Annotated in this window: 846 protein-coding genes, 1 tRNA gene, 6 pseudogenes, 3 riboswitches and 2 other annotated features (2 of these 858 cut by a window edge); of the genes and pseudogenes, 682 read left to right on the plus strand and 171 right to left on the minus strand. The window is 45.4% G+C overall.

Annotated elements, in window-relative coordinates:
* On the minus strand, positions 1–626 hold the beginning of the coding sequence (locus gpAD87_RS04585) for an AraC family transcriptional regulator (RefSeq protein ID WP_064636513.1). The gene continues 1,168 nt to the left of window position 1, outside the view; only the first 626 of its 1,794 coding nucleotides appear in the window; its start codon is at positions 624–626; its stop codon lies off the left edge, out of view.
* A gap of 216 nt (positions 627–842) precedes the next feature.
* Entirely contained in the window at positions 843–1,838 is a 996-nt protein-coding gene (locus gpAD87_RS04590) for an ABC transporter substrate-binding protein (RefSeq protein WP_064636516.1), read from the minus strand.
* 166 nt (positions 1,839–2,004) lie between these two features.
* Here gpAD87_RS04590 and gpAD87_RS04595 point away from each other — a divergent pair, with 166 nt between their 5' ends.
* The 6 genes from gpAD87_RS04595 to gpAD87_RS04620 all read left to right on the plus strand — a co-directional run bounded on the left by gpAD87_RS04595 (position 2,005) and on the right by gpAD87_RS04620 (position 5,391).
* Positions 2,005–2,328: a hypothetical protein gene (locus tag gpAD87_RS04595; protein WP_231952442.1), complete on the plus strand. Its 324-nt coding sequence runs from the start codon at positions 2,005–2,007 to the stop codon at positions 2,326–2,328.
* 104 nt (positions 2,329–2,432) lie between these two features.
* Positions 2,433–3,011: a DUF3221 domain-containing protein gene (locus gpAD87_RS04600; protein ID WP_064636518.1), complete on the plus strand. Its 579-nt coding sequence runs from the start codon at positions 2,433–2,435 to the stop codon at positions 3,009–3,011.
* Between the two features lie 41 nt (positions 3,012–3,052).
* Positions 3,053–3,439 carry a DUF5071 domain-containing protein gene (locus gpAD87_RS04605; protein WP_063565544.1) on the plus strand — a complete coding sequence of 129 codons (387 nt, stop codon included), beginning with the start codon at positions 3,053–3,055 and terminating at the stop codon, positions 3,437–3,439.
* Between the two features lie 286 nt (positions 3,440–3,725).
* The gene (locus gpAD87_RS04610; protein ID WP_063565545.1) at positions 3,726–3,905 is read left to right on the plus strand and encodes a ribbon-helix-helix protein, CopG family; all 180 of its coding nucleotides are present in this window, start codon (positions 3,726–3,728) and stop codon (positions 3,903–3,905) included.
* Between the two features lie 143 nt (positions 3,906–4,048).
* Positions 4,049–4,324, plus strand: a complete 276-nt coding sequence (locus gpAD87_RS04615; protein ID WP_064636520.1) for a DUF6809 family protein — start codon at positions 4,049–4,051, stop codon at positions 4,322–4,324.
* A gap of 47 nt (positions 4,325–4,371) precedes the next feature.
* Positions 4,372–5,391, plus strand: a complete 1,020-nt coding sequence (locus gpAD87_RS04620) for a VanZ family protein (RefSeq protein ID WP_157258416.1) — start codon at positions 4,372–4,374, stop codon at positions 5,389–5,391.
* A gap of 110 nt (positions 5,392–5,501) precedes the next feature.
* Here gpAD87_RS04620 and gpAD87_RS04625 read toward each other — a convergent pair whose 3' ends face one another.
* Positions 5,502–6,404 (minus strand): manganese catalase family protein, encoded by a 903-nt coding sequence (locus gpAD87_RS04625; protein ID WP_064636522.1) that lies wholly within the window; start codon positions 6,402–6,404, stop codon positions 5,502–5,504.
* Positions 6,405–6,774: 370 nt separating this feature from the next.
* Here gpAD87_RS04625 and gpAD87_RS31735 point away from each other — a divergent pair, with 370 nt between their 5' ends.
* The 4 genes from gpAD87_RS31735 to gpAD87_RS04640 all read left to right on the plus strand — a co-directional run bounded on the left by gpAD87_RS31735 (position 6,775) and on the right by gpAD87_RS04640 (position 7,962).
* On the plus strand, positions 6,775–6,930 hold the full coding sequence (locus gpAD87_RS31735; RefSeq protein WP_157258417.1) for a hypothetical protein: 156 nt from the start codon (positions 6,775–6,777) through the stop codon (positions 6,928–6,930).
* A gap of 54 nt (positions 6,931–6,984) precedes the next feature.
* Positions 6,985–7,305: a DUF3889 domain-containing protein gene (locus gpAD87_RS04630; protein WP_064636525.1), complete on the plus strand. Its 321-nt coding sequence runs from the start codon at positions 6,985–6,987 to the stop codon at positions 7,303–7,305.
* A 169-nt stretch (positions 7,306–7,474) separates the two neighbouring features.
* A complete protein-coding gene (locus tag gpAD87_RS04635) occupies positions 7,475–7,687 on the plus strand; it encodes a hypothetical protein (protein ID WP_064636528.1) in 213 nt (70 codons plus the stop codon).
* Positions 7,681–7,962 carry a hypothetical protein gene (locus tag gpAD87_RS04640; protein ID WP_063565552.1) on the plus strand — a complete coding sequence of 94 codons (282 nt, stop codon included), beginning with the start codon at positions 7,681–7,683 and terminating at the stop codon, positions 7,960–7,962. The genes gpAD87_RS04635 and gpAD87_RS04640 overlap by 7 nt, the downstream gene beginning before the upstream one ends.
* A 60-nt stretch (positions 7,963–8,022) precedes the next feature.
* On the opposite strand, the gene gpAD87_RS04645 is transcribed toward gpAD87_RS04640, so the two are convergent.
* The 3 genes from gpAD87_RS04645 to gpAD87_RS04655 form a co-directional block, all read right to left on the minus strand.
* Positions 8,023–8,259, minus strand: coding sequence for a DUF3892 domain-containing protein (locus tag gpAD87_RS04645; RefSeq protein ID WP_063565553.1), 237 nt, complete (start codon positions 8,257–8,259; stop codon positions 8,023–8,025).
* Between the two features lie 110 nt (positions 8,260–8,369).
* Complete coding sequence (locus tag gpAD87_RS04650) at positions 8,370–8,813, minus strand: GNAT family N-acetyltransferase (protein WP_063565750.1); 444 nt, start codon at positions 8,811–8,813, stop codon at positions 8,370–8,372.
* Between the two features lie 236 nt (positions 8,814–9,049).
* Positions 9,050–9,304, minus strand: a complete 255-nt coding sequence (locus tag gpAD87_RS04655; protein ID WP_064636532.1) for a hypothetical protein — start codon at positions 9,302–9,304, stop codon at positions 9,050–9,052.
* A 144-nt stretch (positions 9,305–9,448) separates the two neighbouring features.
* On the opposite strand from gpAD87_RS04655, the gene gpAD87_RS04660 reads away from it, so the two are divergent.
* Together gpAD87_RS04660 and gpAD87_RS04665 are read left to right on the plus strand one after the other, a co-directional pair.
* A tRNA-Val gene (locus gpAD87_RS04660) sits at positions 9,449–9,521 on the plus strand.
* A 651-nt stretch (positions 9,522–10,172) separates the two neighbouring features.
* Positions 10,173–10,553, plus strand: coding sequence for a hypothetical protein (locus gpAD87_RS04665; protein ID WP_064636534.1), 381 nt, complete (start codon positions 10,173–10,175; stop codon positions 10,551–10,553).
* Between the two features lie 141 nt (positions 10,554–10,694).
* On the opposite strand, the gene gpAD87_RS04670 is transcribed toward gpAD87_RS04665, so the two are convergent.
* Positions 10,695–11,030, minus strand: coding sequence for a winged helix-turn-helix transcriptional regulator (locus gpAD87_RS04670; RefSeq protein WP_064636537.1), 336 nt, complete (start codon positions 11,028–11,030; stop codon positions 10,695–10,697).
* Positions 11,031–11,157: 127 nt separating this feature from the next.
* Here gpAD87_RS04670 and gpAD87_RS04675 point away from each other — a divergent pair, with 127 nt between their 5' ends.
* From gpAD87_RS04675 to gpAD87_RS04685, 3 genes are all read left to right on the plus strand, one after another.
* Positions 11,158–12,354, plus strand: coding sequence for an NADH-dependent flavin oxidoreductase (locus gpAD87_RS04675; RefSeq protein WP_064636538.1), 1,197 nt, complete (start codon positions 11,158–11,160; stop codon positions 12,352–12,354).
* 221 nt (positions 12,355–12,575) lie between these two features.
* Complete coding sequence (locus gpAD87_RS04680) at positions 12,576–12,995, plus strand: organic hydroperoxide resistance protein (RefSeq protein WP_064636540.1); 420 nt, start codon at positions 12,576–12,578, stop codon at positions 12,993–12,995.
* A 237-nt stretch (positions 12,996–13,232) separates the two neighbouring features.
* Entirely contained in the window at positions 13,233–13,793 is a 561-nt protein-coding gene (locus gpAD87_RS04685; RefSeq protein WP_064636542.1) for a DUF1541 domain-containing protein, read from the plus strand.
* Between the two features lie 163 nt (positions 13,794–13,956).
* Here gpAD87_RS04685 and gpAD87_RS04690 read toward each other — a convergent pair whose 3' ends face one another.
* A complete protein-coding gene (locus tag gpAD87_RS04690) occupies positions 13,957–14,637 on the minus strand; it encodes an SDR family NAD(P)-dependent oxidoreductase (RefSeq protein WP_064636544.1) in 681 nt (226 codons plus the stop codon).
* Positions 14,638–14,834: 197 nt separating this feature from the next.
* Here gpAD87_RS04690 and gpAD87_RS04695 point away from each other — a divergent pair, with 197 nt between their 5' ends.
* From gpAD87_RS04695 to gpAD87_RS04720, 7 genes are all read left to right on the plus strand, one after another.
* Positions 14,835–15,422, plus strand: a complete 588-nt coding sequence (locus tag gpAD87_RS04695) for a TetR/AcrR family transcriptional regulator (protein WP_064636546.1) — start codon at positions 14,835–14,837, stop codon at positions 15,420–15,422.
* 68 nt (positions 15,423–15,490) lie between these two features.
* Positions 15,491–15,670 carry a hypothetical protein gene (locus tag gpAD87_RS04700; protein ID WP_064636548.1) on the plus strand — a complete coding sequence of 60 codons (180 nt, stop codon included), beginning with the start codon at positions 15,491–15,493 and terminating at the stop codon, positions 15,668–15,670.
* 187 nt (positions 15,671–15,857) lie between these two features.
* Entirely contained in the window at positions 15,858–16,472 is a 615-nt protein-coding gene (locus gpAD87_RS04705; protein ID WP_064636550.1) for a TetR/AcrR family transcriptional regulator, read from the plus strand.
* 6 nt (positions 16,473–16,478) lie between these two features.
* The gene (locus tag gpAD87_RS04710; RefSeq protein WP_064636553.1) at positions 16,479–17,219 is read left to right on the plus strand and encodes an SDR family oxidoreductase; all 741 of its coding nucleotides are present in this window, start codon (positions 16,479–16,481) and stop codon (positions 17,217–17,219) included.
* 101 nt (positions 17,220–17,320) lie between these two features.
* Complete coding sequence (locus tag gpAD87_RS31360; protein ID WP_072735367.1) at positions 17,321–17,518, plus strand: hypothetical protein; 198 nt, start codon at positions 17,321–17,323, stop codon at positions 17,516–17,518.
* 228 nt (positions 17,519–17,746) lie between these two features.
* Complete coding sequence (locus gpAD87_RS04715) at positions 17,747–18,301, plus strand: hypothetical protein (RefSeq protein WP_063565565.1); 555 nt, start codon at positions 17,747–17,749, stop codon at positions 18,299–18,301.
* A gap of 97 nt (positions 18,302–18,398) precedes the next feature.
* Complete coding sequence (locus gpAD87_RS04720) at positions 18,399–18,716, plus strand: DUF1292 domain-containing protein (protein ID WP_063565566.1); 318 nt, start codon at positions 18,399–18,401, stop codon at positions 18,714–18,716.
* A 239-nt stretch (positions 18,717–18,955) separates the two neighbouring features.
* Here the strand turns inward: gpAD87_RS04720 and gpAD87_RS04725 are convergent, their stop codons facing one another.
* Positions 18,956–20,431: an aminotransferase class I/II-fold pyridoxal phosphate-dependent enzyme gene (locus tag gpAD87_RS04725; protein ID WP_063565751.1), complete on the minus strand. Its 1,476-nt coding sequence runs from the start codon at positions 20,429–20,431 to the stop codon at positions 18,956–18,958.
* Between the two features lie 294 nt (positions 20,432–20,725).
* Between gpAD87_RS04725 and gpAD87_RS04730 the strand changes: the two genes are divergently transcribed.
* The 4 genes from gpAD87_RS04730 to gpAD87_RS04745 all read left to right on the plus strand — a co-directional run bounded on the left by gpAD87_RS04730 (position 20,726) and on the right by gpAD87_RS04745 (position 25,752).
* On the plus strand, positions 20,726–22,018 hold the full coding sequence (locus tag gpAD87_RS04730) for an MFS transporter (protein ID WP_064636556.1): 1,293 nt from the start codon (positions 20,726–20,728) through the stop codon (positions 22,016–22,018).
* Between the two features lie 520 nt (positions 22,019–22,538).
* Complete coding sequence (locus gpAD87_RS04735) at positions 22,539–23,138, plus strand: hypothetical protein (protein ID WP_064636559.1); 600 nt, start codon at positions 22,539–22,541, stop codon at positions 23,136–23,138.
* Between the two features lie 171 nt (positions 23,139–23,309).
* The gene (gene gndA, locus gpAD87_RS04740) at positions 23,310–24,719 is read left to right on the plus strand and encodes an NADP-dependent phosphogluconate dehydrogenase (protein WP_064636561.1); all 1,410 of its coding nucleotides are present in this window, start codon (positions 23,310–23,312) and stop codon (positions 24,717–24,719) included.
* 523 nt (positions 24,720–25,242) lie between these two features.
* On the plus strand, positions 25,243–25,752 hold the full coding sequence (locus tag gpAD87_RS04745; protein ID WP_231952443.1) for a shikimate kinase: 510 nt from the start codon (positions 25,243–25,245) through the stop codon (positions 25,750–25,752).
* A 274-nt stretch (positions 25,753–26,026) separates the two neighbouring features.
* On the opposite strand, the gene gpAD87_RS04750 is transcribed toward gpAD87_RS04745, so the two are convergent.
* On the minus strand, positions 26,027–26,332 hold the full coding sequence (locus tag gpAD87_RS04750) for a rhodanese-like domain-containing protein (RefSeq protein ID WP_064636564.1): 306 nt from the start codon (positions 26,330–26,332) through the stop codon (positions 26,027–26,029).
* A gap of 172 nt (positions 26,333–26,504) precedes the next feature.
* Here gpAD87_RS04750 and aroA point away from each other — a divergent pair, with 172 nt between their 5' ends.
* The 4 genes from aroA (at position 26,505) to ptsP (ending at position 32,366) form a co-directional block, all read left to right on the plus strand.
* Positions 26,505–27,800 carry a 3-phosphoshikimate 1-carboxyvinyltransferase gene (gene aroA / locus gpAD87_RS04755; protein ID WP_053784276.1) on the plus strand — a complete coding sequence of 432 codons (1,296 nt, stop codon included), beginning with the start codon at positions 26,505–26,507 and terminating at the stop codon, positions 27,798–27,800.
* A gap of 220 nt (positions 27,801–28,020) precedes the next feature.
* Positions 28,021–28,455 carry a CoA-binding protein gene (locus gpAD87_RS04760; RefSeq protein WP_064636566.1) on the plus strand — a complete coding sequence of 145 codons (435 nt, stop codon included), beginning with the start codon at positions 28,021–28,023 and terminating at the stop codon, positions 28,453–28,455.
* 273 nt (positions 28,456–28,728) lie between these two features.
* Entirely contained in the window at positions 28,729–30,609 is a 1,881-nt protein-coding gene (locus tag gpAD87_RS04765) for a glucose PTS transporter subunit IIA (RefSeq protein ID WP_063565571.1), read from the plus strand.
* A complete protein-coding gene (gene ptsP / locus gpAD87_RS04770; RefSeq protein WP_063565572.1) occupies positions 30,606–32,366 on the plus strand; it encodes a phosphoenolpyruvate--protein phosphotransferase in 1,761 nt (586 codons plus the stop codon). The genes gpAD87_RS04765 and ptsP overlap by 4 nt, the downstream gene beginning before the upstream one ends.
* 114 nt (positions 32,367–32,480) lie before the next feature.
* Here ptsP and gpAD87_RS04775 read toward each other — a convergent pair whose 3' ends face one another.
* A complete protein-coding gene (locus tag gpAD87_RS04775) occupies positions 32,481–33,008 on the minus strand; it encodes a type 1 glutamine amidotransferase domain-containing protein (RefSeq protein WP_064636568.1) in 528 nt (175 codons plus the stop codon).
* A gap of 271 nt (positions 33,009–33,279) precedes the next feature.
* On the opposite strand from gpAD87_RS04775, the gene gpAD87_RS04780 reads away from it, so the two are divergent.
* From gpAD87_RS04780 to gpAD87_RS04795, 4 genes are all read left to right on the plus strand, one after another.
* The gene (locus gpAD87_RS04780) at positions 33,280–33,693 is read left to right on the plus strand and encodes a hypothetical protein (RefSeq protein WP_082935004.1); all 414 of its coding nucleotides are present in this window, start codon (positions 33,280–33,282) and stop codon (positions 33,691–33,693) included.
* A 122-nt stretch (positions 33,694–33,815) separates the two neighbouring features.
* Positions 33,816–34,163 (plus strand): bacillithiol system redox-active protein YtxJ, encoded by a 348-nt coding sequence (ytxJ, locus tag gpAD87_RS04785; protein ID WP_064636572.1) that lies wholly within the window; start codon positions 33,816–33,818, stop codon positions 34,161–34,163.
* A gap of 92 nt (positions 34,164–34,255) precedes the next feature.
* Positions 34,256–35,269 (plus strand): catabolite control protein A, encoded by a 1,014-nt coding sequence (gene ccpA / locus gpAD87_RS04790; RefSeq protein WP_024631149.1) that lies wholly within the window; start codon positions 34,256–34,258, stop codon positions 35,267–35,269.
* Between the two features lie 206 nt (positions 35,270–35,475).
* Positions 35,476–36,171: a 5'-methylthioadenosine/adenosylhomocysteine nucleosidase gene (locus tag gpAD87_RS04795; protein WP_063565576.1), complete on the plus strand. Its 696-nt coding sequence runs from the start codon at positions 35,476–35,478 to the stop codon at positions 36,169–36,171.
* Positions 36,172–36,315: 144 nt separating this feature from the next.
* On the opposite strand, the gene gpAD87_RS04800 is transcribed toward gpAD87_RS04795, so the two are convergent.
* Positions 36,316–36,948 (minus strand): GNAT family N-acetyltransferase, encoded by a 633-nt coding sequence (locus gpAD87_RS04800; RefSeq protein ID WP_064636574.1) that lies wholly within the window; start codon positions 36,946–36,948, stop codon positions 36,316–36,318.
* Positions 36,949–37,219: 271 nt separating this feature from the next.
* Between gpAD87_RS04800 and acsA the strand changes: the two genes are divergently transcribed.
* Positions 37,220–38,944 carry an acetate--CoA ligase gene (acsA, locus tag gpAD87_RS04805; protein ID WP_063565578.1) on the plus strand — a complete coding sequence of 575 codons (1,725 nt, stop codon included), beginning with the start codon at positions 37,220–37,222 and terminating at the stop codon, positions 38,942–38,944.
* A 169-nt stretch (positions 38,945–39,113) separates the two neighbouring features.
* Here the strand turns inward: acsA and gpAD87_RS04810 are convergent, their stop codons facing one another.
* Together gpAD87_RS04810 and rpsD are read right to left on the minus strand one after the other, a co-directional pair.
* Positions 39,114–42,236: a transglycosylase domain-containing protein gene (locus tag gpAD87_RS04810; RefSeq protein ID WP_064636576.1), complete on the minus strand. Its 3,123-nt coding sequence runs from the start codon at positions 42,234–42,236 to the stop codon at positions 39,114–39,116.
* Between the two features lie 357 nt (positions 42,237–42,593).
* Positions 42,594–43,193: a 30S ribosomal protein S4 gene (gene rpsD, locus gpAD87_RS04815; RefSeq protein ID WP_063565580.1), complete on the minus strand. Its 600-nt coding sequence runs from the start codon at positions 43,191–43,193 to the stop codon at positions 42,594–42,596.
* Positions 43,194–43,656: 463 nt separating this feature from the next.
* Here rpsD and gpAD87_RS04820 point away from each other — a divergent pair, with 463 nt between their 5' ends.
* The 5 genes from gpAD87_RS04820 to gpAD87_RS04840 all read left to right on the plus strand — a co-directional run bounded on the left by gpAD87_RS04820 (position 43,657) and on the right by gpAD87_RS04840 (position 48,721).
* Positions 43,657–45,636 carry a sensor domain-containing diguanylate cyclase gene (locus tag gpAD87_RS04820; RefSeq protein WP_064636578.1) on the plus strand — a complete coding sequence of 660 codons (1,980 nt, stop codon included), beginning with the start codon at positions 43,657–43,659 and terminating at the stop codon, positions 45,634–45,636.
* A 131-nt stretch (positions 45,637–45,767) separates the two neighbouring features.
* Positions 45,768–46,634: a hypothetical protein gene (locus tag gpAD87_RS04825; protein WP_064636580.1), complete on the plus strand. Its 867-nt coding sequence runs from the start codon at positions 45,768–45,770 to the stop codon at positions 46,632–46,634.
* Positions 46,635–46,744: 110 nt separating this feature from the next.
* Complete coding sequence (locus gpAD87_RS04830) at positions 46,745–47,860, plus strand: aminopeptidase (RefSeq protein WP_064636582.1); 1,116 nt, start codon at positions 46,745–46,747, stop codon at positions 47,858–47,860.
* A 96-nt stretch (positions 47,861–47,956) separates the two neighbouring features.
* Entirely contained in the window at positions 47,957–48,202 is a 246-nt protein-coding gene (locus tag gpAD87_RS04835) for an HPr family phosphocarrier protein (protein WP_024631140.1), read from the plus strand.
* A 225-nt stretch (positions 48,203–48,427) separates the two neighbouring features.
* Positions 48,428–48,721 carry a YlaN family protein gene (locus gpAD87_RS04840; RefSeq protein ID WP_064636584.1) on the plus strand — a complete coding sequence of 98 codons (294 nt, stop codon included), beginning with the start codon at positions 48,428–48,430 and terminating at the stop codon, positions 48,719–48,721.
* A 191-nt stretch (positions 48,722–48,912) separates the two neighbouring features.
* On the opposite strand, the gene cax is transcribed toward gpAD87_RS04840, so the two are convergent.
* Positions 48,913–49,983 (minus strand): calcium/proton exchanger, encoded by a 1,071-nt coding sequence (gene cax / locus gpAD87_RS04845; RefSeq protein WP_064636586.1) that lies wholly within the window; start codon positions 49,981–49,983, stop codon positions 48,913–48,915.
* 183 nt (positions 49,984–50,166) lie between these two features.
* Between cax and gpAD87_RS04850 the strand changes: the two genes are divergently transcribed.
* Positions 50,167–50,529 carry an Asp23/Gls24 family envelope stress response protein gene (locus gpAD87_RS04850; RefSeq protein ID WP_024631137.1) on the plus strand — a complete coding sequence of 121 codons (363 nt, stop codon included), beginning with the start codon at positions 50,167–50,169 and terminating at the stop codon, positions 50,527–50,529.
* A gap of 190 nt (positions 50,530–50,719) precedes the next feature.
* On the opposite strand, the gene ftsW is transcribed toward gpAD87_RS04850, so the two are convergent.
* A complete protein-coding gene (gene ftsW, locus gpAD87_RS04855; protein WP_064636588.1) occupies positions 50,720–52,006 on the minus strand; it encodes a putative lipid II flippase FtsW in 1,287 nt (428 codons plus the stop codon).
* A gap of 13 nt (positions 52,007–52,019) precedes the next feature.
* Positions 52,020–52,367 (minus strand): YugN family protein, encoded by a 348-nt coding sequence (locus gpAD87_RS04860; RefSeq protein ID WP_064636590.1) that lies wholly within the window; start codon positions 52,365–52,367, stop codon positions 52,020–52,022.
* Between the two features lie 212 nt (positions 52,368–52,579).
* Here gpAD87_RS04860 and gpAD87_RS04865 point away from each other — a divergent pair, with 212 nt between their 5' ends.
* The 8 genes from gpAD87_RS04865 (at position 52,580) to gpAD87_RS04900 (ending at position 61,137) form a co-directional block, all read left to right on the plus strand.
* Positions 52,580–53,749 carry a M20 family metallopeptidase gene (locus gpAD87_RS04865; RefSeq protein ID WP_064636592.1) on the plus strand — a complete coding sequence of 390 codons (1,170 nt, stop codon included), beginning with the start codon at positions 52,580–52,582 and terminating at the stop codon, positions 53,747–53,749.
* Positions 53,750–53,949: 200 nt separating this feature from the next.
* Positions 53,950–55,626: a DNA repair helicase XPB gene (locus tag gpAD87_RS04870; protein ID WP_064636594.1), complete on the plus strand. Its 1,677-nt coding sequence runs from the start codon at positions 53,950–53,952 to the stop codon at positions 55,624–55,626.
* A gap of 50 nt (positions 55,627–55,676) precedes the next feature.
* Entirely contained in the window at positions 55,677–57,587 is a 1,911-nt protein-coding gene (locus gpAD87_RS04875) for a helicase-associated domain-containing protein (protein WP_064636596.1), read from the plus strand.
* 141 nt (positions 57,588–57,728) lie between these two features.
* On the plus strand, positions 57,729–58,166 hold the full coding sequence (locus gpAD87_RS04880) for a YlbF family regulator (RefSeq protein WP_063565590.1): 438 nt from the start codon (positions 57,729–57,731) through the stop codon (positions 58,164–58,166).
* 80 nt (positions 58,167–58,246) lie between these two features.
* Complete coding sequence (locus tag gpAD87_RS04885; protein WP_063565591.1) at positions 58,247–58,510, plus strand: YlbG family protein; 264 nt, start codon at positions 58,247–58,249, stop codon at positions 58,508–58,510.
* A gap of 217 nt (positions 58,511–58,727) precedes the next feature.
* Entirely contained in the window at positions 58,728–59,165 is a 438-nt protein-coding gene (locus gpAD87_RS04890; protein WP_063565592.1) for a hypothetical protein, read from the plus strand.
* 131 nt (positions 59,166–59,296) lie between these two features.
* Complete coding sequence (locus gpAD87_RS04895; protein WP_063565593.1) at positions 59,297–60,214, plus strand: selenium metabolism-associated LysR family transcriptional regulator; 918 nt, start codon at positions 59,297–59,299, stop codon at positions 60,212–60,214.
* Between the two features lie 62 nt (positions 60,215–60,276).
* Positions 60,277–61,137 carry a PHP domain-containing protein gene (locus tag gpAD87_RS04900; protein ID WP_064636598.1) on the plus strand — a complete coding sequence of 287 codons (861 nt, stop codon included), beginning with the start codon at positions 60,277–60,279 and terminating at the stop codon, positions 61,135–61,137.
* A 158-nt stretch (positions 61,138–61,295) separates the two neighbouring features.
* Here the strand turns inward: gpAD87_RS04900 and gpAD87_RS04905 are convergent, their stop codons facing one another.
* The gene (locus gpAD87_RS04905; protein WP_064636600.1) at positions 61,296–61,742 is read right to left on the minus strand and encodes a GNAT family N-acetyltransferase; all 447 of its coding nucleotides are present in this window, start codon (positions 61,740–61,742) and stop codon (positions 61,296–61,298) included.
* 196 nt (positions 61,743–61,938) lie between these two features.
* On the minus strand, positions 61,939–63,705 hold the full coding sequence (locus tag gpAD87_RS04910; protein ID WP_064636602.1) for an Rqc2 family fibronectin-binding protein: 1,767 nt from the start codon (positions 63,703–63,705) through the stop codon (positions 61,939–61,941).
* Positions 63,706–64,021: 316 nt separating this feature from the next.
* Between gpAD87_RS04910 and gpAD87_RS04915 the strand changes: the two genes are divergently transcribed.
* The 20 genes from gpAD87_RS04915 (at position 64,022) to gpAD87_RS32105 (ending at position 85,818) form a co-directional block, all read left to right on the plus strand.
* Entirely contained in the window at positions 64,022–66,886 is a 2,865-nt protein-coding gene (locus gpAD87_RS04915) for a cation-translocating P-type ATPase (protein ID WP_064636603.1), read from the plus strand.
* Between the two features lie 184 nt (positions 66,887–67,070).
* Positions 67,071–67,904, plus strand: coding sequence for a diaminopimelate epimerase (gene dapF / locus gpAD87_RS04920; RefSeq protein WP_064636605.1), 834 nt, complete (start codon positions 67,071–67,073; stop codon positions 67,902–67,904).
* Between the two features lie 176 nt (positions 67,905–68,080).
* Positions 68,081–69,970, plus strand: coding sequence for a bifunctional homocysteine S-methyltransferase/methylenetetrahydrofolate reductase (locus gpAD87_RS04925; RefSeq protein WP_064636607.1), 1,890 nt, complete (start codon positions 68,081–68,083; stop codon positions 69,968–69,970).
* A gap of 19 nt (positions 69,971–69,989) precedes the next feature.
* Positions 69,990–70,889, plus strand: coding sequence for a YicC/YloC family endoribonuclease (locus gpAD87_RS04930; protein WP_064636609.1), 900 nt, complete (start codon positions 69,990–69,992; stop codon positions 70,887–70,889).
* A gap of 51 nt (positions 70,890–70,940) precedes the next feature.
* Positions 70,941–71,201: an extracellular matrix/biofilm regulator RemA gene (remA, locus tag gpAD87_RS04935; RefSeq protein ID WP_006209218.1), complete on the plus strand. Its 261-nt coding sequence runs from the start codon at positions 70,941–70,943 to the stop codon at positions 71,199–71,201.
* Positions 71,202–71,214: 13 nt separating this feature from the next.
* On the plus strand, positions 71,215–71,787 hold the full coding sequence (gmk, locus tag gpAD87_RS04940; RefSeq protein ID WP_024631121.1) for a guanylate kinase: 573 nt from the start codon (positions 71,215–71,217) through the stop codon (positions 71,785–71,787).
* 154 nt (positions 71,788–71,941) lie between these two features.
* Positions 71,942–72,157, plus strand: a complete 216-nt coding sequence (rpoZ, locus tag gpAD87_RS04945; protein WP_024631120.1) for a DNA-directed RNA polymerase subunit omega — start codon at positions 71,942–71,944, stop codon at positions 72,155–72,157.
* Positions 72,158–72,277: 120 nt separating this feature from the next.
* Positions 72,278–73,513 carry a bifunctional phosphopantothenoylcysteine decarboxylase/phosphopantothenate--cysteine ligase CoaBC gene (gene coaBC, locus gpAD87_RS04950; protein ID WP_063565601.1) on the plus strand — a complete coding sequence of 412 codons (1,236 nt, stop codon included), beginning with the start codon at positions 72,278–72,280 and terminating at the stop codon, positions 73,511–73,513.
* A 1-nt stretch (position 73,514) separates the two neighbouring features.
* The gene (priA, locus tag gpAD87_RS04955) at positions 73,515–76,064 is read left to right on the plus strand and encodes a primosomal protein N' (protein WP_064636611.1); all 2,550 of its coding nucleotides are present in this window, start codon (positions 73,515–73,517) and stop codon (positions 76,062–76,064) included.
* Positions 76,065–76,245: 181 nt separating this feature from the next.
* Positions 76,246–76,734, plus strand: coding sequence for a peptide deformylase (gene def, locus gpAD87_RS04960; protein WP_024631117.1), 489 nt, complete (start codon positions 76,246–76,248; stop codon positions 76,732–76,734).
* Positions 76,735–76,746: 12 nt separating this feature from the next.
* Positions 76,747–77,700: a methionyl-tRNA formyltransferase gene (gene fmt, locus gpAD87_RS04965; RefSeq protein ID WP_063565603.1), complete on the plus strand. Its 954-nt coding sequence runs from the start codon at positions 76,747–76,749 to the stop codon at positions 77,698–77,700.
* Positions 77,697–79,217, plus strand: a complete 1,521-nt coding sequence (gene rsmB / locus gpAD87_RS04970; RefSeq protein WP_082935005.1) for a 16S rRNA (cytosine(967)-C(5))-methyltransferase RsmB — start codon at positions 77,697–77,699, stop codon at positions 79,215–79,217. Before fmt ends, rsmB begins: the two co-directional genes overlap by 4 nt.
* A gap of 230 nt (positions 79,218–79,447) precedes the next feature.
* The gene (gene rlmN / locus gpAD87_RS04975) at positions 79,448–80,488 is read left to right on the plus strand and encodes a 23S rRNA (adenine(2503)-C(2))-methyltransferase RlmN (RefSeq protein ID WP_063565754.1); all 1,041 of its coding nucleotides are present in this window, start codon (positions 79,448–79,450) and stop codon (positions 80,486–80,488) included.
* Positions 80,489–80,495: 7 nt separating this feature from the next.
* Positions 80,496–81,272: a Stp1/IreP family PP2C-type Ser/Thr phosphatase gene (locus tag gpAD87_RS04980; RefSeq protein WP_064636613.1), complete on the plus strand. Its 777-nt coding sequence runs from the start codon at positions 80,496–80,498 to the stop codon at positions 81,270–81,272.
* A complete protein-coding gene (pknB, locus tag gpAD87_RS04985; protein ID WP_064636615.1) occupies positions 81,269–83,479 on the plus strand; it encodes a Stk1 family PASTA domain-containing Ser/Thr kinase in 2,211 nt (736 codons plus the stop codon). Before gpAD87_RS04980 ends, pknB begins: the two co-directional genes overlap by 4 nt.
* Positions 83,480–83,541: 62 nt before the next feature.
* Positions 83,542–84,459: a ribosome small subunit-dependent GTPase A gene (rsgA, locus tag gpAD87_RS04990; RefSeq protein WP_064636617.1), complete on the plus strand. Its 918-nt coding sequence runs from the start codon at positions 83,542–83,544 to the stop codon at positions 84,457–84,459.
* A 1-nt stretch (position 84,460) separates the two neighbouring features.
* Positions 84,461–85,120 carry a ribulose-phosphate 3-epimerase gene (gene rpe / locus gpAD87_RS04995; protein WP_053784310.1) on the plus strand — a complete coding sequence of 220 codons (660 nt, stop codon included), beginning with the start codon at positions 84,461–84,463 and terminating at the stop codon, positions 85,118–85,120.
* 2 nt (positions 85,121–85,122) lie between these two features.
* Positions 85,123–85,374, plus strand: a complete 252-nt coding sequence (locus gpAD87_RS05000; RefSeq protein ID WP_063565607.1) for a hypothetical protein — start codon at positions 85,123–85,125, stop codon at positions 85,372–85,374.
* Between the two features lie 167 nt (positions 85,375–85,541).
* The gene (gene spoVM / locus gpAD87_RS05005; protein ID WP_019424875.1) at positions 85,542–85,622 is read left to right on the plus strand and encodes a stage V sporulation protein SpoVM; all 81 of its coding nucleotides are present in this window, start codon (positions 85,542–85,544) and stop codon (positions 85,620–85,622) included.
* Between the two features lies 1 nt (position 85,623).
* Complete coding sequence (locus gpAD87_RS32105) at positions 85,624–85,818, plus strand: hypothetical protein (protein ID WP_064636619.1); 195 nt, start codon at positions 85,624–85,626, stop codon at positions 85,816–85,818.
* On the opposite strand, the gene rpmB is transcribed toward gpAD87_RS32105, so the two are convergent.
* Entirely contained in the window at positions 85,819–86,007 is a 189-nt protein-coding gene (rpmB, locus tag gpAD87_RS05015; protein WP_024631107.1) for a 50S ribosomal protein L28, read from the minus strand. It abuts the gene before it with no gap.
* Between the two features lie 644 nt (positions 86,008–86,651).
* On the opposite strand from rpmB, the gene gpAD87_RS05020 reads away from it, so the two are divergent.
* The 9 genes from gpAD87_RS05020 to glsA all read left to right on the plus strand — a co-directional run bounded on the left by gpAD87_RS05020 (position 86,652) and on the right by glsA (position 98,675).
* Positions 86,652–88,460 (plus strand): DAK2 domain-containing protein, encoded by a 1,809-nt coding sequence (locus gpAD87_RS05020; RefSeq protein WP_064636621.1) that lies wholly within the window; start codon positions 86,652–86,654, stop codon positions 88,458–88,460.
* A gap of 213 nt (positions 88,461–88,673) precedes the next feature.
* Positions 88,674–89,537 (plus strand): DegV family protein, encoded by an 864-nt coding sequence (locus gpAD87_RS05025; RefSeq protein ID WP_064636623.1) that lies wholly within the window; start codon positions 88,674–88,676, stop codon positions 89,535–89,537.
* A gap of 10 nt (positions 89,538–89,547) precedes the next feature.
* Complete coding sequence (recG, locus tag gpAD87_RS05030; RefSeq protein WP_064636626.1) at positions 89,548–91,593, plus strand: ATP-dependent DNA helicase RecG; 2,046 nt, start codon at positions 89,548–89,550, stop codon at positions 91,591–91,593.
* A 114-nt stretch (positions 91,594–91,707) separates the two neighbouring features.
* Positions 91,708–91,995 carry a stage VI sporulation protein F gene (locus gpAD87_RS05035; protein ID WP_063565612.1) on the plus strand — a complete coding sequence of 96 codons (288 nt, stop codon included), beginning with the start codon at positions 91,708–91,710 and terminating at the stop codon, positions 91,993–91,995.
* A 1,044-nt stretch (positions 91,996–93,039) separates the two neighbouring features.
* Complete coding sequence (locus tag gpAD87_RS05040; protein WP_064640750.1) at positions 93,040–94,692, plus strand: sensor histidine kinase; 1,653 nt, start codon at positions 93,040–93,042, stop codon at positions 94,690–94,692.
* Positions 94,693–94,702: 10 nt separating this feature from the next.
* Complete coding sequence (locus gpAD87_RS05045; protein ID WP_064636628.1) at positions 94,703–95,515, plus strand: LytR/AlgR family response regulator transcription factor; 813 nt, start codon at positions 94,703–94,705, stop codon at positions 95,513–95,515.
* 120 nt (positions 95,516–95,635) lie between these two features.
* Entirely contained in the window at positions 95,636–96,928 is a 1,293-nt protein-coding gene (locus gpAD87_RS05050; RefSeq protein WP_197521369.1) for an L-lactate MFS transporter, read from the plus strand.
* A 207-nt stretch (positions 96,929–97,135) separates the two neighbouring features.
* Positions 97,136–97,618, plus strand: coding sequence for a GNAT family N-acetyltransferase (locus tag gpAD87_RS05055; protein WP_197521370.1), 483 nt, complete (start codon positions 97,136–97,138; stop codon positions 97,616–97,618).
* 115 nt (positions 97,619–97,733) lie between these two features.
* Positions 97,734–98,675 carry a glutaminase A gene (glsA, locus tag gpAD87_RS05060; RefSeq protein WP_064636632.1) on the plus strand — a complete coding sequence of 314 codons (942 nt, stop codon included), beginning with the start codon at positions 97,734–97,736 and terminating at the stop codon, positions 98,673–98,675.
* A 347-nt stretch (positions 98,676–99,022) separates the two neighbouring features.
* Here glsA and gpAD87_RS05065 read toward each other — a convergent pair whose 3' ends face one another.
* Both gpAD87_RS05065 and gpAD87_RS05070 read right to left on the minus strand, forming a co-directional pair.
* Entirely contained in the window at positions 99,023–99,364 is a 342-nt protein-coding gene (locus gpAD87_RS05065) for a YolD-like family protein (protein ID WP_064636634.1), read from the minus strand.
* Entirely contained in the window at positions 99,361–100,605 is a 1,245-nt protein-coding gene (locus gpAD87_RS05070; protein ID WP_063565618.1) for a DNA polymerase IV, read from the minus strand. The genes gpAD87_RS05065 and gpAD87_RS05070 overlap by 4 nt, the downstream gene beginning before the upstream one ends.
* 861 nt (positions 100,606–101,466) lie before the next feature.
* On the opposite strand from gpAD87_RS05070, the gene gpAD87_RS05075 reads away from it, so the two are divergent.
* From gpAD87_RS05075 to gpAD87_RS05100, 6 genes are all read left to right on the plus strand, one after another.
* Positions 101,467–103,692 carry a hypothetical protein gene (locus gpAD87_RS05075; RefSeq protein ID WP_064636636.1) on the plus strand — a complete coding sequence of 742 codons (2,226 nt, stop codon included), beginning with the start codon at positions 101,467–101,469 and terminating at the stop codon, positions 103,690–103,692.
* Positions 103,693–103,718: 26 nt separating this feature from the next.
* Entirely contained in the window at positions 103,719–104,930 is a 1,212-nt protein-coding gene (locus tag gpAD87_RS05080; protein WP_063565620.1) for a HEAT repeat domain-containing protein, read from the plus strand.
* 22 nt (positions 104,931–104,952) lie between these two features.
* Positions 104,953–106,350 (plus strand): glycosyltransferase family 2 protein, encoded by a 1,398-nt coding sequence (locus gpAD87_RS05085; protein WP_170867934.1) that lies wholly within the window; start codon positions 104,953–104,955, stop codon positions 106,348–106,350.
* Positions 106,351–106,418: 68 nt separating this feature from the next.
* Positions 106,419–107,222: a response regulator gene (locus gpAD87_RS05090; protein WP_063565621.1), complete on the plus strand. Its 804-nt coding sequence runs from the start codon at positions 106,419–106,421 to the stop codon at positions 107,220–107,222.
* Between the two features lie 137 nt (positions 107,223–107,359).
* Entirely contained in the window at positions 107,360–108,727 is a 1,368-nt protein-coding gene (locus tag gpAD87_RS05095) for a nucleotide sugar dehydrogenase (protein WP_063565622.1), read from the plus strand.
* 32 nt (positions 108,728–108,759) lie between these two features.
* On the plus strand, positions 108,760–109,659 hold the full coding sequence (locus gpAD87_RS05100) for a hypothetical protein (RefSeq protein WP_231952444.1): 900 nt from the start codon (positions 108,760–108,762) through the stop codon (positions 109,657–109,659).
* A gap of 126 nt (positions 109,660–109,785) precedes the next feature.
* On the opposite strand, the gene gpAD87_RS05105 is transcribed toward gpAD87_RS05100, so the two are convergent.
* Positions 109,786–110,658 (minus strand): helix-turn-helix transcriptional regulator, encoded by an 873-nt coding sequence (locus gpAD87_RS05105; RefSeq protein ID WP_064636640.1) that lies wholly within the window; start codon positions 110,656–110,658, stop codon positions 109,786–109,788.
* A gap of 464 nt (positions 110,659–111,122) precedes the next feature.
* Here gpAD87_RS05105 and gpAD87_RS05110 point away from each other — a divergent pair, with 464 nt between their 5' ends.
* The 26 genes from gpAD87_RS05110 to gpAD87_RS05235 all read left to right on the plus strand — a co-directional run bounded on the left by gpAD87_RS05110 (position 111,123) and on the right by gpAD87_RS05235 (position 138,619).
* A complete protein-coding gene (locus gpAD87_RS05110) occupies positions 111,123–112,304 on the plus strand; it encodes an LLM class flavin-dependent oxidoreductase (protein WP_064640752.1) in 1,182 nt (393 codons plus the stop codon).
* Between the two features lie 145 nt (positions 112,305–112,449).
* On the plus strand, positions 112,450–113,724 hold the full coding sequence (locus tag gpAD87_RS05115) for an ABC transporter substrate-binding protein (protein ID WP_064636642.1): 1,275 nt from the start codon (positions 112,450–112,452) through the stop codon (positions 113,722–113,724).
* A gap of 3 nt (positions 113,725–113,727) precedes the next feature.
* On the plus strand, positions 113,728–114,600 hold the full coding sequence (locus tag gpAD87_RS05120) for a carbohydrate ABC transporter permease (protein WP_197521371.1): 873 nt from the start codon (positions 113,728–113,730) through the stop codon (positions 114,598–114,600).
* A 178-nt stretch (positions 114,601–114,778) separates the two neighbouring features.
* Positions 114,779–115,594, plus strand: coding sequence for a carbohydrate ABC transporter permease (locus tag gpAD87_RS05125; protein WP_063565626.1), 816 nt, complete (start codon positions 114,779–114,781; stop codon positions 115,592–115,594).
* 114 nt (positions 115,595–115,708) lie between these two features.
* Entirely contained in the window at positions 115,709–116,926 is a 1,218-nt protein-coding gene (locus gpAD87_RS05130) for an MFS transporter (protein ID WP_063565627.1), read from the plus strand.
* A gap of 788 nt (positions 116,927–117,714) precedes the next feature.
* Positions 117,715–118,302 carry a cell wall hydrolase gene (locus gpAD87_RS32945; protein ID WP_064640754.1) on the plus strand — a complete coding sequence of 196 codons (588 nt, stop codon included), beginning with the start codon at positions 117,715–117,717 and terminating at the stop codon, positions 118,300–118,302.
* A gap of 243 nt (positions 118,303–118,545) precedes the next feature.
* Positions 118,546–120,528, plus strand: a complete 1,983-nt coding sequence (locus gpAD87_RS05140) for an AraC family transcriptional regulator (protein ID WP_064636644.1) — start codon at positions 118,546–118,548, stop codon at positions 120,526–120,528.
* A gap of 466 nt (positions 120,529–120,994) precedes the next feature.
* Positions 120,995–122,554, plus strand: a complete 1,560-nt coding sequence (locus tag gpAD87_RS05145) for a contractile injection system protein, VgrG/Pvc8 family (protein WP_064636646.1) — start codon at positions 120,995–120,997, stop codon at positions 122,552–122,554.
* Between the two features lie 20 nt (positions 122,555–122,574).
* The gene (locus tag gpAD87_RS05150; RefSeq protein ID WP_064636648.1) at positions 122,575–123,720 is read left to right on the plus strand and encodes a pentapeptide repeat-containing protein; all 1,146 of its coding nucleotides are present in this window, start codon (positions 122,575–122,577) and stop codon (positions 123,718–123,720) included.
* The gene (locus gpAD87_RS05155) at positions 123,717–124,244 is read left to right on the plus strand and encodes a hypothetical protein (RefSeq protein ID WP_064636650.1); all 528 of its coding nucleotides are present in this window, start codon (positions 123,717–123,719) and stop codon (positions 124,242–124,244) included. The genes gpAD87_RS05150 and gpAD87_RS05155 overlap by 4 nt, the downstream gene beginning before the upstream one ends.
* Complete coding sequence (locus gpAD87_RS05160; protein ID WP_063565632.1) at positions 124,245–124,907, plus strand: PAAR-like protein; 663 nt, start codon at positions 124,245–124,247, stop codon at positions 124,905–124,907.
* 29 nt (positions 124,908–124,936) lie between these two features.
* Positions 124,937–128,167 carry a hypothetical protein gene (locus tag gpAD87_RS05165; RefSeq protein ID WP_064636652.1) on the plus strand — a complete coding sequence of 1,077 codons (3,231 nt, stop codon included), beginning with the start codon at positions 124,937–124,939 and terminating at the stop codon, positions 128,165–128,167.
* Between the two features lie 15 nt (positions 128,168–128,182).
* Entirely contained in the window at positions 128,183–128,674 is a 492-nt protein-coding gene (locus gpAD87_RS05170; protein WP_063565634.1) for a hypothetical protein, read from the plus strand.
* Between the two features lie 1,093 nt (positions 128,675–129,767).
* Complete coding sequence (locus tag gpAD87_RS32445; protein WP_231952446.1) at positions 129,768–130,025, plus strand: hypothetical protein; 258 nt, start codon at positions 129,768–129,770, stop codon at positions 130,023–130,025.
* A complete protein-coding gene (locus tag gpAD87_RS32450; protein WP_231952447.1) occupies positions 129,967–130,236 on the plus strand; it encodes a hypothetical protein in 270 nt (89 codons plus the stop codon). Before gpAD87_RS32445 ends, gpAD87_RS32450 begins: the two co-directional genes overlap by 59 nt.
* A gap of 545 nt (positions 130,237–130,781) precedes the next feature.
* Entirely contained in the window at positions 130,782–131,063 is a 282-nt protein-coding gene (locus tag gpAD87_RS05190) for a hypothetical protein (protein ID WP_063565637.1), read from the plus strand.
* Positions 131,050–131,559 (plus strand): hypothetical protein, encoded by a 510-nt coding sequence (locus gpAD87_RS05195; protein ID WP_064636654.1) that lies wholly within the window; start codon positions 131,050–131,052, stop codon positions 131,557–131,559. Before gpAD87_RS05190 ends, gpAD87_RS05195 begins: the two co-directional genes overlap by 14 nt.
* A gap of 427 nt (positions 131,560–131,986) precedes the next feature.
* Positions 131,987–132,160 (plus strand): hypothetical protein, encoded by a 174-nt coding sequence (locus gpAD87_RS32110; protein WP_161490604.1) that lies wholly within the window; start codon positions 131,987–131,989, stop codon positions 132,158–132,160.
* Entirely contained in the window at positions 132,150–132,404 is a 255-nt protein-coding gene (locus tag gpAD87_RS32455; RefSeq protein ID WP_161490605.1) for a hypothetical protein, read from the plus strand. Before gpAD87_RS32110 ends, gpAD87_RS32455 begins: the two co-directional genes overlap by 11 nt.
* Positions 132,405–132,627: 223 nt before the next feature.
* The gene (locus gpAD87_RS05205; RefSeq protein WP_157258420.1) at positions 132,628–132,894 is read left to right on the plus strand and encodes a toxin-antitoxin system YwqK family antitoxin; all 267 of its coding nucleotides are present in this window, start codon (positions 132,628–132,630) and stop codon (positions 132,892–132,894) included.
* A gap of 160 nt (positions 132,895–133,054) precedes the next feature.
* A complete protein-coding gene (gene nfi / locus gpAD87_RS05210; RefSeq protein ID WP_064635669.1) occupies positions 133,055–133,723 on the plus strand; it encodes a deoxyribonuclease V in 669 nt (222 codons plus the stop codon).
* Positions 133,724–133,888: 165 nt separating this feature from the next.
* Positions 133,889–134,290 carry a DUF4279 domain-containing protein gene (locus gpAD87_RS05215; RefSeq protein ID WP_197521372.1) on the plus strand — a complete coding sequence of 134 codons (402 nt, stop codon included), beginning with the start codon at positions 133,889–133,891 and terminating at the stop codon, positions 134,288–134,290.
* 464 nt (positions 134,291–134,754) lie between these two features.
* Entirely contained in the window at positions 134,755–135,633 is an 879-nt protein-coding gene (locus gpAD87_RS05220; RefSeq protein ID WP_082935007.1) for a prohibitin family protein, read from the plus strand.
* Between the two features lie 216 nt (positions 135,634–135,849).
* Positions 135,850–136,602, plus strand: a complete 753-nt coding sequence (yaaA, locus tag gpAD87_RS05225) for a peroxide stress protein YaaA (protein WP_064636660.1) — start codon at positions 135,850–135,852, stop codon at positions 136,600–136,602.
* Between the two features lie 259 nt (positions 136,603–136,861).
* On the plus strand, positions 136,862–137,947 hold the full coding sequence (locus gpAD87_RS05230) for a DUF1648 domain-containing protein (RefSeq protein ID WP_064636662.1): 1,086 nt from the start codon (positions 136,862–136,864) through the stop codon (positions 137,945–137,947).
* Between the two features lie 390 nt (positions 137,948–138,337).
* The gene (locus tag gpAD87_RS05235; RefSeq protein ID WP_082935008.1) at positions 138,338–138,619 is read left to right on the plus strand and encodes a DUF6809 family protein; all 282 of its coding nucleotides are present in this window, start codon (positions 138,338–138,340) and stop codon (positions 138,617–138,619) included.
* Between the two features lie 219 nt (positions 138,620–138,838).
* On the opposite strand, the gene gpAD87_RS05240 is transcribed toward gpAD87_RS05235, so the two are convergent.
* Both gpAD87_RS05240 and gpAD87_RS05245 read right to left on the minus strand, forming a co-directional pair.
* Complete coding sequence (locus gpAD87_RS05240) at positions 138,839–140,194, minus strand: right-handed parallel beta-helix repeat-containing protein (RefSeq protein WP_082935009.1); 1,356 nt, start codon at positions 140,192–140,194, stop codon at positions 138,839–138,841.
* 468 nt (positions 140,195–140,662) lie between these two features.
* Positions 140,663–142,255, minus strand: coding sequence for a catalase (locus gpAD87_RS05245; RefSeq protein WP_064636664.1), 1,593 nt, complete (start codon positions 142,253–142,255; stop codon positions 140,663–140,665).
* A gap of 172 nt (positions 142,256–142,427) precedes the next feature.
* Here gpAD87_RS05245 and gpAD87_RS05250 point away from each other — a divergent pair, with 172 nt between their 5' ends.
* Positions 142,428–144,410 (plus strand): ATP-dependent DNA helicase, encoded by a 1,983-nt coding sequence (locus tag gpAD87_RS05250; RefSeq protein ID WP_064636666.1) that lies wholly within the window; start codon positions 142,428–142,430, stop codon positions 144,408–144,410.
* A 141-nt stretch (positions 144,411–144,551) separates the two neighbouring features.
* On the opposite strand, the gene cysK is transcribed toward gpAD87_RS05250, so the two are convergent.
* The 4 genes from cysK to gpAD87_RS05270 form a co-directional block, all read right to left on the minus strand.
* Positions 144,552–145,511 (minus strand): cysteine synthase A, encoded by a 960-nt coding sequence (cysK, locus tag gpAD87_RS05255; RefSeq protein WP_197521373.1) that lies wholly within the window; start codon positions 145,509–145,511, stop codon positions 144,552–144,554.
* Positions 145,512–145,791: 280 nt separating this feature from the next.
* Positions 145,792–146,178 carry a hypothetical protein gene (locus gpAD87_RS05260; RefSeq protein ID WP_064636668.1) on the minus strand — a complete coding sequence of 129 codons (387 nt, stop codon included), beginning with the start codon at positions 146,176–146,178 and terminating at the stop codon, positions 145,792–145,794.
* A gap of 393 nt (positions 146,179–146,571) precedes the next feature.
* A complete protein-coding gene (locus gpAD87_RS05265) occupies positions 146,572–146,805 on the minus strand; it encodes a hypothetical protein (RefSeq protein WP_064636670.1) in 234 nt (77 codons plus the stop codon).
* The gene (locus gpAD87_RS05270; protein WP_082935010.1) at positions 146,802–147,839 is read right to left on the minus strand and encodes a nucleotide-binding protein; all 1,038 of its coding nucleotides are present in this window, start codon (positions 147,837–147,839) and stop codon (positions 146,802–146,804) included. The genes gpAD87_RS05265 and gpAD87_RS05270 overlap by 4 nt, the downstream gene beginning before the upstream one ends.
* A gap of 915 nt (positions 147,840–148,754) precedes the next feature.
* Here gpAD87_RS05270 and gpAD87_RS05275 point away from each other — a divergent pair.
* Positions 148,755–149,477 (plus strand): YitT family protein, encoded by a 723-nt coding sequence (locus gpAD87_RS05275; RefSeq protein WP_064636674.1) that lies wholly within the window; start codon positions 148,755–148,757, stop codon positions 149,475–149,477.
* A 190-nt stretch (positions 149,478–149,667) separates the two neighbouring features.
* Here gpAD87_RS05275 and gpAD87_RS32950 read toward each other — a convergent pair.
* A pseudogene (locus gpAD87_RS32950) lies at positions 149,668–150,130 on the minus strand (DUF2188 domain-containing protein).
* 223 nt (positions 150,131–150,353) lie between these two features.
* Between gpAD87_RS32950 and gpAD87_RS05285 the strand changes: the two are divergent.
* Positions 150,354–151,154 carry a lipid II flippase Amj family protein gene (locus gpAD87_RS05285; RefSeq protein WP_231952449.1) on the plus strand — a complete coding sequence of 267 codons (801 nt, stop codon included), beginning with the start codon at positions 150,354–150,356 and terminating at the stop codon, positions 151,152–151,154.
* Positions 151,155–151,482: 328 nt separating this feature from the next.
* On the opposite strand, the gene msrA is transcribed toward gpAD87_RS05285, so the two are convergent.
* The gene (gene msrA, locus gpAD87_RS05290) at positions 151,483–152,445 is read right to left on the minus strand and encodes a peptide-methionine (S)-S-oxide reductase MsrA (protein WP_064636676.1); all 963 of its coding nucleotides are present in this window, start codon (positions 152,443–152,445) and stop codon (positions 151,483–151,485) included.
* Between the two features lie 128 nt (positions 152,446–152,573).
* A complete protein-coding gene (locus gpAD87_RS05295; protein WP_064636678.1) occupies positions 152,574–153,185 on the minus strand; it encodes a TVP38/TMEM64 family protein in 612 nt (203 codons plus the stop codon).
* A 200-nt stretch (positions 153,186–153,385) separates the two neighbouring features.
* Here gpAD87_RS05295 and gpAD87_RS05300 point away from each other — a divergent pair, with 200 nt between their 5' ends.
* Both gpAD87_RS05300 and gpAD87_RS05305 read left to right on the plus strand, forming a co-directional pair.
* The gene (locus tag gpAD87_RS05300) at positions 153,386–154,324 is read left to right on the plus strand and encodes a Gfo/Idh/MocA family protein (RefSeq protein ID WP_064636680.1); all 939 of its coding nucleotides are present in this window, start codon (positions 153,386–153,388) and stop codon (positions 154,322–154,324) included.
* 83 nt (positions 154,325–154,407) lie between these two features.
* Positions 154,408–154,722: a hypothetical protein gene (locus gpAD87_RS05305; RefSeq protein WP_064636682.1), complete on the plus strand. Its 315-nt coding sequence runs from the start codon at positions 154,408–154,410 to the stop codon at positions 154,720–154,722.
* Positions 154,723–154,763: 41 nt separating this feature from the next.
* Here gpAD87_RS05305 and gpAD87_RS05310 read toward each other — a convergent pair whose 3' ends face one another.
* On the minus strand, positions 154,764–155,582 hold the full coding sequence (locus gpAD87_RS05310) for an AraC family transcriptional regulator (RefSeq protein ID WP_063565659.1): 819 nt from the start codon (positions 155,580–155,582) through the stop codon (positions 154,764–154,766).
* Between the two features lie 189 nt (positions 155,583–155,771).
* Here gpAD87_RS05310 and gpAD87_RS05315 point away from each other — a divergent pair, with 189 nt between their 5' ends.
* The 8 genes from gpAD87_RS05315 to gpAD87_RS05350 all read left to right on the plus strand — a co-directional run bounded on the left by gpAD87_RS05315 (position 155,772) and on the right by gpAD87_RS05350 (position 163,081).
* Positions 155,772–156,884, plus strand: a complete 1,113-nt coding sequence (locus gpAD87_RS05315; protein WP_064636684.1) for a Gfo/Idh/MocA family protein — start codon at positions 155,772–155,774, stop codon at positions 156,882–156,884.
* Between the two features lie 27 nt (positions 156,885–156,911).
* Positions 156,912–157,676, plus strand: a complete 765-nt coding sequence (locus gpAD87_RS05320; RefSeq protein WP_064636686.1) for a sugar phosphate isomerase/epimerase family protein — start codon at positions 156,912–156,914, stop codon at positions 157,674–157,676.
* The gene (locus tag gpAD87_RS05325; RefSeq protein WP_064636688.1) at positions 157,669–158,751 is read left to right on the plus strand and encodes a Gfo/Idh/MocA family protein; all 1,083 of its coding nucleotides are present in this window, start codon (positions 157,669–157,671) and stop codon (positions 158,749–158,751) included. The genes gpAD87_RS05320 and gpAD87_RS05325 overlap by 8 nt, the downstream gene beginning before the upstream one ends.
* Positions 158,752–158,930: 179 nt before the next feature.
* Complete coding sequence (locus gpAD87_RS05330) at positions 158,931–159,899, plus strand: sugar phosphate isomerase/epimerase family protein (protein ID WP_024631039.1); 969 nt, start codon at positions 158,931–158,933, stop codon at positions 159,897–159,899.
* A gap of 24 nt (positions 159,900–159,923) precedes the next feature.
* Positions 159,924–160,652 (plus strand): ThuA domain-containing protein, encoded by a 729-nt coding sequence (locus gpAD87_RS05335; RefSeq protein WP_064636690.1) that lies wholly within the window; start codon positions 159,924–159,926, stop codon positions 160,650–160,652.
* A gap of 322 nt (positions 160,653–160,974) precedes the next feature.
* Positions 160,975–161,271 carry a winged helix-turn-helix transcriptional regulator gene (locus tag gpAD87_RS05340; RefSeq protein WP_148661829.1) on the plus strand — a complete coding sequence of 99 codons (297 nt, stop codon included), beginning with the start codon at positions 160,975–160,977 and terminating at the stop codon, positions 161,269–161,271.
* 167 nt (positions 161,272–161,438) lie between these two features.
* The gene (locus tag gpAD87_RS05345) at positions 161,439–162,170 is read left to right on the plus strand and encodes a hypothetical protein (protein ID WP_064636692.1); all 732 of its coding nucleotides are present in this window, start codon (positions 161,439–161,441) and stop codon (positions 162,168–162,170) included.
* A gap of 197 nt (positions 162,171–162,367) precedes the next feature.
* Positions 162,368–163,081 (plus strand): hypothetical protein, encoded by a 714-nt coding sequence (locus gpAD87_RS05350; RefSeq protein ID WP_063565665.1) that lies wholly within the window; start codon positions 162,368–162,370, stop codon positions 163,079–163,081.
* A gap of 82 nt (positions 163,082–163,163) precedes the next feature.
* Here gpAD87_RS05350 and gpAD87_RS05355 read toward each other — a convergent pair whose 3' ends face one another.
* Positions 163,164–163,880 carry a Crp/Fnr family transcriptional regulator gene (locus gpAD87_RS05355; RefSeq protein ID WP_063565666.1) on the minus strand — a complete coding sequence of 239 codons (717 nt, stop codon included), beginning with the start codon at positions 163,878–163,880 and terminating at the stop codon, positions 163,164–163,166.
* 430 nt (positions 163,881–164,310) lie between these two features.
* Here gpAD87_RS05355 and adhE point away from each other — a divergent pair, with 430 nt between their 5' ends.
* The 17 genes from adhE to gpAD87_RS05440 all read left to right on the plus strand — a co-directional run bounded on the left by adhE (position 164,311) and on the right by gpAD87_RS05440 (position 189,447).
* Positions 164,311–166,923 (plus strand): bifunctional acetaldehyde-CoA/alcohol dehydrogenase, encoded by a 2,613-nt coding sequence (adhE, locus tag gpAD87_RS05360; RefSeq protein ID WP_063565667.1) that lies wholly within the window; start codon positions 164,311–164,313, stop codon positions 166,921–166,923.
* A gap of 770 nt (positions 166,924–167,693) precedes the next feature.
* Complete coding sequence (gene pflB, locus gpAD87_RS05365) at positions 167,694–169,952, plus strand: formate C-acetyltransferase (RefSeq protein WP_064636694.1); 2,259 nt, start codon at positions 167,694–167,696, stop codon at positions 169,950–169,952.
* A gap of 82 nt (positions 169,953–170,034) precedes the next feature.
* Complete coding sequence (pflA, locus tag gpAD87_RS05370; RefSeq protein WP_064636696.1) at positions 170,035–170,787, plus strand: pyruvate formate-lyase-activating protein; 753 nt, start codon at positions 170,035–170,037, stop codon at positions 170,785–170,787.
* A gap of 411 nt (positions 170,788–171,198) precedes the next feature.
* Complete coding sequence (locus tag gpAD87_RS05375) at positions 171,199–172,563, plus strand: extracellular solute-binding protein (RefSeq protein WP_064636698.1); 1,365 nt, start codon at positions 171,199–171,201, stop codon at positions 172,561–172,563.
* Positions 172,564–172,727: 164 nt separating this feature from the next.
* Positions 172,728–173,612: a carbohydrate ABC transporter permease gene (locus tag gpAD87_RS05380; RefSeq protein ID WP_063565671.1), complete on the plus strand. Its 885-nt coding sequence runs from the start codon at positions 172,728–172,730 to the stop codon at positions 173,610–173,612.
* Entirely contained in the window at positions 173,612–174,442 is an 831-nt protein-coding gene (locus gpAD87_RS05385) for a carbohydrate ABC transporter permease (RefSeq protein ID WP_063565672.1), read from the plus strand. The genes gpAD87_RS05380 and gpAD87_RS05385 overlap by 1 nt, the downstream gene beginning before the upstream one ends.
* Before the next feature lie 31 nt (positions 174,443–174,473).
* The gene (locus gpAD87_RS05390; RefSeq protein ID WP_064636700.1) at positions 174,474–176,315 is read left to right on the plus strand and encodes a cache domain-containing sensor histidine kinase; all 1,842 of its coding nucleotides are present in this window, start codon (positions 174,474–174,476) and stop codon (positions 176,313–176,315) included.
* The gene (locus gpAD87_RS05395; RefSeq protein WP_064636702.1) at positions 176,312–177,946 is read left to right on the plus strand and encodes a response regulator; all 1,635 of its coding nucleotides are present in this window, start codon (positions 176,312–176,314) and stop codon (positions 177,944–177,946) included. Before gpAD87_RS05390 ends, gpAD87_RS05395 begins: the two co-directional genes overlap by 4 nt.
* A gap of 13 nt (positions 177,947–177,959) precedes the next feature.
* Complete coding sequence (gene nagZ / locus gpAD87_RS05400) at positions 177,960–179,621, plus strand: beta-N-acetylhexosaminidase (RefSeq protein ID WP_064636704.1); 1,662 nt, start codon at positions 177,960–177,962, stop codon at positions 179,619–179,621.
* Positions 179,622–179,906: 285 nt separating this feature from the next.
* Positions 179,907–182,162, plus strand: a complete 2,256-nt coding sequence (locus gpAD87_RS05405; RefSeq protein ID WP_064636706.1) for a stalk domain-containing protein — start codon at positions 179,907–179,909, stop codon at positions 182,160–182,162.
* Positions 182,163–182,535: 373 nt separating this feature from the next.
* The gene (locus gpAD87_RS05410) at positions 182,536–183,000 is read left to right on the plus strand and encodes a Fur family transcriptional regulator (RefSeq protein WP_064636708.1); all 465 of its coding nucleotides are present in this window, start codon (positions 182,536–182,538) and stop codon (positions 182,998–183,000) included.
* A gap of 2 nt (positions 183,001–183,002) precedes the next feature.
* Positions 183,003–183,254, plus strand: coding sequence for a membrane protein insertion efficiency factor YidD (gene yidD, locus gpAD87_RS05415; RefSeq protein ID WP_024631022.1), 252 nt, complete (start codon positions 183,003–183,005; stop codon positions 183,252–183,254).
* Between the two features lie 392 nt (positions 183,255–183,646).
* A complete protein-coding gene (gene metG, locus gpAD87_RS05420; protein ID WP_269453491.1) occupies positions 183,647–185,716 on the plus strand; it encodes a methionine--tRNA ligase in 2,070 nt (689 codons plus the stop codon).
* Between the two features lie 313 nt (positions 185,717–186,029).
* The gene (locus gpAD87_RS05425; RefSeq protein WP_064636712.1) at positions 186,030–187,019 is read left to right on the plus strand and encodes a metal ABC transporter solute-binding protein, Zn/Mn family; all 990 of its coding nucleotides are present in this window, start codon (positions 186,030–186,032) and stop codon (positions 187,017–187,019) included.
* A 55-nt stretch (positions 187,020–187,074) separates the two neighbouring features.
* Entirely contained in the window at positions 187,075–187,833 is a 759-nt protein-coding gene (locus gpAD87_RS05430) for a metal ABC transporter ATP-binding protein (protein ID WP_063565680.1), read from the plus strand.
* Positions 187,834–187,881: 48 nt separating this feature from the next.
* On the plus strand, positions 187,882–188,685 hold the full coding sequence (locus gpAD87_RS05435) for a metal ABC transporter permease (protein WP_063565681.1): 804 nt from the start codon (positions 187,882–187,884) through the stop codon (positions 188,683–188,685).
* A gap of 48 nt (positions 188,686–188,733) precedes the next feature.
* A complete protein-coding gene (locus gpAD87_RS05440) occupies positions 188,734–189,447 on the plus strand; it encodes a cytochrome c biogenesis CcdA family protein (RefSeq protein ID WP_024631017.1) in 714 nt (237 codons plus the stop codon).
* A gap of 139 nt (positions 189,448–189,586) precedes the next feature.
* On the opposite strand, the gene splB is transcribed toward gpAD87_RS05440, so the two are convergent.
* The gene (gene splB / locus gpAD87_RS05445) at positions 189,587–190,657 is read right to left on the minus strand and encodes a spore photoproduct lyase (protein ID WP_064636714.1); all 1,071 of its coding nucleotides are present in this window, start codon (positions 190,655–190,657) and stop codon (positions 189,587–189,589) included.
* A gap of 231 nt (positions 190,658–190,888) precedes the next feature.
* On the opposite strand from splB, the gene mntR reads away from it, so the two are divergent.
* From mntR to gpAD87_RS05460, 3 genes are all read left to right on the plus strand, one after another.
* Entirely contained in the window at positions 190,889–191,317 is a 429-nt protein-coding gene (mntR, locus tag gpAD87_RS05450) for a transcriptional regulator MntR (RefSeq protein ID WP_063565683.1), read from the plus strand.
* 208 nt (positions 191,318–191,525) lie between these two features.
* A complete protein-coding gene (locus tag gpAD87_RS05455) occupies positions 191,526–193,124 on the plus strand; it encodes a family 10 glycosylhydrolase (protein ID WP_064636716.1) in 1,599 nt (532 codons plus the stop codon).
* Between the two features lie 84 nt (positions 193,125–193,208).
* Positions 193,209–194,210, plus strand: coding sequence for a patatin-like phospholipase family protein (locus tag gpAD87_RS05460; RefSeq protein ID WP_064640760.1), 1,002 nt, complete (start codon positions 193,209–193,211; stop codon positions 194,208–194,210).
* 68 nt (positions 194,211–194,278) lie between these two features.
* Here the strand turns inward: gpAD87_RS05460 and gpAD87_RS05465 are convergent, their stop codons facing one another.
* Positions 194,279–194,611, minus strand: a complete 333-nt coding sequence (locus gpAD87_RS05465) for a hypothetical protein (protein WP_064636718.1) — start codon at positions 194,609–194,611, stop codon at positions 194,279–194,281.
* 5 nt (positions 194,612–194,616) lie between these two features.
* Positions 194,617–195,609 (minus strand): DUF1385 domain-containing protein, encoded by a 993-nt coding sequence (locus gpAD87_RS05470; protein ID WP_063565687.1) that lies wholly within the window; start codon positions 195,607–195,609, stop codon positions 194,617–194,619.
* Between the two features lie 215 nt (positions 195,610–195,824).
* Here gpAD87_RS05470 and gpAD87_RS05475 point away from each other — a divergent pair, with 215 nt between their 5' ends.
* From gpAD87_RS05475 to gpAD87_RS05495, 5 genes are all read left to right on the plus strand, one after another.
* The gene (locus gpAD87_RS05475; RefSeq protein ID WP_063565688.1) at positions 195,825–196,403 is read left to right on the plus strand and encodes a YqhR family membrane protein; all 579 of its coding nucleotides are present in this window, start codon (positions 195,825–195,827) and stop codon (positions 196,401–196,403) included.
* A 77-nt stretch (positions 196,404–196,480) separates the two neighbouring features.
* Positions 196,481–196,924 carry a type II 3-dehydroquinate dehydratase gene (gene aroQ, locus gpAD87_RS05480; RefSeq protein ID WP_064636720.1) on the plus strand — a complete coding sequence of 148 codons (444 nt, stop codon included), beginning with the start codon at positions 196,481–196,483 and terminating at the stop codon, positions 196,922–196,924.
* A 39-nt stretch (positions 196,925–196,963) separates the two neighbouring features.
* The gene (locus tag gpAD87_RS05485) at positions 196,964–198,037 is read left to right on the plus strand and encodes a M24 family metallopeptidase (RefSeq protein WP_064636722.1); all 1,074 of its coding nucleotides are present in this window, start codon (positions 196,964–196,966) and stop codon (positions 198,035–198,037) included.
* A gap of 297 nt (positions 198,038–198,334) precedes the next feature.
* Positions 198,335–198,892 (plus strand): elongation factor P, encoded by a 558-nt coding sequence (efp, locus tag gpAD87_RS05490; protein WP_053784402.1) that lies wholly within the window; start codon positions 198,335–198,337, stop codon positions 198,890–198,892.
* Positions 198,893–199,083: 191 nt separating this feature from the next.
* The gene (locus gpAD87_RS05495) at positions 199,084–200,337 is read left to right on the plus strand and encodes an aspartate kinase (protein WP_064636724.1); all 1,254 of its coding nucleotides are present in this window, start codon (positions 199,084–199,086) and stop codon (positions 200,335–200,337) included.
* 79 nt (positions 200,338–200,416) lie between these two features.
* Here the strand turns inward: gpAD87_RS05495 and gpAD87_RS05500 are convergent, their stop codons facing one another.
* Complete coding sequence (locus gpAD87_RS05500; RefSeq protein ID WP_064636726.1) at positions 200,417–201,166, minus strand: 2-phosphosulfolactate phosphatase; 750 nt, start codon at positions 201,164–201,166, stop codon at positions 200,417–200,419.
* 276 nt (positions 201,167–201,442) lie between these two features.
* On the opposite strand from gpAD87_RS05500, the gene spoIIIAA reads away from it, so the two are divergent.
* The 27 genes from spoIIIAA to gpAD87_RS05635 all read left to right on the plus strand — a co-directional run bounded on the left by spoIIIAA (position 201,443) and on the right by gpAD87_RS05635 (position 225,792).
* The gene (gene spoIIIAA, locus gpAD87_RS05505) at positions 201,443–202,447 is read left to right on the plus strand and encodes a stage III sporulation protein AA (protein ID WP_064636728.1); all 1,005 of its coding nucleotides are present in this window, start codon (positions 201,443–201,445) and stop codon (positions 202,445–202,447) included.
* Entirely contained in the window at positions 202,440–202,958 is a 519-nt protein-coding gene (gene spoIIIAB, locus gpAD87_RS05510) for a stage III sporulation protein SpoIIIAB (RefSeq protein ID WP_064636730.1), read from the plus strand. Before spoIIIAA ends, spoIIIAB begins: the two co-directional genes overlap by 8 nt.
* Before the next feature lie 29 nt (positions 202,959–202,987).
* A complete protein-coding gene (gene spoIIIAC / locus gpAD87_RS05515) occupies positions 202,988–203,191 on the plus strand; it encodes a stage III sporulation protein AC (RefSeq protein WP_017687585.1) in 204 nt (67 codons plus the stop codon).
* A gap of 32 nt (positions 203,192–203,223) precedes the next feature.
* Positions 203,224–203,613, plus strand: coding sequence for a stage III sporulation protein AD (spoIIIAD, locus tag gpAD87_RS05520; protein ID WP_017687586.1), 390 nt, complete (start codon positions 203,224–203,226; stop codon positions 203,611–203,613).
* Between the two features lie 21 nt (positions 203,614–203,634).
* The gene (gene spoIIIAE / locus gpAD87_RS05525; protein ID WP_064636733.1) at positions 203,635–204,825 is read left to right on the plus strand and encodes a stage III sporulation protein AE; all 1,191 of its coding nucleotides are present in this window, start codon (positions 203,635–203,637) and stop codon (positions 204,823–204,825) included.
* Positions 204,826–204,855: 30 nt separating this feature from the next.
* Positions 204,856–205,734, plus strand: coding sequence for a stage III sporulation protein AF (gene spoIIIAF / locus gpAD87_RS05530; protein ID WP_064636735.1), 879 nt, complete (start codon positions 204,856–204,858; stop codon positions 205,732–205,734).
* A 15-nt stretch (positions 205,735–205,749) separates the two neighbouring features.
* Complete coding sequence (spoIIIAG, locus tag gpAD87_RS05535) at positions 205,750–206,388, plus strand: stage III sporulation protein AG (protein WP_063565697.1); 639 nt, start codon at positions 205,750–205,752, stop codon at positions 206,386–206,388.
* A gap of 65 nt (positions 206,389–206,453) precedes the next feature.
* On the plus strand, positions 206,454–207,293 hold the full coding sequence (locus tag gpAD87_RS05540) for a SpoIIIAH-like family protein (RefSeq protein WP_064636737.1): 840 nt from the start codon (positions 206,454–206,456) through the stop codon (positions 207,291–207,293).
* A 139-nt stretch (positions 207,294–207,432) separates the two neighbouring features.
* The gene (gene accB / locus gpAD87_RS05545; RefSeq protein ID WP_024630998.1) at positions 207,433–207,897 is read left to right on the plus strand and encodes an acetyl-CoA carboxylase biotin carboxyl carrier protein; all 465 of its coding nucleotides are present in this window, start codon (positions 207,433–207,435) and stop codon (positions 207,895–207,897) included.
* Between the two features lie 55 nt (positions 207,898–207,952).
* The gene (gene accC, locus gpAD87_RS05550) at positions 207,953–209,296 is read left to right on the plus strand and encodes an acetyl-CoA carboxylase biotin carboxylase subunit (protein ID WP_064636739.1); all 1,344 of its coding nucleotides are present in this window, start codon (positions 207,953–207,955) and stop codon (positions 209,294–209,296) included.
* 226 nt (positions 209,297–209,522) lie between these two features.
* Positions 209,523–209,933, plus strand: a complete 411-nt coding sequence (locus gpAD87_RS05555; protein ID WP_024630996.1) for an Asp23/Gls24 family envelope stress response protein — start codon at positions 209,523–209,525, stop codon at positions 209,931–209,933.
* 148 nt (positions 209,934–210,081) lie between these two features.
* The gene (gene amaP, locus gpAD87_RS05560; RefSeq protein WP_064636741.1) at positions 210,082–210,621 is read left to right on the plus strand and encodes an alkaline shock response membrane anchor protein AmaP; all 540 of its coding nucleotides are present in this window, start codon (positions 210,082–210,084) and stop codon (positions 210,619–210,621) included.
* A 14-nt stretch (positions 210,622–210,635) separates the two neighbouring features.
* Positions 210,636–210,869 carry a DUF2273 domain-containing protein gene (locus gpAD87_RS05565; RefSeq protein WP_064636743.1) on the plus strand — a complete coding sequence of 78 codons (234 nt, stop codon included), beginning with the start codon at positions 210,636–210,638 and terminating at the stop codon, positions 210,867–210,869.
* Between the two features lie 195 nt (positions 210,870–211,064).
* A complete protein-coding gene (gene nusB / locus gpAD87_RS05570) occupies positions 211,065–211,517 on the plus strand; it encodes a transcription antitermination factor NusB (RefSeq protein ID WP_063565701.1) in 453 nt (150 codons plus the stop codon).
* Positions 211,518–211,746: 229 nt separating this feature from the next.
* Positions 211,747–212,604 (plus strand): bifunctional methylenetetrahydrofolate dehydrogenase/methenyltetrahydrofolate cyclohydrolase FolD, encoded by an 858-nt coding sequence (gene folD, locus gpAD87_RS05575; protein ID WP_064636745.1) that lies wholly within the window; start codon positions 211,747–211,749, stop codon positions 212,602–212,604.
* Between the two features lie 9 nt (positions 212,605–212,613).
* On the plus strand, positions 212,614–213,978 hold the full coding sequence (gene xseA / locus gpAD87_RS05580) for an exodeoxyribonuclease VII large subunit (RefSeq protein WP_082935011.1): 1,365 nt from the start codon (positions 212,614–212,616) through the stop codon (positions 213,976–213,978).
* Positions 213,968–214,225: an exodeoxyribonuclease VII small subunit gene (gene xseB, locus gpAD87_RS05585; RefSeq protein WP_064636747.1), complete on the plus strand. Its 258-nt coding sequence runs from the start codon at positions 213,968–213,970 to the stop codon at positions 214,223–214,225. Before xseA ends, xseB begins: the two co-directional genes overlap by 11 nt.
* Positions 214,218–215,123: a polyprenyl synthetase family protein gene (locus gpAD87_RS05590; protein WP_064636749.1), complete on the plus strand. Its 906-nt coding sequence runs from the start codon at positions 214,218–214,220 to the stop codon at positions 215,121–215,123. Before xseB ends, gpAD87_RS05590 begins: the two co-directional genes overlap by 8 nt.
* A 281-nt stretch (positions 215,124–215,404) precedes the next feature.
* On the plus strand, positions 215,405–217,312 hold the full coding sequence (gene dxs, locus gpAD87_RS05595; protein WP_064636751.1) for a 1-deoxy-D-xylulose-5-phosphate synthase: 1,908 nt from the start codon (positions 215,405–215,407) through the stop codon (positions 217,310–217,312).
* Between the two features lie 68 nt (positions 217,313–217,380).
* The gene (locus gpAD87_RS05600) at positions 217,381–218,226 is read left to right on the plus strand and encodes a TlyA family RNA methyltransferase (RefSeq protein WP_064636753.1); all 846 of its coding nucleotides are present in this window, start codon (positions 217,381–217,383) and stop codon (positions 218,224–218,226) included.
* An 81-nt stretch (positions 218,227–218,307) separates the two neighbouring features.
* A complete protein-coding gene (locus tag gpAD87_RS05605; RefSeq protein ID WP_231952450.1) occupies positions 218,308–218,796 on the plus strand; it encodes a hypothetical protein in 489 nt (162 codons plus the stop codon).
* 130 nt (positions 218,797–218,926) lie between these two features.
* A complete protein-coding gene (gene ahrC / locus gpAD87_RS05610; protein WP_063565708.1) occupies positions 218,927–219,376 on the plus strand; it encodes a transcriptional regulator AhrC/ArgR in 450 nt (149 codons plus the stop codon).
* A gap of 57 nt (positions 219,377–219,433) precedes the next feature.
* Entirely contained in the window at positions 219,434–221,152 is a 1,719-nt protein-coding gene (gene recN / locus gpAD87_RS05615) for a DNA repair protein RecN (protein WP_064636757.1), read from the plus strand.
* A gap of 120 nt (positions 221,153–221,272) precedes the next feature.
* A complete protein-coding gene (spoIVB, locus tag gpAD87_RS05620) occupies positions 221,273–222,604 on the plus strand; it encodes a SpoIVB peptidase (RefSeq protein ID WP_064636759.1) in 1,332 nt (443 codons plus the stop codon).
* 192 nt (positions 222,605–222,796) lie between these two features.
* Entirely contained in the window at positions 222,797–223,612 is an 816-nt protein-coding gene (gene spo0A, locus gpAD87_RS05625) for a sporulation transcription factor Spo0A (protein WP_063565711.1), read from the plus strand.
* Between the two features lie 315 nt (positions 223,613–223,927).
* Entirely contained in the window at positions 223,928–224,785 is an 858-nt protein-coding gene (locus gpAD87_RS05630) for an EAL domain-containing protein (protein WP_064636762.1), read from the plus strand.
* Positions 224,786–224,985: 200 nt separating this feature from the next.
* Positions 224,986–225,792 (plus strand): GGDEF domain-containing protein, encoded by an 807-nt coding sequence (locus gpAD87_RS05635; protein WP_231952451.1) that lies wholly within the window; start codon positions 224,986–224,988, stop codon positions 225,790–225,792.
* Positions 225,793–225,905: 113 nt separating this feature from the next.
* On the opposite strand, the gene gpAD87_RS05640 is transcribed toward gpAD87_RS05635, so the two are convergent.
* Complete coding sequence (locus tag gpAD87_RS05640) at positions 225,906–226,631, minus strand: hypothetical protein (RefSeq protein WP_064636766.1); 726 nt, start codon at positions 226,629–226,631, stop codon at positions 225,906–225,908.
* A 279-nt stretch (positions 226,632–226,910) separates the two neighbouring features.
* Here gpAD87_RS05640 and gpAD87_RS05645 point away from each other — a divergent pair, with 279 nt between their 5' ends.
* From gpAD87_RS05645 to gpAD87_RS05665, 5 genes are all read left to right on the plus strand, one after another.
* The gene (locus tag gpAD87_RS05645; RefSeq protein ID WP_064636768.1) at positions 226,911–228,869 is read left to right on the plus strand and encodes an AraC family transcriptional regulator; all 1,959 of its coding nucleotides are present in this window, start codon (positions 226,911–226,913) and stop codon (positions 228,867–228,869) included.
* Between the two features lie 188 nt (positions 228,870–229,057).
* Entirely contained in the window at positions 229,058–231,037 is a 1,980-nt protein-coding gene (locus gpAD87_RS05650; RefSeq protein WP_064636770.1) for an AraC family transcriptional regulator, read from the plus strand.
* Between the two features lie 157 nt (positions 231,038–231,194).
* The gene (locus gpAD87_RS05655) at positions 231,195–232,232 is read left to right on the plus strand and encodes an NAD(P)/FAD-dependent oxidoreductase (RefSeq protein ID WP_064636772.1); all 1,038 of its coding nucleotides are present in this window, start codon (positions 231,195–231,197) and stop codon (positions 232,230–232,232) included.
* A 225-nt stretch (positions 232,233–232,457) separates the two neighbouring features.
* Complete coding sequence (locus gpAD87_RS05660) at positions 232,458–233,102, plus strand: hypothetical protein (protein WP_064636774.1); 645 nt, start codon at positions 232,458–232,460, stop codon at positions 233,100–233,102.
* A 538-nt stretch (positions 233,103–233,640) separates the two neighbouring features.
* On the plus strand, positions 233,641–234,117 hold the full coding sequence (locus tag gpAD87_RS05665; protein ID WP_024630975.1) for a hypothetical protein: 477 nt from the start codon (positions 233,641–233,643) through the stop codon (positions 234,115–234,117).
* A 223-nt stretch (positions 234,118–234,340) separates the two neighbouring features.
* Here the strand turns inward: gpAD87_RS05665 and gpAD87_RS05670 are convergent, their stop codons facing one another.
* Entirely contained in the window at positions 234,341–234,934 is a 594-nt protein-coding gene (locus gpAD87_RS05670; RefSeq protein WP_024630974.1) for a thymidine kinase, read from the minus strand.
* 184 nt (positions 234,935–235,118) lie between these two features.
* Here gpAD87_RS05670 and gpAD87_RS05675 point away from each other — a divergent pair, with 184 nt between their 5' ends.
* Positions 235,119–235,331 carry a hypothetical protein gene (locus tag gpAD87_RS05675; protein WP_064636776.1) on the plus strand — a complete coding sequence of 71 codons (213 nt, stop codon included), beginning with the start codon at positions 235,119–235,121 and terminating at the stop codon, positions 235,329–235,331.
* A gap of 8 nt (positions 235,332–235,339) precedes the next feature.
* Here the strand turns inward: gpAD87_RS05675 and gpAD87_RS05680 are convergent, their stop codons facing one another.
* Complete coding sequence (locus tag gpAD87_RS05680) at positions 235,340–235,687, minus strand: potassium channel family protein (protein ID WP_064636778.1); 348 nt, start codon at positions 235,685–235,687, stop codon at positions 235,340–235,342.
* A gap of 185 nt (positions 235,688–235,872) precedes the next feature.
* On the minus strand, positions 235,873–236,196 hold the full coding sequence (locus gpAD87_RS05685; protein ID WP_064636780.1) for a DUF2627 domain-containing protein: 324 nt from the start codon (positions 236,194–236,196) through the stop codon (positions 235,873–235,875).
* Between the two features lie 242 nt (positions 236,197–236,438).
* On the opposite strand from gpAD87_RS05685, the gene lpdA (gpAD87_RS05690) reads away from it, so the two are divergent.
* The 5 genes from lpdA (gpAD87_RS05690) to lipB all read left to right on the plus strand — a co-directional run bounded on the left by lpdA (gpAD87_RS05690) (position 236,439) and on the right by lipB (position 242,396).
* Positions 236,439–237,863 (plus strand): dihydrolipoyl dehydrogenase, encoded by a 1,425-nt coding sequence (gene lpdA, locus gpAD87_RS05690; protein WP_064636782.1) that lies wholly within the window; start codon positions 236,439–236,441, stop codon positions 237,861–237,863.
* Positions 237,864–238,002: 139 nt separating this feature from the next.
* Entirely contained in the window at positions 238,003–239,031 is a 1,029-nt protein-coding gene (locus gpAD87_RS05695) for a thiamine pyrophosphate-dependent dehydrogenase E1 component subunit alpha (RefSeq protein ID WP_063565722.1), read from the plus strand.
* Between the two features lie 2 nt (positions 239,032–239,033).
* Positions 239,034–240,020 carry an alpha-ketoacid dehydrogenase subunit beta gene (locus gpAD87_RS05700; RefSeq protein WP_024630968.1) on the plus strand — a complete coding sequence of 329 codons (987 nt, stop codon included), beginning with the start codon at positions 239,034–239,036 and terminating at the stop codon, positions 240,018–240,020.
* A gap of 48 nt (positions 240,021–240,068) precedes the next feature.
* Positions 240,069–241,523 (plus strand): dihydrolipoamide acetyltransferase family protein, encoded by a 1,455-nt coding sequence (locus tag gpAD87_RS05705; protein ID WP_063565723.1) that lies wholly within the window; start codon positions 240,069–240,071, stop codon positions 241,521–241,523.
* A gap of 165 nt (positions 241,524–241,688) precedes the next feature.
* The gene (gene lipB, locus gpAD87_RS05710; RefSeq protein ID WP_064636784.1) at positions 241,689–242,396 is read left to right on the plus strand and encodes a lipoyl(octanoyl) transferase LipB; all 708 of its coding nucleotides are present in this window, start codon (positions 241,689–241,691) and stop codon (positions 242,394–242,396) included.
* 27 nt (positions 242,397–242,423) lie between these two features.
* Here the strand turns inward: lipB and prli42 are convergent, their stop codons facing one another.
* Positions 242,424–242,525: a stressosome-associated protein Prli42 gene (gene prli42, locus gpAD87_RS31740; RefSeq protein WP_090810668.1), complete on the minus strand. Its 102-nt coding sequence runs from the start codon at positions 242,523–242,525 to the stop codon at positions 242,424–242,426.
* Between the two features lie 83 nt (positions 242,526–242,608).
* Here prli42 and gpAD87_RS05715 point away from each other — a divergent pair, with 83 nt between their 5' ends.
* Positions 242,609–243,742: a M20/M25/M40 family metallo-hydrolase gene (locus tag gpAD87_RS05715; RefSeq protein ID WP_064636786.1), complete on the plus strand. Its 1,134-nt coding sequence runs from the start codon at positions 242,609–242,611 to the stop codon at positions 243,740–243,742.
* Positions 243,743–243,868: 126 nt separating this feature from the next.
* Here the strand turns inward: gpAD87_RS05715 and gpAD87_RS31745 are convergent, their stop codons facing one another.
* A complete protein-coding gene (locus gpAD87_RS31745; protein ID WP_090810664.1) occupies positions 243,869–244,003 on the minus strand; it encodes a Z-ring formation inhibitor MciZ in 135 nt (44 codons plus the stop codon).
* A 121-nt stretch (positions 244,004–244,124) separates the two neighbouring features.
* Here gpAD87_RS31745 and gpAD87_RS05720 point away from each other — a divergent pair, with 121 nt between their 5' ends.
* The 11 genes from gpAD87_RS05720 (at position 244,125) to sigF (ending at position 252,826) form a co-directional block, all read left to right on the plus strand.
* A complete protein-coding gene (locus gpAD87_RS05720; RefSeq protein WP_063565726.1) occupies positions 244,125–244,700 on the plus strand; it encodes an NUDIX domain-containing protein in 576 nt (191 codons plus the stop codon).
* Positions 244,700–245,920 carry an endonuclease Q family protein gene (locus gpAD87_RS05725; RefSeq protein ID WP_064636788.1) on the plus strand — a complete coding sequence of 407 codons (1,221 nt, stop codon included), beginning with the start codon at positions 244,700–244,702 and terminating at the stop codon, positions 245,918–245,920. Before gpAD87_RS05720 ends, gpAD87_RS05725 begins: the two co-directional genes overlap by 1 nt.
* A 186-nt stretch (positions 245,921–246,106) precedes the next feature.
* Entirely contained in the window at positions 246,107–246,736 is a 630-nt protein-coding gene (spoIIM, locus tag gpAD87_RS05730; RefSeq protein ID WP_063565728.1) for a stage II sporulation protein M, read from the plus strand.
* A 108-nt stretch (positions 246,737–246,844) separates the two neighbouring features.
* Positions 246,845–247,312 (plus strand): ferric iron uptake transcriptional regulator, encoded by a 468-nt coding sequence (gene fur / locus gpAD87_RS05735; protein WP_063565729.1) that lies wholly within the window; start codon positions 246,845–246,847, stop codon positions 247,310–247,312.
* 157 nt (positions 247,313–247,469) lie between these two features.
* Positions 247,470–247,712, plus strand: coding sequence for a DUF4227 family protein (locus gpAD87_RS05740; protein WP_064636789.1), 243 nt, complete (start codon positions 247,470–247,472; stop codon positions 247,710–247,712).
* Between the two features lie 73 nt (positions 247,713–247,785).
* Positions 247,786–248,676 carry a tyrosine recombinase gene (locus gpAD87_RS05745; protein WP_064636791.1) on the plus strand — a complete coding sequence of 297 codons (891 nt, stop codon included), beginning with the start codon at positions 247,786–247,788 and terminating at the stop codon, positions 248,674–248,676.
* 179 nt (positions 248,677–248,855) lie between these two features.
* Entirely contained in the window at positions 248,856–249,680 is an 825-nt protein-coding gene (locus gpAD87_RS05750) for a purine-nucleoside phosphorylase (protein ID WP_064636795.1), read from the plus strand.
* A 305-nt stretch (positions 249,681–249,985) separates the two neighbouring features.
* Complete coding sequence (locus gpAD87_RS05755; RefSeq protein ID WP_231952730.1) at positions 249,986–251,107, plus strand: D-alanyl-D-alanine carboxypeptidase family protein; 1,122 nt, start codon at positions 249,986–249,988, stop codon at positions 251,105–251,107.
* A gap of 143 nt (positions 251,108–251,250) precedes the next feature.
* The gene (gene spoIIAA, locus gpAD87_RS05760; RefSeq protein WP_036663380.1) at positions 251,251–251,604 is read left to right on the plus strand and encodes an anti-sigma F factor antagonist; all 354 of its coding nucleotides are present in this window, start codon (positions 251,251–251,253) and stop codon (positions 251,602–251,604) included.
* On the plus strand, positions 251,601–252,056 hold the full coding sequence (spoIIAB, locus tag gpAD87_RS05765) for an anti-sigma F factor (RefSeq protein ID WP_064636797.1): 456 nt from the start codon (positions 251,601–251,603) through the stop codon (positions 252,054–252,056). Before spoIIAA ends, spoIIAB begins: the two co-directional genes overlap by 4 nt.
* A gap of 14 nt (positions 252,057–252,070) precedes the next feature.
* Positions 252,071–252,826: an RNA polymerase sporulation sigma factor SigF gene (gene sigF, locus gpAD87_RS05770; protein ID WP_024630954.1), complete on the plus strand. Its 756-nt coding sequence runs from the start codon at positions 252,071–252,073 to the stop codon at positions 252,824–252,826.
* Between the two features lie 98 nt (positions 252,827–252,924).
* Here the strand turns inward: sigF and gpAD87_RS05775 are convergent, their stop codons facing one another.
* The gene (locus gpAD87_RS05775) at positions 252,925–253,848 is read right to left on the minus strand and encodes an EamA family transporter (protein ID WP_064636799.1); all 924 of its coding nucleotides are present in this window, start codon (positions 253,846–253,848) and stop codon (positions 252,925–252,927) included.
* A 109-nt stretch (positions 253,849–253,957) separates the two neighbouring features.
* Between gpAD87_RS05775 and gpAD87_RS05780 the strand changes: the two genes are divergently transcribed.
* The 26 genes from gpAD87_RS05780 to gpAD87_RS05905 all read left to right on the plus strand — a co-directional run bounded on the left by gpAD87_RS05780 (position 253,958) and on the right by gpAD87_RS05905 (position 283,661).
* Positions 253,958–254,869: an AraC family transcriptional regulator gene (locus gpAD87_RS05780; RefSeq protein WP_064636801.1), complete on the plus strand. Its 912-nt coding sequence runs from the start codon at positions 253,958–253,960 to the stop codon at positions 254,867–254,869.
* On the plus strand, positions 254,866–255,102 hold the full coding sequence (locus tag gpAD87_RS05785; RefSeq protein WP_064636803.1) for a hypothetical protein: 237 nt from the start codon (positions 254,866–254,868) through the stop codon (positions 255,100–255,102). The genes gpAD87_RS05780 and gpAD87_RS05785 overlap by 4 nt, the downstream gene beginning before the upstream one ends.
* 500 nt (positions 255,103–255,602) lie before the next feature.
* Positions 255,603–256,259: a stage V sporulation protein AA gene (locus tag gpAD87_RS05790; RefSeq protein WP_064636804.1), complete on the plus strand. Its 657-nt coding sequence runs from the start codon at positions 255,603–255,605 to the stop codon at positions 256,257–256,259.
* A complete protein-coding gene (locus gpAD87_RS05795; protein WP_063565738.1) occupies positions 256,246–256,668 on the plus strand; it encodes a stage V sporulation protein AB in 423 nt (140 codons plus the stop codon). The genes gpAD87_RS05790 and gpAD87_RS05795 overlap by 14 nt, the downstream gene beginning before the upstream one ends.
* An 86-nt stretch (positions 256,669–256,754) precedes the next feature.
* Positions 256,755–258,362, plus strand: a complete 1,608-nt coding sequence (locus gpAD87_RS05800) for a spore germination protein (protein ID WP_063565767.1) — start codon at positions 256,755–256,757, stop codon at positions 258,360–258,362.
* A gap of 104 nt (positions 258,363–258,466) precedes the next feature.
* Positions 258,467–259,798 carry a diaminopimelate decarboxylase gene (lysA, locus tag gpAD87_RS05805; RefSeq protein ID WP_063565739.1) on the plus strand — a complete coding sequence of 444 codons (1,332 nt, stop codon included), beginning with the start codon at positions 258,467–258,469 and terminating at the stop codon, positions 259,796–259,798.
* A gap of 222 nt (positions 259,799–260,020) precedes the next feature.
* Positions 260,021–260,452: a peptidylprolyl isomerase gene (locus gpAD87_RS05810; protein ID WP_024630947.1), complete on the plus strand. Its 432-nt coding sequence runs from the start codon at positions 260,021–260,023 to the stop codon at positions 260,450–260,452.
* A 146-nt stretch (positions 260,453–260,598) separates the two neighbouring features.
* A riboswitch (FMN riboswitch) is annotated at positions 260,599–260,762 on the plus strand.
* 359 nt (positions 260,763–261,121) lie between these two features.
* The gene (ribD, locus tag gpAD87_RS05815; protein WP_063565740.1) at positions 261,122–262,225 is read left to right on the plus strand and encodes a bifunctional diaminohydroxyphosphoribosylaminopyrimidine deaminase/5-amino-6-(5-phosphoribosylamino)uracil reductase RibD; all 1,104 of its coding nucleotides are present in this window, start codon (positions 261,122–261,124) and stop codon (positions 262,223–262,225) included.
* A 40-nt stretch (positions 262,226–262,265) separates the two neighbouring features.
* On the plus strand, positions 262,266–262,934 hold the full coding sequence (gene ribE / locus gpAD87_RS05820) for a riboflavin synthase (protein WP_064636805.1): 669 nt from the start codon (positions 262,266–262,268) through the stop codon (positions 262,932–262,934).
* A gap of 57 nt (positions 262,935–262,991) precedes the next feature.
* Positions 262,992–264,230, plus strand: a complete 1,239-nt coding sequence (locus gpAD87_RS05825; protein ID WP_064636806.1) for a bifunctional 3,4-dihydroxy-2-butanone-4-phosphate synthase/GTP cyclohydrolase II — start codon at positions 262,992–262,994, stop codon at positions 264,228–264,230.
* A gap of 86 nt (positions 264,231–264,316) precedes the next feature.
* Positions 264,317–264,784, plus strand: a complete 468-nt coding sequence (ribH, locus tag gpAD87_RS05830; RefSeq protein ID WP_063565743.1) for a 6,7-dimethyl-8-ribityllumazine synthase — start codon at positions 264,317–264,319, stop codon at positions 264,782–264,784.
* Positions 264,785–264,886: 102 nt separating this feature from the next.
* A complete protein-coding gene (locus gpAD87_RS05835; protein WP_063565744.1) occupies positions 264,887–265,687 on the plus strand; it encodes a segregation and condensation protein A in 801 nt (266 codons plus the stop codon).
* Positions 265,656–266,318, plus strand: a complete 663-nt coding sequence (gene scpB / locus gpAD87_RS05840; RefSeq protein WP_064636808.1) for an SMC-Scp complex subunit ScpB — start codon at positions 265,656–265,658, stop codon at positions 266,316–266,318. The genes gpAD87_RS05835 and scpB overlap by 32 nt, the downstream gene beginning before the upstream one ends.
* 190 nt (positions 266,319–266,508) lie before the next feature.
* On the plus strand, positions 266,509–267,240 hold the full coding sequence (locus tag gpAD87_RS05845; RefSeq protein ID WP_063565746.1) for a DUF2953 domain-containing protein: 732 nt from the start codon (positions 266,509–266,511) through the stop codon (positions 267,238–267,240).
* 283 nt (positions 267,241–267,523) lie between these two features.
* On the plus strand, positions 267,524–268,018 hold the full coding sequence (gene ytfJ / locus gpAD87_RS05850; protein WP_063565747.1) for a GerW family sporulation protein: 495 nt from the start codon (positions 267,524–267,526) through the stop codon (positions 268,016–268,018).
* Between the two features lie 134 nt (positions 268,019–268,152).
* The gene (locus tag gpAD87_RS05855) at positions 268,153–269,340 is read left to right on the plus strand and encodes a D-alanyl-D-alanine carboxypeptidase family protein (protein ID WP_064636813.1); all 1,188 of its coding nucleotides are present in this window, start codon (positions 268,153–268,155) and stop codon (positions 269,338–269,340) included.
* Positions 269,341–269,358: 18 nt separating this feature from the next.
* Positions 269,359–269,985 (plus strand): nucleoside recognition domain-containing protein, encoded by a 627-nt coding sequence (locus gpAD87_RS05860; protein ID WP_064636815.1) that lies wholly within the window; start codon positions 269,359–269,361, stop codon positions 269,983–269,985.
* Positions 269,986–269,991: 6 nt separating this feature from the next.
* The gene (locus gpAD87_RS05865; protein WP_063568317.1) at positions 269,992–270,525 is read left to right on the plus strand and encodes a spore maturation protein; all 534 of its coding nucleotides are present in this window, start codon (positions 269,992–269,994) and stop codon (positions 270,523–270,525) included.
* Between the two features lie 64 nt (positions 270,526–270,589).
* Positions 270,590–271,408 carry a S1 family peptidase gene (locus tag gpAD87_RS05870; RefSeq protein WP_064636817.1) on the plus strand — a complete coding sequence of 273 codons (819 nt, stop codon included), beginning with the start codon at positions 270,590–270,592 and terminating at the stop codon, positions 271,406–271,408.
* A 219-nt stretch (positions 271,409–271,627) separates the two neighbouring features.
* Positions 271,628–272,377, plus strand: coding sequence for a pseudouridine synthase (locus gpAD87_RS05875; protein WP_063568319.1), 750 nt, complete (start codon positions 271,628–271,630; stop codon positions 272,375–272,377).
* 131 nt (positions 272,378–272,508) lie between these two features.
* Positions 272,509–273,036 (plus strand): redoxin domain-containing protein, encoded by a 528-nt coding sequence (locus tag gpAD87_RS05880; protein ID WP_064636819.1) that lies wholly within the window; start codon positions 272,509–272,511, stop codon positions 273,034–273,036.
* A 14-nt stretch (positions 273,037–273,050) separates the two neighbouring features.
* Positions 273,051–274,724, plus strand: coding sequence for a cytochrome c biogenesis protein ResB (gene resB, locus gpAD87_RS05885; RefSeq protein ID WP_064636821.1), 1,674 nt, complete (start codon positions 273,051–273,053; stop codon positions 274,722–274,724).
* Entirely contained in the window at positions 274,721–275,983 is a 1,263-nt protein-coding gene (gene ccsA / locus gpAD87_RS05890) for a cytochrome c biogenesis protein CcsA (RefSeq protein ID WP_064636822.1), read from the plus strand. The genes resB and ccsA overlap by 4 nt, the downstream gene beginning before the upstream one ends.
* Before the next feature lie 143 nt (positions 275,984–276,126).
* Positions 276,127–276,843, plus strand: a complete 717-nt coding sequence (locus tag gpAD87_RS05895; RefSeq protein ID WP_017687664.1) for a response regulator transcription factor — start codon at positions 276,127–276,129, stop codon at positions 276,841–276,843.
* Positions 276,844–276,898: 55 nt separating this feature from the next.
* The gene (locus gpAD87_RS05900; RefSeq protein ID WP_269453493.1) at positions 276,899–278,296 is read left to right on the plus strand and encodes an ATP-binding protein; all 1,398 of its coding nucleotides are present in this window, start codon (positions 276,899–276,901) and stop codon (positions 278,294–278,296) included.
* Positions 278,297–278,492: 196 nt separating this feature from the next.
* The gene (locus gpAD87_RS05905) at positions 278,493–283,661 is read left to right on the plus strand and encodes a BclA C-terminal domain-containing protein (protein WP_064636823.1); all 5,169 of its coding nucleotides are present in this window, start codon (positions 278,493–278,495) and stop codon (positions 283,659–283,661) included.
* 101 nt (positions 283,662–283,762) lie between these two features.
* Here gpAD87_RS05905 and serA read toward each other — a convergent pair whose 3' ends face one another.
* Entirely contained in the window at positions 283,763–285,358 is a 1,596-nt protein-coding gene (gene serA, locus gpAD87_RS05910) for a phosphoglycerate dehydrogenase (RefSeq protein ID WP_064636824.1), read from the minus strand.
* A 200-nt stretch (positions 285,359–285,558) separates the two neighbouring features.
* Positions 285,559–285,789 (minus strand) — a binding site (T-box leader).
* 346 nt (positions 285,790–286,135) lie between these two features.
* Here serA and gpAD87_RS05915 point away from each other — a divergent pair.
* The 3 genes from gpAD87_RS05915 to gpAD87_RS05925 are packed head-to-tail and all read left to right on the plus strand — an operon-like array spanning position 286,136 to position 287,993.
* A complete protein-coding gene (locus gpAD87_RS05915) occupies positions 286,136–286,729 on the plus strand; it encodes a CPBP family intramembrane glutamic endopeptidase (protein ID WP_064636826.1) in 594 nt (197 codons plus the stop codon).
* Positions 286,726–287,181: a hypothetical protein gene (locus gpAD87_RS05920; protein WP_063566744.1), complete on the plus strand. Its 456-nt coding sequence runs from the start codon at positions 286,726–286,728 to the stop codon at positions 287,179–287,181. Before gpAD87_RS05915 ends, gpAD87_RS05920 begins: the two co-directional genes overlap by 4 nt.
* Positions 287,169–287,993: a metallophosphoesterase gene (locus gpAD87_RS05925; protein WP_082935012.1), complete on the plus strand. Its 825-nt coding sequence runs from the start codon at positions 287,169–287,171 to the stop codon at positions 287,991–287,993. Before gpAD87_RS05920 ends, gpAD87_RS05925 begins: the two co-directional genes overlap by 13 nt.
* A gap of 107 nt (positions 287,994–288,100) precedes the next feature.
* Here the strand turns inward: gpAD87_RS05925 and gpAD87_RS05930 are convergent, their stop codons facing one another.
* Entirely contained in the window at positions 288,101–289,015 is a 915-nt protein-coding gene (locus gpAD87_RS05930) for a polysaccharide deacetylase family protein (RefSeq protein ID WP_442950710.1), read from the minus strand.
* 121 nt (positions 289,016–289,136) lie between these two features.
* Between gpAD87_RS05930 and gpAD87_RS05935 the strand changes: the two genes are divergently transcribed.
* The 18 genes from gpAD87_RS05935 to gpAD87_RS06015 all read left to right on the plus strand — a co-directional run bounded on the left by gpAD87_RS05935 (position 289,137) and on the right by gpAD87_RS06015 (position 302,422).
* Positions 289,137–289,493: a hypothetical protein gene (locus gpAD87_RS05935; protein ID WP_053780665.1), complete on the plus strand. Its 357-nt coding sequence runs from the start codon at positions 289,137–289,139 to the stop codon at positions 289,491–289,493.
* Positions 289,494–289,680: 187 nt separating this feature from the next.
* A complete protein-coding gene (locus gpAD87_RS05940; RefSeq protein WP_063566746.1) occupies positions 289,681–290,295 on the plus strand; it encodes a genetic competence negative regulator in 615 nt (204 codons plus the stop codon).
* 43 nt (positions 290,296–290,338) lie between these two features.
* A complete protein-coding gene (gene prsW / locus gpAD87_RS05945) occupies positions 290,339–291,034 on the plus strand; it encodes a glutamic-type intramembrane protease PrsW (protein WP_063566747.1) in 696 nt (231 codons plus the stop codon).
* Positions 291,035–291,444: 410 nt separating this feature from the next.
* On the plus strand, positions 291,445–292,791 hold the full coding sequence (gene ypeB / locus gpAD87_RS05950) for a germination protein YpeB (protein ID WP_064636830.1): 1,347 nt from the start codon (positions 291,445–291,447) through the stop codon (positions 292,789–292,791).
* A 154-nt stretch (positions 292,792–292,945) separates the two neighbouring features.
* Positions 292,946–293,599, plus strand: coding sequence for a flagellar brake protein (locus gpAD87_RS05955; RefSeq protein ID WP_063566749.1), 654 nt, complete (start codon positions 292,946–292,948; stop codon positions 293,597–293,599).
* Positions 293,600–293,668: 69 nt separating this feature from the next.
* The gene (locus gpAD87_RS05960) at positions 293,669–293,884 is read left to right on the plus strand and encodes a hypothetical protein (protein WP_064636832.1); all 216 of its coding nucleotides are present in this window, start codon (positions 293,669–293,671) and stop codon (positions 293,882–293,884) included.
* Positions 293,885–293,996: 112 nt separating this feature from the next.
* Positions 293,997–294,701: a (d)CMP kinase gene (gene cmk, locus gpAD87_RS05965; protein ID WP_064636834.1), complete on the plus strand. Its 705-nt coding sequence runs from the start codon at positions 293,997–293,999 to the stop codon at positions 294,699–294,701.
* Positions 294,698–295,285, plus strand: coding sequence for a lysophospholipid acyltransferase family protein (locus tag gpAD87_RS05970; RefSeq protein ID WP_064636836.1), 588 nt, complete (start codon positions 294,698–294,700; stop codon positions 295,283–295,285). Before cmk ends, gpAD87_RS05970 begins: the two co-directional genes overlap by 4 nt.
* 142 nt (positions 295,286–295,427) lie before the next feature.
* Positions 295,428–296,642, plus strand: coding sequence for a 30S ribosomal protein S1 (rpsA, locus tag gpAD87_RS05975; RefSeq protein WP_064636837.1), 1,215 nt, complete (start codon positions 295,428–295,430; stop codon positions 296,640–296,642).
* 184 nt (positions 296,643–296,826) lie between these two features.
* The gene (der, locus tag gpAD87_RS05980; RefSeq protein ID WP_063566754.1) at positions 296,827–298,149 is read left to right on the plus strand and encodes a ribosome biogenesis GTPase Der; all 1,323 of its coding nucleotides are present in this window, start codon (positions 296,827–296,829) and stop codon (positions 298,147–298,149) included.
* 11 nt (positions 298,150–298,160) lie between these two features.
* Positions 298,161–298,784 carry a glycerol-3-phosphate 1-O-acyltransferase PlsY gene (plsY, locus tag gpAD87_RS05985; protein WP_063566755.1) on the plus strand — a complete coding sequence of 208 codons (624 nt, stop codon included), beginning with the start codon at positions 298,161–298,163 and terminating at the stop codon, positions 298,782–298,784.
* Positions 298,777–299,817 carry an NAD(P)H-dependent glycerol-3-phosphate dehydrogenase gene (locus gpAD87_RS05990; RefSeq protein WP_064636841.1) on the plus strand — a complete coding sequence of 347 codons (1,041 nt, stop codon included), beginning with the start codon at positions 298,777–298,779 and terminating at the stop codon, positions 299,815–299,817. The genes plsY and gpAD87_RS05990 overlap by 8 nt, the downstream gene beginning before the upstream one ends.
* Positions 299,818–299,916: 99 nt before the next feature.
* Positions 299,917–300,192 (plus strand): stage VI sporulation protein F, encoded by a 276-nt coding sequence (locus gpAD87_RS05995; protein ID WP_024630680.1) that lies wholly within the window; start codon positions 299,917–299,919, stop codon positions 300,190–300,192.
* Between the two features lie 170 nt (positions 300,193–300,362).
* Positions 300,363–300,542: a DUF2768 family protein gene (locus gpAD87_RS06000; RefSeq protein ID WP_063566757.1), complete on the plus strand. Its 180-nt coding sequence runs from the start codon at positions 300,363–300,365 to the stop codon at positions 300,540–300,542.
* 83 nt (positions 300,543–300,625) lie between these two features.
* Positions 300,626–301,243 carry a hypothetical protein gene (locus gpAD87_RS06005; RefSeq protein WP_063566758.1) on the plus strand — a complete coding sequence of 206 codons (618 nt, stop codon included), beginning with the start codon at positions 300,626–300,628 and terminating at the stop codon, positions 301,241–301,243.
* A gap of 16 nt (positions 301,244–301,259) precedes the next feature.
* Entirely contained in the window at positions 301,260–301,613 is a 354-nt protein-coding gene (locus gpAD87_RS06010) for a 2Fe-2S iron-sulfur cluster-binding protein (protein WP_063566759.1), read from the plus strand.
* Between the two features lie 10 nt (positions 301,614–301,623).
* The gene (locus tag gpAD87_RS32470) at positions 301,624–301,779 is read left to right on the plus strand and encodes a hypothetical protein (protein WP_231952784.1); all 156 of its coding nucleotides are present in this window, start codon (positions 301,624–301,626) and stop codon (positions 301,777–301,779) included.
* 88 nt (positions 301,780–301,867) lie between these two features.
* Positions 301,868–302,422, plus strand: coding sequence for a hypothetical protein (locus gpAD87_RS06015; protein ID WP_331710874.1), 555 nt, complete (start codon positions 301,868–301,870; stop codon positions 302,420–302,422).
* A 151-nt stretch (positions 302,423–302,573) separates the two neighbouring features.
* Here gpAD87_RS06015 and gpAD87_RS06020 read toward each other — a convergent pair whose 3' ends face one another.
* Positions 302,574–302,963, minus strand: a complete 390-nt coding sequence (locus gpAD87_RS06020; RefSeq protein WP_063566760.1) for a tautomerase family protein — start codon at positions 302,961–302,963, stop codon at positions 302,574–302,576.
* Positions 302,964–303,418: 455 nt separating this feature from the next.
* Here gpAD87_RS06020 and spoIVA point away from each other — a divergent pair, with 455 nt between their 5' ends.
* The 5 genes from spoIVA (at position 303,419) to gpAD87_RS06045 (ending at position 309,317) form a co-directional block, all read left to right on the plus strand.
* Complete coding sequence (gene spoIVA / locus gpAD87_RS06025; protein ID WP_024630674.1) at positions 303,419–304,897, plus strand: stage IV sporulation protein A; 1,479 nt, start codon at positions 303,419–303,421, stop codon at positions 304,895–304,897.
* Positions 304,898–305,116: 219 nt separating this feature from the next.
* Positions 305,117–306,214, plus strand: coding sequence for a sugar ABC transporter substrate-binding protein (locus tag gpAD87_RS06030; RefSeq protein WP_064636842.1), 1,098 nt, complete (start codon positions 305,117–305,119; stop codon positions 306,212–306,214).
* A 109-nt stretch (positions 306,215–306,323) separates the two neighbouring features.
* A complete protein-coding gene (locus gpAD87_RS06035; RefSeq protein WP_064636844.1) occupies positions 306,324–307,841 on the plus strand; it encodes a sugar ABC transporter ATP-binding protein in 1,518 nt (505 codons plus the stop codon).
* Complete coding sequence (locus gpAD87_RS06040; RefSeq protein ID WP_063566763.1) at positions 307,838–308,824, plus strand: ABC transporter permease; 987 nt, start codon at positions 307,838–307,840, stop codon at positions 308,822–308,824. Before gpAD87_RS06035 ends, gpAD87_RS06040 begins: the two co-directional genes overlap by 4 nt.
* 220 nt (positions 308,825–309,044) lie before the next feature.
* Positions 309,045–309,317 (plus strand): HU family DNA-binding protein, encoded by a 273-nt coding sequence (locus gpAD87_RS06045; RefSeq protein ID WP_024630670.1) that lies wholly within the window; start codon positions 309,045–309,047, stop codon positions 309,315–309,317.
* 66 nt (positions 309,318–309,383) lie between these two features.
* Here the strand turns inward: gpAD87_RS06045 and gpAD87_RS31750 are convergent, their stop codons facing one another.
* Entirely contained in the window at positions 309,384–309,545 is a 162-nt protein-coding gene (locus gpAD87_RS31750) for a hypothetical protein (RefSeq protein WP_157258423.1), read from the minus strand.
* 147 nt (positions 309,546–309,692) lie between these two features.
* Between gpAD87_RS31750 and mtrB the strand changes: the two genes are divergently transcribed.
* From mtrB to gpAD87_RS06205, 33 genes are all read left to right on the plus strand, one after another.
* Positions 309,693–309,914, plus strand: coding sequence for a trp RNA-binding attenuation protein MtrB (mtrB, locus tag gpAD87_RS06050; RefSeq protein ID WP_024630669.1), 222 nt, complete (start codon positions 309,693–309,695; stop codon positions 309,912–309,914).
* Positions 309,915–310,012: 98 nt separating this feature from the next.
* Positions 310,013–310,564: a hypothetical protein gene (locus tag gpAD87_RS06055; RefSeq protein WP_063566764.1), complete on the plus strand. Its 552-nt coding sequence runs from the start codon at positions 310,013–310,015 to the stop codon at positions 310,562–310,564.
* 101 nt (positions 310,565–310,665) lie between these two features.
* Entirely contained in the window at positions 310,666–311,529 is an 864-nt protein-coding gene (locus tag gpAD87_RS06060; protein ID WP_064636846.1) for a heptaprenyl diphosphate synthase component 1, read from the plus strand.
* A gap of 15 nt (positions 311,530–311,544) precedes the next feature.
* Positions 311,545–312,273, plus strand: a complete 729-nt coding sequence (locus gpAD87_RS06065; RefSeq protein ID WP_053780684.1) for a demethylmenaquinone methyltransferase — start codon at positions 311,545–311,547, stop codon at positions 312,271–312,273.
* A complete protein-coding gene (locus gpAD87_RS06070; protein WP_064636848.1) occupies positions 312,266–313,132 on the plus strand; it encodes a UbiA-like polyprenyltransferase in 867 nt (288 codons plus the stop codon). The genes gpAD87_RS06065 and gpAD87_RS06070 overlap by 8 nt, the downstream gene beginning before the upstream one ends.
* 2 nt (positions 313,133–313,134) lie before the next feature.
* Positions 313,135–313,752, plus strand: coding sequence for a UbiX family flavin prenyltransferase (locus gpAD87_RS06075; protein ID WP_064636849.1), 618 nt, complete (start codon positions 313,135–313,137; stop codon positions 313,750–313,752).
* Between the two features lie 339 nt (positions 313,753–314,091).
* Positions 314,092–315,066, plus strand: coding sequence for a polyprenyl synthetase family protein (locus tag gpAD87_RS06080; RefSeq protein WP_063566768.1), 975 nt, complete (start codon positions 314,092–314,094; stop codon positions 315,064–315,066).
* 190 nt (positions 315,067–315,256) lie between these two features.
* The gene (gene ndk / locus gpAD87_RS06085) at positions 315,257–315,700 is read left to right on the plus strand and encodes a nucleoside-diphosphate kinase (protein WP_063566769.1); all 444 of its coding nucleotides are present in this window, start codon (positions 315,257–315,259) and stop codon (positions 315,698–315,700) included.
* A 24-nt stretch (positions 315,701–315,724) separates the two neighbouring features.
* Positions 315,725–316,519: a CheR family methyltransferase gene (locus tag gpAD87_RS06090; RefSeq protein ID WP_064636850.1), complete on the plus strand. Its 795-nt coding sequence runs from the start codon at positions 315,725–315,727 to the stop codon at positions 316,517–316,519.
* Positions 316,520–316,765: 246 nt separating this feature from the next.
* Positions 316,766–317,935 carry a chorismate synthase gene (aroC, locus tag gpAD87_RS06095; RefSeq protein ID WP_064636852.1) on the plus strand — a complete coding sequence of 390 codons (1,170 nt, stop codon included), beginning with the start codon at positions 316,766–316,768 and terminating at the stop codon, positions 317,933–317,935.
* 1 nt (position 317,936) lies between these two features.
* On the plus strand, positions 317,937–319,031 hold the full coding sequence (aroB, locus tag gpAD87_RS06100; RefSeq protein WP_064636854.1) for a 3-dehydroquinate synthase: 1,095 nt from the start codon (positions 317,937–317,939) through the stop codon (positions 319,029–319,031).
* A 5-nt stretch (positions 319,032–319,036) separates the two neighbouring features.
* Complete coding sequence (gene aroH, locus gpAD87_RS06105; protein ID WP_063566773.1) at positions 319,037–319,414, plus strand: chorismate mutase; 378 nt, start codon at positions 319,037–319,039, stop codon at positions 319,412–319,414.
* A 28-nt stretch (positions 319,415–319,442) separates the two neighbouring features.
* Positions 319,443–319,625, plus strand: a complete 183-nt coding sequence (locus tag gpAD87_RS32475) for a hypothetical protein (protein ID WP_231952452.1) — start codon at positions 319,443–319,445, stop codon at positions 319,623–319,625.
* Between the two features lie 488 nt (positions 319,626–320,113).
* Entirely contained in the window at positions 320,114–321,685 is a 1,572-nt protein-coding gene (gene trpE / locus gpAD87_RS06110) for an anthranilate synthase component I (RefSeq protein ID WP_064636856.1), read from the plus strand.
* 86 nt (positions 321,686–321,771) lie between these two features.
* The gene (gene trpD / locus gpAD87_RS06115; RefSeq protein WP_442950730.1) at positions 321,772–322,794 is read left to right on the plus strand and encodes an anthranilate phosphoribosyltransferase; all 1,023 of its coding nucleotides are present in this window, start codon (positions 321,772–321,774) and stop codon (positions 322,792–322,794) included.
* On the plus strand, positions 322,784–323,575 hold the full coding sequence (trpC, locus tag gpAD87_RS06120) for an indole-3-glycerol phosphate synthase TrpC (RefSeq protein WP_063566775.1): 792 nt from the start codon (positions 322,784–322,786) through the stop codon (positions 323,573–323,575). Before trpD ends, trpC begins: the two co-directional genes overlap by 11 nt.
* Positions 323,572–324,309, plus strand: a complete 738-nt coding sequence (locus tag gpAD87_RS06125) for a phosphoribosylanthranilate isomerase (RefSeq protein WP_072733417.1) — start codon at positions 323,572–323,574, stop codon at positions 324,307–324,309. The genes trpC and gpAD87_RS06125 overlap by 4 nt, the downstream gene beginning before the upstream one ends.
* Positions 324,306–325,505: a tryptophan synthase subunit beta gene (gene trpB, locus gpAD87_RS06130; RefSeq protein WP_063566776.1), complete on the plus strand. Its 1,200-nt coding sequence runs from the start codon at positions 324,306–324,308 to the stop codon at positions 325,503–325,505. Before gpAD87_RS06125 ends, trpB begins: the two co-directional genes overlap by 4 nt.
* Positions 325,502–326,308, plus strand: a complete 807-nt coding sequence (trpA, locus tag gpAD87_RS06135) for a tryptophan synthase subunit alpha (RefSeq protein ID WP_064636863.1) — start codon at positions 325,502–325,504, stop codon at positions 326,306–326,308. Before trpB ends, trpA begins: the two co-directional genes overlap by 4 nt.
* An 86-nt stretch (positions 326,309–326,394) precedes the next feature.
* Positions 326,395–327,495 (plus strand): histidinol-phosphate transaminase, encoded by a 1,101-nt coding sequence (gene hisC, locus gpAD87_RS06140; protein WP_063566778.1) that lies wholly within the window; start codon positions 326,395–326,397, stop codon positions 327,493–327,495.
* Between the two features lie 27 nt (positions 327,496–327,522).
* Positions 327,523–328,617, plus strand: a complete 1,095-nt coding sequence (locus tag gpAD87_RS06145) for a prephenate dehydrogenase (RefSeq protein ID WP_063566779.1) — start codon at positions 327,523–327,525, stop codon at positions 328,615–328,617.
* Between the two features lie 663 nt (positions 328,618–329,280).
* Positions 329,281–329,874: an RNA polymerase sigma factor gene (locus gpAD87_RS06150; protein WP_053780698.1), complete on the plus strand. Its 594-nt coding sequence runs from the start codon at positions 329,281–329,283 to the stop codon at positions 329,872–329,874.
* Positions 329,871–330,506, plus strand: coding sequence for an anti-sigma factor family protein (locus tag gpAD87_RS06155; RefSeq protein WP_063566780.1), 636 nt, complete (start codon positions 329,871–329,873; stop codon positions 330,504–330,506). The genes gpAD87_RS06150 and gpAD87_RS06155 overlap by 4 nt, the downstream gene beginning before the upstream one ends.
* Positions 330,507–330,546: 40 nt before the next feature.
* Positions 330,547–331,146: a histidine phosphatase family protein gene (locus gpAD87_RS06160; RefSeq protein ID WP_064636864.1), complete on the plus strand. Its 600-nt coding sequence runs from the start codon at positions 330,547–330,549 to the stop codon at positions 331,144–331,146.
* Between the two features lie 235 nt (positions 331,147–331,381).
* Entirely contained in the window at positions 331,382–332,500 is a 1,119-nt protein-coding gene (locus tag gpAD87_RS06165; protein WP_064636866.1) for a hypothetical protein, read from the plus strand.
* Positions 332,501–332,544: 44 nt separating this feature from the next.
* Positions 332,545–333,051 (plus strand): gamma carbonic anhydrase family protein, encoded by a 507-nt coding sequence (locus gpAD87_RS06170; protein ID WP_063566783.1) that lies wholly within the window; start codon positions 332,545–332,547, stop codon positions 333,049–333,051.
* A gap of 23 nt (positions 333,052–333,074) precedes the next feature.
* Positions 333,075–333,254 carry an IDEAL domain-containing protein gene (locus gpAD87_RS06175; protein ID WP_063566784.1) on the plus strand — a complete coding sequence of 60 codons (180 nt, stop codon included), beginning with the start codon at positions 333,075–333,077 and terminating at the stop codon, positions 333,252–333,254.
* A 164-nt stretch (positions 333,255–333,418) separates the two neighbouring features.
* A complete protein-coding gene (locus gpAD87_RS06180; RefSeq protein ID WP_064636868.1) occupies positions 333,419–333,841 on the plus strand; it encodes a DUF2487 family protein in 423 nt (140 codons plus the stop codon).
* 193 nt (positions 333,842–334,034) lie between these two features.
* The gene (locus gpAD87_RS06185) at positions 334,035–334,577 is read left to right on the plus strand and encodes a QcrA and Rieske domain-containing protein (protein ID WP_063566786.1); all 543 of its coding nucleotides are present in this window, start codon (positions 334,035–334,037) and stop codon (positions 334,575–334,577) included.
* A 15-nt stretch (positions 334,578–334,592) separates the two neighbouring features.
* Positions 334,593–335,264, plus strand: coding sequence for a menaquinol-cytochrome c reductase cytochrome b subunit (qcrB, locus tag gpAD87_RS06190; RefSeq protein WP_017687726.1), 672 nt, complete (start codon positions 334,593–334,595; stop codon positions 335,262–335,264).
* 21 nt (positions 335,265–335,285) lie between these two features.
* Positions 335,286–336,167 (plus strand): menaquinol-cytochrome c reductase cytochrome b/c subunit, encoded by an 882-nt coding sequence (locus tag gpAD87_RS06195; protein ID WP_063566787.1) that lies wholly within the window; start codon positions 335,286–335,288, stop codon positions 336,165–336,167.
* 113 nt (positions 336,168–336,280) lie between these two features.
* The gene (locus gpAD87_RS06200; RefSeq protein ID WP_064640765.1) at positions 336,281–336,907 is read left to right on the plus strand and encodes a DUF1405 domain-containing protein; all 627 of its coding nucleotides are present in this window, start codon (positions 336,281–336,283) and stop codon (positions 336,905–336,907) included.
* A gap of 66 nt (positions 336,908–336,973) precedes the next feature.
* Complete coding sequence (locus gpAD87_RS06205; protein ID WP_064636870.1) at positions 336,974–337,843, plus strand: sporulation protein YpjB; 870 nt, start codon at positions 336,974–336,976, stop codon at positions 337,841–337,843.
* 105 nt (positions 337,844–337,948) lie between these two features.
* Here the strand turns inward: gpAD87_RS06205 and gpAD87_RS06210 are convergent, their stop codons facing one another.
* Positions 337,949–338,818, minus strand: coding sequence for a YitT family protein (locus tag gpAD87_RS06210; protein WP_063566789.1), 870 nt, complete (start codon positions 338,816–338,818; stop codon positions 337,949–337,951).
* A 173-nt stretch (positions 338,819–338,991) separates the two neighbouring features.
* On the opposite strand from gpAD87_RS06210, the gene gpAD87_RS06215 reads away from it, so the two are divergent.
* The 25 genes from gpAD87_RS06215 (at position 338,992) to gpAD87_RS06335 (ending at position 363,714) form a co-directional block, all read left to right on the plus strand.
* Positions 338,992–339,321, plus strand: coding sequence for a nucleotide pyrophosphohydrolase (locus gpAD87_RS06215; protein WP_024630636.1), 330 nt, complete (start codon positions 338,992–338,994; stop codon positions 339,319–339,321).
* Between the two features lie 52 nt (positions 339,322–339,373).
* Positions 339,374–339,898, plus strand: a complete 525-nt coding sequence (locus gpAD87_RS06220; RefSeq protein ID WP_231952453.1) for a tetratricopeptide repeat protein — start codon at positions 339,374–339,376, stop codon at positions 339,896–339,898.
* 81 nt (positions 339,899–339,979) lie between these two features.
* Positions 339,980–340,783 carry a 4-hydroxy-tetrahydrodipicolinate reductase gene (dapB, locus tag gpAD87_RS06225; RefSeq protein WP_064636872.1) on the plus strand — a complete coding sequence of 268 codons (804 nt, stop codon included), beginning with the start codon at positions 339,980–339,982 and terminating at the stop codon, positions 340,781–340,783.
* A gap of 27 nt (positions 340,784–340,810) precedes the next feature.
* On the plus strand, positions 340,811–341,251 hold the full coding sequence (mgsA, locus tag gpAD87_RS06230) for a methylglyoxal synthase (protein WP_024630633.1): 441 nt from the start codon (positions 340,811–340,813) through the stop codon (positions 341,249–341,251).
* The gene (gene bshB1 / locus gpAD87_RS06235; RefSeq protein WP_064636874.1) at positions 341,248–341,949 is read left to right on the plus strand and encodes a bacillithiol biosynthesis deacetylase BshB1; all 702 of its coding nucleotides are present in this window, start codon (positions 341,248–341,250) and stop codon (positions 341,947–341,949) included. The genes mgsA and bshB1 overlap by 4 nt, the downstream gene beginning before the upstream one ends.
* Before the next feature lie 96 nt (positions 341,950–342,045).
* Positions 342,046–343,206, plus strand: a complete 1,161-nt coding sequence (gene bshA, locus gpAD87_RS06240) for an N-acetyl-alpha-D-glucosaminyl L-malate synthase BshA (protein ID WP_064636876.1) — start codon at positions 342,046–342,048, stop codon at positions 343,204–343,206.
* Between the two features lie 81 nt (positions 343,207–343,287).
* Positions 343,288–344,586 carry a CCA tRNA nucleotidyltransferase gene (locus tag gpAD87_RS06245; protein ID WP_231952454.1) on the plus strand — a complete coding sequence of 433 codons (1,299 nt, stop codon included), beginning with the start codon at positions 343,288–343,290 and terminating at the stop codon, positions 344,584–344,586.
* On the plus strand, positions 344,573–345,550 hold the full coding sequence (locus gpAD87_RS06250; protein ID WP_064636878.1) for a biotin--[acetyl-CoA-carboxylase] ligase: 978 nt from the start codon (positions 344,573–344,575) through the stop codon (positions 345,548–345,550). The genes gpAD87_RS06245 and gpAD87_RS06250 overlap by 14 nt, the downstream gene beginning before the upstream one ends.
* Before the next feature lie 330 nt (positions 345,551–345,880).
* Positions 345,881–346,756, plus strand: a complete 876-nt coding sequence (panB, locus tag gpAD87_RS06255; protein ID WP_063566794.1) for a 3-methyl-2-oxobutanoate hydroxymethyltransferase — start codon at positions 345,881–345,883, stop codon at positions 346,754–346,756.
* Positions 346,753–347,649, plus strand: a complete 897-nt coding sequence (gene panC, locus gpAD87_RS06260) for a pantoate--beta-alanine ligase (RefSeq protein WP_064636881.1) — start codon at positions 346,753–346,755, stop codon at positions 347,647–347,649. Before panB ends, panC begins: the two co-directional genes overlap by 4 nt.
* Positions 347,642–348,025: an aspartate 1-decarboxylase gene (gene panD / locus gpAD87_RS06265; protein WP_024630626.1), complete on the plus strand. Its 384-nt coding sequence runs from the start codon at positions 347,642–347,644 to the stop codon at positions 348,023–348,025. The genes panC and panD overlap by 8 nt, the downstream gene beginning before the upstream one ends.
* Before the next feature lie 117 nt (positions 348,026–348,142).
* Positions 348,143–348,766 (plus strand): tetratricopeptide repeat protein, encoded by a 624-nt coding sequence (locus tag gpAD87_RS06270; RefSeq protein ID WP_231952455.1) that lies wholly within the window; start codon positions 348,143–348,145, stop codon positions 348,764–348,766.
* Between the two features lie 141 nt (positions 348,767–348,907).
* Positions 348,908–351,769: an ATP-dependent DNA helicase DinG gene (gene dinG, locus gpAD87_RS06275; protein ID WP_064636883.1), complete on the plus strand. Its 2,862-nt coding sequence runs from the start codon at positions 348,908–348,910 to the stop codon at positions 351,767–351,769.
* 225 nt (positions 351,770–351,994) lie between these two features.
* Positions 351,995–352,648, plus strand: a complete 654-nt coding sequence (locus gpAD87_RS06280; protein WP_053780717.1) for a redox-sensing transcriptional repressor Rex — start codon at positions 351,995–351,997, stop codon at positions 352,646–352,648.
* Positions 352,635–353,939, plus strand: coding sequence for an amidohydrolase (locus gpAD87_RS06285; RefSeq protein ID WP_064636885.1), 1,305 nt, complete (start codon positions 352,635–352,637; stop codon positions 353,937–353,939). Before gpAD87_RS06280 ends, gpAD87_RS06285 begins: the two co-directional genes overlap by 14 nt.
* A 41-nt stretch (positions 353,940–353,980) precedes the next feature.
* On the plus strand, positions 353,981–354,511 hold the full coding sequence (locus gpAD87_RS06290) for a cell wall elongation regulator TseB-like domain-containing protein (RefSeq protein WP_064636887.1): 531 nt from the start codon (positions 353,981–353,983) through the stop codon (positions 354,509–354,511).
* Positions 354,512–354,814: 303 nt separating this feature from the next.
* On the plus strand, positions 354,815–355,342 hold the full coding sequence (locus tag gpAD87_RS06295; protein WP_063566800.1) for a hypothetical protein: 528 nt from the start codon (positions 354,815–354,817) through the stop codon (positions 355,340–355,342).
* The gene (locus gpAD87_RS06300) at positions 355,335–356,837 is read left to right on the plus strand and encodes an AAA family ATPase (RefSeq protein WP_063566801.1); all 1,503 of its coding nucleotides are present in this window, start codon (positions 355,335–355,337) and stop codon (positions 356,835–356,837) included. Before gpAD87_RS06295 ends, gpAD87_RS06300 begins: the two co-directional genes overlap by 8 nt.
* Positions 356,838–356,970: 133 nt before the next feature.
* Entirely contained in the window at positions 356,971–357,843 is an 873-nt protein-coding gene (locus gpAD87_RS06305; RefSeq protein WP_063566802.1) for a 3-hydroxyacyl-CoA dehydrogenase family protein, read from the plus strand.
* Complete coding sequence (locus tag gpAD87_RS06310; protein WP_063566803.1) at positions 357,840–359,045, plus strand: acetate/propionate family kinase; 1,206 nt, start codon at positions 357,840–357,842, stop codon at positions 359,043–359,045. Before gpAD87_RS06305 ends, gpAD87_RS06310 begins: the two co-directional genes overlap by 4 nt.
* A 102-nt stretch (positions 359,046–359,147) precedes the next feature.
* Positions 359,148–360,443: an asparagine--tRNA ligase gene (gene asnS / locus gpAD87_RS06315; RefSeq protein ID WP_063566804.1), complete on the plus strand. Its 1,296-nt coding sequence runs from the start codon at positions 359,148–359,150 to the stop codon at positions 360,441–360,443.
* Entirely contained in the window at positions 360,443–361,165 is a 723-nt protein-coding gene (locus gpAD87_RS06320) for a DnaD domain-containing protein (RefSeq protein WP_231952456.1), read from the plus strand. Before asnS ends, gpAD87_RS06320 begins: the two co-directional genes overlap by 1 nt.
* Before the next feature lie 162 nt (positions 361,166–361,327).
* On the plus strand, positions 361,328–361,948 hold the full coding sequence (locus tag gpAD87_RS06325; RefSeq protein WP_079694035.1) for an RNA polymerase sigma factor: 621 nt from the start codon (positions 361,328–361,330) through the stop codon (positions 361,946–361,948).
* Positions 361,938–362,390, plus strand: a complete 453-nt coding sequence (locus tag gpAD87_RS06330) for a hypothetical protein (protein ID WP_064636891.1) — start codon at positions 361,938–361,940, stop codon at positions 362,388–362,390. Before gpAD87_RS06325 ends, gpAD87_RS06330 begins: the two co-directional genes overlap by 11 nt.
* Positions 362,391–362,427: 37 nt before the next feature.
* The gene (locus tag gpAD87_RS06335; RefSeq protein WP_064636893.1) at positions 362,428–363,714 is read left to right on the plus strand and encodes a hypothetical protein; all 1,287 of its coding nucleotides are present in this window, start codon (positions 362,428–362,430) and stop codon (positions 363,712–363,714) included.
* A 153-nt stretch (positions 363,715–363,867) separates the two neighbouring features.
* Here gpAD87_RS06335 and gpAD87_RS06340 read toward each other — a convergent pair whose 3' ends face one another.
* The 7 genes from gpAD87_RS06340 to gpAD87_RS06370 all read right to left on the minus strand — a co-directional run bounded on the left by gpAD87_RS06340 (position 363,868) and on the right by gpAD87_RS06370 (position 371,332).
* Positions 363,868–364,521, minus strand: coding sequence for a methylthioribulose 1-phosphate dehydratase (locus gpAD87_RS06340; RefSeq protein WP_036607600.1), 654 nt, complete (start codon positions 364,519–364,521; stop codon positions 363,868–363,870).
* 2 nt (positions 364,522–364,523) lie between these two features.
* Positions 364,524–365,201, minus strand: coding sequence for a 2-hydroxy-3-keto-5-methylthiopentenyl-1-phosphate phosphatase (locus gpAD87_RS06345; RefSeq protein ID WP_064636894.1), 678 nt, complete (start codon positions 365,199–365,201; stop codon positions 364,524–364,526).
* On the minus strand, positions 365,198–366,421 hold the full coding sequence (locus gpAD87_RS06350) for a 2,3-diketo-5-methylthiopentyl-1-phosphate enolase (protein WP_064636896.1): 1,224 nt from the start codon (positions 366,419–366,421) through the stop codon (positions 365,198–365,200). Before gpAD87_RS06350 ends, gpAD87_RS06345 begins: the two co-directional genes overlap by 4 nt.
* A complete protein-coding gene (gene proC, locus gpAD87_RS06355; protein WP_064636898.1) occupies positions 366,418–367,278 on the minus strand; it encodes a pyrroline-5-carboxylate reductase in 861 nt (286 codons plus the stop codon). The genes gpAD87_RS06350 and proC overlap by 4 nt, the downstream gene beginning before the upstream one ends.
* Positions 367,279–367,314: 36 nt before the next feature.
* Positions 367,315–368,562, minus strand: coding sequence for a glutamate-5-semialdehyde dehydrogenase (locus gpAD87_RS06360; protein WP_064636900.1), 1,248 nt, complete (start codon positions 368,560–368,562; stop codon positions 367,315–367,317).
* Between the two features lie 96 nt (positions 368,563–368,658).
* A complete protein-coding gene (proB, locus tag gpAD87_RS06365; RefSeq protein WP_064636902.1) occupies positions 368,659–369,762 on the minus strand; it encodes a glutamate 5-kinase in 1,104 nt (367 codons plus the stop codon).
* Positions 369,763–370,123: 361 nt separating this feature from the next.
* Complete coding sequence (locus tag gpAD87_RS06370) at positions 370,124–371,332, minus strand: pyridoxal phosphate-dependent aminotransferase (RefSeq protein ID WP_064636904.1); 1,209 nt, start codon at positions 371,330–371,332, stop codon at positions 370,124–370,126.
* Between the two features lie 260 nt (positions 371,333–371,592).
* Between gpAD87_RS06370 and gpAD87_RS06375 the strand changes: the two genes are divergently transcribed.
* The 4 genes from gpAD87_RS06375 (at position 371,593) to gpAD87_RS32480 (ending at position 375,600) form a co-directional block, all read left to right on the plus strand.
* Positions 371,593–372,609, plus strand: coding sequence for an ABC transporter substrate-binding protein (locus gpAD87_RS06375; RefSeq protein ID WP_064636913.1), 1,017 nt, complete (start codon positions 371,593–371,595; stop codon positions 372,607–372,609).
* A 202-nt stretch (positions 372,610–372,811) separates the two neighbouring features.
* Entirely contained in the window at positions 372,812–374,458 is a 1,647-nt protein-coding gene (locus gpAD87_RS06380; RefSeq protein WP_082935017.1) for an AraC family transcriptional regulator, read from the plus strand.
* A gap of 48 nt (positions 374,459–374,506) precedes the next feature.
* Positions 374,507–375,328 carry a carbon-nitrogen family hydrolase gene (locus tag gpAD87_RS06385; protein ID WP_064636915.1) on the plus strand — a complete coding sequence of 274 codons (822 nt, stop codon included), beginning with the start codon at positions 374,507–374,509 and terminating at the stop codon, positions 375,326–375,328.
* 86 nt (positions 375,329–375,414) lie between these two features.
* Positions 375,415–375,600, plus strand: coding sequence for a hypothetical protein (locus gpAD87_RS32480; protein ID WP_024630602.1), 186 nt, complete (start codon positions 375,415–375,417; stop codon positions 375,598–375,600).
* 220 nt (positions 375,601–375,820) lie between these two features.
* Here the strand turns inward: gpAD87_RS32480 and gpAD87_RS06395 are convergent, their stop codons facing one another.
* Positions 375,821–376,741, minus strand: coding sequence for a LysR family transcriptional regulator (locus gpAD87_RS06395; protein WP_064636917.1), 921 nt, complete (start codon positions 376,739–376,741; stop codon positions 375,821–375,823).
* 457 nt (positions 376,742–377,198) lie between these two features.
* Between gpAD87_RS06395 and gpAD87_RS06400 the strand changes: the two genes are divergently transcribed.
* Together gpAD87_RS06400 and nagA are read left to right on the plus strand one after the other, a co-directional pair.
* Positions 377,199–377,984 carry a DeoR/GlpR family DNA-binding transcription regulator gene (locus gpAD87_RS06400; RefSeq protein WP_197521377.1) on the plus strand — a complete coding sequence of 262 codons (786 nt, stop codon included), beginning with the start codon at positions 377,199–377,201 and terminating at the stop codon, positions 377,982–377,984.
* A gap of 26 nt (positions 377,985–378,010) precedes the next feature.
* Positions 378,011–379,153, plus strand: coding sequence for an N-acetylglucosamine-6-phosphate deacetylase (nagA, locus tag gpAD87_RS06405; RefSeq protein WP_064636921.1), 1,143 nt, complete (start codon positions 378,011–378,013; stop codon positions 379,151–379,153).
* A 257-nt stretch (positions 379,154–379,410) separates the two neighbouring features.
* Here nagA and gpAD87_RS06410 read toward each other — a convergent pair whose 3' ends face one another.
* Complete coding sequence (locus gpAD87_RS06410) at positions 379,411–380,250, minus strand: AraC family transcriptional regulator (protein WP_064636923.1); 840 nt, start codon at positions 380,248–380,250, stop codon at positions 379,411–379,413.
* A gap of 310 nt (positions 380,251–380,560) precedes the next feature.
* Between gpAD87_RS06410 and gpAD87_RS06415 the strand changes: the two genes are divergently transcribed.
* The 24 genes from gpAD87_RS06415 to gpAD87_RS06535 all read left to right on the plus strand — a co-directional run bounded on the left by gpAD87_RS06415 (position 380,561) and on the right by gpAD87_RS06535 (position 415,883).
* Complete coding sequence (locus gpAD87_RS06415) at positions 380,561–381,397, plus strand: chitosanase (protein ID WP_231952457.1); 837 nt, start codon at positions 380,561–380,563, stop codon at positions 381,395–381,397.
* A 19-nt stretch (positions 381,398–381,416) separates the two neighbouring features.
* Positions 381,417–384,005 carry a metallophosphoesterase gene (locus gpAD87_RS06420; protein ID WP_064636925.1) on the plus strand — a complete coding sequence of 863 codons (2,589 nt, stop codon included), beginning with the start codon at positions 381,417–381,419 and terminating at the stop codon, positions 384,003–384,005.
* Positions 384,006–384,460: 455 nt separating this feature from the next.
* Positions 384,461–385,882, plus strand: a complete 1,422-nt coding sequence (leuC, locus tag gpAD87_RS06425; RefSeq protein ID WP_063566821.1) for a 3-isopropylmalate dehydratase large subunit — start codon at positions 384,461–384,463, stop codon at positions 385,880–385,882.
* Positions 385,883–385,913: 31 nt separating this feature from the next.
* The gene (leuD, locus tag gpAD87_RS06430; protein ID WP_063566822.1) at positions 385,914–386,531 is read left to right on the plus strand and encodes a 3-isopropylmalate dehydratase small subunit; all 618 of its coding nucleotides are present in this window, start codon (positions 385,914–385,916) and stop codon (positions 386,529–386,531) included.
* A gap of 274 nt (positions 386,532–386,805) precedes the next feature.
* Positions 386,806–388,212 (plus strand): N-acetylmuramoyl-L-alanine amidase family protein, encoded by a 1,407-nt coding sequence (locus gpAD87_RS06435; RefSeq protein WP_064636927.1) that lies wholly within the window; start codon positions 386,806–386,808, stop codon positions 388,210–388,212.
* Positions 388,213–388,470: 258 nt separating this feature from the next.
* Complete coding sequence (locus gpAD87_RS06440; RefSeq protein WP_064636929.1) at positions 388,471–389,883, plus strand: N-acetylmuramoyl-L-alanine amidase family protein; 1,413 nt, start codon at positions 388,471–388,473, stop codon at positions 389,881–389,883.
* A gap of 35 nt (positions 389,884–389,918) precedes the next feature.
* Complete coding sequence (locus gpAD87_RS06445; protein WP_064636931.1) at positions 389,919–390,602, plus strand: GerMN domain-containing protein; 684 nt, start codon at positions 389,919–389,921, stop codon at positions 390,600–390,602.
* 72 nt (positions 390,603–390,674) lie between these two features.
* Positions 390,675–393,413: an S-layer homology domain-containing protein gene (locus tag gpAD87_RS06450; protein ID WP_064636933.1), complete on the plus strand. Its 2,739-nt coding sequence runs from the start codon at positions 390,675–390,677 to the stop codon at positions 393,411–393,413.
* Between the two features lie 163 nt (positions 393,414–393,576).
* Positions 393,577–394,272 (plus strand): endonuclease III, encoded by a 696-nt coding sequence (gene nth / locus gpAD87_RS06455; protein ID WP_063566827.1) that lies wholly within the window; start codon positions 393,577–393,579, stop codon positions 394,270–394,272.
* 23 nt (positions 394,273–394,295) lie between these two features.
* The gene (locus gpAD87_RS06460) at positions 394,296–394,568 is read left to right on the plus strand and encodes a hypothetical protein (RefSeq protein ID WP_024630585.1); all 273 of its coding nucleotides are present in this window, start codon (positions 394,296–394,298) and stop codon (positions 394,566–394,568) included.
* Between the two features lie 295 nt (positions 394,569–394,863).
* Positions 394,864–398,535: a dynamin family protein gene (locus gpAD87_RS06470; protein ID WP_064636938.1), complete on the plus strand. Its 3,672-nt coding sequence runs from the start codon at positions 394,864–394,866 to the stop codon at positions 398,533–398,535.
* 321 nt (positions 398,536–398,856) lie between these two features.
* A complete protein-coding gene (locus gpAD87_RS06475; protein ID WP_063563179.1) occupies positions 398,857–400,629 on the plus strand; it encodes an ABC transporter ATP-binding protein in 1,773 nt (590 codons plus the stop codon).
* A complete protein-coding gene (locus gpAD87_RS06480) occupies positions 400,626–402,476 on the plus strand; it encodes an ABC transporter ATP-binding protein (RefSeq protein ID WP_064636940.1) in 1,851 nt (616 codons plus the stop codon). The genes gpAD87_RS06475 and gpAD87_RS06480 overlap by 4 nt, the downstream gene beginning before the upstream one ends.
* 136 nt (positions 402,477–402,612) lie before the next feature.
* Positions 402,613–403,800: a formate-dependent phosphoribosylglycinamide formyltransferase gene (gene purT, locus gpAD87_RS06485; RefSeq protein ID WP_064636942.1), complete on the plus strand. Its 1,188-nt coding sequence runs from the start codon at positions 402,613–402,615 to the stop codon at positions 403,798–403,800.
* The gene (locus gpAD87_RS06490) at positions 403,790–404,248 is read left to right on the plus strand and encodes a GNAT family N-acetyltransferase (RefSeq protein ID WP_062328403.1); all 459 of its coding nucleotides are present in this window, start codon (positions 403,790–403,792) and stop codon (positions 404,246–404,248) included. The genes purT and gpAD87_RS06490 overlap by 11 nt, the downstream gene beginning before the upstream one ends.
* Positions 404,249–404,595: 347 nt before the next feature.
* Complete coding sequence (locus gpAD87_RS06495; RefSeq protein WP_231952458.1) at positions 404,596–405,426, plus strand: CAP domain-containing protein; 831 nt, start codon at positions 404,596–404,598, stop codon at positions 405,424–405,426.
* 247 nt (positions 405,427–405,673) lie between these two features.
* Positions 405,674–406,540 carry a GDSL-type esterase/lipase family protein gene (locus gpAD87_RS06500; protein ID WP_064636944.1) on the plus strand — a complete coding sequence of 289 codons (867 nt, stop codon included), beginning with the start codon at positions 405,674–405,676 and terminating at the stop codon, positions 406,538–406,540.
* On the plus strand, positions 406,541–407,506 hold the full coding sequence (locus gpAD87_RS06505) for an ABC transporter ATP-binding protein (RefSeq protein WP_063563175.1): 966 nt from the start codon (positions 406,541–406,543) through the stop codon (positions 407,504–407,506).
* Positions 407,499–408,488, plus strand: a complete 990-nt coding sequence (locus gpAD87_RS06510) for an ABC transporter permease (protein WP_063563174.1) — start codon at positions 407,499–407,501, stop codon at positions 408,486–408,488. The genes gpAD87_RS06505 and gpAD87_RS06510 overlap by 8 nt, the downstream gene beginning before the upstream one ends.
* A 76-nt stretch (positions 408,489–408,564) precedes the next feature.
* Positions 408,565–410,544 (plus strand): DNA topoisomerase IV subunit B, encoded by a 1,980-nt coding sequence (gene parE, locus gpAD87_RS06515; RefSeq protein ID WP_063563173.1) that lies wholly within the window; start codon positions 408,565–408,567, stop codon positions 410,542–410,544.
* A 12-nt stretch (positions 410,545–410,556) separates the two neighbouring features.
* The gene (gene gyrA / locus gpAD87_RS06520; RefSeq protein WP_064636946.1) at positions 410,557–413,019 is read left to right on the plus strand and encodes a DNA gyrase subunit A; all 2,463 of its coding nucleotides are present in this window, start codon (positions 410,557–410,559) and stop codon (positions 413,017–413,019) included.
* 229 nt (positions 413,020–413,248) lie between these two features.
* A complete protein-coding gene (locus gpAD87_RS06525) occupies positions 413,249–413,686 on the plus strand; it encodes a MarR family winged helix-turn-helix transcriptional regulator (protein WP_063563171.1) in 438 nt (145 codons plus the stop codon).
* A gap of 242 nt (positions 413,687–413,928) precedes the next feature.
* Positions 413,929–414,375, plus strand: a complete 447-nt coding sequence (locus gpAD87_RS06530; RefSeq protein WP_063563170.1) for a MarR family winged helix-turn-helix transcriptional regulator — start codon at positions 413,929–413,931, stop codon at positions 414,373–414,375.
* The gene (locus tag gpAD87_RS06535) at positions 414,372–415,883 is read left to right on the plus strand and encodes a DHA2 family efflux MFS transporter permease subunit (protein ID WP_063563169.1); all 1,512 of its coding nucleotides are present in this window, start codon (positions 414,372–414,374) and stop codon (positions 415,881–415,883) included. Before gpAD87_RS06530 ends, gpAD87_RS06535 begins: the two co-directional genes overlap by 4 nt.
* Before the next feature lie 112 nt (positions 415,884–415,995).
* On the opposite strand, the gene gpAD87_RS06540 is transcribed toward gpAD87_RS06535, so the two are convergent.
* The 3 genes from gpAD87_RS06540 to gpAD87_RS06550 all read right to left on the minus strand — a co-directional run bounded on the left by gpAD87_RS06540 (position 415,996) and on the right by gpAD87_RS06550 (position 418,060).
* Positions 415,996–416,340, minus strand: coding sequence for an MGMT family protein (locus gpAD87_RS06540; protein ID WP_064636948.1), 345 nt, complete (start codon positions 416,338–416,340; stop codon positions 415,996–415,998).
* Between the two features lie 128 nt (positions 416,341–416,468).
* A complete protein-coding gene (locus tag gpAD87_RS06545; RefSeq protein WP_064636950.1) occupies positions 416,469–417,197 on the minus strand; it encodes an RluA family pseudouridine synthase in 729 nt (242 codons plus the stop codon).
* Positions 417,197–418,060 carry a class I SAM-dependent methyltransferase gene (locus gpAD87_RS06550; RefSeq protein WP_024630567.1) on the minus strand — a complete coding sequence of 288 codons (864 nt, stop codon included), beginning with the start codon at positions 418,058–418,060 and terminating at the stop codon, positions 417,197–417,199. Before gpAD87_RS06550 ends, gpAD87_RS06545 begins: the two co-directional genes overlap by 1 nt.
* A gap of 262 nt (positions 418,061–418,322) precedes the next feature.
* On the opposite strand from gpAD87_RS06550, the gene gpAD87_RS06555 reads away from it, so the two are divergent.
* From gpAD87_RS06555 to gpAD87_RS06565, 3 genes are read left to right on the plus strand one after another with little or no spacing between them, the layout of a single operon-like run.
* Complete coding sequence (locus gpAD87_RS06555) at positions 418,323–418,775, plus strand: flavodoxin (RefSeq protein ID WP_064636952.1); 453 nt, start codon at positions 418,323–418,325, stop codon at positions 418,773–418,775.
* A 6-nt stretch (positions 418,776–418,781) separates the two neighbouring features.
* Positions 418,782–419,585 carry a hypothetical protein gene (locus tag gpAD87_RS06560; protein ID WP_064636954.1) on the plus strand — a complete coding sequence of 268 codons (804 nt, stop codon included), beginning with the start codon at positions 418,782–418,784 and terminating at the stop codon, positions 419,583–419,585.
* Between the two features lie 52 nt (positions 419,586–419,637).
* Positions 419,638–420,204, plus strand: coding sequence for a nitroreductase family protein (locus tag gpAD87_RS06565; protein WP_064636956.1), 567 nt, complete (start codon positions 419,638–419,640; stop codon positions 420,202–420,204).
* A 22-nt stretch (positions 420,205–420,226) separates the two neighbouring features.
* Here gpAD87_RS06565 and gpAD87_RS06570 read toward each other — a convergent pair whose 3' ends face one another.
* Together gpAD87_RS06570 and gpAD87_RS31375 are read right to left on the minus strand one after the other, a co-directional pair.
* Positions 420,227–421,684 carry a 4-hydroxyphenylacetate 3-hydroxylase family protein gene (locus tag gpAD87_RS06570; protein WP_064636958.1) on the minus strand — a complete coding sequence of 486 codons (1,458 nt, stop codon included), beginning with the start codon at positions 421,682–421,684 and terminating at the stop codon, positions 420,227–420,229.
* Between the two features lie 203 nt (positions 421,685–421,887).
* The gene (locus gpAD87_RS31375; RefSeq protein WP_072733378.1) at positions 421,888–422,040 is read right to left on the minus strand and encodes a DUF1540 domain-containing protein; all 153 of its coding nucleotides are present in this window, start codon (positions 422,038–422,040) and stop codon (positions 421,888–421,890) included.
* 363 nt (positions 422,041–422,403) lie between these two features.
* On the opposite strand from gpAD87_RS31375, the gene gpAD87_RS06575 reads away from it, so the two are divergent.
* Positions 422,404–423,216, plus strand: a complete 813-nt coding sequence (locus gpAD87_RS06575) for an AAA family ATPase (protein ID WP_064636960.1) — start codon at positions 422,404–422,406, stop codon at positions 423,214–423,216.
* Positions 423,217–423,380: 164 nt separating this feature from the next.
* Here the strand turns inward: gpAD87_RS06575 and gpAD87_RS06580 are convergent, their stop codons facing one another.
* Positions 423,381–424,844: a HAMP domain-containing sensor histidine kinase gene (locus gpAD87_RS06580; protein WP_064636962.1), complete on the minus strand. Its 1,464-nt coding sequence runs from the start codon at positions 424,842–424,844 to the stop codon at positions 423,381–423,383.
* Complete coding sequence (locus gpAD87_RS06585) at positions 424,829–425,515, minus strand: response regulator transcription factor (RefSeq protein WP_064636964.1); 687 nt, start codon at positions 425,513–425,515, stop codon at positions 424,829–424,831. The genes gpAD87_RS06580 and gpAD87_RS06585 overlap by 16 nt, the downstream gene beginning before the upstream one ends.
* 191 nt (positions 425,516–425,706) lie before the next feature.
* Between gpAD87_RS06585 and gpAD87_RS06590 the strand changes: the two genes are divergently transcribed.
* From gpAD87_RS06590 to gpAD87_RS06670, 18 genes and pseudogenes are all read left to right on the plus strand, one after another.
* Positions 425,707–426,426, plus strand: coding sequence for a YceI family protein (locus tag gpAD87_RS06590; protein WP_064636966.1), 720 nt, complete (start codon positions 425,707–425,709; stop codon positions 426,424–426,426).
* A 242-nt stretch (positions 426,427–426,668) separates the two neighbouring features.
* Positions 426,669–431,024 (plus strand): glycosyl hydrolase 53 family protein, encoded by a 4,356-nt coding sequence (locus gpAD87_RS06595; RefSeq protein WP_064636968.1) that lies wholly within the window; start codon positions 426,669–426,671, stop codon positions 431,022–431,024.
* 160 nt (positions 431,025–431,184) lie between these two features.
* Entirely contained in the window at positions 431,185–432,201 is a 1,017-nt protein-coding gene (locus gpAD87_RS06600; protein WP_063563156.1) for an iron-hydroxamate ABC transporter substrate-binding protein, read from the plus strand.
* A 124-nt stretch (positions 432,202–432,325) separates the two neighbouring features.
* Positions 432,326–432,373, plus strand: a pseudogene (locus tag gpAD87_RS32955) (KxYKxGKxW signal peptide domain-containing protein); the annotation flags it as partial.
* A 70-nt stretch (positions 432,374–432,443) separates the two neighbouring features.
* Positions 432,444–433,487 carry an SPFH domain-containing protein gene (locus gpAD87_RS06605; RefSeq protein ID WP_063563155.1) on the plus strand — a complete coding sequence of 348 codons (1,044 nt, stop codon included), beginning with the start codon at positions 432,444–432,446 and terminating at the stop codon, positions 433,485–433,487.
* Positions 433,484–434,587 carry a sugar kinase gene (locus gpAD87_RS06610; protein WP_231952459.1) on the plus strand — a complete coding sequence of 368 codons (1,104 nt, stop codon included), beginning with the start codon at positions 433,484–433,486 and terminating at the stop codon, positions 434,585–434,587. The genes gpAD87_RS06605 and gpAD87_RS06610 overlap by 4 nt, the downstream gene beginning before the upstream one ends.
* Positions 434,588–434,668: 81 nt before the next feature.
* Positions 434,669–435,382 carry a response regulator transcription factor gene (locus tag gpAD87_RS06615; RefSeq protein ID WP_064636970.1) on the plus strand — a complete coding sequence of 238 codons (714 nt, stop codon included), beginning with the start codon at positions 434,669–434,671 and terminating at the stop codon, positions 435,380–435,382.
* Entirely contained in the window at positions 435,379–436,371 is a 993-nt protein-coding gene (locus tag gpAD87_RS06620; RefSeq protein WP_064636972.1) for a sensor histidine kinase, read from the plus strand. Before gpAD87_RS06615 ends, gpAD87_RS06620 begins: the two co-directional genes overlap by 4 nt.
* Positions 436,372–436,542: 171 nt before the next feature.
* Positions 436,543–437,313 carry an ABC transporter ATP-binding protein gene (locus gpAD87_RS06625; RefSeq protein WP_064636974.1) on the plus strand — a complete coding sequence of 257 codons (771 nt, stop codon included), beginning with the start codon at positions 436,543–436,545 and terminating at the stop codon, positions 437,311–437,313.
* Complete coding sequence (locus tag gpAD87_RS06630) at positions 437,288–439,237, plus strand: ABC transporter permease (RefSeq protein ID WP_064636976.1); 1,950 nt, start codon at positions 437,288–437,290, stop codon at positions 439,235–439,237. The genes gpAD87_RS06625 and gpAD87_RS06630 overlap by 26 nt, the downstream gene beginning before the upstream one ends.
* A 105-nt stretch (positions 439,238–439,342) precedes the next feature.
* Complete coding sequence (locus gpAD87_RS06635; RefSeq protein ID WP_064636978.1) at positions 439,343–440,074, plus strand: ZIP family metal transporter; 732 nt, start codon at positions 439,343–439,345, stop codon at positions 440,072–440,074.
* Positions 440,075–440,261: 187 nt separating this feature from the next.
* Complete coding sequence (locus gpAD87_RS06640; protein ID WP_064636980.1) at positions 440,262–440,870, plus strand: hypothetical protein; 609 nt, start codon at positions 440,262–440,264, stop codon at positions 440,868–440,870.
* 34 nt (positions 440,871–440,904) lie between these two features.
* Positions 440,905–441,558 carry a hypothetical protein gene (locus gpAD87_RS06645; protein ID WP_064636982.1) on the plus strand — a complete coding sequence of 218 codons (654 nt, stop codon included), beginning with the start codon at positions 440,905–440,907 and terminating at the stop codon, positions 441,556–441,558.
* On the plus strand, positions 441,555–442,112 hold the full coding sequence (locus tag gpAD87_RS06650) for a hypothetical protein (RefSeq protein WP_064636984.1): 558 nt from the start codon (positions 441,555–441,557) through the stop codon (positions 442,110–442,112). The genes gpAD87_RS06645 and gpAD87_RS06650 overlap by 4 nt, the downstream gene beginning before the upstream one ends.
* Positions 442,113–442,194: 82 nt before the next feature.
* Positions 442,195–442,947, plus strand: coding sequence for an SMI1/KNR4 family protein (locus gpAD87_RS06655; RefSeq protein ID WP_064636986.1), 753 nt, complete (start codon positions 442,195–442,197; stop codon positions 442,945–442,947).
* Positions 442,948–442,950: 3 nt separating this feature from the next.
* Positions 442,951–444,252 carry a hypothetical protein gene (locus tag gpAD87_RS06660; RefSeq protein WP_064636987.1) on the plus strand — a complete coding sequence of 434 codons (1,302 nt, stop codon included), beginning with the start codon at positions 442,951–442,953 and terminating at the stop codon, positions 444,250–444,252.
* A gap of 44 nt (positions 444,253–444,296) precedes the next feature.
* Positions 444,297–444,725 carry a hypothetical protein gene (locus gpAD87_RS06665; protein WP_064636989.1) on the plus strand — a complete coding sequence of 143 codons (429 nt, stop codon included), beginning with the start codon at positions 444,297–444,299 and terminating at the stop codon, positions 444,723–444,725.
* Between the two features lie 16 nt (positions 444,726–444,741).
* On the plus strand, positions 444,742–445,353 hold the full coding sequence (locus gpAD87_RS06670) for an SMI1/KNR4 family protein (protein WP_064636991.1): 612 nt from the start codon (positions 444,742–444,744) through the stop codon (positions 445,351–445,353).
* Between the two features lie 100 nt (positions 445,354–445,453).
* Here gpAD87_RS06670 and gpAD87_RS31760 read toward each other — a convergent pair whose 3' ends face one another.
* Entirely contained in the window at positions 445,454–445,747 is a 294-nt protein-coding gene (locus gpAD87_RS31760; RefSeq protein WP_143021529.1) for a hypothetical protein, read from the minus strand.
* 105 nt (positions 445,748–445,852) lie between these two features.
* Between gpAD87_RS31760 and gpAD87_RS06680 the strand changes: the two genes are divergently transcribed.
* Together gpAD87_RS06680 and gpAD87_RS06685 are read left to right on the plus strand one after the other, a co-directional pair.
* Positions 445,853–446,905, plus strand: a complete 1,053-nt coding sequence (locus gpAD87_RS06680) for a leucine-rich repeat domain-containing protein (RefSeq protein ID WP_064636995.1) — start codon at positions 445,853–445,855, stop codon at positions 446,903–446,905.
* Between the two features lie 149 nt (positions 446,906–447,054).
* Positions 447,055–447,759 (plus strand): cupin domain-containing protein, encoded by a 705-nt coding sequence (locus gpAD87_RS06685; RefSeq protein WP_064636997.1) that lies wholly within the window; start codon positions 447,055–447,057, stop codon positions 447,757–447,759.
* A gap of 125 nt (positions 447,760–447,884) precedes the next feature.
* Here gpAD87_RS06685 and gpAD87_RS06690 read toward each other — a convergent pair whose 3' ends face one another.
* On the minus strand, positions 447,885–448,931 hold the full coding sequence (locus tag gpAD87_RS06690; RefSeq protein WP_064636999.1) for an aromatic ring-hydroxylating oxygenase subunit alpha: 1,047 nt from the start codon (positions 448,929–448,931) through the stop codon (positions 447,885–447,887).
* A 359-nt stretch (positions 448,932–449,290) separates the two neighbouring features.
* On the opposite strand from gpAD87_RS06690, the gene gpAD87_RS06695 reads away from it, so the two are divergent.
* Complete coding sequence (locus tag gpAD87_RS06695) at positions 449,291–449,737, plus strand: carboxymuconolactone decarboxylase family protein (RefSeq protein WP_064637001.1); 447 nt, start codon at positions 449,291–449,293, stop codon at positions 449,735–449,737.
* A 37-nt stretch (positions 449,738–449,774) separates the two neighbouring features.
* The gene (locus gpAD87_RS06700) at positions 449,775–450,701 is read left to right on the plus strand and encodes a sigma-70 family RNA polymerase sigma factor (protein WP_064637003.1); all 927 of its coding nucleotides are present in this window, start codon (positions 449,775–449,777) and stop codon (positions 450,699–450,701) included.
* A gap of 145 nt (positions 450,702–450,846) precedes the next feature.
* On the opposite strand, the gene gpAD87_RS31380 is transcribed toward gpAD87_RS06700, so the two are convergent.
* Both gpAD87_RS31380 and gpAD87_RS06710 read right to left on the minus strand, forming a co-directional pair.
* Complete coding sequence (locus gpAD87_RS31380; protein WP_082935021.1) at positions 450,847–451,803, minus strand: hypothetical protein; 957 nt, start codon at positions 451,801–451,803, stop codon at positions 450,847–450,849.
* 216 nt (positions 451,804–452,019) lie between these two features.
* Positions 452,020–452,664, minus strand: coding sequence for a spore coat protein (locus gpAD87_RS06710; protein WP_064640773.1), 645 nt, complete (start codon positions 452,662–452,664; stop codon positions 452,020–452,022).
* 131 nt (positions 452,665–452,795) lie between these two features.
* Between gpAD87_RS06710 and gpAD87_RS06715 the strand changes: the two genes are divergently transcribed.
* From gpAD87_RS06715 to gpAD87_RS06725, 3 genes are all read left to right on the plus strand, one after another.
* Positions 452,796–453,329 (plus strand): hypothetical protein, encoded by a 534-nt coding sequence (locus gpAD87_RS06715; protein ID WP_064637005.1) that lies wholly within the window; start codon positions 452,796–452,798, stop codon positions 453,327–453,329.
* A 34-nt stretch (positions 453,330–453,363) separates the two neighbouring features.
* Complete coding sequence (locus gpAD87_RS06720) at positions 453,364–454,086, plus strand: DUF1361 domain-containing protein (protein ID WP_064637007.1); 723 nt, start codon at positions 453,364–453,366, stop codon at positions 454,084–454,086.
* Between the two features lie 80 nt (positions 454,087–454,166).
* Entirely contained in the window at positions 454,167–455,195 is a 1,029-nt protein-coding gene (locus gpAD87_RS06725) for a serine hydrolase domain-containing protein (RefSeq protein WP_064637009.1), read from the plus strand.
* Positions 455,196–455,299: 104 nt separating this feature from the next.
* Here gpAD87_RS06725 and gpAD87_RS06730 read toward each other — a convergent pair whose 3' ends face one another.
* Positions 455,300–456,250, minus strand: coding sequence for a serine hydrolase domain-containing protein (locus tag gpAD87_RS06730; RefSeq protein ID WP_442950711.1), 951 nt, complete (start codon positions 456,248–456,250; stop codon positions 455,300–455,302).
* A gap of 376 nt (positions 456,251–456,626) precedes the next feature.
* On the opposite strand from gpAD87_RS06730, the gene gpAD87_RS06735 reads away from it, so the two are divergent.
* The 4 genes from gpAD87_RS06735 to gpAD87_RS06750 all read left to right on the plus strand — a co-directional run bounded on the left by gpAD87_RS06735 (position 456,627) and on the right by gpAD87_RS06750 (position 462,335).
* Positions 456,627–458,933 (plus strand): ABC transporter permease, encoded by a 2,307-nt coding sequence (locus tag gpAD87_RS06735; RefSeq protein ID WP_231952460.1) that lies wholly within the window; start codon positions 456,627–456,629, stop codon positions 458,931–458,933.
* A gap of 10 nt (positions 458,934–458,943) precedes the next feature.
* Positions 458,944–459,708 carry an ABC transporter ATP-binding protein gene (locus gpAD87_RS06740; protein ID WP_064637015.1) on the plus strand — a complete coding sequence of 255 codons (765 nt, stop codon included), beginning with the start codon at positions 458,944–458,946 and terminating at the stop codon, positions 459,706–459,708.
* A 28-nt stretch (positions 459,709–459,736) separates the two neighbouring features.
* On the plus strand, positions 459,737–461,062 hold the full coding sequence (locus gpAD87_RS06745; RefSeq protein ID WP_231952461.1) for an MFS transporter: 1,326 nt from the start codon (positions 459,737–459,739) through the stop codon (positions 461,060–461,062).
* A gap of 199 nt (positions 461,063–461,261) precedes the next feature.
* Positions 461,262–462,335 (plus strand): ankyrin repeat domain-containing protein, encoded by a 1,074-nt coding sequence (locus gpAD87_RS06750; RefSeq protein WP_064637017.1) that lies wholly within the window; start codon positions 461,262–461,264, stop codon positions 462,333–462,335.
* A gap of 134 nt (positions 462,336–462,469) precedes the next feature.
* Here the strand turns inward: gpAD87_RS06750 and gpAD87_RS06755 are convergent, their stop codons facing one another.
* The gene (locus gpAD87_RS06755) at positions 462,470–464,002 is read right to left on the minus strand and encodes a hypothetical protein (RefSeq protein ID WP_064637020.1); all 1,533 of its coding nucleotides are present in this window, start codon (positions 464,000–464,002) and stop codon (positions 462,470–462,472) included.
* A 165-nt stretch (positions 464,003–464,167) separates the two neighbouring features.
* Between gpAD87_RS06755 and gpAD87_RS06760 the strand changes: the two genes are divergently transcribed.
* From gpAD87_RS06760 to gpAD87_RS06775, 4 genes are all read left to right on the plus strand, one after another.
* Entirely contained in the window at positions 464,168–464,974 is an 807-nt protein-coding gene (locus tag gpAD87_RS06760; RefSeq protein WP_064637022.1) for a helix-turn-helix transcriptional regulator, read from the plus strand.
* 127 nt (positions 464,975–465,101) lie between these two features.
* Entirely contained in the window at positions 465,102–466,055 is a 954-nt protein-coding gene (locus gpAD87_RS06765) for an aldo/keto reductase (protein WP_064640775.1), read from the plus strand.
* Positions 466,056–466,279: 224 nt separating this feature from the next.
* Positions 466,280–466,864, plus strand: a complete 585-nt coding sequence (locus tag gpAD87_RS06770; protein ID WP_063563127.1) for a cupin domain-containing protein — start codon at positions 466,280–466,282, stop codon at positions 466,862–466,864.
* A gap of 170 nt (positions 466,865–467,034) precedes the next feature.
* Positions 467,035–467,706, plus strand: a complete 672-nt coding sequence (locus tag gpAD87_RS06775) for a hypothetical protein (protein ID WP_064637024.1) — start codon at positions 467,035–467,037, stop codon at positions 467,704–467,706.
* A 108-nt stretch (positions 467,707–467,814) separates the two neighbouring features.
* Here gpAD87_RS06775 and gpAD87_RS06780 read toward each other — a convergent pair whose 3' ends face one another.
* On the minus strand, positions 467,815–468,702 hold the full coding sequence (locus tag gpAD87_RS06780; RefSeq protein WP_063563125.1) for a LysR family transcriptional regulator: 888 nt from the start codon (positions 468,700–468,702) through the stop codon (positions 467,815–467,817).
* 112 nt (positions 468,703–468,814) lie between these two features.
* On the opposite strand from gpAD87_RS06780, the gene zwf reads away from it, so the two are divergent.
* From zwf to gpAD87_RS06820, 8 genes are all read left to right on the plus strand, one after another.
* Positions 468,815–470,332 carry a glucose-6-phosphate dehydrogenase gene (gene zwf / locus gpAD87_RS06785; RefSeq protein WP_063563124.1) on the plus strand — a complete coding sequence of 506 codons (1,518 nt, stop codon included), beginning with the start codon at positions 468,815–468,817 and terminating at the stop codon, positions 470,330–470,332.
* A gap of 42 nt (positions 470,333–470,374) precedes the next feature.
* Entirely contained in the window at positions 470,375–471,040 is a 666-nt protein-coding gene (gene fsa / locus gpAD87_RS06790; protein WP_063563123.1) for a fructose-6-phosphate aldolase, read from the plus strand.
* Positions 471,041–471,100: 60 nt separating this feature from the next.
* Entirely contained in the window at positions 471,101–472,519 is a 1,419-nt protein-coding gene (gene gndA / locus gpAD87_RS06795) for an NADP-dependent phosphogluconate dehydrogenase (protein WP_064637026.1), read from the plus strand.
* Between the two features lie 289 nt (positions 472,520–472,808).
* Positions 472,809–473,912 (plus strand): metallophosphoesterase, encoded by a 1,104-nt coding sequence (locus tag gpAD87_RS06800; RefSeq protein WP_064637028.1) that lies wholly within the window; start codon positions 472,809–472,811, stop codon positions 473,910–473,912.
* 370 nt (positions 473,913–474,282) lie between these two features.
* Entirely contained in the window at positions 474,283–475,125 is an 843-nt protein-coding gene (gene licT / locus gpAD87_RS06805; protein ID WP_062328359.1) for a BglG family transcription antiterminator LicT, read from the plus strand.
* Positions 475,126–475,269: 144 nt separating this feature from the next.
* The gene (locus gpAD87_RS06810; protein WP_064637030.1) at positions 475,270–477,189 is read left to right on the plus strand and encodes a beta-glucoside-specific PTS transporter subunit IIABC; all 1,920 of its coding nucleotides are present in this window, start codon (positions 475,270–475,272) and stop codon (positions 477,187–477,189) included.
* Between the two features lie 50 nt (positions 477,190–477,239).
* Positions 477,240–478,703, plus strand: coding sequence for a glycoside hydrolase family 1 protein (locus tag gpAD87_RS06815; protein ID WP_064637032.1), 1,464 nt, complete (start codon positions 477,240–477,242; stop codon positions 478,701–478,703).
* A gap of 124 nt (positions 478,704–478,827) precedes the next feature.
* Complete coding sequence (locus tag gpAD87_RS06820; protein WP_064637034.1) at positions 478,828–479,421, plus strand: 5' nucleotidase, NT5C type; 594 nt, start codon at positions 478,828–478,830, stop codon at positions 479,419–479,421.
* Between the two features lie 32 nt (positions 479,422–479,453).
* On the opposite strand, the gene gpAD87_RS06825 is transcribed toward gpAD87_RS06820, so the two are convergent.
* Positions 479,454–480,335: a helix-turn-helix domain-containing protein gene (locus gpAD87_RS06825; protein ID WP_064637036.1), complete on the minus strand. Its 882-nt coding sequence runs from the start codon at positions 480,333–480,335 to the stop codon at positions 479,454–479,456.
* 137 nt (positions 480,336–480,472) lie between these two features.
* Here gpAD87_RS06825 and gpAD87_RS06830 point away from each other — a divergent pair, with 137 nt between their 5' ends.
* The 10 genes from gpAD87_RS06830 (at position 480,473) to gpAD87_RS06875 (ending at position 492,686) form a co-directional block, all read left to right on the plus strand.
* Positions 480,473–483,184, plus strand: a complete 2,712-nt coding sequence (locus tag gpAD87_RS06830) for an alpha-L-rhamnosidase (protein ID WP_064637038.1) — start codon at positions 480,473–480,475, stop codon at positions 483,182–483,184.
* A 176-nt stretch (positions 483,185–483,360) separates the two neighbouring features.
* On the plus strand, positions 483,361–483,756 hold the full coding sequence (locus gpAD87_RS06835) for a VOC family protein (protein ID WP_064637040.1): 396 nt from the start codon (positions 483,361–483,363) through the stop codon (positions 483,754–483,756).
* A 49-nt stretch (positions 483,757–483,805) separates the two neighbouring features.
* The gene (locus tag gpAD87_RS06840; RefSeq protein WP_064637042.1) at positions 483,806–484,333 is read left to right on the plus strand and encodes a GNAT family N-acetyltransferase; all 528 of its coding nucleotides are present in this window, start codon (positions 483,806–483,808) and stop codon (positions 484,331–484,333) included.
* 151 nt (positions 484,334–484,484) lie between these two features.
* A complete protein-coding gene (locus gpAD87_RS06845) occupies positions 484,485–485,573 on the plus strand; it encodes an acyltransferase (RefSeq protein WP_064637044.1) in 1,089 nt (362 codons plus the stop codon).
* A gap of 179 nt (positions 485,574–485,752) precedes the next feature.
* Complete coding sequence (locus gpAD87_RS06850) at positions 485,753–486,313, plus strand: AAA family ATPase (RefSeq protein WP_064637045.1); 561 nt, start codon at positions 485,753–485,755, stop codon at positions 486,311–486,313.
* Between the two features lie 21 nt (positions 486,314–486,334).
* Positions 486,335–486,640 carry a hypothetical protein gene (locus gpAD87_RS06855; protein ID WP_064637047.1) on the plus strand — a complete coding sequence of 102 codons (306 nt, stop codon included), beginning with the start codon at positions 486,335–486,337 and terminating at the stop codon, positions 486,638–486,640.
* Positions 486,641–487,381: 741 nt separating this feature from the next.
* The gene (gene licT, locus gpAD87_RS06860; RefSeq protein ID WP_063563219.1) at positions 487,382–488,221 is read left to right on the plus strand and encodes a BglG family transcription antiterminator LicT; all 840 of its coding nucleotides are present in this window, start codon (positions 487,382–487,384) and stop codon (positions 488,219–488,221) included.
* A 366-nt stretch (positions 488,222–488,587) separates the two neighbouring features.
* On the plus strand, positions 488,588–490,498 hold the full coding sequence (locus gpAD87_RS06865; RefSeq protein WP_064637049.1) for a beta-glucoside-specific PTS transporter subunit IIABC: 1,911 nt from the start codon (positions 488,588–488,590) through the stop codon (positions 490,496–490,498).
* Between the two features lie 34 nt (positions 490,499–490,532).
* A complete protein-coding gene (locus tag gpAD87_RS06870) occupies positions 490,533–491,975 on the plus strand; it encodes a 6-phospho-beta-glucosidase (RefSeq protein ID WP_064637051.1) in 1,443 nt (480 codons plus the stop codon).
* A 312-nt stretch (positions 491,976–492,287) separates the two neighbouring features.
* Entirely contained in the window at positions 492,288–492,686 is a 399-nt protein-coding gene (locus tag gpAD87_RS06875; protein ID WP_064637053.1) for a RidA family protein, read from the plus strand.
* Between the two features lie 121 nt (positions 492,687–492,807).
* Here the strand turns inward: gpAD87_RS06875 and gpAD87_RS06880 are convergent, their stop codons facing one another.
* The gene (locus tag gpAD87_RS06880) at positions 492,808–493,968 is read right to left on the minus strand and encodes a S8 family peptidase (protein WP_064637055.1); all 1,161 of its coding nucleotides are present in this window, start codon (positions 493,966–493,968) and stop codon (positions 492,808–492,810) included.
* Between the two features lie 209 nt (positions 493,969–494,177).
* On the opposite strand from gpAD87_RS06880, the gene gpAD87_RS06885 reads away from it, so the two are divergent.
* The 4 genes from gpAD87_RS06885 (at position 494,178) to gpAD87_RS06900 (ending at position 496,455) form a co-directional block, all read left to right on the plus strand.
* Positions 494,178–494,702 (plus strand): GNAT family N-acetyltransferase, encoded by a 525-nt coding sequence (locus tag gpAD87_RS06885; RefSeq protein WP_231952462.1) that lies wholly within the window; start codon positions 494,178–494,180, stop codon positions 494,700–494,702.
* Between the two features lie 100 nt (positions 494,703–494,802).
* The gene (locus gpAD87_RS06890; RefSeq protein WP_064640777.1) at positions 494,803–495,663 is read left to right on the plus strand and encodes a Cof-type HAD-IIB family hydrolase; all 861 of its coding nucleotides are present in this window, start codon (positions 494,803–494,805) and stop codon (positions 495,661–495,663) included.
* A 33-nt stretch (positions 495,664–495,696) separates the two neighbouring features.
* Positions 495,697–495,957 (plus strand): hypothetical protein, encoded by a 261-nt coding sequence (locus gpAD87_RS06895; protein WP_082935023.1) that lies wholly within the window; start codon positions 495,697–495,699, stop codon positions 495,955–495,957.
* A gap of 228 nt (positions 495,958–496,185) precedes the next feature.
* Positions 496,186–496,455: a YjfB family protein gene (locus tag gpAD87_RS06900; protein ID WP_442950712.1), complete on the plus strand. Its 270-nt coding sequence runs from the start codon at positions 496,186–496,188 to the stop codon at positions 496,453–496,455.
* Between the two features lie 102 nt (positions 496,456–496,557).
* On the opposite strand, the gene gpAD87_RS06905 is transcribed toward gpAD87_RS06900, so the two are convergent.
* The 6 genes from gpAD87_RS06905 to gpAD87_RS06930 all read right to left on the minus strand — a co-directional run bounded on the left by gpAD87_RS06905 (position 496,558) and on the right by gpAD87_RS06930 (position 503,078).
* Entirely contained in the window at positions 496,558–497,295 is a 738-nt protein-coding gene (locus gpAD87_RS06905) for an HAD family hydrolase (protein WP_064637057.1), read from the minus strand.
* A 71-nt stretch (positions 497,296–497,366) separates the two neighbouring features.
* Positions 497,367–498,416: a zinc-dependent alcohol dehydrogenase gene (locus gpAD87_RS06910; RefSeq protein WP_064637059.1), complete on the minus strand. Its 1,050-nt coding sequence runs from the start codon at positions 498,414–498,416 to the stop codon at positions 497,367–497,369.
* Between the two features lie 278 nt (positions 498,417–498,694).
* Entirely contained in the window at positions 498,695–499,933 is a 1,239-nt protein-coding gene (locus tag gpAD87_RS06915; protein WP_024630502.1) for an aspartate aminotransferase family protein, read from the minus strand.
* A gap of 90 nt (positions 499,934–500,023) precedes the next feature.
* Complete coding sequence (locus gpAD87_RS06920) at positions 500,024–501,232, minus strand: MFS transporter (RefSeq protein WP_064637060.1); 1,209 nt, start codon at positions 501,230–501,232, stop codon at positions 500,024–500,026.
* A 272-nt stretch (positions 501,233–501,504) separates the two neighbouring features.
* Complete coding sequence (locus tag gpAD87_RS06925; RefSeq protein WP_064637063.1) at positions 501,505–502,137, minus strand: hypothetical protein; 633 nt, start codon at positions 502,135–502,137, stop codon at positions 501,505–501,507.
* A gap of 71 nt (positions 502,138–502,208) precedes the next feature.
* A complete protein-coding gene (locus gpAD87_RS06930; protein WP_231952463.1) occupies positions 502,209–503,078 on the minus strand; it encodes a hypothetical protein in 870 nt (289 codons plus the stop codon).
* Positions 503,079–503,237: 159 nt separating this feature from the next.
* Between gpAD87_RS06930 and gpAD87_RS06935 the strand changes: the two genes are divergently transcribed.
* Positions 503,238–503,930, plus strand: coding sequence for a pseudouridine synthase (locus gpAD87_RS06935; RefSeq protein WP_064637067.1), 693 nt, complete (start codon positions 503,238–503,240; stop codon positions 503,928–503,930).
* A 99-nt stretch (positions 503,931–504,029) separates the two neighbouring features.
* Here the strand turns inward: gpAD87_RS06935 and gpAD87_RS06940 are convergent, their stop codons facing one another.
* The 3 genes from gpAD87_RS06940 to gpAD87_RS06950 all read right to left on the minus strand — a co-directional run bounded on the left by gpAD87_RS06940 (position 504,030) and on the right by gpAD87_RS06950 (position 507,133).
* Positions 504,030–504,953 (minus strand): DMT family transporter, encoded by a 924-nt coding sequence (locus gpAD87_RS06940; RefSeq protein ID WP_064637068.1) that lies wholly within the window; start codon positions 504,951–504,953, stop codon positions 504,030–504,032.
* A complete protein-coding gene (locus gpAD87_RS06945) occupies positions 504,950–505,801 on the minus strand; it encodes an AraC family ligand binding domain-containing protein (protein WP_064637070.1) in 852 nt (283 codons plus the stop codon). Before gpAD87_RS06945 ends, gpAD87_RS06940 begins: the two co-directional genes overlap by 4 nt.
* 204 nt (positions 505,802–506,005) lie before the next feature.
* The gene (locus gpAD87_RS06950) at positions 506,006–507,133 is read right to left on the minus strand and encodes an NADH:flavin oxidoreductase (protein WP_231952464.1); all 1,128 of its coding nucleotides are present in this window, start codon (positions 507,131–507,133) and stop codon (positions 506,006–506,008) included.
* A gap of 224 nt (positions 507,134–507,357) precedes the next feature.
* Here gpAD87_RS06950 and gpAD87_RS06955 point away from each other — a divergent pair, with 224 nt between their 5' ends.
* A complete protein-coding gene (locus gpAD87_RS06955; RefSeq protein ID WP_064637074.1) occupies positions 507,358–507,942 on the plus strand; it encodes a TetR/AcrR family transcriptional regulator in 585 nt (194 codons plus the stop codon).
* A gap of 143 nt (positions 507,943–508,085) precedes the next feature.
* Here gpAD87_RS06955 and gpAD87_RS06960 read toward each other — a convergent pair whose 3' ends face one another.
* The gene (locus tag gpAD87_RS06960; protein WP_064637076.1) at positions 508,086–509,339 is read right to left on the minus strand and encodes a cytochrome P450; all 1,254 of its coding nucleotides are present in this window, start codon (positions 509,337–509,339) and stop codon (positions 508,086–508,088) included.
* Between the two features lie 98 nt (positions 509,340–509,437).
* Between gpAD87_RS06960 and gpAD87_RS06965 the strand changes: the two genes are divergently transcribed.
* From gpAD87_RS06965 to tyrS, 8 genes are all read left to right on the plus strand, one after another.
* Positions 509,438–510,595 carry a YhgE/Pip domain-containing protein gene (locus tag gpAD87_RS06965; RefSeq protein ID WP_082935024.1) on the plus strand — a complete coding sequence of 386 codons (1,158 nt, stop codon included), beginning with the start codon at positions 509,438–509,440 and terminating at the stop codon, positions 510,593–510,595.
* A gap of 23 nt (positions 510,596–510,618) precedes the next feature.
* A complete protein-coding gene (locus tag gpAD87_RS06970) occupies positions 510,619–511,212 on the plus strand; it encodes a PadR family transcriptional regulator (RefSeq protein ID WP_064637078.1) in 594 nt (197 codons plus the stop codon).
* Positions 511,213–511,247: 35 nt separating this feature from the next.
* Positions 511,248–511,547 carry a Dabb family protein gene (locus gpAD87_RS06975; protein ID WP_064637080.1) on the plus strand — a complete coding sequence of 100 codons (300 nt, stop codon included), beginning with the start codon at positions 511,248–511,250 and terminating at the stop codon, positions 511,545–511,547.
* A 300-nt stretch (positions 511,548–511,847) separates the two neighbouring features.
* A complete protein-coding gene (locus gpAD87_RS06980) occupies positions 511,848–513,164 on the plus strand; it encodes a nucleobase:cation symporter-2 family protein (RefSeq protein WP_063563096.1) in 1,317 nt (438 codons plus the stop codon).
* Positions 513,165–513,768: 604 nt separating this feature from the next.
* Positions 513,769–515,238, plus strand: coding sequence for a protein adenylyltransferase SelO (locus tag gpAD87_RS06990; RefSeq protein WP_064637083.1), 1,470 nt, complete (start codon positions 513,769–513,771; stop codon positions 515,236–515,238).
* 66 nt (positions 515,239–515,304) lie between these two features.
* Entirely contained in the window at positions 515,305–515,763 is a 459-nt protein-coding gene (locus tag gpAD87_RS06995; protein WP_064637085.1) for an Imm63 family immunity protein, read from the plus strand.
* Between the two features lie 5 nt (positions 515,764–515,768).
* A complete protein-coding gene (locus tag gpAD87_RS07000; RefSeq protein ID WP_064637090.1) occupies positions 515,769–516,200 on the plus strand; it encodes a DMP19 family protein in 432 nt (143 codons plus the stop codon).
* A gap of 117 nt (positions 516,201–516,317) precedes the next feature.
* Positions 516,318–516,539 (plus strand) — a binding site (T-box leader).
* Positions 516,540–516,658: 119 nt separating this feature from the next.
* Positions 516,659–517,918, plus strand: a complete 1,260-nt coding sequence (tyrS, locus tag gpAD87_RS07005; protein ID WP_063563092.1) for a tyrosine--tRNA ligase — start codon at positions 516,659–516,661, stop codon at positions 517,916–517,918.
* A gap of 153 nt (positions 517,919–518,071) precedes the next feature.
* On the opposite strand, the gene gpAD87_RS07010 is transcribed toward tyrS, so the two are convergent.
* The 4 genes from gpAD87_RS07010 to gpAD87_RS07025 all read right to left on the minus strand — a co-directional run bounded on the left by gpAD87_RS07010 (position 518,072) and on the right by gpAD87_RS07025 (position 520,275).
* Complete coding sequence (locus gpAD87_RS07010) at positions 518,072–518,350, minus strand: YxcD family protein (RefSeq protein WP_024630486.1); 279 nt, start codon at positions 518,348–518,350, stop codon at positions 518,072–518,074.
* Positions 518,351–518,355: 5 nt separating this feature from the next.
* Positions 518,356–518,859 (minus strand): hypothetical protein, encoded by a 504-nt coding sequence (locus gpAD87_RS07015; RefSeq protein ID WP_063563091.1) that lies wholly within the window; start codon positions 518,857–518,859, stop codon positions 518,356–518,358.
* 99 nt (positions 518,860–518,958) lie between these two features.
* The gene (locus tag gpAD87_RS07020) at positions 518,959–519,525 is read right to left on the minus strand and encodes a PadR family transcriptional regulator (protein WP_063563090.1); all 567 of its coding nucleotides are present in this window, start codon (positions 519,523–519,525) and stop codon (positions 518,959–518,961) included.
* A 186-nt stretch (positions 519,526–519,711) separates the two neighbouring features.
* Entirely contained in the window at positions 519,712–520,275 is a 564-nt protein-coding gene (locus tag gpAD87_RS07025; protein ID WP_063563089.1) for a beta-class carbonic anhydrase, read from the minus strand.
* Positions 520,276–520,500: 225 nt separating this feature from the next.
* Between gpAD87_RS07025 and gpAD87_RS07030 the strand changes: the two genes are divergently transcribed.
* From gpAD87_RS07030 to glnA, 20 genes are all read left to right on the plus strand, one after another.
* Positions 520,501–522,015: a carboxypeptidase M32 gene (locus gpAD87_RS07030; RefSeq protein ID WP_064637092.1), complete on the plus strand. Its 1,515-nt coding sequence runs from the start codon at positions 520,501–520,503 to the stop codon at positions 522,013–522,015.
* Between the two features lie 147 nt (positions 522,016–522,162).
* The gene (locus tag gpAD87_RS07035; RefSeq protein ID WP_064637094.1) at positions 522,163–523,167 is read left to right on the plus strand and encodes an ABC transporter substrate-binding protein; all 1,005 of its coding nucleotides are present in this window, start codon (positions 522,163–522,165) and stop codon (positions 523,165–523,167) included.
* Between the two features lie 30 nt (positions 523,168–523,197).
* On the plus strand, positions 523,198–523,992 hold the full coding sequence (locus gpAD87_RS07040) for an ABC transporter ATP-binding protein (protein ID WP_064637096.1): 795 nt from the start codon (positions 523,198–523,200) through the stop codon (positions 523,990–523,992).
* Positions 523,993–524,030: 38 nt separating this feature from the next.
* On the plus strand, positions 524,031–524,822 hold the full coding sequence (locus tag gpAD87_RS07045) for an ABC transporter permease (protein ID WP_371121628.1): 792 nt from the start codon (positions 524,031–524,033) through the stop codon (positions 524,820–524,822).
* Positions 524,823–525,275: 453 nt separating this feature from the next.
* Positions 525,276–526,253 carry an aromatic acid exporter family protein gene (locus tag gpAD87_RS07050; RefSeq protein WP_063563085.1) on the plus strand — a complete coding sequence of 326 codons (978 nt, stop codon included), beginning with the start codon at positions 525,276–525,278 and terminating at the stop codon, positions 526,251–526,253.
* 75 nt (positions 526,254–526,328) lie between these two features.
* The gene (locus gpAD87_RS07055; protein ID WP_053780858.1) at positions 526,329–526,889 is read left to right on the plus strand and encodes an outer spore coat protein CotE; all 561 of its coding nucleotides are present in this window, start codon (positions 526,329–526,331) and stop codon (positions 526,887–526,889) included.
* A 112-nt stretch (positions 526,890–527,001) separates the two neighbouring features.
* Positions 527,002–528,252 (plus strand): putative amidoligase domain-containing protein, encoded by a 1,251-nt coding sequence (locus gpAD87_RS07060; RefSeq protein ID WP_231952465.1) that lies wholly within the window; start codon positions 527,002–527,004, stop codon positions 528,250–528,252.
* Between the two features lie 199 nt (positions 528,253–528,451).
* Positions 528,452–531,256, plus strand: a complete 2,805-nt coding sequence (mutS, locus tag gpAD87_RS07065; protein WP_064637098.1) for a DNA mismatch repair protein MutS — start codon at positions 528,452–528,454, stop codon at positions 531,254–531,256.
* 21 nt (positions 531,257–531,277) lie between these two features.
* Complete coding sequence (gene mutL / locus gpAD87_RS07070) at positions 531,278–533,497, plus strand: DNA mismatch repair endonuclease MutL (RefSeq protein WP_064637099.1); 2,220 nt, start codon at positions 531,278–531,280, stop codon at positions 533,495–533,497.
* A 17-nt stretch (positions 533,498–533,514) separates the two neighbouring features.
* Positions 533,515–534,300 carry a class I SAM-dependent methyltransferase gene (locus tag gpAD87_RS07075; RefSeq protein WP_064637101.1) on the plus strand — a complete coding sequence of 262 codons (786 nt, stop codon included), beginning with the start codon at positions 533,515–533,517 and terminating at the stop codon, positions 534,298–534,300.
* Positions 534,284–535,231, plus strand: coding sequence for a tRNA (adenosine(37)-N6)-dimethylallyltransferase MiaA (gene miaA, locus gpAD87_RS07080; RefSeq protein ID WP_442950731.1), 948 nt, complete (start codon positions 534,284–534,286; stop codon positions 535,229–535,231). The genes gpAD87_RS07075 and miaA overlap by 17 nt, the downstream gene beginning before the upstream one ends.
* Positions 535,232–535,465: 234 nt before the next feature.
* A complete protein-coding gene (locus gpAD87_RS07085; protein ID WP_064637103.1) occupies positions 535,466–535,687 on the plus strand; it encodes a hypothetical protein in 222 nt (73 codons plus the stop codon).
* 234 nt (positions 535,688–535,921) lie between these two features.
* The gene (gene hfq, locus gpAD87_RS07090) at positions 535,922–536,164 is read left to right on the plus strand and encodes an RNA chaperone Hfq (RefSeq protein ID WP_017687918.1); all 243 of its coding nucleotides are present in this window, start codon (positions 535,922–535,924) and stop codon (positions 536,162–536,164) included.
* 168 nt (positions 536,165–536,332) lie between these two features.
* A complete protein-coding gene (locus gpAD87_RS07095) occupies positions 536,333–538,990 on the plus strand; it encodes a transglycosylase domain-containing protein (protein WP_064637105.1) in 2,658 nt (885 codons plus the stop codon).
* A 285-nt stretch (positions 538,991–539,275) separates the two neighbouring features.
* Positions 539,276–539,839, plus strand: a complete 564-nt coding sequence (locus gpAD87_RS07100) for a DUF402 domain-containing protein (RefSeq protein ID WP_024630470.1) — start codon at positions 539,276–539,278, stop codon at positions 539,837–539,839.
* A gap of 109 nt (positions 539,840–539,948) precedes the next feature.
* The gene (locus tag gpAD87_RS07105; protein WP_024630469.1) at positions 539,949–540,920 is read left to right on the plus strand and encodes an AAA family ATPase; all 972 of its coding nucleotides are present in this window, start codon (positions 539,949–539,951) and stop codon (positions 540,918–540,920) included.
* A 115-nt stretch (positions 540,921–541,035) separates the two neighbouring features.
* On the plus strand, positions 541,036–542,322 hold the full coding sequence (gene hflX, locus gpAD87_RS07110) for a GTPase HflX (RefSeq protein ID WP_024630468.1): 1,287 nt from the start codon (positions 541,036–541,038) through the stop codon (positions 542,320–542,322).
* Positions 542,323–542,406: 84 nt separating this feature from the next.
* The gene (locus gpAD87_RS07115; RefSeq protein ID WP_064637107.1) at positions 542,407–543,660 is read left to right on the plus strand and encodes a methionine gamma-lyase family protein; all 1,254 of its coding nucleotides are present in this window, start codon (positions 542,407–542,409) and stop codon (positions 543,658–543,660) included.
* 83 nt (positions 543,661–543,743) lie between these two features.
* Positions 543,744–544,157: a MerR family transcriptional regulator gene (locus gpAD87_RS07120; protein WP_063563200.1), complete on the plus strand. Its 414-nt coding sequence runs from the start codon at positions 543,744–543,746 to the stop codon at positions 544,155–544,157.
* 129 nt (positions 544,158–544,286) lie between these two features.
* Positions 544,287–545,615: a type I glutamate--ammonia ligase gene (gene glnA, locus gpAD87_RS07125; protein WP_024630465.1), complete on the plus strand. Its 1,329-nt coding sequence runs from the start codon at positions 544,287–544,289 to the stop codon at positions 545,613–545,615.
* A 71-nt stretch (positions 545,616–545,686) separates the two neighbouring features.
* On the opposite strand, the gene gpAD87_RS32485 is transcribed toward glnA, so the two are convergent.
* Positions 545,687–545,953, minus strand: coding sequence for a tyrosine-type recombinase/integrase (locus tag gpAD87_RS32485; RefSeq protein ID WP_331710909.1), 267 nt, complete (start codon positions 545,951–545,953; stop codon positions 545,687–545,689).
* Between the two features lie 510 nt (positions 545,954–546,463).
* On the opposite strand from gpAD87_RS32485, the pseudogene gpAD87_RS31385 reads away from it, so the two are divergent.
* A pseudogene (locus gpAD87_RS31385) lies at positions 546,464–546,775 on the plus strand (transposase); the annotation flags it as partial.
* 11 nt (positions 546,776–546,786) lie between these two features.
* Here gpAD87_RS31385 and gpAD87_RS32490 read toward each other — a convergent pair.
* Positions 546,787–546,911, minus strand: a pseudogene (locus tag gpAD87_RS32490) (IS3 family transposase); the annotation flags it as partial.
* 183 nt (positions 546,912–547,094) lie between these two features.
* A complete protein-coding gene (locus gpAD87_RS07135) occupies positions 547,095–547,676 on the minus strand; it encodes a hypothetical protein (protein ID WP_064637109.1) in 582 nt (193 codons plus the stop codon).
* A gap of 620 nt (positions 547,677–548,296) precedes the next feature.
* Between gpAD87_RS07135 and gpAD87_RS31765 the strand changes: the two genes are divergently transcribed.
* Complete coding sequence (locus tag gpAD87_RS31765) at positions 548,297–548,488, plus strand: hypothetical protein (RefSeq protein ID WP_197521378.1); 192 nt, start codon at positions 548,297–548,299, stop codon at positions 548,486–548,488.
* Between the two features lie 86 nt (positions 548,489–548,574).
* Positions 548,575–548,754: a YolD-like family protein gene (locus tag gpAD87_RS32780; RefSeq protein ID WP_442950732.1), complete on the plus strand. Its 180-nt coding sequence runs from the start codon at positions 548,575–548,577 to the stop codon at positions 548,752–548,754.
* Between the two features lie 289 nt (positions 548,755–549,043).
* Here gpAD87_RS32780 and gpAD87_RS07145 read toward each other — a convergent pair whose 3' ends face one another.
* Positions 549,044–549,703 carry a CatB-related O-acetyltransferase gene (locus gpAD87_RS07145; RefSeq protein ID WP_064637113.1) on the minus strand — a complete coding sequence of 220 codons (660 nt, stop codon included), beginning with the start codon at positions 549,701–549,703 and terminating at the stop codon, positions 549,044–549,046.
* Between the two features lie 547 nt (positions 549,704–550,250).
* On the opposite strand from gpAD87_RS07145, the gene gpAD87_RS07150 reads away from it, so the two are divergent.
* Positions 550,251–551,552: an aldehyde dehydrogenase gene (locus tag gpAD87_RS07150; RefSeq protein ID WP_064637115.1), complete on the plus strand. Its 1,302-nt coding sequence runs from the start codon at positions 550,251–550,253 to the stop codon at positions 551,550–551,552.
* 111 nt (positions 551,553–551,663) lie between these two features.
* Here gpAD87_RS07150 and lexA read toward each other — a convergent pair whose 3' ends face one another.
* The gene (gene lexA / locus gpAD87_RS07155; protein WP_024630400.1) at positions 551,664–552,290 is read right to left on the minus strand and encodes a transcriptional repressor LexA; all 627 of its coding nucleotides are present in this window, start codon (positions 552,288–552,290) and stop codon (positions 551,664–551,666) included.
* Between the two features lie 304 nt (positions 552,291–552,594).
* Between lexA and gpAD87_RS07160 the strand changes: the two genes are divergently transcribed.
* From gpAD87_RS07160 to gpAD87_RS07195, 8 genes are all read left to right on the plus strand, one after another.
* On the plus strand, positions 552,595–552,972 hold the full coding sequence (locus gpAD87_RS07160; RefSeq protein WP_064637117.1) for a LysM peptidoglycan-binding domain-containing protein: 378 nt from the start codon (positions 552,595–552,597) through the stop codon (positions 552,970–552,972).
* Between the two features lie 96 nt (positions 552,973–553,068).
* Entirely contained in the window at positions 553,069–553,278 is a 210-nt protein-coding gene (locus gpAD87_RS07165) for a DUF896 domain-containing protein (protein WP_024630398.1), read from the plus strand.
* Between the two features lie 170 nt (positions 553,279–553,448).
* The gene (locus gpAD87_RS07170; protein ID WP_231952467.1) at positions 553,449–553,916 is read left to right on the plus strand and encodes a hypothetical protein; all 468 of its coding nucleotides are present in this window, start codon (positions 553,449–553,451) and stop codon (positions 553,914–553,916) included.
* A gap of 27 nt (positions 553,917–553,943) precedes the next feature.
* On the plus strand, positions 553,944–554,750 hold the full coding sequence (locus tag gpAD87_RS07175) for an HAD family hydrolase (protein ID WP_064637121.1): 807 nt from the start codon (positions 553,944–553,946) through the stop codon (positions 554,748–554,750).
* Positions 554,751–555,332: 582 nt separating this feature from the next.
* Positions 555,333–556,262: an ABC transporter permease gene (locus gpAD87_RS07180; protein WP_442950733.1), complete on the plus strand. Its 930-nt coding sequence runs from the start codon at positions 555,333–555,335 to the stop codon at positions 556,260–556,262.
* 12 nt (positions 556,263–556,274) lie between these two features.
* Positions 556,275–557,144, plus strand: coding sequence for a carbohydrate ABC transporter permease (locus gpAD87_RS07185; RefSeq protein ID WP_024630394.1), 870 nt, complete (start codon positions 556,275–556,277; stop codon positions 557,142–557,144).
* Positions 557,145–557,213: 69 nt separating this feature from the next.
* Positions 557,214–558,845 carry an ABC transporter substrate-binding protein gene (locus gpAD87_RS07190; protein ID WP_064637125.1) on the plus strand — a complete coding sequence of 544 codons (1,632 nt, stop codon included), beginning with the start codon at positions 557,214–557,216 and terminating at the stop codon, positions 558,843–558,845.
* Positions 558,846–558,949: 104 nt separating this feature from the next.
* The gene (locus gpAD87_RS07195; RefSeq protein ID WP_063562858.1) at positions 558,950–559,624 is read left to right on the plus strand and encodes a GntR family transcriptional regulator; all 675 of its coding nucleotides are present in this window, start codon (positions 558,950–558,952) and stop codon (positions 559,622–559,624) included.
* Between the two features lie 89 nt (positions 559,625–559,713).
* Here gpAD87_RS07195 and gpAD87_RS07200 read toward each other — a convergent pair whose 3' ends face one another.
* Positions 559,714–560,259, minus strand: coding sequence for a cupin domain-containing protein (locus tag gpAD87_RS07200; protein ID WP_063562857.1), 546 nt, complete (start codon positions 560,257–560,259; stop codon positions 559,714–559,716).
* Between the two features lie 178 nt (positions 560,260–560,437).
* Here gpAD87_RS07200 and metH point away from each other — a divergent pair, with 178 nt between their 5' ends.
* From metH to gpAD87_RS07330, 26 genes are all read left to right on the plus strand, one after another.
* Complete coding sequence (metH, locus tag gpAD87_RS07205) at positions 560,438–563,878, plus strand: methionine synthase (protein ID WP_064637127.1); 3,441 nt, start codon at positions 560,438–560,440, stop codon at positions 563,876–563,878.
* Positions 563,879–563,951: 73 nt separating this feature from the next.
* Complete coding sequence (gene rnz, locus gpAD87_RS07210; RefSeq protein ID WP_064640783.1) at positions 563,952–564,890, plus strand: ribonuclease Z; 939 nt, start codon at positions 563,952–563,954, stop codon at positions 564,888–564,890.
* A gap of 356 nt (positions 564,891–565,246) precedes the next feature.
* Positions 565,247–566,056, plus strand: coding sequence for a TIGR01457 family HAD-type hydrolase (locus tag gpAD87_RS07215; RefSeq protein ID WP_064637129.1), 810 nt, complete (start codon positions 565,247–565,249; stop codon positions 566,054–566,056).
* A 7-nt stretch (positions 566,057–566,063) separates the two neighbouring features.
* Positions 566,064–566,885, plus strand: a complete 822-nt coding sequence (locus gpAD87_RS07220) for an Fpg/Nei family DNA glycosylase (RefSeq protein WP_063562854.1) — start codon at positions 566,064–566,066, stop codon at positions 566,883–566,885.
* Positions 566,875–567,723, plus strand: a complete 849-nt coding sequence (locus tag gpAD87_RS07225) for a deoxyribonuclease IV (RefSeq protein ID WP_064637131.1) — start codon at positions 566,875–566,877, stop codon at positions 567,721–567,723. Before gpAD87_RS07220 ends, gpAD87_RS07225 begins: the two co-directional genes overlap by 11 nt.
* A gap of 20 nt (positions 567,724–567,743) precedes the next feature.
* Positions 567,744–568,082 carry a cyclic-phosphate processing receiver domain-containing protein gene (locus gpAD87_RS07230; protein WP_063562852.1) on the plus strand — a complete coding sequence of 113 codons (339 nt, stop codon included), beginning with the start codon at positions 567,744–567,746 and terminating at the stop codon, positions 568,080–568,082.
* Positions 568,082–568,399 carry a thioredoxin family protein gene (locus tag gpAD87_RS07235; RefSeq protein ID WP_064637133.1) on the plus strand — a complete coding sequence of 106 codons (318 nt, stop codon included), beginning with the start codon at positions 568,082–568,084 and terminating at the stop codon, positions 568,397–568,399. The genes gpAD87_RS07230 and gpAD87_RS07235 overlap by 1 nt, the downstream gene beginning before the upstream one ends.
* The gene (locus gpAD87_RS07240) at positions 568,396–569,175 is read left to right on the plus strand and encodes an ABC transporter ATP-binding protein (RefSeq protein WP_064637135.1); all 780 of its coding nucleotides are present in this window, start codon (positions 568,396–568,398) and stop codon (positions 569,173–569,175) included. Before gpAD87_RS07235 ends, gpAD87_RS07240 begins: the two co-directional genes overlap by 4 nt.
* Positions 569,176–569,181: 6 nt before the next feature.
* Positions 569,182–570,231: an SAM-dependent methyltransferase gene (locus gpAD87_RS07245; RefSeq protein ID WP_064637137.1), complete on the plus strand. Its 1,050-nt coding sequence runs from the start codon at positions 569,182–569,184 to the stop codon at positions 570,229–570,231.
* Between the two features lie 179 nt (positions 570,232–570,410).
* Positions 570,411–571,889: a serine/threonine protein kinase gene (locus gpAD87_RS07250; RefSeq protein ID WP_064637139.1), complete on the plus strand. Its 1,479-nt coding sequence runs from the start codon at positions 570,411–570,413 to the stop codon at positions 571,887–571,889.
* 26 nt (positions 571,890–571,915) lie between these two features.
* Positions 571,916–572,938 (plus strand): SAF domain-containing protein, encoded by a 1,023-nt coding sequence (locus gpAD87_RS07255; RefSeq protein WP_064637141.1) that lies wholly within the window; start codon positions 571,916–571,918, stop codon positions 572,936–572,938.
* A 69-nt stretch (positions 572,939–573,007) separates the two neighbouring features.
* Complete coding sequence (locus gpAD87_RS07260) at positions 573,008–573,721, plus strand: hypothetical protein (RefSeq protein WP_064637143.1); 714 nt, start codon at positions 573,008–573,010, stop codon at positions 573,719–573,721.
* Positions 573,718–574,548, plus strand: coding sequence for a ParA family protein (locus gpAD87_RS07265; RefSeq protein ID WP_064637145.1), 831 nt, complete (start codon positions 573,718–573,720; stop codon positions 574,546–574,548). Before gpAD87_RS07260 ends, gpAD87_RS07265 begins: the two co-directional genes overlap by 4 nt.
* 7 nt (positions 574,549–574,555) lie before the next feature.
* Positions 574,556–576,382, plus strand: coding sequence for an ATPase, T2SS/T4P/T4SS family (locus gpAD87_RS07270; protein WP_064637147.1), 1,827 nt, complete (start codon positions 574,556–574,558; stop codon positions 576,380–576,382).
* Entirely contained in the window at positions 576,372–578,435 is a 2,064-nt protein-coding gene (locus gpAD87_RS07275; RefSeq protein WP_064637148.1) for a hypothetical protein, read from the plus strand. Before gpAD87_RS07270 ends, gpAD87_RS07275 begins: the two co-directional genes overlap by 11 nt.
* Before the next feature lie 55 nt (positions 578,436–578,490).
* Positions 578,491–578,976: a hypothetical protein gene (locus tag gpAD87_RS07280; RefSeq protein WP_063562843.1), complete on the plus strand. Its 486-nt coding sequence runs from the start codon at positions 578,491–578,493 to the stop codon at positions 578,974–578,976.
* Between the two features lie 16 nt (positions 578,977–578,992).
* Positions 578,993–579,391 carry a hypothetical protein gene (locus tag gpAD87_RS07285; protein WP_063562842.1) on the plus strand — a complete coding sequence of 133 codons (399 nt, stop codon included), beginning with the start codon at positions 578,993–578,995 and terminating at the stop codon, positions 579,389–579,391.
* Positions 579,388–579,939, plus strand: a complete 552-nt coding sequence (locus tag gpAD87_RS07290; RefSeq protein WP_064637150.1) for a hypothetical protein — start codon at positions 579,388–579,390, stop codon at positions 579,937–579,939. The genes gpAD87_RS07285 and gpAD87_RS07290 overlap by 4 nt, the downstream gene beginning before the upstream one ends.
* Positions 579,926–580,909: a hypothetical protein gene (locus tag gpAD87_RS07295; protein WP_063562840.1), complete on the plus strand. Its 984-nt coding sequence runs from the start codon at positions 579,926–579,928 to the stop codon at positions 580,907–580,909. Before gpAD87_RS07290 ends, gpAD87_RS07295 begins: the two co-directional genes overlap by 14 nt.
* Positions 580,910–581,041: 132 nt before the next feature.
* Entirely contained in the window at positions 581,042–582,592 is a 1,551-nt protein-coding gene (locus gpAD87_RS07300; protein ID WP_063562839.1) for an ABC-F family ATP-binding cassette domain-containing protein, read from the plus strand.
* Positions 582,593–582,726: 134 nt separating this feature from the next.
* Positions 582,727–582,836, plus strand: a riboswitch (TPP riboswitch).
* A 314-nt stretch (positions 582,837–583,150) separates the two neighbouring features.
* The gene (locus gpAD87_RS07305) at positions 583,151–583,744 is read left to right on the plus strand and encodes a thiamine phosphate synthase (RefSeq protein WP_197521379.1); all 594 of its coding nucleotides are present in this window, start codon (positions 583,151–583,153) and stop codon (positions 583,742–583,744) included.
* A 5-nt stretch (positions 583,745–583,749) separates the two neighbouring features.
* Positions 583,750–584,982 carry a glycine oxidase ThiO gene (gene thiO / locus gpAD87_RS07310; RefSeq protein ID WP_197521380.1) on the plus strand — a complete coding sequence of 411 codons (1,233 nt, stop codon included), beginning with the start codon at positions 583,750–583,752 and terminating at the stop codon, positions 584,980–584,982.
* Complete coding sequence (thiS, locus tag gpAD87_RS07315) at positions 584,979–585,182, plus strand: sulfur carrier protein ThiS (RefSeq protein WP_064637154.1); 204 nt, start codon at positions 584,979–584,981, stop codon at positions 585,180–585,182. Before thiO ends, thiS begins: the two co-directional genes overlap by 4 nt.
* A 3-nt stretch (positions 585,183–585,185) precedes the next feature.
* Positions 585,186–585,953, plus strand: coding sequence for a thiazole synthase (locus gpAD87_RS07320; RefSeq protein WP_064637156.1), 768 nt, complete (start codon positions 585,186–585,188; stop codon positions 585,951–585,953).
* The gene (locus tag gpAD87_RS07325; protein WP_064637158.1) at positions 585,950–586,999 is read left to right on the plus strand and encodes a MoeB/ThiF family adenylyltransferase; all 1,050 of its coding nucleotides are present in this window, start codon (positions 585,950–585,952) and stop codon (positions 586,997–586,999) included. The genes gpAD87_RS07320 and gpAD87_RS07325 overlap by 4 nt, the downstream gene beginning before the upstream one ends.
* Before the next feature lie 173 nt (positions 587,000–587,172).
* Positions 587,173–587,862, plus strand: a complete 690-nt coding sequence (locus gpAD87_RS07330) for a winged helix-turn-helix domain-containing protein (protein ID WP_064637160.1) — start codon at positions 587,173–587,175, stop codon at positions 587,860–587,862.
* A 134-nt stretch (positions 587,863–587,996) separates the two neighbouring features.
* On the opposite strand, the gene gpAD87_RS07335 is transcribed toward gpAD87_RS07330, so the two are convergent.
* Together gpAD87_RS07335 and gpAD87_RS07340 are read right to left on the minus strand one after the other, a co-directional pair.
* Positions 587,997–588,497, minus strand: coding sequence for a C40 family peptidase (locus gpAD87_RS07335; RefSeq protein WP_053780904.1), 501 nt, complete (start codon positions 588,495–588,497; stop codon positions 587,997–587,999).
* Positions 588,498–588,778: 281 nt separating this feature from the next.
* Positions 588,779–589,420 carry a thiamine diphosphokinase gene (locus gpAD87_RS07340; protein ID WP_064637161.1) on the minus strand — a complete coding sequence of 214 codons (642 nt, stop codon included), beginning with the start codon at positions 589,418–589,420 and terminating at the stop codon, positions 588,779–588,781.
* Positions 589,421–589,607: 187 nt separating this feature from the next.
* On the opposite strand from gpAD87_RS07340, the gene gpAD87_RS07345 reads away from it, so the two are divergent.
* Together gpAD87_RS07345 and gpAD87_RS07350 are read left to right on the plus strand one after the other, a co-directional pair.
* Positions 589,608–590,276, plus strand: a complete 669-nt coding sequence (locus tag gpAD87_RS07345; protein ID WP_064640785.1) for a trimeric intracellular cation channel family protein — start codon at positions 589,608–589,610, stop codon at positions 590,274–590,276.
* Position 590,277: 1 nt separating this feature from the next.
* The gene (locus tag gpAD87_RS07350; RefSeq protein WP_064637163.1) at positions 590,278–590,748 is read left to right on the plus strand and encodes a low molecular weight protein-tyrosine-phosphatase; all 471 of its coding nucleotides are present in this window, start codon (positions 590,278–590,280) and stop codon (positions 590,746–590,748) included.
* A gap of 158 nt (positions 590,749–590,906) precedes the next feature.
* On the opposite strand, the gene gpAD87_RS07355 is transcribed toward gpAD87_RS07350, so the two are convergent.
* Positions 590,907–591,641, minus strand: coding sequence for an alpha/beta hydrolase (locus gpAD87_RS07355; RefSeq protein ID WP_063562831.1), 735 nt, complete (start codon positions 591,639–591,641; stop codon positions 590,907–590,909).
* A gap of 255 nt (positions 591,642–591,896) precedes the next feature.
* Here gpAD87_RS07355 and pdhA point away from each other — a divergent pair, with 255 nt between their 5' ends.
* From pdhA to gpAD87_RS07400, 9 genes are all read left to right on the plus strand, one after another.
* Complete coding sequence (pdhA, locus tag gpAD87_RS07360; protein ID WP_053780908.1) at positions 591,897–592,964, plus strand: pyruvate dehydrogenase (acetyl-transferring) E1 component subunit alpha; 1,068 nt, start codon at positions 591,897–591,899, stop codon at positions 592,962–592,964.
* 105 nt (positions 592,965–593,069) lie between these two features.
* Positions 593,070–594,047 (plus strand): alpha-ketoacid dehydrogenase subunit beta, encoded by a 978-nt coding sequence (locus tag gpAD87_RS07365; RefSeq protein WP_062325380.1) that lies wholly within the window; start codon positions 593,070–593,072, stop codon positions 594,045–594,047.
* 175 nt (positions 594,048–594,222) lie between these two features.
* The gene (locus gpAD87_RS07370; protein WP_063562830.1) at positions 594,223–595,536 is read left to right on the plus strand and encodes a dihydrolipoamide acetyltransferase family protein; all 1,314 of its coding nucleotides are present in this window, start codon (positions 594,223–594,225) and stop codon (positions 595,534–595,536) included.
* 3 nt (positions 595,537–595,539) lie between these two features.
* Entirely contained in the window at positions 595,540–596,955 is a 1,416-nt protein-coding gene (gene lpdA, locus gpAD87_RS07375; protein WP_063562829.1) for a dihydrolipoyl dehydrogenase, read from the plus strand.
* Positions 596,956–597,245: 290 nt separating this feature from the next.
* Complete coding sequence (thyA, locus tag gpAD87_RS07380) at positions 597,246–598,040, plus strand: thymidylate synthase (protein WP_063562828.1); 795 nt, start codon at positions 597,246–597,248, stop codon at positions 598,038–598,040.
* Between the two features lie 29 nt (positions 598,041–598,069).
* Complete coding sequence (locus gpAD87_RS07385) at positions 598,070–598,558, plus strand: dihydrofolate reductase (RefSeq protein WP_082935031.1); 489 nt, start codon at positions 598,070–598,072, stop codon at positions 598,556–598,558.
* Between the two features lie 625 nt (positions 598,559–599,183).
* Entirely contained in the window at positions 599,184–600,671 is a 1,488-nt protein-coding gene (locus gpAD87_RS07390) for a glutamate synthase subunit beta (protein ID WP_064637165.1), read from the plus strand.
* 309 nt (positions 600,672–600,980) lie between these two features.
* Entirely contained in the window at positions 600,981–601,448 is a 468-nt protein-coding gene (gene fur / locus gpAD87_RS07395) for a ferric iron uptake transcriptional regulator (RefSeq protein ID WP_024633997.1), read from the plus strand.
* Positions 601,449–601,573: 125 nt separating this feature from the next.
* On the plus strand, positions 601,574–603,922 hold the full coding sequence (locus gpAD87_RS07400; protein WP_064637167.1) for a type IA DNA topoisomerase: 2,349 nt from the start codon (positions 601,574–601,576) through the stop codon (positions 603,920–603,922).
* A gap of 87 nt (positions 603,923–604,009) precedes the next feature.
* Here the strand turns inward: gpAD87_RS07400 and gpAD87_RS07405 are convergent, their stop codons facing one another.
* Positions 604,010–604,774, minus strand: a complete 765-nt coding sequence (locus tag gpAD87_RS07405; protein WP_064637169.1) for an HAD family hydrolase — start codon at positions 604,772–604,774, stop codon at positions 604,010–604,012.
* 42 nt (positions 604,775–604,816) lie between these two features.
* Entirely contained in the window at positions 604,817–605,737 is a 921-nt protein-coding gene (locus tag gpAD87_RS07410; protein ID WP_064637171.1) for an ArsR/SmtB family transcription factor, read from the minus strand.
* Positions 605,738–605,938: 201 nt separating this feature from the next.
* Between gpAD87_RS07410 and gpAD87_RS07415 the strand changes: the two genes are divergently transcribed.
* The 5 genes from gpAD87_RS07415 (at position 605,939) to gpAD87_RS07435 (ending at position 611,473) form a co-directional block, all read left to right on the plus strand.
* Positions 605,939–607,138 (plus strand): MFS transporter, encoded by a 1,200-nt coding sequence (locus tag gpAD87_RS07415; RefSeq protein ID WP_064637173.1) that lies wholly within the window; start codon positions 605,939–605,941, stop codon positions 607,136–607,138.
* Between the two features lie 83 nt (positions 607,139–607,221).
* Positions 607,222–607,947, plus strand: coding sequence for a phosphonate ABC transporter ATP-binding protein (locus tag gpAD87_RS07420; protein WP_024634002.1), 726 nt, complete (start codon positions 607,222–607,224; stop codon positions 607,945–607,947).
* Between the two features lie 67 nt (positions 607,948–608,014).
* Positions 608,015–609,292 (plus strand): hypothetical protein, encoded by a 1,278-nt coding sequence (locus gpAD87_RS07425; protein ID WP_064637175.1) that lies wholly within the window; start codon positions 608,015–608,017, stop codon positions 609,290–609,292.
* Positions 609,285–609,983, plus strand: coding sequence for a response regulator transcription factor (locus gpAD87_RS07430; RefSeq protein WP_063562821.1), 699 nt, complete (start codon positions 609,285–609,287; stop codon positions 609,981–609,983). Before gpAD87_RS07425 ends, gpAD87_RS07430 begins: the two co-directional genes overlap by 8 nt.
* The gene (locus tag gpAD87_RS07435) at positions 609,980–611,473 is read left to right on the plus strand and encodes a sensor histidine kinase (RefSeq protein ID WP_064637177.1); all 1,494 of its coding nucleotides are present in this window, start codon (positions 609,980–609,982) and stop codon (positions 611,471–611,473) included. Before gpAD87_RS07430 ends, gpAD87_RS07435 begins: the two co-directional genes overlap by 4 nt.
* Before the next feature lie 106 nt (positions 611,474–611,579).
* On the opposite strand, the gene gpAD87_RS07440 is transcribed toward gpAD87_RS07435, so the two are convergent.
* Positions 611,580–612,806: a glucose-1-phosphate adenylyltransferase gene (locus gpAD87_RS07440; RefSeq protein WP_064637178.1), complete on the minus strand. Its 1,227-nt coding sequence runs from the start codon at positions 612,804–612,806 to the stop codon at positions 611,580–611,582.
* A gap of 159 nt (positions 612,807–612,965) precedes the next feature.
* Here gpAD87_RS07440 and glgB point away from each other — a divergent pair, with 159 nt between their 5' ends.
* The 3 genes from glgB to gpAD87_RS07455 all read left to right on the plus strand — a co-directional run bounded on the left by glgB (position 612,966) and on the right by gpAD87_RS07455 (position 618,243).
* Positions 612,966–615,023, plus strand: coding sequence for a 1,4-alpha-glucan branching protein GlgB (gene glgB / locus gpAD87_RS07445; protein WP_269453494.1), 2,058 nt, complete (start codon positions 612,966–612,968; stop codon positions 615,021–615,023).
* On the plus strand, positions 615,020–616,462 hold the full coding sequence (gene glgA / locus gpAD87_RS07450) for a glycogen synthase GlgA (protein WP_064637180.1): 1,443 nt from the start codon (positions 615,020–615,022) through the stop codon (positions 616,460–616,462). Before glgB ends, glgA begins: the two co-directional genes overlap by 4 nt.
* Positions 616,463–616,536: 74 nt before the next feature.
* A complete protein-coding gene (locus gpAD87_RS07455) occupies positions 616,537–618,243 on the plus strand; it encodes a right-handed parallel beta-helix repeat-containing protein (protein WP_064637182.1) in 1,707 nt (568 codons plus the stop codon).
* 90 nt (positions 618,244–618,333) lie between these two features.
* Here gpAD87_RS07455 and gpAD87_RS07460 read toward each other — a convergent pair whose 3' ends face one another.
* On the minus strand, positions 618,334–620,085 hold the full coding sequence (locus tag gpAD87_RS07460; RefSeq protein ID WP_064637184.1) for an alpha-glycosidase: 1,752 nt from the start codon (positions 620,083–620,085) through the stop codon (positions 618,334–618,336).
* Between the two features lie 243 nt (positions 620,086–620,328).
* Positions 620,329–621,504 carry a M20 family metallopeptidase gene (locus tag gpAD87_RS07465; protein WP_064637186.1) on the minus strand — a complete coding sequence of 392 codons (1,176 nt, stop codon included), beginning with the start codon at positions 621,502–621,504 and terminating at the stop codon, positions 620,329–620,331.
* A gap of 181 nt (positions 621,505–621,685) precedes the next feature.
* Here gpAD87_RS07465 and gpAD87_RS07470 point away from each other — a divergent pair, with 181 nt between their 5' ends.
* From gpAD87_RS07470 to gpAD87_RS07480, 3 genes are all read left to right on the plus strand, one after another.
* Complete coding sequence (locus gpAD87_RS07470; protein ID WP_064637188.1) at positions 621,686–623,149, plus strand: ABC transporter substrate-binding protein/permease; 1,464 nt, start codon at positions 621,686–621,688, stop codon at positions 623,147–623,149.
* Complete coding sequence (locus tag gpAD87_RS07475; protein ID WP_064637190.1) at positions 623,136–623,858, plus strand: amino acid ABC transporter ATP-binding protein; 723 nt, start codon at positions 623,136–623,138, stop codon at positions 623,856–623,858. Before gpAD87_RS07470 ends, gpAD87_RS07475 begins: the two co-directional genes overlap by 14 nt.
* Positions 623,859–624,142: 284 nt before the next feature.
* A riboswitch (cyclic di-AMP (ydaO/yuaA leader) is annotated at positions 624,143–624,339 on the plus strand.
* 2 nt (positions 624,340–624,341) lie between these two features.
* Complete coding sequence (locus gpAD87_RS07480; protein WP_063562812.1) at positions 624,342–625,010, plus strand: 3D domain-containing protein; 669 nt, start codon at positions 624,342–624,344, stop codon at positions 625,008–625,010.
* Between the two features lie 132 nt (positions 625,011–625,142).
* On the opposite strand, the gene gpAD87_RS07485 is transcribed toward gpAD87_RS07480, so the two are convergent.
* Positions 625,143–625,931, minus strand: coding sequence for a polysaccharide deacetylase family protein (locus gpAD87_RS07485; protein ID WP_064637192.1), 789 nt, complete (start codon positions 625,929–625,931; stop codon positions 625,143–625,145).
* A 149-nt stretch (positions 625,932–626,080) separates the two neighbouring features.
* Here gpAD87_RS07485 and gpAD87_RS07490 point away from each other — a divergent pair, with 149 nt between their 5' ends.
* The 5 genes from gpAD87_RS07490 to gpAD87_RS07510 all read left to right on the plus strand — a co-directional run bounded on the left by gpAD87_RS07490 (position 626,081) and on the right by gpAD87_RS07510 (position 629,011).
* Positions 626,081–626,425, plus strand: a complete 345-nt coding sequence (locus tag gpAD87_RS07490) for a prenylated flavin chaperone LpdD (RefSeq protein WP_064637194.1) — start codon at positions 626,081–626,083, stop codon at positions 626,423–626,425.
* A 129-nt stretch (positions 626,426–626,554) separates the two neighbouring features.
* Positions 626,555–627,226: a PspA/IM30 family protein gene (locus gpAD87_RS07495; protein WP_064637196.1), complete on the plus strand. Its 672-nt coding sequence runs from the start codon at positions 626,555–626,557 to the stop codon at positions 627,224–627,226.
* 95 nt (positions 627,227–627,321) lie between these two features.
* Positions 627,322–627,723: a DUF350 domain-containing protein gene (locus gpAD87_RS07500; RefSeq protein ID WP_063562809.1), complete on the plus strand. Its 402-nt coding sequence runs from the start codon at positions 627,322–627,324 to the stop codon at positions 627,721–627,723.
* A 23-nt stretch (positions 627,724–627,746) separates the two neighbouring features.
* Complete coding sequence (locus gpAD87_RS07505; RefSeq protein WP_063562808.1) at positions 627,747–628,253, plus strand: DUF4178 domain-containing protein; 507 nt, start codon at positions 627,747–627,749, stop codon at positions 628,251–628,253.
* Positions 628,254–628,264: 11 nt separating this feature from the next.
* Entirely contained in the window at positions 628,265–629,011 is a 747-nt protein-coding gene (locus gpAD87_RS07510; RefSeq protein WP_064637198.1) for a DUF4247 domain-containing protein, read from the plus strand.
* Positions 629,012–629,124: 113 nt separating this feature from the next.
* Here the strand turns inward: gpAD87_RS07510 and gpAD87_RS31395 are convergent, their stop codons facing one another.
* Positions 629,125–629,415 (minus strand): restriction endonuclease, encoded by a 291-nt coding sequence (locus gpAD87_RS31395; RefSeq protein WP_082935032.1) that lies wholly within the window; start codon positions 629,413–629,415, stop codon positions 629,125–629,127.
* 173 nt (positions 629,416–629,588) lie between these two features.
* On the opposite strand from gpAD87_RS31395, the gene gpAD87_RS07515 reads away from it, so the two are divergent.
* Together gpAD87_RS07515 and mobB are read left to right on the plus strand one after the other, a co-directional pair.
* A complete protein-coding gene (locus gpAD87_RS07515; protein WP_064640788.1) occupies positions 629,589–630,857 on the plus strand; it encodes a molybdopterin molybdotransferase MoeA in 1,269 nt (422 codons plus the stop codon).
* A 7-nt stretch (positions 630,858–630,864) separates the two neighbouring features.
* Positions 630,865–631,410 (plus strand): molybdopterin-guanine dinucleotide biosynthesis protein B, encoded by a 546-nt coding sequence (gene mobB, locus gpAD87_RS07520; RefSeq protein WP_064637200.1) that lies wholly within the window; start codon positions 630,865–630,867, stop codon positions 631,408–631,410.
* Positions 631,411–631,616: 206 nt separating this feature from the next.
* On the opposite strand, the gene xerS is transcribed toward mobB, so the two are convergent.
* Positions 631,617–632,708 carry a tyrosine recombinase XerS gene (gene xerS, locus gpAD87_RS07525; RefSeq protein ID WP_269453495.1) on the minus strand — a complete coding sequence of 364 codons (1,092 nt, stop codon included), beginning with the start codon at positions 632,706–632,708 and terminating at the stop codon, positions 631,617–631,619.
* Between the two features lie 174 nt (positions 632,709–632,882).
* Here xerS and gpAD87_RS07530 point away from each other — a divergent pair, with 174 nt between their 5' ends.
* Both gpAD87_RS07530 and gpAD87_RS07535 read left to right on the plus strand, forming a co-directional pair.
* Positions 632,883–633,371: a GNAT family N-acetyltransferase gene (locus tag gpAD87_RS07530; RefSeq protein WP_064637203.1), complete on the plus strand. Its 489-nt coding sequence runs from the start codon at positions 632,883–632,885 to the stop codon at positions 633,369–633,371.
* 153 nt (positions 633,372–633,524) lie between these two features.
* Positions 633,525–634,418, plus strand: coding sequence for an aldo/keto reductase (locus gpAD87_RS07535; protein ID WP_064637206.1), 894 nt, complete (start codon positions 633,525–633,527; stop codon positions 634,416–634,418).
* A 508-nt stretch (positions 634,419–634,926) separates the two neighbouring features.
* Here the strand turns inward: gpAD87_RS07535 and gpAD87_RS07540 are convergent.
* Entirely contained in the window at positions 634,927–635,805 is an 879-nt protein-coding gene (locus tag gpAD87_RS07540) for an aminoglycoside phosphotransferase family protein (protein ID WP_064637208.1), read from the minus strand.
* Between the two features lie 349 nt (positions 635,806–636,154).
* Between gpAD87_RS07540 and gpAD87_RS07545 the strand changes: the two genes are divergently transcribed.
* The 8 genes from gpAD87_RS07545 to gpAD87_RS07580 are packed head-to-tail and all read left to right on the plus strand — an operon-like array spanning position 636,155 to position 643,804.
* Positions 636,155–636,430, plus strand: a complete 276-nt coding sequence (locus tag gpAD87_RS07545) for an acyl carrier protein (RefSeq protein ID WP_064637210.1) — start codon at positions 636,155–636,157, stop codon at positions 636,428–636,430.
* Entirely contained in the window at positions 636,417–637,808 is a 1,392-nt protein-coding gene (locus gpAD87_RS07550; RefSeq protein WP_064637212.1) for a hypothetical protein, read from the plus strand. Before gpAD87_RS07545 ends, gpAD87_RS07550 begins: the two co-directional genes overlap by 14 nt.
* A 22-nt stretch (positions 637,809–637,830) precedes the next feature.
* Positions 637,831–638,937 (plus strand): hypothetical protein, encoded by a 1,107-nt coding sequence (locus tag gpAD87_RS07555; RefSeq protein ID WP_064637214.1) that lies wholly within the window; start codon positions 637,831–637,833, stop codon positions 638,935–638,937.
* Entirely contained in the window at positions 638,909–640,084 is a 1,176-nt protein-coding gene (locus gpAD87_RS07560) for a radical SAM protein (protein WP_063562798.1), read from the plus strand. The genes gpAD87_RS07555 and gpAD87_RS07560 overlap by 29 nt, the downstream gene beginning before the upstream one ends.
* A gap of 58 nt (positions 640,085–640,142) precedes the next feature.
* Positions 640,143–641,126, plus strand: a complete 984-nt coding sequence (locus gpAD87_RS07565) for an ABC transporter ATP-binding protein (protein WP_064637216.1) — start codon at positions 640,143–640,145, stop codon at positions 641,124–641,126.
* Positions 641,123–641,932: an ABC transporter permease gene (locus tag gpAD87_RS07570; RefSeq protein ID WP_064637218.1), complete on the plus strand. Its 810-nt coding sequence runs from the start codon at positions 641,123–641,125 to the stop codon at positions 641,930–641,932. The genes gpAD87_RS07565 and gpAD87_RS07570 overlap by 4 nt, the downstream gene beginning before the upstream one ends.
* A 24-nt stretch (positions 641,933–641,956) precedes the next feature.
* Positions 641,957–642,748, plus strand: coding sequence for an ABC transporter permease (locus tag gpAD87_RS07575; protein ID WP_231952468.1), 792 nt, complete (start codon positions 641,957–641,959; stop codon positions 642,746–642,748).
* Positions 642,749–642,760: 12 nt separating this feature from the next.
* Entirely contained in the window at positions 642,761–643,804 is a 1,044-nt protein-coding gene (locus gpAD87_RS07580) for a hypothetical protein (RefSeq protein ID WP_064637222.1), read from the plus strand.
* A gap of 86 nt (positions 643,805–643,890) precedes the next feature.
* Here gpAD87_RS07580 and nrdF read toward each other — a convergent pair whose 3' ends face one another.
* The 3 genes from nrdF to nrdI are packed head-to-tail and all read right to left on the minus strand — an operon-like array spanning position 643,891 to position 647,326.
* Positions 643,891–644,853: a class 1b ribonucleoside-diphosphate reductase subunit beta gene (gene nrdF, locus gpAD87_RS07585; protein WP_064637224.1), complete on the minus strand. Its 963-nt coding sequence runs from the start codon at positions 644,851–644,853 to the stop codon at positions 643,891–643,893.
* A 42-nt stretch (positions 644,854–644,895) separates the two neighbouring features.
* Positions 644,896–646,980: a class 1b ribonucleoside-diphosphate reductase subunit alpha gene (nrdE, locus tag gpAD87_RS07590; RefSeq protein WP_064637226.1), complete on the minus strand. Its 2,085-nt coding sequence runs from the start codon at positions 646,978–646,980 to the stop codon at positions 644,896–644,898.
* Positions 646,967–647,326: a class Ib ribonucleoside-diphosphate reductase assembly flavoprotein NrdI gene (nrdI, locus tag gpAD87_RS07595; protein ID WP_064637228.1), complete on the minus strand. Its 360-nt coding sequence runs from the start codon at positions 647,324–647,326 to the stop codon at positions 646,967–646,969. The genes nrdE and nrdI overlap by 14 nt, the downstream gene beginning before the upstream one ends.
* 281 nt (positions 647,327–647,607) lie before the next feature.
* Between nrdI and gpAD87_RS07600 the strand changes: the two genes are divergently transcribed.
* From gpAD87_RS07600 to cydC, 14 genes are all read left to right on the plus strand, one after another.
* Positions 647,608–649,221: a helix-turn-helix domain-containing protein gene (locus tag gpAD87_RS07600; protein WP_231952469.1), complete on the plus strand. Its 1,614-nt coding sequence runs from the start codon at positions 647,608–647,610 to the stop codon at positions 649,219–649,221.
* Positions 649,222–649,322: 101 nt separating this feature from the next.
* A complete protein-coding gene (locus gpAD87_RS07605) occupies positions 649,323–650,405 on the plus strand; it encodes an ABC transporter substrate-binding protein (RefSeq protein WP_064637230.1) in 1,083 nt (360 codons plus the stop codon).
* A gap of 190 nt (positions 650,406–650,595) precedes the next feature.
* Positions 650,596–651,324, plus strand: coding sequence for a response regulator transcription factor (locus gpAD87_RS07610; RefSeq protein ID WP_064637232.1), 729 nt, complete (start codon positions 650,596–650,598; stop codon positions 651,322–651,324).
* A gap of 28 nt (positions 651,325–651,352) precedes the next feature.
* On the plus strand, positions 651,353–652,198 hold the full coding sequence (locus tag gpAD87_RS07615; protein ID WP_064637234.1) for a sensor histidine kinase: 846 nt from the start codon (positions 651,353–651,355) through the stop codon (positions 652,196–652,198).
* A complete protein-coding gene (locus tag gpAD87_RS07620) occupies positions 652,195–652,848 on the plus strand; it encodes a response regulator (protein ID WP_064637236.1) in 654 nt (217 codons plus the stop codon). The genes gpAD87_RS07615 and gpAD87_RS07620 overlap by 4 nt, the downstream gene beginning before the upstream one ends.
* Positions 652,849–653,034: 186 nt before the next feature.
* On the plus strand, positions 653,035–654,393 hold the full coding sequence (locus gpAD87_RS07625) for a NosD domain-containing protein (RefSeq protein WP_064637238.1): 1,359 nt from the start codon (positions 653,035–653,037) through the stop codon (positions 654,391–654,393).
* Between the two features lie 2 nt (positions 654,394–654,395).
* The gene (locus gpAD87_RS07630) at positions 654,396–654,965 is read left to right on the plus strand and encodes a nitrous oxide reductase accessory protein NosL (RefSeq protein WP_064640790.1); all 570 of its coding nucleotides are present in this window, start codon (positions 654,396–654,398) and stop codon (positions 654,963–654,965) included.
* Positions 654,966–654,991: 26 nt separating this feature from the next.
* Positions 654,992–655,813, plus strand: a complete 822-nt coding sequence (locus gpAD87_RS07635; protein WP_064640791.1) for an ABC transporter permease — start codon at positions 654,992–654,994, stop codon at positions 655,811–655,813.
* Entirely contained in the window at positions 655,806–656,519 is a 714-nt protein-coding gene (gene ccmA / locus gpAD87_RS07640) for a heme ABC exporter ATP-binding protein CcmA (protein WP_064637240.1), read from the plus strand. The genes gpAD87_RS07635 and ccmA overlap by 8 nt, the downstream gene beginning before the upstream one ends.
* A 44-nt stretch (positions 656,520–656,563) precedes the next feature.
* The gene (locus tag gpAD87_RS07645; protein ID WP_231952739.1) at positions 656,564–657,097 is read left to right on the plus strand and encodes a TlpA family protein disulfide reductase; all 534 of its coding nucleotides are present in this window, start codon (positions 656,564–656,566) and stop codon (positions 657,095–657,097) included.
* A 616-nt stretch (positions 657,098–657,713) separates the two neighbouring features.
* Entirely contained in the window at positions 657,714–659,078 is a 1,365-nt protein-coding gene (locus tag gpAD87_RS07650) for a cytochrome ubiquinol oxidase subunit I (protein WP_064637242.1), read from the plus strand.
* Positions 659,075–660,088: a cytochrome d ubiquinol oxidase subunit II gene (locus tag gpAD87_RS07655; RefSeq protein WP_063562783.1), complete on the plus strand. Its 1,014-nt coding sequence runs from the start codon at positions 659,075–659,077 to the stop codon at positions 660,086–660,088. The genes gpAD87_RS07650 and gpAD87_RS07655 overlap by 4 nt, the downstream gene beginning before the upstream one ends.
* Before the next feature lie 64 nt (positions 660,089–660,152).
* Complete coding sequence (gene cydD / locus gpAD87_RS07660) at positions 660,153–661,991, plus strand: thiol reductant ABC exporter subunit CydD (RefSeq protein WP_064637243.1); 1,839 nt, start codon at positions 660,153–660,155, stop codon at positions 661,989–661,991.
* Complete coding sequence (cydC, locus tag gpAD87_RS07665; protein WP_064637245.1) at positions 661,988–663,721, plus strand: thiol reductant ABC exporter subunit CydC; 1,734 nt, start codon at positions 661,988–661,990, stop codon at positions 663,719–663,721. Before cydD ends, cydC begins: the two co-directional genes overlap by 4 nt.
* A 194-nt stretch (positions 663,722–663,915) precedes the next feature.
* Here cydC and gpAD87_RS07670 read toward each other — a convergent pair whose 3' ends face one another.
* Complete coding sequence (locus gpAD87_RS07670; protein ID WP_064637247.1) at positions 663,916–664,395, minus strand: hypothetical protein; 480 nt, start codon at positions 664,393–664,395, stop codon at positions 663,916–663,918.
* Positions 664,396–665,235: 840 nt separating this feature from the next.
* On the opposite strand from gpAD87_RS07670, the gene gpAD87_RS07675 reads away from it, so the two are divergent.
* Positions 665,236–666,474: a saccharopine dehydrogenase family protein gene (locus gpAD87_RS07675; RefSeq protein WP_063562779.1), complete on the plus strand. Its 1,239-nt coding sequence runs from the start codon at positions 665,236–665,238 to the stop codon at positions 666,472–666,474.
* A gap of 1 nt (position 666,475) precedes the next feature.
* Positions 666,476–667,603 carry a carboxynorspermidine decarboxylase gene (gene nspC, locus gpAD87_RS07680; RefSeq protein ID WP_064637249.1) on the plus strand — a complete coding sequence of 376 codons (1,128 nt, stop codon included), beginning with the start codon at positions 666,476–666,478 and terminating at the stop codon, positions 667,601–667,603.
* Positions 667,604–667,696: 93 nt separating this feature from the next.
* Here the strand turns inward: nspC and gpAD87_RS07685 are convergent, their stop codons facing one another.
* The gene (locus tag gpAD87_RS07685; RefSeq protein ID WP_064637251.1) at positions 667,697–668,470 is read right to left on the minus strand and encodes an SDR family NAD(P)-dependent oxidoreductase; all 774 of its coding nucleotides are present in this window, start codon (positions 668,468–668,470) and stop codon (positions 667,697–667,699) included.
* Positions 668,471–668,581: 111 nt separating this feature from the next.
* Here gpAD87_RS07685 and gpAD87_RS07690 point away from each other — a divergent pair, with 111 nt between their 5' ends.
* The gene (locus gpAD87_RS07690) at positions 668,582–668,938 is read left to right on the plus strand and encodes a MerR family transcriptional regulator (RefSeq protein WP_064637253.1); all 357 of its coding nucleotides are present in this window, start codon (positions 668,582–668,584) and stop codon (positions 668,936–668,938) included.
* 123 nt (positions 668,939–669,061) lie between these two features.
* On the plus strand, positions 669,062–669,934 hold the full coding sequence (locus gpAD87_RS07695; protein ID WP_063562775.1) for a YitT family protein: 873 nt from the start codon (positions 669,062–669,064) through the stop codon (positions 669,932–669,934).
* 139 nt (positions 669,935–670,073) lie between these two features.
* On the opposite strand, the gene gpAD87_RS07700 is transcribed toward gpAD87_RS07695, so the two are convergent.
* Both gpAD87_RS07700 and gpAD87_RS07705 read right to left on the minus strand, forming a co-directional pair.
* Complete coding sequence (locus gpAD87_RS07700; RefSeq protein ID WP_064637255.1) at positions 670,074–670,892, minus strand: MerR family transcriptional regulator; 819 nt, start codon at positions 670,890–670,892, stop codon at positions 670,074–670,076.
* Between the two features lie 22 nt (positions 670,893–670,914).
* The gene (locus gpAD87_RS07705) at positions 670,915–671,451 is read right to left on the minus strand and encodes a GNAT family N-acetyltransferase (protein WP_064637257.1); all 537 of its coding nucleotides are present in this window, start codon (positions 671,449–671,451) and stop codon (positions 670,915–670,917) included.
* 319 nt (positions 671,452–671,770) lie between these two features.
* Here gpAD87_RS07705 and gpAD87_RS07710 point away from each other — a divergent pair, with 319 nt between their 5' ends.
* Positions 671,771–672,667, plus strand: coding sequence for a cation diffusion facilitator family transporter (locus tag gpAD87_RS07710; protein WP_064637259.1), 897 nt, complete (start codon positions 671,771–671,773; stop codon positions 672,665–672,667).
* 96 nt (positions 672,668–672,763) lie between these two features.
* On the opposite strand, the gene gpAD87_RS07715 is transcribed toward gpAD87_RS07710, so the two are convergent.
* Entirely contained in the window at positions 672,764–673,627 is an 864-nt protein-coding gene (locus gpAD87_RS07715; protein ID WP_063562771.1) for a helix-turn-helix domain-containing protein, read from the minus strand.
* 233 nt (positions 673,628–673,860) lie between these two features.
* Between gpAD87_RS07715 and gpAD87_RS07720 the strand changes: the two genes are divergently transcribed.
* The 4 genes from gpAD87_RS07720 (at position 673,861) to gpAD87_RS07735 (ending at position 677,697) form a co-directional block, all read left to right on the plus strand.
* Positions 673,861–675,081: an MFS transporter gene (locus tag gpAD87_RS07720; RefSeq protein ID WP_064637261.1), complete on the plus strand. Its 1,221-nt coding sequence runs from the start codon at positions 673,861–673,863 to the stop codon at positions 675,079–675,081.
* A 429-nt stretch (positions 675,082–675,510) separates the two neighbouring features.
* On the plus strand, positions 675,511–676,719 hold the full coding sequence (locus tag gpAD87_RS07725; protein ID WP_064637263.1) for an MFS transporter: 1,209 nt from the start codon (positions 675,511–675,513) through the stop codon (positions 676,717–676,719).
* A 35-nt stretch (positions 676,720–676,754) separates the two neighbouring features.
* Positions 676,755–677,114: a GIY-YIG nuclease family protein gene (locus gpAD87_RS07730; RefSeq protein ID WP_064637265.1), complete on the plus strand. Its 360-nt coding sequence runs from the start codon at positions 676,755–676,757 to the stop codon at positions 677,112–677,114.
* Between the two features lie 103 nt (positions 677,115–677,217).
* Positions 677,218–677,697 carry a DUF6530 family protein gene (locus gpAD87_RS07735; protein ID WP_063562767.1) on the plus strand — a complete coding sequence of 160 codons (480 nt, stop codon included), beginning with the start codon at positions 677,218–677,220 and terminating at the stop codon, positions 677,695–677,697.
* 94 nt (positions 677,698–677,791) lie between these two features.
* On the opposite strand, the gene gpAD87_RS07740 is transcribed toward gpAD87_RS07735, so the two are convergent.
* Positions 677,792–678,205 (minus strand): MerR family transcriptional regulator, encoded by a 414-nt coding sequence (locus tag gpAD87_RS07740; protein WP_064637266.1) that lies wholly within the window; start codon positions 678,203–678,205, stop codon positions 677,792–677,794.
* Positions 678,206–678,387: 182 nt separating this feature from the next.
* Here gpAD87_RS07740 and gpAD87_RS07745 point away from each other — a divergent pair, with 182 nt between their 5' ends.
* Positions 678,388–679,428: an NAD(P)-dependent alcohol dehydrogenase gene (locus gpAD87_RS07745; RefSeq protein WP_063562765.1), complete on the plus strand. Its 1,041-nt coding sequence runs from the start codon at positions 678,388–678,390 to the stop codon at positions 679,426–679,428.
* 147 nt (positions 679,429–679,575) lie between these two features.
* On the opposite strand, the gene gpAD87_RS07750 is transcribed toward gpAD87_RS07745, so the two are convergent.
* Entirely contained in the window at positions 679,576–679,998 is a 423-nt protein-coding gene (locus gpAD87_RS07750) for a hypothetical protein (RefSeq protein ID WP_064637268.1), read from the minus strand.
* A gap of 171 nt (positions 679,999–680,169) precedes the next feature.
* Here gpAD87_RS07750 and gpAD87_RS07755 point away from each other — a divergent pair, with 171 nt between their 5' ends.
* Positions 680,170–680,943, plus strand: a complete 774-nt coding sequence (locus gpAD87_RS07755; RefSeq protein WP_064637270.1) for a class I SAM-dependent DNA methyltransferase — start codon at positions 680,170–680,172, stop codon at positions 680,941–680,943.
* Between the two features lie 79 nt (positions 680,944–681,022).
* On the opposite strand, the gene gpAD87_RS07760 is transcribed toward gpAD87_RS07755, so the two are convergent.
* From gpAD87_RS07760 to gpAD87_RS07775, 4 genes are read right to left on the minus strand one after another with little or no spacing between them, the layout of a single operon-like run.
* Positions 681,023–681,769 (minus strand): SDR family oxidoreductase, encoded by a 747-nt coding sequence (locus gpAD87_RS07760; RefSeq protein WP_064637272.1) that lies wholly within the window; start codon positions 681,767–681,769, stop codon positions 681,023–681,025.
* 38 nt (positions 681,770–681,807) lie between these two features.
* Positions 681,808–682,203 carry a cupin domain-containing protein gene (locus gpAD87_RS07765; protein ID WP_064637274.1) on the minus strand — a complete coding sequence of 132 codons (396 nt, stop codon included), beginning with the start codon at positions 682,201–682,203 and terminating at the stop codon, positions 681,808–681,810.
* Positions 682,204–682,224: 21 nt separating this feature from the next.
* Entirely contained in the window at positions 682,225–682,542 is a 318-nt protein-coding gene (locus tag gpAD87_RS07770; protein ID WP_064637276.1) for a carboxymuconolactone decarboxylase family protein, read from the minus strand.
* Positions 682,543–682,578: 36 nt separating this feature from the next.
* Entirely contained in the window at positions 682,579–683,310 is a 732-nt protein-coding gene (locus tag gpAD87_RS07775; RefSeq protein WP_064637277.1) for a dihydrofolate reductase family protein, read from the minus strand.
* Positions 683,311–683,622: 312 nt separating this feature from the next.
* On the opposite strand from gpAD87_RS07775, the pseudogene gpAD87_RS07780 reads away from it, so the two are divergent.
* Together gpAD87_RS07780 and gpAD87_RS07785 are read left to right on the plus strand one after the other, a co-directional pair.
* A pseudogene (locus tag gpAD87_RS07780) lies at positions 683,623–684,137 on the plus strand (GNAT family N-acetyltransferase).
* Positions 684,138–684,304: 167 nt separating this feature from the next.
* Positions 684,305–685,438 (plus strand): serine hydrolase domain-containing protein, encoded by a 1,134-nt coding sequence (locus gpAD87_RS07785; protein ID WP_064637279.1) that lies wholly within the window; start codon positions 684,305–684,307, stop codon positions 685,436–685,438.
* Between the two features lie 131 nt (positions 685,439–685,569).
* On the opposite strand, the gene gpAD87_RS07790 is transcribed toward gpAD87_RS07785, so the two are convergent.
* Positions 685,570–686,535 carry a DMT family transporter gene (locus gpAD87_RS07790; protein WP_197521381.1) on the minus strand — a complete coding sequence of 322 codons (966 nt, stop codon included), beginning with the start codon at positions 686,533–686,535 and terminating at the stop codon, positions 685,570–685,572.
* 166 nt (positions 686,536–686,701) lie between these two features.
* Between gpAD87_RS07790 and gpAD87_RS07795 the strand changes: the two genes are divergently transcribed.
* The gene (locus gpAD87_RS07795) at positions 686,702–687,193 is read left to right on the plus strand and encodes a MepB family protein (RefSeq protein WP_064637281.1); all 492 of its coding nucleotides are present in this window, start codon (positions 686,702–686,704) and stop codon (positions 687,191–687,193) included.
* Positions 687,194–687,202: 9 nt separating this feature from the next.
* Here gpAD87_RS07795 and gpAD87_RS07800 read toward each other — a convergent pair whose 3' ends face one another.
* Positions 687,203–687,514: a YbjQ family protein gene (locus tag gpAD87_RS07800; protein WP_064637283.1), complete on the minus strand. Its 312-nt coding sequence runs from the start codon at positions 687,512–687,514 to the stop codon at positions 687,203–687,205.
* A 171-nt stretch (positions 687,515–687,685) separates the two neighbouring features.
* Between gpAD87_RS07800 and gpAD87_RS07805 the strand changes: the two genes are divergently transcribed.
* The 3 genes from gpAD87_RS07805 to ppsA all read left to right on the plus strand — a co-directional run bounded on the left by gpAD87_RS07805 (position 687,686) and on the right by ppsA (position 693,131).
* Positions 687,686–688,420 carry a response regulator transcription factor gene (locus gpAD87_RS07805; RefSeq protein WP_064640793.1) on the plus strand — a complete coding sequence of 245 codons (735 nt, stop codon included), beginning with the start codon at positions 687,686–687,688 and terminating at the stop codon, positions 688,418–688,420.
* Complete coding sequence (locus gpAD87_RS07810; protein ID WP_064637285.1) at positions 688,417–690,156, plus strand: sensor histidine kinase; 1,740 nt, start codon at positions 688,417–688,419, stop codon at positions 690,154–690,156. Before gpAD87_RS07805 ends, gpAD87_RS07810 begins: the two co-directional genes overlap by 4 nt.
* Positions 690,157–690,515: 359 nt before the next feature.
* The gene (gene ppsA, locus gpAD87_RS07815; RefSeq protein ID WP_064637287.1) at positions 690,516–693,131 is read left to right on the plus strand and encodes a phosphoenolpyruvate synthase; all 2,616 of its coding nucleotides are present in this window, start codon (positions 690,516–690,518) and stop codon (positions 693,129–693,131) included.
* A 110-nt stretch (positions 693,132–693,241) separates the two neighbouring features.
* Here ppsA and gpAD87_RS07820 read toward each other — a convergent pair whose 3' ends face one another.
* The gene (locus gpAD87_RS07820; protein WP_064637289.1) at positions 693,242–693,667 is read right to left on the minus strand and encodes a MaoC family dehydratase; all 426 of its coding nucleotides are present in this window, start codon (positions 693,665–693,667) and stop codon (positions 693,242–693,244) included.
* 426 nt (positions 693,668–694,093) lie between these two features.
* Here gpAD87_RS07820 and gpAD87_RS07825 point away from each other — a divergent pair, with 426 nt between their 5' ends.
* The 8 genes from gpAD87_RS07825 to gpAD87_RS07860 all read left to right on the plus strand — a co-directional run bounded on the left by gpAD87_RS07825 (position 694,094) and on the right by gpAD87_RS07860 (position 702,242).
* Entirely contained in the window at positions 694,094–695,557 is a 1,464-nt protein-coding gene (locus gpAD87_RS07825) for a DHA2 family efflux MFS transporter permease subunit (RefSeq protein ID WP_064637291.1), read from the plus strand.
* Positions 695,558–696,014: 457 nt separating this feature from the next.
* Positions 696,015–697,004 (plus strand): LacI family DNA-binding transcriptional regulator, encoded by a 990-nt coding sequence (locus gpAD87_RS07830; RefSeq protein ID WP_064637292.1) that lies wholly within the window; start codon positions 696,015–696,017, stop codon positions 697,002–697,004.
* Entirely contained in the window at positions 696,997–697,878 is an 882-nt protein-coding gene (gene rbsK, locus gpAD87_RS07835) for a ribokinase (RefSeq protein ID WP_064637294.1), read from the plus strand. The genes gpAD87_RS07830 and rbsK overlap by 8 nt, the downstream gene beginning before the upstream one ends.
* Positions 697,875–698,276: a D-ribose pyranase gene (gene rbsD / locus gpAD87_RS07840; RefSeq protein ID WP_064637296.1), complete on the plus strand. Its 402-nt coding sequence runs from the start codon at positions 697,875–697,877 to the stop codon at positions 698,274–698,276. Before rbsK ends, rbsD begins: the two co-directional genes overlap by 4 nt.
* Positions 698,277–698,292: 16 nt before the next feature.
* A complete protein-coding gene (locus gpAD87_RS07845) occupies positions 698,293–699,774 on the plus strand; it encodes a sugar ABC transporter ATP-binding protein (protein ID WP_064637298.1) in 1,482 nt (493 codons plus the stop codon).
* Position 699,775: 1 nt separating this feature from the next.
* Complete coding sequence (locus gpAD87_RS07850) at positions 699,776–700,747, plus strand: ABC transporter permease subunit (RefSeq protein WP_064637300.1); 972 nt, start codon at positions 699,776–699,778, stop codon at positions 700,745–700,747.
* 14 nt (positions 700,748–700,761) lie between these two features.
* Positions 700,762–701,691, plus strand: coding sequence for a ribose ABC transporter substrate-binding protein RbsB (gene rbsB, locus gpAD87_RS07855; RefSeq protein WP_064637302.1), 930 nt, complete (start codon positions 700,762–700,764; stop codon positions 701,689–701,691).
* Between the two features lie 185 nt (positions 701,692–701,876).
* Positions 701,877–702,242, plus strand: a complete 366-nt coding sequence (locus tag gpAD87_RS07860; protein ID WP_064637304.1) for a hypothetical protein — start codon at positions 701,877–701,879, stop codon at positions 702,240–702,242.
* A gap of 154 nt (positions 702,243–702,396) precedes the next feature.
* Here gpAD87_RS07860 and gpAD87_RS07865 read toward each other — a convergent pair whose 3' ends face one another.
* Positions 702,397–702,849 carry a hypothetical protein gene (locus gpAD87_RS07865; protein WP_064637306.1) on the minus strand — a complete coding sequence of 151 codons (453 nt, stop codon included), beginning with the start codon at positions 702,847–702,849 and terminating at the stop codon, positions 702,397–702,399.
* 46 nt (positions 702,850–702,895) lie between these two features.
* Positions 702,896–703,342 (minus strand): hypothetical protein, encoded by a 447-nt coding sequence (locus gpAD87_RS07870; RefSeq protein ID WP_064637308.1) that lies wholly within the window; start codon positions 703,340–703,342, stop codon positions 702,896–702,898.
* Between the two features lie 167 nt (positions 703,343–703,509).
* Between gpAD87_RS07870 and gpAD87_RS07875 the strand changes: the two genes are divergently transcribed.
* A complete protein-coding gene (locus tag gpAD87_RS07875; protein WP_064637310.1) occupies positions 703,510–704,082 on the plus strand; it encodes a TetR/AcrR family transcriptional regulator in 573 nt (190 codons plus the stop codon).
* Between the two features lie 310 nt (positions 704,083–704,392).
* A complete protein-coding gene (locus gpAD87_RS07880) occupies positions 704,393–705,148 on the plus strand; it encodes an SDR family NAD(P)-dependent oxidoreductase (RefSeq protein ID WP_064637312.1) in 756 nt (251 codons plus the stop codon).
* Positions 705,149–705,243: 95 nt separating this feature from the next.
* Here gpAD87_RS07880 and gpAD87_RS07885 read toward each other — a convergent pair whose 3' ends face one another.
* The 4 genes from gpAD87_RS07885 to gpAD87_RS07900 all read right to left on the minus strand — a co-directional run bounded on the left by gpAD87_RS07885 (position 705,244) and on the right by gpAD87_RS07900 (position 712,217).
* On the minus strand, positions 705,244–706,959 hold the full coding sequence (locus gpAD87_RS07885; RefSeq protein ID WP_082935034.1) for an extracellular solute-binding protein: 1,716 nt from the start codon (positions 706,957–706,959) through the stop codon (positions 705,244–705,246).
* Positions 706,953–708,686, minus strand: coding sequence for a sensor histidine kinase (locus gpAD87_RS07890; RefSeq protein WP_064637313.1), 1,734 nt, complete (start codon positions 708,684–708,686; stop codon positions 706,953–706,955). Before gpAD87_RS07890 ends, gpAD87_RS07885 begins: the two co-directional genes overlap by 7 nt.
* A gap of 18 nt (positions 708,687–708,704) precedes the next feature.
* Positions 708,705–710,342 (minus strand): response regulator, encoded by a 1,638-nt coding sequence (locus tag gpAD87_RS07895; protein ID WP_063562743.1) that lies wholly within the window; start codon positions 710,340–710,342, stop codon positions 708,705–708,707.
* A 336-nt stretch (positions 710,343–710,678) separates the two neighbouring features.
* Positions 710,679–712,217, minus strand: a complete 1,539-nt coding sequence (locus gpAD87_RS07900) for a glycoside hydrolase family 31 protein (RefSeq protein ID WP_064637315.1) — start codon at positions 712,215–712,217, stop codon at positions 710,679–710,681.
* Positions 712,218–712,530: 313 nt separating this feature from the next.
* Here gpAD87_RS07900 and gpAD87_RS07905 point away from each other — a divergent pair, with 313 nt between their 5' ends.
* The 10 genes from gpAD87_RS07905 to gpAD87_RS07950 all read left to right on the plus strand — a co-directional run bounded on the left by gpAD87_RS07905 (position 712,531) and on the right by gpAD87_RS07950 (position 727,295).
* Positions 712,531–713,820, plus strand: a complete 1,290-nt coding sequence (locus tag gpAD87_RS07905) for an ABC transporter substrate-binding protein (RefSeq protein WP_082935035.1) — start codon at positions 712,531–712,533, stop codon at positions 713,818–713,820.
* A gap of 75 nt (positions 713,821–713,895) precedes the next feature.
* Positions 713,896–714,765, plus strand: coding sequence for a carbohydrate ABC transporter permease (locus gpAD87_RS07910; RefSeq protein ID WP_064637318.1), 870 nt, complete (start codon positions 713,896–713,898; stop codon positions 714,763–714,765).
* 12 nt (positions 714,766–714,777) lie between these two features.
* Entirely contained in the window at positions 714,778–715,614 is an 837-nt protein-coding gene (locus gpAD87_RS07915) for a carbohydrate ABC transporter permease (RefSeq protein WP_064637320.1), read from the plus strand.
* 203 nt (positions 715,615–715,817) lie between these two features.
* Complete coding sequence (locus tag gpAD87_RS07920; protein WP_064637322.1) at positions 715,818–717,728, plus strand: DUF4832 domain-containing protein; 1,911 nt, start codon at positions 715,818–715,820, stop codon at positions 717,726–717,728.
* A 267-nt stretch (positions 717,729–717,995) separates the two neighbouring features.
* Positions 717,996–720,218, plus strand: coding sequence for a helix-turn-helix domain-containing protein (locus tag gpAD87_RS07925; protein ID WP_064637324.1), 2,223 nt, complete (start codon positions 717,996–717,998; stop codon positions 720,216–720,218).
* Positions 720,219–720,485: 267 nt separating this feature from the next.
* On the plus strand, positions 720,486–721,439 hold the full coding sequence (locus gpAD87_RS07930; protein ID WP_064640796.1) for an ABC transporter permease: 954 nt from the start codon (positions 720,486–720,488) through the stop codon (positions 721,437–721,439).
* A gap of 29 nt (positions 721,440–721,468) precedes the next feature.
* Positions 721,469–722,368, plus strand: a complete 900-nt coding sequence (locus gpAD87_RS07935; protein ID WP_064637326.1) for a carbohydrate ABC transporter permease — start codon at positions 721,469–721,471, stop codon at positions 722,366–722,368.
* 98 nt (positions 722,369–722,466) lie between these two features.
* Positions 722,467–724,158, plus strand: coding sequence for an ABC transporter substrate-binding protein (locus tag gpAD87_RS07940; RefSeq protein ID WP_197521383.1), 1,692 nt, complete (start codon positions 722,467–722,469; stop codon positions 724,156–724,158).
* A gap of 79 nt (positions 724,159–724,237) precedes the next feature.
* Positions 724,238–725,983, plus strand: coding sequence for a DUF4091 domain-containing protein (locus gpAD87_RS07945; RefSeq protein ID WP_231952470.1), 1,746 nt, complete (start codon positions 724,238–724,240; stop codon positions 725,981–725,983).
* A gap of 40 nt (positions 725,984–726,023) precedes the next feature.
* On the plus strand, positions 726,024–727,295 hold the full coding sequence (locus gpAD87_RS07950; protein WP_064637329.1) for an alpha-L-fucosidase: 1,272 nt from the start codon (positions 726,024–726,026) through the stop codon (positions 727,293–727,295).
* Positions 727,296–727,390: 95 nt separating this feature from the next.
* Here gpAD87_RS07950 and gpAD87_RS07955 read toward each other — a convergent pair whose 3' ends face one another.
* The 3 genes from gpAD87_RS07955 to gpAD87_RS07965 all read right to left on the minus strand — a co-directional run bounded on the left by gpAD87_RS07955 (position 727,391) and on the right by gpAD87_RS07965 (position 731,243).
* The gene (locus gpAD87_RS07955) at positions 727,391–729,691 is read right to left on the minus strand and encodes an MMPL family transporter (RefSeq protein WP_064637331.1); all 2,301 of its coding nucleotides are present in this window, start codon (positions 729,689–729,691) and stop codon (positions 727,391–727,393) included.
* 47 nt (positions 729,692–729,738) lie between these two features.
* Entirely contained in the window at positions 729,739–730,359 is a 621-nt protein-coding gene (locus gpAD87_RS07960; RefSeq protein ID WP_064637333.1) for a TetR/AcrR family transcriptional regulator, read from the minus strand.
* Between the two features lie 278 nt (positions 730,360–730,637).
* Positions 730,638–731,243, minus strand: coding sequence for a TetR/AcrR family transcriptional regulator (locus tag gpAD87_RS07965; protein WP_063562731.1), 606 nt, complete (start codon positions 731,241–731,243; stop codon positions 730,638–730,640).
* A 177-nt stretch (positions 731,244–731,420) separates the two neighbouring features.
* Here gpAD87_RS07965 and gpAD87_RS07970 point away from each other — a divergent pair, with 177 nt between their 5' ends.
* From gpAD87_RS07970 to gpAD87_RS07995, 6 genes are all read left to right on the plus strand, one after another.
* Complete coding sequence (locus gpAD87_RS07970) at positions 731,421–732,158, plus strand: SDR family NAD(P)-dependent oxidoreductase (protein ID WP_063562730.1); 738 nt, start codon at positions 731,421–731,423, stop codon at positions 732,156–732,158.
* A 179-nt stretch (positions 732,159–732,337) separates the two neighbouring features.
* A complete protein-coding gene (locus gpAD87_RS07975) occupies positions 732,338–734,917 on the plus strand; it encodes a glycosyl hydrolase (protein ID WP_064637335.1) in 2,580 nt (859 codons plus the stop codon).
* A 159-nt stretch (positions 734,918–735,076) separates the two neighbouring features.
* The gene (locus gpAD87_RS07980; RefSeq protein ID WP_064637338.1) at positions 735,077–735,514 is read left to right on the plus strand and encodes a ribonuclease; all 438 of its coding nucleotides are present in this window, start codon (positions 735,077–735,079) and stop codon (positions 735,512–735,514) included.
* Positions 735,515–735,529: 15 nt separating this feature from the next.
* Positions 735,530–735,805, plus strand: coding sequence for a barstar family protein (locus gpAD87_RS07985; RefSeq protein ID WP_064637340.1), 276 nt, complete (start codon positions 735,530–735,532; stop codon positions 735,803–735,805).
* A gap of 499 nt (positions 735,806–736,304) precedes the next feature.
* Positions 736,305–737,480, plus strand: coding sequence for an FAD-dependent oxidoreductase (locus gpAD87_RS07990; protein ID WP_064637342.1), 1,176 nt, complete (start codon positions 736,305–736,307; stop codon positions 737,478–737,480).
* A gap of 86 nt (positions 737,481–737,566) precedes the next feature.
* The gene (locus gpAD87_RS07995) at positions 737,567–738,781 is read left to right on the plus strand and encodes a GNAT family N-acetyltransferase (protein WP_064637344.1); all 1,215 of its coding nucleotides are present in this window, start codon (positions 737,567–737,569) and stop codon (positions 738,779–738,781) included.
* 146 nt (positions 738,782–738,927) lie between these two features.
* On the opposite strand, the gene gpAD87_RS08000 is transcribed toward gpAD87_RS07995, so the two are convergent.
* A protein-coding gene (locus tag gpAD87_RS08000; RefSeq protein WP_157258429.1) for an IS3 family transposase occupies positions 738,928–740,078 on the minus strand; the annotation gives its coding sequence in 2 pieces (ribosomal slippage) (positions 738,928–739,817 and positions 739,817–740,078; 1,152 coding nt in all).
* A gap of 185 nt (positions 740,079–740,263) precedes the next feature.
* A complete protein-coding gene (gene dapA / locus gpAD87_RS08010) occupies positions 740,264–741,160 on the minus strand; it encodes a 4-hydroxy-tetrahydrodipicolinate synthase (RefSeq protein WP_064637349.1) in 897 nt (298 codons plus the stop codon).
* 111 nt (positions 741,161–741,271) lie between these two features.
* Between dapA and gpAD87_RS08015 the strand changes: the two genes are divergently transcribed.
* On the plus strand, positions 741,272–742,144 hold the full coding sequence (locus gpAD87_RS08015; RefSeq protein ID WP_064637351.1) for a LysR family transcriptional regulator: 873 nt from the start codon (positions 741,272–741,274) through the stop codon (positions 742,142–742,144).
* A gap of 158 nt (positions 742,145–742,302) precedes the next feature.
* Positions 742,303–743,184 (plus strand): phosphotransferase family protein, encoded by an 882-nt coding sequence (locus gpAD87_RS08020; protein WP_064637353.1) that lies wholly within the window; start codon positions 742,303–742,305, stop codon positions 743,182–743,184.
* Positions 743,185–743,201: 17 nt separating this feature from the next.
* On the opposite strand, the gene gpAD87_RS08025 is transcribed toward gpAD87_RS08020, so the two are convergent.
* A complete protein-coding gene (locus gpAD87_RS08025; RefSeq protein WP_064637355.1) occupies positions 743,202–744,125 on the minus strand; it encodes an alpha/beta hydrolase family protein in 924 nt (307 codons plus the stop codon).
* Between the two features lie 15 nt (positions 744,126–744,140).
* The gene (locus gpAD87_RS08030; protein ID WP_064637357.1) at positions 744,141–745,253 is read right to left on the minus strand and encodes a helix-turn-helix domain-containing protein; all 1,113 of its coding nucleotides are present in this window, start codon (positions 745,251–745,253) and stop codon (positions 744,141–744,143) included.
* A gap of 135 nt (positions 745,254–745,388) precedes the next feature.
* Between gpAD87_RS08030 and gpAD87_RS08035 the strand changes: the two genes are divergently transcribed.
* From gpAD87_RS08035 to gpAD87_RS08055, 5 genes are all read left to right on the plus strand, one after another.
* Positions 745,389–745,775, plus strand: coding sequence for a DUF3888 domain-containing protein (locus gpAD87_RS08035; RefSeq protein WP_064637359.1), 387 nt, complete (start codon positions 745,389–745,391; stop codon positions 745,773–745,775).
* Positions 745,776–746,010: 235 nt separating this feature from the next.
* On the plus strand, positions 746,011–746,280 hold the full coding sequence (locus tag gpAD87_RS08040; RefSeq protein WP_064637360.1) for a CD3324 family protein: 270 nt from the start codon (positions 746,011–746,013) through the stop codon (positions 746,278–746,280).
* A gap of 233 nt (positions 746,281–746,513) precedes the next feature.
* The gene (locus tag gpAD87_RS08045; RefSeq protein ID WP_063562712.1) at positions 746,514–747,485 is read left to right on the plus strand and encodes an alpha/beta hydrolase; all 972 of its coding nucleotides are present in this window, start codon (positions 746,514–746,516) and stop codon (positions 747,483–747,485) included.
* Between the two features lie 328 nt (positions 747,486–747,813).
* Positions 747,814–749,121, plus strand: coding sequence for an NtaA/DmoA family FMN-dependent monooxygenase (locus gpAD87_RS08050; RefSeq protein ID WP_064637362.1), 1,308 nt, complete (start codon positions 747,814–747,816; stop codon positions 749,119–749,121).
* A 32-nt stretch (positions 749,122–749,153) separates the two neighbouring features.
* On the plus strand, positions 749,154–750,101 hold the full coding sequence (locus gpAD87_RS08055; RefSeq protein ID WP_064637364.1) for an ABC transporter substrate-binding protein: 948 nt from the start codon (positions 749,154–749,156) through the stop codon (positions 750,099–750,101).
* Between the two features lie 167 nt (positions 750,102–750,268).
* On the opposite strand, the gene gpAD87_RS08060 is transcribed toward gpAD87_RS08055, so the two are convergent.
* Together gpAD87_RS08060 and gpAD87_RS08065 are read right to left on the minus strand one after the other, a co-directional pair.
* A complete protein-coding gene (locus tag gpAD87_RS08060) occupies positions 750,269–751,174 on the minus strand; it encodes an SDR family oxidoreductase (protein WP_064637366.1) in 906 nt (301 codons plus the stop codon).
* 271 nt (positions 751,175–751,445) lie between these two features.
* Entirely contained in the window at positions 751,446–752,447 is a 1,002-nt protein-coding gene (locus gpAD87_RS08065) for a DUF3500 domain-containing protein (protein WP_064637368.1), read from the minus strand.
* Positions 752,448–752,607: 160 nt separating this feature from the next.
* Here gpAD87_RS08065 and gpAD87_RS08070 point away from each other — a divergent pair, with 160 nt between their 5' ends.
* On the plus strand, positions 752,608–753,192 hold the full coding sequence (locus tag gpAD87_RS08070; protein WP_064637370.1) for a TetR/AcrR family transcriptional regulator: 585 nt from the start codon (positions 752,608–752,610) through the stop codon (positions 753,190–753,192).
* 236 nt (positions 753,193–753,428) lie between these two features.
* On the opposite strand, the gene gpAD87_RS08075 is transcribed toward gpAD87_RS08070, so the two are convergent.
* The gene (locus tag gpAD87_RS08075; protein ID WP_063562709.1) at positions 753,429–754,262 is read right to left on the minus strand and encodes an AraC family transcriptional regulator; all 834 of its coding nucleotides are present in this window, start codon (positions 754,260–754,262) and stop codon (positions 753,429–753,431) included.
* Positions 754,263–754,490: 228 nt separating this feature from the next.
* Here gpAD87_RS08075 and gpAD87_RS08080 point away from each other — a divergent pair, with 228 nt between their 5' ends.
* The 10 genes from gpAD87_RS08080 (at position 754,491) to gpAD87_RS08125 (ending at position 773,946) form a co-directional block, all read left to right on the plus strand.
* On the plus strand, positions 754,491–755,849 hold the full coding sequence (locus tag gpAD87_RS08080) for a carbohydrate ABC transporter substrate-binding protein (protein WP_064637371.1): 1,359 nt from the start codon (positions 754,491–754,493) through the stop codon (positions 755,847–755,849).
* Positions 755,850–755,944: 95 nt separating this feature from the next.
* Entirely contained in the window at positions 755,945–756,838 is an 894-nt protein-coding gene (locus tag gpAD87_RS08085; protein WP_063562707.1) for a carbohydrate ABC transporter permease, read from the plus strand.
* Positions 756,839–756,849: 11 nt separating this feature from the next.
* Positions 756,850–757,743, plus strand: a complete 894-nt coding sequence (locus tag gpAD87_RS08090) for a carbohydrate ABC transporter permease (RefSeq protein WP_063562706.1) — start codon at positions 756,850–756,852, stop codon at positions 757,741–757,743.
* Positions 757,744–757,749: 6 nt separating this feature from the next.
* A complete protein-coding gene (locus gpAD87_RS08095; RefSeq protein ID WP_197521385.1) occupies positions 757,750–757,932 on the plus strand; it encodes a DUF6903 family protein in 183 nt (60 codons plus the stop codon).
* 14 nt (positions 757,933–757,946) lie between these two features.
* Positions 757,947–760,121 (plus strand): 1,3-beta-galactosyl-N-acetylhexosamine phosphorylase, encoded by a 2,175-nt coding sequence (gnpA, locus tag gpAD87_RS08100; RefSeq protein WP_064637373.1) that lies wholly within the window; start codon positions 757,947–757,949, stop codon positions 760,119–760,121.
* A gap of 34 nt (positions 760,122–760,155) precedes the next feature.
* Positions 760,156–767,415 carry an endo-alpha-N-acetylgalactosaminidase family protein gene (locus gpAD87_RS08105; protein WP_064637375.1) on the plus strand — a complete coding sequence of 2,420 codons (7,260 nt, stop codon included), beginning with the start codon at positions 760,156–760,158 and terminating at the stop codon, positions 767,413–767,415.
* Positions 767,416–767,513: 98 nt separating this feature from the next.
* Entirely contained in the window at positions 767,514–768,440 is a 927-nt protein-coding gene (locus gpAD87_RS08110) for an AraC family transcriptional regulator (RefSeq protein ID WP_064637377.1), read from the plus strand.
* Positions 768,441–768,535: 95 nt separating this feature from the next.
* Positions 768,536–770,440: a class I mannose-6-phosphate isomerase gene (locus gpAD87_RS08115; protein WP_064637379.1), complete on the plus strand. Its 1,905-nt coding sequence runs from the start codon at positions 768,536–768,538 to the stop codon at positions 770,438–770,440.
* Positions 770,437–771,405 carry an ROK family protein gene (locus gpAD87_RS08120; protein ID WP_064637381.1) on the plus strand — a complete coding sequence of 323 codons (969 nt, stop codon included), beginning with the start codon at positions 770,437–770,439 and terminating at the stop codon, positions 771,403–771,405. Before gpAD87_RS08115 ends, gpAD87_RS08120 begins: the two co-directional genes overlap by 4 nt.
* A 24-nt stretch (positions 771,406–771,429) precedes the next feature.
* Positions 771,430–773,946, plus strand: a complete 2,517-nt coding sequence (locus gpAD87_RS08125) for a glycoside hydrolase family 38 C-terminal domain-containing protein (protein WP_064637383.1) — start codon at positions 771,430–771,432, stop codon at positions 773,944–773,946.
* Positions 773,947–774,148: 202 nt separating this feature from the next.
* On the opposite strand, the gene gpAD87_RS08130 is transcribed toward gpAD87_RS08125, so the two are convergent.
* Complete coding sequence (locus gpAD87_RS08130) at positions 774,149–774,913, minus strand: hypothetical protein (RefSeq protein ID WP_064637385.1); 765 nt, start codon at positions 774,911–774,913, stop codon at positions 774,149–774,151.
* A 161-nt stretch (positions 774,914–775,074) separates the two neighbouring features.
* On the opposite strand from gpAD87_RS08130, the gene gpAD87_RS08135 reads away from it, so the two are divergent.
* Complete coding sequence (locus gpAD87_RS08135) at positions 775,075–775,791, plus strand: response regulator transcription factor (RefSeq protein ID WP_064637386.1); 717 nt, start codon at positions 775,075–775,077, stop codon at positions 775,789–775,791.
* A gap of 1 nt (position 775,792) precedes the next feature.
* Positions 775,793–777,256, plus strand: a complete 1,464-nt coding sequence (locus gpAD87_RS08140) for a sensor histidine kinase (protein ID WP_064637388.1) — start codon at positions 775,793–775,795, stop codon at positions 777,254–777,256.
* 228 nt (positions 777,257–777,484) lie between these two features.
* Here the strand turns inward: gpAD87_RS08140 and gpAD87_RS08145 are convergent, their stop codons facing one another.
* Complete coding sequence (locus gpAD87_RS08145) at positions 777,485–778,345, minus strand: AraC family transcriptional regulator (RefSeq protein ID WP_064637390.1); 861 nt, start codon at positions 778,343–778,345, stop codon at positions 777,485–777,487.
* A 128-nt stretch (positions 778,346–778,473) separates the two neighbouring features.
* On the opposite strand from gpAD87_RS08145, the gene gpAD87_RS08150 reads away from it, so the two are divergent.
* The 7 genes from gpAD87_RS08150 (at position 778,474) to gpAD87_RS08180 (ending at position 786,794) form a co-directional block, all read left to right on the plus strand.
* Positions 778,474–780,939 carry a beta-mannosidase gene (locus gpAD87_RS08150; RefSeq protein WP_064637392.1) on the plus strand — a complete coding sequence of 822 codons (2,466 nt, stop codon included), beginning with the start codon at positions 778,474–778,476 and terminating at the stop codon, positions 780,937–780,939.
* Between the two features lie 109 nt (positions 780,940–781,048).
* Positions 781,049–781,942 (plus strand): ABC transporter permease, encoded by an 894-nt coding sequence (locus gpAD87_RS08155; RefSeq protein ID WP_063562694.1) that lies wholly within the window; start codon positions 781,049–781,051, stop codon positions 781,940–781,942.
* A gap of 1 nt (position 781,943) precedes the next feature.
* Complete coding sequence (locus tag gpAD87_RS08160) at positions 781,944–782,840, plus strand: carbohydrate ABC transporter permease (RefSeq protein ID WP_064637394.1); 897 nt, start codon at positions 781,944–781,946, stop codon at positions 782,838–782,840.
* Between the two features lie 76 nt (positions 782,841–782,916).
* Positions 782,917–784,551 carry a hypothetical protein gene (locus tag gpAD87_RS08165; RefSeq protein ID WP_064637395.1) on the plus strand — a complete coding sequence of 545 codons (1,635 nt, stop codon included), beginning with the start codon at positions 782,917–782,919 and terminating at the stop codon, positions 784,549–784,551.
* 170 nt (positions 784,552–784,721) lie between these two features.
* Complete coding sequence (locus gpAD87_RS08170; RefSeq protein WP_064637398.1) at positions 784,722–785,672, plus strand: LLM class oxidoreductase; 951 nt, start codon at positions 784,722–784,724, stop codon at positions 785,670–785,672.
* 66 nt (positions 785,673–785,738) lie between these two features.
* Positions 785,739–785,960 (plus strand): DUF896 domain-containing protein, encoded by a 222-nt coding sequence (locus gpAD87_RS08175; RefSeq protein WP_063562690.1) that lies wholly within the window; start codon positions 785,739–785,741, stop codon positions 785,958–785,960.
* A gap of 195 nt (positions 785,961–786,155) precedes the next feature.
* A complete protein-coding gene (locus gpAD87_RS08180; RefSeq protein WP_064637400.1) occupies positions 786,156–786,794 on the plus strand; it encodes a sugar O-acetyltransferase in 639 nt (212 codons plus the stop codon).
* A gap of 97 nt (positions 786,795–786,891) precedes the next feature.
* Here gpAD87_RS08180 and gpAD87_RS08185 read toward each other — a convergent pair whose 3' ends face one another.
* The gene (locus tag gpAD87_RS08185; protein WP_064640799.1) at positions 786,892–788,244 is read right to left on the minus strand and encodes an MATE family efflux transporter; all 1,353 of its coding nucleotides are present in this window, start codon (positions 788,242–788,244) and stop codon (positions 786,892–786,894) included.
* A 171-nt stretch (positions 788,245–788,415) separates the two neighbouring features.
* Between gpAD87_RS08185 and gpAD87_RS08190 the strand changes: the two genes are divergently transcribed.
* From gpAD87_RS08190 to gpAD87_RS08210, 5 genes are all read left to right on the plus strand, one after another.
* On the plus strand, positions 788,416–789,096 hold the full coding sequence (locus tag gpAD87_RS08190) for a TetR/AcrR family transcriptional regulator (RefSeq protein WP_064637402.1): 681 nt from the start codon (positions 788,416–788,418) through the stop codon (positions 789,094–789,096).
* 275 nt (positions 789,097–789,371) lie between these two features.
* A complete protein-coding gene (locus tag gpAD87_RS08195) occupies positions 789,372–790,262 on the plus strand; it encodes an AraC family transcriptional regulator (protein WP_063562684.1) in 891 nt (296 codons plus the stop codon).
* 157 nt (positions 790,263–790,419) lie between these two features.
* Positions 790,420–791,484 (plus strand): Gfo/Idh/MocA family protein, encoded by a 1,065-nt coding sequence (locus tag gpAD87_RS08200; RefSeq protein WP_064637404.1) that lies wholly within the window; start codon positions 790,420–790,422, stop codon positions 791,482–791,484.
* Between the two features lie 328 nt (positions 791,485–791,812).
* Positions 791,813–792,307 (plus strand): RNA polymerase sigma factor, encoded by a 495-nt coding sequence (locus gpAD87_RS08205; protein ID WP_064637406.1) that lies wholly within the window; start codon positions 791,813–791,815, stop codon positions 792,305–792,307.
* Positions 792,304–793,272 carry a hypothetical protein gene (locus gpAD87_RS08210; RefSeq protein ID WP_064637408.1) on the plus strand — a complete coding sequence of 323 codons (969 nt, stop codon included), beginning with the start codon at positions 792,304–792,306 and terminating at the stop codon, positions 793,270–793,272. The genes gpAD87_RS08205 and gpAD87_RS08210 overlap by 4 nt, the downstream gene beginning before the upstream one ends.
* Positions 793,273–793,445: 173 nt before the next feature.
* Here the strand turns inward: gpAD87_RS08210 and gpAD87_RS08215 are convergent, their stop codons facing one another.
* A complete protein-coding gene (locus gpAD87_RS08215; protein ID WP_064637409.1) occupies positions 793,446–794,327 on the minus strand; it encodes a LysR family transcriptional regulator in 882 nt (293 codons plus the stop codon).
* Between the two features lie 186 nt (positions 794,328–794,513).
* Here gpAD87_RS08215 and gpAD87_RS08220 point away from each other — a divergent pair, with 186 nt between their 5' ends.
* Positions 794,514–795,497: an aldo/keto reductase gene (locus gpAD87_RS08220; RefSeq protein WP_064637411.1), complete on the plus strand. Its 984-nt coding sequence runs from the start codon at positions 794,514–794,516 to the stop codon at positions 795,495–795,497.
* Between the two features lie 26 nt (positions 795,498–795,523).
* Here gpAD87_RS08220 and gpAD87_RS08225 read toward each other — a convergent pair whose 3' ends face one another.
* Both gpAD87_RS08225 and gpAD87_RS08230 read right to left on the minus strand, forming a co-directional pair.
* The gene (locus gpAD87_RS08225; protein ID WP_064637413.1) at positions 795,524–796,105 is read right to left on the minus strand and encodes a YdeI/OmpD-associated family protein; all 582 of its coding nucleotides are present in this window, start codon (positions 796,103–796,105) and stop codon (positions 795,524–795,526) included.
* Positions 796,095–796,559, minus strand: coding sequence for a VOC family protein (locus gpAD87_RS08230; protein WP_063562677.1), 465 nt, complete (start codon positions 796,557–796,559; stop codon positions 796,095–796,097). The genes gpAD87_RS08225 and gpAD87_RS08230 overlap by 11 nt, the downstream gene beginning before the upstream one ends.
* Positions 796,560–796,668: 109 nt before the next feature.
* Here gpAD87_RS08230 and gpAD87_RS08235 point away from each other — a divergent pair, with 109 nt between their 5' ends.
* A complete protein-coding gene (locus tag gpAD87_RS08235; protein WP_064637415.1) occupies positions 796,669–797,580 on the plus strand; it encodes a helix-turn-helix transcriptional regulator in 912 nt (303 codons plus the stop codon).
* A gap of 81 nt (positions 797,581–797,661) precedes the next feature.
* Positions 797,662–798,177 (plus strand): AAA family ATPase, encoded by a 516-nt coding sequence (locus tag gpAD87_RS08240; protein ID WP_063562675.1) that lies wholly within the window; start codon positions 797,662–797,664, stop codon positions 798,175–798,177.
* Between the two features lie 59 nt (positions 798,178–798,236).
* On the opposite strand, the gene gpAD87_RS08245 is transcribed toward gpAD87_RS08240, so the two are convergent.
* Positions 798,237–799,121 carry a LysR family transcriptional regulator gene (locus gpAD87_RS08245; RefSeq protein ID WP_063562674.1) on the minus strand — a complete coding sequence of 295 codons (885 nt, stop codon included), beginning with the start codon at positions 799,119–799,121 and terminating at the stop codon, positions 798,237–798,239.
* A gap of 161 nt (positions 799,122–799,282) precedes the next feature.
* Here gpAD87_RS08245 and gpAD87_RS08250 point away from each other — a divergent pair, with 161 nt between their 5' ends.
* Together gpAD87_RS08250 and gpAD87_RS08255 are read left to right on the plus strand one after the other, a co-directional pair.
* Complete coding sequence (locus tag gpAD87_RS08250; protein ID WP_064637417.1) at positions 799,283–800,026, plus strand: acetoacetate decarboxylase; 744 nt, start codon at positions 799,283–799,285, stop codon at positions 800,024–800,026.
* A gap of 44 nt (positions 800,027–800,070) precedes the next feature.
* Positions 800,071–801,102 carry a ketopantoate reductase family protein gene (locus gpAD87_RS08255; RefSeq protein ID WP_063562672.1) on the plus strand — a complete coding sequence of 344 codons (1,032 nt, stop codon included), beginning with the start codon at positions 800,071–800,073 and terminating at the stop codon, positions 801,100–801,102.
* A gap of 188 nt (positions 801,103–801,290) precedes the next feature.
* On the opposite strand, the gene gpAD87_RS08260 is transcribed toward gpAD87_RS08255, so the two are convergent.
* Positions 801,291–802,253 (minus strand): helix-turn-helix transcriptional regulator, encoded by a 963-nt coding sequence (locus gpAD87_RS08260; RefSeq protein WP_064637419.1) that lies wholly within the window; start codon positions 802,251–802,253, stop codon positions 801,291–801,293.
* 106 nt (positions 802,254–802,359) lie between these two features.
* On the opposite strand from gpAD87_RS08260, the gene gpAD87_RS08265 reads away from it, so the two are divergent.
* Positions 802,360–802,839: a GyrI-like domain-containing protein gene (locus gpAD87_RS08265; RefSeq protein ID WP_063562670.1), complete on the plus strand. Its 480-nt coding sequence runs from the start codon at positions 802,360–802,362 to the stop codon at positions 802,837–802,839.
* 18 nt (positions 802,840–802,857) lie between these two features.
* Complete coding sequence (locus tag gpAD87_RS08270) at positions 802,858–803,322, plus strand: hypothetical protein (RefSeq protein ID WP_064637420.1); 465 nt, start codon at positions 802,858–802,860, stop codon at positions 803,320–803,322.
* An 87-nt stretch (positions 803,323–803,409) separates the two neighbouring features.
* On the opposite strand, the gene gpAD87_RS08275 is transcribed toward gpAD87_RS08270, so the two are convergent.
* The gene (locus gpAD87_RS08275; RefSeq protein ID WP_064637422.1) at positions 803,410–804,285 is read right to left on the minus strand and encodes a LysR family transcriptional regulator; all 876 of its coding nucleotides are present in this window, start codon (positions 804,283–804,285) and stop codon (positions 803,410–803,412) included.
* A 132-nt stretch (positions 804,286–804,417) separates the two neighbouring features.
* On the opposite strand from gpAD87_RS08275, the gene gpAD87_RS08280 reads away from it, so the two are divergent.
* Positions 804,418–805,491, plus strand: coding sequence for an NAD(P)H-dependent flavin oxidoreductase (locus gpAD87_RS08280; RefSeq protein ID WP_063562667.1), 1,074 nt, complete (start codon positions 804,418–804,420; stop codon positions 805,489–805,491).
* Positions 805,492–805,497: 6 nt separating this feature from the next.
* Here gpAD87_RS08280 and gpAD87_RS08285 read toward each other — a convergent pair whose 3' ends face one another.
* The 3 genes from gpAD87_RS08285 to gpAD87_RS08295 all read right to left on the minus strand — a co-directional run bounded on the left by gpAD87_RS08285 (position 805,498) and on the right by gpAD87_RS08295 (position 809,012).
* On the minus strand, positions 805,498–806,025 hold the full coding sequence (locus gpAD87_RS08285; RefSeq protein ID WP_064637424.1) for a DinB family protein: 528 nt from the start codon (positions 806,023–806,025) through the stop codon (positions 805,498–805,500).
* A 146-nt stretch (positions 806,026–806,171) separates the two neighbouring features.
* Complete coding sequence (locus gpAD87_RS08290; protein WP_231952471.1) at positions 806,172–808,127, minus strand: ATP-dependent DNA helicase; 1,956 nt, start codon at positions 808,125–808,127, stop codon at positions 806,172–806,174.
* A gap of 318 nt (positions 808,128–808,445) precedes the next feature.
* Entirely contained in the window at positions 808,446–809,012 is a 567-nt protein-coding gene (locus gpAD87_RS08295) for a GNAT family N-acetyltransferase (RefSeq protein ID WP_064637426.1), read from the minus strand.
* A gap of 198 nt (positions 809,013–809,210) precedes the next feature.
* Between gpAD87_RS08295 and gpAD87_RS08300 the strand changes: the two genes are divergently transcribed.
* A complete protein-coding gene (locus tag gpAD87_RS08300) occupies positions 809,211–810,833 on the plus strand; it encodes a helix-turn-helix domain-containing protein (protein ID WP_064637428.1) in 1,623 nt (540 codons plus the stop codon).
* 22 nt (positions 810,834–810,855) lie between these two features.
* A complete protein-coding gene (locus tag gpAD87_RS08305; protein ID WP_064637430.1) occupies positions 810,856–812,598 on the plus strand; it encodes a cache domain-containing sensor histidine kinase in 1,743 nt (580 codons plus the stop codon).
* 108 nt (positions 812,599–812,706) lie between these two features.
* On the opposite strand, the gene gpAD87_RS08310 is transcribed toward gpAD87_RS08305, so the two are convergent.
* From gpAD87_RS08310 to gpAD87_RS08320, 3 genes are read right to left on the minus strand one after another with little or no spacing between them, the layout of a single operon-like run.
* Positions 812,707–813,597: a carbohydrate ABC transporter permease gene (locus gpAD87_RS08310; RefSeq protein WP_064637432.1), complete on the minus strand. Its 891-nt coding sequence runs from the start codon at positions 813,595–813,597 to the stop codon at positions 812,707–812,709.
* Positions 813,598–813,612: 15 nt separating this feature from the next.
* Positions 813,613–814,503, minus strand: coding sequence for an ABC transporter permease (locus gpAD87_RS08315; protein WP_064637434.1), 891 nt, complete (start codon positions 814,501–814,503; stop codon positions 813,613–813,615).
* Positions 814,504–814,534: 31 nt separating this feature from the next.
* Complete coding sequence (locus tag gpAD87_RS08320) at positions 814,535–816,139, minus strand: extracellular solute-binding protein (RefSeq protein WP_064637436.1); 1,605 nt, start codon at positions 816,137–816,139, stop codon at positions 814,535–814,537.
* A gap of 383 nt (positions 816,140–816,522) precedes the next feature.
* On the opposite strand from gpAD87_RS08320, the gene gpAD87_RS08325 reads away from it, so the two are divergent.
* Positions 816,523–817,638 (plus strand): phosphotransferase enzyme family protein, encoded by a 1,116-nt coding sequence (locus gpAD87_RS08325; protein ID WP_231952472.1) that lies wholly within the window; start codon positions 816,523–816,525, stop codon positions 817,636–817,638.
* 104 nt (positions 817,639–817,742) lie between these two features.
* On the opposite strand, the gene gpAD87_RS08330 is transcribed toward gpAD87_RS08325, so the two are convergent.
* Positions 817,743–818,573, minus strand: coding sequence for a helix-turn-helix transcriptional regulator (locus tag gpAD87_RS08330; protein ID WP_231952473.1), 831 nt, complete (start codon positions 818,571–818,573; stop codon positions 817,743–817,745).
* Between the two features lie 198 nt (positions 818,574–818,771).
* Between gpAD87_RS08330 and gpAD87_RS08335 the strand changes: the two genes are divergently transcribed.
* From gpAD87_RS08335 to gpAD87_RS08345, 3 genes are all read left to right on the plus strand, one after another.
* Entirely contained in the window at positions 818,772–820,178 is a 1,407-nt protein-coding gene (locus gpAD87_RS08335) for a family 4 glycosyl hydrolase (RefSeq protein ID WP_064637438.1), read from the plus strand.
* A 406-nt stretch (positions 820,179–820,584) separates the two neighbouring features.
* On the plus strand, positions 820,585–821,865 hold the full coding sequence (codB, locus tag gpAD87_RS08340) for a cytosine permease (RefSeq protein WP_064637440.1): 1,281 nt from the start codon (positions 820,585–820,587) through the stop codon (positions 821,863–821,865).
* A complete protein-coding gene (locus tag gpAD87_RS08345) occupies positions 821,834–823,102 on the plus strand; it encodes a cytosine deaminase (RefSeq protein WP_064637442.1) in 1,269 nt (422 codons plus the stop codon). The genes codB and gpAD87_RS08345 overlap by 32 nt, the downstream gene beginning before the upstream one ends.
* A 168-nt stretch (positions 823,103–823,270) precedes the next feature.
* On the opposite strand, the gene pdxR is transcribed toward gpAD87_RS08345, so the two are convergent.
* The gene (gene pdxR, locus gpAD87_RS08350) at positions 823,271–824,761 is read right to left on the minus strand and encodes a MocR-like pyridoxine biosynthesis transcription factor PdxR (protein WP_064637444.1); all 1,491 of its coding nucleotides are present in this window, start codon (positions 824,759–824,761) and stop codon (positions 823,271–823,273) included.
* A 132-nt stretch (positions 824,762–824,893) separates the two neighbouring features.
* On the opposite strand from pdxR, the gene pdxS reads away from it, so the two are divergent.
* The 8 genes from pdxS (at position 824,894) to gpAD87_RS08390 (ending at position 832,744) form a co-directional block, all read left to right on the plus strand.
* Entirely contained in the window at positions 824,894–825,778 is an 885-nt protein-coding gene (gene pdxS, locus gpAD87_RS08355; protein WP_211754044.1) for a pyridoxal 5'-phosphate synthase lyase subunit PdxS, read from the plus strand.
* Positions 825,779–826,131: 353 nt separating this feature from the next.
* The gene (locus gpAD87_RS08360) at positions 826,132–826,689 is read left to right on the plus strand and encodes an AAA family ATPase (RefSeq protein ID WP_064637449.1); all 558 of its coding nucleotides are present in this window, start codon (positions 826,132–826,134) and stop codon (positions 826,687–826,689) included.
* Between the two features lie 387 nt (positions 826,690–827,076).
* Entirely contained in the window at positions 827,077–827,523 is a 447-nt protein-coding gene (locus gpAD87_RS08365) for a LytTR family DNA-binding domain-containing protein (RefSeq protein WP_197521386.1), read from the plus strand.
* A gap of 12 nt (positions 827,524–827,535) precedes the next feature.
* Positions 827,536–827,964, plus strand: a complete 429-nt coding sequence (locus gpAD87_RS08370) for a DUF3021 family protein (protein ID WP_064637450.1) — start codon at positions 827,536–827,538, stop codon at positions 827,962–827,964.
* A gap of 150 nt (positions 827,965–828,114) precedes the next feature.
* Positions 828,115–829,419: an alpha/beta hydrolase family protein gene (locus gpAD87_RS08375; protein WP_064637452.1), complete on the plus strand. Its 1,305-nt coding sequence runs from the start codon at positions 828,115–828,117 to the stop codon at positions 829,417–829,419.
* Between the two features lie 668 nt (positions 829,420–830,087).
* A complete protein-coding gene (locus gpAD87_RS08380) occupies positions 830,088–830,369 on the plus strand; it encodes an ArsR/SmtB family transcription factor (protein ID WP_082935040.1) in 282 nt (93 codons plus the stop codon).
* Positions 830,370–830,431: 62 nt separating this feature from the next.
* The gene (locus gpAD87_RS08385) at positions 830,432–831,478 is read left to right on the plus strand and encodes an LLM class flavin-dependent oxidoreductase (RefSeq protein ID WP_064637454.1); all 1,047 of its coding nucleotides are present in this window, start codon (positions 830,432–830,434) and stop codon (positions 831,476–831,478) included.
* Between the two features lie 93 nt (positions 831,479–831,571).
* Complete coding sequence (locus gpAD87_RS08390; protein ID WP_064637456.1) at positions 831,572–832,744, plus strand: MFS transporter; 1,173 nt, start codon at positions 831,572–831,574, stop codon at positions 832,742–832,744.
* A gap of 430 nt (positions 832,745–833,174) precedes the next feature.
* Here the strand turns inward: gpAD87_RS08390 and gpAD87_RS08395 are convergent, their stop codons facing one another.
* Positions 833,175–833,618 (minus strand): hypothetical protein, encoded by a 444-nt coding sequence (locus gpAD87_RS08395; RefSeq protein WP_064637458.1) that lies wholly within the window; start codon positions 833,616–833,618, stop codon positions 833,175–833,177.
* A gap of 121 nt (positions 833,619–833,739) precedes the next feature.
* Between gpAD87_RS08395 and gpAD87_RS08400 the strand changes: the two genes are divergently transcribed.
* The 8 genes from gpAD87_RS08400 (at position 833,740) to gpAD87_RS08435 (ending at position 843,256) form a co-directional block, all read left to right on the plus strand.
* Entirely contained in the window at positions 833,740–834,150 is a 411-nt protein-coding gene (locus gpAD87_RS08400; RefSeq protein WP_197521387.1) for an MAC/perforin domain-containing protein, read from the plus strand.
* 315 nt (positions 834,151–834,465) lie between these two features.
* Complete coding sequence (locus gpAD87_RS08405) at positions 834,466–835,206, plus strand: LytR/AlgR family response regulator transcription factor (RefSeq protein ID WP_064637462.1); 741 nt, start codon at positions 834,466–834,468, stop codon at positions 835,204–835,206.
* Position 835,207: 1 nt separating this feature from the next.
* Positions 835,208–836,506, plus strand: coding sequence for an ATP-binding protein (locus gpAD87_RS08410; RefSeq protein ID WP_157258430.1), 1,299 nt, complete (start codon positions 835,208–835,210; stop codon positions 836,504–836,506).
* A gap of 118 nt (positions 836,507–836,624) precedes the next feature.
* Positions 836,625–838,676, plus strand: coding sequence for a serine hydrolase domain-containing protein (locus tag gpAD87_RS08415; RefSeq protein ID WP_064637464.1), 2,052 nt, complete (start codon positions 836,625–836,627; stop codon positions 838,674–838,676).
* A 184-nt stretch (positions 838,677–838,860) separates the two neighbouring features.
* Positions 838,861–840,213 carry an FAD-binding oxidoreductase gene (locus gpAD87_RS08420; RefSeq protein WP_064637466.1) on the plus strand — a complete coding sequence of 451 codons (1,353 nt, stop codon included), beginning with the start codon at positions 838,861–838,863 and terminating at the stop codon, positions 840,211–840,213.
* Positions 840,214–840,366: 153 nt separating this feature from the next.
* Positions 840,367–841,245: an RCC1 domain-containing protein gene (locus tag gpAD87_RS08425; protein ID WP_064637468.1), complete on the plus strand. Its 879-nt coding sequence runs from the start codon at positions 840,367–840,369 to the stop codon at positions 841,243–841,245.
* Between the two features lie 6 nt (positions 841,246–841,251).
* The gene (locus tag gpAD87_RS08430; protein WP_064637470.1) at positions 841,252–841,836 is read left to right on the plus strand and encodes a TIGR00730 family Rossman fold protein; all 585 of its coding nucleotides are present in this window, start codon (positions 841,252–841,254) and stop codon (positions 841,834–841,836) included.
* Positions 841,837–842,185: 349 nt separating this feature from the next.
* Positions 842,186–843,256: an ABC transporter substrate-binding protein gene (locus gpAD87_RS08435; protein WP_231952474.1), complete on the plus strand. Its 1,071-nt coding sequence runs from the start codon at positions 842,186–842,188 to the stop codon at positions 843,254–843,256.
* 209 nt (positions 843,257–843,465) lie between these two features.
* Here the strand turns inward: gpAD87_RS08435 and gpAD87_RS08440 are convergent, their stop codons facing one another.
* Positions 843,466–844,914 (minus strand): amidohydrolase family protein, encoded by a 1,449-nt coding sequence (locus gpAD87_RS08440; protein WP_064637475.1) that lies wholly within the window; start codon positions 844,912–844,914, stop codon positions 843,466–843,468.
* A 203-nt stretch (positions 844,915–845,117) separates the two neighbouring features.
* Here gpAD87_RS08440 and gpAD87_RS32500 point away from each other — a divergent pair, with 203 nt between their 5' ends.
* Complete coding sequence (locus gpAD87_RS32500) at positions 845,118–845,243, plus strand: hypothetical protein (RefSeq protein WP_063562644.1); 126 nt, start codon at positions 845,118–845,120, stop codon at positions 845,241–845,243.
* 139 nt (positions 845,244–845,382) lie between these two features.
* Here the strand turns inward: gpAD87_RS32500 and gpAD87_RS32505 are convergent, their stop codons facing one another.
* Positions 845,383–846,246 (minus strand): cupredoxin domain-containing protein, encoded by an 864-nt coding sequence (locus gpAD87_RS32505; protein ID WP_231952475.1) that lies wholly within the window; start codon positions 846,244–846,246, stop codon positions 845,383–845,385.
* A 244-nt stretch (positions 846,247–846,490) separates the two neighbouring features.
* Positions 846,491–847,030, minus strand: a complete 540-nt coding sequence (locus gpAD87_RS08455; RefSeq protein ID WP_064637477.1) for a TetR/AcrR family transcriptional regulator — start codon at positions 847,028–847,030, stop codon at positions 846,491–846,493.
* Positions 847,031–847,154: 124 nt separating this feature from the next.
* Between gpAD87_RS08455 and gpAD87_RS08460 the strand changes: the two genes are divergently transcribed.
* The 7 genes from gpAD87_RS08460 to arsC all read left to right on the plus strand — a co-directional run bounded on the left by gpAD87_RS08460 (position 847,155) and on the right by arsC (position 853,187).
* Entirely contained in the window at positions 847,155–848,252 is a 1,098-nt protein-coding gene (locus gpAD87_RS08460) for a lipocalin-like domain-containing protein (protein WP_064637479.1), read from the plus strand.
* 19 nt (positions 848,253–848,271) lie between these two features.
* A complete protein-coding gene (locus tag gpAD87_RS08465; RefSeq protein ID WP_064640807.1) occupies positions 848,272–848,892 on the plus strand; it encodes an NAD(P)H-dependent oxidoreductase in 621 nt (206 codons plus the stop codon).
* A gap of 80 nt (positions 848,893–848,972) precedes the next feature.
* Complete coding sequence (locus tag gpAD87_RS08470) at positions 848,973–849,419, plus strand: MarR family winged helix-turn-helix transcriptional regulator (protein ID WP_064640808.1); 447 nt, start codon at positions 848,973–848,975, stop codon at positions 849,417–849,419.
* Positions 849,420–849,497: 78 nt separating this feature from the next.
* Positions 849,498–850,898 carry an FAD-dependent oxidoreductase gene (locus gpAD87_RS08475; RefSeq protein WP_064637480.1) on the plus strand — a complete coding sequence of 467 codons (1,401 nt, stop codon included), beginning with the start codon at positions 849,498–849,500 and terminating at the stop codon, positions 850,896–850,898.
* 144 nt (positions 850,899–851,042) lie between these two features.
* Positions 851,043–851,369 (plus strand): ArsR/SmtB family transcription factor, encoded by a 327-nt coding sequence (locus tag gpAD87_RS08480; protein ID WP_064637482.1) that lies wholly within the window; start codon positions 851,043–851,045, stop codon positions 851,367–851,369.
* A 73-nt stretch (positions 851,370–851,442) separates the two neighbouring features.
* Positions 851,443–852,738, plus strand: a complete 1,296-nt coding sequence (locus tag gpAD87_RS08485) for an arsenical efflux pump membrane protein ArsB (protein ID WP_064637484.1) — start codon at positions 851,443–851,445, stop codon at positions 852,736–852,738.
* 29 nt (positions 852,739–852,767) lie between these two features.
* Positions 852,768–853,187 (plus strand): arsenate reductase (thioredoxin), encoded by a 420-nt coding sequence (gene arsC / locus gpAD87_RS08490; RefSeq protein ID WP_064640809.1) that lies wholly within the window; start codon positions 852,768–852,770, stop codon positions 853,185–853,187.
* Positions 853,188–853,567: 380 nt separating this feature from the next.
* Here the strand turns inward: arsC and gpAD87_RS08495 are convergent, their stop codons facing one another.
* Complete coding sequence (locus tag gpAD87_RS08495; RefSeq protein WP_064637486.1) at positions 853,568–854,560, minus strand: AraC family transcriptional regulator; 993 nt, start codon at positions 854,558–854,560, stop codon at positions 853,568–853,570.
* A 150-nt stretch (positions 854,561–854,710) separates the two neighbouring features.
* Here gpAD87_RS08495 and gpAD87_RS08500 point away from each other — a divergent pair, with 150 nt between their 5' ends.
* The 3 genes from gpAD87_RS08500 (at position 854,711) to gpAD87_RS08510 (ending at position 858,227) form a co-directional block, all read left to right on the plus strand.
* Entirely contained in the window at positions 854,711–856,090 is a 1,380-nt protein-coding gene (locus gpAD87_RS08500; protein WP_064637488.1) for a PTS transporter subunit EIIC, read from the plus strand.
* 144 nt (positions 856,091–856,234) lie between these two features.
* Positions 856,235–857,698 carry a glycoside hydrolase family 1 protein gene (locus gpAD87_RS08505; protein WP_064637490.1) on the plus strand — a complete coding sequence of 488 codons (1,464 nt, stop codon included), beginning with the start codon at positions 856,235–856,237 and terminating at the stop codon, positions 857,696–857,698.
* A 52-nt stretch (positions 857,699–857,750) separates the two neighbouring features.
* Positions 857,751–858,227, plus strand: coding sequence for a PTS sugar transporter subunit IIA (locus tag gpAD87_RS08510; protein ID WP_064637492.1), 477 nt, complete (start codon positions 857,751–857,753; stop codon positions 858,225–858,227).
* Between the two features lie 497 nt (positions 858,228–858,724).
* Here gpAD87_RS08510 and gpAD87_RS08515 read toward each other — a convergent pair whose 3' ends face one another.
* Positions 858,725–860,239 carry a DHA2 family efflux MFS transporter permease subunit gene (locus gpAD87_RS08515; protein ID WP_064637493.1) on the minus strand — a complete coding sequence of 505 codons (1,515 nt, stop codon included), beginning with the start codon at positions 860,237–860,239 and terminating at the stop codon, positions 858,725–858,727.
* A 75-nt stretch (positions 860,240–860,314) separates the two neighbouring features.
* The gene (locus gpAD87_RS08520; protein ID WP_064637495.1) at positions 860,315–860,929 is read right to left on the minus strand and encodes a TetR/AcrR family transcriptional regulator; all 615 of its coding nucleotides are present in this window, start codon (positions 860,927–860,929) and stop codon (positions 860,315–860,317) included.
* Positions 860,930–861,103: 174 nt separating this feature from the next.
* Here gpAD87_RS08520 and gpAD87_RS08525 point away from each other — a divergent pair.
* Positions 861,104–861,331, plus strand: a pseudogene (locus tag gpAD87_RS08525) (winged helix-turn-helix transcriptional regulator); the annotation flags it as partial.
* Between the two features lie 468 nt (positions 861,332–861,799).
* On the opposite strand, the gene gpAD87_RS08535 reads toward gpAD87_RS08525, so the two are convergent.
* Positions 861,800–862,777: a hypothetical protein gene (locus gpAD87_RS08535; RefSeq protein ID WP_064637499.1), complete on the minus strand. Its 978-nt coding sequence runs from the start codon at positions 862,775–862,777 to the stop codon at positions 861,800–861,802.
* Positions 862,738–863,343, minus strand: a complete 606-nt coding sequence (locus tag gpAD87_RS08540) for an RNA polymerase sigma factor (RefSeq protein ID WP_064637501.1) — start codon at positions 863,341–863,343, stop codon at positions 862,738–862,740. Before gpAD87_RS08540 ends, gpAD87_RS08535 begins: the two co-directional genes overlap by 40 nt.
* 718 nt (positions 863,344–864,061) lie before the next feature.
* On the opposite strand from gpAD87_RS08540, the gene gpAD87_RS08545 reads away from it, so the two are divergent.
* Positions 864,062–864,376: an ArsR/SmtB family transcription factor gene (locus gpAD87_RS08545; protein WP_064637503.1), complete on the plus strand. Its 315-nt coding sequence runs from the start codon at positions 864,062–864,064 to the stop codon at positions 864,374–864,376.
* Complete coding sequence (locus gpAD87_RS08550) at positions 864,373–866,871, plus strand: DsrE/DsrF/DrsH-like family protein (RefSeq protein ID WP_064637504.1); 2,499 nt, start codon at positions 864,373–864,375, stop codon at positions 866,869–866,871. Before gpAD87_RS08545 ends, gpAD87_RS08550 begins: the two co-directional genes overlap by 4 nt.
* 131 nt (positions 866,872–867,002) lie before the next feature.
* On the opposite strand, the gene gpAD87_RS08555 is transcribed toward gpAD87_RS08550, so the two are convergent.
* The 3 genes from gpAD87_RS08555 to gpAD87_RS08565 form a co-directional block, all read right to left on the minus strand.
* On the minus strand, positions 867,003–867,341 hold the full coding sequence (locus gpAD87_RS08555) for a cupin domain-containing protein (protein WP_064637506.1): 339 nt from the start codon (positions 867,339–867,341) through the stop codon (positions 867,003–867,005).
* A 129-nt stretch (positions 867,342–867,470) separates the two neighbouring features.
* Positions 867,471–868,298 carry an AraC family transcriptional regulator gene (locus gpAD87_RS08560; protein WP_064637507.1) on the minus strand — a complete coding sequence of 276 codons (828 nt, stop codon included), beginning with the start codon at positions 868,296–868,298 and terminating at the stop codon, positions 867,471–867,473.
* A 227-nt stretch (positions 868,299–868,525) separates the two neighbouring features.
* Complete coding sequence (locus gpAD87_RS08565) at positions 868,526–868,885, minus strand: MerR family transcriptional regulator (RefSeq protein ID WP_064637509.1); 360 nt, start codon at positions 868,883–868,885, stop codon at positions 868,526–868,528.
* Positions 868,886–868,986: 101 nt separating this feature from the next.
* Between gpAD87_RS08565 and gpAD87_RS08570 the strand changes: the two genes are divergently transcribed.
* The 35 genes from gpAD87_RS08570 to gpAD87_RS08740 all read left to right on the plus strand — a co-directional run bounded on the left by gpAD87_RS08570 (position 868,987) and on the right by gpAD87_RS08740 (position 905,422).
* Positions 868,987–869,697 carry an SDR family NAD(P)-dependent oxidoreductase gene (locus gpAD87_RS08570; RefSeq protein WP_064637511.1) on the plus strand — a complete coding sequence of 237 codons (711 nt, stop codon included), beginning with the start codon at positions 868,987–868,989 and terminating at the stop codon, positions 869,695–869,697.
* A 298-nt stretch (positions 869,698–869,995) separates the two neighbouring features.
* A complete protein-coding gene (locus tag gpAD87_RS08575) occupies positions 869,996–870,718 on the plus strand; it encodes a TetR/AcrR family transcriptional regulator (protein WP_064637512.1) in 723 nt (240 codons plus the stop codon).
* 27 nt (positions 870,719–870,745) lie between these two features.
* Complete coding sequence (map, locus tag gpAD87_RS08580) at positions 870,746–871,492, plus strand: type I methionyl aminopeptidase (RefSeq protein ID WP_064637514.1); 747 nt, start codon at positions 870,746–870,748, stop codon at positions 871,490–871,492.
* A 178-nt stretch (positions 871,493–871,670) separates the two neighbouring features.
* Entirely contained in the window at positions 871,671–872,798 is a 1,128-nt protein-coding gene (gene solA / locus gpAD87_RS08585; protein ID WP_064637516.1) for an N-methyl-L-tryptophan oxidase, read from the plus strand.
* Positions 872,799–873,060: 262 nt separating this feature from the next.
* Entirely contained in the window at positions 873,061–873,528 is a 468-nt protein-coding gene (locus gpAD87_RS08590) for a hypothetical protein (protein ID WP_064637518.1), read from the plus strand.
* The gene (locus gpAD87_RS08595; protein WP_064637520.1) at positions 873,525–874,601 is read left to right on the plus strand and encodes a CehA/McbA family metallohydrolase; all 1,077 of its coding nucleotides are present in this window, start codon (positions 873,525–873,527) and stop codon (positions 874,599–874,601) included. Before gpAD87_RS08590 ends, gpAD87_RS08595 begins: the two co-directional genes overlap by 4 nt.
* Positions 874,598–875,350 carry a glycerophosphodiester phosphodiesterase gene (locus gpAD87_RS08600; RefSeq protein WP_063568311.1) on the plus strand — a complete coding sequence of 251 codons (753 nt, stop codon included), beginning with the start codon at positions 874,598–874,600 and terminating at the stop codon, positions 875,348–875,350. The genes gpAD87_RS08595 and gpAD87_RS08600 overlap by 4 nt, the downstream gene beginning before the upstream one ends.
* Entirely contained in the window at positions 875,335–876,399 is a 1,065-nt protein-coding gene (locus gpAD87_RS08605; RefSeq protein ID WP_082935043.1) for a LacI family DNA-binding transcriptional regulator, read from the plus strand. Before gpAD87_RS08600 ends, gpAD87_RS08605 begins: the two co-directional genes overlap by 16 nt.
* Positions 876,375–877,199: an ABC transporter permease gene (locus gpAD87_RS08610; protein ID WP_064637522.1), complete on the plus strand. Its 825-nt coding sequence runs from the start codon at positions 876,375–876,377 to the stop codon at positions 877,197–877,199. The genes gpAD87_RS08605 and gpAD87_RS08610 overlap by 25 nt, the downstream gene beginning before the upstream one ends.
* A 42-nt stretch (positions 877,200–877,241) precedes the next feature.
* Positions 877,242–878,282: an ABC transporter ATP-binding protein gene (locus gpAD87_RS08615; protein WP_064637524.1), complete on the plus strand. Its 1,041-nt coding sequence runs from the start codon at positions 877,242–877,244 to the stop codon at positions 878,280–878,282.
* 14 nt (positions 878,283–878,296) lie between these two features.
* Positions 878,297–879,463 carry an extracellular solute-binding protein gene (locus gpAD87_RS08620; protein ID WP_064637526.1) on the plus strand — a complete coding sequence of 389 codons (1,167 nt, stop codon included), beginning with the start codon at positions 878,297–878,299 and terminating at the stop codon, positions 879,461–879,463.
* Positions 879,460–880,299 (plus strand): ABC transporter permease, encoded by an 840-nt coding sequence (locus tag gpAD87_RS08625; RefSeq protein ID WP_064637527.1) that lies wholly within the window; start codon positions 879,460–879,462, stop codon positions 880,297–880,299. The genes gpAD87_RS08620 and gpAD87_RS08625 overlap by 4 nt, the downstream gene beginning before the upstream one ends.
* Before the next feature lie 184 nt (positions 880,300–880,483).
* Positions 880,484–881,023, plus strand: coding sequence for a glycerol-3-phosphate responsive antiterminator (locus gpAD87_RS08630; protein WP_064637529.1), 540 nt, complete (start codon positions 880,484–880,486; stop codon positions 881,021–881,023).
* Between the two features lie 144 nt (positions 881,024–881,167).
* Positions 881,168–881,881, plus strand: a complete 714-nt coding sequence (locus tag gpAD87_RS08635; RefSeq protein ID WP_064637531.1) for a glycerophosphodiester phosphodiesterase — start codon at positions 881,168–881,170, stop codon at positions 881,879–881,881.
* A gap of 18 nt (positions 881,882–881,899) precedes the next feature.
* Positions 881,900–882,733: an HAD-IIA family hydrolase gene (locus tag gpAD87_RS08640; protein WP_064637532.1), complete on the plus strand. Its 834-nt coding sequence runs from the start codon at positions 881,900–881,902 to the stop codon at positions 882,731–882,733.
* Positions 882,652–883,617 carry a metallophosphoesterase family protein gene (locus tag gpAD87_RS08645; RefSeq protein WP_082935044.1) on the plus strand — a complete coding sequence of 322 codons (966 nt, stop codon included), beginning with the start codon at positions 882,652–882,654 and terminating at the stop codon, positions 883,615–883,617. The genes gpAD87_RS08640 and gpAD87_RS08645 overlap by 82 nt, the downstream gene beginning before the upstream one ends.
* A gap of 15 nt (positions 883,618–883,632) precedes the next feature.
* Positions 883,633–884,721: an ABC transporter ATP-binding protein gene (locus gpAD87_RS08650; RefSeq protein ID WP_064637534.1), complete on the plus strand. Its 1,089-nt coding sequence runs from the start codon at positions 883,633–883,635 to the stop codon at positions 884,719–884,721.
* A complete protein-coding gene (locus gpAD87_RS08655; protein WP_064637536.1) occupies positions 884,718–885,590 on the plus strand; it encodes a carbohydrate ABC transporter permease in 873 nt (290 codons plus the stop codon). Before gpAD87_RS08650 ends, gpAD87_RS08655 begins: the two co-directional genes overlap by 4 nt.
* Positions 885,591–885,608: 18 nt before the next feature.
* Positions 885,609–886,433 (plus strand): carbohydrate ABC transporter permease, encoded by an 825-nt coding sequence (locus tag gpAD87_RS08660; protein WP_064637538.1) that lies wholly within the window; start codon positions 885,609–885,611, stop codon positions 886,431–886,433.
* Between the two features lie 24 nt (positions 886,434–886,457).
* Positions 886,458–887,768, plus strand: coding sequence for an ABC transporter substrate-binding protein (locus tag gpAD87_RS08665; RefSeq protein ID WP_064637540.1), 1,311 nt, complete (start codon positions 886,458–886,460; stop codon positions 887,766–887,768).
* A 223-nt stretch (positions 887,769–887,991) separates the two neighbouring features.
* The gene (locus tag gpAD87_RS08670; protein ID WP_064637542.1) at positions 887,992–888,507 is read left to right on the plus strand and encodes a hypothetical protein; all 516 of its coding nucleotides are present in this window, start codon (positions 887,992–887,994) and stop codon (positions 888,505–888,507) included.
* A 167-nt stretch (positions 888,508–888,674) separates the two neighbouring features.
* The gene (gene map, locus gpAD87_RS08675; protein ID WP_063568306.1) at positions 888,675–889,415 is read left to right on the plus strand and encodes a type I methionyl aminopeptidase; all 741 of its coding nucleotides are present in this window, start codon (positions 888,675–888,677) and stop codon (positions 889,413–889,415) included.
* Positions 889,416–889,587: 172 nt separating this feature from the next.
* On the plus strand, positions 889,588–890,787 hold the full coding sequence (locus tag gpAD87_RS08680) for a phosphoenolpyruvate hydrolase family protein (protein WP_231952476.1): 1,200 nt from the start codon (positions 889,588–889,590) through the stop codon (positions 890,785–890,787).
* A gap of 143 nt (positions 890,788–890,930) precedes the next feature.
* Complete coding sequence (locus gpAD87_RS08685) at positions 890,931–892,145, plus strand: Tm-1-like ATP-binding domain-containing protein (RefSeq protein ID WP_064637546.1); 1,215 nt, start codon at positions 890,931–890,933, stop codon at positions 892,143–892,145.
* A 25-nt stretch (positions 892,146–892,170) separates the two neighbouring features.
* Positions 892,171–893,001, plus strand: a complete 831-nt coding sequence (locus gpAD87_RS08690) for a phosphoenolpyruvate hydrolase family protein (RefSeq protein WP_064637548.1) — start codon at positions 892,171–892,173, stop codon at positions 892,999–893,001.
* A gap of 163 nt (positions 893,002–893,164) precedes the next feature.
* Positions 893,165–894,988 (plus strand): cache domain-containing sensor histidine kinase, encoded by a 1,824-nt coding sequence (locus gpAD87_RS08695; RefSeq protein WP_064637555.1) that lies wholly within the window; start codon positions 893,165–893,167, stop codon positions 894,986–894,988.
* Complete coding sequence (locus gpAD87_RS08700; protein WP_064637557.1) at positions 894,966–895,733, plus strand: response regulator transcription factor; 768 nt, start codon at positions 894,966–894,968, stop codon at positions 895,731–895,733. Before gpAD87_RS08695 ends, gpAD87_RS08700 begins: the two co-directional genes overlap by 23 nt.
* A gap of 93 nt (positions 895,734–895,826) precedes the next feature.
* A complete protein-coding gene (locus tag gpAD87_RS08705) occupies positions 895,827–897,134 on the plus strand; it encodes an ABC transporter substrate-binding protein (protein ID WP_064637558.1) in 1,308 nt (435 codons plus the stop codon).
* A gap of 114 nt (positions 897,135–897,248) precedes the next feature.
* Positions 897,249–898,133: a carbohydrate ABC transporter permease gene (locus gpAD87_RS08710; RefSeq protein WP_082935045.1), complete on the plus strand. Its 885-nt coding sequence runs from the start codon at positions 897,249–897,251 to the stop codon at positions 898,131–898,133.
* Positions 898,134–898,148: 15 nt separating this feature from the next.
* A complete protein-coding gene (locus gpAD87_RS08715) occupies positions 898,149–898,976 on the plus strand; it encodes a carbohydrate ABC transporter permease (protein WP_064637560.1) in 828 nt (275 codons plus the stop codon).
* A gap of 19 nt (positions 898,977–898,995) precedes the next feature.
* Positions 898,996–901,254, plus strand: a complete 2,259-nt coding sequence (locus gpAD87_RS08720; protein ID WP_064637562.1) for an FAD-dependent oxidoreductase — start codon at positions 898,996–898,998, stop codon at positions 901,252–901,254.
* 146 nt (positions 901,255–901,400) lie between these two features.
* On the plus strand, positions 901,401–901,967 hold the full coding sequence (locus gpAD87_RS08725; RefSeq protein WP_064637564.1) for a helix-turn-helix domain-containing protein: 567 nt from the start codon (positions 901,401–901,403) through the stop codon (positions 901,965–901,967).
* Positions 901,968–902,187: 220 nt separating this feature from the next.
* Positions 902,188–903,423, plus strand: coding sequence for a CynX/NimT family MFS transporter (locus tag gpAD87_RS08730; RefSeq protein WP_064637566.1), 1,236 nt, complete (start codon positions 902,188–902,190; stop codon positions 903,421–903,423).
* Between the two features lie 2 nt (positions 903,424–903,425).
* Complete coding sequence (locus tag gpAD87_RS08735; RefSeq protein ID WP_064637568.1) at positions 903,426–903,857, plus strand: universal stress protein; 432 nt, start codon at positions 903,426–903,428, stop codon at positions 903,855–903,857.
* 335 nt (positions 903,858–904,192) lie between these two features.
* Entirely contained in the window at positions 904,193–905,422 is a 1,230-nt protein-coding gene (locus tag gpAD87_RS08740) for a multidrug effflux MFS transporter (RefSeq protein ID WP_064637570.1), read from the plus strand.
* Between the two features lie 116 nt (positions 905,423–905,538).
* On the opposite strand, the gene gpAD87_RS08745 is transcribed toward gpAD87_RS08740, so the two are convergent.
* Positions 905,539–906,435, minus strand: a complete 897-nt coding sequence (locus gpAD87_RS08745) for an AraC family transcriptional regulator (RefSeq protein ID WP_064637572.1) — start codon at positions 906,433–906,435, stop codon at positions 905,539–905,541.
* Between the two features lie 127 nt (positions 906,436–906,562).
* Here gpAD87_RS08745 and gpAD87_RS08750 point away from each other — a divergent pair, with 127 nt between their 5' ends.
* On the plus strand, positions 906,563–909,958 hold the full coding sequence (locus gpAD87_RS08750) for a DUF5107 domain-containing protein (protein ID WP_064637574.1): 3,396 nt from the start codon (positions 906,563–906,565) through the stop codon (positions 909,956–909,958).
* A gap of 97 nt (positions 909,959–910,055) precedes the next feature.
* Positions 910,056–911,342: a cellulase-like family protein gene (locus gpAD87_RS08755; RefSeq protein ID WP_064637575.1), complete on the plus strand. Its 1,287-nt coding sequence runs from the start codon at positions 910,056–910,058 to the stop codon at positions 911,340–911,342.
* Between the two features lie 25 nt (positions 911,343–911,367).
* Here gpAD87_RS08755 and gpAD87_RS08760 read toward each other — a convergent pair whose 3' ends face one another.
* On the minus strand, positions 911,368–911,832 hold the full coding sequence (locus tag gpAD87_RS08760; protein WP_064637577.1) for a CBO0543 family protein: 465 nt from the start codon (positions 911,830–911,832) through the stop codon (positions 911,368–911,370).
* Between the two features lie 217 nt (positions 911,833–912,049).
* Here gpAD87_RS08760 and gpAD87_RS08765 point away from each other — a divergent pair, with 217 nt between their 5' ends.
* From gpAD87_RS08765 to gpAD87_RS08800, 8 genes are all read left to right on the plus strand, one after another.
* Complete coding sequence (locus gpAD87_RS08765) at positions 912,050–912,403, plus strand: VOC family protein (protein ID WP_063563652.1); 354 nt, start codon at positions 912,050–912,052, stop codon at positions 912,401–912,403.
* 281 nt (positions 912,404–912,684) lie between these two features.
* Positions 912,685–914,211: a response regulator transcription factor gene (locus gpAD87_RS08770; protein ID WP_064637578.1), complete on the plus strand. Its 1,527-nt coding sequence runs from the start codon at positions 912,685–912,687 to the stop codon at positions 914,209–914,211.
* A 44-nt stretch (positions 914,212–914,255) separates the two neighbouring features.
* A complete protein-coding gene (locus tag gpAD87_RS08775; RefSeq protein WP_064640813.1) occupies positions 914,256–916,079 on the plus strand; it encodes a sensor histidine kinase in 1,824 nt (607 codons plus the stop codon).
* Positions 916,069–917,604 (plus strand): response regulator transcription factor, encoded by a 1,536-nt coding sequence (locus tag gpAD87_RS08780; RefSeq protein WP_064637580.1) that lies wholly within the window; start codon positions 916,069–916,071, stop codon positions 917,602–917,604. Before gpAD87_RS08775 ends, gpAD87_RS08780 begins: the two co-directional genes overlap by 11 nt.
* 117 nt (positions 917,605–917,721) lie before the next feature.
* Positions 917,722–919,395 carry an ABC transporter substrate-binding protein gene (locus gpAD87_RS08785; protein ID WP_064637582.1) on the plus strand — a complete coding sequence of 558 codons (1,674 nt, stop codon included), beginning with the start codon at positions 917,722–917,724 and terminating at the stop codon, positions 919,393–919,395.
* A gap of 106 nt (positions 919,396–919,501) precedes the next feature.
* Positions 919,502–920,467, plus strand: a complete 966-nt coding sequence (locus gpAD87_RS08790) for an ABC transporter permease (RefSeq protein ID WP_064637584.1) — start codon at positions 919,502–919,504, stop codon at positions 920,465–920,467.
* A complete protein-coding gene (locus gpAD87_RS08795; protein ID WP_063563657.1) occupies positions 920,467–921,420 on the plus strand; it encodes a carbohydrate ABC transporter permease in 954 nt (317 codons plus the stop codon). Before gpAD87_RS08790 ends, gpAD87_RS08795 begins: the two co-directional genes overlap by 1 nt.
* Positions 921,421–922,746: the 5' portion of a glycoside hydrolase family 43 protein gene (locus gpAD87_RS08800; protein ID WP_064637587.1), read on the plus strand. 231 nt of this gene lie beyond the right edge of the window; 1,326 of the gene's 1,557 nt are visible here — the first part of the coding sequence; the start codon lies at positions 921,421–921,423; its stop codon lies off the right edge, out of view. It begins immediately after the preceding gene.

Raw genomic sequence — 922,746 nt, forward strand, 5'->3', positions numbered from 1 at the left:
CTCTGGACTCGTGAACTATATTGTGAGCGTCCCATACTGGCCTGAGTTGCAAGCTGTTCAACTGTAAGTGATTCTGTGTAATGCTTCCCAATGTATTGAATGGTGGCGCGCACCGATTCATCCGGATGAGTACTTTTGCGAACGGTTCGAGCATTTTCCAGCAGAAGTACGATCATTTCCTGTAAAATAATCTGTTGTCTGAACTGTTGCATCTCATCTGATGCGTTTTCCCCAAATCCAACATGTTGTTCAAGCAAATGAACATATTGAGAGAACGGACGAATAGGTATAGGCTGTCCGTAAGGAAAAAGACGGTCCAGGGCAGATGCTGGTTCTTTACTACCTCTGGCAAACACGTCAAAAGAGATATAGATTCCGTCTAACTGTCCATCACCGGTTAATTGAATCTGACTCTGGGGATGCAGGAGCATGGTGTTTCCTTTTTTGACGGGTACAGGGATGTCCTGTACATATAAAGTTCCTTTTCCCGAAGTAAACGAGAGCAGGGAATGCTTTTTAAGAACGGAGGAGATGCTCGGTGTCAGCAGTTTGCTGAGCAAATGGGATTGCGAGTTGGCATAGGATAAGGACAGAAGATCCGGAGTATTCTGGGTAAGTTGTCTCAACACGGAATCCTCTTTTCATAGCATATTTATTGAGAATAGTTATCAATTATAGTTGATTGTATATAAAGGAGCGCTTTTTTTCAATGGCAAATAACCGGAGGCTCCTGTGTGTCAGGAACTGCACCGGTCATGAGTGGAGGGCAGTAGCCCTACAGATAATGCTTCTCTAGCAAAATGGTTTATCCTGAAGATCCTAACGCTTCGTGAATTGATGTGTTATTTTCCTAGTATGGAAGGCAGTTCGTCCATCAGTCGTTCTTTGGTAATCGGATCATCAAAGTTCCACTTGGTATTAAAATAGTAGACTTTATTGTTTTTAACAGCCGGGATGGACTTCCAGATGTCGGTCGTCATGATGGAGTCACTGTTATTTCGCTCTTCCTCTGATAGATCCGTGAGGACAAACAAGTATTCACCTGCACATTCCGGCAGCAGCTCGCTGGAGATGTTGGCAAAACGTTCATTTTTATCAATCAAGGATTCTTTAACTTTGGGAGCAGGGGTGAATTGCAATGTATCATACACAGTTTCGGCAAGTGCGCTGTTGCCCATCACGTACATATCTTTGCCAAGCTGGAGAAAGACGGATGCGGTTACACCTGTGGGCAAATCAAGCTGATTTCGTACTTGCTCGGATTGCTCTGCATAGGTTTTGATCCATTCCTCGGCTGCTTGCTCTTTCCCTAGAATGTCACCGAAGACTTTCACACGTTCATTGGTTGATAGACGGTCATAGGTTACTGTCGGAGCAATCTTCGACAACAAAGTATATTGGTTCTCTTCATAATAACTGCCGCCAGCATCCAGCAGGATCAGATCAGGACTTAGTGAAGTGATTTTCTCCAGATCGCCTTGCAAGTCGCCTACATCTTCAATCCCATCCAGCAATTCGGGATAAGCGATCTGATCACCAATGATGCCTAGGGCTGCACCTACTGGTTTAACATCCAGGGCAAGCAAATCTCCCAGATCACTGCCTGTGAAAATAATACGTTTCGCGTTGACCGGAATCTCTACCGTGTGGCCTAGGGAGTCGGTGTAACTCTTGGTTTCACTTTGTTCGGACTGCGCTTGAGTTGAGGTGGTGGATTCACCTGATTCTGCTTCAGCGGTCGTAGTGGATGGTTCTGCTTTGCTGCCACAGGCAGATAGCAGTGCACCAATCAGGGTAATCATGAGTATAAGGGTACCGAGCTTGCGTGTTGCTTTCATCGTTATGGTTCCTCCCGCATAGGTTACTTATTAGATAATGATAATCATTATCAATTTAGTTCGAATGTGATCAGTTTATCGAAAGCGGGTTGGCAGTACAATGGACAAACAGGTGGAAAACCTTTGTACAAAAATAAAACGATTCTAAATGGAGGAGGCGAACGTTATGAACATTATGCTGGAAATTCTCATGACTTGGCTGATATTGATTTTGATTCTGGTCATCTTGGTGCAGGGTATTAGAAAGAATTCGAAGGAAGGAGCCAAGTCCGTCTTCAGACGTTGGGGAGGATTATTGATCGGATTATTTGTTGTGGGGACTGTACCTTTGGGCTTTGCGATGTATACAGAGTGGGGTGTAGAGCGGCTGGATGCCAACATTGGATTGGGACTGGCTTTGTTTTTTACCTGGGCATACTGTGCCCTCTTGTTATGCGTGGCATTAGTGATCTGGGGGAGGTACTGGTACAAGCAATACGGGAAGAAGTGATTTTGTTGCCCGCATGATTATGATAAACGTATGTTTGCATGCAACAATCAGCATATATTGAATGTTGAAGGTAGAAATAGGTGTTAATAAAGGGGGATTTACATATGTCCCATCTTCGTCGAGTTCTGATATCGCTCTCAATCCTGATCGTATGCCTTACTGGATGTTCAGGACATATCGATTGTAATTCTGTGCAAACTCAAGCGAATCCCCCAAGTGATAATGGATTCACTGGTTATGTGGTTGACCGCGAAGGCAATTCCATTCTAGTGGTTGATCCTGCATATGAAGACTTCGGTGCGAACGAAGGAGAAAGTCGGTATTATCCGGCAAAATGGTTCTCCAATGCGCCTGATCCACAGATCGGCTCCTATGTTGAGATCTGGACGGATGGCAGCCCGGAAAATCAGCCCTATCCCGGTCAGGCCAGAGCGGAAACGATTGCTGTATCCTGTCCGGCCACTCCAGACGGTGCTCACCTAAGTGAGGCAGATGCGATTCGGGGTGGACTGTACTCATCAGACGGAGAGCAAGTACGTATTCCTGTAATTGAGAATGTTGATTTCGATAAGGATATAGGAATATGGACCATTCGTATGCGAGATGCAATATCAACGACGGATATTCAGGATCCAATAGAAGTAAAAGTAGAAGACATTGAGCCAGTAGGGGAGCAGGAGTAAGGATGTAGGATTTCAATGTTGGATGAAAAGAGGAGATAGGTCTGAATGTTAGAGAATGGCTTCCCCGCGACAAGTCTGATTTTGAAGCGGTGCGTAAGTTAAGTGAATTAGGTAATGAAGAGTTGCGAGATATCATTCCTGAGCTTACGGAGTGGTTGCAGGATGGGAATTGGCCCATTTTCAGATCCGTAGAAGATTTACTTTTAAGATTTGGAGAAGAACTTATTCCTCATATTCAAAATGTATTTAAAATAAGAGACTCTACATGGGAATATTTTATGCTGACGGGACTAATTAGTAGATTGCCTTCTAAATATTTGATTATGTTAAAGGGCGATTTAGAAAGAATATTAGAAAATCCTACGGAGGATGAGATGCTTGAGAAATTGGATGAGGTTATAATACCATTGCTGAATAAAATACAATAACAAGCAGTTCAGTGATTCAGGAAAGTTCATATTGAGGAGCAGCCCTTAACAACCTTGAACGGCTTAATGCCTTTCAGGGTTGTTTTTTTGTCAAAAACAGATCCATACTTTAAAGTACAAGTCATAGCTACATATAACATGAGTGATATTTTTTTTGAGTTGAACTGACGATCTACATGTATTTAATTTGGAAGCCACAAAATAAAGAACGTATGTTTTACAAATGAATTGACTTTTTGTCCTGACAATAATATATTAATGTCAGGACAAAAAAAGAGGTGAAGCGATGTCCTCCAAAAAGATGGGGCGTCCTAAATCTGACAAACCCAAAAGCAAGACGATCGAGATACGTGTCGATGATGAAATTATGAATAAGCTCGATGCTTCGGCTGAGAAGCTGAATACGAACCGATCAGACATCGTTCGCAAAGGGATTGAGAAGATTTACGACGAACTCCAAAAATAAAAAAAAGGAAGCAGCGTGAGTCCCGAGAAGAACACCGCTACTTCCTATCTGCAATCACTTAGAATGAGCTGACTGCATAAATATCCTACCATGTGCAGAACGCTCATTCAAGTCGATGCGAATCCATTTCTGGGAGGATGAACATGAATTCAATTCTGGAAGCACTTTATAACGGGCGACTTCGCCCGGATGAGACGATGATGCCGACACATCCTGAATACCAATTATTAGGGCGGCAAATTACGGCTATGACGGAACAATGGAAGAATCGATTGAGCGAGGGAGAATTCCGTGAGCTAGAACAGTTGTTTGACTTGTGTGGTCAATGTGATGGTATGCATAGCGAAGCTGCATTTGTTCAGGGATTTCGACTGGGGGCCAACATGCTGATCGAAGTGATGAGTCATGAGTCAACGTGAGTCCTGCAAATTGTAGTGTAGGAATGATTTGATGATGTAGAAGTTTATTGAAAAAAGAAGGTGTGATTTTGATTTTGTATCAAGGAAAGTCAAGAAAATTCATCATTGTATTGTTATCGTTGTATACTTGTTTAACATTGTATTTCTTATTCCTGGGCTTTGATAGAAGCTCGGCCAGACCTGATCAGGGCTGGCGATACAGCTTAACCCCTGAAGGAATTCCTTTACATTTTCCAATGGGGAGGGATTTTAAGATATGGTTTTTTGAAATGGGGAACTTTGTAGCATTCATCCCCTTCGGGATGGTCATTCCGCTGCTTTTTCGCTGTGGGTTTATTCGCTTTATCAGCATATTCATTCTCTGTATTACGATGTTAGAGACAGTGCAAATGATCTCCCGTTTAGGTGCGTTTGATATAGACGATATCCTGATTAATACTTTAGGGGCTGCCGTGGGATATGGAGCACAGCGGATAATAAAGCATCATCGGAACACATTAAAAGGATTTATTCAAATTTTCCTGACAGCAATTATTTTTTCAATAGGTACGATCACTGTTGTTGGCGGCTTAAATCATTATTTAGATAACGTTGACGGAAAAAGTGTCGCACTAAATGAACTTGTTTCGAGTGACGGGGCTGTAGTATGGGATGAAGAACTCTCCAGTTTTACAGTAGGCCAGACAAATGTTGAGCCTCAAATCAATCTGTACAGTAGAGAAAAACAAAATACGAATGAGTTTTCATATCTCTTAAATGGAAAATACAAAAATATGAAAGGTTATTTCGCTATACCGGACGATGTTGTCCGCACAGCAAGCAATGAGACTATTACAATAAACTTTATTGCCGATGGCACAGAAATCTATTCTTTGGTTGTATCGGCGAACAGCGGGGAGAACCATCCTGACTCTTTTCAAACTCCGTTAAAGGGAGTTAAAGAACTGACCATAAAAGTAATAACCGATGGTTCAAATCTGATGACCAATATAGTGATGTGGGACATTACACTGACAGAGCCAAACACAGGGCAAAAGTTCATCAACAGCATTAAATCCATGTTTTAACACATCAAAAAAAGCCCTCGATCCTGCCACTGAAGCAGCAAGATCTGAGGGCTTAATCCATTTTCATGCCATTTCAACAATAACTAATACATCCACTACATAACGCTACCTTAATCCGCGATGTTTCCCGCCATCTTCAGACGACGTGCAATTTCCTGGAAGTCTTCCTGCGAAATACCTGGTGCGAATTCTTCTTCCACCGCAGGAGCTTCAGGAATCGGATACCCTTCAGGTACGCCTTGAATGACTTCCAGCGGTTGTCCATCTTCGGGGTGTGTTCCTTTCCAGATCTGACTGATTGCAGTAAAGTCTTTATCACTATAGGTATACAGCTTGGTGTGTAGGCCCTTTTCTTCGTATTTCCAAGCCTCGTTAAAGGATTTGTTGCTCAGGGATGGAATCGGCACCAATTTGGTTACATTCACTCCGGTTGCAATTTCAAGCGCTTTAGCATAAGCGACCACATGCACACCGCCGCGTACCAGCAAATAGCCAACAACTGCCCGGGCTGCGGGGTGATCGGTCATTTCATAAACTTTCATTTTATGTGTACGTGCTCCGCATTCAAGAAAAAAGTTATGCAGCAGATCTTCGACCAGATTTCCACTGTTAAAAACATGGGCGCCTGTCCATGGATTGCCCATGGAGTCGAAAGGCATTGCTCCCTGTGCGCCAGCCAGGAAATGATAGGACAGACGCGCATCCTTCACGGAACCAAGTGGTGTATCGTCAGGCTCTTTGTAATCAGTGGAACCTCTGAGGCATTTGTTAATGCCATGAGACACAAGCTCTACATGACCCAATTCTTCGGCGGTGATACTCATCACCAGATCGTAGAAGGGTTTCAATTTTTCTTTGGAGCGAAAATTAAAGGATTGATAGAGGTAGTTGTTCAACGTTGACATCTCTCCGAATTTACCACCCAGCAATTCTTGTATCGCTGCCGCTGCATTCGGGTCCGGTCTCTCGACATTAGGGATTTCAATTGCGATTTCATCCATACGTTTGAACATTCGGTGTAACCTCCTCGAAATGATTGCTCAGAATAATGAAGTGATGTTGTCATGGCCTATTACACGTTTATCGAATACGCTAAACCCATAATTTTGCAATTGAGGCTTAAGGCGTATGTAGTTAAGTCTACATTTGTTATTTCCAATCCCGTGTTATTTATGTACAATCAGGACGAATGAAGTTAAGTATGGTTGTTATTATCTGATTTAAATGAAGGAGAAACTGAGAGTGCGCAAAAGTTGGATTATGGTAGGATGGGGTATCCTGCTGCTTGTCGTTTTTGGATGTAGCGATGTTACGGCAGCATATGCAGATTATCCGAGTGAGTTGGATCAATAAAGAAAAGATGAGCTTATAGAAAAGTACGGTTTGGAAAAGCCGGAAGATCCACCACCGCGTAATCTTTTATTGGAGGGTGACTGGGGGATAAGCTTCAAATCACCAATCGAACGGTATAAGATGGCGATCAGTACGATTCAATCGCTCCAGCAACCGATTACGTTTATCCTTCGTCTACTGGTGTAAAATAAACTTCTACAGGGCAGGCTAACGTAAACATTGTCCCGAGGAGTGAATGATATGAGAATGCTCATCGTAGCCCTGATGACGGTGATACTAAGTTTAAGTGGACTAGCAACAAGTTCAGCAACTGCAATTCCGGATTATGCGAAATGGGGAATCATTGCAGTGAAAGAAACGCAAACCAAGTACAACGTGGATATTTTGGATTACAAACACATCGGTCGCACCTCACTAACAGCAGACCAATCCCGTGAACAGTTCAAGTTATGGGTACGTAACAAAGACGGTAAACAATTTGCTGTATTTGTGAATGTTGATTTTAATCCGTCTACCCAGCAGCTGAAAAAAGTACAATTCACGGAATCGGATCGACGTTGAACTGAACATGCACTGCATAGCAAGGCAGGATAGGAACCAGACTTCCCTATGAGAGGGAGTGAGTCTGGTTTTTTTATTTCAAAAAAATCCTTTTTTTAGTTGTTGAATAAAGAACTTATGTTCGCATATAATAATAAAACAAACACATGTTCTTATTGGAGGGATGATTATGCTAGGGAAATATATTGGTCAGATGGTGGAGCTCGTCTACATGGATCGTGCAGGGCATATTACACAGCGGCAGATTCGAATCAACAGTGTACGGGAAGGTAAGATTAGAGCATCCGCAGGGAAAGAGGGGGCACCCCGAACATTTCTTGAACAAGGTATTCTGGCATGGCGTCCCGTACTCCATAAGGAAGGGAAGGAAGAAATATGCTGAATGATTTTGAACGCAAAATTTTGCGTATTATTGTTAATTATGCGGGGCAGCGTCGCCGAGTACCACGAATGGATGAGCTGGAGAATAAGACGGGCAGAACCAAGGCGTTCATTCATGAGTCACTGCTGGAGCTTGAGCGCAGGCAGCATATTGTGTGGGAGAACAAGTCTACGCTGGAAGGCATACTAATTCTGCAAGCATGGGAGCAGGAATCACAGCCCATTCGCAAAAGCCAGCCTGCTGGCGATGCCGTGAAATATTTTACCGAATATTAAAACGTAAAAAACGCCAACCCGGAATGCCGGATTGGCGCCATGTTAATCAGCATACATCTATTAGAAGATAGGAAGTTGATCAAGGTTATTGGTTGGGTCGCCGTCTGCGTCACCGCGAATGTACATTTCGCCGTCTTTGCCTTTAAAGACGTTCACACCTGCAATTGATCCTGCTTTTACTTCTGCCAGTGCTTGTTGGTAATCCAGCACACGTCCGGATGAAGTTTGAAACGCCGTCAGATCGCCGTCACCATTTTTTTGTACTGCTGTGAAGCTTTCGCGTGTCGTTTGATCCATGATGTCACACTCTCCTTATCTGACCAAATAGGAATCTGGTTACCTCTTTAGCCTGTCCGGATCAAAAAAAAGTATGCACAACATAGCTTCATATCGCACGCAGAGGTTATTTACAGGCTCTTTTGCATACGAACGTGCAGAATATCTGCATCATAAAAAGGCTCTTCCGAGATCACTTCATATCCGAGCTTCTCATAGAACTTCTGCGCCTGGCATTGTGCGTCCAAAACAGAGTAGGCCAATCCCAATTCGCGTGCTCGTTCTTCCATGGCTAACAGAAGCACACGTCCGTAACCGAACGAACGATGAGATTTGAGTACAGCGATACGCTGCATTTTGGCGGTATCCTTGGTGTAATAGATCAGACGCCCTGTGGCTACAGCCTGTCCATCTTTACTCAACAATACGTGATGCACATCAGGACTGATGATATCATATTGATCGATCTCAATGTCAGCAGGCACCTGCTGCTCGATTACAAAAACATGATTGCGAATATCCAATGCTTCCTGGAGTTGTTCTTCAGTCGTTACATAACTAATCTCAGCTGCCAATTCCATACCTTCTTTCTGCTCTACGCTATCAGACTGAATTATACAAAAAAATGCTTTTCCTGTATAGTTAAGACTGGAACATACTGGGAGAGGAGGGGCGCACCATGGGTATGGCAGGAGTGATGGCAATCACCCTTCTGATGGCGGCAGGAATGATTGCTTTGTTGTATTATGTGACTAAGAAGGCGTACTCCAAAAAGTGGGACGAAGACGAGTGAAATGCAATTTGATGTTCCTCAGGGTAAGACTTCAACATTGCCTTGTGGGGAGTAAACGTCATGCACAACAGACTTGGAATACACATCCAGCCAAACGGGCAGATCATCATTCACCTCATGGGGCTCTTTTAACTGTTGGAATTGTACTGTATGTTCATCCCGTTCCAAACTACAACCGACAGAAACGTATATTAATGCAACAAGCGCAATCAAACAGGCTACGTTTTTGGCTATGATAAATAAACGCAGCTTACGTTCTTTCATGTTCCTCATATGGAAGTCACCTCGTCATCAAAATGGTAATCATTCCTTTATTGTGCACCAATTCAAATAAAATATTACCAATATAACGATTGACAATGAACACGGTTACTTGGTATGATACTGTTACTTGATTGGAAAACAATTAGATATCATGATCTGTTAGCTCAGCTGGGAGAGCACTATCTTGACAGGGTAGGGGTCAGTGGTTCGAGCCCACTACAGATCATACGCGAGAAGCCTTGCAGAGAAAGGCTTCTTTTCCTTATAGAAGAAACTACACTATAATTTTGTGTTCATTAAAGAGAAATGGTCAATTTTTGGTCAAGATCATGTTATTTTGCTAAGTATCTCATTAATTAAATTGCTTTCTACAAGTTCTGTTATTGATTATCGTTAAAAAAATGCCAACGTCACATTAACTGTGAGTTGGTATTTTTTACGTTAACCGAAAAGAACAGTGTTTAACTTTTCAGCTGTTTCTTTTGCATGCGTATGTCGTATTCCGTGAAATTTAATTATTGGAATGTTCCAACAGCAGCCAAAAGTATTTAATCACTTGGCAGAAATAATTATAAATCGACTATTTGCCGTCAAAAGCCTCCATAATGAGAAAATAACTGCTTATGATGCAGCGATCCAGCACCGGCAGAATTAAAATGAACAATTGCAGAACTACCGGCGTTTTGATTATAAATAAAAAGTTTTCTCAATGTGTAACATTCCCTGATTGTAAGTGTTCATTTATATATAGGGAAATTAAAATTACAAACAAAGTTTTGAGTACTTTCACAAGTAAAGATCAGGGTGCATTTTCAAGCAGATCAAAAATAACTTGAATAAAACAACACTAATCATTCAACTTTAGGAGGATATTCTTATGAGAACGAAATCACTAAAATTAATTACAGTTGGAGTGACTTTTGCTTTAGGGATTGGAATAGGTGTCTATGGCTGGGGAGCTGCATCTGCTGATACTAGTCCTTCTGAAGATCAAATGGAAATAAAAATCAATGATAAAGGTGAAACATATGGTTCATTTATTTATCATGGTGAAACAGTATTAGATCTAGTTAAGGCTATAGGTGTAGACGGAACTGAAGGTTACATCAAGACTTCAGATATGAATCAAGATTTGCCACAAACTCCCGAAGAAGCAATTCAGAGTATGAATGAACCAAAAGTCGATAAGTATATAAACTTGTACGATAGCAACGAGAATATTATCGGAAAATTTCTACTTGAGAGTTCAGAAGATTAAAACTTAACTACACTACTCCCCAAAAGATGCTCTCCATAATGATTGAGAGCACTTTAAAATTCCAAAAAATTAATTCAGTTCACGTACTGCTCCACTTGTAGTATTCTACTGGAAATATACATAAAGCTTGCAGCAGTTTGACTAATTCTTCTGCAAATCAGCAAGATTCTGTCTACCCCAATCGCAGAGAATCTCCAGCACAGGCATCAGTGTTAATCCTTCACGAGACAAAGAGTATTCTACTTTTGGCGGTAATTGTGGGTACTCTGTACGGATGATTAATTGGTCGGCTTCTAGTTCCTTCAGTTGAGAGCTTAGCATTTTATGCGTAATTCCATCCAAAGCTCTTTTCAGTTCTCCATATCGCAATGTTTCTTTTTTCCATAACCAAAACAAGATATGCATTTTCCATTTTCCACCGATCAATGACATGGCATGTGAAAATGGTTTAACGTTTACTTCCTCAGCAGTTTCCATATTACACTCTCCTTTTAGATAGTATCTACCTTTTAAGTGCATACTATACTCTTTTTTCACCCTACTATACAATAACTCATGAAACAGAGACAAGGGTGAACACGCCTAATAAAAGGAGAGAATATATATGGAAAATAGTAATCGTAATTTCTTGCAGCCTTATACATTTGCGAATGGTTTTACGCTAAAAAATAGAGTGGTCATGGCGCCGATGACAACGATGTCCAGTTTCTTCGACGGTTCAATCACCAATGATGAAGTCGATTATTATGCCGAACGGGCTGGAGGCCCTGGAATGATCATTACAGGTGTTGCGTACGTAACCGATGGGGGAAAAGGCTTCGAAGGTGAGCTCTCCATCGCAAGTGATTCTACAATCAAAGGACTGTCCAAAATTGCAAGAGCCATTCATAAAGACGGAACGAAAGCCATTGTGCAAATCTTTCATGCAGGGCGCAAAACGAACTCCAAAACGCTAAGAGGTGTACAACCCACCAGTGCGAGTGCAATCGCTGCCGCTCATCCAATCGGCTCGGAGACGCCGCGTGAATTGACTCCTGAGGAAATCGAAAACATTATTAAGGACTTCGGCAGAGCAACCTTACGAGCCATTCAATCTGGTTTTGACGGGGTAGAGCTTCACGGGGCCAACACATATCTATTGCAGCAATTTTTCTCCGTCAATTCCAATCAACGGTCCGATCAGTGGGGTGGCAGTTTTGAAAATCGTATGCGATTTCCGCTGGCAGTCATTCAGGAGGTTGCATCGGTGATCGATGCCCATGCGGATAAACCCTTTATCCTCGGTTACCGGATTTCACCGGAAGAAATTCATATGCCGGGCATTCAGCTCGAAGACTCCTTAGCGTTTGCCCAGGCGCTGACAGACACTCGGGTTGATTACATTCATCTGTCGATGGGAAGTTACAAACGAACATCTTTAAACCACCCACATGATAAAGAGCCAATCTTGACTAAATTCGTCCGGGTTTTGGATCACAAAAAACCTCTGATTGGCATCGGATCGATTGAGTGGCCGGAAGACGCGGAAGAGGTCATCAACGCCGGGGCAACTTTGGCTGCACTCGGACGGGGATTGATTCGTGAGCCAAAATGGGTACAGAAGGTGAAAGCAGGTGACCTTGGCAGCATTCGTTACCAAATATCCCCGTCGGATATGGATGAGTTGCGCATTCCATTGGCGATGCAGACTTATCTGGAAGGTTCGTTTCGGGAGGTCATGCACTTTACTACCGACAGTCAGGAAGGGACTGACTACCAGAATTCACTTGCACCGATGGAGGGCTTTGAGAAGAAAATGTAAAAGCTATACTATATTAGGTAGATTCAACTTTTGGATCAGTGATAGATATTTATCAATTACGGAGCAACCATTTCCTGCTTTTACAAGAGGGAATGGTTGTTTTTAATTTTATAATAATGATTTACAAACACAATTAAATTGTGTACAATCTAATTGTTAACAAAACAAAAGAGACATCATCTTTACAAAATAAAATCTAAATTACAGAGGAGCCAATACTCGTGAAAACATTATATGAAACTACAGTTATCAATACAGGTGGACGTCAAGGGATTGTGCAATCGCCAGATAACGTATTTATGCTTGATGTCGCTGCCCCGCCTGAACTGGGAGGCAAAGTGACGACAGCTACGAATCCAGAGCAATTGTTTGCAGCAGGCTACAGTGCTTGCTTTAATTCAGCGCTGGAGTTTCAGTTGAAGAAACACAAAGTTGAAATTGAGAGAAGCACTGTATCGGCTACGGTTATGCTTGTGACGGACCCTACGGATAATGGTGTGAAACTGGAAGTGGAACTTGAAGTTAAAATTGAGGGTCTGGATGAGGAGACAGCACAGAAATTTGTCAAACTTGCGCATGACTACTGCCCATATTCCAAAGGAATCAAAGGGAACGTCAATGTTACCGTGGGACTAGCCTAATCATTGAGAAAAGTCAATTGAACGGTTTAGCTTTGGACTTCATGTTGAAGTCTGAAGCATGTATCTAAAATATTTTCTAAAAACTGAAGGCCTCCGAGAAATCGGAGGTTTTTTTGATATGCTCTTTAATTCTGCAGCGATAACCAATAATAGATAAAGAAATCAATTACGATTGAAATATACCCGTATGGGGTATATTATAAGTGTAGAAATCGAAAGTTTAAAGGAGTGCAACTCATGAAAAAGTATGCAATGATATTGCTGACTACGGTGATCACGGGCAGTCTGATGTTAAGTGGATGTGGCAAGAATGCTGAGCAGGATAATAGCAGTAGTGACAGTCACACAGCGAGCACAGGAGAGATGCACCACTCTGAGTCGGGAGAATTACCAGAAGGAATTCAGGAAAAGAAAAATCCTACATATCCAGTGGGCAGCCATGTCGTGTTGAGTACGGACCATATGGCTGGAATGAAGGGTGCAGAAGCAACAATTGTGGGAGCCTATGAGACAACAGCGTATACAGTCTCGTATACACCAACCACAGGGGGAGACACTGTGAAATATCATAAATGGGTCATCCAAGAGGAAATTCAGGACCATACGGATCAACCGTATGCAGCAGGAGCAGAGGTTGTGCTGAACGCTGACCACATGCCAGGAATGAAAGGGGCTAAGGCAACGATTGACTCCGCTGAGCAAACGACGGTATATATGGTTGATTATACCCCAACTACAGGCGGAGATCCGGTGAAGAATCATAAATGGGTCACGGAAGAAGAATTGTCTGCTAAATGATAGGGCTTGAAGTAATAGCCTGAAGTAGTAGTTGTTAAGCCTCACATCCATGCGTATAACTTGTGTTATTCATCATGTGAATACCAAAACCACTCTCCTCACTTTTTAAGTGAAAAGGGTGGTTTTATATATCAACGCAAAACTATCTTTTGAAAATCTTCAGTTACCAGACAATCGTTTCTGGAGTAACACCAACCGGGAATGTTTCCTCAGCTTTATTTTTCTCCACATACATCTCATACCAAGCGTCAGCAATGTATTTAGGATCTGTTGGGGTATCCGGCTTGATGAATACACCCAAGGAGAGGTGACCCACATAAATGCCTTTCGGAGCGAGGTCCGTATGCAGATTGTTGGCATAGTTTCGTAATCCGCCCAAAGCAATCCCCACGTTACCCATCATCGGAATTGGATATATAGCCGAAAGCCCAGTGGTGAACAGAATCGCTCCAGACTGACGTTCCAGCATAGCTGGTAATACCAGTTGCACACTATGAATTGCACCAAGTACCAGACCCTGGAACTGATCCAGTGCATTATCCGCAGTAACATTCATGGCAGGTGTCGGAGGAAACTGTCCAACGGCAGGACTGAATTCTAACACATCAATAAAACCGTACTTCTCTTTGATTTGGTCAAAAGCTTGTGTCAATTGTTCCGGGTTATATAGATCGGCTGCGAAGCCGGATGCTTCAATACCTTCTGATTTTAACTGGGCTGCCAGGTTATCGAGTTTGTCTTGGTGTCGTGATACCAGAGCTACTTGAAATCCGTTTTGTCCAAATTTCTGTCCTATAGCCATCCCGAGTCCGGGGCCTGCGCCAACAATGACGATGGTTTTCATATCGTGTTTCTCCTTTTCATTCTTAGATTGTAAATAGTAGACTAGACAACTAAAGTAATGTAAACAACGCTTGTTGTTAAGCATGCTATACTAATCCAATCATGCTTACAATCAGCAAAAATGCAGAATCGTTGCGTAGACAACAGTTCCTATATTTTTGTTGCGAACATTTTGCAATAAAGCGAGGAGACATTCGAATGACGATCAAAAACAACCAGGATCCTCGTGTCATACGGACACGTCAGCTCCTGCAGGATGCTTTCCTATCCCTATTGCAACATCAGGACTTTGATTCTCTGACCGTGGGGGATATTACCGAAAAAGCTACGGTGAATCGAGCCACATTTTATGCACACTTCACCGATAAATTTGCCATTCTGGATTCGACCGTTACTTATTCATTCATGGAGAAATTGAATGATCGAATGGATCAGGGTGATACATTTAATGAAGAATTTTTGAGGAAAATATTAACAGCCCTGTGTGAATTTCATGCTGAAGTCAGTACTCGCTGCGAACGAAGTTACAGGTCACTGGGAACCGTACTGGAACTTCAAATTAGAGAAAAAATCCAGATTATTATTTTGCAACTGTTGAATCGTCAGAAAACCTCCACACCGGGGCAGAACTCTCGTAAAGGGACAGCAGCAGTTCTGTTAAGCTGGGGGATGTATGGCGCGGCTTATCAATGGAACCTGCAGGGTCGGAACGTGCCTATGGAACAATGGATCAATGACACGATTCCTCTCCTGTTGTATGGAAATAGCATCTTTTTTGAGAATTAATAAATTCCTGCTCATTTATGGGTTATAATGGAACCACAAGATTAAAGCTGCTGGAAAGGGGAATGTATATGATGGACTTTAGCAAGCCGCCCCATGCCTCAGAATCACATACACACAAACAGCGCCATGAAGAAAATGAACAACAGCTTTTAGCCGGAGGGAAAAGCATTTGGTGGGAAATCAGCAACTGGCTAATTCTCGCTGGGATTCTTGCGGTAATCTTCGTATTGTTTAAGTTCGTTTTCTAGAAAAGAATAACATTAAACCTTTAGATAAGGGCCATATTAAATGGGCTCTTTTTTTCTTTGAGCTCTTAAATATAAATCATCAAGCGAGTAACAAATGACAAAAATAAATATTTGTCATTTGTTACTCGCTGTGTTAATCTAATTTCAACGGAGGTGACTTGAGGATGGTGTAACCATCTTAATCATTATGGAAAAGGACAAAACTTCTGAATTTTTAACTAAGGAACAAATTATTGGAGCAACGCAGGAAACTCTCCGGCGCTTCGGTGTTGCCAAAACATCTGTTACGGATGTCGCTAAATTGCTTGGGGTTAGTCACGGTACGATTTACAGGCACTATAAAAGCAAGAAAGAATTACTTGAAGGCGTGACCGCACAATGGCTCGAAGATGAGATTATTGCGCCTTTGACGGCAATAACTAAGGATCAGAGTTATAACGGAGAGGGAACACGTCATCTGAAAGTATATATAGAAGCATTAATTGCTCGTAAACGTCATTATGCCGAATCCGATGCAGAGTTGTTTGAGATGTACGCACGGGTAACTCAGGAATCCGCAGATATTATCAATAAACATGTGCAACATCTTGTATGTCATTTGAGTGAGATCATCCAGCAGGAGAACCAGTTCCAATTTAACAACCCAGACGTGGTTGCAACAGCGATCCTTCAAGCTACAGCTCGTTTTCATCATCCGGCACACGCCTATGAATGGCAGAGCCCTACAATTGATGCGGAATTTGCACAGGTGTGGTTGTTGATTGAAAAGGGATTATTACATTTGGAACAAGAGAGGGAGTAATCGTAAATGAAAAAGCTAACAGGTAAAGTGGCCATTGTAACTGGCTCATCCCGGGGGATCGGACGTGCTATAGCAGAGCAACTCGCTGAATTGGGCGCGGATGTCGTCATTAACTACGCGAGTAGCCCCGACAAAGCAGAGCAGGTGGCAGATATTGCTCGCCAAAAAGGAGTGCGTGCCATTACCGTTCAGGCCGACCTTGCCCGGAAGGAAGATGTGGAACGTTTATTTTCCGAAACGATTAGCCAGCTTGGAAAAGTTGATATTCTTATCAACAATGCAGGCATCATGAAGACAACGCCTTTGGCAGATGTGACGGAGGAAGAATTCGACCAGCAGTTTGCCATCAATGTGAAAGGTACATTTTTTGCTTGTCAGCAAGCATTGAAACACATGGAGGAGCAGGGCCGAATCGTTAACTTCTCCACTTCTGTAATCGGACAGATGTTTCCGGGATACAGCGTGTATGCAGGTACCAAAGGAGCAGTTGAACAGATTACTCGTCAGCTTGCAAAAGAATTTGGCTCCAGACAAATCACTATTAATGCTGTTGCACCAGGTCCCGTGAATACCGAATTGTTTTCTGTAGGGAAGACGGAGCAGCAGCTCGAAGGGATGCGTAAAATGAATGCATTTGGTCGTATAGGTGAACCGGAGGACATTGCAAATGTGATCTCTTTCCTTGTCAGTGAAGAGTCGCAATGGGTTACAGGACAGACGCTGCGTGCAAACGGCGGTTTCATTTAAACGATATCATGCACGAAGTTTATTGCTTTTGACACACAACCGGGCGAACCCCCATATGATGCATTACATCAGCAAGCAATTGGGGAAATGGGGAATCCGGGATGGCAAAAGCAAAGGGAAAAAAGGCTCCCGCGTTAAAGAGTGACAAACTTCGTGTATCCATGAAATTGGTTACTTCGGATGTATGTGAGCGTTGCAAGACCCCCTGTACACGAGGAATGGATTATGCAGCACGGATGCGAACCGATGGAGCTGTAGGCAAGGGCGTACCTTGTATATTGACTCGTCATACTTCGTAGTCCGCTTCATAATAAGTTTGACCTACAAGAAGTTCGTATAATTACGTATTGCCAACAACTATACTATAGGGGCGTCCTTTAACAGGGAACGCCTCTTTTTGATCGTTCCAAGGGGTGGAAAATATTCTGGATAAAAAATGAAAAATGATGAAAAACAGCGCAACTTTGTGGATGAACCTGCAGTATAAATGTACAACAGCTAGCAGCAGGGGAGGGAATATTGACGGAATGAAATGGAAAAGAATTTTGCTGTGTGTCACGGTATTCTCCTTGCTCGGCGGGTCTTTATTGTTTGCAGATTCAGTGAACGAGAAGATTCGGGTTCTCATTAACGGCAAGGAAGCAGCTGACGGTGGTTATCTGATTGACGGAACGACCTATGTACCTGTAAGAGAAGCGGGCGGAATCGCCAGATGGGATACCACAAACAAGAGAGTAACGGTTATCAAACCGAATGTACATATTTTTCTCTTCAAGGGAGATACCGTGTTTGGCAACGTGAACGTGGGTAAGTTGAAATTTAATGTGTTCTCACAAGTCGACAGTTTGACAACAGATATAGCTGCCGTGAAGGTGACGATTACCAATCCAAGTGGTGAGGTTAAGGATATCCAGTCTCAGGAGCTTAAGACACAGAAGGATAACTTCTGGTTCCGAACGTACGATTTTACGTATGATTTCAGCCGGGCTGGCAAGTATCAAGTCGGTTTTTATATTAAAGAAAATGCAAACAGTAATTATGTACTGGCAGCCGAGAAAATCATTACCGCGCTGAACGATTGAAGCAAAAATAACCTTGTCGGTTAAATTGACCTGGACCATTGAACATGTTACGATATGCAAGGTTACACAATTTCTATTTATAAAGCGAGGTATATCAATGAGCGATCACACACATGAACACGGCGATGCCTGCGGATGCGGTCAAGACCACGACCACGACCACGAGCATGAAGAAGTTCTTCTGACACTGACAGACGAGAACGGAAATGACGTGGAGATGGTTTTGGTGGAGACGTTTGACGTGGAGAAGCATGTTTATGCGCTCCTGCTGGAACGTAACAATCCTGAAGCTGACGGCATCATTCTGCGTATGGAAGAAGAAGACGAGGAAATGGTGCTCTACAATATTGAAGACGAAGAAGAGTGGACCCGTGTTGAAGCGGCGTACAACGAACTCGTTGCAAGCCAAGAATAGTCATCCTTTTGGAATAAAGCATGAAGGCTCCTTAATTATAGGGGGCCTTTTGTTTGCTTTTTATTAGGTGTATATGCTGTTTTTTCTTGCGATAGGGACAGTGGAATAGGTGGAAAAATGCAAACGATACAGCGATCATAACCCAAGGCAGGACAAGTCTGCGTGGAGAAAAAATAAAAAAGACCAAGCATCCCGCTTGGTCCTTAGAGATCGATCAACCTCATGCAGAGGTGGCTGTTCTAGAATATTGCATCTGCTTCCACGATGACTTTCACGTTGGTTACGCTACGGTCTTCAGGTCCTTTTACAGGCAGTCCAACTTCAACATGATCAATGATGTAATCGATGTTTTCCTGAGTGATAACCTCACCTGGCAGCAGAATTGGAATTCCTGGCGGATATACGTAGATGAATTCCGAAATAATCCGACCTGCGGATTCCTTGAAAGGAATGACTTCGGTATCACCATAGAACGCATCACGTGGAGTCAGCATCAGCTGTGGTACATCTGGAACCTTGACCACCAGCTCATGGGCTGGATTCACCTGATAATACGTACGGGATAGATCCTGCAGGGCGTTCAGCAAGATTTCTACGGAGTCATCCGTATCTCCCGGTGTGATGAGGCACAGAATATTATACATATCACTGAGCTCCACCTCGATTTTGTAATGCTCACGTAGCCAGTTCTCTGTTTCGTAGCCTGTAATTCCAAGGTGCCGAACATGAATGGTTACTTTGGTTGGGTCGTAATTAAAGGTAGCCTCTGTGCCCAGCAGCTCTCTGCCGAAGCAATATAGTCCGTCCATATCATTAATGGAGCGTCTTGCAAACTCAGCCAGATCAATGGCTTTCTGTGCCATCTGATGGCCATTCAGAGCCAGATTACGTCTCGACGTGTCGAGCGAAGCCAGCAGGATGTATGAAGTCGACGTTGAAGTCAACATACTCAGAATGGTTTGTACACGTTGCGGATTCACATATCCATTCTTCGTGTTCAGATTGAGTACAGAACTCTGGGTCATCGAACCACCCAGCTTGTGTACACTCGTTGCAGCCATATCAGCCCCGGCGGCCATGGCTGAGAGCGGCAGATCTTCATGGAAATGAATGAGTACGCCATGCGCTTCATCCACAAGTACTGGGACTTGATAGCTATGCGCCAGTTCAACAATTTCTTTTAGATCGGTACATACGCCGAAGTACGTTGGGTTAATGACGAGCAAAGCCTTGGCATCAGGATGACGCTCAAGAGCACGTCGGATCGCGCCTGTAGTGACACCGTGATCAATCCCTAGATTGGCATCCTGCGCAGGAGAGACGAATACGGGTTTCGCTCCTGAGAAAATGATGGCAGACATGACCGATTTATGCACATTACGGGGCACAATAATCTTGTCACCCGGTTCACATACCGACAGAATCATGGTCATGATGGCACTGCTTGTGCCTTGTACACTAAAATAGGTATAATCGGCTCCGAAGGCATCGGCTGCCAGAATCTGCGCTTCCTCAATGACACCGGTTGGCTGATGCAAATCATCTAGCGGTGCGATGTTAATCAAATCTATGGAGAGGGCATTATCGCCGATAAATTCACGAAATTCGGTATCCGTTCCCAATCCTTTTTTATGTCCCGGAATATGAAATTGCACCGGATTGAGTGCCGCGTGATTTTTTAAAGCGGTAAACAGCGGCGTACGGCGGTGATCCATCAGTGCTGTCACAACCTTTCCTAATTATAATTTGTAAGAAAAACGTCTTTCGACGTAAATTCTATGAAGACAGACCGCATGTTGCGGATGTTTTTCTTGCGATCACGGATTTAGTTCAGCTTCGCTGATAACTTATCATTTTGTAATCTCAAACAAATTTGAGTATAGCAAATTAAGAACCGAATGCAAGCAATATTGCTTGACAATTTTTCGAATTGCTGAGATTTGGACACATCCCCGAGGGTTACAGTAAGGATAGGAGATGGGCAAGCAAGCATCGAAAGGGGAAAAAGAATGCAAACTAATACAAAACCAGCCAAAATTCTGCGATCACCTTTCTTTATCGCCATGTGGCTAACGCTTTTTCTAGTTGAAATTATTAAAGGTGCCCTGCTGGTCGCTATTTTGCCCGTGTATATGGACAATATTCTGGGTTTGTCCGCTGGCGTGATTGGTGTGGCCTTTGCCCTTCAATATTTGGGAGATAATCTGTTCCGGGCTCCCTCTGGCTGGGCAGCAGAACGGATCGGGTTCCGCGCGACAATGGTGACGGCGCTAATTTGTACATTAGTTGCTGTAATCATGATTATATTCTTCAAAAGTGCATTTGGCCTTGCCATGGCTTGTCTCATTCTTGGAGTCGGTACGTCACCCCTTTGGCCTTGCGCTATGACAGGCGTGACTGCGATGTCGGGGCCGCAGAACAAGAACGGTACAGCCATGGGTGCGCTGGAGATGGCGGCACTTGGGGGGACTGGTCTAGGGCCGATCGGAATGAACTGGCTATTGGAGCGGACGCATCACGATTATCGCACCATTTTCTTGGTGTTGATGGGTGTTGCAATTCTGGTCATTCTGGTCGCCTTGATTTTACCCGGACGTGTCATTGTTGAGGGAGAGCATGCGGAAAGTGAGACGAAGCGGTCAGATATGAACTATCCGGCTAAACCGAATATTTTCACGCCGTTCATCCGACTCAAAAACAGTGTCCAGGGTACATTGCAACGGGTACGCAGCACCCTTAATGTTAATCCGCTCGTATATCCTGCACTATTCATGCAGTCTTTTGTTATTGGTCTGCTCAGTCCCGTGATTACGCTATACACTCGCACAGACCTGCACATCTCGCCCAACCTATACAGCTTGTTGCTGATAGCGGGTGGAGGCATTACGGTCATTGCATTGCTGCCTGTAGGGAAAATGGTAGACCGGTTTGGAACGGCACCGTTCCTGAACATCGGTTTTTTAATGGCAGCAGTGAGTCTGTTTGCTTTTTCTTCTATTACGTCTATTCCAGTTGTGTTCGGTATCGTCATGTTGGTTGGCGTCAGCTATGCGATGATTCTCCCGGCTTGGAATGCGTTTGTAGCCACATTGATTCCCAAAGGAGAACGCGGAGCGATCTGGGGTTTCTTCCTGACCCTTCAGGGATCAGGCATGGTCGTAGGGCCGATTGTATCCGGACTGCTGTGGGATCACATTAGTCATCCGGCTCCATTTATCGGAAGTGCTGTCGTTATGGCTGGACTTGCCGTTGTGCACTATGTATTATCCCGTAAACCGTATCGTACTGCTCCTGCCAAATGATGCGATTGAAGTCTGATAAGGTGGATCCAATAAGAAAAGGGAGTTCCAACAACCATACAGGTTGTGGAACTCCCTTTTTATGTAGCATGGTGCAACCATTCAGATTAAGACGGGAAGATTATTCTGCCCGCCGGAGTGATCAACTCCGTGAACTAATCGTTCAACGTACTCCATGTCTGCTTAAGACATAGACATCTTGTAGAGCGGCAGCAGTGTTTTGAACGTTGAACGAACCGTTTCCAGGAACTTGACCCATCTGCAGCAAGGGCATCATCCCGATCAATTCGCAGTCCGCACTAACCTCTGCATACCTTCATTTCGCGTCCATTATATCATGAAAAACGGGGGCTTGCCCCTGTGCATCTGCGGAAAGCTGCGATCCTTAGGATCAATCGGTGAAAAATAGTCAAATAACCAAGTACCCTTACATAAAATGAAGTATAAAATAGGGTAAGCCGATTGAGTAGAAGCGATTGAAGAAGATGGCCGGAGCATCTCCGGTACAGATGGAGGGAGTGCCGTGAATAAGAGTTATGAAGTTGAATATTGCAATCTGGAGCTGCGGTTCAACCGTCGGCATATCCAAAATTTGATCAAAGACCTTATTCGTGAGGGGTATTCACTATATTGGAGCGAGGACGAATCCTTTTTTATTCTGTCAGTCCGCACCGGACGCAAGCTGGTAAAGCTCCGTTTTCAACAGACGCGCAGTGGGAATTACAAGATGACCGGAGATTATATTATCAAGGACGCAAAGCTTGCGGAATGGTTGGAGAAGCTGATTGGGGATACACGCGGGCATGCCGTTGTGAAACGGTTTAAGGATCAGCAGATGACCGTGGAGAATATTTTGTTTGGTGAAGTCATTCGTCTCGTTGAAGTATCCGGATTCAAACAGCGTGTTATTTTTCAAAAGGAACCTGCGCCGACGGCGGAAGAGATGGAAGAAATGTTCCTCTCGCGCGAAGGCGAGGAGCGACTCATGCTGCTGCGCATGGAAGTGGATGATGAACTGGAGCGTCTGTATGCCGCCATTCAGATGGATAATTTCGAAAAAGCAAATGTCTGTCGTAAAGTCTTAAAGCAGTTGTCAGGGCACATGTTGATGCTGGAAGGCTGAAATATAACGCTGTATTTATGAAAATACGATGAACACCTCAGGTAATTGGGGTGTTTTCTCGCTGTGCGACCATGGTCCGGGGTTCACTTCTATGCGTAAAACCGTTAAAATGGGGGTATTGTTGAGAATTCATTTCAATAAAATTAATTGGAGCAAAGGATGGAGGACCAGATGGCGAAACAACAGATCGGTGTCATTGGACTTGCAGTAATGGGCAAAAATTTGGCCCTTAACATTGAAAGCAGAGGTTTCACGGTATCGGTATTTAACCGTTCCCCGGAGAAAACCAACGATCTTCTGAAAGAAGCCGAAGGTAAAAACCTGACAGGCACATTCTCTATTGAAGAGTTTGTGGCATCCCTGGAATCCCCGCGCAAAATCCTGATCATGGTACAAGCTGGTTATGCAACCGACGCTACCATTGAACAACTGCTTCCTCATTTGGATGAGGGCGACATCATCATTGATGGCGGTAACGCATACTTCCCTGACACCCAACGTCGCAGCAAAGAGTTGGAAGACAAAGGCATTCGCTTCATCGGTACAGGTGTATCCGGTGGGGAAGAAGGCGCGTTGAAAGGCCCTGCAATTATGCCAGGTGGACAAGAGAGTGCGTACAAGCTGGTTGAACCGATCCTGACAGCCATTTCGGCCAAAGTCGGTGACGATCCTTGTTGTACATATATCGGACCAGATGGTGCTGGACACTATGTGAAAATGGTGCATAACGGTATCGAATACGGAGATATGCAGTTGATTGGTGAAGCTTACCACCTGCTCAAATCCGTGTTGAATGTGTCCGTTGAGGAGCTTCACGCCATCTTTACAGAATGGAATCAGGGAGAGCTGGATAGTTACCTGATCGAAATCACAGCAGATATCTTCTCCAAATACGATCCGGAAACGGGCAAACCAATGGTTGATGTCATTCTGGATGCAGCTGGACAAAAAGGAACAGGAAAATGGACAAGCCAAAGCGCGCTGGATCTCGGCGTACCATTGTCCATGATTACAGAATCCGTATTCTCCCGCTTCCTGTCTGCGATGAAAGACGAGCGTGTGGCAGCGAGCAAAATCCTGAACGGACCTGCGGTTGAAGCATTCTCCGGTGACAAAAAAGCGTTCATCGAGAATGTTCGCAAAGCGCTGTTTGCAAGTAAAATCGTATCCTACGCACAAGGTTTTGCCCAAATGCGTGCAGCTTCCGATGAGTACGGCTGGGATCTGAAATACGGCAACATCGCCATGATCTTCCGTGGTGGTTGCATCATCCGTTCGCAGTTCCTGCAAAACATTAAAGAAGCGTATGACAAAGATGCAGCACTGAAAAACCTGCTTCTGGATCCATACTTCCAAAACATTGTAGAATCCTACCAAGGTGCTTGGCGTGAAGTTGTAGCTGCTGCGGTAACTCAAGGCGTTCCGGTCCCTGGGTTCTCCAGTGCATTGTCCTACTACGATAGCTACCGTACAGAGCGTTTGCCTGCGAACCTGCTGCAAGCACAACGTGACTACTTCGGTGCTCATACGTTCAAACGTCTGGACAAAGAAGGCAGCTTCCACCACAACTGGATGGAATAGTAGCGTATATCGCAAGTCCGTGAGATTTGGCTAAAGTGTTCTGAATTAGGATCCTTGGCTGGAAGAAGGGCTTGGACAGAAGCTTAGATAGGGGACTTGGAGAGTCGGTTCATACCGATGAACTCCAGGTCTCTTTTTTTACCGTATGTGTAAGCTGGTCCTACATCTTACGAACCTGAGATGCTCTATTTCGTGGATATGAGTCTTTTCTATTCTCTAACGAACTCAGAAGGTCCTATTTACAACATTTGGAGCGAAATTGCGCTCCTGTTTTGAGGGTGTTTTTGTGAAATAAGTTTCCTGAGATTCGTTAGAATTTTAAAATCGCTTATAATTCGGAAATAAGCTTATCCGAGTTCGTTAAAATCGTTTGGAGTACATGGACATGCTTCGATATGATCTGGAAGTGCTTGCGGATGCTTGGAGGGAAGTGGGCCACACTATGGCCTTCCCCCGTCCGCAGGGCTGTGTTATGATAGGACAAAAGTGCTCACGAATTGCTTGAATTAAAGGAGTGTACACCTTGAGCAAGTCTAACAATATTATTCTCATCGGCATGATGGGAACTGGCAAATCAACCGTTGCTGACATGCTCGCACGCGAGCTGGGTTACCGACTGATTGATGTAGACGCCGCGGTGGAGAAAGAGGAAGGCTGTACGATTCCTGAATTGTTCACAGGCAAGGGAGAGACATATTTCCGCGACGCCGAGAGTCGCATGTTGTGCTCGGTGTTAGAGAAAAAGGCGCAGGTGATTGCAACCGGAGGCGGTGTGGTTCTGCGTTCGGACAACTGTGATGTTATGTCGAAGAACGGCTGGGTGGTTGCCCTGACTGCTGATCCGGCAGTGATAGTAGAACGTGTCAGCGGCTGTGAGAACCGTCCGCTCTTGGCAGGCAATGCGGAGGAACGCATTCAGACCATTATGCAGGAACGGAAGGACGCGTACCGGTTTGCGCATTACACGGTGGATACAACCGAGTTATCCGCTTCTGAAGTGACTCGTTTAATTTTAGCGCATTACCGCGTCTAAGCTTGTAATTATTTCGTTTTCTCGTCAGTGAGTTTAGGGATAGACTCTACACATGAGTGTAAGGTCGATACATGGAGAGGTATACATTTCGCATCTGGAAGAAGATATGCCGAAGGGTTTAAAGTGGTGAATGGAGCCATGTGATCGTGGAACGTTGTTGTGAAAAACGGGCCGATTGGCCCGTTTGACTTCCTGTAAGGATCAGGATGCACATTGGTTACCGAGAAATGCTTATTGCAGATATCCTAACCATTAACCCCGATCTTGATGTTATTTAGACTTCCTCTTGCCATTGCAGCATGCCGCCAACCATATTGGTGCAGCCGTCATATCCGAGCTGCTGTAAGTACTCACAGGCACGCTCGCTACGGTATCCACTTCGGCAGATCAGAACAATCTCACCAGACTTTTGAATTTCCGATAGTCTGTCCGGAATCTGTCCAAGCGGGATGTGTTTCGCTCCCTCGATCATGCCTTGTGCGACTTCATCGTCCTCACGGACGTCTATCATCTGCAGCTTCTCTCCCGCCTGCAAACGGCGGCGCAGCTCAGAAGTTTCAATTTCAGCAATTTGTGTCATATTCAGGTCCTCTTTTCTGTATGGACTTAACGCCTATAATGATACCCAAGCGATGTATGGAATGTCAATTTGGCAGTACAGCATCACCACATGTATCCTGAACCAAATACGTAACAGGATCATCTAACCATCTAACGAAGCACATTATAATCAATGAAGGAGAATTTCATCCATGGACGTTATCGTTAAACCAACCCCATCCCTGAACGGGGAAATTGGAGCTTTGTCTTCTAAGAACTACACCACACGCTACTTGCTAGCTGCTGCGCTGGCAGAAGGCACAAGTACGATCCATTACCCTGCTCATAGTGAAGATAGTGACGCTATGCGCAGATGTATTCGCGATCTTGGAGCGGTGCTTGAAGAAGATGATAGCAAAATCGTTATCCAGGGCTTCGGCAGCCATCCACGTGATGTGCGTGAATTAAATGTAGGCAATGCGGGTGCAGTGCTGCGTTTCCTGATGGGGGTAACGGCACTTTGTCCTGAGGTTACGTTTGTAAATACGTACCCGGATTCTCTTGGCAAACGCCCACATGATGACCTGATCGATGCGCTTGGTCAGCTTGGTGTTGAGGTACAACACGAACAAGGACGCTTGCCAATCACGATCAAGGGGGGGCAGGCCAAAGGTGGACATATCCGTGTATCCGGTTCGGTCAGCTCCCAGTATTTGAGCGCGTTGCTGTTTGTAACTCCTCTTTTGGCCGAAGACAGCACGATTGAAGTATTAAACGACTTGAAATCCAAAGTGGTTATTGGTCAGACGCTGGAAGTATTGGAACAAGCAGGCATCGTCATTCATGCGAGTGATGATTACATGTCCTTCCGCGTACCTGGCGGTCAAGCTTATAAACCACAAACATATACGGTTCAAGGAGACTATCCGGGTTCAGCAGCTGTCCTCGCGGCCGCGGCTGTCACCCAATCGGATGTTAAAATTTTGCGATTGATGGAACAGAGCAAACAAGGTGAGCGTGCTATTGTTGATGTTTTGCGCATGATGGAAGTGCCGTTAACGCATGAGAACGATGTGGTACACGTGCAAGGTAACGGTACATTGAAAGCCGTGGAATTCGATGGAGATGCCGCGACAGACGCGGTTTTGGCCATGGTAGCGGCGGCAGTGTTTGCGGAAGGCACCTCACGGTTCTATAATGTAGAGAACTTACGTTACAAGGAATGTGACCGAATTACAGATTATTTGAACGAACTGCGGAAGGCAGGAGCCAACGTAGAAGAACGTCAGGCCGAGATTATCGTACATGGTCGTCCGGAAGGCGTCGAAGGCGGCGTTGAGATTAACGCTCACTACGATCATCGCGTAATTATGGCACTGACCGTTGTCGGTCTGCGTTCCAAAGAACCGCTCCGTATTCGGGATGCACACCATGTAGCCAAGTCTTATCCGCAATATTTCGATCATTTGCAGGCGCTTGGCGCCTCGGTTCAATGGGTAAAAGAGTAAAATAACACGTTTAAGAGGTTGTTCAAAAAACCGCTTTTGATTACGAAGGATGCCTGGAGGCATCATCAGCATCGAATATGGAATTCAGCCGAAATGTCCGTTGCTCACGTAGTTTTCCCTACGCTCCGCTACTCCATTTCTAGCTTCATCCCATCTTCTCGGTACTGAAAACCGGTCTTTTTGAACACGCACTTTAAGCAGAAAAGGATGGTGCTTGAACATGGAATTTAACAATCCTACTCGTGAAGAAATTGGACAACTTTTGCGCAAGGCAGGCAACATAGCAGTTGTCGGCTTATCGGACAAATCAGATCGCACTTCCTACATGGTAGCGGAAGCCATGCAAAGCAGAGGTTATCGCATCATTCCGGTAAATCCACAGGTACAAGGTGAGATTCTTGGTGAGACGGTATATGCGACCCTCGCGGATATCCCTGAGCCGGTAGATATCGTGAACGTATTCCGCCGCGATGAATATTGCGCGGATGTCGCTCGTGAAGCTGCGGCGATCAAAGCGAATGTATTGTGGCTTCAGCTTGGTATCCACAGTGATGAAGCCGTACAGATTGCTGCTGAGAACGACATGACAGCGGTAACGAATCGTTGTATCAAGGTGGAGGATTCCATCGTTCTGCGCGGTGCTGGACGCGGTTAAATCTCGATTCCTAAAAAATCCCGTTAACCTCGAGTTGACGGGATTTTTCCTGTTGTATAATTGGAATATAAAATATACTTTGCAGCTTAGAAGACCGCATGAAGTTAAATCCAAGTGGTATTCCGCTCCATTTAATCATTGGGGGAACAAGGAAATACGCTCCTTTTTGTCATGCCTGGCGGGAGAGAAATACAAATTACCAACAGGTTACTGTTTTGCTTTGACAAAACGTTGCGTAAAGCTTACCATCTAGGATAGAAAGGAGAGGTCGCCATGAATTGGCTCGGATCCTTGCAGCAGCTCGGACGAGCGGTAATGCTGCCTACAATGGTCCTGCCCGCCGCCGCAATTTTGCTGAGTGTTGGCAGTTTGCCCTGGGACGCCTGGGGATTGAAAGTTGTTGGTGAAGTGTCTACCGTGGCCGGACACGGTATTTTTTATTTTTTGCCGTATTTGTTCGCTGTCGGTGTAGCGCTGGGACTCTCCAACCAGGCCGGACAAGCGGGACTCGCTGCTCTGGCTGGTATTGTGATATATGATCAGGTGACTCGCAATTTCGGGGATGGCACCGTTCAACCTGCTTCCTTAATCGGAATTATTCTCGGCGCACTTGCCGGGGTGACGCATAATCGCTTCAAAAGTATTAAACTGCCCGAAATCTTACAGTTTTTCGGTGGTTCCAGGTTTGTTTTACTCATAGTTGGACTTTGCTCGGCACTGTTCTCCTTCTTTATGTTATGGATAGCACCCATTTTGCAACATGCATTGAACGCCATCGCCACCTGGGAATACAGTCTCGGCGGTTTTGGGCTGTTTATATATGGGGTCTTGTACAGGGTGCTGGTGGCCTTCGGACTGCATCATCTGCTTAACAATGTGTTTTGGTTCCAACTGGGGACGTATGAAACAGCAGACGGCAATATAGTGCAAGGGGATTTGCCGCGATTTTTTGCGGGTGATCCAACAGCAGGGTATTTTATGGCCGGTTTATTCCCGATCATGATGTTTGCGATTCCAGCGATTGCCTTTGCCATTATTCAGGAGGCAAGGGAAGATCTGAAGCCGAAAATCAAAAAAACATTTCTCACTTCCGCACTCGTTTGTTTTCTGACAGGGGTATCGGAGCAGATTGAGTTTGCCTTTTTGTTTGCGGCACCTTACCTGTTCATCGTGCATGCAGTCATGTCAGGACTTGCGATGTGGATCAGTTACTGGCTTGATATACGCCATGGTTTCTCCTATTCGGCTGGCATTATTGATTACATACTCAATTTCCATCTATCGGAGAATGCTTGGAAGCTCATTCCGATTGGCATACTATACGGGTTAGTCTATTATTTCCTGTTTAGGTGGGCGATTCGCACGTTCAAGATTCCAACTCCAGGACGCGAAGAGGGGTCCATGCTTGAAGATTGGGTAGGTAACATTCCTTATCAAGCTCCTCTCATTTTGGAAGCATTGGGCGGGAAAGAGAACATTGTGCAGGTAGAGGCTTGTATTACACGACTTCGTCTCACCGTGCATAATGATCGATTAATCGATACAGGTGCAATGAAGAGTATGGGGTCCGCAGGGCTTATCAAGCTGGGTGGTGGTAACGTACAAGTGGTATTTGGCACCTATTCGGAATTAATCCGGGAAGAGATTGCGAAGCTGCTCGAACGTGATCTGCAACAAGTTCTGTTCTGTGCTCCTGTGCAAGGCAAAATGCTGCCGATTGAAGAGGTACCGGATCAGATTTTTGCAGCCAAGCTTGTGGGCGATGGTGTAGCCTTTGTCCCGGAAAAGGGAGAGCTGGTCTCACCCGTATACGGAACGATTATGCACATGTATCCAACGATGCATGCCTTGGGCATCTCAACCAGGGAAGGACTTGAGGTCCTATTGCATATCGGTATTGACACATCCCAACTGAAGGGCCACTTTGAAGCCTTTGTTCAGGAAGGGGATACGGTGGAGCCCGGTCAGTTGTTAATCAAGTTTGACCTGGCTGTATTGCGAGCCGAGGCGGCATCGCTGACGACACCGATGGTGATCACGAATCCCGATCGTGTCAAATCATGGAGCTTTGCTCCATTTAAGCAAGTTAAGAAAGGTCAGGCATCCGTTATGTCCGTGGTGCTCTATGACAGGAACGTTGGAGGGGTAGAATGAAGATACAAGGCATCAACGGCGCTGCAGGCATAGCCATCGGCAAAGCATTTGTCCTGCCCAGTTGGGAATGGGATCTGCCGGATCAGAAGATGGATTCGGTGGATCTCGCCCAAGAGTTCGAACGGCTGTACGAGGGCATACGGACATCAAAGGATGAGATTGAATATATCAAGAACGAGTTCAAGGAAGTCGTCGGTCCTGAAGAGTCCAGCATCTTTGATGCGCATCTGGCCATTCTGGAAGATCCGGTGTTCATGAACGAAATTCGTGGCATTATTGAACGGCAGTACAAAGCAGCAGAAGTAGCCGTCAAAGAGGCCATTGATCATTTTGTCACCATGTTTGATCTGCTCGAAGACGAGTATATGAAGGAGCGAGCCATCGACATCAAGGACGTGGGTAATCGTTTATTAAAGCATCTGCTGGGCGCACCGGAAATTACGCTTCCATCGGATACCCAGCCTTATATACTCGTGGCCAAAGAGCTGTCTCCCTCTCAATTGGCGCATTTGAATCCAAGCCACGTGCTGGGCATTGTGACACTTATCGGAGGCAAAACGTCACATTCGGCAATTATGGCTCGTGCCCTTGGCATTCCTCTCGTTTCCGGTCTGGAAGCGAGTCTTGGCATGCCGGTGGAGACCGGAGATATGTTGGTTGTCGATGGAGATAATGGCCTCGTATTTACGGAGCCGGATCGCAAGACGATTGAACGTTACACGATGATTCGCAGTAAACAATTGAAGAAAAAAGAGCAGCTGCAAGTACTTGCAACAGTGGATGCCGTAACCAAAGACGGTTCCGTTCTGCATCTGGCTTCTAACATCAGTTCCGTCAAGGAACTGGATATGGCACTGAAACATGGGGCGAAGGGCGTGGGGTTGTTCCGGACAGAGTTCCTTTACATGGACCGTGCTACGTTCCCGGGTGAGCAGGAACAGTATGAGGTCTATCGTCTTGTCGCTGAGAAAACTGCAGGACAGTCTGTCGTTATTCGTACGCTCGACATTGGTGGTGACAAGCAGCTAGACTACTTTGAACTGCCAGAAGAAGATAATCCATTTCTCGGATATCGTGCGATTCGGATCAGTCTGGACCGTAAAGATCTGTTCAAAACACAGCTCACAGCCATTCTGCGGGCCAGTGCTGCGGGCAATGTCAAAATTATGTACCCGATGATCTCTTCGGTAGAAGAACTTCAGGAGGCCAATGAAATCCTGCGTGAAGCGATGTCTGATCTGGACGAGCGCGAATTGCCGTACGATCCACATATACAGGTGGGCATCATGATTGAGGTTCCGGCAGCGGTGATGATAGCCGATTTGCTTGCCGAAGAAGCTGATTTCTTCAGTATCGGTACGAATGATCTCGTGCAATATGTACTGGCTGTAGACCGAATGAATGAGCAGATTGCACATATGTATCATCCGTATCACCCTGCTGTACTGCGCATGCTTCGCGCAACAGTCGATGCGGCTCATACGGCAGGCATTGATGTCAGTGTTTGCGGAGAGATGGCAGGAGATGAACGTTCGATTCCCCTATGGCTGGAGCTCGGGATCAGCAATCTGAGCATGTCTCCACAATCCTTGCTGCGTGTGAAGCACAGAGTATTGAATACGACGGCTGCTGCTGCCAAAGAGGCAGCCCATGATTGCTTCAGCCTGCGGACAAGTGCAGACATCGAAGAGCGTCTACAGGTCTTCAATGATTCGATGGGCAGTCCAGATGAACAGAGTGGATCGAATGCATCCTGAATGGGGGATTTTCAAATAAATACCTTTAAGTGAAAATATTAACTTTTGTACAATTTTGGAAAATAGTCTTATTTTAACGATAAAGCCCCACGCCATATGGCGCGGGGCTTTGTTTTATTTTTCAGCAAGTGCATCGCAAAATGCTTTGCCATACGGGGGAAGATCAGGTGGACGGCGAGCTGAAATGATGTGTCCATCCACAACAACGGCTTCATCTTTCCAGATGGCTCCGGCATTTTCCATGTCATCCCGGATACCCGGTGTAGAAGTTACCGTAACCCCGTCCAGTATTTTGGCGGATATCAGTACCCAACCTGCGTGACAGATCTGTCCAATCGGCTTACGATCCGCATGCATTTCCTTGACGAGTTCAAGTACTTTGGGATAGCGACGAAGCTTGTCCGGTGCCCAGCCCCCGGGTACAAGAATACCATCATATTGTGAACTATCCAGTTCATCAAAACTGTATTCCGCCTCGGCGGGAACACCATATTTACCAATGTAGGTTTTGCCTTTTTTCTCTCCGGCGAGATGTACCTCAGCGCCTTCTTCACGAACACGATGTACCGGATACCACAGTTCCAGATCTTCGAATTCTTCATCGACCAGGGCGATGACTTTTTTGCCTGTTAATCTCATCATCATCTCTCCTTTTGCGGTAATTAGCACATAGCGTCTTTATTGTAACAGATTCTCATGGTGACTTCATCGTCATGCAATCTCGCCATTGGGGAAGCGATTACATCTCAATGAACGCCTACATTCGACAACCTTCATCTGGAGACAGTGGTAATTTGTGCAACCTCTGGTTTATAGCAGGATTTGAGCGGAAATAGGTCGAATGGTATCTGTATAAGAGTATAGAACGAATGAGGTGATGACTGTGCGTAAGACGTGCATATGCGGACATGTAATGGAACTGGAATTAAGAACGGTGGTATATGCCAAAAAGGTGGAGATTCGTAACGTACCTGTATTTGCTTGTACAGACTGTGTTTCCTATGAAGTGCTTCAGCCGGTCAAGCCGGATTTGAAAGAGTGCATCAGTACACTCGGTGAACAGCCAACGAAACAGGATGTATCGTTTGGAGAGCGAAATGAACTTGCGGATCTCTTCCATGAACAACTGCTGGCTTGGCCGGACGCTTCGGATCGTGAGATGGAGCATCGGATGCAACGTGCTGTGGAGGAGAGAATTAACCTGCTGCTGGATATTATGGGTTACGCCCAAAAGTCTAATGATGAAGAATGGATCGAGACAACACAGCGCAGATTAGGTCAATTATCCGGTTTTGTATGGCAGGCGCACTTCTCGAATGCTGTCTAATTTTGACGTGCGAAATGCTTGTTTTCATGAAAATTGGCTTTTTCGCCCGCTTTTTGTTAAGATATCGTAGAGTGAAAACGCTCAACATAGCGGTAATCCTGGTAAAGGGGGATGTATATCAAATGGCTGACATGACTAAAATGACAAGTATTGAACAGCTAAACTCCGCAGTGGAGGCTACCGAGGATCAACCCTTACTTCTGTTTAAGCATAGTACACGCTGCCCGATCAGCGCGAACGCCTATCAGGAGATGAACGATTATTTGCAAAATAGTCCAAGTGAACAAGTGAAATACGGTATCATTTATGTAGTGGAAGATCGCCCTGTGTCCAATGAAGCAGCGGACAAGCTGGGTGTTAAGCACGAATCTCCGCAGGCGATTCTAGTCAAAAAGGGAATTCCTGTATGGCATACTTCCCACTCGAATATTACTTCAACCACAATCACGAAAGCACTGCGTGAGTCCTAAAGCCTATTTTAATTGATTAATGCATAAATTTGTCGTAATATAAATCTTAATGAAAATGGTATGAAAATTTACTGGTAATGGAGAGAAGTACTGTGACGGTAACCATTTATGATGTGGCACGTGAGGCCGGTGTCTCTATGGCAACGGTATCACGGGTTGTTAATAATAACCCTAATGTTAAGCCACAGACACGCAAAAAAGTATATGAAGCCATCGATCGGTTGGGATATCGTCCGAATGCGGTAGCCAGAGGCTTGGCGAGCAAGAAGACAACCACGGTCGGGGTCGTTATTCCGGACATTTCGAACTCAACCTTTGCAGAGATTGCCCGCGGAATTGAAGATATTGCCAATATGTATCACTACAACATTATTTTGTGTAACGCGGATAAGAAGAAAGAAAAAGAAATTCGTGTAATTAACACGTTGCTCGAGAAACAAGTGGACGGTCTGCTCTTCATGGGTGGAACTGTGACGGACGAGCATATTCAGGCATTCCAATCAGCGGCTGTGCCGATTGTTCTCTGTGCAACAAGTGACGAGAAGGGCACGTACCCTTCTGTAGATATCGATCATGAAGCGGCGGCATTTGACGCTGTAAATACATTGATCCGTCATGGACACAAGGAAATTGCAATGATCAGTGGTACACTGCAAGATCCTGCCAACGGTTATGCTCGTTTCCAAGGGTACAAGAAAGCGCTTGAAGCAGCAGGTATGGAATATCAGGAGGATCTCGTACGTATTGGTAACTATCGTTATGAGTCCGGTGTAGAAGCGATGAAGTATTTCCTCGGATTGAAGAAAAAACCATCGGCAATCTTCGCTGCAACAGATGAGATGGCAATTGGTGCTATTCACAGCATTCAGGATGAAGGTCTGAAAGTACCGGATGACTTCTCCATCATCAGTGTGGATAACATTCGTATGGCTTCCATGGTCCGTCCTCAGTTGACTACTGTAGCTCAACCGATGTATGACCTGGGCGCTGTAGCGATGCGTTTACTGACCAAGCTGATGAAGAAAGAAAATGTGGAGAACCCACGGGTTATTTTGCCGCATGAAACGATTCTTCGTCTGTCTGTAAGCCATGCAGACGTAGTTTAAATACAGGCTTTGATGGTTCATCGTCATTTCTGATTGAAAAGGAAATGATTTAAGAAAGGGAGAAGGCATTCTCTCTACATAGTGGAATGACGGAAGCTCCGGAAACGGAGCTTTTGTGCTGAATGGAGCTCTGAACGTAACGAAAAAACACTTGGAGGGAAACGAGTCCAGGTTTACATGCAGAATGCTATATAGGAGGTCATAACATGCGTGAAACGATCGGTATCATTGGTGCAATGGATGAGGAAGTAGAACTTCTCTTGGCTGGTATGAAGCAACTAGAGACTGTAAAACAAACCGGTATTACCTATGTTGCAGGCGAATGGCTGGGTAAACAGATTGTGGTCTGCAAATCAGGCGTGGGTAAAGTGAATGCGGCTGTGACGACACAGATTTTGATTGATCGTTTTCAGGTTAATCGTATTATTTTCACAGGTGTTGCGGGTGCAGTTAATCCAGAGTTGAATATTGGAGATATGGTCATCTCTTCCGAATGTGTACAGCATGATATGGATGTGACCCCACTTGGATTTGAGCGCGGGGTTATTCCTTACCAGGAGACGTCCGCCTTCCCAGCGGAAGCATCACTTATCGCATTAGCTGAAGAAGCCTGCAAAGCGCAGGGAGCGAACTATCTGATCGGCAAAGTGCTGTCAGGAGATCAATTCATTGCAAGCAAGGATACGGTGAAAATGCTGTATACCGAAATGAATGGGGCATGTGCGGAGATGGAGGGAGCTGCCGTAGCGCAAGTGAGCTTCATGAACCGTGTTCCGTTCGTTATACTTCGCGCAATGTCTGACAAAGCAGATGGATCAGCACATGTGAACTTTGCCGAGTTTACTGTGGAGTCTTCCCAGCGCTCTCACCGTATTGTTGAACATATGCTGGAACATATGTAACCCCATAAGCTATACGCATGTTGAGCATGATAAGGGCTTAAAAAGCAACAAAAAACCGCTTATTCGTAGCAGATCATCCATGATGAACCTGTTCGCGAAGAGGCGGTTTTTCTATGTATACGTATTATCCATGTGCATTCGTGATTAGTACATAAAACGATGGCGGAATCGCACCCGGTCGAACTGTTCTTCCGATTCCAGGGGCACTTGGCTGCCAATGCGGACCATGAGGCAGTTTGCCGGATGTGAACAAATCTCGGGATCATCGGTGGCGTACCAGGTCATGTCTACGGTTTGCATCAATTTTTCCATCATCTTGCGGTAATCCCATACGGAAAGGGCGCTGCCCTTCAAATCCCAATGCCAGTAATATTCCGTTGTGAATATGATATATTTCTCCATCTGTCCATTTTCAAACGCGGTGAGCAGCATTTCGCGCCCAATCCCGAGAGAGCGATAGGAATCCGCAACCTCAATGGCTCCCAGCTCAATTAGATCGGTCATATTGCCCTCCGACCAACGCTCGCAATCATCTGCATAATGGAAAGTCACATAACCGACAATGGTCTCATTTTCCCGCGCTATTATGATTCGACCTTCGGGCAATGCGGAAATTTCGGCCAATGCCTCCTGTTGTTCCGAAGGGCGCCGGAAGGCATCCAGATCGGAATGAAATTCAAGCTGCGTAATCGTCTCGGCCTGAACTGGTCCCTCAATGGTGATTCGGTGGCCGGACTTGAAGATGGAACGCATATGATGCTCCTTAATATGCTCCATAGTTCATGCTCCTCTCTCCCCCTACTTATAGCAAAAAACCAAAAATTTGAAAAGCCATAGACGATGATTGAAAAGATTTGCTATAATTGCGTAGACAAAAAATGTTCACAAATCAACTGCAGTTTGGGTTCATCGGTTTGGCCTGGCAAGTACATGATGAGAAGTTCTCTCTACTAATGTAAGCGCTAACTGGAAGTTCAGTCAACACAAAGGCAATCAGAAGTGACCCATATTGGGAATCGAAATGTCGAGTTGAAGGAGGCTGGCAAGCATGAGTCAAGCACATGGTGAGATGCTGCAAACGGTTGTGTCTGAATCTAATCTGGGCGATTACACGGAGGCCCGAAGCCGGTTTGATTGGGAATCGGTTGAAAGGCACTTTACGTGGCACGCCAGCGGGAAAGTCAACATGGCGCATGAAGCGATTGATCGTCATGTGCTGGAAGGAAGAGGCGGGAGAACGGCGCTATTATACAGTGATGCTACCCGTGAAGAGGCATACACGTTTGCTGACTTGAGTGAGCAATCGAGTCGCTTCGGTAACGTTCTGCGCAAATATGGTATTGCTAAGAGTGATCGGGTATTTATTTTTATGCCTCGCAGTCCTGAACTCTACTTTAGTCTGTTGGGCATATTGAAGGTTGGGGCTGTTGCAGGTCCTCTATTTGAGGCCTTTATGGAAACTGCGGTGAAGGACCGACTGGAGGATAGCGGAGCTGTAGCCCTGGTGACAACCCCTCAATTGCTGGGGCGAATCAAACGTTCCGAATTGCCTGAACTGAAGCATATTTTTGTTGTGGGTGGCGGTCCGCAGACGGAAGAAGGACTCATCGACTTTGATGCAGAGATGTCCGCAGCTTCGGATGATATGGAAGTGGAGTGGCTGACTCGCGAAGACGGTCTGCTGATTCACTATACTTCCGGCTCTACAGGCAAACCGAAAGGTGTATATCATGTGCAGAATGCGATGATTCAGCATTATTACACCGGCAAGGTTGTACTCGATTTGCGCGAGGATGACGTATACTGGTGCACAGCCGATCCGGGTTGGGTAACAGGTACCTCCTATGGAATTTTTGCACCATGGTTGAATGGTGTGACCAACGTTATTCGTGGGGGACGTTTCAGTCCGAAAGACTGGTACAGCACCATTGAGAAAAACAAAGTCAGCGTATGGTACAGTGCGCCGACGGCTTTCCGCATGTTGATGGGAGCGGGCGAAGAGACCATTGCCCAGCATGATCTGAGCAGTCTCCGTCACGTCATGTCTGTGGGTGAGCCACTTAATCCCGAAGTTGTCCGTTGGGGCTGGAAAGCCTATGGACAGCGAATTCATGATACCTGGTGGATGACGGAGACGGGTGGACAATTAATCTGTAACTACCCGGGCATGCCAATCAAACCAGGTTCCATGGGTCGTCCATTACCGGGAATTGAAGCAGCCATTATTGACGATCGAGGACAGGAACTGCCGCCATATAGTATGGGGAACCTGGCTATTCGTACTTCATGGCCGTCCATGATGGCGAAGATCTGGAATAACCCGGCCAAATATGAGGAGTACTTCCGACTTTCTGGCTGGTATGTATCCGGTGATTCCGCTTATATGGACGAAGATGGCTACTTTTGGTTCCAGGGCCGGATTGATGATGTCATTAACTCTTCAGGAGAACGTATTGGCCCCTTTGAGGTGGAGAGCAAGCTCGTAGAGCACCCTGCGGTAGCAGAGGCAGGCGTTATCGGCAAACCGGATGTAACTCGCGGAGAGATCATCAAGGCCTTTGTGGCACTTCGTGAGGGGTATGAGCCGACACCGGAGCTGAAAGAAGAGATTTATCGATTTGTAAAAGAAGGCTTGTCTGCTCACGCCGCTCCGCGTGAGATTGAGTTTAAGGATAAACTGCCCAAGACCCGCTCCGGCAAGATTATGCGCCGCGTGTTGAAAGCTTGGGAGTTGGATCTGCCCACAGGCGATCTATCGACCATTGAAGACTAAAGCATAAACCAGCGGATACAACGTGTCTGCCTGTCCCACGATTCCAATACAAAGCCTGATCCGTGTCTCATTGCGGATCAGGCTTTTATTTGTGGGGACCAATGAATAACAAAACCCCATCCTCATGATGCGAGAATGGGGTTGAGAGGGGAGTTGTGGTAACTCTGTATTACGGTTGGAAATGCACGGCTCCGGACGGCTCGGATTCGCCTATGCTGTTGCTGGCGGATACCTTGAACCATCCACTGGTGGATGCAGGTACTCCGTAGTCCATGGAGGTCCCTGAAGTTGTGCCAATTTTGGTGTAAGGGGCTGACCCTGTCTCACTAAAATATACAGCATAACTTTGAACACCATCTGATTCCGAATTGGAGGCCCACTGAATGCGCAGTCCTTGGGAGAGCGCCGACACGCTCACTTGGCCCGGTGTAGCCGGAGCCGTAGTTGCGGCGTTCTCATTCTGAGAGTCTTCCGGTGTAACGACTGTTCCCGGAACATTAATCGGTTCATTTATTTCTTCATCTGCAGGAGGCTCCACCGTTCCCGCACTGCTAACTGCTGCGCTAGGAGCAGACTCACGACCAGCTACATCCACTGCTGTCACATAGAACGCAAAGTTTCCACCTTGTGCATATGCGGTGAATGATCTGGACTCACCTGTCAGGACAACCTGCCCCTGATTTTGGAATCCAGCGCCATTTACTGAGCGATACAGGCGATAACCAACCACGTCACTCTCCGGTGTTGCGTTAAACGTAATCACAGCGTTCCCGTTGGCAACGGAAATTCTCACATTGCCTGGTGCATCTGGTGCTTTGCCGTTATCCGTTCTTGGATCGATCTGTGTCGGCATGTCTGCATCGGCATCTTCCGGCAGGTAATATGCAAGTGATTCGTGACGACTCATGCGTGAGAATGCACTTTGCAGTTCCTTGATGAGATCAGAGATCGGTTTCTTGCGTTTGACGACGGTTTTCTCTTTCGTCATATCTCCAGGTGTTTCATCACGCGGAATGTAGTTGACACCATTGTAAGTGATATATTTGGCTTTTGCGACGCCATCATCGCTGTCCTTCGGCACAAATTTGCTATTGAAAATATCAGTGACAAATCGGTCAGTCAGAGATGTTGGCAATTTGCCGCTATAAGCCGATACAGTTCGTGTCTCGATCCCGGATGGTTTCTTGAACGAATCGGTTACGAACATCTCTTTGTCTGTAGCGATGACTTGATTCATGATTTGCGTCCACAGCTGCTGTGCACGTTTCTTCTGTGATCTTGTCTCCAGCGTGTTTATAGGCTGTTTGTATCCAACCCATACACCCAATGTGACATCCGGCGTATAGCCTTCAAACCAGACATCCGCATAGTTTTGGGTTGAACCCGTTTTGCCTACGATAGGCACACTCTTGGAGTACTTGTAATTTTCACGAACTTTATCGGCTGTACCTTCCGTAATAACGGTGCGAAGCATATCTGTCATCAGGTATGCCGTCTGTTCTGAGAAAGCTTGAACAGGTTCTGCATCGTGTTTATATACGATATTCCCTTTTGAATCTACAATTTTGCTAATCATATAGGAATCATTGTACACACCATTGTTGGCAATGGCTCCATAGGCATTGGTAAGCTCTTCAACGGTAACACCGTACTGAAGTCCTCCAAGAACACCGGTCTGAGCTTGGTAATCAGCCGGCTGGATGGTGGTAATCCCCAGCTTCTTGGCAAAAGCCCATGATTTGTCGATACCAACTTCTTCGTTAAACAGCTTCAGCGCAGGCACATTCAGCGAGTAGTTGAGTGCTCTACGGGCAGTCACAAGTCCCTGGTAGCGATTGTTGGCATTTTTCGGAATATGGAATCCGGTCTGGCCGTCTTTCAGAATTATCGGTGAATCGTCAATAATGGAAGCCGGTTGAACAAGCCCTTCATCCAGTGCAGGTAGATAAGCGGCAATAGGTTTCATAGTTGAACCTGGCTGACGCACCATCTGAGTTGCATAGTTCATCTGCTCATCCTGGAAATTACGGCCTTCAATCATGCCGAGAATAGCTCCTGTTTTGTGATTGATCAACATGGCAGCAGTCTGTTCTTTTCCCTTCACGGGATCGTCAGCAGCGAAATTACTGTCATCTTCGGCAATGGTACGCATTGTTTTGTAGATACTTTTGTTGATAGTCGTGTAGATACGATATCCGCCTGTACGCAATTGCTGCTGAGCTTCTTCCAGCAGAGCACTGCTTTCTTTTTGCGGTGTATCGGTATCCGTATCCTTGGCTGTATCCGCATTGGCATCCGTGCCTTCAGCCTTAGCCGAATTCAGTTGCTTCATTAAAATCTGTGCAGCTTGTCGCTCTGTTTCCATCATAAGGTATGGATAAGTATTGTAAGCTTTGATGGTTTTGGGTGCGAGTGAACTCTTGATGTCAAAAGCAAGAGCTTCGTCATACTCGGACTGATTGATTTTGCCCAGTTCCAGCATACGGCGCAACACCAGATGCTGACGATTGATTGCACGCTCAAAATTGTCCTCAACAAAGTCGCCTTTTCCATTAAAGGCAGAGTAAGAGGAGGGGAGCTGAGGCAATCCGGCAAGATAAGCAGCCTGAGCTGTGTTTATTTTGCTCAAATCATTAATATTGAACAGTCCTTTGGCAGCTGCCTTGACTCCATATACATTATATCCACTGGAGCCGTTACCAAAAGGAACCTTGTTCAGATACGCTGTCATAATTTCGTCTTTGGTCAGGAAACGTTCGAGTCGGAGCGAAAGTAATATTTCTTTCACTTTCCGGTCTTCGGTACGATCCAGATTGAGGAATACACGCCGGGCCAATTGTTGAGTCAGTGTGCTACCGCCTGTTTGAACAGATTCTTTCAGCACTTTCTGTTTCACGGCACGGAGCGTTCCGCTCATGTCTACACCTTTATGTTCGTAAAAATGATTGTCTTCAATCGAAATGACTGCATCAATAACGTTCTGTGGGATCTGGTCAAAGGTGACCGGACGCCTGTCTTCTTCTGTTCGTAATTGACCGATCGGGCTGCCGTCGGCAAAGTAAGCAAAGCCTGTGATGGAGTTTTCGCTGACTTTTTGTTCAATCAGCGCCCTTGAACGGACGGGTTCGTCTTTCACAATGGAACTGACGTATCCCATTAGAGCACCGCCTACAAATAGTACCCCCATGAATCCAAGGACAACCATCCATTTGACGAAACTACCCAGTCTGCGGGCAAAACTGCGCTTGCGGGCAGGCTGTTCATCGGGCTTTTTCTTATTAACATCAACCATTCAGTGTCTTCCTCCTTTTAACAGCACTTATTATAGCATAAAAAGGCTGGTTTGCATGCCTGAGAAATACAAGCAATGGTCGAAAATTGCCATTCTTTCTTGGATTATGATATATATCATGCGGAATTGAATTACATATCATGAGAAGTCATGGAGAATTTCAATAAAACGTGGAAGTATTGAGCGTCCGAGTGTGGATGAAAATAGATGACTATGTATAGGAAGGAGGCCATATCCATGTAATAGGTGCAGGTAAGACCACTTTTTTTGCTCTTTTTTTCTCTCGAAATAAAAAAAACAGCTGCCGAGAAAATCTCGGACAGCTGTTTGGTCTGAAGCTTAATGAAATTCCAACGATTAACGGTTGTAGAACTCGACGATTTGTTTTTCGTCGATGTCTTGGGACAATTCCGAACGCTCAGGCAAACGGATAAATTTACCTTCCAGAGCAGTATCGTTGAATTCTACGTATGCCGGAAGATGCGAACGGTTTTCCAAAGCTTCCTTAACGGAAGAAAGACCGCGGCTTCTTTCACGCAGGCTGATAACGTCGCCAGTGCTTACTTGGTAAGAAGCGATGTCGACTTTTTTGCCGTTTACAGTTACGTGACCGTGGGATACCAACTGACGCGAACCAGCGCGGGAGTTAGCGAATCCAAGGCGGTATACGAGGTTATCAAGGCGGCTCTCAAGCAAGAACATGAAGTTTTCACCCGCGATACCTTGCATTTTTTGCGCTTTAGCAAAGAGAGTGCGGAATTGCTTCTCGCCCAAACCGTACATGTGACGCAGTTTTTGTTTTTCTTGCAATTGCATACCGTAGTTGCTGATTTTTCTCCGTTGGTTAGCTCCGTGCTGACCTGGAGGGAAAGGACGTTTCAATTCTTTGCCTGTTCCGCTCAGGGAAATGCCGAGGCGACGGCTCAATTTAAATTTAGGACCAGTGTAACGTGCCATGTTTAAAGTAGCTCCTTTTTAGTTAAAGTTCATATAGGGCTCTGTTTGCGCTCCAATTTGTTGATGCGGGCTAAGCCACGCATAGAACGATCAGGAAAGTTCAGCCGCTGTCCTGAAAGCAACAAAAAGAATGAGGGTGACACAACCGGTAATGCCCAAATTTAAAGACCCATTAGTAGTCTTCATCAACAATTTATTTTACAGTTTACTAGAACCAAAGTCAAGCCTGTGATAAAAGCAAAAAAACGTCTAAATTTGTCGATAGGTCATTAGGCCCAAAATAATGGGACAATTTTCTGAAATATGGATGCAAAAATGCTTTAAAGAGAGTAAAATAGATTGTATCTTAACTTTAAATGATCTTGTACATTAAGGTTATCGCATAGAATTTGCAGGTTTGCGATAACGTCTGCAGATTAATGCATCCGAGTGGATGCAAAAACGGTGCAAAGGAGCGCCTGACATGTTAGAACATCTAAGAAGTAAACCAGCCAGCTTGAATTCGCGAAGTTCGGGCGATTCCGCATCTTCTGCCGCTCCTCACGAAGCGCATGTATTCTGGATGCAAAAAATGGACATCACACCTTTTGATTTTTCATATTTGGGAAGCCTGCTGCAACAAGCATACACCGACTGGCATAACCAAAGGCGGCCACACTCCGACAGATCATCGATAATATACAACGTATGGAATACAGAAGGGATCTGTATGGGGCAAGGAAATGAAGGGGCTCCATTGCTCGATGTACATTCGACTGTGATGCAATGCCTTGAAACGGGACAGGCCCAGTCGTTACGTGGAACCACTGAAAATGGAGAGTACCATCTAATGGCTGAACCTCTTTTATCCAGAACAAATAAGGATATGTTTGCTGTCTTCACTGCTGTAACCTACGAGCAAAATCGAGATGACACGTCTGAAGCCGTTGTTCGATCGGAGGCATTGCATTATCGTACCTGCTTTTACCGAAGATTTGAATACATATTTATGACGGATCTACTTCATGCTCATGAACAAACGGCTCGTGAAGAGCACCGAAGGTCAATTCTGTTCCAAATCGTTCAACGGATGCATGACAAAATGGATGTGGATGCCATATTGGATGAAGTCTTTGACAGCATTGACTACTTATATCCAACGACCCGCATGACATTGTATATGTCTCAGGATCAGAGCAGCCTCAACCCCCGCATTAAACCGCTGCTTGTTCATGAACGTGGAGAAGACATCTGTGTACAATCGTTTATGGAAGGCAAGCTCATTGTTGTTCGATCGGATGAAGGTGAACATCGCATACTGGAGGTTGGTCTTCCTCTAAAAGGCAAACAAGGGATCTATGGTGTATTTCATATTGAGATGAATGAGGAGTTAATGGAAGATTCCGATCTCCAACTCATTACGATGATGGCGGATACAGCAGGAACTGCCTTTGAAAATGCCAAACTGCACGAGCAATCGAATATGTTGATCCAGGAACTTCGTCTAATCAACGATCTGACACAACGTTTGAACAAAAGCCTGCAGCTAATGGAGATCTATCAATTCTCCGAGCAGGAGTTAAAGGACATCTTTCAGGCCGAATCATGTTGTATTCTTCAACTGAATGACAGCACGGATCATTTTGAAGTGATGTCATCCAATGTGAATGAGTTAGGTCGCAAATCGTTTCCATTGGATTACGGAATCGCTGGTTTGCTGTATCAAACCGAAGAACCGCTCATCCTATCCAATTATGCGAAATATGATAGAGTGTCATCGGTCTTCATGGATCTTACCGGCTCGATGTCATTGATTGCTTCACCCGTTCGTGTGAATGGTGAAGTGAAGGGTGCCATTTTGCTGGGACATCCCAAAAAGCAGTATTTTTCGTACGACAATTACCGCCTGCTGCAGATGTTGTCCATTCATATTGGACTTGCTCTCTCCAATGCAACGCTTCACGCCGAGGTACGACGTTTGGCTAACCTGGATATGCTGACAGGACTGTATGTGAGACATTACCTGGATAGTGTGATCCATGAACGTCAGGCTCATGATTTCTGTGGTTCACTGATTGTCGTGGATATTGACCAGTTTAAGCAGGTGAATGACACGTTTGGGCACCAAACAGGTGATCAGGTATTGAAACAGGTAAGCGACATTGTAACAAGTTCCGTCCGGCCTGAGGACATCTGCGCCAGATGGGGCGGGGAAGAGCTGGCCATCTATATGCCTCAGATTGGTGCTCGTCAGGCACTGGAATATGCGGAAATCATTCGCACCAGGGTTGCTGAAGAAACAAGGCCTTCCGTAACCGTATCCAGCGGTATTGCTGAATGGAACTGGATGGATGAGAAGGTTAGTGTGGAATCGTTATTTTACCGGGCTGATATGGCATTGTACGATGCGAAGCATGGTGGTCGAAATCGAATCGTCATGGAAGAACAGGAAGTTACACGTTAAGAGAGGACTATTCCGATTGCGGAGTCGTCCTCTCTTTATTTTTTAAAGAGGCGATGCCAAAGGAAGGAAGTATAAGCAAATAAGGGAGGGGCAGGCTATGGAGAAAGTTTGATGGAAAGGTGGAATAGAACATGTTGAACCGTCGGTATATACGTGGGCTATTGTTGATTCTGAGCATAGTTGTGTTGTGTGCTCCTGGTTGTGGATTGTTAGGGCGAGATCGAACTCCCGAGGAATTATTTTCACTGGCTTTATCAGGAATTGCAGGCAAAGAAAAGCTGAGTTTTGATGGGGAAGCAGGATTACGACGCGAAAGCAACGGGCTGTTCGAAAATCAGTTTAAATTTGAGGGCAAGCTGGAGGATCATGACCGCTTGACCTTGCAAACGAGGCTGCCTGGAGCTGTGACTGCTGCCGGAGCGGGAGTAAAAGGGGTAAATGCCGCGGCTGTTAACAATAATGGGCAACCGAGTGGATTCAGTGCATCCTTTGAACGCAAACAAGGACAATGGATGGCTTTAACTGACCAACATGAGCCCCTGCGCGGCTCGCTGTCCCGTTTTAATCCCATCGCTCAAATGGAAAGTATCGATCGGTTGAACAAAACGATAAAGTCCGAGTACGGTTCAGGTCGTCGAACGAAAATACTGCGAATTGAACTCGCACCAAAAGATGCCAAAACGTGGGCGCTTGCACAGCTTGACGACGAGATGAATGCGATTCGGGCAGAGTATATGCACAAGGCAACTGCGGTTAAGGGAGGCATTCAGGAGAAACTGGAGAAGGACTTGAACAAAGTGTGGGAACAAGGGGAAACATCGATGCAAGAGATGATGAAACAGGCCGAGGTACAGACGGTGTATCATCTAACCGTAGATCGGAAAACTAGCTTGCCCTTGCGACTTTCCTCGGAAAGCCAGGTGAGCTATAAGGACATGAACAGCAAAAGGAATAAAGAAGCTCTTGTCACGGATGTAAACTTCAGGGCTTATGAATAGATAAGTTGCGGGGCTGCCTGCTGACGGGATCGTTGTAGCGTGCTACAATAGTATCGTAATTTACCGTTGTTCAATTCAGGGAATGGCGGATGACAGGAGGAGTTTACACGATGAAGGACCCAAGAATTCAGAAGCTCGCAGCCAATTTGGTGGGCTACTCTGTAGATGTACAGCCTGGCGAGAATGTGCTGGTTGAGATGATCGGCACGGAACGTGATCTGATTAATGCAATTATTGAAGAAGTAGGCAAAAAAGGCGGTAACGTCTTTGTACAGCTGACTGACAAAACAGTACAGCGTGCCATGCTCAAAAATGCGACAGAAGAAATGATGAAAACCTGGGCAGAGATCGATCTGAACCGGATGAAACAAATGGATTGTTACATTGGCATCCGTGCAGGGGAGAATGTGAACGATCTGTCCGATGTACCGGAAGAGAAAATGAAAATGTACAATTCACTTTATTCCCATCCGGTACATAGCGAGCAACGGGTAAAACATACAAAATGGGTTGTGCTTCGTTACCCGAATGCAAGTATGGCACAGCTGGCGAATACAAGCACAGAAGCGTTTGAAGATTTCTACTTCGACGTATGTAACTTGGATTACGCTAAAATGGACAAAGCACAGGATTCATTGGCTAATCTGATGAAACGCACAGACAAAGTGCGTATCACTGGACCGGGAACAGACCTGAACTTCTCCATTAAAGATATCGGTGCAGAGAAATGTTCTGGACAAAAAAATATTCCGGATGGCGAAGTGTACAGTGCCCCTGTACGTAATTCCGTGAACGGAACGATTAGTTATAACGCGCCAACGCTGTATAACGGCATTACTTTTGAAAATATTAAATTCACCTTCAAAGACGGTAAAATCGTTGAAGCAACAAGCAACGATACAGACCGCATCAATGAAATTCTGAATTCAGATGATGGCGCTCGTCATATCGGAGAATTCGCAATTGGATTTAATCCACATATCCTGCACCCAATGAAGGACATTCTGTTTGATGAAAAAATCGCAGGCAGCTTGCACTTTACGCCAGGCCAGGCATATGAAGAAACAGATAACGGAAACCGTTCCTCCATTCACTGGGATCTGGTGTTGATCCAGCGTCCAGACTACGGTGGTGGCGAAATTTATTTTGATGATGTATTGATCCGTAAAGACGGGATTTTCGTTATTCCTGAGCTGGAATGCCTCAATCCGGATCGTCTGAAGTAGGAACAGTATTTTGCTGTTGCTAGGAAAGCGGATTCACGGTATCATGTAGTGGTAATTAATAGATGATACCAAAAGTGAAAAGACGGAGGGATTCCTATGTCGAGTAATAACGCAGCGGTAGTGGAAATTGCTCAAACAGCGAGCAAGTTTACTTCTTCAATTGTGCTTCATTCAGAGAACAAGTATATCGATGTAAAAAGTATTCTCGGACTGTTTACAACGCTGATCAGCACGCACAGCTATGAACTGCACGTTCATGGCCCGGATGCAGCTGAAGCCAAAGCAGCTATGTCAGAAGTATTTGCCAAACATGGACTGAATGTAAGTATTGCATCAGAGTAATGGCACTAAGAAGCATCTCTGCCTATTATGGCAGAGGTGCTTTTTTTGCATGAGATAATTCAGTTGTACGGCAAGACCTCCGTAAAATAGGGGGATTAGGCAGGAATAAAGCTCTTCATAATCCATGGTTATTTTGGTCAGGTTCTTGTATTAGCTCCTGATTTCGTCTAATATTAGAGGTAGAACGTCTTTACGCGATTTTTGGGACATAGGGGGGAAAAATGCATGACTTCATCTGATCTGCAGGACCAGTTGCACATGAAAGCGATCAGTCTTCTTCAAGAAGATGCAGATAAAATACAGAAGCTTATTGAAGTACAGATGGAGAATCTGGCTACCCGCTACTGCCCTCTCTATGAGGAAGTACTGGATACACAGATGTATGGGTTCTCCAAGGAAGTCGATTTTGCTGTTCGTGCAGGGCTTCTTCCAGAAGGTGCTGGTAAGCAGCTGGTAAGCGCGCTTGAGCGGAATCTGGCGATTCTATATGAAGCTTTGAACAAGAAGAATGAGCAATAGCCTGCAATAGCGTGGGTCAGAATAGAAGGCATGCAGGTGTTTGCATGCTTTTTTTGTGCGCCTGAATTGAAACAGCTCGTCTGATGTGGTTCAGGCGAGGGAGAAAAGAAAAAACAGCCTGGAAATGCGATTTCCAGGCTGCCTTTTACGCGCTAATTTTTTGTCTATTATTTAGGATGATGGGAGTGCTGTTATACCAGGAAGAACGATACACCCAAAATAACATACACAACCATTAGGAGCAGACCTTCGTACCAGTTCGTTGAACCGTCCTGGGTGATGGACTTGGCAATAAATACGGCTACGCCAATGGCGACCAGCTCAATCGTTGTAAACACAATGTCCATCGTTCTGCCTGTGAAGTAGCTTACAAAAACGAGCACAGGAGCTACAAAGAGTGCGATTTGCAAACTGCTGCCGACTGCGATCTCAACGGCGGCACCGATTTTGTTTTTCATGGCAAGCATGATGGCTGCACTATGTTCCGCGGCGTTACCGATAATGGCAACGAGGAACGCACCGACGAACAGTTCGCTGAGTCCAAATTGTTCAGTAAACACCTCAAGGGTGCCAACGAGCCATTCACTGACGAAGGCAACCATGATGGTTGCAAGAACAAGATAGAGAATTGATTTTTTCTTAGACCACTCGGGTGAATGTTCATGCGGCAATTCTTCATCTTCATCCACAGTGACATCTGCGAGATAGTTCTTGTGTGTAACCATGGAGAACACCAACCACGCTATGTAGGCAAGGATCAGCAGGCCTGCGACAATGAGACTGAGTGTATTCGTATCCTTCTGTGTGATGGAATGGGTATTCAGGAAGACGGCTGGAATAAACAGGGCAATGATGGCTACAATCATCAGGGAGCCGTTTAGACCGGCAAGGGATACGTTATAATTCTGAATTTTGAACTTGAGTCCTCCGGCAAAGATACTTAGACCAAGCACCAGCAGCAGGTTACCGATAATGGAGCCTGTCAAACTGGCCTTAACCATGTCGAACAATCCTTCTTTGACGAGGAAAATGGCGATAATCAATTCGGCGGCATTGCCGAATGTAGCATTCAAAAATCCGCCTAACCGCTGTCCGGCATAATGGGCAACATTTTCGGTGGCTTTGCCTAAAAAGCCGGCCACAAAAATAACCGAAATGGCTGAAATGACGAATTGCAGAATCGAATCCCATTTCAAGTAGTGGGCGACGGCGCTGAGTGCAAAGGTAGCAATCAGCAAAATGGATGAAATTCGTTTTCTCACAACAAACACCTCGGTAACGTATTATTTTGTTTTAAACGATAAGACTAAATACTTATGAGATTATTTTCATATTTCAATATAACCAAATCATGGTAGGTTGTAAACGCATCTTTTTGAGTTTAATTTGCTTTTTGGGGTCGAAAGGATTTAAAATACGAGTAACGAAGTGAAGGAGGATGTGGCATGGCAGAACAACTTCAACTAGAGGGCGGAAACATCCGGATTGCCGATGACGTAGTGGCGAAAATTGCCGGAATGGCTGCGATGGAGACACCCGGAATTGCCGCAATGTCTGGAGGATTGTCAGAGGGCTGGGCCAAGCGCCTGAGCGGTAAAAACGTACAGAAAGGCGTAGGCGTGGAGGTCGGCCAGCTGGAAGCAGCCATTGATCTGCGCATCATCGTCCTGTACGAGACACCGATTCATGAAGTTTCCCGCATGCTCCAGCAGAATGTAAGAGAAGCGGTAGAGACCATGACCGGGTTACGTGTTGTTGAAGTCAATGTAAAGGTAGAAGGCGTATCTTTCAGAGGCGACGATCTGTAAATTTGAGCAATCCGTGATGGAAGAACAGCGGTAATTGACCTGGTTCTTCATCTAGATAGACAGAGTGACCGAGTATACAAAACCGAGTACACACAAAAAGGCTGCGCACCCCATCGGATGCACAGCCTTTTTGGTGTTGCTTTTTTCAATTGAAGGGATACATGATTTGTTCCGGTAGGAACAGTCCCATTTACCGAATTCGGCGAATGGATTCACGTGAACGAAGTGCGGGAGAGGTACGGGATGTCTGAACCGTCACCGACTTCGTTTTCTCTTCCTTGATGACGTCCAAATTATTGGTACGCGAGATGCTGAGCAGGATACCCATAGCCACCATCATCACAAAGAGTGAGGTACCGCCATAACTGATGAACGGAAGGGTAACCCCTGTCACCGGAATGGTCTGGGTCACGCCCCCAATGTTGATAAAGGCCTGGATCGCAATTAATCCCATAATGCCAATACCGACCAGCGTCCCAAATGGATCGGGACAGCGAAGGGAGACGATAATGCCTCGCCAGATGAAGTAGAGGTAGACCAACAGAAACAGAGCAGTTCCAACAAAGCCGAGCTCTTCTCCAATTACGGAGAAAATAAAGTCGTTATAGGCATTTGGCAAATAATGCAGCTTCATCGTACCTTGTCCGATCCCGGAGCCGGTGATGCCTCCATCCCCGATGGCAACAAGGGAGCGATAGAGGTTAAGGCTTCCACCTGTTTTGTCGGATAAAGGATCAAGGAATGCCTGAATGCGCCCGATTTTATAATTCTGCGCTGCTTCCGTAGTAGTGGTGCTATCTGCAGTATCTGAAGAAGACATGGAAGAAAACAAGGCGTTCGCTCCAAGCGCCAATGCTGCTCCCAACACTACCAATAAAATGGAACCCATAATGTGTTTCATACTTGCTCCACCCGCATAAATGACCAGTCCGCACGTAGAAACCAGAATGAAGCAGGTACCAAAGTCCGGTTGCAGCATAATAAGTCCTGCAATGAACCCGACAATGACCAGCACGGGAATATATCCTGTCCTAAGATCCCTGAACCGTTCACCTTTTTTGGTGATCAGCGCTGCAAGGTACAAGATAATGGCGATTTTGGCAAATTCTGCAGGTTGAATACTGAAGCCGATAATTTCAATCCAGCTTCGGGCACCGTTTACCTTCTTGCCTGCAACCAATACAATTAGTAGCAGTACCGTGGTGAGCAAGAAAAATGGTGCATAAAGTTTTTTGTATTTGTTAAATCGGATATTCATGGCAAAAAACATGCCCACTAAACCGATAACCGCCCACATAAGTTGTTTTTTCGTGAAGAACAGGGCATCATTGTTAAAACTTTTGTTTGCAATTGCAATGCTGGAACTGGAGCTGAACACCATCACCAGTCCGAAGCCCACCAACAATAAAGTGAGGATTAGCAGTTGAAAATCCGGCGTGCCTCTCTTCGTTTTCGTTTGGGCCGATTGTTGTTTCATGGTTCGGCCCAGCCTATGCTTCCAGCAGTTCTTTAAGCTGCTGTAGTTTTTGGGCCGCCAGCTTCACGACTGGCTGCGGTACGGTAGAGTCATAATCCAGACCATGTGGAAAGGTTGCTTTTCCAAGATAAACAGCTTCAACTGTGAGAACCGTATCCGGTTTTTCGAGTTTGCCATCTATCGCACGGGTATTAATACGTACAAAGTATTCCGATTTGGTTTGTTCATCTTCAATTTTGTAGTCATATGTAGCACGATAATATTCCCATTGCCACCGGACAAATCCGACTTTCTCGGCGCTCTCATCCAGGTATGCCAAGTCGCTCTTCAAGCCATCCAAGCCTGTATTCTCAAAAATCATAAGCGTCTGATCCTCCTCATAAGCTTCCGAGAGTATAAATCTCGTTCTTTTCTCTAGTTTATGATAGTATGTTTCCCCTTCCCGTGCAAGCTTTCAAGCGGTCATTCGTATCGGTTTTCTTCCAATTCTGCTACAATATACAGCAATAGGTTTCAAGAGGAAGGTTCGGGCTTGATGAAAGTCCCGTATAGAGAGCGAAAGGATGGAGAGACATGACAAATAATATATGGTGGAATGACCTGCAAATCCACATGGTAGAATGGCGTCGTCATCTTCATCGGAATCCTGAGGTTTCCTTTCATGAGGAGAAGACATCCTCTTTTGTAGCGGGTATGCTGGAGAGCTTTGGTGTTGAAGTGAGACGACACGTTGGTGGACACGGGGTTATAGGTACCCTTCGTGGGGACAAGCCAGGGCCTGTCGTAATGCTTCGTGCAGATATGGATGCACTTCCGATTCAGGACGAGAAGGACGTTGAATATGCATCACAACAAGCAGGAGCTATGCATGCCTGTGGTCATGATGGTCACATATCCATTTTGCTAGGCACGGCATTGTACTTCAGTCGCCATAAACATGAGATCAAGGGTGAGATTCGCTTTTTGTTCCAACCTGCAGAAGAGTTGCTACCAGGTGGTGCGCTCAAGGTCATAGCAGACGGCGGACTGGAAGGGGTAGATGTCATCTATGGAATTCATCTGTGGACCCCGCTTCCTGTAGGCGTGGCAGCGAGTACTCCGGGGCCGATGATGGCAGCGGCAGATGACTTTTATATTGAGATCAAAGGAAAAGGTGGACATGGCGGCATGCCGCAATCCACGGTGGACAGTCTCGTGGCTGGTTCAGCCCTTGTGATGCAATTGCAGACGGTTGTCAGTCGCTCGGTGGATCCCTTGCGTCCCGCAGTATTGACGATTGGTACAATGCAGGCGGGCTCAGCACAGAATATCATCGCCGAGTTATGTAAAATGACGGGTACAGTGAGAACCTTTGATGAAGAGACGCGCAGTATCATGAAGGAACGTGTGCATACGATCGTGGCTCAGACCGGAGAGATCTACGGTGCCGAGACGAAGTTGAACTATATTATGGGATATCCTCCTGTCGTGAATGATGAGCAGGAAACGGCACGTTTCTTCAAGGAAGCGGTAGATGTATTTGGTGAAGAACATGTACAGAAGTCACCGAAGTTGATGCCAGCTGAAGATTTCGCTTATTACTTACAGCAGATTCCTGGCTGCTTTATGTTTGTTGGAGCAGGTAACCCGGAGAAGAATGCCATCTATCCGCATCATCATCCCAAGTTCGACTTTGATGAGGATGCCATGCAAAATGCTGTGAAACTATTTATAGCAATGGCTAAAGGATATACAGCCGAATGATTTGAGTATAGTTGGGCATCCTATTCATACCAAGGTATGAGCAGGGTGCTTTTTTTTGTTAGGTCTTTATAAAGCTTAAATTAAGGTCGAACTGTTGTATTATACAGGTTCAATTTCGGAAGAAACCGGAACTGGACTTTTTGTGATGCCTGTTATTCGGAAAAACATATAACTCATTTTCAAATTAGGGAGGAAGCGGAATGGAGAAAACGGACGCCTGCATTGTCCAGCGTGATTTTACAGTATTGCTTGAAGTGGGTCATCCTGGATTTGATCAGGCCAGAGCTCAACTAGGGATGTATGCCGAACTGGTGAAGACACCTGCGGCTTTTCATACATATCGCATCACTGCATTATCACTGTGGAATGCCGCTGCACTCGGCTGGAGTGCTGATCAAGTGATAGAAAGTCTGGAATCAGTGTCTCGTTGGAATGTTCCTGCCGCCCTGATTCAAGATATCCAAAGAATTATCCATCAATATGGGAAGTTGCAATTGAAGCCACAGGCAGATCACGGGAGAATGCGTCTCGTGAGTGAAGATGAACGATTGCTGGATGAATTAAGCAGTATGAAGACCATCTCGGCTTTTCGGATGGAACGTGTCGATCCCCATGAGCTCATACTTGGCGGTGAGCAACGCGGATTGCTGAAGCGTGAACTAACTCGTTTGGGTTATCCGGTGCTGGATTATGCGGGATATCGAGAAGGAACAAGTCTGCCGTTTGAATGGCAAGCGAATACTCAAAGTGACAGTTCAGAAGGATTCAGGTTACGCCCTTACCAGCGAGATGCAGTGGATGCATTTGAAGGTAGCGAAGGCATGGGAGGCAGTGGTCTGCTTGTTCTTCCCTGCGGTGCAGGCAAAACGGTTATTGGGATGGCCGTGTTGGAACGTCTGCAATGTGAATGTCTTATCTTGACCTCGAACACCACATCCGTTCGGCAATGGATTCAGGAATTACAGGATAAAACAACGATAACGAATGAACAGATTGGTGAGTATTCCGGTCAGAAAAAACAGGTGAAACCTGTGACCGTGGCAACTTATCAGATTCTTACACATAGAAAATCGAAAGATGCTGATTTTACTCATATCAAATTGCTAAGTGAACGCCAGTGGGGACTCATCATTTATGATGAGGTCCATCTGCTTCCAGCACCTGTATTTCGAGCTACAGCAGATATTCAGGCTACAAGAAGACTGGGATTGACAGCAACATTGGTGCGTGAGGATGGCTGTGAACAGGATGTATTTTCGCTAATTGGTCCGAAACTATATGACATGCCGTGGAAAGAATTAGAGCAGCAAGGGTGGATTGCGAATGTACAGTGCCAGGAAATACGCATTCCGTTTACTCCTGAACTACGATCAAACTATTTGGAAGCAGAGGTGAAGCACCAATTTCGCCTTGCAGCCGAAAATCCGGCCAAATTAGCTGTGGTCAGACGGATATTGGACCATCATGAGGGGATGCCAGCGCTTGTCATCGGACAGTATTTGGATCAGCTTGAGAGCATTGCCCGGGAAATTGAAGCACCTCTCATATCGGGTACGATGTCCCAGCAAGAGCGAGTGAAATGGTTTGCAGCGTTCCGGCGTGGTGAGATCAAAACGATTGTCGTATCCAAGGTTGCCAATTTTGCCGTGGATCTTCCTGATGCTGCCGTTGCCCTTGAAATATCCGGCAGTTTCGGTTCAAGGCAGGAAGAAGCCCAGCGATTGGGTCGGATTCTAAGGCCGAAGTCCGGAGAAAATAAAGCTTATTTCTATGCCCTTGTATCGGAGGACAGTAAGGAACAGGAGTTTGCATTACGTCGTCAGATGTTTCTGGCCGAACAAGGTTATGAGTACAAAATCGTTCATGAATTGCAATGAAAATGCGGTTTACATCTCTACTTAAAAATAAGAGAAAGGCATGATTAGCAATGCGTACACAAGGTAATCTGGATGTGAATTCATTAAAAGAGCTTTCATGCGTTGAAAGAACGGTACTTGGTGTGATTTTTTGCAAATATGCCGGACAACCCTTTTCCAGCATGCTGACATCAGCAGAGTGGGCTGTGGATGGTCTTAGCAGAGCTGAAGCAGTGACGGCGTTTATAGCGCTTCGGCATAAAGGCTGGATCAAAGCTGTGCGCAAGTCTTGGGGCGAACGTCTGTATTACATACCAGAATCACTACTTTCTTTGTTAACTATCGCCTATGCGGCACGAGTTGGACAGTTCGCTCAGCTGAAGACGAATGTAATACAGGATCAAATGACACAAGATAAGTCCATATCCAGTAATGAAGTCCAGAAAGTGAAGATTGTTCGAGAAGGTAAGCCGGATATTGCTGCAGAGCTTCTGCATGTATTGGCTTGGATGGTAAGAGAAGGTCAAGCCCAAGGAGGACTTCCATTAACAAGTAAGGGAACTATTCACAAGAAAATGGTGCAGCGATTAAGTCGGATGACGGTTCTGGGCCCTGAAGATTTTGCCGAATTAGGTATTCACTATGATCATTCGGATGTGTATCCAGTCCATGTGGCTCTTATTATTGATTTGCTGCTCAGTCTGGGTTTGATTGAAAAGGCGCATAACCGAATGCATGTGTCACCTGACCGTCTTTATCACTGGTTAACGTTGTCGTGGTCTTCAATGCACCGAGAAATCTATAGCGTATGTAAGGACCGATATGGTGTAGCTGAGCCTAAACTTCAGCACTTTCGTTATCAACTGATGATGTTTGCTTCACGGGAAAATGAATGGTTGAGTATTTCAGCAGGGACTTTAGACAACGTTGAGTTGAAAGAAGTAATTGAAATTAGAGAGAGTGAAGGTTCTTCAGGATTATCCTTCTTAACACATATCTGGGGTTGGCTCGATGTTCTGACAGGTTTGGGATATGGTGAGGTTGGTGAGTCAGCTGCGGGAGAGATTTTATATCGCTGGCAGATTGATCCGAGAATTTTATTGAACTTTGGGAATTACGAGTCAGAAAAACCGGAAAAGAATACGATTTTTGTTCAGCCTGACTTTGAAATTATGGTTCCTCCAGATGTAGCCCCACAGGTCCGCTGGAATCTGGACATTGGTGCAGAGCTTGTGAGTCGTGATCGAATGTCCATATATCGGATAACAAAGGAACGAATCATCGCAGCATCAGAGATCGGTCTTACAGCGGATGTAATGATAAACTTCCTTAGACTGTATGCTGTCTCGGGAGTGCCTGAGCATGTGGAGCTAGCGATCCAGCAGTGGGGACAGGATGCAGACAGACTTTACATGGATGCTAGGCAGAACGTTGATCAGGATGAATCGGTGGATAAAGTTAAGAAAAAGGACACCTGGATATATAAATCGAGAAGTGAATTACTTGAAAAGTTGAACAGGCCAGAGGCGAAAGCCATTGAAGATGAGTCCATTTTCGGAGCAGATGAGTTCAAAGTCGGACTTGAGGTGCAGAAGGAACTCTTTTATATTCGTGGAAGAGTGGGGCTCATTCAAAGTGACTCCAATCTACACATGTATGAACAGGATCATTCCATCACGGAGCAGTCAGGTCTGTTTCCCGGATACGGAGAGATCCCTGAGATGTGGCATAACGAGTGGCGAGGATATCATGTATCCACAGCTCGTCAGATTGCTGCGAAAGCCATTGAATGGCAGACAAAACTGGGTCTGAAGCTGGACAGCCATATCGTTTATGTTATCCCTGATCAGATTCAAGGTCATGAAGATTGGACACTAACGGGCTGGTCCATATCGGAGGATGGTACAGATCCCACAGAACGCCGTACTTTCTCACCTAACGAATGGAACCAGATACGCCTGATTATTCCGAACCATGCATAAACTTGATCGACTTTGCCAAAGCAGATCGCCTGTTCCCTTTATTTCTATTTGCAGGAAAAACTCTTCTTAACTTTTCGGGGATATGATATGATGAAGTAGTCTACGTTAAGTAGAACTTTATATATAGATAGGATGAATTTCATGAGCGTAGCGGAAATGAACACGGTCGATATGGCCCAAGTGTTAACGGGCGCATATGAACTGGGCGACATGATTAACCAATCAGCCGAAGTATCGGATTATTTATATTGGAAGCAGCAAGTGGAGACGAGCCCTGAAATTCAGGCGGGGATACGCAAGCTGGAAGCCAAAAAGGAACTATTCGAAGAAACCCAGCGTTTTGGGCATTTTCACCCGGACTATCACGCCGCAAAAGATCAGGTTCAGGCTTTAGAGCTTGAATTGGAACATTTCGAGGCGGTAGCCCGCTTCAAACAGGCGGAGAAAGCATTGGACGATATGTTGTTCCAGATGTCGGAGACGATTGCATTCGCCGTGTCAACGACGATCAAGGTACCGAGCAATGATCCCAATCCGAAGGGCGGCTGCGGTAGCGGAGGCAAGTGTGGTTGTAGCTAAGATTTGATAAGAACATAAATTTATGACAGACCGGACCTTTCCGAGGATCCGGTCTCCATTATAGAAAGGCGGGGAAAATGATGTTTGCGGAAAGGACAGGATTCATTATATGGGTCAGTGATTTAAAAGCGGCTCGTAATCTCGAAAAGTATGGTACCGTTCATTACATCTCCCGCCGTATGCATTATGTCGTCATGTATGTTAATGCAGAGCGGGCTGAAGATACGATGAAAAATGTGAACAGACTTTCCTATGTGCGCAAGGTTGAACGTTCCTACCGGAATGAGATTAAAACAGAGTATGCTAGCAAAACGATGGACAAAACGAGTTTTTACGGGATATAACAAAAATGGTTTGGGAATGTACAGTGAACTTATTGCCACTGTACATTTCGAAACGATTAACCAGAGGGGCCCTTCGGGGCCGCTCTTTTATTGAATTAGGCATAAACTGGATTTTGTGAAAAAATCTGAAGTTACGCCTTGAGGTTGCGGGACTTATGTTGTAATATATTGGGTAAATAAATAGATAGAAAGTCCTATCTGGTGGAGAGTGATTCCCATGCGTGATAAGGTGATGCAACGTTGGAGCACGTACGAGCCTTTTTTCGTGGCTCTTGGAGACAAAAAAGTGGCCGACATCGTCATTACCAATCATGCCAAGATGCGGTATGCAGACCGTATTGAGCCGGCACGTAATGATGATGACCATATTGCGGCATGGTTATGGGAGTGTCTGAAGCAGGACCGTATTACACCATACTACCGTAATGAGCAGGATGTTTACCTGATCGACGAAGATTTGGTCGTGGTTGCTGAATTTTCTGAACTTGAAGGGGAATATGACATTGCTGGCAATCCGCTTCATAAGATGATTGTTGTTACGTTTCTGGGGAAAATGTCCGAGACGATTGAACTGCGGGATTTAAAATCGTATTATTCTTGGCTAAGACATTCAAGACGAATGACTCTTGTCAAGAACAGTCGCAAGCATAAGTAAGTTTGGAATAATCCATATTTTCGAATTGATAGATTCAGGTTACATCGCATGCAGACAAGCTGCATGCTTTTTTTGTTGGAATTCACGAAATCGGCTACAATGGGGAAAGCGTACAGAAGAGGGGCGAAGATATGAATTTTCATCAATTGCATATTTTTTATACCGTAGCAGAGAAGGGAAGTTTTTCAGCGGCTGCGCAAGCACTACATATGACACAACCTGCGGTGACGATGCAGATTCAATCGCTTGAGGATTATTTTGGGACCAAGCTGCTGCATCGTTCTACCAAGAAAATAGAATTATCCGAGGCGGGTCGGACATTACTGCCTCATGCCAAACGCAGTGTAGAATTGGTCAGACAGACAGATGAGGCGATGTCCGCGTTTACACAGATGCTGCAAGGCAGATTGCAGCTTGGGGCAAGTTTGACGATTGGTGAGTATGTGTTGCCACGAATGCTGGGCCCTTTTGCTCGCCAATACCCGGATATCTCGATCGTTATGAAAGTGATGAATACGACGCAAATTATGGACGATATCTTGAAACATCAGCTTAACTTTGGACTGATTGAAGCGCCAGTAAACCACCCGGATATGATTGTAGAGCCGGTCATGCAGGATGAATTGAAGCTGATTGTTCCGGCAGGGCATGCTCTGGCAGATCGTGGGGAAGTAGAGCTTGAAGATGTGCTGAACTACGCGTTTGTGTTGCGGGAAAAAGGCTCGGGTACCCGTCAGGTGATGGAAGATCAGTTGCAGAAGAGAAATATAGATCCACAGGATATGAATGTGGTGATGGAACTTGGCAGTACAGGTGCTGTGAAATCCGCCGTAGAAGCGGGTGTGGGTATCACCATGTTATCCCCGTCGTCCGTTCAGCATGAGCTGGCCCTTGGACTGGTTCATATCGTGGATATTCGTGGGCTTGAGTTCAAACGACAATTCTACGCTATACATCTGAAATCTTCATTGCTTCCCTTGTCAGCAGTAGCTTTCCTGAATTATTTGCGTCAGCATGAGCAGACAACATCAGAAGGACGAGCGGAATAAGAGGGTCATATTAATTTAAATCCATTCTGTTACTCACTAGATATAAGAAGGAGCTGTTGTTCATGAATCAAATTAATGGACGTTGTGATCTTCATACGCATAGCCAAGCGTCGGACGGAATGCAGCCACCTGCCGAGAATGTGAAGCTCGCCAAACAAAGAGGACTGTCTGCGGTGGCGCTGACAGATCACGATACAGTAGCTGGTGTAGCCGAGGCACAGCGGGCTGGCCGTGAGTATGGGATTGACGTTGTGGCAGGGGTAGAGATCAGTACCTGCGCGGGCGGCAAGGATATTCATGTGCTGGGGTATTATGTGAATACAGAAGATGAGAAATTTCTGGAGCGACTGCGCGGGCTTCGGGAGGCGAGAGAAGAACGCAATCATCTGATCATTGCCAAACTGCAGGAGCTTGGACTCGAAATTAGCTGGCAGGAGGTCATTGATGGCCTTGGCCGACCGCTGGAGCCGGATGAAAGCATCGGTAGACCTCATATGGCCGATGTGTTGGTACGAAAAGGATATGCCGCTGATATGAAGGATGCATTCAATCGTTATCTGGCTGAAGGCCAACCGGGCTATGTATCGGTTCCCCGAGTTGCACCGGAAGATGCATGCCAGTGGATTAAAGATGCGGATGGTGCTGCTGTTATTGCCCATCCTGGTTTATACAGAGACGACGAATTGGTTCGTCGCATTCTGGTGGACGCCCATCCTGACGGTATTGAAGTGGTTCATTCGGATCATGGACCAGAAGAGGAGCGCAGATATGCGGAGTTGGCACGGGAATTTGGGCTCATTCAAACAGGTGGTTCGGATTACCATGGTGTAAGACAAGGGGTGGTTTTCCACGGGGATCTGGGAAGCAAAACCGTAACCGTTGATGTGCTCGATAAACTCCGGGCTGCAGCCGGAAAGTCTTGATTGGGAAACTTTCTTCATATGTTGTATGAGACTGGGGTATAAGGGATCGGTTGTCATCGTGCTAAAATTGAATATGAAAAAAAGAAAGGACATAGAGATGGGGTGAGCGTTAGTCGCTAGCCATGTCTCTATGTCCTTTTTGATTGCCTATAATTAGGCTAGGTGATGGAATAATTCACCCATGTGCCGCGAGCAGCTCCAAGGCGTTCAAATAACTGCTGTGCCCGCTCGTTGGTTGCTGCTGTGATCCAGGACATGTAAGCACATCCGTGTTCACGTGTATACTGCTGACAATGTTCAAACAGTTTGGCCTCGGCTTCGCCTTCTCTCCAAGCTTCCGTCACAAACAAGTCATTCATAATGGCAACGCGGTTTGCCTTCATGGTGCTGTAGGTAAAATAGAGTGTAGCGAATCCGATGAGTTCACCGTCCTGCTCTGCAACGAATTGAACACCTATCTGCTGATCAAGCAAGTTTTTGATTAAAAGCTCGATTGCCTGATCACCAGGCCAGGGGTTGTTATAAAAGCCGACGACATACTCGTGCATTAATGCACTCAGTGGTAGTACATCATTAGGCTGAGTTGCTCTGATATTTAGCGTCATGGGACACATCCTTAGAAGTTTATTTATAGAATCCACAATTGAATTATTATACATTAAACTGAATTTATATTCAAAATAAAACAATAATCTGAATCACCAACTTAAGTCCATGGTTAATTGAGAAACAAAAAATCCCCCGAACAGTCTTTTGTTCCGGGGGATTTTACGTTGCCTAACAGGATTGAAAGCAAGCATCTTATCCATTTTTGATCGTGGATGGCAAACTTTTAACCAGTTCTTCGTTCGGCGTCACAAACAGGGTCTTCTGATGGTCATAAATGACAAAGCCTGGTTTGGAGCCACTTGGCTTGCGTACATGTCGGATAAATGTGTAGTCCACCGGCACGCTGCTGGATTCTTTGGCCTGACTGAAGTAAGCCGCGAGTTGTGCAGCTTCCTCCAGGGTTGCTTCGCCAAAGTCTGTGCTGCGAATGACGACATGTGAACCCGGGATGTCTTTGGTATGCAACCAAGTGTCATTGGAAGAAGCCAGACGGTTGGTGACGTACTCATTTTGCAGGTTGTTTTTGCCTACGAGAAGTTCAATTCCCTCTGAAGAAGTAAACTGATGCACTGTAGGGCGGTCGTTTTTCTTTTTCTTTTTGCCTTTTTTGTTGCGGTCGCGAAGATACCCCTGTTGCACAAGCTCATCGCGAATTTCCTCGATGTCGTTCATGGATGCGATAGACAGTTGCTGGAGCAGATTGTCGAGATAGTCGATCTCGTCTTTTGTTTTTCCAAGCTGCTCATGAATAACAGCCAGACTGTTCTTATATTTGTTATATCGTTTGAAATAACGTTGTGCGTTGTCAGACGGTGTAAGTAATGGGTCAAGTTGAATGGTAATGTTCGCTTGATCTTCATCATAGAAGTTCACAAGCTCCACACTTTTGTCCCCTTTACTAACCTGATGCAGGGAGGCAAACAACAGCTCACCCCATAATCTGAATTTATCCGCGTCGTCGGCTTCCAGCAGATCCTTGTTCAGGTTGTCCAGCTTTTTGATGTTTTTGCTGCGCTCATTTTGCAGAAAACGTAGCAGATCGCTCACTCTTTGCTTGACCGTATCCCGCTCGGCCTTGTCTCCGTAATAATCTTCCATACACTTGCTCATCGTGTCATAGGTTTTCTCTGCGTCCTGAATGCTCTGAAGCTGAACGGCTGAGAAAATCATTTTGCCTTTAGCATTTAGCCCAGTCACAGGCGTATAACTATTATCTCTTACTGGCCCCATGATGGACTCAAAAGCATTCCACAGTGCATCGGCTTCGATTCGAGCCTCACCTTCACTTGCAGCTTGATCGTCACCTTGATTAGCAGATACCCGAGAGGTAATCTCTCCTGCGATCAGCGGACTAAGACCGCTGAATGAATTCACCAGCCAGCGAGAGGCCTCTTCTTCAGCAGCAGTATAGCTATTTTGGAATTCAGTGCTGCTCACTTCCAGCGGATTGCTTTTATGCTGCTCTGGTGGCTCGGTGTACGAAAATCCAGGCATAATGACCCGGTAACTACTGATGGACGGGGTTACGTGATGAATTCCATCCAGAATCGTTCCCGTAATCGGATCGACCAAAACAATATTACTGTGACGCCCCATCAGTTCAATGATGATCCGTTTGACCGAAACATCACCCAGTTCATCGCGCTGACGCACGTCGATATGAATAATCCGCTCCATACCAATCTGACGAATCTCCTCAATGATCGCACCCTCGCAGTGCTTACGCAGCAGCATGCAGAACATGGGAGCTTCGGTAGGGTTAACAAACGTTTTTTCGGTAAAATGCACACGCGGATATGTCGGGCTTGCCGAAATAAGCAATTTGCTATTTCCACGCTGAGCACGGAGGGTCAGTACAACATCATGGCCGTTAGGTTGATGTATTTTGCTGATGCGTCCGCCCTTGCAGCCTTGCAGTTCATGTACGATAGCTCGTGTTACGATGCCGTCCAATGCCATTTTTTTTCAACGTCCTCTCTATCTATAACTGAAATGAACACCGGGATATGTAAAAAAGAACCCGTTGCAGATTCGTATTCGTTTGTGTAACAAAAAAATCGGATTGCTACTGCGTATATAACCACAGACCTTTATTTTAGCTTATTCTGCCCATCAGGGAAAGGATTCGCCATCGGGTGCTAATTAGGGTCCTGTCCGAATACATATAGAGCAGGTAGTTTGTCCGGCATCGCGTACAACCTGTTGATTAGCATAGCCGGTGTAGTATGTGTGACGTTTTACAGAGGAAATACAGACTGGGAGGGAATTTTGAAGCATGGAACATACCAAGTGGCACCAACTTAGCGTTGAAGAGCTTCGTAACACTCTTGGCGTCAGTCTTGAGGAAGGATTAACCGAAGAGACTGCAACCGAAAAGAGGAAGACCGCCGGTTCGAATGAGCTGAGCGAAGGAAAGCGCATATCTCCAATTACATTATTGCTTAATCAATTTAAGGATTTTATGGTTCTGGTGTTGATGGGGGCCACACTGGTGTCCGGATTGCTTGGAGAATACTTGGATGCTGTAACGATTGTTGCCATCATTGTGCTTAATGCCATTCTTGGTTTTGTACAGGAATTCCGGGCGGAGCGTTCCCTTCGTGCATTGAAACAATTGTCTGCCCCACTGGCCAAAGTGTTAAGGTCGGGTCAGGAAGCTCATCTTGCAGCCAAACTTCTGGTGCCAGGGGATATCGTGCTTGTGGAGAGCGGTGATCGTATACCTGCCGATGTACGCTGGCTGTCCACGAACAGCCTCGATGTGGAGGAATCTGCACTTACTGGGGAATCGGTTCCTGTAAGCAAACATTGCCATCCCATAGCTGCGGAGGATGTGCCGCTAGGAGATCAGAAGAATATTGGATTCATGGGAACAATGGTCACTCGTGGTACCGCCAAGGGCGTTGTGGTCCGGACGGGCATGGATACCGAGATGGGCAAAATCGCCGACCTGATCCAGAATACGGAGGAACAGGAAACACCGCTGCAACACAGGCTGGAACAGCTGGGTAAAATTTTGATTTTTGTGGCGCTCGGATTAACCGTCATGGTTGTTGTTGCAGGTATTTTGCATGGACAACCGGCAGTAGGCATGTTTCTGGCAGGCGTCAGCCTTGCAGTAGCCGCCATACCAGAAGGCTTGCCAGCGATTGTAACGATTGCGCTAGCTCTGGGCGTACAGCGTATGATCAAGCGAAAAGCGATTGTGCGCAAGCTTCCCTCCGTCGAAACCCTTGGTTGTGCCTCGGTCATCTGTTCGGATAAAACGGGTACGTTGACCCAGAACAAGATGACGGTTACGGACGTGTGGCTGGAGGGACGCAGCATCAAGGTCACCGGGGATGGTTATGCACCGGAAGGACAGATGCTGGAGAATGGTCGTACCTTGGAACTGAAGAGTGACCAGACATTGCGGAGAATGCTTCAGATCAGCGCACTATGTAATAATGCCAGTATTATCGAGAGTGTTGGAGATGAGATGCGGAATAAAAAGAAAGGCAAAGAGACAAATAAGGATAATAAGAAAGAAGCGAAGAAAGGTACAAAGAAAGATCATGTTAATGAAGCGGTCAAGGAAAACAGCGTGGTATGGGAGCTGAAAGGCGACCCTACGGAAGGGGCGCTTGTAACACTGGCCTCCAAAATGGGACTTACCCCCGCTGGCCTCAAAGAGTTATATGCACGTGAGCAGGAGTTCCCGTTTGACTCTGACCGGAAGCGGATGTCTGTCTTGGTTCACCATCAGGGTGGGCGGATGGTCTACACCAAGGGTGCACCAGATGTACTGATTGGGCAATGCAGCTACATTTTGTGGGAAGGCAATGTTGTACCTTTCACAGGAACGCTGCGGCAGAAAGTCATGGCGGCGAACGAGAATATGGCGGGTTCTGCACTGCGGGTTCTCGGGATGGCTTACCGCGATGTACGGCCGAATGAAAAAGTAGAGAATGAACATGCTGCCGAGAGCCAACTCGTTTTTGTCGGGCTTGCAGGCATGATTGATCCACCGCGGCGTGAGGCACGGGATGCAATTGCGACTTGTCGCAGAGCAGGCATACGTACCGTTATGATTACGGGCGATCATGGTACGACGGCAGAGGCTATCGCCCAACAGTTAGGTATTCTTCCACGGGGTGGGGCTTCACTTAGCGGACAACAATTGGCGGGTATGACGGACGAGCAGCTGGATAAACAGGTAGAGGGCATTTACGTATTCTCACGAGTATCGCCTGAGCACAAACTACGGATTGTAAAATCATTGCAGCGCAAAGGACATGTCGTAGCGATGACTGGAGATGGCGTGAACGACGCACCAGCCATTAAAGCAGCAGACATCGGTATTGCGATGGGAATAACAGGCACGGATGTGACGAAGGAAGCATCGGCGTTAATTCTGAGTGACGATAATTTCTCTACTATAGTAGCTGCAATTGAAGAAGGGCGTAATATTTATGAGAACATCCGCAAGTTTATCCGGTATTTGCTAGCATCCAATGTTGGCGAGATTTTAACGATGTTTTTCGCGATGATGATGGGACTGCCTTTGCCACTCGTGCCGATCCAGATTCTGTGGGTCAACCTGGTGACGGATGGATTGCCAGCGATGGCACTTGGTGTGGATCAGCCGGAAAAAGATCTGATGGAACACAAGCCGCGTGGCGCCAAGGAAAATATTTTTGCCAGACGATTGGGTTGGAAAATTGTCAGTCGGGGTGTATTGATCGGGCTTTGTACACTCGGGGCGTTCTGGCTTACCCTACAGGCCGCGCCAGATCAACCGGGTCAGCTCATTAAAGCTCAATCTGTTGCCTTTGCTACTCTCGTTTTGGCACAGCTCATTCATGTATTTGACTGCCGTAGTTCACGCTCCATTTTCCACCGCAATCCATTGCAGAACAAGTACCTGGTATTTGCAGTTATTTCATCCATCGTGCTGATGCTGGCGGTCATGTATGTAGAGCCGTTGCAGCCTATCTTCAAAACAGTACCACTGGGTATGCGTGAATGGGCCATTTCCATCGTTGCCGCAGGTATTCCAACCTTCCTGATGGGAGTGGGCAGCGTGTGGGGAGGTCGTCGCAACCGTCGCCGCATGGGCCCAGGCCGCTTCGTACCGAAAAGTACAAAGTTTTCGGCATAAAATCAATAGCAATTGCTTATCGTTTTCGTTATGCTATCCTCAAAATGATTCGAGGCGAGATTCCTCGGCATTTTGCAGGATAGCTTTTTTTATTGGAAATGTTGGATATGAATATCCAGGGTATCCTGTAGAGAAGCAAGAATAACGCTTTGGCAGTAGACTGCCAAAAGGAGTGGGCAAGGTTATGGAATTTACAAAAATGCACGGACTCGGCAACGATTTTATTGTTGTGTTTGGAGAACAACAGCTTCCGGCTGATGCAGCAGAATTGGCTGTAAAATGGTGCAACCGTTTCTTCGGTATCGGTGCGGATGGCCTGGTTTATATACTGCCTTCAGAGAAGGCGGATTTTCAGATGCGCATCATGAACTCGGACGGCTCGGAAGCAGAGCAATGTGGCAATGCCATACGCTGTGTATCCAAATATGTATATGATCATGGTCATGTGACCCAAGAACAGATTACGATTGAAACCATTGGTGCGGGTGTACAACCCGTAAGCTTGAACATTCGTGATGGTAAAGTGCAAACCGTTCGAGTGGATATGGGAGAGCCCATCCTGAATGGACTTCAGGTTCCAACGACTGTCGATGCCAATCCGGTGGTGGATCATTCCATTGAAGCCAATGGACAGGAGTTCAAATTTACGGCTGTCTCCATGGGTAATCCTCATGCAGTCATCTATGTGGATGATGCTGTGAATTTCGATCTATCGACATGGGGGCCACTACTTGAGGTTCATCCCATGTTCCCGAAAAAAATCAATGTAGAGTTCGCAACGGTTCGCGATCGCGGCTATGTGGACATGCGTGTGTGGGAACGCGGTGCTGGACCAACACTTGCTTGTGGAACCGGAGCTTGCGCAACACTGGTATCATCCGTTCTGAACGGACATACGGATCGCACAGCGGTGATCAGCCTCAAGGGTGGCGATCTTCATATTGAGTGGAACGAAGCAGACAACCACGTGTACATGACTGGACCTGCTGAAGTTGTTTTCAAGGGAGTCACTTCGTAAAGAATACGTTTAAATGAGGAGGCCTTGGGGCCTCTTTTTTTGCAGTTATATGAATTCCTACTAGTCCAGAGGGTTATAGAAACTGAATTTCACGAAAAACCTGTGTTTTTCTTCGTTTTCAGATGTTTTTTGTGTTACATTAGTATGAAATGATCAGTCAGGCGGGGGGAAAAGGGATGAAGGCGGATTTACGCAGTGTAATGCAGGAACGGGTCCTCATAGGGGATGGGGCGATGGGAACTTTCCTGTATCAGATGGGATTCCCGGTAGGGATTTCTTATGAAGAGTTGAACTTGATATCACCTGAAGTGGTGGCAGATGTGCATCGTCGTTACCGCGATGCAGGTACGGAAATTCATGAAACCAATACGTACTCTGCCAATTACGATAAGTTGTCTAAGTTTGGTCTGGAGTCCAAGGTCGAGGATGTCAACCGTGCCGGTGTACGTATCGCCAAAGAAGTAGCTGGCGCAAACGGTTATGTTCTGGGCGCGGTTGGCTCCATTCGTGGAGGAAAGCGGACCAACGTATCAACAAGTGAATTGAAGCGTTTCTATCAGCAACAGATTTTTGCACTGCTCGAAGAAGGAGTGGACGGCATTCTGCTCGAAACCTTCTATGATATCGAGGAAATGGATATCGCCCTCCTGCAGGCTCGCAAGCTGAGTGATCTGCCCGTGATTGGACAGTTCGCTGTTGAGGATGTAGGGCACACACTGGATGGATATACGATGCCAGAAGCTTTCCGAATCATGCGTGAGCAAGGGGCTGACGTCATTGGTTTCAACTGCCGTTCCGGTCCAAACGGAATTATGCGGGCGATGGAGACGGTGTCAGGCCGTATCGGTGTCCCAATGTCTGTTTACCCGAATGCGGGTGCAGCGGATTACGTCGATGGTCAGTTCCGTTATGGAGCGTCCCCGGAATACTTCGGACAGACGGCAGTGCAATTCGCTGATCTGGGCGCACGTATCATCGGAGGCTGCTGTGGTACAACACCTGATCATATCGCCGCAATCGCCCAGGCTCTTGTTGAATACACACCTGTTCCAATACTGGAACCTGATCCATCCGAGTCGAAACCGCGTATTATCCTGCATGAGAATGTAGATGAACGGTCTGGACGGGGTGGGCAGCCTACGATTGTGGATCTGGTCAAACAACGTCATACGGTCATCGTCGAACTTGACCCACCGCGTGATCTCGACATTGCGAAGTTTATGAAAGGTGCCGAGACATTGAAAGCAGCAGGTGCAGATGCGTTAACATTGGCTGATAATTCCCTAGCGGTTACCCGGATGAGTAATATGGCTCTCGGCCATCTTGTTCAGGACCGTACAGGATTGCGCCCACTGGTGCATATTGCATGTCGTGACCGGAATCTGATCGGGACACAATCGCACATGATGGGATTTGATGCTCTAGGCATTAATCATGTACTCGCTGTAACAGGTGACCCTGCACGATTTGGAGACTTGCCCGGATCAAGCTCGGTATACGATCTGACTTCTTTTGAAATTATACGTATGATCAAGCAGTTGAACGATGGCGTATCCTTCTCCGGTAAACCGCTCAAGCAGAAGGCGGGATTTGTTATTGGTGCCGCATTCAACCCGAATGTGAAACATTTGGATAAGGCTGTACAGCGTCTTGAGAAAAAGATTGCTTCCGGAGCCGATTATATTATGACGCAGCCGATATACGATCCTGAACTAATTGTAGCCATGCATGAAGCGACCAAGCATCTGGATGTGCCGATCTTTGTAGGGGTAATGCCGTTAGCTAGCGGCCGAAATGCAGAATATCTGCATAATGAGGTTCCGGGTATTCAGCTGTCGGATGAAGTGCGTTCCCGGATGGCTGGTCTCGAAGGTGAAGAAGGTCGAGCAATGGGTGTGAAGATCGCTAAGGAGCTTCTGGATGTAGCAACAAAACATTTCAAAGGAATCTATTTAATGACTCCATTTATGTTCTATAGTATGACGGCCGAACTGACCCAATATGTGTGGGAGAAGTCGGAGCATCAATGTCCTACTTGTTTCAACCCTAATAATCAATTACAATAGTGTAACGGATGTGATGCCGATGTCATTCAGTATGACCGGATACGGTCAATCCGCCTTTCATTTTGGAGGCTATAAGGTACAATTGGAAATCAAGTCTGTCAACCATCGTTATTGCGAAGTGATGATGCGTCTCCCGAGAGAGTGGACGTGTTATGAAGACGGATTGAGGAAAAAGGTACAGAGCCGCTTAAAACGTGGGCGGATTGATGTTTATGTAATGAAAGAAAAAGATGAAGACCAGGCTCTTCCCGCTGTTCTGAATGAGCAGGCGGTCAGGGCCTATCTTCAGGCCGCAGAGCAATTGGAAAGCCGCTATGGTATGCAGGGCAAACCGAGTATTATGGATATGCTGGCACTTCCAGATGTCATGGTTCATTCGGATGGGACGAGTTCGCTTCCGGAAGAGCAGAAGGACGAATGGGAGCGTGTCCTGCAGCAGGGGTTGGAAGAGGCTTTATCCGGTCTGGAGCAGATGCGCGCCCGCGAGGGTCTTCATCTGGCCAGTGATCTGGAACGACGTGTCAGTCGTCTGGAATCACTGCATACCGAGATGCTTGCTCTTGCGCCGACTGTGGTGAGTGATCATCGCAACAAGTTAAGACAAAGGCTTACGGAAATGCAGGAAGAAGGCTCTTTCCCTTTTGACGAGCATAAATTAGGTATGGAAATTGCTATGTTTGCCGATCGTTCTAACATAGAGGAAGAGCTTACGCGTCTACAGAGTCACTTTGGACAGAGCAGGGAACTGCTGAAAAGTGATGAGCCAGTAGGCCGCAAGTTGGACTTTCTTATTCAGGAGATGAATAGGGAAGTCAATACGATTGGATCAAAAGCCAACCATTTGGCTCTGGTGAACCGTGTTGTCGAGATGAAGGCGGAACTGGAGAAAATTCGTGAGCAAGCGGCGAATATCGAATGAACGGTCATATTTCGGCAAAAGAGTCGCATGTATAGGGGGAAGAACCTGATTATGGCAATCAAACTCATTAACATTGGATTCGGTAACATCGTATCGGCGAACCGGATTATATCCATCGTGAGTCCGGAATCGGCGCCGATCAAGAGAATTATACAAGAGGCAAGAGACCGTCATATGCTGATAGACGCAACATACGGAAGACGTACTCGTGCCGTGATTATTACGGATAGCGATCATGTCATTCTGTCTGCGGTTCAGCCAGAAACGGTCGCCCATCGTCTTTCTTCGAAAGATGATGACAACGACGAATAAAATGGAGTGTAATATGTCTAAGGGATTACTGGTAGTGTTGTCCGGCCCATCTGGGGTCGGGAAGGGTACAGTATGCAGCGCTTTGCGCAAACGGGTGCCGGAATTGATTTATTCTGTATCGGCAACGACTCGTCAGCCACGTCTGGGTGAGGAACATGGCGTCAATTATTTCTTCAGAAGCCATGAAGAATTCCTGAACATGATTGCTGAAGATCAATTGTTGGAACACGCAGAATATGTAGGGAACTATTACGGAACACCGCGTGATTTTGTGGAGAAAACGATTAACGAAGGCCGGGACATCATTCTTGAGATTGAAGTTCAAGGCGCGTTGAAAGTGAAAGAAAAGTTCCCGGAAGGGATCTTTGTATTTCTGTTGCCTCCTTCATTGGACGAGCTTAAAGATCGCATTCAGGGCCGTGGTACGGAAAGTCAGGCGACGATTGATCACCGGATGTCCGTCGCGGTAGATGAGATCAGTCTGCTGGAGCAGTACGATTACGCTGTCGTTAATGATGAAATTGATTTAGCGTGTAAACGAATAGAAAGCATCATTATCGCCGAACATTGTAAGATCAATAAATAATCCATTTGCCGCCGCAAAATGCGATAATCAGTGGAGCTGCTGTCATAGGATATATGAGAGTAGCTCCAGTCTGGTTAACGTATCCAGCGGTGCACCATGATTCCGTCAGGCGACGAATTGTGATTATACTAATGCAAAGAGGTGTTTTGTAAATATGCTGTATCCTTCTATTGATGAAATGATGAACAAAGTCGACAGCAAGTATTCCCTTGTTGTTGCCGCTTCCCGCCGGGCAAGACAGCTTCGTGAAGGTGAGAAAACGGATTTGAGAAATGCCAGATCCCATAAACAGGTTGGCGTTGCACTTGAAGAAATTTATGGTGATCTGCTCGTTGTCATCAAAGGACAGGACGAAGAGGAAGAAGAGTAAGCCGCCTGCGGCTGCTCTTCAACTGCATACGGCGCAAGCCGGATTTATTTGACAACCGCGAGGTTGTTATTTTTTTCTCTATTCATCCTTATAAAGGTCGTATATATCGGGGGGATAACCATGTTGAACGGTAAAAAAATCGTGCTTGGTGTGACTGGCGGCATAGCCGCATACAAGGCGGCTACATTATGCAGCAGGCTGGTGCAAAAAGGAGCGGACGTTCATGTCATTATGACGAATTCCGCGAAACAGTTTATTACCGAATTAACGCTGCAAACCTTGACCCGAAATGTAGTATATAGTGATACATTTGATGAGCGGGAGCCTTCGGTCGTCTCGCATATTCATCTGGCTGATATGGCCGATCTTGTGTTGGTTGCTCCGGCAACAGCCAATGTGATTGCCAAAATGGCACATGGGATGGCAGATGATATGCTCTCAACAACCTTGCTTGCAACCACTGCTCCGGTGATGATTGCGCCAGCGATGAATGTACATATGTATGATCATCCGGCGGTACAGCATAATATGTGCCTGTTAACCGAGCGCGGAACCATGATGATTGAACCGGGTGAAGGTCAACTGGCATGTGGGTATGTGGGTAAAGGACGGTTGGAAGAACCAGAGACGATTGTAGATGTGGTGGAACGTTTTTTTGAACAGCAGGAATCTGTTAAACGGGAACGTAATGAACAGCTTTCTTTGTTGAGCGGGAAGAAGGTTGTGGTCACTGCAGGAGGTACCATAGAACGCATTGATCCGGTAAGGTATATTACCAATGATTCCTCAGGGAAAATGGGTTTTGCCATTGCAGCGACAGCGCGTGATCTGGGGGCAGATGTGACTTTGGTTATGGGGAATACCCAGGTTCAGCCACCGGCGAATGTACAGGTGATCCCGGTGCAGTCAGCGCAGGATATGTATGATGCGGTAGTAAGCCAATGGGATAATGCAGATATCGTGGTTAAGGCCGCAGCTGTTGCGGATTATCGCCCCAAGGAAGTGTACACAGAGAAAATCAAGAAGAAAGGCGATACATTATCGCTTGAACTTATTAAAAATATAGATATTCTTGAAACGCTGGGTAAGCAGAAGAGCCATCAATTTTTGATTGGTTTTGCTGCGGAGACAAATTCATTAGAAATGTATGCACGTGAGAAACTGGAACGGAAAAACTGTGATCTGATCGTAGCCAATGATGTCACCCAGGCGGGTGCCGGATTTGGAACAGATACCAACGCGGTGCACATCTATGACCGTGAAGGTTTGGTGGAAGAGCTTCAGGTGGTGGCCAAGGAAGAGGTGGCTCGCCGGTTGCTTTCGATTGCGGCGGAGCGCATTGCCGGGAGGAATTAATATGGAGATCGCCAAGGTTATTGTCGATGTTCCTGTGAAGGAAACGGACCGGCCGTTTGATTATCTGGTGCCGGAATCCATGCGTGAATGGATTGAGATTGGCAGCAGGGTAGGTGTGCCTTTTGGTCATCGGACGGTGCAGGGTTTCGTGATTGATCTGGTGCCTCGCACGGGTACGGAGAAATTCAAACTCAAACCGATTCAGGAATTGCTGGATATCGTTCCGCCGTTGTCAGAAGATTTGGTTGAATTGGCCGAATGGATGAGTGAACGTTATGCCAGCAACCGCATTTTGTCTTTGCAGGTGATGGTACCGACTGCGCTAAAAGGGAAAGCAGAACGGTATATCTCCCTTGGAGATGCGCTGGATGGACAAATGGCAAGTTCGGCGTCAGGCGAAGAAGTTCTTTTTGTGTGGGGAGAAGAGTCGACTTCAGAAAAGGTGCAGCAAGACATTATTCGTTTTGTGAAGAGTCGTGGGCAGGTTCCCTTACAACAACTGAGTCGTAAATACCCCAATCATGCTGTGCTGATCAAGAAGTTATTACTCAGTGGTGTCCTGCTGGAAAGCCAGGCAATTAAGGACAAGCTGAATAAAAAAACGATGAAATCCATTGACCTTGCTGTTGATGTAGCGGCTGCGGAAGAGGCATTGAATTCATTCCCGGCAAAGGCACAACGGCAGAAGGAAGTTTTGGCTTTCTTGCTGGAAATGAAAGAACTGTTGCCGATGGCGATGAAAGAATTACTGTCCACACTTCAGGTATCAGCGGCTACAGTCAAAGGTCTGGAGGAGAAAGGGCTGGTTGTAACGGAGGACGTCGAAGTCTTTCGTGACCCTTATCAAGGCCGTAAGTTCCGTGCGACCGAGCCATTGAATCTGACCGAAGAGCAGCAGCATGTCTATAACAATATTAATGGTCGATTGCAGGAAAGGCGCCATGGCGTCTTTTTGCTTCATGGTGTAACAGGCAGTGGTAAGACGGAAGTATATCTCCAGACCATTCAGCGCTGTATTGAACAGGATCGACAGGCAATTGTGCTTGTACCCGAGATTGCATTGACCCCGCAGATGGTTGAGCGTTTTAAAGGACGTTTTGGTGATCAGGTTGCCGTGATGCACAGTCGTCTGTCTGGTGGAGAGCGTTATGATGAGTGGCGCAAAATTCGGGAAGGTCAGGTGAAAGTTGCCATTGGCGCCCGTTCAGCAGTCTTTGCTCCGTTTAGTCGTCTTGGTCTGATCATTATGGACGAGGAGCACGAGACTTCATATAAACAGGAAGAAACCCCGAAATATCATGCCCGTGATGTAGCGGTAAAAAGAGCACAGCAGCATCAGGCGGTCGTTGTCCTGGGTTCAGCGACACCTTCGCTGGAAAGTTACTATGCTGCCCGTTCACAGAGCAATGATGATTTTGCACCACTTTTGTTGGAGATGCCTACCCGCGCACTTGGTAATAAGCTGCCGGAGGTACGGATTGTTGATATGCGCGAAGAGTTGAAGGACGGAAATCGCTCGATGTTCAGCCGCGCCTTGCACAAAGGATTGGAAGAGCGGTTGGAACGCGGGGAACAGACCGTGCTTCTGCTGAATCGACGTGGCTATTCCACCTTTGTGATGTGTCGCAGTTGTGGATACGTTGCAGGCTGTCCCGAGTGTGATATTTCATTAACCTATCATCAGCGCTCCAATAATCTTCGTTGTCACTATTGTGGATATGCGGAAGCAGCACCAGAAGTGTGCCCGGATTGCGGCAGTGAGCATATTCGATATTTTGGTACAGGTACGCAGCGGGTAGAGGAAGAATTGGCGAAGCTGTTCCCGGGTATTCGCGTCATTCGGATGGACGTGGATACAACGAGCGAAAAAGGTTCGCATGAGAAGTTGTTGAAGCAGTTTCGTGAGAAAAAGGCAGACGTATTGTTGGGTACCCAGATGGTTGCCAAAGGGCTTGATTTTCCTGATGTCACCTTGGTTGGAGTCATCACAGCAGACTCGGCACTTAATTTGCCAGATTTTCGGGCTGCCGAAAAAACATTTCAGCTGCTCACCCAGGTGGCGGGCCGTGCAGGTCGACATCAACTGCCGGGCGAGGTGTTCGTTCAGTCCTATACACCAGAGCACTATTCGATTGGGCATGCGAGCCAGCATGACTATGTTTCGTTTGTCCGGGAGGAATTATTGCATCGGCGCAATTTGCAGTACCCGCCTTACTGTCGCCTGATTTTGGTGACCTTCTCACATGAGCAGCTTCCGGTACTGATCCGGCTGGCTGAGAACTACACACGAATACTGAAAGAAAAGGCAAATGCTGCTGGCTGGTTAGGCAGTTTGGATCGTTTCAGCAATGATGCCTTTGACGTGCTTGGCCCGGTAGCCTCACCAATTCCTCGGATCAAGAATAGATACAGATTCCAATGTATGATAAAATGGCGGGGGGATGTCGACGCCATTGGACTGGCGCTCGCGACGGCCCGGCGCATGGACGACGATGTTCAGGCGCAAAAACTGCAAATTAGTCTGGATGTAGACCCGCAAATGTTAATGTGAGCATTTGTATTAAAATGCGGATGTAAACAAGCGGTATAAACATAGATTAAAAACAACATGAATGATGGCTCGATCTTAAAATCAGTTTTTGATACCTGCTACATAGCAGAAAATCAGTACTATTTTTGAAATGAGCCTGATGTCCTGAAATTATGATGAGGATTAGGAAGGTGCTTACAACATGTCGATTCGTATTATCGTGAAAGAACCGGATGAGGTACTACACAAAAGAGCTAAAGAAGTAACTAAAGTTACACCTAATGTACAGAAACTGCTGGATGATATGGCAGATACAATGTATGACGCTGAAGGCGTAGGTTTGGCTGCACCACAGGTTGGTATTTTGAAACGGCTTATTGTGATCGATTGCGGAGATGAGCAGGGGCTGATCAAGATGATCAATCCGGAGATTATTTCGAGTGAGGGCGAGCAATTTGGACCCGAAGGCTGCTTGAGTATCCCTGGCATTAACGGTGATGTGCGTCGTTTTGAGACGGTTACAGTCAAAGGGCTGGACCGCGAAGGCAAGGAACTGATTATTACGGGCAGCGGATTGTTGTCACGCGCATTCCAACATGAGATTGACCATTTGGATGGCGTGCTCTTTACGGATATTGCTGAAAAAGTGTACGAAATTGCAGCCGATCAAACCGGTCCGCGTCGTAACTAAGGAGTGATCGATTTGAATATTGTTTTTATGGGAACGCCTGAATTTGCAGTTCCATCTCTCGATATGCTTATTGCCGAGGGATATAACGTGGTTGGGGTAGTGACACAGCCGGATAAACCACAGGGACGTAAAAAGGTGCTTACACCAACACCAGTCAAGGCTGCGGCAGAACGCCACGGCCTGCCTGTATTTCAACCAGTGAAACTGCGTGCTCCAGAAGCTGTAGCCCGATTGGCTGAATGGAAACCGGATCTGATTGTGACTGCGGCTTTTGGGCAGATTCTGCCCAAGGCTGTGCTGGATATGCCTGTTCGTGGTTGTGTGAACGTGCATGGCTCTCTTTTGCCAAAATATCGCGGTGGTGCCCCGATTCAACGCTCCATTATTAATGGAGAGCCAGTGACGGGAGTTACGCTGATGTTTATGGCGGAAGGCTTGGATACGGGAGATATGATCTCACGTGTGGAAGTGGCGATTACGGATGAAGATACATCAGGATCCATGTTTGTAAAGCTCAGCGAAGCGGGTTCCAAATTGCTTCAGGAAGAAATGCCGCGGCTTGTTGCTGGCGAAACAACGGCTGTCCCACAGGATGAAGCCGAGGCTTCGTATGCACGTAATCTGACTCGGGATGACGAGAAGATGGACTGGAATCGCACGTCGCGTGAATTGTTCAATCAGATTCGCGGTCTTGTGCCGTTCTCGGGTGCATTTACGATGTGGGATGATCAGGTCTTCAAGGTCTGGGCAGCAGCAAATCCGAAGCAGGCGGATGTACTCTCGTCTTCGGATGCTGGACAAGCTGAGCCGGGAACGGTGTTACAATTGGGCAAAAACGGCATTGAAGTTCGCACAGGTGACGGTTCTCTCTGGCTTACTGAGGTTCAGCCCGCGGGCAAAAAAGTAATGCAAGCTGCTGACTTTGCCCGTGGTGGTACCCTGAAACCAGGAACGGTGCTGCAATGAGCGGAAATACACCGGGCCGTCCATCAGGAAATGGTCATAAAGTCGCAGGAAATGCATCCGGGCGCGGAGGAAACCAACGTCGTCCGAACACAGGAAAACCGGGTCGTGCAGGAAATTCATTTGCATCCCCATCTTCGGCAAATGGTGCCTCACGTTCCGAACGGCCCAAAACATCTGCTCGTGCACTCGCCGTAAAGGTACTGAGCGCCGTTGAGCAAGAAGGAGCTTACAGCAACCTTGAGCTGAACCGGCGTCTGAAAGAGGCCGAGCTAAGTCCGGCAGATGCCGGACTGGCTACAGAATTAGTCTATGGTACGATCGCGAGACGGAATACCCTTGATTATTATCTGGAACGCTATGTAGCCAAAGGTGTATCCAAGCTGCAACCTTGGGTTCGCAGCCTGCTGCGCATCAGCGTGTACCAGATGTTATATCTGGACCGTATTCCAGAACACGCGGTAGTGAGTGAAGCCGTCAATTTGGCTAAGAAATTGGGTCATCAGGGCATCTCCGGTATGGTGAATGGCGTTCTGCGGAACATGATTCGCAATCGTGATGAGCTGCGCATCCCTGAACATCTACCCGCTGCTGAACGTATCTCACTGGAACATTCTCACCCGCTGTGGATGGTCGAACGCTGGATCAGTCAATATGGCGAAGAGACAGCGGAAGCGATCTGTCGTGCAAATAATGAACCGCCTGCGGTTAGTGTTCGTGTGAACACGACAATGACTACACGTGAGAAACTGATGCAAGAGATGGTGAGCATGGGGGCGATCGTGGAACCTTCCCGACTTAGTCCAGACGGTATTCTCGTTCGCAGTGGTGGCAACATGGCTCTTACGTCCTGGTATCGGGATGGCTTGCTGTCCGTTCAAGATGAAAGTTCCATGCTTGTAGCCGAGGCAGTTGGGCCTGAAGAAGGTCAGACTGTATTGGACTGTTGTGCAGCTCCCGGCGGAAAGACAGCCCATATGGCTGAGAAAATGCAGGACCGTGGACGGATTGTGGCCAATGATGTACATGCTCACAAACGTCAGTTGATCATGGATCAGGCAGATCGTCTGGGACTCAGCTGCATTGATGCTGTGACAGGTGATGCGCTTGATCTGGATGCGCGTTATCCGGAGGCATCATTTGACCGTATTCTGCTGGATGCGCCATGTTCCGGTCTAGGTGTTATTCGCCGCAAGCCGGATGTCAAATGGACCAAAACTGTGGAAGATATCCACGATATCTCCAATTTGCAACGTGAACTGTTGGATCGGGTTGCACCGCTATTAAAGCCAGGTGGTATTCTGGTGTATAGTACGTGTACAATCGAGCCTGCGGAGAACGAGCATAGAGTTGCTGACTTTTTGGACCGGCATCCGGAATACAAGGCGGCTGAAGAGTCTGCCTGGTCTGGTCTGGAAACAGCCGAGTGGAAGGTTGTGAACGGTGGCGTGCAGATCCTGCCACAGTACGCTCACAGTGACGGATTTTTCATTGCCAGGTTGACAAGGATAGCGGATTAACAGTTTAATAGAGCACTGAAGGATAGCCGCCGAGGGGAACTTCGGCGGATTTCTTTGTGATTAGCCTCAAGGTTTAACATCAGTAAAAAGTGATGATAGGGTGCGATGCAGGCACTGAGGTGTTATAATGCATGAAGTACAGGCATCAAGGGTATACATGGATGTAAAGTGGTCTTTGTGATAGAATAGGAAGAATGAAAAGAAAAGAAGGAATAGGTGTTGACAACAAAATGAAACCTTTTATATATGATTATTCCCTGGAGGAGCTGCAACAGTGGGCTGTTGAGAACGGGGAGCCGGCTTTTCGCGGTGGTCAGATCTTCGACTGGATTTATGTGAAACGTGTGAATGATTTCAGTGAAATGACGAACCTGTCCAAAGCGCTGCGTGAAAAGCTGACTGAACAATTTGAATTCGTTACACTTACTGAAATTACGAAATTTGAATCCAAGGATGGAACGGTGAAATTCCTGTTCGGTCTGCATGATGATCATGCGATCGAAACAGTTATCATGAAGCACAACTATGGTAACAGCATCTGTGTAACAACACAGGTTGGCTGCCGAATTGGTTGCACGTTCTGTGCATCCACGCTGGGCGGACTGAAACGTAACCTTACGGCTGGGGAAATTGTCGCTCAGGTTGTGCAAGCCCAGAAAATTTTGGACGAACGCGGTGAGCGGGTCAGCAGCATCGTAATCATGGGTTCAGGTGAACCTTTTGAGAACTATGAAGCAACAATGACGTTCCTGCGTATCATGATTCACGAAAAAGGGCTGAATATCGGTCAGCGCCATATCACGGTGTCCACAAGTGGAATCGTACCGAACATTTACAAGTTTGCAGATGAAGATACACAGATTAACCTGGCGATCTCCATCCATGCGCCAAATGATGCATTGCGTTCCAAATTGATGCCAGTAAACCGCCGTTTTCCTTTTGAGGATGTAATGGAGTCGTTGCGTTATTACTTGGCGAAAACGGGTCGCAGAATTACGTTTGAGTACGCACTTATCGGTGGTGTGAATGATCAGCCGGAACATGCGGCAGAACTGGCAAGCGTGCTTAAGAACATGCTGTGCCACGTGAACCTGATTCCGGTCAACCATGTACCTGAGCGCAAGTACGTAAGAACATCCAGAAGCGACATTTTTAATTTTCAGAAGATTCTCTCGGAGCAGGGTGTTAATGTAACCATTCGTCGTGAACAGGGACATGATATTGCTGCCGCTTGCGGTCAGCTTCGTGCAAAGCATATGGAGTTGAGGTGAGAACGTTTTGATCAAAACAGTTCATGTGAGCCATATCGGACGGGTGCGTTCGGTGAATGAAGATTCAGCCTGGATTCGAAATCTCGATACAGGTTATATTCTGGGTATTGTTGCCGATGGTATGGGCGGACATCTTGCAGGAGATACTGCGAGCCGCCTGGCGGTAGAGACGTTGGTGCAGGATCTGGGAACGCTTGAGCCGGGTCTTTCACATGCGTCTTTGTCAGCCGCATTGAGCGATGCTATTTTGCATGCCAACGAAGTGATCTTCCGCACTGCATCTTCGGATGATAATTACCATAACATGGGAACTACCGTGGTTGCGGCATTATTGAATGATACGGAAGGTGTTATTGGTCACATCGGTGACAGCAGAGCATACAAAATTGCAAACAAAAATGTAATCCAGTTGACCGAGGACCATACACTGGTCAATGAATTGTTCAAAAATGGTCAGATCAGCAAAGAAGATGTCTCTCATCATCCGCGTCGCAATGTGCTGACACGTGCACTTGGCACAGACGCGGAAGTGAAGGTGGATCTGGATACCGTCAAATTGGAAGAAGGCGAAGTTCTTCTCCTGTGCAGTGATGGGCTTAGTAATCTGGTCAGCAATGAGCAGATCATTCAGGTCGCAGGTAATCTGGAACTGGCATTGGAAGATCGTGCGGATCGCTTGCTTCAGCTGGCTTTGCTTGCTGGAGGAGATGACAATATCACGGTGGCATTATTCGAACTGCAAAAGGAAGGTTCCGTGATATCGGAAACGGGGTGTGAGTCATGATTGGGCACCAGCTAGGCGGACGCTATGAAGTGATCGAGCGTGTCGGCGGTGGCGGCATGGCTCTTGTGTATAAGGCCCAGGACCTGTTGCTCAACCGGAACGTTGCCATCAAAGTGTTACGGCAGCAATTTGTTCATGACGAAGAGTTTATCCGCCGTTTCCGCAGAGAAGCACAATCAGCAGCTTCGCTGTCACATCCTAACGTAGTTAGTGTTTATGATGTAGGGCAGGAAGATGACGTTCATTATATTGTCATGGAATATGTTGAAGGCAAAAACCTGAATGAAATTATTAAAGAACGGGCGCCTCTGCAGGTGGACGAGGCCGTTCGAATCGCCTCCCAGATTGCAGATGCTCTCGATCATGCACATCATAATCAGATCATTCATCGGGATATCAAACCCCATAATATATTGATTGGTCGTAATGGCCGTGTGAAAGTAACGGATTTCGGGATTGCCCGTGCGGTTACGTCCACAACGATTACTCAGACCGGCTCAGTGGTCGGTTCCGTACATTACTTCTCACCTGAGCATGCCAAAGGCATCGTGACTGGGGAGAAGTCGGACTTATATTCTCTTGGTATTGTACTCTATCAAATGCTGACTGGGCAGCTTCCGTTTCTGGGAGAGAGTCCAATTAGCGTTGCTTTGAAGCATTTGCAGGAAGAGTTTGATGAACCGCGCAAATTCAATCCGCTTATCCCGCAAAGCGTGGAGAACGTTATTCTGAAATCCATGCGTAAAAACCCGCAGGAGCGTTACCAATCCGCTAAAGAAATGCAGACGGATCTGGAAACCTGCCTGATGCCGGAAAGACGTAATGAAACGAAGATTGATTTTCCGGATGAGGATGATATCGATCAGACCCGCGTTATGCCGGCGATTAAGCCGGAGCCACGTGGAGTTACATCCACAGGTGCTATACCCGTGATGGAGTCTGACCAAGATAACAACAATGGCAAACCCAAAACAAAGAACTGGAAGAAGCCAGCGCTGCTGATCTCGTTGACCGTGCTTATTCTTATCGCCATGGTTGGAGTTGTGTGGTACGTGAAAGGCATGCTTGTTGTGCCCGATGTTAAGGTGCCCAATGTTGTGAGTCAGACCGAAGAAAAGGCACGCCAAATGTTACAGGACAACGGGCTTGTTGTCAGTGATAATGTCATCCGGGAGTACAAGGAAGGCGTTGATCCGGGTATTGTGTTCGAACAGAGCAGGAATGAAGGCGATATTGTCAAAGAAGGCTCTGAGGTCCAGCTGAGTGTTGGTGCCGAAAAAGCACTGTCCAAGATGATTGATCTCAAAGATCTTTCATACGATGAGGCGGTCAAACAACTCACCGGACTGGATATCAAAGAGGATCAGATTCAGCGTAAGGAAGAATTTTCAAATGATAAATCTGCGGGGACGGTTCTATCCCAAACACCTGGGGTGAATGTAGAATACGATCCGGCAGAGGTTCAAATTGTTCTGACAGTGAGCAAAGGCTCCGAAACAATAAAAATGCCGGACTTGAAAAACCATACTCGAAGTGAGGCGGAGAGTATGCTCAAATCCGCTGGGTTAATCCTTGCTCAGGTTCAGGAAGAGTCGAGCTACACCGTAGATAAAGGCAAAGTGACACAGCAATGGCCTGTAGAAGCCGGTGCAGACGTGAATCCTGGTGACAAAATTACCATTTTCATTAGTACAGGATATCCGCCAGAGGCATTGAACTACCCCTATAACATTAACGTTTCGCCAAAAGAAGTAGGAAAGAGCAGCAAAATTCGAATTACTTTCGAAGATGCTCGTGGCAAAAGTCAGGAATGGGGAACCCGGACAATCAAGTCTGCTCAAACGCTGACAATTCCGCTTATTCTGGCTCCAAACGTCGACGGTGTTGTCTCTGTCTACCGGGATGGCCAATTCTTGGATACGTATCTGGTGTCCTATAGTGATGCCAAAAACGGAACGGTAGTTATGCCTACCATTGAGCCCGAGAAGGGTGCAGAGCCCCCTCCAACAACGGAGGAGCCTGAACAAGGCGGTGGTGGTGATGATGAAGGCACCGTGGATACGAATCAGGAAGGTGAACCGGATACACCTGTTGAGGGTGAAGGGGAAAATGGCGAGGCAGATACTTCTGCGATGAAGAACGGAAATGGTCTCGCCAAGGGAAAAGATAAGAAAAAGGAAGTCGTTAACGCATCAAGCCGTCCATAAGGGCGGCTTATTGCCGACGTTCAGGGTAAATGTACTGTAAATTAAAGGAGGGCGACGGAGCTATGCCAGAAGGTATCATCGTTAAAGCGCTAAGCGGTTACTATTATGTCATGCCACTGGAAGACAGCGGGGTGCCTTCGGTTGAAGGCTCCGCCGTTCAATGCCGGGCCAGAGGTATCTTCAGAAAACGGGGTACTTCACCACTTGTGGGTGACCGAGTTAGCTATATGCTGACAGAGAACGGGGAAGGAACAGTAGATGAGATTCGCAAACGTGAGACGGAGTTAATTCGTCCACCTGTTGCCAATGTAAGCCTGGCTGTTCTGTTATTTTCCGTTAAGGAACCGGACATGAATCTCAATCTGTTGGATAAATTCCTGGTACATATCGAACAAGCTGGACTGGATGCACTGATTGTGCTCACGAAGCAGGACCTAGCTGATCCAGAAAACGATGCCCGTGATACAGTGGCTGAAGTAAAGGCTTTGTATGAGCAAATTGGATATGAAGTTATCTCTACCAGTTCACGAACCGGTGAAGGCAATGAACTGCTCAAGGAGCGTCTTGCCGGCAAGATTAGCGTATTCTCCGGGCAATCCGGTGTAGGTAAATCTTCGATGCTGAATGCCTTGATGCCAGGTCTAACCCTGGAGACCAGTGCAATCAGCATGCGCCTTGGCCGAGGGAAACACACCACCAGGCACGTGGAGCTCATACCACTGGATAATGGTGGCTTTGTCGCCGATACGCCGGGATTCAGCCAACTGGACTTCCTGGAGATTGGTGTGGAGGAGTTATCCACTTGTTTCCGGGAGTTCGCTCAATATGCCGATCAGTGTAAGTTCCGAGGCTGTACCCATACGCACGAACCAGGTTGCCGGGTGCTTGCAGCCAAGGCGGAAGGAATGATCTCCGAAAGCCGTTATAAGCATTACGAACAATTCCTTACAGAAATGAAAGACAAAAAGCGGAGGTATTAATATGATTAAAATTGCCCCATCTATTTTATCTGCGGATTTTGCCCGTCTCGGCGCGGAAGTGGCGGAAGCCCAAGCTGCTGGCGGAGACTGGATTCATGTTGATGTCATGGACGGTCATTTCGTCCCTAATATTACCCTTGGACCTGCGATTGTAAAAGCGATCGCTCCACATACAAGCTTGCCGCTTGATGTGCATTTGATGATTGAGAACCCAGAGCGTTATGTGGAGGAATTTGCAAAAGCTGGCGCGGCTGTCATTACGGTTCATGCTGAGGCTTGTGTGCATCTGCACCGGGTTATTCATCTGATTAAGGAACAGGGAGTTAAAGCAGGGGTTGCCCTTAATCCGGGAACTCCGGCGAGTGCTATTCAGGAGGTGCTGGACGATGTGGATATGGTGCTTGTCATGACCGTAAATCCAGGTTTTGGTGGACAGGCTTTCATCTCTGGCACCATGAACAAAATCAAGCAAATTCGTAGCTGGCTGAACGAAAAAGGACGTCATGACGTGCATATTGAAGTGGATGGCGGTATTGCTGCCGACACGGCTCCGCTTGTGGTTGAAGCTGGCGCGGATGTGCTCGTTGCGGGAAGTGCTGTATTTGGACGTGAAGATCGCGCTGCCGCGATTGCCGAAATTCGCAGTAGTTACGGAGGCTGAGCATGAACCTCAAGGAGACGCTGTGGACAATGGCTGCGAGTCTCGTTACGGGACTGGTGCTTGCTATGTTTGCGGTTATTCAATCCCCATACAATGCGATTACGTCATTGATCGGGGTTGGTGTTGTCATTATGTATTTCCGCAAATTTGACCGTACAGGACTTCGGGTTACTTTTGTGATATTCAGCATACTGTATTACTTATTGAGTGTATTCATGATCGCTGCTTATCAATATATCCCTACTCAAACCTAAATGACCTGATAACCAGGCTCGTCATTGTGGAATAGGGACAGAGGGTTCCGCATAAATATGGTTACATGAGCAGGTTTCTCATGTAGCCTTTTTTGTCGTGTTTAAGGCAAAGAAGGCCTGGAGCATAGGATACGGCGGATGCATGAGCATGATGGGGAGGGTGAAGTATGAAATTTTACACATTCAAACTGCCGAAGTTTTTGGGAGGGTTTGTAAAGGCGATTCTTAATACGTTTCAAAAGAACTGACATGATTAAAAGGTTCCATTGGCGAATACCGCCGCTTTGGCTTCAGGATCATCTGGAATTCGGACCTGCGAAGCGCCATGCGGCGGCCATTCACATGCTGATGTGTGTATTCATGATTTTATTTCTGAATACCAAAAAAGCACCTGCAAGGAACAAGGTGCTTTTTGCTTACCCGATTTATAGTAGCTTTGCGTGATTATACGCGAGTCACTTTACCGGCTTTCAGTGCACGGGTGCTTACGTATACACGTTTTGGTTTACCGTTCACGAGAATGCGGACCTTCTGAACGTTTACGCCCCAAGAACGACGGTTACGGTTGTTAGCGTGGGATACGTGGTTACCGGTGCCCGGTTTCTTACCTGTCACATAACATTTGCGAGACATAGATTACACCTCCTATCCTAAAATAACCAGTTGCCCTAAGGAGACACGAATGCCATTCCAGACGGGCTAAATTGTTCTTCCTGACCACAATGGTCAGGTTCCAGTAGCTAATGGCGTTGTTCAAGCCGGCATAGCCGGATCATTTCCATTACTAAACCTGCATAAAACAATACTTGAATATAATATCATATTGAAAAAAGCTTCGTCAACTGATCCAAAAACTTTATTTATTTCTCCTGTCTAATATAGTACAATGTTGAATAGTCCATAATACAGCGTTGAACAGGCTGTTGCCGCGGGGAAGCCGGAGAAAAAACCGGCCTTAAAGGGTCGGTGGTCTGCTTTTTTGGCAACGCTGTGAGCTGCGGCATTCCATCATTGGCACCAGTCTCCATGCGGCATTCATGCCAGCTCTTGATACCGGTGCATATCCGTATGCCCCGAATTAGGGGTAACAGAGCAATTGCAGGATATCGGTTGCCCGGCCGCCCAGACCGTTAATCCGGCTGACATTATGTATTATTATGCCTGTGCCGGACAAGGTATGGACGAAGAATAACGCGATAAGCGTTTGCGCATGAACAGACCAGATAACATCTTGGTGCAAGATGTTCGTGTATCAAGCTAGGAAGGGGAATTCTCACTTGAGTATACGTTCTTTAAATGGAACAGATTTCACCGCAATGGTACTTGCCGGAGCGGAACAACTTGGACAGCATGCAGAGCACGTCAATTCCCTGAATGTTTTCCCTGTGCCGGATGGTGACACGGGAACGAACATGAATTTGACAATGAGTGCAGGAGTCGCAGAGATTAAACGCAAGAGTTCTGCCTCCATCGGAGAAGCTGCCGGTATTTTATCAAAAGGCCTGCTTATGGGCGCACGGGGGAATTCCGGAGTAATATTATCGCAATTGTTCCGCGGATTCAGTCGTTCAGCTGCTCCTTATGAGGAACTGAATACACTCCAGTTCGCCGCAGCCCTGCAGAACGGTGTGGACGCAGCTTATAAAGCCGTAGTGAAACCCGTTGAAGGGACCATTCTTACCGTAGCCAAGGAAGCGGCGAAACATGCCAGCTACTACGCAAGACGGACGAATGATATAACTGAATTAATGAATGAAGTATTGTTAAAAGCAAAAGAAGCACTGGCAATGACTCCGGAATTGCTGCCTGTATTGAAACAGGTCGGTGTTGTGGATTCAGGCGGTCAGGGGCTTGTATATATTTACGAAGGCTTTATGGACGTTCTGTTGCAAACGGACGGGGCAAGTCGTACATCCTTCCAGAGAGACGTACAACCAATCGTAGCGGCATCTGCATTGAAACCGGCTGCACCGTCAGAAGTGGTTTCTGCGAAGCCTGCACAGCAGGTAATCGTGCCAGAGATGCCAATGTCTGCCCAGGCACGACTGGAAACGGAAGATATTGAGTTCCTGTATGACATGGAGTTCTTTATTAACCGCGAGCTTGGAGAGAACGCAGGTGTTGCATTTGATGACGAAGCATTCCGGAAAGCGTTGTCAGTTAACGGGGATTCCATCATTATTATTGCTGACGATGAAGTGATTAAGGTTCACGTGCATTCCAAGACACCTGGGGATGTATTAAACCTGGCTCTCCGTTATGGCGAAATCACACAAATTCACATTCTCAATATGCGTGAGCAGCATCGTGATCTGCTGACTGCAGGCATGGACATTGCGCCTTCGCCTGAGTTGTTCGCAGAGATTCCGCCTGAAGCGACGCGTAGCGTGGAAAAAGCTGTGCTCCCAGCAGACGAGATGGCACCATATGGTTTTATCGCGGTATCTTCCGGTGACGGCATTGCAGAGATTTTCCAGAGTCTTGGCGTGGATGTTGTTCTGTCTGGTGGACAAACGATGAATCCGAGCACTGAAGATTTTGTGAAAGCGGTGCGTTCGATCGCGGCAGAACAGGTATTTATTTTGCCGAACAACTCCAATATTGTACTTGCTGCGCAGCAGGCTCGGGAACTGCTTGAAGATGAGCGTCGAATTTTTGTGATTCCGAGCAAGACAATCCCTCAGGGTATGGCAGCGGCTTTTGCTTTCCAGGAGGATGAGTCTGCAGAAACCAACCGTGACCATATGCTTGAGGCGATTAGCCGGGTACAGTCCGGTCAAGTGACTCATGCGGTCAGAGATACACAATATGATGAGCTTGATATCAAAGCGGGACACTACATCGGTATCCATAATTCCAAGATCGTGGCAACGGACGAAAGCATGCTGAACGCATGTGAAGGTCTGCTGCAACAGATGATGGAGAGCGGAGATGAAGTGGTGACCATCCTTGAAGGGGACGAGGCTACCCCTGAGATTACCGCTGCGCTTGTCACATGGCTTGAAGAACAATATCCTGATGCTGAGGTAGAGGTGCATCTTGGAGGACAGCCGGTTTATTATTATTTGTTCTCTGTAGAGTCCTAATAGAGGTTGTTCAAAAAGTCCCCAATTGATCACGAAGTAGCCCACGAAGCGAACTCGACATCGAATCTTGCGTTCACCTTCGGAGTCCGGTGCTCATGTAGGTTTGCCTACACTCCGCTCCTCCTCCTTCAGGTTCTCGCAACCTTCTCGGTGCTGAATCGTTAACTTTTTGAACATGCACTAATAGCACTTAAGCAAAGAGGGGGGGATCTGATGAGCCACAAAGTTGCGATCGTAACCGATAGCACGGCAGATATACCGGAAGAACTGATCCGTAAATATGGGATTCAAGTTGTTCCGCTGCGTGTTTTGTTCGGGGAAGAAGCTTATGCAGACGGCGTTGATCTGACTTCGGAACAGTTCTATGCAAAATTGGAGAAGGTATCTGTGCTGCCTACAACCTCACAGCCTTCTCCCACCGATTTTATGAATATCTATAACACACTGTTGGATGATGACCCGGAACGGCCCATTGTATCGATTCATTTGTCTTCCGGCATGAGTGGTACCTATCAATCGGCACTGCTTGGCAAATCGTTGCTGGAACGTGAGGGCGATATAACGGTACTGGATTCGAAGTCTGCATCCTATGGATATGGTTTATTGGTCGTACAGGCTGCCGAGCTTGCCGAACAAGGCAAATCCGCTGCGGAGATCGCTGCGGCTGTAGCAGCCATGCAGCAGAGCCGCAAGCTGTTCTTTCTCGTAGATACATTGGAGTATTTGCAGAAAGGCGGTCGGATTGGCAAAGCTGCGGCCATCTTGGGAACATTGCTGAATATTAAACCGATCTTGTCCATTGATGAGGAAGGCGTTATTTACGCAGTGGAGAAAGTCAGAGGTCACAAAAAAGCCATGGCACGCATTATTGAGCTGTTTCAGCAGGATCTGGCGGGTCAACGTGTTAATCTGGCGGTAGGTCATACCGCAGACCCCGGATCAGCGATCGCTTGTGCAGAGCAATTACGTGGACATTTTACACTGAATGAAGTGGTGTATACCAATATTGGAGCTGTCGTTGGCAGCCATGTTGGGCCTGGCGTAATTGCCATCTTTATGTGGCCTGTTCCGGAATGAGGGATTAGACATGAAATGGGAAGAAATATCGGTTAAACAAATTAGCGGCGTGAGTGCTCTCAAAGAGGGAGAGCTTCACGCCTTTGGCATCTCTACTGTAAAAGACTTGCTTGAATATTATCCGTTCCGTTATGAGGATTATCGGCTGCGTTCGCTCAGTGAAGTGAAGGACGGGGACAAAATTACGGTACAGGGTAAAGTGATGGGCATCCCGGTGTTGCAGCGTTATGGCAAAAAGTCACGCCTTACCTGTAAGGTGATGACGGAAGAATGGATGATTTCAGCCACCTGGTTCAATCGGCATTTTCTGAAAGAACAGCTTACGCCCAATCGGGAGATTGTTATTACGGGGAAATGGGAACAGAAACGTATGCAGATGACCGTAACGGACTCGGAATTCCCGGATAAAGGGGAAGGACGATCGGGCACGCTGCAGCCTGTGTATTCGGTAACCGGCAAGCTAACGCAGTCATGGATGCGCAAAACGATTAATCAGGGGTTAGTCCAATTCGGGGAAATGATCCCCGAAATTTTGCCTCAATCACTCATGAACAAATATGGATTCATGCCTCGCAAACAGGCGATTGCCGGGATTCACCGTCCGCAGGATAACCGGGAAGGCCAGCAGGCCAGACAGCGGATGGTGTATGAGGAGCTATTTTTGTTTCAACTCAAGATGCAGGCGTATCGTGCATTGAACCGGGATCGTATGGATGGTGTAGTGCACACAACGGATAATACGACGATTCGGGAGTTTGTTCGCAGTTTGCCATTTGAACTGACGGATGCACAGAAGAAGGTAGAGCTTGAAATTCTCCATGATATGCGTTCACCGTATTCGATGAATCGATTGCTGCAGGGAGATGTAGGCTCAGGTAAAACGGTTATTGCGGCGATCGCGCTGTATACGACCGTTCGTTCCGGTTTTCAGGGGGCTCTGATGGTCCCTACGGAGATTCTGGCAGAACAGCATATGCGCTCACTGCAAAAGCTGTTTGAACCTTTTGGCGTAACTGTGGGGCTGTTAACGGGCAGTGTGAATGGACGGAAGCGCAAAGATCTGATTGCATCCTTGCAGATGGGGATGATCGATATCGTTGTGGGTACACACGCTTTGATCCAGGAGGATGTATTTTTCCGCGATCTTGGTCTTGTCGTTACGGATGAACAGCATCGCTTCGGTGTGAACCAGCGCAGCATTTTGCGGCGTAAAGGCTATAACCCGGATGTGTTAACGATGACGGCGACGCCGATACCGCGAACGCTTGCCATTACAGCTTTTGGTGATATTGAAGTATCGACCATCTCGGAACGTCCAAAGGGGCGGATTCCTATCTCGACGTACTGGGTCAAGCATGACATGATGGACCGTGTTCTTGGATTTATTTCACGAGAAGTGGACCAGGGACGCCAGGCTTATCTGATCTGTCCGCTCATTGAAGAGTCGGAGAAGCTGGATGTACAGAATGCCATTGACCTGCATATCCAGATGCAGCAGAACTTTCCAAAGTACCGTGTAGGTCTGCTGCATGGACGGATGACGGCTGGCGAGAAGGAAGAGATGATGCGTGACTTTTACAGTAACGAAATTCAGCTTCTGGTCTCTACAACAGTTGTGGAGGTCGGGGTCGATGTACCCAACGCAACGCTGATGGTCATTATGGATGCGGACCGCTTCGGTCTATCGCAGCTGCATCAGCTCCGTGGTCGGGTCGGTCGGGGCGCTCATGCATCCTATTGTGTACTCATTGCAGACCCCAAGACAGAGGTGGGGCAGGAGCGCATGAAGGTCATGACGGAAACCGAAGATGGATTCGAGGTATCCCGTCGAGATCTGGATCTACGGGGACCGGGCGATTTCTTTGGCACCAAGCAAAGTGGATTACCGGAGTTCCGTCTTGCCGACATGGTTGCAGATTTTGCCGTATTGGAGCAGGCGCGAGATGACGTCTCCAGCCTGATTGCCGATGCGAACTTCTGGACCTCTGTTGACTACGCTCCTTTACGTGACTTTTTACAGCAACAGCAAGTATTCCAGGGTGACCTGATCGATTGATTGGGGCTGTGAATGTGTGGTTTTCCACATTTTCCGTGGGAAAATGTCAAGTGTACAAGCCCTCCTGTCATATGAATAAGAAGTGAGTTCATTATTCAGGAGGTGCTGTTCGTTTTGGGTTACCAACAATATGGAATCAGTCCGCAGCTGGTGGAGCGGATCAAAACAAAGATGAAAAATCCCGCTGTCAAAGAGCGTATCAAAAAGTTGATAGATGGGGTCACCAAGTCCGATTTGCAGGATAAGGCGAAGGTGAGAAGGCTGGTCAAGTCGTCAGCGGTCATTTTGAACGAGAATTTTTCTGCGACTCAGGAGGAACAATTTGTTGCTTTTGTTCTTGCGCAGAAGATCGATCCGAACAATACGTTTCATTTGATTAAGTTGTGGGGCATGTTTAGGTAGGGATTCGATGGAATGTGGGGTGGTATAAAATGAACTACAGGGTGTTACACGTGGCCACTCCGAGTGCAGTACCATCTTCCGATCGCTGTTATCCCCGGATTTTTTTGAATTACCCTTTGAAAGGGTAAAATCCGGTGGTAAAGGCGAGCGCTTCGCTTCTCCAGATTGGTTCTGCCCTCTCCGTTACTGTGTAACTGGAAGTTCATTTTATAAAAACCAAATTACATCGAATGTGTATGAAGTAATTTAGTGGATGGGGCGGTCCATAAGTCAGAAATATGACTTATGGACCGCCCTTTTGATTGTTTGAGTCAAGAACAAGTATTTAATGATACTTGAAAAAGCGATTATGCTTAAACAAACTTAGCTATTGCTAGTTGTGAAGGTGGGAATTTTGATGGATTGTGCTTGTGAAGATCCGCTAGTGTCATCCCATCATTCTTTATTCTTAACATAAAAAGGGCTAGTGGCTATTAAAGATGCAATAAATACTAAAATTAAAATGGCATTAGAAGGTACTGTTTCGTATATGTAGTTTTCAACTATTAGTACGAGGATCGAAATACTTAAAATCACTCTCAGCACATGAGCAGACGATCGATTAGGTTTTGGGTACGTTTCGAGATAAAGTAAATGATGTACCACAAACCACTAAAAAGCAGGAATGAACCTACGAGTAGCATTACAAACATTTAAATACACCTTTCTTAAATAAATTTCAGTTTAATTAATTAGCATAATGTTCCAATTAATTATAACACAGTGGATTTCTGGAAGTGGAGTTATATGTGTAGGTAAGTGAAGCTTTGTTGGTAGGGAAGAGAATGGTTTGGAGCAAAATGAATTCCGTATCGTCTGTTCAATAGGTTAGCGACTTTCGGCTACTTCCATTTTCACAGGATCGACTTTGCTTTCCTTCTGGGGGAGCGGTAAACTGTTGCATACGAGCATACATGGATTTCAAGGTGAGGAAAACGCTGCTGCGATAATGGGCGTTTATTTTTGACGGATGTGGAGGAAGTCAGATTGACGGAGATGTTTACGATGCTGCTGGGTTTGTTTGAACGTGCGGCACTGCTGATTATATTTTTATTCTTTCTGTCGAGGATACCGCGGTTTAGACAGATATTGCAAAAGGGAAAATTGAGATGGCAGGAGTACATTGCGGTTACGTTGTTATTCTGTGCATTTGCTATCTTCGGTACCTATACCGGTATTAATGTGGAAGGCTCGCTGGTGAATGTGCGCATTATTGCTGTTATGTCTGGCGGTATTCTGTTCGGGGGGCCTGTGGGCATCATTACCGGGATTGTGTCCGGGGTGCATCGATATTTAATCGATATGGATGGAGTTACGGCGATCCCGTGCCTGATCACGAGTATCCTTGCAGGTCTGGTCTCCGGGTATATACATAAGTATACGCCTAAGTCGAAGCGCTGGATGATCGGTATTGCGGCCGGAATGATCTGTGAGGCGCTTACGATGCTGCTCATCCTGCTGTATTCCTATCCCGATCCACTGGGGGCCGACATTGTCTCGAAGATTGCGCTGCCGATGATATTAGGTGAGGTGAATATTGGGCTAATCGTACTGCTGGTGCAGAGTGTGGAAGGGGAAAAGGAAATGATTGCAGCTCGTCAGGCCAAGCTGGCGCTGGAGATTGCGAACAAGACCTTGCCGTACTTCCGTTCCATTGATGAAGACTCCCTGCGTACGATCTGCCGGATTATTCAGGAGGATATTCAGGCTGATGCGGTTGCGATTACGGATACCCGAAATGTACTGGCTTATGTGGGATTTGGTGAGGAACGATATCACATCGGTAATGAAATTATTAGTGAGATGACGAAGAAGACGATCTCCAGCGGAGAGATTACGATCAGCAATGATGTAATTGACGAAAAAACGCCGGATATCCACTCTCTCCTCATCATTCCGCTTAAAGAGCGTGGCGAAGTGACGGGTGCCCTGAAAATCTATTACCGCAAAGCGTACAAGATTACGTATCCTTTGCAAACGATGGCTGTGGGCCTGTCCCAGATTATTTCCACCCAGATGGAAGTATCACGTGTGGAGGAGATCAAGGCTGCGGCCAATAAAGCGGAGCTGCGTGCATTGCAGACCACAATCCATCCTCATTTTCTATTCAATGCGCTGAACGCGATTGCCTCATCGATTCGCACCAAGCCGGATAGGGCGCGTGAGCTGATTGTGAATCTGTCTGGATATATGCGTTATAACCTGGAGCTATCGGATGAGCTTATTGATATTCACAAAGAGCTGGAGCAGGTCCGCAATTATGTGGAAATCGAGAAGGCGCGCTTCGGCAGCAGGCTTAACGTCATCTATGATATTGATGAGGTGGCTGTGCATATTCCAAGTCTGGTCATTCAGCCGCTTGTGGAAAATGCCATTATCCACGGTATCCTCAAGGTAAAAGGACCCGGGACCGTACGGATTCGGGTACAGGACTATCCTGACTTTGTGCGAATTGGGGTCAGTGATACAGGAGCAGGCATTGGAGCCGATATTATTGAGCGTGTATACCATGACCGGATGCCTGCCAACCAGATCGGGTTGTACAACGTGCATCGTCGGGTGAAGCTCATTTATGGACAAGGGTTAACGATTACACGGCTGGAGCAAGGAACCGATATTTTATTTGATGTACCCAAAGGAGATGTATTAACAAGGTGATGAACGGTCGATGAGAGCCCTTATTGTTGAAGATGAAATTCCGGCATGTGAGGAACTGAATTACTTGATACAGGAACATAGCCAAATTGAAGTGGTAGATTGTCTGGAAGATGGACTGGATGTGCTGAAGTTTCTGCAGGAGCAGGAAGTCGACGTTATTTTTCTTGATATAAATATCCCTTCGCTGGACGGCATGATGCTGGCACATCATATTGGAAAGTTTGCGAGCAAGCCATATATCGTATTCACAACGGCTTATAAGGAGCATGCGGCTGAAGCGTTTGAGCTGGAGGCGTTTGACTATATTCTGAAGCCCTATGATGAGAAACGAATTGCCGCGATGCTGAATAAACTCGAAACGGCGTTCAAACGGGATCATGAGCAGGAGAAACGTGAACATGGCAGTGACGATGGGCAGGCTCACAATGCGGCTCAAGCCAACGATGAATGGTCTGCATCAAATATGCAGGCGCGTGAATCCAATACCCAGACGGAACGACGCATTAACCTGCTGCGCAATGACAATATTATTGTGACAGACACCGCCGATATTTATTATGCGGAAGCTCAAGAGAAAGTTACGAAGGTGTATACCAAAAACGGTGAGTTTACCATGCCGGTCAGTATTTCGGATTTTCACGGTCGATTACCGCTGGAAACCTTTTTCCGCTGCCATCGTTCTTACGTCGTGAATTTGTCTCAAATTCGTGAAATTGTGCCTTGGTTTAACAATACGTACCTGCTTCGTTTGCGTGATCTGGAGGCTGAAGTACCGGTTAGCCGGGGCAAAGTCAAAGAATTCAGGCAGCTCATGCGCATCTAGAGGCATTTCATTCCGCATCTGATGCAACTCATGCTCAAATCGGTGTAATGAATCCCCTTTCATGTATGATTAGCTTGTGAACGCATTCATATATATGACATCGGCAAAGGGGAGATCACGATGAAAGCAGCTATTTCATCCGCACCTAATTCAGCATCTACAACTATGAAAATGAACCGCTGGCTTATTGTACTGGGAACCATTATTGTACAAATGGGTCTCGGAACCATCTACACCTGGAGTTTATTTAATCAACCGTTGTCTGATCGTTTCGGATGGGACGTCAGCTCGGTCGCGATAACATTTTCGATTACCAGCTTTGCTTTGGCATTTGCCACACTATTTGCGGGCCGACTGCAAGAACGCTGGGGACTTCGTCGCCTGATTCGGGTAGCCGGAGTTGTGCTTGGTCTGGGACTCGTGCTCAGTTCTCAAGTGAGTTCGTTGACACTACTCTACATCCTGGCCGGATTTGTGGTTGGATTCGCGGATGGTACGGCGTACATTACTTCCCTGTCCAACCTGATCAAGTGGTTCCCTGAGCGAAAAGGTCTGATCTCAGGTATTTCGGTCGGGGCCTTTGGTACAGGCAGTCTGTTGTTCAAATACGTGAACTCGGCATTAATCGGTGCTGTTGGTCCTGCTCAAGCTTTTATGTACTGGGGCATTATTGTGTTGGTATTGATCGTGGGTGGCTCGTTCCTGATCCGTGAAGCGGTTGTCCGTGAACAAGCTCCGGCAGTAAGCAGCACAGACGGTGGGAAGCAACAAGTAACACGTCATGATTATACGGTCAAAGAAATGCTGCGCACGAAAGAAGCGTATATGCTGTTCGTTATTTTCTTCACGGCCTGTATGAGTGGACTGTATCTGATCGGTATTGTGAAAGACATCGGTGTGCAGTTGGCAGGTCTTAATGTGGCTACGGCGGCCAATGCGGTGGCGATGGTTGCGATCTTTAACACCGCTGGACGTATCATTCTGGGGGCGCTGTCGGATAAAGTAGGACGAATGAAAGTTATTGCCGGAGCACTGTTGGTTACGGCTGTTGCCGTAATGACGCTGAGCCTGGTACCGCTGAGCTTTGGCATCTTCTTCGCCTGTGTAGCCGCTATCGCATTCTGTTTCGGTGGCAATATCACGGTCTTCCCGGCGATTGTGGCAGATTACTTTGGACTGAAAAATCAGAGCAAAAACTACGGAGTCATCTATCAGGGATTTGGATTTGGTGCCTTGGCTGGATCGTTTATCAGCGCCATGCTGGGTGGATTCCATCTTACCTTTATTGTGATCGCTGTACTGTGTGCCATCTCGCTCTTGCTGGCGTTGATTATTACGCCTCCGGGTCAAGGACGTCGTACACGTCAACGTGAACAGCAGATGAATCTTAACCCTTCATCCCGGGCAAGCTGATCGTAGTGGGGACGAAGTTCTATTTTATAAAAAGCAAGCTGGGCGGTTTCCTACGGAGGCCGCTTTTTTGGTACCTGCTGGACCCGATAGGAATGAGACTTTTGTACATGAAGTGGTTGTGTGCAATGCATACTTGGCTTCTGGTATACTCTAGGTGAAATAAAAAGAGCAAGTCCTTATTAGCCATTTGGAGGAGGTATGTACGTCATGAATTTCTTGAAATATGCACCATCTGATTTTGCTGATTATTATGCACTTGTGTCCAATATTGAAGTCATGCAACAGATTACCGAACGTGCTCTGCCTGAGCATGAAGCTACGGCGGAATTTGAATCCATGCTGAATTATAATCTCGGCAACAATTGTGGCTATTATCGAATATCTGGTGAAGATGGGGTAGGAATGGCCTACGCCAAACTGATCCCGGATGAATCCGATCCGTCCCGGGCGGAAATGGGTTACATGATTCTGCCGGAGCATTGGGGGAAAGGACACGGGACTTCCATCGCAGCTCGGCTGATTATTCAGGCACAGGCGGCGGGAATTGGTGTACTCTATGCGGTTATCGATCCGTCCAATGCGGCATCACGTCGAATATTGCTCAGACAGAACTTTGTATCTACATGGGTTGGGGATTATCAGGGGTTACCCGGCGAGATTCTGGAGCTGAATCTTCAGGTGAAGCGGTAAGGGATCAGGCTTTTGCGGGTAATCATACTATATCGGGCATTTTGCATCACTTTAATGGGAAATTGTCATTCGGAGGCATGCGAAATGCTCATACAGAGATTTGGAGGAGATGGAGATGAGCAATGCTGCAATGGAACGTCTGAACCAGTTGCTGCCGGAATGGCTGGAGACCAGCCGTCTGCACACCGGACAGGGGAAAGTAGCCTCTTATATTCCCGAGTTATTCAAGGCCTCACAGGACGAACTGGGTATACATATCATGAACGCCGAAGGCAATCATGTGTCAGCCGGAGATTGTGGTGTCCCGTTTACGATGCAAAGTATCTCCAAGGTATTTACACTCATTCTGGCCCTGATGGATCATGGGGAGGAAGCGGTCTTTTTTAATGTAGGAAAAGAACCTACCGGCGATGATTATGATTCCATGATCAAGCTTGAACTGGTCGAACCGGGCATTCCGTTTAATCCATTGATCAATGCGGGCGCGATCACGGTATCGTCCTTGATTGCCGGGGATTGTAAAGAGGAGAAGTCACGGCGCATTTTGGAATTTTTCCGCAAGCTCGCGAATAATGAGCGGCTGGACTATAACGAGGCGGTATATCGGTCCGAATCGGAGACAGGCCATCTGAACCGCTCGCTTGGTTATTTTCTGAAGCACAATGGTGTGCTCAAGGATGACGTCGAAGATGTGCTTGCCGTCTATTTCCGCCATTGCTCCATCGAGGTGACTTGTGCAGACCTGGCCCGTATGTCACTGGTGCTTGCTTATGACGGGACAGATCCGATCACCGGGATTGAGCTTATTCCTCGTCGTTATGTGCAGATCGCCAAAACGTTCATGACTACCTGCGGTATGTATAATGCATCAGGCGAATTCGCGATTCAGGTCGGGTTGCCTGCCAAGAGTGGAGTGTCGGGTGGAATTCTGACTCTGGTTCCAGGCCAGTTTGGCATCGGTCTTGTAGGTCCGGCTCTGAATCGGAAAGGAAACAGCATTGCAGGCGTGCATCTGCTTGAGCGTCTTTCCAGAGAATTTGACTGGAGTTTGTTCTAACGAAGTCATCCCCTTACCCTCCTGAGTAGCCGATGAATCACCAATTCGTCCTTTTGCTTCTTTGGAACGAAATAGTCCGATAGGAATGTGGCTTGTTGGCTACTTCAGTCTTGGTTCAGATCCCGTAGGAAAAGGGTCCTGCATAGCAATGGCCATGCTGCATCTATTCCGGTACACCCGCAACGCTGGGGTGAATTCGGGATGCTCCCTTTATATCAAGTTCATTCGCCTCGGGAGCGAAATATGGTAAACCAAAAAAAAGCTTCACTCCTTAAGATATGGTTCATATTGACGAGTCAAACACCCAGAAAAGTAAGGCTGTCTGACGTCTGGGTCTTTGGCGCGCATCATTCATTCGCGAGTACCACATCCGTAATAAGATTCATCTGAATGTCCCGAGTCCCACTCTCCATCAGCAGCTTAAGGGTACGGGCAGGGGAGTCCAATCGGAGCACCTGTCCGGTAAAGCGGATATCATCATGTTCATGGAACAGGGTGATGGTGACTGTATCCCCGAGCAGCATGGAGTTACTAAGCAAACGTGACATTTCTTCCGCTGCCTGGGCATCCAGAGATGGACGGGTACGGGGAGCAAGTTGTTCCTGATGAATGATGTAGGCTTCCCGGTGTTCGGGAAGCATCATGCGCGACGACTCAAAAATCCCGTTTTGCTGTAATTTTTTACTCATTTATAGTGACCTCCAATTTTATGAGAACGGTCTTGTGCCTGCGCAGACGAGCAGAGCGAGGAGGCACGCATAATCGCGGTTTCTCCGAACTTGCGCTTGATGTCATCCGTGGCACGTTCTAGTTCTCTTTTGCGTTCGCGGTCATCGAACCAGGATAGCTGTACCTCGGAATCGGGCACAAGTCCAGTCAATGACACGCTGATGCGGCGAATGGGTAATCCGTCCCAATGGCGCAGAAACAGAGCTGCTGCCGCATCGTATACTTCATCGGTGATGTTGGTAGGTTCATTGACCTTCATCTGGCGGGAGAAGCCGGTTGGACGATCGTAATCCTGCCCCCGACATCCTACAGAGACGACATTGCCCATGAGCGATTTGTCCCGGGAACGCCGGCTGACCAGCTCCGCCAGTTCGAGCAGCACCACTTTGATGTCTTCCCACGATTCATAGTCCCGAGGCAATGTCATCTGATGTCCAATGCCCTGCTGCTGGTGAGCATATGTCCCGGGTTTTACCGGAGAATCATCGATCCCGCGGGCAATACGCCACAGTACCTCACCATTTACACCCCAACGCTCTCTCAGCCGGGACAATGGAGTCTGCGCTAGATCCCCAATCGTATGAATCCCCATCTTATAGAGATGCTGCCCCATCCGGGAACCGACCATAAACATGTCTCGAACAGGCTTTTTCCACAATGTTGTCTGCACGTCCTTGCGGGGCAATGTATAGATGCCTCCGGGGACTTTTTTGGCATACAGGTCACAGGCCATCTTGCTGACAACCTTAGTGTCGCTGATGCCGACGCGGATATAGACGCCAGTCTCTTCCATAACCCTGTCCTGAATGCTGCGGGCAATCGTTTCGGGACTGCCGAACAGATCTAAACTTCCGGTGACATCCAGAAACTGTTCGTCAATGCTATACGGTTCAACCAGATCGGTATAGGACTGAAGGATACGGGTAATGTGTAGGGAAACACGAATATATTCGGCCATCCGGGGACGAATGACGACAACATCGGGGCATTTGGCAAGAGCCTCACCCAGCCGTTCTGCTGTAGTAATCCCATAGGACTTAGCGAGTGGGCAGGCTGCCAGAATAATGCCTGAACGGCGTGCAGGATCTCCCGCAACAACAAGCGGACGGTCTCTGTATTCAGGATGTGCAGACTTCTCCACACTGGCATAAAATGACTGGCAATCGGCCAGCATAATGACACGTCCGTCTTTGCGGGGCATAGTATTTCTCTCCTTTTATTCATGATTCGGCTGCTTCTGTGCAGTGATGGGATTCATTCAGCCAACGTTATTTTACAGTTTATTTACAGTATGGAACAAGTGTTCCTGTTTTATAAGCATATCCGACAATGACAGATGCGGCAACCGGAATTATTTTGCAAATTGGACACAATTATTGGATGGACCTATTAGAGTCAAAATTTAGGAAAAAAGATGTATTTTTTTACATTTCGTGTAAGAGATCCGTGACTTCCGGGTGATGACCGGGTGTTCATTGGGCTTTATGTAAAAGTAATATAAATGGGCACAGTCCTATAGGGGGGGACTGATGTCCTTTTTTCATTTTCTGCACTTTTCAGAAAACCTTGATAGGACGCGGGTTTTCAAGGATACGTTATCGGACTATAGTATCAATTTTGTAATCTTTATGGTTAATACTGTAAAAATGTCCGCAACTTTAAAATATCATTAGCGTTTAATGGGGTAAGCGTTCAAGCGGAAACAGATCTCGCAATCCGCGTTGCATATAACAATAACGGGTAGAGATGTGCAAGCCTGGAAGAACCTCAAACGGACGGTTAAAGTGGCATATATTCGTGTCCATGGGACATAAGAGCAAGAAGGGCTCATGGATGCTAGTTGATGGCGCATTTTACGAATTATGGGCAGAATGTTGCAGTTCACGTTTGCTTCCAACAGCCTAGTTACAAATGCAGAGTCTTAGAGCTATAGTGAGAACTACACCGCTGACATCTCTACCCAAAGCGGACATCCGATGCGGGATTTCCCGCAGACCTTCATGTCATTTAAGATCCGCAGATGAAGCAGGATGCATACTAGAGAGGTGAGCAATCAAGAGCCATGAGCAGACGAAGACGAAGACGTTGGTTGCTAACGATGCTGACAGGAGCGGCCGTAGTGACAGGCGGAATATTTGCCGGCTGGCACTATATGCAACCCCAGCTCGTTACGTACACAGCTGATAATGGCACGGAGATGAAATTCAAGACCGATGGAGACCGGTTCATGGAATATGGACCCGATGGCTCATGGCAGGAGATGTTCGTGAAAGGTGTGAACCTGGGTGCTACATCACCAGGACATTACCCGGGCGAATTTCCGTTGACCAAAGAGGATTACTTGAAGTGGTTCCAGCAGATTGAGGATCTGGGGGCCAATGTAATCCGGGTGTACACGGTACATGAGCCGATTTTTTATACCGCATTGGTTGAGTATAACCGTGGCCGGGAGCAACCGTTATATTTTATACAGGGCATATGGTCGCCGGAAGAAGAGTTGATCGAAAAGCAGGATGCCTATGCTGACCATATTGAGCAGACGTTCAAGCAGGAGATTGAAAAGGCGGTATCGGCTGTATATGGGAATGCGGACATTCCCGATAAACCGGGAGAGTCAAGCGGCAAATACAAGACGAATGCCGGGAAATATCTGATGGCTTGGCATGTGGGGACCGAGTGGGACCCCTCGATGGTGAACAACACGAATGAGAGCCATCCCGATGTGCCGCAGTACAAAGGCGTTCATTTTTCCGGGACGCAGGATGCATCACCGTTCGAGAATTGGCTGGCTGAGCTGCTGGACTATACCGCCGTATTGGAGAAGAAATACGGGTGGGAGCATCCAATGACCTTCACGAACTGGGTAACAACCGATGTGTTGGATCATCCGGGCGAGCCATTGTTCGAAGAGGATTTGGTTAGTGTGGATGCGCGTCATATTCAACCGGAAGAGTGGCAGGGCGGATATTTTGCAGCATACCATGTGTACCCTTATTACCCGGACTTGTTCCATACGGACCAGACACTCCAGACGATCAAGGATGAGAACGGCGAGTACAACACGTACAAAAGTTATCTGCGCAAGCTCAAAGCCGAGTTTTCCGATATGCCTGTAATGATTACAGAGTACGGTGTACCGTCTTCGCTTGGAATCTCCCATCTCGGTATGGGAGGTCGGGATCAGGGCGGACATAACGAGGTCGAGCAGGGCGAGATCGACGCATCGCTGACTCAGGATATTTATGATGAAGGGTATGCGGGAGCGATTTTGTTCATGTGGCAGGATGAGTGGTTCAAAAAAACCTGGAACACGATGCCGCTGGAAATTCCGGCTGATCGGCGGGCCTACTGGCTGAACGTGCTGACGAATGAGAAGATGTTCGGTCTGCTCGCCATGGACCCCGGTAAGCAGGAACAGCTGACCATCGACGGGAAGCTGGATGACTGGAATGCGCTGAAGAAGGAAGAGGTCACCGTCTGGCAAGGCAAGGTAGATGGCATCAAGGAAATGAAAATGACCCATGATGAAGCCTACCTGTACATTGGCATGACGCTGGATCAACCTTTTGACCCGGACCAGACCTTGCTGCGCATCGGAACGGATACGCTGGATGGCGGCAATCAGCCGGGTACGAGACTTCCGGATCGAACGCTGAGTGACGGACTCGAAACAGTGATTACATTGGGACAGGATGATGAATCACAAGTGGAGATCGCCAAGGACTATGACTTTAACCAGCGCCTCTATGGCAAGGACGGTTACGGGATGCTGCCCGAGGAGCAAGAGAATGCGGCAGATCCATTCCATCCATGGAACCTGGGGGTCAGCCTGCGGATGACCCCACCGGATACCCGGTCCGCCCAACCGTTCATGAATGAGAAGGTCGGTACGTTGAAACGGGGAACGACAGCTCCGGATCAGTCCGATACCGATTCGTTAACCGCCTGGCAATATAACGGTAATCAGGTCGAGATGCGTATTCCATGGATGCTGCTTGGATTCGGTGACCCAAGTTCACTGCAAGCGATCAAGTATGGAGCGCTGAAAGGTGGGCGGGAATTCGAAACCGTCGCAGTCAAAGGTGTGACCCTGATTCCGTGGCTAATGGATCGTTCTACTGGAAATATCTCTTGGCCTGGTGGTGAACAGAAGACACTGGATGTGAAGACATTGCCTATATACAGCTGGCAGCCCTGGGAGCAGGTACAGTACAGTGAACGACTGAAACTGAGCTACGAGGAAATGAAGAAACGGTATGAACAAATTCCAAGTTTTCAGACCGAATAAATGAGTATAAAGGAGGACCTTTTCACATGTTTCCGAATTTGGCTTTGGCTTATCTATTTCTATACATCTGTACGGCGCTCGTCGCTGTGGGTGTAATCCTGCTGTTTGCCATGAAAATGTCCCACAACGGCAAACGGCGCAAGATTGAGTTTTATAAATTAAAGCAGCGTGACTACTTTACGTATCTGCAGACGGCGCTGACAGAGGACAGTCCCCTGAGATTGCCACCTGGGAAGTTGGCCCCACTCGAGCGTCGGGTCATCCAGAGCAAACTTATTGAATGGATTGATCAGTTCAAGGGCGAGTATCGCAACAAATTAATTGTACTTTGCCGTGAAGCCGGATTTGTAGAGCATGATCTGAAGGAACTGAGTCGTATTCGTTACGGACGCCAGATTGATGCAGCTTATCGATTGGGCGGCATGCGTTGTCCAGAGGCCGTTCCAGGCTTGATGGAATTGCTTAAGGAAGAAAAACCTGGTCCGATGGCAATTATGATTGGTCGTTCGATCGCAAGATGTACCATCCGTCAGGGTGAACTGAAAGATATGCTCGCGTTGCTGTTAACCAAAGGAAAATCGATTCATCATCTGGCAGCAGATATTTTGCTCGAAACCAGTCTGGATACAAGCAGAATTCTGATTGAGTTGCTGGAAGATCGCAATCCTGACTTTGTCAAAGTGGGATTGGTTGCGATGTGGGGACAAGCTGTACCAGAAGTGATGCCTGCACTCGACAGACTTGTTGGCGCAGAACATCAGGATGTACGGGCAGAAGCGGTGAAGCTATATCTTAGCGCAAGTCCGGCACTTCAGGACGAGACCATTCTGAAGCTCATGCAGGATTCGGACCCGGAGGTGCGTGCCGAAGTGGTGCAGGCGCTCGGTTCGAAACATGCGGCAGGCAGCATTCCACTGCTGCGCAAAGCGCTGCGTGATGAAGATTGGGGAGTACGCTATAACAGTGCTGAGAGCCTTGGCAAGCTGGGTGAACCGGGATTTGAAGCCTTGTGTCAGGCGGCTGTGGAGGGCACAGGTGCTGAACGGGAAATTGCAATGCAGCAGATTGAGAGTACGATGCAGCACTCAGGAACAGACCACAAAGCCGTTGACCAGATGATTGCACATAACAAAAAAAGGCTGCTGTATGATCGGTACTTCGGTCCCGTACGTGGGAACCGGATAACAAGCAAGAAACGTACAGGTGTGGCTGCGGTAGGAGGGGATTACACTGCTTAGAGATCTACTATTAATCTACGGCATGGTTGCAATCTATTATGTCGTTGCCGTAAATACGCTTTACTTTTCCATTCTGGCCTTATCATTCCGTAATATTTGGACGATCTTCAGGCGATCGCATTATTCCAAATACAATACGTTGTCAGGCTCGGAGCTGGTACCCTCGGTTTCCTTGCTGGTGCCCGCATATAACGAGGAACTGACGATTATTGAAAATGTGAACTGTCTGATGACGCTGAATTATCCAACGTATGAAGTCATCGTGGTGAATGATGGTTCAAGCGATACGACCCTGAAGGTGTTGCTGGAAGAATATCGTCTGAAGCCGGTACCCAACACGATGATTAGGGGCAAGATTTCCTGTCAGAAAATTCGCGGGATCTACCACAATCCGGAATTTCCTGACCTGTATGTCATTGACAAGGAAAACGGCGGGAAGGCCGATTCCCTCAATGCCGGGATCAACCTGTCTCATTATCCGTTGATTTCTTCCATCGATGCCGACTCTTTGCTGGAGAAGGATGCCCTGATTCGTATGGCTCGCATGTATATGGAGAATCCGGAAGAGACGGTGGCTATTGGCGGGGATGTACGGATAGCCAACGGCTGCAAAATCGAGAATGGGGCAGTGCAGGACGTTTCACTGCCTCGCAAGATTTGGCCGATGTTCCAGTCCATCGAGTATCTCAAAGCTTTTCTCGGCGGACGGATCGGTTGGAGTCATATGAATGGTCTGATCATCGTCTCGGGTGCCTTCGGCATGTTCCGCAAGGATGCGGTTATTGCGGTTGGGGGATACCGGGACGGTTATCCGGGTGAAGACATGAACATTATCATCAAACTTCACCGTTATATGTTGGAGAATAAATTGAAATACCGCGTAGCCTTCTGCCCTGAAGCCGTGTGCTGGACACAGGCGCCGGATTCCTACCGGATCTTGTCCAGTCAGCGCAAACGCTGGGGACGTGGAAATCTGAAGAACATGATCGAGAATCGCGGCATGTTGTTCAACCCGAAATATAAAGTCATGGGCATGCTGACCATGCCGTACAACATTCTTTTTGAAGCGCTGAATCCGTATTTCCGAATTACCGGACTTCTCGCTCTAACGGGATATGTACTGATGGATATGACCCAGTGGCCGATACTTGTGCTCTTTGGATCGCTCAACATTGTGAGTGGTTATCTGCTCAGTGTGGGAGCCCTTGTGCTTGAGGAAATTGCATTCAAGCGGTATAACAAGCTATCCGATCTGGTCAAAATGCTGTTCTACTCCGCTCTGAAATTCGTCGGCTATCATCAGCTCGGCGTGCTGTGGAGATTGCAGGGGCATATCCAGTTCATGCAAAACAACAACTCATGGGGTACCATGACACGCCAGAGCTGGTCCGAGGAAGAGAAGACAAGCGAGGCGGCTTAAGCACAGCGTAATCAAAGTAATACAGCAGAAACAATATAGATAACCGAGGGAGAAGGGTGGAAAAGAACATGCCAAATACGGCGACATTGCAGCGTGAGGCTGCCGTTAATGTGTACCGCAGTGTAGAACAGGGATTGAAAGAAACGGGTGCCGAAACATGCGGCTTAATGTTCATCCATTGTGCAGGGCAGTCTCAGCCTGAGCAGCAGGTCAGGACACATCTGGAGCAGACCAGTGAGTCTGCCTACCAGGTCTGGCAGGATGGAGCCACACAGGCACTTGCTGTCCTGCTGCCAGGGTTGACACTGGATGAGGTTCATTATGAGGGGCTTCGCATCAAGCATGAATTGCAGGAGACGGTACCTGGTGCCGATCCGCAAATCACGCTGGCAAGTTTCCCGGCAGGTGAGCGTCCTTCAAAGGCAACCATTCAACATATGGCTGAGTCCGCCAAGCTGGTAGATCCGTCGGAGATTCATATCTACACGCTGGACAAGACGGCAGACGAGCCGGAACGAATTTTGATTGTGGATAACGATCCGACCGTACGCGAGTTTCTGCAATTGCGTCTGAAGATGCAGGGGTATGAAACCTATGAAGCGGTGGACGGACTGGCTGCACTGGAACTGATTGAGAAAATCACGCCTGACCTCGTTCTGACCGAATTGAATCTGTATGGCATTGATGGCCTGCCGTTCATTCAACATATCCAGAACCTGGATGTGGCTCAGCCGCCCAAAATCGTCGTATTAACGGAACAGCGTGTGGAACAAACGATCAGTCAATGCTTCCGCAGCGGAGTCGATGATTATATGACCAAACCGTTCTCACCTGTGGAGCTGGATGCCCGAATCAGGCGTTGCCTGCATTAAACGCAACCACAAGTAAAGCCAAGAGAAACAGATAGCCTTCATTAATTTTTATCAGACAAATAAGTACATCTACAGACAAACATCTATCAAATGGATTCGTCAATCAACCAAACAAATACACTGTTGGAGGGAATATCATGGAGAATCAACAATTCCACACATTACTGAATGCTATTGAAAATAAAGAAGCGGTGCTCGGCGTGGTCGGGCTCGGTTACGTAGGATTACCACTTGCGGTGGAAATGGTCAATCAGGGTTTCACGGTAATCGGAATTGATCTGGATGCATCCAAAGTGGAGAGCATCTATCAGGGAGATTCCTATATTCACGATATTTCGTCCGAGGAATTGAAAAAAGTGATGCAAAGCGGCCGCTTCCAGCCTACAACGGATTACAGCATGCTGCGAGTGATCGACGCGCTGAGCATCTGCGTACCTACACCGCTTAGTGAAAATCAGGACCCGGATACGTCTTATATCGAGACGGTTGTGGATCAGATTAAACTGCACATGAAACCAGGCATGCTGATTACGCTGGAGAGCACCACTTATCCGGGTACAACCGAAGAACTGATCCAGGATGAGCTGGACAAGATCGGACATGAAGCAGGCAAAGACTACTTCCTGTGCTTCTCGCCTGAACGTGTGGACCCGTCCAACGGACGATTCACTACTTTTAATACACCAAAAGTAATCGGGGGAACAACTGAAGCTTGCCTCAAACTGGGAACAGCGTTGTACAGCAAATACGTTGAAACGGTTGTACCTGTATCTTCACCAAAAGTGGCTGAAATGTCCAAACTGCTGGAAAATACATTCCGCAGCGTAAACATTGCCTTTGTTAATGAAATGGCAATGATGTGTGACCGTATGGGCATCGATATCTGGGAAGTTATCGACGCAGCTGCGACGAAGCCGTTTGGATTCATGCCTTTCTATCCGGGCCCTGGCATCGGTGGTCACTGCATCCCGCTTGATCCGATGTACCTGTCCTGGAAGGCTAAAGGATTCCGTTTCTACAGCAAGTTCATTGAGCTGGCGCAATCCACCAATGACAATATGCCATATTATGTACTGAACAAAACATCAACCATTCTGAATGAATACGCGAAATCGGTACGTAAATCCAACATTCTGTTGCTTGGTATGTCGTACAAACCGAATATTGCCGATTTGCGTGAATCTCCAGGACTGGAAATCTATGAACAGTTCAAGGAAGGTGGAGCCAATGTCAGCTATTATGATCCACATGCTGAATCGTTCCTGGACAAGCATGGCGAGACGGTATATAGCGAAGTGTTCAACTTGGAACAGTTCAAGAAGTACGACTGCATCGTGCTGATCACCAACCACAGCGATTTGCCTTACTTTGATATTGCCGAGATGGGCGTGCCGATTCTGGATACACGTAATGCGTTCAAAACGTATCCACATCCGCACATTTACAAGATTGGTCATTCGGTACAGCACCCTGTGCTTGAGCCAAGTGAAGCGTTGCTCGTCTGAGGAATATAACGAACAAGTGGGGCAAACTGTCGGTGAAGGCAAAATGGGCCATCTTGGCCCTGCTGTTCTGCCTGCTTCTTCTGCCCTGGCTACTCAAATGGTTTTCACATGAGGAACACAAAGCGACCTGGCTGTGGGACGCTTCCATTATTGCAGAGCAGACGCCTGAAATTATCTCCTTCTCCAAGGCGCAGGGCGTGAATACCATTTTCCTGCAAATTCAGGATGAGGTACCCGATGCGACATACCGCAAATTCATCGCGGCTGCGAGGCAGGCTGAGATCGAAGTACATGCCCTTAATGGTCATGCAGACTGGGCCTATACGGAGAAGCGGGAAGAGGGACTTGCGTTTATTGAAAAAGTACGGGAATATAATGCAGCTTCGGCCAAAAATGAACGCTTTGAGGGAATTCAGCTGGATGTTGAGCCTTATCAGCTAAAACGCTGGGAGAACGAGCAGAATAGCGTCATTGCGGAGTGGAGCGACAACATGAAGGCGTGGACCAAAGCTGGTAATGATGCTGGACTCTACATGAGTGCCGCAATCCCTTTCTGGCTGGATGCACGCGAGTCGGCAGAAGGCGGAGGTACATTCAGCCGCTGGGTAATTGATCACTTTGATGCGGTAGCCATCATGGCCTATCGGGATAGTGGTCAGCAGATGTATGATCTGTCCAAGGAAGAGCTGGATGAAGCGGATGAGCTTGGCAAGAAGGTATGGGTTGGAGCCGAACTGGCTGATACGCATGAGGGCGATCATCTAACCTTTTTCAGCAAATCTATCACCAATATGGACGAAGAAATAAAGAAAGTGTTTGATCTCGGCGCTTCTCATTCATCTTTTGCAGGTGTTGCGGTGCATCATTATGAAGCATGGTATGCAAAGGAAAACGGAATTCCGCTGGCTCGAAAGAGCGAGGAGAAGAAGTAGCGGGTGTATATAATAGGTATATGCAGTTTAAGAAAGAGCACTGTAATATGTAATGAGGAAAAGGCAAGTCTCCGAGCAAGGAGGCTTGCCTTTTTTGCTTTTCGTTAGCATGCGGCTGGCGACAAATCAGCTTTTATTGTTCTCGGCCGTTCGATATCGGTTGGGTGGCAGACCCACCTGCTTTTTGAACGCTTTGGAGAAAGAAAACAGATCAGGGTAACCCACCGAATGCGCTACTTCAGTTAACGTTAACGGGGTCTGAACAAGCAGCCGTTTGGCCTGATTCATTTTGAGACGTTGAATATACTGGACAGGAGACAGGCCGTAGGCTTTACGGAATTGTTTGGCAAAATGGGTCCGATCCACGCCAGCGTGAGAAGATACACCTTCCACGGTAATGCCGCCGGCAAAGTGAATATCCATGTACTCCTTACCCTTTTGCAGCCAGGGTGTGGCAGAGTCTGGTTGAAGCACTCGGGTAGCAGGGGATTTGGAAATCCGGTCAAACAATCCGAGAAAACGGGTAAGTCGTCCCAGGTCGCTTGCGCCTCCCTGAGGTTTGCGAACCTCTTCCATAAAAGCACGCATGCCACTTGCCGTCTCCGGCGTGAGTACACCTGAACGATGCGGCGCGTCTGGAGTAAGCCCGATTCGTGCCAAAAGTTCAGCTGCATGTTTTCCATCAAAGGCAATGAAAATTTTGTGCAAAGATTCCTTTGGGTCGGACCAGTACTCATGGGTAACCTGTGGATACAGGCAGAATGCATCGCGGGCACGCAGGGAATAACGATGTCCGTTCTGTATGAAAGTTCCCTCGCCTTCCAGAACAAAAATTAAATAATGAAAAGGCGTCGTTCGAGGGCCGATATGATAGTTGCTCTTGGCTATATTACGACCGATTCGAATCGGCCATGCTCCACCGGCTTTCTCGAATTCAGACGGAGTAAAAAAAATAATATCCAAAAACTCGTGGTGGTCCTCCTTCATGCTCTCGATCATCAGGAACACCTCTTTAATATAAGTATAGTTTGTAATCTCTGAAAGTTTCTCTTATAACCTATTATACAGGTGGGTTTTGTAAATATTCAAGATCGAGAAGACCTATTCCTGTGAATTCACCACAAAATGACAAAATAAAATGGCCGCGAAATGACATTGATCACAGACAAATCAATTGTTATGATGTCCATACCTATTAAACCAAGTTAATTAATCGGCATTTGGAAGTGTACGTACTTATAAATTCAACTTTAAGAATTACACGGCAACGTAGGGGACAGAAAAGACCTGAAGAAGCGAAGCGTGCGCCTTTGTCACCGGATTTTCCCTTGAAAAGGGAATTAAAAGAAATCTGGGGACAAGAGTGATCGAAAGGTTTTCTGTAACCGAAGTGCTGAGTGAAACTATTCATTAGATCAATTTATGACCAGAAGGGATTGACTTGCGTGAGCGAACAGGAAGAGATGAAGTTTGGTTGGTTTTTGCCTACAGCAGGAGACGGAAAATATGTAGGAGTTGCCCCGGAGCGGGAACCGAGCCTGGATTATTTGGTTCAAGTAGCGCAGACAGCGGAGACGGCAGGTTTTGAATTTGTATTGATTCCGACAGGTGGAGCCTGTCTGGATGCGTGGGTTGTGGGTTCGGCTGTCATGAGTCACACGAAAACACTGCGTCCGCTTGTGGCCATTCGACCGGGTCTGGTCACCCCTGTATTGGCGGCGCGAATGGGAGCGGCACTGGATCAACTTTCTGACGGTCGTGCCATGATCAATGTGGTGACAGGCAGTTCGGTTCGGGATTTGGAGGAACTGGGAGATCCACTGGCTCATGCCCATGATGAACGTTATGAACGGGCGAGCGAGTACATGGAAGTGATGAAGCGTTCATGGACACAATCGGCCGGGCTCAATCTGACCGAGTTTGCTGGAAGTGGTGCTCAGTCGAATCAGGAAGCATCCGAAGACAATTCGGAGTTTAACGGTAAGTATTATAATTTCAAAGGTCCGGTAGGCATGCCTGAAACGGTGCAAAATCCGTATCCGCCGTTCTACTTGGGTGGAAGTTCACCGATTGCAAAGCGGGTCGCTGTTGAGCACGCAGATACATTCCTCATGTGGGGAGAGCCGCATGACTGGATTCAGGAGCAGATCGAAGAAATTGAAGTCATTCGCGAACAGATCAAAGAGGAAACCGGACAAGATCGTCAGTTGCGTTACGGCATGCGGGCACAAGTACTCATTCGGGATACGGAAGAAGAAGCATGGGCGGCGGCTTGGGAGATTATTAGCAAAGTACCACCAGAGGCCATCGAAAAAGCCAAAGCAGGCTTCGCAGAGACGGATGCAACCAACCAACGCAGACAGAATGAGCTGCGGGAACTGTCCGAGAAGCAGCAGTTTGTCGTAGGTCCCAACCTGTGGACAGGTTTGTCAGTTGTACGTTCCGGCGGAGCAATCCTCATTGTGGGTACAGCAGAACAGGTCGCAGAACGATTGATGGAATATGGAGATCTCGGCGTGACCACATTTATATTGTCGGGATATCCGCATCTGGAAGAAGCCGAAATCTTCGGACGGACAGTCATGCCGATTATTCGCAGCAAATGGAGCGCCAGACAGAAACAGCACTCAGTTACCACTAACTAAATAAGTGAAACCTTTTTTACACGGTAACGAAGAGGGCAGAAAAAATCTGGGGATAACAGCGATTGGAAGATGGTTCTGACCGCGTAGTGGTTCAGTGTAAAATCATTGTTTAACTTATATAACATCCTTCAGGAGGTCTTCTTTCATGAGAAAAAAACAAAAATATATCCTGCCCCTTGTCAGTATGCTGGTAATGTCCATCCTGCTGTCTGCCTGCGGCGGCGGAGATAACGCGGCATCAGGAGGGGGCGATTCCTCCGGTTCGGGCAAAGTAACAATCAGCTTCATGCACTGGCGTGGAGAGGATGTGGAAGCACTGAACAAGACGATTGATGCGTTTGAAAAGGAAAATCCGAACATCCATGTGGAAATGCAGACTCTTCCTTCAGACCAATATCAATCCACTGTACAATCCAAAATCAGTGACGGTTCAGTTGGGGATGTATTTGCTTCCTTCCCTGGTGCACAGTTCGAAGCCTTCACCAAAGCCGGATTGTTCACTGATCTGACTGGATCGTCGTTTCTGTCTGCATACAATCCTAAGCTAATTGAAGCAGGCCAGCACGATGGCAAGCAATATGCAATTCCTTATCAACTCGTATATAACGATCCAATCTACAATGTGAAGTTGTTCGAAAAATATGGATTGACCCCGCCAACGGATTGGGAAGGCTTCCTGGCACTATGCCAGACGCTGAAAGACAACGGCATCATTCCGATTGCATTTGCTGGAGCGGATATTGGTCCAGGCCAATTCATGAATACGATGGTGATGAACAATGCACCGAGTGACGACATTTTTACCAAAGTGGAAGCCGGAGAGGTCAAACTAACGGATGAGTTTTGGATGAAAACCTTAACTCAGATCAAAGAACTGAACGACAAAGGATACTTCCAGCAGGACGCACTGGGAACGAAAGACCCGGCAGCGGGAGCACTCTTTATCCAGGAGAAAGCAGCCATGCTGGCGAGCGGATCGTATCAGTTAGCACAGAACAAGCTTCAAAATCCGAATCTGGAGCAGAAGCTGCTTGCACCGATTACCGTAAGTGCCGATCAAGCGAAGTATGAAGGCGTTCATACCACGACATTTATGCTTGCGGTGAACAGTAAGTCCAAACACCCGGAAGAAGCGAAGAAGTTCATCGAATTCCTGAGCAACCCGGAGGTGGCTGGCGAATACGCCAACCAGACGGGACAGAATGTAACGGTGAATGATGTGAAGTACGATACACCTGAGCTCCAGGTTGCCGGAGATTGGGCGAGCAAAAAAACCGTGTTCCAGCCACGGTTCACTATCCTGAACGGAGATAATCAGAAAGCAGTAACCAACTCCATTCAGGCTGTACTGAGCGGCACTTCTCCTGAAGAAGCAGCGCAGCAAGCACAGGCGATCATTGATCAGCATATCGGGAAATAAACGATGAAGAACCGTATTCAGCTATCCATGTTTTTGTTTCCCGGGTTGTTGCTGTACGTTGCACTGTTCATATTTCCTACATTGACGGGGCTGTTCTACTCCTTTACGGATTGGGACGGGGTATCCCCGTCGTATGCATTTGTAGGGCTGGATAATTATAAGGACAGTCTCAGCAGCATCGTATTTCGCAAAGCTTTTGGCAACAACGTCGAGTTCATGTTAACGGTTGTCATTGCGCAAACCTTTATTTCACTTGTTCTGGCGCTGCTTTTGGTACGTAACACAAAGACACGCATCGCGCTCCGGGCGCTCTATTTTCTGCCTGCGATTCTGTCCTCTGTATCGGTGGGTCTGATCTGGGCTTTTATGTACGATCCTTCGATCGGGTTGATTAACTATGGATTGAACGAGGCAGGTATGGGGAGCATCGCCCACAACTGGATTGGTGATCCGAAGATCGCAATCTACTCGATAGCCGCTGTACAAGTCTGGGCACATGCCGGGCAGATGATGATCGTGTTTATCGCAGGTCTGCAAGGCATTCCAGCGGAGCTGTATGAAGCAGCACGTATGGATGGCGGCAGCAAATGGCAGGTATTCCGTACCGTGACCTGGCCTTTGCTTGCACCTTCGGCAACGATTGTCGTGGCCTATACCACGATTCAATCCTTCAAGGCTTTTGATCTCATTTTCACGATGACAGACGGAGGACCGAACTACGCTACTGAAATTTTGACGACATACATCTATCATACCGCCTTTGGCAGCTACTCATTTGGCCTTGCTTCTGCGGGTTCGATGATTTTCCTGGTTCTGCTCGCTTTGCTGACGTTATTGCAGTTCAAGGCGCTGCGTGCCGACCGGGTAAGCTATTAACGATTGGACGGATTGATATGTTCGTGAATAGGTGATTTGTGAGTATTCTAATTGTTAAACGAATTATTGAACGAGTTCTGGATTTCATTACGTTGAAATGACTTTAGGGCAGAAAACTTGAATGAGAACGATGCCTGAGCAGACCTAAAAGAATTAAAGAAGAAGGGAGGGGGTTCCTATGGTTTTAAAATGGTTCAATCGACTGATCCTATTGGTGTACGCCCTGTTAATTCTTGTGCCGCTGTACTTTGTATTTGTGTCATCGTTCAAAACGAGCAGCAACTTCTTCATCAGTCCATTTAGCTGGCCGGACCCGTTTACGTGGGATAATCTCACTGGTATGTTTCGCAATCAGCCGATGTGGCAGTATTTCGGGAACAGTCTGGTCGTGACGCTGGGCACGGTTGCGATTGAGTTATTGCTCAGCAGCATGATTGCGTATGCCATTGTCCGCTGGGGTGGCAGCGTGGGCAAAATTGTGTTTGCTTTGTTTGTTGCAGGTCTAATCGTTCCTTCCCAAGTGAGCATGCTGCCGATCTATTCTCTGACGCGTACGCTCGGGTGGTCGGACAGTCTGACAGGACTCATTGTAGTATCAGCTGCGATGTTAATGCCGGTCTCCGTATTTATGCTGACGGGTTTTATGCGTATGCTGAATGCGGAAATACTGGAAGCGGGCAGTATGGATGGAGCAAGCGAGTGGAGGCTCTATACACGAATTGCGCTACCACTCGCTGCACCTTCTCTGGCAGCTACAGCCACGTTCCTGCTCGTGATGGTCTGGAATGACTTGCTCATTCCGATGCTAATGCTCAGCAGTAAGTCCAAGCTAACGTTACCACTCGCACTCATGCAGTTCCGCGGGGAATACGTGACGAACTATCCAATGATGCTCACCGGTGTGCTGGTAACAGCCATTCCGATGATCGTGCTGTTCATTCTGCTTCAGCGTTATTTTGTAGCAGGCCTGACAGCGGGTTCACTCAAGGGGTAAGGTATAGGAAGAAGATCAACGGATATGCGTATTTTACATTGATTTCTGGATCATTCTGCATAATAATGGTTTAGTGTCAGAATGACTACATAGAGATCAAGGGAGCTATAAGACATGAGCAAACTGGAAGTATTGCGGAATCCCAAGCAGCGCAAGCTGCTGTTCAGTGCCGGCATGAGCTGGCTGTTTGATGCAATGGAAGTCGGCATGATTTCCTTCATCGTGGCTGCACTCGCCAAGGAATGGAGTCTCAGTCCCGGACAAGTCGGGGTGCTTACGAGTATCAACTCCATCGGTATGGCGCTCGGTGCATTGCTTGCGGGGGCACTTGCGGACCGTTTCGGCCGAAAGGCCATTTTGATGTGGACTCTACTGATCTTTACGATCGCGAGCGGTCTGTCAGCCTTGGCCACCGGATTCGCTGTATTGTGTGTACTGCGTCTGATTGCAGGTATCGGCCTCGGCGGAGAGCTGCCCGTGGCATCTACATTGGTATCGGAGTCGATGCCTACGGCAGAACGTGGACGTGCAGTTGTACTGCTGGAGAGTTTCTGGGCAGGTGGCTGGATTGTATCGGCACTCATTGCCAACTTTGTTATCCCGGAATATGGCTGGAGAATTGCTTTTGCCATTGGTGCCGTTCCAGCGTTCTATGCGCTGTATCTGCGCCGTGCCATTCAGGACCCGCCTCGTTACAAGAACAATACCAAGATTAAGAAAATCACGTTCCGCGAAAAGGTAGCGACGGTCTGGTCGGCACCGCATCGCCGCACAACGTTGATGCTCTGGATCTTGTGGTTTACCGTCATTTTCTCTTATTATGGCATGTTCCTGTGGTTGCCGTCGGTTGTTATGGCAAAAGGCTTTACGTTGGTCAAAAGCTTCCAGTACGTGCTGATTATGACGATCGCACAGCTGCCAGGTTACTTCACGGCGGCGTACTTCATTGAGCGGTTTGGCCGCAAATTTGTACTTGTCGTTTATCTTACATTGACAGCAGTAAGTGCGATTGCTTTTGGACTGGCAACAACGGAAGCGACGATCCTGACCGCAGGTATCTGTCTTTCCTTCTTCAATCTGGGAGCTTGGGGCGGTCTGTACGCATACAGTCCGGAATTGTACCCCACTTCCGTTCGTTCAACAGGTGTGGGTCTTGCTACATCGGTAGGCCGGATTGGGGGCGTGCTTGCTCCATTAATGGTTGGTATGTTGGTTCAGCGTGAAGTCGCAATCAGCCTAATTTTCACGATTTTCTTCGTGACCATCCTCATTGGCGCTGCGGCTGTGCTGTTCCTGGGCCGGGAAACCAAGGGTCTGGAGCTGGCCGAATAAATGTCAATAAATACAACGCAACTTTTGTGCGGGTCTGCCTGCCTACGACTATAACGGGGTGGATAAGCGGTAGAAGGTTGATACAAGAAGAGGCATGACTATGGCGTGACCATGGGCTCATGCCTCTTTTTGATGTGTTTGGAGTGGATTTTCGCCTGCGCCATCGGTCCGATAGACGTCACTTTTTCTATATCCTATAATGACACTCGGGATGTAGGGCCGTGAGGATTCAGGGGGGAGAAGTGGGATCTGGATTCAGAAAAGTGGAGGTTAATCTAATCATGAAGAACAATATTGAAATGGATCAAACGTGTGAAATGAATGAATTGAACGAAGTGAATGCAGAGAATATGATGAATGAGCAGAATAGAATCAGTGACAAGAATAGAATGAATGAAAAGCATATGATGAGTGGACAGAATGGCGTGTGTGAAGTAGTACGTGTGACTGATAATGTCGGTATGAATGTAATGTACAGCTATAATGGCAACGATAAGATAAGTGAGATAAACGGGAGATATGATGTGATTGATCTTACTCCTGTTAAAGAGATGAAAGAAATGAAACAGATGAAAATGACGAGCTATATCTACAGCCTAGATGAAGAGTCTAGATTAGATAACGGGGATGAGAGGCTTGATCTGCATGATTTGCACACAAGCACCGACCACATGGAACCTATTACCATTAGCCGGAAAATCACCCATCGCAGAGGGAGAAAGGCTGGCAAAAGAGCAGGACGAGTCAGTGTGCTTCTCGGTGCCTTCGCAATGGCTCTCGGTCTCACGATGGCAGCTCCGTCTGCCGGGGCGCAGAAGCTGGAACAGGGCGTTCGCGGTGAACATGTGCTGCAATTGCAGGAGCAATTAAACGAACTGGGGTATTTTAAAGCTGGATTGACCGGATATTACGGTTCTATTACCAAAGGCGCTGTCCGTAAGTTCCAGCAGGCTCAGGGGCTGAGTGCGGATGGGATTGCAGGCCCGGCAACACTCAACAGACTGAACAAGAAGGCTGCTGCCCAAGGTAACACGCTGCGCCAGCTTGCGAAGCTGATTCATGGGGAAGCACGGGGAGAGTCCTTTGAAGGGCAGGTTGCTGTAGGTGCGGTCGTCTTGAATCGAGTGCATTCGAATGCATTTCCATCATCGATCCCCAAAGTAATTTTCCAAAAAGGGCAGTTCACGGCTATAGACGATGGACAGTTTAATACGAAGCCAACCCAGACTTCCTATCAGGCAGCTCGTAAAGCCTTGAATGGTACTGATCCGACACACGGAGCACTCTATTATTACAATCCGAAGATTGCGACTTCATTGTGGAGTAAGAGCAGACCAACGTTGCTGACGATTGGGCAGCATGATTTTACAAGGTGAGTTAGGTTAAGAGATATAAGTAATAATTAAAATAATGGTGAACCCCGGTTGTGCGCTGCTGAATGCAGATGTGCTGCCGGGGTTCTGTTGGTTCTGGAGAGGGAGTTTAGGAATTTCTTCCTTAACTTTAAGTCGTCCTCTAATTGACAATGATTATCGTTATCGAATATAGTCAAATTGAATTATAAAGGGATTTATTACTGAATGTAGGTTCAGTATGTGGTCAAACGGGGGAGAAAAATAGTGAACTGGGAAGAGTATATTCAAATGTGGGACCATTCATCGATTCAGCTGGTGGATATTCGCCAAATTGTAATAAGTAGCGGGGGGAAGCAGCAATATCATCTCCCAGTCAGTGGTTTTATATATATCGTGCAAGGACAAGGCTCCATTTCATTAGATGAAGATATACATATATTTAAACGGTTTTATCTACTACATGCAGGAAAAGGAAGTAGAATCAGGATCGAGGCCGGGCAATATGAGGTCACGTACTATTACATTTTATATAGAGGTAGTATGTCACCCAAAGCTAGCAAAGAAATTCAGAACAACTATGACATGAATAACCCTTTTCAGCTACCGTATGCCTACCAGCCTCTTGCTCCGCTTAATCTATATCGCCATGTGGATTCAATGTATGAGGAATGGAGCCGAAGACAGGTATTTGAACGTTTTCATGTGAAAATCTTTTTTTACCAGTTCGTATATACACTAGTCCAGCAACTGAAGCTTCAAGGAGTTACTTCAAAGGAAAAGGATATGGTAGAAGAGATCATCCAGTACATTCACGAACATTTTAATCAATCTATTTCTCTTGAGTCCTTGGCTGAACAATGGAATTATAGCATTCAATATTTATCGAAACAGTTTAAACTTCGTACGGGCAGAAGTCCTATCGAATACGTGATTCAGGCGCGGATGGCTAAAGCAAAAGAATTAATGATTCGGACAGATGCCACTGCACAGGAGATTGCTTCAAGTGTAGGTTATAGTGATGTTTTTTATTTCACACGTCTGTTCAAGAAGCAGGTCGGGATGACGCCGGGTCAATATAAAAAGAAAATGAAGGAGAGCTTAGGTGATTCAGATAGTCCATGGGAAGGGTTCGTATCCTCTATGGGCAAACATTCTTCTACTTGTTATGTTATTGATGATAATCATTATCAATACAAAACAGAAGGGGATAGACAGATGTATAGAGGAACAAGATCGAAGATGGTATTAACACTCATGTTATGTTTTACATTGATGCTTGCAGCATGCACGAATGGGAACTCCAGTCAAAATAATAGCCAGGGGTCAGCAGGCGGAAATTCAAATCAGAGTGCAGATTCTAGTCAAAATATGCCTACCAATGAGGCCAAAGAAGATACGAGCATGCGGAAAGTATCAACGGTCATGGGAGAAGTTAGTGTTCCGGCACATCCCAAACGTGTTGTTGTGGACTGGGATTTAGGGCCCGTCTTGGCTGTAGGAGTAACGCCTGTTGGAGCGTCCAGTACACAAATGAACTTTGCCAAGTTTCTGAAACCTTATTTACCTGACACGGTTCAAGATATTGGTTTGGAGGGAAGTATCTCTTTAGAGAAGGTATTGGATTTGACTCCAGATATCATCATTACTTGGAATACCGCGGCCTATGAAAGTTACTCCAAAATTGCACCGACCGTCGTGTTTGAGACAAGCAAGTACTCAACGATTCAGGAAGAAATCACAGCCATGGGCGATATTCTGGGGCGACAAGAAGAAGCTAAAAAGTGGAATGAAGATTTTGAAAAGCGTACGGAAGCTGCCCGCAATAAAATCAGAAATGTAATTCCTGAAGATGCAACGATCTCCATTGTGGATTATATTACTGTAGACAAATTTTTGATGGTGATTGGCAATGCAGGCGAGCGTGGGGGAAGAGCTACATACGATATTTTGGGACTAAACCCAACCCCTAAAGTGAAAAGTGAAATCATTGACAAAAAAGAAGACCGTATTGAAGTCTCATGGGAGACTGTAAACGATTATGTAGGCGACTACGTCATTGTGCTTAGTGTTGAAGGCAAAGAGCCACCCAAGCTCCCAGTGACGTGGACAACCTTAGATGCGGTCAAAAATCATCATGTAATTGAGATTGAAATGGAAAAATATTTTGCGGCGGATTCATTCTCATCCCTTTTACAAGCAGAAGATATTGCCGACAAGATCACGAAAATTGCTGCCAGTTCTAAATGATTAAATGCTCCAATTGGATTTAGGCTTTCAATGGCAAACTTGAAACAACGCACACCGATTGAACATCAATGCCTATCATAGCTTAACTATTTTAGTTAGAGGGTACCATCAAAGTCGCCTACATGGCGGCTTTTTTGGCAACCTATTCAAATGTACAATAGTAGAGATTTAGAGATTCTATCCAAATGGATATGGGGGAAGAAAAAAAGGAATAGAGGATACTATTTAATATGGACTATTAACATAATGATGCTCAAATAAGAATCCAAAGCGTAGGAATAAAGGAGGAGTAGCAAGCGCGCTGCTCTTTTTTATTCGCGTTTAGGAATTTATGGAATATGAGTAAAGTCTTATTTTATATCCTTTTTATTGAATTTAAGGATAATGTATAAACAAACATATGTTAAAAGTCGATAAATAGTAAATTAAAGCATCAGAATAAAAAAAAGTAAGTAGGTGAGAGGTCATGACACTCGCGACAATTAGTTACGAGCAACTCCAGATACAGCCTTTTGAGATTCGAATACATCAAGTTGCGATACATATGAAAGTTCATGAGCACGGGAAGTTAAGATTCACTGGGGTCATTCCAGAGGAAAAAGAAGAGCAATACGTACGTATGGCCGATGAGAGCACTCCCGTTGAATTGTTTTATACCGATGAACATGGACAAAAACAGCGGTTATTTCACGGTGTCATTCTGAAGCTCCAGGTCAGAGTGGAAAATCAGGTGTACTGGCTAGAGGCGGAAGCCGTCTCGCATACGCATGCCATGGATATTAAGCGCGAGACACGTTCCTTTCAGAATGCTGCCAGTTTGATTCCAGATGTCATGCAGAAGATTAGCGGGCTCTATCCAGACGGTCAGACATTCAATACGTTTATGGAAAAGAAAAAACTTGGAGCTTATACACTCCAATACCAGGAGACCGACTGGGAGTTTCTGCAGCGATTAGCGTCTCATTATCATACGGTATTGATTCCTGTATCAACGGAAAAACGCATTCGTATCTATCTAGGTATACCCGAGCAACGGGATGCAGGCAAGCTGGAAGCAACGCATTACCGCATGTATAAGGACATGCTGGCCTATCAACAAGAAGCGCAAGGTGCTAGTGGCCTTAGTGAACAGGCTTATATCCGATATGAAGTTAAGGTACATGACCGAGTTTTGAAACTTGGGGATGAGGTACAGTTTAAAGGGCAAAGACTCAAAGTCTTTGAAATTCGGACCGAAATGCAGCAAGGGCTACTTATCCACCATTATGTGCTCGGGCACATGAAATCTGCTTATCAACGTAAGCGATACAACTCACGCCTTGTCGGTGCATCCATTTCAGGACAGATTATGGGCGTCGTGAGAGATGAGGTTAAAGTCCAGTTGGACTGTGATCAGGAATGGAGTCTGGCCACGGCCAATCTGTTCCCTTACTCCACCATGTATGCTTCGGATGATCAGACTGGGTGGTACTGTATGCCTGAGCAAGGGGATAGTATCCGTCTTTACTTTCCTAATGCAAGGGAGGCGGAAGGCATTGCACTGAGCTCTGTTCGCAAGAAAATACCGGAAGAGGCCATCTCATCACCTTCTTCGTCGCCTGCATCGGCCCAAACTACCCAAACTGGAGGTGGTGGAGGAGGGATCACCACTACGGTTGTTCAGCAGGAGCAATTGCAGCCCATTGTGCAATATGACAAGGATTTAAAAGAAGATCTGATGGCCAATCCCAACACCAAATTCCTCCTTACACCGACTGGACAGAAGATTACCTTTGAAGAAGACAAAATCACTATTACTGGAGCCACAGGAGGAGCGACTCTGACGCTGACCAGTGCGGGAACCATTATCCTGAACTGTGAGAACAAGATTACCCTTCAGGCAAGTAAGCAGATTGAAATGGTATCCGAGTCCGTCGTCATGCTAGCTAACCAAATAGATCTGTCAACCAAGGATGGAAACGGCGGCCTAACCATCGACCAAGGCCAGGTTGTCATTAAAGGAATTGAGATCTTAATGAACCAATAAAGACAGTGAGGGGCTAGATCATGCATCAGATGGAGCTGTGGCAGCAGTTCTTGGAACAGGAAGTGCTGCCACTTCGGAATAGCAAGATACAGGAGTTGCACACCTATTATGTTAGGCATCGGCAAGAGATAGTACAGGGAATTGTTCCTCTATTTGACGCCTTCTGTGAACGGGTAAGATTGCAACAAGAACAGGGTGAGCTACAGGCGTGCAGTACGCTGCACGTATCGTTAATGCGGACCAGGCTGAATCAGGGAGATCCGGCTTATATGCTATACGCGAGTGATCGGTACCGTGAGGGGGAGATGCCCGCGAGCGGGTTTCTATACGATGCAAGCTGGATTTATCGTTATATGGAACAGTGGTTCGAGGAATGTGAGAGCAGTCGCAAGAGATATATGAACAGGATTGATCAGGTTGCCCTTCATGCATGGCAAACAGGACAGTTGTATCCTTTTCATGTCTATATGGTACATGCTGTCCGTTATGCAATGGATGACATTCGTAAACTAGATTCATTTCAGAACTTAAACAAGGACATAGAATTTGAAGTTCGTGTTGGTGAATTTCAGGATCATGAGGTGACTGAATCGGTATACCGAATGAATGGGATGCAGCGCAGCTCGATAACTTGTAAGGGTTGGCTGGAGAGCAAGCTGACCAGTGAATACATCTATGAACATATTGCGAGTGTAGATCTTACGCAAGGAGATTATGGGGAAATAGATTTCAATTACGCTCGGTTCGAAGAAGTGAAACTCAGCGGTAGCCACATGGAGGAGACGAGCCTACTGGGAACTCGGTTTATGCGGTGCCAGTGTGATCATGTCAACTTTGGAGAGACGCTTTTGTATGATGTGGACTTTCGAGGGTGTGATCTGAGAAAGGCAAGATTCGATGGTGCTTTGGGTGGCCGCGATACCTTCGTCGATACACATGGTCTGTTCTACGGTATGAACGGTGTTCGGTTTCAAGGAGCGAATCTGAATCATGCAAGCTTTCGATATTGCAAGATCGCGGGTGACTTTACAGGTGCACAGCTGGAGCAGGTAGATTTCACCGGGGCTGATCTGGCAGGAAGCCAGATGCTTGTACAAGATCGATTTCGGGTGCAGTTAACTGCTGAACAGCGCGCTGCTATTGAATGGGTGGAGAAAAATTCATGAGTGAAACAAATTACTACGTGATCGAACATGACAGACAGCTTTCTTCCAACGGAGCCAGCCTTCAATGGCCAGAGCGAATGCTTCAAGGTTATGACTATGCTGCTGAAGAGGAAATCGTTTATGTGAAGAGTGGTCAACCCTTTTCTTCTTCCAGTATCCTTGCGCAATATCCTTTGCTGCTGCTCAGTGATGAGTTATCCAAGTTCATCATGAAACTTGCACCTGAGACTACTTCTAAAAGAGTTGTGGTGATGAACCTGGAACAGTATAACCAGTCATTCTATCACTGGATGGATCTGCCGAAGGCGACGTGTATCGCTCCTGATCAAGCCTTGATCCAGAGCGGGCAGGTTATGAGCATAATGGCTGATCTCAGTGGCCTTGAACAAGAATCTGCATTCCTCGTTCCGTATTATCGGACTCAGCTGGTGATTGTTCGTCTTGAACTGGCAGAACGTCTACTGCGGGCAGGTATATATGGTTTGAACGTCAGACCGATTCAGATCACAGAAGGAGACATGTAGATGGGAGTTACAGATACAATCTTAACGAAGGATACGCTAAACAAGCTGCTTTCCTCCCCCTGGAGGAGTGAAGATACATATGTAACGGCAGGAGCCTATATGCATTGTACGTTTGGAACCCATGAGGAGGTACTGAACAAGCTGGAGCCCAATGGGGTGTACATAAACGGTAGCCCGATGCTAACGGTCGAGGATTGTGCCACGTCCACTTCTGAGCCAGGGACGATTCACGGTATACCTTATACAAAAATGGGACAGGAAATCGACGGGAACTTCTACTCCTTCGGGTATTGCCGGAGTGAGCTGCATCCGATGAAGTTAGCTGAACGTGTCGCAGGCCCCAAATCGGATCCTTCGTACATTATTGACCCCGATCCAACAGAACCAACATGTGGACAGGCTATCTACCCTTGTGCCCCTGGAATTATGCCCACCGCCTCGGCTTCTGCTCAAAGCACATTGATGTCAAAGCCTTCGTTAAGTGCACTGATCGAGGCATTGGCAGGGGCAAAGCCCCAGTGGACTAATGGAAGCCCCAATGTGTCCATTCAGGGAGTACCGGCCCTGACCAGTAAGTCCTGCCTGTTCTGTACATGTGGAGGACAGATACGCTTGTTAACCAATGGCATGGATCCGGCTCCTCCGGAGTTTGCTGTAAGGTAAGGCTGGCATTAACGGAGGAGGGTATCGAAATGGATGTTAACTATCAGGGAGATGGATTTGAACTGCAGTGGCCCTACAAGATCAAGGACCTCCGCAGTTTTCGAATTGAGCGAGCTTTCAATGCACATACACGTTGTGTTTTTACAGCCCGCATGAGCGAAGAGGAGGCAGAGCAATGCCTCCTCCAGAGTTCCTTTAACGACAGCCTCGTTCTGCAGAAGCCAACGGATGTCAGACCGGAGGGGTGGTTTGCCGGAGGAATTACCAAAGTCGATATCCAGATGGAAGATGGGATCCCCCTTTTAGAAGTGGAGGCTCTATCACGTACATATATCATGGATATGAAGCCGCGGAGTCGCTCGTATCAGAACAAGCATCTGACCTATACCGATGCGATTCGGCAGCTGGTTCGGAATTATGCCTCAGGAGATGCCCAGAATATGGCGACAAGTGACCAGGCTTCCATAGGTGCTTTGTTGGTTCAGTATGAAGAAACAGATTGGAAATTTCTGAAGCGACTGGCTTCTAGAGTGGGAACCGTCATTTTACCGGACGTCTCCATGGATGCACCTCGTGTCTACTTTGGAGTCCCGGACTTATCCTGGGGTAAAGAGCTACATGTCCGGCGTTACAAGGCCATGAAAGATCGAGCTGTCTATGAAGAGCTTCGAGCTAATGCTGAAGGCAAGGATGCAGAACAGCTAGTGGAAGCCGATTTTGTTAACTACCGAGTAACCAGTGATCAGTATTGCCAAGTTGGCGATGATGTATCATTTAAGAAACAAATGTGGGTGGTCTCCGAGTCCGTGATCAGCTACTCAGCAGGTTTATTACAGTATGAATACTTGCTGGTAAAGCGCCAGAGTCTGCGCCGAAAATCCCGCCGTAATGATAAACTCCAAGGGATGTCTTTGGAAGGACGCGTGATTAAACGGGCCAACAATATGGTGAAGGTGCATTTAGATATCGACGATGCACACGATAAGCAGGGAAATTGGTGGTTTCCTTATTCGGGAGAGGGCAACAATATCTTTCACTGTCTGCCGGAAGAGGGGGCTCGTATTAAGGTCTATTTCCCCAGTGGCACAGAGAAAAAGGCGATGGCTATTAATTCGGTTCGTGGCGGCGGCGAGGAAATGAAGAGCCGGACGGTGTTCCAGAAACCTTCCACAAAAGTATTCGAGATGCCTGGTGAGGCCAAAATGCAGCTGGGAGATGACGGTGTTTTATTTGAGAAAGGGACCGTTAGCCTGCATCTGGATGGAGGAAATATCACGCTGAATGCCAGCGAGGATCTTCTCGTTGTAGCAGGAAATCAGATTGAAGCCGGCAGTGGGGGCGAAGAGGGAGTTCTCGAATCTCTTCGAATCCGTGCTGAGCAGGAAATTGTACTCCAGACGAATACTGACCAGTATGTTATCCTGAACGGTAACCGGATGGGGATCCAGAGTGCCAAGGTTGACTTCCAGAAGATCGAAGTGGACTTTGTGGATCTTCTAACCGAAGAAGAGCTGGAAGAGTTGTATGTAGATAAGCTCGCTCAAGGAGAAATTGCGAAACAAGAGATCGATCTATCGCTCCAACTCAAGGCTGCAGTTCAGCTAACGGATGGGCAGCGAGCGGATATTCGTAATCAAGTAGCCGAGACGGCTAAGAGTGATCCGGGAATGAAGGATCAAGCCAAGAACTGGCTGAGCACCATGTCTTCCAATGAACAAAAAACAATCTATCAACAAAAGTATATCAATCAGCCCGCTGCAGAGCCGGAAAAGAAAAGCAAAGCAGAAAAACAGGTCGAACTGGCGAACCAGCAGAAGGTTTACGACCAGATGGACCAGGATCGAACGGCGATGTACGATTGGAAGCAGCAAGCCAAACAGGTGATGGAACAAGGGGGGCAAGCAGGCAAGTCATCAGAGGAAATCCATGCGATGATGCCAGCTCCTCCAGTGCTGAGCGGTCAAAGCTCCTCCCAACCGGCTGGATCGAGCGGAAAGCCAGGGATGATCCAGCAGTTCGTGGAAGCTACCGGAATCGGGGGCGTATTGGAAAAGATCAGTCCTTGGCTGGAACAGATGGAACTTGCCTATGGCATACCGCAAAAGCCCGACTACTTGAGTAAACAAACCCAAAAAACGGTATACTTATCCCGATATACGTTCGAAGAGCTTATTATTGGTCCCCAAGTATTGATTGCAGAATTTAACATCTTATTCGGGGTAGTTGCAATTATAGCGGCGATACCAACAGGTGGAGGATCTCTGTACATGCTGGCTGTAGCGGATGCTGCGCTGGGCGTCTCCATGATTGTGGTTAACGCGGAGAAGTTGAATGATCTGAAGAACGGAAACGCCAATACGAATCCAACGTTTCTTGGAATGGATCAGGAATTGCTGGATAAGTTGGGTATTACGTTGATGGTTGTAAACCTGGCTATGCTGGCCAAGCATGGGTTAAATAAGGCAGCGGACAAGCTGGTTAACAGTAAGAACAGTTCAGCTCTAGGTGATACATGGGCAGCCTGGAAGCAGCAGGTTCAACAAGATCCGGCGGCAGCTAGCGGTAAGACTGGATCGAAGACTGCTAAATCCAAGCCTTCAAGAGGGGCGTTGGGCGGTCCTGGTAAGAACCGGCCTTTCGATGAGTTTGATGACTCGCATCTATATGATGAGGCTAGTAAGGGACGGACAAGCACAATTACTGAGAGGACGGGTAAACATGATTTTATAACAGATCCAGTTGAAATGAAAAAGCACATCATCGTACCAGAAGATGGATTTCAAGCATTCCTCGAGAGGAAATATATCGATATAAGAAAATCAGGTATTGGAGATATTTCCACAGTAGCCAAAAATACAGGATTGACAGAAGAACAGGTCTTGAAGACAAAGAAGCATTTGTTCTTAGACACAAAACAAATATCTGTTGGTGGTAAACCGTACGAAGAGTTATATTTTCAAGCGGATGCAGATATTGCATATGCATGGCAGAAGGCTCAAAAGGGCGAATTGACAGAAGAGGAAAAAGAATGGTTTAGGGAGCTAGCAAATCATGAGATTAAAGAAAAGGAATTTATGGATGGTGGGATGCCTTTAAGAGATCCGTCTACTTGGAACCACGAGGACGAGATATATGATATCGACATTAAAAAAAATGCACATGACAGAGCTAACATAACAGATCCCAATCCACCTTCATTTCCAGGATACGATCAATCAAAAGAATTTAACAAACATTTTGATAAACACGTAGATTATTAACTAAGAGGTGAAAAAATGTATCTAGATGAGGCTATAGTAAAAATCAATAATGTGAAATGGGATGTAGTAGGTACAAGCGTATCAAAAGAGGATGTTAAGTTAGCTCGAGAATTTTTAAGGAGATTGGCTCAATTTTTCAAGGAGCAAGCGATTAAACCGAGGCCACCTTTGTTTTCAAATATAGCTCAATTGCTTGGTGACAATGAGGAAGAAATAGTGATCTCAGACTATTGTAACGAAGAAGCTTCAAAGTTTTTAGGTAGAAGCATATATACAGGAAAAATATTTGAATATTATATCCAATTGGCTAATTATGCTGATAAGGATCCAAAATATGCTAAATATATAAATGTATATGAACCCCTAATTAAAATTATTGAAAGAGGAGGTTTATTTGATCTCCGACATCAGTCACTGGATATACAAAATGTTGGACATATGCCATTAAGCGGATGGTTTGAAAAATTTGTAACAAAGGAACCGTTAGACATAGATAATCTGGTTTAAATATTTAAAGAGTCGAGTCTATCAAAAACTCTTGCAAACATACGCCGCACTGCGAGCTAACCGCCTGATATTGATCGGCGGTTGTTTAAAAAACTTTACCCATTGCCGAACGAACCCACCAAGCAACTAATAATCACTTAACCCGTGACATATCCGTAGATAGATTTCTTCATTTTGTTTTTGTTTGTACGCTCATTAACACTTGAATTTTTACCCTAAATAACGTTACAGCGTTGTATTAAACATGTTGATTATGGTCAGATACCACCATGATCGATGTGTTTTTTACGTCTAACGCCACCATCCATGCACACCATCCATCATCCACTAAGTTGGACGGAGATAACAGAGCCAAGCAAATTCAAAAATTTTGTGATACTAATTAAATTGAACTTGGTCGATTAGTGTTACGGGATACAGTAGCGTACTGTAAATTCAGTGGGGTTTATCGTTACTGGTAAACATGTTACTTAATTAGGATGTGACAAATTCAAGATTCAAAAAACGCCCTATGCTTCTGTATGTCTGGTGTGACTCCTGCCTATAGAATGTCTAACCTATAAAGAAAGAAAACTTGAAGGGAGAAATCAGCCATGAACCATCCAGGTAAGGAGTGCGTTCAGAAGCTAGGGATAACACATCGAGCGTTTGTTGTTCTGTAAGACATCTCAATGGGAATTGCTTGTATGGCTTCACCCATTCCATCCCCCGCGCCATCCTGAACGTCAGGACGTAATATGGCTGCGATGAATAGACGTTTTGGTTCAGATCCTCCTGGTGCACATGATGTAGCTTCTGATCAACCTTCATTTGAACTCCCTGGAGCATATGACTACTATTCGAAAAAAGTTCTTGGGTAATAAAAATAGAGAAGGTGGAGCGAAATAATTGATGGATAATTTTAATCAGGCAATTAAGCGTATTTCTGCAATAGATTGGAGTTGTATTGGAAACAAGCAAGCAAGATCATATGTTCATATGAGTAAAGAATACTTAAGAAGAGCATCAATATTCTTCCAGTATTATCCTGGGCCTTGTAGGTATCCTTTTGTTATCATTTCAATTTCGATAACTAAGTCACAAGTGAGTGTTGATGAAATTACAAATACTAAAAGAGATTGACAATAGTTATGTTAGAGAAATTGCTACCAGTTATTTAGAGTTAAACGTACTCATTGATGAAGGAAATCAAATTGCTATTGAAAATAAAGATTTGTTTGTGGCAGCAATAAAGCTATATGAAAGAGGTTGCCATTTCTTTATAAGGGCAGGTCTGATATGCGTGATCCAAAATGAAAACAGATTTCAAACACACCATAAAGAAAGAAGTGAGAACTTTGGAAAGGTTTGAAAAAGCAGTACAAAGAATTATAAATATTGATTGGAACGTCAGGAGGCAAGACCTTCCTTCACATGCATTACTTGTAACTGAATTTATTAATAGGGGTAACATCTTTAGGGATGTTTATTGCCCTGATAATAAAATACGTAAACCCATATATAGTGCAGCTCAGATTATTGGTGTTAAAGAAGAAATACTGCTTCATATTCAAGAAAATTGAGGAATTGGAATTATTGAAACAAGGTTGGACAGTAGAGTTCTTGTGCAAATATTTTTTAGAGTGGGAGTGGATAATTAGCGTTGGAGAAAAGATTGATGCACGTTTCGAAGCTCTATATGAACCTATAATATTGTTGTTGGAGAGGGGGGAGAGTTAGTTATCACCATAATGAGCTTGTTTGTGGAAAATATGGATGGCCTCAAAATGTTTATTCTTTTCCAAGAACAGAATTTAGTGAATTTAACATGGAGAGACTAGATGAAATAGATAGAGTAGTATGATTTATATATTTTTGTTTCTATAGCTGAATTATATTTTTTATTTCAGAAAAACTATAAACCATTTTGTGTTAGCAGTATACATGTTAAATAAAGTATTAACGCCACGATGCGAGCTATCCGCCCATATTGTGGTTTTCTTTTGCCCTTGTCTCAACTCCCACCCAGTGCCGAATGAGTCGGCGGCTAATTTCAAGTAGACTTAACCCTGTAATACCCATATCCGTTATTTCGTTTGTACGCAAATCAAATGCTTCAACGAATGGTATGCTCAGTTTTAATGATATTGAAACTGCCGTAGCATATAATGCAGCTGAAATTCGTGCAACACTTCCTAATGGTCTTACATTCAGTATGAAAAGGGGAGTAACTGGCTGGAATGTACCGTATTATGATGTAGAAAAAATATTTAAAGAAACTATGAATTTATTTAGAAACGATCCTAAGATAATGCAACTTTGGAAAGAAGGCCATAGTGCCAAAGTAAATGATATGTTAATGGAAACAATAGCTGATAAAATTGGAGGTATTTATAATGTCTACAAGTAATGGCGAATTTTTCGGCTTAAAGACAGATCTATATAGGCAATCCATACCTGGCGTTATCGATAATTCGGCGATTAGTCCAGATTGGTTTACTTTTATAGATCATGAATGGAATGCCTTACAAAAAGAATTCTATGAAAAATCTTTTAATAACTTGGTAGTTGATTTAGTTTCAATATTTAGAAAAGGGAATCCAAATTATATCAATCTGGGCAGCTTATTCGGTTCTAAAAATATGAAAGAAGATAACAACAAAAACATAACCTACAGTATAAATCAGGTGGAGCGAAAAGATAATGATATCACTAAGGTCACAATGTTTCTTGATACCGAAAGTTACAGGATTACAGAGCTTTATTTAATTATTAATTTTTCGGTCTCTTTTACTGAACTTAAGTACAAGTTAGAAGAGAACTATTCTGATTTATTAGTTAGAATTAGTGATGAATTTGTCATAATGGATAAGGATTTTAAAATAATGATAAAGAAGTCTGTATAAGTTAAAACAGAAGTAAAAATCCCCTTTAATGTAACGTATTATAAAACCACCCTTCCCTAAATGGCATCTAAGTGATTACGCCTGATAAATAGTTAAGTTATGGTCGCCCTAAATAACGTTATAGCATTAAATTAACAGGTCGAGTATGATCAGAGACCACTACGATTAACCTGTTTTTTTGTTATACCCAAACCCGGTGAGAAGGTGAAACTAGTTGTATCCTGACTTTACTACCATCCTACTGTTAAACCAGTAAAAATGGGAGTTACCCGCAAGAAAAATTAAAAAAAGAAAATCTAGAGGCCGTTAGGTTTCTGTTCCGCCTGTGCCAACAAGCGATATACATCCTAATCGTTAAAAGTGGGTAGCGGTAAAAAGTTCGGCCATGCAGATGGGTCAGATAGAGCCACGGGCAGTGCCATGAAGGATGGCAAGCTCAAGACAATTCGGCAATAATGCCTTCATCTCTAGTGGAATTGGGAGAACGAATCAACCAGGTCTTGGGCAACACGAGCGCAGGCGCAATATCCAGTGTTCCATGGCGAGTGCAGCGGATGAAGTTAGTAGACGGATGTACCGTACCGATAATTGTGAAGACTGACAGTCATATGTTCTCCGATACAGGTGGAAATCATGGAAAATACAGTGGCACTGGGAGTTCAAAGGGATCGCCGCACACTTCTCATGTGGATTCGAAAGAGATCAGTATTTCGTCGAAAGGAACAGCTTCTAAAGATTCTTCTATGTCTTCAAGTGTTAAACCGACTAAGCCGAAAAATCCACCTAAACCTAAAGATGCTCCGTCTTCGAAAGATGGAATTAAGGCCAGGGATGAAAAAACTTAGAGGACGGGTAATATTATAATTAAACTTGAGTAAAGAGGTAACCCGATCGATCATCCAATAGAAGTACGACAAGACCGAAAAAATGTCTGCACTGTAATAATATTCTTTCTGACTTATAGTATTTTATTCAGTAGAGGGGAGAGCACAACAATGGAGGAAATAAATATACTCTCGAAGGAAGAAGTTCTTTTAAACGGTTTAGAATTTACAGGAGATGTTTGTTTTGATGGAGAGTACGGGGGACCAAGTTTTTGATAGGTCTATTGAAGATGGAGGAAATCCAGTAACAGGACTTGTTTACGAAAAGTATAGCAATGGGAATTTGGCTCACTATTGTTACTATGTGGATGGAGTTCCTGATGGTGATTATGTCACGTATTACGAAGATGGTAAAATAGAAGGATTTAAACGCATGCGTAAGGGAGCAATTGCTGGAAAGTCTATTTCTTGGTTCAAGAATGGTGAGATTAGATCAACATCAGTTTCTTGATGGTTTTAAAGTTACTTTCAAAAATGGAAAATAGGAACTGTGAGTAAATTCTCGCCAACTTCACTACATACTACATACTTATGGTTACTCATCTAAGGGAATCAATGATTACTTGAACAAATAAATCAATTACAGGATATCAAATTGAAAGGTGATTATAATGGAGCAAATATTAAATCATCCATGGGAAATAAGCGAGAAAGAGGCCATTGTCCTTCAATATAGTTTAGCTGAAAAAGTCATTAAACAAGATGAATTTACAGAGGTGAATTATGTTGCTGGAGTTGATGTAGCATATAGTAAACGAAGTGATAGTTTAATTGCAGCAGTAGTTATTTTGGATGTTAATTCGCTAAAACCAGTAGAATCAGTAGTAATTGAAGATAAAGTTAGATTTCCATATGTCCCTGGATTATTCTCATTCAGAGAGTTACCTCCAATTGTTAAGGCGTTTAAGCGAATAAAAATTAAGCCAGATCTAATTGTTTGTGATGGACAGGGCATCGCTCATCCAAGAAGGTTTGGCTTGGCTTGCCACTTAGGAGTACTTTTAGATACACCAACGATCGGGTGTGGGAAAACTAGATTGATAGGAACATTTGTGGAGCCCGAATCCCAACGCGGTAGTTATTCACCTTTAATCGATAACAGTGAAGTAATTGGCAAGGTACTGAGAACTCAAAACAATGTTAATCCTATTTTCGTGTCAATTGGTCACCGTATCTCTTTAGAAACTTCATGTAATTGGATACTGGCACTTTCACCTAAGTATCGGTTGCCTGAAACCACTAGACAAGCTGACCATCTTGTTAAAACTACTCTAACTTAGGATTATTACTGTACACAGAATGCTAACTGGGTGAATATTCAAAACGGAAAGGTCATCACCAGGTCAGAAGGGGTCAAGAGGCAAATTTAGTCCGCTGGATGTCACAAGGGATATACTTCCAGTGGTTTCTGATAAATCAATATGAACAAGTTAGGAGGATCGTATATGGAGAAAACGAATATGATGGCTGAATTTATCATTACCGGAGATCATTTCGAACCGAAGTTAGTCACAGAACAGATTGGAATAGAACCATCAGGAACCTATATAAAAGGAGAAAAGATTGATGATAGAGATTTGTACAGAAAAGAAACCTGTTGGTTCTTGGAAACGGACTATCAGGAATCTTTTGATGTCAATCAGCAATTGAACTACTTACTGAATCTTTTGGAGCCACATATTGAAAAGTTGAAAACCTTGAGAATGAAGCATAATTTGAATTTTCTGTTTAGCTTCTCGATCAGGGTCATGAATAATGAAAGCCCTGCGATTTCTATTGAGCAAAAGGCAATCAGTATAACCTATGACTTGAAAGCAGAGTTTGATTTTGATTTGTATATTCTATAGCAATATGAATAAGCTTTTTATAAAAATACATACGTATAAAGAGTGCCATATTATATCATTTGCATACACCTACAGAGAAGAGCAAGGGCCACAACTCACTCCTGATTCATAATATCCAGATGAAATGATGATCACTTTCGGGTTAGGAATAACCGGGTACTGGACGTTACTCACTCACCATTTTCTTCACTACTTAACCTAATAGTACTTCAAGCGCTGAATATCCTTGAAACCGAATACGATTTTACAAAGTATATATAAAGAAGGATATAATTAGTCGCTATTTATAAGTTTGTGCTTGGTTACATCCGTAGAAGGGAGTACGAGTATGCCATTTATTGGGGGAATTATTTTAATCTTTATCCTAGCATTTATTCTATGGTCATTAATGTTCCCGCTATTCAATAAAATAGGTAGTAGAGTGTTGAAGAAATACAATAAATTCAAACAAGAGGAGAATGGTGATGAAAAATTCAAAGACGTTTAGGGTAGGGGCGATCACGGTTGCCTTGGTTATTATTGTGGGAGTGTTACTGGTGACCTTCTTTTTAACACGAATTCCTAATGGATATGTTGGGGTCGTCTATTCACCAAATGGAGGCGTAAAAGATAGTACACTAAGTCAAGGGTGGAAACTAGTTGGAGCGTTTGATAAAGTGACGAAATATCCGATCCGAATTCAAACGGTTGAATACAGAGATATTCAGATTGCTACTTCTGACGGGAAAAACATCACAATCGATTTTGCTTACAACTACCAAGTAGAACCAAGTAAAGTATCTTCTATATTCAATACATTTGGGCCAATTAGCATTCAAGAAATTGAGGATACATATCTCAAAACACGTTTCCGCGACGCAGCTCGTAAAGGTATTTCTAAGTTTACAGTAATTGATGTTTATGGTGAAAAGTCATCCGAGGCAGGAGTGGATGTCCAACAACGTTTTTCTGATGACGTTAAAGAGTTAGGCTTTATTGTATCCAACGTTACTGTAGGTGTTCCTCAACCTGACGCTAAGACTCAGGAGGCAATCGATAAGCGTGTCGAAGCTTCACAAGAACTGGAACGTAAAACGACTGAACTTGAGATCGCCAAGAAAGAAGCAGATCGTAAGCGCGTGGAAGCGCAAGGTAATGCAGACAAACTATTGATTGAAGCAGAAGGTCAAGCTAAAGCCAATAAAGAGCTTCAACAATCCTTATCGAGCCAACTCGTTGAATATGAAACCATCAAGAAATGGGATGGAGCACTCCCATATGTAAGTGGATCAAACACTCCAATGATTCAATTACCGACTACAAAAACAGAGCAAAATAGCGGCGCGGGGAGCGTATCTCCCTAATTAGCGGTTTGAAATGCACACCTTGCTCTCTCACCAATTGAATGTGTTGAATTCTAATGAACAAGCCGGTCCAATCGTGGGCTGACTTGTTCATTTTTGAGTCTTTTCAAAGGTAACATGAGGGATTTAGTTAAGCCCTGACATTGGATTTACCTAGCCGATCCTGTAAAATGAATAACGACAAAAACAAAGGTAGATTAAGGATGGATCAGCACGATGAGAATCATTATATCACCAGCTAAAAAGATGAAGATTGATACCGATCTTATGGCTATCGCAAAGATGCCGCATTTTATAAACGAGTCAGAACAGCTATTGAGTCTGCTTCAAAAGTTATCCTATGATGAGCTCAAAACGTTGTGGAAGTGTAACGATGCAATCGCCGAACAGAACGTGGAGCGGATCCGGAATATGAATATAAAAGCAAATCTTACGCCAGCCATCTATGCCTATGAAGGTATTCAGTATCAGTATATGGCTCCGGGTGTTTTTCAAAATAAGGAACTGGAGTATCTGGAGCAGCATTTACGCATATTATCCGGTTTTTATGGCATGTTGCGGCCTTTGGATGGGGTTACCCCTTATCGGTTGGAGATGCAGGGCAAGCTGCAAGGTCCAGGTTTCAAATCGCTCTATCAATTCTGGGGCAGTAAGTTGGCAGATCAGCTTCAAGCGGAAAGCGACTGTATCCTGAATCTGGCTTCCAAAGAGTATAGCAAAAACATCACGCCTTTTCTGAGCGAGGAAACCCGGTTTATCACTTGTGTATTTGGACAGATGGTCAATGGGAAGCTTGTTGAAAAGGCAACACGGGCCAAAATGGCCAGAGGCGAAATGGTACGTTATATGGCAGAGCGTAAAATTACAGATGTGAGGGATATTAAGGGATTTGATCGGTTAGAGTTTGTTTTTTCAGAAGAGAAGTCGGACGAGAGTAATTATGTATTTATATATTCAGAGGAGAAATAGCTAGTTTTACAGCGATGGATTTGATGTACATCTTGCAGTTGTCAGATGAGTAACTCTACGTAACAAAAAATCTGGATAAATTGTTAATTTCGCCCTTGTAGTCACTAAAAGCGATTATAATTAAATTATGTTCAAGTCGATTACCTATCCTAATTTAATAGGATAATCATACGTAAAAAGGCATAGTGATGAATCGCCTATGCTATAAGGGTTATAGACTTTTCGAATACACACTTATGTGTAAGAGGAGGCGAATGATATGACGATAATGCCTGTTATGGTAATGATCTTTGTATTTGTACCTACCATTCTACTCATGGTAAGCATGCCTTATTTAACAAGAGAGACGATTAGTTTTGGGGTCACCGTCAGCGCTGCACAATTCCACAGTGAGCCTCTGCGCCAGATGCGAAAGTCATATGCTAGGATTAGTGCTACCTTACATACCATCCTATTCATTGTTTGCATCATCTGCCTAATATACGTTGAACATTCCAAGCAACAAAGTTGGATCATTGTCACTTATTCACTCGCCATGGTCGTAATCTCCCTAGTCATAAACATTAGCTATCATTTCAAAATGAAAAGTTTACTACCTATGCTGCCTATTGCTCCGGAACCGTCGATCATGGCAGTGGGCACTGGATTTCGGGAAAGAAACATTGGCTTGTCTAGTAATTGGTTCCTCATTCATTTTTTAATTATTGGTGTTAGTATTCTAACTGTGCTACGCAACTACGATCTTATTCCTGATCAGATTCCGATCCATTTCAACAGCAGTTGGAACGTAGACCGCTATGCAGCTAAATCTTATAGTTCTGTGTTTATGCCTACGCTCATGCAAGTGTTCATAACACTTTTGTTCATATTTGAGAATTGGAGTATTCGCAGAGTGAAGCATCAAGTTCAACCCACTGATCCTAACCGTTCCATCAGACAAGACGTAACATTCCGCCGTACTTGGTCATATTTTATGATTACAGCAAGCTTCTTAATAGTTATCCTGTTTTCCGTTGTGCAACTAAACATGATATCTCTGCTTAACATCAATTTCGCTATCCCCATTATCCTAATTATAATAGCTTTTATCATCCTATACGCCTTCGCCTTATCGTTCTGGGCTGGTCAGGGCGGAAGCCGCTTGGAGCGGTCTGACGATTCCTCCAATGTCAGACCTGTCCATGATGATGATAAATGGCTATTAGGTATGATTTATTTCAATCGCAAAGATCCAAACCTAATGGTCGAGAAAAGGTTCGGAGTCGGCTGGGGATTAAATTTCGGTCACCCAGTAAGCTGGCTGACTTGTCTCGGAATTATTGTACTGTTAGTTGTGGTGCGGTAACAAGGCTTGGAGGTTAATACTCAGCGGAGTATTCTAGCTTTCAACAAATAAATATTTTCGCTTCAAAATTAGACGCCATTCACATTAGACAAGAGCAGTTGAGAGGTGGGAAAACGAAAATCCACTTCCTTGATTAACAATTAAAAGGAGAATCGGCATTAGATAACATAATATTCAAGCAGCGGTTCCTTAGGGAAAATGGTCTGCTGGATGGATTTCGAAGATGATATTTCGGCAGACACATCCGACTAGATAGAGGATGATCCACTTTATTAATATAGCGGTTGGGATGTCCCACTTGTCACGTTCGCAGTTATACTAGCGGATTTCCCGCTAAATTATCATCTCACCTCATCCCCTGAGTTACAATATCCCTGAGGTGACCGTACCATGAAGGATAACATGTCAAACCTGATCGAGGATTTGTTTCACGGAAACCTGCGGTTGGACGAGTCGATTCATCCTGAGCATGCCGAGTATCAGGAGATCAATCGCCGCATATCGGACCTGATGCAGAACTATAAGACACAGCATACGGAGAACGAATATGATGCATTGGAAGAATTGGTAGACTTAATCGGGCAATCGACGTCCATGTACGTGGAAGCAGCGTTTGAGCAAGGTTTCCGCACAGGCGGTAGGCTGATGATCGAGGTTTTGTGCAGAGCATGAGCGCAAACGATTAACCCAACCTATACGCGAGCAGGGCAGATGTAACCTTTCAAAACCAGCCCAAAATATTCGAAAACATAAGTAACTAGCATTAACTGTTGGTTGCCCGATCATTCAAACCCAAAAAGCCCCTTCTCCATTACCACCGATCAGGCTGGCATGGAAAGGGGCTTTTGTGTTTAATCCCGCAATTATTACCTACACCTGTCTAACTACAACCTACCGCGCACCAATATTCGTACCCGATGGCGTACCCGACCCAATCAGATCACTGCCAGTGGCAAGCTTCAGGAAGTCGCCCAGGACAGGCGTTCCATCCGCGCTGCGTGTCACCGAAGGTACGAGGGAGACAAAGTCGGCTGCGCTGGCGAGCAGGCCTTTGTCGTTCACGCTCTTCTTGTTTTTCCACCAGACGTTGGTGCTGCTGACGTCGGTTCCACTGGTTTTGTCACTGGCGCCGCCTTCGAAGGACAGGTTGTTGGTGAAGATATGTGTGCCTACATCAAAGGCAAAGTTGCTTTGACCATTTTGCCAGGACGTATTGTTTTTCAACTGAATGGAACCGGGATTGCTGTTATAGGTGAAGCCGTGCTTTTTATTTTGAAAAGCAATGCTGTTCTCCACAATGTGATTCACCGCGATTTTCTCGCCACCCAGCTTGAAGCCGTTACCGTCACTATTGGAGGTAGATGTACCATCCGAAGTCTGCCCGTTGTGATGGGAGATGCTGTTGCGGATCGTCACGACGCCGATGGCGCCTGTATCTGTTTTGCTATAGAGATCCCAGCCATCGTCTACATTATAGGCAGCGATACAACCATCGAACAGGTTGCCCGGGCCTACCGTCAATTTGGCAGCAAAACCGTCGGCATCCTCGCCGTCATCCGGGTCATAGTTATCATGGGAATAGGAGCGAATAATCTCGTTATAGGCAGGCCATTCGCTGTTTGAAGCAGTCGAAGCATAACGTCCGAGCTGGATGCCAGTATCCCGGTTATGATGAGCTTCGATCTGTTCGAGGCGGTTGTAGCTGCCCCCGATAAAGATACCGTTGTCGCCCGCGCCCTTCACTTCAAGTCCTTTGACGAGCCAGTAGTCTCCAAACATTTGCAGCCCGCGATTGGTGGAGGCGAAGGCTTGAGCCGAGAAATCAAAGACAGGCTTTTCCGATTCATACGCCACCAGATTTTTGCGTTGTCCCGATGTACCACTGTTGCCTCGCTCGATCGTAACCGTTTCCGAGAAGCTGTAGGTGCCACCGCGCAGATATATTGTTTTACCCGGTGCGATCTGGGTCAACGCGTTAGCCAGTGACGTAGGACTCGCGAGGGTTCCGGGATTGCTAGCCGAGCCGCCAGGAGCGACATATAGATCACCTGCAGCGAGTGCGATACGGGAGGCAGCCACAGAATCAGAGGGATTTTGCAGTCCGCTATCGATCAGTTCCGCCGCACCAGCCGATCCACCGCCGAGCAATAATAGAGGGAACGCGGCACTTAGGCAGATGTGAGTCATTTTCGATTTCAGCGAACGTTGAGATGATGCATGAACAGAAGTGATTGGGAATAATTTCATTAAGCAAACCTCCTTAGTAATTGGGAAATGAAGTCCTAGAGGACACAGGTTCATGGTAAATGTTGTAAACGTTATCATCAATAATCATTTGATCAGATGGACTCAACCTGCTGACAAGCCTCGTATAACTGGTCGGAAATGGAAATTCATGTGAGCAGCGCATAATCCTGCGCTCAGTTCATGTCCCTCATTTAACAGGGGATCATCTGAAATGAACGTAGAAAGAGCCCCTTTTCCTAGCAAACATCATGATCCATACCTCCAATCCGCCGAAATCAACTTTATAAATATTTAAAATAGAAGGCCCTCACGTGATCAGCTCACAGGCTGCTCAGTTTGAAACGCCAAATACCCCCGATAGCAACTGCACAAGCAGTCTTTGCTACCGAGGGTTAATTAACGAACCTATACGTTGCTATATAACATGTCCTTTACCTTAAAATACGCCTTAACTAAACCAGCCAGTGCTTAATATGGATCTGCTTCATGGCTGCGCTTGGCGGCCTGTTCCACCGTGGGCTCATGCTTGGGCTGAACAGTGGCACTGTCATCCGTTGAGACGGAGGATAATCCTTCCGCTACCCGGCGTCCATAATCGGCATCCGCTTGTGTGAAATGGGAAATCATGCGCTCGCGGATATCCGGTTTGCATGTGGCTAAAGCATCGACCAGATTGCTGATCAGCTCATCCCGCTCCCAATCCTCGAACGCCCGGTACGTATCACCCGCTTGTCCAAAGTCATTCGTACGCTCAATCTTCTCACGAACAAGACGACCCTCAATGAGAGGTTCATGTTCCTTGCCGCGTGGAGTTGCTTCCTTTAGTCCACCGAGCGAGGAAGGTTCATAGTTGACATGTGGATTCTGCCCCGGTGCCCGATCGACCTGATATTGCATCTGTCCGCCGCTCTGATTCGTTGCAACCCGGTTCTTCGGTGCATTGACGGGTAGTTGCAGGTAGTTGGCACCCACCCGGTGACGCTGGGTATCCGAGTAGGAGAAGGTGCGGCCTTGCAGCAGTTTGTCATCCGAGAAATCCAGTCCATCCACCAGCACACCTGTGCCAAACGCTGCTTGTTCCACTTCATTGAAGTAGTCCTCAGGATTACGGTTTAAGGTCATTTTTCCAACAGGTAAAAACGGAAACTGCTCTGGCGGCCACAGCTTGGTCGGGTCCAGTGGGTCAAAATCCAGTTCTGGATGCTCGCCGTCCTCCATCACCTGAACGCACAGCTCCCATTCGGGATAGTCGCCTTGTTCAATGGCATGATACAGATCCAGCGTGGCGTGGTTGAAGTTCTGTCCTTGAATATCGCTGGCATCCTTCTGGAGCAGGTTGCGTATGCCTTGATTGAGCGGCTCCCAGTGATATTTAATGAGCACACCAGTGCCTTCCTGATTCACCCATTTGTATGTATTGACGCCCGAGCCTTGCATTTGTCGATAGTTGGCCGGAATTCCCCAAGGGGAGAAGAGAAACGTAATCATATGGGTGGCTTCAGGACTGAGCGAAACGAAATCGAAAAACCGTTCCATATCCTGTGCATTGGTCAACGGGTCTGGCTTGAAGGCATGCACCATATCCGGGAACTTGAGTGGGTCACGAATGAAAAAGATTTTCAGATTGTTGCCCACCAGATCCCAGTTGCCATCTTCCGTATAGAATTTTACAGCAAATCCGCGCGGGTCCCGCAGCGTCTCCGGTGAATGTCCACCGTGAATAACCGTAGAGAAGCGAACGAATACGGGCGTTTCTTTGCCTTTTTCCTGAAACAGACGTGCGCGTGTATACTTCGATACGGGTTCATCCCCGGCCGTTCCATAAGCCTGAAATACACCATGAGCGCCAGCGCCGCGGGCATGGACAACCCGTTCTGGAATACGTTCGCGGTCAAAATGGGTGATCTTTTCGAGAAAGTGATAATTCTCCAGCGTAGTCGGTCCCCGGCTGCCGACGGTTCGAACATTTTGATTGTCCGTGATGGGATGGCCTTGCCGATCCGTTAATGTCTCGGGTGCCTTGTCTGAGGAATGATCAGGTTGTGAAGAATGGTTATCCATAGAGACCACCTTTCCTTAAGTTGGATTTCTGTATATATTTTCCCTGTGGTCCGGTTCTATACATCGTTTTCATTAAAAAAAGCTTGTCACCCACCTCATGGCGTGGGATAATTAACTTTTGCCCAGCGGCCTTTTTTGAACGGAAAATGAAATTTGGACCGCTTGTCTAAGAATGGAGGCTGACCTAGGATTGTCTACACAACGTTATCCTTTTGCATATGATCCGGCAGAGCCCTTTGTATCCCGTTTAGGGGAATGGGTTGCCGATGTTTTTTACGATATTTTGCCTGAGTCCGGCTTTGAGGTACGGGATGAACAGATTTTTATGGCGTACCAGCTCGAACGGGCCTATGGAGATAAAAAGACCATTATGGCTGAGGCTGGTGTGGGAACAGGAAAGACATTAGTCTATCTGCTCTACGCGGTCTGTTATGCTCGTTATACGGGTAAACCGGCGGTAATCGCCTGTGCCGATGAGTCGTTGATTGAACAGCTCGTGAAGCCCGGCGGAGATATTGCGAAGCTGGCTGCACATCTGGACTTGGAAGTGGACGCACGTTTGGGCAAGTCACCGGACCAATACGTCTGTCTGAACAAATTAAGTGCAGTAAGATTCGCAGACGAGGATGCGCAGGTGATCGAAGAGGTGCATGAGAGCCTTCCGGATTTTGTGAATACGCCGGGTACGCTTCAGGCATTCCATCCGTATGGTGATCGCAAACAGTATCCACATCTGAATGATCGCCAGTGGAATAAAATTAACTGGGACCCGTTCCAAGATTGTTTCGTTTGTCCCAAACGTCAACGCTGCGGCCTGACGTTATCACGTGACCACTACCGCCGTTCCAAGGACATCATCATCTGTTCCCATGATTACTATATGGAGCATGTGTGGACCTATGAAGCGCGCAAACGCGAGGGACAATTGCCATTGCTGCCTGATCACAGCTCGGTTGTATTTGATGAAGGACATTTGCTGGAAGAAGCGGCCCTGAACGCACTGAGCTACAAATTGAAACACCGCATCTTCGAGGAACTCGTCACTCGCCTGCTTGAAGGTGAGATTCGTGAATCCCTCGCCGAGCGTGTGGATGAAGCGATAGAGAGCAGTGAGCGACTGTTCGCGTTGCTGGATACGTATACGGTAGCCATTCCCGGATCGGAACGGAAAGAAGTGCGGGTAGAACCGCCGTTGCTGCGTGAGATTGAACGACTGACCAGCGTATTGGATGCGATCGGCGAAGAATTGGTATTTGAGAGCGGATTGTTCTCGCTGGACGGCTATCAGATGCGTGTAGTGGAAGAACATCTGGACATGATTCAGTCTGCCCTTGCGTTGTTCCGTAAGGAAGATGGGTACATCTGCTGGGCTGAACAGAGCGATGACGAGACAACCTTATCCATCATGCCGCGTACCGTGAAGGAAATTCTGAACGAGCGTGTGTTCAACACAGGCATTCCGATTGTCTTCTCATCCGCAACGTTATCTGTGGATAATTCATTCCGTTATGTGGCAGACAGTCTGGGGATTGATGATTTTGTATCGTTCTCCGTGGCTTCCCCATATGACTACGCAGACAAAATGCAGATGAAGATTACCGATGAAACCGTACCTGGTCACCCGGAAAACGAAAATCGGTTGCGTGACGCCGTGACGCTGCTTCAGGAAAGTGGGGGCCGTGCGCTGATTCTGTTCCGTACGATGGAGGAGCTGCGTGCATTCAAGCAGGACATCGTTCATGTCCCTGAGGCTCAAGGGTTACGCTTTATGTATGAGGGAGATCGGGAGATTAGTGACCTGATTGCCGCTTTCCAGGAGGATGAGGAAAGTGTGCTGTGCTCCGTCAATCTGTGGGAAGGTCTGGACGTTCCAGGACCGTCATTATCCAATGTCATGATCTGGTCGCTCCCGTATCCACCACAGGACCCTGTATTTAATGCAAAACGTACAGCGTCAGCTGCACCTTATGAAGAGATCGATCTTCCATACATGTTGCTGCGCGTGAAGCAAGGTCTGGGACGTTTGATTCGGACCAGCAGTGATTCGGGTACCGCCGCGATTCTAGATGAATCGTTATACAGCAAAAAGGAAGCCAAAGACCGCATTGCGGCTCTGCTTCCCGAAGGTGTAGAATGGACAACCCTGACACACTAGTTCACATTCATATTTAGAATATTTAACTTAACTGGCTCCCTTTCCAGAGTAAGTACTTGTACGCTGCGGATTCAATGTCCAGCTGTGATCAAGCGCTCATTTTGGAGGGGAGTCTTTAACTTGTGTAAGAGTTTTTCTTTGTTAAAAAATACCCATGCTCAAATACCGTTCCCCGGTATCGGGCGCAATGCAGAGCACTCGGTGACCCGGTCCCAGTTCCCGCGCGATGCGCAGGGAGGCCCACACCGAAGCGCCAGAGGAAGGGCCGAGCAGCAGCCCTTCCCGGGCAGCAAGCTGCCGCATCGTATCCAGTGCATCCTCATCGGACACCTGGATAATGGCATCCCACACGTCGGTATTCAGAATGTCCGGAATGAACCCCGGACTTGTACCGACGAGCTTGTGGGGTCCGGGCTCGCCACCGGACAGCACAGGTGAACCTTTCGGCTCTACCGCATAGATACGAATGTCCGGCAGCTGCTTGCGCAGTTCTTCTCCCGTTCCGGTGATCGTACCGCCTGTTCCCGCAGTGGCGATGAAGGCGTCCAGCTTGCCTTCCATCTGCTGCATAATTTCGGGAGCGGTGGTGATCCGGTGAATGTCCGGGTTCGCCGGATTCTCAAATTGCTGGGGAATGAAAATTCCCGGAATGTCGGCCTGAAGTTCTTTTGCTTTGCGAATCGCGCCAGGCATCCGCTCCGCAGCAGGGGTGAGCACCACATCTGCGCCGTAGGCTTTCAGAATGTTGATACGTTCCTTGGACATGTTGTCCGGCATGATCAGAATGGCTTTATATCCTCTGGCAGCGGCGTTCATCGCAAGACCGATCCCTGTATTACCACTGGTCGGTTCGATAATGGTTGCGCCGGGAAGCAGTAGTCCTGCCCGTTCAGCCTGAACGATCAGGTTATAAGCGGCACGGTCTTTGACGCTGCCGCTCGGATTGAAGTATTCCAGCTTGACGTATACGTCAGCGGAATCACTGTCTGTAAGTCTGTTCAGTCTGACGGCAGGTGTCTGGCCGATCAGTTCGGTAACATCTGCGGCAATGCCTGTATGTGCGGGTGTTTGATTTTTAATTAAATGCGAATTCAAGTCCATGAAGTACAGCTCCTTGATTGATAGACGTTGAAAGCAATTCCAATGAACAAGTCTGTCCGCCGTTAATGGCTGGCAGGCTTGTTTGCTTATAGGAATTCATTTTCACTACAAGTCTGAACAGAATGTACAGACTTGTCTATTCCATCTTAATGAACGCAGCCTCCCGGGGTCAACCTGTTTCGATTAGGCAGAAGGGTGAGGAGTCTAAGGAGTAAGTGAACTAAGTGGACGAAGAAATGTGAATTTAAACGATGACGGGTACATTTAGCAGATGAATCAGCTATAACGGCTGGGTCAAGTCCATATCCAGATGCCGACTAAGCTCTTTTTTGACTTCATTCCGCGCGAACGTCCACAGCATATAGAACCGCTGCAAATAGCCTCTGCACAGATACTGGGTTTCGATTCCATCAACTTGCCGTTTTTCCTCCAGAACCTTGACGCCACGAGTTCTCATCTGTTTGCGAAGCGTCAGCATTTCCTTAAGTACATCATTCTGAATGCGGGTTAGAGACAGAATGTAGACCTCTGGCATTTTGAGCTGCAACGTATCCAGTGTGCGAATATCCCGTTCAAGCACATCCAGCAGCAGGGTGCGTACAACCATGCTTTTAATCAATCGGTGGTCTTCATCCGCAGGGGATGGGGCGGAAGGGGATGATGACATACTTTCACTTCCTTAACCTTGAATTCGGACATGTTCTTATTTACAGAACGTATGTTCTTATATTATAATCAATATATGCAATGATGATACACAATACAACCGAGAAATATTGGAAGTAGCACATATGCGATTTATGCTGAGGTTGTAGGCGGTGAAATAGGGACAAGCCTTCTCCAAAATAAGGTATAATTTTTGGGTTTTGCAGGAAACCTAAGGGCATAAAGAAAACGACTAAATGCATCAGAGGAAGAGATGAAGAGCTTTTGGTTCGTCGATTAGCGAAGGTTATGAAGAATTGCCAAAGTAATTGCAACAAAAAAGCCCCTGCCTTGGGCGGCGGGGCCAGATGATCTGCCGAACCAGACGGCAGAGTTGTATATGAGCATAAAGCGGTTAAGCCAGATACTGAGGCTTCTCATAAAGAGCCTCTTTTTCCAGAATCACTTTGTAAGGTCTTTCTTTACCCTTCAGCGAAGGGCCAATCGTAGTCAGCGGTACGGCCGGTTTGTGGAAACGATCTTCTTCCTTGGGTTCCGGAACCGGTCGTGATGATTCGGGCGCAGAACTGAGGCGTACCTTTTTCTCGCTGCCCCAGCGCTTGCTTATTTTTTTCGTTTCCGGTTTCATTCCGGTTCGCCTCCTAACAAATCGTTGATGGCGTTGAACAGATGACGATTCTCCAAATCCATCTGCTGAAATATCGCCTCATCCGCTTCAATATGTCCAATAATATGGACTGTGATTACATACCTCTTGGCTACAGGATAGCATAGCAGATACTCTTTCTCAAGGTAGTCGTCGTAGAGATTGATCTTGATTTTGTTCTCCCGGTAAGAATCAATAACCAGAATTCGCTTCGGATCATCAAGCTGTTTGTCGTCGTTGGCGGACAAGTTATATTTTCTCCCCGGTTCCCCAACATTACCACATAATTGTTCAATATGACCACTGTCATCTGTACGGTATATTGCAGTCCCACGCACGGCAAATGGAGGAAGGGATACAAATGCACTTCGAAGTGCATCGCTCATTCGCTCCAACATAACCGAATCTGCTTTGCGGGTACGCAGTAACTCCCTGAAGAATCGCAGCAGCTTGAGCAACTGTAATCGGGCTTCGCCCTCAGACCTTTTATGTTTCTCGATGATTTTTTCCACTTCGGGATCGCTCCATCGTCCCTGTTCTTCGATGCTGTCTGCGATTTTGGAACAGGCCACCGAGACGGCTGGCGCCCATTTCCCGTCTGAACGAATTTCATAAACCAGTGGATTTAATCCCAGCAGGTCTGTAGGCATGCGTAAACCTTCGATCTTGGAAGCGTCTTTGATGTCCGTAATATCTTCAGGGAGAATGAAAAAAATACGCTTTCGTCCTAGCCGACCCATAAACAAACCCATTTCCAGCATTGTATTATCACGGACAGAGGCATAGTACTTCCCGCGAATTTTCGATATATCATCCGGATGAAAAATAAAAATGGCAAAGTCAGTCGTACGCACTTCTGTTTCCAAATCGTCCATGGTATAACTGCTTGGATTAAAAACTCCGGAGTACCAAGGGGTAACTTCGGCCGAGAAACGCAAGTTTTCGTGTACTGCGGCTGCAATCGGCTTCGCTTCCAGCGAGCAGCCAATAAAGACTCTTGGCTTTAACGTTTTCATCAATCCGCCTCGCTTAAACGGGTAGTGGGAATCAATTGTTATATTATACCATAAACAGCAGAGTAAGTCTGGAAACGTTTAGCTGGACCAAGATAAGCCGATTACATTTGCTATAGTGTATGTGCAAGAGGGAAATGATTCCTTTAAAATCCGCGGAAAAATAAAAAATGGACCCAAATTGTCACAGTTGGGTGACTGGACAGTTATATTTGGAAGCTTCAGTCATAGAATGAAGGAGCAGGTAGCACCATTAGTTAGAGAAGCTTGTCCTGGTGTGGCTGTTTCGCGGCTCAAGCAGGCCAGAGTGTGCTTTTTGCGCATATTTGAAGGGTCTGCTGTTTCGACCCAATCACATCGGTGTTATATAATAGAAGAACAAGCAAGTTAGCTTAGATTTTTAAACTGAATTGAACGTTACATGTGTCTATAGAAGGCGAACTAAATTTTTACACGAGAACGTAGAGTGCAGAACCCGTCTGGAGAAGCGAAGCGCTCGCCTTTATCCCCGGATTTTCTCCTTTGGAAAAGGGAATCAAAAAATCCGGGGATAACAGCGATCGAAAGAGGGTACTGCAATCGAAGTGGTTAAGTGTAAAGTTTATATGGTCTTATGCAAGGTGTAATATTCATCAGTTTAATTGGCATAGCTAACCACCAACAGACAGAAAGGATCAGGATACCATGAGTTCCCGAAGGATAATTTCCCCAAGGACGATCTGGAAACGTTACGATCTCTCTTACACTTAGCGCCCCTTGTAGAGTACACCACCGTAAAGAAAAAAACGGCTGACTCTGCGAAAGAGGGGATTGGAATGAATAATATTCGAAGGACAAATACGATGATTTCTTCCAGGCTTGCCTTTTGCAGGGTACGGTCGGTGCAAACCAACCTTTACAAACTGCGAGGGAACCTGAATGAAGAGAACATCGTTAACCTTACAACAAGTTAAGACAGAGGCGGTAAAGTTCGCCATTATGCTGCTCGGAACATTTATTTTGGCATTTGCCTACTATCACATTAATTTTCAGAATCATTTATCGGAGGGCGGATTTGTCGGTCTGGCCCTGCTTGGAAAGTACGCGACAGGCTTATCACCTGCGATCGGCATGCTGCTGCTGGATATTCCAGTCATGATTCTGGCCTGGTTCCTCAAGGGCTGGAAGTTCATGATTCAGGCGCTGCTGGGTGTGGCCGCATTCTCATTGTTCTATGACGGGTTTGAGCGGTACTCCACCCTGGTTATTCCGTTTCACGGTAATTTGTGGGTTCCGGCAGTCCTGTCCGGTGTTATCACCGGCGTGGGAGCTGGCATGGTGCTTCGATTCGGAGGAGCAACAGGTGGAGACGACATTCTGGCGGTGCTCATTAGCCGTTGGAAGGGCTGGAAGCTGGGAACGGTTTTCTTTGTCAGCGATGCGTTTGTACTCGGATTGTCGCTTTTCTTTCTACCGGTAAAAGAAACTTTATATACCATTCTGGCCGTATGGATTGCCAGTAAAGTGATTACGTACATGGTCAGTTTCCCGGCTCGCCGGACGGTTACGACCTCAGCTGTGAAGCTGCCCGTGTCGACTGCAGCCAAAGTAGTCAGCGGTGCTTCACAACGAGCTCCGGTGGCTAGAGGGGTTTCGCATTAAACGTAACGACCACCCTATTCGAAATGAATGTTGTTCGAGTAAGGTGGGCTTGCCTCATACCAAACACAAAGCCCTTTTGCATGCTTGATGGGAATCATTCCATTAGCGGCGAAAGGGCTTTTTTGCTTGCCTTCAGTAAAAAAATTAAAAGTAATACATTCACGATATTCCTATTTTAGAACAGATTCACTCAAGGCTTGATGGAAGAGGCAATTTGCCCATCTTCATTATTGATAATAGCCCGAATGTTCTGTTTTTCACTCTTTTCTTTGGCAGCATCCACAGCTTCGGCTTTGGTTCGGAACGTAGCCAGAGATTTGGATTGACCTTCTTCAGCCAGAGTCGGTAGGAACGACATGAATATTATCATGGCTTTTGGAAGAAGAGACAGGTTCGGAATGACGGCGTGGAGATGAAGATTTTCCATGCTCCGATTTGCTATCTGATGAAGTATGTTTTGTAGCCTGCTTTGAATTTTTCGATGTGGGATGATTCTCATCCCATTCTTCCGCTTTGGCAGTCGCGATTGCAATGGAGCGTCCTTCCTCATAACCGTCATCCAGCAATGCATTGGCAATCTCAATGGCCTTATGTCTGACACGAGGCTCCAGATTTTTCATGGAAACGGGATAATCCTGTTTGTTCCACGGCATATTGATTCCCTCCTGTACAATATAAGTTATTTGTATATTACCCTGTACCCGGATGAATAAACGATTATTGTGGAGAACTTCAAAGCGTGTGCTGTATTTTTGTGCATTCTACTGTTCAACTTCTTAGTGCTTTTCTATACTTTTATGTGGATGAGGAGTATAATGCTTCCATACTTGAAATTACAATAGAAGTACATTAGGAAAAAGATAAGGAGATTTACATGTGTTTAGTTTGAGCCTAGCCATTCCCATGTTATTTACCATGCTTATTCATGCGGCTGACAGCCTGTCCTATGCACTGCGCCTTGGGGGATTACGCACTCGCCGAATAGCGCTGGCCTTGTCCCTCTCCGGAATTTTGTTGCTGGTGTCGCGTACCTCCAATATGGCCCAAGGGCCGATGGTAGGCAATCTGGTGGATACTGCGGCGAATGGAGGGAACCCACACTTTGCAGCGCAACTGCACTGGCTGATGGGTGCGGCTACGATAGGAACGGCCTTGGCTATTCTAAGTTTTCCAACGATGGTCAAGCTCGCTTCCCGAATGGTCGTTCATTTTGAGGCGGCAGGATCGATTCCTTCCATGGTTCGAGGACTGATGAAACGTAGCAAGCTCAAAAACGCGATGTATTATATTACCCCGCCATCATGGAAAATGGCAAAGTTATTGGTACACAACGGAATGCCCAGACGTCTAATGACGTTGAACATAGCGGTAACAGCAATCTATACGACTGGAGTCCTGTCCAGTCTGTACGCTGCGTATCTTTATCCGGGTCAGGCTGTAGCTGCTTCGCAATCCACCGGACTCATTAATGGAGTAGCGACCATTTTGTTAACCATCCTTATTGATCCTCGTATTTCGTTGCTCAGCGACAAATCTCTGCGTGGTGAAATTCGGCTGGATCGAATGAATCAGATCTATGGCTGTATGCTTGTATCCCGTTTATTTGGTACATTGTTGGCGCAGTTGTTATTGATTCCATTTGCTTACTGGATCGGCTGGATTGTGAGTATGATGTAAGCCAATTTCAATCTATATACAAAAAAAGCAAACTAAAAAGGGGGCTTCCCGTATGTCATAAAGATGACGGGAAGCCCCTTTTAGTCTTAATTAATGTCTAACGAACTGAGCACAAGTTAATAGCTCCAATTCCCTCAAGTCTGTGGTTTAACGAATCGTAGAGTCATTATTTCATCGCTTTACATGTGCTGCTTCAGGCTTTTTCGTAGATTTCAACCGAATAACGTGACTGAAGTTCGTTAAAATTAGTATTCCACGTTAATTGTCCTCTTAAGGTGCGGTCGATTCGCTAGCGCTTATTAAATTCCGTACTTCAATGAAACATTACTTAATTAAACAGTACGGCGTATTCGGCATATCCTTCTTTTTCTAGGTCTTCTTTGGGTACAAAACGAAGGGCTGCGGAATTGATGCAATAACGCATTCCACCAGCTTCGGCAGGGCCGTCATTGAACAGGTGACCCAAATGGGAATCCCCTTCACGACTTCTCACTTCGGTACGAATCATGAAATGGCTGAGATCCGTTTTTTCCTTCACATTATAGTCCCGCAGTGGACGGGTGAAGCTTGGCCAGCCGCAGCCGGAATCGTATTTGTCGGTGGAACTGAACAGTGGCTCACCGGATACGATGTCCACGTAAATTCCGTCACCATGGTGGTCCCAGAACTCGTTATGAAATGCTGGTTCGGTTGCGTTTTTCTGGGTAACTTCGAACTGCAGCGGCGTCAGACGCTCTTTCAGGCCGTCTTTATCCACTTTGCCGGACCAGTTGCTTTCGATAAAGTCTTCACGTCCAGAACCTTTACGGTACCGTTTGTAGTGCGCAGGGTTTTTGTGATGGTACCCTTGGTGATGCTCCTCTGCTTCATAGAACGTTTTCGCTGGCAAAATCGGTGTGAAAATTGGTTTGTAAAAACGTCCGCTTTGTGCCAAAGCTGCTTTGGAAGCTTCTGCGATCTGGCGTTGTTCTTCACTGTGATAGAAGATGGCCGTCTGATACGATGATCCACGGTCATGGAATTGTCCACCCGTATCCGTTGGGTCGATCTGTTGCCAGAACAATTCAACGAGCTTCTCATATGGGAAGATGGCCGGGTCGAATGTAATTTGAACGGCCTCTACGTGACCAGTCGTTTCCGAGCAGACCTCCTCATATGTGGGGTTCTCCGTATGTCCTCCTGTATAACCCGATACAATCTTATGAATACCGGGTAGTTCCTCGAAGGGGGATACCATACACCAGAAGCACCCGCCTGCAAAAGTTGCTTTTTCACTAGTATGTTGTTCCATGCTATAGTCACTCCATTTCTGATGAAGAATGATATTTTGGCTTACTCTTCTATTATATCCCGAATTGGCAAGCCAACCAAGCAGGATCGTAAAGAGGATGAGTCTGAAATGTTTCTGACTGTTCCCACTTAGGCTTTTTTACGAGAGCGTAAGCGAAACAAGAGCAATATTATCGTCATGAACACCAGATAACCGGCAAGGATTAGCAGGCTCACCCAGATTGATGTTTCTGCTTGTGCACCTGCATAGGCAAAAACAAAAATCGCAGGCAGTTTGCCAATTGCCGTCGCAACCATGAAGACCCAGAATGGGGTATAGGTAATGCCCGCGTAGATATTAACCGCCATTTGGGGCACGATGGGCAGCAGTCGCATAGACACGATACCCATGAAGGGATGAGCCTCCATCCATGTTGTAAATCGATTCAAACCCCGAATGCGTTCGAGATAGGATCTGGCCTGATTTCGGAATATCGTCCTCGCTCCGGTGTATACCAGCATTGCAGCAAATGTGGTCCCAAGCCAGCATATCCAGGCTGCTGTTGCAGTACCGTAACTATAGCCAAAGGCAATAATGACGATTTTGTACGGAATTACGGGTACAAGAGCAAACAATGTCGCCATGGCTAGTAAAAGTGGAATGGACTGATGCAGATCGGTCCAGGTCAGCAGTTCATATCTGTAAATAAACGTGACTCCAGCAAGTAAAACATATAAGAGGAGCCATAACCATTTTCGCAAAATCCCAAACGCTCCTTTCAGACCAGGAAGGTCTTACTGTATCCCAATCCGTATTGCTTTCTCTCTAAAGTTTACCACGTTCAACCAAAGGATGGACAATTCATGGCGGTTCTAGCTGCAATCACTGGCATGTTGCTGCCTGAAGGGTTACACTATAGGACGTAGAAATATAGAACTCATCTGAAGGTGGAATGATCATAATGGAAACAACCAAGCGAACCCGTGCTGCGATCATCGGACTCGGGGACATTGCACGTAAAGTATATTTGCCGCTGTTGACAGCCCACTCGGACGTGGAAATTGCGGGGATTATGAACCGTTCTCCCGAGCAGGTGAAGGAAATACAGCATACCTATAGATTGAACAATGGAACAACGGATATGAAAGAATTGTTGTCCTGGGATCTGGATGCGGTGTTTGTACATACAGCGACAGAAGCTCATTTTGACATCGTTATGCAATGTTTGGAACGGGGGCTGGCAGTATACGTGGACAAACCGCTGTCCTATACGTTACGGGAGTCGGAAGAAATGACCGCATTTGCGGAAGCACAGGGTCTTCTTTTGGCGGTAGGTTTTAACCGGAGATTTGCACCTTTGTATCAAAACGCGAAGGAATGGATGCAGGCTGGACAAGGCTTTGAATCGCTGACAGTTACTAAACATCGTACAGGCATTCAGGATCGTCCCGCTGCGGAAACTATCTATGATGATCTGATTCATATTCTTGACCTGATGTTATGGTATTCGGATCACAATGTGCAGCTGCTCCATCAGTGGATACGTAAAAATGACTTGGACCGTCTGCTGCACGCCGCAGGATCAGCCAAGTTGGGTAGAACGGCATATGGCAGATTCGATATGATACGCCAAGCAGGAGCGGATCTGGAGAAGCTTGAGCTGTATGGCGGGGGAAGATCGGTAGAAGTGCTGAACATGGAAATAGCGAAGTATGAGGAACGCGGTGCACAGGAACGCAAGGAAACCTTTGGCAGCTGGGAAAGTATTTTGACCCGAAGAGGATTCACGGGAGCGATTGATCAATTTTTGGCAAATCTTGAAACCCCGGATGACTGTGCCATCAGTGCAAGTCACGTTATGGACAGTCATGACCTGGCTGAACAGCTTATCCGCGGTTAATCTTGCAGAAGGTCGTGCGGGAGTATAAATGAAGCCTTCCGCACCAATGATTCATTAAACGATAATGGAGGAAGAATAACACCATGGATGAATATGAAAAAGAACGCAACAAACAGATTGAGGAAGCTGTAATTGAGACGTATAAACAGGAAGAGGAAATGATGATTCTGGTATTTTCCCAGTGGTGTGTCAATCAGGGACTGGATCCGGAAGAGATGTACCGGCAAGCCTACCCGGAACAACTGAGCAACGAGCGTTTGCAGCAGGTGCTGAAGCTAGTTGTATCCAAGGAGGAAGCCGGTGACATTCCGGACGACACCGTATTGGGCGTGCTATCCATGTTTGGCAACGAAGATCTGGCTATGGTTGTATCCGAGGCGATTGCTGCGCGCAAATAAGTTTCGGTTACGGATAATACGTATACGTATTAATGAAGCGATTACATCTGTTCCCGGTGAATGACGCGGAATTCTTTGGGCGACATGCCAAACCGGGAGCGGAATACCCGGTGGAAATACGTATAATTGTTAAAGCCGGAAGATTCGGCTACATGTTCGAGTGTCATTGGACTAAAAATGATCCGTTCCCTGGCCATGTTCAGTCGTACATCCAGTGTATATTGCATAATACTTTTACCAAAAGCTTCTTTGAAGAGATGAACTCCCCTTGAAACACTGATTCCAATATGGGTGGCTATATCTTCAAGCTTGAATAGAGAAGAAGCGTTCTCCTCGATGTAACTTTTAATCTCATATGCCACATAGTTGGTGTTGGTAATCGTCGGATGCTCCGAGAGCATACGATCCACTTCAAGACAAAGAATTCGCATATAATAACTGGCGATTTCAGGGTACGGATTGGAAATACGGCGCTGCTCCAGTACGAGCTGTCGAAACAGGGTAAGCAGGCTTTCGGTCAGCTGCACCTTGATCCGGTTCGGCCGCTTGTGATGTTTCCACCACTCATCCACCCAGTCCCCATTGAAGAAAATATGGTAATCACCACTCTCCACAAGTCGTTCACCCATCGGATTTTGTTCTTTGTCTATTCTCAGTTCATACGGCTCATCTGGACTAAACAGAAGCAGATCACCCGCATCAACAAGCGACATGGTGCCGTCTACACGTGCTCGGCAACGTCCGTCCGTCTGGAGTCTCAACAAGTAATTCTTTACTCCCTCAGGATGCAAGCCTATATAAGGTTTGCGATGAAACGAGAAGCCTGCTGTAAGAACCTGGCAGGAATAATCAGTCGGCATTGGCATACTCCTTGCAATTTGAAAATTATGACCAGATAGTTCATGTTTCGATCATATTATTCATTTTAATTGAAGCCGAAACGGAATACCATAGTATTAAATTCAAGTGCAACACTTAAGCGTAAAACCTTCAATTCCAAATATGCAAATTTACAGGTTCTCACCATTCATAAGGAGATGAACATCACTGTGGAGAAAATGAAAGCGGGTATTATTGGTTGCGGTAACATTAGCGCCATTTATCTTGAAAATTTTAAAGATAATCCTCTCATTGAAGTGGTGGCTGTCGCGGATTTGATCCGTGAACGGGCACAAGAACGAGCTGATGAATTCAATATCGCAAACGTTTACAATGTAGATGAGTTGCTGCAAGATAACGAAATTGAGCTTGTTTTAAACCTCACGGTTCCTGGCAGTCATGCCATGACTGATCTGGCTGTGCTTGAAGCAGGCAAACATGTGTATGCCGAGAAACCACTGGCAATCTCTCTTGAGGATGGTCGCAAGGTAATCGAACTGGCTGAGGAAAAAGGATTGTATGTGGGTTCAGCACCGGATACGTTCCTTGGCTCAGGTATTCAGACTGCCCGCAAGGCTATTGAAGAAGGACTGATCGGTAAACCGATTGCGGCAACATCATTCTTCATGGGTGGAGGGCCGGAGGCTTGGCATCCGAATCCGGAGTTCTTTTATGTCGCTGGTGGCGGACCGATGTTCGATATGGGGCCTTACTATTTGACCGCTCTGATTACTCTCCTTGGATCGATTCGCAGAATCAGTTCATCGGCAGGTGTACAGATCACAGACCGCGTTATTGGTTCCGGTCCGAAGGAAGGTACATCTCTTGAGGTACAGACGCCAACACACTTGGCAGGAACGATTGATTTTGAGGAAGGTGCCATTGCAACAATGATCACCAGCTTCGATATCCGGGGTGCTTCGGATTTGCCACGGATTGAAATCTACGGTACCGAAGGTACGATGAGCATACCGGATCCCAACTTTTTTAACGGGGAAGTGAAGCTGCGCAGATTCGGTCAGGACACATGGGAGACTGTGACGCCTGCTTTTGAAAGCAGACAGAACGAGCGCGGAATCGGCGTTACCGAAATGGTTGAATCCATTCGAGCCGGACGCGAACACAAAGCCAGCGGTAAGCTCGCCTACCATGTGCTTGAAGCTATGCATGCGTTCCAGCGCTCCTCGCTTGAGGGCAAACACATCCAAATGGAGAGCACTTATCAAGCAGGAGCAAAAAACAATACAGATGAAAATCAGTCAGAGGCTGTACAGTCACACTAATTGATCTTGGATGAGGTGAACCGGTAAATGTTGAAGGTTGGATTACAGCTATATACGGTACGTGATGAACTGGAACGCGATTTCAAAGGTACACTTGCCAAGGTTGCAGAGCTTGGATATCAAGGTGTGGAGTTCCATAACTTTTACGGGCATAGCCCGGAAGAAGTAAGGGCCATTCTGGATGAATTCGGTCTGGAGATTGTGGGTACCCATGTTCAGTACAATAGTCTGCTTGAGGATCTTGATGGCGTGATCGCTTATCACAAAGCCATCGGAAACAAAAACCTGATTGTCCCTTATCTGTCGGAAGAACAACGACAATGGGATAACGTATTTGCTTCCCTGAATGAGATTGGTGAGAAATGTGCAGCTCAGGACATGGTGTTAATGTATCACAATCATGATTTTGAATTTACAGAGCAGGTTGAGGGGCAGCCGGCGTTATACGCGATGTATGATACCGTAACCGCTTCCCATCTGCAAGTGGAGCTGGATTCGTGTTGGGCTCACGCCGCAGGATACCCGCCAACGGAAGTCATCGCGAAGTATGCGGGACGTTTGCCACTGGTCCACTGGAAAGACATGTGCCGTTCAGAAGGTCAAGTCCTTACAGTGGAATTCGGCCAAGGTGAGGTAGATTTGGGGGCTGTAGCTACAGCGTCAGATCAGGCGGGAGCCGAGTGGCTTGTTGTGGAACAGGATGTATGTCAGAATCCTCCACTGCAAAGCATCGAGAGCAGTATGAACTGGATTAGAAAATATGCCGCTAATGGAGGACTTGTTCATGTCTAAAGTACTTAATATCGCCATCGTTGGTTGTGGCGGAATCGCCAAAGGTAAACATATGCCCAGCCTGTCCAAACAATCTAAAGGCCGTATGGTCGCTTTCTGTGACATTGTGAAAGAACGTGCGGAGGAGGCAGCAGCCGAATTCGGTGCTGAGGGAGCCAAAGTATATACGGATTATCACGAGATGCTGAAGGATGAAAGCATCGATGTGGTACATGTTTGTACACCAAACGACTCCCACTCCGTGATCACGGTCGCTTCTCTTGAGGCGGGCAAACATGTAATGTGTGAAAAGCCAATGGCGAAGACGTCTGCACAAGCGCAGGCTATGCTGGAAGCCGCACAACGTACAGGCAAAAAGTTGTCTATTGCGTATCAGAACCGATTCCGCAATGACAGCCAATACCTGAAACAAATGTGTGAAGAAGGCGAGCTGGGCGATATTTATTTCGGTAAGGCGATTGCACTTCGCCGCCGTGCTGTACCTACCTGGGGTGTGTTCCTTGATGAGGAAAAGCAGGGTGGAGGACCGCTGATTGATATCGGTACGCATGCATTGGACCTGACTCTTTGGCTGATGGATAATTACAAGCCGAAGAGTGTTATGGGCTCAACTTTCCACAAGCTGGGTCAACGTGAGAATGCGGCCAATGCTTTTGGTCCGTGGGACCCGGAACAATTTAAGGTAGAGGATTCTGCATTTGGTTTTGTGACGATGGAGAATGGGGCTACAATTATCGTCGAGTCCAGCTGGGCGCTGAACGTAGCTGAGTTCGGCGAAGCGAAATCACTGCTTTGCGGAACAGAAGGTGGCGCGGATATGAAAGATGGTCTGCGTATCAATGGCGAGAAACGCAGCCGTCTGTTTGAAACTAAGGTAGATCTGGACGCAGGCGGGGTTGCTTTTTATTCCGGTAGTGCAGAAAATGAAGCGGATCGTGAAGCTAGAATGTGGCTTGAAGCGATCATAGAAGACAAAGATCCAGTTGTAAAACCTGAACAAGCCATCGTGGTTACTCAGATTCTTGAAGCGATCTACGAGTCTGCTCAGACAGGCAAAGCGGTTTATTTCGACTAAACCGACCGGATGTCATTTCCAATGAAATAACCAGTATTCTTACGTTTATTTTCAGGATAGAAAAGCTCTTGATTTTCCACAATAACGATACAATTATGTGATCTGAACGGTATATTTATGCAGTTCATGGTTCATAAAACCAGCAATTAATATGATATTAATCTAGGGAGGAATCGCACTTGAAACTCGGCGTATTTTTGGTACTATTCGGAGGACGTAAATTGGAGGATGCACTCGACTATGTTGCATCCAAAGGTTTGAAAGCAGTAGAAATCGGAACTGGTGGACATCCAGGGAATGCTCATTGTAAACCGGATGAGCTTCTGAGCAACCCGACAGCATTGAAAAACTTCAAAAATGCAGTAGAATCTCGCGGTCTGACCATCAGCGCACTGAGCTGTCACGGTAACCCGCTTCATCCACAAAAGGATATTGCGAAAGGATTCCACGATGATTTCGTTAAGACGGTAGAACTGGCTGAGAAACTGGAAGTGCCTGTTGTAAACACATTCTCCGGTTGTCCGGGAGACCATGAGGATGCCAAATATCCGAACTGGCCTGTTGCACCATGGCCGAATGACTTCCAGGAAGTTCTTAAATGGCAATGGGACAACAAAGTTATCCCTTACTGGACAGAGTGGGGCAAATTCGCTGCAGATCACAATGTGAAAGTGGGACTGGAACTGCACGGTGGATTCTCTGTGCATACACCAGCTACCTTGCTGAGATTGCGTGAAGCAGCAGGCGAAGTGATTGGCGCTAACTTGGACCCGAGCCACATGTGGTGGCAAGGTATTGATCCGGTGCAAGCGATCCACATTCTGGGACGTGAAGGCGCGATTCATCACTTCCATGCGAAAGATACAACTATTGATCCAATTAACGTGAACAAATATGGTGTAACAGATATGCAGGATTATACAAACATGCTTGATCGTGCTTGGCAATTCCGCTCGGTCGGTTATGGTCACGATAACAAGACTTGGGCTGATATTATTAGCGCTCTGCGTCTGGTTGGATATGATTATGTCGTAAGTATTGAACACGAAGATGGTCTGATGTCGGTAGAAGAAGGATTCTCTAAAGCTGTGCAAAATCTCCAACAAGTATTGATTGAAGAGCCGCTGGGAGATATGTGGTGGGTTTAGAGTTACACTAGGGGGAAATTGAATATGATTAACGTCACCATTTGGAATGAATTTGTCCATGAGAAAATTCACGATGAAGTAAGGGAAGTCTATCCAGACGGTTTGCACATGGCGTTGGCAAACGGACTGGGAGGGGAAGGCTTTGCCATTCGCACTGCAACACTTGATCAGCCTGAGCATGGATTAAGTGATGAGGTGTTGAATTCTACAGATGTGCTTATATGGTGGGGACATATGGCGCATGATCGCGTGAGCGACGATATTACACAAAAGGTTGCACAGCGGGTCCTGGATGGTATGGGGTTAATTGTTTTGCACTCCGGTCACTTCTCCAAGCCATTCAAAGCACTGATGGGCACAAGTTGTGATCTGAAATGGCGTGAAGCCAATGAGCAGGAGATTATCTGGTGTGTAAATCCGTCCCACCCAATAGCCGAGGGTATTAATAGCAAGATTATTCTGGAAAAAGAAGAAATGTACGGGGAATTCTTCGATATTCCAGTGCCTGATGAGCTTGTGTTTGTAAGCAACTTCCAAGGTGGAGAGGTATTCCGGAGCGGATGTACGTTCCTCCGCGGTTCAGGCAAAATCTTTTATTTCCGTCCAGGTCATGAAACATACCCGACCTTCTACAATCCGGAAATTTTAAAAGTGATCAGCAATGGAGTGAAGTGGGCATATCCTACGCGCAACGTTAAGCCGGAATTTGGCTTCAGCAAGCCTGTAAGATCACTTGGTAACGTGCTGGTTTAAGCTGCAATTTGGCTGTGTGAACGCATAAAATAAACGATATACCAAAGAACCCTTCTCCAAGTCAAGTATGACTGTGGCAGCTGGGTTCTTTTTGGGTAAGATAGCTACATGGGAGTTAGACGATATTTTCCCATGGTTCCGCTGTCCCATGTGATGTATACTGAGTTGTATCATCGAATTTGAGTTATGCTTCTAAAATTTTAACTTTTTAGTGGCAGACGTTTTCTTTGAGACTTAAATATGTTATTATGAAATATACTAACTAAACGTAAGTTGAGTGATCTCTAAAGAGGTGATTAATGTGGAAGGCCAAGATCTGCGGATGTGTCCGCGCTTTGAGACGGCGTTTTCTTTCTTGGGTAAGCGCTGGAACGGTCTGATTATTCAAACGTTGATGAGTGGTTCGAAGCGATTCAAGGATATCTCGAACCTGATTCCATCGATGAGTGATAAGATGTTGTCAGAACGGATGAAAGATCTGGAAAGCGAAGGAATCTTGATCCGTCATGTCTATCCGGAGACGCCAGTTCGTATTGAATATGAACTGACAGAGAAAGGCAAGGCGCTACAGCCCGTTATGAATCAAATTCAAGACTGGGCAGAGCAGTGGGTTGAGTAGTAACAGCTTCCCCGGCTCAAACTAAGTGAACTGATGGGATAAAAGCTCTTGATTTCCAGTGGAAATCAGGAGTTTTTGTCTTAAGGGTCCTGCACATGTTGTCGCGAGTTGTAGTATAATTGTAAATAAAATGGCCGCAGGCGGCCGGAGCGAGGAGGCCACTTGTCATGAGAGAAGAAAGCTTATCCCGTGAAGTACGCTACGGCAAGCAAGATATTGCAGAACTTGAGAGCGCATCCATCCAGGTACATTTAATCTACAAAAAAGCTGCGGAGCTATTTAAACGAACCTCATATTCCCCGTCGGTTAAGGATGATGTTGCAGGAGAGAAGACTCATTCCACGAATAGCAATGGTCAGGTAATGGCTCCGGCGGTACTGCAAAAATGGATTCAGACAGCAAGAGGCTGGAAATGTATTGGATGTGAACTGAGACAACCCGATTCCATCGGGGTTCAGGCCGAAGCCAACGTTCATGAAGAACGTGTGTATCTGGATGTGGGCGAAGGGCGTTTTTTTCAAGCGGAGATGCTGATTCAGGCGATTGTATGGTCTCAATATGAGAAGATCCGCATGCTTGCGCCTTGGCTGGGTGATGACACCTTCTACACTGTACAAGAGCTGGATGTGATTGCCCGTTATATTGTACCTACCTATTTCTCTGAACGGCCGCTGCACGAGCAAGGCAAGGTATCCAAGGTACACCATTCATCGGGTCAGATTCCGCTCTACCAGGAATATGTGGATGCACCTTCGTTCTGTGTACAGGTGGACGGTGGATTACTTGAAGGGCGTTTGCTGACAGGCGTTTATGTGTCGGAGGAACAGTTCTTTGGGCTCAACCCGTATCTGAAGGATGGAGACGGAGGCCGTACCTACATGCAGGCTTGTGTTCAGTAACCATGCTATTTAATAGACCTTAATAATAATTAGGAGCCAAAGGGCCTGCTTGCAGGTTCTTTGTGTTGTACAAACCAGTTATGGACGCTGCTGGATGAAAAGTAACGGCATTGACACTTTTTTTGCATGAATTTTGTGCCATAATAGAGGTTATGGACAACAGGGTGAATGATTTTACGCAGGGTGGTGTTACCTACATGAAGAAGAGAATCCCCGGTTACATAGGTATATGTCTGCTTATTCTGGTTATATTAGCCGGGTGTAGCGAGACACAGCCTTCCGAACAGCCAATCGTCAAAGAGACCGAATCGCAGAATACTATTACTGTGGCAGTGGATGGCAGTACTTTTTTGCCTGACGCAACGAAGTCCATTAAGAGAGATTTTAGTGAAGGTCTGACGCTCAAGAAAGCACTGTTGAACAGTGGACTTGTCGATTTTACAGCAGATGGAAAGCGGATCCAATCCGTGGGGGAAGTTTCTCTGGACTCCTCACTTAGCTGGGCGGTCAAACTGAATGGCAAGGATATTGATCCGGAAAATTGGGACATGGAGCTTCATGTCAAAGATGAAGTGATCATATATGTAAAAGCCGCTGACAGTGGGGGAGACGATGTTGTTTACCAAACAACATTACTCAAGGTGAGCGGTGGAAATATTATGCCAAATCTCAATCGTCAATATGCCGGGGTGTATGTTCAGGAATGTACTGTGCGTGATGTATTGAAGTCCAGCGGGATTGTAAGAATGTCGGAGAACAACAAATTCGTTGTTTCCGTTGAAAATGTAATTCCCCGGATGAACCAACGCTGGATGATCATGGTGAATGATAAAGAACTGATGGAAAACGGTTTGGACATGAAGTTGAATCCACGTGATGCAGTAAAGCTCGAGTTGACTACTGTATCTTAAGCATAACAAAAGCCCAATCTTCGTTATAGAAGATGGGCTTTTTTCATTTGCGTATCAAATGTTTTACAAGACGGGAAAAGCGTCAGATTCGGCAAATCTCGTTAGGACACAATTCACAGTGACAGATGCCCTGGAGCATGTGCAGATCCTTGATGACAATCATGCCGTTATCGTATTCAATGGCGTCTTTTTTACGCAAATCGCTTAACATGCGGTTGACACTTTCACGGGTCGCTCCAATCATATTAGACAGATCCGTGTGTGTTATTTTTTTATGAATCATGACATGCTCTCCATGGGGCTCGCCGTAGGAATTGGACAATCGAATCAGCGTGGAGCAGAGTGCGCCCGGTTTGCCATATAACATCAGATCACGGAATTTGGTTTGGGTTAACCGGTGATGGATACCCATCCATTTCATAAAATCGATCGCAAAGTCACAGTGTTGGCAGATCAGCATTTCCAGGTCTTTATGCTCCAGTACACCGATCTCACTATCCTCCAGCACTTCCGCCGAAAAGCTGTGTTTCGATCCGAAGAACGGATCAGCCTGCCCAATCATATCACCGGCTTGATACATATACATAATCAGTTCCTTGCCTTCATCCGTGGATTTGGTGATCTGGGCACGTCCCCGTTTCATATAATATAGTTTGTCAGAGACATCTCCCTCCCAATACAGATGGGTTCCTTCCGGATAGGTTCTGTCCTTCATCGTTACGAGCAGATGGTTGAAATTCGCTTCCGAGAAACAGTTTGTATTTCCGCGTTTTTCCAGTACACTCAGTTGTTCTCTCATAAGTCTATCTCCCCTTTGTGTCCATCGGACGGCCTTCTGCAGCTTGGACTGGCCCCCGTGGTTCGCCGCAAACCGTTGCCGTCCTGATCAGGGTCATCTCTCGGCCGGGAAGGACGGTACAAATTGCGGTGGTTCAATTTTTAAGTTCAGTATATACCTTATCTTGCCGTTTGAGGGGCGTGGAAAGGGGGCAAAAATGGCGAAATTTCAAACATTGTGATTAAATTCACTTTCGAAAGGAGAGGATGAATCTGACAGCCCTATAGTTTAAATAGGAAGTGTAAATGGCTAAGTGAGAGACACTAAAAAACTTAAATTAAATTTGTTATACTTTGTGAAAAAAATCACATAATTAACTCTTTCCCCATGGTACGATGTGAATGTAAAGAAGAGAGACAAACCAATACGAACCTTTAGGAGGATGAGGGAGATGGCTGTAAAGAACGAAGTCGCCCCAGTAAAAGAACCGACAGCAGGTCAGTATATTCAAACGTTAATTGACAAAGCGAATAAAGCACATGCAGCATTCATGTCCATGGATCAGAAACAGATTGACCGCATCGTGCAAGCGATGGCGCTGGCAGGTCTGGACAAACATATGATGCTCGCCAAAATGGCCGTGGAAGAAACAGGTCGGGGTGTGTATGAGGATAAAATCACCAAAAATATATTTGCAACAGAATATGTGTATCATAGCATAAAATATGACAAAACAGTAGGGGTTATCGAAGATAACGAGTACGAAAGCTTCCAGAAAATTGCGGAGCCTGTCGGCATCATCATGGGGATTACCCCGGTAACGAATCCGACATCCACCACGATGTTCAAAGCACTGATTTCCATCAAAACGCGTAACCCAATCATCTTCGGTTTCCACCCATCTGCACAGAACTGTAGCCGGGAAGCCGCCAAAATCCTGCTTGATGCTGCAGTGAAGCATGGTGCTCCAGCGGATTGTATCCAGTGGATTGATGATCCTTCCATGGATCGCACAAACGCACTGATGAATCATAACGATGTGGCGCTCATTCTGGCAACAGGCGGATCAGGTATGGTACGGGCTGCATACAGCTGTGGTAAACCAGCACTGGGCGTAGGGCCAGGGAACGTACCTTGCTTTATTGAGAAAAGCGCAGATATCAATCAAGCAGTAACGGATCTGATTTTGTCCAAATCGTTCGATAACGGTATGATTTGTGCTTCCGAGCAAGCAGTCATCATCGAAGAACCGATCTTCGATCAGGTGAAAAAGAAAATGATCGCGAACGGCTGTTACTTCGTCAACAAGGATGAGGCAGCGAAACTGACCGCAGGTGCGATTAATGCTGAGAAATGTGCGGTGAACCCGGCGATTGTTGGTCAATCTGCAGTCAGCATTGCGCAAATGTGCGGTATCGAGGTCCCTGCTAACACCAAAATTCTCGTAGCCGAGATTGAAGGGGTAGGTACAAAATTCCCGTTGTCGGCTGAAAAACTAAGCCCGGTACTGGCTTGTTACAAAGTGAAAACGGCAGCTGAAGGGATTGAGCGTGCAGCAGAAGTGGTTGCTTTTGGCGGCATGGGTCACTCCTCTGTTATTCATTCGACGAACGAAGAAGTCATTAGCAAATTCGCAGATCGCCTGCAAACCGGACGGATTATCGTGAATTCGCCATCCACACACGGCGCCATCGGTGACATCTACAACACTAACATGCCGTCACTGACATTGGGCTGCGGATCGTATGGACGTAACTCGACTTCTTCCAACGTAACCGCTGTAAACTTAATCAACGTGAAAAGGGTGGCTCGCCGTACCGTGAATATGCAGTGGTTCAAAGTGCCGAATAAAGTCTACTTCGAAAAAGGTGCAACACAGTATCTTGCCAAAATGCCGGACATCACACGCGTAGCCATTATTACGGATGCCATGATGGTCAAACTTGGTTATGTGGAAAAAGTAGAGCACTATCTGCGTCAACGTCAAATGCCGGTAGCTATTGAAGTGTTCTCTGATGTTGAACCCGATCCATCCACAACAACGGTAGACCGCGGTACGGAAATGATGCGCCGCTTCCAGCCAGACTGCATTATCGCTCTCGGCGGGGGATCACCGATGGATGCTGCCAAAGCGATGTGGCTGTTCTATGAATATCCTGACACGGATTTCAATGATTTGAAGCAAAAATTCATGGATATCCGCAAACGGATCTACAAATATCCACGTCTTGGCGTGAAAGCGAAATTCGTAGCGATCCCGACAACTTCGGGCACAGGTTCGGAAGTAACATCGTTCGCAGTTATTACAGATAAAAATCAAGGCAATACGAAATATCCACTGGCAGACTACGAATTAACACCAGATGTAGCCATTGTAGACCCGGAATTCGTCTACTCTCTGCCTAAAACCGCTGTTGCGGATACAGGTATGGACGTATTGACTCACGCCATTGAAGCATATGTATCCGTCATGGCGAATGATTACACGGATGGACTCGCGATCAAAGCGATTCAACTGGTATTCCAATATCTTGAGCAATCTGCGCTGCAAGGTGACAAATTGGCTCGTGAGAAAATGCATAACGCTTCGACGATTGCCGGTATGGCTTTTGCCAACGCATTCCTGGGCATTAACCACAGCTTGGCACACAAATGGGGCGGTCAGTACCATACCGCACATGGACGTACCAATGCGATCCTGATGCCGCACGTCATTCGCTACAATGCGAAAAAACCGACGAAGTTTGCATCGTTCCCGAAATATTCGCACTTTGTTGCAGATGAGCGTTATGCCGAAATTGCCCGCATTCTGGGATTGCCTGCACGTACGACAGAAGAAGGGGTTACCAGCCTCATCAATGCTATTCGCAAACTGAACAAAACATTGGGTATTGAAGAGTCGTTCCAGGAAATCGGATTCGATGCCAAAGACTTTGAGGCACATGTCGATTATCTGGCAGACCGCGCATTCGAGGACCAATGTACCACAGCTAATCCAAAACTGCCACTCGTCACTGAACTGGCAGATGTATACCGCAACGCTTTCTACGGCAAGTTTGAATAACAACTAAAGCAGCAGCAGGTTTTAGGCAGATATAGTCAGGGTTCCCCGAAAGGGGAGCCCCGATTGCCGTCTTTCCTGTAAAAAAGGTAAAACGTATTCCTTGCAGTTGTCTTTTTTAAAAGAGGTTACACGGAATCCGTGATGTTACTTTTTGAACCAGGTATTCACACCATAACGAAGAGGGAAGAAAAAAAATGAAGAAGCGAAGCGTTCTCTTTCAAGCACGATTTCAACCTTCTATGCTATATAGTTTAAATCATAAATTTACACGATAACGGAGAGGAGAGAAAAAACCTGAAGAAGCGATAGCGCTCGCCTTTATCCCCGGATTTTACCTTTTTAAAAGGGAATCAAAAAAATCTGGGGGTAACAGCGATCGGAAGGTTGTTCTATCCTCGGAGTGGCCAGTGTACATATCCTTTCGTTCAAATTATATTGTTCAATCGGGGAAATCGGGTTTGAACATTGATCGGAAGTTGTTCTGTTCGCGCAGTGGCTAAGTGTGAATTTTTAGGATTTACCATGACACAGCACAGGTGGAGTGAGGATGGTCACAAACTTTGTGATAAAAATCACAGATGATGAAAGAGCAAAGACGTATACTGAAAATGTAAGAAAAACATTCATCCGCGGTTCCGGTTCCCAAGTAGAGAGAACATGTTCCGGCTTACATGTGAAATTTATCACATTAATCGCGGCTCTGGGCACAGATGAGACGAGTGTAGCATCCTGTCATGTGTCCGGAAATCCAAATTTGTGGAGGGATTACTATGTCGGTGATCGAAAAAGATGTCAAACAACAAACAGGCTGGAGAAACTTTACCAAAGGAACATGGACGAAATCCGTAGATGTGAATGATTTTCTGGCACGCAACTTATCACCTTACTATGGCGATGAAGCATTTCTTGCAGGTGCAACTCAGAATACGAAAGAGTTATGGGATATCGTATCTGATCTTACCAAAAAAGAGCGCGATAACGGCGGGGTACTTGATGTTGACGTAAACACGCCAGCAACGATTGTTTCCCACCAACCAGGTTATCTGGATAAATCCAAAGAACAGATTGTTGGTGTTCAAACGGATGCCCCATTCAAACGTTCCATTCAGCCATTCGGTGGAATTCGCATGATGATTGATGCTTGTGAAGCTTATGGTTTTGAAATGCCTCAAGGCGTTATTGATATATTTACGAACATCCGTAAAACACATAACCAGGGCGTATTTGATGCTTACACATCCGACATGCGTGCAGCACGTAAAGCAGGAATTATTACTGGTCTGCCTGATGCTTATGGCCGTGGCCGGATCATCGGTGACTATCGCCGGGTAGCTCTGTATGGCGTGGACTTCCTGATTCGAAATAAAAAAGGTGAACTGAATGCACTTGAAGTCGATGTGATTGATGAAGATGTCATTCGCCTCCGTGAAGAACTTTCCGAACAGATTCGTGCATTGCAAGAGTTGAAACAACTGGGTGAAATGCATGGTTTTGATATTTCCTTGCCAGCCACAACCGCGAAAGAATCGTTCCAATGGCTCTACTTCGGTTACCTGGCTGCGATCAAAGAGCAAAATGGTGCGGCGATGTCGCTCGGACGTGTTTCTTCGTTCCTTGATATTTACATTGAACGTGATTTGCAAGAAGGCTTGCTAACTGAAGAACAAGCTCAAGAATTGGTTGACCATTTTGTTATGAAACTGCGTATCGTCAAATTCCTGCGTACGCCGGATTATAATGAATTGTTCAGTGGAGACCCAACATGGGTAACTGAATCCATCGGAGGCATGTCCGTAAATGGAGAAACCCGTGTTACGAAAAACAGCTTCCGTTTCCTACACACCCTGAACAACCTTGGTCCTGCACCTGAGCCGAACCTTACTGTACTTTGGTCCACCAAGCTTCCGGAAGCTTTCAAACAATACTGTACGAAAGTATCCATCGAAACGAGCTCCATTCAGTATGAAAATGATGATCTGATGCGTCCCATCTATGGAGACGATTATGGTATTGCTTGCTGCGTATCTGCGATGAAGATCGGGAAACAAATGCAGTTCTTTGGCGCTCGTGCCAACCTCGCAAAAGCATTGCTGTATGCAATCAACGGCGGTCGTGACGAGAAATCGGGTGCACAAGTTGGACCTGAATATCCGGCGATCACAAGCGAAGTGCTGGAGTACAATGAAGTTATGAAACGTTTCAAACCGATGATGGAATGGCTTGCCAAACTGTATATGAACTCACTCAACGTCATTCACTATATGCATGACAAATACAGCTACGAGCGTATTGAAATGGCCTTACATGACCGCGACATCGTACGTACGATGGCTTGTGGTATTGCTGGTCTCTCGGTTGCAGCAGACTCTCTGAGCGCAATCAAGTATGCGAAAGTCAAACCGATCCGCAACGAACAAGGCATCGCAATTGATTTTGAAATTGAAGGCGACTTCCCTTGTTACGGTAACAATGAAGACAGTGTCGATAGCATCGCGGTAGAACTGGTGGAAAGCTTCATGGGCATGATTCGCAAACACAAAGCATATCGTAATGCGATCCCAACACAGTCTGTACTGACCATCACATCGAACGTAGTGTACGGCAAGAAAACAGGTACAACACCGGATGGTCGTAAAGCAGGCGAACCGTTTGCACCAGGAGCTAACCCAATGCATGGTCGGGACAAAAAAGGTGCACTGGCATCCCTTGGCTCAGTAGCCAAATTGCCGTACGAACACAGCCTTGACGGGATCTCTAACACATTCTCCATCGTGCCTAAAGCACTCGGAAAAGAGTCAGACACACGTAAATCCAATCTGGTTGCCATGATGGACGGTTATTTTGGTCAAGGGGCACACCATCTGAACGTGAACGTATTTGATCGCCAGCAGTTGATTGACGCGATGGATCACCCGGAAAACTATCCGCAGCTGACAGTACGGGTATCCGGTTACGCGGTTAACTTCATCAAACTGACACGTGAGCAACAACTCGATGTCATTAACCGGACCTTCCACGGTTCGATGTAACTCGGGCTTTCTCAACGGTTCAAAGGAGTAGAACCTCCATATTAAACGCACAGCGGATGCGATACAGAAAGGAAGAGGCAGCATGGTTAATGGACATATTCATTCACTCGAAACTTTCGGGACGGTTGACGGCCCAGGCATCCGCTTCGTGCTTTTTATGCAGGGATGTCTGCTCAAATGCCAGTATTGTCACAATCCGGATACATGGGCACTCGATGGTGGCAGGGAAATGAGCGTGGAGGAGGTACTGGCTGAAATCGAGCCGTACTTGTCCTACTATCGCAGTTCCGGCGGAGGACTTACTGTATCCGGCGGGGAGCCGACATTACAGTCTCATTTTGTAGCCGAAGTTTTCAAAGAAGCGAAACGCCGCTGGGGACTGCATACTACGCTGGACAGCAACGGTTTCAATGAACCGGATCGAATTCATGATTTGTTAGATCACACAGATCTGGTTTTGTTGGATCTGAAGCACATCAATGATGAGAAACATATCAAGTTGACAGGCAAATCCAACGAGAGAACATTGCGAACCGCACAATGGTTATCGGACAATGGACGAAAAATGTGGATTCGCCACGTGTATGTGCCAGGGATTCACAATGAGGAAGAAGACTTGCTCAATCTGGGGCGGTTTATTGGAACGCTAAATGGAGTCGAAAAGTTCGAAATTCTGCCTTATCATCAGATGGGTATTTACAAATGGCAGGCGCTGGGGAAAGCCTATCCGCTCGATGGAGTTCCTTCTCCAAGTGATGAGGAAGTAGAGCGGGCGTATCGTTTGATTGAACAAGGGCGTACGGAAACAGCGGGCATGACTTGCTCCATTAAGTAACAACAGTTATTTACAGGACCTATATAATTTGAACTAACTATTTACACGAGAACGTAGAGGACAGAAATAAGCTGGAGAAGCGGAGCGTTCGCCTTTATCCCCAGATTTTCACTTTTATAAAAGCGAATCAAAAAAATCTGGGGATAACAGCGATCGGAAGGTTGTTCTGTCATCGGAGTGGCAAGTGTAAATATTCTTTAGTTCAACTTATATACCAACCAAGCAGTCTTTGCGAACATGTTTCGCAGGGGCTGTTTTTTGTGCTGTTATCCATTGTAAATAAAAGATTATTTGTCCAGTGAAGGATTTTATCCCTCCATTGATGAATTGTCATCCTTACGATGTAAGCTCTTACTTTTTATAATCAGAGTGTAAAGCCAAATGCTCAATATCTTGAGGGGGGTCATACGAATGAAAAAAGGAATGACATTACTGCTTTCATTATTACTTATCACATCATGGACATTGGCAGGTTGTTCGAGCTCAACTAACGAACCACAAAAGGGAGCAGGCAATGCGCCTGCGGAGACAAGCAAGGAACCGGTTGAGATGCTTCTCCGTCACACTCAGGTGGGTGCCGACAAACAAAAAAGGCTGGCCATTCTGCAGGACGTTGTGGCCAAAGTGGAGAGCGAAGTACCCAACCTGACCTTTACACTGGACGGAGTTGAATCCGATGTAAACCGTAAGGAGAAACTTCGTGGTGAGATGGCAGCAGGCAATCCGCCGGATATCTTCGAATTGTTCGGTAGTCCAGACTCCAAAGTATATGCTAAAGAAGGCATGTTGTTGGATCTCACTCCGATCTTGCAAGAGCTGGGCATTCAGGACCAATTTTCATCGCTTGAACCTTTCACCTATGAAGGCAAAGTGTACGGACTGCCTATTGGGGGATCGGGTGAAGGATTCTTCTACAATAAAGAGTATTTTACGAAAAAAGGTTGGAAAGCGCCTTCAACAATGGCTGAGCTGGATAATATGCTCGCTGAGATCAAGGCTGATGGCAAGGTGCCACTTGCTTCTGCTTCCAAAGCAGGCTGGGTTCCACTCATGTTAACGAACCATCTGTGGTCCCGTTACGCTGGACCTGATATTACGGCGAAGTTTGCTACAGGCGAAGCGAAGTGGACTGATCCAGGCGTTGTCGCAGGATTTGCGAAGCATAAGGAATGGGTGGATAAAGGTTACTTCAAAAAAGGCGAGCTTGGTTATGAATATGCTGAATATACGACTCAATTTACGAGCGGTGAAGCGATTCTGATGTATGACGGAACGTGGAAATCGTCTGTATTCAAGGAAGGACAGAGCGGGGAGTCGCTCATTGGCAAAGTTGGTTTCTTCAATATGCCTCCGGTAGAGAACGGTGTAGGAGATCAGACAGCCCTGATGCGTGACGTCAATAATGGATACGGTTTCTCCGCAGCGGCTGCGGATGACCCGCAGAAGTTGGCGGCTGTTAAAGCCTTTATCAAAAACTTCTACAACGAAGATATGCAAGTACGTGGGCTCGTAGAAGACGGTGTGTTACCAGCGATGAAACTGGATGAAAAAGTGCTGACTGACAGCATCACCGACGATTTGATGAAAGAAATCGTAGCTGTTCTGAATGCATCGCAGACTTCGTTCCCGGCATTTGATGCACTCGTTCAAGCTGATGTTACGACAGAGATCGGCAACCTGCAAATTCAGAAGCTGGTTGGTGGACAGACGACACCAGAAAAAATGGCCGAAGAATTGCAAAAGGTTCAGGAAGAGGCTAATGCTTCAGTAGAATAAGCGATCTATCAAGCAAAGAAACGTACCTGCTAACACCATGCTGGTTTACCCCGGTTGGAACACTGCCGGGGTAAAACCCTTGGTCCTATCTAAAGAATTACACTGCTGAGGAATCTGCTCTAGATATGAGCATAAGAAGTTGAAGTCACTGAAGGAGGTAGATCATGAATACTTCACTCCGCAGCCCGCTGATCTATACGTTGTTTGTGTTGCCGGCACTGATCTTGTTTATCATGTTTTTCCTGTATCCTATCGGCAGTTCACTCTATTACAGTCTGACCAGTTGGAACGGTGTATCCGCAGAGCCGCGTTTTGTGGGACTGTCCAACTATGCAAAAGCATTGACAGATGAACGTTTTTGGATTTCAACTCGCAATAACGGTTTCTTTATCGCATTTTCTGTTTTGATCCAGGTGCCTCTCATTGTGCTGTTTTCCCTGCTCATTGCGAACGTAAAGAAATTGAAGGGATTGTACAAAACAGCCGTCTTTTTGCCGTCTATTATGTCAACGGCCGTCATCGGTATTCTGTGGGGATTCATCTATGAGCCTAACATCGGCCTGTTGAATCAGTTACTTGAAACCGTAGGTATCTCCCCGGTCTATTGGCTTTCCGATAATCGGTTCGCAATGATATCCATTCTCGTAACCAATGCTTGGCAGTGGACGGGATTCTATATTGTCATGGTCTTGGCGGCCATTCTGGCTATTCCCAAGGATTTGGATGAAGCGGCAGCCATTGATGGAGCAACAGCCGTACAAAGAGCATTCAAAATTACATTGCCACTTATCAGACCTATCATTTCCGTCGTCATTATGTTGTCCATTGCCGGGGCGATGAAGGCAGCTGATATTGTTCTGGTTATGACCAAAGGTGGACCTGCAGGCTCTACCGAAGTGCTTGCCACGTATATGATCAAATACGCGATTACCAATTTTAAATACGGTTATGGCAATACGATTGCGGTTCTGATCTTTGCTCTGACGCTTGTGCTCACCGCGGTATATCAGTTGCTGGTGGCGAGACGCAACGAAAGGGTGGAATATTGATGGTAAAGAACATAAAAGGCAGTATACCTCATGTTTTGTTGATGTTGTATCTACTTGCGATTCTGTTTCCCTTTTTATTCGTAATCTTTTCTTCATTCAAGCAGGATAACAACGAAATTGCATTGAATCCGTTCGGTCTGCCCTCCACTTGGGTGTTTAATAACTACGTAGAGGCTTGGGTAAATGCCAAGATTGGAACGTATTTCTGGAACAGTATGTACATTTCGGTCTTGTCCTCAGTCGGAACGATTGTGCTTGGTGCCATGTTTGCTTTTGCTATAACGCGGATGAGACACCGCAAATGGAGCATGTTACTGTACAGCCTCATTCTGGCGGGCATGCTGATTCCAAACAATGCGCTCATGCTGCCGATTTATTTGCTTGTCCGCAAGCTCGGCATTTTGGATACTCATTTGGCGCTGATCATTCCTTATGTTGCGAATGCAATTCCGTTCACGATTATTATTTTGGCTGCTTTTATGCGGTCGCTCCCTGGAGAAATTGAGGAAGCCGCGGTTATGGATGGGTTGAGGGCTCCGGGTATCTTTGCTAGAATAGTGATACCCCTTACAGTTCCAGCCATTGTTACGGTGTTTATCGTGAATTTCCTCGGCAACTGGAACGAATTTTTACTCGCCAACTATTTCTTATCCACCGATAAACTGCGTACACTGCCTGTCGGCATGGTCCAGTTTCGTGATCAGTATCAAATGAATTATGCCCAGATGTCAGCAGGCATTGTATACAGTGTTGTACCGGTTGTTGTGATCTACGCCATATTGCAAGAGAAAATCATTGAAGGCGTAACGGCAGGTAGTGTTAAAGGTTAATTAACGATGCGTTATATAGGGAGAACGGGAAATGAACTTGCGGATGAAGCTGGCCATGGCATTTCTGCTGCTCATCATTGTACCGATGTGCACGCTTGGAATCGGCATGTTCTTGGTCACATCACATACGATTGAGAAAAAATACAATCAGCAGTCTGAATATGCACTCCAGGCGATTAGCTATAATATTGAGAATGTTTTTCAGCAGATCAACAATGTCACAGACAACGGCATTGCCACATCGGTGTTCCAGATGGCATTGAACGCCAAAGATCCGAGCAAACAGGATCTTGGAACCGGTAATCAATTGTCGCTGAATGCCAGCCAGCGAAATTTCCGTTCCCTTTTATACAACTACCCGTTCATTAGTTATGCCTTCTTGTATGATTTGCGTTCGCGTTCGTCTCAGGATAACCAGATTGTTTCTATATTTACGAAAGAAAATTTTCAAGCGCTTCCTTTTCAACAATTTAAAGTTCATCCAATATTCAAAGAAATCCAGGAACTCAACGGCGTTCCCAAATGGCTGGCCCCTCTGGAATATCCTGAACTGACGGGCGTAGAACCTGTCTTTACTCAGATTCGGTTAGTCAAGGAACTCAGTTATTTTCAGAATATTGGGGTCCTGGTGGTTCAGATTAAAAAAGGGGAGATGGACCGTATCTTCCGCCATCTGCAGATAAGTGATCCTGCACAGGATACTTCGTTCTTGCTGATCAATGAAGAGGGTCTGATCGTATACGATCCTTCCGGACGTTACAGCGGAGAGAAGATGGAGAATCTGGGTGTGCGTTCTGGAATTTACGGACCGGGGTTCAGTAGCACCAGAGCAGTGTTCGATGGCAGTGAAAGCATCATTTCACAATATCATCTGAAAAACTATAATTGGAGTCTGGTCAGTGTCGCTTCATGGGAGGCGTTATCGGCAGAGACGAATGTGTTCGCAGGCTGGTCGATTATTATCATTCTGCTGTGTCTGCTTGCTGCGATGGTTTTCAATGTGTTCTTCATGAACCGGATTACCGGCAATATTGCGGTACTGGTACGATTCATGAGGCGTGTAGATGACGGGGACTTTAATGCTCGGGTCGAAGGAAGTGGCTTTGACGAGATGCAAATACTCGCCCAAGGGTTCAATGAATTACTGGATCGAATCGGAGGTCTGTTCCGACGTGTGAGTGCTGAGCAGGAACAGAAGGCCAAGGCAGAACTGCGTGTGCTTCAAGCCCAGATCAAACCTCATTTTCTATTTAATACGCTGGAATCCATTAACGGACTAGCCATGAGGGGAGAAGGGCGTAAAGTAAGTGAAATGGTGACACGTCTTGGCAATATGCTGCGCATCAGTATCCAGGATCAGGAGGAGATTTCGCTCAGTGAGGAATTAAGGCACTTGCAGAGTTATCTTGAGATCCAACATTACAGGTTCAGTGATTTGTTCCGGTATGAGATAGACATTCCATCTCATCTGTACACCTCATCTATGCTCAAGCTTACCCTCCAACCTCTTGTGGAAAATAGTATCCAGCATGGGTTCGAGGGAATTGAATATCAGGGTGTAATTCGGATCAGTGCATTTGTAGAACGGAATAACCTGGTGTTGCGAGTTGAGGATAATGGGATCGGTATTCCCCAGGAAATGTTGGCTCGATTCGAATATATGGCAGAAGACCCGCCTGAATACATCATAGCTGAGGGAACGAAGCCACTGTCTTCAATGGCAGAGCGTCGAGGGCTGGGTTTAAGAAGTGTTGCAGATCGGATAAGGATTCAATATGGGGCCGGATACGGGGTGTTTATATGTTCATCTCCGGGACATGGCACCATCATTCAATGTATTATTCCACAATATGAGCAGGGGGAAGATGAATGAATCTAACCGCGTTGCTGGTTGACGATGAGCTGCCGATTTTGGAGAATTTGAGTTTTATTTTGCCATGGGAAGACATGGGCATTGAAATTGTGGGTACGGCTAGAAGTGGGTCAGAAGCACTGGACAAAGTTGCAGAATGCCATCCTGACATCATGTTATGTGATATTCGTATGCCCTCCATGGATGGTCTGGAACTGATTCGAATATTACGGGAACAAGGTGAAACTTGTGAGATTATTTTGCTGACAGGATATCAGCAGTTCGAGTATGCCCGTACGGCCATCCGTTACAATGTCCATGAATACATATGCAAGCCAATCGATTACCTGGATCTGGAACATAAATTGCGTGAGCTTGCTAGTCAGATTCAGAAGAAACGGTTGGAAGTGGAGGCTGAACGCCACCGCAAATCGGAGATGGAAGTATGGGTAAAGCACAAACATATCATTGACCTGATGCGAAAAGAGGAAGATTCGTTATTTTCTTTTCCTCCTTCTTCCCCGGAACAACATGCATCCTCGTTACGGTATATCCTGCTGCTTATCGATGTTTCGGGATATTTCAAACATTCGATCGGATGGTCTGGGACCCGGCACCGAAGCTGGCATGGAATGATCCGTTCCAGACTTAGGGAGATTACAGACCGGATCTGTGAAGGAACTCTGCTGATTTCGGCCCGTAAGGGAGAATGGTGCATGTTGGTGGAGGCATCAGATGAATGGAGACTGCGGGCAGATGCATTGGCTCAACAGGTTCAGATGGAATTAGATGCGACATTTGAGCCCGGTTCAGGTATGAAGACAAGGGTCATTCAGGATGTTATGCCTGTGAAACTGGATGATCAGATGGCTGAGCGATACCGGCACTGTCAGCGATTGCTGATCATGAATGATTCTAATCAGCGCAGCGATGAGCTGGGAAAAGATTCTGCTGATCACTTAATAGAGTCATCTAAAGAACCTTCCAGAAGGGCAACGATGTGGATTACAAAAGAGGATTTGGACTTGATTACCCGCTGGATCAGGCAGGGAAATAAACAGGGATTGATTGACCTGCTCGTTATGCTGAAACATCGGATGAGCGAGCATAAGAGTGCGCTGGAGGGCGTAGCCGAAAACAGCCTGCGTTTTCTGCTTGTACATATGCTTCGTGAATTGCGCGAAGTACATGTCATGGCTGAACAAGACGAAATGCATTTCTGGAGTGCATTGCATTCAGCAACCTCCATCAAGGAATTAATCGAATTGGCTGAAGCACTTGCTTATGTTTGTCATGATAAGAAAAGCGTACCTCGCCCTTCTGTGTCTGAGTTGATCAGTTCTGCGTGCGAGTATATGAACGCCAGACTGGAATGTGATCTGGGTATTGATGAGGTAGCTGATTGGCTGGGCATCAGTCCAGGTTACTTTTGTCAGCTTTTCAAAAACCAGATGGGCGTAACCTTTGTTGAATATATGACCCATAAGCGGATGGAGAGCGCAGCCTTATTATTAAGTACAACGGAATGGAGTATCACAGCCATTGGAGAAGCAACGGGGTATAAGGAGCGGCGATATTTCTCCAAAGTGTTCCATAAACATTTTCACATGAAACCATCAGAATTCAGGTCAAACCAAAGAGCAGGTTCATAATGGGGAGGAAAGCATGCGTATGAATTCGATCGATCAGCTTTCGTTGGAACAGCGGGTAGGACAGATGTTTATGTGTGGATTCCATGGACAGCATGCGGATGAACAGGTCAATCGACTGATCCGTGATTATCATGTCGGAGGCGTCATTTATTTCAGACGGAATGTGGAAAGTGTAGACCAGATCAATCGACTGTCTGCAGACTTGCAAGCAATTGCCGCTGAAGCCGGGGATTTACCTCTGATGATCTCCGTGGATCAGGAGGGCGGGATGGTGGCCCGGATTGACAAAGAGGGAGTTACCCAGGTACCTGGAAACATGGCGCTTGGAGCAACGGGGAATCCGGAATATACCCTTGAATGCGCACAGATTCTAGGTCAAGAGTTAAAAAGCATCGGTATCGATATGAACCTTGCTCCAGTGTTGGATGTGAATAATAACGTTCTTAACCCGGTCATCGGCGTGCGCTCCTATGGCGAGAACGCAGAGAGCGTAGCTGCTCATGGTGCAGCAGCCATCAAAGGATATCAATCCCGAGGTGTTGCTGCGACAGCCAAACATTTTCCTGGACATGGAGATACAGCGGTAGATTCGCATCTCGGTATGGTCACTGTACCTCATGAACGTAACAGACTGGATCAGGTGGAACTACTGCCGTTCCGTCGCGCTATTGAGGCAGGAGTCGATGCTATCATGACTGCTCACGTCATCTTCCCGGCGATTGAACCGGAGCCGATTCCAGCTACATTGTCCCGTAAAGTGTTAACGGGGCTGTTACGCGAAGAAATGGGCTTTGACGGCATTATTATTACAGACTGTCTGGAAATGCATGCGATATCCAAGCCATATGGTGTGGCCGAAGCAGCTATTCGTGCCGTGGAGGCAGGTGCTGATCTAATTCTGGTCAGTCACACACTGCAAGATCAAGTCTCTGCTGTGGAAGCCGTTGTGGAAGCCGTTCGTACTGGACGAATTGAAGAAGCTATCATTAACCAGGCATTGGAACGTATTATTTCTTGGAAGACAGCGCGTTGTGGTCAGTGGGAGCATACGTTTGTCTCCATGGAAGAAGATGATGCTGGACCTGATGGATCTGATGAGGATGAGAGCACTCTCGCAACAAAAGAGAAGGATGAGTCATCAAGGTCGTTGGCCTCCAACGAATCCAGATTGGATGAGATTGCCTCCAATAGCATTACTGTGGTTCAGAATGATGGGTTGCTTCCCTTAGACCCTGAGAAGAATGTCTATGTCATCTGGCCTGAAGTTGTGCAACGGACAGAAGTGGATGAACCATGGTCTCACACAGATTCACTTGGCGTGGCGTTATCGCAGCTTAGAGCCGGAGTTCGGGAGCACAAAATAACGACACAGCCGTCTTATGATGAAGCGGACGAGATACTGAAGAATGTGTCGGAGGAAGATCAAATCATCGTATGTACTTACACTTCCGCAGGCCATCTTCCGAAAGGGCAACATCATTTGGTTCAAAAACTTAGTGAGAAGTATTCCCTGATTGTAGTCGCTCTGCGTAATCCATATGATCTATTGGAGATTCCGACGCCGGGAAGTTATATATGTACGTACGAGAACACTCCTGCAGTGGTTCGTGCATTGTCTCTCGTCTTAACAGGTGAATTGCAGCCAACAGGACGCTTGCCTGTCAGTTTGCGTTAGCAAATTCTAAATCTCTAAATCTCTAAATCTCTCTGTGGCATGGTGCTTATTCAACCATGTCCTGGAGGGATTTTTTTATTGGAAAATGCGTCGGGTTTTAATACAGATTGCACTCCAAGTCGAACGTGTAATAGATAACTATTTTCATAGTATTTTCGCTCTATTAAATGTTTACAATTCTTATCAAATATTTTTAGCAACTTTTCCCGGTAGTAAGCGTCTAATAGTATGACTTTTTGAGGGGGATATTTATAAAATGGGAGCAGAAGGAGCCAAAGACAAAGAATGAATTTGAAGAAGAAATTATCCATACTTACCGCTTTAGCTGTATTCCAAGCGTTTGCAGCGATTCCAGCGAATGCACTAGCAGCCGATCAAAGTGATACAACAACAACAAATACAGCCAATGTTAAATCCGTGGAGGTTGTGAAGAAAGAACAAACGATCGCGGAATCGGATGTAAAGTCCGGGTCAGACTCAAAACAGTCTGATAATAATGCAGTCGAAGGAACAAACCCGGTAACAGATGAACCTACAGGTACAGATGTTACTCCGGTTGACCCTAATACAGACCCTGCTGATGAAGAGGATGCAGGGGAGGAAACAACAGTTCCAACGGCTCCAGTTGAAGTTGAGCAACCATCTACAAACGGTCAATCTATAGCCGGAAGTAAGGGCGGAGATCTGACACTTTATATGAACAGCAACAAAATGGTGCAAGACGGAAAAACATATCTTGCCGGACAGCCGATGGCTGTTAAAAATGGAGTATCTTATGTAGCGATCCGCGCACTGGTTGATCGGGTTGGTTATGAAGTGAAATATGACAATACAACCAAAGAAACCATTATTATTAGCGGCGAAGATGAACTTCGCTTCAAAACGAATAGTAGCGTTTACACCGTTAACGGTGAGGCCAGAACGATGAAAGGCCCCGCCTATCAACAAAAAAATACGTTCATGGTGCCACTGACGTCGATTACTCAGGCACTTAACATTACTTATAAAGTTAATCAGTCTGCCAAGACTGTTATACTGAACCTGAATTCCAAACCGGTAGCCAGCTTCACGGTACAAAAAGAGATTTTTGCAGGAGACACGGTAACATACAACACTAAATCGAGCTCTCCCAAGGGACTGGACATCGTGGATGAGCGTTGGACTGGCCGTCAGGATTCGTTTGACCAACCAGGTACATATACGGTAACGTATGCTGTCCAGGATTCGAGCGGACAATGGAGTGACCCGTACGCTGTAAAGATTCAGGTGCAAAAACTAAATCTTCCTCCTGTAGCGATGTTTACGACAGACAAGGAAGAGTACAAAATGGGTGAAAAGATCACGTACATTGATCAAAGCACCGATGATGAAAATGCCATTGTGAAAACTGAATGGGAAAACAATGCTCTGGCATTCTTTGTTCCGGGACCTAAGAGTGTAACAATTACCGTTACGGACAAACATGGTGCTAGTAACAGCTATACCAAGACGGTTAACATCACAGGTGAAACGCTGTACACCATGTCTGATTTTAATCAGTTGTTTACACCAGTAGGTGAGAAGTTCAGCTTCGATGGTAGTGGGGTACCATCGATGGAGAAAATACCTTTCACTTATTACGACGAGCCAAGTTTGCTGATTCGTAGTAACAGCCCGGAAACCGTTAATACAGAAGGTATTGTTTATAAGGAATCTTCCTTTGGACAAACACGTTTCATGATTCACCATGTAAACAACACAGGTAAAAGCGTGAAAATGTATGTTGTTGCGACAAACAACAATGCGTATACAGCATCTATTGAACAGCAAAACATGGGTTTTGCAGGTCCATCACCAATAGCAACTGCGGCAGGTAAACTGTCCATTGATCGCTGGTTCAAGTCCATACAGAACGGTACTGGACAAAAGAAAGTGTACATCCAGCCTGGAGAGAGCAAGCTAATTCTGACCGATTTGAGTGTTCTTCCTATGAAACAGGGTCAAGTCATCTCCTTGTACTCGGATGTCTTCAGCGATTATGAACTGGATTACAACGTTATCATGATTGAAGAAAGCAAAGATCCGATGGCTGTATGGTCCACACTGCCTGTTCTGGATCGTGACGGTGTGCATAACCGGGGAACATACCCGAATGCAACCCGTATCATTACGTATGACCAAGAAGTAGGTTCGAAGCCTGCTCGTTTGCCGCTGGGGGATAATGCAAGTGACCCGAATTTGGTCGGGACAGATCCAATGGCGTACACAGATGCTTCCAACGCGGGTAACTTTGGCGTGCTGTACAAAATCACACTGAACAATGTGGCTCCACGCACATTGATCTCGTTCAACCCACGTGGTGGTAAATACTCGGGTGTAGCGCTCGTTAATGGAGAACTTGTTCAGATTTCGAACGGCAAATCCGTAAGCGCACCAAATGAACAAAGTGTACTCTATCGTACAGGTTCCTATGGTCAAAGTGTAACGATTCTGTTCTCCGCAGCACCGGGAAGTAATTTGCCGGTTAACCTGCTGTTCACACCGCTTCCGACAGAGAAGTAATTGTTTCACCTTTCATCAGGAACGGACGGTTTGGAGTGAAAGCTTATATGCTATATATCCTGTCACCCCAAAAGTCGCCCGAAGGATTAAACATCTGAACCGTCAGAAAAGGACTCCATGTTCATGGGGTCCTTTTTAATTGTGTCTGAAGCAGCGGCGGGCTCAGGTTCGTTCGTTGACTATGATCTTCATTTAAGGCATTATTAGTAGTATATAAATCAAGCATAAGTATCAGCATTTGCATAATTTGATTCCACAGGCTAACGGGTACAATACCTAGACGAATAAAACCATTTCGAACTAAGTATTGCTGAATTGAATTCGCTCTTTGGATTTATGCAGAATGCTCGAATGACAGGAGGTGCTTTAGATCATGCTGTCGACAGAACAGATTATTACTACCATGTCCTCGCAGGGGCTCCGCATTACGGATCAGCGGAAGACACTGGCCCGGTTATTTGCTGAATCCCCTGGGTATTTGACACCCAAGGACGTCTATGAATATATGGGTAAGACTTACAGCGGACTGAGTTTTGACACGGTGTACCGGAATTTGCGTGTCATGCAAGAATTGGGTGTGCTGGAGCAGGTCATCTTTGAAGATGGGGTGAAGTTCAGAGCACATTGTAGCGAGGATCACCATCACCATCATATGATTTGTCTGAAATGCCAGAAGACATATCCAATCGTTTTTTGCCCAATGCAGCTTGCAGATGCGCCTGAGCAATTCCAGGTTGTCGATCATAAATTTGAAGTTTTCGGGTACTGTAAGGACTGTGCCGAACATATGCCAGCCAAAGTGTCATCCGGACATCAGCACACTCACGGGAAGCACTGACGATGAAGTTATCTCGCAGACTGGTTCAGGCTCCCATTCGGGTGTATCGCAGCTATATCTCTCCATTGAAGCCGCCAACGTGTCGTTTCTATCCTACATGCTCGGCTTACGCGATGGAGGCGATTGAGGTGCACGGTGCGTTCAAAGGATCGCTGCTTGCGGCAAAACGTATTGCGAAATGCCATCCGTTTCATCCAGGCGGAGTGGATCTGGTACCACCGAAGGCTGAAAAGTCTGTCATGGTATCCGATTAACGATCTAATGGTCGTTTTTTGCCGGTTTGAGTTGATTTAAGATTGCTGTCCACTTGACAAAGGAGGCAGTATTTCAGTATATTTTTGGTATAATGATTTCCAGTGAAGGGATAAGTACAGACACACCCCCAGTGCAGAGAGCCGGATGAGCTGAGAACCGGTCTGGGAGGAGGATGGAATATGGTCCCGGAGGAACCTCTTTCGAGCGTGCAGACGTTGATTAGAACGGCTGTCGTAAGGCTGAGGCGTGATCCAGCGTTAATGGGCGGTCGAAGGACCGGCAGAGCCTGTGGTTTGTGAAAAGCACGGGGAATTTGGGTGGTAACACGTGAGAGCAACTCTCGTCCCATACAGGGACGGGAGTTTTTTGTGTTCTTTTTTAGACAAATGCAATGAAAAAGCACGACTATATGAAGGAGGAGAAGTCATCTATGGCTGATCAAAAAACATTTTATCTGACAACACCGATTTATTATCCGAGTGACAAACTTCATATCGGGCACGCGTACACGACTGTCGCGGGTGATGCCATGGTTCGATACAAACGTCTGCGTGGTTATGCTGCTCACTATCTGACAGGAACCGATGAACATGGGCAGAAGATTGAACGCAAGGCACAAGAGAAAGGGCAGTCACCGCAGGCTTTTATAGACGACATCGTTGTTGGCATCAAGGATCTGTGGAACAAACTGGACATTTCCAATGACGACTTCATTCGTACGACGGAAGAGCGCCACAAAACAGTGGTTCAGGATATCTTTGACCGTTTGTTGAAACAAGGGGATATCTACAAGGGTGAGTACGAAGGCTGGTACAGTATCCCGGATGAGACCTATTACACGGAAACCCAGCTGGTTGATGTGGAGAAGAATGACAAAGGCGAGATTATCTCGGCTAAAAGTCCGGATAGCGGGCATCCGGTGGAGCTGGTAAAAGAAGAATCCTACTTCTTCCGGATGAGTAAGTATGCTGATCGTTTGCTGAAATATTACGAAGAGAATCCGGGTTTTATTCAGCCGGAGTCCCGCAAAAATGAAATGATCAACAACTTCATCAAGCCAGGTCTGGAAGATTTGGCCGTATCTCGGACTACTTTCGAATGGGGCGTCAAAGTTAAAGGCGATCCGAAACACGTTGTATACGTATGGATTGATGCGTTGTCTAACTATATTACAGCTCTGGGCTATGGATCATCCGACGAATCGCTTTACAACAAATTCTGGCCTGCGGACGTACATCTGGTAGGGAAAGAAATTGTTCGATTCCATACGATTTACTGGCCGATTATGCTGATGGCGTTGGACCTACCTTTACCGAAGAAAGTATTCGCTCACGGTTGGCTGTTGATGAAAGACGGCAAAATGTCCAAATCAAAGGGTAATGTCGTTGACCCGGTAACCTTGATTGACCGTTATGGTCTGGATGCACTGCGTTATTACCTGCTCCGTGAAGTTCCATTTGGTTCAGATGGTACATTTACTCCAGAAAGCTTTGTAGAACGTGTGAACTCCGACCTGGCCAATGACCTTGGAAACCTGTTGAACCGTACGGTAGCCATGGTGGACAAATATTTCGAAGGCAAAGCACCTGAGTTTACTTCTGGTGTGACCGAATTTGATGCATCTCTTGAAGAAGCGGGTCTTGCTGCTGTGGAGAAAGTGGAGCAGGCAATGGAAAATCTGCAATTTTCCGTAGCGTTGACAGCGATCAGTCAGTTTGTTAGCCGCAGTAACAAATATATTGACGAGACTCAGCCTTGGGCTCTGGCTCGTGATGAAGCGAAACGCAACGAACTGGCATCGGTAATGTCGCATCTGATTGAAAGCTTGCGGATTGCTTCCATCCTCTTGCAACCGTTCCTAACACGTGCTCCGCGCAAAATCTGGGAACAACTCGGCATTCAGGAAGGTGAACTGACGGCTTGGGATTCAGCGAAGCAATGGGGCGTTATTCCGGCTGGTAACGCTTTGCATAAGGGTGATCCGATCTTCCCACGTCTGGACTCTGAACAGGAGATTGCTTATATTGCTGAAGCGATGACTGGAGGCAAAAAAGCTGAAGCGCAGCCTGAGGCAGCTCAAGCTGATGCTGGAGGCTCTTCTGAAGCCGCTCAACCGGTCTCAGCACCAGAAGGCAAAGAAGAGATCGGTATTGATGATTTCGCCAAAGTGGAATTGCGTGTCGCTCAAGTTATTGCCTGTGAACCGGTCAAGAAAGCCGATAAATTGCTGAAGTTGCAGCTGGATCTGGGCTATGAGCAACGTCAGGTTGTATCGGGAATCGCGAAGTTTTATTCACCTGAAGATATGGTTGGACGCAAAGTCATCTGTGTTACGAACCTCAAGCCTGTGAAATTGCGCGGTGAACTGTCCCAGGGCATGATCCTGGCAGCATCCCATGGCGACCAGCTTACACTGGCAACGGTACCGGATAATATGCCTAATGGCGCACAAGTGAAATAGGACTTTAACCGTGTAACCAAGGATTTGATTTATATAGTTGTAATAGAAGGTGGCTCGATGAGAATCGGGTCACTTTTTATTTTGGGATGAAATCGGATCTGATGCGAAGAAAACAAGCATATACTGTTATGAACTCCGTGCTCAAGGAAAGAATGAATAGGACAGAGCGGCTTGACAAGTTCGAGCAGGTTACCTATAATTCTTTCAGTAATGTTTACGATTAAGAGATGCGGAGTGAATACTAGTGAAACTTTATAATGGAAGAAATCTAGACCAGGTAAACCGGACTCTAGCGACAGGTAGAAGAAGGCATATGAAATTGTTGCTAAGCGGTCTGCTTGTTCTTAGTTTACTCATATTGTCGGCATGCGGTCAGAATAATTCGGAGAGTGCCAAGCTGGTGGAAGGCAAAGTGAATGTGATTACGAGCTTCTATCCTGTCTATGCGTTTACTTCGACAATTGGTGGGGAAGATGCAAATGTCATTAATTTGCTGCCAACAGGTGTTGAACCACATGACTGGACGCCGAAGAGTCAAGATATTGTGAATACATCCAAAGCGCAGTTGTTTCTATACAATGGTGCAGGTCTGGAAGGATGGGTACCCAACTTCCTGAAGTCACTGAATAGCGATACCAAGGTGAAGTCAGTTGCAGTAAGTGAAGGGGTTACTCTATTGACTGCTGAAGGTGATGATGGACACGGTCATGGTGAAGAACAGGTGGATGAACATAGCGACGAACATGCAGATGAAGCTAACGCAGAGGACATTGCGAACCATCATGTGGACCCTCATACGTGGGTAAGTCCAAAATCGGCAATGGTAATGGCTGAGAATATTAAAAACAGCCTGGTTGAAGTAGACCCTGCACATAAAGAAGGATATGAACAACGCTACGAAGAGCTGCGGACCAAGCTGGAAACGTTGGATCAGCACTTTACGGATGAATTGTCCAACGTACCAAATAAGGAAATTGTCGTATCACACCAAGCCTTTGGGTATCTTGCACGTGATTATGGGTTGACCCAGCATGCTATTATGGGACTTTCTCCAGATGCGGAACCCACAGGTCAAGATATTGTGAAGTTGGCCAAGTTGGTGAAGGATGAAGGGATTAAATACATTTTCTTCGAAGAGCTGGTATCTGATAAACTGGCGAAAACCCTCGCCAATGAAGCGGGTGTAGAGACAATGGTCCTGAATCCGGTAGAAGGTTTAACCAAAGAACAGGCTACCAACGGGGATGATTATTTCACCCTGATGGAGAAAAATTTGCAAAATCTGCTGATCGCATTAAAATAAGATAGACTGAAGGATTCGTTTGCAATCCTTATATATAATGAAGGGCGGCTTTGCCATGCAGCAAATCATGCCATTGTGTCATGATCCAATTATAGAGATCGATAAATTATCATTTTCCTACGGCGACCAGCGAGTGATCGAAAATCTCGATTTTATGGTCCAGGAAAGGGATTTTGTCGGTATTATCGGTTCAAACGGGGCGGGCAAAACGACATTGCTGCGAATGCTGGTTGGACTCTTGCCTCCAGCTGAGGGAGATATCAAGCTATTCGGACAGTCGATCCGCCGATTCAAGGATTGGGAACGGATTGGTTATGTTCCGCAGAAGAATGCATTTAACCCATTGTTCCCTGCAACGGTACGGGAAGTCGTGATGTCTGGATTGTACAACAACAAGAATATGTTCCGCCGAATGTCCCGTAAATGTCAGCAGCAGTGCACAGATGCTATGCAAGTGATGCGGATTGAGGATTTGGCGAACAAACGGATCGGACAACTGTCCGGTGGACAGCAACAGCGTGTGTTTTTGGCACGGGCGCTTATTAATCATCCTGATCTGCTGATTCTGGATGAACCGACGGTAGGTATCGATGCCGAATCCCAGGCCAGCTTTTTTGAACTCATTACCCATATGCATGAACATCACCGGATGACATTCCTGATGGTTTCACATGATATGGACCGGATGGAGAGTTATCTCGGTTCCAAAGCTGCGGTGACGAACGGAAAAATTCATTTCCATGTCCGTCATTCCCATGAGGTGGAAGATTGTGCCGAGACTAATTTGCAGCATACCACCACCCAGGTACGTTAGAAGCGAGTGCAACCAGATTAGAGCAAGGCCGAAGGAGTCGTGTGTGTTTTGGAAATTTTAATGAGTGATTTTTTTCAGCGGGCGCTGGCGGGGGGATTGCTGATCGGCATCACCGCTCCGTTGATCGGATTGTTTTTGGTGCTGCGCCGTTTATCCATGATCGGGGATACCCTGTCTCATGTTACTATTGCCGGGGTTGCACTCGGATTCCTGATTGAAGTGTATCCGATTGCGGTGGGGCTTATTTTCGCCGTGCTCGCATCATTTGCAATAGAGAAACTGCGTAAGGCGTACAAGAGTTACGCCGAGTTATCGATCGCGATCATCATGTCCGGTGGAGTAGCGCTGGCTTCGTTGTTCTTCACGCTGGGCAAAGGTTATAATACAGATGTTATGAGTTACCTGTTCGGCAGTATTTATACACTGGACTCCACAGATTTGAAGCTGGTTGGTGTGGTAACGTTGATCGTGGTCGTCGTTGTAGCACTGTTACATAAGGAGTTTTTCCTACTCAGCTTTGAAGAGGATGCCGCAGCGGTTACCGGATTGCCTGTGAAATTGCTTAACATGCTGATTACGGTGATGACAGCCCTTGTCATTAGTACGGCGATCAAAATCGTGGGCGCATTGCTGGTATCGGCATTGCTTACCATTCCGGTAGCTGTAAGCTTGCTGATGGCACGAAGTTTCAAATCGGCGATTATATTATCCGTGGTCATTGGCGAAATTGCCGTGGTCATTGGACTGGTTGTGGCCGGGATCTGGAACCTTGCACCAGGAGCAACAATTGTACTTTTGCTTATCATGATGCTGATTCTTACGATGATTGGAAAAAAAGGGTTCCGAGCCTGAGTCTGAACGTGAGCAAGTGAGCCCCCAGGGAAGGGAGATATCCGCTTCATGCCTGATGTTAATGTGTGGCTGGCTTTTGTAGCAGGATTAGCTTCGTTTATATCGCCATGCTGTCTTCCGCTGTATCCATCGTATCTTTCCTATATTACGGGGATGACGGTACAACGGTTGAAGGATGAGCGCAATCAGCGTGAAGTTCGCTTCAAGACATTGACTCATACGCTGGCGTTTATTTTGGGCTTCTCGGCTGTGTTTTATTCGCTCGGACTGGGAGCCGGATTGTTTGGCCAATTTTTCAATGATAACCGTGATCTCATTCGTCAATTATCCGCGATTTTGATTATGTTAATGGGTTTATTCCTGCTTGGTTTGTTCAAACCTCAGTTTCTGATGAAAGAGCGTAAGATGGACATGAAATGGAAACCAGCGGGTTACTTGGGCTCCTTTATTTTTGGCATTGGTTTCTCGGCAGGTTGGTCACCTTGTATTGGACCAATTTTGACTGCCATCATCGCGATGGCTGCGAGCGAACCAACAACCTGGTTGGCTTTGATTACGGGATACACAGCTGGATTTGCGTTACCGTTCTTCATTCTGGCCTTTTTCATCGGTTCTACACGATGGATCTTGCGTTATTCCAATATCATGATGAAAGCCGGGGGCGCATTAATGTTGTTCCTCGGAGTGCTTTTATTTACGGATCAGATGACGAAGATTACGATCTGGCTACAGCAAATTACACCAGACTGGATGATTATCTAGCGCAGCAACGGTGGTGTTTTTTTACTGAATGGTTATTTTAAATGAACAAAGCAGGCTACATGGAAACCAGAACGATTCTGGACTCATGTAACCTGCTTTTTTAATCAATAGCTCTTTAATAAAAGTGTCTGATCTACGCTTAGGTGAAGTAATCAATGTTGGCCAGTGGGAAATGCTCAAAAATGCGCTCGGTAATAAACTCGCGCAGGGCATCCTGCTGATCATCCTTATACACATATTTGTACTGGCCCCAGCGGCCCCATTTCATTTTCCGCTTTTCGATATCCATCTCCAGCTTGGTTTTGGGGTATCGCTTCTCAATGGTGGCTTTTGCCGTTTTGGTAAAACGGTGCTGGATCATCTCAAAGGTTAGATCCTTGGTTGCTTCTTCGGGAAGTGTATCGGCAAGCTTTTGTAAAAGCTCGCTATATCCTTCTTCCCATCCGTCGTACCACATAATTGGGGCAATAATGAATCCGAGCGGATATCCCGCATGAGCTATTTTGCCTGCGGCTTCAATTCGTTCTTCAAACCGTGAGGTGGCTGGCTCAAAATTTTTGATCACATAATCCGAATTCACACTGAAACGGATTCGAGTGTGTCCGTTATGCTTGATGTTTAATAAAGGATCAACATGATGGTATTTGGTCACAAAGCGAAGTCGCCCGTGCTCCTCATCCGCCATAAAACGAATTAGGTCACCGAGATTTCCCGTAATATGCTCCAGACCTACGGGATCAGATGTACAGGCTGCTTCAAAACGGGTAAGTTCAGGTGCGCGCTCCTCAATGTATCCCTTGGCGGCCTGAATGATTTCTTCGGTGTTTACATAGACACGGACATAGGGCTTGGCCCCAAGAGTCGTTTGAAGATAACAATAATGACAGTGGCCCATACAACCTGTTGAGATGGGAATGGCATATTCGGCCGAAGGCTTCGATTGGTCAAACTTGAGTGTTTTACGCACACCGACGACAAGGGTACGCTTCGCCATTCGGTACTTTTCCTGTTCCGTTTCACCAGGGAGATTGGTAATTCGATTATGGGATGTCGTCATCTGATATGGGATATCCCTGGAAGTAACCCATTCCATAATTCGTTTACCTTTCTCATATTCCAGCGCACCGGGTTCAAAATACACCAAATTGGGAATAAAGGGTTTAGTGCCTTTTGCTTTGCGAACGGGTGGTTGCGCTACACTTGTACTCACGAAATCACTCCTTTCAATACGGAACCTGCTTAGTTTGCCTCGTTTAGAGATAAGTAACCCGTGCCAATACTTGCGTAATGGTGAAGGAATTCAAGCCCCGAGAAGTGTTTTATGGACTGTAAATAGTGAATGAATTGTGCAGGACTTGCCAATGCGTATTGATAACATGTATCATTATAAGATAGTGACCAGGCAAGAATATTGCCGGTCAGAGAGAAGAGAGGGAAGCAGATGCCAACGCCCAGTATGGAAGATTATTTGGAGCGTATATACAAATTAATTGATGAAAAGGGCTATGCTCGTGTGTCTGATATAGCTGAAGGTTTGGAAGTACATCCTTCATCGGTGACGAAGATGATCCAAAAGCTGGACAAAGACGAGTACCTGATCTATGAGAAGTACCGCGGGCTGGTGCTTACGCCAAAAGGCAAAAAGATGGGCAAACGGTTGATGGAGCGCCATCATCTGCTTGAACAGTTTTTGACGACGATTGGTGTTCAGGAAGAAAATATTTACCAGGATGTTGAAGGAATTGAACACCATCTGAGCTGGGATTCCATTACCTGCATCGAATCTTTGGTTGAATATTTCCGCCAGGATGAGAATCGACTGCGTGATCTTAAAAGTATTCAGGATGTCATGAGTAATACAGAATCATAAGGTTTCAAAGCCAGACTCACCTGAAAAATAACAATGAATATCCATTCAAAATCAGAGGATGCACCTGCCGTTAAAGCGGTAGGGAGCGTCCTTTTGCATTTTTCTGACCAAAATTTGGCGATTATTCGCAACTTAACAATCATTAGGAGCGTCTATTAAACTAGCAGAATTTGCCGCGAATTTATAATTATTTTGGAGGATTGCACTGATGAAGCTTCGTAAAGGATTGATCCTGCTGTTCATTTTTGTTCTGGGTTTACAAACGTCAGGACTGACGGCGCAGGCAGCTAGTCAAAAGGAAATTGTTATTTATTTGGATGGACAGCGTTTGGAGTCGGATGTTTCACCTTACATTTTGCCCAAAGTAAATGTAACGATGGTTCCCTTGCGTGTTATTAGCGAAGGACTGGGTGCATCTGTGCTTTGGTCACAGGCTACCCGCACAGTTACGATCAAGAAATCCGATTCAGTCATTACGATGACAAGTGGACTCCAGCAGGCAACGGTGGATAGTGCCGTGGTTGATCTTGATGCATCAGTAGAACTGAAACAAGGCCGCGTCATGGTACCGATTCGATTTGTCAGTGAGAACTTGGGAATTCAGGTCACCTGGAACCAATCTGAGCAGACGATTAATCTGGCCACAGGCAATGCTCCCAATCCTACTCCAGTGACACCAGCAGAGCCTGGAGGCACGGGAACTACGCCAAATACGGATGAGATGCGAGGAGCCTGGATTTCGACTGTAAATGGAGACTGGCCTTCATCTAGTGCCAAAGGGAATGTAGAAAAACAAAAGTTGGAGTTCATTCAGCAGCTTGATACGTTGAAGGATATGGGGATCAATGCCGTATTCGTTCAAGTGCGAGCCAATGGGGATGCGATCTATCCATCAGGTCTTGTACCGTGGAATAGTGTGCTGACAGGCACACAGGGGAAAGATCCTGGGTATGATCCACTTGCATTTATGATCGAGGAAGCCCACAAACGTGGCCTTGAGTTCCATGCCTGGTTCAACCCGTTCCGGGCTACCAATTCGGCAACGACAACTGGGCTTGCAGCCAATCATGTATCCAAGCTTCATCCGGACTGGATTGTTAACGCATCAGGCAAACTGTATATTAATCCAGGCATTCCGGAAGCGAGACAGCATATTATTGATTCCATCATGGAAGTGGTTAATCAGTATGATGTTGATGGCGTACATTTGGACGATTATTTCTATCCTTCCAATGTAACGTTTAATGATGATGCGGCTTTCAAAGCATACAACACATTGAATACGAGTGACCGTGCAGAATGGCGCCGGGACAATATCAATCAATTCGTCAAGCAGCTCGGAGAGAGCATCCACAAGGTGAAAGCTGGCGTTGAATATGGCATTAGCCCATTTGGTGTATGGCGTAACAAATCAGTTGATATGACAGGTTCTGATACAAAAGCCGGAGTAACCGCTTATGACAGCATGAATGCGGATGTGCGGACTTGGATCAAGCAGGAGTGGATTGACTATGTTGCACCCCAAGTGTACTGGAGCATGACACTAAGTGCAGCACGATATGACAAGGTGGTTGACTGGTGGGCCAATGAAGTGGCAAATACCGATGTGAAATTGTACATTGGTCACTCTCCTTATAAACTGGGCACACCGGAAATTGGGTGGCAGACATCCCAAGAAATCATTGATCAGCTTATATATAATGAGAAATATGATACGGTGAAAGGGGATATTTTCTTCAGTTCACAGTACCTGACGAAAAACCCGCTCGGCTTGATCGCCAAATTAAAAGCCTATTATGGACTGTAAAACATTTTAACGTAATATGACCAACCCCTGTTCTCATACAGTGGCAGTAGTAGCATGGACTGCCTGGAGAACGGGGGTTTTATTGTGTTGATTAATGGAGTATTTGAAGGTGGCGGCGTAAAGGGAATTTCGCTTGCCGGCGCCGTAAAGGGTGCAGAAGATCACGGTGTTGAGTTCAATCGGGTAGCGGGCACGTCCTCGGGTTCCATCGTAGCTGCTTTGCTGGCGGCTGGCTATTCGGCGGAAGAGATGAAAGGCATTATCGAGAATACGCCTTTTGCTTCGTTACTGCGACGTTCCCCCATATTTGATACCAAGTGGATCGGACCCGCAGCAAGGCTGTTTTTGAAGAAAGGTCTATATTCTGGGGAAGCGCTGGAATGCTGGATTCGGGATATGCTGAAAAAAAAGGGAGTTCGGACGTTTGCTGATCTGCCTCCAGGTAAGTTGCTAATCATTGCATCCGACATTTCCAACGGCACTATTTTGGTGCTTCCAGACGATATCAAACGATTCGGAATTGAACCTTCGAAACTGGAAGTAGCCAAGGCTGTACGTATGAGCTGCAGTATCCCCTATTTCTTCGACCCGGTTGCCATTCGCAGATCCCCGATCCTGTCCAAAGGATTACGTTTTGCGGACCAGTTTGTTTACATCGTCGATGGCGCGTTGTTGAGCAATTTCCCGCTCTGGCTGTTCGATGGTGATCGTACAGAACGAGGAGGAGATCTCATCCCTGTAGTCGGTTTTAAAATGGTTGGCAAAACCGAAGGAGAGCCAGCTAGAATCAGAGGACCTCTAAGTATGCTTCAGGCATTGGTTGAAACGATGCTAACTGCTCATGATGAGCGATATATCGAACAGGTTAATCGATTCCGTACTGTGAAAATTCCTACCCTTGGAATTAAACCGACAGAATTTCACCTTTCCGTACAGGACAGTACAGCATTATATCAATCTGGGGTCACCGCCGGTAATGAATTTTTCAGTGGATGGAATACCAAGATATATGGTGAGCAGCTGGACAAACAGAGACGAGAACTGAGAAAAAAACAAGCGGAAACACCACCGCTGACTCCTGTATAAAAATGAAAAAGCAATTCTCCGCATGTTTGGAGAATTGCTTTTCTGTGTGTTTCGCCGATATCAGCGTTTTAGTGATACTTAGGTACGTCTTCATCACTTTTACCCTTTTGTCCCTGAATCACTTGGAAAGGATAATCCTTGCGTTTTTTGGAAGAACCGCTACTTTTTCGGGCACCAGACTGTGCATTAACTTTAGCCATGGTTTTAGCAGATGGTTTAATCTTCGGTGATGATGTCTTGCGTGCCCAACGGTGGGGCGGATATTTATAGAGCAGGAACACAACTCCGAACACGACGAGGGGGATGATAATTTGGGATAAACCTCCACTTCCCAGCCTAGTCAAGATTCCAATAGCAGCGAGTGCGATGAACGTCCAAAATATGATTGCCTGCTTCTTCATATCATTCACCCTTTCACAGGATCAAGTGTTGCAACAGGAACTTCCGACGTGGCCGAAACGTTTGCGAGTTTGGCATCCAATTCACGCATACGGTTAAACGAAGCAATGGATACTTCTACCTGTTCATTCGTTGGCTCTTTGGTTGTCAGCAATTGCAGCCACAGCCCCGGGTATCCGAGATAACGAAGTACAGGGATGTCACGTACAGAGTTGGTCATCTTCAACAATTCGAATGAAATACCGAGTACTACTGGCAACAACAGTAACCGCTGTCCCATACGTTCCCAGAGGTTGTCGTATGTGAAGAGCGAGTACAAAAATATGCCGATAATGACAGTCAGCATAATAAAACTACTTCCGCAACGGTAATGCAGACGGCTATACTTCTGCACATTCTCTGGTGTAAGCTCTTCTCCGGCTTCATGAGCACTAATGACTTTATGTTCTGCACCGTGGTATTGGAACAGACGTTTAATCATCGGTGTCTGGGAGATCAGCCACAGATAGGCAAGCAACAGAATCAGCTTAATTCCGCCTTCCAGTAAATTATGCAAGAACTGATTGTCGAATGCATTTTTGAAAAGAAAATTCTCAATAACAACCGGCAACAATGTAAGCACAATTTTACCAAAGAGGAAAGAAAGGATAGCTACTGCGGTGACGCCGATAATCATGCTAAGGCTCCAACCTGAGCCTTCTTTTTCTTTTTGCTTTGCTTTTTCTTCTGGTTCCAGTTCATCATCAGCGTATGCGTCAGCAGAATAATTGAGATGTTTGCTTCCTTTGACGCTCGAATCTATAATGCTGACAATCCCGCGCAGTAGTGGAATCCGCCGCAATTTCATGACCCAGGACTTGTCTTGCTTGGGAACTTCCAGATACGTAATTTCGCCGTCTTTTCTTCGCACAGCTGTAACGTTGACATGTTTACCGCCGAACATTACGCCCTCAATGACAGCTTGCCCCCCGTAGCTGACAGGCTTGGATTGTTGAGGCAAATTATTCACCTTCCTATTCTGTTCTATACCTTCATGGTCGAAGGCAGTTTAATAACCCTATTGTATCGAATTTTGAGAGCAATTTCTAGTTTACGAGTTGATCTAAGGGCGATGTTGTTAACTTTGTCCTGATTTGTACATACTACCCGGTAGAGTTAGGACGAAAATGGAGATTTATTCGCAGTTTTGCAAACTGAACGTGAAGGAGAATATCGATGACAGAGCATACGAGTGAACGCACATCCCATAAGGAAAATCAGCGTGCTGACAAAGGAGAGCAGAAGGACCGGGGTAGACGTCCTACCCAGCGACAAGACCAGGCACATTATTTTACCAAGCCGTTCCCTTTTGCAGTGGAGCTAGGTTTTTTCGCAGGTTTTATCTGGGGAGGTTTGCATTGGCTGTTCTATCTGCTTCATTTTACGATTGTGCCATTGGGATTTTTGGCTGAACCGTTTTTTAAACATAATTTTATCTATACTGCAGCAGGGCATTTGACCGGCTGGCTGTTTTTTATTGTTTTTTCGGTTCTCGCTTCCCTGATTTACACGTTCACTTTGAAAAAATGGGAAGGCCCGCTTCCAGGCATGGGTTACGGGATTTTTTGGTGGCTCATTATCTTTGTCCTGGTAGGTCCAAAACTGGATATGGTGAAGCCCTTAAACCGTTTAACCTGGGATTCAATCATTACAGAAATTTGTTTCTTTTTGCTGTGGGGACTGTTTATTGGCTACACCGTAGCCATGGAGTTCACGGATGAACGGAAACGTGAGCCAGAGCAAGCGGGAGCATAGCCGCAAAAAAGCTTCTCAATCCGGCAATGGCTGTGTTAAAATAGCAGATGGTTATTTGCAGAAAGGGTGGAGCAGCTATGAAACGGATTGTTGTAATCAATGGCCCGAACCTGAACATGCTCGGAGTACGTGAACCCGGCATCTATGGAACGCTTAGTCTGAAGGATATTGAGGATAAAATTCGCAGACAGGCGGAGGAGCTGGGCGTCTCCATCGCTTTTTATCAATCCAATCACGAAGGGGACATCATTGATCGAATTCATGCAGCGATGGGCGATGCAGACGGAATCATGCTGAATGCCGGAGCGCTGACCCATTACAGCTATGCTGTGCGTGATGCCATCAATGCCGTAAAAGTTCCTACAGTAGAAGTACATCTATCCAACATTCATGCACGCGAAGCGTTCAGACATCATTCAGTAATTGCTGCCGAAACAATCGGACAGATTGCCGGATTTGGCGAAGTAAGCTACGAACTGGGGCTGCTGGCTCTTGTGCGTTATCTGAACAAACAAACCTGAGCCGGGGACCCGGGAATGTGAGAGAAAGAAGGGTTACCGATGGAAAACAAACGAGTAAATAAGTTGCGTGAGGCCATGCAGGAACATGAACTCACGGCTATGCTGATTACAAATCCGATTAACCGTCGTTACATGACGGGCTTTACAGGTTCAGCAGGATATGTGCTGATTACGGAACAGGAAGCTTATTTGCTTACCGATTTCCGTTACATGACTCAGGCGCCGCAACAAGCCAAAGGATTCACTGTTGTGGAACATGGACCTAAACCGTTGGAATCCGTACGTGAATTGCTTGCATCGGCGAATATCAAACAGGTTGGCTTTGAGCAGGATCATGTCACTTATGGCACACATACTGCTTATGCTGAAGCACTTCAGTCTATTGAATTGAAAGCTGTATCCGGTATAGTGGAGCAACTTCGCATGTTCAAGGACGAAGATGAGATCGCTGTAATGCAAAGAGCTGCGGATCTGGCTGATGCAACATTCAGTCACGTTTTGCAATTTGCAAAACCGGGTATGACTGAACGTGAAGTGGATTTGGAGATGGAGTTTTTCATGCGCAAACATGGAGCAACTTCCTCTTCGTTCGATACCATTGTGGCATCGGGTGAACGTTCTGCTATGCCTCACGGTGTAGCAAGTGGCAAAGTCATCGGACAAAATGAGTTAATTACATTTGACTTTGGTGCGCTTTTGGATGGATACTGTTCAGATCTGACACGTACCATCGCAACGGGCACACCTGTACCTGAACTGCGTAAAATTTACGATATCGTACTGGAAGCCCAGTTACATACGCTGGCGAACCTGAAACCGGGCATGACCGGACGGGAAGCAGATGCATTGGCACGTGATATCATTGCAGGGCACGGATACGGAGAGCAATTCGGACACAGCACGGGTCACGGTCTGGGTATGGAAGTCCATGAGGCTCCTCGTTTGTCCAAGCTTAGCGACGATGTATTGAAACCGGGCATGGTGGTAACCGTTGAACCGGGTATCTACATTGACGGCCTTGGCGGCGTGCGTATCGAGGATGACGTGGTGATTACCGAGACAGGTATTCACATTTTGACGAATTCGGACAAGAAGTTCACCGTAATTGGCTAAATTACAGCCAACGGTGTTATAAGACGATTTTTAATTTATGCTTTTGAATGAAGTAAACATGGAATTACACAATAACGGAGAGGGCAGAAAAAACCTGAAGAAGCGAAGCGCTCGCCTTTATCCCCGGATTTCTCCCTATTAGGATAGGGATTAAAAGAAATCTGGGGATAACAGCGATCGGAAGGTTGTTCTGCCATCGTAGTGGTCTGTGTAATATGACAGTTTGACTTGTTCAAACTTACATTAACGCATCGTCTTATATCACCTACTTTTCAACCATATCAGGAGGGATTTTTTGTGATTTCAGTAAACGATTTTAAAACAGGCTTGACCGTACAAGTGGACAACGACATTTTCACTGTAATTGATTTCCAACATGTTAAACCAGGTAAAGGCGCTGCCTTCGTACGTTCCAAACTGAAAAACCTGCGCAACGGTAACACTGTTGAGAAAACATTCCGTGCAGGTGAAACCATTGGCCGTGCCATCATCGAAAACCGTGGCGTATCCTACCTGTATGCTAGTGGTACAGAGCACACGTTCATGGACAACGAAACATATGATCAGTTCACACTGACAAGTGACCAGTTGGAGTGGGAATTGAACTTCCTCAAAGAAAACATGAACGTAAAAATCGTTAGCTACCAAGGTGAAATCCTCGGAATTGACTTGCCTACAAGCGTTGAGTTGAAAGTTATCGAGACAGAGCCAAGCGTAAAAGGTAACACAGCACAAGGTGCTACTAAAAACGCAAAAGTTGAAACAGGCTTGAATGTACAAGTGCCACTGTTCATCAACGAAGGTGATGTTCTGCTGATCGATACTCGTGAAGGTAAATACTCTTCCCGTGCGTAACGTTCACATGGTGTAAGCTAAATAATGCGTTAATCCAACCCTTTGCCATTTCCATGGCAAAGGGTTTTTTCGAAAAAAGATTAGCCTATCAGGCGCTTTCGTAATATACTGGGTTAAAGTCATTTTTCGGAGAGAATAATGACGGTGGACATCAATTATGCATACTGCACAAGGTAGGGAGTGGATTTGCGTTGTCATTGTACGTCATGAAATTTGGGGGCAGCTCGGTCGGAGATACAGAGCGCATGAAGCGTGTAGCCGGACGTGTTGTAGAAAAAGCGGATGAAGGACATCAGTGTGTAGTCGTGGTTTCGGCCATGGGGGATACCACGGATGATCTGATTGATCAGGCGAAACAGCTGAACAGTGAACTGCCTGCACGTGAGATGGATATGCTTTTGACTACGGGAGAACAGATCTCGATTTCATTGTTATCCATGGCGATTCAGGCGCTGGGACGCAAAGCCATTTCATTTACAGGCTGGCAAGCGGGATTCCGGACAGAGCCGGTACACGGCAAAGCGCGGATTAACGATATTCATCCGGAACGGGTGAATCAGGCGTTGGCAGAAGGCAACATTGTAATCGTTGCTGGCTTCCAGGGAATGACGGAAGAAGGCGAGATTACGACGCTTGGCCGCGGCGGATCTGATACAACAGCAGTAGCTTTAGCAGCAGCCATCAAGGCTGACGCTTGCGAGATTTACACGGATGTAGACGGGATCTATTCCACCGATCCGCGTATCGTGAAGGTTGCACGCAAGCTTAAGGAAATTTCGTACGACGAGATGCTGGAACTGGCCAACCTGGGAGCAGCAGTATTGCATCCGCGTGCAGTTGAATACGCGAAGCATTCCGGTGTGCCTTTGATTGTAAGATCCAGCTTTAACCATAATGAAGGAACGGTTGTGAAGGAGGAAGCAACAATGGAACAAGGCGTGGTAGTTAGTGGAATTGCCTATGACAAAAATGTGGCTCGCATCAGTATTCTGGGTGTACCAGACGTACCGGGGGTTCTCGCTGAAGTATTTGGTGCCCTTGCATCAGAACAGCTGGATGTGGACATTATCGTTCAGAGCGGTGTGATGGACGGTAAAGCAGACTTCTCGTTCTCTGTTGCGCTGACTGATCGGGAGAACGCACTGCGTGTCATTGAAGCACTTCATAGCCGCCTGCCTTACCGAGAAGTTACTTCTGAAGAAAACCTTGTTAAAGTCTCGATCGTTGGTGCAGGCATGGTTAGCCATCCGGGTGTTGCTGCGAAGATGTTCAAAGTCATCTCGGGCGAAGGCGTTAGCATTAAGATGGTCAGCACTTCGGAAATCAAGGTATCTTGTGTAATTGATGGAGAGAAGCTTCATGACGTAATCAAGGCGCTGCATACAGCATATGATTTGGATACAGCTGAGCAAGCCGTAATTGGCGGACCGCAAGTTCGCAGATAAAAAGAGAAAATTGTTAAGACACATCAAAAGGTGTACTGTGTATTCCCATTCGGGATCGCAGTACACCTTTTTAGATTGTTCACAGCAATTTAAATAGCGGTTCCTTACGCGTTCCTCTGAATGGTTGCATCCGGTTCCCTTCACCCATCTCCGGAACGCAGTCCAGCAAGTTCAATTGGGTACAATACGTTACGTCATGCATCCTCCCTAACCTCTCCAGCCTTCGGCCACCAGCGGATACTCTAACCAGATCGGGTAATTTTTCCTCGGCATGAGTGGCAGCCTGATGGAGCGCCAGGCCCAGATCGTTCAGCATGATTGGGAAAGGGGATTGTCGGTACAGCTCCTCGATAATGCTGCCTGCACATAAACCATCTTCCAGCGCGAACTCATCCTGATCCCCGGCGCATAACAATAAGATATCCCGGCGCAGCTCGCACAGAACAGCCCCCACAGCTTTCACATTAAGGAATGAGCCTGCAAACACATGTCTAGCCTTGGATGCCTTGATCAGGGCGCGTGTGCCATCTGTTGTAGTCAGAATAATGGTTTTCCCCGCAATATTCGGAGTCATATATTCATAGGGGGAATTGCCCACCTCGAATCCTGTAATTTTTTTATCAAAACGCTCCCCGCCACGAATGGCATCCTTCATGTTCAATTGTTTCGCTTGAGGAACAGTTTCTACAGCAATGACGTCTGCTGCATCGTATGCCAGTGCCGTAACAATCGTACTGGTTGTTCGCAACACATCGATTACAACCACACATCGTCCTGCAATATCCATTCTTCGAACTTCATTCACATTGCCTACCACATCGACTCGCACTCCCTACAACTCCTTTCTATATTTGAGGATAGTTGTTTCTGTCCTTTTTTATCCCGAAATGAATATCACCTGTCTGCAAGCACTATATGCACTTGGATATAGACGGGTGCCTAGAACTGGAACAGTTGGCTGATCTATGATTTTTAACTCTCATCCCTATTTTGAAGAAAATGATAGATTTCAGCGTCATAAAATCAATGTACACACATAAACTTGAGATATGAACAAGCACCAGGAACGCAACAAAACCGAATTCAAGGTTGGAGGGGCCTATTCATGATGGTGAACTGGAAGGATATCTTTCCGGAACCGATTCGAACCATTCTGGGAAGAATGCCGCCCGCTTTATTAGATAAAGTGGAGGAAGTACGTATCCGTGAAGGAAGACCACTGGAAATCAATGCAGGAGACACCTATCACTTCCTCACACCCCAGGGCAGTCCGACTTCGAAGCCTGATGAAGCCTATATTCCCTTAAAAGAGGTAACACACAGGCTGCTGGATCTGATCAGCAATCATTCGCTTTATACATTGGAAGAGGAACTGCGTAAAGGGTTTATCACCATTCCTGGCGGGCATCGAATCGGACTGGCTGGCCGGACGGTGTTAAGTGGAGGCCGCGTCGAATACTTGCGCGACATTAATGGATTTAATGTCAGGGTAGCCAGAGAGATTCACGGAGTCGCTGATCGCATTCTGCCTTATCTGCTGGACATGAAAAGTGGACAGGTCATGCACACCTTAATTCTTTCACCTCCGCAGCAAGGCAAGACCACATTACTGAGGGATCTGGCAAGACAGATTAGTAGTGGAACCAAACTTATGGGTGTCAATGAACTTGTTCAGGGCATACGTCCACGTCTAAAGGTTGGCATCGTTGATGAGCGGTCCGAAATCGCTGGAAGTTACAAGGGCGTACCTGGATTTGATGTGGGACCTCGCACCGATGTCATGGACGGTTGTCCAAAGGCTGAGGGAATGATGATGATGCTTCGCTCCATGTCTCCCGATGTCCTGATCGTGGACGAGATAGGCCGACCGGAAGATGCGGAGGCGGTGATGGAAGCACTTCACGCAGGCGTATCTGTCATCGCTACTGCGCATGGTCGTGATCTGGCTGAGCTTTCTTCCAGACCTGCGCTGAGAACCCTGATCGTCGAGCAGATGTTCCAACGCTATGTACAGCTGCAACGGACGAGCCGGGGCATGACCTTTCGATTGGCCGATGGCAAAATGCGTGGTCTCCAGCAGACAGAAGTGGGAGGTGAGGCCTTTGGTTAACATGCTCGGTGCCGTCATCATTCTGCTGGCCAGTACCCTCGCCGGATTCTACAAGGCAAGGCAGTATGCCTTGAGGCCAAGACAACTGCGAGAGTTAATCGCGGCTCTCCAGCGGTTGATGACAGAGATTAACTACGGGTTGACCCCGTTACCTGATGCCATGGGGAAAATGGGAGCCCAGACAAAAGAGCCTGTTCGGACGCTGTTCCTCCACGCAGCCAGGCAAATGGAACCACCTCATGGACACACTGCTCGTGAGAGTCTTCAGTCTGGTATAGAAGAGGCGTGGGGAAGATCAGCCATGAAGGCGGACGAGCGGGAAGTCATGCTGCAATTGAGCTTCAGCCTTGGCACCAGCGATCGTCAGGATCAGACCAAGCACATCTCGTTAGCCATTCAGCAACTTATGCATGAGGAATCCCGTGCCCAAGCCGATCAAGTGAAATATGAACGAATGTGCCGCAGTCTCGGGATGCTTGTCGGAGCGTTAATCGTCATTCTGATCTTCTGAAATAGCCGGGATAGTGAGGTGCCAAGGTCATGAATTTAGAAGTGAACGCAATCTTTCAAATTGCGGGCATCGGAATCATCATTGCAATGATTCATACGGTGCTGAAACAAATGGGAAAGGAAGATATGGCTCACTGGGTGACCGTGATCGGATTTGTCGTTGTATTGTTCATGGTGGTCCGAATGCTGGACAGCCTGCTGCAAGAGATCAAATCGATATTTCTTTTTCAATGAAAACGGTCATGAAGCCGGGATGGTGGTGACCTGTGGAAATTATCCAAGTTGTAGGTCTGGCGCTCATCGCAACGGTTCTCATTCTAGTTATCAAAGAACAGAAGCCCATGTTCGCTTTTCTGATTGCTGCTGCCACAGGCATCGTGATCTTCATGCTACTGATTGGCAAGATTGGCGCGGTGATCGAAGTGTTGAAACGGCTTGCCGAGAATTCAGGCATGGAGAGTATTTATCTGAAAACTGTACTTAAAATTATAGGCATAGCGTACATTGCTGAATTCGGGGCACAGATTGTCAGGGATGCAGGTCAGGAGAGCATTGCTTCCAAAATTGAACTTGCTGGCAAGGTGCTGATCCTTGTACTCGCGATACCGATCATCAGCATTATTATCGAAACCGTCATGAAGCTGATGCCGGTGTAGAGGGAGGCGTGCGGACTTCATATGAAAATGATGCATCACAAGCCGCAGTGGCGCCTTACCTTCGTGCTGACGCTGTGTTTTCTGTTTGGAATCATGGGACAGGTATTGGCCGGTTCTCCCTCGGGAGAGTGGATGCAGCAGCAGGCTGACCAGCTTCCCAAGGATCAGGTGGAAAAATATTGGGACCAACTCATGCAACAATACGGTGGTTTTTTCCCGGAAGGAAAAACGCCTTCCTTTATGGATATGTTAATGCCCGGCAATGAAGGGTTCAGCCTGAAGTCGGTGTTTATAGCGATTGGGACCTTCATGCTGCATGAGATTTTATATAACGGCAAACTTCTGGTCACGATTGTGATGCTGAGTGTGCTAAGTATGATTTTGGAGACGTTGCAGACCGCTTTTGAGAAAAACAATATTAGCAAAATCGCTTACTCCATCTGTTACATGGTCATTATCATCATCGCCATAAACAGCTTCAGTGTGGCGATTGGATACGCCAAGGATGCCATAGCGAGCATGATCAACTTTATGATGGCCATGGTGCCTCTGTTGTTTACACTGCTGGCTTCAATGGGAAATGTCATTACCGTTTCTGTGACCCATCCGCTTATCATTTTCATGATTCATCTGGTCGGTACATTAATTCATATGTTGGTGTTCCCATTACTCTTTTTCTCAGCCGTATTACATCTCGTCAGTTCCTTGTCCGACAAGTACAAGCTTACACAGCTGGCAGACCTGTTACGGAACATTAGTGTGGCTCTACTCGGTATACTGCTTACGATGTTCCTGGGCGTAATTTCGGTGCAGGGGGCATCGGGCTCCGTGGCAGATGGTGTCAGTCTGAAAGCAGCGAAGTACATCGCAGGCAACTTTGTCCCCATTGTCGGCAGAACGTTTGCGGATGCAACGGACACAGTTATCACAGCGTCACTGCTGGTGAAAAATGCAATCGGACTAACGGGTGTCATCATCATCTTGTTTTTATGCGCGTTTCCTGCACTTAAAATTCTGACGCTAGCCCTGATCTACAACATAACTGGCGCGATCATGCAACCGCTAGGGGATACGCCGATTGTAGGATGTCTGCAGGCGATAGGTAAAAGCATGATTTACGTATTTGCGGCACTGGCAGCCGTCGGACTGATGTTTTTTCTGGCAATCACAATCTTGCTAACCGCAGGCAATCTGACCGTCATGATGAGATGAGGGGATACTCGAGAGAAAGGGGCTGGAAGGATGGGGTGGCTGAGCAGCTGGCTCCGGGAATTGATCATGATCGTTCTGCTGGCGACTTTCGTGGATATGCTGTTGCCCAATCGATCCATGGAACGCTATGTCAAGCTTGTGCTGAGCCTTCTTATCCTGCTGACCCTGTTATCGCCCATAACGAATCTCTTGAAAAGTGATCCGGTTGGCGAGCTTAAGCGAGCGATGACCGCCATGGATTCGCCATCGGATGGAAATGTAACACTTGAACAGATTTTGGCTCAGGGCAAGCGGCTGCAATCCAATGAACAGGAACAATCGCTGCAATGGACAGCCAAAGAACTGGCTAACGTAATGAAAGGGCAAATTGAAGAAACAACCGGGGAGAGAGTGCAGTCTGTCGAGGTAAAGCTCGCCATGGATACAAGCAAGCCGGAGACGGATTTGGCCTCTTCGGTGGAACTTCCAGTGATCCAGTATGTTTTGGTGGAGATGTCGGGTGAGACAGCAGCCGGGAAAGTCAGCTCCAATACATCTCAACAGGAAGCGGGGGCAGCTACAAAACCGATATTCGGCTCTGACTCGGAATCCGAAGCCACTGAATCACCTCCAGTAAAGGAGTCAATCGAGATTGGTCAGATTGAGGTCCCGGAAGTACAGATCGAAGTGGAAAGTGGCAGCAATCGTGAAAGTAGCGTGGGCAATGGTAACTCTGACGAGCCGCAAAATGGACAGGAAGCTGACTCCACACCTGTGTCGGGTGAGCTAGCAGAGACAAACTCTCAGCAAGGACAGACGTCCTCCCGATCTGAACGAGCGGTACAAATTATTACGCTGTTGACAGAGAAGTGGGATATTGATGCAAACAAAGTACAGGTGAAAGAAAAGAAAAGTGCTTCGGCGCTGTAAGAAGGAGGGTATCCGATGAGGCAATGGCTCAAAAAGATGGAAAGCTGGTTCGGCGGAGGCGAAGGTGGGCAACGGCGCAGTCAAACCTTTCGCTGGCTGATTATTCTTGGTTTGATCGGAGTCGGAATTATGCTGTTCAACTCTTTCGTCAATGTCAAAAAGATTGATTCCGAAAATATCGGTCGCGAGCCTCCTGATCCGGCTACATCCATGGCATCCATACAGACGGATCCGACGGATCAGAATCCATTTCAGGCGATAGAGATCGCATTTGAGGACAAGATCAAGGGTGTGCTGGAAAATATCGTTGGAGTGGGAACTGTTGATGTGATGGTTACCGTGGATTCTACAGAGGAGCTTGTTGTACAGCGTAATGTGAAGGATTCGCAGCAGCTCACGGAAGAAACGGATGCAAGCGGGGGCAAGCGACATATGACGCAATATACCCGGGATGGTGAGATTATTACGTATGAAATATCAGGGGATCAGACACCGATTGTCACGAAAAAGCTCAAACCGCAGATCCGGGGCGTGCTTGTCGTTGCCAGAGGTGCAGAGAACAAGGTTGTGAAGGACCTGATTACAGATGCTGTGGAAAAAGGACTGAATGTTGCGGCCTACCGAATTTCGGTTGTTCCGCGCAAGCAGGATTAGTCCGAACCATGAATCACAAGATTTGATTGTCATAAGAATGAAGCCAATTCGAGGAGGAAGTTCTAATGAATAACAAACGTCAAACGGTATGGCTCGTATCCATGCTGAGTCTGATGGTCATTTTGTCCGCCTACTACCTGTTCACTGAAGATTCCGGTCCGGTTAATACGCCTGTAGCTGACAGCACGCAGGTGGATGGTATGAAGCAGGGAGAAGCGAAGGAAACGGCTGGAATCCTTGATCCAACAGAAGGTTTGGTTGTGAATGAAGTGGTGAATGGCGGCGAAGTTACAGGAACTGAAGGAGATCAAGCGGCAACTGAATCTGTTGATAATCCTGCGGTTGTAGACGGTAAAGAAGCTGGAGACACCGAGAAATCACCAGCTGCGGAATCGGGAGAGAAACAAGGTGAAGCGGGTAAAGGCAGCGAGAAAGGGACAGACAAAGGCGCAGCAACCACTCCTGAGACAAATGCCGGAACAGAAGGCAGTGCGACGAAAACGGATGAGGACGTCCTCAAGGAGATGGAGGAGCAGAATACGGCGGCGTCTGCGAGCAGCCAATTCCAGAACTATCAGTGGCAGCGTGAGGAAAGTAACAATCGCAAGTATGAAGAACTCATGACCGTTGCGGGCGATCTGAGCAAAACACCAGAAGAAAATGCCAAAGCAACAGAGCAGCTTCGTACGCTCGAAGAAAAAGAAGCCAAAATCAATGGTATTGAAGAAACCCTGTCGCAGCAGTTTGCCAATGCCATCGTTCAAGAGGATGCCGACAAGTATAAAGTCGTTGTTCTCAGTGACAAACTGGATGTAAAACAGGCGGTTTCCATTGTGGATCTGGTGATGAAAGAACTGGCTGTATCCCAAAATAAAATCAGCGTGCAATACGTGACAGAACAATAATCTAAAATATGGAAAAGTAGCCCCGAGAGCTGGATTAGATCTCGGGCTCTTTCCATTTTTAACGATTATGATATAATACATAAAGCCATATGACCGTCCTAGTGAGACTGGCATGATGCCGAAGGAGTGAATAATGGAAATGTTTAAATTGAGTGAGATCAAAGAGCTGATCAAACTGGTAGATGAAAGTTCCGTTCAAGAGTTGGAAATTGAAAACGAAGGATCACGGTTGTCGATTCGCAAACCGGGTAAAACCGAGTATGTTCAGGCAGCTGCTATTCAACCGCAAATGATTGCTGCACCACAGGTGCAACCGGCTGCAGTTGTAGCTGAGGCTGCTCCGCAAGTCGATACTACAAGTCATTTACATAAAATTGTATCTCCGATGGTGGGTACTTTTTACAGAGCTTCCTCGCCGGAAGTAGGTCCTTTTGTAAGCGCTGGTGATAAAGTTGTTGAGAAAACAACGGTCTGTATCATTGAGGCGATGAAGCTGATGAACGAGCTTGATGCTGACATCAAGGGAGAAATCGTTGAAGTGCTGGTTGAGAACGGACAGCTGGTTGAGTATGGACAACCCCTGTTCCTGGTGAAACCGGAATAACGGTTATAACCGCATAACGGCAACTGCATGAGCTTCGAAGGAGGACAATAACGAAATGAAATTTCAAAAAATACTGATTGCGAACCGTGGCGAAATTGCGGTACGTATTATTCGTGCCTGTCGTGAAATCGGCATTTCGACGGTAGCAGTCTATTCGGAAGCGGATAAAGACTCGCTGCATGTTCGTCTTGCAGATGAAGCGTATTGTATCGGGCCTACACTTTCGAAAGACAGTTATCTAAACTTCACAAACCTGATGAGTGTAGCCACACTGACGGAATGTGATGCGATCCACCCAGGCTACGGATTCCTGGCAGAGAACGCTGATTTTGCAGAAATCTGTGGTTCCTGCAATATTACGTTCATCGGCCCATCTCCAGAAGCCATTACCAAAATGGGTGACAAGGCTGTTGCCAAACAAACGATGAAGGATGCAGGTGTACCTGTAATTCCGGGATCCGACGGTTTGGTTGAAAATATGAATGAAGCCATTATGATTGCTAGAGATATTGGATATCCTGTCATTATCAAAGCTACTGCTGGTGGTGGAGGTAAAGGGATTCGTATTGCTGAAGATGAGGAGACGCTGATCAAGCAAATTACAGCTGCCCAGCAGGAAGCACAGAAAGCTTTCGGCAATGCCGGAGTATATCTGGAGAAATTCCTGACAGGCATGAAGCACGTGGAGATTCAGATCATTGCAGACAAACATGGAAATGCAGTGCATCTGGGCGAGCGTGATTGTTCCGTTCAGCGTCGACGTCAAAAGCTGGTGGAAGAAGCGCCTTGTCCAATTATCTCTGAAGATGTGCGTACATTGATGGGAGATGCCGCAGTACGGGCAGCGCTTGCCGTGAATTACTCGGGAGCAGGTACACTTGAGTTCTTGCTCAGCCCTAACGGTGAATTCTATTTCATGGAAATGAATACACGTATTCAGGTGGAACACCCTGTAACGGAAATGGTTACAGGAGTGGATCTGATCCGCGAAATGATCTCGGTAGCTGAAGGCAATCCGCTTTCTTTCCGTCAGGAAGATGTTGTGATCAATGGCTGGTCCATTGAGTGCCGTATCAACGCAGAAGATCCGGACCGTAACTTTATGCCGTCACCAGGCAAAATTGGTTTCTACCTTGCACCAGGAGGACCGGGTGTGCGTGTAGATAGTGCAGCTTATCCGGGCTACACGATCTCTCCTTATTACGACTCCATGATCGCTAAATTGATCGTATGGGGAGCAAACCGGGAAGAGGCCATCGCGAAAATGAAGCGTGCATTGGCTGAGTTTGCGATTGAAGGCATCTCCACAACGATTCCTTTTCATCAGAAATTGCTGGAGCATCCAACGTTCGTTCGGGGTGACTTTGATATCAAATTTCTTGAGGAAAATGAGATTTAAAAGGTATATTGGGCTTGTTTGTCATAATGTAGCCCAAATGATATAGTATGTAATAATAAGAGCGCATGTCTCCTGCAGAGGATAAGCCGCCGCACATACGCGGATGAAGGTTGCAGGAGTTCCGGTAAAGCCGGACCGGAAGGGTTCTGAAGGTCAGATTGGCCTGAGCACCAGCGCCCTAACGGATGGCCGCAAACTTATTTCGCGAAAGGTGTGTTGAACAGTTATGAGTACACTGCCGACAGAATTTGAACGAACGGATATCGGTGAAATCCAGATCGCACCTGAAGTTATTGAAGTGATCGCTGGACTGGCTACAGTTGAAGTCAAAGGTGTTGCAGGCATGAGCGGCGGATTCGCTGGTGGATTTGCTGAATTGCTTGGTCGCAAAAACCTTTCCAAAGGCGTTAAGGTTGAAGTAGGTCAGCGTGAAGCTGCTGTGGATGTTTCCGTTATTATTGAATATGGTTACCGTCTGCCACAGGTGGCTACCGAAATTCAACAAAACGTGAAGCGCTCCATCGAGAACATGACAGGATTGAATGTGAATGAAGTTAATGTGCACATTCATGACGTTCAGTTCAAGAGCACCGAGAAAGTGGAAGAAATCGACCTGAACAGTCAGCGCGTAAAATAAAAGAAGACAGATTCCCCCGGCATCACTGCCGGGGGTTATCCCGTCTTGGACAGGTCTTCATAAAAAGCGGAAGCTTGCACCGGAGGATCATCCTTTTGCCAAAGGGCAGGTTAAGCCATGTTAGTGAGCAAGGGAGGCTGTGCAGTTCGTGGCTAAAATACTGGATCGGCTTCTGTTGTTTATATACAGCATAAGCGTTGGAGCAATATCGGCAGCAGTCATACTTCTTATCAGTGGTGTGCTGCCTTACGAATTGAATTACCAGCAGGAACAAAACGTCATTATTGCGGCGGTTGTTGCAGCAGCGATTTTGTTTATCCTGAGTTTGCGATTTTTCTACATCTCGGTTCGGCGTGATCGTGCTTCATTGCCGTCTGTAGATCAACGTACCGAGTATGGTGATGTGCAGATTTCGATGGAAACGATTGAAAATCTCTGTCTCAAAGCGACTTCCCGTTTCCGGGGAGTACGTGATGTCAAAGCTCGTATTCGTGTGGTTGAATCTGGACTGGAAATTATGATTCGCGCAGTAGTGGATGGCGAGACGCCAATTCCGACGCTGACAGCCGATCTGCAGAAGGCAATACATGATCATGTACATGAGATTACGGGTATCCCGGTTTCTTTTGTCACCGTGTATATTGCCAACGTTACCCAGTCGCCTAACTACAAGAGTCGAGTGGAATGAGGTGAGTTTCACTGATGCTGTGGAGAGAGATTTGGGATAGTCACAGAGGCCGAATTGCCGGAATTGTCGGCGGCATCTTTTTTGGATTTCTTTATGTATGGATCGGTTTTTGGGATATGTTGTTCTTTGCACTCTTGGTGTTCATCGGTTATACGTTAGGTAGACGAAGCGACTCGAAGCTGGGCTCGTTCATTCCCTGGAGGGAATGGGGGCAATGGCTTGGCGATCGTTGGCGTCCCTTTAAGTGAGCCACCTGAACCCTGCAATATGTTTCTTCCGAAAATAGAGCTGTAGTTTAGGTTGCCCGTTTTTTGGAGGAAACGATTGCAGGTTTTTTTGTGAAAAGGGATAACAATATAATAAGATCTCTGATTCCATCAAAGATTTTATATTTTAAAATAAGCATGATGACGCTCCACAGGGAGCGCTGCAGGAGGCAGGACATGAAAAGACGTTTGGCAAGGGAAATTGCAGTACAAAGTCTGTATCAGATGGAAATGAATGAAGTGGGCGCAGCTGAAGCCGTGAATATGTTGATTAATGAAGCCGCAGAAGACAATGAAACCGAAGTGGTTATTCATGATGCAGATGTAATGCGTACCTACGTGACCGAAATGGTACAGGGCGCTTGGAACAATAAAGAAGCGATTGACGGATTACTGGTCGATTATTTGAAAGGCTGGCAGATTAGCCGTCTTTCACGTGTAGACCGCCAGATCCTACGGCTTTCAACGTATGAAATGGTGTTCCGTGATGATATTCCGGCAAAAGTATCCGTCAATGAAGCGATTGAATTGTCCAAGTATTTTGGTACAGATGAATCCGGTAAGTTCGTTAACGGCGTACTTGGGCGTATGATTCAGGAAGTCAGCACCATTAAAGCAAAACTGTCTTAAGTTACAATTAACTACAGTGCGTGTTCAAAAAGACCGATTTTCAGTACCGAAAAGATGGGATGAAGCTAGAAATGGAGTAGCGGAGCGTAGGGAAAACTACGTGAGCAACGGACATTTCGGCTGAATTTCATATTCGATGCTGATGATGCCGATAGGCATCCTTCGTAATCAAAAGCGGACTTTTTGAACAACCTCTAAAAATATGTTCACATAAGGGAGAGAGAGTACAGTGACAGCATCTATTATTAACGGTAAAGAAGTATCCCAAGAGATCCGCGCAAGCATGACGACAGAAGTAAAACAGCTTAGCGAACAGGGGGTAGTACCTGGTCTGGCTGTTGTGCTCGTCGGGGAAGATCCGGCATCCCAAGTATATGTGCGTAATAAAGAAAAAGCATGTCACGACCTCGGTTTCTATTCCGAAGTTCATCGTCTGGATGCAAGCACCTCCCAAGAGGATCTGCTCGCGCTGGTGGACAAGCTGAACAAACAGGAATCCATTAACGGAATTTTGGTTCAGCTCCCATTACCGAAGCATATCGAAGAGAAAGCGGTAATCGATGCGATCGCCGTGGACAAAGACGTGGATGGATTCCATCCGGTTAATGTGGGGAACCTCGTCATTGGTGACGATAGTCTGTTGCCATGCACCCCTGCGGGCGTGATCGAGCTGATCAAGCGTACCGGTCTTGAAATGTCAGGCAAACATGCCGTAGTCATCGGACGCAGCAACATTGTCGGCAAACCGGTATCCTTGCTGCTTCAACGTGAGAACGCAACGGTAACGATGTGTCATTCCCGTACAGCGAACATGAAAGAGATTACGCGTCAGGCAGATATTCTTGTGGTTGCTATCGGACGTGCAAACTTTGTGGATGCCGATTTCGTCAAACCAGGTGCCGTTGTAATCGATGTGGGGATGAACCGTCTGGATAACGGAAAACTGGCAGGAGATGTAGATTTCGAGAGCGTGAAGACGGTATCTGGCCCAATTACTCCGGTTCCTGGAGGCGTTGGCCCAATGACAATCACTATGTTAATGCAAAATACACTGATCGCGGCCAAACGCGCTCACGGATTGAACTAGGTCGAATCTGTGGCAGATCAAAAGATCTATTCCATCAAAGACCTGAACCGATACATCCGGATGAAGCTAGAATCGGATCAGGTACTGTCGGATGTATGGCTGCGCGGAGAGATCTCCAATTTTACACATCACTCCAGCGGTCATATGTATTTTACATTGAAGGATAAGGACAGCCGAATTAAGTCCATTATGTTTGCTTCCCATAATCAACGATTGCCCTTTGTACCGAAAGAGGGTGCAAGGGTTATTGCTCGTGGTAATGTTTCGGTGTATGAGCGGGATGGACAATATCAATTCTACGCTACACACATGCAACCGGACGGTATTGGAAGTCTGTACTTGGCCTATGAGCAGCTGAAAAAAAAGCTGGAGGACGAGGGACTGTTCTCTACATCACGGAAAAGGCAGATTCCCCGTTTTCCACAGACGATTGGTGTGGTAACCTCACCTACAGGTGCAGCGGTAAGGGATATCATGATTACATTGCAACGCAGATATCCTTCTGCCCAAGTGATTCTGTATCCTGTACTCGTTCAAGGTAAAGGTGCGGCTCCTTCTATTGTGAAGGCCATCAACAACCTGAACCGAATGGGTGAAGCCGATGTGCTGATTGTCGGACGAGGCGGCGGATCACTGGAAGAGTTGTGGGCTTTCAATGAGGAGATCGTGGCAAGAGCGATTGTGAGTTCGGCCATTCCAGTGATATCAGCCGTTGGGCATGAAACGGATTTTACGATTGCCGATTTTGCTGCTGATCTACGTGCGGCAACACCTACGGCTGCTGCCGAACTGGCAGTACCCAATCGAGCTGAGTTGCTTGATCAGATCGCTCAGCGCCAGCGTCAGCTTCAGCACAGTTTACGTCAGCGTGCTGTTCATAATCGCGAGCGACTGGCCAGATTGCAACGCTCACCTGTGCTTGTGCATCCCAGACGTACCTTAATGCAGCATACGGAGCGACTGGATATGCTGCAACAACGTCTTCTGCGAACTGTAGATACACGTATGAAATGGACAACCGAGAAACAGGAGCGTTTGCGTGCAGCGCTGCAACGATTCAATCCTCGTGAACAGGTGAATGCAGCAAGACGGGAGAATGCATCGGCCCGGCGTCAACTGGAGGTTGCAATCCGATCCATTGCGAGAGAGAAGCAGCAACAGTGGAAATCATCTGTACGTCATTTGGATGCGCTTAGCCCCCTCAAAGTTATGTCACGCGGATACAGCCTTGTCTATGACGAACAGGAGCAACGATTGATCAAATCGATGAAGGATGTACAGCCTGGAGATTCGATAAAGATTAAATTAACAGATGGACAGTTGGACTGTCAGGTTTGGGGAATGAAGGAGGACGACAATACCCATGGCGAATGAACCGGAATTGAATTTTGAAGAGGCAATGGCGGCATTGGAAGACATCGTAAGTCAGCTTGAGCATGGTGATGTTCCACTGGAACAGGCCATCGATTTGTTTCAGCGCGGAATGAAACTTTCTCAACTTTGTGGTTTGAAGTTGGAACAAGTGGAACGTAAGATCGAGATGATCGTAGAAGAGGATGGGGAACTTCGCAAGAAACCGTTCGGCGCTGCCGTCGACGAAAGTGGTGAAGTCAATGAGTAATCGTCCTTCGTTTGAAACGTATCTTGAGGAAGTCACAGCTGAGGTGACGGGAGAGTTGCAGCAGACTCTTCCTGTTCACTGGGATGTGCCTCAGTCACTGGCTGACGCGATGCAGTATTCACTTATGGCCGGGGGCAAACGCCTTCGTCCACTTCTGGTCGTTGCTGCGGCGGAAGCATTCGGTGCACAGCGTACAGCTGCATTGCCGGTAGCCTGCGCCGTGGAGATGGTTCATACGTATTCGTTGATCCACGATGACCTGCCTGCCATGGATAATGACGACTATCGCAGGGGAAAATTAACGAATCACAAAGTATTTGGTGAAGCGACAGCTATATTGGCTGGCGATGCACTTTTAACGCACGCTTTTTATAGTATTGTTCAGGCAGGTCGTCGCAGCGGCGTGTCAGCAGACGCATTGTTGTCCATTGTAGAGGAATTGTCTGAACTGGCTGGGGCAAGAGGCATGGTTGGCGGACAAGTGGCTGATATGGAAGGCGAGCAGGGCATGACAGATCTTGCCCAATTGCAATATATTCATCTGCACAAGACCGGAGATTTAATTGTGTTTTCTCTCATTGCGGGCGCACGTATTGGTGGTGCGACAGACGGACAGTTGGAGGCGCTGCGCGTATTTGGCAGAGACCTGGGGCTGGCTTTCCAGATTCAGGACGATATTCTAGATCTGACGGGTGACGAGCAGAAAATGGGCAAGAAGACGCAAAGTGATGTGAATCAGCAAAAGGTTACATACCCTTATTTTATTGGTATGGATGCCTCTGTTCAAGAGGTGAAGTCCCTCACGCAATCTGCGAAAGATGCACTTGGCAGAGCGGAGTTACCTGACCCTTCGAGACTGATGGAGATTGCAGATTATCTGATGAGTCGAGATCATTAGTTTTGGTTGAGCGTCACTGTTTCAAATCACCCAGAATCGTGTAATCAATTTAATGTGCTTTTTCTGGGCTTCATGAAGAGAGTCTGTTCCAAGTGGGTTTGGGAATACATATTGAGGAAGATCATACGAACCTTGCTGGCGAAAATGCTCGTTATCAGGAGTATAGTGCCGTAAATTATGATTCTTGTTCTTTTATGTTATAATGTTTTAATGTCATTTAATAAACTGTGTATATATGGATTACACCAAATCAAACAATCTAGGAAAGCGGGGAGATTCTCGTGCTGCTTCCACAAATTAAACAACCCAGTGATCTAAAGTCGATGTCTCAGGATGATCTCGTTCTTTTGTCGGCAGAGATCCGGCAGTTTCTGATTGAGAAGCTGTCCGTTACAGGGGGCCATCTCGCACCCAACTTAGGAGTGGTTGAGCTCACGGTAGCCCTGCATTACTGCTATAACAGTCCTGTGGACAAAATGATTTTCGATGTAGGGCATCAGGCTTATGTGCACAAAGTTCTAACGGGACGGATGGATCGCTTCGATACACTTCGTCAGCATAATGGCTTGTGTGGATTTGTTAAACGTAACGAGAGTGAACATGATGTATGGGAAGCGGGCCACAGCAGCACATCGTTATCTGCTGCGATGGGCATGGCGCTTGCCCGTGATCTTAAAGGTGAAGACAATCAGGTTATCGCGATGATCGGGGATGGAGCGCTTACAGGTGGTATGGCCTTTGAAGCTCTCAATCACATTGGTCATGAGCAGAAAAAGCTGATGGTTATCCTCAATGATAATGAAATGTCCATTGCTCCGAATGTCGGGGCTATGCATAAATATTTGAGCAAAATTCGTTCGGATCGCCATTATTTGAAAGCCAAGGATGACGTGGAAGGAATGCTCAAAAAAATTCCTGCCATAGGGGATCGTTTGGCCAAATCGGCGAGCTGGATTAAAGATAGTGTCAAATACATGATGGTTCCAGGAGTTCTGTTCGAAGAGCTGGGCTTCACCTATTTGGGACCCATTGATGGACACGACATTCCGAAGTTAATTGAAACGTTCAAACAGGCGGATAACGTCGATGGTCCTGTAATGGTTCATGTACTGACAACCAAAGGTAAAGGCTATCAGCCAGCTGAGGCCGATTCACACAAATGGCACGGAATTTCTCCGTACAAAATTGAATCAGGTCAAGTGCTTAAGGCTGTAGGCAAACCGATGTATACGGAAGTGTTTGGTAAAACGTTGATTGATCTTGCCAAGCAGGATAAACGAATTGTAGCGGTAACACCAGCCATGCCAACAGGTTCAGGCCTCATCCCTTTCAGTAAGGAATTCCCTGATCGCATGATTGACGTGGGTATTGCCGAACAGCATGCAGCAACTATGTGTGCAGCACTGGCAATGGAAGGGTTGAAGCCGGTATTTGCCGTCTATTCGACGTTTATGCAACGTGCGTATGATCAGATTGTACATGATATTTGTCGTCATAATGCCAATGTCATGTTCGCCATTGACCGTGCCGGATTTGTCGGTCCAGATGGTGAAACGCATCAAGGTGTGTACGATGTGGCGTTTATGCGTCATATTCCGAATATCGTTCTGATGATGCCTAAGGATGAGAATGAACTGCGCCATATGATGAAGACGGCGCTTGAATATAATGAAGGCCCGATTGCTTATCGTTATCCACGAAACAATGTTGTAGGCGTGCCCCTTGATGATGAACTCATTCCGATTCCAATCGGTACATGGGAACAGCTTCGTCCATCTGAAGGTTATGCTATCATCGCTTCGGGGTCAATGGTACAGCTTGCTGAAGAAGCTGCAGAGACGGTTAAAAGAGAAGGTATTACGGTTGGCGTAATAAACGCCCGCTTCCTTAAGCCGCTTGATGAGCAGATGCTGCGTGATCTAGCAGTTCGAGGCACGAAGTTAATTGTGCTTGAAGAAGCATCACAAGCAGGCAGTATGGGCAGTGCAGTTCTGGAGTTTTACGCAGAACAAGGGCTGCATGATGTTCATGTACAGCTGATGGGCATTCCGGATCGATTCATTGAACATGGCAGTATTGAGGATCAAAGAGCTGAAGTGGGACTCACGGTCGAGAATGTGAGTTCGGAGCTGCGCAGTATGGCAGCCCAATCTTCATATGGTATGTCCAGAACTCGGTTCCCTTCATAACTGGAACAATCAGAGAAACTGGAACACATTATTGATTAATTAGGATTACTACATGATAGGAGAAAGACATGTCACTCCCGAAAGAACGAATTGATGTTCTGCTGGTTGAGCAGGGATACTACGAAAGTCGTGAGAAGGCAAAAGCTGCAATCATGGCTGGACTGGTATATGCCAACAATGAGCGGATTGAAAAAGCGGGTATGAAGATTCCACGGGAAGCCGAACTTAAAGTGAAAGGTTCAGTACATCCCTATGTCGGTAGAGGCGGATTAAAGCTTGAAAAAGCCATCCGTCACTTCGATCTCGATATGAATGGACTTGTAATGCTCGATATCGGTTCATCCACTGGTGGATTTACCGATTGTGCCCTGCAACATGGTGCATCTCATGTATATGCCATCGATGTAGGTTATAACCAGCTGGATTGGTCACTCCGTAATGATGAACGGGTTACTGTAATGGAAAGAACCAATTTCCGTTATGTGACTCCCGCAGATCTACATGGACATGTGCCGAATTTTGCTAGTATTGATGTATCCTTTATTTCGCTGAGAATTATTTTGCCGCCGTTGCTGGCACTTCTAAAGCAACCGGCAGACATTGTGGCGTTAATTAAACCTCAGTTCGAAGCAGGCCGTGAGAAAGTCGGCAAGTCCGGCGTCGTTCGTGATACTAAGGTTCACAAGGACGTTTTGCAAACGATGCTTCGTTTCGCAAATGAGCTTGGATTAAAGCTAAAAGGTTTAACATTCTCACCAATTACAGGTGGAGAAGGAAACATTGAATTTCTCGCTCACTGGCGTCTGGAAGAACCAGAGGCAACACAACAAGAGAACGTTCAAGCTTCACTTGATGCACTTGCAGATCAAGTTGCAGGGGAAGCTGCCCATACTTTTACAGGAAACTCATCATAGGATGGGTTTCTTTTCGCTGGAAAGGTGACATTCTAAAAGGAAATCGGTTGTCGAATCTCGAATATGTCTTCGAGGTGAGCGATGATGGATGGGCAATATGACACAATTGTTATTGGTGTACTTGCTGTCTGCTTAATTTTATGGCTGTTCTCTGGCTTTCGGAATTGGGTTAATCGTCCGATTCCAGTAAACTTGTCGGGTATGCAACTGAATTTAGAAATTCAGGATTCACCCGCAGTGGATCTGCTTGAAGCGGAAGGATATGAAGTCATCGGAGGTAAAATGAAAATCCCTTTAGCCTTTGAAGCGGATGAATCCGTTTATTTCAGCAGGCTGTTCATTGATTATGTAGCAGAGCGTGATGAAGAGAGATATCTGGTGAAGACGTCCCGTCGCAGGCAACCTCTTGAACTTACTGGGCCATCCCTGCGAGACCGCTTCCTGTATTATTTATTGTTATATCCCGGCTGTGAAGGGTTGTTGTATGTGGACTTGGAGGAATCGGATATCAAGGTAATCAGGCTCATGGACTATCAGGAAGACGTGTACGATGGAGATGATCTTGACTAAGGGTAGATATAGAACCTGAAGGTTTTTGTTTTTTTATGAAATGAATGAACGTATTGCAGGATGGCAAACTTCAAGGAAATTAGAATTAGCCGTTTTATGCAAAACATTGAAATTTTAACTGGAGGCATGTATGAAAGGACAACGACACATTAAGATACGTGAAATCATTAGTCAAAACGAAATTGAAACCCAGGATGATCTGGTTGAAGCTTTGCGTAAATCCGGATTTCAGGTGACTCAAGCCACTGTATCACGGGATATTAAAGAGCTTCTTTTAATCAAGATTCCCATGGACGATGGACGCTATAAGTATTCGTTGCCTACAGACCAACGATATAATCCGATTCAGAAACTGAAACGTGCTCTCGTGGACAACTTCTTACACATTGATCATACAAACAATCTGGTTGTGATGAAGTGTTTGCCTGGCACAGCTAACTCCATTGCTGCCTTGCTCGATAATATTGAGTGGACGGAAGTGATGGGCACCATCTGTGGAGATGATACCATACTCATTATCTGCCGGACGGAAAGTAACAGCGTGACCGTAATCGAGCGGATTATGGGTTATATTTCCTAGAATATAATGGTTCAAAAACATAATTTCTGAGTGAGTTATCCGGAGGTGTTTTTGCAGATGTTAGTTACATTATCGATTCGTAATCTGGCTGTTGTAGAAGAAGTTGATGTTGTTTTCCACCCGGGATTCCATGTCTTGTCTGGTGAAACAGGAGCGGGTAAATCGATCATTATTGATGCCTTGGGTCTGATTGCAGGTGGACGAAGCTCTGCCGATCTGATCCGTTATGGATGTGAGAAGGCCGAGATGGAGGCTCTGTTTGAAATGGAGCCAAGCCATCCGGTATGGGTAACGTTAGAGAAGCTTGGCATCCATTGTGAGCCGGAGGAGCATCTGGTGATCCGCCGGGAACTGAATACCCAAGGCAAAAGTACATCTCGTATTAACGGCCAATTGGTCAATTTAACGATGCTCCGTGAAGTCGGAGAAAAATTAATTAATATTCATGGACAGCATGAACATCAAAGTTTGTTGCGCGCAGAAAGTCATCTGGGGCTTCTGGATACATACGGGGCAGCAATCATCGGTCCAGTCAAAACGGAATATCAAGAACGCTACAGTAAATTTATTACGGCGGAAAAAGAACTGCGTGCACTTCAGGAATCCAGTCAACGTGCCTATCAATTGCTGGACATGTACCGTTTTCAACTTGAAGAGATTGCAGCTGCTTCTCTAACGCAGGGCGAGGATGAATTACTCGGAGAAGAACGGGTCAAACTATCCCATAGTGAGAAAATGATGGACAGTGTTGCTGGTGCATATGATCTGCTTAGCGGTCAACGTGGGTTAGAAGCTGTAAGTATCGCATTGTCACGAATTGAAGATATATCAGGATATGACAGTAAAGGGCTACAGCCTATTGTTGAACAGCTCCAGTCTGCATTTTATCAGTTGGAAGACGCGACGTTTCAGTTGCGTGATTATCGGGAGAAGATCGAATTTAACCCGGGTAGATTGGAAGAAGTGGAACAGCGACTGAATCTGATTTCTGGCCTCAGACGGAAATACGGCGACAGTGTGGAACTTATTTTGAATTATTATGAACAAATTAGCCATGAAACCGACCAGTTGGAGAACAAGGATGAACGTTTGGAGAAGCTGCGTAATGAACGTGACAAATTGCTAAAATTAGTCATGGAGTCTGCGGAGGAACTCAGCCGGGTTCGTAAACAATGTGCAGAGGAACTTGCAGCGCAGGTGGAAAGTGAGCTGAAGGATCTGCAGATGGAGAGAACGACGTTACGAGTTCAGATTACTCCTTTTGAAGATGCAAAAGGGATCGAATGGAATGGGCGTCGCATTCGCCTTACGCGTCAGGGTGCAGATAATGCGGAATTCCTGATCTCTCCGAATCCAGGTGAGCCTTTACGTCCTCTTGGCAAGATTGCTTCCGGTGGTGAGTTGTCCCGAATGATGCTGGCAATGAAGAGTATTTTCGCACGTCATGACCGGATTCCGGTGTTGATCTTTGACGAGGTGGACACAGGTGTGAGCGGAAGAGCAGCACAATCCATTGCGGAGAAATTATACCGTCTGTCCTCCACTTGCCAAGTTTTCTCTATTACTCACTTGCCACAGGTCGCTTGTATGGCGGATCATCAGTATCTCATCGAAAAGCATGTGTATGACGGACGCACGATGACACAAGTGGAATCGCTGTCAGACGAAGGCAGAGTGAAGGAATTGGCACGTATGCTCGGCGGTGTGGAAATTACAGAAAAAACTCTGCATCATGCACAGGAAATGCTGAATTTGGCGGAAGCCAAAAAAGGGTGAAACGAGCGGCTGGCGTAATGATTGACAGTAATAAAAGCCTGGGGGCGAGGTTATCTTATAGGTACGCAATTGGCGACCACCTTTCGTCAAGCGAAAGAAGCAAAGGGAGTGTGACAGCCATTGAATTCCCCCCTCAGGAAGAAATTGCTAGGTCTTTTATTTGCCTTCTTTCTATGTGTGATCAGCCAGGCCATTCAGCCTGTGCAAAGTTATGCTTCATTGCCTGATGAACTTCAGGTATTTGCAGGCAGGCAGGCTGACGTTCATCTCGCTGTACCGGCTGCTTCAAGCGCTGTTGTGGATCGTCCTGACATCGTCGGTTTTGATGGAAAGGAAACTGCGGTTCACGTAACGAAGCAACAACCTTTGCATCTTCATCCCCAACAAACGGGACATGCCAAATTAACGTTGAAGTTGTGGGGCAAAATTCCGGTAAAAACGGTTAACGTAAATGTGATTCCGGATTTGCGTGTAGTACCCGGGGGACAAACCATTGGCGTTAAAGTAAAATCTGCAGGTATTCTGGTTGTAGGGCACCATCTGGTCCGTTCTGGACAAGATGAACGTGTATCCCCTGGAGAATCAGCAGGCATCAAGCTTGGAGATCTGATTACCCATATGGACGGTAAACGCCTTGATGGTGTATCGGGTGTAGCTGAAGCCGTTGAGTTTGCAGGCAAGAGCAAAAAAGGCATTGATGTCGTATTAAAACGCGGTAAAGAAACGGTCAAAACCCGTTTGACACCGGCCTATGATGCGGAAGACAAAGCCTGGAGGCTTGGATTGTATATTCGTGACTCCGCCGCAGGTGTAGGAACATTAACCTTCTATGCTCCGGATCAAGGCGTATATGGCGCTCTGGGACATGTCATTACGGATATGAACACGCAGACTTCCATCGTTGTCGGTAGTGGTCAGATTGTTCAGTCTAATGTAACGTCAATCTCTAAGAGTGAATCCGGTGATCCGGGTGAAAAACGAGCTCATTTCCTGAAAGAAAGCAAAATTTTGGGCAATATTGAACGCAATACGGCTTTTGGTATCTTTGGTAAAATGTCCGGAAATCCTGAACATAGTTTATATTCAAAAGGGATTCCTGTTGCTTTCTCGCATGAAGTAAAAGAAGGTCCTGCAGAAATTCTCACAGTTGTTGAAGGTCAGCAGGTGGAACGTTTCTCGATTGATATCGTTCACGTAGCAGACCAATCCGAACCAGCGACTAAAGGTCTGGTGCTTCGAATCACAGATCCGAAGCTGCTGGATAAGACCGGAGGCATTGTACAAGGCATGAGTGGCAGCCCCATTGTGCAAAACGGAAAACTGATTGGTGCCGTGACACATGTGTTCGTCAATGATCCGAAATCAGGTTATGGTTGCTTCATTGAGTGGATGTTACAAGATGCAGGAGTCATGATGAAAAAGGAACATGCAAAAAACCTTAAGGCGGGTTAACCTCCTTAAGGTTTTTTTGTCGAATGTAAACATATAATATCGGATAATGAAATAAATTATTTATTATATAGCAATGAGAAAAAAAAATAAAGAAAAATAATTTTCGACAGAAGGAATTTCCTCCCCTGTGTCGAAAATTTAACCTGTAAGGAAATGTACGAAACGATGTTTAAATTAAAGGAGGATACCGTTTTGCAAAAAATTGAGGTATTGCTGGCCGATGATAATCGTGAATTTACGAATTTGCTTGCCGAATATATATCCGAACAGGAAGATATGGAAGTAACCGGAATTGCTTACAATGGAGAAGAAGTGCTGCAGTTGCTGGAGCAGACTCGCGATGTACCGGATGTACTTATTCTGGATATTATTATGCCTCACCTGGATGGACTGGGTGTACTGGAGCGTCTGCGCAACCTGAATCTGTCTCCACAGCCCAAAGTCATTATGCTTACGGCTTTCGGACAAGAGAATATCACGCAGCGTGCCGTGCAACTCGGAGCTTCTTATTACATCCTGAAACCGTTTGACATGGAAGTACTCGCGAATCGTGTACGTCAACTGGTTGGCACGCAAACCACGATCTCCACAGGCGGTGGTGGCGGTTCATCGATGTTTATGAACAAGTCCAACGTGGTGCCGATGGGTAAGCACAAAAATTTGGATGCAAGCATTACGTCCATCATACATGAAATCGGCGTTCCTGCGCATATTAAAGGATATCAGTATTTACGCGAAGCCATCACTATGGTGTATAACAATATCGAAATTTTGGGTGCTATCACGAAAACCTTGTACCCTGCGATTGCCGAAAAGTTCAAAACAACGCCGTCTCGCGTCGAACGAGCCATTCGTCATGCTATCGAAGTGGCTTGGACACGTGGTAACATCGACAGCATCAGCCACCTGTTTGGTTATACCATCAATATCAGCAAGTCGAAACCGACGAACTCCGAGTTCATCGCGATGGTCGCTGACAAGCTTAGAATTGAGAATAAGGTGTCCTGAAAGGATCAGGATTAGTGATCATCTAAACAAATAAATTAAAGTTATTTACACATAAGGAACACCACGTTTTTGTTGAGTCTTTCATGACCAATAAAACGAGGTGTTTTTTTGCGCGAAAAATATGTAAATCATTTTTAGAATAATGAAGCATCCTTTATTGAATAGGAGCGATTGGAATGAATCTTTCTCAGATATATATTTGGAATGGTGAAATTTTTTACAAACTTTTACTTGCAGTTAACGCTTTCTCAGCAAGAAAGTGGTACGATGTGACCACTGACAAGATCATCATTATAGGTATAAAGGATGAATTATATGAAGAGAACGACTTTTTTCAGTAAATACATAAATGAACTATACAATTCTTTGAAATATGTAAATAAATCCCTTCAACAATCTATGCTTAGTTACAGGCAATTCACCGGACTGCAAAAAATTATGCGTAATAAAATGCTTACTACATATTTTCAGCCAATCTTGAATCTGCAGAATGGGAGCTGTCTTGGATACGAAATATTAAACCGTCCTCCCATCTCTAATCTTTTTCCAAATGCAGAATCTTTTTATCAATTCATTGGTCATACGGATCAGGTGTTCACGTTTGAACGCTTCTGTCGTGAGATTTCGATTGAAAGATTCAGAGCCTCTTTAACTACAGAGCGTTATCCCGACAATACCGTCGTTTTTTTAAATATACATCCTCAGGTTTTAGCCGATACCACATACCGCAGTGGAGAAACAATCAGTCTATTGAACAGTTATGGTCTATCCCCTGAGCAAGTGGTCTTCGAGTTAACCGAAAAACAGGCAGTCCAGGACTATGTAGAATTCGAACGTATTCTTTCGAATTATCGCTCACAGGGCTTTCGGATTGCCATTGATGATGCGGGTTCGGGATATAGCAGTCTGAAGGCGATTGTAAGTCTAAAACCAGATTTTATTAAATTGGACAGAGCACTGATTAGTCGAGTGGACACACATTCGGATCAGCAGCACATTGTAAGAATTCTTAAACAATTTGCTGTCGACTCGGGAACGAGTATCATCGCGGAAGGTATCGAGCGTTATGAGGAAATTCAATTTTTGCGACGTGAAGGTATCGAATACGGTCAGGGTTACGCACTTGGAAGGCCTGACACAGTATTAAGGCCATCTCCCTTATCTTTTCCATAGGGGGTAATTAAAGATTTATAAATAGATGGTATGGCTATGTAAAGAGGGAGGCGAATGGTATATTTACGCAAATAGGTGAGATAGCCGATACGATTCCTATAGTAACGCCTGAAACAAAATGTGATATCGTCTACCATCTTTTTAAATCCAATCCCAATCTGGAAGGTGTAGCGGTTATGGGAGAACAAGGAGTGTCATTAATGATGCGAGCTCGTTTCTTCCAGCAGATTGGTACACAGTATGGCTATAATTTGTATATGGGACGCCCTGTGGAACTGGTTATGAACGCCCGGGCACTGGTCGTCGATTACGCTGAACAGATTACGGATGTAAGCGTTCTGGCTATGAATCGATCTGAAGAAGAGTTATACGATCTAGTGCTTATAACAGCTGAAGGCGTTTTGTATGGAGCAGTTAGTATCCGACGTCTGCTGCTCGCTGTGGCTGATGTTCGTGCCGAGATGGCTATTTTCATGAATCCCTTGACAGGTCTTCCAGGTAACCGAATTATAGATGAACGATTGTATCAGTTACTTCAGCTTGATTTTTTTAGTGTTCTATACATAGATTTGGATCACTTTAAATCCTACAATGATAGCTATGGGTTCAAAATGGGGGATCAGCTTATTCAAGCTACTGCTAACCTGCTCCGGAAACTTTTTGTTTTTCCAGAGGCTTTTCTTGGCCATATCGGTGGAGACGATTTTATTGTGATATTAAATCATCATGAATTTAGACACGTCTGTGAAGAAGTGATAACAGGTTTTGAGCAGATCAAGGGTACGTTTTACAATCAGGAGGACTTGGATAATCAATATGTTTTGGGCGAAGGGCGTTCTGGACTGAACCGACCTATACCGCTTGTTTCGGTGTCGATCGCTGTGGTCACGAACCACAGACAACAGTATGAAAACATTGATCAAATTGTGAGTGAGGCGACCCGGGTTAAAAAAGTATGTAAATCGGTGAATGGTAGCATTATTTGTGGGAATGAAGAAGCCGTATAACTATTAATGTCCGCAAAAACATTAGATACGGAAAAAACCGTTATTTACAGGTAGAAGAGAACTGTAGATAACGGTTTTTTTATTGGAGAATAGTTATCCATTATGTAATCTAATTAAACCCGAATGTCGAGCGATGTATAGGATGGGGCAGGGGATGTATTTGATTGCGTCTCTTGAATTTTTCCTGGTTCTTTATCATTCTGCGTACCGTTGGAAATCTTTGATTTGTCTCCAGCCTTATTTTCTTTATTTACTTCCTTATCTTCATTTGCAGGAGATTGTGGAGTAGAATGGGTAGCTTCTGTTGGTATCGGTTGGTTGATTTCTTTTAATTTTTCCCCGATGGACTGATCAACCTTTCGGATTTGAGAATCAATCTCTTGAACCATCTCACGCTTCATTTGAAAAACAGTTTGTTCAGCGTTCTCCAGCATCATCGACTTACCCATATCGTTTCCAGCGTCATTATCGAGAACGATCCGGTCGAAGCGGGTTTCCCCTTCTAGTGTTTGAATGGACCCGTGCATGCGATCACGCAAACCTACCAGTTTGCCTAACTGATCATAAGTCTGGCTATGTTTGATTAGATGACCCATTGCCGGAGCCTGATTTTCGCCAGAGAGCTCAGACGGTTGCGGCTCCTGTTGCTTAGGTTGCTCAGACTGCTTCAATTTATTCTTTTCTTGAATCTCCTCGCTTTTGATTTGAGCGATTTGATTATCGACCTGTTGGATGAAACTCGTTATAGATTTAACTCGTTCCGCCTTAATTTTGGAGTCCAACTGATCATTAGATTTGACGGATTGCAGTTCTTCATTAAGCCTAATTTTTTGTTTCATAAGTCCCTGAATTTCCTTATCTCTACTGGAGACTTGGCTCCCTGAGGTGAAGCTGCTTTTGGAGGCAGGTGAAATTGAATTCATGGTCTTTTCCCTTTCTTCGTTATATCGTGGATCTACTTACATATATCGGATGTTACGAGAAGCAAATGAAGACACGCTTGCTAATAAGTTGACTTTCATTTCTTTGTTGCTTACTTGCTAATAATAATTGATAATGGTTATCAATAAGTGAAGGACTGTTTAGTCAATCTTTTTAGACGGAGTTGGGTTAATGAAATGTGGAATAATTATTACATACTCTGGAACTATGCTGCTGTGAGTATTGCGGATGTACGTTATATGGAGTTAGGTCCATGTGAGGAGCTAACATATAAATTTCCTGCAAGCACGTTTGTGTTCACCATCCAGGGTAAAGCCTATGTGACCATAAACGACCAGAAGCATGAAGTGAGTCGTTTTTATGTTATCCATGGTGGAAAAGGAAGCGTGCTGCATATTGAAGCTGGACAATCCGGACTGAACCTGTTTTACCTTATGTACAAATCAAGCTTGCCAAGTGGAGGAAGAACCGATTTGGGCAATATGATGGAGCACATGAATCCGTTTCAGCTAACCTATGGTTTTGCCCCCAAGTCACCAGTTGTGCTTTATGAGCAAGTGAAACAGATACACACTTTATGGAATCAAAAGAACCCCATACATCATTTTCAGGCAAAAAGCCTGTTTTATCCTTTTGTAGAGCAAGTATCAGCACAAATTCCTCATGCTGCAACTCGCTATTCCGTTACGGATCAGGTCAGCAAAGTAATCAAAATAGTGGAATCCTCTTATGCTGAGCCGTTGACGCTGCATGTTTTGGCAGAGAAGGTTGGCAGTAGCCCCAGAAGTCTGTCCCGCAAGTTCAAGCAGGCCACGGGTTATAGTCCAATCGACTATTTGATTCAGTTCCGTTTGTTCAAGGCCAAGGAGATGCTGTTGCATACCGACGCTACATTGGATGAGATTGCAGCAGGCATCGGTTATCCGGACGGATATTATCTGGGACGTATGTTCAAAAAACATACAGGTGTTTCTCCGCTTCAGTTCAAGGAGAAAACATCTGTACCCCTAAAATGGCCTGATCTGACATCGGCCCTGGCGCGAAATGACATTTCCAGTGGAAGAGCTGGAAGGTATGTTTATAACGATGATGATAATCATTATCAATATAAACACGGAGGGTCATTGTACATGAATAGACAGACAAGAACAGGAATGCTGTTTAGTATTTTATTAAGTCTCACTTTACTGCTGAGTGCCTGCTCGACAGGAGCAACTAGTAATTCTGGGGGAGAAACATCGGGAAGCAAAGGGACTTCGAGTGCTACCAGCACAGTAACGGCCGATAGCCAATCGAACAATTCCGAGCCTCGGATCATCTCGACGGTTAAGGGAGATATTACGGTCCCGGCTGAACCCAAGCGAATTGTGGTGGATTTATATTTAGGAAGCTTGATTGCTTTGGGAATCAAGCCAGTCGGTACACCGGAAATGAACTTGAAAAATCCCTATTTTATCAAATCACTTGAGGGCGTAGAGAATATTGGTGAATACGAAACCATTTCTCTTGAAAAGGTGTTGGAACTTCAACCAGATCTGATTGTCACAGGTGATCCTGATTTGTTTGATTCTTTTAGCAAAATTGCGCCTACGCTTGTTGTTCCTTATGGAGAGTTGAAAAACACTCATGAAGAGATCGCTTATTTCGGTAAAGCGTTGAACAAAGAAAAAGAGGCTGAGTCATGGTTGGCCGATTACGACGGACGAATTGCGGATGCCAAGAAGCGTGTAAGTGAAGCAATCGACGCAGAAGCAGAAGTATCAGTTATGCAATTTTACGATAAAGGACCGTTAGCCTTTGGTGATAACTTTGGGCGTGGAGGTCAGGCTGTTTATAGTGCTCTCGGATTGAATCCTCCGGCAGACAAAAAAGAGATATTAATGAAAGATCAGCTTGTTGAAGTCTCGTCCGAATCCATACCCGAATTTGCCGGTGATTACATTATTCTTACGGCAGACAACCTAACTTTGGAGGAATTGAAATCCAAGCCAGTATGGAGTTCGCTTGATGCCGTCAAGAATGATCGTGTGTTTATCTGGAGTCCGGATCGTTCATGGTACTTCGACCCTATTGCAACGTTGGATCAAACCGAGGAATTGGCAGCTTGGTTCACGAAGACAGCTGTTCAAAAGTAAATCTTTCGGATCATTGATTGGTGAAATTGAATCCTGGTCAAAATACAGTTGATAATGAAAATTATTATCATCTATAATGAAGGGATATATAGTGAACCACTATAACGCTTCGGTTAAGGATGGTTTGCAGAATAATGATCTTGTACAAGGTCTTTATTCCTGGTGAGACTGGGATTGGAGAGTAATCGATGCAATTAAACGAACAGATGCAATGCTGGAATCATGCGGCTGTTAAAATTCTGGATATACGCCGGATCGTCATGGAGGCAGGGGAGATACAGGAATCCTATTTGCTTCCGGCAAACGCTTTTATATACAGCATTCGGGGTGCAGCTCAACTTAAATTGGATGGGAAAACACACGAAGCACAGCGATTCTGTATTCTGCATGGTGGTAAAGGATCATCACTGGATATTCGGGTGAGCGAAAAGTTTGAATATTACTTGCTGTTCTACAGGGCATTCCTTGCGTTCCCAACTCATCGTAAAACATGGCGGTTGTCACAACCTCCTCAGATTGCTCCGTTCTCTTTGCAATATGGATTTACGCCGAGCAATCCTCTTGCTATATTGCGCTATTTTGGTGAACTGGAGAAAGCGTGGGATCAGGCGAGCAGACTGGACTTGCTGCAAGTGAAAAGTTTGTTCTACCAATTTATTCATGAGCTGTTGTTTCAATTGGCAGAGCAGGAAGTTAGAACAGTACTTCCAGACCCTATTGAGCAAACACTTCGCTACATACAGGAGCATTATAGGGAACAGGTGACTCTGGATTTTCTGGCTGAACAATTCAACTACAGCTCCCGTCATTTATCTATGCAATTTAAAAGAAAGACAGGACACAGTCCGATTGATTATCTCATTCAAACGAGACTGACCAAGGCCCGGAATTTGCTTGTTCGATCCGATGCAACCCTGCGCGAAATCGCGGCAGAAGTGGGATACACGGATGTGTATTATTTCAGCCGTATTTTCAAAAAACATGTGGGCCTGTCCCCCACACTCTATCAGCAGAAAATAAGGAACCAGACCCTTGCAGAGGATCGTCCATTACAATTCTCCGAATCGTCCATTGGCTGGAGAAGGATGCGAGGATATATTGATTATGAGAATCATTATCAATATATAGACGGAGGGTCTACATCAATGAAAAGAAGAAAAACAAGCTCCAGCATGATTTTGGTTGCACTTTTAAGCATCACAATGCTTTTATCGGCATGCTCCGCTGGCTCTGCAACAACAACAGTTACGGGGGAAGGTACGAATACGAACTCATCTACGAGCACAGCCGCATCTTCATCATCAGATTCAGGTAGTCAAACGAACAATGAAAATGGAACACGCACGGTCTCCACGGTTAAAGGTGATGTTGTTGTCCCGGCAAATCCTAAACGGGTGGTTGTACTTTATCTTCAAGGAGATGTTGTAGCGCTTGGAATTAAGCCTATTGCGACGTCTGACGTATTTGATGGGGCTGCATATAAGAATGAGCTTGAAGGGGTAAATTCACTAGGCACCTGGTTTGAACCAAACCCTGAGGCTGTCATTGATCTGGACCCGGATTTGATCATTGTTCCTTCAGAAGAGACTTACACGCTATTAAAAGATATTGCACCAACTGTGTATGTCCCATATGAGAAAATGACAACGGAAGAAAGACTTCATAGTATCGCTAGCATTTTCGGCAAAGAACAGGAAGCAGACGTTTTAATCGACAATCTTAACAGTAAAGTTGAAGAGAGCAAGAAAAAACTTGCTGATGCAGGCATACTGGACAAAACGGCCTCCATCGTCGAGGGTGGGCTGAAAGAGATGGTCATTGTAGAAAGTAAGCAATACGGCCGAGGATCTCAGGCTATATACGAGTACTTGGAAATGAAAGCACCTGAAGCGGTCCAGAAAAAAATTGACGTCGTTTCCGACGCGGCAGGTTCGACCTTGTCCATGGAAGTTCTTCCTGAGTATATGGGAGACTACGTGTTTCGTTCGGTATATGAAGGGGCAGATAACCTTAACGATAATCCAATTTGGAATAGCATACCCGCTATCAAAGAAGGCCGTTTAATCGAGATTGATTTTGATTTCTTCTATTACTCGGATATCTATTCCATCAACAAGCAAATCGATTTCGTTGTCGAGCATCTACTGGCAGCTCCCAAAGTTAAGTAATCAACAAATAAATAACCGATGGTAGTTTTGTATAAGAAATGTTTGAATTTTAGCCATTGTAATTTGATAAGTTTCCCATTAGACTAGGAAAAGAGTGATAATGAGAATCGATATCAAATAGTCGAGCGCTTTGGATCGAACTGATGGAGGTAACTACATGGATCAGCATTTGGAATTATATGATGTAACAATTATCGGCGGGGGACCTGCCGGCATGTATTCTGCATTTTACAGCGGGATGCGTGATATGAAGACCAAGTTGATTGAGGCGCGGGATAAATTGGGTGGTCGCATGCTCTTTTATCCAGAAAAAATGATCTGGGACGTTGGCGGCGTCACCCCGATTCTGTGTGAAAATTTGATTAAACAGCTGGAAGAACAGGCTAGAACATTTGAGCCAACGATTGTGTTTGAACAGCAAATTGAAGGATTTGAGCGTCAGCCTGATGGCACGATTCTGCTGACATCGAATACAGGAGAACAACACTGGACACGTACCGTCATATTGGCGATCGGGTATGGTATATATAAAATGGCCAAGCTGGAGCTTGAAGGTGCTGACCGTTATGAGGTTACCAATCTTCACTATACGGTACAGGAGCTGGAGCCTTTCCGTGGTAAACGGGTACTGATCTCTGGTGGAGGTGACTCCGCGGTGGATTGGGCCAATGAGCTTGAAGCACTGGCAGAGCAAGTGACGGTTGTGCATCGTCGTGACCGCTTTGGTGGTTTGGAGCGCAATGTACTGCGGATGAGAGAATCCTCAGTGGATATTCGTACACCATACGCCGTTGATACCCTACATAGTCAAAGTGGGGAGATCATCGAACAAGTGACGATATCCCATGTTGAGACTGGTGAGAGTGAAGTCCTTGATGTGGATGCCATTATCGTCAACCACGGCATGAAGAGTGATTTTGGCCCGCTCCGGGATTGGGGACTTAATCTTGGTGAATGGCATGTCAAAACAACAGAGAAGCTGCAAACGAATATTCCAGGCGTCTTCGCTGCAGGAGACTTTGTAGATTATGGAAGTAAACTGTATCTGATTGCCGGAACATTTACGGATGCGGCCCTCGCAGTAAACAGTGCAAAACTGTATATGGACCCTGAGGCGGAGAAAGTTGCCTATGTGTCTTCCCATAACAGCCGGTTCAAGGAAAAAAATAAAGAACTTGGTGTTGTGGAAGAATAGAATCTCTTTATATAACTTCAACTCCAATAGATCAAATCAAACGAAGCAGTTCTGGCTTATGCCAGAACTGCTTTTTTGTTTCCATTTTCGGTATGAACCTCCTCGAATTGCACAACATAGAACAGACACCGGAATTGAACATACATCATCAACTGTCTATAATGAGCCTTAGAAGTGAGGAATAACAGCAAGAAACGTCAAACAGATTAGAGTGGAGTGCACAATATGAAAAAAGAATCTCAACGTATATCCACATTCATTCATCGGTGGTTCAAAGGCCCTGAGAAAAAACGCGTCAAATGGTCGGAAATCTATCTGGCTGTTGCTGGTAAAATGCACCGTTTACTGGTGGACGGCCGGCGCGCACGTTCAGCGGCCAGGAGGCTGCATCAGGATTTGCCCATTACCGCTTTGAACCAGATGAAGCTGGAGCCAGGAGATATTTTATATACGCCAAGTTCGGAATCGACTTATTACGCCGGGCATATGGGGATTATTGGACTCGACGGTAAAGTGTATCACGTACACCCTTATGGACCTGTGTTTGCCGATTCCTTGGATTGGTACATCACCCGCTTTTATGAGGGAGATCGTTTCATTGTGTTTCGTTCCCGTTTGAATCAGGCTGGTGTAAAGGCAGCGCAGTGGGTACAGGATCATTACAAGCAGGTAAAATTTTATCGATTGCAGACGAATCTGCGCAGCATTGAACGAAACTATTGTTCCAAATTCATATATCAAGCGTACCAATTTACAACTGGACTTGATCTGTGGAGTCGAAAGTTTGTGAAGCTTAATCAGGGATATATCTATCCGTTTCGAATTGAGCGCTCACCCGCGCTTGAGGTTCTTGGAACGTTTTATAAATAAGGCAAGTTAACCGACGGAAGTTCCTTTCTTCTACAATAGGTTGGGGCAGGTTCTGTCGGTTTTTTTTGTATGCGTAGAGATCAAAAACAGGAAAAAGGCTCAAAACGTCGAATAGATTATGAGATAGGCATGCACAACTTGGAATTGTATACATAACCAATGCAGGATCAATTTTTGCCCAAGCATAAGCAATTCACCCCTTAGAAGGCAAACAAGGAAGAGAGAGAAAGAGATGAAATGGCTGAACTTTGTGCGCAGGTTCAAATCAAACTCAAACGTAGTAAACCTATCCGATTACACTCCCAGGAAGGAAAGGAGGCAATATTGTTCCATCTGTAGTAAAAAAGTGAAGTCCATCGTGCATTATGCGACTTCCCAGGGAAATGTTGCAGGTGTATGCAGTTCTTGTAAATCAGTGGCGGAACATCGAGGAATGTTACCCATTTAATAAGGAAGAGATACGCTCAGGAAATAACATTGCTTTGATTTATGAGCGTTTTTGTAGTACATTAGCAAATGTATTCGAAGGAGGATTCTAATGTACTCAGGTAGACAAGACGATACTTTATACATCATGACCTACACCTTAAACAGCGGTATCAAGGGTACGGTTCCACTGTCAAATAAGCAGATTATTGAGTGGCTGGATTGCTACAGAAATGAGAAGCGCTTCGTGACCGAAATCGGCAAGGAGTTTTTTGGATTGAATGCAGGATTGGTAGCAGATTTTAAAGTTCAGAATCATTTATCGGATTATCAGCAGACAATTATGCCTACACAGCAGCAGGATAACATGGAACGTTTGTCCAGCGCATATAAATCAACCGAGTTATTAATGAAGATTGATTGTAAATGTGGCACGGCATATGTTACGGAGTCTCCATATAAGCGCACCAAATGGTATTGCACCAAGTGTAAAGAGATTGTATTTTTGGATGCCAAAAAAGGAATGGTAGAAACGTCGCGTGGCGACGCTTACTACATGACCAACAAATATTTTGTTTCCCGGGACTAGCGGGAGATGACGAATGGGAAGCATCGCTGTGAGGCGGTGCTTTTTTGTGTGCAAAGAAAGAGCAAATGACCGAGTTAAGCAAAGGTATATTAAGGGTATGCTGGTAAAAAGGAGTTATAATAAAAAAAGCCCTCGGGGGCTTTTTTTGAAATCTCAGGAAACCTGTAGCAGCAGATACCGCCGATCAGAACCTATAGATTAATTATTGAAAAGCTGAGTCAGCTCAGCATTCAACTTTGTGAGGAGGAATGAAGCAGCAGCGACAGCGCGGCTCATAAGCTTCAGAATCGCCAATCATGACGACAGGTCCAAGCGTTACAGGCTCTCCATTAACGATACGCTGGGTGAAAGCCGCATCCGGGCTTCCGCATACGGCACAGAATGCTGACAGTTTCTCAATATCATCCGCCATAGCGAGCAAACCGCCTACATACCCAAATTCCTTGCCACGGTAATCCATATTCAGTCCATCCACAATGACATGTTTGCCACAGTAGGCTAGCTCGGAGACCAGTTCCATGATGGCACTGCTGAAGAATTGTACTTCATCAAATGCAACAACATCAGCATCTTTGGTCTGAGTCAGGATCATCTCTACGGATTCCGGGGTCAATTGCCGGGGAATGGAATGGGCAGGCAGACGATAGCCGATTCGGCTAACAATCTCGTCTTGGGCAAACCGATCATCTTCGGCAGGTTTGTAAGCAACGACCTTTTTACGGCCGAATTGAATTAATTTCTGACAACGGCGAATGAGTTCACCGGATTTTTCACTAAACATAGGTCCTGTAATTACGGTAATTCGTCCTGTTTGCACAGTTCTGCTACTCCTCTCACATACGGGATTCAACAAAAAAAAGCGACCATTACAGAGTACCACAAAATCTTTAGTAAGAGCCAGAACTAATCTGAGCAGCTTTGTGTTACTATATGGATTGTTAAGCTGTTGGTTACGGCAGGGTAATTCGTAAGCCAGGAGCGATTGAAAAGAGGTGTTAACGATGAGTGAAGCATTATCTGAATTACAAGAGCGATATGAACGTTTGAAAGGGCAGTCAGTCCTTGACGAAGCTGCGCAGGCGTTGTTTGCAGACTTGTTCGCTGAAGCGGAGCGGCTGCAAGCCAGCAATCTGACGTTGCGCAGAACGATTCTGAAGTCCTCTTCTAAAGAGTCGCGCATGTCTACCAAGCTGCGGGATGCATTATACGAATAACCCGGAGACTACTCCGGGTTCTCTTCTGTCTGCAATTTGCGGGGAAATAGAATACCTGCTGTAATTCTGGCAATCATGGCGAAGGTGAGGCCGATACCTGCGAACATATAGATGACTGTAAAAGCCTTGCCGAATCCGGTCGATGGTACAAAATTCGGATGTCCCACCGTCGTTAGAGTTACTGCGCAGAAGTAGAGGGCATCAATCCAGTGCAGACCTTCAACGCGGGTATAAAATAATGTGCCCGAGAGAAGTGTCGCCGCAGTTAATACAAACAGAGCCAGGAACTTCTGGTCCTTGAAGGCATGGAAAATGCCTTTAAGCAATCTTTTTAGCGTAATGATAAACGAGACCATGTTGATCCATCCTGTCTATGGAAGAGTGGGAATTGTGCATATTCAGGATGCTAACACTGAATTTATGCAAAATACGTGTTTGAATAAATAAGCATTATACCTGATCGAGTACCGTATATAAAGGCAGATGTAAGGTTCAGATGTTGAAATGTTGCGGAGCCAGAAAAATGACAAAAAGCCCGGACTCAGGAAGTCGTACCGGGCGTCTCTGCTTTGTCGGCTGAGGGTGCGCTTTTTGAACGAAAACGGGGTCCTACATAATTACGCTTGCGGTCACGGAACAGAATCCAGCCTCCCAGAAAACTCATGCCTGCGGCGAACAGGACAAGTCCTCCACCAAAGGAGAGCCATTGAAAACCTGGTGAGATCTGCTCGTTCCCATGCTCGGCATAATACAGGAAAAGGGCGTCCTTCATCATTAGAAAACCCTTCATTGCCATTAACCCGGGAATGACCAGAACAATAATCGCCACAAATCGTGCAAAGATCAGTCTAGTATTCATCACCATTAAACTCCTTCTGCCTGAGGTTGACTAGGTTGACGTAAAATAAAGGTTGCGCTTACAGGTCATACCTGATTCCATCATAGCTTGGTTTTCAGAAGCTGTCCATGCGTTTCATGGTCAAATTTTGAGTTGACTGCTCAAGGGGAGTACAATGGAATATAGATAACGTCTATGAAAAAGAGAATCATTCGAATCATCATCTTACAAATATATTGAAATTATATGGATAGAGGAGAACAGAAAAGATGCCAATTACATGTGATGTTGCCATTCTTGGAGGAGGAACGGGAGGGTACGTTGCTGCCATCCGTGCCGCACAGTTAGGAAAACAGGTTGTTATTATCGAGAAGGATAAGCTGGGGGGCACCTGTCTGCATCGTGGCTGTATTCCAAGCAAGGCGTTGCTGCGAAGTGCGGAAGTGTACGCTGAGATACAAGAAAGCGAAATGTATGGGATTGAAACAGCTGGAGCAACACTTGTATTTCCGAAGGTTCAGGCGCGCAAGGATGCAATTGTGGAGCAGCTTCATCAAGGTGTGCAGTATTTAATGAAAAAAAATAAAATTCAAGTCGTACACGCCAAAGGGCGCGTTATCGGACCTTCCATTTTCTCCCCTCAGAGCGGTGCAGTGGCTGTCGAATTTGAAGATGGAGAGATGGATACAGTTGTGCCAACCAACCTCATTATTGCTACCGGATCTCGCCCACGGGTGCTGCCAGGTCTTGAGCCAGACGGTCGGTACATCATGAGCAGTGATGAGGCTTTGCGAATGGACGAATTACCGGCATCCCTGATCATTGTTGGTGGTGGGGTGATTGGCCTCGAATGGGCCTCGATGCTGAATGATTTTGGCGTTGAAATTACAGTTGTTGAAGCCGCTGCTCATGTATTGCCAGCAGAGGATGAAGATGTAGCCAAGGAAATGCAGAGATTGCTTGGGAAACGTGGTGTTCGCTTCCTAACAGGCGCTAGCGTTCTGACAGAGACATATAGCATACAGGAAGACGGTATTCAGATTGATGTCAAGCTGGGGGATGAGAAGCAAGAGACTCTGAAAGCGGACAAGATGCTGGTGTCGGTTGGTCGTCAGGCCAATGTCGAAAATATCGGACTCGAAAATACAGATATCAAACTCGAACGCGGATTTATCGCTGTGAATCAATATTTACAAACCGGTGAGGGACATATTTATGCAATCGGCGATGTCATCGGCGGATTACAGCTGGCGCATGCAGCGAGTCATGAAGGCATTTTGGCAGTGAATCATCTGGCGGGTGAAACGGTACATGCCGTCGAATCACATCGAATCCCGCGCTGTGTCTATACTCGTCCGGAAGCAGCGAGTATCGGATTCACGGAGCGCGAGGCCAAAGAGCGTGGTTATGAAGTGAAGACAGGCAAGTTTCCGTTCCAGGCGATTGGAAAATCTTTGGTTCATGGAAGTCGGGATGGATTCGTGAAGGTAATCGCGGATGCCAAGACGAATGATATATTGGGAGTACATATGATCGGTACCCATGTGACGGAACTGATCGCAGAGGCCTCATTGGCTCAGATGCTGGATGCCACACCTTGGGAAGTGGGACAGACGATCCATCCTCACCCTACTTTGTCGGAAATCATGGGTGAAGCCATGTTGGCAGTAGACGGAAAATCGATTGGAATGTAAGCCAGACAGGCTTATGAGAAAGGTCCTTTCCTTTTTTGGGCAAATGGGATTATAATAAGGTTAAGCCAAGTCTTAGTACCAGGTTATAAGATCGGGTAGTAAGACGGGCATAGGCTCTGATTAAAAGGAGGTACCTCATATGAGTTCAAAAGGTACTGCAGACGCGGTCCATCGGCATGAACAGCTGGGACTTAGCGATGGTGAAGTATTGGATATGTACAAATACATGCTGCTCGCACGCAAGTTCGACGAGCGTTGCTTGCTCTTACAGCGGGCCGGCAAAATTAACTTTCACGTATCTGGTGTAGGACAGGAAGCTGCGCAAGTAGGCGCTGCATTCGGTCTGGACCGGGATCACGATTATTATTTACCGTATTACCGCGATTATGGTTTTGTACTGGCGGTTGGCATGACTCCACGTGAGTTGATGCTGTCTGCTTTTGCGAAGGCGGAAGATCCGAATAGTGGCGGACGGCAAATGCCGGGCCACTTCGGTCACAAAAAGCTGCGGATTGTAACGGGCTCCAGTCCGGTTACCACACAGGTTCCGCACGCTGTAGGGTTTGCACTGGCTGCCAAAATGAAGAAGCAAGAATTCGTTTCTTTTGTAACTTTTGGCGAAGGGTCAAGCAACCAGGGAGATTTCCACGAAGGTGCCAATTTCGCAGGTGTTCATAAACTTCCTGTGATCATTATGTGTGAGAACAATCAGTATGCCATCTCGGTGCCAATTCACAAGCAGCTGAGTGGTAAAATATCGGATCGTGCACTTGGGTACGGGTTCCCCGGACTTCGTGTAGACGGAAACGATGCGCTGGAAGTATACGGTGCAGTCAAAGAAGCTCGTCGCCGCGCAATCGCTGGTGAAGGACCTACGCTTATTGAAGCGATGATGTATCGTTTGTCTCCACACTCCACTTCCGACAATGATCTGGCATACCGGACCAAGGAAGAGGTTGAAGAGAACTGGAAGAAGGACGGCGTGCTTCGCATGAAGAACTATCTGATCGATTGCGGCATCTGGGACGAAGCCCGGGATGCGGATCTGGCTTCCCAGCTTGCGCTGGAAATGAAAGAAGCGACTGAATACGCAGACAACGCGCCATATCCGAAACCTGAGGACACTCTGACGCACGTTTATGCGGACAGCGAAGAAGGGGGACGGTAAGTATGGCGGTTATGGAATATATTGATGCAATCCGTCTCGCGATGAAAGAAGAGATGGAGCGGGATGAAAATGTCTTTATCCTTGGTGAAGATGTTGGGGTCAAAGGTGGCGTGTTCACTACAACCAAAGGGTTACAGGATCAGTTCGGCGAAATGCGTGTCATGGACACACCTTTGTCCGAATCAGCGATTGCAGGTGTAGCTATTGGCGCTGCGATGTACGGTATGAAACCTATTGCCGAGATGCAATATTCGGATTTCATGTTGCCTGCAACAAATCAGATTATTAGTGAAGCGGCCAAAATTCGCTATCGCTCCAACAATGACTGGAGTTGCCCGATTGTTATTCGTGCGCCGATTGGCGGCGGTATTTTTGGTGGGCTGTATCACTCCCAATGTCCGGAATCGATCTTTTTTGGCACACCAGGTCTGAAAATTATAGCTCCTTACTCGGCATACGATGCGAAGGGACTGCTCAAAGCAGCCATTCGCGACCCGGACCCGGTTCTCTTTTTTGAAAATAAAAAATGCTACAAGCTGATCAAGGAAGATGTGCCGGAAGATGATTACATCGTTCCAATTGGTAAAGCCAACGTGCTTCGCGAAGGAGCAGATATTACAGTTATCGGGTATAGCCAGCCACTTCATTTTGTCATGCAGGCTGCCGAAGAGCTGGAGCGTGAGGAAGGCATTACTGCCCATGTACTGGATCTGCGCACATTGCAGCCACTTGATCGCGAAGCCATCATTGCATCCGCTCGTCTGACTGGCAAAGTGCTGATTGTGCATGAAGACAATAAAACTGGTGGTGTAGGAGCGGAAGTTGCGGCTATCATCAGTGAAGAATGTCTGTTCGAACTGGATGCGCCGATTCAGCGTCTCTGCGGACCGGATGTACCGGCAATGCCGATTAGCCCAACATTGGAGAAATTCTATATGCTGAGCAAGGATAAAGCCAAGGAAGCGATGCGTACGCTCGCCGAGTATTAATTCGTGTAGTGAGATAGTTTAAAAGCAAAGTTTGGAGTGATATAACCAATGAGTATGAAATGGATCGAGGTCATTATGCCGCAGCTGGCGGAATCGCTGGTCTCGGCTACCATTGCCAAATGGTTGAAAAAACCGGGTGACCGGATTGAACAATACGAACCGATCTGTGAAGTGATTACGGATAAAGTCAACGCAGAGATTCCATCAACCGTTGATGGAATTATGGGTGATCTGTTGGTCGAAGAAGGTACGACCATTGCGGTTGGCGAAGCCATCTGCCGCATGCAGGTAGCTGCTTCTGATGAAGAAGCAGCAGAGCAAGTAACGCATGCTTCGCAGCAACAGAATGGTGATCATGTTCATGCACAACAAAGTGCGAACTACGTACCTGCTGCTGGTGCAGCGAGTACAACAGGGCACGATCCCAATCAGCCGATGCGTAACCGCTATTCTCCTGCGGTTCAATCCCTTGCAGCTGAACATGGTCTCAACTTGCAGAGCATTCAGGGCACAGGAGCAGGTGGTCGGATTACACGTAAGGATGTACTGGCAGTGATTGCACAGGGTGGAAACGCGGGCGCAGCGTCTGCACAGTCTTCTACTGTAGCAGGACAGCAGGTCTCTTCGGGAGTACCTTCAGGTTCTCCTTTCAGCGGATTGAATCGGGGAAATGCAGACTTGGGCGCATCTGCGGGAGAAACCGTTCCAGCAGCCGACGCAGGCGTTCCTGTAAGACATTCCGGCATACATCTGACCGAAAGTCCGAAAATTCCCCAAATCGAAGTAGAGGGTGGCGGACAGGGAAGATCCGAATACTTTATCGACGTTACTCCAGTTCGTAATGCCATTGCTCGTAATATGCGTCAAAGCGTATCGGAAATCCCTCACGCGTGGACGATGATTGAAGTGGACGTGACGAATCTGGTGATGCTGCGCAACAAACTCAAGGATGAGTTCAAGCGCAAAGAAGGCATCAACCTGACGTACTTGTCCTTCATGATGAAGGGGGTCGTTAATGCGATTAAAGACTACCCGATCATGAACTCCGTCTGGGCTGTTGACAAAATTATTGTCAAACGGGATATCAACCTGTCGATGGCAGTGGGTACAGAAGACTCTGTACTGACACCGGTAATTAAACATGCGGATCAGCGCAACATCGCTGGTCTGGCTCGTGAAATTGATGAGCTGGCACGTAAAACTCGTGAAGGCACGTTGAAGCTAGACCATATGCAGGGCGGAACGTTCACGGTTAACAATACGGGGTCATTTGGTTCGATTCTGTCGCAACCTATTATTAACTACCCACAGGCGGCGATTCTTACATTTGAGTCGATCGTCAAGAAACCTGTGGTCATTAATGACATGATTGCTGTCCGTTCTATGGCGAACCTTTGTCTCTCCCTGGATCATCGTATTCTAGATGGAGTCATTAGCGGACGTTTCCTGCAACGTGTAAAAGAGAATCTTGAAGGATACACGATGGAATCGAAAGTGTATTAAGAGAGAGCAAGTGCATCATTTCAATGAGTTACTAATGATGCCAAGCCCTGAATAGATGGATAATGGGAAAGTGTATGTGCCAATGGCCGTGCACTTTTCCCGTTTTCTTTAATGAATGCTCATCATTATACAATGAACATTGAAACAGAAGGGTGTGGGGGAATCATGAGCAAGCCGCTGGATGTTATGTACATACCGATGCTTGATTATGAAGAGGCTTGGAACCGCCAGAAAGCGATTGTGCAGCAACTGGATGAGGGAGAAGGCGCGGAGCAGATGCTGTTGCTCCAGCATCCGCCGACGTATACGATCGGTTCACAGAATCACCCGGAGCACCTGCTTCTCAGTGAATACGAACTGCGGGAGCAAGGCATCTCCTTGTTTCAAATTGACCGCGGCGGTGATATTACTTATCATGGCCCTGGCCAGTTGGTAGGTTACCCGTTACTTGTTCTTGGACGGGATGAAGCCTTGGATTTACATGGCTATTTACGTCGCCTAGAGCAGATGATTATTGATTACCTGGCTGATCAGGGTATTGAAGCAGGGCGTAAAGAGGCTTACACAGGTGTATGGATCGGAGATTTGAAAATTGCCGCCATCGGCGTAAAGTTCAATCGCTGTAAACATCGGCGTGGCTTCGTGACGAGTCACGGATTTGCTTTTAATATCACCTCAGGCATTCAGCAAGCAGGCTTTCAGGGTATTGTTCCTTGCGGGATTGAGCAGTATGGTGTGACCTCGTTGGAGGATATTACAGGCAAGACCTACACTGTGGAACAAGTTGCGCAGGATATCGTTCCATACTTTAACCGGATTTTCCCGTATGAGATTACCTGGATTACAGAAAAAGAAGCCCTTCCCCGTCTGTAAATCAGACAGTCAAAAGGCTTCAGGTTTCTATCCGAACAATAAAGGTTCGAGCGCAATGAAAAGGGTGGACCCAATCATGGCGAGCAGCATGAGATAGATAATGATGCGGAACCATTTCTTTTTTTGCATGATGAGAGAACTCCTTTCAACAAATGAATAAACAGACCATAGTAATTGTATTGTACCGTATCGAAGAAAGGTAGGAAAGTCCTATGATAAAACAGCAGCGTGTTATTGATCAATTTATGGAATTGGTGCAGATTGATAGTGAAACAACCCATGAACAGAATATATCAAAAGTGTTAAAAGAACAGTTTACTCAGCTGGGCCTCAGCGTGTATGAGGACGACACCATGGAGAAAACCGGACATGGCGCTGGTAATCTCGTGATTACCTGGGAAGCCGAGGGTGCGGAAGAAGCTACGCCCATCTTTTTCACATGTCATATGGATACCGTAACGCCTGGACAGGGAATTAAACCTGAGCTGGGTGAAGACGGCTGGATTCGCAGTGACGGCACGACAATTCTGGGTGCAGATGACAAGGCAGGGATTGCTGCTCTGTTTGAAGCGATTCGAGCTATTCAAGAGAACAACCTTCCACATGGAAAAATTCAATTTGTGATTACCGTAGGTGAAGAGTCGGGTCTGGTTGGTGCACGTGCAATGAATCCGAAGGATATTGAAGCCGAGTTCGGTTATGCCCTGGATTCCAACGGAGCTGTGGGTACAATCTGTGTGGCTGCTCCGGCCAGAGCGGAAATTCAGATGAAGATCTATGGGAAATCCGCACATGCGGGCGTGAATCCGGAAGACGGCATCAGTGCCATCCAAGTGGCGGCCAAAGCAATTGCAGCGATGAAGCTGGGACGAATTGATGATGAGACTACGGCGAACATCGGCAAATTCCAGGGCGGATCAGCACTGAACGTCGTCTGCGATTTTGTGCAGATTGAGGCTGAGGCACGCAGTATTGTGCAGGAGAAGGTAGAACTTCAAGTGGCCCAGATGCGTGAAGCACTGGAAACGACATGCCGCAAATATGGTGCAACCGCTGAGTTCCGCAGTGAGATCCTGTATCCTGCTTTTGGCTTCCATGATGAACACGAGGTTGTTCAGCTTGCACAGCGTGCCATTCAGAGCCTGGGGCTGGAAACTAGCACGTTTGCATCCGGTGGTGGCAGTGATGCCAACATCTTCAATGGGTTCAACATACCCACGGTCAACCTGGCTGTAGGCTATGAGGACATCCATACGACGAAAGAACGCATCCGTGCCGAGGATATTGTGAAACTATCTGAAGTGGTTGTAGCTATTATTCAGGAAACGGCTGCAAATAAAAAGTAATCCAAAGAGACTGAGGGTGAAACTCCCCGTGCTTCAACTGAAAAGTCCGAATCCGGTACAAACCGAGTTCGGACTTTTTGGCAAAACCATGTTATATTTCATGGGTATTGCAGACCAAGAACAGTATCATTTACGTCCAGCGAGCATATCGATTAATTTGGCATCTGGACCCCACTCACGCACCCATTGTTTGAGTATGAGCTGGACTTGTCTGGCTTGTCCGACCACGTGTACGGATTGCGGTGTTAAATAACTGTTCATTGGTTGTCCCCCTGATTCACTATATTTGTTTGAAATCGCTATAAGCTCACCATATGCCAAAAAACAGAGGTTTATACGTATAAAGAGAACCAAAATTCGAAGAAGTGGAGTTGAAGAACAGATGAACCCAACCAATCATAAGCATTCTGCCAATCCAAAACTTGACGAAGAGACGATATCGACAAAGCCCATCTTCGAGGGCAAAGTCATTTCTCTTCAGGTCGACACGGTCAAGCTGCCTAACGGTCAGACTGCTACACGTGAGATCATCCGTCACCCTGGAGCAGTAGCTGTCCTCGCTCTGAATGGCGATCGTATGCTGGTCGTTGATCAGTATCGTCAGGCCATGGGACGTACGGAAGTCGAGATTCCAGCAGGCAAACTGGACCCGGGAGAAGAACCTGAAGTGGCAGCAGCGCGTGAATTGCGCGAAGAGACTGGTTATGTAGCTAAATCATTGCGGCATCTGCGTTCGTTTTATACTTCGCCAGGATTCGCGGATGAGATCATCCATCTGTACATCGCCGAGGAACTCGAAGCAGGAGACATGGCTTTGGACGAAGATGAATTTCTTGAAGTGTCCGAGATTACAATTGAAGAGGCTTATCAGTTGATGGATCAGAATCGCATCAGTGATGCCAAAACGATGATGGCTGTGTATGCATGGGATCTTTACAGAACAACAGGACGGTTTTAATGATGAATGAGCAACAGGCAGCGTCTGCAGGGTGGGAACCTTGTTATGCAGACCTCCATATTCACATTGGACGAACTTCGCGCGGTGAAGCTGTTAAAATCAGTGGCAGCCGTGATCTGACATTCGAGAACATTGCTAGAGAAGCCTCGGATCGCAAAGGAATCCATCTACTCGGCGTCATTGATTGCCACTCTCCGGTTGTACAGATGGACATCGAACAGCTGCTTGAGAACGGCACGATGTCCGAGCTTGAGGGAGGGGGTATTGCGTATCAGGACACAACCATCCTGCTGGGGACGGAATTGGAGCTGCGTGAGCCAGGGATGCGAGAGTTTCATATGCTGGCCTACTTCCGTGATCTGAAAACCATGAAGTCCTTCACAGACTGGATGAAACGTTATATGAAAAATGTAAACCTGAGTTCACAGCGGGTATATGTACCCGCGCTTGAGATGCAGGCCGAGATAAAGGCGCGTGGAGGGCTTATTGTGCCAGCGCATGCGTTTACCCCGCATAAAGGTATATATGGCAGCACGGCCCCTCGTATGGCTGATGTGCTGGATACTAGCCTGATCGATGCCGTTGAGCTTGGGCTAAGCTCCGATTCATCCATGGCCAGTTATATTCGGGAACTAGATCAAGTTCCTTTTCTAACTAACTCGGATGCTCATTCTCTGGGCAAGATTGGACGAGAGTACAACGAGTTGCAACTCGCGAAGCCTTCCTTTGACGAATTCAGCATGGCACTTAAAGGACAGGCAGGCAGAAGCATTACAGCCAACTACGGTTTGGATCCGAGACTTGGCAAATACCACCGAACCTACTGTGCCTCCTGTGGGAGCATTATGGACGAGCATGCGATGTCGGCAGAACGCTGTCCACACTGTGGCAGTGTGAAGCTTGTGCAGGGTGTACTGGATCGTATACTGGCAATCGCTGACCGAGAGAGTCCGCATGTTCCAGCAAACCGACCTGCTTATCACTATCAGGTACCGTTGGAATTCATCCCGGGTTTGGGGAAAGCCAAACTGCGCCAGCTGCTGGACCGCTTTGGTACGGAAATGAACGTATTACATCGTACAAGCGAGGATGAACTTGCAGAGGCCGTTGGACCGGTTCTCGCAGGTCTTATCGTTGCAGCACGGGATGGTCAACTCGAATTGTCATCTGGTGGTGGGGGCACTTACGGAAAGGTGTCCAGCAAGGAAAGATCAGAGTAGATCATTTTGCGGTAAGCGAATAAAGTGAGTTAGCATCATTGGTACGGGAATGGCATTTTGTCATGGAGAAGAGATCTGAATCTGGACAAGAAGTCATACGTGTGCATTCCGGTTCATAAGAATGACTATGAGGATTTCACTTGACATCCTTGCAGCATGATAACCGGAAAGGGGACTCGTACCTGTATGCGTTCTGCCTACTTCACATTCAAAGGCCAAACCTCTTTATATGTATTCGTGGCTGTCTTGTTTCTGGTGGGTGTCATTTTTGGCGCCCTGATGGTTAATGCCCTATCCCTTGAACAACGCCAGGATCTGGAGGGCTACCTCGGTAACTTCTTCATGACGGTACAGCACAGCGGACAGGTGACTGAGACCGGAACCTATTGGGACATTGCTATGCTTCATCTAAAGTGGGTTGGCCTGATCTTCATTCTGGGTTTATCGGTCATCGGCCTGCCGGGCATATTGGTTCTGGATTTTCTGAAAGGGGTGCTCATTGGTTTTACAGTGGGTTACCTTGTCGGACAGTATTCATGGAAAGGGCTGTTATTTGCCCTGGTTTCCGTTGCGCCTCATAATTTATTCGTGATTCCGGTACTGCTCATTTGCAGTGTGTCAGCCATGACCTTTTCCTTATATATTATTCGGAACCGTGTTCTGATGCAGCGGACGCCAGGTCGTCAGAGGCCTTTTGCTTCATATATGGTGTTAACTCTCGTTATGGCAGCACTGCTGTTAGGGGTTGCGTCATTTGAAACATGGGTTACACCTGCGATGATGCGCTGGGTCACACCGATGCTACTACCCGCTTAGCTTTGCGCGTGATAGTGTAAAATGTTGACTTTAATTATGTACTCCCCCTATAATGAAAGAAGTGGGTTAAGTTGCAGTGTGCAGTGATTTCCTAGGGGGAGGGAGAAAATGGAAGCACGGATCGATAAAATTAAGCAGCAACTACAGTCCCAAGGATATAAATTAACGCCCCAGCGGGAAGCCACCTTAAGAGTACTTCTTGAGAATGAAGAAGATCATCTGAGCGCAGAAGACGTATTCATGCTCGTGAAAGAAAAGGCTCCCGAAATCGGTCTCGCAACCGTGTACCGTACCCTCGAACTGCTGAGTGAGCTGCATGTTGTAGAGAAAATCAACTTCGGCGACGGTGTAGCGCGTTATGATCTACGCGGAGATACATCCAAGCATCACCATCATCACTTAATCTGTGTTCAATGCGGAAGTATGGATGAAATACGTGAAGACTGGCTTGGACCACTTGAAGAGCGACTGGAGCGGGAATTTAACTTTTCGGTAGTAGATCACCGACTGGATTTCCATGGGATTTGTTACCGTTGCAAAGCTAAAAATGACCAGAAGCCCAAAGATGAAGAATAACATAGCATATCTTCAAGCTCTCACCGGCGGTTTTGACGGGAGAGCTTTTTTGGTCCAGCGTGTGATGTGAGGTTAACCCTGAATGTCATATTCCTGTGTTCGTTAACATACCCTGATTCTAGACGAGTCGGATTCGAACCAGAAAGGGGTACAACCCATGATTATATCGCTGCGGAGAGGGCTCCGTTTTATTCGATTTATCGTATTTTTTGCTGCATTAGTTTATCTGTTCTATCATGTCCTGGATTTGTTCAACGGATGGGTCTCACCTGTGGACCAATATCAGATGCCAACAGGAAATGCGGTTAAAGTATTTCAGGAAACGGTTTGGCCAAGTAACGGGGAAGGACGTCCTACAATGGCAGAGCGTCTCCGTTTATTCTATTGGTACGGAGAGTAGCTGGACAGCCAGGGATGCAAATACGGAAGCAGGTTGCCCGTGTGGCAGTCCTGTCAGATGAGGAGCGTTGTGCATGAAGCAGACGATACACGCCTATGCCTTATACTTGGAAGAGGATAAAGGGATGTCGAGCAGCACGCTGGAATCGTATCTTCGGGACGTGGACAAGTTCATCGAATTTGCGGATAAAGAATACGGTATCCGGGAAGCGGAGCAGGTGCGCCGGACGCATGTTATCCTGTTTGTAGGTCAGCAGAAACAGGCAGGACGTGCGAATGCAACCATTGCCCGCAGCGTCGTATCCCTGCGCTCCTATTTTCATTTTTTGATGCGGCGTGGTGACATATTACAGGACCCTACGTTTGATGTGGAGGCTCCAAAAGCAGACAAGACACCACCGCAGGTGTTAACCATCCAAGAGATCGAATTGCTGCTCGCGTCCCCCGATACCCGTTCACCGCAAGGGGTGCGAGACCGGGCCATGCTGGAGTTATTATATGCGACAGGCATTCGTGTATCCGAACTGATTGCACTGGATGTGCGGGACGTACAGCCAGGCATGCGCTTTATCCGCTGTGGAGGTGCCGGTAAAGAACGAATTTTGCCAATCGGTGCGCCTGCAGCAGAGTGGGCAAGTGTTTATGTGAACGAGTACCGTAACCTGCTAATCAAAAATGAGACGGACGAGCAGGCTCTCTTTGTCAACGTATCCGGTAGACGATTAACCCGGCAAGGCTTCTGGAAGCTGCTCAAAAAAGCAGCGATGGATGCAGGAATCTCGGGTGAAATCACACCACATACGCTGCGTCATTCCTTTGCTGCTCACCTGATTGCCAGTGGGGCAGATACCCGTGCGGTACAGGACATGCTCGGTCATGTGGAGCAGCCTGGGCAACAGTATGGGCATCATGGTCGCAAAACGATGAAAGAGATATATGAATCTCATCATCCGCGGGCAAAATAGTTTGTACTTGGATACAAATTTGCAAAAAAATGCGGAACAATAGTCCGATTTAGGATAAAATAAATTGAATACATTTAAACGCCGTTATACATAAGCGAATGCATCATTTCAGCGTGTAGTTTCCATTGATGTCATTTGCGGATACAGACGGATCGTTTCAACTCAAGGGGGAACATCTTATGACAGCATTAAACCAACAGATGATTTTGGAAGCGGCATCTTACATCCAAAGCAAAAGTTCCATTAAACCGGAAGTCGGTTTGATTTTAGGTTCAGGACTTGGCATTTTGGCAGAATTGATTGAAGATGGCGTAAGCATCGCCTATCAGGATATTCCGCATTTTCCGGTGTCCACAGTAGAGGGACATGAGGGCGAATTGCTGGTGGGAACCATCAAAGGCCGTCCGGTCGTTATGATGAAAGGTCGTTTCCACATGTACGAAGGATATGGTCCGGAACTGACTGCCTTCCCGGTACGTGTTATGAAAGAGCTGGGCGTAACTTCGCTGCTCGTAACGAACGCTGCAGGTGGCGTGAATACCTCTTATGAGGCGGGTGACCTGATGATGATCTCGGATCATCTGAATCTCACAGGCAAGAATCCATTAATCGGACCGAATGACTCCGCACTGGGTGTGCGCTTCCCGGATCTGTCCGAAGCGTACAGCCGCCGTCTGCGTGCGCTGGCGAAGGATACAGCCGCGTCACAAGGTTTTGATGTACGTGAAGGTGTATACGCAGGTATGCTTGGTCCAAACTACGAGACACCAGCTGAGATCGTGATGCTGCGTACGCTGGGTGCGGATGCTGTCGGCATGTCTACCGTTTCTGAAGTCATCGTGGCACGCCACGCCGGCATAGAAGTACTCGGTATCTCCTGTATCAGCAACATGGCTGCCGGCATTCTGGACCAGCCGTTGTCGCATGATGAGGTTATGGAGACGACAGAACGTGTTCGTGAATCGTTCCTGGCCCTTGTGCTGGCTGTTATTCCACAAATGTAACTGATCAATAAGAAGAGGCGATCTACCCTAATGTGATTCATTGGGGCAGATTGTCTTTTTTTTATTTCCTTAACGGGCAAGCTTTCTCATCCATTGAGTGTCAGGCTCGTTTTTTGTGTTTCAAACGAATTACATAAAAAGTTCGGGAAATCATTCTTTACATGGAATAATTTACTTCAATCGGGCCGACAATGATTAGCAGTACATGCATGGAACATGCAGTAAGCAAGTCATTTGAGGAGGTAACCCTAGTGAAGAAACGAATAATGGCATCGTTCATGACCCTTTGTATCCTGCTGCCCCTGATGGCATCAACCGCGCTGGCTGAAGAAACTCCCAAAGCAGCGGGGGGAACCGATTTGGCCCCGTCGGCACGCTCCGCCATTTTGATGGATGCTGATACGGGCACGGTCATTTTTGAAAAAAACAGTCATGATCAGCTGCCTCCGGCGAGCATTACGAAGATTATGACCATGCTGCTCACCATTGAAGCGGTCGACTCTGGCAAGCTGAAGCTGACGGATAAAGTGAGAACGAGTGAATATGCCGCATCCATGGGTGGATCACAGATTTTTCTGGAACCTGGGGAAGAGATGACGGTCGACGATATGTTAAAAGGCATTGCTATGGCTTCCGGTAATGATGCCTCTGTAGCGATGGCTGAGAAAATTGCCGGTTCGGAGGAAGCCTTTGTACAACTGATGAATGAGCGGGCGAAGGAACTCGGAATGAAGGATACTCATTTTTCCAACTGTAACGGCCTGCCGGTCGATAACCATTATTCTTCGGCCCATGACATTGCGGTCATGAGCCGTGAACTGCTGAAGCATCCGGGGATTACGAAATATACCGGTGCATACCAGGACTACCTTCGTAAAGATAGCGAGAAGCCATTCTGGCTGGTGAATACGAACAAGTTGGTTCGTTTCTACTCCGGTGCCGATGGGTTGAAAACAGGATACACTTCCGAAGCCAAGTTTTGTCTCTCGGCTACAGCGATGAAGGATGGGCTTCGTACGGTCGCGGTAGTACTCGGAGAACCCAATACCAAAACACGGAACAGTGAAGTTTCCTCGATGTTTGACTATGCTTTTGGGCAATACACGATGAAAGCCCTGTACAAGTCAGGAGATCTGCTGGGAAGTCTGAAAATTGAAAAAGGTGAAGTAGCCGAATTGCCGCTGAATGCAACACAAAATTATAGTGTTCTGATGCGCAAAGGTGCGAAATCGGATGAGATCCGTCATGAATTGCTGATGGCAAAAGAAGTGAAAGCTCCGGTCAAAGCAGGTCAGAGTGTAGGTAAACTAGTCGTCTACCAGGGCAATGAAGTCATCAAGGAGTTCGACATTCAGGCTCCGCAGGGTGTGGACAAGGCTGGCTGGTGGAAGCTGTTCAAACGCACAACCTCCAAACTGTTCGATTAAACGGCGATTTATGCAGGATGCGTGCATCCTTTGAACGTATTTTGTAGTTAATTAGGGGTTTTCTTCTAGTTTTGTCGGGGGGCAGGAAAAGCCTTCGGGAACGTAGAAATCCTTGTTCAAGACAGGGAGGAGAGTGAGCAAACGTGAACTTGCATGTGGAAATGGAACATCACCGCGGGATTCTGATTGTGCGATTATCCGGGGAGCTGGATCACCATACAGCTGACATGGTACGGATGCAGATGGATGAAGCTATCCAGCGCAGACAATGCGAGCATTTGGTACTTAGCCTGAAAGATCTGCAATTCATGGATAGTTCGGGTCTGGGTGTCATTTTGGGTAGATACAAGCTCATTAAGAATAAAGGCGGCAAGATGGTTGTCTGTGATGTCAATCCGCCAGTGTATCGTTTGCTGGAAATGTCAGGTTTGTTCAAGATTATGCCGATTTACGAAAATGAGGGAACTGCTCTCTCGGGTCTGGAGGTCGTCTCATGAATGAAGGAATGGGGACAAATTTCATGAATCTGCAATTCGCGGCCAAGTCGGAGAACGAATCGTTCGCACGGGTGACGGTTGCTGCCTTCATCTCCCAGCTTGATCCTACGATGGACGAGCTTAGCGATCTGAAGACGGTCATTTCGGAAGCCGTAACGAACAGCATCATCCACGGATACAACAACAATGCGGAAGGTGTCGTGTCCATTCAAGCCGAGATTCGGGATGACATGATTACCATCATTGTGGAAGACCGTGGTGAAGGCATCGAAGATCTTGAACTTGCCAAACAGCCGCTGTATACGTCCAAACCCGAACTTGAGCGCTCGGGCATGGGCTTCACCATTATGGAAAACTTCATGGATGAATTCGAAGTCAGCAGTGAGCCCGGCAGAGGCACCTCCATCAAGATGAAGAAAAGGATTGAATCCAAGAAAGCATTGTATAATTAGGGGTTGGTAGTCTTATGGATGCTGAAGTGAAACAGTCTTCACAGACCTATTTGGACGATGCCGAGGTCAAACGGCTGATTGCGCTCAGTCAGTCGGGTGACCATGTCGCACGGGATACGCTGGTGAACTGCAACATCAGACTCGTCTGGTCCGTCGTACAACGTTTTATGAACAGGGGATATGAGCCGGAAGATCTGTTCCAGATTGGTTGTATCGGGCTGCTCAAATCGGTGGATAAATTCGATCTCAGTTATGATGTGAAATTCTCCACCTATGCTGTCCCTATGATTATCGGAGAAATTCAGCGCTTCCTGCGGGATGACGGCACGCTTAAGGTCAGTCGTTCGCTCAAGGAAATGGCGAATAAAGTCCGCAAAAAAAGGGATGAACTCTCCAAACACCTCGACCGTCTTCCAACGATTAAGGAAGTAGCCGCGGAGTTGGGGGTAACCCCAGAGGAAGTTGTATTTGCTCAGGAAGCCAACAAACCGCCGACCTCCATACATGAGACGGTGTTTGAGAATGACGGCGATCCGATTACACTAATGGACCAGATTGCCGATGAGTCTCAGGAACGGTGGTTTGACAAACTTGCGCTAAACGAAGCGATTGGCGGTCTCAGCGAAAGGGAACGGCTGATTGTATACCTCCGGTATTACCGGGATCAGACCCAGTCCGAGGTCGCTAGCAGGCTGGGTATATCCCAGGTGCAGGTGTCACGACTGGAGAAAAAAATACTTCAATCCATCCGCGACCAGATCGCACAGTGATTTTGGATTGCTGACAACAATATGGGTGTTAAACCACCAATATACGACAACTAACAACCTTCTATCGCGCATTAATATGCGAAGAAGGTTATTTGTCGTTAACCTGGATTGGATTTGGGGCGATTCGACTGCAACAATAATATCAATCCAATGATACATGCGGTCCCCAGCCATTGAAATATCCCGAAGGGTTCATGCAACCAGATAACAGTGGTGCCAACGGCAGCAAGCGGCTCCGCGCTTCCCATAAGACTTGTTTCTTTGGCTGACAGGCTTTTTAAACTTTCGATATAGAACCAGAATGCAATCATTGTCCCTAAAATAATGGTAAAGGCCAAATATCCGTAGGTTTCCAAACGCAAGCTAGCAAAGTCCATTTTCCACGGTGGGTGGATGAGACTCAGCGCAGCGCCTCCGATAATCATTGCCCAGCCTACCACAACAAGTGAATCAAACTTTTCAATCAGTTTCACGGCGTAGAGGGTATAGAAGGCAGCGGCAACTCCGGATAACAGCCCCCACAATACTGCGGGTAAAGGCACAGACAATTGGGAGAGAGAACCATTGGTCAGCAGGAGAAAACACCCGCTCAGAGCCAGAATCGCTGATGCAACATCCTTTCTGCTTAGAGCAGCCTGTTTTCGCCAGATCATATAGACTATGATCATGACTGGTGATAGATATTGAAGTAGTGTCGCCACTGCGGAGTTGCCATGTTGAATAGACGCCATGTACGTATATTGAACAGCGAGCATCCCGAATAATCCGAAAATGATTAGCTGCAAGGCTGTTTTTTTCTGCTTCCACATATCGAAAATTTGCGAGCGCCTTGTTGTAAAGGATTGAACCGTCAGAAGCAGTATACCCGCAATCAGCAGTCGAACCGTTACGAACCAGTTGACTTCAATTCCGTATTGTTGAAACAGTTTTTGTGAAACTGTTCCGCCAATGCCCCAGCATATCGCACCTGTAAGAACGAAGAATAGGCCTGATTTTCTAGATCTTTGAATAGATATTTTCATGAATAGCGCCCTCACCTTAAATATAAGAATAGTGCTATATTAAAACGAAATAGGCTATAATAATATCAATATCGCACAGATAAATATCATTATATTGAGATGAGAGAATATGCATAAGATAGAATTTGGAATTGATAAAAACGGGAGGGAACTGACGGAGCATCGTACAGTTACATTGCCTGTGGCGTGTTATGAAACCACAATTGTACGCAATGTTCACGGGCATATTCCTTTGCATTGGCATGATGAATTGCAGTTTGTCTTGGTTGTCAAGGGCGAAGCTCTTTTTTATGTGAATGATCAAAAGATCATTGTGCCGCAAGGCGACGGGCTGTTTATCAATAGTGGTTGCATGCACATGGCAGAGGAACGGGGTAAGCAGGATAATTGTATTTATCTTTGTCTAAATGTCTCTCCGCATTTTGTTGTGCCATCCGAGTTATATTTGAAGTATGTTCATCCTTATATCTCAGCAACCAATTTACCTTATCTTCATATCAAAAGGGGAATTTCCTGGGGAGCTCAAGTCCTCGACGCCATCCGGCATGTTAAAAAGGATTTGGATGAGCAGCCTCCATTTTACGAAATGAATGTGGCTTCAAGCCTTTTGACGATATGGAAATATCTGATTAAAAGCGGATACGCGCTTGAATATGATCCAACCGAAATCATTAGAAGCAGGCGAATGAAGGACATGGTTGAATGGATTCACCTGCACTCCGCTGAACCAATCAAATTGGAGGATATTGCGAGGGCGGGTCAGTTAAGTCGCTCGGAAACCTGCCGTTATTTCAAGCAAATGTTGAAGACAACACCCATGCAGTATGTTATTGATTATCGCATCCAAAAGAGTGTGGAGCTGTTGCAACTCCAAGAACGCAGCATTACCGAGATTGCTTATGAAGTTGGTTTTAATAGCACGAGCTATTTTATCAATCAGTTTCGTAAAACCATGCAAATCACCCCGTTAAAGTTCAGAAGAGAAGTGGAGTTGAGAATTAAGGAGGGTATTGAACATTGAACAAAAAAATGAAAGTATTGTTATCCGTCCTGCTGATGATCACTACTCTTGTTTTTGTTTATATGCGTTATTTCCACCCGTTCCCCAAAGATATTGAAGTAATCCAAATCACTCCTTCTTCAAATATAACATCTTCACAGGAAGTCCTGACAACGATGCGTAAGGCTTTCCCAAAGATACCTGATCCCCAAGTTTCTTACCATTCAATCCATAAGATTTTCTCATCTCAATAAGTCGCTATATTAGCGGCTATTTTTTGTTTTTGTGTTCGTTAGTCAAAAAAGAAATGTAATAGGAAAAAGCTGTAATTAAACCAACTTATAAAATCACCTACTACCGCCTCCCTGCACATTTATTGCAACCCTTTGGAAAAAAGGGACCCGTGCAGCGGAGGGATGGAATCGGACAAAGGAGCGAAGCGTGAGGGCTCGTCTAAGGATACACACAAGCAACGCAGGCGGCAGATTAGACCTGAAGAAGCGAAGCGTTCGCCTTTGTCTCCAAATTTCTAACATTTAGAAATCAATCAAAAGAATTTGGAGACAACAGCGATCAGAAGGTTGGTCTGCCGTAGGAGTGTCTGCGTGTATCCTCCCCCCGAGCAACAGCGACCATTGGCCGATCCATCCCGAAGAGCCCGCAGGGTCCACACAACCTTTTTCCAACCATAATGTAATAAATTTGCACATTCTTCAAATACTAACCTAAATTACGCAGTAAAGGAGTGTTTCGGATGTCCCTGACACCCACTCCAACGGTCTATGTTCGTTTGCGCAGCCGTATTCGCATCCAAAGGGGCCGAAGTGTCAAGCTTGGAGATGTAGCTCACTTGCTCACCTCTCCTGAAGAACAAGAAGGAAGGCTGCGTGAGCTTGAACTGCTGCGCCCCGGACCGGAGGACGGCAATCTGATCCTCATTGATATATTGCAGATCATCCCCGAGATCCGTCGAACCTTGCCAGATGTCACCGTTGAATTAATCGGATCGGGTCATACGCTTGTTGAGGTGGTTGTAGGAAGTGGCAAGCCTTCCAAATCTCTGTTCATCCTGGTGTGGCTGCTGCTTTTCTTTGGATCAGCATTGACCATTATGAATTTTCATGCGGACGTAAACATGCAGGAAGTCCAAATTCGAATTGTAGAAATGATTACGGGCCGCCGGGATGAGCATCCGTATCTGTTTCAGGTGGCGTATTCTCTCGGGATCGGGTTTGGTATGGCTGTGTTCTTCAATCATTTATTCAAGAAAAAGTGGAATGAAGAACCTACCCCTTTGGAAGTGGAAATGTTCCTATATCAGCAAAATGTAGACAAGTATGTAGTGATTGAAGAAACCGAACGTATGCATGAAGAGGAACGCAGGGAGATGAATGCGAATGAGCGTTCTTAACGGAGCAATCAGCATTGTGCTGGGCATTGCGGGGGGAATCGCTGTAGGAAGCGGTGTGATTGCGCTTATTCTCGTGCTTGATATGATCCCAAGACTAGCTCAACTTACGCGAACCTATGACAAAACCCATTGGTATGAAGGGGCCTTGATCGGAGGTTCGCTGCTCGGTACTGTTGCGGATTTTTGGCACTGGAAGGTACACGGAGCGCTGTTGCTGAGCCCGATCATCGGACTGTTTTGCGGTGTGTTCATCGGTCTGCTTGCTGCGGCACTGACTGAAGTGCTGAATGTACTGCCAGTGCTGGCAAAACGACTGGGCATGAAATCGTATTTGTTTGGATTGTTGCTTGCTATGATTTTGGGGAAGATGACGGGCTCCCTGTTTGACTTTTTTGTATACCAGCGTTAAAACGTTAGGCCTAAGGAGGATGGGAAATGGACGTAAGATCGGACAACGACGGGCATGAATCCAGCGAAGCAACATCCGAAGAGAAGATGCATAAATCTCCTTATGAGATTCAGGAGGAAGAAGAAAAGAAGGCTTACGAAAAGAAGAAGCAAAATGAAATGTCTGACAGTATCGAGGAATCGGTAGAATATTGGCAGGAAAACGACGATATATCCCCTCGCATGAGTGATAACAAATATACGCTTCAGCAAGTGTTGGGACTTGGAGAGTCCTTTGATGTGAATATGAGGGAAATGGTCTTGGGTGGCAAACATGTTGGATTGTTGCTGCTGACTGGGTTTGCAAAGGATGAGATTCTGCTTGAAGTGTTAAAAAGGCTAACCTATCTTACACCGGAGCAAGTGTCCGGACATGCGCTGAAGTCGTATTTCGAATGTTACATTCCTCATATTCAAGTTGAGCGAGTGGAGAAAATGAGCGCCGTCATCAACAAGGTCCTCACAGGCATGAGTGCCATGTTTGTCGAAGGGGATCGTTCCGTTATTATTATGGATACCCGCAGCTATCCGGTACGTTCCCCAGAGGAACCTTCGCTGGAGAGAGTGGTGCGGGGTTCAAGAGACGGATTCACGGAGACACTTCTGACCAACGTGGCGTTAGTGCGCCGAAGAATACGGGACCCAGGATTAAAATTTGAAATTATGCAGGTTGGACGCAGATCGCAAACGGATGTCTGTGTTGTATATATTGACGATATCGTGGACAAGGTTCAGGTGGATTCCGTTCGTGAAAAAATCAAACGAGTAAATATCGACGGCATCCCTGCTGCCGATAAACAGCTTGAAGAAGCGATTATTAACAAGGGTTGGCACCCGTATCCGTTGGTTCGTTATTCGGAACGACCGGATGTGACAGCTTCTCATTTGATGGACGGAAGGGTTGTTGTTTTTGTAGATACTTCACCCAGTGTGATGATTCTGCCCACGACCTTTTTTGACCTGTGTGAGCATGCGGAAGAGAACAGACAGACCGCCTTTATGGGAACCTATCTGCGCTGGGTACGATTTGGGGGCATTCTGATTTCGCTTTTCCTGTTGCCGCTATGGTTGTTGATGGTTATTGACCCTGCCATTAAGCCAGCAGGAATGGAGTTCATCGGTCCTCATGAAAATGCCCAGCTTCCGCTGATTCTGCAGTTCCTGCTTATTGAATTCGGAGTGGATTTATTACGGATGGCAGCAGTCCATACCCCGACGCCACTCGCTTCGGCCATGGGTTTGATTGCGGCCATTTTAGTCGGGGATATCGCCGTAAAAACAGGATATTTTGTCAATGAAGTGGTACTTTACATGGCGATTGCCGCGATTGGTATGTTTGCAACACCCAGTTATGAGCTTGGTTTGGCTAATCGATTGGTCAGATTGTTTTTGCTCGTTGCTGTGGCGATATTCAAGGTTCCCGGATTCGTTGTCGGGACGACGTTCATTATCGTGGCGCTCACTTTGCATCGCTCCTACAACTCTTCTTATCTCTGGCCGTTCATACCGTTTAATGCAAAGGCCTTGGGTAACTTTTTGTTCCGTTTGCCGCTGTTGGAAAATAAAAAACGTCCTTCGATCAACAAAACGCGTGACAATACCAAAATGGACAGTGATCCAGACGGGGAACTGCAAAAAAGTAAAAAACACAAATGATCTGCCGAAAAATCCATTCTTCTCATTTTCTAATTTGATATACTGGTGTAAAATCATTGGAATAACAGCTGTTCCAGTATATAAAAAAGTGAGGAATGCAGATTATGTATTTACATGGTACAAGTAAAATAAATGCACAGGGACATCTGGAAATTGGTGGAGTCGATACAACCGACTTGAAAGAACAATTTGGAACTCCCCTGTATGTTGTGGACGAGCAATTGGTTCGTGAGCGCTGCAGAGAGTATATGGAAGCGTTCCGTGCTTCAGGCCTGGGTTTCCAGGTTGCTTATGCAAGTAAAGCATTCTGCGTAATGGCGATGTGTGCCCTTGCTGCGGAAGAAGGACTTTCCTTGGATGTTGTATCCGACGGTGAATTGTTCACGGCACTTCAAGCCGGTTTCCCGGCAGAACGCATTCATTTCCACGGTAACAACAAAACGCTGGAAGAGATCGAAATGGCGCTTGATGCAGAGATTGGCTGCTTCGTTGTGGATAACTTCAATGAACTGCACTTGCTGCAAGCTGTAGCCGCAGACAAAAATCGCAAAGTTAACATTTTGCTTCGTGTGACGCCTGGTGTTGAAGCGCATACGCATGAATATATCTCGACAGGACAAACGGATTCCAAATTTGGATTCGATATCGGGAACGGAACGGCATTTGAAGCCATTGAATTGGCTTCCAAGCAGTCAAATCTGGTATTGCTCGGTGTGCATTCACACATCGGATCCCAAATTTTCGAAGTTGAAGGTTTCCAAATGGCAGTTCAACGCGTTGCTGAGTTTGCAGCAGATGTGTATGAGCGTCTTAACGTGGCATTCAAAGTGGTTAATCTGGGCGGTGGCTTCGGTATCCGCTATATCGATGGAGATACACCGCTTGAAGTTTCACAATACGTGAAAGCCATCACGGATGCGGTGAAAAATCATTTTGCTCAAATCGGCTATGCCGTGCCTGAGATCTGGGTTGAACCAGGCCGCAGCATCGTAGGGGAAGCGGGAACTACGCTCTACACTGTTGGAACAAGCAAAGATATTCCAGGAGTTCGTAAATACGTAGCTGTTGATGGTGGAATGACAGACAATCCACGTCCAGCGCTGTATGAATCCAAATATGAGGCTGTATTAGCAAACCGTGCAAATGAGGCTGCTCAGGAAACGGTATCTGTTGCTGGTAAATGCTGTGAGAGCGGCGATATGCTGATCTGGGATCTGGACCTGCCTAAAGTGCAAAGCGGCGATCTACTCGCAGTAGCTTGCACAGGCGCGTACAACTACTCGATGGCAAGCAATTACAACCGGATTCGTCGTCCGGCAGTTGTGTTTGTCAAAGACGGTCAAGGGGATGTAGTGGTACGCCGTGAGACGTATCAGGACATCATCCAGAATGATCTCGTACCTGAGCGCATTGCAAAACAGCCAGTTACCCGTTAATTTAAGGACATCTAGCTGAGCACTATATGAAGAAGACAAAAAAGGACGCTCTTTTTTGTCTTCTTTTGCATCTTTAGGGCCGGATTTTGAAAAAAATCTTGCTGATTATTTTGCGATCAATCCATTTTCGGTGTACACTAAGAAAAGTGCTATAAAGCTTGGCCCAGGGTCATGCGTTCTGGCACCATTAACGATGGTCAATACGAAAGGAGTCATTTACATATGGCGAAACAAGCGAAAATCAAAATGGCAAACGGCGGAGAAGTTGTAATCGATTTGTTCGATCAAGAAGCTCCAAACACAGTAGCAAACTTTGAGAAACTGGCTAACTCCGGTTTCTACAACGGTCTTGTATTCCACCGTGTTATTCCGGGCTTTGTAGCTCAAGGCGGATGCCCTAACGGTTCCGGTGCAGGCGGCCCAGGTTACACAATTAACTGTGAAATCAACCCGAACAAACATGAGCGTGGAACTTTGGCTATGGCACATGCAGGCCGTAACACAGGCGGAAGCCAGTTCTACATCTGCTACCAACCGCAACCACATTTGGATGGACAACATACTGTATTTGGTAAAGTAACCAAAGGTATGGAATTCGTGGACGCTTTCGAAGGTCGCGACAAAATGGAAACAGTTGAAGTAGTAGAAGCTTAATCAATAAACGTATGTAAACCGTTTCGCAATTAGCGAAGCGGTTTTTGTTTACACTTAAGCTTATTAAAAGTTAGTATGTGACAAAAAGGAACAAAAAACAATTGATTTTTTGACGTTAAAGTGCTAACATCCAATTAATAACGCAACGAATCCTTCAGGGCAGGGTGTAATTCCCTACCGGCGGTGATGCAGTATGTGAGGATATCTATCCAGCATTGATGCAAAGTCCGTGACCCGTCTGCCTGTGGCAGATGGCTGATCTGGTGTAATTCCAGAACCGACAGTATAGTCTGGATGGGAGAAGGAGAGGGTGCAGTCCTTAGGGGCCGCATTCCGCAGGAGTGTTGCTGTACAGTTTTTGACGAATTCATTTCCTGTGCAGGGAGAAATCCAGTTACTTCCGGAAATCTTCATACATATGCCACATCATAGAAGCTCTTTACCTGTAATTGAAGTTCATTAAGGTATGTGTCTGCTTTCACTTGCCTGAAATGAAGTTTTGGGCGATGTGTTGTTGGCAATGTATCAATAGTACTGCTGGTGACACATGTCTCTCATCATCCCCATCGAACGGTTTGTTCGACGGGGATTTTTTATTGGATATGGAACATGCCTCTCTGTTGGAAGGGAGGTCTATAACTTAAGATTTTAACCGTGGGGTGAACGGACTTGGAAATGATTAATGATGAATTTTATATGGCGCTAGCACTGGATATGGCAGAACGGGCACAAGGACAGACCGGAATCAATCCGGTAGTCGGTTGTGTCGTGGTAAAAGAAGGACGTATCGTGGGCCTCGGAAGTCATCTCAAACGGGGAACGGGTCATGCAGAGGTTCATGCACTGAACATGGCGGGTAGTGATGCTGAAGGCAGTACAGTGTACGTTACGCTCGAACCCTGTAGCCATTATGGCAAGACTCCACCATGCAGTGAACGTCTCATTCATGAGAAAGTGAAACGTGTCGTTGTATGCTGCGAAGATCCGAATCCGCAAGTATCCGGCAGAGGAATCAGCATGCTGCGTCAACAAGGGATCGAAGTTGAAGTTGGAGTGCTGCGTGAGCGCGGAAGACGGATGAACGAGAAATTTATCAAATACATTACAACAGGTCTCCCCTTTGTAACTTTAAAGACGGCCTCTACACTGGATGGCAAAATTGCTACGCGTAGCGGTGACAGCAAATGGATCTCTAACGAGTCAGCTCGCGAGATTGTACACGCTCTTCGCCATCGCCATCAAGGAATTATGGTTGGTGTTGAAACGGTCATTGCAGACAATCCCGAACTCACGACTCGCTTGCAAGTGGAAGGGATCAGCCCGGTACGAATCGTGGTCGATTCCAAGCTACGTCTGCCTGTAGGCGCCAAAATGGTCAAGGATGGCCTTGCACCTACCTGGGTGCTTACAACAGATGAGGCGAGCCCTGAAGCGGCTGAGCGGCTGGAAGCCTATGGGGTGGAGATTATACGTTGTGGTCCAGGACCACGTGTTGATCTACTGAGTGCACTCAGCAAGCTCGGTGAGCGTGAGATTGGTTCAATTCTGCTTGAAGGCGGTGGAACATTGAATGGGTCCATGCTGGAAGCACGGTTGGTAGATCGACTGCTCATGTTCATTGCTCCGAAAATTGTCGGAGGATACGAAACACCAGGCAGTTTCCGCTTTGAGGGTGTAGAGCGCATGAGTCAGGCGATTCAATTACATCAGCTGGAAATTGAGCAAGTTGGAGATAATATCAGCATTGGCGGAATTCCGGTTTGGCCTGAATAAATGAATTAACGATAATGAAATAAATAAAGGAGGCGGTAGCATGTTTACCGGTTTGGTGGAAGAAGTCGGTCAGATCCGGCGGATAGGTCGGAAAGGCGAAGCGATGGTCCTGAATATCGGAGCTTCCGCCATCATGAACGACTTAAAGATTGGCGATAGTGTAGCTGTAAACGGGGTATGCTTAACTGCGACAACCCTGGAGGGTGGCGGATTTACTGCCGATGTGATGCCCGAGACATATCGACATACCAATCTTAGTCAATTGCAATCCGGCAGCAAAGTTAATCTGGAGCGAGCCATGCTGTCAGGTGGACGTTTTGGCGGGCATATCGTTCAGGGCCATGTCGATGGCACTGGGGTCATTGGCAGCATTACACGTGACCAGAATGCAATTGTTTTCGAGATCAAACCTGATGATACGCAGCTGTTCAAATATCTGATACCCAAAGGGTCTGTAACCCTGGACGGAATTAGTCTGACCGTTGTGCATACTTCACAGACCGCATTCACTGTATCCATTATTCCACATACCATTGGTGAGACCGTATTAAATGTGAAAAAGACGGGAGATACCATCAATATTGAGTGTGATATTTTGGGCAAATATGTGGATCATCTGCTGCACTATGGTAAGGGACATCAGGAGACCGGTGCGGGCAAGCCGCGAAGTATCAGTGAGGATTTCCTCGCTAATCACGGCTTTGCTTAACAAATCGTAATTGATTAACTACAAATATAAATTGAAATAGAAACTGGAGGGGGACCTATGTCAGAGAAATCCATTCTGAATTCTATTGAGGAAGCCATCTACGATCTTATGCAGGGGAAACCTGTCATTGTGGTGGATGATGAGGATCGGGAGAATGAAGGCGACTTTATCGCTTTGGCGGAAAAGGCTACACCTGAAGTGATCAATTTCATGATTACTGAAGGTAGGGGTCTGGTGTGTGTTCCCATTACGCAGCAACGTGCCGATGAACTCAACCTAAAGCCTATGGTTCAGCAAAATACAGACTTTCATGGGACGGCTTTCACCGTCTCTGTAGATCATAAAGATACCACAACGGGCATCTCGGCTCATGAACGCTCCATTACAGTCAAGGGTCTAATTGATCCCGAAGCGAAAAGCGGAGATTTCCGCAAGCCGGGGCATATGTTCCCACTCATCGCCAAAGATGGCGGTGTGCTAAGACGCGCGGGACATACGGAAGCAGCTGTAGACCTCGCTATTATGTGCGGTTCTTATCCGGCAGGTGTAATCTGTGAAGTGATCAAGGAAGATGGCACGATGGCCAGACTTCCGGATCTGCAGGAGATTGCCCGCAAGCATGATCTGAAGCTGATCAGCATTCAGGACATGATTCGGTACCGGAATGAGAAGGAACAGTTGGTTAAACGCGAAGTAGCTGTACGTATGCCAACAGACTTTGGTGAATTCCAGGCGGTGGCATACACCAATGCGGTGGACAACAAGGAGCATGTCGCTTTGGTTAAAGGTGAAATTGACGGATCGAAGCCTGTATTGGTCCGCGTACACTCCGAATGTCTCACAGGGGATGTATTCCATTCTCATCGATGCGACTGTGGTCCACAATTCGATGCAGCATTGAAACAGATCCATGACGAAGGCAACGGCGTCCTGCTCTATATGAGACAGGAAGGACGAGGCATTGGACTGATCAACAAGCTCAAAGCCTACAAACTGCAAGAGGAAGGTCTGGACACCGTGGATGCCAATCTGAAGCTTGGGTTTGCTGCCGATCTTCGAGATTACGGCATTGGTGCCCAAATTCTCAAAGATCTAGGGGTTCGTCAAATTCGGTTGTTAACCAACAATCCACGCAAAATTAAAGGGCTTGAAGGGTACGGACTTGAAGTGGTGGAACGTGTTGCCATTCAGATGGAAGAGAACGAGGACAATACGGTTTACTTGCACACGAAGCAGGCGAAGCTCGGCCATATGCTAAAGTTCGACGATATCGAGCAGAATGAAGAAAAAAACTGAGTAGCTTTTCTGAGGTTAAACAGGGTGAACTAGTTTCCAAAGATCAGTTGCGTACATCATATAATACAATTAGGGAGATGACTTGAATGCCACACTTTTTTGAAGGACATTTGGTATCAGAAGGATTAAAATATGGAGTGGTTGTAGGACGTTTTAACGAGTTCATTACAAGCAAATTGCTCAGTGGAGCACTGGATGCGTTCAAACGTCACGGTGTACAAGATGATGAAGTGGATGTAGCCTGGGTTCCAGGAGCCTTTGAAATCCCGTTGATTGCCCAAAAAATGGCTGAAAGTGGCAAATATGATGCTGTCATTACGTTGGGGACGGTTATCCGTGGTTCAACAACACATTATGATTATGTGTGCAATGAGATGGCTAAGGGTGTAGCCGCAATTAACCTGAAAACAGGCGTACCTACAATCTTCGGCCTGGTTACAACAGAGAATATTGAACAAGCCATTGAGCGTGCTGGAACAAAGGCAGGAAACAAAGGCTGGGATTCAGCTACTGCCGCTATTGAAATGGCGAACTTGACGAAACAGCTAAAATAGTGCTTATTTAATATAGTGCCCTGCTCAGCGCAGACGAAAACGGGAGACCGGATTCGGCGGCTTAGCGGGGGTTTTTATTTTTCTGGCGGGAGGATTCGTCTAGTGACGGTAGTTACATACAAACTGGAGACTTTTGAAGGACCTTTGGATCTGCTGCTTCATCTGATCGATAAGGCAGAGATTCATATCCAGGATATTCCCATCAGCGATATTACCGATCAATATATGGCGTATCTGCATTCGATGCAGGAGCTGGAGCTGGATATTACGAGTGAATTTCTGGTAATGGCGGCAACACTTCTGTCGATCAAGAGCAAACTATTACTGCCCAAACCACCGGTAATCGAGGACTTTGAGGATTATGCATATATGGAAGATGAAGATTATGATCCACGTGCAGAACTGATTGCGCGTCTGATTGAATATCGCAAATACAAGGGAATTGCGCGTCACTTGCACGAACGGGAGTGGGAACGCAGCCTTATTTTCTCCAAAGAGCCCGAGGATTTGCGGCCGTATATGCCTGTAGAAGCACAATCGAATCCGGTCGAGGGTTTGCATACCTCGGATCTGATTGCGGCTTTCCAGAAGGCGCTGCGCAAGGCGGAGAAGCGGACAACCGTAACTCGGATCCATCGGGATGAAATCTCGGTTAAGGATCGTATTCGCGATGTCATCGGTGCGTTGGAAAGTATGGGACCGGGAGGCAGGCTGTTATTCTCCAAGTTGCTGGATAACCAAATTTATCGGCACGAGATTGTCGTAACTTTTCTGGCGGTGCTGGAACTGATGAAGATGAAGCAGATCGTCTGTTATCAGGAGCGGATGTTTGAGGATATCGTTATGGAGTGGAGAGGGGAAACAAAGAATCATGGATTTTCCGAAATTGAAATCGATTATTGAAGGCCTGCTGTTTTTGTCCGGAGAAGAAGGTCTGAGCATCAAACAAATCGCCGAAATCGTGGATCAGCGAACCGAACTGGTGTCGGATGCGATTGAGGAAATGATCGCTGAATTTGCCAAGCAGGGACGAGGCGTACAAATTCTTAAAATTGCAGGGGTAGTCCAACTGGGTACCTTGCCGGAACATGCGGCCTATTTTGAGAAATTGGCTTATTCACCTGCACGTACCTCTTTATCCCAGGCGGCGTTGGAGACGCTCGCTATTGTGGCGTACCGTCAGCCTATCACACGGGTAGAGATTGAGGAGATACGTGGGGTGAAATCCGAACGTGCCATTCATACACTTGTGAACAAGGATCTCATTCAGGAAGTGGGACGGGCTGAGGCCATTGGACGCCCAATTCTATATGGCACTACCAAGTCTTTCCTGGATTACTTTGGTTTGGCTTCGCTCAAAGATCTGCCGGAGCCAGGGTTGTTTGAAGATTCCGAGAACCTGGAGGAAGAAACACAGCTGCTTTTTGAAAAGTTGGATGTGCAGCATGTGGACCTGGACCTGGATAGTGCAAATCTCGAAGATGATGCAAATGCAAACGATATTAATAACGAAGATGATCCTTCGCACTCATAACTTTGCAGTCTGGATCGATCCAAAACCGGTTGCCCTTTCGGGGTGCCGGTTTTTTTGGCGTGGTATGTGGAATGGAGTGCAAGGTAGTCGTTCAAAGATTAAATGGAATTTTCAGGTCAGACGTGAATTTTTTCCTATATAGAGTGTCATACTAGACGAGAAAAGAATTGAGGGCTTGGAGGTAAGGCCTGTGTGGATTTGGCTTGGAGGAATCGGCTTGTTGATCGCACTGCTTCTTGTCGCAGTCCTCATCTCGTATGTTCATGTGCATTTTACATTCAGGAAACACAATCATGATGATTATGCCAAGATTACGGTTCGTCTGTTATATGGCATTGTGCGTATTAACTATGAAATTCCTAGTATTGTCTTTCGTAATATGAAGGAAGGTTTTCTGGTGAAGACGGAGCAGCGAATGAATCATTCGAGGGGAGAAGCCCAGAGCAGCGAGCGTGTTAACAAACGTAAAGTCAAAAAATGGGCTAAGGATGTAAAAATCATGCTCAGGGCAACGGAAGCATTAAAGCTCTGGATCAAGCAAACACTCACTCGTGTACATATGACTCATTTGTCCTGGTCCACTCGCATTGGCGTCGGCGACGCAGCATACACGGCTGTTCTCATCGGTTGGGTGTGGAGTATCAAGTCGATCATCATTGGATACCTCTCTTATCAAATCCGTTTTGAACAAACGCCAAAGTTACAAGTTGTGCCGGTGTGGGAAGACGAGATGGAGTTCCAAACCGAGCTGGATTGGAAACTAAAGATCCGGATTTCAGCAGTCATGATCGCAGGACTTACGCTCTTAACCCGAGTGCTTCAAGTAGAGGGAGGATGGCGGATGTGGTTCAAACTCTTACAAGAACAACGGCGCAGACGCAAGCTGAAGCTGAAGAAACAACACAGTAAATCGCAAATTTAAGTGTATGTACTGTCCCTGTGTTATACGCCTTTCATTTAAAATGATTGCGGGGTGGCGGGGGTGGAACTATGCGTCTTGGCTGGGTCTACTCGGTAGTTAAGAAGAAACCGAGTATGAGAAAATTTCCTATAGTTTGCTTGCAACTGCCGGATTTTATTTTGCCCAGTCAGCGGTTTGTAGTATTGAGGTTTAGTTAAATGGCTGGCTTACATAAGTCCCTTCAAGTTTGGGGATGATATGGTTAGATCAAACCTAGCTTAAATTGAAACTGGAGGGAATTTAAATGTCAGATCATCCAATTCAAGGCTTAATGGAAACCGCAATGGAAAATATCAAGGCCATGGTGGATGTCAATACAATCGTGGGCGATGCGGTCGAAACACCTGATGGTACCGTAATTTTGCCGATCAGTAAAGTGGGATTTGGATTCGCTGCGGGTGGCAGTGATTTTCATGTAAATGATGGAAACAGCAAAGGTGGAAGCGGCGGGAGCAGCGGAAGTAGTACCACTGAACATGCCAGCTCCGCATCGGTTGCCTCACCATTTGGAGGCGGAAGCGGGGGTGGCGTATCCATTCGTCCTATCGCGTTCCTGGTAGTTGGCAAACAGGGCGTACACATCGTGCCGCTTGACAACTCAACGCATCTGTTCGAGAAATTGATCGATTCCACACCGTATGTGATGGATAGAATCCAGGACATGTTCCGCAATCGTAATACAGCACAACCGGCAGAGTCCGGCATTCCTGTCACACCTGATCCTTCTACGTACAGCTAAATAATGATTCGGTTAAGATCCCTTCCGCAGCATGTGCGAGAGGGATTTTTGCTGTTTTCTAACACTGGGACATACTTCGGGTTGTCCAGACATAAGCTAGTACAAGATTCCAAGTGACCCGGAGGAATGAATCGATGCGAAAATTAATGAAATTTATGGCATGTATGCTTGTACCTTTGTTTCTGTTTCCCTCATTTGGGCTTGCTGAAGCCCAGGGAACTATCCCCGGCCCCTCAAACCATGCGCAAAGCGCTGCTCTCATTGATGTGACATCGGGCCGAATATTGTACAGCAAAGATGGGGATAAGGAACTGAGAATTGCCAGCTTGACCAAAATCATGACGGCAATTGTTGCGATTGAACACGGTAAACTGGATGACAAAGTAAAGGTAACTTCTTCGGCTTTTGCCAAAGAAGGGTCGTCCATCTATCTCAAGCTGGGTGAAGAAATGACGCTTGAAAACATGCTATATGGGCTGATGCTGCGATCAGGCAACGATGCGGCCTCAGCGATTGCTGAACATGTCGGTGGATCTGAAGAAGGCTTTGTCCTGTTAATGAACAAAAAGGCAGAGCAAATTGGTCTGACCCATTCCCATTTTATGAATCCCCATGGACTTGACGCAGACGGTCATTACTCCACCGCCAATGATCTTGCACGCTTAACTGCGTATGCGCTCAAGAATCAGGTGTTCAAACGTATTGTAGCTACGGAGAACAAGTCGGCTCCAAATCCGAATGAGAGCTGGGAGTACTCCTGGCAAAACAAAAATAAAATGCTGCGGTTGTACGAGGGGGCCGATGGCGTAAAGACCGGATATACCAAAAAGGCTTTCCGTTGTCTGGTCAGCTCTGCTACACGCAATGGGCAACAGCTTGCTGCGGTAACCCTGAACGATGGCGACGATTGGAATGACCATGCACGTATGCTGGATTTCGGTTTTGAAAACTTCCCTTTGGTGGAAATTGCAAAAAAAGAACAGCCTGTACAAAACACGGATGTGGTCACAGGTCGCGGGTTCACCTATCCTCTAGCGAAGAGTGAGACGTCCTCATTGACGAAAAAGCTGATTTTACTCGATAACCGGGCACAGGAGAGTACAGAGGGAGATTCAAAAACGACAGATCCTACTTTTGGACTGGCTGGCCGAATTGATATGCAGCTTGACGGGAAACTTGTGGGTTCAATTCCTGTGTATCGCAAAGGAAGTTATATTCCGCCAGAGCCGAAGACAGAGGATGCAACTCTGGGAGGGATCGGTGAAATTTCTACCTGGGCTTCCGCATGGCGCGCGGTATTAAGCCATTTGTTATCTCCATAATGAGGGGAGGGTTATCCTTTGATCAATTTAATCTGGCTTCTCATGATCGTAACCGGATTTGCTTTTGCAGCAGCACAAGGCAAAATTGAAGTTGTTACGCAGGCGGCTTTTGATGGAGCAGCAACCGGAGTAACGGTATGTTTTGGTCTGATCAGTGTGCTCGTGTTTTGGATGGGTATGATGAAAATGGCTGAGGATGCCGGGCTGCTGGGACGAATCGCGAAGCTGCTGGGTCCGGTTGTTGGCTTTTTGTTCCCGGATGTTCCGCGGAATCATCCAGCCATGGGCTACATTTTATCCAACATGAGTGCCAATCTGCTCGGCCTAGGCAACGCGGCAACCCCAATGGGGATCAAAGCCATGCAGCAACTGCAAGAGCTGAATCCGGATAAACAAAGTGCTTCCCCAGCCATGTGCACTTTGCTGGCTCTGAATACAGCGAGTATCACCATTATTCCGACAACCCTGATAGCCATTCGACTTAATTATCATTCCGCGAATGCCACGGAAATTGTAGGTACCACGCTAATGGCAACCATTATTGCGACATTTGCAGCCATCGTAGCCGATCGCTGGTACCGAAACAGGGCACTTCACAGGCCGCCGCGTGTACATAAAAGTGACAATCCCGGTATGAAAGGATGAGCAACGTTGTTAACCTTCATCAACTGGATTTCCGTCTGGGCCATTCCGGTTATCATCGCGTTTGTTCCATTATATGCGTTTACCAAAAAGGTCCCGGTCTACGAATCTTTTGTTGATGGGGCCAAAGATGGCTTCTCTACGGCAATTAGCATTATTCCCCATCTGGTAGGTATGATGGTAGCGATCAGTGTATTCCGTGCTTCCGGTGCATTGGATTATGTGATCAGCCTATTCGCACCACTTGTGTCCTGGATGGGGGTTCCGGGAGAAGTATTGCCGCTCGGTATTTTGCGTCCTTTGACCGGGACAGGCTCGCTTGCCTTTACGACAGACCTGATCAAAACCTATGGACCTGACTCTATGATTGGTCGCATGGCTTCCACGATTCAAGGCAGTACGGATACAACACTATATGTATTGACTGTTTATTTTGGAGCGGTAGGTATACGCAATGGTCGCTATGCGCTCAAAGTTGGGTTGTTTTCCGATCTGGTTGGATTCATTGCTGCCTTGGTTATTTGTTTAATTGTATTTGGTTAAAAATATGCCCTCTCCTTCCGATATACGAATTATGCTAGAATGATAGCGGAGGAGAGTGAGAACCATGCAAAAGAGTTGGAAAAGGATGCTCCGCTTTGGGATGTCAGGTATGCTTGCCATTGCGTTGCTTGCAGGACAGACGGGGTTGGCTGCGGCTCAAGCCGTTAATACGATTCATTTTACGGGTTACTTCGATAAACAACTACGTGCTCAGTTGGCCGTTACAGCGGATTCTTTTCCAGTTGTGAACGTACGTCTGGTCAAGCAGGATGAACCCGATTCAGTATATTATGATGTAGGTACATCCATACTGATCTCCAAGGATGAGGTGCTAACCAACTATCATGTCGTTCAGGATTATGCTGAACTGTCTGATGGGGATGAAGGCACACTTACTGTAGCAAGCCCAGGTCATCTGGACAAGCCGGTTAAAGCCAAAATCATCAAAACAGATCCGGTGACAGATATGGCATTGCTGAAGCTGGACAAAGAAATCGACGCACAACCGGTGACGTTTGCAAATGCGAAAGATAATCAAATTGTCTATACCATCGGATTTCCTAAAAATTCTGCCGGGGAACTTGTGCTGTTGGACGAAGATTTCCCTTCAACTTATAATACAATCGCTAAGAGCCGAGTATTTAATTCACAAGATTCAGATGTTCCAGGCAAGAAGGGTATTGGCAGTATCGTAAAATCAGTGGCACAAGGCAATTCAGGTGGCCCTGTTCTGGATCAGAACAATCGGGTTATTGGCATGATGACCTTTGTATACGGAGGACGTACTTATTATATTACTTCCAAAACGTTGCAATCCTTCATTAAAGAAAGTGCAACCCCTGCAAAAAAACAGGTCGTTGTTGCTGGTAAAGTAGCCAATTAAACTTATTCATGTTGCAGTGGTTACATATGGTTGAATTGAAAGGCTCACCTTAACGCTCCTGTCACATACAGGCAGTAAAAGGGTGAGCTTTTTGGTCTAAATACATAGCTAAATGCAGCTCTAAAGGTGTTTACAACCCCTATGTTAACAAATTCGATGGATTATCCTTGTGATTTCCGGCCTTGATGGGTATCATTAGTGTGAGGTGACATGACAAACATGGAAAGATTACAAAAAATTATCGCACAGGCAGGCATTGCATCCCGCCGCAAGAGCGAGGAACTGATCCTGTCCGGCAAAGTAGAAGTTAACGGGGAGGTCGTAACCGAACTGGGTACGAAAGCGAACCCCGAAGAGGATATGATTACGGTTAATGGTAAACCGATCCGCAGTGAAAAGAAAGTGTACATGATGTTGAACAAACCGAAGGGTGTTATCACAAGTGCTTCAGACCCTGAAGGTCGGAAAATTGTATCCGACTATCTTAAAGGTGTCAAGGAACGGGTATACCCAGTGGGTCGTCTGGATTATGACACAGAAGGATTGCTCATTCTGACCAATGATGGCGAGTTTGCGCATTTGTTGACGCATCCGAAGCATCACGTACCCAAAACGTATCATGCAACCGTTAAAGGTGTTCCACATGGTTCGGCTCTGGAGAAATTAAAGACAGGCATTATGCTGGACGACGGTATGACAGCTCCGGCAGAGATTGAGTACAAAGATGTGGATACCGCAGCAAATGAATCTGTTATCTCTATTACGATTTACGAAGGGCGTAACCGTCAGGTTAGACGTATGTTCGAAGCGATTAACCATCCGGTAACACGTCTGAAACGGATTTCGTTTGGTGGTATTTTGCTTCAAAACCTGAAACGGGGACTCACACGCAATCTAACCAAAGAAGAAGTCAACAACCTGATTACGCTCGCAAAATCAGAACCCGCCAAAAAAATGAAAAAAAGGTAATGTGAGGACACATAATTTTCATAAAAGCGCCGCAGTTTTGTGACGAAATTCGCTATAATTGTTCATAGGATGTTCACAGTTGTCCAAGACCGTTATATGCGATTGCTAGTCACTTAAAAGGGGAGCAGCACATGGGGAAATCAAGAAGAGCGGTGCAAATCGTCATTTTGTTATTGATCCTGGTGTTGGGCGGATATGCGATTACTACATCGGTATCCGGCTCGAATGGCAAGCCAAAAGAAGGAGACAAAGCTCCTTCTTTTGAACTGCTGGGCCTGGATGGACAAGTTCATACGTCTGGGGAATACAAAGGCAAAGCCATGGTAATCAACTTCTGGGGAACATGGTGTGAGCCTTGTGTCAAAGAGATGCCTGCGCTACAAGCGCAAGCGGACAAATGGAAGGACCAGGGTGTGCAATTTGTTGGTATCAATGTTGGGGAAGACCAGATGACCGTGGAAAATTTTGTTCGACAGGTGGGCGTTACGTTTCCGATTATGCTCGACCGTGACAAAAACTCGATCCGGGATTTTGGCATTTCGCCGATGCCAACGACATTTTTTATCTCCGACACGGGTAAAATCTCCACCATTCATATCGGTCAACTTGATTTGGACACACTTGACGCTCAAATTTCACAACTGGCGAAACAGCCCTGACAGGAGGTCTAGTCGTGTTCCAAAATACGAAATGTGAGTGCGGACACCAGAATCCGGTGGGCACTGTGCTGTGTGAAGCTTGTGGCAAACCGCTGCTGGAGGCCGAGGTCAAATCGGATGAAGTATTGGAAATGCGTTATGATGGCATGGCGCGTCGTTCGCAGCGTATAAATCCCAAAATCATTGACCGCATATGGAACTTTTTCTCATCGGTCAAAATTGCTGTTTACATGATTGTGTTTACACTTGTAGGTTCCATGCTGGGCACAATCTATCCACAAGAAAGTACATTTCTAAATATTGATCCATCCGTATATTACAAGGACACATACGGTCAGTTGGGTCATATCTATTATCTGCTGGGTCTGTCCCATACATACGAATCCTGGTGGTTTATTTTGTTACTGGTGCTGATCGGTGCCTCACTGGTCATATGCAGTCTTGACCGGGTACTTCCACTATACAAAGCGCTGAATAAACAGAAAATACGCAAACACATGCAGTTTCTTACACGCCAGCGACTGGTGTACCAAGGTTCCATAGCTGAGGCATCAGAAGACTGGATTAAGAAAGCGGTTACGCCGCTTAAAAAGAAAGGTTATCGCGTGCATACCGAGGGTACTGCATTGCTGGCTGAGAAACATCGATTCAGTCGCTGGGGGCCATATGTTATCCATATCGGATTGATTATCTTCCTGCTCGCAGTACTTGCTCGAGGACTTCCCGGGCTGAATCTGGATGAGCATGTTGCTTTTCCCCAAGGGGAAATCAAAAAAATACCGAATACCTCCATGTATTTGAAGAATGAACAGTTTAATGTTGAATTTTACAATGAAGGTGAGGTTCCAGAACAGTTCCGTAATTTGAACAAAACCGTTCCAAAACTATTTGAAACCAAAGTGGTATTGTACGAATGTACGGCAGATTGCTCGGATCCTTCGAAAAAACCTCAATTGACCGAGGTGGACCGACATGATGTTCGAGTGAACCATCCATTGAATTACCACGGATTAAAAGCATATCAATTTGATTATGATCTGACACCAACGATTCGTTCGGTAACGCCTGATTTGGTCAATGCCCAGACGGGTGAGAAGTATGGAGCAATCCAAATTGCTATGGTGGATACGCAGCGAACGTTTGAAGCTGGACCCTATAGTCTGAGTGTTAAAGAAAAATATATGGATTTTGGGCTGGATGAAAATGGAGAACCCAAATCAAAATCCCCTTCACCGAATGCGCCTGCCTTTCTATTTAACATCAAGGGACCCCATTTACCTGAAGCGGGAATGCAGTATTTGTATTTTGCGAAGCAGATAGATAAACAACGTTTTCAACAGGACGCAATTAACAAACAGTTGAATGGAGGAGAAATTCCTTTGCAGCTAGAGGTTGATAGCATGGATAAGGTGGACATCATTCAATCCGTGAGTTACCTCAATATCCGTATTGATAAGGCCATGCCTTTTGTATGGGTTGGTGCAGGAATCGTTATGTTGGGTCTGGTTATGGGCTTTTACTGGCACCACCGACGTATTTGGATTCGTATTGATGATGGACAGCTCACCCTAGGCGGCCATACGAATAAAAACTGGTTTGGATTTAGGCGTGAGATTGCAGCTGTGTTAAAACATATGAATGTGGAAGTGGATGAGAAGTCGTTGGATAACGGGGGGAACCAAACATGAGTTTATTGGATTTCAGCAGCGACGCATTTATCGTATCTTTTTTTCTATATTGTGCTGCATTTATGTTATATGGCGTTGCCGTCATGGGAAAGAAATGGAGTAATCGTGACCCGCAAGCTCATGTAGAACGATGGGGGAAACGAGCCTTTATTGCATCAACTGTTGCACTAGCTGCACATCTCATCTTCTTTGGTACACGTTGGGCTGGAGCAGGCCATATACCAGTAAGTAATATGTATGAGTTTATGAGTTTTCTTTCCATGATGATTATGGTGGCATTTATTGTAGTTTACGCCATATATCGCAAATCGTTGCTGGGACTGTTTGCATTGCCACTAACCATCATTATTATGGCATATGCAGCCGTATTTCCTCAGGAAGTACAGCCGCTGATCCCTGCTTTACAATCGATATGGCTCAAGATCCACGTGACGTTGGCAGCTCTTGGCGAGGCATTCTTCGCCGTAGGCTTTGCGGCGGGATTCATGTACTTGTTACGCACAGTCGATTTCAGTGGCAAGGATAAGTCATCCAGACGCCAGCGCGGGTGGGTTGAGTTTACATTAATCACTATCGTCGTTGTCGTTGGGTTTATCGGGTCGGTATTTGCTTTCCGTGCATCCGGATATGAGGCGGTTTTTGTTCAGAAAATCGCTAGCATTGACACAGAGGTACAGGGAAATAGTACAATAGAGAAAGTGATTTATCGCATGCCTCCTATTTTTGCGCCTTATAATAGCGAAGTGGAGAGCATAAAACCGTTTCTTGGCATGAAGGAACCATTGCTTGAGACACCTTCCTGGATGAACGGAGTTAATGCTGGACGTAAACTGAATACGGTAGTCTGGTCTTTGATTGTAGGGTTGATCTTATATGGACTTATTCGTTTAATTGTAAGAAGACCGCTTGGACAAGCTCTGCAACCGATGCTGGATGGCATTGATGCCGATGATCTCGATGAGATTAGTTATCGGGCAATTGCTATCGGATTTCCTATATTTACATTGGGAGCATTAATTTTCGCTATGATCTGGGCCCAGATTGCCTGGAGCCGCTTCTGGGGATGGGACCCCAAAGAGGTGTGGGCTTTGATAACATGGTTATATTATAGTGTGTACCTGCATTTGCGTTTGTCCAGAGGCTGGCAGGGCCGCAAGTCTGCATGGCTTGCAGTACTTGGGTTTTTGGTCGTTATGTTTACGCTCGTTGGTGTGAATTTGATCATTGCCGGGTTGCATTCTTACGCAGGGGCAGACTAGGATAGGTAGTTTCGTAAAGTTCCCGAGAGAAATCCATGAAACACATACGTGAGCCCCTACGTCCAATGGGGCATTCAAATATTGTTCGCCAGATCGAACATAATAGAAGTGATGAGGAGTTATTGCAAAGGGGCTGGAGTGGAATGGCTGAACATGAGAACCGTATACTCGTCGTGGATGACGAGGAAAGAATCCGACGGCTTTTGAAAATGTATCTCGAAAAAGAAGGTTATGAAATCGATGAAGCAGAGGATGGGGAAACTGCGTTGCGAAAAGCAACTGCAGGTGACTATGGTCTGATTTTGCTTGATGTGATGTTGCCGGGCATGGACGGCGTTGAAGTATGTACCCGTTTGCGTCAGGTAAAATCAACTCCGGTTTTGATGCTTACTGCAAAAGGCGAAGAAATTAACCGCGTTCAGGGCTTTGAAGTTGGAGCAGATGACTATGTCGTTAAACCGTTCAGTCCACGTGAAGTGATTTACCGGGTGAAGGCGATTCTGCGTCGTTCTTCTGCGACAGCGTATCTGTCCAAGGAGAGTAATTCAAGCAACAATATCGTATTTCCTCATTTGGTCATCGAACATGATGCTCACCGCGTGACCGCAGGTGGGGAAGAGATCAGTCTAACACCGAAAGAATATGAACTGTTGCATTATCTCGCGACATCTCCAGATAAAGTTTTCTCCAGAGAAGAGCTGCTGAAGGATGTATGGAACTATGAATTCTTTGGTGATCTTCGTACTGTTGATACGCATGTGAAGCGTCTTCGCGAGAAGTTAAACAAGGTTTCGCCAGAATCAGCGGCGATGATTACGACGGTGTGGGGTGTGGGTTATAAACTGGAAGTACCGAAGTAGTTTTAGTTTCTGGAGATCGCTTGTCGGGAAGTTATGGATTACGATTATTTGCCTTGTGGGCTGTGTACTCATAGCATTGGGTCTTTTTTTGCTGCCGTATATTGATACGAATTTTGCGGAGTCTGAGTCGAGAGATATCAAACGTTTGTTCACGTATGTTTGTATTATCGGTTTCAGCTTGACGACCTTTTTTGCGCTGTTTCTTTTCACGAAAATTACGCAGCCGATGCAGCAGTTAATTCAGGCAGCCAATGCGATTCGGAAAGGAAATTACGGTACGCGTCTCTCCCTTGTAACGAGCGATGAGATTGGAGAATTAGGTAATACATTTAACCATATGGCTGCACAGCTGGAAGATAACATTCGCAACCTTAACCATGAAAAAGAACATCTGGCGAGCGTGCTCCGAAGCATGACTGATGCCGTAGTGACATTCGATGGTGAGGGGAAAGTTATTTTGACAAATCCCCCTGGAGAGAAAATCATGCAGGCTTGGTGTGATTTGGACTGGGCACAAATGGGCGAGGGACAGGATTCGGAGAATGCTGTGAGTTCTTCACGAGAGGTGCCGGAACCACTCGTTCCTTTGTTCAAAATGGTGATGGAGCAAGGCGGCGATCAGAACTCTAATGTGCATGTGCAGCAGGGTGTCTGGTCTGTTCAGATGGCGCCTTTATACGCAGATAGTGTCGTACGGGGTGCTGTTGCTGTGCTTCGTGACGTAACGGAGGAAGTACGATTGGAGAAGATGCGCCGTGATTTTGTCGCCAACGTATCTCATGAAATACGTACTCCGCTATCCATGATGCAAGGGTATAGTGAAGCTCTTTTGGATGGAATGGCGGCTTCTCCAGAAGAAAGTGAAGAATTAATTCAAGTGATTCATGATGAGTCTTTACGTATGGGCAGGTTGGTTAAAGATCTGCTTGATCTTGCGCGAATGGAAGCGGGTCATACGGATATGGCCGTGAAGGAAGTGGATCTGGTTGAACTATTGGAGCGAGTATATAGAAAGTTCTCGGTACGTTCCAAAGAACAGGATATCCATCTTCGGTTTGAGTGCAAGCAGTCTTCCATTGAACTTCACCAGGCTGATGAGGATCGGCTTGAACAGGTATTTACAAATTTGCTGGATAATGCGTTTCGGCATACTCCCTCAGGCAAAAATGTTGTCATATCGGCAGAGCTGTTAACGGATATCCGGACACCTGTAGCTAAAGTGACTGTAAAAGATGAGGGCGTAGGCATTCCGTCTTCTGATTTGCCATTCATCTTTGAACGATTCTACAAAGCAGATAAGGCTCGCGTTCGGGGTGAAAGTGTCGGTACAGGACTGGGACTCGCAATTGTGAAAAATATTGTGGATGCCCATCACGGTACCATTATCGTTAATAGTGTACTTGGCGAAGGTACAGAGTTTATTTTACAATTTCCTGTGGATTCTTCGAAATAGCCTGATTTCATACAAAAAGTGCGAAAGCATCCTCATGCTGAGGGTGCTTTTTTGTTGAACAGTACCGTTTAATCTTGTTCAACGTGGAACAGTATGTTCACTCTTTTTTGCATCAAAAAATGTGTCCAAGATAATTTTGCCTCTTATGAAACATAAGCTTGAAAAGCGAAGAAATAAAAGGAGGAGTGGATTAGGCATGTCTGATGAAAGAAAAAGGGTGAATATTAAAGCTTTCTTAGAAGGAAGATCATTTCGAGCGGGATCACCGTTTATTCCAATAACATCGAGTGAAGTGGAGCAGTTTGAGTCCATTTTGAAAGTACTGGCAGTGACTATTCCTGCAGCTGTCAGTCAGCCTACAGCGTCTAATATTCTCGCATTGCAAAACAGTTTACGGAGTTTGCTCACCTTTGTTAATACCTCTGGTTTTCGAGCTGGGGTGAAAGCTGAGTTACAATCCGTTCTGGAACTAACTATAGCAGGTTCTGAAGTTGTACCTGTAGCCGTTATCAATTTGGCTGGCAACTTGCAAAATTTGCTTGATGATTTATTAAGTGTAACGTTGCTTCTGGAAGTTCCGCCTGCGGAAAAAGATAAATTGGTCGGTTTGATTCGATCTATATCCGTATCATTGAGTCGCGCTACCAGTTCATTTGGAACATCGGGAACTCCAGGTCCTCCAGGTCCTCCAGGTCCCCCGGGAGTTCCAGGGGTTCCGGGTGTTCCCGGAGTGCCAGGTCCAGCCGGGCCAGGAGGCTCAGTTGGACCAGTAGGACCAGTAGGTCCGGTAGGTCCTCTAGGGCCCCAAGGCGTACCAGGTCCGCAGGGGCTTCCGGGGGTTGGACTGAATGATATTTCCGTTTTTGATCCCGCTCAGGCACCTGGCTATGTGCAAGGTCAAGTTGTTTCGTATAACGGCAGTCTTTATGTTGTTAACGTGAATGGTCCCACCGGAGTACCGGGAAGTTCTCCAGACTACACGTTGTTTTTGTCAGGCGGAACGACTGGAGCAACAGGGGCAGGCTTAACAGGCTCTATTCCATTCGATCCGGCGCTCGCACCAGGTTATCCGGCAGGACAAATTGTAACATTTGGCGGTAGTACCTATATTACTAATGTGGCATCGCCAACGGGAACACCGGGTAGTTCACCGGATTATACTTTGCTGGCATCGGCCGGAGCTACTGGGGCCACTGGGGCAACAGGAGTGGGACTCGGTGGTTCTGTTCCGTTTGATCCCGCAGTAGCACCTACGTATCCAGCGGGTCAGGTCGTAACATTTGACGGCAGCACTTATATTACAAATGTGGCATCGCCAACGGGAACTCCCGGTACTTCACCGGACTATACACTCTTGGCAGGTGCAGGACCTACTGGGGCTACGGGAGCCACAGGAGTAGGTTTAAGTGGAATATTACCGTTTGATCCAGCGGTAGCACCAACCTATCCAGCGGGTCAAATAGTGACATTTGACGGTAGTACCTATATTACTAATGTAGCTTCACCAACTGGAACCCCAGGTACATCACCAGACTACACATTGCTTGCTGGCGCAGGAGCCACCGGTGCAACCGGAGCAACTGGCGTGGGCTTGAATGGAGCAGTTCCGTTTGACCCAGCAGTGGCACCAACATACCCGGCCGGTCAAGTCGTAACTTTCGATGGAAGCACCTATATTACAAATGTGGCATCGCCAACGGGAACGCCGGGAACATCACCGGATTATACGTTGATTGCAGGCGCAGGACCAACAGGGCCTACGGGTGTAACGGGAGCGACTGGAGTAGGTTTGAGTGGGATTGTACCGTTTGATCCGGTGGTAGCGCCAACGTATCCGGTAGGACAGGTGGTTACATTTGACGGCAGTACGTACATTGCCAATGTCGCGTCGCCAAGGGGAACGCCGGGAACTTCACCAGACTACACCTTGCTTGCAGGTGCAGGTGCTACAGGTGCAACCGGAGCAACAGGCGTGGGCTTGAATGGAGCAGTTCCATTTGACCCAGCAGTAGCACCAACGTATCCGGCGGGTCAAGTCGTGACATTTAACGGCAGTACGTACATTACAAATGTGGCATCGCCAACGGGAACGCCAGGTACATCCCCTGACTATACATTGATTGCAGGCGCAGGCCCTACAGGGCCAACGGGTGTAACAGGAGCAACTGGAGTAGGTTTGAGTGGGATTGTACCGTTCGATCCGGCGGTAGCACCAACGTATCCAGCCGGTCAAGTGGTGACGTTTGACGGCAGTACGTATATTGCGAATGTCGCATCACCAACGGGAACACCAGGCACATCCCCGGATTATACGTTGTTGGCTGGCGCGGGAGCCACGGGTGCTACAGGGGCAACGGGAGTTGGTGTAACGGGCGCAACAGGAGATACCGGTGCAACGGGAGCCACAGGTGCAGGCCTGACGGGCGTCGTCCCATTCGACCCAGCGGTAGCACCAACGTATCCAGCGGGTCAAGTCGTTACGTTTGATGGCAGCACGTATATTGCAAATGTGGCATCACCAACAGGTACCCCAGGAACATCCCCGGATTACACGTTGTTGGCTGGTGCAGGAGCCACGGGTGCAACAGGGGCAACCGGAGTTGGTCTAACCGGCGCAACCGGAGATACCGGTACAACGGGAGCCACGGGTGCAGGTTTGACTGGCGTTGTTCCATTCGACCCAGCAGTAGCGCCAACGTATCCAGCGGGTCAAGTGGTGACGTTTGATGGCAGCACGTATATTGCAAATGTGGCATCACCAACAGGCACTCCAGGAACGTCTCCGGATTACACATTGTTGGCTGGCGCGGGAGCCACGGGTGCGACAGGGGCAACCGGAGTTGGTGTAACGGGCGCAACGGGAGATACCGGTGTAACGGGAGCTACAGGCGCAGGCTTGACGGGCGTTGTTCCATTCGATCCAGCAGTAGCGCCAACATACCCAGCGGGTCAAGTGGTGACGTTTGATGGCAGCACGTATATTGCAAATGTGGCATCGCCAACAGGCACCCCAGGCACGTCCCCGGATTACACGTTGTTGGCTGGCGCTGGAGCCACGGGTGCGACAGGGGCAACCGGAGTCGGTGTAACTGGAAGTACCGGAGATACCGGTGCAACAGGAGCCACAGGTGCAGGCCTGACTGGCGTCGTCCCATTCGATCCAGCAGTAGCGCCAACGTATCCAGCCGGTCAGGTGGTGACGTTTGACGGCAGTACGTATATTGCAAATGTGGCATCGCCAACAGGAACACCAGGAACGTCCCCGGATTATACGTTGTTGGCTGGCGCGGGAGCCACGGGTGCGACAGGGGCAACCGGAGTTGGTATAACTGGAAGTAACGGAGCCACCGGAGACACAGGAGTTACCGGCGTCACTGGCGATACAGGAGCTGCGGGTGTAACAGGAGCCACGGGTGTCAGTATAACGGGAAGTACTGGAGCGACAGGCGATACGGGTGTAACGGGTGTCACTGGCGTTACCGGCGATACAGGAGCAGCGGGTGTAACTGGAGCCACGGGTGTCAGTGTAACGGGAAGTACCGGAGCCACGGGTGATACGGGTGTAACCGGAGCTACCGGCGTTACCGGCGATACAGGAGCAGCGGGTGTAACTGGAGCCACGGGTGTCAGTGTAACGGGAAGTACCGGAGCGACAGGTGATACGGGTGTAACGGGAGTCACTGGGGTTACCGGCGTCACCGGTGCCACGGGTGTTAGTGTCACTGGAGCAACAGGGGCCACCGGAATAACGGGAGTCACTGGAGCAACAGGAATAACTGGGGCCACCGGGGTTACGGGATTAACGGGTGCCACAGGAGTCGGTCTCACTGGAGTAACGGGTGCAACAGGAATCGGAGTCACTGGTGCAACAGGGGCCACCGGAGTAACGGGAGTCACTGGAGCAACAGGAATAACTGGGGCCACCGGGGTTACGGGATTAACGGGTGCAACCGGAGTGGGTGTCACTGGAGCAACGGGAGCCACCGGAATAACGGGAGTCACTGGAGCAACGGGAATAACTGGAAGCACCGGGGTTACAGGAATAACAGGTGCCACAGGAGTCGGTCTCACTGGAGTAACGGGTGCAACAGGAATCGGAGTCACTGGTGCAACAGGGGCCACCGGAGTAACGGGAGTCACTGGAGCAACAGGAATAACTGGGGCCACCGGGGTTACGGGATTAACAGGTGCAACCGGAGTGGGTGTCACTGGAGCAACGGGAGCCACCGGAATAACGGGAGCAACGGGAATAACTGGAAGCACTGGAGTCACTGGAGCAACAGGGGCCACCGGAGTAACGGGAGTCACTGGAGCAACAGGAATAACTGGGGCCACCGGGGTTACGGGATTAACGGGTGCAACCGGAGTGGGTGTCACTGGAGCAACGGGAGCCACCGGAATAACGGGAGTCACTGGAGCAACGGGAATAACTGGAAGCACCGGGGTTACAGGAATAACAGGTGCCACAGGAGTCGGTCTCACTGGAGTAACGGGTGCAACAGGAATCGGAGTCACTGGTGCAACAGGGGCCACCGGAGTAACGGGAGTCACTGGAGCAACAGGAATAACTGGGGCCACCGGGGTTACGGGATTAACAGGTGCAACCGGAGTCGGTGTCACTGGATCAACAGGAGCTACCGGAATAACGGGTGCAACGGGCGTTGCAATTGGAATCACCGGAGCCACAGGTGTGACGGGAATTACAGGGACTACGGGAGCAAGCGGAACAACTGGGGTTACCGGGGCAACAGGGGTTAGTGTAACCGGAGGCACGGGCGCAACTGGAGTTACTGGAGCTACCGGAGCAACAGGAGCCAGTGTAACTGGAAGCACAGGATCGACAGGAGTTACTGGAGCTACTGGAGCAACGGGTGCCACTGGAGTGAGCGTCACAGGAGCAACAGGCGTGACAGGAGTCACCGGGGGTACAGGTGCAACGGGTGCAACCGGAGCCACAGGAACTTCTGTAACATCTAACTCGGCTTACGGTGAGAACACAAGTGGAACCATCGTTGTTATTTTGGGTGGAACACTAATTCCACTGCCAAATAACCAAAATATTGGCACTGGCATAACCATTAATGGAACGAATGACACCTTCACTCTTGCCAATGCAGGGCGTTACTATATCTCTTACAAAATAAATCTTACAGCTGCACTTGCTATTCAATCCCGTATTTTACTTAACGGAACAGCAATTCCGGCGAGTGTAGTTTCACCATTACTTTCCCTCAGTCAGTTGCAGTCTGACTTTATTGTGACGGTAACTGCTGGATCAACAATCCAGTTCCAATTATTTGGGCTTGTTGGTACAGCTGTCCTCTCTCCACCAGGCGCTACATTAAACATTATTCAATTAGCTTAATGCATGAATTACGCTAGTCAAAAGGAATTTTGAGTTTATAAAAAGAGACGAACCTGATAAAGGTTCGCCTCTTTTTGTCTTATAATTGATTAGTCCGTCAGTTAATTCAATACAATTTCAACGGCTGTATTGATTTCCTGAAGAGCTGCAAGCTGTACAAGCACATCTTTTGGAACTTCCTTATCTACAGTCAGAATCATGATAGCTGCCCCACCAATGATTTTACGTCCGACCTGCATGGAGGCGATGTTAACTTCGTTCTCTCCAAGTAAAGTTCCAACACGTCCGATAATACCCGGTTTATCATTATGCGAAATCAGAATTTGGTGACTTTCTGGAGCGATATCCACTGGGAATTTGTCCAGACGCACGATCCGCTCTCCATAACCTGCAAGCAGTGTGCCCGCAACACGACGCTCCTCGGCATCCTGAGTCGTCACGAGTGTGACGGTAATCAGATTTGTAAATCCTTTAGTGGCCGATGTTTGGCTAACCACTACGTTGAGATCCCGCACTTTAGCTAAATGCATGGAGTTGACAATATTGGCTTCTCCGCCTAAATGTCTTGCCAGAATACCTTTTACAATGTAACGAGTCAAAGGAGAAGTATCCACTTCCGACAGATCTCCAGCGTAGTCGATCCGAATTTCCTGAACCGCATTTTGAGTGATCTGAGCTGCAAAGCTACCCAGTGTTTCACCCAGTTTAAAGTACGGTTGCAGTTTGTTCATTACAGTTGGGGCTACTGCAGGCATGTTAACTGCGTTTTTGAACGGTTCATTGCGCAGAATATGCAGGACTTGCTCGGATACGTCGATCGCTACATTTTCTTGTGCTTCTACTGTCGATGCACCAAGATGAGGCGTCACAATAATGCTAGGGTGATTCAGGAACGGGTGATCAGCAGCCGGTGGTTCGCTCTCGAATACGTCGAATGCTGCACCAGCAACGATACCTTCATCAATTGCTTCTACAAGTGCCATTTCATCAACGACTCCGCCACGGGCACAGTTGATAATACGCATACCTTTTTTCATCACTTCAAATTGTGGGCGGGAAATCATATGGCGTGTCTCAGGTGTTAATGGTGTGTGAACGGTCATGAAGTCGGCATTGCGAATGATGTCATCCACACTAGCCAGCTTAACCTGAAGTTTCTCTGCGCGATCTTGAGTGAGGAACGGGTCATAAGCTAGAATATCCATTCCGAATGCTTTGGCACGTTTAGCTACTTCGCTACCGATCCGTCCCATACCGAGCACACCCAGCGTTTTATTTCTTAACTCCACACCAAGGAAGGTTTTACGATCCCAAGTACCTTGAATGGTTTTGGCATATGCCTGAGGAATATGTCGTGCCAGTGCCATCATCATGGCAAATGTATGCTCACATGTCGTAATCGTGTTACCGTCAGGGGCGTTAATAACAATGATACCGCGTTGGGTAGCAGCTTCCAAATCAATGTTATCTACACCTACGCCAGCACGTCCGATGACTTTAAGGTTTGTACCTGCTGTCATAATACGATCCGTTACACGAGTCTGACTTCGAACTAGAAGGGCATCATAATTGCCGATAATTGCAACAAGCTCATCTTCGCTAAGACCTGTTTTCTTCTCAACTACAACATCATTTGCATCCACCAGTTGCTGGATTCCCAGATCACTAATGGGGTCCGACACTAACACTTTGTACATGGTTTCTTCCTCCTTAGGTATGTGTATCTATATCGTCAAGGTCTCACCTCACGAAAGAGGCATTCCTTAAAACCATTGAAATTCTTCCTTCCAACAACGCGGTGTCGCAGCAGAGGAGGAGGGTGTAGCAAATAGGGCGATTCCCACGTCTGTACTCTAAAATAAATCAAAAAACTCTCAATCCACATACTGCTTGCGCAATAAGGGACGAGAGTTGTCGTGGTACCACCCTAATTCACCGCCGTTTCGCAACGACAGTCTTAGCGGTCAATGAAGACCGAAGAGGATAACGGGTCTAAACCGATTGCACCTACTCCAATTTCAATGCAATAACTCAGGAGCGCTCAAGATCATCTGCCTGCCACCGATTTACACCATCCATCGGCTCTCTGTAAGACAAAGCAACGTCTTTTTTCCATCATCGTGTTTAACGTGACTAATTTTTTCATAATGTATCATGGCTGACATGAGCATGTCAATAGGCTTAAATGTTTTAATTCGATTTACTAATGTGATTTTCTTCAGTTGAGGAGAAGGCGTATAGATATAAAAAATTGACTTCCTTGATCGTTCGAAATAGCTCGATTACAAGCTGTTTTGTGAATCGGATTTTAACACATTAATGAACTAATTCAATGGATATGGCTTCGCTGAAAAACCGGGACTTGGGGCAGGCCTTGAACCTATTTGGTTTTTTGGCTATCATTTAGTATACTATCCGATTGGACAACGAATTTGTTATCCATCAAATATAAGTCAAGAGGACAGACACAGGCGATGAAAAAATTAAAGTTTCCCAAGTTCAAGATTCAGAAGGCTGAACCACAGCAGCTTACCGAGCGTTTGCTTCTGATCAATCTATACTTTACACAAGGGTTAACTTTGATCATTGGGGTTGTATGGATTTTATTGCAGAAGAGAAATCTTTTTGATGTACTTGCGTGGCCTGATAGTTACCAGTTTATTTGGTGGGGGCTTGGTCTTGCTGGCATTATGCTTGTTATGGACTTGGTTCTTTCTTATGTTATTCCTCAAGAAAGCATGGATGATGGCGGCATTAACGAGATGCTGTTCCGCAAGCGTCCAATCTGGCACATTGTATGCATAGCAGCCATCGTTGCTGTTTGTGAAGAATTGTTATTTCGTGGAGCCATACAACATGCTTTAGGTCCTTACTGGACAAGTATTTTATTTGCGGTTATCCATATACGCTATTTGCGGCACTGGATTCCAACTGGTTGGGTATTTGTTTCGAGCTATGGATTGGGTTGGATTTATATGCAATCCGGCACATTATGGGCGCCTATACTATGTCATTTTATTATTGATTTGGTGTCTGGATTAGCGATACGTTTTCGGAGGGGATCATGAATCAGCAATTAAGTAGAATGAAGACATACGGCAGTCAGCGCCATCGTCACTCGGATAAGACAGAGACATCTGAGCGGCCTGAAGCTTCTCAAGTAAATCTGGTTGTTGAACCAGCTGCTGCCTCTGAGGTGGGAGGACTCACACCAATTACCTCGGTCTCCATACCAAGATCACAACGCAAGTCTTATACATCATCGCTGGAAAGTCCGGTTCTTCCCCGGCGGGCACCAGCACGTGCCAACAAAGCAGAAAAGCCATCGGAAGAAGAATCCGTTTCCGAAGCGGGAACACTTCCTACGCGGACTGAGCTTCATCCATCTCGCCGTTTACGTCTCAGTAAGCGATTTGTTAACTCGCTCATATTTATATTTGTTTTGCTTACAATTAGTCTGGTTTGGTGGGGGATAAAAGGAGCGCCTTCTTTGGATACTTTCCTTCCATGGCCATGGTAATACTGGCATGGTTCGTTGCCGTTATTTTGGCCGGGATTGCCTTGCTGGTTCATATGTGGCGTGAGGCGCATCTTCATCACATCGTTTCAGAAGAGGTTGAAGTTCCGAATTTGCCCTCTTCTTTTGATGGCAGCAAAATCCTGTATTTATCTGATATCCATAAACGCAAGCTGAAAAAGAATGATCTGGAACATCTTCGCAATCAGGTGGACTGGGTTATTATTGGGGGAGATGTGGCGGAAAAAGGAATTTCATGGCCCATTGTCAGACATAATATGAGCTTGTTGTCTTATATTGCCCCTGTTTTTACAGTCTATGGGAACCATGATAAAAGAGCAGGAACTGTGCATCTCGAACGTATATTCCGAGATACGGGCGTTCAACTCTTACAGGATTCTACCACTTACCTTCGTAAAGGCAGAAGCAAACTGTGTCTGGTCGGAGTTGATTATCGTTCACAGCGAGGGGATTCGCTGCTTGCAGAATTGGACTCCAAAGAATGCAAGATTGCCATCGTGCACGATCCCCTAGAGGCTCTTCACTTGAATGGACCTGTTGATCTGATATTGAGTGGTCACACTCACGGTGGACAACTAGTATTTCCGGTCTTTGGCCCCGTCTTTCTTAACAAAGCGTACCGCTCTGTGTCTAGAGGGTGGTTCTCTTTGAAAAAGGATGGTAATGATACCGAGCAAGAAGGTAAAATGCTGGTTAGCAAAGGATACGGAACAAATCATTTGCCGTTCAGACTTTGTTGTCCCGCAGAAATGCATATCATTACTTTGCGAATGCTCTCAAACAAACAGCCTTGATCCGCATAGGACCAAGGCTGTTTGTTATAACTTTGTAAGTTCCTTCATGTCAATTCCAACTCATCAATTATTGATATTAAGCCGAATGCCGGGCAAATAATCGAAGCTTAGCGGGCTTCCAGTTCAATGGAGCGAGGATCGACAAAAGTGTAACCTTTCTGTTCAAGTTTGGTTAACAACTCATCCAACGCTTCAACCGTCCATGGCAACTCATGCATCAAAATATTACTGCCGGGATTTAATTGATCCAGCACATTCTGGATGACTTTATCCGGTTTATTTTTGGTACTCTTATCCCAATCCAGTGAGCCATTGGACCATGTCATATATAACATTCCGTTTTTCTTGACTGTAACCTTTAATGCATCATTTCCAGAACCGAACGGCGGACGGAAGAACTGGGGTTCCACGCCAATCGTTTCTTTCACAATCTTTTGCACATCGGTGACTTGTTTGGAAGCTGCCGTAGTGGACATTTTTTTCAGATCCTCATGGTCCCACGCATGATTTCCTACAACTTGATCACGTTCATGAATGATCTTGAGCAACTCGGGATGACTTTTCACTCGGTATCCGTTAACAAAAAATATTGCTTTCGCGTCATGTTTATCCAAGGTGTCGATTAATCCGTTTATCATTTTTTCTTCTTTGGGCCCATCATCAAATGTTAACAATACAACCTTGCTTTCGTTCGTTTTATCGTTGGGTTTGATGTAGTAATTGGCGTTCATGTGATACGTTTTTTCAATATTAACTTCGGCTACTTGTGAATCGGGAGCATTATCAGTTCCTTCTTTTTCTGTCAAAGATGTTTCGTCATTACTAGGTGATGCTTGATCCGTATTCGAGTCCGAGTCCGTTGAGGACGGGGAATCCGTGGTTTGCTTTTCGCTTGTCCCAGTGGAAGTTGGCTCGTTCTGCTGCTCCTGCGTTGAAGTAACCGATTCATTGCTGGACTTTGTGGATTCAGGTGTTGTTTCGACCTTGGTTCCACAAGCTGACAACAGCATGCATGCGATCATAATTAAGGCGGTGGTGTGTCTAATCATGCTTTCAACTCGCTTTCCTGTATTTATGCGGAATGAGATGAGGCACTCCCGCAAACACTAGTTGTGATTTTAACATTAAAAGGAGGTTGGTGTAATGAAGGCGTCATCCTTTTTCTGGGGTGTTGTAATTGGCGTAGCAGCCAGTTCTTGGCTGTCCAAAGGTAAAATGTCAATGCTGTCTTCCGGTTCATCCCGCAACATGATGAATCAGGCCAAACACAAAATGATGGAGATGACGTTCCCAGGCATGGACGGATTCAGCTCCAAGCCAAACGAACAGAGCGGAGATTCCCACAAAAGCACGCATAAAAAAAGTGCAAAGCCGATCACTCCGCAGGAAAAAGAAGAGAACATGAACATGCTCAAAGATTTTATTCGCACCAATCCGGATGTTAAACATGAAGTTGAGCAAATTTTAACTCAAACAAACACAACAGTACCGGGTTTATAAACACAAACCTCCCATTAGAATCATCCACAGTCCTGTTTTGATGTGGAATGATTCTTTTTTTGTCGATTTTACTTCGTGCATTTGCAGGTATAAAATGATAACATAACTACATAGATTTATTTTCAGCACATATTGTTTTGTGCTTCATAATCTGTTATAAGACTTGCTTATAAAGGGGAGATCCTGTATGAAAATAGAACGATTAAGTCACGATAAGATACGGATTTTCCTGACCTTTGACGATCTGAGCGAGCGCGGAATACAAAAAGATGATATGTGGCAGGAAATACCTAAAGTTCATGAACTGTTCACTGAAATGATGGACCAGGCCTATTCCGAACTTGGATTTGATGCTACAGGTCCACTTGCTGTCGAAGTATTCGCACTTCCCGCTCAAGGGATGGTTGTCATTGTCACCCGGGGGAAATATGATCCGCAACAATATGGTTCAGGTAATGAGGATGATTTGCCTGAAGAAGTATATGAGATGGAAGTTACACTTGAGCAAAGCGATTCCATCGTCTATGCATTCAAAGATTTTGAAGTGCTGATTGAGGCTGCACATATGTTGCATCAGCACGTAACGGATGCTGGAAGACTTTATTCCTATAAAGACAAATGGTTTTTGCATTTTGAACCGGATGACTTGGATTCGACCAAACATGCAGCATTGATTGCATTGCTTGCTGAATTCGGTGAAGGATCTTCCGTTACCCCTGCCGTCATGGAAGAGTACGGAAAGGTTGTTATGCCTGAACAAGCGGTTGAGGTTATTTGCACCCACTTCAAGCGTCAGGAGTAAGCTCTAGTTGTAATCGCGTCTTTAGTCAGAGGAGGGAATTTCGGTGCTTTTGTTTTCGGTTCTAGCGGCAGCAGTAGCTCCGGGTCTCGCCTTGTTAACATACTTTTATCTGAAAGACCGTTATGACTCTGAACCTCTTCACATGGTATTTCGAGTCTTTCTCATGGGGATTCTGATGGTACTGCCTGTGATGATTATTCAGCGTGGCATGATGATCTGGCTTGGAGATAATCCTTATGTTGAATCCATCCTGATTTCAGGTGGGGTTGAAGAGTTCGTCAAATGGTTTGTGATATACCATATTATTTATAACCATACCGAATTTGACGAGCCTTATGATGGGATTCTATACTCCGTTGCTGTTTCACTCGGGTTTGCTACGGTTGAGAATGTGTTGTATGCCTTTGCGGGGAATGCTTCCGTCTCAGCTATGTTCATTCGTGCATTGCTTCCTGTATCGGGTCACGCCATGTTTGCAGTAATTATGGGTTATTACATGGGGCGGGCCAAGTTCTCGGATGGCAAGAAAAAACGTTGGTTTCTTATGCTCTCACTGGTTTTACCGTTCTTCTGGCATGCGCTTTATGATGTCATTATGAATACCATGGTGAATCATTGGTTATGGTTCATTGCGCCATTGATGGCGGGATTATGGTACGGTGCGATGGGCAAGATTACAAGGGCCAACAATCGTTCTCCTTTTCGTTTTGTGAAGCGTGAGGAAGAGATTAAATTATAAAAATACGGACACACTGGTGGACATGGAGCGCAACCTGCGCCTGATGCCCCGGTGTGTTTTTTGTTGCAATAAAATAAAAATTCCCGGGGAAGACCAATAGAAACGGGGATAAGCGTGATGAGAATCAAAATTAAAATCAGATGCAAGCAATGTGGAGAACGTTTTACGCTGCGAGGTAAGAAAGAACGAGGAAGAATTGAGACCGGTTTTAAACAGTGTTTGTGTGATAATCGAGATCAGTTCGAAATTGAGGAAGATGGCGGCACAACCTGGGTACAATTGAATTAAATAGAACGTTTGAGACCATGCGTGATAAGCCCGTCATTGGACAGACTGGAAATCGCATGCATAAGAGGTCTTTCTTCGATCCACAATAGAGGTAGTGGCTTAGAAGAAAGGAGACTCTACCGATGTATAAACGTTTAAGTTCAGTTATGTTTCCGATATTTGCAGTTCTGTTAATCGGTGCTCTCGTATGGGGATACCAAGAGAACCAGGAGAAAAATGCCATTCTGATCAAGGCAGAGAATCAATATCAGCGTGCTTTTCACGATTTATCTTTTCATATGGACAAATTGCACTCGGAGATTGGGAACACGTTGGCAGTCCATGCTACGTCCCAAGGGATGCATCGCAAAGGTCTGATGAACGTATGGCGACTCACTAGTGAAGCCCAGAATGAGATTAATCAATTGCCGCTTACAATGCTGCCTTTCAGTGAAACGGAGGAGTTTCTCTCCCGCATCTCCAACTTTGCTTATCAGGCGTCCATGCGTGATCTGACAAATGAACCATTAAGTGAAAAAGAAATGGGCAACTTGAAAAAATTGTATACGAATTCATCCGAGATCACTAAAAATCTGCAGGATGTACAGCAGAAAGTCATTTCTGACCGTTTACGCTGGATGGATGCCGAGTCAGCTATGGCAACGGAAGAGCAAACGATGGACAATACCATCGTGGATGGATTCCGTACAGTGAACAAAAAGGTGCAGGAGTATCCTGAACTTGACTGGGGTCCTTCAGTCTCCAGCATTTATGCCAAACGTTCGGTGAAGAAGCTGGATGGCTTACCGATGACCAAAGAGCAGATCCAAACTAAAGCTGCAAAGTTTTCCGATGCTGAACACGGCAAGATTCAAATACAGGAAAATGGTAAAGGTACAGACTGGGAATCGTACACAGCCACGATTGATCAGTCCAAAGACAGTAAATTAAGTATGGACTTCACACGTAATGGCGGTCTGCTCATCTCTTACAGTGATACTCGCCCAATCGGGACGAAGAAAGTAACACGTAAAGAAGCCATGTCAAAAGCAGATCATTTCCTTTCCAATAAGGGTTACAAAGATATGAAGGCAGTCAATTATGACGAGTTTGGCAATCTCGGTAACCTGACCTATGTTCGCAAACAAGGCGATACACTGATTTATCCAGAAAAAATGTCTGTTCGGGTTGGCCTTGATAATGGGGATGTTACAGGCTTCCAGGCAAGTGATTTTGTATATGAACATCAGAAAAAGCGGGAGATTCCAAAAGCCACACTCACGGTTGAACAGGCCCGCAAAAAACTGAATCCGGAATTCAAGGAGAGCTATGCTCGCAAATCACTTATTAAGAATGATTACAGCAAAGAAGTTCTGTGTTACGAATTCGGTGGACGCATCAATGGTGCAAAATATAAAATTTACATCAACGCTGATACAGGTATGGAAGAAGCCGTTGAGGAAATCAAACCGGTGAATGAGACCACATAACATCAAGAAGCCGGCAGCCTGTTAGAATGTAAATAGATTATGGAACAGACCACGTAGTGGTCTGTTTTTTGTTGTCCAATATGAGAAAGGTCATGGTATAATAGTCCTTGTACATACGATACGAAGATAAAAAGCTAAGGTGGCGGTGAACAGCTTGTTTCCCAAAATAAATGAAGTTTTATACATCCAGATTGCCTCTGCAGATGAAAAAGAGGAAAGCAAAGAATATAAATCACGCATAGCGGATGTGGATGAAAATAGTTTTCTGATCGAAGTCCCGATGCAACAGGGAAGCAGTCGGTTGAAAAGGTTGTTTTTTGGTGAGGAATTGTCCATTTCTTATATTACGGAAGACGGGGTTCGTCATTATTTCAACACGTATGTGACTGGATTTGAAGAAGATGTAGTTCGGCTTGTACGAATTCGCAAGCCCTTGCCGGACGATATCACCAAAATCCAGCGTCGCAGTTTTCTGCGTGTTCATGCAAATCTTGAAATGGCCATTCAGGGTGAAGATCTTACCCGAGCCGTGGGCTTGACTGAAGATATTGGCGGCGGGGGATTGTCCATTTATGGGGAACCCAGTTTTGCTATTGCGGAAGGACAAAAGCTGAAATGCTGGTTGCTTATTCCTTATCGGAATGCAGCGATTGAACATGCGAACTTTGAAGCTGAAGTGGTACGGATCAAAACACTGGAAACAGGCAGACAGCTATGCATGTTAAAGTTTGTGCAGATTACAGATTCGGAACGACAAAAGATCATCAAGTTTTGTTTTGAACGGCAATTAGATTACCGAACGAAATAGAGATGGTGATTGTCTGGGATAGAAAGTGACAATGGTGGGCAATGTAATGGAAAAACGGAGGTTCAGATTGTGAACAATCGCCATGCATCCCGCAGATACGAGCGCCTATATTATGTTTTATCCAAGCGAATGGAAAGAAGGGCTTTGAAGCTGATTACAGCTCTTCTTGTTCTGCTTGTGATCTATCAGCTATTACTTCTTGTGCCTGATATGAAAAAGAATATGACCTCCATTGATCGTCTGGAAGGAACACCAATTCAGATGCAAACGGTACACGAACAATAGCATCACTGATTTGTCTGTTTTTGCATCCATGTGTATAGTGTGGTATAATTTTGACGATGCAGGCAATGCCTGTTTTTTTATTGAGGCTTATCGTTTGAGGAGGAATGCCCCGTTGGCAAGCCAGAACACATCAGAGAACGGGAAGATGAACGTTGCAATTGACGGACCTGCCGGTGCCGGGAAAAGCACGGTGGCCCGATTGGTTGCAGAGGCGCTCGCGTATATATACGTCGATACTGGCGCGATGTACCGTGCGGTAACCTTGCATATGCTTCGAAAAGGTATTTCACCGGAAGATGTGCCAGAGGTGCTTCAGGAAACCCAAAAGCTGGTCATTGATTTACAACCGGATCCCGACGGACAGAAAGTGTTCTGTAATGGGGAAGATGTAACCTCGGAAATCCGCTCCCGTGAAGTGACGGGAATCGTGTCCCGATATGCGCAAATCGAGGGGCTGCGTACGCAATTGGTGGTTACACAGCGGCAAATGGCTTTGCGCAAGGGCGTCGTCATGGATGGACGCGATATCGGAACGACAGTATTGCCCGACGCGGAAGTGAAAATCTTCATGACTGCCAGTGTGGAAGAGCGTGCACTTCGCCGCTTCAAAGAACTGGACCCCTCAGAAGGACTGACGTTGAAGCAACTTGAGCGAGACATTGCCACCCGTGACAAATTGGATGAAAGTCGGGAAATATCCCCGCTTCGTTGTGCTGAGGACGCTACAGTGCTCGATACAACCGAGATGAGTATCCATGAAGTGGTTGACAAAATCGTGTCTTATTGCACAATGGTCAGAGGAGAGATCGGTCTATGATTTACACATTTTGCAGCACATTACTGCGGATCATGTACACCATTCTTTTCCGCCTAGAGGCAGTTGGACGGGAGAACATCCCGAAAGAAGGCGGCGTACTTTTATGTTCCAATCATATCAGTAACTTTGATCCTCCAACGGTTGGTATCAAGATTCGTCGTCAGGTGCGCTTCATGGCCAAAAGCGAATTGTTTGATATTCCGGTCTTAGGCCGAATTATCAAAGCCGTAGGCGCTTTCCCTGTTAAACGTGGAGGCGTCAGCAAGGAATCCATCAAGACCTCACTCAACATTTTGCGTGGTGGTGAAGTGCTTGGCATTTTCCCTTCGGGAAGCCGACACAATGATGGAGGCATCGGCAAAAAAGGGGCAGCGAGCTTCGCTCTTCGAAGTGGTGCTACTGTTATTCCTACTGCTATTATCGGTAACTACAAGGTTTTTCGTAAGATGAAAGTAGTTTATGGAGCACCGGTGAATTTGGACGAGTTCAAGGAAGATCCTTCCGGCGATGCGCTGGAAAGAGCGACGGAGAAGATTATGTCCAAAATTAATGAAATGGTGCAAACAGGCGTGCCGAGCAAATAACGGCATCGTCAGACTGCTGAGTGCATGTTTCCATATTTTTGAGGGAAGCTAAGGATGTTCATTCAGCGATGAAAGTGTTTTGAACTCTGCTACAGGCAGGTTTGAATATAATGGGGTTTTTGAATTGAGGAGGGTATTTGACATGTCGGAAGAAATGAAAAATCAAGAAGCAACCCAAGATGAGTTGGATCAATTCGTTTCCTTGAAAAAAGGAGATACCGTAAAAGGAACCATCGTCAAATTGGAAGATAACCAAGCCTATGTGAGCATTGGATATAAATATGACGGTGTAATTCCAATTCGTGAACTGTCTTCCCTACACGTAGACAGCGCGTCTGATGCAGTTGAAGTTGGACAAGAAGTTGAAGCTAAAGTACTTAGCATCGACGACGAGAAAGAAAAACTCGTTTTGTCCAAACGTGCAATCGACAGCGAAAACGCTTGGGATCAATTGCAAAAGCATTTTGAAGACCAAGACGTATTCGAAGTTGTTGTAGGTGACGTTGTTAAAGGCGGTCTGGTAGCAGATGTGGGCGTTCGCGGATTTATCCCGGCTTCCATGGTAGAGCGCCATTTCGTTGAAGATTTCAGCGATTACAAAGGACGCACATTGCGTGTTAAAGTGAAAGAGATCGACCGTGAGAACAACAAAGTGATCCTTTCCCAAAAAGACGTACTGGAGCAAGAATTCGAAGCAAACAAAGCTACGGTTATGGCTGGTTTGCAAGAAGGTCAAGTGATCGAAGGTACGGTACAACGTTTGACTCAATTTGGTGCTTTCGTTGATGTTGGCGGAGTAGACGGATTGGTTCACGTATCCGAGCTGGCTTGGACACACGTTGACAAACCATCGGACGTTCTGTCTGAAGGCGATAAAGTAAACGTAAAAGTGCTGAAAGTTGATCCTGAAAAAGGTAAAATCAGCCTGAGCATGAAAGCTGTTCAACCAGGTCCTTGGGAAACAGCTGGCGACAAATTCAACTCTAGCGATATCGTAACAGGTGTTGTAAAACGTCTGGTTGACTTCGGTGCCTTTGTTGAAATCGCTCCTGGTGTTGAGGGACTTGTGCATATCTCGCAAATCTCCCACAAACATATTGGCACTCCGCACGAAGTGTTGAAAGAAGGACAAGAAGTTCAAGTTAAAATCTTGGACATGAATCCTTCTGAGCAACGTGTGAGCCTGAGCATTAAGGAAACTGAAGAAGCTCCTGCTCAACCACAAAAATCAGAGCGTCCAGCAAGAAACAACGCTCCACGTGAAGAAATCAACAATCCTAACGTTTCTCTGAACAATCAAGGTATGAGCACTACACTTGGCGAATTGTTCGGTGACAAACTCAGCAAATTCAAATAAGTTATACATGCATGGTTCTAAGTTATATACTGCATATTTTGCTGAACAATAAAAGCAAGATCGGCGAGCCCCAGCGGGTTCGCCGATTGTTTTTATTGCGAGTATAACGGCATGAAACGTTAGCCAAGACAGGCGTTTTTTGCTATGATGATTATCGTAAGTATGGACAGGAGGAGTGGAATGTATGGCAAGACCCGTTGTGGCAATTGTCGGGCGACCGAATGTGGGCAAATCCACCATTTTTAATCGGATCATCGGCGACAGATTGGCCATTGTGGAAGACAAGCCGGGCATTACCCGTGACCGTATCTACGGAATCGGCGAATGGAACGGTAAACCATTTAGCATTATCGATACAGGTGGTATCGAAATCGACGGCGAGGACGTCATTTTAAAATCAATCCGGATGCAGGCAGAGCTCGCCATTGAAGAAGCGGATGTTATTGTATTCATGTGTGATGCAAAAGCAGGGATTACGCAATCTGATGAAGAAGTCGCAGAGATGTTGTACCGCTCAGGTAAGCCTATCGTTGTAGCCGTTAACAAAGTGGATAATATCGGGCGCAGTGAGCTCATTTATGAGTTTTATGGATTTGGATTTGGTGATCCAATCGGAGTATCGGGAAGTCATGGTACGGGTGTAGGTGATTTGCTCGATGCCATCGTAGAGAAATTACCTGAACTTGAGGAAGAGACTTACGATGACGACGTCATTCGTGTAGCTCTGATCGGACGTCCTAACGTGGGTAAATCTTCATTGGTGAACGCCATTTTGGGCGAAGAACGTGTTATTGTCAGTGATGTTGCTGGAACGACGCGGGACGCGATTGATACACCGTTTGAAAAAGATGGCCAGCGCTATGTGCTGATTGATACAGCAGGTATGCGTAAACGTGGTAAAGTCTATGAAACCACGGAGAAATACAGCGTAATGCGTGCGATGCGTGCCATTGAGCGTGCAGATGTTGTTCTGATTGTAATTAATGGCGAAGAAGGCATTATTGAGCAGGACAAGCATATTGCAGGTTATGCATTCGAAGCAGGTAAAGCTTCCATGTTTGTTGTGAACAAATGGGACGTTGTAGAGAAGTCTGATAAAACAATGAATGAGTTTGAGAAAAAAATTCGGGATCATTTCCTGTTTATGACTTACGCTCCGGTTGTATTTTTGTCAGCCAAGACAAAACAACGCTTACAAAAATTGTTGCCTGTTGTGCAACGTGTAGCACAGCAGCATACTATGCGTGTTCAGACGCATCTGCTTAACGATGTAGTATCTGATGCAGTGGCTATTAATCCGCCACCAACAGATAAAGGACGCAGAATGAGAATCAACTATGTAACTCAGGTTGCAGTTAAACCTCCGACCATGGTTATTTTTGTGAACGATCCGGAATTGATGCACTTTTCTTACGAACGTTACCTGGAGAATAAAATTCGTGCAGCGTTTGATTTTGAAGGGACGCCAATTCGCATATTTACTCGGAGGAAGTCCGACGAAGGTTAGGGGAGAAGTTTGTGATTTTACAAATCGCAGCGATTGTACTGAGCTATCTGCTCGGTTCAATCAGCTTTAGTGTCCTCCTTGCAAAAGCACTACGGGGGATCGATATCCGTCAACACGGAAGCGGAAATGCAGGGGCTACCAATACTTTGCGGATATTGGGTAAAGGACCGGCAATTCTGGTACTGCTGTTGGATGTACTCAAAGGTATTGCGGCCGTTTGGATTGGGGTTTGGTTCAGCAATGGTTCCGATTGGATTCCTGCACTCAGTGGTATAGCTGCCATTGCAGGACATAACTGGCCGCTGTACTTCCGTTTTCGTGGAGGAAAAGGAATTGCGACAGCGATCGGTGTGCTCGTAACTCTTGCACTTATTCCTGCGCTATGCGCCGGTGTATTTGCCATCCTGTCCATCGTATTGACACGATATGTTTCATTGGGTTCCCTTATTTTTGTAGCTTTGACACCGCTCTTCATCCTTGTGTTACCCGGATATTCGATGAGTATCTTCTGGGGAAGTCTGATTATTTGTCTGTTTGCGTTCTGGAGACATCGTACCAATATTGCGAAGCTCGCCAAAGGACAGGAAAATAAATTGGGATCGAAAAGCCCTGGAGGGGGAAAACGCGTTGTCTAAAAAAGTTGCTGTTCTGGTTGCGGGCAGTTGGGGTACTGCACTTGCCAGTGTATTAGCTGCCAATCAACTGGATGTGATCATGTGGACACGTGGTGAAGACCAGGCCACAGAAATCAATAATAAACATACAAACCAACGCTTCCTTCCCGATGCAGAGCTGTCACCTCGTATTCATGCAACCACGGATATGGCGACGGCAGTTGAAGGGGCTTCTGCTGTGTTAATTGTTGCTCCTTCATCGGCGATGCGTTCGGTTGCTCATCAGCTTAAGGCCTATTACAAACCGGAAATGTTAATCATTCATGCAACCAAGGGATTTGAGACAGAAAGTCTAAAACGCATGTCCACAGTCATTTCGGAAGAACTTGAATGTGAAGAAGGACATATCGTTGTACTTTCTGGTCCAAGCCATGCGGAAGAAGTGGTTAAGCGTTGCCCAACGACGGTTGTTGTGGCATCACTGGATAAAGCTTCTGCCGAGGCCGCCCAAGGTTTATTTATGAATGCTTATTTCCGTGTGTACACGAATCGAGATATGATCGGTGTAGAATTGGCGGGAGCGTTTAAAAATATTATCGCGCTGGGAGCAGGTATGTCAGACGGGCTTAACTTTGGTGACAATGCCAAAGCAGCGTTGCTAACACGCGGGCTGGCCGAGATCACACGCATCGGTGTGGAGATGGGGGCGAATCCGCTTACGTTCTCCGGACTTGCAGGGATCGGTGATTTGGTCGTGACCGCGACTAGTCAGCACAGTCGTAACTGGAGAGCAGGTTCCTTGCTGGGCAAAGGACAGAAGCTGGACGATGTATTGAATTCCATGGGCATGGTTGTGGAAGGAATTCGGACCACACAGGCCGCCCACTTCATTTCTCAGAAATATGGTGTGCAAATGCCGATTGCAGATCAGCTTTATCACGTTCTTTTTCAGGAGAGACAGCCGCGGGATGCGGTTGAAGCTTTGATGGGACGTGATCCCAAGACCGAAATGGAAGTCATGACGCTTGAAACCTGGGAGCAGTGGCATTCCTAATGGTAGCGTAGGCAGCTTTCCCGAAATGAGAAGCTTATTCACCTTTTTTGCGGTGCACTCATATTATACACATGAGTATTGCCGGAGGAGGGGAGACGAATGGCTAACAACATTTCCAAGGAAGCGCTGAAAGCGATCAACAAAAAAACAGGGAAATCGATTACGGAAGGTGCCGTCAAGAAATTGGCGAGTACAGTAAAACCGTCCACCATGCAGAATGAAGCTCAGTTGCGCCAACTGATCAAGCAAGTATCCGCCATGGCAAAAGTGCCGGTATCTGAGGATACAGTTCAGGATATCGTGAGTGCCGTCAAAAAAAGCGGATTAAACCCAAACAGTATGGAATCATTAATGAAAATGATGATGAAAAAATAATAGATCGCGCCTGCATGCAGGCGATCGAGCAAGACAAAAAGACAAGTCGGCATTTGCCGGCTTGCTTTTTGTCTTTTTTTTGGAAAGCTGAGCAATGTTTCGTGTTATAATAGTTGCAATTGTCACAGTGTCAGTGATGAATTACGGACTGAAGGGGAGAACTCTGGATTATGAACGCGATGGACAAGATGTGGCTTTCATTGGTCGCAATCCTCATTATGGGACTATCTGTATTCCTGATTACGTTTGCTCGATCCAAAACGAAAGGCGTTGTACGGGGCATTCTTTCTTTAATCGCTTTTCTCATTATGCTGATTGGCCTTTTCGGCGGAATAGCTTCTCTGACCTGATCTTTCTCGCCTGAGAGATAACATCCGCATAAACACATCATAAGAACTGACACAACGAAAACGGATGAAGGGAAGGTGAGCCGATGAGGTCGCATGAAACGGAGGATCGGACAGAGCGCTATCCGGAATTACACGCGGCTTTGCTGGAAACGGCGAAAGCTTGGGATGCAGAGCCTTATACGTGGCTGCTTGGGGGAAGCTGTGGGTTGTTGCTCCAGCAGGTGGAATTACAGCAGGCTCCCAGAGATATTGACATTTACGCTGATATCACCGCCGCGAAGTTGCTGCATAAATCTGCGCCTGGAATGGTACTGGACGAGCCTGTCGTAGATAAGACGGGACCTTATGCCTCGCTACTCAGTCATTATCAGGTAGGGACTTGTGCCTTGGAACTGGTTGGGGGTTTCGAAGTGTGGTCACGTAAGAGTTGGTACCGCATTGAAATTGAGCATGTATTGGCCGAGTATGCACCTGAAGCCAAAGTAGGTTCTTACACATTGCGTCTAATGCCGCTTGCTCATGAGCTGTTGTTCAATCTAATGAGAGGCCGTGCCGATCGTTACGAACCCATTGCAAGGCAGATTCGGCAGATGCCTGAATCACATCAACCTCTAATGACTTTATTGGGGAAGCAAAATATATGGACAAGCCGATTCAGAGCAGAAGTGGAAGAGCTTGTTGGCTTCGAATGGCCTCAGTAAGTTAGGAGGAAGAATGATGGATTACAATATTACATTTTTACCGCAAAATAAAACGATTCGGCTAAAGCCAGGGGTAACGCTGTTAAATGCTGCACGCCGTGCAGGGGTTAAAATAGCAACGCGATGTGATGGAAAGGCAGCCTGCCTGATGTGTAAGGTGAAAGTAGATTCGGAACATCTAGCAGCACTGCATCCACCAACAGATGCGGAGAAGCGTAAACTAGGTTCACTGCTGGATGCAGGCACTCGACTGTCATGTCAGGCGAAGGTGCGGGGATCGGTGACGGTTCATGTTCCGGAGGACCCTCTGAAGGCAGCGATTCGTAAACAATTGGAGCGTCAGCAGCAGGAAGAGGACGATTGGTTCTAAGAATACCTGAGTGGAACGATTCAAGGAGGATACGGATGAACGTGAATATGACGAAGAACGTGAAACCAAGAAGGCAGAGGCGTCATTTACAGAAGATGTCCTGTCTACTCTTATTCCTATTGTTTGCTTTTACAGCAACGGGGTGTATGTATCAATCCCAGAGTAATCCCGATCCCAAAATAGCATATAGGGAAAGCGTAAGCCGTATTCAAACTGCGTTAGAAGCATTCCAACAGGATCAGGGGATTTTGCCCATGGTCAACGCAGATATGGAAACACCGAAATATGAAAAATTCAGAGTTGATCTGTCCAAGCTGAAACAGCAGGGGTATCTGGATGAAATACCCGGCATGGCGTTTGAAAGTGGTGGGAGCGCTTACTTTCTCATTCAGGATGAAGAAGTGAACCCGACAGTCAAAGTCATGGATCTTCAAACGGTACAGAAAGTAAATGATGTTCAACGAATGGTCAATCAGTACAAGTCCGTACATAACAATCAACTACCAAGTGGGGAAGAACTGTATCCGGGGCTATACGCTGTAGATATGGAACAAGCCGCACAGGCTGGTGCCCCAGCGGTTACACTGAATAGTGTATATTCGGGTCAGGAACTGCCTTTCATGATGGATGACGAGGGCAATGTCTATGTAGATTATGCTTTTGACATTATGCAGGCTGTAGAGAAGTCAGATAATGCTCCAACAAAAGTGGAAGATTTGCGTGAATTCTTGCTGGAGCATTCTTACTTTGTCCCTGTAAAATCAGTCGCCTATACCTGGCAGAATAACACCCCGATTGCAACAAAGTAATAATGAGGTTAATTCGATTCGAATGCACGCAATCCATTGATTGTCCTTAAGGTAAAAAAAAGAGATATTCCGCATCACGGGATATCTCTTTCTTATAAGTTGGTTTATAGTCACATCATATGGTCCATAAGCTATATTCAGATTACTTTGTTCAGACCTCCACTTTATAACTCAAGTCAAGTTCATCACCGGGTAATCCCCGAATACCCCAATGACTGCGCGGTGTTTCAAATATAGTAATCTCCACATCATTGGGCGACAATTTCAACTGTTCGTTCATCCGTGTGAATAATTGCTGAATGAGTTCTTTCTTGACTTGATCTGTTCGGCCTTCGAACATGCTGATTTCAATAATGGTATACCCTGCTGAACGATCAGAGGGAAAAAGAAAATCATCCGTGTTCATGGGAAAGTAACGTTGAAACTTCTTGTTCTCCGGTAATCCCACAACATCCACCATAACGGAGTGTATAACTTGTGAAAGCTGCTCTTTCAATGGGTTCAAGTGCTCACCTAGTCCATATACTTTGATCTGTGCCACGCTCATCTCACCTTTCTCAGCTCGTTATCTCTGCTCTTCTCTGCTAAAAAATGCCTTACCTTCACAGTATACCTTCTGCACGGCTTGAACGGTACCACGAGAACCAAATGAACGAACCGGCATAAAAGCTTCGGCACGCTCATAAAGTAGATTGTAATAAAGACGCGCAGTCCGAAAGCGGGGCAATTCTCTTAAGGCAACTACCTTGAGAAAAAAACAAAAAATACGCGTCATAATGCTGCATACGGATACATAAGATGATACTAGTCCAATTGCATGTACGAGTTAACGCCGCTCTCGCCGATTTCATCAGAATGCAACGTTCGGCGGCGGACGACTTCCGGGCACTCACAAAGGCGGCTCTACCGTTGCAGGGATTTCAGTCTTCTGATTGAAAAAACGAAGCGGATGCTCTTTAGCATTTTTCCTTCGGAGTAATTTAGGGAGGGATTTCATTGGAGAAAGTGGACATTTTTAAGGACATTGCCGAGCGGACCGGAGGGGATATTTATCTCGGGGTTGTCGGCGCAGTCCGGACGGGGAAATCAACATTTATCAAACGTTTCATGGAAACAATCGTCTTGCCGAACATTACAAATGAGGCAGACCGTGCGCGGGCAGTGGATGAACTGCCACAGAGCGCAGCTGGCAAAACAATCATGACTACGGAGCCAAAATTCGTACCGAATAACGCGGTTCAAATCAAGGTCGCCGAGGGACTTGATGTCAATGTACGCCTTGTGGATTGCGTAGGCTACGCAGTGGAAGGAGCCAAGGGGTACGAGGATGAGAATGGACCACGCATGATCTCCACGCCTTGGTTTGAAGAACCAATTCCTTTCCAGGAAGCCGCCGAAATTGGTACACGCAAAGTCATTCAGGAGCATTCCACACTGGGTGTGGTGGTTACAACAGACGGCACGATCGCTGAGATTGCACGGAGTTCCTATGTGGAATCAGAGGAACGCGTTATAGCCGAACTGAAGGAAGTAGGCAAACCGTTTGTACTGGTGATCAACTCGACTCGCCCTCGCAGTGAAGAAGCGCTGCAGTTGCGCAGTGAGCTTGCTGCCAAGTATGACATTCCGGTTATGACACTCAGTGCAGCAACAATGACAGAAGATGATGTCACAGGTGTGCTTCGCGAAGTGCTGTATGAGTTCCCTGTACATGAAGTGAATGTGAATCTGCCGAGCTGGGTGATGGTGCTGAATGAAAACCACTGGCTGCGCAGCAACTACGAAAATTCCGTACGCGACACGGTTAAGGATATCCGCAGGCTGCGTGACGTGGATCGGGTTGTTGCTCAGTTCATGGAATATGAATTCATCGACCGAGCCGGTCTGAGCGGCATGAACATGGGGCAAGGTGTGGCAGAAATCGATCTGTATGCACCAGATGAATTATACGATCAGATCCTCGTGGAAGTTGTTGGTATTGAAATTCGAGGCAAGGATCATCTGCTGCAACTGATGCAGGAATTCTCACATGCGAAGAGGGAGTACGATCGCTTCGCTGAGGCGCTGGAGATGGTCAAAACGACCGGTTACGGTATCGCAGCTCCATCCCTCGCCGAGATGGCACTGGATGAGCCAGAACTCATCCGGCAGGGTACGAAATTCGGCGTCCGCCTGAAAGCAACCGCACCATCCATTCACATGATCCGGGTCGATGTGGAATCGGAATTTGCACCGATAATCGGAACGGAAAAACAGAGTGAGGAACTGGTGAGGTACTTGATGCAGGACTTCGAGAACGATCCGATCAAGGTATGGGATTCAGATATGTTCGGTCGTTCACTGCATTCCATCGTGAGAGAAGGCATTCAGGGTAAAATTGCGATGATGCCAGACAACGCACGATATAAATTGCAAGAGACGCTGGGACGTATTATTAACGAAGGTTCGGGTGGATTAATCGCTATAATTCTGTAAGTCCAAAAGGCCGTAGGGGTACCCCTCGCGGTCTTTTTCTTGTTTTATTTTCATGATTCTGGATGAACTGGATAAGATAATTTAGTTTCGAATAAAAACTTAGCGAGTTTTAGCTTTAAATTACTAAAACCCATTTACATACTAGGGATTAGCCGTTATATTAATATTCAACTATTGTGATCGAGATCACAGAGAGAGTGTGAACAGGGGGAGAAAGAGATGAGAATTAAAAATACAAAATGGGTATGGTTGAGTGTGCTGCTTGTATTTACATTGGCGCTGTCCGCTTGCGGAATTAAAAAAGAGCCTGCTTCAACTACAGCTTCTGGCGCAGCAGAGGACAAGCCTCAAACCGAAGCAGTAACAGGCCCACTCAGTGGAAAACGAATTGCACTGATCATGGAATTTAACACAGGTACGTTCTCACAGCAATATGTGCAAGGGGTTAAAGAAGAAATCGAAAAATTCGGTGGACAATTGACTACGTTTGTCGCCGATAATGATAAAGCCAAAATGGTATCGTTGCTCGATAGCGCAATTAACCAGAAATTCGATGCCATTCTAACGGATCATGGGGATTCCTTGCTGACGCCGGGCGTGAAAAAGGCAGTAAAACAAAACATTCCGGTTGTTGTGTTCGATGCAGACATTAGTGTTCCGGGAGCAACAGTGTTGTCCCAGGATGATCAAAAGATGGCTGAACTTACGCTGGAGCAAATGAAAAAAGATATTAACGGACAAGGCAATATCGTAAAAGTATGGGTTGCCGGCTTTGCACCAATGGAACGTCGTCAGGTTGCTTATGGCAAGTTCCTGAAAGAGAACCCGGACATTAAGGAGATTGCAACGTTTGGTTCAGCTCAGAACCCGGCGCTGGATACACAAGCCAAAATGGAAGCGATCCTGAAACAATATCCAAAAGGTGAAATCACAGCGGTATGGACTGCATGGGATGAGTTCGCCAAAGGTGCAGCGCGTGCCATTCAGCAAGCAGGACGTGACGAGATCAAGGTATATGGTATTGATATGAGTGATGAAGATTTGCAGATGATCCAGGATCCGAAAAACCCTTGGGTTGCTTCCGCAGCAGTTGATCCAACAGATATTGGACGTGTACAAGTCCGTTATGCATACCAGAAGCTGAACGGGGATGATACAGAGGATCAAGTGGTTCTCAACCCGGTTTATGTACAGCGTGATGCGCTGCCTGACAAACAAATCTCCACTTCAGAGCTGTCCGAGTATGTTGAGGGCTGGGGAGGAAGTACACAGGGAATCAAGGATTGGATGTCGGAATACGGAGTTACTGCTAAATAAAACAGCGTAACGGAGGCGCGCCGCAAGGCGCGCTTTTTCCAACCATGATGGAATATAACTACATGAGAATAGTGATACTCCCGGAGGGGAGCGATTGGAGGTTGGCGTCATGAGTACTGCACCGATTCTGCTTCAAATGGAACATATCCACAAGCAGTTTGCAGGCATTCCTGCACTTAAAGACGTGGAGTTCTCCGTGAAAGGCGGAGAAATTCATGCGCTGCTAGGTGCGAATGGTGCCGGCAAGAGCACATTGATGAAAATTCTATCTGGTGCCTATCAACTGGATCAGGGTACTATCCAATTAAGTGGGCAAACGCTTCATCTGAATTCACCAGGCGATGCCAAAGCGAGTGGTATTCACTGTGTGTATCAAGAGGTGGATGCTGCGCTGGTTCCCCAATTGACAGCTGCCGAGAACATTATGCTGGATCAATTAGCGTCGCCGAGTGGAGGTTGGTGGAAAAGCCCGCGGAAACTGCAACAGCGTGCGGCTGAAGCTTTGCAGCAATTAGGAGCGGCTATATCCGTTCACAAAAAAGTAGCCGACCTGACGCTCGCGGAGAAGCAGATGATTCTGCTCGCACGTATCCTGATTCAGGATGCCAAGGTCATTATTTTTGATGAACCAACTGCACCGCTGAGCCAGGAAGAAACGGATGCTTTTTTCCGAATTGTACATTTGTTGAAAGAACGCGGAGTGGCATGTATTTTTATTACTCACCGTCTTCCTGAAGTTACAAGTCACTGTGATCGCGTCACCGTGATGAGAGATGGACAACATGTGTTCACGGGTGAGGCAAAAGAGCTTACGATCAATGATCTGGTGACGCAGATGCTTGGAAAACCGTTTGAGGAAGAGTTTCCCAAGACAGAAGCACCGGTAGGAGAAGTGTTGCTGGAAGCAAGAGGACTTCGGCGCGGAGTCCGAGTCAAGGGTGTGGACCTATCTGTTCGTCGAGGCGAAGTGCTTGCTGTAGTAGGGCTTGTAGGTGCGGGGAAAACGGAATGTTCCCGCTTGTTGATTGGTGCAGATCGGCTGGAGAGTGGAGAGATTCGGCTTAACAATCGTGAACTTCGTCTTTCGCAACCTGCTGATGCTGCTGCTCTGGGAATTGTCTCCGTGCCTGAGGAACGGCGGAAACAGGGGATTTTGATTGAGGAAAACGTGGAGCGGAATTTGAGCCTGCCTTTGCTTGGACGTCTTAGTAGATTAGGTTTTGTAAGTCGAAAGCGAGAGCGTGAGAATGCGGAATCTTTAGTGCAGCAACTCGGTATCAAAACATCGTCAGTGCGGCAGGAAGTGAAGTATTTAAGCGGTGGCAATCAACAAAAGGTGGCCATTGGCAAATGGCTGAATGCTGACGCAGACGTCTTTATCTTTGATGAGCCGACAAAAGGTGTGGATATCGGCGCCAAAAGTGACATTTTTCGCATCATTAACGAACTGGCTTTGGCGGGTAAAGCTGTTATCTATTTCACGTGTGAACTGGATGAAGGATTGGGCATTGGTGATCGGATTGCAGTCATGTGTGAAGGGACGATTGTAAAGGAATTCAAACGGGGCGAGACCAATCAAGAACAGCTGCTATACTACGCAAGCGGTGGACAAGAGGTGGAAGCATGAAGGATAAATCATTAGATTTCGCGTTCCGTTATGGCGCAATTATCGTTATTATTGGTGTTATAGCATTTTTCGGTATTAAATTGCCTTATTTCTTCACGTACAGTAACTTGACCGATATTTTGGGTTCAATCTCTATCGTGACATTTGTGGCGATTGGTGTTACCTTATCTCTCATTGTTGATGGATTTGATCTTTCGGTGGGGGCGACCGTCTCGCTGACTACTGTCGTTACCGCTTCATTAATGATTTGGTATCAGCAGCCGCTGGCAGTTGTCATTATCGTCCCACTGATTATTGGTGCTGTGATTGGTTGGCTTAATTCCTTGCTAATTGTGAAACTGCGTATCCCGGATCTACTCGCTACACTTGCCACGATGTACATTATCGGTGGAATTCACAAAACGTATGCTCAAGGGTACACGATCTATAACCATATGCAGTTTCCTGACGGAAGCAAGGCTGCCGGAGAGATGGACCCCACATTTCTGCAGCTTGGGCAGGGAAAATGGCTGGGAATGCCGATTTCGGTCATTCTATTGCTCATTGCGGTTATCGGTGTGCATATCTTTTTGACGTATACGAAGTATGGGCGCCAGATGTACGTTACGGGGGGCAATGAAGAAGCGGCACGCCTATCCGGTATCAAGGTGAAAAAGGTGCGTACACTCGCTTATGTAGCTGCTGGAGTGTTTGCTGCAATCGGCGGTATCATCTATGCATCCAAAGTAGGTTCAGGGCAAATTGATGCGGGTTCTCCGTTGTTAATGGAATCCGTAGCCGCGGTATTTGTCGGATTCTCCGTATTTGGTGCAGGTAAACCAAACGTGATCGGAACATTCATTGGTTCGGTTCTGATTGGTGTACTGGTGAACGGTTTGACTATGATGAATGTTCAATATTTCACGCATGATATTGTAAAAGGTGGGGTGCTCGTGCTTGCCCTGGCGGTTACATTTTACGTGTTAAACCGCAACCGCACTTGAAATTGTGTGCTGTCTGTATTAGTATAAAATTTGTTCGGCGTCTGAAACAACCTTTGTTTCAGGCGATATTCTGCCGGAAATGACTGTTGACCGCAGGCCGAGATTTCTGTTCATCACGCTCAAGATGTACGTAGATTTTTTGTGTATGAACGTATATTTCGCTATAAAACGGAAACACAGTATAACATTCAGGACATTGATTCAGGAGGTGAAAAAACAAATGAACAAATCAGACTTGATTACACACGTGTCCGAAGCTACTGAATTGTCCAAAAAGGATGTAACGAAAGCGGTTGATGCCGTATTCGAAGCAATCTCTGAGGCTCTTCAAAGCGGAGACAAAGTACAATTGGTTGGTTTTGGGAACTTCGAAGTTCGCGAGCGCTCTGCACGTAAAGGACGCAACCCGCAAACAGGTGAAGAAATCGAAATTCCTGCGAGCAAAATTCCTGCATTCAAACCAGGTAAAGCGCTCAAAGACGGAATTAAATAAGATTTCTACATATTCCATATGTCGACAAAAAGACCGTGACTTGTTCACGGCCTTTTCTTTTGTCCTTTAATCATTTTTCTTCCTGCCGTCTAGCGACTCCGGCTCATCCGGTTGCTGCGCATAGGCAATCAGAATCAGTTCTTCTCCAGCAGCTGCGGACAGATGCTGTTCAGTTTCTTTTAACTGGTGAATATGCTCGTCTGTCAGTGCTGCGGGAATGTACTTCATAGAGACTCTCCTTTCTGTGGCTGGATCACTTGTAGTATGACCTGGGAGTAACAGATTATTGCGCTCCATTCACATAAGGGCTGGTTGACAAATGAAACAATATTTATCATCATTAACGCTATTGAACTAGGAGAGGGGATGTGCGTGATGGATCATCCAACCGGCAGTGATTATATCGTAATTAAGGCGGAGGAGAACGGTGTTCAGGTGATCGGTTTAACCCGAGGTCAGGATACCCGCTTCCACCATACGGAGAAGCTGGATAAGGGAGAAGTCATGTTTGCCCAATTTACCAATCATACTTCCGCCATTAAAATCCGTGGAAAAGCCACGCTGATCACCAAGCATGGACAAATTCAGTCGGAATAATGAAAATTGCAGGCATAGCCTGCTTTTTTTCATTGTACAATGAGGTATGAGCCTTTACCGGACAGACTACACTAACAGGTAAGGGCAGGGAGGCATTTATGAAACCGCGGATGATCGTGACTGCTTCACTGCTGGCAACGGTTGCGGCGGTCCTTCTGCTTGTTGCCATACAAACCTTACATATGCGTACTTTGGGCGGTGAAAACGTACAACCCGTTTCTGCGGCGCAGCATCCCGTCCAGCTAACAGAAGACAATCTGGTGGACGTGCTGAGCACCATGAAATTATCGACACCCATTGCCAGGGTGGAGTGGAAACGATCCATTTTGACGCTCGATCTAAAGGTTACCGGAACCAGCACAAGTTACACCGAAATCTATGGTAATATGGCTGCTGTGGCAGATCTAGGATTTCGAAGTCTGGATAACGTGGAACAGGTAATGCTGCGTGTTATGGCAGAGGATGAATGGCTTCACAAAAGACATTTGTTGCTCGCTGCCGATTTTCGGCGTGGGGAATGGCCAATGTACGCGATCGAAACGCTTCGAGACTGGAATAGTCCGATCCTCTCGGACGAATTGAAGGACTGGTTTCACATGATGGAGACCGAACTTTGGAAGAAGCAATTCGAAATGTCAAGTCCGGGGTAATAGAATAGCATGATTCAGTGCGTGCCCGATAAACATATGCTATAATATATAAGATTGTAGTGCAGAAATGGTTTAACAATGCAAAGGCTCGGAGGCTGAGAATGAATTCATATCGCGTACCCCAACTAGCAAAGAAATATACGGATTACGACATGATTCGACAACATACGGAAATCCCATCATTTCCGGATAGCCGGGCTCGTCTGCTGCAGGTATTTGTGGGCCGCACAGACGAAAAGGTTCATGATGAGCTATACGCTCTCGCAACCTCGCTCGTTCAGTTGGCCATGGATACGCATGATCGAATCGATACGATATCCGGAGAGCGTAGAGAACTGGAGATGCGTTCACGCCAGCTGAACGTGCTTGCCGGAGATTATTTCAGTAGCCGTTTCTATCAGTTGCTTGCCCATGCAGGCAAAATTGAAATGATCGGTAAACTTAGTGGTGCTGTATCCGAAGTGAATGCACGCAAGATGACGCTGTATGAACGGATGAAAAAGCTTCTCGTTTCGGCTGAAGAATACTTGCGTGAAACAGTACAGCTGAAGATGCAGCTGTTTCTTTCTTTTACAGGCATGATCCGCGATAACGAAGCATCACTATGGAACGACCTGTTGGCCGAATTCAGCTACTGCGAGGCAATTATGGAAGAGCTGCAGCGGATGAATGACGAACAGAACTTTTATCACAGTTATGCTTTTTGGCATATTTACGAGTATGGCAATGACGACGAGCGCAATACGCTGCGTCAGCCGGAGCCTGATACAAGAGCATGGAGTGGTATGGTGCATAAGTATCGGATCGGCGAGTTTTTGCTGGACAAGCTTCGTGAGTGTACACACCGTATACAACTGTTGCTGCAAGACGAGGAAGATCAACTGGGCCTGCAAGAAATTGATGCAATCCTGGAGCCTTACTTGACGTATTTGCAGCCTTCACATGCGGCAGTAAGGGAAGATTGAGGGGGAGACAGACGAATGGGGAGCGGAGAGACCAAACCTAAAGAAGAATTTGTCCATTCTGTTTTTCAGAGTATAGCCGGTAAATATGACGTCATGAATGATATCCTGAGTTTCCGCAGACACAAGGCTTGGCGCAAATTTACCATGAAGAAAATGAATATGTCCAAAGGCGATACCGGTCTTGATTTGTGCTGCGGCACATGTGATTGGACGCTTGCGATGGCTGAAGCAAGTGAAACAGGTCACATGCATGGACTGGATTTCAGCAGCAACATGTTGGAGGTTGGACAAACCAAAGTTGACGCTGTAAATCGGCAAAAACAAATTACGTTGGTACAGGGCAATGCAATGTCACTTCCCTTTGAAGACAATTCATTCGATTATGTAACGATTGGATTTGGACTGCGCAATGTACCGGATCTTAGACAGGTTCTGTCGGAGATGAAGCGTGTAGTGAAACCGGGTGGCATGGTGGTGTGTCTGGAATTGTCCAAGCCGACATGGCAGCCGTTTAAAGGGATTTATTATTTTTATTTTGAACAAGTATTACCCAATCTTGCCAAATTGTTTGCCAAACGTTATGAGCAGTATAAATGGCTGCCCGACTCACTTGCACTTTTTCCAGGAAGGAAGGAACTGGCCGACATTTTCGCTGAAACTGGATTGCAGCAAGTGCAGGCCTACCCTCTAACCGGAGGCGTCGCGGCACTGCATATTGGAACCAAGGAGAATCAGCATGTTTAGGAAAATTCGCATCTTTTTAGAAATGATCAAAATTGAACACACGCTTTTCGCTTTACCTTTTGCATTTATGGGAGCCATCCTCGGTTCCATGGTAGTGAATGATACATTCCCGACCTGGATGCAGATTATGTGGGTATTACTGGCTATGATTGGTGCAAGAAGTGCTGCTTTTGGCTTGAACCGCATGATTGACCAGGCCATAGACAAGAAAAATCCACGTACCGCGATGAGAGCAATTCCGGCCGGTTTGTTGAAAAACGGTGAGGTCGTTATTTTTATCATAGTATCATTTGTGCTCTTGTTCTGGGCCTCATCCAACCTTAACGTGTTATCCATGCAGCTGTTGCCGATAGCTGTATTTATGCTGGTTTTGTATTCATATACCAAACGTTTCACCTGGTTGTGCCACTTAGTGCTCGGTATGACCATTGGTCTGGCTCCACTTGGGGGTTGGGTAGCAGTAACGGGTACGATGGATTGGACAGCGATTGTGCTGTACGTTACGATTGTGTTCTGGACTGCAGGGTTCGATATCATCTATGCATGTCAGGATCTGGATTTTGATCAGGGCGAGGGCCTTCATTCCATACCTTCCCGTTTTGGTCTTAACAAATCATTGCAGATCGCAAAGTTCTTCCACGTGATTACAGCAATCGGTTTTCTTGCTTTGTTATTGTTGACCGATCTGAGCTGGTGGTATGGAGCCGGAATGCTGATAACTTATGGTATCCTCTTCTATGAACACTATATTGTATCGCCAAATGACATGAGCCGTGTACAAACAGCATTCTTTACGATGAACAGTGTGCTGAGTTTAGTGGTATTTACGTTTACCCTGATTGATTTGGCGGTGAAATAAAGATGCAGCAGCCGGACAATAAACGATTTGTTGTCGGAATTACCGGGGCCAGTGGAAGTATATATGGCATCAGATTAATTGAAACGCTGCTTGATCTGGAATACACTGTGCATCTGGTGATCTCGAATGCCGGGTGGCGTGTATTAAAAGAAGAAATGGACTGGGATGTTACGAATCGGGACCGTGTGCTGGAAGAAAAATTTGGCGGTCGTGCGGGTTCCCTAATCTATCATCCCGTTAGTGATATTGGTGCCTCCATCGCGAGTGGTTCTTTCCTGGCAGAAGGCATGATTATAATGCCATGCTCCATGGGTACTCTTTCATCCATTGCACAAGGGTCATCGGACAATCTGATGTCACGGGCTGCTGATGTCATGATGAAAGAGGGAAGAACGCTGATTCTGGTGCCACGTGAGACGCCACTGCATGCAATTCATCTGGAAAACATGCTGAAGCTCTCACGGCTTGGTGTCCGCATGATACCGGCCATGCCTGCTTTTTATTACAAACCCCAAACGATGGACGAGTTGATTCTGTTTCTAGTGGGTAAAGTGCTCGATAGTCTGCGCATCCCGCATCAACTGTTTACCAGATGGGGAGAACCGGATGAACGGGGATAGCTTCTGAGCTTCCTGCAATTTTGAATCTGCTGACCGAATTGCAGGGGCAATTTGCTGTCCCCCAATCCCGGGGTATTGGTGAGCGCTGATGGTGATGTTTGAATGGAACCACAGCCTTGACCCATGCTCCGGCAACTTCTGTACTTATGTTTCAGAACAAGTCGCAGAGTTTAATTCCCGGATGTCGGCCTTGACATTCGAAGAAGATTAGTACGTCTCAGAAGAACACAAGCAGGAAAGGCAAGCCCTGGTTTTTCGTTATGCCTGCAGGCCCGACTTGCTGGAGGGGAAGGTAAGCATGGATTTATGGACTGACAATACGCTGACACGGGTGAACGAATGAAACTATTGGATATTTTCGGGTTGTTAAAAAAAGACATGGACTACATTGAAAAAGAGCTGTATCGCAGTGTTCAGGGAGAACAGAAACTGCTAAGTGAAACGTCACTTCACCTGCTTAAGGCAGGGGGTAAGCGTTTGCGTCCGGTATTTGTGTTACTCGGTGGGAAATTTGGTACATACGACATTGAACGTCTGAAGCTGGTAGCGGTTCCGTTGGAACTGATTCATTCGGCTTCTCTGGTTCACGATGATGTTATTGATAATGCGGCGACACGGAGAGGTAAACCAACGGTGAAGTCCAAATGGGATAATCGGATTGCCATGTACACCGGAGATTACATTTACGGCAAGGCGCTTGAGATGACTGCGGGCCTGTCAGATCCGGCGATACACCGTATTCTGGCCAAAGCGATGGTGCAGATGTCCATTGGTGAAATGGAGCAAATTCGGGACTTTTTCAATACGGGACAAAGTGTACGTAACTATCTTTTGCGAATTCGTCGCAAAACGGCGCTTCTTATTGCTGTCAGCTGCCAGCTGGGGGCGCTTGCTACTCGTGCGCCGGAACATGTATCTTCGTTGCTGTACACCTACGGTTACAACGTGGGTATGGCGTTCCAGATTCAAGACGATGTACTTGATCTGGTTGGCACCGAAAAGCAACTGGGCAAGCCTCCAGGCAGTGATATGAAGCAGGGGAATATTACGCTGCCTGTACTGTATGCATTGCAGGAACCTAATTTGCGTGAACCTTTGCTGAAGGAGATAGCCCGCGTTCAGCACGAGGAGGGACGGGCGAGTGCATCCGATGCAATTGGAATGATTCGCCAAAGTCAAGGAATTGCTAAAGCAGAAGCCCTGGCTGACCGATATATGAAGAAAGCGCTCGATGCTCTGGATCAACTGCCTAACATCAAGACCACCAAAAACTTGCGTGATATCGCTCATTTTGTGGTCAAACGTACGCATTAATATGTTTGAACATTAGACTGCTATGGACGGGCATCTTTTCATGAATGCAGTTCCTCGTGTAGCTGTCTCACTCAAAAAATAACATTCATGTGATATTCCTCATTGGGAGGATTTGGACATGTATGTTACAATCAAAGGGATTGCGTTTACATAATGAAATAACTTTGAACCGTGAGTGAGGAGTGAGCCTATGGATCGTACATTTTTGATGGTGAAGCCGGATGGTGTGCAGCGTGGTTTGATAGGGCGTATCGTTAGCCGTCTGGAAGACAAAGGATTTAAGTTGGTGGCAGGCAAGCTGGTGCAGATGTCTGAAGATCAGGCCAAGCGCCATTATGCTGAACATGAGGGGAAACCGTTCTTCGATGATCTGGTTCGTTTTATCACATCTGGACCTGTATTTGCTATGGTCTGGGAAGGTGACGACATCGTGGCGCTTGCGCGCATCGTAATCGGGAAAACCAATGTGAAGGAAGCGGCTCCGGGTACAATTCGCGGAGATTTCGCCAGCCACACACCGCATAATCTGATTCATGGGGCGGATTCACCGGAAAGCGCCACTCGTGAAGCAGCGAACTTCTTTACTCCGGATGAGCTGGTAACGTACGACAAGAGCATCGCAGCCTGGTTGTAATTTTTTAGCCAGAAGGGTGATACGATGCTGGAGCAGGAACAACTACTAGACCCGGATTACACCGGATTTATTCGGAAAATCAAAGAGAGCACAGGCATTGATCTTGCTCAATACAAGGAAGGCCAGATGAAAAGAAGGCTGACCACACTTCGTAACAAAAACGGATTTCATACGTTTTCTATCTTTTTTGATGCCATGCAGAAGGACAAGTCTCTGTTTTATGAGTTTCTGGATCGCATGACCATTAACGTCTCGGAATTTTGGCGTAACCCCAATCGCTGGGAAGTACTGCGGGATGAAATCCTGCCTGAGTTGCTGGGTCCGAAGCGTGGCGTTAAAGTGTGGAGTGCCGCTTGTTCCACAGGCGAAGAACCTTACACTTTGGCGATGATTTTGGACACGATGGGCATTCTTAAGGGAAGCTCCATTACGGCAAGTGACTTGGACGAAGGAGCTCTCGCTAAAGCCAAGGAAGGGCGTTATATGGAACGCTCGCTCAAAGATGTACCGAAGGAAACAGCAAATCGATACTTCAAGCAGGATGGCTTGGTGTACCGTATTGATGAACAACTGAAAAGTTCAGTCAAGTTCATGAAGCAGAATCTGTTACTGGATCGTTTTGACGAAGGATATGATCTGATTGTGTGCCGCAATGTCATGATCTATTTTACCGAGGAAGCCAAAAACCTGTTGTATCACAAGTTTGCAACAAGTTTGCGTCCAGGTGGTATTTTGTTCGTGGGCAGTACGGAACAGATTTTTTCCCCAGGACAATATGGTCTGGAGACAGCGGAAACATTCTTTTATCGCAAAAAATAATTTCAATTATTTCATAACCGTCTGGCGTGCACATGTATATGTGTCCAGGCGGTTATTTGCATAATGGATGAATGGATATTTCTCAGACACGTCAGAATCTTAATCAATCACCATTCGAGTCCAATCCAATTTAGGACAAGAAACGACCGACTTTCTTGTCAAAGCCGGTCAGCTATACTATAATAAGCAAAGAAATTATGGGATTTTAGCAATGTGAAGTTTAACAGTTTAAAGGGGGAACGTATTATGAGTTTACGCTATTTAACCGCAGGGGAGACGCACGGACCCCAATTAACCGCAATTATTGAAGGATTGCCAAGCAATCTGAATATTGACTTTGAAGAGCTGAATTTTCAGCTTCACCGCCGCCAAAAGGGATATGGCCGTGGACGTCGCATGCAAATTGAGAAGGATCAGGCCAATTTCGTTGGTGGTATTCGTCACGGATATACAACAGGTGCTCCTGTAGCGTTGGTTGTTCAAAATAATGACTGGAAACACTGGCAGAATATTATGAATATTGAGCCGATTGAAGGCAGTGACGAAGAGAAACGTCGCGTGCATCGTCCACGTCCGGGACATGCTGATTTGAATGGCGGGCTCAAATATAACCTAAAAGATTTGCGTAATGTGCTGGAGCGTTCCAGTGCGCGTGAGACAACGGTGCGTGTAGCATGTGGTGCTATTTCACGTCAATTCCTTGCTGAATTCGGAATCAAAGTAGCTGGACGTGTGTTGCGTATCGGAGAAATCGAGGCTCCTTATCAAGATCTGCCGATTGATGAACTGATCAAAGTGACAGAAGCTTCTTCCGTACGTGTAACCGATGCAGAAACCGAGAAGAAGATGGAAGCTTACATCGACCAGATCAAGCAGGAAGGCGACTCCATCGGTGGAATCGTGGAATGCATCGTTGAAGGTGTGCCTGTGGGTCTTGGTAGCCATGTACAGTATGACCGCAAACTGGATGCAAGGATTGCTCAGGGCGTGATGTCCATTAACGCATTCAAAGGTGTGGAAATTGGTATCGGGTTCGAAGCCGGAACGATTCGTGGTTCTCAGGTGCATGATGAAATCGTGCATAGTGAAGAGCGTGGTTACCACCGAGCTACCAACCGTTTGGGCGGATTCGAGGGCGGAATGACTAACGGTATGCCAGTAGTGGTACGTGGGGTTATGAAACCTATTCCTACGTTGTACAAACCGCTTCAAAGTGTGGATATCGATACAAAAGAAGCATTTACAGCTCAGGTTGAGCGTTCTGATGCATGTGCTGTTCCTGCAGCTAGTGTAGTAATGGAGCATGTGGTAGCCTGGGAAATTGCAAAAGCTTTCCTTGAGAAATTTGGCGGAGACTCCATGGAGGAAATCCGCGCGAACTTTACCAACTACAATAACCAACTGGAGAATTACTAAGATGCGCCAGCTGACAGTTCAGTTGGAGGAGCGTTCATATCCAATCCTGATTGGCAGCGGCCTGTTGGCTCAAGCGCCTCAATATTTTGAGCAATATGGCTTAATCAAAAAAAGCCCCTTACTCATTATTACTGATGATCATGTCGCACCCAAATACTTGTCCAATCTGGAACAAACGCTGAGTACGGCTGGTTTTACAGTCGTCTCCGCAGTTGTTCCATCTGGTGAAACATCGAAATCCCTTTCGGTATATCAGGATATGATGACGGTCGCCATCGAAGGCAAACTGGATCGCAGTTCGGCTATTGTTGCTTTAGGCGGCGGTGTAGTAGGGGATCTGGCTGGTTTTGTTGCTGCTACATATATGCGTGGAATCAAGTTTGTACAGGTGCCTACGACGATCCTGGCGCATGACAGCAGTGTTGGCGGTAAAGTAGCTGTCAATCATCCGCTGGCTAAAAATATGATCGGTGCATTCCATCAGCCAGAGCTGGTGCTCTATGATGTGGATACTCTTCAAACCTTGCCGCCACGCGATGTCTCTGCTGGTTTATCAGAGATGCTGAAGCACGGACTGATTCGGGACGAAGCTTTTGCATACTGGTGTGAGGAGCATGCGGATGAACTGCTTGCCCTTGATCCGGAGGCTTTGGGATATGGCTTGGAACGAGGCTGTGGTATCAAGGCAGAGATTGTATCGCGTGACGAACGTGAAAATGGAGAACGTGCATTGTTAAACCTGGGTCATACGATTGGTCATGCCATTGAAGCGATTGCCGGTTACGGCGAATTTCTGCATGGTGAAGCCATCTCGATTGGTATGGCGGGCTCGGCATTGCTCGGCGAAAAGTTGGGAGCCCCAGCAGGACTCTATGACGATACGGTTCGCATGTTGCGTTCATTGCGCCTGCCGGTGACGATGCCAAAACATTTGGATACGGATGCATTAATGGATGCAATGATGCACGACAAAAAGTTCCGTGAGGGCCATATGGTCTTCATTATTCCTGACCGGATCGGCGCTGCCAGAATTGTGAAGGATGTACCGGTATCGGCAGTACGCGACGTCATTGAAATGCTTAAGAAGGGAGATTAAAAGTGATGGTTACTCGGGGAATTCGCGGGGCTACTACGGTCACGCATAATAACGAAGAACATATTTTGAAAGAAACGGCTGTACTATTGCAGGAAATCGTGGATCGTAACGAGATTCAACCCGAAGATATTTGCAGTGTGTGGATTACGATGACTGGAGATCTGGATGCAGCTTTCCCAGCAAAGGCAATTCGCCAGTTGGATGGCTGGGAGCTTGTACCTTTGATGTGTGCGCTGGAAGTTCCGGTTGCAGGTGCCTTGCCACAGTGCATCCGTTTTATGGTACATGTTAACACTGCAAAAGGTCAGAATGAAATCAACCATGTGTATCTTAACGGTGCACAGTCTCTGCGTCCCGATTTGGCTGCACCTTCCAATTCGTAAGATTAGAGTGGTTGTCAAATCATTCTGAATGATGTATAGTGAGAACCAGTTGAGTAGAGTAGAGATTGAGCTGAGAGCAGCTGAGATGAGTGGAGTATATAGCAGAGTCCAGCGGGTGGTAACCGGAGTAACAGAAGCCGGTCAACTGATTCGCGGTACGTCGAGCTACGGAATTATTAGAAACAGGGTGAAGGAATGCAAACGTGTCTAGCGACATCGTTTTGTTTAGGTATAACACGACCGATATCCTCTTGCATTTCATGAAAGAATGAGTGCTATGGGTGAGAATCAGTGTATGCCGGTACATTTCCTTTTTATTTGATGGATTTGTATTACATCCATACAACAGCCTGTGTGATAATTCGGTAAGGATGCATGTATAGGGACTTGTTATTTATGAAGCACCAACCTGTTGAAACAGCTTATAACCAAACCTCTACCTGATGGTAGAGGTTTTTTTGTTGTATATTGAATTGTTTCTTCTACCCATATAGGTTCAACTAAACTTTTTACACAAAAACGGAGAGGACAGAAATAACCTGAAGAAGCGGAGCGTTCGCCTTTATCACCGGATTTTCCCTTTGGAAAGGGAATCAAAAAATCTGGGGATAACAGCGATCGGAAGGTTGTTCTGTCATCGGAGTGCTCAGTGTAAACCTCTTTAGTTGAACTTATATAAATCTGAAAGGACGTGATCTGATGATAACGCCAAACGTTAATCAAGTACTGAAAATGTCGAATGAATATAATCTGATTCCGGTAGTCAAACGGATTCTGGCAGACATGGAGACCCCGATTCGGATTTTCCGCCGTTATGCTGACAACGACCGGGCATTTCTGCTGGAAAGTGTGGAGGGTGGAATTCAATGGGCGAGATATTCCTTCATCGGTACAGATCCGTTCCTGATGATCTCCGCCAAAAAAGGCCGGATCGTGGTAGAAGAAGCGGGCCAGATTCGAGAACTGCCAGGCAAGCCGATTGAAGAACTCAAAGCTCTGCTGCGTAAGTATCGCAGTCCGAAGGATGATGAACTGCCACCATTTACAGGTGGGGCCATTGGTTTCTTTGGATACGATCTGCTGCAATATTATGAGAAGCTTCCGGCCCACGCGCTGGATGATCTGAAAATGGATGATATTCGCTTCATGTTCTGCGACCAGATTATCGTGTTTGACCATGTGAAGCAGCAGATGCTGCTTGTGGGCAATGTGCACGTGAAGGACGGTGCAACGGATGATGATATCCGTCAAGCTTATGCTTTAACTTCTGAAAAGCTGGAACAGGCGGCTGAACGCTTGCAGCAACAAGGACCAGGGGAGAACTTGAACCCGCGTTCCATCCCAGGAGACGTGGAACTGGGGGATATTCGATCCAATCTCACGAAGGAACAGTTTATCGGGAATGTAGAGCAGGCCAAAGAGTACATTCGGGCAGGAGATATTTTTCAAGTGGTATTATCCCAACGTTTTCACATTGATACGGAAGTATCTCCGCTGCATGTATATCGCGTGCTTCGAACGTTGAATCCATCACCCTACATGTATTATCTGAAGATGGACGATGAAATTATTGTGGGGACTTCACCGGAAGCGTTGGTAAAAGTGGATGGAAACCGTGTAGAGACACGGCCGATTGCGGGTACTCGTCCAAGAGGAGCTACGGAAGCAGAAGATCGTGCATTGGCGGCAGATCTGCTGCAGGATGAGAAGGAACGTGCAGAACATCTGATGCTTGTTGATCTGGGACGTAATGATCTGGGACGTGTGTCTAACTTCGGAAGTGTGAAATGTGACATGTTCATGGAAATTGAACGATATTCCCACGTCATGCACATGGTGTCCAACGTTACAGGTGAGCTAAGAGAAGACAAGGATTTCTTTGATGCATTTCTTTCGTGTATGCCAGCGGGTACGGTATCCGGTGCGCCGAAGCTACGTGCGATGGAGATCATCGCGGAACTGGAAAAAGAAGCACGGGGTGCTTATGCAGGTGCTATCGGTTATCTTGGTTTCTCGGGCAATATGGACTCCTGTATTACAATCCGAACGATTATTTTCAAAAAGGGAAAAGCTTATGTGCAGGCTGGAGCCGGAATCGTATGGGATTCGGTGCCTGAGAATGAATATGAAGAAACCGTAAATAAAGCCAAAGCGTTGCTGAAGGCGATTCGTACAGCAGAAGCGATGTTTCCTGCCAAAGAGAAGGATCACACCTTGAAACTTGCCAACGCCGATTATTTTGTTACCCCAGCCACGGCTGCACAAAACTGAGAGAGGAGAGACCGGAAATGAATATGAACCCAGTCATGAATGAAGAATCAGAGCGATTTGTAACTAAAGTTAGTCATGCGGAAGGAATGAAGAATGGCCTTGCCAAAATTTTGGAGGGCTGCCATCTGGAGCAGGCGGAAGCGCGCAACTTGATGTACTCCATCATGAGAGGTGAGGCCACTCCGGCTCAAATCGGAGGTTTGCTTATGGGCTTGCGGATGAAGGGAGAAACGGTAGATGAAATCACGGGGTTTGCCGAAGCCATGCGTGGACAAGGCGGACGGATTCTGACCGACGGCAATGGACTGCTGGACACCTGTGGAACAGGTGGTTCAGGTATTCATAAGTTCAACATTTCAACAGCATCGGCGATCATTGCTTCAGCAGTCTCTGTCCGGGTGGCGAAGCATGGTAATCGCTCTGCCTCAGGCAAGGCGGGCAGTGCGGATGTACTTGAAGCATTGGGCGTGAATATTCATCTGGACGGAGAGCAGGCGAGACAATGTCTCGATGAGATCGGAATCTGTTTTTGTTTTGCTCAGGTGTACCATCCTTCTATGAAACATGCTGCTGCGCCAAGAAAAGAGCTGGGTGTGCGTACGATCTTTAACATGCTCGGACCTCTAACCAATCCTGCGGGAGCGGATCGTCAATTGCTTGGTTTATATGACCGCAGCCGGACACCAATGATCGCTGAAGTGCTGAATCGACTGGGGCTGAAAAGAGCTTTGGTTGTAGCGAGTCATGATGGACTGGATGAAATCAGCATCTCCGCACCAACCCAGGTATCCGAACTGCGTAATGGTGAAGTGCATACGTATGACATTGATCCACGTGATATGGGATTATCGTTACATCCGCTGGAATCGGTTCTTGGAGGAGATGCGGCTCAGAACGCCGAAATTATTAAAAGGATCTTCCAGGGAGAACGGAGCGCATACCGCGATGTCGTTCTGTTGAATGCCGGGGCGTGCATCTATGTATCCGGTCTAGCAAATACCATTGCAGAAGGTGTGTTGATGGCGACAGACGCTGTAGACTCCGGCAAGGCTGCCGGGAAGCTGGAACAGTTAATTCATACAACGGAGGCGTACAGTCATGTATCTTGATCGAATCGTAGCAACCAAACATAAAGAAGTTGAAGTTCTGGCACAAACATTTCAGATGGACGATGCGCTGAAAAAGATAGAGGCATTACCCAATACTCGTGGATTCGAACGTGCTCTATCAGAGAGACGTAACCGTAAACTGGGTCTCATTGCCGAAGTGAAGAAGGCTTCTCCGTCCAAAGGACTGATTCGTCCTGATTTTCATCCAGTAGAAATTGCTTCCGCATACGAACGGGCTGGAGCGGATTGTATATCCGTATTGACCGACGTTTCTTATTTCCAGGGAAATAGCGAATACTTGCAGGCCATTCATGAAGCTGTGAACATACCGCTACTGCGCAAAGATTTTATTATAGATGAACGACAGATTGCCGAGGCAAGGCTGCTTGGCGCGGATGCCGTTTTGCTGATTGCGAGTATTCTGACACCCGAACAGATGCGTCAATATCTGACGTTTGCCAAAAGTCTGGGCCTGGATGCATTAATTGAAGTCCATGATCGTGCTGAACTGGAGCAAGTACTCGATATACCGCAGGCAACACTTGTGGGCATCAACAACCGCAATCTGAAAACGTTCGAAACCAGTCTCAACACCACGTTGGATTTGATGAACTTGATTCCGGATGGTGTCACATTAATCAGTGAAAGTGGAATTGACGGCCCTCAGCCACTGGAATCTCTTATTGAGGCAGGTGTGCATGGTATCCTTGTTGGGGAGCATCTGATGCGTAAGGACGATGTTGAGGCAGCGGTATATGAACTGATGGGACCAAAAGCATGAATGCATTCAATCATGACGGCACAAACAGCAGAGACGTGGATCTGCGAACCCGGCCGGCAGCGGCTGTAAAAATATGTGGACTTCAGGACGTTGAAGTGCTAAAATCGATGATAAACTTGCCTGTGGATTACGTTGGTGTTGTTTTTGCCCCATCCCGTCGCCGTATTACGCCCGAACAGGGTGCCGAGCTAAGAACGGTTCTCTTGGACTGGACGATGTTTGATCGGCCGAAGCTGGCGGGTGTTTTCGTGAATCCTACGCTCGAAGAGCTGGAAAGCATCATGCAGATTTCAGGCCTGGATGTCATTCAGCTGCATGGACAGGAATCGCCGGAATTTTGTGAACAGGTGAAGCAGCACTTCGGTACCGAAGTGTTCAAGGCTTTCTCTTTTCCCAAGGATGAAACAGGTTCATTAGCTGACGATACTGCCTTATTGGCACTTGATCCATATAAAAATGTGGTGGACGCCATATTGCTCGATACGTTTGACCCGCTCTATGGAGGGGGCTCCGGTAAAACCTTTGCCTGGGAACGAATTCCTTTCTACGCCGAGTGGGCAAGAAAACATGGAATCGCGTTGTTCGTGGCAGGAGGTTTACAGCCGGATAATGTGCAACAACTGATACAGACATATGCACCGGACGGCGTCGATGTATCCAGCGGCGTAGAGTCCGAAGGTGTGAAGGATATTGCGAAAATTACAGCATTTGTAGAAAGGGTGAAGCAGGCATGACACATCAATTGCCGGATCAACACGGGCGTTTCGGTCCCTTCGGAGGCCGCTTTGTACCTGAGACACTAATGAACGCTCTGATCGAACTGGAGGAAGCGTATAGCCACTTCTCTGAAGACGAGGAATTCAACAAGGAACTGAACTACCTGTTAAGCGAGTATTCTGGCCGGGAAACACCTTTATACCATGCAGAGCAATTATCCCGCCGCTTGGGTGGACCCAAAATTTATCTGAAACGTGAAGACCTGAACCATACGGGAGCGCACAAGATCAATAACGCTATTGGACAGGGATTGCTGGCTAAACGGATGGGAAAAAAGAAAGTCATCGCCGAAACAGGTGCAGGACAGCATGGCGTTGCCACCGCAACAGTTGCTGCATTGCTGGGGCTTGAATGTAAAGTGTTTATGGGTGAAGAAGATACGCAACGGCAACAGTTGAACGTATTTCGGATGAAGCTGCTTGGGGCGGAAGTCATTCCGGTGACATCTGGCACGCGCACATTGAAAGATGCAGGAAACGAGGCGCTCCGCTACTGGGTTAGTAATGTGGAAGATACCTTCTACGTGCTTGGATCGGTAGTCGGTCCTCATCCGTATCCAATGATGGTACGTAACTTCCAGCGAGTGATCGGTGATGAGACACGGCGCCAGATTCAGGAGATTGAAGGACGGTTGCCAGATGTGATTGTTGCAGCTGTAGGCGGCGGAAGTAATGCAATCGGTATGTTCTATCCGTTTATTGGCGATCAGGATGTGAAGCTTGTTGGAGTTGAAGCAGCAGGTAAAGGGGTGGACACCGAGTTCCATGCGGCTACGATGAGCAAAGGGACACACGGTGTATTCCAGGGTTCGATGAGTTATTTACTGCAAGATGAATATGGACAGGTTCAGCCAGCCCATTCCATTTCAGCGGGACTTGATTATCCGGGTGTTGGTCCCGAGCATTCCTATCTTAAAGATATTAAACGTGCAAAATATGTTCCGATTACGGACCAGGAGGCATTGGATGCCTTGCAGTTGCTGAGCCGAACAGAAGGCATTATTCCTGCTTTGGAGTCAGCCCATGCTGTTGCGCAGGTTGTCAAGCTTGCGCCTGAACTCAGCGCTGATGATATCGTTGTGATCTGTCTTTCCGGTCGTGGTGACAAAGACGTTGAATCCATTATGAAATACACAGGAGGGGACTTGGCATGAACCTGATGGACCAGACCTTCCAACAATTGAAAGAACAGAACCGGACAGCACTTATTCCATTCCTTACGGTTGGAGATCCAGATGTGGACACCACGGTGGAAATCATTAAGGAATTGGAACAGGCGGGGGCAGACATTTTGGAACTCGGTGTTCCCTATTCTGATCCGCTCGCAGATGGACCGGTAATCCAGCGAGCTTCCGAGCGTGCATTGAAAAGTCAGATCACGATTCGGACTTGTATGGAGACAGCAGCAAGAGCGCGTGCGAAGGGTGTGAAAATGCCTTTTGTCCTGTTCACCTACTATAATCCAGTATTACAGACGGGATTGGATGTATTTTTTGACGAGTTGGTCAAACATGAGATCAGCGGCATGATCATCCCGGATCTTCCGATTGAGGAAGCCGAGGATATGCGACGCCGTGCGGATGCTGCAGGTGTGCATTTGGTTCCGCTTGTAGCCCCTACGTCCAACGCGAGAATCGAGCGTATTGTCACGGGAGCACGTGGTTTCATCTATTGTGTCTCTTCTCTGGGTGTCACGGGAGAGAGAGCTTCCTTTTTCGATGGGGTAGAGAGCTTCATTGAAACTGTAAAGAGCCTGACAGATATTCCTGTCGCTGTTGGCTTCGGCATTTCCAGTCACGAGCAGGTAGCTCGTTTCTCCCGCATCTGTGATGGTGTTGTTGTTGGTAGTGCTATCGTTCGTCAGGTGGAAGAAGCTATACCTCTTCTTGGAAACCCGGATACGCGTCAGGCGGGACTGTTGCAAATTCGCAACTTTGTGGCACAATTAAAAGGATAGGGATTAAATGATGTTACATCCCCGGGGCATGCTCAGCACAGGCTGAGGCATGTCCATAACTATTTCAATAACAGGAGGCGGTCGGGTTGAAACCGAAGTCCCAGATTGTCAATTTGCCTGTATATAAACCGGGCAAACCGATTGAAGAAGTGAAACGTGAACTGGGTTTGGAGCAAGTGATCAAGCTGGCCTCCAACGAAAATCCATATGGAAGTTCGCCTGCTGCGCTTGAAGCGATCACCAGAGAGCTGGTCAATGTAAGCATATATCCGGATGGCAGTTCCACGGAACTGACTGAAGTGCTGGCGAAGCATCTGGGGGTAGAACGGGATAATCTGATCTTTGGTTGTGGATCGGATGAAATCATTGCGTTGATCACTCGTGCATTCTTCCTCCCGGGAGACGAGAACATCATGGCTGACCAGACGTTCTCTGTATATAAAAGTAACGCTGACATCGAGGGTGCTGTCAGCATTGAAGTGCCACTTAAAGATGGAACTCATGACCTGACTTCCATGCTGGCACAAATCAATGATAAGACCAAAGCAGTTTGGGTATGTAACCCCAATAATCCAACGGGTACAATTATCTCTGAGCAGGAATTGACGGCATTTATGGATCGTGTACCTTCTCACGTCATGGTTGTGCTGGATGAAGCCTATTATGAATTCGTAACGGATGAGGCGTATCCACAAAGTGTCTCTATGATTGAGCGTTATCCTAACTTGGTCATTTTGCGGACATTCTCCAAAATCTACGGCCTGGCTTCATTGCGTATTGGATACGGTATTGCACGCCCGGAAGTGATCGATCTGATCAACCGCGTGCGTGAGCCGTTTAATACTTCACGATTCGGTCAGGCTGCGGCGAAAGCTGCACTTGAGGATCAGGCTTTTGTCCAAGAATGTGCGGAGCGTAATGCAGTAGAACGAGCGTATTTGCAAAATGAGTTCACACGGTTAGAACTGCCGTTTTTCCCTTCGCAGGGTAACTTCATCATGGTTGATCTGGAGATGCCTTCTGCAACGGCATTTCAGTCGCTATTGAAACAAGGCATTATTGTTCGTCCTGGATTCCATGTATATCCAACATACATTCGTGTGTCCGTAGGAACATCAGAACAGAACCGTGCGTTTGTCACGGCACTGGAGAACACGCTGGCTGAGAAGGCGGTAGCACGCCCTTAAATCTGGCGATGAAAAGAGTGAGGACCCATGAAACTAAAAATTGCAATGATCGGTGTAGGGCTCATCGGCGGTTCATTGGCGCTTTGCTTCAAAGGCAAGCCTGGTGTAACGGTGATGGGCTATGCCCACCTGCCTGAACTGAAGGACAAGTACATAGCGAGTGGTGTAGTGGATGATGCTACGCTCTCTCTGGAGGAAGCGGTACAGGATGCCGACTTTATTTTTTTGTGCGTACCTGTTGGGCTGCTCGAATCCTATTTTGGACAATTGGCCAAGCTTCCCTTGAAAAAGGGATGTATTATTACGGATGTAGGAAGCACAAAGGCGTCCATCGCAGCCTGTGCTGAGCATGTCCGCATGAGTGACGCATACTTTATCGGCGGGCATCCGATGGCCGGATCTGAGCGTGCAGGTGTAGATGCAGCCTCGGCAGTATTATTCGAGAATGCATACTATGTCTTGACCCCTTCAGAATATGTACCTGAGGAAGCTTATGACAGGTTATCTGATCTTCTTGCGTATACACGTGCCCAGATTGTACGTGTAGAGCCGCTGCTGCACGATGACATTGTGGGGGCGATCAGTCACTTGCCACATGTTATTGCAGTTGCGCTGGTGAACCAGGTGCGCGAATATAATGAATCGAATCCTTTGTATAAAATGCTGGCTGCAGGCGGTTTCCGGGATATTACTCGGATTGCCTCCAGTGATGCCATTGTATGGAGAGATATTCTGCTGAGCAACCGTGAGGTGCTGCTGGGCTTGCTGAAGGACTGGAACGGCCAGATGACGGCTTTCACCGAAATGCTGGAGCAACAAAATGGTGAGGGCATTGAGGAGGCGTTTCGTCAGGCACGCGAGTTCCGCAGTGTGCTGCCAGAACGACGGAAAGGTATGATCTCGTCGTTGTTTGATCTGTATACGGATGTACAGGATGCACCGGGGATGATCGGCAAGATTGCCACCGAGCTTGGGGCGAATGATATTAACTTAAGCAACATGGAGATTATTGAGAACCGGGTCGATGTACCGGGCATTATGCGTTTGTCGTTCCGGCAAGAAGAAGAGATGGAACGGGCCAAAACGTTGCTGGATTCCCTAGGGTATCAAGTGTGGATTTAGGTTTTTAGAAGGGGGCGAAAGCCCTCTTTCTTTGTGTTGAAAACTAACTGTTACAGGACATGTTCTAAAAAAGGACAAAAAAAAGACCGCTTACATAAGCGGCCATTGCTCACGTGGAGCAATACAGTTATTGGATAGGAGTGGAGAGAAACCATACTGTACTTTTATTATATGTATCCGTTTTCATTTTGTCAACACTTTGAGTAAAATTGTTTGAATTAATTATAACATTCGTAAATTAAGGAAATATAATCCTTGCATCAAAGTGGAATAGATCTTCATTTGGAACTGAAATTTTGAATTAATTCTTTATTCACACAAACTTTTTGAGGCCTTCGTTCGTCCAATATAAGAGTGGCTTCACAAAAGGGATAAAATTGAAGTCATGGACGAGAAAACGGCCGCATAATAATGACTGGTCGGGCTTCAATGAAAGCCATGGATTTGCCAGGACGATGCAGACCGTTGTACAATAAATACTGTTAATGTAGAAACGTTGGGGAAATTGCCATTACATAGGGGAATTTGGCGGGAAGGCCTGTTTTGGCGCTGAACGCTGTTTTATGCGGTGAAAACCGCAACTTTTTTGTGCCTGTTCGGTAATACATGGATAGAGTCGAACGGGGAGAAGCACATGGATGGGCGAGGAGGGGTCGCACTCAAATGACGGATTCCCAGTTGATTCGAGAGATCAAGGAAGGTAACCTGGAGTTATATTCCGAGCTGATGAGTCGTTATCAGCGTAAAATACTGGCTTTCGTATATCATATGTTGAAAAGTTCTAATATGGAGCTGCTTGCGGAAGATCTCTGTTCTGAGACTTTCTATAAGGCGTTCCGCAGTCTGCACTCATTCCGAGAGGTGGATGCCTCATTCTCAACCTGGTTATATACCATTGCGAGAAATACGGTACTGAGTGAGCTTCGCAAACAGCGTAGTGGGAGTGTTCCACTTGAAGAGAGCGGTATTGTACCTGTTGCTCCTTCTGAGAATGCGCCAGAGCATGCTGTATTGCGCAGTGAGCGGGTGATGCTGGTTAGGGATGCAATTAACAATTTACCGGAGAAGCAGCGTTCTGCCATTATACTCCGAGAGTATGATCAACTAGATTACCAGGAGATTGCAAATATTCTTGGGCAGAGCGTCAGTTCTGTAAAATCGTTATTGTTCAGAGCAAGGTCAAGCGTAAAAACTCAATTGGAACCTTATTTCTTCGAACCGGTCTACGAGCCATATGAAGGGATGAAGAACAGATGAATTGCAATGAAGCCCAGGAACTGTTTGCACTGGTCTGGGACTTGCCGGAAGCTCATCCTCAGCGAATTGCATTTCATGCTCATCTCGCTGGTTGTGAAGATTGCTCGCAGCAATTTGAGGTGTGGGAAGAAGCTCAAATTCTGATGCACAGCATACCGGTCCCAGTGACAGAACAACAAGCAGAGAAAGTGAACCGTAATGTTATGGACCGGATCTATGCGGAGTCTCCATGGCTACTGCCGGAAGAGGCAAAGGTTAATCGTTTCTCTGCTGTAATCCGCAAGCATATGTCTTTGTGGATTGCTGCGTTCCTGGCAATTTTTTTATGCAGCTTTCTGTACATGGCGATGTTTAAGCCAGACGTATCAGAAGCTGAGCAGACCAACGTGGTCTCTACGGGCATTTTGGAGACAGGAGTAGCGGGCAGTGAGCCTTCTTCCTCCGGATTGTACAAGTACAACATGACGGGAGCGGACAGAGGCAGTATTATTGAGCCCTTCGTTGTGAGCATGGGCCCAGCGTATCCTCAGTACTGGATGGCGTTGTCGCTGCTTGCAATAGGTATGGCTCTGTTCTCTCTTGGACGGATGCATCGTACAACGAACAAACGCAAACAAGGTGCACGTGCTTAGGTAAGGCTTTCGTTCACCGTATAGAGAAATGAGGGATGAGATGCGGATCGGGCTTATTCGTCACGGTCTAACCGACTGGAATGCGGCAGGACGTATTCAGGGACAGACAGACATACCTCTGAATGCAGAAGGTCGTGAGCAAGCTGAGCGTCTGGGTAGACGTTTGCTTACCGAAGAGTATCGCTGGGACCACATCATTACGAGCGGGCTGTCTAGGGCTCAGAAGACGGGAGAGATTATCTCCGGGCTATTGAATGTTCCTTTGCTGGAGCCAGATGCACGCTTGAAGGAGCGTGCCTTTGGTCAGATTGAAGGTCTGACGTCCGAAGAGCGTGTTGCTCGCTGGGGCGCTTCCTGGGAGACGCTTGATTTGGGACAGGAACAGATTGCTGATATTCAGACACGTGCATTGGGCTTTCTGGAGGATTTATGGGAGGCTCATCAGGACCAAAATGTGCTGATTGTCTCCCATGGCGCTTTTTTAGCCAATATGCTATCAGCTTTGTATAAAGACCGCTATACGGAACGAATTGGAAACCTGTCGCTTACGATCCTGGAGAAGGAACGTGAAGATTGGAGACCATTGCTTTACAACTGTACACGACACCTTTCATTGGATCTGGCAAAACAACCTGAGTAATTACTCAGGTTGTTTTTTTGCGTTATAGCAATTTATAACTGTCATTCTATATGATTTTGAACCTCTCATTCTTCTTCTGAGCAGGCAACTTCGGGCATAGTATGGTTAAAACATAAAAGATTTGCAAAAAAGAGGTTTAGATCATGGGAATTCCGTCAACGATATTTACAAAACCAAACTACTCCAGGCCCCGAATCAACAGCCAAAAAGTAGTCAAGGGCGAGGCGATGGACCCATGAATCTAGCGGATATGCTTACTTTTGCCGATATCGGCCAGCTTAATCGAATAGCAGACTATTACCAGTGCGAGTGTAAGCCCAATTCCAAACATGAACTCATCCAGAGTATTCTCACTACATTGGGCAGCAGACCTTTTTTTGAGCAGCAGGTTCGTGAACTAAACCAGGTAGATCTGCGATTTTTGAACAACTTGCTGTTTGATGCCCGTCAATACTTCGGTATGGAGGAACTTGTCGCCATTGCTCGTCAATCGATGGATAAAAAAGATAGCGAGGCTGGAGCCAGTCCACGTGATCTTATCGTACGCTTCACGAAGAGTGGATGGTTGTTCAATGGCACAACTCAACAGACCAGGTATCTGTATCAGGTACCCCAGGATTTGCAATTGAGGTTTCGGGATGTGTTATCCACTCACCTGAAAGCCGGCATTGCACAGACGAGCGAGCCGCCCGTTTACCGGGATGAATACCATCTACTCGCAGATGATCTGAAACTGTTTCTACAATTTGTCCAGCAGCATGAAATAGCACTAAACGCAGAAGGCATGATGTATCGTCGTTCTCAGCAGCAGATCATGGAGCATTTGCATGTGAGTGAGGCGCTGGTGAGTAAGGCAGGATGGAGATTTGGTTATGGTCGTTCGTTCAAAGACTACCCCGACCGATTTGCGTTCATCTATGACTACGCTTTTCATCATCGTCTGGTCCGCGAGGAGCAGGGCACGCTGAAATTGTCACCTTCCGGTGAAGACAAGCTGGGGGCAGAGAAAACAGCTGAGATGATACAGCTATTTCGGTTTTGGTTAAGACTTTATAAAGGTGCTATTCCCAATCTGTCCTCCATTGTGTACTGGACAGGGGAATGTGCAGCTAGCTGGTCCACAGCAGAGTCTTTGTTCCGACAGATTGGTCCCTACATCCAGCCGTTCTATTATGACACTGCAGAGACGATTTATGACAACAGGATACTCAAAATGATGCTGCATCTAGGCATGCTTCGTATTGGAGAGCATGCAGATGGGCGAACAGTACAAATGACAGCATGGGGTTCACGCCTTGCGTCATCCTGTCGCTCGCTATCCGGGGATATTACCCCCGTTATGTTTGACAAGTGAAGGACAAGTTGCTAAAATCACTCCCAAATTAAGGAGTGATACTTATGATAATTCCATACAAAGGTATGCAACCACAGTTACACCCTTCGGTATATATGGCTGAAGGCGCCAAACTAATAGGTGATCTGACAATGGGTGAAGAATCTACGATCTGGTTCAATGCTGTGCTGCGCGCCGATCTGGCACCCATTGTGATTGGACGGCGCTGTAATATACAGGATAATGCTGTTGGACACGTCAACACGGATCAACCTTTGATTTTGGACGACGATGTATCGGTAGGGCATTCTGCGATTATCCATGGATGTCGTATCGGAACAGGTTCGCTGATTGGTATGGGCGCTATCCTTCTCAATGGAGCCGAAATTGGTGAATATACGCTGATCGGGGCCGGTTCTGTTGTTACTGAAAATACTAAAATTCCGCCCTATACCCTTGCTTTGGGCACACCAGCCAAAGTGATACGTGAGTTGACTGATGCAGATCTTGAGCGGATGTCGAGAACTACACTAGGTTATGTTGCCAAAGGAAAGGAGTATAGGAGCTCTTAAATCCGTTTTGGAGGTGCATCCTATTGGATAAAATGAAAGTTACGTATGAAGTCATGTTGGGGCTGGCTGCTGAGATGGTGTGGGACGACGCGCTTCGTAAACAGCGCAGCGAGAAGCTGTATATGGAAATCGATAATGCATTGGCTACCGGAGACGAAGTAGCTTTCCGGAATCTGACGGATGAACTGAAGGCCATAAACTGATGAGCATGTAAAAATAAATATATAACACAGGAAATGCGTGAAACACGCATTTCTTTTTTGCGTTCACGACCATTCCTGCACGGAAAAAGTATCAATCTCTGGATTTATAATATAAGCTCATATATAATATGGGAATAAAATGGATAGAGAGGGGAATTAGGGAATTGAAATTCAGTGAGATGACTCAAGACAGCTGGGCGGAACTGCAACTCTATCTGGATACATGCCTTATTCCATATACAGCCCTAACGGGCAAGCAGTCTCCAGTTGAAGCAACTGAAGCGTTGGAGCGGCTTAGAGATTTTTTGGATCTAGTGGAGATTCCGTTTAAAGGGCGTATCATGACTTACCCTGCATTCCATTATGCGTGTCCGGATATGTCAATGGCATTAAATACCTTATCCGAACAACTCAAATCTTCCGGTTTCAAATATGTGGTTATAATGTCATCTGATGGTGTGATGGAACAGACCCAAATTACTTCTGCAGATTTGGTATTAAGTCGTTCTGTTTTAATTCAAGAGGTTGGAGACGAAGGGATTTCGCGTTTTGTCGGGGAAAAAATCCGTGAGTTATGGAAAAGATGACCTACCTGTGACAAATGTGACAATTTACCAACACTTTTTTAATAACGCTTACAAATGAACCTTAAAAATGTGTGACAAATTCTTGACGGTGTTCTAGGGCTACTATATGATTATGTATGTTCTAGTAAGTCGTGGAATTTCTGATAATGAAAACGATTAAGAGAGTTGGCTGAAAAAGGGGGTTGGAGACAGTATGAGCAGTGAGCATGACCAGCACGAAGCTTCGATGAAATTGCCAAGCCGCATGGAAATGTCACGCAGGCAGTTTTTGACGTACACGCTTGGTGGAGCTACAGCCTACATGGCCGCCGGTGCAATACTTCCCATGGTCCGTTTTGCGGTGGACCCGATTTTGCAGCACAAGGGAGAAGGCACCTCTGTCAAAGTAGCGGAAATCAGCAAAATTACGAATGAACCTCAAGAATTTACGTTTGAAGTGAAACAGCAAGACGGTTGGTATTTGAGCAATGCTTCGTTAATCGCCTGGATCAGGAAAGATGAACAGGGCAAAATCTATGCGCTTTCACCCATTTGTAAACATTTGGGATGTACCGTAGGTTGGAACAGTGATAAGCAGTATCCCGACGAATATCATTGTCCGTGCCATGGTGCGCATTATACCAAAGAAGGCAAGAATCTTGCCGTAGCCCCGAAGCCGCTGGATGAGTATGTGGTTAAGGAAGATCAGGGTTGGGTTTATCTGGGCGACATTGTTCCGAACACCCGAGTCAAATAGGAGGCGTGAACGCAGATGTTTAAAAATGTCTATGACTGGATTGACGAGCGTCTCGATATCACGCCAATTTGGAGGGACGTTGCGGATCATGAAGTTCCAGAGCACGTAAACCCGGCTCATCACTTTTCCGCATTCGTGTACTGCTTTGGTGGATTGACGTTCTTTATCACTGTTATTCAAATTTTGTCAGGGATGTTCCTGACCATGTATTATGTGCCTGATATTATTAATGCTTACGCCAGTGTCGAGTATTTGCAGACCAAAGTAGCCTTCGGCCAAATTGTACGCGGGATGCACCATTGGGGAGCCAGTTTGGTTATCGTTATGATGTTCTTACATACGATGCGTGTATTCTTTACCGGCTCTTACAAAGCACCACGTGAGATGAACTGGGTTGTCGGCATGCTGATCTTTTTTGTCATGCTGGGTCTCGGGCTTACCGGGTACCTGTTGCCTTGGGATAACAAAGCATACTTTGCAACCAAGGTTACTCTAGAGATTGCGAATACGGTTCCTTGGCTGGGGCCGATCATTAAGGAATTCCTGCAAGGCGGAACTATTGTAGGTGCGCAGACGTTAACACGGTTCTTTGCCCTGCACGTCTTCTTCCTTCCGGCTGTGCTTCTGGTGCTTCTGGTCGGTCACTTTATTATGATCCGCAGACAGGGCATTTCGGGACCACTATAATCTGAGAAGGGAGGAATCGACATGGCTCACGGACACAAGTCAGATGACCAGGAAAAGATTATCTTCGTCGGGGACTCACGCGTCCGTAAAGGCGCGGGGTTTATAACTCCACCGGATTACACGGCGTATCCCGGCAAATCAGAGGCTTTTATTCCTAACTTCTTGCTGAAGGAATGGATGGTTGGTGTTGTTGTACTGGTTGGTATTCTAGTATTAACGATTTCGGAACCTGCACCATTGGGCTATCCGGCCAATCCAAGTGCATCGGTTATCCCGATGCCAGACTGGTACTTCCTTTTTCTGTATCAGTATTTGAAATACCCATATGCCTCAGGTGATTATGTCCTGCTCGGGGTACTTGGAGTCAGTGGAGTTGCTTTCGGCGCTTTATTACTCGCTCCTTTTCTCGATACAGGCAAGGAGCGGCGTTTCTACAAACGTCCGATTGCATCATCACTTATGATTCTATCGGTGATGGCCGTTTTCTACCTGACCAATGTTGCATGGACACACTACTCGCATGAGTTGGAAGCAAGCGGCCAGAAGCCGGAACATATTCAGCGTGAAGAAGAAGCGCGTGAGAAACACGCGCAGGGTCTGCCTACCTCCAATGCGGCAGGTCAAAAAGAAGAAGTGGCGATCGTTGAGAAGGATGACCCTGCAATGGAAACCTTCAAAAAGGCCGGATGTATCGGATGTCATGCGGCTGATATGAAGGGAGCAGGAGGACCTTCGCTTCGGGGTGTGGGCGACAAACACAGCCAGGAAGAAATCCTGACGATTATCAAAGAAGGATATAACAGTATGCCTGCTCAGTACGACAACGCCATTGCTCAAGGGCTGACAGATGATGACATCAATCACCTGGCAGAATGGCTTGCGAAACAGAAGGCAGAACAGTAAAATCGAAATAAGCAATGAAACCTGATCGTTTATGCGGTCAGGTTTTTTTGAGGCGTTTTTCGCAAAACCTATCTTTGGAACGCAGAACACATATGATGGAAGGGGCAGAGAATGTGGCTTTATCGTATTTTTGGAGCCGGGAATTTCTAACGAACCGTTATTTCCTGTGGCTTCTTTTTTGGTGTAATGCATTAGGAACAGTATATGGATACATATGGTACGGGGATCAATTGGAATATACGCTGGCACAGCAACCACTATGGCAAATTGTGTTTGTGCCGGACAGTCCGACGGCGAGTCTGTTTTTTACACTATCCTTGTTGTGGATTTTGTACAAGCCGAAATCGATGCTTCTAAATCGGATTGGTCATGTCATACAGGCGCTTGCTGTGGTTACTTCGGTAAAATACGGCGTTTGGGCAGTCTCCATCATTTTTGCAGGCTGGATGCAGGGGGGCGCACAGAACTGGCAGGATTGGATGTTAATTGCGTCGCATAGCGCCATGGCTATTGAGGCTCTGCTGTATGTGCGGTTCTTTGGGTTCCGTTGGGGTGCTCTGGTGATCGCTGCCTTGTGGACGCTGTTAAACGATACGATGGATTATACCTATGACATTTTCCCTTGGCTGCCCGCATCGCTGATGGACCATCTGGATGGTGTGCGCAACTTCACAGTGGGACTGACGCTTGTGAGCATTCTCTGTGCATGGCTTGCATTGAGACAGGCCAAACGGACCTGATTTCCTAATGTAAGCTTGTTCTAAGGAACGCCGGCCCGCCATACATTGATGGTGGGAGGGATGTCCATGAAGAGAACGTTCAGGATCAAAACTGGATTTATGGTGGTGTCGTTCATGACTCTACTGTTCTGGACGAACTTGTCATACAGCGTATCAGCGGAAAGTACAGGTGCGAACGGAAATACAGATCAGCAAGTATTAGCCAAAAATTCAATTCAGCAATTAAATGAAGAAGCGGCCCTGCTGTATCGACATGCCTTGGAGAATGATATTGAAGAGGTTAGAGGCAGTATTTTGCGAATCAGTAAAGGTCTGGAGCATATATCCTTTGAGGGTCAGACGACAGTAGAAGGCATTCATGCCCTATCCGAGACCATTGTTGAAGTGAAAGAAGCTGCGGTCAGGGTGAAAAGTGATGATGCATCTCTGCAGCAGGCCTCTGCCAAACTTCGACTTGCGGCAGACAGTCTTGCGAACCCGGCCAAACCTTTATGGCTCCAGTATTATAAAATCGTAAAAAATGATATTGATGCGCTATCAACCGCGGCAAATCAACAGTTAAGTTCGGCGATAATAGCAAGTCGCTACGCCTTACTGGAGGAGCATTACGAGACGATCCGGCCTGCGGCGATGATCCGCCGTGAACCTTACGAGATCGCCCAACTGGACGCCTGGTTGTCTCATACCAAGGGTCTGACTGCGGCCAAGCAGACTGACATCGCACAATTGAAGAGTATGGTAACCCACGGTGAAGAGTTGGTGAACCAGTTGTTTGGTCGGGAAAAGGACGAAAGTGCCTTCGTACCGTTTGTTCAGGGGCCCAATCGCAGGGCAGCCGGATTGCTCATTACTTCCATAATCATAGCAACGCTAAGTTATGCGGGTTATCGTAAATATCGGGCACAGCAACAAGGGATTTTTCCTTTTCGGCGTTAAGCCATTACTGTTATCACGATATGACAAAGACCTCTTTCTACAAGGCAGGCCATTCCGTGGCCTTCTCTTGGGGAGAGAGGTTTTCTTTTTTGTAGAAGTAAAAGGTCAACTTTCCTTAAACCCTTCTCCATGTACATCATGCACATCGCTAATAATAACAAATGCTCTAGGATCAACCGAACGCACAATCGTCTGCAAACGTCGGAATTCCTGCCTGGAGATGACACAGTAAGCAACATGTTTGGCCTGCTTCGAATATGCACCAATGGCGGGAATGAGCGTTACACCGCGGTCCATATCACGGGTAATCAAATCTGCAATCTCAGGTGCATGGTCACTGATGATCATAAATGCGCGAGCCGAATAGGCTCCTTCCTGAATGAAGTCGATCACTTTAGAAGCGATAAACACAGCTACAAGGGTATACAGTATTTTTTCTTTGGGAATGTAGACGAGGGAGATACCAATAATGATGAAATCGATACCTAATAGTACACGTCCCATACTCCAGCCATATTTTCGATTAAGAATGCGGGCAATGATGTCAGAGCCACCTGTCGTTCCACCCCAGCGGAATACGATGCCAAGCCCTGCTCCCAATGTAACTCCAGCGTAAAGTGCTGCAAGTAAAAGATCATTCTGGGTATGCAGCGGTTCAATCCAACCAAGATGAATCATTTTTTCAAATAACCACAGGAACACCGTAAGTGCTCCTATACCCACACCTGTATAGATCATCTGTCTGCCGCCCAAAATCTTAAGCCCCACCAGAAAGAGTGGAATATTAACAACCAAGGTTGTAAGCGAAGGAGAGATGTTGAACGCATAATTTAGCAGGACCGTAATCCCGGTTACGCCGCCTTCCATGAGCTGGTTGGGGATGATGAAGTACAGAAGTCCAAAGGCATATAATGCCGTACCCAATAGGATGGGGAGAATCAATTTGAATTGAACCCAGGTTTTGGAAGTGCTCATAAGTTCCCTCTCCATTTTACAAATTAGAATGAGAAAGCAATCATTCCCATCTTAGTATACCTGTTTATCGATTCTTTAAAAATGATTTGTCGTTTATGATGGTGGAAGTGAATCTAAATAACTGATATATTAGGAACAAATACGACACAATTTCAAAAGGAGAATCCGTTCTCATGGAGAAAAGCATTGCAGAAATGCAGCGTGAGGTTGATCTGTATATTTCCCAGTTCAAAGAAGGATACTTCAGCCCGCTGGCCATGCTCGCCCGTATGTCTGAAGAGGTGGGAGAGCTTGCAAGGGAAGTGAATCACGAGTTCGGTGAAAAACCGAAAAAATCTTCCGAAGCAGACAATTCCATTGAGCTTGAGCTCGGTGACATTTTATTTATCACGATTTGTTTTGCTAATTCTCTCGGGATCGACCTGGCAGAGGCGCACGACAAAGTCATGCATAAATTTAACACACGCGATGCAAATCGGTGGACGCCAAAAAACACCGATTAGGCGTAGATTACATATGCTGTACCATCACCTCAATGAGGGAGGGACAGCTTGGATGATGAAACCGGAAGAGTATATGCAGCATGCGTACCGCTGTATTTTGCAAAATGATTTTGAGCAGGCGATTCGTTGGTTCGAATCTGCCATTGATGCTCACCCGGAACATGCGGAGCTCTATTATCGTTGTTCCATTACACATGCCCGCAGTCACCACTTGGCTCCAGCGCTTGAATATGCGCGTAAGGCTGTTGAACTGTCACAGGGGATAGAGGAATATGTTTTGCATTTACAGACCCTGGAAGCCAAACAGATAAGCCTTCAGGCCAAGGTGTTGCTTGAACAGGCAGGAGACGGAACGCATGAACGATATGTGCAGGCGGCCGATCTGCTGAAACAGGCAGTTAAACTTGACCCGTTATATGTGGAAGCGCATATCATGCTTGCTCTTGCTTACAGCGATCTGAATGAGTTCGACCTTGCAACCCGTACCGTTCGTGACGCATTGTTGCTGGACCCGCAGAATGATCAACTGGATCTATTGTTACAGGAAATTAAGCAGCGTATGAAATCCATTCAATAAGATGCCATTTCATAACGGGATGGAAATCGTTTGAACTGGATTCAACCAAATGAACCAACATAGTGAGGAGATGCAGTCAAGATGAGTGAAGTAATAAGAGTTGCCGTAATCGGAGCGGCTGGCCGGATGGGCCGTGAAGTAGTGAAACTGGTGCTTCAAGATCCTGAACTGGAGCTCGCCGCAGCGGTCAACCGCTCCGGAGTAGGCACGGATGCCGGAACACTTGTCGGTCTACCCGAATGTGGGGTGCTTTTGACCGATGATATCGAGATGGCTTTTGCAGAGACTAAACCGCAGGTTATGGTGGACTTCACAGTCCCTCAATATGCCTTTGCCCATACAGAAATTTCCATTCGTCACGGAGTAAGACCTGTTATGGGTGTTACCGGCTTTACGCCGGAGCAGATCGAACAGCTGGACAAGCAGTGTCAGGACAAAGGCATTGGAGGGTTGATTGCCCCTAACTTCTCAATCGGTGCTATTCTGATGATGAGATTTGCTGCACAGGCTGCCAAACATATGCCGAATGTGGAGATCATCGAATATCACGGGGATCAGAAGCTGGATGCTCCTTCGGGTACAGCAATCAAAACAGCCGAGCTAATTGCAGCAAACCGTGAGGAACTTCGTCAGGGCAATCCGAATGAAGAAGAGACGATCGAAGGATCGCGTGGCGGATATTATAATGGATTCCGAATTCATAGCGTACGGTTGCCGGGAGTATTCGCCCAGCAGGAAGTGGTATTTGGAGACTTTGGCCAATCCCTCAAAATTCGTCATGACTCCTATGAACGTGCAGGTTATATGCCTGGTGTTAAGATTGGTGTACAGAAGGTTATGGAATATACAGGACTTATCTACGGATTTGATCACTTTATCGACTAAAAGAGGTAACACTAAAAGGAGATTGTCATGTTGAAAATTGCATTTATTGCCCATGATCGCAAAAAAGAAGAGATGGTTAACTTCGTGACAGCCTACGAAAATGTATTTACAGACCATCAACTATACTCGACAGGTACAACAGGTCTTCGCATTATGGAAGGAACCTCTTTACAGATCCATCGGTTTGAATCCGGTCCACTGGGCGGGGATCAACAGATCGGAGCCTTGGTTGCACAAAATGAGATGGATCTGATAATTTTTCTGCGTGATCCATTGATGGCACAGCCTCATGAACCAGATATTAACGCTTTGCTGCGTCTGTGCGATGTACAGGGGATTCCGCTTGCTACGAATATTGCAACTGCAGAGATTCTCGTTAAAGCGCTCGATCGCGGTGATTTTGGCTGGAGAGAGCTTGTACATAAATACAAGCCTGAGGGTGGATTGAATTCGGGTGATGCTCAATGAGTTTGGACATTCTCATATTTGGTGCACACGCGGATGATGCAGAGATTGGGATGGCAGGAACGATTGCCAAACATACTGCAGCTGGACTGAAAGTAGGCGTGTGTGATCTGACCCGGGCGGAGATGTCTTCCAACGGGACGGTAGAGCGCAGAGCCGAGGAAGCGGAGCAAGCCTCCCGCGTCCTCGGTCTTTCGTGTCGAAGCAATCTCGGTTTGCCTGATCGGGGGCTGTATATTACTCCAGAACACATCGAGGCTGTGACTGTCGAGATACGGCGTCATGCCCCTCGAATCGTGTTTGCGCCATATTGGGAGGATCGTCACCCGGATCATGTGATGTGCAGCAAACTGGTGCAGGAGGCTGTCTTTAATGCCAAGCTTAGAAACTATATGCCGGACATGCCCGCAGTTCAGGTGAAAGAATTGTATTTTTACTTTATTAACGATATCGGACCAACGGATTTGATTGTGGATATTACGGAACACTATGAGCAGAAGGAAAATTCATTGCTCAGTTATCGATCTCAGTTCGAATTGGGAGAAGGCGCAGTTGCCACTCCATTGACTCAAGGATATATTGAACGTGTGAAAGCTCGGGATTCTTTGCTCGGACAGCGGAGCCTTATTCCATTTGCAGAAGGATTCGCTAGCATTACACCTTATGTGGTTCATCAATTTGGCCAAGCAGCCAAGTCATAAAACGATCGAACTTGCTCGTATAAATCATTTATCAATTGCATTTCCGTTGCATTACATCAACCTGCACACGCGGGAGATTAAAGGAGCGTCCACCGGATGGATCAAAAGCTAAAAATTGGTATTACCTGTTATCCGTCCCTCGGAGGGTCTGGCGTTGTCGCAACGGAGCTGGGCAAATTGCTTGCCGAACAGGGCCACCAGGTTCACTTTATTGCTAATAGTATCCCGTTTAGACTGGGTAAATTCCAGAAAAATATTTTTTATCATGAAGTTGAGGTCAACGATTATTATGTTTTCCGTTATCCACCGTATGACCTGTCATTGGCCACGAAAATGGCGCAAGTAGCCAAAGCACAGCAACTGGATCTGCTACATGTACATTATGCAGTTCCACATGCGGTGTGTGCCTTTTTGGCAAAACAAATGGTTGGTGAGGACTTAAAGGTGGTTACAACGTTACACGGAACAGATATTACAGTGCTGGCGCAGGATGAGTCGTTGAAGGATTTGATTCGACTTGCCATCAACGAGAGTGATGCGGTTACGGCCGTATCCCAGGATTTGATTCGTGAAACGGTTGAGTTGCTGGATATAAGACGTCCAATCGATCTGACCTATAACTTTATTGATAAAAGAATTTATTATCCACGTGATGCAGCAAGTCTGCGTAGAGACTTCGCAGCACCTCACGAAAAAATACTGATGCATATCTCCAACTTCCGTCCTGTGAAGAGAACACAGGATGTGGTAGAAGTGTTCCGTCAAGTACAGGAGCAAGTACCTGCCAAGCTGTTATTTGTTGGAGAAGGACCGGACTTGCCGAAGATTCAATGGAAGATTAATGAGCTTGGACTGAATGACAAGGTTCATTTCCTAGGTAAGCAGGATGATATTGCTCAAGTCATTTCGATGGCTGATGTGCTTATGCTGCCGTCTGAGAAGGAAAGCTTTGGACTGGTAGCACTCGAAGCCATGGCTTGTGGTGTACCTACTATTGGATCACAGGCAGGGGGTATTCCTGAACTGGTATTGCACGGCAAGACCGGATTTTTGTCTCCAATTGGCGACACGCAATCGATGGCGGAGAACACGATTCGTTTGTTGACTGACGACCGTTTGACAGCAGACTTCAGAGAGGCATGTTTGAGACGGGCCCATCATGATTTCTGTAATGATGCCATTCGGCATGAATATGAACAAATATACTACCGGGTGCTGGGACGTGAAGTTCCGAATCTGAAGCCGGTTTGTGGCTGATTGTCAGATAGGATTGTTCCATCTTGGAAATATATCTGTGTAAGCCACACCAAGCAACACGTAGTTATGGGGTGAGAGTAAGTGGTTCAATGGACACAGGTAGATCATGAAATGGCAAGACAAAGTGAACAGGTGTTGCGAACATTAAATGAAAAAGGATACGAAGCTTATTGGGTCGGTGGTTGTGTGCGTGATGAACTGCTGGAACGTAGCGTGGATGATATGGATATCACCACGTCCGCTTCTCCTGAGCGAGTTATGGAACTGTTCGCGGATTGTATTCCTACGGGCCTCCAGCATGGAACGGTTACTGTACGTTCAGGAGGTTTTTACTTTGAAGTTACAACGTTCCGCACTGAATCTGAATATAAAGATAATCGAAGACCCACTGCCGTTCAATTTGTGCAGGATGTCAAAGAAGATTTGCAGCGGCGTGACTTCACAATGAATGCTCTCGCTATGGATCGTGACGGTAATATCGTTGATCCTTTTGGTGGACAATCGGATATTCAGGATGGACGGGTCAGGTGTGTGGGATCGGCGGCAGAACGGTTTGGAGAAGATGCGCTCCGGATGCTTCGGTGTGTTCGTTTTGCTTCTGTATTTGATTTCAAAATTGCCTACAACACCTGGAAGGGGCTAGTTCGACAAAAGGATCTGCTTCAACATATCGCCATGGAAAGAGTACGTACCGAAATGGTGAAAATGATGGCTGGCCCCCATCCACTGCGCGGTCTGGCATTGCTGTTTCGTAGCCAGGCTCTGGAGCATGTGAAAGCACCAATCCACATGGAACGATTTAATAAAGCCCTCATGTCCAATATGGAACAATTGAAGGAAGAAAACGTTTTATTGCGCTGGTCTATGATGCTTATTGCAGGCCATTATACCAGGGATGAAGCAGATGCTTTGCTTCGAAAATGGACGTTTTCTAATGACGATCGTTCCCGCATTAATGGAGTTCTCCAGGTCGAACAGTTGATCCAGACTGTCGTACAAGAGCAGAAGGATGAAGAGACACTACGATCAGAGTGGATTGTAACTGTGCTTTCTTGCGGACGTCAGGCTACAGAGGACTGGCTCATCATTCAACGACTGCTACCAACTGGTTGGAGAGATCAAGAGGTTCTGCACGAAGAACAGATCGTGTTAATACAATCCCGAGGAGCAGCTTGGAGTCAATCCATGAAGGTGCATGAACTGAAAGATCTGCATATTACGGGTGAGAACGTTTTGCAGCTTCTTGGACGCAAGGGCGGACCATGGCTGGGACAACTGATGAAATATCTCTTAAGAGAGACTGCGATCGGAAATATAGCGAATCAGCATGACATGCTGACCAACGAAGTAAAGCGGGTGGCTGCAGATGACAAAGCATGAGGAACTGTTACATATGTTGCTGAATGCCGAAGGAGAGTTTGTGTCTGGTGAAGAGATCAGTCGCAACCTTTCCATTAGCCGAACGGCCGTGTGGAAGCACGTAAACAAACTGCGTGACATGGGTTATGAGTTTGAAGCCGTATCTCGCAAAGGGTATCGCTTGCTCACGAAACCGGACAGTATCGATGCCACAGCGCTTCAGCTGGCACTGGAAACGACGGTGTTTGGTCGGAAGGCAATCATTCTGAATTCCACGTTGTCCACCCAAGGCGATGTTCAGCACATGGCTGAACAGGGGCAGGGCGAAGGGACAGTGGTTCTGGCAGAAGAACAGACGGTAGGACGAGGCCGCTTTGGACGTAAATGGTTCTCCCCACCTGGACGAGGCATCTGGATGAGTGTTCTAATGCGTCCGGAGCTTGCACTGCAAAATACACCACAGCTTACGTTATTAACGGGTGTGGCGGTGTGTCGTGCCATTCGGTCATATACAGGTGCTGATGCTGGGATCAAATGGCCTAACGATCTTTTGATTGATGGTCGTAAGGTATGCGGAATTCTACTTGAATCAACCGTTGAAGACCACGAATTACGCTACTGTATCGCAGGCATAGGCGTGGATGTGAACTTCGATCCCAAGGATTATCCTGAGGATCTGATATCAATCGCAACTTCACTTAAGATGGAGACCGGACAAACCATAGACCGAACCAAACTTGCAGCGGCCATTCTCTCGGAATTGGAGCGTTTGTATTTTCTGTATCAAAAAGAAGGGTTCGGTGTAATCTCTTCGCTCTGGGAAGCTTTATCCGTATCCATGAATCGTGAAATTAAGGTGGCTAATCCGCAGGGGATCATCGAAGGAACAGCCATTGGCCTTGATCCTTCTGGGGCATTGATTCTGGAGAAGAAAAACGGTGAGCGAGTATCGGTTTACTCCGGTGAAGTTTCATTGGTAAATTAAACAATTTGTCGAATTCACACCGTAAAAATGAACATAAGACGTGAACTTTGGGCAGAACTTTGGTATACTGTGTTCGTGAGGCGATATCGGCTAATGCAGACCGAATTGCACTCCGGCAATAGTATGCTTTGTTCTGCTTCAAAATGTTGCAGTGACAAGGCAGGAATGGTAGTAAAGTGAGTTGTTGGATTCTGCTCTGAGCCGAAGAGGACCGAGACAGAAGGGACGATCGCAAGTGACTCTTTTTTGACTTTTCGGGACTTTTTAGTGGAAACTAAAAGGTTTTTTTGTTGCGTTTAAATTGAAAAGATGAGAGGAGCCATAACGAAAATGGCAAACAAACAAGCATTGAATATTGTGAAAATGAAAAAATATAAGCAGGACGGCGTGCCGCTTAGCATGATTACAGCTTACGATTATCCGACAGCCCAATTGGCCGAGGAAGCGGGTATCGATCTAATTCTGGTTGGTGATTCACTGGGAAACGTGGTATTGGGTTATAACTCCACCTTGCCTGTTACGATCGAAGATATGGTGTACCATACACGCTCTGTAGTACGTGGTGCGGGAAATACGTTTATCGTGGCTGATATGCCCTTCATGACGTATCATGGTAGCTTGGATGAGACGCTTAAAGGTGTCCGTCGCCTGATGCAGGAAGGTCATGCACAAGCGGTCAAGATGGAGGGCGGTCTTGAAATCGCGGATACGGTAAAAGCGGTTGTGCAAGCCGGTGTACCTGTACTTGGACATATCGGACTTACACCACAATCCGTGAATCAAATTGGCGGTTATCGTATTCAGGGCAAGGATGCTGCTGATGCCAAACGGCTGATGGACGAAGCCAAGGCGCTTGAAGCAGCTGGCGCTTTCGGCATTGTACTCGAACTGGTCACGGAAGAAGTGGCAAGAGCGATCTCGGAGGAATTGTCTATTCCTACGATTGGCATTGGCGCAGGTAGAGGGTGTGATGGTCAGGTACTGGTATTCCATGATGTGGTTCAGTATGCTTCCCCATACACGCCAAAACGCTTTGTCAAATCGTATGGAGACGTAGGTACATTGATTCGCAACAGCATCGAGTCCTATGTGAAAGAAGTCAAGGATCGCTCGTTCCCGGCACAGGAGCATGTATTTACCGCTGCTGACGGCGTTCTGGATCAATTGTACGGACATCGCAAAGAAAAGGTGGAGACCAACGTATGAAAGTGATACGGACAATCGCAGAATTAAGACAAGAGCTTAGCTTGAAACGTCAGTCGATTCAGTCCAGACAGTCCGTTGTAGGACTCGTGCCTACGATGGGATTTCTTCATGAAGGCCATGCAAGTTTGATGCAAGCGGCCAAACAACAGAGTGATATCGTGGTTTTGAGCATATTTGTAAACCCAATTCAATTCGGTCCGAACGAAGACTTTGACAGTTACCCTAGGGATGAAGCTAGAGATGTGGAAACTGCACGAGCAAAAGGGGTGGATATCGTATTTATTCCCTCTGTTGAAGAGATGTATCCACAGCCTACACAAACGACCGTATCGGTTTCCCGCTTAACGGATCGCTTGTGCGGTGCTTCTCGTCCAGGGCATTTTGACGGAGTGACTACGGTCGTGTCAAAGCTCTTTAACATTGTACAACCGCAGCGTGCATTTTTTGGCATGAAGGACGCACAGCAGGTAGCTGTGATCCAGCAGATGGTTAACGATTTGAACATGGCGGTTGAGATTGTGCCTTGTCCTATCGTTCGTGAAAGTGATGGCTTGGCGCTTAGTTCGCGCAACGTGTACCTCAGCACAGAACAGCGTCAGGAAGCTCTTGTTCTGTCCAAGGCTCTGCGTGAGGCACAGGAAGCTGTAGATGCAGGGACGGCAATGACAGCAGCGGATATCCGCGTTATATTGCGTGAGAACATTGAACGTTCACCAATGGCCGTGATTGATTATGCTGAAATTCAGGCTTTTCCAAGTCTTGAGCCACTTTTGGATCAGGAAAAAGTTCATGGTCGTGACGATCTGTTGATCGCACTTGCAGTAAAATTCGGCAAAACAAGATTGATTGACAATATAAGGCTGCAAAAATCGGAGGTACTGTCCCATGTTTAGAACACTAATGAAATCCAAAATTCACCGGGCAACCGTTACGGAAGCAAACCTGAACTATGTGGGTAGCATTACCATAGATGAAGATCTAATGGAAACTTCCGATCTAATGGAAAATGAGAAAGTGCAAATTGTTAATAACAACAATGGTGCACGTCTGGAAACCTATGTCATTCCAGGCCCACGTGGAAGTGGAGTTATCTGTTTGAATGGAGCAGCAGCTCGCCTGGTACAGCCTGGAGATACCGTCATTATCATTTCATATGCAATGATGTCTCAAGAAGAGGCAAATAATCACAAGCCTACCGTTGTATTTGTAGATGGACAGAATAAACCTGTGCAAACGATGAAACACGAAGTTCATGCGACGATTATGTAATCGACTGGTAAGGGGAATGAAATCGACCCATTCTACAAAAAATGAGTACAGGTCACTGCACTAATCCATTTTTTCAAGGGTGGGGATGCATCGATGTTCCAGCATGTTTTCGCAGAAATGAACGACATGTTAGATGAAATTATCAAGCGCTACCCTTCTGCTGAAGGCCTAAGCAAACAGGAATTGCTGCAAAAGTGGAATTTGCTGAAGCGGATGAGTGACGGGATGATTGATGAGTGGCTGATGTTTGAAGAAAAAATGAGCCAAGTGAGGGAAAGGGAACTGGATAAGCCTGCTTCCCTCGAACCTGAACAGGAAGCTGTTACCGCACTGCCAGAACTGCATTTGGAGTGTTTCAGTCGCGGTCAGGGATATTTCAAACTGCAAATGTACCCGCAAGCGATTATGCAATTTTCTAGGGTTGTGACCGACTATCCGGAAAGTGCATTGACTCGTTTTTACCTGGCTCTTGCTCATCTCAACCTGGAACAAACCGAGGAAGCAGGAATACACTTGCAGCGGATCATGCATCTGAACGGTTCGCCGAGATTGAAAGGGTTGGTATGTAATGTCCTGGGCTGTATCGAGGCCAAGCTCGCGAATCCTGAAGGTGCATGTTCATTATTTGCGCAGGCGCTTCAGTATGACCCATCGTTGACCGAACCGCTGTATAACATGGAAGCTTGTCGTTTAAACAGCGGAAAATTGCAATATGCAAATCAGCTGACTGCCTTAAATTAGGGCTATTCGGCGGCATTAAGACGGTGTTCCCTCCTCTGGCATAGCGGCGGGGACACCGCCTTTTTTGTCAGTTAATTTTCAAACGCCCTTTTTTTTGCTATGCTGTAACATAGACTGGAATGGAAGGGACCGTACATTGCAATGAAATTTGCCGTATTGGATTTCGAAACAACCGGCACGCAGTCCGACGGTGAGATTATACAGGCCGGACTTGCCATCATAGATCATGACTACAGCATAACTCAAATATATAGTTCTTATGTGAACCCAGGTGTACCGATTCCTCCGTTTATTACGGGGTTAACCGGTATTACCGATGAAGATGTGGCGGATGCTCCCTCATTGGAAGAGATGATGATGGAGATGGTTCCGCTGCTTGATGATGTGGTTCTTGTTGGACACAATGTTGCTTTTGATTTTCATTTTCTTCAAAATGCACTCGATCGATGCGGTTATCTGCCATTTACCGGACGGATCCTGGATACGATTGATTTCCTGAAGATCTCGTTCCCGTCACTGGGCTCTTATCAACTCGGTTATGTGTCTTCGGAATTCGGATTTCAGCATGACCGTCCTCATCAGGCAGACAGTGATGCTCTTGCAACAGCTTTTGTATTACTGAAGTGTCTCGATGAGCTGCGTGCATTGCCTCTGATCACGATTCAGCGCCTCAGTGACCTGTTTGCACCGGAAGACAGTGACTTGGGTTGGTTCTTCGATGGAATGCGTTCTGAGAAGGAAGCAGAGCCGATTCAGGATCTGGATGGTCACACGTATTACCGCCAGCTTGCCCTGAACGTGAGTGACTGGACCGATATAGGCTCACCACGTGATGAGCGAGAGGGTAATCCACTGGAAGGCGTGAGTTTTGAGCAGTTTATGGATCAGGTTAGAGATAACCTGAAGGAGACGCTGGACCATTATGAGGAGCGTGAGGCGCAAACTCAAATGTTCAGCAGTGTACGACAAGCTTTGGATGAGGAGAAACATCTATTGATTGAAGCTGGGACAGGTACGGGCAAATCACTTGGTTATTTGCTGCCTGCCATCTATGAAAGTGTAAAACAGGAACAGAAAGTCATGGTCAGCACACATACCATCAACCTGCAGGAGCAATTGAGAGAGCGGGATATTCCTATGCTGACCCAAGTGGTTCCGTTCCCGTTCAAGGCAGCGGTGTTCAAAGGACGTGGGCACTATCTGTGTCTGCGTAAGTTTGAGCATAAAATCAATAAACGTGAATTTGCTACACCGAAAGAGGATTACTTTACAGCGGCTCAGATGATTGTCTGGCTTACTCAGACGGAGACTGGAGACGACGAGGAGCTTAATCTAAGCGGGCGCGGAGGAGACTTCTGGGAGACGGTACAGAGTGAATCTGAGTCCTGTCTTGGACGTTCCTGTCCTTGGTTCCGCAAATGTTTCTATCACCGGGCCAAACATGAAGCCGGGCTTTCCGATATCGTCATTACGAATCATTCGAAATTGTTTACGGATGTCAAAGCAGCACATCAGCTGCTGCCAGCCTACGAAAGTCTCGTCATCGATGAAGCACATCATCTGGAGGACGTAGCAGGTAAGCACCTTGGTCTTCATATGAAATATTTCACGTTGGTTCATACACTGACCCGACTGTTTAAAGATAGCCGTAATGGCCAACTGCCGATGCTGCGTTCTCAATTGTCGGGTCATGAAAATTCGGTACAGTGGGGCTCCATGATTGATCAGATGTTCCCGCTTGCTGTCGAAGTTAAAGAGATGTGGGATCGACTAAGCGATGCCTTGTTCGGACTGCTGCCTGAACGCAGCGATGCTTCTCCAGGTGAGACAGGACAATTTTCTCTTAGACTGAAGCATTCGCAAAAACCAGCCAAATGGCAGGAATTGCAGGATGCTGAAAACCAAATCTATGTCACCCTAGGTGATTTGATTCGTAAAGGCGACAAGCTGCTGCTTGAAGTGAAAGAAGATCAGGATGATTATCAGTCCGATAGTCTGATTACGGATATCTCAGGTCTGCTCAAGGATTTGGCAACGATCAAGGATAATCTGCGTTTCTTCATGCGGATGGATGATGCCAATACCGTGTACTGGATGGAGGCCAGCGGGCAGTTCCGCAGTAAATCACTGCAACTCTATGCTGTTCCTGTCGATGTCAGTGCACAATTGAAGGATATGTTCTTTGATAAAAAGAAAAGCGTTGTGCTTACATCGGCTACACTTTCCGTTGACAAGTCATTTCAATTCATGATCGAACAGCTGGGTTTGCAGGAAGCTGCCGACAATAACCGTCTGTTAACGTCGATGCTACCGTCACCGTTCAATTATCGAGAACAGGCGCTGCTCGTCATTCCGCGTGATTTCCCAAGCGTGAAGGGCAGTGTAGGCGATGCCCACTTTGTGGATATGCTCGTGCACTCGCTTGCGGAAACGGCTATTGCGACTCGTGGACGCATGATGGTGTTGTTCACCTCCTACCGCATGCTGCGACAGGTCTATGACCCGCTTAAGGAGGCCTTGTCAGGCAACGATATCTCTTTGCTTGGGCAAGGGGTGGACAGCGGCAGCCGTTCCAAGCTTACACGTCGGTTCCAAGATGCTAAAGCAACGGTGCTACTTGGCACAAGCAGCTTCTGGGAAGGCGTGGACATTCCGGGAGAGGCTCTGACCTGTCTTGCTATTGTCAGACTGCCGTTCCAGCCACCGAATCATCCATTAGTGGAAGCGAAGAGCGAGCTTTTGCAGCAGCAGAAGAAAAACCCGTTTATGAAGCTATCGGTGCCACAAGCCGTCATCCGTTTCAAACAGGGATTTGGCAGACTGGTTCGTACAGGCAAAGACAGAGGCATTGTGATTGTATACGATACACGCGTTATTGAAGCGTATTATGGCAAGTACTTTTTATATTCATTACCTGGTCCCAAAATGGAGCACATGCTTACAGAGCAGATGGTTCCACGCATTTCGGAATGGCTCGAGAGACCAACCGAAGAGCAACAATAACAGATACGCTCTGTAGCTTCCATTATTGCAAGACGCCAGTGATTGGCGGTAAAATTGAGTAATTCATGTATTCGTTTCATGGATATGCGAGTAAAGCGATTAAAGCAATTATCCATTATATAACAAGGAGCATCCTGTTTAATTCAGTAATCATTTTGCATCGTTTTAGACAGGGTGCTCATCTTTTCATCTATCTATCGTGGCCTTGGTAAGGGGGAGCAATGAATGAAATCAGATAAAATTTCGGAAGCCGTGGTGCGTAGATTACCTGTTTACTTGCGTTATTTGAATGAACTGCATCAGCGCGAAGTCAATACGGTTTCTTCACAAGAACTTGGACTGAGGCTGGATTTGAATCCTGCCCAGATTCGTAAAGACCTGGCTTACTTCGGTGACTTTGGTCGTAAAGGGATTGGGTATGACGTTTCATATCTCATCGAGAAAATCCGCCATATTTTAAAAATAGACCAGCAGATCAATGTGGCTCTTGTCGGAGCAGGTAATTTGGGACATGCCTTGTCTAATTACAATGCCTACCTCAAAGACAACATGAAGATCGTCGCTGTATTTGATGCCTACGGTCCGAAAATTGGGAGTCAAATCAACAGTTTGACGGTACAACCGATGAATGAATTAACGGATTCGGTCAAAAAAGATAACATTCGTATAGGTATTATCACAGTTCCAGATACGGAAGCCCAAAATGTTGCAGATCAGCTAATTGAGTCAGGAATTGAAGCGATTTTGAATTTTGCACCAACAATTCTCAAAACCCCGCCGCATATTCGCATTCATCATGCCGATTTTACGACGGATTTGCTTAGTCTGGCTTATTACTTGGAGAATGGAAAGGACGACGAGGAAGATGACGACAAATAGATGGGTAATTCACAACGGCAAATTTGCCGTGAATGAGGGTACGAATTGGAACGTGGTTCAAGGTTTTATGGTTGTTGAAAATGACAAGATTGTGCATATTGGTGAGACATTGCCGGAAGGAGACGAAAGCCTGACAAAGGTGGACGGAAAAGGACTATTCTTCTTGCCGGGTCTGATCAATACGCATGGTCACGCGGCTATGTCACTTCTAAGAGGCCACGGAGACGATCTGGCGTTACAAGTATGGTTGCAGGAGAAAATGTGGCCAATGGAAGCCAAAATGACTTCTGAAGACGTATATTGGGGCACATCACTTTCCGTGCTTGAAATGTTGAAGGGTGGAACAACAGCTTTCCTAGATATGTATGATCATATGGATCAGGTTGCGAAAGTGGTGGAACAATCCGGGGTTCGGGCTGCTCTGGCACGTGGGGTAATCGGACTTTGCTCAGAAGAAGAACAACTGCGCAAGCTCGAAGAGTCCGCAGCATTTGCCCGTCAATGGAATGGACAAGCAGACGGAAGAATTACAACCGTAATCTCTCCACACGCCCCTTACACTTGCCCTCCGGATTACATAGAGAAGCTGGTACAGGTTGCTCATGATCTGAATCTGCCTTTGCATACGCATATGTCTGAAACGCTTCGCGAAGTGGAACAGAACGTGGCTGATTACGGACTGCGTCCAGTCGCACATCTGGAGCAGCTAGGATTTTTCTCCCGTCCATCTCTGGTTGCACATGCGGTACATCTGAATGATGAAGAGATCGAGATTCTCGCAAAGCATGATGTAGCAGTTTCCCACAATCCAGGTAGTAACCTGAAATTGGCTTCGGGTGTTGCACGTGTACCTGATCTGTTGAAAGCAGGCGTGACTGTGTCTCTGGGAACAGACGGACCAGCAAGTAACAATAACCTGGATATGTTTGAAGAGATGAGATTGGCTGCATTGATTCACAAAGGTGTGTCCGGTGACCCTACTGCAGTGCCGGCAGGGGAAGCGCTTCTGCTTGGAACTTCATATGGTGCTAAATCCATATTCCTGAACAATACAGGCGCTCTGCAAGTTGGCATGAAGGCTGACTTCATCGCGTTGAACATCGAACAAGCCCATTTCTATCCGCATACGGATCTGATTTCCCATACGGTCTACTCGGCATCGGCCAAAGATGTGGAGCATGTGTGGGTGGATGGTAAACAAGTGGTTAAACATGGCGAATGTCTTACGATGGATGAAGAGCGCATTCTGCGTGAGTCTCAGCTGGCATTTGACAGTTTGCTTGCCCGTTAATTACAAGGACAGCATCGTCATAGGGAAAGGAAGTTCGGCTTTTGAAGAAAAAAAAGAAGTGGATATGGATTTCGCTGCTGCTCCTGGTTCTGATTCTGTTTGGACTTCAGCGTTATTATGTCTATGTTACCCAAGATCAGCGCAAGGAAGAGGCGTTGGCCATACAGGCGGCCCAGGAACAGCTGGGGATTACGTCCCACGAAGAACTGAGTAAGTATGTCTGGGGGCAGAAAGACGGCGGAGACAACATATACTGGACCCTGATCGGCAAAAATAAGGATAACCAGGATGTCATGGTGTGGATCAAGTTTGATGAGAATAACAAACCCGTGACGGGAACCAATGCAGTACACGGTGAACTGTTAAAGAACGGCATGAATGAAGCTCAGATTCGAAATCGGTTCAGCTCTGAAGTTCCCGGTGGGGAGATCAAACGAATCATGCCAGGCGTTGTGAATGGAATCTATGTATGGCAAGTGTATTATAATGATGATACTCACAACTATTATCGGTTTTACCGCTTCAGTAACGGGGAACAGGTGGATCTGGTCTATACGATTCCGAACAGCTAGAAGTAGCAGACGTACTATCGTCTGAAGAGAATACATTAAAGAACCGGCAGACGGAAACCCGACTGGTCCGGTTCTTTGGCGTACTTTGTTGATCATTTTGGATTTGAATAGTTAAAATTAATAATTTATTCATATTTTCGCCTTAGATATTGTATATACGATGTGATATACTCAAATATGTATTCAAGGATACATCATACACAAATAAATCCTGTTAGGCACATCACAGGACATTACGTACACATATTCATATTCTTGCCTACAAGTTATAGGATGGGCCAAAATTTAGGAGGGGTAACTCACTTGAAGATAAAAGTATTGCCTATTGCTCTGACTGCCGTCATTTCAGCCGTTGTGTTGTTTGGAGGTTGGTTTGTGTATCGTCATGTGGCTGTGCAAAGCCCAATTGAAAAAATGGTTACCCAGTACGATGGAGTCAATGATGTTCAATTAACTATTAACCGCAATGATGTACAGTTGAAACTCGATCTGCAGCCGGATGTTGATCTGGGCAGGTTGGTACAATATATTCACAAAGAAGGACAAACCTTGATTGGCACTCGTTCGTTGAAGCTGGATGTCGTAGATCATTCCAACGAAGCATTAGAGAGCTGGTGGGGAAGCGCGATGTTTACCGTAGCACAAGCGATGGAGAACAAGCAATACACCGAAATTACACCGACCTTGTCTAAAATGGCTACAAATGGGATCAAGGTAAATACAGCCATGGATGACAATAATGTATATGTCAGTCTCAGAGATGGAGATGCCAGTAAGTTTATTATTCTGCCGCGTGTGCCCGGTCAGATAGGAGTGTGGCCTAATGCCTAAATGGACGAAAGAAATTGCCATTGGATTTGTACCCGTATTAATTATCTTTCTCGCTTTTATTGGTGTAAACATGATTCCCATTCTGATCGCTGTAATGCTTGTGGGAGCTCTGCTGCTCATGATGCAAATGCGGGGTGGGATTACGGTGGGGGCAGGTCAGGAACGTAAACGCAAGAAAAAAGGCCCTTCCAAGCTGACTTTTGAAGAAATTGGTGGTCAGGAGAGTGCCAAGCAGGAACTGCGGGAAGCGCTTGATTTTCTCATTCGACATGAAGAAATTCAGAAGTTTGGTATTCGTCCTTTGAAAGGTATACTGCTTACTGGCCCTCCAGGAACAGGTAAAACCTTGATGGCCAAAGCTGCTGCTCATTATACCGACTCTGTTTTTGTAGCTGCTTCAGGCAGTGAGTTTGTTGAGATGTATGTTGGTGTAGGTGCAGGCAGAATACGTGATTTGTTCCGTGATGCAAGAACTCGCGCCGCTAAAGAAAATAAGGAAAATGCCATTATATTTATTGATGAAATTGATGTGATCGGTGGAAAACGCGAAGGTGGACAACAGCGTGAATATGATCAGACGCTGAATCAGCTGTTGACGGAAATGGATGGCATATACTCTTCCGAAACACCACGTATACTCGTGATCGCCGCTACGAACCGAAAAGAAATGCTGGATAGCGCACTGACGCGTCCAGGTCGTTTTGACCGTCATATTCAGGTAGACTTGCCGGATAAGAAAGGCAGAAAACACATACTGGAGCTGCATGCAGTTAATAAACCTCTTTTGGAAGGGGTCAGCCTTGATAAGACAGCAGAAGAATCCTATGGTTTCTCTGGAGCACAGCTGGAAAGCGTGATGAACGAAGCTGCAATTTACGCGATGAGAGACGGGCTGCTCAACATTGAACAGCGTCATCTGTCCCTTGCGATTGATAAAGTAATGATGGGTGAGAAGACAGACCGCGAATCCAGCGTGGAAGAGAAGAAAAGAGTGGCTATTCATGAGTTGGGACATGCCATCATGGCTGAACTGGTTCGTCCTGGCAGTGTAAGTCAGGTTGCACTTAGCCCTCGTGGACAGGCCTTGGGTTATGTACGTCATAACCCGCAACAAGAGCAATTTCTGTACACGAAGCGCTTTCTTGAAGAGCAAATCATGATTGCCCTCGGAGGTGCAGCAGCGGAGGAAATGTATTACGGTGGACGTAGTACAGGATCACGCAATGACTTTGAACAAGCAACGAATGTAGTACAGACGATGATGGCTTCCGGGCTCACGACGTTGGGTATTGTTAACATGGATATGGTAACTACGGAAGAATTGATGCGGGAGAATAAATTAATCCTGCAAGACCTGATGGAACAGACCAAACGATTGCTTGAAGAACAACGGACAATTTTCGACAATTCCCTCGACACATTGCTCAGGGAAGAAGTATTGTCTGGCGATCAATTTCGTTGTCAATTTCGTGACAGCGCCCTTCTACCGGCATAATTTATTTATGTCGGTTATTTTTTTTTACATTTCAGTCGTGCTAAGATATTATTATATGTTGGGTCGAAATTTGTAATTTTCGGCGAACAGGGTACAATAGAGAAATAGAGAACCGAAAGGATGGAGCAGAACCATGTTTTTCAAAAAGATAGGAGTTGTCGGCGGCGGCACGATGGGGCAAGGTATTTCCCAGATGCTTGCAGCCAAAGGACTTGATGTGCTTCTGGTGGAACACACAACGGAGAAGCTGGATCATGCGTATAACATGATTGAGACGAACCTTGATAAACAACTGGAGAAATGGGCCATTACGAAGGCTGAGAAGAAATTGATTCTCTCCCGTATTACCAAAGTTGCTCATCTGGCTGAACTCGGAACTTGCGATATGGTCATTGAGACTATTTCTGAAGATCTGGAAGCGAAAAAAGCGGTATTCAGTCAACTTGACCAAGTTTGCCCAAGCAACGTAATTCTTGCAAGTAATACATCCACGCTGAGTTTGACTGAGCTTGCAAGCTCAACCAAATACCCAGAGCGTGTTATTGGTATGCACTTTATTCACCCGGTTTCCCGGGTTGATCTTGTAGAGATTATTCGTGGTCTGAAAACATCCGATAGCACTTTTGCAGAAACTAGACGTTTTGTGGAAGAAGTAGCGGACAAAAAAGGCGTTATGATCTATGAATCACCTGGATTTGTTACTTCCAGACTGATCTGTCTTCTGATCAACGAAGCGCTGCATGTACTGCAGGAAGGTGTCGCTTCCGCTGAAGATATTGATGATGCTATGCGTATCGGATACAATTTCCAGCACGGACCGCTTGAGATGGCAGACCGTTTCGGATTGGATTCGGTAGAAGCTGCACTCGAAAGAATGTTCCGTGAATTCGGTGAATTGAAGTATCGTCCTTCCACAGTTCTGAAGAAAATGGTGCGTGCAGGACACCTGGGTGTTAAAACAGGCGAAGGATTCTTCAAGTACGACAAGGATGGTGACCGGCTGTGAAAGTACTCGTAATTAATGCGGGGAGTTCCTCGCTCAAATATCAATTGTATAACATGACGGATGAATCCGTATTGGCAAAAGGTCTGGTAGAGCGGATCGGTATGGACTCTTCCATTCTGACTCATAAACCAACGGGCCGCGAGGATGTTACGGAAGTTAGCGAAATTCTCGAACATACTACTGCGATTCGTAAAGTTATTGACATCCTGACAGATAAAGAAAACGGTGTGCTTGGTTCCGTTGATGAAATTCAGGCTGTTGGACATCGTGTGGTTCACGGTGGTGAAGCATTTAAGGAATCGACATTGGTTGATGATGCTGCCAAAGCAGAAATCCGCCGTCTGTTCGATCTGGCTCCACTTCATAACCCTGCAGCAATGATGGGTATTCGTGCGGCTGAATCCAATATGCCAGGAGTACCACAGGTAATGGTCTTTGATACGGCTTTCCATCAAACGATGCCGGAAAAAGCATATCTGTATGCTATTCCACGTGTGCTTTATAAAAAGTATAAAGTGCGTCGTTATGGAGCACATGGTACTTCCCATGATTACGTAAGCAAGGCAGCAGCTGAATATCTGGATCGTCCATTGGAAGATCTGAAGATCATCACATGCCATGTTGGTAATGGTGGTAGTGTAACGGCTGTACAGGGCGGCGTATCCGTGGACACGTCCATGGGCATGACTCCACTCGAAGGATTGATGATGGGAACACGTAGTGGTGACCTGGATCCGGCAATTGTACCTTATGTTATGAACAAGGAAGAGCTGAGCGTGAGCGAAGTAAACTCCATGTTGAATAAACATAGTGGACTTCTTGCAATCTCCGGCATCAGCAGCGACATGCGTGAAATCACGGAAGGTATGGAAGCTGGCGATGCTAACTCCACGCTTGCATTCGAGATGTACGAATACCGTTTGCGTAAATACATCGGTTCTTATGCAGCAGCAATGAACGGTGTAGACGTGATCGTATTTACGGCTGGTGTAGGTGAAAACTCCGTTGTTCTTCGCCAAAAAGTATGTGAGCAACTCACGTACCTGGGTGTTGAACTGGATGAAGCGCTGAATGCAATTCGCTCTGGAGAGCCACGCCGCATCACAACAGCGAATTCCAAAGTGGATGTTCTCGTAGTTCCTACGAACGAAGAATTGGTGATTGCAAGAGATACACACCGAATCGTATTGAATTCTCTGTAATCTAATTGTAAAGTGGATATAGCATGACAAGGAAGTGCAGGGGACAGGCATATGCCTGCCCGCTGCATTTTCAAATTCAGGATTCCAAGGAGAGATATGGGCATGAGTACGGATTGTGTAATTCGTAATGTGAGTGAGCATGTGGGCGAGACTGTTAAAATAGGCGCCTGGATTAACAACAAACGTTCCAGCGGCAAAATTCAATTTTTGCAACTGCGTGATGGAACCGGATATATTCAAGGGGTAGTGGTTAAGAGTGAAGTCAGCGAAGATATCTGGAATGCTGCGAAGAGCTTGACTCAAGAAAGTTCATTGTATGTAACAGGTATTATCCGTGAAGAACCGCGTAGTGCATCCGGTTATGAGATGACAGTTACCGGCGTGGAAATTATCCATCTGACTGAAAACTATCCAATTACTCCGAAAGAGCATGGGGTAGACTTCCTGATGGATCATCGCCATCTGTGGCTGCGTTCGACAAAACAACGTGCGATTATGGTGATTCGTGCGGAGATCATCCGCGCTGTTCAGCAGTTCTTTGATGGTAACGGATTCACTCAGGTTGATCCTCCGATTCTTACACCTTCATCTGCTGAAGGAACGACGAACTTGTTCCACATCAAATACTTTGATGAAGATGCCTATCTGACACAAAGTGGACAGTTGTATATGGAAGCTGCAGCAATGGCGCTGGGCAAAGTGTACTCCTTCGGTCCTACGTTCCGTGCCGAAAAATCCAAAACACGTCGTCACCTGATTGAGTTCTGGATGATTGAGCCGGAAATGGCGTTTGTGGATCACGAGGAAAGCCTGCGAGTGCAAGAGAAGTTTATTGCTCACGTGGTTCAAACGGTTCTGAAAAACTGCCGTGCTGAACTGGAGTCCATCGGACGTGATGTATCCAAGCTTGAAAAAATTGTAGCTCCATTCCCGCGCATTACGTATGATGAAGCGATTGAATTCCTGAATGGACAAGGCTTCGATATTCCTTGGGGAGAAGACTTTGGTGCTCCACACGAAACGGCGATTGCCGAGAAATACGAAACACCGGTCTTTATTACCCATTATCCGGCTGGAATCAAGGCATTCTACATGAAACCTGATCCAAATCGTCCTGAAGTGGTCCTCTGTGCAGATATGATCGCACCCGAAGGATACGGAGAGATCATTGGTGGTTCCCAGCGTATTGATGATCCGGAACTGATGCAGCAGCGCTTTGATGAGCATCAATTGTCGGAAGAGGCATATCAGTGGTATCTGGACTTACGTAAATACGGATCGGTTCCTCACTCCGGCTTCGGTCTGGGATTGGAGCGGACGGTAGCATGGATCTGTGGATTGGATCACGTACGTGAAACAATTGCATTCCCACGTATGCTCTATCGTCTGTACCCTTAATGCTTAACCGCGAGTCCATGGAAGAAACCGGCTCCAAAGCCTGGTTGAATGGAGCAGCTTACGGTATGGCATCAGGGACAGCGCAGCTCCCATATGCTTTATTGCGCTATTATCATCAGCTGGGGTTAAGTGACGCAGAGGTACTTCTGCTGATTCAATTGTTTGGATTCCGGCAAGTTGAATTCAATGAGTTCCCAACGCTTGAAGAGCTTGCTACCCGTATGGGTCTTGCTCCTGAAGGCATCGCCAGAATGCTGCAACGTCTCATGAGAGACGGGTACATCCACATTGACGAGCATCGGGATGAAGAGCGTGACATTCAGTATGAACGTTATGATCTGCATGGATTATATGCGAAGCTTGCAGGATGTACAGCAGAGGAGTTGGCCGTTGCTCGTAAGCAGCAGCAGGATAGTAATGCATTACGCCCGGATTCGAACAGTGTTCAAAAAGAAGAGGAAGAACGAAATATGTTCTCTATTTTTGAAAAAGAATTTGGCCGCCCGCTTTCCCCGATGGAATGCGAGACGATATCCAGCTGGCTGGATCAGGATCGCTATCAGGAGGAACTGATTCTCATGGCATTGAAGGAAGCGGTGTTTGCTGGTAAAGTGCATTTCCGCTATATCGACCGAATTCTGCTTGAATGGAGCCGTAACCGCGTGAAGAATGTGCAGGACGCCAAGGCATATACGCAGCGGTTCCGTAACGGTGGACGTTAATACGAATGTTAGATTAGGCAACAATTTCATTCAGATAAACCAGAAACAGGCCAGAAGATATTCTGTGCCTGTTTTTTTAGATTATAGAGATGTTAAGTAAGATACGTTAAGTTCCCGGTGGAACTGACTTTTCAGGCAATGTGTAACCTTTTTATAAAAAAAATGAATGAATACGCAGGGGTCAACAAACAAGTTGTCGTCTATTGTAGTGGAGAGGAGGGGAGAGTTATTGATGAAGCGCGCTTAATCGAACAAATCCGTCAAGGCGATACATCCCAGATGCGTTTGTTGATCGAAAAGTACAGCCAGCATGTATACCATGTGGCCTACTCCGTATTACGGAACGATCAGGATGCACAGGATGCAGCTCAGGAGGCGTTCATTCAAATGGTCAAATCTCTCCCCGATTACCGATCCGAAGGTTTCAAAACGTGGTTAACCCGAATTGCCTTTCACAAAGCAATTGATGCCAAACGCAAGCTGGGCAGACGAAGCGCTGAGGATCTGGGCGGAGAAGAAAAAATAATGAACATGCCCGGTCGTGAAGAAGATGTTCTTGCCCGCCTCGTGCGTGAAGAGCGTCAGGAGAAGTTGCGCGAGCGAATCAATCAGCTACCTGCCCAGCATAGGGACATTATTACTGCGTATTACTTAAGCGAAAAAAATTATGAGCAGATAGCCCGTGATGCACAGGTGGCAGTGAAAACCGTGGAGTCCCGTCTGTATCGTGCCCGGCAGTGGATTCGAAATCATTGGAAGGAGGATGAGTGGCGTGAGGAATAAAAGGATGTATACCGTCCAGGAATGGACTGATTATATTGAAGGCCGAATGACTGCAAACCAGGCAAGTATGATGGAACAGGTGCTTATGGACGTTCCGGAAGCAATGGACAACTATCTCGAAGCACTCGGCATTCATCGGGAGCTGCCACAACTGAAGGACCCGGTAGGCTTCGCCGATGCGGTCATGAATCAAATTACGGAAATGCAATCCTCCAAGCCAAAGCGCAAATCGCGTTCCGGACGAAGACGTCTCTGGATGGATCACAAAGTGTTTCATTATGCTGTAGCGGCTTGTCTGACGTTAATCTTCCTCTCCTCGGGACTGTTTGACAAGGTAGCCCCTTATCATAAGTTCCAGGAAGGTGAGAACAGGGGGTCATTTACGGAAAAATGGACGGAGGCAGCCACATCATGGCTGGATCATTTCAAGCCTGGACCATAAATTGTTTCGCATTGCCTGAAAAGAAAGGATGAAGACTGTGCAATCAGATCGTAACAAATTACTTGCATTCTTATTAAACCTGATTCCGGGTCTGGGTTTTCTCTATTGGGGTCGGCCTGCCAGAGCTGTAATCTATCCATTACTCTTTTTTGGGACAGCTGTTGGTTCGTTTATGCTGGCAATTCTGGTGAGTGAGAGAGAATTAATGATACTTGGGGCTTTGGGGAGCATATTCTTCTGGTGTGTCAGCATGCTGGATATGATTATCGTTCTGCTGCGTGCCCCATCGCCTAATGATGCCCGATACCATGGATATGGCGCACATTACAGTGGACCGCATCAGGGAGCATACACTGGTCAGGAAGGTCACCTGGGACAGATGGAGATGGACATGGACATGGAGGGAATACATCAGCATCAGGGTGGTGAGTATGGTGGCCCCGAAGGGGCTTACGGTCAACCCATGTATCGAAAAGGCAGTGAAAGCGAACGATTTTTTACGATTTTGCTTTCTTTTGTTCCAGGTCTAGGACATCTTCATCTCGGACTGTTACATCGCGGTTTATCATTCCTTATCGCGTTCTTCGGTTCATTTGCCATGATGGTTTTTGTAGCTTCCATTACGAATGAATCCGTATTTCTGATGTTCTTGCTCATTCTGCCTGTCATCTGGGTTTACTGCATGTTTGATGCGGTCCAGCATGTGCATCGTAAGCAGGCCGGTGAGGTATTGCAGGATCGAACTTTGTTCGAGGAACTGGAGATGGGTAGGGCATCTGGACGGCGTAGCAAAGTGCTGGCAACCTTGTTATCAGCCTTCCCGGGTGCGGGTCATCTGTATCTGGGACTGCAAAAAAGAGGCATGCAACTCATGTTCCTTTTTCTCGGCAGTATCTACGTTCTGGACCTGCTTCATTTATCGGTGTTCCTGTTCATGATTCCGTTGATCTGGTTCTACAGCTTCTTTGACGGACTTCAGTGTTCAAGCAGGTATGGCCGCGAACCGTTGACAGATCAACCTATTTTTAAGGATTGGGCTCGTCACCAGCGCCTGATTGGATTTGGAATTGCTGCATTGGGATTGTACTATCTGTTTATCCGCTTGGTCATTCCACAGCTGAATGAGATGTTCCCGGATGCATTTATGACGTACGAGATTCGTTCGTATGTGAACACCGTCATTGTGTCCTTGCTGCTCATTTTTGGCGGTCTGAAGCTGTTGTTTGGCAAGCAGAGGGGGACGGGTATCCATAGTGCGGCTCAACGAAATGATGAGGGAGCAGACAGTCTCTTTTTATTCAAGGATCGGGACGATCGACTGTAGAATGAACTAAAGAATAGTTACACTGACACTACGATGATAGAGTAACCTTCCAATCGCTACAATTCCCCAAATATAAAAAAACACGCCGAGGACTATGTATATTAGCCTTGGCGTGTTTTTGGTTTTGCAGCTTTTATTTCGAATGAATAATTGCTATTTCGTAGCACCCTTCAGCAGAAGTTGACGGTACATCACTTCGAACAGGAACTCGAACGCTTCCAGATGACGTTTCGCTTCAAAAGCATCTTTGCCCCAGGCATAAATACCGTGATTACGCAGCAAAATTCCTGGTACGTTGGCATCAAGTACACCTGGCACCAATTCAGCGATGGATGGAATATCAGCGAAGTTAGGCAGGACCGGTACACGAATCTCCGCATTTTCTTCCCAGATGTTGAAAGCCTTGATCAATTCGATGCCTTGAATCGGTACGTGTCCATCTGCTCCAAAGAATTCACTGATCAGGTTGTTAAATACGGTATGCACATGGAACACCGCGCCACAGCCAGTTAAACGATAGATTTCGCAGTGAATCAACGTTTCAGCGCTCGGTTTCAGGGTTGTGGTCTCAATGGCTTTACCATGCTTGTCCACAAACAGAAAGTCTTCCGGTGTACGGAGAGATTTGTCTTTGCCTGATGCAGTAACTGCAAAGTAGAATTGCTCCGGGTCAAAGTCGCCCACACGCATCGACAGGTTGCCACTTGTACCAGGGAACCAGTTACGGCTGGCAAACAGCGCTTTGATATCAGCCAGCTCTTCGAGGACTTGGCGTTTATGTTCCAATGTAATCTTTTCAAAACCCATTTTTACAGCACTCCTTGTGTTTGCTTCTGTTTCATATCTTCCATAATATCGTAGAAGGTTGTGAATGGGACATGATCCACACCCAGCTCTATACACTTATCCGTCAGAATAGAACGGGAGTAGACAAGATCAGCGATTTTGGCACCTTCAAAATCGGTTAGACTGTCTCCAATGAGGATACGATTATATTGTTCTTCCGGGAATGTACGAATAACCGTCGTTTTACACATGCCGCATCCGTTCTCACAAGGAGGCTGACATGGATTAGGCCATTCAATACGTATGAATTCATCTGTGAAATCCGCCCCATTGCAATAAACGTGATCCTGTGGAATATCGAATGGAGCGAGCAAAGGCTCGATAAAAAAGTCCATTCCGCCGCTGGTGACATTGAATTCAATGCCCTCGTCCCGAACGTATCCAAGAAATTCGCTGAACCCTTCTCGGATGCCAGCCTGTCCAAGTACAAATTCCACAATCTCATCTTTCTGCGAAGAAGACAACAGAGCGAACATCGCTCCCACACCTTCACGGAGCGAAATTCGTTGTTCAATCGTGTCTTTCATTATTGCTTCAATACCTTCGGGTTTAAAATGTTTCATAATCGCTACGATATTGTCCGAAAGGGTGATTGTGCCATCAAAATCACAGAAAATAACTGTTTTTTTATCACTTCTCATCGTTCGCCACCCCACAGATCCAGTGCACTTTTCAGTTCGGGATGTTCGACTGCATATTCTGCCAGTGGAATGGAACGCTGGGCTGCCTCGATAGCCTGCAAGAATGCCCGTCCGCCTGCCTCAGTGCCCATGGGATGTCCATGAATACCTCCGCCGGCATTAACGATGACATCGGTGCCGAAGTCACGCAGAATAAGCGGTACAAGCCCTGGATGTATACCAGCCGAAGGCACAGGCATGCTGGTTCTGACCGGAAGCTCAGGTGACAGCAATTGTTCTGTAATGGCCATATTCTCTTCCTTCGGCATCGTCACCGATCCGTAAGGGGAAGGGAAGAGAACCAGATCCGCTCCGGCAAGTCGCATCAGCTGTCCCAGCAGGACGGAAGCCGAGATTCCATAGTGTGGTGAAGGATAGAGTGCACCTGCAAGCGCAGGGTGAGCCATGATCGGCACGTTGATGTCCGGATCACTGCTTAGTTCGTGCAGCACATCATATCCGTAAGACAAGACATTGAACAACAGTGCATTTGCTCCTGCCCCTATCGCACGTTCAGCCTGTTGTTTCAGGCGTGATGTAGGTCCAGTCAAATTTGCGGCATAAAGAAGTTTCTTACCCGTCTCCTTGCGTGCCTGTTCCGCAGCTTTCATGCAGACCTCGACTCTTTTCTCAATCGGAGTCAGTTTGTTCTCAAACAGAATTTCATCGTCTTTAATTAAGTCTACTCCACCAAGAGCTTGGCGAATAAACTGTTCCCTCAGTTCGTCAGAATCCAGTCCAATGACTGATTTAAAGATACTCATTAACAACGGACGATCATGTACACCTAGCAGATCACGAACACCATTCAGTCCAAACTTGGGACCGGGGAACGCGCTGACGAAGCCGTCCGAGAATCCAAGCCGTGTCAGTTTGATGCGTCCGTCCATTGAAATTTTGCCAAAGACCGTCACGAGCAGGGCAGGAATATCACGGCTGAAATTTACATCCGGATAACCAATGGTAATATCGGCGTAACGCTCACCTGGGGCCATGCACTCAGCTTCATGCACCTCAACGCTGATGACCTCACCCAGATGTTTCTGCATCGCCTCACGCTTGGCCTGAGGCAATTCGGTCCAACTGCCAACAGTCATGCCGACAGCAATGGACTCAGCCTTCTTGCGGAAGTCTGCACGATCATCATGCAGACGATATGTGGCTGTACACATATTATTCATTTTAAATCTCCTTCCAAAGCAGCTCCCATCTCCCGTGAGCGCTCTGCACAGCGGTTGACGGCTGCGATTACATTTTCAAAGAAATCTCCCTCGTCCAGCGTTTTTAGTGCTGCCTGGGTTGCACCTCCCGGGGAGGTCACATCACTACGGAGTTTCATTGGCTCTAGGCCAGTCTGTTGTACCATGCGAGAAGCACCCAGCACGGTCTGAACAGTCAGATCGCGGGATTGTTGGCTGGATAAGCCGCCACGAATACCTGCGGCAATCATGGCCTCCATCAAATAGTATACATAAGCCGGACCACTTCCGGAAATACCTGTGAGCACTTCGAGTTTATCTTCAGGCACAATGGTCACGATTCCGACAGCTTCGAACATCGTCATGACTGTACTGCGCTGTTCATCCGTAATCTCTTCAGAGAAGGCAAGTCCGGTTGCTCCAAGCCCGATTGTACTGGACGTATTCGGCATGGTGCGGGCGATCGGTTGCTTGCGTCCCAGCAGGGATTGCATCGTACGGATCGATAATCCGGCAATAACGGAGACGATTAATTGATCCGGAGACAGGAGCGGCCCAAGTTGACGCAGCGCTGCGGCAGCATCCTTCGGTTTCATGCAGAGTACAATAACGGGAGAAGCGGAGAGATGATCCAGCGATTGTGCAGCAGTTCCGGTATGTACGGCATAACGGGTACTGAGCTCCTCCTGACGTTTCTGGTTGCTGCGGTTCAGCATCGTAATATCCTGAGGACGAACGACAAGGCGGGAAATTAATCCGCGCACGATGGCTTCCGCCATCGCACCTGCTCCGTGAAAAGTAATCTTCTGTTGTAATAACGTCTGTTGTTCTTGACTCATATTTATCGTTCCTCCTATATAACTGTAGCTGCGATATTATTGCCGGATTTGTCCATTGCCAGTGATACGGTATTTGGTTGACGTTAATGCAGGCAGACCCATAGGTCCACGAGCATGCAGCTTCTGGGTACTAATCCCAATTTCGGCCCCATAACCGAATTCAAATCCGTCAGTGAAACGAGTAGAAGCATTATGGTATACAGCAGCCGCATCTACATCATGTAAAAAACGTTCTGCATTGCTGGTATCCTTGGTGACGATACATTCTGAATGCTTTGTGCCATAACGTGCGATATGCTCCATCGCTTCATCCAGGTTCTGAACTACACGTATATTTAAAATATAATCATTGTACTCTGTCGCATAATCTTCTTCTGTCACAGGAAGGGCAGAGGGAACCAGACGGCGAACCGTGTCACAACCCTTCAACAGGACATTCGCCTCACGGAGTTGTTCGGCCAGAGCCGGCAGATGCTCCTCCGCGTATACAGCTTGCAGCAACAAAGTTTCCATGGAGTTGCACACGGATGGACGCTGTGCCTTGGCATTAACAGCAATCTCTGCTGCCATGAACGGATTGGCAGATTCATCCACATAAGTATGACAGATACCTGCGCCGGTTTCGATCACAGGCACTGTTGCATTGGCGACCACATTGCGGATTAGTGAGGCTCCTCCGCGTGGGATGATGACGTCCAGCAGTCCGTTCAACTTGAGCATTTCGTCCACGGAAGAGCGGTCTGCATCCTCGACAAGCTGCAATGCGTCCGCTGGCATGTCTGTTGTTGCCAGTGCCTGATGCAGAACCTCCACAATTTTGCGATTGGAGGAGAGGGCAGAGGAGCCGCCTCGTAACAGTACAGCGTTGCCTGTTTTGAGGCATAGTCCGGCTGCATCGACTGTAACATTTGGACGGGCCTCGTAGATGATGCCGATCAGACCGATTGGTACTCTCAATTTTTCAACATGCAATCCGTTCGGACGAGTGAATGTCTCCAGCACTTCGCCCACAGGGTCCTGCAATTCCACGATCTGACGCAGTCCTTCAGCGATACCAGAGATACGCTCTTTATTCAAAGCGAGGCGATCCAGCATCGATTCTGGCGTGCCTTGCTGTCTGCCACGTTCCAGATCCTCAGCGTTTGCTGTAATAATGGAATCCGCTTGCGTAATCAATGCGTCCGCCATGACTAGCAGGGCGTTATTTTTTTGTTCTGTGCTCAGTCGATTTAGCTGCGGAACCACGGCTTGGGCCTTGCTCGCTTTTTCCCTGACTTCACTCATCATAAATTCCTCCCATATATAAAGTGGAAACAAAAGATTATTTAATGGCTACATCCTATGAAGCTGAGTAGCATACTCGATAGAATTATAGGTGTTCTATTTTAACGTAATCCACTCGTCCCGGTGAATAACCTCAAGTCGATGGATACTGTTCAGCTGCTTCATCACTTCGCCACTTGCCAGTCCTGCGATGAGCCGTAGCTGGTCATCATCATAATTGACGATACCACGACCGAGCAAGGTTTCATCCATACCCAGCACCTCTACAACATCTCCGGCATGGAAAGTACCCAGCACGCGTTTGACGCCTACAGGCAGGAGACTATGACCACCATGGACGAGTGCTTCTTCGGCACCATTATCCACAACGACGGTACCGAGCGGAGTAGACATGAAGCCAAGCCATTGCTTTTTACGAGAGAGAGCGGCAAGGCGAGTCTCGAAATACGTTCCTTTTCCGGTTCCATCAACCGCCCTTTGCATATCTCCAGGTTCCTTCACACTTCCTACAAAGACAGGCACGCCTCCACGCGTTGCCACTTTGGCTGCATCTACCTTGGATCGCATGCCGCCTGTACCTACGGATGATCCAGAACCGCCAGCATAGGCGTAAATTTCTGCCGTAATTTCGGGGATACGGTCATAACGAAACGCAGACGGATCTTTTCGTGGATCGGCCGTGTACAGACCGTTGGTATCTGTAAGAATGACCAGATGCTGTGCCTTGACCAGATTCGCTACCAGAGCAGACAGGAGATCGTTATCTCCGAACTTCAATTCATCGACAGATACGGTATCATTTTCGTTAAAGATCGGAATGACGCGCTGTTTGAGCAGCTCTTCCACGGTCATGCCCGCATTGCCCATACGTTTTCGGCTGTGAAAGTCGGTACGGGTGAGTAGAATTTGTGCTGTAGTAACGCGGTGCGCTGCAAAAGCCTGTTGATATGCCTGCATCAACAAAGCTTGCCCAACAGCCGCCGCGGCTTGTTTTTCATGCAACTGCTTGGGACGCTGGGGGTAACCAATCTCCCGGAATCCGGCAGCTACCGCTCCCGAAGTGACCAGAAGAACCTCATGGCCCTGTTCGGCCAAGGCAGCAATTTCTCCGGCAAAAAAAGTAATGGCACTTCGATCAAGCCCGCCTTCTTCCGTAGTAAGCGAACTGCTTCCGATCTTAACTACAATACGTGAGGTCATGTTTTCACTTCCTTAAACAATATTAATGATTGACCCTGGAGCAGACCGTTGGGTACAAAAAAAACTCCCGCCCTTTTAGTTAAAAAGGACGAAAGTTCGTTACTTCCGCGGTACCACCTTTATTGATGATTGGATCATCCGGCTTCATGCCCTGTAACAGAAGGCACTGTCCTGTGCATCACAGGCCGCTCAGGGGTAGGTTTCGGAGAGAAGCCGCGGTAAATTCTTGCAGCCCGATGGAATTTACTCTCTGGGCGCGGCTGATCCTCTCGTACTGGTCCCGTCATCACGTTTCGTTCAATATTTCCTTATAACATACCATGGAAACTTGGCAGATGCAAAGGGGTTATACACCTGTAAATTACTTGAATAAATTCAACTTGCCAATCCGCTCCGCTGCTTCCCTTAATCGATCTTCATCACTTAGCAGTCCTGCGCGCACATAGCCCTCACCATGCGAACCGAAACCAATACCCGGTGCTACCGCGACTTTTGCTTCACGTAGTAACACGTCAGCAAATGAAGCAGAAGTAAAGCCCGCAGGTACAGGCAGCCAGCTAAAGAAGGAACCTCCCGGTTTAGGGGCCTGCCAGCCGATGGATGAGAGTGCATCATAGAAAGCATCGCGACGTGATTCATAACGTGCAACCAGTGAAGTGACACATTCCTGGGAAGATGTCAGTGCCGCAGCAGCAGCGGCCTGGATGCCTCCGAAGAGACTCACGTAGATATGATCCTGCAGCAGATTGATTTTGGAGATGATCTCCGCATTGCCCAGAGCAAATCCGACGCGCCAACCCGCCATATTGTAGGTTTTGGATAACGTGTAGAACTCAATGCCCACTTCTTTGGCACCTGGTGCCTGCAAAAAGCTTACTGGACGATGTCCATCGAATCCAATTGCACCATAGGCAAAGTCACTGGCTACGACGATTTTATTTTGAATGGCGAACTCTACCGTGTCTTCATAGAAGGAAAGCGGGGCGGTTGCCGATGTTGGATTGTTGGGATAGTTCAGGAACATCAGCTTGGCCATTTCCCGATCCTCGGTAGAGATTGCTTCATAATCAGGCAGGAATGCATTGGACTCTAGCAGTGGCATAAAAGACATGTGCGCTTTCGCCAGTGCCACACCGGACCAATAATCCGGATAACCTGGATCAGGTACGAGACACACGTCGCCAGGATTGAGCAATACTTGAGGCAACTGGACCAAGCCCGTTTTTCCACCAAATAAAATCGCAACTTCTGTTTCGGGGTCCAGGTCCACGTTGTAATCTTCCTTGTAACGCTTCGCAACGGCTTCCTTCAGGAAAGCATGCCCGCTAAAAGGCGAATATTTGTGATAGAGCGGGTTCTCCGCCGACTCCTGCAATGTTTTAACAATGTGAGGTGGTGTAGGTGTATCCGGGTTACCCTGACCCAGGTTAATCACGTCGTGACCACTTGCGATTTCGCGGTTTACATTTTGAACAAGGGTAGCAAAAAATTGTGTAGGAAGCTGTGTCATTACATCGGATGTAGGTATGGTAAAGGCTGAACGACTCGATGATTTAGATTGATTAGTCATGCTATACATCACTCCGGTTATTAAAGATGGCAATATAGTACTCATTAATTTATCACGTCAATCCCGAGCTGTATAGGGGGAAAACACTTCATGAATACTTGAATGGAGCCTATATTTGTGTTTTTGTACAAAACTGAAATGAGAGATTTCGTTTTGTCCATTGAGATTAGGGTAAAGCCTGTTTTATGATAATACTCGATAATGATAATCAATATCATTGATAAATAGGAACGAAGCACTTATTAGGGGGAGAAATAGAAATGAAAAAGGGTATACGAAATACGGCAGTATTATTGACGGTTACATGGTTGTCCATTCTTCTGCTGGCTTGCGGAAATCAGGCTTCAACTCCATCTGCCGGAACGGATGATTCCAAAACGGCCAATGAAACACAGACAGATGGGGATCAGTCCAAGCAGGAACAGACGGCATCCACGGATAACAGTGAGGGTGAAACCCGGATGTTCAAGGACTGGACAGGCCATGAAGTTGAGGTTCCGGTTACGCCAAAACGTGTGATTTATCATGGTGAAGTTACAGGGGATTTGCTAGCGCTGGGCGTTGTACCTGTAGGTATTCTTCGTCAGGATGGAACGGTATATGATGATCAGGTAGCCCAAGCGGAAGATGTGGGTTTCCCGATGAGTGTTGAAAAGGCGCTTACCTTGAATCCTGATCTGATCATTTTCTCAAATAGTGATCAGGCACAATATGATCAAATCTCGAAGGTTGCGCCAACGGTTACCTTTGATTCATTTGCTTCACTGGACGACCGCATGCGTACTCTTGGGGATCTGTTGAACAAAAAGCCGGAAGCGGAAGCTTGGATCACGGCCCATCAAAAAGCAACGGAAGAGATGTGGAAGCAGCTTCATGAGAATGGACTGAAAGAAGGGGAAACGGCTTCGGTATTCACCATGTATCCTGGTAATCGACTGTTTGTAATGGCCGGAGCAGGATTGCCACAGTTGTTATATGGAGCCGATGGCATGAAGCCAACCGCGGAAATTCAGAAAGTATTAGATGAAGGAATGGGCTTTGCAGAGATTTCTACTGAAAAGCTGCCCGAAATAGCGGGTGATCGCGTATTTATACTGAATCCAGTAACGGATGATGCGAAGCAGTCCACCAAAGAATTGCTGGATAGCCCGATCTGGAAGAACTTGCCCGCTGTAAAAGAAGGAAAAGTATATCGCTTTGATCTGGTTAAGGCTTCAAGTGATGCAACTTCAAGAGAATGGCTTTTGAAAGAGTTACCGAAACAGATGATTAAATAGTCGTTTATGGATTGATAAATCATAATATTTTACTGGAACAAGAACGAAAATGCCGACTAAAAAAGAGCCTTCAACATTTCGTTGAAAGCTCTTTTTTTGCTGATTACAGCCAGATCTGGATTAATGACAAAAGCTCGCTTATAATCAGTTCATACAGATTTAATGATAATCATTCTCATTTTAAAGAACGAGGTGAACTACCATGCAGGCTTTGAATGCCGATGCGAGAGGGTTGTATTTTTCAGCATTCATGTTTCGGCTGGATCATCTGGAACAACGAATTGAACAACCAGAACAGGTGATGCTGGAAGTGGCATGCAATAAACATACATTTTTGATCTGCGAAGAAGGGGAAGGTCGCTTATACATAGGATATGAACAGTTTCCTTTTACCACCGGATGTGTTTACCCGCTTTCTCCGGGCGAGGGGTACCAAATTGAACATGGAAACCGAATGGAATTAAAATATATGGTGATATCATTTGATGTTATTCATGTATTGACAGGAGATCCGGAACAGTATACGCGCCCTGTATTCGAACATAGAAATCAATTGAACGGCTATCCTTATGCCCCGTTAAGTGGACTGTTGGAGCAATTGTATGCCATTCGTGATTATCAAACAGATGCCGAATATATCCATTTGAATGCACAGTTTCAGAGATGGATGGAGATGATCATCACCCGGTACACTTCTCCAAAAACGGAGCAGAGCATGGAATCCAGACTACACAGCACGATTCAGTATGTAGAAGACCATTACGCTGAAGAAATCACAGTAACGAAACTGGCACGTCTTGCGGCTATCCGACCCGTGCAATATACAACCTTGTTCAGACAATTAACCGGCCACAAGCCGCTTGATTATGTGAACCATGTACGAATTAAACATGCTAAGGATTGGCTGCGCAAATCCGATGAACCGCTTCGGGATATAGCAACCCGGGTGGGCTTTAAGGACGAGTATTATTTTAGCAGGCGTTTTCGTCAAATGACCGGATTATCGCCTCGTCAATATGACCGATCTATTCAGCAACAAACACTGGTTCAGGATTGGTTGGGTCATGATGTGAATATTCCGGCACGACCGGAGCGAATTATGTTTTATGGTGATTCCGGTGGAGATCTGCGAGTGCTGGGTATTGGTCTGTTAGGAGATCAGGCATATGATGCGGTTGCCCCGGTTAATGTGGAAGAGGCAGTCCGGATGAGACCAGACCTGATCATTTTCGATAGCACTAACGAACAGCAATATGAGCAATTTTCCCGAATTGCACCCACACTGGCATACAACTCTCACGCAACGCTGGAAGATCGGATTTGCAGGGTGGGAAGCTGGTTTGGCAAGCAATCAGAGGCTGGACAATGGCTCTCCTCCTATCAGCAACGTATGGAAAAGATGTGGATGAAGATTCATGCTTCAATTGAACCGGGGGAAACGGCGTCCGTATTCACGTATCATCGGGGTGCACGATTGTTTGTCATGGGTAATATTGGTCTGGCCTCGCTCTTGTATCATCCGATGGGGTTCAGACCCGTTACGAAAGTGAAGGAGGCGCTTGCCGCGGGCAGAGCGTATAAGGAAATTTCGTCAGAAGCGATTCGTCAGTATGCCGGTGATCATATATTTGTCTTGCTTCCTGAAGAGGTTATTGCAAGGCAGGCCACAGAGAAGTTGATGCAGAGTCCAAGCTGGCTGGCACTTCCAGCCGTGCAGAAGGGGCAAGTGTACGGAGTAGAGGAGACAACATGGAATTTGGGCGATGCACTAACGAGCAACCGTTTGTTAACATTGCTGCCCGAGTTATTATGTAGGAGTTCAGAACGAAAACAGGTTGCAGATGTTTGAATGATCAAGCTATGATTACAGGTATTACGGTTCAGAGGAGTGCTGGTTATGACAGAACAACAACAAGGGGAAATGCGTGTGGCCTTGATTCAGGGCGATATTCAGCTCGGAGACCCTGAGGCCAACCATAAACATATGCAGTCTTTGCTCGAACGAGCGCTAGAACAGGTTCCCGACCTGGGATTGGCTGTGCTGCCCGAGATGTGGAATACGGGCTATGCTTTGGAACAAATTCATGAGCTTGCTGACCCGGAGGGCCAGAAATCAAGAGAGTGGCTCGCGGCTTTTGCCCAAAAACATCGAATCTCCATCGTTGGCGGTTCCATTGCGGAGAAACGTAATGGCCAAATTTACAATACAATGTACGCCTATAACAGTGAAGGAAATCAGGTGACACGTTACGATAAATTGCATTTATTCCGTCTGATGGATGAAGAGAAGTATTTGCAGCCTGGTGCAGAACCGGAAATATTCGAATTGGAAAATGGCCTCACCGCTGGAGCTTCGATCTGCTACGATATCCGTTTCCCTGAGCTTGCTCGAACCCTTGCCTTGAACGGAGCCAAAGCATTAATTGTCCCCGCTGAATGGCCGAACCCGCGCTTGCATCATTGGCGCACACTGCTTACAGCAAGGGCCATCGAAAATCAGATGTACGTTATTGCCTGCAATCGTGTAGGGAAAAGCGGAGACACCGAATTTTTCGGACATTCCCTCATTATTGATCCTTGGGGTGAAATTGTGGCTGAAGGTGGAGAAGGAGAAGAGATCGTGACCGGAGTTATCCGTCCTTCGCTTGTGGATGAGGTTCGTGGCCGTATCCCGGTATTCGAAGACCGTAGACCTGGCATTTATTTTGGCAGCAAATAAAAATCTGCAATTTTCCAATAAAGTGTTTATTCATCCGGGAGGCGGGTAATGATAACTATCCCGTCACCAAGGAGGATGATCAATCAATGGACAACCATGTGAAAGATACGCTCAGGAGACTGGAACAGGAAAACACTAGGGTAGATCACTTGAGGCCATTCTTAGAGAATGGGGCAGGAGGGCTATCACCACCTGAACAATCTGTTCAGGACGAAGGCCGCCTTGTGAATCAACAGAACAGGCTGACAAGTGAACGTAATTTGCGAAAATAAACCGCCAAATTTTAAATTCTCATATGTACGTTTTTACGTTAACAATTCAATGATGATATCAGCAACATTGTACTGTAACGATGATGTACTGCTAATACCATGTAAGAACTTTATCCTGCGGATGCGGGAGACGAGTATAGAACAAAGGCTTGGCCCTTATGGGTCAAGCCTTTGTTTATTTTGTTGCCATGTATGGCGGGCAAATTCGCTGACCGTCCAATTATTCTCCTTGAGAGAGCTCGGCAACGGTTTGTTGAAACGTATGGATGAATGCCTCCGCGGCTTTGGAGAGAACCCGTCCTTGGCGGTATGCAACTACAAGGGTACGACTGGGGGTTGGCTCAGCTAGCGGTACATAAACAGGAACAAATTCACTGCGGGGCGCGCGGGCAATAAAGCGCGGAACCAATGTAATCCCCATACCTGTAGCCACCAGTGACTGCACCGTCTCAATGTTTGTACTCTCAAACACCACGTTGGGGTCAAACCCGGCTTCCTCACACAGATCAAATGTAAGTTTACGGAAGCCTTGTCCTTTCTTCAGCACAACAAAGGGTTCATCGCGAAGCTCTTCCATCCGTACTGGAACCGGATGCTCTGGATCTCCTCTGCGTGCCAGAGGGTGATTTGGGGGAACAGCCAGATCAATTCGCTCTTCACCTATCGTTACATAAGATAGACTTGGCTCCTGCAATGGGAGGGAGAGCAGGCTTAAGTCAGCCTTGCCACTAGCCGTCAACTTTTCAAGCGTCAGCCCGGAGTCTTCCAGCAAGGTTACTTCAATCTCGGGATAGGCCTGTTGAAAAGCGGGAAGCACATGCGGAAGCAGGTGGGAGCCAGTGATCGGCATGCTGCCTACAACGACTTTACCTTTACGCAGCTGGGAAATGTCCGACATTTCCTGTCTGAGCAGCTCGACTGCATCAATAATTTTTTGAGCCTGCTCTACAAAAGTCACCCCTGCATGGGTCAACTCCACAGTGCTGGTATTACGCTGAAATAACAGTACACCCAGTTCCTTTTCAAGTTTGGATAGCTGCTGACTTAAAGAAGGCTGGGCAATGTGCAGCTTCTCGGCTGCCCGGGAGAAATTCCGTTCTGCCGCGATTTGCAGCGTATATTGAAGTTGTCTGAATTCCATATGCACACTTCATTCCTTTCGTTATGCCATCATTATATCACTACAAATAAGAAATGATTAGTTTAACTGAAACGCTTAAACTGCTTAAAAGAGTTAATACAACACAGGCAAAACTATAACAAAAAGAAACTCCCTCAAGGGGGTGAAAAGCGTGAAGTCCAATTCTGCAACGAGCATTAAAAAAAACCTATTGGGAGTCCATTGGACTCAAGATCGTATTTATCTGAGTGATTTAAGTCAATTTGATAAGCAAATGGCTCCGAAATCCATTCATTAATTTTTTCTTAGCAGTAAATCTTAACTTATGAAGACGTTAACGGATGTAAATTCATCTGGCTAACGTCTTTTTTATTGAACAGTCAGGAATAAATACTTGCACTTACTTAAGGTTTACTTATAATAACTTGCAAAAATTAAAAATAAAACTTATACTTACTTAAAAGGAGGTGCATGTATTGTGTATCAAGAGGAAAGATTGTTAAAAATACTCGAATACTTGAAACATCACCAATCGATGAGTGTTACAGATATATGTACGCTGTTTGAAGTATCAAGGGATACTGCACGAAGGGATATTGTTAGATTAGTACAAGAAGGCGTTGTGATTCGAACTCATGGGGGGCTATCGTTACCTGAGTTACAGAAAGAAATGCTGTCTTATCAGGATCGTTTGATTGATGAATCCGAGAGTAAGAAAAAAATAGGGAAGTTTGGGGCAAAACTTATCCAAGACCATGAGACTGTGATTTTAGACGTATCAACCACGGTGCAATTTGTAGCGGAACAAATTAGCGCAAAAAATTGCACGGTGGTCACGCACTCGATTGATAACGTAGGGATCTTGTCCAATCGAGAGGATCTTCAAATCTATATTCTCGGTGGTTACTTGAATGTAAAGCACCGCTTTTTATATGGTTCTTCCATTATCGATAAACTAAGTGAAATTCGTGCTGATAAAGCCTTCATTGGAGCATCGGCGATCCGGTCTGATGGACTTTATTATCCATATGAAGAAGATGCCCGGGTAAAGAAAGAAATGGCCAGAAGATCTGATCAGGTTATCGTAGTAGCCGATCATACAAAATTTATTGGCAAATCTATTCATCGGCTGGACTTTGATTTCGTTGACATTTTAGTCACAAATCTGGAACTCCCGAGTGAGATCAGAGAAGTTCTGGATCAGAAGAACATCACTGTTATTGAGTGTCAGGAAGAAAATGAAGAGGTTCCAAAGCAAGACTGATAACCATCGGGAAGAGGAGGATTTTTATGGATTACATTTTGCATAATGTACAAATGGCACTTCGCAACCGTATCGTTCCATCAGCCAATGTGTGGATTTCTGAAGGGAAAATCATGAGGGTAGACACAGGTGATCTTCCTACGCTAGAAGGGGAGTATGAACGGATTGATGGGAGAGGACATTTGCTAGTACCTGGGATGATAGATGTTCATATCCACGGTGCCAATGGCTTTGATATGATGGACGGTACTGAAGAGAGTATTCAAGAAGTTTCACGCCAATGTGCTTTAACGGGGTGTACCTCATTTCTGGCTACATCTGTTAGTTCTACGATGGAGGATCTTCTGGAAATGATTCGTAGTGTCAAGCGTGTAATAGGACAAGAAGTGGGAGCAAAGATCGCAGGGATTCACTTAGAGGGACCGTATCTGAACCCGAAGCGAAAAGGAATGCAGAATGAAAAGTATTTGCGGCATCCCAACATAGAAGAAATGAAGATCATTTTCCAGGAAGCAGGGTCACTCATTAAGATGGTTACTATTGCTCCCGAGCTGCCGGGAGGAATGGACTTGATTTCCTTTTTGAAAGAACAGGGAGTAGTTATAGCGATCGCTCATTCGGATGCCACATATGAGGAAGCCAAAGAAGCCTTTGCATCAGGTGCGAGTCATGTGACGCATTGTTTTAATGGCATGCGGCCGATCCATCATCGAGATCCGGGTCTAATCGTGGCTGCTTTTGAAGAGAAACATGTAAGTCTTCAAGCTATTGTGGATAATGTCCATCTGCATCCTGCTATTATTCGACTGATTCATAACCTGAAAGGACCGGAAGGAATGGTCTTGATCACAGATGCTTTACAAGCAATGGGTATGGGCGATGGGAATTATCTATTTGGAGGCCATCATGTCACGGTTTCGGGTGGCATTGCAAGACTAGAGGATGGAACACTGGCCTCCAGTACAGTTACCATGAATGAAGCCTTACGTTATACTGTCGAAACCGGAATTCCCTTGATAGATGCCGTACAGATGGCTTCAACTACGCCGGCCAATATTCTTGGATTTCAACAAAAGGGGGAAATTTCCTCTGGTTTCGATGCCGACCTGGTCCTATTGGATGATGAATTTCAGGTTCTCTGGACGATGGTGGGCGGTCAAATTCTATAAATCACTATTATTTGCGATTCCACAGAGAAAGCCCATTAGATAAGTCTAGTGGGCTTTACATAAATAAACCCAAGAACCCCTTTTTTATAAGGGGTTCTTGGGTTGGGAAAAGAAATTTCGACTTGAATTGGGATGAGGAAAGTGAGTGATTGTAATGGATGGATCCGCTAACGTATTGCCTTACAGAATCCATTGCCGATTTTGAAGAATTGGGCATTTTATTTTCTTTAATGATTGGTATTTCAGTGATTTTGCTATTAAGATTTAAATTGTTTGCGGAAGCAGAGTGGCGAGATGCCCATCACTAATTTGAAGGTTCTTCCAAAATGGGAAGTGTTATCAAACCCAACCATTCCCGCAATTTCAGTAACATTAAAAGAAGAGCCCATCAGCAAATCACGAGCTTCTTTAATACGGATGTTATTGATATATTCAATAAAGCTGAACCCGGTGGATTCTTTAAAAGTTCGGCAAAGGTAGGAAGAGCTTATGTCGAATTGCCGTGAAATCTCACAGAGTCTAAGCGGTTCCATATAATGTTGATTTACATAATTAACGATGTCTAGGACTTTCTTGTGTGTACGATTGGATTCCACCAATGGAGCGACAAGGCTGTCAAATAGTTTGCGGTTAAGATAGAGGAGCAACTCTACCAATAATATTTGTTGGTATTGTTCATACCCGCGGGCTTGCTTTTTCCCTTCCTGGATCATCTTCTGAAAAAGCTGTTCGATGAAATGCTGATCCTTTCCGGTCATCTTCAAAGCACGGTAATCACTTTTGAATAATTCGAGCAGATCCTCACATTGACCACGGGTGCAGAAATGCTGCAGGAATTCTTTCTTAAACAGCAGTGTAACTCGTTCATACATATTGCAGCCTGAATTAACCAGTTTGTGCCTTTCGTGAATATCCATAAATAGCAGTGTTCCGCCCGCAACCTGGTAGGTTCTATCGCCTATATAATAATAAAAATCCCCGGATATTAAATACAGAATCTCATAAGCATCATGATAGTGTCTTGAAGGCATGCTGGTGTATACCTGTTTCTTGCGGCTGACATCAAAAAGAGCAGACTCATAAAATACCGGCTTCATTCAGCACCTCCTAAGAGGATTGTAGACTTGATCTAAGGTTCATAGCAATATATGTATGAAAATTTAATAATTACAAGAAAATACGTGCTGTATAGTTAATTTTTCTGAGATAAGCTTGAGTGGAATTTATCAATCATTGAAAAAAAGGAGGGGTGTCATGCTTGGATTGTTTTGGGTATAGGGTTCCTGTTGCTGAAAGTTAAAGCGCTTATACTATTCAATTAAGGGAGAGATTGCGGTGCTTAATTCAACGAACAGTAAGGTTTTCAAGAAGATGAAATTTTCATTAATGATCCTGCTCAGTTTTTCAATGATTATTTCTTATGGCTCTCTGTCCAATACGTCTCAACAGAAAAGTTATGCGGCAGGGAACCCTAATTCTAATTTCTCACCTGCAACACTTCAATTCTTACGTGCCAACACAGGTCTTGATGGTGAGCAGTGGAACAATATTATGATGCTTGTCAACAAACCGGAGCAGGACGATCTGAACTGGACCAAGTTTTACGGATATTGTGAAGATATTGATGATAACCGCGGGTATACGATTGGAATATTCGGTGCGACTACAGGCGGCTCAAATGATACCGGTCCCGACGGTCCGGATCTGTTCAAGGAATATGACGCTGCCAAAGGCGCGAGTAATCCTTCGGTTAAGGGAGCATTGGCCCGGATCGGTGTCAAGGGTTCGATGAAAGGGAAGATCCTCGAAATCAATGAAAGCGAAAAGAGTTTCTGCAAAAAGATCGGCAATTTGCAAAATGATCCCGAGTGGAGAGAGGCTATGTGGAAAACGTTCTACAATGTTTATATTAAGTACAGTGTGGATCAGGCCCGCAAACGCGGCTTTAACTCGGCATTAACGATTGGTTCCTTCGTGGACGCAGCGCTGAACCATGGAGCGACCGGCGGTTCTGAGACCCTTCAAGGGCTTTTGGGTAAATCAGGAAGCAGCACGGATGAGAAGACTTTCATGACCACATTCTATAAAGAACGGACCAAGATTGTGGATACGAATGACTACAACTCTCCGCCTAACGGAAAGAATCGTGTGAAGCAGTGGAGCAATTTACTGAACATGGGAGAAACAGACCTGAAGGGCGCAGATTCGGCAGTACTTCAAGTTACCAACTGGAAACTCCAATAACAGGAGGGAGATGGGGCGAATGGACAACAACCAATCTTATCTCAAGAACAGATTCTCCAAGGTAATCAGTCTATTGGTTATAGGTTTGCTGCTTGCCATGGAGTTGACCGGTTTTGTCTCAGCAGGAAGGGAAGGAAATGAGGAAGATCTTGCAAGTGAAGCAACTGCAGTTCAGGAAACGATTGCCCAGTGGATTTTTAAAGATAAAGGTGAGAACGGAGTGTTTCCGGCTACCGGCGGGATATATCAAACAGCTTCATCCATTCGTGATGTAGGAACAAATACGGATGCATACACCTATGAGTCAGGTGAGAACAGCGTACGCAACCAGGGCTGGCATGAAGGAACGGGCATTAAGTACTGGCTTGCCACGGTTTCGACCAAAGGCTTCGAAGGTATCGTCCTCTCTTCACAGCAAACATCTTCAAGTACAGGACCTAGGGATTTTAAGGTGCAATACAGTACGAATCAGCAGCAATGGACAGATGTTTCGGGCGGCAAAATGGTTCTTGCCCAGAACAATTTTAATTGTTCCAATAATTCCTGCAAATTAACGAACCTCGCATTGCCTGGGGAAACAAACAATCAAGATGTACTTTATATCCGCTGGGTGGTAAACTCTGCGAAAAGCGTAAGCGGGGGAACGGTGTCCAGCTCAGGCTCAAGCAGAATCAAAGATGTGGTAATTAAAGGAACACGCATCAGCGGCGAACCAGGGAACACTCCCACACTTGAGGTAAATAAAACTCCCGCTTCAGGGGCTGCAGATGTTTCCCTTAACGCAGAGATTACAGTGAAGTTTAATAAAGCCATTAGTCTCGTTAGTGGTCATCAAGTTGTAATCACAGAAAACAATGTCCCTCTTACCAACATCTCTGCCTCGCCCCTCGGTCAAGACACGGTTAAAGTCAGCCATCCTAATTTTACTGCCGGCAAAACTTATAAGGTGACCATCCCTAAAGAACTTGTTAAGGGGACTGGGGACGGCCGGACACCAGACAACGATATTACTTGGAGCTTTAAGACGAAGTCTCCGGATACCGGCAACAAAACACCAACGCTGTTGAATATGACTTTTAATGGGGACCCCAAGACAAGTATCGCTTTTGACTGGTATACGGCCGAAACCGTAAGAAGTACAGTAGTGCAAGTAGTGGAGGCCTCCAAAGCCGGAGGAAGCGAGTTCCCAGAACAGCTGGCAACTTCTTATGAGGGTAGTTCAACAATTATTGAAACCTTAATGACGTCAGGAGACAGAAGTTCCAAGAAGTATAAGAAGTTCGCCAGCCACAAGGTTATTGCAACCGGTCTTAAGCCTGGAACCAAGTATATGTATCGCGCCGGTAACGGTGATGTGGACGGCTGGAGCGAGACGGGTTCTTTTACCACAGACAAGGCGGATAATCAGGATTTCCATTTCCTCTATGTAACCGACACCCAAGGCTCAAGTAAATCCAATTTCGATCTGTGGCAGGATACTTTTAAGAGAGCTATTGAGAAAACGGTAGATCCAAAGTTTGTTCTTCTTACAGGGGATCTAACGGATGACGGTGATCTGGAGCAGCTGTGGCAGTGGTTCTTGGGTGTGCCGAAAAAAGAATTTGCCAATGTACCATTTGCGCCGATAATCGGCAACCATGAGATCGAGGATTATCCGAATAATAATTTTTATAACCATTTTAATCTTCCAAAAGATGTGGGGACTGGTGCTCATGACGGGTCGGTATATGCTTTCGAATACGGCGATGCCCTGTTTATGCAAATCAATTCCCAGTACGAAGGGGAGGTCAAGCCGTACAAAGCGGATATTCAGTTCACGAAGCAATTGGAATGGATGCGGAATCAGGTGGCAAAGACCGACAAGAAGTGGAAATTCGTCTCTATGCATAAGGGAGCTTATTCTTCAGGAGATAATGCTTCGGCAGAAAGCGAACGTGTAGAATTTTACCGGAAATATCTGATTCCTGTATTTGATGAGCTGGGTGTGGATATGGTGTTTGAGGGACATGACCATATGTATATGAGATCTTTTCAAATGCTGAACAACGTTCCGATTAAGAATGTCATTACCGATGAGCATGGAAATGTGCTGAATCCCAAAGGGACCGTGTATCTAATGGGGAACTCGGCCGCTTCGAAATTCTATGCTCTTAATCCAGACGCAGACACGTTTTTTGCAGCAAAAAACGATCAGCCCAATAAGAAAATGTTCCTGGATGTTTCCATTACAAGCGACGTGCTGAAAGTTACATCCTACACAGCAGTTAAAGATAAACCTCTTGCCGTCTATGATGCTTACAGTATTAAACGGACGGACGGCAAACCAGGCATAGTCGAAAATCCAAGCGCAGTAAGACAGTCAGCGAACCGTGCAGTTCTTTCGTGGAAAGCGCCAGCAACTAGCTCTGAGCCGGTGCGAGGTTACCGGATTTACGAGAAGAATGATAAAGTCAGCACGAATTGGAGCGTGTATGTGCCGGCGGTCAGCGGTCAGACAAGTTACAGCTATACTTTAAACGGCATAGATTCTGCCAAAGCCTACAATTTCGTTATTAAAGCAGTGGGGACAAGAAGTAATTCACTTCCAGCAGAGGCAGGAATGCAATGAATGGATAGATGTGGGGAATACGGGAGGTAGCGATCGTACTTTTTTTCAAGACCTCAATCTGCTGATCCGTTGTCTCATTTATTTCATTCGGTTATTCATACGTCGTTTGTACTGTGTGTGGACGGGACCGTCTAGAGCTGGTGAGAATTAGTCATCGCAGCCCTGGCATCAGGGCTGCTTTTTTTCTATTTAATATAAAAAGCATTGACAGCGAAGAAGCTGGAACGTAGTATAAGACTTATATGATAATGATAATTGTTATCAATTGAAACCTCTGCATAGAGCAGTGGTTTATTTGCTTTTCCCTCATTATAGGTTAAACCTATTACATCTATAGATATTATATCTTGGAACAATGAAGGACAGGGTGATATATTTATGTCATTCAAGAGCTTCACTTTTAAAGAAACTACTGAGGCTCTTCCAAGGACCGAACTTATGATGAGGTGAAAATGATGAGTAAAAAAACGATGTTTGAGAAAATTTGGGAAAACCACGTGATTCATCAGGAAGAAGGCAAACCAAGCATTTTGTATATCGATCTGCATCTGGTGCATGAAGTGACATCCCCACAGGCGTTTGAAGGTCTGCGTCTGAGCGGCCGTAAAGTTCGTCGCCCTGAGTTGACGTTCGCAACAATGGATCACAACGTTCCAACGAAAGATCGTTTTAACATTACGGATCCAATCTCCAAACAACAAATCGACACACTTTCACAAAACTGCCGTGACTTCGGCGTAAAACTGTATGACCTGGATACCATCGATCAAGGTGTTGTACACGTTATGGGTCCTGAGCTCGGCCTGACTCATCCAGGTAAAACGATTGTATGTGGCGACAGCCACACGTCCACACACGGCGCATTTGGCGCACTCGCATTCGGGATCGGAACGAGTGAAGTAGAACATGTTATGGCAACCCAATGTTTGCAGCAAGCCAAAGCCAAAACGATGGAAGTTCGTTTTGTCGGCAAACGTAACCCGGGTGTAACGGCGAAGGATATGATTCTCGCAGTCATCGCCAAATACGGTACAGACTTTGCTACTGGATATGTTATTGAATATACAGGTGAATCGATCCGTGAACTGAGCATGGAAGAGCGTATGACCGTCTGCAACATGTCCATCGAAGGTGGAGCAAGAGCGGGCATGATTGCTCCGGATGAAACAACTTTTGAATATCTGCGTGGACGTGAATACGTACCTGCCGATGGCCAATTCGATGAAGCGGTTGCTGCCTGGAAAGAGCTTGTAACCGACGAAGGTGCTGAATTCGACCATGTGGTTGAAATCGATGTGGAATCATTGATTCCGCAAGTGACTTGGGGTACTAGCCCAGGTATGGGAACCGACATTTCTTCGAAAGTTCCTGTCCCGGCTGAATTGCCAACTGAAAACGAACGTAAAGCAGCTGAAAAAGCGCTTGAATATATGGGCTTGGAACCTGGAACACCAATCTCCGAAATTCCAATTGATTATGTATTTATAGGTTCATGCACGAATGGACGGATTGAAGATTTGCGTGCTGCTGCACAGGTAGCCAAAGGTCACACCGTATCCAGTAATGTTACAGCGATCGTTGTACCAGGCTCGGGACGTGTTAAAATTCAGGCGGAAAAAGAAGGTCTGGATAAAGTGTTCACTGAGGCTGGATTTGAATGGCGTGATGCAGGATGCAGTATGTGTCTGGCAATGAACCCGGACGTATTGAAACCCGGACAACGTTGTGCTTCGACATCCAACCGTAACTTTGAAGGACGTCAGGGACGTGGAGGACGTACTCACCTCGTATCTCCTGCAATGGCGGCTGCAGCAGCGGTTAAGGGACACTTCGTTGACGTACGTGACTGGAATTTCAAAACGGAAGCAGCTATCTAACAACGAACGGATTGAAGGGAGAACGAATGATATGGAAGAATTCAAAACACTGCAAGGCATCGTTGCACCGGTAGACCGGGTCAATGTAGATACAGATGCAATCATTCCGAAACAATTTTTGAAACGGATCGAACGGACCGGATTTGGACAATTTTTGTTCTACGAATGGCGTTTTGACGAAGAGGGCAACAACAATCCTTCTTTTGAAATGAATAAACCTCGCTACGAAGGGGCATCCATTCTGATCTCACGCGCCAACTTTGGTTGTGGATCTTCTCGTGAGCACGCACCATGGGCCATTATGGACTACGGTTTCCGTTGTGTAATTGCACCATCGTATGCGGATATCTTCTATAATAACTGTTTCAAAAACGGGATCTTGCCGATCAAACTTTCCGAAGAGCAGGTTGAAGATCTGTTCCAGCGTACAGCTACACATGAAGGCTATGAGATGAATGTGAATCTGGAAAACAAAACGATTACAGATGCATACGGACTGCATATTGATTTTGATCTGGATGAGCATCGTCGCCAATTCCTGTTGCAAGGATTGGACGATATTGGTCTCACGCTTCAACATGATGACGAAATAGGGGCTTATGAACAACGCCACGCGGCAAAGCTGTTTGGGCAAACGGCCTCAGTCTAATCTTTCATCTGTAATTTGTATTTCAAACCTCCAATCGTGCAGGGAACTTCACCGTTCCTTGGATCGAATTGGAGGTTTTTTGCATTTGGCAATGATGCAATTATGTTTTCGAGTTATAGGATATTCCGACTAAATATGACAACGTTGTAACCGGATGAAGTGACAATATCTGATAAACTGATTAGTAGATTATGGAAGGGTAGATAGAGTCGAGTGTTGCATCACTGCGAATCAGGTCGAAGGTTCAAAAGACAAACAGAATGGTGGTTGATGTATGAAGAAATGGTCGGCAGCAGTCTTTGTTTTTCTGTTCCTCTGTTTATTTCCTGTCATGGCAAATGCCGATTCGTCTCCCTCGATTGTGCTGGACGGTGTGACCATTAACCAGCAGTCGGGAGCTCCAGCCGAGAATACTGGCAAAACCGTGATGGTGCCCATTCGGATCGTCTCTGAAAACCTCGGTTATCAGGTGAAATGGGAGAAAGCCACTCAGACTGTTCGTATTCTCAAAGGTAACAGCAGTATCCAGATGACGGCAGGCGAAGATGCGGCCACCGTGAATGGAAATCGGGTGAGTCTCGATTCTCCGCCTCTAATTAAACAGGGGACTACACTGGTTCCGCTACGTTTTGTCGGTGAAGGCATGGGTCTTCAGGTGGGATGGGACAATGGAACCAAGACAGTAAGCCTATCAAGTATTCCTCCTGTAGCAGGTACCGAAGGTGAAAATGACCCAGTGGAGGCTCCTGAACCAGAAGGTCTGTCTGAGCTTCAAAGTATCAGCTTCGGCGGGGACCGTCTAATCTTGGCGACGAACGGGAAAATCACACCGAAGGTTTCCAGTCTCAGCGGACCTGATCGTATCATCGTAGATCTGCCCGGCACCACATTTGCTAAGGAGTTCATCCAGGGACAGGCTTCCAATCCGGATGGCAGCGGAACTCTTCTGGTTACGGATTCATCGCTGGTTTCCAAGGTGCGATATGCAATGTTCAGCCAAACGCCTTCAACGGTGCGTGTGGTCCTTGATCTGAGTCAGGTGGCGACTGCCAAATGGTCACTGGGCGAGAACAACGTGTTGCTTGTTGACCTTGCGGCGAGTAATGGAGAACCAACAAGTCAGCCTGCTGTGCCAACCAATGATGGCAAAAAGGTTGTCATTATTGATCCAGGACATGGTGGACGACAGTCAGGGGCCGTCAGTGTGACAGGTGCCTATGAGAAGGACTTTAATTTGGCTGTGGGACTCAAAGTTCAGGCACTTCTGCAACAATATACGGAGATTCAGACGGTGATTACAAGGCAGGATGATACGGAATTATCCCTGCAGCAGCGTGTAGATATTGCCCAGCTGAATCAGGCGGATATTTTTGTGTCGATCCATGGAAACAAGTTTACAACTCCTGTTCCTAATGGAATTGAAACGTTGTACAGTCGTAAAGATAGCAAGGATTTGGCCGATGTTTTGCATAAGCATGTGTTGCAGGTTACAGGATTTAAGGATCGGGGAGTCAAAACGGCAAGTCTGCATGTAACCCGTGAAACAACGATGCCCGCAGTTCTGCTTGAACTCGGATTTCTGAGTAATCCAGCTGATGAAGCAATGATGCTGACTGAAGATTATCAGAACAATTGTGCACAGGCCATCGTAGACGGAATTGTTGAATATTTAGGTCTTTAAAGTGGGCAGTGCGCAAATATGAAGGTCAGGGTAGTCCGTTGTTTCGAGATGCATAATTGATAATTAAGGAAAAATTCAGACAATAAAATGTAGAAAAAGCTTGATTTGACAACGTTTTTTTTCTGTTATGTTGGAATATATTCGCAACTTTTGAGAGTACGAGGCGTCTAATAGGTGTCTGGTAATGCCTCAGTGGTCAGTCGGAGCTGAAGGTTCACAACATGCGGCAAAAAAATATGAGAATGGTAGGGGTGAAGGATGAAGAAGTTCGGTTTTTTGGTACTGTTATTTGTCTTTGGGCTCGTTTTCCCGGGCTATAGTCATGCAGCAGCAGATACGCACATTATCCTAGATGGGAAAGAAATTGTGCAGCCTTCGGATGCCAAAGCGGAAATCATCAATAGCAGCGTGATGGTTCCGATTCGGGTTATTTCGGAGAGCCTGGGATATGGTGTGGACTGGAAACAGGCAACAAGCACCGTGACTATTAGCAAAGACAACACTGCCATGCAGATGATTGTTGGACAGAAGACGGCAACGGTGAACGGCAGTAACGTGAACCTGGATGCCCCGCCACTCGTGAAAAATGGAACCACACTTGTGCCTTTAAGGTTCATTGGTGAGCAAATGGGTCTTAAGGTGGGTTGGAACAATACAACGAAGACGGTAACATTAGTTACCCAGAATTCAGGTTCCGGAAACGGGACAACCACTCCTCCGAACTCTGGTAATGATGGTGGAGGATCGGATCAGGATGGTCTTGTACTGGTGAACGGCATCAGCTTCAGTGACAACCGCTTTTTGATTGCAACAAGCGGAAATACGAAGCCGAACGTCTTCACGATGACAGGACCGGATCGAATCGTTATAGACTTGCCAAATACCGCATTCGCTGACTCTTTTAGTGAAGGACAAGCTTTGGACAGCAACCAGAATGGACAGCTTGTCGTGAGTGGATATCCGGATGTGTCGAAGATTCGTTATTCCTTGTACAGCAATAGTCCTTCTACTCTCCGTTTTGTCATTGATCTGAGTAATGCCAAAGGTTATGACGTGCAAAGTGACTCCGGTCTGGTTATGATTGATCTGAACAAAGAAGGCACTACAACACCGCAACCTCCTGTTGGAAACAATGGAAAAAAAGTTGTTGTTGTAGACGCTGGACATGGTAATCAGGACCCGGGAGCCATCGGTGTAACCGGCAAGAAGGAAAAAGACTTCAATCTGGCAATGGCTCTGAAAGTGGAAGCATTGCTGAAAAAAGAATCTAACATTGACGTTGTGCTGACGCGCAGCGATGATACATTTTTGGCTTTGAGTGAACGAGTAAAGATCGCAGAAAAATTGAAGGCGGACATCTTTATTTCCATTCATGCGAACAGTGGGTCTGCAGCGGCAAACGGTGTGGAGACGTATTACACCCGTTCGAATAGCAAGGCATTGGCTACGGTGATGCACAAGTATCTCTTGCAATCATCTGGCCTGAAGGACCGCGGAGTAAAAACGGCAAGTCTCCACGTAACCCGTGAAACAACGATGCCGGCTGTTTTGCTGGAAGCCGGTTTCCTGAGCAACAAGAGCGATGAAGCCGCATTGTTCACTGAAAGTTTCCAGAACAGTGTAGCCAAAGGGATTGTTGCAGGGATCAAGGAGTATCTGGGAATTAAATAAGGGTTCAACCCTTATGATCAGGAGGCGGAGTTAGAATGAACAAAAAATTATGGATTGCAGCGCTGCTGGTAACGGTTATGACAGTTGCTGCTGGATGTGGAAGCAAGCCAACAGCTGCTCCAGCTCCAAATCAGACTCAAGGTGCGGGAACAGAGAATAATGCGCCTGAGGATCAGAATGAGACGGATATTACTGAACCTGTAACTGTGGATCCGGAGGATACAACGACAACGACACCGGATACCACTGAAGGCACTACGGAGGGTACAACGACTCCATCGGGTGGAACTACTTCAGAGAAACCTGGAACTTCCGAAAGTAATGAGAAGAAGACCATTGAAGTGTACTACACAGATCTGGAAGAGTTGGAATTGCACAAAGCATCGGCAGATATTTCTTACGCTTCTGATGAAGCCAAGTACAAGGCTGCATTTGCAGCGCTGCAACAAAGCAAGGACGACAAACTCGTTCCCCTTTGGGCGAAAGAAATTGAACTGAAATCTGTTCAGTTCAAAGACGGCGCGCTTACCCTGGATATCCACATGCCGGATACAGCACGTCTTGGTGCAGGTGGCGAAGTGTTTGCCATTGATGCTTTGAAACAAACGTTTTTCCAATTTGATGAAGTCAAATCACTTGATTTGCTGGTAGATGGCCAGCAATCCGAGAGTTTGATGGGCCATGTGGATCTTGAGCATCCAATGACACGATCCGAATAGGTTGTACAGCATGTTGTTTTACCGTGAATCTGCGGAATATCGGCCGTTTTACATTAGAGAGGGGAATCACAGGTGACTTTTAAATATAACAATCCATCACACTCTAAAAAAGTAGTTTCAGCCGTGCTTGCAGGCATGATGGCCCTTAGCGCTGGCGGAGCTGCCATGGCAGCAGAATCAACAGATACGGGGCAAGGCCAGACTGCAACTGTAAGCAATACAGCTGCACCAACCGGTTTGTTCAGTGATATCAAGGTCGGATATTGGGCTGAGAAACATGTGTACAAACTGGCCTATCAAGGCATTCTTCTCGGTAACAACGGCCTGTTCCGTCCAGGAGACGCGGTAACACAGCAGGAAGCTGTGACGATGGCGATCCGTTTTATGAACAAGGAGAACCAGTTGAACGACAGCACGGCTACGGCATTACCGACAAATATGGAAGTGGGAAACTATTTCAAGCCATATGTCGCTTTGGCGCTTCAACTGGGACTGATTGATAAAACCGAAGAATCTACAGTGGATGTATCCAAAACATCCTGGGGGCAGAAACAGGCATCACGTGAATGGATTACAAAACTGCTGATCCGTTCGTTGAACAAAGATGCTGAAGCGAAGGCACAAAACAATCAATCTACCGGATTTGCTGATAATGATAGCATTTCCGAAAGTGGTAAAGGTTACATCAATCTGGCTGTAAGTTTGGATCTGGCCAAAGGTGTAGAAGGCAACAAGTTTAATCCAACCGGCTCTGTAACTCGTGCACAACTTGCTACATTCTTCAGCCGCGGCGAAACGTTAACGGATACGAAATATGCGAATACATCCACAGGTTATGTAACAGGATTAAAAGATGGGCAGATTACGCTTGTTGTGGACGGAAAAGCTGTTAACTTCGCAGTGAACAGCAGTACGCCTTACTTTACAAAAGACAGTGAATCCCGTGCATCGTCTGCGGATGTGAAGCTGTATACAAAAGTTCAGATTGTAGGTACTACCGGTACGGCTTCCTATGTCGAAGTGGTCGATGCTACGCCGCAGGTAGAAAGCGTTGAAGGTACTTTTGCTCGTTCATTATCAGGTAATAAAATTGGCTTGTTTGTAGGCGAGAATTATGAAACGTACGGCTATGATGAGGCAACAGCATTTATGGATCAAAATGGAAATGCAATCAAACTGTCTGATATTACAGCAGATAGCACCATTGAAGTACAACGTGAGACGTTCTCGGCTGACAAAAAGACAGTTGTTATTCGTGTGAAGTCCGGTATTGTCAACAAAAGTGATAGTGGTGTCGTTGCTGAAGTAACGACTTCTGCCAAAACGATTAAGCTTACCAATGCAGCCGGAACTACAGAGCAATACACCTATAATGATAATCTAATCATTCGTTACCAGGACCGAATCCTTTCCCTGGCTGAGCTCAAAGCGGGAAGTGCAGTGAAGTATACGGTGAAAGACAGCGTCCTGCAAACGATTGAATTGTCGCAAGGTGTAGAGCAGTCTTTACGCGGTACACTGGTAGAGATCGGTGGTAACCAATCAACACTGACGTTTAAACGTGAAGGTGGATCGCTGGAAGCGAAGCTGCTGGTAGAAAAGCCTGAAGTAGTTATCAACGGAATCCAGGATGCTACACTGAATGATCTGATTACGGACGCAACTAATGGAGATCAGGTTGAGCTTACGCTAAACTCTGAAGACCGTGTGACGCGCATTCAAGTAATCGGACGTCAGATGGAGCCAATGAACGGGGTTTCCGTTGTATCCTACAACAGTAAAACAAAAGTATTGACGGTTCTCGACAGCAATAAAAAACCGTTTGTGTTCACGCTGGATGACAAAACGAAGCTGGACTACAACACATCGAAGCCTACACTTGCTGGATTGGAGTCTTTGTTAAATGATGGTCGCAAATTGGATCTGACGTATGTGGGAACTCGTGCGCTATCCGTTAAAGTGATCTACAAATACGAAGGCACAATCAGCAGTATTGATACTTCGGGCAGAAAAATCAGTTTGTTGTCTGGAAACCAAACGATCACGGTGCCATACTCTACGCTTCCAACGATTGAGATCTACAACAAATCTGGAGCAAGTCTGAGTGATCTGAAGATCGGTGATAGTGTCACAGTTACGCTGGGTTCGAATCAGGACTATGTGCAGAAAGTGGCTTTGAACACCGTGGCTCAATTTGAAGTAGTCTCTGTAGAAACCAATGGACGTGTTCGCGTGAAATCGGATTCGCTGACAAGTCAGTTCTATGTCGATCAAGCGGTTTTGACAGGAGAAAGTGGTCAGACCATTACGGCGTCACAATTGACAGCGGGCAACCTGATTAACGTTACATTTGAGGGAACTACGCCTAAAGCGGTTCAAGTCGTTAAACGTACGCTTGCGGAGGTTACATCTGTTGATGCTTCGTCAGTTACACTGAAACTGTTCAATGGTCAAAGTGAGACGGTTCCTGTTAGTGGTTCTGTAAAAGTGGTCAAATCGGGATCTACGTTAACCACACTTGGCAGTCTTACTGTAGGTGATCGTGTTGAGATGACAAAGGATACGGATAATTCCACCCGTTTCAGAGTGTTGACGGTCATGAGCAAACAGTTCTGGTCTTATGATGGAGTCGGTAACCAAATTTTGGTTAAACGTGAGTCCACATCTGACACGAATTATCGTTTTGCACTGGGTACAGGCGCATTTGTTCACCAGGGTGACAACACTTTAAGCGTGCAATCTCTCAAAGATAATGATAATATTGTATTGTATCTCCTGAACAACGTTGTACTGGAGATCCAAAAACAGTAATCGTTTCTTTTCGAGGATCAAAAGAATGACCGTCTTGATGCGGGATCTTTCCCGTATCAGGACGTTTTTTTTGCAAGATTTTTGGGGTCCCCGCAAAGTACTCGAAAGAAGCTTCGAAGTAAGGCTCCACCTCGTGGAGTCATTTTGTGGGAGGTAGCTCTTCATGAATGCAGCCACTGTTAGGCATATACTCGAAACAATGGAAGCGATGTTTCCTGATGCACATTGCGAATTAAATCACAGCAATGCGTTTGAATTGACTGTAGCCGTCCTATTGTCTGCCCAGTGCACCGACGAAACGGTAAACAAGGTAACCGCAGACTTGTTCAAAAAGTACACCAGTCCTGCCGATTATCTGTCTGTTCCTCTCGAAGAACTGGAACAGGATATCCGGCGTATCGGTTTGTACCGAAACAAGGCCAAGCATATTCAGAACATGTGCCGAATTTTAATAGAGCAGTATGGCGGTGATGTACCGCAGGAACATGATCAGCTTGTGACGCTCCCTGGTGTCGGGCGAAAAACTGCAAATGTCGTTGTATCCAATGCATTTGGAGTCCCGGCAATTGCGGTGGATACGCATGTTGAACGTGTATCCAAAAGGCTGGCACTGGCAGGTTGGGATGACTCCGTACTTGAAGTCGAGAAAAAACTGATGAAGCGCGTACCCCGGGATGAGTGGACTTTAACTCATCATCGGTTCATATTTTTTGGACGCTACCATTGCAAGGCACAAAACCCTCAATGTCATGTCTGTCCATTGCTGGACATATGCAGAGAAGGTAAAAAGCGTATGAAAACGTCCCAAATCAGGAAAGATAAGGAACGTGCCACAACCCCAAAACGAAAAATAAATTAATGAGTAGAAGAGGATGAGTAATCATGAAATGCATTTCCGTGTACACTGACAATTTTGAGGCCTTCTCCGATATTTTCGAACAAATCGTTGAACAGGAAATGGCTGAAAACGAAGAAAAAGAAGTAGAAGGCATCACTGTAAGCCATTCTGGCGATGTGCCTGAACATTATCTGGAGCGTATGTCCACGAAACCAGAAGTGGTTGTCATGAGAGATAAAGGTCGTGACATTACTATTTTGCAGCATGGACAAGTATTTGAAATTTTGCTGCCTTCGATGGAGAACGCTGTTTCTTAAGAGACTTGGAATAATAAGGTATGCTGCTTCTATGTCATATGGTTATCCTTTTGAAGGTGATCCCATTGGGCATGGACGCAGCATGCTTCTTATGGAATACAATCGTTTCACAGATAAAACCGACAGGATCGGTTTTATTTTTTTATGTGGAGAATTGCGATGTGAAAATTTCTTTGTCAGTCATCTTGCATTCAAACCGTTCAATTTCAAACTTGATAATGGTAAAATAAATGAATTATAAGATAAAGACATCGGACCAGATGTCAAATTAGAGGAGCCAGGGGGAAGGCCAGTCATGTCCAGAACAGATTACCCAGTAGAGATGGCCAAACCTCTGCTTCCACTGCGAGAAGCGATGGAGCAGACAGGGGACCATACAGCTGTACAGGCTTTAACGGATTTGATCAGTAAGGCGGAAATGAAACAGTTAACGATTGCGTTTTGTGGACACTTCTCGGCAGGCAAATCGAGTCTAATTAATAGTTTATGTGGCAAGCGGGTTTTGCCTTCGAGTCCTGTACCTACAAGTGCGAATGTTGTATCCATCCGTAACGGTGAGCCGAGAGCACTTATTTATACGTCATCGAACGTAAGCGCTGACAATTCAGCGGGAGTACTTGAGGTTTCGCCAGAACAATTGGAAGAGTATTGCAAGAATGGTGGGGCATACACCTCCATTGAAGTATGGGACGACATTCCTCTACTGAAAGATGATGCGGTATTACTTGATACACCAGGCGTGGATTCGACCGATCAGGGGCACAGCCTAGCAACACATTCAGCACTTCATCTTGCCGATGTGGTGTTCTATGTGATGGATTATAACCATGTGCAATCGGAAAGCAACCTTTCTTTTGCCAAAAGTTTGTCCGATTGGGGCAAACCGTTGTTTCTAATCGTAAACCAGATTGATAAACATCGGGAACGGGAGCTCTCGTTTGACCAATATGTTGAAGGTGTAGAAGCTATTTTTGCAGCCTGGGAAGTCCGGTATGATGGTCTGCTGTTTACTTCGCTTCGGGACAAGGAGCATCGTTACAGCCAGTGGAAGCAGCTGCCTCAACTGATTGAACATATGATGAATGAGAAGGAAGGGTTAATCAAGCACAGCCTTGCAAGCTCTGCGAGCCATGTGACTGAGCAGCACCTGACTAGACGTGCGGAAGAACGCGAAGAGGAAGAGACAGCGCTCTTGGAGGAAGTAGGGGGCAAGGAAGGTATTGAACACCTGGAACGGGAGTTGGGTCTCCTGGATCAAAAGGAAGCAGAACTTCGTTCCAAACCATCACGGGAACGGGAGAAGTTTCGGGCGGAGTTGGAACCCCTTCTGGCAAATGCGAACCTAACCCCTGCCGATATTCGTACCTCTGCGGCAGCTTATTTGGAGAGCCGTAAACCCGGTTTCCGGGTAGGCTTATTGTTCTCTGGTGGTAAAACCGAGCAGGAGAAACTGCGTCGTGCCGCTGAGCTTGTGAGACTTCTGCATGATCAGGTCTCGGGACAAGTAGAAGTGCATATCCGTACCATGCTTAGACAGTTGGGCGAAGCCCATCAGCTGTGGGGTGCTGAGTGGGAGCAGGCGCTGAACGCGGAGCTGCCTACAGTAGATGAAGCACTGCTGGAGATGAAACGGAGCGCCAGCGCAGAAGTATCTCCCGAGTATGTGCTTCAATTCAGCAAAGATATACGGGGCGAGATTGAGGCCCGTTACCGCAGGGCGGCCATGATGCTGGCCGACCGCTTGCTTGAAGCGCTGGGCGCGCAAGGCGAAGCCGCGCTCCAGGCGCTGGACGCCAGCCGCACAGCGCTGCTGGCGCAATCCGCGTCGGCGGCGCGCTACACGGCGCTACAGCGCGCCGCCGACGCCGAGGCAGCAGGGCTGCGCAGCCTGCTGCCGCCTGCGGGCCCCCTCACCTCCGGGCTATTGCCGGAGGTGCAGGGCCCGCCCGTGCCCGCGCACGAGCCGGGTGAAGCACCCGGCCCGCACACGGGCACGGCAGAGTCTGTGGCTGCGCAGCCACAGACTCCGGGGGCACCGCCGCCGCGCAAAGCGGCGGTGCACGGGCAGCCGGCGGCTGGCGCACAGCGTCGCCGCCGCCTAGACGCAGCGGCGGCACGGCTGGAAGCCGCCGCTGCGCTGGTAGAGCCGTACCCCGCCATGGGGTCGGCGGTACGGGATCTGCGTGCACGCGCGACTTCGCTTGCGGGCGGCACGTTTACGCTGGCGCTGTTCGGAGCGTTCAGCGCCGGCAAATCCTCTTTCGCCAACGCGTTGCTGGGCGAAGCCGTGTTACCGGTCTCGCCGCATCCAACGACAGCGGCAATTAACCGGATCATGGCTCCGTCCGGTGGCGCGGAGCATGGAACAGCCCGGGTGAAAATGAAGACCCCGGACGCCTTCCAGGAGGATCTTGCGTATTCCTTCCGTTTGCTTGGACTGGGCGAGCCTGGGGCAGACTGGCAAAAACGCGTCAAAGCCCTTTCACCACAGGATGTGCATCCAGCGGGGCGTCCGCATTACAGCTTTTTGCAGGCAGCTGCAGCAGGCTGGGAGGATACCGCAGCTCAACTCGGCCAGGATGTGCTGGTGGATCTGAACGGATATCGTAACTTTGTCGCTAATGAGAAGAAGTCTTGCTTTGTCGACAGTATTGACCTGTACTACAGTTGTGATGTGACAGAACAAGGCATTGTCCTTGTAGATACGCCAGGGGCTGACTCCGTGAATGCCCGTCATACGGGCGTCACATTCAATTATATGAAGAATGCGGATGCACTCATTTTCGTAACGTACTACAATCATGCCTTCTCTCAAGGAGACCGACAGTTCCTGAACCAATTGGGACGCGTCAAAGACAGCTCGGCCATGGATCAAATGTTCTTTGTGGTTAATGCAAGTGATTTGTCTTCCTCTGAAGAGGAGTTGGAGCAGGTTCTTGACCATGTGAGTACTCAGCTGCGCAGTAATGGCATTCGGGCACCACGCCTATTTCCTGTATCCAGCATGCTGGCAATGGAAGGCAAGACGGGCAACGATGCGACTTTGCTGGAGAAATCCGGCTTCATTCAGTTCGAGGAAGAATTTAACCGATTTGCAGGAAGTGAGCTTGCGGACCTTGCAGTTGGTGGAGCTTCTGAAGAGATCGCACGGGTGATAAAACGTCTGAAGACACGTGCCGAGGATGCGACTCAGGGGGAAGAGGTTCTACAGCGACGTCGGGATGAGCTGGGCTCAATCCAGGAACAGTCGCTTCAGAGGGTACATTTGCTTGCGGAACGGTCCATGAAGGCAGAACTGGCTCAGGAAACGTCTGAACTTCTGTTCCATGTGCGGCAGCGCCTGGGTTATCGTTTTGGTCTGTTCATGGCAGAAGCGTTCCATCCATCCGTTCTTCGTGAGGATCGTGGGAATCTGAAAGCAGCCTTTGCAGCCTGCGGTCGCGAACTGCTGCGCATGATTGCCATCGAACTGGAGCAGGAACTGCTTGCCACTACACTCCGACTCGAACAGGCGGGTCAGACTTGGCTGCACAAACAAGTGACCGAATGTGTAGATGAATTGAAACGATTATCTGGAGGAATGGATCTGTCGTTGCCGCTGAACGAACGCTGGAGTACACCTGTCCTGGACGAGGTGCGTTTGGAAGAACCTTCGGGTTGGAAAACATATCTGAGTTATTTCCGTAATCCAAAACAGTTCTTCGAAGGAGATGGACGACAGCGGCTGCAGGAGGCACTTGATCCTGTTATTAAACAGATGGTGATCGATGTTCTGCCTGCTGCGGAGAATAAACTTGTTCAATTCTATGACAACCAGCTTGGTCAGTCTTTGCAGCATCAATCCCGTCAATTGGAAGAGAGACTTGAGGAGGCCGTTGGTGCCCTACATGAGACAATGACCAGTGGAATTCCTGCCGAAGAATGGGAGAGTCTGTCTGTACAACTGGGGCAGATTGAACGTGAATAAAAGGTATTCAAATCCATGTCTGTATGTAAACGGTTGAAAAGCGGAATGAGTTATACAGCGATATTTTGAAATGTTGTCGTTGTACCAAAAAAGGCCCCTGCCTCTAAAGGTATACAGGGAGCCTTTTTTGGTACGAACAACCTGAAAGGAAGAGAATATTCAAACATTTGATTGATAGGAGGGTATCTACCTCCCTTAATGACGCATTAAGGTGAAAGTAGCCTGAATATGGTCGCTTATTCGCTTTGCCGCGAAGGGGGGACGGTGATAAACTTCATAAATGTTCATACTGTTTTTGAACGATATAAGAGGAGGAGAGACATGGATGTTCTCAGGCAATTGCAGATCTTTTTCTGGGAGAAGCGCTCGTATTTATTTTTATCGATCTTATGCCTCGCCATAGCGACCGCGCTTGGACTGGTGTATCCGAACATGCTAAGGATACTGATTGATGACGTCATCACTCCGCGTAATTTTGAAGACGTTCCCAAACTTGCTTTAACGGTATTAGGTGTCGTTATTTTGAAAGCGGGAATGCAATTTTTACACGGTCTTTTTGGAGGGCGTCTCGGAAACTTCCTGGCGTACCGACTTCGTAACGCTTGTTACGAAAAGCTTCAATTTTTATCCTTCCGGTATTACGACACGGCCAAAACGGGAGACTTGATGTCCCGCCTCACGGGAGATCTCGAAGCGATCCGTAACTTTATCGGATTTGGCTTCGCTCAAATTCTCAACATGGTTCTGATGGTCGTATTCGGCGCAATCATGATGATGACCATGAGTTGGAAGCTTACCTTGCTAACGCTCATATGTATTCCTCTGCTTGCCTTCGTTGCGCTGAGATTCGAATCCCGAATTCACCCTGCATTCCAAGAAATGCGGCTGGCACTCAGCTCTTTGACGACAGCAGTACAGGAGAATATTACAGGTGTGCGTACTGTAAAGTCATTTGCACGTGAGCCTCACGAAGTGGAGAAGTTTGCCGTCCGTAACGAGCGTTACAAAACGAACCAGATTCATGCAGCAACATTATGGAGTCAATATTTTCCGATCATGGAGATTCTGGCTTCGGTCAGCGTAGTTCTTCTGCTCCTCATTGGCGGAAACATGGTTATTCAGAAAACGTTAACACTCGGTGAACTCGTTGCCTTTTTCAGTTTGATCTGGTACATAATCGGTCCAATGTGGAACCTTGGATTCCATATCAATAACTATACGCAATCCAAAGCATCGGGTGAACGGGTGTTGGAACTTTTGAATACGCCGGTAGATGTACAAGAGACAGAAGATCCGGTCATTGTAGAGGCTGATCAAGTCAAAGGGCATGTGGCCTTTGAATCCGTTACCTTTGCTTACGGCAATAAAATGCCGGCAGTGACCGATATTAACTTTGATGCGCCACCAGGCTCCGTCATTGGCTTCCTGGGAGGAACAGGCTCGGGTAAATCAACTATTATTCAGCTCCTGATGCGTGCATACAACGTGAACTCGGGCACCATCAAGCTGGACGGCAAAAATATTAAGGACATTGGAATTCGCAGCCTGCGGAGTCAGATTGCTTCTGTGTTCCAGGAAACGTTCCTGTTCTCTTCCAGCATTCGCAACAACATTTCATATGGACTCAAAAATGTAACCATGGATGAGATTATCCGTGCAGCCAAATTGGCTAAAGCACATGAATTCATCATGGAATTCCCTGAAGGATACGATACGGTCGTAGGGGAGCGGGGAATGGGCTTGTCGGGAGGACAAAAACAGCGGATTGCAATTGCTAGAGCTCTGCTGAAAAACCCGAAAATTCTCGTTCTGGATGATGCAACCAGTGCAGTCGACATGGAGACCGAACATGAAATTCAATCCGGATTTCAGGAAGTCATGCGTGGAAGAACGACGTTTATCATTGCGCATCGGATATCTTCCCTGCGTCACGCAGATGAGATTTTGGTACTGGATGAAGGACGTGTCGTTCAACGTGGCACACACAAACGTCTCATTGAAGAGCCTGGACCTTACCGGGACGTATATGAGATTCAATACGCAGATTATATTGCCCGCGGTAAGCGGGAGGCTGGGGAGCAGGTGAATTCATGAGTGCCGATACGGTAGCCGATAGGCGCGAGGTCAAAGAGACCTCTGACAAGAAAATGAATGAACGTTTTGTATATCAGGACGACGAAATAATTGAAAAACCGTTTAACTGGCGTGAGTTCGGACGTTTGTTCGCTTACATGAAACCTTATGCAAGACAACTCTTGCCACTCATTATTCTAATGATGATTTTGGGTACCATTACGAAATTGTCCGTTCCATTTTTGATCAGTTTGGCGATTGATAAAGCAATTGCACCTGCAACGGGTTTGCCAAGCTTGACGATGCTTTATATTATTGCTGGTTCTGTGCTTGTGTTGTATCTGATTCAATGGGCGGCTAATACGTACCGAATCAAATTGACGAATATTATCGGGCAACGGGTCATTTACGATCTTCGCTCGGATTTGTTCAAACACATCCAGAAGCTGTCCTTTAACTTCTTTGACAAAAGACCTGCGGGCTCGGTTTTGGTGCGTGTCACCAATGATATCAACTCCCTGCAGGATCTGTTCACCAACGGTGCGGTCAATGTCATGATTGACTGTGTGCAGTTGTTGGGGATTATCGTCATTTTGCTGCTGATCAACTGGAAACTGGGCCTCGCGGTCATTATTACGGTTCCGCTCATGTTTATTATTTCGACCAAACTGCGTGTGCTGATCCGCCGTGCCTGGCAGGATGTACGTATGAAGAACTCACGCATCAACTCCCATTTGAATGAATCCATTCAGGGGATCCGTGTGACTCAGGCCTATACGCAGGAAAAAGAAAACATGAAGTATTTTGACAACATGAATCTGTCGAGCAAAAAATCATGGGATAGAGCATCGGCCATGAACCAAGGCTTTGGTCCTCTGATTGAAATTACGGGCGGCTTCGGAACGTTAATCCTGTTCTGGTTTGGTGCTTATCTGATTCAACAGGATCAGCTGACAATCGGATTGCTCGTAGCTTTTGCTAACTATGTAGGCAACTTCTGGGACCCGATTAACCGTTTGGGACAGATGTACAATCAGTTGCTCGTCGCCATGGCTTCCTCCGAACGGATTTTTGAGTTTATGGATGAGGAGCCAAGTATTGCGGATAAACCTGGAGCCAAGCCGCTTGCTTCTATTAAAGGAGATATTGTATTCGACAATGTGGTGTTTGAATATGAGAAGGGCAGACAGGCGCTGAAGGGAATCAGTTTCGCGGCAGATGCCGGACAATCGATTGCACTTGTAGGGCATACGGGTTCAGGTAAAAGTACCATTATCAATCTCATCAGCCGATTCTATGACATATCAGGCGGACGTCTTACCATTGATGGTCAGGATGTAAGAGATGTAACGGTCGAAAGTCTGCGCAGCCAGATCAGTATTGTGTTGCAGGATACGTTTATCTTCTCTGGCACCATTCGCGATAATATTCGTTTTGGACGGCTTGATGCAACCAATGAAGAAGTGGAAGAAGCTGCGAAGGCAGTTAATGCCCATGAATTTATTATGAAGCTGCCGGGTGGATACGATACGGAAGTCGAAGAACGCGGGAATGTATTATCTATGGGACAACGGCAATTGTTATCCTTTGCCCGTGCCTTGCTGGCTGACCCTCGAATCTTGATTTTGGATGAAGCGACTGCCAGTATCGACACCGAAACGGAGCTCAAAATTCAGGAGGCTTTGAAAGTGCTGCTGCAAGGAAGAACTTCCTTTATGGTGGCCCACCGTCTCTCCACGATCCGGAATGCGGATAACATTATCGTGCTGGATCATGGTGAAATCAAGGAAGAAGGAAACCATGAGCAACTTATCCAGAAACAAGGAGTTTATAATGGGTTAATAGAAGCTCAATACAGATTTTTGTAAAAATTGATCGAAAAAACACAAAAAATCTTGTAAAATTCACAAGAAAAATAGGGAGCACTCTTGCATTCTTTAACCAAAACCCCGAAAATAGAGAGATAGATATAGAAGATTTCTCTTTGGGAGGATTGGAAAGAACATGTGGGGTGCTCCATTTTCGGCTCAAGCCAAAAAAATGCTGCTATTGGGCAGCGGAGAATTGGGAAAAGAGGTCGTTATTGAGGCTCAACGACTGGGAGTAGAGACGATCGCTGTTGATCGTTACGAAAACGCACCTGCCATGCAGGTTGCGCATCGGTCTTACTGCATCGACATGTTAAATGCCGAAGCTCTGAAACAATTGATCCGAAAGGAACAACCTCATTACATCGTACCTGAGATTGAAGCAATCGCAACAGAAGCTTTACTCGAGCTTGAGGAAGAAGGATTTTGTGTCGTTCCTACGGCCCGTGCTGCCCGTTTAACGATGGATCGCGAAGGCATCCGCCGTCTGGCAGCCGAACAATTGAACCTTCCGACAGCGGCCTATCTTTTTGCGGACAACCTGGAACAACTTCAGGAAGCTGTTCGTGAATTGGGTACACCATGCGTCATCAAACCACTAATGAGTTCTTCCGGTAAAGGGCAGAGTGTATGCCGTACATCGGATGACGTAGAGGATTGCTGGAACATTGCTCTTTCGGGAGCACGTGGCAAATCCGTACGAGTCATTGTGGAAAGCTTTGTGAAGTTTGACAGCGAAATTACGCTGCTCACTGTTAGATCTGTCTCAGGGACTGTATTTTGTCCTCCGATCGGTCATATTCAGAAAGATGGGGATTATGTCGAATCTTGGCAGCCTCATGCGATGACACCGGAGCAATGGGAGCAAGCTTGTCATATTGCCAAGTCTGTTACGGATGAACTCGGTGGTTATGGACTTTTCGGAGTCGAATTATTCCTGACATCAGATGGAGTTGTGTTCAGCGAGGTATCGCCTCGTCCGCATGATACAGGCATGGTTACTATGGTAACGCAAGATAGTTCCGAGTTTGCGCTGCATGTGCGTGCAATTCTTGGTTTTCCGGTCACAGGTGTACATTTACTGACACCGGGAGCTTCAGCAACGCTGAAGGCTAATGATGAAACATCTGACTTTACTGTAGGCGGGATTGAAGAAGCACTGGCGCTTCCTCGTACTCAGGTTCGTGTATTTGGCAAACCTGAGACCAAAGTGGGACGCCGAATGGCCGTAGCATTAAGTGCCGGCCAAGATGTGGAAGAAGCTCGTAAAACAGCGGTACAAGCCGCTAATATGCTGAAAGTGGAGGTAAATCATGTCCAATAATGTTGAGGCCCCTGTACTGATGATCCGAGAGTGTGAACTGCGAGATGCTGAAGCGGTAACGGGACTGATGCGAGAGGTCAGCTATCCCACAACAGCCAATGTCATGAAAGAGCGCATTGAATGTTTGGAAAGCAATCCAAACGCATGCATGCTTGTTGCCGAAGTGGATGAACAGATTATTGGTGTGATTGGCTTGCAATGTGTGCAAAGTCATGCCTATCCGGAACCTGCCGCACAAATTACGTCCTTGATTGTAGGGCAAGAGCATCGTGGGGGCGGAATTGGCCGTCGTCTGATGGCTCGTGCCGAGGATTGGGGCAGACAGCAAGGTGGTAAACAATTGTTTGTCACCGGTGCGAACCGTGAAGTGACTTCAACAACCTATTCTTTCTACGAGCATATTGGTTTCCAGAAGAGAGGCTATCGTTTCAGTAAAGTCCTTCTATAGAAAAAGAGTTTTATTATATCGCGATCTTCACGTTTTGGTGTGGTGAATGATAAATAGAAGATAAGTGGCATTCGGCAAGCATTTCTTGTCCGGATGCCATTTTTTATGCCGTATTTTAAAGTTGATGGTTGGGGTTTTAGTTGATATACCAGCGTTTTAAGAGCAAGTTGCAGGATATGGTGCAATGTACTATAAACCGTCCACGCCCCTTTGAAACAGGATTAAAAATGACAAAAAATTTACTTTTCCATAATTTATGGGTTCACAATCTACTATTCAATTGATATACTCCTAGAGTATTAATTACAAAGTTGTCATAACTAATATTTCTAAGGAGATGAATGAATTTGAAGAAGAAATGGATGAAAACCGTGGTAACCAGCAGTCTGACAGCCGTACTCGCCGTAGGGGTTATGCTCCCTGCTTCCGCTTCTGCTGCAGATGCATCATATAAAACAACTACTAAAACTACAACGTTTAAAATTACGAGTGCGGATAGCTTAAAAGCGTACATTGAACAATGGCTGAAAGATAATGGTTACACTGTATCAACTGGCGAGGGACAAACAACGGTAGAGAAGCCTGTAACACAGCCTGATCAAACAACTAAACCTGATCTAACTACTAAACCTGCTCAACCGACAACACCTGCAAAACCCGTAACACCTGCAAAACCAACTCAAGACGAGAAACCGGCAACTACACCAGCCAAAGATCCTTCAAATAGTGGAACTGGAACGACTACAGGCAATACAGGCAATACAGGCAATACAGGCAATTCAAGCAACAGTGGTAGCGAGAGCACACAATCGGATTTTGCAGCTCAAGTAGTAAAACTTGTGAACGCTGAACGTGCCAAAGCTGGCCTGAGCGCATTGGCTTCCGACGCTCTTTTGGACAAAGTGGCTGTAGCCAAAGTTAAAGACATGAGCAACAACAATTATTTTGATCACCAATCACCGACCTATGGTTCTCCGTTTGACATGATGAAACAATTCGGAGTAACTTACAGCTATGCTGGCGAGAATATCGCAAAAGGGCAAAAAACACCTCAAGAGGTTGTTACAGCTTGGATGAATAGCGAAGGCCACCGTGCGAATATCCTAAGTAAAAACTTTACGAAAATTGGTGTTGGATTCTACAACGGATATTGGGCTCAAGAATTTATCGGTAACTAATTCATTTTATTGAAGAATATTTTGATTTTAGTTCAAAAAAAGGTTATGTCATCACAGCTCGAAGCTGTGCATGACATAGCTTTTTTTTGTAAAAGCATATTTGAAACTGAATTCTGCTTAATACAGCGGCAAAATTTGCAAATTAACGACAGAACATTTATGTTATTTAGAAAAAGCGTCATCTTAATGTAAAATCATTTTAAATTTTAAGCACCCAGCCAGGTGTACATGAGCGGAGATGTGATGAATGAAAAAAAGAAATCTTGATTCAGCGCCATGGATCTGGAGAACCATTAGTACAGTGTCCATATTAACAACATTGCTGCTGTTATTTGGATTTGGATACGCCATTAAAGACGTCATTTTTCCTGAGGGAGATGCCCAATTAGGTACAGGACAGCAGTCAACGACACCTGCAAAGGATAGCGGGCAATCAACACCTGTGGTGAAAGATGGCAAAATTCGAATGGCTGTAATCGGTGATTCCCTGGCAAGAGGTACGGGGGATGATGAGGGGCTTGGTTTTGTAAGGCGGACAGGTAATTTGCTCAAAGATCAGGGATATGATGTGCAAGTGCTTAACAATATGGGTGTGAACGGTTTGAGAACAGACGCATTGTTGAGCAAGCTAGATGAACAAGGCGTACGTTATGTCTTACAACAGTCCAACTTTATTCTGTTGTCGATCGGAGCCAATGATCTATTCCAGGGTGGACAGGTTTTACAGGGAGAAGACGCGCCCACGGCAGAGACACTTGCTGCGGCATTACCGGAGACGTCGAAGCGTTTGCAGGAGATCTTGAAGAAAGTGAAAGAAATTAACCCTGATGCACAGATTGCCTACATAGGGCTATACAATCCGTTTGGGGATGTGAAAGAACTCAAAGAGCCAGGAAATGCGGTTGTAGCTGCATGGAACGATGCTGCAATGAAGGTTCTGAACAATGAGGACAAGATGACACTTGTACCTACATTTGATCTGTTTGAAAATCATCTGGGACAATATCTGTCGTCAGATCATTTTCATCCCAATGGAGAAGGCTACGAGCAAATTGCGGTTCGGATTGCACAGGAATATCAGGCAGAGACTCCAGCAGAAGGGAGCGGAAAATAAATGGCACAAGAACAGACTGATTCCGTATTGTCCGTGCAGCATCTGAAGAAAAAGATTGGACGCAAATGGATCATTAAGGATGTTACTTTTGACGTTAAACCAGGCGAAATTTTCGGTTTCCTGGGACCCAATGGTGCCGGGAAGACAACAACCATCCGGATGTTAGTTGATTTAATTAAACCGACAGAAGGTAAAATTCAAGTCTGTGGGTATGATGTCAACCGTGATCCTGAAAGGGCCCTGAGATATGTGGGTTCCATTGTTGAAAACCCGGAAGTGTACACGTATTTGACCGGATGGGAAAATCTTGAGCATTTTGCCCGTATGCAGCCAGGCGTGGATAATGACCGTATTCAGGAAGTTGTAGATATTGTACGCCTCGATCAGCGGATTCATGATAAAGTAAGAACCTACTCTCTGGGGATGCGTCAACGACTTGGCATTGCACAGGCATTGCTTGGTCGCCCAAGGCTGCTGATTCTGGATGAGCCAACGAACGGACTTGATCCCAAAGGGATTAAGGAACTTCGCGTCTTTATCAAACAGCTTGCAAGTGAAGGCATGGCTGTATTCGTCAGCAGTCATTTGCTTAGTGAGATTCAACTTCTCTGTGACAGGGTGGCGATTATCAGTGCAGGGCGCGTGCTGGCAGTTGGCGGCGTCAATGAACTGATTGAAGACCATTCCAAATTGGCGATATGGCATGTTACTCCGCTGGAGGAAGGTAAAAAAATGCTGTTGAATGCAGGTGTTTCCTTGGTGGATCGGCCTGCAGATGTTATGGACGATACCATTGTTGCAGGGCTTGGTCCGAATGCTGTCGTTGCTGAAATGCATGAAGATCGAATTCCGGCCCTAGTCCAGCAAATGGTGCAAGCCGGAATTCAGGTTGAAGGAGTGCAGCGGATTCAGCCTACGCTGGAACAGCTATTCTTAAAAATGACAGAAGGTGAATCCATTGAGTAACATCATGCCGCTGATCCGAAACGAAACGATCAAAATGGTAAAGAAAAAACGTCTTTATATTATTTTTATCGTACTCGCGGTCCTGGTTCCGATGTTTACGTATGCCCAGATGAAATCTGCGGAAAATAATCGTGACAAGTTTGGCGGCGACTGGCGGCTTGAGCTGCAACAAGCCATTACGGATAATCAGAACTCGCTTGGCAGTGACCGGGTACCTGAAGAATACAAAAAGTACAGGACTGTGTACATCCAGCAAATGCAATACTATCTGGAGAATGACATCAATCCGAAGGAGCCTGGCGGTGTAACTTTTACGCGGGAATTCATGAATAACGCCGTTGGATTGTTTATACCACTGCTCATTATGGCGATTGCCTCGGATCTGGTATCCGGTGAGCGCACCACAGGTACGATTAAAATGCTTCTGACTCGTCCGGTCAAACGTTGGAAAGTGTTGCTGAGTAAGCTCATCACGTTGATTATGTTCGTGTCGATTATTGTGGTGTCGGCGTACGTCATCTGTTATGTCATTTCGGGAGCGGTATTCGGATATAAAGGTTTCGGTATGCCGATCTTTACCGGATTCAAGGTTGTGGGTACAGATGTCGATATGTCAGCAGTCCATGCAGTGGACCAGTGGTTGTATATGCTAATGCAGGCAGGGCTCATCTGGTTCGTCAGTATAATTGTGGCGATGCTTGCCTTCATGGTCTCTGTGCTAGTGCGAAGTACAGCAGCAAGTATTGTCATCATGATGGCAGCACTCATAGCAGGAACTATTCTCACCAGTATGGCCGCATCCTGGCAGTCAGCCAAATATTTGTTCATGGTTAACCTCGAACTTCCGAATTATTTGTCTGGCGGATTGCCACCAATCGAAGGGATGAATTTAGGTTTTTCCCTTATTGTGCTTAGTGTTTGGGGCATTGCTTCACTCTTTGTGTCATTCATTGTCTTTACGAAACGGGATATCTTGAATTAAAATGGACAAGGATAAGAAAACATCTGTTTGCATTTTAGGCATTTTTTTAGTTGCAAGTTAAGAAGGGGGAGCATGAATGGTCGAGCAAATCGATATGTCGGCAGGTTCGACAGGCGGAGGACAAGGGTCTTCAGGCTACGACGCGGACGACATTCAAGTACTTGAAGGACTGGTAGCGGTACGGAAACGGCCGGGGATGTACATCGGCAGCACCAGCTCTTCGGGTCTACATCATTTGGTATGGGAAATCGTGGATAACGCTGTCGACGAACATCTCGCCAAATTCTGCTCCAAAATCGATATCACGCTGCATAAGGACGGTTCTATTACGGTTCAGGATAACGGAAGGGGAATTCCGACAGGTATACATAAAACAGGGATTCCTACTCCCCAGGTCGTGTTTACGATTTTGCACGCAGGCGGAAAGTTCGGTGGATCAGGATACAAAAAATCAGGCGGTTTGCACGGTGTAGGTGCGTCAGTTACGAACGCATTGTCCGAATGGCTTGAAGTCGAGATTTTCCGTGATGGCAAGATTCATCGTCAACGATTCGAGTATTGGCAGGACAAAAAAGGCGTTGAGCATGTCGGAGAACCGGTGTCTGGTCTCGAAGTATTGGGCAATACCAATCGAACGGGAACCAAAGTTACGTTTAAACCGGATATTCGCGTGTTCCAGAGCGGCATTCAATTTAATTATGATACACTTGCAGAACGTCTTCAGGAGATTGCTTTCCTGAACTCGGGGCTGAGAATTATGCTCAAGGACGAACGTTCAGGCAATCAGGATGAGTACATGTACGAAGGCGGAGCAAGCCAGTTTGTTGCTTTTCTTAACGAAAATAAAGATGTGCTGCATGATGTCATTCACTTCTATGCGGAGAAGGATGACATTGAGGTCGAAGTGGCGATCCAGTATAACGCGGGTTATACGGAAACGCTGGCGTCGTTCGTCAACTCGATTCCCACTAGAGGTGGCGGTACACATGAGACCGGATTCAGAGCAGCTTATACACGTGTGATGAATGATTACGCAAGGCGTACCAGCATGATTAAGGAAAAAGATAAAAACCTTGAAGGTAATGATTTGCGTGAAGGCATGATGGCTGTCATCAGTGTCAAAATGTCGGAGGTCGAATTCGTAGGACAAACGAAGGATCAACTCGGTAGCGCTTCCGCGCGAAGCGCAGTGGATTCTGTCGTGTCCGAGAACATCCAGCGGTTTTTGGAAGAAAATCCGCAGGTTGCGCAAACGTTGATTCGCAAAGCGGTTCAGGCCTCCAGAGCCAGAGAAGCTGCACGCAAAGCACGTGATGAGATGCGGACGGGCAAAAAACGCAGCGAAAGCTCCAACCTCAATGGCAAGTTGACTCCGGCACAATCGAAGGATTTTACTCGGAATGAACTGTTTATCGTCGAAGGGGATTCCGCAGGCGGTTCAGCCAAACAGGGGCGTGACTCCAAGATCCAGGCGATACTCCCGCTTAAGGGGAAACCGCTCAATCCGGAAAAAGCGAAGTTGGCTGATATCCTCAAAAACGAAGAATACCGCGCCATTACATCGGCGATCGGGGCGGGTATTGGAACCGAATTCGCAGTTGAAGACAGCAATTATTCCAAAATCATAATTATGACGGATGCTGATACGGATGGTGCACATATTCAGGTACTATTGCTGACTTTCTTTTACCGCTACATGAAACCGTTAATTGATGCAGGGAAAATATATATCGCTCAGCCACCGCTTTACAAACTCACGCGCAAATCCGGCAAAATGGCAAGTGTACGTTATGCCTGGACCGATGAAGAGCTGGCGAATTACATGAAAGAATTTGGAACCAATGTGGAGCTCCAACGTTATAAAGGGCTTGGCGAGATGAATCCGGATCAACTGTGGGAGACTACAATGAACCCGGAAACACGTGCATTGCTCAAGGTACAGATCGTTGATGCAGCGAAAGCGGAGCGTCGAGTATCTACGCTTATGGGTGATAAAGTTGATCCGCGCAAACGCTGGATTGTAGAGAACGTCGACTTTACAGAGTACGAAGAATAGAAGGTGCTTGGAATGAGCCTATCAGAACAATTTATGCCGGCCTTTCTCGAAGAGGTCGTAGGTGACCGTTTCGGTCGCTACTCCAAATACATTATTCAGGACCGGGCCATTCCCGATGTACGGGATGGTTTGAAGCCTGTGCAGCGGCGTATTCTGTACGCCATGTACGATTCAGGAAATACGCCGGAGAAACCATATCGTAAGTCAGCCAAAACCGTTGGGGACGTCATGGGTAACTACCATCCTCACGGGGACTCCTCCATCTATGAAGGTATGGTGCGGATGGCACAGCCATGGAAAATGGGCCATATGCTCGTGGACGGTCATGGTAACTGGGGATCACAGGATGATGATCCGGCTGCAGCGATGCGTTATACAGAGGCCCGTTTGTCGTCCATCGCTATGGAGATGCTTCGCGACATCGAGAAACGGACTGTTCTGTTTAAGGATAATTTTGATAATACGGCCAAAGAACCGGTTGTATTACCATCGCGTTATCCGAACCTGCTGGTCAACGGCGTAAGTGGGATTTCCTCCGGGTTTGCAACGGAGATCCCTCCACATAATTTGCGTGAAACCATTGATGCTTGTATTGCCGTGATGGAGAAGCCGTCGATTGAACTGGACGAGATTATGATGTTTATCAAAGGTCCGGATTTTCCGACAGGCGGATTAATCATGGGCGGCGACGGAATTCTGGATGCTTATCGCACAGGTAAAGGACGGATCTATCTCCGGTCCAAAACCGATATCGAGAATATGCGCGGTGGCAAACAGCAAATCGTCATTACCGAGATCCCTTATCAGGTCGTAAAATCCCGTCTGGTTACAGCGATGGAGAACATTCGGCTGGAGAAAAAGGTTGAAGGAATCGCCGAAGTACGGGATGAGAGTGGGCGTGAAGGCCTGCGAATCGTGGTTGAGCTGAAAAAAGAAGCGGATGCACAAGGTATTTTGGCTTATTTGCTGAAGAAAACCGACTTGCAGGTCACTTACAACTTCAACATGGTTGCGATTGTAAACAAAGCCCCTCAGCAATTGGGATTGAAATCAATCCTCGAGGCTTATATTGCCCATCAGCGTGAAGTTGTGACGTTCCGTACCCGCTTTGAGCTGGAGAAGGCGGAAGACCGTGCACATGTCTTGGAAGGTCTGGTCAAAGCTCTTAACATCCTTGATGAGGTCATTGCGGCTATTAAAGCCTCGAAGAACCGTCAGGATGCTCAAAATAATCTGATGTGGATGTTTGGTTTCTCCGAACGACAGGCGGATTCCATTCTGACTTTGCAATTATATCGATTGACTAATCTGGAGATTACTTCTCTGGAAAAGGAACTTGGCGAACTGATGAAGAAGATCGCGCAATTACGCTCCATTCTGGATAGTGACCGCAAGCTGATCGGAGTCATTCGTAAAGAACTGATGGAGATTCGTGAGAAATACGGAATTGATCGTCGCTCAGCCATTCAAGGCGAAGTAGAAGAACTCAAGGTTAATCTGGAAGTGCTGGTGAACGCAGAAGATGTATTTGTCACATTGTCCAAAGAGGGATATATCAAGCGTACAGGCATGCAATCATTCACACGATCCGGCGGGGAACGTAACGCAAGTGGTGTGAAGGAAGGCGATTATATTGCTCAGGTCCTTGAAGTGAACACGCTTGAGAACCTGCTGGTATTTACGAAGAAAGGCCAGTATTTCCTGTTGCCTGTGCATCAGGTACCGGAATTCAAGTGGAAAGATCCGGGGACGGCGATCGTCAACGTCATTCCTCTGGCAAAAGACGATCGGATCTCAAGTGTGCTTGCCGTTAAATCCTTCGAAGAGCCGGATCACAGTCTGGTCTTTGTCACTCGCAAAGGACAGGTTAAACGTACCGAGCTGAAGGAATACGTCACCAAGCGTTCCGGAGCAGTAGCCGCTTGCAAAGTCGGCAAGGATGATGAGGTGTTATCCGTTCATCTAAGTACAGGTGGCAAGGACATCATGCTGATCACCAAAGAAGCCATGGCCATCCGTTTCCGTGAGGATGAAGTAAATCCGATGGGTCGTGTGTCTGGAGGCGTACGTGGGATTCAGTTAAAAGAAACGGATGAAGTCGTATCTGTTCTGTGGGTGGAAGGCGATGAAGGCGAGGTTGCTATATTGTCTGACTTGGGTTATGGCAAACGCTCGTTATTGCTGGATTATGCTCTGCAGAGCCGTGGCGGCAAGGGACTGGCAACATTTGAATTCAAGGAAGGCAAACGGGTAAAACCGAACGGTAGCCGAATTGCCGGAGCGTTCTATTGTCGGGAACAACGGAATGTAACGGTGATGACCAAGGAAGGTCAAACACATCACATTTCTTCCGAAGCTGTACCTATTACTGAACGGAAACATATTGGTAAATTGCTTGTGCATGTGGATAAACAGGATGAAATTGTGGAGCTTATCATGGATCTCGCAGAGAACCAGGCAGCTTCTTCCTCCTAATAAGGATTCAATAGAGACTCTTTGCAGAGCAGGGAAACCTGTCATGTAAGGAGTCTTATTTTGTTGTTCAAACGCGGATTAAAAGAGGACCTCCATGCGAAGTTTAACAACCTTCGTCGATTACGGTCGATCGCTGGGAAATTGAAAAAAGGCAGCAGGAATGCGGCTTTGAAGGGCGAAAACTTAAGCAGGTGAAGTGATAACCGGTTGCAGAGAGGAGCGATTCAAGATGTATAATTCCGATTTTGCCAAGTGCTGGTCGAGGCTGACCAAGGACTACAAGCTGCATATGGATCATGAGCTGGCACCCTCGTTAACAGAGGCGCAGCTGGCCGTACTGGAGGTTCTTGAGGATCACGAGAAGATGAAACCATCCGATCTGATTCCTTTTCTGGCTACAACACCAGCAGCAGTAACGATGTTGTTGGATCGTATGGAAAAAAACGGACTGATTCGCCGTGATCGGGATGATCAGGATCGACGAATTGTATGGGTATCCCTATCTGATAAGGGACGCATGGAGACCGAACGGGGAATCACGATTCGCAATGAATTTATGAATTCGGTGCTCAGCAACATTTCAATGCATAACCAGCAGTTGCTGGTTTATCTATTAGGCAAAATGACGACGCCAAAAACAAAAGAGCATGCCTTGTCCACATCTTAAAGACAATGGACGCACGAATAATAGTAACCATGGAACTCTTGCTGAAAAGGCGGGAGGGCTGTGGTTATTTTTTATTCATGTGTAATTTAAAGAGTTTTGCCTGCTTTGGATGGGTAAGAATAATCTATAAAATTTTATATGTAAAGAGTTGACTATGTAAATATTTTTGTTATAATAAGTAATTGTTCCCCTGATATTTCGTGTACGAAATATTATATTCCATAAGTAAAAAGGGTGAATTAATGTCTGACACATACGAAGTATTCTACATTATTAATTCGTTTCGGCAGGTCAATCAACTGCTCTTCCGGGCATTCTGGAATGAAAACAAGGAAATTGAGCTCACTTCGATTCAATTTATGGTGTTATCCATTTTGAAGGAGCGCCCTTCGATCGGTATCAATGAAGTGGCTGATCTCTGTCATATGGGCAGCAGCTCCATGAGCGCTGTGGTGGAGCGTCTGGTCAAGGGTGAGTACATTGTTCGAACGCGATCCGACTCGGACCGTCGATCTGTAAAGCTTCAGATTACGGACAAAGGGGAACAGGCTCAGGAGGAAACACACCGTTTGTGGATGGAGCGAGTGTCACCTATTCTGGATATCCCGAAGGAAGACCTTGAGCACCTGCTAAGAATTCATAATCAAATGATTGAAAAGTTAGAAGGAAGAGAGATGAACAACCAATGAGTACTACTGCAGCAGCAGCGCCATCCTCAGCGATGGACAACATTAGGAAAGGCCCGATTGTGGCCGCATTGTTAATCGGTGCATTCGTCGCCTTCCTAAACCAAACTTTGATGAACGTAGCTCTTCCTAAAATTATGGAGGACCTCGGCATCGGAGCGAACAAAGCACAATGGTTGACTACGGGTTATATGCTCGTCAATGGTGTGTTGATTCCGGTTACGGCGTATCTGATCGCTAAATTCTCCACACGTCAAATTTTTATTACAGCCATGACGCTATTTACATTAGGAACCTTGGTCTGTGGTTTAAGTCCGAACTTTGCTATCCTGATGGTAGGTCGTGTTATTCAAGCGGCAGGTGCAGGTATCCTGATGCCTCTGATGACGGTTGTATTCTTGACGATCTTCCCTATTGAGAAGCGTGGTCAGGCGATGGGTACAATGGGGATCGCGATGATTCTCGCTCCGGCCATTGGACCAACATTGTCAGGTTATGTGGTTGAGCATTATTCCTGGAGACTGTTGTTCTATATCATTTTGCCATTCTCCGTTATTGCAACTGCAATCGGTATTGCGTTTGTCAAAAATGTAACACGTCAATCCAAACCTAAATTGGACTATCCAGGTGTTATTTTATCCACACTCGGTTTTGGTAGCTTGCTGTACGGCTTCAGTGATGCGGGTACAGACGGATGGGGCAGTGCAATTGTAATTGCTTGTCTGGTCGTAGGGGCGTTATCCCTGATTCTGTTCGTGATTAGACAGATGACAACCGATCATCCACTCTTGGAGTTCCGTATTTTCAAATACAACATGTATACATTAACTACGATCATTAACATGCTCGTTACGATGGCGATGTTTGCAGGTATGATTTTGCTTCCGATTTTCCTGCAAAATATTCGTGGATTCTCACCGATTGAATCCGGTTTGCTGATGATGCCGGGCGCCATCTTGATGGGGATTATGTCTCCAATCACAGGTCGCATCTTCGATAAAGTCGGAGCACGCTGGTTGTCCGTAGCCGGTCTTGCAATTACCGCTATCACAACTTGGGGGCTCAGCCGCCTGTCGATCGATACTACTTATGGTTACATGATGTTTATCTACACAGCTCGTATGTTCGGTATGTCGATGTTGATGATGCCAATTCAAACAGCGGGTCTGAATCAGCTGCCACAGCGTCTGAATGCGCATGGTACAGCGATGTCCAACACACTGCGTACGGTTGCGGGTGCGATTGGTACAGCGATTCTCGTTACGATTATGAGTAGCAAGTTGAAATCCCATCTGGCAGATACCTTGGCTACAGGCCAAATCGCTACAGATGATAAGGCTGCAATGCTTCGTGCTACCGCAGATGCAACCATCTACGGGGTAAACTATGCTTTTATTATAGCGACCGCAATGACAGTCGTTGCTCTGGTTCTGGCCTTCTTCATCCGTAAAACAAAACCGGCTACTGAACATGTAACAACTGAGCAACAGAAAGTGAATGCAACAGCATAAATCAACTTAGATTACTGTTATTATTCATTCAATAAAAGTCTTATAGATACAAAAGAGAGTTCAGGCAGATCACACTGCTTGAACTCTCTTTTTGTTATGCCTTGTTTGGACGTTATTCTTCATCTGTCGATAGATCAAGGAGGAAGGTAGGACCAGGATCATGACCGAAGAGTTTGAGGTTGATGCTTCCATCCATCTGGAATTCAACGCCCTCGCTAATGAGCTCCGTCTCCTGCATCAGGCGGGAGTGCTCGTCGGGAATGGCTATCAGACCTTTGGCGTTGACGACGCGGTGCCAGGGAAGGCGCTCCTTCCGGCTCATGGAGTGCAGAATGCGTACAACCTGTCTGGCAGCTCTCGGGCTGCCTGCATGAGCGGCAATCTGTCCATACGTCATGACTTTTCCCTCAGGGATTGCTGCGATGATGGCGACGACCTGTTTCGTAAAAGGTGTCATAGTAGTAGGTCTTCCTTTCCATTGGAGTAAAAAAACCGCGCCATTCAGATAAGGAATCTGGATGACACGGTTTACGGTCAGATTTGACCTGATCCTGTGAATGATTATTTTAAATATATCAATTAATGTTATGCTTTAAAGGCTTTATCATACACATCAGCCGGCCACTCTGCCCATGGGAATACACGGGGAGGCAGGGACTGCAGGATGATTTCTTCCTTCGTTACCGGGTGAGGAAAAGCGGCGATGGCAGACCAGAGAGCAATTTGTTGTCCGGGCTTATTCACACCTGCACCGTACTTCTGATCTCCGAACAGCGGGCAGCCGATTTCTTTCATTTGGACCCGAATCTGATGAGATCTGCCTGTGTGCAACTCAATATGAACCAGACTGTAACGGTCGTTTTCGCCGATGACCCGGTAATCCAAAACAGCATCTTTACCACCAGCTGTACCCTTAGGCACAACGGTGACGGTATTGGTACGCGCATCTTTCAGCAGCGTGTGTTTTAACGTCCCGTGCTGTGCAGGCAGCTTGCCATGTACAACAGCCGCATATATTTTGCGGAAATGACGTCCCCGAACCGTCTCGGATAATCTTGAAGCCGCCTTCGATGTTTTGGCAAAAATCATCGCACCACCAACGGGGCGGTCAAGACGATGTACTAATCCGAGATAAACGTTGCCAGGTTTGTTATAGCGTTCTTTCAAATCCTGTTTCAGCAGTGTAAGCAAATCCGGATCACCTGATGCATCTTCCTGGGTAGGTACATTGACCGGTTTCGTAATGCCTAACAAGTGATTGTCCTCAAACAGAATCGGAATATTTCCCGTTGTTTGCGAATGTTCGGACATCATCAGGACTCCCAGCGGCCCAAGATGCCGCATGGCAGATCCAGACCACTACGGGTAATTGGAAGACCAATTTCACCAGCTGTAATTTGACCGCCGTATTGGGCAGACATCGTCATTGTCAGCATGTTGCGCAGAACGGTAGACGAAATCCCGGTTGTGTAGGAATTGACCAGCATGAATAATGGGTTATCCGACAAAATTTCCATACAGGATTTCAGGAAAGGATAGAGGTTCTCTTCCAGCTTCCATGTCTCTCCGTTAGGGCCCCGGCCATAGGAAGGCGGGTCCATAATAATGGCGTCATACCGATTGCCGCGACGTTGTTCGCGCTGTACGAATTTGAATACATCATCTGTAATGAAACGAACAGGACGATCCGCGAGGCCAGATAATTGAACATTCTCTTTGGCCCACTGTACCATGCCTTTAGCTGCATCCACGTGCACAACTGAAGCTCCCGCATAAGCTGCAGCAACTGTTGCACCGCCTGTATAGGCAAACAGGTTTAGTACAGAGATGGGACGACCTGCTCCTGCGATTTTATCCATCATCCAGCTCCAGTTAGCCGCTTGTTCAGGGAACAGACCGGTATGCTTAAAGCTGGTTGGTTTAATATGAAATTTCAGGTTCTCATATCCGATGGTCCAGCGTTCTGGGATCGGTTTTTTCATATCCCAGCTGCCGCCGCCCGAAGAACTGCGGTGATAATGGCCGTGAACCTGGCGCCATTCATTGGTTTCTTTTTCAAGGGGCCAAATGATCTGTGGATCGGGTCTACGCAAAATCACATCGCCCCAACGCTCCAGCTTTTCGCCGCCTCCTGTATCGATTACTTCATAGTCCTTCCAGTTCTTTGCTACGTACATAATGATTTATCCATCCTTCAAAAGTCATTTGGATACTATTGTACAACAAAAAAGGGCCTGTACGCCAGTTGTGGTAGGCGCCTGAAAGGGTGCAGTGCCTAATATGGTGTTGAATTTGGTCCATCACCATATAATGAAATGGAAACCGATTGAAAATTTAATTTGACAATGATAATCATTATCACATATGATTTTGATAAATTCAAATGTTACTTCTTCAGGAACAGTATGACATGATCAATAAAAAGTGAGGGAAAAATAGATGGCTAAATTGTTAGTGGCTTATGCAAGTATGACAGGAAATACGGAAGAGATTGCGGAACTGATCGTCGAAGGAATTAAACAAGGTGGGCATGAAGTGGATCTCAAGTCCGTAACGGATTGCAATGCAGCTGATGTGCTTGATTATGACGGGTTTCTCATTGGAGTATACACGTGGGGAGACGGTGAACTGCCGGATGAATTCCTCGATTTTTACGAAGAGCTGGATGAGCTAGATCTGAGTGGCAAACGGGCGGCAGTGTTCGGAAGCGGGGATACTTCTTACGAGCAGTACTGCGGAGCCGTTGATCTTGCGGCAGCGAAGCTGGTGGAACGTGGGGCGGAGGTATCTCCAGAGATGCTGAAGATTGAATACAGTCCGATGGAGCAGGAGAAGGATACGTGCCGTGACTTTGGCAAACGTTTTGCTGCTGCCGGATTACAGGTGTCCTAAGGACTCATGTTAAGACATAATGTTCAGGCAGGCCTTCAGCCGGGAATGTCAGACACCCCGGTACGGCTGCTTGAAGATTACAGATTGGAAGAGATGTTGCGCAGCCCGCATCGGTTCATCCGCCCGGAACCGGAGGCTGAACAGCGCTCTCCGCTGCAATGGAGACACCGTGTACAATATGCAGTCAGCCATGCAGTTAATGCTTTTTACAGTATGGACCCAGAAGTGCGCAAAGAGGTGCCTGTACAGTATTTACTCGAAAAGTGGTGGCCTAGAAAGGCAACCGGATTCGAATCAGTACTTCATTACTGGGATGTAAAAAATAAAATTACGGATGAATTATCCCTTGCAATTGCCATGAACGATGATCTGAAGCATCCGACCATTCTGTTTGAACAATGGCGAACGGAGCTTCCTACCTTGTCGATGCATCTGTCCATGATCTTCCAGGCGGCCTGGCAGCCAGAGGGCTGGGATTCGCTGCTCATCCAAAAATATATGGTTGTCCATGATCCAAACGTGGTTGAGGCGTTCCAGCATATGGTGAGCGCGTTCTGCTGGGAAGCATTTGGCAAGCTGCCAGGTATGATCGAAATCTATTGTTTGCTTGAAGGTCGCAAGATTCGATATATCCCGGGACGTCAATCGCTTGTCCGTTCGATGGATTATATTCGACTGATTCGTGACAGTATTCCGAGCGCAGAGAAGGTGGAATCTGATCAATTTACGGTTCAGGACAAAGCCAGAGTGCATGAAGAGGTCGATCGGTGGAGAAGTGAGACTGAACCGAAAAAAAACTGGTTGATGTAAAGAATGACAAGGGATGTTGTGATATATCGTGCAGATTAAGGAGGGATGAGCCATGTCTACCGGTTTGAGACAAGATGCAGCAAGCGGCAAGAAACGTACAGGAACTTGTGAATTCAGCCCGTTGCCTGTACCACAGTCGGTTATAAGACGGTTGCTGGATGAAGCAGATCCATCTTTATATGTGATGAGTTCAGAGCCTTGGCGGTTTATGTTGTTCGCCAATGAAGGACGTCAACTGTATCTGGAGGCGGTCAGACAGAGTTACCCACCACATTTGGCAGATCGTTACGGAGACTGGGCTACATATCAATATACAGAAGCTATTCCGGCACATCTGGTTGTTGTCGCCCCTTCAAGTGCCAGGGAGGACCTTTTATTGCCTGCAAAAGCCTGGAGCAAACGTTTTTGCATCCTGGCAGCGGAACAAGGTTTGAATGCCGTCTGGAAGATCAATGATTATCAACAGCATCCCGTGTTTATGAATTTGATGGGTTTAACGCGTGAGGAAAAGGTATTGGGTGTATTCCACATCGGTTACGGAGACCAGTCTGCACTTCGGGACACCGACGCAGGCAGACCAGCCTCTGAACTGATGACGGTCTACGACCATCTGGTTTAAACGAGGGGATCATCCCTCATTCTTATTTGCTGGTCTTGGCAATAAAATTACGTACGAGTTGACGATACGATTGATCTGCTGAGCTTGCTGAATACAACCGATTCGACACAGTGATCGTGTTACCAAAAAAGAACCGTTCGAACTGGGTCTGTCTGCCTCCGAATGATCCTGCTCCAAGCTCCCAGATTAGGCGGAACAATGCTGTGCGTTCCTGAGATACCATGTCGGTTCCTCTCAGGTACGTATCCAGATGCGGCGCGATTTCGGAGCGGAATTCTTCCTCCTGAGGCACCATAATTACGCCGCTGGAACCCAAGAGCTGCAAAATTTCAATCATCTCTGGATACAGTTTGGGAAATAAAAGGTTTGCTGCCATTAACGGTTTGGGGGCAGGTATTATAAATCCGCGTCCATCTGCCATAGCACCGGCTTCTGCTGCCAGAGCCAGTGCTTTTAACGTTTCAAGACCGGCGAGCACCCTGGCTGTTTTCTCTACCACATGCGTTTCAGCAGCTTGGTCGAGCGTGTCAGCGAGTAACTGAATGGTGCCCAGAACAAATTCCGTTTTGGCAATATACCGGCATACGACCTGATGTCCTGCATGAATGTGAAAATGGCTTCCGCTAAAGAGGCGGCCAGACATTTCCTCATTACCGGCGAAGAATATCCGTTCATGAGGAACAAGCACATGATCAAAAATGACGATGTTGTCCATCTCTTCATATCTGGAACTGAGTGGATAGTTGAAATTAGATTCGGCTGCGTAGGTATCCCGGCAGATCAGACTAATTCCAGGCAGGTCATTCGGTACAGCAAAGGCAAAAGCGAACGGATTTTCATCTTCGAACGGTGCCGGTGAAGGGGAAGGATACACCAGGATTTCGTCTGACGTGGCGGCCTGAGTGGCCATCATGAATGCACCATTGATAATCAGACCTTCTTCAGTGCGATCAACCACTTTGGCGGCAATGGCATCTTCGGTCGCGTCCAATAGTCCCGAAATTTTACTGGCATGAGGCTGGATAAAGGCATGGGAGAGGGTAATATCATTATCCCGGCAGTAGGCATAGTAGTTTCTCAAATTTTCGGCGTATTGTGGCGATACTTCTTCAAGGATATCTGCCCCAGTATAAAAGGCCATAATTGCTGTGTTCATATAATCGGGTGATCGTCCCAAAAAACCATGGTGAGTCCCTGACCAAATATTCATTGCTTCTCGGCGTCTGCGCAAGTCATCCACACTGGTTGGAGGCAGAAAGGACATACCTACTGGTTTTCCGTCAGCAGGAGATGCATAAGTCATCGTATCGATTAAATGTGGATCAGACTGAAGATCGTACAACTTCGCTTGTGTTTCCATCAAACCTGCAAACGCAAAATGTTCAGAACGTTTTCCGGTAATAAGCTCCCCTTTGTACCAGCAGGGGACTGTCTGGGCATCGATACGTTCGATATACTGTTTGCCACTTTTTACGGGCATCGTTACTCACCTCTATGATCTATTCGTTCATGGGCAGTTTGACTGCTCTCGTAGTGTACGTTAATAGGCAGTCCAATGTGCATGAAGAGAGAGGAGTTCAGATTTTGCAGAAAAGAGCTTGATAATAATTATCATTCTTGTTACAATAGAAAAAGAAAAAGGAACCGCGAAGGCTCCTTTAACTTGAACAAACTGAATTTTTATTATTTTACTTCAAATGTTTTGCAATCCGTTTCAGCGGATTCACTTACTTTTTTGGAACTGTGACTCACGATGTAGATTGAAGATGCGTTGCATTTGTTCTCTTGAGCCCAGTGACGACATGAATTAACCTCACATAATACGTCTTTTGCCATGATTGATAACCTCGCTTTGATTGGATTACATTCGTTGGTATAAAAGTACTTCCGGAAATGGCAAGTTGCCGCTTGCAAATCTGGAAAAATTTTGTGCTCTCTCGAGTAAATAGAGGGCTTTTTTGCGTTATACACAACGATGCATATTTAGAATAGCAAATTTTGCTTCCGCTTGCAACAAATTGGACGAGACCTTACGCAAAATGATGGACAAGTCACGGAAACTTTGCAAAGAGGCCGTCTTATGTTATTATTTAATAGTAATAATTACGATTAAAAGATCGTTAAATATGGATGAGAATGAATCGATACGATTTAACTTGGATGATCCCCTGAGACATAGAAGAAGGAGAACGATCAACGATGAGCAAAACCAACCATGTAAACCGGATACCCCGAGCGAAAGGCATCGATATGGCCGCTTTTTATTCACCGAAAGAGTGTGGATGCAAGGCAAAGCATATTGTATTCTCCGCAGACAATGAACGGGTTGTGGAGGAGTTTATTACCATTCTCGGTATGAAAGATCAGTTTGCAGAACATGATGTGCCAATGCCGAACAAAATGGTAATGTTTGGTCCTCCGGGTACAGGCAAAACCTTAACGGCTTTCCATCTTGCACACCGACTTCAGCTTCCGCTTGTCCTTGTAAGACTCGATGCTATTATTCATAGCCACCTTGGGGAGACGGGAAGCAATGTCCGTAAAATATTCGAATATGCACGGGCTAACCCCTGTGTGCTATTTCTAGATGAATTTGATGCCGTAGGTCGTACACGTGAAAGTAATGATGAGGTTAAAGAAATGGCTCGTGTCGTCAATACATTGTTGCAGTGTCTTGATGAATTTGATGGTGACAGCATTCTGGTTGCCGCTACGAATCTGGAGACACAGCTAGATCATGCGATATGGCGGCGATTTGATACCAAAATGACTTATGGGATGCCGGATGACTCGAGCCGTAGATTGTATATTAGCAAGCTGATGGGGCAGTTTGCGCAGGAGAGCCGACTGGAAGAATTCACGTGTGAACGCCTCACAGGATGCAGTTATGCGGATGTAGAGCAGATTGTCTTGAAGGCTAAGCGAAAAGCCATTATTGCCAGCAGCCCATTACATGAGCAATTCATTAATGACGCTTATGCAGAATATATGCCGCGGGTACTGACCACATAGCATGTATATGAATATCAGCGACCACTGTCACATAATGAATAGCCCGGTTCCTATGAAGGAATGTCGGGCTATTCGATATTTCAGCAAGCTGAATGGCCGTTTGTTCTTGGTTATTTGGCGGCAAATGAAGAAAGCTAGATATGACATGCAGACATCGTGTCCTGCTAAGCGTTAGCCGTTGCGCGGTAAGATGGTTCTGTCTCTGTTTTTTCAGGACCAGACCATCGTGGCATGGTTATGGTGAAAAGGCTGCCTTCAGGACTGCTGGAGGTCAGGGATAGCTCCCCTCCTTGGGCTTGAGCAAGCAAGCGGCTATAGGTCAGTCCCAGACCTAGCCCACGGGTACGGCGTTTTTTGATCTCGCCACGGTAGAAACGTTCGAAGATCTTGGGTTGATCGTCTTTGGTGATACCCGTACCGTTATCCTGTACATCAACAAACAGGTTGTCCTCCTCCGCACGTAAACGGATATGAAAGACGGCAGCTTGGTCGGAAGCGGCTGCTTGCAGTCCGTTATTGAGCAGGTTGACAATGATCTGCTGAATCCGAAGGGTATCACCGATGGTATAGAGCGTACCCGAAGGTGTATGCAATTCAATCTGGGGAGACTTGTCCTCATAAGCGATTTTCCACTGATAGATAATCTCACCCACCAGCAAATTCAGATCTATGCGTTCCCGACGAACAGCAACACTTCCAGCGCTCATCGCATTGTAATCAAGCAGGTCAGCGACCATACGTTCCATACGTTCGGATTCTTTGAGTGCGATGTCCAGAAATTCCTTTGCTTCCTCCGGACTAACGATATCATCCCGGACAGCCATCACGAGTCCTTTAATGGACGTTACCGGTGTTTTCAATTCATGGGTTACCCCAGCAAGTGACAGGGCACGCCATTCCTCCAATTGTTGCAAACGAATGGACATCTCGCGAAAAGATTCAACGAGTTCATTCATCTCCCGTTCCCGTGTATTCAGATCCAAATTGACTTCATAGTTTCCGTTTCGAATCTGCTCCGCGGCGTGGGCGACCTGGCGAATAGGCTTGGAGAGCTTGCGGGACAGGAGGTAGATTGTAAACCAACCACACAGAATTAAAGCAACGAACAGGATGCACACCACCAGCATCGTTTCCGGATTGTATGCAATGGACTTTTTGGATTGCATGACCCACACTTTACCGAGCGTCTGATCGTCACCTGTGACGTTAACCGTCACCCCGGCGAATTTTTTGTTTCTTGGTTCGCGTAGATCGTCAGACAGCCTATTATACACATCCTGCTGTGTCATTTTCGGTTTGGAATAGATCAATTGATTATTGTTGTCGAGCACCATAATACAAAAGTAATTATCTGTATTGAAAAGCTTGGTTCGCTTGTCCACGAGCCTGTCCAGATCCGGGGGAATATGAAGTTTGTTTTCTGCTCCCGTTACCTTTTCGGCGATTTCCAACCCTAGCAGCTGGGCCGTTTTGAGACCTTTCTCAATGGAAGTGGTTCTGATCCAGTAGAGTGCCCCTGCAACAATAATGGTGAAACCGATGCAGAGGATTAGAAAATATCGAAGCGTCCAGTAGGACAGAATGGATGTTTTACGTTTCGGTGTATTTCGTTTTAGTTGGCGATCCAAAATTGATACCCCATTCCCCGTAAAGTCCGGATTTCTCCCGTTTCCGGTAGCCAGTGGGATAACGCCTGACGCAGCCGTTTAATCGACAAGTCCACAGCCCGGTCACTTCCGTCATAGTCCATGCCCCATACCTGTTCAATCAGATGGTCCCGGGTAAATGTGCGGTTGGGGTATTCCGATAGAAACAGGAGCAGGGACAAATCACGTGGTGTCAGTGCAACCTCGGCGCCGTTCAAAAGTACCTGTTTGGCAGCCAGGTCAATGACCAGATTGCCAAAGTAACGTTTGCCCTCACCTTCGGCTGTCCAGTGTGGGTTGCGGCGAAGCACAGCATTGACTCTGGCGACCACTTCCTCGGGCACAAAGGGTTTGCTCATATAATCGTCAGCACCGGCATTCAGCCCGTTAAGACGGTCCTGAATATCATCCAGTGCGGTTAACATGATGACGGGACAAGCACTTTTTTCGCGGATGATTCGTAGCAGATCCCAACCGTCCATTCCGGGCAGCATCACATCAAGCAATACCAAGGAAGGCACATCCGAATCAAATTGAGTTAAAGCAGTGGGTCCATCCGCTGCATGACGAACGTCGAATCCCGCTTTTCGAAGATAGGCAGCCAGCACACGGGCGATAGCTTGTTCATCTTCGACGATGAGTATGGATTTCAAGAAGGTGTCTCCTTTCACTTCAGAAGCTTGTGTACTGATTTTACATGAGCGGAAGCACAATGCCAATGAGGCAATTATTTTCAGAAAAAAATGCGTTGTACATCATTTCTTGACGTCATCTTGACACATTGGGCTGGTAAGATGCTGATAAATAACCAACTTATACAGTTACCCATTGGAGGAAAATAGAGATGAATAAAAAGACAAAAACATGGATGATCTCAGGCGCGGCAGCAATCGTCATTCTTGGAGGCGGAGGGTACTATTTCGCGAACAGTTACTTGGGCAACAACGTTGAGATTGAACAGGTACTTCCTGTCAGCATCGCCGCGTCCACTACGGAAGCCGGATCGGACAGTGGTATAAGCGTGTCCAACGATGCAGCAGGAGCAGAGCAGTTGAATGGAGACTGGAGCATCAGCGAAGGTTCGAAAGTATATTTCTCGGTAACGACATCCCAGGAGACGGTCAATTTTGCGGACGAGCAGGTTAGTGGGAACTTGACCCTTAATGTAGACGATGCGTCCCAGATGAAAGCAGATGGACAGATCGAGATGAGTGCAATAGACTCGGGCAACAGTCAGCGGGATAATCATGTGAAGGGGGCTGATTTCTTCGATGCAAGCACTTATCCACAAGCTACATTTAAGGCTACCTCATTTGAAGGTGTACCCACGGAATGGCCGGCAGGGCAGACCGTAGACTTTAAAATGAACGGAACCCTAACGGTAAAAGGGATTGAGAAAGAGGTTACGTTTGACGTAAAAGCTGCTTACGAAAATGACCAGGTGTTGTTGTCCGCCACAACGATGATTACCTTTGAAGATTTTGGTATGGAGAATCCACATTCGGTGGTCCTTTCTACTGAAAATGACATTCAGGTTCAACTGGAGCTGAAGCTCAGCAAGTAAGCATATAGTAAAGCTAAAATCTGTTCCAATTTGCCTAATCAGGCAGAGGGACAGATTTTTTTTGTTAGGAATGGGAATCAATCCACAGTGAGCAAGGAATTACCATTCGATGTGTTAAAATAACTGCTGTTTCCTTGGCATAATACCGTGTCCTCGTTTGATGTAAAGCGCTTACAATGATAATGATTTACAACATTCATTGTTCAAAGGTGATCAAACAAATGATAAGGGGGAGATCAAGCGTGCACAAAAGATACATAAGCGGCTGTCTCGTATTACTGATGTTGTTCTGTGATTTGGGTCTGGTAGTTCGGCCCGCAGCGGCAGCAGCGAAAGTAAACGTTGCGCTGAATAAGGCCGTTACGGTCAGCTCAGAGGATCTACAATGGGGGGGCAATAAAGAAAAAGCGGTGGATGGCAAAGGAGATACGTATTGGAGTGCAAACACTGGAACTACGGCTGATCAGCCACAATGGGTGATGATTGACTTGCTCAGCGCCCACCGATTAACCGGAGCCGAAGTATTGTGGAAGGATGACGTTATTGTTCAATTTGTCGTTGAGACATCCATGGACCAGACGAATTGGACCGTTGTAGCTGATTACAGTAATAATGCCACGGCTAAACAAAAGGTCGATCTTGATTTTCAGGAAGAGGGGGTCCGTTATGTCAGAGTCAAGATTCCTTTCTACGGTGAATCAGGAAAATGGTCAGCTATATCCGAGCTTCAAATCTGGGGAGAGGAAGAGGGTCGTGACCCGGCAGGAATCGCAAGTTATGATGCAGTCAACGTAACAACCGTAAGCCGGAGTGCCCCAGTTCTGCCTAATGAAGTCATGGCACATTACGGGAACGGGAAATCGGGCCTTGTCCCGGTTGCATGGGAGGAAATTAATCTTTCAAAATATGCATCAGCAGGCAGCTTTACCGTTACAGGTGATGTATATGGAGCTCCCATTCAACCTGTAGCTACCGTTACGGTAGAAGGATATCGTAGTGATTTTGTCAGAGGGGTGGATATTTCCACGTTAACAGCCATTGAGGATAATAAAGGTTATTATCTGGACAGCAATGGAGCTGAGCGCGATCTGCTCGATATTCTCAAAGATCGTGGCGTGAACTATGTGCGGCTTCGTCTGTGGAATGATCCACAGAAATCCAATGGGTACAACGACAAAGAAGATGTGATTCGTCTGGCCAAGCGGGTAAAAGAGAAAGGCATGAAGATCCTGCTCGACTTCCATTATTCCGATGAATGGGCGCATCCCGGTCAACAGCTTCGTCCGAAGGCCTGGGAAAACCTTTCATTTGATGAACTGAAGACAGCTGTGTATGATTACACGCGTGAAGTGGTAGGCGAGATGAAGGATGCGGGCGCGATGCCCGACATGGTTCAGATCGGTAATGAAATCAACAGTGGCGTGTTAAACGGATTGAAGAGTAACGTCAATTTTGATGAAAATGTAGCTTTGCTTCAGCGCGGTGTGGACGGCGTACGCGATGTCCCTGGAGGAGATCAAGTCAAAATTATGATCCATCTGGCTGAAGGGGGCAAAGCGGATACATTTGACTGGTACTTCGGCGAATTGCAGAAAAAGGGGCTGCAGTACGATATTATCGGGCTGTCCTATTATCCATTCTGGCACGGAACATTCGCAGATGTGCGCAAAACGATGAATGAGGTATCCGCGAAATATGGAAAAGAAGTCATTATTGCTGAAACGTCATATCCATTCTCGTATAAAAACGGGGACGCTCACGGCAATATTATTGGCAACCCGGAAACGCTGAATGTGGGAGGTGCTACCTTCCCGGCAACCGTGCAGGGACAATACGATGCGATTGCAGGCATCATGGACATGATCTCACAAGTTCCGGATCAGAAGGGAGCGGGTTTCTTCTATTGGGAGCCTGCATGGATTGCGGCCAATGTAGGCTGGATTGCTTCCGAGGGAGACGCATGGGAGAATCACGCCATGTTTGATTATGACGAATATCCGGCGAATGGCGGTTACTCGTATGAAGGGCGTGCCCTGCCATCGCTGGATGTGTACAAACGTGGTTTAGACATTCTGCCCGCAGATCGGAAAGATTTGTCGGCAGCCATTACGCGTGCAAAGGCGCTGGTATCCAGTGATTTTACACCTGAAAGCTGGACCACACTCGCTCCGGCCATTGCGGCAGCCGAGCATACGTACAAATTGGCGTATACATCTGGTGTGACACAACAGGATACGGACGCTGCGACTGCCACTCTTCATGAGGTTATGCAGCAGCTTGATGTTATAGCGGCGAATCGGAACGCTCTCGAGGAGATTATTACCGAAGCCAAAACATATAAGCAAGCAGATTGGTCTGCTGCAACCTGGGCTGTTCTGACTAAGTCTCTTACTCGTGCAGAACAGATCATGGCAGATCTAAGAGCCACTCAGACCGAGGTGAATACAGCAGCAAAACAAGTGGAAGCAGCAATTCAGGGGTTGTCCAATGTAGACAAAACTGAGCTGACACAGTTCATCGGTGAAACCCAGCAGCTGACCGAATCTTCATATACACAGCGAAGCTGGGCAAACCTGAAAGCGGCATTGTTATCGGCAATCACGGTCAGAGACAAGCAGGATGCCATACAATCGGAAGTGCAGGAGGCTCTGACAATACTTCAGAAAGCCAATAACAACCTTGTTTTGCTGGAGGCATTAACAACAGGTAAAACAGCTACCGCATCAAGCAGTGCCGGTACAGGTGGTGGAAAAGACAACTCGCCTGGGGGAGCGATTGACAGTGACCCCACTACTTCATGGGGAACAGACCAAAGTGTGGATAGTTGGTGGCAAGTGGATCTGGGGGCGACCGCTGTGATCCGTAAGTTGGAAATGTCCATGTGGAGTGGAGGCATTAAATACAAGATCGAAGTATCCAATGATAACAAGAATTTTGTCAAAGTCGTAGATACAACAAGTGATGTGGTTGTATCCACCAGTCCAAGACATATCCTGCCCGCAGGCACGGAGGCGCGTTATATTAAACTGACCATTACCGCTGGTTCTCAGTGGGTAGGCTTTATGGATTTTGAAGCTTATGGCATGTTCCCGGCGGACAAATCTGCCTTGGGAACTACAGTGGATTCCGCTGCGAAGCTGCATCAAAATGATTATACGGCCGCAAGCTGGAATGTGTTTGCACAGGCATTGTCGTTTGCCCGTGTGCTTATGGATGATACAGAAGCCAGTGCACAGGAAATCAGTGCTGCAGATAACGCGTTGAAAGAGGCGGTTAGTCAGCTTGTACGGCAAGAGTCGACTACGGGTCAGCCGTCACAGCCCGGTCAACCTGCACAGCCTTCCACGCCTGGATCATCGCAGAATCCCGGCAATTCTTCTGTAACGCCACCTGTTGAATCCGGTAATCCAGGAGAAAGTGGTTCCATTACATTCAAAGGTACAAGTACCGGAGCGGGCTCCTATGTGATTCAACCTGATATGAAGCAGTTGTCTCAAACGATTGACGGAATGGGAGCAGGCAGCAAAAAGCTCACCTTGATTGCAGATGTTCCTAAGGATACAAAGGCTGCGACCTTCCGGCTCAATGCAAACCAACTTCAGGAATGGGCACGTACTCAGGCATTACAGTCGCTGGAGCTGATCATGAAGCAGACATCTGTCCGCATCCCGTTAAGTGTATTGAAGGATGCTCGTAATGAAGATGGAGTTACAATGGATGTCATTCTGGTCGAAGACTCCACAGCCAATCTGTCTGAAGCGCAAAAGAAAGCCATCGGTAACCGCAACGTGGTCAGTGTGGATCTATTGTTGAACGGGCAGCCGTTACAGTGGACTGATAGATCCATTGAAATTGCGATGTCGAATGTTCAACATTCAAATGCAGAAGACGTTGTACTGGTTATCCAATCCCTTTTGGCAAATGGTGAAATGAAACCAGTAACCTTTACTCAATATGATGAAATGACCCAAAGTCTGGCTTTCAAGCCGCTTCAATCAGGCCGTTTCGTGATTACTGAAGTGCAGGTGCCGTTGAATGACTTACAATCCTACTCCTGGGCCATTAAAGAGGTTCAGAATTTGTATGGCAAAGGAATCATTTCAGGCATGACAGATACCCGATTCAGTCCGCAAGCAGAGCTGACACGAGCACAATTTCTGCAAATGATCATGAAGGGGATTGGCGAATCACGTTTGCCGGATACATCCACTTCAGCTCTAACGGATGTGAAGAATGATCAGTGGTATACAGATTCCGTACGCCTTGGTCTGGAGATGGGAATCGTGCAAGGCAGAGCAGACGGATCGTTTGCAGCCAATGAACGTATCACCCGCGAGGACATGGCGGTGATGTTAAACCGTGCGATACAGGTCATGAAGCAGAACACCAGTACAGCCGTTGATTCAACACCCAACAGCACCACATTTAATGACAACGCAGATATCGCTGAATATGCAAAACAAGCTGTTGCATCCATGCAGGAGCAAGGTCTACTTAGAGGAATGGCGGATGGCACGTTTGCGCCAAAACAGCATGCCAACCGAGCACAGGGGGCGGTCGCTGTAGCCAGAATGATGGAGCAGATTTATAAATTCTAAGTGTATATATGATATAGGGATCGGGTCTTTCTGGCTCGATCCCTATGTTTATGGATTTCAATTAAAATGGTAGACAGTTAGTAATCAATTCTGCTATGATTCAAATGATAATGATTACCATTATCACAAAAAGCAATGAATTATAGGGGGCATCATGTTTATGTTTAAATCCAAATCGATTCTTTCCATCTGCACGTTATTCATTGTGTTTACGCTAGTTCTTGCGGGCTGCGGAAATGCAGGAAAGACAACGGATGAAACGGGGAGCGGCTCAGGACAGACGAGTGAGAATCAGGAATCCACTGGAACCGATACAGCTCAGAATGAATCAGCGGAAAGTGAAACACGTGAATATGAGACGGATAAAGGGACGGTTACCATTCCTGCACATCCGAAACGCATCGTGACCGATTACTACGGGGGCGAAATTCTGTCTGTAGGCGGTAATCTGATTGGTGTGGAGCCAAGTGCCTTTGATAATCCGTTCATTAAGGACAAGCTGAAAGACACCACAGACGTGGGTTATCCGGTGAACGTGGAGAAGACGCTGGAATTACAGCCTGACTTGATCGTTGTGATGTATGATGATAACTACGAGGAACTGTCCAAAATTGCACCAACTGTGCATATCCCATATGGTACAGCCACAGATATCTACAAGACAGTTGAGCTGTTTGGTGATTTAATGGGTCAACCTGATCAGGCGAAGGCGTTCATTGCCGATTATGAGAAAAAGGCGGAAGAGGGACGCGAGAAGCTGAAAGGTATCGTGGACGAAAATACAACCGTTGGATTATACGAGTTGACGGACAAAGGGGATCTGTGGATCTTTGGCGACAACGCAGGCCGGGGCGGGCAAGTTGTATACAATGCTTTGAAGCTGAAAATGCCGAGCAAGGTGAGCAAAGACAATCAGACCGTGCAGCTATCGCTCGAAGTACTGCCTGAATACGCTACGGATTACATGTTCATGACGGTGTACGATCCTGAGAAAAAAGGCGAAGCACTGAAGGAATTCAAACAGTCCAAAGTATGGAACGGTCTGGATGCGGTGAAGAATCACCGGTTCTTCGAGAATGATTTTGATACATTCTATCGATATGATCCAATCGCCATTACTGCCCAGATCGATTTGTTTGTTGATCTGATCTTGAAGAGCGCTGAACAAAACAAATAAATGATTAACAGCTTGATGACTTCTAATGTTAGGCTAGCGCCTCGCATAACTTAACCCACAATGAGTTGTCATTACTGACTATAATTATAGAAAATCGACCTGCTTTAAGGCTTCTGCCTAAGGTAGGTTTTTTTTATATAAAAGCAAAAAAAAGTTGTTAATATCATATTGACAATATCGAATTCATTTGTTATCATTTCGATAATATCAAAACGACAATATTAAGAAATGGGGAATGAGCGATGTTTGGATTCCGATTCGTGAAGTTTCAACCCAGTGAGTACGTAATGAAAGTGAAGAATGGGCAGGTTCAGCTTCAAGGAGTGGGTTTGTCCTTCTACTATTATGAGCCGACGACGTCGGTGGTGGTTCTGCCTGTATCTTCGGTGGATGTGCCCTTTATGTTCGAAGAAATAACAGCTGATTATCAAACCGTTACGGTTCAGGGTCAACTGAGCTATCGTATCGTTGATTATATGAAAATTACCCAAAGCTTGAACTACACGTACAATTTGCGCAAAAACAGATATATTTCCGACGATCCTGGCAAGTTGGATCAACGTGTGATTACGACCGCCAAAGTGCTGACCAAAAAACATCTGGAGCAAATGCCCCTGAAGGAAGCCATTCAATCGAGCGAACGGCTGGCCAGCAGCATGAAACGGGAAGTGGTGCAGAGTCAGGAACTGGAGAAATTGGGCGTAGAGCTGATGAGTCTGTCCATTCTGGCCATTTTGCCCAATAAAGAGACGATGCGTGCACTGGAAGCACAAGCGCGGGAAGAGATTTTACGCCAGGCCGACGAAGCGCTGTATGTACGTCGCAACGCATCCATTGAACAGGAGCGGAAAGTGAAGGAGAACGAACTAAACACGGAAATTGCCGTTGAGACGAAGAAACAGCAGATTCGAGAAACACAATTACATGCAGAGCGTTCGGTGAAACAGAAACAAAATGAGATGGAACAGGAACAGCTCCAATTCAATACGGCGATGGAGGAACGGAAACAACAGCTTATTGAATTGACGATTGCCAATCAGAATGCCGAAGCTGATGCCAAAGCCTATGAAATTGCTGCCGTGATGAACTCGTTACAACAGGTGGAGCCTAGCGTGCTACAGGCGATGGCTAACATGGGTATGAACTCGGATAAACTGATTGCCCTTGCATTCCAGGAGCTGGCTGAGAATGCCGGGAAAATTGGACAGCTTAACATTTCGCCGGATCTGCTGCAAGGATTGATGAATCCACCGACAAGAGAGCAGCAGGGAGGTCGGGCACGATGAGACTTGGGAAGGCAAGCCAGACTGTAGCCGCACACATTACTGGAGGAGAACCGATGACCGAATACAAGTTGATTCTGGTCAAACGCAGAACGAGGCTGGAAGAATTGGTGGTCCGCTATAATACGGTCCAACATGCGCAGTTCTATATCGAACGCTTGGGAGCAGACTTCAGTGATTACCTGGAGGAGGACAGACGTTATCATCATTCCGTGCAGCAAGCCCAGCAGCAGCTCAGCCAACTGGGCCGGGTTCAGACCATTGATCGGGAACATGTGCCCAACTTTATTTTTGGAGCACAGGACATTGTGGTAGTGATTGGACAGGACGGTCTTGTTGCCAATACGCTCAAGTATGTAACCGAGCAGCCGCTCATTGGTGTTAATCCTGACCCCATGCGTTGGGATGGGGTATTGCTGCCATTTACGGTAGAGGATCTGAGCTTCATTATTCCCGATGTTATTCGTAAACGTCGCTCTCTGAAAGAAGTGACTCTGGCCAAAGTGGAGCTGAATGATGGGCAATATCTCTATGGCGTCAACGATCTGTTCATTGGCCGAAAGACGCATGTATCTGCTCGTTATGAAGTTCGAATGGGTTCATCGGTAGAACAACAATCCTCCAGCGGAGTGATTGTATCCACGGGAATGGGATCGACGGGCTGGTTCAAAAGTGTGCTGGCAGGTGCTGCTGGAGTCGTGGGCTCGGAAGCGTGGCAGCACATCCAATCGGGTGAAGCGTTCATTCCCGATAGAGACAGCAGAAGCTCTCATTCAAACTCGAACCCTAGAGGGAAAGGTTATTCAGAAGCACATATCGCTGCGACTGCTTCTGCACAGGGGAGCATGAGCGACATGAATCACTTTGGCTGGGATGCGCCTTATCTGTATTTTACAGTACGTGAACCCTTCCCCAGCCGGACGACTGCAGCCAATCTGGTGTTTGGACAGATTCATCCGAAACAGCCTTTGCAGATTGTCTCCCAGATGCCGGAGGACGGCGTTATTTTCAGTGACGGGGTAGAACAGGACTTTCTTGAATTTAATTCCGGAGTGGAAGCGACTATTGGCTTGGCAGAGAAACGTGGACGTTTGGTGGTCTAATCCTTTATTTCCAATCCGTTTTTGACTAGAATGGTAAACTAGATGTAGAAGATATGTCAGGGAACGGAAAGAAGGTTGACGATGCAATCGATATTGCTGGTTGAAGATGATGCCAAGCTCGCAGGATTGCTGGGTGAATATCTGATCCGAAATGGTTTTCAAGTGCAGATTGTGGCAGATTTCCGTCATGTTCTGGATGAATTTATGCAGATCGGTCCGGATTTGGTATTAATGGATGTAAATCTACCTCAATTTGATGGCTACTACTGGTGTAGACAGATCCGTTCGCATTCCATATGTCCCATTCTATTTATTTCGGCTCGTGACAGTGGCATGGATCAGGTTATGGCGCTGGAACATGGGGCGGATGATTATATTACGAAGCCTTTTCAATATGAGGTCGTACTTGCTAAAGTTCGTAGTCAACTGCGTAGAGCATATGGGATGTATGCAGCTGTTCAACCAGAAATGAAAGTGAAAAATGGCTCTATGCTGCTGTATCCCGAAAGATATGTACTGGAGTTCGATGGTCTTTCCGTGGAGCTGACTCAGAAGGAATCCATATTGGTCGAAGCGCTGATGGCCAAGGCAGGTCGGGTAGTGGGCAGGGAACGTTTGCTCGAACTGATGTGGGAAGATCAGCATTTTATTGATGATAATACGTTGAATGTGTACATTACACGTGTTCGCCGCAAGCTGAAGGATTTGGGGGCTGAAGATACTTTGGAAACCGTTCGCGGAGCAGGCTACCGATTGCTTGATTTGGAGTCACCTGTCCAAGAGGACCGACAATGAAACTGTTCTTAAGAGATCAGCTACCCCTCATCGGATTTTATTTGCTGCAAATGCTGCTTGTCCCAAGTGTATATTGGCTTTCTGGTGAGGATCGCCCCATGAGGATTGTTCTTTATGGCATGTTTCTCAGTACAGTGGTATTGCTCGTGTATCTGATCGTACGTTATTTCCAGCTCCATCCATATTACCGTGTGCTCCAGCAGCCACAACGGCTGGTACAGGAGCCTTTCCAATCACTTGGTAATGCCCCTGTGGCTAATTGTTTACAGGAATTGATGCATGAACTGGAGCGTAACCGTCAGCATGAGATGGGGCAATTGCGCATGCATAGTGAGCAGCAGGTTGTATTCATGAATCGTTGGGTCCATCAGATGAAGACACCCTTGTCCATTATTCAGTTGACCCTGGAAGATGTGGATGATGATAAAACTGCAGGCAGTATACAGGATGAGCTGGATAAAATGCGCAAAGGGTTGGAAATGGTACTTCATTCTTCACGCCTGGAACAGTTCGAAGGGGATTTTCGCGTAGAGCTTCTGTCTCTACCCGAGGTGGTTCGAAGCAGCGTAGCTGAGAATCGACGTTTGTTTATTCGCAGAGGAATTACACCGGATATTCGAATGGACAACGACCTTCGAGTTTACAGTGACTCCAAATGGCTGCGGTTCATGTTAACCCAGATTTTGACCAATGCCGTTAATTACTCAGATAGCAAAGCTGGTAAAAAAGTCATGATTACCGCCTATATTGAGGAAGAACGAATCGTATTAGATATTCAGGACCAGGGTATCGGCATATCGGCTGAAGATATTCAACGTGTGTTTAATCCTTACTTCACCGGAGAGCGGGGAAGACAGTATCATGAATCTACGGGTATGGGACTGTATCTGGTCCGTGAGATCAGTACACGTTTGGGTAACCAGATAGAATTGTTCTCCAAACTCGATGAAGGAACATTGGTCCGATTCAGCTGGATGAATCGAAAATAGAAGTGCTTTGCCTATGGGCGAGGTGCTTTTTTTATGGAATAGGAAGAAGGGGGAACATAACCTTAAACGCTGTGTAAGGAAAGTTTAAGGTAAATCGATAGCAGGGTTGTAGGAGGTCGTTTAGGATAAGGATATGAAAAGAAAGCATAGTTTATTTGGAGGGGAAACACCATGGAAATCTTGCAAGTTTCGGCACTAAACAAAGTGTATCAGGGCAAAGTGCAGACTAAAGCCCTTAGTGATATTCATCTGACCATCAAGCAGGGTGAATTTGTAGGGATTATGGGGCCATCGGGCAGTGGGAAAACGACGTTGCTCAATATGGTCTCGACCATTGATGAGCCAAGTTCAGGCAAGGTGCTGATTAATGGCATGAATCCGTTTGATATGAAAAAGAAAGAACTCGCCATGTTCCGACGCCGGGAACTCGGATTTGTATTTCAGGATTTTAATCTGCTCGATACCTTGACCGTTGCTGAAAATATAGTACTCCCTTTGACGCTGGACAAGGTCAAGCTGAAGGAGATGGAGAGCAGACTCGATCGGATTACCACTCAGCTTGGAATTGATCACATTCTGGATAAACGAGTCTATGAAATCTCGGGCGGACAGCGGCAGCGAACAGCCATTGCCAGGGCCATGATTAATATGCCATCCATCGTACTGGCCGATGAACCGACAGGTGCGCTGGATTCCACCTCATCTCAAGCGGTAATGGAATCGCTTGAACAGATCAACCAGCAAGAGAAAACAACCATTATGCTGGTCACGCATGATCCACTTGCCGCAAGTTACTGCCATCGGATTGTATTTATCAAGGATGGCAAGCTCGCAGCCGAAGTGCATCGTGGCGATAACCGACAGACGTTCTTTCAACGGATTATTGATACATTATCCTTCTGGGGAGGGAATTCGCATGAGCTTTCCTCAGTTCGCCTTTAACAACATTCGCCGAAACGGGCGAGCGTACATCGCCTTTTTCCTAAGTAGTGCATTCATGGTCATGATATTCTTCGCGTATGCGATGTTTATCTATCATCCGTTTGTTGAGAAATTGCCGATTGGTAAGACTACGGCAGCGGGAATGCAGGTTGCCTCCGTCATCGTATACGTTTTCGCGATCTTCTTTGTTATGTATTCCATTAGTGCATTTCTGAAATCACGGAACAAGGAATTCGGTATTTTAACCATCTTGGGCGCGGAACCAGGACAGATTCGAAGACTGGTCATTCTGGAAAATATGTTTATCGGATGTCTGTCCATTGTGGCTGGAATAGGTGGAGGCATGTTATTATCCAAGCTGTTCCTGATGTTAACCACCCGATTTATCGGTATGGAAGACCTGCCTTTTTATTTCCCGGTAAAGGCCATGTTGATTACAGTGATTGCTTTTTTAGTACTGTTCTTTTGCATTTCCCTGTTCACACTGCTCTTTATCGGAAATAAGCGGGCATTGGAGCTGCTAACGGGCACGAGCAAACCCAAAAAGGAACCTAAAGCATCATGGGTATTCTCTATTCTTGGGCTTGCGTTTCTCGCTACGGGATTCATTGCGCTATACGGCAGTTTGTCGAGTGAGAGTATTCTGATCGCTGCTGTGACAGGCATTGCAGGTACGTATTTTTTCTACTCGCAGCTTTCCGTGCTGGCCATTCGTCTGTTGAAACGTAACCGCAAACGGGTGTGGCATGGTACACGCTTGCTATGGATTTCCGAGATGAGTTACAAAATAAAAGATAATGCACGCATGCTGTTTATGGTGACGGTGGTTATTGCGATTGCTTCCATGAGTGCAGTGGTCATTTTGTCGCTGGATCAACAGAATCGACAAGTATTTAGAGACAATCATTTTCCGATTCGTTATAACGTGTACAGTGCATCGGAAGAACCTAACATGGCACCCGTCAATGAGGTTCTTGACGCTGCGGGTCTTCAATATCAGAACGCTTATCTGGAATATTTTTGGACAAGTACGGATGATAGCGGCATCAGTGTGATGTCTCTAAGTGATTTCAACCAGTTCAACACAATCCAGAACAAACCGACCTATAAGCTCTCAGCTCATTCCAGTATATTCATCGATTCACGCAATGTGGAGAAGCCTCGACATGAAGAAAGATTTCGTTCCTATGCCAAGGGCGATCAGTTAACGCTGGATATGAATTCAGGGCCTGTTACACTCGATATTAAATACACTGGAAATGAACCGGAATTCAACGGGCTTCTGTATACATCAGCCCTAGTTATTGTAAGTGATGAAGAGTTTAAGGCTCTTGCCGGACAATTGGACAAAGATGCTGTTTCCGGTAAATATCTTTATCATATCCCTTCATGGGGGGGATCGGTGCCCGATCGGCAATCATCTGAAGTGATGGTAAGCGATCGGCTGGCGGGCATGGATGAAATCATTAGGAATAACTCTAATGATAAAGATTTTTCGGGCTTTTTCACGACGCGATATGCTGACTTCGAAGAATTCAGACAGACAACGGCACTCTTCACCTTTTTGGGGATATTCATTGGACTGATCTTCTCGATCTCCTCAGCGAGCTTTCTCTATTTCAGGCTGCACACGGATCTGGAGGCAGATGGGAAAATGGTGCATTCCTTGTCTAAAATGGGTCTCAGTTTTCAGGAGATGAAACGATCATCCACAATTCAGATCGCGGTTCTCTTTTTCTTCCCAATCCTGATCTCAATTGTTGAAACGCTCGTTGTTGTTAAGCCGTTTCTGACTGAATTCGGTATCACGAATTATACTGTTCCGGTATTAACCGTATTTGGTGCATTTCTGCTGGCACAGACCTTCTATTTCTTCGTCATTCGTTCAAGATATATATCTTCACTACGCAAAATGATGGTTTAAAGTTAGCGGTTTTATATTAATCTGGTCATCTCCCCTGTTTTTGTTCTCTATGCTCCGGTTAATGGAGTGATAGATCATATATGAACATGAGAGGGGTCATCCCGGATGTGGACTGCATTCATGTGGGGCGGCATCTCCGCCTCGGCTGTTGTCTTAGGAGCACTTGCTGCGCTGTTTCTGAAAATTCCGAAACGAGTTATTGGCTGGATCATGGCTTTTGGTACAGGGACCCTGATTGGTGCAGCCGCATTTGAATTGATTGGGGACGCCCTGAATGATGGGGGGATTGTGCCGACGGCAATTGGATTTACCTCAGGGGCCGTAGTGTACACGCTATTCGATTTGCTCATTTCCAGTAAAGGGGGAGCAGGGCGCAAGCGTTCGGAAAACACCGGGAACGGAGATTCCAGCCAGAGCGGACTTGGTATTTTTGCAGGGACGGTCATGGATGCTATTCCCGAATCAATCATGCTGGGGGCCAGTCTACTCGCCGGGAACGGTGTCAGTGTTGTGTTGGTTGTTTCTATCTTTGTGAGTAATATTCCGGAGGGTCTGTCCAGTACGGTTGGACTTCAACGCAATAAATACTCCCGCTCCAAGATTATTCTCTTGTGGCTAGGTGTCCTGATCATCTCTGCACTTGCAGCATTGGGAGGATATCTGTTTCTGGAGCAGCTTCCTGATGAGATGGCCGCGGCTATTGGGGCATTTGCCGGAGGAGGCATTATTGCGATGATCTGCTCGACCATGATGCCGGAAGCGTTCGAAGAAGGTGGGCCGGTAGTAGGTTTTATCGCTTCGATGGGATTGCTTGTATCGCTTTTACTTGACCTTTGATTCCTTGAGTTAATGGGGGAGAAGAGTACCTTTCAGATGATGATCTGGAGTAAGGTGCTCTTTTTTACGTTGTGTTTTCTTGTGCTATTCACTGGAGTTACATATAATTTTAGGTAGATCAACTGGGAAATGCTGAGTGATTGCTCTTAGCAATGGTCATGATGCAGGGGGAAGGAGGGGATTGAAAATGAAACGTTTCGAGGATGAAGGGGCTTATAAATACAGCTTCTACGCTGTTCTTCACCGGGGAGAGCAGATCGATGTGAAATGTAAACCATGCGGCGGGCACGCCTTTATTGTCACTGAAGAAGATCATCTAGCATGGAAATGTTCGCAATGTTACGCTCATGGAATTCAAGAGACAGAGTATCAGTACAATGCCAAGAGCAATTGCATCCGGTGTGAGGGCTGGTTCAATGTTGAAGTGACGGATGAGAAAAAGATAAATCACAAATCGTCACATATCGAATGCCCGCACTGCGGGACAATTAATGAGGTCGAATTACATAAAAAGCCAGCATACCGAGGGTATTATCCCGATATACGGGATGGGCGCGACCCTGTTTTTGATATGGAATTGTATTTTCTGGACGATGTCAGAGGTAAGGTGGTATGGGCTGTTAATAGGGAGCATTTAAACTATCTGATTTCATATATTTCGGCTGATTTGCGCGTGAAACCTGGAAATGCACCTTTGAAGACGGCTTCACATTCCATCCCCGCTTATATTAAGAACGCCAAGAACAGGGAGCTGGTTGTCCGCACATTGACCAAACTTCAGCATAAAACTGGATAAACCAGCAGAACGCGAGTCGTAAAGGAGGATGATCATGAAATTCCGTTTAAAGATTACGATATTTGCTGTGATAATAGGCGTATTACTCATTCCAACCTATTTCATTTTACAGACGTATGGTGTGTTTCAAAAAGAGAAGGTACTCTCTGATTATGCTCTTGCTGTCGACGTGAATGGCAAATCCTATGAAGCCTGGCCACTCATCAACAGTTTCGCTGCCATGGATAAAGAGGAGGACAACAGGCAGTTATATTATCGGGTAGATATGAATCATATTCAATATCTTTTTCACATCGCTTATCAGGAGTTTGATGTTCGACCGAATGAAGATAATCCCTATTTGGCGGGTACAGTAGGCTATCATTCCACACAAAATGAATATGTAAAATCCGAAAAGCAATATACCAATGCCAAAGATTTTACAACGGTGTTGAATTTTTATAATAAGGACAAAGAGGTGATTTATACTTATCAAAAAACTGGAAAAGGCGATGGACAGCTGGTCCAATCCATCATTCATCAGGGGATGAGTCGTTCTAGCAATGGAGGCAGCGAAGCTGCTCGTGATCCTTATATCAACATTACGGCTTTGTTCCATGATAAGTTAGACATCGATGTGAAGCTGGAAGTGGATGAAGAACATAAAGTTGTAACCATTCGAATGAATAAAGCGGAGGCGAGATCATGAATTTATTTGGTGTACATAAAGGACCTACATATTTGGAAGGTTTGGTTCGGGAGATTTCAGATGCTCAGACTCATGAAATTGAATGGAAATGCAAGTTGCAAACGAGCGATGGTCATGACAAGTTCCATATCTTTTATTATGGTGACTTAACCGAAGATGATCTGATAACCTGGCATGATTCGACACCACTCATCGTATATGCGGAGCATACCTTAACAGGAGAGCGTTACTTACTCATAGATTCAGCCAAGCACGGTTATGATGCCATGTTGTGTGAGACATATCCGGAGGAAGACTTGAATAACAGGCCGCTACGCCCATACCTGGACGTCGAAGGAGAAGACATATTTGAAGTACAGTTATCTGCCTTTTACAACGTGCCGTGGGATGAAGAGTTCGGAGAAGATGTGGATGAAGACGGAACCTACGAATTAATTACGGGAGAGCGCATGGATTTTGAGCTGGTGAAACGTGACGGCTATGATGCATTTGCCATTAGCATTGTAAACCGCAAGGGTGTACTAACCGAGATTGTGCAGGAAGAACTGGCTTAGCTTTAACCTGTTTGAATTACGGACTGATTGAATGAAATGAACTGTCGTGATTGAACGAGACGATCGTAGGGAGATGTCGTGAATGTATATAGTAACTCGTGCGTTGAAGCCCGTACCGGCGAAGGAACTGGATCATTTTGAACAACAGCATTCCATCTCGTTACCTGCGTCATATCGCCTATGGCTGGAGCAATACGGGGAAGGAACATACACGGGCTGGATGAATGTACAGCGGCCGGATTATGAGGTATTGAAACCTTTTGCTGAATATGATTTTTGGATGCACACGGAGGATACACCGGTTACTCAGGTTCAGCTACAGGAGTGTATCAGTATCGGCAGTTCGGTGGATGGTGATTTCCTGGCCATTCATCCAGATGTGAAGGGGTTGTTATGGCTCCCTCGTCATGATGAGCATATTGTCCTGTGGACGTGCTCTGAAGCAGACTTTGGAGAGACTTTGGACCGGATCTATTGCGGATATTACCATCAGGATAAACCGCTGACTCCGGCGTATTTTGAACCCTGGAACGAAGTGCGAAACCACACGTTCTACCACTTGGTTAACGTTGAGCGGGAAGGCTCTATGAAAGAACTGGCCGATTTGTGTAAGAGTAAATTCAAGTGGGATGCAGTGATGGAAAATGAGTACTCATGTAAGCTTTTTATGCTTTCCATGGGCGGATATTTACGTTTTAATTATGCGAATGGCAGAGAAATTGCCCTTTTCTACGAAGAGATGCATGGGACAGAAGGTGCGATGGATCACGAACTGGATCAATTTTTGCGGGAACATCACTGTACAGTCATCAATAGAGGCGGAGTGGAGGAATAGCAATTGAATTGGTTGAAAGAAAATATTGCAGAAACGTGGCGAAGTGAAGGCAAACGATACGCAAAAGATGTCAATGCATTTGTACGCAGAGGCATGGCAGGAGAGCAACTGGATGAATCGGAGCTCGCGGAGGATGCCAGAACGCAGATCAGCACCGAAGTGTGGGAGATGGTGAAGCAAGCCAATCTTCAAGGGGATTTGGAACGGCTTCGGCTTGAACTACCTGCTGCAACATGGCCAATGAACGAACAATTTCAATCTTCCATGCAGGCCGTTCGGGTAGTAGGTTATCTGAACACAGAAACAATAGTATTCACAACAGGCACCTTCACGGAGAATGGCTGTGTGTATACCGCTGATCCAAACGGATGGTTGCCATTCTCTCAGTATACCTTTGCAGGTTGTTCGCCAGACGGTGCAGACTATGCGCTGGCCGGATCGGACGGTATTCGTATCATCAGACAACCAGATCGCCATCTGGAAGGACAAGAGCTTGCGGTGTATCGCTGGGAAGATATTCAATCCAGTATTCAGAAGGCTTTGCCGCGCATCGAATCCCTTGCTGACTGTGAGCATCCGGAACGCACACTTGAAGGACTTATTCCATTCAATGATGGGAAATCCGTTCTTATCTTCTCCAATTATGGAATCTACCTGGTAGACCAAGAGCAGGTATCCCTGCTGCACCCGGATCCTGCAGAAATCGAAGAATATGAGTTGGAAGATACACAGATTGATATGGGTCATGCCGCAGTCTCACGTGACGGTCGCTGGATTGCCTACGGTAGCCAGGTAAGTAACCATATGGTTCTGGATCGCCAACAGAATAAGACATATTCGCTTTATCCTGAATCCAGCTATCCTCACTATGCGGTATTCACCGCAGACAGTTTGAAGGTATGGTTTAATGCCTGTCACTTTTATAACGGTGCTACAATACAAGTTCAGTTGGAAACGATTGATGGTAATGAGAGTAAGGAAGATTGGCCTGTAATGGATGAGAATGCCCGTGTTTACGCTGCAGTAGAATTGGATGCAGGCATGGTGCTTGGTGACGCATACGGATATTTATATTGTGTGAATGGTGATGGGCAGGAAGTGTGGAGACATTTTGTAGGCAGCACCATCTATTCCTTGGCGATCTCGCCTGACCAGTCCAAGCTTGCAGTGGGTACGTTCGGGGGCATGCTGCATATTCTTGATCTGCACTCTGATCAGATCGATGAGTATGGCATAGGCACAGGCACCCTCCGTGAGATTGAACGCTACGTGTTATGGCGTGGAGAAGAACCTTTACGTTGGTGAACACCAATGATTGAAGATCAAGATTGGATAAAGTGGGGGTTGAAATGAAGCGTGAAGAAGCAGTGATTTTGTTGAAATGTCATGCCTTTGCCTGCGATGATCTGAATCATTCGACAATGGAAACCGGTTTTCTTGGTAGCTTGCGCCCCTTTCGCGGTAACCTGAATGAAGAAAATTTTCATGAACTCATGGAAATCTTGCATGTTTTGGCTCCTGAACTAAAACAATCTACGCTGGATCGTGAAATTATGGCTTCACTATGGGGAATTACCCACCTTGGACGTGCATGGGCCGTCGAACCTGAAGGAATGTTGCAGAGTAATAAATTGATCTCAAATGAACAGATTGCATTGATGGAACGGTGGCTGGATCTGTTTTCCTACGCTGTTATGGTTCTGATCGAAGACGGAGGGGAAGAAGAGGCATTCTGGGGATATCAGGAATATGTGCGGGAACGGGTTGAAAAGAGTTGAAAAGGGAGGGGTGTGTATGACACCTGAGGCTAATGCAAAATGGAATGATTTGTTTGATGCGTTGAATGAGCTCCTGAACGAAAAAATCCATGATGATGAAATTCGGCAGTTATACGACGAATACCAGCATCGGGAGGGTGCCTCTGAGCAAAGTCTAAATGCATTTGAAACAGAGTATGGCGTCCGGCTGCCGGAGGATTTCCGTTCCTTCTATAAGCGTAAAGACGGCAGTGGTTATGCATTTCATATTTTGTATCCGGGTGATGCGGAGGCAGAGGAATGTAATCCGTTTTATCTGATGTCATTGAAGGAAATTCGGGAAACTAAACAATATTTCTGTGAAGTAGATGAGAAATTGGACGAGTACTATTCTGACGAAGAGATCAGCAAACTAGACCCGGAGATTAAGCCCTACTTATTCCATAAAGAGTGGATTCCTTTTGCAACGATGGCGGGAGGCTCGCTGTATTTGATGCTTGATTTTGATCCGACAGAGAAAGGAACCTACGGGCAAGTGATTATGTATGTGCATGATCCGGACTTTGTTTATTATGTGTCTGAGACATATACAGACTTGCTGGAAGTGTCCAACCGTAATCTGAAGATTATGGATGAGATTGAGTATTGAGCAGGTAGAATCTGTTCAACAGAAGGGCATTGGATATTTTAAAGAAAGTTGAACAAAGACAGGAGCTGCCGACAGCAGCTCCTGCATTGCTATTTTACCATTAGAAACGATGGCCGTGGAAACCTCCGCCAGGTCCACCAGGGCCCCCGGGTCCTCCGCCATGTGGTCCGCCCGGATAGCCGCCTCCAGGGAATGGACCGTGCGGACCTCCCGGGTAACCGCCATGCCATCCTGGGCCTCCGATATGTCCGATGGGAAAGGGCAGCGGAAACGGTACGATGGGTGGATAGGGATATGGATAAGGGTAGGGGTATGGATAGGGTGGCGGTGGATAATAAGGGTAAGGATAACCCGCAGTTGGCGGGATAGGAACTGAACCAGGTCCGTATGCCATGATGCATGCCTCCAGTGTTTGATTGATGATATTAGCCTATGCTGCGATGCAATGGAGTGACACAGAGGGGTTAATAGAACGTGGTATGGTGAAGGGGGATATGATTTGGTAGCTGTGTCGTTTCATACTGATCCAAGAGGCTCTGCTTATGAACAGTTAATTGATGAGTTGATTGAGAAAACAGATCGTTTTTTGCTGGTGGACAGACGAAGGTACGATGTCGACGAAGTACCAGGGGTTTCAAGAGTATTGCGGAAACTAAAGCCTTACTTTATTGAAAGCTGTACGATGGAAAAAATGATGATGCAAAGTGGTGCCATGTATTCAGAGGGGATTTATTACATATATCGCTGCACATCGGAATCAGGGCAGATACTTAAAGAAGAAGCAAACCGTTTTCATGACTGGTTGTATCCATCATTGCCGGATGATCTTTGTTTTTTGAAAGAGGATGGAAGTGATTATTTTTTTAGTGTTGCTCATGAGAACATATATGGTATGCGGATTACACAGGAAGAAGCAATTGAGTTAATGGAGCGGATCACGGGATTATTCTTCGATTTGCAGCGGCATCAGGACGTTCAATGTCTGCTGGATGATGCGATCAAGCATGAGACCAACATTCTAAATATCAGTTCACATGGCCTAACCGAGATTCCTAAAAGGATTAGGGAATTGAAGCAGTTGAAACAGCTGACGATTTTTGAGCAGGATCTGTACACGCTTCCTCCAGCTCTTTTTGAACTAACTTCTTTGGAGAGATTGGAGATCATGACATTGGACCTGGAGTGTTTTCCTGGAGATATCGGGAAACTGAAAGAACTTCGAGAGCTGAGAATATATTGTGGCAGCCCTTTTGCTTCTGTACCTGGATGGAGGCCCAAGCCACAATCGGAGCTGGGGTTGAAGTGTATTCCTCCCGAGATCGGTGAACTGAGTAATCTCAAATATCTGGAGATTGTTTATTCCGGTATACGAGAATTTCCTCCCGAACTGGAGAAACTTAAAAACCTCAGGGCATTGCTGGTTACGAATTCATTAATTGAGGGGACACCAGATATCGTTACACGAATGAACTGGTTGGAGTATGTGGACTTGATGAATATTCCGCTCGGTACCAGTTGGCAAGAGGTTTGGGATATGAAAAAAAACCAATAACCAAAAGAAACCTGATCAGGCTTCCTGAGTCAAGGTTCTTTTGGTTAAATGTTGCCTACCTCAGAAATGGGCTCACGCATAGAAGCCCAGAGCATAAGCTGGCGTATAGGTTATCACCTAAACCGAGAGCGAAGGGCAGGCGTTTTATTTTGGCAACCTCTTATATGGACTTCACCTCACCTACCACCCAATTTACAGCTGACGTGAACCAGAATTCTTTCTTCCAAAAAGACGGAAATAACTATATTAATGTTCTCTCCATTCAGCAATTAAACACATTGGGTAACGTATCCTTGCTGGACATTTTTCTTAGCACGGGCAATGTGGTTGATCCTCATATTCATCAGAATGCATCCGAGCTGGTGTATTGTATCAGTGGTTCAGCGGTCGTTTCCCTTATTAACCCGTTTACCAAAGAGTTGTTGAATTTTCCAATCACCCCGGGCCAAGTAGCGAATGTTCCGCAAGGCTGGTGGCACTATGAGATTGCAACGGTAGATCAGACCCATCTGCTGGCTATCTTTGATGCCCCGATTCCTGAAGCCATTTTTGGTTCGGATATTTTACGGCTAACACCTGCGAGTGTTCTGGCTCATACGTATTGTCTGGATGAGAACAAGGTGAAGGAAACGCTTGCTCCAATTCAAAAAACGGTAATCGTTGGTCCGCCAGTGGACTGTGTTACTCAAGTTTCCCCGAGCACCAACATGCCTAACTCGAATAGCCATCCCAACGTGCAGCCTTATGTGAATCGCCTTCCATATTGGGGAACATGGGTTGATCCCCGCATTATTCACGAACCAGGCTGTCCGTATTATACAGAACCTCCTGTGAACACGAATAATCAAGGGTAAGTGAACGATATAAGGCATTTAAATGGGGTAAAACCCAGTACATTGTCACGAGTGAAAGTGTAAGCAATTATACAATAAAGAAGCGTTCGTAGAAACGCTTCTTTATTTGTCCATTTGTTTTCAATTTATGATGTGTAATTTCGTCCCAAACCAAGCTCTGTCAATAACTGACGATAAGCGATAGAGGTACGGTCTGCGGGAATATGCGCTTCTGCATGCAGATCCAGTGGCAAATCCTCCGGCTTCTGTGATTCCACCATTTCCCGATCTTCCTCAAATACTTGCAAGTTAAACTTAATTGTATCTTCAATCGGAGCATCCTTGTCAAAATTACGGGTAATCGGACAGAACAACCGCGTAAAACGTGCAGAGATGGGAGAGGCACAGTTCAGAATGTTCAGCTTATCGTTCTCCGGGAAGTGAACCGTAAGTGATGCGGCGAATGGTGGAAATACGCGGAATTCACGCAGCCACTGAAAACCTTCGGGTGCGACATTATCCTGACCTTTGCCATAGTTGCTGACAGAACTCCAGTATTCGGCAAGCAGTTCATTGCCTTCGCGTTTTACTTTGTATTGGGGCACTTCGGTGTTGTTACGGTCGCCGAACGTTTCGGTATGCACGTAGGCAAAATGGGATACATCCAGAAACCCTTCCATTTGACGTCCAGCAGAACCTGCGATATCAAAGTTCGGGGGCAGGATCTTGATATAATCTGGATCATCCCATCCCGGGAATGCGGGAATCTGCTCGTCGGTACCGGCGAGTGAAGTCCAGATCAGGCCATAACGTTCAACCGCAGGGTATACGATAAGTTTCAGTTTGGGAGAGATTTTGGAGCTAGGGTGTGCAGGTACGGCGGTACATTTACCCTCACAGTTGTAACGGAAACCATGATATGGACAGACGATTTCCCCATTTTCTACCCAGCCTTTACTGAGCGGAGCACCACGGTGAAAACAAAGATCCTTGGCAACTACAACTTTGTCGTTGCTGCGATACAGCACCAGGCGGACATCAAGCAATTGAGCGGCAAGTGGTTTATCTGTCACTTCGCTTGCCTGGGCAATGGGATACCAATATTGAGATAATACATGCCAGTCTTCTGCGGAGAACGTGCAGCCGCGAGGCAGTTCAGATGTAAATTGAGGATTGGAATTGGAAGTTATCATGGAAGTCACTCCTTGCTAGGATAATGAATCGTTCATTTTTTTATGTCAGGAAAGTTTACTTTGTAGCCGTATGTTACTACTCTTTTGTTTCGTGTATCAATATGTATAATGATTATTTGTTCAAAATCACAAACAAAACATCAAACAGCTAACATAAATACGGAAACCCCTGTTTATACATAACGCTTTACGTGAACTATATTCATGTCGGTTATGCTCCACGCAGATTAATTACTTAATTGTTAATCGAGCTATATTCTGTGCCTGAGTATGCTGAAGAAATTTTTTATAGAAAAATGTCACAAATGTGAGCCTTGGTTTGTCTTAAGATTGTAGACCAAAATACGGAGGCGAATGCAATGAGTTTAAGAGTGAATTATAGAGTGGCTAACCCGGGTGCTTTCAAAGCAATGATGGCATTGGAGCAGCACATTTCAGGTCAGTTTGAAGACAAACCGTTATATGAGCTACTGAAAATCCGTGTATCCCAAATCAATGGTTGTGCGTTCTGTCTTGATATGCATGCTAAAGATCTGTTGAAGCTTGGAGATTATGCCGATCACATTTTGCTGCTGAGCGTGTGGCGCGAGGTGCCTTTGTTTACGGAAAAAGAACGTGTTATGCTGGAGCTGGCTGAGGCCGTAACACTTATTTCCGAACAAGGGGTACCACTTGAATTGTATGAAAAAGTTAGAGAACATTTCAGTGAGGCTGAACTTGTGGATCTGATCATGGCGATCAACACGATTAATAGCTGGAACCGGATTGCCATTACAACAGGGATGTATCCAGGCTGCTTTAATTAAATAAACATCCGACCATCTGCCAGAGGAGGCCATTCTCATGAAATTCAATCCCCTCACCAATGAGCCAGAAGTGTCTTCTCTGGAAGTTGGTGAATTGTATATTCGTTATAAAGCCTATGCCTTTTCCATTGCTTACCGCATGCTTGGCAGTGTTGTGGAGGCTGAAGATATTGTGCAGGATTGTTTTGCAGAGCTTCAGAGCAAGTCTCTTGATGATATCCGTAATGCCAAGTCCTATATTGCTAAACTAATCGTAAACCGGAGTCTGAATCTGCTAAACTCTGCCCGTAATCAAAGGGAAAGTTATGTTGGAGAATGGCTTCCCGAGCCGATGAGCTACGGTGAAATGGGAAACATTCCGGAAGAAACCGTGCAGCAGAAGGAGATGATCTCCTATGCTTATCTGGTTATGCTGGAGCAGCTTTCCCCGATAGAGCGTGCCGTTTTTGTACTTCGTGAGGCTTTCCAGTATGAATATACGGAAATAGCGGATTGGTTGGGCAAATCAGAGAGCAACTGCCGTCAGATTTTTAGCCGGGCGAGACGCAAGCTTCCCGATAGACTTCCGGCGTTGGAACAGAGTTCTGCAGGTTATGCTGCAAAAGAGCAATTGTTGGCTCGTTTTACAACGGCTTTTCTGAATTATGATGTCTCCGAGATGCTGGAGCTGCTTGCTGAACAACCGGTATTTACGGCAGATGGCGGTGGACGTGTGCATACGGTCATGAGAACGATGAGGGTTCGTAAGGGTGTACTCGCCTTGTTGACCTCTCGCCGGGTGCTTACCCGATTGCGAAAACGAGAGTGGATGCCCACATTTATCAACGGAGAACAACACCTTGTGTTACTGGAAAACGGACAGTTGTCCGAAGTTCTGTGTTTGGAACTGGACTCTCTTGGAGAGCGAATTGAGGGGTTCTATCTCGTTGTGAATCCAGACAAACTTACATCGGTATCGAGATAATACTATTCTGGAATGGAATAAGAAGGGTACAAGGCATGTTAAAGCGACACATCCTGTAAAGAGGAGTGCCGCTTCTTTTTAGCTTTGAGATTGTACCTGATTTTATTGTGAACTAACAACATCCACTTTGGACTGGTTATATTTATTAATCATTGGCAAACAGGCTTTCAACATGGTCAGTGATTTCTTTGATTTCTGGGGTAAGTTCGTCATTACTCTTATCGAGTAGATGCAAAATCTTCTCCACTGTATCCAGAAGTACACTCTTCGTGTTAGTCTCCCTATTTGCCACAGCCTTTTCATATGCTTTTTTCACTTCTGGATCGATAGTACGAATTTCTTCTTCCGTGTACCAGTCATAGGCGGGAGAATTATCACTTCCATAAAACAGGTAACCAACGTAAAGTGAATTCTTAACTGCTGACGTACGATTAGAGCTTGGGAAGTTGTTCAGGAAAGCTTCCTTCTCTAGAGTACGCCGGATGAGTTCATCCCAGGTTATGATAAAGGCCGCATCGGAAGTTGTGGGCTGGTTGGATTCCGCAGCCATAATATCAATGTAAGCAACAATGTCAGGTTTCACGTAGGGCTGAAACTTTTTGTACATCTCATAATTGATGATGGGATAGTATAGACCTTCACTAGTTTCCAGTTTGAATCCCAGATCGGAAGCTTCCTGCAAGAGCTTGCGAACGGACGGATCTTTAATCACTTTGAGCAGTCTGCTATATGTAAGCTTTTGTTCATAACCTATGTTGGAATGGGCTTCATAGAGAACGCTTTGAAACAGTTCCGTATACATTTTTTGATCCAAGTCAGCCAGTCTGATCTTTTGCAAATTCTCCAGTTGAAGGGTCATCAAGGTAGCCTGCCAAGGTCCGACTTCGTCGATATGATTCAATAGATATTTACGTGCCTGAACCAGGCTGGGCGTGGATTTCACTGCATTTTTTGAATACATTTGAAATTGATGATATACCGCTTTGGAAGCTGGGACAGGTGCAGCCAATGTAGTTTGGGATGTTATCAGAGTTGCAAAGATGGCCGTAAAGCTTAATGTCATGGCTAGAAAACCAAGTTTAATCGATGGATTCAATCGCATTCAAAAACCTCCCATGTTACATAATGAGTAATTGTGACCACATTCTGATTAAACCAGTTTCTGGTAATCGAATCAAGGTAGAATTTTTTTAAATTAAAATGTGTTATTCAAGACATGCTGCAAACATTAGATGATTCTGGAAATAACAAAGAACAGCATCTTTCAACCTTGAGTGGGTTGAAGATACTGTTCTTTGTTGATTAAGCTTATTTTAAATTAGTGGAGAGGTGGTTTATTGTTGATTGGCATCTGAGGTGTGCCGTTTGCTGGAACGTAGGCCTGAAGCATCTGTGTGGTATCATTTGCACTGAGTTGAGGCACTTGATAGTAGGCATGTTGATTTTGATACGTGAAAATTTCGTAAGCCATCTCGATAAACTGTTGAACCTGCGAAGCGATGACCCGGCGTACGGCGCCATTCGTAATTTCAGGTGCAGACATAGCCAGCAAAGAGGCGTGAGACTTGATTAATCCCAGCATATGACCGCTGATGCCTGCATCTTTGACATCCGAAAGGGATTGATTTGGCTTTTTCGGAGCGGACGGCTTGAGGCCATACACAGGTTGCACGATGTTCGGAATCATGTAGGTTGCAGTCTCGTGATGAGGCTTGTGCCCAGTTGAGAAACATTCTGCAGTCAGATTATATTGGGATAACATGAAGTTGTATTGACGATCAAGAATATGAAGAAGTTCAGTATCTTGTACAAACGTCCTGAAGATCATGTATTGATCCAATACGTTGATGGCTCCTGACAGAATTTCATGCATATCGAACATTTCATGCCCGCCATGGTTCAAGTGGGGTGTGAAGTCTGAATTTGTGTTGTTAGCAGGTTGTATTCGGTCTGGAGGCTGCATTGAATTTGGATTCATTGTGAATTTGATTCTCCTTTGGGAAATGGTATGATCCTAGTATGGTCTTCAACAGTAAATTTATGTAATGCGTGCTGGTTATAAGCGAAAATAGAGACAGGTATGGTGGTAGTTGGATGGAAACAAATTGGAGTGTTCCCAAAGCGTTATTCGTTAAACATTATGGGAGCGCTGTTCAGATGCATCGTGGTGGTGTTTATGCAGAATATAAACTATGGGATGTGCCGCAAGAGCTGGAGCAGACATGGATGGAAGAAAGAATAGGTCAGTTAATCTCTGAATTATCCATCATGAATTGGGACGTGGTTGATGAGCTTACGTCGATTGCCAGATATCATGCAAATCCACTGATTATTGCTGCAGTCACAGCATTCGCATCAAGACAACTGATGAGTGCGGACAGTATGGTGCGTCTAGTGTATGCGGAACGTCTGATTGAGTTGATCAAGCGATATGAATCGATTATTCCGGTGGATAAGCTGCGTGAAGCCTATCAACTGACAATGAACTTGTTGGAGGATGTAGTAACGAAACCGTTGGTGCTTGATCCGGGACATGAACTACAGCAATATGGGTTAAAGGATAAACGTGGACTGAATCTGCGTGTGGAAAAGAACAAGGAAGAGATTATCCGTTATTTTCGGAACTGAATGTATTTCATTGGATCAAGTGAGGTAAATATCATTGAGAAAACTGAATTATATCAAAGTATTTATTTTCCTTAGTGTGGTCACAGTGGTGACTCTAGGTTTGTATTACGCAGCTGCGGATTGGCTGGATCAGCGCTATTTTCGCTTCCTTATCTGGAATCTGTTTTTGGGCTGGATTCCTTTTGTGTTTTCATATGTGGCCTATGGCTTTAGCCATGTTAAATGGAAAGGGGCAACATGGTTTGTCGTTGCAAGCGGACTGCTCTGGCTATTGTTCTTCCCGAATTCTTCCTACATTGTAACGGATCTTGTCCACCTGACGGCACGCAGTTCCCGCTATTATGGCGGAGGCAATGGATTGGACTACAAGTACTGGTATGACTTAATTGTGGTTTTGATGTTCGTTTGGACAGGTTTATTGCTAGGATTCCTTTCGATGTATCAGCTTCAGGAAGTGATCCATCACAAACTGGGACGATGGTTTTCATGGATCTTTGTGCTAGGGGGTTGTGCACTGGGGAGTTACGGTGTTCTGCTGGGACGTGTATATCGCTTGAACAGCTGGGATGCGTTAACCAATCGAGAGACGCTGGTTGAACTTATGCATGAGAGTGTAAGTCGTCCATCGCTGGCTTTCTGTATGTTCTTTGGCACGTTTATTCTTACGGTCTACGCAACGCTTTATTATTTAATAAATACACATCGTAGGAAGGCGGAGCTGGGAAGTTCCGAGGCGGATCTGCAAGGCTTGCGGTAATGGACGTTTAAATTGGACAATAACGTGATTGAATAGCATCTGAGCATGGAAATTCTTAGAAGAAGTTAGGTGGACGATAAATGAAGCGTATAACGGATCTGACACGCAGAATAACAGAAGTGATGGAGAATGTTGATTTTTCGGGCGTAGTTTTGATAAAACAAAACGAGCATACCCTATTAAGTACGACTCGTGCATATGCCAATCGAAGTGATGAACGTTTGAATCAGCCAGATACACGGTTTGGCATTGCATCTGGATGCAAGATTTTTACGGCAGTGAGTATATGCCAATTGATTGAACAAGGAAAAATATCGTATGATTCCAGATTGGCAGATGTCTTGAGCATTAAGTTTCCTCTATGGGATCAAGGAGTTACAATTCAGCAGCTGTTAACACACACCTCAGGTATCCCGGACTATTTTGATGAAGAAGTGATGGAGGATTTCGCTGAGTTGTGGAAGGAACGGCCCGTCTATTCAATGCGCAAATTGAATGATTTTCTGTCGATGTTTCAGCATCAGCCCATGAAATCTGCTCCGGGTGAACGGTTCCATTATAATAATGCTGCATTTATCGTATTGGGCCTCATTGTTGAAGAGCACACGGGGCAGTCGTTTACGGATTATGTAGAACAATATATTTTCAAAAAGTGCGGTATGTCGGATTCGGGTTATTTTGAGACAGATCGTCTTCCCCGTAATACTGCGATCGGATATATGGATCAGGAGGACGACTCGTGGACAAGTAACATTTTTTCCATTCCTGTTAAGGGTGGGGCTGATGGTGGAGCTTATACAACAGCGCCGGATATGATTCGTTTTTGGAATGCGTTATTCAGAAATGAACTGTTGGGTAAAGAAACAACAGCAAAGTTAATCACGCCATATGTCCATGAGGATGATGAAACCTATTATGGGCAGGGGATCTGGATTGATCGGAGAGGGGGAGAGTTATTTAAATATCATGTGATGGGTTTCGATCCTGGTGTGTCGTTCATGTCTTCTGTATATCCAGATCACAACGTGCAGGTTGTTGTCCTCTCCAACAAAGATTCTGGTCCTTATCCCATAACAAAGGCTGTGGAAGAGGCTTTGGTGAGACCTTAGCTGAGGATTGATGTTAAAAAGTAATTGAATAACCCTATAGTTACCGGTGAATGCCGGGTAAGCTATGGGGTTATTTTGTATGTTTCACAACTCAAAGAGAAGTTTTATAAGAGTTTCGCCAATTGAGGTGCAATCTGTTTGGGGAATACATCCAGCGGAGGTTTTTCCTTCTTTCGTTTGTCATTGGTGAGCACGACAACGAGTTCCAAAGCTGGGACGATATATACAAATTGTCCGCCAAATCCACGGGCGTAATAATAGTGGAGTATGGAAGTGGGCTGTTCTGTAAACTTAGCTTCTGCAGTTTCGTTAGTATAAGCACCCACCCACCAATGCCAAGCGTAACTACCATGATTGGGTGGAGTAACCGTAATGGCAGGTTTTGTAGAGCGGCTAACATGATCACTCGAAATCATCGACTGCCCGTTCCACATGCCCTGCTGCAAAAACAGTTGTCCGAATTTCAGCAAATCCTCCGGCAACAGCTTTAAGCCAAAACCCCCGGTATGTACACCCTGTGGGTCGCTTTCCCATTCGTACTGTTGGATTCCCAAGGGGCCAAACAGATAACGTTCCGCAAACTCGGCTACGGATATACCTGTACTTTGCATGAGGATGGCAGACAGTATCTGTGATACCCCTGAATTGTATTCCATATATGTACCTGGTACATGACTTAAGCGCTGCTCCAACGCAAAATTCACCCAGTGATCTGTACGAGTCATACGCGGAAAAGAATTCTGTCCTCCGAATTCGTCCCAGTTAAATCCGGCCGTCATGGTTAATAACTGCTCTAACGTAATCTCCGATTTACGTGGGTCAGGGTCTGACACCAGTTGCGGGAAAAAGGTGGAGATTGGAGTAGACGCTTCGGGCAGCCATCCGTGATCCATCGCAATACAGATGAGTGCGGACAGCACACTTTTGGTACATGAATTGATTTTGGCAATATGGGTGCCTGCTTCTTGATTGCGGTAGTGCTCGTATATGATCTCACCACGCATGCTAACTAAACAACTGCGCAGATCCAGTGGCGGGATGATTTGATGCAACATGGATGGTATGGATGAAGGATTCATAGTTTCCTTTCTTATTGGGGAATTATCCCATAAATTGAGTGTTCATTAGAAAAGGTTTGGATCATTATCTTAGCATATGAATAAATAAGTTCTCAATTCATTCTCATCAGACTTCGGGATTAGTAAGAACTGGACCGCAGACTGATTCAGTTGTTCATATTTATTGATACAATCGGGTCACATAATAAATGGGGTTATTTTACAGAAAAAGAGGAACATGAGCTTTGATCAGTAGGGTCGGACATATCGGTAAAAGTAATTACATAAAGTGTACCTGATTATTCCAAAGTAGTGTTCCATACAAAGGAGCTAGTGGTTATTCATGCTATTACGTATGTTGAAAAATGATCTTATGAGGAAAAAAGGAATCAACATCGCTCTATTTGTTTTTATTTTACTGGCGGCTTTACTTGTTTCTTCAGGTACACGAATGATTATGGAGTTAACAAGTTCAATTCACTATTTATTTACAGAATCCAAGACACCTCATGTTGTGCAAATGCATGCAGGTAAATTGGATAAAATGAAGGTGAATGAATGGGCACAGGCCAATGAGATGGTAGATAAACACCAGATCGTAGAAATGATTAATATAGACGGTGCTCATTTGTTTTTTGGAGCGGAGGCGGAGAAAAACAGCATTATGGATCTTGATTTTGTTGTACAAAATCAGGATTTTGATTTTCTGCTGAATCTGGATAGTGAGATTGTGCGGGTGAATGATGGAGAAATTGCGGTTCCCGTTTATTACTTGCAGCAGAAGAAATTGAGCATTGGTGACCGTATTCATATTAAAGATGGTTCTTTCAGCAGAACATACAAGATCGTGGAATTTGTACGTGATGCTCAAATGAATCCATCGATCATTCACTCCAAACGTTTTGTCATCAGTCAGGCTGAATTCCAAACCTTGAAGCAAAATACGGGAGAGTCGGAGTATCTGATTGAATTTCGTCTTAGAGATTCCAAGATGATCAGCGACTTTACCCAAGCCTATCAAAATACGAGTTTGCCAAACGCTGGTCCTGTGGTGAACTACAATCTGTTTCAGTTGTTGAATGCATTGACTGATGGGGTAGTCGCAGCTGTAGTCATTCTGGTCAGTTTGATCTTGATTGTGATCGCTGTACTCTGCATTCGTTTCACCATGCTCGCCACCATTGAAGAAGATTATCGAGAGATTAGCGTCATGAAAGCTATTGGCATATCCGAGAATGATATTAAGAAACTCTACTTGAGCAAATATGTTGTTATGGCAGGATTGGGCTCCATCGCTGGCTTTCTTGCATCACTATGGGTTAACCGTTTGTTCATGTCCAATATGATGCTCTATATGGGGGAAGCTCCCAAAACATGGTTGTACTACGGCATAACCTTGTTTGCTGCTGTCTTCATTTTTGCCATCGTTGTATTTTTCTGCAACCGTGTACTTCGGCGTTTTAATCACATTTCAGTCGTTGAAGCATTACGTTCGGGCAGTATGGGTGAGACAAAAATAAGTCAAAACACACTAAACTTGTCCCAAAATCGGTGGTTATCGGTTCCAGTTTTTCTGGGTTTAAGAGAAGTCATCCAACGAATGAAAATGTTCCGTTTGCTGTTGTTTGTATTTATTATAAGTTCATTTATTATGATCGTACCTATAAATTTCCTCCATACGTTACAAGCTCCTAGCTTCATTTCTTACATGGGTGTAGGTCAAAGTGATATGCGTATTGATCTAAGGCACTCTGAAGATATCGAACAGCGTTACGCTGAATTAATTGATTATGTTCAAAAGGATAAGAACGTACTTCGATACTCACCTCTTGTCACAAGCCAATTCAAAGTGTTGAACAGTGAAGGTAGCTACGATCATTTAAGCGTAGAGACAGGTGACTTTGATGTTTTTCCTTTGTCTTACGTAAACGGCGCGGCACCGAAAAATGAAAATGAAATTGCTTTGTCTGATGCGAACAGTAGTGACATGGAGAAGAAGAAGGGAGATACCTTGGTACTAATCGTAAATGGACAGGAAAAAACAATGACCGTCAGTGGTGTATATCAGGATGTGACCAATGGTGGAAAGACTGCAAAAGCGCGGCTGCCTTATAACAAAGATCGTGTGCTCTGGTATGTCGTAAGTCTTGATTTAAAAGATGACGGTAGTAAAATCTCAGATAAAATTGCGGAATATGAGCAGGCGTTCTCACCTGCAAAGGTGACTGATTTAAAAGGTTACTTATATCAAACGCTTGGAGGAACAATTCATCAGCTTAAGTTGGTTACGGTGTTGGCGTTTATTGTGGCAGTATTGGTTACTATCCTGATCACTTCATTATTCTTGAAAATGCTTGTCACAAAGGATAGCGGTGATATCGCGGTTTTCAGAAGTTTGGGATTTGCCATCTCCACTATTAAATTCAAATATGTATCGATGTCCCTTATTGTTTTGGGTGTAGGGGTCCTTGTAGGAACCATATTATCCAATACGGCAGGCGAGTGGCTGATCAGTACAATAATGGCTTCTTTCGGAGCGTCCCATATAGTTTTTGTCATTGACCCGCTACAGGCGTACGTACTTTGTCCGCTCCTGCTGGCTGCAACGATTATCTGTACCGCTCTAATCAGTATTCAATCCATCAAAGAATCCAGCATTTCCAAAATGATTATCGAATAGGGGGACAACCATGACTATAATCCTGGAAGCCAAAAACGTGAACAAATCGTACAGTACTGGTGAGCGTGAGAAGCATCCTATTTTGAAGGATATTAATTTTCAATTGAAGAAGGGCGAATTTGTCTCGATTATGGGTCCGTCGGGATCAGGAAAATCAACCTTGCTATACAATGTCAGCGGCATGGATCAGGTAAGTAGCGGGAGTGTTTATTTTGCTGGCAAGATAATTTCGGATTTCTCGGAAAAAGAATTGGCACAGCTTCGCTTGAACAAGATGGGATTTATATTTCAGAACATACATCTGTTGAAAAATCTGAATCTACTCGACAATATCATTCTGTCTGCTTATCTGGCCAAAAAAAGCAGTAGAGATTCCATTAATACGCGAGCACTCAATTTGATGAAAAAAATGGGGATTAATGAACTGGCCAACCACAATATCACTCAGGCATCAGGTGGGCAATTGCAACGGATCGCCATCTGCAGGGCACTGATCAATCAGCCTGATATTCTGTTTGGCGACGAACCCACGGGAGCACTGAATTCACGTTCAACCAATGAAATCATGGATATTCTTGGAGACGTTAATTCTTCTGGAACAACGATATTAATCGTTACCCATGATGTCAAAGTCGCAGCTCGATCTGAACGGGTTTTATTCATGATGGACGGCAAACTGGTGGCAGATCGTAACATGGGCAAGTTTAACAAACAGCATGACCTTAAAGCGAGAGAGAGTAGCTTAGGTAAATGGCTAACGGATCACGGGTTCTAACACGGTTAATTGGAGAGGGGTTTATCCAATGAAACAGATGGAGAACAAGTCATTTGGCAAATTTCTGATGGTATGGTTCGGACAGCTCATATCTACAATGGGGATCGGAATGACGGCATTCTCCCTTGGAGTGTACGCATTTGAGAAAACCCATATGGCGACAGCTGTGGCGCTGATTACACTGTTTACCTTTTTGCCTAATATCTTGTTGCGTCCTATAGGTGGAGTCCTTGCAGATCGTTTTGACCGGCGCATGATGATGGTCATAGGTGATCTTGGTTCTGCCGGTGGTCTCGTTTTTATCTGGATCATGATCCTGATCGGAAATATTGACCTATGGTATCTCTATGTTGGCGTCACTTTCAGTTCCGTGTTCTCGGCTATTCAAAGTCCAGCCTACAAGGCTTCAGCCACCGATTTACTCGATAAAGATCAATATTCAAAGGGCAGCGGCCTGATGCAACTCGCCGAATCATCCAAGTTTCTATTTTCGCCCATTATAGCGGGCATTCTGCTCACTATAACAACCATTGAAGTCATTCTGGTCATTAATATGTTGACGTATATGGTTGCCATTCTAGCGGTGCTTGTTATCCGGAAAAGCAATAAAGCAGCGCGAAGCGATGATGAGAGGAAGCCTTGGCTTGTTGAGCTAAACGATGGCTGGATTGAAGTCACGACGAATAAAGGCGTGCTTCTGCTCGTCATTATTATTTCAATCATCACGTTTTATCTTGGATTTCTTGAGACACTCATTGGTCCTATGATCTTATCATTTTCGGATTCAAGGATGCTTGGCACGTTTCTATCTATGAGCGCGATCGGTATGCTGATTAGCAGCCTGTGCATTGGCATGTTCACCATGAGTAAAAAATATTCAAAAATACTTGTTCTGGGTCTGGTTATGTCCGGAATATCATTCTCCCTCTTGGGATTTTCCACCAATATTTTTATCATTATCTTTGCAGGTTTCCTGTTTTTGGCCTCCCTGCCTTTTGTCAATATGAGTGCAGATGTATTAGTGCGTAATAACATATCCAACGAGAAGCAAGGCAGGGTGTGGGGAATCATCGGCATATTATCGCAATTGGGTTTTATTGTATCCTATAGTCTCGCAGGTTTTTTGGCAGACCGTGTCTTCAACCCGCTTTTGGTGGAAGGTGGAGCACTAGCTTCGACCGTAGGATCATATATCGGCGTTGGTCCGGGAAGAGGCATTGCGTTGTTGTTTATTATTGCAGGGGTGTTTGTTATCGTTATTGCAGTCATCACTTCTCAACTTAAATCCATTAAGGGGTTAGAGAAGGGGATTGATATTGTGCCATCAGACCCAACGAATTTAGCGCATGATTGATTGAGTTGGTGTAGTTTAAAGGAGGATGCTTGCCCCGGAATTTTATGTTTCGGGGCTGGTTTGTTTGAAAGGCTTTAGGACTGGAATCATGATTTTGGTAGAGGTTTGTACAAATAAAAAGGATAGCAGGTATACTAATTATAATGAGCATCAGAAGCTTTTAGTCGTGTAGATATTAACCAGAGGGAGGTTACGCCTTTTGTTCAAAATCGGAAACCAAGGTACGTTTGAAACGTTGCCTGATCACGCCATGGCGATTTACAAGGGAGACGTTATCGCTGTAGAAGAATTCATTAGACAGGGCATGGATCTAGAAAAAGAGATTACGCTCAGCAAATACATAGCATTGACGCCATTGGATATTGCTCTAATCACCAATCAACAGGCAATGGTCAAGCTTTTGGTGGATAACGGAGTAAACTTGAATGTAAAGGATAATCCAGCGATCCTTAAGGCGGTCAGATATGGCGGGGAAGAAATCATCCGATATCTGCATCAGAAGGGTGCCAAATTGAACGGGTTGAGCAAGGTGAAGTCGAATGCATATGATGAAGCCTATTACGGTAACAAAAAGAATATAGCCGTTGTGAAAGAACTAGGATTGGATATTCGAAAATACGGAGGAAAAACACTGCGAAGAGCAGTGTCAGACCACGATCTGCAAACCATTCAGTACTTGCTGGATGAGGGGGTAGATATTAACTATAATGAACCGGATATGGTGTATCCCTATAAGGCCACACCGCTTACGATAGCGGCTCGCAACAACAATATGAAGATGGTTCAATTTCTGGTGGAACAGGGGGCGGATGTGACCATTCAGGAGAAGGACGGGGAACGAGCATACACGATTGCGGTCAGTCAGAAGAACGCAGAAATGGCAGAGTATTTGAAATCTCATGAACCACAAGAATTTCACAATTTGAGCAATAAATTGCATGTGCTCAAATCGTACAAACTGCCTGATGCATTAATCCGTTTTCTAACGGAAGGTCCCCGCAGAATCGACTTGCCGGACAATCCGTCCGGCGTGGGATACATCGAATTCTTCCATCTGATCGATACGGTGGAGATGAAGCTGGGCAGACAGAAACTGCTGCGCATATCCTCTGACGTGGAGCAGTACTCCCATATTCTGATCGTCTGGAATCCCAGCAAAAAAATGATTGGCTACGCTGATATTGAACATCAGGAGATTGGAAATATATGTACGATCCCTGAATTTCTAGCTGACCCGAGTAAGAAGCTCACAGAATTTTTCGATCAAATATAACTAAGGATTGATAATGCAATTATTAAATATTTATTCACTAATGTATACGTAAATTAACAAGAAAGAGCCAGATTCTAATGAATCCGGTTTTTTCTTGTATTTCTTGTTCCATTGTTTCTAATTTGCAGTATAAATTAGAAATCCCTCAAATGATCAAACACCTCATATAACGCCTCATGGTTAACTTTAATAGTGCTCTCATTGCCAAGTTCCTGTTCCAGTTGATCAAGCAAGCTCGCAAGAACAACATAGATTTCTTCACGTTCAACCGTTTCAATAAAGCCAGTTTTAGCATCCATTTTGTTGAAGGTTTGTGTGAAGTTTTCAACCATGGAAGATAGCTGCTTCTGGATAAATTCGTTGCTTATCAGGCATTGAGCCAGCTGGCGAATTTCCTTGAGGCATTGTTTGTACAGTTGCGCTGCCTTCTTGGCATGAGCAGACTTTATATGATCCCGTCCGTCCCAGTCTCGAAAAGGATTCGTAAGATTTTCTGCGAGCCATTCCGGTTTTCGCGGTTTACTGATTTCGAGTTCAAGCCCGGCTGCGGCTTCTTTTTTATATCTCGTTTTAATTGATTTGGCAGCTTCTGCTGGCAAACTGGTTAGCCATAGTTTCGATAGTTTCGGGATTTTTTCTGGGTCAGGGAACTGTTCTCCAATGAATCCGAACAAGTCATATGTACTAAATTCCTGTAACGACTTCAAATGCTGAATGGATTCAAGTTGAATCAGACTGCCGGGTTTACCCCACAAACGTAATTCCGTAAGTTCTGGATAAAGATTTACAAGGGGGGCCAAATCCAGCTCCGTGATTTCTCTAATATGTAAGCCATCCAGACGTGGAACTCCGTTGATATGTGGCAGATTTGCAGCAACATTCAAAGTTAACCATTTTCCATCCTCATGAGCATCAATATAAAGGCCAGGAGACAGGTCTCCTGTGAAATTCAGGCTTTTTATCTTGGTATTTAAAGTGAGACGTTCCAATCCGCTGACATCGATGACAAGTTTGGTCAAATGACTCTTACTGAGGTCCAGCGACTTTTGACCGTGGTTTGTGATATGGAGTTCATTGATAATCGGATCCATATTAAGTAAGGGTATCAGTGATTCCGAATATCCGTCCATTTGAATATTTGTCAAACACGGCAGTTTGGCTAGTTCGGACACATCTTCTTCAGATTTCGGTCTGAAATTGCGGATTACACTCGAATTGCGTCTCATCATTTGATTGCCAACCGAAATCTCTTCAAAGTCTTCAGTGGCTTTCTTAAACTGTGTTCTTCTTGTTTCGTCAATAAGTTCCCATTCACGCTGACGATAGAGACTGTTCCCAATCAGCCAGCCTCCCCCATAACTGTTTGTCTGTTCAGTGACAAGCGGAGGGATATTACCTGCGAGAATATAATCGGAAGGGACATTGGCATTCACGAAGCTGTGATCCCAATTGCCTTTCCAAAAATAGTAATTGCAGCTCAACGGTTTCATATCCAGAAGTTCCGTTTCATCGGGCGGCTGATCTCCTGTCCAGTCCAATTGCAGGATTGCGGCAAGCTGGCGGGACCCCTTACTCCCGGTTTCTTTCAGATCAGTTACCTGGCAGGCAGCATATTGTTGTAAACTTTCGACGTATACACAGTAAATGTCTCCGATCGTTGGGACCATGTTGTGCTCCTTTCGTTCTGTATAAATCAATGCTAAGCTTCTTGTAAACTAAGGATTTTGCAAAATGATAATAAAAGAATTATATCAAAGGCGTTCAATCACATCCATTTTGGATAGAGCTGTATTTGAATTCATAGAAATCTGAATATCTAAGGGAGGTTATTTATGACTACAGGTATTAGCCGAAGTAAAACACTAGGTGAATTTTTGAAATCTCGGAGGAGCCGGATTCAGCCAGAGCAAGCCGGGATCACCGGATCGTATGGACAACGCAGAACGCCGGGATTAAGACGTGAGGAAGTTGCCGTGCTTGCGGGTGTCAGTGCAACTTATTATACGTGGCTTGAGCAGGGGAGAGAGGTTAACTCGTCTCGAGAGGTGATGGAAAGTATAGCGGGTGCACTCCAGTTAAGTGAGGAAGAGAAGGGACACCTATTTCGTTTATGGGACCCCAATGCAGAGCATGAATTCCCTGCCTCCTATTCACATCTCGAAGCGGGATGGCAGAGTATCATTAGTCAACTTGCATACCCTTCATTTATTACGAACGAAAGGTCTGAAGTACTTGCATGGAATGAGGCAGCGAATGAGAAGCTTTTTGACTTTTCCTCGATGAACGTGAACGACCGTGTCATGATGCGAATGTTATTTCTAGATGCAACGCTCCGGGAACGTATGCATAATTGGGATGAATTTGCACGACATTCGGTAGCGGTGTTTCGTACGTACTATGACAAGTACCCGGGTGAACCTGAGTTTTACCAGATAGTTCAACAATTGACCGAAGAAAGCACGGATTTTCAAAACATTTGGAGCATGCACCAGATTAAACAGAAAAAAGTCAACCGGATCTTTCTCGAGACAACAGATCGGACGGATGGTATTGCCCATGCCTATGATATCTTTTCCATGAGCAATCTTAACGAACAGTCAGGTATTCATTGTTGTGTGTACATCCCCGTTGTGGAGTGACAATAACGATCAGGGTGGTAATTCTGGTACTAGCATAAACAGACTGTGGTTGGGTCTCTGTTCGTGAAATAGAATGAATACAAGTTCAATATCTTTCTATTTATTAACGAAAAGAGGGAACCACATGATCAAGACAAGAACGTTGGGAAGCGATAAATTGCAGGTATCCGGGCTTGGGCTGGGCGTGATGATGATGCCAGACAACCAAGAATCCGTTCATACAATTCAGGGTGCGCTGGATGCAGGAGTAACGATGTTCGATACAGCCGATCTGTACGGTGAATATGAAAAGCAGCGATTTGGAGGCAACGAAAAATTGCTTGGGCGCGCGCTTAAAGGGCGAAGAGCCGATGCTATTGTAGCGACCAAGTTTGGTATAACACATACCCAGGGCCCCAAGGGAGATCCGGCGTATATCAAAAAATCAGTAGATGCCAGTCTGTACAACCTGGGCATGGATTATATAGATCTCTATTATCAACATCGCCCTGATCCCAATACTCCCATTGAGGAAACGGTGGGAACACTTGCCGATCTGGTACAGCAGGGAAAGATCCGTTATATAGGTCTGTCTGAAGCGTCTGCAGAGACTATTCGTCGTGCGAATGCCGTTCACCCCATAACAGCACTCCAAACGGAGTATTCATTGTGGAGTCGTGAGCTCGAAGACGAGATATTGCCATTGCTCGGTGAGTTGAACATTGGTCTTGTACCCTACAGTCCATTGGGGCGTGGTTTCCTAACAGGCCAGATCCGATCGATAGACGACCTGTCGGAGGACGATTATCGTCGTCATTATCCACGTTTCCAGGGTGAGAATTTCGAGAAAAATCTGGAGGTGGTGCATCTGATCCAAGAGCTGGCTAGGCAAAAAGGATGCACTGCTTCTCAGCTCGCACTCGCCTGGTTACTTGAAAAGGGAGAGCATATCGTTCCGATCCCTGGTACTCGCAGTTTGGAGAGAGTTCATGAGAATCTTGGTGCCCTGCAGGTTTCTTTCACCAATGATGAATGGGCTGAGATTGAACGGATATCTCCCAAAGGATTTGCCGCAGGGGAAAGATACCCTGGTCTTGCTTAATTTAAGCCAAGCCTTTAGATAAAACACTTAACGCCCCAGACCTGTTTTCAACAGGAAGGGGTGTTTTTGTGTTTGACTTGCGAGTGAATGATCTTCTCCTAATTGACAGATGAAGTTACACGGTCGGAAAAATTGCGATGGAACCGTGTCCTCGGTATTATCTCCGCTAATTAGCGCATACAGTACTACAATGAGATGTATGCCCATAAGGAGGAAACAACGGTATGACTAATCCGATTCTGCAAGCCCCGAATGTTCAGTTGGCGGCCGATTCGACAGCGGTGTTGAATTATCAGCGTGATTCGCGCAATTATATTACCCAATTGTTTGGACCGCAGCTGCCTACGATCAAAAATGGATTCTTCAATGTACACATGAGCAAAGGTATTATTGTGCAGCCACACTGGCATACAAATGTGACCGAGATGGTCGTTCTGATCAACGGGGAAATTACCACTTCTGTTTACGATCCGTTCAAGCGGGAGCGGATAAGTTATCACTTGAAGCCAGGCCAGGTTTCGATATTCCCTCAAGGATGGTTTCACTGGTTTGTGGCGGAGACCGATGATGTACACTTGTTGACGATTTTTGATCAACCTACACCGGACATTGTGCTGGGGGCTGACTTCCTGGCTGCAACACCGCCTGAAGTAGCCCATCGTGCATACTGTATTGATGAGGAGGCGTACAGGACGGCAGTGGCATCCATCAAAAATGACGCGATTTTGGGACCGCCGATTGGATGTGTGGATTCTGTTTCCGATCAGGCGATCAAAGCTTCCAAATCTTCCAAAAACTCAAAGGGATAACGTTATTTCGTTCTCCTATCAAATGACCGATTTCAGGCCCGTGACCGGAAAATTTTCCGGTTACGGGCTTAAATTTTGTTCCAATTAACACATTCCGGATTCTCTGTTAAGATAGGCATAACATTGGCTTGTTACAGTAGTAGCACTCAAAGAATGTGGAGGGACGATCCATGACTATGACTGAGCAGGAAATGCTGGAAACCGCGATGAGCTATGCACCTGTATTGATGTTTGATCGAAATGAACCCTTTTACCCGGATTTTGTAGGCGTTTCCATTCTGGATCAATCAGGACCTTCACCGTCATTCGAGCGGGAAATTCATTTTCCGGTTGAGGCGGTCCAATATGTGATTGAATTTTCGATTTGGTGGGATTATGAAATTGGGCATTTGTACGAAATGGAGCATGTGTGGATATATGTGGGCCATGACGGTGAAGTCGTGGACTGTGAAGCCAGCTTCCATGGGAGAGTACTTCGGGGATTGTTGAAGGATCGAGTTAATGTGGTTGGACGCCATGTGTGTCTATACTCGCAGCCAGGCAAACATGCTTTTTCTCCAATCCCTGTGGTGTTTGAATTGTTGCCGGATTTGTATAGTGCAGCAGGCGCCAATGCGGGTTGTGACGGACTGCTCGTGAACGAGATGTTCAAAGGTTATTTCCAGACCAATGAAGAAATTGACGCCAGCGTGCGGAGTTTTCTGCAGACCAAGGCGTTTGTTCCCTCTATGGAGTTTGAGGAGTTTTTGCTTGAGCCGAGTCTATTCATGCCTTGGCAGCAACTGTTTACTATGATTCCTGAGAGAATTGAGAGCAGATTGAGAGAACTTGAATTAAGATGAGAATTGGTAGGTTGTCTACTTAGAAAAATGAATATAGCAAAAAAAGTGCTTCATCATCCTTTTGGGGTGACGAGGCACTTTTTTTGTAGACCAGTAGACCGACGAATCTTAATCCGCCTTGAAAATCAGATCCATAAACCGGTTGGCTGCCAGTGAAATTGGCATATTACGCTTTGTCATGATGCCAACATGTGAAGGGGGCAGGGCTACATCCAGCTGAATTTCGAAGAGAGAGCCTTCTTCCAGCTCTTTGGAAATAAATTCACGGGTGACATACGATATGCCCAATCCCCTACGTGCAAATTCGATTAACAAATCCACACTGCCGACCTCAATCTCAGGTTTGAGCGTGTAGCCATAGCTGTTAAAAAGCTCCGTAATTGCCATTCGAACCCGGCTGTTTCTGGAGAAAAGAATCAGTTGATGCTCCAGCAGCATTTCCAATGTCATAACTTTATCCTTCAGTTGAGCATAACGTTCGCCCGCGACAAAGCAGTCTTTGAGCTGGATACTTTCCCTGACCTCAAGTTGCGGATCAACGATGGGCATCCGTACAACACCCAAATCAATTTTGCCTTCTTTCAAAAACGTGATGACTTCCGGCGTTGTCCCATGACTTAGATGCAGCTTGATGTTAGGGTAGAGCACATGGAATTCTTCCAGATAGGAAAGCATGTAATGCTTGAACAGCGAATCACTGCCACCAATCCTTAGCTCTCCGTTGTCTAAACTCTTCAATGCAGCCATTTTCTCCTCGGCCAGCGAGATCAGAATCTGGGATTGTTCAATATAGGAATACAAACTCACACCTTCCTGTGTTAACGCAACTCCCTTGGAATTCCGGTAAAACAACGTGAGACCAAAGCTTTCTTCCAGCTGTTTGATGGCGTGGCTGACACTTGGTTGAGTAATATATAGCGCTTTGGCGGCTTGGGTCAAACTTCCTGTTTTGGCAGCCCAATAAAATACCTTATATAATTCATAATTTGTTGTCATAGATATCGTCTATAGCTCCTGTGAAATATATTAATTACTTGTATGGCTATGAAACGTATTATAGTGTAACTACAGCAAAGAAACCAGAGTTACTTGGAAGGAGAATAGTGAGATGGAACCAACGAGCATTATTTTATTTGGTGCGACTGGCGATTTAGCCAAAAGAAAAATATATCCAGCCTTATATAATTTATACATTGAGCAGAAACTTCCGGAATCCTTCTCGCTGATTGGCTTAGGACGCAGAGAATGGTCTGATGAATTCTTTCAGGCACAAGTTGAAAAATCATTAAATGAATTTTCCAGACGCCCTGCTGATCCTGAAGTTGTGAAATCATTTGTGCAGGCTTTCCGTTATAGTGTACTGAATATAAGCCATAAGGAAGATTATATAGAGCTGTTAAATTTAGTGGAACAAAGAGAGGCTGAACTTGGCATTCCATCCAATCGTCTGTTCTACCTTTCGGTTGGTCCAGAATTCTTCGAACCCATTGCAGAGAACATTCAGGGTAGTGGACTTGGATCAACTGAGGGCTGGAAACGCCTTGTGATCGAAAAGCCATTTGGACATGATCTACAATCGGCTCGTGATCTCAATCGCAAATTAAGCGAGGCGTTCACAGAAGAAGAAATTTATCGGATTGACCACTATTTGGGAAAACCGATGGTGCAGCGTCTTGAAACCTTGCATCAAAGCAATCCGATCATGAAGGCTTTGTGGAACAACCGTTATATCTCCAATGTGCAGATCACCGCTAATGAGACTGTTGGCGTGGAAGAACGGGCATCCTATTATGATCATGTAGGCGCCGTGCGTGACATGTTCCAGAATCATATGCTGCAATTGCTTATGATGATGGCGATCCAGCTTCCATATAACAGCACCACGGAAAAAGTCGGTTTGAAGAAAAAACACATTATGGAATCGATTCAGCCACTGCAAAAGCAAAACGTGGGTGCAAGTGTCATTCGCGGACAGTATGCTGCAGGAAACATTCAAGGTAAATCCGTTAGCGGTTATGCAGCTGAACCGGGTGTTGCCGAGAATACGATGAATGATACCTTTATTGCTGCCAAATTGCAGATTGATGACTTCTTCTGGCGCGGAGTACCTTTCTATATCCGTACCGGTAAACGAATGAAGGAAAAATCAACTCGCATCGTCATCGAATTCAAGGAACCATCTGGACAGGCTAACGTGGTTAACGGTTCCAAACCGAACCTGCTTGTGATTGAGATGAGTCCTGACCAGAGCATGACGCTGCAGCTGAATGCCAGCGACCCGCAAAACAAAGGGGAGTTCAAACCTGTTCATATCGATCTGTCACCAGATCGTGAGGATCTGGCCGAGGCTTATGAGAACTTGATTCATGACGCATTGCATGGTGATCCAACGTTCTTTGCCCATTGGGATGAAGTAGAACTGTCTTGGGCTTGGGTACAACCTATTCTGGATGCATTCCAGGAGAATTTGCTCCCGCTTCATCTGTACCCGGCTGGAAGTTATGGACCAGCAGAGTCGGATGAGATGCTCGCTGCAGAAGGGCACCACTGGTGGTTTGACCAACCTGCCGATCAGCAGGCTGAAGATGATATTGAAGTTCCTTTGGCTGTTAATGCAAATCTGTAACATAAAAAAACAATAAAACACATCCCTTGGAGGTAATTGAATATGAAATTTTTCATCGATACAGCAAACTTGGTAGACATCAAAAAAGCATACAAAATCGGCGTCCTGTCTGGTGTAACAACGAATCCTTCTCTGGTAGCCAAAGAAGGCGTGAAATTCGAAGACCGTATTGAAGAGATTTTGCGTGAAGTACCTGAAGTTGAATCCGTATCTGCGGAAGTAACACCAGATGCGATCACAGCTGAAGAGATGATTGCTCAAGCAGACGAACTGATCAAAATCAATAACAACGACAAAAACATCACAATCAAGCTGCCAATGACACTTGCAGGACTTGAAGCTTGCCGATACCTGACTAAAAAAGGTGTGAAAACCAACGTAACGTTGATCTTCACAGTGAACCAGGCGCTGCTAGCTGCTCGTGCTGGTGCAACATATGTATCCCCGTTCCTGGGACGTCTTGATGACATCTCCGAAGATGGTGTGCAATTGGTTGCCAAAGTTGCTGAGCTGTTCCGTACACATAACCTGGATGCACAGATTATTGCAGCTTCTGTAAGACATCCGGACCACGTTACACGTGTAGCAATGGCAGGAGCACATATCGCTACTGTTCCATTCTCCGTCATTGAACAAATCTCCAAACACCCGCTGACAGATCAAGGTATGGAGAAATTCGCAGCAGACTGGAAAAAAACAGTTCAGTAATAACGGATTGTTGATCTCGAATTTTAACCTACTATATATAAAGAGTATTGGGAGGACATAATGAGTAAACAACAGATCGGTGTCATCGGACTTGCAGTAATGGGTAAAAACCTTGCCCTTAATATTGAAAGCAAAGGATTCTCGGTATCGGTATTTAACCGTTCCCCGGAGAAAACGAACGATCTTCTCAAAGAAGCCGAAGGTAAAAACCTGACAGGCGCATTTACGATTGAAGAGTTCGTAGCTTCCCTGGAATCTCCGCGCAAAATCCTGATCATGGTTCAAGCGGGTAAAGCAACGGACGCAACCATTGAACAACTGCTGCCACACTTGGACGAAGGCGACATCATCATTGATGGAGGTAACGCATACTTCCCTGACACCCAACGCCGCAGCAAAGATCTGGAAGCCAAAGGCTTCCGCTTCATCGGTGCAGGTGTATCCGGTGGGGAAGAAGGCGCTCTGAAAGGCCCGGCAATCATGCCAGGCGGACAAGAAAGTGCGTATGCGCTCGTTGAACCCATTCTGACAGCCATTTCCGCTAAAGTAGGCGACGATGCTTGCAGCACTTATATCGGACCAGATGGTGCCGGACACTATGTGAAAATGGTGCACAACGGTATCGAATATGGGGATATGCAGTTGATCGGTGAAGCATATCACTTACTCAAATCCGTTCTGAATGTGTCCGTTGAAGAATTGCATGCAATCTTCTCTGAATGGAACCAAGGCGAGCTGGATAGCTACCTGATTGAAATCACGGCAGACATCTTCTCCAAATACGATCCGGAAACCGGCAAACCAATGGTTGATGTCATTCTGGATGCAGCTGGACAAAAAGGAACAGGCAAATGGACGAGCCAAAGCGCGCTGGATCTCGGCGTACCATTGTCCATGATTACGGAATCCGTATTCTCCCGTTTCCTGTCTGCAATGAAAGACGAACGCGTAGCAGCAAGCAAAATTTTGAACGGACCAGCAACTGAAGCATTCTCTGGCGACAAAAAAGCGTTCATCGAAAATGTGCGCAAAGCGCTGTTTGCAAGTAAAATCGTATCTTACGCACAAGGTTTTGCTCAAATGCGTGCAGCTTCAGACGAATATGGCTGGGATCTGAAATACGGCAACATCGCCATGATCTTCCGCGGTGGCTGTATCATCCGTTCGCAGTTCCTGCAAAACATCAAAGAAGCATATGACAAGGACGCAGAATTGAAAAACCTGCTTCTGGACCCATACTTCCAAAACATTGTTGAATCCTACCAAGGTGCATGGCGTGAAGTCGTTGCAGCTGCGGTAACTCAAGGAATTCCAGTTCCTGGATTCTCAAGCGCGTTGTCTTACTATGACAGCTACCGCACTGAGCGTTTGCCTGCGAACCTGTTGCAAGCACAACGTGACTACTTTGGCGCTCACACATTCAAACGTGTGGATAAAGAAGGTTCATTCCACTTCCAATGGATGGACACCAATGAGTAATATGTAATTCGAGATCATTCAGCATTCCTGTGCTCGTTCATGATGTTAGTTAGTCATGAGCGGACGCAGGAATGCTTTTTTATACAGATGACAGGCTATGGGTCGATGTATCGCCTAATATATAATGATTGAAATTTAAGTATTCCAAATTGTAATAAATTGTACGCATCTGAGGAATGGAAACAGATGTCCTCACCCCTTTAACTACGTTATACTTGTGCAGATGGACTGGAATTTGGTTAAGAGAAAATTCAGCAATCAACTTATTGACGTGGAGGTTAACGGAAGCATGTTCGTACTTGCAGGCATCTTGTTTTTGGTAGTGTACGGTTTATTAGTGTTTTACATAGGACGGAGCGGATGGAGCTGGATGAAGCCGGTTGTATCTGCGAGATTTCGTTGGTTTTACATCGTTGCGCTCGTATTTCTTGCAATTTCTTTCATACTGGCAAGGTTGTTTGGAAGTATTTCCTTCCTGAGTGTTATCGGTTCATACTGGCTTGCAATCTTTTCACTGCTGTTATTGATCCTGCCGGTGGTTCATATAACGTTGTGGTTACTTAGACTAACTCGCATCCCAAGACATTCTGCTCATAAATGGGCAGGTGTAGTGACCCTCGTGCTGTTGCTGTCCACGCTGGGCTATGGTATCTATAACGCCTATAGTCCAGTCGTAAGACAATACAACATTCACATTGATAAAAAAGTGGAAGGTGTCGACAGCCTCAACATTGTTATGGCTGCAGATATGCACTTTGGTCTATTGTCCGGTCCTGCTCATGCTAAACGCATGGTGGAAGAAATTAACGCACTGAAGCCGGATTTGGTACTGTATCCTGGTGATATTATCGATGATAACCTGGATATGTATCTCAAGAGTGGGATTGCGGATATTATTAGCGACATTCAGGCTCCTTACGGGGTGTACGCCTCACTGGGCAATCACGACAAGTATAATGGTCCGATCGAGGATTTGATTGCTGCTCTGGAGAAGAGTAATATGCAAGTTCTGTATGATGATAAAATTACATTGGATGACAAGATCACCCTAATTGGACGCAAAGACCGGACAGAGAAGGATCGTTCAGAAGTAGAGACATTGATGCAGGATACTGACTTGAGTAAGCCTGTGCTCATGATGGATCACCAGCCTTATGATTTGGATATTGCGGAACAAAACCATGTAGATTTGGTTGTGTCTGGTCATACCCATCGTGGTCAGATCGCACCCGCTCAGTTTATTACACAGGCCATCTACGAGAATGATTGGGGTTATCTGCAAAAGGGCTCCATGCACTCCATCGTAACCTCTGGATTTGGCTTCTGGGGACCTCCGATTCGCACTAGCAGTCGTTCGGAGATTGTACAGATTAATGTGATGTTCCAACAATAATTAGCGATATGAGTAACAGTGAGCCCTTCGGAAGAAGGGCTCCTATTTGTGCTCAAGTCAGATGAGTTACCGTGAAAAGAAAACATTCCCACGTTGAGTAGAAGACTTCTCCAGTTTGTTTCTGTATCAACATGTACATATTAAGACTGCATACCCTCCAACGTGGAACTGTAGGGAAATATTTCTTGAAAGCAAGACGAAGTAAAATAGCAGTGGTAGCATTTTGGGTTGACACCGTTTTCAGGTTGTGATAGATTATACCCGAGGCTTGTTACCGGTAATGCGGGCAAAACCACTATGGAAATGATTTTATTATTTCTATTTTGGTTTTGCCCTTTTTTAATCCTCAAAAAAAACAGGTGGGTCCATAATGATTATTAAACAGATATTTAATAACAATATTGTCAGTACCGTGGATGACAAAAATCAGGAACTGCTGATCCTCGGCCGGGGTATCGGGTTTAAGTTCAAGGCAGGCGATGAGATTGATGAAGAGCGGATTGAGAAAGTATTCCGGCTTCAGGATGCATCGATCTATGAGAAGTTCAAGTCCATCGTCACGGAAGTGCCGATCGAAATCTTGCAGGCGACAGATGATATTGTGACACTGGCACGTACGCAATTGAACAAAACCATCAGTGACGGGATTTATGTCTCACTGTCGGATCACATTCATTTTGCTGTCCAGCGTCTGGAAAAAGGAATGATTACACGCAATCCGCTCTCCTGGGAAGTGCAGCATTTCTACAAGGCCGAGTTCGACGTGGCCCGGGAAGCGCTCACCCTGCTGAAGGAAAGACTGGATGTGGAGTTTCCGAAGGATGAAATATGCAACATAGCACTGCATTTCATCAATGCGGAAGTCAATGATTCCATGAACGATGTCACTCATTTGATGCAGCTGCTTCAGGAGATCATGAACATTATCAAATATCACTTCAATGTCGAATTGGATGAAGATAGCGTCAACTATTTCCGTTTCATTACTCATTTGAAGTATTTCTGCCAACGGGTAATTACTCACTCGTCACATGACGATGCGGAGGAGTATTTATACGAGGTTGTACGGAAAAACTATCCCGAAACCTTCAAATGTATCGGCAAGATTGAGACTTTTATCCATAAGAACTATCAGTATGATATGACGCATTCGGAACAGTTGTATCTGACCCTTCATCTGGAGCGGTTAATGAAACCGAAGCGTGACCAATGAAATATCAGCACATGAACCAGAACCGAACTAAATATCAAATGGGCTTGTTACTGTTCAATCAGGCAATACCCGAATGAATGACACGTAGAAGACGTGGCTATTTGTTCGGGTATTTTTTATTGGAAAAATGAGGAGGAAATGATCATGAAACATCAGGAAACGGCACAGGAAATCATCAAAGCCGTTGGGGGAACAAACAATATCAACTCGGTGTATCATTGCGTCACACGACTGAGATTTGATCTGAAAAATAACGATAAAGTGGACAATAACTCACTCAAGAAGCTGGATAAAGTCATGGGAACGAATATCTCAGGAGATCAATTCCAGGTGATTATCGGGAATGACGTGTCCAAAGTATTTGATGCTATGGTGAAGGAACATCCGGCAATACAGCAAAGTACAGAAAATAAACAGCCTAAACCGGAAAAAAGTAAAAATGTAATTCTTAATATTTTTGAGACGATTGCGGGTGTCTTTGCACCAATGCTGCCAGCGATTACAGCTGCGGGTATGCTCAAGGGATTGCTTGCATTATTCGTATCCCTGGAGTGGATGTCAGCAGGCACTGACACGTACCGTATCCTTTCCGCCATTGGGGATGGCGTATTCTACTTCCTTCCGCTGCTAATCGCAGTTAGTGCCGCTCGTAAATTCGGCAGTAATCCGTTTGTAGCCATTGCGCTAAGTACTGCGCTGATGTATCCCGATATGGGCGCATTGCTATCCAGCGGTGAATCGGTTGCGTTTATTGGCATTCCGGTAACGGCTGTCAGCTATGCCTCATCGGTTATTCCGATTTTGCTTGCCGTATGGCTGATGTCTTATGTTGAGAAATGGGTTGACCGCGTTATTCCAGCAGCATTGAAGTTGCTGCTTGTGCCACTGATTACCTTGCTTGTTATGGTTCCGGTAACACTAATTGCGATCGGTCCACTGGGAACATTTGTAGGTAGCGGCTTGTCCGGTGGTATTAACTGGCTGCTGAACGAAGGCGGATTAATTGCAGGGATTGTTCTGGGCGGCGCGATGGCGCTCATTATTATGACAGGTATGCACTATGCGCTCGTACCGATCATCCTGAGCAATATTGCTACATTAGGCTTCGATAAATTCTTGCCACTGACGTTCATCTCCAATATGGGACAGGCCGGAGCGACGTTGGGCGTATTCTTCCGTGCAAAAGACAAAAAGCTCAAAACCGTTGCATTGTCCACCAGCTTTACAGCTCTGATGGGTGTAACCGAGCCAGCTATGTACGGCGTAAATATGAAATATAAAAAACCGTTTGCCGCTGCGATGATTGGTAGTGCAGTGGGTGGCGGATTCGCTCTTGCTTTTGGAGCCAAAGCTTATGTGCTTGCAGGTAACGGTGGTCTTCCGGGTCTACCATCCCTGATCGGGCAAACCTTCTGGTACTCCTTTGGCGGTATGATTCTTGCCTTTGTCGTGGGTGCAATTATGTCTACTGTGTTCGGGATCAAGGAAGAAGAGGGCGATGCCGAGGCGTTGGCTCAATTCTCACCAGGCGCTTCTACGGCACCAGCGGCAGCACCGTCCAACAATGATGCAACTGTGAACGTGGACGATATGGGTGCTCCAACACCAACGAGTGATGCGGTAGCCATTGCACCGATGACGGGTCAAGCGATCGCACTCAAAGAAGTCAATGATCCAACGTTTGGCGATGAATTGATGGGTAAAGGTGTGGCATTTATTCCAACGTTGGGCGAACTGGTGTCACCAGTTACAGGTACCATCATGAATGTGTTCAAAACGAAACATGCGATCGTGGTCCGCAGTGATAACGGAATGGAGCTTCTGATCCATGTGGGGATCAACACTGTGAAACTGCGCGGTCAGTATTTTGAGGCCCATGTCGCTACGGGAGCACGTGTACAGGCCGGAGATAAGTTACTCACGTTTGAACTTGATCAAATCGCCAAGGAATATGACATTACAACGGCGATGGTCGTTACGAATACAGCAGATTACAAGCAGGTTCTGCCTGTGAAATTGGGTGCAATTACAATCGGTGAAGAAGTATTGAGAGCTGAAATTTAAAGTCTAAAGACGAACTTAAGACGACATCAATAAGAAGAGGAGAGATACGCATGATCAATCGACAAGGGTTTCCAGAAGGTTTTCTGTGGGGCGGCGCAATTGCTGCCAACCAGGCTGAAGGTGGATTTGATGCAGGGGGCAAAGGCTGGTCCACAGCGGATATGGTTCCTTATTTTGAGAAAAAGGATTACACCAACCTTAGAGAACTGATGCACGTGACCAGTGCAACGGTTGAGAAAGCGATGGCTCACCACAGTGCGAAGGGATATCCGAAGCGTTACGGTATTGATTTTTATCACCGCTTCAAAGAGGACATTGCGTTATTCGCCGAGCTGGGCTTCAAGACATTCCGTCTATCCATCAACTGGCCGCGTATTTTCCCGAACGGGTACGACGCAGAGCCGAATGAAGAAGGATTGCGTTTCTATGATGAAGTATTCGACGAATTGCGGAAACACAATATCGAACCTCTCGTGACGCTCTCTCACTATGAAATGCCGATGTCATTGGTATTGAAGTACAACGGCTGGGCAGGACGGGAAGTTATCGGACATTTTGTAAGATACGCCGAGACTGTCATGAATCGATACAAAGACAAGGTGAAATACTGGCTGACATTTAATGAGATCAACACGACCATTATTGAGCCATTCACGGGTGGAGGCATCATTGAAGATCGTGTCGATAACGTGATGCAAGCTTCCTATCAAGCACTTCACCATCAGTTTGTTGCCAGCAGTCTGGTAACGCAGAAGGCGCGTCAGATTAACCCGGACTTCCAGATTGGCTGTATGCTTGCGCGCATGATTCACTACCCGGCAACGTCGAAGCCGGAGGATGTATTGCAAGCTCAGATCGATAATCAGCTGAACCTGCTGCATACCGATGTACAGGTGCGAGGCAGTTATCCAACCTTTATGGCTCGTTATTGGGCTGAGCATGGCATTTCCATTGCGATGGAAGCAGGAGACGAAGCAATTATGAAAGAGCATACGGTTGATTTCATCTCGTTCAGCTATTACACATCGCTGGTATCCGCAGTGAATCCGGAGGAATATGGAGTAACTGGAGGCAACCTCTACAGCACGATTAAGAACCCGAACCTGGAGCGTACAGAATGGGGCTGGCAGCTTGATCCGATTGGACTTCGTGTGGCGTTGAAAGAGCTGCATGATCGCTATCAATTGCCCTTGTTTGTCGTGGAAAACGGACTCGGGGCCAAGGATACGGTAGAGGCCGATGGTTCCATTAATGATGATTATCGGATCGATTATCTGAGAAAACATATTACACAAATGAAAGAAGCAGTCATGGATGGGGTAGACCTTATGGGTTATACCAACTGGGGTGCGATTGATATCATCAGTGCGTCCACTTCGGAAATGTCCAAGCGTTATGGCGTAATCTACGTCGATCAGGACGACAACGGACAAGGCACATTGAATCGCTATAAGAAAAAGAGCTTTGGTTGGTATCAGAACGTCATCGCTACGAATGGCGAAGATTTGGGTTGATTTCGGGGGCAGTCCTTGCGCAGCGGTTATTGCGGCGCAGGGGCCGCTTTTTATTTTGAGCTCAAAAAGGATAGCGCTGTTACAACGATGATGATATACTGTGATCCTATTGGAGGGGATCAAGATGAAGAAACCTATTATTGCTGTAGATATGGATGACACCATATGTCATCTGGTCAAGCGAGCCATCTATCATAACAACATCAACTTCCCAACCCATCCGCTGCGATATGAGGATATGATACATTGGGATACATCCCATATGCGCCATCCGGAATGTACACATGATGTATTTTACGGTCGGCCAGGGCTGTTTGAGGAACTGGAGATTTACGATGAATATGTAGTAGAAGAGGTGGAAAAGCTCCATCAAGCCTATGATCTGCTGATCCTAACGGCGGCTGAGCCCAAAACGGTTGTTGAGAAGTGGAATTGGCTCCAGAAGCATATGCCATACATATCTCCAGAACAGTTTATAACCTGTAAACGGAAGAACTTGATTAACTTCGATCTGTTAATTGATGATGGAGCACATAACCTGATACCCGCGCTGAATGACGGAAAAAAAGTCATCTGTATCCCTCATCCATGGAATATAAACGAACGGGAGCAGCATCAATTTCCATTGATGACCTCTTGGAAAGGTGCAAAGGCTTATGTAGATCGTCTGCTTGAAACAGAGCGTGAAGAGAGCAAGTTTGATCCTGTAAAGAAATGAACCCTGAGAAGGAACAGAAGGCAGGGACACATTTAATTCAATGGTTCTGCTCTGAAGTTCCTGCGATAGCCCTGAGGGGTTTCTCCCGTAATTCGTTTAAAGACGGCGTAAAATGAATCTACATCCCGGTAGCCTACAAGTTCAGCAATTAAACTGACTTTATGTTGTGAATTCTTCAGCAATTCACAGCTTTTTTGTATGCGCAAATGTTGCAGGTAGGCACCAAATGTCCGGCCGGTATGGGTCACGAACATGCGCCCAAGATGTCTTTCGCTCCAACCAGAAAGTTTCACCAGTTCGTTTAGACGGATTGGTTCGTTAACATGTTGGTCCAGGTAATGAAGGATATGTTCCATATCAGTCGCATTTTCCTTCTCATTGCAGGTAGCTTGATGAATCTGTCTATACGTCGTCACGACGAGTTGGCTAACAAGCGTATACAGGATCGTGGAAGAGCCGATTCCCGGAACGGCAGATTCGCGGTACAGCTTTACCATTAATTCTTCCATCCGCTGGCTGTAATCTGTGATGGATACATAAGGAACCCGATTCTTTTCCAGATCTGTCAGATGATTTCGAATCTCCGCCTCCTGAATAATAATGGACAGGGTGTGAATCAGTTCGGAATTGAACAGACAGTTATAGATAATGAGTGGATGCTCTGATACATTCGCAGTAGCTGGGCGGAATACATGAGGAACGCCGACTGGAATGACAAATAACATGCCTTTGTGTACCGGAATAATATCGTCACCAATGTGATGAAAGCCTTTTCCTTCTGCCACATAACTATACTCAACAAACTCGTGTGCGTGAAAAGGAACCACAAAATCCTCGGAACATCGGTTCACGAACAGCTTCAGATTATTCTGGAAAAAGGATTCACTCTTGAACAGTTGTACGGTTGGATTCACGGAATAGCCTCCTTAGTTGGAATGACCAGATTACCGGGTTAAACTGTCCTCATTGCCGGGTATTTCCGATCACAGAATCGATATAATTATATCGTAACCTTGAATTGGAAACCACGATGGAAAGGGATGTTTCTCTGATGTTGACCGTAAGTCATCTGCGTTGTGAGTATAGAATAAATCCGATTGGAATAGACATCACGTCGCCTAGGATAAGCTGGCATTTGCAATCCGATCTCAGAAATTGTGTACAGTCAGATTATCAAATTCAGTTGTCACGGACGGAAGATTTTGCTCAGATGGAGTGGGATTCCGGCAAAAAAAGCTCTGATCAGTCCATTCATGTTGAACTGGAGCACTGGGTGCCCGAAGCACGAACCCGCTACTATTATCGCATTCGTGCCTGGGAACGTGCAGGAGATGAATCAGACTGGTCGGAGACAGCGTATTTCGAGATGGGATTCATGGGTAGTGAAGATGCCTGGCAGGCGGAGTGGATCACAGTCGATCCTTCCTCTCAGCAGGATGAGTCTTGCCCACGACTGCGTACCTCGTTTGAATTGAAAAAGCCTGTAGCTTCGGCAAGAATATATGTGACTGCACTTGGATTGTACGAACTTCATCTGAATAATCAGCGAGTGGGCGAAGCGTACTTCACCCCGGGCTGGACCAGTTATAGTAAGCGGTTGCAATATCAGGTTTATGATGTTACCGATCAGCTTCAGAATGGACAGAATATACTCGGTGCTTATCTGGGAAATGGTTGGTACAAAGGACATTTGGGATGGGAGAAAAAGCAGGAGATATACGGTACGAACGCAGGTTTGCTGCTGGAACTTCATATTCATTATACCGATGGTTCAGAAGAACATATTATTTCGAATCGAAACTGGAAGAGTTCCCCCAGCGCCATTCGCAGCTCGGACATTTATATGGGCGAAACGTATGATGCACGTATGGAATCTGATTGGCAGGATTCATCCTCAGTCCAATGGTCGCCAGTACGTGTCCTGGATTACTCGAAGGAGATTATTATTGCACAAGAGAACGTTCCCGTAACGCCAATAGAGCAAATTAAACCTATCGCCTTGCTTACAACTCCACTGGGAGAACGTGTGCTGGATATGGGACAGAATATGGTCGGTTGGGTGAGATTCAGCATTCAGGGTGAAACGGGGCATACGGTTGAGTTGCTACATGCCGAGATATTGGATCATCAGGGTAATTTCTACACTGACAACCTGCGTGGGGCAACGCAGTGCATTCGTTACACCCTAAAAGGCGGTGTAGTAGAGACGTACGAGCCACGTTTCACATTTCAGGGATTCCGTTATGTGAAGTTGATTGGATTCCCGGATGAGATTCGGCTTGAGGATTTCGCAGGTGTAGTTCTGCATTCCAATATGGAGCGAACCGGTGATTTCAAAAGCTCCAGTCCACTCGTGAATCAGCTTCATCACAATATATTGTGGGGGCAAAAAGGGAATTTCGTTGACGTACCGACAGATTGTCCGCAGCGTGATGAGCGGCTGGGCTGGACGGGAGACGCGCAGATGTTTATACGAACATCCTCATACCTGATGAATACGGCGCCTTTTTTCACCAAATGGCTGAGGGATCTGCAGGCGGATCAGGGGGAGGATGGAGGCATTCCTTTCTACGTTCCTGATTTGAGAAGTTCCACGTCAGACGGATGGGGGGATACGAATCATTCTTCCGCTGCCTGGGGGGATGCCGCAGTGATCTGTCCATGGACGATCTACGAGATGTACGGTGATGTCAGGCTGTTGGCCGAGCAATATGACAGCATGAAGCGCTGGATTAATTACATTCATGCTCAAGGAGAGAATCCTTGCTTGTGGAATACTGGCTTTCACTTCGGGGATTGGCTCGGGCTGGATTCCAAGCCGGACAGCTATATTGGGGCTACAGATAAGGAATTTGTAGCAACTGCATTCTATGCCTATTCTGTATCTCTAACACGGAAGACTGCTGAGGTGTTAGGCCAGGCGGAAGATGTAACTTATTATGATAATCTGCATGACAACATTGTTGCTGCATTTCAAGATGAATTTGTGACACCTGCGGGCAAACTTGCAGTTCCCACACAGACTGCGCATGTACTTGCTTTGCATTTTGATCTATTGGATTCTACAGCTCGGAAACGTACCATTGATCAATTGGGAAAATTGGTTGCGGACGCAGGAAACCATCTGACCACCGGATTTGTTGGAACACCTTATCTGAATCCGGTATTAAGTGATACGGGACATCATGATCTGGCCTATACGCTGCTCTTTCAGGAAGATTATCCATCCTGGTTATATCAAGTGACACAAGGTGCGACTACGGTTTGGGAGCATTGGGACGGAATCAGGGAGGATGGCAGTCTGTGGAGTGCAGACATGAATTCCTTCAACCATTATGCTTACGGCGCCATAGGGGAGTGGTTATATCGTTATGTTGCCGGAATTAACACAGATGAGCAACAGCCCGGGTTCCGCATCGTACACATCGAGCCCAAACCAGGACCAGGACTGGAGTGGGTCGAAGCGAGTTTCGAGACCATGTACGGTTCTGTCACATCGAACTGGTATCGCCGCGATAATAACGAGATAGAGGTTCGTGTGACCATTCCTGCCAATACGACGGGCACGGTCCTTCTTCCTGGAGCAGATTTACAGACAGTTCTGGAGAACGGAAAAGCTTTGGATCAAGTAGCGGATATTCATGAAATTCAAACTCAGGGATCGGATGTACGAATTGCTCTGGGATCAGGAAGCTACCAATTCACATATAAAGTAGTTAAAACAGAGCAGGAACTGCACGCACAACAGGTGGAATCAGTATAACCGGTGTGCATTAGAGGAATTCGCAAGCAGGATCGTGAACTAATATAATAGCGAAAGCTGGACCGAGTAGAGGATCTGCACACGCAGGTTCTCTTTTTTTTACTTGGACAGAGAAATTTTTCTTCATTTTGATACGAGGACCACAATATTAATGCAATGAAGGGAGAAAGATAAAGTTGACGACTGGAAAAATTCTAGGTATTGCCTACAATGTCATTCCTGTAACAAATGTAGAGCAGTCAGCAGCATGGTTCGTGAACCATTTTGGATTTAATATTAGACAGCCAAGAGAAGGCTATATCAGCCTCTTTAGAGACAATAGACCAATTCTCGATCTGATTGAAAGTGATCATGAATCCAGAGCCGTATTTCAAGTGAAGCAGAAGAAGAGATGGGTCATCACCTTTTTTACAGACGATATCGTTAAACTCCATACTGAACTCACTGCTAGTCAAGTTCGTGTTGGCAAAGTTAGTGATGAGGGCATATACGGAAAGTTCTTTACATTCGAGGATCTGGACGGTAATCTGTTCGACGTCTGGGAGCATCATGACTGTGAATTAGTATATTAGGGTGAAGGAGCATAGCAATATCAATATGAGTAAGGAGGACGTATTTAGAATGAGCAAAGAAAAAGTTAGACTAGTCAAACCTTCAGCTGAATATAAAGAAACGTATGCAGCATTTTATGAAGACTGGGTTGCAAGCGGAGAATCAATGGTACCGTGGGTCATTTCGAAAGAACCTTATCCTTTTGAAGAGATGTTAGCTTTTTTGGAACGCAGTGAACAAGGCATCGATATTCCTGAGGGCTGGGTTAGGGACAGTACATACTGGCTCGTGACGGAGAGTGATCGAGTTGTTGGAGCAGTAAATATACGACATGAATTAAATGAGAAGCTGTTCCATAGCGGAGGGCATATTGGTTATGGAATTCGTCCAGGCGAGCGGCAAAATGGATACGGTGCCGAGATCCTCAAGCTTTCCTTGGAAATTACCAAAGATCTCGGGATTACCAAAGTATTAGTGGTATGTGACGCGCATAATGAGGCATCCAGAAGAGTTATTCTTCGTAACGGGGGTATCCAGGATCAAGACTATGTAGAACCTGACGGGAATATCGTTGAGCGGTTCTGGATAGGTAAATAGCTAATGTCGAATAATGCTGAATGTTGTTGTAATTTAACAAAAATAATATAGATCATGATTGTAATACCCACGTCTGCTGATTAAAATAAAGGTTAGAATCTGGATTGCGGCCGGAAACTATCATCCTATCAGGCATAAGTGAGGTTTTATTATGAATCAACCGGTTAATCGGCCCCGGCGTATTGAGTATCTGGATCTCTATCGTGCTTTTGCAATTATGGCGGTGGTCGCCATTCATGCGACTTCAACAGCAGTTGCACATTATCCCAAGCACACGTTGGATCATAACTTTTATTATTTTTGGAACAGCTTTCTGCAATTCGCCGTACCTGCATTCCTGTTTCTGTCCTCATTGGTGTTGTTCTACAATTACAGCTCCAAGATAAAGGAAAAGGGCTGGATGCCCGCTTTTTATAAAAAGCGATTATTTTATGTTTTTGTGCCTTATCTGGCCTGGTCACTCATTTATTTTATCGTCAAACAATGGCTAGCAGGCAAAGAACCTCTGGCACATGTGAAGCAGTTCTCGGAGCAATTGTTAACCGGTACTGCACACACGCATTTATATTTTTTTCTGATTATTTTGCAATTTTATGTGGTGTTTCCACTACTTCTATCGTTAACACGTTATCGTGTATTTAATCGATATTTACCTTTGTTCTTTATTGCTGCGCAGGCTGTTTTTTACGCGTTGCATTTGCAGTTTCATTTCTCACGGATGGGGAGTTTGCTGCCCAGTTACCTGATTGTTATTGGATTCGGTGCATGGATTGGGTTGAACTTCGATGCGGCTTTGAAGAAATTGTTCTTGTACCGTTACGTGCTGATTGCTGCATTATTGAGCGGAGGAGCAGTGTTTATTTACGGTAATGCTTATATAAAAACGGCTTTCGCCGCAACTCCGGCGCTAACCTATACGTTGCTATTTCTATTCCGTAATCTGTTTACCCTCTCAGCCTGCTTACTCTTACTGATCGTATGTGAACGAATAGGTGCATGGAAACAGAATGGATCTAATCGGACAACTCGCATTCTGAACTCTTTGGGTACGGTGGCGTTTGGTGTATTCTTAATACACCCATTAGTGCTCTTGTTCTGGAGAAGAGAACTCACCGTGGAACTCGCCCCACACTTCAGTCTTGGTATTATGCTGTCTTATGTTGTGGCGATTTTGCTCTCATGGATTATTGCCATGGGACTTCGTCGAATGAAGTGGGGATGGGTTCTGATCGGACGTTAACGTTGGGCAGACTGTGTAACGGTGAATATAAAGTAAAACCGAAAAAGAGATTTCAAGCCCTGAACATTCAGCGGGTGACTTGAAATCTCTTTTTTATTTGTCGAAGAGGCGTTATTATGGACTAATGTCCAGAAAATTCAAGTAATGGTATACATATCGCTGATGACAGGAGTGATGGGATGAAGTTCATCATTATTTTTGGTCCACAGGCTGTGGGGAAAATGACGGTGGGTCAGGAATTGGAGAAGATCACCGATCTGAAATTGTTTCACAATCATATGACGATTGAACTGGTGTCACCTTACTTCAGTTATGGTACACCTCAAGGAAAGAGACTGGTTAATCTGTTCCGTCAGGAGATTTTTGAAGAAGTGGCGAAGAGCGAGCTGCCCGGTTTGATTTTTACATTTGTGTGGGCATTCGAAATGAAAGAGGATTGGGAGTACATTCGCAAAGTCAGTGCGTTGTTTGAGTCCAGAGGTGCAGAGGTATGTTATGTTGAACTGGAGGCTGATCCGGCGGAACGACTGGAGCGTAACAAGAGCCCGCATCGGCTGCTGCACAAAGCAACGAAGCGTAATGTCGAATGGTCCGAGCAGGATCTGCTTTCGAGCCTGGAGAAATATCGATTGAACTCCGAGCCTGGAGAAATTACGCATGAGCATTATATTCGGATTAATAACACTGACAAGAGCCCGAAAGACGTGGCACAGCTAATCCAAGATCGATTCAAACTGTAATTGAAAGTGGAGGGGAAAAGCATGTATATCATTTTGGCTCTAATAGTAGGATTTGTTCTGTGTCTTCTGATGCCATATGGTACGATTCTGGCAGGCGCGATTATATTTGCACTTGTTGCAGACAATTATCGTCAGACCATGAGTATGCGCGAGGATATTCGATCCTTCAAGCATCATCTAGGATTGATGCACAAGGGCGAAGCGGAAGAGTACCAGATCGATAAACAGTTAACGGATATCGAACACTTGGATTCGGACCAGTTGAAGATCATTAATCGAAGAATCGAAGCAGAGCTGGAGAAGGAAAGCAAAAAGAATAAATCATGATGAACCGACTACACGAAAAGGGAGAAATAGGGTGCCAATGGATTCGAGATTTTACATCTTTATAACGATTGGCAAGGTACGCCGTTGACTGATGAGAGTTATGAGATGATATATGTCTGCAAAAAAAAGTGAGAAAAGCGTGACGGAATAATGATAATTAATTTTTTTTGTATGCAATTTTTCATCATTCGGACACATTAAGTCCTCCTCTAAGGAGGGCTTTTTTGTTTATTTATGATCCGAATTCAACAGGATTTTAAGAAGCATATAATCAAAAATATAGTGAATAAGTGCAAGCACTTTTTATCTGAACTGGCGCGAAAATGTTCATGAACGTATCTATAAATTTTGGTTTATTAATGGACGAAGTGGAAGGCGAGGAGTAGGCTGGATGATACAGATCTAACACAGACAGGTATTGAAATTCTGGATTTGGAGCTCTGGGTGCAAGTATAATTCCATGGATAAGGCGTCATGCTATGGGAGTGCTTATTGAGAAGGTGGATAGATTCAGAATGATTACTTCCAAACAGAAAAAAATACAAAGCAGATAAACAGATTCATTTATGCGTTCATGGAGTGATTTGTTAGCTGAAAAGCATCAACGATTTTTTTGTTGCACATTGTAGAAAAATGTAATACCATGAACGCACATATAGTTAACATTGAAGTGAAATGGGCAAGGCCAGTGACCTCATGGAAGGCACGGTTTGCCTTTTTCTGTATATTGGAGTGGATAAAGTGAAGATCGAGAAGGTGTTAAACAATAATGCTGTAGTTGCGATTAAAGATGAACGTGAAGTCATCGTTATTGGCCGGGGAATTGCTTTTCAGAAGCGAGCAGGCGATGAGGTGTCGGAGCAGCATATTGATAAGATATTTACTTTACAGAATGAAAATATTCAGGAAAATTTCAAGGCATTAATCGCAAGCATACCACTGGAATACATGAAAGTGTCTGAAGAGATTATTGCCTATGCCAAGCTGAAACTTGGGAAAAAGCTAAACGAGAGCATCTATCTGCATCTGACGGATCATATTCATTTTGCCATTGAACGTTATCGTAACAATCTGCCTATCCGTAATGGACTGCTGTGGGAGACCAAGCAGCTCTACAAAGACGAATATGAGGTAGGGCTGGAAGCGTTAAATATGATTTGTGATCAGTTTGGTGTGCTTTTGCCTGAAGATGAGGCGGGGTTTATGGCACTTCATTTTGTAAATGCAGCACTTAACGAAGAGATGCCTAACATCCGAAGCATGACTCAGGTCATGCAGGAGATTTTGACGATCATCAAATATCATTTCAAAATGGACTTTGACGAGAACTCATTGAATTATTATCGATTTGTGACTCATCTGAAGTTTTTCGCCCAACGGCTGGTAAAAGGCAAGCATTATAAGAGCAACAACGACGATGAGTTATTCGAGATGATTCAGAAAAAGTATCCTGAAGCGCACAAGTGCTCGGAGAAGATTAGAAAATTCATTGAAAATAACTACACGTATCAACTGACTAACGAAGAAATGATGTATTTAACCATTCATATTGAGCGTGTGGTGCATGCCACTTCAGAGTAACGATATTACAAAATAAAGATTCTTAAAAAAACGCTTGCAAAAGATTAGAAGTTATTATATTATGAATCCATAAAGTAAGCGCATACATCAATCGGATTGTAACTGTTCAATCAGGCAATTCCGATACTTCCGACCACTCTGGGTCCGTAAAGATGGGTTGCAACTTACTTTAAGATGAAGTTGTTAATGCTACAACTGAATATCGCTGTGTACAGCCTTACAGGGTTGCAACCGTTAAGGGCAAAACCTGAATTGCTGAATATCACGACTTGTTTCCGGATTTTTCGGTGCGTTGTGTATGTTCAGTAGTTCAGGTTTTCTTTGTTTCACAAGCATCGGGAGTCTACTTAGAGAGGGAGAATTACTATGAACTACGATCAACTGGCCAAAGACATCTTGTCTGGTGTAGGCGGAGCTAAAAACGTAAACAGTGTATTCCATTGCGTAACGAGATTGCGCTTTAAACTCAAAGATGAAAGCGTTGCAAAAACGGAAGAACTTAAAAATCTGCCGGGTGTCATTACCGTCATGCAGAGTGGTGGACAATATCAGGTCGTAATCGGCAATGAAGTGCCGGATGTATATAAAGCCGTTGTAAAAGCTGGTAATCTGCCTGCTGAGGGCCAGGTTCCAGAAGAACAGGAAAGTTCTGGTAACAAGGGAAGTTTGTTTAGTCGCTTTATTGATATGATTTCTGGTGTCTTCACTCCGCTGCTTGGACTGCTGGCTGCGACGGGGATGATCAAAGGTTTTACAGCCATGTTTTTGTCCTTCGGATGGATAGCGGACACATCAGGTACGTACCATCTGCTGAATGCAACGGGCGACTGTCTGTTCTACTTCTTCCCGGTATTCCTGGGTTATACGGCCATCAAAAAATTTGGCGGCTCACCGTTCCTCGGTATGGCGATTGGAGCTACACTCGTATATCCTACGCTGTCCGGTTTGACTGCGGGTGATCCACTGTATACGTTGTTCGCAGGTACATTATTTGAATCACCAATTCACATTACGTTCTTGGGTATTCCTGTAATCCTGATGAATTACTCATCATCAGTTATTCCGATCATTATCGCTACATTCTTTGCAGTGAAAATAGAGAAATTCTTCAAAAATGTTATTCCTAAAGTGGTTAGTACGTTCCTGGTTCCATTCTTCACACTGCTGGTTATCGTTCCTGCAACATTCCTTGTAATTGGTCCAATATCCACATGGGCAGGTCAATTGATTGGTGCGGGAGCAACAGGCATCTATGAATTAAGCCCACTCGTTACAGGTTTGGTCATTGGCGGTTTGTGGCAAGTGTTTGTATTGTTTGGTCTTCACTGGGGACTCGTACCAGTCATGCTTCTGAACCTGAGTACGTCCGGTTCTGACCCAGTGGTTGCGATGTCTTTCGCCGCTTCCTTTGCCCAAATTGGTGCAGTACTCGCTGTTATGTTAAAAACCAAGAATGCCAAATTGAAATCATTAAGTATTCCAGCCTTCATCTCGGGGATCTTCGGTGTAACTGAGCCAGCCATCTATGGTGTGACACTTCCACTGAAAAAACCATTTATCATGAGCTGTATCGCAGGTGGTATTGGAGGCGGAATTCTAGGATTATTCGGATCGAAAATGTACATGTTTGGCGGACTTGGCGTATTCGGCTATCCGACCTTCATCAACTCGAAAACAGGCGTTGATTCCGGGTTCTACATGGCTCTTGTAGCTACAGCGGTTGCGTTCATCCTTGGTTTTGTTCTTACGTATGTTGTTGGTTTCAAAGACAAAGCAGACGCAGTTCCAGCGCCAACACCTGTACTTGATCCAAACCCGAACAACAGATATGAAATTTTCAGCCCAATAGCTGGTGAAGTGGTTGAACTGAAAGAGATCAATGATGTTACCTTTGCAGGAGAGCATATGGGTAAAGGGATTGCGATTCGTCCAACTAGCGGCAGAGTCGTATCTCCAATCACGGGTGTCGTACAAACGGTATATCGCACCAAACACGCCATTGGACTTGTCACTGATGATGGTGTTGAGATGCTGATTCATATCGGACAGGATACGGTGCAATTGAAAGGTCAGCATTTCACCGCTCATGTCAAAGATGGCGAACGCGTTAATGTGGGCGATCTGATCATGGAATTTGATCTGCAAGCGATCAAGGATGCCGGATACGAGACGGTTACACCGATTATTATTACAAACACATCCAATTATCTGGATGTAGTGGGCACGAAGGATGCATCTGTGAAAGAGAAAGACAAATTGCTCACAGTGCTCGGTTAATTGAACGTTCATTATGGATGGGAGGCAGACGTGAATGTATGAAAAATTAACAGCCTTCCCGGAGAATTTTCTCTGGGGAGGAGCAACGGCAGCGAACCAGCTAGAGGGAGCTTATCTTGAAGGTGGCAAAGGGTTAACTACGGTTGACCTGATTCCCACGGGGGCTAATCGCTTCCCTATTGCTTTGGGAAATCTCGATTCATATGAGCCCAAAGATGGCGAGTTTTATCCTTCGCATGAAGCGATTGATTTCTATCATCGATACAAAGAAGATATCGCACTATTTGCGGAAATGGGATTCAAGTGCTTTAGGCTCTCTGTAGCCTGGGCACGGATTTTCCCTAATGGCGATGACGCTGAGCCGAACGAGGCGGGATTGCAGTTTTACGATGATGTCTTCGACGAACTGTTGAAATATAATATTGAACCTGTGGTCACAATCTGTCACTTTGATGTCCCTGTACATCTGGTCGAAACGTATGGCGGATGGAAGAATCGTAAGATGATTGATTTCTTTGAGACTTATGCAAAGACATTGTTTAATCGTTACAAGGACAAGGTCAAATACTGGATGACGTTTAATGAAATCAATATGCTGCTGCATCTTCCGTACATTGGTGCGGGTATCGTTCTTCAGGAAGGTGAGAATAAAGAGCAGGTTCTCTATCAGGCAGCGCACCATGAATTGGTTGCCAGTGCTCTGGCTGTGAAGGCCTGTCACGAGATCATTCCGGGCGCACAGATTGGTTGTATGCTCGCAGCTGGCATGGTCTATCCGTACACTTCCAACCCGGATGATGTATGGAAAGCCATGGAGCAGGATAGGGAATCGTTCTTCTTTATCGATGTTCAGTCTAAAGGAGCTTATCCTGGGTATACGAAGCGCTTCTTCAGGGAACACGAGATCGTCATTGATATGCAGCCGGAAGATGCAGATATTCTCATGCAGAATACAGTTGACTATATCGGATTCAGCTATTACGCCAGCCGTTGTACAAGTACTGATCCGGAGATTTTGAAGGATTCGACCGAAGGCAATGTTTTTGGTTCAGTGAAGAACCCATATCTTCAAGCATCCGAATGGGGCTGGACGATTGATCCGAAGGGTCTTCGAATTACCTGTAACCAGCTGTATGACCGCTATGGCAAACCATTGTTTATTGTGGAAAATGGACTTGGTGCAACGGATGTGTTGCTGGACAATGACACCGTTGAAGACGACTACCGCATTGATTATCTGAATCGTCATTTTGCCGAGATGGCTGAAGCTATTCAGGACGGCGTTGAGCTTCTGGGTTACACGAGCTGGGGACCGATTGATCTGGTCAGCGCAGGTACCGGGGAGATGAAGAAACGGTACGGTTACATTTATGTAGACCGGAACAATGACGGTAGCGGCACACTTCGCAGAGTGAAAAAGAAAAGTTTCCATTGGTACAAAGAGGTTATTTCCAATAATGGAGCGCAATATTTTTAACTCCAGGTGTAGCCCCTTGTGTATATACAAAGAGCAGTCTCGTTGACACGGGATTGCTCTTTGCTTATGAAGAGTGAATTTGACTCATGATTTGTTTCATATATATAATGAAGAGATCAAGAGAATCTTGTCACTTAAGAAGGGAGGAGCATCCAATCATGAAGAAAAAATCACTTGCATTTATATCTCCGGGATATGGATACTCCACTGCTGTCTTTTTCTAGAATCTATTCCAAGGGAGAAGTGTGCCCAAATTAGGAAGAAAACTAGGAAATATCGCAGAAAAATCTTAAGAATGACGAGGTAATCAACATGGAAACTGATAAAATTACTAGAAAAAATCCAGCTAATATGCCAGCTCCTGTAGGACAGTACACGCATATTACAAGAATTCCGAGAAATGCAGAGTTGTTCGTGACATCGGGTCAAATTGGAGCAGATGGTAGCGGACATTTTCCGGACAGTCTGAATGAGCAAGTTACGAATACATTCAGTAATATTAAAACAGTGCTCAAATCTGAGCATTTAGATGCTGAACATATTATTAAAGTTAACGTATGGGCGACGGAGAAAATCGATTGGGATTTCTTATACGCTGAGTGGGGACAATTATTCAGTCAGGATTATCCTGCGATGACAATTGGGTATATTACGGAGTTAGGTTTACCCGAAATTAAAATTGAGATTGAAATATGGGCAGCAAAAGTGTAGAACCAAATAAACGTATTTAAACCATGGAGCTTCGAAAGAAGCACCATGGTTTTTTGGTTTCTTTATTCGTGAGAAATGGAAATGGAGATAGTCCATGCCATTATGATTAAATGTAAATGTGTTATGGCACTTGCAGACTCTGATAGGCATTCAGTCGCCCATACGTCCAGTAGACACCAGATCCGGATACGGGATCGGATGCGAAGCAGAGGGCATCACGAATCTGCGCATTAGTTTTCCCACGTGCAGCGAGTAATGCAGCTACTCCCGCTACATGGGGAGCCGCCATGGACGTTCCGCTTAGATAGGCATAGGAGCCACCCAGGTAGGTGGATAGAATAGTATCACCTGGTGCAGCCATATCAACCCACGATCCATAGTTTGAGAAATTTGATTTGAGGTCGGAAGGATTGGTTGAAGCTACCGCAATGACGTTCGGATAAGATGCAGGTACAATCGGATACGAAGTATTATCATTACCTGCTGCCGCGATGATGACAGCGCCCCGATCCCATGCATATTGTACGGCAGCTTGAAGAAAAGCTTCTCCCGTTGGCCCACCAAGACTCAGGTTAACGACTTGAATACCGTTGTTGGCTGCGTAAACAAGTCCGTTTCCGACGTTACCCGTTGTACCTTGTCCATTGTTATCCAATACACGTAGCGGGACAATCGAAGCGAGCGGTGCCACACCTGCAATGCCAACTCCATTATTGGTTATAGAAGCTGCAATTCCAGCTACATGGGTGCCGTGCCCGTTACCGTCTTCGGGAATATTATCATAATCAACGTAATCGTATCCGGGAAGGAGCTTGCCAGCAAGCTCAGGGTGGTTTAACTGCACGCCAGTGTCAATGATAGCGATTTTCACCGAGCTGTTACTCTGGGAAATATCCCAGGCAGCAGGAGCATTGATTTTTGGCAGGTTGTACTGGTAAGGAAAAAACGGGTCATTTGGCGTAAACGATGACTGAAGGTAGTAGTTCGGTTCAGCGTGCTCGATGAGCACATGGTCCGTGTAGTGCTTTAACATACGTTGCATTTTCTTTCTTGATTCAATGCGATACCATCCCAGATCTTCATACGTTTCGGCTACGTTGCATTTTGCTTTTTTATGCAGAGTGTGCATCTCGTCGGCTGTCGTACCTTCCTTGAACTTGATTAACAGCTGTTTGGGTGCGTGGGGATGAAACTTTTTGGCTGCAAGTTTATCTTCCACATAACGATAGACGAATCCAATTGCCAGCAGAGCTGCAGCAGAGATTCCAAGCGATAACCACATATGTTCTTCCCCCTCGAATTTGATTGATGACACGCCTTATCGTATGCGAACCCTATCAAATCGCGCGGGCTTTCTGCTATTTTGGTTAGTCGTTTAGATAGATTGATAGGAAGAGTTTATTTCGGTAGAATTGTAAGCAGAGAGCGAACTTGCGCTTCGTTGGGTTCGTATACGGAGCTGAAACGGGCTCGAATCTAAGGATAAGGAATGTGGATTTTGTGACACAGCTTCAGGCCGTACCGAGAGTGATAGCTATTCAAGAGCACCAAATGAAAGATGCAATTGATTTTGCCATGCGTGTACGCAAAGAAGTATTTCCAATGCTGGATCATGAGGAATTACCTGTAGATCTGGAGCAATTCAAAGAACATTATCTGGATTCAGCCGATGCTGTATTCCTGGTTGCTGTCACCGAAGACAAAGAGATTGTGGGTTCCATTGGTATCCTGCCTTATGATGGACGTATCGAAGTTGTGAATGGACGATATCCTGAGCAGTCTGCCGCCGAAATTGTGAAATGTTATGTGGATTCTAAATATCGCAGATATGGTATCGGTTCACTCCTCGTAAGAGAACTGGAGAAAGTGGTGGCAGAGCTGCACTACACAACCTTGTATTTGCATACACATCGCTTTTTGCCTGGTGCCGTGGATTTCTGGAAACGTCAGGGATATGTGGTTGTAGTGGAGCAGGACGATGATTGGCAGACGGTGCATATGGACAAATTGCTATAAAATAAGTGATTATGACTATGATTACTTTAATGTACGAACTGCGGATACCGAAGGGGAATATAGGGTGATGCGTTTGGATTACTTTAATGGGGGATACGAGATGAGTACAACGAATCGAAAGATTGTTTTTATAGATATTGATGGCACATTGGTAGATGATGACGGCAACATTCCGGTTTCCGCACAACAGGCATGCAAACAGGCACGTGAAAATGGACATCTGCTTTATTTATGTACAGGACGATCGAAGGCGGAAATCTACGATTCTATATGGGACGTAGGATTTGACGGTCTGATCGGTGCTGGTGGTGGATATGTTGAATTCGGTCAGGATGTGCTGTATCACAAAAGGGTAACGGCAGAAGATGTACGACATATGGTCGATTTTTTCAATGAACACCAGATTGACTTCTACCTCGAATCCAATTCGGCTTTGTACGCCAGCGCCAATCTTCAATCTCATCTGGAACGTCGCATTTATGGGGATGTAGAGAATGATCCCGGTGCCAGAGCGAAAAAAGAACAAAAGCCACATCCGTTTATTGCTGGTTTGACATATGGTGAAGCCGATTTGTACAAGGATGACGTTAACAAGGTTTGTTTTCTGGAAAGCTCTACGATTCCGTTCGATCAAATCAAGCAGGAGTTCGAAGGCAAATTCGAAGTCATTCAGTGCACAGTGCCCATCTTCGGTGAAGGAAGCGGTGAACTGATGATCCCGGGCATTCATAAAGCCATTGCTATTGCAGATTTATTGGAGCATCTGGGTATGTCACGTGAAGATACACTCGCCATTGGGGACGGCATGAATGATGCGGAGATGCTGGAGTATTGTGCTGTAGGGATTGCGATGGGTAATGCCAAACCAGGTCTCAAAGCCATTGCAGATGATATAACTGGAACTATTGAAGAAGATGGTTTGTACCACAGTTTTGTGAAATATGGATTGATTGAGTCCTAATCAACTTCAAATGAGTGGGAAGAGGTGAAACCAATGTCGGAAGGAATAAAAGTTGAGCTGGAAATTAGTGCATTCTGTCAGGAAACAGTACCATTGTACGATGATTCTTTTCGTAAACATGAGATCGCAAGAACTCGTATTTTACCTAAAGAAACAACATTAGCGCAACTGGAAGAGATGGTAAAGGAATTGATGGCAGAGATCAAAGAGGATTTTCATCAACCGGAACAGTTATTAGCCAAAGTCACCCTGAGAGCCAAGGAAACAGATGGGGTATTGAAATACTTAGGTTAGAGACTATTTGTCATAGTAATGTTCTAGACTCCTGACAGGATCCAATAGATAAATCCACCAAATAACCCGATGCAAATTCCGGCAATGACTGAAAACAGGATAACAAATTTTTTCCCGTTCATAAGCTACCCTCCCTCTTGATTTTAATATATACGTATTTGTTGATGTTTTGTTTTGTTATAGCATCTTCAAAAGGATTGCGGGAGGGCGAATGTTAAGCTTTTGAACATGAAGGAGAGAATTACATATTTCCTGCTATCTGACCGATATAAAATAGGTATGCCTAATGACCAGAAAACGAAAGGAGTGCAGAACATGGATATTGCAGCATTATCAATGGCTATGAGTCAAGTCTCAGTGGCGCAGTCGGCGAGCTTGCAAGTCATGTCCTTGTCGAAAGACATGGCAGAGCAGCAAGGTCAACAGCTAACAGAAATGTTAAAGTCGGTTCCGGCTCCTCATCCCAATCTGGGTGGAAGTCTGGATATTTCGGTCTAGACGATATTCAAGTTTGCGTTATTGTGTTTAATTTGCAGCAAGCAAAACCCAAGCGGCTCCAATTCCAAGGAATTGAAGCCATTTGGGTTGTTTATTTTCGTCTTAGTTTATTTCCGACAAGCTTGGCGATTTGCCTTCCAACGGTAGTGTATCTTTCAGCGTCCATAACTCATCGTAACTGGAAATCTGAAGATCGGCTTTGGATAAGTCCTGGTCACCTGATCCCGGATTGCGGTATCCGATACACCGCATGCCTGCACTTTTGGCGGCCTGAACACCATTGCGCGAATCCTCAATGACAAGACAGTTCGAAGGGGATGCTCCAATCATTTCAGCTGTAGTCAGGAAAATATCTGGAGCCGGTTTGCCGTTCGTGACTTCCTCACCTGTCATTCGGACCTCAAAGTATTTTCCAAGTCCGGTCTTGTCCATGATCAGATCGATCAGTGCACGTGGAGATGAAGAAGCAACGGCTATCGGAATGTGCTGCTCATGCAGCCAGCTTAACCAGCGTTCTACGGAAGGCATGGCTGTCAGCTTCGGGTGAGCCAGCATCGTCTGCATCACATTATGTTGATGGTAGGCGAGGGCTTCTTCCACGGTAGCCGTCAACTGGTGCTTGTCCAACACTTGCCGCCACATCGATTCCAGCGTAACTCCAACATAGGTGTAATGTTCTTCCTCCGTCATCTTTGCGCCAAAATGGGCAAAAGAGCTGCGTTCAATCTCGAAATAAATCGGTTCGCTGTCAATCAGTACGCCATCCATGTCAAAAATGACTGCCTGAATGCTGTCATCCTTCGACTCTCCCAGCCCGTCAAACTCCTTGTTTGCTACCATGTTGTATTCCTCCTCCAGGATTCTGTAAGCAATTATCTCTAATTTATCTCAATCATGATTAACTTGCTACATTAGATGCTGGAGCTGCTGGATTGCAGCACCACTTTGATAGCATGTGAAGAAGCTTGAAGTGTACGCCCCTGAATATCGCAGCCAAGCGTGCGGAATGCCTCTTCGTAATCCTCCAACGGGAACGAGTGGGTGATAATTTTTTTCGCCGGGATAATCTGTTGCTCAATCATGTAATGTGCTGTTGCGAATGTGCCCAGAGAGTCGATGGAGCCAATGATTTTCAGACTGCGGTCCACAACTTCCTTGGGATTGAACGATGTGTTTCCATCTCTCAGACCGACCAGCATGAGATAACCGCCGCTGGCGAGTTGCGAGAGCACTTGTGTGCCTACAACGCCTGTCGTATCCACAATCATATCAACCTGATTAGTTGTAGGTGCGAGCGACTCTATCGCATTTTCAAAGGATGAATGAACCTCCCAACGGTCTGGTGCAATCGAACCTGCAATCGCCAGGCGTTCTTCCGAGATATCGACGAGACAGCCAGTGACTCCTTTGGAAGCAAGGGCATAGCTGTATAGAATACCAATCGGCCCTGCACCGAGAATAATTGTTCTAAAATTCGGCAGCAGATGGATCTGATTAATGCCTGTAAGCATGCAGCTCAGTGGTTCAGTCAGGGTCGCTTCCTCATAGCTCACATGGTCCTTTAATTTATACAAAAAGCGATCCTCGGTTACATAATAATCCGTAAATGTTCCGTCAGCACTCACACCTGTCTCTGTAACCGACTTATGTGTGCAGTGATTTTGTCTGCCTGTTCTGCACATGTCGCATTGCCCGCAATAATAGGTAGGATCGATAACAACTCGGTCGCCCGGCTGCAGTGTTGTTACAGCAGAGCCAATAGCAATGACTTCCCCGGCAGACTCGTGACCAAGAATAACGGATGGTACCGCATGATATTTACCGCTGACAATACCAAGGTCGGTACCGCACACACCCGTTGCCCGGATTCGAACCAACACCTGATTATCTCTCGCGATTTCCGGAACAGGCCGTTCCTCAAGAGCTACATCCCAAGCCGATTTGTATACCAATGCTAACATGTTAAAACCTCCTTATAATAATATGAAATGTAACTATAGCGATTCATTTTAAAAACAGTTTCTGACAAGATACGAAAGTAGCGGAGGGGACGAAATCGATTCTGGAGAAGCGGAGCGTTCGCCTAAAAGCTTTCTGGAAGAAAGCTGCTTCGGAAGCATATGCTATCAACGGATTTTTCCCTCGGAAAAGGGAAATCAAATAAAATCCGGGGATAACAGCGATCAGAAGAACGATTCGTAACCGAAACGACCACTTCGAGCAATGGCATTGAAATGTTTTAATGAACGCTGGCAAGCACCGAATCGAGTCGCTCTACAATTTCAACCAACTCATCTTCTGTTGTGGTAAGCGATGGTCTGACCTTAACTACGTTCCCGAAGCCGTAACGTGATCCTCTTAAAATCAGATGCTCATCCGTGAAGGCACGATCGATAATGGCGTTTGTTTTATCCGTATCCGGTTCATTATTGTCACCCACCATTTCCAATCCCCACATCAGCCCGACTCCACGAGCTTCACCGATGCTTGGATATTTCATGGCCAAATCCTGCAGCAATCCACCTAAAATTTCACCTTTACGTTTCACGTCATCGAGGAATCCAGGTTCGGATACAACCTCCAGGGTAGATTTGGCAGCGGTTACGGAGATCAGATTGCTTCCTGAGGTGAAGGAATGTTCATGCTTCTCCAGTACATTCAATCGGGATTGCATCAATACCGCAGCAACAGGTACACCGATTCCGCCGAGACCTTTGGCAAGGGTAATCATGTCAGGTTGGATATCGAATAGTTCGCTGGCGAACATGTACCCGGTGCGTCCGATTCCAGTCTGCACTTCGTCGGCAATAAGAATGATATTGTATTCATCACACAGTTTACGCAGGCGCTTGAAATAACCTGCAGGAGGAATGATATTGCCGCCATTGCCGAGAATCGGTTCAATAATCATGCAGGCGACTGAGCCGGAGCTCGCATATTCTATGGCATCGGAGATAGCTTCAACGCATTGATATCCGCAGTCTCCGCTTGAAGATTTGAATGGGCACCGGTAGCAGTATGGTGCAGGGACATGAACGGAGTTGGCTACAGCCGAATTGGGGAACCGTTTCCGTCGGAAGGCATTTCCCGATATCCCGGTTGCAAATTGGGTCTGACCATGATGGGACAAGTACAGGCTGATAATATCTGTGGATTGAGTGTATTTCTGTGCAATTTTGGTCGCACATTCATTGGCGGTTGAGCCCGTAATATCCCGCATCCATCCGGCATTAATGTCGTTTGGAGCATATTCAATCAGATGATCGAGCACTTCATCCACATACGGTTCTGTGAAGGAGGAAGACATATGCGTCAGATTGCCGACTTGTTCCTGAATTTTGCTCACGACATGCGGATGATTGTATCCCAGTGACAGATTGAATGTACCGGATACTCCATCCAGATATTCAACGCCTGCATCGTCAATCAACTTAATCCCTTGTCCGGTTCTGAAACGGTTTTTGGTTAAAGTTTGCATACGATTCCCTCCATAAATGTAATGTACTAGCCTGAACGAAGATCAACAATTCCGGATTACGCAGGCATCACCCCTCTCAAGAAGCAACGTTCAAATCTCTTTACTCTGTTGTGCGAGAGTTCCACTTACACTACTGTTCCTTACGTTCCAGAGATGAGAGAGTACAAGAGTGAGGAGCAGAATCAGACAGAATCCGGCCAAAATCCAGATCGTATTCACTACAGGCCACGCACTCATGCTCCATCCGGTTACATACTGCAGAATGGCGCCACCGATACCCCCTGATGCAATCAGGATGCTAGTTGTGCGCTCAGTCATGCCCGGAATCAAAATGTTGGCATAGACCAGTGCAATACAGAACAGCCCTGACATGAACAATCCGGTTCCGAAGATTAGCAGGTATGTAGCCCATTGGCCCGTAACGAACACCATGGCAACGGCGAACAGAAGTGTACCTACCGTACTCCAGATCAGGAAAGGCATGTAGTTGACAGCTTCAGCAATTTTTCCGGAAAAAAGACGACCGATAATCATGGCAATCCATAGGATGGATACGCTGAGTGAAGCGACAGACTCCTGTAACTGCAATCGTTCGACCAGGATGGAAGGCAGGAAGTTCATCAGGCCTAACTCCAGACCCATGTAAACGAAGAAAAAGATGACGAAGATTGTGAGCAGCCCCATATGTTTTCTGGAATACTGGGCCCTGCCCGTTGCATGTCCAACGGTGTTTTCACCAGCTTGTTTCAGATAAGAAGCGGCGGAGGTGGGCATGGTCACCCATAACAGCATGAGAATAAGGGATAACGCGGAAACGGTATAAAACGTAAGATGCCAAAGATCCAGCCAAATGTATAAGGCAGCGACTGCCGGAATGAGAAGTGCTCCGAGGGCAAAGTACACATCAAGCTTGGACATTGCGACTGCTTTCTGATTTTCCGTGAATTCTATCGTAAACGCACCAACGGAGGGCTCAATGATACCAGACCCAAACCCGACAATAATGGTTAGAAGAAGAACAACTGTCCAGGATGGCAAGAATCCGAGAACGGCATAGGCGGCCACAATACAGATCAGTGCGATGGTTAACATGGATTTTCTGCCGATGCGGGCAGTCATGGAAGGAGCAACGAGCACCCCGACAAGAAAACCAAGGAACTGCAGAAACAACAAAAATCCGCCATCACTATAACCACGCTCATAATGTGTCAATAAAACGGGTAGAAGTGCACCGAGTACAACGCTGGTTATGCCGATTAACAGATAAAAACCGCAGCTTAAAGCGAAAATTCTTCTCATAAGTTGTCCTCCTAAGATGGATATAAATTTTATATTATGTAAATAATGTTTCTTTCGTATATAACTTATACCATAATTATGCAATTGTACATGCTTTTTATTGTAAAATAATGTTAAATTTTGACGAATGAATGATCTTTCTCACACAATGTTCAACCTAAAACGATTTCGTGTCGAAGCAAAAAAAAGTTTCCTTGTCTGTAATAGACAGGAAACTTCTTGACGTTCGGGAACATTAATCCGAATATGATTTAACTTAAGCTGTCGTCCCACTAAGCAGTCTGCACAAAGAAAATTCCATCCAAGGGTGCCTGAGCAGATGCGGGGCCAGTTCGTAATAACAAAAATCCGTTTGCATCGGAAAGTCCCAGTATATCCTGATAGGGATGGGGGAAATCCCCGGAATAAATCTGACAAACGAATTGATAGTCCTCTAGTAGATGGCTAATTCCTTTCACACCGTTTGGTAGTATGGAAGAGAAAAATGAAAAGGCAGGGAAATCCTGTTCCTCTATCTGTATTTCGGTCAATCCTACTCCGCATAAAGGAATGGATTGAATGGGACATACGGAAGTTAGTGGCTCTGAAGATACGGATACATATGTACATCCAGCTAGAATATTTTCCTTCCATTCCAGCTCATCCCCCGTATAGGACACCTGATCCAAAAAGTATACCGAAGCGGAATAGGTGGAGAAGACCGAAATATACTTCCCAGGGGGCAACGAAGGTATATGCAGCTGTTGTAAAAGTGTATTGCAATCAATGGAGAACAAATGCAACAAGGGCTGACTCTCCTGATTAAGCGGCCAATCTGTAACATATGCAATTTCTCCGCCAATCCATATGCCAGTATTCTGGTTCAGAACATCAGGGTCAATTGAAAGCTGGTTAACTTTGTGCATGGTAAACTCCTCTTTGTGTCTGGATTAAGCTGTTTAAACGGACAACACATTAATTATGACGGGCTGACCGTTCAGTCTTTGACTTGAATCGCATTTCCAAACAGCTTGCGTGCTTTGTCCCAATCGACGCCTAGTTTACCTTGCCAGCCAGCCCAAGGCATCTCCATATCAGAGCGGCCTTTGGTATTATTAAGCAGCAACTCACCGTTCAGGAGATGTTCGTTGTTGGTCCAATGGTCTGTACTGAGGGAGAGAACCTGATTGGGCAGTACACCTACTCTGGACAGCGCTTGAAGAATACTTCGGCGAATCCCGGCGTGTCCTTTGACTAATTTCTCTGCAGTGAGTCGTTTCTCAAATTTCCCCGGAGACTCTTCGTCTTCAGCCTGATCCAGCATGCGAAGCAGTTGATTGAATGTGGTGATATCCTCGGGAGTCGGTTTAATTGGTCCTTGCTCAAGTATGGTGACAAACTCTGTCAGATCGGCGTATGCACCTACGCTTGTGCCACTGTAATCATAACCCTGGTGAAGGGCGTAACGGATATTGGATAGATTCTTCCAGCTCTCATCGCTATGACTGAAACCGCAAACTCTGCAAGCCAGGAACTGTTCAGTCTCTTCGTAAGCATGTGGCTCTGAGTGAATCATCATATGGTAGCTTGCGAGCGTAGATATGCCTCGAGGATAACTGCCCCCGACACCTGCAATAAATGCTTGGGTAATCGTGGACCAGGATAGACGTTCATTCTGCTGGAAAGCGATTAGTTGTTGAATGATATCATCATGGTGGACCATCTCCAGATCATTAGCCACCCAGCCCACTGAAGTCAGTATATCTTGTTCGGCGGGAGTTAGTGTATCCGTTTGATAGATCATTACTTCACGTACTCTCTCATAATCACCATTGGCGTGAAAATATAACTTTTTAAGGACTCTCATACACTTTTTGTCCATGGTTAACTCCTTTCCATAGTTTATTTTGGATTACCTATGTACCTCCGAATAACAATTCATTTGCTTCGTTTCATTATAAGTGAGATGATGTGGGATGAAAATCAGTACAAGGTACTAACCTATTGAACAAAGTGGTGGTGGAGCATGCGAATTAACAAATACATAAGTGAAACGGGATACTGCTCCCGCAGGGAAACGAACCGATTAATTGCAGCCGGGCGCATTACGATTAATGGTAAAGTGTGTGAAAAAGGAGCGGACGTGGAGCCCGAGGATATCGTGCTCATTGATGGTGAGAAGATTCCTTACAATGATCGCGAGCCTGTGTACCTTGCTTTGAATAAACCCATCGGCATTGTCTGCACCGCAGCAGAACAGGTGGAGGGAAACATCATTCAGTATGTGAATTATCCCTCGCGTATCTTTGCGATTGGCAGGCTGGATAAGGCGTCCGAGGGATTGATTTTTCTGACGAACGACGGGGACATTGTGAACAAAATGATGCGCTCGGAGCATAACCACGACAAGGAATATGTAGTAACTGTAGACAAACCAGTGACAGACGAATTCGTACGGGCGATGTCGCAAGGTGTTGAGATTATGAATGTGGTGACGAAACCGTGTGAGGTATATAAGCATAGTGAGAACGTATTTCGTATCATTTTGACTCAGGGGCTTAATCTACAAATCCGCAGAATGTGCAAAGCCTTGGGATACAGAGTGCTCAAGCTGGAGCGCATCCGAATTATGAATGTTACGCTGGATGGACTGGAACGTGGACAATGGAGACATCTGGAGAAGCAGGAGTTGGAGAACCTTCTGTCCATGTTGAATTAGAGAAAGGCATCTAAGCAACATCCCCGGCAAAATGAAGAGAGGCACTAATCCTTTATGGATTAATGCCTCTCTTTGAGTTTTGGACGATGCAACCATATACTATTCAGGTTCTGGCAACCTAATACGGTGGTCTTTTCTGTGTACTTTCTTCTCTGAAATAAATGATCCGAGCAACGTTAATAGAGCTCCGAGCAGCGTTATCCAGGTAATCCGTTCATGTAGAATCAGTGCAGAAGCGACGACAGTAATGACAGGTACCAAATAAATGTACACACTTGTTTTGACGGCTCCCAGCAGACTCACTGCCCGGTTCCAGGTTACAAAACATAAGGCTGAGGCACCCAGTCCGAGAAAGAGAAGGTTCGAGAGGTTGGTCATGTTGGCGAAGCTCCCAAGATCGAAGTGGAATTCGAACAGGAACAAAGCCGGCAGCATGAATAATAGTCCATAAAAGAATACTTTGCGTGTAGCACCGATGGTGTGATAGGGAAGTTCACCTATTTTGCGCATGAGTACAGAGTAGATCGCCCACACAGCAGGTGCCACGAAAGCGAGCAGATCCCCCAGCGGATTCAGTTGCAGAATGAAACTGCCGTTGAGTCCGATGAGGATGATGCCAGACAAGGAAATGGCGAAGCCCACGATAAACCGCTTGTGCAATCTCTCTCCATCCAGAAAGAAATGTGCAAGGACTGCGGTAAAGAAAGGGGCAATCGAAACAATAACACCTACATTGGAAGCTAGGGTGTACACCAGTGCAATATTTTCAATTAGAAAATATAACGTAACCCCGCATAATCCAGCACCGATAAACAGCATTTCTTCTCGGAGTGAGGTAATTCGCATCAACCGCGGATAGATCAGGAATAGCACCACATAGCCAATCACGAATCGGAAAAAGAGAATCTCCACTGGCGTGAAATCGATCAGCAATACCTTGGTAGAGATAAACGTTGTTCCCCAGATCAGGATCGTAAGTAAGGCTAGCAGGTGTCCAGTGGAGATTTTGTTTTGACCTGTCATGACAGGTCATCCGCTGTGCGCTTTGGATCCACTTCATGGTTGAAGATGCGTCTGTATTGCTTGGGCGTCAAGCCAATCAGCTTTTTAAAAAAATTCGTAAAGTGACTCTGGTCACTGAAACCGGTCTGCGCTGCAACCTCAATCGGGAGCTGGCCTTGTTCCAATAGCCGTTTGGCCTGATTGATGCGAATCGTTTCCAGGTAGCGGTAGGGAGATATCCCTTTTTGCCGAGTGAACAAACGCAACAGATGGTACTTGCTCAGCCCTGTTAACTCGACTAATTGGTTCAGCGTAATGCTCTCCATATAATGAGTCTCTATGTACTCGCATATGAGTCTAATCTCGATGGTGACGTCCTGGGCGGAAATGGGCGGTTCGGCATCGGCATATTCTCTCATCAGCTGTTCCAGTAGAAAGAGCAGCAGTTCTTCTTTGTGAAAGTCAGCTTGCTCTTCCAAGATCATCTGATGCAGCTCATGCAAAGAAGTAACATGTTCGCTCTGATAGAGAACAGAGGAAGTAAACCGTGGCAAATAATCTTGTCCGGTAATTTCCAGTACATATTGGCGCATGACCTCAGGTTGAATGTTGATGCAGCGATAATCCAGAGTTCTGCCGTCCACCTGTTCGCAGGCATGGGGATCATGCGGATTAAAAATAATCATGTCTCCAGTGTTCAGGATATATTCTTCGTTATTACATACGAGATGGCGCTTGCCTTGCTCAATAAATCCAATGACGTAATAGTCATGAAAATGATTGGGGAATTTCTGCATAATGCCTTCGAATTGATAGGCTTCGAGCTGTAAATCAGTATCGAACACGACGGTTCGCACTTCGCGAGTCACCTGCTGCACCTTCTTTCTGGTAAGTTAAATGTCATTATAATATGAAAAGAAGGAACTTTCTTGGACGATATTGCTCGCTCTGTTTTGTTCAAACATGTAAAAAACCAAAATACCCGCTGTCCCTAACTAGATGGATGACGAGTATTTTGGTTCAATTATAGCTCATTTAACGGATAACCATATTCATTCGAAACTAAATTAATCTTATAGCAACGTAGCAAGTGCTTCTGGCGAAAAGGCCTGAATTTCATTCACACGGCCATCACGGATTTTCACAGCCCACGCCGGATCAGCCAGTAGTGCGCGTCCAACGGCAACCAGATCAAATTCCTGCTGGTCCAAACGAAGGAGAAGATCATCTAAATCCTTGTGTCCTGCACCTTTACCTTCCGTATAGAGACTTGTAAATTCATCATCCAGACCGACAGAACCCACGGCTATCGTTGGTTTGCCTGTCAGTTTTTTCACCCAGCCGGCAAATCCAAGTTCCGAACCTTCATATTCCGGCTCCCAGAAACGTCGTGTTGAGCAATGGAATATATCGACGCCGGCCTCTACCAACACATTCAGGAATAACTCCAGCTTATCTGGTGTGTCCAGCGGTTTGACGTAATAATCACTCATTTTCCACTGCGACAAACGAATGGCAATCGGGTAATCGGGACCCACGGCAGAACGGATTGCTTGAATAAGTTCGGTGGCGAATTGTGTACGCTTGAGAAGATCACCGCCGTAGCGGTCTGTCCGTGTATTTGTTCTGTCCCAGAAGAATTGGTCAACCAGGTAACCATGTGCTCCTTGAATTTCAATGCCGTCAAACCCAAGCCGTTTGGCATGAACTGCTGCGTCCACAAAAGCCTGAATGATGTTGGCGATTTCTTCGTCTGTCATCGGTTCACCCGTCAGATTTCCCTCGAGATCAATACCCGACGGCCCAATGGATGGAGATTCCGGATGAGGCTGTGATCCCGCTGGACGAGCCATACCCATATGCCAGAGCTGAGGAAAAATCTTTCCCCCGGCTTCATGGACTTGTCTGACGACTTCTGCCCAGCCGTTCAATGCTTCCTCACCATGAAAACGGGGCACGCGCGGTTCTCTGGTTGCCGCCGGATGATCAATGGTTACACCTTCGGTAATAATAAGTCCGACGCCATTTTCGGCACGTCTGCGATAATAAGCCGCTACATCGGTACCCGGTACACCATCGGGTGAGAAAGCCCGACCCATAGCGGGCATAACGATGCGAGATTGCAGGGTTAAGTTATGAATCGTATAAGGTTGAAACAGATTTTCCGTGGATTGAACTTGTTGCTGTTGATGATTACTCAAGTCACACACCTCCATAATAGTGCACCTCCAAGCGGGGTACGAGTGCAATACTATCAATGGAGAGTGGCTGCATCAACCGACGATTTAACCAATGTGTTGCTTAAGCGAAGCGAGCATAATAATGTGGTTTAACCCCGGATTACTTGTTGACATAACAGGAGCTATTTATAATAGGAGCATTAAGAAGTTTGATTACAAGATCGATTAGAAGGGGCACTTTGTATATGTCAGGTGAGTTTTCTCCAAATCCCAATGATCCTCGGGTGATTCGAACCCGTCAATTAATTCAGGATGCGTTTTTTTATCATTTGAATAAAAAGGATTTCTCAGCCATCACGGTTCAGGATATTACGCAAAAGGCGACGATTAACCGGGCCACATTCTATGCCCATTTTGCAGACAAATATGAACTGCTTGAATCCGTTTTGTCCTATGCTTTCCAAGAATATGTGCTCAAACAGATTGATGTAGAGGCACATTTGACAGAAGAGACCCTGAAGCAACTGGTGATCTCGTTATGTAATTATCATGATTCAAGTAACCAATGTATCAAGAAATATGAGTCCGTAGCGCCAATCTTTGAAGAAAACATTAAGGCCCAGTTAGAGAAGCTCGTTCTGGAGCTTGCCATGAGTCAAACAGATGGAGCAGAGCCACCCAAAACATTGGCGTATTTGGCAACTATGTTAAGCTGGTCCATCTATGGGGTGACGTATCGCTGGAATTTGGAGGAGAGACAGGAATCCCCGGCTGAATTGGCTGAGCGAGTGGTGCCATTTATGATGAATGGAGCAGGTTTACTGAATTAACGAACGGTAGAAGGATACAGCATATCTATAAGGATAAGGGTAGAAAGAAAGAGCAGATGAGATCTGCTCTTTTTGTTTTGATTTTATCCATCGAAAATATAGTGAAGATTATCAATTCATAAATGAAATTATGTCAAATGAATTTACGTATATAGCTTCAGCGGAAGGGTCGTTAAAGATTGTCCGGCCGCAGAAGCGGTCAGGTTTTCCTCCAGATTGAATCCTTCCACGGGTTCAATTCTGGTGAAGGTTTTTAGAAATGTGGTCAGTACAATTTTGGCCTCCAGACGCGCCAGTGGTGCCCCCAGACAGAAGTGAGTACCAAAACCAAATGCAAGCTGTTTATTATTGTTCGATCGATGAATATTCAAAGTGAATGGATCTTCGAACATGTTCTCATCCATATTGGCTGCACTCATCCACGCTACAATAGCGTCTCCCTTTTTCAGTTTAACACCAAGCAGATCGTTATCCTCTTTGACCATCCGGTCCATTTTGCTGATGTGAAAGCGATATCTCAGCATTTCCTCTACCGCGGCTGGAACTAGCTCAAGGTTATCCCTGAGTTCGGCATACAATTCCGGTTGATCATACAGAAGGGCATAGAACGAGTTGGCCAGCAGGTTGCTTGTTGTTTCTATGCCAGCACCCAGAATAAACATGGTGGTTCGCACAATCTCTTCATCCGTAAAGTGCTCGCCATCCACTTCCACCTGGATCAAGTCGGATATGATATCCTCTCCCAGATTGGATCTTTTGGACACAACGAAGGGATACAAGTATTTAAAATATTCTTCGCCGGCAATCTTTTTCATTTCGTTAATTTGATCAAAGGTGGCATCGGTAGTGGGCATAAACATGGTGTCCACCCAATCCTTGAACAAATGACGATCTTTGGAGGGAACGCCAAGCAGGTCAGACATGATAATGACAGGAAACATGCTCGTATAAGCTTCAACAATGTCCACTTCTGATTGATTCTCAAATTCTCTAATTAACTCTTCGGCCACAGCCTCTATTCTCGGTTCCCAAAGCTTGAGACTTCTCGGTGTAAACGCACTTGCCAGCAATGATCTCCGCTTGCGATGATCCGGTGGATCTACATTGTGAATATCCAGCTTGTCCGGCATGTGATGCTCGCTGTCCGCACCTTTTTCTTCACTTGAATATCCCACGTTCACAATTGATCTTTTTCTCACACTGGAGAAGTGCTCGTGATCATTAAGCACGGTTTTGACAAGATCATACCTGAATACATGCCAGGAATCGGTCTCTTCATTGTAGATGACAGGTTCCTGATTCAACATGTTGCGATACCAACGGTAGGGACTGAATTCTTCTTCTTTCGATTGGAAATTCGTGATTTCTGACAGAGAAATAATAGAGCTCTTCGTCATTCGTTTCGCCTCCTTGGTTGGTCTCATTGACAAATATAACAAATAAGAGTACTTTAATTCAAGTAGTTTAAATTGAAAAAAACAAGGTGGAGTAAAGAGTGAAGAACATACTGAAGCACGGCGGAGTCAAGGCAGGCATATTCATGATCGTTTTTTATCAGATTGTAATGTTGACCGTTTTTATGTCGGGATATAGCGCAATCCCCAAAAATGTAACCAATCTTACGGTCGCCATTGTCAACGAGGACCAGCAATCCGGTACTGAATTTGTACAAAAATTGCAAGAACAATTGCCATTTAAGGTAGTAACCAACGAATCATTGCAACAGGCAAAGACAGGGCTTGAAGATCGGGATATTCATATGATCATACGTATACCGGGTGATTTTACGGAGAAACTGTCTGAACAAGGCGGTAAAGCTCAGCTCCAGTACCTGATTAATGAATCGAACCCAACAACGATCACCAGTTCAATGAAAAATGTAGCTGCTCAAATCACTGCGCAGATCGGTGCTCAGGTTCAGGCACAGAGCTTCGAGGGTGTGCTGAGCAGTATGCAGGTTCCTGCGGAGCAATCGAAACAGATTGTGGAATCGACCATGGACAAAGTATCATCCGACATCGTTCTGAGCAACCCGCAACCAGCAGGCATGCAAAATCAGATGGCACCGATGTTTATCACCATGGCGCTCTATGTTGGAGCCATGATCTATGCGATGCAAAGCATTGGCGGAATGAAACAACTGCAAGGACAGATGGGGAAATGGAAAGCATTCTTTGCAATGCGAGGAGTCAACCTGCTTGTTTCCATCCTTGCTCCACTTGTAGGGATAGGCATTTATTTTATGGTGCAAGGGTATGGCGTGGAAGCGTTTTTGAAACTGTGGATGGTGCATAGTTTGCAGTTGTTTGTGTCGATTGAGTTTACAAGTATCTTTATCATGCTTCTGGGTCAAGGCGGAATGCTGATCAATATGATATTCGTACTCAGCCAATCCATTGCAAACGGGACGTCCATGTCACCGGAGATGATGCCAGGATATTTCAAATTCGTAAGTCAAATCACACCGATGTTCTATTCAACGCATCTGGATTACAATATTCTCTTCGGTGGGGGACGAACGGTGCATTATGCTATTGGGCTGGCATTGGTTGGTGTGGGAGCCTTTGTTATCAATACAGCCATTCATCATTTCAAAAAAGCCAAGCAAACTAGTACCACACAGGAGTCTGTACAACAGCCCGTTATGATATAAAATAGAAGATATGAGGGTAGGCGATGAAGAAGAAGCTATGCCCTTCGATTAAGCAGAATGGGGGCAGTCACATGTCGATTCAAATATTTATACTCGGTGCACTAAGTGAAGGGAATTATTATCCCTATGATATTAAGAAGCGAATTGGTAAACATCTGGATCAAACGGATGCCAAGATTACCGAAGGCACCATTTATTATAATTTTGAAGTGTTGCTGAAGAAGGGTCTTATTGAGAAGGTAGAAACAATTCAGAGTGAAAATCGACCAGACAAAACGACATATGGAATTACCGAAAAAGGACGTCAGTCCCTTGAACAGAGCATATATAAGGTGTTCCAGAAGTTTACGAATGTACAGTCCTTATACGCTGCGTTGGTCCATTTGGATAAGGTGGATAATCAGAAGATCGCGTATTTGATTGAGGATATTATTGAGAAGATGAATAAGAGGCTGGTATATATTGAATCTCATACACCTCAGGAGATTGATGTGCAGGAGGATCTGAAAGATGCACTGTTGTTGATGCGAGATCACGCGTACCACTCCATTCAGAGCGATATAATCTGGCTTCAGAAACTTCTGCATCATGTTCAGAGCAGAGTATTAAAAAGCTAAATCACTACTCGTTAAAGGAATGAGGTGAAAAGATAATGTATGAACATTTGGTCGCATTCAAATTGAACGATAAAATCACTACGGTCAAACAGCAAGAATTGGTAGCTCAATTGCTCGCGTTACAGGAACAGATTCCTGGAATTGTGGATCTCACCGCAGGTATTAATGTAACAGAGGAGACGGATCATATTCAGGGCTTCACACTTGGCCTGAGAGTGACATTTGAAGATCAGGAAGCGCTGCGTGCTTATGGCCCGCATCCTGCACATCAGGCATTTGTAGCCTGCCTGAATGAGTGGCTGGAGAATGTAATTGTGGTCGATTATTCGATTTGAGTCTGCATATTGTCCATAATATATTATGCATAAGAAGTCGCCATGGCGGTGGCTTTCATATGATCAGGTTAGTCAGAATTTTCTGGCTAGCCTTTTTTATGTGAGATAATATAACAAAAGAAGGAGGTGTTTTCATTCCTTTTTGTACAAAATGCCCAATATATTGAGTTCTCTTTATAACCTGCAACAATTCTATGTGATGGATCATGGAACTTCCCGCAATTGTTTATATAATGTGAATCAACATAACATGATTTTTGCAGCGGTAAAGTGATTCTAAATTACAGGGGGCAGGTAGGGATGAGAGAAACCAAGAGAATGAGGATTTTTTCACTGGGAATTCAGCACGTATTGGCGATGTATGCCGGGGCCATTTTGGTTCCGCTGCTTGTGGGAAGAGCGTTAAACCTGACTGCGGAACAATTGGCGTATCTGGTATCGATTGACCTGTTAACCTGTGGTATCGCGACATGGCTTCAAGCACGTAAAGGTAAGTATTTGGGGATTGGCTTGCCAGCGGTTCTTGGAAGCTCATTTGTTGCTGTGACTCCCATGATTGCGATTGGATCACAATATGGAATTCCGGCCATTTACGGTTCCATCATAGCAGCAGGGATATTCATCGTTATATGTGCTGTTTTCTTTAGTAAAATCGTCAAACTGTTTCCTCCCGTTGTGATTGGAACAGTCGTAACCATTATTGGTCTGGCGTTAATTCCAACGGGCATCAAGAACATGGCAGGTGGAGCAAACAGTGAGAATTTCGGAAGTCTGGACAATCTGGCGCTCTCATTCGGGGTATTGCTCTTCATTCTGGTGCTGAATCGATATGCTCGCGGCTTTGTCAAATCCCTCGCAGTTCTCCTCGGTATTATTGTGGGTACCCTCGTCGCTGCCATCATGGGGAAAGTGAATTTCAGCTCTGTACAGGAAGCCTCTTGGTTTCATTTGCCCCAGCCCTTTTACTTTGGATGGCCTACCTTCGAAATCGGTCCGATCATTACCATGATTATTGTCGGCACAGTTGTCATTATCGAATCTACAGGTGTGTTTATGGCCTTGAGCAAAATCTGTGATCAACCGATTAACGAAAAGGATTTGGCACGAGGATACCGCGCAGAAGGTCTGGCATTTGTACTTGGTGGTATCTTCAATGCTTTTCCGTATAACACATTTGCTCAGAATGTCGGTTTGGTTCAGCTCTCCAAAGTGAAAACGACCAATGTGGTTGTTGCAGCCGGAGGTATTCTGATTTTTCTTGGACTGATCCCCAAAGTTGCGGCATTCGCAACGATTATTCCAAGCGCGGTACTCGGCGGGGCAACGGTTGTTCTGTTCGGCATGGTAGTCTCATCCGGGATTAAAATGCTGCAACATGTGGATTTCAGCAAGCAATCCAATCTGTTAATCGTTGCTTGTTCGGTTTCACTCGGTCTTGGCGTCACGGCTGTGCCGGATCTGTTTGCCCAGCTGCCTCAAAGTATCCGCATTATTGTTGGTGATGGTATTATCACAGGCAGTCTGTGTGCCATCCTGCTCAATGTTTTCTTTAACCTCGGATTTAAAAAAGAGAGTCTGCCCGTACAGCCTGTACAAGCTCAAGAAGCACATACTTAAGATTGTCTTGTAACAGGTATGCGATCTGAATAAATGGAACAGACCCAAGATGTATTGGTTGAGGTGGAATGATCGGAATGACTCCCCTTGCCAATGAACCTCTTGGGTCTTTATTTTGGGTAAACTGCAGAGTACAATTGGATATTTTTACTCAACATACCCCGGAAGCTTTTCACCTGTGATGAGTTCGAAAAGTTTTGCAGATTTCTTCTTAGTTAATTGAACATAAGTAGGTTTATACAGGGTATATTGATTGGAGCTCTCAACCGGTTGTTGAACGATAACCTGATTTCCCTTTGATTGTATGTTGTCCGCTGAACAACCCGTAAGGCACATAAACAAAAGTGTTATAGACCCAATCCAATAGATGTATTTTCTCAATTTGATCACCCCTTGATCTCTAAACGGTGTCCCGGGTATGAAAGTTACAGCAGGATGAATGCAAAAGGGATATAAATATGCTAAAGTTTCATCATGAACATGCTACATGTTCTTTCCGTTGAATTTCCATGCGACTACATAAATGAGCATTGGTTCACAAGGCTAAAATAAAACGAAGGGATATCCTGATATCGCTTGGTTACAGAAAAGGAGTTGTGATCACATGCAACAAGAAACGCTGAAAAAAGGGTGGCACTTCGACAACAGTTATGGACGTTTGCCACAGACCTTTTTTACAAATCAGGGTGCGGTACCTGTTCAATCACCGAAGTTGATCATCTTCAATACATCGCTTGCAGCCAGCCTGGGGCTGAATGCTGAGGCTCTTAACAGTGATGAAGGAGCGGAGGTGTTTACAGGTAACCTGATTCCGGAAGGTGCCGAGCCTCTCGCTCAGGCCTATGCGGGTCATCAATTCGGTAATTTTAACATGCTTGGTGATGGACGGGCTTTGCTGCTGGGAGAACAGATCACGCCACAAGGCGAGCGAGTGGATATCCAGCTGAAAGGTTCGGGAAGAACCCCATATTCTCGCGGAGGCGATGGACGTGCTGCTGTTGGGCCAATGCTGCGTGAATATATTATTAGTGAAGCGATGTATGCACTGGGTATTCCAACAACGCGAAGTCTGGCGGTTGTATCTACTGGAGAAAACATTACACGCGAAACAGAGCGACCTGGTGCAATCCTGACTCGGGTGGCTTCAAGTCATTTACGTGTAGCAACCTTCCAATACGCAGCCAGATGGGGATCGATTGATGAGCTCAGAGCATTGGCTGACTATACACTGAAACGGCATTTTCCCGATATTGCCGAAGCCGATAATCGCTATCTCCAGTTACTTCAGGAAGTCATTCGTCGACAGGCTTCACTTATCGCCAAGTGGCAACAGGTTGGTTTCATTCATGGCGTAATGAATACAGATAATATGGCCATCAGTGGTGAAACCATCGATTATGGGCCGTGTGCGTTTATGGATGCCTACAATCCAGCGACGGTATTTAGCTCCATTGACACGCAAGGTCGGTATGCATATGGAAATCAACCGTATATTGGCGGCTGGAATCTGGCTCGGTTTGCAGAGACGCTTCTGCCACTGCTGCATGAGGATGAAGAACAGGCTGTACAAATCGCTCAGGATGCGATTGCACAATTCTCTGAATTGTATCACCACCACTGGCTCTCGGGAATGCGGAGCAAGCTGGGCTTGTTTAATGAAGAGGCTGAGGATGAAGCGCTAATCAGGGATCTTCTTGAATTGATGGAGAAGCATAGTGCAGATTACACAAATACGTTTCTCTCACTGACCTTTGATACGCTCAACGGAGCTCCTTTATTCGATACTTCAGAGTTTGCGGAGTGGAATGAGCGTCGCCAGGCAAGATTAGGCAGACAGCAGGAAGGGAAAGAAGAATCGCAGCAATTGATGAGAACTAGCAACCCAGCGGTGATTCCTCGTAATCATCGGGTGGAAGAAGCACTGGACCGAGCGGAGAATCACGGAGATCTTAGTGTGATGGAGAAACTTCTTGCTGTTCTTTCAAACCCGTTTGCACATTCTACCGAACAAGCTGAGTACGCGGAACTGCCTACGCAGTGCGATACCTCCTACCGGACTTTCTGTGGAACCTGATTGAAAACTTGTTATGAAGAGGCTGCCATTGGCAGCTTTTTCATTATCATGTCAAAAGGAGATTTTATGTCCAACATACTAAGCAAAACAGAGATTGCAAAAACTCTTTTTCAGTTGCTTGAGCGGACATCCTTCCGCAGGCAGCAGATTGAGGACTATGTTAACCGCTTGTTTGAGAGCTTTAAAGGGGAAGGAGTTCCATATGTAGAGATTGAAAATGATGCATATATAGTTCGTATATACGAGCGTGGCATGGTTATGTTGGAAAAAAGAATGGAACAGACGGAAGAAGTAATCTACTGGCTGCTGGAGGATATCATTTTTACGGCAGCGCATGTGGAATTGCTGAAACGATATGGTGTGGATAATAAACAGACACACTTGAATTACACAAACGCAGTGACGCAAGAATTGACCCAAAGTGTTGAGAAGGCTGTCCAACAGCTTGGAGATCCTTACTTGTATTGGCATCAGACGGGTAAACGGCAAGATCTGGAGAGGCTGGAACCAAGAAAAGAGAGGTGATTGACATGAGTGAACAGGATATTAATGATGTGTGGTATGAATATGCGTTAACCTTTGTGGGGAAAAAGAATGAATCCGCTCAGGGCTGGGCTGCGTTAACAACGAATGAACAGGAAATTGCTGCTTTATGGCTGCTAGAGATGGACGTTTTTAACGGTGGTTTTGTTCAATTTTTCTGCAACTGGGGCGAAGAGGTATACCTATACGCGTTGCAGGCATTACATACCATTGGTGCGACTCAAGTAATGGACATCATAAAGTCAGCATATGGCTGCATTAAGCATTTGGGAGAGGATGAAAGACTTGCTGAACTGTGGGATATTCCTAAGTTTCTAACAGTAGAGGAGGAGCAACATCTTGATGTGCTGGATCAGCAATTTTGGAACAATGAAGATCAGATTGCAAAAAGGCTTATGCTTATTACCACGAGAAGTTGAACATGATGTCTTTATAAACTTTGGCGTAGGCACTCATCTGTTGCTCTATATAAAGATTAAATACTTGGCCTTGCAATGATATTAACGTTCGGCTATACTGGCTATAAATTGAATACATGAATTACGTTGATAGAGCGCAGTAGCGGCTTTGTCCCTGTTACAGAAAGTCAGGGGTTGATGGAACCTGATACATACAAGGGCTGCGAATTACACTCTGGAGTACTTGGGTAATGCCAAGCGGAATGGCAAACGATATTTTGCTGAAAGCGGTATGGACAGCGTGTGAGTTGTTGTCTGTGCAAGTTGGGTGGTACCACGGTTATGATAATCGTCCCTATGTCTATTGAAGACAAGGCGGCGATTTTTTTGTGTCCAAAAAAGCCTCGCCCGGCTTAGCTCCTTGTGAATTAACGTAGATCATGGCCTAATACCAATGCATAGAGAAGGGGTTGTTTGTTTTGAATATTATTGATGAACTGGAATGGCGCGACGCCATTAATCAACAGACAGATGCGGAGGGTCTGCGTGAGCTGACAGAGACCACGTCGGTTTCATTGTATTGCGGAGTTGACCCTACAGGAGACAGCATGCACATCGGACATTTGATTCCGTTCATGATGCTGAAACGTTTCCAACTCGCTGGGCACCGTCCAGTCATTCTAATTGGTGGGGCAACAGGAACGATTGGTGATCCAAGTGGTCGTCAATCGGAACGTTCCCTGCAAACGTTGGAAGAGGTCCAAGCCAATGTAGATGCTCTGACTGCACAAATGAAAAAGCTTTTCGTAACGGATGGCGACAATCAGGTACGTATGGTCAATAACTACGACTGGACACACAAAATCAATGTGATTGAATTTTTGCGTGACTACGGTAAGAACTTTAACCTCAACACGATGCTAGCCAAAGATGTGGTTGCGAGCAGACTGGAAGATGGAATTTCGTTTACCGAGTTCTCCTACCAGATTCTCCAATCGCTCGATTACCTGCACCTGTTCCAACATGAGGATGTACAGCTGCAAATCGGCGGTTCCGATCAATGGGGCAACATTACAAGCGGTCTGGACCTGATCCGTAAAAAAGAAGGGCCAGAAGCTAAAGCTTACGGTCTGACGATCCCGCTGATGCTCAAATCCGACGGAACGAAATTCGGTAAATCCGCAGGCGGGTCCATCTGGCTTGATGCGAATAAGACGACTCCATTCGAATTCTACCAGTTCTGGGCGAACACGGATGACCGTGATGTAATCAAATACCTGAAATACTTCACATTCCTAAGCAAAGAAGAAATTGAAGCTTTGGCTGAAAAGGTAGAAACGGAGCCCCACAAGCGTGAAGCACAAAAGGCACTCGCTGAAGAAATGACGAAATTTGTTCACGGCGACGACATGCTGGAGCAGGCGAAACGCATTACCGCAGCACTCTTCAGCGGAGACATTCGTTCCCTTACAGCTGACGAAATCGAGCAGGGCTTTAAAGAAATGCCGACCTTCGAAACCGATGGTGAAGCAAAAAATATTGTAGACTGGCTCGTGGATCTTGGCCTGGAGCCATCCAAACGTCAGGCGCGTGAGGATGTCACCAAAGGGGCCATTTCCATGAATGGTGAGAAAGTTACGGAACTGGAATTCACGGTCTCTGCAGAGCACGCAATCGGTGGTAAATTCATCATTATCCGTAAAGGCAAGAAAAACTACAGTCTGGTGAAATTGAAGTAGCCATAAGATTACATTATGAATCTTGGGAAGGTAGATGCAAAGGTTTCATCTTCCCAAGGAACACAAAAAAAGGACCGTCTCCAATCATGTCAATGACATCATGGAGACAGTCCTTTTTATATTCCATCCGCAAATGGCTTATTAGTTATTCATTTATTGATTCACAATCGCTGTGATCTCTTCATCCAGATCCAGTCTTACATTCTCACGGTAAGCCCGAATGTCGTATTCACTGTGCAGGTAGCGCAGGATCGCTTCAATCATGTTGGATTCGACCAGATACTGACTGCGGCCTTGAATCCAGACTTCTGCGGAATATCCCGTATCTTCTTCCCAGCTCAGTTCCACATTGACATCGGTTGGGCGAACACCCTTGCGTTCAGCCATGTGAATACAGATCGCGTTGACAATTTCATCCATGCTTAGAACCATAGAGATTAGTACCGTCCGTTTCTGTTACGGTCATCATCATCACGATCATTTTTGCGGTCATAACGACCATCTGCTGCTGGTTTACGGCGATTCGTAATGGCTCTGAATAGAGCCATCGCGAGCATCACGATCAGCATAATTGCAGCTACGTTTACGAGCAATCCAAGAATGTTACCCAGAGCGCCCATGCCACCGAACAATCCGCCGAACATCATACCAGCAAGACCGCCCAGCATCATACCTTTCATAAATCCACCGCCACCGCCGAAGAATCCGCCACGGTTCGTTGTAGCTGCTCCATTGGAGTTATTATTCGTATTAGATTTGCTCACATTGCTGTTGGAATCGGATTTCTTAGGTGTGTTGGTATAGCTTTTTGTTCCCGATTTGAAACCGCCACCACGTCTAGCATCAGCAGAATCCGGATTCGCAACTCCAACTGTTGCAAACAGTAATGTAAAGGCCATGAAAACCATCATGAGATGTTTAATTCCGAATTTTTTCTTCATTGTAAAGATCGTAACCCCCCGATTAATTTGTTTGATTCGCCCAAAAATGGGCCTTACTCAAGTAATACGGTCAACTTACAGGAACGTTTCAAATTTTGTTTATTTTTCTGAAATACTTGGACAAGGGTCCTGAATTGCCGCCTGACCATCGAGTAATTGGGTTACCCAGTTACACCATTCGATGCCCGTTTGTGCGTTCATTAACCCTTTTTGTACCAGAATGTAACTTCCGAATTCCCGACTGCCTACTCGCAAATTATCCTGAGGTATACGGGATTTCAAATCCTCGAAATAACGGATGCGTTCCATGAACCAGTTTTTGCGCTCATTCAGAATGCGTCTCATGCTTCCGTCTTCCGCAATGCCGACACATAAAATACGCAGGTTGAACTCGTCGCGCGTAACCGGAGCGGTAACGGGAGTGATCATCCATCCCAGCAGTTTTTCAATACCTTTTTCCGTGACTGCATACATTTTTTTGTCCGGTTTGTCAGACTGTTGCACCCAGCGGGAGGCTAAAAGCTCATCGTTTTCCATTTTGGAGAGGAGCGGATAGATCTGACTGTGTTTAGCCTGCCAATGAGGCTGGATCTTCAGCATTAGATCATAACCTGATGACTCCTCGCGGGTAAGAAGCCCGAGCAATCCGTAGGAAAGTATGTTCATGCACATGTCTCCTTAATATTAGGGCTGGGCCAGCAAAAACAATGTAAATTGCTTTCTTTGACCGCTTTCATAAAAGTGTACACTGAAACTGTATGGTTTGACAACCTGACAGAACAACTGCCTCAATTTAGACAAAAAAAGAGTGCGGACCCTGAGGTCCGCACCCAAAACCATTTAGAGAGATGTCTATTGCCCATACCCATCTGCGACAAGATCAAGTTCACCTGTGTAGGAGTCGATGACCATGCCGTGAACGGGTACAGTAGGTGGAAGCAATGGATGTTTCTTGATCACTTCCACAGTATGTTTTACCCCTTCTTCAACGCTGTCAAACCCGCGTAGCCACTTTTGTAAACGTATGCCGGAGTTCTCCAGTGTGCTCATGACTTCCTCAGATACACCCCGTTCAACCATATGTCCAATCATGGTCTCTGCGTGTAGGGAAGCCATACCGCATTCCGTGTGTCCAACAACCAGTACTTCGTCGGCACCAAGCTCATAGATGGCGACGAGAACACTACGCATAACAGACCCGAAAGGTTGAGAAATGATTGCGCCAGCGTTTTTGATGATTTTCACATCGCCATTCTTCAGGTTCATGGCCTTGGGCAGCATTTCCACCAGACGAGTGTCCATACAAGTGATGATGACCATCTTTTTGGTTGGAAACTTGCCTGCCGTATACTTTTCGTATTCTTTAGTCTCGACAAATGATTTGTTGTAAGCCAGAATCTCTTGAATGTTGTTCATGTCTATTGCCTCCTGTTATCCAATACGATGAGCACGGCCACTTGCATCAAATGCAGCTTGTCCTACGCCCTTTGGTATTTTTATTATACCACGGTCAGCAAATTGCATTATTCCTCGGTTTGGAGGAATAATGCAATTTGCATCTGTTAAAAGTTGATTATACGCATTGCAAAAAGTATCATCAATAGGGAAACCAACATTTTTTTGAAGAGGTGAACGTTAACAATGGAACAACACACACAGGAACAGCTGGAATCCTTCCGTAATCTGGCTCGCAAAATCAAGAGTTATCATGAAGCCATTGGTTTGCTTCACTGGGATCTGCGCACAGGTGCGCCCAAAAAAGGTGTCCCGACACGTTCGGAAACACTGGGAATGCTGTCAACCGAAGCATTCAAACTGCAAACCTCAGCTGAGATGAAATCCTACCTGGATACATTAACAAATCCAGCCGTGCTGGAACAGCTGGAAGATATCGACCGTCGTCAGGTGGAAGATTGCCAGAAAGAATATAATCGCAGTCAGTCCGTACCACCAGAAAAAGTACAAGCGTATACCGTACTTACCGCAAAATCAGAAACGGCTTGGGAAGATGCCAAGCATAACAGTGATTTTGCAGGTTTTTCGCCCTACCTCACCGATATTGTGAAGCTCAAACAAGAGTTCATTGACTATTGGGGTGTGAAAGATACTCGTTATGATACCCTTCTGGACATGTATGAACCGGAACTGACTGTAGAAAAGGTGGATGCGGTATTTGCCCGTCTCAAAGCCCGTTTGGTTCCGCTGCAAGAGAAGATCAATGCTTCGGCGAACAAGCCGAACACGGAGTTCTTGAACCAGCTGTTTGACAAGGATCAACAGGAGAAATTCAGTCTGTTTATTCTGGGACAAATGGGTTATGACTTTGAAGCCGGAAGACTCGATGAGAGTGTTCATCCGTTCGCAACGGGCCTGAATCCAGGTGATGTGCGGATCACGACGAATTATTTGCAGGATGATGTGACGAGTGCGGTCTTCAGTTCACTACACGAAGGCGGACACGCTCTGTATGAGCAAAATATTGACGATAGCCTGGCTGGTACTCTTCTTGCCGAAGGAACGTCCATGGGTATCCACGAATCCCAGTCGCGTCTTTGGGAAAATATGATTGGCCGCAGTCTTGCATTCTGGACGCGTTATTATAAAGATTTGCAACAGCACTTCCCTCAATTAAACGAGGTTGAGCTGGAAGACTTTTACCGGGCAATTAACCGGGTTGAAAGCTCTCTGATCCGGATTGAAGCTGATGAGCTGACGTACAATCTGCACATCATCATTCGTTATGAAATTGAGAAAATGCTGTTTAACGAAGGTCTGGAAGTCAAGGACCTGCCGGAGACCTGGAATGCAAAATACAAGGAATATCTTGGCATTGTGCCGCCGAATGATGGTATGGGTGTGCTTCAGGATGTTCACTGGTCGGGTGGTGACTTTGGTTACTTTGCTTCTTACTCGCTCGGCAATATGTATGCTGCACAGATTCTACATACATTGCGCAAAGAAATGCCTGAGTTCGATGCCCATATTGCCGAAGGTAACCTGATTCCCATCAAGGAATGGTTGACTGACAAAATTTATCGTTATGGCAAAAGCCGTACACCTTCCGAACTGATTGTGGCCGTAACGGGTGAAGAGTTGAATCCGGACTATTTGGCCGATTATCTGGAAGCGAAATATACTGAGATTTACAAGCTGTAGTACAGCTATAACATCATTATCTAATTTTTGAAGAGCGGGGCATCTTTGCCCGGCTCTTCTTTTGCATGCAAGTTCTTAACCTTTTGCTGGGCATCAGCATATCCATAATAGAGAGAACAGCTGAAACCAGTGAAGGAGGGAAATATCATGAAATACACGCCCTGGTTCATCCGGGCCATCGTCATTTTGCTCATTATCATCGTGGCTCTCACCAGCTGCAATAAAGATAAGGATAAAACCAAAATTACGATTGGTGAGGTCACGCGTTCTGTGTTTTACGCACCTGAATATGTGGCCGTGGCCCAAGGTTTTTTTGAGGAACAGGGGCTTGAAGTGGACATTCAGACGACGGCTGGTGGAGACAAAACGATGGCTGCATTGCTTGCAGGCTCAGTAGATATCGCATTGGTCGGAGCAGAGACGTCTATTTATGTCTATCAACAAGGCGCAGAAGATCCAGTCATTAACTTTGCCCAGCTTACACAGACGGATGGAACGTTTCTGTTTGCCCGCAATCCCGAAGGTGACTTCAATTGGGATCAACTGAACCAGAGTACATTTCTCGGACAAAGAAAAGGCGGCATGCCTCAAATGGCAGGCGAGTTCACGCTGAAAAAACATGGCATTGATCCGCAGAATGATCTGGAATTGATTCAGAATGTGGATTTTGCCAACATTGCTTCTGCATTTGCTTCAGGTACGGGGGATTATGTGCAGCTGTTTGAACCTCAGGCGTCCATCTTTGAAAAAGAGGGTCGCGGCAAGGTTGTAGCCTCGTTTGGAACGGAAAGTGGCCATCTGCCTTATACGGTCTTCATGACCAAACAAAGCTATATCAATGACAACAAGGACATCGTTCAGAAGTTCACTAACGGCTTGCACAAAGCACAAGCTTGGGTGGATTCCCACACCGCTGAAGAGATCGCTGAAGTCATCAAGCCTTATTTCAAAGATATTGATCCAGCCATTCTGGTAAGCAGTGTGAACCGTTACAAGGAACAGGGCACATATGCAACCGATCCCATCATTGATGAGGACGAATGGAATAACTTGCTGGACGTCATGAGTGCTGCGGGAGAACTGAAACAGCGTGTGGATTCTCAAACGATTGTTGATAATTCCTATGCAGAACAAGCAGCATCAGCGAAGTAACCAGGTATTCAGGAAAGGACGTGAGCATGTATGCCTGAATCCGAAACGGTGATCAGACTGGAAGGGATTTCGCAAGTCTATGTCAGCGAGCGTGAAGCATCTCTGGTTATCGAAAATTTGAATCTTCAGGTCGAGCAAGGAGAGTTCGTTAGTCTTGTTGGCCCAAGCGGATGTGGTAAAACGACATTGCTGTCGATCATCGCCGGGCTGCTCACACCGACCGCAGGCGAGGTCAAGGTTAAAGGTAAACGCATCGAAGGTCCGTCTGCCCAGATTGGCTATATGTTGCAACAGGATTATCTGTTTCCATGGCGTACCATTTTGGATAATGTCCTGATCGGACTTGAATTGACAGGTGGGCTCAATGACGAGAGTCGCGAGCGCACACGTGAGCTGCTGGCAGGTATGGGTCTAGCTGGAACCGAAAGCCAGTATCCTTCCGAGTTATCCGGGGGCATGAGGCAACGGGTGGCTTTGGTACGTACACTAGCTACGGATCCGGGAATACTGTTGCTGGATGAACCCTTTTCCGCACTTGATTATCAAACCAAGCTGCAGCTGGAGGATCTGGTCTCAGACACACTGAAGAAATCCGGCAAAACTTCGGTGCTTGTCACCCATGATCTGTCCGAAGCTATTGCCGTCAGTGACCGCGTCATCGTGCTTGATCGTAATCCGGGGCGCATTCGGAAGGAGTTTATCATTCCCGAAGATCTGCGGAACGCACAGCCTTTTCACGCGAGGGAGCAGCCAGGGTTCAATGAGCTGTTTCAGGCGTTATGGAGTGAATTGGATCAGTCCGGTGGAGGTGAGAAGAACGGGTGAATCAGACGAACCAGAAGCAGGAAATGCGTGATGATTGGATGAGACAGCTGCACCAAAGTCATATTCAGCAGGTTGCCAGATGGCGACATAAAGTGCTGGCGGTGCAGCTGTCCATGTTGGTGTTTATGTTTTTGCTGTGGGAACTGGCGGGAAGGCTGCGCTGGATTGATGTGCTTTTGTTCAGTTATCCCAGCAAAATTTTCAATCAGATCTGGAAGGACATCGTCAGTGGAGAACTATGGGCGCATGTTGGGGTAACCGTAGGGGAAACGGCAGTCGGCTTTTTGCTGGGGACACTCGTCGGAACACTGCTTGCGGTTCTGATCTGGTGGTCTCCTTTTTTGTCCAAAGTGCTTGATCCTTATATGGTTGTGTTCAACAGCATGCCCAAAGTAGCGCTGGGTCCAATCTTTATCGTCATGTTTGGTGCAGGATTTACGGCCATTGTCATGACGACTTTGTCAATCACGGTCATTATTACTACACTTGTCGTGTATAACAGTTTTAATGAAGTAGATCAGAACTATATAAAGGTTATCCGTACGTTTGGTGGCGATCGCTCCGAGATTTTCAGCAAAGTCGTATTACCTGCTTCTTTTCCTGCCATTGTCTCTACCTTAAAAGTAAACGTGGGCATGGCCTGGGTCGGTGTAATCGTGGGTGAATTTCTGGTCGCCAAGCAGGGATTGGGCTATCTGATCATCTACGGATTTCAAGTGTTTAACTTTACCCTTGTTTTATCGAGCCTGTTGATTATTGCGGCTGTAGCTACAGCGATGTACCAGCTCGTTGTATATGTAGAACGCAAGCTGCTGGCAGGACGCAGGTAATTCTGCAAAACATGCGTGTGCAAAATAGAATGCTTCATGATATGTATACAATTTCACAAGAGGTGTCACGTTGCCCGAACCCGAAAAATCAAGTACCATACTATTACGAATATTCCGCGCAGTCCGGAATGAATGCGACGATTGGAGAAGAGGGCCTAGAGGCTTCTGTCGCATCAATCAAATTGCCAGCGTCCCTCATCCGGGGCGCGTTATTGAGACCGACATGCATATGCATGTCGGTTGATGCCGTTTATGACTGTAGCAGCGAATTCCGATATGCGGTTCTTCCTGAATGATTCTTTTGATTAGATAAGAAATGGTTTTTGGCAGGATGTGTAATACTAGGGATATGATATATGACGATACACGCTGTCAGGCATTGGACAAGCGCTCACTTGGATAGGTATGGCTCGCTGGCTTTGACATTTTTGCAGCTTAGAGGAGAGGGAGTTAATGGGTTTTAGGGTAATTAAAACCGCAATAGCCGCGCTGATGGCCGTGCTGATTGCGGACTGGTGCGGCTTGCCCGGACCAACATCGGCGGGCTTGTTAGCCATACTCGGCGTTGATGTGACACGGAAAAGAAGTATTCGCACCATATCTGCGAGATTTTTCGCTTCCGTAGTGGGACTTTTATTTGCAAGTGTACTTTTTCACTTTCTTGGCTTCCATTATTGGGTGCTGGCGTTCTACATACTAATTGCATTTCCGGTTATCGTTCGGGCCGGATTCAAGGAAGGCATTGTGACGGGTTCTGTCGTGGTGTTCCGGGTATTTGGCGGCGGTGAAATGGACGTACATGTGGTTTTGGTCCAAATTGGGCTGTTGCTGATTGGTCTCGGTTCCGCGATGGTTGTCAATCTGGCGTATATGCCGGCTGCGGACCCGCAGATGCTGCGTATTCGCAAAAGAATTGATGAGTTATTCTCGGTTATCTTTAAGGAGTTTGCAGCTACGCTACGTAATCCGAATGAAGTGTGGGCAGGGAAAGAACTGATCGAAGCTGACAAAGCTGTACTGGGCGGCATTGAAGCAGCCAAACGTTCATTGGAGAATCAGGTCATCCATCCGAACGAGGGATGGAGTGTTTACTTTTATATGCGCAAAACGCAATTGGATTCCATCCAGCATATGATGCATCTGGTATCCCAGATCTATCAGAAGATGCCGCATGCGGAAATGGTATCGGAGCTGTTCGACCAGCTCAGTCAGGATGTGCTCACTGAATCTTACACCGGACGTACAGAAAAACTTCTCGCAGATGTGCAAGAAGAATTCAAGCGAATGGAGTTGCCGGATACAAGGGAAGAATTCGAGATTCGTTCAGCTATTCTCCAGCTGTGCCGGGAACTCGCGCTGTATCTGAAAATAGCCAAGAAGGACAAAGCTCCGTCTCCGGTATCGGACCGGTCCCAATCTACAAATGAATAATAGAAAATAGTTGTCACCCTAGACGGATGCCCTGCATACACTTGTAAAGAATGATTGTATGGAGGAGGTTTAAAGATGTCATTGAGTCATAAACATCAATGTAGAGAGATCATCACGAAGGCGATCTGCGGGAAAGGTCGTAAGTTCTCTACCGTAACACATACCGTGACTCCGCCACATGGTCCGACCAGTATTTTGGGGGCTTGGATTATCAACCACCAATATGAAGCCGTATCAGCGGGGGACGGAATTGAAGTTATTGGTACTTACGATATCAACATTTGGTATTCCTATGACAAAAATTCACAGACGGATGTAGCCAAAGAAACGGTGTCGTATGTAGAACATGTGCCTTTGTCCTATCTGGACCCGAAACACCGGGCCGCCACTGTAGAGGTATCTGCGGATGCAACGCAGGAACCGAGCTGTGTGGAAGCCACGGTGTCGGCAGGTGGAGGCAGCGTAATTATCCGGGTAGAACGGGAATTCGCTGTTGAACTGGTCGCCGAGACCAAAGTTTGTGTGAAAGTGTGCACGGATGGCTGTGGAGATTATGAAGACAAGGATTATGACTTCGGTAGTGGTGATGGAGATTATGACGATCTCGATCCCGACCTGCTTGACGATGAGCTGTAAGCTCAGCGATCTGGATTCATAAACTTAAGGTATCATATGCGCCGCAAGCGGCAGTGAAGAGGGCGTAAGCCCTCTTTTTTCATTTTGGGCGAGAATTGGGAGGAGGGACAGGATGAATGTGATAGATGAGGCCGAGGAGGCGGTGCGCCGATATGAACGCATGCTCCCTCGTGAACGAGCAGATCGCCTGAAACGATCCGGGATTGAAGTGCTGGCTTCGCAGGACAGGCGTGACCGGGAGTTGGGTCTGCGTGTACGTTATGATGTAGAGATATGCTGTCTTCAAGCGATTCGCATCAAACGTAGGGACACCAGTGGCATGGGTGGAGCGCAAGAAAGTGTGCTGGATCGTGAAGCAGCATCAACGTTATTCAAACGTATTGAACGGCTTGCCACCAAAACATTGTATACGGTTGGACTGGACCACGGCGCTGTAAGACTGGAAGCATCAGGAAAGAGCGGTTGTTCTGTCATCTCGATTGACCCAAGGCCATGGAAGGGCATGACAGATCTCTCTGCCATGTACCGTGCAGGCTGGAAACAGCTTCAGTCCGAACTGGATGAAGAGCGGCATTGTAATGCAGCCCCCATACTTGGAATGGACCCTGAATTTCTACTTGTACAAATGCCAGAATCCAAAATCGTGCCCGCCTCTAGATTTCTCGAACGAACAGGCGTAGCCGGCTGTGATTCCGTGACGATCGGTGGACGACGAATATATCCGGTAGCCGAACTGCGACCCGCTCCCAGCTCTGAGCCGCGCGAACTGCTGGCTCATCTGATGAGAGCCTTTGCGGCCGCATCTCGTAGTATTAGTGATCACTCGCTGATCTGGCAGGCAGGGGGAATGCCCCAGCGCGGATTGCCGCTCGGCGGACATATCCATTTCAGTGGCGTTACACTAAACGGGGAACTGCTGCGCGCATTTGACAATTATCTAGCATTGCCGCTTGCCGTTCTTCAGGACCCACGAGGTTCAGGCCGGCGTCCACGTTATGGGGCATTGGGTGATTTTCGACTGAAATCTTACGGTGGATTTGAATACCGCACGTTACCCAGTTTTCTGGTATCTCCTCTGGTTGCCAAAGGTGTTGTTGCTCTAGCTGGTCTTATCGCGAGAGGTTATCATCAGCTGCGTCAACGTCCTTTGGCGAAGGCTGCTATTCATACTGCTTTTTATGAAGGAAACCGTGAGGTAATGCAGGCGCATATTCCGGCACTGCTGGATGACCTGACGCAAATGGACGGTTATGAGCGTTATGAACGTTACGCCGCTCCATTAATTAGCCAGCTAAGACAGGGTAGAACATGGGACGAGAGTCGGGATATACGTAAACTCTGGAATATTCGAGCAGGTTCATGAAGAGTGGACACTTTTTTGGTATAATGAGAAATAAGTCGATTTTGATCATCGTTACGGAAGAAATGGAACAGCAACCTGTGAGGGAAGCGGCGGAAGCCGAAACATGAGGCGGTGGCACGAATAAGGTGCCTTACCGCCTTATTGTTCCTTCCGAGACAGCTTCTCTTCCTGACAACATTGGAACGGATGGAGGATACTCATGGCTCAGTATACGCCAATGATTCAACAATATTTGCAAGTGAAGGCCGAAGCGCAGGACGCTTTTCTTTTTTTTAGATTAGGTGATTTCTATGAATTGTTCTTTGAGGATGCGGTTAATGCTTCCCGTGAGCTAGAGATTACATTAACAGCACGCGCAGGAGGGGGAGAAGATAAAATCCCTATGTGCGGTGTGCCTTATCATTCGGCTGACAATTACATACAGCGCTTGATTGAAAAAGGATACAAAGTAGCCATCTGCGAACAGATGGAAGATCCAACGGTAACCAAAGGCATGGTGCGGCGTGAAATTGTACGAGTTATAACACCCGGAACGGTAATGGAAGGCAAGACCTTGGGGGACAAGTCCAATAACTATATGGTTTGCCTGACAGGGAATCAGAACACACTTGCACTGGCTGCCTGTGACTTGTCCACAGGGGAGCTCTACGTGACCTCTGTTCCATACTCACAAGAGTGGCTCAAGGATGAGATCGGAATCTACGAACCTTCTGAAATAGTGGGGGATGCTGCGTTGCTTGATACGGTGGCTACCCAGGCATCTCCAATTGGTCGACCTGTGGTGTATACACCATGGACGAAGAGTAAGGAAGATTTGGTGCGTCAGCAATTCGGAGAAGCGGTATGGGCACGTTTGGAGCCTGAACGTCAAGCCTGCATAGCGCGTCTTTTCTCCTATTTAAGTGAGACACAGAAACGTTCACTTGGACAATTGACACAGGTTTCAACGTATGAGCCGGATCACTTTATGATTCTGGACCCCTTTACTCGGCGTAACCTGGAACTGGTGGAAACGGTACGTGAGCGTTCGAAAAAAGGATCGCTGCTCTGGCTGCTGGACCGCACAGAAACGTCTATGGGTGCCCGCATGCTGCGTCGCTGGGTTGATAAACCCTTGCTGCAAAAAGGAAAAATCAATGAACGTCTGGAAGCGGTAGATACGCTGTATAACCAGTTTATATTGAGGGAAGATCTGCGTGCAGAACTCAAAGACATCTACGATTTGGAACGCCTGGTGGGTCGAATTGCCTTTGGTAATGCTAACGGTCGGGATCTGAATGCACTGAAGCTGTCACTAGACAAAATTCCGGGGCTACGTCAGTATTGTGCAGGCTCGCCTTCCACGACGCTACAGCACATTGCTGGCATTATGGATGATTGCAGTGATCTGCGAGATGCAATTGGTCAGGCTATCGTTGATGAGCCGCCTGTGTCCGTGCGTGATGGTGGCTTAATTCGTGAAGGATACCACGAGAGGCTGGATGAGCTTCGGGAAGCCTCGGTGAATGGCAAGCAGTGGATTGCTGAACTAGAAGCCAGAGAGCGTGAAGCGACCGGCATTCGCTCGCTGAAAATTGGCTACAACAAAGTATTTGGGTACTATATTGAAATTACCAAGTCGAACCTGGCTTCTCTGCCAGAAGGCCGTTACGAGCGGAAACAAACCCTTGCGAATGCTGAGCGTTATATTACACCGGAGCTGAAAGAAAAAGAGACGCTGATTCTGGAAGCTCAGGACAAGATGGTCGATATTGAATATGGCTTGTTCGCAGAATTGCGCGAACGGCTTAATCAGGAGATTGCCAGGCTGCAAAAACTGGCTGAGCTGGTCGCGGAGATTGATGTTTATCAATCCTTTGCCGTCATCAGTGCAGAGCGCAATTTCGTACGGCCTACATTGACCGATGGTTACGATTTGGTTGTAGAACAGGGGCGCCATCCGGTAGTTGAAGCAGTGATGCGAGATGGAGCTTTCATTGCCAACAATACAGCGATGCAGAAGGAAGAGGCGCGTATTCTGCTGATTACCGGCCCAAATATGGCAGGGAAAAGTACGTATATGCGGCAGGTGGCGCTGATTTCGATTCTGGCTCAGATCGGTTGTTTTGTGCCGGCAGGGCAAGCTGAAGTACCGATTATGGATCGTATTTTCACACGGATTGGTGCGGCAGACGATCTCATCGGTGGACAAAGTACGTTTATGGTGGAGATGGCCGACATTCAGGTCATGACGGATAAAGCAACACCACGCAGTCTGATTATTATCGATGAATTGGGTCGGGGAACGTCTACCAGTGAGGGAATGGCGATTGCCCAGTCCGTCATTGAATATGTGCACGATATCATTGGGTGCAAAGCGCTTGTATCAACTCATTTCCATGAGCTTGCTCATCTGGAAGAGAGTTTGGACAAGTTGGCGAATTACTCCATGGCCGTTCAGGAGAGCGGGGACAAGGTCAATTTCCTGCGTAAATTGATCGCCGGGGCTGCCAGCAGCAGTTACGGGATTTATTGCGCACGGCTTGCAGGTCTGCCGGATAGTATCATTGAGCGGGCGAATGGATTGCTGCACGGTTTCGAGCATACGGCGGCTCAGGTTGCGGTTGGCAGCGAATTTGCCGGGAATGACAAGCAGCAATCGGGTGATCATGATCGAGATGGTGCAGAGTTCCAGGCAACAGATCATTCGTCATTGATTCGGGAGCAGGAATCTACGGAACTTGTCGAACTCACTGTTGCGACTGAAGCTCCAGTACAGAAACAACAGGACAAAAAACAAAATGGCAAGCAGCAGGCAGTTTCCAAACATGCTGATGTGGTTCAATTGTCCATCTTTGGAGATGAAGAGCCAAGTGTAACTCCGAAAACGGAGGTAGTTGCCCTTGACAAGCCTGCTCGGGAGTTTATTCGTAATATGAAGGATATTGATGTAATGAACATGACACCGCTTCAGGCGATGCAAATACTGAATGATCTCAAATTGAAGGCACAGCAATTATCCTGAGTATAGGGGAGGGGAAAATCTGTGGCGAAAATTCATGTGCTTGATGAACATATTGCCAACCAGATTGCAGCAGGTGAGGTGGTCGAACGGCCTGCTTCAGTCGTTAAGGAGTTGCTCGAAAACTCGGTTGATGCAGGCGCCTCCAAGATTGATGTTACGGTGGAAGAGGGCGGACTGCTCCGTATTCGGGTCAAAGACAATGGTGCTGGTATCGAGCCAGAGGATATGGAAAAGGCCTTCTATCGTCATGCAACCAGTAAAATAGCTCATGGCCGCGATCTGTTCCAGATCACAAGTCTTGGGTTCCGGGGAGAGGCCTTGGCGAGTATTGCCGCTGTCTCCAAAGTGGAAGTGTTGTCAGCCAGCGGGAATGACGGGCGAGGAAGACGAATCGTGATTGAGGGAGGCAAACTTCTCTCACATGAGGATGAAACCTCACCCCAAGGCACGGACTTTGAGGTGAAAGAACTATTTTTCAATACGCCGGCCAGGCTTAAATATATGAAAACGATCCAGACCGAGCTGGGACATATCTCGGATGTTCTCTATCGTATGGCAATGTCTCATCCTAACATCTCGTTCACGCTGCGTCATAATGAAAATACACTGCTTCAGACGCTGGGCAATGGGGATCTGCTGCAAGTGGTTGCAGCGATCTATGGTACTAGTGCCGCCAAAGCGATGCTCCCCATTCAGGGAGAGAGTCTGGACTATCGTGTGAGCGGGCTGATCAGTTTGCCGGAATGGACTCGTGCCAATCGTGGCGGCATGTCGACCGTTGTGAATGGACGCTTTATTCGGAATTACGGGCTCAACCAGGCTATTCTGAAGGCGTATCATACGTTGCTGCCCATTAATCGGTTCCCACTTGTCGTGGTGCAATTGGAAATGCATCCATCCCTGGTCGATGTGAACGTGCATCCGGCGAAGCTGGAGGTTCGTTTCAGCAAGGAAGCGGAGCTGTACGAGTTTGTAGAAACGACACTGCGTGGAATCTTGCGGAAGGAAGTGCTCATTCCACAGGTAACCAAGCAGCAAATCAGACGTGGAGATAACAGTTCCTTTATCCAGGAACAGTTCCTGTTCCCCAGAGGTCCTCTAAAGGACGAAACGGAATCCGCAGGGTATGGGCAACAGGGTCCATTAGGGAAACATGCTGGACTCGCTAAAATGAGTTCAGTGGACGATGATCTGGATGCCCCGGCTGATGTGGCTTCGGCTGATGTGCAATCAGGTTCTGATGGAAACGGTGAGGGTCAGACGCTGCCGTTTCCTGAAGCTCCACCCGAGATACCACCATCCTATGATCCATTTGGGATGTTGAGCGGGGACTCAGGGTCTAATGTTCTGAAGCGTAATTATAGTCATGACGAAAATTCCCATAGCGAAACAGCTTCTGCTGTGAGTGGAAGTACTGGTGCTGCTACAGATCGTGCTGCGCAAGATGCCTTACCTTCAACTGAAGATAAGGGGCTATCGACTTCACAGGCTCCAGCTTCTGCGTATCGTTCCAACTCGGTGAATTCTCCAGTTAGAGAAAATCGTTCATCTTATAATCCGTCTACGGCGGGTGCAAAAGGAGAGCGGAACTGGAAGGCTCCTAGTTTGCCGGACCCAGCGAGGCTGGCATCTGCCGTTAAATCGGATGTTTCCATGCCTGCGTTTCCTGAACTAAGCCTGATTGGGCAGCACCACGGGACGTACTTGATTGCACAAAATCAAGATGGTCTATATCTGATTGATCAGCATGCGGCCCATGAACGGGTGAATTATGAGTATTACTACGAGCAGTTTGGCAATCCGGCTCAGGCTTCGCAGGAGTTGCTATTGCCCATTACACTGGAGTTCACACCATCCGAGACCGAAAAGCTCAAAACTAGACTGGCTTGGTTCGAGCAGGCAGGTGTCTATTTGGAACATTTCGGTGGGCAGACCTTCCGGGTGCGTTCCCATCCATTCTGGTTCCCCAAGGGAGATGAGAAAGACATTATTGAAGAGATGTCAGAATGGGTGCTGAGTGAACGTAGTATAGATGTCGCCAAGATGAGAGAAGCGGCGTCGATCATGTGCTCTTGCAAGGCGTCCATCAAAGCCAATCAGAAATTGACGGATCAGGAGGCGGAAGTGTTGATTCAGCGTCTTGGTTCTTGCCGTCAACCGTATACTTGTCCACACGGGAGACCGATTGTGGTGTCATTTTCAACCTATGATCTAGAGAAATTGTTCAAACGGGTCATGTAGCTATTTAGGAGGAAATTATGTATATTACAACCGGTGAAAAGGAAGCAGGCCACCTTGTGGAACGTGCACGAAACCTTGCGGAAACAACGGGAGGAACCTATGTATCACGCAAGAGAATGTCTTTACCTGCAATGATTGCACATTATGGGATTGATGAGATTATAGTTGTGCTTCAGGGTAAAGTTCGTTTGTTTCGTCCGGATTCACCCTTGCTTGAGTTTCACCCAAGTATGGGATTTGTTCGGGCCAAACGTGTGTTAAATGGAGAAGCTGATCCGATGCTGGACGCGGGGGCGATCCTTGAAGGGGATACCGTTATCGATTGTACAGCAGGATTGGGCACCGATGCACTGGTATTCTCGGTTGCTGTAGGCAAAACTGGTAAGGTCATCGCCTGTGAAAGCTCCCTGCCACTGTACACGTTATTAGTAGAAGGCATGTCTCAGTATGAGAGCATTAAGCCTGCGGTAAACGAAGCTTTCCGGCGCATTGAGCTGCGGCATGCGAATCATCTCGATTTGCTGCGTTCCTTGCCAGACCGAAGCTGTGACACGGTTTATTTCGATCCGATGTTCCGTGAGCCAATGCTCGATTCAAGTGCCATTCAGCCTTTGCGAGATTATGCGAATCCAAGCGCTTTGGATGAACAGAGTATTATTGAAGCGAAAAGAGTTTCCCGCAAGCGGGTAGTTATGAAAGAGAAGCGCGGCAGCGCGGAGTTTACAAGACTCGGTTTTGAAGTACATGACCGGGGCAATGCAAAAACACTGTACGGAGTGATTAATGTTGAAAGCGGAAGTTAAACCGAAGCTGCTTGTGCTGGTTGGACCAACAGCTGTAGGCAAAACAAGAATGAGTATTGAGCTTGCACAGGCGTTCAATTGTGAGATTATTTCGGGGGATTCCATGCAGGTATATCGCGAAATGGATATCGGGACGGCCAAAATTACTCGCGATGAAATGAAGGGTGTGCCCCATCACCTCATAGACATCCATGAACCGGAATACCCCTATTCTGTGGCGGAATTTCAGGAGAGCTGCACACGTCTGATTGGGGAAATCCATGAGCGCGGCAAGTTGCCTTTTATTGTTGGTGGTACTGGTCTGTATGTGGAATCGGTATGTTATGGCTTTCAATTCTCGGACAGCGGCTCAGATGAAGCGTTCCGGGATGAACAGTTCCGTTATGCAGAGCAACATGGCCCGCAGGCGTTACATGATAAGCTGAGGGGCATTGATCCGGTTAGCGCAGAACGACTGCATCCGAATGACCAGCGCCGAATTGTTCGTGCACTGGAGATCTATCACCTTACAGGTGAGAAGTTGTCCGAGCAGCTGGCTTCCCAGAAGAAAGAGTCTCCATATGACCTGCTTATTGTGGGTTTGACAATGGATCGTCAGAAACTGTATGCCCGAGTGGAAGAGCGAATTGATCTTATGATCGAGCAGGGTTTGGTAGATGAGGTCAAGTCTTTACTGGAGCGCGGCGTAGCGAGAGGACATATCTCCATGCAGGGGCTCGGTTATAAGGAAATTGCGGCTTATCTTCAGGGTGAAGTAAGCTGGGAGGCTGCGGTAGAGTGGCTGAAAAGGGATACACGTCGTTTTGCCAAGCGGCAATTGTCCTGGTTCCGGCATATGAAAGACATTGAATGGGTGGATATGACGGATACCGAAGATTTTGCAGGGAATTATGCCCATGTATGTGAGATGATCAAACGTAAGTTTGACTGAATATAGAAGTTGGAATTTGCCAACGATTAGGACTTTAGAACCTCTATCTTTTAGAAATAAAAGGTAGAGGTTTTTACTTTTTTTATATGAAATGATGTTATTAAAAGAGGGAATATTCGGAGTCCTATGCAGATTTAAGCAAAGAAATTCATTGTAAAAAAATAACATAAATATTAAAATGAATTCACATGACAGGCCATTTGATTTTGTTTGTAAGGTGAAGGGGGAGATTTTATGAGTGCAGAACCGAGCGGAGTAGCGAGTTTATATCTCTTTTTCTCAGGATTATTTGGAATTGGTTTCGCCATTGGAGGTCTTGTCGCCTTAATTTGGTTAATTATTGTTCTCATCAATACCAATACATACCTCAAACTCTTAATCCATGATAGAAAAAATCGGAAAAATATGACGTTAGCCAGAGAAGAAGGGAAAACATATACAGATCCAGAAAAGTAGAAGGGAAACGTGGAAAAAGGTAGAATTTGTCCCTCTTTTGCAATTCTGACAAGCGGTGTATAATGGATAAGTCTTCTAGTTGCAAGCGAAGCTCAGGCATAGGTGCAAAATAGCAGGCAAGGGGTTTTTGTGGATTATATGAATCCGTTCATGATATAATAGCACGAAAGCTACTCAGCGATATTGAATATTACTTATAACACGAATTCAAATGAACCAATGGGGGTACGGCTAATGAACAAGTCCATCAACATCCAAGATACGTTCTTGAACCAACTGCGGAAAGAAAACATTCCAGCTACGGTCTATCTGACCAATGGCTTTCAAATCCGCGGAACGATCAAGGCATTTGACAATTTTACGATCGTCATTGACAGCGACGGACGCCAGCAAATGGTCTACAAGCACGCCATCTCCACGTTCACGCCGCAACGCAGCGTATCGCTGATGCAGCAAGATAATAGCGGCGAAGCTTAAAAAATTACGAAACCTTTTTATCAACCATTTCGTCTACATGTATAGGAATCGAAACAGAGCAACCTGAATAAGGGTTGTTCTTTTCATTCCGGGCAAAATAAGCTCAATAGGAGCTTGAGCCAGTAGTCGAATAGAAATTATGCAACTGAAAGGGAGTCAGGAGGTAACATGCCAAACGATCCGTTGTCGAGGTCTAACAATCGCAACAGCAATAACAAGTCAACCAAAAAAGCGAAGCCAAAGACCTCTAAAAAGAAAAAAATTACGGGTAAACGCGTTGGATGGACACTGTTTTTCACCATGGCAATCGCCATATTTTGTGCACTGGGTGGATATTTATTTATTATGGTGAGTGGGGAAAATCTGCTCAAAGCCAACAAGGACAAAACAACAATCAATGAAACTTCAAAAGTATATGATCGTAACGGACAGTTAATGGGCGAGTTGTCCATACAAAAGCTGGAGCCGGTCAATGAAGAAGATATTCCGGATTTAGTGAAGGAAGCTTTTGTTGCTACGGAGGACAAACGCTTCTACGAGCATCAGGGCGTGGATATCTGGTCCATCGGACGGGCGGCGGTTAAAGACGTCATGGCCCGCTCCATGGTGGAGGGTGGAAGTACGCTGACTCAGCAGCTTGCGAAAAATATGTTCTTGTCCCGTGACAAGACCTTCTTCCGTAAAGCGACAGAGGTTTCCATTGCAATGGCATTGGAGCGCAAGTACTCAAAAGACGAAATTCTGACGATGTATCTGAACCGGATTTTCTTCGGTCATCAGCGTTATGGTATTAAGGCTGCGTCTGAATTTTATTTTGGGGTTTCTGACCTTAACGAATTAAAAATTTGGCAAATTGCCACATTGGCAGCGATGCCTAAAGGGCCTTCTGCCTATAACCCGCTGAGCAATCCCAACGATTCCAAGGCACGTCGTGCTGTGGTATTGCAGCTGATGTATGAGCAAGGTTACATCACCAAGGCGGAAATGGATGAAGCCAAAGAAGTAGATTATGACTATACACCGCCTGAGAAAGATCAAAAGTATCAAGCCTTTATCGACTATGTTCTTCGTGAAGCGGAAAAAGTGACTGGTAAAACGGAGGATGATCTGAATATCGGCGGGTACAAAATTTACACGACGATGGATGCTCAGGCTCAAACAGCCATGGAAAGTGCTTTCTCGGATGACAGTTTGTTTGAGTCAAGTAAAGACGATCAGCCAGTTCAAGGCTCCATGGTAATTATGAACCATGAAAATGGCAGTCTCGTCGCCTTGATGGGCGGACGGGATTATCAAACAAAAGGCTACAGCCGGGTAACACAGAGCCGCAGACAGCCTGGATCGGCATTTAAACCGATTGTGACTTATGCACCGGCTCTTGAATCAGGTAATTACAATGCAAACTCAGCTCTCAGTAATGAAAAGCAATGCTTCGGAAATTACTGCCCGGGTAACTTGCATGGTTATTCTTCAACCATTAGTATGACGGATGCCATTACAAAATCGGAGAATATCCCGGCAGTATGGCTCCTAAACAAAATTGGTGTGAATACAGGTGTTCAGTTTGCAAAAAGCGTAGGTATCCAACTTACGGATGAAGACAAAAACCTGGCGATTGCGCTGGGTGGTCTTAGCAAAGGTACGAATACGCTGGAAATGGCGCAAGCCTATAGTGCATTCGCCAATCTGGGTGAGTACCAGCAGGCGTATTCCATTAAGGAAATTAAGGATAGCGCGGGGAAAACGACCTATAAACACGATAAATCGGAAACAACACGTGTCATGAGTGAGCAAAATGCTTATTCCCTGACTAAGATGCTGCAAAATGTCGTGAATGACGGTACAGGTCGTTCAGCACGTCTGGATCGACCAGTTGCTGGTAAGACGGGAACCGTTCAAAGTGGTATCTCTGGCAACAGTGCCAACCGTGATGTTTGGTTCGTCGGATACACTCCAGAATGGACTGCAGCAGTATGGATGGGTTACGACAATCCTGATGCAACCCATATGCTTAAGAATAGCAGTAAGCTATCAGCGGCGTTCTTTGCCAAAGTTATGGGGGATGCGTTAAAAGGAGTTCCTGTGAAGGACTTCAAAGCTCCAGCAGGAGCCCAGACACCTCCGCCGGAAAAAGAACCAGAGCAACCAACGCTTTCAGTGAGTGGTTTGAATGGTGCATATGATCCATCTACGCAAACTGTATCGTTGAATTGGACTGCAACGGGGGATTCCTCGACACAGTATCGGATTTACAGAAAAGAGACATCTGAGGGACAGTTCACCCATCTATTAGATGCGGTTGGTTCGACCAGTGCGCAGGATCTAGGTGCACTCCCGGGTCTCACCTACGAATACTATGTGACAGCTGTTGATTCAGCTACGGGACTGGAGACTGATCCGTCCAACATCATATCGCTGATGATTGAAGCGGAGGAATTGGAACCGGAACAGCCAGATACGGGCACGGAGCCAGGGACGGAACCGGGCACAGAACAGCCTGGAACAGAAAATCCAGACAACGGTTCGCCGGGGAATGGAAGTTCTGAGGGTAACAATGGCAACGGAAATGAAAATGGTAACAATGGTAACGGCAATAATGGAAACAACGGAAACAACGGCGGGACAGGTCAAGGGAACGGACAGACCGGAGAAGGAAACACACCGCCTGGACAGGGAACAACAGAACCTGGAGGTACGGGTGAGGGTTCCAATGATGGGTCTGTAACGACACCGGGCGAAGTAGTCACGCCACCAGATAGTGGAAACAACGGTAACAATGGAGAAACGAATGCACCGACAGATTCTCAAGCTGGAACTGGCGGTTAACAAGAATAAGCCGCATTAAATAATTACAACCTAAAACCTGCTCCCCCTCATATTGGGGAAGCAGGTTTTTTGGCGTTAGTAACGTTTGGAGTGGAACCTTAACTCTCTAATAGATGGGGCAAAGCTTGATTTTGAGTGTATAACTTAAATATGGTAAGCTGTAACTATTCGTAATACGTTGTGCAAAGCGGATTCAGGCACTTGTGGAATCGGTAATGCGGACGTTATTCGCTGTTCACCAATATCAGCAGGTCACGGACCTGTGGTCGGCAAAGAGGGGTTCGTATGAAACGGAAATTCGGGGACCGCGCGAACTGGCGCCGGATTACGAACCGACAATTTACATGCCGGTTCGTTCAATCCAAAATTTTTACTGGTTACATTACGTTGTATACAATACAAGATTTGAAAGAGCCTTTGTGGAAAACCTATGGAGGAAGCACCTTCTGCATTGCGGATAAAGGTTATTCCTGGTTGCAGTATTATCCGAAAGGCGAGCACTTTGTTGTTACGGCCATGTTTGACGATCAGGAGCGAATTGTTGAATGGTACATTGATACATGCCGCAGCCAGGGCATAACCGATCAAGGTGTTCCGTGGTTTGATGATCTGTATCTGGATGTCGTTGTCCTGAAGGATGGAGAAATATTTTTGCTGGACGAAGATGAACTTGAAGATGCTCTTTCACGTAAGCACATTACGACGGGGGATTATGATCTGGCGAACCGGACAGCAAAGGATTTGTTGCATGCCATTGATGCTCATGTGTTTCCGTATTTCCAACTGTCCTTGAAGCATAGACAAACCTTGTTTGAGAATGGGGAGTTCAGAAAAAATATTCAGATTTAAGTCATGGAAAAGTCGCAGAATTCTTCGCCATCCTTCTAATATTAGAGCACCTGATAGAATACATTAATAATCAGGAGAGTTCAGCCCGATAAAATAGAGGTGATGGCGAATGAACGGACGGGTCATGGCTGCAGGAGGGCAACCGGGAGGCAGACCATCCAGACAAATTAATGTTGTTTTGCGTAACCAGGAACCTCAGATGCTGGTCAAAGAAGAAGAGACGGCAATACAAGCGGCAAAAGGTTTAGCCAAACATGCGCATTTTCAGGAGATTCAAGGTGAATTGGAGCAGCTGGTTGGACTCGAAAATATCAAGGATTTAGTATTTGAAATCTATGCTTTCTTACAGATTGCCCAAATGCGTACCGAAGCTGGACTGATAAGTGGGGCGCACGTGTATCATATGATTTTCAAAGGCAATCCGGGAACCGGAAAAACAACGGTAGCACGAATCGTTGCGAAGCTGTTTCAGAAGATGGGTGTATTGAGTAAGGGTCATTTGATTGAAGTGGAACGTGCAGACTTGGTCGGGGAATACATCGGGCATACGGCACAAAAAACGAGGGATTTGGTCAAAAAGGCATTGGGTGGAATCTTATTTATTGATGAGGCGTACAGTCTGGCTCGCGGGGGCGAGAAGGATTTTGGGAAGGAAGCTATCGACACACTTGTGAAGTCAATGGAAGATAATAAGAATCAATTTATCCTCATCTTGGCGGGATACTCGGAAGAGATTGATTTTTTTCTGCAGACGAATCCCGGATTACCTTCCCGTTTTCCGATCCAGGTTGAATTTCCGGACTATAGCATTGATCAATTGATTCAAATCTCCGAGATTATGGCTAAGGAACGTGACTATATTCTCATGCCACAGACCATACTCAAACTAAAGCAGCATCTGCTTCAGGAAAAAAATGAATCTCTTCATGCGTTCAGCAATGCCCGATATGTCCGAAATGCCATTGAACGATCGATTCGCCATCAGGCAGTTCGACTATTGGAACAGTATACCCAGGGAAATCCGGGAAAACTGGAGCTGATGACTATCCGCACAGAGGATTTGAAGTTTGAGCAAAAGTAAGCGATAATATAATTTTTAACGCAGCCGGCCGGGTTAACCGGTTCGGCTTAAAGCATGCCATCTAAGGTGGCACAGAATATATGCGGAAACGTAGTAGAAGGAGTGAATATACACGATGACAAATGGAACACATGATACAGATATGGTGAAGAAGGATCGCGCCGTGTTGGTGAGTCTGGTTACCGATGAGGTCAAACGTTCGGGTATTAACCCGGAGTACTCCCTTGAGGAGTTGGTAAAACTCGCCGAGACGGCAGGCGTAGAAGTGCTGAGTGTATTGTCACAGAACCTGAAAACCCGGGACACCAAATGGTTCATAGGTAAGGGGAAAGTGGAAGAACTTCGTGCAGTGGCTGAGGAAATGGGAGCAACAACAGCTATTTTTGACCAGGAGCTGTCCGGTGCTCAAGTTCGTAACCTGGAAGAAGCGTTGGATCTCAAAATTATTGACCGCACCCAGCTGATTTTGGATATCTTTGCGCAGCGCGCCAACACAAGAGAAGGTATTATCCAGGTTGAGTTGGCTCAGTTGAGCTATTTGTTACCACGTTTGTCGGGTCACGGAAAGAATTTGTCCAGACTTGGTGGCGGAATTGGAACGCGGGGTCCAGGTGAAAGTAAACTGGAGACGGATCGTCGACATATTCGTGGCCGCATAGATGACTTGAAGCGTCATTTGGAAGAAGTAACACGTCATCGCAAGCTGCACCGGGAACGTCGCAAAAAGACGGGGATCGTTCAGGTAGCCCTTGTAGGTTATACGAATGCGGGTAAGTCCACCTTGCTTAAACAATTAACGGCGGCAGATGTGTATATTCAAGACCAGCTGTTTGCCACACTGGATCCAACCTCTCGGACGATGGAACTGCCAAGTGGTAAAGAAATCGTACTCACAGATACGGTTGGGTTTATACAAAACCTTCCTCATGATCTGATTGCGGCTTTCCGTGCAACGCTGGAGGAAGTGAATGAAGCGGACCTTATATTACATGTGGTCGATGCATCATCTGCAATGCGTGAAGACCAGATGAGAACTGTACACACGATTTTGCAGCAACTGGGTTCAGGGGACAAGCCTCAATTGGTATTGTATAACAAAAAGGATGCTTGTACACCGGAGCAGCTTGAGATGCTTCCTTTGGATAAAGAACATATCAAAGTGAGCGCTCTAGATGCAGATGACTTGCTGAAAATTCGTGAGCTTATCCAGGCTGAATTGACTGGCGCTACCAAACGGTTCCGTATTCCGGCTGAGCGTGGGGATCTTACATCTGTACTTTACAAAATAGGCGATGTTGTTGAGACCACATTTGAAGATAATGATGTAATTTATGAAGTGGAACTGCAAAAAGGCGAATATGAGAAATTCGGTTATTTACTTGAAGATTTCATACAACTGTAACATCGATGACATATTTGTATGATAAGTTGACACGATAATTGATGTTTGACGTCAGATTCGTGCTATGAAGGGGAATGAAGCAAGATGGCAAGCTTTGATTCAGAGATTATTGAACTTCAACGACAGGTTGAACGTCAGATTGAGGGGCAATTGCAACAGATTGACCGGATCACCGATCATAACCAATGGAAAGTAATCAATGCTTTTCAGCGTAGAAAAGTCAGTGATTTTCACTTTGCGGGTTCAACGGGGTACGCTTATAACGATCGCGGGCGTGAGGTGCTTGATGAAGTGTATGCCGATGTGTTTGGTGCAGAGGCGGCATTGGTGCGTCCCCATTTTGCATCAGGTACACATACTATTGCTACAGCTTTGTTCGGTGTACTTCGTCCAGGTGACGAGTTGTTGTACATTACGGGTAAGCCCTATGACACATTACATAAAGTCATTGGCAAGCCTGGTGATGGAACAGGATCATTACGGGATTTCGGAATTGGCTATCAAGAGACGGCTCTGTTAGAAGATGGCGGAGTAGATTGGGCGGCGGTAGAGAAAAGTATCAATGCAGCGACAAAAGTCATTGGTATTCAACGCTCCAGAGGATATGATTGGAGATCTTCCTTCTGTATTGAAGAAATCGCTGATATGGTTACACGTGTAAAGGCGATCAAGGAAGATGTCATCATATTTGTGGATAACTGTTATGGTGAATTCACGGAGGAACGTGAACCAACTGAAATCGGGGTAGACCTGATGGCAGGTTCACTGATTAAAAATCCCGGTGGAGGTCTAGCGGAAACCGGTGGATACATATGCGGGAAGGAAAAGTACGTGCAATTGGCTGCCTATCGTTTGACTGCTCCTGGAATTGGCGGTGAGGTTGGCGCGATGTTGGGAACAACTCGTGGCATCTACCAAGGACTTTACATGGCTCCGACAATTGTAGGACAGGCCATTAAAGGGAGCACATTCGCTGCGGCGATGTTTGCTGCATCCGGATTTGTAACCAAACCTGCATGGAACGAGATGCGTACAGATCTGATTCAGGCTGTTCAATTCAGTTCGGCCGAGCATTTAATTGCCTTTGTACAAGGGATACAGCGGGCTGCTGCAGTAGATAGCCATGTAGTTCCTGAACCTTGGGACATGCCGGGTTACGAGCACCCTGTCATCATGGCGGCAGGTACGTTTATACAGGGTGGGAGCCTTGAATTGTCGGCAGATGCGCCTATCCGTGAGCCTTTTATTGGCTATATGCAGGGCGGTTTAACGTACTCTCATGTTAAATATGGCGTTTTGATGTCATTACAGACCATGAAAGAACGCAAATTATTGTGAGTTTATCTAACACATCATTGACACTTAGTAATAACTAAATGTACAATAGAGTGAAGAATAGATGACTGGAAGGTTGATGAATGATGGGTGACGAAATTCGCAGAAATATGGCCTTATTCCCGATAGGTATTGTAATGAAACTTACGGATCTGTCCGCGCGTCAGATTCGTTATTATGAGCAGCACAGTTTGATTGTTCCTGCGAGAACGTCAGGTAATCAGCGTTTGTTCTCTTTCAATGACGTAGAACGATTGCTGGAAATCAAGGCTCTGATTGAAAAAGGAGTTAACATCGCAGGCATTAAACAAGTGATGAATCCTGTATCCAAAGAGTCAGAAGAAGCGACTGTTATTACAGCCGATACGGAAGTGAAACGTAGAGAACTATCGGACTCCCAACTACACCGTCTGCTTAAACAACAACTGGTGTCAGGTAAGAGACCTGGACAAGTATCTCTCATCCAGGGAGAGCTTTCCCGGTTCTTTAATAAAAAATAAGTTCGTATAACCTCGTAAGTCAGGGGAAATCCTGCTTTTGGGTAGGAGGACTCCTTGACCCATGCAATATTCTAATGTACAAATATAACAGGCAAGCCAAATACGCAGAGAAGAAAGGGAGAGGGTATCGTGAGTTTTACTAAAGAAGACATACTACGCATCTCAAAAGAAGAAAATGTACGATTCGTTCGTTTGCAATTTACCGATTTGCTTGGAGCAATCAAAAACGTTGAGATCCCTGTGAGCCAGCTTACTAAGGCTCTGGACAATAAAATGATGTTTGATGGATCTTCCATTGAAGGTTATGTACGTATTGAAGAGTCCGACATGTACCTCTATCCGGATCTCGATTCTTGGCTGATTTTCCCTTGGGTAGCCGAGAACCGTGTTGCTCGACTGATTTGCGACGTTTATCTTCCGGATGGTAATCCGTTTCCAGGAGATCCGCGTGGCATCTTGAAACGAAACCTGAAAGAAGCCGAAGAAATGGGATTCACTTCCTTCAACGTCGGTCCTGAACCAGAGTTCTTCTTGTTCAAAACAGACGAAAAAGGAAACCCGACTAACGAACTGAATGACCAAGGTGGATATTTCGACCTAGCGCCTACGGATCTTGGTGAAAACTGTCGTCGTGACATCGTTATCACACTTGAAGAAATGGGCTTTGAGATCGAAGCTTCCCACCATGAGGTAGCTCCAGGTCAGCATGAGATCGACTTTAAATATGCTGATGCTCTAAAAGCAGCAGACCAGATCCAAACGTTCAAACTCGTTGTTAAAACGATTGCACGTCAGCATGGTCTACATGCTACCTTTATGCCAAAACCGCTGTTTGGTATGAACGGTTCCGGTATGCACTGTAACCAATCCTTGTTCCAAGGCAAAGTGAACGCATTCGTAGACGAGTCGGACGAACTGGGTCTGAGCAAAACTGCACGTCACTTCATGGCTGGAACTTTGAAGCATGCGCGTGCGTTTGCAGCAATTACGAACCCAACTGTGAACTCTTACAAACGTCTGGTTCCTGGTTACGAAGCACCTTGTTATGTAGCTTGGTCTGCTAGTAACCGTAGTCCAATGATCCGTATTCCAGCTTCCCGTGGTCTGAGCACACGTGTTGAAGTACGTAACCCGGATCCGGCTGCGAACCCTTACCTTGCCTTGGCTGTTTTGCTGAAAGCAGGTTTGGATGGAATCAAACGTGAGCTTTCCTTACCAGCTCCGATTGACCGTAACATCTACATCATGTCAGAAGAAGAGCGCGTGGAAGAAGGCATTCCAAGCTTGCCAGCTGACCTGAAAGAAGCATTGAACGAATTGATCCGCAGCGAAGTCATCTGTGATGCTCTCGGCGACCACGCCCTGGCTCACTTCTATGAGCTGAAAGAAATTGAGTGGGACATGTATCGTACACAAGTCCACCAATGGGAACGCGATCAATATATCACGTTGTACTAATTGAATAAACCTTATACCTACAGGTTTTTTTGAGGGTTTAAATGGGGGACGTTTGAATGGGGATTATACTTCTATTGAGGAGTGTCCCCCAAACGTCCCCCATTTTGATTTTTCGAACCAAGAATGCTGGAGATATATTGTTCATATCTATCGATAATCAGTTGCTCTAGCTTTTTCGAGATGTGAGCATATATATCGGAAGTGATTTGTACACTTCCATGACCGAGTTGTTCTTGGACAAATTTAATGTCTGCACCAGCTTCAAGCATGAGGACAGCACAAGTGTGCCTGAGAGAATGAATTCGTAGATCTTCACTTAACTCTGCACGCTTTAAAATCCCTGGAGAGAATTGAAGAGAGTAGACTTTGGCATATGGCTACCATCGTTACGACACAAAACTAAATTTAGATCATGCCTGTACATGGATTCTCCCAGGTTAATTTTATTTTGATTTTGCCATGTGGCGTGATATTTCAAATCATTTATTAAACCTGTACTTACAGTAATTGTGCGTGTAGATCTGAAGGTTTTGGTATCTCCAAATAGCTCGTTGTCATCTTCTGCTTGGAAGTCAAGTGTCTCGTCAATTTGATCCTCCATTTTAAAGCTGCAGCTTTACCTTCACCTTTTCTCATACCTGTCTCAAGAAGAAGTTTAAAGAATATCCAGTAAATATACCCGTAACCTCTCGCTGCTTGAAGAAAATCAGCTATGTCTTCAGAATCAATAAAATCCACAGTTTTTTTCTTTCTTTCCCCTTTGATGATAGAGGCCTTACACGGGTTTCGTTCCAGCTTTCCTTGAATAACTGCTTGTTCAATTGCGGAATATGCGGTGGAGTTAATAATTTCAATTCTCCGAGCGAAATGACTTAAAACTCGTTACGGACACGGTGAAGAAACTGAAATGTGGACCTTCCTTGCTCCATTCGGACCAGGGGTTTCAGTATACAACACTGAGTTATGCCAAGTTGCTTGAAGAGAAGAAGCTCACCGGAAGCCATTCTCGGCATGGTAACTGCTACGACAATGCTTGTATAGAGTCGTTCTTCTCCCACTTAAAGACGGAGAAGTTGTATTTGGAGAAACCTCAGAATCTGGAGCAAGCAAGAAGCCAAATTACGGAGTATATTTCGTTTTACAACATGAATCGTTTCTAAAACAAACTGGGAAGTTCTCTCATTAAGCGGCGTACCTTCTTGTGATTCACCACGAGGCTTCCTTTCCTAACGCGGTTCGCATACGTTTGTAGCCGAAATAAGGACGAAGTCGGTGAATGCCTAAAATATGTGCTTTCAGATCCGCATCCTCTACACACTCTAGTCAGAGTGCGACCCTTATACATGGTCCATGCTCTCTTACGTGCGACCTTGTTACTGGGGCCGCTTCTTCAGGTTGCACGTAGCCGTTGTTAATTGGGTTCCAAATATAAAGAGCCTGATTAGATTAATCAGGCTGAGTGTGTTCTCAACAATGAATCTATTGAACAGAAAATGACCCTGAAGCATCAGCAAATCCCGAACCAACATTTTTTATTATCAAATTATATGTTCCTGGCTTTACATTTGACCAGGTAAGAGTGCCGTCCTCACTATAATAATTACCTTCTAGTGTTAAAGCATCTGCTCTGTTGTTATTTTGACTTATCAGATCATATTGAATCTTAGCAGAACCATAAACTGGCATAGGACCACCCTTGACAATCTCATATTGACGAACTTTTAGAGTGACTTTTTTATTACTCGAATCCCATTTAATGGAGTTCGTTGACTTGAATTCACCTTTTGTACCTGTATTCCCTTCTGAACCTTTACCAAACGATGAAAGGGAGAAGGTAGCTGAGGTGGTTGATTGAATTGTCATACTTTCTGGTTTCAGATCTATTTCATAAATTTCAATAGCATCGCCGGAGGCGAGTTTAAACTCATCCTGAATATTTGATGAGGAGGTAACTTCAGAAGGGAGGGGAATTGATGCGGATTCTGCAAAAGAGTCAGATGAGAACGAAAATACTGATAACGAAGCAAGCGAAACTCCTAAGATAACCTTTAACGATTTCATTTTTAATCTCCTCCAAAATTTAATAGTTTCTACTAGAAAATAAGAGTTGAGAACACACTTCGAAATATACCATGATTTATAATATATATCAATATTTAGTAATTAAAGAATGGAAAATTCGCTAGTTTTATTCAAATTACCTTTTTGGTCGTTGAAAAGCGACTTTTTTGTCATTCTGAATCATGTGAGGTGGTGGTTGGATTGCAAGTTTCGGACTTATTGCAACTCAAAGTGGTTTCGTTTCGTGATCAGGTACATATCAATTATGTGGCTCAGAAAACGAAGAATAGTAAGCGTAAAAAGTTCATCATAAGCTATACGCCGTTTGAGTTTTACACAATCTTGCGGAAAAGGATGCAGCCGCAGCAAAAATTGCAGCAGAAAAGACTTATCAGGACGCTAAGAAAAATGGTACTAAAGCAATTACACATACGGATAGAACTCCTCCGTATAAAAAATAATCTTGATAGAACTGGAAAACCACGTTTTTCAGAAGATCTTTATGACAAAACAGGATTGAAACAATGTAGATATTATAATAAAAATGGTAATTAATACGAATATATCAACTATAACCATTATAATACATATGAATCACATACGTTTTCGCATAGACATAAATGGATCAATGGTCAGAGATTCCAGGTGGTGATGATATGAGTGAAAAACAAACTTATGAAGAAATACTTCAATTTATTTGGGAACATAGAGAAATAGAATTTGTCTATGAGAACAAACAGTATGCATTCCTATCTCATAAAGATGGCTTTGCTTTTGTATGTGAAAACAAAACTCAAGGTCCGATCTTTTAAACTTATGAAGAAATGATTAAGGAGAGCAAACTTAACGGGGAAACATTTTAGAGCTATTTAAAAATGATGAGTTAACTGAAGAAGCGATCCTGCAATCTTACCAAGAATGCCGATCTATTACGTTGACGGTATTTTATCCATTTGATGATGAAATCGTGCGGGGCGTTATGACATCGATCGATAAGCCAAACAGGAGAATCAAACTTGTACGAGGTGATGAGGATTTTAGTTGGATCAAGATCGAAGAAATCACTGTGGCAAGCTGATAATTGATAGAGCCCCAAGGGTGATTACTCCAGTGGCTCAGTTTTTTCTTCTATTATATAGGGTTGTTTTGTAATCCATCGGAGCTGTACTGAAGGTTCATTTGAAGTTTGGGGGACGTCCCCCAAATAGTACACAAGTCCACCAATGGGAACGCGATCAATATATCACGTTGTACTAAAAGCTGAATCCCTTGGCGCTCTAGCGCTGAGGGGTTTTTCTTTTTGTGGGTGGGAGATATAAAAAAGCTAGGTAGAAAAATATTCTACCTAGCTTTATATCTATAGGAACTCAGTCCTTAATTTCTGATAAGTAGTGCTCATATAACTCATCAATAGAAGAACTAGAAAGTAAGTTAGTGACAGCTTCAATTGATTCTCTTTTCCAATCAAACCAGCGCATTTCTTTTAACTTCATGATTTCTTCTTCTGAGAAACGCTTCCTAACTTCTTTTGCAGGATTGCCACCAACTATCGTGTAAGGGGCGACATCTTTTGTTACAACTGATCCTGCTGCAACAATCGCACCTTCACCAATGGTGACACCAGGCATAATCATTGCATTCATGCCGATCCATGCATCGCTTTCTATAATGGTATCTCCCTTGGGTGAGAAGGAATGGCTAATTTGATCAGCGAACGGATAAACAGTGATCCACTCCGCATGATGATTGTTATTTCCTCCCATAAGAATAACGACACCGGCTGCGATACATACATAATTACCAATAATTAATCGATCTATTTGCCAACCAAATTCCTCAATGGGGTTGAATAAGCTCCTCGATTTTTCATCTCCCCATAAATATCTCACGCATCCATCTTCAAAAGAAGAATTGTTATCGTAATAACCAGAGTAATAGGAGTAATCGCCAACTTCGATTAATGGATTAGTTACAATATCCTTTAAATACTTAATTTCAGACCAGTGATTAAATTGGTTTATATTCATTTTAGTTTCCTCGCTTCTAAGTTTTATTTCTGAGTAACTTAGAAGCGTGATGCGGTAGCCACATTCTTTAGTTTTTTTAGACGACGAATCATCTGAATCATCCTTCCTTAAGATATGAGGGCGATTATAACAATGACCTCTTTTTTTGTCAATCCTGTTCTAATAAAGAGATGTCAGTGTGGATCCTCCCTCAAAGTGTATATAATAAAGAAAAAATTCAGGAAGAGAAAATATAGACAGAACACGTGCCCACCATTTGGAAGGATGGATACATCACGTTGGAGTAAAACAGGAACGGAAATAAGAATGTAAAGAGGAAGCTAGTATTCGTAGGATAAAATCTTGGCATATTAGTGTTAAGGCTTTATATGTAGTCAATAAGAAATATGGTTAATTAATTTATGATTATATCGTTGAAGCGAGAGTGCGTTTTAATTGTTTGCTCTATTTTTACAGTATCTATATGTTGATAGTTTCATATAATTGCGTTATAATTCATTTATGTTTTTAGAAATTAAATTTTGAACAATTAATTGGAGATGTTAATATGGAACAAGAGAAGCAACTGGTTGCCGCACAGCGGACATTTTTTTATACAGGTCAGACTAAGTCTATTGAGTACCGTATTCGTGCTCTTCAGCAATTAAGACAGGGAATTGAGAAATATCAGCAACGTATTCTTGACGCACTTCGTGCGGATTTAAATAAATCTGAAACAGAGGCTTATGGCTCTGAGATTCGGATCGTGTTGGGTGAACTGGATTTTGCATTGGAACATTTGGAGGAATGGGCTACACCAAAACCTGTGTCTACAAATTCTGCTATACCTGATGGAACAAGCTTAATTTATCCTGAACCTTATGGAGTTGCTCTTATTATTGCACCATGGAACTATCCGTTCCAACTCGCTTTCGGCCCTCTAATTGGAGCTATTGCAGCGGGTAACTGTGCCATTATTAAGCCGTCTGAATTAACCCCAGCCGTGTCACGTCTGACTTATGATTTGATTCATGAGATATTTCCTTGTGAGTACCTGGCAGTTATGGAAGGGGAAGTCGAGACGAGTACGGCATTGTTGAAAGAAAAGTTTGATTATATTTTCTTTACAGGCAGTACAGGTGTGGGACGCATAGTTATGAAGGCAGCTGCTGAGCATTTGACTCCAGTTACGTTAGAACTAGGTGGTAAGAGTCCGGTCATTGTCCACCAGGATGCAGATTTGAAGCTGGCAGCTCAGCGCATTGTGCGCGGTAAATTCCTGAATGCTGGGCAAACCTGTGTCGCTCCAGACTATTTGCTTGTGCACGAGGAAGTACATGACAAATTATTGGAATTGATCGGTGCAGAAATTCAGGACAAATTTGGAGACGATGTGATGAGAAATGCTGATTTCCCGCACATTGTCAACACACGTAATTTTGATCGTTTATCGGTGTTACTCCAAGATGGCAAAGCAATGATCGGTGGACGTTCTGAACGTGATGAGCTGCTCATTGAACCAACAGTACTGGGAGAAGTGGATTGGAAATCCCCAGTGATGCAAGAAGAGATCTTTGGTCCAGTTCTTCCTGTATTTAAGTATACCGACCTCAATTCCATGCTAGATGAGATTGTTCGCCGTCCAAAACCACTGGCATTATATCTCTTCACTAAGGATGAGGATCTGCAGAATCAGGTTCTGAATCAAGTATCTTTTGGTGGTGGTTGCATTAATGATACCTTGTCTCATATGACATCACATTATCTTCCGTTTGGCGGCGTAGGAGAAAGTGGAATGGGTGCCTACCATGGTCAACAGAGTTTTGATGTGTTCTCTCATCATAAAAGCATTCTCAAACGGAGCGAATAGTCGGCTAACGTAGAACAATATAATTAGTATAAAAAAAAGAGGTTGTCCCATTGAACGGGACAACCTCTTTTTGTATCTTATAGTGAGACCTCTGTACAACTTCAATACATATTAATGAATATCACGGAAAAGGCCGATGACTTTGCCCAGGATGCTAACGTGTTTCAAACGCAACGGTTCAAAAGTCGAATTTTCCGGTTGAAGACGAATATGATCTTTCTCTTTGTAGAACGTTTTTACCGTTGCTTCATCGTCTTCAGTCATGGCTACTACGATATCGCCGTTATCTGCAGTTTGCTGCTGACGCACGATAACATAGTCTCCGTTAACAATGCCTGCTTCAACCATACTGTCTCCCACGACCGAAAGCATAAATACTTTCTGTTCCCCTACATAATGAGTAGGAAGAGGGAAGTAATCTTCGATATTTTCTGTTGCTGTGATTGGAACCCCTGCAGTAACTTTACCGACGACAGGAATGCGAGCAACGCTGTGAGCAAACTGATGTGAATGCTCTGACTCTTCCTGGCTGAGAAGTTCAATGGCTCTTGGTTTGGTTGGGTCACGTCTAATCAGACCTTTCTTCTCCAAACGATCCAGATGTCCATGTACTGTAGAGCTGGAAGCCAATCCAACAGCTTCACCAATTTCGCGTACGGAAGGAGGATACCCCTTCAACCGGACTTCATTGCGTATAAACTCCAGAATAGCCTGTTGCCTGCTGGATATCTTCGACATACCGTATCAACCCCATTTTAGTAACGTTTGGGAAAATTATAACATAGAACCTCCGTTCGTACAAACATAAGTTCTAAATAAAATGCCATAAAATCAATGTTTTTTTGCAAATTAAGATGAAAATTTTCTTTTGCTCTAATCAAATACTGCAAATGACAATTCCAATACAATAGAAGAAAGATAATGGAATGTAGGATCAACAAAAAAAAGCGAACAATTGTTCTAAAAAGTTGTTGTACAAAACAAATGTTCGTGTTATATTGATTTCAACAGATAGGAACAAACGTTTGGAGGTCGATATTCAATGAGATATTCTACTTATCAGAGTATTTACGAACCGGTGCATTCAGAAGTGGTTGAAACTAACATAAGGAATTTTAAGAAGGTTTTTGCAAAAGGTAATTTCCCAACTTGGGTCTTGAAATTAATAATCGTAAGCTTAATTATACTGGTTGGGTGCAGTACAGTATTGACTGTGTTCGCTGGCAATGAGAACGATCTGTTGCCTGGGGGGAAGATGGCAGTTTCACAAGGAGATACGCTATGGAGTATTTCATTGGATCACAAACCGGAAACAATGGATACACGTGTATATATAGAAGCAATCAAGAAAGTGAATCAACTTCATTCAACTTCAATACAGGTCGGGCAAGTTTTAATAATGCCTCAATTCACAGAATAAAACTGCATATCCACACGCGCTAATACGTGTCAGCTTGACAAGCTGCCCTTATCATGTCAAAGTTAATATGACTTTGTATTTTTGGAGGGGACAAGCTTGGATATAGATAGTCTGGTAGCACGTATTAATGAATTGGCCCGTAAGCAAAAATCCACTGGATTGACAGAGGAAGAGCTTGCAGAACGTGCCAAGCTTAGAGAAATCTATTTGAATAACATTCGAAGCAATTTCAGACAACAACTGGATACGATTGAAATTGTAGATGATGAGAACGATCAAGGCCACCAAGGCAAACTCAAACATTAAGGAAACCTAATGATATCATTATGATATTTAGGTTTTTTCCTGTTATCTAGAGGTTGCAAATTATAGGGGGAAATGTTGGTTGCAGTTATGTAAGCCGATACAAAGAACATCTAAGGGGGATTCTCATGTCGCGTTCGTTCGAGAGAACGGTTCGAAAAAATTCTAAGCAGTTGAATCAGCAACGTAAAAAAAGCGGTAAACCGGTTTCTGGCACACCAGGTGATGACGTATTTAAAGGACGCAGTCTTCTGTTTCCTATTTTTCTGATCGGACTAGCATTCCTGTACCTCTTTATGAGTACATTTCTTGTCAAAGCTCCGATGACCACTTGGGACTGGGTGACCTTGTTGCTGTATGTATTTTTGGCAGTCATCTTCATGCTCCGTCGTCCTTATGTCAAAATAGGAAGTAACCGGATTTTGACGACAAAAGGGAACCGTGAGCGTTCAATTGGAGTCGACGATATCGTGAAATTCAGAATTGAGCCAGGTACGGTTGTGATTGAGCATAATGCACGAGGTAAGAGATGGGTATTTACCAAACTACTGAATCGTTATGATACTGATGCAATTACTGAACGTCTTCTGAAATTCGCCAAAGCACATCAGATCACCGTGGAAACATACGAGAAAAAGTAATTTTGCATAAAGGGGAAGATGACCGAAATGGCGTTAAAAGCGATTTTGTTCGACCTAGATGATACTTTACTGTGGGATGAGCGCAGTGTTCGAGAGGCCTTTCATGAGACTTGCTTGATCGCAGCTCAAGAGACGGGCGTTAAACCCGAAGACCTTGAAGAAGCTGTTCGTAATGAGGCACGTAATCTGTATGAGTCTTATGAAACTTTTTCGTTTACCAAAATGATTGGGATTAACCCGTTTGAAGGTCTTTGGGCTAACTTCACGGGTGGGGATCAGCCGGAGTTTCGCCAGTTGGAGCAGCTTGCACCCGCATATCGTAAAGAGTCATGGCGTCGTGGCTTGTTAAAGTTGGGTGTTGATCGTGAAGATCTGGCGGAACAACTCGCCATACAATTTGGGGCGGAGCGGAGATCAAGACCCCATGTCTATGAAGAAACGATGGAAACGTTGAGTCATCTACAAGGGAAGTTCAAGCTTTTGCTTTTAACCAACGGCTGTCCTGCTTTACAACAAGAGAAGCTTGATGGCGTTCCTGAATTGGCTCCTTTTTTTGACGAAATTATTATCTCGGGTTCGTTCGGTAAAGGCAAACCTGATCCTTCGATCTTCGAGCACGCATTGAGTAAGCTGAGAGTGCAACCTGAGGAGAGTATGATGGTTGGAGATAAGCTTACGACTGATATTCGTGGAGCATTGTCTGCAGGTATTCAATCTGTTTGGATTAACCGTGAGAATAAAGTGAATACCGAATCGTATGTGCCTGACCATCAAATCAAGCATTTATCCGAATTGGAACGAATCATTGCTGAATTCTCAATGAGTGCATCATAAATCGTATTTTTAGTGTACTACTCAAACATTGTTAGGTTTTATGAGATGTATTTTATCCATAAAACCTAACAATGTTTTTTTTGTGTTGGGACAGCTTGAACTATACCGTAATAACAAAAGATGAAATTTTTTATTAAAAGTTATTGAAATTATAGAACTGCTGATTTAGAATATAACTAACATACTAGTATGACTAGTATGCGAATGAATGCAGCGAATATCTGTTGACTTACTCGAATGATGTGGAAGCGGAAGTTATGAGCTATTAATTTCATATTCTTTGTAAGCGCTTTACATAATTGGAGGAAACCATTTAATTCTGGAAATACAACAGGTATTGGTTTGTAAGAAAATCAGGGAACGCGTCTTAATCGATATGTATCTCTAATGATTCACATAATTGATATCGCTTACAATATTTGTTTGGTTTATTTTACAGGTGGGGGTGAAGTGCATCTGATTACTTGTCTTCTACAAAAAGAAGAGATGATAAAAATTGATCGAAAACGCTTTTGTTTTATCAAGCTAAGGATCGGAGTGAAATAATATATGGAGTCGGAAACCGCTAAAACCACGCTAACGATGACATCTTTACGTAAAGAAAGCAGGTTAAGAACTGTTGCAGCTCTGCTTCGCAAAGATTGGCAGCTGTACTCACTGTTAATTCTTCCAATTATCTATCTTATTATTTTCAAATATGGGCCCATGCTCGGCAATGTAATCGCTTTTAGACGATTTGTACCGGGAGGCAGTATTTTTGGAGAGACGTGGGTTGGATTCAGGTATTTTCAGATGTTCATTCAAGACCCAACCTTTTGGAAAGTATTTGGGAACACACTTATGCTCGGTGGACTTGCGTTACTTTTCACCTTCCCAGTTCCGATCATTTTTGCATTGCTGCTCAATGAGGTGAAAAGCAAACGTTTCAAAAAGTTTGTGCAGACGGCATCTTATCTTCCGCATTTCTTGTCCATCGTCATCGTTGCCGGAATGATTCTGCAATTAACGGCAGTTAATGGATCCATTAACGGAATGGTATCATTCTTTACTGGAGACAGCATTCCTTTCATGCAACGTGCGGAATGGTTCAGAACAATCTATATCACCTCTGAGGTTTGGCAAGGTATGGGGTGGGGAGCCATTCTATATTTGGCTGCATTAACAACAATTGATGATTCTTTGTATGAAGCTGCGCGGATCGATGGTGCGAACCGTTGGAAGCAAACCCTCCATATAACCATACCCGGTATTTTGCCTACAATCGTTACGCTGCTGATTTTGAATATGGGTAATTTCCTTGCGGTTGGATTTGAGAAAATCTTGCTCCTTTACAATCCGCTGATCTATGAGACGTCTGACGTGATTTCTACTTATCTGTACCGGGTAGGTTTGCAGTCGAGCAATTTCAGCTATGCTACCGCCATTGGGTTGTTCGAATCCTTTATTGGACTGATCCTGGTATTCTCGGTTAATGCCATTTCACGCAGACTGACACAACGAAGCTTGTGGTAAAGGAGGAGCAATATGCTGGAATCAAAATCATACAAAGTATTTAAAGTTTTCAATGCCATCTTTTTGCTGCTTGTGGTGTTCATCACGCTCTATCCGTTTCTGAATGTCGTAGCCCAATCTTTCAGTAGCGAGGCTTATATCAATTCAGGCAAGGTAAGCATTATCCCGAGAGGTTTTAATGTAGAAACATACAAAACTATCTCTCGCGATAGCATGTTCTGGACTAACTATAAAAACACAATTATATATACCGTTGTTGGTACTTTGATTTCCATGTTCATGACGACCATCTTCGCTTATGCCTTATCCAAGAAAAGATTGATGGGACGTAAATTTTTGACGATGTTCGCCGTGTTCACGATGTTTTTCAGTGGCGGCTTGATTCCTAACTATGTCCTAATTAACTCTCTGGGCTTCAATAACACGATGTGGGCATTGGTTGTGCCTGGTGCAATCAGCATTTATAACATGTTAATTATGAAATCATTTTTTGAAAACATGCCTGAGGAGCTTGAGGAAGCGGCAGCTATTGACGGTTTGAATACGTATGGCATTTTGTTACGGATCATTCTACCGCTGAGTAAAGCAGTCATGGCAACGATGGTTCTGTTTTACGCTGTGGGACACTGGAACTCCTGGTTTCCTGCCTTCCTGTATCTCGACAAAAAGGAACTGTTCCCCGTTACGATCTACTTGCGCAACATGATTGCAGGTGCAACTGGCGGTGCTTCGGCTGGTGCTTCAGCGGATAATCTGACTCAAATTTCTGCAAATATCAAATCGGTCACGATGGTACTCACCATTTTGCCTATTTTAACGATTTATCCATTTGTTCAAAGATACTTTGTAACCGGTATCATGTTGGGATCTGTTAAACAGTAATCCTAACCCGATATAGTTCAACATCTTGATTGTAAGGCCAATCTAAACCACATGCAGGGGGAGAATTGAATGAAACATAGACCACGTAAGTTGGTAGGCAAGATGGTATTGGCAACAATGATGAGTGTCGTTCTGGCAGCATGTAGCAGCGGTGCTGGTGGAGAGAAAATTGAACCAGAATCCAAGGGGGCCATGGAATCCTATGGTGTAGGAGAGACCTTCAAAGCCGCCGAACCATTTAATCTATCTATTCTGTACAGCGACCAGCCAGCATACCCGTACAAAAAAGATTGGCTCCTGTTCCAAAAAATCACGGAAAAAACCGGAGTCACGCTGGAGCCTACCATCGTTCCGATGAGTGACTATCCCCAGAAAAGATCCCTTCTGATCAGCTCTGGAGATGCCCCTCTGGTTATTCCGAAAACCTATCCGGGTGAAGAATCTGCTTTTGTATCCTCTGGTGCGATTTTGCCAGTGAGTGATTATGTTGATTTGATGCCCAATTTCAAAGATAAGGTTGAGAAATGGGGACTTCAGGATGAACTTGAGGGTCTTCGACAAGAAGATGGGAAATATTATGTACTCCCAGGTTTACATGAAGAGGTTTGGCCGGACTACACCCTTATTGTGAGAACTGATATTTTTGAGAAAAATAACATTGCCATTCCAAAGACATGGGACGAATTGTATGATGCCGCCAAAAAGCTAAAAGAAATCTATCCAGATTCCGTTCCGTTCTCAGATCGTTTCCAATTTAACAGTACATTGAATATTGCTGCTACCAGTTTTGGAACGAAAGCTGGGTGGGGATTTGGCAATGGTTTAACGTATAAAGAAGATCAGGATGAATTTGTATACACTTCGACTACGCCGGAATACAAGGAAATGTTAACTTACTTTAACAAGCTTGTATCGGAGGGGCTGCTGGATAAAGAAAGCTTCACCCAGGACGATGACCAGGCTATTCAAAAGTTTGTTTCTGGAAAATCCTTCATTATTAATGGTAACTCGCAAACGGTAGTGCTTCATCGAAATGACATGAACAAAACGTTGGGAGAAGGAAATTTCTCTATCGCCAAAATTACAGTTCCTGGTGGTCCAAAAGGTCAATTGATGTCTGGCTCCAGACTTGAAAACGGTGTCATGATTTCTGGGAAAATTAAAGACAACGAGAATTTCAAAGCAACCATGCAATTTATTGACTGGTTATACTATAGTGATGAAGGTCAAGAATTTGCCAAATGGGGTGTAGAAGGCGAAACCTTCACCAAACAGGATGGCGTTCGTAAGTTGGCCGAAGATGTGAACTATAACGGATTGAATCCAAAAGGCACAAAGGACTTGCGCATCGACTATGGATTCTCCGGTGGTGTGTTTGCCTATGGAGGAACCACAGATTTGTTGCACTCCATGTTTAGTGAGGAAGAACTGAAATTCCAGCAAAACATGAAAGATATCAAAGAAGTGGTTCCTGCGGAGCCTCCAATTCCTTACTCGGATATCGATCGTGAACAGGTGACACTGCTTAGCACACCGCTTAAAGATTTCTCTGATCAAAATACACTTAAATTCATTTTGGGAGAACGCAAACTTTCTGAGTTTGATGCATTTGTAAAAGAGCTGGAGAGCCAAGGCTTGCCTCAGTATATGCAGCTTTCCAATGACACGTATAAGAAGTACAAAGAAAACAAGCAACAATAGTTGTAAACTGAAATTTGCCCATTGCCGTTTCACTGAGGGAATTTTAGTGGAGCGGCAAATTGTGCTAAGATGGATGAATATGGCTGAGAGGAAGAGGTTAAGGAATGTCACTTAATCAAAAGATTAGAGGTTCGACCCGGGCTTATTCATACAATCTGATAAAGGAACGAATTCTGCACCTTGAACTTGAGCCTGGTACCAAGATTTCCGAGAAGGAAATTGCGGATGAATTGCAAGTAAGCAGAACGCCAGTACGTGAAGCTTTCATGAAGCTTGCCGAGGAAGAATTACTGGATATCATTCCACAGAGTGGAACTATTGTCTCCCATATTAATCTGGAGCATGTTGAAGAAGGCCGGTTTATGAGAGAGAAGATGGAGAAGGAAATTGTCACTCTGGCTTGTGCTTCTTTTCCGGAAGAATTCAGATTCAGACTTGAAACCAATATTGCCATGCAGGAAGTATGTATAGGGAAAAATAATTTCTATCGGCTTTTTGAACTGGATGAAGAGTTTCATCAGATATTGTTTCAAGGCACAGGAAAAATGAGAAGTTGGAAAATGCTACAGCAGCTCAATATTCCCTTTAATCGCCTTCGTTTATTACGCTTGTCTGAAGATTCCGATGCAGAGGTTATTATTTCACAACATAAAGAAATATACCGACTTATCACGGAACGTGAAACCGAGCGAGCTGTTGAGGTTATGGAAGCTCATCTCAGACTAGTTGTTGTTGAACAAGAGAAGATGAAGGCAAAATATCCACATTATTTTATATAGAACATCTAATGTTGTATACTATCTGAATATGCAGAAACCCCTGTTCGAATTGAACAGGGGTTTGTTGAGCAAATAATAGAATTTGCTTATTAGGCTTGTTTGATAAACGTTGGATCTGGGTAAGGATCTGCGATCCAGCCATCTTTTTCAATAAACAGACGCACGGCAATGATTTGTTTGTTCTCCATCAAAGTGAAGAAGTGTGGGGTGTTCTCAGGTACCGAGATAACGTCTCCAGGAGACAATTCTACATTAAAGTAACCTACATCATCTGTAGCTTTGATGACAAAGATTCCTTTGCCGGCTACAATAGCACGGATCTCATCTTCAGCATGAGTATGAATCTCTTCGAATTTTGCAAGCTTCTCTTCAATATCTGGTGTTTGTTCAGACAGCGTGATTACATCCCAGATTTGGTACCCGCGACGTGCAGCCAAGTCTCTGATTTCATAGTCAAATGTGTTTAGTACTTCTTCTTTTTGTTCATCGGTGAGTCCAAAGTTGTTTTGCAGATCAGTTTTTAATTTGGACGCGTCCCATTTTTCAAATAGTACTTCATATTTGTTTAAGAAATTTCGAACATTTTCGTCTCCAGTGATACGTTCGTTCGTATTTCGGATTACAATTTCAGCCATGTTCTTTCCCTCTTTTCCACTTGGTTTAATCGCTATTATATCGGATTCCGCTATTTTTGTCGATTCACAAATTCATTCTACCTTCATAAAAACCGCCAGGGGACTGATCAAACCCGATCTTTCACATTAAGTTAGTTTCTGTTAAACTAAGATTTAACGTTTTGCGGAGGTGACGATATTGGATAAGCTTAGCCTACATGATGCATTAAAACAACGAATATTGATCCTCGACGGTGCAATGGGGACCATGATTCAACAAGTAGATCTCACAGGCGCAGATTTTGGCGGAGAAGACCTGGATGGTTGTAATGAAATGCTTGTACTTACACGTCCAGAGCTAATCCAGCGTATTCATGAGGAATATCTGGAAGCCGGTGCTGACTTAATTGAAACAAATACGTTTGGTGCAACTTCTGTTGTACTTGCTGAATATGACATTCAGGACCGTGCACGTGAAATTAATCTCGAAGCAGCCAGAATTGCAAAAGCGGCCGTGGATCGATTTTCGACACCGGAGTCTCCACGTTATGTGGTAGGTGCCATGGGACCTACAACCAAAACGCTGTCAGTAACAGGTGGAGTAACTTTTCAAGAGCTCATCGACAGTTATTTTGAGCAAGCGCTTGCTTTAATTGAGGGAGGCGTTGATGCGCTGCTGCTCGAAACCTCACAAGATACGCTTAATGTAAAAGCAGGTAGCATTGGAATTCAACAGGCATTCGAACAAAGTGGTATCAAGCTTCCTTTGATGATCTCAGGAACGATCGAACCGATGGGTACAACCCTCGCTGGTCAGAACATTGAGTCTTTTTATATATCCCTAGAACACCTTAACCCAATTTCAGTGGGACTAAACTGTGCTACAGGTCCGGAATTCATGCGTGACCATATTCGCTCGCTTTCCGGGATGGCTTCAGTTGCAGTAAGTTGTTATCCAAATGCAGGGCTTCCGGATGAAAACGGTAATTACCATGAATCGCCTGAATCGCTTGCTCAGAAGATCGGTGCTTTTGCCGAACAGGGCTGGTTGAACATCGCGGGTGGCTGTTGTGGAACAACACCTGCACATATTCGAGCAATGCGGGATACACTTGCCAAGTACCCTCCAAGAGAAATGAACGGAACACATCCACCAGCGTTGTCAGGAATAGATCCAGTCTACGTTGAACAGGACAATCGCCCTTACATGGTTGGGGAACGTACGAACGTACTTGGATCACGGAAATTCAAGCGTCTTATTGTTGAAGGGAAATATGAAGAAGCTTCTGAAATTGCTCGGGCTCAGGTGAAAAATGGGGCACATGTTGTCGACGTTTGTGTTCAAGACCCGGACCGAGAAGAAGCCGAAGACATGGAGAAGTTCCTTGAACTTGTTGTCAAAAAAGTAAAGGTGCCACTTATGATCGATACGACAGATGCAGCCGTCATCGACCTTGCACTGCAATACTCTCAGGGTAAAGCGATAATTAACTCCATTAACCTTGAGGACGGCGAGGAAAAGTTCGAGCTGGTCACTCCGTTGTTGCATAAATACGGCGGTGCTGTCGTTGTCGGAACGATTGATGAACGCGGTCAAGCCATTAGTCGTGAGGACAAGCTGGAGGTAGCCAAGCGGTCTTACGATTTGCTGGTGAACAAATATGGATTAAAAGCCGAAGACCTGATTTTTGATACCCTGGTGTTTCCAGTAGGGACGGGCGATGAACAGTATATCGGTTCGGCCAAAGAAACAATCGAAGGTATTCGTGTCATTAAAGAAGCGATGCCTGAATGTCATACGATACTGGGAATCAGTAACATTTCATTTGGATTGCCTGAAGCAGGGCGTGAAGTGCTAAACTCTGTATTTTTATATGAGTGTACCAAAGCAGGTCTCGATTATGCCATCGTTAACACAGAGAAGCTAGAGCGTTATGCATCCATTCCAGCAGAAGAGCGCAGACTCTCAGAAGAGCTGTTATATAATACGAATGACGAAACACTAGCTGCCTTCGTAGCGGCGTTCCGTAACAAAAAGGTTGAGAAAAAAGAAAAGATTTCGAACCTGTCGTTGGAAGAACGTCTCGCATCGTATGTTGTTGAAGGAAGCAAAGAAGGTTTGCTGCCCGATCTGGAGCAGGCACTCGCCAAATATAAAGCCCTTGAAGTAATCAATGGCCCGTTGATGCGGGGCATGGAAGAAGTAGGGCGACTGTTTAACAATAATGAGCTGATCGTAGCAGAAGTGCTTCAGAGCGCGGAAGTTATGAAGGCTTCGGTAGCTTATTTGGAACAGTTCATGGAGAAGAATGAGACGTCAGTTAAAGGAAAGATTATTCTAGCGACGGTTAAGGGCGACGTACACGACATCGGCAAAAACCTGGTGGAGATCATCCTTTCCAATAACGGTTACCGGATCATTAATTTGGGTATAAAAGTACCACCAGAGCGAATTATTGAGGCATACAGAGAAGAGAAAGTCGATGCGATCGGTCTATCCGGTCTGTTGGTAAAATCGGCGCAACAGATGATTCTTACAGCTCAGGACTTACGCACAGCAGGAATTGATGTACCTATTATGGTTGGTGGAGCGGCATTGACACGCAAATTCACCAAGAATCGTATACGCCCGGAATATAACGGCATGGTTGTATATGCAAAAGATGCGATGGACGGTCTGGATTTGGCCAACAAGCTGATGAACCCAAGTACTCGAGAAGTGATGCAGTTGGAGATGGACGCCGAAAAAGAGGCTGACGCAGCTGGCGCAGATACTGTTAAATCCCTTCCTGAGCTAACTCGGGTAGAGCGTTCGGATATCGCAATAGACAACCCGGTTCTCGTTCCACCGGATCTGGAGCGACATGTTATGCGGAACTATCCGCTATCACACATATTACCGTATGTGAACATGCAGATGTTGCTAGGTCACCATCTTGGTTTGCGTGGCTCAGTAGAGCAGCTACTTGCTTCGGGTGATCGGAAAGCCAATGACCTGAAAGCGGTAGTGGATGATATTATGCAGGAAGCTGTTCGTGACGGGATTATTCAGGCGCATGCGATGTATCGTTTCTTCCCGGCTCAGTCCAGCGGTAACAGCGTCATCATCTATGACCCGGAGAATACAAGTAATATCTTGCATACATTTACGTTCCCTCGTCAAAAAGTTGAACCATACCTGTGTCTGTCCGATTTCTTGAAGCCAGTGGAATCTGGACAAATGGATTACGTTGGTTTCATGGTCGTAACGGCTGGGCACGGTGTAAGGGAGTTATCGACAGCTTGGAAGGAGCAAGGTGATTATCTTCGCTCACATGCTCTGCAATCCGTAGCGCTTGAAGTAGCAGAGGGATTAGCTGAGCGGGTTCATCATATGATGAGAGATATCTGGGGATTTCCGGATTCAGCACAGATGACCATGAAGCAACGTCATGGAGCACGCTATCAGGGAATCAGGGTATCGTTTGGATATCCGGCCTGTCCCGATTTGGAAGACCAAGGGCCACTGTTTAAGTTGTTACAGCCTGAGGATATTGGTGTGGAACTGACTGAAGGTTTCATGATGGAACCTGAAGCATCCGTATCGGCGATGGTATTCAGCCATCCGCAAGCGAAGTATTTTAACGTGGAGAAGGCTTAAAAGTAAAAGGTCAGGCAAAGCCCTCCGCATTGTCGGAGGCTTTTTGCTGGCAGCAGAAAGAGGTGCGATCCAGATGGAACTATATTTCCTGGGAACTAACGCTGGTGTACCTACGCTTCAGCGGAATGTAACTTCCATAGGGCTGCGCATGTTGGATGAGCGCAGAGCATTGTGGTTGTTTGACTGCGGGGAAGGAACCCAGCATCAGATTTTAAGTTCTCCGCTTAAATTGAGCAAATTGGAGAAAATATTTATCACCCATTTACATGGAGATCATGTATTTGGACTTCCAGGTCTGCTCTCCAGCAGAGCATATCAGGGTGGCACTACACCGTTAACGGTGTATGGTCCGCCAGGAACTGAACGAATGATCATGACAACCATGGAGCTGAGCCAGTCACGTCTAAACTATGATCTAAGCATTGTAGAACATACAGGCGGAGTGCTTTTCGAAGATGAGAGCTTCATTGTGGAATCTGCGTTGCTGGAACATCGTATCGACAGTTACGGGTATCGGATTACCGAAAAGGATCGTCCAGGCAGCTTGGACCCTGCAAAACTGGCTGAGTATGGCTTGAAGCCGGGGCCGCTATTTGGTCGCTTGAAGCGGGGAGAAACGATTACCCTCGACAACGGGGACTTCCTTCGCCCAGAAGATGTGTTGGGTGCACCCAAGCGAGGGATGGTCATTACCATCTTGGGAGATACGCGCCCCTGTGACAATGTACAGCCACTAGCTATCAATGCGGATGTTCTTGTACACGAAGCTACGTTTCTGCATGATTTGGCTGATACGGCTCATGAGTACTATCATAGTACTTCGAAGCAAGCGGCTGAGGCGGCGAGAGCGGCAGGTGCAGGACAGCTGATCATGACCCATTTTAGCTCTCGTTACAAAGATGAGGATCAGTTGCAGCCACTTCTGGAAGAAGCACAGTCGATATTCCCAAATACGAAACTTGCGATTGAACACGAGCTTATTCCAGTTGTTCACCGTAAGAGCGAATCCTAATGGTGGATGTGCGAAACAGTACAGCCAAACACGACGGGAGAACAAGCCTTTAATTGCACGGGACTGAGGGGAAGTTGCTCCCGAGGTCCCTTTTGCAATCTGGCCGGAAAGCGTGTAGGATGGGCAATATGAGCAGGGAAATGATTCAATTATTTTCCGGGAAAGCGCAGGAAATGACAAGCTTGTACAGAAGACGCGCGGGGCTATACGTCCGTGTTCGATTCGGTTCGACGTGTTGCGTGCAGATGCGAGCAAGCCATTTTTATGTGCTGTATACATAGGTTAGCATTCAAGTTCGATGCAAATGGTTAAGGACATGAAATGTTAATGGAATAAAGAAAGGAAGTGTGCTGTATATGATTAAGGCCTATCTGATCGACCTGGACGGTACGCTCTATCATGGCAGACATCGTATTGAAGGAGCCGATAAGCTTATTCAGACATTGAATGAACAAGGCATGCCTTATTTGTTTGTGACTAATAATTCTTCTCGTACACCGCAAGGTGTGGCAGATCATCTGAACGGGATGGGCATCCCTGCCGATGCATCTCAGGTATGTACTTCTGCGGTGGCGGCTGCGGAATACGTGGCGCAAGAGTCTCCGGGTGCGAAAGTGGCTTGTATCGGAGAAGAAGGGCTGTTGCAAGCGATAGAAGCTGCAGGGCTTACACTAACGGATGAGGAACCTGATTACGTTATACAAGGAATTGATCGTGAATTTTCCTATCATAAATTGACCAAAGCGCTTCGCTGGATCAATGGCGGCTCTAAATCTGTCATGACCAATCCTGATTTACAGCTCCCTTCTGATGATGGGCTTACGCCGGGAGCGGGAACGATTGGGGCAGCGATAGAAGCAGCAACCGGAGTTCATCCTACAGTAATTGGCAAACCGTCAAGTATTATTATGAAGTCGGCTATTAGCCGATTGAACTTAAAGTCTGATGAAGTTGCTGTAATCGGAGACAATATGCGTACAGATATTGCGGCAGGAGCAGCTGCGGGTTGCGAGACCCTGCTGGTTCTTACTGGAATAACGACACGAGACAATATGGATAGCCACATGCAGGCGACCAAGGTTCGTCCTGATCATGTGTTTGAAGATTTGCATAAACTGATTGAGTGGCTGTCGCAGACGACAAGCCAAGCATCCAAGAAGGGGTAGATGTACGATGCCGGAATTGCCGGAAATGGAAAACTACCGGACCTTGCTGTCCGAGAAAATACTCGATTTGCCGATTACAGGTGTGGTGGTTAACCGTGAAAAGTCGATTAATACTGATCCTGATGTGTTCACCCGTGAACTGACAGGCAATCGTATCATATTTGTAGAGCGCCGGGCCAAACATTTGATTTTTCATCTGGCTAATGGTAAGCGGCTTGTGCTGCACCTTATGCTGGGCGGAATGATTTTCTGGGGCACAGAAGCTGAACGTCCTGATCGTTCCACTCAAGTGGAAATTCAATTTGGAGAATATACTTTATTCTTTATTGGGCTCCGTTTAGGATATCTGCATCTGCTTACTTCCAAAGAGACGGAAGAGGCTATGTCTGACCTTGGACCAGAACCACTTGATCGGCGCATGAATGCAGAACGTTTTGCTGCCCTATTGAAGGGACGTCGGGGTACACTCAAAACTACACTGGTCAACCAACACATTATTGCAGGCATCGGAAATTGTTATTCGGATGAGATTGCATTTGCAGCAGGCCTGAGACCAAGCTCCAAGACGCAAAATATTGCTGCTTCGTCTGAACTCACAGCACGTTTGTACCATTCTGTGCAATCCGTGTTGCGGGAAGCTGCCTCGGAAGGCGGTTATATGGAAATGCCGTTGATGCAGGGAGATACCAAGACGGGAAGTTTTGACGAGCAGTGCCGAGTGTATGATCGTGAAGGGGAAACTTGCCCTCGTTGTGGGGGAACGATAGCGCGCGTGGAAATTACGGGCAAGAAGGCTTTCTTCTGTCCGGATTGCCAGCATGAGGCTTAAAAGTGGAATCGGGGCACATGTCAGCACCAGAGGTGGATTTCTTCAGGCAGCCAAGCGAGCATATGAGATGGGGGCTACGGCATTTCAATATTTTCCGAAGAACCCGCGGAGCCTTGGCTTGAAAGAACTGGACCTCAAAGATGCTGAACAGTGTCGGGATTGGTGTGAGAAGCAAGGGATATCTTCCATTGCTCACTCACCCTATCCCACGAATCCGGCTTTGGGCAAAACCCGAGGAGAGGCGGGTTTTCATGCAACCATCGCATCGATACAAAATGATCTGCATATTGCAGATGCCTGCGGTTCAGTAGGGACTGTAGTCCATTTTGGACATCTCAAGAGCAATGAACCACTTGAAGGGTATCAGAATCTCATATCCTGTCTGGATACCGTTTTAGCAGATTGGGATGGACAGGCTAAGGTTCTGCTTGAAAATCAGGCTGGGGATCATGGTCCCATGGGTACGACGATGGAAGAGTTGATACAGATTCGTAAGCTAAGCCGGTATCCTGAACATATTGCTTTTTGTTTTGACACGTGTCATGCTTTTGCTTCAGGCATGTGGACGTCAGGCAATGAGGCATCCATGCTGGAGAAAGGCAGACTGCTGGGATACTGGGATGCTCTTGCGGCTGTTCACTTTAATGATTCGAAATATCCTTCCGGTTCATGCAAGGACAGACATGCACGGATTGGACAGGGTTATATAGGGAAAAAAGCGATGCAGGAACTGTTATGTGCGCCTGAATTTCAGCAAGCGGTAGTTGTCCTGGAAACAGAATCAGGCGAAGATGGAACACACCGTGGTGACATTGAACTCATGCGTTCCTGGCTTTAAATGGGAGAGGAGCGATTGTAATGCATGTTTTTTTGGATGATTACCGGGCATGTCCGAAAGGGTTTGTTCTGGCTACCAATGCAGAAGAATGCCTGATGCTGCTTAGAGAAGGTGACGTGGACATTCTATCCCTGGATTTTGAACTGGGCCCAGATTCACCGAATGGCGGAGAAGTTGCTGCTTCGATCGTCCGGGAAGGTTTGTTTCCACGCCAGATCTATTTGCACACGTCCAGCATGTATGGCAAACGTCAGATGTACGAATTGTTGTACAGCAATAAACCAGACTCTGTTACCGTCCATAATGGTCCGATGTCGGGTGAGGTTATGCTGCGTGTTGCTGCGGGAGAAGAAAGCTGATGAAGCCAATTACAACGAAAATGTTAATGCGTGGTGTATGGGAAGGCATGCCTCAGGCTGTATTTATCTTTACCCCGCTATGCGGAACCTGCGCAGCAGCACGTCGAATGCTTGAGATCGCCGAACATTTGCTGCCCGAAGGGATTTTGACCGAGATGAATATTCACGATATCCCGGAACTTGTACAGCAGTTTCAGATTTCGAGCGTTCCTGCGGTTATGCTGTTTGATGGAGAACATGATGTGCCCAGAATGGTCTATCGGATGAACTCTGTCGAGCATCTGTTAGGGGAAATCCGAAAGGCGGTGCTAAAATGAGTGTAATCTCGATGGAGCATGTCTCTCTTAGACGCGAAGACAATCAGATTCTGGCTGACGTCGATCTGCATGTTAAAGAAGGCGAGCATTGGGTGATTCTTGGGCGTAATGGTTCAGGTAAAACAACGCTGCTGGAAATGATGAATGGATATATGTTTCCAAGTCAGGGGCGCATTGAAGTATTGGGCAATCTGTATGGTCAATGTGACGTGCGGGAGGTTCGGAAAGAAATTGGTTATATCAGTCAGACATTGATTGAGAAACTGACACCTCGAGATCCGGTGTGGGAAGTTGTCGCAACAGGAGCTTATGCTTTTTTGCGTTTCTATCAAACGATCCCGGATGATGTGAAGGCCAAAGCATTGAACCTGCTTGATGAAATGGGCTCTGCAAAACTGGCTAATCATTCGCTTGGCACCCTTTCTCAAGGGGAACGCAAAAAAGTAATGCTGGCTCGTTCATTGATGGCAGATCCCAAATTGCTGATTATGGACGAGCCTTGTGCGGGACTCGATCTGTATGAACGCGAGAAAATGTTGGCCGAAATTGATCGACTGCGTAAGCGAAATATCACTGTCGTTTATGTGACTCATCACGTCGAAGAGATCGTACCTTTGTTCACACACGTGGCCTTGATCCGCGATGGACGTATTGCTGCGGCAGGGCCCAAACATGAAGTTTTAACACAAGATACAATTAAGCATACGTACGATGTTCCGGTTGATATCCAGTGGGATGATGGACGTCCCTGGATTCGCGTACGTTCTGGAGGGTAACACATTTTGAGTACACAGTCATCTTGGGGTGAAGGAGACTTCTCCCGTTTTATTTGCACAGCCAATCATGGTTTTGCGCCCTATGCTCAGGAGGAATTGCGCCGTACGTTTGGGGCAGTAAAAAGCACGGTACTCGTACCAGGTGAGATTCTGCTTGCCGGTCTTCCGATTGCGGAAGAAGAGGTAGCGATCAAGCTTTTGGAAGAAAGCCCGACGTTTTTACGTCATATTCAACCTGTTCAATTTCAGGAAAATACGGAAGATTCAGCGCAAGCAATGGAAAAATTGATTTCATTTGTGTTGAACCATACGGAGTTAACTGGCACTAAAGTTACATTACAAGTTCGTAAAACCAAAGGTGCCTTCTGGCAGGAGAACGCTGCTTCATTGAAACAGCTATTGACTGAGAAGCTGGATGATCTTGGGTGTGAGTGGGTTGTTCGTGATGCGGATCATGTTATATCTGTCTTCGTAACGGATGACATGTTATATGCCGGTGTATCCAGACCTGATCAAAATCTGTCGGACTGGAGTGGCGGAGCAGTTCGTTTTCAGAAGGAAGAGGGGCAAATCTCCCGCGCCAAATTCAAATTGCTTGAAGCGGAGCAGACATTTGGCATCGACTTTACTTCTTTTCACAAAGCATTGGACATCGGTGCTGCACCAGGTGGATGGACCTCTTTCCTGCTTGAGCGCGGGCTTGAAGTTACAGCTGTTGATCCGGCCAAGATGGATGCGACCCTGCTGGAATCGCCCAAACTGACCTTTTTGAAAAAAAATGCCGGTGATGTACGTTTCCGCGAAGGGGAATTCGATCTGCTCGTATGTGATATGAGCTGGAGCCCCAAGCTGATGAGCCGTCTTATATCGGATCTGTTATACAGTCTTCAATCAGGGGGAACAGCGGTTGTAACGGTGAAGTTATTGCATAAGAAGCCGCTCGCTTTGATTAAAGAAGTCATCGATACATTTGAGCGCTCCCGGATGCAGATTCAACGTTCCAAACAGTTGTTTCACAACCGTGAAGAAATCACGCTATATATGATTAAGTATTAAGTTATTAAAGGCATTAAACTTTATGCTTTACAATACCTTATTGCCTATACTATAATGATACCAATATTAACCATAACAAGTTGAGGGAAAGCATCCCGAAGTGAAGAGTCCGGATATCCGGTCTGTTCCGCTTCGGTGAAGCTTTCCCTTTTTTGTTATGCACACAAGGAGGAGTCTATATGAGACATCCGGCTAGGCTCGAGCGTGGAAGCCTGCTGGGGGGAAGGTACCGTATCGTGTCCATTCTCGGTTCGGGTGGAATGAGTCATGTATATGAAGCAGAGGATTTGAAGTTGCCAGGCAAAACCTGGGCGATCAAAGAAAGCGTGACGGCGATGCCATACGAAGGCAGTATGGAGTCAGAAGCTGCTCTTCTTACATCTCTGAGGCATCCCAGATTACCGCAAATCGTAGATTTTTTTGTACCGGATGAGCTGGGGTATACCTATCTTGTTATGGAGTACATTGAGGGATTGACACTTAGTGACTATTTCAAGCAATGTCGGGGGAAGATTCCGCTTGAACAAATGACGGAGTTTGTGCTTCAGCTGCTGGATGTATTAAGTTATTTGCACAGTCTGGACCCACCTGTCATCTATCGGGATTTGAAACCATCCAACATTATGATTACACCGGAACATGAAGTGAGACTGATTGATTTTGGGATAGCGCGGAGCTATAAAGCACAAAGAGTCGATGATACGGTTAAATTGGGAACGGCCGGCTTCGCTGCACCAGAACAATATGGTTCAGGACAGACGGATGCGCGTTCTGACCTGTACGGGCTTGGAGCATTGTTGCTCTATCTCATGACTTGTGGAACTTATACGGAATGGATTCAGGGAGTTGAGAGCTCCATTCGCAGTGATGTTCCACGTACCTATATTCCTGTTGCGAGAAGGTTGTTGCGACTGAATCCGAATGAGCGCTTTCAATCGGCTGATGAAGTTCGTAAGGAGCTGCTGCGCAGACCGGGAATAGCGGCTGGTGGTTCAGAAACGACGGTGACGATAAGCGGAGGGACAAGAGTGATCGCTTTGACGGGGGCATCATCCGGAGTTGGGGTTACGCATACGGCCATAGCCATCAGTCACTATCTGGAGCGGCATAACTTCAAAGTGGCCATAATCGAGATGTCGCCACGTTCCCAATCGTTTGCACGGATTCAACAAGTCGCGCATGCAGGTAAACCCGTGCCAGCAGGCAGACAGTTTGCAGTGGATGGTGTACATTACTGGAAACAATCGGGACGTGCAGACATCCTGTCTTTATTGGGAGGCAGCTATCAGTTCATTGTGATGGATCTGGGCAGTGGTCAGGATCAGAACCGGCTTGAAGAGTTTCTCAGAGCTGACTTGCCCATTGTTATAGGTTCCGGTGCCGAATGGAGACAAGCTGAGATTGGATCTTTTGTCCGTTCACACAACCGGTACCCGAGAGACAAATGGATCTACTGTTTGCCACTCGCAGCAGCTGACGCCGTTCAGCGCATGCGCAAAACGTTGGACACTTCCAGTGTCTACAGTCTGCCTTTACATATCGATCCCTTTGATCGGGAACCGCAGATGGATAAGGTTTTTGCTCATATTTTGACTCATATGATGGGGCAGCTTCCCAAGAAACGTTCATTCTTTGCAAGAAAAAGAGTACATGATTAGAAGAGATTGCGAAAGGAGAGCCTCTTTTGTCTAAATTAAGAAAACAAAGCCGTCAACTGATTTACGCTGGATTGACGGGAGCAGGAGCAATCGGTTTGTTGTTTGGGGCATATGTCATTTACAATGTCAAAACCATGAGTGATACGAGGTCTGAAGTGGAGGCCCGATACTCATCAGCCTACGAACAAAAAGAAGCTGAATTGATGCAACAATGGAACTCGGGGGCACAGGGATGGGTGACAATACGGGATGTTGAAGCAGGAGAGTCGATATTGCCCGAGGATATCAAACTCATAGCCGTTCCGGATGCACAGGCACCAAGGAATCTGTGGTCCAGCTCCAAGCAGATGGATGGTCAAGTGGCGAAAATAGAATTAAAAAAGGGAACAGCCATTACAACTGAAATGGTGTATGAAGATACCCCGGCACCGCCGGATCTAAGGAATCGTGAACTACAGGTTGTGTTGTTACCTTCTTCACTTGCTAAGGGAGACATCATTGATATTCGTATTCAGTTTCCAACGGGTCAAGACTACATTCTCCTGTCCAAAAAGAAAGTCCAAAGATTAAATGCAGCTACACTATGGATTACAATGACGGAGGAGGAGATCCTGTCCCTTTCAAGTGCAATTGTAGATGCCTATTTACATAAAGCTTCAATCTATGCATTAACCTATGTAGAACCACAGTTCCAGACACCAGCGATTCCGACATACCCTGCTAACAATGAAGTGTTAAAACTGCTGGAGAGTGATCCTAATCTTGTACGTCGGGCTGAAGTGGAGTTAGCGCGGCAAGTACGGAGTTCGTTAGAAAGCTCGCTCGCCGCATCCATCTCAGCGCCATCCCAAGGTGTGGAGCAGGATGTTGCACAGTCTTCCGTTTCATACAATAATCGACCTGGAGCAAATAACTCTTCAACTACTGATGGGGTCATCTGGAATGACGGTTCAGGTAGCGGCGGAACGACGGGTACAGGGAGCAATGATTCTTCAGCATCTGCTTCGAGTGCGGATGAGCAGAAAAGCTTGCTGACGGGCGGGGAGTAAAAAGCAGGACAAACAATTTATTATTTATGTAACAACGTATAAAAGTAACTTTAAGGAGCTTTGATAGCTATGCAAACATGGATCTTTGCTGGGTTATGCGAGAAGAATGACCTGATGCTGTACCTTTGCAAAATACTGGCGTCCTCCGGTAAACGTGTCTTGCTTGTTGATGGAACATTACAGCAGAAATATGGATACGGCGTTGGGGAAAGTCAGCAATCTCTGCGTATTACAGAATTTGAAGGTTTTGATATTGCATGTCAGTTCGTAACTTCAACAGCGGTTGAGAGTCATCTTGAAGCGAGTGGCGAGAAATTGGAGAGTTATGATTACGTCCTTTACGACATGGAAACATCACACTTTGCGTCACGTGATCTATGGCTCACGGCAGATATCCGTGTCTGGGTCAGTGATTATGAACGTTACAATCTGGAACGGGGCAAAGGCTGGCTCAAGCGTTTGCTTGAAGAACAGTCCCTGCCAGCAGAACTACCATTTCAGCGCATTTTGATTAATGCCGTTGATTGCAAACTGGAAGCTCGATATTTGTGGGCGTATCTGGAAGGTAGTCCATTTGTATGGACAGGGGAATCGCTGATGTTGCCTTGGGATGAACTGACTGCAGCAGTCAAACTGGAAAACGAGCATCATCGTCGGATACGTCTGGGGCCGTTATCACGGAACTATAAAAAATCGCTATGCAGGTTAGTGGAGCAGTTGACTGGATGGGAAAATGTCCAGAGTCGCCGGGCCATTAAAGAAGCAGAAAGGATGAGGGCATGAGCACCATTACGTTTTGGAGTCCTTTTGCAGGAACAGGCAGCACCTCAAGTGCGTTGATCGGCGCCTATGCGATGGCCCTTCAATATAGGACAAGAATTTTGCTTGTAAATACAGGTCCAGTCGGGAGCAGCACAGAAGCTGCCCTTCCACCTAAAGAAATAGAGGACACGGGATCAGTATTTACATTCGAGGAGGGGGGATGGGATGCTGTGGAACGGCTGCATATCAGCGGGAGTCTGAACAAGCATAATTTGAGGGATTATACCAAGCCGCTCCTCAATGACCGTCTGGATTTGTTGACTGGCAGAATCAACCGATTGGAACGTTCAACAGAAGAGCATGTGGAGACATTAAAAAGGCTGCTGCACGTAGCCAATGAATATTATGATCTGGTTCTTCTCGATGCAGATCGCGCAGGCACTAGTGACCAGGTTCTGCTGGATCAAGCGGACTATGTTGTGGTGAACCTGAATCAAAATATGAGGGATCTGGAGTATTTTTTTGGAAAAATCATACCCGAGAGCATGAGTGATCAGAAACTGCACATCGTGCTGAATAAGTATGATCCTCATTCACGCGCAACCATCACCAATATTCGTCGGCGTTTTCGATACAAAGGCTCGATATCAGTGTTGCCTTATACCACCGGATTTCTGGATGCCTTCAATCGTCGTGATGCGGCTGCGTACTTGCAATTGGAAGGTCTGAGCAACAATAAAGATATTCGTAAAGGGAGCTTTGCCGCAAGTATGGCTGAACTCGCTCGTCTTATTATGGATGGGGCAGGGATGCGTACCGTACTAAAAAGGCTGGAAAGGGGAGCCTGAACATCTGATGCTCTGGAATACCCTATGGTTAATTTTAATTTTGCTGTTATGTCTTGCGTATGTTTGGTTCAAATACAGAGCTTCCCATCGTGAAAAAAATAACCGTGCTCCTGAGCGCGAATCCTTCACGATTGAAGTGCTGACAGAGAAAGTAAAGAACTCGCTTCATGAGCTTAGTCATAGTCAACTTGCGGATGCAGGATTGCACGAAGAAGAATATCGCCGAAGAATCAATCAGCGTGCCGAGATGCGCAAGGCGCTTAAAGGTTGTGTATCAGGAAGCATCAGTGATAAAACGTATGTCAAAAACCTGATAGGTGATCTGCTTACCCGCAGCATAGGACTGAATAAGTCGAATATCGATGAGGTCATTTATTTTGGAGAAACTGAGTTGCTGACAATTCAGGATCAATTCGAAATTGTGTTTTATCTATACCGGCAGCAATTTGGTGTTGATGCCCTGTCACGCATGATTGACACTTATGATCTTGGCAGATTGAGGCAGAGTGAAGGTGCAGACGACGGAGGAAGTTACTATATCTCCGAGGAGGACATCCAGTATGTTTTTGAGTGTGAGTATAGAGAGCTTGGATTCAGAGAAAAAACAGATATCATCGTTCAACGTATCTACCAGCATTATAAAGGTTTCTCGGTGGTTGATGAAATAAGAGATCAACGAATAGATGGCGTTAGTGGTGGTGTGAGCGGCATGCTGGATGCCCTTCAGGATATGGGGCTACGGCAGCCGGCTTCGTGGAATGATCTGCTCGCGGATGGACTTGAAGATGCTCCCCTTGAAGAACCACTTAGTGGAATGGAAAGTGTCTGGATTTTCTATAAAGGTAAGTCCATTCATCTGTCCTTCCTTTCATTTGGCAGTATCCGTGAACTGAAGAGGGTATGTCAAAATATTTATAAATACAACTATCCGGGACAGCTTTCGGAAGCAAATGGATACAAGGTGAACGAGATGAAGGATGGATCACGTGTCGTTGTTGTGCGTCCTCCCTTTGCCGAATCATGGGCATTCTTTGTCCGGAAATTTGATATTCCCAATGCTTCACTGGAACAGTTGATTACTGGTAACAACGCAGATCTGCCAATCACTTTGCTGCAATATTTGATGAAAGGCAGTCGAATCACAGCTGTAACAGGAGCACAGGGATCGGGTAAAACGACACTACTTATGGCAATGGTGAAGCATATATACGCTTCGTATACCCTGCGTGTACAGGAGATGGCTTTTGAGCTACAACTGCGGCGTATATACAGTCGGCGTAACATTCTAAGCTTCCGGGAGACCGAGCACATTTCAGGTCAACAGGGACTGGACTTGCAGAAAAAGACGGATGGTACTGTAAATATTCTCGGTGAGGTCGCAAGTGACGAAGTAGCCGCATGGATGATTCAGATGTCCCAGGTTGCCAGTCTGTTCACCCTGTTTACCCATCATGCCAAAACGTTTCGTGATCTGGTCTTCTCCCTCCGTAATTCACTGCTCAAAACAGGTATGTTCCAACATGAACATATTGCCGAGGAGCAAGTAGTAAGTGTCATTAATTTCGATGTACATATGAAAAAGGACGCAGAGGGACGAAGATATATCGAACGAATTACGGAGTGTCTGCCACGTGCGAATAAAGGGGATAGCGTGGAGGAACGGGCGGGATTTACGTTTCGCAATGTGATCGAGTACAGGGATGGCAATTACGTCGCTACAGCTCCGATCTCCATAGGAAGCATTACGGATATGCGGGATCAGATGACACTGCAGGACGCTGCGCTGTTCGAACAGTTCATCAAGCAACATTGGGGTGATACCTATGACCGTTAAGTTTATTCTTCTTTTGGTGCTGGGGATATGTGCAGGTGGCTTGATAATCACGCTACTTGTACTGAACCTGTTACGTCATAGAGGAGAAAATACAAGTAAATCTATCGGGATTTCTACGCTAAACGGAACTCGTACGCTGCGGTGGGGTTCGGTCCTGTTACAGTCTTATCGGTGGGGCATGAAAGTGCCGCTATTCTCTGCTTATATTTTACAAGTACAGAAACGAATCTCATTCCGGCATGTCGGTGACGAACCAGCATTAAGACGAATGACTATGAACGTGGTTCTAATTATCTTCGGAGGATACGGGAGTATCAGTGTAATCCTTTTCCTTATGCAGCCGGGTATCGCCTTTGTTATATTGTCGGTACTCTGCGCAGTAGTTCTAAACAGCCTTGTACTGGATATGTGTCTGAATCGTATGGAGAAGCGACTGTTGGTACAGATGCTGGACCTGTTTGCCGACGTGAGACATCGGTATCATCAGCATGGAATGGTAGAGGAGGCACTTTATGAAGCAGCGGAAGCAGGTAAAGGAGAGGCTGCCGAGCAAGTGCTGTTGATCTATGAAGCATTGACTTCTCCGGATCCGAACGAAGCTTTGGAACGGTACTATGAGATTGCGCCAAATCGCTTTCTTAAAGGTTTTGCCGGTATTTCATATATGGTGATGGAGTTCGGGGATAAAGACAGAGCACAGGGTTCGATTTACTTGAAAGGCCTGGGGAATCTGACGCAGGAAATTCATCTGGAGATTTTGCGGCGGGACAAATTGGACTATCTGTTAAAAGGGTTGAATATCATCGCCCTGGCCCCCGTTCTATTCACAGCTCCAATCGAACGCTGGGCCAGAGGAAGTTTTCCGACTATGGATGAATTTTATCGCAGCAAAATCGGGTTTGTAACCAAAATATCAATCTATGTCATTATCATACTTGCCTACCTGCTTTTGCAAAGACTTCAGCAATATGATGAAACCCGCTATCGGACAGGGCGCAAACACTCCAGAATCGATCAGTTCCTATACAAGCAGACGTTCATTCGTAAAGTCGCGATGTTGTTCGTGGCCAAACCTGGCAGTACCAATTACAGTCAAACCGTAAGACTGATGCGAGAAAGCAGCTCGGAACTGAAATATGAATGGCTGGCGATACGAAGGCTGATGTTATTTGCAAGTTGTTTGGTCCTGACCATTGGATGTGTCTTTCTGCTGCATCAGGTTGAACGAAATCATATCTTACATGATCCTGTGAGAGATGACCGGATGTTTGGTGCGATGGGAGAGGCGGAGTTGAAGCAGGCTACAGAAAAGACAAGCTTGGATCAAGCTGTACTCGAGCGCATCGAAATGAAGCGAGGAGCAACTTTTGATGAGATCTCCAATGCATTGCAGTCCGTAAATCCCATTCCACTGGAGCATGATGCACAGACTGAAACTATCGCACGCATCCTGCAGAAGCTGGAAGGTTACAACAAGCAATATCTCCACTGGTGGGAGTTAATTATTGCAATGATGATAGGTATAGCGGGTTATCACATGCCGATCTGGCTCATGATGTTCCAGCGCAAGATGAGAAGCATGGACATGAGGCATGAAATCTATCAGTTTCAGACGGTTATCTCAATTTTGCGAGAGATGGACCGCATGTCTGTAGAGGAGATACTGGAATGGCTTAATCGCTTTGCTGTTATTTTCAAAAGACCACTGCAAAAATGTCTGTTGCACTTTGAACATGGGCCGGAGCATGCACTTGAACAATTAAAAGAAGATGCAGGGCTGCCTGAATTTCAACGTTTGGTTGAAAAGCTGCAACTTGCACTTGGGAAAATTTCGATTCGAGAAGCATTTGATGATCTGGATAGCATGATGGCCTTTTATTTTGAACAACGGAAGCAGGAATACACCAAGATGATTGATGTTAAAGCATCATGGGGAAGAATGATCGGGTTTACACCGATGTATGCCCTGATCTTCCTCTATCTGGTCATTCCGCTGGTAGGCATGAGTTTCCTGCAAATGAACATGTATTATGAACAGATTCAGAAACTGTAACGACCATGTACGTCACAGTCTGAAATAAATTAAAAACGATATAGGAGGATTTATCATGAACAATGCATCAAGCGCTTTAAAGGTGGCAGCAGGCATCTTTTTGACCATCGCCCTTATTACGATTGTGGTTCTATTGTTTATTTCGGCTCAGGAGGCGACCAAAACGGCACAGAACAATTTTGCCGATATCCAGACCGAGTTGTCCCAAGCTGCATTTACCGTGTATGACGGAACAACCATTAGTGGATCACAAGTCACAAACGCGTTGCGTAAATATGCGGACAAGGATCAGTTCGGTATTCAAGTTATTACAGGTAAAAACAAGGGGGGTCAATGGTATGGCAATCAGTTGAACATATCCCAGGATCTCAATAACGCAGATTACGGTTCAGTGATTTCTCCAGATGATAAAGTAGGTATTATTAATCAAACTATGAGTGAAAAAGACAACCAATATGTCAATCCAAGTGGTAAATTCAAAGCAATTATCGTAAAAGACAGATCCAATGTGGTAAGAGGGCTTATTTTCCAGCAATCCTGACAGGAGTTGGTTTAACATGTCCCAGAATACACAGCAGCTCATGTTGTTCTGTACGGCGGTTGTCCTATTTGTGACAGCCTGCCTGTACGGGCAGCAGAATGTTCGGGTTCTTTCAGACGCTTTGAATCACTTGGTGCAGACGACAGCAGACATGGAAGGACGCCTGAATACCACTCTGCGTATAAGTGAGCCAATCCGTTATAGTGGTGCGGAAGTGTTACACACTGTGAGGCAAATGACAGGGACAACGGTCAGCGTGGAGGTGGACGGGATTGCATATGTCATTGATCCCCTTGTAAACAGAAGAGGAACCATTCCTGTCCAGCTTGCTGCTTCGTATAGACCCGAGTTCATAAGAAGTGAGGCTGGCGAACTGCTGAAGATTGCATTTTGGAAGGAGGCCAGTACACCTTGATTAACGCTGCATCCAAGCTGCTTGCTGTTTTGCTGGCAGTGATTTTGCTTTATGTATATCCGGCAGCAGAGACTGCAGATCGACAGGATGACATGGCACGCATGACCGTTGTTCAGACGGTTACCCGTTTTGTTGATGCAGTCAGAACAAAGGGATACATTTCCCCTGTCATGTATACAGAATTCGAAGAACAGATGGCCCGAACGGGGAATGCCTATGAGATTTCTATGGAGCATTTGCACAAAAAATATGTTCCTCATTACTCAGATCCGATGGATCAGAGCACATTTTCTGGCACCTATGAAACTGTACAAGATGGCTATTATTCAGCCCAAATTAAAGCAAAGCTGTTTCCTTCGTCCGGTGTGCTAGCTTTAGACGATCCTGGGCGCAGATATACACTGGCAATGGGGGATTTCTTCACTGTAACCGTCAAAAATACCAATCGCACACCTGCCATGTTGATTCGTGAGTGGTTGAACGGGTCTGCACAGGCTGCAGCCGTGTTTACCACTTATGGGGGTATGGTGCTCAATGAAGATTACTGATCTTTCTATTGTGTTTGTGCTTATCTTTTTACCTATATTCTGGGTTATTTCTCACAATACAGACAATGCCCAAGAGGCACAATATTTAAGCAATCGATATAAGATGGCACTTCAGACTGCCGTACTGGATGCAGGGGCTGTGATGCATCAAAATGAGAAGCAAAACGATGAAGCAGGGTATGATTCGACCAAATTTGTAAAAGCGGACAAAGAGCTTGCCTTGACTACCTTTACCCAAACACTGGCGCTAAATATGGGGATTCAGGATGATCCTGCTGCTATACGGGCCATGTTTAATTACATTCCTGCAATGGTCGTGCTGGATTATGATGGTTATTATATTTTGGCGAACGAAACTGAGATGACGGGTGATCTTGAAGATTCATTCCGGCAAGTTTGGAGTCCTAAAAAGCCCTATACATATTCTGATTCAAATGGTAGCAGTATTAACTTCACACTCGATGGGTATGTGTATGCCTATGATGCAGGCTTGGGCATGTGGGTTGAGGGTTTCCAGAAAGAACTGGCCTCCAGCACACAAATCCCTCTGCTTCAGAATGCCGAGACGTTTGAGCAGGTCAGACGAGGCCGGATCGTGACAAGTGTGCAGGAAGATTTGGCAGATGTTATTAACCGGCATAATGAGTTTGCAAGAAGGAATGGTGTTTCCTACACCTTTACCATGCCTTTGATTTCTCAGGAAGACTGGTACAATTCGATTAATGATACGGGGCTGATGGCGTTTATTCAGGGAATACCTGTAGGTAACCAAAAGATTAACAATTATGCCATTGGTGGTGGCAGACTGGTGAAGAAAACAGCGATCGTTGGCGGAGTTGATCCTGTAAGTGGAATTAAATACTATTACCCTTCCACATGTAGCAATGGTTACAGAGCCGAAGAAGTGTTTACAAATGCCAAACAAGCGGCAGCACAAGGTTATTTTGAGTATAACTGTTCCATAAATTAAAGGCAGTTTGTTTGTAATATAAAAGCGAGGTTGCATGAGATGTTTACATTACTTTCAGAAAAGGCGACACCTGTGCTAAAATAGGGTTTCGGAACGATAGTAATGTCCAATAGATAGGAGCAACCTCATCTTATGAGTTTATTGTCAGTAGAGAACGTGAGTCACAATTTTGGAGACCGCACGTTATTTAAAAATGTATCTTTTCGTTTACTTGCCGGAGAGCGTGTAGGTCTTGTTGGTGCAAATGGTGTAGGCAAGTCCACACTGATGAACATCCTTACCGGGAAATTGTTAAAGGACGAAGGGAAGGTCGAATGGACCCCCAAAGTTCGTTATGGATATCTGGATCAGCATACCAAGCTCACGCCTGGAAAAACGATTCGTGATGTGCTTAAGGATGCGTTCCTTCCCTTGCTTGAGTTGGAAAAAGAAATGATGTCCATCACGGATCAGATGGCAGACGCCGATCCGGACAAGCTCGAATTGTTACTGGAAGAAATGGGTGACATTCAGGAACAATTGGAGCAAGGTGATTTTTATCTGATTGATGTAAAAGTGGAAGAGATGGCCAATGGACTTGGTTTGTCCGCCATCGGTCTGGATCGTGATGTGGCCGCGCTTAGTGGCGGTCAGCGTACAAAGGTATTGCTTGCGAAGCTTTTACTGGAGAAACCCACAGCTCTTTTGCTGGATGAGCCGACGAACTATCTCGATGTGGAACACATTGAATGGCTGACGCGTTACCTGAAAGATTACCCGTATGCGTTTATTCTGATTTCGCATGATACGGAGTTTATGAATGAGGTCGTTAACGTTATTTATCATCTGGAATTTGCCAAGTTGACGCGTTATGCAGCGAACTATAACAAATTCCTTGAAATGGCCGACATGAATAAGGCGCAACATATTGATGCATATGAGAAACAGCAGGAGTTTATCAAGAAGCAGGAAGATTTCATTCAGCGGAACAAAGCCCGCGCTTCCACTTCCGGTCGTGCCAAGAGCCGTGAGAAGCAGCTCGGCAAGATTGAACGGATTGATCGTCCAGACGAAGCGGCCAAACCCACATTCAAATTCAAGGATGCCCGGGCGAGTAGTAAAACCGTCTTTGAGGGTATTGATTTTGAAATTGGATATTCATATGCATTATTGCCCAAAATGACGATGACGATTGAGCGTGGCGAGAAAATTGCCATTGTTGGATGTAACGGTGTAGGTAAATCCACATTGCTCAAGACTATCTTGGGGAAAATCCCACCAATCAGCGGTAAGACTTTCTTGGGTGACTATCTGGAAACTGCGTATTTCGAACAGGAAGTACGTGCAGGTAATATTACCCCGATCGAAGATGTGTGGAATGAATTTTCTCATCTGACACAGAATGAAGTCCGGGGCCATCTCGCGCGTTGTGGATTAAAAAATGAGCATATCACCCGCCCGCTTAACGCGCTTAGTGGTGGAGAACAAGCCAAGGTTCGTTTATGTAAACTTCTGATGCGTGAAAGTAACTGGATTTTGTTCGATGAGCCTACAAACCATTTGGATGTAACCGCTAAAGCAGAGCTGAAACGTGCCCTGCAAGAATTCAAGGGTACCGTGCTGCTCGTATCCCATGAACCTGAATTTTATGAAGGTTGGGTAACCAAAACGTGGGATGTTGAAGCTTGGTCCGATAAACAATAGTTTCTACGAAATTCTTCGCACCGGAAGCAGCAACTTCGTTAACTACACGACTTCAGCAATGGATGAACAACGTAATTCATGGAAATGTACGGTGACAAAAAAAGGTGTCTATGGTAACATAGGCTACAGCTTCATATGAACACTAGGGGGGCCGCACGATGCGGCTGAGATGGAAGAATGCGATTCCGGACCCTTTGTACCTGATCTGGATCATACCAGCGTAGGGAAGTGGCGCGTTTCAGCTAATGACAAGAGCGTTATCGTCGACTTTGCGATATTGCCTGCAAGATGAATCATGCAGTTCTATGTATACAGCATTGCGACTATGGATGGTTTCTATAGTTGTTATGCGTTATGTATAGAGTAATTGCATGCGACAGTCATTCAGTTGATCCATGAATTTTAAATTCGTGGCCACTCCCCTACGGGAGTGGCTTTTTTTGTTGTTTTATACAGCTTTAATCTCGCAAGAGGAGGGCGAACAGGACGGTAATCTTCCACGAACATGTAACAACACGATCATTTGAACTGCATGTGGTTTCACCAGGTACAGGAGACTTGGACTCTTTTCTGAATATTGCTAAGGGTATATGGCGGTGGGTCGATTATATCCACATTCGTGAAAAAAAGCTGACTCTTGAGCAACAGATGTGTTGGGCGCAAAGTCTGAAAACAAAAGGTGTTCCATCTAACCGTATCATTATGAATGGCTCAGATCAGCTGGATCAACATGCTTCAATTGGTGGTGTGCATTGGGGTCAAGCAGTTACTCGCAGCTATGATAAGGATGAGTTGAGGAGAGTCGATCGGCTGCGCGTAGGCATATCGGTTCATTCTCTGGAAGAAGCAAAAGTTGCAGAAGAACAGGGAGCGGATTATCTCTTTTATGGGCATGTCTATGCTTCAAATAGTAAACCGAATTGCGAACCCAGAGGGCTAAGTGCGTTAGCTGAGGTATGCTCTAATGTTTCGATTCCCGTGATCGCGATTGGCGGGATTAGTCCTGAGAATATTGCTGCCATTCGAACTGCTGGTGCTAGAGGAGCCGCTGTAATTTCAACGATTTGGACGACCGATAAGCCGGAAGTAGCTGCCGCTTCATTGCGACAGGCGATCACGGATTCAGACAAGTACGCCGAACCAAGGAGATGAAGATCTTGAGAGAGGAAGCAAGAAGTCGAAGCAGGAATCGTTCAGGCTATCATCCAGGAATAGTTTCGGGAAGTAAAGTTGGAGCGGAAGTTGGAGGCAAGCTTCATGCAGAAACCATTATTGTAGGTGGAGGAGTTATCGGTTGTGCCATCGCATGTGAACTCGCTACTCGAGGCCATGACGTTCTTCTGGTTGAGCGGGCGCGGATCGCTGGGGGAACTTCCTGTGCAGCCGCAGGCATGCTTGCTGCTGATAGTGAGGAATTCACTCATGCTGTAATGGCAAAGCTTGCAAGGCAGAGCAGAGCTTTGCTTCATGAGCAGAAGGAACGGATCAGTTCGCTTAGCGGAGTGGAAATGGGGCTGCAACAGCATGGATTTATTACTCCTTTTCGTTCATACAGTGAGGTCAGCAGTTACAAGAATGATCGTAGATCGTCTACCTTATCTACAGAACATATTTGGTGGGATCGTATTGCTGTCCAACAGGAAGCTTCATGGTTAAACAGGGATACGTATGGAGCATTTTACAGACCTTCCGAGAGCGAGGTTATTCCTGTCAACTTAACGCAGGCTTATGTCAGATCGGCTCAAGCCATGGGTGCAAGGGTGATGGAAGGGGTACAGGATGTCCGTTTGCATACGAATGTAAACGGTGTGCAAGGAATCGAGACTTCAATAGGAACGATGACATCGAGAAATGTAATTATTGCTACAGGGTTACATGGTGAAGAATTGATGAGACATGTAGGTCTGAAATCGCCTGTTTTACCAGTAAAGGGGGAGATTGCAGCCGTGCAGTTTTCTCCCCACCATGCCGGGTACAGGCCAGACAAAACGGTGTATGCAGAGGATATATATATTGTTCCCAAAGCCAATGGAGAAGTATGGATCGGTGCAACAAGCCTTCCTGGAAGAACAGACATGAAAGTTTCGGTACAAGGCATTCAGAAGCTGCTTGCAGCTGCAACAAACTGGGTACCTGGCATGAAGGAAGCACATTTTATCCGAGCGTGGGCTGGTGTCCGTCCTTCGACTCCGGATGGATTGCCCTATGTGGGGGCTTGTGATAGTGTACCGGGTTTATTCGCTGCTTTTGGACATTATCGTAACGGCATATTGCTTAGTGCAATTACAGCCAGCCTTATGGCTGACTTGATTTGTGGCAAAACCTCGGAAGAACTGGGGATTCAGGACCTTTGTCCAGAACGTTTGAACATAAAGGAGATGTTGCAGTGAACATCATTGTCAACGGACAAATCATGCAAATTGAAGATAGCTTAAATCGTGTAGATAAATTGCTCCATTCATTTAATTTGCAAGTAAAAACCGTCGTGGTTGAATTGAATCGGCAAATTTTAACTCGGGAATATCATGAAACGACGGCGTTAAGAGACGGAGACCGAATTGAAATTGTACATTTTGTGGGAGGCGGTTGAATTATGTTGAGGATTGGAAATTATACGTTTGAGTCTAGATTGCTGCTGGGTACAGGCAAATTTTCGGACTTGGAAGTGCAGAGCCAGGCGGTTGAAGCCTCCGGTACGGAAGTATTAACGTTCGCGGTTCGGCGTTTGAATCTGGAAGATCGGAACAAACAGCACTTTCTGGACACACTGGACTTGAAAAGGTATACCCTGCTTCCCAATACAGCGGGTGCTGCAACAGCAGATGAAGCTGTGCGAATCGCTGAACTAGCTCGGGCTTCAGGACTTTGTGATATGATAAAAGTAGAAGTTATCGGCGATGGAATCACATTACTACCTGACCCAATTGAAACCTATAAAGCTTGCGAGATCTTGCTTGAAAAGGGCTTTACGGTACTGCCTTATATCTCGGACGATGTTATTCTGGCCAAGCGATTGCAACTACTCGGCGTACATGCTGTTATGCCTGGGGCTTCACCCATAGGGGCGGGGAGAGGAATTATTAATCCCTATAATCTGGAGATTATTATTGAACAAGCCGTCGTTCCTGTTATTGTGGATGCAGGACTTCGAGCACCTAAAGATGCTGCTCATGCGATGGAGCTGGGAGCTGACGGTGTATTGTTGAATACGGCTGTCTCCGGATCCGGAGATCCGGTGAAGATGGCGAAGGCAATGCGAATGGGGGTTGAAGCAGGCAGACTGGCTTATGAGGCAGGCATGATTCCCGTTAAGCGCTATGCAGCAGCGAGTAGTCCGGCGGAAGGAATGGTTCATACATGACTAATCAGACACGATCTTCTGAACAGGGAGACCGCTATTCCAGACAGGAACGGTATGCACCTATCGGTAAGGAAGGTCAGCATAGATTGAATAACAGCAAAGTATTAATTGTTGGAGCGGGCGCGCTTGGTACGGGTATTGCGGAAACATTGGTACGTTCAGGAATTGGCCATATTACTATTGCAGATCGTGACTATGTGGAGTGGAGCAACCTACAACGACAGCAATTATATATTGAGCAAGACGCCATTCAGCGAATGCCCAAAGCGATGGCAGCGAAGAATCGCCTATCTGACATTAATTCTAACGTTGAGGTTGTAGGCAAAGTGATGGACGTCAGAGTAGATGAACTGGAAGAACTGGTTCAGAACGCAGACTTGATCATGGATGCAACAGATAATTTTGATACCCGGCTATTAATAAATGATATGTCTCAGAAGTATCGTATTCCGTGGATTTACGGAGGATGTGTGGGCAGTTATGGAATTACCTACACGTTTCTGCCTGGAGAAACGCCTTGTTTAAACTGCTTGTTGGGTGAGGTTCCGTTAGGGGGGGATACCTGTGACACATCAGGCATTATCCCTCAGGCGGTGCAGATGGTTACGGCTAATCAGACTGCCGAAGCAATGAAGCTTCTCAGTGGTAATTCAGGTGCACTGAGACGCAAGTTGTTATCATTCGATGTGTGGAGAAATGAATACATATCCATTAACGTCGACGGTGCCCGAAAAGAAGATTGTCCTTCCTGCGGGGTAAAGGCTAACTATCCGTACCTCTCTGCCTCAAACCTGGAAAAAACAGACGTATTATGTGGTAGGGATACGGTACAGATTCGCCCTTCACGGCGAATGAATCTGGATTTACAACATACGGCTGATCGTCTCGGCAAGCTGGATGAAGGCAAAGTGGAGGCTAATCCATTTTTGGTTTCTTTTACAACGGGAGCGCACAGGATGGTCATTTTTCAGGATGGTCGTGTCCTTGTTCATGGAACAAAAGACACGGCAGAGGCGCGTACGCTGGTTCACCGGTACTTTGGTTAGAGAAAAATCAAATGAATGTTCCGCGTCCGTTCCTTCCGGGAATGGACTTTTTCATTTTACGGCATGATAAACATACAACAATGCTGCGATGCAAAGTGGTCACAAGGATGTGGAGACCAAGTGTAGTTTAAACCAACAAATGTAGCAGCGTACAAGACAGGCCGGGTGAAAAAATGAAAACATCCATATTACTGGTTGGCAGGGGCGATCTGGTTTCTTTTATTCAAGGCATACTGTGTGCAGAAGGGTACCAAGTCGAGCAAATGGAATGGACAGATCTGAACCGTATTTCTGAACTAACACTCACGAATCTCAATATGATCATATTAATGAATGAAGGATGTCATGAAGATACCCTGAAAAATGGACTAGAGTCTTTTGTGCACGTAGGTGTCACCTCCCCATTACTTGTGATAACTCCCAAGATATCGCCTGAATTGATTGTGGAATTACTCGATTACGGCGCTAATGATGTGATGGAAGCACCTATTCACGGTAATGTGATGATGGCCAGAATACGGAATCTTTTACGTGTGTTCTCGCATGCTTCACAGGAAGATGAAGAAGTCATTGTAGTACATGACCTCAAGGTCAATCTGCGTTCACGTCGTGTAAGTCGTGCAGGCGAATATCTGGTATTAACTCCGAAAGAATACGAATTGCTGGAATTTTTGGCCCGTCATGTGAATGAGGCGTGTCCCCGGAGTGTTATTTTAAGGGAAGTATGGGGGTATGATTTTGCAATGGATACCAATGTGGTGGATGTATATATCAAACATTTACGAGTGAAGGTGGATAAGGGGAGGAGTGTCAAATTAATTCATACTGTTCGTGGCATCGGTTATATGCTTCATACTCAATAAAAGAGGTCGTATCACCGAACATAGTTCCTGTTTTCCACATAACTCCTGTTTGGACAGAGAGCTTCATTGGGTAAATATAAAAGGACCGGATCATCAGATCCGGCCCTACTCGCTTCGTATTATCGGAATATGAGCTACAGAACGCGGCGAGCTTTAATATATGTTTTTTTCCAGTTCCCCGAGTTCAAGTCGGAAAGAGTAACACCAGGCGATCCATACGTGTGCAGAACTTTTCCGTCCCCTGCATATACGCCTACGTGAGTAATATTGGAGCCTGTAGAGCGACTACCGCTGGAGAAGAAGACCAGATCTCCCACCTGCAGATTAGCTTTGGAAACAGCTACACCTTCTTGGGATTGTTTAACGGATGTACGTGGCAGGTCTACACCATACTTTTTGAAGATGTATTTCATAAAAGAAGAGCAGTCAAAATTTTTGGTTGTAGAAGTTGACGCACCAAATTTATATGGAGTTCCTGTAAAGGTTTTACCATAGTTCACGATTTGTTGTCCTGTGGATACAGAAGCGCTTGCTGCCTGTGCGACAGGTGCATTAGTCATTAATACAGCTCCAAAACCTAGTGTAGCGCACAACCCGACGGTTACGGCCTTTTGGACAAAGATGTTTGTTTTCATGTGAGTACCTCCAAAATTCGTTTTCGTTTAGTTGCTAGAGCGAGTATAACAGCTTTGTAACATCCTAGAAATTGGATGGAACTTGGTTCTCCCTAGGGCCGCAACGGTTTGGGTTTGTTTATTAAAATACCATTAAAAATGTCAAAAAATTAATCATTGACGAAGCTCGAATGTTACAAAAACAACAAAGACCCTTGATATTCAAGGGTCTTTGTTGTTTTATGCTCTTATTTTTAATCTGAATCATAGGTTACAAAAACGTAATAAGTATAGGCAGAAGGTTAATCTTTGCTCTGAATAATGAGTAATAACCCACTATTTATAGAGACGGTGCCAGACTTTCCGAGCAGTTTGTTGCTAATCCCCAAAGATTGTCCCATGCGTATAGTAGCTTGATCTAGCGGGTACATGAAACCTTCCAGTGTAATACCTGTTACTTCATTAGTAAGTGGGAGCAGGGAGATGTACTCATATCCACGGTCTTCCACAAAAGCTTCGGAGGTCGTTAGCATCATATAATTGTGTTCATCCTGCAGAGTACAGGCAATATGATGCTGCATAGCGCGGACCATAATATGTACGTTAGCCAGTGTATGATCCATGCGTGTGCCCGTTGCGCCCAACATAAGAATGTCAGTAGGCTCAAGATCCAATGCTGTTTCAAATGCCATCTCGGTATCGGTCAAATCTTTAAGCACAGGATCACAGGTGATTATCCGTTCGCTGTTATCTCGTACCTTCTCCCGTTCCTGCTCGGTAATGGAATCAAAATCACCTACTGCGATATGTGGTTGAATCCCATGTTCTATTAAGAACAACGCCCCACGATCAGCTGCGATAATGATGTCATCCTTACCGATTTCTTTTAGAAATTGAGGAGAGAGGTTTCCCCCTGTAAAAATAACAATTCGTTTCTTAGTCATTCTATTTCATCCTTCCTAATCAATAAAGAAACAATTCACTTCTAATTAAGGTGTTAGAATGATGCAAAAATCATTCACAAAACCAGTATAATCCACAAAATGTGGTTGCACAATTTCGGCATGCGCGGATACAATGGGTAGAGCAACATGGAGATGACTTGAAAAGTGAGGTTTGAACAGGTTGGACTTGCACATTTTTGAAGTATTCAGCATTATAGGTACCATTGCATTTGCAATGTCCGGAGCTTTCGTGGCAATGGAAGAGGAATATGATATTTTAGGTGTGCTGGTACTGGGACTCGTAACCGCATTTGGAGGCGGAGTCATTCGTAATGTACTCATTGGTGTACCCGTAACGATGCTGTGGAGCCAGGGAATGCTAATTATGCTCGCCCTTATATCTGTAGCGATTGCTTTTGTACTACCTCTTAAGTGGATTGGTCACTGGAAGAGGACAGAAGCGCTGTTCGATGCGATTGGACTTGCAGCATTTGCGATTCAAGGGGCGTTATACGCAGCCAATATGGGACATCCCATTAGTGCGGTTATTGTAGCCGCAGTGATGACCGGTATAGGCGGAGGAATCATTCGTGATCTGCTGGCTGGCAGGAAGCCATTGGTACTGCGTGATGAAATTTATGCCGTGTGGGCAATAACAGCTGGTTTTGCTATAGGTATGGGATGGTTCACAACCAACGTTGGGCTGTTAATATGTTTCGCCGCAGTTGTGTTCTTCCGAATGTGTTCTGTTCATTATAAATGGAAGCTGCCTCGTCGTTCTCTGGTACAAACGGAGAGTGTGAAACCTCAGACAACACCAGCGCCACTTAACCGCACCTTGAGTAAGGGGGAATAACATGATTAACGTTTTGTTTGTATGTTTGGGCAACATATGCCGCTCACCAATGGCTGAGGCTGTCCTCCGTCATAAAGTGAGTGAAAGAGGACTTGATCATCAGATTTCAGTGGACTCAGCAGGTACAGGAGACTGGCATGTTGGCAAACCTCCGCATGAGGGGACACGATCATTGCTGGATTCATATCAAATTTCTTATGCCAACATGGCGGCAAGACAATTTGCGAGTGCGGACTTCACACATTTTGATTACATTATATGCATGGATGATTCCAACGCAGCTAACGTAAGAAGTGTAACAGGTGGTGAGGATGCGGAAATTATCAAGATGATGGATCTGCTGCCGAACGAGACGCTCCGTGAAGTACCCGACCCGTATTATACGGGGAATTTTGAAGAAGTGTACAGGCTGGTTGATGCAGGCTGCGACGTGTTGATGGATCGGATTGAAAAGGAACATTCTTTGATATAACAATCGGTGATGTTCTCTAGGAATGACTTGTGTGATACAAGAGAAGAAGCTGGAACGGACAAGCAGGTGAGCCTGCTTCTTTTTTGAACGTTCATGTAAGCGGTACCAAGTGAATGTAAAACAAAAGCGGCATTTCAGCCGCCTGTTCAATAATCGAATTAATTTTCTTGAAGAAAGTAAAGCAATGCTTCCGGCAGCTCGTTCTGCCAGAATCCCCATTGGTGATGCCCATCTTTCTCCTGATAGGAGACGAGTGCACCTCGTTTCTCGAGCAAATCACGGGTATCCCGGTTTAATTGAACAAAATCATATGTGCCGGTGTCGGCTTCAAAGGCAGTCTCCTGCAAACCAACAATCATCCAGATCGATAACCAGGACAAGTCTTCAGCTGCAGCGTAGATTTCCTGGGAAGCGGAGTAGTAAGCTCCAGACATGCTGATGACACGTGTAAACAGGTCTGGATAGAGTAGAGCAAGATGAAGCGAAACGCTGCCACCCAGTGAGTCTCCGGCAAGAACACGTTCCTGCGGAGAGCGGCGCACAGGATATTTCTCTTCTACATAGGGAATAATCTCTTCAGCGAAGCATGAGGTATACGCCTTGAACCGATCGCCGAAAGGGGCGTATTCCTGAGTTCTTACAGACACGTCAACCTGAACTCCTACTATAATGAAAGGTTCGGCTCCCTCGTCGAGAATGATGCGGTTGGCAGTGGTGGCGATACGTCCAAAATTGAAAAATTCTTCACCGTCCTGACAATATACGACAGGGTAGGATAACAATTCGTTATAGCCTGGGGGAAGATAAATTCGTAATGTGCGCTTCTCTCCGAGATAGCGGCTCTCAATCTCTTCCTTCACAATCGTGCGTTTCAAATAGCGGGAATCCGTCATAAAACGTCACCTTTCTCGGTTAATTTTTGCATTCGACCGCGCAATACGGTAAGATTAACCTTGTGCGGGGATAGGTCAAATACGCAAACATGTATTATGCTGTTATACCAATATTAAGCCCCTGTTATACATACAATCCGGAAGGAAACATAAAAAAATTACGGATATCTTTGACGTATGCAGTGAAACAGGTGTATAATAATATTATAACAGCGGAACTTGATATTCAAATTTTTTGTTGAGGTGAAGAAAAAAATGAGCAAGGTTCCTTATGAAGTATATACGGAGGATGTAGAAGCTCTGTCCGTGCTGTCTCCTGACGGCGAAATCGTTAACAAAGACATGATGCCTAAGCTTTCCGACGATCAATTAAAAGAAATTATGTATCGCATGGTATTTACCCGTACTTGGGATGACCGTGCAGTAAACCTGGGCCGTCAAGGTCGTCTTGGTTTCTATGCTCCAGTATCTGGTCAAGAAGCTACAATGGTTGGTAGTGAATTTGCAATTGAAAAAGAAGACTTTGTATGTCCTGGCTATCGTGACATTCCGCAACTCGTGTGGCATGGACTTCCTCTTTATCAAGCGTTCCTGTACTCCCGTGGACACCAACATGGTGGACAAATTCCGGATGGCGTTAATGTATTGATGCCGCAAATCATCATTGGTGCACAAATCCTGCACGCAATGGGTATTGCTATGGGTTACAAATTGAAGAAACAAAAACAAGTTGTAATTACGTACACAGGTGATGGTGGTTCTTCAGAAGGTGACTTCTATGAAGGTCTGAACTACGCTGGTGTTTACAAATTGCCTGTTATTTTCTTCGTACAAAACAATGGTTATGCCATCACAACTCCTTTTGCTAAACAAACGGCAGCTCTGTCCATCGCTCACAAAGCGGTAGCAGCAGGTATCAAAGGTGTTAAAATTGATGGTATGGACATCTTCGCAGTTATCAAAGCGGTTCAGGAAGCTGCTGAACGTGGTCGTAACGGCGAAGGCGCAACTCTGATCGAAGCAGTAACTTACCGTTTCCGTCCTCACTCCCTTTCTGACGATGCTTCTAAGTATCGTACAAAAGAAGAAGAGGCTGAATGGAATGCTAAAGATCCAATCGCACGTTTTGCTAAATATCTGGAGAAAAAAGGTCTGTGGACTGAAGAAGATACAGCACGTGTGAAAGAAGAAGCAAAAGCAAAAGTGAACGAAGAGATCAAAAAAGCGGAAAAAACCGAGAAAATGACGATTTCAGGCTTGATCGACAGCATGTTCGAACAAACGCCTAAGCACTTGGAAGAGCAAAAAGCTGATTTCCAATAAGTTTTTTCCGATAAAGCATAAACATCCGGGACGGGTTCCGGTGTCCCGGTATACATGTATGAATTCAAATGTGAACTGTCAATGTTTAAGGAGGAAATGAAGCAAATGGCACAAATGAACATGAAAGAAGCAATCCGTGATGCGCTTCGCGTTGAGTTGAAGCGTGATCCTAACGTTCTGCTTTTCGGTGAAGACGTAGGTAATGTAGGCGGCGTTTTCCGTGTAACGGAAGGTCTGCAAAAAGAGTTTGGCGAAGAGCGTGTATTTGATACTCCACTCGCTGAGTCCGCTATTGGCGGTCTGGCTGTTGGTTTGGGTGTTCAAGGTTTCCGTCCGGTTGCCGAGATCCAATTCGTTGGTTTTATCTTCGAAGCCCTTGACCAAATGGTAGTTCAAGCAGCTCGTATGCGTTTCCGCTCCGGCGGTAAATATAATTCTCCAATCGTATTCCGTACACCATTCGGTGGCGGTGTAAAAGCGGCAGAATTGCACACAGATTCCCTTGAAGGTTTGCTTACGCAAACTCCGGGTATTAAAGTGGTAGTACCTTCTAACCCTTACGATGCAAAAGGTCTTATGATCGCTTCTATTCGCGACAACGACCCTGTATTCTTCATGGAGCACTTGAACTTGTACCATGCATTCCGTGCAGAAGTACCTGAAGAAGATTACACAGTTGAGCTGGGCAAAGCGAACGTTGTTCGTGAAGGTTCTGATGTAACTATCATTACTTACGGTATGATGGTTCACACTTCTGTGAAAGCAGCAGAAGAGCTCGAAAAACAAGGAATCAAAGTTGAAGTTATCGACCTTCGTACGGTTAGCCCGATCGACATCGATACTATCGTTGCTTCCATTAAGAAAACAAACCGTGCAATTGTTGTACAGGAAGCTCAAAAGAGCGCAGGTGTTGCAGCTGAAGTCATTGCACAAATCAATGAAAAAGCAATCCTGCACTTGGAAGCTCCGGTTCTGCGTGTAGCTGGTCCGGATACTGTATATCCATTTGCACAAATCGAAGATACATGGCTTCCTAACCCAGCACGTATCGTTGCTGCGGTTAACAAAGTCGTAAATTTCTAATTTAATCATCTGACATGCCGCAAGGCGCAGTATGGTGATCCACACCGCAGCGCAAGCTGCACTGTAAACAGCCATTAGCCCCTTGAGTAACAGTTTATTGCATTAGCAGTAACGGTTGTTTCTTGGAGTTAAGGGTTGTTTTCAGGATTGAGACATAATCAAGGAGGTTTTTCAGTTGGCTAAATTTGAATACAAATTCCCTGAACTGGGCGAAGGCCTTCACGAAGGCGAAATCATCAAGATGCACATCAAAGTCGGTGACAAAGTAACTGACGACGACATCATCATGGAAGTACAGAATGACAAAGCGGTCGTTGAAGTACCTTGTCCGGTTAACGGCACAGTAACAGAAGTATTCGCAAAAGATGGTCAAGTTTGCCACGTTGGCGAAGTTGTTGCAATCATCGACGCTGAAGGTGAGCTTCCAGAGCAAGACGACGCTCCTGCAGGCGAACAAGAAAAAGATGCAGCTCAAGGTGGAGCTGACACAAGCGGTTCTTCCGCAGCAGCTTCCAGCTCGGATGCAGCTAAAGAAGGCGGAAACAACAGCGTTCCGGCAGTACCTGCCAAAGACGTTCTGGCAACACCAAGCGTGCGTAAATTTGCTCGCGAACAAGGCGTAGACATCGCTCAAGTTAACGGTACTGGCAACAACGGTAAAGTTACCAAAGAAGATGTTGAATCCTTCAAAAACGGTGGCGGCTCTTCCGCAGCGGCATCTTCCGAAGCTCCGGCTCAAGAAGAGAAAAAATCCGCAGCACCAGCAGCAGCTGCAGCTGATCAACGTGTGGAAGAAGAGCGCGTACCATTCAAAGGTATCCGTAAAGCGATCTCCAATGCGATGGTTAAATCGGCTTACACAGCACCTCACGTTACAATCATGGACGAAGTGGACGTAACTGAACTGGTTGCTTTCCGTACTCGCATGAAACCTATCGCTGAGAAAAAAGGTACAAAAGTAACTTATCTGCCATTCATCGTTAAAGCTCTGGTTGCTGCTTCCCGTGAGTTCCCAGCATTGAACGCTATGATTGATGAAGAAGCTAATGAAATTGTATACAAAAAATACTACAACATCGGTATCGCTACAGATACAGACAACGGCTTGATCGTTCCTGTTATCAAAGATGCTGATCGTAAATCCATCTGGATGATCGCTGATTCCATTCGTGATCTGGCAGCTCGTGGCCGCGATGGCAAATTGAGCGCGAACGAAATGAGAGGAAGCACAATCTCCATCAGTAACATCGGTTCTGCTGGCGGTATGTTCTTCACTCCGATCATCAACTTCCCTGAAGTTGCAATTCTTGGAACTGGACGCATCAGCGAAAAAGCCGTTATTAAAAATGGCGAAGTTGTTGCAGCACCTGTAATGGCTCTTTCCCTGAGCTTTGACCACCGTATCATCGATGGCGCAACAGCACAAAACTTTATGAACTACATTAAACAGCTGCTCGCTAACCCTGAGCTGCTTGTTATGGAGGTGTAAGATATGGTAGTAGGCGACGCTTCTCTCAATATCGACACATTAGTAATTGGTGCGGGTCCTGGTGGCTATGTAGCTGCCATCCGTGCTGCTCAACTGGGCCAAAGCGTATTGATCGTAGACAAATCCGAACTGGGTGGCGTTTGTTTGAACCGCGGATGTATTCCATCCAAAGCCCTGATCTCGGCTGCACACCAATATGAGTCTGCATTGCACGGCGAAGCTTTTGGTATCTCTGCTGAGAACGTAAAAGTGGACTTCAGCAAAACTCAAGAATTCAAAAACGGCGTTGTTAAGAAAATGACTGGCGGCGTAGCTGGTTTGCTCAAAGGCAACAAAGTTGAAGTTTTCAACGGTGAGTGCATGTTCATTAACGAAAACGAAGCTCGTGTATTTAACGATCACGAGTCTCCACGTTACAAATTCAAAAATGCAATCATTGCAACAGGTTCCCGTCCAATCGAACTGAAACCTTTCCCGTTTGGCGGACGCATTCTGTCTTCAACAGAAGCTCTGAACTTGCCTGAAGTTCCAAAAAGCATGATCGTTATCGGTGGCGGTTATATCGGTGCTGAGCTTGGTCAAATGTACTCCAAATTCGGTGCTAAAGTAACAATCATCGAAGGTTTGGATACTGTACTGCCAGGTTTCGATAAAGACATGACTAGCCTCGTAGCTAAAAACATGAAGAAAACAGGCATCGAAATCGTAACGGGTGCAAAAGCTGAAAGTGCTGAGCAAACGGATAAAGATGTAACTGTTAAATATTCCGTAAATGGTGAATCCAAAGAAGTAACTGCAGATTACCTGCTGGTTACTGTTGGACGTCGTCCAAATACAGACGGAGAGCTTGGTCTGGACCTGATTGGCGTAGACGTTGACGAGCGTGGCTTCGTTAAAGTTGATCACCAAGGCCGTACTAGCATTCCTCACATCTTTGCAATCGGTGATATCGTATCCGGTCTGGCACTTGCCCACAAAGCTTCTTATGAAGGTAAAGTGGCTGCTGAAGCGATCGCAGGACAACCATCTGTAGTTGACTACAAATGTATGCCTGCAGTTGTGTTCACAGATCCTGAGTGCTCCAGCGTAGGTTACACTGAGAAAGAAGCTAAAGAAAAAGGCTACAAAGTAAAAGCTGGCAAATTCCCTTATGCGGGTAATGGCCGTGCTGTATCTTTGAACCACGCTGAAGGCTTCGTGAAAATCGTAGCTGACGAAGAAACAGGTCTTGTACTGGGTACTCAAATCGTAGGTCTGGAAGCTTCCAACCTGATTGCTGAGCTTGGCCTCGCAATTGAAATGGGTGCGACTTTGGAAGATTTGGCGCTGACTATTCACGCTCACCCTACTTTGGGCGAAATCGTGATGGAAGCTGCGGAACTGGTTATGGGTCACCCGATCCACATCATTTCCCGCTAATATCGTCTAAGCTTCGGATTCGTCCGGCATTATACGTAAATCAAGAAGGGATGGATAACGTGTTACAGCGTTGTCTGTCCCTTTTTTTATGTAAACACTAAAGCGAGATCTTGTTAAAGAATCATGCAATCAGAAGCTTAATGTGGTACACTGTAACAACCAATATGACAGCGGAGGGCTTAGGTCGATGCTGTTTTTTTAAATAAGGCAAATTGGAGCAAACACCAGCTGTGTGAATGTTCTTGTTTGTTTTTATTGCTATGAAATTAGAAGTGTGAGGGGAATATAATTTGAAAAACTATCTCGATTTATTACAGGATATTTTGGATACTGGCGTGCATAAGGGAGATCGCACCGGAACTGGAACACAGTCGGTATTTGGCAGACAGCTCAGATACGACCTATCCGAAGGGTTCCCGCTGGTAACAACTAAGCGAATCCATCTGAAATCAGTCATTCATGAGTTGTTGTGGTTTTTGAGCGGGGATACGAATATATCCTATCTCAAGGAAAACGGCGTGAAGATCTGGGACGATTGGGCTGATGAGAATGGCGACCTAGGTCCGGTATATGGATCACAATGGCGTACTTGGGAAGCGCCAAACGGGGAGAAGATCGATCAGATTGCTGCCGTTATTGATTCGATCAAGAATAATCCGGATTCGCGTCGTCACCTCGTTAGCGCCTGGAATGTGGCGGAGATTAACAACATGAAATTGCCTCCTTGTCATTTCGCGTTTCAGTTCTACGTGGCTGAGGGTAAACTATCGTGTATGCTTACCATGCGTTCTGTAGATACGTTCCTCGGGTTGCCATTTAACATTGCCAGCTATGCGCTGCTGACACATATGATTGCGCAGCAGTGTGATCTTGAAGTGGGAGAGTTCATCTGGTCCGGTGGGGACGTTCATATCTACTCGAACCATGTGGAACAGGTGAAAACTCAGTTGGAGCGTGAGCCATTCGCGTTGCCTAAATTGGTTATCAAGCGCAAGCCGGATTCCATTTTCGATTATACGTTTGATGATTTTGAGTTTGAGAATTATCAGCATCATCCGGGTATTAAAGCCCCGATTGCGGTATAAACAGACACGGATTGAAGGAGTGTGTAATCTTGAGCATTGAACTTGTATGGGCGATGGGCGAGAATGGTGTCATTGGATTGAATAATTCCATTCCGTGGCGTTTGCCTAAAGATATGGCCTTTTTCAAGCAACGTACGTTGAACAAAACGATTATTATGGGACGTAACACATGGGAGTCCTTTGGAGGCAAGCCACTTCCGCAACGTCGGAACATTGTTGTAACAAGAGATCTGAACTACCAAGCGAATCAGGCTGAAGTGGTGCATACGATTGAAGAGGGTCTGGAAGTTACAAAAGGCGAAGAGCTCTGCGTCATTGGCGGTTCCCAGGTCTATCGTGAGTTTTTGCCACTCGCAGATCGTCTGGTGGTGACCAAAATCCATGAGAATTTTGAAGGGGATACCTTTTTCCCGGAAGTGGATTGGTCGGAGTGGGAGCTAACAGAACAGATCGAAGGCGAGCAAAATGAAAAAAATGTTTATGCATATACGTTTGAGTTCTACGAACGAAAACGGTAAAAGGGTCATAAGATGAAGTAGAAGAGCCCAAACATACGCTAAAAACGAAATATAGGGGCGCTGATTTACGAAATATTCGTGAACAGCGTCTTTTCTTTTAGAAATAGAATGAAATAAATACGAATTAACATATAAATGACATAAATATGACGTAAAAATGACGAAAAAATGAATGAAATACATAGCCCCTTAATCACTCTGTGGTAAAAAAGTATAAAAATTTTGGGAATTCACCGTTGTAAAGCCCTAAAATTAGTTATTGTTCGAATTGGGTAGCCTAAAACAGCATAAATTGTTGTTTTTAATGACAAATTACCTCACATTTGAATGACGTTTGGTCCGTTTTTTTATCAATTAAACGCCTGTTTTTTTACAGCCACACCTTAGAAATAACCATTTTAAGGGTATTGACCATGGGTAGACTTGGACGATATGATGTATAAAATACAAATAATTATTCGGATAATCCATTTAATATTCAGCATGCAAAGTGCTACTATAATTGAAATATCTTCGAGAAGATTTTGTGATACAATATACAAAAACTCAAACATGAGTAATCCATTTCATATAGAACCATGCAGATGAAGGGATTAAGACAAGAACGGATGGGGGAAAACGTAAGATGTCTACACCTACTGGATTTATGGAATACAAACGGCAGCTGCCTGCGGACCGCCAACCAGCGGAGCGGGTTAAGGATTGGGAAGAGTTTCATAAACATATGGCTGAAGAAGAGCTCAGAACACAAGGTGCACGATGCATGGATTGTGGTACCCCGTATTGCCATACAGGTATAGATATGACTGGCGGAACGTCGGGCTGCCCTGTGCATAACCTGATTCCAGAATGGAATAATCTGGTGTATCGTGGTTTGTGGAGAGAGGCGCTTGATCGTCTGCACAAAACGAATAATTTCCCTGAGTTTACAGGTCGTGTCTGTCCTGCTCCTTGTGAAGGGTCATGTACAGTGGGACTGATCGGTGAACCTGTAACCATCAAAACGATTGAAGAAGCCATTATTGAAAAGGGTTTTGAAGAAGGATGGGTAGTTCCCCAGCCTCCGGAGAAACGTACGGGTAAACGTGTAGCAGTTGTAGGTTCAGGTCCTGCAGGACTGGCTACGGCAGCTCAGTTGAACAAAGCAGGTCACTCGGTAACGGTATATGAGCGCTCCGACCGTGTCGGCGGTTTGCTGATGTATGGTATCCCTACGATGAAATTGGACAAAAACGTCGTTCAGCGTCGTGTTGATTTGTTGGAAGCAGAAGGTATTCAATTTGTAACAAACACGGAGATCGGTAAAGATATTGCTGCGCAGCAACTGGTGGATGATTATGATGCGGTTATCCTGTGCGGCGGTGCAACCAAACCACGTGAGTTTAACATTGAAGGCAGTGACTTGAAAGGCGTACATTACGCCATGGATTTCCTGAATGGCAGCATCAAAAGTTACCTGGACTCCAACCTTGAGGATGGTAACTACCTGTCAGCACAGGACAAGGATGTTATCGTTATCGGTGGCGGGGATACAGGTTCCGACTGTGTAGCTACATCACTTCGTCATGGTTGTCGGAGCATTACACAATTTGGTACACACACCCAGGCTCCTATGGAACGTGATCGTATTAACAACCCTTGGCCGCAATTCCCGAACGTATATACTCTTGATTATGCACAGGAAGAAGCGAAAGCATTGTTCGGTGACGATCCGCGTGAGTTCTCCATCATGACGACCAAATTTGTGGGTGACGACGGGGGTAATCTCAAAGAACTTCACACCGTTCAAATCGAGCGTATTGTAGATGAGACGGGACGTAAGATCTATCAGCCGATTCCGGGTACAGAGCGCGTCTTCCCAGCTCAAATGGCCATGATTGCTATCGGTTTTGACGGACCGGAACAGACTCTTGTGGAGCAACTCGGACTTGCAACAGACCGTCGTACCAATGTTAAGGCACGTTACGGCAAATACAATACCAATGTGGATAAAGTATTTGCAGCAGGTGACATGCGTCGTGGTCAAAGTCTGGTTGTATGGGCAATTAATGAAGGCCGTGAAGCTGCCCGTGAAGTGGACAAATACTTGATGGGTGCTACAGTTCTCGTATAAAGAATAATGAGCCGTATATGTATATGTATATGGATTTGCAATTTTTTAATAAAATATATAACTGATTCAATAAAACTCTCGCAATTAGCGGGGGTTTTTTGTTGTTTTTAAGATAACATGAGACGTTCAGCTACAATTATTTTAGACAACTGTGAGGTATAGCATTGCTTTTTATCTCATAAAGATTTATTATTACATTATAATGATTATAAATAAGAAACGTAATGACACTTAATTAAAAACTACACGAATTGTGAAATTATAATATCCGGAGGTGCAATCTTTATGGCAAGTAACCGGGACAAATCCATTTCAGAACAGATTGATGACATTAAAAAACAGTTGGTTGCAAAAGGGTATAAGCTGACACAGCAACGAGAAGTTACGGTACGTGTGTTACTTGAGCATGAGAAGGATCATTTTAGCGCAGAGGAAGTATTTCTGCTGGTCAAGGAACAATTCCCCGAGATTGGCTTGGCTACGGTATATCGTACGCTTGAACTGCTTAGTGACCTACAGGTCGTAGAAAAGATTAACTTTGGGGACGGTGCTGCGCGCTTCGACCTGCGAAGTACGGATGGTTCACATCACCATCATCATTTGATTTGCACAGAGTGTGGCACTGTAGAAGAGATCATGGAGGATGGCTTGCTTCGTTTGGAACAACAAATCGAGCGTCAGTACGGCTTTGCCGTTACAGACCATCGACTTGATTTTCAGGGCGTATGCAAAGAGTGCAGAGCGAAGCAGGCTTTGAATGAACAGGCAGCAGGGTAAATCCAATGGGGAGGATGCTCCCGCAACCAAAATCTGATATAATAAGTTTCAGAAGCAAGGGGCTTCCGTGGGCGGAAGGCCCCTTTTTGCCGTCATCTGGACGGTGAAGGAGGAGAGATGGACGGATGAAGACACTGGTTATTGCGGAAAAGCCCGACATGGGCCGAACCATTGCCGCCGTCATAGAACCAAGAGCCAAGAACAATCGCAATTATTTGGAAGGTGAGCATTACATTATCACCTGGGCGATTGGTCATCTATTGGGACTTGCTGAACCGGATGCCTATGATTCAAAGTACAAGCGCTGGAATATCGGCGACCTGCCGATCATTCCGGATCAGTTCAAGATTGTACCCAACCCCAGAACGAAAGATCAACTGAAAATGATCGGAGAACTTGCAAAAAGGGCATCGGCCATCGTTAATGCTTGTGATGCAGGGCGAGAGGGACAGTATATTTTTGCCTTAATTCAACAACAGTTGAAGCTGCGTCAGCCTGTCAAACGTCTGTGGATATCGGACCTGACCGCTGAGAGTATTAAACGTGGTTTTGACGGTTTAAAAGATGCCTCGGAATTTGAGAATTTAACCCATGCTGCCAGGGCTCGTAGTGAAGCGGATTGGCTGATTGGCATGAATGCGTCCCGGGCTTTCACTACAAGACATAATGCCTTGCTCTCTGTAGGCCGGGTGCAGACTCCGGTACTGGCCTTGATCTATGATCGGGAAATCGAGATTGAAGCGTTCCAGTCCCAGACCTTTTATGAAGTAGCCGCATGGTTTCGTCAAGAAGGAGTGGAGTACAGGGGATTACGTCAAGGGGACAAGCTGACCGACCCCGCCATTGCTGAATCGATTGCGACTAGTGTGAAGGGGAAGACGGGACAAATTACCAAGTACGAAGCAAAACAGACCAAGGAGTATCCATACCGCTTGTATGATCTGACCCTTTTGCAGCGTGAAGCAAATGCCAAGTATGGATATGGAGCGAAGAAAACGTTGGATATTGCACAGGCGCTTTACGAGAAACATAAAGTGATCTCTTATCCACGGACCAATTCAAACTATGTTACGGAACAGAATATTGAAGGTATGCACAAAACGCTGAATCTGCTTAAAAATGGACCTTATAGTGAACTGGCGCAAGGAGCGAAACCTGAACTTGTTCATAAAGGTAACAAGGGTGTATGTAACCCATCCAGAGTTGAGGATCACCATGCAATTCTGCCTACATTAAAACGACCAGGTACGTTATCCAAGGATGAACAGAATATCTATGATCTGATCGTAAGACGTTTCTTATCTCATTTCTATCCGCCAGCAGAGTATAAGCAGCATACCGTGCTCACTGACGTTGAGAAGCACCAGTTCAAGACATCTGTGAAAGAACTGCTGTCACTGGGGTGGAAGGTGGTACTGGGAACTTCGGATCAGGAGCAGACAGGCAAGAAAAAGACAAAGAAAAACAGCAACGAAGAAGAGGAAGCAGAGGAATGGACGGACAAGGCCTTTGCCGTTCAACCTGAATTGCCTGTTCAATGTACCAAGAGTGAATTCAAGGAGAAGGCGACACAGCCTCCCAAGAGTTATACTGAGGGAACGTTGCTAAAAGCAATGGAGAGTGCAGGGAAACAGATCGAGAATGAAGAGCTACGTGATGCAATGAAGGACAGTGGACTGGGTACACCTGCGACTCGTGCGGCAACGATCGAACGACTCAAAAACGTGGGTTACATTACGATGCAGGGTAAAAAGATGCAATTGACGTTGAAGGGTCGGACAGCCATCGAATTGATCCGTAAGGCAGGCGTAGATTTGTTAACCTCGCCTGAAATGACGGGCCAATGGGAAAGAAGATTGTACCAAATTTCCAAAGGTGAAGCGGGCCAGGATAAGTTTATGGAGAACGTCAAAAAATTTACGATGTCCATTATTGATAAAGTACGTGTGCAGGCACCCGCACCAGCGGATGCTTTTGGGGAAGATACACGTGGGGGACGGGGTAAAGGAAAAGGAGCCAAAACCCAGAGAACCAGCACTAGAACTACTTCTACCAAGACATCAGGTACTGGCTCAAGTACCATTGCAGGTTCGAAGACTTCACGTCAAACGTCGGGAGCGTCATCCAGAACTGGCAGTGTTGCGAATGCAACGGCACAAACGCGAACTTCGACTTCCAGTCAACCGGGCGTTCGTGAAACGCTGGCATCCTGTCCATCACCGGGTTGCACCGGTCAGATTATTGAAGGCAAGAAAGGTTATGGCTGTACAAGGTTTAAGGAAGGTTGCGGCTTTGTCATATGGAAAGAGTACGTCGGCAAGAAAATAACCAGTACGATGTTAAAAGCGTTGATTGAAAAGGGAAGTACTCAAGTACTGGCTTTTAAACGAAAAGACGGAAGTACGGTGAAGGCACGTATTATTTTGCAAGATAAGGTAACCGGCAAACTATCTGCGGAAAAGCAGGATGCATAAGTTTATTGGATGTAAAAGCAGAAAGAAGAACGTGAAGGCTGATATACCAGCGCCAAATCCTATTAGAATTAAATAAGAAAAGGACCCTTATCCAAGGGTCCTTTTTTGTTGCTGCTGTTGTATATTTTCATGGATGACCTTCGGTACCTCTTCCAGGGCAGTAATGGTATACATCGATGTATCTGGATTAGGTTGAAGCTCCACCATGTTGTATTGCCATTCGTTCGGCTGTTTGATATATATGCTATGGATGCCGGCCGTCACTGCTGGCATGATGTCTGTGCGCAGTGAGTTTCCAATCATCCAAGTTGCACGACGTTCAAACGGTCCAGTTGAAAGAATGCCTTCGAGCGCTTCAATGTTCTTATGTTGCCGAATGTAGATCCGGTCATCGAAATAAGCCGAGAGCTTCATCTGGTCAATCTTCCGCTGCTGAATTACGGTTTCTCCACCTGTATACAGGTAGAGGGCATGTCCAGCTGATTTAAGATTCTCCAGCGTTTCGACCATATGAGGATAAGGTTCAACCTCTTGGTCATATACACTCATTCCCAATTTGGTGAGGTAAGACTCTTCTTGATGAGAGGTTGGCTTTGAGAACTTCTGGGAGAAATAACGGTAGGTATCAATAAGGGATTGCGGGAAATGGTGACTTGCAAATCCCAGTTTGTTGACCCCGGTTACATCAATCTCCAGCTGTTTCTCCCTAATTTGTTGAACCGTTAGGGCATGTCCATCAAACCACTCCTGCATGTTCTCGAAGAATTCACCAAGCACCAGGTTGAAATATTTATTGCAATACACGAGTGTATCATCTAGATCAAACAAAATATGTTGTTTTATTATTTTCATATCCAATTCACTCCTTGCAGCACCAGCACAGTTGTTCATATTTTATATGCGAATATAAGATTCCAGGAACATATTCAATTCAGATACGCCATCTGGTCGAATACTGTATTTCTCTTTGCGATTACTGCCGAGCAGATGGGTTCGCAGCAGTCCGGCGATGCGCAGTGCCATAACCTGATCTTTAACCATATCCTCGTCTTTACCCAATTCCTCACACATCTCAGCGAGTGACTTCGGTTCACCTGACACGTAACGGAGCAGACGGAGTCTTTCCGGATCAGCCAGGGCATGTGTGAAACGAAGCAGACAGGTTGGTGGTTGGTCTTCATCCTCTTCGGGTGCGTCTACAGGATACTGCATGATCATCATGCCCTCATAGAAGCAGTACATATTAATAGGTCGGTTGTGGACGGTTGGAAACAGGATTACTTCATCCAGTCCAGGCATCGGTTCAACCAGAACACCCGCAGTAGCGTATTCAATAAGGAGTTCAGGCCCCATTTTATCAAGCAGGACGCGTTTCTCTTCAGCGTCTTCTTCCAGCCAGGTACGATAATCCTCACTCATATTCTGGCAGTAATGCTGATCCCAGAGTCGCAAAAGTGGCACATAGCTATCCCGAATACGTGTAGATTCTTCTAATGTAAGATGGGGCAGCAGAACAGATACGCGTGCGAACAGCTCTTCGGCTGTTAGTCCAGCAAGCATATCCAGAAAATCAATATTCTCATTAGAAGTGTTCCGATAGGCCGCCCATGCAAATAATACATCAAAGTCATCAAAAGGCCAGGTGGCAGCAGGTGCGAGCGCTGCTCGAACATTGGAACTTAGTTTGCCTTCCACCTCAATGATCCATTCAGGGCCAACATCCAGATGTTGAATCCACTTCTTCGTTACATATACCAAAAAGCTGTTGAGCATTTCATATATCGGTGAAACATCGATTTTAACATGATAAGCCATATGATGCAGAATCCTCCCGTCACATCTAAATGTACGCAGCGACTTAAGTACTATTATGGCTTGTTTTGCAGGGCGTTGTCCACTATAATGTTCAAGTCCAGGGCAAAACGCCTGGCGTAACCATACATGATCAATAGAATAGTTATAACATGCGAAAGGTCGTCAGTGATGGCGATTTTTCTTTGTATGCTTGCAGGAGGAATGATTTTTGTGTCATCTATAACCACCCCCAAATTATCACATTCTACATCAAACTATCTCATTCTGATTACGGTTATTGTTGTGGCGGGGATCAGCCAGGGACTTTTATTACCGGTGCTCTCCATTTTCTTGGAGCAAAAAGGAGTCTCGCCGGGTTTGAACGGATTGAATGCAGCCGTATTGTACGTTGGCTCTTTTGCCATGACCTTGGTGGCGGAACGACTGCTGGGAGCTATTGGTTTCAAAAAGCTGATTATCGGCGGACTGTTATTTGTCATGATTCCCCTGATTCTGTTTCCTTATTTTCCGGATATCAAAATTTGGTTTATTTTGCGTCTCGTCGTCGGAATCGGTGATAGTGCACTCCATTATTCTGCCCAGTTATGGGTACTACTGGTGACCGCACCCGAAAAACGCGGACGTTACATCTCTTTATATGGTATGTCCTATGGTTTAGGATTTAGTATTGGCCCATTGGGAATCAAGCTGCTCGGGTTTGGGGATGCCGTTCCGTTCTGGGTATTATTCGTATGTATGGCTGCGGTACTTATGCTTGTATTAATGAAGCTTCCCGATACGAAGCCGGAAAAGGCCGAACATGGACAACTGCCTGAACGCCGTTTCCGTCGCAGCTTGGCCTGGGCATGGTATGCGCTATTGCCTGCGTTATTGTATGGCTACATGGAAGCTGGGATGAACAGCAATTTTCCGGTATACGGACTACGTATTGGTCTGGATGCCAATCAGATATCGTCCTTGCTGCCTTTTGTCGGAATAGGTGGTCTGTTTCTGCAATTACCTCTAGGTATGTTGAGTGACCGTTATGGTCGAAAGCAAACGTTAATGTTTGCTGGTATTACAGGAGGTATCATCTTCATGCTGGTTCCTGTGGCTGGCACACATTTCTGGTGGACACTTGTGCTGTTGACCATAGCAGGAGGTCTGGTAGGTTCATTTTTCTCGCTTGGCCTGGCCTATGCCGCAGATATTTTGCCAAAAGTGCTGCTGCCTGCAGCGAACGTAGTGGCCTCATTTCATTTTACAATTGGAAGCATCATTGGACCGAATCTGGGTGGGCAAGTGATTAACTGGATTTCACCAGGAAGCATGTTTATTTTGCTTGGATTCATGTATCTTCTTTTTGGTGCAGCAGGTGTATTATTTCGTCGTAAACCTATGCTCGAATCTGTGGTAAAATAGAAGCTGGTGTTCGCATGGAAATTGATGTCCATTTCCGAGTACACTAGTAGTAGGGAAAAACATGGACAAGAGGAGACATCGCGATGATCAGAGTTGAGGGTTTAAGCAAATCCGTTGGAGCGGACCGGGTTCCGGTTCTGCGGGATATACGATTCGATATGCAACAGGGAGAAATGATTGGTGTAGTGGGCTCAAGTGGCAGCGGAAAAAGCATGCTGCTTAAATGTCTTGCTATGATGGAAAAATGGGACAGTGGTCGATTTACGGTGGACGGCGCCGAGATTATAAAAGAAGGTTGGTCTGGAAAACGGAAAATTAAACGGGAATGGGCATACTTGGAACAGAATCCGCAATTGTATCCGAGACGTACAGCTTTGAAAAATGTATTGATCGGTCGTTCTGGTCAAACTCCTCTATGGAGAATGGTAACAGGTATGGTTCGTTCCGATGATTATATGGGTGCGATGGATTATCTGGAAGGGCTCGGATTGCTGGATAAAGCACACCAGACGGCAGAGAAACTCAGCGGTGGCGAGAAGCAGCGTGTTGCGATTGCCCGAGCGTTGGCGCATGGCGCCAAAGTTGTTTTGGCGGATGAACCTGTCATCGGACTTGATCCTCATACCGCAGATACGGTGCTGGAAACACTGCGCAAATTGTGCGAAGAGGAACGGGCTACCGTAATTGCAGTATTGCCGATTGAGATGGCAGAGAAACATGCGACCCGCATCTGGGGTCTTGCGGAAGGCAAGATTGCTTTTGATATACGTGGACGTCGGTTGACACAGCAAGAAAAAAATATGATTTAAACTATTGAAAAGAGTGATGAATTTGCTTAATTCACGGTGGGGGCGCCTGTTAGCGGGGGGAGCGGCTATGATTGTACTCGGCTCCGTTCTTAGCGGATGCACTGTCCTCAGTGATCCCAAGCTTTTGATGAAACAACCCATGATGTCAATGGACAAGGAGAGGCTTCTCACAATTGTACAGAAGGAACAGCCTCCTGAAAGCCAATTAATTCGTCCCAAAGACTTGAACAATACAAGCATGATACGGGTGGCAGATTTAGATGGGGATGGAACCCGAGAGGCTATTGTTTTCTACGAAACTCCGAGTGAAAATGTGCGGATTCATGGCATGCTTCTCGAAGAGCAGGGTGATACCTGGGTGAAAAAACTTACTTTTGATGTTCCGGGAAATACCTTACAATCGTTTAAACTGCTGGACATCACGAACGATGGCAATCCTGATATTGTTCTTGGAGTGAGCCTTGAAGCACAGAAAGCTTTAATGGCATATTCCTACAAAGGAGGAGCTCTTGAACAGGTGATGGGCGGAGTACCGTATAATGAGTTGATTATTGATGATTTACAAGGAAATCCTTTGGATCTTAACGGGGACAAAAAAAATGATTTTGCTATCGTTTCCCTCAACACCAGCGGATTTGCCTCCATTGCCCTATATCAATATGATGATGGCAGTTTCAAGGAAGTGGACCGTATACAGACGGACTATACAGTAAAAGAATTTTATAATGCACTTGGTGGTCAAATTGCCAAAGATAAAGTGGGCTTCGTATTGGATGCCGAATTGGACGACCGAAGTACTTTTACACAGATTGTTTATGTAAAAGACAACAAATTGGTGTATGCATTCAATTCCCCTGATCAAACCTATAGAGATGACAAAATTTTAAGCGGTGATTTTAATAATGATGGTATTATTGAATTTGGATTGAAGGAAACACCCAGAGGCTGGGAACATTACGTATTTGATGCTCGAATGTGGTTCTATACTTTCTATCAATGGAATGGTAAGGATGGCAAAGATTTTGTATCCTTCCAATATCGTGATGATGCGAATGCATTCCATCTTAACCTGAAAACGGATTGGTACGGAAAAGTTACAATTGATACCAAATCGGAAAAGGGAAAATATATTCGTTTCAAAATGATTGATACGGATGAAACGGTGGGTGAAATTAAATATTTCACACTTACGCAATGGGAACAGGACAAAGGTAAAGGGTGGAAAGAAATTACCAAATCGAATGATCGAGTGATTGCTTATCGTGGCGCACAATCTGCGAATAACGATGGTGGATTACTGGACAATATGTCGCATCTGAACAGAAAGGAAGAACTTAATGAGTAAAGTACTTATTCTTGAGGATGAAGAATCCATCCGCAGTTTTATTGTTATTAATTTGAAGAGAAACGGGTTCGAAGTGCTCGAAGCGGGAGACGGACATGAAGCGCTTCGTATTCTGCAATCCGTACCAGATATTGACTTGGCTTTGCTAGATGTTATGGTTCCTGGAATTGACGGGTTTGAAGTGTGTCGACGAATTCGTGAAACGAATGAACGTCTGGGTATTATTTTCCTGACAGCCAAAGTGCAGGAGCAGGACAAGGTATATGCGCTATCCGTTGGAGCAGACGATCATGTAAGTAAGCCGTTTAGTCCAACCGAGCTGATTGCACGTATACAATCTTTGCTGCGCCGGGTCAATGTTCACCGGGAGACGGCAGCAAAGGTAACGTTCCAATCAGGGCCGTTCTCGCTAGATCTGATCTCCAAACAATTTAAAAAACAAAATGAATTAATTGAGTTAACACCAACCGAATTTTCCTTGATTCAATTTTTCTTGGAAAAAGAAAACACACCGCTTAGTCGAGATGTGCTGCTGGATCACGTGTGGGGCAAAGAGTATATGGGTGATCCCAAAATCGTCGACGTAAACATTCGCCGCTTGCGCCAGAAAATTGAGAACAATCCTTCCGAACCTGAATACCTGCAGACTGTATGGGGTCACGGGTACAAATGGAAGGGCCGGGATCAATGATCAAAAAAGGCATTACACGGCAGATCGTACTACATTACTTCATTGTAGTTTTTCTGGCTCTGCTGTTGGTGGAATTCGTATTTTTGATTGCAGTACAAAGGTATTATTACGAGAGTATTTATAATACGATTAATCAGCAGATTACATCAACGAACGATTTTAAAGAAACGTTATCTCGTACGGATGAGGCTAATAATTTATCGTATTTGCTCGCTAATTTACAATTGGGTAGTACCGAGCTGCAAATCCTTGATATGGATGGCCGAGTCTTGGCTAGTTCAACTGCTTTTGAGTCCGAGCATGCCGTTCTTCAAACGAGCGATATATCACAGGCCATGAACGGAAGCATTGGCCGTTGGGTGGGAAGACAACCCCTTACGGGTGAGCAAGTCATGGCGGTATCCCACAAGTTAGATTTGGGTGGCGAAAATACTTATATTGTGAGGTACCTCACCTCGTTGGATATGGTTAATTCCAAGCTTCTGGTTATGGGGCTGCTTGCGGTTGCTGTAGGTGTGGCTGTACTAGTCATTGTTTTAATTATCAGTATCGGAATGGCGAATTCAATTGTGCGACCGCTCAATAACATTACAGCTGTTTCAGCTCAAATGGCCAGGGGACGTCTGGATGTTAGAGTTAAAGGGAATTACAAGCACGAGCTTGGTGAACTGGCATCTACATTGAATTTCATGGCACATGAGATTGTACGCAGTAACCAGATTAAAGACGATTTTATTTCATCTATTTCGCATGAATTGCGGACACCTCTGACCAGTATCAAAGGCTGGAGCGAAACCTTGGATTCTGGCGGATACGATCCCGATGAGACGAGAATTGGAATGAGTATTATCTCCAAAGAAACCGAGCGATTGATCGGTCTTGTTGAAGAAATGCTCGATTTCTCCAAATTGCAGCAAAATCAGATGAAGCTTGTAAAAGGCTCGGTCAGCATTCGAGAAATTGTTCAGGAAACGATGTTGAACGTTTGGGCCAAAGCGGAGCAAAAGCAAGTACATCTCAAGCTGGACACGGATGAGACGCGTGCGTTTAACGTATTTGGAGACGGCAATAGGCTGAAACAAGTTTTTCTTAATCTGGTTGACAACGCAATTAAATTTTCTCATGAAAATTCGTGGATTTTCCTTTCTGTTAAAGAAGAGAAGGGGCAGATCATAGCTGCTGTTCAGGATACCGGTATCGGAATTAGTGAAGAACATCTCATCAAAGTACGTGACCGGTTCTTCCAAGTGAATCACCAAAACGGGGGAACAGGGCTGGGTCTAGCCATTACGCAGGAACTTGTAGAACTGCATGAAGGCACGATCACGATTCAAAGTGAGCTTGGTTCGGGAACCACGGTTACCGTTTCTTTGCCAGCATTGCCTGAGGAAGAGGTTGTAACAGGTGAAGTTCCTAAGCATAACAGTGACTCTGAAGAACTGCAGGAGACACAAGCCAAGGAGTCAAACACCGATAAGGAAGAAACATAATCTCTAATTGCAAAGTTAAGGCAACGTATATTGTATTTTTTGAAATAACGTTTGGATTTAATGCACCAAAAAGGCGAGCCATATATGGCTCGCCTTTTCTTTATGCTTATGAAGAAAGTTCACCAGCGCGCAGACGCCCACTTTTTTCATAAACATCTTTCAGCATGCGTACAGGTTGTGTGCGTACAGCCGGTTTGGCGGAGACAATCTCATTTGGTCCGACAACCACGATTTCATCCGCCGTACCTTTGACAATGGCACCGTCTTTAATAATGGCACCTTCGCCAATGATGGCGCGTTCGATGTGAACACCGCGACCTACCCGTGCATTTGGCATAATCACGCTGTCTTTAACTTCAGAACCTTTACCAACTTCGGCTCCGCAGAAAATAACAGAACGTTCAGCCCGGCCATCAATGGAGCAGGATTCATGGATCATGGAGTGCAGGAGCTCAGCACGTGTATTACGTGATTTGTATGCACTTGGTTTAGTTCTCCAGTCACGAGTAAACATCGGCCAGTCTTCTTTTTGCAGGCTCCAGTCTTCATCGTTATGAAGCAGATCCATGTGCGCATCCCATAAACTCTTCACGGTACCCACGTCTTTCCAATAACCATTGAAGTTATATACGAAGAGAGGGGTATTCTCATTCAACATTTGAGGAATCACATCTTTACCGAAGTCATGGCTGGATTCCGGATTAGCGGCATCTTCGAGCAAGTGGCGCTTCAGGTATTCCCATTTGAACATGTAAATGCCCATGGAAGCCAAATTACTTTTCGGTTCGGCCGGTTTCTCGGCAAACTCGGTAACTCTCAGATTCTCATCCGCTGCCATAATGCCGAAGCGATGGGCTTCCTCCCAAGGAACCTCCATAACGGAGATCGTCGCTACCGCTTCATTCGCTGTATGAGCTTCCAGCATTTCACGATAATTCATATGATAGATATGGTCACCCGACAAAATTAGAACATTTTCGGGGTTTTGTTGGTCAATATAGTCAATATTTTTATAAATAGCATCCGCGGTTCCCAAGTATTCGTCATTTCCTGTATGATAAGATGGAAGTAAGGAAATTCCTGCCTCACTTGAAGTACCATGTCCCCAAGGTTCTCCTCCACCAATGTGATCATGTAATGAATCAGCTTGATACTGCGTCAGAACACCTACAGTGTCGATGCCTGAGTTTACGCAGTTGCTGAGAGGAAAATCGATAATCCGGTAGTGCCCGCCAAACGGTACAGCGGGTTTTGCGATACTTGAGGTTAAAGGGGCTAATCGCTTCCCTTCTCCTCCCGCCAACAGCATAGCGATGCAATCTTTATTAAACATAATCGTTTCCCTCCCAAGATATTTGTCCAGTGTAGTACATACATAAACGCAATGCGGAGCTATTGAAACGATGTATACTGTAAAAATCCTGAAAAATTACAACATTTTTTTACACACCGCATTTTTCTTTTCAACTTGGCTAGAATGGGGTAATGGTTAATGTTATATCTATTTTCTGGAGAAGAAGGTGATCTCTTGGCCATTCAACCGTTAACAAACCCGGAAATTTCGCCGGAGCACATTTATTTGTTTCATGAAGGAAACCTTCATCACAGTTATCGAATAATGGGCGCACAGCCTGCGATCGAAGATCATCGTCAGGGGTATCGTTTTACCGTGTGGGCTCCGAATGCCACAGAAGTAGGCCTGGCTTTAGACCGTAATGGATGGAAAGGTGAACAGGAACCTTTATATAAGATACCCGATTCTGGATTTTGGAGTCGTTTTATTCCGGAAATCAGTGAAGGAACATTATACAAATTCCGTATATTAACGGAAGAAGGTACCGAATTGCTTAAAGCTGACCCCTATGCTTACCAGGCCGAAGTTCGTCCGCGTACGGCCTCTGTCACCAGCTCCATCGAAGGTTACAAATGGAATGATGGCGCATGGAGACGTAAACAACGAGGCGTATATAACAAACCTCTACATATTTATGAAATGCATGCTGGAACCTGGAAACGGAAAGAGGACGGCACACTCTACAGTTATCGTGAACTTGCGGACTTGCTTGTTCCTTATTTATTGGAAATGAAATATACCCATGTTGAGATGATGCCACTAAGTGAACATCCTTACGACCTTTCGTGGGGGTATCAAAACACAGGATTTTTTGCGCCAACCAGCCGTTACGGGCAGCCTAAAGATCTGATGTATCTAGTTGATACTCTACATGAGGCAGGAATAGGCGTTTTGCTCGATTGGGTCCCCGCACATTTTGCGAAGGATGCTCATGGCTTGCGTATGTTCGATGGATCGCCCTTGTATGAATATGCAGATCCACTGTTAGCAGAGAGACCAGGCTGGGGCACACTCAGTTTTGACTACTCTAAACCCGAGATTCGTTCGTTTTTGATCTCTAATGCGTTGTATTGGATGGAGATGTTCCATTTCGACGGACTTCGGGTCGACGCGGTAACCAGTATGCTTAAGTTGGATTTCGAAAAGCAGCCAGGACAATACCGAACGAATAACGAAGGTGGCCTGGAAAACAAGGAAGCTGTTGCTTTTTTGCAGCAGTTGAATGAAACGATCTTCAAGTACTTTCCCTATGCTCTGATGATGGCAGAAGAATCCAGTGCATGGCCGATGGTTACTTCGCCAGTAGATCAGGGTGGGTTAGGGTTCAACTACAAATGGAACATGGGTTGGATGAACGATACACTTGAATACATGGAATCGGATTTTCACGAACGTCCTTCCAAACATCATTTGCTGACATTCCCAGTCGTATACTCCTTTGCTGAAAATTACGTGCTTCCTCTGTCTCATGACGAGGTCGTTCATGGCAAAAAGTCGCTCCTAGACAAGATGCCAGGAACATACGAGCAGAAGTTTGCCGGCATGCGTGCCTTCATGGGGTACTTTATGACATTCCCAGGCAAAAAACTGCTGTTTATGGGTGGAGAATTCGGCCAGTTTATCGAATGGAAAGATGAAGATGAACTGGACTGGTTTTTGCTGAACTATGACAGTCACCGTAAACTCCACAAGTTTGAACGGGATCTGTCCGAGCTATACTTGGGCGAAAAAGCTTTGTGGGAGCTTGATCATTCCTTTGACGGTTATGAATGGATCACTCCGGATGATCAGGACCAAAGTGTCATTTCATATGTTCGCAAAGGAAAAAAATCTGCGGATACACTCCTTGTGCTCATTAACTTTCAGCCAGTCAAGCGGGAGCGTTACCGGATTGGTGTCATGCGTCCCGGTATGTATACCGAAGTACTGAACAGTGATCATTCCGATTACGGCGGATCAGGCATTATCAATGATATGCAGCTTACTACAGAAAAGATTCCTTTTCATGGGCAACCACATAGTCTGGAAGTTATTTTGCCACCGCTAAGTGTAGTTATTTTAAAAAAGAACACACGTCGGAAAACGGATGCACTGCCCCTTGAAGTTCAATCCGTCAGAGCAAAAGCCAGTACCACTAAAACCAGTAAAACAAAAGAAAGCACTACAGTTAAACCCAAAAGGAGGACGAAGGCATGAATATTCTATTTGCTGCTGCTGAAGTACATCCATTTATCAAAACAGGAGGCCTTGCTGACGTCATCGGCGCATTACCACAGGCACTAAAGAAGAGTGGGGCAGATGTTCGTGTCATTTTACCCAAATACAAGGGCATCCCGGATGAGTATAAAGAGGCGATGGAGCCTGTGATCACGACAGATGTTCCTCTTGGTTGGCGCAGACCTTATTGTGGAATAGAGATGCTGGTTCATGACGGGATTCCTGTCTACTTTGTAGACAATGAATACTATTTTGGACGGGATGGCGTGTATGGGTATATGGATGACGGGGAGCGTTTTGCCTTCTTCAATCGTGCTGTTCTTGAGGTGTTGCCTCAAATTCAATTCAAGCCGGATGTGCTGCACAGTCACGATTGGCACGCGGGTATGATTCCTTTACTACTGGAAGCTCACTTTGCTCATGATCCCTTTTATAGTGAGATGAAAACCGTTTTTACGATACATAACCTGTTATATCAAGGTGTGTTTCCACATGATTTATTCAGTGATTTGCTTGAGCTGGATGATAGGTATTTCACGGTGGACGGAGCAGAATATTATGGCAATGTCAATTTCCTGAAAGCAGGAGTCGTTTTTGCGGATCATGTAACAACCGTCAGCCCTACCTACGCCAAGGAAGTACAAACCTCTTACTATGGCTATGGTCTGGATGGATTGCTCAGTTCATTGGGCGATCGTTTCAGTGGGATTGTCAACGGTATTGACACGAAGAGTTACAACCCGGCAGCGGACAATAAAATTGCGGTTAAATACAGAACCAGCCTGTCCAAGAAAATCGAGAACAAGATCGAGCTGCAAAAGGAATTAGGATTGCCTGTACGTCCGGATGTTCCACTTATGGTGATGGTTACAAGACTTGTGGATTCCAAAGGTTTGGATCTGGTATGTCGTGTATTGGATGAATTATTGTATTATGACGACATTCAATTCGCAGTATTGGGTACCGGGGATCCGGCTTATGAGCACTGGTTCCGTGAGGCAGCTAATCGTTATCCGCTGAAAATGTCTGCTCAGATTACCTTCAATGATGGGTTATCCCGCCGTTTTTATGCCGGCAGTGATCTGTTCTTGATGCCATCACGGTTTGAGCCATGTGGCATTAGCCAGTTGCTTGCACTCCGTTATGGCAGTGTACCACTTGTCCGGGAAACAGGGGGTCTGAACGATACAGTGCAGGCATACAATGAATTCAGCGGTGAGGGGAATGGATTCTCTTTCACCAGCTTTAACGCCCATGATATGATGAACACCATTCGACGTGCTGAAGAATTTTACCGTCAGCCAGGGCACTGGAAAAAGATCGTGAAAAATGCAATGAGCGGAGATTACAGCTGGAACGTCTCAGCTGAAGAGTATATGGATATTTATCGCCGCATAACGCTTGAATCTGTGAAATAGAATTGCACAAATGAGCCGCAGTATATTCGTACTGTGGCTTTTTTGTACGATCATAAGGAGGAGGCGAATTTAAAATGAACAACTACATTAATTTTACCTCTACTTACAATCCTAATTTGCAGGCTTTAAGCAGTGCCGACGGGTATAATGCCGTCAAAATGAATGAAATGTTTGGCCAGATCATGGGGAATATCGCCGCTATGCAATCCACGCTGACAGGCAGCTTTATAAATGTGAGGAGTTTTGCTCCCGGAGATGGAAGCGATCAGACAGCCCAGATCAAAGCTTTTTTTGACTCAGCACAAGAAGGTGATGTTTTATTATTTACGCCAGGGCACTATAAAGTTATCAAGGCGGGCTGGTTCTATACGTTTAGTGGAAGATCTGTCATCATCAAGGCGTTGCCAGGAGCAATATTGGAGGTTTCGGATCAGGGAATCCGAATTGAAGGAAGCAATCATGTAGAGATTAGTGGCGTGACTTTGGTTCGTACGACTCAAGCAGCTTGGAGTAAAAACAAGACAGGTTTATACATCGAGAATTCAAGCAATGTATTGTTGCAAAATAACGATATTAGTAAATTTACCGATGGCATTGGAGTCAATGGTTCCAGCAGTCAAGACAATCCCGCCCGAAATGTCGTGATAAGAAACAATAAACTTCATCACTTGGGAGAAGAACCGATTGCAGTTCGGAGTCATTTGGTTTTTGTGGTGATTCGTGAGAATGACTGTTACCGATATCTTGGGGATGGCATTCTGGTCAAGGGAACATGGCATGTTTCGATCACCGATAACTTTCTGCACACTCCTGTATTATCCAGTGATCCAGATTATGCTGCTTTTTCAGGCGGACAACAAGTGAGTAATATGCCTTCAGTAGGCGGCGGGATTACCTGTAACAATGAGGGTGGCGAGACTGGAGCCAAAAATCTGCATATACATGGAAACAGCCTGAATGGAACAGCATTTGGCGTGGGGCTTATCGGTTTCGAAGGTGCCTTTGTAACCTCCAATGTCTTTAAGGATATCCAAATCACTTCTGTCATTTCGGTATCTTTCTTTCCCTCCCGATACAATCCCAACGGTCTGAGCAACCATTTGTTTGTAATCCAGGGCAACCTGATCGACACCATTTTAAGACCAAGTGCTACTGCTGCCATTGAAGCTAAAACCAGTACAGGTGCAGAAGGCATGTACATCGGAATTATATCTGACAACATCATCATTCCAAGAGGAAAACACTGGGGAATTGTCGCGGATGGTCATATTATCGTAAAAGGTAATTACATTGCCCAAGCGGGCATAGCCATGGATATTGCCAATGGAGTGATTGCATCGAGCAACATCATTGAGCCCGGCTTTGAGACGACCAATCCTGACCGAATGGTCAGTTTGCATAATGATTGTACCTTATCTCATAATTCAGTTGCAGGAAAAGGTACATGTATACAATTACGTGGCTCGAACAATATCATAACTGGAAATCGTTTGAAATATGAGGGGACATGGTGGGCAGTGCATCTGGATATTGTTAATAATACGGTGGAGGGAAACATCATAAGAGATAACATGCTGATGGTTGCGGCAAGTGCGACGGGACGTTATCTCTTTGGCGCAAGTCCTTTTACAAATGGGAAAAACGTAGTGGTTGATCTGGTTAAAGATAATAATGGAACGTTAGTTCAATTAGTAAATGAAATTGTCATGCTTGGTCCGAATTCTACACGATGGAGAATAACTATAGATGCAAAAGGGGATTTAAAAACGACGAAGTTATAGCTTTAGTTCAGCTTTTCGTTAGAAAACTCCTGAAGTATCCGATGATCATTAAAGGGTCATTCAATATTTCAGGAGTTTTCTGGAAATTAGTTAACTCGGTTCCAATTGTCTATACAAAATACGGTATCCGTAAGGATCAAGTTTAATATTCATCATTCCATTGGTGGGAACAACAGCATCTTCGGTTAGTGCATCCTTCCAGTCCTTGGTTTCCATCGGATGTGACAGGGTACGTTCTTGCGGAGTATTGTTCATCCACACTGTGAAGTGAAGAGTGTCATCCATACGTTCATAAATGATGCATGGATCATTGTGATCGGCCTTCAAAAAACGGAAGCGACCTTTGCGCAGAGCTTCATTACTTTTTCGCAAATCAATCATCAGGCGGTAGAAGTCATAAAGCTCCTGATCTTGCTTGGCAGGATCCCATTGCATGCATTTACGGCAATCCGGGTCACTTTCACCGCGTATACCAACCTCATCCCCATAGAATATACAGGGTGTACCAATATAAGTGAAAAGAAACACAACCGACAATTTTAATCTGCGTTTGTCTTCTCCAGCCCGAGTAAGCAGACGTGGGGTATCATGACTGCACAGCATGTTAAAGATGACTTCATTCGTCTGTTGTGGGTAACGCATAATGAGTGATCCCATCTCGTTAGCGAAGTTATAACCATCCATCGAACCACAGAAGAACTCAAGCACCTTGTCAGCAAAAGGGTAGTTCATTACGGAATCAAATTGATCTCCCATAAGCCAGGTCAGGGAATCACTCCATACTTCGCCTACAATATAGGCTTCCGGATTGGCGGTTTTGACCACTTTGCGGAAATCGCGCCAAAAATGGTTATCCACTTCATTCGCAACATCGAGTCGCCAACCGTCGAGTTTAATCTCCTTGATCCAGTATTCAGCCACATCAAGCAAATAGTCTTTTACTTCTGGATTGGCGGTGTTGAACTTGGGCATATTGCCATAAAACCCAAAGGTATCGTAGGTTGGTATACCATCCATGATCTGCACCGGATATTCATTGATATGAAACCAGTCTGCATATTTGGAGTTTTTTCCATTCTTCAGGACATCCTGAAAAGGAGGGAAGTCTTCGCTGCAATGGTTAAAAACCGCATCTAGCATGACACGGATTCCGCGGCGATGACATTGTTCTGCTACTTTTTTGAGCATTTCATTATCCCCGAAATGAGGGTCTACTTTTTTATAATCAACGGTATCGTATTTATGGTAGGAGTTTGCTTGGAACAGCGGGGTAAAGTAAATGGCATTAACACCGAGTTTAGTCAGATCGTCCAGGTGATTGAGCACACCTTGCAGGTCTCCGCCAAAGTAGTTATCCAGTTCAGGTCGGCCACCCCATTCCTGGGTTCCTTCAGGGTTCAGGTCGGGATTGCCATTAGCAAACCTTTCCGTCATGATTTGGTAGAACACGGCTTCTTTGGCCCATTCGGGAACCTTAAATACATCAATTTCATGAATGTAGGAAAATTCATAATATCCTCCTGTAGGGTACGGGGGAGCATAATGAATTCCGTTATCAGCCAGATATATATTTTCGGTACCGGCGGTAATACGGAAGATGTAAGTCAGACGCTTAAATTTGGGCTTAACTGCCGTTTCCCAATAATCAAACATACTGTCAGAAGCCGCTTTCTCCAATTGAATTTCCTTATAGGTTCCATTCCAATCGTATTTATCACCAGTCAGTGCAGTCACATATTGTACATCGTCTCTCTTCGTTCGTACACGCAGGTGAATCGTCGAGGGATTATAAGCATAAGCCCATTTATCGCGGGGAACGTGGTACATCGCTTCGAGCAGCATGACAACACCTCCTGAACTTAAGATAAAGTTATAGCTATAAATAACCAAGTTAGACAGCATGTGAACCATAAGTGCAGCCGCTAAATGTAAAAATTTCAACATTTTTCAACGTTTTCTTTTCACAGCATTTCCAGCTTGTGTCCGTATATACGTATTTATGATAACAAAAAGGGCGCTCCTTAAGACCCAAAATGCAGTCCTGCAGAACACCCTACTGTTAATACGCAGCATTTTGCGAAAAACTTAGCGACTTGCTTGCTTAAATTCTGTTTGAATGGTTTGCAGCAATTCAGGCTGTGTAAGAACATCATAAGCAGTTGCAGCAAGTGCCTTGGCTCCAAGGATCATACCATCCAGGGCCCGTTCCTGAAGCGCCAGATCACGGAATTCAATGGAATGAAGCGTATGAACTTCGTCCACAACACGGATATAAGGATGGATCGCAGGACAACGCAAGGACACGTTACCAATATCCATAGAACCATGGTCGTTACCACTCACGAGCTCCTCTTGAGAAATGCCGAGTTCAAGCAGATTAGCACTAAAAGCAGCAGATAATGATTCATTCGTGACCATCTCATCATAGGAAGTCTCATAATTAGATGTAACAAGCCGGCATCCGGTTTGCAGAGCAGAACCTTCCGCGATCTGAATTACGCGTTGAGTGAGAATATTCAACTCTTTTCTCGTCGAGGCACGTACATAGAATTGGGCTGAAGCATAGTCAGGAATGATATTGGCTGCCTGTCCTCCGCTATTGATAACACCGTGAATACGAACCGTGCTTTTCACTTGTTGTCGGAACGCATTAATGCCATTAAATGTCTGGATCACCGCATCCAGAGCATTAATGCCTTCATGTGGACTTGCAGCAGCATGTGAAGATTTCCCATGGAATTCAAATTGTACGGCATCAATAGCCAGGGAGCTTCCAGATTTCTCATAGGCGTAGTAAGGGTGAGCCATTAGCGCGACATCACAGTCATCAAATAACCCTGCTTCAGCCATAGGAACTTTAGCGCCACGCGTTTCTTCCGCTGGTGTACCGAATACTTTTAATGTTCCGCCCACTTCATCCAGTATGGACTTCAGACCTACCGCAGCTCCGAGGCTCATCATGCAGATTAGATGGTGTCCACAAGCATGACCGATTTCCGGAAGTGCGTCGTATTCACATAACAGGGCAATAGTCGGACCTGGTTTGGATGCAGCATACGTACCGATGAATGCGGTGTCTATGCCAAGAACAGGAGCTTCTACGGAAAAACCGTGGTAGTCAAGTTCTTCTTTTAACCGAGCAGAGGCAAGGTATTCTTCGTTACCAAGTTCCGGATTGGCACCAATGTATGATGAAATCTCTTTAAAACGGGAAGCATATTGATCAATTACAGTTAAAATTTGTGTTTTGGTGTGTGTCATGGTGGACTCCTTAAGCAAAAATGAAAATAATTCAATAATTATATCATAGTTGCGGTTATTTTTCAGAAACTAGTCAGGATTTGTAATGTCGAAATGCATTGCATAATCATGCATTCTACTTTATAATGACTCAGGCATCAACAACAGAAAGCATACAAAGTATTATAAGGGGAGAACAGGGTTGAAATTGATTAGTCGTTACACCATGATGCTGCTAGCTCTTGTGGTCTTGCTAACTACGGTTGCACCTGTTGCGTCGGCAGCGGGAACTACAGGCAATTCAGGCAGTAAAAAGCTGGTGCTCGGTACAAGTGCCGATTTTGCACCATATGAATTCCATAAAGTGATTGATGGTAAAGACCAAATAGTCGGATTTGATATTTCGATTGCTAAAGAAATTGCTGCCGATTTAGGCGCAGAGCTTGTAATAGAGGATATGGGTTTTGACGGACTTCTTCCTGCGTTACAGAGTGGTCGTGTGGATATGGTCATCTCGGGAATGACGCCAACGGATGATCGTAGACAAAGCATTGACTTCTCCGATACCTATTATAAATCAAAGCAAGTCATCATGATTCGCAATGCGGATAAAGATAAATATCCAACCATGGCTGATCTGGAAAATGAAAAGATTGGAGTTCAAAAAGGCTCCATTCAGGAAACGATTGGCCAGGGAATCCCAGGCGCAAAACTGACAGCACTTGATAAAATATCTGATATCGTGCTGCAATTGCAGACCAATCGTGTAAATGCTGCGATCGTTGAAGATACGGTGGCTGCCGGTTATCTGGATGATGTGATTGGATTAGCTCCAGCTATTCCAGATGAAGAGCAGGCCGAAGCGGCAATCGGGATTCGTAAGGGCAATACGGAATTGCTGAATGCAGTGAACGGAACGCTCGAGCGTCTGAAAAGCGAAAATAAAATCGATCAGTTGGTTACCGAGGCAAGCCAGTTGATGGCAGACAAGGTGAAAAAAGATCAAAACATTTTTCAAGTGTTCTGGGAGTACAAAAGCTTTTACGCAACAGGTGTAGGTTACACCCTCTTACTGTCTGCACTCGGTGTAATATTCGGGGTAATTATCGGTTTGATCATCTGTCTGTTACGTCTGCATGACGTTTCAATTCTGCGTTGGATCGGAACAGCTTACGTTGAAGTTATTCGTGGTACACCAATGCTGGTTCAGTTGATGATTATCTATTACGGGCTTGCCTTGACGTTTGGTATTACATTTTCGCCGCTTCAGGCGGGGATTATCACACTATCCATTAATAGTGGTGCCTATCTTGCTGAAATTTTCCGCGCAGGTATACAGGGTGTGGATCGAGGCCAACTGGAAGCAGCTCGGTCCCTGGGAATGGGCAGAGGTGCGGCAATGCGCTTCATCGTGCTCCCACAAGCGTTCAAAGCGGTGTTGCCAGCGATCGGTAATGAGTTCGTGACCATTATCAAGGAATCCTCCATCATCTCGGTTATTGGTATGGTGGACATTATGTATCAGGCAAGTGTAGTCAAAAACATTACGTACCAAGGAATGAATCCATTCCTGATTGCAGCGGCCATTTACTTTGTGCTGACGTTCATTTTGTCCAAGCTGCTGGGTCGACTGGAAAGGAAGTTGAGTGCAAGTGATAGACGTTAGACAATTACACAAATCATATGGAAATAACGATGTGCTCAAGGGCATTAACGTAACAATTGGTAAAGGCGAGGTTGTCGTGGTCATCGGTCCGTCCGGATCGGGGAAAAGTACCTTTTTGCGTTGTCTGAACTTATTGGAGCAGCCTACTTCCGGTGAGATTGACTTTGAGGGAGTTTCGATCACTGACCCTAAACACAACATTAATGCAACTCGTGAAAAAATGGGGATGGTTTTCCAGCATTTCAATCTGTTCCCGCACAAAACGGTGCAGCAGAACATTACGATTGCTCCCATTAAAGTGAAAAAACAATCTGCACAGAAAGCGGAACAAATCTGCGCAGATTTGCTCAAGACGGTTGGCCTGTCTGACAAAAAAGACGCTTATCCAAATCAGCTGTCCGGTGGACAGAAACAACGGATCGCTATTGCAAGAGCGCTTGCGATGCAGCCGCATGTCATGCTGTTTGACGAGCCTACTTCAGCACTGGACCCTGAAATGGTCGGTGAAGTACTGGATGTCATGAAGCGGCTTGCAGAGGGCGGCATGACTATGGTTATTGTAACGCATGAGATGGGCTTCGCACGCGAAGTAGGGGACCGCATCCTGTTCATGGATGGTGGGGTTATTGTAGAAGAAGGAACACCTGCTGAAGTGTTTGGTGAGCCTAAGCATGCACGTACACGTGACTTCCTTGCTAAAGTGCTCTAATCCATCCAAGTCATCATTAGGATGAATTGGATGAAAATGCAAAATATATACTGTGGATGAGAATTCTTATTCCCTCATAGATCCCTGTCGGCGACCTGTCGGCAGGGATTGTTTTGTGCGTGTGAATACGCACGGATTTACATAAAAAGTAACGTTTCTGTCATCAACGATATAAGCTCAAATAGACATTTTTTTGAAAAAGTCGCTTGAATTCAGCAAAAATATTGAAGTGAATTAGCCAGATGGTAACATTTACTACGACTCTTGGTTACAAAGTTGTGATATATTTGTTCCTGCCGAAACTTCCGGAGTTGGGAGTGTGGGGGATGTAACGATGCAGAGTGTGCTTGGGGAAGAATCATTTGCACACGGCTTGGGGTGAATTAGGGCTACATAAATTATGAATGTAATTGAACCTATAGGGTGGTTTCCTCCATCCGAATCCGACAACTAACTTCGCAGGCATAATGAGGGAGGAAGACCATGATTAACAAGAAACGTATAGCCAAAACAGCAACAGCTTTGCTGACAGCAGCAATGCTCATTCAGGCCGTTCCGGCTCATGCTGATTCAGTTCATGTGGCCAAAGAGGGGGATACCTTCTACACCTTATCCAAACAATATGGAGTTGGACTTAACGCTCTTATTAAAGCTAACAATGACATTTCAGCTTACAACATTTATGGTGGTTTGAAAATTACGATCCCTGGTAAAACAACGAACACTGCTTCTGCTGCAGCAGCTAAAACGGAGGCCAAAACGGTAACTGCCGCAAGCCTTGACGTTAATGCAGATAGTAAAGTTGTACAAGCCTGGGGTAAAACGTTTGATTACAGCAAAGCTGTCGACGTCAAAGCAACAGCATACTCCGCAGACGCTTCCGAAAATGGAGGATGGGGTGCTGTGGATTACTTCGGTAATCCGCTTGAATTGGGTACCATTGCAGTAGACCCGAGTATCATTCCATTGGGTACAAAGGTACTGGTGACAGGTCATACACATCCCGGACTGCCAAAACAGGCATTTGTCGCAACGGCTCGTGATGTGGGTAGTGCCATTAAAGGTCACAAGATCGATATCTTTATTCCTGGCAGCAAGCAATCCGTGAGCACATTTGGTATTCAGGATGTTGAACTTTACATTTTGAAATAAAATCAAAGCGTAGCTGCACATCATCATATGTGACTCCAACTAAATCTAAATTAAACAATAAAGGGTGTTCTCCAATCACGATAATGTGAATGAAGGACACCCTTTTGAATATCCGACTGCCGTATTCTAAACCTATTTACCCTTTGGCAGTTCCAGCATTTCGTCCAAAGTCACCAGCTCGTACCCGCGGTTTCGCAATTCCTCGATAACTTCAGGCAACGCCTCGATGGTACCACTCAGCTTCGATCCGACACCGCCTCCTGCATGTTGCAGAACAATGGAACCTGGTTTAACGGCCGACAGGATGTTTTGTTTGACTTCCTCTTTGGAGAGGCCCTTCCAGTCCAGGGAATCGACGTTCCAATTCACAATGCTGTAATGTTGTTTGGCCGCCCATTGCAGCTGTTGCTCATTAATGTCGCCATAAGGTGGACGAATCATTTTGGGAGTGTAGCCCGCCAGATTCCGAATAATATCCCCGGTATGTAAGATTTGTTTGCGAAATGCATTCATGGACAGCTTACTGAACTCCGGGTGATTGTAGCTGTGATTGCCAACAATATGCCCTTCCTTTACCATGCGTTTCACTAAATCCGGATGTTTCTCAGCGCGATGTCCCACAATGAAAAACGTAGCCCGCACCTTGTATTTTTTTAGAATATCCAACACCTGCGGGGTGAACCGTGGATCAGGTACGTCATCAAAAGTCAGTGCGACCTTTTTTGTCGAGGGGCCATTTGTTTTGAATGTATCCGCATATTTCTGTCTGAGCTGTCCCAGCGTCAGCTGCTCCTCTTCGGAAGAATCAGACTTCGAAGCAGGTTCGGTTTGCGGGCTTGAAGAAGCCCATAACTGAGCAGGAGCGTAACTTCCTCCCAGAAGAATGACCATGATGGATAACATGATGAGGCGTACACGCATGTTAGTGCCTCCTTTTCCCAAATTGCGTTCTCTTTGGTATGCCCGGGGCCATCCGTATTTATGCATAATGTGAGATGTTTCATTGCTGATTTATTAAATCGGAGCCATAATTCCACCATATATAAATATAAAAGGACAGGTGGATCAGGATGAGTACATACGACTTAAATTCCGTTCGTTTACAGGTGATTGAGGCAGGGGAAGACAAGGTGTTTATGGTAACTGGAGGCAGATCACATATTGGAGCAGTAGCGACATTTTATCCGGACCGTGAGCGGGTAAGCGGGGCTACGATGCATATTCCGGGGCATAAAGAGCAAGAGCTGTGTGAAAGGCTCGCACGTAATGCTGCCCTACATTTAAAAGTAACCGTGACCGTGATTATGGGGATTCACTTTGATGCAATTACGCGCATGCAGATTGATGAGATTGTGCAGACTGCAGAGAAGCTGCTTGATGAAGAGCTGTGCCAAACTAGTCAACTGATTCAATAGTTCGATGTACGCTAAGTAGGCTAAAATCGTTTTTTATGATTTTTTTTGTTAAAATTGAAACGAGTAGAACATTGCCACGTATGTATGTTTATATACAAGGATGAACTATCGACTAGGAGGAATACCATAATGTCCATTTTCAAACGATTGCGCGATTTAACGATGTCTAACATTAACTCTATTATTGACAAGGCAGAAGATCCGATCAAGATGACGGATCAATATATCCGAGATATGCAGGAAGATCTGGAAGATGCGGAGAAAGCTGTTGCTGCACAGATCGCTATTGAGAAGAAATTCAAGCAGCTGTTCGAAGAACAGGAAGCTCTCGTGAAGAAACGTGAGGAGCAAGCACATACAGCAGCGCGTGCACAGAATATGGATTTGGCTCGTCGGGCACTGGAAGAGAAAAAAGTGGCTGAAGAGAAGATGGCTGAATACAAAACAAGCTATGATCAAAACAAGGCTTCTGCCGATAACCTTCGTGGCAAGCTGGAAGAAATGCGCAAACAATTGACCCAAATGAAAAATAAACGTGAAACATTGGTTGCGCGCTACAACGCTGCAAAAGCTCAAACCGAAATCAACAAGGCGCTGAACGGATTTGGCTCCGATACTGCAAGTGCCGGCATGAAGCGTATGGAAGAAAAAATGATGCAGATGGAAGCTCAGGCTGAAGCCAGCAATGAGATGTCGTCCAAAGGAAAATCGCTGGATGATGAGTTCGAGAAGCTGGGCAAGGATCAGGCTGTTGAGGATGAACTGGCAGCATTGATGAAGCAATACGAAAATAAGAACTAAACCTTGTAAGCAAGCAGGGGCACCAGCGGAGGAGAGACCAGCGTTTCTCCTTCGCTTTTAATTGCGGTTCATGTTGAGATGTGGGGGCTACGTAAATGGATTTGAACATTTTGGCAATGCTGGTCTGGACGTTATCGGGTTCGGTTTTGCTGTTTGTCTTAATGTATGTGGATTCTTTGTTCACGAAGTATAAGGATTTTGCCGAAGTGAAGGCGGGCAATATGGCCGTTACAACACGTATGGTTATGAAGCTGTTTGCTCAGGGATATGTACTCGCCACCTCCATTTCGACAGCGGGTCATCTTGGAGAAGCGTTGCTGGTATCCGTTGTTTCATTTATCATTTTGCTAATTCTGGAGAGTGTGGTTCACTTTATGATTCGGAGATGGGCCAACCTGGATCTGGATACGGGAATACAGCAGGGCAAGACAGGTTATGGTTTGTTCTCGGGTGCACTACATATCGTGGGCGCATTAATTATTGCAGCTTGTTTATAAGATAAAGAACAGGAGTAATGGGTATGAGTGTGTGGAAACGGATTAAAGGAATAATAGCCAAACCTGAACCTCCTAAGGCAGAGAAAACAATGCTTCAGCTGGCACCTGGTGATATCTGTGAGGTTTCGCTGGTCACCTATGAAGTGGTTGGACGGGTACATCATCGAGCGCGGAATGCGGCTGTCCTCACGTTGCAGGATGGTACGGCAATCCGACATTTGCATATTGAAGAACGGGAAATGACCCGGTATGCCCTCTATACACCAATTGATGGCCGTCTTGATGCACCAGACGAGGTGCCTACGTTGCTGGATCTGGATGGACGTGCGTATCATCTGGAGGAAGAATACGGAGGAATGGTAACCACTGCAGGCAGGACACCCTATGGTCAGGCTGGGGAACAATTAGTATGGCAATATCAGTCTGATGATAACATGCTTTTGCGTGTGGAGTGGCAAGACAGAAGATTTACGCTGTATGAGGGTGAGTCTATTCTTCCTGCGGATATCAAAGTGATTCGTTCGAGCTAGGAGAGGTTCCAATGAAAAAGCGCTTGGCACATGGATTAAAATTAATGCTGGTCCTCAGCCTTGTGATGTCGCTGCTGTCCGCGTGCGGAGCACCTTCCGTTCAGGACACATATCCGCTTGAATCGGTCAGCGGTAGTGGTAACACGACATCCTATGTGTACCGAGCTGCCGATCGTACCGTTCCAGAGATTGCTCAGGAATTATCTGAACAACGGAAGCCGGATCAGATCTCGGCGGAAAATACAGAGCGGATGTTCCTGGTGTATCAGGACCAGTATTATCATTTGCAGCAAGACCCGAATAAAGCGGAAGACACCTTGGTTGAGGTGGATTCCAAGGAATATGTTCGGAAGAATTATGATTCGTCATTTTTGCAAGGTTACTTAACCGCAACATTAATTGGTAATTTGTTTGATTCGTTTGGGGGTAGAGGGTCCGGTACGTATCGTGGTTATACGAACAAGGACACGTACAAACCAAGTGAAGGTTCTTATCGGACACCGACGAGTAAAGATAAAAAGGTTGCTCCACCGATTACCGTTGACCGGAAGGGGTCGATTACCCGCCGTGGCAGCGATAAGGATTCAAGTGTAGGCTCCGGTGGAGGATTATTCAGCCGAAATAAGGAACAAAGCAAAGGCACAATTGATCGTAATAAAAGCAGTGGTGGCCTTGGAGGATTGTTTGATTCACCGAAGAGCTCCTATAAAAAGCCCAAAACAAGGGTTGGCGGCGGCCGAATCATGAGGCGTAGGTAGCATTAATCATGACTCGGGCCCGCAATATTAAATCATTCGCAGAAGAACAGTGAAAAGGTAAGGTGGAGCGAGCTATGCCACTGAAAGTGACCTTGGACGCTGTTCTTTTTGTTTTACGATTTGCGGACATGATGGGATTTTCGAACACGAGGAATGGTTGTGGCAGGTTGTTTGCGAATCCAGCGGATATAAGGCGCGATGCGCTCATCTTTCCTTAGTGCCTGTATTTCAGTTAAACCTAAGGTAATAATATCGTGATTGGTATATAGAGAATGAATTTGTTTGTGGCAAGGGATACACAGATCGGCAGTAGGCATGTGCGTTCCGCCCATTTCTTTCGGTGTCAGGTGATGGACTGTTGTCTCGACAGGCTCCCTTCCACATAAAGCGCATCGTTGATTCATATAGTTCAGCTCCTTTTCTCTTACATATTATGGTCTGTCCATTCGTCTTTCATGTGAATGGGTTGTTGGAGAGTACTTGTCATGACCTAGCTTTCGGGCTACACTTTTTAAATATGAACAAATGATCGAGGGAGGTTCTATCACCATTGAAAATAAATTCACATTCAACGGATATGACGACTGCGAAATTTATCCGTAAAGCTATACAAGTACCGGATGCGCAGGCGAAAGTTGCTGCTCATGTCCGTTCGGGTTCAATAGAAAAAGTAACACTTGAGCAAGCACATGGTCGAACGCTTGCTGAGACAATTCATGCTCCCCATCCTTACCCATTCTTTCGTCGTTCCGGAATGGATGGGTTCGCGATTTTAAGTTCGGATACGATTGAAGCATCCAGCGAACAGCAGATTTGGCTCCGTATCATTGATGAAATTCCTTGCGGGTATACATCGGATCTTACGATTACATCTGGTACAGCTGCTCGGATCATGACAGGAGCTCAGGTGCCGGAAGGTGCAGATGCTGTTGTTATGATGGAGATGACTGAAAGTAAAGAAGAGCATGGGGAACAATGGATTGCCCTGAAGCGCCAGATTCAGCCGGAGGCCAACATTACGCCAATTGGATTGGAAGTTCATGAGGGCCAATTGCTGCTTGAGGCAGGAACGATTATTCAGGCAGGTGAACAATCCGTGCTGGCAACATTCGGCGTAGGCCAAGTGCCCGTATATAAACGCCCCAAGGTAGCCATTTTTGCAACAGGTACAGAACTGTTGGAAGTGAACGAGCCGCTGCAACCCGGGCGTATTCGGAACAGTAACAGCTATATGCTTCGTTCTCTGGTCGTTGAAGCGGGGGGCGAGCCGGTTATGTATGGTTCGATTGCAGATGATGTAAATACTGCACGTACGAAGCTTGCAAAAGCGCTTGAACATAATGATATGGTGGTCACAACAGGTGGGGTATCCGTAGGAGATTATGATATTATGGGTGACCTGGTTCGGGAAGGTAATATGGAGATGCTGTTTAACAAAGTGACTATGCGTCCCGGCAGTGTTACGACGGCTGCTGTGGTTAATGACAAGCTGCTATTTGCGCTTTCTGGCAATCCGGGGGCTTGTTTTGTCGGCTTTGGGTTGTTTGTTCGGCCAACGATTCGTACGATGCAGGCTGATGCTCATCCATATTTGGAGGAATGGACAGCCATATTGGATGATGACTATACAAAGGTCAACAATTTCACGCGATTTGTACGCGGACGGACAGAGATACGTAACGGAATGGTGTATGCTAAGCCTTCTGCCGCACGTGTGGATGAATCCAGTGTTATGATTACCATTAAAGATAGCGATTGCCTAATCGTTGTTCCGCCCGAGAAAAAAGGCATTCCTGCTGGTAAGCAGGTTCGAATTCTCAGACTTCCCACAGGTCATGTCAGGTAGGTCATACATGGCTGAAACAAGCAGCACTTCACCACATATCATGCAGATTGTTGGATATAAGAACACAGGCAAAAGCACCTTAATTGCTGCGCTTACGAGGTACCTTACCTCTGCTGGACGAAGAGTGGCTGTAATAAAACATGATGGACATGATCATTTTGAGATGGATCACGAAGGAACCGATTCCTACAGCTTTGCTCAAGCAGGGGCCGATGCAGTCGTTGTCATGTCGGAGAAACGTACTGCACTCATTGAAAGACAAGCGACGCCGCTGGAAGACATGATAAAATATCTGTCAGCGTACGACTGGATTCTCATTGAGGGATACAAACAAGCGCCATACCCCAAATTGGTCATGGTCCGTGAAGAGAAAGACCTCTCTCTATTAGAGACGTTACAGGATGTAGTCGGGATTGTTTCATGGCTGAAGCATGACAAGAGTGAATGTGTGGAGGAAAGAGAGGGCCTCGTTTGGCATTCTGTTCATGAGACAGAGGATATAGCAAGATGGCTGGTTTCGCTTGAGGGTCATGAAGAGAAAAGAAAATTATGACGAAATAATTATTATGTAAACTTGATGATACGAAATATAAGGAAAAGAACAAGTTTTCATTAATTTTGCGAATGAATTAAAATAGAAAAAGCGATCCTTGCAGGAACATTCTCCTGAAAGAATCGCTTTTTTTAAGTTACCTTGTAATGAATCTAACGAATCTAAACGAATCGAATGAATCGGCATACTTAAGGTGTATAAATAGACTATATCCCCTCATCAGTGCGACGTTCAATTGCTTCAGACATCGTTTTATCCGTGAGATGCGCGTAAATTTCGGTTGTTTCCGTAGAAGCATGTCCAAGCTGTTCTTTTGTTTTATAGATATCATTTTGCAAATAATAGTCGGTCGCAAAAGAATGACGCAATTTATGCACAGTCAGATACGGCTTCCCGAATTGTTTGGCGTACTTCATGATCATGGCCTGTATGGCCCGTTTGGTCATCCGACTTCCTTCGGAATCTCCATTGCGAAGAGCGATAAACAACCCTTTTTCCCGTTTGGGTGTGCGGTAACGTGACTGGCGCAGATTGATATAAGTTGCGAGTTCATCCTTGGCTTGTTCTCTAAAATACACGGGCGTCTTAAATGTCTCATCATTATTACCTTTGCGATATACATACAGCAGCTTATTGTTGAGATCCAGATCATCCACGTTCAGGTTCACCACTTCAGATACACGCAAACCCGAATTCAGAATGAGGCTGGCGATACAGGCATCCCGTTCTTTGTTTAGCTCGTGTGAGTAAATCGCCTGTTTGTTCTTTTCCATATCCACGGCATATCCTTCAAGGATGTATCCGATAAACTCCAGTAATTCTTCTTCTTCCAGAAGTTTACCCTTTAGTTTGGCTGCTGTATCTTTGGGTTTATGGGTACGTTTGATCTCAATCTTCGCCATAATATTTCGTTTCAGCAGGGGGTAGAAATCTTCGTCTTCCGCAATCTGACTTAAATAATGAAAGAGCGAACGCAGAGAAGAAAGCTTGCGGGAAACCGTGATTCTGGAGTTGGCTCCTTCACGTTTGGTAGCCAAAAATAATCGATATGATGTCACTGATTCCATTCGAAGGACTTCCAGTTCAAGCAATGTAACTTCCTTATTAGAGCTTGCCTCAGATAATCCTTCTGCGCGTAACCAGCCAAAGAAGGCTTCATAATCCCTTAAATATTCAAGCAAAGTTGAAGGAGATAAGTCGGGTAATTTATAGTCAATGAATTGCTGAACGAACCAAGGCATGGAAGGCAGTTTGTCATCCAGCTTGCGTCGGTCAATCTCTTTTTGCACATTGGTCAAGTTCGGCACCCCCATGTTAAAGTAATTTCTAAAATATGCTATATCCTAGTTTACCATATTTAGATCGTCACAGCCTGTTCACGGAACCGGAATAAGCAGATTCATGCTTCCTTGCCCTTAGCGGTGTAAATCTTTAAAGTATGAGTTATAAGTAGAGCAGAGGAGGTGAACCGGATGAATATAAAAATAGAGCTGGTTCCCCGGGAACGCAGTCAGGTGATTCGGCACTTAATGCAATTTTATCTATATGATTTTACAAAATATCTGAATATTGATGTGGATGGTAACGGTGTTTTCCCGGAGTATCCCGGATTGGACGCTTTTTGGTCAGAGGAAGACCGTAAGTTTCCTTTTTTGATTACGAGTGATGAGGCACCCGCCGGGTTTGCATTAGTAGAACGTTGCGAACCAGGCAGCAAAGATAATGACTATTATTTGACCGAGTTTTTTGTAATGCAGAAATACCGGCGTAGTGGAGTGGGTACCCGGGCAGCTTATGAGCTGTTTGAACGTTTTCCGGGAAGGTGGAAAGTAACCCAGGTTCGCAACAATGTCATTGCTCAAGCATTCTGGCGGAAAATCATAGGGGAATACACGGGAGGCCGCTTTCGTGAGAAATTTCATCCTGAACTGGGGAACCCGAGTCAGTTCTTCGTAACCTGATTCAACGGATGTATCCGTGTTGGAGGAAATAAAGTAAGATGAACAAGTGGGTGTAATACCCAACATAAGGGTAATACATACCGAAGACTAATTTGTACTTTATGTACTTTCATTATCTGTAACCAAATTCACGAAGCTTGGAGGAAATGATCCATGGAACTGCGTAATTACGGAAACACTGGCATGAAAGTAAGTACACTTGGGTTTGGTGGGGCGGAGATCGGCAAGAACGTATCCAAAGCAGATGTAGAAACATTGCTTAACAGTGCGTTGGATGCAGGGTTAAACGTCATTGACACGGCTGAATGTTATGGGGATAGTGAAGAGTTAATTGGAGATGTGCTATCACATCGCAGAGACGATTATTATTTGTTTACCAAATGTGGACATGCCGCTGGGGTAGATGGCCCAGATTGGGACGCCAAAGTATTAGAGCAAACGATTGACCGTAGTCTTAGAAGACTAAAAACGGAATACGTTGATGTAATCCACCTTCATAGTTGCTCTGAAGAAGTACTTCGGCAAGGAGCAGTCATAGAAGTGCTGCAACGAGCCAAGGAAGCTGGGAAAACAAGATTTATTGGGTATAGCGGCGATACGACGGATGCCCTTTATGCGATTCAGACAGGCGTGTTCGACAGCTTGGAAACCTCGCTGAACATTGCCGATCAGGAAGCCATCGATCTGACGTTGCCTGAAGCGAGAAAGAGAAATATGGGTGTTATTGCCAAACGCCCCATTGCCAATGCGGCATGGACGTATGACTCGCTTCCGGAAGAAGCATATGCCTTTGTATATTGGAAACGCTTGAGCGAACTTGGGTATGGTTTTCTGGGCGAAGATGCACAAGCAGCCGTTGAAACCGCATTACGTTTTACGCTCAGTACAGAAGGGGTAGACACGGCGATTGTGGGTACAGCAAAACCTAACCGTTGGCAGCAAAATGCCGATCTTGTCGCCAAGGGAGCTCTGAGTAAGGAGTTATATGACGAGATTAGAGAACGTTGGAAAGAAATTGCGGGAGCTGACTGGACTGGACGAACTTAATTCTTTCAGCTATAAAAATAGCGTGATTATCCTAAAGTCGCCTCAAAGGCGGCTTTTTTATTCGCAACAACCTTATATTTTCATTATATGAAAAATTCACAACAATAAAAGCGAACTGGCTATCTCCATAGGGAGGGGGTGCTTCCGCCATATTTCCATCCAATAATTATGGGGAAATTTAATCGTGTAGCTTAAAACGTTAACTCACCTGCACCTTTCTTCGCACACTATGTTATTATTTCAACATATGAAAAATTCACAATAGAAAAATCAATTTACGCTCCCCTGTACATATCTGCATCTCCACTACGTCATCTCATCAACCCGTTATAACGAACTCCTTATCCTCGGCTTCATGTCAACACTGATTTGCAATTAATATTGCCAGATGATTTCGAGGATAAATGGCATGGATAAAATAAAATGCAAAACAAACCTACGGATAAGCAGAAAGAAATCCCTACGCGGGGCTTTGCGCCCTGCATAGGGTTTTGGTTGGCTCATATGTTTAGAGCGATTTATAGTCACGAATAATGACATCTATGACATGCTTTCCCCAATTCGAGGCTTCCGAGCCTGGTTCATTCCAATGGTAGGAGATGAGTGCTTTCCACAAAGCCCAGCCACGGGCACGATTAATCGTATCTTGGTCAACATTCATGGAGCTTAAGAATATATCACGACTTACATTATCAAAAAAGTTCCATGCCATCACAAGATCACTAGAAGAATCGCCCGCGCCCATAGTTCCAAAATCAATGACTCCGCATAGTCGTCCATCTTGCACGAGCAGATTACCTACCGCAACATCACCATGGAGCCATAACGGTGCCGCTTGATATTTCGTTGCCAGGGCAAGCTCCCATATTTCAGTCATAAGCTTTGGATCGTATTCGCCGGATACCTTTCCAATGACAGTCCTTGTATCTGTATCGTAAACCGCTAAGTTCCCGCCGCGATGAAAATTTTGAATGCCTGCGGGTATGCCGTAACTAGCATCAATGGCTTCGAGTTCTCTCAGAAATTTAGCGAGGTCTTCTGCAAAAACGCTTAGGTCGATTACGTTGGTATGCGTGACGGTCTCGCCTGCGATCCATTGGTTGATCGACCAGGGAAGGGGATAGTCGTCCGAAGGTTCACCTTTTGCAATGGGAGCTGGAATGGGCAAGGACAGAAGAGGCTTGAAAACTGGAAGCCACGTCAGTTCTTTTTCTACAGCAGATGCGTAACGTTCATGACTGGGTAAACGAATTGTCATTTCGTCTCCCAATCGATAGGTGCGGTTATCGTGCCCGCTTTTTTCTACGGGTGTTATCGTTAAGCCTCTCCATTTCGGAAATTGACTATCGACTAATTGACGAACCAGTTCAATCGTAATTTCAATCATGTTCTCGCCTCATTTTCTATTAAATGGATGGGTTCTAACGTTAGTACATAAATTTTAACAATTTGTCTTGATTTTATCAAAGGGAGAAAATCGTCTAAAACGAAATGAGGAGGGCAGACCCGGAAAAAACCTTATATTTAGCGATTTTTTAGTTGGTAGAAGCCCTGTTATGAGTAGAATATCATAGGTTTTTATCCCTTGACATAAAATGTCATTATAAAGATAATAATTGTAACTTTGGAAGAGGGAGGAGAAATCAAAACCGAATTTAGGTTTGATTTGAATGCATATGTAAGCGTAATAATTTCGGTTGTACCTCACACAATTATCACTTTAAAGGAGTGTAGTCATGTACGATAAAATTGTAGATATTTTGTGCGCTATCAAAGAAGACCAACCGGAACTACGCCAATCCCTATCCCCAGCAACGGAACTGAATAACGATATTGGTCTCGATTCTCTGCAAATGATCCAGTTTATGCTCAAAGTCGAGGATCAGTTAAACGTAATCATTGACTATGACGAATTCGATTACGAGCATCTCCAATCGATCGACACATTTATAACCTTTCTGAAAAGCTGCCAGTCTCAAGAGCAATCATTGTACGAAGATGTCCAGAAGTGAGGCCGGGGTAATTCCAACGATCGTTATGGGGACGTTTGATCCCGAAACGCGATGGAGGGATCCGGACTTAGCCAAGCTACCTGCTATGCCTGATAAGGACAGGGAATCCATTGTCCTATGTATGGACGAGCTGTTATTTCCATTTTGTGGGCCTGACGATATCCTCTACACCCGCTGCAAAATTGATCCAAAGCTGTACGAGTATCTGAACGGGTTAGGTTTTTCCTTTCATAGCCGTTACCACTTTGATTTGAACGATGAACAGAGTTCCTTACCCGAACCGGACGTTTTTAAGCAGTGCATGTTCAGTCTTGCTTCAGACGATCAACAGCGTGAAGCGATGTTGACCCACAACGTAAAACAGCTCTCTCCTTATGCCATTACGGCTGATACGGAGGAGTACCTGCGTGCCGAAGGGTCGTTGGGGTCTTTGCCCGACCTTGAGACGGTTAAGTATGTAAATTCCAAATTTTACTCCAACCGACTGCTGACCAGGATCGGGGAAAAGTGTTATGGCACAGAAGTGAACAATGTAGTAGAAGTACAGGCTGTTGGAAATACGTTACTGAAGCGAGGGGCGTATTTGCTGAAAGATCCATTCGGTGTTTCCGGCAAGGGCAATATGCTCATTGAAAATGAAGCCATGCAGCGAAGGATAGCAGAGCATCTGGATAAGCAGGAGAGAAGAGGATTGCGCTCGCAATTCCTGTTGGAACCACTGCTGAGAAAAGAGATCGATTTCAGCTCACATTGGTTCATTCATAAGAGCGGTGAGAGGGATTTCCTTTCGGTTCAGTGTATGTTGAATCAACAGCAGAATTACGGCGGGTCTATTAGAGCAGATGAGGCTTTGCTCCTTCTACTGGAGCACGCGGGTTATTTTGATACGATGGAAAAGGCACTTCGAATATTATTCGAGGACGGATACCACGGCTTCGTGTGTTTCGACTCCATGATTCTGGAGGGCGGCGATATCGTACCCATTGTCGAGATTAACGCACGCAAGTCCATGGGTCTCATTAATGCATATCTCGATAAAGACTGGGAAACGTACGGCCATAGCGGCCTGCTTACCTTTCTGTCTCTCGGTCTACCTGAAGGCTTTACGTTTGGAAGTTTGCTGGACGCTTTGCATGTATCCGGTCTTCTATTCAAAGGGCAAGGTGAGTACGGAATTATGCCTATTTCATCTAACACCGTAATGGTGAATGATATTCTGACCTCTCGGCGTATATCCGAGGGAATCCAGAGCCATCGGGGTATGCCGAAGGGACGATTGTATATCTCGGTCGTGGGCCGTGATGACGAACATCGTAATGAACTGATCATAAGTCTGAGGCAGGTACTCGCTGACTTGTCCATTAAAGTGTACAACTAATTCTGGAATGCGGAGGCTGCGCATGAATTCATCTTCGGTTACCCTGCTTGCGTCGGGCAATTCGCTTGGTGCATACATTCCGGCTATGCATCTAAACACGTACCTGCAAGAAAGAGGTGTTAGAACGGACGTTCACGTTCTGGAGAACCTGTATCATGAAGAAATCAGGTGCAAGATTAATTCCACCAAAAAAGCATTTCATGCCGATTTCTCCGTTGCCCTTATGGGGCATAAACTGGCCAAGCCTGTAGACTCTTCCCTGAATGAAGCGGAAGTCCAGTTCCTGTTGGACTCCTGGATACGTGATGGGGTATCTCATTTTGCTGTGTTTACCGGTTTTTGGCTTCCGATCCTGCAGAGGTACAAAGCCATTGCGCACACGCCTTTGGATATTCAACTGATCCGCTTGGATGTGTGCGATACGCCATCGTTTAAGGTACACAAGTCCTTGTATCCGGACTACGAGAACGTTTGGCTTTACGAGCCTTCAAGGTTGTCTCCAGACTTCTATATTGCCTCAGATGAAAAGGAGCTTCTGGCTTATGCACAGCGTGACGGGCGCATTCTGATCCATGGCGGCGGCTGGGGGATAGGAACATACGCGTCAACGATTGCAGAGCTTCGTCAATTTGGTTACCTGCTGGATGTGATCGTCTACGATCCTTCCGAGGTGGAGGAGGACGATGGGAGCACACACTACTTCGGAACAGAGGTTTCATGGAATCCGTGGAGTCGGGATGCCCAGGGGCGGCATTCGTTCCCACCAATGAACCGATATGTTCGTGAAGAAGGCATTCTTCGGGCAATTCCGCTCCGTGATTACTCTGCTTACACGGATCTGATGCGCAATTGTGCTGCCATTATCAGCAAGCCCGGAGGAGCGACACTGAACGATTCGTTGTCCTACGGAATACCTTTTGTCATGTTAGAGCCGTTTGGTGACCATGAGCTTCAAAATTCAAAGTATTGGGAATCCTGTGGTTTCGGTATCCGATTTGCGGAATGGAAAGCCCTAGATTACTCGGAACAACATCTCGAAGAAATGTATGAACGTTTACTGGAGCAGCGATCAAAAATTAATCATTTGGGGAGGAAAACGCATGCAGCCGAAAACAGCAGTTACGTTTGATAAGCTGACATTCCAAAATATGAAAAGAACCCTCGTTCCACTCGCGGAAACGGGAAGGAAACGCCGGGAGGACCCGACGTATGCCGCACCCGTGCCTTATGAGATCGGAATCAAGCTTAATAACGGCTGTAACCTGCGCTGCAAGCATTGCTTTGAATGGAATCCAGATGGCTTCCATCACGGCTTTGCCAGTGAAGTGAAGAGAGACGAAATCGAGATTCCCGTCGTGGAGAAACTGTTGGCCGAAACGAGAGAACGCAAATCACGTGTGTTCCTGTGGGGCGGAGAACCGCTATTTTACTCCAAGTTCGATGAACTGGCAGAACTGCTGGCTAAGGAAGACCGGCATACGACCATTTGCACAAACGCGATTCTCATTGAACAAAAGCTGGATTCCATTTTGAAAATGTCTAAGAATTTAGTCATGCTGGTCAGCCTGGAAGGATTCGAGAAGGAGAATGACGCGATTCGGGGTAAAGGCACATTCAAAAAAGTGATTCACGCCATACAGCTGCTGTTGGATCTGCAAAAGCAGGGCTTGTACAAAGGTAAAGTGTCCGTAGCTCTGACCGTAAATGACCAGATGGTCGATCAGCTGTATAGCTTGATGGAATTCTTTGAAGAGCTGGGCGTTGATTCCGTGTACTTCTGCTTCCCATGGTACATCCCTTCCGATACGGCGGAAAAAATGGACACCTACTTTGATGCACACTTTCCACACCTTGCTTCCCGCTTTGCGAGCGACCACAAGAATAGCTGGCACTCTTTCACGTTTCACATCTCACCGGACCGCTTCGACACATTAATCGAGGAATTTAAACGAGTCAATTCACGAGTGTGGAATGTACGTATCCGCTATCAGCCTGCGCTGGAGCCCGAAGAAGTAGAAGGTTTTATTCGAGGTAGCGAAAAGCCAGCCATGAATCGGACCAAGTGTTTCTCGATCTCGAACCGGATGGACGTGATGCCAGATGGTAAGGTCAATCCATGCAAATTTTTTCCGGAATTCAGTGTCGGTAATTTATACGAAGAAAGTGTGGCCGATATTTTCCACGGTGAGGATCTGCGAAAACAACGCGAGATTCTGGCCTGCGGTCTGACACCGATTTGCTCCAAATGCGTGCTTCTGTATAACAACGGAGTTTAATCGCTTTAACTTTAGCCGCCAATAAGGGAAAACATGCAATCATTCAGGAGGAGCGGGGATGGACTTTATCCGTGTACGGGAACTGCACAAATCGTTCATATATTACCGGAAAGAAGCAGGACTCAAACATTCACTGAAAAACTTATTTGCTCGCAAATCACTTGTGAAGGAAGCGGTTAAATCCGTTTCCTTCGATATCGGCCCCGGAGAGTGCGTTGGATTTCTGGGTCCGAACGGAGCAGGTAAAACCACAACGCTCAAAATGTTGTCGGGCATTCTATATCCCACAAGTGGAGAAGCCGACGTACTTGGTTATGTACCTTGGGAGCGAAAGAACGAATTCAAACGGCTGTTCTCCATTGTAATGGGTCAGAAAAATCAACTTTGGTGGGACCTTCCTGCCAGCGATTCGATTTATTTAAACAAATGTATATATGACGTCGAGGATGATCTCTATCGTCGAAGTCTTGCCGAACTATCAGAGATGCTTGATGTGCAAGACTTGCTGGATGTACAGGTTCGCAGGCTGTCCTTGGGTGAACGTATGAAAATGGAGCTAATCGCAGCTCTGATCCACCGACCAAAGCTGCTGTATCTTGACGAGCCAACGATCGGCCTGGATTTCCCCTCTCAGAAGAGGGTGCGGGAATTTCTGAAATACTATAATGAGCAGTTTGGCGCCACGATCCTGCTGACGAGCCATTACATGAAGGACGTGGAGGACCTGTGCAAACGGACAATCATTATTAACGAAGGAAGTCTTCTGTATGACGGAGATCTTCATAAGATTAATGATCTGTTTGGCGAGCACAAAATTGTAAAGTTGCAGTTCTCGGAACCGGTTGCCGAGCAGCGGCTGGCCAAATTCGGAAAAATGATCAGCGCAGACGACTACAGCGTTGTTCTGGAACTGCCCAAACACCGTCTAAAAGAAGTGTCGCGTGCTATGCTCGATTCGTTTCCAATCGTTGACTGGACGATTGAGGATGTGCCGATCGAGGAGAGTATATCGATGCTCTACCAAAAGGAATCCGTCGGATGAATGGACGCAAATTGTATACGGCTGTATTTTCGATGGGTGTGCAGCAATCGATGGAATACCGATTTCACTTCTTTCTCGGTCTTCTCGGAGCCGCGTTTCCGATTCTTGTCCAGTATTTTATATGGACAGCGGTGTACCAACATTCCGGCGAAACGGCGCTATTCTCGTATTCATATAATCAAATTATTTTGTATACGATCTTGGCGGGCTTGGTTTCCAAGCTGATCGCTACCCAGTTCGAGCACCAGATTGTCGACGACATCAAGAACGGCGGTCTCAACAAGTATTTGATCAAACCGGTTAGTTACTTCGGATATCGGCTAGTATCCTTTTTCGGACAGAAGGCGATCTATTACGGCGTTACAGCTGTGCTGCTTGTCGGGATTATCTGGATATCATCTGCCGGTGGTGTGCTTGAGTTCCAGGTCATACGGCTAATCTTGTTCGTCGTTACGTTGTCGGGGGCGCTATTGCTCAATTTCTTGATCTCTTATTGCATCTGTGCAAGTGCTTTTTATCTAAATGAAATCTCTTATTTTTTCGTCATTACGAGTCTGCTCGTGAATATTCTGAGCGGAGGTATGTTTCCGTTGGAGATTTTCGGGGATTCGATAGTGGAGGCACTTCAGTACACGCCGTTTCCGTATACCATTTATTTTCCGGTCAATGTGCTCAGCGGCAAAACGGAAGTGGCGGCGATGTATCAAGGATTGCTCATCCAGTTGGGGTGGATACTCCTGTTCTTATGGCTATCCCATCTAACGTGGCGCATATCCATGAAGAAATATTCAGCGGTTGGGGGGTAGCGGAGATTCCATATGTTTAGAGCCATGAGAAAATACGCACATTTGTATGGCATGTTCATCAAAAATTGTCTCATTGCCCAGATGGAGTTTCGAGGCAATTTCTTGATGAGCCTGCTGGTGGAATCCGTCTACCTGCTCGCCAAACTGTTATATGTACTCGTCGTGTTCCGCACCGATCTTCACGTCGATGGCATACCGCCCGAAGGGCTGCTACTATTTATAGGCATGCACACCGTGGTGACAGGTATGTATGTCGGGCTGTTTTTCACCAATTTCACGAAAATTCCGGAATATATTAAGGACGGCTCACTTGATCTAATGCTAACGAAGCCGGTTTCTCTTCAATTTATGGCTTCTTTGCGTTATGTCGATCTGGCGCTGCCAATCCCTGATATTTTAGTTGGTTTCGTCATGATTGGCATTGGCTGGCATGCGATGGACATACCCCTGACGTTTCTCCAGCTAGCCGGGTTTATGCTGCTGTTATTCGTGTCCGTTATCATCACATACTGTCTAATGATTATCCCTGCATTGCTGTCATTTCGGTTCGTTCAGACAGGTTCCGCATCGGAGATCGCCCATTCCGCCTGGGATGCCAACAATTTTCCAATGGCAATATACCCTACTTGGGTCCGGCGGATCGGTACCTTTGTCATTCCGCTGTTCCTGATTACCAATTTTGGACCAATGTTCCTGCTAGGACAGCTCAGCTGGCTCTATACAGGACTGGCGCTGGTCGCTTCGCTTATACTCTTCACAGTTATACGAGTGCTCTGGAAACAGGCTGTAAAGGGATATAGTAGTGCAAGCAGTTAAGGGGGAGAAAGAATGAATGCTGTTCAGCTGCCCGTGTTAAATCCGCCGCTTAAAGGATTTCTGCGGTGGGCTTACACGCTTTCGATTACCAGTGCACATGAGGAAACAATTCCTTGGTATTACAGCAATTTCATTCAGTTGTCCTGCAAGAAAACCTTTCTGGATGATGGCAGACAGTTTTATATCGACTTTTTTCGGGGTAAACCCAACGAACTGAATTTCAATAATCCATTTCTACTCACATGCTCTGTGAATTATACAATTCTGGAGCATTTGGCGCTGGACGCCTGGCCCCAATTTTTCGCGGATCAGATTCGTAGCGGCTATTATTGCATCGTGTTTTTGGACGAAGCGAAGCTACCACCAGCGGCGGCCTATCAGCAGGAACCGTTTCCGCATCATCTTTTTCTGTACGGTTTCGATTGGGACAAACGCATTTTTGATGCTTCCATGTTCGACAATACGGGAGTTTACCGCAATGTACAGATTCCGTTCACGGAATTCCTGGATGCTATCCATTCCATGAGACATCTGCTCAGAGAGGGACTCACCGCGGATCATCACACTTATTTTTACAAATATGAGCCGCATTCTCCTTATCCTTTCGATAGAATCGTAGCACTCGACCAACTGCATGATTACCTGAACGGTGAGACTCATCTGAATCGCATTAATTACATTCCTGATGACGAACAGGCTTTCGGAATTGACGTCTACGACTATTTGCAAATGTACTATGATGCGGTAGAGAGCAACGATCCTCGTCTCGGTGACCGTAACGATGTAAGGCATCTTCATGTGCTCTGGGAGCACAAAAAAATGATGAGTGAACGGATTGCCTACTTGATCGATGAGGGGATGATCCCCTACGACGAAGAACTTGTGAATGGTTATCAGGATATAACCACCAGGGCAATGAAGCTAAGGGATCAATACATCCGTCATGAAATTCGTGAAGACAAAGCCGTGTTTGCGAAGGTAAGACTCCGGTTGGAGCAATTCCGCAAGGAAGAGCCTGTTCTGCTGCAAAGACTGATTTCATTGCTCGAAAAGTAAATAAAGAAGGCTATTCCTCGGGGAGGAACAGCCTTCTTTATTTATATTCATAGGCTCACGTTAGCCTTATTATGATTCTTTATGACTTATTCAAACTTGAAATCATCATCCGTCAGAGGTTCTACATTCAGAGTACGAATATACCCATTGCCTTTTTTAGAGAAAAAGTCGTGCTGTTTGGTATGTGTACTGATTCCATTTAACACAATCGGGTTAACTTCCTCGTCTTCAAATAATGGCTCAAAACCGAGGTTCATCATCGCTTTATTAGCATTATAACGAAGGAAGGTTTCCACTTCTTCGGTCAAATGAATAGGTGTATATAATGCCTCCGTATATTGCAACTCATTTTGATGAAGAAGCTGTACTAGATCAACCAAACCTTGATACACATCGTTCCGCTGCGTTTCATCAAAGCTCGCGTATATTTCCTGGGCTAATACCCCCACATATACACCGTGAATACTTTCATCCCGCAGAATCAGATCAATGATCTCACCACTGCATGTGAGTTTGCCTTGTCCAGCTAAATAGAGTGGATAGAAAAATCCGCTGTAAAACAAATAACTTTCCAAAAGAACGGAGGCCGCCATCGCCATATACAGATCTTTTGAAGTTTCAATGTTCATGTAATACTGACGTATAACCGTCGCTTTGGTTTGCAGATATGGATTTTCTTCCACCCATTTAAATACACTGTCAATTTCTTCGGTTGATGCCAATGTGGTAAAAATACTACTGTATGATTTCGCATGAATTTGTTCCATCATCGCCATAAAACTAAGTACGGCTTTGCGTTGCAGTCCATCGACATGCTCCATAATCTGCGGCATACCTACACCGCCCTGGATCGTATCCAGAAGGGTTAAGCCTCCCAAAACTTTCATATAAGCGTCTTTTTCTATATCACTGAGCATGCCCCAGGTCATTTTATCATCGGATAAAGGAATCTCGTCATCGGTCCAAAATTGCATAATATTCTGATTCCAGAACATCAGTGTGAAATCATCATCCGCCCGATTCCAGTTCACAGCTTGAATTGCCGGCATGGTATATCATACTCCAATCGTAATACCCTAAAGGGAAATTATTTATATTGAACAAGCAATGCATTCTTCCATCGTCAGCTTGTTGGTTCTTGTATAATACAGAGATTTCAACCCTTTATGAGCAGCATACAGGTAGCAGCGAGCCAACTCCCGCGTGGATACATCACTGTTTACATGAAGAATGGTTGAGATGCCTTGGTCCACATGCGGCTGAATCTCCGCAATCAAATCAATTACCTTGAATTGATCCATTTGATACGCTGACTTGTAATAGAAGACATTATCCTTTTGCAAATAGGGCATCGGATAATACGTGGTTGAATTGGCATAGGTCCGTGTCTCAATTTGTTCCACGATGGGCATTACACTGGATGTTGCGTTTTGGATATAAGAGATGCTGGCCGTTGGAGCAATAGCCATGCGATAGGCATGATAGAGACCATTTGTCATCACTTTAGACTTAAGCAGGTTCCAATCTTCAGGAGACGGAACAGCAATTCCGTTGAACAATTCTTGTACTTTCGATGTGGTGGGACGGTAATCCGTAGTCACATAACGATCAAAATATACCCCAGTCGCATAGTCCGATTGCTCGAATCCATAGAACCGTTGAGCCGTTTGCTCTGCAAACTCCATACTTTTCTCAAGAGAATGATAATTCATGGTCATAAAGAAGGTACGTACAAAATCCTTGGCCTCCGAGCTCTCATAAGCAATCCTGTTTTTGGCTAAGTAACCGTGCAGATTCATGGCACCCAAGCCAACGGAATGCATTTCGGAATTGGCTTTTGCCACACCGGGAGCATTGGCTACATGTGTCATGTCGCTGACGGAGGTTAGTGCGATCATTCCCTCATGAACGGATTCCTTGATCTTGCCACTCTCCATAACATTAACAATATTGAGGGAGGCCAGGTTGCAGCTGATATCTTTGCGAATAATATCCGGTTGACCATAGTCTGTAATTTCAGAAGTTTCTTGGAGCTGGAAGATCTCTGTGCAAAGGTTCGACATTTTGACTTGTCCTACGTTTTTCAAGGCATGTGCTTGATTGGCATTGGTTTTATTAATGATGTAGGGATAACCGGATTCAAGTTGAGTCATCGCTATTTTGGTCAGCATATCCCGTGCACTGAGCGATTTTTTCTTCTTCACGCGGTCGTCAGCCAGCAAGGTATCATACATTACGTCCAGATCCATATCATCCAAATGTGTTCCATACGCCTTATAAACACTGTAAGGTGCGAAGAGGTACAGGGGCTCATTATCTTGAGCCAGCTTATAGAAACGATTAGGTACAATAAGTCCGATAGAGAGAGTTTTCAGGCGGATTTTCTCATCCGCATTAATCTTTTTGCTATCCAGCAGTTCCATAACGTCCCAACCGAAAATATTATAGTATGCTGCGCCGGAACCCTTACGTTGACCCATCTGATCAGCGTAGGAGAAGCCGTCTTCCATCAGCTTGAGAACAGGCGTGATGCCTTTAGCAGCACCTTCGACACCTTTAATGACTTCTCCACGAGCACGTAACTTCGACAGGTTGACAGCCACTCCACCACCGATTTTGGATAATTGCATACAAGTGTTTAGTACATAGTTTATGGAGTTCAGTGAATCATCCATTTCAAGCAGGAAGCAGGAAACCAGTTCACCGCGCCGACTTTTTCCCGCATTTAGAAAAGTAGGGGTTGCCGGTTGAAGACGTTGTTCCATCATAGAACGAGACAGCAAACAAGCCGTATCGAAGTGTCCTTGACCCAGATGAAGTGCTACGGCTGCTACTCGATCCGCATATTGCTCAAGGTATGTTTTGCGGTCATATGTTCTCAATGCATAATCAGTATAGAATTTAGACGCTGCCATATAGGAAGGAAAGTTATATTGATAGCCACGCGTAATTTCAAATACGGTTCTAACTTGGTCAGCTGTATAGGAAGCATAGAAATCTTCGTAATAATCATGATCAATCATGAATTGGACTTGATCATCAATCTTGGCAAACGCCATACTTTTATCTTTGATTTCTTTCATAAACTCCTCTACAGCCTCTTTATCCTTATGTAACTGGAAGAAGCCATCAGAGTCGCGCTTTAGCAGCATGTTATTTAATTCAATATGACGCAATGCGGCTCACCTCCTGTTCAAAATACTCCACGTCTTTCTTGGAACCCGATAATTCAAATTTACTAATAACCGGGACGTTATAAGATGCAGATATTAAATCTGCACTTTTGGCAAAACGCTCACCCCAGTTACGGTTACCGCTGGCGGCTACGCCAATCAGGTATGCAGAGTTTTTTTGCAAAAAAGAAGACACCTTATCAGGTATCTGCCCAAAACCTGTTGTATATGTCACAAGTACGTACGGTTCATCAATCGTCATTTGATTCTGAATCTGAACAGCCGGCAGTTGAAGCTTGGAAATAAACCTCTTAACATTCCCGGTTATAGAATCATACACAATTAGCACTATCATATCCTCCTTGACAAATGAAAGGTGATCAAAAACAAACACTATATATAGATCTATTTCTTAATTTTATATCAATATATAGCTTTGTCAAATGCTTATCGGTATCAATTTTGTGAAAAACCGGATGAATGGGCTCTATTACTAGGTTTAAAAAATTTGTGGCTTAGTAGATATCCATATTCGAAGACACGATATTTGGTGCATGAGAGAATTATGATTGACATTGAGAATTGTTATCATTTAGAATTTTGAAGAAGATTCGAAAAGAGGGATGCGCTATGATGACACATGTACAACAAAATCACCCAGAGGGTGAAGGACAGACAGCAGCAGATCTCGCATGGTATGGATTAAAGAACGTATTCAAGGATTCGGTCGACAAGGCCTATCGTTTGGTATACGAAGAAACCCCAGATCATGTCATTCTTGTTGCTGCAAATCGTCACGGCAAAATCGTCATTGATGGCATACCGCATCCGTTCGTTCCAAATAGTGCCCATTTAGTATTACCAGGCCAACGGGTCGAGACCGTTTATTTAACGGATGGAGAGCAGATCATATACCGGATTCATATCGGCATCATTCCATATGAAGGACAGAAGGTGTCCTCTGAGCATTTGTTGACGGAGCTTGGTAGGTCCATCACGTTTCCAGATGCACAGGTGCAGCAACTTTGCGAAAAAATCGTCTGTTACTGGCATACCGGTGATTCAACAGATCGTTTCGCAAGCCAAGCAGGTTTCCAGGACCTGCTGCATCTGCTGTTCAAGAAGCAGAACCAACACGAGAACGCACTCGAGAGAGCACGGAAATACATGCTGCATCACTATCAGGATACAATCACAGTCGAGAACCTGGCCGATGAAGCGGGCATGAGCCGCTATTATTTCATGAGATCATTCAAAGAGAAGTTCGGTCAGAGTTCGATGGACTATCTGGCAGAGATTCGCACCAACGAGGCCAAACGTCTGATGGAAGCAGGACAACCACTGAAGGACATTGCTCTGTTGGCAGGTTTCAAGGACCAACACTATTTCAGCAGCCAGTTTAAAAAGCAGGTTGGATTACCGCCTCGTACATATATGGCAAACAGGAAATGCAAAACAGCCGCGTACAGCTGGCCCAATATAGGGCATTTGCTGACCCTGCAAATCATCCCCTTCGCAGCGCCGATTGATCAGTTTTGGACAGATGATTACCGTCGGAAATATCGTTATGATGTCAAGGTGGCACTCAGCCACGACTATGATTTCAACCTCAAAGCATTGATGCGGGCCAGGCCAGACCGGATTGTTGCATTGGACGAGATGATCCCCGAAGAGGAGAAAGAGAAGCTGCGGCATATCGCACCGGTGTTGTTTCTAAGTTGGCACGGAGAGGATTGGCGGCAACATCTGCGGCGAACGGCCCGTTTTTTGGATCGGGAGAATGAAAGTGAAAGATGGTTTCTTCGATATGAGGAAAAGGTGGAAACGGTTCTTCATCATATTCCTGATTCGTTTCAACAAGGTAAGCTAATCGCATTAAGTGTGTCTCCCCGGGGCATTCAGATCTGGGGTAGAAGAGCAGGAACCGTATTTTATGACGATTTGAAGATTGCCGCGGCTTCGGGTGTGGATCAGATCGAATTTACCAGATACGTGGAAGCCGAACAGCTTGCTGCATTCGATGCGGACGTCATCATCGTTAGTGTTATGAAGGACCATCATTCCCTGATGGTGTGGGAGAGGCTTCAACATGCGGAAAGCTGGAAACAGCTGCATGCCGTACGAAACCGACAAGTCTATCTGACACAGGGAGGACATTGGTTAAGCGAACCGATGCTGGAACATACAGCCAATCGGCATGAACTTCTGCTTCAGGAAGTAAACTTGCTATTTAGTGCCCGGTAATGGGCGAAAGTAGACATCTTCTTCTATTTTCTTCGCTGAGGAACATCTGTATAATCATCATGTGATAATCATTCTCAATACAGAAATGCGGAGGGGAACTCATGTCTCACACAGAAAATAATGATCTCTTTAGAAGAGATCGTTCAAAAAAGGCTACACATGGAAGGAAACGCGGATTTGCAGGATTGATGCTCCTGCTATTGGTTCTTTCACTTATGGTTGTTGCCTGCGGAAATAAAACAAATACAGCAGGGGAGCAAGCCACAACAGAAACGACCAAGACAAACGCAAGCGCAGCGACTCAAACTGCCGAAGAGCCTCAGACCCAGGTCATCGAACATGCCATGGGCAAAACGGAAGTTCCGCTGCATCCAAAACGTGTTGCCGTATTTGGTCTTGAGGATCTTACATTGTCCCTGGGTGTACCGATGGTCTATGCATACGACTTTGATGGCTACTACTTGGATGACCAGCTCAAAGCACTGAACATCCCACTCGCTGGAAATGCGGATTTCAATCCGAATCTGGAAGCCATTCTGGCAACCCAGCCCGATCTTATCGTGGTTCAGCGAAACGCCATTGATGACAAAGCGTATGAGGAACTGAGCAAGATTGCGCCAACCATTGCCTATTCACCGGATGATTGGGAGAAAACCATTGTGGAAATAGGCAAGGCAACGGGCTTGAAAGATAAAGCACAGGAGGTGCTTCAGGCGAACACCGACAAACTGAAACAGGCCAAGGAAGATATCATTTCGGCTGTGGGCCCGGACAAAACAGTTGTCTTCATGCGTCCATCGGACAAGGATCTGCAGGTGTTCTTCCCGAGCTTCGCTCCACTTATCTACTCTGAATTGGGGTTAAATCCAGACGAAAGCGTTGCAGCATTCCAGAAGGATACTAAGGACGATTGGGGAGTCACGACATCTCTAGAGAAGCTGCCTTCCATTGGAGCTGATTATGTGTTTGCCATCTACGGAGGATCGATTAGCACGGAAGAAGAGTTCAATGAGAACAGTGCCGTTGCAACGGAAGTCGAGAAACTTCATGTATGGAAAACGATGCCTGCTGTGAAGGACAACCATGTGTTCAAAGTGTCCGCCAGACATTGGATGATGTCCGGCCCAATTGCAGACGGCAAGGTGGCCGACGATGTGGTAGCAGCCGTCACCGGCAAGAAATAAGCCTGGACATAATCGTTCATACATTGTCTACAATTCAGAGATAGATTATTAAAGGCATGGCTCTATGGAGTCATGCCTTTTGAGTACGTTGAAGGTATGCTGATTACATCAAGTTCACTCACTGGCTTGAGGCTTTACAATGAGAAACTAAGAAAATAACCAGAATATCGCAAAGATTTGGAGGTAAGACATGAACGGGACCCTGCAGCAAAATAGAATATTGATTGTAGATGATGATGAACGGGTCCGAAGACTTCTTCGCATGTATTTGGAGAAAGAACAATTTATCGTTGAGGAGGCTTCGCTAGGCTGGCAAGCCCTTGGGCAGCTTCATCACGGTTCTTATGCCTTGATCATTCTCGATTGGATTCTTCCCGATATTAAGGGAATTGAAATATGCCATTATCTTAGGACCAACTTAAGCATACCCGTCATGTTTCTGACAGCCAAGTCAGAAGAAACTGATCGGCTTGAAGCTTTCAAAGCAGGGGCGGATGACTTTGTCATGAAACCATTCAGTCCGAGGGAGGTTGTGTTACGTATTAAAACTATGATGGCTCGTTATAACGGATTAATCGAACCTGCGCCAAAAGATCATTCAGCGAGCGAGGTGTTGATTTCCTCCATTCTAATCAATCCAACTTCTCGTAGAGTCACAGTAGGACAAGAGGAGATTCATATGACTCCCAAAGAATTTGATTTGCTTTATCATCTGGCGACACACTCGGAAATCGCATTCTCTAGGCAGGATTTGCTGAGAATTGTTTGGAAAGTGGAGCATGAGGAAGATCTGGATTATCGGACTGTAGATACCCATGTGAAACGGTTGCGTGACAAACTATCCGAGTATGTGCCGAATCGGGAAGATCTGATTCAAACCCTGTGGGGGTTCGGTTATATTCTTCGTTTGCCTCACTGATTCTTATCTTGCAGTTCAGGAGGAGAATATGTCTTACAAACAAATCAAGTGGATGATTTTGCTCATTCCCACCTTGACCGTTGGACTGTGGGAGTATGTACGACATCAGTTTCTGCTCCCCTACATATCAATGAATTTGGGCAACTGGCTTACGCCTGTCATTGTATATGTCGTGAGTATAACGTTGTTAACTCGCCTGTTTCTCATATTGGAACGTATTCAAAAAGAGCTGGAGCATGAGCGTGAAGCCAAAGCCGCATTGGAATCGCGTGAAAAGATGGCCAAGGAACTCCATGATGGAATTGCGCAATCCCTTTTTCTATTATCGGTAAAAGTGGGGCGTCTGGAGGAACAAGCCAAGCTGGATCAACAGCTGGACGATGTGTATTCGATCAAAAAAACGGTTCATGAAGTCAATCGTTATGTGCGTCAGGCCATTGCCGATTTACGTTATGATCCTAACGTTGACAATACCTTCACTATGAACGAATCGGTCACACTACTTGGTCAAATTCGAAGAATTGCCAAAGATATCCCCGTCCGAATCGAACTGGATTGGAGCATCCCGGATGATACATTTACTGACAAAGAGAAAGTAGAACTGCTCGCTTGTATTCGGGAAGCTCTTTTTAATATTCAAAAGCATGCTTCTGCTTCCCAAGGATGGATTCAGGGAAACGGACACAAGAAGTGCTGGAATATCACGATTCGAGATAATGGAAAAGGGTTTGAGATGAATCCTTTTGAACGAAAGGATCGATATGGTCTTAAAATTATGAGAGAGCGGATGAATGAACTGAACTTTAACATGCAATTCCGAAGGGAACAGCAGCTTACTGTTGTTGAATTTTCGAAGGATGGTGAGATGTTATGAGCCATACTCGCGTACTTGTTGTAGACGATCACGCTCATGCGAGAGAAGCCATATGTGAAATTTTATCCATGGATCCTGGCTTCGAAGTGATTGGCGTCGTGTCGGACGGTCAACAGGCGATTGACTATACAGAACAGTGGCTTCCCGATCTAATCCTCATGGACATTCAGATGCCGATTATGAACGGTCTTGAGGCAACACAGCGGATCAAACTGGCCTTTCCTTATGTGAAAATTGTTATGATTACTGTCTCGGATGATGTACTCCACCTTCTGGAAGCGTTGAAGCGGGGAGCTCAGGGTTACCTGCTCAAAAACCTTGAACCCTCCATGTGGCTGGAATATCTTCATTCCATCGTTACAGAAGAAGCTCCATTGAGCCGCGAGGTGGCTTACCAAATCCTGAAGGATGTCTCACTCACGGAGAAAAAAGAACCTGACGTTCCACTAACGACAAGGGAAAAGGATATTCTGTATGGCGTGGCTGCAGGATGGACGAACAAAGAAATCGCTGTGAATTATACAATTTCAGAGTATACCGTCAAGAATCATTTGAAAAATATTTTGCAAAAACTGCAGGTTCAAAATCGTGTTCAACTGACACGTTACGCATTGGAGCAAGGGCTTATTACAGACCATAATCGTCTGTAATAAGCTTTTTTTACTATATCCGTGTGTTCTTTCTATTTTCATGTTAAGTGGATGTGATTTTTCTACTTTTACCACAATGACCTCACAATTTGGACACAAAACGTCCAGCTCTATAGCTAGCTTGAGCTATATGGTAAAAATTTGTTTTTATGTACACTATGAGCAGTGTGTTTCATGAAGGAGGTTATGATGTTTCGCGAACGGATTGTCCTGAGCATATTGCTGCTTATAGGGATACTGTTGATCCCGCTATCTTACCCGCTGGACACTGCAAATGCTGCTCCTGAAACCAAAGATGCTATTCCACTCCAGTCAATCATTGATGGTTCTAAACCTGGAGAAGTGCTTGTGCTTGAGCCGGGTATATATTCTGGTCCCGTAAGTATAGACAAGAATATATCCATTCGAGGGGACTCATCCGTAATGGTATTGAATACGGAAGCTGAATCCACCATTACCATTCGTTCAGATGGAGTGACATTGCAGGGTTTCACGGTACGACACTTAACAAATGAACCCACTGCAGCGATTCAGGTTGAAGGAGATCGAGTAGAGATCACGGGCCTGGATATTCAGAGTCAAAGTTTTGGAATCGTGCTGCGGGGTTCTGTCGATGGGCTCATACATAGCAATACTATTTCATGGGCTGGACCGGAGTCTGCTTCCAGTGGTCAAAAGGGGAATGGCATTGATCTGTACAATTCCCATCGTACCCAAATCGAAGACAACAAAATTACGGGCATGCGGGATGGTATATATCTGGAGAACAGTCGCAATCTTACGGTTAAGGCTAACACGCTGTTACATACCAGGTATGGCATTCATTGTATGTATATCGATGGCTCTTCTGTTGTGGACAATGTGGGAGAGAACAACAGTACCGGAGCCATGGTCATGGGCGTCAAGAATACGGTTGTATCGGGAAATTCTTTTCGCAAACAGAACAAAAATGTGCATTCACAAGGGATTTTGTTGTATGACGTACAGCAATCCTCGGTTCATAACAATGTCGTGGAAGGTAATCGTGTTGGCATGAACATTGCTGAATCCTCAGGTAATGAAATTCGCGGCAATGCGGTGCTCCGGAATTTCATCGGAATTCAGCTCGTGCTTGCGGAGGATAATCAGTTTACCAGAAACCAATTTGTTTCGAATGTGATTGAAGCTTCAGCGATGGACAGCCGGAACAATGAGATGAAGGAAAACTTCTGGGACTCCTTTCAAGGTCTTGACCTGAACGATGATGGAATTAGTGAACTGTCCTATGGAATTAATCCTTTTTATGAGCAAGTGGTCAACCGGAATTCGGCCTATCAGCTTTTCTTTCAATCTCCAGGCATGATCTTTATGAGCAACTTGTTTACGGAAGGCAAGGCAGAGTGGACAAGCGACAGATCGCCATTAATGAGTATGGAAGCGGAATCACAGACGACGAAGACAGGTACACAAGCGGTCAAAAATACAACCGGGGTTTGGATCATCGGATGCATTCTGCTGGGCCTGGCCACTTTTATTATGATCAATATGGGGGTATTACGAAAATGAAAATGAAAACACATTGGAAAACAGTTATGGTGCTTCTCTTTGGGGTGCTGTTATTAACAGCTTGCGGAAAAAAATACGAGGCATTGCCTATTAATGAAGACGTGGATATCTGTGCCATTTGCAAAATGCAGGTGGAAGATGATGCTTATGCTACGCAGCTTACCACGAAAGACGGTAAAAATTATAAATTTGATGACATTGGTTGTATGCACCAGTGGAAAGAAGAGAACGGAACAGATAACATCGGGATGGATTTTGTTCGTGATTATAATGACAAGGAATGGATTGAGTACAGCAAAGCCACTTATGTATATGATGCTTCACTGCGTACTCCGATGGCTTACGGCATTCTCAATTTCAAGGATAAACCATCTGCTGAAGCTTTTGTTGCCGAGCAGGGTCTGGGAACGATTATGACCGCTGAAGACCTCGCCTCCCACGACTGGAAACAAAACACAGAGACGATGGAAATGATGGGTGAGCATGGGCATTCCGAAGTGGGAATGGGTGAAGGTATGCACGAAGAAACACATGGGGAAAGCGAAACAACGGAAGATTCAGGCCATAAGTAAATGACCAATGAAGATGGTGATGCATGATGGGAGATATGGTACAAGTCGTTCGACGAGAAATGAAAATGGGATTTCGCAACCCATGGTCATATTCATTTTTGATTCTTTTCTGCGTGTTTAGCCTGAGTCTGTTAATCATTAATTCTCAGAATTTTGTAGCAGGATACTCTGGCACTACAGGTTCCATGTTAAATCTTATTCTTTATCTGTTGCCGCTGATGACCCTCTTTCTGGGTTCGTTCTCGTTGACTTCTGAAAAGGAAGAGGGCAGCTGGCAGCTGTTGTCCACTTACCCCATTGGCACGATGTCTTTTATTGTTGGCAAATATCTGGGGCTGTCGGTTGTATTAATGACGATAGTTACATTCGGATATGGCCTGATGGGACTTCTTAGCCGATGGGTGGGTAGCCCTTTAGATGTTAAGACATATCTTTTGTTTCTGGTATTCTCCTGCGGACTGGTGTTGCTATTTCTGACTATTGCACTGTTCATCGGTTCGTTATCCAAAAATCGGTGGCAAGCTTTAACGATATCGGTATCCGTTTGGTTTTTTGCTGTGATCGGGTGGCCCACGCTTCTAATTTCCGTGCTGGGACTCATGCCGTATCAGTGGGTAAAACCCCTACTCACCGTGCTAACCTTCATCAATCCGGCTGAGTTGGTACGTTTGTTTGTGGTGATCAAACTTGGCGGGGGCTCGATACTGGGACCTGAATATTATCAGTGGGTAGATTGGGTACATCCATCGAGCGGGAGCTGGATCTTTATGGGGATATGTCTTCTGTGGATTACATGTTCTATCGTGGCAGTGTACGGGATATGGGAAAGGGGACGTTCCCATGGATAACGTGGAAACAGAGATTGTTGGACTGTGTAAATCCATAAAAAAACAACAGATTGTTGAAGATATATCCTTTCGCGTTTCTTCCGGTCATGTGCTTGCCTTATGCGGCGGAAATGGTGCCGGAAAAAGCACCGTTCTGCGTATGCTTGCAGGTATTCTTCAACCTACCTCGGGTGAAATAATTGTAAACAAGATGCGCTGGTCCAAAGAACGAAAGCAATATTCGGAACAGATCGGATATATGCCGGATGATTATCATTTCAACCAGGGTTTGACGGCAGAGGAAGTGCTCCAGTTCTGGGCAGCACTTAGGAAAGTGCCCAAAGAGCGAGTAACGGAAGTGCTGACTATGGTAGGCTTGGCCGATCAAAAAAAGAAACGGGTCACGACCTTTTCCAAAGGTATGCGGCAGCGTGTATTATTTGCCCAGGCTCTGCTGTCCAAGCCTCCGCTGCTGATCATGGATGAGCCGACGAATGGACTGGACCCCTTCTGGATGCAAGAGTTTACAAATCTGATAAAACAGATCAAGGAGGAGGGACATATGGTCGTGTTCTCCACCCACCAGCTTGAGATTGCAGATGATGTTGCTGATCACATTGTTTTTATGAACCAAGGACGTAATGTGGGAGATGGCTCTACTGAGGAGTTTCGTCAACAGTTCGGGTCGCTTCATGCTGCATTTCATCATAGTCTGGGCTTAAAATGAAGGTGAATTTATTGAAAAAAAATAGTGCGAAAATGAGTTTGAAAATGATACGTTTGCTTACCATCCTGATTGGAATGGCTGCTGTGCTGGTCGCTGCGTGGGCAATTTATCAAGGGACTTCATCATCCGAGCCCAAAAGAACCGGTGCCATTGAAGAAGGTGCAATTGCTCCCGATTTCACAGCGGTTAACTCAGCAGGAGAACAGGTGAAGCTCTCCGATTATCGGGGCAAAGTCGTCATGATTAACTTCTGGGCTTCATGGTGCACGCCCTGTGTGAGGGAAATGCCAATGATTAATCAGATTGCTCAGACATATCAAAACGATGTAGAGACCCTGTTTGTCAACGTGGGGGAAGCGAAGGGCACCATTCGTGAATTTTTGGAGAAACAGCAATTCGATTTCCCTGTTATCATTGATGTAACCGGAAAGGTCTCCGGCCTGTATCGCATCACCGGGTTGCCAGCGACCATGATTATAGATCAGGAAGGCATATTCAGTCACATTCTGCTCGGTGAGTTGACTAAGGATATTCCTTTGCAGCAATGGCTGGAGGAGACTTTACAGCAAAAGAATTGAAGCTATGCAGACTTATGAACAAAAGAAGTCGAGAAGTCGCTATACGAGCGGCTTCTTTTGTTTTTATTTGTAAGCTGCTATAAGAATCCAGACAACCGCGAACGGTTTTCCCGAACATCTTGCACGCATAGTAGAATTGAAAATCGCAATACCACGGTTGTGTCCAAAGAATCAATAGCTCCTTTGGGTATTTTTTACGCTTTTCACCGAGTTGTCAGAAAGAGTTGATCCTTTCTTGAACATTTAGGGACGAAGACGTGTCAGTGATTGAATTGCTAATTCACAAAGATATAATAATTTTAACTATTAGGTCCTGTTAAGTACTTTGGCCCTTCAGTATCAGGTAAAACACAGCTCGCCAACCCATGCTCAGTCCAGTTACTATGTAGCAATACACAATGATGGTGTGGCAAAGCTCCTTCGTCTCTTACTTTGTGAAAAAATTCTCTTTGTACATACAACGATGGAGGAACGGTTTGTAGATAAACTCTGAACCAGTCTAGTGGGGCTTCTATCAACCTGATAAAGAACGCAGTCCAAGGGCTGACTGACCTAATAATTAAAAGATTCAAATCAGTACGAAAATCGAACAGAGTTTGAAAGGAGGCAGTAAACAATGGCAATCGATACGGTGATGTGGAGCAAGCTGGTGACAGGTATGACGCTGGGCTTCCACGCTATTTTTGCGACGCTTGGCGTCGGTATACCTCTAATGATCGCAATTGCAGAGTTCATGGGGATTCGCAAGAAGGACCCCCATTACACACTGATGGCGAAGAGGTGGTCAAGAGGGTTTGTCATTTCTGTGGCGGTTGGTGTGGTGACCGGTACAGCGATTTCACTGCAACTGGCCCTGGTGTGGCCGAATTTTATGAAACTGGCGGGGAATGTCATTGCACTTCCGTTATTCATGGAGGTGTTTGCGTTCTTTTTTGAAGCGATCTTTCTGGGCATTTATTTGTATACGTGGGATCGATTCAAAAATCCATACATTCACTGGCTGCTGACGATTCCAATCGTCACGGGAGCAGGCATGTCGGCTGTGTTTATTACGACGGTGAACGGCTTCATGAACCAGCCTGGAGGCTTTGTCATGGAAGCAGGCCAATTCACAGCGGTTAACCCAGTGGAGGCGATGCTGAATACGGCGACGTTCTCCAAGGTGTTTCATGTATTAAGCTCAGCATATTTGACAGGAGCTGCCCTGTTAGCCGGAATTGCAGCCTTCTCGCTGCTGAGAAAAGGGGCATCTGCATACCACAAAAAAGCCTTGAATCTCATGATGGCGGTGGTTCTGCTGTTCGGCTTACTGAACACGTTAGCGGGAGATGTGTCCGCCAAGTTTTTGGCCGAGCATCAGCCGGAAAAACTTGCAGCGGCAGAATGGCATTTTGAGACAGAAAGTGGCGCAGATTTGATTTTATTGGGATGGCTGAATGCAGAGCATGAAATTATAGGAGCTCTTCACCTGCCGAAACTGCTCAGCTTCCTGGCCTTTAGTGACTTTAATGCAGAGGTAACCGGACTGGAGGAGTTTCCGAAGGACGAATGGCCGCCGCTGCTCGTTCACTACCTGTTTGATTTAATGGCGGGAATCGGATTTACGCTGCTGGCTATCTCGGTTCTGTACTTCCTGTTTGTGTTCTGGAAAAAGCGCAATGAGCTGAACAAGTGGCTGCTTGGGATTATAGCACTAGGCGCACCCATGGCTTTTCTCGGAGTTGAGCTGGGCTGGTTCTATGCTGAACTGGGGCGACAGCCGTGGATTATCCGGGGATATATGCGTGTTGAGGAAGCCGCCACTTCATCACCCAACATCAGAATGATCTTTTTCTTCTTCCTGCTTCTCTACATCGTTCTGGGAGTCATGTGTGTTCTCGTACTAAGACGTTTGTTCAACAATAATCCGGCAGAAGTCGAGATGGAGAAATGGATGAAGGAGAAGCGCAATCCGTCTACAGAAAAGGGTGAGCGTACATGAGTTACGAACTGATTGGCATCTCGGTGCTCTGGCTGTTCTTGTATGGATATTTAATTGTTGCCTCCATTGATTTCGGGGCGGGTTTCTTTGCCTTTTATGCACGCTTGACGAAACAGGATCACCTGATTAATCGTCTGATCTCCCGTTATTTATCACCGGTATGGGAGATTACGAATGTATTTTTTGTCTTTTTCTACATTGGCATTGTTGGATTCTTTCCCGACACGGCTTATTATTACGGATCAGCGCTGCTCGTACCGGGAAGCATTGCGGTCATTTTGCTCGCCATTCGTGGGTCGTTTTATGCTTTTGAGAACTATGGTTCCAAAAATAACATCGTGTATCTTTTTCTATATGGAGCTTCGGGATTGCTGATTCCAGCTTCGCTATCAGTGGCGCTAACGCTGTCTGAAGGTGGTTTTATCGTGAAGCAGGGTTCGACGGTTTCTCTGGATTACTGGACGCTGTTTACCAATCCGTTATCATGGAGCATTGTTGGACTGGCGATTGTGTCCGTATTGTTCATTAGCAGCTCATTTCTAGCCTTTTATGCATCGCGGGCAGAGGATCACTCTGCATTGAAGCTGGTACGGACCTATGCCCTGTTCTGGAGCACACCGACGATTATCATCGCACTGACTGCATTTATTTATTTGGGACAGCACAATGAGCGACATTTTCAAAATATGATGGATTTATGGTGGCTGCTTGCACTTTCCGTTGCATTCTTCATGATTGCGATGTGGCTGATCTATAACGGACGCCGCTACGGATTAGCGTTTATATGTATCATGCTGCAATTTTTCTGTGCCTTTTTCGCTTACGGAATTGGTCAATATCCTTATATCCTTGATCCGTTCATTACAATTCAAAACAGTGTAACCTCACCAGCGATGGGCTTCGCACTGGTGGTTGTGTTTATCGGTGGCATGTGTATGTTGATTCCTTCCTTGATTCTGGTTTTCAAACTGTTTCTGTTTGATGCGGATTATGTAAAGGGAAAAAAATAAATTGAATTCATTATGCGATGTAAGGGAGTAATCTCACAGGTTCATAGAAAGGAGGAGAGCTTACATGAAGAGGAAAACAAGCCTGATCTCTCAACAAATGTCTGGGCAACGAAAACGACTCGTGCTCCTTGCAGTGATTTCACTTGCGCTGGGTACAGCGATTGTAAGTCAGGCTGCGCTGCTTGCTGAAGCAGTACAACGGATTTTCGTGGAGAAGGCCTCCCTTTTGTCGGTCGTCATGCTGCTCGGGATACTCCTAGCTGTCATGGTCGTACGTACAGGGCTGTCTTATGGGAACGGAAAAGTTGGTTTGCATATGGCTTCCAGTGCGAAGACGAATATGCGGGCAGCCGTGCTGCAACATTTGACCCATGCGTCGATGCCATCAACCCTTCGTGGACAAACAGGCGGTAAGGTCAGTGTTGCTCTGGATGCTGTAGATGAGGCTGACAGTTATTTCAGTCTGTATATGCCGCGCATGATGGAGGCTGCCATCATTCCAATTCTGATTTTGGTGGTAACGTTTATGCAGCATGCCAATTCAGGCTTCATTATGCTGTTTACGGCCCCGTTTATCCCCTTGTTCATGATTTTGGTGGGACTGAAGACGAAGAACAAATCAGAGGAGAAATATGCGCAGCTGGCCGAGTTTTCCGGTACGTTCCTGGACTCTCTACAAGGGCTGGTTTCGTTGAAAATATTTGGACGGGCTCACCGTCAGCAGCAGGAGATTGAACGCACCAGCCTGGGTTACCGCGATGCCACGATGGGCATTTTGCGGATTGCGTTTACCAATACGTTCATGCTGGAATCGATTGTAATGCTAAGCATCGGTATCGTCGCTCTTGAACTAGCAATCCAGCTGCTTGTATTCAAATCGATGTCGTTCCACACCGCGTTTCTCGTGCTGCTGCTCGTTCCCGAGTTCTACAGTCTGTTGAAAAATACGGGAACGGCTTTTCATAGCGGGCGAACAAGTATGGGAGCGGTTCGTAAGGTAGAGCAGATGCTTGAGGAAACGGCTGGGGAGAACAAATCGGTAGAGGGCAAAGAAGGATTAGGTACATCCGATGGGATTGACGAGGTCGACAGCATAGATCGGATTGAAAGGGAGAACAGGATAGGGACTTTTCAAATGGACCTTTCCAATGACGGTTCCATGCCGCCGTCCATAATATTGAACCATCTCCGATTTCGGTATGCTCCCGAATTATTCGAGCTTAAGACTGGTCGAGCACTGCTTGATCCGGGAGAACACATTGCCATTGTCGGCAAAAGCGGCTCAGGGAAAACGACGTTACTCCATCTCATTGCGGGTTTGCTGAAGCCAGAATCAGGAGAGGTACTGGTAAATGGACAACCGCTTTCCGATTATGATGAGCCTGCATGGTTCGAACATGTGAGCTACATTACACAGCATCCGTATATTTTTGCAGGTACATTTGCTGAGAACATTGCGATTGGTGCGGGCCGGAACGTGTCCAGGACTGAAATTGAGCAGGCGGCAGAGGATGCCGGGCTTGCTGAAGTTGCTGCCCAATTGGAGCATGGCTTCGATACCTTGGTTGGTGAAGGAGGTCGAGGACTGTCTGGTGGGGAAAAGCAACGACTTGCTTTGGCAAGAGCTTTTTTGAAGCGGCCTTCCATCATATTGTTTGATGAGCCTACGGTGGGACTGGATTTGCGCACGGAGCAGATACTGCAACGTTCCATTGCCACATTGGCAGATACCGCGACGATGATTACAGTGGCTCACCGATTATATACGATTCAACATGCCGATCGCATATTGTTTATGGACGATGGTGTATTAGTGGATACGGGACGCCATGAAGAGCTTATGGCGCGTCTACCCCAGTATGCCGAGATGATTGATGTTCAACGAAAGGGGGGCTTGGCATGAATGAGCTAGCGATTTTGTCCAAAGCCATGATTCAGGAGCGCAAGGATATCATCCTTTCCATTCTAGGTGGGTTTATTGCCGGGATAGCAGGAGTGGCCCTCTTCTCGGCGAGCGGATATCTGATTTCGCAAACGGTCTTTGCGCCACCGCTGTACACCTTAATTGTACTCACCTCGCTGGTCAAGCTGCTTGGACTGCTTCGGGCGGCGAGCCGATACGGAGAGCGCTTGTATTCCCACAGGGCGACGTTCTCCATGCTTAGCCGTTTGCGTACATCCTTTTTTGCCCGACTCATTCCTTTGACGCCGGGTATATTGAACAAAAAGCGAAGTGGAGACCTGCTAGCCCGCATTGTTGGGGATGTGGAGAGCCTGCAACATTATTTTTTGCGCGTCGCTTACCCACCGATCATTGTTGTCATGGTCTTTTTGGCGACAGTGTTGTTTACTTCTGCTTTTTCATTCTGGATTGCGGGGCTGTTTGTATTAGGTATGCTCATAACGGCGTTGGTTGTACCAGGACTGGTTTTGCTTGGGCAGCGGAAAATACATGGACACGTTCGCGAGCAGCGGGCGCTGCTTTCCACAGAAGTCACCGAAGTATTGTATGGGTTCCGGGATTTGAAAGTTTACGGACAACTGGCTCAACGGGAGCAACAGCTGCAGCAGGCTTCTGCTGCGTTGACGGTCCAGCAGCAACGGGCTGCCGGACACCTACTGCGTGGGCAATCCATGCATGCTTTGGTTACGTTCCTTATTTCCTGGGGCGTGCTGACACTTGGTGCTTATCTGATTATGGATGGAGCGCTTGCTGGCGTGTTTCTTGCTATGCTGGTCATGGCCTCACTAACCGTATTCGAAGAAGCTGCGGCAATGGCGACATTACCTTTGTATAAGCAGGATAGCGAACACGCAGCCAAGCGACTGACGGAAACCATACAGACCTCTGATAGGCAGTCTGTGTCTACGCAGCCCAAAGGCGCGTTATCTGGCAATCAGGCTGTTTCGCTTGATCTCTCCAATGTTACGTTTCAATATGAAGGGGAGTGGAGACCGGCGTTAAAGGACATTTCGCTGCATATTTTACCCGGCTCCAAAACGGCGATTGTCGGACCGAGCGGATCAGGCAAATCAACGATTATTGAACTGCTGCTTAAACTGCGAACGCCTACAACAGGGGAGATCCGATTAAATGACATTTCGGTGAAGGAACTGGATGAGGCGAGCATTTGGCAAACGGCCAATGTTGTCTTGCAGCAAAGTCATTTCTTCCGGGGAACGATCCGGGATAACCTGCTGTTGAATGATGATGAACATTCGGACGAGCAACTATTGGATGTGCTAGCAAAAGTGCAACTGCCCAATACATCATTGACTGATGTAGTCTATGAAAAAGGGGAAAACCTGTCGGACGGTGAGAAGCAGAGGCTGGCTCTGGCACGGGCCATGCTTCGCAAGGGACGATTATGGCTTCTCGACGAACCTACTTCCTCACTGGATTACGTTACAGAAGAACGTGTGATGAAACATCTCTATGCACAAGCAGCCGAGGATACGCTTCTACTGATCTGTCATCGGCTTACTGGCCTTGAAGAGATGGATCGGATTGTGGTGATGGAACAGGGAAGGGTAGTGGAAGCAGGCTCCTATACGGAGTTAATGGAGCAAAAAGGATATTTTTATGAGATGAAGAAGATTGAGCGGCAAATGATCGGAGAAGTTGGATTGTAAGAGAGCAAGATATACTCTGATGAGAATGAAAGAGTGTACTTCATCGCAGTTTGAACATTCTCCATACTAAAAATACACTCGCACACATTTACGCTGTGTGGAGTGTATTTTTAGTTTAAGACCCTAAAAAATGAAGGAAAGCATCAATTAAATGAAGCTTCGATTAAATAGTTTGTGCTCCAATACAATAGACCTTAATGGCCTCCTGTATTGGAAGCCCAGACAGGATACCAGCCTGCACTCGGGGTTTCTGTATTGTACAGCACCAAATTGCCGTCATTTTGAACGATGAGCACGTTACCTCTGAGGTTGGGTGGCACATTGTCCGTTCCATAGTATGATGTAGACCATGCCTTGTTGTCTGACGTCCAGTAAGGTGTGTTTTGGGGATCCTGAAGTACTAGTTTTCCACTCCAATAATCAATCTTGAAATGATTTATTCTTGTGTCACTGGTTTTGGTGTTCCATAACATCGTGCGTGTGCGGTTATCCCAGAGCTGTAGGTCGCCGTAAACGTTGTATTGCAGAGAAAATCTGTTGTTGCTGGATACGAGTGGAATTGAGTTGTTATACATGATGTCATAAATGAGGCGGTCTCCAGCCGCAGATGCTGATGGAGCGATGGAAAGCAAAAACATGAAAATTGCAGCAAATAGCAAAACAGCTTTTTTCATAAGATCCTCTTTTCTGGGATATATTTTAAATTACATACCAAATATATCGTATCTATCTATCAAAAATGTATAAAATTTCAAGATGGAAGAAAATATTTTTGGAAGTGATATATTCTTTCTAAACTTCGCGTAATAACCTATATTCGACATAAAAATGAAAGGATTATTCTACCTAATCATCTTGTTTTAGGGTAATCCAACTTCCATGTTACAGGCAGTAACCACTTAAAGATTTGCCACTATAATCAGATATGCCTAAGGGCGAAGTGTGTGTTACAAAATGATGAATAAAAAAATTTTTAGTGATTGCTTGATTTTTTTCAATGTATCTGATATTGTAAGACCTGTGATTTTGGAAAGCAGATATATCAACATAAATCAGGTCTTTCCAGCAGATAATTTTTGACCACTTCTCTTAAGGAAGTTAAGGCCATACGGACAGCCGGGTCAAACGCCGATTGGCAACTTATGTTGCCTTATTGATTGAGTTAAAAGCTCAAATTTTATAAGTTGGTTACTTTACAACCAGTGCATCTGCACATCAACTTGTGAAACGGTCAATAAGAGTGGTAAAGGCGAATTATTTGCTATATAGACTCTGATCTGATATTGATATACATGAAGAAGCTTTCCGCTAGAGGAGTTCTTTTGAACTTTTTTAGTTATGGGAACTTTGCGTCTTTTTAATGATGTATATCGACAAGCAAGTGTGATGATGCGCGTTTGGGGCATTTTTCACCTTGCTTTTTTTGTTGGTTCAGAACGGGCGAAAAGTTGAAAAATGAGAAAAATAATGAAGTTAATTTTAAAAAAATTCATATTGGGTTAGGAGAATGGAAAATGGGAAAAGCACTAATCATCGGCGCCGGCGGCGTAGCTTCAGTAGCAGTTCATAAATGCGTTCAAAACAGCGAAGTATTCGAGGAAATCTGCATCGCAAGTCGTACGAAATCCAAATGTGACGATCTTAAAGCCAAGCTGGACGGCGGCAAAACAAAAATTACGACAGCTCAAGTGGATGCCGACAACGTTGACGAACTGATCGCCCTCATCAACGAAGTTAAACCGGATCTCGTCATGAACCTGGCATTGCCTTACCAAGACCTGACAATCATGGATGCTTGCCTTGCAACGAAAACGAACTACATGGATACAGCGAACTATGAGCCGGAAGATACGGCAAAATTCGAATACAAATGGCAATGGGATTACAAAGAGCGCTTTGAAAAAGCGGGAATTACAGCTCTGCTTGGCAGTGGATTTGACCCAGGTGTTACTGGTGTATTCTCTGCTTATGCTCTGAAACATTACTTTGACGAGATTGAATATATTGACATTCTCGACTGCAATGGTGGAGATCACGGCTATCCGTTCGCAACCAACTTCAACCCTGAAATCAACATCCGCGAAGTTTCGGCTAACGGAAGATACTGGGAAAAAGGTGAATGGATCGAAACGAAACCAATGGAAATTAAACGTGTCTATGACTTCAAAGAAGTTGGCGAGAAAGACATGTATCTGCTTTATCATGAAGAGCTGGAGTCCCTGGCTAAAAACATGCCTGGTCTGAAACGCATTCGTTTCTTCATGACATTTGGTCAAAGCTATCTTACACACTTGAAAGCACTTGAAAATGTAGGCATGACTTCGATCGAACCTATCGAATACGAAGGCAAACAAATCATTCCGCTGCAATTCCTGAAGGCGGTACTGCCAGATCCGGCGTCCCTTGGACCACGTACTGTGGGCAAAACGAACATCGGCTGCATTTTCAAAGGTAAAAAAGACGGCAAAGATAAAACGTACTACGTTTACAACATTTGTGATCACCAAGAATGCTACAAAGAAGTGGGTTCCCAAGCCATCTCTTATACAACAGGTGTTCCAGCCATGATTGGTGCAGCAATGGTGATGACTGGTAAATGGAACAAACCAGGCGTATACAACGTTGAAGAGTTCAACCCAGATCCATTCATGGAAGAGTTGAACAAATGGGGTCTCCCATGGGTTGAAGACTTCAACCCAGTACTCGTTGACGAACTGCCAGAAGAAGCCAAAGAATCGGAGCTTGTTCGTTAAGATGCGGTTTGAGCAATTACCGACACCATGTTTTGTTGTTGACGAAGGACTTATCGAAAGAAATCTCAAAATCCTGAACGGTGTCATGCAACGTACAGGAGCCAAAATCGTGCTGGCTCAGAAAGCATTTTCCATGACCACGATGTATCCGCTCATTGGAGAATATCTGAGTGGTGCAACGGCAAGCGGGCTGTATGAAGCCCGCCTGGGTCATGAGGAGATGGGCAAAGAGAACCATGTCTTTGCCCCGGCCTATCGTGAAGATGAGATCGATGAAATCCTTTCGATTACTGATCATATTATCTTCAATTCTTTCTCCCAACTGGAGAAATTCAAGGGCAAAGCGCTTCAGGCTGGTCGAAAAGTAGGCCTGCGTATTAACCCTGAATGCTCGACTCAGGAGGGGCATGAGATTTACGATCCATGCTCTCCTGGTTCGAGGTTCGGTGCTAAGCATGAAGATTTCCGCGCGGAGCTGTTGGAAGGCGTTTCCGGACTGCATTTCCATACCTTGTGCCAGCAAAATTCAGATGATCTGGAAACGACGCTGAATGCGGTAGAAGAGAAGTTTGGACAATGGCTTCCACAAATGGAATGGATCAACTTCGGCGGTGGACACCACATCACACGCGAGGATTACGACATTGCAAGGCTGGAAGCCTGCATCAAACGTATGCAGGAGAAATATGGCCTGGAAGTATATCTTGAGCCGGGCGAAGCGGTTGCGCTGAACGCGGGCTTCCTGGTGACTTCTGTGCTCGATTTCCACAAGAACGGTATGGACATTGCTATTCTGGATACCTCGGCAACATGCCATATGCCGGACGTGCTTGAAATGCCGTATCGCCCGCCGCTTATCGGTTCTGGAGAAGCGGGAGAAAAACCTCACCTGTATCGTCTGGGTGGACAAACTTGCCTGTCGGGTGATGTGATCGGCGATTATTCGTTTGACCAACCGCTCAAAACGGGTGACAGATTAGTATTTGAGGACATGGCGATCTACTCCATGGTCAAAACCAATACATTTAATGGCATGCCGCTGCCAGCCATCGCAGTGAAAAGAAAAGATGGCGATTGCGAAGTGGTTCGCGAGTTCGGCTATCAGGACTTCAAAATGAGATTGGCTTAATACTTTTATAGATATAGCAAGAGCAAAAGGGAACCTGATCACAGGTTCCCTTTTGACGTTTCACATAGGATGGGTTAACGGCTGTTTTTATGATTAATCGTTGGGTTTCGAGGCTGCTCTCGCGGCATACGGAAAGATCGGTTCTTTCAATTCAAACTCATAGGTTAATCCATTTACAATACCGACGACGCTTTCGCTGTCATATAATTCAAGCAAGAATCCAGCCATTTGTTCTGCTGTATGAAATTGGGGAACACGGCCCTCATATTTGAACTGGTCCAGATCAAAAGCACGTTCCGCAAATTCCGTTTCCGTTGCAGCGGGCGCGAGCACTTTCGCTTGCATTGCAGCATGCTTGCCTTTTAATTCATGTGCGAGCCCTTCCGTAAAGGCACTTACATAGAACTTTGTTGCACAGTAGGTTATTGCATCCGGCACGATCGTATATCCACCTCCAGAGGAGATGTTAATGATCTGAGTGCCCTCAACCTCTGCATAATCACGCACATACAGGGAAGAAAGAATGGTTAATGCTTCTATATTCAGATGAAGCATTTGTTCGATTTTAGGTAGATGTTGTTCACCAACCGAAGCAAAATTTCCGAACCCTGCGTTGTTAATCCATGTCTCGATAGAGTAATGATGGAGACTTTCATAGAATGCATGGACATTGGCAGCAATGGACAGATCCACAGTGCGAATGACAATGTCCAGATCAGGATCAATTTCACTTACTTTTGATTTTAACTTCTCCAATTCGTCGGTTCTGCGTGCAGCCAGGATCAAATGTTTGCCGCGAGCCGCAAAAGCCAAAGCTGCTTCATAGCCAATGCCCGAACTGGCACTGGTAATCACTGTATACTTCATGGATATTCCTCCTGGATTTTCGGTTCATTATTTTTTGTGATATGAGTACGAGTTGATTATACTGATTAGAGCTTACTCTAAGTCAAGCGGAATATAGAAGGGAGGGTCACCATGCACACGATCGGTGAAGTGGCTGAACTACTTGGTCTCAGTACCCACACATTGCGTTATTATGAGAAGGAGCAGATTATCGTACCGCTCCGTGATGCTAGTGGAGACAGACGCTACAACGAATCGCACCTGAAATGGCTGCAATTTGTAATCAAACTAAAAGAGACTCAAATGCCGATCGCTATCATCAAAAAGTACGCATCGTTATTTCAGGAAGGTGAGCATACGGCTGCAGAGCGTTTGAAATTGCTGGAAGAGCACAAAGAGGCGATTCAACAGCAGATGCACACACTTCACTCAGCAGATCAGATGCTGGAGAATAAAATTACGGCATATCGAGCATTAATCGGGAAATAATGTAATCTGATCGAAGAAACGAGCAGAGCGAATTCAGTGGTTACATATATGACGATCTATTGCCAAAATAGTGAATTTTGTTATAGACTATTTTTTATGGTTGTTCATCAAGGGGGAAAAGGAATGAATCAAAGGAACGTGCAAAAATCTAACAAACTGAAAATCATCTCTAAAGTTTTATTGATTATGATTGGGGCTTTTATCACCTCATATGGTCTGGAAGCTGTTTTGATTCCAAATAATGTATCAGACGGTGGTGTGACAGGTCTTAGTATCGTTGGCTCACAACTGTTTGGTTTACCGTTAGGGATGCTGATTGGTATCATCAACATTCCATTTGTATGGTTAGGCTACAAACAAATAGGTAAGAGCTTTGCTATTTATTCCATTATCGGTATTGCCTCGCTAGCTGTCGGTACAAGCCTTATGCACCATGTACCAACAATTATTCAAGGGGATACATTGTTAATTACCGTTGTGGGCGGTATTATCATCGGTTTTGGTATGGGTTTGGCGTTGCGTAATGGTGGGGCATTGGATGGAATCGATATGTTGGCTGTCCTGCTTTCACGAAAATTACCTTTTGGAACCAGTGATCTAATCTTATTTTTGAACATGTTTGTCTTTATTGTCGTGTCAACTGTATTTGGTCTTCAAGGGGCGATCCTGTCCGCACTTGCTTATTACATCGCTTCCAAAGTGATACATATTGTTGAAGAAGGTTTGAGCGGCTCCAAAACCTTTAAAATTATCACCAATCAACCGGAGATCATGGTCGAAACCATTCGTGACCGGTTAGGTCGTGGAGCAACTTATACCGATGCCTACGGCGGTTATACCAATGAACAATTTAAAGAAATTACCTGTGTAATCAACCGTATGGAGGAAAGCAAAATCAAGGATATCATTCACGAAATTGATCCCAATGCTTTTATTGTAGTTTACGATGTAGCCGAAGTTAAGGGCGGAAATTTCAAAAAGAAAGATATTCACTAATCACTAAAATGAGTATGAGTTACTGTCGCGGTGAAAAGGATTTAACATACAAAAAGTCGCTAATATAGCGGCTTTTTTTGTTATAAAGTAGAAGTTATTGTGTCAATTCCGATCCAATAACTTCTACCCTTGAAATTTATCATTCTTTGCAAATCCTCAACTGTATTTCAGTCAGAAATTGCTCGGTAATGATCGTATCACGATTATCAATTTCATAAATCTCAAAAGGATCACCCATTACACGGAGCCCTTTTTCGTTGGCATGTGCAACGACCTCAAGCATTTTTTCATGACTTTGACGGTAGTTACCCCGATAAAAAAGGGATAGATACTCACCAGCTGGCAGGTTGTAATCGTAATCGATCTTTCCGGCTTCGTCAGGATTAAAGATAAAGAAGACGGAGTTAAAAACATCCCTCACACCATGCTTTAGTTCCTCAAGGGACACGGATGCACCATATAATTGGTTTCCAAAGTCCGGAATGTGACTTTTATGCTTTTGGTGCAGCTTCTTAATGGCATAATCCATCTCCTCATCCCTAGTTATGCGTGTATTGAGTTGCAGACACGGCCGGTCGGGATACGTTTTGATAGAGAAAACTCCTGTCTGAATTTTGCTTGCGTCAGTCAATACCTTGATTCTGCCCTGAATAATACGCTGCGTAGTTTTAAGCTTTGCAATTTGTTCCTTAATCAGTTCCTGTTCAGTCAATAACAATTCAAGCGTATTTTCGACACTTTGCTGATCCAAATAAGCTTTGATCTGTTGCATGGTAAAATCCAACTGGCGCAGGTCCCGGATGATATTCAGTTTATACATATCTTGAAGGCTATACAGACGATACCCGTTTCCGTCTCGCCGAGGCACCAGCAACCCTAATTTTTCGTAATAACGCAGCGCGTCAACACCTATTCCGTAAAGCTTCGAAATTTCATTGATTTTATAATCGTTTTTCATCGGTTGTCTTCCTCGTTTACACTTAATTATTTGATGCGTGCGCGTATGCTGAAGGCGCGCCATACACTTCCTTATACAGCATTTTTTTCACCATTTCAAATTGTGTTGGGTTCAACTTTGCTGGATAACTCATGATCTGTAATGAGAGGGTTTCCTGCCCGACAGCACGAAGAGGCGGCTGAACATAAGAATGATCTCCCAAGCAGAATCCCAGACGCTCGTAAAATCCGATCCTTCTCCGCTTCATCTCATCTTCTGGCAATTCAACTTCCAATATAACCGGCTTGGCGGTCTGCTTCATGTAACGTTCCATTAACCGCTTGCCTATGCCGCCTCCACGAATGTTCGGGGAAACAGCCAAATGCTCTATATATTTGAACGACTCGAACTCCCAGCCTGCGAGAAAGCCAGTCACTTCATTCTGTTCATTTTCCTCTGTAAGAAGGCGGTAGCATGAATTGGAAAGCAACTTCTTCTGTTCTGAATATTCCCGATATTCAGCTTCGGGAAACGACTGCTTCATAATTTCAAACACTTGGTCAAACCGTTTTTGTAACATCTACTTAATCCACTCCTGATTTGTAAAGCCATATTTGTTATAAACCAACGATAAACCCTGGTACGATACCAGAGTCAAGCAATATGGCGGAAAAGGTAGGGCAGACCGAAGTGAAGAGGAGAATTGTGAGTGGATAAGGGGGGCGATTCACAATATCTAAAAGTTTACTTATCGCAACTTTTTTTGGCCGAGGTCAAACTCTTTCGTTGTACAGACATTGTTTTACTTGGTTCAAAACGTTTCTCTAGACCCACACAACACCGTGATGATACCATCGTAAAGTGCTAGAAAACAGTTGGAATCAGGGGGATTACTTTTCGTGGAGCAAATAAAGTACGACAACTTAAAATTGGGTGAAAAGGGAGCAATCATCAGTATTATTGCTTATATTTGTTTGACTGCAATTAAAATGATGATCGGTTATATGTCTAATTCTGAGGCTTTGAAAGCCGATGGGTTAAACAATGCTACCGATATTATAGCTTCGATCGCGGTTCTTATCGGTCTGAGACTTGCTCAGCGTCCAGCTGATAAAGATCATACATACGGACACTGGAAAGCAGAGACCGTTGCCTCACTGGTTGCTTCTTTTATAATGATGGCAGTAGGGCTTCAAGTGTTATACGAAGCTATTACATCCGTATTCCAGGGGAAAAGCGAATCTCCAGACATCATCGCAGCATGGACAGGCATTTTCTGTGCCGCTGTGATGTATCTGGTTTACAGATATAACAAAAGACTTGCTTTGAAGATCAAGAGCCAGGCGGTTATGGCAGCTGCAAAAGACAATATCTCGGATGCCTGGGTTAGTATAGGGACAGTTATAGGGATTATTGGTTCCCAATTCGGCCTGCCATGGCTCGACCCATTAACAGCTGTAGCAGTGGGCTTTCTAATATGTAAAACCGCTTGGGACATTTTTCGTGAAGCAACACACCATCTTACAGATGGATTTGATGAAGAGCTCATCAAGGAATACAGGAGTACAATTGCCAATGTAGATGGCGTTGAGGCGGTTAAAGACTTAAGAGCCCGGAATTACGGTAATAATGCCGTTGTCGATGTGGTAATTCTTGTACGATCGGATTTGGATCTTCAGAAAGCTCATGATATTTCAACAAATGTAGAAGACGAATTGTTAAGAGAACATGATGTGTACACTGTTCATGTTCACGTTGAACCAGACGAAGCCCCTAGCGAAGTGGGTCAAGTATAAAACATAAGCGGCATATAAAAGAACTTGCCGGTAAACATGGACATAGTCTCTTCTTGACGTATGACAGGACAGGTAGCCCTCGGGCTACCTGTTTTTTTAGTTGGAAGGGTCCCCAAACATGTCCTTTTGATATCTTTTGCGGAAACTTCTCGGAGATTCACCTACCGTTTTGGTAAATAAAATTGTAAAGTAGTTTGGGTTCTCGTACCCGACCAACTTGGAGATTTCCCATACTTTTTTCTTGGTCGAAACCAACAATCGGGTCGCTTCTCCCATTCTTCGCTGAATGAGGTAATGATAGGGGGAGGTACCGTAGCAATTTTTATACATATGGATCAAGTAGTAGAAATCGATATGGAATTGGTCCGCCAAGTCCTTCAGCTTAATATTTTGACGATAGTTCGTATCCAAATAGTCTTTGATGCTTTCAGCGAGGGTATTATTCCGAACGATCTCACTAGCTGTGCGCTGATGGTGAGACATGCGATCGATAATGAGCAGAACGGCATTCAGCAGATGATGGGAAATAGAATCATATCCTTCTTCCCGGATTGAAAATTCATTGAACATGGTCTGCATTAACGAACGGATCTCTTCCGAATAACGATTGGCACGAACAACTGGCTCGCTACCGGGAGGAATAATCCAATCGTTGTTGGCACGGGTACCCTCTTTGAAACGAAATCCGCAATAAAAGGTGGATAAGGGGAATTCCGGGTCCGATTTTTCCTCGTGAAGTGTTCCTTTGTTATATACAAGAAGATCTCCCTTTCGGGCTGAGTGCTTTGTCCCATCAATCGTGAACGAACCCTGACCCTCATTAACGTAAATAATCTCATGCAAATCGTCATGTTTGTGGGTCGGAAAACTCCAATGCGGATTGTCTGCCAACTTCCCTACATAAATAATAATGCAATCTTGATCTTCATGTAGTCGGTGGGGCTCATGGCGTGTATTCATTAATGTCTTCCCTTCAAGATTCTGTGGTGAAATGACAACATACATAATGTTTTGGATGAAGATCACAACAACCTTGATTGTCGCCTAGCATGTCTAACAGTACAATTTCACTATTCAATAATATGTACTATATATCGAATTGAAGGGATGTGAAAGCAAAATTTGTTAAGAATGGAATCTATTTAAGAAAATGAAACGCTTGCAACATTAGAGAGAATTGTGAGGGCTTATTTTTGACTAGAAAAAGAGAAAATTTACTTATTTTAACACTTACCTTAGTTAGCTTTGTATTGGGAACAACCGAATACGTGATTGTAGGCGTATTGAAGGAAATCGAAACCTATATGAAAGTATCGCTGGCTGCCGCAGGTGCGCTAGTATCGGGCTTCGCCATTGCCTATGCGATCGGAACACCGTTTGCTGTTGCTTTCTTGGCCAAAATTCCTCGAAGAAACTCCATTTTAATTGGGTTTGCAGTCGTGCTTGCCTTAAACGTACTTACCATGTTCTCAACGACGTTCTATTCCTTGATGGTTATTCGGATCGCTTCAGCTGTTGCATGCGGACTTACGATATCGCTTTCGATCTCGATTGCAAGCGATGCAGTTAACCGGGAACGGAGAGGGGAAGCGATCGCCTGGATACTGGGTGGCTTTTCCATTGCCAATGTGCTTGGCGTCCCGCTCGGAACCTTCATCGGACAGCATCTGAACTGGTCCATGACGTTTGTTGTTACGGCATGCATCGGGGTCGTGCCATTCATATTCATGTTCCGGATTCTTCCGCGACAAACAACGACCATTGCCGGTTCATTCAGTGATCAGATGGCGCTATTTATGAAGCCGCGTATATTGCTGGCCTGCTTGATTCCGGTTCTTGGAAACAGTTGTATTTTTGTAATCTTTACGTATATCACTCCGTTACTGGGACAGTCCATGGGTATACCTACACGTTGGATTAGCGCTGTACTCCTCATATACGGTGCCTGCAGCATACTAAGCAATTGGATTGGTGCCAAAATAGCCAAAGGAGATTTCTTGCCCAAGCTCAAGTGGCTTTTCGTCATTCAAGCTGCAATCTTTTTGGGACTCAGCTTCACTGTGTCTCATCTATGGCTGGGCTTGGCGTTCCTGTTCCTGATCGGTTGCCTGTCATCATCCATGAGCGCAGCGTCCCAGCTCTATCTGTTCGACGTCTCCGGAGCGATCGCGCCGAATTCCAGACCGTTCGCGTCCACGCTGCTGCCCGTGGCGGCAAACGTGGGGATAGCCCTCGGTTCCGGAGTTGGCGGACTTGCTGTCAGTTTAGGGGGTGTGAAGTGGGTACCACCAGTAGCTGTGATCCTAGCTCTGATGGCTTTTGGGATCACAGCGATCTGCCAGCGATCCATTCAATTGAAACCGGAAGCAGCCACCGCTCATAAAGTAGACTACTCGATTCCAAGTACCAATTAGTAGACCCTGAAGTCTGCTTATTTGCTCCAGAAGCGTGACTTTTCATTGAGTAACCAAATGAAACGACATAATCATATATGTTCGAGCACGGAAAGCCGCTAATTTTAGCGGCTTTTTTGTGTTTTTTTGGATACACTTCTTGTCCAAAAATTACAGTAGAAATGAGCTGAACAGCACCCTTTTCCCATCGATCACTTTATTGTTCAAAAAACAGAAGTGAAAAGGAAGCATTCAAAAAACGGTTGACGAAGGGAGATATCCTGTATAGAATGAAGCCGTGATTTAGTAAATTAGTAATTTAGTAAATTACTAAATAAAAAAATTGATGGATAGGAGGGGGAAAATGAAAGAAGCCGTTGCTTTATGATGGAATGAATAGGGAACGGCTGCGCACGTTAGCAAAAATCTTAAAGGATATGGGGTATTAAAATGTTTGCCAATCCATATGTTCGAACAATTATCCTTTCCCGAGTTCTATTGCAGCTCGGAATCTGGATCCGGAATTATGCCGTTCTTCTTTATGTTTCAGAATTGACGCATAATAATCCCGTTGATATTTCACTGATTTCGGTAGCGGAATTCTCACCGATCTTTATATTTGGCCTGATTGGCGGTACCTTTGCCGATCGATGGCGGCCGAAAAAAACAATGGTATGGAGCGATTTATTCTCAGGTTTGTCCGTTGGTGTTGTATTGCTTGCGGTCATGAATGGTGGATGGATTGCACTTCTGATTGGATCTTTCGTTTCTGCCAGCTTGTCACAGTTTTCTCAGCCTTCGGCGATGAAACTGTACAAACGGCATGTACCAGCCGAACAATTGCAGGGTGTCATGGCCATGTCCCAAACGCTTGTTGCTGTTTTTATGGTTTTGGGGCCGGTCATCGGCACGTTTATTTTCATTAAGTTTGGCATTAACGTATCCCTCATCCTGACAGCGGCCATGTTTTTGGGCTCTTCGCTTGTATTATCATCGCTTCCCCGAGATGTAAAAGAGGAAAGATCAGGGGATAGTGGCGGCTTCGTTAAAGAGCTGACGGATGGCCTGCGTTATATCGGGGCGAATAAATCCTTGAGAACACTTGGATTAACCTTCTCGGCAGTTGGTTTGGCAACAGGACTAACTCAACCGCTTCAGCTCTTTCTTGTTATTGAAAATTTGAATCAGGACAAAGAGTTCTTACAATGGCTGGTGATGGCGAATGGGGCGGCCATGTTGGTCGGAGGTGCTGTGATCATGGCGATCGCTAAAAAAGTAAAGCCACAGTTATTGCTTTTAGTCGGCTTACTTGTTAGTGCGATCTGTACGGTTGGAATGGGCGCATCAACACAAATTTGGTTAACCATTATTCTGCTCGTCATCAGCGGTTTGTTCTTCCCGTGTATCCAAGGTGGGATTCAGACGCTTCTTGTGCGGAATACGGAAGGAGCATTTATTGGCCGGGTATCCGGAGCGATCATGCCGATTTTTATGGGAATGATGGTGATTGGTATGCTTACCTCCGGATATCTCAAGGATACGTTTTCCTTGCTTAGTGTATTTATAGCAAGTGGTGTTTTTGTGATTATTGGTGCGCTACTATTGCTCCCTATTGTCATTGAAAGGAGAAGTAAAGCCGAGGAAACTCCATCATCATGACGGAAAGGGAAACGAAACGATAAGGAGAGAGAGACATGGATATGAATAAGCGCAGGGAGCTACTGGAGGAATACAAGCAGATCAAGACATACATGGGTGTAGCCCAAATTAAAAACAAAGTAAACGGTAAAATCTATATCGACAGCTATCCCAACTTGAAAAACAAATGGTTTACTCTGCAGATGCAACTGGATCAAGGAAGATTTGCAAATGCCGAGTTACAAAAAGAGTGGAGAGAATTCGGAGAAGACGCATTCACTTATGAGGTACTGGAACAGAAGGACATCGATAAGGTGACGGATATACGTTGGGAACAAAAACAAATCCTGAAGCCGTGGCTTCAGAAGTTACAACCCTACGGAGACAAGGGCTATAATAGACCTCCACAGAATTAAATCATGTAACAGGAAACGAATTTGACTAACAGTGAAAATCAAGATAAGATGAAACCGTCGTTTAGTAAATTAGTAAAAAGGTAAACGGAATGAGGGAATGTAATTGAAAATACCTACAACGTTAAAACATAAACCTGTTATCGTATCTGATAATTATGAAAAGGTTGATGGCCGAATGGCCGGAAACACGGACGCAAAAGGTCTTTCCCTGGGATTGGCCCAGTGGAACGATAGAGGAAAGGTTGATATTTCAGCGAAAGTATGGAGATACACTGGAGAAAAGTGGTCCAGACAATCTGAGGAACTGCCTCTCCATCGCGTGCTGGATTTGTCCATTCTGATCTGTCGGTCTTTGGAACATTTTCGCGAGGCCTATAGATATGAGAATTTATATGACCCAGAGCAGCCTGTCATCGATCGTGTTGGCCTGCAAGGGGATGCAATGTCCGTGGAGATCTGTACGGACAATGAGAGAATAAATGAAGATATTAAGCTGTTCAGCCAAGCTCTGAGTGATGACGATGAAATGATTGGCGAGCGTTTGCGCACATTATCCAAAATATTAAAGGATATGGGTTATTAACAGGAAAACGTCATTGCTGAAGTGGATTGAGCAAAAAGAGCCTAAACGTCTATAGACGTTTAGGCTCTTTTTTTGTGAGTTAAATATAACGTAATTAGTTAGCAATGAAATTTCCCATTCTATTGCTTTGATGAATCTCTTCCGTTCCAGCATCGAGAGCAGTCCTGTAATATGCACGTTTATGTTCAATAACTTCCATGGTCTTTCGAAGTTCTTCCATTTGTGCTTCTACACTGGCCTTGCGTTCGGTGAACATGTCATATCGCTCCTGTAAGGTGGAGTCCCCCTCGGAACACCATGCAATAAAATCTTTGATATCCTTGATCGGCATCCCAGTAGCTTTCAGACATTGAATGATCTTTAAAAAATCGATGTCTGATTCTTTGAAGTTCCGTGCTCCGCCAGGGGTACGCTCTACAAAGGGCATGAGTCCTTCCTTGTCGTAGTAGCGCAATGTATATACGGTTAGATTCAATTCTTTAGCAACCTCGCTAATTGAATACGTCATTTATTTTCCCCTTTTCGTACTAATATAGACTTCGAGCTAACTCTAGGATTATCTTTTGGGATTCTACCACGAAGGCTGCAGGATGTCAAAATTTCAAAAGACATTTGACCTAGAGTTAACTAGAGGGATTAAGATAGTTTTGCAAGAGAAGAGGAAGAATGACAATCTTAGGAGGTTTTATGATGATAACTGCTAAAGCACGAGCTGTTGACGGTCCGCACCAATCATTCCGGGCGGCTGAGATTAAACGACGCGATCTGGATCTGCACGATGTCCTGATCGAGATTAAATATGCCGGCATTTGCCATTCTGACATCCATACTGCTCACGGCGAATGGGGCCCCGTAAACTATCCGCTCGTACCTGGACATGAGATCGCAGGAATTGTCACAGATGTGGGAGCCGAAGTTTCAAAGTACAAAGTTGGTGACCGAGTAGGGGTTGGATGCATGGTTGACTCCTGTGGCGAATGTGAGAACTGCCGCCAAGGAGAAGAGCAGTATTGTCTCAAAGGAAATGTTCCCACCTACGCGGGTGTTGATAAGTACGGCGAACCTACACAAGGTGGATACTCCACTCACATCGTCGTAACTGAGGAGTTCATCGTTCGTATTCCGGATAACATTGAGCTGGATGTCGCTGCACCTCTTCTATGTGCAGGTATTACAACCTACTCGCCGCTGAATCATTGGGGAGCTGGACCAGGTAAAAAAGTAGCGGTTGTAGGTCTGGGCGGTCTGGGTCATATGGCTGTCAAAATTGCACATGCCATGGGCGCAGAAGTAACTGTTCTGTCACAATCATTGAAGAAAAAAGAGGATGGTTTGCAATTCGGGGCAGATCATTACTATGCCACAAGTGAACCAGATACGTTCAAAAAACTCGCCGGGTCTTTTGATCTGATTATTAACACAGTAAGTGCAAATATCGACATCAATGCTTACTTCTCACTGCTCACTCTGGATGGCACGCTGGTTAATGTGGGTGCGCCTGGGGAGCCGTTGGCAGTAAACGTGATGTCCCTCATCGGTCACCGTCGTTCATTTGCAGGTTCAATGATCGGTGGCATCCGTGAGACTCAGGAAATGCTTGATTTCTGTGCAGAACATAGTATTGTTCCTATGATCGAAGTCATTTCAGCTGACCAAATTGACGAAGCATACAAACGTGTATTAGCTTCTGATGTGAAGTACAGATTCGTAATTGATACTAGCACAATTTAAATTGTTTTAAAGTAGTTGTAAAGACATTTACCATTTGATCTATACCTAGAAATCAGAAAATCCAATCGCTCATAACATTGCGATTGGATTTTCTTCTTTTATGATGAAGGAGACTGAGTGAAAGCATTAGAAAGAGGAGCTGTTGTATTAGTCTGAAACGACGAATCCATCAAAGTTCTCAGGACCTACACGGATCGTACCCAGCAAGTTGGAGCTTACGAATGCAGTGTATGTCAATTGAGGGGTAATTGGCGGATTGAAATCATCCGCAGAGAACGTAATAATTTGAGGAGCCAAAAGACTCAAATCAAATGTTGAAGTTGCTGAGTAAATTACAGGGTCAGTCGACAAGGTACCTCTTACAATGGTGATCGTTATTCCGACAAGAGCTAAAGGTAATTGTACAGAAACCGTTCCTTTAAATTGAACTCTAGGGTTAGCACCTGCACCTGAGGTCAGAAGACCAATTTGTCCAAACAATTGCGGCGTGTTGATTACTAGAATCGGAATAGCAATCGAGTTAGCCAAACTTGCGTTTTGCGATGTTCTCGCATCAAGAAACGTTGTCATTGAATCTACCTCCTAGTCAGTGGGATAGAATAGTATATTCAAAGGTTACTAGTATGCTTGGACTTCTGAAAATAATCAAAAAAAAGGCATCTTATTCAACTAACGGGCAGAATCATTCCAAGTGTGGTAATGTAATGAGCAACAAATATGACCAATTGAGGGGGATTGGAAATGAAAGATTCCGTTCTAAAGTTCTATGACGAGATTGCAGAGGAATATCATCTTATTTTTGCTGATTGGAATCAATCCATTGCACAGCAAGCGCAGATTCTCGACCAAGTCATCCAATCCAAGTTGACTCATTCTACTACAAGTACCCTTTCACTTTTGGATTGTTCATGTGGTATAGGTACACAAGCAATCGGACTAGCGAAATACGGGTATAACGTAAGTGCGACTGACGTAAGTCCTGATTCCGTAAAAAGAGCTGAGAAAGAAGCCGCATCCCGCGGAGTTAACATAAACTTTGGGGTTGCCGACTTTCGCTCGTTGGATACAGATGTAAGGGGAGCTTTTGATATCGTTCTATCCGCAGACAATGCTATTCCACATCTACTTACAGACGGAGATTTACATAAGGCCTTTCAAAATATATATACAAAGCTTAATCGGAATGGCTTGTTCATTGCTACCATAAGAGACTATGATGCATTGGTAAAAGAGAGACCATCAACCACGCAGCCGCGTGTTCTAGATAAGGGGAAGAGGATCGTTTTTCAGGTATGGGACTGGGCCGAAGATGGGAAAACGTATACGACAAACCAATTTATTGTGCAAGAAATGAATGGTGAATGGAAAACAAAACATAATAGCACACCGTACAGAGCATTGTTGCGAGAAGAGATGAACAACGTATTAAGGGCGAAAGGTTTTATGGATGTAGAATGGCATTTTCCTGCGGACACGGGTTATTACCAGCCTATGGTGACAGCTCGAAAATTGTAAGCTTATGCTATAAATAAAGGAACGAAGCAGCCTCGATAAGAAGCTTGCATTCGTTCCTTTTTTGAGTAAATTAATACCATTAACCTACTTGAACCGTTGGGCGAATAATCATTTCGTTAATCGCTACATCCGATGGTTGCTCAATTGCAAATGCGATTGCACTTGCGATGTTATCGGCATCAATAGCGGATTTGTAGAACTCATCTAAGCCTGCTTTGGACTCTGGATCACTTGTCGTTTCCAGTAACTCGCTGGTGACAGCGCCTGGAGAAATATTAGTAACTCTGATATTGGTGCCGCTCATGGCTTCTTCCTGACGCAACCCTTCGGAGATGGCTGTAACGGCATGCTTTGTTCCACAGTATACAGTTCCACCCGGATATATGTTATGTCCAGCAACAGAGGAAAGGTTCAAAATATGACCTGATTTCTGTTCTCTCATGGACGGAAGAACCGCTGCAATAGCATAGAGGACACCTTTAATGTTTACATCGATCATGTTGTCCCATTCATCAATTTTTTTCTTGAAAAGAAAGGCTTGAGGCATGATTCCTGCATTGTTGATTAGTACATCGATTTTACCAAATTCGCTTAGTGCATACTTAGCCAAGTCTTCCATTTGAGTTTGCGAAGTCACATCTGTTGGTTTGATAATAGCGTGACCGCCATTGTTCTGAATTTCTTTTTGTAATTGTACTAAACGCTCTTCCCGACGAGCTGCTAATACCAGTTTGGCCCCTTTTGAAGCAAGAACTTTCGCGGTAGCTTCTCCAATTCCACTGGATGCTCCCGTAAGAATTACAACTTTACCCTCAATATTAGACATATTCAGTTCATTCCTTTCATTTGGATCAGATTCTTTCCTTAGAGCGCGTTGTACCACTCATCATTCACAGGTTCTAACCATTCGGTTTGTCCAGGTGTCATAGCCAAATGCACAAACCAACTATTGGCTTTTGCCCCATGCCAGTGCTTAACGTTAGGAGGAATATTTACAACATCTCCGGTTTTAAGCAATCGTGCGGGATTACCTTCTTCCTGGTACCAGCCTTCACCACCTGTAACGAGTAGCACTTGCCCTACCACATGTGAGTGCCAATTATTGCGTGCTCCTGGCGCGAAAGTGACATTTCCAATGCTTGTATTAAGTGGAGTTTCATCTGTAAAGACCATCTCTAGATATGCGTCTCCAATAAAATTGGCTTCTACTTTCTTTCCCAGTGGGAAGATGGTGCTGTTACTCAAATGTTCGTTTGTCATAATGAATCCCTGCTTTCTATTTTATTTATAAATATCTTTTGCAATATTAAACGCAGACCATGCCTTCGGCCAGCCCACATAGAAGGAAAGGTGAGTAATCATTTCAGACACTTCATTACGAGTTACTCCATTTTCCTTTGCTTTGTGAAGGTGTGGGGTTAATTGTTCGAAATTCCCACCGGCAATAAGTGCAGAGACGGTAATCATACTGCGATCACGACTAGATAATTCTTCTACTCTTGACCATACCTCGCCAAACAGAATATCATCATTCAACTCTGCAAATTTCGGGGCAAACTCACCTAATATATCTCTTCCAGCAGTTTGTTTTTTTTCCATAGCTATGTGATCCTCCATTCGTAATTCGGTTGAGAGTTATTTAGAATTTCCTTCTACTCGATAAGTCATCCACAATCCGTTATGTTCCATTTGTTCGACTCTTATCAATTCAAAATGAACGGGGAAGGTTTCTTTGGAACTCGAACTATTCTCAAAGATGGTCAAAGCCGGAGAGCTTGCCTCTGCAAAAGGAACGAATACGAGACTTAACTCATCGATCAAACCTTCATTCAGGAAAGAACCATTTAATACACCCCCGCCTTCAAGCAATAATCGATCGATGGAGAACAATGCTTTCAGTTTTTTAACAACCGTCACAACGTTTAGCTCTTTCGTTCCACCAAAGATATAAGAGATGTCCAATTCCTGTAGATATGCGAGATAAGCATCGGGCACTTGTTCAGTCAGCACCTCAATAATGTGATCCTTTGTTCTGTTGCCATTCTCTTCGGATATATAGTTATGGGTCCAAGCCAATTTGCCGTGTGGATCTACGGCGATGGCATAAGTTCCAATGTCTTGCTGCGCGATATAATCCGTTCGAGGAATCGGGGACTGCTTCTCTTGATTGGGTGGAGGAATATATTCATGTGCAAAATGTTCTTGCATCGTGACTCGTCCGCACATCCAAGCATCAAATCCGTAGCGGTCATGGATACGTTCATACTCTTTAATGAAGTAGGTTGACCGATCATCTTCCAGAAAATCGCCGATAATTTTGCCATCTATTGAACTAAGCATATGACAAATCGTATAGGGTCTGTCCATCGTAGCATCTCCTTTCGACATGAATGGATTGCAGGGGGAAAAGTGAATATTATTCATTACTGTAGTATTACTTTGATGTGTAATTTAAATTTACATCAATATAATAATGAACATCTATCTATTATTATATAAGAGAGAATCGTAGAATCAATTGTTAGATTCATTAAATTTGTTCATTAATAAACATAGAGGTGTGGATTGTAAATAAACGTCAAGATAGTATGAACAAAAAAACGCTTTGGGAGTTGCCTGTATTTGCAACAAAAAAAAACAAAGCCGTTTTATGATTCATATAAGGAGAGATACATCACAATGACCGTGGAAATAAGAGCATGCAGTCGCGAGGATTTACAAAAACTACAAGAAATAAGTATAGAAACATTCAACGATACATTCAAAGATTAGAATTCCCCTGACAATATGAGAGCCTATCTGGAAAGAGCATTTAACGCTAAACAGTTGGAAGATGAACTGTCTAATAGCTGCTCAGATATCTTTTTCGTCTACTACAATGATGAACTTGCCGGATATCTGAAAGTGAACAGAGATGGCGCCCAATCCGAACCAATAAGTGATGCTTCATTAGAAATTGAGAGAATTTATATCGGGAAAAATTCCAAAAGCATGGACTGGGTAAATATCTGCTAAATAAAGCGATGGAGACCGCATTGGAGCACAAAAAGAAGGAAGTCTGGCTTGGAGTATGGGGAAAGAATGACAATGCCATTGCTTTTTACAAGAAGATGGGGTTTGTTCGGACTGGCTTTCACTCTTTTTACATGGGGGACGAGGAACAAATCGATTTTATCATGGTCAAGACACTCTAGTAATAATACCGATCCTAAAAAATGTACAGATTGTTTAAACGTTGCTATCTATTAGATATGGTCAATGCATGTGAATGGTCGTATATTAATACTATGTGGGTCACGTGCATGAACACAGATCCACACTGTGTTAAAATAAACAATTCTACATAGAAGGACTGGAAAATATGGACTTTAAACCGCTTGCTTCATTTATTGATCGCATCACATCATGGAGAATTCCATGGGCAGAGGTCCTTGTGATGCATCAAAATGATACCGTTTTCCGTTACCGGAATGGTTATGCCAATCTGGAGGAGCAAACGCCCATCAGAGATGGGGCGATCTTCAATCTCTACTCCATGACGAAAATTATGACCTGTGTGGCAGCGCTTCAACTTGTAGAGAGAGGGAAAATGCTGCTAAGCGACCCGGTATCTGACTATCTGCCGGAATATGCCGAGATGACGGTGAAGAAAACATTATCGAGCGGCGAGGTCAGATTGGAAAAAGCGACAAAGGCGATTACAGTACGCGACTTGTTTACGATGACTGCCGGGTTTTCCTATGATGTTGGCTCGCCAAGCATTCAGGAAGCTGTGCAGAGCACCAACGGAACATTACCGACAAGAGAATTTGCGAAAGCGCTCGCTAAGGAACCACTTCTGTTTGAGCCAGGTACGCATTGGAACTATAGCATGTGTCACGATGTGCTCGGAGCTTTGGTGGAGGTTGTGAGTGGTAGACGTTTTGGTAAATATCTGCAAGAAGAAATTATCGGACCGCTAGGTATGAACGATACGGCATTCGACCTGAACGAGGAACAGCAGACCCGCCTGATTCCGCAGTATGCTTACAATGATGAGCTTGAAAAAGCCGTCCGAATGGACGGAAACGGATTTCGGGTAGGCACGGATTTGGAGAGCGGCGGTGCCGGACTATTGTCCACCGTTAGCGACTATGCACTGTTCCTTAGCGCGCTGACGGGAAAAGGAACAAGTCCGAAAGGCGTGCGCATTCTGTCACAGGCTTCAATTGAGCTTATGCGCACAGACCATCTGAACGATCTGACCCGTGATGATTACTCCTGGGATCATATGGGAGGGTATAGTTATGGACTGGGTGTACGCACGCATATCTCCAAAGCGGGCAGCGGTTCGTTAAGTCCACTAGGTGAATTTGGATGGAGTGGTGCTGCGGGCTGTATGGCCATCATTGATCCAGACTCTGAACTTACGGTCATGTATGCGCAGCATCTGCTGAACAATCAGGAGCCTTATGTTCATCGGCGCTTGCGTAATGTTGTTTATTCCTGTTTGTAATGCGGGAGTGGAATCTGACGAGACATTTGCTTAATTCAACGATTTGATGTTGAGTATTCGTACAATTGGAAACAAACAGGGACGCGAGCAATGTCGCGCCCCTGTTATTATTTTTTCCTTTTCTTTTTGAACTAAGGTTCCAGGGTATTTGAGAACTTTCGAGAGGTTACGCGATTAACCATATAAATACCGATGGATACAAAGAGCAATGCAATTAGGTTTTTGAATTCCAAAATCGTTTCTCCCAAAAATAACGCCGATAGCAATGCACCAAAGACAGGGATAAGGAAGTTATACACAGATACTTTCCCCACTTTGTTGTATTTCAGAAGTAGATTCCATAAGCAGAATGCGGCTGATGAAAGTAAAACTAAATAAATCAAGATACCCGTTGATTCAAGTGTAAAATGTGTAACCCGGCCGCCAAGCAGGAGTCCCAGTATGGTGAGTGCCAGTCCGCCGACAAACAAGCTAACTCCAGTAATAACAAGGACGTCGATGGAGCCTGTCAAGTGCTTTGCATAGATGGCCGTAATGGAAAAAATAAGAGCCGCCATAATAACGAAACCTTCACCTGTGAGAGAGAAGGAGAATTCCAGCAGATTGGAGTGGAAATTCACAATAATTACGCCAATAAATCCTAGCAAACAGCCGACTATTTTATTTTTGCTCAGTTTATCATTTTTATATAAAAAATGAGCTAGAACAACACTGAAAAAGGTCGTTGTCGCATTCATAATCGAACCTTTGACACCTGTCGTATTGGCTACACCCACATAAAAAAACATATACTGCAAACCCGTTTGGAACATGCCAAGCAAAATTAAGCTTGAAAATTGTCGTCCAGACAGTTCAAATTTCCGTTTACTAATGACACGAAACAGGAATAGGAGCAGTAATCCTGCTAAAATAAATCGATAACCTGCAAATACAAATTTGGATGGAATATCTTCTGCCAGGATGTCAAAAGCACTATATCCAAGCTTAATAAACGGGTAGGCACTCCCCCATAACAAGCAACATAAACTTGCAACTAAGGTTACAAATAAAGGATCACTAAACTTGTTCGGGTTCTCCAATGCTTTTATTTCATTCACTTTCAATCTTCTCCTCGCATGATATGTAAATGTGTACGGGCTGATCGCACCTCACTGACCATATCACAAACTGCGAGTAGCTGTAACAAAAAAATGAAATTCCGTTTCATAACAAGACTAAGAGGCTATAATTAACGCTGTGAAAAATGATTGAGGGGATGAGAGCATGTTTACATCTAAAGAGCTAATAGATAACATACTTGCTAACTTTGATAATATAGAGATTACAAACATTATTGAAGAAAAGCATAATAGAGAATATGAAGGAATGATTATCTATATTGGAGATTATAAATATCGAAGTCGCCTCGCCAAATTAACTCCAAAGAAAAAAGGGTTTTTTGTTGTATTTTGGGAAAAAGATGAAAACAATCAAAATCAACCGTACTCCTTTTTCGAAAGTCCAGACAAACTAATAATCTCAATTATAAATGGAAATATGAAGGGACAGTTCGTTTTTCCAAAATCTAAATTACTCGAAAAAGGAATTTTGAAAAACAATGACACTAAAGGGAAGATGGCTATTAGAGTTTACCCTTCTTGGGAAAAAGAATTAAATAAATCAGCTGTGCAAACACAAAAGTGGCAACAACAATACTTTATTGATTTATCGGATGAAATAGATGACCAAAAATTAATAGACTTATATTTTGGTTAGTTTGAATGCCTAAATAATAACTGCCGTTCCGCTTACAGCAACCATGAGCATACCTTGACGGACAACCTCGTAATTCAGATCCACACCGATTACGGCATTGGCTCCCATCTGTGCGGCTTGCTCGGTCATTTCTTCAAAGGCAGCGTCTCTTGCTTCCCTTAGCTTGTTCTCATAGGTACGAGAACGGCCGCCTACAAGATCTCTAAATGAAGCGAGAAAGTCTCTCCCGACATTGGCAGCGATGATGACTTCACCTGTTGCAACGCCGATATACTGCCTGACTGGGGAACCTTCAATTATTGGTGTTGTTGTAATTATCAAATGTTTTCCTCCTAAAATAAAGTAGATTTGTTGCGAATCAGAATCTCATTTCCTATGCTAACAGCGTTATTGAAACAGAGCCTAAACGAGTTGCTGAACAATCGTTTAAGTTTGCCCAAGCCGTTTAGGTTCTGTTAATGTGAGTATGCTACTATGAAATGGGTGAAAACGATGACTAATCAAACGGATATTAAAATCGCAATTGTCGACGACGAACCCTCGATAGTCACCATGCTGCAAATGGTGCTTCGCAGGGCAGGGTTTCATCAGCTGTACGATGCCTCCACCTGTGCGGAAGCTCTCGATCTGGTGAAGCGGGTTTCCCCGGATATCGTCCTGCTCGACATCACGCTCCCGGACGGGAGTGGTCTGGAGCTATGCTCCAAGCTTCGTGAATACGGAAATCCGCATATTTTATTTCTGACGGCTAAGGCATCCGATCTCGATGTGCTGAGGGGATTCGCCATGGGCGGGGACGATTATATTACCAAGCCCTTCAATCCTTTGGAGGTAGCTGCAAGAATTCAGGCGCGCATACGCCGTTTGGAGCCTGAAACTCCAACTGTGAGTCAGGTGAAGCGTCCTGAACCAGGGGTTTACCGATTCGGCCGCTTCACCGTGAATGAGGCGGAGGGTGAGTTAATCGTGGAGGGACAGTCTGTCCCTTGTCCTGCACAGGTTTTCCATCTACTGCTGCATTTCTGCAAGTTTCCTGGGGTCGTATTTTCCAAAACACAGCTCTACGATCAGGTGTGGGGGATCAACGGACAGGGAGATGACTCCACGGTAATGGTACATATTCGGCGCATACGAGAGAAGATCGAGAGCGATCCAGGAAATCCAAGATTGCTGCTCACTGTACGCGGGCTCGGCTACAAGCTGTCGAAGGAGTTTCAGGAGCAATGAAGATACAACAGCGCATGACATTCCACTTCACGTATCAATTGATCTTTTATGCCCTGATCATTTTGGCCATTACTCTCATTGCTTGCATTATATACTTTCAAAACACGACCAATAGTGAGTTGCGCCGGAACTTTCCAGTAGGTGCCTTACAACTGATTGCTCAAGAAGCTTCTTCAAAGGACGGGACCATTCAGATCTCCCCCAAGTGGGATAAGCTCATTGAGGAAAAAGGAATGTGGATGCAGGTTGTAAATGCCGAAGGGGACGTCATCTACGAAGTAAATACAAATTCGTATGATGGGCTGTCGCCATCGTACTCTATCGCCCAACTGCTCGATATTCAGGAGACACGGACACTTGGGACATATGCTGTTCAAACTCATCTGAACTTTGCCTTTAATGTGCCGGTTCTGTATGTCCTTGGCTACCAAAGTTCTGATCTTGATCAGCTCATGGCCTGGTTCCACGAATATGGGCAACAAGGGAGGGTGTCTAGCGAAAAGCTTCCCTTTCTGGATCAGCGACTGCGTGAAACCGGCAGTTATCTCCAGGTAATCAATTCCTCTGGTCATGCAGAACAAGCCATCGGTGATGAAACTTATTTCCAGAAGGGCTACCGTCCACTGGACATTCTGGCAATCCAGCAATCGCCCAGCAACTATGATACGAATATTGTCGCCCATCGGGACCAGCGTAGTGGAATGACCTGGATTTTTTATACGCGCAATCCAGCGGGTGGTCCTTTGAAACATCCGGCGATGGATACGGCAACACGCGGACTTATGTGGTTTGCAGGTCTAGCTCTTCTCTTGGCAGTACCCTTATCGGTCTGGCATGGCTACCGTTACGGTCAGCCACTAATTTTGTTCGCAGGCTGGTTCGAACGTATGGGGCGTGGGCAGTATGATCAGGTACTTACCGCCAAGGACAAACGCAAGATATTCCGCTCCAATGGCACGATGCGAAACCGTTACAGGCTCTATAAGGAAGTCATTGAATCCTTCTATCAAATGGCTGATCAATTGGCCCAAACCGAGAAGGAGCGCGAGCGGCTGGAGAAAGATCAAAGAGAGTGGATGTCAGGAATTTCACATGATCTGCGAACCCCTCTGTCCACCATTCAAGGTTATGGATATATGCTTGAGAGTTTACCGGAACAATGGAGCCAAGAAGAGATGCGTACCATGGGGGCGACGATCCGGGAAAAGGGGGATTACATGCTTGAGTTGATCTCTGACTTTTCCATGATCCATCAGCTCAAGCAAGGTGATTCGATTATGGAGCTTCGGAAAATCGATTTGGTTGAGCTGGTGCGCTGCTCCGTGCTGAAGTATGTCAATGACGCTACGCTATCTGAATACCAGTTTCACTACGTTGGAGAGGAGCGTCCCTTGTGGGTACAGGCTGATGAAACCTGGTTGCTGCGGTTAATGGATAACTTGCTGTCCAACGCCGTGAAGCATAACCCGCCAGGCGTGAACGTGACCGTTTCCATCGGCAGAATGAACAATAAGGCATGTATCCGCATATTCGATAATGGGAAAGGGATGGACGAGGAAACGCTGCAGCATTTGTTCAATCGCTATTATCGGGGAACAAATACAGAGGAATCGACGGCTGGCTCTGGACTTGGGATGAGCATTGCCAAAACGATCGTGGAAGCACACGGTGGAGAAATTCATGTACAATCCAAAGTGCGGCAAGGTACGAAAATTGAGATCTTGTTACCCTGTTGAGATGTTTACTGTCTTAAAAATGCCATTACTGAAAAAAGCAGCCAAACCTCATATGAGGGCAGGTTGCTTTTTTTGGTGTCTTCTACATCTGCGATACATAACCATGCTGCACGAAAGTAATCTGGTTGAGGAGAGCCATGTTTTGATAGGCTACTAATAATATTTGAATCAAAAAAGAACCTGGGCAATTATCCCAGGTTCTTCGATATTGTATATAAATAAACACAATGTTATAATCAGATTACATTTCTTTTGATATCGCAGACATAAATATCTTATCTTATATTTAAATCTTATCATGGCGGTAAACTCTTTGTCAAATGTTTTTTTCTCAATTTATTGGTTAGGGGAGATACGGAATGAATTCTTTGGTTATCGGATTTCAGGAAACGGAAAAATTGCAACTTGCGCTCGTTGGTGGAAAAGGATTAAATCTAGCGAAGTTATCAAAGGTTGAAGGAGTAGAGGTCCCCGATGGATTTTGTGTTACAACTGTTGGATATCAAAAGGCCATCGAACAAAATGAAGCATATCATGCGTTACTGAATCAACTAACCTTGTTGAAAATAGGAGAACGAGAGCAAATTGGTAATATCAGCAGGAAGATCAGGGAACTTATTATGGGCGTAGACATTCCTGCCGATGTTGAAAAAGAAGTTGCTCTTTATCTCTCCACATTTGGAGAGGGTCATGCGTATGCAGTACGTTCTAGTGCGACCGCTGAAGATTTACCACATGCCTCTTTTGCGGGTCAACAAGACACCTATTTAAATATCATTGGGAAAGAATCAATTATGCACCATATCAGCAAATGTTGGGCTTCCCTGTTTACGGATCGCGCAGTAATCTACCGTATGCAAAATGGATTTGATCATGGTCAGGTTTATTTGTCCGTTGTCATTCAAAAGATGATATTCCCAGCGGCCTCAGGGATTTTATTTACGGCTGATCCGATCACATCCAACCGGAAACTGCTATCCATAGATGCCAGCTTTGGACTTGGTGAGGCGTTGGTGTCCGGCTTGGTATCTGCCGATTGTTATAAAGTACGAGAAGGTGAAATTGTCGACAAGAGGATAGCCGTCAAAACGTTGGCTATGTATGGAAGGAAAGAGGGTGGAACGTCTACACATCAGATCGATCCCGTGCTGCAAAAGACGCAAACACTTACCGATCAACAGATTTTAGAACTGGCACGCATAGGAAGACAGATTGAAGCTCATTTTGGTTTCCCGCAAGATATTGAATGGTGTTTGGCGGATGATACGTTTTATATAGTCCAAAGTCGGCCAATCACTACGTTATACCCGATTCCTGAAGCGAGCGACCAGGAAAATCATGTGTACCTTTCTGTGGGTCATCAACAAATGATGACTGATCCCATGAAACCATTGGGCTTATCTTTCTTCCTATTAACGACTCCGGCACCCATGCGTATAGCTGGTGGAAGATTGTTTGTTGATATTACGCCTAGGCTGGCTTCGCCTGTCATGAGAGAAAACTTCATAAATACCATGGGACAATCCGATCCGCTCCTTAAGGACGGACTTACAACTGTAATCGAGCGCGAGAATTTCATAAAATCGTTACCTATTGATCAGCCAGCACCAATTCCACGAAATAACCATAAACAGAGCGTGTCCGAGGGGTTTCAAGCACATATTGAAAATGAATCGACTATCGTCTCTGATTTGATTACGAGCAATCAAGCCTCAGTAGAAGCGTTAAAACGTAACATCCAAAACAAGTCTGGATTGGATTTGTTTAATTTTATCCTTGAAGATCTCCAAGAATTGAAGAGATTTCTATCTGACCCACGAAGTTCAAATGTATTTATGACTGCCATGAATGCTTCTGCATGGATTAATGAAAACATGGAAAAGTGGTTGGGTGAGAAAAATGCCGCAGATACACTGTCTCAATCTGTTCCTAACAATATCACTTCGGAAATGGGTCTGGCATTACTGGATGTTGCAGATGTGATTCGTCCATTTCCGGAAGTCATTGCTTATTTACAACATGTGAAAGTGGATGACTTTATGGATGAACTGGTTAACGTTGAGGGTGGGCAGGAAACAAGGGACGCCATCCAGGGTTATCTGGACAAATACGGAATGCGATGTGCCGGAGAAATTGATCTGACCAGAACCCGTTGGATTGAAAAACCCATTACCCTTGTGCCGCTGATTCTAGGTAACATCAAAAACTTTGAGCCTAATGAAAGCAAACGGAAATTCGAGCAGGGACGACAGGAAGCGTTGAAGAAAGAACAGGAGATACTAGATCGATTGAAGCTGTTGCCTGGTGGTGAACAAAAAGCCAAGGAAACGAAACGAATGATCGACCTGGTTCGCAACTTCATCGGTTATCGGGAATATCCCAAATACGGCATGATCAATCGTTACTTTGTATATAAACAGGCTTTATTGAAAGAAGCTGAGCGACTTGCACAAGCGGGTGTTATTGCTGGAAAAGAAGATATATACTATCTCACTTATGAAGAACTTCGTGAAGTTGTTCGCACCAATGAACAGGATGAGAAGATCATTACTCAACGGAAAGACGATTACAAAATCTATGAAAAGCTAACTCCCCCTCGTGTGCTCACGTCTGATGGTGAAATCATTACAGGTCAGTATAAACGTGAAAATATGCCAGCCGAAGCCATTGTGGGTCTGCCTGTTTCTTCGGGAGTTATCGAGGGCCGTGCACGTGTCATCTTTAATATTGAAGATGCGGATCTGGAAGATGGAGACATACTAGTGACTCCCTATACGGATCCGAGTTGGACACCATTATTTGTATCTATTAAAGGCCTAGTGACGGAAGTGGGTGGACTGATGACCCATGGAGCTGTGATTGCGCGTGAATATGGCTTGCCGGCCATTGTCGGAGTGGAGAAGGCAACCCATCGAATAAAAGATGGGCAACGAATTCGGGTACATGGAACCGAAGGATATATTGAAATATTGTAAAGGATACACGAATTGAGAATGTACAGCAATGATCGCGCATCAGACCTGATGTGCGATCGTTTTTTATTTTCAAAGTCAACAACGGAAACGAATTGTACAAAAATCAAAAATCAATTGCTAATCAGAGCACTTAATTCTGCCTGAAAGAGCTTTTCATTATTTTGGTTGAAGGTAGTGAGCAGCACGGTGACAATTCCACCACTACTCCTTCTTGGGGACAATTCAATCACTTCTGACACAACACTGATTTCATCATCTGGAAACACAGGTTTGATAAACTTTATGTTATTCATGCCCGTACCTGCGACAACATCTTCTCCATATATCCCGAGTTCCACCCAAAGTTTGAAAGATGTGCTCATCGTCTGCATACCCGAAGCAATGAGGCTGCCGAAGCGGCCTTCTTTTGCTTTTTTTTCATCTATATGCATATATTGAGGGTCGTAAATTTTTGCAAAATCAATAATATCCTTCTTTGACAATTGAATAGACTCTGTTCTATAGGTTTCGCCTATTACATACTCGTTAAATTTCAATGATGTACACCTCCATTTTCTACTCTAAAGGATAAGTCGAATTTAAGGCAAGCAATACTCACCTAGAACTTGAATCTTAGTATCCAATTAAAACCATGTAGGGGTTGCACCGAAACTATTGAATTCTTTAGTGCCCACAAAAAATATTAAGAATTTAAACATGGATCAACTGGGTGAACATTTGATTATACTCCATATATCATTTTGCTAAAACACAAGGTTTTAAGGCTTAAATGAAAACAGTTTCAAGCTTGAATTAGATAATTATACATATCGTATTTGGAATTTGTGTATTTTCATTTGTAGGAGCAATTGCTACACTGTGTATATCGATAATGAGAATCATTATTAGTGTACTGGACACAACAATTTTTTGGAGAATGGTGGGTAGGGGAGATTCACAACAGAACTTAAGGAGTGTAAATAATGCGAGCTTCTACAGCCACATCCGATGCTGGAATTAAAGCAGTCAAGAAAGACATTAGAGTGTTTCCTATCGTTCTCGCTTTTTTGATGAGTGGGTTCATCGGTCTGTTCGGTGAAACGGCGTTAAACGTAGCGCTTACCGATTTGATGCAGATCTTCAACATTGGATCGGCGACTATTCAATGGCTGACAACAGGCTATTTGCTGACCATGGGGGTACTCGTTCCGCTATCAGGCCTGTTAATGCAGCGTTTTACAACAAGACAACTGTTCATAACGTCACTTCTATTTTCATGTCTCGGTGCTCTGGTTGGAGCCGTTGCTTCAAGTTTCGGTGTATTAATGGTTTCGCGTATTATTCAGGCAGTAGGTACCGCGCTGTTACTACCACTTATGTTTAATACGATACTGCTCATTTTCCCGGTCGAAAAGCGCGGTGCAGCCATGGGACTGGTTGGACTCGTTATCATGTTCGCCCCTGCGGTCGGGCCGACTATTGCCGGTTTGCTCATTGAAGCGCTAAACTGGCATTATATCTTTTGGCTTTCATTTGTTTTTCTTATCATGGCTCTTATCATTGGAATTCTCACGATGCAAAATGTTTCTGAAACGACCAAGCCGCGTATTGATTTACTGTCCATGCTGTTGTCGACCCTAGGCTTTGGAGGTATTGTTTATGGTTTCAGTAGCGCTGGGGAAGGGGATGGGGGATGGACCAGTTCCACTGTAGTCATCTCCCTCGCAATCGGTCTTGTTGCGCTTATTCTTTTCACAATTCGACAGTTGAAAATACCCAATCCGCTGCTTGATCTGCGCGCCTTTAAGTACCCGATGTTTACAATTGGTGCGCTAATGGTTGCACTTTGCATGATGGTCATCTTGTCCTCGATGCTCGTACTGCCAATGTACCTGCAAGTAGGCCTTGCGTTCTCCACGCTTAGCGCAGGTCTGATCCTGTTGCCCGCGAGTGCATTGAACGGACTTTTGGCTCCGATTATGGGCAGGCTGTTCGATAAATATGGCCCCAAATGGATCGTTCTTCCTGGGATTGTCTTAATAGCTGTGGCACTCTGGTTGTTCTCTGGCGTTACACTTGCTTCCTCGGTGGCCTTTATTATCATGGTTCATGTTATTATGATGATCGGCGTTTCAATGATCATGATGCCTGCCCAAACGAATGGCCTCAACCAGCTTCCACCGCAGCTTTATCCGCACGGAACGGCAATCATCAACACAATGCAGCAGGTATTTGGTGCGATTGGTACAGCTGTTGCGGTAAGCGTGATGAGTAATGGACAAGCCAAATATATGAGTCAGGCAACGAATCCAAACGACTCTTCACTTATCCCGCTTTCCTTGACTGCCGGTGTACAGGATGCGTTCATATTCGGCATAATCATTGCCCTTGTTGGGTTTGTGCTTTCCCTTTTCATCAAAAGAGTAGTGGTCAATCGCTCGAACTAGCATTGGACAAAACAATGCTCCATTTAAAAGTCGTTGATTTAGCGGCTTTTTTTGTTTTCAGTTCTATCCAGAGTTGAAAAGGTTAGCTTATATTCAGTTCGATTTCTGAAAACCACGATGATCCTTTAAAAAGAGAATCCCCTAAAATCCGTTTAGTTATTCCAGGTCAGCAACAGCTTCTCACCAAGGTAATGGAGTACCTTAATACGTACGTCGGAGTCCCCCTCGAAAAAGGCGATAAACTGGTCAATATCCTGATATACAACAGATAAGAATTGTTTATTTGGTTTGAATATATGGATTGTTTCTGAAGCTGCTATGGCATGATGATGCAGCTGTAATCAGGTCTCTTTTCTGGTGTATGGAGTAAATTTCCAGTAACAAAAGGATTGTCAAACTTAATAAAATATGATATTTTCATATCTGTAACCGGTTACACACATAGGAGTGAACGTTCATGACAACAATAAAAGATGTAGCTAATTTGGCTGGCGTTTCAGTAGCCACCGTATCCAGGGTCATTAATGAAAGAGGTTATGTTCATGCGGACACTCGTAAGAAAGTGGAGGAATCGGTCAAGCAGCTTAACTTCTCTCCCAATGAGGTGGCCCGCTCTTTATACAAGCGTAAGTCCAAATTGATTGGCCTGCTACTACCGGATATTGCAAACCCTTACTTTCCGCAGCTTGCACGCGGCGTAGAGGACGGGATGCAGGAGCAGGATTTCAGACTGATTTTCGGAAATAGTGATGAGGATGAACAGAAGGAAAAGGATTATATCCAGACTTTTATCCAGAATAATGTAGTCGGCGTAATCTCTTCAACGAATTACCCTCATTCTTCAATATATGAGAACTTGAAAATTCCCGTGGTGTTTCTTGACAGAACACCTCTGGACAGTCCCTCCGTATTTGCGGATGGCAGAGAGGGTGGACGTCTGGCTGCACGGGAGATCATCAAGCGCGGAAGCCGCCGAATTACGGTTATGCAGGGACCTGCACATATCAAACCCGCGCAGGATCGTTTTGAAGGCGCAATCGAGAGCATACGTCATGCCGGCCTGGATTACCGTGTAATCCAAACGACATCCTTTTCCTTTAACGATGTTGGGTTATGGGCGGATGAGCTTTTCAACAAGTATGGCGATACCGACGGAGTCATTGCCAGTAATGACATCGCAGCTATGGCGGTACTGCACGAGGCATTGCGAATCGGTAAGAAAGTTCCGGAGGACATGCAAATTATCGGCTTTGACGATATCCCAATGAGCAGCCTGCTATCGCCTGCATTGTCGACCATTCGCCAACCGGCATACGAGATGGGAAGGGCAGCTGCCGATTTGCTAATCAAACTGGTGGAACAAGCTCCAATTAAAAACAAACACATACAGCTTCCGGTCAGTTTCATTGAACGGGGCACAACAAGAAAGGTGAATTCAAATGGCTAAAATATGCGTAATTGGCAGCAGCTCCATGGATTTAGTTGTTACTTCTGCAAGGCGGCCGGGGGCGGGTGAAACCGTCCTTGGCGACAGCTTCAAAACAGTTCCTGGCGGTAAAGGAGCAAATCAGGCAGTCGCTGCCGCAAGGCTGGGGGCCGACGTATCCATGATCGGCCGGGTGGGCGATGATGCTTTTGGTACAGCCATTTTAAATAATTTCAAAGCAAATGGTGTAAATACGCAGAATGTGAAACCGGTTACACATATGGAGAGCGGTACGGCTCATATCGTGCTGGCTGAAGGTGATAATAGTATCGTAGTCGTTGAAGCAGCAAATCGTGAAGTTACACCAGCCTATGTTGATGAAGCGGCAGAAGTGATCCAACGTGCCGATATTGTAATGATTCAGCAAGAAATTCCGGAGGAAACCGTTGTTCGTGTGAGCGAGATTTGCGCCCAAAGCGGAACTCCGCTGTTATTGAATCCAGCGCCAGCGAGAAAAGTACCGGATGAGGTCATCGACAATGCAGCTTATATCACGCCGAACGAGCATGAGGCCGAGATATTGTTTCAGGGCATGACTCCGGCAGAGGCTCTGCGCAAATATCCAAACAAGTTGTTTATTACGGAGGGCAGCAACGGAGTTCGGTATTTTGACGGCGAACAGGAAATCGTTGTTCCTACTTATAAGGTAGAACCAGTAGATACAACCGGAGCGGGTGATACATTCAACGCCGCATTTGCGGTTGCTTTGGCTGAAGGTAAACCGCTACAAGACAGCATTAGATTCGCCAACAGGGCTGCGTCACTTTCCGTAACCAAGTTTGGGGCACAAGGAGGCATGCCGACACGGGATGAAGTGGAGGAAAGCTTGAAATGAAGAAACAGGGAATACTGAATAGTCATATCTCCAAGGTGCTGTCTGATCTGGGTCATACCGACATGATTGTCATCGCGGATGCTGGCCTCCCGGTTCCAGAAGGGGTGCCCAAAATCGATTTGTCCCTGAAACTAGGGACACCGAGTTTTCAAGAAGTCGTGGAGCTTATTGCGGACGATATGGTCGTTGAGAAAGTGATTTTGGCAGCAGAGATCAAGGCAGGCAATCCGGTTACTTTGCAATTTATTACCGAGAAATTTGGCGATGAAGCCATTGACGTCTCCATCAGTCATGAACAATTCAAGGTGTTAACCCGGAATGCCAAAGTAGTCATTCGTACGGGCGAAGCAACGCCGTATGCCAATTGCATTTTACAATCGGGCGTCATTTTCGGTTAAAAGGGGGACGGCATTTATGCATATTCAGATGCAAGACATATATAAAGCGTTTGGCACCAACCAAGTGCTGAGCGGGGTGGATTTCGAACTGAAAGAAGGCGAGGTTCATGCCCTGATGGGGGAGAACGGCGCCGGCAAATCCACGCTAATGAACATTTTGATCGGTCTTCACGGGCGGGATCAGGGAACCATCTCTATTGATGGCAAAGAAACCTATTTTGCCAATCCGAAGGAAGCCGAGAAGATGGGGCTTGCTTTTATCCACCAAGAGTTGAATGTTTGGCCGGAAATGACGGTGCTTGATAATCTCTTCATAGGTAAGGAAATAACTTCGTCTTTTGGATTGCTGAACACAAGACAAATGAAAGCGCTTGCCACTGAGCAATTTGCCAAACTTTCCGTACAGATCCCGCTGGATCGTCCTGCCGGGGAATGTTCTGTCGGTCAGCAGCAAATGATTGAAATTGCCAAAGCACTGATGACCGACGCCAAAGTAATCATTATGGATGAGCCCACGGCGGCGCTTACGGAGCGGGAGATTCAGAAGTTGTTCGGCGTGATCACTTCGCTTAAGAAAAATGGTGTTTCCATCGTATATATCTCGCACCGGATGGAGGAGATTTTCACCATTTGTGACCGGATCACGATCATGCGTGACGGCAAAACGGTAGACACCAAGACGATCCCGGAGACCAGTTTTGACGAAGTGGTGCGGAAGATGGTCGGACGGGAACTCACGGAACGATATCCGGCGCGAAATCCTTCGTATGGTGAAGTGGTCCTTGAAGTACGAGACGCAAGCAGCAAAGGATTGTTCCAGAATATCAACTTTACGGTGAGAGCAGGCGAGATCCTCGGGTTTTCCGGGCTGATGGGTTCTGGACGAACAGAGATCATGAGGGCGATCTTCGGTTTGGAACCTCTGGACCGTGGCGAAATCATTATTCGAGGCAAAAAGGTGCATATTCGGAAGCCAGCGGATGCGGTTAAACATGGAATTGGATTTATTACGGAAGACCGTAAGGATGAAGGCTTGGTGCTCGATTTCTCCATTCGTGAAAATATGGCCTTACCGAATCTGTTCAGCTTCTCAAGTAAGGGCTTCATCTCGACTCAGAAAGAACAGGAATTCGTCGATACGCTCATCAAACGTTTGCAAATTAAGACGCAATCCTCTGAGACGGCAGCACGAAACCTGTCAGGGGGCAACCAACAGAAGGTGGTTATCGCCAAATGGGTCGGCATTGGTCCAAGTGTACTCATCCTGGATGAGCCAACACGAGGCGTGGACGTTGGAGCTAAGCGAGAAATTTATCAGTTGATGAACGAGCTGACTGACCGCGGAGTTGCCATCATTATGGTATCTTCGGAGCTGCCTGAAGTACTCGGTATGAGCGATCGAATCGCGGTAGTGCATGAGGGACGAATTAGTGGTGAACTGGCAAAAGAAGAGGCAACACAGGAAAACATTATGACATTGGCTACAGGGGGACAATGATATGACAACTTTGCAGGAAAACCAATCCGCCAAGAGCGGTTTCCGTTTGACAAATGTGACACAGAAATTAGGTCCATTGCTCGGACTGATCATCTTAATTATCATCGTATCGGTGTTGAATCCAAGCTTTTTGGAACCGCTTAACATCTTGAATCTATTGCGTCAAGTTTCGATTAACGCGCTGATTGCTTTTGGCATGACATTTGTCATTCTGACAGGCGGTATCGACTTGTCGGTTGGCTCCATTCTGGCTTTGTCTAGTGCCTTTGTAGCCAATATGATGCTGTCTGGCCTGGATCCGATTTTGTCGATCATTATTGGGGTTGCACTCGGCGGTGTCATGGGTATGGTGAACGGGTTGATGATTACGAAAGGTAAGATGGCTCCGTTTATTGCTACATTGGCGACGATGACAGTGTTCCGGGGATTGACGCTGGTATATACAAACGGTAATCCAATAACCGGATTGGGCGATAGCCTGCTGTTCCAACTGTTCGGTCGTGGTTATATGCTAGGCATACCGGTTCCAGCAATCACAATGCTCATTACGTTCGTAATTCTATGGACGATTTTGCACAAAACTTCTTTCGGCCGTAAAACGTACGCGCTTGGTGGCAATGAAAAAGCGTCCATTATCTCAGGTATTAAAGTGCATCGCGTGAAAATCATGATTTACTCTCTGGTAGGTATGCTGTCAGCGCTGGCAGGCGCGATCCTGACATCCCGTCTGAATTCTGCACAACCTACGGCAGGTACTTCATATGAACTTGACGCCATTGCAGCTGTTGTTCTGGGTGGAACAAGCCTATCAGGTGGTAGAGGACGAATCGTCGGCACACTGATTGGGGTCCTGATTATCGGCGTGCTGAACAATGGTTTGAACCTGCTCGGAGTGAACTCGTTTTATCAAATGGTTGTAAAAGGTGTCGTTATTGCCATCGCTGTCCTGCTGGACCGCAAGAAAACGGCTTAAGGAGAGAAGCGAACATGAAAAAACTAACCATATTGCTTGTAAGCGTAATGATGATCGTTCTGGCAGGATGCTCTCTGGAGCCTCCGGGTTGGGCTAAGCCCGACTCTGCCGGAAGCAATGGACAGAAAAAAATCGGCCTGTCAGTTTCCACGTTGAATAATCCCTTCTTTGTTTCCCTCAAGGACGGAGTCGTTGCAGAAGCCAAAAAACAAGGAATTCAGGTCATCGTGGTTGATGCTCAAAATGATTCAGCTAAACAAACCAATGATGTGGACGACCTTATTCAACAGGGCGTGGATGCTCTGCTGATTAACCCTGCGGATTCCGCGGCAATCTCAACGGCTGTTCAATCGGCCAATAGCGTGGGTATTCCTGTGATTACATTGGACCGTTCCGCAGACAAAGGCGACGTGGCAGCATTGGTCGCATCCGATAATGTCAAAGGTGGACAAATGGCGGCGGAATATTTCGTAAAACAGCTTGGCGAGGGAGCAAAAGTGATTGAACTTGAGGGTGTACCCCGAGCTTCCGCAACAAGAGAGCGGGGGAAAGGTTTCCACGAGATTGCTGACCAAAAACTTAATGTGGTTGCGAAGCAGTCTGCCGATTTTGATCGTTCCAAAGGTTTGAATGTGATGGAGAATCTGCTGCAGGGCAATCCTGATGTGCAGGCGGTATTTGCCCATAACGACGAGATGGCACTGGGCGCGATTGAAGCAATTCAAAGTTCTGGTAAAGACATTCCCGTGATTGGATTTGACGGCAACGATGATGCGATCAAGTCCATTAAGGACGGAAAGTTGACAGCAACAGTCGCTCAGCAGCCTGTACTGATTGGCCAGCTAGCGGTGCAAGCTGCTCTGGATGTGCTGGGCGGCAAGCAGGTAGAGAAATCAATTCCGGCTGAATTGAAGCTGGTGACCAAGGAAAACGCAAACGATTAATTCAACAAGTACGTCCCGTTCTGGACAAAATGTCTAGGGCGGGATTTTTAATTTATCCATCTGCTACGGTGAAAAAGACAGTTAACATTGAAACCTGCGGTAGTTTTTGCCGTTATATTATTGATCGCACCTCGCGGGAAATGTAAATTAGTTGTATGCATGAGAAAAGGAGAGGTTAGCACTACATGGAAAATGTATCAGAGGAAGACAAATTGCAATCCATCCAAGCTTTCCAATCGACCATACGCAAATCCGAAAACGCCTTGACTAATTTGACTCAGAAAGGGAATAACACTACTTTATTAAAGAAACGACTCAACGCCTTATACGTCGCTTTGGCGATGCTGGAAATGGCCTGGAATCAAAAAACTCATCAGTACACCAACGAAGAGTTAGCAGGATCTCGAAATGTTCTGATTGGATTATTCCCATCACTTGAGAACAGTTATAATAAGTCCAAAGCCGGCAGCCCTCAAAAGACGCTTTTAAGAAGAAGAATTAAAGCATTTGAACTGGCTGTTCAGGCCATGGATGACGTTGTGAAAAAATAAATTGCTGGGACATAAAACGTGTTTGACCATATTGCACTTCTTCAAGAATGTGAATAGTACGTGTGTGAGTTTTTTTAAAAGATCCAAAAAACCATCTCAATAATTGAGATGGTTTAATTTATTTTCATAATATAAAACGGTCAAACGTATTGACTCAATTATCAGAATAAACAGTTGTATTGAAACTTTCAGGCCCCAAGCGTACGTTATTCACACTATAAATAGGGTTATAGGAGAATGTGGCGTACGCTGAGTAGACAAGCTGTCCATTGCTTGGGGCTGGGATATTGTACTCCGAACCGGTAAAGCTTAAAATACAAGGACTGAAAAAAGGGTTGTCCAATACAGTTGTAGTGGCCCGATACACAAGCTGTTGCGAACCGCCTAATCCTCGGTATACTTCTATGACAAGATTTCCGTTAACTGGCAACTGACTTGCCGTAATTTCGACGATTCCCGAAAAAAAAGTTCGGATCGACATACCCGGGTTGCTGATTTGCAATCCAACCTGGGCAAACAATAGCGGGACGCCATTCGTAAAGCTGGGAGTTAAAATTTGCTGGCCATTGGAGCCTTGGGAAGTCCGTGCATCTAACGTTTTAACCATGAAATTTCCTCCTTCCGTATTTTCATAGAGTCCTGTTAGCCATAAGTTAATCGTCGCTGTATGCAACCGCATTGAAGCATTCTGGACCAACGCGGCTGGCTTGCTCTGATGGAGATGCCGGAACAAATGTCACAAAACAAGAATAGATAAGCTGCCCGGTGGGAGGAGGAGGCACATTGTAATCAGAACCATCGAAGCTTGCCAGTATGCTTCCCACAGAAGGAAATATAGGTTGGGAAACGACATAAATCGGCGTGCCTGTATAGGTCGAGCCTCTGAAAATTTCAAATCGAACGGAAGAAGGTTGTGATGACAAATTTGCTACCGAAATCCGATAGGTTCCGTTAAATTGAGTGCGAATAACTGTTCCTGGATTGACAATGTTCAGACCAAGGATACCCACCAAGGTAGGTGTATTTGGAGTGAGTGGAACATTAAACGGAGTAACACCGTTAGAACCGAGTGAAGTACGAGCGTCAAGCGTACGAACCATAACAATTCCTCCAATCTATGATTTTGTTATATCTTATGTAGCTAGTTTCAAAGAGTTATCAGCTAATGGGTAAGGATTTCTTCGTAAATTAACCTTATAGCTTCTGGAACAATACAAGTTTCCCAATCGTGCACTAAAATGTATAATGATTATTCGAGGTGATGAGGATGGCAAGATCCAAAGAATTTGAAGTTAATGAAGTATTAGATAAAGCAATACAGCTGTTCTGGGCCCAAGGATATGAGAAAACTTCGATGCAGGATTTGGTTGAATATATGGGCATTCATCGAAGAAGTATCTATGATACCTTTGGGGATAAGCATGCTCTGTTTATGAAAGCTCTTGAACGATATGAAACGAAGCAGACCAACAAAATGAGTTTTCTAATTGATACCCACAAACCAATCAAAGAGATTATTAGGGCTTTGTTTGAGTCAACAATAAGAAATGAAGGACAACCTATAGGCTGTTTTCTTGTAAACTCAGGCGTCGAACTGGGCGTACTGGATTCTGAAGTTGCATCCTTGGTTAATGAGAGTTACTTGCGAACAGAGGAATTCTTGAGAAACCTTGTTCTGGAAGGCCAGCAAAAGGGTGAAATCAAGGCTGACGTTGACCCTGTAGTTATTTCACATTATTTAATGAATGCATGGGTGGGGATACGTACGTTGGTTAAGACCACTACGGATCAGCAAAAATTAACAAATATTATGGATATGACATTATCCGTTTTAGATTGAAAGTGGAGTTATAGCTTGGATGGCAAAGAGGGAGTTGTCTCCATGAAAGCTGATTTGTTTTAGTGATACAGGTTCTTATTCTGTTAACGTTATAAAGAACTTGTATCGCATGTCTGGCAAAACTCATAGTTCCCTGTTCAAACATCATTATATAGTAGTCAGAAAATAATTCTTTACTGTTCGTTCTAGAAATGCTATTCTAAATAGCAAGTTAGATCTAACTTTTTTTTGCAATATCAAGAACGATCGTTCTAAAATTATTTTGAAAGCTTATCTATACTAAAATACATGTTGATAAGGAGAAAATATGATGAAATATACTGTTATTACAGGTGCAAGTTCAGGGATTGGATATGAGACCGCATTGGCGTTTGCTGCACGAGGCAAAAACTTAATCCTGGTCGCTAGAAGATTGGACAAATTAGAAGAACTCAAATCAGCAATTCAGAATATTGATGCTACATTAGATGTTATTGTTCATACAAGTGATTTATCGGATACAACTCAGGCATACACACTTTATAACACGCTGAAGGAATACCAAATTGAGACTTGGATTAACAATGCGGGGCTCGGTGAAGGTTCTTTTATAGCAGAACAGAATTTGGAGAAAGTTGAAACGATGTTGCGTGTGAACATTGAGTCCCTAACGATCCTTTCCACACTGTATGTGCGAGATTACGCAGAGATAGAGGGAACTCAGTTAATTAACGTTGCATCTGCACTTGGATATGCCATCGCTGTTGGAAGTGTTGCGTATTCAGCATCGAAATATTACGTTAGTGCCTTCACAGAAGGGCTTGCCAAAGAACTTGAAATAAAAGGTGCAAAACTAAAAGCAAAAGTGCTAGCTCCAGCTATAACGGAAACGGAATTTGTGAAGAAATCATTAGACACAGAAGAATTTGATTACAAAGCAAACATGTCTAAATACCACACTGCCAAAGAAATGGCAGGCTTCATGTTAGATCTATATGATAACAACGAAGTCGTAGGGATTGTAGACCTGAACTACAATTTCAATCTGAGAAGCCCAATCTATCCCATCATTTCAGAGCTGCATTAATTTAATATTTCATCAAACATGGCGTACAACTTACATTGTGCGCCATGTTTTTATCTGATCCTTTCAATTTTTAGATAACCCACAGAAAAAAACGATTATTGATTGATTTTTTCCAGCGATGTGTACCAGTTGTTCACCTCTTCAGTGATCTTATCGCCACCTAGCTCGTGCCATCTATCGACGACGAGATCGAAGCTTGACAACGGCTCCTGCCCGTATACGATTTTGAGCATCGCGTCATGCAGTAACTCGTCAAGGGCGTCACCGATCTTTTCCATCGTAGGCGTCGGCGCACCTGTGAAGGCATCTGTCTTGTAGACGGAGGGATTGCTTTCAACGATCTGCCAACCCTTCAGCTCTTGCGGTGTACGAAGCAGCTTGTTTTTGATGTCATATGAGGTCTGATCGGATACACCGCTGTTGATGCGAGCAATTGATTCACTGAGCAGGTTAGGGATTGAGGGGAGAGACAGGCTTAAGAGATACTTCTGGGGGTCTGCAAAACCGCCCGGAACCTGGCTTTCCAGAAATGTCACCTTGCCATCCTCATAGCCGTAGTCGTAGCCTTCAGCGATACCCCAGCGATACGGTGAGCCAGCAGGAGGATCAATGAAGTTGTCATAAACAAAGTTCATATAGTTGAAAAAAATCTCGGGATTCGCCATATCTGCGTTGATAGCAATGGCGCCATACTCTGGCGGCGTGCCACGCGTACCGGATAAACCGCTCGGCCCGACAGGGATCGGGTATGCCTCGAACCGGGCGTCCGGTACGTTCGCAGTTACGTTCCCTAGCGGCCATCCGGCCGCCCACAGCGGCGCCACAATCATGCCTGTCTTGCCAAGCTTCCATGATTCCGTCGCTTGGACCTCATCGAGAATCTCAGCATCCTTTGGTATGTAGCCTCGCTCCATCCAGCGTTTTAACGTCGTTAGACCTTGCCGAACACTTGGTTGGACCGAGCCGTAAGACAGCATCCCGTCCGCGTCTGTGCTCCAGATATCCGGCATCTCCCCGTAAGCCCCAAACACAAAGCCCGCATCCGACATCCAGGTGAAAAACGAATTTTTCAAGCTGATGCTAAGTCCATAGGTGTCGTCTTTACCATTGCCGTCCGGGTCTAGATGAACGAACGCATCCATGACGGACTCCATCTCTTCGAGGGTGGTGGGCGCCTTCAGACCAAGCTTATCAAGCCAATCCTGACGAATGTACAATACCTCGTTCGAATTCATCTTGCCGTCGAGGATTGGTATCGCCATTTTTTTGCCGTTGATCATGTACCGCTCCCACGACTCGGGTGCCTGCGCCATGGCTGCCTTCCACTTGGGTGAGGCATACTGCTCGAACAACTCTCCTACGTCGCGGAAGGCACCGGAGCGCAGCAACGGATACATATTTTGTCCACCTTTGAAGGTGACGATGTCGGGAAGGGACTGACCGGTCGCGATCAAGGTGTTCAGTTTATTGATGTAGACATCTTCATCACCAGTCGTCGTCCAGAGGTAATTGACCTTGATGCCAAGCTTATCCTCAAACAGTCGGCTCAGTACGTTGTTTTGCAGATCCTCACCGTTTTTGAACTCGATGTCCGGGTACAGATGGCCAACGGTCGTCAAGACCACGGGAGACTCATATTTTCCACCAATGAACGAAGGGGAAGGCCCTACTGACGTGTTTTCTTTATTTAGTGGTTGGGAGGGGGCCGTTGGATCTTCCCAAAAGATGAACGAGAAAATCATAACGACTAGAAACAAGATGATCGCGAGGCCAAACAGACCTGTCTGCTTCAACCATTTCCAGACTAACATATCTCTGTTACCTCCTGTTCACGGGCGACTTTCCAGCGCAACGTCACCTGAAGTCCGCCCAGTTCTCCATTAGCCAGCTCCATATCGGCCTCTGAGCCGAGCATCGCTCTCATCCGCTCATATACATTGTGAAGCGCCCAAGCAGTATTGGCGTCCGCGCCGTAGTAGATTGCATTACGAAGCGTGTCGAGTTGACCAGGCTCGACCCCACAGCCGTTATCCACCACAATCAGCTCACAATATTCTCCATTGGAATAGCCACGAATTCGGATGTCACCAACCATGCGCAGCGCCTCAATGCCGTGCAGAATGGCATTTTCCGCGAGCGGTTGTAGAAGCAGTCGCGGCACCTGTATATCGAGGAGCTGCTCTTCGACATCAATGGTGAAAACGAAGCGGTCCATCTGAAGGCTCTGGATCGTCAGGTATAACCGGACGAGCTCAAGCTCATCCCGCACCGTTGTATACGTGTTCTCGAACTTGATCGTTTGCCGGAAATAACGGCTTAAGCTTATAGACATGTCAATGACGGCCTGCTTCTCATCAAGCTCGGTCATACTCTTGATAAATGCAAGCGAGTTGTACAGGAAGTGCGGCTGGATCTGGGATTGGAGCTGCCGAAGCTTTGCTTCTTTGGAGCGTATCTGTTCCATGTAAACCCTTTCAATTAATTCTTTGATCTCTTTGGACATTTCGTTGAAGCGCTCAAACAAATACATGAATTCGTCATTGCTCTCTTGGTGGAGCTTGATGGAATATTGACCGGATGTGATTTTCCTCACGCCCCAGAGCAGTTTACGTATCGGAATCTGCACGTCCCGGTATAACAGCAGGGCGAGCAGGATACTGAACAGAAGTAGGAAAACGCTAGAGAAGTAGTAGAGACGCTGGTTGGCATAGATCGGATTGAGCACCTCACTGATCGGGGTATAGTCGGCGATGTACCAATCTTTAAAGTTACTCAGAGCAGTGAAATTAACGAGGTATTGCTCACCGTTCAGTTTAATAAGTCGGTTACCACTCAGTTCTTTACCAACTTCAAGTCGGCTTGTCAATTCACGGATGAAAGGAAGCTTCCCTGTGTCGCTTGCAAGCACATCCCCGGCCGTAGACAACAAGATTGTGCTGTTGTCGTTCGTTCCCTTAGCGCGGTCCAAGTAGGCGAGTACATTTTTGGTGTCGATCTTGGCCCTGACGACATAAGACACTTCCTCCGGATCAAAGCGGAAGGTGTACGGATGCGCCAAATAATACGTCAAATACGTGCCATCGCCCGTCTGCTCATACTGCCAGAACGGACGGAAGTGCGTCTCCAGGTACAGTTCGCTTAACTTTGACGAAGAGGACGTGGAGGAGAAAGATGAACTATCCTCATCGTAAATCACCATAAATTCGGCGTTCCAGTTGTTCAGGGCATGCAACAGGTTCAACTTGTCCGATACCCGCAGTTTCAACTTGTTCAGCTCAAAATCTCCTTCCAGAAAGGAAGGAGTCGCAAGCAATCGCACATCTTTGTCGAGTACGAGAAAATCGCTAAAGGACGATACTTTGGACAGATTGTTGTCGATGTCTCCGGCCAGGAAAGTAAGCTCATTCAATTTCACTCTTTGAATTTCCTGCTTGATGAGCCGCACGCTGGAGCGATTGGTCAGGTAGTACAGAAGCAGGGTAGAGACGAGCAGTAGAAAGATGACAAGTACAATTTTTGTGAAAATGGTTAGTTTCATTATAATGTCCCCGTTCGGTCAGGAGGATTGATGACGGAAGTCTTGCGGTGTCAGTCCACAATGCTCTTTGAACAACTTGATGAAGTACTGCGGCTTATGGTAGCCGATTGCCGTCGCAACGTCGCTAACCTTGAGTTCTGGTTGCTCGATAAGGATTTCCCGCGCGCGCTGCATGCGCACTTTGTACAAATATTCGCTAATATTTTCGCTTGCCTTGCTTTTGAACAGAGCGGACAGATACGCGGGATGCAGGCCGACGTGATCCGCTGCCGTCTGCAGCGTGGCGTCCGCGAGATGCGCTGTGATGAACTGCTGGACCTTACGGATGAGCGCTACTTGCTCATTGTTCCATTCGCTTTTGGTCATCTCCCGCAATCGCTCGAGCGTGAGTACTATCCAATCCTGAAGCTGGTACATATGGCGGAAACGGTTGGCTTCAGAGGCCTTTTCCAGCTCTGGAGGGATGATCTCAAGCAGGCTGAGTCCGTTTTTGTGGGCAAAAAAGCTGAAGGCGCCCATCGCGTGATAATAGAGCTCAAGGAGCGTTTCCCGTGAATCCATTCGTTTGTTTGTCACCTCAAGGAAAATGGCGTCCCACTTGGCAGAGATCGCCTCCCACTGGTAAATTTCGAACAACTGGATCAACGTGGGTGACTCGTAAAGACTATGGACTCGGTAGGGCTTTTCCGGCACTAAGGCGTCCTGCAGGCGGATTAAGAGGTCCGTCTCACCGCCAAGATGGCGGGTGAGTATAGCCAGTGCGTCCTGGTAAGTTTCACGCAGGCCATGAGCCATGACCTGCCAGTGGCTCACGACGATTGAAATGCTGCTTTTGAGAAAGTGTCTGACGTGCTGCTGCAGCCTGGCCGCCAAATGTTCGAGGGATCGCTGCCGATTAAGCTCCGGCTCCTTCTCCCGCGCTAGCCATGACTCTTCCCGTACCTTGAGAACGAAGACTTCATGCTCGTACGCATCACGCCCGTGCCAGACATGAAACAATTCCGAGAAGGTTTCCTCAGCGATATTTGCGACGGCCGAGGAGAGCAGGGACTGGTCCTTCCAGTTCAACTCCTCAGCAGACGATTCAATGCGTAGGAGGCATATTGCAGTTTCGTCGCTCGGACAGAACGGCAGCCGATAATAAGCCATTTTTTCTTCGAGAAGCTTGGGAGCAAGCTTCCTACCTTGAAGCAGATCCATAAGCAGCTTTTCTCGAAACAATGGCATATGTTCGCTGAGCATGCTCATTGCCTTCACCTGTTTTCCCCGTTCGTCCCATTCCAGATGAAGCGCTTCCGTAAGTTGGCGCAGCATGTCGGCCAGCTCTCTTTGGTCGACTGGCTTGAGCAGATAACCATCCACCTGTTGTCTGATCGCCTCCTGTGCGTAGTCCCATTCGCCGTAGCCGGATAGCAGGATGCTTTTGAAGTGTTTGTCGTATTTTTTTATATGCTCGATCAGCTCCAGGCCGGAGATCCCGGGCATTCGAATATCGGTGATGATAATATCGACGGGATAGCTCTTGCAATGTTCGAGTGCCTCTTCGCCAGAGAAAGCCTTGTGAACCTTGCCAATGCCGAGCGCTTCCCACGGCATGGTGCGTTCGAGACTGTCCACGAGATGAGCATGATCATCAACAATTAGTAGCTCATACATGCTTAAATCCCCCAGTCAGTTTTCGCTTGTTACGGTTGACGTATCTTCAACCTTTTTATTATCTGAGCAGAACTGTTCCTTTGTCAATTGCAGGCCCAAGACGCCAGAATCGTTGCCTTGAATTCGCTCATCTCGACGACTAATCCCTGCCTCAGCCTTGACGCCTCGGCAGCGAATGCCATCAGATGGCTGTCAAGCGAGGCCTGAGCGGAGGCGACTGCTACGAATTCGGCCTCGTCCGAATGGGCGAGTACATAGGGAGCATAGCTAGGCAGCCCTCGGGCGTTTGCGCCAATCAGAGCCAGCTTTATTTTTTCATGGAGATATACATACCTCCTATTGGATTTTGCGATACCAAGGCAAACGTGAGAGGGGCGCATCAACTTGAAGTTCGGTAGGCCCGTTGATGATATTTCCATCCTCGTCCTGCCATTGACCTTCAGGAAAAACCACGTTTCTGGATGTCAGTCCCTTGACGACAACTGGCGCAACGAGCAGATTCTGTCCGAGGAGAAACTGGTCATTTACGAGCTCATAGCCGCAGTCGGGATATTCGAACTCCAAGCTGCGCAGTATCGGTAAACCGTCTGCAGTGGCTTGGCGAGCAAGCGCCAGAATTTCGGGACCAAGCTCGGATCTTAGCCGTACAGCGTCAAGGCACCAGGTTAGCTCCTCACCTTTCAGCACGCGCCAGGGTGCCATGGAAAACTGCATCACAGGGAACAGTGCGGCACACTGGGTATACCGTACGAACAATTCGCTGTCAAAGTGAAATTCCGGGGAGTTGATATCGCCGTCCATACCGCCGCCGATCATATCGGGGCAGTTAAATGCGTAACCAAGCAGTCCCTGAGCAATCGCGTTGGGTATGAGTCCGCTGAGCCCAGTGGCATCCCAGGTATGTGTCTTGTCCCGCTGGCGCTGGATGAGTCCCTGGCCACCGAGCTTCCAACACATCCGCAGCTCAACCAGCGAGTAGCCAACTCCGAGGTTAGCATATGCTTCGCAGTCTTCAAGCTGACGCAGGGGACGAGTCCATGCAACGGGCTGGGTCGTGTCCGCTCCGCCCGGCAAGAACGGCTCGCCGGCGTCAAGCTTAAAACCATCAACACCGTAATCAGTGATCAGACGATCCATCTGCCGCTTGAACCAGGCCGCACCTTCCTCCTTCGTATAATCCACAACTGCGCTGTAACCATTCCACCAATGTCGGATGATTGGTGCGTTGTCCACGCCTATTAGAAGCAGATCACCCGCCCGCAATTCCTTAAACATGGTGCAGTCCGCACTTACGTATGGGCACATCCAGAGCATTACCTTGAAACCCATGCCATGCAGCGTATCGATCATCTCCCGGGGATTCGGGAACCTGTGCTTGTCAAAGTCCCACATGCCATAATCCATCATCCAATTGTCGTCTACAATGAGGACGCCGGGGGGTAGCCCGTTCGCTAGAATTGATTCTGCATAACGGATAATTCTGTCCTGCGTGGGGTTATAGAACATCTCGACCCAGGTACAGTACTGCGGGGCTGTGAAGACGAGAGCGTCGGGCATTTGCTTGGAAGGAGGGAAGTGTGTGCCAGCAACATGACGGTATGCTCCCTGCAGTGAGCTATGTTCCTCTTCCACGACGACTTCACCTGCGTTATCAAAGACCGAGAGTCCATTCCCGTCCACATGGAAAGCAAACGGTTCCTCGCTCCAAATATATCTGCCTTTATTGGAGAGCAGCAAAGGCGAGGCCTGATTGTCATCCGTCACACGCAAATCCCTCGTATATGTTGTCTGGCCAAACGGCATGGAGCTGCCATCGTTGATCACACCGCCCCACCAGTACTCACCGGGCAACCGGGTGATTGAGATATTATTCATGGGAGAATTCTCCTTTGGAATTGCGGACAAAATCTTGTGGATGATTTGCCCCAATCGTTTGAATTTAGGTACGGGTTTTATTATGCAGAGATCATCCGCAGTTGGGAAGGGGATCTTAAAAATGTGGTTTGAATCTTAAAATCTGGGCATTTAAACCGGATTTTTCCTGATTTATGATGAGAACGTCAAGAGCTCACGACGATCGACTGGCGGAAAAAACGCGCATTTTTTCCGTTCTCCAGCTTTTGGAGCATGACTGCTGGACGTAAGGGTACAATCTTCATTTTTAAGAAAAGTCGAGGGGAGTTTGACGATGAATATAAGAAAAAAAATGGCAGCAGGGATCGCCAGCTTACTTCTTGTCTCGTTGATGGCGGGCTGTAATAGTTCTAACGACGGAGGCGGGGCTACCGACGGTGGTGCCCAGAAGAACGTTACGATCTCTTATACGATCTGGGACAAAAACCAGCAACCGGCAATGGAGGCAATCGCCGATGCGTTCACTGAGCAGCATCCGAATATCAAGGTGAAAGTTGATGCTATTCCTTGGGGCGAATATTGGACGAAGATGTCCGCCGCAGCGCCAGCGGGAATGCTGCCTGATGTATTCTGGATGCATGGCGGTCAGTTTATGAAGTACGCAGAAGGCCGATTCCTCGAGCCGATCACGGACAAAGTGCAGGCCAATGAAATCGATCTGAACAACTACGCGTCCAACCTCGTCTCCATCTATACGATGGACGGTCAAAACTACGGTATTCCAAAGGACTTCGATACCATTGGTCTGGCCTACAACAAGGAACTGTTCGATCAGGCGAACATTCCTTATCCAGACGATACATGGGATTATGCCAAGCTTGCTGAAGTCGCCAAACAGCTAAGTCAGCCAGACAAGGGCATTTACGGTTTTGGCGCAAAGCTGGACACCCAAGCGGGCTATTGGAACGACATGTTAGCGAACGGTGGTTTTATTTTAAATGACGACATGACCAAATCCGGCTACGACGAATTGGCTTCGATTGAGGCACTAAAGGCCCGTTACCAGATGATTCTTGACAATGCTTCGCCGACGCACCAGCAGATGACCGACACGGATTCGGTCGAAATGTTCAAGTCCGGCAAGCTCGCGATGATTTTCGATGGATCTTGGGATAACGGCAATCTGGCGAGTAGTGAAATTATCAAAGGAAAGTACGACTGGGCACCCCTGCCGAAGGGGAAGGTCAAGCGTGGCAATATCATTAATGGCATCGGCAACGTCATGTCCACTAAGGGTAAGCACAAGGATGAAGCATGGCAGTTCCTGAAATTCCTCGGCTCCAAGGAGGCCGCTGAGATCACGGCAGAGATGGGTGCCGCGATTCCGGCATTCAATAATACGCAAGACGCATGGGTGAAGAACAATCCCGATTTGAACCTGCAGGTATTTATTGATCAGGCTGCGGACGCGACTCCGTACCCGAGTGGTTCAAAATCGTACCCAGTCTGGTTCTCGAAAGAAGCAGAAATCATGTCACAGGCATGGGGAGGCGCCATTTCAATCGAAGAAGGTGCCAAGAAAGTGGCGGAAATGATGAATCAGGCGATTGAGGGCGCAAAGTAAGCGCCCTACGTCAGGCAAAATTGTCGATGGTATTCCGGTTAACGGAATACCTATGGCACAAATGAGGTGAAGGCAATGCATTCAAAAAGCAGATATATATGGGCTTATATGATGATCGCTCCGACGTTGATCGGAACGCTCGTTTTCTGGAGCTGGCCAGCTGTGTATTCCATCTATCTGAGCTTCCTGAAGTCCGAAAACTTCGGCCTTGTCAACCACTGGGTCGGTTGGGCAAACTACGAGAGATTATTTATGGACGAGGAGTTCTGGCAAAATCTACGTAATACGATACTTTATGTCGTGCTGTTTGTACCTACGACGATTATATTGTCAACGTTCTTCGCCGTACTGCTTAACGCAAAGATTAAGGGACAGTCTGTCTATCGGGTCATTTATTTTCTACCGCAGGTCACGATGGCGGCCGCGGCTGCTATGGTGTGGGTCATTATTTTCGCACAGGATTACGGACTACTGAACTCCGTACTCGGCACCCACATCGCGTGGATATCTGACAAGCGGTTCGCCATGTATGCTCTTGTCATGGTCGGTGTTTGGGGAGCGATTGGTTTTAACATGTTGCTGATCCTAGCTGGGCTTCAAGGAATTCCGCGCACTCTGTATGAGGCGGCTGAGATTGATGGCGCTGTTGGTTTTCGCAAGTTTCGTTCCATCACGCTCCCGCTATTAACACCAACGCTATTTTTTACGTCGATCGTGCTTGTGATCGGTGCCACTCAAATTTTTGACAGTATCTATCTGATTATTGGTAAAACGAACGTTGCGCTACCGGCCGTGCGTTCTCTCGTATACGCTTATTACCAAAATTCATTTATCTATTACGATCAGAACTATGGAGCAGCTATCGTCAACATGTTGCTGGTGATCAACCTAGTTTTGACGGGTATTCAGTTCATGCTGCAAAAAAAATGGGTGATTTACGATTGAGGAGGTACGAAAGTGAGCAGAGTTGTCTCTTCGAAGCATAGAAGCAATTTTATTATACATTTGGTTCTGATCGCTGGCGCAGCCGTCATGGTGCTTCCATTTCTCTGGATGATTCTTACGTCTCTCAAGACGACAACGGAGGCGACCCAGATTCCGATTACGATATTACCTGCCGAGCCGAGTTTCCGAGGCTATGTAGACGCCCTAAGGCAATCGGCCTTCTTGCATTATTATGCGAATACGCTGATGGCTGCGTTCATGAAGACGTTATTCCCTGTCGTCTTCAGCGCGATGGCGGCCTTTGCATTTGCGCGTATTCGCTTTCCGGGTAGAGGGCTGTGTTTTTTTCTGATCATTTCGGTCATGATGATTCCCAACCCAGTGTTCTATACACCGCAATATTTGATGATGAGCAAACTTGGATTGGTGAATACGACGACCGCACTTTGGATCACTTCGCTCGTCAGCCCATTTGCGACTTTTTTGCTGCGCCAGTTTTTCCTCGGCATCTCTAAAGAATTGGAGGAGGCGGCAGTGCTCGACGGATGCAATCCGTTTCAAATCTTTCGCTATATCATGCTACCCCTTGTCAAGTCAGCACTGGTTGCAGTCGTTATCATACAACTGCTCTGGTCATGGAATGAACTACAGTGGCCACTTATCATCAACAGTTCACCGGAAAAATTAACGCTGTCGGCAGGCCTTGCCACACTTGTCTCCATGTTCGGTACAGATTATCCTGTATTGATGGCTGGGGCGTTCATGGCCGTTATTCCGATGCTCATACTGTTTTTCATTTTCCAACGGCGGTTCATTGAGGGTGTTGCCTTCAGTGCCAGTAAGGGATGATCTTTTGAATTACGCCGATGTAATCTGTGAAAATGGATTGAGCGTACCACCACGTTTACTAAGCTTTTTGCATCAAGTAGAGACGAGGTGTGTTCTCGTTCATGCGTGGAGTTTCGAGCTGGAGAGGGGGTGAGTGAGACTGGCGAGCAAGTTCGTTGCCATATTTAATAGTTAATCTCATGCGAACAGGAGTGAAAGATGCAATGTCGAATGCAAGAATCGCAAGGCTAGGATTGATGATGGTCGTCTTTTGTCTACTTGGCTCGATAATGTTTATGAACTTCAAGCCCAACCATGCCTATGCGTCAGGGGAGTGGCAGGCCCAAACCTATGACCCGAACAAAGCAGGGCTGGAGCTAAATCCACTGAAGGGCTTTTTACCCTTCTCTAAGCTTCCCTCGGAAAGTGTTGATCCGAATAACAGTTTTCCGCACAGCATGGAATGGTTCTACGTTTCGCTTCGTGACCTGATGACGGATTGGAACACATACAACTGGGCACCGCTGGATGCCTATCTAAATGATATCGCTAGTCGGGGCAACCAGGCGGCTTTCCGTGTCTACGTTGACTACCCGGGGCGTACAAGCGGTATTCCGCAGTTTCTAATTAATGGCGGGCTTATGACCCGAGATTATGATCAGAACGGCAATCATGATACATCCACCCACAGTCTGGCCCCCGACTGGAACGACGCAAATCTGAATCAGGCTTTGCGACAGTTCGTCACCGCACTTGGGGCCCGCTATGATGGCGATCCTCGAATTGGCTTCCTGACAACCGGATTATACGGATTTTGGGGAGAGTGGCATACATGGCCCTACAATACGGACCCAACGAATTGGGAGATGAACCAAAGTAACCGTGACGGATTGCTTACGGCTTTCAAGAGTGCATTCCAGAAGACGCAGGTACTGGCCAGGTATCCTTATTCGGCGAGCACAGCAGATTTGAAAAACGCTTTCGGCTACCATGATGATTCTTTTTCGTACGAAACGTTGTTCGCGAATGACTGGGGATTCTGGAATTTGATTACGCAGAACGGCCTGCAGAACATCTGGAAGACTCATCCGATTGGTGGCGAATTATACCCACCCCTCCAGCAGGATACGAGTTTTTGGCAGCACTGGCCCAACCAAAACGGTGAAGACTTCCAGACCTCAGTCGAAACGACACACGCCTCTTGGCTAATGTATGATCGTGTGTACAAAAATTCTTTACCTGACGAGACGGCTAAGCTTAATGCGCTGCGAGCTCATAAAATGCTTGGTTATACGCTGTACAATTCATCGGTGCAGCTGAGTGATTCATCGGCGTCCTCACTGCAAGTCAACGTCAAACTCCAGAACAAGGGCGTTGCTCCGTTTTACTACAATTGGGAGGTCGAGTTCGGCGTACTGAATTCCTCCGACACATGGGTTAAGTCGCTTGGCACGAAATCATGGAATCTGAAAAGCATCTTGCCTGGAGACACAGACTATTCCTTCTCGTATAGTGCGAATCACAACCTTCCCGCAGGGGACTACAGGTTAGTCATGCGGATTGTCAATCCACTCACCGGCGGCAAGACCATTCGTTTTGCGAACACGCGTCAGGACGCGAACCTAAATGGCTGGCTAACACTGTCCGGTTTCCACGTTTCTGCGAGTGCTACGACTTCTACTTTACTGGCTGACCCACCCGTGACGCCAGTCACACCTCCGAATTCAGGTGTTAGCGCCTATGAGGCAGAGGCAGCGGGAAACACGTTAGCAGGTTCAGCGGTCATTGCGAACTGCACGACTTGCTCAGGTGGGGCAAAGGTGGGTTATTTAGGCAACGGTAGCGGCACGCTGAAGTTCAATAGTGTAACAGTGCCGTCAGCAGGCAACTACAAATTGACGATCCAGTACTTGAATGGTGAAGCGAGTCGCTCCGCCATATTAAGTGTAAATGGAGCGGCTGGTACATCGCTCAACTTTCCAAGTTCCGGCGCTTGGACAACAGTGGCTTCACAGGAGACGACAGTACATCTGCAGGCGGGGTCCAATACGTTGCTGTTCTCACAGCCGACGGGTTATGCCCCAGATATCGACCGCATCTTAGTGAGTGTGAACCCTACCGGTTCGGGAGGGTAAAGAAGGTCAGCCATCCCCTTCCAGTTAGACAGTTAAGAGAATGACTCTTACTGTTGAGTGAAGTGCACCCCTTAGAATAGACATTGGAAAAACCCCTGGGTTTGGCCGATGAAATTCTAGGGGGTGCATTTTTGTATGGCTAAAAAAGAGGCAATTCGTCTACATACTGTTGAGGGGTGGACATACCGTTTGTATGGACGTCTTCAGATGTAAGCGTGTACAATATGTAAATATATATCATTCCGTTTAAAAAATTGGGGGCTGGATATGAGGAAAACGTTATTTAATCGATTGCTGTTTTCTTATATGCCGATTTTTATTGTCGTGATCACGTTTACGTTTTTTGTTTTTTTTCAGATACTAAGCGAACAAAGCCGTAAGGAGGCGCTTAACGCCAACAAAATGCTATCATTACAGGCGATGCGTCTGATCGATACTTCCCTGAAGGCGATAGACAATATGATAATGTCGGAAACCATAAATAATAAGCAGTTGATTGATTTCTTTAATAATGAAGAGAAGAATAACATTTTCATCAACATAAGCGCAGTTAAAAAAATGCAGGATATGATATCCTATTACCCCATGATTGATTCGATCTATTTTGTGCGTTATGAAGACAATTTCGTGCTCAGTAATGCGACAAGTGATCAACTTAGCAACTACAGAGACGAGCCATTTATTAAAAAGGCTATGGATCCGCTCGCACCCAAGCAATGGTCGGGTATAAGAAGCTTCGAGCAGTTTTCTACAAAAGGGAGTAAGCCTGTCGTTAGTTTGGTACGAGGAGCGCCATTTATTACAGGGGAAAAAGGCATGATCGTCGTCAATGTGGCAACTGATTCGTTGCAGAACAGTATTGCTGACCTATACGATTCAAAAACAAGCTTTATCGGAATTCGGGACGCCGCGGGAAACGATTTGTTTAGTGACTTGCATTCTAAAGAACAATCAAAGATTTTCTCCAATTATGTATCGAGCTATAACGGATGGTCCTACCAAAGCGGACTTATAAATGGAAAGTTGTTCCATGTGATCTCTTCATTATATAATGTCTGGTTTATCATCGGTATCGTGACGATTGGGGGTGGTTTTGTATGGCTGCTCTATGTTACCAGACGCAATTCAAGACCGCTGGAACAGATTGTGGCGCGAATCCGCGGTTACCGTCTACCTTTGTCCAAGGAGATGGGAGATGAATTTTCCTTCATCGAATCGGCCTTGTCCAATATTATTGAGCAATCGAATCAGTATCAGCAAAAGCACGATGAAGATCTGCATCTGCGAAAAAGGTACTTGTTCCACCAACTCATTGAAGGTGACATGGGTTTAACCCATGAGGAATGGATAGGAGAAACAAACAGTCTTCAGCTTCCATACTCGTTTAATAAACAAGTCGTACTTGTGATCGAAATGGATAAATACAGTGATTTTTGCTGCCAATACTCCCGCAGAGACCAAAACCTTCTTAAATTCGCGCTACGCAGTGTTATTCAGGAGCTTGCTCCAAAATATGAGCTCGCGCTTTGGTCAGAGTGGACTTCGGCATTTCAGCTAAGCGTCATGGTAATTGTGGACAGCGAGGAGGAAGCAAGTACTTCCATAACACTCAAACTTTTCGAGAGCGTTCGTGTGTGGGTGCAGGAAAATCTGAAATTTACAGTAACGGTAGGTATCGGTGAACAGGTCGTAGAGCTTTCCAGCGTCGCAAATTCTTATAAAGAGGCACTTAGGGCGCTTAAATATAAAATAGTGTTAGGAGAAAACAGGCTCATTACTAGCGAACACATCACAAATCACGGCCAGGTTGAGGTGTTCTCACAATTAAATCTAATTCGATCCATCATCCAGTCGTTCAGACTTCTTGAGGACGAATGGAAGACGAAGTACGATAAGCTCATGAATGAAATGAAGCTAGGGTTGTTAACGAAAGATGAAATTACAAATCTAATGAATTATTTAATTTACTATTTGGGATTGGAAATATCCGGGATGACAAAAGAGGTCCAAGAAATATGGATGCGAGACGGGTTACCGAGGCTCAGTAAAATCATAGATGAGTGCCATTCACTCGAGCAAATGCGGGAAGAATCTTTGACCGTGTTGAACAGCTTTTTCACAGGTTTGAAGGAAGCGCAAAACAGGCGTTTGCATGCAGCTACCATTCGAGATATGCGGGAAATGATCGAAGAGGAGTATGCCAATCCGAACATGTCGCTTGAATATCTCAGTTCAATCTTTAACATTAATGGAAAATATGTAAGCAAGCTGTTCAGGGAAGAGACCGGACAGAAATTCGTCGACTTCTTGATTGACATCCGCCTGCAGGCCGCAAAGCGCTTGCTCACGGAAACACAAGGTTCCATGCAGGAGGTAGCTGAGAAGGTAGGTTATACAAGCGCGATCTCATTCAGCCGTGTGTTTAAGAAAGTGGTAGGCTACTCCCCAAGCGAATTCCGCGAAGAAGCAGCACGCAGACAGATCGGTTGAATTTGGTTAACTGGTTGAAAATGGTTTGCTACGCCTGCTTACCCAGCAGTTTCATAATGTATTTCATGCAGCAGCTCCGGCTAAACACGGAGCTGTTGCGCATTTTCAGGCCATGCGAAGACGGTTAAGTTAACGATTATTGTTTCTTGCTGCACCTGGTTATCCTACTTTACTATGTAGAATGTAAGCGCAAACAATTAGATCGAACGAAAGGAGAAGGAGCATATGTCAAGCATGCAAAAAAGAATCAGGAAACCCGAAACTTCAATGCAAGGCCAGCCACATGAACCGGCATTGCCTGACAGCAAATCATCATTACGCTTCATTGGGAAAAAAATGAAACGTCACTGGCAGTTATACTTGGTCGTATTTCTGCCGTTGCTGTATTTGGTCATTTTCAAGTATATACCTATGTCTGGCGTTGTCATTGCTTTCAAAGAGTACAACGTCATCCAAGGTATTTGGGGTAGCCCATGGGTCGGACTGAAATATTTCGAACAATTTTTTGAATCGCCAAACTTTTGGCTGTATTTGAAGAACACGCTTGGCATTAATTTGTACGGTTTGCTTGTTGGTTTTCCTGCTCCGATTCTATTGGCACTTGCATTAAATGAAATTCGTAACGGTTTTTTCAAAAGCAGTGTACAAATGATCACCTACGCGCCTTACTTTATTTCAACGGTTATCATGGTCTCAATTCTCATCGTAACTTTGTCGCCAAGTGTTGGGATTATTAGCAAGTTCACACAACTACTAGGCATTGAAAATACAAATTTCATGGGAATTCCGAGCTTGTTCAAATCGATTTATGTCTGGTCGGATGTATGGCAATTTTCAGGTTATGGTGCGATTATCTACATTGCAGCTTTGGCAGGAGTCAATCCTGAACTATATGAATCGGCAAAAGTGGATGGTGCGTCCCGGATGCAGAAAATTATTAATATTGACTTACCGAGCCTTATCCCTGTATCCGTCATTCTGCTCATATTGAATTTAGGGAATTTCATGAAAGTTGGCTTCGAAAAAGTATATTTGATGCAAAATCCCCTAAACATCAGCACTTCTGAAGTCATTTCTACCTATGTGTATAAGGTGGGACTGCTCAGCTCCAGCTTCAGCTTTTCGACTGCAATCGGTTTCTTCAACTCGATCATCAATCTGATTCTTCTTGTGAGCGTTAACTACATTGCCAAGAAATTATCCAATTCGAGTTTATGGTAGCAGCAAATCAGCAGAAAGGAGGAACAAATATGTTCAAAGCGTCAAGGATTCGGGAATCGTATGGTGATCGTTTGTTTCTACTCGGTGTCTATGCTTTTTTGAGCGTAGTGACGATTGTCGTCCTTTTTCCGCTCATCTTTATCATTTCATCATCGTTTAGCTCACCGCAAGCCGTCGTATCCGGCAAGGTGTGGCTGTTACCCGTCGACTTTACGCTGGAAGGCTATAAAGCGGTGTTTCGAAATCCACAAATCGTTTTCGGTTACTTGAACTCGCTCTATTATACAGTCATAGGTACAGCAGTCAACGTTGCTTTGACTGTTATGCTTGCTTATCCGCTCGCCAGAAAAACGTTCTACGGCCGTAATTTCATCATGGTCCTTCTAGTCATCACGATGATGTTCGAAGGAGGGCTTATCCCCTTATATCTCGTAGTAAAAAACCTTCATATCCTCGATACACGTTGGGCGATGATTTTGCCAGGAGCCATGGCGGTGTTTCAAGTGATTGTCGCTCGGACCTTTTTTCAGACCACGATTCCCGAGGAAATTGCGGAAGCTGCCGAACTCGATGGCTGTAGTGACATCCGGTTCATTACCAGTATGGTAATTCCGCTCTCCAAACCCATTTTGGCTGTGCTGACGTTGATGTATGCTGTGGGCCACTGGAATGCTTACTTCGATGCATTGATTTTCCTGAAATCTCCAGAATTGTTCCCGTTACAGATCGTGTTGCGTAACATTCTTATTCTGAACTCGATCGATCCGACTATGGTGACCAATGTTGATCAGATGTTGGCGCAGCAAGGGTTGAAGGACTTGCTTAAATATTCGCTTATCGTTGTCGCAAGCGCACCTGTCCTGATCATTTATCCGTTCGTGCAGAAGCACTTTGTTAAAGGTGTCATGATTGGTTCATTAAAAGGCTAATGACGGGGAGGTAGCTTTAAGGAGGTGAGGTCTTGAAGACCAGATAGAATGCTTCTGTAATTGAAATTTATGTTCGATAAATGGGAGGGGTCATAACTATGAAAACATGGAAAAAGTCATTCTCTTGCGTCCTCGGAGCTGCACTCTGTTTATCACTCGTCTTGAGCGCCTGTAGCGGGGATTCGAGCACAACTACGAATACACCTTCTGCTAGTGCACCAGAAGCAACTGACGTGTTTACGCCCGTTGGAGAATATCCGATTGTCAAAACGCCCATGACGATCAAAATGTTTGCTCCGCAGTACGCCGTCATAGAGAATATGGAAACCAATACATTCACGAAATACCTTCAGGACAAGACGAATATTCAAATAAAATGGGATCTCGTACCCGAAAAAGCGCTAAACGACCGCAAACAATTGATGCTGGCAAGCGGTGATTATCCTGAAGTCATTTTGCATGGGAGCTTAACCAAAGAAGAGCAGATGAAGTACGGCAAAGAGGGTGTGTTTATTCCTCTGAACGACTTGATTGATAAATATGCGCCTAACTTCAAAAAAGCAATGGCTGAACTGCCGTACCTGGAAAGTTCTATCACTTCACCGGACGGCAACATTTATGCACTTCCGCAAGTGAACGAGTGCTATCACTGCAACTATGCACAGAAGCTATGGATCAATCAGTCCTGGCTGGATAAGCTTGGGTTGAAAATGCCGTCAACGACGGACGAGTTTTATGAAGTGCTAAAAGCTTTTAAAGAAAATGATCCGAACGGTAACGGTATAAAAGACGAAATTCCGCTTACCGGCGCTGACGACATGTGGGCAGGGAACGTCGCTTCCTTCTTGATGAATTCGTTCATCATCGACGATCAGGTGGACAAAGACAACGGGACTTTTCTCCAGGTAAAGGACGGCAAAGTGGATTTCGTCGCCAATAAGGAAGAATGGAAGCAGGGATTATTGTACCTGAAAAAGCTCTATGCGGAAGGCCTGATTGATCCAGCATCATTCACACAAAACTCCGACGCCATCCAGCAATTGGGCAACCGTCAAGACGCGAATGTGATTGGCGGCATTACAACCGCTCTAATCAGTTACGCCCACAGCCCCGATGACAAACACCCACGTCATAAAGAGTATGTCACCGTGCCTCCCCTTAAAGGACCGAACGGTGTGCAGCAAGCTGGGTACTTTGCGGGAGTAAGTGTATCGCAGATGGCCATTACGAACAAAGCGACCGATGAACAGAAAATCGCTGCAATCCGTTTGGCTGACTACTTGTACACAGAAGAAGCCATTGTGAACCAAGAGCATGGTCCAGAAGGCAAAGGATGGCGTAAAGCAGAGGAAGGCGAGCTGGGGATGGACGGTAAACCGGCAACTTATGCAATTATTTCTGATGGTGAAACCAAAATGACGTATAACGACCGCTGGGATCAGCTTGGACCTTCCCTCCGCACATACCAATATCGAGACTCATGGGCAGCACTGCAGGACCCGCTTGCTGAAGGAGCTTACGAGGTACGTCTGAAACGTGAATCAGCCCAATATGAGCCGTTCCAATCGAAGGAGAATTATCCATCCAGCGTATTCATAGCATTGGAAGACACTCAGGTTGCGGCTCAACTAAAAACATCAATCCGAGATTACGTCAAGTCAAACATGGCTCAGTTCATTACGGGCAGCAAGGACATCGAGAAAGAATGGGATTCTTATGTAAAAGGTCTGGATGGTCTGCAGCTTGGTCAGTATATAGAAATTTACCAGAAGGCAATTGATACGAAATAATTCGAAATTTCCCCTAAATAATTCTACCTTCAAGTCTGACCTGGAGGAGGACCTGGAGGATTTCAGATTAGACTCGGAGGTGCAGTTTAAAGTGAACTGTGGTTTGCAAAACATGTTCTATAAGTATATGTGGTCGTCCAATTGGTGGAATCAGGGACGTGAAGACACGCAGGTGAAACACTTGGAACTTCGCTGCTGTAAAAATGACAGCGCCGCCTTCCAGGCATTGGTCAACTCAGATCAAGAGGATATGCTCGTTACGATTAACCGGGATGCATTGTTATGGAAGGGCGGGCCGATCAAAATCGTGCGCTGTGAGGTGGAGACGGATGCTCCCTGCAAGATCGATCTTCAGCTTATCGGGTTGATAGAGGACGATAATCGTGTTATGACTTCAGATGTTCTGCTGGATGAATCCTACCAATGGCTTAGGAAGCGTCAGATCCAACCTTTGTGGGTGGAGCTTCATGCCGATGATTCCGTTGTAAGCGGTCAATATGAAGGCAAGCTGAAATTCTACACGCATACGATGTTCGAGGATGAGGTTTTGGAGAAAGAACTGACGTTTCGTTTAACGATCAGTGAACAAGTGCTGCCAGAGCCTCAAAATTATACTTTCGTTTTGGACTTGTGGCAGCATAACTGTAATATTGCAAGAAAATATGATGTTTCCTATTGGACCGATGAACATTTTACGCTTCTTGATTCGTATCTTCACAGCTTATCTCAGCTCGGACAAAAGGCGTTGACGCTTGTTGTTTCAGAGGAGCCATGGAGCGGACAACGATCATTTATCGATGCTGAGCCATCCGACTTGAATGAATACAGTATCGTTCAAATCGTGAGACGGAGCGACGGTCGATTTGACTATGATTTTACGCACTTGGATCGGTATGTTGAGATAGGAGAGAAGCACGGAATATGCAAAGAAATAGAAGTATTCGGCTTGATCAATATTTGGAAGCATGAGGATGAAGGGTTTGGGGGAGTTGTGGATGATTACCCCGATGCCATTCGCGTCCGCTATTATGATGAAGAAACCGGGAGCTATAAGTTTATCCGAAATAAATCAGATCTTAGCGCTTATGTAGTGGCACTAGAGCAGCATTTTATCTCGAAAAAGTGGATTGACCGCGTTCGTGTTGTTGCGGATGAACCGGCTGATATCTGCTTATTTGAGGAAAGTTTAGCATGCTTACGCGAGATGGCGCCATCATTCCTCTATAAAGCAGCAATTAATCATACCGAGTTTATTCATAAACATATCAAAGGAATCGTTGATTATGTGCCTGTCCTTGACTGTGCTGCAGAGGAATTTGAACAGCTAGAGCAGCTAAGAAAAGTAGTGAAGGGGACATTTACGTTTTACGTTTGCTGCTCGCCAGAGAAACCCAACACGTTCCTCAGTTCGCCGTCAATTGAGTCTCGGGTGATCCCTTGGCTCGCAGAAAATCTGAAATTGGATGGCTTTCTACGGTGGAATTATACCGTGTGGCCCGACAAACCTCTGGAGAGGCTTTCCTATCGTCCTATGATTTGGAAGGCTGGGGATACCAATTTCGTTTACCCGGGAAAAAGGGGCAAACCGCTGCTTTCACTGCGTTATAAGTGGCTGCAGCGAGGCATCCGCGATTATGAATATATGCAGATAGCAAAGCAGAATGGACAGGAAGAGCAGGTTGAAAAGATTCTCCAGCGAGTATTTCGATTCAATCATCCGAGAGAGCTTGCACCCTCCTCTGGCAAAACGGCCATGCAATTATACAGTTTTAATATCGAGGACTACGATCGACTATATGAGATTGAGAACGGACAAACAGAATGAACAGCTGTATTAAACAATGGGGTGAGAAAGGTGTGATCATATGAATCTTGTTCGAAAATTAACGCCATCAGCCAAACAACTTGCTTTTCAAAAATGGGAATTTGGATTGTTTCTTCATTTCGGACTTCGCACCTTTTATGAAGGATATGTCGATTTTGATGAAAGGCAGATGGATCCGGCTACTTTCAATCCTGTTGACTTAGACTGTGAGCAGTGGATCCGGTCGGCCAAAGAAGCCGGAATGAACTATGCTGTGTTAACTGCGAAGCACCATGACGGCTTTTCCAATTGGCCTTCCGACTACAGTCGATTTAGTGTGGCGGCTTCTCAGTGGAAGGGTGGGCAAGGGGATGTCATACGCGAATTTGTTGATGCTTGCCGAAAATATGATATGAAACCAGGCTTGTACTATTCACCGTATGATGGTTCAGCTGACTTTTACACCCAAGATGCGAAGGCCTACGACGATTATTTCGTCAATCAAATCACAGAGTTGCTCACGCAATATGGCGACATCGATATTCTGTGGTTTGACGGTTGTGGCTCTGAGGCACACTCATATGATTGGGAACGTATTATTGATGAAATTCGCCGCTTGCAGCCTCATATTTTAATTTTTAATATGGGTGACCCCGACTTTCGGTGGGTTGGGAACGAGGATGGTATTGCACCTATTCCATGCTGGAATGAAGTGGACTCAACGGAGTTTTCAATTTTGACAGAAAAGAAAGAGCAATTGGTTGAACACCTATGGCTGCCAGCGGAATGTGACGTCCAAATAAGGGGAGATTGGTTTTATAGCGATAGCAATGAACTTACCCTGAAAAGTACGGAAGAACTTATGGGCATTTATTATCATTCCGTTGGCCGTGGTGCTAACCTGCTCCTGAATATTGGACCGGATCGCAACGGTCTGCTTCCACAGAAAGACGTAGAGAGACTGTTGGAATTCGGATCGGAAATTCGCCGTTTCGAACGTCCATTTGCAACAATCGAGCAATGCAGAAGAATTGAAAAATCGTGGGTTTACGAGACAGAGGTGCCCCAGTTGCTCGACCACGTTATCATCCAAGAGGATCTTACAGCTGGTGAAAATATACGAAGCTTCAAGATTGACATCATTACTCAAAAGTCAAGACGACCTGTGACCATTTATGAAGGGCAGCATATAGGTCATAAGGCAATTATTCGTATCCCTGCGATCAAAATTCGGGGTGTTATTGTTGAAATCATCGAAAGTGACCAAGAGGCAGTACTTCAGGAACTAAGCTTCCATCATGTTGGTGGCGGAACTCCAGATCCATTAAGCTAAATTAATATGAAAAAAAATAAGAAACAGTAACCAGAACGTGGTCGCTGTTTCTTATTTTTCATCCAAAGGAATTCAAATCTAAATAATTTGCCGCATCAAGACTTATGATGTTCGTTATCTTTAGCATTGAGTGAAGCAATCAGTTTCTCGCCTTCGACATCAAGGTTCGGCAGAATACGGTCCAGCCATTTCGGAAGCGCCCACGCTTTATTCCCGAAAATAGCCATGATGGCCGGGACCAATCCCATTCGAATAATGAAGGCATCGATCAAGATTCCTACAGCTAACGTAAATCCAATTTGTTTGATCATGACATCATCCGTGAAAATAAACCCTGCAAAAACAGAAACCATAATTACAGCGGCTCCAACTACGACACGACTCACTTGTTTGTACCCGTGAACGACGGATTCAGTCCCCCGATGACCATGAACATACGATTCCCGCATGGAGCTAACAAGGAAAACCTGATAATCCATTGCGAGTCCATAAAGGATACCCGTAACAATGATCGGCATAAAGCTTAGCAGCGGACCACCTGTATCGAAGCCGAAGAGAGAGTGGAGCCAGCCCCACTGAAACACAGCTGTCGTGATTCCGAACGTAGCAAGAATACTAAGAAGAAAGCCGATGGTTGCTTTGATTGGCACGATGATTGAACGAAATACCAAGAGTAGAATGATAAGGGACAACAGAATAATAATTCCTACATATATAGGGAATACCTCTGCCAGCTTGGTCGACATATCTATATTTACGGCAGTGAATCCGGTAACTCCAAGCTTAACGTCATACGTCTGTGCAATACTCGACTCAGAAGAACGTAAATCATTTACCAGGTTTTTGGTGGTTTTATCATTAGGGCCAGTTTCAGGAATCAGACTAAAAATAGCCATATCCTCAGTCATGCCTAAAGGTGAAACCTGCGCAACATTCTTTTGACTTTGAAGCTCTTTCACAAGATTACCTACGAGTTCGGGAGAGACCTGCGTTGAAGAATCCTTGGGCTCAGCGACCAGAATAAGTGGTCCGTTAAAGCCTTCTCCAAAGCCTTCGGAAATTGCTTCATAACTTTGTCTTGCAGCCGTGTCCAGATTCGCTGAAGCAGCTCCAGGAATGCCCATCTCCATTTTTGTAATCGGAATTGATGCGACACCAAGAAGTACGATGATGGCGACAATTGTGGCCCAACGATACTTGATAACGAATTTAACCCATCTGTCAGCTACGCCACGACCAGCCGCTTTGTTAGATTTTGCGCTTTTCTCACGAGCTTTAGGCGAACAGATACGCTCACCCACCAACCCGAGCAGCGCCGGTAAAAGGGTTAAGGCAACGAATACGTTGATGAGCACGGTTGCAGCAGCTACCAACGCCATTGTCGATAAGAACGTAAGACCGATTACTAGCATACCGCATAGAGCTACGATAACCGTCAAACCTGCAAAAAATACAGCACTGCCCGATGTACCAATAGCTCTGGCAGCAGCTTCTTGTGCACTCAAACGTTGATCAATAATCATCCGTCGTTGACGATTTACAATGAATAGAGCGTAATCGATTCCAACTGCTAGTCCAACCATAAGAGCCAAAACCGAAGTGACACTAGGCATTTCAATGAATTTCGAAATGGAGAATGCTCCGCCCACTCCGATGCCGACACCAAGAAGTGCAGTTACAAGAGGCAGTCCTGCCGCTACAACGGACCCAAGTGTGGCCAGCAAAACAACCGCGGCAATAACAAGTCCAACGATTTCGGCGGATCCTACACCGATGGATACGGTTTTTAGTGTTTCGCCTGGTAGGACAGTAATATTGGTTCCTTTCTCAACAGTCATGACGGAATCTATTACGGAGTCAAAAACATCCTGCGTGATAGCAGACTGCTCAATGGTAAACTGAAATTGGAACAAAGCGATTCTGCCGTCGGGAGAGAGAAGAACACCCGGCACAGGAACACCATCCACCATCAGAGGACCATAGGAGGGAGCAGCCACTGTTGCAGACTGCTCTGTATTGGAAGCCTGAGCCATCTCAGCAGTTGAGCCGCTGGCTTCAGCAGCATAATCTGCAGGGTTGATCACATCTTTTATCCCGTAAACATCATTAACACCCTTTGTGATTGCTGCCAATCGTTCTGGCGTATCTAGACGCTCGTTTGGAGGTGCTTCAAACACAACACTCCCTTGACCACCTGAGGCCGCAGGTAATTCTTTGGCTAACTGGTCCAGAACTTTTTGAGATTCTGTGCCTTCAATCTTCATTTCAGAACTGATATGCACACCATTCACACTGATCATCGAGACGACAATTCCTAAAATTAAAATCCATCCGAGTATAAAGTACCCCGGTTTGCGAAAAGCGGTTTTCCCCACTCTATATAATAATGTAGACATATCTTTGTTTTACACTCCCTCTATGGTGAATATGGATTGCTACTGTATTAGAATCCTTTGCGCAAATGACCAAACATGTTTTCTAAAAACTCATCGAACGATACAGCCCCTGTTCTTTGGTGGTCACTTATGTTTTGTCCTGGTAACAGCACATTAAGTCTTCCGTCAATTAATGGAAGAATGGTTCCGTAGGCCGCGTTAATAAGTAGATAAGTATATACCTCGTCATCATTCCCGTTTGATAAGTCTAATAATGTCTCTTGAGCAGTCGTCTGCATTTGGTGCACTACTCCAAGGAAATGCGGTTCGAGAATAGGATATTTTTGGGAAAGCAACAGGAGTTCACGCAATCTTCCTATAAGGTCTGCTGTAAGCTGCATCTGGATTAGTTGATACAAAATGTCAAGCAAGGAGGCATTTGGTGGAATTTTGGTGATCAAATTCTCGAACTCAGTTGTGTTATTAACTGAAGTAGCTCCAATGGCTACTGCTTCTTCCTTGCATGTGAAATAGTTTGCGAAAGTTCTTCTGGAATAACCGGCTTTTTGCACGATATCTTCGACAACAAAACCGTCCAACCCATGTTCAAGTGCTAGTTCAAATGCTGTAGTCGCTAGCGCTTTTTCAGTAGCTTCTTTTTTTAAATGTCGCAGGGTTTGCTTGGCCATCAGATGCGTACACCTCCACATGCATGCTTCTGGAGAAAATAACTCTCTCGATAGTAGATTGTTTTCATTTGGTATTCACTCAACTCCTTAGTATTTACTCGAAATTATCATAACTTTAATTTGCTCATTGTGCAAATTTACTCAAGAGGCAAATTTATGGATAAGAAGATTGAGAAATAATCATTCAATAAATTCCATAAGAAAAAGAGGGGGAAAGACAAAAAAAGACAAAGAGTGGAGGATACGATTCCTCTTCTTTGTCTCTAAATGAAATTTAACTAATTGTCCCCCACATAATGAAAAGAATGAATATGTGTTTTTGATAGTTCGATCACGTTCTTGATAAACATATCACGTGATTCACGAAAATCGCTTAATATCCAATTGTTCAATATTCCAAAAAAACCGTAAGCCGTATAGTACTTAAAATACTCCATGTTAACAGGGGAATCGTTGATCGTCTCGAAGATAAACTGCTCCTCATAGATTTTCAGGATTGTCTGAGGAAAACCTGTATGCAGACCAGGTAACGTATCATCATATCGAATCAGTTCGAAGAAGTCTCGGTTTTCATAGATATAATCGATGATTTGAAAGGATTCAAAATTAAGCTTGTTGGTGTAGACCTTTTGGCCATGCGAATATGGTTTGCCTACGGCGAGTCTCAAACCTTCGAGCTTCGTATTCAACAATTCTTCGGCGAGCACGAATTTATCTTGGTAGTGTAAGTAAAAAGTACTGCGATTATAACCTGCCTGATCAACGATGTCTTTGACAGAGATGGCATGATAGCCTTTTTTCTTAATGAGTTGGATCAGAGCGCTTTTAAGATGCTCTTCTGTTCGATTGCGCTGTTGAGATTTCATAATTTGTTCATCATTCATACATAAAAACTCCTATAAAAATAGACATTGTTTCACCAAGTGTCTATGTAGTAGACATATCATCGTATCTTAATGATTGGATTGTTACAATTTTAAGCATACAATTATGTTTGTAAACGTCATATAGCACATATGCAAATAGGTGCTATTCAAAATAGTATACTGGAGGATTTAATCATGGGCAAACTTCAAGACAAAGTGGCAATTATTACGGGAGGGGCATCCGGAATCGGCGCAGCGACAGCACGCTTATTCGTTTCAGAAGGAGCCAAAGTGGTTTTGGTGGACCTGAATGAAGAAAAAGGTAAGGCGTTTGAGCAAGAACTGAAAGCGCTTAAAGCTGATGCTCTGTTTATTAAAGCGAACATCACAAGTGAACAAGAGGTTGCTGAGATTTTCAAAAAAACCGTAGAGGTTTTCGGTAAAGTGGATATCGTATTTAACAATGCAGGAATCGGGCGTGTTCATCCTTCGCATGAGCTCGAATATGCTGAATGGCGCAATACGGTGAATGTAGATCTGGACGGCGTATTCTTGGTCGCGCGTGAAGCGATCCGAGAAATGCTCAAAATTGGCGGTGGGACTATCGTCAACACGGCTTCCATGTACGGATGGGTTGGTTCACCTGGTTCTGCAGCCTACAATGCAGCAAAAGGTGGCGTTGTGAATTTGACTCGTTCACTCGCGCTGGAGTATGCTGAGAAAAATATTAGGGTGAACGCACTTTGCCCAGGCTTCATCGATACACCGATTATTCCAGAAGAGAGCAAACAGGCTCTTTCTTCGGCAACACCAATGAAGCGGCTAGGTCAAGCAGATGAAATGGCCAAAGCCGTACTGTTCCTAGCTAGCGACGATTCATCCTATATGACAGGAAATAGTCTAATCGTGGATGGTGGATACACCGCCCAATAAGAGGAGTAAATTTGCCGAAAATGAATGGATGAACATAGTGAAAGCCGCAAATTGCGGCTTTTTTTCGTCCATATATTTGCAAAACTTGATACATATGCTATGTTTACAATGAAAGCGCCATCATGAGTAAACAGAGGGATCATTCTTTATCATATTTTAAAATGGGAAGGAAGATGATGATGATGATTTTGCTCAAAAAGAAAGGCGTATTAATGCTGGCATTGACTCTGCTTCTTGGATTGATGACAGTACCCGTTCATGCAGATTCACCACTTTTTACGATCGAAAGCGAAAACGCTTTACTTTCCTCCGATCTTCAAGTGACGACAGAAATTTACGGACAACCCAAGCCCGGATTTTCTGGAAGTGGATTTGTCTGGATGCAGAATTCCGGCACGATAACCTTCACTGTGACTGTCCCCGAAACAGGCATGTATGCAATTTCCACCCGATACATGCAGGAGCTAAGTGCTGACGGCAGACTTCAATATTTATCCGTTAATGGCGTTACCAAGGGCTCGTATATGCTGCCATACACAACAACATGGTCTGATTTCAATTTTGGTTATCAGAAGCTGAATCAAGGAAGTAACACGATTCAATTGAAGGCTGGTTGGGGCTTCGCTTATTTTGACACCTTCACTGTGGACTATGCCAATCTTGATCCCCTGGATGTTCAGCCTGTCCTTACTGATTCCCAAGCCACACCGGAAACACAACTTCTGATGAATTATTTAACGGAGGTTTATGGCAATCATATTATCTCAGGTCAACAGGAGATATACGGTGGTGGAAACGATGGCAATACGGAGTTGGAGTTTGATTGGATTCATAATTTAACCGGGAAGTATCCGGCTATCCGCGGATTTGATTTTATGAACTATAATCCGCTCTACGGATGGGAAGACGGCACAACCGATCGAATGATCGATTGGGTGAATAACAGGGATGGAATTGCGACAGCTTCCTGGCATATCAATGTGCCCCGAAATTTCACGACCTACCAGCTTGGGGATCATGTGGATTGGAAAGAGGCTACTTATAAACCAACAGAAACCAATTTTAATACAGCCAACGCCGTAATTCCTGGTACGAAAGAATATCAATACGTAATGAGTACGATTGATGATCTGGCGGAACAGCTGTTGATTCTGCAAGATAACAATGTGCCCGTTCTTTTCCGTCCTTATCATGAGGCGGAGGGCAACGGTGGGTTAAATGGAGAAGGCGCCTGGTTCTGGTGGGCTTCCGCAGGTGCAGATGTGTACAAACAACTGTGGGATATGCTCTACACTGAACTTACAGAGACATACGGTTTGCACAACTTGATTTGGACTTACAACAGCTACGTATATAACACTTCTCCTGCATGGTACCCTGGTGACGAGCAGGTAGATATTGTCGGTTATGATAAATACAATACGATCTACAACCGCACTGACGGGTTGTCCGGCGTACCGAATGAGGATGCCATTACCTCGATCTTCTATCAACTGGTTGATTTAACGGGCGGCAAGAAAATGGTGGCCATGACGGAGAACGATACCATCCCAAGTGTACAGAATCTGACAGAGGAAAAATCGGGATGGCTTTACTTCTGCCCATGGTATGGCGAACATCTTATGAGTTCAGCCTTTAATTATCCGGCAACTCTGAAAACGCTTTATCAAAGCGATTATGTCATTACACTGGATGAACTACCTAATTTGAAGGTTAACAATCCAACATCAAACGCGTCCCTCACACCTACAACCGTTGAATTTGACAAACACACGCCCAATCCAAGCGACAAAGCCATAACCGTGAACTTTAACGGTAATACGTTAACCGGTCTACGGATAGGTACCTCTGCATTGACTGCAAATCAGGATTATACGTTAAGCGGAAGTACGTTGCTGCTGAAAAAAGAATTCTTAGCCGGACTGCCGGTTGGCGAACATTCCATCGTTTTTGATTTTAATCAAGGGCAAGATCCTGTATTAAAAGTTAAAATTGTTGATTCAACACCAAGCACAAGCGCTGTGATTTCGCCCGTGAATGCAACATTTGATAAAGCAGCGAATCTAGCACAGGATGTTTCCTTGACTCTTACTTTAAACGGAAGACAGCTTACAAGCATAACGAATGGAAATTATACGCTTGTATCGGGCCAGGATTATACGGCATCAAGCAATGCCATCGTTCTGCGCAAATCCTACCTTTCCACGCTGCCGCTAAGCCAAAATACGATAACGTTTCATTTTAACGGAGGAAATAACGCTGTTCTTACAGTAAACGTAGTGGATAGCAGTATTTCTGTACCCTCTGGGAATTTGACGATCCAAGCCTTTAACGGCAATATAAGTGCGTCCACCAACGGAATCTCACCTAAATTCAAAGTGGTCAATACCGGTAATTCGGCGATTCAGTTAAGTGATGTAAAGCTCCGGTATTACTATACGATCGACGGGGAAGAAGCACAGAGTTTTTGGTCTGACTGGGCCAGTATCGGAAGTGCAAATGTAACCAGCAAATTCGTTAAATTGGCAACGCCAGTTGCCGGAGCGGATTATGTTTTGGAAGTTGGTTTTACGAGTTCTGCCGGAACGCTTAATGCCGGACAAAGCGCAGAAATTCAAGCACGGTTCTCCAAAAATAACTGGTCCAATTACAACCAGGCTAACGATTACTCGTTTAAGGCATCGAGTACTCAGTTCGCAAACAATGAACAGGTTACCGGCTATATCAACGGTCAACTGGTTTGGGGAATTGAGCCGTAAGCAGGCAAGCATAATAAAGGTTGGAGCAGGGATATCCCTACTCAGCCTTTTTGTGTTGGGATGGCTGAAAGCCGCGAGAAACGAATATAAAGAGGAGTATACGAAAGGAACATGTTATGATAGGGAGGATGCTAATTTTTCAGAAGGAGATCAAAATCAATGGTTGTAAAAAAGTGGTTAGGTGCTTTACTTTTTATTCTGGCGACCATCCTGTTTACAGGCTGCTCACTCGAAACGGTTTCATTAAATGGCTCATCTCAAGAGAATGCAACTCTAACGCAATTTGATGAAGTAGCCAAGTATATTTCGGAGCATAATGAACTCCCGGAAAATTATATAACCAAGAAAGAGGCCAGAGAATTAGGGTGGGAGCCTAGCAAAGGTAATTTGGAAAAAGTGGCTCCAGGCAAAAGCATTGGCGGTGACGTATTTCAAAATCGAGAAGGGCTGTTGCCCAAGAAAAAAGGAAGGACTTGGTACGAAGCAGATATTAACTATTCGGGAGGAACGCGGGGGAGTGATCGGATTTTGTACTCCAATGATGGATTAATCTATAGAACAACCGATCATTATCGTACGTTCGAGCAAATCGAATAGAGAAAGGGTGATCATATGAAGACAGTAGTCATCTATGGAAAGGACATTCATGGAAAAGAAGAATTACATGATGTCCTTCAGACCAGTCTTGAATTAGGTCAAACGTATGGGCGGAATTTGGACGCATTATGGGATTGCCTGACTGGATTTCTCCCTATGCCACTTACCATTCAGTGGATTGATTTTGAGGCAAGTCGGAAGTCTCTTGGAGAGTACGCAGATCAGTTGTTGGATCTGATGCATGAAGCTGAAGAAGAGCTGGAAGGATTTACATTGGACTTAAAAAATTAATTACTTGGTGCGAGGCAATAAGATGGACCCATCAAAAGTCGCTATTTTAGCGGCTTTTTTGTTTTGTTGGTACGAAATCTTGTCCCAAATGAGAAGATCAACACATGTCTGGATTTTTTATAAGCAGAAGACATAACGTTTTTTAAACGGATTGTGAATAGCATTTTCGTTCTTGGTATTTAGTTAACAGGTTTACAATAAAATAGATTCTAATTTGAAATATTTTATGAGCACATGATTAGCATTTAAATAGGATAAAGGAACCAAAGCGATAATTTTATCAGCTTCAGGTCGAATGTGTAGACAAAATGGCCCGTTTCGCTTAATCCTAGCATGACTTTTTCAAACAAACGTTAGTATTCTAAGATATAGACATTATCACGTTAACATTTGACAATGATAATCTTTATCAATTATTATTGTTTACAGGTAAATAATAATACGTTTGACGGCATTTTATTTATCTTAACTATTAATATGATTGAAGGGAGATTTTCGTATGTCAAAAAAAAATGCCCGTATTGCTATCATTGGTGGAGGTCCTTCCGGATTAACGCTTGCTCGAATTCTGCAGCAAAATGGAATGAAAGCTACTGTATATGAGCGTGAACCATCCTCCAACTCTCGTCAACAAGGTGGCACACTTGATATGCATCCTGAGTCAGGTCAATATGCATTGGAGGTAGCTGGACTGATAAAAGAATTCGAAGTGAATGCTCGTTATGAAGGCCAGGACTTACGGCTTCTGGATAAAACCGGAAAAGTCTATTGGGACGAGATCTCAGGTCCCGAAGATAACCATAGACCTGAGATAGATCGTGGCGTACTTCGCAAATTGTTATTGGATTCTATTGAACCAAACACAATAAAATGGGGCCATCACCTAAAAAGTATAAATTCACTAGACAACGGTCAGCTTGAGTTGCAATTTGAGAATGAGCATACAGAAGTTGCAGATCTTGTTGTTGGTGCTGACGGTGCCTTTTCAAAAGTTCGTGAGTTTCTCTCGGATGTGCAGCCGATCTATACGGGAATAAGCGCGGTTGAGATGGGGATATCAAATGTTGATGAAAATCATCCGGATTTAGCCGATTTCAACGGGAAAGGGAGTATGTTTGCATTCCAAGATCAAAAAGCGATTATGGCTCAGCTTAATGGTGATGGCCGCATCCGAGCTTATTTGGCTTTCAAGATTGAAAAAGAATGGTTGGATCATTGCGGTATTAACTTTGAACAACCAACAATGGCAAAAGAATCTCTGCTCCAATTATTATCCGATTGGAGTGATGACTTGAAAAATTATATTCGTTATGCTGATGGCGAGATGTTGCCTCGTAGAATCTATATGTTGCCAATCGACCACAGCTGGACGCATAAGGACGGGGTCACTCTCATAGGAGATTCTGCGCATTTAATGTCTCCATTTGCAGGAAAAGGAGCGAATATTGCCATGCTTGATGCAGCTGAGTTAGGCTTATCCCTTGCTAATCACAGCGATCTAAAAACGGCTTTAGAGCACTACGAGAAAAAAATGTTTGCATATAGCTCTAAAGCAACACTGGAGTCAGATATGAATCTTAAGCTCAGCTTCTCACATAATGCAGCGCATAAGTTTCTGGATATTATCCTTAGAGATTCGACAGGGAAACTTAGAGAGGTAAAAACAAGATCTTAATAATTATCTTGATCTAGATCAGCGCCAGCATTATTCTGCAGCAATTGGTAAATAATATAATTTAAAACCAAGGGAGAATAACTGGCATGCATCGTAAGCAAAATTTAAAAATGAAAAAAGTAGATTTATCACATTTAGAACAATATAGTCAACTGTTACGCTATGTATTTCAGGTTACTCATAATGATCTTCACAAACATGGCTGGAAAGAAAGCGAAATTCTCCATGAAAAATCACCAGTCTTACAACAAGCAGATGTACTTGGATGGTTCGATGGAGAAAAACTGATTTCTCAGGTATCCATATATCCATTTGAAGTTCGGATATTTAACGAAACATATGCTATGGGTGGCGTCACTGGTGTGGGGACTTTTCCGGAATATTCGGGTCAAGGCTTAATGAATAAACTGCTGCTGCAAGCTCTCACCAACATGCGTGAACAGAAACAATCCATTTCGTACTTGTATCCTTACTCCATACCGTATTATCGCCGTAAAGGATGGGAGATCATTTCTGATAAAATCGTGTTTGAGGTTCAAGACTTCCAATTACCCAAAAACAAACCTGTTTCTGGCGATGTGGCACGTGTAGAACCCGACAGCGAAGATGTGAAGGTGGCTTATGAACGCTTTTCAATGCAAACCCATGGAGCCATGCTGCGGAAAGAACTTGCGTGGAGTGAGTATTGGCGATGGGATTCAGATGATTTAACTGCAGCTGTCTATTATGGAGAAGACGGTCAACCGGATGGCTACATTTTATATTGGATTGAAGAAGAAGTGTTCCACGTCAAAGATATGATCTTCATTCATGAAGAGGCACGAAGTGGACTGTGGAATTTCATTAGTGCGCATTTTTCAATGATATCTAAAGTTGTAGGCAATATTCATACCGATGAACAGCTTGCCTTTTTGCTGGAAGATGCGGATATTAAAGAAACCATTTCGCCTTACTTTATGGCACGGATCGTGGACATTGAGCAATTTATCTCAAAATATCCGTTCAAACCCGCAGCGATGGATAGAGAGTGGACCTTTACTTTGCAAGATCCGTTGCTGTCATGGAATCAAGGAACATTTACTCTACAGATTGAACCGAATGGAAGCGGAAGAGTAATTCGGAGTCAAAATCGACGTAGTGAAGATAGCATAAGTATCCAAACCATGACGACCATGTTGTTAGGCTATAAGCGTCCTGAGTATTTGCATAAGATTGGCCGGATTAAATGTGATCCAGAAACGCTTGATTTGTTAGAAGATGCTATTGAGCAGCAGGCACCTTACTTTTCGGATTACTTTTAATATTCAAAGTAGTGATCAGCATTCCCTGATGAATGATGAATTGGCAATATCTCGTTCTCCGTCTGGAGACCTCTGTTTAAAATTAAAACAACCAGTATAGATGGTCATAGCCCCGTCAAGTAGACAATAAAAAAAGAGAAATTCCATTAAGCGGCGACTTTTTCCCTGAATTCAATCGGGGAGAGGTCGCCGAGTTTGTTTTGGAAACGTTCCTTGTTGTAAAACAAAATATACTCTGTAATTCGGTTCCTTGCTTGCTCCAGATTCTGAGGCTTCTCCAAATACAACTTCTCTGTCTTTAAGTGGGAGAAGAACGACTCAATACATGCATTGTCATAGCAGTTCCCACGCCGAGAATGGCTTCCTGTTAGCTTCTTCTCTTCAAGCAACTTGGCATAGCTCTGTGTTGTATACTGGAACCCCTGGTCGGAATGGAGCAAGGTAGGTCCACATTTTAGTTTCTTCACCGTGTCCATAACGAGTTTTAAGTCATTTCGCTCGGATAGTTCCCAAGCTACAATCTCGTTGTTGTATAGATCCATCACAACCGAGAGATAAGCAAAATCATGCCCAATCCGGACATACGTAATATCCGTCACGAGCTTCTGCAGAGGAGCTGCCGCCGAGAATTCTCTATTTAAGACATTACGGAAAAGAACGGACGGTTTCCGGCCAGCAAATGGACGTTTCTTACGAATCACGGAACGAATCTGGAGTTCTCTCATTAAGCGGCGTACCTTTTTGTGATTCACCACGAGGCCTTCCTTTCCTAACGCGGTTCGCATACGTTTGTAGCCAAAATAAGGACGAAGCCGGTGAATGCCTAAAATATGTGCTTTTAGATCCGCATCCCGATCTGCTCGTTTCTCTCTGAGGACGATATTCTTCTTCCATTTGTAGTAACCTGCACGAGAAATTTCAGCAATTTTACACAACCAAACCACAGGTGCCCACTTGCTTATTTCTCGAACGGACTGGCACCGGGTTTCGAAATCCAGCTTCCCTCTCCGTGCAAATTCGGATTGAGCTTTTTTAGATATTCTACCTGCGCTTTCAGATAAGCATTTTCTTCTTCTGCAGTGCTAAAATGTTTCTTCGTCCAACGTCCTCGATAATCCTCAAAACTCTCTCCATTATGGCTTTTCCGTACCCAAGTAATAATCTGGCTCTCACTCTTAATACCAAACTTCTCCATGATCCGACTGTATGTCCAACCTTCTTCCAATCGCAGACGAACAGCCTCTTTCTTCGTTTCTTCACTATATTGATTAAAGGTTTGGCCTTTTTTAGCTGGCATAGCAAAAATCCCCTCCGGTTTTCAGTGTTGAGTTCATTTTAACATGACCTCTTTTTTCACTGTCTACCTTGAGGGGATAATACCATAGATGTTATCCATACTGGTTGTTTTTTGATTTTCATTCCATGATGTCTCAATAAATCAGACTGGATATATACATAAATCGTAGCAAGATATGCGCTTGTTTAAGAAGATACGACCATCTCTGCGAGTGTATCCGACAACCTTTGTTTTGCTTTTTCCGATGCGGCAGTCAGCGGCAGACGCAGTTTTGCAGAAGCAATCAGCTGTTGCTGAGCCAGCCACCATTTGATCGAGGCTGGAGCAGGCTCTGCAAACACGTCACTAATCAGCGGTTGCAGCTGCTTAAAGCTGTCTCTTGATGCATTCACGTCACCAGATACAAAGCGTTGATACACGTCCACATACCGCTGGGTATGAATATTGGCAGAGGCCACCATCCCGCCTGCGGCACCTTGACATAGCATCGCATGGAAATACGCATCCTCGCCGCAAAGTACAGGCTTCGTCTCATATTGGGTTAGCGCCAGCAGCAGATCCAAACCGCCAGTGCTGTCCTTCAGGCCAATAACCCCATCCAGATCCATGACTTTTCTCATTGTATCCAAGGTCATGCGACTACCGGTTCGAGCCGGAATCTCATAGACTAGAATCGGCAATCCTGTCCGGGACGCGTTTGAAAAATGCTCTAGAATTCCTTCTTGCGTCGGTCTGTTGTAGTAAGGAGTGACCACCAGAGCAGCATCTGCTCCCAATTCAGCGGCCATTTCGGTCCGATGAACCGTCGAATAGGTGTCATTCGTTCCTGTTCCCACGACGAGGGGGATGGTTTTGTTCAGACTTATCAAAATCTCTTTCGTTACTTCCACCATCTGCTTTACTTCATCCCAGGAGACAGTCGGAGATTCTCCTGTCGTGCCGTTTACGACCAATCCCTGAATGTCGTGTTTGGCAAGATGGGTAACATATTTGCGATACGATTCAATGTCGAGTTTGTGGTCATCCGAAAAAGGGGCAATTACCGGTATATAAATTCCTTGAACATGTTGTTCGTTCATCATAATCAACTACCTCTTCCCGTTATATTGAAACTAATGTAACATAGGAACCAGCATCACAGTTACCTATAACAAATGATAGTTGTCATCAATATTTTCGATGAGGTGAGCAAGTTGGATTTAATCTATCTTCAGACGTTCAGAGAAGTCGCAATTCGCGAGAGCTTCACCAGAGCCGCAGAGGTGCTGGGTTATGCACAATCCAGTGTTACTACGCAAATTCAGAAGCTGGAAAAAGCATATCAAGTCAAACTGTTTGAACGCTATAGCAATAACAAGATTCGTCTGACTTCTGCCGGGGAAGAGCTGTTCAAGCTTGCCGGACAGATGTTGGAATTGTTTGAGCAGTCCAAGGAAAAAATGGCGAAGCAGGGTGGTGGCTCCTTAACGATCGGTACGATGGACTCTATCGCTTCTTACTTTTTACCTCCATATATGCAAGCCACCCGTAAGGAATACCCGGATCTGAACATACGACTGCATACGAATCGTGAAGGGCTGATTTTGCATCAGGTCAGGGAAGGTGAAGCCGATATCGGACTTATTCTTGCAGATGATTCGAGCGATCCGGCTTTGCAGTGGATTACCATTCGCCAAGAACCGCTTTTGCTGATCGTCCATCCGCAGCATCCGCTGATCGCCAAAACGAAGATTGAATTGAATCATCTAAAGGATATGGAATGGATCATGCCGGAAGATACCTGTAATTACAGGCAGCTGCTTGAAAGAGTGCTTCGCGCAAATTCAATCCCTTATCGGATCGGTCTGGAACTTGGCAATCCGGAAGCGATCAAAAGAAGTATTAAGTCAGGTGAGGGTATTTCGATTCTGCCGCAAATGGCTGTAATGGAGGAAATCGAGCGGGGGGAGCTGAAAGCCTTACCCCTTGAACATGCAGAGCTTCAACTCGAAATTCAACTCGTTCTTCATCCGAAGAAGTGGGTATCCAACGCACTGCACGATTTTATGGAAAGCTTGAAAAAGTAAAGAATTGATCGCTGTTTAGCAGCATTATATCCGCTTTTTCTGTAATTTCTTTAGCCAACTCCAGGATAAATATGTTAATATAAGAGCCCATAAAATCAGCGAGCCACATCAAAAGGGCTCGCTGATTTATATTAGAACGCAAATAAAGGAGGTGCCACATGAGTTCCATTCTAAACGTTATAGAAAAGCTGAAATTGAATGTCTTGAATATTGAAAATGTTCCGGAATCATTTAGTTCTGATGTATATAAACTTACTCTTCTTAGTGGAGAAGACGTATATGTTAAGATTCCATATAACAAGGATAAGCTATTTCGCGAATTTCAGATGCTTGAAATATTGAAGGACGTCATACCTGTTCCTAAGGTATTGGACATTTGGTATGGGGATGAAAGTAATACTGGAGCATTGCTTCTCTCTGCAATTCAAGGGGTGCCTTGTACAGAAAATATGGATGAAAAGCTATCTTTTCAAATGGGGGTATATCATGCAATGCTCCATGAGGTGAAAACTCCAGGATACGGTTACCATTCAACTGATGGGTTTAATATTCTTGACCAAAATAATTGGCGACTACATATCAAAAACAATTTTGAAAAGTGGAAAGAGCCCTGCAAAGAGCTCCTCGAACCAGCATTGTATGAACAATGTATTCTTCATTTTGATGGCGTGTTCTCTGCTTTACCTGATCCTGACGGACCCTGTTTTGTACATATGGATTTTCGACCTGGCAATATATTGGTGAATGGGAACAAGGTTACTGGCATTATTGATTTTGAGAGTGCTCGGGGTGGCTCCTCTGAAATAGACTTTACTAAAATCAATAGATATATTTGGGAAGTAAACCCGAGAACGAAGTCCCCGTACTTCGAAGGTTATCAAACCATTCGGAACATGTTAAATCTCGAAATCGTATTGCCGTTTTATAATTTCTATGATGCTTTCAGTGCCGTTGTTTGGTGTGAAAACAGAGGAGTTGAAAGAAATCAATCGTTCCTTCAGGAAAGTATAGAAGTATTGAAGAAATCAGTCAGTTACTGATTATTGATGGCTTTTTCCTAAATTGAATGAATCCATTCGGAAATGTCATTGATCACGTTCTTATCTACATGTTGTGCAACTTTGTACTCTTTTTTCATTTTTAATATTTCTCCATAAACAGCTGGCATAAATAAATGATTTAAGTTGGGATAAAGTTTAAACGTTACGTTTGGTTTTTCACCCAATAGGTCTTTGTAAACCTGAAAATCTCTGTCTACGGATACATGGAAATCTTGATCTCCTTGCAAAATGAGTACGGGTTTATCTAATACGTTAAGGTAATTAATGGAGGGATGTTCTCCCATCTCTTTGAAGTAGAAGGCTCTAGAATATTTCCCCAAAAGCACAGTTGATTTCGCTTCTTCATCACTGAATTTATAAATTTTATCAAACTTAGCTGATAGTGCTGCTATTTGTTTCTTCGCAATCATTTTCAAAAACATATTCAATGAGTCTAAAACATCGTTGTTTTGATCCATTAGAATCTCTTCTAACTTGCGTGGAGACCCACCCATAATAATGATCCCAGCAAAATGTCCACCTTCTGCATCAATTCGTGGAGCTAACATCCCGCCTAAACTATGACCTATAATGAATATTTGGTTGGTATCAATACGTGGATCTTTGCGCAATAAATCTGCTGCGAGGATAGCATCTTCAATCGTTTCTTCTTTAACGGATAAGCCGGTATCGTTTTTCATTTCTTTTCCATAGACGAATGTTCTTTTGTCATATCGCAGAGCGGCGATTCCTTTGTCTGACAACCCTTCTGCGAGGTCTTTAAAAGGGAAGTTATTCCCCACCTTTTCATCCATATCCGCAGGCCCAGAGCCATGTACTAGTACTACTGCCGGAACTTTTGATGAGCAATCCTCCGGCAGTGACAAAATTCCATTTAGAGGATATTTCGTTCCTTTGCCAATGATTAGTTTTTCGTTCATTCCGATAACCTCCAATTAACATGTTTCTTCTAAAAAATGATTCATTTTCTGAACTAGTCGTTGATATTCGGGAACTTCACGTAAAGGATCGAACGCTGGATTCATCAGAACATCCCTCATCATGCTGTTCTTTATAACCTGCTCGCTGCGTGGGGCGGAGACGTCGAAATCTTTCAGCCACGGATCAATCAGATCAAAAAAGGAATCTCCACGGAGCTCAAAAGGAAAGAATCCTTCCACGCAGGTATCCACATAGTTTTTAAGGAGTTCAATCGATTTTTCGGGTGATTTGTTCACGCAATATAGATGAGCGCCTAGTGCGTAAAGCAGAACGACATTGTTTGGATTCAGCCGTTTCATATCAAAAATCCGTGCAAAATCTGACGCTCTCATAAAAGCTGCTTCGGCTTTTTCGATATTATTAATATTTAGTTGTAGGACGTTCAGTAGCCCTTGAAAGACTGCCATTACGTGCTGATACAGTTCAGCTTGTAAGGTTTCTTTGGCTTTGCCGATGTTGCCCATAAGCTGATATGCCTGTGAAATTAACACGCCCTTTGGCATCATGGGCCGGACAGTCTCCCCAAGTAAATCTAAGACCGGGTGAGGGCTCCTTAACGCAAGATGACAAACCGACTGATACAAAATCGCATCGTTGGAAAGGTGCATATCGCCACTTTCGCCCTGAATCCGTTCACACAGGGTCACGCTTTCGTTAAGAAGAGTCTCTTTTTGCTCTTGTGTTCTCGCCAGCGTGAAGTGATTTGTGTACAGCTTAACCATTTGCAATAAAAGCGGAAAGCAGGCGTAATATTTTTTGATGATCGCCGTACATTCAGCGATTACCTCATCAAAAGGAAGGGCAGCAAAATCATTGGCCAGTCGGGTGTAAAGCTTTGCGATGTCCGACTGCTCCATTTGCGGGGAATAACCCATCAATTCATCAATGCTAATGTTAAAATAGGCCGCAAGCCGTGGCAGAAATGTGATGTCAGGATAGCTTTGTCCCGTTTCCCACTTGGAAACAGACGCTTTGGAAACACCGATAAATGCAGCAACCGCATCCTGTGTTAGTCCTTTTTCTCTGCGTTTTGCTACAAGGATCGATGCTAAATTAATTTCGTTCATCAACGTCACCTCTGCTTATGATTATACGGTTTATAAAATAAACTCCCAAGCGACTTGTCGTTGACTTGTGTTAAAAAAATCAACCATTGGGAAACTTGATAGGTAAGGGTAAAATCTCGCTAAGGAGCAGAACAAATGAGGAAAGTATTGAACATCTTTGTTAGTTGTACTGTTATTTGTATTCTAACGCTAAATCTAAGCGCTTTAGTCAATGCAGAGCCTAACACAGTGAATGAGGAGGAGTTTAAACCTTTATCTTTGACGTTACTTAATCCGTCCATACAAATGGCCATTACTCAGTATTATCAAAAAATTCAGAAGCCGCAACCAAGTTATGGTTTATATGATATGAAGGTTCTAGAACTACAAAGGAAATCGCCCGGGTCTTATGCCTTTCGAGTAGTTGTAGAAGTCAGCACTTACTATGGTCCACACAATCCTCCAAATGCTAAGGAGTTTATGACATTCGATATCGATCCCGGTAAAGTCAAGTTAATTCAATATATCCATAGGAATGACTAAACATTAATCTTGAAATGGTTCGAAGTATTTATATTTATGCTATACTGGCAACGTAAAAGGGAGGTGCTTTACTGATGGAGAATCTGTTAAGATTGTCTGTGACTTGCTTCACTTGTGCAAAGCCAGTATTGGAGAAGCGTTACTTTGCATGGGGTTAAATCTTTTCTAACGCTAAATAAGCTTTTCTAATATTTTGGCTTTGCACCTTATTTTCAAAAATAAGGAGTGAAGCAGAGTGAAATATACAAACGCTAAAAAAATATTGCCCGAAAAGTTAATAATAATGATTCAAGAGTATGTCCAGGGAGAGACGATTTACATTCCGAAACAGGAAAAGGAATATAATCATTGGGGAAGTTTGAGTGGCGGAAGGCAATGGTTAGATCACCGAAATGCCACTATTAGACAAGCCTTTAAGAGTAATAGCAGCATTGAGCAACTTGCTAAGGACTACTTTCTCTCTATCGAAACCATTAAGAAAATTGTTTATTCCAAAAATAAGTAGTACACGGCACTGATGAAGAAATTCATCAGTGTTTTTTATGTCAAAAACGATTCTAACTTATTGTTTTCATTTAAATAGCTTATTGCACTCTTTACAATAGGATTAGGCAGAAGAGGAGTCGATACAGTGAGAGAAAATGTAACTTTTGATCTGGATTCAAATCGGGAATACTGGACCATTGGAGAGAGCAGCACTTCGTTGAACATGATTAAGAAAGCGAGGAAACGGTAAATATGAATGAACCAAAAAGCAGAAGCAGACATCTGATCGATCAGGAGATAATAAGTGCAATTGATTTAATACCAGCCACCGATCTTTCCGCTGCAACACTAATGGAAGCACGGAAAAGTCAAACAAAAATGATGCAGCAAATCGATGTAACGCAGCTGTTTCCAGTCACATTCGAAGAAAGGGCGGTTCCAAGTTATTTTGGTGGTCCTGATATTCGTATCGAAATTATTAAACCCCTCCAACCAAAGAACAGTAAGATGCCGTTATATTATTCGATTCATGGTGGGGGAATGGTTATGGGCAGTCCGGTCGGTGAACGCCAAAGCAATGCGGCACTGGCTGTGCAACATGGTTTTTGCTGTGTATCTGTTTACTATCGGCTAGCGCCAGAACATATTCAGCCAAGTCAATTACAGGATTGTTATTCCGGCCTGAAATGGTGCATCGAGCATGCCGAGGAATTAGGGATAGATACCGAGAAAGTCGCTCTTGCAGGCAGCAGCGCCGGTAGTGGATTAGCGGCGGGGTTAGCCCTGTACATTCGCGACCAGAAGGAATTCGACATCCATCATCTAAGACTGCGCAGCCCAATGCTCGATGACCGTACAAGTATTTTGCCAGACCATCCTTATGCCGGCGAGTTTGTTTGGACCAAAAAAAGCAATTATTTCGGCTGGAAATCTGTCTTAGGTCACGAACCCGGACAAGAGGAAACAAGTGAATATTACGTGCCAGCGCGTGCAAAATCTCTTGCCGGTTTACCACCCACTTATATGAGCATAGGCAGCATTGATTTGTTCATAGATGAAACCTTATTATTTGCCAAACAACTTGCCTTTGACGGTGTTTTGATCGAATTGCAAGTACTTCCTGGATATCATCATTTGGCTCCAATGTTTCCGAATGCACATTTTTCTCAAATAGGTGCCACCTCTAGTGAGTATGCCTTGTTGAAAGCTCTGGAGTTACTTTGATTATAAGACTAATTTAGAGATCGAATCGGGACCGAGACAATAGGGTGGGAGCAGTACAAATGACACATGTTAGACTGTTGAAAGATAAAAGTCGCATTGATGCGGCTTTTTTTGTTTTGTCGTGGGGCAAGAACCAGACCTTTTGCCGTCCAACCATAGTTTAGATAATTGTGCATATCAAATTTGTAACTTGTGTATTTAAATTTGCTTGAATCCTTGCTAAACTTTGTTTTGATAATGAGAATCATTATTATTAGATGGTGGCTAAATTTGACCGGAGGGCTTTCTGGAGCAAAACAATGATAAGAACTAAGAAAGGTTGGTAGAAATGACTTCAAACAGACAACTATGTATTGGATTGTCCTTAAATGCAACATGGAATAAAGGTGACGGTTGGCGGCACCCGGATAGCGGAGTGGAGCAGACAGGAACCATTGACTATTATATTCATTGGGCAAAAATGGCGGAGAACTCTAAGCTTGATTTTCTTTTCAGAGCTGATTATCTGTATATTAGCCTGCAGATGTTAGGCGATTCTTCTAATTTCGGCAGCCCAGATCCTACTTTGTTTTTTGCAGCAATAGCTCGTGAAACCAACCGCATCGGACTCGTTACGACCATTTCTACCACGTTTAATCCGCCTTATGTTGTTGCCCGGCAGCTTCAGTCCTTGAACTGGCTAAGTAATGGGCGTGCCGGCTGGAATATTGTCACTTCTATTGAAGGCGCCGATAATTTCGGCAATTCACCAATGCCATTACCGGAAGAACGGTATGCGAAGGCAATCGAATTTACGGATGTGGTATGCAAGCTTTGGGATAGTTTTCCGAATGAGGCTATTGTTATTGACCGGAAGTCAGGCATGTTTTCTGATAAGGAAAAAGTGAATGCTATTCATCATTCCGGTGAATTTTTCAATGTAAAAGGGCCACTTACTTTACCTTCTCATCCATCTGGAACCATTCCTCTGTTTCAAGCTGGTGCTTCGGATATTGGACGGAATTTTGCCTCTTCCGTAGCGGATGCTATTTTTGCGGCAATGCCGGATCTTGAATCGGGCGTGGAATTGCGAAGTGATTTGAGAAAAAGAGCTGTAGAACATGGGCGCGATCCGAACACGATTAAAGTTTTGCCGGGGTTATATTTTTTCCTGGCCGATACGCACGAAGAAGCGCTTGAATTACATAAGGCTGCTCATGCCCATTTAAGTCTTGAGCGCAGACACGCATCTCTGGAATCGTTGATGGGTCTTGATTTAAGCAGTTTCCCCTTGGATCAACGCGTAACCGAGGATATGCTGCCTGATCCTGATCAGGCTGTCCGCAGTCGTACACATGCTGAGCTGTTGCGCCGTTATATTACAAAATATCAGCCTACAGTAAAAGATATCCTGAATCGGCCTGAGGTTGTCGGATCTGCCCATTGGGTATCTGTGGGAACAGTCGAGACCGTACTTAATGATATTATTGAGCGGGTTGAGGCTGGTGCTATTGATGGATTCATCGCCCTGCCAGGCGGTTCAGAAAAATCGATGGAAATATTTTTTGAAAAGCTGATTCCGAAGTTGGTTGAAAGAGGTCTGTTCAGAAGTGAATATACCGGGGAAACGTTGCGAGATCATTTAGGAAATTCATAAAACATTGTATACACAGGAATTGGGGAGAACATATGAAAAGACTAACTGGATTGATTTTAACTGTAATTATACTTTCAGGGGGGATACTGGCTGGATGCTCCGAAACGCCCGTGGCAGTTACTCCTGAGGCCAGCAAGATCGAGGGTGAAGGATGGCCAAGAACCATTGAGGATGCCAGCGATAATGGGGTGATACTTGAAAAACGACCAGAGCGTATAGCGGTGCTGCATCCATTATACTTAGATTACTTTTTTGCTCTGGATACACCTCCAATCGCATCAATAAGCGCTTCGGAAGCGATGGAGAAGTTTGCAACTTTACAGCCTTACGCCGGGTCTACTGATATTATTGATTTGGGTAGCGACTCAGCGAATTTGGAAAAGATTATTGAGGCCCAGCCTGATGTGATTGTAACCTTTAAGGGGTCTGTGGATACCATCTATGATGAGTTGAACAAGATTGCTCCAGTCATCTTAATCGACTACACCGATACCTGGGAAAAAACAACGATGCTCCTCGCTGAGGTTGTTGGAAAAGAACAGCTCGCAGAACAATTGATTAAGGAAACCCAAGAAATGATAGCACAAACGAAAGAACATTTAGGTACTCTTGAGGATAAGACCTTTGCCTTGTTACGGGTTGATGGAAAAGCCAATTTTATTGCCCAAGGATCTAAAAATACAATGTACTACAATCAAACTGCAGGCTTTGGATTATTGGCACCGAAGGGATATCCTGAGGGTGGCGAGGCGCTTACGCTGGAGGGACTATACGACATGAAACCCGATTATATTATTGTCCAGCATGATATTGATGTCGCAAAGGCAGCCGTTAAGGAAAAGGAAACTTCGAAGGTGTGGAACTCACTGGAGGCAGTAAAAAATAACCATGTTGTTATCTTTGATAATTCCCTCAATAGTGCGAGTATTCTGGCTGTCCGTTTGGCCTCAGAGTATTTTCTGAAAATGGCTGAACAATAATTGTTATACAAGAAGTCCGATTGCTAATACTGAGCGCAATCGGACTTTTTGATGTAGGAAGTCAAGAACTTTGTCGCATGAGGTTCGCCTTAATATTAGATTGTCCTTCCCAGAGTTCAAGTTGTCGTGACGGTTTCACGGCACCGGGGAAACTATCTTTGGGGCGCTCATAGTTTTTCGACTTGATTATAAGCGCCAGCCATGATGTCATCCATCAGAGTAAGTGAAGCTGGCGTCCATCCGAGAAGTTCGCGAGTACGTTCGCTGGAGCCGGTCAGGGATAGTTTAAAGAAGCTGCCGACCAATCCGAAGTGCGCATCGGCGTCCTCAGCTGCAATCGAGGCTACCGGGATGTCGAGGACGCGCCCGATTGCTTCGGCGATCGTTCGAGTGGTGATGGCTTCCTCTGCAATCGCATGTAGACGCGATCCGGCCGGAGCTTTTTCAATTCCCAGCCGGATGAGCCGGGCTGCGTCGGAACGGTGCACTGCAGACCAAGCGTTGGAGCCGTCACCAATGTACCCGGATACTCCCTGCTTGCGGGCCGCGGATATTAGGAAATTGATGAATCCCCAATCTCCAGTCCCGTGGACTGTCGGAGCAAACCGGGTAATGATGGTCCGCACTCCGCGACCGACGTAGTCGAGAGCGAGATTCTCAGAGCCCCCCCGGTCAGAGCCAGGGCCCACAGCTGGGGACGGGTCCGCCTCCAACACCGGACGCCCTTGAACAAGACCAGAGATGCCATTGGCGACTACGAAAGGCCGGTCAGTACCGATTAGTGTCTCGGCGAGAGTTTCGACTGCGGCCCGTTCAGCACGATCCGACTCCGTAGGATTTGCCCAGTCGTGCTTGTTCGCCAGATGGATGACAGCCTCAGCTTCGGCCGCCCCCCGGCGGAGAGCATCGAGGTCATCGAGATCCCCGCGCAGCGCCGTCGCACCTTTCTCCTCAAGCGAAGCCGCAGCGCCGTCCGACCGAGCCAGTCCGACGACCTTGTAGCCCGATCTCAGCAACTCATCTACGGTGGCCGATCCGATCCATCCCGTTGCTCCAGTAATAAATACATTCATCTGTGTTACCTCCTTGTAGCCCTTTCACAGGCTACGATTCATATTTTTTACGGTTACTCGCATCGCAGGTTCACGACGATGTCCACTCCTGGACAATTACGAGACATTGTGTAACTTAATATATCAGTTACGATACAGTGTGTCTAGTAAATTATTTTGGAGTAGGGACAAGACGCATGGGGAAGACCCGTGAGCGAATGTCGGTTTATTGACGGACTGGTTTGGCGAGTCATCAATCAGGGTTGCGTGAGCGCCAATGGGCAAGTTTGTTTTAGAAGGCATTGCCACCATAGTCGGTGTTCTTGTCGCGCCACACAGCGTGTGGATGTGGATCTGAAAGGATTATACCGATGTGCATAGAAAACTCGATCCACACCGACGGGCCGTCGATACGGATATAGTCCTTCGGTTTGCTCACGGAAGTTGAGCCCGAATAAGCTACATACGTGAAATCGAGATCGTTCTCATAGCCAGCGAGGATTCTCTCAGCGTTCACGTCGTCGGTGCTGCTAACATAGGTTTCGATCACTGCTAGCAGCAGGGCTCTCTGGTCCTCGTGCAATTCGGAGCCCCGAATGCCCTCGGGCGTCGTCGGGAACGCCCAATCCTTGCCTGGGCCCAGCAAGAGATCTCGGTACTTGCCACGGAGTCTGGATAAGGCTAACTGGTTATTGTCAAAGGAGGCGAGTAGAGCTACGAAGGTTCTCTGTGCACGCTGCTGGGGTTGATTGCTGATGCCGTTGTACTCGAAGGTCGAGAACGGCTCAATACCACGGAACGAGGGAGTTGCTCCAACGAGGTTACCATCTGTGTAAGTGTTGGCTATTGCGAGATGGTGTCCCCCGAATTGCAGTTCCCACGTCCCCGAATTTGATGGTGTACCAAGGAATGCGACATAGTAGTTGTCCCGTCCGTAGTCTCGGGCCACGCCGTGATCACGAAGATAGTCGTCTGCATTAAGGATCTGTTGAATCTCGTCATAGCCCTGGTTCTTGCCTGAACCGGTAGCCGCCGCGAGTAAGACGTTCAGCGCTGTCCATTGTTCTTCCGAGAGCGTGCCGATTCGGAGACCGCATCGGCCGCGGCGACCCATCGTTGCCTGGGGATAGTTCGACCAGTTCACTACATTCCTCAGCGAATACTCCTGGTTCAAATCGCGGAGCTGGTTATAGGAGAGCGTAGCCGCGAACGACTTCGCGAGCTCGACGATTTTGCCGTTCGATGTTGTTGGGCAATTGAACGTGTGTGCCACTCTAGCCGCATATATGCGCATATGATTGTAATCTCCTTCCGAGCCTCTTCGGGCATCAATCAAAATGATCGTCACAGTTTCGAGTCACCGTGCACCGAAAATATATCATATACGAGACAGTGTGTCCACATATATGGTTTGGCATTGGACAAAGAGGATTGTATCCGTGTATAGTTGAGACATGGAAAAAGAACATTATCATGGTGGTCGTCCGCGAAGTGAGCAAGCGAGGTCGGCTATTCTGGATGCGGTTGATGACCTTTTGGTCGAGGTCGGCTATGCGGCAATGACGATGAAGGGCATTTCTGAGAGAGCGGGAGTGTCCCGGCAGACTTTGTATCGTTGGTGGTCACACAAAGCGGAAATCCTGTTCGAGGCCAGTGCAGCCGATGCCGAGGAAGAACTGGAGATTAGTCCCGCAGGAACTCCGTTGGATGATCTTAGAGCGTATCTTGAAGCACTCGTGCGTTTCCTTACGGACTCACCGGCAGGCGCCGCCTATCGAGCGCTCCTAGGAGAAGCACAGCATGACTCTGCCGTGGGGGAACTGCTCTCTACGAAGGACCTGCTCGGTGACAGCGCTCGGGTTGTGATTGAGCGCGCGCTCGGAAAGGACACGCTTCCAATTCCAATCGATCAGGCCACAGCCTTGCTGATTGGACCGACATTCTTCTGGATTCTGAGCGGACGCAATCCCGAAGAACTTGTCCCACTTGAACTTGCCAAAGACTTCATGAGCGACCTTCGTGCAAGACAACTGCGATGAAGGGGCGCTTAATTGCAACGACTGTCTGCTTGAACGACTGGAGAAGAAGAAGAATCGCATTGTTCACATGCTTACACTTTTGACAGTCGCGCTTTTCAGCAGCTGAATACTCAATTCCTTTTCAACGTTTTCTTATCAAAAAGGCGGTACACAAGTAGGGTGTTCTTGATTCTCAGGAGCACCCTTTTTCGTGTTCTGGTTAGTTGTACCGTTCTTATGTATACCTGTGATTAAACTCATTTTTTTGTCTGAAGACGATAACCGCTTGGAGTTAGGCCACAGCACCGGCGGAAATTTTGTGAGAAGTAGCTTTGAGAGGAAAAACCAGTGGATTCCGCAACTTGAGCAATGGAAAGATCTGTGGTTTCTAGTAGCTCCTTGCTCGCACGAATCCTGACCTCATTGAGATAATTAATAGGTGACATGCCGTAATATTTAGCGAAAGTATGTGCCAGATAATATTTGCTGATATGCGCCTTTTCTGCAAGTGAGTGGAGCGAGATTTCCTCCGCGTAGTTCGAGTCGATATGTCGCTTGATCCGGCTACATATCTTGTCAGCCCTTTGCGTGGTTACAACAGAGAAGGGATGACCAGATCTTCGCATTAAACTAATGATTACAATCTCGAGTAAATTTTGACAGACGTCCTCATAGTTCTCATTCTTGTTTTCGGTTTCCGAAAGCATGGCGTTGAAATACAACAAGAGTTCATTCCTCTGTTTTGAATAATTGATAATTTCATGATTACGGGTTCCACTTTGCTTTCCAAAATCAAAACTCATCCCCTCAACCCCAAGCACTACATACTCCAAAGGGTCACTACCAATGGATACTTCGGTATGCTCTACGTTCGGGTTCACGATGACGAGATCGTCCTGCTGCACCGAAAAAATCTCATCCTCTACGATGAAATTCCCTCGTCCACTTCGGACATAAAACAGCTCGGCGAAGTTATGTGAATGACGAATGCTGAACCAATCTCCTTCATAAATGGAAGAGCTAACATAGATTAACTTTGCGGGAATCTCTCCACGTCCCTTACCAGGGAGCCAATAGCGTACATTTCCCATCAGCAATCCGTCCTTTCCTCAATCTCATTAAGCGAACTAAAGTTAAACCAATCTCAACGTTTTATGCTCTAAAAAAATTGTTAATTTATAAATTTATTATATTAGCAAGATATATAAAATCAACGACAACATGTATGTAGATATAAAGAGGCCGTTAAGATAAATTAAAAGGGCGAGAAAGAATGTAAGCGGTTACGTATGATCACTAAATATAGGGGGAATGGATTTATGAAAAAAATTCTTAGCCTTGCGATCACGGCAGCATTGACTCTTAGCTTGGCAGCCTGCGGCAGCTCTTCTGAAAATGGTTCTAATTCAACAAAGGATTCAACCGGCACGAACTCGGCAACGTCTACGGAACAACGTACTCTTAAGCTAGCTGCTTTGGAAACCGCTTACGGGGCTGATGTATGGAAAGAAATCACGGCTGCTTTCGAAAGCGCCAACCCTGGCGTGAAAGTCGAAACGACGATTGACAAAAATATTGAAGATGTCATCGGACCCGGCATGAAATCTGGTGAGTTTCCTGATGTTATCCATTTGGCAACGGGCCAGCCGAAGGGCTTGACTGAAACCTTTGTAAAGGATAATAACCTAACTGACCTTTCAGATGTGCTGTCCATGACCATACCCGGCGAAAGTGTAACCGTCAAGGATAAGCTGATTCCAGGCTTCACTGATACAACGATCACGAATCCGTATAACGATGGAAAGACCTATCTGATGCCTATGTTCTACAGCCCTACCGGTTTGTTTTATAACGAGGGTTTGTTTGAACAAAAAGGTTGGAAAGTTCCTACGACTTGGGAAGAAATGTGGGCTCTAGGTGATCAAGCTAAAGCCGAGGGTATTTCACTATTTGCTTATCCGACGTCAGGTTACTTTGACTCTTTCTTCTATGCTTTGCTCAACGAGGTGGGCAGCGCGGATTTCTTCACTAAAGTGACGCATTACAACGAAGGCATTTGGCAAACCCCAGAAGCTCAACAAACGGTTGAACTGATCGGTAAACTGGCTACTTACACCGAAAAAACGGTTCCCGCAAATGCCAACAAAGATAACTTTACCAAAAACCAACAACTGATTCTGGACAATAAAGCACTCTTCATGCCTAACGGTACTTGGGTCGTTGGCGAAATGAGCAAAGCTCCGCGAGCAGAAGGCTTCAAATGGGGCTTCACAGCTCTTCCGGCAATAAAAGACGGTGGCGACCGTTATTCGTATACCTTCTTCGAACAAATTTGGATTCCTGCCAAAGCGGAAAACGCAGATCTGGCAAAACAATTTATTGCTTATCTTTATTCCGATGAGGCAGCAGCCATTTTTGCAAAGGTTGGCGCGATTCAACCGATCAAAGGTATGTCCGACAAATTGGATGGAGACAACCAGCTTTTCTACAGCATCTATGACAATGGGGCAAAGGCTGCTATGGGTGCATTTGCAACAACTGACCCAGTTGAAGGGGTGAATATATCGGATGCAGTGTTTGCGTCCATTGACTCCCTTGTAACAGGTGCTAAAACACAGCAACAGTGGGTTGAGGGAATCATTAAAGCAAGCGACGCCTTGCGGGGAGCATTGAAATAATAAAGAGGCCAGAGGCCTGGGGCATGTATCAGGATCATGGTGGGCGGACCTGTGCTGACCACCATGATCTGACTTTTGGGAGGAGAGAGAAAGCCATGGATATGAAAAAAGGAAGAGGACGTTTTATCTTCTTCTGTCTAGCACCCGCCGTCCTCCTTTTTGCAATTTTCTTAATTATTCCTACGATAGATGTCTTTCGGATGTCATTGTACAAGTGGGGCGGCTATACCGATAACAAAACCTTCGTAGGTTTGCAGAATTTCAATAAGCTTTTTCATAGCGACAAGTTTTATCAGACCTTTCAAAACAGTGTTCTGCTCATTGTTCTTGTTACAATCGTGACCTTTGCTCTGGCACTTCTGTTTGCATCGATGCTCACGCGTGAAAAACTTAAAGGGCAAAACGTTTTACGCGTAATCTTCTATATTCCTAACATTCTGTCTGTGGTTGTCATCAGTGCGATCTTCTCAGCGATTTACGATCCGAATAGCGGGCTTATGAACTCATTGCTAAAGCTGTTTCGCGGATTACAAGCAGAGCCCATTCTATGGCTAGGGGATCAGAAAGTGGTTATTTTCAGTCTTGCAGGCGCGATGATCTGGCAGGCGATCGGTTATTACATGGTAATGTACATGGCTAGTATGGCCAACATTCCAGAGAGCTTATATGAATCGGCAGGGCTTGAGGGGGCAGGGCGAATGGCTCAGTTTTTCCAGATAACCATTCCGTTAATCTGGACGAACATACGGACGACGCTCACCTTTTTCATCATCAGTACGATTAACATGAGCTTTTTGTTCGTGATGACGATGACAAGCGGCGGTCCCGACGGTGCCACCGAAGTGTTCCTTAGTTATATGTATAAAGAAGCTTATACTAATTCCTCTTATGGCTATGGGATGGCCATCGGTGTAATTGTGTTCCTGTTCTCGTTTGCGCTTGCTGGGATCCTAAACGCAGTTACCAGACGAGAGCATTTGGAATTTTAGGAGGGGATAAGATGAATACAAACAACCGCTCACGGAGAGGCGTTAGCGACAAATTATATAAGGGCTTCATTTACGTTATACTGATCGCTTTAGCCATCCTCATCCTCATCCCTGTTCTATGGGCATTCATGGCCTCCATCAAACAAGACAGTGAGTTTTACGGCAGTCCCTGGGCACTTCCCGCTGGGATGCATCTACAGAACTTTGCTGATGCATGGCTCAAGGCAAAAATGGGTTCTTTTATGCTCAATTCCGTTTTGGTGACGGTAATCGCACTGGTGCTTCTGCTTATGGTGGCATTGCCTGCGTCCTATGTACTTTCTCGTTTTAAATTTAGAGGGAACGGATTCTGGAATATGATGTTTATGGCGGGTTTGTTTATTAATGTAAACTATATCATTGTTCCTATATTTCTGATGCTTAATAACGGCGACAAGATGCTCCGCGGCATGCTGGGACACCCTTTTTTGCTGAACAACCTGTTTGTTCTCGCGGTGGTTTATGCTGCGATGGCACTGCCCTTCACGATCTATCTCATGTCGGGATATTTTAAATCGCTGCCCAAAGAATTTGAGGAAGCGGCCTCGGTGGACGGTGCTGGCTATTTCCGTACTATGGTGCAAGTGATTATGCCTATGGCCAAACCCAGCATCGTAACGGTTATTCTGTTCAATTTCCTGTCCTATTGGAACGAATATATTATCTCTATGACTCTCCTAACCAAACCGACCCTTAAGACATTACCTGTTGGCTTAATGAACCTGATGGCAGCGCAAAAATCCGCAGTTCAGTATGGTCAGATGTATGCAGGTCTGGTGCTGGTCATGCTTCCAACCTTGATTATATATATTCTGGTACAAAAAAAGCTAACCCAAGGCATGACGATGGGCGGGCTGAAAGGATAAGGTGCGATGATGGAAGATTTTACAAAGAATTATTTGCGTAATTTGTTGATGCTGATTGTTTTTATCGTCGGTATCGGATTGGTCATTGTTGGCCAAAAGAACATTGGAGCCCCCGGACTGGGTCTGATGTTGCTTGGTCTCGCTATGTTGATCGGTCTGCTATGGCTATATAACCGAAAATATAAATAGAGGAGTTTTCAACCATGAGTACAAAAAGAGGACGTGTAACGATCCCTACTGATTTGGACGTTATTCCGCAAACCCTGGAGATCATGAAACGCTGGGGAGCAGACGCTGTGCGCGATTGTGATGGAACTGACTTTCCCGCCGAGCTGCGGGATATCGATGCCAAGGTCTATTCTACTTATTATACAACCCGTAAGGATAACGTATGGGCTAATGCCAACCCTGAAGAGATTCAACAAATGTATTTGATGACTCCCATTCATACGGCTGAAGGCGAAAGCATTTCCATTTCCCTTATGAAGGGGATTTATCCCGACATGCTCAAAGTGAATTGTCGCGACGATATTCAGCGCTGGTGGGAAGTCATTGATCGTACAACCGGAGAGGTCGTTCCGACCGAACAATGGAGCTATGACGACAAAATCGGCGATGTCACCATCACAACCCTGCCGTTCCATGACTATACCGTTAGTTTTTTGGCTTATATTATGTGGGATCCGGTTCATATGTACAATGCGGTCACCAATGAATGGAAAGACGTCGAGCATCAAATTACCTTTGATGTTCGTCAACCGAAGACTCGTGAGTATACGATGGAGCGAATTCACAAGTTTATCGAAGATCATCCTTATGTCAATGTGATTCGCTATACAACCTTCTTTCACCAATTCACCTTGGTTTTTGATGAGCTCGCTCGTGAAAAATATGTGGACTGGTACGGCTATTCTGCCTCAGTTAGCCCTTATATCCTCGAACAGTTTGAGGAAGAGATCGGGTACAGGTTCAGACCTGAATTTATTATCGACCAAGGTTACTACAACAACACCTATCGAATACCTACGAAGGAGTTCCGTGATTTTCAAGCATTCCAACGTCGTGAAGTGGCGAGGCTTGCCAAAGAAATGGTCGATATTACTCACGAATGCGGTAAGGAGGCCATGATGTTCCTGGGTGATCATTGGATCGGCACAGAACCATTCATGGAGGAATTTGCATCGATCGGTCTGGATGCCGTAGTCGGAAGTGTAGGTAACGGTTCAACACTAAGACTGATCAGCGACATCCCAGGCGTGCAATATACGGAAGGTCGTTTCTTACCTTACTTTTTCCCGGATACCTTTCATACAGGCGGGGACCCCGTAAAGGAAGCCAAAGAAAATTGGGTCACCGCACGACGCGCGATTCTCCGCAAACCGATCGATCGAATCGGCTACGGCGGATATCTTAAGCTAGCCCTTGATTTTCCCGAGTTTATTGAATATGTAGAAAGCGTTACGGATGAGTTCCGTACGCTCTATGACAATGTACAGGGAAGCTTGCCGTATTGCGTCAAGTCGGTAGCCGTGCTCAACTGTTGGGGCAAAATGAGGGCCTGGGGGAACCATATGGTCCATCATGCACTTTATTACAAGCAAAATTATAGTTATGCCGGTATTATTGAAGCTCTCTCTGGTGCACCTTTCGAAGTGAAATTCATCAGCTTCGACGATATCAAAGAAAATCCTTCCGTCTTAGATGATATTGACGTCATATTAAACGTTGGCGATGCAGATACGGCCTATACGGGTGGAGAATGGTGGCTGGATACGGATATCGTTACGGCCATAAAAAGGTTTGTTTATGAAGGCGGTGGATTTATCGGTGTTGGCGAACCCACAGCGCATCAGGCGAATGGGCGCTTTTTCCAACTGGCCAACATCCTCGGTGTAGAGGAAGAACGTGGCTTTACGCTGGGTTATGATAAATATAACTGGGATGAGCATGAACATTTCATTACGGCAGATTGTAAAACCAATCCGGATGGAAGCAAGGAAATCAACTTTGGCGAAGGAAAGAAAAATATTTTTGCCCTAGAAGGAACTACGATTCTTCGTCAAACGGACAAGGAAGTTCAACTCGCGGTGAACGAATTCGGTGACGGGCGAAGCGTATATATAAGCGGTTTACCATACAGCTTCGAGAATAGCCGCTTGCTGTACCGTGCGATCCTTTGGAGCGCCCACAGCGATCAGGAGCTGAACAGCTGGTTCAGTGAGAACTATAATGTTGAGGTTCATGCTTATGTGGAAAAGGGCAAATTCTGCGTGGTGAATAATACGTATGAGCCACAGGAAACCGTCGTTTATCGCGGTGATGGCTCCAGCTTCTCACTGAAGCTGGATGCAAATGAGATCAAGTGGTACGAAATATAAAAATCTAGCATTTTATTGTAGGAGGAATGATTTGATGCGGAAAAAAAATAATAAAATGATATTCAAATTATGGATTTGGATGATGGTTTTATTGGTTGCTTCAAGTCAGTTGATGGTACTCCCTAGCAATACTGCTTATGCTATTTCAGGAGAATTTGGTGAATTGCCAATTGAGCCACAGGAAAAAACGATCGAGAGCATCCCCCCGATTAAGGTTGAAACATACGTTGATGAGCAGCCATCAATTCCATCGGTAATACAGGCAGTATACAGTGACAGCACTACCTCAGAAGTCATGGTGAGCTGGGATCCAATTGAATCTTCTGACTATGCGCAGGTAGGGACATTTACCGTAAAGGGATCTGTAGAGGGAACGAGTATTAAAGCTGAAGTTGCAATCACGGTGTTTGAAAAGAGTAAGGAAACAACAGGAAATGTAGATATAGATACATTCTTGGCAGAATTAAAAAATAATGTTCCAAGTAATCAAGAGGTTGTTTCTTATATGAATAACTATCAGTCTATGGAACCGGAAGCCATGACTTTCGTCAAAGGAAATGGAAATACTTCAGTAAACAATGGATTGACAGTAACGATTAACAATCTGGGTGGCAGTGGAGCTATAGCAACATGGGATAAGGCTCCTTGGCTCTCCGGAGGAGTCATAGATACAACGATGCGGTATACCAGCACAAATCAAAGCAATATTGGATTTGTTCTAGGATCTAATGATAGTAACCAAGGTATAGCTATTCGTTATGATGCCGGCACAACCTGGGTTATTCAGAGTCCGGATGGTACAAGTAAGTGGGAAACATTTGACGGACCAGAACTAAAAATGGACACAGATTATCACATTCAGATCGGCTTTAATGGTACGAAGCTTTTGATCATTGTAGACGACGTGACTTATTACAATAAGAATACTGATTTATTGAGTTCGTTGTCTGGATTAGGTCAAGTCGGGCTGTATAAGCGCTATGCTACAGGAGAGATTGCCATCAAGAGTGTGAGAATTGAAGGTGTGGGCACGAGGGAGAAGCCTTCAAACATTGTTAATTATGTTCAAGATTATGAAGACTCCAATTATACACCCCATTGGTCGGGGCTGAAAGCAACGGTCGTGACGGATATTACGGGCAATAAAGTTCTCTCCCTTAAAAAAGGATCTAGCGAACGAGGTGTGGATCTGGATTCGCCACAAATTCAACAAGGAACTCTTTCATTAGATTTCAAACTGGTAAATCCGGACAAATTGGTTAGTGGGCAAGGGTTTGCTTTTGGTTTCAGAATGAATGATTCAGCAAGTATTTTCAATGAACTCGGGGTTGATCCGAGCAGCTGGATACCGGAGTCCAATACGGGCTGGGGAGATAAGCAAGAGATTCCTTATCCGATTCAAGGGCGTTGGAACAATCTCATGTTTAATTTTAATGGTAAGAAAATAACGGTTTTTTTGAATAAAAAGCGGATTGGCGACATTACGTTTGAACAGTATTCTGAAGCAGCTGGGCGTTTCGGACTTCGCATTAGAAGCACTGTAGAGCTACAAATCGACAATGTACAATATACGAATGAGATCATTGAACCCAAACAAATTGCACAATACAGTAATGATTTTGAGGATGGAATTAAAGGTACTTGGACTGGTGCTGATTCTACTATTATTACAGAAGGCAGTAATCGGGTGTTAAAACTTTCCAATATCAAAGACAACGTAATGAACCTGGATGCACCGTCCTTGCAAAGTGCGACATATATGTTGGATGTGAAACCTGCAACAAAAGATATCGGATTTGTTATAGGTGATGGTGCCATTGTTAAATATGAGGGTACGAAGTGGGTGTTATTGAATAAGGACGGAACCAGCAACGATTTTGTTGTTTCTGATGTTTTGGACTTCAGTCCTTTACCTTATTCTTGGAACAAAGTTGGACTTCAATACGCCGATCATTCTGTGATCTTAAGTATTAATGGTGCTACATTGCAAGCAAACTTACCGACAGGGCAGCAATTCGGGGAAGGGCCTTTTGGGGTAGTTGCTCAGAATTACATTTATATTGATAATGTTGTTTTTACTGAAGAATTCCTTGATATGAATACGTCTTCATCCCATGTCGGCAAGCTGAAATATGAAGAGTACTATGAAGGTGATTCCATCGTGAATTGGGAAGGCTTCAAGGATACGCCGCAAGTTTCTAATGGATATTTGCAAGGGATGCTGGATGCTGAAATGGCTGCTGTCAATAAGAATGTAACTCCAGTAGCCAACGGCATATATCAAGTGAAAATGCAGGCGGATGGAGCTACGGGGATTACACTTGGAAATATCGTGATTTACGAAGAAAGTCCGGGGAATTGGAAATACAAGCTGGAAGGTAGTAATGATTCTTTTGTGATTGGCGCTACTACTGCACTTGCTTCTGGCAAAGATTACACGCTACGTGTAGAAATGATCGAGAACGAGCTAGGCCTTTACGTCAATGGAATTAGGGTAGGCAGTGTGAATGTAACTGGATACACACCAGGTTCATTTGGCATCTACAATTCTGTGACCCATGCGATTCAAGTCAAGATAGACGCGATCACTGCAGAAGAGGTTCGGGTGTATGCACCAGATTATAATGCGCAGAACTGGGGTCCTCTTGATAACAGTAAACCAGAGGTTCTCGCCAATGGAGACAGCCAAATCCGATTGAACATGCCAGGGGTTTCATTAGCCGTGGATAAGGATAGTCCTAAATTTACTGATCAGGTACTCACTTTTGATTTTAACACCAATGTTTCCGCTGGAGCAGATGGTGGCCGTTATGGTTTTATCGTGAGAGGTTCGGCAGCTGACAAATACGTAGGTGTCGTTCATGATATTAATGGGAAGTGGAAGGTTACAACAAGTAACGGGAATGAGATATCCTTTCCCAATACGTATCAGATGCAGGCCAATACAAATTATCATATTGAGCTTCGTCTGGTGGGAACAACGGTTAGTCTTAACATTACGGGTCCTGATGGCGTAGCTACAGATATGGGTTCGATATCTGAAGAATCGATGGTTGTTGTGCCGGGTTGGTTTGGTCTTCGTTCATGGTATGGAACCAAACAAATGACGGTGAGTAACCTCAAAATGGTTGAACTGGAGTCGCTACCTAAGCTCAAGCTGGCGCAAGAGACAGATACGATTGAGAATGATGGTATGACCGTTAGTGTATATAAAGATTTTCCAGGCATTGTAGAGTATCAATTGGATCATCACACGCTACAGGCCGACGTAGAGCAAACGAATAGTGTGAAGATTAATAATAAGGATTATGTACCGCGTACAGTGTCGAAGAAAGAGAGTGCTAGCACATATCAGTACACGATGACGTTTGATGAGATCGGCGTTGTGATTGATGGGCATCTCGAGGCAAAGGCGAACAATGTAGTCCGATTTGAAATTGATAAAATTTCCGACGGCCCGGATTTCTTAGTGCGTTCAATTCAAATGAACAACGCTCTGATTCATGTGAATAGTTCAATGAAAGACGCATCGTATGCATGGAGTAAGTCAAACGGGGAGTGGCACGGAGTCTCAGAGGAACTGGTTGACGATATGTCTCTTATGAAGCAAAGCGGTACGACCGGTGTAACGATGGCTATGGTGAGTGGAGATGGCCTGGCAGCATCGGCAGAGGACAACGTCATGAGCGGTGGCAATAAATTGATAATCACCACTGAGAAAAAACCACTTGTCAATAAAATAACGGTGAAGCCAGGCAGTTGGACGTATCGACATCTTCAAAGTAGTGAAACTGAAGAGTTACCATGGTATGAAGTAGTCGTTACTGGGGAACGCAATAACGACGATAAGACAGATTGGCAGGATGCCGCTGTTGCTTACCGAACGGAAATTTACAATGAGCCATTTGGCGCACAGGATATGAAGAACAATATGATGTACATTGCCTTCAATTTTGCGAGTCAAGCTAATGATCCGTTCTTGAACAGTTTGGATACGGGAAAAGTTCTGTATAATTTTACAGACGGTTTTGGACAGATGATTCTGCATAAGGGCTATCAGGCGGAGGGGCATGATGATGATATTCCTTCCTACTCTAATATTGGTGTACGACAAGGTGGATTGGATGATTTCAATTATTTGATCGATGAGGGGGATAAGTACAACCTTCACGTCGGCGTACATTTGAATGCAACCGAATATCATCTCGATGCCAACGAACTGGATTACTCCAATTTAACTGGGGCTACAGCTAATGGACCGAAGACAGATAAGCTCTCCAAAGGTTGGGATTGGATCGATACAGCTTATTATGTAGATCAAACGAAGGATGTCCTGAGTGGTGAACTGAAATCAAGGTTAACCAATCTATATAATCTCACGAAGGACGCCAACGACCCTAAAGATCCTGCGTTGGATTTCTATTATGTAGACGTGTATACCGGCAATGACTACAATGCCTATAAATTGTTGCAATATGCCAATGGTCTTGGTGTCAAAGTAGGAACAGAATTCTCAGGTCCGATTGAACCGGGTGTCGATTTCGTTCACTGGGGTCCGGATTTGGGATATCCCAATAAAGGGAACAAGAGTATCCTTTCTAGAATGGTGAAGAACAATCTGGATATTTTTGTGGGGAATGCTTTATTTAAAGGACAAAAAATCCCTGGTGTGACCACTTGGGGGGATTCTAAGCCAGACGTACAGCAGGGTGTAACGGTATTCTTCAATGAAGTATTGCCGACGAAGTATATACAGCATTTCGGTGTGCTGAAATATGAAGAGGACCAAGTAACTTTTGATAATGATGTCATCTCTAAGAGAAATAAATCAACCGGTATGATTGAGCTTACCAAGAATGGCAAGCTGATCTCTTCTTGGAAAGATACCGGAACGACTACCGATGAATCAGTGCGCCATACAGGTGAGGCTAACTCGTTAATTCCATGGGTTTGGGATAACAAAGCTAATCAAATCTTGGGTGTTAACGATGGTGCGAAGCTGTACCATTGGAACACAACAGGTAACTCGACCACTTGGCAGTTGACGGATGAATTTAAAGATGTGAAGCAGTTTAATATGTACGAATTGACCCAACAAGGTAAAGTTCTAGTGGATACGCTGGTCGCTCGGAATGAATCTCTTACGATTACTAAGGCAAAGAAAAATACGCCTTATGTATTGTATCCAGCAACTGCTGATGCCCTGACTTTGGTGCCTAATGCAGGGAATTGGGGAGAAGGCAGTTTGATCAAGGATTTTGCCTTCAATTCAGAGAAGTTCAATGTTCCAGGTTCATGGACAGTCGATGATCCAGCAAACATTACAATCAAGACTGTTCCAGGGGATACAGAATACGATATCACTAAAGAAATGAACAAATCGAATTGGAACAGATACGCAGAGGTCGGCAGTAATTCAGGTGTAATCTCGCAGGAGATTACCGGATTGCAGCCTGGTCAGGATTACACCGTCGGAGTGTGGACACAGACTGAAAAGGGGAGGAAATCCTCGCTTCAGGTCACGGTTAATGGTCAAACCTATTCCAATCATGTGACAGGTCAGGAGGGCATCCATAAATCATCCTTCAAGTACGTGGATACTAAATGGCAAAGAATGAATGTTGAATTCAAGGTTCCAGCAGGCATTAATTCCGCGACAGTTAAGCTTGTAGCTGATCCGGGAGCGGGTACTATTCAATTTGATGATGTGCGAATCTGGAAGCATACAACTGTAGAGAAAGACCCTACGAATAGGAGCTACGTTGTATATGAGGATTTTGAAAATGTGTACGAAGGCTGGGGTCCTTTTGAGTACGGTGGTGGGGATAGGCAAATTCATATTGCAACCGATCAAAGTAATAAACAGGATAATAACCCCGTTGTATCCGCATCTGAGAACAAGGTTGGTCCTGTAATGACCTGGGTTCTGGATGGTGAGAATTCGTTGAAAGTGAATGAAACCGATGTTGGTAAATTAATAAAAACGAATGAATCCAGCGTGAAAATGGAACCAAACACAGAATATGACTTAGGCTTTATTTACACCTTAGAAAAGTATGCTAGTTATGAGGTTTCTGTACAATCACGCTCCACTGGTGAAATTGTGCTGAAGGAAGCACTGAGCACGCAACCTAATACGGGTAATAAAGCGGGTGAAGACGGGGGTTATATTCGCTTCCAGAAAAAATTCATAACTGGTGCTCAACATGATTACCAAGTTATTTTCAAAATGGTATCCAAAGGTGCTGGAAACCCTACTTCTGATTACGCCTTCATTCTCGATGATTTCTACATTAAAGAAAAATTAGCAGTTAGCATCGTATCCATTGAGAACGTACAGGTTGAAACGGAAGCTGGATCGAGACCGATATTGCCTTCGCAAGTGACTGTGACATTGAGTAATGATACGACGGAGAATGCTACCGTTGTATGGGAAGCGATTGATCCTTCCCTTTATGCACAGGCAGGTAGTTTTCAGGTGAAAGGCGCGGTCAACGGGACGGACATTAAAGCAATTGCGACTGTCAAAGTAAAAGCGAAGGACAGCAGCAATCCAGGAACAAATCCAGGAACAGGAACAAACCCAGGATCAAATCCAGACACCGGATCAAATCCAAGCACAGGTACGAAACCCGAAATCCAGCCTAATCCTGGTACAGGAACAAATAATGGGTCTGATCAGGATAACCAAACTGGAGCTAAGCCGGATACGGGTAACATCAAACCCAAAGCATTTCTCGATACAGTTAATCACTGGGCAAACAAGGAAATAGAAGCTCTTGTGAGCAAAGGTATTATCAAGGGCATGAATGATCAGAAATTTGCTCCAGATCTGACGATAAACCGTTCTGAAATCGCAACGATGTTAACTCGAGCATTTGGTCTTAAGGCTGATGGGTCATCATCATTTAAAGATGTAACCGAAGATAAGTGGTATAAGGATGATGTTCGTGCTGCGACGGATGCAGGTTTGTTTAAAGGCTATGCGGGTAATTTATTTGAGCCTACGAAACCCTTAAGCCGTGAAGAAATGGCCGTTATTATAGTAAGAACGCTTGAGATGAAAGGGAGATTGCCAGAAGTCTCCAATAAAACGCAAATGGTACTGTCTAAGTACAAAGATGCGGATAAGGCAGCAATCTGGTCCAGGGAAGCATTAGCGATTTGCATTGAGCTTGATCTCATTCAAGGAACACCAGATCACAAGCTTAATCCGAAACATAATCTGACCCGGGCTGAGGCAGCTGTTTTATTTAGCAGATTATTATCGTATTGCGAAAAGGGCATCATCTGATTTACTTAGTTGAAAAATATTCAAAAAGGCAGACCGACTTCCGGTTTGCCTTTTTGCTATGCAAACGTATAATGAGAGCTTGAAGGGAGAGGAACGCCATGACCATCGAAGCCAGCTTCCGCCGGGCTAATCAAATATGCAATCGTTATATTACAAAAGTGGAGCAAACAGGGCTTTCATTGTCCATTTTGTATTGGGGATTCATGCCCGATCATTTCGACAATGCCTTCCACCGGCATTCCTTTTTTGAGGCTTGTTATGTGGTAGACGGTGAAGGAAGCTACATAGAACAAAACCAGCATTATGCTTTAAATAAAGGAACAGCATTTCTATCTCTTCCAGGCGTATGGCATCAAATTCGCAGCCAGACCGGACTGACACTTTCTTATGTGGCTTTCGAACTGGATGAAGTCCATACAGATGTTTATTATACTGAATCCTTCCGTCGCCTTGCCGAGCTTGGACAAAGCGTAGCGCAGCAAGCGGACCTTACGCCAACTGGCCATTTATGGCAAGCGCTCATTACTTCTTTCGACCAGCCTGGGGCAACTCTTCCTCTTGCTGTAAAGCAAATTTCCGCTTCTCTGCTGTTATCGATAGCAGATTTGCACGTTCCGACTCGAACAGACTCGGCCGATACGGGAGAGCAGCCCATTGAACAAAATACGTTGTTCCGACAGGCCAAACGATACATTGATGATAATTTGATCAATGAGCTTACACTTATGACGGTGTCGAGGCACCTCCACATTTCATCCCGTCACCTGACCCGGTTGTTTCAGGAAAATCTGGGGCAGTCCTTCGTCCACTACATTCAGGAACGACGTGTGCAGCAAGCCGCTGGGCTCTTATTAAATGAACAGACACCAATTAAAGATATCGCCATCAAGTGCGGGTTCCAATCCGTGCACTATTTTACCCGGATATTCACCCGCGAGCTTGGTGTTTCCCCGGCCAAATTCCGACGCAATCAGTTTGCCGAAGGCCGCTCTGGCAAAATGCATTACCCACCCCGAATGTCCTGATTGTACAAAAACACAGCTTGATCGTTTAAAGACAGCACCTCCAACTCCCTATACAATGATGAACATAAATCGATATAGAGTTGGAGGTTTTAAACATGCCCCGAATAGCCCCTTTGGCCTTTCAAACCAACCCAGTCAATTTCATTCAGCTTCAGCCCGACCAAGAGACAGAACCGGGGATCTGGAATGCGTATGAAGAATGGCTTGATCAAATTTGGCCCGAATGTGTACAGAATGATTTGCTTCCTTTTTATATGGTCATTGACGGTACGCATGGTGCCGCATTCAGCGAATGTCTGGAAATACTTCGGTCGCGCTGCCACCTAGAGAGCAGGGTTTTAATTGAGATTGACAGCGCTGATTATTTAAAGTCTTCTGCAGATTTGCTTCAGCAGTTTCACCCTTATCTGACGGATAACCGTGCTTTTGGCGTTGTAGCCTCGGACGTCAGCGTTAAGGATTATTTCCGGCCACATGCACAGTCGGTCTGGCTCAGTGATGTAGACGATCAACTTCGGCTTTATCACTCCGCTGAACATGCAGAGGTCCAGTCGCCAAACGTAGATCAGTTAGCCCCCATCGTTGTGACCTTTGGGCCAGGCTCTGGTTTCCTTTCTACAGCATCAGGTTTAACGAACGTTTCTCTATTTTGCGACTTATCGAGAGAAGCACAGCAGAAACTGCATCAGCAGGGGATGGGGTCTCTGGGGTTAGGTCCTTGCCTGGATACGGTCGAAACCTATAAACAGGCCTTGTTTCTGGAGTGGCCCGTCTGGGAGGAATATCGCAAACGCCACTTGTATGACTTTGACTACTACGTGGATACGAACAACCGGGAACGACCCATTTTGGTCACCGTTCCTATGCTGCGCCGACTTTTGGCTTCAACAGCCCAGCAGCCTTTTCGAGTAAAGCCGTATTTTGCACCGGGGATTTGGGGCGGACAGTATTTAAAAGAACTATGCGACCTACCTAAGGATTGGAATAACTGCGCATGGGGGTTTGAACCTATCGCACCGGAAAACACGATATTCATCGGTTATCGGGATTTTATAGTGGAGCTTCCTTTCCCGCTGCTACTGTCGGCTCATCCAGAAGCAATTATGGGCGAGCGTAATGTGCAACTGTTTGGCGACTATTTTCCGATCCGGTTTGATTATCTCGATACGATCGACGGGGATCATCTGTCTTTGCAGGTCCACCCCCAGCAGGCTTACATCGAGCAGACCTTCAACGAAACGATGACGCAGCAGGAATCCTATTACATTATGGAACAGAAGGAAGGCGCCAAACCTTTTGTGGGACTGGGTTTCACAGAGGGTACAACCGGGGAGGAGCTGCTTCAGGCGGTTGAATCGGCCCACACCTTGGGACAACCACTGAAGATCCCAGATTATGTGAACATTTGGGATGCGAATAAGGGTGACCTGTTTCTGATCCCGCCGGGAGCCGTACATTTTTCGGGCAAAAACAATCTGGTGCTGGAGATCTCTTCGACAACCTGGTGGTTTACCTTCAAAATATACGACCATTTGCGGCTAGACAGAGACGGGCGGCCGCGTCCGATCAACGGCGATCATGCCAGAGCCAACATGCAGGAACAGTTTGACACGGAATACGTTCAGAAGCAGTTGATAGCGGTTCCAAAGGAAAGCCGGGTACAGGGAGACAGCAGGGAAGAGCTGCTGGGCGAACGGGAGGATCTGCTTTTTCAGATCAAAAGATTAAAACTGGACGGAGAGTGGATCGACGACACGGCTGGAGAGTTTGTGATGTTCAACCTCGTAGAAGGCGATCGTGTGCGGCTGACTCCGTTGGATGATGAGGCAGCGGCTGTGGAGTGGGGGTACGCGGAAGCGTATATCGTTCCTGCCTCCGTAGGAGGTTTCCGTCTGGAGTCTCTGGGTGACCGATCGTGCACTCTGATCCGGGCACAGGTTTCGCCAGACTGGAACATGCCTCTGCTTCCGCATCACTGGAAATCTGGTGAACCTTTATGAACCCTGACGTAACGATTGCCATTGATGCCGGGGGGACCTTTTTGAAGGGTGTCGTTGTACTGAGTGACGGGAATCTTCTACCACAACTTTATGTCAAAAGGTCATCGCACTCCGACAGTAGCGCGTATGAAATCGCCTCCAATCTGGCTGGCGTGATCCAGGAGCTTGCCGCGGCATACGTCGCCTACATGGAGAGGCTAAGTACCGATAAAGGGACCCGGGCCACTTTTGCCAATTTTCACATCGGTTTTGCTTTCCCCGGCCCTTTTGAATACGACACAGGCGTTTCCCGTATCCAGGGATTGAATAAATACGAGCAGCTTTATGAATTCAATCTAAAAACACTGCTGCGGTGTGAATTAACGGCGCTTGCAGCGGAGCCCACTGCTCCTACATGGATGACCCAGCTTGCCGCCGCAGATATTCGTTTTGGCAATGATGCTGCCCTGTTCGCTCTGGGGGTCAGCAGGCTTTTTCCACAGGACAGATTGCTTTGCCTTACATTGGGAACGGGTCTTGGCTCCGCTTTCGTTGAGAACCGGTCCATTGTCAGTGGAAAATGGGGAATTCCCGACTCAGGCATGTTGTATGCCGAGCAATACAACGGAGGAACCGTGGATGATCTGTTCGGAAGCCGAGGGATTTTGGCCTTGGCAGATAGCCATGATGCTCGAAGGCAGGGAGAGGACGTGTACCATCTGGCCATAGCGGCCAGACAGGGAAATTCCTCCGCCATCCGTGTATGGCAACTTTACGGCCAGCGGCTTGGGGAAATGTTGCGTCCGTACGTGGCAGAGTTTCGCCCCGCTCGTCTGATCCTGGGCGGACAAATTGCCGAAACCCATGATCTGTTTGGCAGAGCACTTTCGGAAGCGCTCTTGCCCGAGAGGATTGCTCAGCATAATGAGAAACAAATGCAGGAGTATGTGTTCCACGGGATTTTCCAACTCGTAAAAGGTACCTAATCCACCAATAAAGGAGAAAAAAAGATGACACTCGAACAACAAATCAAACAGGCCGCCATCCCGACGCTTAAACGGAAATGGAAAATATATGTCATTCACCATTCCCATACTGACATTGGTTATACTGACCGGCAGGAGAAGATTGAACAATATCATATCGATTTTATCCGTCAGGCGCTGCGTATTGTTAATGATGCTCATAACGGTGTAAACCCCGAGTGGAAAGGGTTCCGTTGGACCTGCGAGACCTTCTGGGCTGTGGAGCAATTCCTGAAGCAGGCTCGAGACGAGGAAAAAGTTGCATTTGCTGATGCCGTGCGGCGCGGCGATATCGAGCTCTCCGGCACGTATTTGAATATGACCGAGCTGCCCGACCTACAGTTGTTGAACAAAATACACAGCAAAGCTCAGACATATGCCAAATCTATCGGTCACCCAATAGACAGTGCGATGACGGCGGATATCAATGGCTACAGCTGGGGATATGCCGATAGCCTGCTAAATAACGGAATCGGACATTTATTCAGCTGTATACATACTCATCACGGCATGTATGCGCTGGGCCGCAAGCAGTCCCCTTTCTGGTGGGAAGCTCCAAGTGGGGAACGCCTGCTGGTCTGGAATGGAGACCACTACATGCTTGGCAACGAGCTTGGCTTCTGTCCTGGTGCGCTTGGCAAATACATGATTCGTGATGAATTCGGCCACAGACTTGTGGAACCGGCGAACATTCATAATCAAATCGCCAATATTCGCATCCACCGGTACTTGGCCCAGCTTGAGGCGGAGCAGTATCCATACGATTTCGTGCCGATGATGCTGTCTGGATTGCCCACAGACAACGGATCGCCCAATAGCTCAATTATGGAATGGATCGATGGATGGAACCGTCAAAACGGCGAGGGAATCTCCGTGGAGATGAGTACGTTGAGTGGCTTTTTTGCCCGCTTGAAGCAGGAAGGGACGGATGGTCTGCCTGTGCATAAAGGGGATTGGCCAGACTGGTGGTCGGACGGTGTAAGCTCCACACCGATGCACACTCAGATTTACCGTGACGCACAGCGGACTCTTCGCAAGGTGGAAAAGCTCGACCCTGAACAGAAAAGTGTTAGTCTCCAGGAAATCGAGGCTGTAGAGCAGGCGCTTACTCTTTATGCCGAACACACTTGGGGGTATCACTCCTCTGTTTATGAACCGTGGCACAAAAATGTGCAGATGCTTGAGGTTCGCAAGACAGCTCACGCTGCAGAGGCAAGCAAGCTTGCTTACCGCGCGCTAGATCAGGTGCTGCTTGCCGATAATGCCGCCACCTTGTACCCGGGGCGTCCTTATCGCTTCAAGGTAACGAATCTCTCGGAGCGGGAGGTAACCGAGTTGGTTCAGTTGAAGCTTGAAGGATGGGAACCGGATGAGCTATTGAACGGAGTAGAAGTAATCCGGGAGGACACGGGACAGGTGCTGATCCAGCAGTCAAGCCACCCGCAGACGATTATTGCGGAGCTTAAACTCCAAGGCATGGAGAGTTGCATACTGATTCTTCGCCCACTCCTGGCAGCGCAGAAGAGTCTTTCTTCCTTAACGTCAACCTCCAATTCGAAGCTGATCGGCGCTGACCAGGTGTACGATATGGAGGATATGTATTCCTTAACGATAGGCGGACAGCAAGCGCGGATCTCCGTTTGCCAAACTGGGCTGGAGTCCCCTTTTGTACGCTTGACTTGGTCGAAAGAGCGCGGCATTGTGTCGTGGATCGATAAGGAGACAGGACGCGAACTGCTGAAAGCGGATGATCTGTATGGTGCATTTACACCCATCTATGAGGTGACCAATCCGGCGAACCCTGCGGTTGCATCTCAGGTATGGAGCGTCCGTTCCAAAATGGGACGCAACCGTAAAGGCTTGAACGTGGAGCGTTCGGTTGGTCAGCTTATCTCCGTGCGAGCGGTGGATAACGGACCGCTGTATGCTACCGTTGAGCTTGGTTATCAGCTCAAGGGTATCGCCTATTTTTCACTACACTTGCGGATCTATACCTGTCAAAACCGGATGGATATTTCGGCGCGGTTCCATAAAGAGAGCATCTGGAATCCGGAGAACGTTTATCTGGCCCTGCCGTTCAACCCGGGAGGCACTGGGCCGGTTACCCTGTTTGCCGACAAGCCAGGAGGCCTCGTTCGCCCCTGGAAGGATCAGATTCCGGGAACTTGCCTGGATTATTCCGCTGTACAGTCGGGCATTGCCTGGCAGGATCATGACCGCAGTCTGCTGCTCGCTGTCCCGGACACACCTCTCGTGCAATGGGGAACGCTGGATTACGGGACCAGAAAGGTCCACACCCAGCAAACGCCTGACGCTCAACCGGAAGCCTATGCCTGGCTGATGACGAATTATTGGGAAACGAATTTCAAAGCGACCTTGGGCGGCTTCTATGAGTTTCAATATCATATTTCGGCTGGCAGCAGACTTTCAGCTGAAGATATGGCCGCAGCTCTGCAGGCGTTGAACGAGCCATTTGTAGTTACCCGGGTTAACGAAAAATAAACCGAAAAGCAAAAGCCCTGACTCATTTAAGATCAGGGCAGTCATTAGATAACACGTAGCAGATATAGCTTATAGCCAACAAAACAACAACCAGCAGGCTTCCATGTGGAGGCTTGCTGGTTGTTGGCGTTCGGTCTTTTAGTTCGTGTAAGATTTGGCGTTTTTGCTTAATGATGTAGTTAAAGCTGAAATGTATTTAAACCTACTCTTGAGCTGCCTCTAGCTCAGTAATTTGCGCTTTGTATTGCTTCAGAAGGTCGGCAAGGGAAGTCTTGATTGCCGCTTCGTCCTTAGCTGTTACAGCATTATTCAAATTACTTTGTGCTAAGAAGAATGCACTGGCAGCTGTAGTACCGCTAAATTGAAGACTTTCAGCATTTGCTATAACCGCGCTTGTTGTTCCGGTTGATTTTTCGTCAAGATTCAGAGGGCTGACGGCAATTGCCACTCCAGATTCTGCATTCTCAACTAATCCTTTCAGATCCGAACTGCTTGTGGTAATGGAGAAAGACAAGGTGTTCTTATTTTCGGAATTAGGTAATTTTTCGGCTTTTACACTCTCAACTGAGGTAAGTTTGCCTTCCTCAACCTTTAAGGCCTGCATTTCTTTGATCTCACCTGGTTTGGCGTTCTCGGAAACTTTCTTCCATTCGTCAGAGTCTACGTCAACAGCAACCAAAGTGGCCATTACTTGGGATGTATAGTTTTGTGAAAGCAGTTTATTGTAACGGGCTAGCGTTTTTTCCCATTCGCTTACTGTTTCTGGCGCGTACTTTTTGGCCTGCTCCACCGGATTAGCCAATGTAAAGGTCGCAATGGCGGATTTAGCTTCTTTCAAGGTAGCAGTTCCATTTGTAACAGCATTTGCGTTAGCGGCGCTGTCGGCATTCGCGACAATCGGTGCGGAGATCGCAGTGAGCAGTAGGGCGGACAGGGCAACATTTCTGAATTTAAAACTGTAGTTCATTTCGTAACACTCCTTATGGTTTGGTTTGTCTTACAGTTATCAATTTACCGAAGGAGTGTGGCACAATATTGGTGTAATTGTGGAAAAACAATGGCAAAGCTCTTCCCATATATATACCTTTGGTATACTCACTATAGAGAAAAGTACAGGAGGCCCCGTTCATGAATAACGATTACCTCATCGCAGTTGTAGATGATGACGAAAATATACGCACATTGATTCAAGCTTATTTGCACAAAGAGAACTATCGAACGATAGGCCTTGCTAATGCCGAGGATGCCTGGTCCTTATATAGAATAAGTCCGCCGAGCATGTGGGTGATGGATATTATGCTGCCCGGAATGGATGGCTATGAATTGTGCAAACGCATCCGTAATGAAGGAGAGGTACCCATTATTATGATCTCGGCGAAGGATAATGAGGTGGACAAAATACTTGGCCTTGAGCTAGGCAGTGACGATTATCTAGTGAAGCCTTTCAGCCCCCGTGAGCTGGTAGCCCGCATCAAGCGGCAGCTGGAACGTTGGATTAGACTTACCGGTGCGGAAGAAAGAGCTCTTGTAAGCGAAGCGGTGACGCCACGAATCGATACGGGGGAGCTTCAATTAATGTTGGAAGAGAGGCGGGCCATATGGCGAGGGGAAGAAGTGGACCTGACGAGCAAAGAGTTCACCATGCTCAAGGTACTGGCTGAACATCCGAATCGTGCGTTTACGAGGGACGAGCTGCTCAGTTTTGTCTGGGGAGAAGATTATTTTGGCAGTGACCGTGCCGTGGATCATTTAATTAAGCGGATTCGCAAAAAAATTGAGGAACTTCCCGTCGAGTCGGTGTGGGGACACGGGTATCGTATGCGTACAGATCGGAGTGAAGTTTAATATGAAACTTGTTCATCAAATTAACCTTGCGTTCGGATTGTCACTGGTTCTAATCCTCTCCGTCACGGCCGTCTTACTTCATTATGTGCTGCTGGATCATTTCATTGGGACAGAGAAGAATGATCTCAAGACGTTAAGTGCGGCGATGTCCGCTTCTATAACGAAAGCAGGGGATATCACAATGAGTCCTATACTTTCCACTGGAGCTGCGGTCACGATGCCTAATTCGAATATTTCGGGTATGCAGTCCGTCCAGTTGGTAACGGGAGAGGTTACGAGTGCTCCTTCAACACTCATTCCTGCGGATGTTGAAGCCTTTGTCACTGATTTTAACGGAAATGTGCTGTCAGGGACTTTGTCTGTGAGTGGTACAACCGGAATGGCGAGCAGTAACAAATTGACTGAAGCCGTACCAGCAAACTTGTCTAAATACACAGCGGTCACTTCGTCCAGCATTAAGGACCTGTGGAAGGGAACAGATGGGCGTTATGTGATGGATGTCAGTCCCATCCCCCAAGGAACCCTGACTCTGTTGACTCCCATGAGCAAGATCAAAGCAATCGAACAGGCGCTTCTGGGGCGTCTCATCCTGGTGATCTGTATCGTTGGAGCCATTATGTTCCTGCTCAGTTTGTTTATTACGAAAAGGCTGATTCAGCCATTGATGAATCTGAAGCAGGAACTTAAGAAGGTCAAACAACGTCATTTCACGGATGTGCAGTTGGTCAAGGCTGGCGGTGAGATTGGAGCTGTGGCACAGACGGTATACGAGATGGCTGGTGAACTGAACAGGTTCAATGAGGTGCAGAAGCAGTTTTTCCAGAATGCTTCTCATGAGCTGAAGACCCCTCTGATGTCCATTGCAGGCTATGCGGAGGGCATTCGAGATGGAATCTTTGAAGGTGAGAACGTTCGTAAAGGACTGGACGTGATCCTGGGGGAGAGCGGTAGATTAGGCAAGATTGTGACCGAAATGACGCTGCTTGCGAAGCTGGATAGTGAAGAGGATATCTTCAAACCTTCCAAGGTCAGTCTGAACGAATTGTTGACGGAAACATCCGAACGTGTCAATCCGCTGCTTGTAAAGAAAGGACTTACACTCCATATCGCCTGCCCAGAGAATAAAGAGCTGTTCGTCATGGCTGATCAGGATAAACTGCTGCAGGCACTGCTCAACGTGGTGACGAATGCTGCAAGATACGCCAAAGAAGAAATTCACATCACTGCAAACTTGGAAAAAGGGAAGATCGCGCTATCCGTCTCAGATGACGGTCCCGGCTTTCCGCAGGAGCTGCTGCCCACCTTATTCCACCGTTTTGTCAAAGGAAAAGATGGTGATTCCGGACTGGGTCTGGCGATTGCCCGGGCCATTGTGGAACGCTGCGGCGGGCTGATTCAGGCCACCAACCATAAGGAGGGAGGAGCTGTAATTTCGTTCGGCTTCCCTGCGGCTCAACGTGTTTGAAAGGAAAGGAGGCTAGTATATCCTTCTAGTTGCACCAAACCTCGAAGTGAGAGAAATAGAGGAAATACTCGAAGGGGTTCGTGTCGCCAATCACCAATATAAATACTCCGCTTTATTTGCTTTGTGTTTACTCTGCTCTCCCTGCCATATAGGGAGAGCTTTTTTTGAGTTTTGAGTACGGATGTGATGGCATGCTGCAGATATCACCATATGGATGCTTTGAATTCCTTATGACAGCAGCGATTCCTTATTCATTGTCGCATTTTTACGGAAATCTAGCGGAGCTTGATTATAGTATTTTTTGAACTGATGGTAGAAGTGGCTGACGTTCTCAAATCCCGCTTCCAGTGCAATCTCAAGCACGCGAAGCTCAGTCGTGAGCAGCAAGTTTTTGGCTACATTCAGCCGAAGCTGATTAATATACTCTGTTGGTGTCTGATTCAGATATTGACGAAAGGCACGGTTCACATGACCAACGCTTCGACCTGACAATTCATAGAGCGCATGAAGACCACGAATCATGTTTTCTTTCAGCTGCATTTTGGAGATCGCATGCTCAAGCCACAGCGGGAGAATGGGTTGTTCAATGGTATCCAACTCAAAGAAATGCTGCGTAAAAATCTGAATAATCAGCCCTTTTGCGTATACGCGAGCCTTCTTCTTATCCACTGTGGAGAGCATCATAATCCGTTCAAAGCTTCGAACGATCTCTGTCATTTCTAACTGAGATAACATGGCAATCTGGGGAACGGGAGCCTGCAAGAGTCCTTGCGCATACTTCTGTTCATTCAAGTAGGCCAAAGCTTCATCTATTACTGTGGATCGACAAGGGCTATTCAGAAAACGGCAGTCCTGAGTGCCTTCCGGCTCATAACGGTGAATATCATGCGGTCGAATAAAGACAAGGCAGCCCGGCCTTAAATGCTGGGTTGTTCCATTGACGATATGTTGGCACTGCCCTTCACTTAGAATGAAGAACTCGTAAAAGTCATGGGTATGCTCGGGTGATACTTTCGATAAGGAATCGACCCAGAACGGATCTACGAGCAGGTCGGAATGGATGTGAGTAGACGCTGTGTATTTGATCATGGCTCTAACCTCTCCAATTAATTGTTAATATCAAAATAGCACACGAATTCCGTGAACACAACATAAGAAAGAATGGAGGCCTCTTGATAGAATGAAATAGATTACAAAGACATCAGGAGGTATCACAAATGTTGCTTATCGATCTCAATGGCAGGTGGCAAATGAAGAGAGTGGATCATACCGAATGGCTTCCGGCTACGGTTCCAGGTTCGGTCTTTAATGATTTGCTTCAAGAAGGACAAATGGAAGACCCTTACTACCGCGAGCAAGAGCAGGCGGCACTTGAATTGTGTAATTATGATTATGAATACAAACACTCTTTTGAAGTAAGCGCAGCGGATCTCAAGCATGACCGGATCATCCTGTTATGTGAAGGGTTGGATACAATTGGCGAATTGTTTCTGAATGGAATGAATATCGCGAATGTAAGTAATATGCACAGTACTTATGAAATCGATATTACCTCCTTTATCAAACAAGGTGAAAATACCATACACATTATTCTTCGTTCCCCTGTGGAGTATGTACTGCGTAAACAAGCCGAGCGCCCGTTGATTAACTGCAGTGATGCAGTAGAAGGAATCTCCCATTTGCGTAAAGCACACTCCATGTTCGGTTGGGACTGGGGTCCACAATTACCTGATTTGGGAATCTGGCGGAATATCTCCATTCAAGGCTATGATCATGCCCGTTTGGAAGATGTCTACATTACACAGATGCATAGCGAAGGTAAGGTAACCTTAGATGTTCGCGTAAGGGCATCTAGTTGGGTCCAAGAAGAGCGTGAGATCATGGTCACATTAGATACACCATCCGGGGAGACGTTGAAAGGATGCACGTCTGTCGTGAATGATGGGGATCATCATATCTGGATTGAAGTGGACCATCCCGAGTTATGGTGGCCGAATGGTCTGGGCAAACAGCCATTGTATCAGCTGAGCGTTGCGCTTATAGAACAAGGCGTGGAGCTGGATCGTGATGATAAGCGCATTGGACTGAGAACATTAACTGTGAAGCAAGAGCAGGATCAGTGGGGTGAGTCCTTCGAATTCGAAGTGAACGGTGTATCTTTTTTCTCGATGGGTGCTGACTATATTCCGGAAGATAACATCTTGCCGCGCTGTAACCCAGATCGGACAGAACGATTGATCAAGAGCTGTGCGCAAGCCCATTTCAATACAATTCGTGTCTGGGGTGGGGGACATTATCCGGAGAATTACTTCTATGATTTGTGCGACGAATACGGCTTGATTGTATGGCAGGACTTGATGTATGCCTGCGGGGTATATGAACTGACTGAGGAATTCAAGCAATCGATTACAAAAGAGACCATCGATAACATGAAACGCTTGCGTCATCATGCCTCATTAGGAATCTGGTGTGGAAACAATGAGCAGGAGATGGCTTGGGTCGAATGGGACTGGGCGAAGAAAACATCCTTACAGTTACAAGCAGACTACATTAAGCAATACGAGGTATTACTCCCAGCTATTGCGAAGGAATACGATCCGAACACGTTCTACTGGTTAGCTTCACCTTCATCCAAAGGCAGTTTTGACAATCCAAACGATGAAAATTACGGAGACATGCATTACTGGGATGTGTGGCATGGCAAGAAACCTTTTACCGAATTCCGCACATTGTTCCCGCGCTACATGTCCGAATTCGGATTGCAATCCTTCCCGAATCACAAGACCATAGAGACGTTTACGTTGCCGGAAGACCGCAATATCTTCTCACCGGTCATGGAATCTCATCAGAAGAATGGTACGGGCAATGAGAAAATTCTGTATTACATCGGGGAGACGTATCGCTTGCCACAAGATTTCAATTCCCTGTTATACGCTTCACAGCTCATTCAGGCTGAAGGAATCTCATGTGGGGTTGAACACTGGCGCAGACATCGTGGACGCTGTATGGGAGCACTGTACTGGCAGTTGAATGATTGCTGGCCTGTTGCTTCCTGGTCCAGTATCGATTACTTTGGTCGCTGGAAAGCACTGCATTATGCAGCCAAACGCTTTTTCGCGCCTGTTCTTGTATCGGCTCGGGAAGATGGTTCGAAGGTAGAAATTCACGTGTCGAATGAGAGTAGGAGTGCTGTAAAAGGAGAATTGAAATGGAGGCTCATGGATTCGCAATCCAATGAAATCGTAGCTTCTTCAAAAGTAATTGATTTGAAAGCGTTATCAACCTCATTATTCGAACAGCTTGATTTCACTGAGATGCTCGATACAACTGCTAAGAAACGGAATACGTATTTACAGTTTTCCTTTGTGGTGGATGGTGAAGTTGTCAGCGAAGGTACAGTGTTATTTGTGAAGCCAAAGCATTTTGGTTTTATTGATCCTGCGATTGAGACCACGATGACAGAAGAAGAGGATCATTTTGTTATAACGGTTGATTCGAAAGCTTTTGCACGGTTTGTGGAGCTGGATTTCAGTGAAATAGACGGTATTTTCAGTAACAATTATTTTGACTTGTCAGCAGGTGAAAGAAGGACCATTTCTCTGAAGAAAGATGATCTCAACAAACCGGCATCCCTTGAAGAACTGCAATCACAGCTAATCGTACGCAGCGTATTTGATTTGTAAGTTGTTACTTCGCCTTTTCTGATATTGCCAATCCAATCAATAGAAATCCGATCGTTATTATATGTTACCGCTTTCAATTGATCTCTATACTGATGGCAGAGGTGGTTAAATGATTGAACGACTGGCAAAATACCGTTGGCAATATGTAATGATTCTACCTGGTGCAATCCTGCTGCTTCTCTTCAGCTACATTCCGATGGTGGGCATCCAGGTAGCATTCAAGGATTTTCACATCGGCAGCACGATGTGGAGTAGTGCATGGGTTGGTTTGGAAAACTTCTCATTTTTGCAAGATGAACAGTTCTGGATTGTGGTGAAGAATACAATTTACATCGCGATTCTCAAGTTTGTGTTCGGATTTCCAGCTCCTATTATTTTGGCATTGCTCATCAATGAGGTGAAAAACAACAAATACAAGCGGTTTGTCCAATCCGTAAGTTATCTTCCGCATTTCTTTTCGTGGATCGTGGTGGCTTACATTCTGCAATCCCTGCTGACGTTGGACGGCGGATTGGTCAATCAGTTGATAGAGAAGCTCGGGGGAGATTCAGTCTTTTTCTTGGGATCCACGGAGTGGTTCCGGCCCATGATCGTAGTGAGCGGTCTATGGAAGGAGGTAGGCTGGAATACGATCTTGTATCTGGCGGCAATTACAACGATTGACCCGCAGCTCTATGAAGCAGCTAGGGTGGAAGGAGCAGGACGGCTCGCACAAATTCGCAACATTACCCTGCCGGGTATAATGCCGACCATCTCCATCGTGTTGATTCTCAGTATGCCTGGACTGATTGCAGTAGGCATGGATCAAATCTATCCTCTGATGAATCCGGCCAATCAGCCAGTCGCGGATGTGCTAGACACATATATTTTACGCAATGGCTTGCAGCAAGGTTATTTTGGAATGGCCACTGCAGTGGGTCTCCTTTCTTCGGTCATCAGTCTGGTGTTGGTACTATGCACCAATCAGATGGCGCGAAAGTTCAACGGAGAGGGGCTTTGGTAATATGAGAACTTCTATGAGGGAACGGGTGGGTCAGACAATTATTGTGTTTCTATTGGCACTTCTCTGTATCTCGGTAATCTATCCATTCACGTATATGCTTGCCGTTTCCTTAAACGTTGGCAGCGATGCGGCAAAAGGCGGTGTCTATCTGTGGCCTAGGGAGTTTACTTTGTACAATTATGAGGTTGTGCTTGGGAATTCGGTTATTCAACATGCCTACTTAATTACGATATCCCGAACGATCGCAGGCACTTTTGTCGGCATACTCATCACACTACTGGCGGCTTATGGCTTGTCCTATCGGCAGCTTCCTTTCAGGAAATCCCTCCTGGGATACGTGCTGATTACGATGCTGTTTAATGGCGGATTAATCCCTTTGTATATCCAGCTTAATCACTTGTCATTATTAAACTCATTCTGGGTGTATATCATTCCGTCCGCTTTCTCGGCGTGGAATATGTTTGTGATGATGAAATTCATCCAGGGGATTCCGGAAGCACTGATCGAATCGGCTGAGATTGATGGCGCCAATCCTGTCCGCATTCTCTTCGTTATTATTATGCCGCTTTCGAAACCCATGCTTGCAGCCATTGGCCTTTTTACTGCAGTGGGGCACTGGAATGACTGGTTTTCTGGCGCATTTTATGTTTCAGATCAGAATCTGATTCCGGTTCAAACGTTTTTGCAACAACTGCTGTCTGCCCAGGATATCTCGACTGTCCTCGGATCCAACAATAATCAGGAAGCGCTTGCCCGGGGCACCATGCTCTCTAACGTTACACTCATGTCAATCAAAATGGCGACAGTCATGGTAAGCGCGCTTCCGATCTTGTGTGTGTACCCGTTCCTGCAAAAGTATTTTGTAAAAGGTGTGCTTATCGGCTCAGTAAAAGGATAACCCAATGAAAAATGAAGTAACAGAATGGGTTTTCTAATCCTATACAATTTCAAAATAACCGAGGGGGACGTATGTGATGAGTTTACGTCAACAAAAGGGAAGAAAGCTGGCGCTATTATCCTTGGCTCTAATGATGTTTGGGATAACGGCATGCTCAAGCAGCAGTACGGAGAGTGGCAGCAGTTCTGCAAATTCCTTTAAGCTATGGCTGGGATGGAATGCAACAATTAATAACCAAAGTATGGTCCAAATGTATTGGAAAGAAAAGGAGCCGGGCATAGACGTTCGGCTGGAGGCTACGCAGGGCGATGTAATGACAGAGCTGAACCTGAAATTGAATACTGGTGGTTTTGATGATGCAGCTCTGTTCTCACGTAGTGATGTCGTGACCACTGCGATGACGCGTTCGGGCAGCGTTCTTCCGCTGGAGCAATACTTTGATATGCCGGATAAATATCCTGGATTGGCCTCCATTCCGAAAATCTATCTGGATCAGATGAAAGCTTCGGACGGACATATCTATTCCATTCCGACATGGTTTGATCAAAATCCTGATGATCCTTGGCCCGGTTGGGCTTCCTACGGCTGGTTTGTCCGTACAGATGTATTGGAGAAAACCGGCATGACGATGGATGATCTGAAATCGTTGGACGGTATAGAGAAGTATTTGAGTTTGTCGGCTAAGCAGAAGGATGAAAACGGGAAACTTTTGATTCCCCTTAGTTTTCTCTCTGACGCAAGCGATGAAAATGTCATCCTGAGTACATTTGGCGTTACGGTCAGCACAGCGGGCGGCGTCATTCCAGTAGAAGAGCAAGGTAATGACTATCAGTTTATCTATGACAATCCACAATATAAAGCGGCTTACCAATGGATGAACCACATGTTCAGGGAAGGGCTTCTGGATCACGAAGCGATTACAGACAAGAAGGAGCGTTACAAAGAGAAAAACAAATCTGGACGTGTAGCCATGAATGCAGGTGGGTTCTTTAATATGGACGCCCAGTTATGGGAGGTTCTCGATGGACCAACCGATCCGGCATGGTACTATGATGTCATTCCCTATCCGAAAGTGGATGGCGTGAGTGAGATTGGCGCTAATCAGATTATCAATCCTTATCCTGCCAATGACGTCTTTATCAATAAAAATACTAAAAATCTCGATTCCATTCTTGCTTTCTTCGATTACACACTACAGCCCAAGCCCGAACAGCAGCAGGTTGTGAACGAAGGTCCGCCAGGAGTGTTCTGGGATTGGGTGGATAAACCGTTAGGAAAATGGGTGTACACGGACGAGAAATATAAAGCTTTGCATGATTCCGGAGATCAAGCGAAGAAAGCAAGCACGACGCCAGAGCTTTACGCGGCATCTTCCTATAGTAATGACTGGTATCCATGGTGGAATTATGGGGTTACTGATCCGAAAGGGAGATTCAAAACGATCGAATTCACCGAAAAGATTGGCAAAATGGGTGGTACCCGGGTTGCTGAAAACTACGATATGGTGAAGGCCAAACCGGGTGGCTTATGGGAGAAATATTTGCCTGAACTTGATAATGTGCGAAAAGAGTATAAAGCCAAGCTGATTATGGCTAAGGATGACTCACAATTTGAACAGGCTTGGAGTGATTTCCAGGCTGCACTAGAAAAACGAGCACATTGGAGTGAGCTCAAACAGGAATGGCATGAGGAGCTTCAAGGCAAGCAGTAATTAGGAGACGGGGACTGTCGAACGTGACAGTTCCCGTTTGGTATAAAAAAGTATACAATATCACAAATTTTATCCTATAGAACAAAATTGTGCGTACTATTTTCTGGAGGTTATATGGTTTATCATTGCCTTTGCGACTGAATATTGGATATTTATGCGGAGGTCAGGAAATGAATAAATTTGAATCACATCTGGGCTATACAAACATGTTTAAAGAAGAACAACTTACGCTCGGGTTATATTTTCCGATAGAGTCTTATAAGGGGAGTATCCCGGAGATGCAGTTAGAGCAACAAATGCAATTGGCGAAAAAGGCAGAAGAAGCGCGCTTTGCTTCCTTATTCGTTAGAGATGTTCCTTTAAATGTTCCAAGCTTTGGGGATGTGGGACAAATATATGATCCATGGGTTTTTCTTGGATTCTTAGCAGCTCATACGAAAAAGATATCATTGGGTACCGGAAGTATGATCACCACACTACGCCATCCGTTGCATGTAGCAAAAGCAGCAGCTTCTGTTGATCGAATTTCCGGAAAACGACTTGTGCTGGGCATTGCTACAGGGGATCGACCTAGTGAGTTTTCAGCGTTTTCAGTGGATCGAGAAAAACGTGGTGAATTATTTCAAGAATCTTTGCATGTCATGAGAAAAGTCTGGAATGAAGATTTCCCGGTAATTTATTCACCAAGCCTTAACCTTCAGGGTGGCGATTTATTACCCAAACCGGAATTGAAGGATATCCCAATTTTAGTAACAGGCCATTCTTCGCAGACACCGGAATGGATAGCAAAACACAGTGATGGCTGGCTGTATTACCCACGAAATATCATTGATCAAGCATCACTTATTCAACAATGGCGTACATTAACGGATGAATTTAAGCCTTTTAATCAGTCTTTATATATCGATTTATCAGAAAATCCAGATGAAGATCCAACTCCTATTCACTTAGGGTTTAGGAGCGGATATAAATTTTTAATTGAATACCTCAATGCTTTAAAAGGAATCGGTGTGAATCATCTTGCATTCAACTTGAAATATGGAACACGTCCGGTTGACGAGGTGATTCAAGAATTAGGGGAGGAAGTGGTTCCATATTTCCCGGCGTTATCTAATAAATAGGTGCAATGTATGCATTTCGGTGCTAGACTACCAGTAAGATTAATTGTAAAGAAGGAGAGGAAAAGGATGATTAAACATTTAGGTCGCATTAATGAATTGGCGAAAAAAGAGCGTGAAGAAGGTTTGACCAATGCGGAACGAGTTGAACAACAAGTATTACGAGAAGACTATTTACGGGAAATTCGTGGGCAAGTTCTAAACACTTTTTCAGTGCTTACCATACTTGATGCAGATGGAAATGATGTAACACCGGACAAAGTACGAAATGAAAAGGGAATCAGTTTGTAGGGAAAATAAACTTTTTGGGAAGAACGAAAAGCCTCCGAGTATTCATTGACAGAAATGGTGTGGATAAATACACTTGTTTTGTAGTTGATTTCGTAGGATGCTTTTTATACACTTTATAAATATTCATTATAAAGGTATTGTATAAAGTGTTAGGTTGATTCATGTATCGAAGTATTTATAACAGGAGTTGATAACATGACTGAAGAAGAACGAATTTTTAATGGGATCTTATTTAGTCCCGGCCATGCTGACCTTAAGGCTATTAAGCTTCGCTCTCACAATCTAAGTAGTCAATACAGTCGTACTTTTGAGGATCAAACGGAGGAACGCGAAGCATTACTCATGCAGATTCTGGGTCGAAAAGGAGAGCGTTGTTTTATACAAGGCCCCATTTTCTTTCATTATGGCGTTCACACAGAAATCGGCAACTATTTTTTTGCGAATTACAATCTGACCGTCCAGGACGATGCTAAGGTGACCATTGGTGATCATGTCAGCTTTGGACCTAATGTGACCATTGTTACACCGGTTCACCCATTCATTGCCTCAGAACGTCGACAAATGCTGGACCAAAACGGGGAACCTAAGTCGCTCTGTTATGCTAAGCCTGTCACCATCGGAAATGATGTTTGGATTTCCGCTAACGTCACCGTATGCGGTGGTGTTACCATTGGCGACGGATGCGTCATTGGTGCTGGAAGCGTAGTAACCCAAGATATCCCTGAAGGATCTTTTGCAGCAGGTGTACCCTGCAGAGTCATTCGTCCCATCACAGAATCGGACAGCATGCGTTATAAACCGGAAGTCCTGGCTGATTGCAGTGTAATTGAATAAAAACACATAAAAAAGAAACCGTTCCTAGACAAGAGGAACGGTTTTCTTATTTTGATTAGTATTTCGTTGATTAGGTGGAAAGCTTATTAACTGTTTTCTAGTGCACTAGATTCTCTAAATCTGGCTGCAATTTGTTACGAAGAATATACAGCATGATAGCTCCAACAAGGAATGCGACGACATCCGCAATAACGAGTGACCATACCACCCCATGGAAGCCATTCAATCGGTTGGCGATATAGAGTACAGGAATCAGAGTAATTCCTTGAATGACTGACATAATAAAGGCGGCGGTTCCTTGCGCTGTTGCTTGAAAGATCCCCACAAACAACGAGGTCATTCCTGTAATGAACAAGGATAAGAACGTTACATGCAGAATGTAGCTACCCATTTCAATTAATTGCGGGTCATTTGTAAATAAACCAATTAAGTGGTCGGAGAGAAGATAGACGACAACACCGAACACAACAGCTAACCCTACAATCGCTTTGATCGTAAATCCAATGGTATGCTTCATGCGTAATTTATTCGCTGTAAAAGAGAAGGCAATCAACGGTACAACTCCCTCACATAATCCCATCAGAATAAACTCGGGAAATTGCAATAAACGTGATGAAATCCCGTACCCCGCTATGGCCTGATCCCCATATTCCACGAGAAAATGGTTCAAAATGAGTGACATGGCACCCAAGAAGATACTCATGATAAAGACGGGAACTCCGATTTTAAAAACATTGCTCATAATTTCCTTGGAGGCCTTAAACCATTTTACGGAGACCGTCAAGAATTGGCTTTTATACCCCATGTGAAATGCGTAAAAAACACTGGCAACCAGGTTAGAAATGACTGTAGCAGACGCCACGCCAATCACACCCCAATGAAAGACAAAGATGACTATCGCATCAAGAATAATATTTACTGCCACACTGAGAATCATACCGATCATCGATGTAATTGCTGCACCCTCCGAGCGCACGATGTTCTCCAACGTGAAGAATAGTATGACGAAAGGTGAACCAATAAGCATAATTGTGACATAGTCTTTTGTGAATCCGAAAGATTCAGTCGTTGCTCCCAGGCTATGAACAATTGGGTCAATCAGCGGGAGGCCAACGGCCATTACGATAAGACCAAGAACCAAACTGCTGTAAAAGGCGAATGAGGACACATGCTTAAGATCATCATATCTTTTTTCTCCTAACAAACGGGAGATGAATGTACCGCTACCCATACCAATCAAGTTGCCGAGCGCCATAATGACCGCGAATAATGGCAAGGTTAGCGCGAGTGCGGTTAACATGGCCGTATTGCCCAGTGTACCAAGGAAATAGGCGTTCAGGATAGAATAGATGACACTCATCGACGTACCTAACATCATCGGTACTGCGAAGTGAGCTACGGCTTTTGCGATCGGTGCTTTTTCAAAATAATGGAGATTTTCTGCATCCATGTGTGAGTCACTACTTTCTTCATTTATTTTTTGAAATGATTTGGAATTCAAATGATATTCCAACTTCCAATCTAACAGTGTTAGTTTGTGCCTTACAGTGTTAGATGGTATCATGAACTTATGAACCTGTAAAGCATAATCTTACACTGTTAGATAAAAGGGCGGATACGGATGAAAAAACAACAGCCTCAGATTTCGGAGGATAAGATTTTGGAAGCCTCTTGGGAGCTTCTTGGGCATGAAGGTATTGAGAAATTCAGTATGAGGCGATTGGCCGAACGGTTGGGTATTCAGGCTCCTTCTCTGTACTGGTACTTTAAGAGCAAGCAGCATCTCTACCAGCATCTGGCCAACCAGATATCGAAAATGATCCTGAACGAATTCCAATCTGACGGGGACTGGAAGGTGCAAATGGAGGGTCTTGCGATATCGATACGGAGTGTACTCCGCCGTTATCCCTGCTCCACGCAGCTTATGATGCAGACGCTGCCACATGAGCCGGACATGATTCGCTTCACCAACCGTATGCTTCTCTGCATGGAATCGACGCCACTTGAGCAAGAGCAGAAATTGCAAGCCGTTCTTACGCTTGTGAACTATGTTTTCTTCTTTGTTCTGGATAATTATGAGCATCAGCGCACAGTATCCGTAATGATTAAGGATCAGGGAGAGCTTCCGGGCGGGGAGATGATTCAGCTCTTGGACTCCATGAGCGAGACAGAAGCAGGGTTGTTCCGAAGAATGCACAAGAGCGGGCTGTTTGAGATGATGGGGAGCGACGGAGCGTTTGAGTTCGGCTTGAAGCTGATTTTGTCGGGAATTGAACAGGTGATACAGGAACAAGGGAATTAGAATGTAAACAAAACCGTACATCCGGATATCGGATGTGCGGTTTTTGAAAAAAGGTTTGTTGTTAATCTTGCACTGTTTCCTTCAAAATCGACTTGATGACGCAGGGCTACTCAGCAACAATTCTTATGAGAAAAACATTTATAAACATATCCTTTTGAATTATTATTAGGATCTACAGAGAATGAACAGAAGGAATTTGCACAGGAAGTTTTTATGAAAACGATTACAAGATATATTATTGAATGCAACACATATAAGGAGGACTGCTAGCGTACATGAGTTTATATCTAGAAATCCCGGAACTCGACAAAAGACTCCCATTTCGAAGCTTTATTCACAAAGGGGATGTGCTCTGTTATCCTCACTGGCATAAGGAAATTGAAATTATTTATGTTACCCAGGGAAGCCTGGATTTGGGGTTGAATGACAAGGTAATCCGTCTGAAGCAGGGGGAAGTCCAATTCATTAATGGCGGTGACGTCCACTTTTTTTTGTCATCCCCTGATAGTGAGCGAATTGTTATTCAATTTGATCTGAGCCTGTTCCAAGACGTATCCACACTAATTTACGATGATCGGTCGCTTCGTGACATTTTTACTCAAATAGAGCAATCCAGCAGAAACTGGCCTCATGAAACGGCAACCAAGCTTCTTCCTCTTCTGCAAAACATAAGCACAGAAGATTACGAGCGCAAAGAGGGCTATGCATATATGATCAAGGCCAAACTTTATGAAATGTTGACTTTTATTCTAAGAGAAGTACCAAGGGGGAGTGAGAAACATCGACCCCAAATCTCGGAAAATATCCTGACTCCGACCAAAGAAATGCTTTTAAAGCTGGAACGAATTTTTGAATATGTAGAAAGCCATTACCAGGAATCAATTATACTAAAAGACGTTGCCGATTATATAGGGTTCAGTCCTTATTATTTCACTAAGTTTTTTAAGAAAAATACAGGAATGACCTTCGTAACTTTTCTAAACGAATATCGACTTAATAAAGCGAAATGGATTTTGCTCAATGAAAATTATTCGATTACCGAAATAGCAGAGCAAGCCGGATTTAATAGCGTTAAGACATTTCATCACTTCTTCAAGGAAGCGACGGGGACATCGCCTTTAAAGTATCGCATGACAATATCCGGGAATAAAACAGCAAGAAAATAGGAAGATAGTCTTTTATGAGACTTGTATGATAAGGGTATTAAACAAGTTGAGGTGCTATACATCTTGCATAAATCAAGGTCGCAGCCACTCATCTTTTTTACATAAAGTTTGCTGTGAGAAATCTAACATGTAGGCATATTCAAAAAGGGAAAGGACGATGAAGATGAATAACCGAATTTATAATATAGCAATTGTTGGCTTTGGGGGGATGGGCAGCTATCATTGCCAGTTAATTGAGCCTGTATCACAGATTTCCGTAATCGGGGTATACGATACTGTTGAATATCGGATGGAATTGGGAAAGGAAGCCGGCTATAAAACATACGCAAGTCTGGATGCTGTTCTGACAGATGAGCTGGTGGATATCGTTTTGATTGCTACACCTAATGATGTTCACAAAGATATAGCAATTCAAGCTCTGCAGGCTGGTAAACATGTAATTTGCGAAAAACCGGTTACAATAACCAGCAAGGATTTTAATGATATTGTCAAGGTAGCGAACGAGGAGAAACGTGTATTCACGGTTCATCAAAATCGTCGCTGGGATGAAGATTTCCGGACTGCCAAGGACATCATCGATAAAAAGACATTGGGCGAGCTGTTCCATTTGGAATCTCGGGTTCAAGGAGCCAATGGCATTCCTGGCGACTGGCGCCAGCTGAAGGATTACGGTGGAGGTATGCTGCTGGATTGGGGCGTGCATTTGCTGGACCAACTGCTACGGATTACAGATAGCCAAATTGAAAGTGTGGCGGCTAATTTAAGTTATATTTTGGGAACCGAAGTGGATGATGGCTTTACGAGTTATATAACATTTAAAGATGGCCTTACGGCACTTATTGAAGTGGGAACGACCAATTATGTGAAGTTACCGAGATGGTATCTCAAAGGAACGGAAGGTACAGCAGTGATTAGGGACTGGGATTTAAGTGGAGAGATTATCACTCGAAATCCGGATGTTGCTCATATAGAGCCGAAACCTATCAAAGCGGGGCAGGGATTGACCAAAACGATGGCACCGCCGTCCGAACAGTCCACACTAAAGTTTGCGATTGAAAAGCCGGATTTGGAGGAGCAAAGCTTCTATGAAAATTTCGTCTCTGTACTCGAAGGGAAATCTGAAATTGCAATTAAGAATGATGAAGTTCACAGAGTACTTGTACTGATTGAGACCATTTTTGAGGCAGCAGAGACCAAAAGTGTAATCCATAGAAGTATTTAACACACTTTCTGTTATTGCTGTAACTACCATAGATGTGTTAAATCGTGTAAGCCGTCATAATGACGGCTTTTTGTCTGTCTAAATTTCCGTAAGTTTAATTGTGGCCAAAAGGCTCGCTATATGATGAATCCCAATTGGATTTTAATCTTCAAAGTCGCTATTTTAGCGGCTTTTTATTGTTTTATCTTATAAATCTATATCCGTCCTTGAGAACAAGAGGTTGATCTGGTCACTCGTTTGAAAAATATCTAAATATTAAATTTACAACAAAATGTGACCAAATGACGTCCTTGAGAGTGTTAGAGATATAAAGGAGGGCAGAACAACCATGCAGCGATCAATGCCCCAACGGGGAGATCATATGATGAAAGTCTATGAGACTTACGCGGATACGCTGTTCCGGATTGCCATGGTGCACCTCGGCAGGAGAGAGGACGCGGAGGAAGCCACTCAGGATACCTTCATCAAGTTAATGGAAAAAGCCCCTATATTCAACGATGCAGAGCATCAGAAAGCATGGTTGATCCGGGTCATCACCAATCATTGTAAATCCTTATTAGGCAGAGGCTGGCGCAAACGGGAGGTCAAGTTGGAGGGAGCAGATCCCCTTACGACAGACGACCCCGAAGATCAGGCACTGATCGAACTCGTGTTGTCACTGCCCGTCAAGTATAGATCGGTGGTTCATTTGTACTATTACGAAGATTATCCGATCCGGGAAATCGGCGAGATTCTGCAGATCAGCGAGTCTGCAGTGAAGATGCGATTGAAGCGGGGAAGACAGCTGTTAAAACTGGAGCTGGAAGGAGAAGAACCCCAATGAACGAGGAACAATTCAAACGAAATTATAAGAAAGCGGTGGACCATATGAAAACAAATGACCAAATGAAAAAACGGATAGAGCAAACCTTGAACACACAACGCCATGAACAAAAGCGCCAGCGAAAACCTCTATATATTGCAGCGAGCGTCGTCATTGCTGCCAGTGTTGGACTCGCGGCGCCAAGCATATGGCAGCAAGTGAGCGGACCGGCCGCGCCAGCGACGCAGGTGGCACAGGTCACTCCGGGCGCATCATTCGACCCTGTGGTGATTCCGAAGACAGAGCTGCCGGATTCAAAGAACGGCGTGAAGGCCGATATGCTTCAACTGGTGGTTTATCAGGGCAACGTCTATACACAGTCTGCTACATCGCTTGACGGTACGGATGCGCTTGCCCTGCGAGGCGAGAAGCTCGGTACTACAACAGGGGGCATTCATGAGCTGAGCGACAAGGGTGAGTACACGGAGCTGGCCTCCAACATTGGAGAAGCGGACATCTATGCGGTCAACGGCTACGACACGAATTTCCGTATCATGTCTTACACCGAGATCGATGGTCAGGTATATGCCCAACTGTTTGACCAGAGCAACGGCATCACTATCGGCAGCGGCGAAGACCTTATCGGCAAGCTTCATCTCGAAGACAACGTCACTTCGGCGCAGTGGGAGACCTTCGCCAGCTGGAACAACGGCTTGCAGCAACTGCAGCCGCTCGCAGCGGACAAATCGCTTAACAGCTTTATCTCAGCGCTTTACGCGGCTAAACCGATAGCAACAAGCCCTCAACTGGAGGAGCGCCTTTACGGGCAGGAAAATCGCAAGATCATCTACCTGACGCTCGAAGATAAGACGCAGGTCCAATTAGTTCTGTTTGGGGAAGGTCTGGTGCGTTACGGCAATGTACCGGTATTCTTCGAAATCGAGAAAGGTGCCTTCCAAGCGTTCTGGAACAGCCTGGGCGAGTAAGACGAAGCTAGCGATTGATGAACATTTAGGATTAGGGAGATGACTTCATGCTGAATCCAAAAATACCGGAGAAGGTCACCTAACTGTTCAGATGAATTAAGATCGTAAAAGCCCACGTATTGCTCAAGTTGGAGCAGTACGTGGGCTTTGGGTTATTTTAATAATCATGGAGATTAAGTTTGATAGGTATCTTTTATAAACTGAATAAAGTGTGCAGTAGCTGAACTGAATATTTTATTCTTTTTCCAAGCGAGTACATGACTACTGGTCCGTTCAGGTTCAAATGGAACAAAACAAGTACGACTACTTTCCCGGATCGTATAAGATCCACTCACACAAATGGCATATCCAAGTTTCCGTTCTACCAACAGCATAGCATTCGTCAGTAAATTATGTGATGCAAAAATTGACAGGCTATCATTCTCTACACCAAGCCAGCTTGCAATCTCATTTTGTACAATTGTACGTCGGGGCAGAATTAAGGATAAAGCAAGAATATCTTCAATACCAATAGATTTTTTCTGAGCAAGAGGATCATCACGTCTCATCAGAATCCCCCACTTTTCCTCATAGGGTAATCGAATATATTCATACTTTACAGCTTCAATTGGTTCCAAAAATATACCGATATCGATATTTCCTCGATCAAGTTTCTCTCTAATGTCATCTCCATCTGCGCTGTACAATTCATATTGTACCCTAGGGTGCCGATTGGAGAATTCCTCTAATAATTCTGGCAACGCTCTAGAAACGGTGGACTCAACACATCCAATAGAAACAACGCCACCAATCAAATCTTTTTGTTCTGCCAGATCTCTTTCTGTCTTATCTAGAAGGGAAATAATTTCTTTTACCCGTTGTTGAAAAAGTAGCCCGCTATCGGTCAGCGTAATTTGCCTCTTGCCCCGTATAAACAAACGAGTACCCAGCTCTTCTTCAAGATCCATAAGCTGTCGGCTTAGTGTTGGTTGTGTAATGTGAAGGATTTCTGCTGCTTTTGTTATATTGCCTACGTTAGCCACAGTTAAAAAATACTTCAAAACACGAATATCCATTCTAATCATCCTTCCATAAGTCCACTAATGGATAACTTACAGATTATTATACGATACATATTAGGCATGATAAAACATTCATCATAGGTATTAGAAATCTTTCACTTTGGAAATTACCATAGGAGTAGATACTCTTAAACAAATTTATAAGCCTGATAAAAAATACGGTTAAGAAAGGAAACGATGATGAAGAAAAGAATTTTGGGAGTCAACGGTTTGGAAACCTCTGAAGTTGGATTTGGATGTATGGGGCTGAACTACCATCGGGGACCGGCAAAAGACCGGGGTGAAATGATATCCGTTGTACACTCAGCTATTGATGCTGGCATCACGATGTTTGATACAGCAGAGGTTTATGGGCCTTACACCAATGAGGAGCTTGTTGGTGAGGCGCTCACAGGGCATCGGCATAAGGTACAGATTGCAACGAAAGGAGGCCATAAAATAGCTAGCACAACAAATGAACTGGACAGCCGTCCAGAATCCATTATTCGTTCGGTTGAAGGATCATTAAAAAGATTAAAAACAGATTATATCGATTTATACTACATCCACCGTGTTGATCCAAAGGTTCCAATTGAAGATGTGGCGTTGACGATGCAAAAGCTGAAAAAAGAAGGTAAGATTCTCCACTGGGGTTTGTCAGAGGCGAGCGCTACAACGATTCGTCGTGCGCATAACGTTGAACCACTGACGGCAGTGGAAAGTGAATACTCGATGTGGTGGCGAGAGCTGGAAAGAGACATTTTTCCCGTACTCGATGAATTGGGGATCGGTTTGGTAGCCTATAGTCCCTTGGGTCGTGGATTTCTTACCGGGAAATTAGACAAGAATGCTTCATTCACCGAGAACGACAATAGGGGCGAGCTTCCGCGGTTTACAAAGGAAGCGATGGAAGCGAATCAGGTGTTTATTCAGTACCTAAACAAGCTTGCTGAGATGAAAAATGTAACCACAGCGCAAATTGCACTAGCATGGATTCTTGCTCAGAAACCCTCTATTGTTCCTATCCCAGGCACAACAAATGTCAGTAGAATCTCAGAAAATGTTGCAGCAACTGATATCGTCTTCACCGAGCAAGAATTGATGACAATTAATGATGAGATCAGCAAGATCCAAATTTTGGGTGACCGCTATCCCGAATCTGAGAAGAAAAAGACAGGCATTTAACAGGTTAAACACCTCACCTTGAATATTCAAGGTGAGGTGTTTTGGTTGTATAGGCGCCCATTGTCATTCCAATTTCCATACATTTTATTTTGTTTGGTGTTTGCTATAAACTTATCTAATCTTTTGTTAAATAACTCAGGTTGAGTTTTATAGCTTTGGATGGTGTCGATTCGAATTCTTTTATAAAGATCTGGCAATGCCGCAAAATTCTGATATACATCCGTGTCCTCTTTCAACCTCTGCTCAATAATAGGGTCAATTTTAAATGATTCGTAACTGAGATCAGGGAGAGCCTTTCGACCTTCATCTGTCATTAATCCCAACGATTCAAGGCGACGGGCTCGTTCTTTATTCAATTCAGTCCACGAACTTTTTTTGCTTCTCGGAGATAGTCTTTGAGCTAATTGAGTCTCGGAAATTTTCTTTTTTTGTCCATCAATCCATCCAAAACACAAGGCTTCTTCAACAGCATCCAGATATAGCAACGTACCTGGTGTTGATTTCATACTCACCACGACCCAGCAAGAATTTTCAGTCAGGCAATGTTCTTGAAACCAAAATCTCAATTCGCTTTTTGACTTTGCTGGAAGCAGTTCATTAAGTAGCATTAGAAATTACGCTATCCAGGAATGTGTAAGCATCGCTATTAAACTTCCAAACGATACCAAATTTATCAACCAACATTCCGAAGCAGGAAGACCAAGGCATCTCTGATAATGGCATGATCACATAGCCGCCTTCAGACAAATTAGTAAAGTAGTTTTTCATTGCCTGTTTATCATCAATAATGATACTAATGATTACATTGTTACCTTTAACCAGCTCACCCGTTACATTCTTCATCGAAGGAAGAACATCCGACATCATTATTTTCCCACCAGCGAATTCTAACGATGACTCCATAATCATATTCAACTCATTTTCTGGCAATGGATAGTTTGGATCTTGTGAAAAATCCTTGAATTTCACTTTTTTCACCTTACTTGCGTTTAAAGCTTCTGAGTAAAACGCGATGACCTGTTCTGTGTTCCCATCAAAATTTAAATATGCAATAACTGACATGATAAAACCTCCTTCTTGTAATACATGAAGTGTAAGCTATAATAGGTGACAGCTAGATTGTCACCTATTATAGCTATATTCGAAATTTATTTACCTAAAGAGGATTATCATGAACAAAATTGAAAGATTAATATCGATCATAATGATCTTGCTGCAAAAGAATGTCGTATCAGCCACCGAATTTGCGAAATTATTCAATGTGTCCAAAAGAACGATTCTACGTGATATGGAAACACTTGGATTATCTAACATTCCCATTTATTCTATAAATGGAGTGAACGGTGGATACGGGATTATGGATGAATACAAAATAGACAAACGACTTCTAAGTAGCAAAGATTTAGAAAATATACTAACTGCACTGGGCGGATTAGGGAAAATTCTCTTTAGTGACGAAGTAGAATCAACGCTTAAGAAGATTGAATCGATGATAGGTTCAACGATTTCGGGAGGTACAATTCAACTGTCTTTTTATAATTGGGATGGTCGTCCTGAAATTGTCCAAATCTTAAAGACCTGTCAGGAAGCAATAGAGCAAGGAAGGTTACTTACATTCGATTATATAGATCAAAGTGGGGTCAAGTCACAGAGACGGGTCGAGCCATACCAACTTCATTTTAGTGAAATGAGTTGGTATTTGAAGGGGTTTTGTTTAGATCGAATGGAGTATCGAACGTTTAAACTGTCCAGAACGGATAATCTGAATATCGATATTAAAACATTTATTGCTAGAGATTATATGACTGAACAGAAAACAGAGCAATATTATCAACCGAATCTAATTACAATTAAAGTATTGATCTCACATCGAATAAAAGATCAATTTATTGAAAGATACGGTCAAAAAAGGATTGAGGCTCACAATTCCGAACTGCTTATAGCCGAAATAGATATGCCGCAAAACCACTTTGGATTCCGGTTTTTAGCTAGCTTTGGAACGGATTTGGAAATCATAGAACCTAAAGCATATGTTGAAGAATTTCGAGAGTTTCTAAATGCCATGATAAATAAATATGTCTAAGAACCCATATCTTAATTCTGTTGAATGTTTCTTCTTTGTATAGGCCGGTCTCTTTTTATGATAAGAAGGAGGTATTTAGTTATGGAAAAAGCGATCTACTTAATTACAGGCGTAATGGCTTCTGGTAAGTCAACAGTGTCGGAGCTGCTGGCTTCCAAGCTGGGAAAAGCCGTGCATCTGCGTGGTGATATATTCCGTCGCATGATTGTATCCGGCCGCGAAGACATGTCCGCTGAACCGTCGGAAGAAGCATTCCGTCAATTATATTTGCGTTATCAGTTAGCCGCAAATGCCGCAAAAACCTATTATGAGAATGGTTTTTCTGTTGTTTTGCAGGATAATTACTACGGCGCGGAATTAGTCTATATGATGGAGCAGTTAAAGGATTACCCGGTTCAGTTAGTTGTGCTGTGTCCGAAGGTAGAAGTGGTAAAAGAGCGTGAAAAATCAAGAGGAAAAGTGGGGTACACTGGCTTCACGGTAGAGAATTTGTATTCAGACTTTTTGAAGGAAACGCCTCAAATCGGATTTTGGCTGGATAGTTCGGAGCAGTCCGCTGAACAATCAGTGAACGATATTTTACTGCATTTTAGATGAAAACCAATGACTAATTTCAAGTCGCAAAAAGTCACAGAATGCTCCGAATATGTAGTTTTTTAAACTTTGTACAATGCATAATGATCATTAAAATATGCAATAATAAAGTCCCGGAAATTTCTGGTGGAGGAGGATAAATGTCTATCCTTCACCCAAGATAGCCCCACTGGATAGGTGGGATTAATATCTGCGATTCTGACGTAATTCAAATCCAACTTTCTACAGACCGAGATAGGGATTAACGAGATACCCTGATTGACCTTAATAATCTCCGCGAGTAAATGAGAGTCCACCTCGAATATATTCTTGGGAGTGAATCCTGCTTTTTTGCAAAGCTCGGTTGTAAAAAAGCTATATTCCTCATTATTAGCAAGGGAAATAAAAGATTCTTCGGCCAATTTGCTTAACGAAATTTCAGATTTTGTCGCAAACTTGTGTGTGGAAGGTAAAACCAGCACGATATCTTCATTAATAAGGACACAACTCTCAATCTCATCGTCCGCTATAGGTGGACCTGCGATCCCCAAATCAATATCCCCTTTTTTTAAGCTTGCAAGGATGTCATTTCTAGCTCCAAGTCCCTGTTGTATATTGGTATCCGGACACTGGGTAATATACCTGGTGATCAGTCCTGATAGGAATCTGGGATTTGAAATCGATATTTTGATGGTATGGGCCATTTCGTTATCCTGCGTTTGTATTTCCATTCTTGCATTTTCAATTTCGGTGAAAATCCTGTTGACATGTTTCAAGAGGATTTTTCCGGATACATTCAATTGAATATTTCTTCCTTTCCGATCAAATAAGGTTGTACCCAATTCATCCTCAAGTCTCTTTATCGTCAGGCTTAAAGAAGGCTGAGCAATATTTAATTGTTCGGCAGCCTTAGATATATGTTCTGTATAAGCGACGGTCTGAAAGTATTTCAATTGAAGCAGCTCCACTATAGTGCACCTCTTATATTTATTATAATAAATGAGTTTATATATTATCATGTATTAGATTAAATGTAAATTGAGATGTAAAATGGGTTTTGTAATCATCATTTCGGTAGAGAAATCAGACAACAGAATGAAGAAATTAGAGATCGGAAGGTGTCGTTCAGATGAGAAAGGAAGAAGTGGTTAAGCAATTTACAACTCCGCTGGATGCAGGGGCATTTCCTTTGGGACCATATCGTTTCTATAATCGCGAATACTTGAACATTTTATATAGAACCGATCTAGAACGCTTAAGAAAAATCGTTCCGGAGCCATTGGAAGTTACCTCTCCGATTGTAAGGTTTGAGATTATGAAAATGCCGGATGTAACAGGCCTTGGTTCCTATACAGAGTGTGGACAGGTGATACCTGTTAACTTTGAAGGGGAGGAAGGAGATTATCTCCACGCAATGTACGTAGACAGTTTTCCTGCAATCGCATCAGGCAGGGAAATAGGAGCCTATCCTAAAAAAATGGGTAAACCCAGTTTGTATGTAGATTCCGACACATTGGTTGGACTTATGGATTATGGCTCTTTGAGAGTGGCTACCGCGACTATGGGATATAAGCATTTTCCGCTTGATCATTCGGAGGCGCTACAAGAGATTGTTAAACCAAATTATATGCTGAAAAAGATGCCTGATTATGACGGATATCCAAGAATCTGTGAATTGGTACGGAGCCAAATTACGGATATTAAAATTCAGGGCGCCTGGTCAGGTCCTGCAAGACTGGAGCTATTCGCTCATGCTCTTGCGCCAATGGCAGATTTGCCTGTACTTGAGGTTGTTTCAGCTTCCCATATCATAACAGAGCTTTCGCTGCCTTCTCCAACAGTTATATATGATTATTTAGCTGATGAAAAATAAACGTCATTAAAAGCAATCAAACATAAAAGGTAGGGGAATTCCATATGAGAATTGCAATTTTAGGAGCAGGTTCCTTAGGAACCATCGCTGGTGCATATATTGCTGCCGGCGGACAAAATGTAGAGTTGATCGATGTCTATCAAGCACATGTTGATGCATTAAACCAGACAGGGGCCCAAATTACTGGCACTACGGATTTCCAGGCAAAGGTGACTGCCATTACTCCTGAGGATATGTCAGGAACATATGATTTAATCTTGCTTTTAACTAAACAGCTATATAACGAGTCTGTCCTTCAAGATCTGTTGCCGTTTTTAAACGACCAAAGTGTTGTGCTTTCCTTGCAGAACGGTATCCCTGAAGAGAAGGTGGCTTCCATTGTTGGCCGAGAACGGGTCATTGCCGGATCTGTTGAATTTGGTGCTACGTTTATTGAACCAGGAGTATCAAGACTTACAACAGAGTTTAGCCGCTTTAAGCAGTATGCTTTTCAAATTGGTGAATTAAATGGTGAAACAACCGAAAGAATTCAACAGATCAAATCTATACTAGACCTTGTGGGTGGAACACATATTTCCGATAATCTGGTGGGCACGAAGTGGTCTAAATTGCTTATTAACAATGCATTTAGCGGCCTATCTGCAGCACTAAACGTGGAGTATGGCGTTGTGCTTGACCATGATATTAGTATCGTAAGTGCCGTCCGTATTGCCAATGAAACGATCAAAGTTGGACACGCAAATGGTGTGAAATTTGCCACGATGAGCGGCTTTGATATTGAATCTTTGGAAATACAAAGTGAAGAGGATATCCCGGAACGAATTAAAACACTTCGGGTTCTCATGGAGTCGTCCAGACTGTTAAAAGCAAGCATGCTACAGGATCTCGAAAAGCAACGGAAGACCGAAATTGATTATATCAATGGAGTAGTTCCGCGCTCAGCTTCAGGCAAACAAATCTCAACACCTTATAATGATATGGTTGTAAGATTAGTCAAACAAGCTGAAGAATCTCAAACTGTGCCTAATTTCGAGATTAATATTAAGTTCTTTGAAGAGCTTAACAATAACAGATGATGTGAGTGAGTTATAGATCGCCAGAAAACGTGTTGAGGAGATAATTCCTCAATGCGTTTTTTTATCGCTAAACGTTTCCTTAAAGTTAAGGGCAATTGGGATAATGTCCCATAGTAGATCTCAGTAGAAACAGCAGATAATAAAAACACGGCCATGCTCAAAGTTATTTGTTTTTAACTATCCACTACTTACGGGCAATATAAGCTTAATCTCTTTTGTACACCTGCTAAGATTACTTCTGGCATCTCCTTGATCTTGATATCTCCACCTAAGAAAAGCAACCAATTGGTTATTTCGGTTAATTCTTCTGCATGATGAACATTGATGAAGGTCTTTATAACGGCTGTGGTTTGGTAAGGGTTCGTATAAGAAAGTGAAAGCTTTAAAGGATGGTATTTCTTGAATTGGCCAATCGCTTTTGGACCCAGTTCAAGGACAAGGTTAATCATTTCCTCCTGCTTACTTAGTTGTTCTAAAATCTTTTTCTTACTTAACTTTTTTTTCACAGGGAATAATTCTATATGGGTGAGATTATCGACAGATAAAATCCGTCTCTTTTCTTCCTCTAAGTCAAAGCCTTCAATGAGCCATAGGCTTTTTTCACGATAAAGGTGCAAAAGATAAATGGGATAAGACTTTATTTCCATCTCTTCTTGGACGGTAACCAACAGATAGTTCTCTATAAGAAGAAGCTGTATGAGTTTTTCCAACATAGGGTGGGGCAGGTCTGACAGATCAAGCAAGTCGGGATTATGGGGGTTGGTTCCTTCAAAAAGCAATATTTGATTTAAAAGAACAAGGTCATCTTGCTGATTTTCGGAGATGAGGCCCAGTAACTTTTCGGTTAAAGTTTGACGACTCTTCAGATAAGGAAGTTGTTGATTTCGGGTTGCCATAAAGGCGAGAAAAAGAGCTTTGATTTCATTATCCGTAAAGCGGACCGTAGGCAGGACAGAGTTGTTCATGACAAAATAACCCCCATCCCTCCCAACTTCAGCGACAAGCGGCATACCCATAGCTTCAATTTCTCGGATATCTCGAATAGCGGTCGAACGAGAGATGTTAAATTCCCGCATGATTTCGGAAATGGTAAAGTGGGCGCGGTTATTGATATACCTCATGATGATATTGATCCGTTCAACTTTTTTCATGGGTCCCCCTAAACAGTATCATAATTTGACATGATTTAAGGTTATTATAAACCCATCAAGTGAAAAGACAAATCCATTGATAAATTTAAAGAGGACGGTGTTAGGAATGAGTAATTACAATATTGAGGAAAAAGACAGCTTTATCGTTTTAGGTATAGGAACTGAGCTTAAGAGCCACTACACCGACTTTGCTGGTATTAACAAAGAAAAGGTGGATTTTTGGTCGGCTGTGAAAGAAGATGGAAGCCTGGATGCTTTAAAAGCTATAGCGACAAATGACTATATTTTTGCCGTGAACGAAGCGGTGAATAACAAGATGATGCATTATGCGGGCGTCATGACAGAAGAAACACTGCCAGAAGCAACCAGAGTAATCCAATTCCCCAAGGGAGAATACCTGGTCGTTAAAGGGGAAGGGACAACATCTGATGAGTTGAGTAATAACCTTACTGGCGTTGCATTCGGACAAGTTCTACCAGCGGAAACGAATTATGCATATGTTGGTGGGCCAAATACTACGGTTGAGATGGGACAACAAAACGGCTTGTTATTTGGTGAAATATGGATTCCTGTTGTTAGGAAATAAGGTAAAGGAGAGATCGGAATGTCATATATCGTTGATTTTAAAAATGTGTCTACAGTCGGTCTAGAGTCCTCACCAGTAGCAGCAGCGCTTGCAGGTTTGCGTGCAAATGAAGCCCGTTATTTTATGAACAAATATAAGCATGAATTTACGGTTGTTCCTGCTAGCGAAAGTCAGGACACCCTTGACTATGTAACACGAATTTTGAAGGAAGAACGTGATATTGAGTTTGCAGCCAAGCCCTTGGAAACATCAGCTTTTCAAGTGGAAAACATTCGATTCTCCTACGTCTTTTATGAAGATGGTCTTGGACTCAATGTCATGTATACGGTGGATGACCCTAAGAAGCGGGCCGTGGGTTTTAAGCTTTCTGAGGGGATGGAAGTTCCAGCGGAGTTAGAAGGCAAGTTTAAGTTTGCCAGACAGAAATCTAAGTTAGCTGGAACCATTCGGGGCTCATTTTTTGTAATCAAGAGAGAGTATTGAAGTGGGCAAAAGTGCATGTGGAAGAAGCTGAGCATAGCCCCATTGAAAGTCGCTGTATTAGCGGCTTTTTTTGTTTTATCTGTGCAACTAGCTTTGGAGAATCTCTTTCTTGGTTTCATCTAAAAAAGCAGATAGCGCCGGTGTAATGAGGGTGTCTTTTCGTTTAATAAACATGGTCGTTACTGAAGAATACTTCTCCGGTAAGGAGTGGCAGGTTACCTTGTCACGGACTTCATAATCCGCAATGATGGAATAAGGCAGTAAAGTAATACCCATACCAGCACTAACACAAGCAATTATCGTTTCGAGGGTTCCAAATTCCATTAATTTCACAGGCAATAATCCTTCTTCTTGCAGGAGAGTGTTAAGTTTGGCTCGGTATGAACATCCTTTGGGAAAAACCAGCATCGTATGATTTTGTAAATCATGGATTGATTGTATCAAGGGATGTTTGGGTGAAGTGACAAGAACAAGTTTCTCATTGATGACTTTGTCCTGCGTGAGATCTGCGTGTTCTATCGGACCGGAAACAAAAGCTCCATGCAGTTCATAATGCAGAACTCCATGAAGCAGCTTTTCTGTTGGCCCTGTAACTAAAGAGAAATCAACATTCGGATATTTCAAATGATATTGCGCGAACACGGAAGGCAGCCGGACCGCTGCAGTTGTTTCCATAGAACCGATAACGAGAGGACCTGAAGGAATGGAGCTGCTTCCTACTGCGGCTTTGGCTTCGTTAATGGTATGTAGAATCTTTTCGGCGTAACCGACTAAAATTTGTCCTGAAGGAGTAAGTGTAACTCCCTTTTTGTGACGGTAAAATAATGCGGTCTGAAGATCGGCCTCTAACTGTTGAATTTTGTTTGTAACATTGGACTGAGCATAATTTAGTTTTTTCGCTGTTTTGGAAATACTTCCTTCTTGAACGGTTTGAATGAAAATTTCCAGTAAGTGAATATCCAAGTTGACCCTCCTTTAGAAAACAATCTATCTGAAATCATGATATGTAACATCTGATTTACGGATTATACAAGATGGATAAACTCGATGTAAACTATAAAGAATGGAATCTGAATTGATGGGGAGGAAACCTCGATGTCTATTCAATTAAACAATAAGCTCTGTGAAAGCTTCAATATTCGTTATCCAATCGTTCTTGCGGGGATGGCCGGTATTGCAAACATGGCACCCCTGGTCGCTGCGGTTTCTAATGCAGGTGGGTTAGGGACGTTAGGCGCTGCGTATATGAGTCCTGAGGAACTAAGAGGCGCCATACACGAGATTAAAAAACGGACGCAAGCACCGTTTGCCGTAAATATTTTTGCTCATGTTGGACCGGATCATTATACGAATTTTGATGCGGTAAACGAAGAGTTGACCCCGATTCGAGAATCCTTGGGTGTGAAGCAGCGTGCTCAAGATGAAATACGTACACCCAATCATTTTGAAGAACAGTTTGATATCTTGTTGGACGAAAAAGTTCCGATTATTAGTACAACGTTTGGATTACTTTCCGAGCATCATATGCAGAAGGCAAAATCGTTAGGCATCAAAATTATGAGTAAGGTCACCACGGTAGAGGAAGCTATTCAAGCGGAGATGCGCGGATGTGATGTCATTGTTGCTCAAGGTAGTGAAGCAGGAGGGCATCGAGGAACTTTTGATGTATCATCTCAGCTCAGTGGAGCAAATATCGGAACCATGGCACTTGTCCCACAAATTGTAGATCATGTCCATATTCCAGTCCTTGCGGCAGGCGGAATTATGGATGGTAGAGGGCTGGTGGCTTCACTTGCTTTGGGAGCACAAGGGGTGCAAATGGGGACTCGTTTCTTGACATCAGTTGAGTCTGGTGCACATGAGGTATATAAACGTGCGTTGCTTGATAGCACAGAGGAAAGCACTGTAATTACAAATGCCTTTTCTGGACGGCCAGCGCGTGGCATCAAGAACGACTTTATACAGCATTGGGAAGCATCCAGTATTAAGCCGCTAACCTTTCCTACCCAAAATACATTAACTCGCGAGATCAGGAATGCTTCTGCTAAGCAAAATAATCCCGAGTATATGGCCCTTTGGGCAGGTCAGGGAACGAGAATGTTAACAGATAACCAATCTGCAAGCGATATCATTAATCAAATGGTAGAAGAAGCCAGAGCTATCATTTAGTAGTGATTATAATTTCACATCCAGCGAATAGCGATCGCGAAGTACTGACAAATGGTGGAGCTCATGTCCAGCCAAAATATAGGCGATCGATCGAGCTGAAGCAGGATTATCACTGACGATCCCTCTACAGAGCCAAGCTTCTGGTGTGAGGCGACGGAGCATAAGAATGGTTGAGCGGCGTGTGACGGCATATTCTTCGTTCAGATCGACTGCGGTATACGCATTGAAGGGTTGGCTCTGCATAAGCACGTCCTGATCGTAGCCAGGATGATTCGCTTTGTCACCTCTGGCGATGCGAAGCAGTCGGCCGCTCATGATACGTTCGTTATCCAAAAGGTGGCCGATGACCTCCTTCACGCTCCATTTGCCTTCGGCGTAACGATAATTTGCTTGCTCCTCTGTTAATGAAGAAAGCAAAGTTTGTACGATGTTGGCCTGCTGCTCTAACCTTTCGATGATATTTCCTTCAGGAATAAGCCGGATGTAACCTTCATAAAAAGCTGCATATTCCGCTGTAGTAGGTCTTTCAACCATGTAAATGCCTCCTTTGGGATTCATAGCTCTGGAATATATTGTAGCATATATCTTACTTCCAGCATTGAAATTGGGCCCTCCGCTTTATGGGCGGAAGGGCCGATTTCATGTGATTTGCACAGTTTTATGGTTGGGCTGTTCCACATTCAATCCGTACGTCGTATCCCTTTTTGTTGAACAAATTTCTCCAAAATCGAAAAATCCTCAGTCACTTCTTTGAATGGTAGTGTGTCCAGCACCTGTTCCCGATAATTCTTTTTTGCCGCTGCGCTGAGACGGGAGTCTAGTATGCTGAGTATGCCAAGATCCGTTTCACTGCGAATCAAGCGTCCCGTTCCTTGCCTTAACCGGAGAAGCATATCCGGTACAAACACCTCCATGAACGAATTCTTCGTTACAGATGCCTTATATTCATAAATAGGGTCCGAAGGAACAGGGAAGGGCAGCCGGAAAATAATGACCTGTGACAGGTCAGAACCCTCGATATTCACGCCTTCCCAGAATACACCTGTACCCAGGAGCACACCTTTGCTTTTCCTGAATTCGGTGATAACACTGTCCTGGGAAGATCCTTCTTTCTGAATATGAACTGCCCATGTATATTCATCAGGCCTTGAAATCAGCTTCTTATGAATGTATTTCATGTCTTCCTTTGCTGAAAAAAGGACGATCGTTCTTCCTTGTGTTAAATCACAGAGTTGAACCAATTCGTTGTAGGCTGCTTCAAGATAGTCTTCGCGCTGGTCATGGTGGTAATATGGGACTACGTTCGAGATGTACATCATGGTATGGTTGGTGTAATCAAAAGGGGAGGATTTTCGATCCATAAAATCACCCTTATAACCGAGGGACTGCGTCAAATAAGAGTATTGTTCCTCCAGCGTATCCCCGCCTTGGCACAGCGTTGCCGACGTTAGGATAACAGGCGCTTTGCCATTAAATAAAGCATACTTCAGAAATTGGCTTATATCTTTGGGACAGATGCTGATCGTGGCTACTCCCAAGGGACTGCTTGCCCATATGAGATAGTTATCCTCTATTTCAGCCAAAACATGGATGAGGGTAATAAGCCCGTTTATGGCTTCGAAAGCGTCATCAATCTCCCGCTCGTGGCGGGAGGTCAAAATGGAAAGGCGAAGACTGAGATCTTTCAAATCGTTTGAGACTTGATATAACGGTATTCCTTTGATCTCCGACACTTTTATACGGTCGCTATCCTGCTTGGCATGGTGGAGCAGATCCGCATTTATCTGTTGGAAGATGCGTTCAATACATTTTTTTATAAGCTTGGATTGTGAGAAGAGACTTTTATCCCCGGACTGCTTCGTTAGAAGCTGTACAGTATTATCCAGAATGCGGCTGATTCCCCGATAAGTGAACTCAAGCGTTCTGGCATCTCGAACTTTTGCTTCCAGATTATGCGCTTCATCAATGACGATCAGAGCCGGCTGTTCTGAGATGATACTCTTGGTTCCTTCTTTTTTCTTCATCAAATCCCGTATGAGCAGGTCCTGGTTCACAATAATAAAATCAATCTCATGAGCCTTTGCATTTAATTTAGCTCTCATATCGTAAAACAAGCACGCATTTTTATGATGGCAACGTTCAAATTTGCAATCATTTACGGAAAAGTTGGACCATTCGGCATCACTAATTCCAGCTTTAATATCCGCTCTTTCATCAATTTCAAAATCTAAAATGCGCTGGGCAAGGGTAGACAGTGAGGAGTTCGGATTATCAGGCCTGCTCCATTCCGCGGCCCTACTTCGGCACGCATACTGCCCCATACCTTTCCCAACGACAGAGCGAACTGTTGTGAAGCCCAACCTGCTACCAATGACTCTTAAATCTTTATGTATCTGTTCCGAAAGCTGAATGGAGGATGTAGCTATAATGACCGGTTTCTGCGACATTTGATTCATGAGCAGGCTCGGTATCAGGTAGCCAAAAGACTTACCGATTCCGACACCAGCTTCAATCATGGCGTTATGCCCGTGGATATAAGCATCGGCTATATCGAGAGACATTTCTTGCTGCCCGATTCGCTCTCTAAGACCAATTCGAGGGAACCGATCATAGATTCGGAAGATGGCGTTAACCAAAGATCGTTCGATTTCCTTTTTTGATTCCCGTTTATTTATCTTATAGAGATCATTTAACCAGTTAATAACGAGCGCCCCCCTTCCAAATGAAAGATCCTCTTGTAGGAATTTTTTAGTCAAACTGTAATTATCTTAGATACTGAGATAACAGTCAAGTGTTCATAAGGAAGCGGTGGAAGGTAAGCAACCAGCCAATTGGTCAGATACGAAAAAACATTGGGCCGAATAAGACGAAGACAGTAATATGAAGACAAGGAGAAGAGCGAACAGGGCACACCAGTGCTTTGTTCGCTCTTCTTAATCAACGGTTGGAATTGATTAATTGAAATTCTTATAATAAACCAAATGATCTGTCCACTCATCGTTTTCGTGTATGAAACCTTTGCGAACACATTCAAATTCCATGCCTACACTTTCCGCAAGTTTCATAGAAGATATATTATCCATATTAATATGGGCTTCTATACGGTGGAATTTCAGTTGTTCAAATGCAATAAGAAGAGCTTCATTCACGGCTTCTTTGCCGTAGCCTTTTCTCCAATACTGATTATGGATGGTATATCCGAAGCTTGCCCATTGAAAATCCGCTCTTGCTAAAGTCGCAATATCAATCATACCCAGATGTGTACCATCTTCCTTTCTAAATACACCAAATACATAAACGGCATCTGTACGCGCTAACTCTTGATGTCGATCTACAAGATGATGAAACCAATCCGGTGTACATTCAGTCATATCCATTTTCCCTTTATCGTGGCGGTGTTGGGAGGGAAAACGGTTTTCAAATGCATTTAACCAATTTTCATAGTCGTCTTTCTTTAAAGGTCTTATTATTAACCGTTCTGTCTCTGAAATATAATCAAATTGTTCTGCATTCAATCCCAAGTGACATCTCCTCTGAATTATCTTTTTTCATTTACATCATTAAGCAATCCAAGTTTATCATAGGTTACATCTGTTGAGAACAAGAACGAAAGGGACATCCATTTGATTAGAAATCACAATTAATAGGGCAGTTAGACATCTTTGCAATAAATGGTTTAATGGTAAAATAGTGAAAATGGTACATGTTGGAGGATGCTCATGTATAAACTGATGATCGTAGAGGATGAACTGCTCATGCGGGTTGGAATTCGTTCCATGCTAAACTGGGAAGACTACAATTTCTATGTTGCGGGAGAAGCGGGGAACGGGAAGGAAGCGTTGGAACTCGCGCTAGAAGTGACCCCTGATCTAATTATTACCGATATCAAGATGCCGATCATGGATGGGTTAGAGCTCATACAAGAGGCATCTTGTTTATTGAAAACCTGTAAATATGTCATCCTGAGCAATTTTGACGAATTCCATTATGTAAAAGAGGCACTGAAGCTTGGGGCTGTAGACTACTTGATTAAAAGTGAGATTACAGAAACCTCTCTAGTTGATCTTCTTATCACCATTGAAGAGAAATTAAAAAGTGAACGTGACACTAAGACCAACGTACCATTTATGACACACGACTATTTCAAGAGCCTGAGACATCTAAAAGATAGCTTCTTCCAAGATGTTGTAAGCGGATTCATAAATGAAAAGGATATGGTTCCCAAAGCTGAAGAAATGCATTTCCGTATACGATCAGACAAGTTGGTCGTCATCCAGTTTATTGTGGACTATTACGAGGAAGCGAAGAGGAAATATGTCGAGAAGGGGGAAAAACTACTTCGATTCTCTATTCTGAATATTATGGAAGAGATCATTCCATCCAAATGGGAGAAAGAGATTTTCGTGGAAAGCTCCTCTGAATATTGGGTTATTGTCAATGTTCTTCCTGGGAGTGAGTCTGTGCAAGCTGATCTAAACAAACTATGTAATAAGCTTCTGTCTTCAATCAAAGATTTTATGAATCTGTCACTCTCAGCGGGTGTAAGTACAATCGTTTCCGATTTCCATGGCATAAGACAGGCATGTCGAGAAGCGGAATTCGCCCTAAAACAAAGTTTCTTTAAAGGCAGTAACCAGATACTGTATTACGCGGACGTGATTCAAGCTCCATCTCGGAGAGAAGTGAATGGAATGCTCAGTCCGGAGCAAGAACGAGATTTCCTCAAATTATGGGTGAGTAAAGATAACAAAAAGGCGGAGGAGTTCCTTGAAGAAATTCGCTCTGATCTGGAGGTGCAACGAGCAGATGAGAGCAGTATTCGCAAGCAATATATCATGGTGATGGAAACCATACACTCCCATCTCTCACGAGTTACTGAAAGAGGCAAGCTTTCATTTACCGAGAGATCGCCTTACGAAATCGTTTTGAGAGGAGAGTATTGGGAGGATATTCACCAAGATATGCTGGCTCATATCGCGTATTACTTTAAAACCGATTCCCAGATCATGCAGGAACGTTCCTACACAGACCTCGCCATTGAGTTAATGGACAAGTATTATGCTGAGGATATTTCGTTGCATAGTATTGCTAGCCAGATCAGTGTCAATCCTTCGTATCTTAGCCGATTGTTTAAGCAGGAAAAAGGAGAGAACTTCATCGCATACCTGACACGAGTTCGGATTGAACATGCCAAGGCTTACCTATTGAGCAGGGAACTGAGAGTATATGAAATCGCTGACAAGGTGGGCTACCATAATTACACGTACTTCAGTAAGATTTTCAAAAAATCGGTAGGATTCACTCCTGAGGAATATCGAGATCAACAGCAGGGACTCATGTAATCGGTGAATAGAGGTGCAGCATATGAAGCATGCCCGGCTCTTACCAATCAAGTACAAAATCATGGTGATATGCATCACAGTCATCATTCTTCCAGTACTTGTGATGACGATTAGTTCGTATTACTCTTCTGAGCGATTACTGGCACAGAATTATACAAATCTGCTCAACGATCTGGCCAAGCAGACGAATATTCGCATTGACGAGTTCCTAAAGGAGATTGAGAAGATCACACTGCTTGCCAGTAATGGACTGAGCGACAATTTATCTGCAACCCATGAAGGAAGCTTTCCGATCCAGGATTTCCTGCGAGAGGGTGATGAACAAAATGAGATTGCCGCATACAATATTTTGATGAATTATATCATGATGAAGGATCGCGTATTTTCCATCTACCTCTATAATTTGAACGGGGGACAAGATCTGTTCGTCAGTCCTAACCAGCCTATTGACCCGGACTTCAAAGTGGCGAACGAATTGTGGTTTAAAAAGTTCATGCATGATAATGATCGAACCATCACGTTGACAACCCGAATCGATGAGCAATTGGAGAATAAAATTCTGGCAGTGTCACACGCTCGTAAAATTCATGATGTGGCTAGCGGGGAACTGCTTGGCGTGATTGTCGTCAGCATTGATATAAAGTTCATCGAAATCGTTAATCGTAACTTGCAGGAAGGGCTACGTTCCAGGTTCATGATTGTCGATGAGAATGACAAAATTGTATATAACGTAGATGACCGCTTAATCGGTACATTGTTCCGGGACAACGTTCGTCCTCCCGAATCATTAAATGTTGTGGTGACCAGTCCACTTAGTCAGCAGAAATGGACTACTTACTTATACATGCCTTTGGATGAGCTGACTGCCGACGGCAAAATATTAGGGTATAATCTGGTGACACTGTCCATTGTCCTGGTTCTTTTTGCTGCCATTATTTCAATTTTTCTATCTCATGTCATCACCACCCCCATCAAGAAGCTGCTGCGCAATATCTCCTTGGTCGAGAAGGGGCAGTTTGAACAAGTTGAACATATTCGTTCTCGCGATGAGATTGGGCATTTATCGGTTCGATTTAACAAGATGTCACATGAATTGAAGCGTATGGTTGAGCGGATGCAACAGGAAGAAATAGAGAAGGCAAAGGCCGAGATGCGTGCGCTTCACGACCAGATCAAGCCTCATTTTCTGTATAATACTCTGGGTTCAGTGAAATGGATCGCCTCCATGCAGCAGGCTGACAAAATCGTGGAAATGACCGATGCATTAATCTCGATGCTTCGTTATGCAACTAGATCCGATGGAACCCTTGTAACGATTCGTGAGGAAATCGATAATATAGCGAATTATGTGACGATCCAGAATGTCAGGTACTACGACTCTATTCAGATGAAATATGAGATTGAGGATAGACTGCTCGATTATCGTATGCCCAAAATGATTCTGCAGCCCATTGTGGAGAATGCAATCTTTCACGGTCTGGCCGAGCTTGAAGAAGACGGAGTCATTACCATTCGGATTCAACCACGGGGCAGAGATATTGTGGTCGAAGTCTGCGATAATGGCATTGGTATGGATCAACATATGATCCAGAACTTTATGGAAGATAGGCTCGAAGCAGACAAAGGAACAGGAATTGGCCTGTCTAATGTGCAGCGGCGTATTCAACTTCATTTTGGTAAGCCTTATGGAATACAGGTGGCTAGTCGAATTGGTGAAGGTACGACTTTTACCATTCTGTTACCTGCCATCAAAGAAACACTGTAGTCATAGAAATTATCATGCACACGTTTACAATGTTAGAACGATTCCAAGTATGTTTCGTAGGTTAAACACACGCAAAGAGCTTGCAGGATTAACTGCAAGCTCTTTTGGTTATCCTTTGACACTACCGAGTACCAAACCCTTGGTAAAGTATTTCTGCAAGAACGGATAAACGAGCAAAATCGGAATGGCACCCAAGAACATTTGAGCAGCGCGTCCAGTTCTGGCGTTCATCATCGATAACAGTTGAGTGTAATCGGAGCCGGATTTCAGCATGATTTGCTCAAAGCTCTGCAGCAGGGTCTGTAGGTAGCTTTGTAATGGATAATTGGCTGGATTGTTCATATAGATAATGCCATCGAACCATGAATTCCAATGGCCGACGATACTGAACAAACCGACCGTAGCGAGAGCGGGCTTGAGGAGCGGCAGTAGAATACGAAGCAATACCTGCACAGGCCCTGCACCGTCGATGATCGCTGATTCTTCTATCTCCTCCGGCAAACCTCTAATGAAATTCATAAGAATAATCATACTAAATACGGGCAGAGCTCCGGGCAGGATCAGAGACCAAATCGAATCAATCAAGCCCATTTTGACGACCACCAGATAGGTAGGAATTAATCCTCCGCTAAATAACATGGTCACAATGAAAAATCCCATATAGATATTACGGCCCATCAATTTTTGTTTGGATTTGGATAGTGGATAGGCGGTGAGCACGATCAGAACCAGATTTACAAACGTTCCGAGAACGGTTCGTTGGATCGCCACCCAGAGAGAGGAGAAAAATGACCCTCCAGATAATGCAAATTCATAAGCCTTAGTTGTGAATTCAACTGGCCAGAACGTAACACTGCCCGCGGATACAGCCGAACTGCTACTGAATGAAACAGCCAACAGGTTGATAAACGGCAGGATACATAGGAGAGAGATTAGAAGCAATATGGTGTAGTTTAATAAAAGAAATACACGCCTGCTCATACTTTTATCATAGATCATAATGAACGTTCCTCCTTAGAAGATACGATAGCCAGCCACTCTGTAAGCCAGAATGTACGATACAGCAACGAGAACACTGGAAATGATGGATTTAAATAATCCGACAGCGGTACCAATCGAATACTGTGCCTGTTGAATTCCCAACCGATACACATAGGTATCAATAATATCACCGGTCTGATAGACAACAGGGGAGTAGAGATTATAGATTTGGTCAAAGCCAGCATTGAGTACGTTTCCTAGCGATAATACGGTCATTAAGACAATCGTTGGCATGAGGAGGGGCAAAGTGATGTAGATGGTCTGCTTCCATCGTTTGGCTCCATCAATTACCGCGGCCTCATATAGACCCGGGTCAATACTAGTTAGGGCTGCTAGATATACAACCGTGCCGAATCCGAAGCCTTTCCAGATATCACTCACAATCATCGTCCAAGGAAAAATAGAAGGTGTGCCAAGAAAGGAGATCGGTGCAATACCAAAAACGCCTAAAAACGTATTGATGATGCCGTCGGAGCTAAGGATATCCAGCATGATGCCAGCCATAATGACCCAAGACAGAAAGTTCGGAATATAAACCAGGGTTTGAAATGTACGTTTGACACCACTGTTCAGCACTTCGTTAAGCAGTAATGCGAAAATAACAGGCACGATAATACCCCCGATAATCTTGAAGACAGACATATACAGTGTATTCCAGATGGTTCTTACGAAGTTCGGCTGACTAAATACATGCGAAAAATTGTCCCATCCTACCCACGGCGAGTTGAAGCCGAGACCCGGATTGTATTTTTGAAATGCAATAATAAGCCCGTAAAAAGGGATATAGCTAAAGATGAAGACCAAGACCAGGCTCGGGATCAACATGAGATGGTAGGGGCTTTGCTGCTTCCATTTTCTCAGCATTCATATTCCTCCGTTCTTGGCAACCGTATTATTATTTTCCGTAGGCGTCATTGACTGCCTGAGTCGCTTCATCGCCTCCGGCTGCTCGCCAATTCTGGACGACAACATCGAAATAATCGATACGTTCGCTGCCCATGATGATCTTAGTGAAGCCTTCGGTCAGGATATCATCCAGCGTTGTACCATAGCCCGACAGTACCTCCGGTGAAACACCCCATAGCGCCGTCTTTATGTAGTTCTCGCTATCGAGTACTTTCTTAGCCAGACCATACGCATTCTTGGGAGCACCTTGTTGCAGATAATCACCGACTGCTCCCGGTGTTGCATTCTTCATAAACTCAACACTGTTGTTATATTTCTGCCACATTCCCGAAGTTGTGAGTCCACTGGTATCCTCGGATTGAAGGGCTGCTGATACAGCCTCGAACTGCTCGTAATCTGAATTCGGATTAAGTACACGGAACGCCCCGACCACATGGGCAATATCATTGTCGAGCAAAGCGGATAGTGTTTCATTGGACTCCTTGCCATTGCCCTCATCAACGATATAAGCAAAGTCATTCAGAATCTTAATCACTTCTTGAGGGCTCTTAAATCCCTTTTTCATGACAATATAATTGTTGTTGGCGAAAAAAATAGATTGCTTCGCTTCCTTTCCATCGATGGTAGGGATAATATACGGATAGAAGATCGCGTCTTTACCCAGATTGGCTACTGTATCAACACCAGGATTATAACCCCACCACTGGTAATAAGGCTGTACGCCCACTTTGCCGGCTACGATATCCGCGTTCATCGCATTAAAGTCTTTGATTGCAAATTCCGGGTCAATAATGCCTTGCTTGTACCATTCAGACCACGCAGCCAGTGCATTCTTCATCTCAGGCTGGACTGAGCCATATACTAATTTCCCACTGGTATCTTCCATCCACATATCTGGATGCGCATTCCAAGCAATGGCGAGCAGGTTGAGGTAATCGAGTGATTGATCTACTGCTATTCCATATCCACCATGCTTTTCCATAAATTTGAGTGCAATGTTCTTGATGTCTTCCACCGATTTCGGATCTTGGAGACCCAGTTCTTCTTTCCAATCGTTCCGAATCCAGATGAAATCGGGTTGTTCAATTAATCCCCAGTGCATCTGCGGTATCCCGTACAGTTTGCCGTCCTTTTTACCAGACTCATAGCTATCCGCATCCGTTTCCATATAGCCTTTGAGACGTTCTGAAGCGTGTTGTTCAAAGACATCGGTAAGGTCCATTACCATATCTGCTTCGACTAGCTGCCTTAATTGTGATGGATTAACCCTAAACACGTCGGGGAGATCATTCGATGCTATAGCCAAATTCAATTTGGTATCATACTCATCGCTGACCCAGTCTGTTTTGACATCGATATTAAACTGCTCTTTGTATCGCTTAATCCACACATTGTTTGTGATATCTTCGCCCTTTGGATATTTGGCAGAAGTATATTCTGACGTTACGGTGTGGATGGTTGTTATTCCGCCCTCGTTGGCATCCGAATCGGTATTGGATGTACTTTTCTCGGTGCTGCTTCCATTTGTACAGGCGGCGACCAATAAGGTCGACAGGCATAAAGACAACATCAAAGTTTTGGTTTTCTTGTTCATTTCTTTTCCCCCTTAAGCGTCATATTTGAATACGTTTTCTTGAAAATAGTCTAAACGAGAAAGGGGGAACGGGATATAAAGGTTATTGACGAGAACCCGCATATTTTTTTACTTTTGGGTTAAAGCGGTGAAATGATAAAAGTGGGTTGTGCACTTTTTTTACTTTTCACCAAATCTTTTTTTACTCATGGCCCAATGACAACGACCCAGATATTTTGATTCGATATTATTACATGGCAGCAGTATTAACAAAAACAATAGAATAATCTGGAATTGTAGGATAAGATATAAACATCTGAACAAAAAGGAGCGAATTTCAAATGTCTAACAAGGTGATTGTGCTTTAGGTTCACAGAAGGATATTTGCGTAACAGGGATTCCTTTTGTGGACATTGCAGTGCGGGAGATCGTCCCGACAATGTTTACTGGAGGAGATCATTATTAACTTTAACGAAGCTGTTAACATCAGCAATACGCATGTACTGGAATTGGTATCCGAGCTGTTTTATCTGGAGGGTTACAACATTCAGCTTATTCCACCTCATGAGGGTGGGCGGAATGTCGTTTATACCTGTGAGCAAGAGGGGCGTGAATCGCTAATTCTCCGAGTGTCTTTTTTGCCTGACAGAAAGCGGGAAGATTACATTGCCGAACTGGAATATGTCCAGTATCTGTTTGATCATGGAGCCAGCGTTTCGAATGTAGTGAGTTCCAAGAAGGGCAATCTGTTAGAAGAGATCACTTATGATCATCATACGTTTTTTGTCAGCCTGTTTAACAAGGCCAAGGGAAAGTTGCTGGTAGAAAATAATTATCAGTACCGAGAAGGTGTTCCACTTACCGAATACTATTATAATAGCGGCAAAGTTCTGGGCAAATTGCATCAGCTATCCAAAAGCTATGTACCCGTCCATCGCCGGCATCATTTTTTTGATAATTACAAAGGTGAATATATCAACAACTTGATACCTGAATCATTCTCGCTGCTTAAGGAGAAGATGGTCGAGCTGCTGAATACTTTAAAAGGATTGGATACAAACCAGGAAACATTCGGAATGATCCATTTCGATTATAACGATGGGAATTACTCGATCGATTTTGATACGGGTCAGATCACGGTGTATGATTTCGATAATTCATGCTTTGGTTGGTATATGTATGATCTGGCAGATCTATGGACACACGGTGTGGGCTGGATACAATTCGAACCTGACGCCGGTAAACGCAAAGTGTTCATGCATGATTATTTTGAAACCGCCCTCGCTGGTTATACTTCCGAAACCAAGATCGAAGATTCGATGTTGGAGAAGCTGCCTTTATTTATTCAAGTTACTCTCTTGGAGAATATTTTAGGTCAATTTGAGGAAATGCAGCATACGGGCGAAGAACCGGAAGATAACGAAGAAGTGTTGTATCTCATTAAATGTCTGGAAGAGGATATACCGTACAGGGGATTTTTCCATGACATGTATTCGAGTGAAGCACCCTTTACGTTATGAGGAACGCTGAAGTGGCATACACCTGAAGCATGAATAACAAGTTACTAACCAAATGTGGAGGCAGCCGGCATAGACCGGTTGCCTCTTTGTTTAGCTACGATACTCTATTCAAATTTGGAAGGAGGCACGTTGTAAAATTTTTTAAATGCTTTGGAGAAGGTGAAGGGATCGGGATAGCCCAGAAATTCGGCAATTTGCTGGACCGTATATTTTTTCTCATACAGATAGTCCCGTGCCCGGTTCATCTTGATTTGATTGATGTACTGTCCCGGTGTAATACCCAGAATTTTCTTGAACAAAGAAATGAAATATTTCTCAGAGACACCGGCGATGGCTGCAAGTTCGTTAACTCGGATGACACGGTGCAGATTCGCTTCCACGTATGGGAATATGTTCTGCAGAACCTCCAGACTTCCTTCCGTTTTCCTCGGTTTTTGGTCTTTTAGAAATTCACCGTTATACAGACCTTGCCCGTGAAGCTCCAAAATTTTTGCAATGACGAGAAGCAGAGAAGCCTTCAAATAGAGTGGACTTCCGACAGCGCCACTGTCCTGCTTGAACCTTCGATAGGACGAGGTGAACAGTGTTGATTCCTCCCGAACCAGGTTGCCAGGTACGATGCCCGGCAGTTGAAACTCGCCCAGAATTCGCTTTTGCTCAGCAATGCTGAAATCAAAGTGCATGTATATGAATCGGCACAGCTCTCCAGTCGTGGAAGCTATATAGGGCATATCCGGATAAAAAAACACGACGTCACCCGGGTTCGCCATATGTTCGATCCCATCGATAGTAATCTTGACGGAGCCTGCTGTAATGAACCACAGATCATAATCGGAATGAGACTTGTGCTCCATCCAATTGCTGTCGTGAGTTTGTTCCAAATAAGAGCTCATGCGAAGTGTGATGTACTCCGAAAGTTCATCGATTATACTCATATTTACAGTCCCTGCATGCATCGGATTCAATTCATTCCTCTCTACTTTGTGACATCCTTGGATTTTTCACTAATAAAAATAAGGGTTCATCTCTTGTTAATCATCGTACCATATGACATGTATTGAAAACTATCACACATTCCGATCTCAGGCCACTCCCCTATAATGAACTTATATCGTGAAGAGGAGGGGTTCGTAATGAATGGTACAAACATACAGCACCCAAAGGTAGTCGTAATTGGAGCAGGCAGCCTGTTTTTTGGTCGTCAATCCATCTGGCAGATGGTTCACTCCCCATATCTGAATCAGGGAACGCTGGCTTTGGTGGATACGGACGAGGAGCGGCTCTCGAAAATGGTAAAACTTGCAGAGATGGTTGCTCGTGAGAACAACGTATCCTTGAAGATTGAGGGCTCGGTGGACCGAAGACACGTGCTGCCGGGAGCTGACTTCGTTGTGCTTAGCTTTGCAGAGCAATCGGTCAAATATCGGGGAATTGACTGCGAAGTCTCTCTAAAATACGGCATTCGCATGTGTTCCGGCGATACGATTGGCCCCGGCGGAATTTTTAGGGCAATGAGAGAGCTTCCGGTTATTATGGAATGCGCCAGAGACATTGAAGAGCTATGTCCTGATGCCTGGGTAATTAATTATATTAACCCGTCTACCGTTCATGGCATCGCACTACATCGCTATGCGCCGAAGCTAAAATCGTTTGCCCTGTGCGATAGTCATCATATGCCGCATAAGAAAGCCTATTACGCTGTAAGAGCTGGAATCATCGAAAAGACAGACGAGTTCACCAATGAGATCGATCAGAAATTCGATTTCCGCATCGCTGGCGTCAATCATTTCACTTGGCTGCTTAAAGCGGAATTCGAAGGGAAAAATGTGATGCCCCTAATCGCGGAAGCCATGCGCAAAATGGCAGGTGATGAGAACAACGGCGGTGATCGCGGAGCAAAAGCTATTTTTAACGATGCGATTACCTACGAACTGTATGATATTTTCGGAATCATCCCCACTTGCACGGCGCATACGAAGGAATACGTTCGGTATTGGCAAGGTCTCGGCAAGACTACAGACGCAATTCCGCCATTATCCATCTGGGAGACAGAGGACAGGTATCAGCGTCACGACGAAATGTGGCGTCAGGTGGATGACTTTCTTGCGGGGAACATCCCGATTGCCGATTACATGAGCACCTTTGGGCCAGACCATGCGACTGATATCATTGAGAACATGGTAGGGAATTTGGGGAAGAAGTTTTTCATCAATACGCTTAATAAAGGCGCGGTAACCAATATGAATGCCGATTCGTTCCTGGAAGTGCTGTGCGATGTGGGAATGGACGGAGTGAAGCCAGTTCATGTAGGCGAGATGCCGCGTGGAGTAAGAGGAATGCAAGAACTTGTACTGGATACACATGAGCTGACGGTCGAAGCTGTTCTGGAGCAGAGCTACGAGAAGCTGAGAAGGGCGATGCTCACCGATCCGCTGGTGAGTTCCATCAGTGACGCGGACAAGATCATTCATGAATTGTTGGAACTTGAACGTGATATGATTCCCGACGTCTGGTACAAGGACAGACTGCAGTATAGCTAAGGTAGATAATGATAAAAGACCACGTTAACCCTTCTGAAGGAAACTACGTGGTCTTTGATTTTATTAATAAATCCTAGTTCATTTAAAAGATAAAGAAGTATAAAAAAAGCTTGCTGTAGAAGGGGTTTATAACCTTTGGATAATAATGACATTGACATCTGCAGCTTTTTCTAAAATAATAAATGTATTTGAATACTGGTACCTTTAATTCAGTCCAGAGAGGCTGGCAAGGGCAGCGGATTTTATAATCACGCGTGAATCAGGGCATATCCCCACAGGGATGCTCTGCGTCTTCGCGCGGATTATGATGTAAAAAGAGGCTACTTGTCAGTGTGTAACTTGACAAGTAGCCTCTTTTTTCTGCTTTTTTTTGGTATCAGATACACTTTAAGCTGGAGGTATTCTGATGAGCAAACAAGATCAAGAGTTTTCATGGCAAGAGGTGCCAAAAACGCAGAGAAATCATTTTTGGAAGACGTTATCCGTAATGTTGGGTTTCACCTTCTTCTCGGCGAGTATGTTGGCAGGGGGTACGCTTGGAGTCAGTTTGACGTTCATGGAATTCATTGGCATCGTACTTGCGGGCAATCTGGTGCTCGGTATCTATACAGGAGCACTGGCGCATATCGCTGCCAAGACAGGCCTTTCCACACATTTACTTGCTAAATATGCATTCGGTGCGAAAGGATCGTACCTGCCATCGTTCCTGCTCGGCTTCACACAGGTCGGATGGTTCGGGGTAGGCGTGGCCATGTTCGCGATTCCGGTTGCCAAAGCGATGGATTGGAACGTGTACCTGCTGATTATCCTGTTTGGTCTTGCTATGACGGCATCAGCCATCTTCGGTATGAAATCGCTCGTCATCTTGGGTTATATCGCGGTACCGGCAATTGCCATTCTCGGCGGTTACTCCATGTTCAAAGGTGCAGGCTCGCTGGGAGGTCTGCAAGGATTGCTCGATTACACGCCGACAGAGACACTCACCGCGGCAGCAGCATTGACCATTTGTATCGGTTCATTCATTAGTGGCGGAACGTTGACGCCCGATTTTGCTCGGTTTTCCCGGACGTCCAAGCAGGCGGTTACCGCAACGGTTATTGCCTTCTTCCTTGGGAACTCGCTTATGTTCCTGTTCGGGGCAGTTGGTGCAATGGCATATAACCTGGCTGATATCTCGGAGGTCATGTTCCTGCAAGGCTTGCTCATTCCTGCGATTATCGTTCTTGGACTCAATATCTGGACAACCAACGATAACGCCTTGTACGCCTCCGGATTGGGTTTTGCCAACATCACTAAAATTTCGAAAAAATTCTTCGTCATCGTAAACGGCATTGTGGGTACAGTATTTGCCATGTGGATGTACAACAATTTCGTCAGCTTCCTGAATGTGCTGGGCGCGGCGGTACCGTCCATTGGTGCCATCATCATCGCAGACTACTTCTTCGTGAAGCGCAGAAACTATAAACCGTTTGCTGAGATGAGTTTCAAAACTGTAAACTGGGTAGCAATGGTTGCTTGGGTCATCGGCGTTGCGTTTGCTCAGTTGGCTCCAGGAGTAACACCACTGAATGCACTGATCGGTACGGCAGTGGCCTACATCGTATTGATGCTGATCGTTCCTAACAAAGAATCCATTAAAGAAAAGGGGAAAATAAATGATTATACAGAACGCAAAATTGCGGGGTAAAGAAGGTCTATGGAATATCGTTGTAAAAGACGGGAAGTTCGAACAAATTACGCAGGAGCTACAAGCCACTGCAAATGAGGAAGTACTTGACGTCAACGGTTCACTTGTATTGCCACCGTTCATTGAGCCTCACATCCATCTGGATACAACGTTAACGGCTGGCGAGCCGGAGTGGAATTTGAGTGGGACGCTGTTTGAAGGCATCCAGCGTTGGTCGGAACGTAAAGCATTCTTGACACATGAAGATGTTAAAACCCGCTCCAAAACAGCATTGAAATGGCAGATGGCGCAGGGGATCCAACATGTTCGGACACATGTGGACGTTACAGATCCAAGTTTGACGGCAGTCAAAGCGATGCTTGAAGTAAAAGAAGAAATGGCACCATACATCGACATCCAGCTTGTGGCTTTCCCGCAGGAAGGTATTCATTCCTATCCGAACGGTGCAGAACTGCTGGAAGAGTCACTTAAAATGGGCGTTGACGTTGTCGGTGGCATTCCGCACTTCGAATTCACGAGAGAATACGGCGTTGATTCGATGAAGGTTGCTTTTGACCTTGCCGAAAAATACGATCGTTTGATCGACATCCATTGCGACGAGATCGATGACGAGCAATCCCGCTTTGTGGAAGTCGTTGCCAAGGAAGCCTACGAACGTGGATTGGGCTCTCGCACGACGGCTAGTCATACGACGGCGATGGGGTCTTATAATGACGCATATACGTACAAATTGTTCAGATTGCTGAAGATGGCTGACCTCAATTTCGTCTCCAATCCGTTGGTCAACATTCACCTGCAAGGACGCTTCGACACGTATCCAAAAAGAAGAGGTCTGACTCGCGTCAAAGAACTGCAGGAAGCTGGTCTTAACGTGTGCTTCGGTCATGATGACATTTTCGATCCATGGTATCCGCTAGGAACGGGCAACATGCTCCAAGTACTGCACATGGGTATTCATGCTTCTCAGTTGCTGGGTTATGATCAAATCGTAAATTCGGTCGATCTCATTACGAAAAACAGCGCAAGAACGTTGCAAATCGAGGATGTATACGGCATTGAAGTAGGGAAACCTGCCAACTTCATCGTTCTTGAAGCAGAGAACGAATATGAGGCTGTTCGCAAGCAGGCTGGTGTACTGTACTCGTATAGAGGTGGACGCAAAATCGCGGAAACAAAACCGAGAGACACGTCGATCATTCTTGAAGGTGGTTCGGAGAAAGTTACGTTCAATAAATAATCCAATGATAAGTGCGATGCTTCAACCAGAGCCCTCGCATTAGCCAATAAATCCCCTCAGGGTGGACAGGACAATAGAGATTCCATGATTGTGGAATCTTCCTGTATAAAAGAGGGGATATTTGGTGTTCCGTTTTAAAAGACGAGAGAGACGAGACAGAGAAAATGTTCACAATGGAGCTGTGACGGCATTTTTTAATTTGGATACGCCTTCCTGTAATTGAACATCTGACAAATGTGCAAATGATAAATAGATACCATACTTTGTACCGTCAGACGTTGAACTGCTGACTTCTGCGTATACAACCCCTTCTGATCTAGCCGACGAACGAAAGACTTCATAAGTGGACGCATCACCTCGCCACCAGCCAAACACGTGCAGACCTGCTTCATTTTCCACCCAATCAAACCATGTTGAGAGTTGCTGGTTCAAAAGTTTGAGTAACAGATGAAATTTGCGACTGTATAAACGATTCATCCTGCGCAGATGACGCTCATATTGGCCGCTTGTCATAAATGCAGCTAATGCGCGCTGCTCGATCAGATTGACGGGTCTTGGCTCGTATAATGCCTGTGCTTTCCTAAAGGTGTCTGCCAAAGTAGGGGGGAGAACCACATAACCAAGCCGTACTTCCAAAGGCAAGGTTTTCGTGAAGCTACCCAGGTAGATTACGCGCCCCGCTTTATCCAATGTTTTTAGCGGTTCAACATGCATTCCACGATATCGGAATTCACTATCATAATCATCTTCGACAATCATGGCATCATGACGTTGTGCCCAGTCCAGCAATGTTTGTCTGCGTTCAAGGCTGAGCATTTCGCCAGTAGGGAATTGTCGGGACGGCGTGACAAACAACATACGTGCTTCCCAGTTTTGGGGAACAACGCCTTGACCATCGAGATTGGCTTCAATCAACGTTGCACCTGCAGCCAAAATGGCTTGAGAAATCCCGATATAACAAGGACTCTCCGTCACTACATGATCCCCGGGATCTGCAAGTAATTGAGTGAGTAGAGCTATAGCTTGCATAGAGCCTGCAGTCACAGCAATATGATCCGCATCGACTTGAATCCCCCGCATCCGCCGAAGGTAGGCAGCAATGGCTTCTCGCAATTTCGGCTCTCCTGTTGAACTAACAAGAGCAGAGGTTGTTTCTATGTGATGCTCTCGATTTCGTATCTCAGCATACAATCGATTGTTCCATTCATCGTAAGGGAATTTGGAGAAATCAGGCTGGTATTTGCTAAAATCAATAACTTCGTCGCTTTCTATTCTGGAATTACTTGTTTGTGCATTTGTATGTGAATTCCTTTGAGTTGTGTGCTGTTCAAACTGCTGAATACGATTCCCCCAGGCTGATAAGTGATGAGCGCAAGCTTTCACGGTGGACGCATCATTGCTTAAATCCAACTGATAAGCAACAAAGGTTCCTCTTCCATGCTCTGAATGAATGTAACCTTGAGCAGTCAACGTATCGTATACCTGATTTACTGTTCCTCGGGAAATGTGATACGTCGCAGCTAACTCTCTCGTAGATGGTAACTTCTCGCCATGCACCAGATTACCATCATGAATAGCATCACGAATCGCATGATAGAGAGCCTTCATCTTGGTATATTTTCGGTTCAAATATGAACTGTAAGCTACATGAAATTGCATATGTCCTCCAGAGTTTAATTTAGAAGTGGTACAATAAAAACCGAAATTATTGGATCTTTTTAGTTGTCCATTCTCATTCTATACTAAATCATAGGTTGAAGTGAAACAATAAATTTAATTAGGAGGAATACAATCATGCAAACAGGTACAGATCGTGTAAAAAGAGGAATGGCTGAGATGCAAAAGGGCGGCGTCATCATGGACGTCATGAATGCAGAACAAGCTAAAATTGCTGAAGCAGCAGGGGCAACAGCTGTTATGGCTCTTGAACGGGTACCCTCCGATATTCGCGCAGCCGGTGGTGTAGCTCGCATGGCAGACCCAACCATCGTGGAAGAGGTTATGAAGGTTGTGTCTATTCCGGTTATGGCCAAGGCGCGTATCGGTCATTACATAGAAGCCAAAGTACTTGAATCCCTAGGTGTGGACTATCTCGATGAAAGTGAAGTTCTTACTCCTGCAGACGAAGTATTCCATATCGATAAACATGAATTCACTGTACCTTTTGTATGTGGAGCCAAAGATTTGGGAGAAGCTCTGCGTCGTATTGGCGAAGGTGCATCGATGATTCGTACAAAAGGTGAGCCTGGAACGGGCAACATTGTTGAGGCAGTTCGTCATATGCGTCTGATTAACAGCCAGATCCGCAAAGTGAAAAACATGTCCAAGGATGAGTTATACGCTGAAGCAAAAAATCTGGGCGTAGCTTATGAATTACTGCGCGATGTTCATGAAAATGGAAAACTCCCAGTCGTTAACTTTGCAGCAGGCGGTGTAGCCACTCCGGCAGACGCAGCACTAATGATGCATCTGGGAGCAGACGGTGTGTTTGTAGGATCAGGTATTTTCAAATCAGATAACCCTGAGAAATTCGCTCGTGCAATCGTTGAAGCTACAACACATTACACGGATTACAAACTGATTGCTGAAGTATCCAAAAACTTGGGTGCCCCTATGAAAGGCATTGAAATTTCTAAATTGGCTCCAGAAGAGCGCATGTCCAACCGCGGTTGGTAAGGCGTAAATAGAACAGTAGTTTTAAAATATTGTTATGATTCTAAACAGCGCTGTATATTGAGACTTAACTTATAAAGGGATCAGATATTTACCCATATGTATGTCAGAAAATACTTAAAATTTGGTGTTTTCGTGATATTTTAAATGTATTTGGAAGCATAAGTTTGCCATAAGTCGAAATTGTAAGCATAAAGTTGCCGTGAGTCCCCATTAGGACGACTTATGATAATTAAATATAGACAGCCGGTAAGTAATCGGCTGTCTTTTTCATTAAACTAACGAGCAGTTTAGTGCAATAAAACTTGACCAATTGTGGTACTATTATTAAAATAAATTCGAAAAGTGATGATATTATGAAATTTGTTTTGATATTTGGTCCTCAGGCAGTAGGTAAAATGACAGTGGGGCATGAACTGGAAATGATATCTGATTTAAAATTGTTTCACAACCATATGACGATAGAATTGCTGGCTCCTTATTTTGGCTTCAGTAATGAAATGTGGGGATTATCGGATAAATTTCGTCAGGATATATTTGAAGCGACCGCCGCCAGTAATATGTATGGAATGATATTCACATATGTATGGGGATTCGATTTGCAGAGCGACTGGGATTACGTCGACAAAATTTGTAAAATATTTGAGGATCAAGATGCGGATGTCTATTTTATTGAGCTTGAAGCCGATCTTGAGGAGAGAATAGAGCGTAACAAGACTCCCCATAGACTTGAACATAAACCGACAAAGAGAGATATCCTATTCTCTGAACAGGATCTAAAACAGACAATGGAGCAACATCGATTGAACTCATTAGAGGGAGAAATTAAAAAAGAAAACTATTTGAGAATAAACAATACGAAAATCAAAGCTCGTGAAGTTGCTGAAATCATAAAAAATAGATTCGTTTTATAACGATTCTTGTTAAACTAACGGGAAACGATAGCTCAATAATACCAAGAAAGCAGCTGATCAATGTGATCGGCTGCTTTTGTTCAGCTAACGGGCAGGTTAGCATAAAATAGATTATGCTATTACATTCCAGTAAGATGAATGGTAATTAACCTGAACGAAGAGGAGGAATCAATGGAACACGAAAAATTATAATAGGGTTATGTCAATTTGTTTCTGGAGGGACCACTTTAAAATTAAGGTAATAGGGACATTATTGGACGCCGATAAGTTCGCAAGCACCAGGACCTACTTCTAATTTAGAATGGCGTGGAAAATCAAGATTATCCGATTATTTGGATATATGATTCATGTTATAAACGTTAACAAGTTTTAATTCGAGTTTTTGAGGTGATTTTCATCGAAATTTTCATCGAAGTTATAGACCATACAGAAGAAGAGGAGATCCGCATCAGGTGTCACCAAGTAGACGAAGAAATATATGAGCTCGTTAATAAAATAAAAACCGAAACGCTCATTATACTTGGTTACCATGAGGATAAGATCAGCCGCATCAAACTTAGTGATATTTATTATTTTGAAGCTGTTGACGGCAGAGTGTTTGCGTATGGTAAGAACAACGTTCATGAAGTCAAACAAAAGCTTTATGAACTTGAGGAACTATGCAGAGAGAAGCATTGTTTTCGCGCCTCCAAATCCACCGTCCTAAATATAGCTAAGATTACCAGTATTCATCCGTCGATTAGCGGCCGTTTTCAGGCATTATTGGATAACGGGGAAAAGGTAGTCATATCACGGCAGTATGTGCCCATGCTTAAACACATGCTTGGATTATAAAGGGGGACCTACATGAAGTATTTTGGCCTCATCAAAGAAATGATCAGAGATTTCTTAATTATATTCGCCTCCATCATGATAATCATCACTATATTACGGCAAATCTATACTCCTGATTCTAGTTTTGAGTTAAACACGATTTTCACAATTATGGCGTTCTCTTTTCTGGGTGCTTTAACTGGAAGCATATTATATATGCCGCATTCGATTAGCGAGAATAAAATGCGCTTGTGGGTAGTTTTTCATTTTCTCTTTCTGGAATCTGTTTTAATTTCTCTCGCTGTCATATTGAATCTCGTATACACCACTTCCGGTATATTATTATTGGCTTTGCAAATTGCCGTAGTATATGCGATCGTTCGCCTGCTGGCCTATAGGAGCGACAAAAAGGAAGCTCAAATGATTAATGAAAGATTAAAAACATTTAAAAACGAGAATTAGAAGGTATACAGAACGCAGAGTAGTACACTTCATTGCGTTGTTTTTTACAACTTAGTGGCCCTCAGCTACAGCTTATCGTTTATGCGTATACACATCCTCTACCATTTCTTATGATGAACTCATAAAAAGTTGGAGGAGGAGAGAAGACTTATGGAGATTTTAATACTTATTGTTATGTTGGTTTTTGAGCTTGCAATTGCCGTTTATTCCATTGCAACCAAGCAAAGCCAAAGCAAGATAAAGAGTTGGATGAGAATCACAACATTTATAGTATTCATAATGCTGATCTTAGGGAAAATCGTCGTATGGGAGTACACTTGGGGGCTGTTTGCAGGCTTGCTCTCTATATTAGCTTTCAAAGAAATGGTTGCACTCCTGCGCAAACAAACACATACTCCGGGTTACAAAGTTTATTCTACGATTTTAAAATTCCTTTTGCTAGCACTGACTATCGTTGTCACTCTTGTTCCGGTTTTACTTTTTCCACAGTATAAATTGCCGCAAGTGACAGGTCCATATGCAGTGGCCACCGCCATTTACAGCTATGTGGACATGAATCGTATTGAAGAATTTACGGATCGAGAAAACAATCGGTTTGTTAACGTAGAATTTTGGTACCCTGAAAAGGCAGACGGAACCTATCCTTTGCTTGTGTTCTCCCATGGAGCATTCGGTATTAAAGCAAGCAACACTTCTACCTTTACAGAACTTGCGAGCCACGGTTATGTCGTCGTTTCCATTGATCATCCTTATCATTCTTTTTATACCATTTCCAAGGATAGAAAGATTGCGACAGTTAACCCCGAGTATATGCAAGAAGTCAATAATGCAAATAAAGCAGGTTTTTATTCGCTTGGTGAGTATTTTGAGCTTACTCAAAAATGGATAACATTGCGAACTGATGATATGGATTTTGTCATGGATACTATTCTAGAACAAGCAGTGCAAAATAAAGATCCTGTATATGAGAGAATCGATATACAGAAAATAGGCGTGTTCGGTCATTCTATGGGTGGAGCGGCAAGCGTAGCACTGGGCAGAGAACGCGATGACATTGACGCAGTGGTAAATATAGATGCTCCGTTCTTTAGCGAACTTTCGTATGATGAAGCTGCGAACGAACTATCTGTAAAATCCGAAGCTTACACAATTCCGCTTCTTAACATTTATTCGGATGATGTATGGGTACAGCTGGACAGCAGCTCTTCTTATATCGCGAATAAAATTTCAAATGAAAATTTTAAAGGAGCATACACCGTTCATTTTAAAGGCGCAAAACATTTAAGTTTGACTGATCTACCTTTATTCTCTCCTATATTGGCGGACCTGTTGCAAGGTGGAAAAGCAGATATCGATAAGTATTATGCGATTGAAACTCAAAATGAACTTATCCTTCGTTTTTTTGACTCTGTGCTAAAGAATCAAGGTCAGTTTGCTCCAAAAGCGACGTATTAAGTATCTGTCGAGTTAATGAATTTAAGTAATGTGGGCAAGTAAAACAATTGTGAACACGAGATGAATTATGCGAAGGACAAAGATGGAGCGATAGGAAGCAGTGTAATCTTTATATACTTGATTATTAAACTAACGAGTAACGTTAGTTTAATAATCAATGAGAAGTCTGTAGGTTTGTAGACTGTTCATTTTTCGTTGAGTTATCCATTTGTTTGTGAAGATACCAAGTTCATACTGAAGTGCTCATCACGTATTGGAAGCATGAGTTTACCAAATGGCAAACTTATGTGTTAAGTCGTACTACATGAGACTTAACCCATAAAGGGATCAGATTTTATCCATAAGTATGTCAGAAAATGCTTAGAATTTTGGTGTTTTCGTGATATTTTAAATGTAATTGTAAGCATAAGTTTGCCATAAGCCGAAATTGTAAGCATGAAGTGCCGTGAATCCCCATTAGTACGCTTATGATACAGATACAGCCATATAATCAAGTCAGCTTTCTTTTCGTTAAGCTAACGAGCGTTAGCATGGCGACGGCCCACTATCTGTTCTTCAGGCAGGTTAAGCGATAATGTAGTCTCTTTACATTTCAACAATAGGGTGCTATAATCACTTCTACACTTATAGAAATGTGGAATAACGCTTAGAAAGGAGATTATTTTCCAGTGGCTGAAAACGAATTGGAAATGGTTCAGGCGGTCAAAGTATACAAAGCTTTAGGCGAACCCACACGTTTAAAAATCGCAGTGATGTTAGCCAAAGAGAGTAATCAATGTTTTACAGCTATTGGTGAACGACTAAAAACCGTTGCTGGTTCAACATTGTCACACCACCTGAAGCAATTAACCGACTCTGGCTTAATCAATTCATCTAAAAGTGGATCATTTGTCCACTATAGTGTTAATCAGGAAGTGGCAGAGAAATTTGCGCCTTATTTGCTGGCGTAAATTTTTTTAAATATCATTTCGACATTTCTAGAAGTGAAGAACTGAAAAAGGAGCGAATGAGAATGAAAGAAAAGTCAATCATGGAACTGGGAATCACCACCTTTCTCCATACAAATCCAGAACATGGTGGTGTATCCCCGGCCGAGAGGCTACGACAAGCGATCGAGGAAATTCAATTGGCTGATCAGGTTGGGCTCGATGTATATGCTATTGGAGAACATCATCGAATCGACTATACAAGCTCATCACCGGCGGTCATTCTTGCGACTGCAGCATCTACAACTAAGCGGATTCGGCTATCTAGCGCTGTAACAGTGCTCTCTTCGGATGATCCTGTCCGTGTATATCAGGATTTCGCAACACTGGACGTTCTATCTAAAGGGCGAGCCGAGATCATGGCTGGACGTGGCTCTTTTGTTGAATCGTTTCCACTATTTGGATATGACTTAAACGACTATGAAGAGTTGTACGAAGAGAAACTTGAACTATTATTAAAAATACGAGCTAATGAAAAGGTGCAATGGAGTGGTGGACATCGTCCAGCTATAAATAATATGGGCGTATATCCCCGTGCTGAGCAGGACCCATTGCCAGTATGGATAGCCACTGGCGGCAGTCCTGAGTCGGCGGTTCGAGCTGGTAAGTTAGGACTTCCTGTTATCTTCTCGATTATCGGTGGAATGCCAGAACGTTTTGCACCATTGGTGGAGCTATATAAGGCAGCTGCCAAGAAAGCTGGACATGATCCCAGCAAGTTACAGATTGCATCCCATTCCCATGGTTTTATTGCGGAGTCGTTTGAAATAGCCGCTAAAAATTACTTTCCCGTTATGGCTGAACAGATGAATAAGATTGGACGAGAACGAGGGTGGGCACCTTACACTCGCGACACGTTCAAAGAAGCTTGCAACCTGCGTGGTGCTCTATATGTTGGAGATCCAGAATATGTGGCGGAGAAGATTCTGCTTGCACAAGAGAAATTAAGTTTGACCCGTTTCCTTATGTACGTTGATTTCAGTTCACTGTCTCATTTGGAATTGCTGCGGACGATCGAGTTTCTCGGGACAAAAGTTGCACCCATTGTTCATAAGGAGCTAGCAAGCAAATAAGAGGACTGTATGTAAGCCAATAATGTACAGCTCAATATTAAACTTTAGTTCGACAGTTCTAAAACTGAAGAAATGAATGTGAGGGATTTTATCATGAGAGATTCTTGGAAAATTTATGTTCTGGCCATGGTCAGTTTTTTGGTAGGAACATCTGAATTTGTAATCTCAGGTATATTGGATAGGGTAGCAGGCGATACCGGGGTGACACTGGCAGCAGCTGGTCAACTCATCACTGTCTATTCACTTGCTTACGCAATAGGCACTCCAATTTTGATCGCAATGACTGCAAAAATGGATCGAAGAAAGCTCATGCTGGCTGCTTTGACGCTATTTTTCATAGGAAATCTAGTCACGATTTTAACAACTGGCTTCTCTATGCTGCTAGGAGCTAGAATTATACTGGCTGTTGGCACGGGTGTATTTATGGTGGTGGCCCTGACCGTAGCTGCCAACACCGCTCAACAGGGCAAGCAAGGAAGTGCAATTGCTACAGTTCTTTTAGGCTTTAACCTTGCGCTTATTCTTGGTGTTCCACTGGGAAGAGTGATTGCTGGTTCATATGATTGGAAGCTCATTTTCACGGGGATCGGCGTGCTCAGCTTAATCGCAATGTTTGTTCTTCTATTGACAATTCCCAAGTCTAAGGGAGACACTCCTGTACCCCTACGTGAACAGCTATCCCTGCTTAAAACGCCTCGAATCGCTATCGCCTTATCTATTGGATTTTTCTGGATAATGGGTTATACAATCGTTTACACGTATATCTCCCCATTCCTTCTGAACATTACTGGAATGAGTGACCGAATGATTAGTGTTGGGCTCTTTGCATTCGGTATTGCCAGTCTTCTTGGTTCCCAAGTTGGCGGCTATAGTGCAGACAAATGGGGTATCCCTCGTACAATGATTGGCGGCTTGCTTTTCCATTCCGGAATCTTGCTTTTAATCACAGGATTCGCCCATACTTCCGTGTACCTCGTGTTTCCTTTACTTATGTTGTGGTCCTTTTTTGCCTGGTCAACAGGTCCTGTCCAACAGGTATATTTGATTGCCATGGCACCAAAAGCCTCGGGAATCGTCTTGAGCTTGAACACTTCAATCTTACAATTGGGGATGGCTGCTGGTGCCGTAATTGGGGGTATGGTAGTGGAAAACATATCGCTTCAAGCCGTTGGTTTTATTGGGGCCATCGGTGTTGCGCTTGGAGTCATTCCAGCAGTATTATCTTTATCTATGCGAAAAAAATCTGATATTAGGGTTAAAGAATAATTTAAACCAAAAGTCTGAGGTACTGGCGATTTGAACCAAGCGATAATTTCATAGTTAGAGTATATCTATGCTAGGGCCAAGATGCTACTTTTTATTGAAATCGACAGCCATCTTCAATATTCAACTAACGGGAAACGATAGCTCAATAATACCAAGAAAGCAGCTGATCAATGTGATCGGCTGCTTTTGTTCAGCTAACGGGCAGGTTAACGTAAGAAAATAAATATGGACGTGACTGAAATGGAGCTTTAAATATAGCTATACAGATTGAATTTGAAAATATTTTATAAGGGAAGAGAGACGGAGGAGAAGTTTGGTACTGTAGGAGCGATAGCGTCCGCTTTTGTCACCGGATTTCTACCGTGAATATATGGGAACAACAGGGGCCGGAAGTCGAAACATTCACTTCACTGGAGTCACACTATTTTGATTAACTTGATGGAACATCAGTATCAGTCGAGTTTTCATCATTTAAGGTTTTATTTAAGAGCAACGAATTGGGATGATTTTTAAGAAATTCTGCTTCATCTACTTTTTTAAAAAATTCGCCTTCAAAAATTAGTTGATTCGTATTAGGTCCGATTTGATCTAACTTTCTTGCTATCTCAGATTCCTTAAAGATACTTTGTTCATCTGCTCGCAAGAACATGCCATGAGGTGTATATAGTTGACTAAAATACCCTTTTGCGAGTTTTGATTCTACGGATTCTACGGATTTAACGTTATTTGTTGAAAAATTAGTGTTAACAGGATTCTCAACTGTCTTATTTACGGTTTCCATTTCTGGATAGGTGTCTGCTTTTGAATTCGATATTAATGCCACTCCTGAAACAATAGTCACTGCAAAGGCTATTAAATAAATTTTTTTAAACATATTATTCCCGCCCTTTCTATACCAACAATTATTTCCTACCTTACAACATTATATTCACTAAAATACTAAGGATCGCCCAGTCGTACAGGAAAGCGGGCAAAAAGTACAATATAGTATTGAATTGCTAAGTAGTACCGTTAGTTTATCAGAACAATTAGGAATTTCTGCTAGTGCATCAATGTCTTACGCTAATTTAGGTACTGGGTCCGCCAAGATCAGCATGGTGAAGTCTTTTAAACAAAACACCTATTCCGTTTATGTATTAGTCAAAGTTCACGTACAAAATCAACTGACACTATTGGATCTTACACAAATTAAAATGAGCGATAATGCGCAACTGTTATACGTTACAAATAACCGTGATTATTTAAATCAGTATGGAAGTCATTTTGTGTATGGACTTATCAATGGCGGGGAATACTACGAGATTTTGGAAATTGAAAGCAAATCTGCTGAAGAACATCGGTCCATTAAAGCAGAGTTATCAGGAAAAGCATTAGTGGGAGTTATGAGTGCGTCGGCTTCCGGCTAGTGGTTGGCTTCTTTGACTTTAAAGATTTCATTTAAATGATAATTTAAACTTCCTCTAACTCGAATTGTATATTTGACGGGAATGTGCGTTTGCAGATGGGTGAATTGGAAGCATAAGTTATTTGAGCATTGAGCTTGAATGGAGTAGGAATAGATATCAAGAAAAGCCGATCAATGGATAAAATTGATCGGCTTTGTTGCGCTTTAGGGTCTGAATCATGCGTTTCATCCGAATCTCGCTCTTAAACCTGTGATAAAATAGTATATTTGAGAGTGAAATTCAGCATCGATGTCGATGAAAGGCGGATGTTCAAACATGTTCAATGTTGCAATCTGTGATGACGAGGAGAACCAAAGAGAACTTGTAAAAACGATGCTTATCTCCTTATCTCTAAAAACGAATATTGATTTTCAAATTACATTATTTGCATCCGGTGAGCAACTCGTCTCACATTATAAAAACGTTGGAGACACGTTTCATATCCTCATCATGGATGTGGAGATGAGCGGAATGAACGGAATCCAGACAGCCAAAGAAATCAGGAATATGAAGTATCTGGATGTGCAAATCATGTTTCTGACAAGCTATCCGGAGTATATGGTGGAGAGCTTTGATGTGGTAACTTTTCAATATCTAATCAAACCAATCCTGCCGGATATCTTCGAGGAGAAGATGATTAAGCTGTGCCAATATTTTAAAGCGCTGGACAAAAAGTATGTACTGATTAAGTCAGATTATGAAGAGCTGCTATTGAAATACGATGATATTCTCTGGATTGAGGTTATGAAGAGTTTGACGATCAAGAACAAATTAAAATTTGTGACTCAGGAAAACTCGCATGAGAGCAAAGGCATCCTATCCGGTTATGCTGCCGCTTTGAAAGACCATGGTTTCTTGCAAATTCATCGCTCAATTATCATCAACCTGATGCATGTCCAGAAGTTTGTGGGTACCCAAGTCGTCATGTTAAATGGTACGGAATTACCTATAGGGCGCTCCAAAGTCAAGGAAGTCAAGGATGCCTATACCAAATATATGATCATGAGGATTCAGTGATATGGATATGTATGTACTCTTGTCCGTCTTCGTCGTTCCTTTACTTATGGCATTCCAGGTGAATTTTTACTTCAATTCCGTGCTGGGCAAGTCCAGACGAAAGCCATACAGAGCGATCTATTTCATTGTATTTGTTGTACTGGGGTATTTCTATTTGGTATCTTCATTTTCACCTGTCGTTTCGTCCGCTTTTGCATTGTTATTCATCTTCAGCCTGGCACAATCCTATGAGGTGGAATTCATCAAAAAAATTGCATTTACCATCCTCTATGCAGTACTGCTCACAACGGTAAATTACATTGCAGTATATATTATGAGTGCGATTGATTCCACGGATTACAGCATATGGGATCATTTCAACGTGGATTATCACTGGGTGTTCTCCAAAGTGATGCTGCTTGGTTGCGGTATCATGTTCATTGTGATCCAGATTGTGCGTTTGATTGCCAAACGGAGAAGTTTCGCTATGCATTATCGTTATTATTTCTTGTTTCTGATTGTACCTACCATTACGATCTATCAGATCAATGTGGCCTCAACTTATAGTGAAAAAAACATATATTATGTCGTTTCCGTGTTAGGCTCCCTTTTTCTTAATGTATTCATTGTTTATCTATTCGATAATATGGTAGAAAAGGTTCAGCTCGCACATGAAAATGTTCAACTACAGCGTCAGATGGACTATCAGGACGCCAACTATGAGAAGACAGTGCACAGTTTCAAAAACGTGAAAAGCATCATCCATGATACCAATCAGCAGTTCCTGTACATTGAAGAGTGTATCAAGCAAAACAAGCTTGATGCCGCAGGTGAGCATATTAAACTCACGTTGAATAAGATTGAAGGAGCGTACCAGCGGGTGAACTCCGGCAATCTTGTTATCGATGCCCTTGTTACGAATACCATCGCCGTGGGGCAGGCAAATGGGATCAAAGTCGACACCCGTATTCAACTCCATTCACAACATCTCCATATCGATCGTTATGATCTGTGCGTTGTGCTCGGCAATATGTTGGATAACGCCATCGAAGCTTCCAAGAAAGTTAAACATGCCGAAGACAGGTATATCCTGATTGCAATTCACTCCACGGCGTCTACACTTGTAATCCAGATTTTAAATCATGTGGAACAAAAATTGGCTCACTTCAAGAGTGAGAAGTCCAATCCCGAGTTTCATGGGATCGGCTTAACGAATATATCGAGGATGTGCGACAAGTATGGCGGACATATGAGTATCGAGAATCATCATCGGACATTTAATAACATGGTTGTGCTTCCTTTTGACATGGACAGTCTCTGAACATACCGTTCGGGGATTGTTTTTTTCCATTCAGGGCTCGTTATCGTTATATATGCTTATTCCCCGATATGATGAATGCAATCATATGAGCAGTATCATAAGGGAGGAAGATATTATTATGAAGAAACTAATCAGTATGTTATGTACGGCTGTACTTGTAGTCATTCCGCTGACAGATGTCAGGGCAGAGACGAACAAGATGGGGGCGATTGAGGATCAGGCTGGGCGACTCGCCACAGAGATGGTGCAGAACTATGGTGTCACAGGTTTACAATATGCGATCATGGATGAAGGGAAGATCATTTTATCCGACAGTGTTGGATTCCAGGACAAAGCATCCAAGACACCTGTCGATAAGGATACGATGTTTGGAATAGGCTCTGTTAGCAAAATGGTTGTCACGGCTGCCACCATGATGCTGGTGGATTCCGGAAAAGTGGATCTGGATCAGCCCCTCACATCCTATATTAAAGATTTTGAAATGGCAGATGCCCGGTATACCCAAATAACCCCGCGAATGCTCATGAACCATTCTTCCGGGCTCTATGGTACCCATTATGGCAACAGTATGTTATTTGACGATACGGATACCCGCAATCATGATGAATTACTACTCAAACTTAAGTCAGAGAAATTAAAATCAAACCCGGGAGCCTATTCCGTCTATTGCAATGATGGCTTTCAGTTGCTTGAGATATTGGTTGAACGGGTGAGTGGATTGAGCTATAGCGAATTTATTGCCAAGTTCATAAGTGATCCGTTACAGCTGCAAGCAACCAAGACACCACTTGATTCTTTTGATAAAAACCAATTATCCGAAACATATTGGCCTTCGTTTGAAACAAAACTGCCTGTTGAAAATGCCAATATCATCGGTGCGGGTGGAGTCTACTCGACTGCAGAAGAATTAAGCAAGTTCGCTGAAATGTTGATAGGAAACAAACCGGATATTCTGTCCAAATCAGCAGCAGAATCCATGCAAAAACATGAATATCGTCAAGGAATATGGGTGTCCGAAGAGAGAAATACCTTCAACTATGGACTAGGATGGGATGCTGTAGCACTTGCACCGTTCAGCGATTATGGCATTACTGCACTTTCCAAAGGTGGAGACACCATGATGTATCATGCATCGCTAATCACTATACCTGAACATGATATATCGATGGCCGTCCTTTCTTCGGGTGGGTCTTCTATTTATAATCAGATGTTTGCTACTAAAGTTCTGCTGGAGGTTCTTCAGGATCAAGGCATCATCGACGAAATAGAGCCTGATCAAACATTCTCATCACCTGTCAAAACGAAGATGCCTTCGGAATTGACGGCGTATTCAGGCCTCTATGGTACGGTAGGTACAACCCTTGATATAGAGGTTAAGAATGGCGAGATCGCACTTCCGGCTATGCAGGGAGGACTTATCCCAGAGCAGAATTACGTGTACACAGGTGAAGGGGAATTTACGAGTAACGACGGAAGTGTGAAGGTCAGCTTCGAGAAAGAAAGCAACGACAAGGTGTATTTTAAAGTTCAGGCGAATATAACCTTGCCCGGATTAGGCCAAACGGTGATGAACACATATGATTATCAAAAATTAGAAAATAATTCGCTAGATACAGCATCGAAAGAGAAATGGAAGGCCAGAAACGGCTCGAAATATTACGCGCTGGATGAAAAGATAACGTCGATCTTCTATCTGGTGCCATCGATGCTGATCAAAAACCTGACCGTAGATGTGGAGAACGGTTATGCGAATGGCACCCAAATTGTAGATCCGGATAATGCAGAGAATGTTGCCCAGATTCCTGTGATGAACGGAAGAGATGCTTTCGATCTGCATTTCCGTACGAAGAACGAAGCGGAGTACTTAATTCAGGATGGACAGGAGTATATTGCAGAGGAGGCCATTAAACCAATCTTCGGTGGCAAAACAGGCATCACCACCATCCCGTCAAACGGTCAAGCTCGGTGGTATGCCATCGATTCCCGCTCGGCGAACAAAACGTTAACGGTTGATTCTCCAAAGAGAGGAGGTTATGCGGTATATAACGCTAAAGGTGAAGTGGTTCAATTTTCGAAAGCAACGAATCAACCATCAACGCTGCTTCCCAAAGGTGGTTTTATCGTCTTTGGTGGTGAAGCGGGAGATGTCTTCAAGATTCAACTAAAGTGATTGCATAAGAAAAAATGATTTCATTCGAAAATATCGGATCAGAGCGTAAGTTGCTCGGGATCCGATATTTTTCTTTTTTTATAAGCCCAAACACAACATGATTCTCCTTCATAGGTTATATGGAATCAGCCTAATTTGTTAATGAAAATTATGTGTTTTCATAACTAAGGAGTTGGATAGATACGTGATTTCAAAAGTTAAGCTTACAGGGCGAGTGGTATTTAAAGGCGATCCTGGATATGAAGTGGCTCGGAAGAACTGGGATCCGCATACGGACAGATTCCCTAAAGTTTTTGTGTTTGCTCAAAAAACACAGGATGTAGCCAATGCCATAAGATGGGCGCGCCAAAATAAGGTCCCTATTCGGCCGAGAAGTGGGAGACACGCCTTAGAGCCCAACCTTTCACAAGTCAATGGTGGTATTGTCATCGACGTTAGCGAAATGAAGAGAATCAAGTTAAACAAAAAAAGCGGAACGGCCGTCGTGGAGACAGGTAATCGGGTAGGAAGAATCGTGGATACGTTGGCTCGACAAGGATATATGGCCCCATTTGGTGACAGTCCAACGGTTGGGATTGGTGGAATAACACCTGGTGGAGGAATTGGTCCACTGCAAAGGACAACGGGTCTCATCTGTGATAATCTAATCGAGCTCGAAATGGTCGACGCTAAAGGGCGGATTATTCGGGCGAACAAAAAGCAAAATTCCGATCTTCTGTGGGCTACACGTGGCGGCGGAGGGGGTAACTTCGGTGTATACACTAAATATAAATTCAAGGTGCGGCGCTCTCCAGCCAAAGCTACTGTATTTAGTATCACATGGCCATGGGATCAGTTCGAAAAAGTCGTGAAGAAATGGCAAGTATGGGCGCCTAATGCCAGTACCAAGCTGGGAAGTGAATTAAGTGTTGGTCCCAAAAAAGGCGGGAATGTTAGCATGCTAGGGGTATACCTCGGTTCGAAGAGTGAAGCCCTCCGTCAGTTGGAACCCATTCTTAGCGTAGGAACGCCTACCAAAAAAAGCATTCTGTACCTGCCATACAGGGCAGCCACGAAGTTTTTGCTAGCCCCCGATCCTGTGCTCACTCAAAGGTACAGCAACCAGTTTTCCAGTGGCTTTGGCAGACAGCCATTCCCGGATAAAGCCTTCAAAGTCATGCGTGAGTTTCTGGAAAATGCAGAGGGAGGTACACCAGCAGGTTTCTATTTCCTTAACTGGGGCGGAGCTATAAGTCGAATCGCTCCTCAAGCCACTGCGTTTTATTGGCGAAAAGCTGAATTTTATGTGGAATGGAACAGCTCATGGGTGAAGCCATCGCGTGCAGCTAAAAATATTGCTTTGACTCGGAACACGAGAAAGAAATTGCAACCTTATATTGTAGGGTCCTACATTAACGTACCAGACCAAGGTATTAAAAATCCAGGGCCGACCTATTATGGCAAGAACTATGCCAGATTGAGAAAAGTAAAAGCGAAATATGATCCGAAAAATGTGTTTAATAACCCGCAAAGTATTCCACCGGCTAAATTAAAATAGGGTACGATTTCCAAACCGTTAATTCTGAAAAGAGTTAACGGTTTTTTTGACCTTTCTAATCGTTGTATTTACTATTTATTGTAGAGTAAGATGTAAAAAAATAATATTCATACTGCAACGGGGTTCAGGCAATTTATTTCAAGGAGGTAAAAGATGGATTACACTTCGTCGATTGAAGCGGCATTAAAGGTGAAGCGCCCTAAATATACCGCCATAGCGGCGGGGCGACGTCATACCATTGGTCTTAGATCGGACGGAACGGTGACGGCAGTGGGTGATCATAAAGTTGGACAATGTGATGTAAACGGTTGGCGAGATATAGTGGCGGTAGCTGCTGGTAATGTTCATATGGCGACGAACACGGGTAATGCGCATACCATCGGCCTAACGTCTCGGGGCACTGTAGTGGCTGTGGGTTGGAATATACACGATCAATGCGAAGTAAACGACTGGCACGATATTGTAGCAATTGCTGCGGGGTGGCGTCGTACCGTTGGTCTTAAATCGGACGGCACAGTGATTGCAGTGGGACGAAATAATGAAGGCGAATGCGATGTAAGCAGCTGGCGTGATATGGTGGCGGTAGCGGCGGGTGACTGGCATACCGTCGGACTTAAATCAGACGGAACGGTGACGATTGTGGGCAATAATCAGTATGGCCAATGTGAAGTAAGCGACTGGAGCGACATTGTGGAAGTAGCAGCAGGGTATCTTCATACCGTGGGGCTTACATCGGACGGTAAGGCGGTTGCCGTGGGTAGGAATAAACATGGCCAATGCGATACAAGCGACTGGGGTGATATTACGGCGATAGCGGTAGGAAGTAATCATACCATTGGCCTTAAATCGGACGGTACGGTTGTGGCTGTGGGGTTGAATAAGCATGAACAGTGCAATGTAGGGGGCTGGTGTGATATTGTGGCGGTAGCTGCGGGTTGTGCTCATACTATTGGTATTAAATCAGACGGAACGGTGGTTGCTGTGGGTGATAATGAATATGGTCAATGTGATGTAAGCAGTTGGCGCGGCTAATTTACTATGGACGGGGGAATTGAATTGAAACGGATTGCGGTATATTGTGGTGCAAGTAAAGGTAACAATGTCATTTACGAGAAAGCTGCCGTTCAGATAGGTAACTGGATTGTTGACCAGGAACATGAACTAGTCTATGGTGGCGGAAAAGCAGGATTAATGGGAGTGCTCGCGGATACTGTGATTCAACGTAGTGGCATTGTTACTGGGGTTATACCTACCTTTTTGCAAGCGAGAGAACTGGCCCATGAGCAGCTTAACAAAATCATTATTGTGTCTAATATGCATGAGAGAAAAGCTAAAATGATTGAACTTGCAGACTGCTATATTGCAATTCCAGGTGGACCAGGGACACTTGAAGAAATTACAGAGGTCATTTCGTGGGGGAGAATTGGGCAGCATGTCAATCCATGCATCTTCTACAATGTGAACGGATATTATGATCTGATTGGCCAATTCTATGACAAAATGGTCGAAGAAGGTTTCTTAACGAAAACAGATAGACAAAAGATACTTGTTACAGATTCTTTAGACGAAATTAACACTTTTATAAGTACTTATGTACCGCCTGATATCCGTCAATACAATTAATGTTTAACATCAGCGGCAATGTAACGAACGGATGAGTAGAAGGTTCGAAGACGGCACGTTCCGACTGGCACAATCGGTTAGGGCTCCATTGAAAGTCGCTATTGTAGCGGCTTTTTTTGTTTTATCGGGATTTGTTACTAGAAACGGAAGATCTCGAGGGAATGGATAGTTAATCTGTCGTGGAAATTTATTTCACCAATGGAATGTGGCGATCTATAAATCGCAACTTCTTTATATGATAATAGTTATCATTCTCATTTACGCGGTTCGACATTTGCTGTATACTGACAATGACTATGATACATAATGGCCAAAAAGGAAAAGGGAGAGATTTTGAATGTTTTTACGAGTGAAAAAAGGAGCAATCCTTTGTTTAATTACTGCACTTGTTTTTGTGCTTGCAGCTTGCTCCAGTAGTAATGGCATCAGCAAAAATGCAAACACTAGCTCACAGGAGGCAGTGACGGATAGCGCTACGAATGCTTCAACAGATGATGGGAAAACGGATGCAGATGCTTCAAGCGCAGCTCAAACAACATACCCATTTGTTGTGGCAAACTATACAACTGAAAACGGCACCTGGGTGGCAAAGGAACAAACCTTTGATAAGGCACCTGAACGAGTAGTTGCCAATACACAAGGTGCAGCAGAGTTATTGATTCGTCTTGGTTTGACTGACAAGATTGTTGGCGTAGCGGCGTTGTTTGGCAATGTACCTGATGATATTGCTGAGGATTTCAAAAAAATTCCTGTGTTATCTGAAGGTTATGTAGGTAAAGAAGTGACCATAGGTGCTTCACCTGATCTGGTTATGGGGCGTGGGGGATTGTTTGAAGATGCTGATTGGGGCGTTGGCACTGTAAACAGTCTGAATGAGATGAATATCAAAACATTTGTACAAAGTACCAGTGTTACTGACGCAAAATTAGATAATCTATATCAGGATATCACTGAGCTAGGTAAAATATTTAACGTACAAACGAATGCAGCGGCATATATCGATCAGCTCAAAGCACGTGAGAAAGCGTTATCGGCTCGAGCAAGCGCTGAAACGATCAATTATGCATCTTTCTTTGATAATGGTGATGGAACCATTGGAGTGTACAACGGAAATGGAGACACATTTATTGAAAGTGCAATGTCATTAATCAATATGCATAATATGCTGATTAACGAAGAAGGCGCCCTCAGTTTGGAGAAGCTAATCGAGATCAATCCAGATGCCATGATTATTTCAAAATATGCCGGCGGTATTGATCCAGAACAAACGATTGAAAAGCTGCTAGCCAACAAGCAATTGCAAAGTATTAACGCGATTAAAAACAAGAAAATTTACGTTATCGATTTCAACAACTTCTGGGGTTACGGCGATTCTATCTTCACAGGAGTTGAAGCACTTGCAGATGATCTGAACTTGTAAGGGCACATGCGCTTGCTTGATTACCATGATCCGATAAATATCATGTTTATTTTAACGGCAGAACAGTAATTTACTGGGCTGTCGTTTTCATTTTAATATGATCAAAGTATCGAAACAGGATAAGGCCCTTCCTCTTCATATTCAGGAAGAGAAGGGCTTGTCCGCATTAATGATTAATGAAGGATATTTTTATTGGCAGATGACCCTGATTATTGCGTTTCATCTTTCATATCGGCGACTTTTATCACGGGATAGGTTTGAACTGCATGGTCCAAAGTTTGTTTTTCCATCAGTTTTCCATCCAAGACAACGGCGGAGATGCTTGTCGTATTTCGGATATCCTCTAACGGATTCTTATCAAGAAGTACGAGATCAGCAAGTTTCCCTTTTTCTACGGTGCCCAGTTCCTGCTCTCTTTCCAAATATCGTGCCGGATTCAACGTTGCTGACTGCAAGGCCTGAAGTGGGGTGAGGCCGCTTTTAACTAGCAATTCAAGTTCATCGTGCAAGGAAATGCCGTATATAAAGTTAGTCATTTCGTAACTGGAATCGGTGCCTGCAAGCATAGGCACGCCGGCATCATTTAACTTTTTGACCATGCCCGGCGTTAGGGAATTGATGGCCTCCATTAATTCCGTTTGTTCGGGAGGGGTTGCGCGAATCACTTCGGCCCATTGCTTCTGCACGGCCGTCGGTACGTATTTGGACCGCGGATCGATTTCGGTTTTGGCCATATTCAAATAGGTAACCATGGTGGGTACAGGCCAGACACCTTTTTCTTTGAATTTGCGGAACAGCTTGTGAGCCTTTACTGAATCATAAGATTGGGAAGCCTCGACCTCTGCGAGCGAATAACCAAGCAAATCACTCATATCGGAATGTTTGAAAAGTTCATCCTCGATGCTCGAAGTGGCAATAAACAACCCGTGTAGGTGCTCTATGCTCTTAAATCCTAGCTGAACGGCTTCGCTGGCTCGAACCTCTACCGGCAAATGACCGACAACTGGCAAACCGTATTTTTGGGCTTCATCCATGACTGCTAGAAACAGAGGACGCGGCAACCAAGAGTACACTTTGATATGATCCGCGCCTTTTGCCACATTGAGACGTACAGCTTCCCGCGCTTGTTCCTCTGTGCTCAGGTAGAACATGTGTGGGGCTTCGTCAGCAGGACCTCCATTTAGAGTTGAACCTGCATAGAATAGACGTGGTGCAGGCATCCCGGCTTGAATACTCGTTTTCCATATATCGACGTTTGTCAGCGCCGCGCCCATCTCCCTTACTCCGGTTACACCATTAGCCAGAAAGAGAGGAAAAGCGTCTTTATAGTTATCTTCCAGATGGACATGCATGTCCCACAGACCGGGAATGATGTATTGGCCCTTAGCATTCCGTACTTGCGCGTAATCGGGAATGGCCGTTTGACTGCTACTTCCAATGTAACTGATCTTGTTATCCTTAATGATAATGGTCTGATCGCTGCCTAACTTTCCGGACCTTACATCTACAATCGTCGCATGCTCAAGCACTAACGTCTGCCTTGTCGCAGGTTCAATGCTTGCATAACCGGTATCTGTAGCGCATGCTAACACAATCCATAATGCCATGAACCCTACTATGTACTTCTTGAAGCTGCCTAATTCTCTCGTTAAACTCATTATTGTCCTCCTCATAGATATGAATGATATCAACCAATATATCTTCATTCTAGAGTGTGAATCCTGATTTTTTATTAATTCATTCTTACAAAAATCTTACGGTTGAAAGGGAAGAGGAAGCAGTAGCCTTTTTTATTTTTAGCCTTGTCAAATTAACAAATCCTGAATAATCTAACACATACCACAAAAGAGGGGGAAGAAACATGAGCGAAGTTGGATATGGAAATGTAGGCGGACTTGGTGGAGGATACGGTGGCTTCACGTCCGTTGGTGCAATTCTGGTATTGTTTATTCTGTTGGTTATCATCTCCAAAGCATTCTTAGTTTAATATTAAGCTTAGAATTTCCGCTGGCTTTCGCTGGCGGTTTTTTTTGTTATGTAAAGGTCAACAAAAGCAATTTAAATAGGGAACTTTGTGTCATGAGTAACTGACATAAAGTTCCCTATTATGATCCTACATTTCTCGCTTATACTACGGTGATCGTTCCATAATACATGTACATGCCACAATTGAAGTTGTACGTTCCAGGTTTCAGATCTTTTAGGGTAATGAAGTTGTCTCCTTTTTCAAGATACACATCTATTCCTAAATCTTTAGACTGAACGCTTCTTATACATGTATAACCTGAATGTTTTATAAAATTTATTTTCGTCGGAACGCCAGCTTTTACTTTAATATTTTCTTGACTAAAACCATCTGATTTTACGTCGACGGAAACAATCTGATATCCTGAATTTTCTTGAACAGAATTAGCTTGCTCACTCTGTGATTCTTGTGATTTAATTGCCGATGTATCATTCGGTTGAAATTGGTAAAATAACGTTGCACCCACAGCTACAATTCCAAAAGCTACAGTGAGTATACCTCCAATAAACGGTATACCAATCCCGCTTTTATTTGTTTTATCGCTAGTACCCGTATCTTGATTCGACAATTGAAGAGCAACGCTCAAAATAAAAATGAATAGGATGTCAACAAATATCATCATGATATAGGAAGGACCAATCATTACCCCGAGCATTGCGCCCATCATGCCACCCATGATTCCTGCCAACATACCATCCAAAGTTGCCAATTTGCTGATAGGTTTGCCTGTGAAGTAACCGGCTCCTAGGCCGAACAATATGGCGGCAATGGATGGGACTGTTAAATCACGTGGAAACAAAATGCCTAATTGTACACCAAGTACAAGGCTGGACATCATTCCAATGGTCATCGCGATCATCATGCCAGGCATACCTGTAAGTTCTTCTTTTCGCTGATACGTTTTAAGAACAATGAATGCTGTAAACAGTACGACCATAACTATACTTAAAATCGCTAATAACACAATCTTATTCCTCCTAATATCTTTACAGTAATAATGCATAGTTTTCTACTCATTGACATTACGATCAAGATCATTCATCTCACGTACTAATATATCAGAATTATCATAAGAACGTGACTATTGTCACAGACAAGTCAAAGGATTGTCGTAATAGTATGAAGATAATTTGACATTTTGTTGATATCTCTTTCTATAATCTATGTTTAGTTCTTAGTTTGAGTATGGTCTAACCTAAATATAAGTTTCACTCTATATCAAAAAAATCAAGTGTCATTTTGGCCATTTCTTCTTTTGACTCCGTACAACCGCGTATTATCCACTTTTTTAATATGCTCCACAATCCCGCAGCCACCATCGTTCTCATATAATCTTTTTCTATTTCGCTATGGTACTCATGCTTAGTACCTATGATATGCTCCATCGCTTCCAAGTAAAGAACGTATTGGTCGTTAAGAAGTCCAAATAATTGATTTTCGATTAAAATGTGCAGAAAAACGTTATGTTTCTCCCAAAATGTGAAATAGGCAAGGGGCATTTCATGAGGCCCTAAGTTTTGATCACTAATATATTCAAAAAAATCCTGAAACATTAAATCAATGATTTCGACGAGTACAGATTCCTTGGATGTGAAGTTGCGGTAAAAGGTTTTTCTTACTAGACCGGCTTTATCACACATCTCTGTTATCGTGATTGCGCTATAGGGTTTTTCCTGTAAAAGTTCAATTAAAGCATCACATAACCATTTCTTTGATCGTTGAGCAATAGGATTAACGCGAGTAGACATGTCACAAATCACCTCTAATGTGTAACCTCTGTCACACGTATTGACTGCTTTATAGACATCCAATTATAATCGAACCCAACAAGTTACACAAGTGTGACACTAATGGGATGCGGAGGAATTTAGGATGAACAAGGTAGTGACTTTAGCACATACCAATGAAGATTACAAAAGATTAGGGATTAATAAAGAACCTGCCAATTGGGAAGATGGTATGAGAACAGATGGTCAAGCAGGTAGTTATGAGTGGTGGTATTTTGACGCCGAATTTACAGACGGAACTAAGATTGTGGTCGTGTTCTACACGAAGTATGAGTTCGACCTCAAAGGTGAGGCATGCCCAACAATAAGGTTTGATCTGACGATGCCGGATGGTAGAAACATTTCGAAAAAAATATCCGAAAAGAAGGGTAGTACAATCCGGGCTTCCAAAGAAACATGTGATGTGAAAATTGATAGAAGTAGTATCCAACACTCCAATGGGGATTATATAATCCATTTCGTTGACGATGACATTGAATATCGCTGTACCATGAAATCTATCGTGCCCATGTGGAGACCTAAAACAGGACATATATTTTTTGGAGAAAAACAAAAGGACTTCTTTGCATGGTTCGTTGCCCAGCCTTCTGCCGATCTGGAGGCCGTACTTACTGTAAATGGACAACGCCGTGAATTAGTTGGTAACGGATATCACGATCATAATTGGGGAAACGCAGAAATGAACAAGCTCATCAACCATTGGTACTGGTGCAGTGCAAATATTGGACCGTATACCGTGATATCTTGCGATATCATTGCGGAGAAAAAGTATGGCTATACGCGCATGCCTATCATCATGATTGCTAAAGACGGTGAGATTCTGGAAGATCGTGAGGAGTACACGAGGATAGAACGAACGGATACGATTAAGCATCCCTTTACAAAGAAATTCATGGATAACCAATTAAAGTTTATTCAGTCCTCTGGCAATAATACTTCTTATCAAATTGAGTACAATCGGGAAGCTGATATCGTTGCAAGTTCTTTATTGGAGGGCATGAAGCTTTCTTTACCGATGCGTGTGGCTGTAAAAGTCTTGAAAATAAATCCAACGTACGTTCGTAGTATAGGGACAGTTAAGTTGACCGTCAATGAGAATGGGAAGCAAGAGGTGTATCAGCAGGAAGGTCTGTGGGAGCAGATGTTTTTTAGCAATATTAAAGAGGCTATTATTCATGATTAACCAGAGGAGACAAGTTCATATGAAAGTACTTATTATTTTTGACCATCCTTACACAGCAACAGCTTCGGAGAATGTTCCTCATCATAGAAGCTATTCAGCAGCATTATTGGCTTCAGTTACTAAAGGGCTTCAATCCAGTGGACACATGGTAGATCTCATTGACTTGCACGCAGATGGATTTAATCCTGTGATGTCAGGGGAAGAACTCTCGGCGTGGAGACAAAAGAAAACCCTCGATCCTCTGGTAAAAGATTATCAAAAAAGATTGCTTGCAGCGGATCACATAATGTTTATTTTCCCAATATGGTGGGAAGCGATGCCTGCATCAACGAAAGGCTTTTTGGATAAAGTGTTTGCCAAAGGAATCATTTATGAGGAACCTAAAAAAGGTAGGCCCTTTGTTAGCCAGTTAAAAAAGCTTAAGGGAGTATCGCTATTAACGGTAATGGCCACTCCAGGGTTCTTTTATAGATGGATATTTGGTAATCCTATAACTAAAATACTATTTCGTGGTACATTTCGGAAAATGGGGTTTCACAAGTTGAAATGGTATAACTATGCTGGTATGGATGGTCGTACACTAGAACTTAGAACGAAAGCATTAGAAAAACAGAGAAGCGCTTTGCAGCGCTCTAGTTGATAACTCAAAATTTATTTGCAAATTGCAAGTAATGTAGTTATAATGATGACCAAGAGGTGATCATGTTGTCAGATATTCAAATTCAAAATCCCAGGGAACCACTACAAATCATGGTCCGTCGTTTTGGTTTACTGGATAAAAATTGTTGCACGGTTGGAGAGCATGAAATATCGCTGGTTCAGAGCCATATTTTATACGAAATTGAGCATCAACATGAGCCGTCCATGCAACAAATTGCTGAAACACTCGCCATGGATATCACAACCTTCAGTCGTCAAGTGCAGACACTGATTAAGAAAAATTTGGTTCAAAAAACACCACTGCCTGAGGATCGGAGAGTATACATTCTCAGTTTGACAGACGAAGGAGAATTTGTAACAACGGCTATAGATCATCGGATGAATACTCATCTGGATGAGGTTTTTTCTTTCATGACGGATACGGAAAAGGAGACCGTCATTCAATCCATTAAACTGCTCAATGAGAGCATGCTAAAATCGAAAATGTGTTGTACACCGCTGGGGTAATGGGCTTCATTACCCCGTTACATTGCTCAAACACTTGCAAAATGCAAGTATATTTAAACATACTGGAGGTACATTGATATGAAAAACGTTGAATTCAAACAAGTTGATTCTTGCTGTGCTCCTACTATAGAGAAAAAGAAGGTTTCCCCTTCGGAATCTTTAAACCAAGGAGAGTTAACCCATTTACCTGTTGTTATCATTGGTGCAGGACCTATTGGTTTGGCTGCAGCAGCTCATCTGATTGAAGCGGGCCAATCGTTTATTATTCTTGAGGCGGGGACTAAAGTAGGTGAGAATATCTCCCAATGGGGCCATGTTCGTCTGTTCTCACCATGGCAGTATAACGTAGATAAAGCGGCTGGACGATTGTTATCCAAGAAGGGATGGATTGCTCCTGCTCCAGATGATTTACCGACAGGGCATGAGCTTCGAGATCTGTATTTGCTACCGCTCGCAGAACTTCCGGAGATTCAGTCCAATCTTCATTTGAATTCACGTGTTGTGGGGATCAGTCGCAAAAATACAGATAAAATGAAAACAGCGAGCCGAGAAAAACAACCCTTTATGATCTACGTTGAAGAAGAGGGTGAGGCGAAGCTGTATGAGGCAAGAGCTATCATTGATGCATCAGGAACTTGGGGGCATGCTAACCCTGTACTCGCCAGCGGCGTGTTGACTCCTGGGGAACAAGCTCTTCATAACCATATATTCTATGGCATTCCGGATGTGTTTGGAGTAGATCGAGAGCGCTACACAGATAGACATATCGCAGTAGTAGGAAGCGGACACTCAGCCTTGAATACATTACTTGATCTTGCCAAGCTTCAAGAATTAAAATCCGGTATGACACTGACCTGGATTATGAGAAAAGATCACGTGGAGGAAGCATATGGCGGAGAAGCGAGTGATCAGCTCGAAGCGCGAGGAGAACTGGGACATCGTATTCATGAACTGGTGGATTCCGGAAAAATTACTGTTGTTACCCCGTTCCATATTCAGGAACTGAAGCAAGAAGGGAAGCAGATTACCATAAGCGGAGAGCAACATGGTGTGGTACAGGTGATAGCACATATTGATGAGATCATCGTGAATGCCGGAAGTCGGCCTGACTTGTCCTTCCTCAGGGAGCTACGGCTGAGTATCGACCCGACCACAGAAAGTGTGGCAACCCTTGCTCCGTTAATTGATCCGAATGTTCATAGTTGCGGCACTGTTCGTCCTCATGGGGAGAAGGAATTACGTCATATGGAACAAGGATTGTATATTGTTGGGATGAAAAGTTATGGACGTGCGCCAACCTTCCTGATGGCTACCGGATATGAACAAGTTCGTTCGGTGGTAGCTTTTCTGGCAGGTGACCTGGATGCATCTACAAAAGTAGAACTGGATCTACCTGAAACGGGTGTGTGCAGTCTAAATCGTCCAAAAGTACAGGTAGCCGAGAAAACAAGTGATTGTAGTTCAGCTTGTTCCAATTAATATAGAATAGGTCTGATTAACCTGAAAGTGTTGGTTCAACTGTAAACCAATACTTTCAGGTTCATTTGGAATTTAAAATTGACAATAAGACTTTTGCATTATAATATAAGCATGTACTTATATAGAGAGAAGGAGGTAAGTGATATGGATTCTATTCAAGAAGCATCGGAAAAGTTGAAATTGCTGGGGGATAAGACTCGTCTGACGATACTTACACTCCTCAAAGAACGTGAATGGTGTGTGTGTGAGTTTGTAGACATTCTGGACATGTCACAACCTGGGGTCAGTCAGCATTTACGCAAGTTAAAGGATCAAGGCTTGGTCAAAGAGAATAAACGTGGACAATGGGTATACTACTCTTTGAATGTAGAGGATACACCTTATATTAAATCTGTGTTGGAATTCATGCCAGATTCTGCAGCCATTCTTAAGTCTTTAAATAAAGAGAATATTTCATCCGTATGTAATTAATTTTTGGGCAATATATAAGTATATTGTTATATGATTATGTGAATGTAATTAATTTGAATGGAGGCGTATATGTTTGTTGTCTACTTTTCTTGCTTGCATTATCTTTTTGATCACGTTAGTGCTCGTCATCTGGCAGCCTAAAAACCTGTCCATAGGGTGGTCTGCTTGCGGCGGAGCAATTCTGGCGTTACTTGTAGGCGTAGTTCATTTCCAGGATGTTTGGGATGTTACGCAAATGGTATGGAACGCCACGCTTGCTTTTGTAGCCATTATTATCATCTCATTGATTTTGGATCGTATCGGTTTCTTCGAATGGGCAGCTTTACATATGGCCAAGGCAGCTCATGGCAGAGGTGTTCGGATGTTTGTATATGTCTCCATCTTAGGAGCTGTAGTTTCTGCTTTCTTTGCCAATGACGGAGGAGCACTGATTCTGACCCCAATTGTTCTGGCTATGGTCCGCGCACTGAATTTTGATGAGAAGAAAGTATTTCCCTTCATTATTGCCAGCGGATTTATTGCGGATACAACTTCATTGCCACTGGTTGTAAGTAACCTCGTAAACATCGTATCTGCCGATTTCTTCGGTATTACGTTCATGGAGTATGTAGGCAGAATGTTTATTCCGAATCTGTTTTCACTGGCTGCAAGTATCGGTGTATTGTATCTCTTTTTCAGGAAAAGTATTCCCAAATGGTTTGATGCGAGTGAACTGAAAGCACCTGTAACAGCAATCAAAGATCTGAAGATGTTCAGGTTGTCATGGATTGTACTTGGCATCCTGCTCGTCGGTTACTTTGCCAGTGAATTTGTTGGTGTGCCTGTATCTATTGTGGCAGGAGTCGTGGCTATATTCTTCCTGATTATGGCTTCACGAAGCTCTGCTGTACCGACTAAAGTAGTCGTTAAGGAAGCGCCTTGGGCAATCGTATTCTTCTCTATTGGTATGTATGTCGTGGTCTATGGCCTGCGTAACGTGGGTCTGACGGATCTGCTGGCCGTAGCCATCCAGGCCGTGGCAGATCAAGGATTGTTTGTCGCAACGATTGGTATGGGCTTTATTGCTGCGATCATTTCATCTCTGATGAACAATATGCCTACGGTTTTAATTGACGCACTCGCCATTGACGCAACAACGGCTACGGGAACCATTCGGGAGGCATTGATCTACGCCAATATTATTGGTTCCGATCTAGGTCCCAAGATTACACCGATTGGTTCACTGGCAACACTGCTCTGGCTTCATGTGCTCAGCACCAAAGGCGTCAAGATTTCGTGGGGCACCTACTTTAAGACAGGTATCATCATCACAGTTCCGACTCTACTTATTACGCTAGTGGGTCTATATCTGTGGTTAAGCATTCTATAAATTCAAACAACAAGGAGAAGATGATGAACATGAGCAAAAAAACACTTTATTTCCTATGCACAGGTAACTCGTGTCGGAGCCAAATGGCTGAAGGTTGGGCTAAGAAGTACCTGAGTGAGGACTGGAACATTTATAGCGCAGGAATCGAAGCACACGGTTTGAATCCAAAAGCTGTGGAAGCGATGAACGAAGTAGGTATCGATATTTCAAGCCAAACTTCGGACATCATTGACTCCGAGCTACTGAACAGTGCAGATTTCGTCGTCACATTATGCGGGGATGCGGCAGATAAATGTCCAATGACCCCTCCACAAGTGAAGCGAGAACACTGGGGATTCAATGATCCCGCGAAAGCGCAAGGTACAGAAGAAGAGAGATGGGCTGTATTCCAAAGGGTTCGTGACCAGATTGGGGAGCGTATGAAGACGTTCGCTGAAACAGGCAAATAACACAAACAGAGTTTTCCTGCAACTTAACACAATGGATCCAATACTTAGAGGGAGTAATAGCTGAGCGGGAATGGATTGAGAAGATTTAGAAAGGTTCGAATAACCACACCGTGATTATACCGTGGGAACCTAAAGAAGACATTAGTTATGACAGTTTAAAGAAGTGGACTGAAGTCTAGAGAATGATGTGGTAGCAAGAGATTAACGCGAGTCATTAATGGAGGTTCAAACTGCTGTTAAACATAACGCAAAAAGCAAAGGGTACCACCGCTGGTCTGAACAGATCAGCGGCTTTTTTATTACATTTTAAAATCATGGGGAAGAATAGGATACATCATCATAGCTAATGATCTGGTCTCATACGTTTCTCTCCAAATCGGTTAACTATGCGTCTGGCGATAAGCTTTTGGCGTCATATTGTAAGTCACTCCGAATTTTTGATAAAACGAATTCAAGTTGCTGATTTGAACCTTCTCGGCAATTTCTTGAATCGATAATGAAGTATTAGCCAAGTAATAACAAGCTAACTTCAATTTCAAAGAAACCTGAAGTTCTTTGAAATTCTTTCCCGATTTTTCCTTGATAAGATAAGAAAGGTATTTCGGATGATAACCAAACTGTTTGGATAATGACGATAAGGTGCAGTTCAAATATTCCTTTTCAATATAACGCAGGATATCCACTATATTGCCTGAAGAATCGTTGGATAACTGAATTTTCTGATTTTCGGAGTCATCCTGATATATACGCAGCAGTTCTGTAAAAATAATCACCAGATACGAGTTTATAATCTCACTTGAGTACATACGCAAGTCATAATACTCACAAAGCAAATCGGCAAACAAACGTTTAATTTTATGGTTTCCTTTAGTACGGAAGATCAGAAAGTTATCATGATTTTGACTGTTGGATATGGCTGAAAGGATTAGGTTGGATACAATGCTTTGTTTAGCTAATCGGCTGAGGAAATTACTTGATAAAAATTGGTCACTCATACTGATATTGATGACAAGATCGTTTTCCCCGATCTTGTTCTTCATACGAATAACGTCTTTATCAAAAACACAAACATCACCCTCCTTTAACGTTATGGTTTTATCATCCACCACATACGTGCATTCTCCTGAGTATATATAGTTCATATTGACATTGGTATGAACGTAAAGAGGAACGCTAGTAAAGCGAGAGTCCTTACTAATGGCGATTCCGGTTTCAATGACATTTAGAGGTTTAAAGCGATAGACCATATGCCCCCGGACATCTACCTGAATCATATCTTGGTAGATCGGGCTTACCGCATCCGGATTAGCCAAATACTTTTTTTCACTATCGGTGTATGATTTTAGAAAAAAATCCAATTGGTTATAGTCCATATCACTCAACCTTACCTTTTGATATAGTATAGCTTTCTTTATGATATTGTTACCGCTTCCAAAGCCTTTTACAATTTAAGTGTATCACTGGTCATACATTTTTCGCAAATTGAAAAGTGATATTAAGTCAGGGAATAGGGGGAAGAAGATATGGACTACAAGCGTACAGGAAGTAACATCATAAAAGAAATCGGGGGCAGAGAGAATGTCAACCAGTTAACGCATTGCGCTACAAGATTACGTTTTACACTTCAAGATTCAGCTAAGGCAGATCAAGAGAAGATGAAGGCGATTCCTGGTGTCCTTGGAGTGGTTAACAGCGGTGGACAGTTCCAAGTTATCGTAGGACAAGAGGTGGCGCGAATATACAATGAGATCGTTCCATTGTTAATCGATAACACTTCTGACCAGGAAGAGATCAAAACCGAAGATTCAAACGTCTCTGCAAGAAAAGAGTCTGTCATTTCGCGTTTGTTGGGTACGATTTCTGGGATTTTCACGCCCATACTGCCTGCTATCACTGGGGCTGCAATGCTCAAAACGCTTCTCATCATTTTAACGATGACTCATCTTATGTCCAAAGAAACACAAACCTATGCCATTCTTAACTTTGTTACAGATGCGGCTTTTTATTTCCTGCCGGTTATGCTGGCATTCTCGGCAGCAAACAAATTTAAGATGAATCCAATGATGGCTGTATCCTTAGGCGGGGTTCTATTACATCCAAGTTTTGTGGCTATGGTAGAAGCCAAACACCCTGTTTATTTTTTGGGGATACCCGTATCCTTGGTAAGCTATGGTTCATCCGTTATCCCGATTATTTTGGTGATTTGGGCTGCTTCTTATGTTGAACGGTTTGCGGATCGGGTAACCCCAAAATCAGTTCGTTTCTTTATGAAACCGTTAATCACTTTACTTGTAATGGCACCGGTTGCCCTAATTTTTATAGCTCCACTAGGTAACATCGTTGGAACATATGTTGCAGTGGGAATCAATTTTTTGAATAACCATCTCGTGTGGATTTTACCTTTCATTTTTGGTATTTTCGGGCCGGTATTTATCATGCTGGGTATGCATTACGCTGTTACCATACCCATTGTCATTCAATCCATTACAACCTATGGGTTCGATATGATTGGCGCCGGATTTCTGGTGGCTAACGTTGCACAAGGCGCAGCTGCATTTGCGGTGGCCAGACACGTCAAGAATGATCCGGATTTTAAAGTATTGGCTAACTCCGCGGCTTTTACCGCTCTCCTCGGCGTAACAGAGCCTGCCATTTACGGGGTGAATCTCAAGCTGAAAAAACCAGTTTATGCCGTACTGGTTGCCGGAGGAATTAGTGGATTGTTTGTTGGCCTTATGGGAGTTAAGAGACTGGCGCTTGCTCCGACTGGATTACTGACTCTACCCATTTTTGCAGATCCAAATCATGCGATGAATCTTGTGTATGCAATTATCGGCGCTATCATCAGTTTTATCCTGTCCTACTTCTTAACAACCGTACTGTTGAAAAAATCTAAACATTAGAATTACAATCTTACTTTTTGTTATTTTTATTTGATCTTTTGACATTGTTCCATCACCTTAAGTCTTTATATGATAAGGATGAGGGTTCTGATTAAACCCCATTCAAAAATAGAAAAATGTAAATATTGATTGGAGGATATGAATATGAGAACAGGATTTCCGGAAGATTTCTTATGGGGCGGGGCAATTTCAGCATCCCAAGCGGACGGTGCCTATGACGTGGGCGGAAAAGGTTTGGATACCCAAGACTTGCGTTATTTTGACAGCAACTGGACCAAAGAGGAGCGTGACCATCATCGTAACATCAACATGACTGGTGAGCGGTTCAAGCAAGCATTATTGGACAAAGATATGACTCATTACCCATTTCGCTGGGGAATTGATTTTTACAGCAACTATAAAGAGGATTTAAGATTGATGGAAGAATTAGGATTGAAAATCTTCCGGACATCCATTAACTGGGCTCGGATCTTCCCTAACGGTGATGATGTAGAGCCCAATGAGACAGGGATACAGTTTTACATTGATTTGTTTGATGAATGTCGCAAAAGAGGAATGAAAGTCTTTGCCACAATCCTGCATTACAATATTCCGGTTAACTTGGTTACGAAATACGGCGGCTGGAAAAACCGGCAAACCATCGAATTTTACTTGCGATATGCCAGAGTGCTGTTCGAAAGACTGGGAGATCGGGTGGATTATTGGCTGCCATTCAATGAGATCAATGCCGGCAAGTTTAACCCCTATAACGGTGTGTGCTTGATAAAAGATCAGGAAGAAGACTATGAAAATGCGATTTACCAATGTCTACATCACCAATTCATAGCGAATGCCCTAACTGTTAAGCTGGCACACGAGATCATCCCGGGTTCTAAGGTAGGCGGCATGATTGCCCGCTTCACGACTTATCCTGCGACCTGTAAGCCGGAAGACGTAATGCAGTCCATTTTAGATGAACAATATGCCAACTATTTTTATACGGATATTATGGCGCGAGGCAAGTATCCCGCTTATATGGAACGTTACTTTAATGACAACGACATCAATATCCATAAAGAAGCGGATGACGATAACATTTTGCGGGAATACACTGTTGATTTCCTGAGTTTTTCTTACTATATGTCCATGGTAGCGACAACCGATAAAAACTGGGATCGAACCGGCGGGAACCTAGTGACAGGAAACAAAAATCCGTATCTAAAAGCAAGTGATTGGGGCTGGCAAATTGACCCGATTGGTCTGAGGGTTTCTTTAAACCAAATGTACGATCGTTATCAACTGCCCATCTTCATTGCGGAAAATGGAATAGGTGCCCTTGATGAATTGAATGAAGGCGAAATTCATGATCCTTACCGAATTGACTATCTCAAGGAACATTTCAAACAAATGAAAGAGGCTATTATTGATGGAGTTGAATTAATCGGTTACACGATGTGGGGGATTATTGATATTGTTTCCTGTGGTACGATCGAAATGAGGAAGCGTTATGGTGTAATCTACGTTGACCGGGATGACCGTGGACAGGGTACGAATAAACGGTATAAAAAGGATTCTTTTTATTGGTATCAGAATTGTATCAAAAGTAACGGTGAGCATTTAGAAGATTGAAGACATTAATGGGATTAGAGGCAGACTTCTGCTAAGGAAAAGAGGAAACAACATGTTTGGATTTAAAAGAAAACAAGAACATACACTGGAGATTTTTTCCCCAATTCAAGGTACAACTCGTTCTTTGGATGGGGTAGAAGACGAAGCTTTTTCCAGCAGAGCGTTGGGCGACGGATTTGCAGTTGAACCTTCCGAAGGAAAAGTGACAGCGCCATTTTCGGGGAAGATTGCCCATATCATGGAGAAGAGCAAGCATGCACTCATTCTTGAGCACGATTCTGGTGTTCAAATTCTAATTCATGTCGGCATGAACACGGTATCTTTAAAAGGTGAAGGATTTACTGCTCATGTACAAACCGGAGATCGTGTCGTACAAGGTCAAGTGTTGCTTGAGTTTGATATTCCTTTAATCAAAAAGGCCGGTTATGACCTATTGAGTCCAGTTATTGTTCCAAACGGCCAAGAAATAGTGAAAGAGGTACAGGTTTTAGGCAAGGGAACAGACTTGATGATTGAGGTTAAGTATTGAAACCCAAGAAAAACTCTCTACAAGGAATTATACTTTCTTAAGAAGTAATCCTAACATTTTTTAAGTTTAAGAAACCTGTAGCCTATTAAACGGCTACAGGTTTCTTATCGTTTAGTGGTTAAATGATGTGGTTCTCCATAATACTAATAGGACAAGCATGGACTTAATCAAGCTCTTTAGGTAGAGGAGGGGAAAGTAAGTTTTCATGTCATATTTCTAATGATCGTTCGGTTTTTCTACCTGTAATAAAAGTGATGGCCCATAGCCCAAAAAAGCTAATCACTAGTTTGATGGTTAATTCCATAAACATATTTATCTAACCTCCCCAATGAACAAATAATTGATGAATATATACCCGGTCGATTGGATTGAAAACATACATAACATGTAAGTTTAGAGAAAAGAAAAATGGAGCCTGCTATCCTTAAGATAGTAGGCTCCATAGTTATTATATTTCTTTGATATTGTCAGTATTGTTTTTGGTCAAATGCTTTTAATTAATTTACTGCGGGTTTTGTTTTAGTTTTACCCTGTTGATTTTTTAAAGCCTCGACAGGTTCATCACTTACTTCCGCTCGTTTAATGAAGAAAACTAATATTAATGCGACAATATTAATGCCAAGTGCGATATAGAATGAATATTGGATTCCGGCTAATAACGCTTCTTGGGTTAATAAAGCTTTATTGGCTGCTGTCAAAGTTGTTGGATCAACACCAGTCATTAAATCTTCAGCTTTTGTTTTTGTCACCGAATTCATAATCGTAATCAGAATAGCCGTACCAATTGAACCGGACACTTGTTGAGCTGTATTGTTGACAGCTGTACCATGTGGATTTAAGCGTGTTGGCAATTGATTCAGGCCGTTTGTCATAATAGGCATCATCACCATTGCCATACCAAACATACGCAGAGTATACACAAGGATAATATAAGTGTGAGTCGAGTCGATTTGTAGGTTTGCCAACATGTACGTTGAGATCGCTGTAATTGTAAGCCCGATTATGCCGAGAATACGTGGGCCATATTTATCAAACAGTTTACCCGTAATAGGTGACATAATCCCCATGATTATTGCACCAGGCAACATCATTAAACCTGAATCAAGTGGTGTAATACCTCTTACGTTTTGTACGTATGCCGGTGTTAAAATCATTCCGGAGAACATTGCCACTGCGTTTACAATCGCAATAACAGAGCCAAGGGCAAACATCGGATACTTGTAAACCCGTAAATCCAATAATGGTGTCTCCATTTTCAATTGACGGACAACGAAGGTGATCAGAGCAATAGCTCCAACGATTAAAGTGATTAAGACAACTTGATCTGTCCAGCCATCTGAACTTGCAGAACTAAACCCATATAACAAACCACCAAAACCGATGGAAGATAATATGATTGAGAAATAGTCCAGTGTTGCATTTTTGTTTTGCTGCATTATATTTTTGGATTTCCAAATCCCTAACAGTAAACTAATGACGGCTAACGGTAAAATCATTTCGAAAAGTAAACGCCAGTCATAATATTCTACAATGAAACCTGATAATGTTGGCCCGATTGCAGGGGCTGTAATCATAACTAATCCAAAAATACCCATTGCTGTTCCGCGTTTTTCGCGTGGGAAACTTACCAGCATAATATTCATTAACAGTGGTCCCATTACTGAAGAGCCTGCTGCTTGAACCATTCTTCCTGTAAGCAATATACCAAAGTTTGGTGCAACGGCTGCTATGGCCGTACCTAAAGTGAAGATGGTCATGGAAGTAATAAACAAACTTCTATTGGAGAAACGTGTTAATAAAAATGCTGACGCCGGAATCAATATACCACTGACCAGCATATAGCCAGTGGAAAGCCACTGGATCGTGGAATAATCTTTAATGTTCAAATCCACCATGATGGATGGCAGAGCTACATTTAAGAGCGAGTTATTTAGAAATGAAACAAATGCACCAATAAAAAGAATCGCAATCATTAAATAGGGTGGTTTTTTTTCTTGTAAAGCTGAATCCATATATGTCTTTTCTCCTTTTTTACACTTCATTTAATCCCTTAGTCGTTTAAATATTTGTGTATAAACATCTATTTATTAAATTTTTTTAAATCCTTTTTTCAGCAGTTCCATCTGCTCACCATAATTTTTTAAAGCTTCATCATAGGTTAAATCTTTTACGAATATTTGAATAAGGTTATCAAAGGTTACAGCTATAATGATTTTTAAAATATGCTGCAATTCTCGGTCCCCTTGTATATTTAAAGTTTCCGTATTCATTAACCCAATGATAGGTAAAAGATGGCTATCCCGATTTTCTTCATAAATGTTCTTCGTAAATGTTTTTTCCGTTTTATAATTCATATTTAAAAAGGCATTTCTAAAAAAGTTTTTGTGTTCTTGATTGGTGTGATTCTGAATCATAAATTGAAATGAATCAATAAATGCTTCGAATACATCTCCGTTTTTCTCCTTTAAAGCTGCAATAAATCGGTCACTATTTTTTTGTGAGGATTGGTTCAACAGATAATAATACAGGTCCTCTTTTTCCTCGAAGTATTGATAAAAACTTCCTCTAGAGATCCCCGCGTCTTTGATGATATTGGCAATGGATGCTTCGTGTAATGGAACTCGAGAAAATTCCCTTTTGGCACATTGAATTAACGTGTCCTGTTTATCTTTCGATAAGTGAAAAAATGTTTTTTTTGGCAAATATGATCCTCCAATCTTAATAAGTGACACCGTGTCACAATTGCTGATTAATGAATTATATATGACACCAATGTCATACGTCAACAATAAAATGACACCGTGTCATATGTGGAAAAAGTTTATCTAAGTTTATTTAACATCCACAGTTAGAGTGATTTTTCAATGAGTATGGCATTAATACCTGATATTACGCAAAAAATGCTGACCGCTCAATTAAGAGGTTTAAAAAAGGATGAGATTGTTGCACGAAAGATTTATAAAGAAATCCCACCCAAAGTGGAGTATGAGTTAACGGCCTACGGGTGGGGATTAAAACCCGCGCTAGACCATTTGTGCTACTGGGGTGAAGAACATCTGGAGAAAGTTCATGGGGTCAAATCCAAGGTTTTGGAAGAGTTTTGAGGCTGTAGCGTAAAAAATCTTCGTGAAAAGCGTGGATACCTACGATTCCTACTTTTTTAAAATTATAAAGGTATTTCAATAAAGTTGAAGAATACCCTATTTAGAGATAGAATATTAATTTTAGAAAGGGAATGAAATGATTAAACGGCTTACTAAGAATATACCGATATGGTTTCTTTTTGTCGGGATAGTGGTATTTATTCTACTGTGTATTAATTTTTTTGAAATGAATACTAGAATTAATATGCTTGCATTGGTAATTTTAAATATTGCTAATACAATTCGATTGTGGAAGAATGAACGTCAGTCAGCAATGATGTTTCTATTGCTGGGTGTTTTGTGTGCGTTCTTTCTTATCAGGTCTTTAATTTTATATTGATTCCGAAGATCGGGAATTATTCATTCATGATATAAGGGCAGTTAAAAAAGCCGATAAACACAACAGCTTCTGTGTGTTTATCGGCTTTCTTATGATGTTCCTTTTCTTAGTAACTCTCCGGCCAATTGTAAAAATTGTGCTTTGGTTAATTTTTTGTCCCCAAAGCTGGAAAGTGTGTAATAGGCATCTTGCTCTTCATTGTACCAGTTTAGGTAATGATAACTTACGGCATTTTTTTTCATACTGTTATAGACAACTTCAGTTCCGGAGACTAAAATTTTGTCCGTTGAATTCTCTTTCTCCTGCTCTACAACCATATTTCCTCCATTCATGAGGATGACAGAAATTCCGATATGGGCCTTTCCTTTTGAATATATTCCGCTAATGCTTAAAGGCTCTGACCATGGTACGGTCTTCATGAACACCTTTTGCCCTGAAGAAGATTTGGCAGCTTGAACTCTAAGATCACTATATACTTTCTGGTAATAGGAGTCTTTCTTTTGCACATCAATTGTTGGAAACTTTGGGTTTATCTTTCCGTACTCGAAGGAATAGCCCATGGCGGTTAGAGGCAGGTTAGGAGCTCCTGTACGTTTGATTTCCTTCAAGAAGTCGGAGTACGAAGTTATTTGCTGTTCTTTATACTCAAAACGTAGTCCAAGCTCTGTAATTTCTGAAATTCTGTCGCTTTTCACAAAAAAAGCGATTAATTCCCCCGGCTTAGCAAAGTCCTGTACCTGGGCAGCAGAATAATCATATACGTTTGCCGTGCCAGTAGCAGGTTCATCCGAAGCAACATGTTGGACCTTAACGACCCCGTCACGAGTAAAGAGCTGGATGTATTCCGAAGCGGCATAAGCGCTGACTGAGATTAGCAAAATGAGGGCGAGCATACCACCCATTGCAACTGTGCTTCTCGTTGTTTTTTTCAAGACCGAATGACGGCGGCTTTCAATTAAAGAGATTCTGCGCATTACCTGGCAGGTGACGTCGATTTCAGGCATCCTCTCGTTGCTCAATGCTTGTTTTAAATCTTGGTATTCATGGGCAACTCTGTTTCGTTCCAAACGAATTCCTCCTTCAATTTCATGGATTTCCGAATCTTCTGCTGGATCCGTTTCATTCTCTTTACAAGCGCATTAGGGTTGACCTTCAAAATGGTGCCGATCTCCGCGAAAGTCTTGTCTTCAAACACCCGAAGTATAAGCAAGTTTCGTTCCTCCAGTGATAATCGAGACAGTGCTGCAGCCCATAGAGGCTTGTACAATATATTATCCAGCTCCTGTTCGTAGCTTATTACAACGGATTCTAAGGAAATAATCTTCAATACATTAAGATAAATACGGCTTCTTCGCAGCAGATTCAGGCAATGATGATAGGCGATCCGATACAGCCAAGCCGAAAAATGATTCTCTTTCTTGTATTGATGCAGCGATTGATAGGCTTTGACCAATACATCCTGTACGGCGTCTTCAGCGTCTTGTCTGTTGCCCAGCAAACGGTAGCAATAGCGGAAAATCGGCTGTTGAAATATCTTGATGATCGTTTCATATTCGTTTGTATTTCCTTGTTGAATGTTGGAGATTAGCGTTTCCACTTCTTCTGAGTTAATGTATTCCTGCGGCGATGCCAACACCTCCTTGACCTTTTATCCCTATAACACTTGAAGACAAAGAAAAGTGCCTCCGAAAAATGATTTTGTTTTCTTATATTTATTCTAGATTTTAGTGGGGAAAAAACGTTAAATTCGTGTATAAGCCGAGCGGCTTAAGTCATATAAACAGAGGACGACACATTGTGGAGAGAAGCCATTCTATTAGTATGATCGGATTTAGTATGGAGATGTTTATTTTAGCCATGGGTGTTATATAACATATTGATGGGACATAGTAAACGTGATTGATATGTTTTCATTCGAGAATTGTTACTTAAACTGAATTACACTAGCTGTAGACTAAAACTCGATAAAACTGTTGGGATTGTTGTTTTAAGGAAGGTCGACTTAGTTAGAAGAGAAGTAGGGGGCGACATGGAAGAACGCACCGATTTTTGAAGTGGACGTATTAAATAAACCCCTATATGTTAGATGTGACTAACAGATTGGGAGAGTAAGAGGTGAAAATCAGCTTCTAGATATAAGGAATATTTTTATGTATCCTCAGGTATTAATTTTAGGATTAACATATTAAAAGAAATACTTTACTTAATTGATTATTGATTGAATACGTTCAGCTGCCTTATAAATTTGTTGGTTAAAATTATTATAGGGCCATGAGCATAAGATGAAAATATTTTGACATCTCAATTTTTATATCGTAATATTACGATATAACGATTCAGGAGGGGTATTTTTGAATACTGAAGCTTTTGATAGCACTAATTTAAAACAGTTCGACGAACCTGCTAATTTACTGAAAGCTTTATCTCATCCGATTCGTCTGTGCATTGTGCGCGGGTTGATGCGAAAAAAGAAATGTAATGTTTCATATATGCAGGAGTGTCTGGACCTTCCCCAATCAACAGTGTCCCAGCATTTGCAGAAGCTACGCAGTGCAGGTATTGTAACGACTGAGCGCAATGGCCTTGAAGTAAATTACGTGCTTGCCGACCAACGGATTGAACAGATGATACCTATTTTGTTTGGAGAGGAAGATTGTGAATCATGAGTAAAAAAGTACTGATTGTGGGCGGAGTAGCGGGTGGTGCATCAGCAGCTGCCCGTCTGCGCCGCCTGGATGAACATGCCGAAATTATCATATTTGAAAAAGGACCCTATATATCGTTTGCCAATTGCGGCTTACCTTATTATATTGGTGGCTCGATCGAGGATCGAGAGCGTTTGCTAGTACAAACTCCCAAAGGTATGGTCGATCGATTTAATATTGATGTGCGTACACGAAGTGAGGTCGTCGCTATTTATCCGCATACTCGTACAGTTCAGGTACAAAGCCAGGAGCGCGGTCAATATGAAGAAAGCTATGACGAATTGATTTTGTCACCAGGTGCCAAGCCAATTATTCCCGATCTGCCGGGTACGGATAATCCACTGATTTATACAGTGCGCAGCATTCCAGATATTGATCGCATCAAGAAGCAAATTAATTCATCTAACAACGCATCATCGATTGTTATAGGCGGAGGATTTATTGGTGTTGAAATGGCAGAAAATTTGAAGGAAGCCGGATTGGATGTAACGTTGGTAGAGGGTAATGGTCAGCTGCTCACCCCATTTGATGTTGAGTTGGCAGCAGCATTGGCACAGGAAATGGAGCAAAATGGGGTGAAGCTGTTGTTTTCCCAGCGGGTTCAGAGCTTTCAGGCACTTGAGCAGGGAATTGGTGTTGAGCTTGCAGATGGTCCTGTTCTGACAGCTGACCTGGTTATTCTTGCGATAGGAGTAACTCCAGATACAGCTTTTCTGAGAAATAGCGGAGTTTCCCTAGGAACACGTGGACATATTATGGTCAGCGAAGCGCTCGAAAGCAGTGTGCCACATATCTATGCTGTTGGCGATGCCATCGAAGTAACTGAAACCATTCATGGCACAAAGACATCTACTCCGCTTGCTGGACCTGCCAACAAACAGGGACGCATTGTTGCAGATCGAATTGCTGGACTAAGTTCCATTTACAAAGGAACACAAGGGACAGCTATTATTAAAGTGTTTGGAATGACCGGAGCAGCTACAGGCAGTAATGAGAAAACACTAAAACGTCTAGGCATCGATTATCGAACTGTAATCGTGCATCCTGCATCTCATGCATCGTATTATCCGGGTTCCAGCGCGATTACTCTTAAACTGCTGTTTACACCGGCAGGTAAAATTTTAGGAGCACAAGCAGTTGGTTATGACGGTGTGGATAAACGGATTGATGATATTGCTGTAGCCATTCATTTTGGGGGTCACATCAAGGATTTGACAGAGCTCGAATTGAGTTACGCGCCACCTTATTCCTCTGCGAAAGATCCAGTTAATATGGCTGGATATGCAGCTGAAAATATCACAGCTGGACGTGTTGAAACGTTCACCTATGATCAGCTAACTGAACGCCAGCCGGAGCAGTCGATATTGCTGGATGTACGCAGTGAGCTGGAGCACCGTAATGGAAATATTCCGGATTCCATAAATATTTCAGTGGATGAGCTTCGTCAGCGGTTAGATGAATTAGACCCAGCCAAAGATATTTGGGTATACTGCCAGGTTGGTCTGCGTGGATATACAGCTTCGCAGATTTTGCGTCAGTATGGCTTTAATGTGAAAAATCTGAGTGGAGGCTATAAAACATACCGCCAAGCACAATTTCAGCCCGCTCCAATTTCTCCCGGAAACGATGAAAAAAATGACGGGCAGGATCAGAACAACAATCCAAAATATACTGTAAAGGAAACAGAGCCTTCCAATCCAATCTCTGCAAAGCCACAGCGTATTGATAACGAGTTGAACGTGTGCGGTTTAAGTTGTCCCGGTCCGCTGATACAACTTAAGCAGAAAATGGATCAACTATCGAATGGCGAGACTTTGCGGGTGAAAGCTTCCGATCCAGGATTTTATGAAGATGTGAAAGCATGGGCAACCATGTCTGGCTCCTCACTCTTACACTTGGAACGATCCAAAGGAGGCACTATTGAAGCTGTAATTGCCAAGAATACCGCGCAGACCGTATCTTCAGCTATGGAAACTCCTAAAGAGGAGCCTGCGAGCACGATGGTTGTCTTCAGTGGTGATCTAGATAAAGCGATTGCTTCTCTTATTATTGCAAATGGGGCAGCGGCAAGTGGACGTAAAGTAACCATGTTCTTCACATTCTGGGGATTGAATATTATCCGTAAGCATCAGCCGCAGCCTGTATCCAAAACAATGATTGGCCGCATGTTTGACATGATGTTACCGCGCGGCAGCCACAAGCTAGGCATGTCCAAAATGAATATGCTTGGAGTTGGCCCAAAGATTATTCGAGGCATTATGAAGAATAATAATGTTGCTTCTCTGGAAGAACTGATGCAGACCGCAACTGCGCAGGGAGTTGAGTTTGTCGCTTGCCAGATGTCCATGGATTTAATGGGGATTCAGCGTGAAGAATTAATGGATTCGGTTAACATCGGTGGAGTGGGTTACTATCTGGGGCAGGCAGCTCATGCAAATCATAATCTATTTATTTAAAATCGGTTTGTTAGTAAACCATTAAATCGTTCAGTGACATGTGTTATCTTAAAAAGCAAAAGCCCCTTCATTGCTGAAGGGGCTTAGATTCGTTTAGTACAATTACCGTTCGATTAAACGTAGTAGGGTATTTATGCAGACTCATTCCCGCCAGTGTTTCCTTCACTTTTAGGTTCCATCAACATGATATGACATTCCTTTTCGGCGGAGGGTTTGATCTCAAGTCCCCTCGGGACAATAAACATCTCATCCTTGGAAATTCTCACCTGACCATCACGAAAATCAATGATCATCTCGCCTTCAATCACGAAAAATAACTTATCGGTTTCGGGATGAACATGCCATTCATAATCGCCAGCAATCTTAACAATTTTAAATTGATAGTCATTCATTTCACCAATTAATTGGGGTGACCAATTATCTTTTATTTTAGATAGTTCCTCGCTTAGTTTAATCGCTTGATAATGGATAGTAAGCCCTCCTTATTTTTCACTTTCGATATAATGCTGCATACGCAACTCAAGACATGATGATGTTTTTCTTGGTCTGCCATAAGTATACTGATTTAATTTTCGCTTTAAAATGGATGCCTGTTGAAGTTAGCATGGATTATTGATGAACTTCCGTCGATATTCAGTAGGAGAAAATCCAAATTGTTTCTTGAACACTTTACTAAAATAAAAAGGGTCAGCAATTCCAACCGCTTGTGCAATTTGCTGTACTGGCACATCACTTGTAAATAGCATTTTTTGTGCAATGTTTATACGGTATTTTAATAGATATTCTGCCGGGCCCATCCCTGCATGTTTTTTGAATACGTAAGAAAGTCGATTTCGATTAACGTTATATTGTTCTGCGAGCGATGTTATGGTAAGGCCATGATAGTAGTATTCATGAATATAATTAGATACCCGTTCGAATAAAGTATGTGATTCACTACTCATTTGCCTATTCGACACACTTATTAAGGCTTCGTTCAGCACACCGCGAAACAGCATTTCAGTCTGAAATTTTGAAATGCCTCCACGCTGATTATACACATGCCAAAGCTGCATAATTAATTCGATAAGACGAGGAGATTGTCCCGTTGATAATTCAAAATGCTGATGGGAAAAACTTGACTCATCTAGTTCTGAGCTACATATACGGTATAAAACAAGGATATATTCCCAATTGGAGTTATCAAACGTTTTTTCATCCAATTTCATTTTTGCACCACCATGCACCACTTTTCCTGGCGAAAGAATATAAGGCGTGTCATTAAATTGAAATTGTATCTTTCCTGTAAGGGGAAACACAAATCCAGGAAAAGAGTCGGTATAGTCAGCATGATTCACTCCTGGATTTGTAGCATATCGATATATTCCCTCTACTTGAAAAGGAATGTGCGCAAAATGTTCTGCTAACTGATTCACGTCTATTTTCACGTTGTGTACCTCATTTCGATAGTAACTCACTCCACATTATTGATAACAATTCTCATTGTCAACCTATTTAAACAATAGTTTCATCGATGTTGAAACTTTAGCTTATGCGAACTATAGCTAAATAAAATGAAGAAGGCAGACGATCAAACGTGATCGTCTGCCTTCTTTGGGTTCAACGTTCTAATTACATGAAATTCAAAAGTTTTGTCTTTAGGAAAAGACTTATCTTAATAATTTTCTCCGCGATAATAGCGCTCCAGTTTGTGATCCAAATGAACGAGCTGCGCTTTTTTCTCCTCGATATCTTCCAGCAACTTTTGCCTTTGATCTTGAATCAGTTTGGTTCTTTCCGGCAGAGTCGAGGTTCCTTCATTTACTTTGTCATAATACGTTTTGATATCCTCCACACTCATCCCGGTTTCGCGAAGACATTTGATAAAAACCAGCCAGTTCAGATCATCTTCCGTGTAAAGACGGTTATTCTGCTCACTTCGCGCAGCAGGCGTCAACAGTCCCTTTCTTTCGTAAAAGCGTATCGCGCCAATATTGATACCGACTTTCTTCGCTACTTCTCCAATCGTTAACATGCTAACCCTCATTTATCGAAATTTATAGTTGACCTACACTAAGTGTAGCATAGTAACTTATGTATTGTTAATGAAATCAAATTAGAGAAAAGAGGATTCACATGAAGAAAACCGCTTTTGTAACTGGAGCAAATAAAGGAATCGGATTCGAAATCGTTAAGCAGTTAGGACAAGCCGGCTGGAAAGTCGTCCTTGGTGCACGCAGCGTTGAACGAGGCGAAGCGGCTGTTAGCGAGTTAACTTCTGAGGGGTTAGACATAGAATTTGTGCAAATTGACATGAGTGACTTGGAAACTATCGAAAGGGCAGCCGATATGATTGCCAAGAATTATCCGTACTTAACACTTTTGATCAATAATGCGGGTATGCCGGGTGCTTTCGCCCGTTCTTTTACAGATACCAAAGAAGAGAATCTGAGGAACGCTTTTGAAGTCAACTTTTTCGGAACCTTTCGTCTGAACCAGCGTTTGTTCCCGTTAATCAAAAACAACGAAGGCACAATCGTTAATGTATCGACCGACATGGCTTCTCTGGATCATATGCAAAATGCGGGATTTGCTTTAAACGCTTTCGATTATAACTCATCCAAAACGGCCAACAATGCTATGACAGTTTCGATGGCTTATGAACTTAAAAGCAGCAGGGCTCAAGTATTTGCGGTAACGCCTGGATTCACATCAACAGACCTTAATGGTAATGCTGAAGGCGGTAAATCAAAAGAAGCAGCAGCTGCGATTATCGTGGGTTATGCGACAGATGGAAAACATCATAACGGCGAATTCTTGAATGAGCAAGGCGTGTACGCCTGGTAATCCACATCTGCAAAGCAATGGTATCCAAATGTATTTTGGTTAGAGTAACATTCAACGGCTAATCAAAGGGGTAAAATAGCGCGAGTTAATTTGGAAGGACAAGAACGAAGTGTTAAAACGCTTTGTCATTATGTTGTGGTAAAGCTATATACTCGTTAAGTAACAGACATATTAAGCCGGGGCACCCGCTTAGTATGTCTGTTTTTCCGTAATCCTCCAGCTAATTCTTGTTATTTGCAAGTTAATGTTTTATATTGACATGAGAGTAGGTCAAAAATAAAAGAGGTGAGCGGACGAGATGACTCCACGCACAAAAGAACAAAACGAAGAGATCCGGCTGCGGCGCCTGGCGCAAATCCGTAAAGCCGCTGCCGATGTGTTTTTGAATAAAGGGTCTTTACTCGAAATCCGAGATGTGGCCATTGAGGCGGGACTCGGATATGGCACGGTATACCATTATTACAGCAATAAAGGCGATTTGCTCCATGATCTGCTGTGGGATGCGTTGGAGCGGGCCGGGGGAGAACCGGCAGCCCCACACGCTTCGAATTCGGGGGATGAGCCAGCGAATGGGCCCCTCGCCTTTGCTTCTGCGGCAGATACTAGCAACTTAGCTGTCGCGGATTTCCAAAGCGGAAGCCACGAAACGACAGCTTCCGCAGAACTTGGCCCCGTCGCTGCAGCCAGCGTGCGGTTGCTGCAGCTTTGGGCGGAGGACCATGCCATATACCTGCTGTATAAGCTGGCTCTTGAGGGTTTTGCCTCACTACCTCAAGCACGCTCGACCAAGCTCACGGCTGCTTTTCAGGATGAGGTGCTTGCTCCGTTTGCTGCGCTGATGGACACCGGGCGTGCGGCGGACGAGGATGCTGCTTCCGACAGAAACGCGGTGGAGCAGCCGTATCGGCTGCATCGCGCGGAAATGCTGTTGGCAGCCTTAGTTGGCTGCGCCTCGCTATCGATGCGTCGCGAAAAGCTGCACGAAGAGGCAAGGGATATCGTCCGGTTTTTAAAATTATAGGATGCCTAAGGAGTGAATAAACAAAAGATGATCATTATAAAATCACCTAGGGAAATTGAAGAAATGAAGCCGGCGAGCCAAATCGTTGCGGACTGTTACCGCGAGGTGACCAAACTAATCGAGCCTGGCATCACCACACTAGAAATCAATGATTTTGTTGCCAGGCACATCACCAAGCTGGGTGGCAAGCAGTTTACGAAAGGCTATAATGGTTTCCCCGCCGAAACCTGCATTTCGATCAACGATGTGGTGGCCCACGGCATTCCTTCGAAACGGGTAATCATGGATGGAGACTTGCTAAAACTCGACATCGTCGTGGAATACGGGGGATGGTTCGGCGATTCGTGTGTGAGCTATGCGGTAGGCAATATTCGGCCGGAAGTGCAAAAATTAATGAAGGTGACAAAGGAATGCTTGGATCTGGGTATTGCCCGGGCTATACCCGGGGGCCGGCTCGGCGACATAACATCGGCGATTCAAAAGCATGCGGAAGCGCATGGGTATTCGGTCGTACGCGATCTGTTGGCGCACGGGATCGGGCGGAGCCTGCACGAGGAGCCGACCTATGAGCATATCGGCGTAGCTGGCAAAGGCATTCGATTAAAGGAAGGCATGGTGTTTACGATTGAACCGATGATCAACGAAGGTACGTTCCGTATCACGATCGACGACGATCAGTGGACGGCGAGAACGGCCGACGGCAAGTTATCGGCACAATATGAGCATACAATCGCAATCACGTCGGATGGACCGCTGATTTTAACGGCTCAGTAATAGTAAATTTACGAATCTAAGAAAACCGCATTGTTATGCGGTTTTTTTATTATGACTTGGGTATCATGTCCAGGATAGCGCAATTGTTAAGTGTTAATATCATTAGTAATATAGAAGAATACTAGCCATACTTAATACTTAAGTTACATGGGGATTTCTTACAAGGAGGCAACTTGCAATGCATTATGACGTAATTGTAATAGGAGCAGGTTCAATGGGGATGGCGGCGGGTTATTTTTTATCCAAGAGTGGGAAAAGTACACTATTAATAGATTCCTTTAACCCGCCCCATAACAAAGGCAGTCATCACGGAGAGACAAGAATCATTCGGCACGCGTATGGTGAAGGTGAAAATTATGTTCCGTTAGCGCTCAAGGCTCAAGAATTATGGAATGACTTACAGAAAGTGTCGGGAAAACAATTATTTCTCCCTACCGGGGTTATAAACGTGGGTTACGAGAAAACAGATTTTATCCAAAATATCATTTCAAGCTCAAAAACCTATTCATTGCCACTGGAGATTTTAGATTCCATTGAAGTAAATAAGCGCTGGCCTGGCATCAATTTACCGAACAATTACATTGGTTGCTACGAACCAACCTCAGGAGTGCTGAAATGTGAGGAATGCATTGAAGCATATCGAGAACTCGCACAGCAAAACGGAGCTACCATCATAACCAATAGTAAAGTAATAGAAATCATGGTTCATGATGATAAAAGAGTTACCATCAAGACCGAAGATCATACTTTTAGTGCTAATGCGTTAGTAGTTTCAGCAGGGGCCTGGTCAGGAAGTCTCCTTTCCATGTTGGATCTACATCTTCCTCTTAATCCTATTAGAAAAACATTTGCCTGGTTTGATACTAAAAATGATTTATATGATCATAAGGAGTTTCCAGCCTTTTCGTTTGAAACATCTCACGGGCATTATTATGGTTTCCCAAGCATCGATGGTTCCGGATTAAAATTAGGCCGACATGATGGAGGAGATACAATCGATCCAGATGAAGCCATCCTGGGATTTGGTGAACTAGAGGAAGACACGACAGATTTAAAACAATTTTTACAACACTATATGCCCTTTGCACAAGAATTGAAGTTCGGTAAAACGTGTATGTATACAATGACTCCTGACGAAGATTTCATTATCGATACACATCCTAACTATCCTAACGTTGCCATTGCATCAGGTTTCTCAGGACATGGCTTTAAATTCAGTAGTGTAGTTGGACAGATTTTAAGTGATTTGATTATATCAGGGAAAACGGAACATAATATTTCTCCATTTTCAATCAATCGATTTTAAGAATCCATTCAAGAGAAAATTTATGTGCTGCCACTCGCATGCAGTCCGAAAACAATCTAGCGATAAAAAGATAAAAAGACCAGTCTTCTTTTAATAGAAGTCTGGTCTTTTTTGCATTTACAGAATATTAACACGATGCAGATATGGACCTGATTTTTATCCCGTAACATAAGTATTAGATGTGGGAACGGTCCCACATTCAGCAAAACGTGCATAACGTAAGTCATGAAGATAACGGATTAATGAAAGGTGGTGCGGCGCAATGAAGCTGCTGGATCTACAAGGATACGCATCTCCCGAGGATTCCAAAACACATATCCGCATTCCTTTTGAATTTGATGAGGGCTGCGTGAAGCTGAACCTGCGATTACAATATACGCCGAAGACGCTCGAGAATCGGGAGAAGGCGCTACGGCTGCTCAAGGACAGCTACGATCTATACATTTTGCCGGAAAATCGGGAATACGCGATTGCCAATGCTGATCGGCATCTCCCTCTGAAAAATCTGATCACACTCTCGCTGGACGATGCTCGCGGATACCGAGGGGCGTGCCACCGCCAAGACGAGGTGCAGGATCTATACGTATCGGATCGAGAAGCTTCTCCCGGCCTAATGGCGGGCGAGCTGGTTCCGGGGCCTTGGACCGTCACATTAAGCCTGCACTGCATCGTGACGGATACATGCGCTTATCGGCTGGAAGTCTGGACGACAGAGGAGGACTCGATATGAAGTGGTTCGCCTGTGAACTGCATACACATACGCTGCACAGCGATGGCAGTCAGACACTTGGAGAACTGGCAGCGGGAGCAGCCAATCTGGGCTTCGATGCCATCGCACTGACCGATCACAACACGATGTCCGGCTTGAGCGGCAAAGCGGAAATCGAGCAGAGGTACGGACTACGAATCATCCCCGGTATGGAGTGGACAACTTTTTACGGCCATATGGTGACGATAGGACTGAGCGCTTTTGCCGACTGGCGTCAAGCAAATCGGGATGGAATCGATGAGGGAATCGAGAACGTGCATCGCCTCGGTGGAATCGCCGGGCTTGCTCATCCCTTCCGAATCGGCAGTCCGGCCTGTACCGGTTGCTTCTGGGAATACAAGATTGGGAACTGGTCCGCTGTCGATTACATCGAAGTCTGGTCCGGCACGTTCCCTTCCATTCAGACGAACAATCGGCGAGCTTTTGATCTGTGGACTCACAAGCTGAATGAAGGATATCGGATTGCAGCCACTTCAGGCAGGGACTGGCATGCGCAGGGCGAGACAGACGATCCGATCTCGGTTACTTACCTCGGCATCGAGGACGACGCAGTGGCGGGGAAAGGGGACTCGACAGCCCTTTCGCTCCATGAAGAAACGCTTATCCAAGCGCTGCGGGAAGGGCGCGCGGTCGTAACGATAGGTCCTCTGCTGACCCTGACGCTGGAAGCTGGAGGTGCATTCTATGCAATCGGCTCTACGGTTCCAACGGCAGTCGAGAGACGGGAAGCTGTAGAGGAGCCGATCCGGGCGAACTTGACGCTGGACTTCTCGGTACGCACCGGACTGTGGTCGCTACAGAAGCAGGTCTGCAGATTGAAGTTGTGTTCCAATCTGGGCGAGGAGCTTAATCTTGAAGTTCCATCTTCATCGGACGAACAGATGATGGAATTTGAAGCCCAACTGAGGGATTCCACTCCAGATATCCCCCGCAGGTGGATTCGCGCTGAGCTGTGGGGAACCGTACGAGGAGTCCATGTACTGATCGCCTTTACCAACGCGATCTATTTCGAAGAAGGAGGATACCCGCGATGAATAAATTCCCGCTGATCACAGCCCATACTGGCTGTATGGGCCATCCCGATCATTCTTTCGAGTCACTTCAGGCAGCCCTAACACTTGGCGTAGATATTTACGAAGACGATATCCGTTCGACTCGGGACCATGTGCCGGTGCTTGCCCACGATGACAATATCACTTTGGCAGATGGAAGCTGCGGCAGTCTTGCAGAAATGACACTGAAGGAGTTGAACACCGCTAGACTATCGCCTATTCCAACGCTTCAGGATGTGCTTGAGCAGATACGCGCAGCCGGTAAAGTGATGAACCTTGATATCAAAACAGACAGCGCTCTGGAGCCGGTCTCAGCTCTGGTGAATCGGATGGGTATGGCGGAGATGGTGTTTCTCAGTGGCTGCGATTACGGGTCAGCGGTTAAAGCTAGTCGTTACGCTCCAAGCATACGCAGGCTTCTTAATGTGAACAAGCAAAGCTTCGGCAGTCTGAGCTACGACGAGGCAGTGTTCCAGGCGTGTGCAGATGCTCGCGAAGCCGGCTGCTTTGGGATTAACGTGCCGTATCAGGTCGTTCAGCCAGAACTTATGGAAGCTGTGCAACGGAGCGGTCTGGCTATCTACGTCTGGACGGTTTCAGAGGCGGACGATATGCGGCGACTTGCACAGTTGGGCGTCGACTCGATAACAACCCGTGATCCGGCGAAGCTAATTGCCGTCCGGGAAGAGACGGATTTTGCAAAGGAGAATAGGGATTGGACAATAAGCTGAATCATAGTTTGCGGGAGCTGGCTCAACTGGCTGGTGTATCGAAATCGACTGCTTCTCGGGTTATCTCCGGAAACGGATATGCGAGTCCTGAAGTCCGGGATCGCGTTTTCAAGGCGGTCGAGCAGCTTCGCTACAAGCCGAGCGCCGTCGCCCGAGCGATGGTCGCCAAGCGCACGTACAACATCGGAGTTATCGTTTTCCGTGACAGGCTGCCGATTGTGTCCCACACACTGTATGGCAGAATCATTGACGAGATACTGATGTCCGCTGAAGAGATGGGCTACTCAATTTTCCTGAAAACCGACCGGGAAATGTCGCTGCGCTCCACCGATTATATGCTGGAACAGCGGGTGGATGGGCTCATTCTGGTCAGTCGGTTGCAGAAGAACGTCATTGATTACGTCAAAAACTTCAATATCCCATATCTGATGGTGAACGGATCGACGGAAGATCCGGACGTCGTGCATCTCGTGAGCAACGATGAGGCCGGTGGAGAACGGGCGGCACAGCATTTATATGATATCGGACACCGCAAATTCTTTATCATCGCCGGACCGGGCGAACATCGGAGCCACTCACTGCGATTGGAGGGCTTCCGAAAGCGGCTTGAATCCCTCGGCGTTAGTTGTGAACAAGACGGGTTTATCGTCGTCGAGTCATCGGAATCAAGCTTTGATTCCGGTCGGAAGCTGATGGAAGAGCATTATGTGGCCTTCCGCGAGGGACGATACAGCGCTCTGTTCAGTACAAATGACATGCTAGCACTAGGGGCGATGAAGGTGCTGATGGAACGCGGAGTCCGCGTTCCGGAGGAAGTATCCGTTATGGGCTACGACAATACCGAAGTGGCCGGCATGTACCACCCATCGTTGACTACCGTCAGCGTGGATGCATCTGGTATTGGCCGAGACGCGGTATCGATTCTGGATCGCCTGATTAGCGGCGAGGGGAGCGTGCCGCGCCTGATTGAATACGAAAGCGAAGTGATTGTTCGTCAATCGACGAATGGAAGGGAGGACGGAACATGTCTTGGTACTGGAAACACGTAGGTCCGAGAAGAATAATCGAATTTGTGTTGCTGACCGTGTTCGCCGTTTTTTTCGCGGGTCCGTTGGTCAACCTGCTTGTGCTTGCCTTTAGCGAAAAGTGGAATTATCCGGATATTCTGCCCCAGGTATGGGGCTTCAAATGGTGGGAGTTCGTACTAGCGAAGGACGATATTGTCTCGTCGATCTCACTGTCGTTCCTCATTGCTACTCTGGTGACCCTGCTGTCCATCGTCGTCTGCATCCCAGCAGCGTATGCCTTCGCAAGACTCCAGTTTCCGCTGAAGCGGATGTTCCTGTTCTCGTTCCTGCTGACGCACGCTTTTCCGAAAATGGGGTTGTATGTCTCCATCGCGGTTCTTTTCTACCGGATTGGACTGATGAATACGCTGCTCGGCGTTGTGCTGATCCATATGATCAATGTGTTGATGTTCATGACCTGGATCCCGACCTCCGCCTTTCGCAACGTGCACCGGGCGCAGGAAGAATCGGCGCGGGACGTTGGCGCTACCCCGTTCAAAGTGTTCCGCAGCATCACCCTGCCAATGGCGATGCCCGGCATCATGGTCGCTTCGATCTTCACGTTCCTCAATTCACTAGACGAAGCGCAGGGCACGTTCCTGGTCGGTATTCCCGATTACAAAACAATGCCAATCGTCATGTACTCCATTATTTCCGACTTTCCGAGCAGCGCCGGAGCCGTATTCTCGATCATCCTGACGCTGCCGACTATTATTCTGCTAGTGGCAGCCCAGCGGCTGGTGAGCGCGGACGTGCTGGCGAGCGGTTTTCAAATGAAATAAAAATGTCTCGGTCGATATACCGAAGCAAAGGGAGGTAGAAGTATGCAGTTGTCTGTACGAGAGTTAGCCAAACGCTACAAAACGGGTGACGGGGTCAGCGGCATCAACATCGATATCGAAAAAGGCGAGCTGGTCACCCTTCTTGGTCCCTCCGGGTGTGGGAAAACTACCGTATTACGGAGCATCGGCGGGTTTCTCGAACCGGACTCCGGTGACATTTTGATCGAGGGCAAGAGTGTCATTCAACTGCCACCGGAGAAACGGCCGACCTCGATGGTGTTTCAGAGCTATAACTTATGGTCGCATATGTCGGTATACGATAATCTGGCCTTTGGCCTGAAGATCCGCAAAATGCCAAAGGAAGAGATCTGCACAGCGGTCGAGGATGCGCTCAAGCTGGTCCGACTGTCGGGTTTCGAGAAGAAATATCCGGCCGAGCTTTCGGGTGGACAACAGCAGCGGGTTGCGCTGGCTCGGTCTCTGCTGCTGAATCCGGCGGTACTGCTGTTGGACGAGCCTTTCTCGGCGCTGGACGCCAAGCTGCGGCACGAAATGCGTGAGGAGCTGCGTGAGATCCAAATGAAGACCGGGCTGACAATGGTTTTTGTCACGCATGATCAGGAAGAAGCACTGTCGTTGTCCGACCGCATTATCGTCATGAATCACGGGCGCATCGAACAGATTGCTCATCCGCAGCAGATTTACGATGAGCCCGCTTCATTATATGTCGCCGGTTTTATAGGCAAAATGAATTTCCTTAAGGGGGTGGCGGAAGGGGAGAGCATCCGGATTGGACATCTTCGCCTGCCGAACGAGAAGGGGTTAAGTGGACAGGTGACGGCTGCGGTCCGACCAGAAGACGTACAGGTGAGCAGTACTACGATGGGAGAAGGTACTTTGGCGGGTAAGGTCAAGCAGGTCATGATTCTTGGACATTACGCCGAAGTTACCGTGGAATTGGTGGAATTCGGCATTATACGTGCTTTTCTGAACAAGGAATTCGTTGAGCAGCTGCAGGTAGGAAAAGACGTCGGCGTCTCGATCTCGAAAATGACCGGATTCCCGGTCGATGAATCGAACTGAGGAGGATGAATGATATGCGTATGAAAAAGCCATTTTTATCATTGTTGACTGTTGTGGGATTATCAGTGTCATTGCTGGCCGGGTGTGGAAACGGAAGTGAGATAAAAAGTACAACCACCACCGAGGGGAGCGCTGCTGCATCGAGCGATCAGGTGAAATTTAACTTCTACTTTACGGGCTCTCAGAACGTCAAGGATCTGTGGGATTCGCTGGAGCCAATGTTTGAGAAACAGCATCCGGATATCGACGTGAATCTGGTCTATATCCCGTCCGGTACTGGTGCTGAGCCGACCTACGACCGGATCGTGGCCGCCAAGAAAGCCGGTAAGGGCTCAGGAGACATCGACTTGTATGAGGACGGAATCACCTCCGTTGCGCAAGGCACCAAGGATGGTATTTGGGAGCAACTGAACGAGAAGGACATTCCTAACCTGAGCAAAGTCAACACGGACACGATGAAGGATGTGGACAACTTCGCTGTTCCGTATCGCTCGTCCGCCGTGGTTCTGGCCTATGACAGCAGCAAAATCTCCAATCCACCAACTACGCTGGACGAGCTGTTGCAGTGGATCAAAACCAATCCGGAGCAGTTCGCATACAATGACCCGTCAACGGGTGGTTCCGGCAGCTCGTTCGTGCAGACGATTGTCTACAAGGACCTGCCGGAAGAAGACATTCACAACTCCGATCCGGCGATCATGGAGAAGTGGGACGGCGGTTTCGACACGCTCAAAGAAATCGGACCGTATGTCTACGGACAGGGCATCTATCCTAAGAAAAACCAGGGCACGCTGGATCTGTTAATGAATGGCGAAGTGTCCTTAATTCCGGCCTGGTCTGACATGGTTTTGCAGCAGCTGAACGAAGGTTTGTTGCCGGGTACAATTAAGATGCAGCAGATCACGCCGGGCTTCAACGGCGGACCAACGTACCTGATGGTCAACCAGGAGTCGGACAAGAAGCAAGCGATCAATGAATTCCTGAACTTTGTCCTGTCCCCTGAAGCGCAGGAAGTGATCGTTGACAAAATGAATGGTTTCCCAGGCATTGAACTCTCCAACATGTCACAGGAAATGCAGAATAAATTCGACGGTGTGGCAGAAGGCTTCCGTACGTTCAACATCGGGGATCTGGGCACGGAAATTAACAAACGCTGGCAGAGCGACGTTGCTGCGAAATGAGTAAGGAAGCTAGACAGTCGATCACAGGCCTGGCGATGGTGCTCCCCTCCTTCGCTATCCTGTTGATCGTCGTCATTATTCCGATTGTTCAATCTTTCATCATGAGCCTAAGCAACGGTTCAGGCGGATACGATCTAAGCCGTTATACCTATCTGTTCACAGATAAGGGGATGCGAAGCAATATCGTATTTACACTTAAGGTGACTGCCATTACGTGTGTTGCCGTTATCTTGGTCAGCTACACGTTGGCGATTTACATGCGCTTCAACCAGGGGCCGATCGTTAATCTGATTCGTAAAACGTACATGATTCCGCTGTTCATCCCTGGTGTCATCGCAACGTATGGTTTAATCAACTTGCTTGGCAATCATGGTTGGCTCGCCCGAATGCTTGAAGTGGTCGGAATCACGCTGCCACGCATCATCTTTGACGAGAAAGGGATTATCATCGCCAACCTATGGTTCAACATTCCATTTACGACAATGCTGCTCAGTTCCGCGCTGTCGGGCATTCCTTCATCGATCATTGAGAGTGCAAAGGATGTGGGTGTAGGCAGACTGACGCTGTTTACCCGGTTTATTTTCCCGCTGTCGTACAAGACATTCCTTGTTGCCCTGACCTTTGTCTTCATGGGGGTTATTGGCTCTTTCACTGCGCCTTATCTGATCGGAGCCAACTCTCCGCAGATGCTTGGTGTTTCCATGCAGCAGGTCTTCAGCGTTTTCCAGGAGCGTGAACAAGCCGCAGCGATTGCTTTCTTCTCATTCCTGCTCTGCTCGGTGCTGGGTGCTTTCTACATCCGGTCAATGGCGGAAGAGGAGAAGGCGAAGATTTAGACGGGGTGTCAAAAGCCGAAGTGCTCCTTTATAGGGAGCGCTTTTTTTTGATGGGAAAACAGGATCACGACTTTCTCTATTTGACAAAGGTGAAAATTAACAACCCGTTTACATCACAATGATACATAACGAATACTTTAGCTTTAACATTTAAGAAGACAAACGAGGGAACGAGGACTGACTCATGAATAATTATCCCATCATAGCCTCCATTACGACAGATGAACAAATTTCACGAGCTATAGCAAGCGATGTGCAGCGAGTTATTCTGATGACAGGTAACATTACCAATCTGGGTTCAATCATAGAGAGTCTGCATCAAAGTGGCAAACAGGCATATGTGCATACCGAGATGGTATCCGGGATTGGACGAGATGCCTCAGCAATTCAATATCTTGCAGATGTGTTCAACATCGACGGGATCGTGACGACAAAGAGCAACGCAGTTTCTGCGGCCAAGCAAGCGGGCATATTAAGCATTCAGCGCATATTCGCCATTGATACGGCAGCAATAACGACTGCGGTTCGTATGATTATGAGCTATAAGCCTGATGAGGTTGAACTGATGCCGGGGTTAATGCCTCGAGTCATCCAAGAACTAAAAGAACGAATCTCACAGCCATTGATTGTGGGTGGCCTTATCCGGTATGAGGAAGAAATACAACAAGCATTAAAGAGCGGGGCAGATTTTGTTTCAGTAGGCCATGAGAAATTCTGGAATTAATTAGTTTCATACATTTATCCTTGGGTGGAGACGACGAGAAAACCCGGTGGTAAGTAAATCAATACAACCTTGATGTTGAAGGAGGGTGATTTGCTGCTGGGTTTTTTGTGTTGTCCAAAAATATATAACAGGAGGTAACAGAGCATGATCATTCAAGCAGTTGCTCATCGCGGCTATCCAAGTAAGTATCCTGAAAATACGATGTCTTCCTTTTTAAAGGCGGTAGAGCTTGGTTTCACACATCTCGAACTGGATGTTCATCTCAGTAAGGATGGAATTCCAGTGGTGATTCATGACCATACGCTTGACCGCATGACAAATGGAACAGGCAGAGTGGCTGATTATACTGCTTCGGAGCTGCAATCTTTAGAAATCAGGCAAGATGAACATATTCCAACCCTTGAAGAGGTGCTGCGTGCCTTGAAGGGTAAGATTCAACTTAACATTGAGCTTAAGCAGATGGGAAGCTATTACCCTCTTTTGGAGGAAAGGGTGCTTGAAGTTATCGAGGAATTGAGCATGCTAGATCAGGTGTTCATTACGTCATTTGATTTCGATGCCCTGGAGAAGATCAGGGAACGATCTGGCGATGTACGAATTGGTCTCATTACCTTTGGCTGTTCGAAAGCTATTCTGGACTGGTCATTAGAGATAGGTGCGACGTTCTTGTCCATACACCATGCTTTTGTGACCGAGCATTACATTCATCAATGCAAAGAATTAGGAATCCAGTTGATGGCGTGGACAATCAACGAGACTTCCGTCATGAAGAAATTTCAGGAGTATCCGTCCGTATGGGTCTGCACTGACGAACTGGAATGCTTCATCGATGTATTGGAGTTGTCCAGCTCATTGTGAGCGGGCAGGAGTGATGTCATGGAAGATGTATATGCTTACGATGCTTATTGCTTTGATTTGGACGGGACCATCTATATTGGCCAGATGAGGCTTCCTGGCGTGAATAGCTTCATAAACAGCTTGCGGTCAAAAGGCAAACGCCTGCTCTTCCTTACCAATACTCCGGTTCATACCAAGGAAGATTGTTACCAACGCCTGCTGAGTTTGGGCATTTCGTGCCAGCCTGATGAAATTCTGACTGCAGGTTACCTGTCGGGAATGTATTTTGCAGAGCATGCGCCGGACGCCAAAGTGCTGGTTGTAGGTGAGGAGGCTTTGCGGAGGGAACTTCGGGCACTCGGGATAGCCATGACCGAAGATCCATATCAATCAACACATGTGTTAGTCGGAATGGATCGGAAATTTAACTACGATAAGCTCCATCTGGCGGCAAAAGCAGTGCGCCATGGAGCGGCTCTGCTCGCAACTAATCCGGACAATTGTTGTCCCGTTCAAGGGGATGTTATTCCGGATACCGGAGCCATTCTAAGCTCGATTGAGGCGGCCAGCCAGCAGAAAGCATCCGTCGTGATTGGCAAGCCTTCCCGCTACTATGCAGAGAAGGCGCTTCAGCTATTGGATGTGGATCACAGCAGATGCCTCATGATAGGTGACCGGCTGGAAACAGATATTTTATTTGGACAGCAAAATGGAATGAAGACTGCACTCGTGCTTACGGGAATCTCTTCAAGAGAGGATATCGGAAAGACAGATATCGTTCCGGATTATATATGGCCTTCATTCAACGAATTCATCATGGAGCAGCAGGCCCATCCAAAGCCTTCAAATGTGTTGCAGGTGGAGAAGGCTTGAACCGCAAGGTATCCAAAATAAAGATGGAGGTGGCGTTTATGCGTCTGGCGTTACTTGGTGATCTTCACTATTCAAGCATGAGTCACGGGACGGAAGAAATGAGGGCTGCAAGAGTCCGGGCATACGAGCATATGTTCAAGGCTTTTCTGAAGGAGGATGCGGACTATCATATCTCAATTGGTGATTTAACGCATGAAGGAACGGCTCAGGAACTTCGATCCATTTTCTCCATGCTTGCAAAAAGTGAACGGGAATTCATTCATGTGCTGGGTAATCATGATACCTATTCACTGCCAAAGCATGAAATTTCCACGCTAACAGGACAGAAGCGCTACCGGGCTATTGATACACCTCACGTCAGGCTGATTTTTCTGGATACTACCCAGGAAATGAATCGAGAGGATTGGGGAGGAGAGCTGGACGAAGAGCAGCTGACATGGATTAAAGGCCAACTTGCCCATTCACATGGAAAGCAAATGCTCGTCTTCGGGCATCATCCGGTATTCGATACGACTGCGCGCTCGACACTAGATAAGCTTTACATCCGTCCGCAGGATGAACTGAAGGGTGTATTCAATAGTCGGCCAGGTGGAGGCATCTATTTTTGCGGGCATAACCATATGAACTCTATCGTTAAGCAAGAAGAATGGCATTATGTACAGACCGCTGCTTGTCTCGATGTACCAGCATACCGCGTTATTGAAGTTCATGAGGGCGAAGTAATAATAACTCACCAACGTATGCTGGATGCTGATCTCAATAATGATATTCAGAGCTTTTGTCTTGATACGCCGGGCTTTGGACCTGTCGCTAATGCATTGGGTGAAGAAACCGATCTCATCTTATCCATTCAATTAGCTCGTCTGCACAATAATGGGAAGTAAAAAGGAGGGAACGTCATGGCTCAAATTGTATTAAAGCAGATCGAAAAAAGCTTCAAGCAGGATAAAATTATTGAGGGGCTCGATCTGACCATTGAGGATGGTTCCTTTACGGTACTGGTCGGCCCGTCCGGCTGTGGAAAATCGACGACACTCCGCATGATCGCAGGACTTGAGAAAGAAACGGGCGGTGAAATTTGGATTGGGGACCATCGTGTCAATGGAGTAGATCCGGGCAAGCGTAATGTGGCGATGGTATTTCAAAACTATGCATTGTATCCAATGATGACAGTCAAGGAGAACATTGAATTTGGATTAGTAAATCGCAAGGTGCCTCGGCCAGAACGCGAGCGTCTGATCAAGGAGATCACCGAGGTCGTCGGCCTGGCAGAGTATTTGCATAAGAAGCCGCAGGCTCTGTCCGGAGGTCAACGCCAGCGGGTTGCCTTGGCTAGGGCCATGGTTAAAAGTCCCGCAGTCTTCCTGATGGACGAGCCGTTGTCGAATTTGGATGCCAAGCTACGCCATCAGATGCGCACGGAACTGATTCAGCTTCACAAACGGCTGGGCGCAACCTTTGTTTTTGTAACTCATGATCAGGTTGAGGCCATGTCTATGGGAGATCGCATCGTCATCATGAATAAAGGGCGTATTCAACAAGCAGACAGTCCAATGAAAATCTACGATGATCCGGATAACGTTTTCACAGCGCAGTTTATCGGTACACCGCCGATGAATGTGATTGATCGTGATCGTATCCTGCCTTTTTTGAAGGGGCAGCTTCATGATGATATTGGCCATATTGGCTTTCGACCAGAGAAAGCAACGATGACGCTTGAGAACAGACCGCAGACCGGGCATATCCAATTCTCGGCTCATATTATGACACGCGAGACACTGGGAGCAGAGATCATCTATCAACTGGATTCCGCGCTTGGACCTATCGCTGTGAAGAGCTTCTTGAAACCGTTAGAGTCAGCCTCCGAGGTAAATATCATCGTGTCTATGCAGGACCTGTACTATTTTGATCGGAATGGTGTGCGTGCTCGTCAGCATGAGCGGGCCGAAGCGGGAGAGCTGATTGTCCTGGGAGGAGGATATTCATGACCGTCTGGTCTAAGCTCCGTCCCTATGTATTAGTGGCTCCCTCCATCACAATATTTTCTATTTTTTTCCTTTATCCGATCTTCTATATGATCTTCTTAAGCTTTTACAACTGGGATTTTATTAATCCGGTCAAGGAGTTCGTGGGATTCAACAACTTTGTTGAACTATTTAAGGATAGTGCATTTCTTCAGGTGTTAAGCAATTCCTTGAACTATACGCTTCTTTCGGTATCCTTATCCATTGTGATTTCGCTTATGCTTGCGATCTGGCTGAATCGTGAAGGAGCATGGTACGGGTTTGTTCAGGGTGCGCTTTTCAGTCCGCATATTGTTTCACTTGTATCGGTATCCCTGGTGTGGATGTGGCTGATGGATCCCAAATTCGGTTTGCTTAACGGTTTGCTTGATATGGTTGGCTTGCCTAAGCTGGCATGGCTGAGTAGTCCAGACAGTTCATTATTGTCACTTGTGCTTGTTTCGGTCTGGAAAGGCGTAGGCTACAACGCCCTCATCTTCATCGCGGGCCTCCAAAGCATTCCCAGGGATGTGTATGAAGCCTCAGCTCTGGACGAGGCCAATTGGTGGCGCAAATTCTACAAAATTACGCTTCCCATGCTTTCGCCGACACTATTTTTCTTAATCATCATCAATCTGATCAGTTCATTCCAGGTGTTTGAGACCATTGCCATTATGACAAACGGGGGTCCAATCAATTCAACCAATACGCTCGTCTTTTACATCTACGAGTATGGATTCCGCTATTTCAAGATCGGTTATGCATCGGCAGCGGGAGTTATACTGCTCGTTGTCGTTGGTCTGCTTACGCTAGTCTACTTCAAGTTGCTGAGCCGCAAGGTTCACTACCAATAGAGAGGAGAAGGGGAATTTATGGCAAGGAAGTCATTGCTACGTACGCTCAATATTACTGCCACAATAGCATTGGTTGCGATTTTTGCTATCCCTTTTCTATGGATGATTTCAACATCTTTGAAGTCTTACCCGGAGACGGTAATTTTTCCACCCAAGTGGATTCCCTCCAAGGTGATGTGGAGCAATTTCCAAGCGGCGTGGGAATCGGGGCCTTTTTTGAAATATCTAATGAACAGCGTTGTTGTATCGGTCAGCATACTCGTTCTTCAATTCACGACGATAATATTGGCAGCCTATGCTTTTGCAAGATACTCCTTCAAAGGAGACAAGCTGTTATTCGGGATTACGATGGTGACCTTGATGATTCCTGGTCAGCTCATTTTCCTACCTGTGTATTTGTTGATGAGCAAGTGGGGACTCATTAACAATTTGCTGGCACTCATTTTGCCCTTCTCTTCTAGCGCCTTTGGCATATTCATGCTCAGGCAGTCATTCAAGCAAGTACAGGAAGAGCTTATTGAAGCGGCGCGACTTGACCAGGCGCCGGAATGGAAAATCATTCTTAAGATTATGGTGCCAATGGCGCGTCCAACGTTAGTAACATTCGCATTGTTCAGCTTCATTGCACACTGGAATGATTATTTCTGGCCGCTCGTGATGACAACCTCCGATGCAGCAAGAACGCTTCCGATCGGGATCTCTAAGCTGCGCGAGGTTGACGGAGGAGCTGCCTGGCATATTTTGATGGCTGGAAACATGATTTTGGTCGTTCCGATTCTTATTGTTTTCTTATTTGGACAACGTCAAATTATTAAAGCATTTGTCTATTCGGGTGTTAAATAATCAGATTAACAGGAGGGTTTATTCATGAAAAAATTTGGATCTGTTTTGTTAGCGGCAACGCTTGCGCTTACTCTTTCAGCTTGTGGTGCTTCCAACTCTGATGGTTCAACCGGCGCTGCTTCCGGTAGCAATTCCAATGATACGGCAAACAAACCAATAGAGATTACATATTGGTACTCATGGGGAGACAAGATCGCCGAGAACAATGAGAACTTGGTTAAGATGTTTAATGAATCCCAAGATGAAGTGATCGTGAAGGCAGAATATCAAGGGTCGTATGCAGATCAGCATTCGAAGGCACAGGCTGCTTTTGCAGCGGGCAATGCCCCCGAAGTATGGCAAAACGAAATTGCTTCAGTGGGTGTGTTTGCCGAATCAGGCATGACGCAGGAATTGACTTCTTTTGTGGAGAAGGATCAGCTGGATATGGAAGATTTCATTCAAGGGCTAATGGGAAATTCCTATGTGAATGGAAAACTATATGCTCTTCCTTATTTACGCAGCACACCGATCCTTTATTTGAATCGTACGATGCTGAAGGAGGCTGGCCTTGATCCTGCTGGACCTAAGAATTGGGCAGAATTTGAAGATTATGCACGCAAGCTAACGATTAAGGATCAGCGCTATGGTATCTCGATGCCTGTCGATATTTGGCTTTATGAAGCTTTTGTGAGGCAGAGTGGAGGCACGATGATCAGCGAGGACGGAAAAAGTGCGGCATTCGATAATGAAACCGGTATTGAACCTGTGAAGCTGTGGCTTAAGATGAAGGATGAAGGCATTATGAGCATCGGCACGACCGATGATGCAGGTACGCAAGCCAAAACGGATTTCCACAATCAGCGTTCAGCGATGCTGTTCTCCTCAACTGCGGATCTCACCAATAATATGAAGGTTGCAGAAGAGCAGGGCTTTGAACTCGGAACGACATTTATGCCTGCAAATGATACGTATGGAGTGCCGACAGGCGGTGCCAACTTGGTTATGACTTCTGGCCTGTCGCCAGAAAAGCAGGAAGCGGCGTGGAAGTTTATCAAGTGGATGACCTCCAAAGAACAAACGATTTATGCAAGCTCCTTCACGGGCTATCTGCCTAGCCGAATCAGTGCAGTGGAGAGCGATGAAATGAAGAAGCTTTATGAGGAAAAGCCGCTGTTCAAGGTGGCGGTAGACCAACTGGAATATGCTGGTCCACGTCCAATGCAGAAGGTTTATCCAGAGATTGGTGAGATGATCAAGAATGAGATTCTTCGTGCGGTTGTTGATTCTTCCGTTTCGGCAGAGGCCGCTGTAGCTGAAGCGGCGAAGAAGGCCAATGCCTTGCTGAATAAGTAGAGTTAGGATTTAAAGAAAACAAGGAGCTAGGCGGCATCTATCCCGCTTAGCTCCTTGTTTTTGGTCGTGCGTTCAATGATCTTGCATTTATATTTCCAGTAGGTATCACTTAAATTGATGAATTGACCTATAGCGAATACCGCACAGATGTCCCATTCGCACAGGCAAGCAGTCCACTTATCGCGTAAACTGAAGTAGATTCAGTAGAGCGAGGTGAAATTCAATGGCTAAAACCAACGAAATACGCCTAAAGGCAAAGCGGTATAAGGCCCGGCCCGTCTGCGTGACTCTTCATAGTGGTGAAACGTATATCGGTTACATTTCTGACGTGAATAGCGGAGGCGTGGTGCTTACCGGGGGAGGAAAAATATCGCGGACGGCGACCACAGGGGACAGTTCCCAGCGTTCCAAGCAAAAGGTTGTACCCAGCAAGAGCGGTCGTTCTCAGAACCGGAAACGGGTGAATGGTACGCGCAAGCCGTCTACCCGTTCGCGCACAGTGTCGCGTGCGCAGGTTTCGTCCTTTCTACCGATGATGGGTTCGCTGTTTGGCGGGCTTGGCGGTGCGGCTTCGGCTGGCGGTATGCTTGGCGGCGGAATGCGGATATTCGGCATGATCCAGCAATTCATGCCGGTCATGAAAATGGGCTACGGCATGATCAAATCCATCCATCCGTTTATGGGTGCCGTCAAAGGTCTGATGGCTCCGCCTAGTCAGGCCGAAGAACAAGAGGTATAATGCAATATTCAGCCCCTTTGAAGACGGAAGGGGCTTTTCTTTTTTAGTGTCAAGGTGTTATTGATAAAAAAAGTTGCGAAGCTTTGACCATTTGGATATGATTATCTAATTGGTTGTTTCAGCTTATACATTTAATTGATGATAAAAGATAGTGAGGTCAGAAAACAATGATTGCAAAAACAGAGGAAGACTTTAATGGTTTGAAGGAAATTGGCAGAATTGTTGCCTTTATCAGAGATGAATTGGTGCAAAGAACAGTTCCTGGCATAACGACGAAGGAACTTGATGATATAGCTGGAGAGCTTTTTGAGAAAGAAGGCGCAGTCTCAGCTCCAAAAAGTGCATATAATTTTCCTGGCTATACTTGCATTAGTGTTAATGAAGAAGTAGCACATGGTATTCCGGGGCAACGGGTTATTCAAGAAGGAGATCTAGTCAACATAGATGTCTCTGGCTCGAAGAACAGTTATTTCGCTGATACAGGAATCTCGTTTGTAGTAGGCGAAGGAGAAGAAGTGTTAACGAAAATATGCGACGTTGCTAAACTAGCATTTGAAGCAGGTCTTAAAAAAGCAAAACCTGGTTCCAAAAAAAGCGGCATCGGAAAAGCGGTATTCCTAACAGCAAAACAGCATGGATTAACCGTTATTAAAAACCTTACAGGACATGGTGTTGGACGTAACATACACGAAGCACCTGACCATATTTATAATTATAACGATACATCGGATGATGAGTTATTAAAAGAAGGCATGGTTATTGCATTCGAACCATTTATCTCAACTTTAGAAGAACAAGTGTATCAAAAAGAAGACGAATGGACCTTTGCTACAGAAAAAAGCTATGTAGCTCAAGTGGAACATACGATTATTCTTACTAAAAATGGTCCGATCATTGTCACACAATAATATCAAGAGCATGTCCAAGGTCGATTTCCCAACTGGGAAATCGGCTTTTTTTGATGCCTTTTAACCAAACGGATCGAGGAAGGAGGGAATGAGCTATATGGAATGATGTACAATAATAATATTGAGGAACAAAAACTACAATTGGTAAATTGTGATGAGGAGCGGATGGAGTTTGAACAGAACAGTCATACTGGAGCGTCTTCAATCACAGCTGTACGAGGGAAATCACATCATCGGTGTCTCGACAGGCACGGGGATTACAGCCAAGTATGCAGCTCAGAGTGGAGCGGATTTTATATTAATGCTGAACTCCGGCAAGTTTCGCCAGATGGGGAGGAGCTCTCTTGCCGGCTTTCTTCCATTTTGCAACAGTAATGATATGGTGATGGATTTTGCGTCAAGAGAAATTGTGCCGCTGGTGAGGCATTCTCCCGTACTCTTTGGACTGAATGCGAATGATCCAACCATAGAAATGGCTGATTATATAGAGGAAATCAAGAGGAGAGGGTTTTCGGGAGTCAACAACTATCCTACGGTCGGCTTGATAGACGGATTATTCAGAGAGGCTCTGGAGGAAGACGGGATTCGTTATGACGTCGAGGTTGAGGCCATACGCCTGGCCCATCGACAGGATTTGTTTACGGTGGCGTTCGTATTTGATGAGCTTCAGGCTGCCCAGATGATTGAAGCGGGGGCAGATGTAATCTGTGCTCATCTTGGCCTGACCGAAGGCGGGTTATTGGGTGCACGGAAGGTTGTATCCTTGGAGGCCGCCAAATCAAAGGCACTGCGTATTTTTGATACCTGCAATCAGCTTAAGCCGGATTTGATCAAGATGATTTATGGCGGTCCGGTAAAGACGCCTGTCGATGTCCAGTACATGTATAGCGACAACACAGACATTATGGGCTATATTGGCGGGTCTGCATTTGAACGAATTCCTTCCGAGAAGTCGATTACGGCAATTACACGCGATTTTAAACGCCTGGGTAAACTGGATGAGGACGATTTTATGGTCAAAATGCTGAAAGGCATCACCCAGCATTATGATTACGTTGAGTTTGTCAAAGAGTATGTGGCGCAAAACTACAGTAGTGAAATTGTTTTTTCGGATCTGGCCAAGGTTGCTCATGTTTCCCGCAGCTACTTGAGCAGTTTGTTTAAAAAGGAGGTTGGCTGCAGCTTTCAGACCTATCTGGTGAGCTTCCGCATCAATAAAGCCGTCACGCTTCTTCATGCGCCGCAGCTTCAATTATCCGAGGTGGCTGAGATGGTAGGCTATCCCAATTACGCACAATTCAGCAGAATGTTTAAAAAGCTTAAGGGCTACTCTCCCAAAAAGTACAGATCTAACCTAAACACAAAAACATAGAACATAAAAGCGTTTTTATAAATAAACAGGACCAGTATGATGAAGCTATAACGATCGTACTGGTTTTTCTGTTAGCAAAAAAAATCAGCGTGCTACCTGCGATCGAGCTTGGTTTCTAAAGAGTCATACGAGGAGGCCGTGGAATGAAGACCGTCGCAATCATTGGAACATTTGATACGAAGGGTGATGAATACCTTTACATCAAGAGCATTGCAGAGGAGCTTGGGTTGGGGACTTTGATGATTCATACAGGTGTATTTGAACCGTCCTTTGTTCCGGATGTGTCCAATCAGGAAGTCGCCCACGCCGCAGGCAGGGTCATAGAAGAACTTGCGGCAAAGAAGGATCGGGCTTTGGCTACAGAGGTTTTGTCCATAGGCTTGAAGAAGCTGGTGCCACAGTTGTACAAACAAGGTAAATTTGACGGAATCATTTCCTTTGGTGGGACTGGCGGAACCTCACTGGTCACACCTGCCATGAGAGCACTGCCGATTGGTGTCCCAAAGGTGATGGTATCGACCGTTGCTTCTGGAAACACAGCTCCATACGTAGGCACGAGTGATATTGTCATGATTCCGTCTGTGGTGGATGTAGCCGGATTGAACTCCATTTCTACGAAAATATTTACAAATGCATTATTTGCGATGGCGGGCATGCTCAAGTTTGAGCATACGCACAAACCGGATAAGAAGCCGCTGGTTGCAGCCACGATGTTCGGAGTGACAACACCATGTGTGACAGCGGCAAGAAAATATTTGGAGGAGCGGGGCTATGAGGTGCTTGTGTTCCACGCTACGGGCATCGGAGGGCAGTCGATGGAGGCGTTGATTGAAGCAGGCTTCATTGAAGGGGTATTGGACTTGACCACGACGGAGTGGGCGGATGAAATCATCGGCGGTGTCTTAAATGCGGGGCCTAATCGTTTAGAGGCTGCAGGCCACAATCGCATTCCGCAGGTAGTCTCGGTGGGCGCCTTGGATATGTGCAATTTTGGGCCGAGCGATACTGTACCGGAGAAATTCAAGGATCATACGTTTTATCAGCATAATCCGACGGTAACCCTGATGAGAACCACAGTGGAAGAGAATGAGCAGATCGGCAGGAAGCTTGCGGAGAAGCTGAACATGGCAAAGGAACGCACCGTGCTAATGCTACCGCTTAGAGGCGTATCCGCAATTGATGTGGAGGGGGAGCCTTTCTACGGACCGGAGGAGGACCGGATGTTGTTTGATACCCTGCGCCAGCATGTCGATCGCTCAATTGTTGAAGTGATTGAAATGGATTGCGCCATCAACGATCCAGCCTTTGCAGAAGCCGCAGCACAAAAGCTGATCGCTCTCATGACATCAAATTCCTAATCAATCCAAAAAGGAGGATATCGAAATGAATAAGCTGAACAGATCAGAAATTATGGACAAATTTAAGGGAGAGGTAAAGCAGGGTAAAATTCTACTAGGTGTCGGGGCAGGTACAGGCATTACGGCCAAGAGCAGTGAAGCGGGCGGAGCAGATATGTTAATCGTATACAATTCCGGTCGGTACAGAATGGCGGGTCGCGGCTCGCTGGCGGGCCTGCTCTCCTATGGAGATGCCAATCAAATCGTCGTTGAGATGGGAGCCGAGGTGCTGCCCGTCGTCAAACATACGCCTGTTCTGGCAGGGGTGTGCGGCACCGACCCTTTCCGAATAATGGAGGTATACCTGAAGCAGCTGAAGGAGCAGGGCTTCAGCGGAGTTCAAAACTTCCCAACCGTTGGTTTGATCGATGGGGTGTTCAGACAAAACCTGGAGGAAACCGGTATGGGGTACGACCTGGAGGTTGAAATGATCCGTATCGCCCATGAATTGGATTTGCTGACTACGCCGTATGTTTTTGATCCTGCTCAGGCAAAAGCCATGGCGGAGGCGGGGGCTGACATTTTGGTTGCGCATATGGGGTTGACGACCAAGGGATCGATTGGTGCAAAAACAGCGCTGACCCTGGACGACTGTGTTCAACGAATCGAGGCGATTATTGAAGCAGGGCGGGCTGTGAACCCGGAGATCATGATTATTTGCCACGGTGGACCCATTGCAGAGCCGGAGGATGCGGCCTATGTCATTGAAAGAACGAAGGGCATCGATGGATTCTTCGGCGCATCCAGCATCGAGCGCTTTGCGGCAGAGAAAGGTATTACACAGCAGACGGAGTCCTTCAAGTCGATTCAGAAATAGCATCAACCTAACGACAGTCAATTATTTGGCTGTCGTTTTTTTATCCATAGGAAAGAGGAGACTCCTAACTCCTCATATGAGCGCTTACATTTTACTGTTGCGATCTCCCATAATGTTCAGTAAATTGGGAGGTATACACCGAGGGGAGGGCTGAGCAATAATCATGTTGACCAGATGGCTGCGACGAATAACGCCAGGCACGTTTAAACACCGAATACTATTTTCGTTTCTGTTATTCCTCCTGACGCCTATAGCCATATTAGTTCTCTACAACTTCCGAGAAACGGAAGTTATGCTCCAGCGGGATGCTTCGGACATTAACGTCAAGCAACTCGAAGGCATCAAAGCCGATCTTATTGATTTGATGAGTCTTGTGATGAAGACTGGGATGCTGCTGGATCAGGATTCTGTCCTCCGGGAAGTGATGCAGAAGCCGGAATTATATGATGCTATCCATCGAAAGCGGATTGTGGAAAATAAATTCGCTAGTATTGAAAACAGCTTTTTCCTTACAGGAGCTACCGTATTCTACACATTGATCGATTTAAAAGGAAACGCTTACACTTCGTATACGCCAGAGAATTCTCTGAATTATGCTCACATCAGTTCCGAGCCTTGGGTACAGGAGCTGAAGAGGACTGAGGGACAGCGGTACGTATGGAAATCCAATGATTTGACGACTGGCGTTCGTGAGAGAAAAGGAAATCGGATGCTGAGCCTTTACGAAGTGCTGCGTGACGACGGACTAAAACCATTTGCTTATGGACGTTTTAGTATCGATCATGAAGCATGGTTTCAGGAAAAAACGGAGGAAAATACATTTGGCAGCGATGGTGAAGGGGCCTATTTTCTAATGGATGGATATGGGAGAATTATGCTTCAATCCAAGTCGGGGGATAACATACCCTCTACCGTGTCATCTGCCATTACAGCAGCAAGTCAGAGCCAAGGACAGGATAACTCCTCCCAATCCATTGTGAACAATCATATGATGTATACCTATAGCAAGATTCAAGAGCTTGACGGTTATCTTGTGAAAAAGATTCCCCTGTCCTTGTTATTTGAAGAAGTGAACAAACAAAAGCTGAGGTTCTATACCGTATATGGGGCCATCCTGCTGCTGTTTGTGCTGCTGACTTATTTCATTTCTTCAACCGTTACCGGTCCTTTAAAGCATCTTCAACGAAAGATGGAGACAACCGTTAAATTGAATTTGAAGACAAAGCTGCCGGAACAAGGAAGAGGTGAATTGCTGGCGCTAACCCGAAGCTTTAATTTTATGATCGCAGACATCAATAATCTGTTGGAACAGTTAAAGCTGGAGGAGCGGCAAAAGCAGTTCGTCCGATTTCAGGTGTTGCTTGGTCAGATGAATCCTCATTTTTTGCTGAATACGCTGAATACAATCAAGAGCATTGCACTGGATAAGGATGAAGATGAGATTTACGAGATTTGTGTATCGCTAGGAAAAATATTAGAAACTACGCTGAATTTGGAGGTTGATCTTATTCTTCTGAAGGAGGAGATTGTACTAATTGAATCCTACATGGATATCCAACGGAAACGGTTTGGACATGGCATTGAGCTTCACTATGAAGTTTCCAGGGATCTGGAGTATGCACTGATTCCAAAATTTTGTCTGCAGCCGCTGGTAGAAAATTCATTGATTCACGGGTTTGGACAAACACAGCTTGAGGGGCGAATTGACATTCGTGCATCAATCCACCATTCGCTGCTTATTTTGGAGGTTGCGGACAATGGCATAGGAATGAAAAAATCCCAGGTAAATCAGTCCTACCGGAAACGAAAAAGCATTGGCGTACAGAACCTTCGCGAGAGCTTGGAACTTATGTTTAAGAACCAGCCAACAGGACTTCGGATAGAGTCGACGGAGGAAGGAACGCAGGTCTTCATGCTTTTCCCATTATTGTTATCCAAACCATATTTGAAGGAGGGGAGCACCATTGTGGCGCACATTGATCGTTGAAGATGAACAGTACGCAAGAGCAAGCTTGCGCAAATTGTTTACAAAGGCGAATATCCCATTTGAAATTATCGGTGAGGCGGTAAATGGCGAGGAAGGTTTGCAGTTGATTCGGGATCTGCAGCCCGATGTTGTCATTTCCGACATTTTCATGCCGCTCATGGATGGCATCCGTTTACTTCAGCTCACGAGAAAGGAGGGACATGAATGCAGGTTCGTTATGTTGACGGCAGTAAGTGAATTTGAGTATGCCAGACAAGCATTGGAATACGGGGCTTCAGGTTATTTAATGAAACTTTCTCTGGATTTGAAGGAACTGAAGCAAACCATGGACAAAGTAGCCGGAGAGCTGACAAGAATGGATAAGCTTCGCTTGGCAGATAAATGGTTCCCGGATAAGACTACCCAAGAACCAACAGATCATCCAGAGCTGAACCGAATGATTACCTACATTGAGGAGCATTTCGCCGAGGATGTGACATTAAAGAGATTGGCTGAATATGTTCGCATGGATGCCAGTTATGTCAGTGACTTATTTAAGAAAAAGATGGGGATCACGATGACGCATTTTATTCAGAACCGCCGCGTTCAAGCAGCAAAAATGCTGCTGACAGAGACGGAGAAAACGGTGAGTGAAGTTGGCAGGTTAGTAGGCTTCGAGAACGACAATTATTTCATTAAAATATTCAAGCGGTGGTGTGGGTTGACCCCGAACGAATACCGGAAAGAACAAAAAATCGTTCTATGAATATCCAAACACCGTTCATACCCCCAATGTCAGGCTGGTGATAAAGTTAAAGACGTAGCAAGCAGCTTATCAACTCGATAAGGGGGACTGTAAATGAAATATAGAAATTGGTTAAAGGCAGCTTTGATTACGACTTTGACAGCTTCGATGCTCAGCGCGTGCGGAGGGGCTAACAACGAGGGAGCGAGTGCAGGATCGGCAAATCAAAATGCCGGTGAGACCATCAACCTCACGCTTTGGGGAGCTGTTCCTGCCGAGGCTGGACCTCAAGAAGTGATTGACAGCTGGAACAAAGAAAATCCCGACATTCAGGTCGAGTACTTCCGTTATGTAAATGATGACCCCGGTAACCTAAAGCTGGATACGGCGCTCATGACGGGTCAGGACGCAGACTTGTTCGTCAACTACACGCTTAACCGTTTACAGAAACGTGTTGATGCAGGAGTCGCTTTGGATCTGAGCAGCCGAACAGATTACAACATCGACGAGCAAATGGGGGTAGACGCCGCTCAATGGAAAATCGGGGATAAGTATTATGGCATTCCGACAAAGAAAAACATGTTATTCATCTGGCTTAACAAAAGCATGCTGGATGAAGCCGGTCTTCCGATTCCTCCCGTTGATTGGACATGGGATGACTTGAGAGAATATGCGAAAGCGCTAACAAAATCAAATGTGTACGGTCTTATGCAGCATGATGCTGCCTTTACCGCCGCAATTGACGGTACCATAGCGGGTCTTGGGGTAACCACGCCGGAAGGAGCATCTAACTTTAATAATGATCTTTGGAAAAAGCAGCTTCAAATCGTGCATGACATGATGTTTGTGGACAAATCGACGCCCGAATATGGAGAACAAGTAACAAGCAAGATGCCGGTAGACACAATGTTCCTCAAAGGGGAAGCAGCTATGTTAGCCGCAGGAGAATTTATTTTCCGCAACGCCAATAACCTGAAGGAATTTCCACATGCCTTCAAAATCGCATTCGCTACAATTCCGAAAGTATCTGCCGATCAGAAGGATTATAAGTATGCTGGTGGTTTAGGTGATATGCTCTCCGTTAACGCAAAATCCAAACATCAGGATGCGGCATGGAAGTTCGCAAAGTGGTATGCGGACGGCGGAATGTTGCCGATGGCAAGTGGAGGGCGCCTTCCATCCTCGAAGAGCGTTGATAACAAGCAGGCGATGGACCTGCTGCTCAAAGGTGTTGAAGACAAATACGATACAGAGTCGATGAATAGCGTTGTGTTCGGTGAGTTCCCATCATTCCAGCTGAATGTACCGCAGCAAGCGCTGGATGCCCGCAAGGAAGAATATGAGAAATACTTCCTGAATGAGCAGGATATCGATACAACGCTTAAGAATATGGCCAAACGCCATCAGGAATATATCAAATAATCAAATAATCGAATATTGACAATATCCTTAAGAGAGAAGAAGGATTCTTCGCTTCCGCCTTCTCTCTTTGCTGTATTTAAAAAGTTTCATACGAGAAGAAAGGCGGCGTTTTCTGTGAAAAGGAACAGCTGGATTCGGAAACAAGGCTGGGTGGGCTACGTTTTTATTTTGCCTAATATGCTCGGTATCCTGGCATTTTTTATTCTGCCTGCCTTGTACTCCTTCTTTATGATGTTCACGGACTATCAATTCGCCAATCCGAATTGGACGTTCACCGGATTAGATAATATCCAACGCCTTTTTGGTGATGATCAGTTCTATGCTTCAATTAAATATACGATCATATTCCTGATGTCCGTTCCGGTCTCATTAGCAATTGCATTTCTCGTTGCTCTTGTGCTTAACCGGAGCGTGTATTTGAAAGGATTGCTTAGAGGTATGTTCTTCCTGCCATATATCTCTAGCGGTGTTGCTGTTGCTTTTGTATGGATGCTGCTGTTCCAGCCGTCCCAGGGGCCGATTAATGAAGTGCTTCGCTTTATCGGCATTGTATCGCCTCCGGGCTGGTTCGCTGATTCGAGTTCGGCGATGTATGCCATTGACGTCGTGCAAATCTGGTTTATGTTAGGCTACAACATGATTATCTATCTGGCAGCCCTGCAGGAGATTTCGACTGAGCAACTTGAAGCGGCACGTATTGACGGTGCAGGGAAAGCAACTATTACATGGAGGATTGTATGGCCGCTTGTTAGTCCAACGACATTTATGCTATTGATTACGGGGCTGATTATGACGGTCAAATCCTTCTCTCTCATCCAAGCGATTACGGGCGGCGGCCCAAGCGGAAGCACTACGATTCTGTCGCTGTTCGTCTACAAAACGGCATTTAGCTATTATGAGATGGGCTATGCGTCAACCATTTCCTGGTTTCTGTTTGCGGTTATTCTTGTCATTACCATTATCCAATGGGTCGGCCAAAAACGCTGGGTCCATTACTAGAGAGGAGCTGGCTCTATGTTTAGAACAACGAAGACACGCTCGGTTAAGCTTTCTGTCACGATCCTTATGCTGATTGCAGGGTTGTTTATGATTGTCCCTTTTTTATGGATGCTCAGTACTTCCTTCCAGACCCCAAGTGAAGTATTCCGCCAATGGCTTCCTTCGAAGCTGGACTGGACCAGCCATAAGCGAATCTGGACGGGAAACTATAACTTTCTCCCTTATTATTTGAACTCAATTAAGATTGCCGTGATTGGTACAGCAGGTGCCGTTTTTTTGTCGGCTTTTGCTGCTTATGGCTTCGCCCGTACGGAATTTAAAGGACGTAATACCCTCTTCATCGTGTATCTATCCATGATGATGATACCTCCTCAAGTCGTTTTTGTTCCGAAGTTTATCCTGTTTAACTGGCTTCATATTTATAACACGCATTGGGCATTAATTCTGCCAGCCATGTTCTCGATATTTGGCGTATTTATGCTCCGTCAATTCTTTCTCAGTATACCGAACGAGATTACAGAATCTGCATTACTCGATGGTGCGGGTCATTTTCGAATTTTCTTCAAGCTGGTGTTACCGTTAGCCAAACCAGCGCTTGCAACGTTTGCGATTATCGATTTTTCCTGGCAGTGGAATGATTATGAGAATGCTCTGGTTTTCCTGCAGAGTCCAAAGCTTTATACGATTCCGCTTGGTCTACAAAATTTCGTTTTGGAAAACAACGTTGACTATAACGGCATGATGGCAGCTTCTTCGGCAGCGATTATCCCTATGATTCTAATCTTTTTGCTTGGTCAGAAATATATTATTCAGGGCGTATCCAGTTCAGCTGTAAAAGGCTAATTCAAAGGAGGCTTATATAATGAGACGCGAGAAACTATTATTCGATGTTACGGTCATTGGCGGAGGACTTTCCGGGATTTGTGCCGCTATTGCAGCGGTAAGATTAGGTCAAAAGGTTGCCCTCGTGCATAATCGTCCTGTACTTGGCGGCAATTCCAGCTCCGAGGTACGTGTATGGGTATGCGGTGCAACGGGGCATGGCGTGAACCGTTACGCCCGGGAGACCGGCATTATGGGTGAATTATTCATTCAGAATCAACAACGTAATCCGGAAGGCAACCCCTATTTGTGGGACGTTACTTTGCTGGAGGCGGTAAGAGCCGAACCTAATCTGACTCTATTTATGAATACGGATGTTAGAGAAGTAGAAGCAGACGGTGAGAAGGATGCAAGGATAATTCGTAGCGTGAAAGGCTGGATGATGGGCTCCGAGCGTGAGATTACGTTTGAAAGTAAGATCTTTCTTGACTGTACAGGTGACGGACTCGTCGGATTTCTCGCTGGAGCAGCATACCGGATTGGTCGTGAAGCCCGTCATGAGTTCGGGGAAGAATGGGCACCGGAAGTTGCTGATGATATTACGCTTGGCAGCACACTGTTGTTCTATACGAAAGATACCGGAAAACCGGTACGGTTTGTAGCTCCATCGTTTGCTAAAGACATTACGACAACCCCAATTCCGCTAAAGCGTGTGATCCGCAGTGGAGATTCCGGCTGTCATTACTGGTGGATTGAATGGGGCGGCGAGCTGGATACGGTACATGAGAATGAGCAGATTCGGGATGAGTTATGGTCTGTTATTTATGGCATCTGGGATTATATTAAGAACTCCGGCAAGTTTCAGGCCGAGGAGATGACGTTGGAATGGGTAGGCTCGATTCCAGGCAAACGCGAATACCGTCGCTTCCTTGGTGATACGATTCTGACGCAAAATGATGTTATCTCTCAGCGTCCATTCGAAGACCGGGTCGCCTTTGGTGGTTGGTCCATCGACCTGCATCCCCCACAAGGGATGTATGCAAGCGAGAGCGGCTCCAAACATCTGCATGCGGATGGCATATATCATATTCCGTTTGGGTGCCTGTACTCCCGCAATGTCAGCAATCTGCTGTTTGCGGGACGTAATATCAGTGCATCGCATGTTGCATTTGGAACAACCCGCGTTATGGCAACTTGTGCAGTAATGGGAGAAGCGGCAGGTGTAGGCGCTGCCTTGTCGGTAATCAAAGGCATCACGCCTCGTGAGCTGCGTGAGCAGCATTTAACCGAATTGCAACAAACGATGTTACGGACCGATGCCTCAATTATAGGACTGAGAAATATGGATTCTGCTGATCTTGCGAGAAAGGGGACCATCACGGCTTCAAGCACGATGACCCGAATTTTGATCAACGAACCTTCCGAGGAATACCGGCTGGTCACTGATGTTGGATGGCTGTTCCCGACCGAGGGTGGAATTGAGGGATTTACGCTGTTGGTCTCTGCCCGTGAGGCTACAAGTCTCACTATAGAACTATGGGATACAGGTCGACCTGAGAATTATGTACCAGCAAACTTCAAGCAAGCTTTGCATATCCAGGTCGATGCAGGTGAAAATCAATGGTTGGATGTGCTTGCAGACAGTGCAATGTTTGGAGGCGATCCTTCTAATGTATTTATCATTGTTCGTGCGAATGAAGCAGTCAGTCTCTATACATCAGCTGTCCCGATCAGCGGTGTCCTCGCGTTTGAGCGGGGAGTCAAGCCAATAGTCAGCTCTGATCTGGAGGATCATCAGCCGAATCAGCCCATTATCGAATGGTCGATGAAGCGACTTGTCCGAAAGCCATTCTGTTTTGCAGTTGAGACTGGCGCGTATTCACCTGATAAAGTCATCAACGGCTATGTCCGCCCGTTTGGCGGTCCACAGTTGTGGATATCGGAGCCCATCACTAATGGCCGTGAAGAATGGATTGAAGTCAAGCTTCCAGAACTAGTGGATATTCGGGAAATTCACCTTACCTTTAATGACGATGTTAATGAGGATTTGATCAATTTGCATCATCACGAGACACCGTTTCTGATCATTCCCGAGTTGGTTAAGAGCTACGAGGTGCAGGCATATATTAATGGGGAATGGGAACGTTTTGCTGGTGATAGCCATAACCTTACTCGCAAAAAGATTCATCGTCTTGAGAATCCGATCCAATCAAAACGGATTAGGGTGATCATCAAGGAAACGCACGGTGGCGATCGGGCAGAAGTGTTTGAAATTCGACTATATGATTCTTATAGATGACGGCACCCGTGTTCCGCAGCTAGCATCCACAAATAAATGATTGGCCGAAATCTCGCCTTCTTCTTCTGAACTCTAATCGTATGGAAAAGAATCTAGATAAACGATATACTAGCTTATAACTGCTTTTTTGTTGAGGTGAATATCTAATGGAAGAAATCGACGAATCCAAACAACTTGTATTACAAATTGGCGCTGCCTTGAAAAGGTACAGAAAAGAAAACAACATGAGCTTAGACGACTTAGCGGAATTGACAGGCGTAAGCAAACTTACTCTGGGAAATATCGAACGTGGCGAGACAAATCCAACTTTGGCGATGATATGGAAAATCTCAAAAGGCATATCTTTACCACTCTTGGCTTTGTTCAAATCAGAAGACCCTGTAAGTTTGTATCGAGCAGGCGAAGGATTGCGGTTTTCTAATGAACAAAAAAATTGGGTTATTGAACCCGTCTTTAAAAACGCTAGCAGCGATATTGAAATGTGTCGGGCTTACTTACAGCCCAATAGCTCCTACCACCCTGAAGGACATCATGTGAATACAACTGAAATTGCGACCGTAATGACGGGATCTATTGAAATTCAAGTCAATGGAGAGATTCACATCTTGAATCAATACGATACGATTAGTTTTCGTGCTGATTCTCCTCACTCTTATACTAATCATACGAATAGTGAAACCGTGCTGCATATAGCCTTGAAGTATGGTTTCTAAAAGTCGCAAATTCCACTTATGAATACAACTCCGAATTCCATCACCGGAATTCAGAGTTGTATTTTTGTTTTTTAGACAATTTAATTATATTATAAAATACTTATTGTAAATAATAATATACTGTACTATACTTTTATTGTCCGCGCGGATAATTATTGTACCATTTTTACAATCAACAGGGAACAAATAATACCTGTGATTTCAGAAGGAGAATTGAAGAATGCTGAACAATCAAAATACAAAAGCCCTACCTTCCTCTATAGGGTTTATCATTCTCGGCATTATTTTTATTGCTGCTAATTTACGTACTCCCTTAACATCGGTCGGTCCTTTAGTGAGTCTAATAAGGGATGACGTTCATATTTCAAATACATTAGCGGGCTTGATAACGACTTTACCCTTGTTAGCCTTTGCTTTATTATCGCCTCTAGTACCAAAATTAGGCCGAAAGTATGGGGTTGAACGTATCATTTTGCTTGCCCTAATCTTTTTGACAATTGGCATTGTAATACGTTCTTTATCTGGTGCAGCTAATCTGTATATTGGAACAGTAATTCTAGGATTTGCAATTGCCATATGTAATGTATTATTGCCAAGTATAATCAAAAGGGATTTCCCCAATAAAATTGGCTCTATGACAGGTCTTTACTCCGTTTCAATGTGTTTATGTGGAGCCATTGCATCAGGAATCAGTGTACCGCTAGCTGTGAACGCAGGTCTAAAATGGCAGGGAGCATTAGGAATATGGGGGATTCTAAGTTTTGTAGCCATTCTCTGTTGGTTACCCCAATTAAGAAATCAATCGAAGCAAACAGTCACGACCAGTCAGCAGAGGGCCAGCATCGATGTGAATGTTTGGCGGTCCCCTCTTGCATGGCAGGTAACCTTATTTATGGGTATACAGTCCATGGTTTTCTATGTGTTGATCGCATGGTTACCTGAAATTTTAAAGCAGCAAGGAATTGATTCAACCCAATCTGGTTGGTACCTCTCGATAATGCAGTTAGCACTGCTTCCATTTACATTTATTGTTCCTGTTATTGCTGGGCGCATGTCTAGCCAACGTTTGTTAGTGGTTATCACAACCATTTTGCTTTTGACGGGAACACTCGGGCTTCTTTACGGAAGCTCCAATATTATATTATTGTGGATCATAATACTGGGAATTGGTGTAGGTTTCGCCTTTAGTTTATCCATGATGTTTTTTGGGTTACGCACTGAAAATGCGCATCAAGCAGCGGAATTGTCTGGCATGGCGCAATCGATCGGATATCTTCTTGCCGCAATTGGTCCTGCACTTATTGGATATCTGCATGATGCGACAAATAGTTGGGATATGCCACTTTTCATTCTGCTGGGCGCTTCGGTCTTACTTTTGTTAGCCGGAATGGGAGCAGCAAGAAACCGTTTTGTAGGTAGCGGAAGTCGTTACGAGCTGCCACGGAAAGGACGATAACTATGTTTGACAAAATTATTGTGGCAATTGATCAAGCTGGAATAACGAACAAACTTCTCAATGCAACCGTTGAAATAGCCCGAGACAAACAAAGCCAAGTTACCTTGGTTAATGTTAGCCAGGAATTTGTATCGAGTGGTATGACCTATTTACCAGAGAATTTCTTGGAAGAAATATTGAACGAAATGAAGAAAGCGAGTTTGGAACAGTTGCAACACGCCAAATCCAAATTAAAATCTGCGGGGATTAACTCAGAAACAGTTCATCTTAAGGGAGATCCTGCACATGAAATATTAAAATATGCTAAGGATACTGAGCAGCAACTTATTATTATTGGTAGCCGGGGGCTAAGTGGCATAAAAGAAATGATGCTTGGAAGTGTCAGCCACAAGGTTTCACAGTTATCGAAATGCCCAGTGCTCATTGTGCACTAAATCCTTAGGAAACTGCAAGGCTGATGCATTAATATACTAATGCGGAACACGAGTTACATTAATAGTCTAAAACCCCCTACTAGAGCAAAACTATAATTTGCTCTAGTAGGGGGTTTTATGATTGTTTTAAAACGAACTATTGACTTACAGTTAACTCTATGTCCTATACTCTGAATTAGGAAAGAAAAATAAGTGGCTTTTCTGGAGTAGGGCAGTTACAATTTGTTAGGATCAATAAGACGTGGGGTGTGAACGGGGGATAGGTAACGCTAAATGGATTGTAATGACGATTCAAATAAACTAAATTACGTAATGAATTGGAGATTTAATCAACAATGATAAAGAGTAATAATTGGAATGTATTTGGCCTGGCATTGTTGCTGGGTTTGTTTTCAACATTAGGCCCATTTACTATTGATATGTATTTACCGGCTTTTCCTGAGATTGCAAAGAATTTCAATACAAGTGCATCACTTGTTCAGTTTAGTCTTACTGCTTGTTTATTAGGTCTAGGTGTGGGGCAGCTCGTTATGGGTCCTTTGAGTGATGCTCACGGTAGACGTAAACCGTTGTTAATCTCCATGGCAGCCTATATTATTTGCTCCTTGGCGTGCGCTTTTGCTCCTAATATCGGACTATTGATTTTGTTTCGTTTCACTCAAGGGTTTGCGGCTTCAGCAGGAATTGTTATTTCTCGCGCGATAGCTAGGGACCTGTACAGTGGACATGAACTCACTAAATTCTTCTCTTTGCTGTTGCTTGTAGGGAATTTAGGGCCTTTGGCAGCACCGATCGCTGGAAGTGGCATTCTTTCATTCACGACATGGATTGGAGTGTTTATCTCACTCTCATTTTTGGGTGTTTTCTTATTAATAATGACAAAGTGGGGCTTGAAGGAGTCTAACCCACCTGAACGACGTATGGCTCCCAACTTCAAACAACAGTTGGGCAATTACAGAACGCTACTACGTGACCGCAAGTTTGTCGGCTATATGCTTGCACAGGGAATCATGACGGCTGGGGTATTTGCATATGTAGCAGGAACACCATTTATTTACCAAAATATTTATGGAGTCACACCAACTGTATTTGCTATATTGTTTGCTTCGAACGGGATCAGCTTGATCATCGGTTCCCAAATTGTGGGTCGGTTAGCACAACGTATACCTGAGCAGACCCTTCTATTATCTGGACTGTGGCTTGCTCTAGCGGCAAGCGTTGCAGCTTTGGTGGTAACCATAGTTCATGGCCCGCTGTTCGCATTGGTCATTCCATTGTTCTTCTTTGTTTGCTCCATAGGTATTACGTCTACTGCGGCATTCCCGCTTGCGATGGAGAGCCAAGCCAAGATGGCTGGAAGTGCAGCAGCGCTACTCGGAGTTGTTCCTTTTCTTTTAGGCGCCCTGGTTGCTCCTCTGGTTGGTATCGCAGGTGAAGACACTGCCGTCCCACTTGGACTCACTTTATTAATGACCAGTCTCGTTGCGATTCTTACGTATTTCCTACTCGTTAAAAAAATAACGCATCACACACCTCAGCATGCTCAGTCTGATGCTAACTTTTAATGAGAATATGAGGGATTGATCCTATTAGATATAAAAAACCGTTGATCTTTAATTTAAAGACTCAACGGTTTTTTATTAAGGTAATGAAGGAAAGACGGCAAAGAACTTTTGAAAGGCTAGCCTTTCGGGATCTTCCGGTAGCTGGAAGGGGAGAATCCCGATATCTTCTTGAAGAGCCTGGAGAAATAATAGGGATCACTAATGCCCACTGCATAGCTGACTTCCTTAATACTCAGTTGGGTAAGATCCAGAAGATGACCTGCCCGCTGAATTTTGAGCCGTAGGAAATATTCGATCGGAGCGACGCCCGTTTCAGAATTAAAAAGAAAGATCAGATGCTGTTTCGACACCCCGACATGATTAGCCAACTCCGTAAGAGAAATAGAGCCACTCATATGTACATTAATGTATTGAATGGCCTGTTCCAGATAAGTTTCACGTTTCTTCTCTTGTGCCGATTTGACGGCATTTAAGCCAATCCCGGAGAGCAACTGTCTTGTAGTTTGGGCCACATGTACATGGGTAGTCAGGGCATATGTCCGCTCGGCCAGCATTTCATAGGTAGGTAGGAACCATTCCATTAAACGGGCCTTGCCGCTTGGGGATAAAGCGAGTGTGGCGTTAGATAAACCAAACATCTTCACCAATCGATTCGCATGGCTGCCTTTGAAATGAAACCAGTAGATACTCCATGGATTCTCCTGCATTGCCCCGTAACGATGGGCAGTTTCGGGTGGGATTATCATCATATCTCCTTGCTGCATGATTAATCGCTCTCCATGATTCAACTCAACCCATCCTTCTCCCGCTTCGCAAAAGATGAAAATATGCGAGGGGCTGCCTTCCAGGCGCTCCCTGAAATGATACTGAGCATTAGAGAAATAGCCGATGTCCGTAATAAATAAGGTAGAGGTTAGTTCTTCTTGTTCCAGTTCTTTCATCCAGTATTCTGGAAGTACATATAGCTTCTGCTCTACAAATCCTTCACGCTTGCGTATGTGGTCAGGACTCATTCCAGTTACCCCCGTAATTCATAATCCGAATAAGAATATAATCCATCACTTCCCGCATTTCGTCAATTGGAACCTTCCTTGCCAGAATATACAGTATAACTATCAAGACAAGGGAGGCAATTCTAACATGAAGCATGAGGCTGTGGATCACAAGCTGGAGGCGGATCCAACCGGATCCAGTCAGGTACAAGTATGGGAGACAAGCGTGTTGATACCTACATATGAGGCGGGTGAAGCTGACCCAAATCCGATGTTTCTGGAGAAAAGAGTCTATCAGGGAAGCACCGGTCGTGTGTATCCGCATCCAGTAATCGAGAGTATCTCGGATGTGAAGCATGATAAAAATTACAAATTGGTTATTCTGGAAAATCAATATATCCGTATTGAGATCATGCCGGAAATTGGCGGTAGAATCTATCGTGCGCTTGATAAAACGAACAATTATGATTTTGTTTATTATAACCGCGTCATTAAGCCTGCACTGGTGGGCCTTGCTGGTTCTTGGATCTCCGGAGGAATTGAATTTAACTGGCCGCAGCATCACCGTCCTAATACATTTGGTCCGGTTGAATACAAATACGAAGCAACTGGCGATGGCAGTGCTACAGTATGGGTTAGTGAGATTGATCGAATGTACGGTACCAAAGTCACTGCAGCCTTCAAACTCTATCCGGATAAGGCCTATTTGGAGATCCAGGCTCAATTATACAACCGGACACCTGAGCCACAGACCTTTCTGTGGTGGGCAAACCCGGCCGTAGCAGTTAATGAATATACACAATCCGTGTTTCCACCAGACGTAACGGCTGTATTCGATCATGGCAAAAGGGATGTCTCCCGTTTTCCTATTGCTACCGGAACTTATTACAAACAGGATTACTCGGAAGGCGTTGATATTTCCCGGTACAAGAACATACCGGTTCCGACTTCGTACATGGCTTATAAATCCGAATATAATTTCGTCGGCGCATACGACCACGGCGTAGAAGCCGGATTGCTGCATGTGGCGAATCATCATATTTCTCCCGGCAAGAAACAATGGACTTGGGGGAATGGGGAGTTCGGTCAGGCGTGGGACCGTCAATTGACGGATGAAGATGGCCCATACATTGAACTTATGACTGGAGTGTACACAGACAATCAGCCCGACTTCACTTGGCTACAGCCCTACGAGGAGAAGACCTTTACCCAGTATTTCATGCCTTACAAAAACATCGGTGTCGTAAAAAATGCCTCCATCGAAGCAGCCATCAATCTGGAAGTTGATGCTGAAGTCGGAGAGGCAGTGATCAAGGTATATGCAACATCTAAACTCGAACATGCCGTTGTGGAGTTGAGTGGGGCGGCAACCCGGTATTTGCAGGAAACGGTTGAATTGTCCCCTGTAGATGTATATCAGAAGGTTATTCCGCTGGAGAGCGGGGAGCAGGAGCATGATCTGAAGCTTTTGGTTCGAAATAGGGAAGGCAGAGTGCTGATTTCCTATCAACCGAAACGTCCGGATATTGAACAGATTCCTGAAGCTGCTAAACCACTGGCAGCACCAGAAGAACTTCGTTCGACCGAAGAACTGTATCTGGCAGGCAAGCATCTGGAGCAATATCGGCATGCTACGTTTGAGCCTGAAGCGTACTATCTGCAAGGATTGAAGCGGGATAACGGAGATATCCGGTTAAATGTAGCTTATGGAACGTTACTACTTCGTCGTGGATTATACATAGACAGCGAGCAGTATTTCCGTAAAGCGATTGAGCGGTTGACCTGGCGTAATCCGAACCCGTATGACAGCGAGGCCTACTACCAGCTGGGGGTAGCACTTCGTGACCAAGGCCGTTTGGATGAAGCGTTTACTGCTTTTCACAAATCGGTATGGTCGGCAACGTGGCAGGATGCGGGGTACTTCTCTCTTGCTCAGATTTCCAGCGTGAAAGGCCAGTACACCGAGGCACTGGAGCAGATTGAGCGTTCACTCATCCGCAATTCACGAAACTACAAAGCACGTAATCTGAAAGCCGCACTGCTGCGCAAGCTTGGTCTGATTGATAATGCAAAGGCCTATGCGCTTGAAACCCTTGAATTGGATGTTGCGGATTTTGGAGCTTATAATGAGTTGGCTTTGGCTCATACAGCTATGGGAGACAAGGATGCTGCACAAGGTATTCTAACTGAATTACAGCAATTGATGAGAGATGACGCCCACAACTATCTGAATGTCATCGCAGATTATATGGACAGCGGTTTCTATGAAGAAGCCATTGCAGTAGGGAAAAGAATAGTGGACCCGGAAAATTCAGTCTATCCGATGCTGCATTATGCACTGGCTGAATCATATAAACGTATCGGACAACATGAACATGCTCAAGAAGCACGTCGTAAGGGACAATTGGCCAATCCAACCTATTGTTTCCCGAACACGTTGTTTGAACTTGAGCTGCTGGTAAGTGCAGTTCATGCTAATCCGAAGGACGACAAGGCTCATTACTATCTCGGAAACTTTTATTATGACAAAAAACGACCTATCGATGCGATTGCGAGCTGGGAGAAATCCCGCGAACTACGGGATGATTTCCCGACGGTACACCGCAACTTGGGGCTGGCCTATTATAACAAAAAGAACAATCCGAAAGCGGCCCTAGCTTCGCTTGAACAGGCCTTTGCTTATGCACCGGATGATGGTCGTATTTTCTTTGAACTGGATCAGCTGCGTAAGAAGCTTGCGTGGTCAACAGACAAACGCCTCCAGTTCCTTGAAGAGCGGCGAGATCTGGTCGAGAAGCGAGATGATCTGTATGTGGAATACGTATCCCTGTTAAACAATCTTGAACGTTATCAAGAGGCAATCGCTGCCTTGTCTCTGCGCAATTTCCATCCGTGGGAAGGTGGAGAAGGGAAAGTGACTGGGCAATATAAGTTGGCTCATACTGAGCTTGGTAAACAAGCGCTGCAAAACGGTCATTATGAAGCAGCAGTTCAGCATTTACAACAAGCATTAGTCTATCCGTTGAATCTGGGAGAAGGTAAGTTGGAAGGAACTCAGGAGAATAATATTTATTATTATCTAGGCATGGCTTACGAAGGTCTGCAGCGGGAAACAGAAGCTATCGCTAGTTATACCATAGCTTCACAGGGTCTAGCCGAGCCGACAAGTGCGTTGTTCTACAACGATCAGCCGCCAGAAATGATCTTCTACCAAGGGTTGGCCTGGTTAAAGCTCCGTAACAGGAAGGAAGCTAAGCGCCGTTTTAATAAACTGATTGATTATGCTGAAAAGCATATTTTTGACGATATCAAAATGGACTATTTTGCGGTATCCTTGCCGGATTTCCTGGTATTTGAGGATGATTTGAACCGGCGAAATGTAATCCATTGCAGGTACATGAGGGGATTGGGACTTCTGGGGCTTGGCCGTGACAAAGAAGCCGGAACTGAACTTGAGTTGGCTCTTAAAATGGAGCCTAATCATCAAGGGGCAATGGTTCATAGACGGTATTCCCAACGACTGCGCGAAGGATTTCAACCTTAATGCTCCATCATCAAAGAGATGTAGAGATATTGTCCATTGGCTGTATTATAGAGAATAAACCTGTATTGCTACAAACAAAAAGGAAGGTGTAATGATAATGGATGTAGGGCGTAGGGAGTTGCCGCGCAAACTGACCATCACGATGTGGGATTTTTCCTGGTACACCATGACCTTACCGGGAGAACCCTATTGCGACCTTGAGGCGAGATTTAAGGAAGCAGTGGAGAGGGGCTACAATACGATCCGAATCTGTGCGATGCCCTTTTTATTGTTCACGGCGGAAGGAAAGCGGCCGGGTCCGTTACACTTCGGTAGCCTTGGAGAGATCGGGCAGCGGACACGCTGGTACAACTGCCGAGGTGGCGCCCAGCTGGATGGACATGCACATTTGCTGGAGTTGTTCAGACAGGCCAAGGCCCATGGCTGTTATATCATCCTGTCTTCTTGGGAATATCAGCAGAGTCCCAGCTTCCTGGCCTTTCCTGCTTTGCGCGACGAGCTGGCTGCCATAGCTCCGGAGGAGCGGTTTATGGCTATTGCGAGATCCATGGATCAGCTTATCCGGTATATAAAAGCGGAAGGATACGACAAGCAGATCGTCTACGCGGAGCTGCATAATGAGGTGGAGTTCGGGCAACTGACCGAGATTGGAACCTCTCAAGGCATTGCCCCGTCCAATGTACCGGCACTGGTGGAAGCCATGCAGCCTTATATTGAAGAGGCCGTAGGTTATCTTAGAAGTGTCCACCCGGATATCCTGATGACAGCAAGTTATACACTAAATGAAGCCTATCCCAAATCCTATGTAGCGGGAAATTTACAGGTTGCACATTTCCATCTCTATATCAAAGGGGTATTGAAAGAATTAACCGAAGCGGCCGGACTTGATGATGAGCAGGCGCCTTTTCCCGACTCATTCGTCCAATCGCTCCTGCGAGAGGATGCGCCTCCATTTGAAGAGTATACGCTACCGCGCGACCAAGAATGGAGAATGGAAGGTAATCCGGTAGGGTTAAGGCTGCTCTATCTGCATGACTGGGTGGAGCCAGATAAATGGGATCTTTTTTTATACGACAATTATAGTAAACATAAGCTGGCTATGCTGCAAAAGGCAGATATGCGCTTCGAGGAAGCTCACGAATGGGCGGCTCATTCTGGCTTGCCGGTCGTTATTGGGGAAGGATATGTTGGTTATACGCCGCTGTTAGCGGGATTCGAAGAGGGGCCTGTTGGGAAATTCATTGCAGAGTACGCGCTGCGTAAAGGAATGGCTCTTGGCTTCTGGGGAATGACTCTATGCTCTAACTGTGCACCGCATCATCCTTTCTGGGACGATATCCCCTGGCAACAGAAATGGAATCGATATATTCTTGCATCGCAATAATTGTTATGTTGGAAAGAACCAAACTTTATGTTCTCCTCTTATCAGAAACGTTGTACATGAGAGTGAATACTTTACTATATCCGTACACCACGACTAAAGGAAGAAAATAAGAAAAGAAAGTCCAATAGATGTTCCAGCCATTAAAATAAAGAACTCTACCCATTTCTTTAGCCAACCATTCGATCAGCGTTAATGTAAAAGAGGTTATTAGGATTGCTAGCCACGACTTCGTATTTTTTTCAAGAATCATGTATATCATGAGGCACCCGGCAATAGGGTATATACCTAAGTCGAAAGGGAGCCCCGCATATGATTGGTTACGGGTGTTGGGAAGGATATTCCAGAAAAAATTGAAGCCCGCACTGTTTAAACAAGAAGAGGTGGCTACTCCCAGCGGATAATAAGCTAAGAGGATGTTGAAATTTCTACGTAGAATCCATCCACCGATTAAGATGGGGATAACCATACCAAAAATGACATTCCCCAGCATCGAATCACTCCCATAGGTTTTCACCTGAATAATTTCTTATTATTAACCAAATTAATAATTTCATAAGGGGTGCATCCCACTTTTGTATTATCAGGCTAGCCAGAATCCCTTGGTTGGTCTTTTTGTCGATTGAATAACGTGGTACTAGATGATAATGTGAATTAAGGGCGAGGATTCCTCGTTGGGGGAATATACTAATTGAATCGAGGTTCTGAAAATGAGGGTGAAACGAATTGTCACCAATATTAATACACAAAACGTTCCAGCAGCAAAAAGCTTTTACCAGGATGTGCTTGAACTTGATTTATTGATGAATCATGGTTGGATTGAAACATACGGATTACTTGGAGAGGAGAACGTTCAAATAAGTATCGCCACACAAGGTGGCTCCAATACACCTACACCTGACCTTTCGATTGAAGTTGATGATGTCGATGTAGTGTACGAACGCATGAAAAGCGCGGGTTATACAATAGAATATGAACTTACGGATGAGCCTTGGGGAGTTCGTCGATTCTATGTCCGTGATCCATTTGGTAAGTTGATCAATATCCTTGCTCATAGACATTAAATCAGTTGTCAGGGAGTGTATACAAGCAGAGTTACTGTTCAAATTAAAGTACTTTCTTTAAAAATTATTGTATATTGGTTTGAAGTATTGGCATTCTTTGCTCGGATGTTATGATTATATAAAAGTCGCAAATTCAAGGTGAACAATGACAGAATTGAACCAGAATAACCGTCGAATTTGGTACATAAAGCTATAGGTAAACATTTTCCAAAGTACAATGATCCATGTTTTGTCCAAGGTAAACGCAGATTATTCATCACTATTAACGGGGGGAAACAAGAATGATGAATGTTTTGTTAGTGGATGATGAGCCATGGGTACTGGAAGGTCTGCGGACAATGGTAGATTGGAACAAATACGGTTTTCAAATTTGTGGAGAGGCTGAGAACGGGAACGCTGCTTGGTCCATTATTGAGAACCTTCGGCCAGACCTGGTGTTTACAGATATTCATATGCCTTCAGTGAGCGGACTTGAACTGATTGACCGCTCGATACAAAAACTAGCCAAACCGCCGCGATTTGTCATATTAAGCGGATACGATAGCTTTGATTATGCGAAAACAGCGCTGGAACAGCGTGTGGAGGATTATTTACTCAAACCCATTGATGAGGTTGAGATTGAAAACGTATTAGAACAGATGAGTCGTAAAATTCAGAACGAGCTTGTCGCAGAGAAATTGCATCAACACGAGCGTACTTTATATGTAAATTGCTTGTTCAACCGTCTGTTTCAGGGGGAGGATAGCAGCGAACTGCAAGCCGAAGTGGAAAGTATATTGCAAATGGAGGGTCATGAGAATATGGCCTGTCTTTTAATTGAAACGGATATTTGCAATGAAGACATAAAGTCACAGGTACAGCGTTTTGCTAGCGCTCATCACTACGAATTTTTTATGGATGCTGAAGGAAGAATGGGTGTGTTTGCTGCTGTAATTGAAGATTCTCTGAGTTGGCTTGAGAGGCTAGGGAGAACCTTGTTTGAGATTTACTCCGGTCATGGATCAATTATTGTGGCATTTGGATATCACTCAGGTGGAGTAGTCGCTATGCGGTCAGCATTTGAAAAAGCGTTATCTGCTTTGAAATGGAAGCGTTATCAAAAAGGAAGCGGCATTATTCGCGATCAAGATTTGCCACGGCATAGTAACATGGCGATTGTAAATCAAAAAGCGTTGAGTAACCTGTTTAAAACCATTTTAACAGGTGAAGAGAATGGGTTGGAGAGAGAGGTACACGAGTTGCTTGCGAGTCCAGATTCAGGGCTGTCTGTGTCGGATATAGAATATGTTCGGGTACAATTGCTTGCTCTTGAAATGGGAGTTCTCAAGCAAATGAAGGAGCTGGATGGGAATGTAGACAGGTTTGTGTTGCAGTTACAACATATGTTGGGCGATTTATCTGACATTGATTCCTTTCCTGCATTTAGGGAATATGCACTTATATTAAGTCTCAACGCTTTGAGAGCTCTGCAGGAGCAGCGGAAAGAAAAAGAATGCAGCACGATTTTTCGTGTAGTGCAATATGTTAACCATGAGTTTCGGGAGAAGCTGCAGCTCCAGGAGATTGCACAGAAATTTCATATGAATGCCAACTATCTGGGGCAAGCCTTCAGACAGCAGACTGGCAAGTCTTTTCGGGAATATCTGAATGATAAACGGATCGAGGAGGCGAAGAGACTATTACGTCAGAGCTGTTGTAGCATAGCCGAAGTTGCGGTCCATTCAGGATACCCTAATGCCGACTATTTTGTAAGTCAGTTCAAACGAATGACGGGGATGGCTCCCTCCGCGTATCGAAAACAACCATAGATTGGGACTCGACAAGTAATGAATGAAGGATGGCGATGGAAGACATGTTTAAGAAATTCCGATTTCGCGGCATCGTGAACGATATTCCTTTGAACTACAAGTTTATGCTGATCTATGTTATCGGTATTTTGCTTCCGATCATAGCAAGCAATTATTTGTTCATGGATCGTATGTCGGGGCTAATCAAGGAGCGGGAAGAGCAGAATCTGCAAATATCGCTGGAGCGGGCGAGAAAGGACATTCACACCATGATTGACGGGGGGATCGCTGTCAGTCACGCCTTAATCACGGACAAGCTGTTGTCCGAATCCATGGATCGTGTATACAAAGACCAATTGGATTTCTACAATACATTCGATGAACAGCTTCGCCATCGAGTGACTTCCTATATTCCCGTGAACAATCAAATCCAGCGGATCGGCATCTACACAGATAATCCAACGATTGTGTCTGGAGGGGATTATTATTATCTGGACAGTTCAATGAACGCCAGTGCCTGGTTCAGACAATGGGAAGCAGCAGGGGAATCACTAAGTGTACTCGCTTATCGCGATCAGGCAGCGAATGATCGCGCGGCGACCTCGTCGTATTTTAGCGTGATTGAAAAAATGGACTATTATAACGCAGACAACTCTTACGAGAAGTTAGTGCGCATTGATTTTTACCTTAATCGATTCTATGACGTTATTGCGAGAGAGAAAAGCTCGCTGGACCTGTATCTGGTCAACGCGAAGAATCAGATTATCGTGTCCACAGATGACAAGTATCAGGGTGAGGTAGATAGTGATTATGCGTTATTTGATACGAGCAAGGCGGCGGACAAGGACCTACATATCGTACCGATTGGCAAGGCCAGCTATGTGAAAGGTTGGAAGCTCATTGGCGTACCTCAGGAAACACGTGTCAAACAAGCGATGCTCTCCATGAAACTTTATTTCGGCATGCTCGCTGGTATCATTACTTTGGTTACCTCCATCTTCATCTATGTCATGCTGCGCTCATACAATTATCGAGTGAAACGTCTGTCCAGACATATGCAAAAGGTGGGGAACGAGAAATTTGATCTGATCAACATTGATGGGGGACAGGATGAGATAGGTCATCTGATTCGTAATTTCAATATGATGACCGCTCAGATCCATTCCTTGATCAATAATGTGTACAAGCTTGAAATTCAGCAACGGAGCCAGGAGGCTGAGCGCATTCGCGCTGAACTGAATTTGCTGCAAAGCCAGATGAATCCTCATTTTTTATTTAATACGCTCAATGCGCTACTGGTGGTTAGCACCAAAAACAATTATACGGATGTCAAAGACATTATCAAGGACCTATCCAAGTTGCTTCGCCGCTTGTTGAATTGGAAGGACGATGTGGTCACGCTGGAAGAGGAAATGAGTTTTACGGTCATGTATCTGGGGATCGAGAAGTTCCGTTTTCGAGACAAGTTTGAATATTACATTGATATTAGCGAAGAGGCGAGGCAGTATAGAATTCCAAAAATGAGTATCCAGCAGTTGGCCGAGAATGCTTGCAAACATGGAATTCAGGCTATTGAGGGGTTAGGGTATGTGAAGATTAAAGCGGAAGTTGTGAGCGAACGCCTGCGCGTCGTTGTATCCGATAATGGTAAGGGCATGGATAAGGAACGGCTGCAAGAGGTTCTGTATCATATGCGGAGCAAGGAGGAGAGCGGAGGGAGTAACATTGGCATACGTAACGTATATCGCCGTCTTGAATTGTATTATGACGATAAAGTGGATTTTAACTTGGTGAGCAGAATAGGAGAAGGGACAGAGGTCTCCTTCGAAATTCCATTGCAACTGTTAGATCATCAGGGTGAAGAAGGAGGTAAGGACAATGGCATTTAGAGCGCTGCTGATTGATGACGAGCCATGGGCGCTAGAGGGCTTGCAGCTGTGGATTCCATGGGAAAGTCTTGGCTTTGAGGTATGCGCTATGTGTGGCAACGGTGCGGAAGGGTTGGAGCGAATGGAAGAGTTACAGCCGGATCTTGTCATGGTTGATATTCAAATGCCAATTATGAATGGGCTAGAGATGATTGAAGAATGGCGACGTAGAGGAAACTGGTCGACCAAGTTCATTATTCTTACGGGGTACAGCGATTTCGAGTTTGCGCGAAAAGCGCTTAAATTCAAAGTTTCCGGTTATCTGTTAAAACCATTGGATGAGGAACAGGCGGAGTCCGAGATTCGCATGATGGGCATGGAACTGATGAAGGAGCAAGAGCAGCTTTATATTGGGCAGATTGCATTGAGAGAGCAGGAAATGTTGACGATGAAGCAGGCTTTATTAGGCAAAGTGCTGTCTGCAGAGGGTACTCAATTGATGCAGTCCCTTTCCCAGTCAGCTGAATCCTGGATTGTATGCCTGGTTCAGGTATCGGAGAAAGAGTTTGGCCGGTGGAGCAGTCTTGCTTCAGAGATTCTGAACGGACGGGATGTCATCTATATCATTCGTATGCGAAATGATCTTGTATCCATTGTGTTTGGCGATGTTTCCCCCGGACCTCAGAGAACGAGCGGAAATTTTAGAAAACAATTAGAAACACTGGCTCGCCGTCTGGCGGGCTTTCGTACATATATGGCGATTGGCTCAACCGAATCCTCTCTTCATCACATCAGCAACTCCCGAATAACAGCAGAGAAGGCGTTGCTGCACGCTTTTTATGAAGCGGAAGAGAACAGCATAATGGATTATGCCGATATCCAGAACCACGATTTTCAAAGGCATAACCAACAGGTTGAACTGATCGAGCGAGTACTGGGAGCACTTCAGCTCATTGATTACGCCAACTACCAGTCCGCTGTGGAGTTTATTGAGCAATCCTTTCGACAGATGCGGGTCCACCCGGATGAAGCCCGAAAATTTGTGATTTACCTTCTTCATGAAATTCGTGCTTACATGAGGGCGCAAATGGCAGAAGATTCAGAGAATTACCGTATGTTCGAAATTCCGGAACTGGATGAAGCACTGTTAACCCTTGATGATTTGATCGGCATGCTGCATTCGTGTGGAAGAGTCTGCTTTGAGTTTTTGCTTAAAGAGAGCGTCTTCGAAGCGCAAGGTATTGTACAGGAAATCAACGATTATATTCATACGCATTACCAGGAGGGATTGACTATTAAGTTGCTATCGGAACGTTTCTTCCTGCATCCGGCCTACTTGGGACAACTATTGATACGCAAAAATGGAATCGGCTTCAATGAACTGCTTCATAACCTGAGGGTTGAGGAGGCATGTCGGTTGCTACAGATGAATCAGTACAAAAATAGCGAGATCTCGGAAAAGGTTGGATACGCCAATTACCATCATTTTTTAAAGCAATTTGAGAAACGTATGGGCATGTCTCCTAACGAATACAAGAAAACCTGAGCTTTTCTCGGAAAGAGCTATAATTCGAATATAGTTTCCATAGAGATGTAAATTTATAATTAAATTATTCAAATGAAAGGGCTTTCATATAGTGAGATTAAACTTTGGAGGTGCTTTATGGGGGACAGTAAAAAATCATTCTTCCGTATGGGGGCAACACTGTTATTGTCGTTGAGTGTTGTGCTAGCAGGTTGCTCAGGCGGCAATTCAGGCAGTGGAGAAGAGAGTAGTAAAGGTAGTGAGGTGGGGGCTGACAATCCGTTAGAAATCTCGGTATTCCTGAACGAGGCCGGACAACAGCCAACCGCTGACAACAAAATCTACAAAAAAATCAAGGATGAGCTTGGCGTTACATTCAAATTTGAATTTTTGGCTGGCGACAAAAACCAAAAGCTTGGCGTTATGATTGCCGGAGGAGATTATCCGGATCTGATCTCTGCGGACACCAAACTGACAGCAGCCGGTTCGGTCATTCCGTTGGAAGACCTGATCGAGGAGCATGCGCCTAATCTGAAGAAGCATTATGAGAAGTACTGGAACCAGATGAAGGACCCTAACGATGGACATATCTATTACTTGCCCAACTATGGTGCATACAACGGTGAGGTGTCGGACACCTACTACAGCGGACCTGCCTTCTGGATTCAGAAAGCCGTGTTGAAAGAGTTTGGTTATCCTACGCCAAAAACATTGGACGAGTACTTTGACTTGATCGCCAAATACAAGGAGAAGTATCCCACGATCGACGGCAAGCCGACCATTGGCTTTGAAGTATTGAACTATGACTGGAAAAACTGGGGGTTGTTGAACCCGCCACAGCATTTGATTGGTCATCCGAATGACGGGGGAGTCGTTGTAAACGACGGCAAAGCAGAGATCTTTGCAGACAAAGATTATGCCAAAACCTACTATGAGAAACTTAATGAAATTAACGGCCAAGGCTTGCTCGACAAGGAGGCTTTTGCCCAAAACTATGATCAATACATGGCCAAATTGTCAAGCGGTGCAGTGCTCGGCATGTTCGACCAACACTGGAACTTCGGCAGCGCGGAAGATTCTTTAAAAACACAGGACAAAATCGAACGCACGTACGTCGGCTTCCCGCTGGTATACGACAGCAGCACGAAGGACTACTATCGCGACCGCGCAGCGCTTAACCTGAACAATGGTTACGGCATTACTGTAAGTGCCAAGGACCCTGTCAAAATCATTAAAGCGCTCGACAAGCTTATGGAAGAAGATTGGCAAAAGGTGCTTACTTGGGGCATTCAAGATGAAGACTATTATGTCAACGACGAAGGTCGTTTCATGAAAACCCAAGAGCAGCGCGACAATTCCGCGGATGCCGCCTGGAAGCTGGCCAACAAAGCAGATGCTTTTTACGGCACTGGGCCGAAGATGGAAGGGTACTTCAGCGATGGCAACGCAACTTCGGCAAGCAATCAGCCGGAAGAATATCAGGCTAGCTTGAAACCGTTTGATAAAGAAGTTTTGGATGCTTATGGATTCAACAGCTTCGTAGACTTCTTCAGTGATCCACCGGAAAACCCGATCTATTACCCGGCTTGGTCCGTCGATCTGGTTGAGGGATCTCCAGCCAAAATTGCCAATACGAAGCTGAACGAATTATCAACCAAATATTTACCGAAAGCGATTTTGGCTAACACATCCGAATTCAGCAGTGTATGGAGCGAATACGTTTCCGAAATTCAAAAGCTGGATATCAAGGCTTTCGAAGGCCGCATCAATGAAGTATTGCAGTGGAGAATCGATAACTGGTCGGTGAAATAAGAAAATGCTGTCAGGAAGGAGGGCTACCTTCCTTCCTGATTTTTTTAAAGAACATATCGCTGGACGTTATTCCTTTCAATATAAAGATGGATAGGAGCCTGATATTATGGAGGAAATTGTAGTGGATACCAAGCCGCTCCGCCCGAAGAAAAAAACGAAAATTAGGCGGATTACTTGGCAAAATATCAAAGCACAGAGACAGCTCATATGGATGTCTGTTCCTCTGCTTGCGTACATTATCATCTTTGCTTATGTGCCTGTCTGGGGCTGGACGATGGCCTTTCAGGATTACAAACCGGCCAGAAGTTTCTCGCAGCAAACGTGGGTAGGGTTCAAGCATTTTCAATTTTTGTTCACGGATGACAATTTCTTGCGCGTGCTTCGCAATACGCTTGCCATGAGTATCATCAACATGATTTTGGGTTTCGTTACCGCTATTGTTTTGGCATTGTTACTCAATGAGATCAAGAAGATCATGTGGAAGCGGACGGTACAAACCATCTCTTATCTTCCTCACTTCTTATCATGGATTATCGTTACCGGCATCGTAGCGACATCGCTTGCCTCTGACGGCATTGTCAACGATATCCTCATGAAACTGCACTTAATCAACGAGCCGATCTTGTGGCTGACGGAAGGGAAGTATTTCTGGGGCGTTGTTGCAAGTTCTCATATATGGAAAGAAGTCGGATGGAGCACCATTATTTATTTGGCGGCCATGGCCTCTATTGACCCGGCACAGTATGAAGCTGCCGATATTGATGGAGCCAATCGATATCAAAAAATGTGGAATGTCACCTTGCCGGGAATCAAGCCTACCATTGTCATCCTGTTGATTATGTCGATTGGACATATTCTAGAAGCCGGCTTTGAGGTTCAGTATTTGCTGGGTAACGGGTTGGTTGTTGACTGGGCGGAAACGATTGATATCTTTGTGCTCAAATACGGGATTGCACAGGGCAACTATTCGCTCGCAACTGCAGGCGGAATATTCAAGACAGTGGTCAGCATTACGATGTTACTTGTAGCGAATTGGACCGCCAAGCGGCTTGGGGAAGAGAGGCTGTTATAATGACGAAAAAAACACCATTGTCTGGTTTAGGAAATACAGCGGCGCTTTCCGTACGCCGCCCAGGTGGCAGAGGCATGGAACCGTTTCTGTTCAACACCTTTAACACCATCTTCATGGTTCTGCTGGTGATTGTGACGTTGTATCCATTTTTGAACACAATTGTGGTTTCGTTTAATGCAGGGAATGACACCATTCGAGGAGGCTTATATTTGTGGCCCCGCGATTTCACCATGCAGAATTACAAAGCCGTATTTGCATCAGGCACAATTTATAACGCATTTTTGATTTCCGTTGCACGTACAGTACTATCCACCGTTTTAAACATTTTCTTGACCACCATGCTGGCTTATACGCTGAGTCGGCGCGATTATATTTTCCGCAAGCTGATTACGACCATTTTTGTACTCACCATGTATTTCAACGCAGGGCTTATTCCGGGATACTTCCTGATGAAGGACCTGCACTTAATCAATTCATTCTGGGTATATGTTTTACCATCGCTGATTAGTGCGTTTAACCTGATCGTCATACGTACTTATATATACACGATCCCCGAAAGCTTGATTGAATCTGCCAAAATTGACGGAGCAGGAGATTTCAGAATTTTCTGGAGAATTATTTTTCCACTGTGCAAGCCTGTGCTGGCGACCATTGCGCTCTTTGTCGCAGTCGGCGCGTGGAATTCCTGGTTCGATGCTTTTCTGTACACGTCATCACGTCAGGAGCTCAGCACACTGCAATACGAACTGATGAAGCTGTTGTCTTCCAGTATGAATGCCAACAGTAATCCTTCCGTTGCGAACGGCGTGGGGGTGGAGCATTCAACACAGGTAACTCCAATTTCCATTCGTGCTGCAGTTACAATTGTTGCTTCGGTACCGATCCTGCTGGTATATCCGTTTATGCAAAAATACTTTGTTGTGGGACTTAATGTAGGGAGTGTGAAGGAATAGATGAAGCAACTCCAAGCTAATACCATCTGTTATGCCAACCCAATCCTTCCCGGATTCTATCCGGACCCCAGCATTGTGAAGGCGGAAGAATTTTTTCACCTCATTTGCAGTTCATTTGAGTATTTCCCCGGAGTGCCGATCTTTCGGAGCCGGGATCTCATTCACTGGGAGCAAATCGGCAATGTGTTGGATCGGGTCAGCCAGCTTGATTTGACCGGGCGGAAAAGCTCAGACGGCATTTATGCTCCGGCCCTGCGTTACCATGAAGGTACATTTTACATGATTACGACAGATGTGAGAGGTATCGGCAATTTCTACGTGACGGCAACCGACCCTGCTGGCTCCTGGTCCGATCCGATTCGTATTCCATACGGTGGAATCGACCCATCGTTGTTTTTTGATGACGATGGCAAAGTGTACGTGACCGCCCAACAAGGTGCCGATTACGATTCTCATGCCATCCAGTATGAGATCGACATCGCCACTGGTGAGGCGCTCTCTGAACCACAAGTTGTCTGGTATGGGGATGGAGGGCCATGGACCGAAGGGCCACATCTGTACAAAATCAATGGATTGTATTACATGATGTCTGCTTCTGGTGGGACGGCAAAGGAGCATCGTGAGATCATCGGCCGAAGCGATCGACCTTATGGTCCGTTTGAACGCTATCCTGAGCCGATCCTGACCCACCGCCATCTGGATCATCCAATCCAGTATTTGGGTCATGCCGATCTGGTGGAGGATCACCACGGAGACTGGTGGGCCGTTTTCCTTGGCGTGCGTTTGACAGAGGAAGGATATAGTGTGCTTGGACGTGAGACCTTCCTCGCCCCGGTCGTTTGGAACGAGGGCTGGCCCCACATTGACAACAATGAAGGAATAGTGAGTCTGGACATGAAGGTCCAGCGATTGCCAATGACATTACCTTCTTTGCCCGGGAGCCATACTGCCATCGTTGTCGGCCGGGACGAATTCGACGGAGAACTCGGGCGGCAATGGATGTTTGTGCGCAACCCGACAGAAGGAGCATGCTCGCTTACAGAAAAACCAGGTTTCTTAACGTTGTATGGTCAAGCGGGAGGTCTTGGGGACGTAAGTGAGATTACGTTTGTTGGGCGCAGGCAGCAGCATATTCATGCCAGCTTTACAACCTGCCTGACTTTCAGGCCAGTTGCCGATGGAGAAGAAGCGGGATTGTGTGTTCGCCGGGATGAGGATGCACACTATGAGATTGGCATAAGACGGTTGAACGGACGAAACATTCTCTTTGCTCGCTTGACGGTGCGTGGAGAGTCGAACTTGGTTCACGAGAGCGAGACTGTAACA

The organism is Paenibacillus sp. AD87 (assembly GCF_001659845.1).
Lineage (GTDB): Bacteria > Bacillota > Bacilli > Paenibacillales > Paenibacillaceae > Paenibacillus > Paenibacillus marchantiae.

Excerpts from the sequence above, each read along its gene's own strand:
- gpAD87_RS07810 (WP_064637285.1), top strand. The coding sequence starts at position 688,417 with ATGAAGATACAACAGCGCATGACATTCCACTTCACGTATCAATTGATC.
- gpAD87_RS07285 (WP_063562842.1), top strand. The coding sequence starts at position 578,993 with ATGTCCCAGAATACACAGCAGCTCATGTTGTTCTGTACGGCGGTTGTC.
- gpAD87_RS32500 (WP_063562644.1), top strand. The coding sequence starts at position 845,118 with ATGAGCGAAGTTGGATATGGAAATGTAGGCGGACTTGGTGGAGGATAC.
- gpAD87_RS07860 (WP_064637304.1), top strand. The coding sequence starts at position 701,877 with ATGGAAAATGTATCAGAGGAAGACAAATTGCAATCCATCCAAGCTTTC.
- gpAD87_RS06525 (WP_063563171.1), top strand. The coding sequence starts at position 413,249 with ATGTATAATTCCGATTTTGCCAAGTGCTGGTCGAGGCTGACCAAGGAC.
- gpAD87_RS07750 (WP_064637268.1), bottom strand. The coding sequence starts at position 679,998 with ATGACAACGTTTCTTGATGCGAGAACATCGCAAAACGCAAGTTTGGCT.
- gpAD87_RS06840 (WP_064637042.1), top strand. The coding sequence starts at position 483,806 with ATGAGCAAAGAAAAAGTTAGACTAGTCAAACCTTCAGCTGAATATAAA.
- gpAD87_RS04725 (WP_063565751.1), bottom strand. The coding sequence starts at position 20,431 with ATGGATCACCGCCGTACGCCGCTGTTTACCGCTTTAAAAAATCACGCG.
- gpAD87_RS07115 (WP_064637107.1), top strand. The coding sequence starts at position 542,407 with ATGGCAAGCTTTGATTCAGAGATTATTGAACTTCAACGACAGGTTGAA.
- gpAD87_RS07300 (WP_063562839.1), top strand. The coding sequence starts at position 581,042 with ATGAGTTTATTGTCAGTAGAGAACGTGAGTCACAATTTTGGAGACCGC.
- gpAD87_RS08255 (WP_063562672.1), top strand. The coding sequence starts at position 800,071 with ATGAGAATTGCAATTTTAGGAGCAGGTTCCTTAGGAACCATCGCTGGT.
- gpAD87_RS07935 (WP_064637326.1), top strand. The coding sequence starts at position 721,469 with ATGTTCAAAGCGTCAAGGATTCGGGAATCGTATGGTGATCGTTTGTTT.
- gpAD87_RS07295 (WP_063562840.1), top strand. The coding sequence starts at position 579,926 with ATGAAGATTACTGATCTTTCTATTGTGTTTGTGCTTATCTTTTTACCT.
- spoIIIAE (WP_064636733.1), top strand. The coding sequence starts at position 203,635 with ATGAAAATGATGCATCACAAGCCGCAGTGGCGCCTTACCTTCGTGCTG.
- gpAD87_RS05110 (WP_064640752.1), top strand. The coding sequence starts at position 111,123 with ATGAAGTTTGGTTGGTTTTTGCCTACAGCAGGAGACGGAAAATATGTA.
- gpAD87_RS08020 (WP_064637353.1), top strand. The coding sequence starts at position 742,303 with ATGAGTTCCATTCTAAACGTTATAGAAAAGCTGAAATTGAATGTCTTG.
- solA (WP_064637516.1), top strand. The coding sequence starts at position 871,671 with ATGCATTATGACGTAATTGTAATAGGAGCAGGTTCAATGGGGATGGCG.
- pflA (WP_064636696.1), top strand. The coding sequence starts at position 170,035 with ATGGTTAATGGACATATTCATTCACTCGAAACTTTCGGGACGGTTGAC.
- gpAD87_RS05320 (WP_064636686.1), top strand. The coding sequence starts at position 156,912 with ATGTTGAAGGTTGGATTACAGCTATATACGGTACGTGATGAACTGGAA.
- gpAD87_RS07330 (WP_064637160.1), top strand. The coding sequence starts at position 587,173 with ATGAAAACATCCATATTACTGGTTGGCAGGGGCGATCTGGTTTCTTTT.
- gpAD87_RS07425 (WP_064637175.1), top strand. The coding sequence starts at position 608,015 with ATGATTGTACTCGGCTCCGTTCTTAGCGGATGCACTGTCCTCAGTGAT.
- parE (WP_063563173.1), top strand. The coding sequence starts at position 408,565 with ATGGTCGAGCAAATCGATATGTCGGCAGGTTCGACAGGCGGAGGACAA.
- gpAD87_RS05305 (WP_064636682.1), top strand. The coding sequence starts at position 154,408 with ATGGATGAATATGAAAAAGAACGCAACAAACAGATTGAGGAAGCTGTA.
- remA (WP_006209218.1), top strand. The coding sequence starts at position 70,941 with ATGGCAATCAAACTCATTAACATTGGATTCGGTAACATCGTATCGGCG.
- gpAD87_RS08055 (WP_064637364.1), top strand. The coding sequence starts at position 749,154 with ATGAAAAGACTAACTGGATTGATTTTAACTGTAATTATACTTTCAGGG.
- gpAD87_RS06325 (WP_079694035.1), top strand. The coding sequence starts at position 361,328 with ATGAATGAATACGCAGGGGTCAACAAACAAGTTGTCGTCTATTGTAGT.
- gpAD87_RS05410 (WP_064636708.1), top strand. The coding sequence starts at position 182,536 with ATGCTGTCGACAGAACAGATTATTACTACCATGTCCTCGCAGGGGCTC.
- spoIIAB (WP_064636797.1), top strand. The coding sequence starts at position 251,601 with ATGAATGAAGGAATGGGGACAAATTTCATGAATCTGCAATTCGCGGCC.
- gpAD87_RS04910 (WP_064636602.1), bottom strand. The coding sequence starts at position 63,705 with ATGGCATTGGACGGCATCGTAACACGAGCTATCGTACATGAACTGCAA.
- gpAD87_RS06640 (WP_064636980.1), top strand. The coding sequence starts at position 440,262 with ATGAAACGTTTCGAGGATGAAGGGGCTTATAAATACAGCTTCTACGCT.
- ccsA (WP_064636822.1), top strand. The coding sequence starts at position 274,721 with ATGAGTTTATTGGATTTCAGCAGCGACGCATTTATCGTATCTTTTTTT.
- gpAD87_RS08090 (WP_063562706.1), top strand. The coding sequence starts at position 756,850 with ATGAATACAAACAACCGCTCACGGAGAGGCGTTAGCGACAAATTATAT.
- coaBC (WP_063565601.1), top strand. The coding sequence starts at position 72,278 with ATGTTGAACGGTAAAAAAATCGTGCTTGGTGTGACTGGCGGCATAGCC.
- gpAD87_RS07930 (WP_064640796.1), top strand. The coding sequence starts at position 720,486 with ATGCAAGGCCAGCCACATGAACCGGCATTGCCTGACAGCAAATCATCA.
- gpAD87_RS06475 (WP_063563179.1), top strand. The coding sequence starts at position 398,857 with ATGGATGTTCTCAGGCAATTGCAGATCTTTTTCTGGGAGAAGCGCTCG.
- gpAD87_RS07885 (WP_082935034.1), bottom strand. The coding sequence starts at position 706,959 with ATGTTAGTCTGGAAATGGTTGAAGCAGACAGGTCTGTTTGGCCTCGCG.
- cydC (WP_064637245.1), top strand. The coding sequence starts at position 661,988 with ATGAATGAGCTAGCGATTTTGTCCAAAGCCATGATTCAGGAGCGCAAG.
- gpAD87_RS05265 (WP_064636670.1), bottom strand. The coding sequence starts at position 146,805 with ATGAAACCGGAAACGAAAAAAATAAGCAAGCGCTGGGGCAGCGAGAAA.
- gpAD87_RS07630 (WP_064640790.1), top strand. The coding sequence starts at position 654,396 with ATGAAAACACATTGGAAAACAGTTATGGTGCTTCTCTTTGGGGTGCTG.
- gpAD87_RS08300 (WP_064637428.1), top strand. The coding sequence starts at position 809,211 with ATGTATAAACTGATGATCGTAGAGGATGAACTGCTCATGCGGGTTGGA.
- gpAD87_RS08765 (WP_063563652.1), top strand. The coding sequence starts at position 912,050 with ATGAGGGTGAAACGAATTGTCACCAATATTAATACACAAAACGTTCCA.
- hflX (WP_024630468.1), top strand. The coding sequence starts at position 541,036 with ATGACAAATGGAACACATGATACAGATATGGTGAAGAAGGATCGCGCC.
- gpAD87_RS07230 (WP_063562852.1), top strand. The coding sequence starts at position 567,744 with ATGCATGTTTTTTTGGATGATTACCGGGCATGTCCGAAAGGGTTTGTT.
- gpAD87_RS07580 (WP_064637222.1), top strand. The coding sequence starts at position 642,761 with ATGAATGCTGTTCAGCTGCCCGTGTTAAATCCGCCGCTTAAAGGATTT.
- gpAD87_RS06780 (WP_063563125.1), bottom strand. The coding sequence starts at position 468,702 with ATGACAACAAATTATGAATTATATAAGGTATTTTATTGGGCTGCCAAA.
- gpAD87_RS06035 (WP_064636844.1), top strand. The coding sequence starts at position 306,324 with ATGAGTACTGCACCGATTCTGCTTCAAATGGAACATATCCACAAGCAG.
- gpAD87_RS05935 (WP_053780665.1), top strand. The coding sequence starts at position 289,137 with ATGAAGGCGTCATCCTTTTTCTGGGGTGTTGTAATTGGCGTAGCAGCC.
- gpAD87_RS04915 (WP_064636603.1), top strand. The coding sequence starts at position 64,022 with ATGGAACATACCAAGTGGCACCAACTTAGCGTTGAAGAGCTTCGTAAC.
- gpAD87_RS07495 (WP_064637196.1), top strand. The coding sequence starts at position 626,555 with ATGTCCATTTTCAAACGATTGCGCGATTTAACGATGTCTAACATTAAC.
- nrdF (WP_064637224.1), bottom strand. The coding sequence starts at position 644,853 with ATGCCGGCAATTCAAGCTGTGAACTGGAATCGGGCGGATGATGATTTC.
- gpAD87_RS07465 (WP_064637186.1), bottom strand. The coding sequence starts at position 621,504 with ATGACACACACCAAAACACAAATTTTAACTGTAATTGATCAATATGCT.
- gpAD87_RS07040 (WP_064637096.1), top strand. The coding sequence starts at position 523,198 with ATGCCTGAATCCGAAACGGTGATCAGACTGGAAGGGATTTCGCAAGTC.
- gpAD87_RS07220 (WP_063562854.1), top strand. The coding sequence starts at position 566,064 with ATGCCGGAATTGCCGGAAATGGAAAACTACCGGACCTTGCTGTCCGAG.
- gpAD87_RS05810 (WP_024630947.1), top strand. The coding sequence starts at position 260,021 with ATGGCGAAACAAGCGAAAATCAAAATGGCAAACGGCGGAGAAGTTGTA.
- gpAD87_RS07635 (WP_064640791.1), top strand. The coding sequence starts at position 654,992 with ATGGGAGATATGGTACAAGTCGTTCGACGAGAAATGAAAATGGGATTT.
- nfi (WP_064635669.1), top strand. The coding sequence starts at position 133,055 with ATGGAGCAAATATTAAATCATCCATGGGAAATAAGCGAGAAAGAGGCC.
- gpAD87_RS08625 (WP_064637527.1), top strand. The coding sequence starts at position 879,460 with ATGAGTAAGGAAGCTAGACAGTCGATCACAGGCCTGGCGATGGTGCTC.
- gpAD87_RS08220 (WP_064637411.1), top strand. The coding sequence starts at position 794,514 with ATGAAGAAAAGAATTTTGGGAGTCAACGGTTTGGAAACCTCTGAAGTT.
- gpAD87_RS06030 (WP_064636842.1), top strand. The coding sequence starts at position 305,117 with ATGAGAATTAAAAATACAAAATGGGTATGGTTGAGTGTGCTGCTTGTA.
- gpAD87_RS06340 (WP_036607600.1), bottom strand. The coding sequence starts at position 364,521 with ATGGGTTTTGAAAAGATTACATTGGAACATAAACGCCAAGTCCTCGAA.
- gpAD87_RS07755 (WP_064637270.1), top strand. The coding sequence starts at position 680,170 with ATGAAAGATTCCGTTCTAAAGTTCTATGACGAGATTGCAGAGGAATAT.
- gpAD87_RS07875 (WP_064637310.1), top strand. The coding sequence starts at position 703,510 with ATGGCAAGATCCAAAGAATTTGAAGTTAATGAAGTATTAGATAAAGCA.
- gpAD87_RS08660 (WP_064637538.1), top strand. The coding sequence starts at position 885,609 with ATGGCAAGGAAGTCATTGCTACGTACGCTCAATATTACTGCCACAATA.
- gpAD87_RS06930 (WP_231952463.1), bottom strand. The coding sequence starts at position 503,078 with ATGAGAGTCCTTAAAAAGTTATATTTTCACGCCAATGGTGATTATGAG.
- gpAD87_RS08175 (WP_063562690.1), top strand. The coding sequence starts at position 785,739 with ATGATTAAACATTTAGGTCGCATTAATGAATTGGCGAAAAAAGAGCGT.
- spoVM (WP_019424875.1), top strand. The coding sequence starts at position 85,542 with ATGAAATTTTACACATTCAAACTGCCGAAGTTTTTGGGAGGGTTTGTA.
- trpB (WP_063566776.1), top strand. The coding sequence starts at position 324,306 with ATGACACATCAATTGCCGGATCAACACGGGCGTTTCGGTCCCTTCGGA.
- gpAD87_RS06215 (WP_024630636.1), top strand. The coding sequence starts at position 338,992 with ATGGAGAAAAGCATTGCAGAAATGCAGCGTGAGGTTGATCTGTATATT.
- gpAD87_RS07970 (WP_063562730.1), top strand. The coding sequence starts at position 731,421 with ATGGGCAAACTTCAAGACAAAGTGGCAATTATTACGGGAGGGGCATCC.
- gpAD87_RS04840 (WP_064636584.1), top strand. The coding sequence starts at position 48,428 with ATGACTTCATCTGATCTGCAGGACCAGTTGCACATGAAAGCGATCAGT.
- gpAD87_RS07515 (WP_064640788.1), top strand. The coding sequence starts at position 629,589 with ATGACGACTGCGAAATTTATCCGTAAAGCTATACAAGTACCGGATGCG.
- gpAD87_RS08755 (WP_064637575.1), top strand. The coding sequence starts at position 910,056 with ATGGATGTAGGGCGTAGGGAGTTGCCGCGCAAACTGACCATCACGATG.
- gpAD87_RS07400 (WP_064637167.1), top strand. The coding sequence starts at position 601,574 with ATGAAGACACTGGTTATTGCGGAAAAGCCCGACATGGGCCGAACCATT.
- gpAD87_RS04775 (WP_064636568.1), bottom strand. The coding sequence starts at position 33,008 with ATGATGAGATTAACAGGCAAAAAAGTCATCGCCCTGGTCGATGAAGAA.
- scpB (WP_064636808.1), top strand. The coding sequence starts at position 265,656 with ATGGATTTTCCGAAATTGAAATCGATTATTGAAGGCCTGCTGTTTTTG.
- gpAD87_RS04640 (WP_063565552.1), top strand. The coding sequence starts at position 7,681 with ATGCTGAATGATTTTGAACGCAAAATTTTGCGTATTATTGTTAATTAT.
- gpAD87_RS06045 (WP_024630670.1), top strand. The coding sequence starts at position 309,045 with ATGAACAAATCAGACTTGATTACACACGTGTCCGAAGCTACTGAATTG.
- rbsD (WP_064637296.1), top strand. The coding sequence starts at position 697,875 with ATGAAGAAACAGGGAATACTGAATAGTCATATCTCCAAGGTGCTGTCT.
- gpAD87_RS08230 (WP_063562677.1), bottom strand. The coding sequence starts at position 796,559 with ATGTCAGTTATTGCATATTTAAATTTTGATGGGAACACAGAACAGGTC.
- gpAD87_RS07960 (WP_064637333.1), bottom strand. The coding sequence starts at position 730,359 with ATGGCCAAGCAAACCCTGCGACATTTAAAAAAAGAAGCTACTGAAAAA.
- gpAD87_RS05855 (WP_064636813.1), top strand. The coding sequence starts at position 268,153 with ATGCGAAAATTAATGAAATTTATGGCATGTATGCTTGTACCTTTGTTT.
- gpAD87_RS04895 (WP_063565593.1), top strand. The coding sequence starts at position 59,297 with ATGAATTTTCATCAATTGCATATTTTTTATACCGTAGCAGAGAAGGGA.
- rsmB (WP_082935005.1), top strand. The coding sequence starts at position 77,697 with ATGAGCGGAAATACACCGGGCCGTCCATCAGGAAATGGTCATAAAGTC.
- pflB (WP_064636694.1), top strand. The coding sequence starts at position 167,694 with ATGTCGGTGATCGAAAAAGATGTCAAACAACAAACAGGCTGGAGAAAC.
- gpAD87_RS07335 (WP_053780904.1), bottom strand. The coding sequence starts at position 588,497 with ATGAAAACAAACATCTTTGTCCAAAAGGCCGTAACCGTCGGGTTGTGC.
- gpAD87_RS08190 (WP_064637402.1), top strand. The coding sequence starts at position 788,416 with ATGAAAAAACAACAGCCTCAGATTTCGGAGGATAAGATTTTGGAAGCC.
- gpAD87_RS05750 (WP_064636795.1), top strand. The coding sequence starts at position 248,856 with ATGACAGCATTAAACCAACAGATGATTTTGGAAGCGGCATCTTACATC.
- rsgA (WP_064636617.1), top strand. The coding sequence starts at position 83,542 with ATGCCAGAAGGTATCATCGTTAAAGCGCTAAGCGGTTACTATTATGTC.
- dinG (WP_064636883.1), top strand. The coding sequence starts at position 348,908 with ATGAAATTTGCCGTATTGGATTTCGAAACAACCGGCACGCAGTCCGAC.
- gpAD87_RS06535 (WP_063563169.1), top strand. The coding sequence starts at position 414,372 with ATGAGTACTACTGCAGCAGCAGCGCCATCCTCAGCGATGGACAACATT.
- gpAD87_RS07435 (WP_064637177.1), top strand. The coding sequence starts at position 609,980 with ATGATCAAAAAAGGCATTACACGGCAGATCGTACTACATTACTTCATT.
- gpAD87_RS08395 (WP_064637458.1), bottom strand. The coding sequence starts at position 833,618 with ATGTTTAAAAAAATTTATTTAATAGCCTTTGCAGTGACTATTGTTTCA.
- gpAD87_RS07760 (WP_064637272.1), bottom strand. The coding sequence starts at position 681,769 with ATGTCTAATATTGAGGGTAAAGTTGTAATTCTTACGGGAGCATCCAGT.
- gpAD87_RS06880 (WP_064637055.1), bottom strand. The coding sequence starts at position 493,968 with ATGTGGTTATCGCTTGGAATCTCTGCTGCAGCTCTGCTGGCAATTGGA.
- gpAD87_RS05720 (WP_063565726.1), top strand. The coding sequence starts at position 244,125 with ATGAACCCAACCAATCATAAGCATTCTGCCAATCCAAAACTTGACGAA.
- gnpA (WP_064637373.1), top strand. The coding sequence starts at position 757,947 with ATGAGTACAAAAAGAGGACGTGTAACGATCCCTACTGATTTGGACGTT.
- gpAD87_RS06895 (WP_082935023.1), top strand. The coding sequence starts at position 495,697 with ATGTCGGAAGGAATAAAAGTTGAGCTGGAAATTAGTGCATTCTGTCAG.
- aroB (WP_064636854.1), top strand. The coding sequence starts at position 317,937 with ATGCGCCAGCTGACAGTTCAGTTGGAGGAGCGTTCATATCCAATCCTG.
- gpAD87_RS06665 (WP_064636989.1), top strand. The coding sequence starts at position 444,297 with ATGAAGCGTGAAGAAGCAGTGATTTTGTTGAAATGTCATGCCTTTGCC.
- gpAD87_RS07990 (WP_064637342.1), top strand. The coding sequence starts at position 736,305 with ATGTCAAAAAAAAATGCCCGTATTGCTATCATTGGTGGAGGTCCTTCC.
- gpAD87_RS05590 (WP_064636749.1), top strand. The coding sequence starts at position 214,218 with ATGAGTAATCGTCCTTCGTTTGAAACGTATCTTGAGGAAGTCACAGCT.
- gpAD87_RS07075 (WP_064637101.1), top strand. The coding sequence starts at position 533,515 with ATGTATATTACAACCGGTGAAAAGGAAGCAGGCCACCTTGTGGAACGT.
- gpAD87_RS08305 (WP_064637430.1), top strand. The coding sequence starts at position 810,856 with ATGAAGCATGCCCGGCTCTTACCAATCAAGTACAAAATCATGGTGATA.
- rnz (WP_064640783.1), top strand. The coding sequence starts at position 563,952 with ATGGAACTATATTTCCTGGGAACTAACGCTGGTGTACCTACGCTTCAG.
- gpAD87_RS08060 (WP_064637366.1), bottom strand. The coding sequence starts at position 751,174 with ATGAATGTATTTATTACTGGAGCAACGGGATGGATCGGATCGGCCACC.
- gpAD87_RS08120 (WP_064637381.1), top strand. The coding sequence starts at position 770,437 with ATGAACCCTGACGTAACGATTGCCATTGATGCCGGGGGGACCTTTTTG.
- gpAD87_RS07565 (WP_064637216.1), top strand. The coding sequence starts at position 640,143 with ATGGACTTTATCCGTGTACGGGAACTGCACAAATCGTTCATATATTAC.
- gpAD87_RS04645 (WP_063565553.1), bottom strand. The coding sequence starts at position 8,259 with ATGGATCAAACGACACGCGAAAGCTTCACAGCAGTACAAAAAAATGGT.
- gpAD87_RS08670 (WP_064637542.1), top strand. The coding sequence starts at position 887,992 with ATGGCTAAAACCAACGAAATACGCCTAAAGGCAAAGCGGTATAAGGCC.
- gpAD87_RS07015 (WP_063563091.1), bottom strand. The coding sequence starts at position 518,859 with ATGAAGAAAAAATTCGGAATTAAACATCTCATGATGGTTTTCATGGCC.
- gpAD87_RS07325 (WP_064637158.1), top strand. The coding sequence starts at position 585,950 with ATGACTAATCAGACACGATCTTCTGAACAGGGAGACCGCTATTCCAGA.
- gpAD87_RS07730 (WP_064637265.1), top strand. The coding sequence starts at position 676,755 with ATGGATATGAATAAGCGCAGGGAGCTACTGGAGGAATACAAGCAGATC.
- gpAD87_RS05430 (WP_063565680.1), top strand. The coding sequence starts at position 187,075 with ATGCAGCAAATCATGCCATTGTGTCATGATCCAATTATAGAGATCGAT.
- proC (WP_064636898.1), bottom strand. The coding sequence starts at position 367,278 with ATGAGTCAAGAACAACAGACGTTATTACAACAGAAGATTACTTTTCAC.
- gpAD87_RS06855 (WP_064637047.1), top strand. The coding sequence starts at position 486,335 with ATGTATATCATTTTGGCTCTAATAGTAGGATTTGTTCTGTGTCTTCTG.
- gpAD87_RS08235 (WP_064637415.1), top strand. The coding sequence starts at position 796,669 with ATGAACAAAATTGAAAGATTAATATCGATCATAATGATCTTGCTGCAA.
- gpAD87_RS05355 (WP_063565666.1), bottom strand. The coding sequence starts at position 163,880 with ATGAGAGAACAACTGAGTGTACTGGAAAAACGCGGAAATACAAACTGT.
- gpAD87_RS32475 (WP_231952452.1), top strand. The coding sequence starts at position 319,443 with ATGATGTATAGTGAGAACCAGTTGAGTAGAGTAGAGATTGAGCTGAGA.
- gpAD87_RS08125 (WP_064637383.1), top strand. The coding sequence starts at position 771,430 with ATGACACTCGAACAACAAATCAAACAGGCCGCCATCCCGACGCTTAAA.
- nth (WP_063566827.1), top strand. The coding sequence starts at position 393,577 with ATGAATGCAGCCACTGTTAGGCATATACTCGAAACAATGGAAGCGATG.
- gpAD87_RS06410 (WP_064636923.1), bottom strand. The coding sequence starts at position 380,250 with ATGAAGCCGGTATTTTATGAGTCTGCTCTTTTTGATGTCAGCCGCAAG.
- gpAD87_RS04850 (WP_024631137.1), top strand. The coding sequence starts at position 50,167 with ATGGCAGAACAACTTCAACTAGAGGGCGGAAACATCCGGATTGCCGAT.
- gpAD87_RS05395 (WP_064636702.1), top strand. The coding sequence starts at position 176,312 with ATGAATCTAACCGCGTTGCTGGTTGACGATGAGCTGCCGATTTTGGAG.
- lpdA (WP_063562829.1), top strand. The coding sequence starts at position 595,540 with ATGGTAGTAGGCGACGCTTCTCTCAATATCGACACATTAGTAATTGGT.
- gpAD87_RS08225 (WP_064637413.1), bottom strand. The coding sequence starts at position 796,105 with ATGCTACTTAATGAACTGCTTCCAGCAAAGTCAAAAAGCGAATTGAGA.
- gpAD87_RS06460 (WP_024630585.1), top strand. The coding sequence starts at position 394,296 with ATGAAATGCATTTCCGTGTACACTGACAATTTTGAGGCCTTCTCCGAT.
- qcrB (WP_017687726.1), top strand. The coding sequence starts at position 334,593 with ATGTTTAAAAATGTCTATGACTGGATTGACGAGCGTCTCGATATCACG.
- gpAD87_RS08200 (WP_064637404.1), top strand. The coding sequence starts at position 790,420 with ATGAAGATGAATAACCGAATTTATAATATAGCAATTGTTGGCTTTGGG.
- gpAD87_RS07340 (WP_064637161.1), bottom strand. The coding sequence starts at position 589,420 with ATGACTAAGAAACGAATTGTTATTTTTACAGGGGGAAACCTCTCTCCT.
- gpAD87_RS06955 (WP_064637074.1), top strand. The coding sequence starts at position 507,358 with ATGTCAGGTGAGTTTTCTCCAAATCCCAATGATCCTCGGGTGATTCGA.
- gpAD87_RS06975 (WP_064637080.1), top strand. The coding sequence starts at position 511,248 with ATGTATGAACATTTGGTCGCATTCAAATTGAACGATAAAATCACTACG.
- map (WP_064637514.1), top strand. The coding sequence starts at position 870,746 with ATGATCATTATAAAATCACCTAGGGAAATTGAAGAAATGAAGCCGGCG.
- gpAD87_RS06490 (WP_062328403.1), top strand. The coding sequence starts at position 403,790 with ATGTCCAATAATGTTGAGGCCCCTGTACTGATGATCCGAGAGTGTGAA.
- gpAD87_RS05930 (WP_442950710.1), bottom strand. The coding sequence starts at position 289,015 with ATGATCGCATGCATGCTGTTGTCAGCTTGTGGAACCAAGGTCGAAACA.
- gpAD87_RS32450 (WP_231952447.1), top strand. The coding sequence starts at position 129,967 with ATGAAAACAGATTTCAAACACACCATAAAGAAAGAAGTGAGAACTTTG.
- gpAD87_RS06250 (WP_064636878.1), top strand. The coding sequence starts at position 344,573 with ATGACAAAGCATGAGGAACTGTTACATATGTTGCTGAATGCCGAAGGA.
- gpAD87_RS05745 (WP_064636791.1), top strand. The coding sequence starts at position 247,786 with ATGAAGCAGACGATACACGCCTATGCCTTATACTTGGAAGAGGATAAA.
- gpAD87_RS05725 (WP_064636788.1), top strand. The coding sequence starts at position 244,700 with ATGATGAATGAGCAACAGGCAGCGTCTGCAGGGTGGGAACCTTGTTAT.
- rbsB (WP_064637302.1), top strand. The coding sequence starts at position 700,762 with ATGAAAAAACTAACCATATTGCTTGTAAGCGTAATGATGATCGTTCTG.
- gpAD87_RS07355 (WP_063562831.1), bottom strand. The coding sequence starts at position 591,641 with ATGACGGATTCCCGCTATTTGAAACGCACGATTGTGAAGGAAGAGATT.
- glsA (WP_064636632.1), top strand. The coding sequence starts at position 97,734 with ATGAGCAATGCTGCAATGGAACGTCTGAACCAGTTGCTGCCGGAATGG.
- gpAD87_RS07260 (WP_064637143.1), top strand. The coding sequence starts at position 573,008 with ATGCAAACATGGATCTTTGCTGGGTTATGCGAGAAGAATGACCTGATG.
- gpAD87_RS06820 (WP_064637034.1), top strand. The coding sequence starts at position 478,828 with ATGAAGAAACCTATTATTGCTGTAGATATGGATGACACCATATGTCAT.
- gpAD87_RS08615 (WP_064637524.1), top strand. The coding sequence starts at position 877,242 with ATGCAGTTGTCTGTACGAGAGTTAGCCAAACGCTACAAAACGGGTGAC.
- gpAD87_RS07190 (WP_064637125.1), top strand. The coding sequence starts at position 557,214 with ATGAAACATAGACCACGTAAGTTGGTAGGCAAGATGGTATTGGCAACA.
- gpAD87_RS05485 (WP_064636722.1), top strand. The coding sequence starts at position 196,964 with ATGGAAAACAAACGAGTAAATAAGTTGCGTGAGGCCATGCAGGAACAT.
- ribH (WP_063565743.1), top strand. The coding sequence starts at position 264,317 with ATGCCACACTTTTTTGAAGGACATTTGGTATCAGAAGGATTAAAATAT.
- gpAD87_RS07095 (WP_064637105.1), top strand. The coding sequence starts at position 536,333 with ATGCCAAACGATCCGTTGTCGAGGTCTAACAATCGCAACAGCAATAAC.
- gpAD87_RS07455 (WP_064637182.1), top strand. The coding sequence starts at position 616,537 with ATGAACAACTACATTAATTTTACCTCTACTTACAATCCTAATTTGCAG.
- gpAD87_RS04595 (WP_231952442.1), top strand. The coding sequence starts at position 2,005 with ATGAACATTATGCTGGAAATTCTCATGACTTGGCTGATATTGATTTTG.
- gpAD87_RS06905 (WP_064637057.1), bottom strand. The coding sequence starts at position 497,295 with ATGGTAGCAAACAAGGAGTTTGACGGGCTGGGAGAGTCGAAGGATGAC.
- gpAD87_RS05940 (WP_063566746.1), top strand. The coding sequence starts at position 289,681 with ATGAAAATAGAACGATTAAGTCACGATAAGATACGGATTTTCCTGACC.
- gpAD87_RS08715 (WP_064637560.1), top strand. The coding sequence starts at position 898,149 with ATGTTTAGAACAACGAAGACACGCTCGGTTAAGCTTTCTGTCACGATC.
- mtrB (WP_024630669.1), top strand. The coding sequence starts at position 309,693 with ATGGATCATCCAACCGGCAGTGATTATATCGTAATTAAGGCGGAGGAG.
- map (WP_063568306.1), top strand. The coding sequence starts at position 888,675 with ATGATTGCAAAAACAGAGGAAGACTTTAATGGTTTGAAGGAAATTGGC.
- arsC (WP_064640809.1), top strand. The coding sequence starts at position 852,768 with ATGAGCAAAAAAACACTTTATTTCCTATGCACAGGTAACTCGTGTCGG.
- gpAD87_RS05170 (WP_063565634.1), top strand. The coding sequence starts at position 128,183 with ATGTATCTAGATGAGGCTATAGTAAAAATCAATAATGTGAAATGGGAT.
- gpAD87_RS05155 (WP_064636650.1), top strand. The coding sequence starts at position 123,717 with ATGAGTGAAACAAATTACTACGTGATCGAACATGACAGACAGCTTTCT.
- glgB (WP_269453494.1), top strand. The coding sequence starts at position 612,966 with ATGTTATATCTATTTTCTGGAGAAGAAGGTGATCTCTTGGCCATTCAA.
- gpAD87_RS06650 (WP_064636984.1), top strand. The coding sequence starts at position 441,555 with ATGAATTTATTTGGTGTACATAAAGGACCTACATATTTGGAAGGTTTG.
- gpAD87_RS05235 (WP_082935008.1), top strand. The coding sequence starts at position 138,338 with ATGAAGGATAACATGTCAAACCTGATCGAGGATTTGTTTCACGGAAAC.
- gpAD87_RS05165 (WP_064636652.1), top strand. The coding sequence starts at position 124,937 with ATGGATGTTAACTATCAGGGAGATGGATTTGAACTGCAGTGGCCCTAC.
- gpAD87_RS07105 (WP_024630469.1), top strand. The coding sequence starts at position 539,949 with ATGAACGGACGGGTCATGGCTGCAGGAGGGCAACCGGGAGGCAGACCA.
- gpAD87_RS06270 (WP_231952455.1), top strand. The coding sequence starts at position 348,143 with ATGAACGACATGTTAGATGAAATTATCAAGCGCTACCCTTCTGCTGAA.
- gpAD87_RS05050 (WP_197521369.1), top strand. The coding sequence starts at position 95,636 with ATGAAAGCAGCTATTTCATCCGCACCTAATTCAGCATCTACAACTATG.
- gpAD87_RS06445 (WP_064636931.1), top strand. The coding sequence starts at position 389,919 with ATGAACAAAAAATTATGGATTGCAGCGCTGCTGGTAACGGTTATGACA.
- gpAD87_RS06890 (WP_064640777.1), top strand. The coding sequence starts at position 494,803 with ATGAGTACAACGAATCGAAAGATTGTTTTTATAGATATTGATGGCACA.
- gpAD87_RS05705 (WP_063565723.1), top strand. The coding sequence starts at position 240,069 with ATGAGTATGAAATGGATCGAGGTCATTATGCCGCAGCTGGCGGAATCG.
- accC (WP_064636739.1), top strand. The coding sequence starts at position 207,953 with ATGAAATTTCAAAAAATACTGATTGCGAACCGTGGCGAAATTGCGGTA.
- gpAD87_RS05345 (WP_064636692.1), top strand. The coding sequence starts at position 161,439 with ATGAGAGAAGAAAGCTTATCCCGTGAAGTACGCTACGGCAAGCAAGAT.
- gpAD87_RS07560 (WP_063562798.1), top strand. The coding sequence starts at position 638,909 with ATGCAGCCGAAAACAGCAGTTACGTTTGATAAGCTGACATTCCAAAAT.
- gpAD87_RS06065 (WP_053780684.1), top strand. The coding sequence starts at position 311,545 with ATGGGGAGCGGAGAGACCAAACCTAAAGAAGAATTTGTCCATTCTGTT.
- gpAD87_RS08460 (WP_064637479.1), top strand. The coding sequence starts at position 847,155 with ATGAACAAGGTAGTGACTTTAGCACATACCAATGAAGATTACAAAAGA.
- gpAD87_RS05040 (WP_064640750.1), top strand. The coding sequence starts at position 93,040 with ATGCTGCTGGGTTTGTTTGAACGTGCGGCACTGCTGATTATATTTTTA.
- gpAD87_RS04615 (WP_064636520.1), top strand. The coding sequence starts at position 4,049 with ATGAATTCAATTCTGGAAGCACTTTATAACGGGCGACTTCGCCCGGAT.
- gpAD87_RS06300 (WP_063566801.1), top strand. The coding sequence starts at position 355,335 with ATGCCTAAATGGACGAAAGAAATTGCCATTGGATTTGTACCCGTATTA.
- gpAD87_RS08785 (WP_064637582.1), top strand. The coding sequence starts at position 917,722 with ATGGGGGACAGTAAAAAATCATTCTTCCGTATGGGGGCAACACTGTTA.
- gpAD87_RS06420 (WP_064636925.1), top strand. The coding sequence starts at position 381,417 with ATGGACAACAACCAATCTTATCTCAAGAACAGATTCTCCAAGGTAATC.
- lysA (WP_063565739.1), top strand. The coding sequence starts at position 258,467 with ATGTATTTACATGGTACAAGTAAAATAAATGCACAGGGACATCTGGAA.
- gpAD87_RS08550 (WP_064637504.1), top strand. The coding sequence starts at position 864,373 with ATGAGTAAAAAAGTACTGATTGTGGGCGGAGTAGCGGGTGGTGCATCA.
- gpAD87_RS06710 (WP_064640773.1), bottom strand. The coding sequence starts at position 452,664 with ATGCAGCCTCCAGACCGAATACAACCTGCTAACAACACAAATTCAGAC.
- gpAD87_RS08025 (WP_064637355.1), bottom strand. The coding sequence starts at position 744,125 with ATGAACGAAAAACTAATCATTGGCAAAGGAACGAAATATCCTCTAAAT.
- leuD (WP_063566822.1), top strand. The coding sequence starts at position 385,914 with ATGGAAGAATTCAAAACACTGCAAGGCATCGTTGCACCGGTAGACCGG.
- gpAD87_RS07740 (WP_064637266.1), bottom strand. The coding sequence starts at position 678,205 with ATGACGTATTCAATTAGCGAGGTTGCTAAAGAATTGAATCTAACCGTA.
- gpAD87_RS08600 (WP_063568311.1), top strand. The coding sequence starts at position 874,598 with ATGAATAAATTCCCGCTGATCACAGCCCATACTGGCTGTATGGGCCAT.
- gpAD87_RS05895 (WP_017687664.1), top strand. The coding sequence starts at position 276,127 with ATGGCTGAACATGAGAACCGTATACTCGTCGTGGATGACGAGGAAAGA.
- gpAD87_RS04750 (WP_064636564.1), bottom strand. The coding sequence starts at position 26,332 with ATGACACAAATTGCTGAAATTGAAACTTCTGAGCTGCGCCGCCGTTTG.
- gpAD87_RS08515 (WP_064637493.1), bottom strand. The coding sequence starts at position 860,239 with ATGGATTCAGCTTTACAAGAAAAAAAACCACCCTATTTAATGATTGCG.
- gpAD87_RS31760 (WP_143021529.1), bottom strand. The coding sequence starts at position 445,747 with ATGGCATACGGACCTGGTTCAGTTCCTATCCCGCCAACTGCGGGTTAT.
- gpAD87_RS08790 (WP_064637584.1), top strand. The coding sequence starts at position 919,502 with ATGGAGGAAATTGTAGTGGATACCAAGCCGCTCCGCCCGAAGAAAAAA.
- gpAD87_RS06730 (WP_442950711.1), bottom strand. The coding sequence starts at position 456,250 with ATGTTGCATCAAATCATCCCGCCACTGGATCTGCGCAGTTGTTTAGTT.
- gpAD87_RS04720 (WP_063565566.1), top strand. The coding sequence starts at position 18,399 with ATGAGCGATCACACACATGAACACGGCGATGCCTGCGGATGCGGTCAA.
- gpAD87_RS32945 (WP_064640754.1), top strand. The coding sequence starts at position 117,715 with ATGGCAGCTCCGTCTGCCGGGGCGCAGAAGCTGGAACAGGGCGTTCGC.
- gpAD87_RS05025 (WP_064636623.1), top strand. The coding sequence starts at position 88,674 with ATGAGCCACAAAGTTGCGATCGTAACCGATAGCACGGCAGATATACCG.
- serA (WP_064636824.1), bottom strand. The coding sequence starts at position 285,358 with ATGTACAAAGTGTTAGTGTCGGACCCCATTAGTGATCTGGGAATCCAG.
- gpAD87_RS04760 (WP_064636566.1), top strand. The coding sequence starts at position 28,021 with ATGGAATTTAACAATCCTACTCGTGAAGAAATTGGACAACTTTTGCGC.
- gpAD87_RS06625 (WP_064636974.1), top strand. The coding sequence starts at position 436,543 with ATGGAAATCTTGCAAGTTTCGGCACTAAACAAAGTGTATCAGGGCAAA.
- gpAD87_RS06360 (WP_064636900.1), bottom strand. The coding sequence starts at position 368,562 with ATGAGTGAAGTCAGGGAAAAAGCGAGCAAGGCCCAAGCCGTGGTTCCG.
- gpAD87_RS04765 (WP_063565571.1), top strand. The coding sequence starts at position 28,729 with ATGAATTGGCTCGGATCCTTGCAGCAGCTCGGACGAGCGGTAATGCTG.
- gpAD87_RS07725 (WP_064637263.1), top strand. The coding sequence starts at position 675,511 with ATGTTTGCCAATCCATATGTTCGAACAATTATCCTTTCCCGAGTTCTA.
- gpAD87_RS06470 (WP_064636938.1), top strand. The coding sequence starts at position 394,864 with ATGTCCAGAACAGATTACCCAGTAGAGATGGCCAAACCTCTGCTTCCA.
- gpAD87_RS06830 (WP_064637038.1), top strand. The coding sequence starts at position 480,473 with ATGTTGACCGTAAGTCATCTGCGTTGTGAGTATAGAATAAATCCGATT.
- accB (WP_024630998.1), top strand. The coding sequence starts at position 207,433 with ATGTTTAAATTGAGTGAGATCAAAGAGCTGATCAAACTGGTAGATGAA.
- gpAD87_RS07600 (WP_231952469.1), top strand. The coding sequence starts at position 647,608 with ATGATGACACATGTACAACAAAATCACCCAGAGGGTGAAGGACAGACA.
- gpAD87_RS08405 (WP_064637462.1), top strand. The coding sequence starts at position 834,466 with ATGTTCAATGTTGCAATCTGTGATGACGAGGAGAACCAAAGAGAACTT.
- gpAD87_RS08465 (WP_064640807.1), top strand. The coding sequence starts at position 848,272 with ATGAAAGTACTTATTATTTTTGACCATCCTTACACAGCAACAGCTTCG.
- gpAD87_RS08170 (WP_064637398.1), top strand. The coding sequence starts at position 784,722 with ATGAATAAATTTGAATCACATCTGGGCTATACAAACATGTTTAAAGAA.
- gpAD87_RS07920 (WP_064637322.1), top strand. The coding sequence starts at position 715,818 with ATGTCGAATGCAAGAATCGCAAGGCTAGGATTGATGATGGTCGTCTTT.
- gpAD87_RS05250 (WP_064636666.1), top strand. The coding sequence starts at position 142,428 with ATGGAGGCTGACCTAGGATTGTCTACACAACGTTATCCTTTTGCATAT.
- gpAD87_RS07925 (WP_064637324.1), top strand. The coding sequence starts at position 717,996 with ATGAGGAAAACGTTATTTAATCGATTGCTGTTTTCTTATATGCCGATT.
- gpAD87_RS06695 (WP_064637001.1), top strand. The coding sequence starts at position 449,291 with ATGAGTTTAAGAGTGAATTATAGAGTGGCTAACCCGGGTGCTTTCAAA.
- gpAD87_RS08075 (WP_063562709.1), bottom strand. The coding sequence starts at position 754,262 with ATGGGAAATGTACGCTATTGGCTCCCTGGTAAGGGACGTGGAGAGATT.
- gpAD87_RS06700 (WP_064637003.1), top strand. The coding sequence starts at position 449,775 with ATGAAATTCAATCCCCTCACCAATGAGCCAGAAGTGTCTTCTCTGGAA.
- gpAD87_RS07500 (WP_063562809.1), top strand. The coding sequence starts at position 627,322 with ATGGATTTGAACATTTTGGCAATGCTGGTCTGGACGTTATCGGGTTCG.
- bshA (WP_064636876.1), top strand. The coding sequence starts at position 342,046 with ATGGATCAAAAGCTAAAAATTGGTATTACCTGTTATCCGTCCCTCGGA.
- gpAD87_RS08095 (WP_197521385.1), top strand. The coding sequence starts at position 757,750 with ATGATGGAAGATTTTACAAAGAATTATTTGCGTAATTTGTTGATGCTG.
- gpAD87_RS08575 (WP_064637512.1), top strand. The coding sequence starts at position 869,996 with ATGACTCCACGCACAAAAGAACAAAACGAAGAGATCCGGCTGCGGCGC.
- gpAD87_RS06925 (WP_064637063.1), bottom strand. The coding sequence starts at position 502,137 with ATGCACAAAGTTAACCAGCTTTCAATTGACCCTGATGTTCTGAACCAG.
- spoIIIAG (WP_063565697.1), top strand. The coding sequence starts at position 205,750 with ATGAGGCAATGGCTCAAAAAGATGGAAAGCTGGTTCGGCGGAGGCGAA.
- gpAD87_RS07100 (WP_024630470.1), top strand. The coding sequence starts at position 539,276 with ATGAAACGGAAATTCGGGGACCGCGCGAACTGGCGCCGGATTACGAAC.
- gpAD87_RS08725 (WP_064637564.1), top strand. The coding sequence starts at position 901,401 with ATGGAAGAAATCGACGAATCCAAACAACTTGTATTACAAATTGGCGCT.
- mgsA (WP_024630633.1), top strand. The coding sequence starts at position 340,811 with ATGTTGAAAATTGCATTTATTGCCCATGATCGCAAAAAAGAAGAGATG.
- gpAD87_RS07540 (WP_064637208.1), bottom strand. The coding sequence starts at position 635,805 with ATGATTGAAATTACGATTGAACTGGTTCGTCAATTAGTCGATAGTCAA.
- gpAD87_RS05325 (WP_064636688.1), top strand. The coding sequence starts at position 157,669 with ATGTCTAAAGTACTTAATATCGCCATCGTTGGTTGTGGCGGAATCGCC.
- gpAD87_RS05425 (WP_064636712.1), top strand. The coding sequence starts at position 186,030 with ATGAAATTGTTGCTAAGCGGTCTGCTTGTTCTTAGTTTACTCATATTG.
- gpAD87_RS08795 (WP_063563657.1), top strand. The coding sequence starts at position 920,467 with ATGACGAAAAAAACACCATTGTCTGGTTTAGGAAATACAGCGGCGCTT.
- nagZ (WP_064636704.1), top strand. The coding sequence starts at position 177,960 with ATGCGTATGAATTCGATCGATCAGCTTTCGTTGGAACAGCGGGTAGGA.
- trpA (WP_064636863.1), top strand. The coding sequence starts at position 325,502 with ATGAACCTGATGGACCAGACCTTCCAACAATTGAAAGAACAGAACCGG.
- gpAD87_RS04665 (WP_064636534.1), top strand. The coding sequence starts at position 10,173 with ATGAGAACGAAATCACTAAAATTAATTACAGTTGGAGTGACTTTTGCT.
- mntR (WP_063565683.1), top strand. The coding sequence starts at position 190,889 with ATGCCAACGCCCAGTATGGAAGATTATTTGGAGCGTATATACAAATTA.
- gpAD87_RS07195 (WP_063562858.1), top strand. The coding sequence starts at position 558,950 with ATGTCACTTAATCAAAAGATTAGAGGTTCGACCCGGGCTTATTCATAC.
- gpAD87_RS04865 (WP_064636592.1), top strand. The coding sequence starts at position 52,580 with ATGACAAATAATATATGGTGGAATGACCTGCAAATCCACATGGTAGAA.
- gpAD87_RS05675 (WP_064636776.1), top strand. The coding sequence starts at position 235,119 with ATGAGTGAAGCATTATCTGAATTACAAGAGCGATATGAACGTTTGAAA.
- gpAD87_RS08410 (WP_157258430.1), top strand. The coding sequence starts at position 835,208 with ATGGATATGTATGTACTCTTGTCCGTCTTCGTCGTTCCTTTACTTATG.
- gpAD87_RS07890 (WP_064637313.1), bottom strand. The coding sequence starts at position 708,686 with ATGAAACTAACCATTTTCACAAAAATTGTACTTGTCATCTTTCTACTG.
- gpAD87_RS31765 (WP_197521378.1), top strand. The coding sequence starts at position 548,297 with ATGGATCAATGGTCAGAGATTCCAGGTGGTGATGATATGAGTGAAAAA.
- gpAD87_RS07895 (WP_063562743.1), bottom strand. The coding sequence starts at position 710,342 with ATGTATGAGCTACTAATTGTTGATGATCATGCTCATCTCGTGGACAGT.
- glgA (WP_064637180.1), top strand. The coding sequence starts at position 615,020 with ATGAATATTCTATTTGCTGCTGCTGAAGTACATCCATTTATCAAAACA.
- gpAD87_RS08705 (WP_064637558.1), top strand. The coding sequence starts at position 895,827 with ATGAAATATAGAAATTGGTTAAAGGCAGCTTTGATTACGACTTTGACA.
- gpAD87_RS05310 (WP_063565659.1), bottom strand. The coding sequence starts at position 155,582 with ATGCCGACTGATTATTCCTGCCAGGTTCTTACAGCAGGCTTCTCGTTT.
- gpAD87_RS07145 (WP_064637113.1), bottom strand. The coding sequence starts at position 549,703 with ATGAATATAAACCAATTTAATCACTGGTCTGAAATTAAGTATTTAAAG.
- gpAD87_RS06655 (WP_064636986.1), top strand. The coding sequence starts at position 442,195 with ATGTATATAGTAACTCGTGCGTTGAAGCCCGTACCGGCGAAGGAACTG.
- gpAD87_RS08085 (WP_063562707.1), top strand. The coding sequence starts at position 755,945 with ATGGATATGAAAAAAGGAAGAGGACGTTTTATCTTCTTCTGTCTAGCA.
- gpAD87_RS07150 (WP_064637115.1), top strand. The coding sequence starts at position 550,251 with ATGGAACAAGAGAAGCAACTGGTTGCCGCACAGCGGACATTTTTTTAT.
- gpAD87_RS08595 (WP_064637520.1), top strand. The coding sequence starts at position 873,525 with ATGAAGTGGTTCGCCTGTGAACTGCATACACATACGCTGCACAGCGAT.
- gpAD87_RS08665 (WP_064637540.1), top strand. The coding sequence starts at position 886,458 with ATGAAAAAATTTGGATCTGTTTTGTTAGCGGCAACGCTTGCGCTTACT.
- gpAD87_RS06010 (WP_063566759.1), top strand. The coding sequence starts at position 301,260 with ATGGATTACAATATTACATTTTTACCGCAAAATAAAACGATTCGGCTA.
- gpAD87_RS07900 (WP_064637315.1), bottom strand. The coding sequence starts at position 712,217 with ATGAATAATATCTCAATCACCCGGTTGCCCGGTGAGTACTGGTGGGGC.
- gpAD87_RS05000 (WP_063565607.1), top strand. The coding sequence starts at position 85,123 with ATGAACCTCAAGGAGACGCTGTGGACAATGGCTGCGAGTCTCGTTACG.
- gpAD87_RS08415 (WP_064637464.1), top strand. The coding sequence starts at position 836,625 with ATGAAGAAACTAATCAGTATGTTATGTACGGCTGTACTTGTAGTCATT.
- gpAD87_RS05640 (WP_064636766.1), bottom strand. The coding sequence starts at position 226,631 with ATGAAACAAAAAATTAGGCTTAATGAAGAACTGCAATCCGTCAAATCT.
- gpAD87_RS08570 (WP_064637511.1), top strand. The coding sequence starts at position 868,987 with ATGAAGAAAACCGCTTTTGTAACTGGAGCAAATAAAGGAATCGGATTC.
- trpC (WP_063566775.1), top strand. The coding sequence starts at position 322,784 with ATGTATCTTGATCGAATCGTAGCAACCAAACATAAAGAAGTTGAAGTT.
- gpAD87_RS07605 (WP_064637230.1), top strand. The coding sequence starts at position 649,323 with ATGTCTCACACAGAAAATAATGATCTCTTTAGAAGAGATCGTTCAAAA.
- ccmA (WP_064637240.1), top strand. The coding sequence starts at position 655,806 with ATGGATAACGTGGAAACAGAGATTGTTGGACTGTGTAAATCCATAAAA.
- gpAD87_RS08345 (WP_064637442.1), top strand. The coding sequence starts at position 821,834 with ATGATTATACAGAACGCAAAATTGCGGGGTAAAGAAGGTCTATGGAAT.
- gpAD87_RS06900 (WP_442950712.1), top strand. The coding sequence starts at position 496,186 with ATGAAGGAGAGAATTACATATTTCCTGCTATCTGACCGATATAAAATA.
- gpAD87_RS08285 (WP_064637424.1), bottom strand. The coding sequence starts at position 806,025 with ATGGTTGAAAGACCTACTACAGCGGAATATGCAGCTTTTTATGAAGGT.
- gpAD87_RS06480 (WP_064636940.1), top strand. The coding sequence starts at position 400,626 with ATGAGTGCCGATACGGTAGCCGATAGGCGCGAGGTCAAAGAGACCTCT.
- gpAD87_RS06915 (WP_024630502.1), bottom strand. The coding sequence starts at position 499,933 with ATGCAAACTTTAACCAAAAACCGTTTCAGAACCGGACAAGGGATTAAG.
- gpAD87_RS08385 (WP_064637454.1), top strand. The coding sequence starts at position 830,432 with ATGAAAGAAAAGTCAATCATGGAACTGGGAATCACCACCTTTCTCCAT.
- gpAD87_RS05970 (WP_064636836.1), top strand. The coding sequence starts at position 294,698 with ATGATTTACACATTTTGCAGCACATTACTGCGGATCATGTACACCATT.
- gpAD87_RS06220 (WP_231952453.1), top strand. The coding sequence starts at position 339,374 with ATGATGAAACCGGAAGAGTATATGCAGCATGCGTACCGCTGTATTTTG.
- trpE (WP_064636856.1), top strand. The coding sequence starts at position 320,114 with ATGATAACGCCAAACGTTAATCAAGTACTGAAAATGTCGAATGAATAT.
- gpAD87_RS04870 (WP_064636594.1), top strand. The coding sequence starts at position 53,950 with ATGGAGAAAACGGACGCCTGCATTGTCCAGCGTGATTTTACAGTATTG.
- gpAD87_RS07825 (WP_064637291.1), top strand. The coding sequence starts at position 694,094 with ATGCGAGCTTCTACAGCCACATCCGATGCTGGAATTAAAGCAGTCAAG.
- gpAD87_RS04700 (WP_064636548.1), top strand. The coding sequence starts at position 15,491 with ATGATGGACTTTAGCAAGCCGCCCCATGCCTCAGAATCACATACACAC.
- gpAD87_RS07390 (WP_064637165.1), top strand. The coding sequence starts at position 599,184 with ATGTCTACACCTACTGGATTTATGGAATACAAACGGCAGCTGCCTGCG.
- cysK (WP_197521373.1), bottom strand. The coding sequence starts at position 145,511 with ATGGACTTGAATTCGCATTTAATTAAAAATCAAACACCCGCACATACA.
- gpAD87_RS08730 (WP_064637566.1), top strand. The coding sequence starts at position 902,188 with ATGCTGAACAATCAAAATACAAAAGCCCTACCTTCCTCTATAGGGTTT.
- gpAD87_RS04670 (WP_064636537.1), bottom strand. The coding sequence starts at position 11,030 with ATGGAAACTGCTGAGGAAGTAAACGTTAAACCATTTTCACATGCCATG.
- gpAD87_RS08050 (WP_064637362.1), top strand. The coding sequence starts at position 747,814 with ATGACTTCAAACAGACAACTATGTATTGGATTGTCCTTAAATGCAACA.
- gpAD87_RS08370 (WP_064637450.1), top strand. The coding sequence starts at position 827,536 with ATGAAGTATTTTGGCCTCATCAAAGAAATGATCAGAGATTTCTTAATT.
- gpAD87_RS06555 (WP_064636952.1), top strand. The coding sequence starts at position 418,323 with ATGGCTAAATTGTTAGTGGCTTATGCAAGTATGACAGGAAATACGGAA.
- gpAD87_RS04675 (WP_064636538.1), top strand. The coding sequence starts at position 11,158 with ATGGAAAATAGTAATCGTAATTTCTTGCAGCCTTATACATTTGCGAAT.
- gpAD87_RS06980 (WP_063563096.1), top strand. The coding sequence starts at position 511,848 with ATGAGAGAAACCAAGAGAATGAGGATTTTTTCACTGGGAATTCAGCAC.
- gpAD87_RS05160 (WP_063565632.1), top strand. The coding sequence starts at position 124,245 with ATGGGAGTTACAGATACAATCTTAACGAAGGATACGCTAAACAAGCTG.
- gpAD87_RS06570 (WP_064636958.1), bottom strand. The coding sequence starts at position 421,684 with ATGCCCGTAAAAAGTGGCAAACAGTATATCGAACGTATCGATGCCCAG.
- gpAD87_RS07440 (WP_064637178.1), bottom strand. The coding sequence starts at position 612,806 with ATGTTTAATAAAGATTGCATCGCTATGCTGTTGGCGGGAGGAGAAGGG.
- gpAD87_RS04710 (WP_064636553.1), top strand. The coding sequence starts at position 16,479 with ATGAAAAAGCTAACAGGTAAAGTGGCCATTGTAACTGGCTCATCCCGG.
- gpAD87_RS07490 (WP_064637194.1), top strand. The coding sequence starts at position 626,081 with ATGAGTACATACGACTTAAATTCCGTTCGTTTACAGGTGATTGAGGCA.
- gpAD87_RS07240 (WP_064637135.1), top strand. The coding sequence starts at position 568,396 with ATGAGTGTAATCTCGATGGAGCATGTCTCTCTTAGACGCGAAGACAAT.
- gpAD87_RS08360 (WP_064637449.1), top strand. The coding sequence starts at position 826,132 with ATGAAATTTGTTTTGATATTTGGTCCTCAGGCAGTAGGTAAAATGACA.
- gpAD87_RS07975 (WP_064637335.1), top strand. The coding sequence starts at position 732,338 with ATGATGATTTTGCTCAAAAAGAAAGGCGTATTAATGCTGGCATTGACT.
- gpAD87_RS06815 (WP_064637032.1), top strand. The coding sequence starts at position 477,240 with ATGATCAATCGACAAGGGTTTCCAGAAGGTTTTCTGTGGGGCGGCGCA.
- gpAD87_RS07775 (WP_064637277.1), bottom strand. The coding sequence starts at position 683,310 with ATGGACAGACCCTATACGATTTGTCATATGCTTAGTTCAATAGATGGC.
- nspC (WP_064637249.1), top strand. The coding sequence starts at position 666,476 with ATGCGGTTTGAGCAATTACCGACACCATGTTTTGTTGTTGACGAAGGA.
- gpAD87_RS06320 (WP_231952456.1), top strand. The coding sequence starts at position 360,443 with ATGCTTAACCGCGAGTCCATGGAAGAAACCGGCTCCAAAGCCTGGTTG.
- gpAD87_RS08440 (WP_064637475.1), bottom strand. The coding sequence starts at position 844,914 with ATGAGTTTAACGAGAGAATTAGGCAGCTTCAAGAAGTACATAGTAGGG.
- gpAD87_RS05630 (WP_064636762.1), top strand. The coding sequence starts at position 223,928 with ATGAAGAGAACGACTTTTTTCAGTAAATACATAAATGAACTATACAAT.
- gpAD87_RS08080 (WP_064637371.1), top strand. The coding sequence starts at position 754,491 with ATGAAAAAAATTCTTAGCCTTGCGATCACGGCAGCATTGACTCTTAGC.
- gpAD87_RS08430 (WP_064637470.1), top strand. The coding sequence starts at position 841,252 with ATGGACGGGGGAATTGAATTGAAACGGATTGCGGTATATTGTGGTGCA.
- gpAD87_RS08045 (WP_063562712.1), top strand. The coding sequence starts at position 746,514 with ATGAATGAACCAAAAAGCAGAAGCAGACATCTGATCGATCAGGAGATA.
- metG (WP_269453491.1), top strand. The coding sequence starts at position 183,647 with ATGAAAAAGCACGACTATATGAAGGAGGAGAAGTCATCTATGGCTGAT.
- fur (WP_063565729.1), top strand. The coding sequence starts at position 246,845 with ATGGAAGCACGGATCGATAAAATTAAGCAGCAACTACAGTCCCAAGGA.
- aroC (WP_064636852.1), top strand. The coding sequence starts at position 316,766 with ATGAGTTTACGCTATTTAACCGCAGGGGAGACGCACGGACCCCAATTA.
- gpAD87_RS07280 (WP_063562843.1), top strand. The coding sequence starts at position 578,491 with ATGAACAATGCATCAAGCGCTTTAAAGGTGGCAGCAGGCATCTTTTTG.
- gpAD87_RS05090 (WP_063565621.1), top strand. The coding sequence starts at position 106,419 with ATGCCAAATACGGCGACATTGCAGCGTGAGGCTGCCGTTAATGTGTAC.
- gpAD87_RS06165 (WP_064636866.1), top strand. The coding sequence starts at position 331,382 with ATGAATCTAGCGGATATGCTTACTTTTGCCGATATCGGCCAGCTTAAT.
- gpAD87_RS07650 (WP_064637242.1), top strand. The coding sequence starts at position 657,714 with ATGGCAATCGATACGGTGATGTGGAGCAAGCTGGTGACAGGTATGACG.
- gpAD87_RS07160 (WP_064637117.1), top strand. The coding sequence starts at position 552,595 with ATGAGATATTCTACTTATCAGAGTATTTACGAACCGGTGCATTCAGAA.
- gpAD87_RS05275 (WP_064636674.1), top strand. The coding sequence starts at position 148,755 with ATGAAGAGAACATCGTTAACCTTACAACAAGTTAAGACAGAGGCGGTA.
- gpAD87_RS07980 (WP_064637338.1), top strand. The coding sequence starts at position 735,077 with ATGGTTGTAAAAAAGTGGTTAGGTGCTTTACTTTTTATTCTGGCGACC.
- gpAD87_RS07670 (WP_064637247.1), bottom strand. The coding sequence starts at position 664,395 with ATGAAAAAAGCTGTTTTGCTATTTGCTGCAATTTTCATGTTTTTGCTT.
- bshB1 (WP_064636874.1), top strand. The coding sequence starts at position 341,248 with ATGAGTTTGGACATTCTCATATTTGGTGCACACGCGGATGATGCAGAG.
- gpAD87_RS06185 (WP_063566786.1), top strand. The coding sequence starts at position 334,035 with ATGAGCAGTGAGCATGACCAGCACGAAGCTTCGATGAAATTGCCAAGC.
- gpAD87_RS08610 (WP_064637522.1), top strand. The coding sequence starts at position 876,375 with ATGTCTTGGTACTGGAAACACGTAGGTCCGAGAAGAATAATCGAATTT.
- gpAD87_RS07785 (WP_064637279.1), top strand. The coding sequence starts at position 684,305 with ATGGACTTTAAACCGCTTGCTTCATTTATTGATCGCATCACATCATGG.
- gpAD87_RS08210 (WP_064637408.1), top strand. The coding sequence starts at position 792,304 with ATGAACGAGGAACAATTCAAACGAAATTATAAGAAAGCGGTGGACCAT.
- gpAD87_RS31395 (WP_082935032.1), bottom strand. The coding sequence starts at position 629,415 with ATGAATCAACGATGCGCTTTATGTGGAAGGGAGCCTGTCGAGACAACA.
- gpAD87_RS06565 (WP_064636956.1), top strand. The coding sequence starts at position 419,638 with ATGTCTACCGGTTTGAGACAAGATGCAGCAAGCGGCAAGAAACGTACA.
- gpAD87_RS05875 (WP_063568319.1), top strand. The coding sequence starts at position 271,628 with ATGGAAAGATTACAAAAAATTATCGCACAGGCAGGCATTGCATCCCGC.
- nusB (WP_063565701.1), top strand. The coding sequence starts at position 211,065 with ATGAAAAGACGTTTGGCAAGGGAAATTGCAGTACAAAGTCTGTATCAG.
- gpAD87_RS07910 (WP_064637318.1), top strand. The coding sequence starts at position 713,896 with ATGCATTCAAAAAGCAGATATATATGGGCTTATATGATGATCGCTCCG.
- gpAD87_RS07865 (WP_064637306.1), bottom strand. The coding sequence starts at position 702,849 with ATGGTTAAAACGTTAGATGCACGGACTTCCCAAGGCTCCAATGGCCAG.
- gpAD87_RS04730 (WP_064636556.1), top strand. The coding sequence starts at position 20,726 with ATGCAAACTAATACAAAACCAGCCAAAATTCTGCGATCACCTTTCTTT.
- gpAD87_RS06935 (WP_064637067.1), top strand. The coding sequence starts at position 503,238 with ATGCGAATTAACAAATACATAAGTGAAACGGGATACTGCTCCCGCAGG.
- gpAD87_RS08425 (WP_064637468.1), top strand. The coding sequence starts at position 840,367 with ATGGATTACACTTCGTCGATTGAAGCGGCATTAAAGGTGAAGCGCCCT.
- gpAD87_RS07555 (WP_064637214.1), top strand. The coding sequence starts at position 637,831 with ATGAATTCATCTTCGGTTACCCTGCTTGCGTCGGGCAATTCGCTTGGT.
- gpAD87_RS06690 (WP_064636999.1), bottom strand. The coding sequence starts at position 448,931 with ATGATAACTTCCAATTCCAATCCTCAATTTACATCTGAACTGCCTCGC.
- gpAD87_RS05055 (WP_197521370.1), top strand. The coding sequence starts at position 97,136 with ATGAATTTCTTGAAATATGCACCATCTGATTTTGCTGATTATTATGCA.
- gpAD87_RS06345 (WP_064636894.1), bottom strand. The coding sequence starts at position 365,201 with ATGAGAAGTGATAAAAAAACAGTTATTTTCTGTGATTTTGATGGCACA.
- gpAD87_RS06350 (WP_064636896.1), bottom strand. The coding sequence starts at position 366,421 with ATGAATAATATGTGTACAGCCACATATCGTCTGCATGATGATCGTGCA.
- gpAD87_RS08720 (WP_064637562.1), top strand. The coding sequence starts at position 898,996 with ATGAGACGCGAGAAACTATTATTCGATGTTACGGTCATTGGCGGAGGA.
- gpAD87_RS08455 (WP_064637477.1), bottom strand. The coding sequence starts at position 847,030 with ATGTCTACTCGCGTTAATCCTATTGCTCAACGATCAAAGAAATGGTTA.
- ndk (WP_063566769.1), top strand. The coding sequence starts at position 315,257 with ATGGATCGTACATTTTTGATGGTGAAGCCGGATGGTGTGCAGCGTGGT.
- gpAD87_RS04835 (WP_024631140.1), top strand. The coding sequence starts at position 47,957 with ATGTCGAGTAATAACGCAGCGGTAGTGGAAATTGCTCAAACAGCGAGC.
- dapF (WP_064636605.1), top strand. The coding sequence starts at position 67,071 with ATGGAATTTACAAAAATGCACGGACTCGGCAACGATTTTATTGTTGTG.
- dapA (WP_064637349.1), bottom strand. The coding sequence starts at position 741,160 with ATGATGAACGAACAACATGTTCAAGGAATTTATATACCGGTAATTGCC.
- gpAD87_RS07955 (WP_064637331.1), bottom strand. The coding sequence starts at position 729,691 with ATGTCTACATTATTATATAGAGTGGGGAAAACCGCTTTTCGCAAACCG.
- leuC (WP_063566821.1), top strand. The coding sequence starts at position 384,461 with ATGAGTAAAAAAACGATGTTTGAGAAAATTTGGGAAAACCACGTGATT.
- gpAD87_RS08780 (WP_064637580.1), top strand. The coding sequence starts at position 916,069 with ATGGCATTTAGAGCGCTGCTGATTGATGACGAGCCATGGGCGCTAGAG.
- gpAD87_RS08140 (WP_064637388.1), top strand. The coding sequence starts at position 775,793 with ATGAAACTTGTTCATCAAATTAACCTTGCGTTCGGATTGTCACTGGTT.
- gpAD87_RS06370 (WP_064636904.1), bottom strand. The coding sequence starts at position 371,332 with ATGACTAATCAATCTAAATCATCGAGTCGTTCAGCCTTTACCATACCT.
- gpAD87_RS08590 (WP_064637518.1), top strand. The coding sequence starts at position 873,061 with ATGAAGCTGCTGGATCTACAAGGATACGCATCTCCCGAGGATTCCAAA.
- ytxJ (WP_064636572.1), top strand. The coding sequence starts at position 33,816 with ATGGCTGACATGACTAAAATGACAAGTATTGAACAGCTAAACTCCGCA.
- gpAD87_RS08760 (WP_064637577.1), bottom strand. The coding sequence starts at position 911,832 with ATGCTGGGGAATGTCATTTTTGGTATGGTTATCCCCATCTTAATCGGT.
- gpAD87_RS06800 (WP_064637028.1), top strand. The coding sequence starts at position 472,809 with ATGTTCGTACTTGCAGGCATCTTGTTTTTGGTAGTGTACGGTTTATTA.
- gpAD87_RS06760 (WP_064637022.1), top strand. The coding sequence starts at position 464,168 with ATGACTACAGGTATTAGCCGAAGTAAAACACTAGGTGAATTTTTGAAA.
- gpAD87_RS06070 (WP_064636848.1), top strand. The coding sequence starts at position 312,266 with ATGTTTAGGAAAATTCGCATCTTTTTAGAAATGATCAAAATTGAACAC.
- pdxR (WP_064637444.1), bottom strand. The coding sequence starts at position 824,761 with ATGCAATTTCATGTAGCTTACAGTTCATATTTGAACCGAAAATATACC.
- gpAD87_RS31380 (WP_082935021.1), bottom strand. The coding sequence starts at position 451,803 with ATGCGATTGAATCCATCGATTAAACTTGGTTTTCTAGCCATGACATTA.
- gpAD87_RS07770 (WP_064637276.1), bottom strand. The coding sequence starts at position 682,542 with ATGGAAAAAAAACAAACTGCTGGAAGAGATATATTAGGTGAGTTTGCC.
- panD (WP_024630626.1), top strand. The coding sequence starts at position 347,642 with ATGTTTAGAACACTAATGAAATCCAAAATTCACCGGGCAACCGTTACG.
- gpAD87_RS06845 (WP_064637044.1), top strand. The coding sequence starts at position 484,485 with ATGAATCAACCGGTTAATCGGCCCCGGCGTATTGAGTATCTGGATCTC.
- gpAD87_RS08635 (WP_064637531.1), top strand. The coding sequence starts at position 881,168 with ATGATCATTCAAGCAGTTGCTCATCGCGGCTATCCAAGTAAGTATCCT.
- gpAD87_RS06590 (WP_064636966.1), top strand. The coding sequence starts at position 425,707 with ATGAATAAAAAGACAAAAACATGGATGATCTCAGGCGCGGCAGCAATC.
- recG (WP_064636626.1), top strand. The coding sequence starts at position 89,548 with ATGAAATGGGAAGAAATATCGGTTAAACAAATTAGCGGCGTGAGTGCT.
- gpAD87_RS04635 (WP_064636528.1), top strand. The coding sequence starts at position 7,475 with ATGCTAGGGAAATATATTGGTCAGATGGTGGAGCTCGTCTACATGGAT.
- gpAD87_RS04880 (WP_063565590.1), top strand. The coding sequence starts at position 57,729 with ATGAGCGTAGCGGAAATGAACACGGTCGATATGGCCCAAGTGTTAACG.
- gpAD87_RS08270 (WP_064637420.1), top strand. The coding sequence starts at position 802,858 with ATGTCATATATCGTTGATTTTAAAAATGTGTCTACAGTCGGTCTAGAG.
- gpAD87_RS05080 (WP_063565620.1), top strand. The coding sequence starts at position 103,719 with ATGTTTCCGAATTTGGCTTTGGCTTATCTATTTCTATACATCTGTACG.
- aroA (WP_053784276.1), top strand. The coding sequence starts at position 26,505 with ATGGACGTTATCGTTAAACCAACCCCATCCCTGAACGGGGAAATTGGA.
- gpAD87_RS04875 (WP_064636596.1), top strand. The coding sequence starts at position 55,677 with ATGCGTACACAAGGTAATCTGGATGTGAATTCATTAAAAGAGCTTTCA.
- gpAD87_RS04705 (WP_064636550.1), top strand. The coding sequence starts at position 15,858 with ATGGAAAAGGACAAAACTTCTGAATTTTTAACTAAGGAACAAATTATT.
- gpAD87_RS07350 (WP_064637163.1), top strand. The coding sequence starts at position 590,278 with ATGATTAACGTTTTGTTTGTATGTTTGGGCAACATATGCCGCTCACCA.
- gpAD87_RS08690 (WP_064637548.1), top strand. The coding sequence starts at position 892,171 with ATGAATAAGCTGAACAGATCAGAAATTATGGACAAATTTAAGGGAGAG.
- gpAD87_RS08740 (WP_064637570.1), top strand. The coding sequence starts at position 904,193 with ATGATAAAGAGTAATAATTGGAATGTATTTGGCCTGGCATTGTTGCTG.
- asnS (WP_063566804.1), top strand. The coding sequence starts at position 359,148 with ATGAGTACGGATTGTGTAATTCGTAATGTGAGTGAGCATGTGGGCGAG.
- rpoZ (WP_024631120.1), top strand. The coding sequence starts at position 71,942 with ATGCTGTATCCTTCTATTGATGAAATGATGAACAAAGTCGACAGCAAG.
- gpAD87_RS07805 (WP_064640793.1), top strand. The coding sequence starts at position 687,686 with ATGACTAATCAAACGGATATTAAAATCGCAATTGTCGACGACGAACCC.
- gpAD87_RS07625 (WP_064637238.1), top strand. The coding sequence starts at position 653,035 with ATGATGTTTCGCGAACGGATTGTCCTGAGCATATTGCTGCTTATAGGG.
- gpAD87_RS08735 (WP_064637568.1), top strand. The coding sequence starts at position 903,426 with ATGTTTGACAAAATTATTGTGGCAATTGATCAAGCTGGAATAACGAAC.
- purT (WP_064636942.1), top strand. The coding sequence starts at position 402,613 with ATGTGGGGTGCTCCATTTTCGGCTCAAGCCAAAAAAATGCTGCTATTG.
- gpAD87_RS05915 (WP_064636826.1), top strand. The coding sequence starts at position 286,136 with ATGAAAAAATTAAAGTTTCCCAAGTTCAAGATTCAGAAGGCTGAACCA.
- gpAD87_RS08620 (WP_064637526.1), top strand. The coding sequence starts at position 878,297 with ATGCGTATGAAAAAGCCATTTTTATCATTGTTGACTGTTGTGGGATTA.
- licT (WP_062328359.1), top strand. The coding sequence starts at position 474,283 with ATGATTATTAAACAGATATTTAATAACAATATTGTCAGTACCGTGGAT.
- gpAD87_RS06560 (WP_064636954.1), top strand. The coding sequence starts at position 418,782 with ATGTTAAGACATAATGTTCAGGCAGGCCTTCAGCCGGGAATGTCAGAC.
- gpAD87_RS05540 (WP_064636737.1), top strand. The coding sequence starts at position 206,454 with ATGAATAACAAACGTCAAACGGTATGGCTCGTATCCATGCTGAGTCTG.
- gpAD87_RS04600 (WP_064636518.1), top strand. The coding sequence starts at position 2,433 with ATGTCCCATCTTCGTCGAGTTCTGATATCGCTCTCAATCCTGATCGTA.
- gpAD87_RS31745 (WP_090810664.1), bottom strand. The coding sequence starts at position 244,003 with ATGAACAGTTATTTAACACCGCAATCCGTACACGTGGTCGGACAAGCC.
- gpAD87_RS06435 (WP_064636927.1), top strand. The coding sequence starts at position 386,806 with ATGAAGAAATGGTCGGCAGCAGTCTTTGTTTTTCTGTTCCTCTGTTTA.
- gpAD87_RS06740 (WP_064637015.1), top strand. The coding sequence starts at position 458,944 with ATGACTATAATCCTGGAAGCCAAAAACGTGAACAAATCGTACAGTACT.
- gpAD87_RS07420 (WP_024634002.1), top strand. The coding sequence starts at position 607,222 with ATGATCAGAGTTGAGGGTTTAAGCAAATCCGTTGGAGCGGACCGGGTT.
- gpAD87_RS07995 (WP_064637344.1), top strand. The coding sequence starts at position 737,567 with ATGCATCGTAAGCAAAATTTAAAAATGAAAAAAGTAGATTTATCACAT.
- gpAD87_RS04695 (WP_064636546.1), top strand. The coding sequence starts at position 14,835 with ATGACGATCAAAAACAACCAGGATCCTCGTGTCATACGGACACGTCAG.
- gpAD87_RS04830 (WP_064636582.1), top strand. The coding sequence starts at position 46,745 with ATGAAGGACCCAAGAATTCAGAAGCTCGCAGCCAATTTGGTGGGCTAC.
- gpAD87_RS07535 (WP_064637206.1), top strand. The coding sequence starts at position 633,525 with ATGGAACTGCGTAATTACGGAAACACTGGCATGAAAGTAAGTACACTT.
- gpAD87_RS07645 (WP_231952739.1), top strand. The coding sequence starts at position 656,564 with ATGATACGTTTGCTTACCATCCTGATTGGAATGGCTGCTGTGCTGGTC.
- gpAD87_RS08030 (WP_064637357.1), bottom strand. The coding sequence starts at position 745,253 with ATGAACGAAATTAATTTAGCATCGATCCTTGTAGCAAAACGCAGAGAA.
- gpAD87_RS05045 (WP_064636628.1), top strand. The coding sequence starts at position 94,703 with ATGAGAGCCCTTATTGTTGAAGATGAAATTCCGGCATGTGAGGAACTG.
- lexA (WP_024630400.1), bottom strand. The coding sequence starts at position 552,290 with ATGTCGAAGATATCCAGCAGGCAACAGGCTATTCTGGAGTTTATACGC.
- gpAD87_RS05695 (WP_063565722.1), top strand. The coding sequence starts at position 238,003 with ATGAGTTCAAAAGGTACTGCAGACGCGGTCCATCGGCATGAACAGCTG.
- gpAD87_RS06715 (WP_064637005.1), top strand. The coding sequence starts at position 452,796 with ATGGAAACAAATTGGAGTGTTCCCAAAGCGTTATTCGTTAAACATTAT.
- gpAD87_RS05385 (WP_063565672.1), top strand. The coding sequence starts at position 173,612 with ATGGTAAAGAACATAAAAGGCAGTATACCTCATGTTTTGTTGATGTTG.
- gpAD87_RS07615 (WP_064637234.1), top strand. The coding sequence starts at position 651,353 with ATGTCTTACAAACAAATCAAGTGGATGATTTTGCTCATTCCCACCTTG.
- nagA (WP_064636921.1), top strand. The coding sequence starts at position 378,011 with ATGGATTACATTTTGCATAATGTACAAATGGCACTTCGCAACCGTATC.
- gpAD87_RS06575 (WP_064636960.1), top strand. The coding sequence starts at position 422,404 with ATGAGCAAAACCAACCATGTAAACCGGATACCCCGAGCGAAAGGCATC.
- gpAD87_RS32480 (WP_024630602.1), top strand. The coding sequence starts at position 375,415 with ATGGACAACCATGTGAAAGATACGCTCAGGAGACTGGAACAGGAAAAC.
- gpAD87_RS06600 (WP_063563156.1), top strand. The coding sequence starts at position 431,185 with ATGTTTAAATCCAAATCGATTCTTTCCATCTGCACGTTATTCATTGTG.
- gpAD87_RS31375 (WP_072733378.1), bottom strand. The coding sequence starts at position 422,040 with ATGGCAAAAGACGTATTATGTGAGGTTAATTCATGTCGTCACTGGGCT.
- priA (WP_064636611.1), top strand. The coding sequence starts at position 73,515 with ATGGAGATCGCCAAGGTTATTGTCGATGTTCCTGTGAAGGAAACGGAC.
- gpAD87_RS08240 (WP_063562675.1), top strand. The coding sequence starts at position 797,662 with ATGGAAAAAGCGATCTACTTAATTACAGGCGTAATGGCTTCTGGTAAG.
- gpAD87_RS05825 (WP_064636806.1), top strand. The coding sequence starts at position 262,992 with ATGTCAGAGAAATCCATTCTGAATTCTATTGAGGAAGCCATCTACGAT.
- gpAD87_RS06285 (WP_064636885.1), top strand. The coding sequence starts at position 352,635 with ATGACGACAAATAGATGGGTAATTCACAACGGCAAATTTGCCGTGAAT.
- gpAD87_RS07055 (WP_053780858.1), top strand. The coding sequence starts at position 526,329 with ATGTCATTGAGTCATAAACATCAATGTAGAGAGATCATCACGAAGGCG.
- gpAD87_RS08315 (WP_064637434.1), bottom strand. The coding sequence starts at position 814,503 with ATGCTGAGAAAATGGAAGCAGCAAAGCCCCTACCATCTCATGTTGATC.
- gpAD87_RS05715 (WP_064636786.1), top strand. The coding sequence starts at position 242,609 with ATGATAAAACAGCAGCGTGTTATTGATCAATTTATGGAATTGGTGCAG.
- gpAD87_RS08650 (WP_064637534.1), top strand. The coding sequence starts at position 883,633 with ATGGCTCAAATTGTATTAAAGCAGATCGAAAAAAGCTTCAAGCAGGAT.
- rlmN (WP_063565754.1), top strand. The coding sequence starts at position 79,448 with ATGAAACCTTTTATATATGATTATTCCCTGGAGGAGCTGCAACAGTGG.
- ahrC (WP_063565708.1), top strand. The coding sequence starts at position 218,927 with ATGAAAGGACAACGACACATTAAGATACGTGAAATCATTAGTCAAAAC.
- gpAD87_RS07365 (WP_062325380.1), top strand. The coding sequence starts at position 593,070 with ATGGCACAAATGAACATGAAAGAAGCAATCCGTGATGCGCTTCGCGTT.
- aroH (WP_063566773.1), top strand. The coding sequence starts at position 319,037 with ATGGTTACTCGGGGAATTCGCGGGGCTACTACGGTCACGCATAATAAC.
- gpAD87_RS07620 (WP_064637236.1), top strand. The coding sequence starts at position 652,195 with ATGAGCCATACTCGCGTACTTGTTGTAGACGATCACGCTCATGCGAGA.
- gpAD87_RS07715 (WP_063562771.1), bottom strand. The coding sequence starts at position 673,627 with ATGAATACACGCCATGAGCCCCACCGACTACATGAAGATCAAGATTGC.
- gpAD87_RS06635 (WP_064636978.1), top strand. The coding sequence starts at position 439,343 with ATGTGGACTGCATTCATGTGGGGCGGCATCTCCGCCTCGGCTGTTGTC.
- gpAD87_RS06605 (WP_063563155.1), top strand. The coding sequence starts at position 432,444 with ATGTTTGGATTCCGATTCGTGAAGTTTCAACCCAGTGAGTACGTAATG.
- gpAD87_RS06210 (WP_063566789.1), bottom strand. The coding sequence starts at position 338,818 with ATGAGCACTTCCAAAACCTGGGTTCAATTCAAATTGATTCTCCCCATC.
- gpAD87_RS08250 (WP_064637417.1), top strand. The coding sequence starts at position 799,283 with ATGAGAAAGGAAGAAGTGGTTAAGCAATTTACAACTCCGCTGGATGCA.
- dapB (WP_064636872.1), top strand. The coding sequence starts at position 339,980 with ATGAGTGAAGTAATAAGAGTTGCCGTAATCGGAGCGGCTGGCCGGATG.
- gpAD87_RS07275 (WP_064637148.1), top strand. The coding sequence starts at position 576,372 with ATGACCGTTAAGTTTATTCTTCTTTTGGTGCTGGGGATATGTGCAGGT.
- gpAD87_RS07695 (WP_063562775.1), top strand. The coding sequence starts at position 669,062 with ATGAATCAAAGGAACGTGCAAAAATCTAACAAACTGAAAATCATCTCT.
- gpAD87_RS06090 (WP_064636850.1), top strand. The coding sequence starts at position 315,725 with ATGCTGGAGCAGGAACAACTACTAGACCCGGATTACACCGGATTTATT.
- gpAD87_RS07655 (WP_063562783.1), top strand. The coding sequence starts at position 659,075 with ATGAGTTACGAACTGATTGGCATCTCGGTGCTCTGGCTGTTCTTGTAT.
- gpAD87_RS08655 (WP_064637536.1), top strand. The coding sequence starts at position 884,718 with ATGACCGTCTGGTCTAAGCTCCGTCCCTATGTATTAGTGGCTCCCTCC.
- proB (WP_064636902.1), bottom strand. The coding sequence starts at position 369,762 with ATGACCTCACGTATTGTAGTTAAGATCGGAAGCAGTTCGCTTACTACG.
- gpAD87_RS05270 (WP_082935010.1), bottom strand. The coding sequence starts at position 147,839 with ATGAAAACGTTAAAGCCAAGAGTCTTTATTGGCTGCTCGCTGGAAGCG.
- codB (WP_064637440.1), top strand. The coding sequence starts at position 820,585 with ATGAGCAAACAAGATCAAGAGTTTTCATGGCAAGAGGTGCCAAAAACG.
- gpAD87_RS06075 (WP_064636849.1), top strand. The coding sequence starts at position 313,135 with ATGCAGCAGCCGGACAATAAACGATTTGTTGTCGGAATTACCGGGGCC.
- gpAD87_RS04630 (WP_064636525.1), top strand. The coding sequence starts at position 6,985 with ATGAGAATGCTCATCGTAGCCCTGATGACGGTGATACTAAGTTTAAGT.
- gpAD87_RS05685 (WP_064636780.1), bottom strand. The coding sequence starts at position 236,196 with ATGGTGATGAATACTAGACTGATCTTTGCACGATTTGTGGCGATTATT.
- gpAD87_RS05150 (WP_064636648.1), top strand. The coding sequence starts at position 122,575 with ATGCATCAGATGGAGCTGTGGCAGCAGTTCTTGGAACAGGAAGTGCTG.
- gpAD87_RS05240 (WP_082935009.1), bottom strand. The coding sequence starts at position 140,194 with ATGAAATTATTCCCAATCACTTCTGTTCATGCATCATCTCAACGTTCG.
- gpAD87_RS07530 (WP_064637203.1), top strand. The coding sequence starts at position 632,883 with ATGAATATAAAAATAGAGCTGGTTCCCCGGGAACGCAGTCAGGTGATT.
- prli42 (WP_090810668.1), bottom strand. The coding sequence starts at position 242,525 with ATGCAAAAAAAGAAATGGTTCCGCATCATTATCTATCTCATGCTGCTC.
- gpAD87_RS04860 (WP_064636590.1), bottom strand. The coding sequence starts at position 52,367 with ATGATTTTTGAGAATACAGGCTTGGATGGCTTGAAGAGCGACTTGGCA.
- gpAD87_RS08155 (WP_063562694.1), top strand. The coding sequence starts at position 781,049 with ATGATTGAACGACTGGCAAAATACCGTTGGCAATATGTAATGATTCTA.
- gpAD87_RS07415 (WP_064637173.1), top strand. The coding sequence starts at position 605,939 with ATGATTTTTGTGTCATCTATAACCACCCCCAAATTATCACATTCTACA.
- gpAD87_RS06395 (WP_064636917.1), bottom strand. The coding sequence starts at position 376,741 with ATGGAATTCAGACAACTTCAATATACGCTGCAAATCGCGGCAGAACGG.
- lpdA (WP_064636782.1), top strand. The coding sequence starts at position 236,439 with ATGCCAATTACATGTGATGTTGCCATTCTTGGAGGAGGAACGGGAGGG.
- gpAD87_RS07575 (WP_231952468.1), top strand. The coding sequence starts at position 641,957 with ATGAGAAAATACGCACATTTGTATGGCATGTTCATCAAAAATTGTCTC.
- fsa (WP_063563123.1), top strand. The coding sequence starts at position 470,375 with ATGAAATTTTTCATCGATACAGCAAACTTGGTAGACATCAAAAAAGCA.
- gpAD87_RS07215 (WP_064637129.1), top strand. The coding sequence starts at position 565,247 with ATGATTAAGGCCTATCTGATCGACCTGGACGGTACGCTCTATCATGGC.
- gpAD87_RS05600 (WP_064636753.1), top strand. The coding sequence starts at position 217,381 with ATGTCACTCCCGAAAGAACGAATTGATGTTCTGCTGGTTGAGCAGGGA.
- pdhA (WP_053780908.1), top strand. The coding sequence starts at position 591,897 with ATGAGCAAGGTTCCTTATGAAGTATATACGGAGGATGTAGAAGCTCTG.
- rpe (WP_053784310.1), top strand. The coding sequence starts at position 84,461 with ATGATTAAAATTGCCCCATCTATTTTATCTGCGGATTTTGCCCGTCTC.
- gpAD87_RS08695 (WP_064637555.1), top strand. The coding sequence starts at position 893,165 with ATGTTGACCAGATGGCTGCGACGAATAACGCCAGGCACGTTTAAACAC.
- gpAD87_RS08745 (WP_064637572.1), bottom strand. The coding sequence starts at position 906,435 with ATGAGTCCTGACCACATACGCAAGCGTGAAGGATTTGTAGAGCAGAAG.
- spoIIIAA (WP_064636728.1), top strand. The coding sequence starts at position 201,443 with ATGATGGTGAACTGGAAGGATATCTTTCCGGAACCGATTCGAACCATT.
- gpAD87_RS06060 (WP_064636846.1), top strand. The coding sequence starts at position 310,666 with ATGAATTCATATCGCGTACCCCAACTAGCAAAGAAATATACGGATTAC.
- gpAD87_RS05605 (WP_231952450.1), top strand. The coding sequence starts at position 218,308 with ATGATGGATGGGCAATATGACACAATTGTTATTGGTGTACTTGCTGTC.
- gpAD87_RS05065 (WP_064636634.1), bottom strand. The coding sequence starts at position 99,364 with ATGAGTAAAAAATTACAGCAAAACGGGATTTTTGAGTCGTCGCGCATG.
- gpAD87_RS07200 (WP_063562857.1), bottom strand. The coding sequence starts at position 560,259 with ATGGCTGAAATTGTAATCCGAAATACGAACGAACGTATCACTGGAGAC.
- gpAD87_RS07235 (WP_064637133.1), top strand. The coding sequence starts at position 568,082 with ATGAAGCCAATTACAACGAAAATGTTAATGCGTGGTGTATGGGAAGGC.
- gpAD87_RS07405 (WP_064637169.1), bottom strand. The coding sequence starts at position 604,774 with ATGAAAATAATAAAACAACATATTTTGTTTGATCTAGATGATACACTC.
- gpAD87_RS07265 (WP_064637145.1), top strand. The coding sequence starts at position 573,718 with ATGAGCACCATTACGTTTTGGAGTCCTTTTGCAGGAACAGGCAGCACC.
- ptsP (WP_063565572.1), top strand. The coding sequence starts at position 30,606 with ATGAAGATACAAGGCATCAACGGCGCTGCAGGCATAGCCATCGGCAAA.
- gpAD87_RS06205 (WP_064636870.1), top strand. The coding sequence starts at position 336,974 with ATGAAGAGAACGTTCAGGATCAAAACTGGATTTATGGTGGTGTCGTTC.
- gpAD87_RS04900 (WP_064636598.1), top strand. The coding sequence starts at position 60,277 with ATGAATCAAATTAATGGACGTTGTGATCTTCATACGCATAGCCAAGCG.
- gpAD87_RS06550 (WP_024630567.1), bottom strand. The coding sequence starts at position 418,060 with ATGTACGTAGCAAAGAACTGGAAGGACTATGAAGTAATCGATACAGGA.
- gpAD87_RS05095 (WP_063565622.1), top strand. The coding sequence starts at position 107,360 with ATGGAGAATCAACAATTCCACACATTACTGAATGCTATTGAAAATAAA.
- gpAD87_RS05465 (WP_064636718.1), bottom strand. The coding sequence starts at position 194,611 with ATGAAGAAGCAGGCAATCATATTTTGGACGTTCATCGCACTCGCTGCT.
- gpAD87_RS05350 (WP_063565665.1), top strand. The coding sequence starts at position 162,368 with ATGAAGAAGAGAATCCCCGGTTACATAGGTATATGTCTGCTTATTCTG.
- gpAD87_RS07765 (WP_064637274.1), bottom strand. The coding sequence starts at position 682,203 with ATGACAAACGAACATTTGAGTAACAGCACCATCTTCCCACTGGGAAAG.
- adhE (WP_063565667.1), top strand. The coding sequence starts at position 164,311 with ATGGCTGTAAAGAACGAAGTCGCCCCAGTAAAAGAACCGACAGCAGGT.
- gpAD87_RS08110 (WP_064637377.1), top strand. The coding sequence starts at position 767,514 with ATGACCATCGAAGCCAGCTTCCGCCGGGCTAATCAAATATGCAATCGT.
- gpAD87_RS05190 (WP_063565637.1), top strand. The coding sequence starts at position 130,782 with ATGCTCAGTTTTAATGATATTGAAACTGCCGTAGCATATAATGCAGCT.
- gpAD87_RS07830 (WP_064637292.1), top strand. The coding sequence starts at position 696,015 with ATGACAACAATAAAAGATGTAGCTAATTTGGCTGGCGTTTCAGTAGCC.
- gpAD87_RS06910 (WP_064637059.1), bottom strand. The coding sequence starts at position 498,416 with ATGTTAGCATTGGTATACAAATCGGCTTGGGATGTAGCTCTTGAGGAA.
- gpAD87_RS08330 (WP_231952473.1), bottom strand. The coding sequence starts at position 818,573 with ATGAGTATAATCGATGAACTTTCGGAGTACATCACACTTCGCATGAGC.
- gpAD87_RS05870 (WP_064636817.1), top strand. The coding sequence starts at position 270,590 with ATGCAAAAGAGTTGGAAAAGGATGCTCCGCTTTGGGATGTCAGGTATG.
- gpAD87_RS07795 (WP_064637281.1), top strand. The coding sequence starts at position 686,702 with ATGTTTACATCTAAAGAGCTAATAGATAACATACTTGCTAACTTTGAT.
- gpAD87_RS08480 (WP_064637482.1), top strand. The coding sequence starts at position 851,043 with ATGGATTCTATTCAAGAAGCATCGGAAAAGTTGAAATTGCTGGGGGAT.
- gpAD87_RS05925 (WP_082935012.1), top strand. The coding sequence starts at position 287,169 with ATGGCCATGGTAATACTGGCATGGTTCGTTGCCGTTATTTTGGCCGGG.
- gpAD87_RS07940 (WP_197521383.1), top strand. The coding sequence starts at position 722,467 with ATGAAAACATGGAAAAAGTCATTCTCTTGCGTCCTCGGAGCTGCACTC.
- gpAD87_RS07250 (WP_064637139.1), top strand. The coding sequence starts at position 570,411 with ATGAGACATCCGGCTAGGCTCGAGCGTGGAAGCCTGCTGGGGGGAAGG.
- gpAD87_RS05565 (WP_064636743.1), top strand. The coding sequence starts at position 210,636 with ATGCTGTGGAGAGAGATTTGGGATAGTCACAGAGGCCGAATTGCCGGA.
- gpAD87_RS08750 (WP_064637574.1), top strand. The coding sequence starts at position 906,563 with ATGAAGCATGAGGCTGTGGATCACAAGCTGGAGGCGGATCCAACCGGA.
- gpAD87_RS05125 (WP_063565626.1), top strand. The coding sequence starts at position 114,779 with ATGGTTTTAAAATGGTTCAATCGACTGATCCTATTGGTGTACGCCCTG.
- gpAD87_RS07675 (WP_063562779.1), top strand. The coding sequence starts at position 665,236 with ATGGGAAAAGCACTAATCATCGGCGCCGGCGGCGTAGCTTCAGTAGCA.
- gpAD87_RS04810 (WP_064636576.1), bottom strand. The coding sequence starts at position 42,236 with ATGGTTGATGTTAATAAGAAAAAGCCCGATGAACAGCCTGCCCGCAAG.
- gpAD87_RS08165 (WP_064637395.1), top strand. The coding sequence starts at position 782,917 with ATGAGTTTACGTCAACAAAAGGGAAGAAAGCTGGCGCTATTATCCTTG.
- rpmB (WP_024631107.1), bottom strand. The coding sequence starts at position 86,007 with ATGTCTCGCAAATGTTATGTGACAGGTAAGAAACCGGGCACCGGTAAC.
- gpAD87_RS06670 (WP_064636991.1), top strand. The coding sequence starts at position 444,742 with ATGACACCTGAGGCTAATGCAAAATGGAATGATTTGTTTGATGCGTTG.
- gpAD87_RS07180 (WP_442950733.1), top strand. The coding sequence starts at position 555,333 with ATGACATCTTTACGTAAAGAAAGCAGGTTAAGAACTGTTGCAGCTCTG.
- msrA (WP_064636676.1), bottom strand. The coding sequence starts at position 152,445 with ATGGAACAACATACTAGTGAAAAAGCAACTTTTGCAGGCGGGTGCTTC.
- xseB (WP_064636747.1), top strand. The coding sequence starts at position 213,968 with ATGGCGAATGAACCGGAATTGAATTTTGAAGAGGCAATGGCGGCATTG.
- acsA (WP_063565578.1), top strand. The coding sequence starts at position 37,220 with ATGAGTCAAGCACATGGTGAGATGCTGCAAACGGTTGTGTCTGAATCT.
- gpAD87_RS05795 (WP_063565738.1), top strand. The coding sequence starts at position 256,246 with ATGAGCGTTCTTAACGGAGCAATCAGCATTGTGCTGGGCATTGCGGGG.
- gpAD87_RS07505 (WP_063562808.1), top strand. The coding sequence starts at position 627,747 with ATGAGTGTGTGGAAACGGATTAAAGGAATAATAGCCAAACCTGAACCT.
- gpAD87_RS06610 (WP_231952459.1), top strand. The coding sequence starts at position 433,484 with ATGAGACTTGGGAAGGCAAGCCAGACTGTAGCCGCACACATTACTGGA.
- gpAD87_RS06040 (WP_063566763.1), top strand. The coding sequence starts at position 307,838 with ATGAAGGATAAATCATTAGATTTCGCGTTCCGTTATGGCGCAATTATC.
- gpAD87_RS06870 (WP_064637051.1), top strand. The coding sequence starts at position 490,533 with ATGTATGAAAAATTAACAGCCTTCCCGGAGAATTTTCTCTGGGGAGGA.
- gpAD87_RS05075 (WP_064636636.1), top strand. The coding sequence starts at position 101,467 with ATGAGCAGACGAAGACGAAGACGTTGGTTGCTAACGATGCTGACAGGA.
- gpAD87_RS07175 (WP_064637121.1), top strand. The coding sequence starts at position 553,944 with ATGGCGTTAAAAGCGATTTTGTTCGACCTAGATGATACTTTACTGTGG.
- ppsA (WP_064637287.1), top strand. The coding sequence starts at position 690,516 with ATGAATTCTTTGGTTATCGGATTTCAGGAAACGGAAAAATTGCAACTT.
- gpAD87_RS05635 (WP_231952451.1), top strand. The coding sequence starts at position 224,986 with ATGATGCGAGCTCGTTTCTTCCAGCAGATTGGTACACAGTATGGCTAT.
- gpAD87_RS07085 (WP_064637103.1), top strand. The coding sequence starts at position 535,466 with ATGAGTGCAGAACCGAGCGGAGTAGCGAGTTTATATCTCTTTTTCTCA.
- recN (WP_064636757.1), top strand. The coding sequence starts at position 219,434 with ATGTTAGTTACATTATCGATTCGTAATCTGGCTGTTGTAGAAGAAGTT.
- rbsK (WP_064637294.1), top strand. The coding sequence starts at position 696,997 with ATGGCTAAAATATGCGTAATTGGCAGCAGCTCCATGGATTTAGTTGTT.
- gpAD87_RS31360 (WP_072735367.1), top strand. The coding sequence starts at position 17,321 with ATGGCAAAAGCAAAGGGAAAAAAGGCTCCCGCGTTAAAGAGTGACAAA.
- gpAD87_RS06540 (WP_064636948.1), bottom strand. The coding sequence starts at position 416,340 with ATGACACCTTTTACGAAACAGGTCGTCGCCATCATCGCAGCAATCCCT.
- gpAD87_RS05260 (WP_064636668.1), bottom strand. The coding sequence starts at position 146,178 with ATGTCATCATCCCCTTCCGCCCCATCCCCTGCGGATGAAGACCACCGA.
- gndA (WP_064636561.1), top strand. The coding sequence starts at position 23,310 with ATGGCGAAACAACAGATCGGTGTCATTGGACTTGCAGTAATGGGCAAA.
- gpAD87_RS07510 (WP_064637198.1), top strand. The coding sequence starts at position 628,265 with ATGAAAAAGCGCTTGGCACATGGATTAAAATTAATGCTGGTCCTCAGC.
- gpAD87_RS06630 (WP_064636976.1), top strand. The coding sequence starts at position 437,288 with ATGAGCTTTCCTCAGTTCGCCTTTAACAACATTCGCCGAAACGGGCGA.
- gpAD87_RS06005 (WP_063566758.1), top strand. The coding sequence starts at position 300,626 with ATGAGGTCGCATGAAACGGAGGATCGGACAGAGCGCTATCCGGAATTA.
- gpAD87_RS04610 (WP_063565545.1), top strand. The coding sequence starts at position 3,726 with ATGTCCTCCAAAAAGATGGGGCGTCCTAAATCTGACAAACCCAAAAGC.
- gpAD87_RS08180 (WP_064637400.1), top strand. The coding sequence starts at position 786,156 with ATGACTGAAGAAGAACGAATTTTTAATGGGATCTTATTTAGTCCCGGC.
- gpAD87_RS07035 (WP_064637094.1), top strand. The coding sequence starts at position 522,163 with ATGAAATACACGCCCTGGTTCATCCGGGCCATCGTCATTTTGCTCATT.
- gpAD87_RS05700 (WP_024630968.1), top strand. The coding sequence starts at position 239,034 with ATGGCGGTTATGGAATATATTGATGCAATCCGTCTCGCGATGAAAGAA.
- gpAD87_RS06865 (WP_064637049.1), top strand. The coding sequence starts at position 488,588 with ATGAACTACGATCAACTGGCCAAAGACATCTTGTCTGGTGTAGGCGGA.
- gpAD87_RS06995 (WP_064637085.1), top strand. The coding sequence starts at position 515,305 with ATGTCCAACATACTAAGCAAAACAGAGATTGCAAAAACTCTTTTTCAG.
- gpAD87_RS07020 (WP_063563090.1), bottom strand. The coding sequence starts at position 519,525 with ATGAACATACTTTCCTACGGATTGCTCGGGCTTCTTACCCGCGAGGAG.
- gpAD87_RS08770 (WP_064637578.1), top strand. The coding sequence starts at position 912,685 with ATGATGAATGTTTTGTTAGTGGATGATGAGCCATGGGTACTGGAAGGT.
- zwf (WP_063563124.1), top strand. The coding sequence starts at position 468,815 with ATGGAACCAACGAGCATTATTTTATTTGGTGCGACTGGCGATTTAGCC.
- gpAD87_RS04885 (WP_063565591.1), top strand. The coding sequence starts at position 58,247 with ATGTTTGCGGAAAGGACAGGATTCATTATATGGGTCAGTGATTTAAAA.
- gpAD87_RS05245 (WP_064636664.1), bottom strand. The coding sequence starts at position 142,255 with ATGGATAACCATTCTTCACAACCTGATCATTCCTCAGACAAGGCACCC.
- gpAD87_RS04825 (WP_064636580.1), top strand. The coding sequence starts at position 45,768 with ATGTTGAACCGTCGGTATATACGTGGGCTATTGTTGATTCTGAGCATA.
- gpAD87_RS05145 (WP_064636646.1), top strand. The coding sequence starts at position 120,995 with ATGACACTCGCGACAATTAGTTACGAGCAACTCCAGATACAGCCTTTT.
- gpAD87_RS08185 (WP_064640799.1), bottom strand. The coding sequence starts at position 788,244 with ATGGATGCAGAAAATCTCCATTATTTTGAAAAAGCACCGATCGCAAAA.
- gpAD87_RS05215 (WP_197521372.1), top strand. The coding sequence starts at position 133,889 with ATGGAGAAAACGAATATGATGGCTGAATTTATCATTACCGGAGATCAT.
- gpAD87_RS08495 (WP_064637486.1), bottom strand. The coding sequence starts at position 854,560 with ATGGACTATAACCAATTGGATTTTTTTCTAAAATCATACACCGATAGT.
- ftsW (WP_064636588.1), bottom strand. The coding sequence starts at position 52,006 with ATGAAACAACAATCGGCCCAAACGAAAACGAAGAGAGGCACGCCGGAT.
- gpAD87_RS04800 (WP_064636574.1), bottom strand. The coding sequence starts at position 36,948 with ATGGAGCATATTAAGGAGCATCATATGCGTTCCATCTTCAAGTCCGGC.
- gpAD87_RS06620 (WP_064636972.1), top strand. The coding sequence starts at position 435,379 with ATGAAACTGTTCTTAAGAGATCAGCTACCCCTCATCGGATTTTATTTG.
- gpAD87_RS06875 (WP_064637053.1), top strand. The coding sequence starts at position 492,288 with ATGGAAACTGATAAAATTACTAGAAAAAATCCAGCTAATATGCCAGCT.
- gpAD87_RS05380 (WP_063565671.1), top strand. The coding sequence starts at position 172,728 with ATGAATACTTCACTCCGCAGCCCGCTGATCTATACGTTGTTTGTGTTG.
- gpAD87_RS05680 (WP_064636778.1), bottom strand. The coding sequence starts at position 235,687 with ATGGTCTCGTTTATCATTACGCTAAAAAGATTGCTTAAAGGCATTTTC.
- gpAD87_RS07430 (WP_063562821.1), top strand. The coding sequence starts at position 609,285 with ATGAGTAAAGTACTTATTCTTGAGGATGAAGAATCCATCCGCAGTTTT.
- gpAD87_RS07185 (WP_024630394.1), top strand. The coding sequence starts at position 556,275 with ATGCTGGAATCAAAATCATACAAAGTATTTAAAGTTTTCAATGCCATC.
- gpAD87_RS08500 (WP_064637488.1), top strand. The coding sequence starts at position 854,711 with ATGGACTACAAGCGTACAGGAAGTAACATCATAAAAGAAATCGGGGGC.
- gpAD87_RS05800 (WP_063565767.1), top strand. The coding sequence starts at position 256,755 with ATGCATAAATCTCCTTATGAGATTCAGGAGGAAGAAGAAAAGAAGGCT.
- lipB (WP_064636784.1), top strand. The coding sequence starts at position 241,689 with ATGAGCAAGCCGCTGGATGTTATGTACATACCGATGCTTGATTATGAA.
- ribE (WP_064636805.1), top strand. The coding sequence starts at position 262,266 with ATGTTTACCGGTTTGGTGGAAGAAGTCGGTCAGATCCGGCGGATAGGT.
- gpAD87_RS05085 (WP_170867934.1), top strand. The coding sequence starts at position 104,953 with ATGGTTGCAATCTATTATGTCGTTGCCGTAAATACGCTTTACTTTTCC.
- panC (WP_064636881.1), top strand. The coding sequence starts at position 346,753 with ATGAAAGTGATACGGACAATCGCAGAATTAAGACAAGAGCTTAGCTTG.
- gpAD87_RS08215 (WP_064637409.1), bottom strand. The coding sequence starts at position 794,327 with ATGGATATTCGTGTTTTGAAGTATTTTTTAACTGTGGCTAACGTAGGC.
- gpAD87_RS07045 (WP_371121628.1), top strand. The coding sequence starts at position 524,031 with ATGAGACAGCTGCACCAAAGTCATATTCAGCAGGTTGCCAGATGGCGA.
- gpAD87_RS06530 (WP_063563170.1), top strand. The coding sequence starts at position 413,929 with ATGTCTGACACATACGAAGTATTCTACATTATTAATTCGTTTCGGCAG.
- gpAD87_RS08310 (WP_064637432.1), bottom strand. The coding sequence starts at position 813,597 with ATGATCTATGATAAAAGTATGAGCAGGCGTGTATTTCTTTTATTAAAC.
- gpAD87_RS07000 (WP_064637090.1), top strand. The coding sequence starts at position 515,769 with ATGAGTGAACAGGATATTAATGATGTGTGGTATGAATATGCGTTAACC.
- gpAD87_RS07025 (WP_063563089.1), bottom strand. The coding sequence starts at position 520,275 with ATGAACAACATTCAAGAGATTCTGGCTTACAACAAATCATTTGTCGAG.
- gpAD87_RS05390 (WP_064636700.1), top strand. The coding sequence starts at position 174,474 with ATGAACTTGCGGATGAAGCTGGCCATGGCATTTCTGCTGCTCATCATT.
- gpAD87_RS08390 (WP_064637456.1), top strand. The coding sequence starts at position 831,572 with ATGAGAGATTCTTGGAAAATTTATGTTCTGGCCATGGTCAGTTTTTTG.
- hfq (WP_017687918.1), top strand. The coding sequence starts at position 535,922 with ATGAACAAGTCCATCAACATCCAAGATACGTTCTTGAACCAACTGCGG.
- gpAD87_RS06990 (WP_064637083.1), top strand. The coding sequence starts at position 513,769 with ATGCAACAAGAAACGCTGAAAAAAGGGTGGCACTTCGACAACAGTTAT.
- gpAD87_RS06015 (WP_331710874.1), top strand. The coding sequence starts at position 301,868 with ATGGTCAACGCAGATATGGAAACACCGAAATATGAAAAATTCAGAGTT.
- gpAD87_RS05230 (WP_064636662.1), top strand. The coding sequence starts at position 136,862 with ATGACGATAATGCCTGTTATGGTAATGATCTTTGTATTTGTACCTACC.
- gpAD87_RS08035 (WP_064637359.1), top strand. The coding sequence starts at position 745,389 with ATGAGGAAAGTATTGAACATCTTTGTTAGTTGTACTGTTATTTGTATT.
- gpAD87_RS06545 (WP_064636950.1), bottom strand. The coding sequence starts at position 417,197 with ATGATGTCCGAACATTCGCAAACAACGGGAAATATTCCGATTCTGTTT.
- gpAD87_RS05130 (WP_063565627.1), top strand. The coding sequence starts at position 115,709 with ATGAGCAAACTGGAAGTATTGCGGAATCCCAAGCAGCGCAAGCTGCTG.
- gpAD87_RS07545 (WP_064637210.1), top strand. The coding sequence starts at position 636,155 with ATGTACGATAAAATTGTAGATATTTTGTGCGCTATCAAAGAAGACCAA.
- gpAD87_RS05905 (WP_064636823.1), top strand. The coding sequence starts at position 278,493 with ATGTCTGATGAAAGAAAAAGGGTGAATATTAAAGCTTTCTTAGAAGGA.
- gpAD87_RS08775 (WP_064640813.1), top strand. The coding sequence starts at position 914,256 with ATGTTTAAGAAATTCCGATTTCGCGGCATCGTGAACGATATTCCTTTG.
- gpAD87_RS05070 (WP_063565618.1), bottom strand. The coding sequence starts at position 100,605 with ATGCCCCGCAAAGACGGACGTGTCATTATGCTGGCCGATTGCCAGTCA.
- gpAD87_RS07965 (WP_063562731.1), bottom strand. The coding sequence starts at position 731,243 with ATGAATGATGAACAAATTATGAAATCTCAACAGCGCAATCGAACAGAA.
- gpAD87_RS07685 (WP_064637251.1), bottom strand. The coding sequence starts at position 668,470 with ATGAAGTATACAGTGATTACCAGTGCCAGTTCGGGCATTGGCTATGAA.
- gmk (WP_024631121.1), top strand. The coding sequence starts at position 71,215 with ATGTCTAAGGGATTACTGGTAGTGTTGTCCGGCCCATCTGGGGTCGGG.
- gpAD87_RS08375 (WP_064637452.1), top strand. The coding sequence starts at position 828,115 with ATGGAGATTTTAATACTTATTGTTATGTTGGTTTTTGAGCTTGCAATT.
- gpAD87_RS05475 (WP_063565688.1), top strand. The coding sequence starts at position 195,825 with ATGACAGAGCATACGAGTGAACGCACATCCCATAAGGAAAATCAGCGT.
- gpAD87_RS07050 (WP_063563085.1), top strand. The coding sequence starts at position 525,276 with ATGGGTTTTAGGGTAATTAAAACCGCAATAGCCGCGCTGATGGCCGTG.
- gpAD87_RS05300 (WP_064636680.1), top strand. The coding sequence starts at position 153,386 with ATGGAAACAACCAAGCGAACCCGTGCTGCGATCATCGGACTCGGGGAC.
- gpAD87_RS05755 (WP_231952730.1), top strand. The coding sequence starts at position 249,986 with ATGGCATCAACCGCGCTGGCTGAAGAAACTCCCAAAGCAGCGGGGGGA.
- gpAD87_RS07320 (WP_064637156.1), top strand. The coding sequence starts at position 585,186 with ATGTTGAGGATTGGAAATTATACGTTTGAGTCTAGATTGCTGCTGGGT.
- rpsA (WP_064636837.1), top strand. The coding sequence starts at position 295,428 with ATGTCGGAAGAAATGAAAAATCAAGAAGCAACCCAAGATGAGTTGGAT.
- gpAD87_RS08640 (WP_064637532.1), top strand. The coding sequence starts at position 881,900 with ATGGAAGATGTATATGCTTACGATGCTTATTGCTTTGATTTGGACGGG.
- gpAD87_RS32110 (WP_161490604.1), top strand. The coding sequence starts at position 131,987 with ATGGCAAGCTCAAGACAATTCGGCAATAATGCCTTCATCTCTAGTGGA.
- gndA (WP_064637026.1), top strand. The coding sequence starts at position 471,101 with ATGAGTAAACAACAGATCGGTGTCATCGGACTTGCAGTAATGGGTAAA.
- gpAD87_RS04890 (WP_063565592.1), top strand. The coding sequence starts at position 58,728 with ATGCGTGATAAGGTGATGCAACGTTGGAGCACGTACGAGCCTTTTTTC.
- gpAD87_RS08070 (WP_064637370.1), top strand. The coding sequence starts at position 752,608 with ATGGAAAAAGAACATTATCATGGTGGTCGTCCGCGAAGTGAGCAAGCG.
- gpAD87_RS05995 (WP_024630680.1), top strand. The coding sequence starts at position 299,917 with ATGGCTAACAACATTTCCAAGGAAGCGCTGAAAGCGATCAACAAAAAA.
- gpAD87_RS07410 (WP_064637171.1), bottom strand. The coding sequence starts at position 605,737 with ATGGCTTATCATGTTAAAATCGATGTTTCACCGATATATGAAATGCTC.
- gpAD87_RS07985 (WP_064637340.1), top strand. The coding sequence starts at position 735,530 with ATGAAGACAGTAGTCATCTATGGAAAGGACATTCATGGAAAAGAAGAA.
- gpAD87_RS08265 (WP_063562670.1), top strand. The coding sequence starts at position 802,360 with ATGAGTAATTACAATATTGAGGAAAAAGACAGCTTTATCGTTTTAGGT.
- gpAD87_RS07610 (WP_064637232.1), top strand. The coding sequence starts at position 650,596 with ATGAACGGGACCCTGCAGCAAAATAGAATATTGATTGTAGATGATGAT.
- gpAD87_RS06500 (WP_064636944.1), top strand. The coding sequence starts at position 405,674 with ATGAAAAAAAGAAATCTTGATTCAGCGCCATGGATCTGGAGAACCATT.
- gpAD87_RS06735 (WP_231952460.1), top strand. The coding sequence starts at position 456,627 with ATGAGGAAAAAAGGAATCAACATCGCTCTATTTGTTTTTATTTTACTG.
- gpAD87_RS08065 (WP_064637368.1), bottom strand. The coding sequence starts at position 752,447 with ATGCGCATATATGCGGCTAGAGTGGCACACACGTTCAATTGCCCAACA.
- spoIIM (WP_063565728.1), top strand. The coding sequence starts at position 246,107 with ATGCGTTCTGCCTACTTCACATTCAAAGGCCAAACCTCTTTATATGTA.
- gpAD87_RS04625 (WP_064636522.1), bottom strand. The coding sequence starts at position 6,404 with ATGTTCAAACGTATGGATGAAATCGCAATTGAAATCCCTAATGTCGAG.
- ytfJ (WP_063565747.1), top strand. The coding sequence starts at position 267,524 with ATGTCAGATCATCCAATTCAAGGCTTAATGGAAACCGCAATGGAAAAT.
- gpAD87_RS06775 (WP_064637024.1), top strand. The coding sequence starts at position 467,035 with ATGACTATGACTGAGCAGGAAATGCTGGAAACCGCGATGAGCTATGCA.
- gpAD87_RS06505 (WP_063563175.1), top strand. The coding sequence starts at position 406,541 with ATGGCACAAGAACAGACTGATTCCGTATTGTCCGTGCAGCATCTGAAG.
- gpAD87_RS06770 (WP_063563127.1), top strand. The coding sequence starts at position 466,280 with ATGACTAATCCGATTCTGCAAGCCCCGAATGTTCAGTTGGCGGCCGAT.
- gpAD87_RS06000 (WP_063566757.1), top strand. The coding sequence starts at position 300,363 with ATGAACGCGATGGACAAGATGTGGCTTTCATTGGTCGCAATCCTCATT.
- mutS (WP_064637098.1), top strand. The coding sequence starts at position 528,452 with ATGGCTCAGTATACGCCAATGATTCAACAATATTTGCAAGTGAAGGCC.
- gpAD87_RS08115 (WP_064637379.1), top strand. The coding sequence starts at position 768,536 with ATGCCCCGAATAGCCCCTTTGGCCTTTCAAACCAACCCAGTCAATTTC.
- gpAD87_RS06280 (WP_053780717.1), top strand. The coding sequence starts at position 351,995 with ATGAAATCAGATAAAATTTCGGAAGCCGTGGTGCGTAGATTACCTGTT.
- gpAD87_RS05780 (WP_064636801.1), top strand. The coding sequence starts at position 253,958 with ATGCATAAGATAGAATTTGGAATTGATAAAAACGGGAGGGAACTGACG.
- gpAD87_RS05120 (WP_197521371.1), top strand. The coding sequence starts at position 113,728 with ATGAAGAACCGTATTCAGCTATCCATGTTTTTGTTTCCCGGGTTGTTG.
- gpAD87_RS06155 (WP_063566780.1), top strand. The coding sequence starts at position 329,871 with ATGAATTGCAATGAAGCCCAGGAACTGTTTGCACTGGTCTGGGACTTG.
- gpAD87_RS04590 (WP_064636516.1), bottom strand. The coding sequence starts at position 1,838 with ATGAAAGCAACACGCAAGCTCGGTACCCTTATACTCATGATTACCCTG.
- gpAD87_RS04685 (WP_064636542.1), top strand. The coding sequence starts at position 13,233 with ATGAAAAAGTATGCAATGATATTGCTGACTACGGTGATCACGGGCAGT.
- gpAD87_RS04930 (WP_064636609.1), top strand. The coding sequence starts at position 69,990 with ATGTCATTCAGTATGACCGGATACGGTCAATCCGCCTTTCATTTTGGA.
- yaaA (WP_064636660.1), top strand. The coding sequence starts at position 135,850 with ATGAGAATCATTATATCACCAGCTAAAAAGATGAAGATTGATACCGAT.
- gpAD87_RS05920 (WP_063566744.1), top strand. The coding sequence starts at position 286,726 with ATGAATCAGCAATTAAGTAGAATGAAGACATACGGCAGTCAGCGCCAT.
- gpAD87_RS08205 (WP_064637406.1), top strand. The coding sequence starts at position 791,813 with ATGCAGCGATCAATGCCCCAACGGGGAGATCATATGATGAAAGTCTAT.
- gpAD87_RS08150 (WP_064637392.1), top strand. The coding sequence starts at position 778,474 with ATGTTGCTTATCGATCTCAATGGCAGGTGGCAAATGAAGAGAGTGGAT.
- gpAD87_RS08195 (WP_063562684.1), top strand. The coding sequence starts at position 789,372 with ATGAGTTTATATCTAGAAATCCCGGAACTCGACAAAAGACTCCCATTT.
- mobB (WP_064637200.1), top strand. The coding sequence starts at position 630,865 with ATGGCTGAAACAAGCAGCACTTCACCACATATCATGCAGATTGTTGGA.
- gpAD87_RS08505 (WP_064637490.1), top strand. The coding sequence starts at position 856,235 with ATGAGAACAGGATTTCCGGAAGATTTCTTATGGGGCGGGGCAATTTCA.
- gpAD87_RS05455 (WP_064636716.1), top strand. The coding sequence starts at position 191,526 with ATGAAGCTTCGTAAAGGATTGATCCTGCTGTTCATTTTTGTTCTGGGT.
- gpAD87_RS06440 (WP_064636929.1), top strand. The coding sequence starts at position 388,471 with ATGAAGAAGTTCGGTTTTTTGGTACTGTTATTTGTCTTTGGGCTCGTT.
- spoIIIAF (WP_064636735.1), top strand. The coding sequence starts at position 204,856 with ATGGGGTGGCTGAGCAGCTGGCTCCGGGAATTGATCATGATCGTTCTG.
- gpAD87_RS07550 (WP_064637212.1), top strand. The coding sequence starts at position 636,417 with ATGTCCAGAAGTGAGGCCGGGGTAATTCCAACGATCGTTATGGGGACG.
- gpAD87_RS07705 (WP_064637257.1), bottom strand. The coding sequence starts at position 671,451 with ATGTTACAAAAACGGTTTGACCAAGTGTTTGAAATTATGAAGCAGTCG.
- gpAD87_RS07135 (WP_064637109.1), bottom strand. The coding sequence starts at position 547,676 with ATGAAATCGTTAAAGGTTATCTTAGGAGTTTCGCTTGCTTCGTTATCA.
- gpAD87_RS08630 (WP_064637529.1), top strand. The coding sequence starts at position 880,484 with ATGAATAATTATCCCATCATAGCCTCCATTACGACAGATGAACAAATT.
- gpAD87_RS06920 (WP_064637060.1), bottom strand. The coding sequence starts at position 501,232 with ATGAGAAGAATTTTCGCTTTAAGCTGCGGTTTTTATCTGTTAATCGGC.
- gpAD87_RS07880 (WP_064637312.1), top strand. The coding sequence starts at position 704,393 with ATGAAATATACTGTTATTACAGGTGCAAGTTCAGGGATTGGATATGAG.
- gpAD87_RS05335 (WP_064636690.1), top strand. The coding sequence starts at position 159,924 with ATGATTAACGTCACCATTTGGAATGAATTTGTCCATGAGAAAATTCAC.
- gpAD87_RS05650 (WP_064636770.1), top strand. The coding sequence starts at position 229,058 with ATGCAATTAAACGAACAGATGCAATGCTGGAATCATGCGGCTGTTAAA.
- gpAD87_RS05555 (WP_024630996.1), top strand. The coding sequence starts at position 209,523 with ATGAGTACACTGCCGACAGAATTTGAACGAACGGATATCGGTGAAATC.
- gpAD87_RS05195 (WP_064636654.1), top strand. The coding sequence starts at position 131,050 with ATGTCTACAAGTAATGGCGAATTTTTCGGCTTAAAGACAGATCTATAT.
- gpAD87_RS05660 (WP_064636774.1), top strand. The coding sequence starts at position 232,458 with ATGAAAAAAGAATCTCAACGTATATCCACATTCATTCATCGGTGGTTC.
- cydD (WP_064637243.1), top strand. The coding sequence starts at position 660,153 with ATGAAGAGGAAAACAAGCCTGATCTCTCAACAAATGTCTGGGCAACGA.
- aroQ (WP_064636720.1), top strand. The coding sequence starts at position 196,481 with ATGAAACGGATTGTTGTAATCAATGGCCCGAACCTGAACATGCTCGGA.
- gpAD87_RS06080 (WP_063566768.1), top strand. The coding sequence starts at position 314,092 with ATGAAACTATTGGATATTTTCGGGTTGTTAAAAAAAGACATGGACTAC.
- gpAD87_RS06940 (WP_064637068.1), bottom strand. The coding sequence starts at position 504,953 with ATGACAGGTCAAAACAAAATCTCCACTGGACACCTGCTAGCCTTACTT.
- gpAD87_RS08105 (WP_064637375.1), top strand. The coding sequence starts at position 760,156 with ATGCGGAAAAAAAATAATAAAATGATATTCAAATTATGGATTTGGATG.
- gpAD87_RS05655 (WP_064636772.1), top strand. The coding sequence starts at position 231,195 with ATGGATCAGCATTTGGAATTATATGATGTAACAATTATCGGCGGGGGA.
- gpAD87_RS08145 (WP_064637390.1), bottom strand. The coding sequence starts at position 778,345 with ATGATCAAATACACAGCGTCTACTCACATCCATTCCGACCTGCTCGTA.
- gpAD87_RS06645 (WP_064636982.1), top strand. The coding sequence starts at position 440,905 with ATGAAATTCCGTTTAAAGATTACGATATTTGCTGTGATAATAGGCGTA.
- gpAD87_RS05775 (WP_064636799.1), bottom strand. The coding sequence starts at position 253,848 with ATGAAAATATCTATTCAAAGATCTAGAAAATCAGGCCTATTCTTCGTT.
- gpAD87_RS08685 (WP_064637546.1), top strand. The coding sequence starts at position 890,931 with ATGAAGACCGTCGCAATCATTGGAACATTTGATACGAAGGGTGATGAA.
- ypeB (WP_064636830.1), top strand. The coding sequence starts at position 291,445 with ATGTATAAACGTTTAAGTTCAGTTATGTTTCCGATATTTGCAGTTCTG.
- gpAD87_RS05115 (WP_064636642.1), top strand. The coding sequence starts at position 112,450 with ATGAGAAAAAAACAAAAATATATCCTGCCCCTTGTCAGTATGCTGGTA.
- sigF (WP_024630954.1), top strand. The coding sequence starts at position 252,071 with ATGGATGCTGAAGTGAAACAGTCTTCACAGACCTATTTGGACGATGCC.
- gpAD87_RS05440 (WP_024631017.1), top strand. The coding sequence starts at position 188,734 with ATGCCTGATGTTAATGTGTGGCTGGCTTTTGTAGCAGGATTAGCTTCG.
- trpD (WP_442950730.1), top strand. The coding sequence starts at position 321,772 with ATGAAGAATGGCCTTGCCAAAATTTTGGAGGGCTGCCATCTGGAGCAG.
- gpAD87_RS06615 (WP_064636970.1), top strand. The coding sequence starts at position 434,669 with ATGCAATCGATATTGCTGGTTGAAGATGATGCCAAGCTCGCAGGATTG.
- gpAD87_RS05340 (WP_148661829.1), top strand. The coding sequence starts at position 160,975 with ATGTGTCCGCGCTTTGAGACGGCGTTTTCTTTCTTGGGTAAGCGCTGG.
- gpAD87_RS05665 (WP_024630975.1), top strand. The coding sequence starts at position 233,641 with ATGTACTCAGGTAGACAAGACGATACTTTATACATCATGACCTACACC.
- gpAD87_RS08510 (WP_064637492.1), top strand. The coding sequence starts at position 857,751 with ATGTTTGGATTTAAAAGAAAACAAGAACATACACTGGAGATTTTTTCC.
- gpAD87_RS08475 (WP_064637480.1), top strand. The coding sequence starts at position 849,498 with ATGAAAAACGTTGAATTCAAACAAGTTGATTCTTGCTGTGCTCCTACT.
- gpAD87_RS07010 (WP_024630486.1), bottom strand. The coding sequence starts at position 518,350 with ATGGTTCTAAGCATGGATGAAATTGTCAACGCGATCTGTATTCACATG.
- gpAD87_RS06745 (WP_231952461.1), top strand. The coding sequence starts at position 459,737 with ATGAAACAGATGGAGAACAAGTCATTTGGCAAATTTCTGATGGTATGG.
- gpAD87_RS08130 (WP_064637385.1), bottom strand. The coding sequence starts at position 774,913 with ATGAACTACAGTTTTAAATTCAGAAATGTTGCCCTGTCCGCCCTACTG.
- gpAD87_RS06415 (WP_231952457.1), top strand. The coding sequence starts at position 380,561 with ATGATTATTTCTTATGGCTCTCTGTCCAATACGTCTCAACAGAAAAGT.
- gpAD87_RS07460 (WP_064637184.1), bottom strand. The coding sequence starts at position 620,085 with ATGCTGCTCGAAGCGATGTACCACGTTCCCCGCGATAAATGGGCTTAT.
- gpAD87_RS07030 (WP_064637092.1), top strand. The coding sequence starts at position 520,501 with ATGGAACAACACACACAGGAACAGCTGGAATCCTTCCGTAATCTGGCT.
- gpAD87_RS08160 (WP_064637394.1), top strand. The coding sequence starts at position 781,944 with ATGAGAACTTCTATGAGGGAACGGGTGGGTCAGACAATTATTGTGTTT.
- gpAD87_RS06150 (WP_053780698.1), top strand. The coding sequence starts at position 329,281 with ATGACGGATTCCCAGTTGATTCGAGAGATCAAGGAAGGTAACCTGGAG.
- yidD (WP_024631022.1), top strand. The coding sequence starts at position 183,003 with ATGAAGTTATCTCGCAGACTGGTTCAGGCTCCCATTCGGGTGTATCGC.
- gpAD87_RS08320 (WP_064637436.1), bottom strand. The coding sequence starts at position 816,139 with ATGAACAAGAAAACCAAAACTTTGATGTTGTCTTTATGCCTGTCGACC.
- gpAD87_RS05375 (WP_064636698.1), top strand. The coding sequence starts at position 171,199 with ATGAAAAAAGGAATGACATTACTGCTTTCATTATTACTTATCACATCA.
- gpAD87_RS07700 (WP_064637255.1), bottom strand. The coding sequence starts at position 670,892 with ATGAAAAACGATTATAAAATCAATGAAATTTCGAAGCTTTACGGAATA.
- gpAD87_RS07845 (WP_064637298.1), top strand. The coding sequence starts at position 698,293 with ATGCATATTCAGATGCAAGACATATATAAAGCGTTTGGCACCAACCAA.
- gpAD87_RS06850 (WP_064637045.1), top strand. The coding sequence starts at position 485,753 with ATGAAGTTCATCATTATTTTTGGTCCACAGGCTGTGGGGAAAATGACG.
- gpAD87_RS04820 (WP_064636578.1), top strand. The coding sequence starts at position 43,657 with ATGTTAGAACATCTAAGAAGTAAACCAGCCAGCTTGAATTCGCGAAGT.
- gpAD87_RS08280 (WP_063562667.1), top strand. The coding sequence starts at position 804,418 with ATGTCTATTCAATTAAACAATAAGCTCTGTGAAAGCTTCAATATTCGT.
- gpAD87_RS06375 (WP_064636913.1), top strand. The coding sequence starts at position 371,593 with ATGAAAAAGGGTATACGAAATACGGCAGTATTATTGACGGTTACATGG.
- gpAD87_RS05105 (WP_064636640.1), bottom strand. The coding sequence starts at position 110,658 with ATGATCGAGAGCATGAAGGAGGACCACCACGAGTTTTTGGATATTATT.
- pknB (WP_064636615.1), top strand. The coding sequence starts at position 81,269 with ATGATTGGGCACCAGCTAGGCGGACGCTATGAAGTGATCGAGCGTGTC.
- gpAD87_RS06970 (WP_064637078.1), top strand. The coding sequence starts at position 510,619 with ATGAAGAAGAAGCTATGCCCTTCGATTAAGCAGAATGGGGGCAGTCAC.
- gpAD87_RS06810 (WP_064637030.1), top strand. The coding sequence starts at position 475,270 with ATGAAACATCAGGAAACGGCACAGGAAATCATCAAAGCCGTTGGGGGA.
- gpAD87_RS07950 (WP_064637329.1), top strand. The coding sequence starts at position 726,024 with ATGAATCTTGTTCGAAAATTAACGCCATCAGCCAAACAACTTGCTTTT.
- gpAD87_RS07690 (WP_064637253.1), top strand. The coding sequence starts at position 668,582 with ATGCACACGATCGGTGAAGTGGCTGAACTACTTGGTCTCAGTACCCAC.
- gpAD87_RS07745 (WP_063562765.1), top strand. The coding sequence starts at position 678,388 with ATGATAACTGCTAAAGCACGAGCTGTTGACGGTCCGCACCAATCATTC.
- gpAD87_RS06125 (WP_072733417.1), top strand. The coding sequence starts at position 323,572 with ATGAATGCATTCAATCATGACGGCACAAACAGCAGAGACGTGGATCTG.
- gpAD87_RS05740 (WP_064636789.1), top strand. The coding sequence starts at position 247,470 with ATGATTATATCGCTGCGGAGAGGGCTCCGTTTTATTCGATTTATCGTA.
- gpAD87_RS06055 (WP_063566764.1), top strand. The coding sequence starts at position 310,013 with ATGAAACCGCGGATGATCGTGACTGCTTCACTGCTGGCAACGGTTGCG.
- gpAD87_RS08135 (WP_064637386.1), top strand. The coding sequence starts at position 775,075 with ATGAATAACGATTACCTCATCGCAGTTGTAGATGATGACGAAAATATA.
- gpAD87_RS04690 (WP_064636544.1), bottom strand. The coding sequence starts at position 14,637 with ATGAAAACCATCGTCATTGTTGGCGCAGGCCCCGGACTCGGGATGGCT.
- gpAD87_RS08260 (WP_064637419.1), bottom strand. The coding sequence starts at position 802,253 with ATGAAAAAAGTTGAACGGATCAATATCATCATGAGGTATATCAATAAC.
- gpAD87_RS07870 (WP_064637308.1), bottom strand. The coding sequence starts at position 703,342 with ATGGTTCGTACGCTTGACGCTCGTACTTCACTCGGTTCTAACGGTGTT.
- gpAD87_RS06160 (WP_064636864.1), top strand. The coding sequence starts at position 330,547 with ATGCGGATCGGGCTTATTCGTCACGGTCTAACCGACTGGAATGCGGCA.
- gpAD87_RS06725 (WP_064637009.1), top strand. The coding sequence starts at position 454,167 with ATGAAGCGTATAACGGATCTGACACGCAGAATAACAGAAGTGATGGAG.
- gpAD87_RS05645 (WP_064636768.1), top strand. The coding sequence starts at position 226,911 with ATGTGGAATAATTATTACATACTCTGGAACTATGCTGCTGTGAGTATT.
- gpAD87_RS06305 (WP_063566802.1), top strand. The coding sequence starts at position 356,971 with ATGTTTTTCAAAAAGATAGGAGTTGTCGGCGGCGGCACGATGGGGCAA.
- gpAD87_RS06960 (WP_064637076.1), bottom strand. The coding sequence starts at position 509,339 with ATGACGAAGAGCTCTATTATTTCTCTGTCAGAAATCACGAATTTCCAA.
- gpAD87_RS07850 (WP_064637300.1), top strand. The coding sequence starts at position 699,776 with ATGACAACTTTGCAGGAAAACCAATCCGCCAAGAGCGGTTTCCGTTTG.
- gpAD87_RS08565 (WP_064637509.1), bottom strand. The coding sequence starts at position 868,885 with ATGTTAACGATTGGAGAAGTAGCGAAGAAAGTCGGTATCAATATTGGC.
- gpAD87_RS32105 (WP_064636619.1), top strand. The coding sequence starts at position 85,624 with ATGATTAAAAGGTTCCATTGGCGAATACCGCCGCTTTGGCTTCAGGAT.
- der (WP_063566754.1), top strand. The coding sequence starts at position 296,827 with ATGGCAAGACCCGTTGTGGCAATTGTCGGGCGACCGAATGTGGGCAAA.
- gpAD87_RS04905 (WP_064636600.1), bottom strand. The coding sequence starts at position 61,742 with ATGACGCTAAATATCAGAGCAACTCAGCCTAATGATGTACTACCACTG.
- gpAD87_RS05405 (WP_064636706.1), top strand. The coding sequence starts at position 179,907 with ATGAATTTGAAGAAGAAATTATCCATACTTACCGCTTTAGCTGTATTC.
- gpAD87_RS04795 (WP_063565576.1), top strand. The coding sequence starts at position 35,476 with ATGCGTGAAACGATCGGTATCATTGGTGCAATGGATGAGGAAGTAGAA.
- gpAD87_RS06385 (WP_064636915.1), top strand. The coding sequence starts at position 374,507 with ATGACAGAACAACAACAAGGGGAAATGCGTGTGGCCTTGATTCAGGGC.
- gpAD87_RS07120 (WP_063563200.1), top strand. The coding sequence starts at position 543,744 with ATGGGTGACGAAATTCGCAGAAATATGGCCTTATTCCCGATAGGTATT.
- gpAD87_RS06380 (WP_082935017.1), top strand. The coding sequence starts at position 372,812 with ATGCAGGCTTTGAATGCCGATGCGAGAGGGTTGTATTTTTCAGCATTC.
- gpAD87_RS04780 (WP_082935004.1), top strand. The coding sequence starts at position 33,280 with ATGGAACTGGAATTAAGAACGGTGGTATATGCCAAAAAGGTGGAGATT.
- gpAD87_RS06145 (WP_063566779.1), top strand. The coding sequence starts at position 327,523 with ATGAAACTAAAAATTGCAATGATCGGTGTAGGGCTCATCGGCGGTTCA.
- gpAD87_RS08645 (WP_082935044.1), top strand. The coding sequence starts at position 882,652 with ATGGCCTTCATTCAACGAATTCATCATGGAGCAGCAGGCCCATCCAAA.
- gpAD87_RS07225 (WP_064637131.1), top strand. The coding sequence starts at position 566,875 with ATGAGGCTTAAAAGTGGAATCGGGGCACATGTCAGCACCAGAGGTGGA.
- rpsD (WP_063565580.1), bottom strand. The coding sequence starts at position 43,193 with ATGGCACGTTACACTGGTCCTAAATTTAAATTGAGCCGTCGCCTCGGC.
- gyrA (WP_064636946.1), top strand. The coding sequence starts at position 410,557 with ATGAGCCTATCAGAACAATTTATGCCGGCCTTTCTCGAAGAGGTCGTA.
- gpAD87_RS07570 (WP_064637218.1), top strand. The coding sequence starts at position 641,123 with ATGAATGGACGCAAATTGTATACGGCTGTATTTTCGATGGGTGTGCAG.
- gpAD87_RS05220 (WP_082935007.1), top strand. The coding sequence starts at position 134,755 with ATGAAAAATTCAAAGACGTTTAGGGTAGGGGCGATCACGGTTGCCTTG.
- gpAD87_RS07480 (WP_063562812.1), top strand. The coding sequence starts at position 624,342 with ATGATTAACAAGAAACGTATAGCCAAAACAGCAACAGCTTTGCTGACA.
- gpAD87_RS08335 (WP_064637438.1), top strand. The coding sequence starts at position 818,772 with ATGAATGGTACAAACATACAGCACCCAAAGGTAGTCGTAATTGGAGCA.
- gpAD87_RS04925 (WP_064636607.1), top strand. The coding sequence starts at position 68,081 with ATGAAGGCGGATTTACGCAGTGTAATGCAGGAACGGGTCCTCATAGGG.
- gpAD87_RS06170 (WP_063566783.1), top strand. The coding sequence starts at position 332,545 with ATGATAATTCCATACAAAGGTATGCAACCACAGTTACACCCTTCGGTA.
- gpAD87_RS07905 (WP_082935035.1), top strand. The coding sequence starts at position 712,531 with ATGAATATAAGAAAAAAAATGGCAGCAGGGATCGCCAGCTTACTTCTT.
- def (WP_024631117.1), top strand. The coding sequence starts at position 76,246 with ATGTCGATTCGTATTATCGTGAAAGAACCGGATGAGGTACTACACAAA.
- gpAD87_RS07060 (WP_231952465.1), top strand. The coding sequence starts at position 527,002 with ATGAATGTGATAGATGAGGCCGAGGAGGCGGTGCGCCGATATGAACGC.
- spoIIIAC (WP_017687585.1), top strand. The coding sequence starts at position 202,988 with ATGAATTTAGAAGTGAACGCAATCTTTCAAATTGCGGGCATCGGAATC.
- gpAD87_RS05880 (WP_064636819.1), top strand. The coding sequence starts at position 272,509 with ATGGGGAAATCAAGAAGAGCGGTGCAAATCGTCATTTTGTTATTGATC.
- gpAD87_RS31750 (WP_157258423.1), bottom strand. The coding sequence starts at position 309,545 with ATGAAGTACATTCCCGCAGCACTGACAGACGAGCATATTCACCAGTTA.
- gpAD87_RS04715 (WP_063565565.1), top strand. The coding sequence starts at position 17,747 with ATGAAATGGAAAAGAATTTTGCTGTGTGTCACGGTATTCTCCTTGCTC.
- panB (WP_063566794.1), top strand. The coding sequence starts at position 345,881 with ATGGCAAACAAACAAGCATTGAATATTGTGAAAATGAAAAAATATAAG.
- gpAD87_RS06195 (WP_063566787.1), top strand. The coding sequence starts at position 335,286 with ATGGCTCACGGACACAAGTCAGATGACCAGGAAAAGATTATCTTCGTC.
- gpAD87_RS32445 (WP_231952446.1), top strand. The coding sequence starts at position 129,768 with ATGAAATTACAAATACTAAAAGAGATTGACAATAGTTATGTTAGAGAA.
- gpAD87_RS06755 (WP_064637020.1), bottom strand. The coding sequence starts at position 464,002 with ATGGTCCCAACGATCGGAGACATTTACTGTGTATACGTCGAAAGTTTA.
- gpAD87_RS07270 (WP_064637147.1), top strand. The coding sequence starts at position 574,556 with ATGCTCTGGAATACCCTATGGTTAATTTTAATTTTGCTGTTATGTCTT.
- gpAD87_RS05790 (WP_064636804.1), top strand. The coding sequence starts at position 255,603 with ATGTCCCTGACACCCACTCCAACGGTCTATGTTCGTTTGCGCAGCCGT.
- gpAD87_RS04655 (WP_064636532.1), bottom strand. The coding sequence starts at position 9,304 with ATGAGGAACATGAAAGAACGTAAGCTGCGTTTATTTATCATAGCCAAA.
- gpAD87_RS07485 (WP_064637192.1), bottom strand. The coding sequence starts at position 625,931 with ATGCGTGTACGCCTCATCATGTTATCCATCATGGTCATTCTTCTGGGA.